Annotated in this window: 851 protein-coding genes, 12 tRNA genes, 3 other RNA genes, 9 pseudogenes, 2 riboswitches and 1 other annotated feature (2 of these 878 cut by a window edge); of the genes and pseudogenes, 385 read left to right on the top strand and 490 right to left on the bottom strand. The window is 59.4% G+C overall.

The genetic code is table 11. The features are described from left to right. From DSOUD_RS10550 to DSOUD_RS10385, 33 genes are all read left to right on the top strand, one after another. Window positions 1–444, top strand: partial view of a sigma-54-dependent transcriptional regulator gene (locus tag DSOUD_RS10550; RefSeq protein ID WP_269745836.1) — the 3' end only. The gene continues 945 nt to the left of window position 1, outside the view; 444 of the gene's 1,389 nt are visible here — the last part of the coding sequence; its start codon lies off the left edge, out of view; it ends in the stop codon at window positions 442–444. A 313-nt stretch (window positions 445–757) separates the two neighbouring features. After that, window positions 758–1,372 carry a type IV pilin protein gene (locus tag DSOUD_RS19085; protein ID WP_082351213.1) on the top strand — a complete coding sequence of 205 codons (615 nt, stop codon included), beginning with the start codon at window positions 758–760 and terminating at the stop codon, window positions 1,370–1,372. Between the two features lie 114 nt (window positions 1,373–1,486). Beyond that, window positions 1,487–2,230 carry an ABC transporter ATP-binding protein gene (locus DSOUD_RS10540; protein WP_053550973.1) on the top strand — a complete coding sequence of 248 codons (744 nt, stop codon included), beginning with the start codon at window positions 1,487–1,489 and terminating at the stop codon, window positions 2,228–2,230. Continuing rightward, window positions 2,227–3,036 (top strand): ABC transporter permease, encoded by an 810-nt coding sequence (locus DSOUD_RS10535; protein WP_053550972.1) that lies wholly within the window; start codon window positions 2,227–2,229, stop codon window positions 3,034–3,036. The genes DSOUD_RS10540 and DSOUD_RS10535 overlap by 4 nt, the downstream gene beginning before the upstream one ends. A gap of 1 nt (window position 3,037) precedes the next feature. Then, window positions 3,038–3,880, top strand: a complete 843-nt coding sequence (locus tag DSOUD_RS10530) for a hypothetical protein (RefSeq protein ID WP_053550971.1) — start codon at window positions 3,038–3,040, stop codon at window positions 3,878–3,880. 139 nt (window positions 3,881–4,019) lie between these two features. Then, complete coding sequence (locus tag DSOUD_RS10525; RefSeq protein WP_053550970.1) at window positions 4,020–4,796, top strand: prepilin peptidase; 777 nt, start codon at window positions 4,020–4,022, stop codon at window positions 4,794–4,796. Between the two features lie 239 nt (window positions 4,797–5,035). Further along, window positions 5,036–5,242 carry a helix-turn-helix transcriptional regulator gene (locus tag DSOUD_RS10520; RefSeq protein WP_053550969.1) on the top strand — a complete coding sequence of 69 codons (207 nt, stop codon included), beginning with the start codon at window positions 5,036–5,038 and terminating at the stop codon, window positions 5,240–5,242. 76 nt (window positions 5,243–5,318) lie between these two features. Then, window positions 5,319–6,377 carry a type IV pilus biogenesis protein PilM gene (gene pilM / locus DSOUD_RS10515; protein ID WP_053550968.1) on the top strand — a complete coding sequence of 353 codons (1,059 nt, stop codon included), beginning with the start codon at window positions 5,319–5,321 and terminating at the stop codon, window positions 6,375–6,377. Then, the gene (locus tag DSOUD_RS10510) at window positions 6,374–6,949 is read left to right on the top strand and encodes a PilN domain-containing protein (protein ID WP_053550967.1); all 576 of its coding nucleotides are present in this window, start codon (window positions 6,374–6,376) and stop codon (window positions 6,947–6,949) included. Before pilM ends, DSOUD_RS10510 begins: the two co-directional genes overlap by 4 nt. Next, complete coding sequence (locus DSOUD_RS10505; RefSeq protein WP_053550966.1) at window positions 6,946–7,560, top strand: type IV pilus inner membrane component PilO; 615 nt, start codon at window positions 6,946–6,948, stop codon at window positions 7,558–7,560. The genes DSOUD_RS10510 and DSOUD_RS10505 overlap by 4 nt, the downstream gene beginning before the upstream one ends. Beyond that, window positions 7,557–8,102: a pilus assembly protein PilP gene (locus DSOUD_RS10500; RefSeq protein WP_053550965.1), complete on the top strand. Its 546-nt coding sequence runs from the start codon at window positions 7,557–7,559 to the stop codon at window positions 8,100–8,102. Before DSOUD_RS10505 ends, DSOUD_RS10500 begins: the two co-directional genes overlap by 4 nt. A gap of 1 nt (window position 8,103) precedes the next feature. After that, on the top strand, window positions 8,104–10,836 hold the full coding sequence (locus DSOUD_RS10495; protein WP_053550964.1) for a type IV pilus secretin PilQ: 2,733 nt from the start codon (window positions 8,104–8,106) through the stop codon (window positions 10,834–10,836). 80 nt (window positions 10,837–10,916) lie between these two features. After that, window positions 10,917–12,077, top strand: coding sequence for a chorismate synthase (gene aroC / locus DSOUD_RS10490; RefSeq protein WP_053550963.1), 1,161 nt, complete (start codon window positions 10,917–10,919; stop codon window positions 12,075–12,077). Next, entirely contained in the window at window positions 12,067–12,591 is a 525-nt protein-coding gene (locus DSOUD_RS10485; protein WP_053550962.1) for a shikimate kinase, read from the top strand. Before aroC ends, DSOUD_RS10485 begins: the two co-directional genes overlap by 11 nt. Next, the gene (gene aroB, locus DSOUD_RS10480) at window positions 12,584–13,678 is read left to right on the top strand and encodes a 3-dehydroquinate synthase (protein WP_053550961.1); all 1,095 of its coding nucleotides are present in this window, start codon (window positions 12,584–12,586) and stop codon (window positions 13,676–13,678) included. Before DSOUD_RS10485 ends, aroB begins: the two co-directional genes overlap by 8 nt. A 9-nt stretch (window positions 13,679–13,687) precedes the next feature. Beyond that, window positions 13,688–14,548, top strand: coding sequence for a tetratricopeptide repeat protein (locus tag DSOUD_RS10475; protein WP_053550960.1), 861 nt, complete (start codon window positions 13,688–13,690; stop codon window positions 14,546–14,548). Continuing rightward, complete coding sequence (locus DSOUD_RS10470) at window positions 14,541–14,900, top strand: roadblock/LC7 domain-containing protein (RefSeq protein ID WP_053550959.1); 360 nt, start codon at window positions 14,541–14,543, stop codon at window positions 14,898–14,900. Before DSOUD_RS10475 ends, DSOUD_RS10470 begins: the two co-directional genes overlap by 8 nt. A 10-nt stretch (window positions 14,901–14,910) precedes the next feature. Then, window positions 14,911–15,345 (top strand): type II 3-dehydroquinate dehydratase, encoded by a 435-nt coding sequence (gene aroQ, locus DSOUD_RS10465; protein ID WP_053550958.1) that lies wholly within the window; start codon window positions 14,911–14,913, stop codon window positions 15,343–15,345. A gap of 25 nt (window positions 15,346–15,370) precedes the next feature. Beyond that, a complete protein-coding gene (locus DSOUD_RS10460; RefSeq protein ID WP_053550957.1) occupies window positions 15,371–16,447 on the top strand; it encodes a M24 family metallopeptidase in 1,077 nt (358 codons plus the stop codon). A 120-nt stretch (window positions 16,448–16,567) separates the two neighbouring features. Beyond that, window positions 16,568–17,050 (top strand): acetyl-CoA carboxylase biotin carboxyl carrier protein, encoded by a 483-nt coding sequence (gene accB, locus DSOUD_RS10455; RefSeq protein ID WP_053550956.1) that lies wholly within the window; start codon window positions 16,568–16,570, stop codon window positions 17,048–17,050. Between the two features lie 83 nt (window positions 17,051–17,133). Beyond that, window positions 17,134–18,471, top strand: coding sequence for an acetyl-CoA carboxylase biotin carboxylase subunit (accC, locus tag DSOUD_RS10450; RefSeq protein ID WP_053550955.1), 1,338 nt, complete (start codon window positions 17,134–17,136; stop codon window positions 18,469–18,471). 57 nt (window positions 18,472–18,528) lie between these two features. Next, window positions 18,529–19,398, top strand: a complete 870-nt coding sequence (locus tag DSOUD_RS10445) for a lipoate--protein ligase family protein (protein ID WP_053550954.1) — start codon at window positions 18,529–18,531, stop codon at window positions 19,396–19,398. A 42-nt stretch (window positions 19,399–19,440) separates the two neighbouring features. Next, on the top strand, window positions 19,441–19,851 hold the full coding sequence (locus DSOUD_RS10440) for a hypothetical protein (protein ID WP_053550953.1): 411 nt from the start codon (window positions 19,441–19,443) through the stop codon (window positions 19,849–19,851). 18 nt (window positions 19,852–19,869) lie between these two features. Further along, window positions 19,870–21,387 carry a TolC family protein gene (locus DSOUD_RS10435; protein ID WP_053550952.1) on the top strand — a complete coding sequence of 506 codons (1,518 nt, stop codon included), beginning with the start codon at window positions 19,870–19,872 and terminating at the stop codon, window positions 21,385–21,387. Next, a complete protein-coding gene (locus DSOUD_RS10430; protein ID WP_053550951.1) occupies window positions 21,384–22,205 on the top strand; it encodes a menaquinone biosynthetic enzyme MqnA/MqnD family protein in 822 nt (273 codons plus the stop codon). The genes DSOUD_RS10435 and DSOUD_RS10430 overlap by 4 nt, the downstream gene beginning before the upstream one ends. Before the next feature lie 86 nt (window positions 22,206–22,291). Beyond that, window positions 22,292–22,378: transfer RNA gene (locus tag DSOUD_RS10425), tRNA-Leu, on the top strand. Window positions 22,379–22,997: 619 nt separating this feature from the next. Next, window positions 22,998–23,090, top strand: a riboswitch (cyclic di-GMP riboswitch). Between the two features lie 161 nt (window positions 23,091–23,251). Beyond that, window positions 23,252–25,426, top strand: coding sequence for a peptidase domain-containing ABC transporter (locus DSOUD_RS10420; protein ID WP_053550950.1), 2,175 nt, complete (start codon window positions 23,252–23,254; stop codon window positions 25,424–25,426). Between the two features lie 192 nt (window positions 25,427–25,618). Further along, on the top strand, window positions 25,619–26,254 hold the full coding sequence (locus tag DSOUD_RS10415; RefSeq protein ID WP_053550949.1) for a hypothetical protein: 636 nt from the start codon (window positions 25,619–25,621) through the stop codon (window positions 26,252–26,254). Window positions 26,255–26,276: 22 nt separating this feature from the next. After that, window positions 26,277–26,705, top strand: a complete 429-nt coding sequence (locus DSOUD_RS10410) for a hypothetical protein (protein ID WP_053550948.1) — start codon at window positions 26,277–26,279, stop codon at window positions 26,703–26,705. A 118-nt stretch (window positions 26,706–26,823) separates the two neighbouring features. Further along, entirely contained in the window at window positions 26,824–28,188 is a 1,365-nt protein-coding gene (locus tag DSOUD_RS10405; protein ID WP_076611864.1) for an ISNCY-like element ISDesu1 family transposase, read from the top strand. Between the two features lie 299 nt (window positions 28,189–28,487). Beyond that, window positions 28,488–40,310, top strand: a complete 11,823-nt coding sequence (locus tag DSOUD_RS18485) for a calcium-binding protein (RefSeq protein ID WP_053550946.1) — start codon at window positions 28,488–28,490, stop codon at window positions 40,308–40,310. Between the two features lie 63 nt (window positions 40,311–40,373). Further along, complete coding sequence (locus DSOUD_RS10395) at window positions 40,374–41,720, top strand: HlyD family type I secretion periplasmic adaptor subunit (protein WP_053550945.1); 1,347 nt, start codon at window positions 40,374–40,376, stop codon at window positions 41,718–41,720. Window positions 41,721–42,641: 921 nt separating this feature from the next. Next, complete coding sequence (locus DSOUD_RS10385; protein WP_053550944.1) at window positions 42,642–43,526, top strand: YihY/virulence factor BrkB family protein; 885 nt, start codon at window positions 42,642–42,644, stop codon at window positions 43,524–43,526. Window positions 43,527–43,547: 21 nt separating this feature from the next. Here the strand turns inward: DSOUD_RS10385 and DSOUD_RS10380 are convergent, their stop codons facing one another. The 4 genes from DSOUD_RS10380 to DSOUD_RS10365 all read right to left on the bottom strand — a co-directional run bounded on the left by DSOUD_RS10380 (window position 43,548) and on the right by DSOUD_RS10365 (window position 49,439). Further along, on the bottom strand, window positions 43,548–44,171 hold the full coding sequence (locus DSOUD_RS10380) for a methyltransferase domain-containing protein (protein WP_053550943.1): 624 nt from the start codon (window positions 44,169–44,171) through the stop codon (window positions 43,548–43,550). A gap of 224 nt (window positions 44,172–44,395) precedes the next feature. After that, complete coding sequence (locus DSOUD_RS10375) at window positions 44,396–45,250, bottom strand: universal stress protein (protein ID WP_053550942.1); 855 nt, start codon at window positions 45,248–45,250, stop codon at window positions 44,396–44,398. A gap of 12 nt (window positions 45,251–45,262) precedes the next feature. Beyond that, entirely contained in the window at window positions 45,263–46,750 is a 1,488-nt protein-coding gene (locus DSOUD_RS10370; protein ID WP_053550941.1) for a SulP family inorganic anion transporter, read from the bottom strand. Between the two features lie 547 nt (window positions 46,751–47,297). Next, complete coding sequence (locus DSOUD_RS10365) at window positions 47,298–49,439, bottom strand: FAD-dependent oxidoreductase (protein ID WP_053550940.1); 2,142 nt, start codon at window positions 49,437–49,439, stop codon at window positions 47,298–47,300. 259 nt (window positions 49,440–49,698) lie between these two features. On the opposite strand from DSOUD_RS10365, the gene DSOUD_RS10360 reads away from it, so the two are divergent. The 3 genes from DSOUD_RS10360 to DSOUD_RS10350 all read left to right on the top strand — a co-directional run bounded on the left by DSOUD_RS10360 (window position 49,699) and on the right by DSOUD_RS10350 (window position 55,118). Continuing rightward, complete coding sequence (locus tag DSOUD_RS10360) at window positions 49,699–50,508, top strand: epoxyqueuosine reductase (protein ID WP_053552365.1); 810 nt, start codon at window positions 49,699–49,701, stop codon at window positions 50,506–50,508. Window positions 50,509–50,627: 119 nt separating this feature from the next. Beyond that, window positions 50,628–51,392 (top strand): ADP-ribosylglycohydrolase family protein, encoded by a 765-nt coding sequence (locus DSOUD_RS10355; protein WP_053550939.1) that lies wholly within the window; start codon window positions 50,628–50,630, stop codon window positions 51,390–51,392. 447 nt (window positions 51,393–51,839) lie between these two features. Then, window positions 51,840–55,118: a DEAD/DEAH box helicase gene (locus DSOUD_RS10350; protein WP_053550938.1), complete on the top strand. Its 3,279-nt coding sequence runs from the start codon at window positions 51,840–51,842 to the stop codon at window positions 55,116–55,118. Window positions 55,119–55,164: 46 nt separating this feature from the next. Here the strand turns inward: DSOUD_RS10350 and DSOUD_RS10345 are convergent, their stop codons facing one another. Beyond that, entirely contained in the window at window positions 55,165–55,851 is a 687-nt protein-coding gene (locus tag DSOUD_RS10345; RefSeq protein ID WP_053550937.1) for a CAAX prenyl protease-related protein, read from the bottom strand. 375 nt (window positions 55,852–56,226) lie between these two features. Between DSOUD_RS10345 and DSOUD_RS10340 the strand changes: the two genes are divergently transcribed. The 34 genes from DSOUD_RS10340 to DSOUD_RS17855 all read left to right on the top strand — a co-directional run bounded on the left by DSOUD_RS10340 (window position 56,227) and on the right by DSOUD_RS17855 (window position 95,132). Further along, entirely contained in the window at window positions 56,227–57,486 is a 1,260-nt protein-coding gene (locus tag DSOUD_RS10340; protein WP_053550936.1) for a GAF domain-containing sensor histidine kinase, read from the top strand. A gap of 329 nt (window positions 57,487–57,815) precedes the next feature. After that, a complete protein-coding gene (locus tag DSOUD_RS10335) occupies window positions 57,816–58,823 on the top strand; it encodes an ATP-binding protein (RefSeq protein WP_053550935.1) in 1,008 nt (335 codons plus the stop codon). A gap of 3 nt (window positions 58,824–58,826) precedes the next feature. Beyond that, window positions 58,827–60,167 carry a sigma-54-dependent transcriptional regulator gene (locus tag DSOUD_RS10330; protein ID WP_053550934.1) on the top strand — a complete coding sequence of 447 codons (1,341 nt, stop codon included), beginning with the start codon at window positions 58,827–58,829 and terminating at the stop codon, window positions 60,165–60,167. Between the two features lie 412 nt (window positions 60,168–60,579). Continuing rightward, window positions 60,580–60,945, top strand: a complete 366-nt coding sequence (locus tag DSOUD_RS10325) for a hypothetical protein (RefSeq protein WP_053550933.1) — start codon at window positions 60,580–60,582, stop codon at window positions 60,943–60,945. 10 nt (window positions 60,946–60,955) lie between these two features. After that, complete coding sequence (gene prsT / locus DSOUD_RS10320; protein ID WP_053550932.1) at window positions 60,956–63,592, top strand: XrtA/PEP-CTERM system TPR-repeat protein PrsT; 2,637 nt, start codon at window positions 60,956–60,958, stop codon at window positions 63,590–63,592. 16 nt (window positions 63,593–63,608) lie between these two features. After that, window positions 63,609–64,970, top strand: a complete 1,362-nt coding sequence (locus DSOUD_RS10315) for a TIGR03013 family XrtA/PEP-CTERM system glycosyltransferase (protein WP_053550931.1) — start codon at window positions 63,609–63,611, stop codon at window positions 64,968–64,970. A 6-nt stretch (window positions 64,971–64,976) separates the two neighbouring features. After that, window positions 64,977–65,780 (top strand): XrtA/PEP-CTERM system exopolysaccharide export protein, encoded by an 804-nt coding sequence (locus DSOUD_RS10310; RefSeq protein WP_053550930.1) that lies wholly within the window; start codon window positions 64,977–64,979, stop codon window positions 65,778–65,780. A 2-nt stretch (window positions 65,781–65,782) separates the two neighbouring features. Next, window positions 65,783–67,303 (top strand): XrtA system polysaccharide chain length determinant, encoded by a 1,521-nt coding sequence (locus DSOUD_RS10305; RefSeq protein WP_053550929.1) that lies wholly within the window; start codon window positions 65,783–65,785, stop codon window positions 67,301–67,303. A gap of 99 nt (window positions 67,304–67,402) precedes the next feature. Beyond that, on the top strand, window positions 67,403–68,236 hold the full coding sequence (locus DSOUD_RS10300) for an XrtA-associated tyrosine autokinase (protein WP_053550928.1): 834 nt from the start codon (window positions 67,403–67,405) through the stop codon (window positions 68,234–68,236). 83 nt (window positions 68,237–68,319) lie between these two features. Further along, entirely contained in the window at window positions 68,320–69,504 is a 1,185-nt protein-coding gene (locus DSOUD_RS10295) for a TIGR03016 family PEP-CTERM system-associated outer membrane protein (protein ID WP_157671837.1), read from the top strand. A gap of 2 nt (window positions 69,505–69,506) precedes the next feature. Next, window positions 69,507–70,613 (top strand): XrtA/PEP-CTERM system-associated ATPase, encoded by a 1,107-nt coding sequence (locus DSOUD_RS10290; RefSeq protein WP_053550926.1) that lies wholly within the window; start codon window positions 69,507–69,509, stop codon window positions 70,611–70,613. A gap of 54 nt (window positions 70,614–70,667) precedes the next feature. Further along, window positions 70,668–71,549, top strand: coding sequence for an XrtA system polysaccharide deacetylase (locus DSOUD_RS10285; RefSeq protein ID WP_096335480.1), 882 nt, complete (start codon window positions 70,668–70,670; stop codon window positions 71,547–71,549). Further along, the gene (locus tag DSOUD_RS10280) at window positions 71,546–72,586 is read left to right on the top strand and encodes a FemAB family XrtA/PEP-CTERM system-associated protein (protein WP_053550924.1); all 1,041 of its coding nucleotides are present in this window, start codon (window positions 71,546–71,548) and stop codon (window positions 72,584–72,586) included. The genes DSOUD_RS10285 and DSOUD_RS10280 overlap by 4 nt, the downstream gene beginning before the upstream one ends. Window positions 72,587–72,603: 17 nt before the next feature. After that, window positions 72,604–73,809 carry a DegT/DnrJ/EryC1/StrS family aminotransferase gene (locus DSOUD_RS10275; protein ID WP_053550923.1) on the top strand — a complete coding sequence of 402 codons (1,206 nt, stop codon included), beginning with the start codon at window positions 72,604–72,606 and terminating at the stop codon, window positions 73,807–73,809. Next, a complete protein-coding gene (gene xrtA, locus DSOUD_RS10270; RefSeq protein ID WP_082351207.1) occupies window positions 73,806–74,657 on the top strand; it encodes an exosortase A in 852 nt (283 codons plus the stop codon). The genes DSOUD_RS10275 and xrtA overlap by 4 nt, the downstream gene beginning before the upstream one ends. Window positions 74,658–74,675: 18 nt before the next feature. Beyond that, window positions 74,676–75,326, top strand: coding sequence for an exosortase C-terminal domain/associated protein EpsI (locus DSOUD_RS10265; protein WP_053550922.1), 651 nt, complete (start codon window positions 74,676–74,678; stop codon window positions 75,324–75,326). Between the two features lie 76 nt (window positions 75,327–75,402). After that, a complete protein-coding gene (locus tag DSOUD_RS17865; protein WP_082351206.1) occupies window positions 75,403–76,488 on the top strand; it encodes a GNAT family N-acetyltransferase in 1,086 nt (361 codons plus the stop codon). Between the two features lie 16 nt (window positions 76,489–76,504). Then, window positions 76,505–77,149 (top strand): hypothetical protein, encoded by a 645-nt coding sequence (locus DSOUD_RS10255; RefSeq protein WP_053550920.1) that lies wholly within the window; start codon window positions 76,505–76,507, stop codon window positions 77,147–77,149. A 26-nt stretch (window positions 77,150–77,175) separates the two neighbouring features. After that, window positions 77,176–77,430, top strand: a complete 255-nt coding sequence (locus DSOUD_RS10250; protein WP_053550919.1) for an acyl carrier protein — start codon at window positions 77,176–77,178, stop codon at window positions 77,428–77,430. A 9-nt stretch (window positions 77,431–77,439) separates the two neighbouring features. After that, window positions 77,440–78,585 carry an acyl-CoA dehydrogenase family protein gene (locus tag DSOUD_RS10245; RefSeq protein ID WP_053550918.1) on the top strand — a complete coding sequence of 382 codons (1,146 nt, stop codon included), beginning with the start codon at window positions 77,440–77,442 and terminating at the stop codon, window positions 78,583–78,585. After that, window positions 78,582–80,177, top strand: coding sequence for an amino acid adenylation domain-containing protein (locus DSOUD_RS10240; RefSeq protein WP_053550917.1), 1,596 nt, complete (start codon window positions 78,582–78,584; stop codon window positions 80,175–80,177). Before DSOUD_RS10245 ends, DSOUD_RS10240 begins: the two co-directional genes overlap by 4 nt. A gap of 11 nt (window positions 80,178–80,188) precedes the next feature. After that, on the top strand, window positions 80,189–81,313 hold the full coding sequence (locus DSOUD_RS10235; RefSeq protein ID WP_053550916.1) for an amidohydrolase family protein: 1,125 nt from the start codon (window positions 80,189–80,191) through the stop codon (window positions 81,311–81,313). Beyond that, window positions 81,310–82,374 (top strand): polysaccharide deacetylase family protein, encoded by a 1,065-nt coding sequence (locus DSOUD_RS10230; RefSeq protein WP_053550915.1) that lies wholly within the window; start codon window positions 81,310–81,312, stop codon window positions 82,372–82,374. Before DSOUD_RS10235 ends, DSOUD_RS10230 begins: the two co-directional genes overlap by 4 nt. Continuing rightward, a complete protein-coding gene (locus tag DSOUD_RS10225; protein WP_053550914.1) occupies window positions 82,371–83,042 on the top strand; it encodes an arsenate reductase/protein-tyrosine-phosphatase family protein in 672 nt (223 codons plus the stop codon). Before DSOUD_RS10230 ends, DSOUD_RS10225 begins: the two co-directional genes overlap by 4 nt. After that, entirely contained in the window at window positions 83,039–84,367 is a 1,329-nt protein-coding gene (locus DSOUD_RS10220) for an O-antigen ligase family protein (protein WP_053550913.1), read from the top strand. Before DSOUD_RS10225 ends, DSOUD_RS10220 begins: the two co-directional genes overlap by 4 nt. Before the next feature lie 7 nt (window positions 84,368–84,374). Further along, window positions 84,375–85,547, top strand: a complete 1,173-nt coding sequence (locus DSOUD_RS10215) for a polysaccharide pyruvyl transferase family protein (RefSeq protein WP_157671836.1) — start codon at window positions 84,375–84,377, stop codon at window positions 85,545–85,547. 78 nt (window positions 85,548–85,625) lie between these two features. Then, the gene (locus DSOUD_RS10210; protein WP_082351205.1) at window positions 85,626–86,786 is read left to right on the top strand and encodes a glycosyltransferase family 4 protein; all 1,161 of its coding nucleotides are present in this window, start codon (window positions 85,626–85,628) and stop codon (window positions 86,784–86,786) included. Between the two features lie 30 nt (window positions 86,787–86,816). After that, window positions 86,817–88,307, top strand: coding sequence for a lipopolysaccharide biosynthesis protein (locus tag DSOUD_RS10205; RefSeq protein ID WP_157671834.1), 1,491 nt, complete (start codon window positions 86,817–86,819; stop codon window positions 88,305–88,307). Window positions 88,308–88,361: 54 nt separating this feature from the next. Continuing rightward, window positions 88,362–89,366: a polysaccharide deacetylase family protein gene (locus tag DSOUD_RS10200; RefSeq protein WP_053550909.1), complete on the top strand. Its 1,005-nt coding sequence runs from the start codon at window positions 88,362–88,364 to the stop codon at window positions 89,364–89,366. Beyond that, on the top strand, window positions 89,366–90,565 hold the full coding sequence (locus DSOUD_RS10195) for a carboxylate--amine ligase (RefSeq protein ID WP_082351203.1): 1,200 nt from the start codon (window positions 89,366–89,368) through the stop codon (window positions 90,563–90,565). The genes DSOUD_RS10200 and DSOUD_RS10195 overlap by 1 nt, the downstream gene beginning before the upstream one ends. An 8-nt stretch (window positions 90,566–90,573) precedes the next feature. Then, a complete protein-coding gene (locus DSOUD_RS10190) occupies window positions 90,574–91,686 on the top strand; it encodes a glycosyltransferase (RefSeq protein ID WP_053550908.1) in 1,113 nt (370 codons plus the stop codon). Between the two features lie 59 nt (window positions 91,687–91,745). Beyond that, window positions 91,746–93,080, top strand: a complete 1,335-nt coding sequence (locus tag DSOUD_RS18480) for a phenylacetate--CoA ligase family protein (RefSeq protein ID WP_198300305.1) — start codon at window positions 91,746–91,748, stop codon at window positions 93,078–93,080. A 43-nt stretch (window positions 93,081–93,123) separates the two neighbouring features. Beyond that, window positions 93,124–94,155: a CapA family protein gene (locus tag DSOUD_RS17860; RefSeq protein WP_082351202.1), complete on the top strand. Its 1,032-nt coding sequence runs from the start codon at window positions 93,124–93,126 to the stop codon at window positions 94,153–94,155. Then, the gene (locus DSOUD_RS17855; RefSeq protein WP_082351201.1) at window positions 94,152–95,132 is read left to right on the top strand and encodes a glycosyltransferase family 2 protein; all 981 of its coding nucleotides are present in this window, start codon (window positions 94,152–94,154) and stop codon (window positions 95,130–95,132) included. The genes DSOUD_RS17860 and DSOUD_RS17855 overlap by 4 nt, the downstream gene beginning before the upstream one ends. Window positions 95,133–95,321: 189 nt before the next feature. Here DSOUD_RS17855 and DSOUD_RS10185 read toward each other — a convergent pair whose 3' ends face one another. Then, the gene (locus DSOUD_RS10185) at window positions 95,322–96,404 is read right to left on the bottom strand and encodes an IS630 family transposase (RefSeq protein ID WP_053550907.1); all 1,083 of its coding nucleotides are present in this window, start codon (window positions 96,402–96,404) and stop codon (window positions 95,322–95,324) included. A gap of 55 nt (window positions 96,405–96,459) precedes the next feature. Between DSOUD_RS10185 and DSOUD_RS19170 the strand changes: the two are divergent. Beyond that, window positions 96,460–96,638 (top strand): annotated as a pseudogene (locus DSOUD_RS19170) (IS256 family transposase); the annotation flags it as partial. A gap of 97 nt (window positions 96,639–96,735) precedes the next feature. Next, complete coding sequence (locus tag DSOUD_RS10180; protein WP_053550906.1) at window positions 96,736–97,731, top strand: IS30 family transposase; 996 nt, start codon at window positions 96,736–96,738, stop codon at window positions 97,729–97,731. 140 nt (window positions 97,732–97,871) lie between these two features. Here the strand turns inward: DSOUD_RS10180 and DSOUD_RS18470 are convergent, their stop codons facing one another. Continuing rightward, a complete protein-coding gene (locus DSOUD_RS18470; protein ID WP_157671831.1) occupies window positions 97,872–98,690 on the bottom strand; it encodes a heparin lyase I family protein in 819 nt (272 codons plus the stop codon). Window positions 98,691–98,935: 245 nt separating this feature from the next. On the opposite strand from DSOUD_RS18470, the pseudogene DSOUD_RS10175 reads away from it, so the two are divergent. The 6 genes and pseudogenes from DSOUD_RS10175 to prsR form a co-directional block, all read left to right on the top strand. Further along, a pseudogene (locus DSOUD_RS10175) lies at window positions 98,936–99,319 on the top strand (transposase); the annotation flags it as partial. Between the two features lie 468 nt (window positions 99,320–99,787). Further along, on the top strand, window positions 99,788–100,942 hold the full coding sequence (locus tag DSOUD_RS10170; RefSeq protein WP_082351200.1) for a glycosyltransferase: 1,155 nt from the start codon (window positions 99,788–99,790) through the stop codon (window positions 100,940–100,942). 5 nt (window positions 100,943–100,947) lie between these two features. Then, entirely contained in the window at window positions 100,948–102,078 is a 1,131-nt protein-coding gene (locus tag DSOUD_RS10165; protein ID WP_053552362.1) for a glycosyltransferase family 2 protein, read from the top strand. Between the two features lie 44 nt (window positions 102,079–102,122). Next, on the top strand, window positions 102,123–102,725 hold the full coding sequence (locus DSOUD_RS10160) for a YdcF family protein (protein WP_053550904.1): 603 nt from the start codon (window positions 102,123–102,125) through the stop codon (window positions 102,723–102,725). A gap of 70 nt (window positions 102,726–102,795) precedes the next feature. After that, window positions 102,796–104,847: an XrtA/PEP-CTERM system histidine kinase PrsK gene (gene prsK, locus DSOUD_RS10155; protein WP_053550903.1), complete on the top strand. Its 2,052-nt coding sequence runs from the start codon at window positions 102,796–102,798 to the stop codon at window positions 104,845–104,847. 27 nt (window positions 104,848–104,874) lie between these two features. Further along, window positions 104,875–106,257, top strand: a complete 1,383-nt coding sequence (gene prsR, locus DSOUD_RS10150) for a PEP-CTERM-box response regulator transcription factor (RefSeq protein WP_053550902.1) — start codon at window positions 104,875–104,877, stop codon at window positions 106,255–106,257. An 85-nt stretch (window positions 106,258–106,342) separates the two neighbouring features. On the opposite strand, the gene DSOUD_RS10145 is transcribed toward prsR, so the two are convergent. From DSOUD_RS10145 to DSOUD_RS10135, 3 genes are all read right to left on the bottom strand, one after another. After that, window positions 106,343–107,260 carry a fibronectin type III domain-containing protein gene (locus DSOUD_RS10145; protein WP_053550901.1) on the bottom strand — a complete coding sequence of 306 codons (918 nt, stop codon included), beginning with the start codon at window positions 107,258–107,260 and terminating at the stop codon, window positions 106,343–106,345. 610 nt (window positions 107,261–107,870) lie between these two features. Then, window positions 107,871–108,440, bottom strand: a complete 570-nt coding sequence (locus tag DSOUD_RS10140; protein ID WP_053550900.1) for a hypothetical protein — start codon at window positions 108,438–108,440, stop codon at window positions 107,871–107,873. Between the two features lies 1 nt (window position 108,441). Continuing rightward, window positions 108,442–108,657 (bottom strand): hypothetical protein, encoded by a 216-nt coding sequence (locus tag DSOUD_RS10135; RefSeq protein WP_053550899.1) that lies wholly within the window; start codon window positions 108,655–108,657, stop codon window positions 108,442–108,444. A gap of 127 nt (window positions 108,658–108,784) precedes the next feature. Between DSOUD_RS10135 and DSOUD_RS10130 the strand changes: the two genes are divergently transcribed. The 8 genes from DSOUD_RS10130 (at window position 108,785) to glnA (ending at window position 123,673) form a co-directional block, all read left to right on the top strand. Then, window positions 108,785–109,300 (top strand): DUF2141 domain-containing protein, encoded by a 516-nt coding sequence (locus DSOUD_RS10130; protein ID WP_157671830.1) that lies wholly within the window; start codon window positions 108,785–108,787, stop codon window positions 109,298–109,300. Window positions 109,301–109,445: 145 nt separating this feature from the next. Then, the gene (gene recC, locus DSOUD_RS10125; RefSeq protein ID WP_053550897.1) at window positions 109,446–112,658 is read left to right on the top strand and encodes an exodeoxyribonuclease V subunit gamma; all 3,213 of its coding nucleotides are present in this window, start codon (window positions 109,446–109,448) and stop codon (window positions 112,656–112,658) included. Between the two features lies 1 nt (window position 112,659). After that, window positions 112,660–116,301 carry an exodeoxyribonuclease V subunit beta gene (recB, locus tag DSOUD_RS10120; protein ID WP_053550896.1) on the top strand — a complete coding sequence of 1,214 codons (3,642 nt, stop codon included), beginning with the start codon at window positions 112,660–112,662 and terminating at the stop codon, window positions 116,299–116,301. Continuing rightward, entirely contained in the window at window positions 116,294–118,159 is a 1,866-nt protein-coding gene (gene recD / locus DSOUD_RS10115) for an exodeoxyribonuclease V subunit alpha (protein WP_082351195.1), read from the top strand. The genes recB and recD overlap by 8 nt, the downstream gene beginning before the upstream one ends. A gap of 162 nt (window positions 118,160–118,321) precedes the next feature. Next, window positions 118,322–119,755, top strand: a complete 1,434-nt coding sequence (locus DSOUD_RS10110; protein ID WP_053550895.1) for a sigma-54-dependent transcriptional regulator — start codon at window positions 118,322–118,324, stop codon at window positions 119,753–119,755. A 196-nt stretch (window positions 119,756–119,951) separates the two neighbouring features. Next, window positions 119,952–121,448: an aldehyde dehydrogenase family protein gene (locus DSOUD_RS10105; RefSeq protein WP_053550894.1), complete on the top strand. Its 1,497-nt coding sequence runs from the start codon at window positions 119,952–119,954 to the stop codon at window positions 121,446–121,448. A 386-nt stretch (window positions 121,449–121,834) separates the two neighbouring features. Further along, on the top strand, window positions 121,835–122,173 hold the full coding sequence (locus DSOUD_RS10100) for a P-II family nitrogen regulator (RefSeq protein WP_053550893.1): 339 nt from the start codon (window positions 121,835–121,837) through the stop codon (window positions 122,171–122,173). Window positions 122,174–122,263: 90 nt separating this feature from the next. Continuing rightward, window positions 122,264–123,673, top strand: a complete 1,410-nt coding sequence (gene glnA / locus DSOUD_RS10095) for a type I glutamate--ammonia ligase (protein WP_053550892.1) — start codon at window positions 122,264–122,266, stop codon at window positions 123,671–123,673. Window positions 123,674–123,765: 92 nt separating this feature from the next. Here glnA and thrC read toward each other — a convergent pair whose 3' ends face one another. Beyond that, the gene (gene thrC / locus DSOUD_RS10090; protein WP_053550891.1) at window positions 123,766–125,154 is read right to left on the bottom strand and encodes a threonine synthase; all 1,389 of its coding nucleotides are present in this window, start codon (window positions 125,152–125,154) and stop codon (window positions 123,766–123,768) included. Window positions 125,155–125,327: 173 nt separating this feature from the next. Then, a complete protein-coding gene (locus DSOUD_RS19100) occupies window positions 125,328–127,586 on the bottom strand; it encodes an NADP-dependent malic enzyme (RefSeq protein ID WP_053550890.1) in 2,259 nt (752 codons plus the stop codon). A gap of 630 nt (window positions 127,587–128,216) precedes the next feature. Between DSOUD_RS19100 and DSOUD_RS10080 the strand changes: the two genes are divergently transcribed. The 14 genes and pseudogenes from DSOUD_RS10080 to DSOUD_RS10015 all read left to right on the top strand — a co-directional run bounded on the left by DSOUD_RS10080 (window position 128,217) and on the right by DSOUD_RS10015 (window position 141,390). Beyond that, window positions 128,217–128,711, top strand: a complete 495-nt coding sequence (locus tag DSOUD_RS10080) for a metallophosphoesterase family protein (RefSeq protein WP_053550889.1) — start codon at window positions 128,217–128,219, stop codon at window positions 128,709–128,711. 72 nt (window positions 128,712–128,783) lie between these two features. Continuing rightward, window positions 128,784–129,281 carry an HIT family protein gene (locus tag DSOUD_RS10075; RefSeq protein WP_053550888.1) on the top strand — a complete coding sequence of 166 codons (498 nt, stop codon included), beginning with the start codon at window positions 128,784–128,786 and terminating at the stop codon, window positions 129,279–129,281. Further along, a complete protein-coding gene (locus tag DSOUD_RS10070; RefSeq protein WP_053550887.1) occupies window positions 129,278–129,592 on the top strand; it encodes a lipopolysaccharide assembly protein LapA domain-containing protein in 315 nt (104 codons plus the stop codon). The genes DSOUD_RS10075 and DSOUD_RS10070 overlap by 4 nt, the downstream gene beginning before the upstream one ends. A 51-nt stretch (window positions 129,593–129,643) precedes the next feature. After that, window positions 129,644–130,243: a MotA/TolQ/ExbB proton channel family protein gene (locus DSOUD_RS10065; protein WP_053550886.1), complete on the top strand. Its 600-nt coding sequence runs from the start codon at window positions 129,644–129,646 to the stop codon at window positions 130,241–130,243. A 2-nt stretch (window positions 130,244–130,245) separates the two neighbouring features. Continuing rightward, entirely contained in the window at window positions 130,246–130,659 is a 414-nt protein-coding gene (locus tag DSOUD_RS10060; protein ID WP_053550885.1) for an ExbD/TolR family protein, read from the top strand. Beyond that, window positions 130,656–131,672 (top strand): ROK family protein, encoded by a 1,017-nt coding sequence (locus DSOUD_RS10055; RefSeq protein ID WP_053550884.1) that lies wholly within the window; start codon window positions 130,656–130,658, stop codon window positions 131,670–131,672. The genes DSOUD_RS10060 and DSOUD_RS10055 overlap by 4 nt, the downstream gene beginning before the upstream one ends. Then, on the top strand, window positions 131,665–132,753 hold the full coding sequence (locus DSOUD_RS10050; RefSeq protein WP_053550883.1) for a 6-phosphofructokinase: 1,089 nt from the start codon (window positions 131,665–131,667) through the stop codon (window positions 132,751–132,753). Before DSOUD_RS10055 ends, DSOUD_RS10050 begins: the two co-directional genes overlap by 8 nt. A gap of 140 nt (window positions 132,754–132,893) precedes the next feature. Further along, window positions 132,894–134,897, top strand: coding sequence for a methyl-accepting chemotaxis protein (locus tag DSOUD_RS10045; protein ID WP_053550882.1), 2,004 nt, complete (start codon window positions 132,894–132,896; stop codon window positions 134,895–134,897). 344 nt (window positions 134,898–135,241) lie between these two features. Next, window positions 135,242–135,980: pseudogene (locus tag DSOUD_RS10040) on the top strand (TlyA family RNA methyltransferase). A gap of 2 nt (window positions 135,981–135,982) precedes the next feature. Further along, the gene (locus DSOUD_RS10035; protein ID WP_053550881.1) at window positions 135,983–136,750 is read left to right on the top strand and encodes an SAM-dependent methyltransferase; all 768 of its coding nucleotides are present in this window, start codon (window positions 135,983–135,985) and stop codon (window positions 136,748–136,750) included. Window positions 136,751–136,753: 3 nt separating this feature from the next. Continuing rightward, entirely contained in the window at window positions 136,754–137,713 is a 960-nt protein-coding gene (locus DSOUD_RS10030) for a peptidase U32 family protein (protein ID WP_053550880.1), read from the top strand. An 11-nt stretch (window positions 137,714–137,724) separates the two neighbouring features. Next, entirely contained in the window at window positions 137,725–138,852 is a 1,128-nt protein-coding gene (locus DSOUD_RS10025; RefSeq protein WP_053550879.1) for a metallophosphoesterase family protein, read from the top strand. Continuing rightward, window positions 138,849–141,068, top strand: coding sequence for an ATP-binding protein (locus DSOUD_RS10020; protein WP_053550878.1), 2,220 nt, complete (start codon window positions 138,849–138,851; stop codon window positions 141,066–141,068). The genes DSOUD_RS10025 and DSOUD_RS10020 overlap by 4 nt, the downstream gene beginning before the upstream one ends. After that, on the top strand, window positions 141,043–141,390 hold the full coding sequence (locus DSOUD_RS10015) for a histidine triad nucleotide-binding protein (protein WP_053550877.1): 348 nt from the start codon (window positions 141,043–141,045) through the stop codon (window positions 141,388–141,390). Before DSOUD_RS10020 ends, DSOUD_RS10015 begins: the two co-directional genes overlap by 26 nt. A gap of 55 nt (window positions 141,391–141,445) precedes the next feature. Here the strand turns inward: DSOUD_RS10015 and DSOUD_RS10010 are convergent, their stop codons facing one another. After that, window positions 141,446–141,829, bottom strand: coding sequence for a TraR/DksA family transcriptional regulator (locus DSOUD_RS10010; RefSeq protein ID WP_082351193.1), 384 nt, complete (start codon window positions 141,827–141,829; stop codon window positions 141,446–141,448). Window positions 141,830–141,988: 159 nt separating this feature from the next. On the opposite strand from DSOUD_RS10010, the gene DSOUD_RS10005 reads away from it, so the two are divergent. Both DSOUD_RS10005 and DSOUD_RS10000 read left to right on the top strand, forming a co-directional pair. Continuing rightward, the gene (locus DSOUD_RS10005; protein WP_232426429.1) at window positions 141,989–143,422 is read left to right on the top strand and encodes an HD domain-containing protein; all 1,434 of its coding nucleotides are present in this window, start codon (window positions 141,989–141,991) and stop codon (window positions 143,420–143,422) included. A gap of 58 nt (window positions 143,423–143,480) precedes the next feature. Continuing rightward, window positions 143,481–144,527: a polysaccharide deacetylase family protein gene (locus tag DSOUD_RS10000; protein ID WP_053550875.1), complete on the top strand. Its 1,047-nt coding sequence runs from the start codon at window positions 143,481–143,483 to the stop codon at window positions 144,525–144,527. A 10-nt stretch (window positions 144,528–144,537) separates the two neighbouring features. Here the strand turns inward: DSOUD_RS10000 and DSOUD_RS09995 are convergent, their stop codons facing one another. Next, window positions 144,538–145,440, bottom strand: coding sequence for a glucosaminidase domain-containing protein (locus tag DSOUD_RS09995; protein ID WP_053550874.1), 903 nt, complete (start codon window positions 145,438–145,440; stop codon window positions 144,538–144,540). 243 nt (window positions 145,441–145,683) lie between these two features. Between DSOUD_RS09995 and DSOUD_RS18690 the strand changes: the two genes are divergently transcribed. From DSOUD_RS18690 to DSOUD_RS09980, 4 genes are all read left to right on the top strand, one after another. Then, window positions 145,684–145,848: a hypothetical protein gene (locus DSOUD_RS18690; protein ID WP_096335438.1), complete on the top strand. Its 165-nt coding sequence runs from the start codon at window positions 145,684–145,686 to the stop codon at window positions 145,846–145,848. A gap of 18 nt (window positions 145,849–145,866) precedes the next feature. Then, window positions 145,867–146,340 (top strand): ferritin family protein, encoded by a 474-nt coding sequence (locus DSOUD_RS09990; RefSeq protein WP_053550873.1) that lies wholly within the window; start codon window positions 145,867–145,869, stop codon window positions 146,338–146,340. Between the two features lie 149 nt (window positions 146,341–146,489). Next, window positions 146,490–146,987, top strand: coding sequence for a hypothetical protein (locus tag DSOUD_RS09985; RefSeq protein WP_157671829.1), 498 nt, complete (start codon window positions 146,490–146,492; stop codon window positions 146,985–146,987). 346 nt (window positions 146,988–147,333) lie between these two features. Continuing rightward, window positions 147,334–147,927: a methionine adenosyltransferase gene (locus tag DSOUD_RS09980; RefSeq protein ID WP_053550871.1), complete on the top strand. Its 594-nt coding sequence runs from the start codon at window positions 147,334–147,336 to the stop codon at window positions 147,925–147,927. 341 nt (window positions 147,928–148,268) lie between these two features. On the opposite strand, the gene mazG is transcribed toward DSOUD_RS09980, so the two are convergent. Then, complete coding sequence (gene mazG, locus DSOUD_RS09975) at window positions 148,269–149,063, bottom strand: nucleoside triphosphate pyrophosphohydrolase (RefSeq protein WP_053550870.1); 795 nt, start codon at window positions 149,061–149,063, stop codon at window positions 148,269–148,271. Between the two features lie 233 nt (window positions 149,064–149,296). Here mazG and DSOUD_RS09970 point away from each other — a divergent pair, with 233 nt between their 5' ends. The 20 genes from DSOUD_RS09970 to DSOUD_RS09880 all read left to right on the top strand — a co-directional run bounded on the left by DSOUD_RS09970 (window position 149,297) and on the right by DSOUD_RS09880 (window position 165,846). Then, on the top strand, window positions 149,297–149,845 hold the full coding sequence (locus DSOUD_RS09970) for a YceD family protein (protein ID WP_053550869.1): 549 nt from the start codon (window positions 149,297–149,299) through the stop codon (window positions 149,843–149,845). A 111-nt stretch (window positions 149,846–149,956) separates the two neighbouring features. Then, window positions 149,957–150,136 carry a 50S ribosomal protein L32 gene (rpmF, locus tag DSOUD_RS17850; protein WP_082351191.1) on the top strand — a complete coding sequence of 60 codons (180 nt, stop codon included), beginning with the start codon at window positions 149,957–149,959 and terminating at the stop codon, window positions 150,134–150,136. Window positions 150,137–150,161: 25 nt separating this feature from the next. Beyond that, the gene (gene plsX, locus DSOUD_RS09965; protein WP_053552359.1) at window positions 150,162–151,199 is read left to right on the top strand and encodes a phosphate acyltransferase PlsX; all 1,038 of its coding nucleotides are present in this window, start codon (window positions 150,162–150,164) and stop codon (window positions 151,197–151,199) included. Between the two features lie 30 nt (window positions 151,200–151,229). Beyond that, window positions 151,230–152,210 carry a beta-ketoacyl-ACP synthase III gene (locus DSOUD_RS09960; RefSeq protein ID WP_053550868.1) on the top strand — a complete coding sequence of 327 codons (981 nt, stop codon included), beginning with the start codon at window positions 151,230–151,232 and terminating at the stop codon, window positions 152,208–152,210. Window positions 152,211–152,252: 42 nt separating this feature from the next. Then, complete coding sequence (gene fabD, locus DSOUD_RS09955; RefSeq protein ID WP_053550867.1) at window positions 152,253–153,167, top strand: ACP S-malonyltransferase; 915 nt, start codon at window positions 152,253–152,255, stop codon at window positions 153,165–153,167. A 25-nt stretch (window positions 153,168–153,192) separates the two neighbouring features. Continuing rightward, window positions 153,193–153,930, top strand: coding sequence for a 3-oxoacyl-[acyl-carrier-protein] reductase (gene fabG, locus DSOUD_RS09950; RefSeq protein ID WP_053550866.1), 738 nt, complete (start codon window positions 153,193–153,195; stop codon window positions 153,928–153,930). Window positions 153,931–153,988: 58 nt separating this feature from the next. Next, window positions 153,989–154,222, top strand: coding sequence for an acyl carrier protein (gene acpP / locus DSOUD_RS09945; RefSeq protein ID WP_053550865.1), 234 nt, complete (start codon window positions 153,989–153,991; stop codon window positions 154,220–154,222). Between the two features lie 170 nt (window positions 154,223–154,392). After that, window positions 154,393–155,625 (top strand): beta-ketoacyl-ACP synthase II, encoded by a 1,233-nt coding sequence (fabF, locus tag DSOUD_RS09940; protein ID WP_053550864.1) that lies wholly within the window; start codon window positions 154,393–154,395, stop codon window positions 155,623–155,625. Between the two features lie 9 nt (window positions 155,626–155,634). Next, entirely contained in the window at window positions 155,635–156,090 is a 456-nt protein-coding gene (rpiB, locus tag DSOUD_RS09935) for a ribose 5-phosphate isomerase B (RefSeq protein ID WP_053550863.1), read from the top strand. Window positions 156,091–156,191: 101 nt separating this feature from the next. Then, window positions 156,192–157,442 carry a serine hydroxymethyltransferase gene (gene glyA / locus DSOUD_RS09930; RefSeq protein ID WP_053550862.1) on the top strand — a complete coding sequence of 417 codons (1,251 nt, stop codon included), beginning with the start codon at window positions 156,192–156,194 and terminating at the stop codon, window positions 157,440–157,442. Then, the gene (locus DSOUD_RS09925) at window positions 157,443–157,919 is read left to right on the top strand and encodes a deoxycytidylate deaminase (protein ID WP_053550861.1); all 477 of its coding nucleotides are present in this window, start codon (window positions 157,443–157,445) and stop codon (window positions 157,917–157,919) included. Next, window positions 157,916–158,383, top strand: a complete 468-nt coding sequence (gene nrdR, locus DSOUD_RS09920; RefSeq protein WP_053550860.1) for a transcriptional regulator NrdR — start codon at window positions 157,916–157,918, stop codon at window positions 158,381–158,383. The genes DSOUD_RS09925 and nrdR overlap by 4 nt, the downstream gene beginning before the upstream one ends. Before the next feature lie 49 nt (window positions 158,384–158,432). Beyond that, on the top strand, window positions 158,433–159,539 hold the full coding sequence (gene ribD, locus DSOUD_RS09915; RefSeq protein ID WP_423739498.1) for a bifunctional diaminohydroxyphosphoribosylaminopyrimidine deaminase/5-amino-6-(5-phosphoribosylamino)uracil reductase RibD: 1,107 nt from the start codon (window positions 158,433–158,435) through the stop codon (window positions 159,537–159,539). Then, window positions 159,524–160,174, top strand: coding sequence for a riboflavin synthase (locus DSOUD_RS09910; protein ID WP_053550858.1), 651 nt, complete (start codon window positions 159,524–159,526; stop codon window positions 160,172–160,174). Before ribD ends, DSOUD_RS09910 begins: the two co-directional genes overlap by 16 nt. Window positions 160,175–160,207: 33 nt before the next feature. After that, the gene (locus DSOUD_RS09905) at window positions 160,208–161,413 is read left to right on the top strand and encodes a bifunctional 3,4-dihydroxy-2-butanone-4-phosphate synthase/GTP cyclohydrolase II (RefSeq protein ID WP_053550857.1); all 1,206 of its coding nucleotides are present in this window, start codon (window positions 160,208–160,210) and stop codon (window positions 161,411–161,413) included. 77 nt (window positions 161,414–161,490) lie between these two features. Further along, the gene (ribH, locus tag DSOUD_RS09900) at window positions 161,491–161,955 is read left to right on the top strand and encodes a 6,7-dimethyl-8-ribityllumazine synthase (RefSeq protein WP_053550856.1); all 465 of its coding nucleotides are present in this window, start codon (window positions 161,491–161,493) and stop codon (window positions 161,953–161,955) included. 5 nt (window positions 161,956–161,960) lie between these two features. After that, a complete protein-coding gene (gene nusB, locus DSOUD_RS09895; RefSeq protein WP_053550855.1) occupies window positions 161,961–162,431 on the top strand; it encodes a transcription antitermination factor NusB in 471 nt (156 codons plus the stop codon). Further along, window positions 162,428–162,943 (top strand): M17 family peptidase N-terminal domain-containing protein, encoded by a 516-nt coding sequence (locus tag DSOUD_RS09890; protein WP_053550854.1) that lies wholly within the window; start codon window positions 162,428–162,430, stop codon window positions 162,941–162,943. Before nusB ends, DSOUD_RS09890 begins: the two co-directional genes overlap by 4 nt. Window positions 162,944–162,979: 36 nt before the next feature. Further along, on the top strand, window positions 162,980–164,293 hold the full coding sequence (locus DSOUD_RS09885; protein WP_053550853.1) for a homoserine dehydrogenase: 1,314 nt from the start codon (window positions 162,980–162,982) through the stop codon (window positions 164,291–164,293). Between the two features lie 194 nt (window positions 164,294–164,487). Beyond that, window positions 164,488–165,846, top strand: coding sequence for an OmpP1/FadL family transporter (locus tag DSOUD_RS09880; protein ID WP_082351190.1), 1,359 nt, complete (start codon window positions 164,488–164,490; stop codon window positions 165,844–165,846). A gap of 100 nt (window positions 165,847–165,946) precedes the next feature. On the opposite strand, the gene DSOUD_RS09875 is transcribed toward DSOUD_RS09880, so the two are convergent. Together DSOUD_RS09875 and DSOUD_RS09870 are read right to left on the bottom strand one after the other, a co-directional pair. Beyond that, window positions 165,947–166,441, bottom strand: coding sequence for a tRNA (cytidine(34)-2'-O)-methyltransferase (locus DSOUD_RS09875; protein ID WP_053550851.1), 495 nt, complete (start codon window positions 166,439–166,441; stop codon window positions 165,947–165,949). Continuing rightward, window positions 166,438–167,322, bottom strand: coding sequence for a lysophospholipid acyltransferase family protein (locus DSOUD_RS09870; protein ID WP_053550850.1), 885 nt, complete (start codon window positions 167,320–167,322; stop codon window positions 166,438–166,440). The genes DSOUD_RS09875 and DSOUD_RS09870 overlap by 4 nt, the downstream gene beginning before the upstream one ends. Before the next feature lie 263 nt (window positions 167,323–167,585). On the opposite strand from DSOUD_RS09870, the gene DSOUD_RS09865 reads away from it, so the two are divergent. After that, entirely contained in the window at window positions 167,586–168,701 is a 1,116-nt protein-coding gene (locus DSOUD_RS09865; RefSeq protein WP_053550358.1) for an IS110 family RNA-guided transposase, read from the top strand. A gap of 483 nt (window positions 168,702–169,184) precedes the next feature. Here the strand turns inward: DSOUD_RS09865 and DSOUD_RS09860 are convergent, their stop codons facing one another. Next, window positions 169,185–170,474, bottom strand: coding sequence for an O-acetylhomoserine aminocarboxypropyltransferase/cysteine synthase family protein (locus DSOUD_RS09860; protein ID WP_053550849.1), 1,290 nt, complete (start codon window positions 170,472–170,474; stop codon window positions 169,185–169,187). 242 nt (window positions 170,475–170,716) lie between these two features. Between DSOUD_RS09860 and DSOUD_RS09855 the strand changes: the two genes are divergently transcribed. Further along, the gene (locus DSOUD_RS09855; protein ID WP_157671828.1) at window positions 170,717–172,378 is read left to right on the top strand and encodes an Rqc2 family fibronectin-binding protein; all 1,662 of its coding nucleotides are present in this window, start codon (window positions 170,717–170,719) and stop codon (window positions 172,376–172,378) included. On the opposite strand, the gene DSOUD_RS09850 is transcribed toward DSOUD_RS09855, so the two are convergent. After that, window positions 172,368–173,279, bottom strand: coding sequence for a proline dehydrogenase family protein (locus DSOUD_RS09850; RefSeq protein WP_053550847.1), 912 nt, complete (start codon window positions 173,277–173,279; stop codon window positions 172,368–172,370). The two genes, DSOUD_RS09855 and DSOUD_RS09850, sit on opposite strands and share 11 nt — an antisense overlap. Before the next feature lie 171 nt (window positions 173,280–173,450). On the opposite strand from DSOUD_RS09850, the gene DSOUD_RS09845 reads away from it, so the two are divergent. The 10 genes from DSOUD_RS09845 to DSOUD_RS09800 all read left to right on the top strand — a co-directional run bounded on the left by DSOUD_RS09845 (window position 173,451) and on the right by DSOUD_RS09800 (window position 187,851). After that, a tRNA-Leu gene (locus DSOUD_RS09845) sits at window positions 173,451–173,537 on the top strand. A gap of 528 nt (window positions 173,538–174,065) precedes the next feature. Continuing rightward, complete coding sequence (locus DSOUD_RS09840) at window positions 174,066–175,442, top strand: OmpP1/FadL family transporter (protein WP_082351189.1); 1,377 nt, start codon at window positions 174,066–174,068, stop codon at window positions 175,440–175,442. Window positions 175,443–175,675: 233 nt separating this feature from the next. Then, complete coding sequence (locus DSOUD_RS09835; protein ID WP_053550845.1) at window positions 175,676–177,502, top strand: AMP-dependent synthetase/ligase; 1,827 nt, start codon at window positions 175,676–175,678, stop codon at window positions 177,500–177,502. Next, window positions 177,499–179,886 (top strand): 3-hydroxyacyl-CoA dehydrogenase/enoyl-CoA hydratase family protein, encoded by a 2,388-nt coding sequence (locus DSOUD_RS09830; RefSeq protein WP_053550844.1) that lies wholly within the window; start codon window positions 177,499–177,501, stop codon window positions 179,884–179,886. Before DSOUD_RS09835 ends, DSOUD_RS09830 begins: the two co-directional genes overlap by 4 nt. Window positions 179,887–179,929: 43 nt before the next feature. Beyond that, entirely contained in the window at window positions 179,930–181,102 is a 1,173-nt protein-coding gene (locus DSOUD_RS09825) for an acetyl-CoA C-acyltransferase (protein ID WP_053550843.1), read from the top strand. Window positions 181,103–181,182: 80 nt separating this feature from the next. Next, entirely contained in the window at window positions 181,183–182,961 is a 1,779-nt protein-coding gene (locus DSOUD_RS09820) for an acyl-CoA dehydrogenase family protein (RefSeq protein ID WP_053552358.1), read from the top strand. Window positions 182,962–183,035: 74 nt separating this feature from the next. Next, window positions 183,036–183,971, top strand: coding sequence for an MBL fold metallo-hydrolase (locus DSOUD_RS09815; RefSeq protein WP_053550842.1), 936 nt, complete (start codon window positions 183,036–183,038; stop codon window positions 183,969–183,971). A 21-nt stretch (window positions 183,972–183,992) separates the two neighbouring features. Continuing rightward, window positions 183,993–185,996: an oxidoreductase gene (locus DSOUD_RS09810; RefSeq protein ID WP_053550841.1), complete on the top strand. Its 2,004-nt coding sequence runs from the start codon at window positions 183,993–183,995 to the stop codon at window positions 185,994–185,996. Window positions 185,997–186,049: 53 nt separating this feature from the next. Continuing rightward, window positions 186,050–186,607: a chalcone isomerase family protein gene (locus DSOUD_RS09805; RefSeq protein ID WP_053550840.1), complete on the top strand. Its 558-nt coding sequence runs from the start codon at window positions 186,050–186,052 to the stop codon at window positions 186,605–186,607. 74 nt (window positions 186,608–186,681) lie between these two features. After that, on the top strand, window positions 186,682–187,851 hold the full coding sequence (locus DSOUD_RS09800; RefSeq protein ID WP_053550839.1) for a 4Fe-4S dicluster domain-containing protein: 1,170 nt from the start codon (window positions 186,682–186,684) through the stop codon (window positions 187,849–187,851). Between the two features lie 9 nt (window positions 187,852–187,860). Here DSOUD_RS09800 and DSOUD_RS09795 read toward each other — a convergent pair whose 3' ends face one another. Beyond that, on the bottom strand, window positions 187,861–188,277 hold the full coding sequence (locus DSOUD_RS09795) for a helix-turn-helix domain-containing protein (protein ID WP_053550838.1): 417 nt from the start codon (window positions 188,275–188,277) through the stop codon (window positions 187,861–187,863). Between the two features lie 181 nt (window positions 188,278–188,458). Between DSOUD_RS09795 and DSOUD_RS09790 the strand changes: the two genes are divergently transcribed. The 24 genes from DSOUD_RS09790 (at window position 188,459) to DSOUD_RS09680 (ending at window position 216,539) form a co-directional block, all read left to right on the top strand. Further along, a complete protein-coding gene (locus tag DSOUD_RS09790) occupies window positions 188,459–190,444 on the top strand; it encodes a heterodisulfide reductase-related iron-sulfur binding cluster (RefSeq protein WP_053550837.1) in 1,986 nt (661 codons plus the stop codon). Between the two features lie 50 nt (window positions 190,445–190,494). Next, on the top strand, window positions 190,495–191,265 hold the full coding sequence (locus DSOUD_RS09785) for an electron transfer flavoprotein subunit beta/FixA family protein (RefSeq protein ID WP_053550836.1): 771 nt from the start codon (window positions 190,495–190,497) through the stop codon (window positions 191,263–191,265). A 10-nt stretch (window positions 191,266–191,275) separates the two neighbouring features. Continuing rightward, on the top strand, window positions 191,276–192,190 hold the full coding sequence (locus DSOUD_RS09780; RefSeq protein WP_053550835.1) for an electron transfer flavoprotein subunit alpha/FixB family protein: 915 nt from the start codon (window positions 191,276–191,278) through the stop codon (window positions 192,188–192,190). Between the two features lie 124 nt (window positions 192,191–192,314). Continuing rightward, on the top strand, window positions 192,315–192,992 hold the full coding sequence (locus tag DSOUD_RS09775) for a Crp/Fnr family transcriptional regulator (RefSeq protein WP_053550834.1): 678 nt from the start codon (window positions 192,315–192,317) through the stop codon (window positions 192,990–192,992). Window positions 192,993–193,274: 282 nt separating this feature from the next. Further along, window positions 193,275–194,093, top strand: coding sequence for a substrate-binding domain-containing protein (locus DSOUD_RS09770; RefSeq protein WP_053550833.1), 819 nt, complete (start codon window positions 193,275–193,277; stop codon window positions 194,091–194,093). Between the two features lies 1 nt (window position 194,094). Continuing rightward, complete coding sequence (locus tag DSOUD_RS09765) at window positions 194,095–196,662, top strand: PAS domain S-box protein (protein ID WP_053550832.1); 2,568 nt, start codon at window positions 194,095–194,097, stop codon at window positions 196,660–196,662. Next, complete coding sequence (locus DSOUD_RS09760; protein ID WP_053550831.1) at window positions 196,659–197,105, top strand: response regulator; 447 nt, start codon at window positions 196,659–196,661, stop codon at window positions 197,103–197,105. Before DSOUD_RS09765 ends, DSOUD_RS09760 begins: the two co-directional genes overlap by 4 nt. Window positions 197,106–197,123: 18 nt before the next feature. Further along, a complete protein-coding gene (locus tag DSOUD_RS09755) occupies window positions 197,124–199,037 on the top strand; it encodes a HAMP domain-containing histidine kinase (RefSeq protein ID WP_053550830.1) in 1,914 nt (637 codons plus the stop codon). After that, on the top strand, window positions 199,037–199,507 hold the full coding sequence (locus DSOUD_RS09750) for a response regulator (RefSeq protein ID WP_053550829.1): 471 nt from the start codon (window positions 199,037–199,039) through the stop codon (window positions 199,505–199,507). Before DSOUD_RS09755 ends, DSOUD_RS09750 begins: the two co-directional genes overlap by 1 nt. Next, window positions 199,500–201,203, top strand: coding sequence for a putative bifunctional diguanylate cyclase/phosphodiesterase (locus DSOUD_RS09745; protein WP_053550828.1), 1,704 nt, complete (start codon window positions 199,500–199,502; stop codon window positions 201,201–201,203). Before DSOUD_RS09750 ends, DSOUD_RS09745 begins: the two co-directional genes overlap by 8 nt. Window positions 201,204–201,464: 261 nt before the next feature. Beyond that, window positions 201,465–202,451 (top strand): hypothetical protein, encoded by a 987-nt coding sequence (locus DSOUD_RS09740; RefSeq protein ID WP_053550827.1) that lies wholly within the window; start codon window positions 201,465–201,467, stop codon window positions 202,449–202,451. Window positions 202,452–202,602: 151 nt separating this feature from the next. Continuing rightward, entirely contained in the window at window positions 202,603–203,901 is a 1,299-nt protein-coding gene (locus DSOUD_RS09735; protein ID WP_082351188.1) for a multiheme c-type cytochrome, read from the top strand. A gap of 169 nt (window positions 203,902–204,070) precedes the next feature. Continuing rightward, entirely contained in the window at window positions 204,071–204,421 is a 351-nt protein-coding gene (locus DSOUD_RS09730) for a nitrous oxide-stimulated promoter family protein (protein WP_053550825.1), read from the top strand. Between the two features lie 13 nt (window positions 204,422–204,434). Further along, entirely contained in the window at window positions 204,435–204,563 is a 129-nt protein-coding gene (locus DSOUD_RS18995; RefSeq protein ID WP_269745835.1) for a hypothetical protein, read from the top strand. Window positions 204,564–204,744: 181 nt separating this feature from the next. Then, window positions 204,745–205,554 carry an ATP-binding protein gene (locus DSOUD_RS09725; protein ID WP_053550824.1) on the top strand — a complete coding sequence of 270 codons (810 nt, stop codon included), beginning with the start codon at window positions 204,745–204,747 and terminating at the stop codon, window positions 205,552–205,554. A 146-nt stretch (window positions 205,555–205,700) separates the two neighbouring features. Further along, complete coding sequence (locus DSOUD_RS09720) at window positions 205,701–206,189, top strand: HD domain-containing protein (RefSeq protein ID WP_053550823.1); 489 nt, start codon at window positions 205,701–205,703, stop codon at window positions 206,187–206,189. A 295-nt stretch (window positions 206,190–206,484) separates the two neighbouring features. Continuing rightward, a complete protein-coding gene (locus DSOUD_RS09715) occupies window positions 206,485–206,901 on the top strand; it encodes an acyl-CoA thioesterase (RefSeq protein WP_053550822.1) in 417 nt (138 codons plus the stop codon). A gap of 59 nt (window positions 206,902–206,960) precedes the next feature. After that, window positions 206,961–207,035, top strand: a tRNA-Val gene (locus DSOUD_RS09710). A gap of 299 nt (window positions 207,036–207,334) precedes the next feature. Further along, entirely contained in the window at window positions 207,335–210,208 is a 2,874-nt protein-coding gene (locus DSOUD_RS09705) for a type I restriction endonuclease subunit R (protein WP_053550821.1), read from the top strand. Window positions 210,209–210,444: 236 nt separating this feature from the next. Then, window positions 210,445–211,071, top strand: coding sequence for a transposase (locus DSOUD_RS09700; protein ID WP_053550820.1), 627 nt, complete (start codon window positions 210,445–210,447; stop codon window positions 211,069–211,071). 96 nt (window positions 211,072–211,167) lie between these two features. Next, complete coding sequence (locus DSOUD_RS09695) at window positions 211,168–212,985, top strand: restriction endonuclease subunit S (protein ID WP_082351187.1); 1,818 nt, start codon at window positions 211,168–211,170, stop codon at window positions 212,983–212,985. After that, on the top strand, window positions 212,982–213,977 hold the full coding sequence (locus DSOUD_RS09690) for a virulence RhuM family protein/type II toxin-antitoxin system death-on-curing family toxin (protein ID WP_053550818.1): 996 nt from the start codon (window positions 212,982–212,984) through the stop codon (window positions 213,975–213,977). Before DSOUD_RS09695 ends, DSOUD_RS09690 begins: the two co-directional genes overlap by 4 nt. 5 nt (window positions 213,978–213,982) lie before the next feature. Then, window positions 213,983–215,470 (top strand): class I SAM-dependent DNA methyltransferase, encoded by a 1,488-nt coding sequence (locus DSOUD_RS09685; RefSeq protein WP_053550817.1) that lies wholly within the window; start codon window positions 213,983–213,985, stop codon window positions 215,468–215,470. A gap of 553 nt (window positions 215,471–216,023) precedes the next feature. Then, window positions 216,024–216,539 carry a DUF6933 domain-containing protein gene (locus DSOUD_RS09680; RefSeq protein ID WP_157671827.1) on the top strand — a complete coding sequence of 172 codons (516 nt, stop codon included), beginning with the start codon at window positions 216,024–216,026 and terminating at the stop codon, window positions 216,537–216,539. Between the two features lie 244 nt (window positions 216,540–216,783). Here DSOUD_RS09680 and DSOUD_RS18465 read toward each other — a convergent pair whose 3' ends face one another. Further along, window positions 216,784–216,972 (bottom strand): hypothetical protein, encoded by a 189-nt coding sequence (locus tag DSOUD_RS18465; protein WP_157671826.1) that lies wholly within the window; start codon window positions 216,970–216,972, stop codon window positions 216,784–216,786. A 405-nt stretch (window positions 216,973–217,377) separates the two neighbouring features. Here DSOUD_RS18465 and DSOUD_RS09665 point away from each other — a divergent pair, with 405 nt between their 5' ends. The 5 genes from DSOUD_RS09665 (at window position 217,378) to DSOUD_RS09645 (ending at window position 223,150) form a co-directional block, all read left to right on the top strand. Beyond that, window positions 217,378–219,540 carry an ATP-binding protein gene (locus DSOUD_RS09665; protein ID WP_082351186.1) on the top strand — a complete coding sequence of 721 codons (2,163 nt, stop codon included), beginning with the start codon at window positions 217,378–217,380 and terminating at the stop codon, window positions 219,538–219,540. A gap of 54 nt (window positions 219,541–219,594) precedes the next feature. Further along, the gene (locus DSOUD_RS09660) at window positions 219,595–220,245 is read left to right on the top strand and encodes a hypothetical protein (protein WP_053550812.1); all 651 of its coding nucleotides are present in this window, start codon (window positions 219,595–219,597) and stop codon (window positions 220,243–220,245) included. 26 nt (window positions 220,246–220,271) lie between these two features. Next, window positions 220,272–221,273, top strand: a complete 1,002-nt coding sequence (locus tag DSOUD_RS09655; protein ID WP_053550811.1) for a methyltransferase — start codon at window positions 220,272–220,274, stop codon at window positions 221,271–221,273. 39 nt (window positions 221,274–221,312) lie between these two features. Continuing rightward, window positions 221,313–221,882 carry a class I SAM-dependent methyltransferase gene (locus DSOUD_RS09650; RefSeq protein ID WP_053550810.1) on the top strand — a complete coding sequence of 190 codons (570 nt, stop codon included), beginning with the start codon at window positions 221,313–221,315 and terminating at the stop codon, window positions 221,880–221,882. Between the two features lie 86 nt (window positions 221,883–221,968). Next, entirely contained in the window at window positions 221,969–223,150 is a 1,182-nt protein-coding gene (locus DSOUD_RS09645; protein WP_198300304.1) for a DUF5924 family protein, read from the top strand. A 137-nt stretch (window positions 223,151–223,287) separates the two neighbouring features. On the opposite strand, the gene DSOUD_RS09640 is transcribed toward DSOUD_RS09645, so the two are convergent. Both DSOUD_RS09640 and DSOUD_RS09635 read right to left on the bottom strand, forming a co-directional pair. Then, the gene (locus DSOUD_RS09640; RefSeq protein WP_053550809.1) at window positions 223,288–223,716 is read right to left on the bottom strand and encodes a hypothetical protein; all 429 of its coding nucleotides are present in this window, start codon (window positions 223,714–223,716) and stop codon (window positions 223,288–223,290) included. A gap of 7 nt (window positions 223,717–223,723) precedes the next feature. Next, window positions 223,724–224,203, bottom strand: a complete 480-nt coding sequence (locus DSOUD_RS09635) for a hypothetical protein (RefSeq protein WP_053550808.1) — start codon at window positions 224,201–224,203, stop codon at window positions 223,724–223,726. Window positions 224,204–224,482: 279 nt separating this feature from the next. On the opposite strand from DSOUD_RS09635, the gene DSOUD_RS09630 reads away from it, so the two are divergent. From DSOUD_RS09630 to DSOUD_RS09525, 22 genes are all read left to right on the top strand, one after another. Then, complete coding sequence (locus DSOUD_RS09630; RefSeq protein WP_232426428.1) at window positions 224,483–225,556, top strand: AI-2E family transporter; 1,074 nt, start codon at window positions 224,483–224,485, stop codon at window positions 225,554–225,556. 60 nt (window positions 225,557–225,616) lie between these two features. Beyond that, window positions 225,617–226,471 (top strand): hypothetical protein, encoded by an 855-nt coding sequence (locus DSOUD_RS09625; protein WP_053550807.1) that lies wholly within the window; start codon window positions 225,617–225,619, stop codon window positions 226,469–226,471. A gap of 69 nt (window positions 226,472–226,540) precedes the next feature. Beyond that, on the top strand, window positions 226,541–226,768 hold the full coding sequence (locus tag DSOUD_RS09620) for a VF530 family protein (RefSeq protein WP_082351406.1): 228 nt from the start codon (window positions 226,541–226,543) through the stop codon (window positions 226,766–226,768). 97 nt (window positions 226,769–226,865) lie between these two features. Continuing rightward, the gene (locus DSOUD_RS09615; protein WP_053550805.1) at window positions 226,866–227,993 is read left to right on the top strand and encodes an aminopeptidase; all 1,128 of its coding nucleotides are present in this window, start codon (window positions 226,866–226,868) and stop codon (window positions 227,991–227,993) included. A gap of 53 nt (window positions 227,994–228,046) precedes the next feature. Further along, window positions 228,047–228,121: transfer RNA gene (locus DSOUD_RS09610), tRNA-Val, on the top strand. 74 nt (window positions 228,122–228,195) lie between these two features. Further along, window positions 228,196–230,106, top strand: coding sequence for a threonine--tRNA ligase (gene thrS, locus DSOUD_RS09605; protein ID WP_053550804.1), 1,911 nt, complete (start codon window positions 228,196–228,198; stop codon window positions 230,104–230,106). An 11-nt stretch (window positions 230,107–230,117) separates the two neighbouring features. After that, complete coding sequence (gene infC / locus DSOUD_RS09600; protein ID WP_053552356.1) at window positions 230,118–230,633, top strand: translation initiation factor IF-3; 516 nt, start codon at window positions 230,118–230,120, stop codon at window positions 230,631–230,633. 87 nt (window positions 230,634–230,720) lie between these two features. Continuing rightward, on the top strand, window positions 230,721–230,918 hold the full coding sequence (gene rpmI, locus DSOUD_RS09595; RefSeq protein WP_053550803.1) for a 50S ribosomal protein L35: 198 nt from the start codon (window positions 230,721–230,723) through the stop codon (window positions 230,916–230,918). A 109-nt stretch (window positions 230,919–231,027) separates the two neighbouring features. Continuing rightward, the gene (gene rplT, locus DSOUD_RS09590; protein WP_053550802.1) at window positions 231,028–231,384 is read left to right on the top strand and encodes a 50S ribosomal protein L20; all 357 of its coding nucleotides are present in this window, start codon (window positions 231,028–231,030) and stop codon (window positions 231,382–231,384) included. Window positions 231,385–231,512: 128 nt separating this feature from the next. Beyond that, on the top strand, window positions 231,513–232,529 hold the full coding sequence (gene pheS / locus DSOUD_RS09585; RefSeq protein WP_053550801.1) for a phenylalanine--tRNA ligase subunit alpha: 1,017 nt from the start codon (window positions 231,513–231,515) through the stop codon (window positions 232,527–232,529). Between the two features lie 108 nt (window positions 232,530–232,637). Beyond that, complete coding sequence (pheT, locus tag DSOUD_RS09580) at window positions 232,638–235,052, top strand: phenylalanine--tRNA ligase subunit beta (RefSeq protein WP_053550800.1); 2,415 nt, start codon at window positions 232,638–232,640, stop codon at window positions 235,050–235,052. Window positions 235,053–235,238: 186 nt separating this feature from the next. Beyond that, window positions 235,239–235,520, top strand: a complete 282-nt coding sequence (locus tag DSOUD_RS09575; protein WP_053550799.1) for an integration host factor subunit alpha — start codon at window positions 235,239–235,241, stop codon at window positions 235,518–235,520. A gap of 11 nt (window positions 235,521–235,531) precedes the next feature. Beyond that, a complete protein-coding gene (locus DSOUD_RS09570) occupies window positions 235,532–235,912 on the top strand; it encodes a MerR family transcriptional regulator (RefSeq protein ID WP_232426427.1) in 381 nt (126 codons plus the stop codon). Window positions 235,913–235,969: 57 nt separating this feature from the next. Further along, entirely contained in the window at window positions 235,970–236,740 is a 771-nt protein-coding gene (gene surE, locus DSOUD_RS09565; protein ID WP_053550797.1) for a 5'/3'-nucleotidase SurE, read from the top strand. Window positions 236,741–236,759: 19 nt separating this feature from the next. Continuing rightward, window positions 236,760–237,413 carry a protein-L-isoaspartate(D-aspartate) O-methyltransferase gene (locus tag DSOUD_RS09560; protein ID WP_053550796.1) on the top strand — a complete coding sequence of 218 codons (654 nt, stop codon included), beginning with the start codon at window positions 236,760–236,762 and terminating at the stop codon, window positions 237,411–237,413. A 4-nt stretch (window positions 237,414–237,417) separates the two neighbouring features. Continuing rightward, the gene (locus DSOUD_RS09555) at window positions 237,418–238,014 is read left to right on the top strand and encodes a YqaA family protein (RefSeq protein WP_053550795.1); all 597 of its coding nucleotides are present in this window, start codon (window positions 237,418–237,420) and stop codon (window positions 238,012–238,014) included. A 119-nt stretch (window positions 238,015–238,133) separates the two neighbouring features. Then, window positions 238,134–238,901: a peptidoglycan DD-metalloendopeptidase family protein gene (locus DSOUD_RS09550; protein ID WP_053550794.1), complete on the top strand. Its 768-nt coding sequence runs from the start codon at window positions 238,134–238,136 to the stop codon at window positions 238,899–238,901. Between the two features lie 59 nt (window positions 238,902–238,960). After that, window positions 238,961–239,185, top strand: a complete 225-nt coding sequence (locus tag DSOUD_RS18845) for a hypothetical protein (RefSeq protein WP_053550793.1) — start codon at window positions 238,961–238,963, stop codon at window positions 239,183–239,185. Next, on the top strand, window positions 239,143–239,976 hold the full coding sequence (locus tag DSOUD_RS09540; RefSeq protein ID WP_341475720.1) for a sigma-70 family RNA polymerase sigma factor: 834 nt from the start codon (window positions 239,143–239,145) through the stop codon (window positions 239,974–239,976). Before DSOUD_RS18845 ends, DSOUD_RS09540 begins: the two co-directional genes overlap by 43 nt. 51 nt (window positions 239,977–240,027) lie before the next feature. Next, the gene (locus DSOUD_RS09535; RefSeq protein ID WP_053550792.1) at window positions 240,028–240,543 is read left to right on the top strand and encodes an adenine phosphoribosyltransferase; all 516 of its coding nucleotides are present in this window, start codon (window positions 240,028–240,030) and stop codon (window positions 240,541–240,543) included. Between the two features lie 73 nt (window positions 240,544–240,616). Then, window positions 240,617–240,693: transfer RNA gene (locus tag DSOUD_RS09530), tRNA-Arg, on the top strand. Between the two features lie 90 nt (window positions 240,694–240,783). Then, entirely contained in the window at window positions 240,784–241,503 is a 720-nt protein-coding gene (locus DSOUD_RS09525; protein WP_053550791.1) for a creatininase family protein, read from the top strand. Window positions 241,504–241,522: 19 nt separating this feature from the next. Here the strand turns inward: DSOUD_RS09525 and coaD are convergent, their stop codons facing one another. Then, complete coding sequence (gene coaD, locus DSOUD_RS09520) at window positions 241,523–242,011, bottom strand: pantetheine-phosphate adenylyltransferase (RefSeq protein WP_053550790.1); 489 nt, start codon at window positions 242,009–242,011, stop codon at window positions 241,523–241,525. A 1-nt stretch (window position 242,012) separates the two neighbouring features. After that, the gene (gene rsmD, locus DSOUD_RS09515) at window positions 242,013–242,570 is read right to left on the bottom strand and encodes a 16S rRNA (guanine(966)-N(2))-methyltransferase RsmD (protein ID WP_053550789.1); all 558 of its coding nucleotides are present in this window, start codon (window positions 242,568–242,570) and stop codon (window positions 242,013–242,015) included. Between the two features lie 196 nt (window positions 242,571–242,766). On the opposite strand from rsmD, the gene DSOUD_RS09510 reads away from it, so the two are divergent. Then, a complete protein-coding gene (locus tag DSOUD_RS09510; protein ID WP_053550788.1) occupies window positions 242,767–243,900 on the top strand; it encodes a deoxyguanosinetriphosphate triphosphohydrolase in 1,134 nt (377 codons plus the stop codon). 6 nt (window positions 243,901–243,906) lie between these two features. On the opposite strand, the gene yhbY is transcribed toward DSOUD_RS09510, so the two are convergent. From yhbY to tmk, 6 genes are all read right to left on the bottom strand, one after another. Next, window positions 243,907–244,200 (bottom strand): ribosome assembly RNA-binding protein YhbY, encoded by a 294-nt coding sequence (gene yhbY, locus DSOUD_RS09505; RefSeq protein WP_053550787.1) that lies wholly within the window; start codon window positions 244,198–244,200, stop codon window positions 243,907–243,909. Window positions 244,201–244,234: 34 nt separating this feature from the next. Next, window positions 244,235–245,626: a TatD family hydrolase gene (locus DSOUD_RS09500; protein ID WP_053550786.1), complete on the bottom strand. Its 1,392-nt coding sequence runs from the start codon at window positions 245,624–245,626 to the stop codon at window positions 244,235–244,237. 65 nt (window positions 245,627–245,691) lie between these two features. After that, on the bottom strand, window positions 245,692–247,224 hold the full coding sequence (gene metG / locus DSOUD_RS09495; protein ID WP_053550785.1) for a methionine--tRNA ligase: 1,533 nt from the start codon (window positions 247,222–247,224) through the stop codon (window positions 245,692–245,694). Then, window positions 247,224–248,306 (bottom strand): PSP1 domain-containing protein, encoded by a 1,083-nt coding sequence (locus DSOUD_RS09490; protein ID WP_053550784.1) that lies wholly within the window; start codon window positions 248,304–248,306, stop codon window positions 247,224–247,226. The genes metG and DSOUD_RS09490 overlap by 1 nt, the downstream gene beginning before the upstream one ends. A 76-nt stretch (window positions 248,307–248,382) precedes the next feature. Next, complete coding sequence (gene holB / locus DSOUD_RS09485; protein WP_053550783.1) at window positions 248,383–249,351, bottom strand: DNA polymerase III subunit delta'; 969 nt, start codon at window positions 249,349–249,351, stop codon at window positions 248,383–248,385. Further along, the gene (gene tmk / locus DSOUD_RS09480) at window positions 249,348–249,992 is read right to left on the bottom strand and encodes a dTMP kinase (protein WP_053550782.1); all 645 of its coding nucleotides are present in this window, start codon (window positions 249,990–249,992) and stop codon (window positions 249,348–249,350) included. The genes holB and tmk overlap by 4 nt, the downstream gene beginning before the upstream one ends. Before the next feature lie 192 nt (window positions 249,993–250,184). On the opposite strand from tmk, the gene rnc reads away from it, so the two are divergent. The 22 genes and pseudogenes from rnc (at window position 250,185) to holA (ending at window position 271,754) form a co-directional block, all read left to right on the top strand. Next, window positions 250,185–250,883: a ribonuclease III gene (rnc, locus tag DSOUD_RS09475; protein ID WP_096335437.1), complete on the top strand. Its 699-nt coding sequence runs from the start codon at window positions 250,185–250,187 to the stop codon at window positions 250,881–250,883. A gap of 3 nt (window positions 250,884–250,886) precedes the next feature. Then, window positions 250,887–251,894, top strand: coding sequence for an elongator complex protein 3 (locus tag DSOUD_RS09470; RefSeq protein WP_053550781.1), 1,008 nt, complete (start codon window positions 250,887–250,889; stop codon window positions 251,892–251,894). After that, entirely contained in the window at window positions 251,881–252,816 is a 936-nt protein-coding gene (gene era, locus DSOUD_RS09465) for a GTPase Era (protein ID WP_053550780.1), read from the top strand. Before DSOUD_RS09470 ends, era begins: the two co-directional genes overlap by 14 nt. Before the next feature lie 37 nt (window positions 252,817–252,853). Beyond that, window positions 252,854–254,173: a ribosome biogenesis GTPase Der gene (gene der / locus DSOUD_RS09460; protein WP_053550779.1), complete on the top strand. Its 1,320-nt coding sequence runs from the start codon at window positions 252,854–252,856 to the stop codon at window positions 254,171–254,173. A gap of 111 nt (window positions 254,174–254,284) precedes the next feature. After that, a complete protein-coding gene (locus DSOUD_RS09455; protein ID WP_053550778.1) occupies window positions 254,285–255,970 on the top strand; it encodes a response regulator in 1,686 nt (561 codons plus the stop codon). 17 nt (window positions 255,971–255,987) lie between these two features. Beyond that, entirely contained in the window at window positions 255,988–256,356 is a 369-nt protein-coding gene (locus tag DSOUD_RS09450) for a response regulator (RefSeq protein WP_096335436.1), read from the top strand. Window positions 256,357–256,365: 9 nt separating this feature from the next. Beyond that, the gene (locus DSOUD_RS09445) at window positions 256,366–258,405 is read left to right on the top strand and encodes a chemotaxis protein CheA (protein WP_053550777.1); all 2,040 of its coding nucleotides are present in this window, start codon (window positions 256,366–256,368) and stop codon (window positions 258,403–258,405) included. Beyond that, window positions 258,398–259,207: an ExeA family protein gene (locus DSOUD_RS09440; RefSeq protein WP_053550776.1), complete on the top strand. Its 810-nt coding sequence runs from the start codon at window positions 258,398–258,400 to the stop codon at window positions 259,205–259,207. The genes DSOUD_RS09445 and DSOUD_RS09440 overlap by 8 nt, the downstream gene beginning before the upstream one ends. An 18-nt stretch (window positions 259,208–259,225) precedes the next feature. Beyond that, a complete protein-coding gene (locus DSOUD_RS09435) occupies window positions 259,226–259,957 on the top strand; it encodes a chemotaxis protein CheW (protein ID WP_082351183.1) in 732 nt (243 codons plus the stop codon). A gap of 23 nt (window positions 259,958–259,980) precedes the next feature. After that, entirely contained in the window at window positions 259,981–260,352 is a 372-nt protein-coding gene (locus tag DSOUD_RS09430; RefSeq protein WP_053550775.1) for a response regulator, read from the top strand. After that, window positions 260,349–260,870 (top strand): chemotaxis protein CheW, encoded by a 522-nt coding sequence (locus DSOUD_RS09425; protein ID WP_053550774.1) that lies wholly within the window; start codon window positions 260,349–260,351, stop codon window positions 260,868–260,870. Before DSOUD_RS09430 ends, DSOUD_RS09425 begins: the two co-directional genes overlap by 4 nt. 56 nt (window positions 260,871–260,926) lie before the next feature. Next, a pseudogene (locus DSOUD_RS19165) lies at window positions 260,927–261,025 on the top strand (zinc-ribbon domain-containing protein); the annotation flags it as partial. 57 nt (window positions 261,026–261,082) lie between these two features. Then, the gene (locus tag DSOUD_RS09420; RefSeq protein WP_053550773.1) at window positions 261,083–261,820 is read left to right on the top strand and encodes a response regulator; all 738 of its coding nucleotides are present in this window, start codon (window positions 261,083–261,085) and stop codon (window positions 261,818–261,820) included. Window positions 261,821–261,844: 24 nt separating this feature from the next. After that, complete coding sequence (locus DSOUD_RS09415) at window positions 261,845–263,860, top strand: HEAT repeat domain-containing protein (protein ID WP_198300303.1); 2,016 nt, start codon at window positions 261,845–261,847, stop codon at window positions 263,858–263,860. A gap of 7 nt (window positions 263,861–263,867) precedes the next feature. Then, entirely contained in the window at window positions 263,868–264,746 is an 879-nt protein-coding gene (locus DSOUD_RS09410) for a CheR family methyltransferase (RefSeq protein ID WP_053550771.1), read from the top strand. Then, window positions 264,743–265,807, top strand: a complete 1,065-nt coding sequence (locus DSOUD_RS09405) for a protein-glutamate methylesterase/protein-glutamine glutaminase (protein WP_053550770.1) — start codon at window positions 264,743–264,745, stop codon at window positions 265,805–265,807. The genes DSOUD_RS09410 and DSOUD_RS09405 overlap by 4 nt, the downstream gene beginning before the upstream one ends. Window positions 265,808–265,896: 89 nt before the next feature. After that, window positions 265,897–266,727 carry a GAF domain-containing protein gene (locus DSOUD_RS09400; RefSeq protein ID WP_053550769.1) on the top strand — a complete coding sequence of 277 codons (831 nt, stop codon included), beginning with the start codon at window positions 265,897–265,899 and terminating at the stop codon, window positions 266,725–266,727. A 17-nt stretch (window positions 266,728–266,744) separates the two neighbouring features. After that, the gene (locus tag DSOUD_RS09395) at window positions 266,745–267,122 is read left to right on the top strand and encodes a response regulator (RefSeq protein WP_053550768.1); all 378 of its coding nucleotides are present in this window, start codon (window positions 266,745–266,747) and stop codon (window positions 267,120–267,122) included. A gap of 154 nt (window positions 267,123–267,276) precedes the next feature. Beyond that, a complete protein-coding gene (gene infA, locus DSOUD_RS09390; RefSeq protein ID WP_053550767.1) occupies window positions 267,277–267,495 on the top strand; it encodes a translation initiation factor IF-1 in 219 nt (72 codons plus the stop codon). Between the two features lie 166 nt (window positions 267,496–267,661). After that, window positions 267,662–270,217 (top strand): leucine--tRNA ligase, encoded by a 2,556-nt coding sequence (gene leuS / locus DSOUD_RS09385; RefSeq protein WP_053550766.1) that lies wholly within the window; start codon window positions 267,662–267,664, stop codon window positions 270,215–270,217. Window positions 270,218–270,312: 95 nt separating this feature from the next. Next, window positions 270,313–270,729, top strand: a complete 417-nt coding sequence (gene lptE, locus DSOUD_RS09380; RefSeq protein WP_198300302.1) for an LPS assembly lipoprotein LptE — start codon at window positions 270,313–270,315, stop codon at window positions 270,727–270,729. A 23-nt stretch (window positions 270,730–270,752) separates the two neighbouring features. Further along, complete coding sequence (holA, locus tag DSOUD_RS09375) at window positions 270,753–271,754, top strand: DNA polymerase III subunit delta (protein WP_053550764.1); 1,002 nt, start codon at window positions 270,753–270,755, stop codon at window positions 271,752–271,754. A gap of 57 nt (window positions 271,755–271,811) precedes the next feature. On the opposite strand, the gene rpsT is transcribed toward holA, so the two are convergent. Then, window positions 271,812–272,075 (bottom strand): 30S ribosomal protein S20, encoded by a 264-nt coding sequence (gene rpsT, locus DSOUD_RS09370; protein ID WP_053550763.1) that lies wholly within the window; start codon window positions 272,073–272,075, stop codon window positions 271,812–271,814. A 252-nt stretch (window positions 272,076–272,327) separates the two neighbouring features. Between rpsT and murJ the strand changes: the two genes are divergently transcribed. Together murJ and DSOUD_RS09360 are read left to right on the top strand one after the other, a co-directional pair. After that, a complete protein-coding gene (murJ, locus tag DSOUD_RS09365) occupies window positions 272,328–273,902 on the top strand; it encodes a murein biosynthesis integral membrane protein MurJ (RefSeq protein ID WP_053550762.1) in 1,575 nt (524 codons plus the stop codon). After that, window positions 273,902–274,426, top strand: a complete 525-nt coding sequence (locus DSOUD_RS09360; protein WP_053550761.1) for a methylated-DNA--[protein]-cysteine S-methyltransferase — start codon at window positions 273,902–273,904, stop codon at window positions 274,424–274,426. The genes murJ and DSOUD_RS09360 overlap by 1 nt, the downstream gene beginning before the upstream one ends. Before the next feature lie 16 nt (window positions 274,427–274,442). Here DSOUD_RS09360 and DSOUD_RS09355 read toward each other — a convergent pair whose 3' ends face one another. Beyond that, window positions 274,443–275,093 (bottom strand): lysophospholipid acyltransferase family protein, encoded by a 651-nt coding sequence (locus DSOUD_RS09355; RefSeq protein ID WP_053552352.1) that lies wholly within the window; start codon window positions 275,091–275,093, stop codon window positions 274,443–274,445. Window positions 275,094–275,226: 133 nt separating this feature from the next. On the opposite strand from DSOUD_RS09355, the gene DSOUD_RS09350 reads away from it, so the two are divergent. From DSOUD_RS09350 to DSOUD_RS09340, 3 genes are all read left to right on the top strand, one after another. Then, window positions 275,227–275,673 (top strand): VanZ family protein, encoded by a 447-nt coding sequence (locus tag DSOUD_RS09350; protein ID WP_157671825.1) that lies wholly within the window; start codon window positions 275,227–275,229, stop codon window positions 275,671–275,673. Between the two features lie 82 nt (window positions 275,674–275,755). After that, a complete protein-coding gene (locus tag DSOUD_RS09345) occupies window positions 275,756–277,330 on the top strand; it encodes an ExeA family protein (RefSeq protein ID WP_053550759.1) in 1,575 nt (524 codons plus the stop codon). Window positions 277,331–277,332: 2 nt separating this feature from the next. Next, entirely contained in the window at window positions 277,333–278,028 is a 696-nt protein-coding gene (locus tag DSOUD_RS09340; protein WP_053550758.1) for a general secretion pathway protein GspB, read from the top strand. A gap of 77 nt (window positions 278,029–278,105) precedes the next feature. On the opposite strand, the gene DSOUD_RS09335 is transcribed toward DSOUD_RS09340, so the two are convergent. From DSOUD_RS09335 to bioB, 4 genes are all read right to left on the bottom strand, one after another. Continuing rightward, window positions 278,106–280,295 (bottom strand): OmpA family protein, encoded by a 2,190-nt coding sequence (locus DSOUD_RS09335; RefSeq protein WP_053550757.1) that lies wholly within the window; start codon window positions 280,293–280,295, stop codon window positions 278,106–278,108. Window positions 280,296–280,423: 128 nt separating this feature from the next. Beyond that, complete coding sequence (gene bioA, locus DSOUD_RS09330) at window positions 280,424–281,773, bottom strand: adenosylmethionine--8-amino-7-oxononanoate transaminase (protein ID WP_198300301.1); 1,350 nt, start codon at window positions 281,771–281,773, stop codon at window positions 280,424–280,426. A 39-nt stretch (window positions 281,774–281,812) separates the two neighbouring features. Beyond that, complete coding sequence (gene bioD / locus DSOUD_RS09325; RefSeq protein WP_053550756.1) at window positions 281,813–282,559, bottom strand: dethiobiotin synthase; 747 nt, start codon at window positions 282,557–282,559, stop codon at window positions 281,813–281,815. Beyond that, entirely contained in the window at window positions 282,546–283,532 is a 987-nt protein-coding gene (bioB, locus tag DSOUD_RS09320; protein ID WP_053552350.1) for a biotin synthase BioB, read from the bottom strand. Before bioB ends, bioD begins: the two co-directional genes overlap by 14 nt. 208 nt (window positions 283,533–283,740) lie before the next feature. Here bioB and DSOUD_RS09315 point away from each other — a divergent pair, with 208 nt between their 5' ends. The 19 genes from DSOUD_RS09315 to DSOUD_RS09225 all read left to right on the top strand — a co-directional run bounded on the left by DSOUD_RS09315 (window position 283,741) and on the right by DSOUD_RS09225 (window position 301,049). Continuing rightward, on the top strand, window positions 283,741–284,307 hold the full coding sequence (locus DSOUD_RS09315) for a helix-turn-helix domain-containing protein (protein WP_053550755.1): 567 nt from the start codon (window positions 283,741–283,743) through the stop codon (window positions 284,305–284,307). A gap of 34 nt (window positions 284,308–284,341) precedes the next feature. After that, the gene (locus tag DSOUD_RS09310; protein ID WP_053550754.1) at window positions 284,342–284,908 is read left to right on the top strand and encodes a helix-turn-helix domain-containing protein; all 567 of its coding nucleotides are present in this window, start codon (window positions 284,342–284,344) and stop codon (window positions 284,906–284,908) included. A gap of 10 nt (window positions 284,909–284,918) precedes the next feature. Further along, window positions 284,919–286,178 carry a tetratricopeptide repeat protein gene (locus tag DSOUD_RS09305; protein ID WP_053550753.1) on the top strand — a complete coding sequence of 420 codons (1,260 nt, stop codon included), beginning with the start codon at window positions 284,919–284,921 and terminating at the stop codon, window positions 286,176–286,178. A 166-nt stretch (window positions 286,179–286,344) separates the two neighbouring features. After that, a complete protein-coding gene (locus tag DSOUD_RS09300; protein ID WP_053550752.1) occupies window positions 286,345–286,626 on the top strand; it encodes an HU family DNA-binding protein in 282 nt (93 codons plus the stop codon). A gap of 450 nt (window positions 286,627–287,076) precedes the next feature. Beyond that, window positions 287,077–288,507: an OmpA family protein gene (locus DSOUD_RS09295; protein ID WP_053550751.1), complete on the top strand. Its 1,431-nt coding sequence runs from the start codon at window positions 287,077–287,079 to the stop codon at window positions 288,505–288,507. A 1-nt stretch (window position 288,508) separates the two neighbouring features. Beyond that, window positions 288,509–288,994, top strand: a complete 486-nt coding sequence (locus DSOUD_RS09290) for an OmpA family protein (protein ID WP_053550750.1) — start codon at window positions 288,509–288,511, stop codon at window positions 288,992–288,994. Beyond that, window positions 288,991–289,476: a Crp/Fnr family transcriptional regulator gene (locus DSOUD_RS09285; protein WP_053550749.1), complete on the top strand. Its 486-nt coding sequence runs from the start codon at window positions 288,991–288,993 to the stop codon at window positions 289,474–289,476. Before DSOUD_RS09290 ends, DSOUD_RS09285 begins: the two co-directional genes overlap by 4 nt. Window positions 289,477–289,507: 31 nt before the next feature. Then, window positions 289,508–290,146 carry a hypothetical protein gene (locus tag DSOUD_RS09280; protein ID WP_053550748.1) on the top strand — a complete coding sequence of 213 codons (639 nt, stop codon included), beginning with the start codon at window positions 289,508–289,510 and terminating at the stop codon, window positions 290,144–290,146. An 83-nt stretch (window positions 290,147–290,229) separates the two neighbouring features. Next, a complete protein-coding gene (locus DSOUD_RS09275) occupies window positions 290,230–291,921 on the top strand; it encodes a Na/Pi cotransporter family protein (RefSeq protein WP_053550747.1) in 1,692 nt (563 codons plus the stop codon). Next, entirely contained in the window at window positions 291,922–292,860 is a 939-nt protein-coding gene (locus DSOUD_RS09270; protein ID WP_053550746.1) for a Ppx/GppA phosphatase family protein, read from the top strand. It abuts the gene before it with no gap. A 94-nt stretch (window positions 292,861–292,954) separates the two neighbouring features. Next, the gene (gene iorA, locus DSOUD_RS09265; protein ID WP_053550745.1) at window positions 292,955–294,721 is read left to right on the top strand and encodes an indolepyruvate ferredoxin oxidoreductase subunit alpha; all 1,767 of its coding nucleotides are present in this window, start codon (window positions 292,955–292,957) and stop codon (window positions 294,719–294,721) included. Beyond that, window positions 294,711–295,289, top strand: coding sequence for an indolepyruvate oxidoreductase subunit beta (locus DSOUD_RS09260; protein WP_053550744.1), 579 nt, complete (start codon window positions 294,711–294,713; stop codon window positions 295,287–295,289). The genes iorA and DSOUD_RS09260 overlap by 11 nt, the downstream gene beginning before the upstream one ends. A 53-nt stretch (window positions 295,290–295,342) precedes the next feature. Beyond that, window positions 295,343–296,644 (top strand): phenylacetate--CoA ligase family protein, encoded by a 1,302-nt coding sequence (locus DSOUD_RS09255; protein ID WP_053550743.1) that lies wholly within the window; start codon window positions 295,343–295,345, stop codon window positions 296,642–296,644. Window positions 296,645–296,676: 32 nt separating this feature from the next. Further along, window positions 296,677–297,108 (top strand): ACT domain-containing protein, encoded by a 432-nt coding sequence (locus DSOUD_RS09250; protein WP_053550742.1) that lies wholly within the window; start codon window positions 296,677–296,679, stop codon window positions 297,106–297,108. 52 nt (window positions 297,109–297,160) lie between these two features. Continuing rightward, window positions 297,161–298,504, top strand: coding sequence for a phenylacetate--CoA ligase family protein (locus DSOUD_RS09245; RefSeq protein WP_232426425.1), 1,344 nt, complete (start codon window positions 297,161–297,163; stop codon window positions 298,502–298,504). A 117-nt stretch (window positions 298,505–298,621) separates the two neighbouring features. Continuing rightward, window positions 298,622–298,698: transfer RNA gene (locus DSOUD_RS09240), tRNA-Pro, on the top strand. A gap of 434 nt (window positions 298,699–299,132) precedes the next feature. Continuing rightward, entirely contained in the window at window positions 299,133–299,351 is a 219-nt protein-coding gene (locus DSOUD_RS09235) for a hypothetical protein (protein ID WP_053550740.1), read from the top strand. Further along, a complete protein-coding gene (locus DSOUD_RS18455) occupies window positions 299,345–300,340 on the top strand; it encodes a rolling circle replication-associated protein (protein ID WP_198300300.1) in 996 nt (331 codons plus the stop codon). The genes DSOUD_RS09235 and DSOUD_RS18455 overlap by 7 nt, the downstream gene beginning before the upstream one ends. Before the next feature lie 472 nt (window positions 300,341–300,812). Beyond that, entirely contained in the window at window positions 300,813–301,049 is a 237-nt protein-coding gene (locus DSOUD_RS09225; RefSeq protein ID WP_053550738.1) for a hypothetical protein, read from the top strand. A gap of 369 nt (window positions 301,050–301,418) precedes the next feature. Here the strand turns inward: DSOUD_RS09225 and DSOUD_RS09220 are convergent, their stop codons facing one another. From DSOUD_RS09220 to DSOUD_RS18450, 15 genes are all read right to left on the bottom strand, one after another. Continuing rightward, entirely contained in the window at window positions 301,419–302,747 is a 1,329-nt protein-coding gene (locus DSOUD_RS09220; protein ID WP_157671823.1) for a hypothetical protein, read from the bottom strand. Window positions 302,748–302,890: 143 nt separating this feature from the next. After that, the gene (recG, locus tag DSOUD_RS09215) at window positions 302,891–305,044 is read right to left on the bottom strand and encodes an ATP-dependent DNA helicase RecG (protein WP_053550736.1); all 2,154 of its coding nucleotides are present in this window, start codon (window positions 305,042–305,044) and stop codon (window positions 302,891–302,893) included. Window positions 305,045–305,056: 12 nt separating this feature from the next. Next, window positions 305,057–305,260 (bottom strand): DUF1858 domain-containing protein, encoded by a 204-nt coding sequence (locus DSOUD_RS09210; RefSeq protein WP_053550735.1) that lies wholly within the window; start codon window positions 305,258–305,260, stop codon window positions 305,057–305,059. A 21-nt stretch (window positions 305,261–305,281) separates the two neighbouring features. Further along, window positions 305,282–305,758, bottom strand: coding sequence for a transcription elongation factor GreA (gene greA / locus DSOUD_RS09205; RefSeq protein WP_053550734.1), 477 nt, complete (start codon window positions 305,756–305,758; stop codon window positions 305,282–305,284). 106 nt (window positions 305,759–305,864) lie between these two features. Continuing rightward, window positions 305,865–309,122 (bottom strand): carbamoyl-phosphate synthase large subunit, encoded by a 3,258-nt coding sequence (gene carB / locus DSOUD_RS09200; RefSeq protein ID WP_053550733.1) that lies wholly within the window; start codon window positions 309,120–309,122, stop codon window positions 305,865–305,867. Between the two features lie 80 nt (window positions 309,123–309,202). Further along, window positions 309,203–310,333: a glutamine-hydrolyzing carbamoyl-phosphate synthase small subunit gene (carA, locus tag DSOUD_RS09195; protein WP_053550732.1), complete on the bottom strand. Its 1,131-nt coding sequence runs from the start codon at window positions 310,331–310,333 to the stop codon at window positions 309,203–309,205. Window positions 310,334–310,411: 78 nt separating this feature from the next. Next, window positions 310,412–311,689: a dihydroorotase gene (locus DSOUD_RS09190; RefSeq protein WP_053550731.1), complete on the bottom strand. Its 1,278-nt coding sequence runs from the start codon at window positions 311,687–311,689 to the stop codon at window positions 310,412–310,414. A 62-nt stretch (window positions 311,690–311,751) separates the two neighbouring features. Continuing rightward, the gene (locus DSOUD_RS09185; RefSeq protein WP_053550730.1) at window positions 311,752–312,681 is read right to left on the bottom strand and encodes an aspartate carbamoyltransferase catalytic subunit; all 930 of its coding nucleotides are present in this window, start codon (window positions 312,679–312,681) and stop codon (window positions 311,752–311,754) included. A 59-nt stretch (window positions 312,682–312,740) separates the two neighbouring features. Then, the gene (gene pyrR, locus DSOUD_RS09180) at window positions 312,741–313,277 is read right to left on the bottom strand and encodes a bifunctional pyr operon transcriptional regulator/uracil phosphoribosyltransferase PyrR (RefSeq protein ID WP_053550729.1); all 537 of its coding nucleotides are present in this window, start codon (window positions 313,275–313,277) and stop codon (window positions 312,741–312,743) included. A gap of 251 nt (window positions 313,278–313,528) precedes the next feature. Further along, entirely contained in the window at window positions 313,529–314,188 is a 660-nt protein-coding gene (lepB, locus tag DSOUD_RS09175; RefSeq protein ID WP_053550728.1) for a signal peptidase I, read from the bottom strand. Window positions 314,189–314,193: 5 nt separating this feature from the next. Continuing rightward, window positions 314,194–315,993, bottom strand: a complete 1,800-nt coding sequence (gene lepA / locus DSOUD_RS09170) for a translation elongation factor 4 (protein ID WP_053552349.1) — start codon at window positions 315,991–315,993, stop codon at window positions 314,194–314,196. Between the two features lie 151 nt (window positions 315,994–316,144). Further along, window positions 316,145–316,771: a hypothetical protein gene (locus tag DSOUD_RS09165; protein ID WP_053550727.1), complete on the bottom strand. Its 627-nt coding sequence runs from the start codon at window positions 316,769–316,771 to the stop codon at window positions 316,145–316,147. 115 nt (window positions 316,772–316,886) lie between these two features. After that, a complete protein-coding gene (locus tag DSOUD_RS09160; RefSeq protein ID WP_053550726.1) occupies window positions 316,887–317,150 on the bottom strand; it encodes a hypothetical protein in 264 nt (87 codons plus the stop codon). Window positions 317,151–317,208: 58 nt separating this feature from the next. Beyond that, window positions 317,209–317,703 (bottom strand): hypothetical protein, encoded by a 495-nt coding sequence (locus DSOUD_RS09155; protein ID WP_053550725.1) that lies wholly within the window; start codon window positions 317,701–317,703, stop codon window positions 317,209–317,211. A gap of 130 nt (window positions 317,704–317,833) precedes the next feature. Further along, entirely contained in the window at window positions 317,834–317,971 is a 138-nt protein-coding gene (locus tag DSOUD_RS18450) for a hypothetical protein (RefSeq protein WP_157671822.1), read from the bottom strand. 484 nt (window positions 317,972–318,455) lie between these two features. On the opposite strand from DSOUD_RS18450, the gene DSOUD_RS09150 reads away from it, so the two are divergent. Continuing rightward, window positions 318,456–319,586 (top strand): FAD-dependent oxidoreductase, encoded by a 1,131-nt coding sequence (locus DSOUD_RS09150; protein ID WP_157671821.1) that lies wholly within the window; start codon window positions 318,456–318,458, stop codon window positions 319,584–319,586. Between the two features lie 365 nt (window positions 319,587–319,951). Here DSOUD_RS09150 and DSOUD_RS19160 read toward each other — a convergent pair whose 3' ends face one another. The 8 genes from DSOUD_RS19160 to DSOUD_RS09110 form a co-directional block, all read right to left on the bottom strand. Continuing rightward, complete coding sequence (locus DSOUD_RS19160; RefSeq protein ID WP_053550723.1) at window positions 319,952–320,173, bottom strand: YHS domain-containing protein; 222 nt, start codon at window positions 320,171–320,173, stop codon at window positions 319,952–319,954. A 185-nt stretch (window positions 320,174–320,358) separates the two neighbouring features. Continuing rightward, window positions 320,359–320,607 (bottom strand): hypothetical protein, encoded by a 249-nt coding sequence (locus DSOUD_RS09140; RefSeq protein WP_053550722.1) that lies wholly within the window; start codon window positions 320,605–320,607, stop codon window positions 320,359–320,361. 64 nt (window positions 320,608–320,671) lie between these two features. Then, window positions 320,672–322,591, bottom strand: coding sequence for a SpoIIE family protein phosphatase (locus DSOUD_RS09135; protein ID WP_053550721.1), 1,920 nt, complete (start codon window positions 322,589–322,591; stop codon window positions 320,672–320,674). An 81-nt stretch (window positions 322,592–322,672) separates the two neighbouring features. Continuing rightward, the gene (locus tag DSOUD_RS09130) at window positions 322,673–322,978 is read right to left on the bottom strand and encodes a hypothetical protein (protein ID WP_053550720.1); all 306 of its coding nucleotides are present in this window, start codon (window positions 322,976–322,978) and stop codon (window positions 322,673–322,675) included. After that, complete coding sequence (locus DSOUD_RS09125; RefSeq protein WP_053550719.1) at window positions 322,975–323,175, bottom strand: hypothetical protein; 201 nt, start codon at window positions 323,173–323,175, stop codon at window positions 322,975–322,977. Before DSOUD_RS09125 ends, DSOUD_RS09130 begins: the two co-directional genes overlap by 4 nt. Before the next feature lie 75 nt (window positions 323,176–323,250). Continuing rightward, window positions 323,251–323,961 (bottom strand): hypothetical protein, encoded by a 711-nt coding sequence (locus tag DSOUD_RS09120; RefSeq protein WP_157671819.1) that lies wholly within the window; start codon window positions 323,959–323,961, stop codon window positions 323,251–323,253. Between the two features lie 421 nt (window positions 323,962–324,382). After that, window positions 324,383–325,645, bottom strand: coding sequence for a hypothetical protein (locus tag DSOUD_RS09115; RefSeq protein ID WP_053552348.1), 1,263 nt, complete (start codon window positions 325,643–325,645; stop codon window positions 324,383–324,385). Window positions 325,646–325,705: 60 nt separating this feature from the next. Continuing rightward, on the bottom strand, window positions 325,706–326,266 hold the full coding sequence (locus tag DSOUD_RS09110) for an OsmC family protein (protein WP_053550717.1): 561 nt from the start codon (window positions 326,264–326,266) through the stop codon (window positions 325,706–325,708). Window positions 326,267–326,552: 286 nt separating this feature from the next. Between DSOUD_RS09110 and DSOUD_RS09105 the strand changes: the two genes are divergently transcribed. Together DSOUD_RS09105 and DSOUD_RS09100 are read left to right on the top strand one after the other, a co-directional pair. Then, window positions 326,553–328,385, top strand: coding sequence for a copper resistance system multicopper oxidase (locus DSOUD_RS09105; protein WP_053550716.1), 1,833 nt, complete (start codon window positions 326,553–326,555; stop codon window positions 328,383–328,385). Between the two features lie 17 nt (window positions 328,386–328,402). Then, entirely contained in the window at window positions 328,403–329,176 is a 774-nt protein-coding gene (locus DSOUD_RS09100) for a copper resistance protein B (protein WP_053550715.1), read from the top strand. Between the two features lie 68 nt (window positions 329,177–329,244). Here DSOUD_RS09100 and DSOUD_RS18445 read toward each other — a convergent pair whose 3' ends face one another. From DSOUD_RS18445 to DSOUD_RS18440, 11 genes are all read right to left on the bottom strand, one after another. Next, window positions 329,245–329,388: a hypothetical protein gene (locus DSOUD_RS18445; RefSeq protein WP_157671818.1), complete on the bottom strand. Its 144-nt coding sequence runs from the start codon at window positions 329,386–329,388 to the stop codon at window positions 329,245–329,247. A 521-nt stretch (window positions 329,389–329,909) separates the two neighbouring features. Next, window positions 329,910–330,764 (bottom strand): HD domain-containing phosphohydrolase, encoded by an 855-nt coding sequence (locus DSOUD_RS09090; protein WP_053550713.1) that lies wholly within the window; start codon window positions 330,762–330,764, stop codon window positions 329,910–329,912. A gap of 116 nt (window positions 330,765–330,880) precedes the next feature. Continuing rightward, window positions 330,881–331,759, bottom strand: a complete 879-nt coding sequence (locus DSOUD_RS09085; RefSeq protein WP_053550712.1) for a GerMN domain-containing protein — start codon at window positions 331,757–331,759, stop codon at window positions 330,881–330,883. Between the two features lie 37 nt (window positions 331,760–331,796). Further along, the gene (locus DSOUD_RS09080; RefSeq protein ID WP_053550711.1) at window positions 331,797–332,597 is read right to left on the bottom strand and encodes a tetratricopeptide repeat protein; all 801 of its coding nucleotides are present in this window, start codon (window positions 332,595–332,597) and stop codon (window positions 331,797–331,799) included. Between the two features lie 86 nt (window positions 332,598–332,683). Next, the gene (locus DSOUD_RS09075; RefSeq protein WP_053550710.1) at window positions 332,684–333,262 is read right to left on the bottom strand and encodes a class I SAM-dependent methyltransferase; all 579 of its coding nucleotides are present in this window, start codon (window positions 333,260–333,262) and stop codon (window positions 332,684–332,686) included. A gap of 439 nt (window positions 333,263–333,701) precedes the next feature. Further along, the gene (locus tag DSOUD_RS09070) at window positions 333,702–334,343 is read right to left on the bottom strand and encodes a YHS domain-containing protein (RefSeq protein WP_053550709.1); all 642 of its coding nucleotides are present in this window, start codon (window positions 334,341–334,343) and stop codon (window positions 333,702–333,704) included. A 151-nt stretch (window positions 334,344–334,494) separates the two neighbouring features. After that, a complete protein-coding gene (locus tag DSOUD_RS09065; protein ID WP_053550708.1) occupies window positions 334,495–334,986 on the bottom strand; it encodes a hypothetical protein in 492 nt (163 codons plus the stop codon). 79 nt (window positions 334,987–335,065) lie between these two features. Beyond that, window positions 335,066–338,293: an efflux RND transporter permease subunit gene (locus DSOUD_RS09060; RefSeq protein WP_053550707.1), complete on the bottom strand. Its 3,228-nt coding sequence runs from the start codon at window positions 338,291–338,293 to the stop codon at window positions 335,066–335,068. Window positions 338,294–338,393: 100 nt separating this feature from the next. Beyond that, window positions 338,394–339,857: an efflux RND transporter periplasmic adaptor subunit gene (locus tag DSOUD_RS09055; RefSeq protein ID WP_232426424.1), complete on the bottom strand. Its 1,464-nt coding sequence runs from the start codon at window positions 339,855–339,857 to the stop codon at window positions 338,394–338,396. A gap of 21 nt (window positions 339,858–339,878) precedes the next feature. Next, window positions 339,879–341,189, bottom strand: coding sequence for a TolC family protein (locus tag DSOUD_RS09050; RefSeq protein WP_053550706.1), 1,311 nt, complete (start codon window positions 341,187–341,189; stop codon window positions 339,879–339,881). Window positions 341,190–341,534: 345 nt separating this feature from the next. Further along, the gene (locus DSOUD_RS18440; protein WP_157671817.1) at window positions 341,535–341,681 is read right to left on the bottom strand and encodes a hypothetical protein; all 147 of its coding nucleotides are present in this window, start codon (window positions 341,679–341,681) and stop codon (window positions 341,535–341,537) included. Between the two features lie 251 nt (window positions 341,682–341,932). Between DSOUD_RS18440 and DSOUD_RS09045 the strand changes: the two genes are divergently transcribed. The 6 genes from DSOUD_RS09045 (at window position 341,933) to DSOUD_RS09020 (ending at window position 348,659) form a co-directional block, all read left to right on the top strand. Next, on the top strand, window positions 341,933–343,585 hold the full coding sequence (locus DSOUD_RS09045) for a c-type cytochrome (RefSeq protein ID WP_053550705.1): 1,653 nt from the start codon (window positions 341,933–341,935) through the stop codon (window positions 343,583–343,585). Next, window positions 343,585–344,064, top strand: coding sequence for a QcrA and Rieske domain-containing protein (locus DSOUD_RS09040; RefSeq protein ID WP_053550704.1), 480 nt, complete (start codon window positions 343,585–343,587; stop codon window positions 344,062–344,064). Before DSOUD_RS09045 ends, DSOUD_RS09040 begins: the two co-directional genes overlap by 1 nt. 2 nt (window positions 344,065–344,066) lie before the next feature. After that, the gene (locus DSOUD_RS09035) at window positions 344,067–345,116 is read left to right on the top strand and encodes a cytochrome b (protein WP_053550703.1); all 1,050 of its coding nucleotides are present in this window, start codon (window positions 344,067–344,069) and stop codon (window positions 345,114–345,116) included. Between the two features lie 24 nt (window positions 345,117–345,140). Further along, window positions 345,141–345,665 carry a PCYCGC motif-containing (lipo)protein gene (locus tag DSOUD_RS09030; RefSeq protein WP_053550702.1) on the top strand — a complete coding sequence of 175 codons (525 nt, stop codon included), beginning with the start codon at window positions 345,141–345,143 and terminating at the stop codon, window positions 345,663–345,665. A 76-nt stretch (window positions 345,666–345,741) separates the two neighbouring features. Further along, the gene (locus DSOUD_RS09025; protein WP_157671816.1) at window positions 345,742–347,814 is read left to right on the top strand and encodes a M1 family metallopeptidase; all 2,073 of its coding nucleotides are present in this window, start codon (window positions 345,742–345,744) and stop codon (window positions 347,812–347,814) included. Further along, window positions 347,811–348,659 (top strand): ChaN family lipoprotein, encoded by an 849-nt coding sequence (locus DSOUD_RS09020; RefSeq protein WP_053550700.1) that lies wholly within the window; start codon window positions 347,811–347,813, stop codon window positions 348,657–348,659. Before DSOUD_RS09025 ends, DSOUD_RS09020 begins: the two co-directional genes overlap by 4 nt. Before the next feature lie 34 nt (window positions 348,660–348,693). Here the strand turns inward: DSOUD_RS09020 and DSOUD_RS09015 are convergent, their stop codons facing one another. Both DSOUD_RS09015 and DSOUD_RS17845 read right to left on the bottom strand, forming a co-directional pair. Continuing rightward, entirely contained in the window at window positions 348,694–349,314 is a 621-nt protein-coding gene (locus DSOUD_RS09015) for a general secretion pathway protein GspB (protein ID WP_053550699.1), read from the bottom strand. Continuing rightward, entirely contained in the window at window positions 349,311–350,948 is a 1,638-nt protein-coding gene (locus tag DSOUD_RS17845) for an ExeA family protein (RefSeq protein WP_082351178.1), read from the bottom strand. The genes DSOUD_RS09015 and DSOUD_RS17845 overlap by 4 nt, the downstream gene beginning before the upstream one ends. 198 nt (window positions 350,949–351,146) lie before the next feature. Here DSOUD_RS17845 and glgP point away from each other — a divergent pair, with 198 nt between their 5' ends. Further along, complete coding sequence (glgP, locus tag DSOUD_RS09005; protein ID WP_053550698.1) at window positions 351,147–352,859, top strand: alpha-glucan family phosphorylase; 1,713 nt, start codon at window positions 351,147–351,149, stop codon at window positions 352,857–352,859. A gap of 285 nt (window positions 352,860–353,144) precedes the next feature. On the opposite strand, the gene DSOUD_RS09000 is transcribed toward glgP, so the two are convergent. From DSOUD_RS09000 to DSOUD_RS08975, 6 genes are all read right to left on the bottom strand, one after another. After that, window positions 353,145–353,906, bottom strand: a complete 762-nt coding sequence (locus tag DSOUD_RS09000; protein WP_082351177.1) for a 7-carboxy-7-deazaguanine synthase QueE — start codon at window positions 353,904–353,906, stop codon at window positions 353,145–353,147. Beyond that, a complete protein-coding gene (gene queD / locus DSOUD_RS08995; protein WP_053550696.1) occupies window positions 353,878–354,249 on the bottom strand; it encodes a 6-carboxytetrahydropterin synthase QueD in 372 nt (123 codons plus the stop codon). Before queD ends, DSOUD_RS09000 begins: the two co-directional genes overlap by 29 nt. Window positions 354,250–354,268: 19 nt before the next feature. Further along, the gene (locus DSOUD_RS08990) at window positions 354,269–354,472 is read right to left on the bottom strand and encodes a DNA gyrase inhibitor YacG (RefSeq protein WP_053550695.1); all 204 of its coding nucleotides are present in this window, start codon (window positions 354,470–354,472) and stop codon (window positions 354,269–354,271) included. 138 nt (window positions 354,473–354,610) lie between these two features. After that, window positions 354,611–354,685: transfer RNA gene (locus DSOUD_RS08985), tRNA-Gly, on the bottom strand. 13 nt (window positions 354,686–354,698) lie between these two features. Continuing rightward, window positions 354,699–356,030 carry a tRNA nucleotidyltransferase/poly(A) polymerase-related protein gene (locus tag DSOUD_RS08980; protein ID WP_198300299.1) on the bottom strand — a complete coding sequence of 444 codons (1,332 nt, stop codon included), beginning with the start codon at window positions 356,028–356,030 and terminating at the stop codon, window positions 354,699–354,701. 62 nt (window positions 356,031–356,092) lie between these two features. Beyond that, on the bottom strand, window positions 356,093–357,397 hold the full coding sequence (locus DSOUD_RS08975; RefSeq protein WP_053550693.1) for an aminotransferase class I/II-fold pyridoxal phosphate-dependent enzyme: 1,305 nt from the start codon (window positions 357,395–357,397) through the stop codon (window positions 356,093–356,095). 269 nt (window positions 357,398–357,666) lie between these two features. Between DSOUD_RS08975 and DSOUD_RS08970 the strand changes: the two genes are divergently transcribed. Further along, window positions 357,667–358,560: an AEC family transporter gene (locus DSOUD_RS08970; protein ID WP_053550692.1), complete on the top strand. Its 894-nt coding sequence runs from the start codon at window positions 357,667–357,669 to the stop codon at window positions 358,558–358,560. 57 nt (window positions 358,561–358,617) lie between these two features. Here the strand turns inward: DSOUD_RS08970 and DSOUD_RS08965 are convergent, their stop codons facing one another. The 36 genes from DSOUD_RS08965 to DSOUD_RS08795 form a co-directional block, all read right to left on the bottom strand. Next, on the bottom strand, window positions 358,618–359,481 hold the full coding sequence (locus DSOUD_RS08965; RefSeq protein ID WP_053550691.1) for an ABC transporter substrate-binding protein: 864 nt from the start codon (window positions 359,479–359,481) through the stop codon (window positions 358,618–358,620). 434 nt (window positions 359,482–359,915) lie between these two features. Then, window positions 359,916–361,010, bottom strand: coding sequence for an MlaD family protein (locus DSOUD_RS08960; RefSeq protein ID WP_053550690.1), 1,095 nt, complete (start codon window positions 361,008–361,010; stop codon window positions 359,916–359,918). A 4-nt stretch (window positions 361,011–361,014) separates the two neighbouring features. After that, a complete protein-coding gene (locus DSOUD_RS08955) occupies window positions 361,015–361,842 on the bottom strand; it encodes an ABC transporter ATP-binding protein (protein WP_423739497.1) in 828 nt (275 codons plus the stop codon). A 58-nt stretch (window positions 361,843–361,900) separates the two neighbouring features. Next, window positions 361,901–362,668 (bottom strand): MlaE family ABC transporter permease, encoded by a 768-nt coding sequence (locus DSOUD_RS08950; RefSeq protein WP_053550688.1) that lies wholly within the window; start codon window positions 362,666–362,668, stop codon window positions 361,901–361,903. Between the two features lie 15 nt (window positions 362,669–362,683). Next, window positions 362,684–364,174 (bottom strand): hypothetical protein, encoded by a 1,491-nt coding sequence (locus tag DSOUD_RS08945; RefSeq protein ID WP_157671814.1) that lies wholly within the window; start codon window positions 364,172–364,174, stop codon window positions 362,684–362,686. Between the two features lie 91 nt (window positions 364,175–364,265). Beyond that, window positions 364,266–364,817, bottom strand: a complete 552-nt coding sequence (locus DSOUD_RS08940; protein WP_232426525.1) for a CoA-binding protein — start codon at window positions 364,815–364,817, stop codon at window positions 364,266–364,268. A gap of 1 nt (window position 364,818) precedes the next feature. Further along, window positions 364,819–365,784, bottom strand: a complete 966-nt coding sequence (locus tag DSOUD_RS08935; protein ID WP_053550686.1) for a tetratricopeptide repeat protein — start codon at window positions 365,782–365,784, stop codon at window positions 364,819–364,821. 56 nt (window positions 365,785–365,840) lie between these two features. Further along, complete coding sequence (locus DSOUD_RS08930; protein ID WP_053550685.1) at window positions 365,841–366,671, bottom strand: hypothetical protein; 831 nt, start codon at window positions 366,669–366,671, stop codon at window positions 365,841–365,843. Continuing rightward, entirely contained in the window at window positions 366,668–367,816 is a 1,149-nt protein-coding gene (locus tag DSOUD_RS08925; RefSeq protein ID WP_053550684.1) for an acetoin utilization protein AcuC, read from the bottom strand. Before DSOUD_RS08925 ends, DSOUD_RS08930 begins: the two co-directional genes overlap by 4 nt. Before the next feature lie 136 nt (window positions 367,817–367,952). Then, window positions 367,953–368,028: transfer RNA gene (locus DSOUD_RS08920), tRNA-Glu, on the bottom strand. A 39-nt stretch (window positions 368,029–368,067) separates the two neighbouring features. After that, a tRNA-Gln gene (locus DSOUD_RS08915) sits at window positions 368,068–368,142 on the bottom strand. A 91-nt stretch (window positions 368,143–368,233) separates the two neighbouring features. Then, on the bottom strand, window positions 368,234–369,205 hold the full coding sequence (cmoB, locus tag DSOUD_RS08910) for a tRNA 5-methoxyuridine(34)/uridine 5-oxyacetic acid(34) synthase CmoB (RefSeq protein ID WP_053550683.1): 972 nt from the start codon (window positions 369,203–369,205) through the stop codon (window positions 368,234–368,236). After that, window positions 369,202–369,936 carry a carboxy-S-adenosyl-L-methionine synthase CmoA gene (gene cmoA / locus DSOUD_RS08905; RefSeq protein ID WP_053550682.1) on the bottom strand — a complete coding sequence of 245 codons (735 nt, stop codon included), beginning with the start codon at window positions 369,934–369,936 and terminating at the stop codon, window positions 369,202–369,204. Before cmoA ends, cmoB begins: the two co-directional genes overlap by 4 nt. 69 nt (window positions 369,937–370,005) lie before the next feature. After that, a complete protein-coding gene (locus tag DSOUD_RS08900; RefSeq protein ID WP_053550681.1) occupies window positions 370,006–370,482 on the bottom strand; it encodes a MaoC family dehydratase in 477 nt (158 codons plus the stop codon). 20 nt (window positions 370,483–370,502) lie between these two features. Then, window positions 370,503–371,177 (bottom strand): PAQR family membrane homeostasis protein TrhA, encoded by a 675-nt coding sequence (trhA, locus tag DSOUD_RS08895; RefSeq protein ID WP_053550680.1) that lies wholly within the window; start codon window positions 371,175–371,177, stop codon window positions 370,503–370,505. Further along, window positions 371,161–371,685, bottom strand: coding sequence for a nitroreductase family protein (locus DSOUD_RS08890; protein WP_053550679.1), 525 nt, complete (start codon window positions 371,683–371,685; stop codon window positions 371,161–371,163). Before DSOUD_RS08890 ends, trhA begins: the two co-directional genes overlap by 17 nt. Before the next feature lie 44 nt (window positions 371,686–371,729). Further along, window positions 371,730–372,956, bottom strand: coding sequence for a glutaredoxin family protein (locus DSOUD_RS08885; RefSeq protein WP_082351174.1), 1,227 nt, complete (start codon window positions 372,954–372,956; stop codon window positions 371,730–371,732). Between the two features lie 78 nt (window positions 372,957–373,034). Beyond that, on the bottom strand, window positions 373,035–373,301 hold the full coding sequence (locus tag DSOUD_RS08880) for a nucleoside triphosphate pyrophosphohydrolase family protein (protein WP_232426524.1): 267 nt from the start codon (window positions 373,299–373,301) through the stop codon (window positions 373,035–373,037). Between the two features lie 36 nt (window positions 373,302–373,337). Beyond that, window positions 373,338–374,213, bottom strand: coding sequence for an acyl-CoA thioesterase II (tesB, locus tag DSOUD_RS08875; RefSeq protein ID WP_053550677.1), 876 nt, complete (start codon window positions 374,211–374,213; stop codon window positions 373,338–373,340). Between the two features lie 164 nt (window positions 374,214–374,377). Next, the gene (locus tag DSOUD_RS08870; RefSeq protein WP_053550676.1) at window positions 374,378–376,339 is read right to left on the bottom strand and encodes an HD domain-containing phosphohydrolase; all 1,962 of its coding nucleotides are present in this window, start codon (window positions 376,337–376,339) and stop codon (window positions 374,378–374,380) included. A 93-nt stretch (window positions 376,340–376,432) separates the two neighbouring features. Further along, a complete protein-coding gene (locus tag DSOUD_RS08865) occupies window positions 376,433–378,067 on the bottom strand; it encodes an ABC1 kinase family protein (protein WP_053550675.1) in 1,635 nt (544 codons plus the stop codon). 178 nt (window positions 378,068–378,245) lie between these two features. Continuing rightward, window positions 378,246–380,453, bottom strand: coding sequence for a PAS domain S-box protein (locus DSOUD_RS08860; RefSeq protein WP_053550674.1), 2,208 nt, complete (start codon window positions 380,451–380,453; stop codon window positions 378,246–378,248). 216 nt (window positions 380,454–380,669) lie between these two features. Then, the gene (locus DSOUD_RS08855; protein WP_053550673.1) at window positions 380,670–381,464 is read right to left on the bottom strand and encodes a hypothetical protein; all 795 of its coding nucleotides are present in this window, start codon (window positions 381,462–381,464) and stop codon (window positions 380,670–380,672) included. A gap of 69 nt (window positions 381,465–381,533) precedes the next feature. Beyond that, a complete protein-coding gene (locus DSOUD_RS08850; protein WP_053550672.1) occupies window positions 381,534–381,716 on the bottom strand; it encodes a hypothetical protein in 183 nt (60 codons plus the stop codon). Window positions 381,717–381,787: 71 nt separating this feature from the next. Next, a complete protein-coding gene (locus tag DSOUD_RS08845) occupies window positions 381,788–382,258 on the bottom strand; it encodes a universal stress protein (protein WP_053550671.1) in 471 nt (156 codons plus the stop codon). Between the two features lie 65 nt (window positions 382,259–382,323). Next, on the bottom strand, window positions 382,324–382,683 hold the full coding sequence (locus DSOUD_RS08840) for a hypothetical protein (RefSeq protein ID WP_053550670.1): 360 nt from the start codon (window positions 382,681–382,683) through the stop codon (window positions 382,324–382,326). A 93-nt stretch (window positions 382,684–382,776) separates the two neighbouring features. Then, window positions 382,777–383,715, bottom strand: a complete 939-nt coding sequence (locus DSOUD_RS08835) for a diguanylate cyclase domain-containing protein (protein WP_053550669.1) — start codon at window positions 383,713–383,715, stop codon at window positions 382,777–382,779. Between the two features lie 324 nt (window positions 383,716–384,039). Beyond that, entirely contained in the window at window positions 384,040–384,906 is an 867-nt protein-coding gene (locus tag DSOUD_RS08830; RefSeq protein ID WP_053550668.1) for a GGDEF domain-containing protein, read from the bottom strand. 248 nt (window positions 384,907–385,154) lie between these two features. Then, entirely contained in the window at window positions 385,155–385,568 is a 414-nt protein-coding gene (locus DSOUD_RS08825) for a hypothetical protein (protein ID WP_053550667.1), read from the bottom strand. A gap of 114 nt (window positions 385,569–385,682) precedes the next feature. After that, on the bottom strand, window positions 385,683–387,080 hold the full coding sequence (gltX, locus tag DSOUD_RS08820; protein ID WP_053550666.1) for a glutamate--tRNA ligase: 1,398 nt from the start codon (window positions 387,078–387,080) through the stop codon (window positions 385,683–385,685). A gap of 295 nt (window positions 387,081–387,375) precedes the next feature. Then, the gene (gene amrB, locus DSOUD_RS08815) at window positions 387,376–388,191 is read right to left on the bottom strand and encodes an AmmeMemoRadiSam system protein B (RefSeq protein ID WP_053550665.1); all 816 of its coding nucleotides are present in this window, start codon (window positions 388,189–388,191) and stop codon (window positions 387,376–387,378) included. 64 nt (window positions 388,192–388,255) lie between these two features. Continuing rightward, complete coding sequence (locus DSOUD_RS17840) at window positions 388,256–389,074, bottom strand: sulfite exporter TauE/SafE family protein (RefSeq protein WP_082351173.1); 819 nt, start codon at window positions 389,072–389,074, stop codon at window positions 388,256–388,258. Between the two features lie 52 nt (window positions 389,075–389,126). Continuing rightward, window positions 389,127–389,200: transfer RNA gene (locus DSOUD_RS08810), tRNA-Cys, on the bottom strand. A 145-nt stretch (window positions 389,201–389,345) separates the two neighbouring features. Further along, window positions 389,346–390,038, bottom strand: coding sequence for an HAD family hydrolase (locus tag DSOUD_RS08805; RefSeq protein ID WP_053550664.1), 693 nt, complete (start codon window positions 390,036–390,038; stop codon window positions 389,346–389,348). Then, window positions 390,039–390,335 (bottom strand): MTH1187 family thiamine-binding protein, encoded by a 297-nt coding sequence (locus DSOUD_RS08800; RefSeq protein ID WP_053550663.1) that lies wholly within the window; start codon window positions 390,333–390,335, stop codon window positions 390,039–390,041. Window positions 390,336–390,362: 27 nt separating this feature from the next. After that, window positions 390,363–390,707: a hypothetical protein gene (locus DSOUD_RS08795; protein ID WP_157671812.1), complete on the bottom strand. Its 345-nt coding sequence runs from the start codon at window positions 390,705–390,707 to the stop codon at window positions 390,363–390,365. A 311-nt stretch (window positions 390,708–391,018) separates the two neighbouring features. Here DSOUD_RS08795 and DSOUD_RS08790 point away from each other — a divergent pair, with 311 nt between their 5' ends. Both DSOUD_RS08790 and DSOUD_RS08785 read left to right on the top strand, forming a co-directional pair. After that, entirely contained in the window at window positions 391,019–392,356 is a 1,338-nt protein-coding gene (locus tag DSOUD_RS08790; protein ID WP_053550661.1) for a cyclic 2,3-diphosphoglycerate synthase, read from the top strand. Then, entirely contained in the window at window positions 392,353–393,294 is a 942-nt protein-coding gene (locus tag DSOUD_RS08785) for a carbamate kinase (protein ID WP_053550660.1), read from the top strand. Before DSOUD_RS08790 ends, DSOUD_RS08785 begins: the two co-directional genes overlap by 4 nt. On the opposite strand, the gene DSOUD_RS08780 is transcribed toward DSOUD_RS08785, so the two are convergent. From DSOUD_RS08780 to DSOUD_RS08740, 9 genes are all read right to left on the bottom strand, one after another. Then, window positions 393,281–394,384: a putative NPN-dependent ornithine cyclodeaminase gene (locus DSOUD_RS08780; protein WP_053550659.1), complete on the bottom strand. Its 1,104-nt coding sequence runs from the start codon at window positions 394,382–394,384 to the stop codon at window positions 393,281–393,283. The genes DSOUD_RS08785 and DSOUD_RS08780 overlap by 14 nt on opposite strands. Before the next feature lie 35 nt (window positions 394,385–394,419). Continuing rightward, entirely contained in the window at window positions 394,420–395,193 is a 774-nt protein-coding gene (locus tag DSOUD_RS08775) for a hypothetical protein (RefSeq protein ID WP_053550658.1), read from the bottom strand. Window positions 395,194–395,307: 114 nt separating this feature from the next. Beyond that, the gene (locus tag DSOUD_RS08770; protein WP_053550657.1) at window positions 395,308–396,585 is read right to left on the bottom strand and encodes a TRAP transporter large permease; all 1,278 of its coding nucleotides are present in this window, start codon (window positions 396,583–396,585) and stop codon (window positions 395,308–395,310) included. After that, a complete protein-coding gene (locus DSOUD_RS08765) occupies window positions 396,582–397,091 on the bottom strand; it encodes a TRAP transporter small permease (RefSeq protein WP_053550656.1) in 510 nt (169 codons plus the stop codon). Before DSOUD_RS08765 ends, DSOUD_RS08770 begins: the two co-directional genes overlap by 4 nt. Continuing rightward, window positions 397,088–398,119, bottom strand: coding sequence for a TRAP transporter substrate-binding protein (locus DSOUD_RS08760; RefSeq protein ID WP_082351172.1), 1,032 nt, complete (start codon window positions 398,117–398,119; stop codon window positions 397,088–397,090). Before DSOUD_RS08760 ends, DSOUD_RS08765 begins: the two co-directional genes overlap by 4 nt. A 30-nt stretch (window positions 398,120–398,149) precedes the next feature. After that, window positions 398,150–398,995, bottom strand: a complete 846-nt coding sequence (locus DSOUD_RS08755) for a TRAP transporter TatT component family protein (protein ID WP_053550655.1) — start codon at window positions 398,993–398,995, stop codon at window positions 398,150–398,152. A gap of 107 nt (window positions 398,996–399,102) precedes the next feature. After that, window positions 399,103–399,177: transfer RNA gene (locus DSOUD_RS08750), tRNA-Gly, on the bottom strand. A gap of 93 nt (window positions 399,178–399,270) precedes the next feature. Continuing rightward, the gene (gene pgsA / locus DSOUD_RS08745; RefSeq protein WP_053550654.1) at window positions 399,271–399,861 is read right to left on the bottom strand and encodes a CDP-diacylglycerol--glycerol-3-phosphate 3-phosphatidyltransferase; all 591 of its coding nucleotides are present in this window, start codon (window positions 399,859–399,861) and stop codon (window positions 399,271–399,273) included. After that, window positions 399,858–400,439 carry a transglycosylase SLT domain-containing protein gene (locus DSOUD_RS08740; protein WP_082351171.1) on the bottom strand — a complete coding sequence of 194 codons (582 nt, stop codon included), beginning with the start codon at window positions 400,437–400,439 and terminating at the stop codon, window positions 399,858–399,860. Before DSOUD_RS08740 ends, pgsA (DSOUD_RS08745) begins: the two co-directional genes overlap by 4 nt. Window positions 400,440–400,676: 237 nt before the next feature. Between DSOUD_RS08740 and nadB the strand changes: the two genes are divergently transcribed. From nadB to DSOUD_RS08725, 3 genes are read left to right on the top strand one after another with little or no spacing between them, the layout of a single operon-like run. Next, entirely contained in the window at window positions 400,677–402,278 is a 1,602-nt protein-coding gene (gene nadB, locus DSOUD_RS08735) for an L-aspartate oxidase (protein ID WP_053550652.1), read from the top strand. Window positions 402,279–402,309: 31 nt separating this feature from the next. Further along, the gene (locus DSOUD_RS08730) at window positions 402,310–402,582 is read left to right on the top strand and encodes a chorismate mutase (RefSeq protein WP_053550651.1); all 273 of its coding nucleotides are present in this window, start codon (window positions 402,310–402,312) and stop codon (window positions 402,580–402,582) included. Between the two features lie 4 nt (window positions 402,583–402,586). Continuing rightward, window positions 402,587–402,796 carry a hypothetical protein gene (locus tag DSOUD_RS08725; protein WP_053550650.1) on the top strand — a complete coding sequence of 70 codons (210 nt, stop codon included), beginning with the start codon at window positions 402,587–402,589 and terminating at the stop codon, window positions 402,794–402,796. A gap of 88 nt (window positions 402,797–402,884) precedes the next feature. Here DSOUD_RS08725 and pyrE read toward each other — a convergent pair whose 3' ends face one another. From pyrE to DSOUD_RS08695, 6 genes are all read right to left on the bottom strand, one after another. Continuing rightward, entirely contained in the window at window positions 402,885–403,442 is a 558-nt protein-coding gene (pyrE, locus tag DSOUD_RS08720; protein ID WP_053550649.1) for an orotate phosphoribosyltransferase, read from the bottom strand. Window positions 403,443–403,662: 220 nt separating this feature from the next. Continuing rightward, window positions 403,663–405,069 carry an amidophosphoribosyltransferase gene (gene purF / locus DSOUD_RS08715; protein ID WP_053550648.1) on the bottom strand — a complete coding sequence of 469 codons (1,407 nt, stop codon included), beginning with the start codon at window positions 405,067–405,069 and terminating at the stop codon, window positions 403,663–403,665. A gap of 168 nt (window positions 405,070–405,237) precedes the next feature. Next, complete coding sequence (locus tag DSOUD_RS08710) at window positions 405,238–406,068, bottom strand: phosphoribosylformylglycinamidine synthase subunit PurQ (protein ID WP_053550647.1); 831 nt, start codon at window positions 406,066–406,068, stop codon at window positions 405,238–405,240. A 3-nt stretch (window positions 406,069–406,071) separates the two neighbouring features. Next, window positions 406,072–409,053: a phosphoribosylformylglycinamidine synthase subunit PurS gene (locus DSOUD_RS08705; RefSeq protein ID WP_053550646.1), complete on the bottom strand. Its 2,982-nt coding sequence runs from the start codon at window positions 409,051–409,053 to the stop codon at window positions 406,072–406,074. 177 nt (window positions 409,054–409,230) lie between these two features. Continuing rightward, window positions 409,231–410,001, bottom strand: a complete 771-nt coding sequence (locus tag DSOUD_RS08700; protein ID WP_053550645.1) for an MBL fold metallo-hydrolase — start codon at window positions 409,999–410,001, stop codon at window positions 409,231–409,233. Between the two features lie 87 nt (window positions 410,002–410,088). Further along, window positions 410,089–412,146, bottom strand: a complete 2,058-nt coding sequence (locus tag DSOUD_RS08695) for an ATP-binding protein (RefSeq protein ID WP_053552343.1) — start codon at window positions 412,144–412,146, stop codon at window positions 410,089–410,091. A gap of 443 nt (window positions 412,147–412,589) precedes the next feature. Between DSOUD_RS08695 and gap the strand changes: the two genes are divergently transcribed. The 5 genes from gap to DSOUD_RS08670 all read left to right on the top strand — a co-directional run bounded on the left by gap (window position 412,590) and on the right by DSOUD_RS08670 (window position 416,309). Then, the gene (gene gap, locus DSOUD_RS08690) at window positions 412,590–413,591 is read left to right on the top strand and encodes a type I glyceraldehyde-3-phosphate dehydrogenase (RefSeq protein WP_053550644.1); all 1,002 of its coding nucleotides are present in this window, start codon (window positions 412,590–412,592) and stop codon (window positions 413,589–413,591) included. Window positions 413,592–413,662: 71 nt separating this feature from the next. Next, entirely contained in the window at window positions 413,663–414,862 is a 1,200-nt protein-coding gene (locus tag DSOUD_RS08685) for a phosphoglycerate kinase (RefSeq protein WP_053550643.1), read from the top strand. A 57-nt stretch (window positions 414,863–414,919) separates the two neighbouring features. Beyond that, window positions 414,920–415,672 carry a triose-phosphate isomerase gene (gene tpiA / locus DSOUD_RS08680; protein WP_053550642.1) on the top strand — a complete coding sequence of 251 codons (753 nt, stop codon included), beginning with the start codon at window positions 414,920–414,922 and terminating at the stop codon, window positions 415,670–415,672. A gap of 87 nt (window positions 415,673–415,759) precedes the next feature. After that, entirely contained in the window at window positions 415,760–416,107 is a 348-nt protein-coding gene (secG, locus tag DSOUD_RS08675) for a preprotein translocase subunit SecG (protein ID WP_053550641.1), read from the top strand. Between the two features lie 117 nt (window positions 416,108–416,224). Further along, window positions 416,225–416,309 (top strand) — tRNA-Leu (locus tag DSOUD_RS08670). Window positions 416,310–416,481: 172 nt separating this feature from the next. On the opposite strand, the gene DSOUD_RS08665 is transcribed toward DSOUD_RS08670, so the two are convergent. The 27 genes from DSOUD_RS08665 to DSOUD_RS08535 all read right to left on the bottom strand — a co-directional run bounded on the left by DSOUD_RS08665 (window position 416,482) and on the right by DSOUD_RS08535 (window position 438,177). Then, on the bottom strand, window positions 416,482–416,874 hold the full coding sequence (locus DSOUD_RS08665; protein ID WP_053550640.1) for a hypothetical protein: 393 nt from the start codon (window positions 416,872–416,874) through the stop codon (window positions 416,482–416,484). Between the two features lie 18 nt (window positions 416,875–416,892). Beyond that, window positions 416,893–417,279, bottom strand: a complete 387-nt coding sequence (locus DSOUD_RS08660; protein ID WP_053550639.1) for a PDZ domain-containing protein — start codon at window positions 417,277–417,279, stop codon at window positions 416,893–416,895. A 13-nt stretch (window positions 417,280–417,292) separates the two neighbouring features. After that, window positions 417,293–417,907 (bottom strand): L-threonylcarbamoyladenylate synthase, encoded by a 615-nt coding sequence (locus tag DSOUD_RS08655; protein ID WP_053550638.1) that lies wholly within the window; start codon window positions 417,905–417,907, stop codon window positions 417,293–417,295. Between the two features lie 127 nt (window positions 417,908–418,034). Next, complete coding sequence (locus DSOUD_RS08650) at window positions 418,035–418,310, bottom strand: YbeD family protein (RefSeq protein WP_053550637.1); 276 nt, start codon at window positions 418,308–418,310, stop codon at window positions 418,035–418,037. Then, a complete protein-coding gene (dut, locus tag DSOUD_RS08645) occupies window positions 418,310–418,771 on the bottom strand; it encodes a dUTP diphosphatase (protein ID WP_053550636.1) in 462 nt (153 codons plus the stop codon). Before dut ends, DSOUD_RS08650 begins: the two co-directional genes overlap by 1 nt. 103 nt (window positions 418,772–418,874) lie before the next feature. Continuing rightward, window positions 418,875–420,140 (bottom strand): M16 family metallopeptidase, encoded by a 1,266-nt coding sequence (locus DSOUD_RS08640; RefSeq protein WP_053550635.1) that lies wholly within the window; start codon window positions 420,138–420,140, stop codon window positions 418,875–418,877. A 25-nt stretch (window positions 420,141–420,165) separates the two neighbouring features. Continuing rightward, window positions 420,166–422,256 carry a polyribonucleotide nucleotidyltransferase gene (gene pnp, locus DSOUD_RS08635; protein ID WP_053550634.1) on the bottom strand — a complete coding sequence of 697 codons (2,091 nt, stop codon included), beginning with the start codon at window positions 422,254–422,256 and terminating at the stop codon, window positions 420,166–420,168. Between the two features lie 223 nt (window positions 422,257–422,479). Beyond that, a complete protein-coding gene (gene rpsO / locus DSOUD_RS08630) occupies window positions 422,480–422,746 on the bottom strand; it encodes a 30S ribosomal protein S15 (RefSeq protein WP_053550633.1) in 267 nt (88 codons plus the stop codon). A gap of 101 nt (window positions 422,747–422,847) precedes the next feature. Further along, complete coding sequence (gene truB, locus DSOUD_RS08625; RefSeq protein WP_053550632.1) at window positions 422,848–423,771, bottom strand: tRNA pseudouridine(55) synthase TruB; 924 nt, start codon at window positions 423,769–423,771, stop codon at window positions 422,848–422,850. A gap of 3 nt (window positions 423,772–423,774) precedes the next feature. Next, a complete protein-coding gene (locus DSOUD_RS08620) occupies window positions 423,775–424,728 on the bottom strand; it encodes a DHH family phosphoesterase (RefSeq protein WP_053550631.1) in 954 nt (317 codons plus the stop codon). Then, on the bottom strand, window positions 424,700–425,077 hold the full coding sequence (locus tag DSOUD_RS08615; protein WP_053550630.1) for a ribosome-binding factor A: 378 nt from the start codon (window positions 425,075–425,077) through the stop codon (window positions 424,700–424,702). The genes DSOUD_RS08620 and DSOUD_RS08615 overlap by 29 nt, the downstream gene beginning before the upstream one ends. A gap of 11 nt (window positions 425,078–425,088) precedes the next feature. Beyond that, complete coding sequence (locus DSOUD_RS08610; protein WP_053550629.1) at window positions 425,089–425,379, bottom strand: DUF503 domain-containing protein; 291 nt, start codon at window positions 425,377–425,379, stop codon at window positions 425,089–425,091. A gap of 12 nt (window positions 425,380–425,391) precedes the next feature. After that, window positions 425,392–428,178, bottom strand: coding sequence for a translation initiation factor IF-2 (gene infB, locus DSOUD_RS08605; protein WP_053550628.1), 2,787 nt, complete (start codon window positions 428,176–428,178; stop codon window positions 425,392–425,394). Continuing rightward, the gene (locus DSOUD_RS08600; RefSeq protein WP_198300389.1) at window positions 428,178–428,774 is read right to left on the bottom strand and encodes a DUF448 domain-containing protein; all 597 of its coding nucleotides are present in this window, start codon (window positions 428,772–428,774) and stop codon (window positions 428,178–428,180) included. Before DSOUD_RS08600 ends, infB begins: the two co-directional genes overlap by 1 nt. A gap of 4 nt (window positions 428,775–428,778) precedes the next feature. Beyond that, on the bottom strand, window positions 428,779–430,038 hold the full coding sequence (nusA, locus tag DSOUD_RS08595; RefSeq protein WP_082351165.1) for a transcription termination factor NusA: 1,260 nt from the start codon (window positions 430,036–430,038) through the stop codon (window positions 428,779–428,781). Window positions 430,039–430,133: 95 nt separating this feature from the next. Beyond that, on the bottom strand, window positions 430,134–430,556 hold the full coding sequence (locus tag DSOUD_RS08590) for an LSm family protein (RefSeq protein WP_423739496.1): 423 nt from the start codon (window positions 430,554–430,556) through the stop codon (window positions 430,134–430,136). A gap of 176 nt (window positions 430,557–430,732) precedes the next feature. Continuing rightward, complete coding sequence (locus DSOUD_RS08585) at window positions 430,733–431,374, bottom strand: hypothetical protein (protein ID WP_053550626.1); 642 nt, start codon at window positions 431,372–431,374, stop codon at window positions 430,733–430,735. Between the two features lie 74 nt (window positions 431,375–431,448). Further along, window positions 431,449–432,744: a class I SAM-dependent RNA methyltransferase gene (locus DSOUD_RS08580; protein WP_053550625.1), complete on the bottom strand. Its 1,296-nt coding sequence runs from the start codon at window positions 432,742–432,744 to the stop codon at window positions 431,449–431,451. Beyond that, window positions 432,741–433,136, bottom strand: a complete 396-nt coding sequence (locus tag DSOUD_RS08575; RefSeq protein ID WP_053550624.1) for a hypothetical protein — start codon at window positions 433,134–433,136, stop codon at window positions 432,741–432,743. Before DSOUD_RS08575 ends, DSOUD_RS08580 begins: the two co-directional genes overlap by 4 nt. Window positions 433,137–433,156: 20 nt before the next feature. Continuing rightward, the gene (locus DSOUD_RS08570; RefSeq protein WP_053550623.1) at window positions 433,157–433,363 is read right to left on the bottom strand and encodes a hypothetical protein; all 207 of its coding nucleotides are present in this window, start codon (window positions 433,361–433,363) and stop codon (window positions 433,157–433,159) included. Between the two features lie 45 nt (window positions 433,364–433,408). Next, on the bottom strand, window positions 433,409–434,197 hold the full coding sequence (locus tag DSOUD_RS08565) for an RNA methyltransferase (protein WP_053550622.1): 789 nt from the start codon (window positions 434,195–434,197) through the stop codon (window positions 433,409–433,411). A gap of 23 nt (window positions 434,198–434,220) precedes the next feature. Then, window positions 434,221–435,012, bottom strand: coding sequence for an RsmE family RNA methyltransferase (locus tag DSOUD_RS08560; protein ID WP_082351164.1), 792 nt, complete (start codon window positions 435,010–435,012; stop codon window positions 434,221–434,223). Further along, entirely contained in the window at window positions 434,969–435,385 is a 417-nt protein-coding gene (locus DSOUD_RS08555) for a DNA polymerase III subunit chi (RefSeq protein WP_053550620.1), read from the bottom strand. The genes DSOUD_RS08560 and DSOUD_RS08555 overlap by 44 nt, the downstream gene beginning before the upstream one ends. A gap of 105 nt (window positions 435,386–435,490) precedes the next feature. Then, complete coding sequence (locus DSOUD_RS08550) at window positions 435,491–436,045, bottom strand: 2-oxoacid:acceptor oxidoreductase family protein (protein ID WP_053550619.1); 555 nt, start codon at window positions 436,043–436,045, stop codon at window positions 435,491–435,493. A gap of 42 nt (window positions 436,046–436,087) precedes the next feature. Next, window positions 436,088–436,828 (bottom strand): thiamine pyrophosphate-dependent enzyme, encoded by a 741-nt coding sequence (locus tag DSOUD_RS08545; RefSeq protein WP_053552341.1) that lies wholly within the window; start codon window positions 436,826–436,828, stop codon window positions 436,088–436,090. Window positions 436,829–436,842: 14 nt separating this feature from the next. Beyond that, on the bottom strand, window positions 436,843–437,907 hold the full coding sequence (locus DSOUD_RS08540; RefSeq protein WP_053550618.1) for a 3-methyl-2-oxobutanoate dehydrogenase subunit VorB: 1,065 nt from the start codon (window positions 437,905–437,907) through the stop codon (window positions 436,843–436,845). A gap of 48 nt (window positions 437,908–437,955) precedes the next feature. Continuing rightward, window positions 437,956–438,177, bottom strand: a complete 222-nt coding sequence (locus DSOUD_RS08535; protein ID WP_053550617.1) for a 4Fe-4S dicluster domain-containing protein — start codon at window positions 438,175–438,177, stop codon at window positions 437,956–437,958. A gap of 182 nt (window positions 438,178–438,359) precedes the next feature. Here DSOUD_RS08535 and DSOUD_RS08530 point away from each other — a divergent pair, with 182 nt between their 5' ends. Then, window positions 438,360–438,941 carry a Slp family lipoprotein gene (locus DSOUD_RS08530; RefSeq protein ID WP_157671810.1) on the top strand — a complete coding sequence of 194 codons (582 nt, stop codon included), beginning with the start codon at window positions 438,360–438,362 and terminating at the stop codon, window positions 438,939–438,941. 78 nt (window positions 438,942–439,019) lie between these two features. Here DSOUD_RS08530 and DSOUD_RS08525 read toward each other — a convergent pair whose 3' ends face one another. The 5 genes from DSOUD_RS08525 to mutS form a co-directional block, all read right to left on the bottom strand. Continuing rightward, entirely contained in the window at window positions 439,020–440,234 is a 1,215-nt protein-coding gene (locus DSOUD_RS08525) for a cofactor-independent phosphoglycerate mutase (protein ID WP_053552340.1), read from the bottom strand. A 103-nt stretch (window positions 440,235–440,337) separates the two neighbouring features. Then, a complete protein-coding gene (xerD, locus tag DSOUD_RS08520; RefSeq protein WP_053550615.1) occupies window positions 440,338–441,225 on the bottom strand; it encodes a site-specific tyrosine recombinase XerD in 888 nt (295 codons plus the stop codon). 22 nt (window positions 441,226–441,247) lie between these two features. Next, the gene (glnD, locus tag DSOUD_RS08515) at window positions 441,248–443,950 is read right to left on the bottom strand and encodes a [protein-PII] uridylyltransferase (RefSeq protein ID WP_082351163.1); all 2,703 of its coding nucleotides are present in this window, start codon (window positions 443,948–443,950) and stop codon (window positions 441,248–441,250) included. After that, window positions 443,947–445,644 carry an N-acetylmuramoyl-L-alanine amidase gene (locus tag DSOUD_RS08510; RefSeq protein ID WP_053550614.1) on the bottom strand — a complete coding sequence of 566 codons (1,698 nt, stop codon included), beginning with the start codon at window positions 445,642–445,644 and terminating at the stop codon, window positions 443,947–443,949. Before DSOUD_RS08510 ends, glnD begins: the two co-directional genes overlap by 4 nt. Window positions 445,645–445,665: 21 nt before the next feature. Continuing rightward, window positions 445,666–448,281, bottom strand: coding sequence for a DNA mismatch repair protein MutS (mutS, locus tag DSOUD_RS08505; protein ID WP_053550613.1), 2,616 nt, complete (start codon window positions 448,279–448,281; stop codon window positions 445,666–445,668). 182 nt (window positions 448,282–448,463) lie between these two features. On the opposite strand from mutS, the gene DSOUD_RS08500 reads away from it, so the two are divergent. Genes DSOUD_RS08500 through DSOUD_RS08490 form a run of 3 tightly spaced genes read left to right on the top strand, consistent with a single transcriptional unit; the run spans window position 448,464 to window position 450,183 of the window. Next, a complete protein-coding gene (locus DSOUD_RS08500) occupies window positions 448,464–448,976 on the top strand; it encodes a hypothetical protein (protein WP_053550612.1) in 513 nt (170 codons plus the stop codon). A gap of 29 nt (window positions 448,977–449,005) precedes the next feature. Next, on the top strand, window positions 449,006–449,953 hold the full coding sequence (locus tag DSOUD_RS08495) for a cation diffusion facilitator family transporter (RefSeq protein ID WP_053550611.1): 948 nt from the start codon (window positions 449,006–449,008) through the stop codon (window positions 449,951–449,953). Further along, on the top strand, window positions 449,950–450,183 hold the full coding sequence (locus DSOUD_RS08490) for a hypothetical protein (protein WP_053550610.1): 234 nt from the start codon (window positions 449,950–449,952) through the stop codon (window positions 450,181–450,183). The genes DSOUD_RS08495 and DSOUD_RS08490 overlap by 4 nt, the downstream gene beginning before the upstream one ends. A gap of 64 nt (window positions 450,184–450,247) precedes the next feature. Here DSOUD_RS08490 and DSOUD_RS08485 read toward each other — a convergent pair whose 3' ends face one another. The 4 genes from DSOUD_RS08485 to DSOUD_RS18435 all read right to left on the bottom strand — a co-directional run bounded on the left by DSOUD_RS08485 (window position 450,248) and on the right by DSOUD_RS18435 (window position 453,977). Further along, the gene (locus DSOUD_RS08485) at window positions 450,248–450,739 is read right to left on the bottom strand and encodes a ferritin family protein (protein ID WP_053550609.1); all 492 of its coding nucleotides are present in this window, start codon (window positions 450,737–450,739) and stop codon (window positions 450,248–450,250) included. Window positions 450,740–450,793: 54 nt separating this feature from the next. Then, window positions 450,794–453,169 (bottom strand): AsmA family protein, encoded by a 2,376-nt coding sequence (locus tag DSOUD_RS08480; RefSeq protein ID WP_053550608.1) that lies wholly within the window; start codon window positions 453,167–453,169, stop codon window positions 450,794–450,796. 155 nt (window positions 453,170–453,324) lie between these two features. After that, entirely contained in the window at window positions 453,325–453,822 is a 498-nt protein-coding gene (locus DSOUD_RS08475; protein ID WP_053550607.1) for an EVE domain-containing protein, read from the bottom strand. Continuing rightward, entirely contained in the window at window positions 453,819–453,977 is a 159-nt protein-coding gene (locus DSOUD_RS18435; protein ID WP_157671809.1) for a hypothetical protein, read from the bottom strand. The genes DSOUD_RS08475 and DSOUD_RS18435 overlap by 4 nt, the downstream gene beginning before the upstream one ends. Before the next feature lie 205 nt (window positions 453,978–454,182). On the opposite strand from DSOUD_RS18435, the gene hcp reads away from it, so the two are divergent. After that, a complete protein-coding gene (hcp, locus tag DSOUD_RS08470; RefSeq protein ID WP_198300388.1) occupies window positions 454,183–455,808 on the top strand; it encodes a hydroxylamine reductase in 1,626 nt (541 codons plus the stop codon). An 88-nt stretch (window positions 455,809–455,896) separates the two neighbouring features. Here the strand turns inward: hcp and DSOUD_RS08465 are convergent. The 3 genes and pseudogenes from DSOUD_RS08465 to DSOUD_RS08455 all read right to left on the bottom strand — a co-directional run. Continuing rightward, window positions 455,897–456,292 (bottom strand): annotated as a pseudogene (locus tag DSOUD_RS08465) (redoxin domain-containing protein); the annotation flags it as partial. A gap of 12 nt (window positions 456,293–456,304) precedes the next feature. Then, complete coding sequence (locus DSOUD_RS08460) at window positions 456,305–456,553, bottom strand: thioredoxin domain-containing protein (RefSeq protein ID WP_053550604.1); 249 nt, start codon at window positions 456,551–456,553, stop codon at window positions 456,305–456,307. A 96-nt stretch (window positions 456,554–456,649) separates the two neighbouring features. Beyond that, window positions 456,650–456,901, bottom strand: a complete 252-nt coding sequence (locus DSOUD_RS08455) for a hypothetical protein (RefSeq protein ID WP_053550603.1) — start codon at window positions 456,899–456,901, stop codon at window positions 456,650–456,652. Between the two features lie 289 nt (window positions 456,902–457,190). Between DSOUD_RS08455 and DSOUD_RS08450 the strand changes: the two genes are divergently transcribed. After that, complete coding sequence (locus tag DSOUD_RS08450) at window positions 457,191–457,493, top strand: putative quinol monooxygenase (protein WP_053550602.1); 303 nt, start codon at window positions 457,191–457,193, stop codon at window positions 457,491–457,493. Window positions 457,494–457,522: 29 nt separating this feature from the next. Here the strand turns inward: DSOUD_RS08450 and ppsA are convergent, their stop codons facing one another. After that, entirely contained in the window at window positions 457,523–459,913 is a 2,391-nt protein-coding gene (gene ppsA, locus DSOUD_RS08445) for a phosphoenolpyruvate synthase (protein WP_053550601.1), read from the bottom strand. 358 nt (window positions 459,914–460,271) lie between these two features. Here ppsA and otsB point away from each other — a divergent pair, with 358 nt between their 5' ends. The 3 genes from otsB to DSOUD_RS08430 all read left to right on the top strand — a co-directional run bounded on the left by otsB (window position 460,272) and on the right by DSOUD_RS08430 (window position 464,572). Next, window positions 460,272–461,846, top strand: a complete 1,575-nt coding sequence (gene otsB, locus DSOUD_RS08440) for a trehalose-phosphatase (protein ID WP_053550600.1) — start codon at window positions 460,272–460,274, stop codon at window positions 461,844–461,846. Next, the gene (locus DSOUD_RS08435) at window positions 461,843–464,251 is read left to right on the top strand and encodes a glycoside hydrolase family 65 protein (protein ID WP_053550599.1); all 2,409 of its coding nucleotides are present in this window, start codon (window positions 461,843–461,845) and stop codon (window positions 464,249–464,251) included. Before otsB ends, DSOUD_RS08435 begins: the two co-directional genes overlap by 4 nt. Window positions 464,252–464,380: 129 nt before the next feature. Further along, window positions 464,381–464,572, top strand: coding sequence for an FmdB family zinc ribbon protein (locus tag DSOUD_RS08430; protein WP_053550598.1), 192 nt, complete (start codon window positions 464,381–464,383; stop codon window positions 464,570–464,572). A gap of 94 nt (window positions 464,573–464,666) precedes the next feature. On the opposite strand, the gene DSOUD_RS08425 is transcribed toward DSOUD_RS08430, so the two are convergent. The 3 genes from DSOUD_RS08425 to DSOUD_RS08415 form a co-directional block, all read right to left on the bottom strand. Continuing rightward, window positions 464,667–466,088 carry a phosphoglucomutase/phosphomannomutase family protein gene (locus DSOUD_RS08425; protein ID WP_053550597.1) on the bottom strand — a complete coding sequence of 474 codons (1,422 nt, stop codon included), beginning with the start codon at window positions 466,086–466,088 and terminating at the stop codon, window positions 464,667–464,669. 129 nt (window positions 466,089–466,217) lie between these two features. Beyond that, window positions 466,218–466,850, bottom strand: a complete 633-nt coding sequence (locus tag DSOUD_RS08420) for a LysE family transporter (RefSeq protein ID WP_053550596.1) — start codon at window positions 466,848–466,850, stop codon at window positions 466,218–466,220. Continuing rightward, on the bottom strand, window positions 466,847–467,143 hold the full coding sequence (locus DSOUD_RS08415) for a CxxCxxCC domain-containing protein (protein ID WP_198300387.1): 297 nt from the start codon (window positions 467,141–467,143) through the stop codon (window positions 466,847–466,849). Before DSOUD_RS08415 ends, DSOUD_RS08420 begins: the two co-directional genes overlap by 4 nt. A 173-nt stretch (window positions 467,144–467,316) precedes the next feature. Here DSOUD_RS08415 and DSOUD_RS08410 point away from each other — a divergent pair, with 173 nt between their 5' ends. Continuing rightward, window positions 467,317–467,610, top strand: a complete 294-nt coding sequence (locus tag DSOUD_RS08410; protein ID WP_053550595.1) for a PxxKW family cysteine-rich protein — start codon at window positions 467,317–467,319, stop codon at window positions 467,608–467,610. Between the two features lie 222 nt (window positions 467,611–467,832). Here the strand turns inward: DSOUD_RS08410 and DSOUD_RS08405 are convergent, their stop codons facing one another. The 21 genes from DSOUD_RS08405 to rimI form a co-directional block, all read right to left on the bottom strand. Then, entirely contained in the window at window positions 467,833–468,525 is a 693-nt protein-coding gene (locus DSOUD_RS08405) for an LrgB family protein (protein WP_053550594.1), read from the bottom strand. Beyond that, on the bottom strand, window positions 468,515–468,868 hold the full coding sequence (locus tag DSOUD_RS08400; RefSeq protein WP_053550593.1) for a CidA/LrgA family protein: 354 nt from the start codon (window positions 468,866–468,868) through the stop codon (window positions 468,515–468,517). The genes DSOUD_RS08405 and DSOUD_RS08400 overlap by 11 nt, the downstream gene beginning before the upstream one ends. Window positions 468,869–468,889: 21 nt before the next feature. Then, complete coding sequence (locus tag DSOUD_RS08395; protein WP_053550592.1) at window positions 468,890–469,675, bottom strand: tetratricopeptide repeat protein; 786 nt, start codon at window positions 469,673–469,675, stop codon at window positions 468,890–468,892. A gap of 28 nt (window positions 469,676–469,703) precedes the next feature. After that, window positions 469,704–470,345 (bottom strand): lactate utilization protein, encoded by a 642-nt coding sequence (locus tag DSOUD_RS08390; protein ID WP_232426523.1) that lies wholly within the window; start codon window positions 470,343–470,345, stop codon window positions 469,704–469,706. Window positions 470,346–470,382: 37 nt separating this feature from the next. After that, the gene (locus tag DSOUD_RS08385; RefSeq protein ID WP_053550590.1) at window positions 470,383–471,672 is read right to left on the bottom strand and encodes a DUF512 domain-containing protein; all 1,290 of its coding nucleotides are present in this window, start codon (window positions 471,670–471,672) and stop codon (window positions 470,383–470,385) included. Between the two features lies 1 nt (window position 471,673). Continuing rightward, window positions 471,674–472,762 (bottom strand): AI-2E family transporter, encoded by a 1,089-nt coding sequence (locus DSOUD_RS08380; RefSeq protein WP_053550589.1) that lies wholly within the window; start codon window positions 472,760–472,762, stop codon window positions 471,674–471,676. 1 nt (window position 472,763) lies between these two features. Beyond that, window positions 472,764–473,327, bottom strand: coding sequence for a CDP-diacylglycerol--glycerol-3-phosphate 3-phosphatidyltransferase (gene pgsA / locus DSOUD_RS08375; protein WP_053550588.1), 564 nt, complete (start codon window positions 473,325–473,327; stop codon window positions 472,764–472,766). Between the two features lie 148 nt (window positions 473,328–473,475). After that, on the bottom strand, window positions 473,476–473,709 hold the full coding sequence (gene hfq, locus DSOUD_RS08370) for an RNA chaperone Hfq (protein ID WP_053550587.1): 234 nt from the start codon (window positions 473,707–473,709) through the stop codon (window positions 473,476–473,478). Continuing rightward, a complete protein-coding gene (miaA, locus tag DSOUD_RS08365; protein WP_053552338.1) occupies window positions 473,690–474,664 on the bottom strand; it encodes a tRNA (adenosine(37)-N6)-dimethylallyltransferase MiaA in 975 nt (324 codons plus the stop codon). Before miaA ends, hfq begins: the two co-directional genes overlap by 20 nt. A 5-nt stretch (window positions 474,665–474,669) precedes the next feature. After that, on the bottom strand, window positions 474,670–476,466 hold the full coding sequence (mutL, locus tag DSOUD_RS08360; RefSeq protein ID WP_053550586.1) for a DNA mismatch repair endonuclease MutL: 1,797 nt from the start codon (window positions 476,464–476,466) through the stop codon (window positions 474,670–474,672). Between the two features lie 114 nt (window positions 476,467–476,580). Then, window positions 476,581–477,510, bottom strand: coding sequence for an ExeA family protein (locus DSOUD_RS08355; RefSeq protein WP_053550585.1), 930 nt, complete (start codon window positions 477,508–477,510; stop codon window positions 476,581–476,583). 28 nt (window positions 477,511–477,538) lie between these two features. Next, entirely contained in the window at window positions 477,539–479,911 is a 2,373-nt protein-coding gene (locus DSOUD_RS08350; RefSeq protein WP_053550584.1) for a tetratricopeptide repeat protein, read from the bottom strand. A gap of 270 nt (window positions 479,912–480,181) precedes the next feature. Beyond that, the gene (locus tag DSOUD_RS08345; RefSeq protein WP_053550583.1) at window positions 480,182–481,576 is read right to left on the bottom strand and encodes a glucose-6-phosphate isomerase; all 1,395 of its coding nucleotides are present in this window, start codon (window positions 481,574–481,576) and stop codon (window positions 480,182–480,184) included. A 124-nt stretch (window positions 481,577–481,700) separates the two neighbouring features. Further along, window positions 481,701–482,411 (bottom strand): pseudouridine synthase, encoded by a 711-nt coding sequence (locus DSOUD_RS08340; RefSeq protein WP_053550582.1) that lies wholly within the window; start codon window positions 482,409–482,411, stop codon window positions 481,701–481,703. 53 nt (window positions 482,412–482,464) lie between these two features. Next, the gene (gene scpB, locus DSOUD_RS08335) at window positions 482,465–483,034 is read right to left on the bottom strand and encodes an SMC-Scp complex subunit ScpB (RefSeq protein ID WP_053550581.1); all 570 of its coding nucleotides are present in this window, start codon (window positions 483,032–483,034) and stop codon (window positions 482,465–482,467) included. Next, window positions 483,021–483,788 (bottom strand): segregation and condensation protein A, encoded by a 768-nt coding sequence (locus DSOUD_RS08330; RefSeq protein ID WP_053550580.1) that lies wholly within the window; start codon window positions 483,786–483,788, stop codon window positions 483,021–483,023. The genes scpB and DSOUD_RS08330 overlap by 14 nt, the downstream gene beginning before the upstream one ends. Before the next feature lie 14 nt (window positions 483,789–483,802). Beyond that, the gene (locus DSOUD_RS08325) at window positions 483,803–484,489 is read right to left on the bottom strand and encodes a site-2 protease family protein (protein ID WP_053550579.1); all 687 of its coding nucleotides are present in this window, start codon (window positions 484,487–484,489) and stop codon (window positions 483,803–483,805) included. Window positions 484,490–484,588: 99 nt separating this feature from the next. Next, complete coding sequence (locus DSOUD_RS08320) at window positions 484,589–487,234, bottom strand: CBS domain-containing protein (RefSeq protein WP_053550578.1); 2,646 nt, start codon at window positions 487,232–487,234, stop codon at window positions 484,589–484,591. 174 nt (window positions 487,235–487,408) lie between these two features. Next, window positions 487,409–488,332, bottom strand: a complete 924-nt coding sequence (locus tag DSOUD_RS08315) for a dihydroorotate dehydrogenase (RefSeq protein WP_053552337.1) — start codon at window positions 488,330–488,332, stop codon at window positions 487,409–487,411. 23 nt (window positions 488,333–488,355) lie between these two features. After that, on the bottom strand, window positions 488,356–489,219 hold the full coding sequence (locus DSOUD_RS08310; RefSeq protein WP_053550577.1) for a dihydroorotate dehydrogenase electron transfer subunit: 864 nt from the start codon (window positions 489,217–489,219) through the stop codon (window positions 488,356–488,358). 96 nt (window positions 489,220–489,315) lie between these two features. Then, on the bottom strand, window positions 489,316–489,798 hold the full coding sequence (gene rimI, locus DSOUD_RS08305) for a ribosomal protein S18-alanine N-acetyltransferase (protein WP_082351159.1): 483 nt from the start codon (window positions 489,796–489,798) through the stop codon (window positions 489,316–489,318). 301 nt (window positions 489,799–490,099) lie between these two features. On the opposite strand from rimI, the gene purM reads away from it, so the two are divergent. From purM to rpmB, 5 genes are all read left to right on the top strand, one after another. Next, the gene (purM, locus tag DSOUD_RS08300) at window positions 490,100–491,149 is read left to right on the top strand and encodes a phosphoribosylformylglycinamidine cyclo-ligase (RefSeq protein ID WP_053550575.1); all 1,050 of its coding nucleotides are present in this window, start codon (window positions 490,100–490,102) and stop codon (window positions 491,147–491,149) included. Between the two features lie 19 nt (window positions 491,150–491,168). After that, complete coding sequence (gene purN, locus DSOUD_RS08295) at window positions 491,169–491,825, top strand: phosphoribosylglycinamide formyltransferase (RefSeq protein WP_053550574.1); 657 nt, start codon at window positions 491,169–491,171, stop codon at window positions 491,823–491,825. A 41-nt stretch (window positions 491,826–491,866) separates the two neighbouring features. After that, on the top strand, window positions 491,867–492,316 hold the full coding sequence (locus tag DSOUD_RS08290) for a 2-thiouracil desulfurase family protein (protein WP_053550573.1): 450 nt from the start codon (window positions 491,867–491,869) through the stop codon (window positions 492,314–492,316). A 60-nt stretch (window positions 492,317–492,376) separates the two neighbouring features. Further along, on the top strand, window positions 492,377–493,738 hold the full coding sequence (locus DSOUD_RS08285; RefSeq protein WP_053550572.1) for a hypothetical protein: 1,362 nt from the start codon (window positions 492,377–492,379) through the stop codon (window positions 493,736–493,738). 91 nt (window positions 493,739–493,829) lie between these two features. Then, window positions 493,830–494,021, top strand: a complete 192-nt coding sequence (gene rpmB, locus DSOUD_RS08280; protein ID WP_053550571.1) for a 50S ribosomal protein L28 — start codon at window positions 493,830–493,832, stop codon at window positions 494,019–494,021. A 104-nt stretch (window positions 494,022–494,125) separates the two neighbouring features. Here rpmB and DSOUD_RS08275 read toward each other — a convergent pair whose 3' ends face one another. The 46 genes from DSOUD_RS08275 to DSOUD_RS08065 all read right to left on the bottom strand — a co-directional run bounded on the left by DSOUD_RS08275 (window position 494,126) and on the right by DSOUD_RS08065 (window position 542,006). Beyond that, entirely contained in the window at window positions 494,126–494,509 is a 384-nt protein-coding gene (locus tag DSOUD_RS08275; protein ID WP_053550570.1) for a RidA family protein, read from the bottom strand. 64 nt (window positions 494,510–494,573) lie between these two features. Continuing rightward, window positions 494,574–496,730: a RelA/SpoT family protein gene (locus DSOUD_RS08270; protein ID WP_053550569.1), complete on the bottom strand. Its 2,157-nt coding sequence runs from the start codon at window positions 496,728–496,730 to the stop codon at window positions 494,574–494,576. A 151-nt stretch (window positions 496,731–496,881) separates the two neighbouring features. Next, entirely contained in the window at window positions 496,882–497,088 is a 207-nt protein-coding gene (rpoZ, locus tag DSOUD_RS08265; RefSeq protein ID WP_053550568.1) for a DNA-directed RNA polymerase subunit omega, read from the bottom strand. Between the two features lie 67 nt (window positions 497,089–497,155). Beyond that, window positions 497,156–497,764 carry a guanylate kinase gene (gene gmk, locus DSOUD_RS08260; protein WP_053550567.1) on the bottom strand — a complete coding sequence of 203 codons (609 nt, stop codon included), beginning with the start codon at window positions 497,762–497,764 and terminating at the stop codon, window positions 497,156–497,158. Between the two features lie 39 nt (window positions 497,765–497,803). After that, complete coding sequence (locus DSOUD_RS08255; protein ID WP_053550566.1) at window positions 497,804–498,682, bottom strand: YicC/YloC family endoribonuclease; 879 nt, start codon at window positions 498,680–498,682, stop codon at window positions 497,804–497,806. 136 nt (window positions 498,683–498,818) lie between these two features. After that, entirely contained in the window at window positions 498,819–499,361 is a 543-nt protein-coding gene (gene rfbC, locus DSOUD_RS08250) for a dTDP-4-dehydrorhamnose 3,5-epimerase (protein WP_053550565.1), read from the bottom strand. Beyond that, complete coding sequence (rfbA, locus tag DSOUD_RS08245; RefSeq protein ID WP_053550564.1) at window positions 499,361–500,239, bottom strand: glucose-1-phosphate thymidylyltransferase RfbA; 879 nt, start codon at window positions 500,237–500,239, stop codon at window positions 499,361–499,363. Before rfbA ends, rfbC begins: the two co-directional genes overlap by 1 nt. Window positions 500,240–500,275: 36 nt before the next feature. Continuing rightward, complete coding sequence (gene rfbD, locus DSOUD_RS08240) at window positions 500,276–501,187, bottom strand: dTDP-4-dehydrorhamnose reductase (RefSeq protein WP_053550563.1); 912 nt, start codon at window positions 501,185–501,187, stop codon at window positions 500,276–500,278. 2 nt (window positions 501,188–501,189) lie between these two features. Continuing rightward, on the bottom strand, window positions 501,190–502,260 hold the full coding sequence (gene rfbB / locus DSOUD_RS08235) for a dTDP-glucose 4,6-dehydratase (RefSeq protein WP_053550562.1): 1,071 nt from the start codon (window positions 502,258–502,260) through the stop codon (window positions 501,190–501,192). Between the two features lie 55 nt (window positions 502,261–502,315). Next, window positions 502,316–503,632 (bottom strand): nucleotide sugar dehydrogenase, encoded by a 1,317-nt coding sequence (locus tag DSOUD_RS08230; RefSeq protein ID WP_053550561.1) that lies wholly within the window; start codon window positions 503,630–503,632, stop codon window positions 502,316–502,318. A 230-nt stretch (window positions 503,633–503,862) separates the two neighbouring features. Next, complete coding sequence (locus tag DSOUD_RS17835; RefSeq protein ID WP_082351158.1) at window positions 503,863–504,918, bottom strand: glycosyltransferase family 2 protein; 1,056 nt, start codon at window positions 504,916–504,918, stop codon at window positions 503,863–503,865. A gap of 105 nt (window positions 504,919–505,023) precedes the next feature. Then, window positions 505,024–506,124: a DegT/DnrJ/EryC1/StrS family aminotransferase gene (locus DSOUD_RS08225; RefSeq protein WP_053550560.1), complete on the bottom strand. Its 1,101-nt coding sequence runs from the start codon at window positions 506,122–506,124 to the stop codon at window positions 505,024–505,026. Continuing rightward, a complete protein-coding gene (locus DSOUD_RS08220) occupies window positions 506,121–506,534 on the bottom strand; it encodes a sugar 3,4-ketoisomerase (protein ID WP_053550559.1) in 414 nt (137 codons plus the stop codon). Before DSOUD_RS08220 ends, DSOUD_RS08225 begins: the two co-directional genes overlap by 4 nt. Continuing rightward, entirely contained in the window at window positions 506,531–507,028 is a 498-nt protein-coding gene (locus DSOUD_RS17830) for an acyltransferase (protein ID WP_082351157.1), read from the bottom strand. The genes DSOUD_RS08220 and DSOUD_RS17830 overlap by 4 nt, the downstream gene beginning before the upstream one ends. A 45-nt stretch (window positions 507,029–507,073) precedes the next feature. Next, window positions 507,074–508,075 (bottom strand): CgeB family protein, encoded by a 1,002-nt coding sequence (locus DSOUD_RS17825; RefSeq protein ID WP_157671808.1) that lies wholly within the window; start codon window positions 508,073–508,075, stop codon window positions 507,074–507,076. A gap of 78 nt (window positions 508,076–508,153) precedes the next feature. Continuing rightward, a complete protein-coding gene (locus DSOUD_RS17820) occupies window positions 508,154–509,116 on the bottom strand; it encodes a glycosyltransferase (protein WP_157671807.1) in 963 nt (320 codons plus the stop codon). A 65-nt stretch (window positions 509,117–509,181) separates the two neighbouring features. After that, window positions 509,182–509,967: an acyl esterase gene (locus DSOUD_RS18430; protein WP_157671806.1), complete on the bottom strand. Its 786-nt coding sequence runs from the start codon at window positions 509,965–509,967 to the stop codon at window positions 509,182–509,184. A 45-nt stretch (window positions 509,968–510,012) separates the two neighbouring features. Beyond that, window positions 510,013–511,092: a glycosyltransferase gene (locus DSOUD_RS08205; RefSeq protein WP_053550556.1), complete on the bottom strand. Its 1,080-nt coding sequence runs from the start codon at window positions 511,090–511,092 to the stop codon at window positions 510,013–510,015. Continuing rightward, on the bottom strand, window positions 511,079–512,104 hold the full coding sequence (locus tag DSOUD_RS18425; RefSeq protein WP_157671805.1) for an ELM1/GtrOC1 family putative glycosyltransferase: 1,026 nt from the start codon (window positions 512,102–512,104) through the stop codon (window positions 511,079–511,081). Before DSOUD_RS18425 ends, DSOUD_RS08205 begins: the two co-directional genes overlap by 14 nt. Further along, the gene (locus DSOUD_RS08190; protein WP_053550553.1) at window positions 512,088–512,903 is read right to left on the bottom strand and encodes a polysaccharide deacetylase family protein; all 816 of its coding nucleotides are present in this window, start codon (window positions 512,901–512,903) and stop codon (window positions 512,088–512,090) included. The genes DSOUD_RS18425 and DSOUD_RS08190 overlap by 17 nt, the downstream gene beginning before the upstream one ends. Then, window positions 512,900–514,021: a glycosyltransferase family 4 protein gene (locus DSOUD_RS08185; RefSeq protein WP_053550552.1), complete on the bottom strand. Its 1,122-nt coding sequence runs from the start codon at window positions 514,019–514,021 to the stop codon at window positions 512,900–512,902. The genes DSOUD_RS08190 and DSOUD_RS08185 overlap by 4 nt, the downstream gene beginning before the upstream one ends. After that, complete coding sequence (locus tag DSOUD_RS08180; protein WP_053550551.1) at window positions 514,012–514,917, bottom strand: ELM1/GtrOC1 family putative glycosyltransferase; 906 nt, start codon at window positions 514,915–514,917, stop codon at window positions 514,012–514,014. The genes DSOUD_RS08185 and DSOUD_RS08180 overlap by 10 nt, the downstream gene beginning before the upstream one ends. A gap of 39 nt (window positions 514,918–514,956) precedes the next feature. Beyond that, window positions 514,957–515,124 (bottom strand): Trm112 family protein, encoded by a 168-nt coding sequence (locus DSOUD_RS17815; RefSeq protein WP_082351154.1) that lies wholly within the window; start codon window positions 515,122–515,124, stop codon window positions 514,957–514,959. Continuing rightward, window positions 515,099–516,196 carry a tetraacyldisaccharide 4'-kinase gene (lpxK, locus tag DSOUD_RS08175; RefSeq protein ID WP_053550550.1) on the bottom strand — a complete coding sequence of 366 codons (1,098 nt, stop codon included), beginning with the start codon at window positions 516,194–516,196 and terminating at the stop codon, window positions 515,099–515,101. Before lpxK ends, DSOUD_RS17815 begins: the two co-directional genes overlap by 26 nt. A 2-nt stretch (window positions 516,197–516,198) precedes the next feature. After that, the gene (locus DSOUD_RS08170; protein ID WP_053550549.1) at window positions 516,199–517,491 is read right to left on the bottom strand and encodes a 3-deoxy-D-manno-octulosonic acid transferase; all 1,293 of its coding nucleotides are present in this window, start codon (window positions 517,489–517,491) and stop codon (window positions 516,199–516,201) included. Further along, window positions 517,475–518,149 carry a lysophospholipid acyltransferase family protein gene (locus DSOUD_RS08165; RefSeq protein ID WP_053550548.1) on the bottom strand — a complete coding sequence of 225 codons (675 nt, stop codon included), beginning with the start codon at window positions 518,147–518,149 and terminating at the stop codon, window positions 517,475–517,477. The genes DSOUD_RS08170 and DSOUD_RS08165 overlap by 17 nt, the downstream gene beginning before the upstream one ends. After that, window positions 518,146–519,885 carry a lipid A export permease/ATP-binding protein MsbA gene (gene msbA, locus DSOUD_RS08160; RefSeq protein WP_053550547.1) on the bottom strand — a complete coding sequence of 580 codons (1,740 nt, stop codon included), beginning with the start codon at window positions 519,883–519,885 and terminating at the stop codon, window positions 518,146–518,148. The genes DSOUD_RS08165 and msbA overlap by 4 nt, the downstream gene beginning before the upstream one ends. After that, on the bottom strand, window positions 519,882–521,030 hold the full coding sequence (gene lpxB / locus DSOUD_RS08155; protein WP_053550546.1) for a lipid-A-disaccharide synthase: 1,149 nt from the start codon (window positions 521,028–521,030) through the stop codon (window positions 519,882–519,884). Before lpxB ends, msbA begins: the two co-directional genes overlap by 4 nt. Window positions 521,031–521,244: 214 nt before the next feature. After that, window positions 521,245–522,015 (bottom strand): acyl-ACP--UDP-N-acetylglucosamine O-acyltransferase, encoded by a 771-nt coding sequence (gene lpxA / locus DSOUD_RS08150; protein ID WP_053550545.1) that lies wholly within the window; start codon window positions 522,013–522,015, stop codon window positions 521,245–521,247. Window positions 522,016–522,029: 14 nt separating this feature from the next. After that, the gene (gene fabZ / locus DSOUD_RS08145; RefSeq protein WP_053550544.1) at window positions 522,030–522,464 is read right to left on the bottom strand and encodes a 3-hydroxyacyl-ACP dehydratase FabZ; all 435 of its coding nucleotides are present in this window, start codon (window positions 522,462–522,464) and stop codon (window positions 522,030–522,032) included. Between the two features lie 5 nt (window positions 522,465–522,469). After that, on the bottom strand, window positions 522,470–523,501 hold the full coding sequence (gene lpxD, locus DSOUD_RS08140) for a UDP-3-O-(3-hydroxymyristoyl)glucosamine N-acyltransferase (protein ID WP_053550543.1): 1,032 nt from the start codon (window positions 523,499–523,501) through the stop codon (window positions 522,470–522,472). 10 nt (window positions 523,502–523,511) lie between these two features. Further along, the gene (locus DSOUD_RS08135) at window positions 523,512–524,039 is read right to left on the bottom strand and encodes an OmpH/Skp family outer membrane protein (RefSeq protein ID WP_053550542.1); all 528 of its coding nucleotides are present in this window, start codon (window positions 524,037–524,039) and stop codon (window positions 523,512–523,514) included. Window positions 524,040–524,071: 32 nt separating this feature from the next. Then, window positions 524,072–526,357 (bottom strand): outer membrane protein assembly factor BamA, encoded by a 2,286-nt coding sequence (gene bamA / locus DSOUD_RS08130; RefSeq protein WP_096335476.1) that lies wholly within the window; start codon window positions 526,355–526,357, stop codon window positions 524,072–524,074. 89 nt (window positions 526,358–526,446) lie between these two features. Continuing rightward, window positions 526,447–527,112 carry an ABC transporter ATP-binding protein gene (locus DSOUD_RS08125; RefSeq protein WP_279330729.1) on the bottom strand — a complete coding sequence of 222 codons (666 nt, stop codon included), beginning with the start codon at window positions 527,110–527,112 and terminating at the stop codon, window positions 526,447–526,449. A 14-nt stretch (window positions 527,113–527,126) separates the two neighbouring features. Beyond that, window positions 527,127–528,380 carry a lipoprotein-releasing ABC transporter permease subunit gene (locus DSOUD_RS08120; RefSeq protein WP_053550539.1) on the bottom strand — a complete coding sequence of 418 codons (1,254 nt, stop codon included), beginning with the start codon at window positions 528,378–528,380 and terminating at the stop codon, window positions 527,127–527,129. 91 nt (window positions 528,381–528,471) lie between these two features. After that, window positions 528,472–529,956, bottom strand: coding sequence for a lysine--tRNA ligase (gene lysS, locus DSOUD_RS08115; RefSeq protein ID WP_053550538.1), 1,485 nt, complete (start codon window positions 529,954–529,956; stop codon window positions 528,472–528,474). A 163-nt stretch (window positions 529,957–530,119) separates the two neighbouring features. Beyond that, window positions 530,120–530,986, bottom strand: coding sequence for an Ig-like domain-containing protein (locus DSOUD_RS08110; protein WP_053550537.1), 867 nt, complete (start codon window positions 530,984–530,986; stop codon window positions 530,120–530,122). Window positions 530,987–531,037: 51 nt separating this feature from the next. Next, window positions 531,038–532,133 (bottom strand): peptide chain release factor 2 gene (prfB, locus tag DSOUD_RS08105; RefSeq protein WP_198300385.1). Its coding sequence is split into 2 segments (ribosomal slippage): window positions 531,038–532,063 and window positions 532,065–532,133, totalling 1,095 coding nucleotides; the frame shifts between segments, so codons are not numbered across the junction. A gap of 112 nt (window positions 532,134–532,245) precedes the next feature. Continuing rightward, a complete protein-coding gene (locus DSOUD_RS08100) occupies window positions 532,246–532,830 on the bottom strand; it encodes a helix-turn-helix transcriptional regulator (RefSeq protein WP_053550535.1) in 585 nt (194 codons plus the stop codon). Window positions 532,831–533,003: 173 nt separating this feature from the next. Beyond that, complete coding sequence (locus tag DSOUD_RS08095) at window positions 533,004–534,914, bottom strand: fibronectin type III domain-containing protein (RefSeq protein ID WP_053550534.1); 1,911 nt, start codon at window positions 534,912–534,914, stop codon at window positions 533,004–533,006. Between the two features lie 173 nt (window positions 534,915–535,087). Then, entirely contained in the window at window positions 535,088–536,644 is a 1,557-nt protein-coding gene (lnt, locus tag DSOUD_RS08090; protein ID WP_082351151.1) for an apolipoprotein N-acyltransferase, read from the bottom strand. Between the two features lie 3 nt (window positions 536,645–536,647). After that, window positions 536,648–537,511 carry a hemolysin family protein gene (locus tag DSOUD_RS08085; RefSeq protein ID WP_053550533.1) on the bottom strand — a complete coding sequence of 288 codons (864 nt, stop codon included), beginning with the start codon at window positions 537,509–537,511 and terminating at the stop codon, window positions 536,648–536,650. Window positions 537,512–537,570: 59 nt separating this feature from the next. Further along, on the bottom strand, window positions 537,571–538,269 hold the full coding sequence (locus DSOUD_RS08080; RefSeq protein ID WP_053550532.1) for a diacylglycerol kinase: 699 nt from the start codon (window positions 538,267–538,269) through the stop codon (window positions 537,571–537,573). Further along, a complete protein-coding gene (ybeY, locus tag DSOUD_RS08075) occupies window positions 538,266–538,736 on the bottom strand; it encodes an rRNA maturation RNase YbeY (protein ID WP_082351149.1) in 471 nt (156 codons plus the stop codon). The genes DSOUD_RS08080 and ybeY overlap by 4 nt, the downstream gene beginning before the upstream one ends. Next, window positions 538,636–541,017 carry an HD family phosphohydrolase gene (locus DSOUD_RS08070; RefSeq protein WP_053550531.1) on the bottom strand — a complete coding sequence of 794 codons (2,382 nt, stop codon included), beginning with the start codon at window positions 541,015–541,017 and terminating at the stop codon, window positions 538,636–538,638. Before DSOUD_RS08070 ends, ybeY begins: the two co-directional genes overlap by 101 nt. Then, complete coding sequence (locus tag DSOUD_RS08065; protein ID WP_082351148.1) at window positions 541,014–542,006, bottom strand: PhoH family protein; 993 nt, start codon at window positions 542,004–542,006, stop codon at window positions 541,014–541,016. Before DSOUD_RS08065 ends, DSOUD_RS08070 begins: the two co-directional genes overlap by 4 nt. Window positions 542,007–542,206: 200 nt before the next feature. Here DSOUD_RS08065 and eno point away from each other — a divergent pair, with 200 nt between their 5' ends. Next, window positions 542,207–543,499 (top strand): phosphopyruvate hydratase, encoded by a 1,293-nt coding sequence (gene eno / locus DSOUD_RS08060; protein ID WP_053550529.1) that lies wholly within the window; start codon window positions 542,207–542,209, stop codon window positions 543,497–543,499. A gap of 80 nt (window positions 543,500–543,579) precedes the next feature. Here eno and DSOUD_RS08055 read toward each other — a convergent pair whose 3' ends face one another. The 7 genes from DSOUD_RS08055 to DSOUD_RS08025 form a co-directional block, all read right to left on the bottom strand. Beyond that, entirely contained in the window at window positions 543,580–543,981 is a 402-nt protein-coding gene (locus DSOUD_RS08055) for a hypothetical protein (protein ID WP_053550528.1), read from the bottom strand. A gap of 53 nt (window positions 543,982–544,034) precedes the next feature. Beyond that, entirely contained in the window at window positions 544,035–545,906 is a 1,872-nt protein-coding gene (gene ftsH / locus DSOUD_RS08050) for an ATP-dependent zinc metalloprotease FtsH (RefSeq protein WP_053550527.1), read from the bottom strand. 97 nt (window positions 545,907–546,003) lie between these two features. Further along, window positions 546,004–546,312: a zf-TFIIB domain-containing protein gene (locus DSOUD_RS08045; RefSeq protein ID WP_053550526.1), complete on the bottom strand. Its 309-nt coding sequence runs from the start codon at window positions 546,310–546,312 to the stop codon at window positions 546,004–546,006. A gap of 110 nt (window positions 546,313–546,422) precedes the next feature. Further along, window positions 546,423–547,376 (bottom strand): CRISPR system precrRNA processing endoribonuclease RAMP protein Cas6, encoded by a 954-nt coding sequence (gene cas6, locus DSOUD_RS08040; RefSeq protein WP_053550525.1) that lies wholly within the window; start codon window positions 547,374–547,376, stop codon window positions 546,423–546,425. Between the two features lie 120 nt (window positions 547,377–547,496). Then, entirely contained in the window at window positions 547,497–548,246 is a 750-nt protein-coding gene (locus DSOUD_RS08035; RefSeq protein ID WP_053550524.1) for a succinate dehydrogenase/fumarate reductase iron-sulfur subunit, read from the bottom strand. Further along, complete coding sequence (locus DSOUD_RS08030) at window positions 548,246–550,162, bottom strand: fumarate reductase/succinate dehydrogenase flavoprotein subunit (protein ID WP_053550523.1); 1,917 nt, start codon at window positions 550,160–550,162, stop codon at window positions 548,246–548,248. The genes DSOUD_RS08035 and DSOUD_RS08030 overlap by 1 nt, the downstream gene beginning before the upstream one ends. 12 nt (window positions 550,163–550,174) lie before the next feature. Then, entirely contained in the window at window positions 550,175–550,843 is a 669-nt protein-coding gene (locus DSOUD_RS08025) for a succinate dehydrogenase cytochrome b subunit (RefSeq protein WP_053550522.1), read from the bottom strand. Window positions 550,844–551,357: 514 nt separating this feature from the next. Here DSOUD_RS08025 and tgt (DSOUD_RS08020) point away from each other — a divergent pair. Together tgt (DSOUD_RS08020) and DSOUD_RS08015 are read left to right on the top strand one after the other, a co-directional pair. Further along, window positions 551,358–552,479: a tRNA guanosine(34) transglycosylase Tgt gene (gene tgt / locus DSOUD_RS08020; protein ID WP_053550521.1), complete on the top strand. Its 1,122-nt coding sequence runs from the start codon at window positions 551,358–551,360 to the stop codon at window positions 552,477–552,479. Between the two features lie 24 nt (window positions 552,480–552,503). Continuing rightward, window positions 552,504–553,295, top strand: a complete 792-nt coding sequence (locus DSOUD_RS08015) for a hypothetical protein (protein ID WP_053550520.1) — start codon at window positions 552,504–552,506, stop codon at window positions 553,293–553,295. An 11-nt stretch (window positions 553,296–553,306) separates the two neighbouring features. Here the strand turns inward: DSOUD_RS08015 and DSOUD_RS08010 are convergent, their stop codons facing one another. From DSOUD_RS08010 to DSOUD_RS07945, 14 genes are all read right to left on the bottom strand, one after another. Further along, window positions 553,307–554,062 (bottom strand): septal ring lytic transglycosylase RlpA family protein, encoded by a 756-nt coding sequence (locus DSOUD_RS08010; RefSeq protein WP_053550519.1) that lies wholly within the window; start codon window positions 554,060–554,062, stop codon window positions 553,307–553,309. A gap of 146 nt (window positions 554,063–554,208) precedes the next feature. Then, entirely contained in the window at window positions 554,209–555,162 is a 954-nt protein-coding gene (gene accA, locus DSOUD_RS08005; protein WP_053550518.1) for an acetyl-CoA carboxylase carboxyl transferase subunit alpha, read from the bottom strand. An 81-nt stretch (window positions 555,163–555,243) separates the two neighbouring features. Continuing rightward, window positions 555,244–558,717: a DNA polymerase III subunit alpha gene (gene dnaE, locus DSOUD_RS08000; protein WP_053550517.1), complete on the bottom strand. Its 3,474-nt coding sequence runs from the start codon at window positions 558,715–558,717 to the stop codon at window positions 555,244–555,246. 170 nt (window positions 558,718–558,887) lie between these two features. After that, window positions 558,888–559,487, bottom strand: a complete 600-nt coding sequence (locus DSOUD_RS07995) for a Maf family protein (RefSeq protein ID WP_053550516.1) — start codon at window positions 559,485–559,487, stop codon at window positions 558,888–558,890. Between the two features lie 83 nt (window positions 559,488–559,570). Next, complete coding sequence (locus tag DSOUD_RS07990; RefSeq protein WP_053550515.1) at window positions 559,571–560,014, bottom strand: hypothetical protein; 444 nt, start codon at window positions 560,012–560,014, stop codon at window positions 559,571–559,573. Window positions 560,015–560,108: 94 nt separating this feature from the next. Further along, a complete protein-coding gene (locus DSOUD_RS07985; protein ID WP_053550514.1) occupies window positions 560,109–561,092 on the bottom strand; it encodes a helix-turn-helix transcriptional regulator in 984 nt (327 codons plus the stop codon). 34 nt (window positions 561,093–561,126) lie between these two features. Next, window positions 561,127–561,519 (bottom strand): nucleotide pyrophosphohydrolase, encoded by a 393-nt coding sequence (locus DSOUD_RS07980; RefSeq protein ID WP_053550513.1) that lies wholly within the window; start codon window positions 561,517–561,519, stop codon window positions 561,127–561,129. Window positions 561,520–561,576: 57 nt separating this feature from the next. Beyond that, a complete protein-coding gene (guaA, locus tag DSOUD_RS07975) occupies window positions 561,577–563,139 on the bottom strand; it encodes a glutamine-hydrolyzing GMP synthase (protein WP_053550512.1) in 1,563 nt (520 codons plus the stop codon). Between the two features lie 170 nt (window positions 563,140–563,309). Further along, complete coding sequence (gene guaB / locus DSOUD_RS07970; RefSeq protein ID WP_053550511.1) at window positions 563,310–564,782, bottom strand: IMP dehydrogenase; 1,473 nt, start codon at window positions 564,780–564,782, stop codon at window positions 563,310–563,312. 306 nt (window positions 564,783–565,088) lie between these two features. Continuing rightward, entirely contained in the window at window positions 565,089–566,159 is a 1,071-nt protein-coding gene (locus DSOUD_RS07965; protein ID WP_053550510.1) for a M42 family metallopeptidase, read from the bottom strand. A gap of 417 nt (window positions 566,160–566,576) precedes the next feature. Continuing rightward, window positions 566,577–567,227, bottom strand: a complete 651-nt coding sequence (locus tag DSOUD_RS07960) for a histidinol phosphate phosphatase domain-containing protein (RefSeq protein ID WP_053550509.1) — start codon at window positions 567,225–567,227, stop codon at window positions 566,577–566,579. Between the two features lie 226 nt (window positions 567,228–567,453). Beyond that, window positions 567,454–568,782, bottom strand: coding sequence for a tRNA (N6-isopentenyl adenosine(37)-C2)-methylthiotransferase MiaB (gene miaB / locus DSOUD_RS07955; protein WP_096335433.1), 1,329 nt, complete (start codon window positions 568,780–568,782; stop codon window positions 567,454–567,456). A gap of 233 nt (window positions 568,783–569,015) precedes the next feature. Beyond that, window positions 569,016–569,564: a hypothetical protein gene (locus tag DSOUD_RS07950; RefSeq protein ID WP_053550508.1), complete on the bottom strand. Its 549-nt coding sequence runs from the start codon at window positions 569,562–569,564 to the stop codon at window positions 569,016–569,018. Continuing rightward, a complete protein-coding gene (locus tag DSOUD_RS07945) occupies window positions 569,564–570,877 on the bottom strand; it encodes a M48 family metalloprotease (RefSeq protein ID WP_053550507.1) in 1,314 nt (437 codons plus the stop codon). The genes DSOUD_RS07950 and DSOUD_RS07945 overlap by 1 nt, the downstream gene beginning before the upstream one ends. Before the next feature lie 227 nt (window positions 570,878–571,104). Between DSOUD_RS07945 and typA the strand changes: the two genes are divergently transcribed. The 4 genes from typA to amrA all read left to right on the top strand — a co-directional run bounded on the left by typA (window position 571,105) and on the right by amrA (window position 575,502). Beyond that, window positions 571,105–572,916, top strand: a complete 1,812-nt coding sequence (gene typA / locus DSOUD_RS07940; protein ID WP_053550506.1) for a translational GTPase TypA — start codon at window positions 571,105–571,107, stop codon at window positions 572,914–572,916. Between the two features lie 413 nt (window positions 572,917–573,329). Beyond that, window positions 573,330–573,500 carry a hypothetical protein gene (locus DSOUD_RS18420; RefSeq protein WP_157671804.1) on the top strand — a complete coding sequence of 57 codons (171 nt, stop codon included), beginning with the start codon at window positions 573,330–573,332 and terminating at the stop codon, window positions 573,498–573,500. Window positions 573,501–573,679: 179 nt separating this feature from the next. Further along, window positions 573,680–574,810 (top strand): NADH:flavin oxidoreductase, encoded by a 1,131-nt coding sequence (locus tag DSOUD_RS07935; RefSeq protein ID WP_053550505.1) that lies wholly within the window; start codon window positions 573,680–573,682, stop codon window positions 574,808–574,810. Window positions 574,811–574,914: 104 nt separating this feature from the next. Further along, window positions 574,915–575,502, top strand: a complete 588-nt coding sequence (gene amrA / locus DSOUD_RS07930) for an AmmeMemoRadiSam system protein A (protein WP_053550504.1) — start codon at window positions 574,915–574,917, stop codon at window positions 575,500–575,502. A gap of 87 nt (window positions 575,503–575,589) precedes the next feature. Here amrA and DSOUD_RS07925 read toward each other — a convergent pair whose 3' ends face one another. Together DSOUD_RS07925 and DSOUD_RS07920 are read right to left on the bottom strand one after the other, a co-directional pair. Continuing rightward, window positions 575,590–576,645, bottom strand: coding sequence for a dihydroorotate dehydrogenase-like protein (locus DSOUD_RS07925; protein WP_053550503.1), 1,056 nt, complete (start codon window positions 576,643–576,645; stop codon window positions 575,590–575,592). A 174-nt stretch (window positions 576,646–576,819) separates the two neighbouring features. Beyond that, complete coding sequence (locus tag DSOUD_RS07920) at window positions 576,820–577,539, bottom strand: RT0821/Lpp0805 family surface protein (protein WP_053550502.1); 720 nt, start codon at window positions 577,537–577,539, stop codon at window positions 576,820–576,822. Between the two features lie 156 nt (window positions 577,540–577,695). Between DSOUD_RS07920 and DSOUD_RS07915 the strand changes: the two genes are divergently transcribed. Beyond that, window positions 577,696–578,478 (top strand): DUF3014 domain-containing protein, encoded by a 783-nt coding sequence (locus tag DSOUD_RS07915; RefSeq protein ID WP_053550501.1) that lies wholly within the window; start codon window positions 577,696–577,698, stop codon window positions 578,476–578,478. An 85-nt stretch (window positions 578,479–578,563) separates the two neighbouring features. Beyond that, entirely contained in the window at window positions 578,564–578,956 is a 393-nt protein-coding gene (locus DSOUD_RS07910; RefSeq protein ID WP_053550500.1) for a c-type cytochrome, read from the top strand. Between the two features lie 80 nt (window positions 578,957–579,036). On the opposite strand, the gene DSOUD_RS07905 is transcribed toward DSOUD_RS07910, so the two are convergent. After that, window positions 579,037–579,723, bottom strand: a complete 687-nt coding sequence (locus DSOUD_RS07905; RefSeq protein ID WP_053550499.1) for a hypothetical protein — start codon at window positions 579,721–579,723, stop codon at window positions 579,037–579,039. 236 nt (window positions 579,724–579,959) lie between these two features. On the opposite strand from DSOUD_RS07905, the gene DSOUD_RS07900 reads away from it, so the two are divergent. The 3 genes from DSOUD_RS07900 to DSOUD_RS07890 are packed head-to-tail and all read left to right on the top strand — an operon-like array spanning window position 579,960 to window position 583,925. Continuing rightward, the gene (locus DSOUD_RS07900) at window positions 579,960–580,586 is read left to right on the top strand and encodes a (2Fe-2S)-binding protein (RefSeq protein ID WP_082351144.1); all 627 of its coding nucleotides are present in this window, start codon (window positions 579,960–579,962) and stop codon (window positions 580,584–580,586) included. Window positions 580,587–580,625: 39 nt separating this feature from the next. After that, window positions 580,626–582,947 (top strand): xanthine dehydrogenase family protein molybdopterin-binding subunit, encoded by a 2,322-nt coding sequence (locus DSOUD_RS07895; protein ID WP_053550498.1) that lies wholly within the window; start codon window positions 580,626–580,628, stop codon window positions 582,945–582,947. A 3-nt stretch (window positions 582,948–582,950) separates the two neighbouring features. Continuing rightward, on the top strand, window positions 582,951–583,925 hold the full coding sequence (locus DSOUD_RS07890; protein ID WP_053550497.1) for an FAD binding domain-containing protein: 975 nt from the start codon (window positions 582,951–582,953) through the stop codon (window positions 583,923–583,925). A gap of 116 nt (window positions 583,926–584,041) precedes the next feature. Here the strand turns inward: DSOUD_RS07890 and DSOUD_RS07885 are convergent, their stop codons facing one another. Further along, the gene (locus DSOUD_RS07885) at window positions 584,042–584,488 is read right to left on the bottom strand and encodes a hypothetical protein (protein ID WP_053550496.1); all 447 of its coding nucleotides are present in this window, start codon (window positions 584,486–584,488) and stop codon (window positions 584,042–584,044) included. Window positions 584,489–584,587: 99 nt separating this feature from the next. On the opposite strand from DSOUD_RS07885, the gene DSOUD_RS07880 reads away from it, so the two are divergent. Further along, window positions 584,588–585,028: a helix-turn-helix domain-containing protein gene (locus DSOUD_RS07880; protein WP_053550495.1), complete on the top strand. Its 441-nt coding sequence runs from the start codon at window positions 584,588–584,590 to the stop codon at window positions 585,026–585,028. A gap of 39 nt (window positions 585,029–585,067) precedes the next feature. Here DSOUD_RS07880 and brnA read toward each other — a convergent pair. The 48 genes and pseudogenes from brnA to DSOUD_RS07670 form a co-directional block, all read right to left on the bottom strand. Further along, window positions 585,068–585,291: pseudogene (gene brnA / locus DSOUD_RS19155) on the bottom strand (type II toxin-antitoxin system BrnA family antitoxin). Beyond that, window positions 585,288–586,016, bottom strand: a complete 729-nt coding sequence (locus tag DSOUD_RS07870; RefSeq protein ID WP_053552333.1) for a Fic family protein — start codon at window positions 586,014–586,016, stop codon at window positions 585,288–585,290. Before DSOUD_RS07870 ends, brnA begins: the two are co-directional and overlap by 4 nt. Before the next feature lie 11 nt (window positions 586,017–586,027). Then, a complete protein-coding gene (locus DSOUD_RS07865; protein ID WP_198300384.1) occupies window positions 586,028–586,312 on the bottom strand; it encodes a helix-turn-helix domain-containing protein in 285 nt (94 codons plus the stop codon). Beyond that, window positions 586,303–586,632: a hypothetical protein gene (locus tag DSOUD_RS07860; protein ID WP_053550494.1), complete on the bottom strand. Its 330-nt coding sequence runs from the start codon at window positions 586,630–586,632 to the stop codon at window positions 586,303–586,305. Before DSOUD_RS07860 ends, DSOUD_RS07865 begins: the two co-directional genes overlap by 10 nt. Further along, window positions 586,629–587,096 (bottom strand): GxxExxY protein, encoded by a 468-nt coding sequence (locus DSOUD_RS07855; protein WP_232426521.1) that lies wholly within the window; start codon window positions 587,094–587,096, stop codon window positions 586,629–586,631. The genes DSOUD_RS07860 and DSOUD_RS07855 overlap by 4 nt, the downstream gene beginning before the upstream one ends. After that, complete coding sequence (locus DSOUD_RS07850) at window positions 587,089–587,379, bottom strand: nucleotidyltransferase family protein (RefSeq protein WP_053550493.1); 291 nt, start codon at window positions 587,377–587,379, stop codon at window positions 587,089–587,091. The genes DSOUD_RS07855 and DSOUD_RS07850 overlap by 8 nt, the downstream gene beginning before the upstream one ends. 243 nt (window positions 587,380–587,622) lie before the next feature. Continuing rightward, a complete protein-coding gene (locus tag DSOUD_RS07845) occupies window positions 587,623–588,291 on the bottom strand; it encodes an SOS response-associated peptidase (RefSeq protein ID WP_053550492.1) in 669 nt (222 codons plus the stop codon). Between the two features lie 87 nt (window positions 588,292–588,378). Further along, window positions 588,379–588,642: a hypothetical protein gene (locus DSOUD_RS07840; RefSeq protein ID WP_053550491.1), complete on the bottom strand. Its 264-nt coding sequence runs from the start codon at window positions 588,640–588,642 to the stop codon at window positions 588,379–588,381. Window positions 588,643–589,124: 482 nt separating this feature from the next. Further along, window positions 589,125–589,952 (bottom strand): hypothetical protein, encoded by an 828-nt coding sequence (locus DSOUD_RS17810; RefSeq protein ID WP_082351143.1) that lies wholly within the window; start codon window positions 589,950–589,952, stop codon window positions 589,125–589,127. Between the two features lie 30 nt (window positions 589,953–589,982). Continuing rightward, the gene (locus DSOUD_RS18415) at window positions 589,983–590,669 is read right to left on the bottom strand and encodes a hypothetical protein (protein ID WP_157671803.1); all 687 of its coding nucleotides are present in this window, start codon (window positions 590,667–590,669) and stop codon (window positions 589,983–589,985) included. Window positions 590,670–591,148: 479 nt separating this feature from the next. Further along, window positions 591,149–594,289: a type I restriction endonuclease subunit R gene (locus DSOUD_RS07835; protein ID WP_053550490.1), complete on the bottom strand. Its 3,141-nt coding sequence runs from the start codon at window positions 594,287–594,289 to the stop codon at window positions 591,149–591,151. A 3-nt stretch (window positions 594,290–594,292) separates the two neighbouring features. Beyond that, a complete protein-coding gene (locus DSOUD_RS17805; RefSeq protein WP_082351142.1) occupies window positions 594,293–595,309 on the bottom strand; it encodes an SIR2 family protein in 1,017 nt (338 codons plus the stop codon). A gap of 9 nt (window positions 595,310–595,318) precedes the next feature. After that, complete coding sequence (locus DSOUD_RS07830) at window positions 595,319–596,728, bottom strand: restriction endonuclease subunit S (RefSeq protein WP_082351141.1); 1,410 nt, start codon at window positions 596,726–596,728, stop codon at window positions 595,319–595,321. Continuing rightward, a complete protein-coding gene (locus tag DSOUD_RS07825; protein ID WP_053550488.1) occupies window positions 596,718–598,370 on the bottom strand; it encodes a class I SAM-dependent DNA methyltransferase in 1,653 nt (550 codons plus the stop codon). The genes DSOUD_RS07830 and DSOUD_RS07825 overlap by 11 nt, the downstream gene beginning before the upstream one ends. Window positions 598,371–598,432: 62 nt before the next feature. After that, on the bottom strand, window positions 598,433–600,256 hold the full coding sequence (locus DSOUD_RS17800) for a tetratricopeptide repeat protein (protein ID WP_082351140.1): 1,824 nt from the start codon (window positions 600,254–600,256) through the stop codon (window positions 598,433–598,435). After that, window positions 600,250–601,425, bottom strand: a complete 1,176-nt coding sequence (locus tag DSOUD_RS17795; RefSeq protein WP_082351139.1) for a protein kinase domain-containing protein — start codon at window positions 601,423–601,425, stop codon at window positions 600,250–600,252. Before DSOUD_RS17795 ends, DSOUD_RS17800 begins: the two co-directional genes overlap by 7 nt. Window positions 601,426–601,556: 131 nt before the next feature. Next, window positions 601,557–602,726, bottom strand: a complete 1,170-nt coding sequence (locus tag DSOUD_RS07820) for an IS4 family transposase (RefSeq protein WP_053549677.1) — start codon at window positions 602,724–602,726, stop codon at window positions 601,557–601,559. A gap of 495 nt (window positions 602,727–603,221) precedes the next feature. Beyond that, window positions 603,222–603,577: a transfer-messenger RNA gene (ssrA, locus tag DSOUD_RS17790) on the bottom strand. A 103-nt stretch (window positions 603,578–603,680) separates the two neighbouring features. Beyond that, window positions 603,681–604,139 (bottom strand): SsrA-binding protein SmpB, encoded by a 459-nt coding sequence (gene smpB, locus DSOUD_RS07815; RefSeq protein ID WP_053550487.1) that lies wholly within the window; start codon window positions 604,137–604,139, stop codon window positions 603,681–603,683. After that, window positions 604,129–604,605, bottom strand: coding sequence for a SoxR reducing system RseC family protein (locus DSOUD_RS07810; protein WP_053550486.1), 477 nt, complete (start codon window positions 604,603–604,605; stop codon window positions 604,129–604,131). The genes smpB and DSOUD_RS07810 overlap by 11 nt, the downstream gene beginning before the upstream one ends. Window positions 604,606–604,715: 110 nt before the next feature. Then, the gene (locus tag DSOUD_RS07805; protein ID WP_053550485.1) at window positions 604,716–605,981 is read right to left on the bottom strand and encodes an amidohydrolase family protein; all 1,266 of its coding nucleotides are present in this window, start codon (window positions 605,979–605,981) and stop codon (window positions 604,716–604,718) included. 13 nt (window positions 605,982–605,994) lie between these two features. Beyond that, the gene (gene panP, locus DSOUD_RS07800) at window positions 605,995–607,674 is read right to left on the bottom strand and encodes a pyridoxal-dependent aspartate 1-decarboxylase PanP (RefSeq protein WP_053550484.1); all 1,680 of its coding nucleotides are present in this window, start codon (window positions 607,672–607,674) and stop codon (window positions 605,995–605,997) included. Between the two features lie 5 nt (window positions 607,675–607,679). Further along, window positions 607,680–608,531 (bottom strand): pantoate--beta-alanine ligase, encoded by an 852-nt coding sequence (gene panC / locus DSOUD_RS07795; RefSeq protein ID WP_053550483.1) that lies wholly within the window; start codon window positions 608,529–608,531, stop codon window positions 607,680–607,682. Between the two features lie 15 nt (window positions 608,532–608,546). Further along, on the bottom strand, window positions 608,547–609,350 hold the full coding sequence (gene panB, locus DSOUD_RS07790) for a 3-methyl-2-oxobutanoate hydroxymethyltransferase (RefSeq protein ID WP_053550482.1): 804 nt from the start codon (window positions 609,348–609,350) through the stop codon (window positions 608,547–608,549). A 334-nt stretch (window positions 609,351–609,684) separates the two neighbouring features. After that, window positions 609,685–610,257 carry a flavin reductase family protein gene (locus DSOUD_RS07785; protein WP_053550481.1) on the bottom strand — a complete coding sequence of 191 codons (573 nt, stop codon included), beginning with the start codon at window positions 610,255–610,257 and terminating at the stop codon, window positions 609,685–609,687. Between the two features lie 26 nt (window positions 610,258–610,283). After that, window positions 610,284–615,068 (bottom strand): NAD-glutamate dehydrogenase domain-containing protein, encoded by a 4,785-nt coding sequence (locus DSOUD_RS07780; protein WP_053550480.1) that lies wholly within the window; start codon window positions 615,066–615,068, stop codon window positions 610,284–610,286. 130 nt (window positions 615,069–615,198) lie between these two features. After that, the gene (locus DSOUD_RS19095) at window positions 615,199–616,074 is read right to left on the bottom strand and encodes a peptidylprolyl isomerase (RefSeq protein ID WP_053550479.1); all 876 of its coding nucleotides are present in this window, start codon (window positions 616,072–616,074) and stop codon (window positions 615,199–615,201) included. Between the two features lie 32 nt (window positions 616,075–616,106). Beyond that, window positions 616,107–616,919, bottom strand: a complete 813-nt coding sequence (rsmA, locus tag DSOUD_RS07770; protein WP_053550478.1) for a 16S rRNA (adenine(1518)-N(6)/adenine(1519)-N(6))-dimethyltransferase RsmA — start codon at window positions 616,917–616,919, stop codon at window positions 616,107–616,109. 65 nt (window positions 616,920–616,984) lie between these two features. Continuing rightward, window positions 616,985–617,467 carry a DUF2062 domain-containing protein gene (locus tag DSOUD_RS07765; protein WP_053550477.1) on the bottom strand — a complete coding sequence of 161 codons (483 nt, stop codon included), beginning with the start codon at window positions 617,465–617,467 and terminating at the stop codon, window positions 616,985–616,987. A gap of 6 nt (window positions 617,468–617,473) precedes the next feature. Continuing rightward, a complete protein-coding gene (gene tsaD, locus DSOUD_RS07760; RefSeq protein ID WP_053550476.1) occupies window positions 617,474–618,517 on the bottom strand; it encodes a tRNA (adenosine(37)-N6)-threonylcarbamoyltransferase complex transferase subunit TsaD in 1,044 nt (347 codons plus the stop codon). Between the two features lie 24 nt (window positions 618,518–618,541). Beyond that, entirely contained in the window at window positions 618,542–619,858 is a 1,317-nt protein-coding gene (locus DSOUD_RS07755; protein ID WP_053550475.1) for a PhoH family protein, read from the bottom strand. 46 nt (window positions 619,859–619,904) lie between these two features. Continuing rightward, entirely contained in the window at window positions 619,905–620,189 is a 285-nt protein-coding gene (locus DSOUD_RS07750) for a hypothetical protein (protein ID WP_053550474.1), read from the bottom strand. Window positions 620,190–620,221: 32 nt separating this feature from the next. After that, window positions 620,222–621,376: an aminotransferase class V-fold PLP-dependent enzyme gene (locus tag DSOUD_RS07745; protein WP_053550473.1), complete on the bottom strand. Its 1,155-nt coding sequence runs from the start codon at window positions 621,374–621,376 to the stop codon at window positions 620,222–620,224. A 39-nt stretch (window positions 621,377–621,415) separates the two neighbouring features. Next, complete coding sequence (locus tag DSOUD_RS07740; protein WP_157671801.1) at window positions 621,416–622,360, bottom strand: SPASM domain-containing protein; 945 nt, start codon at window positions 622,358–622,360, stop codon at window positions 621,416–621,418. A 369-nt stretch (window positions 622,361–622,729) separates the two neighbouring features. Further along, entirely contained in the window at window positions 622,730–623,734 is a 1,005-nt protein-coding gene (locus tag DSOUD_RS07735; RefSeq protein ID WP_053550471.1) for a GeoRSP system radical SAM/SPASM protein, read from the bottom strand. Beyond that, the gene (pqqD, locus tag DSOUD_RS07730; protein WP_053550470.1) at window positions 623,727–624,041 is read right to left on the bottom strand and encodes a pyrroloquinoline quinone biosynthesis peptide chaperone PqqD; all 315 of its coding nucleotides are present in this window, start codon (window positions 624,039–624,041) and stop codon (window positions 623,727–623,729) included. Before pqqD ends, DSOUD_RS07735 begins: the two co-directional genes overlap by 8 nt. 38 nt (window positions 624,042–624,079) lie before the next feature. After that, the gene (gene yedE / locus DSOUD_RS07725; RefSeq protein WP_053550469.1) at window positions 624,080–625,147 is read right to left on the bottom strand and encodes a YedE family putative selenium transporter; all 1,068 of its coding nucleotides are present in this window, start codon (window positions 625,145–625,147) and stop codon (window positions 624,080–624,082) included. A 4-nt stretch (window positions 625,148–625,151) separates the two neighbouring features. Then, window positions 625,152–625,691: a tetratricopeptide repeat protein gene (locus tag DSOUD_RS07720; RefSeq protein ID WP_053550468.1), complete on the bottom strand. Its 540-nt coding sequence runs from the start codon at window positions 625,689–625,691 to the stop codon at window positions 625,152–625,154. 5 nt (window positions 625,692–625,696) lie between these two features. Then, a complete protein-coding gene (locus tag DSOUD_RS07715; RefSeq protein WP_082351136.1) occupies window positions 625,697–626,629 on the bottom strand; it encodes a phosphate/phosphite/phosphonate ABC transporter substrate-binding protein in 933 nt (310 codons plus the stop codon). 194 nt (window positions 626,630–626,823) lie between these two features. Next, window positions 626,824–627,912 (bottom strand): right-handed parallel beta-helix repeat-containing protein, encoded by a 1,089-nt coding sequence (locus DSOUD_RS07710; RefSeq protein WP_053550467.1) that lies wholly within the window; start codon window positions 627,910–627,912, stop codon window positions 626,824–626,826. Further along, entirely contained in the window at window positions 627,909–628,712 is an 804-nt protein-coding gene (locus DSOUD_RS07705; RefSeq protein WP_157671799.1) for a NosD domain-containing protein, read from the bottom strand. Before DSOUD_RS07705 ends, DSOUD_RS07710 begins: the two co-directional genes overlap by 4 nt. Continuing rightward, entirely contained in the window at window positions 628,712–629,161 is a 450-nt protein-coding gene (locus tag DSOUD_RS07700) for a hypothetical protein (protein ID WP_053550465.1), read from the bottom strand. Before DSOUD_RS07700 ends, DSOUD_RS07705 begins: the two co-directional genes overlap by 1 nt. A 29-nt stretch (window positions 629,162–629,190) precedes the next feature. Further along, the gene (locus DSOUD_RS07695; RefSeq protein WP_053550464.1) at window positions 629,191–630,696 is read right to left on the bottom strand and encodes a 4Fe-4S binding protein; all 1,506 of its coding nucleotides are present in this window, start codon (window positions 630,694–630,696) and stop codon (window positions 629,191–629,193) included. A gap of 40 nt (window positions 630,697–630,736) precedes the next feature. Then, on the bottom strand, window positions 630,737–631,642 hold the full coding sequence (locus DSOUD_RS07690) for a HEAT repeat domain-containing protein (RefSeq protein WP_053550463.1): 906 nt from the start codon (window positions 631,640–631,642) through the stop codon (window positions 630,737–630,739). Next, the gene (locus DSOUD_RS07685; protein WP_157671798.1) at window positions 631,642–632,394 is read right to left on the bottom strand and encodes a carboxypeptidase-like regulatory domain-containing protein; all 753 of its coding nucleotides are present in this window, start codon (window positions 632,392–632,394) and stop codon (window positions 631,642–631,644) included. Before DSOUD_RS07685 ends, DSOUD_RS07690 begins: the two co-directional genes overlap by 1 nt. A gap of 19 nt (window positions 632,395–632,413) precedes the next feature. After that, entirely contained in the window at window positions 632,414–633,457 is a 1,044-nt protein-coding gene (locus tag DSOUD_RS07680; RefSeq protein ID WP_053550461.1) for an ethylbenzene dehydrogenase-related protein, read from the bottom strand. A 288-nt stretch (window positions 633,458–633,745) separates the two neighbouring features. Further along, the gene (locus DSOUD_RS07675; protein WP_053550460.1) at window positions 633,746–635,119 is read right to left on the bottom strand and encodes a sigma-54-dependent transcriptional regulator; all 1,374 of its coding nucleotides are present in this window, start codon (window positions 635,117–635,119) and stop codon (window positions 633,746–633,748) included. A gap of 2 nt (window positions 635,120–635,121) precedes the next feature. Further along, window positions 635,122–636,174: a GGDEF domain-containing protein gene (locus DSOUD_RS07670; protein ID WP_053550459.1), complete on the bottom strand. Its 1,053-nt coding sequence runs from the start codon at window positions 636,172–636,174 to the stop codon at window positions 635,122–635,124. Between the two features lie 348 nt (window positions 636,175–636,522). Between DSOUD_RS07670 and DSOUD_RS07665 the strand changes: the two genes are divergently transcribed. From DSOUD_RS07665 to DSOUD_RS07635, 10 genes are all read left to right on the top strand, one after another. Then, on the top strand, window positions 636,523–638,751 hold the full coding sequence (locus DSOUD_RS07665) for a vitamin B12-dependent ribonucleotide reductase (protein ID WP_053550458.1): 2,229 nt from the start codon (window positions 636,523–636,525) through the stop codon (window positions 638,749–638,751). Between the two features lie 194 nt (window positions 638,752–638,945). After that, a complete protein-coding gene (locus DSOUD_RS17785) occupies window positions 638,946–640,001 on the top strand; it encodes a DNA cytosine methyltransferase (RefSeq protein WP_082351134.1) in 1,056 nt (351 codons plus the stop codon). Beyond that, the gene (locus DSOUD_RS18410) at window positions 639,998–641,056 is read left to right on the top strand and encodes a hypothetical protein (protein WP_157671797.1); all 1,059 of its coding nucleotides are present in this window, start codon (window positions 639,998–640,000) and stop codon (window positions 641,054–641,056) included. Before DSOUD_RS17785 ends, DSOUD_RS18410 begins: the two co-directional genes overlap by 4 nt. A 192-nt stretch (window positions 641,057–641,248) precedes the next feature. Then, complete coding sequence (locus DSOUD_RS07660; RefSeq protein ID WP_053550457.1) at window positions 641,249–641,539, top strand: nucleotidyltransferase family protein; 291 nt, start codon at window positions 641,249–641,251, stop codon at window positions 641,537–641,539. Window positions 641,540–641,695: 156 nt separating this feature from the next. Next, on the top strand, window positions 641,696–641,980 hold the full coding sequence (locus DSOUD_RS07655) for a DUF2442 domain-containing protein (protein WP_053550456.1): 285 nt from the start codon (window positions 641,696–641,698) through the stop codon (window positions 641,978–641,980). Between the two features lie 44 nt (window positions 641,981–642,024). Continuing rightward, window positions 642,025–642,360, top strand: coding sequence for a hypothetical protein (locus DSOUD_RS07650; protein WP_053550455.1), 336 nt, complete (start codon window positions 642,025–642,027; stop codon window positions 642,358–642,360). Between the two features lie 150 nt (window positions 642,361–642,510). Beyond that, a complete protein-coding gene (locus DSOUD_RS07645; RefSeq protein ID WP_053550454.1) occupies window positions 642,511–643,134 on the top strand; it encodes an outer membrane protein in 624 nt (207 codons plus the stop codon). Window positions 643,135–643,302: 168 nt separating this feature from the next. Then, window positions 643,303–643,851: a cysteine hydrolase family protein gene (locus DSOUD_RS07640; RefSeq protein WP_053550453.1), complete on the top strand. Its 549-nt coding sequence runs from the start codon at window positions 643,303–643,305 to the stop codon at window positions 643,849–643,851. A 79-nt stretch (window positions 643,852–643,930) separates the two neighbouring features. After that, entirely contained in the window at window positions 643,931–644,725 is a 795-nt protein-coding gene (locus DSOUD_RS17780) for an NERD domain-containing protein (RefSeq protein ID WP_082351133.1), read from the top strand. A gap of 241 nt (window positions 644,726–644,966) precedes the next feature. Beyond that, window positions 644,967–645,413 carry an SRPBCC family protein gene (locus tag DSOUD_RS07635; protein WP_053550452.1) on the top strand — a complete coding sequence of 149 codons (447 nt, stop codon included), beginning with the start codon at window positions 644,967–644,969 and terminating at the stop codon, window positions 645,411–645,413. 518 nt (window positions 645,414–645,931) lie between these two features. Here the strand turns inward: DSOUD_RS07635 and DSOUD_RS07630 are convergent. After that, window positions 645,932–646,738: a C-GCAxxG-C-C family (seleno)protein gene (locus DSOUD_RS07630; protein WP_082351132.1), complete on the bottom strand. Its 807-nt coding sequence runs from the start codon at window positions 646,736–646,738 to the stop codon at window positions 645,932–645,934. 534 nt (window positions 646,739–647,272) lie between these two features. On the opposite strand from DSOUD_RS07630, the gene pnuC reads away from it, so the two are divergent. The 3 genes from pnuC (at window position 647,273) to DSOUD_RS07615 (ending at window position 649,636) form a co-directional block, all read left to right on the top strand. Then, complete coding sequence (pnuC, locus tag DSOUD_RS07625; RefSeq protein WP_053550450.1) at window positions 647,273–647,965, top strand: nicotinamide riboside transporter PnuC; 693 nt, start codon at window positions 647,273–647,275, stop codon at window positions 647,963–647,965. Between the two features lie 11 nt (window positions 647,966–647,976). After that, complete coding sequence (locus DSOUD_RS07620; RefSeq protein WP_053550449.1) at window positions 647,977–648,993, top strand: AAA family ATPase; 1,017 nt, start codon at window positions 647,977–647,979, stop codon at window positions 648,991–648,993. A gap of 121 nt (window positions 648,994–649,114) precedes the next feature. After that, window positions 649,115–649,636, top strand: a complete 522-nt coding sequence (locus DSOUD_RS07615) for a hypothetical protein (protein ID WP_053550448.1) — start codon at window positions 649,115–649,117, stop codon at window positions 649,634–649,636. Between the two features lie 336 nt (window positions 649,637–649,972). Here DSOUD_RS07615 and DSOUD_RS07610 read toward each other — a convergent pair whose 3' ends face one another. Both DSOUD_RS07610 and DSOUD_RS07605 read right to left on the bottom strand, forming a co-directional pair. Continuing rightward, window positions 649,973–650,188, bottom strand: a complete 216-nt coding sequence (locus tag DSOUD_RS07610) for a phospholipase D-like domain-containing protein (protein WP_053550447.1) — start codon at window positions 650,186–650,188, stop codon at window positions 649,973–649,975. 36 nt (window positions 650,189–650,224) lie between these two features. Next, entirely contained in the window at window positions 650,225–651,442 is a 1,218-nt protein-coding gene (locus DSOUD_RS07605; protein ID WP_053550446.1) for a permease, read from the bottom strand. 472 nt (window positions 651,443–651,914) lie between these two features. Between DSOUD_RS07605 and DSOUD_RS07600 the strand changes: the two genes are divergently transcribed. Both DSOUD_RS07600 and DSOUD_RS07595 read left to right on the top strand, forming a co-directional pair. Next, window positions 651,915–652,199 (top strand): type II toxin-antitoxin system Phd/YefM family antitoxin, encoded by a 285-nt coding sequence (locus DSOUD_RS07600; protein WP_053550445.1) that lies wholly within the window; start codon window positions 651,915–651,917, stop codon window positions 652,197–652,199. After that, a complete protein-coding gene (locus DSOUD_RS07595) occupies window positions 652,196–652,570 on the top strand; it encodes a type II toxin-antitoxin system RelE/ParE family toxin (RefSeq protein WP_053550444.1) in 375 nt (124 codons plus the stop codon). Before DSOUD_RS07600 ends, DSOUD_RS07595 begins: the two co-directional genes overlap by 4 nt. A 105-nt stretch (window positions 652,571–652,675) precedes the next feature. Here the strand turns inward: DSOUD_RS07595 and DSOUD_RS07590 are convergent, their stop codons facing one another. Then, window positions 652,676–653,182 carry an SRPBCC family protein gene (locus DSOUD_RS07590; RefSeq protein ID WP_053550443.1) on the bottom strand — a complete coding sequence of 169 codons (507 nt, stop codon included), beginning with the start codon at window positions 653,180–653,182 and terminating at the stop codon, window positions 652,676–652,678. Window positions 653,183–653,503: 321 nt separating this feature from the next. Between DSOUD_RS07590 and DSOUD_RS07585 the strand changes: the two genes are divergently transcribed. The 4 genes from DSOUD_RS07585 to DSOUD_RS07570 all read left to right on the top strand — a co-directional run bounded on the left by DSOUD_RS07585 (window position 653,504) and on the right by DSOUD_RS07570 (window position 656,900). Continuing rightward, complete coding sequence (locus tag DSOUD_RS07585; protein WP_053550442.1) at window positions 653,504–653,692, top strand: hypothetical protein; 189 nt, start codon at window positions 653,504–653,506, stop codon at window positions 653,690–653,692. A 164-nt stretch (window positions 653,693–653,856) separates the two neighbouring features. Then, window positions 653,857–654,633 (top strand): amidohydrolase family protein, encoded by a 777-nt coding sequence (locus DSOUD_RS07580; RefSeq protein WP_053550441.1) that lies wholly within the window; start codon window positions 653,857–653,859, stop codon window positions 654,631–654,633. 126 nt (window positions 654,634–654,759) lie between these two features. Next, complete coding sequence (locus DSOUD_RS07575; protein ID WP_053550440.1) at window positions 654,760–655,704, top strand: DUF2157 domain-containing protein; 945 nt, start codon at window positions 654,760–654,762, stop codon at window positions 655,702–655,704. Beyond that, the gene (locus DSOUD_RS07570) at window positions 655,701–656,900 is read left to right on the top strand and encodes a hypothetical protein (RefSeq protein WP_053550439.1); all 1,200 of its coding nucleotides are present in this window, start codon (window positions 655,701–655,703) and stop codon (window positions 656,898–656,900) included. Before DSOUD_RS07575 ends, DSOUD_RS07570 begins: the two co-directional genes overlap by 4 nt. Window positions 656,901–657,013: 113 nt before the next feature. On the opposite strand, the gene DSOUD_RS07565 is transcribed toward DSOUD_RS07570, so the two are convergent. Next, on the bottom strand, window positions 657,014–657,385 hold the full coding sequence (locus DSOUD_RS07565) for a pyridoxamine 5'-phosphate oxidase family protein (RefSeq protein WP_053550438.1): 372 nt from the start codon (window positions 657,383–657,385) through the stop codon (window positions 657,014–657,016). A 172-nt stretch (window positions 657,386–657,557) separates the two neighbouring features. On the opposite strand from DSOUD_RS07565, the gene DSOUD_RS07560 reads away from it, so the two are divergent. From DSOUD_RS07560 to DSOUD_RS07550, 3 genes are all read left to right on the top strand, one after another. After that, window positions 657,558–658,091, top strand: a complete 534-nt coding sequence (locus tag DSOUD_RS07560) for a SelL-related redox protein (protein ID WP_241392852.1) — start codon at window positions 657,558–657,560, stop codon at window positions 658,089–658,091. A gap of 120 nt (window positions 658,092–658,211) precedes the next feature. Beyond that, a complete protein-coding gene (locus DSOUD_RS07555) occupies window positions 658,212–658,490 on the top strand; it encodes a hypothetical protein (protein ID WP_053550436.1) in 279 nt (92 codons plus the stop codon). Further along, window positions 658,459–658,815, top strand: coding sequence for a helix-turn-helix domain-containing protein (locus DSOUD_RS07550; protein ID WP_053550435.1), 357 nt, complete (start codon window positions 658,459–658,461; stop codon window positions 658,813–658,815). Before DSOUD_RS07555 ends, DSOUD_RS07550 begins: the two co-directional genes overlap by 32 nt. Window positions 658,816–659,032: 217 nt before the next feature. On the opposite strand, the gene DSOUD_RS07545 is transcribed toward DSOUD_RS07550, so the two are convergent. Continuing rightward, window positions 659,033–660,058, bottom strand: coding sequence for a ParM/StbA family protein (locus tag DSOUD_RS07545; RefSeq protein WP_053550434.1), 1,026 nt, complete (start codon window positions 660,056–660,058; stop codon window positions 659,033–659,035). A gap of 311 nt (window positions 660,059–660,369) precedes the next feature. Between DSOUD_RS07545 and DSOUD_RS07540 the strand changes: the two genes are divergently transcribed. The 7 genes from DSOUD_RS07540 (at window position 660,370) to DSOUD_RS07510 (ending at window position 663,881) form a co-directional block, all read left to right on the top strand. After that, a complete protein-coding gene (locus tag DSOUD_RS07540; protein WP_053550433.1) occupies window positions 660,370–660,612 on the top strand; it encodes a DUF6868 family protein in 243 nt (80 codons plus the stop codon). A gap of 112 nt (window positions 660,613–660,724) precedes the next feature. Beyond that, window positions 660,725–661,165, top strand: a complete 441-nt coding sequence (locus DSOUD_RS07535; RefSeq protein ID WP_053550432.1) for a heme-binding domain-containing protein — start codon at window positions 660,725–660,727, stop codon at window positions 661,163–661,165. Window positions 661,166–661,272: 107 nt separating this feature from the next. After that, entirely contained in the window at window positions 661,273–661,614 is a 342-nt protein-coding gene (locus tag DSOUD_RS07530) for a zinc ribbon domain-containing protein YjdM (RefSeq protein WP_053550431.1), read from the top strand. Window positions 661,615–661,778: 164 nt separating this feature from the next. Beyond that, on the top strand, window positions 661,779–661,988 hold the full coding sequence (locus DSOUD_RS07525; RefSeq protein WP_053550430.1) for a YgaP family membrane protein: 210 nt from the start codon (window positions 661,779–661,781) through the stop codon (window positions 661,986–661,988). A 116-nt stretch (window positions 661,989–662,104) separates the two neighbouring features. Next, window positions 662,105–662,509 (top strand): GFA family protein, encoded by a 405-nt coding sequence (locus tag DSOUD_RS07520; protein WP_053550429.1) that lies wholly within the window; start codon window positions 662,105–662,107, stop codon window positions 662,507–662,509. A gap of 97 nt (window positions 662,510–662,606) precedes the next feature. After that, window positions 662,607–662,861: a DUF2164 domain-containing protein gene (locus DSOUD_RS07515; protein ID WP_053550428.1), complete on the top strand. Its 255-nt coding sequence runs from the start codon at window positions 662,607–662,609 to the stop codon at window positions 662,859–662,861. Window positions 662,862–662,948: 87 nt separating this feature from the next. Continuing rightward, window positions 662,949–663,881: an RluA family pseudouridine synthase gene (locus tag DSOUD_RS07510; protein ID WP_053550427.1), complete on the top strand. Its 933-nt coding sequence runs from the start codon at window positions 662,949–662,951 to the stop codon at window positions 663,879–663,881. 35 nt (window positions 663,882–663,916) lie between these two features. Here DSOUD_RS07510 and DSOUD_RS07505 read toward each other — a convergent pair whose 3' ends face one another. After that, window positions 663,917–665,131, bottom strand: a complete 1,215-nt coding sequence (locus DSOUD_RS07505) for a methyltransferase family protein (protein ID WP_053550426.1) — start codon at window positions 665,129–665,131, stop codon at window positions 663,917–663,919. A 110-nt stretch (window positions 665,132–665,241) separates the two neighbouring features. On the opposite strand from DSOUD_RS07505, the gene DSOUD_RS07500 reads away from it, so the two are divergent. The 3 genes from DSOUD_RS07500 to DSOUD_RS07490 all read left to right on the top strand — a co-directional run bounded on the left by DSOUD_RS07500 (window position 665,242) and on the right by DSOUD_RS07490 (window position 667,170). Next, window positions 665,242–665,817 carry a class I SAM-dependent methyltransferase gene (locus DSOUD_RS07500; protein WP_053550425.1) on the top strand — a complete coding sequence of 192 codons (576 nt, stop codon included), beginning with the start codon at window positions 665,242–665,244 and terminating at the stop codon, window positions 665,815–665,817. Window positions 665,818–666,100: 283 nt separating this feature from the next. Next, complete coding sequence (locus DSOUD_RS07495; RefSeq protein WP_157671794.1) at window positions 666,101–666,700, top strand: PEP-CTERM sorting domain-containing protein; 600 nt, start codon at window positions 666,101–666,103, stop codon at window positions 666,698–666,700. A 272-nt stretch (window positions 666,701–666,972) separates the two neighbouring features. Then, entirely contained in the window at window positions 666,973–667,170 is a 198-nt protein-coding gene (locus DSOUD_RS07490) for a tautomerase family protein (protein WP_053550423.1), read from the top strand. A 155-nt stretch (window positions 667,171–667,325) separates the two neighbouring features. Here the strand turns inward: DSOUD_RS07490 and DSOUD_RS18400 are convergent, their stop codons facing one another. After that, window positions 667,326–667,499: a hypothetical protein gene (locus DSOUD_RS18400; protein WP_157671793.1), complete on the bottom strand. Its 174-nt coding sequence runs from the start codon at window positions 667,497–667,499 to the stop codon at window positions 667,326–667,328. A 467-nt stretch (window positions 667,500–667,966) separates the two neighbouring features. On the opposite strand from DSOUD_RS18400, the gene DSOUD_RS07485 reads away from it, so the two are divergent. The 6 genes from DSOUD_RS07485 (at window position 667,967) to DSOUD_RS07460 (ending at window position 673,344) form a co-directional block, all read left to right on the top strand. After that, on the top strand, window positions 667,967–668,602 hold the full coding sequence (locus DSOUD_RS07485; RefSeq protein ID WP_157671792.1) for a hypothetical protein: 636 nt from the start codon (window positions 667,967–667,969) through the stop codon (window positions 668,600–668,602). 243 nt (window positions 668,603–668,845) lie between these two features. After that, on the top strand, window positions 668,846–669,748 hold the full coding sequence (locus DSOUD_RS07480) for a DMT family transporter (RefSeq protein WP_053550421.1): 903 nt from the start codon (window positions 668,846–668,848) through the stop codon (window positions 669,746–669,748). Beyond that, window positions 669,738–670,007: a hypothetical protein gene (locus tag DSOUD_RS07475; protein ID WP_053550420.1), complete on the top strand. Its 270-nt coding sequence runs from the start codon at window positions 669,738–669,740 to the stop codon at window positions 670,005–670,007. The genes DSOUD_RS07480 and DSOUD_RS07475 overlap by 11 nt, the downstream gene beginning before the upstream one ends. 86 nt (window positions 670,008–670,093) lie before the next feature. After that, a complete protein-coding gene (locus tag DSOUD_RS07470; protein ID WP_053550419.1) occupies window positions 670,094–670,771 on the top strand; it encodes a spermidine synthase in 678 nt (225 codons plus the stop codon). A gap of 60 nt (window positions 670,772–670,831) precedes the next feature. Next, a complete protein-coding gene (locus DSOUD_RS07465; protein WP_053550418.1) occupies window positions 670,832–672,064 on the top strand; it encodes an MFS transporter in 1,233 nt (410 codons plus the stop codon). Between the two features lie 263 nt (window positions 672,065–672,327). Continuing rightward, window positions 672,328–673,344 (top strand): SGNH/GDSL hydrolase family protein, encoded by a 1,017-nt coding sequence (locus DSOUD_RS07460; RefSeq protein ID WP_082351129.1) that lies wholly within the window; start codon window positions 672,328–672,330, stop codon window positions 673,342–673,344. A gap of 25 nt (window positions 673,345–673,369) precedes the next feature. Here the strand turns inward: DSOUD_RS07460 and DSOUD_RS07455 are convergent, their stop codons facing one another. The 6 genes from DSOUD_RS07455 to DSOUD_RS07430 form a co-directional block, all read right to left on the bottom strand. Beyond that, window positions 673,370–673,954, bottom strand: a complete 585-nt coding sequence (locus DSOUD_RS07455) for a TetR/AcrR family transcriptional regulator (protein ID WP_053550416.1) — start codon at window positions 673,952–673,954, stop codon at window positions 673,370–673,372. A gap of 45 nt (window positions 673,955–673,999) precedes the next feature. Further along, window positions 674,000–675,361, bottom strand: a complete 1,362-nt coding sequence (locus tag DSOUD_RS07450; protein ID WP_053552330.1) for a B12-binding domain-containing radical SAM protein — start codon at window positions 675,359–675,361, stop codon at window positions 674,000–674,002. 125 nt (window positions 675,362–675,486) lie between these two features. Beyond that, a complete protein-coding gene (locus tag DSOUD_RS07445) occupies window positions 675,487–676,341 on the bottom strand; it encodes a copper resistance protein B (protein ID WP_053550415.1) in 855 nt (284 codons plus the stop codon). 14 nt (window positions 676,342–676,355) lie between these two features. After that, window positions 676,356–678,110, bottom strand: coding sequence for a copper resistance system multicopper oxidase (locus tag DSOUD_RS07440; RefSeq protein ID WP_053550414.1), 1,755 nt, complete (start codon window positions 678,108–678,110; stop codon window positions 676,356–676,358). Between the two features lie 105 nt (window positions 678,111–678,215). Further along, window positions 678,216–678,695: a sll1863 family stress response protein gene (locus tag DSOUD_RS07435; RefSeq protein ID WP_053550413.1), complete on the bottom strand. Its 480-nt coding sequence runs from the start codon at window positions 678,693–678,695 to the stop codon at window positions 678,216–678,218. 51 nt (window positions 678,696–678,746) lie between these two features. Beyond that, window positions 678,747–679,232, bottom strand: coding sequence for a Tll0287-like domain-containing protein (locus DSOUD_RS07430; RefSeq protein WP_232426518.1), 486 nt, complete (start codon window positions 679,230–679,232; stop codon window positions 678,747–678,749). Between the two features lie 88 nt (window positions 679,233–679,320). On the opposite strand from DSOUD_RS07430, the gene DSOUD_RS18390 reads away from it, so the two are divergent. From DSOUD_RS18390 to msrA, 3 genes are all read left to right on the top strand, one after another. Then, complete coding sequence (locus DSOUD_RS18390; RefSeq protein WP_157671789.1) at window positions 679,321–679,590, top strand: hypothetical protein; 270 nt, start codon at window positions 679,321–679,323, stop codon at window positions 679,588–679,590. 124 nt (window positions 679,591–679,714) lie between these two features. Then, window positions 679,715–680,119, top strand: a complete 405-nt coding sequence (msrB, locus tag DSOUD_RS07425; protein ID WP_232426517.1) for a peptide-methionine (R)-S-oxide reductase MsrB — start codon at window positions 679,715–679,717, stop codon at window positions 680,117–680,119. Between the two features lie 46 nt (window positions 680,120–680,165). After that, a complete protein-coding gene (gene msrA, locus DSOUD_RS07420; protein WP_053550411.1) occupies window positions 680,166–680,810 on the top strand; it encodes a peptide-methionine (S)-S-oxide reductase MsrA in 645 nt (214 codons plus the stop codon). Between the two features lie 115 nt (window positions 680,811–680,925). Here msrA and DSOUD_RS07415 read toward each other — a convergent pair whose 3' ends face one another. Both DSOUD_RS07415 and DSOUD_RS18990 read right to left on the bottom strand, forming a co-directional pair. After that, entirely contained in the window at window positions 680,926–683,058 is a 2,133-nt protein-coding gene (locus DSOUD_RS07415; protein ID WP_053550410.1) for an HD domain-containing phosphohydrolase, read from the bottom strand. Window positions 683,059–683,070: 12 nt separating this feature from the next. Continuing rightward, window positions 683,071–683,649 (bottom strand): prepilin-type N-terminal cleavage/methylation domain-containing protein, encoded by a 579-nt coding sequence (locus DSOUD_RS18990; protein WP_269745868.1) that lies wholly within the window; start codon window positions 683,647–683,649, stop codon window positions 683,071–683,073. Between the two features lie 242 nt (window positions 683,650–683,891). On the opposite strand from DSOUD_RS18990, the gene DSOUD_RS07405 reads away from it, so the two are divergent. Further along, window positions 683,892–684,218 carry a GIY-YIG nuclease family protein gene (locus DSOUD_RS07405; protein ID WP_053550409.1) on the top strand — a complete coding sequence of 109 codons (327 nt, stop codon included), beginning with the start codon at window positions 683,892–683,894 and terminating at the stop codon, window positions 684,216–684,218. Window positions 684,219–684,380: 162 nt separating this feature from the next. Further along, the gene (locus DSOUD_RS07400; RefSeq protein ID WP_053550408.1) at window positions 684,381–684,851 is read left to right on the top strand and encodes a NanQ anomerase/TabA/YiaL family protein; all 471 of its coding nucleotides are present in this window, start codon (window positions 684,381–684,383) and stop codon (window positions 684,849–684,851) included. Here DSOUD_RS07400 and DSOUD_RS07395 read toward each other — a convergent pair. From DSOUD_RS07395 to DSOUD_RS18835, 3 genes are all read right to left on the bottom strand, one after another. Then, complete coding sequence (locus DSOUD_RS07395; RefSeq protein WP_053550407.1) at window positions 684,826–685,497, bottom strand: DUF6962 family protein; 672 nt, start codon at window positions 685,495–685,497, stop codon at window positions 684,826–684,828. The genes DSOUD_RS07400 and DSOUD_RS07395 overlap by 26 nt on opposite strands. 43 nt (window positions 685,498–685,540) lie before the next feature. Next, window positions 685,541–686,551 (bottom strand): hypothetical protein, encoded by a 1,011-nt coding sequence (locus DSOUD_RS07390; RefSeq protein ID WP_053550406.1) that lies wholly within the window; start codon window positions 686,549–686,551, stop codon window positions 685,541–685,543. 146 nt (window positions 686,552–686,697) lie between these two features. Continuing rightward, on the bottom strand, window positions 686,698–687,054 hold the full coding sequence (locus tag DSOUD_RS18835) for a hypothetical protein (protein WP_232426516.1): 357 nt from the start codon (window positions 687,052–687,054) through the stop codon (window positions 686,698–686,700). A 661-nt stretch (window positions 687,055–687,715) separates the two neighbouring features. Between DSOUD_RS18835 and DSOUD_RS07375 the strand changes: the two genes are divergently transcribed. The 4 genes from DSOUD_RS07375 (at window position 687,716) to DSOUD_RS07365 (ending at window position 691,120) form a co-directional block, all read left to right on the top strand. Next, a complete protein-coding gene (locus DSOUD_RS07375; RefSeq protein WP_053550404.1) occupies window positions 687,716–688,003 on the top strand; it encodes a sll1863 family stress response protein in 288 nt (95 codons plus the stop codon). 75 nt (window positions 688,004–688,078) lie between these two features. Further along, window positions 688,079–688,255: a PLDc N-terminal domain-containing protein gene (locus tag DSOUD_RS17770; protein WP_082351125.1), complete on the top strand. Its 177-nt coding sequence runs from the start codon at window positions 688,079–688,081 to the stop codon at window positions 688,253–688,255. Window positions 688,256–688,300: 45 nt separating this feature from the next. Continuing rightward, window positions 688,301–689,659 carry a DUF2254 domain-containing protein gene (locus tag DSOUD_RS07370; RefSeq protein ID WP_053550403.1) on the top strand — a complete coding sequence of 453 codons (1,359 nt, stop codon included), beginning with the start codon at window positions 688,301–688,303 and terminating at the stop codon, window positions 689,657–689,659. 15 nt (window positions 689,660–689,674) lie between these two features. Continuing rightward, on the top strand, window positions 689,675–691,120 hold the full coding sequence (locus tag DSOUD_RS07365) for a mechanosensitive ion channel family protein (protein WP_198300383.1): 1,446 nt from the start codon (window positions 689,675–689,677) through the stop codon (window positions 691,118–691,120). Between the two features lie 24 nt (window positions 691,121–691,144). On the opposite strand, the gene DSOUD_RS07360 is transcribed toward DSOUD_RS07365, so the two are convergent. Further along, entirely contained in the window at window positions 691,145–691,858 is a 714-nt protein-coding gene (locus DSOUD_RS07360) for a DUF3108 domain-containing protein (RefSeq protein WP_053550402.1), read from the bottom strand. 99 nt (window positions 691,859–691,957) lie between these two features. Here DSOUD_RS07360 and DSOUD_RS07355 point away from each other — a divergent pair. The 3 genes and pseudogenes from DSOUD_RS07355 to DSOUD_RS07345 all read left to right on the top strand — a co-directional run. Beyond that, window positions 691,958–692,452 (top strand): annotated as a pseudogene (locus tag DSOUD_RS07355) (aldo/keto reductase); the annotation flags it as partial. Window positions 692,453–692,655: 203 nt separating this feature from the next. After that, entirely contained in the window at window positions 692,656–693,057 is a 402-nt protein-coding gene (locus DSOUD_RS07350) for a helix-turn-helix transcriptional regulator (protein ID WP_198300382.1), read from the top strand. Beyond that, window positions 693,047–694,309, top strand: a complete 1,263-nt coding sequence (locus DSOUD_RS07345; RefSeq protein WP_053550400.1) for a type II toxin-antitoxin system HipA family toxin — start codon at window positions 693,047–693,049, stop codon at window positions 694,307–694,309. The genes DSOUD_RS07350 and DSOUD_RS07345 overlap by 11 nt, the downstream gene beginning before the upstream one ends. Window positions 694,310–694,857: 548 nt before the next feature. Here DSOUD_RS07345 and acnB read toward each other — a convergent pair. The 12 genes and pseudogenes from acnB to DSOUD_RS07280 form a co-directional block, all read right to left on the bottom strand. Next, window positions 694,858–697,389 (bottom strand): bifunctional aconitate hydratase 2/2-methylisocitrate dehydratase, encoded by a 2,532-nt coding sequence (gene acnB, locus DSOUD_RS07340; protein ID WP_053552326.1) that lies wholly within the window; start codon window positions 697,387–697,389, stop codon window positions 694,858–694,860. 193 nt (window positions 697,390–697,582) lie between these two features. Then, the gene (locus DSOUD_RS07335; RefSeq protein WP_053550399.1) at window positions 697,583–699,493 is read right to left on the bottom strand and encodes an ABC-F family ATP-binding cassette domain-containing protein; all 1,911 of its coding nucleotides are present in this window, start codon (window positions 699,491–699,493) and stop codon (window positions 697,583–697,585) included. 427 nt (window positions 699,494–699,920) lie between these two features. Next, window positions 699,921–700,433, bottom strand: a complete 513-nt coding sequence (locus tag DSOUD_RS07325) for a chemotaxis protein CheD (RefSeq protein WP_232426514.1) — start codon at window positions 700,431–700,433, stop codon at window positions 699,921–699,923. Between the two features lie 7 nt (window positions 700,434–700,440). Further along, entirely contained in the window at window positions 700,441–701,319 is an 879-nt protein-coding gene (locus tag DSOUD_RS07320; RefSeq protein WP_198300381.1) for a sensor histidine kinase, read from the bottom strand. Between the two features lie 88 nt (window positions 701,320–701,407). Further along, window positions 701,408–702,469: pseudogene (locus DSOUD_RS07315) on the bottom strand (protein-glutamate methylesterase/protein-glutamine glutaminase); the annotation flags it as partial. Between the two features lie 6 nt (window positions 702,470–702,475). Next, the gene (locus tag DSOUD_RS07310; protein ID WP_082351120.1) at window positions 702,476–703,309 is read right to left on the bottom strand and encodes a CheR family methyltransferase; all 834 of its coding nucleotides are present in this window, start codon (window positions 703,307–703,309) and stop codon (window positions 702,476–702,478) included. A gap of 43 nt (window positions 703,310–703,352) precedes the next feature. After that, entirely contained in the window at window positions 703,353–703,853 is a 501-nt protein-coding gene (locus tag DSOUD_RS07305) for a chemotaxis protein CheW (RefSeq protein ID WP_053550394.1), read from the bottom strand. A gap of 26 nt (window positions 703,854–703,879) precedes the next feature. After that, complete coding sequence (locus DSOUD_RS17765) at window positions 703,880–706,081, bottom strand: methyl-accepting chemotaxis protein (protein ID WP_082351119.1); 2,202 nt, start codon at window positions 706,079–706,081, stop codon at window positions 703,880–703,882. 67 nt (window positions 706,082–706,148) lie between these two features. After that, window positions 706,149–708,287 carry a chemotaxis protein CheA gene (locus tag DSOUD_RS07295; protein ID WP_096335430.1) on the bottom strand — a complete coding sequence of 713 codons (2,139 nt, stop codon included), beginning with the start codon at window positions 708,285–708,287 and terminating at the stop codon, window positions 706,149–706,151. Then, a complete protein-coding gene (locus DSOUD_RS07290) occupies window positions 708,284–708,655 on the bottom strand; it encodes a response regulator (RefSeq protein WP_053550393.1) in 372 nt (123 codons plus the stop codon). Before DSOUD_RS07290 ends, DSOUD_RS07295 begins: the two co-directional genes overlap by 4 nt. Window positions 708,656–708,740: 85 nt before the next feature. After that, complete coding sequence (locus DSOUD_RS07285; protein ID WP_053550392.1) at window positions 708,741–709,082, bottom strand: STAS domain-containing protein; 342 nt, start codon at window positions 709,080–709,082, stop codon at window positions 708,741–708,743. Between the two features lie 120 nt (window positions 709,083–709,202). Beyond that, window positions 709,203–709,598 (bottom strand): response regulator, encoded by a 396-nt coding sequence (locus DSOUD_RS07280; protein WP_053550391.1) that lies wholly within the window; start codon window positions 709,596–709,598, stop codon window positions 709,203–709,205. Window positions 709,599–710,010: 412 nt separating this feature from the next. Between DSOUD_RS07280 and DSOUD_RS07275 the strand changes: the two genes are divergently transcribed. The 14 genes from DSOUD_RS07275 (at window position 710,011) to DSOUD_RS07210 (ending at window position 729,037) form a co-directional block, all read left to right on the top strand. Next, window positions 710,011–711,150 (top strand): hypothetical protein, encoded by a 1,140-nt coding sequence (locus tag DSOUD_RS07275; protein ID WP_053550390.1) that lies wholly within the window; start codon window positions 710,011–710,013, stop codon window positions 711,148–711,150. A 10-nt stretch (window positions 711,151–711,160) separates the two neighbouring features. Next, window positions 711,161–713,527, top strand: coding sequence for a DNA internalization-related competence protein ComEC/Rec2 (locus DSOUD_RS07270; protein WP_053550389.1), 2,367 nt, complete (start codon window positions 711,161–711,163; stop codon window positions 713,525–713,527). A 53-nt stretch (window positions 713,528–713,580) separates the two neighbouring features. Beyond that, on the top strand, window positions 713,581–714,954 hold the full coding sequence (locus DSOUD_RS07265) for a GGDEF domain-containing response regulator (RefSeq protein ID WP_053550388.1): 1,374 nt from the start codon (window positions 713,581–713,583) through the stop codon (window positions 714,952–714,954). Continuing rightward, window positions 714,951–717,422, top strand: a complete 2,472-nt coding sequence (locus DSOUD_RS07260; RefSeq protein WP_053550387.1) for a tetratricopeptide repeat protein — start codon at window positions 714,951–714,953, stop codon at window positions 717,420–717,422. The genes DSOUD_RS07265 and DSOUD_RS07260 overlap by 4 nt, the downstream gene beginning before the upstream one ends. 4 nt (window positions 717,423–717,426) lie before the next feature. Continuing rightward, on the top strand, window positions 717,427–718,494 hold the full coding sequence (locus DSOUD_RS07255) for an adenylate/guanylate cyclase domain-containing protein (protein ID WP_053550386.1): 1,068 nt from the start codon (window positions 717,427–717,429) through the stop codon (window positions 718,492–718,494). A 115-nt stretch (window positions 718,495–718,609) separates the two neighbouring features. Continuing rightward, entirely contained in the window at window positions 718,610–719,845 is a 1,236-nt protein-coding gene (hisS, locus tag DSOUD_RS07250) for a histidine--tRNA ligase (RefSeq protein WP_053550385.1), read from the top strand. A 115-nt stretch (window positions 719,846–719,960) separates the two neighbouring features. Continuing rightward, entirely contained in the window at window positions 719,961–721,748 is a 1,788-nt protein-coding gene (gene aspS / locus DSOUD_RS07245; protein ID WP_053550384.1) for an aspartate--tRNA ligase, read from the top strand. Window positions 721,749–721,845: 97 nt separating this feature from the next. Continuing rightward, on the top strand, window positions 721,846–722,583 hold the full coding sequence (locus DSOUD_RS07240; protein ID WP_082351116.1) for a LysM peptidoglycan-binding domain-containing protein: 738 nt from the start codon (window positions 721,846–721,848) through the stop codon (window positions 722,581–722,583). Between the two features lie 184 nt (window positions 722,584–722,767). After that, the gene (locus DSOUD_RS07235) at window positions 722,768–724,993 is read left to right on the top strand and encodes an NADP-dependent isocitrate dehydrogenase (protein ID WP_053550382.1); all 2,226 of its coding nucleotides are present in this window, start codon (window positions 722,768–722,770) and stop codon (window positions 724,991–724,993) included. A 76-nt stretch (window positions 724,994–725,069) separates the two neighbouring features. Continuing rightward, complete coding sequence (mdh, locus tag DSOUD_RS07230) at window positions 725,070–726,026, top strand: malate dehydrogenase (RefSeq protein ID WP_053550381.1); 957 nt, start codon at window positions 725,070–725,072, stop codon at window positions 726,024–726,026. A gap of 259 nt (window positions 726,027–726,285) precedes the next feature. Further along, complete coding sequence (locus tag DSOUD_RS07225; RefSeq protein WP_053550380.1) at window positions 726,286–726,483, top strand: 4Fe-4S binding protein; 198 nt, start codon at window positions 726,286–726,288, stop codon at window positions 726,481–726,483. A gap of 27 nt (window positions 726,484–726,510) precedes the next feature. After that, window positions 726,511–727,641: a 2-oxoacid:acceptor oxidoreductase subunit alpha gene (locus tag DSOUD_RS07220; protein ID WP_053550379.1), complete on the top strand. Its 1,131-nt coding sequence runs from the start codon at window positions 726,511–726,513 to the stop codon at window positions 727,639–727,641. Window position 727,642: 1 nt separating this feature from the next. Further along, window positions 727,643–728,464 carry a 2-oxoacid:ferredoxin oxidoreductase subunit beta gene (locus tag DSOUD_RS07215; RefSeq protein ID WP_053550378.1) on the top strand — a complete coding sequence of 274 codons (822 nt, stop codon included), beginning with the start codon at window positions 727,643–727,645 and terminating at the stop codon, window positions 728,462–728,464. Between the two features lie 27 nt (window positions 728,465–728,491). Next, complete coding sequence (locus DSOUD_RS07210) at window positions 728,492–729,037, top strand: 2-oxoacid:acceptor oxidoreductase family protein (protein WP_053550377.1); 546 nt, start codon at window positions 728,492–728,494, stop codon at window positions 729,035–729,037. A 102-nt stretch (window positions 729,038–729,139) separates the two neighbouring features. Here DSOUD_RS07210 and DSOUD_RS07205 read toward each other — a convergent pair whose 3' ends face one another. From DSOUD_RS07205 to DSOUD_RS07165, 9 genes are all read right to left on the bottom strand, one after another. Beyond that, on the bottom strand, window positions 729,140–730,081 hold the full coding sequence (locus DSOUD_RS07205; RefSeq protein ID WP_053550376.1) for a class 1 fructose-bisphosphatase: 942 nt from the start codon (window positions 730,079–730,081) through the stop codon (window positions 729,140–729,142). Window positions 730,082–730,277: 196 nt separating this feature from the next. Beyond that, window positions 730,278–730,496, bottom strand: coding sequence for a hypothetical protein (locus DSOUD_RS07200; protein ID WP_053550375.1), 219 nt, complete (start codon window positions 730,494–730,496; stop codon window positions 730,278–730,280). 134 nt (window positions 730,497–730,630) lie between these two features. Further along, entirely contained in the window at window positions 730,631–731,404 is a 774-nt protein-coding gene (locus DSOUD_RS07195) for an inositol monophosphatase family protein (protein ID WP_053550374.1), read from the bottom strand. Between the two features lie 34 nt (window positions 731,405–731,438). After that, window positions 731,439–732,191, bottom strand: a complete 753-nt coding sequence (cysZ, locus tag DSOUD_RS07190) for a sulfate transporter CysZ (protein WP_053550373.1) — start codon at window positions 732,189–732,191, stop codon at window positions 731,439–731,441. Beyond that, window positions 732,188–733,126 carry a radical SAM protein gene (locus DSOUD_RS07185; protein ID WP_053550372.1) on the bottom strand — a complete coding sequence of 313 codons (939 nt, stop codon included), beginning with the start codon at window positions 733,124–733,126 and terminating at the stop codon, window positions 732,188–732,190. Before DSOUD_RS07185 ends, cysZ begins: the two co-directional genes overlap by 4 nt. 112 nt (window positions 733,127–733,238) lie before the next feature. Then, the gene (locus tag DSOUD_RS07180) at window positions 733,239–733,982 is read right to left on the bottom strand and encodes a hypothetical protein (RefSeq protein WP_053550371.1); all 744 of its coding nucleotides are present in this window, start codon (window positions 733,980–733,982) and stop codon (window positions 733,239–733,241) included. A gap of 125 nt (window positions 733,983–734,107) precedes the next feature. Beyond that, window positions 734,108–735,427 carry an ammonium transporter family protein gene (locus DSOUD_RS07175; protein ID WP_053550370.1) on the bottom strand — a complete coding sequence of 440 codons (1,320 nt, stop codon included), beginning with the start codon at window positions 735,425–735,427 and terminating at the stop codon, window positions 734,108–734,110. Between the two features lie 44 nt (window positions 735,428–735,471). Next, window positions 735,472–735,810: a P-II family nitrogen regulator gene (locus DSOUD_RS07170; protein ID WP_053550369.1), complete on the bottom strand. Its 339-nt coding sequence runs from the start codon at window positions 735,808–735,810 to the stop codon at window positions 735,472–735,474. A 283-nt stretch (window positions 735,811–736,093) separates the two neighbouring features. After that, window positions 736,094–737,677, bottom strand: coding sequence for an ATP-binding protein (locus DSOUD_RS07165; protein ID WP_053550368.1), 1,584 nt, complete (start codon window positions 737,675–737,677; stop codon window positions 736,094–736,096). 255 nt (window positions 737,678–737,932) lie between these two features. Here DSOUD_RS07165 and DSOUD_RS18385 point away from each other — a divergent pair, with 255 nt between their 5' ends. Together DSOUD_RS18385 and ssrS (DSOUD_RS17760) are read left to right on the top strand one after the other, a co-directional pair. Continuing rightward, window positions 737,933–738,082: a hypothetical protein gene (locus DSOUD_RS18385; RefSeq protein ID WP_157671788.1), complete on the top strand. Its 150-nt coding sequence runs from the start codon at window positions 737,933–737,935 to the stop codon at window positions 738,080–738,082. A 78-nt stretch (window positions 738,083–738,160) separates the two neighbouring features. Beyond that, a non-coding RNA gene (ssrS, locus tag DSOUD_RS17760) (6S RNA) lies at window positions 738,161–738,339 on the top strand. Between the two features lie 70 nt (window positions 738,340–738,409). On the opposite strand, the gene DSOUD_RS07160 is transcribed toward ssrS (DSOUD_RS17760), so the two are convergent. Together DSOUD_RS07160 and DSOUD_RS07155 are read right to left on the bottom strand one after the other, a co-directional pair. Then, window positions 738,410–738,622, bottom strand: coding sequence for a hypothetical protein (locus DSOUD_RS07160; RefSeq protein ID WP_053550367.1), 213 nt, complete (start codon window positions 738,620–738,622; stop codon window positions 738,410–738,412). 28 nt (window positions 738,623–738,650) lie between these two features. Continuing rightward, on the bottom strand, window positions 738,651–738,860 hold the full coding sequence (locus tag DSOUD_RS07155) for a hypothetical protein (protein ID WP_053550366.1): 210 nt from the start codon (window positions 738,858–738,860) through the stop codon (window positions 738,651–738,653). 189 nt (window positions 738,861–739,049) lie between these two features. On the opposite strand from DSOUD_RS07155, the gene DSOUD_RS07150 reads away from it, so the two are divergent. The 3 genes from DSOUD_RS07150 (at window position 739,050) to DSOUD_RS07140 (ending at window position 744,000) form a co-directional block, all read left to right on the top strand. Next, window positions 739,050–740,225, top strand: a complete 1,176-nt coding sequence (locus tag DSOUD_RS07150; RefSeq protein WP_053550365.1) for a TraB/GumN family protein — start codon at window positions 739,050–739,052, stop codon at window positions 740,223–740,225. Window positions 740,226–740,393: 168 nt separating this feature from the next. Then, window positions 740,394–741,716: a nitrite/sulfite reductase gene (locus DSOUD_RS07145; RefSeq protein WP_053550364.1), complete on the top strand. Its 1,323-nt coding sequence runs from the start codon at window positions 740,394–740,396 to the stop codon at window positions 741,714–741,716. A 187-nt stretch (window positions 741,717–741,903) separates the two neighbouring features. Then, the gene (locus DSOUD_RS07140; protein WP_053550363.1) at window positions 741,904–744,000 is read left to right on the top strand and encodes a thioredoxin domain-containing protein; all 2,097 of its coding nucleotides are present in this window, start codon (window positions 741,904–741,906) and stop codon (window positions 743,998–744,000) included. A 6-nt stretch (window positions 744,001–744,006) separates the two neighbouring features. On the opposite strand, the gene DSOUD_RS07135 is transcribed toward DSOUD_RS07140, so the two are convergent. From DSOUD_RS07135 to DSOUD_RS07120, 4 genes are all read right to left on the bottom strand, one after another. Next, window positions 744,007–745,299 (bottom strand): putative glycoside hydrolase, encoded by a 1,293-nt coding sequence (locus DSOUD_RS07135; RefSeq protein WP_198300380.1) that lies wholly within the window; start codon window positions 745,297–745,299, stop codon window positions 744,007–744,009. 173 nt (window positions 745,300–745,472) lie between these two features. Then, a complete protein-coding gene (locus DSOUD_RS07130) occupies window positions 745,473–747,128 on the bottom strand; it encodes a putative manganese-dependent inorganic diphosphatase (protein WP_053550362.1) in 1,656 nt (551 codons plus the stop codon). 29 nt (window positions 747,129–747,157) lie between these two features. Then, entirely contained in the window at window positions 747,158–747,994 is an 837-nt protein-coding gene (locus DSOUD_RS07125; protein WP_053550361.1) for a DUF3108 domain-containing protein, read from the bottom strand. Further along, on the bottom strand, window positions 747,991–748,935 hold the full coding sequence (locus DSOUD_RS07120; protein ID WP_157671787.1) for a calcium/sodium antiporter: 945 nt from the start codon (window positions 748,933–748,935) through the stop codon (window positions 747,991–747,993). The genes DSOUD_RS07125 and DSOUD_RS07120 overlap by 4 nt, the downstream gene beginning before the upstream one ends. Window positions 748,936–749,167: 232 nt before the next feature. On the opposite strand from DSOUD_RS07120, the gene DSOUD_RS07115 reads away from it, so the two are divergent. From DSOUD_RS07115 to DSOUD_RS07105, 3 genes are all read left to right on the top strand, one after another. Then, complete coding sequence (locus tag DSOUD_RS07115) at window positions 749,168–749,461, top strand: ArsR/SmtB family transcription factor (protein WP_053552324.1); 294 nt, start codon at window positions 749,168–749,170, stop codon at window positions 749,459–749,461. After that, the gene (locus tag DSOUD_RS07110; protein WP_053550359.1) at window positions 749,458–750,633 is read left to right on the top strand and encodes a class I SAM-dependent rRNA methyltransferase; all 1,176 of its coding nucleotides are present in this window, start codon (window positions 749,458–749,460) and stop codon (window positions 750,631–750,633) included. The genes DSOUD_RS07115 and DSOUD_RS07110 overlap by 4 nt, the downstream gene beginning before the upstream one ends. Before the next feature lie 108 nt (window positions 750,634–750,741). Continuing rightward, entirely contained in the window at window positions 750,742–751,857 is a 1,116-nt protein-coding gene (locus tag DSOUD_RS07105) for an IS110 family RNA-guided transposase (RefSeq protein WP_053550358.1), read from the top strand. 816 nt (window positions 751,858–752,673) lie between these two features. Here DSOUD_RS07105 and DSOUD_RS07100 read toward each other — a convergent pair. The 5 genes from DSOUD_RS07100 to DSOUD_RS07080 form a co-directional block, all read right to left on the bottom strand. Then, a complete protein-coding gene (locus DSOUD_RS07100; protein WP_053550357.1) occupies window positions 752,674–753,159 on the bottom strand; it encodes a DUF456 domain-containing protein in 486 nt (161 codons plus the stop codon). A gap of 115 nt (window positions 753,160–753,274) precedes the next feature. Then, window positions 753,275–754,021, bottom strand: a complete 747-nt coding sequence (locus DSOUD_RS07095; protein WP_341475718.1) for a transposase — start codon at window positions 754,019–754,021, stop codon at window positions 753,275–753,277. Between the two features lie 75 nt (window positions 754,022–754,096). Then, complete coding sequence (locus DSOUD_RS07090; protein WP_053550355.1) at window positions 754,097–755,131, bottom strand: tyrosine-type recombinase/integrase; 1,035 nt, start codon at window positions 755,129–755,131, stop codon at window positions 754,097–754,099. Continuing rightward, window positions 755,128–756,102, bottom strand: coding sequence for a tyrosine-type recombinase/integrase (locus DSOUD_RS07085; protein WP_053550354.1), 975 nt, complete (start codon window positions 756,100–756,102; stop codon window positions 755,128–755,130). Before DSOUD_RS07085 ends, DSOUD_RS07090 begins: the two co-directional genes overlap by 4 nt. Further along, on the bottom strand, window positions 756,099–757,019 hold the full coding sequence (locus DSOUD_RS07080; RefSeq protein WP_053550353.1) for a site-specific integrase: 921 nt from the start codon (window positions 757,017–757,019) through the stop codon (window positions 756,099–756,101). Before DSOUD_RS07080 ends, DSOUD_RS07085 begins: the two co-directional genes overlap by 4 nt. A gap of 561 nt (window positions 757,020–757,580) precedes the next feature. On the opposite strand from DSOUD_RS07080, the gene DSOUD_RS07070 reads away from it, so the two are divergent. Continuing rightward, window positions 757,581–758,750: an IS4 family transposase gene (locus DSOUD_RS07070; protein WP_053549677.1), complete on the top strand. Its 1,170-nt coding sequence runs from the start codon at window positions 757,581–757,583 to the stop codon at window positions 758,748–758,750. A gap of 86 nt (window positions 758,751–758,836) precedes the next feature. On the opposite strand, the gene DSOUD_RS07065 is transcribed toward DSOUD_RS07070, so the two are convergent. From DSOUD_RS07065 to DSOUD_RS07030, 9 genes are all read right to left on the bottom strand, one after another. Next, window positions 758,837–759,070 carry a transposase gene (locus DSOUD_RS07065; protein WP_053550351.1) on the bottom strand — a complete coding sequence of 78 codons (234 nt, stop codon included), beginning with the start codon at window positions 759,068–759,070 and terminating at the stop codon, window positions 758,837–758,839. 264 nt (window positions 759,071–759,334) lie between these two features. Further along, the gene (locus DSOUD_RS07060; protein ID WP_053550350.1) at window positions 759,335–761,461 is read right to left on the bottom strand and encodes a lactonase family protein; all 2,127 of its coding nucleotides are present in this window, start codon (window positions 761,459–761,461) and stop codon (window positions 759,335–759,337) included. A 96-nt stretch (window positions 761,462–761,557) separates the two neighbouring features. After that, window positions 761,558–764,065, bottom strand: a complete 2,508-nt coding sequence (locus tag DSOUD_RS07055; protein ID WP_053550349.1) for an immunoglobulin domain-containing protein — start codon at window positions 764,063–764,065, stop codon at window positions 761,558–761,560. Between the two features lie 46 nt (window positions 764,066–764,111). Next, window positions 764,112–766,787: an ELWxxDGT repeat protein gene (locus DSOUD_RS07050; RefSeq protein WP_082351110.1), complete on the bottom strand. Its 2,676-nt coding sequence runs from the start codon at window positions 766,785–766,787 to the stop codon at window positions 764,112–764,114. A 426-nt stretch (window positions 766,788–767,213) separates the two neighbouring features. Next, complete coding sequence (locus DSOUD_RS07045) at window positions 767,214–770,456, bottom strand: AfsR/SARP family transcriptional regulator (RefSeq protein ID WP_053550347.1); 3,243 nt, start codon at window positions 770,454–770,456, stop codon at window positions 767,214–767,216. A 664-nt stretch (window positions 770,457–771,120) separates the two neighbouring features. Beyond that, the gene (locus DSOUD_RS07040) at window positions 771,121–771,798 is read right to left on the bottom strand and encodes a hypothetical protein (protein ID WP_157671786.1); all 678 of its coding nucleotides are present in this window, start codon (window positions 771,796–771,798) and stop codon (window positions 771,121–771,123) included. An 8-nt stretch (window positions 771,799–771,806) separates the two neighbouring features. Then, window positions 771,807–773,849, bottom strand: coding sequence for an RHS repeat-associated core domain-containing protein (locus DSOUD_RS07035; RefSeq protein WP_053550345.1), 2,043 nt, complete (start codon window positions 773,847–773,849; stop codon window positions 771,807–771,809). 823 nt (window positions 773,850–774,672) lie between these two features. After that, window positions 774,673–775,173, bottom strand: coding sequence for a hypothetical protein (locus tag DSOUD_RS18380; protein WP_157671785.1), 501 nt, complete (start codon window positions 775,171–775,173; stop codon window positions 774,673–774,675). Beyond that, window positions 775,154–777,520, bottom strand: a complete 2,367-nt coding sequence (locus DSOUD_RS07030; protein WP_157671784.1) for an RHS repeat-associated core domain-containing protein — start codon at window positions 777,518–777,520, stop codon at window positions 775,154–775,156. The genes DSOUD_RS18380 and DSOUD_RS07030 overlap by 20 nt, the downstream gene beginning before the upstream one ends. Before the next feature lie 1,140 nt (window positions 777,521–778,660). Here DSOUD_RS07030 and DSOUD_RS07025 point away from each other — a divergent pair. From DSOUD_RS07025 to DSOUD_RS07010, 4 genes are all read left to right on the top strand, one after another. Beyond that, a complete protein-coding gene (locus tag DSOUD_RS07025) occupies window positions 778,661–779,032 on the top strand; it encodes a response regulator (RefSeq protein ID WP_053550343.1) in 372 nt (123 codons plus the stop codon). 75 nt (window positions 779,033–779,107) lie between these two features. After that, window positions 779,108–781,477, top strand: coding sequence for a HAMP domain-containing methyl-accepting chemotaxis protein (locus DSOUD_RS07020; RefSeq protein ID WP_053550342.1), 2,370 nt, complete (start codon window positions 779,108–779,110; stop codon window positions 781,475–781,477). A 26-nt stretch (window positions 781,478–781,503) separates the two neighbouring features. Then, a complete protein-coding gene (locus tag DSOUD_RS07015; protein WP_053550341.1) occupies window positions 781,504–782,004 on the top strand; it encodes a chemotaxis protein CheW in 501 nt (166 codons plus the stop codon). A gap of 194 nt (window positions 782,005–782,198) precedes the next feature. Then, the gene (locus DSOUD_RS07010; protein ID WP_053550340.1) at window positions 782,199–784,736 is read left to right on the top strand and encodes a sensor domain-containing protein; all 2,538 of its coding nucleotides are present in this window, start codon (window positions 782,199–782,201) and stop codon (window positions 784,734–784,736) included. Between the two features lie 174 nt (window positions 784,737–784,910). Here DSOUD_RS07010 and DSOUD_RS07005 read toward each other — a convergent pair whose 3' ends face one another. The 5 genes from DSOUD_RS07005 to DSOUD_RS06985 form a co-directional block, all read right to left on the bottom strand. Beyond that, on the bottom strand, window positions 784,911–785,108 hold the full coding sequence (locus DSOUD_RS07005) for a tautomerase family protein (RefSeq protein WP_053550339.1): 198 nt from the start codon (window positions 785,106–785,108) through the stop codon (window positions 784,911–784,913). 82 nt (window positions 785,109–785,190) lie between these two features. After that, window positions 785,191–786,000 carry a methyltransferase domain-containing protein gene (locus DSOUD_RS07000; protein ID WP_053550338.1) on the bottom strand — a complete coding sequence of 270 codons (810 nt, stop codon included), beginning with the start codon at window positions 785,998–786,000 and terminating at the stop codon, window positions 785,191–785,193. Further along, window positions 785,997–786,803, bottom strand: coding sequence for an alpha/beta fold hydrolase (locus tag DSOUD_RS06995; protein WP_053550337.1), 807 nt, complete (start codon window positions 786,801–786,803; stop codon window positions 785,997–785,999). The genes DSOUD_RS07000 and DSOUD_RS06995 overlap by 4 nt, the downstream gene beginning before the upstream one ends. Next, window positions 786,800–787,972, bottom strand: a complete 1,173-nt coding sequence (gene bioF, locus DSOUD_RS06990; RefSeq protein ID WP_232426513.1) for an 8-amino-7-oxononanoate synthase — start codon at window positions 787,970–787,972, stop codon at window positions 786,800–786,802. The genes DSOUD_RS06995 and bioF overlap by 4 nt, the downstream gene beginning before the upstream one ends. Further along, window positions 787,969–788,775 (bottom strand): 6-carboxyhexanoate--CoA ligase, encoded by an 807-nt coding sequence (locus DSOUD_RS06985; RefSeq protein WP_053550336.1) that lies wholly within the window; start codon window positions 788,773–788,775, stop codon window positions 787,969–787,971. The genes bioF and DSOUD_RS06985 overlap by 4 nt, the downstream gene beginning before the upstream one ends. 173 nt (window positions 788,776–788,948) lie before the next feature. Here DSOUD_RS06985 and ccsA point away from each other — a divergent pair, with 173 nt between their 5' ends. From ccsA to DSOUD_RS06970, 3 genes are all read left to right on the top strand, one after another. Next, on the top strand, window positions 788,949–789,752 hold the full coding sequence (gene ccsA, locus DSOUD_RS06980; RefSeq protein ID WP_053550335.1) for a cytochrome c biogenesis protein CcsA: 804 nt from the start codon (window positions 788,949–788,951) through the stop codon (window positions 789,750–789,752). A gap of 13 nt (window positions 789,753–789,765) precedes the next feature. Further along, window positions 789,766–790,830 (top strand): cytochrome c biogenesis ResB family protein, encoded by a 1,065-nt coding sequence (locus DSOUD_RS06975; RefSeq protein ID WP_053550334.1) that lies wholly within the window; start codon window positions 789,766–789,768, stop codon window positions 790,828–790,830. A gap of 173 nt (window positions 790,831–791,003) precedes the next feature. Then, on the top strand, window positions 791,004–791,456 hold the full coding sequence (locus DSOUD_RS06970) for a redoxin domain-containing protein (protein WP_232426512.1): 453 nt from the start codon (window positions 791,004–791,006) through the stop codon (window positions 791,454–791,456). Between the two features lie 16 nt (window positions 791,457–791,472). On the opposite strand, the gene DSOUD_RS06965 is transcribed toward DSOUD_RS06970, so the two are convergent. After that, a complete protein-coding gene (locus DSOUD_RS06965) occupies window positions 791,473–791,823 on the bottom strand; it encodes an MmcQ/YjbR family DNA-binding protein (RefSeq protein ID WP_053550332.1) in 351 nt (116 codons plus the stop codon). Between the two features lie 190 nt (window positions 791,824–792,013). Here DSOUD_RS06965 and DSOUD_RS06960 point away from each other — a divergent pair, with 190 nt between their 5' ends. The 3 genes from DSOUD_RS06960 to DSOUD_RS06950 all read left to right on the top strand — a co-directional run bounded on the left by DSOUD_RS06960 (window position 792,014) and on the right by DSOUD_RS06950 (window position 795,441). Then, window positions 792,014–793,264: a class I SAM-dependent rRNA methyltransferase gene (locus DSOUD_RS06960; RefSeq protein ID WP_053550331.1), complete on the top strand. Its 1,251-nt coding sequence runs from the start codon at window positions 792,014–792,016 to the stop codon at window positions 793,262–793,264. A gap of 27 nt (window positions 793,265–793,291) precedes the next feature. After that, window positions 793,292–794,731, top strand: a complete 1,440-nt coding sequence (locus DSOUD_RS06955) for an RNase H family protein (RefSeq protein WP_053552322.1) — start codon at window positions 793,292–793,294, stop codon at window positions 794,729–794,731. 194 nt (window positions 794,732–794,925) lie between these two features. Continuing rightward, the gene (locus DSOUD_RS06950; protein WP_053550330.1) at window positions 794,926–795,441 is read left to right on the top strand and encodes a GNAT family N-acetyltransferase; all 516 of its coding nucleotides are present in this window, start codon (window positions 794,926–794,928) and stop codon (window positions 795,439–795,441) included. A gap of 29 nt (window positions 795,442–795,470) precedes the next feature. Here the strand turns inward: DSOUD_RS06950 and DSOUD_RS06945 are convergent, their stop codons facing one another. Beyond that, window positions 795,471–795,935 carry a ferritin family protein gene (locus DSOUD_RS06945; protein ID WP_053550329.1) on the bottom strand — a complete coding sequence of 155 codons (465 nt, stop codon included), beginning with the start codon at window positions 795,933–795,935 and terminating at the stop codon, window positions 795,471–795,473. A 204-nt stretch (window positions 795,936–796,139) separates the two neighbouring features. Between DSOUD_RS06945 and DSOUD_RS06940 the strand changes: the two genes are divergently transcribed. Beyond that, window positions 796,140–797,438, top strand: coding sequence for a glycosyltransferase (locus tag DSOUD_RS06940; protein ID WP_053550328.1), 1,299 nt, complete (start codon window positions 796,140–796,142; stop codon window positions 797,436–797,438). An 87-nt stretch (window positions 797,439–797,525) separates the two neighbouring features. Here DSOUD_RS06940 and DSOUD_RS06935 read toward each other — a convergent pair whose 3' ends face one another. Next, window positions 797,526–797,999: an RES family NAD+ phosphorylase gene (locus tag DSOUD_RS06935; protein WP_053550327.1), complete on the bottom strand. Its 474-nt coding sequence runs from the start codon at window positions 797,997–797,999 to the stop codon at window positions 797,526–797,528. After that, on the bottom strand, window positions 797,999–798,418 hold the full coding sequence (gene parS, locus DSOUD_RS06930) for a type II RES/Xre toxin-antitoxin system antitoxin (RefSeq protein WP_157671783.1): 420 nt from the start codon (window positions 798,416–798,418) through the stop codon (window positions 797,999–798,001). Before parS ends, DSOUD_RS06935 begins: the two co-directional genes overlap by 1 nt. A 130-nt stretch (window positions 798,419–798,548) precedes the next feature. Here parS and DSOUD_RS06925 point away from each other — a divergent pair, with 130 nt between their 5' ends. After that, window positions 798,549–799,679: a tRNA-queuosine alpha-mannosyltransferase domain-containing protein gene (locus DSOUD_RS06925; RefSeq protein WP_053550325.1), complete on the top strand. Its 1,131-nt coding sequence runs from the start codon at window positions 798,549–798,551 to the stop codon at window positions 799,677–799,679. Between the two features lie 55 nt (window positions 799,680–799,734). Here DSOUD_RS06925 and DSOUD_RS06920 read toward each other — a convergent pair whose 3' ends face one another. The 12 genes from DSOUD_RS06920 to DSOUD_RS06865 all read right to left on the bottom strand — a co-directional run bounded on the left by DSOUD_RS06920 (window position 799,735) and on the right by DSOUD_RS06865 (window position 814,137). After that, window positions 799,735–799,929, bottom strand: coding sequence for a CsbD family protein (locus tag DSOUD_RS06920; RefSeq protein ID WP_053550324.1), 195 nt, complete (start codon window positions 799,927–799,929; stop codon window positions 799,735–799,737). Window positions 799,930–800,006: 77 nt separating this feature from the next. After that, window positions 800,007–801,299, bottom strand: a complete 1,293-nt coding sequence (locus DSOUD_RS06915; RefSeq protein WP_053550323.1) for an acetate/propionate family kinase — start codon at window positions 801,297–801,299, stop codon at window positions 800,007–800,009. 234 nt (window positions 801,300–801,533) lie between these two features. Further along, window positions 801,534–802,847, bottom strand: coding sequence for a DEAD/DEAH box helicase (locus DSOUD_RS06910; protein WP_053550322.1), 1,314 nt, complete (start codon window positions 802,845–802,847; stop codon window positions 801,534–801,536). Window positions 802,848–803,032: 185 nt separating this feature from the next. Further along, a complete protein-coding gene (locus DSOUD_RS06905; protein ID WP_157671782.1) occupies window positions 803,033–804,562 on the bottom strand; it encodes a putative Ig domain-containing protein in 1,530 nt (509 codons plus the stop codon). A gap of 168 nt (window positions 804,563–804,730) precedes the next feature. After that, window positions 804,731–804,805, bottom strand: a riboswitch (cyclic di-GMP riboswitch). Between the two features lie 326 nt (window positions 804,806–805,131). After that, window positions 805,132–805,947 (bottom strand): bifunctional DNA-formamidopyrimidine glycosylase/DNA-(apurinic or apyrimidinic site) lyase, encoded by an 816-nt coding sequence (mutM, locus tag DSOUD_RS06900; protein ID WP_053550320.1) that lies wholly within the window; start codon window positions 805,945–805,947, stop codon window positions 805,132–805,134. Window positions 805,948–806,015: 68 nt separating this feature from the next. Then, entirely contained in the window at window positions 806,016–806,525 is a 510-nt protein-coding gene (locus tag DSOUD_RS06895) for a YchJ family protein (protein ID WP_053550319.1), read from the bottom strand. A gap of 3 nt (window positions 806,526–806,528) precedes the next feature. After that, complete coding sequence (locus DSOUD_RS06890; RefSeq protein WP_053552321.1) at window positions 806,529–807,377, bottom strand: ABC transporter permease; 849 nt, start codon at window positions 807,375–807,377, stop codon at window positions 806,529–806,531. 91 nt (window positions 807,378–807,468) lie between these two features. After that, the gene (locus DSOUD_RS06885) at window positions 807,469–808,854 is read right to left on the bottom strand and encodes an OmpA family protein (RefSeq protein ID WP_198300378.1); all 1,386 of its coding nucleotides are present in this window, start codon (window positions 808,852–808,854) and stop codon (window positions 807,469–807,471) included. A 96-nt stretch (window positions 808,855–808,950) separates the two neighbouring features. Beyond that, the gene (locus DSOUD_RS06880; RefSeq protein WP_053550317.1) at window positions 808,951–809,925 is read right to left on the bottom strand and encodes an ABC transporter permease; all 975 of its coding nucleotides are present in this window, start codon (window positions 809,923–809,925) and stop codon (window positions 808,951–808,953) included. Between the two features lie 21 nt (window positions 809,926–809,946). Next, the gene (locus tag DSOUD_RS06875; protein ID WP_053552320.1) at window positions 809,947–811,545 is read right to left on the bottom strand and encodes a peptide-binding protein; all 1,599 of its coding nucleotides are present in this window, start codon (window positions 811,543–811,545) and stop codon (window positions 809,947–809,949) included. A gap of 40 nt (window positions 811,546–811,585) precedes the next feature. Then, a complete protein-coding gene (locus DSOUD_RS06870; protein ID WP_157671781.1) occupies window positions 811,586–812,386 on the bottom strand; it encodes a LolA family protein in 801 nt (266 codons plus the stop codon). Window positions 812,387–812,403: 17 nt separating this feature from the next. After that, window positions 812,404–814,137 (bottom strand): tetratricopeptide repeat protein, encoded by a 1,734-nt coding sequence (locus tag DSOUD_RS06865; RefSeq protein ID WP_082351105.1) that lies wholly within the window; start codon window positions 814,135–814,137, stop codon window positions 812,404–812,406. 209 nt (window positions 814,138–814,346) lie between these two features. Here DSOUD_RS06865 and DSOUD_RS06860 point away from each other — a divergent pair, with 209 nt between their 5' ends. The 5 genes from DSOUD_RS06860 (at window position 814,347) to DSOUD_RS06840 (ending at window position 820,278) form a co-directional block, all read left to right on the top strand. Next, the gene (locus DSOUD_RS06860) at window positions 814,347–815,915 is read left to right on the top strand and encodes a bifunctional aminoglycoside phosphotransferase/ATP-binding protein (RefSeq protein WP_053550314.1); all 1,569 of its coding nucleotides are present in this window, start codon (window positions 814,347–814,349) and stop codon (window positions 815,913–815,915) included. Continuing rightward, a complete protein-coding gene (locus DSOUD_RS06855) occupies window positions 815,912–816,166 on the top strand; it encodes a hypothetical protein (RefSeq protein WP_053550313.1) in 255 nt (84 codons plus the stop codon). The genes DSOUD_RS06860 and DSOUD_RS06855 overlap by 4 nt, the downstream gene beginning before the upstream one ends. After that, window positions 816,163–819,399 carry a SpoIIE family protein phosphatase gene (locus DSOUD_RS06850; RefSeq protein WP_053550312.1) on the top strand — a complete coding sequence of 1,079 codons (3,237 nt, stop codon included), beginning with the start codon at window positions 816,163–816,165 and terminating at the stop codon, window positions 819,397–819,399. The genes DSOUD_RS06855 and DSOUD_RS06850 overlap by 4 nt, the downstream gene beginning before the upstream one ends. A 97-nt stretch (window positions 819,400–819,496) precedes the next feature. Beyond that, window positions 819,497–819,832 (top strand): STAS domain-containing protein, encoded by a 336-nt coding sequence (locus tag DSOUD_RS06845; RefSeq protein ID WP_053550311.1) that lies wholly within the window; start codon window positions 819,497–819,499, stop codon window positions 819,830–819,832. A gap of 23 nt (window positions 819,833–819,855) precedes the next feature. After that, a complete protein-coding gene (locus DSOUD_RS06840) occupies window positions 819,856–820,278 on the top strand; it encodes an ATP-binding protein (protein ID WP_053550310.1) in 423 nt (140 codons plus the stop codon). On the opposite strand, the gene DSOUD_RS06835 is transcribed toward DSOUD_RS06840, so the two are convergent. The 3 genes from DSOUD_RS06835 to DSOUD_RS06825 are packed head-to-tail and all read right to left on the bottom strand — an operon-like array spanning window position 820,275 to window position 822,661. Beyond that, entirely contained in the window at window positions 820,275–820,898 is a 624-nt protein-coding gene (locus DSOUD_RS06835) for an HAD family hydrolase (RefSeq protein ID WP_053550309.1), read from the bottom strand. The genes DSOUD_RS06840 and DSOUD_RS06835 overlap by 4 nt on opposite strands. Then, window positions 820,895–821,680, bottom strand: a complete 786-nt coding sequence (gene lgt, locus DSOUD_RS06830; protein ID WP_053550308.1) for a prolipoprotein diacylglyceryl transferase — start codon at window positions 821,678–821,680, stop codon at window positions 820,895–820,897. Before lgt ends, DSOUD_RS06835 begins: the two co-directional genes overlap by 4 nt. Before the next feature lie 21 nt (window positions 821,681–821,701). Further along, a complete protein-coding gene (locus DSOUD_RS06825) occupies window positions 821,702–822,661 on the bottom strand; it encodes an RluA family pseudouridine synthase (RefSeq protein WP_053550307.1) in 960 nt (319 codons plus the stop codon). A 150-nt stretch (window positions 822,662–822,811) separates the two neighbouring features. Here DSOUD_RS06825 and ssrS (DSOUD_RS17750) point away from each other — a divergent pair. Further along, window positions 822,812–822,996, top strand: a non-coding RNA gene (gene ssrS, locus DSOUD_RS17750) — 6S RNA. A gap of 511 nt (window positions 822,997–823,507) precedes the next feature. Here the strand turns inward: ssrS (DSOUD_RS17750) and DSOUD_RS06820 are convergent. From DSOUD_RS06820 to pheA, 8 genes are all read right to left on the bottom strand, one after another. Further along, window positions 823,508–823,792 carry an integration host factor subunit beta gene (locus DSOUD_RS06820; RefSeq protein WP_053550306.1) on the bottom strand — a complete coding sequence of 95 codons (285 nt, stop codon included), beginning with the start codon at window positions 823,790–823,792 and terminating at the stop codon, window positions 823,508–823,510. Between the two features lie 13 nt (window positions 823,793–823,805). Further along, window positions 823,806–824,693, bottom strand: coding sequence for a signal peptide peptidase SppA (sppA, locus tag DSOUD_RS06815; RefSeq protein ID WP_053550305.1), 888 nt, complete (start codon window positions 824,691–824,693; stop codon window positions 823,806–823,808). A 66-nt stretch (window positions 824,694–824,759) separates the two neighbouring features. After that, entirely contained in the window at window positions 824,760–826,505 is a 1,746-nt protein-coding gene (locus tag DSOUD_RS06810) for a 30S ribosomal protein S1 (RefSeq protein ID WP_053550304.1), read from the bottom strand. Between the two features lie 143 nt (window positions 826,506–826,648). Beyond that, window positions 826,649–827,479, bottom strand: a complete 831-nt coding sequence (gene ispH, locus DSOUD_RS06805; protein WP_053550303.1) for a 4-hydroxy-3-methylbut-2-enyl diphosphate reductase — start codon at window positions 827,477–827,479, stop codon at window positions 826,649–826,651. After that, entirely contained in the window at window positions 827,476–828,189 is a 714-nt protein-coding gene (gene cmk / locus DSOUD_RS06800) for a (d)CMP kinase (protein ID WP_053550302.1), read from the bottom strand. The genes ispH and cmk overlap by 4 nt, the downstream gene beginning before the upstream one ends. Before the next feature lie 34 nt (window positions 828,190–828,223). Next, window positions 828,224–829,513 (bottom strand): 3-phosphoshikimate 1-carboxyvinyltransferase, encoded by a 1,290-nt coding sequence (gene aroA, locus DSOUD_RS06795; protein WP_423739495.1) that lies wholly within the window; start codon window positions 829,511–829,513, stop codon window positions 828,224–828,226. Between the two features lie 60 nt (window positions 829,514–829,573). Beyond that, window positions 829,574–830,443 carry a prephenate dehydrogenase gene (locus DSOUD_RS06790; RefSeq protein WP_053550300.1) on the bottom strand — a complete coding sequence of 290 codons (870 nt, stop codon included), beginning with the start codon at window positions 830,441–830,443 and terminating at the stop codon, window positions 829,574–829,576. A 68-nt stretch (window positions 830,444–830,511) separates the two neighbouring features. Continuing rightward, on the bottom strand, window positions 830,512–831,585 hold the full coding sequence (gene pheA, locus DSOUD_RS06785; RefSeq protein WP_053550299.1) for a prephenate dehydratase: 1,074 nt from the start codon (window positions 831,583–831,585) through the stop codon (window positions 830,512–830,514). A gap of 197 nt (window positions 831,586–831,782) precedes the next feature. Between pheA and DSOUD_RS06780 the strand changes: the two genes are divergently transcribed. Both DSOUD_RS06780 and DSOUD_RS06775 read left to right on the top strand, forming a co-directional pair. Then, on the top strand, window positions 831,783–832,973 hold the full coding sequence (locus DSOUD_RS06780; RefSeq protein WP_053550298.1) for a pyridoxal phosphate-dependent aminotransferase: 1,191 nt from the start codon (window positions 831,783–831,785) through the stop codon (window positions 832,971–832,973). 21 nt (window positions 832,974–832,994) lie between these two features. Beyond that, window positions 832,995–833,810 carry a formate/nitrite transporter family protein gene (locus DSOUD_RS06775; RefSeq protein WP_053550297.1) on the top strand — a complete coding sequence of 272 codons (816 nt, stop codon included), beginning with the start codon at window positions 832,995–832,997 and terminating at the stop codon, window positions 833,808–833,810. A gap of 329 nt (window positions 833,811–834,139) precedes the next feature. Here the strand turns inward: DSOUD_RS06775 and DSOUD_RS06770 are convergent, their stop codons facing one another. From DSOUD_RS06770 to htpX, 4 genes are all read right to left on the bottom strand, one after another. After that, entirely contained in the window at window positions 834,140–834,679 is a 540-nt protein-coding gene (locus DSOUD_RS06770) for a hypothetical protein (protein WP_053550296.1), read from the bottom strand. Next, window positions 834,676–835,005 (bottom strand): helix-turn-helix domain-containing protein, encoded by a 330-nt coding sequence (locus tag DSOUD_RS17745; RefSeq protein ID WP_082351103.1) that lies wholly within the window; start codon window positions 835,003–835,005, stop codon window positions 834,676–834,678. Before DSOUD_RS17745 ends, DSOUD_RS06770 begins: the two co-directional genes overlap by 4 nt. Window positions 835,006–835,192: 187 nt before the next feature. Further along, a complete protein-coding gene (locus DSOUD_RS06760; RefSeq protein ID WP_053552319.1) occupies window positions 835,193–836,197 on the bottom strand; it encodes a TerC family protein in 1,005 nt (334 codons plus the stop codon). 71 nt (window positions 836,198–836,268) lie between these two features. Further along, window positions 836,269–837,129 carry a zinc metalloprotease HtpX gene (gene htpX / locus DSOUD_RS06755; protein ID WP_053550294.1) on the bottom strand — a complete coding sequence of 287 codons (861 nt, stop codon included), beginning with the start codon at window positions 837,127–837,129 and terminating at the stop codon, window positions 836,269–836,271. Window positions 837,130–837,528: 399 nt separating this feature from the next. Here htpX and DSOUD_RS06750 point away from each other — a divergent pair, with 399 nt between their 5' ends. After that, window positions 837,529–838,152, top strand: a complete 624-nt coding sequence (locus DSOUD_RS06750) for a DUF6448 family protein (protein ID WP_053550293.1) — start codon at window positions 837,529–837,531, stop codon at window positions 838,150–838,152. 116 nt (window positions 838,153–838,268) lie between these two features. Here DSOUD_RS06750 and DSOUD_RS06745 read toward each other — a convergent pair whose 3' ends face one another. The 11 genes from DSOUD_RS06745 to queA form a co-directional block, all read right to left on the bottom strand. Further along, the gene (locus DSOUD_RS06745; RefSeq protein WP_053550292.1) at window positions 838,269–839,087 is read right to left on the bottom strand and encodes an ice-binding family protein; all 819 of its coding nucleotides are present in this window, start codon (window positions 839,085–839,087) and stop codon (window positions 838,269–838,271) included. Window positions 839,088–839,874: 787 nt separating this feature from the next. Then, a complete protein-coding gene (gene pckA / locus DSOUD_RS06740; RefSeq protein ID WP_053550291.1) occupies window positions 839,875–841,467 on the bottom strand; it encodes a phosphoenolpyruvate carboxykinase (ATP) in 1,593 nt (530 codons plus the stop codon). An 80-nt stretch (window positions 841,468–841,547) separates the two neighbouring features. Further along, on the bottom strand, window positions 841,548–843,902 hold the full coding sequence (locus DSOUD_RS06735; protein ID WP_082351102.1) for a fatty acid cis/trans isomerase: 2,355 nt from the start codon (window positions 843,900–843,902) through the stop codon (window positions 841,548–841,550). Window positions 843,903–844,628: 726 nt separating this feature from the next. Further along, window positions 844,629–846,350, bottom strand: a complete 1,722-nt coding sequence (gene recJ, locus DSOUD_RS06730; RefSeq protein ID WP_053550290.1) for a single-stranded-DNA-specific exonuclease RecJ — start codon at window positions 846,348–846,350, stop codon at window positions 844,629–844,631. Beyond that, window positions 846,338–847,216 (bottom strand): right-handed parallel beta-helix repeat-containing protein, encoded by an 879-nt coding sequence (locus DSOUD_RS06725; protein ID WP_082351101.1) that lies wholly within the window; start codon window positions 847,214–847,216, stop codon window positions 846,338–846,340. The genes recJ and DSOUD_RS06725 overlap by 13 nt, the downstream gene beginning before the upstream one ends. Window positions 847,217–847,273: 57 nt before the next feature. Continuing rightward, window positions 847,274–847,840, bottom strand: coding sequence for a tetratricopeptide repeat protein (locus tag DSOUD_RS06720; RefSeq protein WP_053550288.1), 567 nt, complete (start codon window positions 847,838–847,840; stop codon window positions 847,274–847,276). Further along, a complete protein-coding gene (secF, locus tag DSOUD_RS06715; RefSeq protein ID WP_053550287.1) occupies window positions 847,837–848,772 on the bottom strand; it encodes a protein translocase subunit SecF in 936 nt (311 codons plus the stop codon). The genes DSOUD_RS06720 and secF overlap by 4 nt, the downstream gene beginning before the upstream one ends. Window positions 848,773–848,782: 10 nt before the next feature. Then, the gene (secD, locus tag DSOUD_RS06710) at window positions 848,783–850,381 is read right to left on the bottom strand and encodes a protein translocase subunit SecD (RefSeq protein WP_053550286.1); all 1,599 of its coding nucleotides are present in this window, start codon (window positions 850,379–850,381) and stop codon (window positions 848,783–848,785) included. Between the two features lie 86 nt (window positions 850,382–850,467). Beyond that, the gene (gene yajC, locus DSOUD_RS06705; RefSeq protein ID WP_096335428.1) at window positions 850,468–850,791 is read right to left on the bottom strand and encodes a preprotein translocase subunit YajC; all 324 of its coding nucleotides are present in this window, start codon (window positions 850,789–850,791) and stop codon (window positions 850,468–850,470) included. Window positions 850,792–850,872: 81 nt separating this feature from the next. Continuing rightward, window positions 850,873–852,003 (bottom strand): tRNA guanosine(34) transglycosylase Tgt, encoded by a 1,131-nt coding sequence (gene tgt, locus DSOUD_RS06700; protein ID WP_053550285.1) that lies wholly within the window; start codon window positions 852,001–852,003, stop codon window positions 850,873–850,875. 35 nt (window positions 852,004–852,038) lie between these two features. Next, window positions 852,039–853,070, bottom strand: coding sequence for a tRNA preQ1(34) S-adenosylmethionine ribosyltransferase-isomerase QueA (gene queA, locus DSOUD_RS06695; RefSeq protein WP_053550284.1), 1,032 nt, complete (start codon window positions 853,068–853,070; stop codon window positions 852,039–852,041). A 648-nt stretch (window positions 853,071–853,718) separates the two neighbouring features. Here queA and DSOUD_RS06690 point away from each other — a divergent pair. Next, window positions 853,719–855,761: an HD domain-containing phosphohydrolase gene (locus tag DSOUD_RS06690; RefSeq protein ID WP_053550283.1), complete on the top strand. Its 2,043-nt coding sequence runs from the start codon at window positions 853,719–853,721 to the stop codon at window positions 855,759–855,761. A 53-nt stretch (window positions 855,762–855,814) separates the two neighbouring features. Here the strand turns inward: DSOUD_RS06690 and DSOUD_RS06685 are convergent, their stop codons facing one another. From DSOUD_RS06685 to leuB, 10 genes are all read right to left on the bottom strand, one after another. Next, window positions 855,815–857,608: a YgiQ family radical SAM protein gene (locus DSOUD_RS06685; protein ID WP_053550282.1), complete on the bottom strand. Its 1,794-nt coding sequence runs from the start codon at window positions 857,606–857,608 to the stop codon at window positions 855,815–855,817. A 2-nt stretch (window positions 857,609–857,610) separates the two neighbouring features. Continuing rightward, window positions 857,611–857,805, bottom strand: a complete 195-nt coding sequence (locus DSOUD_RS06680; protein WP_053552316.1) for a DUF6485 family protein — start codon at window positions 857,803–857,805, stop codon at window positions 857,611–857,613. Between the two features lie 38 nt (window positions 857,806–857,843). After that, entirely contained in the window at window positions 857,844–858,881 is a 1,038-nt protein-coding gene (gene argC, locus DSOUD_RS06675; RefSeq protein WP_053550281.1) for an N-acetyl-gamma-glutamyl-phosphate reductase, read from the bottom strand. A 92-nt stretch (window positions 858,882–858,973) separates the two neighbouring features. After that, the gene (rpsI, locus tag DSOUD_RS06670; RefSeq protein WP_053550280.1) at window positions 858,974–859,366 is read right to left on the bottom strand and encodes a 30S ribosomal protein S9; all 393 of its coding nucleotides are present in this window, start codon (window positions 859,364–859,366) and stop codon (window positions 858,974–858,976) included. Window positions 859,367–859,387: 21 nt separating this feature from the next. Next, a complete protein-coding gene (rplM, locus tag DSOUD_RS06665) occupies window positions 859,388–859,816 on the bottom strand; it encodes a 50S ribosomal protein L13 (protein ID WP_053550279.1) in 429 nt (142 codons plus the stop codon). Between the two features lie 120 nt (window positions 859,817–859,936). After that, window positions 859,937–860,386: a universal stress protein gene (locus DSOUD_RS06660; RefSeq protein WP_053550278.1), complete on the bottom strand. Its 450-nt coding sequence runs from the start codon at window positions 860,384–860,386 to the stop codon at window positions 859,937–859,939. 78 nt (window positions 860,387–860,464) lie between these two features. Continuing rightward, complete coding sequence (gene truA / locus DSOUD_RS06655; protein ID WP_053550277.1) at window positions 860,465–861,199, bottom strand: tRNA pseudouridine(38-40) synthase TruA; 735 nt, start codon at window positions 861,197–861,199, stop codon at window positions 860,465–860,467. Continuing rightward, a complete protein-coding gene (locus tag DSOUD_RS06650; RefSeq protein WP_198300376.1) occupies window positions 861,199–861,957 on the bottom strand; it encodes a CbiQ family ECF transporter T component in 759 nt (252 codons plus the stop codon). The genes truA and DSOUD_RS06650 overlap by 1 nt, the downstream gene beginning before the upstream one ends. A 128-nt stretch (window positions 861,958–862,085) precedes the next feature. After that, entirely contained in the window at window positions 862,086–863,105 is a 1,020-nt protein-coding gene (locus DSOUD_RS06645) for an aspartate-semialdehyde dehydrogenase (RefSeq protein WP_053550275.1), read from the bottom strand. Between the two features lie 60 nt (window positions 863,106–863,165). Further along, window positions 863,166–864,254 (bottom strand): 3-isopropylmalate dehydrogenase, encoded by a 1,089-nt coding sequence (leuB, locus tag DSOUD_RS06640; protein ID WP_053550274.1) that lies wholly within the window; start codon window positions 864,252–864,254, stop codon window positions 863,166–863,168. 219 nt (window positions 864,255–864,473) lie between these two features. Between leuB and DSOUD_RS06635 the strand changes: the two genes are divergently transcribed. After that, window positions 864,474–864,854, top strand: a complete 381-nt coding sequence (locus tag DSOUD_RS06635; protein ID WP_053550273.1) for a DUF3147 family protein — start codon at window positions 864,474–864,476, stop codon at window positions 864,852–864,854. Window positions 864,855–864,905: 51 nt separating this feature from the next. Here the strand turns inward: DSOUD_RS06635 and DSOUD_RS06630 are convergent, their stop codons facing one another. The 20 genes from DSOUD_RS06630 to rpsB form a co-directional block, all read right to left on the bottom strand. Beyond that, the gene (locus tag DSOUD_RS06630; RefSeq protein WP_053550272.1) at window positions 864,906–865,106 is read right to left on the bottom strand and encodes a hypothetical protein; all 201 of its coding nucleotides are present in this window, start codon (window positions 865,104–865,106) and stop codon (window positions 864,906–864,908) included. A 178-nt stretch (window positions 865,107–865,284) separates the two neighbouring features. Continuing rightward, the gene (leuD, locus tag DSOUD_RS06625) at window positions 865,285–865,815 is read right to left on the bottom strand and encodes a 3-isopropylmalate dehydratase small subunit (RefSeq protein WP_053550271.1); all 531 of its coding nucleotides are present in this window, start codon (window positions 865,813–865,815) and stop codon (window positions 865,285–865,287) included. Window positions 865,816–865,859: 44 nt separating this feature from the next. Further along, on the bottom strand, window positions 865,860–867,143 hold the full coding sequence (locus DSOUD_RS06620; protein WP_053550270.1) for a 3-isopropylmalate dehydratase large subunit: 1,284 nt from the start codon (window positions 867,141–867,143) through the stop codon (window positions 865,860–865,862). Window positions 867,144–867,305: 162 nt separating this feature from the next. Further along, window positions 867,306–868,844, bottom strand: a complete 1,539-nt coding sequence (locus DSOUD_RS06615) for a 2-isopropylmalate synthase (protein ID WP_053550269.1) — start codon at window positions 868,842–868,844, stop codon at window positions 867,306–867,308. A gap of 166 nt (window positions 868,845–869,010) precedes the next feature. Continuing rightward, window positions 869,011–869,234 (bottom strand) — a binding site (T-box leader). A 105-nt stretch (window positions 869,235–869,339) separates the two neighbouring features. Then, the gene (pssA, locus tag DSOUD_RS06610) at window positions 869,340–870,104 is read right to left on the bottom strand and encodes a CDP-diacylglycerol--serine O-phosphatidyltransferase (RefSeq protein WP_053550268.1); all 765 of its coding nucleotides are present in this window, start codon (window positions 870,102–870,104) and stop codon (window positions 869,340–869,342) included. Beyond that, window positions 870,101–870,745, bottom strand: a complete 645-nt coding sequence (locus tag DSOUD_RS06605; RefSeq protein ID WP_053550267.1) for a phosphatidylserine decarboxylase family protein — start codon at window positions 870,743–870,745, stop codon at window positions 870,101–870,103. Before DSOUD_RS06605 ends, pssA begins: the two co-directional genes overlap by 4 nt. A gap of 99 nt (window positions 870,746–870,844) precedes the next feature. Beyond that, entirely contained in the window at window positions 870,845–871,342 is a 498-nt protein-coding gene (gene ilvN / locus DSOUD_RS06600) for an acetolactate synthase small subunit (protein ID WP_053550266.1), read from the bottom strand. Window positions 871,343–871,392: 50 nt separating this feature from the next. Beyond that, the gene (gene ilvB, locus DSOUD_RS06595) at window positions 871,393–873,090 is read right to left on the bottom strand and encodes a biosynthetic-type acetolactate synthase large subunit (protein WP_053550265.1); all 1,698 of its coding nucleotides are present in this window, start codon (window positions 873,088–873,090) and stop codon (window positions 871,393–871,395) included. Window positions 873,091–873,174: 84 nt separating this feature from the next. Then, window positions 873,175–874,845: a dihydroxy-acid dehydratase gene (ilvD, locus tag DSOUD_RS06590; RefSeq protein WP_053550264.1), complete on the bottom strand. Its 1,671-nt coding sequence runs from the start codon at window positions 874,843–874,845 to the stop codon at window positions 873,175–873,177. A gap of 181 nt (window positions 874,846–875,026) precedes the next feature. Further along, window positions 875,027–875,248, bottom strand: coding sequence for an HP1242/YdcH family protein (locus tag DSOUD_RS06585; RefSeq protein ID WP_053550263.1), 222 nt, complete (start codon window positions 875,246–875,248; stop codon window positions 875,027–875,029). A 74-nt stretch (window positions 875,249–875,322) separates the two neighbouring features. Beyond that, window positions 875,323–876,039 carry a tRNA (adenosine(37)-N6)-threonylcarbamoyltransferase complex dimerization subunit type 1 TsaB gene (gene tsaB, locus DSOUD_RS06580; protein ID WP_053550262.1) on the bottom strand — a complete coding sequence of 239 codons (717 nt, stop codon included), beginning with the start codon at window positions 876,037–876,039 and terminating at the stop codon, window positions 875,323–875,325. Next, window positions 876,039–877,370: an RIP metalloprotease RseP gene (rseP, locus tag DSOUD_RS06575; protein WP_053550261.1), complete on the bottom strand. Its 1,332-nt coding sequence runs from the start codon at window positions 877,368–877,370 to the stop codon at window positions 876,039–876,041. Before rseP ends, tsaB begins: the two co-directional genes overlap by 1 nt. A gap of 11 nt (window positions 877,371–877,381) precedes the next feature. After that, the gene (locus tag DSOUD_RS06570) at window positions 877,382–878,539 is read right to left on the bottom strand and encodes a 1-deoxy-D-xylulose-5-phosphate reductoisomerase (protein WP_053550260.1); all 1,158 of its coding nucleotides are present in this window, start codon (window positions 878,537–878,539) and stop codon (window positions 877,382–877,384) included. 75 nt (window positions 878,540–878,614) lie between these two features. Then, on the bottom strand, window positions 878,615–879,400 hold the full coding sequence (locus DSOUD_RS06565; RefSeq protein WP_053550259.1) for a phosphatidate cytidylyltransferase: 786 nt from the start codon (window positions 879,398–879,400) through the stop codon (window positions 878,615–878,617). Window positions 879,401–879,410: 10 nt separating this feature from the next. Next, a complete protein-coding gene (locus DSOUD_RS06560) occupies window positions 879,411–880,148 on the bottom strand; it encodes an isoprenyl transferase (protein ID WP_053550258.1) in 738 nt (245 codons plus the stop codon). 139 nt (window positions 880,149–880,287) lie between these two features. After that, complete coding sequence (locus DSOUD_RS06555) at window positions 880,288–880,452, bottom strand: 4Fe-4S binding protein (RefSeq protein ID WP_053550257.1); 165 nt, start codon at window positions 880,450–880,452, stop codon at window positions 880,288–880,290. 39 nt (window positions 880,453–880,491) lie between these two features. Next, window positions 880,492–881,049 carry a ribosome recycling factor gene (gene frr, locus DSOUD_RS06550; RefSeq protein WP_053550256.1) on the bottom strand — a complete coding sequence of 186 codons (558 nt, stop codon included), beginning with the start codon at window positions 881,047–881,049 and terminating at the stop codon, window positions 880,492–880,494. A 4-nt stretch (window positions 881,050–881,053) separates the two neighbouring features. Further along, on the bottom strand, window positions 881,054–881,779 hold the full coding sequence (gene pyrH, locus DSOUD_RS06545) for a UMP kinase (RefSeq protein ID WP_053550255.1): 726 nt from the start codon (window positions 881,777–881,779) through the stop codon (window positions 881,054–881,056). 17 nt (window positions 881,780–881,796) lie between these two features. Beyond that, entirely contained in the window at window positions 881,797–882,708 is a 912-nt protein-coding gene (gene tsf, locus DSOUD_RS06540; RefSeq protein ID WP_279330705.1) for a translation elongation factor Ts, read from the bottom strand. A 153-nt stretch (window positions 882,709–882,861) separates the two neighbouring features. Beyond that, window positions 882,862–883,671 carry a 30S ribosomal protein S2 gene (rpsB, locus tag DSOUD_RS06535; protein ID WP_053550253.1) on the bottom strand — a complete coding sequence of 270 codons (810 nt, stop codon included), beginning with the start codon at window positions 883,669–883,671 and terminating at the stop codon, window positions 882,862–882,864. 205 nt (window positions 883,672–883,876) lie between these two features. Here rpsB and lptF point away from each other — a divergent pair, with 205 nt between their 5' ends. From lptF to DSOUD_RS06520, 3 genes are all read left to right on the top strand, one after another. After that, window positions 883,877–885,058, top strand: a complete 1,182-nt coding sequence (lptF, locus tag DSOUD_RS06530; protein WP_082351099.1) for an LPS export ABC transporter permease LptF — start codon at window positions 883,877–883,879, stop codon at window positions 885,056–885,058. 4 nt (window positions 885,059–885,062) lie between these two features. Further along, window positions 885,063–886,145, top strand: coding sequence for an LPS export ABC transporter permease LptG (gene lptG / locus DSOUD_RS06525; protein WP_053550251.1), 1,083 nt, complete (start codon window positions 885,063–885,065; stop codon window positions 886,143–886,145). Between the two features lie 64 nt (window positions 886,146–886,209). After that, complete coding sequence (locus DSOUD_RS06520) at window positions 886,210–887,073, top strand: IPT/TIG domain-containing protein (RefSeq protein ID WP_053550250.1); 864 nt, start codon at window positions 886,210–886,212, stop codon at window positions 887,071–887,073. 231 nt (window positions 887,074–887,304) lie between these two features. Here the strand turns inward: DSOUD_RS06520 and ahcY are convergent, their stop codons facing one another. The 37 genes and pseudogenes from ahcY to DSOUD_RS06335 form a co-directional block, all read right to left on the bottom strand. Further along, window positions 887,305–888,759 carry an adenosylhomocysteinase gene (ahcY, locus tag DSOUD_RS06515; protein ID WP_053550249.1) on the bottom strand — a complete coding sequence of 485 codons (1,455 nt, stop codon included), beginning with the start codon at window positions 888,757–888,759 and terminating at the stop codon, window positions 887,305–887,307. 194 nt (window positions 888,760–888,953) lie between these two features. Continuing rightward, window positions 888,954–889,871, bottom strand: a complete 918-nt coding sequence (locus DSOUD_RS06510; protein WP_053550248.1) for an ArsR/SmtB family transcription factor — start codon at window positions 889,869–889,871, stop codon at window positions 888,954–888,956. A 243-nt stretch (window positions 889,872–890,114) separates the two neighbouring features. Continuing rightward, window positions 890,115–890,306 (bottom strand): hypothetical protein, encoded by a 192-nt coding sequence (locus tag DSOUD_RS06505; protein ID WP_053550247.1) that lies wholly within the window; start codon window positions 890,304–890,306, stop codon window positions 890,115–890,117. Window positions 890,307–890,469: 163 nt separating this feature from the next. Beyond that, on the bottom strand, window positions 890,470–891,216 hold the full coding sequence (locus DSOUD_RS06500) for a hypothetical protein (protein WP_053550246.1): 747 nt from the start codon (window positions 891,214–891,216) through the stop codon (window positions 890,470–890,472). 150 nt (window positions 891,217–891,366) lie between these two features. Next, window positions 891,367–891,540, bottom strand: a pseudogene (locus DSOUD_RS19150) (transposase); the annotation flags it as partial. A 459-nt stretch (window positions 891,541–891,999) separates the two neighbouring features. Beyond that, the gene (locus tag DSOUD_RS06495) at window positions 892,000–893,001 is read right to left on the bottom strand and encodes an RHS repeat domain-containing protein (protein WP_053550245.1); all 1,002 of its coding nucleotides are present in this window, start codon (window positions 892,999–893,001) and stop codon (window positions 892,000–892,002) included. Between the two features lie 161 nt (window positions 893,002–893,162). After that, window positions 893,163–893,924, bottom strand: coding sequence for an IS21-like element helper ATPase IstB (gene istB / locus DSOUD_RS06490; RefSeq protein WP_423739492.1), 762 nt, complete (start codon window positions 893,922–893,924; stop codon window positions 893,163–893,165). Between the two features lie 47 nt (window positions 893,925–893,971). Continuing rightward, window positions 893,972–895,152 (bottom strand): IS3 family transposase gene (locus DSOUD_RS17740; RefSeq protein WP_423739487.1). Its coding sequence is split into 2 segments (ribosomal slippage): window positions 893,972–894,876 and window positions 894,876–895,152, totalling 1,182 coding nucleotides; the frame shifts between segments, so codons are not numbered across the junction. Window positions 895,153–895,847: 695 nt separating this feature from the next. After that, window positions 895,848–896,762, bottom strand: a complete 915-nt coding sequence (locus tag DSOUD_RS06475; protein ID WP_053550242.1) for a patatin-like phospholipase family protein — start codon at window positions 896,760–896,762, stop codon at window positions 895,848–895,850. Between the two features lie 232 nt (window positions 896,763–896,994). After that, window positions 896,995–897,726, bottom strand: coding sequence for a hypothetical protein (locus DSOUD_RS06470; protein WP_053550241.1), 732 nt, complete (start codon window positions 897,724–897,726; stop codon window positions 896,995–896,997). A 168-nt stretch (window positions 897,727–897,894) separates the two neighbouring features. After that, entirely contained in the window at window positions 897,895–898,998 is a 1,104-nt protein-coding gene (locus tag DSOUD_RS06465; RefSeq protein WP_053550240.1) for a TIGR04283 family arsenosugar biosynthesis glycosyltransferase, read from the bottom strand. A gap of 236 nt (window positions 898,999–899,234) precedes the next feature. Beyond that, window positions 899,235–900,404: a methionine adenosyltransferase gene (gene metK / locus DSOUD_RS06460; protein ID WP_053550239.1), complete on the bottom strand. Its 1,170-nt coding sequence runs from the start codon at window positions 900,402–900,404 to the stop codon at window positions 899,235–899,237. Between the two features lie 110 nt (window positions 900,405–900,514). Next, on the bottom strand, window positions 900,515–902,302 hold the full coding sequence (ptsP, locus tag DSOUD_RS06455; RefSeq protein ID WP_053550238.1) for a phosphoenolpyruvate--protein phosphotransferase: 1,788 nt from the start codon (window positions 902,300–902,302) through the stop codon (window positions 900,515–900,517). Continuing rightward, on the bottom strand, window positions 902,280–902,546 hold the full coding sequence (locus DSOUD_RS06450) for an HPr family phosphocarrier protein (protein WP_053550237.1): 267 nt from the start codon (window positions 902,544–902,546) through the stop codon (window positions 902,280–902,282). The genes ptsP and DSOUD_RS06450 overlap by 23 nt, the downstream gene beginning before the upstream one ends. A 13-nt stretch (window positions 902,547–902,559) precedes the next feature. After that, window positions 902,560–903,297: a PTS system mannose/fructose/sorbose family transporter subunit IID gene (locus tag DSOUD_RS06445; protein WP_157671779.1), complete on the bottom strand. Its 738-nt coding sequence runs from the start codon at window positions 903,295–903,297 to the stop codon at window positions 902,560–902,562. Between the two features lie 22 nt (window positions 903,298–903,319). Then, window positions 903,320–904,012 (bottom strand): PTS sugar transporter subunit IIC, encoded by a 693-nt coding sequence (locus DSOUD_RS06440; RefSeq protein WP_053550235.1) that lies wholly within the window; start codon window positions 904,010–904,012, stop codon window positions 903,320–903,322. Between the two features lie 6 nt (window positions 904,013–904,018). Next, window positions 904,019–904,507 (bottom strand): PTS sugar transporter subunit IIB, encoded by a 489-nt coding sequence (locus tag DSOUD_RS06435; protein ID WP_053550234.1) that lies wholly within the window; start codon window positions 904,505–904,507, stop codon window positions 904,019–904,021. A 24-nt stretch (window positions 904,508–904,531) separates the two neighbouring features. After that, window positions 904,532–904,933, bottom strand: a complete 402-nt coding sequence (locus DSOUD_RS06430; RefSeq protein WP_053550233.1) for a PTS sugar transporter subunit IIA — start codon at window positions 904,931–904,933, stop codon at window positions 904,532–904,534. A gap of 3 nt (window positions 904,934–904,936) precedes the next feature. Next, window positions 904,937–905,803 carry an RNase adapter RapZ gene (gene rapZ, locus DSOUD_RS06425; protein ID WP_053550232.1) on the bottom strand — a complete coding sequence of 289 codons (867 nt, stop codon included), beginning with the start codon at window positions 905,801–905,803 and terminating at the stop codon, window positions 904,937–904,939. Beyond that, the gene (gene hprK / locus DSOUD_RS06420; protein ID WP_053550231.1) at window positions 905,800–906,774 is read right to left on the bottom strand and encodes an HPr(Ser) kinase/phosphatase; all 975 of its coding nucleotides are present in this window, start codon (window positions 906,772–906,774) and stop codon (window positions 905,800–905,802) included. The genes rapZ and hprK overlap by 4 nt, the downstream gene beginning before the upstream one ends. Before the next feature lie 268 nt (window positions 906,775–907,042). Continuing rightward, the gene (locus tag DSOUD_RS06415) at window positions 907,043–907,504 is read right to left on the bottom strand and encodes a PTS sugar transporter subunit IIA (RefSeq protein WP_053550230.1); all 462 of its coding nucleotides are present in this window, start codon (window positions 907,502–907,504) and stop codon (window positions 907,043–907,045) included. A gap of 85 nt (window positions 907,505–907,589) precedes the next feature. Then, complete coding sequence (gene hpf, locus DSOUD_RS06410) at window positions 907,590–908,141, bottom strand: ribosome hibernation-promoting factor, HPF/YfiA family (protein ID WP_053550229.1); 552 nt, start codon at window positions 908,139–908,141, stop codon at window positions 907,590–907,592. Window positions 908,142–908,299: 158 nt separating this feature from the next. Beyond that, window positions 908,300–909,748 (bottom strand): RNA polymerase factor sigma-54, encoded by a 1,449-nt coding sequence (gene rpoN, locus DSOUD_RS06405; protein WP_053550228.1) that lies wholly within the window; start codon window positions 909,746–909,748, stop codon window positions 908,300–908,302. 59 nt (window positions 909,749–909,807) lie between these two features. Further along, window positions 909,808–910,533 (bottom strand): LPS export ABC transporter ATP-binding protein, encoded by a 726-nt coding sequence (gene lptB / locus DSOUD_RS06400; RefSeq protein ID WP_053550227.1) that lies wholly within the window; start codon window positions 910,531–910,533, stop codon window positions 909,808–909,810. Further along, complete coding sequence (lptA, locus tag DSOUD_RS06395) at window positions 910,530–911,021, bottom strand: lipopolysaccharide transport periplasmic protein LptA (RefSeq protein ID WP_053550226.1); 492 nt, start codon at window positions 911,019–911,021, stop codon at window positions 910,530–910,532. Before lptA ends, lptB begins: the two co-directional genes overlap by 4 nt. Continuing rightward, window positions 911,021–911,605 carry an LPS export ABC transporter periplasmic protein LptC gene (lptC, locus tag DSOUD_RS06390; RefSeq protein ID WP_053550225.1) on the bottom strand — a complete coding sequence of 195 codons (585 nt, stop codon included), beginning with the start codon at window positions 911,603–911,605 and terminating at the stop codon, window positions 911,021–911,023. Before lptC ends, lptA begins: the two co-directional genes overlap by 1 nt. An 81-nt stretch (window positions 911,606–911,686) precedes the next feature. Then, window positions 911,687–912,205, bottom strand: coding sequence for a KdsC family phosphatase (locus DSOUD_RS06385; protein WP_053550224.1), 519 nt, complete (start codon window positions 912,203–912,205; stop codon window positions 911,687–911,689). Next, complete coding sequence (locus DSOUD_RS06380; protein WP_279330703.1) at window positions 912,205–913,176, bottom strand: KpsF/GutQ family sugar-phosphate isomerase; 972 nt, start codon at window positions 913,174–913,176, stop codon at window positions 912,205–912,207. The genes DSOUD_RS06385 and DSOUD_RS06380 overlap by 1 nt, the downstream gene beginning before the upstream one ends. Continuing rightward, window positions 913,173–914,006 carry a 3-deoxy-8-phosphooctulonate synthase gene (kdsA, locus tag DSOUD_RS06375; RefSeq protein WP_053550223.1) on the bottom strand — a complete coding sequence of 278 codons (834 nt, stop codon included), beginning with the start codon at window positions 914,004–914,006 and terminating at the stop codon, window positions 913,173–913,175. Before kdsA ends, DSOUD_RS06380 begins: the two co-directional genes overlap by 4 nt. A gap of 1 nt (window position 914,007) precedes the next feature. After that, a complete protein-coding gene (locus tag DSOUD_RS06370) occupies window positions 914,008–915,612 on the bottom strand; it encodes a CTP synthase (RefSeq protein ID WP_053550222.1) in 1,605 nt (534 codons plus the stop codon). 113 nt (window positions 915,613–915,725) lie between these two features. Then, entirely contained in the window at window positions 915,726–916,481 is a 756-nt protein-coding gene (kdsB, locus tag DSOUD_RS06365) for a 3-deoxy-manno-octulosonate cytidylyltransferase (protein WP_053550221.1), read from the bottom strand. A 144-nt stretch (window positions 916,482–916,625) separates the two neighbouring features. After that, window positions 916,626–916,919 (bottom strand): hypothetical protein, encoded by a 294-nt coding sequence (locus DSOUD_RS06360; protein WP_053550220.1) that lies wholly within the window; start codon window positions 916,917–916,919, stop codon window positions 916,626–916,628. Then, complete coding sequence (locus DSOUD_RS06355) at window positions 916,916–917,170, bottom strand: double zinc ribbon domain-containing protein (RefSeq protein ID WP_053550219.1); 255 nt, start codon at window positions 917,168–917,170, stop codon at window positions 916,916–916,918. The genes DSOUD_RS06360 and DSOUD_RS06355 overlap by 4 nt, the downstream gene beginning before the upstream one ends. Window positions 917,171–917,179: 9 nt before the next feature. Then, on the bottom strand, window positions 917,180–917,884 hold the full coding sequence (locus DSOUD_RS06350) for an ABC transporter ATP-binding protein (protein ID WP_053550218.1): 705 nt from the start codon (window positions 917,882–917,884) through the stop codon (window positions 917,180–917,182). Between the two features lie 33 nt (window positions 917,885–917,917). Next, window positions 917,918–919,075 carry an ABC transporter permease gene (locus DSOUD_RS06345; RefSeq protein WP_053550217.1) on the bottom strand — a complete coding sequence of 386 codons (1,158 nt, stop codon included), beginning with the start codon at window positions 919,073–919,075 and terminating at the stop codon, window positions 917,918–917,920. A gap of 7 nt (window positions 919,076–919,082) precedes the next feature. Beyond that, window positions 919,083–919,595: a DUF2318 domain-containing protein gene (locus DSOUD_RS06340; protein WP_082351098.1), complete on the bottom strand. Its 513-nt coding sequence runs from the start codon at window positions 919,593–919,595 to the stop codon at window positions 919,083–919,085. Between the two features lie 148 nt (window positions 919,596–919,743). Further along, entirely contained in the window at window positions 919,744–920,127 is a 384-nt protein-coding gene (locus DSOUD_RS06335) for a heavy-metal-associated domain-containing protein (RefSeq protein WP_053550216.1), read from the bottom strand. A gap of 606 nt (window positions 920,128–920,733) precedes the next feature. On the opposite strand from DSOUD_RS06335, the gene DSOUD_RS06330 reads away from it, so the two are divergent. After that, complete coding sequence (locus tag DSOUD_RS06330; protein ID WP_053550215.1) at window positions 920,734–921,756, top strand: radical SAM protein; 1,023 nt, start codon at window positions 920,734–920,736, stop codon at window positions 921,754–921,756. A gap of 85 nt (window positions 921,757–921,841) precedes the next feature. On the opposite strand, the gene DSOUD_RS06325 is transcribed toward DSOUD_RS06330, so the two are convergent. After that, complete coding sequence (locus DSOUD_RS06325) at window positions 921,842–922,363, bottom strand: peroxiredoxin (protein ID WP_423739494.1); 522 nt, start codon at window positions 922,361–922,363, stop codon at window positions 921,842–921,844. Window positions 922,364–922,449: 86 nt separating this feature from the next. Next, on the bottom strand, window positions 922,450–922,746 hold the end of the coding sequence (xerC, locus tag DSOUD_RS06320; RefSeq protein ID WP_053550213.1) for a tyrosine recombinase XerC. Its footprint extends 591 nt past the window's final position; 297 of the gene's 888 nt are visible here — the last part of the coding sequence; its start codon lies beyond the right edge, outside the window — the gene reads right to left on this strand; its stop codon occupies window positions 922,450–922,452.

Below are 922,746 nucleotides of genomic sequence, written 5' to 3'. Positions count from 1 at the left end.
CCGCTGCGGGAACGCCGCGAGGATATTCCTTTGCTGATCGAGCATTTTTATCAAAAGCTCGGTCAGGAAGGTCAGGCGCAGGTGAGCGAGAAGGCGATGCGTTACCTCCTCGACTATTCGTGGCCCGGCAACATCCGCGAGCTCGAAAACGTCGTCGAGCGCTGCGTGGTTCTCGGGCAGGGGGAGGTCATCACCGAAGAGGGCCTGCCGCAGCAAATTGTCGCTCCGGCCGCCAGTGGCGGCGGCACCCTGGCGGCCATCCCCGACGCCGGTCTCGACCTCGATGCCTATCTCGGCGGCATCGAGAAGGACATCCTCCTCAAGGCGCTGGAAAAAAGCGGCGGCGTGCGCAAAAAAGCCGCCGAGCTTCTGGGGATTTCCTTTCGCTCCATCCGTTACCGTTTGGCCAAATTCGATATCGACCCCGGCGGTGACGACGATTGACTTCTCCCCGCTTAGGGTCCTCGCCTTAGAGCGTGACAAAAATTGTCGCTTATGGTTGACGTTAATTGACGCAAAGGGGGCAGCCTCTTCCGGGCCTTCCTGGACGGGCTGGCTCAAACTGCCGATTCCTCGAGGTAAACAATCTTTGCTGCCCTGGAGTTGATAGCTGGCACGGGCGTTGCTTGATAGTAAATCAAACCACAGGAAGCGATTCGAAATACCCATGGGATCAGAAACACTCTGTTACTCTGCCTGTTGCTAAAACCGCCGGACTGTCCGGCACCCAACGCTCTTTATTGAAAGGAGAAACACCATGTTGTCCAAGTTTCGCAAGTCTGAAGAGGGTTTCACCCTCATCGAGCTGCTGATCGTCGTCGCGATCATTGGCATCCTCGCCGCCATCGCCATCCCCCAGTTCGCCGCCTACCGCATCCGCGGCTACAACTCGGCCGCAAATTCGGACGTGCGCAATGTCGGCACTGCCGAAGAAGCCCTCTTTGCTGATAGTCAAGGTTATGGGTCGCCGGTTTCTGGCGTCCTGGCAGCAGCAGCCGCTGTTGCCGCCCCTGCGGTAGTCACTGGCCCGTTGAATGGTGCCACCACCACCGCAGGTACCACCGGTGCTTATATCCACAATGCGCTCGGAGCAGTCCCCTTCTCGCTTAGCAATGGTGTCACCCTTGGCGCCTCACATACTGTTGCTGCTGCTGCCCCGGTCCTGGGAACTAGCTATGTGTTGGTCACCAAACACCTCCAGGGCGATTCTTGCTATGGTCGCGACTCTGACAGCACCTCGATGTATAAGGCTATTCACGCCGTTGGGCCTGCTACTATCCTGGCCACCGGCGACGTGACGGTCTCGGCCCCCAATGTCGATAATCTCGCCGCTGGTGGGCTTGCTAATTGCGGTACTTACAACGTAATGTAAACTGTCCTATCTGCAAAAACATTTCACAATCAAAAGGCCGGGTCTTCCCGGCCTTTTGATTGTGTGGCAGGTCTCTTCACATAAAACACCAATCACAAGACTTGGGCCGAGGCAATGATCAAGATTGAGGGTGTTTCCAAAGAATTCAAAGCTGGGGTCGGCTCCAAACGGGTCAAGGCTCTCGACGACCTGACCCTGACGGTAGGTCAGGGTGAAGTCTTCGGTTTTCTCGGGCCGAACGGCGCCGGCAAGTCGACGACCATCAAGATTCTCATTAACCTGATTTTTGCCGACAGCGGCAGCGCCGTGATTGCCGGTATGGACGTGCGTGACCCGGAGACGCGCCGCCAGGTTGGGTACCTGCCGGAAAACCCCTATTTCTACGATTACCTCACCGCCGAAGAGCTGTTATGGTTCGGCGGCAAGGCCGCGGGGCTTGCTTCTCCGTTGGTACGGGAGCGCAGCACCGAACTGCTGCGCAAGGTCGATCTCTTCGACGCCCGCAAGCGCCAGCTGCGCACCTATTCCAAGGGGATGGTGCAGCGGGCCGGGCTGGCGCTGGCGCTGATTCACGACCCGCAGGTGGTGATTCTCGATGAACCGATGAGCGGCCTCGACCCCCTCGGCCGCAAGATGGTCGGTGATCTGATCCTCGAGTTGAAGGGGGAGGGGAAGACCGTTTTTTTCTCTTCCCATATCCTCGCCGATATCGAGCGTTTCTGCGACCGCTACGGGATTATCGTCGGTGGCCGTTTGCGGCGGGTGGAACGGGTCGACCAGCTTTTGGCCGGCGGTGCCACTCTGGAAGAGGTCTTTTTGGACGAAGTGGCTAAAGCCAGTGAAGGGGTGACCTTATGAGTCTGTGGCCGGTGGCGGCAGTCACATTCAAGGAGGGGATCAGAAACAAGGCCATTTACGGCATTTCGGTCTTTGCCCTTTTAATGCTGGGAGCCAGTTTGCTGATCTCGGGGATGATCATGCAGGAGGTCGGCAAGGTGATGGTCGACATGGCCCTCTCCACCGTTTCCTTGAGCGGCCTCCTTCTCGTTCTCTTTGTCGGCATCAACCTTATGGCCAAGGACCTCGACAAGCGCACCATCTATATGGTTTTGTCCCGGCCCATTTCGCGTTCCCAGTATCTCTTCGGCAAATTTCTCGGCATGGTTCTGCTCATCGTCGCGACGATCGCTCTGGTCAGCCTTTTTGCCCTTGCCGCGATCGCGTTGACCAAGCTGCGCTTTCCCGATTATTTTTTGCACTTTTCCTGGGGGCTGATCTTCCTCTCTATCGCCTTGACGACGCTGTCGCTGATCCTGCTCTCGGCCTTGAGTTTTCTCTTTGCCTCCGTTACCTCGACGTCCTTCATCACCCTGGTGTTGACCATCATCTCCTATCTCATCGGTCATGGCATCAACGACGTGAAGGCCCTCGTCGAGGCGCCGCAGGCGGTCGGTATCCAGGTGGCGCCGTCGACCGTCAAGCTGGTGCAGGGAGCCTATTATCTCTTTCCCAACCTCTCGCTTTTCGACATCAAGATCCAGGCGGCCCATGGTCTTTCCGTGCCGCTCTCGACGATCGGCTGGACGGTTGCCTACGGCCTCGGTTACACCGCTATGGTGATGATCCTTGCCAGTTTGATCTTCAGCAAAAGGGAGTTCCCGTAAGATGCGTCGGATCGTACCGATCGTCCTCCTCTGCGCGCTCCTCCCTCTTCACGTGGCGACCCTGAGGAACGCCGGACGCGAATGGAAGGCTCTTCCCCAGGGGGAGGAAACGGCCTACACCATCCCCGGCCCGGTCCTGAAGCTCACCTCGCTGGAATTCGACGGAGTGGCTGCGGATTTCATGTTTTTGCGGGCCCTGGTTTTTTACGGCAGTACCTTTGAACGCACCGAAAAGCCGCGGGTCAAGGAGTGGGAATGGCGACGCCTTTACAACGATCTTGCAGCCGCCACCGACCTCGACCCCTATTTTCTCGACCCTTACTATTTTGCTCAGGCCAATCTGACCTGGGAAGGAAACCTGGTTCGCGAGACGAATCTCCTGCTCGAAAAAGGGAGTCAATACCGCGACTGGGATTGGATGCTCCCCTTCTATACAGGATTCAATCACTTTTACTTCCTTAAGGAAAACGACCAGGCCAGCGTCTATCTGATGGAGGCTTCCAGACGGCCGGGTGCGACTCCTTTGATTGCCAGTCTGGCGACGCGCCTGGCGCTCAAGGGGAAGCGGACCGAGAATGCCATTTTCTTTCTACGGGAAATGTTGCGGCGCGAGGAGGATGAAGAGGTCAAAAAGACCTACCGCATCCGGCTCGAGGCTTTGTCCGGAATTCTTGCTTTGGAGAGGGCGGTGGAACTGTTTCGCGAGCAATTCGGATATTTGCCGACGTCTCTCGACAGTCTTGTCGAAGCGGGTTTGATCAGCAAAATTCCGATTGATCCCTACGGAGGAAAATTTTTCATTAGTTATGACGGCTCCATAGGGACAACGAGTGATTTAAGGTAAGAAAAAACAAACAAACCTGTTTGCGCAGAGGTGAAATCTGGTTTAACCCGCCCCTCGATCGTCTTTGTCCCATAATATCCGTTTTCTGTCCCTGGCAGAGGGGCCGACCTGAGGAAAACCCCAATGATGAGGCCAACGGTTGTATTATCCTCTTTATCTTGATCTGTACACATTTGTCCTCGGCTGCGTCATCGGCTCCTTCCTCAACGTCTGCATTTATCGCATTCCCGAAGGGCTCTCCATCGTCCGTCCCGCCTCGCGCTGCCCAAATTGCGGTCAGGCGATCCTCTGGTACCAGAACGTTCCGATCCTCAGCTGGCTCCTCCTTCGCGGCCGCTGCGCCCGCTGCGCCGTGCCGATCAGCGCCCGTTATCCCCTGGTGGAAGCCCTGACCGGGATCCTCTTCTGGCTCGTCTTCCATGCCTTCGGCCTGCAGTGGGCGACCCCCGTCTACTGGATCTTTACCGCCGCTCTGGTGGTTATCACCTTTATCGATCTCGACCATCAGATCATTCCCAATGCCATTTCTCTCCCCGGCATCCTCGTCGGCTTTGTCTGCTCTATTGCCATCCCCTGGATTTCCTGGACCGATTCGCTGCTGGGGATTTTACTCGGCGGCGGCAGCCTCTACCTGGTCGCGGCCGTCTACCGCCTCCTCACGGGGAAGGACGGGATGGGGATGGGCGACGTCAAGCTTCTGGCCATGCTCGGCGCCTTTCTCGGTTGGCAGGCGGTCCTCCCGGTCATCTTCTTCGCCTCGCTGATCGGTTCGCTGGTCGGCGTCCCCCTGATGATTCTGCGCCGCGCCGACAGCAAGCTGGCTATACCCTTCGGCCCTTTCCTCGCCCTGAGCGCCCACATTTATCTCTTCTGGGGAACAGCGATAATCCGCTGGTACCTGACGTTTTTTCGCTGAATCCTATTTCATCTCCACACCCCTTCTTCCCCTGGACCGAGCGATTCCCTCTCCAATTCCTCTCCCATTCAACCCATATCTAGTGTTTCGATATCCGATTCATCCTTCATCTGGGGCCATTAGGGATTTATTCTTTAACTGTCCGATATCCTGAATATATTTTCTTGACACCTCTTTTAATAGGCATATAATTACGCCTAATTTGATACTAAGAGATACCTACTCGGGAATACAGTCAGATGCCTACCAATCATGTCAAGGAAATCAGGGAATCCCTGCTGATGAGCAAGGCGGAGCTGGCGCGTAAGGCCGGTATTTCACCGTTGACCGTCGACCGCATCGAAAAAGGGGCCGTGTGCCGTATGTCGACGATGCGTAAAATTATTCTCGCCCTTGGCCTCGGCCTGACGGACAGAGAAAAGGTTTTTCCTGAAAATTTAGGGTAGATGGTACGAGCCTTGCTCGTTGAACAGCAGGTTGGTGAACGTTGGAAAAAATCTTTGCTTGAAGCAGGGGCTTCTGATGCTATTCAAATCAAAAAAAGAAGTAGTCGGCATTGATATCGGATCCAGTTCCGTCAAGATGGTGCAATTGAGAGAATCCAAGGGTGTGTATCACCTTGTCAATTTCGGCATCAGTCCCTTGTCGCCTGAAGCCATTGTCGACAATTCCATTATGGACTCCGGCGCGGTGGTTGATGCTATTCGCGGCCTCGTGGAAAGCCATAACATCAAGACAAAAAATGTCGCCACCTCGATATCGGGTCATTCGGTCATTATCCGCAAAATATTATTGCCGATCATGACTGAAGAGGAGATGGAATCGTCGATTCAGTGGGAGGCTGAACAGTATATTCCCTTTGATATTTCCGAAGTTAATATAGATTTTCAGATCATTGGCCCCGACAACCGCGATCCCTCACAAATGGCAGTCATTCTTGTCGCCGCAAAAAAAGATTTTGTAAATGACTATCTGGCAGTATTCAAAGAATGCGGATTGACGCCAGTCGTTATGGACATCGATTGTTTTGCCATTGAAAACATCTTTGAACTTAATTACGGCTTAAACGAAGATGAGGTTGTCGCTCTCATTAACATGGGAGCGAGTGCCATGAATATCAACATTCTTAAAAATGGAGCATCTGTGTTCACCCGCGATATTCAGGCGGGTGGAAATTCCTTCAATGAAGAGATTCAGAAGCGTTTCGGGATAAGTACCATCGAGGCCGAACAGCTCAAGCTTGGGCTGGGGGGTAAAGACATCAATCCCGCTCAGGTGACCGAGGTGATCTCTGATGCTACGGAAAATCTGACTCAGGAAGTGCAACGGTCCCTCGATTTCTTTTCTGCGACTTCTTCCGATGAGAAAATTCAGAAAATCTATATCGCCGGTGGGGTGGCCAACGCTCCTCAAATCAAGAGTGCCCTGGAACAACGGTTGGGAGTTTCGGTGGAAGTTCTGGATCCGTTTCAGCAGATCGTTATTAACGGGAAGGATTTCGATTTGGAATACATTCGAGCTATCGGCCCGCAATTTTGCGTCGCGACTGGGCTTGCCATGAGGAGGTTGGGCGACAAATGATTCGTATCAATCTTTTACCTGTCAGGGCAGCTCAAAAAAAGGAGCAATTGCGCGGGCAGATCGCTATTGCAGTTTTTGCAACCGTTCTGGCCTTTGCAGCCTTTGGTGCCTTCTATGTGATGCTAGGACAGAAAGTCAGAGACGAGGAGGCGTCTATTGCCGCCAAAAATGCGGAAATTAATCGCTTGAAAACAGCCATCGGCGAGGTTGCTCAATTCAAGAAACTGCAAGAGGAACTTCGCGGAAAACTGGCTGTTCTTGACAAACTTAAAGAAGGTAAGTCGGGGCCGGTTCATCTCCTTGACGAATTGAGCCGTATCTTGCCGGAAAAGGTCTGGCTGACTTCATTTAAAGAAATGTCAGGTTCGATTACCATCAACGGCGTCGGGCTTAATGAAGAATCCGTCGCCCAATTTCTTCGCGATCTTGAGTCCTCCCCCTACTATGTCGGCGTCGATTTGCAGGTTATTGAACAGACCAAGCAGGGTGAGGTTAACCTTCAAAAGTTTGAGATTATCTGTAATGTTGAAACTCCTGTGAAGGATCTGTCAGCGAAGGGAGGGGGCAATTGAATCCAAATGTTGAAAAGCTTCTCAAGCTCCCGGCGTATCAGCGTCTGATAATATTGCTCGGAGTATTGGCCTTGATTGTCGGCCTTTTGGTCTATCTTTTCTATCTGCCGCTCCAGGAGGAGTATGGCCGGCTTAAGGCACAAAATGCCACTTTGCAGGTGAAGGTTCAGGAAGATACGAGGATTGCCAGTAACCTCCCGGCTTTTAAAGCCGAATATCAAAAAATGGAGCAACAACTGGAATCGGCCCTTTCCGAACTGCCGAATGACCGGGAAATACCGACCCTTCTCACCAGTATCGCCTCCATGGCCAAGGACAATGGGCTGGAAGTCTTGCGTTTCAAGCCAGGTAAAGAAGTTCCAAAGGGCTTTTATGCCGAGGTTCCAGTCGAACTTAAACTTGTCGGTTCCTTTCATCAGGTTGCCATGTTTTACCAGGCGGTGAGCAATCTTTCGCGAATAGTAAATATCGGCAATCTGAATATCGCCGTATCCAGTGGAAAAAGTAACGAAAATCTCCTGTCCGTTGAATGTCTGGCGACGACCTTCCGCTTTCTGGAGGACTCCACGGCGACGGGTGGAAAGACCCCGGTAAAAGGAGCTCAGCGATGATCCGTAGTCTTCTTTCCTGGATGACCGCTGCTGCTGTCTGCTCGGTCCTCCTGAGCGGATGTGAAGAAAAGACGCCGCCGCCCGTGGCGCAGCCGAGCACGACTAAAATCCCCGCGCCAGCAGAAAAGAGCGCGATTCCTGACGTTTCTGACGGGGAGAGTGCGGCCCTGGCGCCCGAAGCATACGTTTACAGTCCCCTTGGCCGTCGAGATCCCTTTCAGCCGCTCGTTGCTGTCGAAAAAATGAAGAGTACACCTGCTGCTTCGGAAATCCCTCTGACACCGCTGCAGAAGTTTGATATCGGGCAGTTTAAGCTTATCGGTGTGATCGTCGGTAAGGGTGAGTCAAAGGCTATGGTTGTTGCTCCCGATGGCAAATCCTATATTCTCAAACGCGGGGTACCCATCGGCAAAAACAGGGGTGTTGTCGAGAAAATTCGTCCGGATTCTGTTTTGGTGAAAGAGCGCTACGAGGATTTCACGGGAGCGGTGCGGGAAAATATATTGGAAATCCAACTTCCTAATCGGGAAGGAGTTGAATGAAATGCGACATGCACACTGCAAAAAATCAGGTTTTGGCCTGAGGGGTTTTCTGCTCGCCGGTTTGTTGACTCTTTTCGCTCTTCTGACTCCCCCCGCAGCCCGGGCTCAGGAAGTTGTCGGCGGAGATAAGGACAATCGAATTGTCGAGGCGTCGATCGAGCAAGAAAATGGTACGGCGGTGGCACGCATCCGGACCGAAAAGCCGGTCGGATACCGCTATACCGTGTACGATTCCTTCGATCCTGTTCGTGTCGTAATTGACTTTCCCGGGATGGATATCTCGGGAGTCGATACGCTCATCAAAAGCGATGATCCGGTGGTTAAGGAGATAAGGATATCGTCCTTCGAACTGACGTCCGGCAAACTCGGCCGCGTCGAGTTGGTGCTGACCGATTCCGCCGCCTACGAGGTCGATATTTCTAACAATGAATTTCTTGTCGTATTTGCCGCTCCTTCCCAAGAAACCGCGGCGCCTGATGCGGTCACCGTCCAAACCGCCACCGAAGTTCAGCCCGAACCTTCCGTGGTCGATGCGGAAACGCCATCGGCGGTTGAATCGCCGATGATGGGAGATGAATCCGGATCTCTACAGGTAACGGCGGAAAGTGTTGAAACGGTCGAAGGAGATTCGGCAGGTCTCATGCCGTCGGCTCGATTTGTCGAAGATGTCACTCTCGGCAGGGGGCAGGCCATTGTTTCCACCGACGGCAGGATTGAAAAATTCAAGTACTTCAATCTTTCGGCTCCTCCCCGTCTCGTGCTCGATATCTTTGGTGTAAAACCAAGGTTCAAGACCCGTTCCTTTTCCGGAACCGGGGGGTTCAAGCAGGCGCGGGTCGGCTCTTATCCGGACAAGACCCGTTTCGTCTTCGATGCCGAGGGAAAAACGGTCCCCAAACATGAGGTGGTGCAGGAAAATAACCGCATTCTCCTTTCCTGGGGTGATCGCCAGCCTGCCGCAACACCTGCTGCGGCTTTGCCGGCAGCGGGCAAGGTCGTCGTCCAGAATCTGGATTTTTCCACAGAGAACGGTAAGTCCATTTTCACCATCGAACTTTCAGGAAACACGAGCTATTCCACCCCGACGGAAGCGGACCATATCATTCGCTTTGGAGTGGACAATGCGTCCATTACCCGGTCGCAACGGCGGGTCATCGATGCCTCGGCCTTTCCGAGCGCCGTTAAATTGATTACCCCTTATACCGTGCAGGAAAAAGGTGTTCAGCAGGTCCGTTTCGCCGTCGAACTCAAGGGTTCCGTTCCCTACTCGTTGGAGCGCAAGGGCGACAACCTGCAACTGGTGGTTGAAGACGGTGCCTTTGCCGAAGCGCCTGTTCCCGCCCTTGAGCAGCAGGGAGTCCTCGTCCTGAATCCGCCTCCGGTGGAGGAGCCGACCGCTTCACGGACAAAGGTTCCCGGTTCGGATGGCAACCTTGGCGAGACAACGAGATTTTCAGCTCCCGGCGAAGGTGGTGGGACGGCCCGCAGGGACGAGCCGGTCCGAGCTCCTGTGTCGACTCAAGGAGGAGGCGACTATGTCGGGCAGAAAATATCTCTGGTCTTCGATGATGCCGACATCCGTAAAATCCTGCAGCTGATCGCTGACGTCAGCAATCAGAACATCATCGCTTCCGATGACGTGACAGGAACCATCACCCTGCGACTCATTGATGTCCCCTGGGATCAGGCCCTCGCCCTGGTCCTCGAGATCAAGGGGCTCGGTATGCTGAGCGAGGGGAATGTCATGCGCATTCTTCCCATTGAAAAGATTCGGGCCATGGACGAGGCCAAGTTGACGGCCTCCCGGACGAAGGAAAAACTCGAAGATCTCTATACCGAAGTCATCGAGGTCAGTTACACGGACCTGGATAATGTCGTCGGGCCGGCCAAGGAGCTGCTGACCGAAAGAGGGAAAATTACCGCCGATAACCGTAACAAGCAGGTCATCGTCACCGATGTGGCCTCGGTCATTGTGGAAATTCGCAAATTGGTGAAGATTCTCGACACACCCGAGCGGCAGGTGCTGATCGAGGCGCGGATCGTCGAGGCCAGTTCTACCTTCGGTCGCGATCTCGGTGTCAACTGGCGGGTCAACAACGATAACAACCCCGGCGACCTCCCTTCCAATGCCGCGGATTTCTCCGGTGGAGGCGGTTTTCTCCTGACTCCGTCCATCGCCTCCTCCGGCCTGGCCGGCGGGATTACCTTCGGACAGATCGGGATAGACAGTACGGTTCTGGACCTGAGGATTTCGGCCCTGGAAACATCAGGGAACGGCAAGGTCATCTCCAGGCCACGGGTCACGACCCTCAACGGAGAGGAAGCCACCATCTCCCAGGGGACCCAGATCCCCTACCAGACCGTCAGCGAAAAGGGGACGACGACCGAGTTCAAGAGCGCCGAACTGTCGCTGAAGGTCACACCGGTCATCAACCCGGACGGCAGCGTCATCCTTGAAATCGATGCCTCCAATAGTTCCATCGGTTCGACCGTCGCCACGGGGGCAGGAAGTGCCCCGGCCATCGATACCAAAAACGCCAAGACGAAACTCTTGGTTATGGATGGTGAAACAACAGTCATCGGCGGGATCTTTGTCGAGTCGGAGAATTTTGGCGAGGCGGGAATCCCCTTCCTGCGGAAGATTCCGATCCTCGGACGGCTGTTCCGTTCCAACAGCCAGAGCAGTACGCGGTCCGAGCTCCTTATTTTCATTACCCCGCGGATTGTCAACTGAACCGATACTGACCAATATGGGCTGACAAGAGGACAGGTCCAGGCCTGTCCTTTTGTTATGAAAAACCGAAGGAATTGCAGATGAAATTACGCTATCTGACGGCGGGGGAATCCCACGGGCCTGCTTTGACGGCCATCGTCGAGGGCATGCCGGCCAATCTTGAGATCAGCGAGGACGACATCAATGGCCACCTGGCGAGGCGCCAGCAGGGGCACGGTCGCGGCGGGCGGATGAAGATCGAGACGGACCGGGTGCGTTTCCTCTCCGGGGTGCGCTGGGGGAAGACCCTCGGTTCGCCGATTACCCTCTCCATTGAAAATCGCGACTGGGCCAACTGGGACAAAAAGATGTCGCCTTTGGCCTCCGACCGGGTGGAGGGGATCGCCGTCACCCATCCTCGCCCCGGCCACGCCGACCTCAGCGGAGTCATCAAGTACCGGCAGGACGACGCCCGCAATATTCTTGAGCGCTCCAGCGCCAGGGAAACAGCGGCCCGGGTCGCCGTCGGCGCTCTCTGCCGCAAGTTTCTCGCCGATCTCGGCATCGAGGTCTTCGGTTATGTGGTGGAGCTCGGCGGCATAACGGCCGGGGACGACGGTCAGGATTTTCGCGACCGTTTCTCCCGGGCCGAAGAGTCGCCGTGCCGCACCTTCGACCCGGTCGCCGAGCAGGCGATGATCAAGCGCATCGATGAGGCCAAGGCCGCCGGCGATACCCTCGGTGGAGTAGTTGAAGTTGTGGTCCTCGGCGCTCCCGTCGGCCTCGGCAGCTACGTGCATTGGGACCGGCGGCTCGACGGTCGCCTGGCGCAGGCGGTGATGAGCATCCAGGCCTTCAAGGGGGTGGAAATCGGACTCGGCTTCGAGGCCGCCCGTCTCCCCGGTTCCCGGGTCCACGACGAGATCGGTTACGAAAAAGGAGGTTTCCTGCGCCGTTCCAATCGCGCCGGTGGCCTGGAGGGGGGGATGACCAACGGCGAGGCGATCGTCATCCGCGGCGCCATGAAACCGATCCCGACCCTCTACCAGCCCCTGCAGACCGTCGATCTGGCCACCAAGGAAGCCTTTGCCGCCACCGTCGAGCGCTCCGATGTCTGCGCGGTGCCGGCGGCTGCGGTCGTCGCCGAGGCGGTGGTCGCCATCGAACTTGCCGAGGCGGTCCTCGAAAAATTCGGCGGCGACGCCATGGAGGAAGTGCAGGAGAATCTCGCTGCCTATCTGCGCCATGTGCATGGTTTCTAAATCGGACAATATCCTTCTGATCGGCTTCATGGGGGCGGGGAAGACGACCATCGCCCGGGCCCTCGGAAAGGCGGCAGGATACCGGATCATCGACCTCGATGCGCTGATTGTCGAGCGCCGGGGGCGTGCCATTGCCGAGATTTTCAGCTCCGAAGGGGAGGAGGCGTTTCGCGATTACGAATCGGAGGCGCTGCGCTCCCTGGAACCCCTGAGTCACGCGGTGGTCGCGACCGGGGGCGGGATCATCGGCCGCCAGGAGAATCGGGAATTTCTCCGGTCCCTGGGCGCCGTCGTCTATCTGCGGGCCAGCTGGAAGACCCTCTCCGCCCGGCTCGCCGCCTCCGATGATCGTCCGCTCGCCGATCCGGCGGCCGGGCTCGAGAAGGCCCGCCAGCTCTGGCTGCGGCGCCTCCCTCTTTACGAGCAGGCCGAGATTATCATCGATACCGACGAGAAGAGCCCCGCCGAAGTCGCCCGGGCGATACTCCAGGCCATAGGAGTTGAAGATGTTTGAAGAGTTGACCGTAGGGCTTGGCGATCGCAGCTACTCCATCCGCATCGGCGAAGGGATTCTGGCCGAGATCGGTGAGGCGCTGCAGCGGGTCCGTTTCCCTCGCCGCGTGGCGGTGATCACCAACCCCACGGTGGAGGCCCTCTATGGCGGCGAGCTCTTGCGCCACCTGGCCGCCGCCGGGTACCGGGCCGAGACGATCGTGATCCCCGACGGAGAGGAATTCAAGACCCTCCGGACGCTTGAGTCGATCTATACCGCCCTCATCGAAGGGGGATTCGACCGTTCGTCGGGGCTGATCGCCCTCGGCGGCGGAGTGGTCGGCGACATCACGGGATTTGCCGCTGCCACCTATCTGCGGGGGATTCCCTTCGTCCAGGTGCCGACGACGCTCCTCGCTCAGGTCGACAGCTCCGTCGGCGGCAAGACCGCCGTCAATCATCCCCTCGGCAAGAACCTGATCGGTGCCTTCTACCAGCCCCGCCATGTCCACATCGATGTCGCCACCCTGACCACTCTCCCTCCTCGCGAGTTTGCCGCCGGAATGGCCGAAGTCGTCAAGTATGGCGTTATCCGCGACCGGAATTTCTTCGACTGGCTGGTCGGGGCCCGTGAGAATCTGCAGCGCCTCGACCGCCAGTCCCTGGTGCTGGCCGTAAACAGATCTTGCCAAATCAAGGCGAATGTTGTAGAAAATGACGAAACTGAAAGCTCCCTGCGTGCCATTCTCAACTACGGGCACACCTTCGGTCACGCCGTCGAGGCTCTGGCCGGTTACGGTCATTACCGCCACGGCGAGGCGGTGGCGATAGGCATCTGCGTCGCCGCCGCAGTCTCCTGCGAGCTCGGCCTCTGCCGTGCCGAAGAGGTGGCCGCCATCAGGGCGCTGCTGGTTTCCTTCAATCTGCCGGTGGTTCCTCCGGCCTTCCCCCTCGAAGATTATCTGCGGGCCATGGGCCGGGACAAAAAGGTGAAGGAGGGGGTATTGCGGGTCATTCTCAATTGCGGTATCGGTGATTGCCAGATCCGCGAACTCTCTGATCCCGAACCTCTCTTCACGGCAGCTATTGCGAACCTCTCGGAAGGGTAGACCGACCCCATGTCCGATATTTCCCTTCTCGGCAAAATCGCCGGATACACCGAAATCCTCGCCAGGGATCCCCGATCCACGGTTTTCGTCCCCTTAAGCGAAGCCTACCGGCAGATGGGGATGCTCGACGACGCCCTGCAGATCGCCCGGCAGGGGGTTACGGCTCTCCCCGGCTACTGTCCCGGGCATATTTCCCTGGGGCGGGTCCTCGCCCAGCGCGGGGATCTGAGTCGGGCGATCGCGGCTTTTGAAGCGGCCCTTGCCATTGAGCATGACAACCTGACCGCCATCAAGGGGTTGGCCAGGGTGCGGATCCTCAACAGGCAACCTGAGGAGGCGCTGCAGATTCTGCTGCGCGGCGCCACCATCAATCCCGGGGATGAAGGGGTGCGCAAGATGCTGGCCTCCCTCGGACCGGTGCACAGCAGAGGAGCCGTTGTCCCCGAAGCGTCCCTCCCCGATGAACCCCCGACGGAAAAGCCGGCCGCCGGGGAGCCGATTGCCACCTCGACCATTGCCGAAATCTATGTCCGTCAGGGACTTTTGAAAAGGGCGATGAAGGTCTACCGGGATCTCCTCAAAATCGACCCGCATAACCAGGAGGTGCGCGCCAAGCTGATTGAGCTGAAAGCCCGGGTTGAGGCCCAGGAGGCGCAGGGAACGCTTGGAGGGGGGGATTTGCCGGCGGCGCAATCATCACCGGCAGCAGAGCCCTCCCCGACCCCGGAGACCGTCTTTCCGAAACCGACAATCGCTGCCGTGGCGGCGCCGGTCACAGCAGCCGCGCCGCGGGAAACCAGGGGCGAGATCCACCAGCGGCTTCTCAATCGCTGGCTCGATGCCATTGCCAGGAGGAGGGAACATGTTTAACGAAATTCTGCAGGGAATTGTCCAGCAGTCCGGCGGCGGAATCGGCGCGGTTCTCATGGGGTACGACGGCATCGCCATCGAGGAATATTCCGAACCGACGGAAGGGATCGACCTGCACATGGTCGCCGTCGAATATGCCAACGTGCTCAAGGAAATCAAGAATACCGCCGAAATCCTCGACAACGGCGACATGGAAGAAGTCTCCATCAAGACCGACCGCTTTTATGTTGTCATCCGGGTGCTGACGGACGACTATTTCGTGGCTTTAATCCTCGATCGCGCGGGCAATTTCGGCAAGGGACGCTATCTGCTGACCAAAGAGGCACCCCGCCTGATCGAGGCCCTGAGCTAGGGGAGTGGACATGGACATTCTGGTTCTGCACGGACCCAACCTCAACCTTCTCGGCGTTCGCGAACCCGGCGTCTACGGGAGCGAGACCCTCGGCGACATCAATGGCCGTCTGGTCGCTCTCGGCGCCGAACTGGGGGTGGTGGTCGGGCATTTCCAGTCCAACAGCGAAGGGGCTCTGATCGATCGCATCCATGCAGCGCGGGAAGAGGGGGTACGGGGTCTTCTCATCAATCCCGGCGGCCTGACTCATACCAGCATCGCCCTCCGCGATGCCGTGGCGGGCGTCGGCCTCCCCGCCGTCGAGGTGCATCTCTCCAATATTCATGCCCGCGAGGAATTCCGTCACCACTCTTACCTGGCGCCGGTCGTCCTCGGCCAGATCTGCGGATTCGGCGCCGACAGCTATCTGCTGGCCCTGCGGGCAATTTTACTGAAACTAAAATGATAATTATTGAGTATGAAGCACCCTTATGGTAAATAACAGGTCTCCGCAGGCGCGGCAAATCCTTCCGACGAAGGGTCTCGACGCCCTGGTTTTTTTCAGCCTCCCCAATATCCGATATCTTTGCGGATTTACCGGCAGCGACGGGGCCCTGGTCGTTCATGCCGGGGGGGAATGTTTTCTCACCGATTCGCGTTATACCACCCAGGCACGACAGCAGGTGACCGCCGGCGAGATTCGCCAGTACCGGCTGAAGGAGGACGGGGTCGTCGCCTACCTCCAGGAGCACGGTCTGCAGCGTATCGGCTTCGAGGCCGAGACTCTCGGTTATGCGACCGTCGAGCGCCTCCGGGAGCAGGGATCGGGGGGATCCACCTGGATCCCCCTGACCCGGGAGCTCGCCGATCTGCGCATCCGGAAGTCCGCCGGGGAAATTTCCGAACTGCGCCGGGCTGCCCGGCTCAATGCCGACGCCTTCGAGGAGATTCTCCCCCTGATCCGCCCCGGGGTCAGCGAGAAGGCGATCGCCCTGGCTCTCGAATTCGCCCTTAAGCGGCGGGGAGGGGAGGACAAGGCCTTTGACTTTATCGTCGCCTCCGGCGTGCGCGGCGCCATGCCCCACGGGGTGGCCACGGAGAAGGTCCTCGCCGCCGGAGAACTGGTCACCATCGATTTCGGCACCCGTGTCTCCGGCTACCATTCGGACGAAACGGTGACCCTGGCCGTCGGCGAGGTGGATCCCCGGCTGCGGGAGATTTACGACACTGTCCTCGCCGCTCATGACCGGGCTCTGGCGGCAGTGCGCCCCGGCGTTTCCCTGAAAGAGATCGACGCCACCGCCCGGGACTACATCGCCGGTTGCGGCTACGGCGATTATTTCGGTCACGGTCTCGGCCACGGTGTCGGCCTCGAGGTCCACGAGGCCCCCACGGTTTCGCCCCGCTCCGAGACGATCGCCGCCGAGGGGATGGTTTTCACCATCGAACCGGGGGTTTATCTCCCGGACCTTGGCGGAGTGCGGATCGAGGATACCATCGAGGTCACAGGTGACGGCTGTCGCCTTATTACCTGTCTGCCCAAGGAGTTCCGCACTCTCTCTCTCTGAGGTCGGAGTGCAGAACCTGAAATGTAGCGGGGGGAGGGGCCCGAAAGGGGCTCCGGCAAAGGCCCGTGGCCGTCCCCGTGATTAACAAGCACGATCTTTTCCTGGAAGGAGAACGCTTCAATGGATATCAAGGACCTCAAGACCCTGATCAAAATGGTCACAGAAACTGACATCACCGAATTCGATATGGAAAACGCCGACGAGAAGATCGTCATCAAGCGGGGGCGCGGTCAGGAGGTCATTCATGTCACCTCTCCGCAAAATTATTCCCCTCAGACCCAGATGATGGCGCCTCAGGCCGCCGCTGTCCCCTCCGCGGCTCCCGCTCCCCCCGTCGCACCCGCCGCCGTGGTGAACGATAAACACGAGACCATTACCTCTTCCATCGTCGGTACCTTTTACGCCTCTCCCTCTCCCGACTCCCCCGCCTACGTCAAGGTGGGCGACGTGGTCGAGGTCGGCCAGAGCTTCTGTATCGTCGAGGCGATGAAACTGATGAACGAGATCGAGGCCGAGTTCAAGTGCAGGATCGTCGAGATTCTCAAGGCGAATGCCCAGCCCGTCGAATTCGGCGATCCGCTGTTTTTGGTGGAGCGCCTTTAAAAGGTCTCAGGGTCCGGAAATCGGGGGTGGATGCTGATCGCCCTCTGCTCTTAACGCCTGAAACCCTTTTCGGAGACCAATTCATGTTCCATAAAATCCTTATCGCCAACCGCGGCGAGATCGCCCTGCGCATCATCCGGGCCTGCAAGGAACTCGGCATCAAGACCGTTGCCGTCCACTCCGATGTGGACAAGGAGGCCCTGCACGTCAAACTGGCCGACCAGAGTATCTGCATCGGTCCGGCTCCGAGCGCCAAGAGCTACCTGAACATGAAGGCGATCATCAGCGCCGCCGAGGTGACGGACGCCGACGCCATCCATCCCGGCTACGGTTTTCTGTCGGAAAATGCCGAATTTGCCGAGATCTGCGCCAACTGCGGCCTGACCTTTATCGGTCCCACACCGGAGAACATGCGTCTGATGGGGGACAAGATCAGCGCCCGACAGACGGTCATCGCCGTCGGGGTTCCCATCCTTCCCGGAACCAAGGAGGGGGTGCACAGCGCCGAAGAGGCCAAGAAGGTCGCCGCCGAGATCGGTTACCCGGTGATCATCAAGGCCACCGCCGGCGGCGGCGGACGGGGGATGAAGGTCGTTCACTCGCCCGCCTCCCTCCCCAACGCCTTCGCCGCTGCCCGCACCGAGGCCCAGGCCGGGTTCGGCAATCCCGAAGTCTATATCGAGAAATACTGCGAGGAGCCCCGCCACGTCGAGGTGCAAATCCTCGCCGACAAGCACGGCAACGTCATCCATCTCGGCGAACGCGACTGTTCCATCCAGCGTCGCCACCAGAAGCTCCTCGAGGAGGCTCCCTGTCCGGTGCTGTCGCCGGAACTGCGCAAAAAGATGGGGGATTGCGCCGTCGCTGCCGCCAAGGCGGTCAAGTATACGAGCGTCGGCACCTTCGAATTCCTTCTCGACAAGAACAATAACTTCTATTTCATGGAGATGAACACCCGCGTCCAGGTGGAGCATCCCGTCACCGAGATGATCACCGGCGTCGACATCATCAAGGAGCAGATTCGCAGCGCCGCCGGCCTGCCCCTGCGCTTCAAGCAGTCGGACATCAAGATCCGCGGCCACGCCATCGAGTGCCGCATCAATGCCGAGGATCCGGTCAAATTCACCCCGTCTCCCGGCAAGATCAACGGGTACCATACCCCGGGCGGACTCGGCGTCCGTGTCGACAGCGCGGTCTACGACCAGTACACCGTCCTCCCTCACTACGACTCGATGATCGCCAAGCTCATCGTCCACGCCGATACCCGCGAGGAGGCCATCAGCCGCATGGCCCGCGCCCTCGACGAGTACATCATCGAGGGGATCAAGACCAGCATCCCTCTGCACAAGCGGATCATGGCCAACAAGGACTTCCGCGAAGGGAATGCCGATACCAGCTTCATGGAAAAGCTCATTCTGTAGAACGCCCTCAGGGCCAGGCCCGGTGCCTGGCCCTGATTTTTTTCAACTGGAGTCCCCATGACCTCCCGGTCCCCCTGGCGCCTGATCCGCAGCGGAGCCGGCTCAGGAAGCTTTAACATGGCTCTCGACGAGGTTCTCCTCGAGGAGGTGGCCGCTGGCCGGTCCGCTCCGGTGCTGCGCCTCTACCGCTGGGATCCGGCTACGGTGACCCTCGGCTACTTCCAGCGGGGCGCGGCGGTGGTGAATCTTGAGGCCTGCCGGCGCCTCGGTCTCGACGTCGTCCGCCGCCTGACCGGCGGCCGGGCCGTGCTCCACGATTGCGAGGCCACCTACGCCGTGATCGCTCCCGAGCGCTGCCCCCCCTTTGTCGGCTCGATTCTGGAAAACTATCGGGTCATCGCCGGCGTCCTCTGTCAGGCACTGGAAGGGTTCGGACTGCCGGCGACCCTGGCCCCGGGGCGCGCCGACGGACCGGCAGGGGAGGGGGCCGAGCACAGCGCCTGTTTTACCGCCCCGGCCAGCTATGAAATTCTCTGCCACGGTTGCAAGATCAGCGGCGGAGCGCAGAAACGTTGGAAGGGGGCCTTTCTCCAGCATGGCTCCATCCCCGTCGAACTCGACCCCGAGCGCCTCTTTTGCGCCCTCGATACCGTCGGAGAAGTCTCCGGAGCCGCCGGGGGGGAAAAACTGGCGGCCAAGGTCGGCTGGCTCAACCGCTGGCTGGATGACCCCCTGGACATCGCCGCCGTCGAGGACGCCCTGGTTTTCACCTTCGGCCGCCGCCTCGGACTCGATTTTGTCGTCGACACGCCGACGCCCGACGAATGGGAAAGGGCCAGGGCCCTCGAGACCTGCAAATATGGCAATACAGAGTGGACGCTGCGGGGTTTGTCCCCGAGTCCCGGTTTACCTCGGCACAGGGCATGATATGCTTGACCTGCGATTTTTCTCTTGGAAGGAGAAGACTTTATGAAACGGATTCTGGCTACTTTTTCGCTGCTTGCTGCCGCTCTGCTCCTCCTCGGAATGGGCGATCTGGGGGGCGCCCCGGCGGGGAGTGTGCCGCAGACCGCGGAAAACCTCCACGCCGTGGTGACCGACCGCTCCGGCATTCGCACCGATCTGAGTCAATTTTCCATGGACGGAACCCTCTTTATCGAGGGGAATCGCGGCAGCGGCAAACTCACCGTCGACTTCAAGAAGATTGCCGCCGTCGACTTCGGGCAGGTCTCCGGAGACCGGGTCGCTGTTACCCTTGAGCTCAAAGATGGGGAAAAGCTCGACCTGATGATTCTTCGCCGCGCTCTTTTCTACGGTGATACTGGCTACGGAGCCTTCAAAATCAGCGCCCGCGACATGCAACGTATTGAATTTCCCTGACAAGGCAGCATCCGTGTTATGAAACCAATCCGCCCTCTGATCCTGTCCGCGGCCCTGACCTTCGCCCTGACGGCGGCGCCGACATCTCCTGCCCAGGCGCAGATCTATGACCTGCGCGGCGCCGAGCGCGTCGCCCTGGAGCGCAACCTCGACCTGCGCGCCGTGAGTTATTCCCTGCGCGCCTCGGAATCGCGGCTGCGGGGGGGCTACGGCCTCTATGATCCCGTCGCCAGGGTGCGATTGGCCGAAGGGGAAGCCCGGGACCGGAGCAACCTCTATTTCCTGGCCGATCAGACGACCGTTAAGGAGAGATACCGCCAGTTCGATCTCTCCCTGTCGCAGAAGCTCCCCACTGGCGCCGAAATCGTTGCCGCCTTCACCAACGGCCGGCAGGACAGCACACCGCCGACGGCCATCAATCCCGCCTATCAGAGCGAACTCAGGTTCTCCCTGACCCAGCCGCTCCTTCGGGGATTCGGTCCCACGGTCACCGAGCAGGTGATCCTCTTTGCGGCCAAGGATCGCGACGTCGCTCTCGAGGATCTGCGCGAGCAGGCCTTTGTCCTCCTTGGCCGGGTACGTGACGCCTATTTCGACGTGCTGAGCCTGAGGGACAATCTCGTCTACCGCGAGACGTCCGTGGACCTGGCCGAGAAGGTTTATTCGGAAAACCGCGCCCGGGTCGACGCCGGGGTGATGGCGCCGGTGGAAATTCTCGAGGCCGAAGTCGGACTCAGCCAGCGCCAGCGCGAACTTCTCGACGCCCGGCGGGCCTACGAGGATGCCCTCGACAATCTTGCTCTGCTTCTTAACAGCGGCGAGGCGATCGAGGTGGCCGACGTCACCCTCGATGAGCCCCCTCTGGAGACCGACGAAGAGAGCGGGCTGGCCAGCGCCCTGATCCTGCGTCCCGATCTGCTTCGCCGCGTCCGTGAGATCGAGCGTCTCGATCTCGAGGCGCGCATCAACCGCAACGCCCTTCTCCCGTCCCTTGATCTCGACGCGAGTTATTCCCACAAGGGACTCGCCGGCACCTATAATGACAACCTCAGCGATCTCGGCACGGACGAGCTGCGCAACTGGCAACTCGGCCTGACGCTCTCCTACCCCCTGGGAAACCGCAGCGCCCGCAACGACTACCGCCGCAGTCAGCAGCTCATCCAGGGGAGCCGGGCGCAGCTCGAGGGGCTTCGCGACCAGATCCGCAATGAAATTCGCGCCGCCATCCGCCTCGTGGAGGTCAGCCGCAAGAAAATCGAAGTCTCCGGCAACGGCCGCGCCCTCGCCGAGGAGAAATTACGCACCCTCCTCAAACGCCGCGAAGTCGGACTGGCCACCACCCGTCAGGTCCTGGAAGGGGAAGAAGATCTTGCCCTGGCCCGTACCGACCAGATCACCTCTCTGGCCGATTACAACCGGGCTGTCACCGCCTACCTGCGGGTCACAGGCCTCCTCCTCCAACATGAGGGGGTCGCCCTGAAGAACGGCGGCGCATCTAGCGATCAGGAATCCCTGCTGCAGATGTCCGACCGATGACCTTGACCATCGGCCATATCAGCTATATCAACTGCGCTCCCTTCTTCCATTATCTGCAGCAGTGCGGGTTCGACGGCCGCATCGTCGGCGGGGTCCCCTCGGAGCTCAACCGGCGCCTGGCCTGCGGCGATCTCGATCTGAGCCCCTCCTCCTCCTTCGAATATGCCCACAACTGGCGAAATTATCTCCTTCTCCCCGGGCAGTCGATCAGCGCCAGCGGTCCGGTGAAGAGCGTTCTCCTCTTCACTTCCCGTCCCATCGAGGAACTCGAAGGGGAACCGATCGCTCTTACGGGCGAATCGGCGACCTCCGTCAATCTCCTGCAGATCCTCCTCCGGGAATTTTACGGCCACAAAGAGGTGAACTGCCGCGTCCCTGCCGTTCCGGTCGAAGAGGTCCTGGCCGAAGGCGGCGCCGCACTCCTCATCGGCGACCGCGCCCTGCGCGCCGCGACCAAACTCGGCCGCACTCAGCGGGTCTACGACCTTGCCGAACTCTGGCACCGTCATACCGGTCTCCCCTTTGTCTTCGCTCTGTGGATTCTCCGCCGAGACGCCGCCTGCCGCGACCCCCAGGGGGTGCGCAGCCTTCTCGGACAGCTCGCCGCCTCCCGGAAACGAGCGCTCGCCGACCTCCAAACCCTGGCCGCAAACACCCCCGAAAGAAAGTGGATGGGGGAGGGTGAGCTGATCGACTACTGGCGGGCAATGTCCTACGATCTCGACGGCAGTCACATCGAGGGGCTGCGTCTCTTCTTCGCCCTGGCGGTCAAGTACGGACTCCTCGCCGAGATCCCTGAAATTCACTTCTTTTCGTGAAAACGGGAGGAAAACCCGGAGTATCGCCTCGCCGGCCCTTTTCCGTTGACACTCCGACGAAAAATCGTTTAATAATACCCCCCTTTGCCCGGGTGGTGGAATTGGCAGACACAAGGGACTTAAAATCCCTCGACCGTAAGGTTGTACGGGTTCGACCCCCGTCCCGGGCACCATTTGATAGTTCAGGAAGGTCCAGATTGATACAGGAAACCCGCTAAATTAGCGGGTTTTTCTGTTTTTAGCGTCTGTCACCATCCACCGCCATCTTTTGGCATCTACAGGACAGATAAACAGCCTATGACGGGATTCCCGCCGCCTCCACCAATTGACTGTCCAGAAAGATAGAAACGGCCCCGACATCGGGGCTTTTCTTATGATGAACGTTTTTCGATTTCGCCCGAGTTAAAGGGGCTTGGTCTTTCTTCAGGTTTCTCTACCATGTCTCCTGGGAAAGTGTTTTTACAAGTGGGCGCTAAAGCGGCAGCGTCCCCGCCACACCCTCCACCGATGCGTTTGCCTGCATCAATGTGGGCTGTGAGCCGGCCGGAATCGTCGTAAAAACTCCTTTGGTGAATTTCAATGTGGTTCTAGTTTAACATAAAAAAACCAACAAAATCAGCTTATTGTCAAAGAACAAGAAGGGAATTGCGGATGCAAACTTGCTGATTAAGTATATTTTCATTAAGATTGAAACCTCAAGCCAAGTATTTTCATCTTCCTGTAATTACTAATTACTAATTTTTAGCTTGTATGCTTATTATTATTGTCATATAAATAAATACTTTTTCAATTCTCCGATAAGAGCAAAACTGGGGCGATCCAGTGACGCAAAGCGGCAGGTCCATCAAAGCTTAAAAGGCAGGGGTGGATGGCTGAGCTACCGAAGAGAGCCCCGATGGTTGATCAATCGATGCCTGTCTTCGTTTAAGGGAAGTAGGCATTTTTTTGTTTGGATGGAGTTGTTGCTTGGCATGATTTGAAACAGAAATTGTGTATTCGGGGTGGGGGCTACCGTTTTGGCTGCAGGCAGTGATAAATCAAATCCAATGAAAAAGGCACTAGGGCGCGATGAGGTACTATGGCTGCTTGGTAGCTTAAGTCAACTGCATCGTCTTCCATTTGATGCCAAGCTCGTCGCTCAGCAATTCCCTCCTCCATATACCCAGGCGACTTTCCATGAAGCGGCTCGCAGTCTTGGCTTTAAGACCGGAGCTCATCGGTTAGATGGCAAAAGCTGGCAAGGGATTCCGTTGCCTGCGATTGCCTTCTTGCGGTCGGAATCGCTGGTGCAACCGGTACCCTCGGAGGAGGGTGTTGAAGACTCGCCCGAAGCAACCGACATCCCGCCATCCATTCCCCTGCTGATCGTTAAAACCGATGCCGAAAAGATGATCGGTTTTCGGGCCGGTTCACAAACCCCTGAAGAAATCTTAACTGCAACAGCTTTAGAGCAACTCGAACCCGATCTGATTCTTGTCTCCCGTGATGATTTGCCTGCCGCTGGCGAGGTTGAGGAGATTGCTGGTTTTGCGACCGAGAAGAAGAAATTCGGTTTCGGCTGGTTCGTTGCGGAGCTGCTTAAACACAAAAAGATCTGGCGCGATGTTCTGCTTGCCTCGCTGTCGATTCAACTTGTCGGCTTGGCGACACCGCTCTTTACCCAGGTTATCATCGATAAGGTCGTCGTTCATCAGACCCGCAGTACCCTGATCGTGCTTGGCGTGGCCCTGATCATGTTTATGGTCTTCTCCACAGGCATGAGCTGGCTGCGTCAGTATTTGGTGCTGCATACCGGCAATCGTATCGACGCCGTGTTGGGAAGTAAGGTTTTTCGTCATCTCCTCAGATTACCGCTGCCCTACTTTGAGAACCGCCCGACCGGCACCCAGATCGCCAGATTGCAAGGGGTGGAAACCATCCGTAATTTCGTTTCCGGCGCGGCCATAACCCTGCTGCTCGATCTGCCCTTTCTCTTCATCTTCCTGGCGGTGATGTTTGCTTACTCCTGGGAGCTTTCCCTGATCGCTGTCGGGATACTCAGTATCATTAGTCTGATGAGTTTTTTGATGGTCCCCATCTTCCGCGAGAAACTCAACCTGCAGTTCATGCTCGGCGCTCAGAACCAGGCCTTTTTGACTGAATACATTGCCGGCATGTCTACCGTCAAATCGTTACAGATGGAGCCGGATGTCGACAAAAAATACGGCAACCTTTTTTCCCGCTACCTGTCAGCCGGATTTGCGACCCGTCAGGTCGGTAACACCTACAACGTGATCGCCAACGGGCTGGAACAGACCATGACTCTGTCGCTGCTGCTGGTCGGGGCGTTGCTGGTCATGCGTAACGAGGGGTTCACCGTCGGTATGCTGGTGGCGTTTCAGATGTTCGCTTCACGTATGAGCCAGCCGATGCTGCGCCTGGTCGGATTGTGGCAGGAGTTCCAGCAAGCCAACATCGCCGTCAAGCGTTTGGGCGATATCCTCGATATGCCGCAGGAACCGCACACACTCACTCCCAATCGCGAGAATGTCGGTATAGGGCGAATCGACATAATGGATCTTGCTTTCCGTTACTCCGAGAATCATCCCTGGCTCTACCGTAACCTGAACCTTTCCTTTAAACCCGGTCATCTGACCGTGTTGGCCGGCGCCTCTGGCTGCGGCAAGAGTACGCTGGCCAAGCTTCTGCTCGGCTTCTATCTTCCGCAGGAAGGGAAAATCGCCCTGGATGGCAAGGATATCCGCTATCTCGCGGCCAACGAGCTGCGTAGCGTCTTCGGCGTGGTGCCGCAGGAAACGGTGCTCTTCTCCGGCACGCTCTACGACAACCTGGTGATGGCTCATCCCCATGCGACTTTCACTGAGGTGATTCAGGCCTGCAAGGCCGCGGAGATCCATGAGGTCATCGAATCTCTCTCCGAAGGCTATCAGACCGAGATTGGCGAGCGTGGTACAGGATTGTCAGGTGGACAGCGACAGCGCCTCGCCATTGCCCGGGCGTTACTTAAAAAGCCCAAGATCCTGATCTTTGATGAAGCGGTTTCCAATCTCGATCAACAGACTGCCGAGCTGTTTGCCAAAACCATCAACAAGCTTAAGGGCAAAGTGACGATGTTGTTTATTACCCATCAGGTGCCTAAGGGGTTGCATGTGGATGAGGTGGTGGAACTTGGTGCGATTGTTCGGCAGATGGGGTTGGTTGAAGAGGCGCAGGCGGGGTGATTAGACAGGCTGAATCGAGTTGCGGACTTGTTCTTTAGCTGAAGCAGGTTCATTAAAGCCAATAAGGCACTTAATTGGGCCGCATATCGTTGAACTAAGCGGTGGCTAGGTTGGCCCCCCAAAGACGGGCTTGTTTAAATTAATATTAAGGTTATTTCTAAATTTAAATAAACAAAGTTTCTGGAGGTAACGATGCGTTTGGGTAATGAAAAAGATAAGAAATTCGCTGATGGGGATGAAGCAGAAATAAGGGATCGTAACTGCGCGAAAAAGGACAGTGCTTGGCAGAGTGTAATAAGCCGAGTCAAAAAAACAAACCTGTACCAGATATTTATTGTGAGAGCGATGAAGAGACGCTTCACGAAGTTGATGTATGCAATAACTATCTATTTGCTAATGATTGGCCACATAACTTTTGTCGATTTACTGACGCCACCCCAAAGACTTGATCAACTTGAAACAACAGAAGGTCTTTTACAGGACTTAAATAAATCGGGACGTCGAAGTTATCATAGGATGGTTGTTCGAAAAGAAAATGGCAACCAATACATCTTTAAGGCAAATTTAGATAGTGTTGAATGGAATAAAATAAATGACCTTAAGGGTGAGTTTATAAAAGTTTACTATGATTATGACATTCACCCATTACTTTACAGAGAAAAAATTGTCAAAGCAGTAAGTCATAATAATAATTTTTTAAGAAAGTATGATTATTTCGAAAGATCTGTAGAAGTATACAATTTCGATAAAATTATTTTTGGTTCTTGTTCAGGGGTTGTCTTTATTTTTATTTTTTATATTTACTGGACTAACCGTAAGGAAAATTAAAATTAATTAGGGGGTGAAGAAGATGGCACTACGTGTAGACGAAAAGACAATGGAGGCAGTTGGAACCGTTACTCAACTTATGTCCATCAACGCTAAGCCTGTTGATATTGGTAACGCGGTACGTGCTGCAGCAGATGGAGACGTGGTTGCTCCAGCTCTTACGATGTTAGAAAGTGTTGAAAGCTTTGCCGCGATAATGGGGAAAACATTCAAAAGCGCTGCCGGTGTCTTGGTTGTTGCAAACCTGGTAAATGATGCACGCAATATCAAAAAGGATTTTGATGAAACAGGTTACATAACAGACAGCACTTATCTCGCCACCGCTTCCAGTATTGCAGCAGGCTTAGCTTTAGTTGTTGCTGGCGCTGCCGTGGGTACCGTTGCCGCGCCAGTTGCGTTGGTTGTTGGAACGGTCGCCTCTATTAGCTTGTTTCCATCCGGAAAGTCTTAACTATCTAAAATTACTCACAAATCCTTAGATTTTAGACTTGATTTTTATCTTTAGCCATGGCAGAATTAGCCTCTAACATGTTGAATTTGTTCTGATTTCAATGTGGTCAGGAGGCCTCGTGAGGCAAAAAATCAATCGACAAATGTCTATCTTTGACCTACTGCATACCAGTGCCATCGCCAAGGAGCTGCGCTGCATTTCCCAGATTTTGGATCACACCCCTGCGATTCTCGATGCCGTTCACCGCGACCTGCTCCAAGGGCGGCGTGCGGATACCGGCCGCCTGGGGCTGAATGCCGATCAGGTGCTGCGCTGCGCCATTCTCAAGCAGTATCGTGAGCTCACCTATGAGGAGCTGGCCTTTTATTTGGAGGACTCGGCCGCCTTTCGCGCCTTTGCGCGACTGGAGATGGGTGTTTATCCCCGCAAGTCAATTCTTCAGGACAGTATCAAGAGCTTGAACGAATCGACCTGGGAGAGTCTGCACCAGCTCATCCTCGGCTATGCTGCCGGGGCGAAGATCGAAACGGGGAAGAAGGTGCGCATCGACTCCACCGCCATCGAGACAAACATCCATGCCCCGACCGACTCCTCCTTGCTTTTTGACGGCATCCGGATCATGACGCGTTGGATGACTGAAGGCCATCAGCTCAAGCCCCGCCCAGACTATCAGTTCTCAGACCATCGACGGGTGGCCAAAAAACGGGTCCTGGCGATCCTCAATACCCGCAAGAAGGAAACCCGTGTGGCTGCTTATCGCGATCTGGTAGGGGTGGCCCACAAGGTTTGCGGCTATGCTCGAGGGGCCATCCCCGTTCTGGGAAAATATCAGAACGCCAGCTTTCAAGACGGCTGCACGGCCCACCTTCTGGCGCAAAAACTTGAGCGTGCCCTGCGCATTCTCGAAAAGGTCATCGACCAAACAGAGCGGCGCGTCTTCAAAGAAGAAAGCGTCCCGGCCTCGGAGAAAATCATCTCCTTCTTCGAGAGCCATAGCGACATCATCGTCAAGTCTCGCCGGGACACCGAGTACGGCCATAAGGTTTTCTTCACCGGCGGCGCCTCCAACTTGATCCTGGACTGCCTCATCCCCCGGGGCAATCCGGCAGACAGTGAGCAGTACTGCGAACTCCTGGATCGGCATGAGCAAACTTACGCCAGCATGCCGCGCCAAGTCAGCGCCGATGGCGGGTTCGCATCCAAGAGCAACCTGGCTTTTGCCAAGGATCATCAGGTCAAGGACGCCGTATTCGCCAAGCGTCGTGGCCTGGGTGTGCTCGATATGGCCAAGAGCAACTGGGTCTACAAGCGACTGAAAAACTTCCGTGCCGGCATTGAGGCCAACATTTCCGCGTTAAAGCGTCGCTTTGGCCTGAGTCGCTGCAATTGGAGTGGGTGGCGCGGGTTCAGGCGCTATGTCTGGAGCAATGTCGTGTCGTATAACCTGCTGGTGTTGGCCCGAATCGAGCTGGCTAAAGGTTAAACCCAGCATTCTCAGAGTGGAAAAATGACCCCAGAGGGAGCAGTGCACCCAAAAACTGCGAATCGAAGGCAGTTGGAGCAGGTTTCCCGAGAATCGAAGTTTGAACTGACCGACCCGGATCTTCATACCGACGTCAAGTGGCCCTCGTTCCGTAAGAAAACCGGGGTTTCCGGACGGACACTAGCTTAGGGGTCGCAGCGCTTTTTTCTGATTCTGGAGGTGATGACAAGAGGGAGATACAGGATGCTCTCGATGGCTGTTGGGTCGCACTAGCTGATGCAGGAAGCGATTTCGCAGTCATGATGACGGAAGTTAAAGATGACGTCGCAGATGCTTACAATGAAAGTTTGGACTCTATTGAAGCAGCCATAGAATATGCCTCTGATGAACTGGTCGAGTTTGGGCAGGAGTTGAGAACGGAAGCCCAACGGTTAATCGACGAAGCTCTAGAGTCCGGGGCAGAACAGGCGAAAGAAACTTGGCAAGATGTTGTTGAGACAATTGACAAAATTGAAAAATCTGCAATAGCCGCCAATGCACTTGTACAGGCGACTGCAGAAGAATTCGCTCAAGCCGTAGAAAATATGGTGGATAGAGCCCAAGAGGTTACTGAGCAAATTGAGCAGCTAGGTGATAGCGTTGCGGGAATGGTTGTCAAAACATATTTAGAGTTAGCGAAAAGAGCAGACGAGCTTGGAGATGAGGCTGGTGAATGGGTCGATTCCTCGATTGAAAAATTGGTTCGTATTGCAAACGACTTTGGAGATTACCTGACCGAGGAAGGGTCTAATCTCGTTAACGACATCAAAGCAACAATCTCCGATCTTTTCAATAACGCTCAATCCGCTATCCTTCGCCGTGACCCGCTCACCCTCGACTTAGACGGTGATGGCCTCGAAACTGTTGGCATCAACTCTGCTAAGCCAATCCTCTTCGACCACACAGGTGACGGCATCAAAACTGCTACCGGTTGGATCAAGCCAGACGACGGCTTCCTCGTCCTCGACCGCAACGGCAACGGCACCATCGACAACGGCACCGAACTCTTCGGCGACTCCACTCCGCTGTTCGATGCAGATGGCCAGGTGATTGGCAAGGCCGAAGACGGCTTCGCAGCCCTGGCTCAGGAAGACACCAACGGCGACGGTGTGGTCAATGCACAGGATGCTAATTTCAACGATCTGCGCATCTGGCGCGATCTCAACAGCGACGGCATCAGTCAGGAAGGCGAACTGCAAAGCTTGACCGAGGCTGGCATCACCGCGATCAATGTTGCCAAAACTGAAAATTCTCAGCCCTTGGCTAACGGCAACCTGCTTGCTGACCTGGGCAGCTATGTACGTAGCGACGGCAGCGAAGGTGGCGTAGGGTCTGTTAGTGCTGAGCTGGGGGATATCGACCTGGCGGAAGACACGTTCCACAGTGAATTCGCCGACAGCATTCCTCTCACCGAAGAAGCACAAGCGCTCCCCGATATGAACGGTTCCGGGCAAGTGCGTTCCCTGCGCGAGGCGGCAAGTCTCTCCCCAGAAGTGGCCGCAATCCTCGACCAATATGCGCAAGCCACCACACGCTCTGCACAGCTGGCACTCCTCGATCAACTGATTGTTGCCTGGGGAGAAACCTCGGGACTGGCGGTTACAGGAGACGGCGCTTACGACGGCGCAGAAACCTCCGTGTCCATTGCCGGTTACGCGGAAGGCAGCGCTGGTTACGAAGCCTGGATGACCAAGCTGCAAACCCTGGAGCGTTTCAATGGACGCCCCTTTGCCACACCCGCAGAAGGTGCGGAGAGTGTTTCCATTAACCTCTTTGGTGCTCGGCAAAGTTTCCTCAATCAATCGTGGTCCGCTTTACGCCAGTCGGTTTACGATGGTCTTTTGCAACAGACCCGTCTCAAGCCCTATCTTGATGCCATTGCCCTGACTGTGAATGATTCTGGCTTGGCCATTGACTTCACCGGCACGGCAGCTGCTTTTGCGGACAGACATGCCAGCGCACCAGGCGAAGCTGTACGCGATCTGCTTGATCTACAACGCATTTCCGGAACCGACCTGAATGGCATGGGTTGGGACGGCTACGGGCAACTACGTGGCTGGTTGGCCGACACAGTTGTCAGTACTGACCCGACCCTGAACGCTACGTTAATTGCAGCTCTCGGCGACTTCGGCTATCCGGGTCTGCAGACCGACGGCAGCGGCACCAACGCCAGCGAAGCAGTGATTGGCGATGATGCCGGTGCAACGCTTAACGGTGAAGGGGGCAACGATCTTCTCCTCGGTGGCGACAGCAACGACACTCTCAATGGCGGCAGCGGCAATGATGTACTCTATGGCGGCACCGGTGACGATACCTATCGCTTCAACCTCGGTGACGACAACGACACGATTGTCGAAAGCGCAGGTAATAGCGGCAGCGATACCCTTGAATTCGGCCCCGACATTCTCGCTGGAGACATCAGCATCAGTGTCGAAGGCGACAAACTGGTCTTTGCGCACAGTAACGGCCAAGACCGTGTCTCTGTCGCCAACTGGTTTAATAGCCTCGACGATTCTGCTCACCGCCTGGATACCGTGCTTTTTGCCGATGGCAGCAGCTTTGATCTCAATACGTTGCAACTCGGCACCACCGAGAGCGACACCCTCACCGGTACCGATGGCAACGATATCCTCATCGGTGACGCTGGTGACGACACTCTGGACGGCGGCAACGGCAACGACTGGATCGACGGCGGCAGCGGCGCCGATCAGATGACCGGCGGCGACGGCGACGATATCTATGTGGTCGATAACAGCGGCGATGTTGTCACCGAAGCAGTCGATGGCGGCATCGATACCGTTGATAGCAAGATATCCACTACGCTCAGTGACAATGTCGAAAACTTGCGCCTGGCAGGTGTTGCCGGAATCAGCGGCACCGGCAATGAGCTGGATAACACCATCAGCGGCAATGCTGGTAACAATGCCCTGTACGGCATGGTAGGCGACGACACTCTCCTTGGCAACGCGGGCAACGATACTCTCGATGGCGGGGTTGGGGCCGATACCATGGCAGGCGGTAGCGGCGACGATACTTACCTTGTTGATGACGTGAATGACAGCGTCAGTGAAGCGGCCGGAGAAGGCAACGATACGGTTCAAAGCGACATCGACTACACTTTGGGCGAAAACGTCGAGAACCTGACCCTGACCGGCGCAGAGAACCTGACCGGTACAGGTAACAGCCTGAACAACGTCATCACCGGCAATGCAGGCGATAACACCCTCTCCGGGTTTGCCGGAAACGACACCTTAAACGGTGGCGCGGGTAGCGATACCATGATGGGCGGCACCGGTAATGATACCTACGTGGTGGAAAGTGATGGTGATACCGTCGTCGAAGCTTTGAACGAGGGGATCGATACCGTCGAATCAAGCATCACCCGCAGCCTCTCCGACAACGTCGAAAATCTGACTCTGACCGGTTCTGCCAATATCGACGGCATCGGCAATGAACTTGATAACGTCATCACCGGTAATACAGGCAGCAACACTCTCGATGGCCTGGAAGGGAATGACACCCTTGATGGCGGTGCGGGCGCTGATACCATGTCCGGCGGGACGGGCAATGATACCTACATCGTCGACAACGCCGGTGACACAGTCATTGAAGCCGAGAGCGAAGGGATCGATACCGTCCGCTCAAGTGTGACCCGCACCCTCTCCGACAATGTCGAAAACCTCACTCTCACCGGCGGCCTGGCCATCAACGCCACCGGCAACGAACTGGATAACGTGCTGGTCGGTAACAACGCCGCCAACGTGCTGGACGGCGGAGTGGGCGCGGACCACATGGCCGGCAGCTACGGCAATGATACCTATATCCTCGATGACGCTGGCGATACGGTCAGCGAACTGTACGGCCAGGGTACCGATACGGTGGTTGCCCCCTTCGATTACACTCTGGGCGACAATGTCGAGAATCTGAATCTTACCGGAACAGCTTTGACTGGTACCGGCAACAGCCTTAACAACGTGATTACCGGCACCGACGCAGATAACCTTCTGACCGGTCTCGATGGTAACGACACCTTGAACGGCGGTGTGGGCTCAGACACCATGGTCGGCGGTCGTGGCGACGACACCTTTGTGGTGGAGAGTGACGGCGACACTGTGGTTGAAGCAGCAGGCGAAGGGATTGATACGGTCCAGTCGAGCATCACGCGCACTCTGTCCGACAATGTCGACAACCTGACTTTGACCGGCACTGAGGATATCGACGGCACGGGCAATGAGTTGAACAATGTGATTATTGGCAACACAGGCACCAATACACTGACTGGCCTGGAAGGCGATGACACCCTTGATGGCGGCACAGGCGCGGATGCCATGTCTGGCGGAATCGGCAACGACACCTATGTCGTGGACAATGCCGGCGATGATGTGATTGAAGCTGCGGGTGAGGGAACCGACATCGTCAAAGCAAGTATCGATTACACCCTGACCGATAACGTTGAAAACCTCACTCTCACTGGTAACTCCGCAATCGACGGCACCGGCAATGAGCTGGACAACGTGATCCTCGGTAACAGCAGCAGCAACACCCTGACCGGCCTGGACGGCAACGACACCTTAAATGGCGGCGCAGGCGCTGATACCTTGGTGGGCGGCACCGGCGACGACAGCTATATCGTCGATAATGCCGGTGACACGGTGGTTGAGAATACCGGAGAAGGCATTGATACCGTCAACGCAAGTGTTTCCCACACCCTGAGTGATAATGTCGAAAACCTGACCCTGACTGGTTCCGGCAATATCAACGCCACCGGCAACGCTCTGGATAACGAGATTTTTGGCAACAGCGGCGCAAACATCCTTGATGGCGGTGCCGGTGTCGATATGATGGCTGGCGGTGCCGGTAACGACACTTACGTGGTCGATGAGAGCACGGACGTGGTGGTCGAACAGGCCGGTGGCGGAGAGGATAACGTCCTTTCCTCTGTTGATTATACGCTCTCCGACAACGTCGAACATCTGACCTTGACCGGCACGGACGCCATTGACGGTACGGGCAATGCTTCTGACAATACCATCACCGGCAATGAGGCGAATAACATCCTCTCCGGCCTTGCTGGCAATGACACTCTGGTCGGCAATGGCGGCGACGATCTGCTCAACGGCGGTGTTGGTGCCGACGTTATGACCGGTGGAACCGGTGGCGATACCTATATCGTTGATAACGAAGGTGATGTTGTTAACGAAATCGAGGGGGAAGGCACTGATACCGTTGAATCCAGTATCAGCTACACCCTGGGCGATACGGTAGAAAACCTGACCTTGACCGGTACGGAAGCCGTTGACGGCACCGGTAACGAATCCGGTAACGTTTTGACCGGCAACGCCGCAGCCAACACCCTTTCCGGTCTGGAAGGTGACGATACCTTGGCTGGCCAGGGTGGCGATGACCTGCTCGATGGCGGCCTCGGTGCCGATGCCATGGCTGGCGGGACGGGCGACGATACCTATGTGGTCGATGATGCCGGTGATGTTGTTGCGGAACTGCTGGATGAAGGCAACGACACGGTCGAGTCGAGCATCGATTACACGCTGACCGATAATGTCGAAAACCTCACCCTGACCGGCACGGAAGCCCTCGACGGTACCGGCAATGAACTGGACAATACGCTGACCGGTAACAGCGCCGCAAACACTCTCGATGGCGGAACCGGTGCAGATACCATGGTCGGTGGCGCGGGCAACGATTCCTACCTGGCTGATAACGCCGGTGATACGGTGGTTGAGAATTCCGGCGAAGGGACCGATACAGTCATTGCCAGTGTTGACCACACTCTGGATGACAATGTCGAAAACCTCACCTTGACCGGCACTGAGGATCTCAATGGTACCGGTAATGCCCTGTCGAACGTGATTACCGGCAACAGCGGCACCAACGTTCTCACCGGCGGTGCCGGCAACGATACCTACAATGTGGATCGCACCGATGACGTGGTGGTGGAAAATGTCAACGAAGGCACTGACACCGTCAATTCATCGGCAACCTACACCTTGTCAGAGAATGTCGAGAATCTGAACCTGACCGGTAGCGAAAATATCGATGGTACTGGCAACGCCCTGAATAACACCATTAACGGCAACAGCGGCGACAACGTCATCGATGGTGAAGCCGGAGCCGACACCATGTCGGGAGGAACTGGCAACGATACCTACATTGTCGATCATACCAGCGACAGAGTGGTTGAAGGCTATAACGCAGGAACCGATCATGTTCTTTCTTCTGTGAGCCACACCCTCTCCAGTAATGTAGAGAACCTGACGCTGACCGGAACTGCCGACATCAACGGTACCGGAAATAATCTGAACAACGTGATTATCGGCAATGTCGGTAACAACATTATCAACGGCGGCAGCGGTGCAGACGCCATGGCTGGTGGTGAGGGCAACGACACTTACACCGTCGATAACAGTGGCGATACGGTAAGCGAGAATGCTGGCGAAGGGATCGACACGGTTAACTCAAGCGTGTCCCACACCCTGAGCGACAATGTCGAAAACCTCAATCTAACCGGATCTTCTTCGATCAGCGGTACCGGTAATGATCTGGACAACGTGATCGTTGGCAACTCGGGTCATAACACCCTCTCCGGTCGGGACGGCAATGACAGGCTGACCGGCAACTCCGGTAACGATATTCTGGACGGCGGCACGGGTGCCGACAGTATGGCCGGTGGTTCTGGTAACGATACCTACGTGGTTGATAACGATGGCGATCTCGTGACTGAGGGTTACGGACAGGGAACCGATACGGTCAATTCAAGTATCACCTACAATTTGACTGACAACGTCGAAAATCTGAATCTGACCGGAGCGGCAGCGATTGACGGTGTCGGCAACAATCTCAACAATGTGATCAACGGCAACAGTGCCGATAACGTCATCGACGGCGCTGCGGGCAACGATACTTTGAACGCTGGTAGCGGTGACGACACCCTGATCGGCGGTGACGGCAACGACACCCTGAATGGCGAAGCTGGCAATGACGCGCTTTATGGCAATGCTGGTAACGACCTGCTCAATGGCGGCACAGGCGCTGATGCCATGGCAGGCGGCACTGGTAATGATACCTACATCGTTGACAATGCCGGTGATCTGGTCACGGAAAATCCAGGCGAGGGCACCGATCTGGTCAACTCCAGCATTACCTACACCTTGACCGACAACGTCGAAAATCTCACTCTGACCGGTTCGGCAAACATTGACGGAACCGGCAATGAGATCAACAACATTGTCACCGGTAACAATGGTGCCAATGTTATGGACGGCCAGGCCGGTCACGACACCCTCTACGGCAATGCCGGCAACGACACCATCTCCGGTGGCGACGGCAACGACCTGCTCAATGGCGGCACGGGTGCCGATGCCATGGACGGTGGCACGGGCGACGATACCTACATTGTCGATAACGCTGGCGATACGGTCGCAGAGAATACGGGCGAGGGGCTCGACACGGTCAACTCAAGTGTTTCCAACACCTTAAGCGACAATGTCGAGAATCTAAACCTGACTGGTTCCGCTTCGATCAACGGTACCGGTAACGATCTGGATAATGTCATGGTCGGCAACTCCGGCCATAACATTCTTTCCGGTCAAGATGGTAACGACACGCTGACCGGCAACTCCGGTAACGACACCCTCTATGGCGGTAGCGGTGATGACACCCTGACCAGCAACGCGGGTAATGATCTGCTTGATGGTGGTACCGGCGCTGACGTTATGGCTGGCGGCACGGGCGACGATACGTATGTCGTCGACCATGATGGTGATATCGTGACAGAGGCCGCCGGGCAAGGAACCGATCATGTCAAAGCTGACATTACCTATACTCTGACCAACAACGTTGAAAACCTGACCTTGACTGGAACGGAAGCGATTGACGGTACGGGAAATGTGCTCAATAACCAGATTGTCGGAAATAGTGCTGACAACGTCCTTGATGGCGCTGCCGGCAACGATACCCTGCACGCTGGTAGCGGCGACGATAGCCTGATCGGTGGTGACGGCAACGACACTCTGAATGGCGAAGCTGGCAACGATGCCCTCTTCGGCAATGCTGGCGACGATATGCTCAACGGCGGCACGGGTGCCGACAGCATGGCCGGTGGTTCTGGTAACGATACCTATATTGTTGATAATGCCGGTGATCTGGTCACGGAAAATTCAGGAGAAGGCACCGACCTGGTTAACTCCAGTATCGATTACACTTTGACCGACAACGTCGAGAATCTCACTCTGACTGGTTCGGCAAACATTGACGGCACCGGCAACGAGATCAACAACATTGTCACCGGTAACAGTGGTGCCAATGTTATGGACGGTCTGGCCGGTAACGACACCCTGTACGGCAATGCCGGTAACGACACCCTGTACGGCGGCGAGGGCAACGACCTGCTCGACGGCGGAAGCGGAGCCGATGCCATGGCCGGCGGTACGGGTGACGATACCTACATCGTCGACAACGCTGGCGATACGGTCGCAGAGAATGCGGGCGAGGGGCTCGATACGGTCAACTCAAGCGTTTCTCACACCTTAAGCGATAACATCGAGAACCTGAACCTGACGGGTTCCTCCTCGATCAACGGTATTGGTAACGATCTGGACAATGTCATTATCGGTAATGCTGGCAATAACACTCTCTCCGGTCTTGACGGTAACGACACTCTAACCGGGAATTCCGGCAATGACGTTCTCAACGGAGGCAGTGGTGCTGATACCATGGCTGGTGGGGCGGGCAACGATACCTATGTGGTGGACGCTGAGGGCGATGTTGTGATTGAGGCGGTCAACGCCGGCACTGACACTGTTCAATCGAGCATCGATTACACCTTGACAAACAATGTCGAGAATCTGACGTTGACCGGTTCAGCAGATATCAATGGTACAGGAAACTCTCTCAATAACCTGATCACCGGCAATAGTGGTGCGAACATCCTTGATGGCGGATCAGGTGTGGATACCTTGGCAGGTGGTGAGGGCGACGACACTTATATGATCGACAATTCTTCCGATGTTGTGGTGGAAGCGGTCGATGGCGGTACCGACACAGTGTACTCCAGCGCGAACTACACCTTAAGTGGCAATATCGAAAACCTGACCCTGATCGGTTCGGCTGCGCTCAGCGGTACCGGCAACGCGGTGGATAACGTCATCACCGGCAACACGGGCAACAACACCCTTTCCGGTGAGGGCGGTCATGACATCCTGCTCGGCGGCGCTGGCAATGATGCCTTAAACGGTGGCAGCGGTGCTGATCAGCTGTTCGGTGAAGCGGGTAACGATACCCTCAATGGAGGTTCGGATGCGGACGTCATGGTCGGTGGAACCGGCGATGATACCTACGTGGTGGATAACGCGAGCGATGTGGTTACTGAAGCTGCTGGAGAGGGTAACGACACCGTTCAGACCACGATTGACTATAGCTTGGGCGACAATGTCGAGAACCTGACCTTGACCGGCTCAGCTGCGCTCAGCGGTACAGGTAACGAACTGGATAACGTAATTGCCGGAAATGGCAACGCCAATGTCCTGAACGGCCAGGAAGGTCATGACACCCTGATTGGAAACGGTGGTGACGACACTCTCGACGGTGGTTCAGGTGCCGATCTCATGCAGGGCGGTACGGGGAACGACACCTATCTGGTGGATGATGTCAATGATACGGTTGTCGAGTTGGCTGGTGGTGGCTTTGATAGCGTGTTGACGGGCCTGAACTATGTCTTGCCCGAACATGTCGAGAAACTGATGCTCTCTGGCCATGTCGACGTGAGCGGTACCGGCAACAGTCTGGCCAACACCATTATAGGAAACGATGGCGCTAATACTCTGGATGGTGGTTCGGGTGCCGATACCTTGGCTGGCGGCGCTGGCGACGACACCTACATCGTTGATCATGCTGGCGACACCGTGGTGGAAGCCGCCGGTGAAGGAACTGACACCGTACAGGCAAGCGCCAGTCACACCTTGGAGGCTAATGTCGAGAATCTGCTTCTGACCGGCAATGCGGCTATCAGCGGCACCGGCAACGAGTTGGACAACGTGATTACGGGGAACAGTGCTGCGAATGTCCTCGCTGGAGAGGGTGGTAATGACACACTCGACGGTGGCTTTGGCGCGGATATCATGGCGGGCGGAACCGGTGATGATACCTACATCGTCGACAACGCAGGTGATACCGTGACAGAAGCTGCTGGCGAAGGGCTCGATACTGTTTACTCAAGCGTCAGCCAGACCTTGGCAGCCAATGTTGAAAACCTGGTTCTCACCGGCACTGCGAACACCAACGGCGTCGGTAACAATCTAAGCAACAGTCTGGTTGGTAGCGCTGGTGACAACATCCTGAGTGGTGGCGGCGGCAACGACCAACTTGAGGGCGGTCTGGGTAGCGACACTCTGTCTGGTGGCGCTGGTGACGATCACTATATCTTCCGCCCCGGCGATGGCAATGACACGATTGTTGACGCCCTGGGCAATAACTCCATGTATGTGGGCGGCGGCCTCACCGAATTCGATCTGGAAGCGGATCGCGTCGGCGACGATATGCTGGTCAGAGTGCTTGGCAGCACGGAGTCTTTCCTCCTTTCCGACTGGTTCGCGCAGAGCGCAAGCGATGGGCTCAACGTCATGACGTTTGACGACGGTACCGTGCTGGATCGTGACGGCATTGAACTGCTGATCAATCGTCCGCCGGTTGCCAACACAGATTACATCACCACCTATGAGGACGGTGGATCACTCAACTTCCCGGCCAGCACCTTGCTTGCCAACGACACCGATCCTAACCCTGACGATATCCTGACCGTCCTCTCGGTTGGCGAATCGGGGGTCGGCGCTTCGGTCTTCCTGGTTGATGGTGAAGTCTCTTACGATATTGGCGATCAGTTCCAGGAGCTTGCACAAGGCGAAGGCCTCAAAGATAGCTTTTCTTACACGATCAGCGATGATAAAGCTGCACAGAATACCGGAACTGTCGAAGTCGAAATCATTGGCGTTAACGACGCGCCTGTGGTGATGGCGGATGAAGGGCAGACCGTCGAAGATCTTATGACCTCAACCAGCGGCAACGTCCTTGAGAACGACACCGATATTGACAACGGAACCGTCCTCACCGTCGCGGATCATGGCAATCAGGTTGGTGAATACGGTACCTTGTCTGTGGCGGCCGATGGCAAGTACACTTATGCTCTCGACAACGAAGATGCCGTCGTTCAGACGCTGGGCCGTTCCCATGAAAAGACAGAGACTTTTGCCTACAGCGCGACGGACGGTATTGTAGATGTCGCATCTACGTTGAGCATTCAGGTCAATGGCGGCAATGATGCTCCCATTTTAGTGGCGCCCTTGGCAGATCAGGACTTTACCTTCCACAAACCGTTTGAATGGCAGATGCCTGCCGACAGCTTTGTCGATATCGACCAGGGCGATGTTCTGGATTATTCCGCAACCTTGGCGGATGGGTCACCACTGCCTGACTGGATCTCTTTTGACCCCACTACCCAGACCTTCTCCGGATGGACACCAAAGATGGTCGGTTCCATAGATATTTGCGTGACGGCAACGGACCGGGTGGAGTCAACGGGTAGCACAGAAGGTAGTTTGTCTGCTTCCGATGTCTTTACCTTCTCGATCAGTCACAGTAACCAAGGGGTGGGCAATGGTGAGGATGCTGCCCCCCCGGGCCAGGATACCAACTTCAACGATGGTCCGGGTACGTCGCCGGGGGGCCCTGGTGCCAAGGACAAGAAGACTGCTGTTGCAGCCAAAACGACGGTTACTTATCTCGACCTGAGTCAGGTGAACACCTTGATGGGAACGTCCGCCGTGCAACCAGTGGCAACTGCAGAAGGCGAGATATTTGCTGGTTGGCAGAACATGCAGGCTGCCGTAAACGATGACTCTCTGTTGTATGACAAGGGTGCTTGGTCTGATGATCGCCAGGGCGCTGATGTGTCTTCAATGAATAAAGCAATGAGTGGCCTTCTGTCGTCAACGCAGCCTTTTGGCCTGGATGGTTCAGAATTGACACCGTCCAACAGCACGTTGCTGAAAGTTAATAACGGCAAGAAGTCCTAGCCACGAGAGGATAGGGCTGGTGTGGCGGGTGAACTCCCGTCGCATCAGTCCGGAGACGATTGCATGGATAATGATTTGCTCGATTTCTCACCAGCATTGTTGCTCCTGCAGGAAAAGCCGCCTAACCCGCTAGGGCAGAAAGTCATATGGGTCTTGCTGGCCTTGCTAGGCGCCTTGCTGGTCTGGGCGATGGTGGGGCAACTCGATATCGTTGCGGTTGCCGAAGGCAAACTGGTGCCGCACAGTTACGTCCAAATCGTGCAACCATCAGAATCAGGCATTGTCAAAGAGATCCTGGTCAAGGAAGGGGACACGGTGCTTGCCGGTCAGGTTCTGATGCGCATGGATACCCTGGCTACTGAAGCTGACAGCCGCTCCCTGGAGGCTGAGTTCCAGAGAAAAAGTTTGCTGTTACGTCGCATCAACGCAGAGCTTTCTGGAAACGTATTTACAACCTTGCCCGATGATCCGCCTGAGCTGGCTAGCGAAGTCGATGCACAATATCGTGCCAACCGTGTTTCCCTGGAAGCAGCACTTGCAGAGGAAAGCTCACGCCTGGTCAAGGCAAAGTATGAGCTGCAGGTCGCAGAACAGACACAAGAAAAATTAACTGAGGTGCTGCCACATTTTCGGAAGCAGGAACGTGCCTATGCTGATCTGGCTAGAGAAAAAATCGCCGCGGACCTTGTCGCCGGTGAAAAGCGCATGGAACGTATTGAAAAAGAACAGGAGCTGCTGACTCAATCGCATCTTATCGGTTCGGCGAAAGCGAGTATTAAACAATCCGAGAAGAGGCTGGCGCAGATCGAGTCCGATTATTTTCGACAACTGCATGTCGAGCGAAATGAATTTCAGGGGCAGCTCGAAAGGCTCACCGAGGAAGTGACCAAACAGAGACATCGCAGCGAACTCATGGAGTTGAAGGCCCCACAGGACAGTATTGTCAAAGAGTTGACCACTCATACTGCCGGAACTGTCGTGCAACCTGGTATGGTACTGCTTACGCTGGTTCCCAAAGATGATATTTTGCGTGCTGAAATCTGGGTGTCCAACGAAGATATTGGTTTCATCCGCAATGGTCTGCCAGTGAAACTCAAATTTGCTGCTTTTCCTTTTCAGAAATACGGCATGCTGGAAGGGACTGTTGAGCATGTCAGTGCTGATGCTGCCGATGAAGATGCTAAAAAGGCTGGAAGTTCATCTCCCGATCCGTCTGGAAACAGCCAGTCGTTAGGTTACCGGGCTCTGGTGAAGCTAAATGATCTGGTCTTGGAAAACGACGGCAGGCGTTACCCTCTCTCTCCTGGTATGGTGACACATGCGGAGATTCATCTTGGCGAACGTACGGTGATGGAATACCTGCTCTCTCCGGTCAGGAAGGCCTGGCATGAGGCTGGGCGGGAGCGGTAAGCGCCGTTCGAATTGTTGTCGGTAAATTCACAGAGAGCACTCTCATGGGACAGCTTTTGCGTCTCTTCGTTTGTGGGGGTATATCAGACCTTTTTGTATGCGACCGTACTTCGTTGCCTGATTGCTAGAAATCATCATCTACCGGTGGTCTGTGCCCGAATTTGTTGAGGAAGCAGAGCGGCCTTGTCCCTGATCAAGGCATGAGTCAATTGGGTCAGGATACTGACGAGGCAAGGATACGATGCTCGGGCAAGTTTCCGGAAGTGCCTAAATGACAGCCAGCAATTTGTGCCAATTTTGTGCCACCAATCCTCAATACCTGTCCTCAAATTGCAACCAGGGGTGACAGGTTACAACAAGTTAATAGGAGGCAAGGCTTGATTTAAGTATTTGAAATTACTAGTTTGATTTTGTTTTTACTTGTTGCGTGTTGTTGTGGATTGCAGGGGTTGGAGAAGTAACTTATGGGACTTAAAATCCCTCGGCGGTAACGCTGTACGGGTTCGACCCCCGTCCCGGGCACCATTTGATAGTTCAGGAAGGTCCAGATTGATACAGGAAACCCGCAAAATGTGCGGGTTTCTTGTTTTGTGCTGACTTCTTTTGTCCGGGGGGATCCATTGATATCGAGGAGTTTTGACGGTATTTTTGACGGAACCGGGATACAGCAAAAATAGATACCGTCAAAACGGAGGGAATCCATGCCAAAACAAGTTGTGCCGCTGACTGACAGGTAGGTCAGTACGGCAAAACCAGCCGGATGGGATTACAAGCTTTCTGGCGGTGGCGGTATATATTTAATGGTCACCAACACAGTCGGTGCCCTCTTAAGGGACATAGACCCCTCAAAGTCGGGTGCTCGACAGGGAAGGGGAAGTCAGCGGCGGGTCGTGGAAGGCCCGGTGGGTCAAATGGGGGGGCATGAAGACGAAAAATATTGGTAAATTCATGGAGAACAGAACCGCGCTGGACCTGGCCGGACGGGTGGTCAGGGGGATCCGCAAGGATCACTGCGTCGGGCATGCGGCCGAGATTGCTTTTTTCTTCCTCTTTGCGCTCTTCCCCTGTCTTCTCTCTCTGACCAGCCTCCTGGCCTATCTGCCGGTGCCGGATCTGGTCCAGGTTTTACTGAACCTTTTTGACAATTTCCTCCCGGACGCCGTTCTCTCCCTGGTGGAAAAAAATCTCCAGACCCTGGTTCAGGTGCAGAAGGGAGGACTTCTCACCTTTGGAATCCTGCTGGCGCTCTGGTCCGCATCAAAAGCGGTGATCGGGTTTCAGGCTGCCCTGAATGACGCCTATGAGACGGAGGATCAACGCCCCTATTGGCAGGTGCGTACTCTTTCGGTGGTTCTGGTCATCGGCTTCATGGGTTTCCTTATCGCCTCCCTCCTTCTGCTCTTTTTCGGCCGGCAAATCGGTGTCTGGATCGCTTCACTGACCGGCTTCGGCCCTGCCTTCACTCTGGGTTGGAACCTTCTGCGCTGGCCGGTGATTTTCGCTCTGATGATTGCGGCCCTCTCCGCACTCTATCGCTATGCACCGGCGCTCAAGGTGTCATGGCGGGAGACCATCCCCGGCGCCGTTTCGGGGACGGGGGCGTGGATCGTCATGACTTTGGCCTTTTCATTTTATGCCAACAATTTCCGGTCCTATGACCAGACCTACGGGAGTATCGGTGCGGTCATCGCCCTGCTTTTCTGGATGTACGCCAGCGCCTTCGTGATTCTCCTTGGCGGAGAGATCAACGCTTGCTTGCGGCAACGGCGGGGTCAAGAAGGGATGGGAGGGAAAAAGGAAGTGTAGGCACCCTCACCCGTCTGTTTGTCAGATCCGGGAGAACGTCACCATCTGCGTCGAACTCCCAAGGATCGGGTCCCTCTCGCCGATATCGTCAAACCTGGTCCGGTAGCCGTGACGCCCGGCGACCCCTTCCGCCCAACTCCTGAACTTGGCCCGGGTCCATTCGAAGCGATGGTCAGGGTGTCTGAACGCTCCTCCCGGTACGCCATGCAGCACGTTGTATTCGTAATTGGGCGTGGTGATGATCACCGTTTTCGGCCGGCATCCGGCAAACACCGCCTTTTCCACGGCCGACAGACGATGGGGCTCGACATGCTCGATCGTCTCCAGCAGGACCGCCGCGTCAAACCCGGCCATGTCGTCGTCAAATGAGGTGAAGGACCCCTGGTAAAGGGAGACTTTGGATGCGTTTTCTTTTCGTGACAGGAGGTGCCTCGCCTCCGCCAGCGCCTCCCCGGAGGTATCGAGACCGACAATTTTCTTGAATTGGCGCTCGTCGGCCAGGCGCAGCAGGAGATCGCCGGGGCCGCAGCCGAGATCGAGAACGCTCTCGGCCTGACTTTTCCGTAAGGCCTGAATGACTCTCTCCAGCCGTTCGGTATGCAGGTCGGTGGCCATTTCCGACTGCCGGTCCGGATGCCTTTTCATCAGTCACCTCTGTGTCTTCGTTGGTTCTTGAGTCACTTGATTTTGGTTCCGATGCAAAGAGCAAGATTTGCCACTAAGGCACCAAGACACCAAGTACACCCTTATTGGTTTTGATTTCCTTGGTGACTCCGTGTCTTGGTGGCTGAAAATTCTGTTTAAACGTTACTTTCTGATAAGGGGGCGCCGAAAGAGTGTTTTTGCATCATTTTGTGCGCTACCAAGTGCTAGCGCAGCAGAAGGAGGGGGATGGTCGATTTGCGCAGCATCGTGGTGGTGGTGCTGCCGATGAGCAGGTGGCGGATCCGGGAGTGACCGTAGGCGCCCATGATCATCAGATCGATGCCGTGCTCCTGTTGGTATTCGCCGAGCACGCTTTCGGCCTCGCCGGGGAGGATCACCGCCGGCACATCGAATCCGGCCTGTTCGAGAATCTGCCGGGCCCGGGAGAGCTCGGTTTGCGCCTCGGCGCTGTCGGTTCCGACCATGACCAGATGGCACGGCAGTCCTTTGAACAGGGGACTCCCGGCGACCATCTCCAACCCCTTGCGGGCCGTGGCGCTGCCGTCGAAGGCGAGCATCACCCGCTGCGGAATGCGAAACTCGGCGGTGGTCACCAGGATGGGGCGATTCAGGGTGCGTATGACCCGTTCCAGGTGGCTCCCCAGGTGCTCCGAGGCCACCTCAGCCTCCTGGCCCCGTTTGCCGAGAACGAGCAGGCGAATTCCCTCTTCCAGCTCGATCAGGGTTTCCACCAGCCCGCCATGGCGGTGGAGCCCCTCGGGTGCGGATATTCCGGCGGCGCGCGCCCGTTCTCTGATCGCGGCGAGGATCTGTCGGCCTTTTTCCTGGGCCAGTTTGCCACGTTTTTCATCGAGCGCCGCCAATTCTTCCAGCAGCGATTCCCGGGCGCCCAAGCCGATACTGCCGCTCAGGTCGGCCGGGGGAGAGCTCTTCTCCTTATGCAGCACGTGGAGGAACTTTAACGGCGCGTTCATCCGCAGGGCCGCCCAGGCGGCAGCGTCGCCAACGGCGGTCGAATAGGAGGACCCGTCGATACAGGCGAGTACGAGCTTTTCCATGGCGTTTCTCCCTTAATGGCCCATCAGGGCGGTGACGGCGTCCGGCTTGTCATGGACCGCAAAGCGATCGACCATGGTTTCGCTCGCTTTGTTGAGGCCGACGATTTCCACCTCGGTCCCTTCCCGACGGAATTTGAGAATGACCTTGTCGAGGGCGCCGACGGCGGTAATATCCCAGAAATGGGCGCCGCTGACATCGATCTGAACTTTTTCCACAGCCTCCTTAAGGTCAAAGGAGGTGATGAAACGCTCGGCCGAAGTGAAAAAGACCTGGCCGACGACAAGATAGCGGCGGATCAGGCCATCGTCGGAGAGGGTCGAGCCAACATACAAGATTTTGCCGATCTTGGCAGCAAAGAACAGGGCGCTGAGCAGCACGCCGACCATCACCCCCAGCGCCAGATTGTGCGTCGCCACCACCACGATTACGGTGGCGGACATGACCACGGTGGAACTTTTCGGGTTCTTGCGCAGGTTACGGATCGAATCCCAGCTGAAGGTCCCGATGGACACCATGATCATCACAGCCACCAGGGCCGCCATGGGAATGCGCGCCACCCAATCTCCGAGAAAAACCACCATCAGCAGGAGAAAGATCCCGGCGAGGAGGGTCGAGAGCCGTCCTCGTCCGCCTGATTTGATATTGATGATCGACTGGCCGATCATCGCGCAGCCAGCCATGCCGCCGAGAAAACCCGAAGCGATATTGGCCACACCCTGGCCAACGCATTCGCGGTTTTTATTGCTGGTCGAGTCGGTGAGATCGTCGACGATGGTGGCGGTCATCATCGATTCAAGCAGGCCGATCACGGCCAACATGACCGCATAGGGGAAGATGATTCCCAGAGTGGCGAAATTCAGCGGCAGGTCGGGGAGAAGAAAAACAGGGAGACTGTCGGGGAGCGCCCCCATGTCGCCGACGGTGCGCACATCGACGCCGAACATCATGGTGAAGGCGGTCAGCGCGACAATACAGACAAGGGGCGAGGGGACGGCCTTCGTCACATAGGGGAAGAGGTAGATCAGGCCGAGCCCGCCGGCCACCAGGGCGTAGACCGGCCAACCGACGTGGGTCAGTTCGGGAAGCTGGGCCAAGAATATCAGTATGGCCAGGGCGTTGACGAAACCGATCACCACCGAGCGCGAGACAAAGCGCATCAGCGAACCGAGGCGGAAGGCACCGACCAAAATCTGCAGCATGCCGGTGAGGAGAGTCGCCGCCAGCAGATATTCCAGGCCGTGGCTTTTGACCAGGGTCACCATCAGCAGCGCCATGGCGCCGGTGGCTGCCGAGATCATACCCGGGCGGCCGCCGACAAAGGCGGTGACCACGGCGATGCAGAACGAAGCATAGAGACCGATCTTGGGGTCGACGCCGGCGATGATCGAAAAGGCGATCGCCTCGGGAATCAGGGCCAGGGCAACGACGATCCCGGCGAGGGCGTCGCCTCTTACGTTGGAAAACCAGTCTTGGCGGATGGTACGAAAAACGTAGACCATGAATATCGAATCCTTAAAAAAATAGCAGTCCAGCGCACGGTACGCCAATAACCGGCGCAACGGCCGGCCCGAGGGACAACCCCGCACAACAATCAGCAACGGTTGGCCGGTAGCGCAATAATCGGATTGGCGAAGGGCGAAATGAAATAGCGGAGGTTGAGGTCTGCAGGTGAACAGCAGTCACGGAAATGGTGACAGTGGAACGAGGGACTGCAAATCAGGATGGATTGAACGGCAAGGGTGGATTTTCAACGACGACGGACAGTGTGACATCGGCCCGGTTGGGAAGCACAGACCAGACCTCCCCTGGCGAAGGGAGTTGCAACCATAAGGGAAACTGAACCACGATACAAGGTAAAAATTCATAAAAAAGGTATGCGCGGCGCCCATGTTGACGCCATTAAGGTGGGGCCAATCAAGGGATCGCGCCGAATCGCTCATGTCGTGCAGGCGCGTCAACGGTCCTCCTTCCCGTGCAAAAGGATGCCAGGTCATCGCGGCTAAAGACGCTCCTACAAATAACCGCCTGATCTAGGAGCCCCGTGGTTCAGCCGCGGCGCCAGGTGTGGAATTTTTCCACCCAGCCGAGAAGCTTCTCCGGGAGATGGGCCCGCTTCCACTCGCCGGCGGTGGACTTGTTGGCTTCGGCCAAGGTCGGGTAGGGGTGGATGGTGCCGAGGATCTTGTTCAGGCCGATGTTGTGCTTCATTGCCAGAATGAATTCGATGAGGAGGTCGCCGGCGTGGGGGCCGACGATGGTCGCTCCGAGGACCCTGTCCTTCCCCTTCGGCGTGATGACCTTGATCCAGCCCTCTTCTTCTCCTTCGGCGATCGCCCGGTCGAGTTCCCTGAGTTCAAAGCGGGTGACTTCGAAGTCAAGCTTCTGCTCTCTGGCCTCGCTCTCGTTGAGTCCGACCCGGGCCACTTCGGGGTCGGTGAAGGTGCACCAGGGGATGACCCGGTAGTCGACACGGAAGGTCTTGAAGGGGCTGAAGAGGGCGTTGACAGCCGCGTACCAGGCCTGATGGGCGGCGGTATGGGTGAACTGGTAGGGTCCGGCGACGTCGCCAGCGGCAAGGATATTGGGGATGTTGGAGCGCAGAAAGGGGTCGGTCTCGATCGTCCCGCGCGGGGTGAAAACAAGGCCCAGTTCTTCCAGTCCGAACCCTTGGGTCCGGGGGCGGCGGCCGACGGCGACCAGGATGGCGTCGAAGGGGACCTCGACCCGCTCTCCCCTGTGCTCGCAGACCAGGATTTTCTCGTCCCCGCGGATCTCGACTTCCTTGGCCGCATGGTCGGTGAGGACCCGGACACCCTCGGACTCGAACCGCTCTCGGATGAACTCGGCAACATCCGGATCTTCGCGCCCCATGAGCTGCGCCGCCATTTCCACCTGGGTGACCTGGCTGCCGAAGCGGGCGAAGGCCTGGGTCATTTCGCAGCCGATCGGTCCGCCGCCCAGGACCAGGAGACGTTTCGGCAGTTGGCGAAGGGCCCAGAGGTTGTCCGAGGTCAGGTAATCGATTCCCTCGAGACCGGGAATCGGCGGAACGAAGGGGGAGGCGCCGGTGGCCAGGATGATGCTGCGGGTGGTCAGGGTCCGGCCGTTGACCTCGACGGTGTAGGGGGAGGTGAGTTTCGCTTCGCCGTGGAGGCACTCGACACCGAGGCTCCTGTAGCGCTCCACCGAATCGTGGGGTTCGACCTTGGCGACGACCCGCTGCACCCGCTCCATCACCTCCCCGAAGTCGAAGTCGATCTCGGTGCTCTTGAAACCGAACTCCCGGGACCGGCGACCGTAGGAAAGGATCCTGGCCGAACGGATCAGCGCCTTGCTCGGCACGCAGCCGGTATTGAGGCAGTCGCCGCCCATCTTGTCCTTTTCGATCAACGCCACCTTCGCCTTCACTGCGGCGGCGATGTAGCTGGAGACGAGCCCGCCGCTGCCGGCGCCGATCACCACCAGGTTGTAGTCGAAGCTCTTCGGGCGGGGAAAGCGTCCCCGGATCTTGTACTCCTTGAGCAGGTCGAGCCCCTTTTTGGTCACCAGGGGGAAAAGGCCGAGGAGCACGAAGGAGAGGAGCAATCCGGGGGAGAGGATCCCCGAAAGGCTCTCGAGTTGGCCGAGCTGAGTCCCGGCGTTGACGTAGACCGCCGTGCCGGCGAGCATGCCGATCTGGCTGACGCCGTAGAAGGTCCAGGCGTTCATGGGGGTGAGGCCCATCACCAGATTGATGATGAAAAAGGGGAAGATGGGGACCAGGCGCAGAGAAAAGAGGTAGAAGGCGCCTTCCCGCTCGATGCCGGCATTGACGGCCTTGAGGCGCTCGCCGAAGCGGGCCTGCACCCAGTCGCGGAGGAGAAAACGGCTGACGAGAAAGGCCAGGGTGGCGCCGAGGGAGCTGGAAAAAGAGACGACGATGAGCGCCGGCCAGAAGCCGAAGAGGGCGCCGCCGGCCAGCGTCATGACCGCCGCGCCGGGGAGGGAGAGGGCGGTGACCAGCACGTAAAGGAGAAAATAGCCGGCCAGGGTCAGCAGCCGGTGCGCCGCGTAATAATCCTGAAAGGTTTCCTGCTGCGCCTTGAGTTCGGCCAGGGTCAGATAACGCTGCAGACCGAAGGCGAAGAAGAGCCCGATCAGCACGCCGATCCCGACGACAATAAGAGTTTTTTTCCAGCGACCGGACATGTCGGCCTCCCTCGGAGACAATAATTTTATGGCAATTTTACTCGGCCGGCGAAAACCCTACCACAAAAATCGAAGAATTTCCCGCAAGTTCCCTACTCACTGGAGCAGATTTCTGGCACACTGTCCTGATCGATCGCCCCTGAAGGGGCTCCTACGATAAACGGATTTATTTGTAGGAGCTGACTTCAGCCGCGATAGGTGTCCACAGTTGACCACCGACCCAAGGGAGGCGCTAAAGATGAAGGAAACGTCGAAGACGATGCAAATGGAACTGATCGCCGAAATCGAACGGTTCGTCCATCAAAGCCCTGCCAACCTTCAGGAGGATGGCGTCACGGCGTACTTCGATAAGCCGCTGGTCGGTTTTGCTGCGGCCGCCGACCCGCTCTTCGACCTCTACAAGGAGATCATCGGCGATTTTCACCTTACCCCCGGGGAGCTGTTGCCGACAGCGGCCTCCGTCGTCTGCTGGGTCCTGCCGGTGTCGGAATCGGCCCGCGCAAGCAACCGCAGGGAAAACCAGTTCCCTTCAAGGGCCTGGGCCCGGACCCGCGATCGAGGGGAGGCCTTCAACGTCCGACTGCGGCAGCATCTGGTCGCCTGGCTTGTCGAGCGGGGACATCAGGCGCTTGCCCCGCAGCTCTCCGAGCTGTGGCAGGGGGTCGAAGTGCCGGGTACGGGCCCGGCTTCCAACTGGTCGGAACGCCACGCCGCTTATGCTGCGGGGCTCGGGACCTTCAGTCTCAATGATGGGCTGATTACCGGCAAGGGAATGGCGCACCGTCTGGGGAGCCTGATCACCGACGCCGACTTTCCCGCAACTCTTCGCGTCTACTCCAACTACCGCTCCCATTGCCTGCGGTTTCGTACCGGCGGCTGCGGCGCCTGCATCCCCCGGTGCCCGGTGGGGGCCTTGTCCGACCAGGGGCACGACAAAAAGAGATGCCGGGCCTACGTTTACGGCACCGTTCCCGAGGCGGTCGGCATCGAGTATCAGGTCAAGGCCGCCGGGTGCGGACTCTGTCAGACCGGGGTCCCCTGCGAACACCGCATACCGACAGGTTCCTAGTTAGATTCGGCGGCGTTTATCCCTTGAAAATCGCAGCGGCATCCACTATCGTTCCCGGGGGTCGGTCAGCGTTGGCCGGCCCTTGCCGCGTCTGCGGGGAAGAGGGGAGGGGGACCATCATGCTCGGCGCTCTTGCGGGAGACATCATCGGTTCGCGGTTCGAGTGGGCCAACCACAAGAGCAAGGATTTCGACCTCTTCACCGAAGAGAGCCGCTTCACCGACGACACCGTGCACTCCGTCGCCCTGGCCGAATCCCTCCTCGACGGCCGTCCCTACGGCGAGCTCCTTCGGACGTACCATCGCCTCTACCCCGACGCCGGGTACGGCGGCCGCTTTGACGCCTGGGCGAGAGGGGGAGATAACAGACCCTACGGAAGCTACGGCAACGGCTCGGCGATGCGCGTCAGCCCCGTCGCCTGGTTTTATGACGATCTCGAGGCCGTCCTCGAGGGGGCGCGGAGAAGCGCCGTCGTCACCCATGACCATCCCGAAGGGATCAAGGGGGCCCAGGCCGTTGCCGCCGGGATCTTTCTCGGCCGCAGCGGCGCAGGAAAACAAGGGATCCGCACCTTCGTCGAGGAGCGCTTCGGTTACGACCTCTCTGCCTCCCTCGACTCCATCCGTCCCGGCTACACCTTCGATGCCACCTGCCAGGGTTCCGTCCCCGAGGCCTTTATCGCCTTTTTCGAAGGGGAGGACTTCGAGGACACCCTCCGAAACGCCGTCTCTCTCGGCGGCGACAGCGACACCCTCGCCTGCATCGCCGGCAGCCTCGCCGAGGGATTCTACGGCGCCGTCCCCGAGGCCATCGCCGGGGAAGTCTGGGGGCGGCTCGACAAGCGCCTGGCCGCGGTGGTCCGGCGCTTTTTGCGGGCCCTCTGAGGGACCGCCTTCGGGTGGCTAACCTGAAATCACAAGGATTGCCTCACGCGACGCCGGAACGACGCATCGTTTTCAGGTCAAGGGCACGGTTAAGGGCACGGTTCTCGTGGCGTCGTTGCGTCGTTGCGTGAAACCGACCTTGGTTTCTCTTGAAACTCGGAGAAAAATTGTTCTGGACCCACGAACCTGAAATCCGCAGATGACGCAGATGGGCGCAGATGCAGATCACAAAGAAGGGCTGGCATTGAAAGGGGATGAACCATCTGTGTGAATCTGCGTAATCTGCGGATAGTTGAAGTTTTTAAAGTCTTCGACGCCATCCGTAACATTTTTGGGTTACAGGGTACTTGGTCTTCCTCGCGATCTGGCAGCTTTGCTTAAGACCGACTTTGAGGTATATTCACTCCCCCCCTTTTTTCTCCCCTATGTTTTCAGGAGTTTTTTTGCATGAACCGCCCTTTGACCGATGACGACATTATCGCGGTCTGCGGACGCATCGGTTTCGACCGCGGCCGCCGTTACCACGATGAAGGAAAAGTCCTCGGAGTGGAATGGGACCCCGCCGAGGAGTTGATCCTCGGCACCGTCTCCGGCAGCTATCGCAACCGCTACCGTCAGGAGATCCAGCTGACCCTCGAAGAGGAGATCTTCCGCTTCGAGGGGGAATGCACCTGTCCCATGGAGGACAACTGCAAGCATGTCGTGGCCGTCGTCCTCGAATGGCGCCGCAAATTCGGCTCACCTCGTGCGCAGACGCTCTCGCGGAAAACCGGGCACAGCGACGTCCTCCTCTGGCAGCAAAACATCCTCGGCCTTCTCGACAGCAAGAAGAGGTCGCAGCATCACCCCCTTCCCGGGCAGGTCCTCCTTTATCGACTGAACCTGCAGGTTTATCGGGAGCATACGACCTTTTTTCTCCAGGCTTTCAAGAGTCGCCCCCTGAAAAACGGACGCTGGGGGAAGGCGGCTCCTTTCAATCTGCAGCAGCTCACCGGCTATTATTACCCTCCCTCCTGGGTCGATGCCGGGGACGTGACCATTGCCGAGCTGGCCCGGCAGACCACGACGCCCACGGGAACGGCGGTCCTCTCCGGAGACGTGGGGGCCCTGCTCCTCAAGCGCCTGCTGCAAACCGGCCGCTGTTTTTTCGAGAAGGAATTCGAGACCCCCCTGACCCTCGGTCCCCTGCGGGAGGCGCATTTTTCATGGCTGGAGGAAAAAGAGGGGGGCCGCCGTCTGCGTCTGGACCTCGATGGGTGCGATGACTCCTGTCTGCCGATTCCCACCGATCCCCCCTGGTATGTGGATCCGCTGAGCCATCAATGCGGGCCGATCGCCCAGGACCTGGCTCCGGAACTCTTCCACGCCCTCTGCCATCTGCCGCCGCTGGACAAGGGTGAATTGACCCCTTTCAGCCAGTTCCTCTCCCTTAACCTCCCTCCCGATGTCCTGCCGCTTCCGGCCCCTCTGGACTATGTCGTCTGGGATGATCCGCCGACGCCGGTTCTGCAGCTCCGCGGAGAAATCGGTTCCAAGGGCAACCTCATCCATGTGGCGCGGTCCCGCTTCGCCTATGGCCCCTGCCTCCTCCCCCCCCGTGCCGAGGACGCTCCCTCCCAGGAGTTGGTGCGCCACGGGGAAGGGGAGTTGCTGATTCGCCGCGACCTGGCCGCAGAAGAGAGGCACCTTGCAACGCTGCTGCTCTTCGGTCTGGTTCCGGCCTCCCTGGTCGGAATCGGGGAGGCCGGGGAGCGGGACATGGTCATTACCGCCGAGACGGCGGCCGGTTCGGCGGCACGCTGGCGGAACCTTCTCCAGGCGTTGCCGCAGCTCGAGGCCGATGGCTGGCGGATCGAACGGGACGAGAGCTTCAAGCTCAATTTCATGACCGCAGGAGAGGTGACGGCGGTCATCGACGAGTCCGAGGATACGGGCTGGTTCGATATCGGCCTCGACATAGAATTCCAGGGGCGCACCGTTCCCCTTCTCCCCCTCCTCACCCAGTGGCTCGAAGAGGGGGAGAGTGAAGAGCCGCTCTTTGTCGACATCGGCGCAGGGAGCTGGCTCGAAGTCCCGCGCAGCGTTCTCAAGCCGATTGTCGGAACCCTCCTCGAACTCTATCAGAAGCAGTCCGTCGGCGAAAATGGCCAACTGCGCCTCCCCCGTCAGCAGGCCCCGCTGCTGCAGGTTCTCGAAGAGCAGCTCTGCCGGGAGGGGGGACGCCTGCGCTGGCAGGGGGGCGCAAAGATTCGTCGCCTGGCCGAAGAGCTGCGCAATTTTCAGGGGGTTGAGGCCGTCCCGGCCCCTCTCGGACTCTGTGCCACCCTGCGTCCCTACCAGGAGCGGGGATTGGCCTGGCTGCAGTTCCTTCGCGGCTACGGGTTCGGCGGCATTCTTGCCGACGACATGGGGCTCGGCAAGACCGTTCAGACCCTGGCCCATCTCCTCGTCGAACTCGAGGCCGGACGCCTGGAGCGGCCGGCCCTGGTGGTCGCCCCGACAAGCGTGCTGAGCAACTGGCAGAGCGAAGCCGCCCGCTTCGCTCCGGAACTGCGGATCCTGGTGCTGCACGGCTCGAAGCGCGCCGAGCATTTTGCCGCTCTCGAGGGCTACCACCTGGTCATCACCTCCTACGCCCTCCTCCCCCGGGACGTGGCGACCCTCGTCCGCACGTCCTGGCACAGCGTCATTCTCGACGAGGCCCAGTACATCAAAAACCCCAAATCCCGGGCCGCCCAGGCCGCCTGCGCCCTCCCGGCGGCCAACCGGCTCTGTCTCACCGGTACCCCCCTCGAAAACCATCTCGGCGAGCTCTGGTCCCTCTTTCACTTCCTCATGCCCGGCTTTCTCGGTCAGGAAACCGCCTTCAATACCCTCTTCCGCTATCCCATCGAAAAACGCGGCGTCGGCGGCCGCCGTCAGCAGCTGGTGCGCCGCATCGCCCCCTTCATCCTCCGCCGCGACAAGGTTCAGGTGGCCACGGAGCTGCCGTCGAAGACGGAAATCATCCAGCGCGTGGAGTTCGACAGCGCCCAGCGGCGGCTCTACGAGAGCATCCGGGTGGCCATGGCCGACAAGATCGGAAAAATTCTCAAGGCCAAGGGGCTGGCCCGTTCGCACATCGAGATGCTCGATGCCCTGCTCAAGCTCCGCCAGGTCTGCTGCGACCCGCGGCTGGTCAAGCTCGAGAGCGCCCGCAAGGTCAAGGACTCGGCCAAGCTCCAGGTGCTGATGGAGATGCTTGAAGAGTTGATGGACGAAGGGCGCAAGGTGCTGATCTTCTCCCAGTTCGCTTCCATGCTCCTTTTGATCGAAGAGGAACTCCAGGCGCGGCAGATCAAATACAGCAAGCTCACCGGCCAGACGCGCAAGCGCGATGCCGCCATCGCACTCTTTCAGACAGGCGAGGTTCCCGTCTTTCTGGTGAGCCTCAAGGCCGGAGGGGTCGGCCTCAACCTCACGGCCGCCGACACGGTGATCCACTACGATCCCTGGTGGAATCCCGCCGTTGAAAACCAGGCCACCGACCGTGCCTATCGCATCGGCCAGGACAAGCCGGTCTTTGTCTACAAACTGGTCGCCGCCAATACGGTCGAAGAAAAGATTCTCCAGTTGCAGCAGCGCAAGCAGGCCCTGGCCGGGGATATCTATCAGAAACGGCAGGGGGAGGAAGACAGCGTCTCCGGCCTGCGTGCCGAAGATTTTCTCGGATTGTTTGACGGATGAGCAGGAGGCCGAAGGTGGGGGAAAAGGGAGGAATCGCCGTCGTCCATTACCAGAAGTGCCACCGGCTCCCCTGCAGAACGTAGATTCCCAGAGCCAGATTGGCGACGGCATGGGAAAGGGTGCACTGGGCGATGCTTCTGGTGTGATAGAGGAGGAGATTGAAGGCGAAGCCGGCCATGACGCCGGCGAGGATGTAGTGGTGCTCGAGGCCGAAGAGGAGAGCGGTGATGAGAAACGAAGGCCAGGTGAAGAGACCGACCGCAACCTGGCCGAAATCCTTGTCGATCAGGTAGCGCAGCAAAAAGGAGCGCCAGAAGAGCTCTTCCATGACCGGAACGACCAGAACCGCGCCGAACAGTCGGCTTCCGATCAGCACGATCCGCAGGGTGGAATCCTCGATAAGATCCGGATTGTACCCCGGCGGCGGCGACGGGGAGAGGACGGGGCAGTCCATGTGGATCCACAGGAAAAAGATCAGCGCCCCGACGCCGATGCTGAGGGCGGTGTGTCCGAGCCGCCTGAAGTCCTTGAACCGCCATTCGTCATAGTGTTTGCGCAGCAGAAAGAGAGCCAGGGCGACCGCCAGGGCCTTGAGGGGGTAGAGCCAGGTCAGGGTCGCTGCTTCGAGAGGGAGCCACCCCTTGGACCGAAGTACAACGGCCGTCTGTTCGATGGCGATGAAGCTCATGAAGAGGGCGAAGGGGATAATCCGGGGAAAAGCTTTTTGGGTCATGACGAGGATCCCCTGCCGAAGGTGTTGCCTGGAATTGCCGTAAAGGGTGGCACAAAAGATTGCGATTGCAACCCTCCACCGACTTTGGCCGGGGTGTCGGAAAAGCTTACATTGTCACCGAAGGGGCTGGTGTGGGACCGGCGGCGTGCAGGGGTGCGGTATTTTCAGGAGGATTTCTCACCCCTGTCTTCAGGCGATTCCGTCATTTTGGGAAGAAAGGTCCCTGGGCCGGATTGCGCGGACCGCTTTTGGCATTTTAATTGCTTAATGTTTTGCAGTGTCAGTCGCTGGTGGGGCGGGCGGAGAAGACGTTCTTCCGGAGCCGTTCACGTCCGTTTGTCCGATCGGGGGAGGAGAGGGGAGGGCCGCGGCAAAATGTACAGTCCCGAATTCCTTGAGCGCGATCTCGCCATTCTTCAGGAAATCTCCCGCGCCATTGTCGTGAGCGACGACGTCGGCACCATCGCCCGTCTCATGCTCGATCTGGCCATTCGCCATACCGGTGCCGAGAAGGGTTCCCTGATGCTTCTGGGCGACAATCAGGAACTCTCCATCCTCGACTCCAAGGGGATCGACCCCTCCTTGGCGACCACCTACCGGGTCAGGGTCGGCGAGGGGATCGCCGGAAGGGTGGCCCAGAGCGGCGAGGCGGTTCTGGTGGAAGATATCCGCACCGATGCGCGCTTTTTATCCGTCGGCCGGGATCGCTATCGCACCCGCTCCTTTATTTCCTGCCCCATTGTCGGTGAGCTCGGAGTCCTCGGTGTTCTCAACCTGAACGACAAGACCAGCGGCGAACCCTTTACAACCCTCGAATTTTCCCTCCTGAAAATCATCGCCAGCCAGGCGGCGATAGCCTTGAAAAACGCCCATCTTCTCCAGCGATTAAAAAGCAAGGCGGTCGAACTTGAAGAGGTCAACCGCATGCTGGTTGAGTCCGATATCGTCCGCACCGAATTCATGACCCGCATTTCCCATGAACTCCGCACCCCCCTCAATTCGATCAAGGGGGCGGTGTTCCATCTGCAGAATTCCGAGCGCTTCCCCGCTGACGATCACGGCGAGTTCCAGCGCATGATCGACACCGAGACCGATAAACTCATCGCCATTGTCGAGACGCAGCTCGATTTTCTGCATTTCGGCGGGAGCGGCCGGACGCTGAAAAAAACGATTTTTCCCTTCGGTTATCATCTTCTGGAAACGCTGCGCTCCCGGGTTCTCGGGGAGGTCATGGCCAGCAAAAACCTCACCCTCCGGGTTGAACCGGGATCGGGTCCGGTGGAGGTGGATGGCGATTTCATTCAGGTGAACCAGATGCTGGTGAATCTTATCGAAGGGGTGATTCATTATCTCGAAGACGGTTCGGCCATGACCTGTTCCCTGGAAAAGGGGGAACAGATCGAGCTGAGCCTGATCTCCTCCTCCCGGTTGCCGGAGAGTGTCCTGAAAAACCACTTTACAGGCGATTCCTTCTACTATGACGACCAGTCCTCCGGGTCGATCCGACTCCATCTCGCCCTGAAAACGGCCGAGGCCCACGGCTGGAAGTGGCTCGGAGTGTCCGATGACAGCGGTTTTCGGATCACCCTGCAGATACCCCATGCCGCCAGTTGTTCTTCCGAATCATTGACCTGAAGCGTTTTTCTGTGATTCTTCAACGACGAAAGGGCTTTTTCATGGTCCTTTCATTGCTGGTGATCCAGGGTTCATTTTTACCCTCACGGCCTTCCCCGGGCGCCACCGCCTCCGCTAAATACCTGCAATCCTTTGCGTGCCAAAAAAAAGCGATGCTTCGGCGTCGCTTTTTTGTCCCCAGGAGCGGCATTTCACTGGGCAGGATCTCTGTGGCAAATTGAAAAAGCTCTAACTCTTGGTAAGATAGACACAACTTCCGGGGGGAGATCGTTTGGCGAAGGACCACCGACTCATTCTTTTATTTCAATTCAATTGGGGGGGCTCGATAATTGGCCAGGCATATTGTCGAATTCAGGGTCGATCGGCACCTCGCTGTTCAGGGGGACGAAGGCCGGGGCGGCATCGTAAGGAGTTGGGAGGGGATTCCCTATTACGAAGTTCTGCCGCGGATCATGGTCGATGACGGCGATGCCGTGGGTCAGGTGCTGAGGAGCGGGCGTCCGCTGAAGATTGAGGGGTATCATTTCGGCTGCCTCTTTGAGGCCTTTACCTCCGATATTGCCATCCGCCCCCTTCTTTCCCGCGACGGGGAGGTCACCGGTGCCGAAATCTCCTTCGAACTCCCCGCCGAACTCGGTTTGCCGGGGTACGGCAGTCCTTTCCGGAATCTGATCGATATCGGCAAAAGCGCCTCGTTTCTGGCTCACGGGGTCCGCAATCCCCTGAACGCCATCAAGGGGGCGGTGGTCTATCTGCGGAGCCGATTTGCCCACGAGCCGACCCTTCTCGATTTCACCGGCATCATGGAAGAGGAAATTACCAAGCTTGACCGGTTCATCGCTGGATTTTTGAGCGGATCCTATAGCCATGCTGAAACAGAAGGGGTCGACATCCGTGAACTGCTGAAGAAAATCGAGACCTTCACCCTTCTTCAGGCCCAGGCCAAGGGGGTGTCCGTCACCTTCGGCTGTTCCGCTATTCTCCCCATGAAACTCAATCTTTTCCAGATCGAGCAGGCCCTGCTCAATGTTCTCAACAACTCTCTCCAGGCCGTTCTCCCGGGAGGAGAGGTCCGGGTCGAAGCCCGGGAAGAGGAAGGGTCCGAGGGGTCGAAGGTGGTGATCGAAATAACCGACAACGGCCCCGGGTTCATCGACCGGTCTGCGGAGATTTCTGATCCGGCCCGCCAGGAGAACGGCAATGGTCGCGGTTTCGGCCTGTTCATTTCCCGGGAAGTCATGAAGCATCACGGCGGAACTCTGGAAATCAAGAGCACCAGGGGACGGGGAACCTCTGTCCGGCTCTGTCTTCCCCGTTTATTGGAAAGTGAGGGGTAGTCGATGGCAGATATCTCGAGCGGTCGTGTGCTGGTCGTCGATGACGAGCCGAATGCCTTGAAGGTCCTTTCCTCCATCCTTTTCGAGGAGGGGTATGCCGTATCCCAGGCTCCTAACGCCTCCGAGGCCTTGGACAAGGTTCGGAGTCAGGATTTCGATGCCGTGATTACCGACATGAAGATGCCCGGCCGGGATGGCATGCAGCTTTACGATGATCTTAATACCCAATTCCCCGATATCCCTGTCATTTTTCTCACCGCCTATGGAACCGTCGAGTCGGCCGTTCGCGCCATGAATCGGGGGGCGTTCTACTATTTCATCAAACCTCCCGATTATATGAGCCTCAAGGGTACCCTGGCACGTGCGGTAGAAGAACGACGGATGAAAAGAACCCTCGGGGAGGGCCGATGTTCTGAAAACGGCTGCAAAATTCTCGGCAATAATCCCGGTTTGAAAAAGATTCTTGCCCAGGTTCATGCGGTACGGGATTCGTCAAGCAGCGTCCTTGTCCGGGGGGAAACAGGGACCGGTAAAGAATTGATCGCCCGGGCGCTTCACTACGGCAGCATCCGTCAGGGCCATCCCTTTGTCGCGGTCAATTGTGCCGCCATTCCCTCCGAACTTATCGAGGCCGAACTTTTCGGCCATGAAAAGGGGGCCTTCACCGGGGCGGTCGGGCGACGGGTCGGGCGGGTGGAACAGGCCGCCGGAGGAACCCTCTTCCTCGACGAAATCGGCGAGTTGAAACCAGCGGTACAGGCCAAGCTGCTCCGGGTGATTCAGGAAAAGGAGGTGCAGCGGCTCGGCAGCAACCACACCGTCGCGGTGGAATTTCGGCTCGTTTCATCCACCAACCGAAACCTTGTTAAGGACGTCGCCAAGGGAACCTTTCGCGAGGATCTCTATTACCGGATCAACGTGGTCGAATTCGAAGTTCCGCCCCTTCGCGAACGCCGGGAGGACATCCCGCTTCTGGTCCACGCGTTTCTTGAGGAATTCTGTGCCCGGGAACACAAAGTCCTTTTCTTCGGCGACGAGGTCATGAACCAGCTGTGCCGTTTTCCCTGGCCTGGAAACATACGCCAACTGCGTAATGTCGTGGAAAGGGCCGTGGTTCTTTCCCGGGGGAAAACCATGACACTCCGCGACCTTCCCGGCGAGCTGACAGACTTCGATCGGCACGGGTCCGGCACGGGGGAGCAGCCGACTCTCAAGGAGCTGGAGGTCAGGACCATCCGCGACGTGCTTCGGTCCTGCGACGGCAACAAGTCGCAGGCGGCAAAAATTCTCGGCTTTTCCCGCAAGGCTCTCTACAAAAGACTCAAGGATTTCCCCCTCCACTAGAAACAGCCTCCGCCGACGGGGCGGCCCGCCCCGTCGGCGGCCATTCGTCTCCCCTTTGCCTCCTTTGCGAATTTCGTGAAGGAGGTTTTTTGTTGCCCAGTTCCTGACTGCAGCAATCGGGGGAAGGTGGGCTGGCAAACCTGCTGTATCCGATGGTTACAGTCCAGACTAACAATATCGGAGACTTGAACCCGGTGTTGCCATTAGATACAGCCAACAAAATGTGGGTGGTTCCAACGGCGACAACTCCGGGGATCGATTCTTGTATTTTTGAAAAATTAACATGTAAAAACGATAACTTATGTCGATGGAACGAGTATTGCTTAATTAGTTTTGCCTAAATGGTCGTTTCACCGGTACCACGGTTTAAAGGCCGCCTCTCTTAAAACCTTGATCCATCGAGAAGACTAAGGTGAACAAAAAAATTCTTATTTATGACGAAGAGAGGTTTGCCAAAGTCTGCGACGCCCTGTTGCAGCTCGACGGTCATCCTGCCGATTCGATCGTTCACGGGGTCGATCCTCTCCCCTTGGACGATTTGGACGGATTCTCCCTGGTTATCACCAGTTTTCCTTACGGGAGTGCCCTGTTTATTGCCCTGAAAAAAGCTCAGGTTCCGATTCTGGTTCTGTCCGATATCGTCTCAACAGATCTGATCAGCGCGGTATGCGAGATAAAAAACAGTTGCTGCATGATCAAGCCGGTTGATTTTGAGCAATTCTGCCTGTTTGTGCAGAGAGTCATGAACGGATGCGAGGCTGAATATGGAGAACTTTAGGATTGTCCGATTGATAACCTCCGCCCTTCTTGTTCTGGGGCTCTGCTCCTGCGGCAATCAGACCAAAGAAGAACTGCTCCTTGAGGGGAATCGTCTACTCAAAGAGGGGAACGTCCAAGGTTCGGTGGTCCTTTACAAAAATGCCCTGGAAAAGGACCAGAACTATTTCGAAGCCAGATATCAGCTGGCTGATGCCTACCTGCTGATGGGGCGCAACGAAAACGCCGAACGGGAACTGGAAAAGGTCTCCCGGCAGAATCCCGACTTTAGAGAGCTTTCCCTGAAGTTTGCCGAACTCTATATCCGTACTGATCGCACCGCGAAGGCCATCGATGTTCTCGAACGCTATCGGGCGAAACCTGGCGAGGAATGCAGGGTCCTCGATCTTCTCGGCAGAGCCCATGTCGCCGCCGGAGATCATGAAAAGGCCCTGGAACTCTTTGATTCGGCACTGAAACTCGATCCGGCCAATCAGAATGCCATGTTTCACCTGGCCCAACTCTACCTGAAGCTGGAGAACGAGGGCGAGGCCCGGGTTCTCCTTGATGCCCTGCTACGGATCGGGCCGCAGAACAGAAATGCCCTTTATCTGATGGCCCAGTTGGAAATCGAGGCGGGGGCCCCGGAAAAAGCGCTGCAACATTTCCTGCAACTTTTGGAGATGAATCCGGCGGATTTCCAGGCCGCTTACATGGCAGGGAGTCTTTACCTGGGACTGGGTGAGATCCAAAAGGGGTCCGTTCTGGCCGAGAGTCTCCTCCAGAGCTTTCCCGACAAGGCTGAAGGGCATCTGCTCAGCGGCATGGTTGCTTTTGCGCGCAAGGATTATGGCGCATCCGTTGTCGAACTGCAAAAGGCTCTGCGCCTGAGGGAGGCCCTCAACGCCTATTATCTTCTCGGGTTGAGTTACGACCGGCAGGGGAAGAATGAACTGGCTCTCAACCAGTTCCAGAAAGTGCTCGATCTGCAGCCCGAAGCGTTTCAGGCCCGCAACATGCTGGCCATGACCCTGCTGAAGCAGGGGCGGGTCGAAGAGGCCATCGTCGAAGCGCAAAGGGTTTTAACCCACGCCCCAGGAAACGGCCTGGCTCACAACCTCCTGGGAAGCGCCTTTATGGCGACAAGTCGCTTCGACGAAGCGATGGCCGAGTTTGAGCAGGCCACACAACTTGATCCTCAACTGGCCGATGCCTATCTGAAAATGGGATTGTTAAACCTGGCGACAGGAAATGCCGCACAAGCCGAGGAGGAACTGGTCAAAGGAATCGCCGCCGCACCTGAAGTGCTGGAGAACCGGCTGATCCTGGCCTCCCATTACCTGCGGCAGGAGAATTTTCAGGGGGCAATGGAGTTGATGAAACAGGGGCTTACCGGAGGGGAATCGGATGCCCTTCTCTACAATTACATGGCCCGGATTGCCTTCAGCCAGAATAAGACCGACGAAGGAATTGCCTGTCTGGAGAAGGCTCAGGCCGTCAAGCCCGATTACTTCTCCCCCTATTTCGATATCGCTTTTTACGAAACCGCCACGGGAAATTATTCCCGGGCCCTGGCGCAGTATCAACGGGTTCTCCAAATCGATCCGAAAAACCTCAGGGCTCTGCTGGCTCGCGGGTCGCTTCTTGAAGTGACGGGCAAATTAAATGAGGCCCGCGCCAGTTACGAATCGGCAAAAAAAACAGGGGAGCTGCAGGGGTATCTTGCTCTGGGGCGCTTTGCGCACGACAACAAAAAGTTCGATGAGGCGCTGGCGGTCGTTCGGGAGGGACTGGAAAGATTGCCGGCCAACCCCTCTCTGCTTGAATTCGAAGGAAAACTTCTTCTCGAACAGGGGAAGGCCGACGAGGCCATCAGGGTCTTTGAACATCTGGAAAAGATCGTTCCAGGACGGGGGATGGCCATTGTCATCGAGGTTTATCTGAAACAGGGAGCGAACCATAAGGCCATTGCCAGGGCAGAGGCCGTCATGTCCAGCCAACCGGACCATCCCGCAGGTTATCTGTTGCTCTCCCGCATCTACGAGAATCAGGGAGAAGCCGCCCGGGCTCTCGACCTGCTGCAAGGGGCTCCTGCGACCTGTAAAAACCGGGAAATGTTGCAGATGCGCATGGCCGGCGTCCATGAAAATTCGGGGAGCATGTCCATGGCCATGGACATCTACCAGGAACTGGAGAAGACGCGCCCCGACTTCTTTCCGGCGGTATTCGCCCTCGGGCGTATTCACGATCAACGTGGCAATAAAGTCGAAGCTCTCAGGTGTTATCAAAAAGTTCTGGAGAGGGCGGGAAATTTCGTTCCGGCCTTGAACAATCTGGCCTATCTCTATGCCGACAATTACGGAAACAGGGAAGAGGCCTTGAAGCTGGCCATCCGGGCCTTTCGCAATGATCCGGAAAACCCCGGAGTCATGGACACCCTGGGCTACGTTCTGCTGAAAAATGATCGACCTGCCGACGCCGTGAAAGTCCTGGAAAAGGCGGTCGTGCAACTGAAGGATAACCCGACGGTCTGGTATCACCTCGCCCTGGCCTATGAAGCTCTTGGAAATCGTGGGAAAGCCATCGAACTTTTGAGCCGGGCGGTAAGCACAGGGGATTTCCCCGAAGCGGTTCAGACCCGGGAATTGCTCAAGAAGCTGAAGAGTTGAGGACGGGGAGGGGGGAATGGTCAAGACGCTGCTGATATTAATGGGAGGGGATGCGCTGATGGCCGTTCTTGCCCTTTATCTGGGCGCCCTGCTGCACCATGGCTCCTGGATTATGCGTGATCCGGAACTGGCTGCCGATCCTTCCAGGAGCCTGCTCTTTGTTTTCATCCTTTTGGGCACCACCTACTTCTGCGAGCTCTACAGCAGGGATCAGCGCTACCGAAAAGGCGAGGTTTTCAAGCGCATTGCCGGCTCGCTCCTGCTGGCCTTCGTTGTCATGTCCGCCCTCTACTATCTCTGGCCCCAGGTTGTCCCGGGACGCACACCCCTGCTTGTGGCCCTCCTTTGTTTTGGACTGGCCCAGTACCTCTGGCACAACCGATATCCGCTCCTGTTCAAAATTCCAGGGGTCGCCCAGAGGGTGTTGATCCTCGGCGTCGGGCCTCTGGCCCAGCAAATTGCCGCGGCTCTCGGCAGCACCAAACACAATTACGTTCTTGCCGGTTTCGTGCAGCCGGACGGGGAAGTGGCGTCGATGCCCCGAAAAATGCTCAGGGGGTCGGCCAGTTCTCTGGCAGAGATCGTGCTGAATGAAAAGATCGACAAAATCGTGATCTCCCTATCGGAGCGCCGGGGAATTCTGCCGGTGGCGGCCCTGCTGCAGTGCAAATTCAACGGCATCGAAATTGTCGACGCCATGTCCTTTCACGAACAGGTGGCGGGAAAACTCCTCATTAAACATACGACCCCCGGCTGGTTCATCTTCTCCGACGGCTTTCACATCACCCCGACCATCAGGATGGCCAAGCGCGCCCTGGATCTTTCCTTTGCCGCCATCGTCTCCCTGGCCGCCCTGCCGGTTATTCCTCTGGTCATTCTGGCGATCCGCCTCGATTCTCCCGGACCGATCCTCTTCCGGCAGAGCCGGGTGGGGGAGCGGGACAACTCCTTTCTTCTCTTCAAGTTTCGCACCATGCGCCCCGATGCCGAAGCGCAGACCGGAGCCGTCTGGGCCCAGCAGAACGACCCGAGGGTGACGGCCGTCGGCCGCTTCCTGCGCAAGACCCGCCTCGATGAAATCCCCCAGCTCTACAACGTACTCCGGGGCGACATGAGCTTTGTCGGCCCCCGTCCCGAGCGCCCCGAATTCGTCGCCAATCTCCAGGAAAGTATCCCCTATTACTCCAAGCGCCACTGCGTCAAGCCCGGCCTGACCGGGTGGGCCCAGGTCAACTACCCCTATGGCGCCTCGGAGGAAGATGCCCTGGAAAAACTGCGCTACGACCTCTATTACATCAAGCACTACTCTCTCATACTCGATCTGTTGATTGTCCTCGAAACGGTCAAGGTAGTGCTTTTCGGCAAGGGAGGGAGATAACCGGCTATGAAACGTATTATTTTTGCGTTGCTGTTTGCAGTGCTTCAGGGCGGGACCGCCGCTGCGGGAGACTATGTCATCGGTGAAGGGGACCTGCTGCAGATTTCCGTATGGGGCGTTCCCGAGCTGAGCGTCGAGGTGGTGGTTCGGCCGGACGGCAAGATCACCCTCCCCGCCGCCGGGGATGTCGTCGCCGCCGGCCTGGAGCCGACCGCCCTCAGCCACAGGCTCAACGGCATCCTCACCAATTTCGTCAAGAAGCCGATCGTGACCGTGACCGTGTCGCAGATCACCAACAACCGGATCTATCTTTCCGGCGGCGGAGTTAAACCCGAAGTGATCAATCTGGCAGGGAAGACCACCCTCTTCAGACTGCTGTGCGGACTGGAAAACCTTGAAAACGGCGACCTGAGGCATGCCTATGTCCTGCGGGGCAAAAAGGTCGTCAGGGACGATTTTCACGGTCTGTTCATCAATGGAGAGTTCGACAAGGACATCGAGCTTCAGGCAAACGACATCATCTTCATCCCCAATAACGAGCAGAACAAGGTGTATGTCGTCGGGGCCGTCAATGAACCGAAGTACATCATCTACCGGGAAGGGATGAAGGTTCTCGATGCCGTTCTGGAGGCCGGCGGATTAAACGAGTTTGCCAAGGAAAGCGAAATCAAAATCGTCAGGAAAAATCAGGTCGACCGGGCTGTGGAAATCAAGGTCAAGATGAGCAAGATTCTGAACGGAAAAGACGTTGCCCAGAACATACAGCTCAATCCCGGTGACTATATCGTCATCAATGAAGGGATATTCTGACCATGGCTATTGATATTTCAAAAAAAAAGAAATTGGAACCCAGCGACTATCTGGGCATGGTCGTCCGCCGAGCAGCTCTGGTCGTTTATGTGGCCATTGCCGTCATGACCCTGGTCCTGATCGTCGGCTATAACCTTCCCAAAAAATACAACGCCGACTCGACGGTATTCATAGAAAAAAACGTCCTCAACACTCTGGTGAAGGGAATTGCCTTCACTCCGGAGATGGGTGACCGTATCCGGGTTCTCAAATATGCGCTCCTCAGCCGGGATATGATATCGAAGGTTCTGGAAGAAATGGATGCTGATGTTTTTGCCAAAGGAAACTCCGAGGTTCAAGAATTTATAAGTTCACTGCAAAACAGGACGAATATTAAAGTAAAAGATGAGGATTTATTTATTGTTTCCATTACGGACAAAGATCCCAAATTCGCCCAGGACTACATCAATACACTCGTTCAGAAATATGTCGAAGAAAACATTTCAGCCAAAAGAGAAGAAAGTTACGGCGCCAATCGGTTTCTTGACGAGCAACTCGAGATCTTCAAGGTCAAGCTCGACCAGGCTGAAGATGCCATTATCGAATTCAGAAAGCGCATGGGTATCTACCTCTCCATCGACGAAAAAACGATCATGGAAGATATCCGTCAGTATCGGCGGGCCATGGAGGAAATTGATCTGAATCTTGATTCATTGAATGCCAAGAAAAAGCATTTGAAGGTTCAACTTAAATCCATCGAGCCCACAGTGACCCTGTTTTCCGAAAAACAGAAGGAAGACCGGATCGCCAATCTTGAACGGCGGGTCAGGGAGCTTTTGGTGACCTATACCAAAAATTACCCGGAGGTCCTCAAGGTGGAAGCGGAAATTCAGGCCCTGCGCAGCCGGACCACCCCGGACAAGAATGCCGGAGATGGAGAAACGGAATTTCGTTCGGCCAACCCGGTCTTCCAGGAAGTCACCCAGAAGTTTCTCGAAACGGAAACGGAAATCAGTTCCATGCAGGGGCGGCGCGCCAGGTTTCAGGAAATGATCCGTGAACGGGAGGCCGAGCTGCGCAGCGCCCCCGAAAGCAAGAAGGAGCTCGCCATTCTGACGCAGGAGCGGGATTCGGCCCGCAAGATCTTCGAAGAAATGCAGATGAGGGTGAATCAGTCCGAGGTGTCCAAGCAGATGGAAATCGGCGACAAGGCCACCACATTCCGCATCGTCGACCCGGCTATATTTCCGACCAAGCCGACATTCCCCGATAAAATCCAGTTGATCCTCTTTGCGCTTGTGGCCGGCCTGGGAGCCGGTGTCGGCAGCGTCCTCCTTCTGGAAAACCTCGACGGCTCCATCAAGGATGTCGATCAGATCCAGGGGATGGGCCTGCAACTACTGGGGGTCATTCCGGTTATCCCCTGCGCTGTCGAGGAGCGGCGGCGAAGAAAAGGGGTCTTCTGGGCCTGCGCCACGGGCTCGGTCTACCTGTGCGGAATCTTCGGCCTGCTGGCTTATGAAGCGATAAAGCGCCTGACCTGAGTGCCGTCTGGTCTCACGGTGTGCTGGATCCGGACGGCAGGGTGACCTCTTCCTGAAATGACTGGAGTTAGCAACCCTTTCCCCGAAAAGAGATGCTCTATGAGCCGAATAGAAAAAGCCCTGGAGAAAGCCTCCCTGCTGCGTGAAAACCAGGCCCTGGAGAAAGCCTCGCTGCGGCGAGAATACCAGGAACGGCCTCCCGTCCCGTTAGAGGCTGGTCCCCGTGCTCCGGGGCACGTGGCGCTGAAGGTTGCACCGCTGCCGGTCAACAGCCCGTTTCTGATGAGCGCCGGGAATTGTCAGGCCGGAATCGCCGAGGAGTACAAAAAGCTCAAGTCTCTCGTGGTCAAGTTGACGCGGGCGGAGGCGTTTCGCAACACCCTCGCCGTCACCAGCACACTTCCCGGCGAAGGCAAAACCGTGACGGCGATCAACCTTGCGCTGACGCTGGCCCAGGAATACGACCATACGGTCCTTCTTGTGGACGCCGATTTGCGCAAGCCGATGGTTCACAAATACCTGGGGATCGAGCCCGAGGTCGGATTGGCGCACTGCCTCCGGGACGGTGTCCCCATCGAACAGGCCCTGGTCAAGACCGGGCTCGGCAAGCTGGTGGTCCTGCCGGCCGGGGATGCGATCTCCGATCCCGTGGAGCGTTTTGCATCCCAGCGCATGAAGGAGATCATCACCGAGATCAAGAGCCGCTATGGCGACCGCTACATCATCTTTGATCTCCCTCCGGTGCTCCCCTTTGCCGAAGCCCAGATTCTCGGTGCCGAAGTCGATGGGGTGATTTTCGTTATCCGTCAGCGGCAGGTCAAGGCGACGGAGGTCCAGGAGGCGCTGGAGAGTCTCAAACCGGTCAATATGCTCGGAGTCGTCTTCAACTGTGTGACGACCCCTTCGAAACTGGGACGATATCGCTATTACTAGGCGGCCCGACGCCGGCGGAAAGGAACCCCTTGCGCACATTTGCCCTGATATCCCTTGGCCTGATGCTTCTTTTTGGGGCCCCGGTGCCAGAAGCCCTAGCCGAGCTGACGGTGCATCCGCGTCTCGACCTCCGCGAGGAGTACAACGACAACATTTTTCTCGAGGCCGCCGACGAAGAGGATGACTTCATCACCATCGTTACCCCCGGGGTTGCCCTGGCGTGGAAGGCACGACATCTGACCCTTGACATCGATTACGCCTTGAAATTCATCGACTATCTGGATCATTCGGAAGAAGACGAAACCCGCCTGAGCGACGTCCAGCGCCTCCTGGCCGAACTCGAACTCTTTCCCGGGCGCGATTTCACCCTGTCCCTGCGGGACGAGTTGACAAGGGTCGTCGTCGACGAGCGCCGTCCCGTGGTGGAGGAGAATACCCTTGTTAATAAGAGTAATCTGAACCGCTTCCAGGCCAACCCTCAGTATCGTTTTCATCCCGGCAGGAAGGTCAGCACAACCCTCGGTTATCTCTATGAACTCCTTTCCTATCAGGCTCCGGAAGGGGACGATGCCGAGAATCACACCGGCACTATCGATCTGGGATACGAATATTCGAGGCGGCTGCAGCTCACTCTCGGATATGCGGACTGGTTTCACAACGCCAAGAGGACGGAGGATTTCAACAAAAAGGACCTCGTCGCAGGCTTCAGCTACCGCGTCGGTCCCCGCTTCACCCTCGAAGGGGCCGGCGGCGCGACCTGGATCGATTTCGAAGAGAGGAGCGAGAACAATCCTTCGGCCATCTGGCGCGGGAGCGCAGTGTACCAACGCTCCGAAGCTCTTCTTATGGAACTCGGTTATGCGGACAACTATTTCGTTTCGGCCAACCTGGGTCTGGTTAAAAACCGGGAGGCGTACGGCCGGATCGCCTACAGCAGTAAAGTGATCTCCGAATTCCGGATCTTTGCCAGGGAGGGGATCTATCAGACGATCGAAAGGGAAGACCGCGCCGCCGGAGGGACGGTCTCCGCCGAGATCCCCTTCGGACAACGCTTTTACTTCGGCCTGCGGGGCCACTACACGTACTACCGGTTTTTCCCCGAAGAGGAAGATGTGCAGCGCTACGGAGGCCTGGGGAGTCTTGGCTACCGCTGGCAGCAGTGGCTGGCCCTCTCCCTGGGATATTCCTGGACGGAAAACAATTCGGATTTTGCTCTCAACGATTATCGCAACAACATCGCTTTTATCGAAGGTCAACTGAGGTTTTAGGGATGTACGAGCAATTTTTCAATCTTGAGCAAAAGCCCTTTGAACTCCTGCCGAATCCGGGATTTCTCTATCTCAGCCGCTCCCACAAGAAGGCGCTGAGTTACCTGGAATACGGAATCCGCGAAGGGGCAGGCTTCATTCTCCTCACCGGCGAGGTCGGCTCCGGCAAGACCACGCTGATCCGCAATATCGTCAAAAAACTCGATGCCAGAACGACCCTGTCGATGGTCTTCAATACCCGCGTCACCCCCGAGCAGCTGATCAATCTGATCAACGACGATTTCGGGCTCGATGTGACCGGCAAGGACAAGGTGGCCCTGCTACGCGACCTCAACAGCTATTTTCTCGCCCGGCATGGCGAGAACATCCGGCCGATCATCATCATCGACGAGGCCCAGAACCTCTCCTCCGATGCTCTGGAGGAAATCCGGCTCCTTTCCAATCTCGAACGGGAAACCTGCAAACTGGTGCAGATCATTCTCGTCGGTCAGCCTGAACTGAAGACTCTGATTGCCCAACCGCAGCTGCGGCAGTTGCGGCAACGCATCGGCATCAACTGTCATCTCGAACCCCTGCGTCCCGAAGAGACCGAAGAGTACATCTATCATCGCCTGGAGAAGGCCGGCAACCGCGAGGCCGTACACTTTCATGATGGGACCTTCGAAGTCATCTACCGCTACAGCCTCGGGATTCCGCGCCTGATCAACGTCTTCTGCGATTTTCTGATGCTGGCCGCCTTTGTCGAAGAAACGCGGGAGCTGACTCTCGAGCTGGTGGAGGAGGTGGTGGGCGATGTCGCCGGCGAGACACCGGAGGTCTGGCGGGAGGAGGGGGGAGCCGACCCGGAAGAAGTCTTCAACGCCGTCTGGAGCGCCACCGCCGTAAAAAGTGGGGCAGGCCTTCCTCTTCCGTCCGTCGGGGCGGCTTCCGACCCTCTCATCCGGCGTCTATCACTGCACGAAGATGCCCTTAAAACGATCATGGAAAACCAGCAGGAGGGGAACCACCGTTTCGAAGGGTTTCTCGAGACGATTGCTCGCAGCCTCGATGAATTGCGAAGTTTCGTACTGCACAAAAAAGATCAAGGAAAGGAAGGGGAAATCAACTGAAGGCGCCCCTGGAAAACGGCAGACGCCACCCGTCTCCCCATGAAGGACGATGAGATGATCAATGCCCTGACCATCGATGTCGAGGATTACTTCCACGTGTCGGCTTTCGAGTCCGTCTCCGCTCCGGACTCGTGGGACGGCCGTGAATTGCGTGTGGAGCGCAATACGGAAAAGATCCTCGCCATTCTCGACGAGACGGGCGTCAAGGCGACTTTTTTCGTCCTTGGCTGGGTTGCTTTGAAGCTGCCGCAACTGGTTCGGGACATCGCCGCTCGGGGGCATGAGGTCGCCAGTCACGGCTTCGGCCATCGCCGAATTTGTTTTCTCGGTCAGAAGGAGTTTCGCGAGGACATCCGGCGCAGCAAGACGATTCTCGAGGACCTGACGGGGTGCGCCGTACAGGGCTACCGCGCCCCGAGCTATTCCATATCGGCGGAGACTCCCTGGGCCTTCGACGAACTCTGGGCGGCAGATTTCCGTTATGACTCAAGTGTCTTTCCGGTCCGTCACGATTTTTACGGATTGACCGACTGGCCTCGGTTTCAGGGGAGGGCGGTACGTTTTGAAAACGGTACCTGGGGTCCGGCGGCAGATGCGGCGCCGGGGCAGGCCTCCCTCATGGAAGTCCCCATCTCGACCCTCGAGTTCGGCAGTCAGAGGGTCCCCATTGCCGGTGGCGGATATTTCCGGCTCTACCCCTATAATTTCACCCGCTGGGGGCTGAGGAGGATCAACCGGATCGACAGGCGGCCCTTCATCTTCTATCTCCACCCCTGGGAGATCGATCCCGATCAGCCGCGGCTCCGGGGGGCAGGGCTCAAAAGTACGTTTCGGCACTACCTCAATCTCCACCGGACTGAAACACGCTTCCGCCGTCTGGTGCAGGATTTCCACTTCGCCCCGGTCGCCGAAGGGCTGAAAGGATGGACGGCATGAGAATCCGCCGCCTGGGTTCCGACGAAAAACAGGCCTGGGACGACTATGTGGCAGCCCACCCGCAGGCGCTTCCCTACCATCGCCATGCCTGGAAGGACGCAGTGGAGGCCGCCTACGGCTTCGAAGGAATCTACCTGGTCGCCGAGGAGCAAGGGCGGATCGACGGCGTTCTTCCCCTGGTTTTATTCTCCTGGCCGCTCCTGGGACAACGCCTTATTTCCCTCCCCTACTGTGATGCCGGGGGGATTCTGGCCGAAAACGAAAGTATCGCCGCCCGTCTCCTTGCCGGTGCGAGAATCCTGGCCCAAAGGCCCCCTTTCAGCGCCCTAGAGATCCGCTGCAGGCATCCTTTGTCGGGCCAGGAGACAGGGGGAGGAGGGATCAATAAAGTCCGCATGGTCCTTGACCTTCCGCAGGGGGGAGACAAGCTGATGTCAGGCCTGAAGGCCAAACTGCGCAGTCAAATCAAAAAACCGGAACGCGATGGGCTTTACGCCCGTCTGGGCGGCGGCGAACTTCTCGCCGAGTTCTATGCCGTTTTCGCTGAAAACATGCGGGATCTCGGGTCCCCCGTACATAGCCGCCTGTGGTTTGAGGAAATCCTCAAGGCCTTCGGTCAACAGGCGGCCATCGGGGTGATTTATTCCCCGGAGGGGCGTCCTGCCGCGGCGGGAATTCTCCTCCGAAACGGCAAACTCGCCTGTGTCCCCTGGGCTTCTTCCCTCCGCTGTTTCAAACACTTGAACCCGAACATGCTTCTGTACTGGACCTTTCTCTCTTTCGCCGCCGACAACGGCAGCGAAAAGTTCGATTTCGGCCGCTCCACCCAAGGGGAGGGGAGCTGGCGCTTCAAGAAACAGTGGGGGGCAGAACCCGAACCCCTTTACTGGGAAACATTTTCCGCCGAAAAGCGGTGGGCATCCAATGCGGCCGCCGGAGGGAAAAGCAGGCGGTGGGCCGAAGCCGTATGGCGTCGGTTGCCCCTCGAAACAACCAGTTATCTGGGACCTAAGGTCAGGCGCTTCATCAGTCTTTAACCTTAAGAGGCATGCGCATGCGCATAGGACGAACCCTGCCGCCGGCCGCGGCGCCGATTCATTTCCGGGATCTCCTTTCCGGAATCGCCGGGATCATCCGCGGCCAGCGGGAAACCGAGCGCTTCCGGGACGAACTCAGGGACTATTTCGGAGTCCCTCACTGTTATCTGGTTTCCTCCGGGCAGGCGGCGCTGACCCTTATTCTGCTGGCCCTGAAAGAGGTCGCCCCGCAACGGGATGAGGTGCTCATCCCCGCCTTTACCTGTTACTCCGTCCCCGCCTCCATCGTTGCTTCCGGACTTAAGGTGAGGCTGTGCGACATCGATCCGCAAACCTGCGATTTTAACTTTGAACAGCTCCAAACGCTTCTTGAGGGGAAACGACTGCTGGGCATCGTGCCGACCCACCTTTTCGGCCTCCCTGCCGACGTGGCGCGGCTGAAAAAGATCACCGAGGGGAGGGGGGTTTTTCTCGTCGAGGATGCCGCCCAGGCCATGGGGAGTGAATGGGAGGGGGAAAAGCTGGGGACACTGGGCGATGTCGGGTTTTTCAGCCTGGGGCGAGGCAAGGCGCTCTCCACCGTTGAGGGGGGTGTTATTCTCACCCGTTGCGACAAGCTCGGGCGGCGTCTCGACCAGGCCTTCGCCAGGATCGAAGAGTACAGCGTCCTGCAGACCCTGACTCTCTTTATCTACGCCCTCGCCCTGACTGTGCTGATGCGTCCCTGGCTTTTCTGGTTGCCGAAAAATCTCCCTTTTCTGCGACTGGGTGAGACCGTCTATGAAACGGACTTCCCGCTTCGGAAGCTGACAGGGCTGCAGGCCGGCTTGGCTCGCAACTGGCGCCACAAACTGAAGGGATTTCAAAAAACTAGGTGTGCCCGGGTGTCGGAATGGCATTCCTTTTTTCTCCCCTTCAGTTTTTTAGTCCGTCTCCCGGCGTCGACCCCTTTGCTGCGTTTCCCGATGATTTTGCCGACAGCAGATAGCGCTCGGATGATTCTGGCATCCGGGGCCCGCCGGGGGCTTGGAATTGCTCCTTCTTATCCGAGCGCAGTCCATCATATCCCCGAATTGGCGTCCGGGTTTGTAGGTCAGGAATTCCCTGCAGCCGCAGAAGTTGTCCGACGGTTGATCACAATTCCCGTTCATGGCTACGTTGGTCGCAATGACCGGAAAAAGATTTTTTCGCTGTTTTCGCAGGTCAAGGATGGGCCGCAATGAAAATCGTGACCCGAAACGTCAAATGGCAAATGACCATTCTTTTACTGGCCTGGGCTACGGCTTTTTTCCCCATTATGCCCGCGCTGGTCGAGATGTGGTTCAGCCACTCGGACAATTCCCATGCCCTGCTGGTTCCGCTGGTCGCTCTCTACCTCGTCTGGCAAAAGCGCCGGGATCTTGGCCAGGTCGAGATTGCCGGCTCGATCTGGGGCGGGTTGTTCCTCGTGGGGAGTCTGGCCTTTTATCTGCTCAGCTATGCCGGAGGGATCGCCGTCTTCGCCCGGCTGATGATCGTTTTTTCCCTCTTCGGCCTGCTCTGGGCCTGTCTGGGTTGGCAGGCGGTGAAGGTCCTCGCCTTCCCCATCGGTTTTTTGATCTTCATGATACCGGTTCCCGATACCGTTCTTGGTCTCGTCGCCTTCCCTCTCCAAATGCTGGCCACCAAAATTTCCGCCACTGTGATTGCCCTCTGCTCCATCCCCGTCTACCGGGAAGGGAATATGCTTTATTTCATCCAGACTCAACTCGAAGTGGCCGAGGCCTGCAGCGGCATTCGCTCCCTCATGTCCCTGACCATGCTCGCCGTGCTCTTCGCCTACCTCTCCGGCACCGGTTGGTGGCGTAAGTCAGTTTTGATTCTCTCCGCCATACCCATTGCCATGCTTGCCAACATTTTGCGGGTCAGCGGTACCGGTATTCTTGCCCATTTTTTCGGCGACCGGGTTGCTCGCGGGTTTCTCCATGAATTTTCCGGGCTGGTGGTCTTTGCCTTCGGTCTGGCCGTGTTGTTTTTGGTTTTCACCTTACTGAATCGCGTCGGGGCTCGCCGATCTGTTTTGCTGCCCTGACTGAAAAAATGAGGAGCTATGCCGAAGACGCCTTTTTATTTTTCTCTGACAATTTTGCTTTTAACCCTGGGGTTGGTCCACGAGGTCGGCTCCCGCGGGGTGCCGGCCGTGCTGCAGACCAATCTGGAAAACCTGCCGATGCAGATCGCTGGATACGAGGGGCGCGAAGATACCTTTCCTCAGGGGGTATACGACGCTCTTCCGGCCGATTTGCATCTCTATCGTCACTACCGGTCACCTCAGGGTTCCGAGTTGAGTCTCTATATTGGCTATTATGGCACCGCCAAGGGGGGACGCAGCAGCCACAACCCTTATGCCTGTCTGCCGGGAGCAGGGTGGGGAATCGTCGAAAGTGGCACCGTGGAGGTCCACCACGTCTCTGTCCCGCAAGGGGTCAAGGTCAACTACGTGGTCGCCAGCAAGGATGGGGTCAACAACGTGATGCTCCACTGGTACCAGACGGCCGGCACACGGGTGCTGGCGACGGGGTTTCAGCAGAATATCGAACGGTTCAGAGGACGCATTCTGCACAACCGAAATGACGGGGCGTATGTTCAGGTGAATTCCCTTGCACCAAATAAAGGAATTTCGGAAGTCAGAGAGGAAATAACGAAATTCGTTCGAAAATTGATTGAACTTTTGCCTGATTACTGGCCGTTGGAAGGGTAAGTTTTGGCAATAGAATTACTGAAAGGTCATTGATTGAGGGATATTTTAATCTCCAAGAGGTTGTCGAGAATCTTCCATGAAATATAAAACAGAAATTATTGATTCATTAGATTCGTGGATGCAGTCACATGTTGATTGGAATAATTTGCTGAAAAATTCGATATCCAATACCGTTTTTTTGACATGGGAATGGCTCTTTTCGTGGTCTGAGTGCTATTTGAATGAAAATCGCAGGCTGTTCATTATCTGTATTTATAAAGAATTCGAACTTATAGGTATTGCCCCTTGGTATATTAACCATACTAAGTACAAGTTATTAAACATGAGACGAATAGAATTTCTTGGATCCCCTGAAGCAGGATCTGACTATCTCGATGTGATTGCCAAAAGGGGAAGGGAACAGGAAGTCGTCTCTTCTTTATATCAATTCCTTTTTGACCAGGGGCGTTCGTTCTGGGACTGTATGTTATTGAGAGAACTTCCCTCGTCTTCACTTTTTCTCCTCTATTTTTTAAACAAAATCGAGGTGGATGGAAAGTATGCAGAAATCAGGCACGGTTCTTACTGCCCGGTGGTTTCGCTCCCTGCGGATCGTAACGATTTTCTCTTGACGCTTTCATCAAACAGGAGGGAACAATTCAGGCGTCATTGGCGCATGCTGAATAGCCGCGCCGGTATAGAATATAGGTCCTTTACCTCAGGGGATTGCATCGGGGCTTTAGACGAGTTGTGTAAACTTTTTAAAGAAAAAAACAAATATTACAATGAATCACTTAGCCAGTTCATACAGAAATTCGCCGCACAATGCAATGGTAATGATTGGCTCCAGATAGATTTACTGACTTTGAATGGCAGAAACATAGCAGCGCTTCTCCATCTCAGATATCAGGACGAATTGAGCATGTTTCTTATGACTGTTGATAAAGATTTTGATCCCAAAATAAGTATAGGTAATGTTCTTGTCGGCCTTTCGATACAAAGAGCCGTAGAACAGAAATTAACATATTATGATTTTTTGAAAGGAATAGAGGACTATAAGTTTCACTGGGCTGATAAAGGAAGACGTTCCCTTGACATTATTTTTTGCAGAAAAAAACTATCTCCTATTATGTTTTTGACAGAACGTTTCATGAAATATTCAGCAAAAATGATATTAAAATAAAAAGGATATTTATAAAGTGAAAAATTATGTTCCAATAAAACTTAAAAATATTCTTAAGGTCGTCAAATTTGACATCCTTTATTATTTTATGCGTGCCAATATTCATGTAAATAAAGTGGCGATTACTGTCGAAAAAGATCTTTCATCCTTACGTCCGATAAATGATTGGCTGGAAAATGCCGGTGTTCAACTTGTAACGATAACGCCGGAGGCATTAACACAGAATACAAAATCACAGCAGTCGTTGGTCTATCCTGACGAAGAGAGGCAGAAGAAGGCCATGAAATACCTTGAAAAAGGATATCGTGGCGTCGCCGTGGTCAGTGGAAATGAAGTGAGTGGGGACATCTGGTATACCAGCGCCTGCCATCAGAAAAAGGGAACAGTCCATCCCGATCTGAAATGGCTCAAGATGAAGTGCGGGGACAAGGATGCCTATGCTTTTGATATGTATTTGCATCCGGGCAAAAGGGGAGGAAATCTGGCCAATCTGCTTCAGAATGGGGCCCTGCATGAAATCAGCAAAAGGGGGTATGTCCGTGCCTTGGGATATTACTGGGCCGAGAATATTCCCGCGCTTTGGGTCCACCGAACACTGCAATGGAAAGAACTGAGAAGAGTCAAGGTCACGCGATTTCTATCTCTGCGTTATTCTTATTAAATGTTTTTTTTGATGAAAGGAAAAACATGATGGTCACAAAAGAAAAAATAAAAAATTTCATAATCACTGAATTGATTTCAGATGGAAATATGACAGAACTTGCTGACACGACTCTTCTTATAGATTCAGGGATCATTGATTCTCTTGGCATCATGTCTTTGCTTGGCTTTTTGGAAGCCAGTTTTTCGGTCCAGATTTCCGGTGAGGATTTGATCCCTGAAAATTTCGCCTCCATCGCATCGATCAGCGACCTGATAGCGCAAAAATCCAGTTTTGGTTAGGAGGTTGCTGTGGACTTTGAGTTAACTGACGAGCAAAAAGTCTGGCGCGAAACGGTCATAAGGTTCTCACGGAAAGAATTGGCTTATGACATCGCGGACTTCGAGAAGAGCGGTGATTTCCCCTGGGATGCCTGGCGAAAATGCTCCGATATGCAGCTCATGGCCTTGCCTTTCCCCGAAGAATATGGGGGGTGCGGGGTCGATTTTTTAACGACCGTGCTCACGTTGAACTCCCTGGGATATGCCTGCAAGGACGCGGGCCTGGTCCACGCCCTCGCGACCCAGATCCTCTGCGGATTACAGCTTTACTTTTTTGGCAGCGAAGAGTTGAAAGCGAAATATCTGCCGTTGCTCTGTCGTGGGGAAAAAGTTTTCGCACAGGCCATAACCGAACCAGGCTCGGGGTCCGATGCCTTTTCGATGCGGGCCCGGGCGGAAAAAAAAGGCGAGGGGTATCTTCTCAACGGCAACAAGGTTTTTATTACCAACGGCCCCATGGCCGATGTCGTTATTGTTTTTGCGGTGACCGATCCGGAGAAAAAGACCCTGGGAGGGATATCCTGTCTCGTCGTCGACGACGGCCTTGCGGGGTTTGATAAAGCCAAGCCTCTTAAAAAGATGGGTTTGAACACCCTTCAGAATGGCGAACTTTTTTTCAATAATTGTGAAGTTTCATCGGACCGACTTCTGGGGAAAGAAGGGCAGGGCGCTATTATTTTCAACGAATCGATGGAATGGGAACGGAGCCTTCTCCCTGCCGCACACCTGGGTACCTTGGAAAGAATATTCGAAATTACATTGAAATACGCCAAGGAGCGCAATGCTTTCGGTAAAAACATCGGCAGTTATCAGGCGGTGTCAAATAAGATTTCTAGCATGAAAATGAATATCGAACTGGGGAGGGGAATCCTTTACAGATGTGCCGTTTTAAAAGACTGTAATAAAAGAGCGTCACTTGATGCTTCGATATGTAAATTATTTATAAGTGAGAGTCTAAAACAGGCTTGTCTTGACGCAGTTCAAATTCATGGTGGATATGGTTTTATGTGTGAATATGAAATAGAAAGAGATCTTAGAGACAGTATCGCTTCTACAATTTATTCAGGCACATCAGAACTTCAACATAATATTATTGCCAGATTTATAGGGTTATGAAAACTATGAATCCCTTTTTGCTCCAACATTACCTTAATGATCAATTATGTCGGGATCCGGAAAAAACTGCGGTCACCGATGGTGATCGATCCATCAGTTACCGTGAATTGTCTATTTCCAGCAATAGTGTCGCGCACTGTCTTAAATCCATGGGGGTGCTGCGGCAGGATCGGGTAGGCATCTTCCAGCAACGGTCGGCCGATTGTGTGACGTCAATTCTGGGCATTCTCAAGGCAGATGCCATCTATGTCCCGATTGATCAGAAGGTACCGGTTGAGCGATTGGCCTTTATCATTGAAGATGCCGCGCCGAAAGTAATTATTTGCGACAGCAAAACAATCTCAGCGGCGCATGTTGCTCTTTCCAGCTATGGGGTAACTATTCCGATCCTGGTGATTGGCAATGAAAGCAGAATTCAGGAGAGTATTTTAGTAAAATTTTTGGATCTGGAGAAAGAAAATAGTATTGACAGGAACGAGCCCACATATAGAAATGATGAAAATGACATCGCTTATATCCTGTATACCTCAGGGTCAACGGGGCGGCCCAAGGGAGTCATGATCTCTCATGGGAATGTTAAATCCTACATCGATTGGGCTGCCCGAAAGTTCAATGTCAATGACTGGGACAAGATCCTCGGCACGGCGCCATTTCATTTCGACATGTCAACTTTTGACATTTTTTGTGCGCTGAAGACCGGCGCGACACTCTGTATCGCCGCTGAGATTTTGACCCTTTTCCCTGAAAAATTAGTCGACTTCATTGAACGGCAGCAAGTTACTCTCTGGAAAGGTGTTTCCTCGCTCCTCATGTATATGGCAAGAACCGGGGCTCTCAGGCCAGGGACTATGCAAACGCTGAAGCGAGTCCTTTTCGCCGGGGAGACTTTGCCGACTCAATACCTGATCGACTGGATGACCGCTTTTCCCGAAAAAACTTTTTATAACGCCTACGGACCGACCGAGGCGACAGGTGTTTCCATCTGTTATTGCGTCGACAAGATCCCGGAGGGACCGCAGGTGCGCATACCGATCGGAACCCCCCGAGACGAAACCGGGGTTCTCCTCCTTTCCGAAAACCATGCTGAGGTACCGCCTGGCGAGCCAGGGGAGGTCTGTATCTCTGGTCGTGGGTTGGCCAGGGGTTATCTCAACGACCCTGTGAAAACAGGCAATGCGTTTATTGTCAACCCGTTGAACTCCTCCGGCGAGCGGATCTATAAAACCGGAGACTTGGCCCGTCTCATGCCGGACGGAAATCTCGAATATCTCGGGAGGAAGGATCGCCAACTCAAATTCATGGGTTATCGGATTGAAGCTGGGGAGATCGAACAGGCGCTCCTTGCCATCCCTCAGGTCAAGGATTCGGCTGTTGTGTTGATGGAATCAAAATTGGGTGAGGGCACCCCGGAGTTGGCGGCTTTTTGGGAAGCGGAAGGAGATCTCGATGTGACGATGATCTCTTCGGAACTTAAAAAACGGTTGCCGACCTATATGATCCCCAAACGCCTCATTCGTGTAGGGAAAATACCGCGTTGCAGTCGCGGAAAGATTGATTGGCAGGTCCTTAAAGAGAAATATCAGACCGTCTGATCGGGGATAAAATGGATAAATATTCAGTACAAAAATCCATTGATGCTCTTAAAGAGCTAAAGGGTTCAAATACATTTTACGACGTACACGTTCACCCTTACGAGGTCATGTTTGATGCTTGTCAATACCAGCCTTCGGCCCAGTCCGGCGGTTTGTTCAGCGCCGGAGCGGCGAAGTATCTGGCCCCGGAACTCGGTGACCTAAATCTGAACCCGACAGCGGTTGGCAAAGGGAAGGAGCTCGAACAAAAGCTGAGGGCGATGGCGTGTCTTCTCGGTGCGAGGCGTTCCTACAGCCATACGGGACCGGTGGTCTTTGGCGACCAGATGAACTTGAGCGGAATCGACAGGGTGCTGCTGCTGCCCGTTGTGAGGGAAGCTGAGGGGGGCGACGGCCAGTTAAAGGCCATGTCGGAGATGTTTGGTGGTGATGAAAGGTTTTTGTTCGGTTACTGCATGCCAGGTGACATCAGCAACGACCAGATTGAAGCTGCCATGCGGCGTGCCGTCGCTGAATACGATGTCAGGGCCGTTAAAATCCACCCGAGTGTGACGGGGATCAACCTCGGGTGCCGGGCGGGGGTTGAGCGGGTCGAGGCGATTCTCGCTGCCGCCGGGAACAACCGACTGAATGTGGTAATTCATGGCGGCCTGAGTCCGGATTGTCAAAACCAGCAGGCTGTTTCCTACGGAACTGTCGCTAACCTTCGGCATGTCGACTGGTCGATCACACCGGGAGCGGTTGTCATCGCTCATGGCGGCTGTTTCGGACATTCATCTGGCGATGCCTGCGCGAACGTCATCCCGGCCATGGTCGGATTGTTCGAGCGGTATGACAACCTTTCATTTGATACTTCGGGTGTCGGCTATGAGGTGCTCTGCCGCCTGTTGAAATGTTTTGATCAGGAGCGAATTCTGTTTGGTTCCGATGCATTGTATGAAAAGCAGTGGGCGGCTTTGATGAAGTTGTGGTGTGCGTTGCGGAAGACTCAAAAATGGCCAGAAGAAGCCCTGGTGGGCATTGCCGCCCTTAACCCGGGCAGATTGTTTGACCGAAAGCATGGCCCTGTTCAAGCCGCCTTGGCTGGAGTTTCCGCTCCGCCTGTGCAATTCCGTCGTGAGGGACCTTTGAAATGAAACTTATAATTACCATCGACACTGAGGAGGACAACTGGGCGCGGTATTCAGCCACCGACAACTCGGTTGAAAATATCGCGCGGATCGTTCCGCTGCAGAAGATGTTTGACGAATATGGGGTTCGGCCCACTTATCTGGTGACGTATCCGGTGGCGACCAATCCTCGGTCGGTGGCGATTCTGAAAAGGATTCTGGAGGAGGGGAAGTGTGAAATAGGCACGCACTGCCATCCGTGGAATACTCCGCCGTTCGACGACAATGGCGGATTCCAGAAAGCTCATTCCATGCTCTGCAACCTGCCCGCTGAATTTCAGCAAAATAAATTGGCGATGCTGCACGAAGTTATCACCAAGAACTTCGGTTGCCTCCCTGTTTCATTTCGCGCCGGACGGTGGGCCTTGGGCCTTTCCGCGGCACAGTCGCTCTGCAAGTTGGGTTATCGGGTAGAAACCTCTGTGACTCCCTTTGTCAGCTGGAGCCCTTCCTTTGGGCCTGATTTTTCAAATTTCGGCCCTGAGCCTTTCCGATTCTCTCCTCCAGGGGAGCCGAAGTGGTCGTTACTGCAGGTACCGACCAGCATCGGATACCTGCAGAAAAATTTCCAGTTATGTCAGCGACTGAGCAGGGCTTTGGACAATCCTTTCAGCAGAATATCCCGGGTTAAGGGAATCCTGGACCGACTCGGTCTCGTCAATAAGGTCTGGCTTTCACCTGAGCTGGCCGATGCCGATGCCATGATCGCTTTGGCAAAACGTATGGAAATCAACAACTTCCCTTGCATCAATATGACCTTTCATTCGGCCAGCCTGTTGGCCGGCCTGAGTCCCTTTGTCAGAATCTCCCAGGACGAGCAGGTGTTTTTCGGGAGAATCAAAAAATTGCTCGAGGCGGCCCGACAAGCGGGATGGAAATCGATGCCCCTTGCCCAATTCGAGGCAGTTTATGAAGGGGTGTCTGAACCTGGTGGTGTTGCTCTCCTCGATGGCCAGGGGCAGATGGCCCGACAACGCCAGACCGAACAGATGCGAGCCCTGTTTCGGAACCAAGGGGCGCGGTTGTGAAGATCGTCGACCTGAAAAAGCTTCTTCCCCGTTCTTTCAAACGGGCCGCCCCGCGCGCGCTGAGGAGTCTCTGCGATTCTGTCGCCTATCGGCTAGTTCGTCAGTTGAGTGGTGACAGAGAATTCAGGCGAATCGTTTTCGTCTGCAAGGGGAATGTGTGCCGGAGCCCATTTGCCGAGCATTACCTGAGGTCGCTGGGGGTGGGGGCGAATGTCTGGATCGATTCGTGCGGGCTTGAAGTTGACAAGAAGGGAGGCTCACCCCCGGAGGCAATTCGAATCGCGGAGGAGTTCGGTTTGGATTTGAGCGCTCATCGCTCCAAGGGGATGAGCGAATGCGATCTGCAGGGGGCGGATCTTATCGTGGCCATGGAGTACTACCAGTATCTCCGGTTGAGAAGTATGTTCCCGGAGAAAAAGGGCAAGGTGCGACTTTTGCGGGATTTCGCCCCTTGGCCGAAGAGTCTAATTTGTAACATTTACGACCCTTACGGATTGGGAATCGATGAGTTTGAAAATTGCTTCAAAAAGATTCAACGAGCTATAACAGAGTTAAATAGCAACCTGGCTTCTTTTGAGGTTATAGAGCCTCAGATAAGTCTTGAAGATGATTCAACGATGAAGTCTTCTGGAACCGGATCACCTAAACGCAGATATGAAAAAATATGATGACTGTACCAATTTCTAACCTCTATAAATTACAACATGGTGCCATTTGGAAGGCGATCAAGACTGATAACTTCGCCTTTTGGATGTGCTGCGCGTATCTGTTTTTTGAATATATTCGACCTCAAGCCATTTGGCCGTTATTTGATGTGTACCACTACTGGGCCAGAAGCTTTATTATGCTGGCGTTTATTGCTTGGTTTTTTGATCCTAATAGACAATTTGTTTGGACCAAATTTACTACTGGTGTTTTTGCTTATCTAGTTCTTGTTGTTATTTCTTCGCGGTTGGCTTATTGGCCTGAAATATCAAGTGAATATTTTATGGATTTTTTCAACTGGGTCGTCGTTTTTTTTGTGCTAACACAAATTACAACCACAAGGCAGCGCCTGTATATTTTGCTTTTGATATTCATGATCGCAAGTTTCAAGTTGTCTCTGTATGGAGCAAGAACTTTTGCAATGAGAGGATTTGCCTTTGCAGATTGGGGGTTGGCAGGTCCACGTGGATATTTTCAAAATCCAGGTGAACTTGCGATACAGATGCTTATGTTTGCGCCCATGAGTCTTTTTTTCATTCAAGGGATAAAGAAACATTTAAAAAAATGGCAAGTCTATACTCTTTACTTGATGCCGATAACGGCAGTGTTAACAGTGATCGGTACTAATACCCGTGGTGGCCAGATCGCCCTTGCAGCTCAAGTGTTGGCTTTGGTGATGGTGTCAAAACACCGATTCAAGATGCTGATAGTCATCTGTGCTATTGGGTTTATTGGTTTTCAACTCTTGCCAGAAGAGCAAAAGACGCGTTTCAAATCATCGGGAGAGGATTTAACCTCTGTTCAGCGTCTGCTTTATTGGGAACACGGTTGGCAGATGATCAAGGACCATCCATTTATTGGCGTTGGTTATTTTAATTTTCCTGCATTTTACACCAATAACCACTCGGAAGATATCGTGCTAGAAATGTTAAAGGAAAAGGGTGCAGAATTTCCACATAACATATTCATCCAAGTGGGTACTGACACCGGCTTTTCTGGATTAGCTGTATTCGTTGGGTTGATGCTGGGGAGCTTTTTGACAATGCACAAACTACAGAAAGCTGCTGAAAAAACCGGCGACAACTTTGTTTTAAATTTGACAAAAGGGATGAATGTTGCCCTGGTTGGTTACATAATATCTGGTCAATTCGTGACAGTGGCCTATTATCCGTTCTTGTGGATACATCTGGTATTTGTCGTATCCATGACCACTTTTTGGAAGAACGAAAAGTCAGCAGAAGACATTGATAATCACAGTTCTAGGGGGATGAAAGTTTATGGACACTAATTGCATCTTGATTCTTGCCGATGTCTCCGGCATGGGTCAAAACTATCATGTAGGTGATGAAGCCATGGCCGAAGTTGCAATCGCGCGCCTGGCAGAGACATTCGGACGAGATAAGCTGGTCTTGGTTTGTGCTTCACCCGTAAGCGCGGCCGAGACCTACGGCATCAAGGCAATTCCCCTCTACAGCCGCACTCGCAAGCAAAGAAGGAAGGCCCTCGTTACTCAACCTCACTCTGTTGCGATAGAACTTGCAAAAATTATTTACTATTTGAAAAAAAGTGATCTTGTCTTTGTGTCTGGTGGTGGCAACCATACAAGCGTATGGCCGCATGTGCTCGAGTCCCGTCTATTTTTCTATAAACTTGCGCAGCGTTTTAATAAACCCATAGTGTTTGCCAGCCAAACTTTGGGCCCGTTTTTAGAGGAGCACCGTGGCCATTGCCAGCAGGCGTTTGGCTCCGCCGCTTGGGTAGGCGTTCGTGACAGGGATTACTCAGCAATCCAGTTAGATGTCCCCGTTCACTTTGCCGTGGATGATGCAGTTTTTTTGCCAGGGGAGCATAACGCCCAAACAAAGGCTATTTCCGTCAAACACCCAAACCTGTTTGGCCTGTCGTTGCGGGGCTTCAGGGGTGCTACCGATCAGCAAAGAGAAAGCTTTTGCATCTCTTTTGCGAACATAGCCCGTAAGTACTCCGCCGGGACTGTATTTATTCCACATCATGCTCCGGGGAGGATGGGAGACCTCGATATTGCGCAAAAGATTTTACCTCTGTGGCCAGATAATTTTCCCCTTGAGGTTCTGGATCCAATACCGTATGCAACGGCTGTCAGGGCCTTGACGGAAAATTGTTCACTGGTTGTAACCATGCGCTATCACCAGCTGGTCTTTGCACTTTCGGCCGGAGTGCCGGCCATAGGCATATGCGTCGAAGAATACACCAGAGCCAAGCTTAACGGCGCTTTTGAACAGTTCGGGCTTGCGCCGCGGCTACTGTCACTGGAAGAAGCGCCTCAACAGATCGAGGCGCTGATAGGTGAAGTGTTGAGGTCGAAGGATAGCTTCGTGGAGGCTGCGACGAACACCGTAAAAAATTCTTTGTGCCAGAATATGGCACCTTACCGAAGGGCGGCTGAGCTTGTCTTTAGCCCTCGCCAAAAGGTGAAGGCGTTGGTTTAACGGAATTCGAATATGTTTATTGTTTTAATGGCTAATTAAATTTATTCGGTTGGTATCCGGGAGCACTGAGGGTAAAAAATGTCTGGAATCTTGGTTTTTTTTCATAATCAGTCAAACAGTGGTTTTGCCTCTAAGAGGCACGAAATCACGTTTACCAAAATGGCCTACCGACTGGTTGGCGATTATAATAAAATTCATTTTGCATATAAAAATCTTAATCTTGGGCGATCAAAAACTTTGCCAAGCGAAATAACAAATGTAATTGAGTTCGATTCGGCTGCCAAATGCTATAAAAAGATGAAAATGATCAATGATTACATTTTTGACAATGATATAAAGATTGGTTTCGGCTTCGACCAACCGGTAAGGCGGCCAGCGTATAAGTGTTTGCGCAAGGCCGGAATGCGCTATTTGATCTCTTATTTCGGCTCACCTATGAGCGGAATAAACTCAGGTTTGAAATTATTCGCTAAAAAACTCGATGTTGCGTGTTCTCTCTACCGTCCCGACCATTACATATTCCAATCTGAAGGAATGCGCAAAACAGCAACCCACGGAAGAGGTATCCCTTTCCAGTCTACGAGTGTGGTGTTGTCCGGCACTGATACGGAATTGTATCGCCCTGCGGAAACCATGGACTGGTACGCGCACGATACTTTCGGCATTGCCCGGCAGCGAAAAATCATTTTCTTCTCCGGGAACATGGAGGAACGCAAAGGGGTCGATGTCATCATCAGAGCCGCAGATGAGTTGGTCAACGTGCGGCAACGCCGGGACGTGCATTTTCTCCTGGTGGGTAACCGCTGGGACCAGGAAAAACGCTTTCTCCGGATTGTTGAGAATTCCACCGCTGCTGACCATGTCACCTTTGGTGGATACAGGAGCGACATCCCGCAGATCTTAAAATCATGCTACCTGGGGATGATCGCTTCGACAGGCTGGGATTCGTACCCCATGTCCGCTGTCGAGATGGCGGCGACGGGCATGCCCGTCATTGTGTCAGACCTGCCGGGTTTGCGAGAAGTCATTACTGAGGATACGGGTTTTCATTTTCCCGTCGGCAACTATTTGCTTGCCGCTGATCGCGTAGCGCAGTTTCTCGATGACCCGCACCTGAGGGCGAGAATGGGGCGAGCGGCTCGCGATCGTGTCCTGCAGGAGCAGACGATAGAACACCAGGTTGCCGGTTTGGAGCGGGTGATACGGAGTGTCGCTGGCGATCTGTTGGGCGGGTTATAGGCGGTCAACTTAGCCATTTGAGGTCAGGACGTGACCCAGCAGTCAAAAAAATCAGTAGCCCATCGGCTTCTTGGACACGCCGGCATTTACGCCATGGGCAACATATTGAGGCAGCTTGCAGGCTTTCTCATGCTGCCAATCTATACTAGGTACCTAACCCCTGCCGATTACGGGGTCGTAGGACTGATGATCTTTGCGATCAGCCTGATGGAGTTGGTCTTCGGTGCCCGGCTTTACTGGGCCATACCTAAATATTACTTTGACACTAAAGACAAGAAGTTACAGGCCAGCCTGGTTTCAACGGCGATGATCCTGACGGGTGCCATCAGTGCCGCTGCTGCAATTGCAATGGTTTTTCTTCGTCAGCCCATATCGAAAGGCTTGTATGGGACCCCTGAATTTGCCAGTATCGTAGGTTTCTTTTCTGTCCTGCTGCTGACCCAGTCGCTTGAGGAGTATGCCCTGGTCTATCTGCGTCTCCAGCAACGTCCATGGTTTTATATCACCGTGAGTTTTTTCAGATTGGCGATACAGCTCGGCCTAAATGTCTGGTTCGTAGTGTCTCTTGAAATGGGGGCTATGGGGGTAGCCGTCAGTTCCATGATTTCCTCGAGCATTTTCGCCCTGCTGTTGTTGGCCTATACGCTGCGCCAAGTAGGGTGGCATTTTAACGGCGCGATAGCAGAAAAGATGATCCGTTTCTGTTGGCCATTATGGTTGGGTGGCTTTGCTGGACTCTACATCGGGTCCGCCAACCGCTATTACTTGCGCATTTTCACATCACTGGATGATATCGGTCTGTTCGAGTTGGCTGTAAAGTTCAGTACAATAATTACAGTATTGATTTGGGGACCTTTTGCAACCTACTGGCAAGTGGAGCGATTCAATTATTACAGGCAGGGCAATGCCGAATCCATTTTCCAGAACGTATTCTATTTCATCAGCACCCTGATGGTTGTTGCGGCCATTGGAATATCGATTTTTGCCGGCCCTGTGATCAGGATAATGGCTGCCCCCACTTTTTACCGGGCCAGCGAAGCAGTACCGTTTCTGGCGTTTGGTGCTGTTTTCGGCAGTCTGGTTATTTTTTCGAACTTCAGTTTTCTGGCAAAAGAAAAAACCGGCTGGATCAGTCGAAACAACTATCTGACTGCTGCTGTCGTCACCGTTCTCTATCTTTCGCTGATTCCCATGGCCGGGCATGTTGGAGCTGCCATGGCCCTGATGTTGGCACAGGCGGTCCAGTTCTTCGTAGTTCACCGCGCCTCACGGAGTGTCTATGACATGGGGATATCGCTCCGACCGCTTGTCGGGATGCTTTTCATCTCTGCGGTGGTCTGTTTTCTGGCGAATGTGGTGTTGACTAGTGATAGCCTGCTGCACGATCTGGCTGTCAAGACTCTACTTTATGCTGTTGCGTGCGGTATCATTCTTCTCCCTCATTGGCGGAATGCTGAAACCAGGCGTTTGTTGCACGAGCTTGCACCCCGTTTTTTTCCTAAACATGCGACAGATATTTAATGTTGGTCTATGCGGTTGCTTATCGAGTTGCTATCCTGCTGGACTGAGGAAAAAATGTTCTCAAAAAAGAAACTAAAAAAATGGATTGCTGTTACTGCCGATGCCGCTGGAGTGTTTCAACTTATTGCTTCGACGCGGAAGGGAATGGCAACCGTTTTTATGTATCACCGGGTATTGTTGTCACAGGCCGAAGAGCCTGTTTTCGTTCAACCTGGTATGTATGTTTTGGCAGAAACGTTTCGATCCCATATCCGGTTTCTCAAGAGTAAATTTCATGTTCTGCAATTATCCGAATTGGTCGAGCGGTTTGATGCTGGCGAAAATGTCGATGGCTGCTGCGCAATCACCTTTGATGACGGTTGGTTAGATAATTATGTCAATGCTTTTCCAGCCCTTAGGGAATACGAAGTGCCCGCCACCATTTTCCTGGCCACCGGTTTCGTGGGCACGGATCACCTTTTCTGGCCGGAGGAGTTCACTTTTTATCTAAAACAGACGGAGGCGAGAGCGGCGCTCGGGCAGTGGCAGAACTTCGATAAGCTGTCGAAGAGAACAGATGGCAACTGCGGTGGGGCGGCTTGGCTCGACGATGCAATCATGGAGCTGAAAACCTGGCCTGTTCATGAACGCGAAGATGCCCTTTCCCGTTTGCGCACTTTTGGCAGAGCTGATCAACCTCAACGGCTGTTGATGGATTGGGATGAAGCCAGACAGATGCAGGCGAGCGGCCTTGTCAGCTTTGGAGCCCATACTGCCAACCACATCATTCTGGACCAGGTCACAGCGCAGCAAGCTGAGGAGGAGATCGTTCAGTCGCAGAAGGATATAGAACAAAATCTCGGAATCTCACCTGAGTTCTTTGCTTACCCGAATGGAAATTTTACTCCGGGAGTGAAGGCAATACTCAAGCGGTATGGTTACAGGGGGGCGGTGACCACCCGCAAGGGCTGGGTGGAAAAGGGTTTTGATCCGTTCGAGATATCGAGGATCGGCATGCATGAAGATGTCAGCCGGTCGATCCCGCTGTTTCTGGCCAGGATTTACCTCAGGGGATTTTGATGGGAATAAAAGTGCTGGTCACTGACGGAGAAAACCGTTCCGCCCTGGCGGTGACTCGCTCCCTGGGGCGCAGAGGGTGTCGTGTGCTGGTTTCGGGAACGGCAAGCAAAAACCTAGCATCCTCTTCTAAGTATTGCCAAAAGGGATTTCAAGTCTCTGATCCTTTGAAATCGGCGCCCGAGTATGTAAGGCAAATCATTGAGTTAACCGAAAAGGAGGGGGTTGAGGCCATTTTCCCCCTGACCGAAGCGTCTATTTATCTGCTCAACGAGGTTCGCGACCGCTTGCCTGAAGGTGTGATACTAGCCTGTCCGAGTGCGGAGAAGATGAGGTCGGTGTCCGACAAGTCGTCATTGTGTCGACTTGCGGAAAGTTTGGGAGTTTCAATCCCGGAAACGCAGTATCTCACTTGCGCCGGAGATATTACCGGCGCTATTGAAAAAATTGTCCGGTATCCGGTGGTGGTCAAGCCTGCCATGTCCCGGATTTACGAGGGGAACGGGTTCCTCTCCGGAGGAGTCACGTATGCCCGCTCTAGAGAAGAGTTGGAGCATCTCTACCGGACGCGGCCAGTTCTTCAACACCCTTCGTTGATTCAGGAAAAGATTATTGGGCCGGGAACGGGGTTGTTTACGCTTTTCGACAAGGACAGGCACCTGGCGCTGTTCTCTCACCGGCGCTTGCGGGAAAAACCACCTTCGGGGGGGGTGAGCGTGGTATCGGAGAGCGTTCCACTTGATGAGGAGATGGTGTCAGCTGCCGAGCGTCTTTTGTCTGCCGTCGGGTGGGCCGGCGTTGCGATGGTGGAGTTCAAGCGAGATCAACGGGATGGCAAGGCCAAATTGATGGAGATAAACGGCCGGTTTTGGGGGTCCTTGCAGTTGGCTGTTGCCTGTGGGATTGATTTCCCGGGACTGCTCCTGGATTACCATCGAGAGCAAAAACCCACAGCGCCCCCGGGAGAATATCTAGTAGGCCACAAGCTGAAGTGGTTTTTGGGAACGCTTGATCATTTGTTGATTCAGTTGCGAAACAGCAGTGAAAAGCTAAACCTTCCCACGGGATCAGCACCAAGAGGCAGAGCAGTTATCGATTTTTTGAATTTTTATGAAAGGAATATGTCTTTTGATGTGTTTGACCGGAACGATATGGGGCCGTTTCGGTATGAAATTAAAGAGTACATTCGGCAGATGATGTGAGGACGGGAATGATAAAGGTTCTTCATACGATAGACACTACAGGCCCTGGAGGGGCAGAGACGGTTTTTATTAACTTGGTGAAAGGGCTTGATGCGACAAAATTCAAGTCGGTAGTTGCAATCCGAGGGCCCGGATGGGTGTGCGATACTCTGCGTGGCCATGGGATTGAGCCTGCTTTTGTTCAATCTAGTGGCGGTTTTAATTTTTCTTATTTGAAAGAGTTGATTGATATTATTCGTGAACATAAAATCGACGTGATTCAGGCCCATCTATTGGGTTCAAGCCTCTATAGCAGCATGGCAGGGTTGATATGCCGCGTCCCAGTCATCTCAACAATTCACGGATTTGTTGACACCAATGAAAAAGAACGCTTGATGTCGTTGAAAACGAAAATAATCAACCTAGGTTCCAAAAAAAATGTATTTGTATCTAATCAATTGCGTGAATATTTTGTCAAAAATTTTGGCTTTGTTGCCGAAAAATCAATGACCATCTACAATGGTGTGGATACGACTGTTTTCTATCCAAGGAAAGATGACAGTATAAGGAGGGAATATGGTATAGGACCGGAGCATACAGTTGTCGGAGCTGTAGGTAATATCCGTTCTGCCAAAGGGTACGACATATTTCTTAAGGCGGCAAAGATTATTCATGAGCAGCATCCTGAATCTCGTTTTATTGTTGCAGGGCAAGGGTCGGGCAAGTTGTATGATGAGCTTATACAATTGCGCCGATCATTAAAACTTGAGGAGGTCTTTCATTTTATTGGGTTTCAAAATGATGCGGCCAAGGTATTTAACAATTTTGATATTTTCGTGTTGCCGTCAATATCAGAAGGATTCTCTATATCAACGATTGAGGCAATGGCATGCGGATTGCCTATTGTCGTGACGAAGAGCGGGGGACCGGAAGAAATTTTACAAAACACTAAAACAAATATTATTACAGAGAAAACGTCTCCTATAGATATAGCAAATAACATAACCAAGTTTATAACCAAAATAAATAAGAAAAATCTCAAGATAGCCATTGTTGATGAATCATGTGAAACTAAATTTTCACTAAAAAAAATGGTAAGTTCTTATTCTTTATTATATGAAGAATTGACAAATATTATATAAAAAAATAGTCAAAAAAGTACATTTATTCATTTTTAATATACAAATATAAGGAATTTAAAATGTTGAATAAAATATATTTAAAAAGTCCCTTACTTATTCAGAATATGGCAATTACAATTTACGGCGCCAAGATGTATTACGAACGTTTTAGAGGAAAAATTCCTGAAATTTATGATAACATTGATATAATTAATAATGAACTAACAAGTGAACAAATAAATAAACAAGAAAAAAGATTTAAAATGCTTATTGCTCATTGCATAAAATACGTACCGTACTATAAAAAATATTTAAATGAATCCGATTTAAATAATATAACTACTTCTAACGTAAAAAATTATTTACCAAAGTTAACAAAATTGGACATTATAGGTAATTATAATGATTTATTATCAATGGACCCAAAATATAAAAAAAATACGTTGAAATTGAATACCAGTGGAAGTACAGGCACACCATTGAATATAATTTCATCTTATGAGGCAAGAAGATTAAATTACTATTTTTATGAACGAATTCTGAATAAACACAAAGTATCATACAGACATAAAAGCACAACGTTTGCGGGAAGAGTTCTTTGTGGGAAAAATGAAAAAGATATTGCTAGATACGATAAGTTTAATAATACACAATATTTGTCAGCCTACCACATTTCATACGAAAATATTTTTAAATATATAACAGCTCTTAATAAGTGGAAGCCGGAATTTATTGATTCATATCCGTCAGCCCTAGTCGAGATCCAGCAGTTGGCAATACAAAAAGATTTAAAGTTAGAATTTAGCCCGAAGTTTATTCTCACATCAGCAGAGACGCTAAATTGGAAAGCGAGAGAACAGATAGAATCCTTTTTTGGTTGCAATGTTGTAGACCATTATGGATGCACGGAGATGGCGGTATCCGCTTTTTCATTCGGGGGTAAATATTACGTAAATCCGCTATGTTCAGTCCTTGAACTAGAGCATTTATATGATGATAGTTATTCTTTAATTGCCACTGGTTTGCTGAATTATGCAATGCCTCTCATTCGCTATGAGATTGGTGATTGCGTTACGACGGGCCAACCACAAGTACCTTATATTTTTGATAAAGTAGAAGGCAGGGTGGATGATGTCATTATTACACCTGAAGGAAGGAGGGTCGGAAGAATAGATCCAGCGTTTAAGGGTGTTGATGGTATTGAATTGGCCCAAGTCGTCCAAGAAAAAATAAATAGAATAAACGTAAAAATTGTTACAAACGATAAATATTTTAAAATAAATAATGAACGTTTACTTATAGAAAATATTAAAAATAGAACAAGTCACAAAATGGAAGTAAATATCACTTATCATAAAAAAATTGAGAAAGAAATTAATGGTAAATTTAAAAGTGTCCTAAGTAACATAAAGTAATAAAAAAATTTAACAGTAGTAATTTTGGTAAGGGCGCGCCATAATGAAAATAATGTTTGTTGGTGATCTTAATCTTGGAGAATACTATTTATCTTTCGGTCATGGGCCTGGAACCTTTGGGAAATATGAAAATGTATTTATCAATGTTGAAAATCTTTTTGTAAGCGCAGATATGTTTGTTGGAAACCTTGAGGCTAGTATTACTAATTTTGATCTTGATCCTTTCGACCCAGAGAAAATGGTACTAAAAGTTGACCCAGAACTAGCTTGCCAATTTAAAAACGCAAATTTCAAGATTCTTCAAGTTGCGAACAATCACTCAATTCAGCATGGTACTGGCGCTTTTCAACAATCACTTGCTATTCTCGACAAATTAGAAATTTCACCAGTAGGGCTGAATCAACAAAAACCAGTGGTTTTTTGTCAAAATAACATATCTATTGGGTTTCTCGCTGCCTCAGATGTTCCTGATAATACAAATAAATTGCAAACAATCTATCAAAGGTTCGATGATGAATTTTTTGATTTAGTTGTTCGTAGTGTCAATATGTTTGATCATCTGATTGTGATGTTACATTGGGGATTGGAAAGTTCAACAACACCCCTTCCCTACCAAAGAGAAATTTCAAAAAAACTTAAAAATTGTGGCGTTAGAGCTATAATTGGTAGTCATCCACATTTATTTTATGAGATTACAATTGAAGACAATTTTATTTGTGCCTATTCCCTAGGAAATTTTGTTTTCGACCTTTGTTGGGACAAGCGATTGACAAAAACGGGGATTCTTGAACTAGAATTTAGCAAAAAAAAAGTAGAAGGAAGAGTGTGGCCTGTCGAACTGAAGGAGCATGGGTGTTTGCCGGTAATTTCTGGTGAACCAGTACCATTAACTAATAACGTTAAGCTTTACAATCATGGTTCAAATTTAAAGTGGCAACAAACAAAAAAACTTAAATATTTTCTTTTTAATTTTAAAAAAGGAAATACATCATTAAAAATTCGATTTTTTAAAAAAAAATGTTTAAATTTTGGCAAAAAATTTCTCAATAAACAATCCTTAAAAAATAGGTCATGACTATGGTTACCTCCTTTCCGTTTGTTTCAATAGTAATACCTGTCTTCAATGAGGAGCGTTATCTTGCCGATTGTTTAAATTCATTGATGGAGTTAAGTTATCCAAAAGAAATGTTCCAAATAATCCTTGTTGATAATGGGTCTTCAGATGGGACCATTGACATCGCCAGAAGATACCCAATAAATATTTTTGTAAAAGAGAAGTCCAAAGTTGGGGGTGTTAGGAATTTTGGAGCCACAAAAGCTAAAGGTGAAATTCTAGTTTTTCTTGATTCCGACTGTTCTGTTGATTCGAATTGGTTAACAAATGGTATCGAAAAATTTAAAGGTGGCGAAGGTCTTGTTATCGGTGGCCAATACTTGACTAGAGATAATCCATCATGGATTGAAAAATATTGGGTGTTAAACAATTCAAAAAAAATTATCCATCAAACTACGTTAGTTGGCGGATGTATATTTATTCCAAAAGAAATATTTCACAAAATAAATGGTTTCGATGAAACGCTTAACTCTGGAGAAGACAGTGACATAACTTATAGACTGAGACTAAAAGGGTATATTGTAAAAATTGATCCATCTCTTAGTGTCGTCCATCTTGGGTATCCGACTACCTTGATTTCATTTATAAAAAGACAAATTTGGCACTCTGCAGATTATATAAAAAAAATTCCATCTTCGTTGAATGATAAAATTTTTCTGCTATGTTGTGTATTTATATTTAGTATTTTTGGAAGTGTAATTTCTTTTATATTTAATTTTTACGTATTTTTTATGTTTATTGCTGTGATAATATTTGCGCCAGCATTATTAAGTTTTAAGCGGTTAAGACGAAGTCGGGCTCACATTGATGGACTGTATGGTTTAATTTCTGTCTATTTTGTAGATTTTCTATATCTTATCGGTCGTTCTATAGGTGTCGTCAACGGCATTAAAAACCTATTTATTCAAATTCCTGAAAAAAAAATAGATAGACGGTGATCTATCCCAAAAGCCCATGGCAGCGCTGCATGGAGCATTTCTACCGCAACGTGTTCGGCGTGGTGCCGGCCAAACAGATTCACGCCCCCGAGGATCCGCGTCTCGATTACCGAACCCCTGACCTATTACGATTTTTCAGCTAACATCGCACACAGATCCACACCAATAACGCCCTAGTGTACTGTTTGGTTAGTCCTGTTCATTAATTTGTTTCTTTGCTCTTTCAACTGAATCGATGATCACGGCTGCGCTTTTGGACCATTTGAACGGTTTTGCAGTCTCGGCGTTATGAACCTTGATGAACCGGTGGATCTCGTCGCGTAGTTCCCCTACGCTGGTGAAGACGCCCCGGTAAATGGCCTGGCGTTCCAGTTGCGAGAACCAGCCTTCCACGGCGTTAAGCCACGAAGCGCTGGTTGGCGTGAAGTGCAAAATGAATCGCGGATGGGCGGTGAGCCACTTCTGAACGTCCGGCGTCTTATGGGTGCTGCTGTTGTCCAAGATCAGATGCAGGTCCAGCTCTTTGGGGGTTGAGCGATCAATCTGTCGCAGGAAATCGAGAAATTCTTTCGCCCGGTGTTGTTTCGTCGTTCGGCCAATGACCTTGCCCGTCAGGATGTCAAAGGCAGCGTACAAGCTCGTAGTGCCGTGGCGCTTGTAATCGTGGGTGCGGCGCTCGATTTGACCGGGCCTGAGAGGCAACATCGGTTGTGTGCGATCGAGAGCCTGAATCTGGGTTTTCTCGTCCACCGACAGCACCAGGGCATTGTCGGGAGGGTTCATGTATAAGCCGACCACATCCACGACCTTCTCAGCAAATTCAGGATCGTTGCTGATTTTGAAGGTCTTGAGACGGTGCGGCTTGAGATCGGACGCTTCCCATATCTGCCGGACCTGCCAGGTGGTGATTCCGGCAGCCTTGGCCATGAGGCGCACACTCCATTGGGTGGCCTCCCTGGGGATGCGCTCCACCGTGAAGGTTAAAACCTCCTTGATTTTAGCCGCTGAGAGCTTCTTGGGTTGACCGGAGCGCGGCAGGTCGTTGAGGCCATCAAGACCCTCAGTGTTGAAACGGTTGCGCCACTTGTACACTGCGCGCGTGGAGGTGCCGAGCGAAGCGCCCACCTCTTCCACGGTCTGTCCTGCGCCACTAAGCAGAACAATCCGGGCCCGCAGTACAAGACTTTGCGCCGTTTTAGGAGACCGAAGCAGCGCTTCGAGAGCCTGCCGGTCTTCTGCTGTCAATTCGAATTTTTCGTGTGTGCGTGCCATAGTCGGCAATATATCACATACGAGAATTAATAGAAAGAACTAACCGCACGGGCCACTAGAACGGATCATGAAGGAAATCCGTTGGTGCACCAAAGTTGTCAGCGCCTTCCCCGATGGAGACACTCGGCGCTGATGCTGTGCGAGGCCCGACTGCGGCATATTGCAGGGACTCAGGGGGGATCGAAACGCTTTCTGAACATGGACCTGGTAAGAGTAGGTAGATTCAACTCGTAAGTGCACCACCCGCGAGGCTGGCTAAAAAGCAGGACATGATGGGGTTTCTGGTAGTGTTGGAAGTGCGAGCAACCATCCCACCAGAAAGGATCCCACCATGCCCTACACGCATCTTACTCCTCAGGAACGGTATGTCATCAGTCATTTGAAGGTAGCAAAATACAGCCTCCGGGAAATCGCCCGCAGGCTGGGCCGAAACCACACGACCATCAGCAGGGAGATCAAGCGCAACGGGCCTACCTACCCAGGTGGGGTCTACTGGTATTACGTCATCGACCCAATGGTCGAGAAAAAACGGCACAAAGCCAGAAGCTACCGGCGCCAGAATCATGCGCCCCTCGTCAAATATGTTGAGGACAAGCTACGAAGCGACTGGCCCCCCGAGGTGATCGCAGACCGGGTGCGTGCCGACCATCCGCATGACGAAAGGATGCGGGTGAGCCACGAAACAATTTACCGCTGGGTGTCTCAAGATGCGGGTCAGGGCGGAAGCCTGTATCAGCACCTGCGTCGCAGACGCAAGTATCGCCGGCGGCAGAAACGCTACGGGGCCGGACGTCGCTTCATCCCTGGCCGAGTCGGCATCGAGGAACGTTCCGAGGAGGTTGCCCAACGTTGTCGGTTTGGCGATTGGGAAGGCGATTTGGTTCTCGGCCGAAAAGGGATCGGGGCTATCGCCACCCATGTCGAGCGCAAGAGTCGGTATCTCATAGCCACTCTCTTGGCGGATCGCAAAGCCGACACGTTCAACGCAGCGGCAATTCCAGTCTATCAAGATTTGCCGAAGCACCTATGCCGGACGCTGACGCTGGATAACGGCAAGGAGTTCAGTCAGTTCAAAGATCTGGAGACCAAGACAGGGCTCTCGGTCTATTTTGCCGACCCCTACGCAGCTTGGCAGAGAGGGACAAACGAGAATACCAATGGATTGCTACGCTTCTACTTCCCCAAGGGAACTAACTTTAAACGCATATCAGCAACGGCTTTGCAAAAGGCCGTAGATCGGCTCAACAACAGGCCAAGAAAGTGCCTTGGCTACCGGACTCCCCAGGAAGTTTTCGCGGAAGCCCAAAGTGGTGCACTTGCAATGTGAATCTGCCGTACATGAACTGGAGTCGAGGATGGTGACCGAAGCAATCTAACCTGACCAGAGGCATTGCCGAAAAAAGCGAAAAACTCTATACAGTACTGAGTTTATTTTCATAAATTCTGAGAGAATTTTTAAAAAAATATTCAGTTGCTTGTAGTTGAGATTACTTCAAGATTATCAGGTGGAGAGATGTATTTTACGTTTGGTAATTTTTCACCAATATAATTTGTTGAAAAAGTTACATCATCTATATAAATATCAGTTTGTTCAGCAAACCCTGAGTTTGACCAGCCCATTAAATATCCATTTTTTAAATATGGGGCGTCACATAAGTTGAGATTGGTATAAGAGAATTTTTTGATACCATCAACCCAAAATTCTATAGCTCCATTACCGCTGCCAGTGTCGGGCTTGAATCGCCACTCAAAGCGTAGCCACTTGCCAAGATCGCTTGGTGTAAGGCTCCATGAAGTGGTTAAATTCCCTTCTCCTATGGGGCCGCATTCCCATTGTTGAGCTTCGGCAAAGATATTTGATAAATTGCCTCTCATAGCCGATGCCCCGATTTGGCCAACATCACTATAGGTTTCAGTCCACAATCTTATGAATTTGTTATTGCTCGGGCTGTCAATGCGATGAAGGTAATTCGATGGAAATTTTATATAATATTGAATATAAATATCTGTTAGACCAAACCCAAGAACAAATCTTTGTTCGGCGTGTGCGTCAGTGCCAGCCGCAGAGCCAATAAAACGAAATTTAAGTGCGTAGTTGCCTGTTCTTCCTTCCCCAGGGACAACGGATGTATATGTCGAGCCAGCCCAACCTGTTCCGTCTGTTGTGTGGGTTAAATTACCAGACTCAAAACTATCACTGAATAATTCAAGTGCGTTTGCAGCAGATATGGCTGAAAAAAGGGGCAGCAAAATCATTAAAAACGTGATGTAAATTTTTTTTGTCATTTTATCCTCCGGTCTTTTTAGCATTTAGGTAGAACCCTAGTGCTTGCCTATGCTGAGGCGTTGGTTGGTGTGTTTAGCAAGATGGGCGCCAGAAATTTTCACTTTATTATGTTCCTATGGGTGCTTTGGAGTTTTTCGTTCATTTTGAGAGAATTCTTTAGACGCATGGCAGAATAACTGCGAATCCTCGGGGTTGGGATGGGGTAGGAGACATGCTCATATTTGTGCCAGAAGTATACTGATTTTATGTTGATAAAGGGCGCAACAAGCGATTGGTGTTCCTCACCAACCATTTTGAGATTGCGGCCACAACGGTTTCCGACATCAACAAGCAGCGTCGGCAAGTGGAACTGTTTTTCAAATGGATTAAGCAGCACCTGCGAATCAAAGCGTTCTACGGAACTTCTATCAATGCGGTGAAGAGCCAGATCTGGGTAGCCCTTTGCATGTATCTGCTGGTGGCGATCGCCAAAAGGCAACTTGGCATTCAATGCACGCTTTACACTTTTCTACAGATCCTGGAGGTCAATCTGTTCGGAAAAAAGCCCATTTCATCGCTGGTTGCGGAGGCGCTCAAGCAGATTCAAGACCCTCATGAAATCAACCAATTGAATTTATTCGATTATTAACCGGACAGTAGTGACCCGAAAAGTTTAATCGACCGGGGAACCGTCACCAATATTAAACCATATAGCACGAATTTTGATGAATTGCGGCTGATTAATCTTGAAAACCTTACGAACTTGTGACCAGTCCTAATCGCAAGTTATTGATCGACCGCTACTTTGTCTAATATGCGAAGCCTATGCCAATATTGGAATTTTATTCCCTCTCAGTGTGCATAGTGCAACACCCCTTATGATTTGGCCAGTTTAGCCCCGCAGAAAATTTCATCGAAAAATTAACCAATTATCGCCTGTATCAATTCCCTGACACTTTTTGCCATAGAGAGTTGCCGAATAGCCACAACCCACCTTCAGGCCAGGGGTAATTGAGGTTCGCCACTCAGCCTTTCTAGGCATCCGTAACTTCTGTGGTAGAATAAAAACTGCTAATTTCCCCAGTTTTTTCTTCTCCTTGGAAGGGTAGTAATCTTTATGCTACGGGTCTGTCACTTGATTTCTGGAGACCTATGGGCCGGGGCAGAGGTGATGGCTTGTCACTTGCTCAAGCAGCTCCGGGCCCTCCGCAATATCGACCTGACGGTGATTGTTCTTAACGAGGGCCGGCTTGCTATGGAGTTGCGGGCCGCAGGACTGTCGGTGCAGGTTGTGGACGAGAGCCGCCACTCATTTCTGCAGATCGCCAATGCCATTCGAAAAATCCTTGCTCAGCACCCTCCCGATATTCTTCATGCTCACCGATACAAGGAAAATTTCATTGCCTTCCTGATCTCCCGATTTTACCCGAACGTATGCCTCATCGCCACTCAACACGGCCTTCCGGAAACCCACGACCACTCCGTTTCCTGGAGCGGTCGGCTTAAATCCAAGGTAAATTTCTTCCTTCTGTCCCGATTCTTCCAGAAAGTTGTCGCAGTCTCCGGGGATATCCGTACCTTTTTGGTCGATAACTTTGGTTTTTGCGCGGCGCATGTCGCCGTCATTCATAACGGTATTGAAGTCCCCCGGGCTGTCAGTGGCAAGGCCGAGGACGATTCCTTTATCATTGGCTCTTCGGGCAGGTTATTCCCGGTCAAGGACTACCCTTTGATGATTCATATTGCCCAAGATTTGGCGAACGTTGGAGAAATACGTTTTGTTCTGGCCGGCGACGGCCCGGAACGGGGTGCACTTGAAAAAGCTATAGGTGAAAGCTGCCTCGCCGAACGGTTTGTTCTTAAGGGGCATCTGGAGGATATGGATTCCTTCTATCAAGGTTTGGATCTTTATCTGAACACTTCCGTGCACGAAGGAATCCCCATGACCATTCTGGAGGCTATGGCCTGGGGTCTACCTGTGGTTGCTCCAAATGTGGGAGGGATCCCGGAGGTCATTAAGGACGGAGTGGAAGGGTTCCTCCTTCCCAACCGCGACCCGGGTCGGTTCGCTGAAAAGTGTCGGCAGTTGCAGGGCGACGCGGGTTTGCGTGAACGCATGGGGCGTGCGGCCAGGAACAAAGTGCAGAGTGCTTTTTCGGCTGGAGCGATGGCTCAGAAATATGAGCAAATTTATCGGGATCTTGCTGCTGACGCCTCAAACCCTCGGTCCGTACTCCGTGAAACCGAAGCATCCGTCGAACAAAGGAGATGATTACGATGCCGGAATTGTTTGTCATCTCTCTGTTTCTGGTGTTTTTCGCTTATTTCGGCTATCCCCTGACCCTCGTTCTCATAGGCCGATTTCACAGGAAGGTGGTCAACAAAGCGCTTTTTTATCCTTCTTTGACCCTGATCATCACCGCGTATAACGAAGAACAACGTATTCGGGAAAAGCTTGAAAACACTGTAGCTCTCGAGTATCCACGGGAAAAACTTCAGGTTATCGTCGCCTCCGACGGCTCGACGGACGCAACCAACGACATTGTCGAAGAGTATGCCGGCCGGGGTGTGGAACTTCTGCCGGTGACCAGTCGAGGCGGAAAGGAAAATGCTCAGAAGGAGGCGGTGCAGGTGGCCATGGGAGATGTGCTGGTCTTTTCCGATGTGGCGACGCGACTGGACACCGATGGTTTGGAAAAAATTGCAGCTAATTTCGCTGACCCCGGGGTTGGCTGCGTCAGCAGTGTGGATCGCGTAATTGGCAAAGATGGGCGCCCGGGAGGGGAAGGGGCCTATGTGCGGTATGAGATGTGGTTGCGCGCGCTGGAATCGCAAGTCCATTCCCTGGTCGGGTTGAGCGGTTCTTTTTTTGCCGCCAGAAAGGAGGTCTGTCGGGATTTTTCAGCGGATATGCAGAGCGACTTCCGAACGTTGCTCAATAGTATGCGGCTAGGTCTGCGGGGGGTGAGCGATCCCGAGGCAGTGGGCTACTATCTCGATATCGCCGACAGTCGACGAGAGTTCGATCGCAAGGTCCGCACGGTGTTGCGCGGCCTGACAGTCTTTTTCCGCAACCTGGAGTTTCTTAATCCGTTTTGCTACGGAACCTTCTCCTATCTGTACTTTTGTCACAAGCTGCTACGCTGGCTGGTACCGTTTTTTCTGCTGTCGGCTCTTCTTCCTAATATTTTTCTGGCCGTGGGTTCTCCATCCTACTCGTTCCTTCTTCTCCTGCATTGCGCCTTTTATGCGATTGCCCTTTTCGGGTTGTTTAAGGCTGTCTCCGTGGACCGGACGATCGTAAAAATTCCCCTTTATTTTCTAACGGTCAATGCGGCGATTCTGGTTGCCTGGTTCCGCTATTTTTCAGGCCGCCGCATGGTTATGTGGACGCCATCCCAACGATAAATATGTCAGCGATCGGTCGAAATCGACACTTAGGAATCCGGGTATTGCCTGTCGTCATTTTCGTGACCTTTTTCCTTCTTGTTGGCGCTTATATCACCGGGCCAGCCGTACTTGAATGGTTTCTGGTTGTAAAAAGTCCGATGACCAAGGCTGATGCGCTGGTGGTGATGGCGGGGAGCCGTTACCAGAGACTGCCCGCCGTTGTTGAACTTTATCAACAAGGACGGGCCCCCAAAATTTTTTTGACCAATGATGGGGTAAGCGGAGCCTGGTCGAAGAGATATCAGAAAAATCTTTACCTGGTCGAGTGGGCAAGGGAATACCTGCAGGGAAAGGGTGTGCCCGATGAGGCCATTGTGCTGCTCAATTTTAGCAAAAGCGGCAGTTACTATGACGCGTTGAACACGCGAGATTACGTGCTTACCAACGGCACTGTCCGCAGCCTGCTGGTGGTGACCTCCGATTATCATACCCGGCGAACTTTGTGGACGTTCAACCATGTTTTTGCCGGAACAAATGTTAAAGTTGCCGTATTCCCGATTCCGAAAGACCCAGCTTATAAAGGGCGGCGCTTGCGCGTCATGACAACAGAGTTGGTGAAACTGGTATATTACCTGGTGCGATACGGGCTTTTCCCTGTGGGGTGAGGAGAAAAAGGAGAGCAGGGTGCCAGTCTCTTCTCTCGCAACCTGATTTCTTGGAGTCGAGTGTTCTCTTATGATTCAGCTCGTCACCCTGACTCTCGCCACTCTTCTTGCCGCCGCCTATACGGCCTATGTCCTGTTGCGCCAGCGACGAAGTTTGAATAATTTTGCCGTCGCGGCAGGCCTCCTTTGTTTTTCGCTCCTCGAGGTCTTCGATTTTCTGGCACTGAAAAACCCGGATTCGTACTTGACCTGGAAAAAACTGTCATTGATTTGCGAATCCCTTTTGCCGCTCTTCTGGTTCACCTTTTGCGCAACCTTCGCCGGCAACCACAGATCGGCAGGAATTCCACGTCCGACCCGAATTTTTCTTATACTGACTCCAGCTTTTCTTCTCTTTGCGCTCTTCGTCGACCTTGATCGCTTCTATATCTCTCCCGATTTTGCCGAGGAGCACCTCCTCTTTCTGGGGCAGGCCGGGTATGTCTTTTACCTTGGGCTTCTCCTTTCCCTCACCTTCTGTCTGGTACAACTGGAGTGGACGTTTACCGGGCTGGGCCGTTCGGATCGCTGGCGGGTGAAGTTTGAACTCCTAGGCGTCGGGACCCTGCTGACTATTTCGGTTTTTTACTACAGTCAGGGGCTCCTCTACCGGTCTCTGGACATGTCGCTTCTGCCGGCCAGGTCGCTGGCCATGGTTATCGGCGTCTCCCTGATGTTCTTTTCGCGAATCCGCCGCGGAATGCCGAGCGGGTTGCAGGTGTCGAAAACCCTGGCCTACCGTTCCATTGTGATTGTCGCCGTCGGCCTCTATCTGATCGGCCTGGGCTTGGCCGGCGAAGGGATGCGCTATCTGGGGGTCTCCTCTCAGCGGACCATTTTCGCCGTCATCGCTCTTCTCGGCGGGATTGCTCTTTGTGTCGTTTTTCTTTCGGAGAGGTTGCGGCGCAAGGCCAGGGTCTTTCTGCACAAAAATTTCTACAAAGCCAAGTACGATTACCGCAAGCACTGGCTCGATTTTACCAAAGGGTTGACTTCGGCCCGGGACGAACAGGCCTTGCACCTGGCCATCCTCGCATCCTTTTGCGGCGCCTTCTCCATTCGGGGTGCCGCATTGTTCCTGAAGGATGCCGAGGGTGGCGATTTTCGTTGTGCCGCGGCCCATGAGCTGTCTCCCCCTGGTGAGGTTCGCAAGGGAAATCCGCTGGTAGCCTATCTTGAGAAACATCGCTGGGTTTACTGCCGGGAAGAGGATCCGGCACTTCTTTCGGATAACTCAACTGGCATGTCTCTCGGCGGAATTCACTTCGGCGTCCCCCTTTTCTTTGAAGAGACCCTTGAAGGTTTTATTCTTCTCGGGCCTCCGATGGATCCGGGCGAGATGTTCATTTATGAAGATTTCGACCTGATGAAGGTTATGGCCCGGCAGGCGACTTCGGCTCTCCTTAACCTCAAATTCGCCGAACAGTTGTCAACGGCTCGCGAGATGGCGGCCATCGGCAAGGTGTCCGCCTTTGTCATGCACGACTTGAAAAACTCGGTTTCGAATCTGGCCCTGGTGGTGGAGAACGCCCGCAATAACATGGATGATCCCGATTTCCAGAGAGAAATGCTCGAAACCCTGGACAACACCGTAACGAAGATGAAGGGGCTGATCGCCCGTCTGCGGAACCTTGAGGAGAAGGCGGAGCTGAAACTTGAGGAATGCGATCTGGCCGCATTGGTCGCCGAATCCGCCGAGGGCCTGCCGAAAAAGAGCATCACCCTCACCGGCGGACCGGTTCTCTGCGCTGTAGATCGGGTGGAAATCGGAAAAGTGGTGTTAAACTTGGCACTCAACGCCCTCGATGCGACGGCAGGGGAGGGCCCCGTGCATCTGGACGTCGGCACCGATGGCATGGCCTTTATCCGCTGCCGCGACCAGGGGTGCGGCATGGCTGAAAAATTTCTTCGTGAGCGTCTCTTCAAGCCCTTCGAGACGACCAAGCCCAAGGGGTTTGGCATCGGCCTTTACCAGTGCCGTCAGATCGTCGAGGCCCACGGTGGGCGAATCGAGGTGCGGAGCGCCCCGGAACAGGGGTCCGAGTTTACTGTTTATCTGCCGCTTGATCTGCCTTCTACCTGAAAATCTGCGTGCTATTGAGGATTTACCGTGGAAAAATTACTGATCATCGACGACAACGCCGAGATCCGCAAGCAGCTCAAGTGGGGCCTGGGGAAGGAATACCGAGTTTTGCTTGCGGGGGATGCAACGGAGGCCCTGTCGATCTTCAAGGCGCAGGGGCCGCAGGTGGTTACCCTCGACCTCGGTCTGCCGCCGAATCCGGATGGAGCAGAGGAGGGACTGCGCTGCCTGAGGGAGATGCTCACTCTCGATCCGGCGGTGAAAGTCGTCGTCATTTCGGGAAACGAGGAGCGGGCCAATGCTCTCAAGGCGGTGGGGCTGGGCGCCTACGATTTCTACCAGAAACCGATCGAGCTCGGTGAACTCAGAATCATCCTGGCGCGTGCCTTTCATCTGGCGGCGCTCGAGGCCGAAAATCGGCGGCTGCAGAGGGCCATGATGGCGGACACGCCTGCGTTTCTCGGCATCTTCGGTCATTGCCCCGAAATGCAGACAGTCTTCAACACCATCCGTAAAGTGGCAACCTGCGACGTGCCGGTGCTCATCCTCGGCGAGAGCGGCACCGGCAAGGAACTGGTGGCGCAGGCCATTCACAGCGAGAGCCGCCGTCGGTGCGGACCGTTTATTCCCATCAACTGCGGCGCCATCCCGGAAAATCTCCTGGAATCCGAGCTCTTCGGCCACGAGAAGGGCTCCTTCACCGGGGCGCAGGCTCGGGTGCAGGGAAAGTTCGAATACGCCGACAAGGGGACTCTGTTTCTCGATGAGATCGGGGAGTTGCCGCCGGTGCTGCAGGTGAAGATCCTGCGCTTTCTTCAGGACCAGCGGATTCAGAGGGTGGGGGGACGGGAGGATATCGATGTTGACGCGCGGATCATTGCCGCGACCAACATCGACATGGAAAAGGCCATCCGGGGAGGCTCCTTCCGCGAGGATCTCTATTACCGCATCGGAGTGATCACCATCAATTTGCCCCCTCTGCGGGAGAGGGGAGAGGACATCGTGCTGCTGGGAAACCTGTTTCTCGGCCGCTTCTCCGAAGTCCTCAAAAAGAGGGTCCGCGGGTTCAGCGTCGCCGCCCTGGAGGCGTTACAGGACTACGGATGGCCCGGGAACGTGCGGGAATTGGAGAACAAGGTGAAAAGGGCGGTGATCATGGCGGAAGGGGCGCTCCTTGAGCCGCAGGACCTCGGTTTCGCCACCATGGAGTCCTCTGCGCCTGCAGGGGATGACGCCGAGATGACTCTGAGAGCGGCGAAGGACCGTGTGGAGAGGGATCTGGTGACTGCGGCCATCGCCAAACAGAACGGCAATATCCTCCGGGCGGCAGAGATGCTCGGAATCAGCCGGCCGACAATCTATGATCTGATGAAAAAACACGGACTGCAGAACACGCTCCCTACCAGTTGAATTTCTGTCGGCAGTCTCTATAAACCAAGGCCAGGCCCGCACAGCGGGCCTGGCCTCGATTTTTTTTAGGAGGGAGACGTCCTGTTTACAGGGCGTCGGTGGTGAAGGAGAAGCGCTGGCTTTCCACCCGGTTGACTCCGTCGTCGACGACGACTTTCCAGTAATAGGTGGTCTCCGGTTCGAGGTCGTAGGCATCGTAGTAATTATCGCCGAGATTGGAGACGACCACGGTGTAGAGAGCCGGGGCATCGGTCGGCGGGTTGGTGGTATCGGTCGGAGGGTTGGTGGTGTCGACGATTGTCCCCGGGACGGTGAGCGGGGTCTCTGTGCCGTCACCGCCACCGCCGCAGCCGTTGAGCAACATGGTTGTGGCGAACAGAACCATGACGGCCATTCCTCTGAAGGTGCGGCTTCGGGTGAAGGCGGCACCGAACAGGCCGAAGAGGCAGATTCCGGCGGTCAGGGGGGCCATCCCCGGAGCGGCGGTCAGGGGGGCGGAAGCCAGGGACCCCGGATCCAGATTCGGATCGGTGCCGTAGTAGAGGGTATAAGTCACCCCGGTGGTGATGGCCGGCTCGCTCCAGTTGAACTGAACCGGCATCGGCGCCGCCGCCAGGCCGTTGTCGGGGTAGTAAAGCTCGGGGAGCCACTGACCGGGGGCGGGGGGGGCTGTGGGGATGGCGCTGGCCACCACGGTGGAGTAGCCGCTTTCGGCGCCGGTGGTGTCGTAGGCGGTCACGGCAAAGTAATAGACGACGTCGTCCCGCAGGCCGCTGAGGGTCGTGCTCGTGGCGCCGCCGATGTCGACCGGTGAAGCCCCTTCGAGGGCGTCGTTGCCGCTGAAGGGGGTGGCGGAGGAGACGGCCTGGTAGTGGATCTTGTAGCCGGAGACTGTGGCTTCGGGACTGGCGTCCCACTGCAGGGTGATATTCTGGGCCGAAGCCAGGGGGGCTAAAAGAAGCCCGAGCAATAGGGATAGGAGGGTGAGTTTGATGGTTTTCATGACGTTGCGATCTCCAGTTTTTGAATGTTTGGCGGAACCTTGCCGGCAGTTTCTTCGGGCGAGGTTTCCGGTGCTGTAGAAAATCTGGCGATAAATCAGTAGTTTTTGAATACGGTTGGCCCATGTTGCATTCCGCATGCCGATAAAAAGTGCCCTTTTCCCAAGTTATTGAAAACAGGGAGGCGAGAGAGGAGGAAATTCTCTCTACCTGGGTTGTTAGTGGTCCAAGTGTCTGAAAACGAGTTGTTTTTGAAGGGGGGAGCGAGGAGGGGAGGGCAGGGGTGATTGGGGAAATGACGAACGAGGGGTGCCGTTTTTGCGCCGAAGGGAAATTTTGCGGTTAAAGAGGCTGAAATTATTGGGATCTGTCAACTGCCTTCGGCAAGGGGGAGGGAGGGGACAGGTTCTCAGCGGCGGGAAAAATGACGGAGCAGATGCAGGCGGGAGAGAGTTGTAAGGGGCAGGAAATATTGGTGGAAGGGGGTAGGGGTATTATGAGGAATTGCGCATGGCTGCGACCGTTTTCCTCAAAAGGTCAAAAGCCGGACAACACCCTGTGGCTCAACTGCCACAGGGTGTTGTCCGGCTGCCTCGGGAGAGATCGGGTCTTCTACGGGCGCTGCCGGACAATTTCTTCGACGATCCGGGGGATACAGTTTTCGGCCAGATCCTTGATCGAAACTTCGATAATCGTCGATTCTCTGGTGCCGAGGTCGTAGAATTCCAGGCGGTAGCCGACGTCCATGATGACCCCTCGGGCCGGTGCGATAATCGTTTTCCGGTGGAGGATGGTGCCGAAGAGGAGGATGTCCGGGCGTCTCTCCAGGGCGAGGTCGCTCTTGATCTGTTCCGGGCTTTGGTCCCTGAGTCCCTTGGCTGTTTCCTCGAGGCGGTCGAAGTCGCGCTCGATGAAGAGGCGGGTCTGAATGACTCCCTGCTCCTGCAGTTCGGCGGCAAAGTTGGCAGCATCCTCCCCGCGGCTGATGTAGAAGGCCTTACTCGTTTTGGCAAAGGGGCCGTAAACCAGGAGGCTCCCTTCGGGGCGCAGGCTGGTCAGACTGCCGCTGGTCACTTCGAATTGGCTGATCCCTTCGCTGGCCTTCATCATCTGACCGATGATGGGACCGCAGGCCGACAGGAGCAAAAACACCAGCAGAGTGAGGACGATTCGGTAATTCATTTCAATACCCCTGGGAGAGTTTGTGGCATTTGAGACAATCGTCGCCGGATTTGTGACGGCGTATCGCGCTGACGTCGTGGCACCCCTTGCAGTCCTGTGCCAAACGGGCCGACTGATGGGTTTCGCTGGCGGGGAGGCGGGGGGAATAGAGGGGAATTCGCCCCTCGCAGGCTGTCAGCATTGGCAGGAGGAGGAGTGCCGGAAGGACCCGTTTCATGTTCACCATCCTTTATTTGGGGGAGGGGAAGTCCAGAGGGATCTGGACAGTCTCTCCCCTTCAGCTTATACTTCGAAAACTTACCATCCCGCGGCTGAAATGAAAGAAATAATTGCCGGTTTTTCTTATGTCTCCGATTATTTTTTCCAAATTCGCAGCCTCTGCCATCGCCCGTGCCTGGATATTCTGCTGGGCCCTTTTTCTCCCCCTCCTGGGGGCGTGTGCCCCTGTTTCGACCCCCCAAGGGGAATGCGTCGGGACCGCAAACCTCACCGTTGCCATCGGCGGATTCCGCAATTCGCAAGGGGTGGCCCTCGTTTCCGTCTTCCGCTCATCCCGGGGGTTCCCCGATGAGACCTCCGAGGCCGTCGCCAACCGCAGGGCGATGATCGCCAATCGCCGGGCGATGGTTGTCTTCGAGGATCTCCCCTGCGGGATCTATGCGGTCACTGTCCATCATGATGAAAACGACAATGGGCGGATGGACAGAAACTGGCTGGGGATCCCCCGGGAAGGGCATGGCGCATCCAAGGACCCGCAGGGGTTATTCGGACCGCCGAATTTTCCCGAGAGCAGCTTTTTACTGACGTCCGAAGATCTCACCGTCAAAATTTTCCTCCGTTATATCCACCGCAAGCGCTGACTCTCCTCCCCGTCGGCCCCGGTCCCAACGACCCTGTGGGCTGTGGAACGGTTGTAATTTCCCCCCGGATATCTTAACCTTGGCGGCGCCTCCGCAGCGAAACGGCTGCTCCCGTTTCTCCCTTCACCGACCGAGGATGGAACCGATGTCCGGCCTGCGCCTCTTCACTTCGAACCGTCTGGAAATTCTTGCGCGGGAGATGGCCCGCGAGCTCTCCTTCCCCCTCCTGTCTCCACTGACCCCTGAAGTCATCGTCGTGCAGAGCCAGGGGATGGAGCGATGGCTTTCCCAGACCCTGGCGTCGACCCTCGGGGTCTGGGGGAACGCCCGCTATCCTTTTCCCAACATGATCCTCAAGGAATTCTTCGAGGCGGTTCTTCCCGGTCGCACCCTCGATTCCTCTTTCGAGCCGGAGGTGATGGCTCTGCGTCTGATGGGGCTCTTTTCCGCTGACCGGGGGGGGGCATCCCTTGCGCCTCTGGCGCATTATCTCGGTGAGGCCTCCGGCGATCTCAAGGAGTATCAGCTGGCGCGGCGTATCGCCGACACCTTCGATCAATACGGCGTCTTCCGCCCCGAACTCCTTCTCGAGTGGCAGGAGCAGGGGGGAGGGGGGTGGCAGGGGGACCTGTGGCGCGCCCTGGTCCGCGGCCGCGAAGGAGGACACCGGGCGGCGCTGCGCCGGGATTTTCTGCAGCGCGTCAAGGGCGGTAGCGTCGATACGTCCTCCTTGCCGGCGCGAATCTCCGTCTTCGGCATCTCCTATCTGCCACCCTTGCACCTCGAAGCCCTTGAGGCCCTGTCCCGGCATATCCCCATCACCCTCTACCTGATGAACCCCTGCCGTGAATACTGGTACGAGATCGCTTCCGAACGGGAGCAGTCCGGGCGGGAGCGCAGGGGAGGGGGGGCTGCAACCTCCGGGGACCTGCACTGGGAAGAGGGAAACCCTCTCCTTGCCTCCCTCGGCCGGCAGGGGCGGGATTTCCTCGGCCGGGTCTCCGGCGGGATCGAGGACGAGGTCCCCTGCTACCGGGAGTCGAATGCCGGGAGCCTTCTTCACTCCCTGCAGGACGATATCCTCACCCTGCGCCATCCCCGGGAGGCCCCCCGCAGAAGACTGGACGCCGCCGACCTTTCCCTGCAGGTCCACTCCTGCCACGGACCGATGCGGGAGGTGGAAGTTCTCCACGACCAGCTCCTCGACCTTCTGGAGCGTCTCCCCGGCCTCGAGCCGCGGGATATTCTGGTCATGACCCCGGATATCGAGGGGTACGCCCCCTACATCAGCGCCGTCTTCGATGGTGTCACCGACCCGGCGCGAAAAATCCCCTTTTCCATCGCCGACCGCAGCCTCCGGAGCCAGAGCCCCCTCATCTCGGCCTTTCTCGCCATTCTCGGGCTGCCGGGGAGTCGTTTTGGCGCCTCCCAGGTTCTCGATATCCTCGAGGTTCCCGCAGTTCTCCGGCGCTTCGGGCTGAACGAGGCGGATCTCGAAGTGGTTCGCCGCTGGATCGGGGAGACCCGCATCCGCTGGGGGATCGACGCCGAGGATCGGCAACGCCAGGGGGTTCCTCCTTTTGGCGAGAACAGCTGGAAAAGCGGTCTTCAGCGCCTTCTCCTCGGCTACGCCCTGCCGGGGGAGGGACGCCGCCTTTTTGGGGACATCCTCCCCTTCGACGATGTGGAGGGGAGCGAGACCCGGGTCCTCGGGGCCCTGAGCGCCTTTGCCGGCGAGCTCTTCGCCGTCGCCGAGTCGCTGGAGGCCCGGCGTCCCCTCGCCGAGTGGGGAGTCGCACTTTCGACTGTTGCCGAACGGATCTTCGCCGAAGACCCCGAGACGGAGCGGGATCTGCAGCTGCTGAACCAGACTCTCGGCGAGCTCCCGAGGCTGCAGGCTTCCTCGGGGTATGGCGAAGCGGTCGATTTTCGCCTGTTGCGGACCTGGGTCGCCGAGCGCCTTGAGAGGGGCCCCCAGCAGACGGGATTTCTCGTCGGCGGCGTCACCTTCTGTGCCATGCAGCCGATGCGCAGCATCCCCTTTCGGGTGATCGCCATGATAGGGATGAACGACGGCGCTTTCCCGCGGATCGCCCGCCCCCCCGGTTTCGACCTGATCGCCGCCCATCCGCAGCGCGGCGACCGCTCCAAGCGCGACGAGGACCGATACCTCTTCCTCGAGGCTCTCCTGTCGGCCTGGGACCATCTGCATATCAGCTACTGCGGCCAGAGCGTGCGGGACAACAGCAGCGCTCCCCCCTCGGTGGTGGTCAGCGAACTCCTCGATGCCGTCGAGCTCGGGTTTGAGGCTGCCGGGGGACCGGTTCTCGACCGGGTGGTGATTCCCCATCGCCTGCAGGGGTTCAGCCCCGCCTATTTCGACGCCGCTCCGCTCCTCTTCAGCTACTCGGCGGAGAACCTCAAAGCCCTGCAGGCCCATAGCTCCGGTGGGGGGACGCCCTCTCCTTTCTTCGCCGGGGTCCTTCCCCCCTCCGAGACTCCCGGGGAGACCGTCACTCTCCGGCAGCTGCAACGCTTTTTCGACAACCCTTCGCGCTTCTTTCTGGAGGAGCGTCTCGGCGTCACCCTCGGCGGGGTGGCCGTTTCTCCCCGGGACCGCGAGCCCTTCGCCCTCGATTCCCTGGAGAAGTACCTTCTGGAGCAGGAGCTGGTCTCCCGGGTCTTGGACGGTGAGACCCTGGCGGAGGGTTATCCCCTGATGGCAGGTGCCGGGATTCTCCCGCCGGGGGAGCCGGGGGCCGTCCTCTATGGTCGTCTCAGCCAGGGCGCCCTCGCTTTTGCCGGAAGGGTGCGGGAATTCCTTCCCGGGGATGCCGACCCCGCCGTCGACATCGATCTCGATCTGGCCGGCCTGCGCCTGGTCGGACGAATCGAAGGGGGACGGCAAGGAACCCTGGTACGCTACCGCTATGCAAAGGTCAAGGCCAGGGATCGGCTGCGTCTCTGGCTCGAACATCTTCTCCTGGCCGCCGCCGACCCTGGTGGGGAGAGCCTGCTCATCGCCAGCGACCGGATCGTTCGCTTTCGCCCGGTGGAGAATCCCCGCCCCCTCCTTGCCGCCCTGCTGCGGCGTTACCGGGAGGGGCTCTGTCGCCCCCTGCCGCTCTTCGGTCAGGCCTCCTTCAAGTATGCCGAAGCCGTCGCCAGGGGGACGGAGGAATCTTCCGCTCTCTTGTCGGCGAGGAGCGCCTGGCAGGGGGGGGATTATCAGCGTGGCGACGAGGACGATCCTCATCACCGTCTTTGCCATCGCCATGGCGACCCCCTGGCAAGTCCCTTTGCCGAGCTGGCCCTGGAGGTCTTCGCTCCGCTCTTCGAACACCAGGAGGAAGGGTGAGATGAAGCATTTCGATCTCGATCACGGCCCGATCACCGGGCGCCACCTCATCGAAGCCAGCGCCGGCACCGGCAAGACCTTCACCATTGCCGGGCTCTTCGTGCGCCTGGTCCTCGAACGGCGCCTGGCGGTAAAGGAGATTCTGGTGGTGACCTTTACCGAGGCCGCCACCGAGGAACTCCGGGACCGCATTCGCCGGCGACTCCGGGAAGCGCTGACGGCCCTTGTCGCCGGGGAGAGCGCCGATCCCTTTCTTGGGGCTCTCCTCGGCAAAATCCCGAAAACCGAAGAGGACGCGTCCCGGGAGGTGCTGCGCCAGGCACTCAACGCCTTCGACGAGGCGGCGATTCACACCATCCACGGTTTCTGCCAGCGGGTCCTGTCGGAGAGCGCCTTCGAGTCGGGATCCCTCTTCGATACCGAGCTGGTCATCGATGAGCGCCCCCTTCTTCAGGAGGTGGTGGACGATTTCTGGCGCATCCGCTTTCATGGCGCTTCGCCCACTTTTCTCGCCTATCTTCAGTCGAAGACTCTTCAGGTCGGAGGGCGCAGCGAGGCTTTTTCTCCCGAGGCCCTGGCGCGTTTTGCCGCCCCCTTCCTCGGCAAGGGGGTCCTGCGGGTCATCCCGGAGACGGCGCCCCCGGATGTGGCGGCGCTGGAGGAGAGCTGCAGCAAGAAGTTCTCCCGTCTGCAGGCGGAGTGGGCTCGCTCGGGGGGTGAGGTACGCTCCCTGCTGCTCGGGCAATCCGTTTTGCACAAGGGGAGCTACAAGCCTGCCAATCTCCCGGGGTGGATCGTCGGTCTCGAGGATTATCTGGCCGGCGACCTCGTCCTGCCGCCTTTCGAGAAATTCGACAAATTTCGCGCTCCGGCCCTGGCGAAGGGGACCACCAAGGGGAATCAGGTCCCCACGCACCTTTTTTTCGAACTCTGCGAGGACCTCGGCGCCGACCTGGAGCGCCTCGAAAAGGGGTATGACGGCGCCCTGCTGGTCCTGAAGCGGGAGCTCCTCGAATACGCGGCCGCCGAGTTGCGCCGGCGCAAGAAAGAGCAGAACATCCGCTCCTTCGACGACCTCCTTTTTGACCTGCAGAGAGCCCTTGACGGATCGGGCGGGAAGGAGTTGGCCCGCACCCTGGTCGGCAAGTACCCGGCCGCCCTCATCGACGAATTCCAGGACACCGACCCGATCCAGTATCGGATCTTTGGCAGCATCTATCCCGGACCCGACGCGACCCTCTTTTTCATCGGCGATCCCAAACAGGCGATCTACAGCTTTCGCGGCGCCGACATCTACGCCTATCTCACCGCCGCCCGGGACGTGGAGGGGTGCCACAGCCTCGGCACCAACTGGCGCTCGACCCCGGATCTGGTTGCGGCCGTCAACACCCTCTTCGGCTGCCATCCGCGCCCCTTTTATCTGGAGGGAATCCCCTTCCAGGAGGTGAACGCCGCCGACAGAAATCGGGAGAACCGGCTGGTCCTCCCTGACGAAATGTCTGCGGCGCCTCTGCAACTCTGGTATGCCCCCTGCGCAGGGGAGGGGAGTTTCATCGGCAAGGGAGAAGCGGACGAATTTCTCCCCTTGGCCGTGGCCGGCGAAATTGTCCGGCTGCTTGAGGCATCCAGGGCGGGCACGGCCTTCTTCCGGGACGGCGCAGAAGGGCCCAAACGTACCGTGGTGCCCGGAGATATGGCCGTGCTGGTGCGCACCAACCGCGAAGCACGCCTGCTGCAGGAGGCCCTGCGCCAGGTGCGGGTGCCGAGCGTTTTGCAGAGCGCCGAGAGCCTCTTTGCCTCCCGCGAGGCAAGCGAGCTGTTGCAGGTCCTCGCCGCCGTGGCTCAGCCCGCACTCGAGGGGGGGGTACGGGGAGCGATGGTGACAGAAATGCTCGGGGTGACGGGGAACGGCCTGGCGGCGCTGATCGCTGACGAAGGGGCCTGGGAGGAGCGGCTCGAGCGGTTCATCGAATACCACGAACTCTGGTTGCGGCACGGCTTTATCGTCATGGCCCGCACCCTTCTTTCCCGTGAGGGAGTGCGGGAGCGGCTCCTGGTCTTTGACGACGGCGAGCGTCGGGTCACCAACCTCCTTCACTGCCTGGAGGTGCTGCACCGCGCCTCCCTCGAGCAGGGTTTGGGGGTCGACGGTCTGATGAAGTGGTTCGCCCGCCAGCTCGAGGAGCGCTCCGAGCGCGAGGAGTACCAGATCCGTCTCGAAACCGACGCGCTGGCGGTCAAGCTCGTCACCATTCACAAGAGCAAGGGGCTCGAGTATCCCATCGTCTTTTGTCCATATTCCTGGAGGGGGACGCGGAGCAAGGGGGGGAGCGCGGTCTTTCACGATCCGAGTCAGGCCGATGCTCTGACCCTCGACCTCGGTTCGGAGGATCTCGAATCGAATTGCATCCTGGAGGAAAAGGAGATCCTGGCGGAGAATCTCCGTCTTCTCTATGTGGCCCTGACCCGGGCCCGGCATCGCTGCTACCTCGTCTGGGGGTCTTTCCGGGACGGGGAGACGTCGGCTCTCGGCTATCTTCTTCACCCCGGTGCGGACGAAGACGCCCCGCAGGGGTGGACAGCGCGCCTGAAGGGGCTCGACGAACAGGCCCGGCGGCGCGAACTCGCAGCTTTGGTCGAATCTTCCGGAGGCACCCTGGCTCTTTGCGACCTTCCTGCACCCTCCCCGGCGCCCCTGGGGCGTCTCGAGAATGCCGGAGCGCAGCCGGCCTGCCGCACCTTTGCCGGGACCATATCGAGCGACTGGCGGATGACCAGCTTCAGCGCCCTGGTTTCGGGAACCTCCCATGGCGGCGAATCCCCGGTGTGGGACGAAACCGGTCCGCCCTCTCCGCAGGCTCCGACCGGTCCTGCCGGCGGCTTGAGTATCTTCGATTTTCCCCGCGGCGCCCGACCCGGCAGCTGCCTGCACGAAATATTTGAAGAGCTCGATTTCAAAAACTCCGACCCTGCCGGTCGCAGAAGGGTCATTGAGGAAAAACTTGCCGACTACGGTTTCGACCTGAAATGGGGCGAAGGGGTGCTGGAGATGGTGGACAAAGTCCTTTGCGCTCCCCTTGGCGACGATCCGACCCTGGCCCTCCAGAATCTCGGGACCGGTGAGCAGGTGGCCGAGATGGAATTTACCCTCCCCCTCGAACCCATTACCTCCGGCGGCCTCGCCGCGATTTTTTCCCGGTTCGGAGCCGATGGGGTGCCGCCCTCCCTCCCCGGGCAGATGGAGAGGCTCGGCTTCGTTCCCGTACGGGGGATGCTGCGCGGCTTTATCGACCTGGTCTTCATGCACCAGGGGAGGTATTACCTTCTCGACTGGAAATCGAATCACCTCGGCGACCGGATTGAGGACTATCACCAGGGGGCCCTCGAGCAGGCGATGCTCCGCGAACATTACCATCTGCAGTACCATCTTTACACCGTCGCCCTGCATCGCTATCTCTCGGGACGTATCCCCGGTTACGACTACGAAACGCACTTCGGCGGAGTCTTTTATCTCTTTTTGCGCGGGATCGACGGCGGGCGGGGACCGGACTTCGGCATTTTTCGGAATCGTCCGCCGCAACTCCTGATCGAAGGGATTTCACAATACCTCGGCGGCCGGGTTGAGGGAGGCAGTCATGGGTGAGAATACCCGGAAGACCCTGGAGAGCTCCGGGCTCTTCAGCGCTCTGAGCCTGCACTTCGCCCGCTTTCTCCGCACGCTGGACCCCGGGGGGGACGACGCGCTCTTCCTGGCTGCGGCACTGGTCAGCGAACAGACCTCGCGCGGGGATATCTGTTTGAATCTCGACGCGGTCGCCGGCCGGCCGCTGACGGTCGGTGGGGAGGCGCTCCCTGGTTTTTGCGCCCCGGAGTTGCCGGAGTGGACGGAACGGCTGCGCTCCTCGACGGTGGTCGGGAGCCCCGGGGAATTCACCCCCCTGGTCCTCGACCGCCGCGGACGGCTCTACCTCTACCGCTACTGGGATTATCAGGGCCGCCTGGCCGGGGAACTCCTGTCCCGGGGGGGGAGAAAAAGCGTCGTCGACGAGGTTCTCCTCGGCGAAGGGCTCACCCGCCTCTTCGGCGCCGGGGAAAAAGGGATCGTCGACTGGCAGAAGGTAGCCGCCCTGGCCGCCGTCCTCGGGAATTTCGCCGTCATCTCCGGGGGTCCCGGAACCGGGAAAACCTCCACGGTGGTCAAGATTCTCGCTCTTCTCCTCGAACAGGCCGACGGCGCTCCCCTGCACCTTGCCCTGGCGGCCCCGACAGGCAAGGCGGCGGCCCGGCTGCAGGAGTCGATTGCCGCGGCGCGTCAGATGCTCCCCGTAGGAGAGGGGGTTCGGCGGAGGATTCCCGATCAGGTGTCCACTATCCACCGGCTCCTCGGCACAATCCGGGGGTCATCCCGGTTCCGTCATGATCGCAATAATCCGCTCCCCTGCGATCTGGTGGTGGTGGATGAGGCCTCGATGGTCGATCTCCCCCTGATGGTCAAGCTGGTGGAGGCGATACCGAAGCAGGCGCGCCTGATTCTCCTCGGCGACCGGGACCAGCTCGCTTCCGTTGAGGCGGGTGCGGTTTTGGCCGACATCTGCGCCGGCGGCGGACGGCCGCGTTTTTCTCCGGAGTTCGTCCGCCGGGCGGCCGAAATCGCCGGTCTGACTCTTCCCGCCACGTCCGGGACGGGGGGGCTCGAGGACACCCTCGTCGTCCTGCAGAAAAGCTACCGTTTTGCTGCTGACAGCGGCATCAGTGCCCTGTGCCGGGCGGTCAACGCCGGCGACGGTCCCGGGGCCCTGGCTCTTTGCGACGACCCGGCGCAAAGTGATCTCCGGTTCTCTCCCCTTCCCGGAGCCTCCGGGATGGGGGCGGCCCTGGCCGCCGAGGTCGTCGCCGGGTACGGAGCGATGCTGCGTGCGGCGACGGCGGAGGACGCCTTCGCCCAGCTCGGGCGCTTCATGATTCTTACCCCCTTGCGCCGCGGCCCCTGGGGAGTCGCGGGACTCAACGCGACCGTCGAGGGGATCCTGCAACGCGCCGGGTTGATCAGGGAGGGGAGCCGATGGACCCCGGGGCAGCCGCTGATGATCACGTCCAACGATTACCGTCTCGGACTCTTCAACGGCGATCTCGGACTCATTCTCCCCGACCCCGACTCCGGCGGCCAGCTCAGGGCCTTTTTTCCTCGCGGCGCCGGTGTTTACAGGAAAATTGCCCCGGCGCGCCTGCCGGAGCATCAGACGGCCTACGCCATGACGGTGCACAAGAGTCAGGGGACGGAATTCGACCGGGTTCTCCTTTTGCTGCCGGGGGAAGAGGACGGGAATCTGGCAAGGGAGCTGATCTATACGGGGATCAGCCGGGCGCGCCGCTCAGTGGCCCTCTGGGGCGGGCGGGAACTCTTCGCCGCGGCGGTGGCGCGACGAACCGTGCGGGAATCCGGGCTTTCCGAAGCCCTTCGGGGAGAGGCGGCGCAGGGAGAAGAGGAAGAGGTTGATTGAAGTTAATTATGAATCAGGTGCAATTAGTAATTGGCAAGGGCGCCACGGTCAGTTACTATAAGTACGCAAAATAGGGGGAAATCTCTTTTCCACGGACGCGGGTGTCCCGCGTCATTCGGAGAAGCCTGCACCCTCATCCCGATGACGAGGTTTTGACTTAAGATGGCGGAAACACTACGCAGCATACTGTTGGTTGACGCTGACCATCACGCCAGGGAAGGGCTGGCGGTGATGCTTCGGAAGGAAGTCGGGTGCCTGGTGCTGGAGGCAGCGAGTACCGTCGAGGCCGAGGAAATCATTCAGAGGGAAGATATTTCCGTTCTGATGACCGATCTCTTTCTGCCGCAGAAAAGCGGTATCGATCTGCTGAAAAAGGTTCATGCCGCCAATGCCGAAATCGTCACCTTCGCGGCGGTTCCCTTTAATGACCGGGAAAAAATCAACGAAGTCCTGAAGCTTGGCGTCTTCTTCTATATCCATGCCCCCTACGATTTCGATGAGGCGATCATCGCCCTCGCCCGAGGCTTGACCTATCATGACCTCCTGATTCACAAGGAGGTCCGCGGCCACAAGATTCGCAAGACCGAAGGATTCAACGGCATCATCGGTAACTCCGGAAAGATGCAGAACCTTTTCAACCTCATCGAAAAGGTGGCCGAGGACGACATCAGCACCGTCCTGATTCAGGGAGCCAGCGGCACCGGCAAGGAGTTGGTCGCCCGGGCGATTCACGCCACCAGTCCCCGGCGGGGAAAGAACTTCGTGCCGGTCAACTGCGCCGCCATACCCGAGGAGCTCCTCGAAAGCGAGCTCTTCGGCTACGTCAAGGGGGCCTTTACCGGCGCCAACCAGTCGAAGATGGGACGCGTGCAGTACGCCGACGGCGGCACTCTGTTCCTCGACGAAATCGGCGACATGAAACCTTCCCTCCAGGCAAAACTCCTGCGGGTCTTGCAGGAGAAGGAGTATGAGCCGGTCGGCGGAGTGAAGCCGGTCCCCGTCGACATCCGCATCGTCGCCGCGACCCACCGCGACCTGGAGAAGGCCGTTGCCGACGGGGTTTTTCGTGAGGATCTCTACTACCGCCTCAGTGTCGTCCCCCTGAACATCCCCCCTCTCTGCGACCGTCGGGACGATATCCCCCTGTTGATCGAAAAGTTTGTCCAGGTTTTTAACCGCAACAAGAAAAACCCCCTCCTCGGTTTCGACCAGGGGGCGATGAAGGCTCTCATCGACTACCCCTGGCCGGGAAACGTCAGGGAACTGGAGAATCTTGTTCAGCGCATGGTGATTCTGTGCAGCGGCAAGCTGGTGTCCGCGGCCGAACTTCCGGAAAAGTATGCTCCCGGCATCCTTCGCCCCCATCTGGAAGCCGTCTCCATTGCACCCCTCGGCTCCCTGATTCCTGAATCGGTCCTCGATGGAACCGTTGACTTCAAGGTGCTGGTGGGCGAATACGAGGACCGGTTGATTCACCAGGCCATGACCAAAACTGGCGGCAACAAGAAAGAGGCCGCCAGGCTCCTCAATCTCAAGCGGACCACCCTGATCGAAAAAATCAAAAAGAAGTCCGGTGAGGACCTCGAAACGGACTGAATCTCGAACCCGTGAGGGCATCAGGAAGGTGCTGATCCCTCCCCGCCAAATCTTGCCTTCCTCCCCGAATTCCCCTTTCCAATAACTATCCGGCTCCGGTTTATGATTTTCATCCTCTCCCGCTTCGGCGGGGATTCTTGAAAGGGTGCCGCCACCTGTTATCCTGAAGGCGAAGGATTTCGGGAGGAGGGGAGGGATGACGGCAAAATTGAAGAATCTCATCGGTGGCAAGTGGCTCGCTCCCTTGTCCGGGGAATATGGAGAAAGCCTCAACCCGGCCGATCTCTCCGAAGTCGTGGCCCGCTATCCCCGATCCGGGAAGGAGGACATTGACCTGGCGGTCGCTGCTGCCAGGGAGGCCGCTCCCTTATGGTCTCAACTTCCGGCGCCGCGCCGCGGAGAAATTCTCTATCGGGCCGCCGAAATTCTCCTGTCACGGAAGGAAGAACTGGGAAAAGTCGTCACCCGCGAGATGGGGAAGGTTCTCTCCGAAGGGCTGGGGGATATTCAGGAGGCGATCGATTTTGCCTACTACATGGCCGGAGAAGGGCGTCGCCTGGTCGGCGAGACGGTCCCTTCGGAACTCAGGGACAAGGACTGCAAGTCGATTCGCGTCCCTCACGGCGTCTTCGCCCTGATTACCCCCTGGAACTTCCCCGTGGCCATTCCGGCCTGGAAAATCTTTGCCGCCCTGATCTGCGGCAATACCGTCGTTTTCAAGCCGTCTTCCGACGCGCCTCTGTGCGCCCAGCGTCTGGTGGAAATTCTGCAACAGGCCGGACTCCCGGCCGGGGTCCTCAATCTGGTGATGGGGGCCGGGGACGCCGTTGGTGAGGTTTTGGCCGGACATCCCGGTGTCGACGGCGTCTCCTTTACCGGCTCCTCCCCGGTCGGGGAGCGCCTTGAACGTCTGGCTGCGGAATTGCATCGCCCCCTGGCCGCGGAGATGGGCGGCAAGAACGCCATTCTGGTCATGGACGATGCCGATCTCTCCCTTGCGGTGGAAGGGGTACTGTGGGGAGGTTTTGGAACCACGGGGCAGCGCTGCACCGCGTCCAGTCGTGTGGTGGTTCACCAGGGCGTCCACGACCGCTTTGTCGAGAAACTCGTGGCGGCGACGCGATCCCTTCGACTCGGACCGGGGCTCGAAACGCTGACTCAGGTCGGGCCGCTGATCAACGAACGCGGTGTGACCAAGGTGCTCAACTATATCCGCATCGGCCAGGATGAAGGGGCCCACCTGCATTGCGGCGGCGAACGCGTATCCACCAAAGCTCTTGCCAGGGGGTGTTTTGTCGAGCCGACGATCTTCTCCTCCGTGACCCCCGCCATGCGCATCGCCAGGGAGGAGATCTTCGGACCGGTGGTGGCAGTTCTTTCCTGCTCTTCCTACGAGGAAGGAGTGGACATCGTCAACGCCAGTCGCTTCGGACTCTCTTCGGCCATCTATACCCGGGATGTCAACCGCGCCGCCAGGGCGGAGCGGGATCTCGACAGCGGCCTGGTCTATATCAACGCCAGCACCATCGGTGCGGAAATCCAGCTCCCCTTCGGAGGGTTCCGTCATTCCGGTTCAGGCCGTCCCGAAGCGGGGGGGCGGATGGGAGCTCTCGACTTTTATTCACGGATCAAAACTATATATCGGGATTTCAGCGGCCGGCTGCAAAAGGCCCAGATAAGCGACGGCAGTTGAACTCATCTCCTCGGATAATCTCCCCTTGCCTCTCTCTTCTCCGTCCCCCATCCTTCTCCGTCGCAGGCGGCTGAAGTTGCGCCTTTTTGATGCACCGCCTGTTTATTTTCTGTGCATTCGTGGAGAGTGCTGCCCCGTTTTTGGGCAACACCTTCGGATCGCCAGGCAGGGGTCGCCGATGCCCGGAGAAACCTTGTCCGGAAAAGTTCAGTATTACAGTGAGTTGAAACTCCCGTCTTTTTTTTCCCGTTTTGGGCAGACTATTTGCTTTCTTCTCCCGGCAAGGTGTTTAAAAACAGCGTCCTAATTGCTTGATTGGTAGGATAGGGGTGGCTATAATCAGCGCTCTAATTTTCCCTGAACATGAATGAGTGGAGGTATCCAAGATGAGGAAAGTTGAGGCCATAATCAAACCCTTCAAGCTGGACGAGGTCAAGGAGTCCTTGAATGAAATCGGCATTCAGGGGATCACCGTCAGCGAGGTGAAGGGTTTCGGCCGCCAGAAGGGACATACCGAACTCTACCGCGGAGCGGAGTACGTGGTCGATTTTATCCCGAAAATCAAGATGGAAATCATCGTCCGCGACGACATGGTCACCAAGGTGGTGGAGACGATCGCCGAAGCGGCCAGGACCGGACGCATTGGCGACGGTAAGATCTTCGTCACCCCGGTGGATGAGGTGTTGAGGATCCGCACAGGCGAACGCGGCGACGATGCCCTGTAGGCTTTTGTTTGTTCCCCGAAATTAATAATTGCTTGCACCGCCCCCTTTGCGTGGGGGAGCGGGCATAACATTCGTCAAAGGAGATGTAAGATGACAGCAAGAGAAGTCGTAGTTTTTGCCGCGGAAAACAATTGCCAGATGGTTGACTACAAATTCCTCGATTTCGTCGGGGTGTGGCAGCACTTTTCCACTCCCATGAGCGAATTCAGCGAGGAGACTTTCGAGGAAGGGATCGGCTTCGACGGCTCCTCGATTCGCGGCTGGCAGCCGATTCACAACAGCGACATGCTGCTGATTCCCGACCCGACCACCGCCAAGATCGATCCCTTCATCAAGATATCGACCCTGAGCCTGATCTGCGACGTCATCGACCCCATCACCCGCGAAGGATACAGTCGCGACCCCCGCTTCATCGCCAAGAAGGCCGAAGCCTACCTCTGCTCCACCGGGATCGCCGACACCGCCAACTTCGGACCCGAGCCCGAATTCTTCATCTTTGACGATGTCCGCTTCAACTCCACCTCCAACGAGTCCTTCTACAGCCTCGACTCCGTCGAGGGGGCCTGGAACACCGGGCGCGAGGAGTTCCCCAACCTCGGCTACAAGCCCCGCCACAAGGAAGGGTATTTCCCCTGCGCTCCCACCGACTCCTTCGTTGACCTGCGCAATGAGATGGTGCAGGTGCTGCAGAGCGTCGGCATGCGCATCGAGGCCTCTCACCATGAGGTGGCCACCGGCGGACAGAACGAGATCGACATGCGCTTCGACTCGCTGCTGCACATGGGCGACACCCTGCAGTGGTTCAAGTACATCGTCAAGAACGTCGCCTTCCGCAACGGCAAGACGGTCACCTTCATGCCCAAGCCGCTCTTCGGCGACAACGGTTCCGGGATGCATTGTCACCAGTCCCTGTGGAAAGACGGCGTCAACCTCTTCGCCGGCGACGGCTACGGCGGCCTCTCCAAAATGGCCATGTACTATATCGGCGGGATCATGAAGCACGCCAAGGCCCTCTGCGCCTTCACCAACCCCAGCACCAACTCCTACAAGCGGCTGGTCCCCGGTTACGAGGCTCCGGTCAATCTGGCCTACTCCAACCGCAACCGCTCAGCCTCCCTGCGGATTCCCGTGACCAGCAATCCCAAATCGAAACGAATCGAGTACCGCACTCCCGACCCGAGCTGCAACGGCTACCTCGCTTTTGCCGCTCAGCTGATGGCCGGTCTCGACGGCATCGAGAACAAGATCGATCCGGGCCAGCCCCTCGACAAGGACATCTATGGCCTCTCTCCCGAGGAGCTCAAGGACATCCCGTCCGTCGCCGGGTCCCTGCTTGAGGCCCTTCAGTGCCTTAAGGCCGACCATGCTTTCCTCCTCAAGGGCGATGTCTTCACCGAGGACGTCATCGAAAAGTGGATCGAGTACAAGATGGAAGCCGAAGTCGATCCGGTCCGCATGCGTCCCGTTCCCCTCGAGTTCCAGCTCTACTACGACTGCTGATTCGGCACACGTTTACAGCACAAAAAAAGCCCCCGGCATTGGCCGGGGGCTTTTTTTGTGTCCGAATTGAGGTGTTTGACTTGGGAGGAGGGTCAGAGGGCGTGTAGGGCGACGAAAGCCTTGATGGCTTCTGTATCGGCGGCGATGATCTCGCAGCGTTTTTCCTTCTCTTCGATCCCCAGGAGGGACTCGGGGCGTTCGGGGTCGCAGCCGATCGCCTGCTGCACGGCGTCGCCGAATTTGGCCGGGTGGGCGGTGGCCAGGCAGACGACGGGAAAATCTCCACCGCAGAGCGCCTGTCCGGCGTGAACCCCGACGGCGGTGTGGGGATCGAGGACGTAGCCGGTTTTTTCATGGAAATCGGCAATGGTCGCCAGGGTCTGTGAGGTGTCGACGGAGAGAGCCAGGAAATCCTCCTCCACCGTTTTTCGCTCGGCGTCATCGAATCTGAGGCTGCCGTTTTTGCTAAAACTCTCCATCGCTGCGACGACGCGATGTGCATCGCCGCCATAGAGGTAGAAGAGGTAGCGCTCGAAGTTGCTGGCAAGCTGGATGTCCATGGAGGGGGAGGGGGTCTGGACGACGTCGCCGATGGAGTAGTCGCCCTTGCGGACGAAACGGGCCAGGATGTTGTTCTCATTGGTCGCCAGAATCAGGCGGCGGATCGGCAGCCCCATTTTCTTGGCGATGTAGCCGGCGAAGATGTCGCCGAAGTTGCCGGTGGGAACCGAAAAATAGATCTCACGGCAACCGGTCTGGCGCCGGACCTCCCCCCAAGCGTAGAAATAATAGACGACCTGGGCGAGGACCCGGGCCCAGTTGATGGAATTGACGGCTCCCAGGGCATGGAGGGATTTAAATTGCAGGTCGCCGAAGACCTCCTTGACGATCCGTTGACCGTCATCGAAGGTCCCGGTGATGGCCAGATTGAAGACGTTGGCATCGGTGACCGTGGTCATCTGCAGTTCCTGGATCGGCGAGACCTTCTTGTGCGGGTGGAGGATAAAGATATTGAGATTTTCCTTCCCCCGGACTCCGTAGATGGCAGCGCTCCCGGTGTCCCCCGAAGTTGCTCCGAGGATGTTCATCTTCTCGTTGCGCTCCTTGAGGAGGTATTCAAAGAGGTTGCCGAGGAATTGCAAGGCCACGTCCTTGAAAGCCAGAGTCGGCCCGTGAAAGAGTTCGAGGATGTAGACGCCGTTTTTGTGGACCAGCGGCGTGATGTCCGGGTGGGAGAAGGAGGCGTAGGAGCGATGGATGAGTTCCGTGAGGTCGGCCGAGGGGATGTCGGTGGCGAAGCGGGAAATGATCTGGAAGGCGAGTTCCGGATAGGCGAGCTTTTCCAGGACTTCGAGGTCGCCGGGGGTCAATCGGGGGATCTCTTCAGGGAGGAGGAGCCCGCCGTCGTCTGCCAGGCCCATCATGACGGCGTCTTTGAAGGTGATATCGCGAACCTGTCCGCGGGTGCTTTGGTAGCGCATGTATTCGACTCCTTGGCTTGGAAAATTGCGCCATATTAGCAAAAAGGGAAGGAAGAAGGAAGAAGGAAGAAGGGAGAAGGGAGAAGGGAGAAGGGAGAAGGGAGAAGGGGTGGAAAAAAGAGGGGGGAGCGGCAAGCGCTCCCCCCGGTGGGCGATCTGTCGTGAATCCCCGGTTATTTTTCGATCATCTGGGCGTCGACCACGGCAACGGCGGCCATGTTGACGATATCAGAGACATCGTCGCCGCGCTGCAGGACGTGAACCGGTTTTTTCATTCCCATCAGGATCGGACCGACCGCTTCGGCACCGCCGAGCCTGGTCAGAAGCTTGTAGGAGATGTTCCCCGACTGCAGGTCGGGAAAGATCAGGACGTTGGCATTCCCCTTGAGCTTGGAAAAGGGATACTGCCTTTCCATCAATTCGGGATCGAGAGCGAGGTTGGCCTGGACTTCGCCGTCGATGATCAGGTCCGGCGCCCATTCCTTGACCAGCTGGGTCGCCCGCTTGACCTTGAGGGTCAGGGGGTGTTCGGCGCTGCCGAAGTTGGAGAAGGAGAGCATGGCCACCCGCGGCTCCACCTCGAAATGCCTCACCTTCTGGGCGGTGAGGATGGCCGTTTCCGCCAGCTCTTCTGCCGTCGGCTCGATGGTCACCGTGGTGTCGGCGCAAAAGACCACGTCCTTTTTAAAGACCAGCATGTACATGCCGTGGACCTTGGAGAGCCCTTCCTGCTTGCCGATGATCTCCAGGGCGGGACGGATGGTGTCCGGGTAGTGGTGTTCGATGCCGGAGAGGAGGGCGTCGGCATCCCCTTTTTCCAGCATCATGGCGCCATAATAGTTGCGATTTTTCTTGATGAGCCGTTTCCCCTCCGCGCGGGTAATCCCCTTGCGCTGACGCATGTCGAAGAGGGCATCGATGTATTCACCGCGCTTGGGGCTGGTGGCCGGATCGATGATCTGCACATTGCCGAGATCGAGGTTAAGTTCCTTGATCTTGGCGAGAATTTCTTCCTTGTCTCCGAGGAGAATGGGAATGGCGATCCCTTCGTCGATGAGGACCTGGGCCGCGCGCAGGATTTTTTCCTCTTCCCCCTCGGGGAGGACGACCCGCTTGGGATTGGACTTGGCCTTGTTGATCAGGCCGCGCATGATCTCCTTGGACCGACCCTGGAGCGCTTCGAGGGATTCGAGATATTTGGCCATGTTTTCGATGGGCCGCCGGGCGACGCCGCTGTCCATGGCCGCCTGAGCGACGGCCGGGGCGACGTGGAGGAGCACCCGGGGATCGAAGGGTTTGGGGATCAGGTATTCGCGGCCAAACTTGATCTCGACGTTGCTGTAGGCCTTGCGCACCGAGTCGGGAACGTCTTCTTTGGCCAGGGCGGCGAGAGCCTTGACGGCGGCCATTTTCATCTCGTCGTTGATGGCGCTGGCGTGGGTATCGAGAGCTCCCCGGAAGAGGAAGGGGAAGCAGAGCACGTTGTTGATCTGGTTGTTGTAATCGCTGCGTCCGGTGCCGATGATGACATCGCTGCGCACCGCCTTGGCTTCGTCGGGAGTGATCTCCGGGTCAGGGTTGGCCATGGCGAAGATAATCGGATCCTTGGCCATCGAGGCGACCATCTCCTTTGTGACCGCCCCCTTGGCCGAAACGCCGAAAAAGACGTCGGCGCCGACCATGACATCCTCGAGGGTGCGGGCGTCGGTGTCGTTGGCGAGGCGCTCCTTGTACGCATTCATCCCCTCGGTGCGCCCTTTGAAGATGACCCCTTTGGTGTCGCAGAGATACATGTTCTCCGGTCGGGCACCGAGAATCCTGGCGAGGTTGGCGCAGGCGATGCCGGCGGCTCCGGCGCCGTTGACGATGATCTTGATGTCCTCGATTTTCTTGTCCACCAGGACCAGGGCGTTGAGCAGGCCGGCGTTGGCGATGATGGCCGTACCGTGCTGGTCGTCGTGGAAGACGGGGATATTCATGATCTTTTTGAGCTCTTCTTCGATATAGAAACACTCGGGGCCCTTGATGTCCTCGAGGTTGATGCCGCCGAAGGTCGGCTCGAGGAGCTTGACGGTGCGGATGATCTCGTCGGAATCCTTGGTGTTGAGTTCGATATCGAAGACGTCCACATCGGCAAAACGCTTGAAGAGAACGCCTTTCCCCTCCATGACCGGCTTGCCGGCCAGGGCGCCGATGTCGCCGAGACCGAGCACTGCGGTACCGTTGGAGACAACGGCGACAAGGTTCCCCTTGGCCGTGTACTCATAGGCCATCAGGGGGTTTTTCTCGATTTCCAGACAGGGCTCGGCGACTCCCGGGCTGTAGGCCAGGGAAAGATCGAGGCTGGTGGCGCAGGGTTTGGTGGTGGTGACTTCAATCTTACCTTTGCGGCCCGAACTGTGGTAGTCCAGGGCGTCCTGACGTTTCGACATGGTTCAGGATCCTCCTCATGGTGGTTGTGATTTTTATTTTCCGTAAAATTCCCGAAAGTGGGAAAGCCCTTGTTTCGCCTATAGAGACTCTATTATATTGGCATCTGACAGGACTTGCGAACGACGTTTTGTCCGGTAATATTTTAATCACGATAAATGTGAACATAGCCTTATCGGGCCGGGGCTGTCAAGAAGAATATCCCTGGGAAACGGGGAGTTTTTCCGCCTGGTAAAATGGTGTTAGAGAATCAGTAGCAATGGTGATGCCAAGGGAGAACCGCCCTGAGAAAGATAGCCTTGTAGCCGGTTCTGTCAAGATTTCCACGGTTGTTTCCGCGAACTCTTTTTTCCGCCGGGTGGCCAACAACGGCAGGAAAGGCCAAAATCAGCCAGAAACAACAGGGCTCACACCTGTTCGATGAGAACGGTATTTTGTCTCCTTGCCGCCCGGTTGAAATGACTCACCCAATGGGGATATCTCCTGTTTGACGAGAAGGGAGGAGACCGCCGTGTCCCAGTTGAAAAATATGTAATATTCCGTTATGGTTCCACCATTCTTTGCTATAGTATCGAGTCGAGCGGCCCCTCAGTCGGGACCAGATCAACAGGCTGCCGCCGGAACAGGACATTATGATAAAGATCGGAGTCCTTTCGGATACGCACTTTGCCGGAATTCAGGAGTCGCTCCCCTTTCTGGAGCGGTTGACGACCGAGTACTTTGACGAATGTGAAATTATTCTTCATGCCGGAGACATGGTCGATCCGGCGATTCTTCTCGCCTTTGGTCAGCGCCAGGTTTACGCCGTTCAGGGGAACATGGATGCTGCTGCCCCCGGCATACCCCTCAGAAGGATCGTCGAGGTCGGCGGATTTCGTATCGGCCTGATCCATGGCTGGGGGCCACCGGCCGGCCTGGAAGAGCGGGTGCTGAAAGAATTTCACGGCGAACGAATCGACGGAGTTGTTTATGGCCACAGCCATCATCCTCTCTGTGTTCGCAGGGAAGGGATACTCCTGTTCAATCCCGGCAGTCCCACCGACCGCCGTCGGGCGCCCTTTCATTCGGTGGGAATTCTCTCGGCGGGAGCTTCCCTCGAAGGACGGATTCTGCGCATCGATCGCTGACTTCCAGGCGGGTGCCTGCGTATCCGGGGTTTCCGGTTTCACGGACCCTCATTTCCTGCGAAAGGTCGAATTATGAAGCAACTCTGGGCGCCCTGGCGGCTCGAATATATCGTCGGCGACAAGGACGTGCCGGAAGAGGAATGTGTCTTCTGTCTGGCCGAAGCTCCCGATGACGACCGGAGGCGACTCGTATTGCACCGGGGCCAACATGCCTTTGTCATCATGAACAAGTATCCCTACACCAACGGACACCTGATGGTGGCTCCCTATCGTCACACGGCGGATCCCGGCGGATTGAGCGAGGCGGAGGCTCTGGACATGCATCGGCTCCTGGTGCTGTGCCGTTCGGTTCTCCAGGAGCAGATCGCCCCCGAAGGGTTTAATGTCGGGATGAATCTTGGCCGGGTCGCGGGTGCCGGCATCGTCGATCATCTGCATCTGCATATCGTCCCGCGCTGGAACGGCGACACCAACTTCATGCCGGTCTTTGCCGATGTGCGGGTCATCCCCCAACACCTCGAAGCGACATTCGATCATCTTGCTCAGGGGTTTTCCCGGAGGGACCCATGAAGGTCTTAAGGCTCATTCTGTCCATGGCGGTTCTCCTTCTGGTTCTCCTGCTGGGGATCTACAATCACCAGCTGGTGCAGCTGAGTCTCTTTTCCCACCAGTCCCTGCCGATTCCCCTGTTCCTGCTGGTGATTCTGTGTTTTGCCGGCGGATACCTCGTCGCCTCCCTGGTGGACGTTTCCAAAATTTCCCGTTTGCGCCGCGAGCTTCGCAGGGAGCAGAAACGGACCGTTTCGGTCCCTCCCTCCGCCGGGGGGGACGTTCCCGGCGCCGACAGGGGGCAGGGATTGCCGGAAGACTCGGAAAACTGAAGGTCTTTTTCCTTCTTTTGATTACGCACTCTTGAAAGGACTGACGCACCCATGTTGTGGATCATGCAAAAGGGCGGACCGCTCATGTACCCGATCTTCGCCTGTTCGGTTCTGGCGCTGGGGATTTTCCTCGAGCGGTTGCTGACTTTTGTCCGCGTGCGCCGCGGCACCGATATTCTGGTCCGCGAGGTCGAATCCCTGGTGATCAACAAGCGCATCGATGAGGCCCTGATCGTCTGCCAGCGCTCCGGCACCCCCCTCTCCCGGATTCTGATCGCGGCCCTGCGCCTCGCCGGCCGCCCGCGGGAAGAGATCAAGATTGCCGTGGACGAGGTGGGAAGCCGGGAGGCCGCGCCCCTCGAACGCTACCTCGGGCTCCTCGGAACCATCGCCACCATCTCCCCGCTCCTGGGTCTCCTCGGAACGGTCCTGGGAATGATCGAGGCCTTCAATGTCATTTCCGTTCAGGGGGTCGGCACTCCGGCCACTCTCGGCGGCGGGATCTCCCAGGCTCTGATCACCACCGCCGCCGGCCTTTCCGTGGCGATCCCCGTTATTCTTTTGCACAAATACCTCTCCAGTCGCGTCGACAGGGTGATTCTTGAAATGGAAACCTGCTCCCTGCACATTGTCGACTTGCTGAGGGACTAGGCATGGCTTTTCTGCGGAAAAAGCGGGAGGAACCGAGGATCGACCTCACACCGATGGTCGACGTGGTTTTCTTGCTGCTGATCTTCTTCATGATTTCCACCACCTTTGTCGATACCGCCGGGATCTCCATCAAACTCCCCGAGTCGTCGTCCCAGCAGGTGGCCAAGGAACCGAAGGAGCTCAAGGTCTATCTTTCGAAGGAGGGTGAAATCTATTTCAAGGAAGAGAACCTTTCCCTGGAAGAGTTCAAGGGGCGCCTGTCCCGGTTTGGAGCCGAGGCCGGAGAAATGACTTTTCTCCTCCTGGCCGACCGGGAAACCAGGCACGGCAGGGTGGTCTCCATCATGGATGTGGCCCGCCAGTTCGGTTTCAAAAAGCTGGCCATCGCCACCGAGGGTGGAGGGAATAAGCCGTGAGCGCCCCCCTGGTGATCGGTATCGATCTGGGGGGGACCAACTGCCGCGGCGGACTGGTCACCGCCAGCGGCGCGCTGGTATCGTCCCGTCGTATGGCCACCGAAACAGGGGAGGGCCTGGAGCCGTTTCTGCAGCACCTGGTCCGCTTCTGTGGCGACCTGATCGCCGATGCCGGCGACGGCGGACAGAGGGTTGCCGGAATCGGCATAGGAACTCCCGGGGTTATTTCGTCCGAGGGGGTGGTTCAGATCTCCCCTAATCTTTCTGTTCTCAACGGATTCCCCCTGGCACGGGAGCTGGAAAATCGCCTCGGTCTTCCCGTCAGGGTCGTCAACGACGCCAATGCCATCGCCTGGGGGGAGGGGGAGTTCGGTGCCGGTCGTCCCTTTTCTTCCTTTGTCGCCCTGACCCTTGGCACCGGAGTCGGAGGGGGACTGGTCCTTCACCGGCGGCTGTGGCTCGGCAGTGACGGATCCGCCGGCGAAATCGGGCATGTCATGGTCGATGCCGAAGGCCGCCTCTGCGGTTGCGGCAACCGCGGGTGTCTGGAACAATACGCTTCGGCCAAGGGGATCGTTCTGAGTTACCGGAACCTCGTCGAGAGGAAATCGGGGAACGACCCCCCCTGCAGCGGATGGGGTGGGTCAGACGGCGGGGCCGTCGCCCTGGCCGAAGCTGCCCGCCGAGGTGATCTTGCGGCCAGGGCCTCCTTTGCCGAGGCCGGGCGGCGGCTCGGTCAGGTTTTGGGCGGTGTGGCCAATCTTCTCAATCTCGACGGGGTCGTTTTCTGCGGCGGCGTCAGTGGGAGCCTGGACCTGATCCTTCCGGATCTTGAGGACGAACTGGCGCACAGGGCCTTTGCCATCCCGGGAGCGCGGCTGCGGATCGTTGCTGGCGAACTGGGGGAGCAGGCGGGGATCGTCGGGGCCGCAGCTCTGGCCCTTGAGCTTCTCGAAGAGGATGGTTTTTCCGCCCGGGCAGGAACATCCAAGGAGGACGTCGACGGTGGCTAAAACAATTGCAATACTCACGGGCGGCGGCGACTGCCCCGGCCTCAATGCTGTCATCCGCGGCGTGGTTCGCGCAGCCGTTCTGCAGCGGGGGTGGCGCGTCCTCGGCATCGAAGACGGTTTCGACGGCCTGGTTGAGGGACCGAGGGTGCGGGAGCTCGACCTGGCGGCCATCAGCGGAATTCTTCCTCGAGGGGGGACGATCCTCGGCACCAGCAATCGCGGCAATCCTTTTGCCTATCCGGTCAAGATCGGCACGGAGACGAAGCTGACCGACGTCTCTTCCCGGGTCCTGGAAAATTTTCGCAAGATCGGTGCCGATGCCCTGGTCGCCGTCGGCGGTGACGGCACCCTGAAGATTGCCCGGCGTCTCAACGATCTCGGCCTGCCCGTGGTCGGGGTGCCGAAGACCATCGATAACGACCTCAGGGGGACCGACGTTACTTTCGGCTACAACACGGCGGTCGGGGTCGTGACCGAGGCCCTCGACCGTCTGCACACCACGGCCGAAAGTCACCACCGGGTGATGGTTGTCGAAGTGATGGGGCGCGATGCCGGGTGGATCGCCCTCGAGTCGGGGATTGCCGGCAGCGCCGATGTGATCCTGATTCCGGAAATTCCCTTTGACATCCAGCGGGTTTGCGACGCCATTGCCCGGCGGCGGGACGGCGGCAACCGGTTTTCCATTGTCGTTGCCTCCGAAGGGGCGTTCCCCCTGGGCGGGGGGAAGACGATTCAGCTCAGTGCCGAAAAGAATCTGGGCGTCGAGCGCCTCGGCGGCATCGGTCGCTTCGTGGCGGCACAGATTGAAGGGTGCCTCGACATGGAGGTGCGGGTGGTGGTTCTCGGCCATGTCCAGAGGGGCGGTTCTCCCTCACCCTTCGACCGAATCCTGAGCAGCCGGTTCGGCGTCAAGGCCGTCGAGCTGATCGAACAGGGCGCTTTTGGCAAAATGGTGGCCCTGCAGGGGCGATCGGTCATCGCCGTCGATATCGACGAAGCCGTCGGAAACCTGAATCTGGTCGATCCCCATGGTGAATTGATCCGGACCGCCGAGGCTCTGGGGATCATGACCGGTCGATGATTTCCCCTTGACGAGAAGGGACCGGACCGTTAGTTTGCTCTAGATGTCACTAAGGTGAGACAGACTCATGGTCAGCGGAAAATAATCCATCGAGTTGAACATCTCCGCCGGCTCGTCCGTCGGAGAAGAGGGAGAGTGTCTTGAACAAGGGAATCGTGGATCGCGGGACTCTCTATGCCTTGGGCGGCTTTTTGCTGGGTGTTTCAGCCCCGATCGGTTGGGCCTTGCTGCGGCTCCTTTTTTTTGCCACCGGCGAACAGACGCTCTGGGGCCAACTCCTCGGCGACGTCTTCCGCTCGACGGAGAGCCTGGCTCTCTATGGCTACATGGGGGGCGGAACCGCCATGGTCCTTGGGACCTTCGGTTTTCTCATCGGCAGGGCCTCCCAGCAGATACACGAACGGGCGCATCGGCTCGATGAACTCAACGCCGTCATCGCCTCGCAAAAGGAGGCCTTCGAGAGGCGCTTCGAGGATCTCAATCACGGCATCAAGAAATTTCACCAGATCAATACCCATATTCAGAAGTCCGTCGAACGCGGCGAAGTCTTGCGCCTGGTGGCCGACGGTCTGCACGAAGGGCTCGATTACGACCGGGTCAATATTTTTTTGCTGGACGCCGACAGGAAGACTTTCGGCCTCTATGCCAGCCGCGGCAGCGACGCGCTGCCTTCCTCACAAAGGGAGAACGTCTCTCTTCCTTTCGATGAAAGGGCGGGGGCAATCTGGAAGGTGGCAAGCGAGAACCGGGCCCTGCTGATCGACGACATCAGTCATTTCCCCGCCGATTATCAGCTCCAGCCCCCTTTTGACCGGATGGAAATACTGCGCTGCCGAAGCTTCATCCTCTGCCCGATCCGGATTAAGGACGAGGTTGTCGGAGTCTTCACCGTAGACAACAAGCATCGGGGAACGCCCCTGAACGATACGGATGCCGATACGGTTCAGCTCTTTTCCAACCAGGTCTCCTCTTCTCTCACCAAAATTGATCTTCTCGACGGCGTCGACATCCTGACCCGTCAGCTTGAGCACACCTTTGATGAGCTTCTCAACTACCGGGAAGATCATTCAAGGGCCGATTTTTCCCTGAAACATGCTTCCGCCTCCACCAGCGAAGCGACCGGACATATCGTCGAGGCGGCCGACGTGGTGCGCGATTCGGTCGACGCCACCCGCTCCGCCGCCACCGAGATCTCCGTCTCCATTGAACAGGTCTCCCAGAACATCAATCGCCTCAAGGAATTCGTCGAAAGCTCCATTTCGGCCATGACCGAGATTTCCATGACCATCAGGGCCGTGCAGGAAAACGCCGTGCAATCCCACCTCATGTCCGAGACCGTCAAGGGACAGGCGGAACTGGGAACCAAAGAGGTGGCCGGTACCGTGGAGAGTCTCAAGGGGATCGGTGTGGCCGTGGCCAAGGCCGGATCGGCCATTGAGCGCCTTTCAAAAAAAGGGATCGAGGTCAGCGGAATTACCGGGGTCATCGCCGAAATTACCCAGAAAACCAACCTTCTGGCCCTCAATGCCTCGATCATTGCCGCGCAGGCCGGTGAGCACGGCCGCTCCTTTGCCGTCGTCGCCCAGGAGGTTCGTACCCTCTCGGAGGAAACCGCCCAGTCGACGGGAGCCATCGGTCAGGTGATCGAAGAAATCCAGCAATACACACGCGAAACGGTGGCCCATATCGGGGAGACGCGCAAACTGGTCGGAGAGGGGATTTCCCGGGGGGAAAGCCTCGAGGTTTCCCTCCATCAGATCCTTGACAGCGCAGACTCCGCCAAGGCCATGGCGCAGGATATGCGCCGCGCTACCCAGGAAGTGGCCTGCAGCGTCGAGTCCATCAGTCGCTCCATCGAGGACCTCGGGGAAATGTCCGGGCAGATCTTTCAAGCCTCCCGGGAGCAGTCCCAGGGAATTCGCAGCATCGTCGCCTCCATCGAGGACGTCAAACAGGTGTCCGATGGCATGGTGACGGCCACGGAACAGCAGCGCCGTAACACCCGGGACATCGAGTCGGCCGTTTCCCAGGTCAGCGACATGGCGAAGCGCATTTTCGATGAACTCGAGTCCCGCCGTCAGGAAAGCCGCAAGGTCATTGAAGGGCTTGAAAACCTCAAGGTCGGCGCCAAGGACAATGCCTGATAAATTGGTGTTTCTTCCAGGGGCCTGTCGGCTCATGGAGACTCCGGCCGGCCCCTGACCTCCGGGGCCCGGAAAAAATCCTGCTTTCCCTTCATCGATTCGAAAAACGTTCCTCCCTTTCCCCCAGGTCCTCCCCCACTCGCAGGATGGGTCATTTTCTCGAGAGCTGACAGGTTGTCCGCTCCCGCTCTCCCGTTTGCCGGTTCGCTCTGGGCATTCCGGGGGCCGTTTTCCCTGCCGACGGGGCAGGAAGTGAGGCGGTAAATCGGTTGCCCGCCTTACCGCCCTGTGCTACTGTGACGCTTGATTCATCCCGAATAATGGGGGAGTAGGGTGGTTTTTTTGTGAAAAAAGAGCGTCTTGACAAATTGCTTGTAGAACGCGGCCTGGTTCAGTCCCGGGAACGCGCTTCGGCCCTGATTCTCGCCGGCAAGGTCGTCGTTGAGGACCATGCGGTGGATAAGGTCGGTACCCGCATCCCCGTCGATGCCGATATTCGCCTCAAGGGGGGGGGACATCCCCTATGTCTCCCGCGGCGGACTCAAACTCGAAAAGGGACTGGAGTCTTTCGCAATTGCGGTGTCCGGCCGGGTGGCCATCGATGTCGGCGCGTCGACGGGAGGGTTTACGGACTGTCTGCTGCAGCGAGGCGCCGTCCAGGTCTATGCCGTCGATGTCGGTTACGGCCAGCTTGCCTGGAAGCTTCGGGAAGATCCCCGGGTCGTCAATCTCGAACGCACCAATATCCGCGATCTGACGGCCGACACCCTCGGCGCGACGCCGTCCCTGGCGGTAATTGATGCCTCATTCATCTCCCTGGACAAGGTTTTGCCCGCCACCTTGCCCCTTCTGACTCCTGGCGGGGAGGTCCTCGCCCTGATCAAACCCCAGTTCGAAGTCGGCCGCGGCCAGGTCGGAAAAGGGGGGGTGGTTCGCGATCCGGACCAGCATGCCGGGGTCGTGGAGAAAGTGCGGGAATCCGCCGCCTCTCTCGGTTGCCGGGTGCTGGGGGTTGTGGAAAGTCCGCTTCTCGGACCCAAGGGGAACAGGGAATTTCTGATTCATCTGCAAAAGGGGGAGTGACGATGCATCGGGTCTATTTTATCGGTGCCGGTCCGGGGGACCCTGAATTGCTCACTCTCCAGGGGGCGCGACTTCTTGCGGGGTGCCGGGCCGTCTTCGCGCCGACCCCCTACGAGGTGACCTTTGCCTCATTCCTCGAAGGGAAGACCGTTGAGATTCCCTTCGCCTTCTATTTTCAGGAACTTCTCGACCGCATCGGCGAATTGCTGGCCGTCGGCGACGTCGCATTCCTTGTGCCGGGGGACCTCACCTTTTATTCCCCCTTCCAGGCTCTGGTCGATGCCCTCGGTGACCGGGCCGCAGTCATTCCCGGCGTCGGTACCGCCAACGCGGCTTCGGCCCGGCTGAAAAAGACCCTCGATCTCCCCGGTGTCTGCAACCGGGCCATCATCACTTCTCCCCGCACCCTCGGCGACGGGGAGGGGGCTCCGACCTTGCGGGAGCTGGCGGCGCCGGGGGTTACCCTGCTGATTTATATGAACAATCTCCCCCTTCCGGAACTTGTCCGACAATTGCGCGATGGCTATGGGGGCAATGTCCCCCTTGTTCTCGCCCATCGCCTCGGTCTTCCCGGGGAGGAGTTGATCCGGGGAACCCTCGACGATATCGTCGGCAAAACGGGGGGACGGGACTATTTCAATCTCGGTTCCCCGACCAGGCGCCCGGCCCTGACCCTGGTGCTGGTGGGTGAAACCCTGGAAGCGACGGTGGATGGCGCCTGGTGGGACTTTCGCCGCAAGCATATCTGGGAGGAGCGGGATGAGGGTTGATGCATGAACATCATCTCGCCGATCGACAATCTCGCCGAGGCCGATGCCCTCCTCGATGCCGGCGCCGATGAGCTCTACGGCGGCTATGTGCCCGAGGCCTGGCAGGAGCGTTACAGCCTCCTGGCCTCGGTCAACCAGCGCACCTTCGCTGGAGCCCAGATCGAGGGGAGGGACGACCTTGCGGCAATTATCGCCAAGGCCCATGCCCGGGGGAAGACCTTTTCCCTGACCCTCAACGCCCCCTTTTACAGCGCCGAACAGCTGCCGCTGATCCTCGATTATGTCGACGAGGTGGCCGCCGCCGGTGTCGACGGGGTCATCCTGGCCGATCTCGGATTGCTCAGGGAGCTGCGCCGCCGCCATCCCCGTCTTGAATATCACGCCAGTACCCTGGCCCATCTGATGAATTCGGAAGCGGTCAAGATCTACGCCTCCCAGGGGATAGGCAGGGTCGTCTTTCCCCGCCACCTGACCGTGGAAGAAATGGGCGAGGTGGTCCGGCAGGTTCCGGATGTGCGCTTCGACGCCTTTCTTTTGGTCGGCAAGTGTCCCAACACCGAAGGGCTCTGCACCTTCCACCACTCGAGTCCCGACCGAATCTGGCCCTGCGAGATTCCTTACCGGATCTCCCCTCTTCAGGTTCCGGCCTCGGAGCGCCTGTTGCAGGCCATGACGCGACAGGGGAGCTGGTCGATGACCGATCGCCGGCACGGGTGCGGTCTCTGTGCCATCCCATACCTGCGGCGCATCGGCATCGGCGGTCTCAAGATCGTCGGCCGCGGAGCGCCGACCGCGCAAAAGCTCAAAAATATCGAGCTGGCCAGGGATTTCCTTCGCCTGGCCGATGAATCCGACGATTTGGCAGTCTACCGCCGGTTGGCGATGGCGGCGCATCGGCGACGTTTTGGTACGCCCTGTTCACCCAATGTCTGTTATTTTCCCAAGTTTTACCAAGCCGACTAGGTTTTTCCGTCATGATCCGTATCCTGCATACCGCCGATCTTCATCTCGACGCCCCGTTTCCTGCTCTTGGTGGGCGTTCCCGGGAGCGGCAGGCCGTTTTTCTGGAAACCTTCGAGCGTATTTTGACCCTGGCCATAAAGAGCGAGGTCCAACTGCTCCTGATCGTCGGAGACCTTTTCGATTCGGCCTCTCCCTCCACCGCCGTCATCGGTCAGGTTCAGGCGGGTCTGAAGCGGCTGGCCGATCGGGGGATTGTTCCCGTCCTGCTCCCCGGAACGCACGACAGCATCGTCAGCGCCGATTCGGTTTATCGCCGTCACCGGTTTCCCGGCGTGCTTCTCGACCGTTCGTCGGTGGAGGATCCCGTCAGGCTGACCGTCAATGGAGAGGACGCATATCTCTACGGGTTCGCCTATCGCACCCTCTCCTCCGAGGGGGGACTAACGAGCATGACGCGAAGGTTCCCGGAGGGGGTTCATATCGGGCTCCTCCACGGTTCCCGGCAAGGGAGTCCCGAGTGGGATTATCGCAAGAAGGACCTCCCCTTCACCCTGCCGCTCCTCAAGGACTGGGGGCTCGATTATGTCGCTCTCGGCCATTACCACCAGTTCGAGGTGCTTTGCGAAGAGGGCCGGATTCATGCCTGCTATCCCGGTTCTCCCGAAGGGAAGCGCTTTGGAGAAAACGGGGCGCGATGCTGTGCGCTGGTGACGATAGATGGAGGAGAGGTTCAGGTCGAACGGCTCCCGACCAACGGCCAGGTCCTGGAGGAAAAGAGTCTGGATCTCTCCGGGTGCGACACCGAAGAGGCGGCGGTCGCGGCCATCTGTGCGCTGGGACGTCCTGATCTCCTGCTGCGTCTTGCTCTCGAAGGAATCGTCGAAGCGCCCCTCGACCTCCCAGCGCTCAAGGCTCGGTGCGAGGGGGAGTTTTTTTATCTGGAGCTCGAAGATCGCACCCGCCTTTTCGACAGCGAATTTGCCCGGCGCATCGAGCAGGAGGAGACGATTCGAGGGGTCTTTGTCCGGCGCATCCGTCAGCTCATGGACGAGGCGTCCGCCGGAGAGCGCGCCGTTGTCGAGGAGGCCTTTCGCGAAGTTTTGGTCCGATTCAATGCCTTCAGCGGGAGGGACCTGTGATTCTTCGATCCCTTGAATTGAAGCATTTCGGCAAATTCGGCGAACGGACCTTTGAATTTCGTCGCGGCATGAACCTGGTGGCCGGACCCAACGAGGCGGGCAAGTCGACCCTGATGGAGGCGATTCCGGCGGTGCTCTTCGGCGTCCGGAACAAGGAACGTTTCAAGCCCTGGGGACGCCATGGCAGCTGCGAGGCGGCCCTGGTTCTCGAGGACCGCAACCGGACCCTGCGTATCGAACGGGACATGCTCAGTGACAGGGTGATCCTGACGGAACGGGACGATCTGTATCATGTCCTCTACCGTTTTGAAGGGAAGTCAGCCCCCCAGGGGCGCTCCTCCGAACGGGTCGAATACCAGCAACAGCTGGTTCGGCTCTTCGGTGTTGCCGAGGAGGATATTTTTAGAGCTTCCCTCTTTTTCGGGCAGGGAAACCTCGATCTCCCCGGAGCGGCGGGTCTGGCGTCGAAGATCAAGGGCCTCCTGTCGGGATTTGTCGAAGTCGATTACGACAAGGTTCTTGAATCCCTCGATCGGGACTATTTCGCCATCACACGGCAGAGCCCCTGGGGAAAGGATAAGACTCGCGACCGTGAGTTGGAGGAGGTGCGCTCGGCCATCGCTGAGCTGGAAAAGCGCTGGTACCAGGCTCAGGGTTCCCTCAAAGAACTCGAAGAACTCCGCGAGCGCCTCGGGGCGCTCAAGGCTTCGGTGGCCTTCGATCGCGGGGAAGTTCAGAAAGGGGAGCGTTACCTGGCCTGGGTACGCAAGCAGTGGCAGTTCGAAGCCAAAGATGAAGTGCTGAAACGGGATTTCTCCCGGGTCAGCCGCCAGAGCGGCAAGGTCTCCGAGCTTCAGAACCAGCGGGACGTCCTGACGAGGGATCTTTCCCGAACCGGTCTGCCGGGCGAAATCCCCATTGAACTTCCGGGGCTTCTTGCAGCGGCCGAAGAGGAGCGCCGCACTCTGATCGGCCTGCAGAGCGCCGCGGCTGCTCTTCGCAAGCAGCTCCTGGACCAACCCTGGATGAACTGGTATCTGCCCGCCGCCTTCTCTCTGGCCCTTGTTGCAGTTGTCGCAGCAGTTCTCTGGCGTCGTCCCGAATGGCACCTTGCGGCCCTGGCCGTGATGACGGTGCTTGCCGGGGGGACCTGGGGATATTACTTCCGGCAGTCGGGGAGACAGAAGGCGGTGCGCCGTGAGCTCAAGAAGCAAGCCCAGACGCTCGAGGTGCGTCGCGAGGAGGTGATGACCCGCCTCGAAGCCCTCGATGAGCGATTTAAAGCCATCGGCTTGTCTCCGTCTGCGGTGGAAATTGCCCGCATGCAGAAAAACCTGCGGGGAGCCCTCGAGCTGCAGGGGAAGCTGCGCGAGGTCGAAAGCGCTCTGCGGGTCCTGGAAAATTCGGAAACGCTCCACGAGGAGCAGGAGAATCTGACCCGTGAGATGGCCGTGCTCGACGAGCGGATGGAGCGGGAACGGCCCCCGGCAAGCGACAACCTGCTCGCCCTGGAAGAGATCCCCGAGGCCGAGGAGAAGCTGCTGTCTCTTGTCGAGAGCCTGCAGCAGCGAGAGAATGAAATCATCGAATTGACGCGCAGCGAGGCGACCCTCGAAGGGGAGCTGGGTGACCTGCAGGCCATCGAAGACGAGGGGGAGCGCCTCCGTGAGCGCGAAGCTTATCTCAGCCGGCGCCGCGATGCTCTGGCTCTCGGTTTTCGGGTTCTTACCGAGGCCGTCGAAGCCTTTCGCCAGACCTATCTGGCGCGATTTGCCGAGGAAATCGGTCGTCATCTGGAAATGGTGACCCGCGGCGCCCATGCGAAGGTGCGCCTGGACGACGATTTTTCTCTGTTCCTCGGCGGCAAGGGGGGGCGCTGGCATCCCGTTGAGGAATTCAGCAGGGGCACGGTCGATGCCGTCTATTTCGCGGTGCGCATCGCCCTGACCCGCCATCTGTCAAGAGGCCATCATTTGCCGCTTCTTCTCGACGACCCCCTGGTCAATTTGGACCGCGGCCGTCTCGACGAGGCTCTGAAGGGGATCGAGCTCTTCAGCCGCGAACATCAGGTCATCTTCTTCACCCATGATGACGGGTTGCTTCGACGGGCCGCTCAGAAACGCTGGCATGTGGTATCTTTGGCAGACAACCTGCCGGAGTCACCCGCAACAACCGAGGAAAGGAGCGAAGATGTCGGACAAATGTATCTTCTGTAAAATCATCGCCGGAGAAATTCCCGGCAAATTCGTTTACGAGGATGAAGAGATTGTGGCTTTTGGCGACCTCAATCCCCAGGCTCCTCACCACTATCTCATCGTCCCCCGCAAACATATCCGCACCACCCTCGACCTGACCACCGCCGACAATGTTCTGATCGGGCATATTCACCAGGTGGCGGGAAAGCTGGCCCATGATCTGGGTTTCGCCGAGGACGGCTTTCGCCTCGTCAACAACTGCAACGAGGGGGCCGGCCAGTCGGTCTGGCACATTCACTTTCACCTTCTGGGCGGCAGGGATTTTTCCTGGCCGCCGGGGTAGGACCTCCCCCGGCCCTTGCTCTTTTGTCGGCGGAGTGCGGCAGCAGCTCTTAAAGCTAGAGGGTCCCGACGCCTGGGCCTGCCTTGATCCTCGCTTCTTTCTCCAGGATTCCCTTGCAGGAGACGCAGTAGCGGGTGTGGGGGAGGAGTTGCAGTCGCTCGATGTCGATCTCGTCACCGCACCGAAGACAGGAGCCGTAGCTGCCGTCGCGGATGCGGTCGAGGGCCTCGTCGATTTCCAGGATTTCTTCCCGTTTCGCATCTCCGAGGAGGTGGAGAAATCCCTTGATGTTTTCGGTGAGCCCCTGGTCGGCGATATCCGGGACCCCCTCATCGATCATGGCGGCGGCTTCGGCATTTTTTGCCCGCAATTCCGCCAGAAGATCTTCCCTCAGGGTGTGGAGTTTCTTTTTGCTCATCTCCAGTCGTTCTCTCCTCATGGCAGGCTCCCCTTTTGTTGTCCCTTACCTGTAGGTTAGAACCCGGGCCGGGGGTTGTCAATGAGGCACAAAAGGCGCTTGATGAAGATTCCTTTCTCTATTATCATGGACTTCCCCTTTAATCACGATGGTGTGACAGGCTGTTAGCGGAGAGTGCGAGTGCCAGGTAAGGATAACCGCCAGGAACAACGTTTGATCAGCGAGATGATGGAGCTTCTGGTCACCCATTACGGGGGGAGCCTGAGTGACGAGGCTCTCGATCAGGGGATTCTGGCCATACAGAGGGCCATCGAACTCGGACGCCGGTCCCACTCCGGGCAGTTTCGAAAATCGGGAGAAGCCTACTTCATCCATCCGCTGCGGGTGGCACACCTCGCCGCCCGGCACTGGATGGACTTCTCGTCGGTATTGGCGGCGATTCTCCACGATGTGGTGGAAGATACGCCGGTGACCCTGGGCGAAATTGAAGCCGATTACGGTCCGGAAGTGGCGCTGCTGGTCAACGGGCTCACCAAGGCGTCGGACGAAAAACTCAGCCGCGAGGCGCTGAAGGCCGAAACCTACCGCAAGCAACTGCTGGCGGCAATCGAGGATGTCCGGGTCCTGTGTCTTAAATTCTGGGACCGGACCGACAATCTGGAGACGATCAGCGCCCTCAATCCGGCAAAGCAGTCGCTGATCGCCGAAGAGACGCGCACCGTTTATGTCCCTCTCGCCCGGCATCTCGGAATGGGGGACGTCGCCAACGTCCTCGACGCCCTTTCTCTGGAAATTCTCTACCCGCGGCGTTCCCAGCGTTACCAGGAGACCATCAGGGCCCTGCAGAGCCAGGTCGAGATCCCCCTTCGTAAGATCCGTTCCGAAATCAACAATGTCTGCGAGCATCACAAGATCGGGGTGCTGCTGCGCGACCGCTGGCGCCCCTTTTCCGTCGCTGCCGCCAAGGCGATGAGTCGAGGCTTCCCGACCCTCTATACTCTGGAAATTCAGGTTGACCGGACGATGGACGCCTATCTGGCTCTCGGCCTGCTGCACAACCTGTATTCCCCGATCCCCGGAAAACTCAGGGATCATTTGAACGTGACCTCCCAGTTCGGATACCAGGCCCTGAAAACCACGGTGCAGGCCGGCATCTACAGGATGCGGGTCGAGATTACCACCCGTAAACTGGCCCGCTTCAACGAAGCCGGGGTTCTGGCCCCCGGTTTCGAATTCCGCAGGGCCAATTTTCAGGAACTGATGCGCTCCCTACTCGACGGAGAGTCGGCTTTCGACACCGAGGGCCTGCGTCTGGCTTCGGCTTCAATCCAGGTTTACACCCCCCGCGGAGATGTTCGCACACTTCCCGAGGGGAGCAGCGCCCTCGACTTTGCCTTCGATATCCACGAAGACCTCGGTCTTCATGCCTGCAGGGCCCGCATCAACGGGCAGACGAGGCTTCTCAAGTCACGTTTGATGGACGGCGACCAGGTGGAGGTCGAACAATGTAAAATACCCGAGGTCCTCCCCAAATGGCTGGAGTGGACTGCAACTCCCCGGGCACGAAACTCTATTCGCCGCTATCTGCGCAGCCGGGTGAAGGAGGCCTCCTGATCCGGAGGCGGCCTTCGAGGTCCCTCGCTCACCTTTCGGCTAGTACTATAAGGATTTTATGTCTTCAGGTATCCGTCTCGCCGTTTTTGCCCTGATCCTCTCCCTGCTGGCGACCTCGGCCCTGGCCGGAGAGGCCAACGTCTTTGTCTACCACCGTTTTGGCGATGACCGTTATCCCTCCACCAATATTTCCATCGAAACCTTTGCCGCCCAGTTGCAACTCCTGAAGGAACGGGATTACACGGTCCTGACCCTCGGGGAGATCGTCGATCGTCTCCGTGACGGCAAAGCCCTCCCCGAACGCTGCGCGGCCCTGACCGTCGATGACGCCTATACCACGTTCCTCAGCGGGGCCATGCCTCTGCTGCGCCGCTTCGGTTATCCGGTGACACTCTTCGTCAATACCGATACCGTCGGCGGCCGGGGATACCTGGGGTGGGAGGAGTTGCGGGGACTGGCCGTCGAGGGAGTAGAGATCGGCAACCATACGGCGTCCCATCTCTATCTGCTCAACCGTAAGGCTGGAGAGGATCCGGGGTCCTGGCGGCAGCGGATTACGGCGGATATCCGCAAGGCGCAGCGCCTCCTTGAAACGGAATTGGGAAGGCGCCCCCTCCTCTTTGCCTACCCCTTCGGGGAGTACTCACCGGAGGTGATCGAGATCCTGAAGGGGGAGGGTTATCGGGGAGCGGCGGCGCAACAGTCGGGAGTGGTCTCTTCCGGGAACGACCTCTTTACCCTGCCGCGTTTTCCCATGGGAGGCCCTTATGCCACGTTTGAGGGGTTCAGGGAGAAATTGGCGATGCGGGCTCTGCCGGTGACCGTTTTGTCCCCTGCCGGACCGGTGATCGAAGGCGAGGACCCACCAACACTGCGGGTGCGGATTGAGGGGCGGGGGATCGACCTGACCCGGTTGCGCTGTTTCGTGCAGGGACAGGGGGAGGCGGCCATCGTTCCGGATAGCGCAGGAGGCGCCGGTGCCTACTTGGTTCGCGCCGCTGCTCCGCTTGCCGGTCGCCGCAACAAATATACCCTGACGGCACCGGCGAAGGACGGGGGACGATGGTACTGGTTCAGTCAGTTGTGGGTGAATCCGACTCGCTGAGGAAGGTTTGTCAGTTGCGCAGGGCCGCCGCCGAAAGGCGGGAGAGGCGGTTTTTGCGGATGATTGACTGGATATCCTCGACATAGGCCTCGCCGCGGGTGGAGTAGAGGAGAAGTCCTTCGGCAAGGTCGACCCCCCGCAGGGGGACACCTTCGCGGCGCATCTTTGCTCTTTTGTTGCGCAGGCTTTTATAGGCCCAGTGGGTGTTCAGATTGGCTATGTAGGACTGGACCGAATCGTAGACCGTGCGGAAACGACGCACCTCGTAGGACTCCCCCTCAGGACGGTTCATCGGGACGAGCCCTGTCCCGGGAATGAACGTCCACTCGCCGAAGAGATTGTTTGCCATAAGCGCGAAGCGCGACGTGCCGTAGGCTGATTCATTGGCCGCCTGGGCAAGAACCATGGACGGGGGGATGATATCCACCCGCTTCAGGAGAGCCTCCCTTGTTCTGGCGCTCGTCAGGGGATTTTTCTCGATCCGGTATTTTTTCGCCAATTCGACTGCGACCTTCCGGTCCTCGGGAGAGAGGGACTCTCCGCCCTCGAGGCGGTCAAAAATGGCCAAAAGAGTGGCACGTTCCTGGCTGATCTCCTCGTTGATCATCAGGACCATGGGGAGAATCGATAAAAAGAAAATACTTTTTTTCTTCGAGATTTCCGGAACGCGATCGAGGTCGGTCGGCAGGGTGTTAAGTATAAAGGGGGGGACTCCGTTGTTGAGAGTGTTCCAGCCGTAATCGTGCAGGGAAAACAGAGCGCTCAGATCTTCGTGGGATGCCGGGGAGAGAACCGGCGGGTTCGGTTCATCGCCGAAGACGGACCGGGGCTGACCTCCCTCGGTGCAACTGCCCAGGGAAAGAACTCCGGCCAGCAGGAGGCCGTGGATTGGCAAAAATGGAAATAGTTTCATGGTAGGGTTTCCTGGGTTTATGATCCATTCATTCCAGCCAACGTCATTATTTAACATGAAGCAGGGAGTTTTGCAACGGCAAGGGGCAATTCGGCTCCATTGGCGGGGGGGCGCGGCAAGGACGAGGCAATCTCTTCGGTGACAACCGTCATGGTGGGATCTCGTGGAAAATCATAAACACTCTTGTGATTCCTCGACTTATATGGTAAACGAAATAGACATATTTGCCTTCAGGAACAATCGATGGATACGATCAAAACAGCCAGCTTTGAATACCTGATCGGACTGGCCAAAGAGGACCCCGAAGGGGGGTATACGTTTACCCTCGACGGCTCGGTTTATCACATAGGAGATGTTCTGGAGATATCCGCCATTGCAGGAAAACACGGCTACATTGTGATTTATTGAGAGGAGACGCGAACTTCTATGAATAATGACGATCAGGTCTGTTATACATTTGAGGCCGCCATCGAGATGGCCGTTCAAATGGAAGAAGAAGGGTTTCGGCATTATCTCAAGGCACTCCGCATCGTCAAGGACAAGGCGGCCAAAGAGATCCTCCGGGATGCGGCTTTCGATGAACTCGAGCATAAGCATCAACTGGAAAAGGCTCTGATCGAGGGGGAGGTGGCGGGCGAGGGGATGGATCGCCCCGTTCCGACCATGAACCTCGACTATGTGCTCGGAAAAAAGGAGCTCGGACCCAGGGCCGATGCCCGCGAGGCGCTGGCCTTTGCCATACATCTTGAGAAGGGGTCCCTCGATTTCTACAGGCGGATGAGCCAGGGTTGCGCCGGGGCTCCCATGGCCAAACTTTTTGATCGGATCTACAACGATGAAAGCCGCCATCTTCAGGAACTGGAAGATCTCTACGAGGAACACTTTCTGACCGAAAACTGAACTTATTCTGCGAATTTAGCCCTGTAAAGGCGGCACCCAAAAGGTGCCGCCTTTTTTTGTCGATGGCTCAATTGTCATTCGGAGGAAGATACTCGCCACTGACCCTGATGGTCACGCGGTCCCAATGAGAGGGGAGTCATGTCACGAGGGTGGCATTTTTGAAAAAAAGTTTTATAGTTAATCCCACAAAGGCGATTATTTTAGGGGCAGGGGAGGATCCTGAAGCGCAAACAAGGGAGGGGTCAATGAACCTCTATTTGTCAGTCGGACTTTTTTCTCTCTATGCTGGGCTGGTATCGCTTTTTGGGCTCCTGGCCGAGCGGGAAATGACAACAGTCCTTGCGGCTAAGAGGCATTGGGGACGCAAGCGCGGTCTGACCCTTCATTTCCTCGTCAATATCGCTTTTCCTCTGGTTTTCGGGATTGTTTTTTTTAGTCGTGGGGTGGCGGGATTTGGGTCCGGTGAGCCGAGTTGGGGGCCCATGATTACACCCCTGATTGTTGCGGAGCAGGAACTCGCTTTGCCGTCCGCAGATGATCCGTTGCTTAAGGGCGACTTCGTCGCTCAGTATGTGCCGCAGATGAAAGAGGCCAATAAATTCCCTCAAGATCTGACAACCAATCCTCTCCTTGCCGGGTATCCCTGATTTTTCCTGCCATGATTTACCAGACGGAAGTGGCTGCAACCCCCTTCCGGGCCTCCCGCTGATTCCCCCCACCATTCACTTCAGAACGATCAGGGACACCTGCCTGTCACCCATCAGGTCAGGCCAGGATTTCCTTGTCGGATAAGGTCGACGAAATCCTTTGGCCTCGGCCTGAATCCTCTCCTCCCTGACAGGCATCCAGGCCGAGAGGGTTCCCCCCAATGGCCCGCCGTCCCGACGCCGGCCGCTGGTTAAGGGCACTGTTTGACAGGGAGACCCTCTTTGATACTTTGATAGAGTCGGAGACAGGGAGCAGGAATGAGCTGTAGCAAGCTGCGAGGTCCATATGGTCGAGGTTGCTGTTGAAACGCGCTGTGGCAAAACGGTGTCGGAGCAACCGACGGAGATTTTCGAACGCAAGGAGGCGATTCACGGTGCCATGGGGCAATTCCTGGAGCGCTACAGTTCCTTTGAAAAAATTACCGTGTATTACAACGCCCTCGATGAACCGGGGAGAGGGCTCGCCGGCGTTTACCTGAGTCTGCTCGGCACCTCTGTAGAGGACGCCGATTCGGGACAGGTCGGGCGGGGAAACCGGGTCAACGGCCTCATCTCCTTGAATCGGCCCCTTGGGACCGAGGCGGCAGCTGGAAAAAATCCGGTCAGTCATATAGGGAAAATCTACAATGTCCTGGCTCACAACCTGGCCAGGGAAATTTATGAGCGAATCGAGGGGGTCAGAGAAGTTTACGTCCTCCTCCTGAGCAGGATTGGCACGCCGATCGATCACCCGGTGGCAGCCGTAGCCCGTATTCTCCCCTCGGAGGAAATGCCGGCCGGGGAAATTTCACGGGGTATTCAGGAGATTTTCGCCGGTGCCTTTTCCGGACTCGATGATTTCTGCCTGCGTCTCGGACGGGGAGAATACCCCGTCTGTTGACCGCATTAACCCCTGGCGACTTGAAACAGAACGCAGGCTTCCATTGCCGGAACAATGGCAAGGAGGAACGGGAGCCTTATGAACATGGCTCCCCTGATAATGAAAAAAAACAAATGAACACTAAGCCGCCGATGTCGCCATTTCAGAGGTTCAAACGGCAGCCACCAAGTATTTGAAATTATTGTATTATATTGTTTGGTCAAAAAATAGGCAAGGGGGTGTGGGGCTTTTGAGGCCTGCTTCAGGCCGCGGTATGCACATGGTTCTCCACACCTTTTCCACAACGTCTGTTGAAAAGGTTCGAGGCCTCCGAAAGGGCAGGCTTTTTGTCCTGTCAATCCCTATTTTTTTGTGAGGGCCCCGGTTTTGACCCATAGGCGTTCGAGCTTATCAGAAGGGGCTTCCTGAAATGTCAGCCCCTCATCGGTCAGTTCCTGGCCGACCTGCTCCACTCTCATGGCAAAGTGGTTGGTTCTCTTGCGCAGAGCCTCTTCGGCATCGATGTTGAGATGGCGGGAGAGGTCGACTACGGCGAGAAGGAGATCGCCTATGGCTTCTTCCTGAACTCCCTGGTTCGGTTGACCAAGAGTTATTTCCAATCGGGCGAGCTCTGTGTGGATGGTCCCCGTCGGTCCGTCCGCGGCGGGAGGGTCAAAACCGGCTCGGTGCGCTTTTCCCTGAAATTTGGCGGCACGCATCAGGGCGGGGAGGGTCTCTGGGACGCCGTGAAGAAGGGGGCGGGGTGTATCGCTGAATGGTTTTTCCTCTTCCTTGATCCGGTTCCATTGCCGGTTGAGGGTCGCAAGATCCCTGTCCGGTGCGTCGGCAAAGACATGGGGGTGCCGCCTGATGAGTTTGTCGGCGATGGCATCGGCCACATCGCCGATATGGAATTCCCGACGCTCCTCGAAGAGTCGGGAGAGGAAAACGATCTGCAGCAGGAGATCTCCAAGTTCCTCCCGGATGGCCTGAGGCTCTCCGTGGTCAATGGCCTCCAGCACCTCGTAGGTCTCTTCCACAAGATATGGGCGGAGGGTTTCCGGAGTCTGTTCGGCGTCCCACGGGCACCCCTGCGGCGAACGCAGGGTGGCCATGATGCCAACCAGGCGCATGAAGGCCTGACTGATGTCGTTCATTGACAGTTTTTCCTGTGTTGGAGGTTGAATCGGTTCCCCCGGATTTTCTACTCCAGGTCGCAACTTAATGCAAGGCCCGGCCGGGTCCAAAGGCAAATTAATCGCTTGCAAACTTGTCGAAAATAATGCTAATACAAAGCCCGCGTCGGGGAAGGACTGCGGTCCCGGCTTTTCCCTTGACAAAAAAAGGTCAATCTCTATACTAGCCGCTTTCAGCGGTTCACGGAGGGGTTTTGCTGATCCGCCTTGAAGACATTAAGGATGAGGGTCTCGAACTTGAGTTCGAAGAACCCCGCAGCATCTTCCCTCTGCTTGCCGATCTGCAGACCGATGAGGTCGTCTTTCTGGAGCCGGTACGGGTGCGGCTGAGGGTTTTCCGCGCCGGGGATATGATTGAGGCGCAGGGAGAAGTAAGCTCCTCAGTGCGTGTGGCCTGCGGGCGTTGCCTCAAAGAATTTATTCAGCCGATCCATTCGGCTTTCGAGCTCACCTATGTGGTGGAGTTGCCGGAGATTGAGGATGAATCCGCTGACGGCGAGTTGGAGCTTGACGCCGAGGACATGGGTCTGATCCTTGTCGAGGGGGAAGAAATCGATTTTGCCGGGGTAATCGAGGAGCAGGTCCTGATGGCGCTCCCCTTACGGCCTCTGTGCGACGAAGGGTGCAAGGGACTCTGTCCCCAGTGCGGAGCGGATCTCAACGTCTCCCAGTGCGGATGTCACCCCTCGGAATTTGGCGGTAAGTTTGCTGTCCTGAAGAATTTCAAAATCGACAAGTCGTGATGGACCGCTTGATTGGCAACCTGGTATGTTGTTCCGGTTGCAGTACCGGTCTGGGCGGCAGATAAATTAATAAAACCGGCATCTGGCCGGATTACAAGGAGAACCACGACCATGGCTGTACCCAAGAAAAAAACCTCCAAGTCCAAACGCGATATGCGCCGCGCCCATGATGCGATCACGGCCCCCGGTATTTCCCTTTGCCCTCAGTGCAAGGAGCCCAAGCAGCCTCACCGCGCTTGCGCCAGCTGTGGTACCTACAAGGGAAAAGAAGTTGCCGGACCTAAAGAATAAAGAGGCTCTTCGGTTGAACGATCGTATTACTGTTGCCGTGGATGCCATGGGAGGCGACAATGCCCCTGGCGTTGAAGTGGAAGGCGCCGTCGCCGCCGCCAGGCGTTGGGGTGTTGCCATCATCCTCGTGGGCGATGCGGACAAGGTCGGGGCTGAGCTGAAAAAGCACCGGGTCGACGGACTGACCATTGCCATCCACCATGCCAGCGATGTGGTGGGGATGCACGATTCGGCCTCGGATGTCATCCGCAAGAAGAAGGATTGTTCCATTCGGGTCGCTTTCGATCTGGTCAGAAACGGTCAGGCCCAGGCGGTCGTCAGTGCCGGCAATTCCGGGGCCACCATGGCGGCCGGGATGTTCGTCCTCAAACGGATCCCCGGCATCGATCGTCCGGCCATCGCCACCATCATGCCCAACATCAAGGACAAGACGCTGGTTCTCGATGTCGGCGGCAATGTGGACTGCAAGCCCCTTCATCTGGTTCAGTTCGCATTGATGGGGGAAGTCTACACCCGAAGGGTTCTCGGTAAGGAGCGCCCGAAGGTCGGACTTCTTTCCAACGGCGAGGAGGAGAGCAAGGGGAACGATCTTACACGGGAGGCCCATCGCCTCCTGAAGAGCGCCTCCTTCAATTACGTCGGATACGTCGAGGGGCGGGATATTTATAACGGCTCTGTCGATGTGGTGGTCTGCGACGGCTTTGTCGGCAACGTTGTTCTCAAGGTTGCCGAGGGTTTGTCCGAGGGGATCTTTACCATGCTGCGCAAGGAAATCGGCAGTCGTCCCCTTGCCAAGATCGGCTACCTTCTGGCCCGTCCCGCTTTTCAGGCCTTCCGTAAGAGGGTCGATTATTCCGAATATGGCGGTGCTCCCCTGCTCGGCATTGACGGGACCGGCGTCATCTGCCACGGGGGATCGAGTCCCAAGGCGATCATGAATGCCGTCCGTATGTCCAGGGAGTGCGTCGTCAAGAAGGTCAACCAGACCATGATTGCCCAGATTCAAGAATATTGTGACGGGCAGCCCGCGGCCGTCGATGCGTCATCTGCAACCCAAGGGTAGGTTTTGTTCTTTGACCGAAGGAGTCAGCTTTTGAAGAAAGCTCGTATTATCGGTACCGGTTCCTACGTTCCCGAAAAAGTCCTGACAAACTTCGACCTGGAAAAAACGCTCGATACGACCGACGAGTGGATTGTCGCTCGCACCGGAATCCATGAACGTCATGTGGCCGCCGAAGGCGAATTTACCTCGGATCTGGCGACCAACGCCGCTCGGAAAGCTCTAGAAATGGCCGGCGTCGCCGCCGAAGAGATTGACCTCATCGTCGTTGGAACCATCACCGGCGATTTCCCCTGGCCGGCAACCGCCTGTCTGGTCCAGAGTAACCTTGGGATCAAGGGGTGCGCCGCTTTCGACGTTTCCGCCGCCTGCAGCGGATTTCTCTATGCGCTGGATGCCGCCACAAAGCAGATTCAATCCGGAGCCGTGAAAAAGGCCCTGGTGATCGGTGCCGAGGTCCTGACCCGGGCCATCGACTGGCAGGATCGCAACACCTGTGTCCTTTTTGGCGATGGTGCCGGCGCTGTCGTTCTCGAGGCGCAGGAGGGGGACCAGGGCGTTCTCTCGACTCATCTGCATGCCGACGGTTCCTACTGGGAACTCCTCTACCAACCCGGTTTCGGTTCCCGTTTTCCGGCCTCTGCCGAGGGGTTGGCCGAACGACTCCCCTTTTTGAAGATGCAGGGGAACGAAGTGTTCAAGGTGGCCGTTCGCTCCTTGCACGAGGTGGCCGTGGAAGCTCTCGAGGCCAATGGGCTTGTTGCGTCGGATATTGACCTCTTTATCCCCCATCAGGCCAATCGGCGAATTCTCGAAGCGACCGCCAAACGTCTCGGCCTTAGGGATGAACAGGTCTATATCAACGTCGACCGGTTTGGGAACACCTCCGGCGCCTCCATCCCCATCGCCCTGGACGAGGCGAACCGTCTGGGACGAATCAAGGCGGGGGACATGCTGCTTTTTGATGCCTTTGGCGGCGGATTTACCTGGGCCGCCGCAATGGTGCGCTGGTAAGGGCGGCGGCGAATTTTTCGCATTAGAGGAGTTTTTTGATTGATGGTAGCCTTCGTATTTCCTGGCCAGGGTGCCCAGTATCCAGGGATGGGCAAGGAATTGGCCGACAATTTCCCCGTTGCCCGACAGGTTTTCGAGGAGGCCAACGACGCCCTCGGCTTCGATATCGCCTCCCTCTGTTTCAACGGGCCCGAAGAGGCCCTTAAACTGACCACGAACACGCAACCGGCGATCCTTACCGTCAGCGTCGCTGCTCTGAAGGTCCTTCAGGCCGAGACCGGCCTGGTTCCCGACTATTCGGCGGGGCATTCCCTCGGTGAGTATTCGGCGCTGGTCTGTGCCGGGGCCCTTGTCTTTGCCGACGCCGTGCGCATTGTTCGGCAACGGGGTTCCTTCATGCAGGAGGCCGTCCCCGTCGGATTGGGTGCCATGGCCGCTATTATGGGACTCGAGGGCGAGGCCCTGCAGGAAGTCTGCCGCCAGGCGGCCCAGGGTGAGGTCGTCGCCCCTGCCAACTTCAACAGTCCCGGTCAGGTTGTCATCGCCGGGCACGCCACGGCGGTCGAACGGGCCATGGAACTGGCCAAAGGACAGGGAGCCAAGCGCGCCCTTCCCCTGCCGGTGAGCGCACCCTTTCACTGCTCCCTGATGGTTCCTGCCGGTGAGCGGTTGGCAAAGATTTTGAGTGATATCAATGTGCACCCCATGACCTTCCCTGTGGTCACCAACGTCGAGGCGTCGCCCAATGGCGAAGCTTCCCGGGTGAAGGATCTCCTCGTGGCCCAGGTCAGCGCTCCGGTGCGCTGGGACGAATCGGTTCTCAAGATGTCCGGCCTCGGGGTCGACCGCTATATCGAAATTGGTCCGGGCAAGGTTCTCTCCGGACTGATCAAGCGCATCGTCAAGGGGGCCTCGGTGGCCAACATCGAAGACCTTTCCGGACTTGAGGGTCTGTAGAATTCCATTTTCGGGAGATCGTTTAATGCTCAAGGACAAGGTTGCTATTGTCACCGGCGCATCGAGAGGTATCGGACGCAGCATCGCTCTGGACCTTGTGGCCCGGGGTGCCCGGGTCGTCGCTTCGGCCCGCAATGTCCAACTCCTCGAAGACCTGGTCGCTGAAATCAAGGCACAGGGGGGAGAGGCGATTGCGGTGGTTGGCGATGTCTCTCTGGCCTCCGACGCCAACGAGTTGATTGATGAGGCCGTAGCGGCCTTCGGCCGTGTCGATATCCTTGTCAATAATGCGGGGATCACCCGCGATGCTCTGCTGTTGCGCATGAAGGACGAGGACTGGGACGCTGTTCTCGATACCAATCTCAAGGGGGCGTTTCTTTGCACCCGGGCTGCCGCCAAGGTGATGAGCAAGCAGCGCTTCGGCCGGATCATCAACATTTCCTCCGTCGTCGGGGAAATGGGGAATCCCGGGCAGGCCAACTATTGTGCCAGCAAGGCCGGGTTGATCGGGCTGACCAAGTCGGTGGCCAAAGAACTGGCCCGCCGCAACGTCACGGTGAACGCCATCACCCCCGGTTTCATCGTCACAGAAATGACCGACGCCCTGTCGGAGAAAACCAGGGAAGAACTGATGGCTCAGATTCCCCTTGGCCGTCTCGGCGGCGCAGAGGATATCGCCCACGCCGTCGTCTTTCTGGCATCGGATTCCGCCGCTTATATCACCGGGCAGGTGCTCGGTGTGAATGGCGGCATGTACATGTAGCAAAGAGTATTCTGTCCGATCGTTGATCGGGTCGAACATCCCAGAGGAGGTGAAGCAGATGGCTTCGATTGCTGAAAGAGTGAAACAAATTGTTGCTGAGCAGTTGGGTGTTGATGATGAGCAGGTGACCGACGAGGCGTCCTTTATGGAGGATCTCGGTGCCGACTCCCTGGATACCGTCGAACTGGTCATGGCGCTCGAAGAAGAATTCGACGTCGAAATTTCGGACGAAGACGCCGAAAAGATCCAGACCGTTCAGGATGCCGTCGATTACGTTACCGAACACGCCTGATCCGTCCCAAAAGGGGGGGAGGGAACCGCGTCAGCTGTTTCCTCCCCCTGCGTTTTTCAAGGCCGCAATTCGGGGGCCGTCGCCGCCGAAAAAATCCCTCATGGCCTGCCTGGGCCAGCGATTTCCTGAGAACAGGGGTTTTCCGCCCTATACGGAGGAAACATATAATCATGCGTAGAGTTGTCGTAACAGGCGTCGGCGTAGTTTCTGCTCTCGGTACCGGAACGGAAAAGAACTGGACCGCCCTGATGCAGGGTAAATCAGGGATCGATCTTATCACCCGCTTCGATGCGTCGGAATTTCCGACCAGGATCGCCGGCGAAGTCAAGGATTTCAATCCCGAGGATTTCATAGATAAAAAAGAGATCAAGAAGATGGATCTCTTTATCCAGTTTTCCCTGGCTGCCGCCGAACTGGCCATGAAGGATTCCGGCCTGCAGATCACCGACGAAAATGCCGAGCGTGTCGGCGTGCTGGTCGGTGCCGGCCTCGGCGGGCTCCCCGCCATCGAAAGATATCACCAGGCCATGACCGAAGGGGGGTACAAGAAGATCTCCCCCTTCTTCATCCCGATGCTGATCATCAATCTGGCCCCCGGTCAGATTTCCATAAAATACGGAGCCAAGGGGCCCAATGTCTCCTCTGTTTCCGCCTGCGCCACGGGGACCCATTCCATCGGCGATGCCTTCCGCATGATCCAGCGCGGCGATGCCGATGCCATGATCGCCGGCGGCACAGAGTCGACCATCACTCCATTGGGGATCGGCGGCTTCAACGTCATGAAAGCCCTGTCGACCCGCAACGACGATCCTGCCGCGGCCAGTCGCCCCTTTGAAAAAAACCGCGACGGATTCGTCATGGCTGAAGGGGCCGGCATTCTTGTTCTCGAAGAGTACGAGTCGGCCAAGGCACGGGGCGCCAAGATCTATGGCGAAGTCTGCGGCTACGGACTCACTGCCGATGCCTATCATCTGACGGCGCCCGCGCCGGGTGGCGAAGGAGCTGCCCGCTGCATGAAGATGGCTCTCTCCACCGCGGGCGTCGCTCCCGAGGACGTCGATTACATCAATGCCCACGGCACCTCCACCCACTTCAACGACCTCTACGAAACCATGGCCATCAAGACCGTTTTCGGCGACCATGCACGGAAGGTGATGATCAGCTCGACGAAGAGCATGACGGGGCACTGCCTCGGCGCCGCCGGCGGCATCGAGGCCGTCTTCTCGCTGCTGGCCATGGAGCGCGGCGAAGTTCCGCCGACCATCAACTATGACGAGGCTGATCCCGATTGCGACCTCGACTACGTCCCCAACCAGGGGCGTCAGGCGAAGGTCAACGTGGCCATCTCCAACTCCTTCGGCTTCGGCGGCACCAACGCCACCCTCCTCTTCAAAAAAGTCTAGGGAGACTTCATGTTCATTATCGCCAGCGACCACGGGGGCCTGGAACTCAAGGAGGCGATCAAGGCCTTTCTTGCCGAGCGAAAAATCACCGTTTCCGATCTCGGTACCATGAACAGCGATTCCGTGGACTATCCGGACTACGCTTCCAGGGTGGCCCGGGCCATTACCCACGGAGAGGCGGAGAAGGGGATTTTGATCTGCGGGACCGGCATCGGCATGTCGATTGCGGCCAACAAGTTCCCCGGGGTGCGGGCCGCACTGATCACCGATGAATTCACCGCCCGCATGTCCAAGGAACACAACAACGCCAACATCATCGTCATGGGTGGGAGGGTTCTGTCTCCCGAGCAGGCCAGCGCCATGGTATCGGTCTGGCTCGATGCGACGTTCGAAGGTGGACGGCACCAACGTCGTCTTGAAAAGATATCCGAGATTGAAGAGGATATCCGGCAGGGACGTATCTGACGGCTGACAAGCCGAAAGGGCAGGCCGGCTGGTCTGCCCTTTCGTTTTCTTTCAAGTTCCGACTCACTCGCGGCAAGGTCCGCAACGGAGGTCTGTTCACCATGTTCGAGAAGCTTGCCCAATTCGATCCGGAAATTGCCGCCACCATCCGCAAGGAAACCGAGCGCCAGGAATACAGCCTGGAATTCATCGCCTCGGAAAACTTCGTCAGCGAACCTGTCCTCGAGGCCCAGGGGTCGGTTCTGACCAACAAATATGCCGAGGGATACCCCGGGAAGCGCTATTACGGCGGCTGCGAGTTCGTCGATGTGGCCGAGCAGTTGGCCATCGACCGGGCCAAGGAACTCTTCGGCGCCGAACATGCCAATGTTCAGCCCCACTCCGGCTCCCAGGCCAATATGGCCGTCTACTTCACCGTCTGCAAACCCGGCGACACCATTCTCGGTATGAATCTCGCTCACGGCGGGCATCTCACCCACGGTTCGCCCGTCAACTTTTCCGGGAAACTCTTCAATGTCGTTTCCTACGGCGTCAAGCGGGAAACCGGGACCATCGATTACGAGGAAGTGGAGCGTCTGGCCGTTGAACATCGGCCCAGGCTCATCGTGGTCGGCGCCAGCGCCTATTCGCGCACCATCGACTTTGCCGCCTTTCGTCGCATCGCCGACAAGGTGGGAGCTTTTGTGATGGTCGACATGGCCCACATCGCCGGACTGGTCGCCGCCGGCGAACATCCCAATCCCGTCCCCTTTGCCGAATTCGTTACTACCACCACCCACAAAACCCTGCGCGGTCCGCGAGGGGGGATGATCCTCTGCCGCGAGGAATTTGCCAAGCAGATCAACAGCAATATCTTCCCTGGTATCCAGGGGGGGCCGCTGATGCACGTCATCGCCGCCAAGGCCGTCGCCTTCAAGGAGGCGCTCTCTCCCGAATTCAAGACCTATGCAGGGCAGGTCGTCAAGAACGCCCACGCCCTCGCCGAAGGTCTGACCCGCCGCGGGTTCAATCTCGTCTCCGGCGGCACCGACAACCACCTGATGCTGGTCGATCTCTCCGGTTCGGAGATTACCGGCAAGGTCGCCGAGGAAACCCTCGAGAAGGCCGGCATCACCGTCAACAAGAACGCGGTTCCCTTCGATACCCGCTCTCCTTTTGTCACCAGCGGTTTCCGTATCGGCACTCCGGCGACCACCACCCGGGGACTCAGGGAGCCCGAGATGGAACTGGTCGCTGCCTGGATCGCCAGGGCCCTTGAGAATATCGGCAATGACGTTGAACTGGCCGTCATCCGTCAGGAAATCAAGGACCTCTGCCGCAAGTTCCCCCTCTACGCCCATCGTCTGGCGTAAATGAAGCGCCCGACCTGGGAAGAATATTTCATGGAAATCGCCCGCCTGGTGGCCAGACGCTCGACGTGTCTGCGTCGCCAGGTCGGGGCGGTCATGGTCAAGGGGAAGAACATCGTCGCCACCGGCTACAATGGGACCCCTTCGGGGATCACCCATTGCTCCGAGGTCGGTTGTCTGCGCCAGAAGCTCGGCGTCCCCTCCGGCGAGCGCCATGAGCTCTGCCGGGGTCTGCATGCCGAGCAGAACGCCATCATCCAGGCCGCCAAGCATGGCACCAATATCGCCGGGTCCACACTCTACTGCACCAACTCCCCCTGCATTATCTGCACGAAGATGATCATCAACTCCGGTGTCGAGAGGATCGTCTATTTCGAAGGGTATCCCGATACCCTGTCGATGGAAATGCTCGCCGAGTCGGGGATCGAAGTCCTCAGTTTCGATGAAATTCTCCGTCGGGGAGGAGAGGAGACGACATGAAATGTCCATTCTGCGGTTTTGTCGACACCAAGGTCATCGATTCGCGCCTCGGCAAGGAAGGGAATAATATCCGCCGCCGCCGTGAGTGCGTCGACTGTGAACGGCGCTTCACCACCTACGAACGGGTCGAGGACACCCTGCCTCTGGTGGTCAAGAAGGACGGGCGAAGGGAATCCTTTGATCGGATGAAGATCATCGGCGGGATGCAGCGGGCCTGTGAAAAACGTCCTGTGTCCATCTCCACCATTGAAAAGGTCGTCGATCGCCTCGAACTCACCCTGCAGGAGAGCGGCGAGAAGGAAATGGATTCCAGCCGCATCGGCCAGGCGGTTATGGAGGCCCTGAAAAATATCGACGAGGTCGCCTACGTCCGATTCGCTTCCGTCTATCGCCAGTTCAAGGACATCAACGAATTCATGGCCGAGCTCAAGGAAATTCTCGCCAAGGATGGCGACAGAGGCTGATCGGCGTTCCGCCGAGGTTCCGTCGCGACGCCAGGGTGACCGAGGAATGATGCCTTTGACCGCACAGTACATGCAGAGGGCCCTGGATCTTGCCCGCCAGGGAGCGGGGCGAACCCGGCCCAATCCTGCGGTCGGAGCGGTGATCGTCCGTGAGGGGGAGGTCGTCGGCGAGGGATTCCATCCGGCGGCGGGGGAGCCGCACGCCGAGATCTTCGCCCTGCGCCAGGCAGGAGAACTGGCCCGGGGGTCCGACCTCTACGTCACCCTCGAACCCTGCTCCCACCAGGGGAGAACCGGCCCCTGCGCCGAGGCGGTGGTCGCCGCCGGGATCGGACGCGTCTTCATCGGTACTCTCGATCCCAACCCCAAGGTCTGTGGGCGCGGCAGGGCCCGCATCGAGGCGGCCGGTATTCCCGTCATCGTCGGCATCCTCGAAGAGGAGTGCCGACGTCTGATCGCTCCTTTTGCCAAGCATGTGGTGACCGGCCTTCCTTATCTCATCCTCAAATCAGCGATCACCCTCGACGGTTTCACCGCCACTGCCATCGGCGATTCCCAGTGGATTACCAGCCCCTCCAGCCGCCTGCAGGTCCATCATCTCCGTGATCAGGTCGACGGGATCATGGTCGGCATCGGCACCGTCCTGTCCGACAATCCCCAACTGACAACCCGTCTGCCCGAGGGGGGGCGGGATCCCCTGCGCATCGTCGTCGACAGTACCCTGAAGATCCCCGAGGATGCCGCTCTGTTGAACGGCTCCTCGGCGCCGCCCCTGATCGTCACCACCGCCAGGGCTCCGCAGAATCGGATCGATGCCCTTTCGTCCCGGGGTGCCGAAATCCTGACGATCGCCGAAGGGGAGGGGGGGGTGGACCTGGCGGCGATGATGGCCGAACTCGGGCGCCGCGGATTGCAGTCCATCCTTCTCGAGGGGGGAGCACACCTCAATGGCGCCGCTCTCAGGGCCGGCCTCGTCGACCGGGTGATGATCTTTATTGCCCCCAAACTTCTCGGCGGTAACGACGGTCGGGGGATCTTTGCCGGTCCCGGTGCCCGGTTGCTGGACGGCGCCGTCGAACTCGATCATCTCCGGGTGAGCCGTTTCGAAGACGATATTCTCGTGGAAGGTGAGGTGCGAAAATGTTTACAGGGCTGATCGAGGGCCTGGGTGAGATCCGTGCCCTTCGCAAGGGGACGGACAGCGTTCGGCTGACCGTGGCAACGGCCATCCCCATGGATGAAATACGCCTCGGCGACTCCATCGCGGTAAATGGCATCTGCCTGACCGTGATCTCCTCCGGAGGTGGAACCTTCACCGCCGACGTCTCCCCCGAGACGGTCCAGTGCACCACCCTCTCCGAACTTTCCATCGGCTCGGTCGTCAACCTCGAGCGCGCCCTGCGCCTCTCGGACCGCCTCGGAGGTCACATCGTCACCGGTCACGTGGACGCCGTGGCCACCGTCGCCGAACGGTACCAGGACGGCAATGCGATCCGCCTTGCCTTTCGCCTCCCCCCCGAGTCCAACCGTTATCTGGTGGCGAAGGGCTCGGTGGCCATCGACGGCATCAGCCTGACGGTCAATACCGTAAGCGACGAAGGGTTTTCCGTGGCCGTTATCCCTCACACCCTCTCCCGCACCACCCTCATGAACAAGGGGTCGGGGGACCGGGTCAATATCGAAACCGACATCCTCGGCAAGTATGTTGAGCGCCTTTTCGGCGGGCGTTCCGCCGACTCCCAGCGGAGTCCCGTCGATTTCGATTTTCTTGCCAAACATGGCTTTCTGTGACATAGTTTCGGGTCAAAATGGGAGTATACAAGCATGCCGATGGCCAAGATTGAAGCAGCACTCGAGGATATTCGTCAGGGAAAAATGATCATCCTGGTCGATGACGAGGACCGGGAAAACGAGGGGGATCTGACCATGGCCGCCGAGCTGGTCACCCCGGAAGCGATCAATTTCATGGCCCGGGAAGGACGGGGCCTGATCTGTATTTCCCTGACCGAGGAGCGGGCCGATTATCTGCAGCTCCCCTTGATGGTCCGGGAAAACAGTTCCTCCTTCGGGACGGCCTTTACTGTATCGATCGAGGCCCGGCGCGGCGTGACCACGGGGATTTCCGCCGCAGACCGCGCCCGGACCATTCAGGTGGCCATCGACGACGACAGCAGCGCCATCGATCTGGCCCGCCCCGGTCACGTCTTTCCCCTGCGGGCAAAAAAGGGGGGAGTGATGGTCCGTGCCGGACAGACCGAAGGATCGGTCGATCTGGCCCGGCTGGCGGGACTCAAGCCGGCCGGCGTCATCTGCGAAATCATGAACGACGACGGCACCATGGCGCGGATGCCCGAGCTGACGGTATTCGCCAAACGACACGGCCTGAAGATTGTCACCATTGCCGACCTTGTCGCCTACCGGATGCGCAAGGAACTGTTGGTGCGGCGGGCCGCCGAGACTCTGCTGCCGACCACCTTCGGCGGCGACTTCACCGCCATCGCCTACGAAAACGATGTCGATTCGGCTCAGCACATGGCCCTGGTCAAGGGGACCATCAACTCCGAGCTGCCAGTTCTGGTGCGGGTGCACTCCGAATGTCTCACCGGCGACGTCTTCGGTTCCCAGCGCTGCGACTGCGGCGAGCAGCTCCACGCCTCCATGGCGCAGATCGCCAGTGAAGGAAACGGCGTGGTTCTCTATATGCGCCAGGAAGGGCGGGGGATCGGCCTGGTCAACAAGCTGCGCGCCTATGCCCTGCAGGACCAGGGGCACGACACGGTGGAGGCCAACGAGGTACTCGGATTCAAGGCGGATCTGCGCGATTACGGGATCGGCGCTCAGATCCTCACGGAACTCGGGGTTCGCAAGATCCGACTGATGACCAATAATCCGAAAAAAATCGTCGGTCTCGAGGGGTACGGTCTGGAAATCGTCGAACGGGTTCCTCTGGAGGTGGCGACCACCGGAGCCAACCGTCGATATATGACGACCAAACGGGAAAAAATGGGGCATCTGCTCGAAAATATCTGATCGGCGACCGGTGCCAGGGGATTTCCCCTGAAGCAATCAGTCGGCTGGCGTTTTCGTTTATCCAGGGAGTAAAGCACATGGCCAAAATTATCGAAGGAAAGCTCGACGCCAAGGGCCTCAGGGTCGGTCTGGTGGTCAGCCGCTTCAACAGTTTCATCTGCGACCGTCTGGTCGAGGGGGCGATAGACGCCCTGGTGCGCCATGGCGGCGACCGTGAGAATATTCACGTGGTCCGGGTGCCGGGTGCCTTTGAAATCCCCCTGACCGCCAAAAAGATGGTCGAGTCCAAACGGTACGACGCCCTGGTCTGCCTCGGCGCCGTGATCCGCGGCTCCACCCCCCATTTTGACTATGTCGCCTCCGAAGTCACCAAGGGGATTGCCTCGGTGAGTCTCGAATCGGGAGTACCCATCTCCTTCGGCGTCCTGACCACCGACAATCTCGAGCAGGCCATCGAGCGGGCCGGGAGCAAGGCCGGCAACAAAGGATTCGATGCCGCCGTCAGTGCCATCGAGATGGCCAACCTCTTTAAGGCGCTTTGAGGTCGATGAGTAAGGGAATGCGTCGTCGCGGCCGTGAACTCGCCTTGAAAATCATTTATTCCTATCAGGACACCGACGCTTCTGTTGAGTCCGTCCTCGAGGACTTCTGGAACAACTTCCGTTTCCGCGAGGACGTCCTCGGGGAGGCCGTCGATGAGACCTCGGAAGTGGTCCCCCTCGATGTACGGCGCTTCACCGAGGATCTGGCCCGGGGGGCTATCGCCAACCTGAGCGAACTCGACGGCGTGATCAAGGAATACTCCACCAACTGGACCCTCGAGCGGATGGCAAAGGTCGACCTGTCGCTGCTGCGTCTGGCCACCTTCGAACTCCTTTTCCACCCGGATGTGCCGACAAGCGTCGTCATCAACGAGGCCATCGAAATCGGCAAACGCTATGGAACCAAGGATACTCCCTCCTTTATCAACGGTATTCTTGATAAAATCTCCCGCACCCGCAGGCAACAGGCCCAATGACCAGGTTACGCATCCTTGACCTCCCCGCCGATCGGATGGAAGGCGAGGTGGTTGCGGCGCTTTTCTTCGAGGACGATCGCCCCCTGCGAGGACCTGCCGCCCTTCTTGACTGGCGTCTCAACAGCCTGCTGACGGAACTCCTCCTTCACGGGAAGGCCGTCGGCAGGGTCGGCGAGCGGATACTGGTGCGCAGCAACGGCAAGATCGGCTCCGAATGGATCCTCTTTGCCGGCGGAGGGAACCGCCGGGATCTCGTTCCCGAAACCTACGGGGAACTCGTCCGCGGCGTGGTTGAGGCGTCCCTGCGGGCCGGTTTCCAGCGGGTGGCTCTGTGTCTGGCGCCTATCGCCGGTCTGGACAGTACGGCCGTCGAGTCCATGGTCTCCAGGATTGTGGCCAATGCCGCCGCTCGTGACGGCCAGGAGCCGGAATGTCTGCTGTCGATTGAAAACAAGGGGATCAGCCACCCACTCCCCCGGCGTCACGGAGACGCCGTCGGGCAGGATCGCTGACCAGATTTTATACCCAGTCATGAAGAAGGGATTTCTATGAAGGACATCAGGGTTGGATTGCTCGGTTTCGGAACCATCGGGACCGGAACTGTCAAGGTTTTCCAGGAGAATGCCCGCCTCATCGAGGATCGCCTCGGCGCTCGCCTGGTGCTGGCCGGCATTGCCGATCTCGATATCACCACCGATCGCGGCGTGACCGTCGAAGCCGGTATTCTCACCACCCGTGCCGATGATCTGCTGACCAGCCCGGATATCGACGTGATCGTCGAGCTGATCGGCGGTTATGAGCCGGCCCGCACCTTCGTCCTGAAGGCCATCGCACAGGGCAAACACGTGGTCACCGCCAACAAGGCCCTCCTGGCCGTTCACGGCGAAGAAATCCTGGCCGCAGCGGCGGCCAAAGGGGTCGAGGTGATGTTCGAGGCGGCCGTCGGCGGCGGCATCCCGGTGATTTCCGCCATCAAGGAGAACCTCTGCGCCAATGGATTCCAAAGCGTTTTCGGCATCCTCAACGGGACCTGCAACTACATCCTGACCCGGATGACCAATGAAGACGCCGAGTTTTCCGCGGTCCTCAGGGATGCCCAGGCCAAAGGGTATGCCGAAGCCGATCCGACCTTTGACCTCGAGGGGATCGATACCGCCCACAAGCTGGCCATTCTCATCTCCCTCTGTTTCGGCACACGCATCTCCCTGGAGCAGATTTATACCGAGGGGATCCGCAGCGTCTCGGCTCTCGATATCCAGTTCGCCAAGCAGTTCGGTTACAAGATCAAGCTTCTGGCCATCGGCAAGTTTGACGGCGAGCAGATCGAAGCCCGGGTCCATCCGACCATGATTCCGCACAACTACCCCCTGGCCGACGTCGATGGGGTTTTCAATGCCGTCCGTCTTTCCGGCGATTTTGTCGGGCCGGTGATGCTCTCTGGTCGGGGAGCAGGAATGGAGGCGACCGCCAGTGCCGTCATGGGGGACGTCATGGCCATCGCCCGCAACATCCTCTCCGGAGCCCGTGGGCGCACCCCGGCCATGGCCTACCGCCCCGGAACCATCAAGACTCTGCCAATCAAGCCGATGACCGAAATTATCAGTCAATATTTCCTTCGCTTTTCCGCCATGGACAAGCCCGGCGTCATGGCCCAGATTTCCGGGGTTCTCGGCCGATATGACATCAGCATCGCCTCCATGATTCAGCCGGAGCGTCAGGAAGAAGGCGGAGCCGTTCCCATCGTCATCATGACCCACGAAGCCAAAGAGGAAAATGTGCGCACCGCCCTCGATGAGATCGACGCCCTGTCGGTGGTCAAGGAAAAGAGTCTCTTCATACGCATCGAAAGCGAAATCGCCTAGGACGACAAGGCGACAAGGCAGAGGGAAAAAGGCGTCCGGAAGGGCGCCTTTTTCTGTTTGTGAAGGTTGTTCCAGTAGAGGAAAACGACTGAAATTATTTAAAGAATCTTGCAGGGTGGATTTGTTGTGTTATAGAGAAGTAGTCGGTTGAATTCTCTTTTAATCGGGCAGTTGACCATTGAAAAGGGGGACTCATGTGTATTCGGTTTGTTGTACTGACGGTAGCGTTGGCCCTGGCGACGGCGGGTCTTGCCCAGGGGGCCGGGTTTGCCCTCATCGAGCAGAGCGTCACCGGCCTCGGTAATGCCTTTGCCGGGAGTACCGCTTCGGCGCAGGATGCCACAACCATTTTCTACAACCCCGCGGGGATGACCCTGCTTCCCGGGCAGCAGGTCATTGCCGGCCTCCATTACGTGGCTCCCTCGGCCAAATTTCAGAAAACGGAGGCGAGAAACGCCCTCGGCCTCGATATCAGCGGCGGCAATGGCGGCGACGGCGGGGAAAGCGGGTTGGTCCCCAACCTCTTCCACAGCGTCAACCCTGGGGGGAGACTCGCCTTCGGCCTGGGAATTACCGCTCCCTTCGGGCTGACCACCGAATATCCCTTCGACTGGGTCGGGCGTTACCACGCCGTCAAGTCCGATCTCAAGACGATCAACATCAATCCTTCCCTGGCCTTCAAGGTCACCGATCGCCTCTCCCTCGGCGCCGGTGTCAGCGCCCAGTACATCGACGTGCAGCTCACCAGCATGGTCGATTTCGGTCTGGCGGCCTTTCAGCAGAGCGGGGGGAACCCTGCGCTCCTCCCCCTGGTTTCCAATCACGATGCCGATGTCTATGCCGATCTCAATGCCGACGACTGGGGGGCGGGTTATAATCTCGGCCTCCTCTACGAAATCAGCGACCAGACCCGCATCGGACTGGCCTACCGTTCGAGGATTCTCCACACCCTCAAGGGAGATGCCGGCTTCACCCTGGTGAATCAGGCGTTTCTGGCAGGAGCCGGTCTTGATGGGGCCGCCCTGGCCCGGTTCAGCCCCCAGGGGATCTCGGGGAAGGTCGAACTGCCGGCCAGCGCCTCCCTGGGGTTTTTCAGCCAGCTCACCCCGGCCTGGGCGGTGATGGCGGACGTCATGTGGACCGACTGGAGCTCCTTCGACGAGCTCCTCATCCAGTTCGACGGCACCCTTGCCGCAACTCCGAGCCTTACCACGGAAAATTGGGACGACAACTGGCGCTACGCCATCGGCGCCTCCTTCACCCCTGGTGAAACCTGGATTCTTCGCCTCGGCCTCGCCTACGATGAGACCCCGATTCCCGACGCCTTCCGGACGCCGCGTATCCCCGGTGAAGACCGGTTCTGGACCGCCATCGGCGGCGGATACCGGCTGAATGAAAATGTTCGTTTCGATCTCGCCTACGTCCATCTCTTTGTCCGTGACAGCAAGGTCATGAGAGCGGCTGCCGGGGAGGACCTCTCCCGCGGTTCCCTGTTCGGCAGCTACGACAACGCCGTTGACATCCTCTCCGGCCAGCTGACCTGCTCCTTCTAGAAAACTCTCACCGTATACCCCGCATAAAAAAAGCCCCGGTCATGACCGGGGCTTTTTTGCCTTCAGGAGCCTTTCGGACTCAATTATGATCCGGCAAGGTTCAGGTGTCGAGCCGGCCGCTCTGGCGCAGCGCCTCGTAAAGAACGATCCCTGCAGCGGTGGAGAGGTTGAGGCTGCGGACGACGGGGGAGAAGATCGGAATGCGGATCGCCCGATCCGGATGGGCGGCGAGGAGTTCTTCCGGGAGACCCCGGGTCTCCTTGCCGAAGACGATGAAGTCACCGGGGAGAAAATCGGCCTGGACATGGGTTTTGGCCGCCTTCTTGGACGTGTACCACCAGCGGGCGTCGGGATGGGCGGCTTCCAGTTCCGCGAGGCTCTCCGCGCGGCGGATGTCCACCGCGTCCCAGTAGTCGAGGCCGGCTCTTTTAAGCTGCCGGTCGTCGATGGAAAAGCCGAGTTTCCCCACCAGGTGGAGAACGGACCCCGTGGCACCGCAGAGCCTGGCGATATTACCGGTGTTCGGCGGGATTTCCGGCTCGACGAGCACGAGGTGGAAGGGGAGATGGGATGAAGAGGTTTCCGGGAGAATCATTCGCGCCAGCGGCGGTGTACCCAGAACCACTGGGTGAGGTCACGCCGTACCGCATCTTCGATGATGGATGTCAGCAGAGCGGTGTTGCGGACCACCGCTTCCCGGTCGGAATCGGGGGCGAGGAGGATCATCGGTTCGAAAACGATTTCGTAGTGGTTGTCCTTGGTGCGGTGAGTGAAACAGGGAACGATGGGGACACCGTTTTTCATGGCGATCTGGGTGATGATCGGCGTGGTGTAGGCCGGGCGCCCGAAGAAGTTGACCTTGACGGCGACGCTCGGGGTGGTGTGCTGATCGAGGAGGATCGCCACGGCGCGATTTTCGGCCAGGGACTTGACGATTCGTCGGGCGCCGTGCTTGGCGTCGAGGACCCTGCCGCCTCCAGCCTCCCTGAGGCGGTTGAAGTAGCGTCCCACATAGGGATTTTTCATCTGCTTGGCGACAAAGTCGGCGGGACAGCCGAGCATGGGGAGGAAAAAGGTGCCGACCTCCCAGGAACCGAGATGGCCGGAGAGAAGAAAGACCCCCTTGTTGAGTTTGTAGGCCTCACGGAGATGCTCGAGGCCGTGAAAACTGAAGTATTTTTCCAGATCTTCCTTGGTCTTGAAGGTGTCGAGGAGCAGCATCTCGACGCCGCTGATCCCGAGGTGGCGGAACATCTCGCTGACGTTATTGCGCAGCTCCTCCTCGGGCATCAGGGGGTAGGCCATCCGCATGTTTTCCAGGGCGCGTTTGCGGCGCTTGGGGAGGAGAACCTTGCTGAGGAGACCGAGTCCGGCGCCGATACGAAGGGCAAGGGTACGCGGCAGGGCCTTGACGACGAATATCAGGGAGAGGAAAAGGGTATATTCCAGATAGTTTTGTAAAAAACGCTTGGGCATAACGGTCGGCTGATGAGGTGGCTGCCATGGTCACTCCCGGTCTTTTGCCAGGGAGAGTGGCCGTGAATTTAAAAAGGCGAGGGAGCCTCGCTAAAGCGTGCGAATTCTAGCATGCCTCGGGAGGGGGGGCAACGAAAATACCGGTCGGTTGCTAGACATAATGGCTGACAGTTAGAGACAAAAAAAGACCTGCCCCTTGCAAACGTGGGTTATGTTGGAAGCTCTTGAACCCCAACACAGAGCCAAAATCAAGGAGGCAGGTCATGAAGAAGTCTAGCATGTTTATCGGGTTGGACGTCCACAAAAACTCCATTGAGATCGCTATCGCCGAGGAGGGTCGCACCGGCGAAATTCGACACTATGGGAAAATTGACGGGAGTTTGGTTGCTCTCGACAAGGTTGTTAGGAAACTGGTTTCGAGAGGCTGCGAACTCCATTTCGTCTACGAAGCTGGCCCTTGTGGCTATGATGTTTACCGACACCTTACATTTCAGGGGTTCGATTGTGTGGTGGTAGCGCCCTCAAAGATCCCCAAGAAAAGCGGCGACCGTATTAAGAATGACCGCCGGGATGCCCAAATGCTTGCCCGCCTGCATCGAGCCGGTGAACTGTCTCCCGTTTTTGTGCCTCTTACCGAAGATGAAGCCATGCGGGACCTTACCCGATCAAGGGAGGATGCCAAGGCGTCGGAGAAAAAAGCCAAGCAGCACATTCTGGCATTTCTTCTTCGACACGGTCACCGATTCAGTGGACGAACCCCCTGGAGCCAGGCACATATGCGCTGGATCGCTGGAATCAAAATGCCTCATCCGGCCCAGCAGATTACCCTTCAGGAATATGTCGGCGCGCTTACTGAAAGCACTCGGCGGGTGGAGCGGCTGACTGAGCAGATTCAACAACTCTTGCCCCAGTGGCGGATGTTTCCGGTAGCTAAAGCCTACCAATCCCTGCGAGGCGTCTCCTTGATTGTCGCAGCCACAACCGTTGCTGAAATAGGAGATTTGAAGCGCTTTAAGAGCCCCGTTGAACTGATGTCCTATCTCGGACTGGTTCCATCGGAACATTCCAGTGGCGAGACAACGAAACGAGGTTCAATTACCAAAGCAGGCAATGGACATGTGCGCCGGGTCCTGGTGGAAGCCTCCTGGGCTTACCGCCTTCCTGCCCGGGTCAGTCGGGAGTTACGCAGACGACAAGAAGGCCTGTCGCAAGCAATTTGCGATATCTCCTGGAAAGCTCAACTCCGATTATGTGCCCGCTACAAACGTATGCTGGCGAAGGGTAAATCCAAACAGGTGATCGTGACGGCTATAGCTCGAGAACTCTGTGCTTTTATGTGGGCAATAGCCCATGAAGTTGAAATCCCGGCCATGGCATAACAAACCACAAACAACTCAATCACCTCAAAAACCTGTTGGAGAAAGCATATTGAAGCAAAACTAACATTCCAGGGCAGTTACAGGGGCGCAACCGCGGTCAGGAGAACCCTCGAGGACACTATTGGATAAGGCCTTGGCCGAACTCACGTTACTAGAGAGAGGCAGCTCCGCGACGAAGACAAGTCTGGCGGTACCCAACCCGCGAATATCAGTCTGATTAGCCGTCGCAATACAGGTTCCGCCCCTGCAAGTGCCCTGGAACATAACGCACGAAAAACCGCTGAAAATCAGTTGGGCAGTGAGCGTTTCTTCTATTGACAACTGTCAGCCATATCAGTGTCCCGATTGGATAATTCCGTCTATTAATTCTGGAGAATATTCTGAATGGACTAACCAAACGGGATACTAGGGCGCCGACAGGGATGAAAAAGAGGCAGGTTCCCGGAGGAACCCGCCTCGGTGGCGATTGCGGATTCGGTTGGCTTAGAGTTGGCTTATCTTCAGGGCCTGGTCGAGGTCGGCCAGGATGTCGGCGACATCCTCGATGCCGACGGAAACCCGCACGAAATCGGGGGACACCCCGGCGGACTTCTGCTCTTCGGGGGAGAGCTGCTGATGGGTGGTGGTCGCCGGATGAATGACCAGAGTCTTGGCATCGCCGATGTTGGCGAGGTGGCTGGCGAGTTTGACGTTGTCGATGAATTTGGCCCCGGCGGCGGCGCCCCCCTTGATGCCGAAGCCGACGATGGCGCCGGCCCCTTCGGGGAGATATTTTTGGGTCCGCTCATGGTCGGGATGGCTCTCCAGTCCGGGGTAGTTCACCCAGGAAACGGAGGGGTGGCCGGAGAGGAAACGGGCGACCTTCAGGGCGTTTTCGCAGTGACGGGGCATGCGCACATGGAGGGTCTCGAGTCCCTGCAAAAACTGGAAGGCGTTGAAGGGGGAGAGGCAGGGGCCCATGTCCCGCAGCAAGGTGAGGCGCATTTTCAGGATGTAGGCGAGGTTGCCGAGCGCCGCATGGTATTCCAGACCATGGTAGCTGGGATCGGGAGTGGTGAATTCGGGAAACCGCCCGCTCGACCAGTCGAAGGTGCCGGCGTCGACCACCGCGCCGCCGATGGAGGTGCCGTGGCCGCCGATGAATTTGGTCAGCGAATAGCAGACGATGTCGGCGCCGTGCTCGATGGGGCGGAAGAGGACCTGGGTGGCCACGGTATTGTCGACGATGAAGGGGAGTTTGTGGTCATGGGCGACCTTGGCAATGGCGTCGAAATCGTCGACGTTGTTTTTCGGGTTGCCGATCGTTTCGGTGAAGACCGCCTTGGTCTTGTCGTCGATGGCCGCGGCGATTCTGGCCGGGTCGGAGAAATCGACGAATTTCACCTTGATCCCCATCCGCGGCAGGGTGTGGTGGAAAAGGTTGTAGGTGCCGCCGTAAAGGCAGCTGGAGGAGACGATATTGTCGCCGCAACGGGCGAGGTTGAGGACCGCCAGGGTGATCGCTGCCGAGCCGGAGGCCAGGGCCAGGGCGGCGACACCGCCGTCGAGTTCGGCCAGCCTTTTTTCCAGGACGTCGGTGGTCGGGTTCATCAGCCGGGTGTAGATGTTCCCCATTTCCTTGAGCCCGAAGAGATTGGCGGCGTGCTCGGAAGAATTGAAGACGTAGGAGCTGGTCTGATAGATGGGGACGGCGCGGGAGTTGGTTGTCGGGTCGGGAACATGACCTGCGTGCAGCGCCCTGGTGCCGAGTCCCTGCCTGGTGTTTTCGGACATGATTATCCTCCGGAGCTGGGTTGGTGAATTGATCGTAGGGAAACAGTAGTTGGTTGCTCAAGTATAAAGAATGATATCTCTAGCAGTTTGCACCAATACTGTCAACAATAACCTCGGGAGTTTTCCTCTTCATCCTAAGGTGCTAAAAATATATTATATTTTGAAGTATAGCAGAAGGACGATGGACCGGTGACGAAAAAGTTGGATTGCGGCGCCGCCCCGATTCGGTTACTCTTCCCCCCATGTCCATGGACCCTTTCACCATCGAAGCCGTCGTCCGCCAGTTGCGAAAGCTCCTCCCCGGAGCCGCCGTCGGCAAGATTCACCAGCCCGGTCCCCATGACCTGATTCTGCGTCTCTGGACCGGCCGGGGAAACCTGCGCCTGCTCATCTCCGCCGCGCCGCGGGCCAGCCGCATTCATCTCACTACGGAAGTCTACCCCAATCCCCAGGCGCCTCCAAGGTTCTGTCAACTCCTGCGCTCCCGTCTCGGTCGTCTGCTTGAAATCGAGCGGGTTCCCGGCGAGCGCATCGTCCGTCTCGTCTTTGCCGACAGCGAAAACCGTTTCTGGACCTTGGTTGCCGAACTTCTCGGACCCCGCGCCAACCTTATCCTCCTCGATCCCTCGGGACGCATCGTCGACGCCCTGCTGCGCGTCGAAGGGGAGGGGCGAACGATCCTCCCCGGAAAACCCTATCTTCCCCCCGAACCGTTGCTGCGATCCGACCTTCAGGAAGGAGTGCCGCCAATCCCCGCCGACGTGCCGCTGCGAGCCTGGCTCCTCCAGACGGTGACGCCGATGACCGAGCTGCTGGCCGCCGACATCGAGGCCGCCGTTGACGCCGGAGAGGAAGCGCAGGAGGCCCTTGAAAAGCTGCGCCGCCGCTATCTGAATTTCGATTTTTCACCCTGCGTCGGCCTCTGGCAGGAGAAAAGCATACTGAGCGCCCTGACGCCCGAGCATCTGTCTCTCGAAAGCCTGCAGACCTTTGCCGATGTCTCGCGGGCAGCCGACGCTTTTTACGCCGAGGCGGGGGGGGAGGAACTGTTCGGGGGAGGGAAGGAGGCGCTGGAGCGGATCGTCCGCAAGGGGTTGCAGCGGCTGGAAAAACGCCTGGCCAACATCGAGGCCGAGGAGAGTAAGGCCAGGGGGTTCGTCCGCCAACGGGAACTCGGCGACCTTCTTCTGGCCAATATCCATCGCCTGCGGCGGGGACTTGCCGAGGTCGTCCTCGACGACTGGTACGCCGACCCGCCGGTCCCGGTGACGGTCCCCCTCGATCCGGCGCTCTCGCCCCAGGAAAACGCCGAATGCTACTTTCGTCGCCATCGCAAGGGGAAGAGGGGTCTGGAGCACATCGAGCGCCGGCGCGGCGAGACCCTCGCCGAGAGCCAGTGGCTGGAGGGGGTCCTCCTCGGACTCGACGAAGCCGAGGAGGAGGGGGAGATCGAGGCGATCCGGGAGGAGTTGGTGGCGGCCAGGCTCCTCCAGAAGCGCCCCGGTCCGCCGGTGCGCAACCGCCCGGCCCTCGCCGAAACCGCCGTGCGCCAGGCAATCACCCCCGGAGGCTACACCCTGTTCTGGGGGCGCAACAATCGCAGCAACGACCACGTCAGCCGGACGTTGACCCGCCCCGACGACCTGTGGTTCCACGCAGCCAACATGCCCGGCTGCCATCTGGTTCTCCGGCGCAAAGGGGAGGGGGGCGACGTCCCCGAGGCCGACGTTCTCTTCGCCGCCGCCATCGCCGCCGCCCATTCCCGGGGGAAGGACGCCGGAAAGGTCGAGGTCATGGTGGCCGAGGGGAAGTGGGTGCGAAAACCGAAGGGGGCCCGGCCGGGGCTGGTGACCGTGGAGCATTACCGCACGGTGGTGGTGCGGCCGCAGACGATTAGTTCCTGAGGTGGCGCAGCAGAAACCACAGGTTGGCCGGGCGTTCGGCGAGGCGGCGCATGAAGTAGCCGTACCAGTCGCTGCCGTAGGGGAGATAGATCCGCACCCGGTACCCCTGGTCCCGGAGCTTCTCCTGGAGGTCGCGACGGATGCCGTAAAGCATCTGGAATTCGAACTCCTCGGGAGCGCGGCCGTAGATGAAGGCCATGTCGATGGCGTAGTCGATGAGGAGATCTTCGTGGGTGGCGATCGCCGGGCGATAGCCGTCCCGAAACAGGGATTCGGTGAGGCGCATGAAGTAGAGCGTTATCTCCTCCCGGCGTTGAAAGGCAAGGTCTGAAGGTTCCAGATAGGCCCCCTTGACCAGCCGCACGGAGATCCCCCTGCGGTTCAATGTCTCGATATCGGCGCTGCTGCGCTTGAGGGCGGACTGAATTACCGTGCCGATGACGGGGAGGTCTTCATGAACCCGCTGCACCATCGCCAGCGTCCCGGAAGTCAAATTCGACCCCTCCATGTCGACCCGCACGAAGCGCCCTGCCGCTGCCGCCCGTTGGCAGATCATCCGCAGGTTCTCTTCCGCCAGCCCTTCATCGATCAGAACCCCGAGGTGCGAGAGCTTCACCGAAAGCCCGAGATCCAGCTTGGCTACCGCCGCCGCTTCGACCGCTGCCGCCTGCTCTTCCGCCGCCAGTCGCGCTTCCTCGGACCTCGTCACCTCTTCGCCAAGATAGTCGAGGGTGACCTTGAACCCCTCCCGGTTAAGCTCGGCGGCCACCCGGAGAGCCTCGTCTCTGCTTTCCCCGGCGACAAAGCGGCTTGCCGCCCGTCGCGCCCAGGGATTGACCTTCAGGAACCTTTCGAAGTTCTTGCATCGGGAGAGATAGCGTAGGGGTTGGCGCAGGATCATGGCGGAACCTCGGAGACGCCGGAGTGGGTGCGGGCGGGGAATCTAAGCCCCTGTCAATACGTTACCTTCCGTGCAGGGCAAGTCAACGACGGCGGCAACGGAGAAAACCATTGCTCCGTGTTTTTTTGTTGCAATGTCGATTTTCATTTGTTATAAACACCCTCGCTTCTTGCCGAAGTGGTGGAATTGGTAGACACGCTAGGTTCAGGGTCTAGTGTCCGTAGGGACGTGGGAGTTCGAGTCTCCCCTTCGGCACCATGAGATTGAAAGGGCTGCAATCCGTCAGGATTGCAGCCCTTTTTCTTTTTCGTCCTGGTTTGGCTGCCGCGGCCCTGAGGAGATCGTCTCTCGGCGAAACAACTCCGGCGTATCGTCATTTTTGTCCCTCCTGTCCAAACCGCGAAAACTTCCCGATCCCTGCCGTTCCCCTCCCATCTGCTCCTTTGCTGGTACCCTTCCTTCCGCCTATTTTCCGGTGTCGTCCTCTGTCCAATTTGTAGAAAAGAATTAAATTCGTCTGGTCCCTAATGAAACAATGTTTGTCATATCAATATCTTGAATTGCCTTAATTTTTAACCATGTGGAGACTATTTGTCCGTGTGAAAATATGCGCTCAATGATAAAACAAATAATGTTCTAAAAATGGTTGACTTGAACGTAAGCGGTGGGTATAAGTGTCAGGGACAGGATGAGGGTGTTTCAAGGGGTCGGGACTGTGAGGCCATGGGCGGTTTTGGGGTGGACGGATATTTGAGTGCGCGGTAGGAACCTACAAAGGAGTGGGCTATGAAAGTGGTACAGAGGGTAGTTGCGACTTGTTGTCTGGTTTTGGGGATGGCTTCGCCGGTCTTTTCATCGGGGTTTGCAATTGTCGAGCAGAGCGTCAGCGGTCTGGGAACCGCATTTTCTGGGGCGGCCGCCGTCGCCGAGGATGCATCGACCCTCTTCTTCAATCCGGCAGGACTCACCCGGCTGAAGGGTCAGGAGGCCGTTTTGGGACTGCATTACATCAAACCCAAAACGGAGTTCAGCGACAACGGCTCGTCGCTGTCGCCCGCTCTCACCGGAGGGGCTTTTGTGGCCCTGTCGGGGAGCGAAGGCGGCGACGGCGGGGAGGATGCATTTGTCCCTAATGTCTATTACGCGGCGAATATGGACAATGGCTGGGCTTTTGGCATCGGGGTCAATGCCCCCTTCGGGCTGGCGACGGAATACGCCGATGGCTGGCAGGGGCGTTACCACGCCCTGCGTTCCGAGGTGAAAACGGTGAACATCAATCCGTCACTGGCCTACAAAGTCAATGACCATCTGAGCCTGGGTGCCGGTTTCAATGCCCAAAAATTGACCGCCGAACTGAGCAACGCCATCGATTTCGGATCGATTGCGACGGCTCTCTCGGGGGGCGCCCTGGGCACTCCCCAGGGTTCCGACGGCAGGGTTGTCCTTGATGCGGACGACTGGGCTTACGGATACAATCTCGGCCTTCTTGTCGAGGCCAATGAGAACACGCGATTGGGCCTGGCTTACCGTTCGCGGATGGAATATACCGCCAAGGGGTCGGCCGACTTTACCGTTCCAACAGCGGTTACTTCTTTGCCGGGTGGGGTAGGGGGCGGTATCGCAGCCACTTTTGCCGACAGCGGCGCCAAGGCCGACATAACCCTGCCGGACACCCTCTCCGCCAGCGTGTATCATCGGTTCACGGACCGCCTGGCGCTCATGGCCGACGTCACCTGGACGAACTGGAGCGTATTTAATGAACTGCGGGTGCAATTCGACAATCCGCTCAAGGGCGATTCCGTCACCTCCTACAACTGGAACGACAGCTGGCGCTATTCCCTGGGAGGGAGCTACGATGCCAGTGAGAGCCTGACCCTCCGCGCCGGGGTGGCCTTTGACGAAACGCCGATTCCCGATGCCGAAAACCGCACCCCGCGCATCCCCGGCGAGGACCGTTTCTGGACTTCCGTCGGCGCCTGTTACCGCTTTTCCGAGAACCTCAAGGCCGATTTTGCCTATGCGCACCTTTTCGTCTCCGACAGCAAGATTGATCGGCAGGCGGGGGTCGATCCGAACGGAGAAAATTTCTTCGCCGGGACCCTCGTCGGCGAATTCGAGAACGCTGTCGATATCGCCAGCATTCAACTCGCCTATAATTTCTGACCGGTAGAAGGGGAGGTGGGTGGCGTTCCGCCTTGAAAACGGCGGACTCACCCACCTCCTGTAAATATTGAAACATCCATGGGCGGCCCAGGCCTTTTAAGCCATGTATTCAAATGAGCGGGGCGGGCCCGGGGAAAGTTTTCGAATATCGTAGAATAGTGTTTTAGATTTGACTTGACGTGAACGTAAAAGTTAGATATAAAACGAACAACCTGCTGAAAAAGGGGAAGAGGATGAGCGAGCTGCCGTACAAATCGATTCCTGAAATGCTCAAGGCCAATGCGGCCAGGTTTGCCGGGCAGACCGCTGTCAGCTACAAGAAGGGCGGGGAGTGGATTTCCCTGAGCTACGAACATCTGTACGAGCGGGTCCTGATGGCCGCCCGCGGTTTGAAAAAGGCCGGCGTCCAGCCGGGAGATCGCGTCGCCATCTTCTCCGAGAACCGAGGCGGCTGGGCGATTTCCGACCTGGGCATCCAGATGGTGCGCGCGATCACCGTGCCGATTTACGCCACCAATACGGCCGCGCAGGCCGCTTACGTCATCAACCATTCCGAGGCGAAAATAGTCTTTGTTTCAACGCGGGTTCAGTATCAAAAGCTCCTGAGTGTCCGGGATCAGATTCCCGACGTCGAGCTGATCGTCTCCTATGAGCGTTTCATGGGCGACAAGGCCCTGCCGGTCTACACCCTCTTTCAGCTGTCGGAAATTTCCTATCCTCTGACCGAGAGCGAACAGCAGGAAATCGAGGCGGAAAGCGAGAAAATTTCTTCCGAGGACTTGCTCACCATTATCTACACCTCGGGGACGACGGGGGTTCCCAAGGGGGTCATGCTGACCCAGGCCAATATGATTGCCGACGCCTGGTACGGGGTGAAGCAGCTTGGAGGAATGGAGAGTTCCGAAGTATTTCTCAGCTTTTTGCCCCTCAGCCACGTTCTCGAGCGCACCGCCGGCTATCATGCCGCCCTCATGTACGGCTGTCATGTGGCTTTTGCCGAGAGCGTCGACAAGGTAGTGGAGAATATTCTTGAGGTCCGGCCGACGACCATGGTCAGCGTGCCGAGGCTCTTCGAGAAGATCTACTCGCGCATCTACGAAAACGTCCACCAGATGAACCCCTTCAAGCGCAAACTTTTTCATCAGGCGGTGGAGATCGGCCGCCAATACGTCTATTGCCGATACGTGCATCGTCAACCGGTCGGTCTGCTGGGGATCAAATATCGCTTGGCTGATCGCCTGGTTTTCCGCGCCATCCGCCAGCGTTTCGGCGGCCGCCTGCGTTTTTTCATCTCCGGCGGCGCTCCGCTCGACAAAACGATCAACGAGTTCATGTGGATTATCGGCATCCCGACTTTCGAGGGGTACGGGTTGACCGAGACCAGCCCCGCCGTTACCCTGAACAATATCGATGAAGTACGCTTTGGTTCCGTCGGTCGGCCTCTGGAGAAAACCGAGGTGAAACTGGCCGAGGATGGCGAACTTCTGGTCAAGGGTCCCCAGGTCATGCGGGGTTATTACAAGAACCCCGAAGAGACGGAAAAAACGATGACCGGCGGCTGGCTGCTCACCGGGGATATCGCAAAAATCGATGGGGACGGTTTTGTCTATATTGTTGACCGCAAAAAGGAGATCATTGTCACGTCCGGAGGCAAGAACATCGCACCGCAGCCGATGGAAAATGAACTCAAGCTCGACAAGTACATCTCCCAGGCCTTTGTCTACGGCGACAGCCGGCCGTACCTGGTGGCGATCCTGACGCCCAACCTCGAGCGTTTGCTCGAACTGGCCCACCAGCAGAACCTGAGTTATTTCGACATGGAGGATCTCGTCTCCCACTCCCGGGTCAGGGCACTCTTTGCCGAGCGCATCGCCCTGGTCAACGGGAAGCTCCCTTCCTACGAAACGATCAAAAAATTCGTGCTCATTGCCCGGGACTTCTCTGTCGAAGGCGGAGAGCTGACACCGACCATGAAGCTCAAGAGAAAAGTCATTTACGAAACGTACCGGGACAAAATTGAAAAACTCTATCTCGAAAATGGAAACGGAGGAAAAGGATGAGGCTAATCAAACGGGTCGCAGTACTCGGCGCCGGTGTCATGGGCGCCACCATCGGCGCGCACCTGGCCAATGCCGGCCTGGAGGTCGAACTTCTCGATATCGTGCCGCGCGAACTGACCGAGGAGGAGGCCGCCAAGGGGCTCTCCCTGGAGAGCCCCCCGGTGCGCAACCGCATCGCCCAGGCAGGGCTTGAGGGCCTGCTGAAGATGAAGCCGGCACCCCTCTATCTCAAGGAGTACGCAGGGCAGATCCGGGTCGGCAATTTCGACGACGACATGGCGCGGCTCAAGGAGTGCGATTGGGTGGTCGAGGTGGTCATCGAGCACATGCCGATCAAGAAGTCGCTGCTGGCCAAAGTCCTGCCGCATCTGGCTCCGGGCGCCATCCTCTCCACCAATACCAGCGGCCTGTCGGTCAACGAGATGGCCGAGGCCTTGCCCCTCGAGGTGCGCAAAAACTTTCTCGTCACGCACTTTTTCAATCCACCGCGCTACATGCGCCTGCTGGAAATCGTCCCCTGTACCGACACCGATCCGGCGGTCATCTCGGGGATGGCCGATTTCATCAGCCGGCGTCTCGGCAAGGGGATCGTCTACGGCAAGGACACGCCCAACTTCATCGCCAACCGCATCGGTGTCTACGCCATCTTCAAGGGGCTCGAGCACATGGTCGAGATGGGGATGACCGTCGAGGAGGTCGACAGCGTCGCCGGTCCGGCCACCGCCCGTCCCAAGAGCGCCGCCTTCCGCACCGCCGATCTGGTCGGTCTCGACACCCTGGTGCATGTCGGCAACAACTCCTATGATCTCCTCCCCGAGGACGAGGAGCGGGAGGTCTTCAAGGTCCCCGACTTCATGACCCGCATGATCGAGAAGGGGCTCCTCGGCAACAAGACCCGCAAGGGTTTTTACCAGAAGGAGAAGAGCGGAGAGCAGAACCAGGTCTTCTTCTACGATTACACCAGCGGCGAGTACCTGCCGGCACAGAAACCGAAATATCCCTCGGTGCTGGCGGTCAAGCAGATCGACGACCCGGCGCAGCGGGTCAGGATGATGGTCGGCGGGTCCGACAAGGGGGCAGAATTTGCCTGGAAGAGCCTGCGGGACACCCTGATCTACACCGTCAATCGCATTCCCGAGATCGCCGACGACGTGGTGAATGTCGACAACGCCATGAAGTGGGGGTTCAACTGGGAGATCGGTCCCTTCGAGATGCTCGATGCCATCGGCGTGGCCTCCTTCGTCAAGCGGAGCGAAAAGGACGGTGTGGCCGTTCCCGAGGCCCTGAAGCAGGTCGAGTCGTTTTACCGCCTCAGTGACGAAGGAACCAGGGAGTACTACGATCTCCTCTCCGGGGCCTACCGGCCGGTGCCGGTCAAGACGGGGGAAATCCATCTGGAGATTCTCAAGCGCACGGGAGGGGTGGTGGAGAAGAACGGCAACTGTTCGCTGGTGGATCTCGGCGACGGTGTCTTCGGCTTCGAGTTCCACTCCAAGATGAATGCCATCACCGGCGACATCCTGGCCATGACCCACAAGGCGGTCAAGCGTGCCGAGGAGGAAGGGGTCGGCCTGGTGATCGGCAATCAGGGGGCCAACTTCTCCGTCGGTGCCAACCTGATGATGCTCGCCGTTGCCCTGGCCGAAGGGGCCTACGAGGATATCGACATGACGGTGCGCGCCTTCCAGAAGGCAACCATGGCCATCAAATTCGCCAAGGTCCCGGTGGTGGCGGCGCCTTTCAACATGACCCTCGGTGGCGGCTGCGAGTACGCTCTGCATTCCGCCGCCATCAACGCCTACGCTGAAACCTATATGGGGCTGGTGGAGATCGGGGTCGGCCTTCTGCCCGCCGGCGGCGGCACCAAGGAGATGTGCCTGCGGGCCGTCGCCCTGGCGCGCAAGTACGACACCGACGTATCTCCCTTTGTCTTCAAGTATTTCCAGCAGATCGGCATGGCCAAGGTCTCCATGGGCGCCGCCGAGTTGCAGGGGATGGGGTATATGCGGGAAGGGGACAGTATCACCATGAATATCGATCGGCTGATCGCCGATGCCAAGCAGAAGGTGCTGGCCCTGGCCGTGAACTATCGGCCGAAGCAGAAGGAGGAAAACGTCCCGGCGCCCGGTCGCAGCGTTGCCGCCAGCATCAAAAGCCAGCTCTGGAACATGAAGATGGGCGGCTTCGTCACCGAGTACGAAGCAGAGATGGGCGGCGTCATCGCCGGGATCATCACCGGCGGCGACGTGCCGGCGGGGACGCCGATCAGCGAGGATTACCTCCTTGAGCTCGAAAGGGAGGGCTTCCTCGGCCTCTGCGGCAACAAAAAGACCGCCGAGCGGGTTCAACACATGTTGAAGACGGGCAAACCGCTACGCAACTAGATGCCGATTTCCTGACAAATCAAAGTCATTACGGAGGAGTGAGATGAATACAGCCTATATTCTGGCGGCTTACAGAACCCCCGGTTGCCGGGCCCAAAAAGGGAAGTTCAAAAACATGCGCCCCGACGATCTGGCCGCGGCGGCCCTGCAGGGGCTCATGGAGCGCACCGGCATCGACAGGGCGCTGGTCGAGGACGTGATTCTCGGCTGCGCTTTTCCCGAGGGGGAACAGGGGATGAACGTCGCCCGGGTGGCGGCGATGAAGGCCGGGTTTCCCTACCAGGTGCCAGCGCAGACGGTCAACCGTTTCTGCTCCTCGGGACTGCAGGCCATCGCCATGGCCTCCGAGCGGATCATGGCGGGGTTTGCCGACTGCATCATCGCCGGCGGCACCGAGTCGATGACCACGGTCCCCATGGGGGGGAACAAGTACAGCGCCAATCCGTCGCTTATGGCCGCGTGGCCCGAGTCCTTCGCCTCCATGGGGATCACCGCCGAACTGGTGGCCGAGAAGTACGGCATCAACCGGCAGGACCAGGATGCCTTTGCCGCCGCCAGTCATCAAAAGGCGGCCGCCGCCATCGAATCCGGCCGCTTTGGCGAGGAGATTATCCCCGTCGAGATCGAAAAGACCGTGATCGTCGGCGGCAAGATCAGGAAGGAGAGCGAACTGGTTGAGATTGACGACGGCGTCCGCGCCGATACCACCGTCGAGGGGCTCTCCCGCCTCAAGCCGGCCTTCAAGCTCGGCGGGACGGTGACCGCCGGCAACTCCTCCCAGATGACCGACGGCGCCGCCGCGGTGCTGGTCGTCTCCGAGGCTTTTCTCAAGAAGATCGGCAAGGACCCGCTCGCCCGTTTTCTGGCCTTCGCCGTCAAGGGCGTCCCCCCGGAGCTGATGGGTATCGGTCCGATCGAAGCCATTCCGGCCGCCCTCAAAATGGCGGGGCTCAAACAGGAGGATCTGGGCCTTATCGAACTCAACGAGGCCTTTGCCGCCCAGTCCCTGGCGGTGATCCGGGAGCTGGGGCTCAACCCGGACATCATCAATGTCAACGGCGGGGCCATCGCCCTCGGCCACCCCCTCGGTTGCACCGGCGCCAAGCTGACGGCAACGCTCCTCTCCGAGATGGGACGGCGCAGCACCCGGTACGGCATGGTCTCCATGTGCATCGGTGGCGGCATGGGCGCCGCCGGCATTTTCGAGAGACTTTAGGAACATTGCTCCTTTATATCCCCCCCATGGGCGGGGCTTGAGGAGGGTGCATTATGGCGACAAGGAGAAACGAGATGAAAATGGACAGAAAAATTCTCAAGGGCGGCGAATATCTGATTACCGAGGTCCCTTGCCAGGACGTCTTCACACCGGAGGACTTCACCGATGAACAGCGGCAGATCGGCGAGACGACCGAGGCGTTCGTCAAAAACGAAATTCTCCCCCATGTGGAGGAGATCGAGAATCAGAACTTCGTCCGGGTGGTCGAAGGGTTGAAAAAATGCGGCGAGCTGGGGCTGCTGATGATCGACACCCCTGAGGAGTACGGCGGTCTTGAGCTGGACAAGGCGACCAGCATGCTGGTCGCTGAAAAGATCGCCGCCTCCGGCTCCTTCTCCGTGGCTTTTTCCGCCCACTCGGGAATCGGGACTCTTCCCCTGATATATTACGGCACCGAAGCGCAGAAGGCGCAGTACCTGGAGAAAATCATCACCGGCGAGTGGGCGGCCGCCTACTGCCTGACCGAACCGGGCTCGGGTTCCGATGCCCTCGGCGCCAGGGCGACGGCGATCCTCTCCGCGGACGGCAGCCACTACCTGCTCAACGGCACCAAACAGTTCATCACCAACGGCGGGTTCGCCGAACTCTTCACCGTCTTCGCCAAGGTTGACAAGGAGCACTTTACCGCCTTCCTGGTCGAGAAGAGTTTCGAAGGGTTGCAGGTCGGCGCCGAGGAGAAGAAGCTCGGCATCAAGGGTTCTTCAACGACGCAGATCATCCTCGACAACTGCAAGGTGCCGGTGGAAAACGTCCTCGGCGAGATCGGCAAGGGGCACAAGATCGCTTTCAACGTCCTCAACATCGGGCGCTTCAAGCTCGGCGCCGGCGTGACCGGTGCCGCCAAGATGGCCCTGGTCGAAGGGGTCAAATACGCCAACGAACGCAAGCAGTTCAATGCGCAGATCAGCTCCTTCGGCGCCATCCAGGAGAAGATCGCCGATCTCACCGCCGGCATTTTTGCCTCCGAGTCCCTCGTCTATCGCCTGGCCGGTCTCCTTGACACCAAGCTCTCGACCCTGGACAAATCCGTCGGCAACTACTACGAGGAATACCTGAAGGCCATCGAGGAGTACGCCCCCGAGTGCGCCATCTCCAAGGTCTACTGCAGTGAGGTCCTGGCCGACGTCGTCGACGAGGTCCTTCAGATTCACGGCGGATACGGCTACGTCAGCGAGTATCCCGCCGAGCGTTTCTACCGCGACGAACGCATCAACCGCATCTTCGAGGGGACCAACGAAGTCAACCGCCTCCTCATCCCCGGCATGATCCTGCGCAAGGCGATGAAAGGGGAACTCCCCCTGCAGCGCGAGGCGATGAAGGCCTTCGAGCAGCTCATGACTCCTTCCTTCGAGGCGATCGACCAAAGCCAGCCCTTCGCCCGGGAGAAATCCCTGATCGGCAATCTCAAGACCGTCTTCCTGATCCTTTCCGGCGCCGCCATTCAGAAATACATGGACAAGCTGGAAAAGGAGCAGGAAATTCTCATGGCGGCCGCCGACCTGGCCATCCAGATCTTTGCCCTCGAAAGCGCGGTGCTGCGTTGCGAAAAGGTGCACGCCAAGGCGAGTGCGCGCAAGAAGGAGCTCCTCGAGGCCGTCGCCAGGGTCTGCGCCTTCGATGCCAGCGAGAAGTTCGCAACAGCCGCCCGCAAGGGGGCCTTCTATGTGGAAGAGGGCGATACCCTGACCATGATCCTGAGCGGCATCAGGCGCTTCACCAAGTTCGAAGCCACCGGCCTCCTCCAGGCCAAGAGAACCCTGGCCGCCGCCGCGATCGAGGACGAAAAATACATCTTTTAAGGGGATGGAGGGCGGGGGGGATGACCAGGGGAAGAGGGCAGAACATCGGCGGTATGGAAGTGACGGGCACTTGAATGCAAATACATACCGTGAATACCCCCTACATGGTGGGGGAGGTTCATTTCTATTCCAGGGAGATCGACGGCGAGCTGGTCCTTTTCGACACCGGTCCGCCCGGAGAGGAAACGCGGGATGTCCTGCGCCGGCAGGTCGATCTCGGGCGCCTGAAGCACGTCTTCATCACCCACTGTCATGTGGACCATTACGGTCAGGTCCGGTTCCTTGCCGAGAACACCGACGCCAGGATTCATCTGCCGTTCAAGGACGACCTGAAACTGCGCCGCCACGACGAACGACTCGGCTGCATCGAGAACCTCCTCGAGGGGATGGGTTTCGACCGAGGCACCATAGCCGGACTGCGCAGCATCGTGGACAGCAGTCTTCTCTTTCCCGGCGTTCCGGAGCGCTACGGCATCTCCGAGGAGTCGGATATCCCGGCCGGGCTCGGCATCGAAGTCCTCGGCTGCCCCGGGCACTCCCAGAGCGATCTGGTCTATCTGGTCGACGGCTACGCCATCACCGGCGATGTCCTCCTCCGGGAGACCTTTCAGGCGCCTTTGCTCGACATGGATCTCGAAAGGGGAGGGCGCTTCGGCAACTACCAGGCCTATTGCGACAGCCTGCAAAAGCTCAGATACCTGCGCGGTTATACGATCCTACCGGGACACCGCCATCCCGTGGAGGGGCTGGAGGAGACGGTCCTCTTTTACGTCGGCAAACTGCTTGAGCGCGCCGGTCGGATCCGGCTCCTCCCCGGGGGGCTCTCTGTCAAGGAGCAGATCGGGGCGCTGTTCGGCGACACCTTGACCGACCCCTTTACACTCTACCTCAAGGCATCGGAGGTGCTGTTCATGACTGATTTTCTCGCCGATCCCGGACGCCTGAAGGGGTCCCTTGAGGCCTTCGGACTCTACGGCGAGGTTCAATCGCGGTTTGAAGGGGTGCTCTGAACCCCGATTCAGGAGAATGCCATGCCCGACCCCTTGTTCGAACCAATCTTCATCAACGGCCTTGAGATCAAGAACCGGATCCTCATGCCGGCCATGCACCTCAACATGTGCCGCAATTACGAGGTGAGCGACCGCCTTGTCGATTTTTATTCAGAGCGGGCCCGCGGGGGCGTGGGAATGATCACCGTCGGGTATGCCTCCGTCGACGAACTCTCCGCCCACCCGGCCCACATCGGCGCCCATCGGGACGAGTACATTCCCGGACTGACTCGCCTCGCCGCGGCGATCCGCGAGGGAGGCGCCCGCGCCTCGGTGCAGATCAACCACGCCGGGCGTTACAACCACTCCTTTTTCCTCTTGGGAAAAAAGCCGGTGGCCCCTTCGGCCGTCCCTTCCCGGCTCACCGGCGAGACGCCGCGCGCCCTGGAACTCGATGAGATCGGGGAGATCATCCAGAATTTCGCCGCTGCCGCCGCCCGGGTCAAAGAGGCGGGATTCGACGCCGTCGAGGTCCTCTGCGGCACCGGCTATCTGATCAGCGAATTCCTCTCCCCCGTCACCAATCACCGCACCGACCACTACGGCGGCTCCCTGGAAAACCGCATGCGTTTTGCCGTCGAGGTCCTCGAGGCTGTGCGCCGGGCCGTCGGGTCCGATTTTCCCCTCCTGGTGCGCCTCAACGGCAACGATTTCATGCCCGGGGGGATCGGGCGAAAGGACCTGCAGAAATTCGCCGTCCAAATGGCCGAAAGCGGCGCCGATGCCTTAAGCGTCAATGTCGGATGGCACGAGGCGCCAATTCCCCAGATCGTGACCAAGGTCCCCCGGGGGGTCTTCGGTTACCTGGCCCGGGGAATCCGGGATCTGGTGTCGGTGCCGGTGATCGCCAGTCACCGCATCAACGACCCGGCCACGGCCCGGGAGATGATCGCTCTCGGGGAGTGCGACCTGGTGGCCATGGGACGGGCACTCATCGCCGACCCGTATCTCCCCCTCAAGGCGCTGGAAGGGCGCGAGGACCAGATCGTCCACTGCGTCGCCTGCGGACAGGGGTGCTTCGACAACCTGTTCAAGATGAAGGCCGTCGAGTGTCTCTGCAATCCGCGGGCGGGGTTCGAGGCGAAGACCGCTGCCTGTCGTGCCGAAAAGGGGCGCAGGGTCCTGGTCATCGGCGGCGGCGCCGCGGGGATGAGCGCCGCCCTGGCGGCGGCCGAATCGGGGCACGACGTCGTCCTCGCCGAAGGAAAAAGCCGTCTCGGCGGACAGCTCTGCCTCGCCGGCGCCCCTCCCGGGCGGGAAGAGTTCGCCCGGCTGGCCATCGACCTCTCGGCCCAGGTAGCGGCGAGTCCGGTCTGCGTCAGGCTCGACACCGAAGTCGACGAGGCCTTTATCGAGGCAGTACAGCCCGACGCCGTGATCCTGGCGACCGGAGGCGAACCGATCGCTCTGCCTCTCCCCGGAGCCGATCTCCCCCACGTCGTCCAGGCCTGGGACGTCCTTTCAGGGAAGGTTCGCGCCGGGCGCCGGGTGGCCATTATCGGCGGCGGCGCCGTCGGGGTCGAGACGGCTCTGGCCCTGGCCGAGGAAGGGACCCTGTCGGCGGAGGCCCTCAAATTTCTCCTTATCCACGGAGCCGAGAGCGCCGAGGATCTGTTGGAACTGGCCACGCACGGCCGGTGCGAGGTCGTTCTGGTGGAGATGCTCAAGGAACTGGGAACCAATTTCGGCAAGACCACCCGCTGGGGGATGCTGCAGGACCTCAAGCGTTTCGGCGTACAGTCCCATGTCGCCAGCAGGGTGATTGAAATCATTCCTGAGGGGATCTGCATCGAAAAGGACGGCGAAAGGATGAAGATTGCCGCCGATACCGTCGTCATGGCCGTCGGAACCCGATCCTCCTCCGCTCTCAAGGAGGTCCTCCGGAAGCGGGGGATCGTCGGTCAGGTCGTCGGGGATGCGGATAAGCCGGGGATGATCATCGATGCCGTTCACCGGGGATTTGCGGCGGGGCGAAGCGTTGTCTGAGTCGTCTTGAATTTTTAACAAGTTCGGGCGCAGTGCCCGGAGGGAGGATGAAAATGAAACGGATTTTGCTCGCGGCTCTGGTGCTGATGTTGATGGCGGGAGACCTCTGGGCCCTGGAAGTGAAGGGAGTGCCGATCGATCCAGCGGTTACCCTTCAGGGGCAGACTCTGGAACTCAACGGCGTCGGGACCAGAAAGAAGTTCTTCATGGCGATCTACGTCGGCTCTCTTTACACGGCCAAAAAGGTGTCGAGCGGAGAGGAGGCTGCGATGGATGCCGGCGGAAAGCTCATCCGCATGAACTTCCTCTACGACAAACTCGACCGGCAGAAGATCGTGGAATCCTTTGCCGAGGGGCTTGCCGCCAACTCCCCCGACCTTCAGGGGTCGGAGGACGTCACCCGGTTCCTCTCCTGGTTCAGCAAGGATTTCGTCCGCGGGGACGTGGTCGACCTGGAACTGGACGGCGACGGAACGGTCAGCGCCCGGCACAATGGGGCTCTCCTGGGACGCTTGAAATCCCCGGCTCTGGCCCGGGGGGTCCTCCTTATCTATCTGGGGAAAAAGCCGGCCGACGACGACCTGAAGTCTGGTATGCTCGGGCAGGACTGAATCCCGAAGGTCGCATCGCGCAGGGAAACTCCTGGAGGCAAACCGAAGCAAGGGGAGAGGAGGAAAGGGAGGACATGGGACACCATATCGGCTCCAAAGAGAGTATCGTGCCGCTGATCGATCGCCTCAACAGGTACCCCGTCGGGCTGCCGGACAGCGAGAAGTTGCGCGAGATCCTCGGTCTCCTTTTTGAGGAACGGGAGGCCTACGTCGCGTCGCGCTTCCCCCTCGAGGAGGCCACCCTCTCCGAGCTCTGCCGCCTGACGAAGATCGATCAAGAGGCGTTGCTGCCGATCCTCGAGACGATGGCCGACAAGGGACTGGTCATGGATCTCCCCTATGGCGGAAAGACCTACTATCTGCTGATGCCGGGGCTGATCGGTTTTTTCGAATTCACCTTCATGAAGAATCGCACCGATCTGCCGCTGGAAAAAATCGCCCGGCTGATGACGGAGTACCTGTTCGAAAACCCTCACCAGGGGATGGCCAGGGAGTTCTTCGGCAGCAGGACGCCCTTGACCCGCTCCCTCGTCTACGAGGAGCACATCCCGGTGAGTTCCGAGATCACCACCTACGAAAACGCCCGGGAGATCATCCGGCAGGCGGGTTTCGGAGCGGTCGGTCTCTGCTACTGCCGCCACAAGAAGGAGCATCTCGGCGAGACCTGCCGCAAGGGGGCGCCGGTGGAGGAGATCTGCATCTCCCTGGGGACGGCGGCCAAGTTCATGGTGCGCAGGGGATTTGCCGAACCGAGGACGACCGAAGAGCTGCTGGCGGTCCTCGATTCGGCCAGGGAACAACACCTCACCCATGTCACCGACAACATCCGCCAGAAACCCTCCTTTATCTGCAACTGCTGTTCCTGTTGCTGCGAACTGCTGGCCGGCGTGCAGGCCGGATACCGCGAGGGGATCGCCAAAACGCCCTATGTCGCCGTCCTCGACGCCGGTTCATGCAGCGCTTGCGGCCTTTGCCTCGAAGCGTGCAACGTGGCTGCGATCGGGGATGTCGAAGGGGAGGGGGGACGCACGATGGTGATCGATGACACGATTTGTCTGGGGTGCGGGGCCTGCATCTCCTCCTGCCGCCGTCAGGCTCTCTCCCTTGGAAAACGGGAAAAGAGGCCCCTGCCGCCGAAGACGCGCCAAGACCTCTTTGTCCGTATCCTGAAGGAGAAACGCCGCCTTGTGCCCTACCTGGTCAGCGGTGTGAAGAAAAAGGTGCGAAGAATCTTTTTGCCGTAAGACGAGGCGTCAACTCGTCGCGGCCTGGTCCTTGAGGATATTGAGGATGCGACTGCGGTAGTCGACAATCTCCTTGCGCAAGGACGAGAGACTTGAGATCTTTTCGTCGACCTTGTGGATGTGCAGGTCGAGGATTTCCAGGAGCCGCGGAGTGATCCTGCCGAAGTTTTTGTAGCTGTCGTAACTTTCGTCGTAATTTTCGGCGAGTTCCTGCATCTCCTTGAGAGAAATGCCGAGGTCCTTCATCTTGAGAATGAACTTGAGGCGGAGAATATCCTCCCGGTTGTACATCCGCGTACCGCCACCGAGTCTCTCGGGTGGGCCCATGAGGCCGATTTCCTCGTAATAGCGGATCGTTCTGGTGGTGATGCCGAGCCTTTTGGCCAGCTCGCCGATTTGAACCAAATCCTCAGGGGTGGCGTTCATATTGTGTCCTTTACGTAAGGTTTTGTAAAAACAATTAGCACCATTCCAAATCGTTGTCAAAACAAATATCCTCTTTAAAAACAATTACATTTTACCCTTAAGCCGTCTTCATATAATAGCGTTATATTTTAACTTGACCTTTACGTAAAATAAAAATATAAAAGAACCACGGAGGTCCTCGATGGAATTCGCCAGGGAAATTTATTGGAACATCGGCCACGACGCAATCGTTCTGCTCCCCATGTATCTGCTGAGCCTGGCGGCCATGGCGGTCGCCGGCTGGGGCTTCTGGCAGCGCATCAGGGTTTACCGCCAGGGGAAGCCGGCGGATCGCACCACCGATCCGGCCGGGCGCCTTGCACTCCTCCTCCGGGATGCCCTCGGACAGGTCAAGGTTTTGCACGTCCCCGGCGCCGGGACCGCCCACGCCCTCTTCTTCTGGGGGTTCGCTCTCCTTTTCATCGGCACCCTCCTGATCATGGCCCAGGCCGACTTCACCGATCCCCTCTTCGGCCTTCGCTTCCTCAAGGGGAACTTCTACAAGGCCTTCTCCCTGACCCTTGATCTGGCCGGGGCCGTCTCCATTCTTATGCTCCTCGGACTGCTGGTGCGCCGCTTCATCGTGCGTCCGGCGGGACTGGAGACGAAGAGAGACGATGTTGTCATGCACGCCCTGTTGTTGCTGATCCTGGTGACGGGCTTTGTGATCGAAGGGGCGCGCATGGCCGTCACCGAACTCGGCACCCCCCTGGCGTCCTGGTCGCCGGTGGGGCTCATCTTCGCCCAATCTTTCGCCGGCTTCGGCGAGGAGGGGCTCAGGACCCTGCATGCCGGCACCTGGTGGCTGCACTTCGCCCTGGTTCTCGGTTTCATCGGTCTGATCCCCTTCACCAAGTTCCGCCATATCTTCACCACTCCGGCCAACTATTTCCTGCTCGATAACGGCCCCAAGGGGAGGCTTTCGACCCTCGATCTGGAAGACGAGGCGGCCGAGAGTTTCGGTGCCGCGCATGTCAGCAATCTGAGCTGGAAGGATATCTTCGACGCCGATGCCTGCACCCAGTGCAAGAGGTGCCAGGACCGCTGTCCGGCCCATAACACCGACAAGCCCCTCTCCCCCATGAAGATCGTCAACCAGATCGGCGAACTGGCCTTCGCTCGCCCGCAGGATTCGCTCATCGATACCTGCCAGAAGGAGGCCCTCTGGGCCTGCACCACCTGTCTGGCCTGCCAGGATATCTGTCCGGCGAGCATCGAGCACGTCAGCAAGATCGTCGACATGCGCCGCCACCTGGTGCTGATGGAAGGGGAGTTCCCCGGCGAAGAGGTGATGGGTGCAGTGGACGCTCTGGAGGTCAACGGCAATCCCCTGGGGATGGGGTACGCCTCCCGCGGCGACTGGGCCGCCGGTTTGCCGGTCGTCACCCTGGCCGAGGACGCCGAGGTCGATATCCTTTATTTCGTCGGCTGCTACGCCTCCTTCGACAAGCGCAATCAGGCCGTGGCCAGAAGTTTCGTCCAGCTCTGCGCCGCCGCCGGGGTCAAGGTCGGCATTCTCGGCAAGGAGGAGAAGTGCTGCGGCGAGCCGGTGCGCAAGCTCGGCAACGAGTACCTCTATCAGAGCCTGGCCGCAGGGAACATGGAGCAGATGCAGAACTACGGCGTGAAGAAAGTCGTGACGACCTGTCCGCACTGCTTCAATACCCTGGCCAGGGACTATCGCGATCTCGGTTTCGAACTTGAGGTGGAGCACTACACGGTCTTTCTCGAGGGTCTGGTGAAGAGCGGGCGGCTCAAGCTGAGGCCCGAACCGTTCAGCGCCACCTATCACGACAGCTGCACCCTGGGACGCTACAATGACATCTACGGCTCGCCCCGGGCCCTCCTCGAGATGGCCGGCTGTGAGCTTGTGGAAATGGACAAAAACCGGGCCGAGAGCTTCTGCTGCGGCGCCGGCGGCGGGCGGATTCTCGCCGAGGAAAAGCTCGGCAGCCGTATCAGTGTCAAGCGGGTGCAGATGGCGGCGGCAACGGCGGCCCCGATGCTGGTCTCCAACTGCCCCTTCTGTCTGACCATGTTCGAGGACGGGGTGAAAGGCGCCGAGCTCGATGGCCGGCTGATCGCCAGGGATCTGGCCGAGCTTCTCGCCGCGAGGATTCAGGCTTAAAAACATCCCTTTCCCCATCGATGAGTCCATTCCTGCCGTGGAGGTGAAATATGAAAATTCTCGTGTGCATCAAACAGGTTCCGGACATGGAATCGAAGTTCCGAATCAACGGCGCCGGCACCTGGTATGACGAGTCGGATCTGGCCTGGCGGATCAACGAATACGACGAGTACGCCGTCGAGCAGGGGGTGCGCCTCAAGGAGCAGGTCGCCGACGCCGAGCTGGTCGTTCTCTCCATCGGTCCCGACCGGGTGAAGGAGGTGATCAAAAAGGCGCTGGCCATGGGGGGAGATCGCGGCGTGCATGTCAAGGACGATGCCGCCTTCGCGAAGGATTCCTTCGAAATCGCCTCCATCGTTGCCGAGTACGCCCAAAAGGAGTCCTTCGACGTTATCTTTACCGGCATGCAGTCCCAGGACCGCGCCTCGGCGCAGGTCGGCGTTTATCTGGCCGAAATGCTCGGCCTCCCCAGCGTCAGCACCATCGTCGATTTTTCCTACGCCGACGGGACCGTCACCGCCAGCCGCGAGCTCGAAGGGGGCCTCAAGGCGGTGGTGAAGGTGGCGACGCCGGCCCTTTTCACCTGTCAGCTCGGGCTCAATACCCCGCGATATCCCACCCTACCCAACATCATGAAGGCCAAGAAGAAGGAGCTCCTGACCGTCGAGGTGGCGGAGCTTCTCAAGGTCGATGAGCGGGTCGAAACCTCCCGGGTCTATTTCCCCGAGAGGAAGGGGGGGGGACTCGTTCTCGAAGGGGACGTCGGCGAGATGGCCGACCGGCTCATCGCCCTCCTCAAGGAAAAGACGACGGTACTCTAAGGAGACGACTATGAAGACTCTACTGGTGGGTGAATATCGAAAAGGGCAATTGCGCGACAGCTGCTATGAACTGATCGCCTTTGCCGAAAAACTCGGCGCCGATTCGACCCTCTTCCTGGTCGGCTCCCCGACGGACCTCCCTCGCACCGACGGCACGCTCTATCTGGCAGATGTGGCAAAATACGGGGAATTCAATCCCGAGGCCCATAAACAGCTCCTCCTCGACGTGGTGGCCCGGGAGCAGCCCGACGCCGTCGTCTTCTCCCACTCCTCCTACGGCTGGGATCTGGCGCCGCGCCTCGCCCTGGCGCTCAAGGCCGCCCAGATCTCCGAGGTGGTCGATGTGGTCGACGGCTCCTTCGTGGTTCCTTCCTGCAATTCCAAGCTCCGCCGGGAGGTGAAGGCCAAAACTGCCGTGAGCGTGATCACCGTGCAGGTCGGGGCCTTCAATCCCGGAGAGCCGTCCGGCACCCCGACGGTGGTGGCGCTGGACACGGACGCTGTCGGTTCTCTGGAGTTCGTCGGCTACGAAACGGCCGAAAAGGGCGGTGTCGATCTGACCAAGGCGGAGATCATCGTCAGCGCCGGGCGCGGCATCGGCAAAAAGGACAACGTGGAACTGATTGCCCGGCTGGCCGAGGCCCTGGGCGGAGAGTATGCCGCCAGTCGCCCGGTGGTCGATGCCGAATGGGTCGAGCACAACCGACAGGTGGGGAGCACCGGCCAGTCCGTTTCGCCGAAGCTCTACCTGGCCTGCGGCATTTCCGGGGCGGTTCAGCACCTGGCGGGGATGAAGCGATCGGAGTATGTGGTGGCGATCAATACCGACCGGGACGCTCCCATCGGCGAGGTGGCCGATGTCCTGGTCGTCGCCGACCTTCTCCAGTTCGTCCCCGTGCTGACGGAGAAAATCAAGGCCCTTTGAGGACTGGATCGTCTAACATTCGACTTTTCCAGTGGATATGACCTCGGAGAAGAGGTTGCAGAAGGAGTCTGGCGGCGCGATTGTTTCTTGTCAGGCTCCTTCTCTTCTGTTAGAGTCCGACCCCATGAATATTGCGACCATCATCAAAACCTGCCCCCTTTTTGCCGGCGTCACCGAAGAGGACCTGGAATTTCTTTCCCAGGTCTGCAAATGCCGCAGCCACGAAAAGGGGGAAGTCCTCTTCTCGGAAGGGGAGAAGGCCCTCGGCTTTTACGTCGTCGGCAGCGGCAAGGTGAAGATCTACAAGCTCTCCCCCGAGGGGAAGGAGCGCATACTCCATATCGTCCAGCCGGGGATGACTTTTGCCGAGGCCGCCATCTTCGGCAACGGACTCTATCCCGCCTATGCCGAGCCTCTGCAGAGAAGCGATCTCCTCTTTTTTCCCAAGAGGGAATTCCTGCAGCTCCTCCACGACCACTCGCAGATCGCCATCAACATGATCGGCGGCCTCTCCCGCTTCCTCCGCCAGTTCGCCACCCAGGTCGAGGAACTGACCTTCAAGGACGTCCCCGCCCGTCTCGCCGGCTATCTCCTCGATCTCGCCGGAGACGAGGGGATGCGCGTCGAACTCCCCATTTCCAAGTCCCAGCTCGCCTCCAATCTCGGCACCGTCAGCGAGACCCTCTCCCGCACCCTGCGCAAGCTCTCCGACGATGCTTTGATCCAGGTGCAGGGGAAGGTCATCGACATTCTCGATCGCGACCGCATGGAAGATCTGGCTTCGAGCACCAAAGAATTCTGATCCCCTTCCCCGCCTTTCCCTCCATTTCCATCCATTTCCATCCATTTCCATCCATTTCCATCCACCCCTGATCAATTCCTTCGTCCTTGGTACGAATCGTGTAAATCCATCCCTGTCGATGATCTGTTGTCGAACGAGTTCTCATGTCTTCAGTGTTTTTCCTCACTTGAATCGCAGTCAGGGTCAAAACAATGACTCTTCTGTGTCAATTTGCCGGGAGAGGGGAGCCGTGCTAACGACGGGTCAAAACGGTAGGGTTTGCTTCAAGGGGAGAGCTCGAAGATGAAAAAACATGGGCTGCTGATTTTCCTGCTCCTGCTGGTTCTTGCCTTTCCCAGGGAAGGCTCTGCCGAAAAAATCGTGGTTGCCGGAACCGGCGACAGCCAGGAGCTTCTTCGCCTGTTGGCCGCGGCCTACGAAAAAAGTCATCCCGACTCCACCATCGAGGTCCCGGAGAGTATCGGCAGCAGCGGAGGGATCAAGGCCGTGGCCAGGGGAGTCTGCGATCTGGCGCGGGTCGCCCGGCCGCTCAATAACAAGGAGACCCTTTTAGGGCTCAAGGGCCGTGTCTTTGCCGTCTCTCCGGTGGTGATCGCCGCAAACCTGAGCTCTTCGGCGGTGGAAAACATCAGCTCTGCCCAACTCGTCGAAATCTACTCCGGGGCGATGACCGACTGGAGCGAGATCGGCGGCACACCGGGAAAGATTCTCGTTGCCAACCGGGAGGCCGGTGATTCCTCCCGTTCGGCGTTGGAAAAACACGTCGCCGGTTTCGCCGAGATCAGGGAATTTGCCGGCCGCATTCTCTACAACACCCCGGAGGCGATGGAAATCCTCGCCCGGCATGGCAATACCATCGGTTACGGTCCCCTGGCGATGGTTCGCCACACCAATATCCGGGTTTTGAAGCTCGACGGCAATTCTCCCACCGAGGAAAACGTTCTTTCCGGCAAATACCCCCTCTCCACAGCATTTTCCCTGGTGTGGAAGGGGGAGTTGACCGGGCTGGCCAGGGAATTTGTCCGCTACCTCGAAGGCGCAGAAGCCCGGAAGATTATTGTCGACCAGGGTGCCTATCCTTCTGCGGGAGGGCGTCACTGACATGTTCCTCTCGATCCGCACCAAGCTCATCCTTTCCCACTTCACCCTGATCCTGCTGGGGACCCTCGCCTTTGGGGCCGCCGGCTATCTGTTGCTGCAGAAGGGACTCGAATCGGCAGCAACGGAAAAACTGCAGGTGCTCACCTTCATGGCCGCACGGGAGACGGAAGGATTTCTTCAGGGCAAGCAGCAGATGCTGCTGCGGATATCCGAGGGGCGCGAGGTGCAGGACTTTCCCGTCAATTACCGTGTCCCGGCGCTCTCCAGCTACCTGGCCAAATTCAAGGATGAATTTTCTGTCCTGTCTTACCTGAATGCCGAAGAAGAGGTCGACGTCGCCGTTCTGAAGGGCGACGTCGCCCGGGTTCCACAGATCGACCCCGATCTGTCCCTGTCGCATCTGGCCCGACAGCAACCAGGTTTGGTTCATGTGGGCCAGGTGTCCTACGGGGAGTACGGGGATGACCTTTCCGGTTCCACTATCCCCATGGTCCTGGGAATTCATGAGTATTTCGGCGATAAGTACGTGGGAATGCTCCGCGGCGAGGTCCCCCTCGCGGGGCTGACGGCGCGTCTCAAGGAGATTCCCGTCGGACGCAGTGGCCATGTCCTTCTGATCGACGGCGAGGGGACCGTTCTCATGGTTTCACACGCCGGTTCCATTCTTTCAGAAGAAGAAGAGGATGTTCAGGTGTTGTCGGCCCAACTCGCCGGGTTCAAAACGGGCTCGGGACGCACAGTCCTGAGGGGGAGGGATTTTCTCGCCGCCCGCACTCCTGTGGATATGAACGGATGGTCCGTCATTGCTCTTCTCCCCTATGAAGAATTCATCCTCGGCCCGAATCGGCTGAGGAGCCAATACCTTCTTATCTTCCTGGTGGTCGGTAGTATCGGGGCGCTCCTGGCCTTTCTCCTGTCGAACAGGATCACCGGTCCTCTGCTGAAAATGGCCGCCGGTGCAAGGGCGGTTGCCCGGGGCAAACTCGAACCGATTGCCAAGGCGCGCACCAGGGATGAAATCGGCCAGTTGATTGAATCTTTCAACAGCATGATCCTCGATCTGCAGGCGACCACCGTCAGCCGCGATCAGCTCGACAATATTTTCGGCTCCATGCACGATGCCATCTTCGTCGTCGGCTCCGACGGAAGAGTGCGCATGGTCAATCGCGCCTCTTGTGACCTCCTCGGCCTCCCCATGGAAGTCATTGTCGGCCAGACCTATGATGACCTCTTCGGCTGCAGTCTCGACGACTATCACTCCTTTTCCGCCCTGCGGCAGCTCGAAGATCAGGACTGTTTCGAAACCCTTCTCTTCGATGCCGACAGAAGAAAAATCCCCGTGGCCATTTCCGTCGGTGCCATGCGCGACGCCGAAGGCGCGCCCCATGAAATTGTCTGTCTCGTGCAGGACATCACCGAACGCAAGACGGCCGAAGAAAAAATTCGTAATTCCCGAAATTTTCTCGAAACGGTCCTCAACAGCATTGGGGATGCCATCTCCATCATTGACGTGGAAACTTTTGCCATCATCGGTACCAACCGGGTGTTCCTCGAGCGTTGCGGCCTCAGTGAGAGCGAGGTTCTCGGGAAGAAATGTTATGACCTCTCCAGCCACGACTGCCAGGGCCATAACCTGACGCCGGAAATCTGTCCTGTTCTGCGCACCGTCGCCAGCGGCGAGAGCGCCTCCGGGGAACATCAACATCACGATTCGGCGGGGAACCGGGCCTTTGTCGAGGTCAAGACCTCTCCCCTGAAGAACTCCGGCGGCGAACTCTCCCATGTGGTGCACGTGGCCCGCGACATTTCCGAGCGCAAGCGTACCGAAATAGAACTGCAGCTCTTTGCCAAAAAGCTCGAGCTCAGCAATCGCGAGCTTACCGATTTTGCCTATGTCGCTTCCCACGATCTGCAGGAACCCCTGCGCAAGGTCACGGCCTTCGGTGACCGCCTCAAAAGCAAATATCAGGATGTCCTCGGCGAGCAGGGACTCGATTATCTGGAGCGCATGCGCCACGCCGCCGTGCGCATGCAGACCCTCATCGAAGATCTCCTGAGTTTCTCCCGAGTGTCCACCCAGGCGCAGCCCTTTTCGCCGGTGGAGATGTCTGAAATCATCGGCGAGGTTCTGGACGATCTCGAGATCCGGATTCAGGAACTGAAGGGAACCATCGAGGTCGGCAATTTGCCGGCCATCGAGGCTGACCCCTTGCAGATGCGGCAGATCATGCAGAACCTCCTCGGCAATGCCCTCAAATTTCACCGTCCCGGGGTGGCACCGCTCATCCGGGTGCAGGGAGAACTGGTCGATGGCGGGAAAAACTGCCGCATCACCGTCGCCGACAACGGCATAGGCTTTGAAGAAAAATACCTCGAGCGAATCTTCGGAGTCTTTCAGCGGCTGCACGGGCGCAACGAATATGCCGGTTCCGGCGTCGGTCTGGCGATCTGCCGCAAGATCACCGAGCGCCATCACGGCAGCGTCACGGCGATGAGCAGGGCAGGGGAGGGGGCGACTTTTATTCTGACCCTGCCGGTGTCCCAGAAGGAAAAAAGGAGCGCACCATGATCCGCAGGGAGAGATCGATCACCATTCTCATGGCCGACGACGATGCCGATGACCGGTTGATGGCTCGGGAAGCTCTGGAAGAGGCCGGCCTGAACAACGTCCTGAAATTTGTCGAGGACGGCGAGGAGCTGCTCGATTACCTGCGGCAGAGCGGCGCCTATGCCGACAAGTATTCGGCGCCACGGCCGGGGCTGATCCTTCTCGACCTCAACATGCCGCGCATGGACGGGCGCGAAGCCCTTCGGGAGATCAAGGCCGACCCCGAGCTGCGGCGTATTCCGGTGGTGGTCCTCACCACCTCCAAGGCCGAAGAGGACATCCTGCGCACCTACGATCTCGGCGTCAATTCCTTCATCACCAAGCCGGTCACCTTCGAGGGGCTGGTCGAGGTGATGAAGCAGCTGGCGCATTACTGGTTCGAACTCGTTCAGGTGGCACGGTAAGGCGAAGGGAAACTTGAAGTGAAAATCCGTTGCAAACTGACCCTTTCTTTTGTCGCCATCTCCCTCCTGACCCTGGTGGTCGGCGTTCTTGCGACCCGAATGAATTCCACCATTGCCGACGAGTACGACAAGATCGTCGACCAGACACTGCCGGTCATTGAGGCCCTTGATGACCTGAAGTTCGCCGGATTGCGCATCGTCTCGTCAACCAGCGAATATCTGATGATCTCAATGAAAAAAGATAAGGCCTCCGGCGAGATGACGGTCGGGCAGCTCAATGAAGAGCAGGAGTTGATAACCGACGGCAGGACCGCCTACGATCGTGCCTATTCCCGCTACGAATCCTTGATCGAGTGTTATTTTGCCGGAAAGTCCGAGTACCTCGAAAGGATTCGGACCCTGGGAGGGTCACTCGGCGACCTCAGTGTCCGGATTATTCGGAGGAGCAAGGCGGGGGCGGACAACGAAGAGATCCTGGAAATAAAAGAAGTCTTCGAAACCGCCGAAAATGCCTATCTCGAAGCCGTCGACGCCCTCATCCTGCTGGAAGAGGATGAGCTCGCCGTCCGGAAAGACCGGATGCAGGGGACCATCGAGACCGCGAACCGAACCATCGCCGTCGCCAGTATGATCACCCTGTTATTGGCTCTTCTCGGTGGAGTGTCAATCGCCCGTAGTCTTTCGCAGCCTATTGTACTTTTGCGCAATGCCGCCATCGAGGTCGGCAGGGGGAATCTCGACCAGTCGGTGGAGATCGGGGGGAGAGATGAACTCTCCGACCTCGGACGCTCCTTCAACACCATGACCGGTGAGCTGCGCAACTACAGCCAGTCGGTGTTGCAGATGAAGGAATATACTGAAAACATCCTTCAGGGGATGTTCAACGCCCTGGCCGTCGTCGACACTTCCGGGACCATTATCAGGGTCAATGACGCCTTTTGTCGCCTGGTGGGGTCCTCCGAAGAAGATTTGATGGGGTCGGCCTTTTCCGAGATCGCCCCCTCCTGCCGTCTCGATAGGGAGACGGGCGACGGGGGCGACGCCCAGATAAAAAACCTCGAAACCGCGTATATGAGCCGTCTCGGCAAGACGATCCCGGTGATCTTCTCCTGTTCGGTGCTGCGCAATTCTCAAGGCGTCGTTGAGGCCAGGGTCTGTGTTGCCCAGGATATCTCCTCCCTGAAAAAGGTCGAAGACGATCTCAAATTGAGCGCCGCTTTTTTGGAAAAGAGCCATCAAGAACTGCAGGAGTTTATCCACATTGCTTCCCATGACCTTCAGGAGCCGCTGCGCAAGATCATGACCTTCGGCAGCCGGCTGGCGGAAAAATACGGCCAGGCTCTCGGGGAGCAGGGGGGGGACTACCTGGCGCGCCAGCAGAGTGCCGCGGAACGGATGCAGACCCAGATCCTCGACCTGCTGACCTTCTCCCGGGTCAGCAGCAAGGTCGAAACCTTCGTTTCCGTCGATCTCGACAGCATCCTGGCCGTCGTCGCCAGGGAACTCAAGCCCCGCCTTGAAGTGATGGCGGGGGAACTGCGGGCCGAGGGGCTCGGGACGATCACGGGAGACCCGGAGCAGATCCGGCAACTCTTCCAGCATCTGGTGGAAAATGCCCTCAAGTTCCGCAGGCCGGAGGTGCCGCCGCGGATCGATATCGTCCGGGAAATCGACGACGACGGGCGTTTCTTCCGGATTGTCGTCTCGGATAACGGCCTCGGTTTTGAATCGAGGCATGCCGAGCGCATCTTCGGCGTCTTTCAGCAGCTTCACGGCCGCGGCCTGTACGCCGGATCGGGGGTCGGCCTCGCCATCTGCCGCCGGATCGCCGAGCGCCACGGCGGCTCGTTGACCGCTCAGGGCACCCCCGGTGCCGGTGCCGTCTTTACCCTGATCCTCCCCCTGACCTCCTCCCTTGAAAGGGTCGCCTGATGAGAGATCTCCGCACGCCCTTGACGATCCTCATTGCCGATGAAGACGCCGATGGCCGCCTGATGATCCGGCAGGTCTTCGAGGAGGCCCGGCTGATCAATTCCCTGCGCTTCGTCGAAGGCGGAGAGGATCTCCTGGACTATCTGTACTGCCGGGGAGCCTATGCCGCGGCCGGCAGCGCACCTCGCCCCGGCCTGATCCTGGTCGATTTGAACATTCCGGACACGAAGGTTCGCGAGGCGTTGCAGGCGATCAAGGGTCACACCCACCTCAAGGAGATTCCGGTGGTGGTGGCGACCAACTCCCGGGCCGAAGAGGACCTCCTCCGCACCTGCGATCTCGGGGTCCATTGCTTCATCGCCAAACCGATCTCTTTTTCGGCCCTGGTGGATACCGTCAAGTCCCTGCACAATTACTGGTTCGAGATTGTCGCCGCACCTGGCGTGGAATGTGGAGGCATTGATGACTGATTTGCACCTGAAAATTCTTCTGGTGGACGACGACGAGGATGATTTCCTCATTACCCGCGATCTTCTCGAAGAGATCGAAGGGGTCCGTTTCGACCTGGAATGGGTCAGCACCTACGATGAGGGTGTGCAGCGGGCCGAGGCCGGAGAGCACCAGGTCTATCTCTGCGATTACCGTCTCGGGGAGCGGGACGGCCTCGAACTCCTGCGCGAACTGATCGGCCGGGGATGCAAGGCACCGATCATCCTCCTCACCGGACAGGGGGACCGGGAGGTCGACGTCGAAGCGATGAAGGCCGGCGCCGCCGATTACCTCGTCAAGGGGCAGCTCACCGCGCCCCTTCTCGACCGCTCGATCCGTTATTCCCTTGAGCACTGCCGCAGTGAGCAGAAACTCGCCTATCTGGCCGAATTCGACACCCTGACCGGTTTGCCGAACCGGATGCTCTTCATGGACCGTCTCCATCAGGCCCTGGCCCAGGCGCACCGGGAAGACAAAATGCTCGGCCTGTTGTTTCTCGATCTCGACCGCTTCAAGATCATCAACGATACCCTCGGCCACTCCGTCGGTGACGCCCTGCTGAAAACCGTTGCCGAGCGCCTGTCGGAAGCGGTGCGGGCCAGCGACACCGTGGCCAGGCTCGGCGGCGACGAATTCGTTGCCATCCTCTCCGGCCTGGAAGATACCAAGGGGGCCTCGTTGGTGGCAGGGCGGATACTCAAGGCGATGGCCCGTCCCTTTCTCCTCGACCAGCACGAGGTCTTCATCTCGGCCAGCATCGGCATCGCCCTCTTCCCTTTTGATGCCGGCGACGTCGAGGGGCTGATCAAGCACGCCGATTCGGCCATGTATCAGGCCAAAAGCAGCGGTGGCAACACCTTTAAATTCTATTCCATGGAGATGAACGCCAAAGCGATGGAGCGTCTCACCCTCGAGAGCAGCCTGCATAGGGCGCAGGAGAGGGAGGAATTCGTCCTCCATTACCAGCCCCAGTTCGAGGTGGTGACGGGGAAACTGGTCGGCATGGAGGCGCTTCTGCGCTGGCAGCCGCCGGCGAAGGAGCTGGTGCCTCCGGGGGAGTTCATTTCTCTCCTCGAGGAAAACGGCCTGATCGTCTCCGTCGGCGAATGGGTCCTCCGAACGGCCTGCGAACAGATCAGGGATTGGGAGAAGGCCGGATTCCGGACGGTCCCCGTCGCCGTCAACCTCTCCGGACGCCAGTTGCGCCAGCCGGGGTTCTGCTCTGTTGTCGGTCGAATTCTGAAGGAAACGGGGGTTTCTGCCGGATCCCTGGTTCTGGAGCTCACCGAAAGCATCATGATGCAGTACATGAAAAAGAACATCGAGATCCTCCGGGAGTTCAAGGAAATGGGGATCGGCCTGGCCATCGACGATTTCGGTACCGGCTATTCGTCCCTGAGCTGTCTGAAGTACTTCCCCCTCGACTGGCTGAAGATCGACCGCTCCTTCATCGCCCAGCTGCACCTCAACCAGGGGGACGAGGCGATCTCCCGGGCGATCATCGCCATGGCTCACAGCCTCGGCATGAGAGTCATCGCCGAGGGGGTGGAGACGGAAGACCAGATGCAGTTTTTGCGGGACAACAGGTGCGATGAGGTGCAGGGTTTTTATCTCGGACGCCCCCTGCCCGCCGCAGGGGCCGAGAGCTTTCTGACAACCGTCGCTCACTGCGCCTGAGCAGGAAGAAGCGGTCCCCTTCCGGGAGTTGATCTTGGTCAAGGCCGGCGGGCTCGTCTTCGGCTAGATTAAAGGATAACCTTCTTGCCGGGACACTTTCCTCATGTCGACCACTCTTCGCCACGCCCTCTGCGCACTCCTCCTGGTCTTCCTTGTCGGGTGCGTTCGCTCCCCCCTCCTTCGCCCCCTGCCGCCTCCCCTGACCCTCGCCCCCTGACCCGGGTCGCCCCCCATTCCCCCGTCGCATGGCATCCGGGTGGGGTGCGCGTCGCCCTGGTGCGCGGCGCTCTGTTCGACTACGACCTCGCTTCGGGGAGAGAGCGGCTCCTCAGCCCCGGAAAACCCCTCGCCCTGGCCTGGTCCCCTGACGGCATGCGCCTGGCCGTCGCCGATCGGGATCTTGAAACTACCCGTCTGAGGCTCCTTTCCGAAAACGGAACCCTCCTCGCCGAGGCAACCGTGCCCGGGAATGTCGACCGTCTCTTTTGGGACGGCGACGACGCAATTCTGACGGTTGCCGTGACGATCCAGACCTACTCCTTCGGCGGCAACCTCAGCGCGACCCTGGTGCGCTGGGACGGGGAGGCCCCCCCGAGGTCCACCCCCCTCTTTGAGACCTCTCTCAAGCCGCTCACCCTGCGCACCTGGGGGAGTCGCCTCTATTCCCTGCCGCAACCGACCCTCTCACCCTGGGGGGATGAGCTTCTCTTCGCCCGCCTCCACGATCCCCCGGCTTTTGCCCCCTATCTCAAAATCGTGGCGCGCCACCGGCAAAGCGGCGCCGAGCGTGTCGTCGCCCGCGTCGCCCTCACCTCGGCGGCTACTGTCTATCTCGGCGACGGCGAGCGCATCCTCTATGGCGATGGTTCCCGGCGCACCCTTGACGCCCCGCTCTGGGGCGGGGACACCGCCGTCGAATACCCCTGGGAGGGGAGGGCCCTCGCCGCCTCTCCCGGCGGCCGCTACCGTCTGGTTGATGGCCATCTCCTCGATCAAGAGAAGGAAATCGCGATCATCTCCGGGGTGGAGCGAGCCGTCTTCAGCCCGTCAGGCAACCGGCTCCTCCTGGCGAAGGACGGTCGCCTCTGGGTTCTCGGTGGGCTTGGCGCCGATCCCCTCCCGGGATTCGACCCGGCTCTGGGGGAGCGGCTGAGACGGCTGCGCTCCTGGCGCGCCCGGGGGCTGATCACGGATGGGGATTATCGGGAGCAAAAAGCGAGGATGGTTGAGGGGACCAGGCGGCACTGAATCAGAAAAAGAACATCGGCGGGGCTCGCGTCTTGCCGCCGACTCTTGAGTCGCTTTACAAAAGAGCAGGGCGGCGTCGGGGGGCGCGACCCCCGGATCTTGACCTTAAAAAGAACCGAAGCCAAAAATCGATCCCATTCAAGGAAGAATAATGAAAAAGACTCTGAACTGCCTCGTCCTCTGCTTTCTCCTTCTCGCCCCTGCTCTCCTTCAGGCAGAGGATTGCCTCGAATGTCACCGGGAGAAAACTCCCGGAGCGGTGCGGATCTGGGAAAAGAGCGCCCATGCCAGAGCCGGGATCGGCTGCTCCGCCTGCCACGGCAACGATCACGGGAGAATCGACGCCGGAAAAGCGTCGGTGGACATGGAGATCTGCGGAACCTGCCACGAGGCGGCGCTCAAAGAACACCGCGGCAGCCGCCACGGCATGGGGCTCCACTCGGGGTGGGGGTGTACCCGCAACCTGCCGCAGCGGGACAAGAGCGAGTGCCGCTTCTGCCACCAGGAGGGGAGCACCCGGCCGGTGACCCAGGTCGAGTGCAGCCGCTTTCTTAAACAGAGCTCGGAGATGGCAGAGCTCGGTTGCAACCGCTGCCACCAGGTGGAGTCCTCCTGCGCCTCCTGCCACAGCAGCCACGCTACCGACCTGGCCATCGTCCGCGACCCCGGTGTTTGCGCCAAGTGCCACATGGGTCCCGACCACCCTCAGTGGGAGATGTGGCAGACCTCCGTGCACGGCACATTGCGCGCCTCCGCCGGTCCGGAGATGGGCCCTTCCTGCCAGGACTGCCACATGGCCAAGGGGAGTCACGACGTCTCGGTCGGCCTGACCATGACCCCCGGCGGCGCCCTCTATCCCGAAGCCGAAATTCCGGGGCGGCGGGCGGCGATGCTGAGCATCTGCACGGAGTGCCACAGCGAACGCTTCGCCACAGACGACCTTGCCGCCGCCGATGCCGTGCGCATCCAGAGTCAGGCGTTGGTCAAGAAGGCCGAAGCAATCATCTGGGATCTCGCCGACCGCGGTCTTCTCGACCCGATGCCGACGGAGCGTCCGCCCCATCCCCTGCGGGGGGAGGTACTGGTTACCGACAGCCAAATGCTTTACGAGGAGACCTCCCACATCGAGCGCCTCTTCTTCAAGATGAAGAAATACGATCTGGCGAAAACGGTCAAGGGCGCCTATCATCAGAACCCCGCCTACACCCACTGGTACGGCAACGCCGAGCTGAAGATGGACCTGATCGACATCGAGGCCGAGGCGACCCGCCTCAGGGAGCGGAACCCGTCCCCGGCTGCAGTCGTTGCGCCCATGGGTGTGGAGGATGAGTCGATCGAGAAGGCTCTCGAGGTCCTTAAAAACAAGTTCGACCGCGGAGCCCTCTCCGCCGAGGATTACGCCCGGGAGAAGGGGGACCTCCTGGAACGTTTTTCTGCCGGCGGACAGTAAGGGCATTCTTTGCCACTAAGGCACCAGGACACGATGGAAACCAGGCAGTATTGTTGGTCCTTCTTGGTGTCTCCGTGCCTGGTTGCAATTCCTTTGGTTTGACTGATGTTTTTTTACCTCTTGACTTGTGTCAATGAGCCCCCTGAGACCCCGTGGTAAAAAAGAAACCATGAACGACGCCGCCGACAAGACAGCCGCCCTGAACCCGAAGGAACTCTCCGATCTCAGGGTGCTGACCCTCTTCACCGCCGTCTACTGCGCCGGGCACAGGCACCCGGGGCGCGAGCCGCTGGAAGGGGGGAGGGGGGAGGCCGTCTGCCCCGAGTGCCGCGACCTTCTTGCCTACGCTCTCGAGCGCCGCCGCCGTTGCCCCCTCGATCCCAAACCGACCTGCAAGCACTGTCCGGTGCACTGCTATCGCCCCGGATCCCGTGAGCGGGTGAAGGAGATCATGCGCTACTCGGGCAAACGTCTCATTCTCCGCGGCCGTATCGATCTTCTCTGGCATTACTTCTTCTGACGGGAGGTTCCCCATGTTTCTCACAATCTTTTGCGCCCTTCTCGCCTCCCTGTGGCTGACTGTCACCATGACCGCCCTCTGCCCGATGCGCGCCATTCAAAAGCGCCGCCAGGCGCGGGAGCTTGAGGATGAGGGGGTCTGAAAGGCTCTCACCACAGAGACATAGAGACACAGAGAAAATCTTAAGTCTTTTCTCTCTTTTTCATGCTTCTCCTCCGTGTCTCTGTGGCTCTGTGGTAAAGACATCTTTTGCTTTAAAGATCGAAGACATCGACACAATCCTTCATGATTGACCTGAACCAGAAAACCCATAGGAGCACCCCATGAATCGCGACATCGTAAAAATCGACGAAGACAAGTGCAACGGCTGCGGCCTCTGCGTTCCCGCCTGCGCCGAAGGGGCGATCCAGATCATCGACGGCAAGGCCCGACTTCTGGCCGACAACCTCTGCGACGGTCTCGGCGCCTGCCTCGGCCACTGTCCCCAGGACGCCATCCTCATCGAGAAGCGCCCCGCCGCCGAATTCGACGAGGAGGCCGTGGAAAAGCACCTCGGCGTTTCCGGGGCCCAGCCTGCCGCCCATGCCGCTCCGGCCCACCAGTGCCAGGGGCACGGCAAGGGTAGTGGTCACGGGCACGGTCAGGGTCATGACGGCGGTCACGGACACGGCGGTGGGCACGGGCACGGTGGCGGCGGCTGCCCCTCGGCGCGGCTGATGTCCTTTGCCGAGCCGAAAAAAGCCGAGGGAGAAGAGGGCGGCACCCGCGCGTCCCAGCTTCGCCAGTGGCCGGTGCAGATGCATCTCGTGCCGGCGAGCGCGCCCTTTCTTAAAGACGCCGATCTCCTCCTGGCCGCCGACTGCGTCCCCTTCGCCTACGCCGACTTCCATAAGGACTTTCTTCAGGATCGGGCGCTCCTCATCGGCTGCCCGAAGCTCGACGACGGCCAGGCCTATCTGCAGAAACTTACGGCGATCCTGACCCAGAACGACATCCGCTCCCTGACCGTTGCCCACATGGAGGTCCCCTGCTGCTCGGGCCTCATCGCCATCGCCAAACAGGCCCTTGCCGCCTGCGGCAAGGAAATCCCGCTGACGACTGTGAAGATCGGGGTTCAGGGTGGGGTTTTGTAGGGAGAGGAAAGAAGGCAGAATATAGAAAACAGAATATAGAATATAGAATGTAGAAAACAGAAAACAGAAGGTGGGGGGAGGTTTTCTCTGCGCCCTCCTGTCTTCTCCGCGCCCTCGGCGTTGAAAGATTTTGAAAAGGGGAACAGATGAACCTATTTCTCGACCGGGTGCGGTTGGCGATGGAGGAGTATTTCGGCAGCGACGTTCGGCGTATCGCCCATGCACACGCCGTGACGGGGTATGCCGCCGAGCTTCTGGCTTACATCGATGCCGACGAGGTCCTGACCATCGCCGCCGCGTATCTCCACGACATCGGCATCCCCGAGGCCGAGCGCAAGTTCGGCTCCTGTAACGGCGCCCTGCAGGAGCAGGAGGGTCCTCCCGTGGCCCGCGCTCTTCTCGAAAAGCTTGCGGCCCCGGCCGATTTCACCGAGCAGGTCTGCGCCCTGGTCGGCGCCCACCACACCCCGAAGGGGGTCGACTCCCCCGAGTTCCGCATCCTCTGGGACGCCGACGCCCTGGTCAACCTCGCCGAAGTCGTCCCCGGCAAGACGGCCGAGGAGATCGAGGCGATCCTCCACCGGGCGCTGGTCACCGAGGCGGGGTACCGGCGGGCGCGGGCGATCTTTTTGTAGTTGCGGGGAAGGGCTTTTACCACAGAGACACAGAGGCACAGAGAATTCGGAGAAGGTCTTGGCTTGGCTATTAACCCTGCGCTCTCTGCGGTGAGCCTCTTTTCCTCAAAAACTGAACTCCCCAGGGCTATTCTCCAGGAAAGGTACGGATAACACCAAAAAGACTCTAACTCTGGCCTTTCAACTCTGTGTCTCTGTGCCTCTGTGGTATACCGGCCTTTTTTCCGCAAGACATCCCCTCCCCGATACGCTACCATTCCCCTGTCCCATCCCATTCCACATACCGAGGACCGCCATGATCACCACCGCCTACACTCTCACCGTGCGCTACGTCGAGACCGACGCCCAGGGGATCGTTCATCATTCCAACCACCTGGTGTGGTTCGAAGAGGGGCGCTCCGATCTGCTGCGCCAGCAGGGGATGAACTACACCGACTTCGAAAAGGCCGGCTTCTTCGTCGTCGTCGTCGAGGCCAACCTCAAGTACAAGGCCCCGGCCTACTACGAAGACGAGGTGCGCATCGAGACGACCCTGGAAAAAGCCAAGGGGAAGGTCCTTGAATTTTCCTACCGGGCTCTCAACGCCGCCGGCGTCCTCCTCGCCGAAGGGCGCACCGTGCACGTGGTGATCGGTACCGACCGCCGGCCGACCCCCCTGCCGGAGGAGATTCTCGCCCGTTTAACGGGCAGGGGAGCCGGAGAAGGCGGATGATTTTCGTTGACAAGTCGTGGGGGGAATTGCTATAAAACGACTCCCATCGCAAGGATAAAGGGCGTTTAGCTCAGTGGGAGAGCACTGCCTTCACACGGCAGGGGTCGTAGGTTCAATCCCTACAACGCCCACCAGATAAAAAAGGGTCAGCCGGAAACGGTTGGCCCTTTTTGCGTTGTCGGCGGGGGACATTTTGGGGACTTTTGTGGATTAGAAGGTTTGACATGAGAGCGCCAGGGGCGTATTTTAAAGCACTGTTTTTCTCTGTAGTTATGGGAATTTGGCTTGGGACTTCGGGTGGGGGATAAGGGGATGGATTTTGGCCGCTTGTGTTCAGGTAACGACTGACGAGCGGCCTTTTGTTTTCTGGGGGATCTCGGGGCGTTTATTCGGGTCTTCTGGATTGTGCGGATAGAAATCAACGGGAGGCGACATGACCCCTGCACCAGAGGCAGAGGCCAGACAACAGATCGACAGGCTCCTGGAACAGGCCGGATGGCAGGTTCAGGATGCCGGTGCGGCGCATATCCATGCGGCGTGCGGCGTGGCGATCCGTGAATTCTCTCTCCCCGGTTTCGGCTTCGCCGACTATCTTCTCTATATCGACGGACGCGCCGCCGGAGTGATCGAGGCGAAGAAGGTCGGCACCACCCTCACCGGCGTCGAGGTGCAGTCGGCCCGATACACCCAGGGGCTCCCCTTCGGCCTGCCGCGCTGGCACAATCCGCTCCCTTTCTGCTATGAATCGACCGGCGTCGAGACCTGCTTCACCAACGGCCTCGACCCCGAACCGCGTTCGCGCAACGTCTTCGCCTTTCATCGCCCGGAGAATCTGGCCAGATGGCTCGATGCCGCTCTTGCCTCCGACGGTGTTGCCTCCGATCTCGGCGGTGCCTCCCTGGCAGCCGAAACCCTGCCGCAGACCTTTCTCGCCCGCCTGCAAAAGATGCCTGAGCTGAAAATCGAAGGGCTCTGGCCGGCGCAGATTACTGCCATCGCCAATCTCGAAGGCTCACTCAAGAAGAACCGCCCTCGCTCCCTGATTCAGATGGCGACCGGCTCGGGGAAAACCTTCACCTCAATCAGCGCCATTTACCGGCTGATCAAGTTCGGTGGCGCCCGCCGCGTCCTCTTCCTCGTCGACCGTGCCAACCTCGGCCGCCAGACCTTGAAGGAGTTCCAGCAGTACGTCTCCCCCTACAACAACTTCAAATTCACCGAGGAGTACATCGTCCAGCATCTCTCCTCCAACCGCATGGACCGCACGGCGCGGGTCTGCATCTGCACCATCCAGCGCCTCTACTCCATGCTCAAGGGGCGCGAGCTCCCCGACGATCTCGACGAAGAATCGGTGGCCGAACTGGGCGCAGCATGCTGCGCCCCTACAGGTGGTATTTTTGGGGAGCCGGAGCCGATCGAGTACAACCCCGATTTCCCCATCGAGGATTTCGACATTATCGTCACCGACGAGTGCCACCGCTCGATCTACAACCTCTGGCGTCAGGTCCTCGAATACTTCGACGCCTACCTCATCGGCCTCACAGCCACCCCCTCCAAGCAGACCTTCGGCTTCTTTCACAAGAATCTGGTCATGGAGTACGGTCATCCGCAGGCCGTCGCCGACGGGGTCAACGTCAACTACGACGTCTACCGCATCCGCACCGCCATTGGTGAGCAGGGGGGCAAGGTCGAGGCCGGCTACTACGTCGACAAGCGCGACCGTGAAACCCGGGCCGTGCGCTGGGAACAGCTTGACGACGATTTTCAATACGACGCCAAACAGCTCGATCGCGACGTGGTTGCCGTCGACCAGATCCGCACCGTAATCCGCGCCTTTCGCGACAAGCTCTTCACCGAGATCTTCCCCGGCCGCAGCTGGGTGCCGAAGACGCTGATCTTCGCCAAGGACGATTCCCACGCCGAGGATATCGTCAAGATCGTCCGCGAGGAGTTCGGCAAGGGGAACGACTTCGCCCAGAAGATCACCTACCGCACCACCGGCGATACGCCGGAGAATCTGATCAAGGCCTTCCGCACCAGCCCGATGCCGCGCATCGTCGTCACCGTCGACATGATCGCCACCGGCACCGACATCAAGGCGGTGGAGTGCGTTTTCTTCATGCGCATGGTCAAGTCGCGCGCCTACTTCGAGCAAATGAAGGGGCGCGGAGTGCGCATCATCAATGACAACGACCTGCAGGCGGTCACCCCCGACGCCATCAGCAAGGACCACTTCGTCATTGTCGATGCCATCGGCGTCTGCGAGCAGGATCAGACCGACTCGCTCCCCATGGAGCGCAAGAAGAACGTCGGCTTCGAGAAGTTGCTGCAGGCCGTCGCCTTCGGCAACTGCGAGATCGACGTCATCTCCTCGGTGGCGGCGCGGCTCTCAAGGATGGAGAAGAAGCTCACCCCGCAGGAGCAGAAACAGGTGATGGAGCTGACCGGCGGCAAGTCGCTCAAGGCGCTGACGGTTGACCTGGTCGCCGCCCTGGAGCCGGATCAGCACATCGCCGCCGCGCAGAAGGCTTCCGGGCAGCAGGAGCCCGACGCCAAGCAGATTCGCCAGGCTGCGGCGCAGATTCTCGGAGCGGCGGCCCGGCCGCTGTGCAACCCGGACCTGCGCGCGCTCCTCTTTGCCATCAAGCAGAGAAACGAGCAGATCATCGACACGGTCAGCCTCGATGCGGTAATCTTCTCCGGCTTCACCGAGGAGAAGGCCAAGAACGTGGTCGAGTCCTTCGAGCAGTTCATCGAAGCGAACAAGGACGAGATCACAGCCTTGCAGGTGCTCTATTCCAGGCCCTACCAGCAACGGCTTCGCTTTGCCGATGTGCAGGAGCTGGCCGAGAAGCTGGTCGCCCAGGTCGAGCAGCTGCGCATCTACCAGACCCATCCGCTAGGGTGGGAGAAGCGGGTGCCCGATGAGCTGTGGGCGGCCTACCGTAAGCTTGAGGCTGGCAAGGTGCGCGGTGCTGCGGCCAATCATATTCTGACTGATCTGGTGTCGCTGGTGCGCTTTGCCATGCATCAGGAGAACGAGCTGGTGCCGTTTCCGGAGAAGGTGCAGGTGAACTTCCGCGCCTGGGTCGAGCAGCAGCAGGCCAGCGGGCGGCGCTTTACCGCCGAGCAGCGCAAGTGGCTGGAGATGATTCGGGATCATATCGCGGCGAATCTGCAGATTGAGACGGATGATTTTGATTATGCGCCATTTGCGCAGGAGGGCGGGATTGGCCGAGTCTGGCAGGTATTCGGCGATGACCTGAACCGCATTCTGGATGAATTGAACCAGACGTTGGCGGCATGACCCGTAGGGGCGCGATTCATCGCGCCCGGTTGGTCCAAGGACACCGGGGCGGTATGACCCGTAGGGGCGCGATTCATCGCGCCCGTCTGGTCCATGGACACCGGGGCGGTATGACCCGTAGGGGCGCGATTCATCGCGCCCGGTTGGTCCCAAAACACCGGAGCGGGATGAATCAGGGCGCGATGAATCAGGGCGGATGATCAGGGCGCGATGAATCGCGCCCCTACGGAGGGGGGATGGTATTCAATCCGGAGATCCATCATCGGCGGTCAATCCGGTTGCGGGATTACGATTATTCCCGCGCCGGGGCGTATTTCGTGACGATATGCGCATGGCAGCGGGAGTGCCTGTTCGCGGATATTGTCGACGGGACGGTGCGGTTGAACGATATGGGGCGGATCGTTCTGGAATGTTGGGATGGTTTGCCTGGACATTATCCACCGGTTGAATTGGATGTTTTCGTGGCCATGCCGAACCACATCCACAGTATCATCGTGATCAATGACCCCGGTTTTGGTCAGGGCGTAGGGGCGCGATTCATCGCGCCCGGTCCTGTCACACCGGATAATCAGGCAAAACCCGACAATCAGGGCGCGATGAATCAGGGCGCGATGAATCAGGGCGCGATGAATCAGGGCGCGATGAATCGCGCCCCTACGGTTGGTGAAATCGTGCGGGCGTTTAAGGCGCGTTGCACCCATGCCATCAATATATCCCGCAACACCCCCGGCGTACCGGTCTGGCAGCGCAATTATTACGAGCGGGTGATTCGCGACGAACGGGAATTGGCCGCGATTCGGCAATACATCGCCGACAACCCGGCAAAATGGGCCGAAGACGAAAACCACCCGTCACGGGTGTAGGGGCGCGATTTATCGCGCCCTGATTATCGAATCAAACAATCGGGCGCGATGAATCGCGCCCCTACGAAATCGTTGTTGGAATGAGGTGTTGAAGGCGTGAGAAATTTAAAAAATGAAGAGATTTGCCTGATTCCCCTGAAAGACCTTGGTGTTTGGTGTGGCGGTGGCACTCCTTCAAAGCAGGTATCGACCTATTGGAAAAATGGGACGATCCCCTGGGTTTCGCCGAAGGATATGAAGGTGGAACACATCAGCGGGGCTGAAGATACCATTACCGAAAAAGCAATTAAGGAATCGGCCACCAACCTTCTCCCGCCTGGCTCAGTGCTTGTCGTTACCCGAAGCGGAATTTTGCGGCATACCTTCCCGGTGGCAGTCACGGATGTGCCTGTCACGATCAATCAAGACCTAAAGGCACTTGTGCCGAGCGAGGGTGTTGACCCTAGGTTTGTTGCCTTTGCTCTACGGTCTTTTAGCCGTGAAATCCTGCACCAATGCAGCAAGCAGGGAACGACCGTCAACAGCATTGAGACCAAAGAACTGTTGAGGTTCCAGATTCCCCTTTTCTCAACCGAAGTTCAAACCCGCATCGTCGCGGAGATCGAAAAGCAATTCTCCCGCCTCGACGAAGCCGTCGCCAACCTCAAGCGCGTCAAGTCCAACCTCAAGCGCTACAAAGCTGCCGTCCTCAAGGCCGCCGTCGAAGGAAAATTGACGGAAGAATGGCGTAGGGGCGCGATTCATCGCGCCCAATCATTGGCAGAATACGACAATCAGGGCGCGAAGAATCAGGGCGCGATGAATCGCGCCCCTACGAAACCAATCGAAACCGGGGCCGAACTGCTGGAGCGGATTCTGGCCGAGCGGCGCAAGGCGGCGGGGAAGGGGAAGTACAAGGAGCCGGTCGGGCCGGATACGAGCGGGTTGCCGGAATTGCCGGCGGGGTGGGTGTGGGCGACGTTGGATCAACTATGTCCACTTTTTGTTGATAGTGCGCATCGAACGCCCAAATATTCCGATGCTGGTTATCCTGCACTTCGACCAAGAGATGTTGTTAATGGAAAATTAAATTTGGAGAGCGCTGCCTTAGTTCCAGACGCTGAGTTTGTTATTCAGAGCGTAAGACATGAACCGCAGGCTGGCGATATTGTCTATAGCAGGGAGTTGAGCTTTGGCTGGGGAGTTGAATTGCCTGCCACGGTAAAACTATGCCTCTCCCAGGGGATGTGCCTGTTTCGCCCAGATAAACGTGTTTCTAGTAAATATTTCCTCCATGTACTGAATGGCTCATTTGTGCGCACGCAAGCCGAGAGGGCTGCAACTGGTTCAGCACATCCACATATCAATTTAGGCGATATCAAATCCTATGTATTTCCTTTAGCTCCATCGGCTGAACTTGAGGTCATTGTTTTCAAAATAGAGCAACAATTATCGGTTGTCGAAGTAGCTGAAAATCAATTAGAGGCACAATTGACTCGTGCTGTCCGCCTGCGCCAATCAATCCTCAAACAAGCCTTCTCCGGACAACTCGTCCCCCAGGACCCCAACGATGAACCGGCCAGCGTGCTGCTCGAACGCATACGGAACGCCGTAGGGGCGCGATTCATCGCGCCCAAAACAGCGCCTGTACAATCGCGTAAAACCGAACCCGAACCATCAGGGCGGGCGCAATCAATTGCGCCCCTACATCAATCCGACGCTTTCACCTGCCTCGACGATGTCACCGCCGCCATCCTCGCCCGCATGCAACCGGGCCGCGAATATGCCCGCGTCGAGCTTGCCGATCCCCTTGGTCTTTCCGCCGGTCGCTGGAATGCGGCGATTCAGGATCTGAAACGGACTGGAAAGGTCCGGCAGACGGGGGAGAAGCGCGGGGCGCGGTATGTTCTAGTCGGAACTGGGAGGGGAGGATGAAATCAGAAGAGCATGGCGGCGGTGAATTTGTTCTATTCCAGGCCGAGGATGGCAAAACCCGTTTGGAAGTTCAGCTTGACCACGAGACCGTCTGGTTGACTCAGGATCAGATGGCCAAGCTCTTTGAGCGTGAACGATCGGTCGTCACCAAGCATCTACGCAATGTTTTTCGCGAAGGAGAATTGGACGAAATGGCAGTATGTGCAAAACATGCACATACTGCCGGTGACGGGAAGACCTACCAGACACAATATTACAATCTCGATGTCATCATCTCCGTCGGCTACCGGGTCAAATCGAAGCGCGGCACTCAATTCCGCCAATGGGCCACACGCGTGCTGCGCGACCATCTGGTCAAGGGCTACACCATCCACGAGCAGCGTCTGCGCGAGGAGACGGCGAAGCTTCGGGAGATGCAGCAGACCGTCGACCTGCTGGCCCGCACCCTGACCACACAGGAACTATTGACCGAGACCGGCAAGGACGTGCTGCGGGTGATCAATGATTACGCCTACGCCCTGGCCACCCTTGACCGTTACGACCACGGCACACTGACCATCGAGGAGACGACCCGCAGAGCGTTGCGCGTCATCGGCTATGAGGAGGCGATTGGACTCGTTCAGGCGATGAAGGGGGAGTTCGACGGGCTGTTCGGTATCGAGAAGGATCAGGGTTTCAAGAGCGCCCTCGGCACCATCTACCAGACCTTCGACGGCAAAGAGCTCTACCCCAGTGTCGAAGAGAAGGCGGCCAATCTACTCTATTTCGTCGTCAAGAATCACGCCTTCAGCGACGGCAACAAGCGCATCGCCGCCGCGCTGTTCATCTACTTTCTCGCCGGCAACGCCATCCTCTATCGCCCCGATGGTTCCAAGCGCCTCGCCGACAACGCCCTGGTGGCGCTCACTCTTTTGATTGCCGAGAGTCGCCCCGAAGAGAAAGAAACCATTGTCAAAGTCATCGTCAACCTGATCAACCGGAGCAACGACTAACCATCATGACCCCAGCCGCAATTGTCAGCAAACTCTGGAACTTCTGCAACGTCCTCCGCGACGACGGCATGAGCTACGGCGACTACGTCGAACAGCTCACCTATCTCCTCTTCCTCAAGATGGCCGACGAGCGCACCAAGCCGCCCTACAGCCAGCCGAGCACCGTCCCGGGCGCCTATAGCTGGCCGACGCTGGTGAAGAAAGATGGCGACGAGCTCTTCGATCACTACCGCCACACCCTGGAGAACCTCGGCAACGAGAAAGGACTGCTCGGGCTGATCTTCAGCAAGTCGCAGAACAAGTTCCAGGACCCGGCCAAGCTGCGCCGCCTGATTGTTGATCTCATCGACAAGGAAAACTGGTCGGTGATGAGCGCCGACGTCAAGGGGGACGCCTACGAGGGGCTGCTGGAGAAGAACGCCCAGGACACCAAGAGCGGCGCCGGGCAGTACTTCACTCCGCGGCCGCTGATCCAGGCGATCGTCGATGTAATTGCCCCCAAGCCGGGGGAAAATATCTGCGACCCGGCCTGCGGCACCGGCGGATTTCTCCTTGCCGCCCACGACTCTTTGATCAAAAACCATCCGCACATGACCAAGGTCGAGCTCAAGGCCCTCAAAGAAGGGACGTTCAAGGGGTGGGAACTGGTGCAGGCGACGGCGCGACTCTGTGCCATGAACCTGATGCTGCACGGTATCAGTGGTCTCGAAAGCGACCTGCCGCTCACGGTCGCCGATTCGCTGGCCGCCGATCCGGGCGAGCGATTCGACATCATCCTCACCAATCCCCCCTTCGGCAAGAAGAGCAGCACCACCATCGTCGCCGAAGACGGCAAGATCGCCCGCGAAACCGAGACCATCGAGCGTGACGACTTCTGGGCCACCACCTCGAACAAGCAGCTCAACTTCATGCAGCACGTCAAGACGTTGCTCAAGCAGAATGGCCGCGCCGCTGTGGTCGTGCCGGACAACGTCCTCTTCGAAGGCGGGGCAGGGGAGACCATCCGCCGCAAACTGCTGCACGATTGCGACGTCCACACCCTGCTGCGCCTGCCCACCGGCCTCTTCTACGCCCAGGGGGTGAAGGCGAATGTGCTCTTCTTCGAGCGCAAGCCGGCCAGCGAAACACCATGGACCCGCAGGCTCTGGATCTACGACCTGCGCACCAACGTCCATTTCACCCTAAAAACCAACCCGCTCAAACGCAGCGATCTCGACGAATTCGTCCAGCTCTACGCCAAGCCCCGCACCTCCACCTGGAGCGCCGAAAACCCCGCCGGCCGCTGGCGCGGCTACGACTACGCCGACCTCGTCGCCCGCGACAAGGCCAGCCTCGACATCTTCTGGCTCAAGGACGACTCGCTGGAGGATTCGGACAATCTGCCGGCACCGGGCATCCTGGCGGCGGAGATCGTCGAGGATTTACAGGCGGCGTTGGAGCAGTTTCGGTTGATTGCGGAGGATTTGGGGGAAGAAATTGTGGAGGAAGGTTGAGCGCCGGTCTCATCGGTTTTTTATGACAGTTTGTGTTTGGCATATCAGAGTTAGGCTGGCCCGCCCCCAGATTTCTTTTCTGCTTTCGTTTCAAAAGGAATAACCATCATGCATAAACTACTGAAAATCGTCATCTTTGCCGGGATCGGCGCAATTGCCGGTGCCGGCCTCGGTTATCTGGGCCAGTGCGTGGGCGGGACCTGAGGCGCGTTGGCCGGTCCCTGGTCAGGGGCCTTGTTTGGTTGTCTTGTCGGGCTGGTGCTTGGTGCCATGCCGGGGGAGTCGCCGCCAGGTTCGTGAGGAGGACAGGCAACTTTTAATGTTTGATTGGCTGTTGGTGGGAGAGGGACAGGCAACTTGGTGGGAGAGGGACAGGCAACTTTTTAAACTGCAAAAAGTAGCCAGTCCCTAAGGAACGTTCTATGATGTTCGGGGCAGGACATTGCTAAGTGTCTTAAATTAAAAAACAAAGTGCCTGTTTTGCCCACCTAAAAACGGGCCTGTAAATCGAAGGTTTGGCTCGTGCTGAACCAACACGCATCGTCCGGTGACTATGATCATCCACTGCACCCAAAAACTGGCGGCTAAATTACCCGATGTTTCGGCTGCGCCGCTTGCCGAAAACAGTCCTCTGGGGAGCTGGCATGCCCACCTCTACACCTATGACCGTCGACAGTGCGTGATGTTCTGCCACGATGCCAGCCGCTACTGCCTCTTCCTGGCGGGACTGGTCAAGGCCGATTTCGCCGAATTGGGCCGGTTGCACCGCGAACTGTTCCTGGCGACGCTGATCGCATTGAATGTACCGCCAACGCTTCTCGGGCGGCTGACCCTGGCCCTGGGGCCGGTTCAGTTTGACCGAAATACGAATCGCTCCGTTCTCGGTTCGCTGCGAACGGCTGATATTGACCTGAGCTGGCTGATTCAAGATCTGCATGTTCTGGACTGCAACCCGGTGGCCGTTGCCCTCGAACTGAACGAGCGTCTGACATCGGTGAAGGGGAAATACTTTTTCCCTGCGAAGGAGATGCTTGGGCGCATTCATGATCTCGGTGGCAAGGACCGATGATTGACCGTTATGATACTTCGCAACTTCAAGAAGACCAGTACGAGTCCGGCTCTGGCGGCACGGTCCTGTCGGGAAGGCAACGGAAGGATTGCGCGGCTGGCGGCGGTACTGATGGCGCTTCAGGCGGGGCTGCCGCCCCTCGATTTTTCGGACTTGGGGGGCGAAAAAAGGGAGGAATATTTCGTTGCAGTACAAGAGGGGATGGACCGGAATTACAAACCGATGGAAAGGATATTCAGCGGGGTTATCGAGAGAACGTTGAGCGCTTGCCGCCAGTAAAGTCTGGCGCTGTTTCTTTCACGGAGCCAGCCCCTTCTTCCTTAAGATCTATCCCCTCGATAGCAAAGGAGGAAACCAGAGAACGTCGTAGCAGACGCTTGCGCTGCTCCGGGTCTTTCAGGTAGGAATTTGTTTCGAGAAGTGATTTTTTCATTGGGTTAAGTATACCTCGAATTGCGATGAAACGGTAGTGGAAACAAGGCTGGGGTCGAGGTAGGAATGCCGGGTTCCGGGGACAGTATATTCAATTTGAGTCTGGGCAGTTTCATATTCTCCCGGGGCTCGACTGTCTCGACGGCACACCCCTGATCGATATCAAACCGGCCATGGGGCGGGAGTGAAATTTGCATGGAAAACTGGAGACATGATGTCAATACCGGGGAATTCGGATTATGTCTCCGGATTGAAATTTTGGGGCTGGAAAATAGGGGGCGGTCGTTGCCGGTGCCGTGATGGTTTGAAAATGCAGAATTCAGACGAGATCGCATGCGGCGTCTAGCCAGCTGTGAAGCCCGACTTGATCCTATCTAATACATATAATTCAGGCGGTTAATTTCGTATGCATATATCCCGATGGTCGATAAAACACATACTCTTCCTGATTGTTGGCATCATTGCCTTGCCGGCTATTTGTATTATAGTCAACTCGGGAATCGAACAGAGAAAAAACGCTGTTCATAATGCAAAAGCTGAGACTAAAAAACTCGCCGAAACGATCATTAATGAACAAAAAAACCTCATCGCCTCCACCCATCAACTCTTTATCGCCCTGTCGCAATCGCCGGAAGTAAAGAATCATAAACGTTCTGAATTGCAGGCGATATTAATAGACATCCTGGGTCTGAGTCCGCAGTTTTCAAACCTCTTTATTGCCGAGCCTTCGGGGGAGGTCTGGGCTTCCGCCGTCCCGGAAAATGAGAATCTTTCCGTTGCGGACAGGAGGTATTTCAAAAACGCCCTGGCCAGCGGAAAGCTGTCATCGGGCGAGTACCATGTCGAGAGCAATTCAAATGCGCCGTCCCTGAATTTCGGTTACCCCTTAACGGACGGATCGGGGCGGGTGACGGCCGTTCTCTGTGCCGATTTATCCCTGGCTTACTACCGCAAGATGTTTGACCGTTACAACCTCCCCAAGGGTGCCAGTGTGGCCCTCCTCGACCATAACGGGATTATCCTCGGCAGGGCCGTCGAGCCGGAAATATACGTTGGAAAACAGGCCAATCTGGACATATTACGGCATATGCTGGAGGGACCGGAGGAAGAGACGTCCATCGGAACCAGCAGTGTTGTCGGTGACAGTCGCATTCAAACCTATCGGAAATTGACTCTGGACGGGGAGTCGGAACCCTACATGTACGTTCGCGCCGGCATTCCGACCGACATTGTCATGTCCGAGTCCAATTCGGCTCTTTTCAAGAACCTGGTTGTCTATTCCCTGGCTCTGCTTGTCGGCTTCTTCTTGTCGTGGAGAATCGGAAAAACCTTTATCATCGACAGGATTCTTCTCCTGCAACGCTCCTCCCAGCGCCTGGCCGACGGGGAGTTGAGTACCCGGGTTGCTTCTGAGTCCGGGGGAGGAGAAATCGGTGAGCTTGGTCAGGCTTTCGACGATATGGCGAAAAAGCTTGCGTCGCGGGAAGAAGCTCTGCGGGCCAGCGAAAAAAACTATCGGGACATCTTCAACACAACGCACGATGCCCTTGTGGTCAATGAGGCATCGGGTCGGATAACAGAGGTCAACAAGACCTCGGAAGTTATGTTCGGCTATAGCCGCGACCAGCTTCTGCAGATGTCCATTGAGAAATTAATTGCCGGGCGTCCTCCCTATTCCTTTTCCAAGGCCTTGCAGCTGATCGAAAAATCGTTGAAGGAAGGAACCCAGGCCTTCGAATGGCTCTGTAAAAGAGGCAATGGCGAAGTGTTCTGGACCGAAATCGCCATCACGCCGACAAGCGAGGTCGAAGAAGGACAGGTTCTGGCGGTGATTCGTGATATAAGCGATCGCAAAGAGATAGAGAAAATGCGGGAAGCCATGTTGTCAAACATCAGCCATGAGATGCGGACACCGCTCACGGCCATGCTCGGGTTTCTTGAATTTGTCATTGAAAACCCGGTGGGCGAAACCGAGCTGCGGGAATACCACACGATCATGCATAGAGAAGCAGAGCGTCTCAACGAGATGATTACCAATTTTCTCGATATGCAGCGATTGAAGGCAAAGCTGTTCGAGAACCACTTCAAGCCTGTCGATCTGAGGTCCTTGGTCGAAGGGGTTGTGGCTCTCTTTGCCGGTCCGGCGGCCATACATTCCATTGTCGTCGACGTCCCCGCAACCCTCCCTCCGGTCCTGGGTGATGCGGAGTTGCTCCATCAGGCTATCGCCAATCTTCTCTCCAACGCCGTCAAATATTCCCCCCGAGGGAGCGAGATCACCCTCGATGCCCGAATGGAGGGCGAAAGGGCGATTCTGTCCGTCAAGGACAGGGGGATAGGAATTCCCCGGGAATCTCTGGAGAAGGTCTTTGACATGTTTTATCGGGTACAAATTACCTCCAAACATCACGCCACCGGAACAGGCCTCGGCCTGGCGCTGGTCAAAGAGATTGCCGAGACCCATAAGGGCCAGGTCTGGGCAGAAAGTACCCTGGGCCAGGGGAGCACCTTTTATGTCTCCTTGCCGGTTGTGGGGAATGATCAGAAACAGACTGGGGATCAGGCCTGACCCGGTACTTTGAATTTTAAACACGGCATTCAATCGATTCGAGGAGGGTAGACCATGAAATGTTTCAATCTCTTTGTTGTTCTGGCGCTTCTGTTTCTTTCCGGCTGCGGGATCACAAATTTCCCTGCCTATGAGGCGGGGACGGCCATCTCCCCCGGGAAAGTCCTGGTTATCGCCCAAGTGGACCTGCAACCCGGGGTCGAGAAGGACAAGAGTCTCAAAGGCGTCGTCATGATCAACGAGTCAAAGGACGACGAGGTGCGGCTATTCATGAGCCCTCTGGCCGAGGTGCCGGTCAAGAAGGGGAGCTTTTTCCCCTTCAGCCCAAAGGGTGGAAGTACCATGGATCTGAGCTTTATTCATCCGTCCCTGATTCTTATGGATCCGGGGGAGCGCTTTGTTCGCATGGGGCTTTATACCTTGAGTGCCAGCACCAGTTGGCGACCAAGTTCAAGCGGCCAGATGCGCGGTAGTGTCGAATTCAAGGAACTGCATCTCTGGGGCGATCTCAAGCTGGAAATCCCGGCCGGGGCCAAGGCGGTTTATATCGGCACGCTGCGCTACAGCCACAACGGCGTTGAGTCGCAAAAGGTGAGCGTGGTCGATGACTACAAAAAGGCCATGGTCGAACTGAACAAGATGAACCTCGAAATCACATCGAAGGATGTGGTCAAGCGCCTGGCGCAGGTGGTCAGGGAGAACTGATTTAGTCCAAATTCGCAGGAGGATGCATGGAAACTGTCAATTGGAATCCGGGCGAACTACTCAAACTCTCGGGGAGTTACTGGAGCACCTGCGCCCTGCACGCCGGGGTGAAACTCGACCTCTTTACCCCCCTGGCGACCGGGTCGCTCACGGCCGCCGAGCTGGCCGCAAAGCTGGCCGTTCCCGTGCGCGGCCTGGCCATGCTCCTCGATGCCCTGGCGGCGCTGGATCTTCTCAGCAAAAAAGCTGATCGCTACGATGCGACTCCCTTTGCCGGCCAGTTTCTCAGCCGGTCGGCCCCCGGCTATCTTGGCCACATCATCCTGCATCATCACCATCTGATGGAGAGCTGGAGCCGGCTCGACGAGGCGGTGCGCGAAGATGCTCCGGTGCGCAGCCGGGTCTCCCATGAACCCTCGGCCGAGGAGCGCGAGAGCTTTCTGATGGGGATGTTCAATCTGGCGATGCTCAATGCGCCCAAGGTGGCCGCGCAGGTCGACCTGTCGGGGCGTCGTCGCCTCCTCGACCTCGGCGGCGGCCCCGGCACCTACGCCATTCATTTCTGCCAGCAGAACCCGCAGCTGCAGGGGGTGATTTTCGACCTGCCGACCACGCGCCCCTTCGCCGAGGCGACCCTGCAGCGTTTCGACATGGCCGGGCGGATCAGCTTTGCCGCCGGAGATTTTCTCGCCGGTCCGATTCCCGGCGGGTTCGACGTCGCCTGGCTCTCCCACGTCCTGCACGGTGAAGGACCGGAGGGGTGCGCGCAGCTGCTGGCCAACGCCGTCAGCGCCCTGGAGCCGGGAGGGCTGCTGCTGGTGCAGGAGTTCATCCTCGATGCCGATCGCGCCGCTCCGCTCTTTCCGGCGCTCTTCTCCCTGAACATGCTCCTCGGAACGCCGAAGGGGAAGGCGTACAGCGAGCCGGAGTTGAAAGAGCTGCTGCAGCAGGCCGGATTGGTGGAGGTTCAGCGCCTGGCGGCCGATCTGCCGAATGGGGCAGGGATCATGACTGGCCGGAAGATCTGACCGGGACAATTTGCATCATTCCAAAAAGGAGCACCTGCCATGAGTCACCCCATCGCCGCCGGCAAGAGCAGCTTCGACCTGGTCGATGCCGAGCTGGTTCTCAACGAATTGCGCCTGCAGCCCGACACCGTCCTCCTGGATCTTGCCTGCGGAGTCGGCAACTACGCCCTGGCGAGCGCCCCCTTCATCGGTCCGGCGGGGGCAATCCATGCCTTCGATCTGTGGCCGGAAGGGATTGCCGCGCTGCAGGAGAGCGCCCGGTCCCTGGGGCTGGAGCAGGTCCAGGCAAGGGTGGCCGATGTGAGCAAGCGGCTGCCGCTGGCCGACGGAAGCGTCGATGTCGCCCTGCTGGCGACGGTGCTCCACGACCTGGTCGAAGTGGGCGTCGCCGAGGGCGCGCTGCGCGAGGCGGCCAGGGTGCTGCGCTCCGGCGGACGCCTGGTGGTCATCGAGTTCGACAAGGTCGAGAGCCGGCCCGGTCCGCCGGCGGACATCCGTCTCTCTCCCGAAGAGGTGGAAACACTGACGGCTCCTTTCGGCTTTCACCCGGAGCGGAGGATCAAGGTCGGCGACCACCTCTATCTCCTGATACTGGTCCGGCAATCCTGAAAAATTAAACGACAGGATGAGGTGGCCGGCAACTGTTTCCCGTTTACGACTTTTTTGAGACCTGAAATGCGGAGTATCTGATTTTTATGGCGTTTCTGAAGACCCTTTTCCAGCGTCTGGTCGAGCTCTTCGAGCGCCATGCCGGCCTGATGGCGGTGTTCGGGTTTGTCTCCGGCGTCGCCAGTTATTGGCTGGTCGAAAGGCGTGAATCCTACGCCCAGATGATTGCCCTGCTGATGCTGTCGAGCTGGGTCTGGCTGGTGCTTGAGAACTGGCTTCGAGCCGGGATCCTGCGGCGCTTCGGCTTCGATCTCCCTCCCGCCCTGCTCCGTTACGCCACCCAGATGGTGCAGCAGGAAAGTCTCTTTTTCGTCCTGCCATTTTTTCTTGTCGTCACCAGCTGGGACCACGGCCAGGCGGTCTTTACCGTCCTCTTGCTGCTGTGCGCGCTGATCTCCGTGATCGATCCGCTCTACTACAAACACCTCGCGCCCCGGCGCTCGCTCTTTATCATCTTCCACACCCTCTCCCTCTTTGCCGTACTGCTGGTGGCACTGCCGCTGATCCTGCATCTCACCACCAGGCAAAGTCTGGCACTTGCCTTGCTGATGGCGCTGCTGTTCAGCCTCCCCAGTCTCGGCAAACTCTTGCGGAGCGACGTCTGGTGGCGACGACCTTTGCTGATTCTGATGCTCGTGGCGCTGGCCGGGGGCCTCTGGCAGGGGCGCCGCTGGGTCCCTCCGGCCACGCTGCGACTCGTCGAGATTTCCCTGTCCCAGCAGATCGATCCCGAGGAGCGCACCGCCGGCGCCAGACTCGACAGGATCGATGCCGTCTCCCTTCATCGGGATGGCCTCTATGCCCTGACGGCCGTCGCCGCCCCACGCGGCCTTCAGGAGCAGATCCATCATATCTGGCTGCACAGGGGCGTCGAGGTGGATCGCATCACCCTCGACATTGCCGGCGGCCGCAAAGAGGGGTATCGCGCCTGGACCCACAAGCGCAACTTTCCGGCGGACTCCGTCGGCCGCTGGCAGGTGCAGGTGGTCACAGATTCCGGGCAGCTCATCGGCCTGACACGATTCACCGTAGGCGAAGGCCCGGCTCGACTCCCCGTCCCACCACCGCCGGAAGAGGCACCGGCGGATGAGGCACCGACGGAAGAGGCACCGGCGGATGAGATGCAGCCGACCGTTCCGGAGTCGGTTGAGCCGCTCCCGGCACCGGTCCCGGGAGAAGTCCAGCCAACGGATAAAAATGACAACTAAAGGGGAGGCGGGTCGGAGGGTTGTCTGAACGGGGAGTTCAACAGGAGGATTGAGACCGCGCGGCGCCGAGGAGGCGCCGGCGGTTTTTCATTTTTTGCCGGTCAAAAGAGAGGGGGGCGTCCCTCTAGTCAAGACCTTCAATCCAGCATCTTCGTACGGCGCCGTCTGTCGGCATAATCGTATTCGTGACTCATTTTCCAGTAGTGGAGGAGTCTGCGCCGCGTCGCCGGCAGGCGGAGGAGAACCAGCGCTCCGGAGGCCAGAAAAAAGGGGAGGGCGCCGCTTCCGGCATAGCCGGAGCGCAGTCGGTGACAGGCGAGGTCGTCTCCGAAGCGCAGCAGTGCGGCGAAGACCAGCGTGTAAAGGGTGAGCCTGAGCAGCAGGCTCAAGATGATTTCGGGTTTGGCCACCCCCGTGGCCACCGTGCTTGCCAGACGTTTCCAGCGCCAGAGGAGAAGACCGTGCAGGCAGAACCCGATGCCGAGAAGGCTGTCGAAAAGACGGAGCGCCAGGTATCCGAAAAACCCTCCCCAGGCGAGGGATGTGGCGACCAGGAGAGGAGTCATGGGGCGACTATTTTCCCGCCGCGGACGCAAGCTCTGTTGCCAGCGATTCCACGACCTGGATGTCCTCTTCCTTGAACTCCTCCACCCAGAGCGCCGTCGCCAGATAGAGTTTAATGTAGGGCGAATCCTTGTGGCTGTGCGCAAGGGTCGCATAAATCTTCAACTTCGTTTCCGCATCTTCCTTTTCGGCCTTTTCCAGCATTTCGAGATACTCATTATTGATTTTCGGTGCCAGTTCGGTGAAGTAGGCGACCAGCAGGTCCTTGGCCAGCTGACCTTCATCGGCCCGGAAGAGGGCCGCATCGAGGCGCGGCGCCGATCCCCCCTTGCGGTTGACCAGGGAGTCGTGGCGAAATTTTTTCAGGCCGGCTGCATCGACCCAGCGCGAGAAGACGAGGGGTTGCCTCTTGGCACAGGAGCGGCAAATGACGGTTTTTTGGGATTCCTGAAGGTTTTCCCAGGCCTGACGGACGGAGATCGGAACCATGGCTTTGTACCTTTCCTTTGGGCATCGGCGGAAACAGGGGTGAACCGTGAGTCGGCGTTTGCGGCTTTGGGCGTCAACCCCCATGAAATTTGCCGCACTATGACATTATCGGAGCGGGAGGACAAGCCAGATGGTGCGGATCGCCGATCTGCCGTCGGATTTCCACTTTTGGGGGGGCGGAGAGGGAGTCGCCAATGTTTGCCTTGAGAGAATAATTACTTCCGCCGTTTTTTTGGCGTAAGATGGGGGGCAATTTTTATAGCCTTTATGGAGACAGAGATGTTTGCGACAAAACCTGAATTGAAGTCGGCCCACGGCATGCGGGTCCTCCTGGCACTGGCCGCCGCTGTCGTCGTCATTGCCGGAATGAGGGAAGCCCAGCAGATCCTGGTTCCCTTCGTCCTGTCGGCGTTTATTTCCGTCACCTTCGTCCCTCCCGTTTTCTGGCTGCGGCGACGAGGAGTACCGATGGCAGCGGCCATCGTCCTCATGATCGTTTCGATGCTGGCGATCGATTTTTTGCTGGTGGTCCTGATCGGTACCTCCATCAACGATTTCTCCCGGGCCCTCCCCGAATACCAGGTCCGGTTTCAGGATCTGTCCGTCCGCTTCTTTTCCTGGATGAGGAGCAATGGACTGGATGTCCCCAGGCAGCTTTTGGTCGATCAGTTCGATCCCGGTGCGGCCATGAGTCTGGCGGCCAATCTGGTGGCCGGCTTCGGGGGTCTCCTGACCAATGCCTTTCTCATCGGCCTGACGGTGATCTTCATGCTGGCCGAGGCTTCGACCTTTCCGGGGAAATTTCGCAGCGCCTTTGGCGATATGGAAAATACCATCGGCCGTTTCGGGAGATTCACGGACAACCTTCTGCGCTACGTCCTCATCAAGACACTGATGAGTCTTGTGACCGGCATTACCGTCGGTCTTCTGTTATGGCTTTTGGGAATCGACTTTCCCGTACTTTGGGGGCTTCTGGCCTTCGTCCTCAATTATATTCCCAATATCGGTTCCATCATCGCCGCGGTTCCGGCTATCCTCATGGCGCTGGTTCAATTCGGCACCGGAAGGGCCATGCTGGTCGGTTTGGCGTATCTGGTGATCAACACCCTCTACGGGAATATCATCGAGACCCGTCTCATGGGGAGGGGGCTGGGGTTGTCCTCTCTGGTCGTCCTGGTATCCCTCTTTTTCTGGGGGTGGCTCTGGGGACCGGTGGGGATGCTGCTGTCGGTGCCGCTGACAATGACCCTGAAGATTGCCCTGGAGACCGGCGAAGACACCCGCTGGCTGGCGATTCTGCTCGCCCCCGAGTCCCTCGTCAACAAAGGACGCAGGAAAACTCCAAGGGTGTAGCGGTCGGGAAATTAGCCTCCCGGCTCCTATGTTCAATCTTTTCCAAGGTAGTACTTGCTCATGCCGTACCCTCCCTTCACGACCTTCGGCAGGTCGAACCGGCGCCTGATCCTTGGGCTGATCGCCGCCCACCTCCTGTGGAGCGGCGCACTCCTCGGCCTCTGTGCCGCCGGACGCCTGATGGAGGCGCCAGGGCTCTGGTGGGCCGCAGGCTTCCTCGCCCTGCAGCTTTATGCCGCAGGGCAGCTGATCCTCCCCGTTCTGCGGCTGCACCCCTTCGACCGCAGCCGCCTCTTTTACCTCTTCTGGGGACTGGTCCTGGCGATGAGCATCTGGCTGATCAACCAGGTTTCACCCGGCGAGGCCTGGTCGCCGCTGCTGACGGTACTCAAGTCGGGTCTGCTCCTTCTCGTTGCAACCCTGACCGGAACCGTCCTGGCCCGACATATCACCCGCCTGTGGGAAATCCTGCCGATCTGCCTGGTGATGACCCTAGCCGATCTGGTCAGCTTCTTCCACGGTCCGACCGCCGGTTTCGCCCGGGAAATCGAACAATATTACCGGCGGCCGGAGGGTCCCGTGCCCCTCATAGACATGGTGCTGGTCAAGCTTGTCTTTCCCGGTACTGTGGGGCTGGCGCCTGTTTTCGGCATTTCCGACTGGATCATGGTGGTCTTTTTCGCCGTAGTCGCCAGTCGCCACGGGGTCAATGACAACCTCTTCGGGACCCCGGGTGAGACGCTGGCCCGCCAGGGACGGATCGGATCCTACCTGCCGGTCTCGGTGGCCGCCCTCTTCGCCGGGACCGTTCTGGCGCAGGCGACCGGTCTCTTTATCCCGGCCTTGCCGCTGATCGCCCTGATCGTCCTCCTCTGGTACGCCGGCCGTTTCCTGCTGCGGCGGCGCGCCGGATGAATAAAGGGGTTGAATCCCCCATATACTCCAGGAGATTTTTCCATGCCCGACAAGGATGTTGCCCCGCTCATGAATGAACAACAAACGCGCGAACCGCTGCATGGCGTGACCCTGGAGCAGATCGTAAAGAGCCTGGTGGAATTTTATGGCTGGGAGGAGCTGGGCAAATGCCTCGACATCAAGTGCTTCACCCTCAACCCCTCGGTGAAGTCGAGCCTCAAATTCCTGCGGAAGACCCCCTGGGCAAGGAGGAAGGTCGAGCACCTCTACCTCGCTTCGAAAAAGAGTGATGTATGAACGAGAGCCGGAAATGAAACGTTTCCGCCCTGAAGTCCTTGAACTTTCGCATTTTTTCCACTGTCCCCTCCGGGAAGAATGAGTTATCATTACCCGTATGGACAAAGCTCGGAAGCTAACGCCATCGCTCGTCCCCCGGACCCTGCTGTGGGTCTCGGTTCTCGGCCTCCTCGCCGCCTGCGGCGACGCAGGCTATTACGCCCAGTGCGTCCGTGGACAGCTGTCGTTGATGGCCAAGCGGGAGCCGATCAACAGGATTCTGGAGGCGCCGAACACTGCCCCGGAACTCAGGAGTCACCTTGGGAAGGTGCTGGCCATGCGCGACTTTGCCAGCAGCGAACTCCTCCTTCCCGACAACGGCAGCTATCGCAGTTACGCCGACCTGGGGCGTCCCTACGCGGTGTGGAACGTGGTCGCAACGCCGGAATTTTCCCTGACCCCCCAACAGTGGTGCTTCCCGGTGGCCGGCTGCGTCAGCTATCGCGGCTATTTTTCCCTGAAGGGGGCAAAGCGTTTCGCCGAGAAGCTCAAGGGGGAGGGGGGGGACGTCTATCTCTACGGCGTCGATGCCTACTCCACTCTCAACTGGTTCGATGACCCGGTTCTCAATACCTTCAGCCGTCGGCCGGAGGCGAATCTGGCCGGACTGATCTTTCACGAACTGGCACATCAGCAACTCTACGTGCGGGGCGATTCCTCCTTCAACGAGGCCTTTGCCAAAACCGTGGAGCTTGAAGGGGTGGAGCGCTGGCTGCGCCGGAACGGCGACGAGGAAGCGCAGCGGCTCTACGGAGAAGCTTACCGGCGCGAAGAGGAATTCATCCATCTTCTGCAGCAGGTTCGCGACCGCCTCCTCGCCCTTTATGCTTCGCCCCTGGACCGGGAGGCGATGCAGTCCGGCAAGGAAAAACTCTTTGCCCAGCTGCGGGAAGAATACGGGGAGCTCAAGGAAAGTTGGGGGGGATTCGCCGGATATGATCCCTGGTTCAAGGGAGACCTCAATAACGCCCGCCTGGTTTCCGTCGGCACTTATCGTGACCTGGTCCCGGTCTTCCGCCTTCTGTTGCGCCAGGAAGGGGGAGACCTGGCGGCTTTTTACCGGCGGGCCGCCGCCATTGGCCGGCTGGCACCGCCGCAGCGCACGGCGCTGCTGGGAAAACTCCTGGCCGGAGCCCGGAAGGAAAAGGTCGCTGCAGCAGGCAAAAAAATAGTCCAGTCCTACTGAAATCACTTGACAATGTTTCGGCTCTTTTGTTACAAGTACGGCGTTTCGAATGTAGGCACGTAGCTCAGTGGGAGAGCACTACCCTGACACGGTAGGGGTCCCCGGTTCAATCCCGGGCGTGCCTACCAAAAAAAACTTGCAACCGTTGATTGAGGCATCCCCGGATGCCTCTTTTCATTCGCGGAGAACAGGAGTGGCGAACATGGTGCGTATTGAGTTGCCCGACGGCTCCATTAAAGAACTCCCCGCGGGGAGCACCTCCCTCGATGTCGCCCGGACCATCGGCGAGCGTCTCGCCCAGCAGGCCGTCGCCGCCAGGGTCGACGGTCAGCTGGTCGACGTCGGTGCCCCCCTGGATAAGGACGCCCGCGTCGAACTGGTCACCCTTACCTCCCGTGACGGACTTGAAGTCTATCGCCACTCCACCGCGCACCTCATGGCCCACGCCGTCAAGGATATTTTCGGCGACAAGGTCCAGGTGACGATCGGCCCCTCCATCGAAAACGGCTTTTACTACGATTTCTTCAGCCCCGAGCATATTTTCACCCCCGAGGATTTCGAGCGCATCGAGGCGCGGATGGACGAGCTGGCCAAGGCCAATCTCGCCATCACCCGCGAGGAGGTCAGTCGCGACAGCGCCATCGCCATGTTCCGCGATATGGGGGAGGCCTACAAGGTCAAGCTGATCGAGGATCTCCCCAACGAGACCGTGTCCCTCTACCGCCAGGGAGACTTCGTCGACCTCTGCCGCGGTCCCCATCTCCCCTCCACCGGCCACATCAAGGCCTTCAAGCTGACCAGCGTCGCCGGCGCCTATTGGCGGGGTGACGAAAAGAACGCCATGCTGCAGCGCCTCTATGCCACGGCGTTTCCGGACAAGAAGGAGCTGAGGACCTATCTGGCCCGGCTCGAGGAGGCGCGCAAGCGCGATCACCGCAAGCTCGGCCGCGAGCTCGATCTCTTCTCCTTCAGCGAGGAAGCCGGCGCCGGCCTGGTGATCTGGCATCCCAAGGGGGCGATGCTGCGCACCCTGCTCGAGGATTTCGAGCGCAAGGAGCATCTGCGCCGCGGGTACGACATCGTCATGGGTCCGCAGATCCTGAAGACCGAGCTGTGGAAGATTTCCGGACACTACGAAAACTACCGCGAGAACATGTATTTCACCGAGATCGATGAGCAGAGTTACGGCATCAAGCCGATGAACTGCCTCGCTCACATGCTGATCTACAAGTCGAAGATGCGCTCCTACCGTGACCTGCCGCTGCGCTATTTCGAACTCGGCACGGTGCACCGCCATGAGAAGTCCGGGGTGCTCCACGGCCTTCTGCGGGTGCGGGGATTCACCCAGGATGACGCCCATATCCTCTGTGCCCCCGAGCAGCTCGACGGCGAGATCAAAGGGGTATTGCGCTTTGTTCAGGACGTGATGGCGATCTTCGGTTTCGAATACGAAATGGAGATTTCCACCCGTCCCGAGAAGTCCATCGGCAGCGACGCGGACTGGGCGCGGGCCACGGCCGCCTTGATGGGCGCTCTCAAGGACTCCGGCGTTCCCTTCGAGATCAACGAGGGGGACGGGGCATTTTACGGTCCCAAGATCGACATCAAGCTCAAGGACGCTCTTGACAGGCGTTGGCAATGTGCTACAATCCAATGCGATTTCACGCTTCCGGACCGTTTTGATCTCACCTATGTTGGGAGTGACGGCGAAAAACACCGTCCGGTCATGGTCCATCGGGTCATCCTTGGAGCCATCGAGCGGTTCATCGGTGTGTTGATCGAGCATTTTGCCGGCAACTTCCCCCTCTGGATCTCTCCCGTACAGGCCGTTGTCGTCAACGTGACCGATGCCCAGGCCGAATATTCCGAGGAGGTCTTCGCAACCTTGCGTGCCCAGGGGGTGCGGGTGCAGAAGGATCTTCGCAACGAGAAACTCGGCTTCAAGATCCGCGAAGCGCAGTTGGAAAAAATCCCTTACATGCTTGTGATCGGGGACAAGGAAAAAGAAACCGGAACCCTGGCACCCCGCCACCGTTCGGGCAAGAATCTTGACCCCATGACGCCTGACGAGTTCATCCGCTTCGTCCAGGATGAGTGCAGGCAATACCACTAGGAGGTGGCACCATAGCTAAGCAAGAGACCAACATCAATCGCGCGATTCGCGCTAAGGAAGTCCGTGTCGTCGATGACGAGGGTGGACAGCTCGGTATCCTGACTCTGGCCGACGCTCTTGCCGCCGCTGCGGAGCGGGGCCTCGATCTTGTAGAGGTTTCGCCGAGCGCGGAGCCGCCGGTCTGCCGGATCATGGATTACGGCAAATACAAGTATCAGGCGAGCAAGCGGGCAGCCGAAGCGAAGAAGAAGGTCGCCCGGGTCGAGCTCAAGGAAGTCAAGATGCGGCCCAAGACCGAGGAGCACGATTTTCAGTTCAAGCTGAAAAACGCCCGCCGATTCCTCGAGGAAGGCAACAAGGTCAAGGCGACCGTGATGTTCCGCGGCCGGGAAGTGACCCATCCGGAATTCGGACGCAGACTTCTGATCAGGATGGCCGAAGAGGTCAAGGATATTGGCGTGGTCGAGTCCCATGCCAGCATGTCCGGCCGTTTCATGACCATGGTTATCGGTCCGTTGAAGAAGTAGTTGGCAGCGCGGGTCTTTCAAACCGGTCCATCAGCGGGCCGAACGACCTGACTGACATCCAAATAATGCAGATAAAGGAGATGGGGCATGCCCAAAATCAAAACCAATCGCGGTGCGGCCAAGCGCTTTCGCAAGACCGGAACCGGCAAGATCCGTCGCAACAAGGCCTTCACCAGCCACATTCTGACCAAGAAGACCACCAAGCGCAAGCGTGAGCTTCGTCAGGGGTCCATCGTCAGCGCCGTCGATCACAAGAATATCAGCCGTCTGATCCCCTACATGTAAGGAAGATCGGAAGGCTCGGCTTTAAGTCCGAGAACTGAGGGGAATAGTCTCCCCCTTCAGATCCGGCAGCGGGACATCCCGCTTGTATGTCACCCTGAAGGAGTAGAAAATGCCGAGAGTAAAAAGAGGATTCAAAGCGAGACGCAGAAGAAACAAGGTCCTGAATCTGGCCAAGGGCTACCGTGGTGCCCGGAGCAAGCTGTTCCGCAGCGCCGCCGAGGCGGTCGACCGCGCGCTCAACTACGCTTTCCGCGACCGCAAGGTCAAGAAGCGTGATTTCCGCGCTCTGTGGATTGCCCGGATCAACGCGGCTTCCCGGGACAATGGACTGTCCTACAGCCGCCTGGTCTTCGGTCTGAAAAAGGCCGAGATCGGTCTGGATCGTAAGATTCTGGCCCAGCTCGCCGTCGTCGACCCCAAGGGGTTCAGCGCCGTCGTCGAGAAAGCCAAGGCCCAGCTTCCGTAGGACTCTGGAAAAAAAGAGATGAGGGGGGCTTCCCCCTCATCTCTTTTTCTTTATGGGGATTCGATGTTCGATGATGGAAGCCGCTTGGCTTCCTTTCTTCTTTATTGTCCAGGGATTCGGTGGCGTTTATGAAGGCAAGACTTGAAGAAATGTTGGTAGCGGCCCGCTCGGCTCTCTCTGCAGCCGGAGTTGAATCGGAGCTGCAGGAGGGACGGGTTCGCTTTCTCGGCAAGAAGGGGGAGCTGACGGCCATCATGAAGGGTATGGGGGGGCTTTCCGCCGAGGAGCGTCCGGTGGTAGGGGCCCTGGCCAATACCGTCAAGGAAGAGATCGAGGCTCTCTTCGAAAGCCGCCTCCTTGAATTGCGGGAGGTGGAGATCGCCCGTCGTCTGGCCAGTGAGCGCATCGACGTCTCCCTCCCGGGACGCCGCCTCTATGCCGGATCGAAGCATCCGATCACCCTGGTGACGGAGGAGATCGTCGAAATCTTTTCCTCCCTCGGTTTCGGCGTCGAAGAGGGCCCGGAAATCGAAAAAGATTTCTACAACTTTGAAGCACTCAACATGCCGAAGGATCATCCCGCCCGCGACATGCAGGACACCTTCTACATCTCCGACGACGTCGTGTTGCGCACCCACACCTCGCCGGTGCAGATCCGCACCATGCTCAAACAGGCTCCGCCCGTGCGCGTCATCGCCCCGGGGACCGTCTATCGTCGCGATTCGGACATCACTCACAGTCCGATGTTCCACCAGGTCGAGGGGTTTCTCGTCGATCGCAACGTCAGTTTCGGCGACCTGAAGGGGATCCTGACCACCTTTCTGGCGCAATTTTTCGGCAAGGGGATCGATGTCCGTTTCCGGCCGTCCTTTTTCCCCTTCACCGAGCCGAGCGCCGAGGTCGACATTCAGTGCGTGATCTGCGGCGGCAAGGGGTGCCGGGTCTGCAAAAATTCCGGATGGCTGGAAATCCTCGGCAGCGGCATGATCGACCCCGAGGTCTTCAAATCGGTGGATTACGACGCCAAAGCCTACAGCGGGTTCGCCTTCGGGATGGGACTCGAGCGCCTCGCCATGCTCAAATACGGGGTCAACGACCTGCGGTTGTTCTTCGAAAACGACCTGCGCTTCCTGAAGCAATTCTAGGTCCGCCGTCGGTTCGCTCGCTAACTTTCCACAGGTCGGCCCCGACCTTTGCTCGTGTCCCGTTTGGTGAGTCCATTCAGATAATTGGACACTTAAGGATGTATTGAAATGATCGTAACCTACAACTGGCTGAAAGAATTTGTCGATTTTGACCTGGCTCCCGAGGAACTCTCCCACCGCCTGACCATGGCCGGTCTCGAAGTCGACGCCATGGAAGTCATCGGCGGAGGGCTCGACAGTGTCATTGTCGCCCGTCTGGCCTCCGTGGAAGCGCACCCGGAAGCCGACCGCCTGACCCTGTGCCAGGTCGAAACGGGAAGCGGCACAGTCCAGGTGGTTTGCGGCGCCCGCAACCACAGGGCCGGAGACCTCATCGCCCTCGCCCAGGTCGGGTCGGTTCTCCCCGGGGATTTCAAGATCAAAAAATCCAAAATCCGCGGCGTCGAGTCGCTGGGAATGCTCTGCAGCGAAAAGGAACTCGGTCTGGCCGAAGAGTCGGAGGGGATCCTCATCCTCCCCGCCGGTCTCCCTCTCGGCAAGCCGGTCTTCGAAGCCCTGGGTCTCAAGGATGTCCGTTTTGAACTGGGGCTGACTCCCAACCGCGCCGATTGCCTGAGCGTCGTCGGCGTGGCGCGCGAAGTCGCCGCGATGGTCGGCCGCCCCCTGCATTTGCCGGTGGCCGAACTGCAGGAGACCGGACCGGCCATCGGTTCGCTGACCTCGGTCACCGTGGATGAGCCCGCACTCTGTCCGCGCTACGCCGCCCGTCTCATCCGCGGAGTGACCGTCGGTCCCTCTCCCGACTGGCTGGTACGCCGTCTCGATGCCGTCGGCCAGCGGTCCATCAACAACGTGGTCGATGTGACCAATTTGCTGCTGATGGAACTCGGCCATCCCCTCCATGCCTTTGACTTCAACCTGCTGCGCGGGAAGAAAATCGTCGTCCGGCAGGCCGGGGACGGGGAGGTCTTCACCACCCTCGACAGTCAGGAGCGCACCCTTAAAAAGGGGGACCTGACCATCTGCGACGGGATCGGTCCCGTCGCCCTGGCGGGGATCATGGGGGGAGAGAACTCGGAAATCCAGCCCGACACCCGGGATATCCTCCTTGAAAGCGCCTATTTCAACCCGCCGACGATCCGCCGCACCAGCAAGCGCCTCGGCATCCACACCGAATCCTCCCACCGCTTCGAGCGCGGCGCCGACGTCGACATCGTCCCCCTGGCTCTGGACCGCGCCGCGGCCCTGATTCTCCAGGTGGCCGGCGGCGAGATCGCTTCCGGCCGGATCGACAACTATCCCCAGAAGATGGGGGAGCGCAAGCTGCGGATCGAAGGACGGCTCACCAACGAGATTCTCGGGCTCAAGCTCGAGCTTTCGGAAATCCAGCGTCTGCTGCGTTCCATCGGGCTCGATGCCGAGCCCGCACCCGATGCGCCGGAGGAGGCGCTGCAGGTCATCGTCCCCTTCTCCCGCCACGACCTGGAGCGGGAAATCGATCTGGTCGAGGAGGTCGCCCGCCTTAACGGCTACGATCGGATTCCCGTGACCATGCCCGTCAGCCGGATGATCTGCCACCTCTCCGGGGGGCGCCAGCGGGGGGTGGCCAGGATTCGCGATGCCGTGGTGGCCAGGGGATTCTCGGAAGTCATCAACTACTCCTTCGTCTCCCCTACGGCCTGGGACCGCATCGCCCTGGAGGCCGGGGATGCCCGGCGCCGGACGGTGAAGATCCTCAACCCTCTCAACGAGGAACAGTCCGTCATGCGCACCTCCCTGGTGCCGAGCCTCCTCGAGACGGTGTCGCGCAATCTCGCCTACCGCACCCGGGACCTGCAGCTCTTTGAACTGCGCCCGGTATTCCTCCCCCGCGACGGCGAAGAGCTTCCGGACGAGCGGCGCCGCCTCGTCATGGCCCTCTGCGGCCGGCGTGCCCCCGAAGGATGGACGCAAGGGGGGGCGATGGTCGATTTCTACGATCTCAAGGGGGTGGTCGAGGACCTCCTCGATTATTTCCGGGTCGACAAGGTCCTCTGGCCGGTCGATGCCCGGGAGCCGTATCTCCATCCGGGGAAGTCATGCCGGATCGAGTCCGCCGGGGCGCTTCTCGGGACCCTCGGGGAGGTTCATCCCGTCGTGCTCCAGAACTACGACATCGACACCCCGGTCTACCTGCTCGACCTGGACATCGAGGCGTTTCTCTCCGTGAGTCGTGAATCGGAAGGTTTCCGGCCGCTCTCCCGATTCCCCGACGTCTCTCGAGACAGCGCTCTTTTGGTCGACGAATCGGTGACGGCCCAGATGCTCTTTGATGCCGTTGCCGCCGTCCGCGGGAAGCTGGTGGAGGATTTTGTTCTCTTCGACCTCTATCGCGGCAAGGGGGTCCCGGAAGGAAAGAAGAGTCTGGCCATCAGGGTCCGTTACCGCAGTCTGGAAAAGACCCTCACCGAGGAGGAAATCGCCAAGGCCCATGGCAAAATCATTCGGGCTCTCGAGGAAAAACTGGGGGCTGAAGTCCGCTGAGGACCCCTCGTTCCCGGGGGAGAATCCCTGGAACGAGGAGTTCCGAACCTGCAGGAAACCGCCATTTCCTAAAAAAGCGCATGCTCTTTCGCCCTTGTTGTTAAAAAGCGGTTGCTCCCTGCCGAATCGTATGATATAAAAACCCGTAAATTCAGGTATCTGTACTATTCGGGAGGTGGATGGATTATGACTAAGGCGGACCTTATTGAAAGTGTTTATCTGAAAACCGGTTTTTCCAAGAAGGAATCCGCCGAAATCGTCGAGATGGTTTTCGACCTGATGAAGAACACTTTGGAAGACGGCGACAAAATCAAGATCGCCGGTTTCGGCAATTTCGTAGTCAAGGACAAGGCGACCCGCCGCGGCCGCAATCCGCAGACCGGTGACGAAATCGAAATTTCCTCCCGGAGAATTCTCACCTTCAAACCCAGCCAGGTGCTGAAAAGCGCCATCAACGGGGAAGAGTAGTCGGTTTCCCGTTGTCTTCCCCTTCGTCGATGGACGACAAGATTCCGGACAAGCTTTTTTTCAAGATCGGCGAGGTGGCCGCCCTTACCGGGGTCAAGGCACACGTGCTGCGCTACTGGGAGTCGGAGTTCGTTCAATTCCGGCTCAAAAAAAGTACCAGCAACCAGAGACTCTATCGCCGCAAGGACATCGACCTCGTTCTGCTGCTCAAGGACCTCCTCTACGAGCAGGGTTTCACCCTCGCCGGCGCCAAAAAAAAGCTCGACGAAGGCGGCGCAGACGATGCGGAGCCGGAAACCGAAGCTTTTTCCGGCAAGGTGTGCCGCGACCTTCTGCTGGAAATCCGCGAAGAACTCCGCGCCTTGAGGAACTCCATCCAAACCTCCCCCTGAATCCGGGTCACCTTTTTTCTCTGCTCGCGGTCATCTTCCGTTTTCTTCGAGGCGCCCTTGCTGATTCTGGTTACCAACGACGATGGCGTTCACTCCCCCGGAATCATCAGTCTGGCCACTCACCTGTCGGCACTCGGCCGGGTGGTCGTCGTGGCCCCGGACCGCGAGAGAAGCGCCGTCGGCCACGCCCTGACCCTTCACTCCCCCCTGCGCGCCGAACTGATCCGCCCCGACGTCTTCGCCGTCGACGGCACCCCCACCGACTGCGTTCATCTCGGCATCCATGGTCTCCTCGACGAGCGTCCCGACCTGGTGGTGTCGGGGATCAATCGCGGCGCGAACCTCGGCGACGACATCACCTATTCGGGGACGGTTTCTGCGGCGATGGAGGCAACTCTGATGGGGGTCCCCGCCTTCGCCGTCTCCCTGGCGGGGGATTCCTATACGCTGGACGATTTCGACGGCGCCGGAGCCTTTGCCGTCAGGCTCGCTAGAATGATTCTCGATCAGGGACTCCCTCCGGACACCTTTTTCAACGTCAATGTCCCCCCCGGCGTCGCCGAAGGGATTCGACTCACCCGGCAGGGGAAGCGGATTTACGGCGATGTGGTCGTGGAGAAGATCGATCCGCGGGGGAAAAAATACTACTGGATAGGGGCCGGCGAACTCGGTTTTCAGAACGAGGAGGGCACGGACTTCCATGCCATTTTTGAAAGGTGCATCTCCGTGACGCCGCTGCATCTCGATCTGACGAATTATCGATCCTTTGAAAGTCTGGCCTGCTGGGGGTTGGAAAATATCAACGATGCAGATCCCTGTCTCTTTTGAATAGAGGAAGTGCTGGCCGATGAATTTTTCCATTGCGCGGCGCCGGATGGTGGAGCGGCAGGTCCAGGGGCAGGGAGTCAAAGATCCCAGGGTGATCGAGGCCATGCTGCAGATCCCCCGTCACCTTTTTGTCGAAGAGGCGTTTCAAAGTCAGGCCTACGGCGATTTTTCCCTCCCGATCGGGGACCGGCAGACCATCTCCCAGCCATCGACGGTCGGCGTGATGACCGAAGCCCTGCTGCTGCAGGGGGGGGAGAGGGTCCTTGAAATCGGCACCGGATCGGGGTACCAGGCGGCAATCCTGTCGCGAATCGCCGGCAAGGTCTATACCCTGGAGAGGATCGCCCTCCTGGCCCGCCGGGCCCGCCGCGTCATCGACAGCCTCGGCTGTGTCAACGTCAATATCCGGGTGACCGACGGAACCCAGGGGTGGGACGAGGAGGCGCCCTTCGACGCCATCATCGTGACCGCCGGAGCCCCTTCGGTCCCTGACCAATATCGGGACCAACTGGCCATCGGCGGCCGGCTGGTGATTCCCGTCGGCAACCGGGGAGATCAGGTTCTGATGCGGATCACCAAGGTCGCCGAGGGACAGTTCACCGAAGAGCGTCTCATCGATTGCCGCTTTGTCCCGCTCATTGGCCGTCACGGCTGGCAGGAAGGGGAGAGCTGAACCGATGTGGGTGATCCGGAGACTCTATGACTGGGTTCTGCATTGGGCCAACACCCCCTACGGCGCCCCGGCTCTTTTTCTGCTGGCGGTGGCCGAATCGTCTTTCTTTCCCATCCCCCCCGATGTCCTGCTGCTGGCCCTGTGCATCAGCGTCCCGGCCCGCTCTTTCCGTTTTGCGCTCCTGGCCTCCGTCGGGTCGGTCCTCGGGGGGATTCTCGGGTACGGCATCGGTCTCTGGTTGTGGGAAGGGCTGGCGAGTTATTTCTACAACTATGTCCCCGGCTTTACCGAGCAGGTTTTCGCCAGCGTACAGAATCTTTTTTCCACCTACGATTTCTGGACCGTCTTTGCCGCCGGGTTCACCCCGATTCCCTACAAGGTCATCACCATCGGCGCCGGGGTGTTCCAGATCAACTTTCCCGTCTTCGTGCTGGCGTCGGCCATCAGCCGCAGCCTTCGATTTTTTCTCGTTGCCTGGCTGATCTACCGCTACGGCACGACGATGCGCGGCTTCGTCGAGAAGTACTTCAATCTCCTGAGCATTCTTTTTGTGGTCCTGCTGATCGGCGGATTCGTGGTCATTCGCCACTTCCTTCACTGAGCAGGGATCCGACTGCAGGGAAAGCAACCGTGTTCCGGTCCCTTGACGCACGGGGTGAAACTCCGCTACCTTGTCAGATATTTGCAAAAACCCCGAACCCCGACGGCGGATGTCTTTTTATGCCGATTCGCTTAATTCTCACCCTCCTTGCAGCCCTCGTGCTGCTCAGCTGTGCCGCCCAGGGGGGGGTATATCACACCGTGCAGCCCGGCCAGACCCTTTACCGGATCAGCAAGACCTACGGTGTCGATGAGCTTTATCTTGCCCGGATCAACCGGGTGGACGACCCGACCCAGCTCAAGATCGGCCAACAGATATTCATTCCCGACGCCCCGCGTCTTCTGGACGTTCCGGTCATCGTCACCAGACCGGTAACGCCCCCTAAACCTGCTCCCCGTCCGGTCCCTTCCCCCCCGAAAAAAGCCGTATCCAGACAATCTCTCCCGGCCGACCGGTCGACGCGACCGACTGTAGCGACAAAACCTCCCACCGTTGAGGCGCTACCACCGGCGGTCAAGGGGAAATTCCTCTGGCCCCTCCGGGGGAAAGTCGTGCGCAATTTCGGTCAGAAGGCCGGCAAGCCCAGCAAGGGACTGGAAATTGCCGCCGAACCGAACACGCCGGTCGTCTCCGCCGCTGCCGGTCGCGTCATTTACAGCGGGGACGGAATCCGGGGGTTCGGCAATCTCATTATTCTCAAACACGACGATTCCTTTTTTACCGTTTACGGATACAACCGGAAAAATCTCGTCGAGGCCGGAGCCTTTGTCAGCAGGGGGCAGAAGATCGCCGCTTCGGGAACCCCCCCCGGCGGCGGTGCGGCGCGTCTCTATTTTGAAATCCGTCATGGCAAGGCAGCGGTCAATCCGATTTTTTACTTGCCTTAACCTGAACCATCTCTTAGACTTTTCGGGCCCTTTTAAACTTTGGTGAGGAGTTCCTGCTGATGGACGAAATGACGGACGAGTTCGAAAATTTTGGCTTTGAGGTTGATTCCGCCGAAGAAGAAGTCGACCTGGATCCTGTCGAGGGGGAAGAGGACCTTGAAGAGGAGGAGGCGGACGAGGAAGAAGAAGAGGAAAAAAAGCCGAGGCTGCCGCCGGTTACGATGATCACTCCGATGACGCCATCAAAATATATCTCAAGGAAATTCAGAAGACCACCCTGCTGACGGCCGAAGACGAGCGCAACCTCGCTCTCCGCATCTCCCAGGGGGACATGGCCGCCCGCGACCGGATGATCGAATCGAACCTGCGCCTGGTGGTGAAGATCGCCAAGCGCTACATGAACCGGGGGCTCCCCTTTCTCGATCTCATCGAGGAGGGAAACATGGGGTTGATCAAAGCCGTTGAGCGCTTCAAACTGAGCAAAGAATGCCGGTTTTCGACCTATGCCACCTGGTGGATCCGCCAGTCCATCGAACGCGCCCTCGTCAACCAGAGCCGCACCATCCGCCTGCCCGTTCACGTCTCGGACGACATCAATAAATTCATCAAGATCAGCCGGGAGCTGGTGCATAAATTTAACCGCGAACCAAGCGTCGCCGAAATCGCCGAGGCGATGGGGGTCGATCCGTCCTATATCCGGCGGCTGATGGTTCTGGTCAAAAAGACCTACTCCATCGAGCATCCGATGGGAGAGAACAGCGATTACAGCCTCATCGACACCATCGAGGACACCAGTTCCGTCGACCCCTCGGGACTCATCGAAGATCTCGACAAATTCGCCCACGTGACCGAATGGCTCGAATCCCTGGGGGACAACGAACGGGAGATCCTCACCCTCCGTTTCGGCCTCGAGGACCGCGAACCTCAGACCCTCGATACCATCGGGCGTCGATTCGGTGTGACGCGGGAGCGGATCCGCCAGATCGAGGCCAAGAGCCTGGAGAAGCTCCGCAAGATCATGGAGGAGAAGGAGCTTTCCGGTCCCAGCGATGCGGAACTGGGCCTCCGGTCATAGTCTCGGCCTCAGCTCTTTGGGGCATTGAATTCAATTGAAAGAGGAATACCGATGGAAGACCTGAAAAATATCATTCGCGACATCAATGACTTTCCCAAAAAAGGGATTGTTTTCAAAGACATAACCACCCTTCTGTCCGATGGCAAAAGCTTTCACCGCATGATCGATCTCATCGCCCATCGCTACATCGGCATGAAAATCGACCAGGTCGTCGGGGTCGAGGCCCGGGGTTTCATCCTCGGTTCGGCCCTGGCCTACAAGCTCGGGACCGGGATCACCCTGGTGCGCAAGCCCGGCAAGCTCCCCTTCCGGACGTTGCGCAAGACCTACGATCTGGAGTACGGCACTGATACGCTCGAAATCCATGAGGATGCCTTCGTTGCCGGGAGCAGGGTAATCATCGCCGACGACCTCCTGGCCACAGGCGGGACGATGGCTGCGGTCGTCGATCTGGTCCGGGAGTGCGGCGCCGAGGTTGTCGAGTGCACCTTCATGGCTGAACTGGAATTTCTCGAAGGACGCAAGCGTCTCCCTGACGGTAAGGTCTACAGCCTGCTTAAATTCTAGGTCGCGGGGCAAAGGGGAGGGGGGAAAACCCTTGCATAAAGGCCCGCCCTACGGTATAAGGTAAACCCTTTTAGGCTCCGTAGCTCAGCCGGATAGAGCAACCGCCTCCTAAGCGGTAGGTCATGCGTTCGAATCGCGTCGGGGCCACCAATATTGAAAAAAGGACTTGCGCCGGTCGCAGGTCCTTTTTGTTTTCGTAGACATATATCTGGTGATGGCCCGTGCCGAGGAGGTGAACCCATGATCATCGAAGAAATGACCATGCCCGAGTTCGAAGCCGGGCTTGTCAGGACCAAAACGGTCCTTATCCCCTTCGGGGCGACGGAAGAGCACGGGCCGCATCTCCCCCTGGCCACCGACACCCTGCACGCCACCGAAGTCGGACGCCGCCTGGCGGAAAGGCGGGCCATTTTTATCGCCCCTCCCGTCCCCTACGGGGTCTGCCGTTCCACCTCCGGGCATCCGGGGACCCTCTCCATTTCCACGGCGACCCTGCGGCTTTTGGCCCTCGACATCGTCTCAGCTCTTTATGCCCAGGGCCTGCGCAACTTCATCCTCCTGACCGGCCATGCCGGCGGCACCCATACCTCGACCCTCATCGATGCCGGAGAAGAGTTGCTCGGACGCTTTGCCGATGCCAAAATCGCCGTGCTCACCGAGTACATGCTGGCGGCCAGGGAAGGGAAGGCGATCATCGAAACCGCCGGCGACTCCCATGCCGGAGAGATCGAGACCTCGCGGATCCTCCATTCCCATCCGCATCTGGTCAGGGGGAGTGCCGCGCGGGAGTTCCCCAGTTTTCCCGTGGGGATTCTGGTGCGCAACAAGCGCAAGTTCTGGCCGGGGGGGGTCTGGGGGGATCCGACGCTGGCGACAGCGGACAAGGGACGACGGCTCGAGGAGCTGGTCGTCGATGCCCTGGAGCGGCTGGTGGAAAATTTGGAGGGGTGGGTCGAATAGAGGCAGGGGAGGGGGGGTATCAGCCCTTGCTGAATTTTCTTTCCAAGGCTGCCTTGACCGGAGCCGGCACGAAGGAGTCGATCGGCCCTTTGAGGGAGGCGACTTCCTTGACGATGGAGGAACTCAGGTAGCCGAAGGGGACCGAGGTCATCATGAAAAGGGTTTCGACCTCTTCCCGGACGGTGTGGTTCATCTGGGCGATCTGGAACTCGTATTCGAAGTCGGACACGGCCCGCAGGCCGCGGAGGATGACCCGGGAGCCCATGGCGACCACGTAGTCGACCAGCAGGCCTTCAAAGGTGTCGACCCGGAGGCGGGGATTGTCGCCGACGGTCTGGCGGATCATGTCGAGACGCTCCGCGACGGTGAACAACCCCTTTTTTTCCGAGTTGCTGGCGACGGCGACAATCAGTTCGTCGAAGACTTCGAGGCCGCGGTGAATAATGTCGAGATGGCCGTAGGTGATCGGGTCGAAAGAGCCGGGATAGACAGCGATATGTGTCTTCATGTCAGACGGCCTCGCAGTGGGTGAACAGGTGAAGGACGGTCGAACCGTAGCGGCGCTCTTCGATTCGCCGGAAACGGCCGATGGTTTCCGGGACAGGGTCGTCTTGAGCTGCCTCGGCGCAGATCATCCCGTCGGCGCCCAGGAGGTCGAACTCCGAGAGTGCTTCGATGGTCTGCGGCACAAGCCCTTTGCCGTAGGGGGGGTCGAGGAAGATCAGATCGGAAGGGGAGAGGGCGGGGAGGGCCTTGAGGACTCCGCTGCGGATCAGGGTCGCCCGCGAGGCGAGACCGCTGGTCTTGAGGTTGGACGGAATGATTTTTGCCGACTGCTCTCCCTGGTCGACCAGGGTCGCCAGGGCGGCACCGCGGCTCAGGGCCTCGATGGCCATGGCCCCCGTTCCGGCGTAGAGATCGAGAACCCGCTTTCCTTCCAGGCTGCCGTAGCGGCTGTTGAGGATGCTGAACAGGGCTTCGCGCACCCGGTCGGATGTCGGCCTGATCTCGAGGCCGGAAAACCCGGTCAGCCTCTTCCCTTTGGCAATGCCGCTGATGATGCGCAAGGCGATTTGACCTCTGCTGGCAGATGGGGGGATCCCCCCTTGTTCGGGCGAAAGTGCCCGGAAAAACTAGCACACCAGGGGGGGAGCGTCAAGGGTTCCCTTGACAAGTCTCCGCCGTGAGGCTTTAATAACCCGTCCTTTCGACCGTAAATTTCGCGGCCAATTTTCCTCTTGTCCGTTTGCCGGAGATCCGCCCATGGAACGTTCAGACCTCGCACCCTATGCCTCCCGGAGTCACCAATCCCGCGGTCGAGCCCATAAGGAGACTTTCAAGGATCAGCGGCCGGCCTTCGAGCGGGACCGCGACCGCATTATCCACTGCGCCGCCTTTCGCCGTCTCGAATACAAGACCCAGGTCTTCGTCAACCATGAAGGGGATTACTACCGCACCCGCCTGACCCATTCCCTCGAAGTGGCCCAGATCGCCCGGGGGATCGCCCGGCGGCTGCGGCTCAACGAGGACCTGGTGGAGGCCCTCTCCCTGGCCCACGACCTGGGGCATACCCCCTTCGGGCACACCGGCGAGGAGGTGCTCAACGGACTGATGGCCGGGTTCGGCGGTTTTGAGCACAACCGCCAGTCGTTGCGCATTGTCGAGGAGCTCGAAGAGCGCTATCCCGGATTCAACGGCCTCAACCTCAGCTGGGAAACCCGGGAAGGGATCATCAAGCACTCCTCCGACTATGACCGCCCGGGGTCCGGGGCTGCCGCGGCCTACGAGCCGAACCTGCGCCCGACCCTGGAGGCCCAGATCATCGACCTTGCCGACGAGATCGCCTACAACAACCACGACATCGACGACGGCCTCACGGCCGGTTACATCACCCTTGAGGAGTTGGCGTCCCTGGAGTTATGGCAGGAGACCTTCGCCCTCGTCGGCGGCAAATACCCGGGGATCGATCGCACCCGCCACATTTATCAGACCATCAGCCATCTGATCGGCGTGTTGATCGATGACCTGGTGACGACCACTTCGGCGAACCTGAAGGGTCACGGCATCTCCAACCTCGCATCGGTCCGGGAGCACCCTGGTGGCCTGGTGGCCTTCAGCCTTGGAATGACGCACAAAAACAAGGCGTTAAAGCTGTTTCTCCGGAAACAGCTTTACCGTCACTACAAGGTCGAACGGATGCGGACCAAGGCCGAGCGCTTCCTGCGTCTCCTTTTCGAGAGCTATACCCGGACCCCGACCCTTCTCCCCTTCGAACAGCAGAAGAAGTTCGATCTCTTCGGACAGGAGCGGGTCATCTGCGACTATCTCGCCAGCATGACCGACCGCTTCGCCCTGGATGAATACAAGCGTCTCTTCGAACCGTACGAGCGCGTTTGACGGCAATCAGGGGAGGTTGATTTTCGCCTGGTCGCTGGCACGGTAGAGAAGGATGGTCTTGCCCAGAACCTGCGCCACCTGGGAGGAGGTCTTCTCGGCGAGTAGGCTTGCGACCTCGCGACGGTCCAGCAGGCAGCCTTCCTGAAGCTTGACCTTGATCAGCTCGTGAATGCCGAGGGCCTCCTCGACAGACGCCAGAAGACGGTCGCTGATCTCCTCCCGTCCGACCATGACGATCGGTTGCAGGTGGTGCCCGAGTCCGCGCAGGTAACGGGCCTGTTTTCCGCTCAATTTATCCATCGATTTTCCATTCCCTTTCATTTCCGGTTATTTTTCAGCCGACTTCGTTGTATTCCCGCTCCCTGAACTCCACGCCCAGCTCGGTTGCCACACGGCGACAGGCCTCGATGTCGATTCCCGGCATGGCGACCGCACTCGCCGTCACCGTCGGGATCGTCTTGACGGCCTGGCGGAGAAAATCCTTGACCCCATCATAACCGGCCAGATCGAATCGGGATTGGCAGATCCTCTGGTAGGTCTGGGCATCCGGCGCGTTGAGGGAGACGGAGATCGCATCGACGAGCCCGGCCAGCTCCGGCAGGACGTTGCGGCCGTGGATCAGGTTGGCCTGGCCGTCCGTGTTGATGCGCACCCGTACCCCCTTTTCCTTGAGCCAGGCGGAGATTTCCTTCACCAGGTCGAGGCGGATCAGCGGTTCGCCGTAGCCGCAGAAAACCACCTCCTGGTAATCCTTCGGATCGCCGATGGCGGCTTTCACCTCGGAGACGGTCGGCTCATGGTCCAGGCGCAGATGGTGCCCCTTGACCTGAAAATCCTTGAACTTTGCGCAGAAGATGCAGGCATTCGTGCAGCGGTTGGTGACGTTGAGATAGAGGGCGTTGCGAATCCTGTAGGCGATTTTGCTGGTCTGGTCCACCTCGCCGATGCCGAAGAGGGCATGGGTGTTGAGGGCGGTAATGCGCGAAACGTCCGCGACTGTCAGCCCCTTGATGTCGGCGATCGTCTCGGCGGTGTGGCGCACCAGGGCCGGTTCATTGCGTTTGCCGCGCATCGGCTGCGGCGCCAGGTACGGGCAATCCGTTTCGATCAGCAGATGTTCCGTGGGAATGAATCGGACCACGTCCCGCATGGCCTCGTTTTTCGGGTAGGTGAGGGTCCCGGGGAAGGAGAGGAAAAAACCGAGATCGATACAGGCCTTCGCCATGGCGATGTCGCCGCTGAAACAGTGGAGGACGCCGCCGACCTCCCGGGCGTTCTCTTCGACCAGGATCTGCAGGACGTCTTCGTGGGCGTCGCGGTCGTGGACGATGATCGGCAGCCCCACGCTCCTGGCCAGGCCGATCTGGCGCCGGAAGGCCTCGCGCTGCGTCTGGCGCGGCGCCCGGTCGCGGTAATAGTCGAGGCCGGTTTCGCCGACAGCCACCACCCGGGGTTCCTCGCTGATGAGCCGTGCCAGTTCGGCCATCCCCTCGTCGGTGGCCTGGGGTGCGTCGTGGGGGTGAATGCCGACCGCCGCATAGATCTCCGGGTGGGCGCGGGCGATGGCCACCGATTGCCTGGAACTTTCCAGGTCGCAGCCGACGGTGAGGATGTAACTGATCCCTGCCGCCCGGGCCCGGGCGATGACGTCCTCGCGGTCGGCGGCAAACTGCTGGTGGTCGAGGTGGGCGTGGGTGTCGATGAGTGGCGGAAGCTGAACGCTCATGGCCTTCTCCAATAAAAAGGGGCGCCACAGCGCCCCTTTCGTTTGCAAGGAATCGCTGCCGGATGCTATTCGGTTTCGATGCGGGGGAAGAGGGGCGCGGCCTTCTCGACCGTGGTTCCCGGTTTGAGCCCCCCCCAGCCGTCGTGCCCATCCAGGGTCAGTTCCCGGTTGTCGTTTCCGAGGGTGGCCATGATGCTTACGGCCGTTTCGGGCATGTATGGCCCCACCAGGAGGGCGATCAGGCGCACCCCTTCGAGAAGGTTGTACATGACCGTTCCCAGCCGGGGGCGCAGCGCCTCATCCTTGGCCAGGGTCCAGGGAGCCACCTCATCGATGTATTTGTTGGCGGCGCTCACCAGTTCCCATATGGTCTGCAGAGCCTTGTTGAAGGCCAGCTCGCTCATCTGCTGATCCACCGTTTGCGTCGCCGCGGAAAACCGGGCAATGAACGCTCTGTCGGCATCGTCCAGGTTCGCAGCACTCGGAAGGGTACCGCCGAAATATTTGTTGACCATGGCCGTCGAGCGGCTGACCAAGTTCCCCAGGTCATTGGCGAGGTCCGAATTGATCCGGTGGACCAGGGCCGAATGAGAGAAGTCGCCGTCGAGGCCGAAGGGGACCTCGCGAAGGAGGAAGTAGCGGATGGCATCGACCCCGTATTTGTCAATGAGCATGTTGGGCTCGACGACGTTGGCCAGGCTCTTGCTCATCTTCTGCCCCTCGACGGTCCACCAGCCGTGGGCGAAGACTTTTTTCGGCAGCGGGATGCCGGCGGCGAGGAGGAAGGTCGGCCAGTAGACGGAGTGGAAACGCAGAATGTCCTTGCCGATGACGTGGACGTCGGCCGGCCAGTAATCGGCGAAATTCCCCTCGGCGTCGTCGGGATAGCCGAGAGCGGTGATGTAGTTGCTCAGGGCGTCGAACCAGACGTAGATGACGTGCCGTTCGTTGCCGGGGACGGGGATCCCCCAGGAGAAGGAGGTGCGGGAGATGGAGAGATCCCGCAGCCCCTCGCGAACAAAGCTCAAGACCTCGTTGCGGCGGCTTCGCGGCTGGATGAAGTCGGGGTTTTCCTCGATGTGGCGCAGGAGCGCTTCCTGATACTGGCTCATCCGGAAGAAATAGGATTCTTCCTTGAGCTTGTCCGTCGGTCGCCCGCAGTCGGGGCAGCAGCCGTCCATCAGCTGGGTTTCCGTCCAGAACGTTTCGCAGGGGGTGCAGTACCAGTCCTCGTATTCGCCGAGGTAGATATCCCCCTTGGCCTGGAGGTCCTTGAAAAGGCGCTGCACGCCGATCTTGTGGCGCTCCTGGGAGGTGCGGATGAAGTCGGTGTTGCTGATGTTGAGCTTTTCCCACAGGGCCTGAAAGCGCTTCATGACGCGGTCGGCGAGTTCGAGGGGGGTCTCGCCGCGGGTCAGGGCGGCTTTTTCCACCTTCTGGCCGTGCTCGTCGGTGCCGGTCAGGAAGAAAACCTCGAAGCCGCGGGCCTTTTTATATCGGGCCAGCACGTCGCAGGCGAGTGTTGTATAGGCGTGGCCGATATGGGGCACGTCGTTGACATAATAGATGGGCGTGGTGAGGTAGAAGTGCTTGGCCATCACTGGTCTCCTGAGGGCGGATTGCGGCGCGGTCGGCGACGGTTTCTGCTTTTTCTCTTGCCGGTCTTCGGGGTTCCCTCGACGCCGGTCGCAGGCGGCGGCGCTTCCTCCCGCGGGGGCTGGGGTTGCCTCCCACTTTCGGCACGGGGTTCGCCGGATTTTTCCTTGGGCGGGGTTCCCTTCGGCTGGCGCGTGCGTTCCCTGCCCTGTCGTTCCCGGCGGGGTTGAGGGGGAGCGGCAGCGGCCGGGGCCGGGGGGGACGCCGTCGGGGGCGTGACCGTGACCGGACCCTTGTCGATCTCGTCGACGGGAACCTCGATCCGCTTGCCGTCTCCCATCCTGACCGTGACCTTCGACGCCAGGATATTCTGGTCGACGACTTCCCCTTCGCTGCCGTTGACCACCACCTTCCGGCCGCACTTGGGGAGCATCTTGCGCATGGCGCAGTAGGTTTCGAATTCGTAGCCGAGGCAGCAGAGGAGGCGGCCGCATTGGCCGGAAATCTTGTTCGGATTCAGGGCCAACCCCTGCTCCTTGGCCATTTTCACCGAAACCGGCGCGAAATCGGTGAGAAAGGAGCAGCAGCAGAGTTCGCGGCCGCAGATACCGATCCCCCCCGTTAGCTTGGCCTCGTCGCGAACGCCGATCTGGCGCATCTCGATGCGGGTGTGGAAATGGTGGGCAAGATCCTTGACCAGTTCGCGGAAATCGACCCGTCCGTCGGCGGTGAAGTAGAAAATGATTTTGGAGCCGTCGAAGAGATATTCGGCTCGAACCAGCTTCATCTCCATCTTCCGTTCCTTGATGCGCCGCTGGCAAAAGCGGAAGGAATCCTGCTCCCGGCTGGTGTTGGCCCTGGCCAGGGAGAGGTCCTCTTCGGTGGCCAGGCGCTGGATGATTTTGATGTCTGGCGGCGCCTGGGCGGCGGGTACTTCCCGCGGCGGGGCCACAACGATCCCGAGGGCGCGCCCACGTTCCGTTTCGATCACCACCTGGTCCCCCCTCTTAAGTTCGAGGGCCTGGGCGTTGAAGTCGTACTGTTTGCCGGCATCCCGGAATTTTATGGTCACAATTCGGATCATAAGTCTCTGTCTGTTTCCTGTTGGAGGTCCGCGATGTGGCAGCGGTTCATCGATAGGCCGCAGGGGCCGGGGGCACTCAGGCCACCAGGCGCATCAGCAGGACCTCGATGGCCAGTTGTCGGTTGACGTTGCGCCCGAGGTGGAGTTGGGACGCGGCGATGGCGTCGAGCTTGCGCAGCAGGGACGGTACCGTTTCCCGGGAGACGACCCGTCGTATCTTCTCCGCAAGGTCGAGATTGACCATTTCCTCCTCAGGGGCGCCATGGGCATGAAGGAGGAGGTCCCGGTAGAAGACCTGGATGATCTCGAGAATTTCCGGAAGATGGTCCTTGTCTTCGGCCAGTTCCTGGGCCAGGTCGAAGAGGGGGCCGATGCTCCCGGGGGAAAGGGCCGTAAGGGACTTGAGAATCGCCTTACGTCGTTCCAGGTAAAGTTCCCGGTCCCTCCCCAGGGCCTTTTTGAAGCTCCCTTCGGAGAGGGCCGTCAGGATGTGCCCTTCGACCTCATTCATCCCCTCCTGCTGCAGCAGAACCGTCAACAGCTCCTGGCGGGGGAGGCGGGAAAAGGGGAGGCGCTGGCAGCGGGAGCGAATCGTCCCGAGAACCTTCTCCGGGTGCGGGGTCAGCAGAAGGAGCAGGGCCTCACCGTTCGGCTCCTCCAGTGTTTTGAGGAGGGCGTTGCCGGCCGCCGCATTCATTTTTTCGGCGCCATCGATGAGGACGACTTTTTTTTGGGCCTCCAGCGGGCGATAGGAGAGTTCTTTCTGGATGCGGCGGATCTGTTCGATCTTGATCATCGCCCCGTCCGGCTCGAGAATGTGCAGGTCGGGATGGTTGTTGTGGTCGATCTTTCGGCAGGCGCTGCAGATGCCGCACCCGGAGCCGTCCGCACAGAAGACGAGCCTGACGAGCGCCAGGGCCATGAGGCGCTTGCCGACCCCCTCGGGTCCTTCGAAGAGGTAGGCATGGGCCAGGCGTCCCGAGGCGAAGGCTCGCTGCAAGATCTCCTTTTGTCTCCGGTGACCGAGGATTTGAGCGAAGGTCATGAAGAATGCTGCTCCAGAAAAGGATCGACCACGGCGGCGATTCGCCTTGCCACTTCTTCTGCGCTTCCTTCGGCATCGATACGGCGGAAGCGATCTTGCCCTTCGGCCAGAAAGAGGTATCCCTGGCGAACCCGGCTGTGAAAAGCCAGGGACTCCTGTTCGAAGCGATCCTCGTTCCCCAGGTTCTGGTCTTCGTTGCGCTGCCGTGCCCGGCGCAGACCCTTCTCGGCGGGCATGTCGAGAAGGAGGGTGAGGTCCGGGGAGAGCCCACCGGTAGCCAGCTGGTTCAGGCGGTCGATGAGTGAGGCGTCGAGGCGGCGGCCGTGTCCCTGGTAGGCGAGGGTGGCGTCGATGAAGCGGTCACAAAGGACGATCTTTCCCTCTTTCAGGGCCGGGATTATGACCTCGTCGACATGCTGTGCCCGGGCTGCGGCGTAAAGAAGGAGCTCGGCCCGGGGAACCAGCGCGGCGCTGCCGGGAGACAAGAGGATCTGGCGGACCATGTCGGCAATGGGGCAACCCCCGGGTTCCCGGGTCGCCACCACGGCTTTGCCGGCCTTGCCGAGTCGTTCGGCGAGCAACCGGATCTGCGTCGTCTTGCCGCTCCCCTCGATCCCTTCAAAGGTTATGAATAGTGCCATCGGACCCGTGACAGGTAAAAGTCGGTTAAGAACTGGTAAAGCATGCTATTATAGGAGCGCTCTCCCGGATAGGCAAGGAAAAACCGGGCGGCGACGGGACTTGCCTCGTCATGAACGGGCGATTTTAGTATACTAAAAGGCGATTTTTTGTTAATCCTTGGACCGCCCGTCGGCTCTTTTGTGGAGAAGCTTTTGGAACGCCAGGATCTCGAAAAACAGCTGGAAAAAAAGGTCGGATATTTCTTCAAAGACCGGGATCTGCTGCGTGAATCGCTCACCCACCGCTCCTTTGCCAATGAGCAGGTCGGCAGAGTCTGGCCCCACAATGAACGGCTGGAGTTCCTCGGCGACGCTGTTCTCGACCTGGTCATAAGTCAGATTATTTTCAGTGATTACGAAACCTTCGCCGAGGGAGACCTGACGCGGGTCCGGGCCGAGGTCGTCAACGAAAAAACCCTGGCCGTCCTGGGACGGCAATGCGATCTCGGCGATTGCCTTCTCCTCGGCCGTGGCGAACAGCGCAGCGGAGGGGGGGACAAGGACAGCCTGCTGGCCGACGCCCTGGAGGCGTTGCTCGGTGCCATCTTCTGCGACGGCGGCTTCGAAGCTGTTCGTCCGGTGGTTGAGGCCCTGTTTGCCGACGAGATCGAATGCGCCGCCCGGCGCAAGGTCGGGGTCGACCATAAGACCCGCCTTCAGGAAGTCCTGCAGGCCCGGCACGGACTCCCCCCCACCTACCGGGTGGTGAACGTCGAGGGGCCCGATCACCTGCGCAGCTACACCATTGAGGTGCAATCCGAGGGGGAGGCGATCGGTTCCGGGCAGGGCCGGACCAAAAAGGGGGCCGAGCAGGAGGCGGCCCGGCAGGCCCTGGCAAGGCTGGAAGGTTGATCGATGCGGATCTATCCTGTTTTCATCCCCCATGCCGGTTGCCCCTATCGCTGTGTTTACTGCCGCCAGCAGGCTCTCTGCGGCCAGGCCGTCCCCGCGAACCCCGATGAGGTCGCTGCCTTCCTCGACGGCGTTCTGCCGGTCCGGGGGGACGGCGAAATCGCCTTTTACGGCGGAACATTTACCCTTCTCGACAAAGAGCTTTCCAGGGCCTATCTGGCCGTGGCGGCCTTCTTCGTCGACCGGGGACGGGTTTCGGGGGTTCGTGTTTCGACCCGTCCCGATGCCCTCGAGGATACCGCGGTGGCCGCCCTGCAGGTCGGCGGGGTGACGACGGTGGAAATAGGGTGCCAGTCCTTTTCTGACGCCGTTTTGCTCCGCGCCGGTCGCGGACACGGAGCCACGGAGGCCGAAGGGGCCGTCCGTCGCCTTCGCGGCGCCGGCCTGAACGTCGGTCTCCAGTTGATGCCCGGCCTGCCGGGGGGAGACCGAAAGGAAGCCCTCTTCTCCCTGGACAGGGCCCTGGCGCTTGCACCTGATTTTGTCCGGATCTATCCGACCGTTGTCCTCTCCGAAACCCCGCTCGAGGCCGCCTTCCGGGCAGGGACCTACCGGCCGATGGACCTCGATGAGGCCGTGGATCTCGGCGCCGACATGCTCTGGCGGTGCCATCGTGCCGGCGTTGCGGTGATCCGTCATGGCCTGCAGGCCTCCCCCGAACTCGATGACGGTTCGGCCCGGGTCGCCGGCCCCTACCATCCGGCCTTTGGCCAGCTGGTCCGTTCGCGCCTCTGGCTCCGGGCCCTTGAGCGCTGCGCTGCCACCGGAAAAGACCGCCGCGCCCTGGTGCACCCCGCAGATTTCTCCGATGCGCGCGGACACGGCAACGGCAATCTGGCCCTGCTGACAAAAGAGTTCGGCAGTTTTGATATCGTATCCCACCGGGAGGTTCCCCGGCAGCAACTCCTAACCAACGGGCGCCTTCTTTCCCTGATGGATGCCGCCCAGTGATCAGAGGACACCGCACACCTTGAATACTACAGACTCGAACTTTCGTTCCGGATTCGTCTCCATCATCGGCCGCCCCAATGTCGGAAAGTCGACGCTTCTCAACAAGATTCTCGGGCAGAAGATCGCCATCACCACCAGTAAACCCCAGACGACCCGCAACCGCATTCTCGGCATTCACAATCTCGAGAAGGGGCAGATCCTCTTTCTCGACACACCGGGGATTCACCGCGGCAAGGGGCGGTTAAACCGTTTCATGGTCGACCAGGCGATCTCGGCCTGTTCCGACGTCGACCTGATCCTCTTTCTGGTGGAGGCCAACGACCCCCTCGGCGGCGGGGATGATTTCATTCTCGACCTCATTTCCAAAGGGGGGTCGCCGGTTGTGCTCCTCATCAACAAGATCGATCTCGTCCCCCGTCCCGCACTCCTGGCCCTGATCGACGCCTACGCGAAAAAGTTCTCCTTCCGCGCCATCATACCCATCTCCGGTCTCAAGGGGGACGGGGTGGACACCCTCCCGGGGATCATCCTCGATCTCCTTCCCGAGGGGCCCCGCTACTATCCCGAGGACATGATCACCGACCTCCCCGAGCGCTTCATCGTCGGGGAGATGATCCGGGAGCAGGTATTGAAACAGACCCGCGACGAGGTCCCTTACGGAGTGGCGGTGACGGTCGAGAGCTTTGAGGAAAAACCCGAAAAGAATCTGATCGTCATCGGCGCGGTGATTCGCGTCGATCGCGACTCCCACAAGAGCATTCTCCTCGGCAAGGGGGGCGCGATGATTCGCTCCATCGGCAAGGCGGCGCGGATCGATATCGAGCGGCTGCTCGGCCACCGGGTCTTTCTGGAGTTATTCGTCAAGGTGGAAAAGAACTGGACCGATTCGGAGCGCTTGCTCAAGGAACTCGGTTACCAGTGATTTCGTGTAGAAATTCAGCAGAAATGGAAGAGTCAACATGATGCCAGTCGTCGCAATCGTCGGACGCCCCAATGTCGGGAAGTCGACGCTGTTCAACAGAATTCTCGGTCAACGCAAGGCCATCGTCGAAGATTTTCCCGGTGTGACCCGGGATCGCAACTATGCCGAAGTGACCCGTTACGAGAAGCCCTTTACCCTCATCGACACCGGCGGATTCGAACCGGTCACCGAAGAGCGGATGCTGGTGCAAATGCGGGAGCAGTCGCAGCTGGCCATCGAAGAGGCCGATATCATCCTCTTTGTCGCCGACGGCAAGGAAGGGCTGACCCCTTCCGACGTCGAAGTCGCGCAGATGTTGCGCCGGGTCGACAAGCCGATTCTCTACGTGGTGAACAAGGTCGATGGCGATGCCCAGGAGGTCGGAGCGACGGAATTCTACGCTCTCGGGGTGGAAACCATCCATACGATTTCAGCCGAGCATGGTCGCGGAGTCCCCGACCTGATCGACGACATCCTTGCCCTGCTGCCGGAGGCCGCCCCCCTTCGGGACAACGAGGGGGAGGTCCGTCTTGCGGTGATCGGTCGTCCCAATGTGGGCAAGTCCACCCTTGTCAACCGGCTTCTCGGTTTCGAACGGATGGTCGCCAATCCCACGGCGGGAACGACCCGCGACAGTGTCGATACCCCCTTCATCTACAACAAGAACAACTATCTGCTCATTGATACCGCAGGGATCCGGCGCAAGGGGAAGGTCAGTCAGAGACTGGAGAAATTCAGTGTCATTCAGGCGCTCAAGGCGATGGAGCGGGCTCATATCGTTCTGGTGGTGATCGATGCCGAGGAGGGGGTGACCGACCAGGACATGACGGTGGCCGGGTATGCCTATGAAAAGGGGAGGGCGGTGATCCTGGTGGTCAACAAGTGGGACCGTCTGGAAAAAAACAATCGCACCGTCAGTGAATATACCGAAACGCTTCGCTCGACCTTCAAGTTTCTCTCCTTTGCCCCGATCATCTTCATCTCCGCCCTGACGGGCCAGAGAGTCAACAAGATCATGGGCGAAGTCGAGAAAGTCTCGGCCGAATTCAATAAAAAGATATCGACCTCGCACCTGAACCAGTTGCTGGCCGACGCCGAAAGGGGACATCAGCCCCCCGTTTATCAGGGGAAGCGTCTCAAGCTCTTCTATATCACTCAAACCGCCGTGCGGCCTCCGACGTTTATCATTTTCGTCAACAAAGCCGAAGGCGTGCACTTTTCTTATCAGCGCTATCTCGGAAACAAAATCCGTGAAGCCTTCGGTTTTTCAGGGTGCCCCATACGCCTTCAGTTCAAGGATCGGGAGCGAAATGAGTAGGGGCAAAAAGCCTTTACATCTCCAGGTTCCTGGGATATATTTATTTTCGTTTAATTCCATACTGTTATGCTTCTTCGCTGATGGCTGCCCTCCTCTGAATACCGGAATATCATGAGTCTTGTCGGAAACCTCGAAGATCTGGGGCTGGGTGACATCCTTCAGATCGTCAGCCTAAGCCGGAAGTCCGGCGTGCTGGCGCTTCACAGTCGCAACCGTGAAGGGACGATTATTTTCCTCCATGGTCAGGTGACGCACGCGGCCTCGAGCGTGTTTCGTGAAAATCTTGGCGACATCCTGCTGCGCAAGGGGCTTGTCGACATGGAGACCCTCAGGGCGGCCCTGACCCTGCAGAAGGAGACGACTCCGCCCCTTCGTCTCGGGGCTATTCTGGCTGAGCGTTTCGGCGTTTCCAAAGAAGCGATCGAGACTCTGGTCAAGGAGCAGATCGAGCGGATCGTCTACAGTTACTTCGGCTGGAAGGAAGGGACCTTTGCTTTCGAACTCGGTGAACCGGCCGAGCTCGGGGCGACCAGCTTCAGTCCTCTTCAGTTCATGCTTGAGCAGGGGCTGAATCCCCAGTGGCTGGCCATGGAGGGGAGTCGGCTTCTCGATGAAAAGACCCATCGGGGAGAAAGTTTGGAAGAGGACGCTCCACCCTCCGTCGTCGATATGGAGACCCTCTTCGAGGAACACCAGGGGATACCGTCCGGCGGCGTTCCGACGACGGTGAAACCCTCGGCAGGCAATCCCGTCATCCTTTTTATCGATGACGACGAACCGACCCGCGAAGGGTTGGCCGATGCCTTCGGCAACCTCGGCTTCTTCGTCAAAGTCTTTGCCGACGGCAAGGAGTTTCTTGAAGCCGTCAAACAGGAATATCGGGAGGGGGGTGATCCGCTCCTCCTCGTCGATCTGATCATGCCCCGCATGGACGGCAGCGGAATCCTTGGCGGCGTCGAACTCCTCGAAAATATTAAAAAAATTGCCCCAGAAGCCCATACGGTGATGATTTCCGATCACCCGAACCCCGAAGCGGAGCGCCGGGTCCGCGATCTTGGCACCCCGGACGTTCTCTCCAAGCCGAAAAAGACCGAGGTCCGTGGCCCCCAGGGTCTCCAGGCCCTTCATGCCCTGGCCGAGACCATATCCGGCATGGTCAGGAGCGCTTCCCCCTCCGTGCCTTCCTCCTCGCCCGGCGGCCTGTTCAACCTCGGTGCAGAGCTCCTGAGCGAATTCGGAGACGAAGCGGACCAGGGGAGCGCCAGAGGGCCCGAATCCCCCGGTTTGCACCTTCTCAAGGGGATGCTGCAGGAACTCAGCAACCCCTCTCTCGGCGGGGGAGTGATCCTTCTGGTCCTGCGGTTTGCCAGTGAGTTGATGAACCGTGCCGTTATATTTCATGTCAAAAAGGAGGAGATCGTCGGTCTCGGCCAGTTCGGGATCGAACTCGAAGGGGAGATGGCCGACACCCGGGTGCGTCATATGCGCATTCCGGTCGATGAGCCCTCCATCTTCAAGGATGTCCTTCAGGCCCGGGTCCCCATGCGGGTTCAGCTTGGATCCGGCCCGTGGGACACCTACCTGCGCACCCAGCTCGGAGGGGGTCATCCCGCAGAGGTCTTTCTCGGCCCGGTGGTCAGCGAAGGGAAGGTTGTGGCCCTTATTTATGGAGACAATCTCCCCCAGTCATCGGTTATCGGCGATACTGAAGCTCTGGAGATCTTTCTCTCCCAAGCCGGGCTGGCCATGGAAAAGACTCTGCTGGAAACCCGACTGCGGGTAAAAAACGCCAACTGAGTTAGGAGTTAGGACGCGTGACGAAGAAAATCCTGATCGCCGAAGATTCGAGTACGATGCGGTCTCTCATTGTGTCAACTATTGCGGCGATGGGTGATTTCGATATTGTCGAGGCGGCCAACGGCTTCGAAGCCCTGCGTATTCTGCCGAGAGAGAAGGTCGATCTGGTGATCACCGATATCAATATGCCGGACATCAACGGTCTGGAACTGGTCAGCTTTATCAAGGGGAACGCCAACTATCGGTCGACCCCTCTTTTTATTATCAGCACCGAAGGGAGTGAGCGGGACCGTGAGAAGGGGCTGGCGCTCGGTGCGGATGCCTACCTCGTCAAGCCATTTTCTCCCCGGGAATTGCAGTCCCTCATCACCAAATTTCTCGGTTAGGAGGCTTTTTTGGCTGAGATCCCATCCTCTCGTGCCCTCAAGGATTTTCTCGGCGAAGCCGAAGAAATCATTGAAAAACTCAATCTTGATCTTGTGGGATTGGGTGATTGTGTCGACAGTGGCGATGTCGACCCCGAATTGTTGAACAGTATTTTTCGTGGCGCCCATTCCCTGAAGGGGATTTCCGGGATGTTCGGATTTGACGATATCTCCGAACTCTCCCATCACATGGAAAATCTTCTCGACAGCCTTCGCCTCGGCAAGCTCGAGCTCAGGCCCTCACTCCTCGATGTTCTCTTCGGTTCTCTCGATATTCTCAGCCAGTTGGTCGGTGCCAAGGGAGGCTCCGAAGACGTCACGGTCGATCTCTCTTCCATTCTGGCCCGAATCAACAATGAGCTCCACGGCGACGTCGGTACGGCGGAAAATCCGCTCAAAAAGCTGAATATCGATCCGGCCATCCTGAATGTCCTGACCGAATATGAAGAACACCGGCTTCTGGAAAACCTGAAAAAGAAACGCAATCTGTTGCGGGTCAAGGTCACCTTCAGCCTGGCCAGTTTCGATCAGGATCTTGCCGAGATCACCGACATCCTCAAGAAGCAGGGGGAAGTCATCAGTACACTCCCCTGTGCCGGCGACATCTCCGACCGGATCGCCTTCCAACTCCTCGTTGGTACGACGATTACGGTAGAAAAACTTCGCACCCTTCTCAACCAGGACGGGCTCCAGATCGAGTCTCTTTTTGCGGCACCGCAGAGCCCCCTCCCCGAACCTGTGGCGATCAGGGAGACTTCCGACGGGGCACTGCAGGAGGAGGGCGCCGAAGGTGGCGGAACGTCCCTGCGTTCCATCAGCCGCACCGTGCGTGTCGATATCGACAAGCTGGATGCATTGATGAACGTGGTCGGCGAACTCGTCCTTTCCAAGGGAGCCATCGTCAATATCTGCGATCAGCTTCGCCAGGAGGGGAACAACAAACATCTGGCGGAGCTGCACAAGGCGACGAGAACCCTCGAGCGACGCCTTGAAGAGTTGCAAAAAGGGGTCATGGAAGTGCGCATGGTCCCTGTAATCCAGCTCTTCGAAAAAATGACGCGCATCGTCCGGCGGGTGGCCAGCGAGCAGAACAAAAACGTCGGACTCGATATCCGTGGGGCCGATACCGAACTGGACAAGCTCATCATGGAGGATCTGGCCGATCCTCTCATGCACATCATCCGCAACGCCATCGATCACGGCATTGAAACCCCCGAGGAGAGAAGTGCCGCCGGTAAATCCCCGAGGGGGACCATCTGTTTGTGGGCCTCCCAGAAGGGGAATCATGTCGTTATCGAGGTACGCGACGACGGACGGGGTATCGACGGGGAGAGGGTGCGGAAAAAAGCCCTTGAACAGGGGCTGATTCAGGAGGGTGCGGAACTGACCCGCGATGATATTTTCGAGCTCCTCCTTACCCCCGGTTTTTCGACCCGTGATGAGGTGAGCGACCTTTCCGGACGCGGCGTCGGGATGGATGTGGTCAAGAACAATATCGCCTCCATGTCCGGCATGGTCGAGATGAACAGCGAACCCGGGGAGGGGACGGTCATGACGATCACTCTCCCCATCACCCTGGCCATCATCAAGGCGTTGATTGTCCGCGTCTGCAGCAAAACCTACGCGATTCCCATCAACTCGGTCATGGAAACCCTGATGATCGAACCGGGATCCATCCGCACCATTGAACGGCGGGAGGTCATCGAGCTCAGGCAAAGCACCCTCCCGTTGTTGCGACTGGGGAATGTCTTCGACCTTCCGGATAAAGCCCGCAAGAATGGACGTTCGTTTGTCGCCGTCATCGGTCTGGCGGAAAAGAAGGTCGGGTTTGTCGTCGATGAATTGCTCGGGCAGCAGGATGTGGTCATCAAATCTCTCGGCAGCACCCTCTCCTTCGTGCGCGGGGTGGCCGGCGCCGCCGATCTGGGGAATCAGAAAACCATCCTCGTCCTGGATGTCGGCGGCCTTATGAGCGAAGCCCTGCGGGGGGAGTCGAGCTTCTATGTATAAGGAGTTCTACGGATTTTCCGAAAAACCCTTCAGCAAGACACCCGACCCGCGCTTCCTGTTTCTCAGTCGCATGCACCAGGAAGCGCTCGTCCGCCTCATCTATGCGGTGGAAGAGCGCGACCTGATCCTTTTGACCGGCGAGATCGGCTGCGGAAAGACCACGCTGTCGAGAGCATTGATGGATGAAATGGATGAAACTTACAGGATCATCCTGATCATCAATCCGCGCCTGACCCCCATGGAGTTTCTTCGCCTGCTGGCTCTGCGGCTCGGCGTGGACGACCCGGCGCGGTTTAAGACCGATCTTCTTGAGCAGATCGGCGGCGAGCTTTACCGGCTCTACCAGGAGGGGATCTGTCCGGTGCTGATCATCGATGAGGCGCAGCTGGTCCCCCATCGCGACACCTTCGATGAGATCAGGCTTTTGACTAATTTTCAGCTCGATGACAGGAACCTGATCAGCGTCGTTCTGATGGGGCAGCCCGAACTCCGGAAGCGTCTGGCCCACCATGTTTACGAACCGCTGCGCCAGAGGATCGGAATGCAGTACGACCTGAAGCCTTTGTCCCTGGAGGAAACGGCCGAGTATCTCAATCACCGCCTGGAAGTTGCCGGAGGGTCCGCCGGACTTTTTCTCCCCGGTGCTGTGGAAAAGATCTATGGTTATGCCGGAGGAATTCCTCGAAAAATCAATCATGTCGCCTCGCTGGCGTTGCTTGAGGGGTTTGGCAGGGAGTCCTTGACCATCGGCACGGAAATTCTCGACGCTGTCATGTCCGAACTCGACCTTACTCTAGTCTAGTTTTCTGGGAAGCTCATAATGGATCTCGCCGAAATTCGCAAAAAGGCCAGGAGTCGAAAAAAAGGGGACGACCGACCCAAGGGGGATCTGTCCCCGGACAAGGGTCGAGGCTCCTCGTCGCTCCCAGGGGCGCCGGTCACCAAGCCCCCGGCAAACCGGGAACCGGCCACCGGTTCTGTTCCGCAGGCAAACAGCCCTCAGGCGGCAGCTCCCCCGGTGCAGGACGCCATCGACGCCCTTTTCGCCTGGCGCCCGGATCTCGAGCTGGCCACGGAAGAGAGCTATCACCAGGGTTTTTCGAAGGACCAGCAGGCTGTGGAGATATCCCGGCAACTCCTGACCTTCGCTCTCGGTGATGAAGAATATGCCCTTGATCTGGAGCATATTCGTGAAATCATTAAGCCGAGGGAGATCACGGACATTCCCCGGGTTCCGTCATTCATTCTCGGTATCGTTTCCCTGCGGGGGGTTGTCATCCCGGTCTTCGATCTCAGCTGTCGCCTGAGGCTGGAAGGTTCCGCGACCTCACTTGCCTCCCGGATCGTCGTCTGTCAGGATGGAGAACGCCTTGCCGGACTCCTGGTGGACCACATCAGTCAGGTTGTGCATCTTCCGACCAGCAAAATTGAACCACCGCCGAACATGCTCTCGGGAATTGATCGCGATATGGTCGAGGGTGTAGGGCGCCATCAGGGCAGGATGATGATCCTGCTTAACCTTCGCAGTGTTATGGATGTAACCCTCACCTGATGCATTAAGAAAGGAGCCTTCCGGTGTCCAAAAAAAAGATCCTGATTGTCGAAGACGAGGAGAGCCTTCTTAAACTTGAAAGTATCCTGCTGACTTCGAAGGGGTATGAGGTCAAGGGGGTTCCAAACGGTCAGGCGGCGCTGGATGCCCTGGGCGAAGATCTCCCCGACCTGGTGCTTTTGGACATCATGCTTCCTGAGATCGACGGTTTTGAGGTCTGTCGGAGGATCAAAGCCAACAGCCTTACCCGCCATATTCCCGTGATCATGCTCACGGCAAAAAAAAGCCGCGAGGATATGGCCCGGGGGGAAACCGTCGGTGCCGACTGGTATATAACCAAGCCCTTTAAATCGGCGATGGTGATTGAAACCATCCAGAGGTTTCTGGCCAAATGATCGACAAAGCAGTGAAGTTCATTGATGATGCCGGTGGGCAGCAGGAGGTGCAGTTGGCCTGTTTTCGGGTCGGCTCGGAAATGTACGCCCTCGACATCATGCGGATCAAGGAAATCATCCGGCCTCTGAAACTGACACCCGTTCCCAAATCTCCTCCCTTTATCGAAGGGGTTATCAACCTTCGGGGCGCGGTGATTCCCGTGGTCGATCTGCGCAAGCGTTTCGACCAGCAGGCCGTATCCGGTGATCGCAAGATGCGGGTGATCATTTGCGCGCTCTCCGGGCGCATCGTCGGCTTGACGGTCGATGAGGTGACCGAGGTGCGGAGCTACTCACGCAAGGAAGTTCAGCCGGCTCCCCAGTTCCTCAAGGGGCGGGGGTCGCAGTTTTTTCTTGCCGTCTGCCGCAGGGATGATGACCTGGTCATGCTCCTTGACCTGGAAAAGATTCTTTCCAGTGAAGAAAAGATCGATTTGCAGCGAATCGATGAGGTCCCTGCGGCTCCGCGGACCCATTGACCCCTCCTGCGAGCGGTTCCATTTTATTGGCATTTTAATCAGCTCAGGGGTAACAAATGGTTGTCAGCTGTCCCGCCTGTTCGACTCGATTCCGTCTGGATCCACAGCGGCTTCAAGGAAAGCGTCTGACCCTCAAATGCGCTAAATGCAGCACGACATTCAGTGTTCATCCACCGGCAGAGTCCACTGCGGGAGCTTCTCCCCGGGTTCTGGTGGGACACAGTGACGGTGCCTTCTGCGCGACCATCGAGGAACTGCTGAGCGGGTCGGGAATGACAGTACAGGTCTGTCATGACGGCCATAACGCTCTGAATGCCATGGAAAAAAGACCGCCTCAGGTGGCCATTATCGATGTGGCACTCCCCGGTCTCTTCGGTTTCGAGGTGGTGGACAAAATCCGGGCCCGTCCCGGCCTCAAGGATGTCAAGATTATCCTCCTCTCCTCGGTATACAACAAGGCCGCCTACAAACGGACGCCGTCCTCCCTCTACGGGGCTGACGATTACATCGAAAAACATCATATTCCCACCGACCTGGTTTCGAAGATCCGGGCGTTGCTGGCGATCCCCGAAAATCCCGTTTCGCCCCCGAAGCAACCCTCGCTGCCGCAGCCTCCCCCTGCGAAATCGATCCATTTTGTCGACGAAATGAATTCAAAAATCCAGCATGCCGAAGAAGGTGAGATTGTCGCCAAGGGCCCCGATGACGCGGCAGACAAGGCACGACGCCTGGCACGGATCATCATTTCGGACATCGCCCTGTACAATCAGGACAAGTTTGAGCAGGGGATACGCGGCGGCAACACATTGGAACTCCTCGCCGAAGAAATCCGGGAGGGGCGCAAACTCTTTAAAAAGCGGGTCGATGCCGAAGTCTGTCAAGGGGAGGACTTTTTGCAAACCGCCCTGGAAGCCTTTATCGAACGCCGAAAACGGGAACTCCAGCATTAAACAGCAGTCAGGACGGTTGGTGTGGTGAATAGACAATCCATTTTGGAAATGTTGCAGTCCGCTCAGGAAGAGGAGCGGCTTCAGGGTCTGAAGGCCGTGGGTCAGGAAGATCCGCAAGCCGCGATCGCCTGGATTCTCCGGGCCATGGGGGATGACAGTTGGCGTGTCCGCAAGGAGGCCGCCGATCTTTTTTTATCCCTTCCCGGCGCCGCCGATCTTGCCGGGGAGGTCGTCGAACTTCTCCATTCGACGGACAACGTCGGGTTAAGAAATACCGCCGCTGAAACCCTCATTCTTCTCGGACGTCGTGCCGTACCCTCTCTCCTCGAAGAGGTGGGGTGCAACGATCAGGATGTGCGCAAGTTTGTTCTGGATATCCTCGGGGAAATCGGCGATGAACAATCCATCGGCCCGATGATCAGGGCCTTGGCTGACCTCGATATCAATGTTCGGGCGGCGGCGGCGGAAAACCTCGGCAAACTCCGGGCGACCCAAGCCGTACCTGCCTTGCTGGCGGCTATGGCCGATCCGGACCTGCTGTTTCGATTCACAATTCTCGAGGCCCTGGGAAAGATCGGAGAACGTATTCCGATCGCTCGGCTTCTTGAATTTGAAGACGACAGGCTGTTGAGAAAAGCCCTCTTCGAGTGTCTCGGTCGTCTCGGTGGAAACGAGGCCGTCCCCGTTCTCGTTGGCGGTCTCTGCGACCAGATGCGCAACGTGCGGGAGGCTGCAGCCCTGGCGCTGCAGCGCATTGCAACAAGGCAGCAAGCCGATGTCGTGACCGCACTCGGCGGGATCGGGGGCCGCCCCGAGGCCGATGGCCTGATCGCCCTGCTGACGAGCGCCCGTGAGGAAGTGCGCAGGGCGGCCGTTGTTCTGCTGGGGTGGACGGACGATTCTCGGGCCGCCGCGCCCCTCCTGGCGTTGCTCGACGACGAAGCGCTTCGTGAGCCGGCGGTCGCAGCGCTCATTGCCATGGGTCCGGATGTCACGGGAACCCTCCTCGAGGGGTGGCTTGACGCCGGCAATCGCACTAGGGTCTATCTTGCCTATCTGGCGGGGGAGGTAGGTTGTGGCGCTGCCGTCCCGTATCTCGCTGAAGGAATGACTTCGGACGACGCCGAGTTGAAGCTGGTCTGCGCCCAGTCTCTGGGCAAACTTGCAGATGAAACCGCCATTCCGCTCCTCATCGACTGTCTCGGCGACGAGTCGTCCGATCTTCAGTCGGTGGCCGTGGGAGCCCTGAGTCTTATCGGCCGGGCCCACAGTCAAAAAACCAAAGAGGCGCTTTTGCCCATATTGGAGAGTGACAACCCCCAGGTCCGGATGTACGCCATCCAGATTCTCGGTCCCTTTGACGGCGCCGATGTCGTACGCAGTCTCTCCTTTGCCATGAAAGACGAATCGTCGCTCGTGCGTCGAGCCGCGGTCAGGGCGCTCGAGGAACAGCCCGGGGAGAGACGTCTCGAGTTCATGATGATCGCCCTGACCGACGAAGATTCGGAGGTCCGGCGCCTTGCAGCCGAATCCCTCGGTCTGACAGGGAGCCGGGAGGCCCTGAAGCCCCTGGAACTGGCCCTGCAGGATGAGGACATCTGGGTTCGCGCTGCGGCCGTGCGCTCTCTGGGAAACCTCGGTGGCGAAGAGGCGATCCGGATGGTGGGCCAGGCAATGAACGATCCCGTCGGGCTGGTGAGCATCGCCGCCCTGGAAACCCTTTCCCGCCTCGCTCCCGAGGCTTCCTACCCGATTCTGGTCGAAGCCCTTTCCCATCCCGACGAAGAGGTGGTGACCACGGCCCTCGACACCCTGACTGTCAGCGGTCAGAAGGGCTGGATTCCTCCGGTACGGGAGTTTCTCATCAACCATCGTCACTGGGAGGTGCGCACCTCCTTCATTCGTACCCTGGCCGAATTGGAAGGGGTCCACTGCCGCGACACCCTTGAAGCCCGTCTTCTGGTCGAAGGGGAGGAACTGGTCCGCCAGCAAATCCAGGAACTCCTGCGTCGTCTTTCCCATTCCCTGAGTCAGGGGTGAGCGGTCGATGATCTTTTTTTCCCCGGACATCAATATGACCGATGAGGAGTTCCGCCTTCTGCGGGATTTCGTCTATCAATATTGCGGCCTCCACTTCACTCCCGAGTCGAAATACCTTCTGGAAAAGCGTCTCAACAAACGACTGCAGCACCACCGGTTGAAAAACTTCAAAGATTACTACTATCTTTTACGTTACAGCCAGCACAAGGATCAGGAGCTGACCGAGGTTATCGATGCCCTGACCACCAATGAAACCTATTTTTTCAGGGAAGATTTTCAACTCAAGACATTCACCCAGGAGATTCTCCCAGAGATTCGCGCCAGAAAAGAAAAGACCGGCGACAAGCGACTGCGAATCTGGAGCGCCGGCTGTTCCAGTGGCGAGGAACCCTACACCATCGCCATGCTCCTCCTCGGGATGCCGGCGTTTCACGACTGGCAGATTGACATCATCGGCACCGATATCAGCCAGCGGGTGTTGCAAATTGCCCGCAAGGGGGTCTATGGAGCATCTTCTTTCCGGGCCACCGATTCAAACTATCAGCGCCGCTATTTTTCCGAGGTCGATGGCAAGCACCGGGTGGCCGACAATGTAAAGAGTCTGGTGACGATCAGCCACCTGAATCTCTTCGACGCGCCGCGGGTGACTCTCCTGGGAAAAATGGATGCCATTTTCTGTCGCAACGTCATCATATATTTTGATCAGGCCGCCAAAAAACGGGTGGTGGAGAGTTTCCACGACCGTCTCCGTCCCGAGGGATTTCTCCTGCTCGGCCATTCCGAGTCGCTGATGAACATCACCAACGCGTTTGTGCTGCGCCATTTTACCAACGACATGGTCTACCAGCGTCCGGCCCTCTCAGGCCTCAACGAGGACCGTCTATGAGCAAGGTGGTCAGAGTCCTGGTCGTTGATGATTCGGCCTACAATCGCCGCACGATTATCAAGATGCTCGAGTCGATCCCCGGGGTCGAGGTCGCCGGCTACGCCTGTGACGGCGAAGAGGGTCTGCGCAAGGTTTTCGACCTCAAGCCCGATCTGGTGACCCTCGACCTGGAGATGCCCCGCATGGACGGCTTCACTTTTCTGCGCATTGTCATGCAGAGCCGCCCCACACCGGTCATCGTCGTTTCCGCCCGTTCAGAAAATGAAAGCGTCTTTCGCGCTCTCGAATTTGGCGCCGTGGAGTTCGTGGCCAAACCCTCGGCGCGGATTACCCCCGAACTCTTCAATATTCGCGACGACCTGGTGCGCAAGGTTCGGGAGATTGCCGGAACGGACATGAGCAAGGTCGTCGACCGCGCCAAGGTCGTGGTTCACGGGAGTCCGGAACCGGGGTCGGCTGTGGTGCGGACACCTGTTCGAGAAAGTGCCCGGATTTCCCAGGTGGTGATCGGGTCGTCTACGGGGGGCCCGCCGGCCTTGCAGGCGATTTTCAGTGCCATTCAGCGCCCCTATCCCATCGGTTTTGCCATCTCACAGCATATGCCGTCGGGGTTTACCAAGGCCTTTGCGGATCGCCTCAATAAATTTTGCCACCTGGAGATCGTCGAAGCGAAAACCGGAGATATTATGGAACCCGGTCGGGTTCTGATTTCCCCCGGGGGGAAAAATCTGGTTTTCCGCAAGCGGGGGACTCAGGTGGTGGCCCATGTCGTCGATCCCCTCCCGGACCAGCGATACATTCCTTCGGTAGATGCCATGTTTTCCTCCGCCAGTGAAGTCTTCGGTGCCAATCTCCTCGGTGTCGTTTTGACCGGCATGGGGAACGATGGCGCCCGGGGGATTGTCGATGTTAAAGGGCGTGGGGGTGAAACGCTGGCGGAGTCCGAAGAATCGAGTGTCGTCTTCGGTATGCCCAAGGAGGCCATAGCCACTGGCAAGGTGGATCGCGTGCTGCCCTTGTCGCGCATGTGCGGGGAAATCCTGAGCCGCTGCGGTTATTAGTAAATTCTGTATAAAGAGTGGAAATTTTCCTTACATATTGCTAGGATGTTCTGCCTTATTCGATAAAGATAACTCTTGGGAGAATTACAATGACGGATCGGGAAGACGAGAGAGGACCAGCCAAGAGAGCCGAGGAGTTTCTTCAGGTTTTCAAGAAGGGGGCGGAATTCACTCAGGAAATTCTCAAGGACAACGAGCGCCTGCGGTATCAGATCCTGGAACTCGAGGAGCGTCTCAAGTTGCGGGAGGATATGGGAGGGACAGGCGACAGCGTTTCCGATAAGCTGCTTGAACGCATTCAGGTCCTCGAGAAGGAAAAGAAGGAGATTCTCGAGCGGATTCTGCATGTTGAAGCGGAAAATGTCGACTTTGCCAATCGCTATGTCGAAGTCGAGTCCGAAAACAACATGCTGGCCAACCTTTATATCGCTTCCTACCAGCTGCATTCGACCCTTGATTTCCGCGAGGTCCTTCAGGTCATAACGGAAATCATCATCAACCTGATCGGGGCCGAAGAGTTTGCCATCATGCTGCTCGACGAGAAGACCAATAAGCTGCAGGCCATGGCGGGGGAGGGGCTTGAACTGAAGGAACTCCCGACCATCGGGCTCGGTGAAGGGGTTATCGGCCAGATGGCCAAGACCGGAGAAAACTACTTCATCGACGATATGGAAAATTACGTTCGGGATTACGCTCACCCCATTGTCTGCATCCCTTTGAAAATCAAGGAACATGTCATCGGCGTCATCGTCATCTACAAGCTGCTGACCCAGAAGAGCCGTTTCGCCGAAGTGGACTATGAATTGTTTACCCTGCTGGCCGGCCACGCTGCAACGGCTATTTTCTCTTCGAAACTCTATTCGGAATCGGAGCGTAAACTGTCGACCATCCAGGGATTTATTGAACTTTTGACCAAATAGTCATCGGGGAGGATTCCATGTCCACATACAAGGTTCTCGTTGTAGAAGACTCACCAACCATGCGGCAATTGATTGTTTTTGCCCTCAAACGAATCCGGGGGTTCACCATCATCGAAGCCAACGATGGCGTCGACGGCCTGAAAAAGCTCTCTTCGGACAAATTTGACCTGATCTTTACCGACATCAATATGCCGATCATGGATGGCCTCAAGCTGGTGAGCCTGGTGCGCAACGATCCCGGTTACAAGAATGTTCCCATCGTTATCATCACCACCGAAGGAGCAAGCGAGGACCGGGAGCGCGCCCTGGCCCTTGGAGCAAACGATTACATCACCAAGCCGATTCAAACCATCAAGATCATCGATGCGGCAAAGCGATTGCTCAATCTCAGCTAGCAGTCGTCTGTTCGCGCGGGACCGGCGCACACTCATTTTACCCGGAGATTGACCTGCCAGAACTTGACAATCCCCGGGGTATCCATGTTAACTATAGCGGCTAAGCCGATGGGCTCGCACCACGCCGTATTCCAACATTATTGAGGAGTCGATTTTGTCAAAAGAAGAAGCGATCGAAGTTGAAGGTTCTGTTATAGAGCCCCTGCCCAATGCCATGTTTCGTGTCAAGTTGGACAATGGCCATGTTGTTCTTGCCCACATTTCCGGGAAAATGCGCAAGTTCTATATCCGTATTCTCCCCGGCGACCGCGTTACCGTGGAACTCTCCCCCTATGACCTGACCCGGGGACGGATTACCTACCGCGAAAAATAGTTCCGGGAGGTCCTTGCAGCGGGCGACCGCAAGAGTCGTTTCGCCCTCGGCCCGGCGAATTCATAGAACACCAGGGGAGAGCCGTCTTTCCCCTGGTTCCGTTAAACCATGCCGGCATATGCCGGTATTACTGTTTAAGAGCGGTCGTCATGGCTGTGGAGGACATATGCAGGAACGTTATGATGCCAGTGCCGTAGAGACAAGGTGGCAGCAGACTTGGGCCGACCAGAAGACCTTCAAGGTCTCGGAAATCTCCGACAAGGTGAAATATTATCTACTCGAGATGTTTCCCTACCCCTCGGGGCGGATTCACATGGGGCACGTCCGCAACTACTCCATCGGTGACGTTATCGCCCGATTCAAACGGTTGCAGGGTTACAACGTTCTGCATCCCATGGGTTGGGACGCCTTCGGCATGCCCGCCGAAAACGCTGCCATCCAGCATGGCACCCATCCCGCCAAGTGGACCCACGAAAATATTGCCAACATGCGGACTCAGCTCAAAAGAATGGGGTTTTCCTATGACTGGGACCGGGAACTGGCGACCTGCGATGTCGAGTATTACAAATGGGAGCAGCTGATCTTCCTCAAGATGTACGAGCGAGGGCTGGCCTACAAAAAGAGCTCCTTTGTCAACTGGTGCCCGGACTGCCAGACTGTTCTGGCCAACGAACAGGTGGAGGACGACTGCTGCTGGCGCTGCGACAGCGAGGTTCAGCAGAAAGAGCTGGAGCAATGGTTCTTCAAGATCACCGATTATGCCCAGGAACTTCTCGATGGGACGGATCGCTTGCCGGGATGGCCGGAACCGGTTTTGACCATGCAGCGCAACTGGATCGGTCGCAGTACCGGCTGTGAGATCGATTTCCCCCTCGAAGGATCGATGCAGAAAATCCGGGTATTCACCACCCGGCAGGATACCCTCTTCGGTGCGACCTTCATGAGCCTCGCCCCCGAGCATCCGCTGGCCCTTGAACTGACCACGGCGGCGCAGCGCGGAGCCGTCGAGGCCTTTCTCGCCAAGGTCGGCAAACAGGACAAACTCAGGCGCACCGCCGACGATTTGGAAAAGGAGGGGGTCTTTACCGGCTCCTTCTGTATCAACCCGGTCACCCGGAAGAGGATGCCGGTCTATCTCGCCAATTTCGTCCTGATGGATTACGGAACGGGCGCTGTCATGGCGGTACCCACCCACGACCAACGGGATTTCGAATTCGCCGGCAAATATGGTCTGGAAAAGGTCGTCGTCATCCAGCCTGAAGGGGAGGTGCTCGACCCCGGCTCCATGGAGGGGGCGTGGACAGGCTCAGGCATCATGGTCCATTCCGGAACTTTTGACGGACTGGACAACGAAGAGGCAAAAGAGAGAATTGCCGATTATCTCGCCGTGGAGGGGATCGGCAAAAAAACAGTCAATTACCGTCTTCGTGACTGGGGAGTCTCCCGCCAGCGCTACTGGGGGAACCCGATACCGATCATCTACTGTGATCTCTGCGGGGCCGTCCCCGTGCCGGAAAAGGATCTCCCGGTCGTTCTTCCCACCGATGTCTCCCTGACCGGTGAGGGGGGGAGCCCCCTGGCCAAGAGTTCTGACTTCGTCCATGTCTCCTGCCCGCAGTGCGGCGAGGCTGCCCGGCGCGAGACAGATACCTTCGACACCTTTGTGGAAAGTTCCTGGTATTTCGCCCGTTATGCCTGTCCCGATTTCCCCTCGGCTCCCATCGACCGGCAGGCGGCCGAATACTGGCTTCCCGTTGACCAGTATATCGGCGGCATCGAGCATGCCGTCATGCATCTTCTCTATGCGCGGTTTTTCACCAAGGTCTTGAGGGATCTCGGTCTGATGGAGGTGGACGAGCCCTTCTCCAACCTTCTGACCCAGGGGATGGTTTGCATGGAGACCCGCTCCTGTCCCGAACACGGATGGCTCTATCCGGAGCAGGTCCTTGACGGGAATTGCTCTTTCTGCGGGAAAGGGGCTGTGACCGGACGCAACGAGAAGATGAGCAAATCGAAGAAAAATGTGGTCGATCCCGACGGCCTCATCGACCGCTTCGGTGCCGATACCGCACGCCTCTTCTCCCTGTTTGCCGCTCCTCCGGAAAAAGACCTGGAGTGGAACGAACAGGGGGTGGAAGGTTGTTACCGCTTCCTCAACCGCGTCTGGCGAGCGGTTTTCGACAATCTGCCGATCATCCAGGAGACAAACGCCGACGGGGAGATCGGTGCCGAGGCGAAAGTCCTTCGGCGTCAGACTCATCGCACCATTAAAAAAGTTACCGAGGATATCGACGGTCGGTTCCACTTCAATACGGCAATCTCGGCAATCATGGAATTGGTCAACGCTATCTACTCCTTCAAGGACAAGGATGGTGCGCCCGCGGTTCTCCGGGAAGGGCTGGAAACCGTCGTTCGCCTTCTGGCCCCCTTCGTTCCCCACATTGCCGAAGAATTGTGGATCTCTCTGGGTCATGGAGCTCCCCTGGAAGAGTCCGGCTGGCCGAGCTGGGATGAGTCGGCGCTTATCGAGGATGAGATACTTATTGTCGTCCAGGTAAACGGCAAGGTGCGCGGGAAGATAACCGTCCCCGCCGACGCCGACGAGGAATTCGTCAGGACGGCGGCGCTCAATGATGAAAACGTCCAACGCTTCCTGGAGGGGAAGTCGGTTCGCAAGGTTGTCGTTGTTCCGGGACGTCTGGTCAGTGTGGTGGCAGGCTAATGGTCCTCCTTCGGGTTTTTCCTCTGCTTCTGCTGCTGTTGCCCGCAGCTTGCGGTTATCATTTCCCGGGGCACGGGGCGGGACCGTCGGCACAGGTGCAGACCCTTTACGTGGGGGGCATCGTCAACCGAACGACCGAACCCTTTATTGAAACCGCCGTTGCCAATGCCATCATCGAAGGCTTTTCCCGCCGCAAGGGGATTCGACCCATCGAAGATGAGGATCGGGCCGATGCTCTTCTGACAGGGGCAGTCACAGCTTATTCGTCCAAGCCGATCTCCTATGACCGCTTCGATCAAATCGTCGAATACCGCTCGAGCATGACCATAGAGGCGACTCTTCAGCAACAGAGCGACGGCAGGACACTGTGGAAGGGGTCGGTTTCCTGGTCGGAAGAGTATCTGGCAAACAGCGACAAGACCCTGCAGGAGGACAATGAGGCCCTGGCGATTGCCTCGATCTGCGATCGGTTGGCCGAAGAACTTCATGTGCGGGTTATGGACAATTTCTGAAACGGGGATACTCGGGTACAGCAATGACACTGGCAGAATTAAACCGGGCCCTCGATGAACGGAAGTTTCCGCAGCTCCTTTTCCTTTTCGGCGAAGAGACCTTTACTCTGGATCGCACAGCTGAGCGGATTCGCGATCGTGCCGTCCCGGTCGAATCCCGGGATTTCAATTACAACGTTTTTTACGGCAAGGAAGGGCGGGCCGAAGAAATTCTCGATGTCCTGCGGACCTTTCCTGCTTTTGCCGAGCATCGTCTCGTGCATGTCAAGGAGGCGCAGAATCTCTCCGCCGCCGAACTCGATGTATTTCTCTCCTATCTGAGAGATCCCGTCCCCGAGTCCATTCTCCTTTTTACCGCCGACAAGATCGACGGACGCAAGAAATTCTTTCAGGATTTCAAGAAACACGGAAATCTGATCGAGTTCAAAAAACCCTACGACAATCAGATCCCCGCCCTTGTCAAGGACATGGCCAGGGACGCAGGGCGCCTTTTTACCGAGTCGGCCCTCGCTCTTTTCTGCAGGAGGGGCGGCTCCAACCTGCAGGAATTGCATGGTGAGCTGACAAAGCTCTTTGCCTATGCGGGAGACCGTGATCTTATCGATGTGGATGATGTCGCGGCCATCGTATCCGACAGCCGGGTTGACAGTGTCTTCGACCTGGCCAACGCACTGGGGAAAGGGGACGCTGCCGAGGCGCTACGGCTCCTGCAGCGAATATTGGCCGAAGGCGTTGCTCCGCTGCTGATCCTCAACATGATGGTCCGCCATTTCCGTCAGCTATGGAAGACCCGCGAACTGCTCGACCAGGGAGTTGTCAGTCGGGAAATCCCCAAGCGCATCGGTATCAACCCCTATTTTCTCGACGGGTTGGTCGGGCAGGCCCGGCGCTTTCGGCCGGATCAGTTTCGGGCAGGGTTCGAACTCTTTCTCGGCGTCGATCTGGCTCTCAAGTCGAGCGGTGCCCATCCCGCGGCCCTTCTCGAAAAACTGATTCTCGACCTGGCCGGAACCAGGGCCAGGTAGAAAAAGGAAAAGGGGCCCTGGGGCCCCTTTTCGGTATGCTGCGATCTCTGTCCGGTTTTACTGGAGAGCGTTCACCAGTTTGCTCAGGCGGCCGATTTTGCGGCTGGCCGTGGCCTTGTGAATGACCCCCTTGGTGGCCGCCTTGTCGATGTAGGGAATAACCTTGCCGAGAGCGGTCTGGGCGGCGGCGGCATCGCCGGTTGCCACTGCTTCACGCACCTGTTTGACATAGGTTCTCATGGTCGAGCGGATATGGGTATTGCGGGCCGCCCGAACGGCGTTCTGCTTGTTTCGTTTGATTGCGGATTTGTGATTGGCCAAGATGATCTCCTTCAGCAGTTGATTTGGATACCCCGTTATTCATTTCGGAGAGATTTATAACATCCGATGCCGCAGGCGTCAAGTTAAAAAATTTCCAATTTTGCTAAATAACTCACATAGTATCTGGTACTTGCACCACCGACCACCGGAGTTAATGTAAAATAATCCTATATTTGCCCATCGAACAGCTCTGCGGAAGGGGTAAGGGTCAATTCAGCAGGCGGCAGTTCCATGGGGAGGCCTTGAATTCAGATGTCTGAAAACGTAAAAATTTCCAAGGCGACTGGCATCATGGGACTGGCCACCGGACTGAGCCGGGTCGCCGGTCTGGCGCGAGACATCGTCGTCGCCAGTCTCTTTGGCGCCGGGTTTGCCACCGATGCCTTCTTCATGGCCTTCACCATCCCCAATTTATTGCGTCGCTTCTTCGCCGAAGGATCCCTGACGGCCTCCTTCGTGCCGACCTATTCCGAGGTTTATCATCTGCAGGGGGAAGAGGAAGCGGACAGGATCGCCAATATCTGCTGGACTCTTCTGCTGCTGACCATGGCGGCCGTCACCCTCCTCGGGATCGTCGGTTCTCCGCTGCTGGTCGGGGGGATCGCGTCCGGCTTCGGAGCCGTCGAAGGAAAGCTCGCTCTGACCAACACCCTCAACATGGTCATGTTCCCCTATATCGCCCTCGTCAGTATGCTGTCTCTATTGACCGGGATTCTCAATGTCCGCGGGCATTTTTTCCTGCCGTCCCTCTCGCCGCTCTTTCTGAACCTCTCCATGATTCTCTGCGGCTGGTTTCTCTCTTCCCGCCTGGGGATTCCCATCCTGTCCCTGGCCATCGGCGTTCTGATCGGTGGGGTGCTCCAACTCCTGATTCAATATCCCGTTCTTCGCCGCATGGGGATCCGGCTGCGCCTCGACTTCAATTTCAGGGACGCGGCGGTGATGAAAATCGCCCGGCTCATGCTCCCCGGAATCGCCGGAGTGGCTATTTATCAAATCAATGTCGTCGTCACCCGTTTGCTGGCCTCCTATCTTCCTGAAGGGAGCGTCTCCTACCTTTATTACGGGCAGCGTCTCTTCGAATTTCCCCAGGGGATCTTCATCGTCTCCCTGGCGCAGGCCGTTCTTCCGTCCATGAGCCGTCAGGCCTCACGGGATGACATGGAGGGGCTCAGGAGCTCCCTGCGTTTTGCTCTCTCCCTGATCCTTCTCGTCACCTTGCCGGCGATGATCGGTTTGGTTTTGTGCGCCACCCCGATCTTTAGCCTCTTCTTCATGGGGGGGGCTTTCGGTGTTGAAGAAGTGGAAAAAACGGCGATGGCACTGGCGGCCTATGCACCGGGACTGTTGTTCGTCGGGATCAGCCGGGTCGTGGTTCCGACCTTTTATGCCTTGAAGAACACCCGCACCCCCGTCTGGATCGCTTTCTGGACCCTTCTGGTCAATGCCCTTCTCGGTATTCTTCTCATGGGTCCCTTCGCCCATCTGGGATTGGCCATGGCCCTGACCCTTTCTTCGGTGTTCAACAGCATTGCCCTGGTCTGGGCACTCCGCTCCAAAATCGGCCCACTGGGACTGACGGCGCTCCTTTCCTCCCTCGTCAAGCTCGTTCCTGCTGCTGTCCTGATGGCCCTCTTTGTTCAGGGGACCCTAGGTCTTATTGAATGGGACCTGGAAGGGCACAAAATTCTCAAGGGGATGGTGCTGGGGGGGGCTGTTCTGGGAGGAGGCGGAATTTACGCTCTGATCTGCTGGCTGCTGCGGGTTCCCGAAGCAACGGACGCTGCCGCGCTGGTGCGGAAAAAATTATTTCGCAGGAGGGAATAATGCTGAAAAGACCTCAAAAGGGAGGAAGTTTTGACCTCTGGTCCTCTCCGATCGGCTGGATCGGCGCGGTGGCCAGGGACGGTTTGCTTGTCGCTCTTTTTATCCATCCCGATTCCCATGAAATCAGAGAGCGTATTTCCCGCTATTTCCCCGGGGCCCTCCCCGGTGAGGACCGGATTCTCGGCGAGGTTCGGCACCAACTTGACGAATATTTTCACCACCAGCGAAGGGTCTTTGATCTCCCTCTCGATTTTACGGGGATCCCAACCTTTACTGCCCTGGTGTTGCGCAACCTTTCCCTGGTTCCCCATGGCGAAACCATCACCTATGGCGACCTGGCAAAAGAAATCGGCCGGCCGCTGGCCGCTCGGGCCGTGGGCGGGGCCCTGGCGGCCAATCCTTTTCCGATTGTCCTGCCGTGCCATAGGGTTGTTGGAGCGAAGGGGCGGTTGACGGGGTACTCGGGAGGGGAGGGGGTTGTGACCAAAAAGTGGCTGCTGGAGTTCGAAGGAAAACGGAGTTGAGCAAGGTATCGGGGGGTCAGAGGCCAGCCGATTCCTTATCACCTTCGAGAAGGGCGGCGATGGCAGCCATGACCCGTTCGACGATCAGCAGATGCGTTTCCTTGCAGTCTTCCAGGGAATAGAGATCGGAAAAATCGAGAGGTGCCCCGAACTGCACCCGGGCTTTTTGCCCGATCCCCGGAAAGTGCCAGTGGTTGAGTCCGGTCAAGGCCGTGGGAACAACTGTCGGCCGGGTGTCGTAGATGAGCTTGCCGACGCCGCGATTTCCCTTTCCCAGCACCCCATCCTTATTCCGGGTCCCCTCGGGGAAAAGCATGACTTTTTCACTTTTCAGCAGATCGTTAATGGTTTTGCCGGCTCGGACATCGCGCCCCCTTTTGACGGGGAAGGCTCCCCAGGAGCGGAACAGCCAGCCGAGAAGGAGGTTGTTGAACAGTTCCTCCTTGGCCGGCGCCCAGAGCATCTGCAGGGGGTAGCGCCTCATCACCGCCCAGGGGAGGAGGATGGTGTCGTAACCGGAGATGTGGTTGGATGTCAGCAGAACGCCGCCGCTGCGGGGAATATTCTCCGCGCCGCAAATTTTGAAGCGGTTGACCACCGACGCATAAAAGCCGATCATATAGGCGGCGAAGTTGGCCCAGATCCTGCGGAGAAGAAATGTTTTCAAGGGAACCTCGGGGAAGGGGGGTTTCAATTTTTTGGACTTATACCATTTCCCGGAAGTGACTGGCAATACCTAACCATTTCGGGTTGCGGCCGCACCGAAGGGAGAGGATTTGAAAATAATCAAGGAGATCAGCGTGGCAGGTCGAAAAAAGGAAACGACGATTCAAGTGACCGGGGGCAACGGCAAAGCTCTTTCGGTCTATATTCTGGCCACCGTTCTGTGGATGGTGGCCATAGCCTGGCTGTCACTGGTCCCGGCTCCCCCTGATCTCGGCGGAGTTTTCGGCTGGGACAAACTTCAACATGCCGTGGCCTATGCGGTGCTGACCTTTTTAACCGGCAGGGTTTTCTCTGCAATATCTCCCCGTCCCCTCCGTGCCTGGGGCGGGGCCCTGCTCTTTGCGATTACCCTGGGATTCGGCCTGGAAGTCGCCCAGGAACTCTTCACGATCGGACGCCGGGGAGACCCCGCCGATATTCTGGCTAACAGCCTCGGAGCCCTTGCCGGCTGCGTGAGCGGCCATTTCACGTTGCGACGGCGCCGTGGGGATGCCGGGGATCGATTAGACAGCGAGGTTTAAGGAATGCGTTTGCAGCAGCCTTCGCAGAGGCGACACCCTTCGCCTCGACGACGGCAGCAAATAACCTGAGGGAAGTCGAGCCATGTACAACGAATATTTCGGCCTGGAAGAGGCGCCTTTTTCCATCGCCCCTGACCCCCGGTACCTCTATATGAGTGACCAGCATCGGGAGGCTCTGGCCCACCTCCTCTATGGCATACGCTCCGCCGGCGGATTCGTCCTTTTGACCGGCGAGGTCGGGACCGGCAAGACCACTGTCTGCCGGTATCTTTTGGAGCAGCTCCCCGACCAGACCGACGTCGCCTTCATCTTCAACCCCAGGCTTTCGGCGCAGGAACTCCTGGCCACCGTCTGCGACGAGTTCGGGATCGTTTATCCCCGGGGGGAGACCGGCAGCAAAATCCTCGTCGACCGGCTCAACGCTTTTTTGCTGGAGGAGCATGCCCGGGGACGGAGAGCCGTTCTCATCATCGACGAAGCCCAGAACCTGAGCGTCGATGTTCTCGAACAACTGCGTCTTCTGACCAATCTGGAGACGAATCGCCACAAGCTCCTGCAGATTATCCTCCTGGGCCAGCCCGAGTTGCAGGCGTTGCTGGCAACATCGCAACTGCGCCAACTCTCCCAGCGCATCATCGCCCGCTACCACCTGAAGCCTCTGACCCCGGTTGATGTCGCCGCCTATGTCAGCCACCGCTTGTCCGTCGCCGGCCTGGAGCATGACCTTTTCTCCCGAAGGGCGATTCGGATGCTCTACCGACTGAGCCGTGGGGTCCCCCGGATTATCAACATTCTCTGCGATCGGGCCTTTCTTGGCGCCTACGCAACAGGTCAGCGCCAGATAACACCCCAGATTCTCCGCCGTGCCGCCCGGGAGGTCTCCGGCGTCGGGAGTCCGCAGCGCAAACGCCTCGCCTGGTCTCTTCTGATCCTTCTCTTTTTTCTTGTCGGAGGGGGCGCCCTGGCTGCCGGCCGCGTCGAATCCTGGTGGGCGGCCAAGCGAGCCCAGGTGGGCGATTCTTCCGTCCCCCTGATTTCCTCGTCGGATTGGCTGCCGGTTGGGTCTGCCGACAAACAACAGGCCTACCGCGACCTCTTTTTTATCTGGGGCAGGGATGTCTCCATGGCGGGGGATGCCCCCTGTCTCTCTGCAAAGGCTTTGGGTCTGGAGTGTTTCAATAAAAAGGGGAGCCTTCGGGACCTTCGTCACTTGAACCGCCCCGCGGTATTAACCCTTGTTGACAGAAGCGGCACCCCCTGCTTCGTCACCCTTGAGTCTCTTGAGGGGAATAGGGCACAGCTTCTGGTGGGTGGAAAGCGAATGGCTGTCCCTACTCCGGATCTCGAATCAAGGTGGACCGGCGACTATTCGCTGCTCTGGCGTTCTCCTCCCGAGAGTGACGGGGGGGTGCGTTTTGGTGACAAGGGAGCCGGCGTCTCCCATGTTGAACAACGGCTCGCTTCTGTCCAGGGGTGGAACCCGCGTCCCGGGACAGAACTTCTTTTCGACGAGACTCTTGCGATCAAGGTCCGCCAATTTCAACTTACCCGCGGCCTGGTGCCGGATGGCATTGTCGGAGCACAGACCCTGATCCATCTCAATACGGCCGCAGGAGACGATGTGCCGCTGTTGTTCCCTCCGAAGGAAGGTTTCTAGTCATGTCCTATATTCTTGAGGCCCTTAAAAAAGCCGAACAGAAAAGAGCCCGGGGAGAACTCCCCGACCTTCAGTCGGTGACCGGGGCACCGAGCACCGCCGCACCAAAGCCCGGCAAAATGGTATGGAAAAAACTCCTGGTCCTGGCGTTGCTGGGGAACATTCTTGTTTTTTTAATATACGGGGGTTTTCTACGCATCGAACAATCCCGCCCGGTCATTGCAGATGCTCCCGGGTCTGGAAGGGTTGAGACCAGGGGGGAGAGCGGGGAAGGGGAGGGCAGGGCGGACAAGGCTGTGCCGTCCACCGTGAAGGACCAGGGGTCCCCTTCAGCCAGCCCCCGAAACCCCGAGAAGGGGGAGGCCGGCGTTGAGGAACGAACGTCACCGAAGGAGCAGGAGCTCCCGAGGGTTGTGAAGGAGAAGCCGCCCGTGATCGCGCCCGCCTCCGGTCAGGTCAATCTTTACCCAAAACTGCCGTCAGAGGTTCAAGCGGGTATCCCGAAGATGACCATGACGCTGCATTTCTATGTTTCCGATGCAGCCGCCCGCATGGTCAGGATTAACGGGCGAAATTTGAGGGAGGGGGATGGGCTGAACGAAGGAGTAAAAATTGCTGAAATCACACCCCAGGGGGTCATCTTCGAATCGGCCGGATATCGTTTCGAGGTTCCTGGCCTGAGGGTGGCCCGCCGCTGAGTGCAGATTTTTTGATTTGAAACAGGAAAAGGCAGCCGATCGGCTGCCTTTTCCTGTTCGGGGCGAGGAGATAACACCTATTGGACAGGCACTTTTTTGGGGAGAAGCACCAGAATCTCTACCCGGCGGTTTTTGGCCTTGCCTTCCGCAGAATCGTTGGGTGCTATGGGTTTGCTTTCGCCGAAACCCTTGACAAAGAGCCGTGCCGGATCGAATCCATTATGGACCACCATGTTGGTTGCGATGGTAATCGAGCGCTGCAGGGAGAGCTTATCATTGTAGTTGTCGGACCCGAGGCTGTCGGTGTGTCCGTCCACCCGCAGCAGAAACTCCTTCTTCTCTTTGCGCAACTGTTCTGCAACCATCGCCAGGGCGGCCATCCCTTCCTGGGACACCTTCCACTGGTTGGTGCCGAAGGTCACTTCCTGCAGACGGAACTTGCGGTAGACGACCGCTTCGATCGACTGTTCAGTGACGGCAGGGGTGGCCTGAACCGTCGGGCCGGGCCCAACTTCCGGCGGTTCGGCCGCCGTGGGCATTCCGAGCCCCGGGGCGGGCGCCGTCGCGGAGATGGCCTCAAAGGGAACTCCGGAGACCTCTGTCCTTTCCGGGATGGAAAGAGCCGGCGCAGGGGAAGGAACGGCAGCGAGCTCGGTGGGAGGGGGCTCGATTCCGGCAGCGGGCGCCGTTGCAGGGAGAGGTGAGCTGGCAATCTGAATTTCGGGTGCTGACTGTGTTTCAACGACAGGATCGGCTGTCGGGACGGGTAAGTCGACAGCCACTGGGGGGACCGCTGCCATCGGTTCCGCGGCCGCTCCGGCCATGGGCTCCGGGGCAGCAGAGGTCTCTTCGACAAGGGGAGCGGGCGAAACAACAGGTTCGACCACGGCTGCCGGTGCGGCGATGACCGGAGCCGGAGCAAGGTTTGGGGTATTTACCGCCGCGCCGGGGGCTGCAACGACGGCCACTGGTGCGGAGACGACCGGGGCGGCAGCAACGGCAGCGGTTTCGATAGCGGCAGAAGCGATTTTGACCAGGGAAGTGGCCGCAGCTACAGATGAGCTTATCGCAGGGCTTTCGGAAGCAACGACACCCGGCACCACCTCGGCAACAGGAAGCGTTTCCACGGCAGGCGCCGGCTCTTGAGCCGGCTCGACAATCCCCTCCGGTGTGTCGGCGGCAATCGCGGCGGACTCCTCGGGGACGGCATCGATAGGAGCGACGGCCATCAGCGGCTGAATCGGAACGATCGGGGCGGCGAGGAGCCTGTTGGTCCCAGGGACCAGAAGGCGCTCTTCGAGGGGAAGTACGACCTCTTCGGCGGGGGATTCCACAGGGATTTCAAATTGACCGACGGGTTCGACCGGTTTCGGGGCCGTCCGGATAGCCAGAGGGGTCAGGGTTCTGACTTTGATCACCTTGACCGGTTCCTTGTCTTCATCTGCAACCGCTTCTTCGTCAACCGGCACAATAGTCGGGATCGGTTTCTGATAGGTGCCGATTCCCTGGCAGGTGGAGAACCCGACCAGTCCCCGATAGTCGGGACTGGCGTCGCTGAGCCCGATCCCCGCTCCGAGGTTGAATGTCAGGTGCGGAGAAACGAAGTATTGCACGCCCAGCATCGCTTCCTGTCGGCCCTCCATGGAATCGATCAGTTTGCTCTGCGATTCCATCTCGGCGATGACGCGAAACCTCTCGCTGGGATAAAGTTCGATCCCCCCTCCGAAAACGTACTGGTCGTTGTACCCGCCCGCCAGGATCGGAGGGTTTTCGTTGGTCACATATCCGCCGTTGGCGTGAATCCCGAACCTTCGGGATTTGAAGCTGGCAATCAGGCGGGTGCTGAGACTGTTGATGCCGTCCAGGGCCGGATTGTCCGATACCGATTTGCGCAGCTGACCGTCGATGGCCAGCTTGAAGGGGGCGGATCGTCCCCCCCACACCTTCATCTTGAGTCCGAGGTTGGCGAAACCCCGCCCGCTCTCCGACTCTTCGCCATTGGCGAGGAGATTGGGGTAGGATCCGTAGGCCTCAAGAAAGGTTCCGAGACCGAGGGTTATGGCCGTCGGAACGATGGTGGCGCCCTGATCGCTAAATTCGGCGTGATTGGCCCAGATTCCCACGCAGATATTGCCGGCCGAAAGGGTCTCGGCTGTTGGCTGGGTCAGGAGGCCCGTCTCCCCATAGGGAGTGGGAGTGGCCAGCGCACCGGAAGCCGAGCCGGTCAAAAGAATGAAAAGATAGATTATGGAAAAACCCCGGTGCATCGAAATCCCTTTCGCCAGAACGATCTTTTGAACCAGTCCATTGCATGCAAGTTAACGGCCAGCGGCAAAAAATAGCATCCTGGGCGCTGGAATTCAAATAAAAAGCCTGCGGTGGGAAGGGGAGGGGATCAGGGGGCGGTCACTTCGTCGATGACCGAAAAAGCAATATCAAGAAGCTCTTCGAGCACCTCGAAAGGGGTGGTCAGGGGGGGCATGAAATAGAGGACATTTCCAAGGGGGCGCAGCACTGCACCCTTGCCCAGAGCCTTCTGGTAGGCCTGATATCCCCGGCGTTCTTGCCATGGATAGGGTGTTTTGTCGGCCTTTTGGCGGACCATCTCCACGGCAGCCACCATGCCGCAGCGCCGGAATTCTCCGACGTGGGGGTGGGCCTCGAAACGGGGTGCGTAATCGTCAAAAAGTGTCATTTTTTCCGGAAGGGTTTGAAGGATTTTTTCGTCCTCGAAAATCTTCAACACCTCAACGGCGACGGCGCAGGCCAGGGGGTTCCCCGAATAGGAGTGGGAGTGGAGAAACGCTTTCTGGCTCTGGTAGTCGTCGTAAAAGGCGTCGTAGATCTCGTCGGTTGCCAGAACGACGGCCAGCGGCATGTAGCCCCCGGTGATCCCCTTGCTCAGGCACATGAGGTCGGGTGCGACGCCGGCGTGTTCGTTGGCAAACATCCGCCCGGTCCTCCCGAAGCCGACGGCAATTTCGTCGGCGATGTAATGGACCTGGTTTCGGTCGCACAGGGCCCGCAACTTCTTCAGATACAGTGGGGGGTAGATCCGCATCCCCGCGGCTCCCTGGATCAGGGGTTCGATGATGACGGCGGCAATATTCTGCGCCTCTTCAGTCAGTATGGCCTCGAGATGTTCGAAACACTGGGCCTGGCAGGTGGTGCGGTGGAGTCCGTAAGGGCAGCGGAAACAGTCCGGTCCCTGGGCCTGGAATCCCTCGAGAAGCATGGGGCGATAAATGGAGCGGTATTGGTCGCACCCGCCCACGGACAGGGCTCCGACCGTTTCGCCATGGTAGGCTTCGGTCAGGGAGAGAAATTTGGTTTTTTTGGGTTTGCCGACCTGCTGCCAGTACTGGAAGCTCATCTTCATCGCCGCTTCGACGGCCGAAGAACCGTTGTCGGTGAAGAAGACCTTGTTCAGTTTTCCCGGTGCCAGCTCGCAAAGGCGTCGGGACAGCTCGACGGCCGGTTCGTGGGTAAAACCGGCGAAGATGTGATGGGCGATCTTCTCCGACTGAGCGGCGAGGGCCCGGTTGAGTCGAGGATGACTGTGGCCGAAGAGGTTGACCCACCATGACGAAACACCGTCGATGTAGCGTTTCCCCGAGGCATCGATCAGATAGACCCCTTCGCCCCGTTCGATGGGGATCGGCGGGAGCGATTCGTGATCCTTCTGCTGGGAGCAGGGGTGCCAGACGTGCGCCCGGTCAAGTCGTAGAATTTCGGAAATTTCCATGGTGAGCGATCCGCTGTTTTTTTGGTATGGAATGAAATGTCAGGCCAGCAGCTCGCCGAGCCCGAGGTTCATCAGCAGCCAGGGGAGGGTGGGGAGGGCGCCGATCTCTGTGGCAAGCGCCTCAACCCGGGCATGGTCATCTCCGGGAATATGCCCCAGGACCCCCAGCAGGTCCGCCGAAGCGAGGGAGGCCAGGGTGTGGGGGGCCGCCGCTTCGGCCTCGCCGGGTGTTTGCGGCATGCCGTTGATGATAAATCCCGCCAGGGGAATTTCCATGGCGCGGGCGGCAAAAATGGTCAGAAGTGTGTGATTGATGGTTCCGAGGCCCGGTCGACTGATCACCAGCAGGGGGAATCCGAGGTCTCTGGCCAGGTCGGCGACCAGAAGCCCTCCGCTTAACGGGGTCATCAATCCGCCGGCGCCTTCGATAATCAGGAAATCGTGCTTGTCGGAAAGGAGTGCCGCGGTCTGCTTCAGATGGGCGAAATCGATGTGGACCTTTTCGTTGCGGGCGGCCAGGGACGGTGCCAGCGGTTGCCGCAATCGATAGGGAGAGATGAGGTCCCGGGGATCATCACTTCGGGCGGCCCACTGCAGCAGCCGGGCATCTTCGCCGAGTTCCCCGGGGTCTGCGACTCCGCTTTCCACCGGTTTCATGACCCCGACATCGACTCCCCGTCCCTGGAGGTAGCGGCTCAGGGCTGCCGACACCTGGGTTTTGCCGACCCCCGTGTCTGTTCCGGTGACAAAGACGCCCCGGGGATGTTTCGGCTCAGCAGCAGGCATCGATGACAACCTCCCCGTCGCTGAACATCTGCAGGTCTGCCTGGCGATCGCGACCGGTGGTGGTCAAATAGTTGCCGATCATGGTGCCGCTGGCTCCGGCCATGAAGATCCATGACTGGAAATCGCGCAGGTTCTTCTCTCGGCCGCCGCAGACGCTGATCCGCTTTTCCGGGAGGAGGTAGCGGAAGAGGGCGATGATGCGAAGACAATCGAGAGGAGCAAGGTCGTTCATGTCCTGCAGGGGGGTGCCGGCGACGGGATTGAGAAAATTCAAAGGGACCGAGTCGACATCGAGATCGCGAACGGTAAGGGCCAATTCCACCCGTTGCTCCAGCGATTCGCCGAGACCGAAGATCCCGCCGCAGCAGACCTTCATCCCGGCCTTCCTGGCAAGCCGGACCGTTCGGACATCGTCTTCGTAGTCGTGGGTGTTGCATATGTTCGGGAAAAACGAGCGTGCCGTCTCCAGGTTGTGGTGATAGGTCGCGCAACCGGCGCCGGCCAGGGCCCGGGCGGTCGGTTCGTCGAGGATCCCCAGGGAAGCCGACGGTTCGATGCTCGTGGTGGCCCTGATCTCGGCAATCGCCTCCAGAATGGTCGCCATCTCCTCGTTGCTGGAGATCCGGGTCCCGCTGGTGACAATGCCGTAGCAATGGGACCCCTCGATCTCCGCCCGTCGGGCGCCCTCGAGCATCTCCTTTCTCGACTTCAGGGGATAAACCGGAGCGGCGGTCTGGTGATGGGAAGACTGGGCGCAAAAGGCGCAGTTTTCGGCACAGCGCCCCGATTTGGCGCTGATGATGGAGCAGAGTTCAATCCTGCTGCCAAAGAAGTTTTCGCGGATCCGATGGGCCCCGGCCAGAAAGAGGGTGAGGTCGGAACCCCGCGCCTGCAGGATGGCCAGGGCCTCCTCCGGGGTCGGCGTTTCCCCTCCGAGAACCCGGTCGGCCAGATTTGTTGCCAGTTTATTCATGATCTGCTCCGAAAAAGTTGAAGATTCGCTCACCGATTATAGGGATAACGGCCGAGTTGTCAACCTCCTTGAATAACAGGTTGACAACTCGGCCCTCTCATGAATTACCATTTGGGGTCGGAAATTCTCATATTAGGTTGACAGGTCTCCCCGGCAATGATAGAACAGCATCTCATTTTAGCAAAAATAGCAAAAAGGCAGGTAACTGATGGTTAAGAAACTGATCGGCAAAAAGCTCAAGGCCACCCGTCTTAAAAACGATATGACCATTCAGGAACTTTCCGAAAGATCAAGGGTTTCCTCAAACATGATCTCCCGCATCGAACGGGGATTGACCATTCCGTCCGTCGAAATTCTCATGAAACTGGCGGATGCTTTCGGCATGAGCATCAATTACTTTGTCGAGGAGGCGGAGAAGGGGACAACGGTCATCCACACCCGCAAGGGGATGGGGGAACCGATCTTCTTTTTTGAGGACAAGCATCAGATCACCAGCCTGACCCAGGGGATCCGCGATCCCAGTTTTGCCGTCTTTTATGACACACTGGAAGAGGGATGCGACAGCGGGGAGGGGGGGATGGTTCATACCGGAGAGGAGTTCGCATTGATCCTCAAGGGGCGAATGGAGTTTGTCATCGAGGGCGAAGGGTATCTCCTTGAAGAAGGGGACTCCCTGACCTTCAAGGCCTCGCTGAAACACAGTTGGAAGAACCTGGCCCATGGACAGACGACGGTTATGTGGGTTGTTTCCCCGGCCCCCGATTTAGCCCAATAATCCAGGACGGCTGCTTCTATCCGGAGAGTTTTTGATGAAGATAAAAAAGATCGTGGGGAAAAAGCTCAAAAGCATTCGCCTCAAGACGGACATGACCATTCAGGCGCTGGCCGAGAAATCCCATGTCTCATCCAATATGATCTCCCGCATCGAACGGGGACTGACCATACCGTCCGTGGAAATTCTCATGAAACTTGCCGGCGTTTTCGGCAAGAGCATCAATTATTTCATCGAGGAAGTCAGTACCACCCACGAAGTGGTCTTTTCCTCCCCTGGGCATCGCGACAAAACCGTATACGACGATGACCGCAACATGCGGACGGAGTCCTTCACTTCGGGATTGCGGGATCCTCAGTTCACCTCTTTTTTCTGCACTGTGCAAAAGGGGGGAACTAGCGGTGAACAAAACATGTATCATCCGGGGGACGAGTTGATCTACGTTCTGGAAGGTCAAATCCGGGTGGAAATTGCCGGCGAGGTTCACATCCTCAATAACGGCGACAGCCTTTCCTTCAAGTCGCATCTTCCCCATCGCTGGGACAACACGGGCGACGGGAATGCCAAGGTCATCTGGACCCTCTCTCCCTTCACGATAATTTGAGATCAAAGCCATGAGTTTTTTAAGTCGAATCTTCGGAAAAACCGAACCCCTGTCCACCCTTCGTCGAGCTCTGGATCAGCGGCGCCTGGCCGATGCCCTGGCTATCGGCCACTCCCTGGACCGTGCCGGTTTCGGCGAATCAGAACTTGCCGAACTCGAACTCCTGCTGACCCAGGCCGGTGACGAACTGGCAGCCGTCAATCTGTCGGAGGGAGAGGCCTGCCTGAGGGCTGGCGACGGCGAACGCGCCGCCGAGCATTTTGCCCTGGCGAGCAGTCAGGCCCGCAGCGCCGACCTCGTCTTGCGAATCCGCCAAGCGGCCCTGCAAATGGACCCAACGGCCTCCGACCTCCCCCAGGCTGTACCGGCGCATCCCTGCACCTCAGGATGTTCTTCGACGGACTGTGCACCTACTCCTTCGGAGAGGGCCGGTCTCGTCAGCGATGCCTCCGTCCGCCTTGATCTGGTTCTCTGCGGATACCCTCCGGAACTGGCGGCGCGATACCAAAGGCTCTCCGGGTCGTTTCTTGACGCCTTCCTGGCGGCCCATGAAGGGGAGGATGACAGGGCCCTGGAGTTTTTCGAACTCGTACCCGCAGGGGCCAGGGACGATCTCTTTTATTTTGAACGGGGTTCCCTTCTCGGCAGACTTGGCAGGGGCGAAGAGGCCTGTGAGGATCTGAAACGGAGTATCGAACTTAATCCCGAGTTGACCCTGGCCAGGGAGGCACTTGTCGGGGTTCTTCTGGCCGGAGAGCAGGATCTGGAGGCTGAGAAAATACTTGCCGCCATGCTCGAAGGGGGAATCGCACCGGGTTTTAGCCATGGTCGAATGATGATTGTCTGCGCCCGGCGCGGCGACCTTGAGGCGGCATTGCAGCACGGCTTGAGCAGTGTGAACCATGGCTGCGAAGGGGATACGATTCTCGCCGTTGCTTCTCTTCTGGAGAAGAAAGGGCGTATTGCCGAGGTCGAAGCGCTTCTGGAGACGCTCCCCGCCGGAGGGTGTTCGGGGATCAATGTCCACCTGGCGGAGTTCTCCCTGCGTCATGGGATGAACATCGACAAGGCCCTGGAGTCCTTCAAGGGGGCTCTTCGCCAGGAACCTGGAAACCCTCGGTGGGCGCTACGCATTGCCCAGGCTTATCTGGCCAAGGGTTGGAAGAAGGAAGGGCTTTCTCTGTTGACAAAAACCCTCGCCGACCCCACCCTCGATGCAATTCTCAAGGAGGAAGGGTCCCGACTCCTCGACCGCCACCGAATTGCCTAACTTTCGTAAGTAGCCGAAAACTCATTGCCCCTCTATTGACACCTCGCTCACCCCAAGTATATTAGTCCTAGTGCCGAGTCGTTAATGGCACACTTTGCGGCCCCGTTGTCGGATGCCTGGCGAAGTCCGGAGATTTCGAGCGAGTTGAAACTTCCCTGGAGGACACATGAACAAATCGGAACTAGTAGAGGCCCTGGCCAACGAAAAGAACCTGACATTCAAAAAATCCGAGGAAATCGTCAATATTATCTTCGATTCCCTGAGCAGTGAACTGATCCGGGGCGGGCGCATCGAAATTCGTGGATTTGGCAGTTTTGTCGTCAAAGATTACAAGGCCTATATGGGCCGCAATCCGAAAACCGGGGAAGTCATTCAGGTCAATCCGAAAAAACTCCCCTTTTTCAAAGTCGGCAAGGAGTTGCGCGAGCGGGTCGACGCGAAAAATTAATTTCGTATTTTCCCTACCTTCCCTTGGCCATCCCCACCTTTCGGTTTTATTTGACGAACCGAAGGTGGTCCTTGTGCTTATTGCCCCCTTCCGAAATCTCGATCCTTCCGAGCTTCACTCGCCAGCCCTCTCTCGCTAATTTGGCACGTTAATTGATTGCAATAGGAAGAAAAGGCTCGGAGTCGCACCTGTCGCCCCGCATAACAGAGCTGCGCCCCGATATCCTGCCCGGATTTTCCCCGAATCTTCTCCAATGGACGCTGCCCAGGCAGTCAAATAACAGAGTTGGTTCGGTTCTTTTTGTTCAGCCGGGATCAATACCCCCTCGCTGATTGAACAAGTTCGTTGATTTTCCATGTCTTAGATGCTAATAGTCCCACCAAATCGGTCGATTTCCGCTTTTACTGCCACGCCGGGAAAATATCTTCCCTACCGGCAGGAAGGACGTTCATGAAACAGAGTCTGTCATTCATTTTGGCCTGGGGGCTTGTCCTGACCTGCGCCGGTGGTGTTTCCGCCGTTCCCACTCCCTATGGCGACACCGGCCTCTTCACCCAGCCAACAGCCGAAACGCTCAATGCCGGAAATATTTGTCTTGGAATATGGACGGATCATGCCGCAGTCGATTCGGGCGACAGTACGACCCTCCCTGTATCATTGACCCTTGGCCTCGGCAGTTTTCTTGAGGCTTACGGTTCCTATCCAAACCTTCTTTTTAACGGCGATGAGGATCAGGGCAACCGCGGTTTTGCCAATATCGGCATGAAATTGCGCCTTATTGGCAGACGTTCTGCCCCCTTCAAGCTCGCCATTGACGGGCAGGCCCGCAAAATCGTATCCGACGATCCTTCCGCCGACGGGCTCAACAGCCTTTCGACCCGACTGATCGCCAGCCTCAAGCCAGGGCGATTCGGCATTCACCTGAACGGCGGTGCTGTGTTCAATGAGCAGCCTTCCGCGAGTCTGACCCAGTTTGAAGACCAGTATGTTTTCGGAGGGGGGATAGAGTTTTCACCCACAGCGCGCCTCAGATTGGTCATTGAAGGGGAAGCGCTGACAGAAAAAGTCAAGGGCGCCCCTGACGCCCGGGAGGCTCTCGCCGGATTGCAGTATTTTATTTCCCCCCACCTGACCCTCAATGTCGGTGGTGGGATGGGGTTCAGCGACGGCAGTCCCGACTGGCGTGTCCTGGTCGGTTTTTCGACCTGTCAGGGAATCGGTACCTATCAGAAACCGATTCCGAAAATTGTCGAGGCCGTCGACTTGGCTGCCGAAGATGAAGCCAAGGAACCGGTCAGGGTGGTCAAGGTGAAAACCCTGACACCCCTCATCGCCAAGCAATCGCCCTTGATCCCGGTATCCATGAGCAAACTTGAGGTTCCCGTCGATCTCCCGGTTGCCGAGGTGATCCTCACACCGGAGGAAAGACTCGTCATTCCTGACAACGATTTGCATCAACCTGCCGCGATCGCCGGCCCCGGGCCGGGAACCGCAGAGGAACCGATCCGTACCGTTGTTTACCGCAAATTCCGTCTTTCCGAGCTGACCTACGGCTACGATCAGTGGAGTCTTTCCGAAGAGGGGAAACGGGCCATCTCCGAAGTGGCCGAACAGTTGCGCAACGAAAACAAGTGGTTTGTCATCAGGATCGATGGACACACCGACAGCATCGCCTCCGAATCCTACAACGAGAAACTCTCCCTGAAACGGGCCATTTCCCTCGGAACCTACCTGGTGGTTCACAACGGATTCGATCCCTCAAGGGTTTTTGTCAAGGGGTTTGGAGAACGCGAACCCATGTCCAGCAATGCCACCCCGGAGGGGCGCATTGCCAATCGCCGGGTAGAAGTTCTCATCCTCCTGCCCAAAGAGGAGCCTTAACGTGAAGCTTGTCGCTATCTTTTTTGTGGTATTCTCTCTGACAACCGCCTCAGGACTCCAGGCGGAGTCCGTTTCGGGCCAGGCAGAGAATTTTCTTGCCAGCCGCGATGTTGTCGGGGTGGTTTATTTTGATATCGGCTCCGCAGCCTTGAAAGAATCCGCCAGGAGTGCCATCGACAAGCTGGTTCCGCAATTGCGCCAGGTCGATCTTTACAAATTCCTGGTGCGCCTGGAGGGTTTTGCCAGTCCGGACGGGGAGATGGAAACCAATGTTGAAATTTCCATGATGCGGGCCAAGGCTGTAGCCGATTACCTGCAGGAGCGCTATCAAATGGGATTGGACTACTACCTCATCGGGTTCGGGGCCGGGGACGTTCCCGGGGGAAATCAGCCCGTTGAGAAGCTCCGGAGAGTTGAGCTCGCTCTCTACGAAAACCCCTGGGAAACAGAGACACTCCCCCTTAAAATGGACCAGGACTACCGATGACCAACGCATCCAAGGTCAATTTCGAATCCTTGACCGGCTCTTCCTTGTTTCGGGATATGGAGCCAGGCGAAATTGCCGTATTGTCGGCCATCTTCAAGGAAAGAAAGATGGCCGAAGGAACAACGGTCTTTCTGGAGAACATGTCCGGGGAATCTCTTTTTCTCGTCAAGCAGGGGACGGTGCAGATCTCCAAAATGATTGCCGAAGGGGAGGAAAAAACCCTGGTGATCCTCGGACCGGAAGATGTCTTCGGCGAGATGGCTGTCCTCGATAGTGCTCCCCGCTCGGCGACGGCCCGAGTCGCCGAAGATGCCCAGTTGCTGGGGATCAAAAAGGCTGATTTCGATGCCCTTTGCGAAAGCCATCCGAAACTCGCTCTCAAGCTCATGCGTAACATCATCCGGATCTTCAGTCAGAGAATCCGGGAAAACAGCGACGAATACCGCAAGATGATTCTCTGGGCTTCCGAAAAGAAGACCTGAATGATTGCCAACCGGCATAAGGAGGGATCCAATGGTTAAACTGCTCGCGGTTGTTTGTGCATCCATCGTATTGGGCGGGTGCGGCATTGCCATCATTCCCCAGGCTACCGGTACAGCAAAAATAAATTCAGCGGACAATTCCCTCACCGAAACCCGGGACGGCATTTCCGTTACCGCCCGGGTGGAGGATCTGGAAGTTGCTCCTTATCGTACGGCAGACAACATTACTTCCTTTAACTTCGTCATTGAAAATCGCAGCAGCCGGGAAATCACCCTTCCCCTCTCGTCGTTTGTCCTTGTCGACGACAAGGGGAACCAATACCGCCCGATGACGGTTGCCGAAGTCGGTACGGCCGTCGCCAGGGACTCGGAATATCTTATTCCTTACCCGTATGTTGGCTTCTACTACCTTGAGGATCGCGAAAAATTCAGCGCCTTCAACACTTTCAACAGCTCCCTCCCCTATTATGCGGAAAACCATCCCGCAGAAACCCTCACCCGGGCCCTTCCCGCCGGCCCTGTCCTTCCCCATGGGCGGATTTCTGGCCTTCTTTATTTTCCTGTGGATCTCAGCCAGAAAAGGAGTTTTCAGCTAAGGATATATCGTCCGGAAACTCCTTCTTCCGGCGCAGCGGATTTTACCTTCCCCTTTTCCGTTGAAAAAAAGTGATCCATCCTCTATAGTCCACCCGCATTAATCCTTGTGTGATGGGTCAATTACACCGAGACGTTTCGGTGGTGCAGGAGTGCAACATGCTGACAATTCTGTTGAATCAGAAGCTCATCTTCGGGCTGATGGGCGGTCTGGGACTTTTTCTCTTCGGCATGAAGATCATGTCCGAGGGGTTGCAGAAGGTCGCCGGCGACCGGATGCGCAAGATTCTTGCGGCTCTGACCAACAACCGCATTATCGGCACCCTGGTCGGCCTGGCGGTCACGGCGATCATCCAGTCGTCCAGCGCAACGACAGTCATGGTGGTCGGCTTTGTCAATGCCGGCCTGATGTCCCTGGTGCAGTCGATCGGTGTCGTTCTCGGGGCCAACATCGGAACGACCGTCACGGCGCAACTGATCGCTTTCAAAATCACCAAATACGCCTTGCCGGCCATCGGTATCGGCGCTGCGTTCAAGCTTTTTGCCCGCAATCGCAACTGGGTGTATCTCGGGGAAATTCTTCTCGGTTTCGGCATCCTTTTTTTCGGCCTCTCGACCATGAAAGAGGCCTTCGATCCGGTGAAGGGGAGTGAGGAATTTCGTCAGTTCTTCACCCTGGTCGGCGACAACCACCTTCTCGGCGTCCTTATCGGGGCCGTCATGACGGTGATTGTTCAAAGCAGCAGCGCCACCATCGGAATTACCCTGGCGCTGGCCAGTTCCGGCCTGGTGAGTTTCGAGGCCAGTGTGGCCCTGATTCTCGGGGAAAACATCGGCACCACGATCACGGCCAATCTTGCCGCCATCGGGACCAACGTCGCCGCGCGGCGGACGGCCCTGGCCCACTTCCTCTTCAATTTTATCGGCGTCGCCTACATGCTGATACTGTTGCCTTACTTTCTCAAGGTGGTGACGTCCATCACCCCGGGAAATCCCGACTTCGTGATTCAAACCCAGCAGCAGATGGCGACCTATGGCGCCGCGCTGGGAGACAAACCGTTCATTGCCCGGCATATCGCCAATACCCACTCGCTGTTCAACATCATCAACACCCTCGTCTTTCTCCCCTTTGTCGGAATTTTGGCCAAGTTGGCCACGATGCTGATCCCCGGTCGTGAAACGGAAATGGAATTTCACCTCAAGTTCATCGACAACCGGGTCCTCAACACTCCGCCTATTGCTTTGGGGCAGGCCCGTGCCGAAACCAAGCGCATGGCGCAGATCTCTCTGGAAATGCTTGAGGAGACCTCGCTTTTTCTGCGGGATCTGGATGACAAGAGGATATCTCTTCTGGAGAAGAAAGAGGAGATGGTCGACATGCTTCAGAAAGAGATCACCGACTTTCTGGTGGCCCTTTCGCAAAAATCGATCACCCAGGAAACCTCGCGGGACATCGCTTCGATGATGCATATGGTCAACGACCTCGAACGGGTCGGGGACCACTGTGAGAATCTTTGGCGACTCGGCCTGCGCCGGAAAAACCAGAAGGTGATCTTTTCCGAGATAGCCAACGTCGAAATAGAGGAATTGTCCGCAAAGACAAGGGAATTCCTCAGCTTCATTCTCAGCGCCATGGACCGCCGTGACACCTCCGTCGGCCCGAAAGCGGAGGTCCTGGAAGAGGCGATCGACCAGTTGGAGGGAGCCTTGAAGGACAATCATATCTCCCGCCTGAACACCGGAGAGTGTGCGGTTCTCCCCGGGCTCATCTATATCGACATGCTCCACAATTTCGAGAAGATCGGAGACCATACCTACAACGTCTCCAAGGCCCTCGTCGGGCTCAAGTAAATGCAGGCGGCCATCGACGTCGGCTCGAACACCGTCAGGCTTTTGCTCGGTCACCTGGAAAACGGCCGGGTCGTTCCCCATCGATACCATCGGGCCATCACGCGACTGGGAGGTGGGGCAACGGCAGAAAAGGGTCTCGCTCCGGCAGCTGTCGAGCGGACCCTTTTTGCATTGGAGGCGATGGCGGCCATTGTTTCGGAGACCGGTGTCTCCCGGTGCCGGGCAGTGGGGACCGAGGCGTTGCGCAGGGCAGTCAATGGAGGGGCCTTCGCCGAACTGGTCCGTTCCCGAACCGGCATCTTCCTGGAAATCATCGACGGGGAAGAGGAAGCACGGCTCAGCGCTCTCGGTGTTCTCGCCGACCTCGATCCCCGCCCGGAGAGTTGCCTGATTTTCGATCTCGGCGGGGGGAGTACGGAATTTATTCTCTGGCAGGACGGGAAGGTCCTCTTTCAAAAGAGCTATCCTCTCGGCATCGTCTCCCTCTGTGAACAATGGCCGGATGAGGCCGGACAAAAGGAGCACATCCAGGAGATACTCCGTCGGCTTCGAAGCGATCTCCGGGACGCCGGGGAGGAGGAAACGGTCCTTTCCGAGGGGTGTCGTATCGTCGGAACCGCAGGCACCGTCACCACCCTGGCGGCTCTCCTTCTTGAGATGACCGAATATGATCGAGGGCGGATCAATAATCTGCATCTCCCCCGAAAGGATCTTTTGCCTTTGCTGGATCACCTTTCAGAGTTGTCCCCGCAGCAGCGGGAAGATCTGCCGGGAATGGAGAAGGGGAGGGGGGACCTGATCGTCCCCGGCCTTCTGTCGGTCCTGGCGATCCTCGACACTTTTCACCGCAACGAACTCGTCGCCATCGATTCCGGGCTTCTGGAGGGAGTTCTGCTCTCCGCCGCCGGAGAGCAGGGCGAAGCGATTGACATCCCCTGAACGATTCCTCTATATTCAAGGCCTTCAAACTATTGTGTCTCAACGACGGCCGCGGACCAATCCGGCTCAAATTGCAGTAAAAGAAAGGTAGCAAATGGACAAAGCCATCCTCTCCGGAAACGAGGCCATTGCCCGCGGGGCTTTCGAGGCGGGAGTCAAGGTCGCCTCGGCCTATCCCGGGACACCGAGCACCGAAATCCTTGAAAACATCGTAAAGTACCCTGTCATCAACGCCTCCTGGGCGCCCAACGAAAAGGTGGCGCTGGAGGTTGGTATCGGCGCCTGTTTCGGCGGGGCCCGGGCACTGGTGACCATGAAGCATGTGGGTGTCAACGTTGCTGCCGACCCCCTTTTTACCCTTTCTTACACCGGTGTTCGCGGCGGACTTGTGCTGGTAACCGCAGACGATCCGGAACTCCATTCCTCGCAGAACGAACAGGATAACCGCAACTACGCCAAATTCGCCAAAATTCCCATGTTCGAGCCGTCCGACAGCCAGGAAGCTCTCGACTTTACCCGCCTGGCATTCGAGGTCAGCGAAACCTTTGACACCCCCGTTTTCCTGCGGACGACGACGCGAATTTCCCACTCCAAGTCAATTGTCGTTCTGGGCTCCCCGGTCCAGAGCCTTCCCGAACCCTCCCTGGAGCGAAATCCTCCCAAGTTCGTCATGCTTCCGGGGAATGCCCGACTGCGGCACAAAGTGGTTGAGGAGCGGCTGCTCCTCATGGAGGAATGGGCCTGCGACCAGGGATTCAACCGCATCGAAGAGGGGACAGGAGACGTGGGGGTCATCACCTCCGGAGTGTCCTATCAATATGCCAGGGAAATTCTTCCGGACGCCAGCATACTCAAGCTCGGGATGGTTTATCCCCTCCCTAAGCGCCTGATCCGCGAGTTCGCAGCCCGCTTCAAGACGCTGTATGTGATCGAAGAACTCGATCCTTTTATTGAAGAGCAGGTCCGCGCCATGGGGATCGCCGTCAAGGGGAAAGAATTGTTCTCCATCTGTGGCGAACTGACTCCAGGCCGAGTGAAGATGGGGCTCTCGGGAGAGGGGATATCCCAGTCTTTCACCCATCAGGAGACTCTCCCCAATCGTCCCCCCAACATGTGTCCCGGTTGTCCGCACCGCGGTGTCTTTCTTGCTCTGAACCGCCTGAAGGCCTTTGTTTCCGGGGATATCGGCTGTTACACCCTCGGCTTCATGCCGCCGCTGTCGGCCATGGATACCTGCGTCTGCATGGGGGCCAGCATCGGGAACGCTACGGGGATCAGCAAGGTCCTCAGCCCCGAGGACCAGAAAAAAGTCGTTGCGGTCATCGGCGACTCCACCTTTTTGCATACGGGGATCAACGGTCTGATCGACATGGTTTACAACAAGTCGACGGCCACGGTCATCATCCTCGACAACCGCATCACCGGCATGACCGGACGTCAGGAAAACCCCGGTTCGGGTTTTACCCTAATGGGGGAAGAGGCCTACGAGATCGACCTGGAAAAACTCGTGCAGGCCACCGGTGTCAAACATGTCCAGGTTATCGACCCCTACGAGCTGGACAAGACCCGCGACACGATCCGCGAGGAGATGAACCGTCCCGAAGTTTCGGTCATCATTACCCGCCGCCCGTGCATGCTGATCAAACGCGATGTGATCGAGCGCAAGTCCCCCCTGTACGTCGATGCCGACAAATGCACCGCCTGTAAAGCCTGCCTCAAGCTCGGCTGTCCGGCCATCGAATGGAATCCCCAGGCCGGACCGAAGGGACAGGCCCAGGTCAATCGTCTCCTCTGCGTCGGCTGCGGGGTCTGTGAACAGGTATGCAAATTCGGAGCATTTGGAGTCTGTCATGGCGAATAAAGTCACCAACATTCTACTGGTCGGAGTCGGCGGACAGGGCACCCTGCTGGCCAGCGAAATACTTTCCGAAGTGCTGATGCTCTCGGGGAGTGACGTGAAGAAGGCCGAGGTTCACGGCATGGCCCAGCGGGGCGGCAGCGTTGTTTCCCATGTCCGCTACGGAGCAAAGGTTTATTCGGCCATCATCCCCGAAGGGGAGGCCGATATCCTCTTCGGCTTCGAACTCCTCGAGACCTACCGCTACCTTCCGCTCCTTCGCAAGGGCGGGAAGGTGGTCGTCAACGACCTCAAGGTCCTTCCCCCTTCCGTCGCCCTGGGCCAGGAAACCTACCCCGCCGACATCCCGAAAAAGATCGCCGCGAGTTTTCCCGATACCAGGTTGGTCAACGGACTCGATCTGGCACTCAAATCCGGGAATGCCCGTACCGTCAATACCGTCCTCCTCGGTGCCCTGGCCAATACCATGGATATCGATGATAAGCTTTGGCACGAGGCGATCAGCAGGATGGTTCCGCCGCGGTTTGTTGCCGAGAATATCAAGGCCTTCGATCTCGGCCGAAATTCCTGAAATAACCCGTCGCGGGGTGCAGCCAGGCCCTTTTCCCCTCGCTGGAGAACGCCATGTTATGGAATGCCGAATTTGAAACGCTCCCCCGGGAGGCCATTGCCGCGCTGCAGCTCAAACGGTTGCAGCAGACCCTGCAGCGCGTCTATGCAACCGTTCCTTTTTATCAGGAAAACTTTCGCCGGGCCAAAATCACCCCCGACGACATTAAATCCCTCGACGACCTGCGCCGCCTCCCCTTCACCCTGAAGCAGGACATGCGGGACAACTATCCCTACGGACTGTTCGCCGTCCCTCTCGAGGACATCGTCCGCATCCATGCCTCCTCGGGGACGACGGGTAAACCGACAGTCGTCGGCTATACCCGTCGTGACATCGAGATGTGGGCCGAACTGATGGCCCGTTCCTTCGTCGCTGCCGGAGCTCACAGGGGAGACGTCATCCACAATGCTTACGGCTATGGCCTCTTTACCGGGGGGCTCGGCGCTCATTACGGCGCCGAGAAGCTCGGCGCTTCGGTCATTCCCATGTCGGGGGGAAACACCAAAAAACAGATCATGATCATGCAGGATTTCGGGTCCACGGTGCTGACCTGTACTCCCTCCTACAGTCTCTATCTGGCCGAGGCCGCCGCGGAAGAGGGGGTCGATTTTCGCGATCTCAAGCTGCGGGTCGGCATCTTCGGCGCCGAGCCCTGGACCGAGTCGATTCGTCGGGAGATTGAGGCCAAGCTCAACATCAAGGCAATCGACATCTACGGTCTTTCAGAAATTCTCGGCCCCGGCGTCGGCATCGAGTGTATCGAAGCCCAGCACGGTCTGCATATCTGGGAAGATCATTTCATCCCCGAAATCATCAATCCCGATACCGGTGAGATCCTCCCTCACGGAGAGCAGGGTGAACTGGTGATCACCACCATCACCAAGGAGGGGATCCCCATGATCCGATACCGGACCAGGGACATCACCCGCCTGATCACCGAACCCTGCGTCTGTGGCCGCACCCACATCCGCCTCGCACGGATGAGCGGCCGCACCGACGACATGCTCATCATCCGCGGAGTCAACATCTTCCCCTCGCAGATCGAGAGCGTGCTCGTCAACATCGAGGGCGTCGAGCCCCACTATCAGCTCCTCGTCGACCGCGAGGAGAACCTCGATACACTGGAAATCCAGGTCGAGGTCAATGAAAAAACCTTCTCCGATGAAATCAAGGTACTGCAGGACCTCACCCAGCGGATCCGCAAAGAAATCAAGGATCTGCTGGGGATCAGCTGCAAGGTGCGATTGGTGGAGCCCAAGACCATTGCCCGCAGCGAAGGGAAGGCCCAGCGGGTCATCGACCGACGGGGTAAGTAAATTCTACAAATTCATTGCTCGACGGAGGGACCATGAAAGTCGAACAGATTTCCATTTTTATCGAGAACAAGAGCGGCCGACTCGCCGACGTAACCCATGCGCTCGGCTCAGCCGGAATCAACATCAGGGCACTCTCCCTGGCGGACACCTCTGATTTCGGCATTCTTCGCCTGATTGTCGATAAGACCGACGAAGCCAAGACCGCTCTCAAAGATCAGGGCTTTACCGTCAACAAGACCGAAGTTGTCGCCGTCGAGGTTCCCGATCGTCCCATGGGCCTTTACGGAATTCTCCAGGTCCTCGACCGTGGCAAGGTCAATGTCGAATATATGTATGCCTTCGTTGAACGCTGCGGGGAAAATGCCGTCATCATCTTCCGTTTTGACAACCCCGAAGAGGCCATCAAGGTGCTCACGGCCAACGGCATCAATGTCCTGCAAGGGGAACGGGTTTACTCCATGTAGGGAAGTGTATTTCGTGTCTAAAACGCAAAGCTATACAAAAACGGTGCCTTAGATGACGGATACTAGAAACAACATGAAGATTGATCGTCACGCCGATCGTATTTGGGATCCGGTCAACGAGTGCATGGCAAGAGAGGAGCTCGAAGCTCTTCAGTTGGCCCGGCTGCGGGAAACCATCGACCGGGTATCCCATAGCGTGCCGTGTTATCGGAATAAATTTGCAAAGATCGGGCTCGGCAGCAAGGATCTGCAAACCCTGGAGGACCTGAGCCTTTTCCCCTTTACGACCAAGGAGGATCTGCGCCTCAATTACCCCTACGGAATGTTTGCCGTGCCGCTGCGGCAGGTGGTACGGATTCATTCCTCCTCGGGGACCACGGGGAAGCCGACGGTGGTCGGCTACACCCGTAACGACCTTCAGACCTGGACGGAGCTGGCAGCTCGTTTCATGACGGCCGCAGGCGTCACCGAAGACGACATCGTTCATGTCGCCTTCGGTTATGGACTCTTTACCGGTGCCTTCGGCCTTCATTACGGAGCCGAGCGCATCGGGGCTTCAGTCATCCCCATGTCGAGCGGCAACACCGACAAGCAGATCATGATCATGCAGGATTATCGCTCCACCGCCCTGGTCTGTACGCCCTCCTACGCCCTGACCATCGCCGACCGGATGGAGCGCCTCGGCGTCAATCCAGCGGAGCTGGCTCTGCGGGTCGGCCTGTTCGGCGCCGAACCGTGGAGCGAGGAGATGCGCCGCGAAATCCAAAACCGCCTCGGTCTCGTGGCGACGGATAACTTCGGCCTGTCCGAGGTCATGGGTCCGGGGATTGCCGGTGAGTGCTCCTTTCAGTGCGGTATGCACCTCTTCGAGGACCACTTCATTCCGGAAATCATCGATCCGGACACCGGAGAAGTCCTCCCTCCCGGTTCCGTCGGCGAACTGGTTCTGACGAGCCTGACAAAAGAGGCTTTTCCGATGGTGCGTTATCGCACCAGGGATATTACCTGTCTCGATTATTCCCCCTGCCTCTGCGGCCGCACCCATGTGCGCATGTGCAAAACCTCGGGGCGTTCCGACGATATGCTGATCATCAAGGGTGTCAATGTGTTTCCGACCCAGATCGAAGAAGTCCTCTTTCAGGTGGAAGGGTGCGAACCCCACTATCAACTGGTCGTCGACAGGGTAGGGGGGATGGATACCCTGGAGGTCCAGGTCGAGGTCAACGAACGGATTTTCTTCGACGAGATGAAGAAGCAGCGGGCCTTTGTCGATCACCTGGAAAAGAGGCTGGCGTCATCTCTGGGCGTCGGTGCGCGAGTCAAACTGGTTGAACCGTCATCCATGCCGCGATATGAAGGAAAGGCAAAGCGGGTCATTGATCGCCGCCAAGGATAAGTAATTATAACTTCTTGATATTTAAACAATTTTTAAAAACAAGGTCGACCAAATTTTCCCCTAATTTACCCTTGACATTCACTCGCGGATACACGATAATCCGGCTTCGTTGATTGACGGGGCGTAGCGCAGCCTGGTAGCGCACGTGCATGGGGTGCACGGGGTCGGAGGTTCAAATCCTCTCGCCCCGACCAACGAAAAAAAAGAGCCACGACGAAAGTCGTGGCTCTTTTTTTGTTTTCTTCCCTAGCAACCCATGACCCGAGATTGTCACGGGCAGAACTTGCAAGACACAAAAACCTTTTCTCCGAGAAATAAACCTCGGCTCCAGAATTGCCCTCCAGGAGGTTTTCTCGGTCAGGGTGAGGGGTAGGTCTGGCTAGGTTTTTCCGACTCAGGTCAATCTGAAAGAGATCTCTGCGAATTGAGCCCAATCCTGGCCGTGGCCAGGGTTCTTGGTGAGATTTGATTTTTTGTTCCTTGCGGGTCTCATGAGAAGGGCACTCGGCCATCACCCAAACCCGGGAAGATTTGGCCTTAACGGAGGACCTGAGAAACCCATACTTTACGTCGGATAAGATATATTATGTAAACTAGGATTTAATCCGTTATCCGTGGGCGGTCAGCCATGACCACTCCCGGTGAACGTGTCGCGGCTGAGGTCCGGGCCCGACTGGAAAAACTCCATTTCTACGTCGACAGCTTAACCAATGTCGAACGGTCAAAACTGGCCGCTCGATACCTTCGCAAGATCCCCTCCCAGTATCGCCTTGAACTTCTCCAGCGTTCCACCATTGCGCAGCTGGCCTTCTGTGAAGTCTTCTCCAGGGAGACTTACGGATGGTAACTTCCTCTCCTCCGCTGAGTTGTGCGACAGATCGCCCCGGGGGGTTGCATCCCCTCGGGCGTACTGAAGCACAACGGGCCGTCGCCGGTATCGGCGTCGGAGGTGCTCCGTTAGGAGCAACGTCCCATGGGCAATCCCCGCTTGTTACTACTTCCATATCTCAACAGAATCGCCTTGAACTCTTCCCCGTTTCCCTTCGTGTAAAGCGTCCAGGTCAAGGAAATCCGGACCAGACTCCCCCTGACCGCTCCGGCTCCTGGATCGGTTCCTTCTCCGCAGGATCTCGCCGCCGGCTCCGCTTCCGGGCCGTCAACGCCTTTCCCGCTCTCGTCTCACAGTTCGGCCTGACCTATCACGATCAATGGCCCGTCGATGGTCGTACATCAAAGGCACATCTCAACGCCTGGCTGACTGCTGTACGGCGGATCATTCCCGGCGTCGGCTATCTCTGGCTGCTGGAGTTCCAGAAGCGAAACGCCCCCCACTACCACGTTTTCCTGACCGTTCCCCCCGATGAAGAAACCCGGCTCAAGCTGGCTGAGGCATGGTGCCGGATTACCTCCCCGGGAGACGCTAAAGCCCTCCGCTTCCATCAGGATCAGCGCAATTGGATCACCTGGGACATGGGGACGGGCTCCTATCTCTGCAAGTACCTGGACAAAGAAGCACAGAAGGCCATACCCGACGGCTACCACGGCTTCGGCCGCTTCTGGGGCAACTCTCGCGGCTTGGAACCTGAGCCGGTGGAGATCCCCCTCGATGATCTGGACGGGGCCGCCAATGTTGACCAGGACACCGGCGAAATCTACGGCGGTCAATCTACTGTTATTCGTTGGCTTGGGAGACTCGCAGAGAAGCAAACAGGCGGGTATTCACGATTCAGGAAAAGAGCGCCCCACGGTTCCTACACTATTTTGCAGGGTGCGGCGGCTTACAAGCAAATTGAGCGGTATTTCTGTAATACTAAAAAAGGAGGGAATCATGGTTGATTACAACGAAAAAATTTACAAGTGCTCCAACTGTATCCACTTCAGAGAGAAAACAGCTTTCGACTTAGGGATGGTATGCCCTGTTCATGGATCTGTGCTTCGTCAAGTCGGCACTCTCCGTGATTTGTACCGTCTCGAACCATACGACGAACGGTAGACGATCCACGGGGAGCAAGAGCCGAAGGCGATTAGCTGGCAGGAATAAGCCAAGGTCGAGCGCAAGATTTTAGCGCTCGTCGACCTTGGCTTGTTCCGTTCTGCCTGCGTCTCCCGGTGGAGTGTCGGCCAATTCACCCGATCAGGACGCCCAGGGCATGAAGACCCCTTTTTCCGTATTACGGTAACTCCCCGGCCCTCCTTGGTAGTATTACGAAATCGCGTCACCCCCCCCTCTCCTACTTCGAATAATCTTGACAGGTGCTGCATAGGTGCTGCATATTGACATCCATCCTACACAACACAAGGGGCCAACATGGCAAAGCAAGGTAAAAAGCGAGTTTCCATCACCGTCAACGCTGAACAGTTCGACAGGGTAAGCGAGCTTCTCAGAGAACGTGATTTTCCCGTCGGGTATCTTTCCTTTTACCTGAACAGGTGTCTTACCGACTTGGATGATTACTTAGGCTGCGAACCTCACGAGGACATGACGGCCCTCGAGGAATTGAAACTCGATCTCATGCTCAAGGAAAATGATCCAGACAGAAAGTAGCCTTTTCTCTAATTAGAGATGCCGGAATTACAGTTCCGCCCTCATTAGAAAAGCCCCCCTGAGTTACAGCTCAGGGAGGCTCAAAAAGACGAAGCCCAGAGTTACAGCTCCGGGCTTCGGTTAAACAAATCCGCCCGTAACCTCTCACAGAAACAGGGGATTTCTCTTGTGATTTTATGTAATACGACCATCTTTGTCAACCCCCCTGGTTGCCTCCCCTCCCCTTCATTAGTTTTTCTCATTTGTGGGAAAACCCTACTAGATATATTATGTAAACTAGGATTTTGAGCTTGAGGGAAACGTGGGTTCAAAAAGTCCGGCGGTTCAAGGAACCACCGGACTCGAAAGAATTCCCTATTGGTCCGGGTATTAGTCAGAGGTTTCCTGGATGAAGATTTCGCAGTCCCTCATTCTGGCGGGTCCCTCTGTGGAGATTTTGTATCTGCGGCCCTTTGTCCACGTTTCATCATATGTCAGCGCGGTCGCCTTGCTCTGCTTCCATCGCCTTGAGGGGTCGCCGTCGACATACAAGACTCCCTCCTGATAGCCGACCAGAAGGAGTTTTGTCGCCCCCTGTTCACTTTCCAGGGGAATTTGCAGGTTCTCCCCCGCACGAATCGCAAAGACGATCGGCCTCAGGATTTCCCGCAATCCTTTCCCCTTCCCCCTCGGGTGCAGAGTGACTTTGAGGGGCTTTCCACCTAGAAACTCCGATTGGCCGGTCCCATGCCTCGGGCCCTGAGGGTCCAGCCTAGGGTCCGTCTGTCCGGGAGAGCGTTGATTCTCCTGCCCAACGCCCTTTTCTACGATACGGGTTTCTTTCCCCTCGCGTTTCTCTTCTCCGGAATGGAACTCCCTTCCGGGGCGGTGATGATCTTTTCCAACCTCCGCGGAAGGATCGGCGGCGTTCACTGGCCCCATTGGGGATTTTCTCCGGGGGTCCTTAGATGGAGGATTATTGACTTCGATAATCCTCTGATCAGAGGGTTTTCTCAAGTGGTCCCTGACAATGATCGTTTGCGGCGGTGACGGATTCTGTATGATGATGATCTGGGGTTGTTTATTCTCTGCGACCGGTGGGTGTTGGCTGGCGATCTGTATGGCGATCTCGGCTCCCCGGAGGCGTAGCGGTCCGTCACTGACAAGCCCTGTATAGGTTTTGCCCTGCCCCCAAGAGGGATCATAACCGAGCCTGATCCCACCATGACGCCTCCCTTTGGCCGAAGGATCGTCGATGATCAGGGTGCCATCCAGGTAGCTGACGACGAGGGTGGCCCGCCGTCGTTTATCGCCGGTGACCTGCAGGCTCTTGATTTCCCCTTCGGCAATCTTGAATGACAGGGAATCGTAAGGCCTCTGTTTGCCGGAGAAATTCAGATCCCCTCCGGCAATGGTAATTCTCAGCAGGTCACCGTAATGTCCTTCGCCGCGATAGACGGCGTCGACCCGCACCTGGCGTAACCGGTCCTCTTCGGATTCGCGCTGTCGCTGCAGCTCGAGGGCCGCCGCCCTCGATCGAGCCGCTTTGGCCCGGGCCTGCTGCAGGGCGACCTGCCTCTGATTGTAGCCGTCGATTGTTTCGAGACGCTGAGCCTCATTGAGGCTTTCCCAGGTTTCTAGCGAAACACCATACATCATGGGAGTGCAGCCCAAGGTGAAAAGAATTAACAGCCCGGTCAAGCGATTGCGCCATGCCATGGTTGCACCTGCCTTTCGTATAAAGGAGTACGCGGTTGCCTCCCTCGTAGCAAAAAAAAACACGGTCGTCATTAGACATCTGGACAAGTGCAACCCGATGTCGACTCGGTATGCTGTCATAACACGCAGTTGAACATAAGGAATCAGCCGATGCTGGCCAGCTCCAGGCGGTTCCCCCAGCGGTCCTGAAGGGCCTGACGCAGATCGGCAAAGTCATCGCCACGAAGAAATTCAGGGTTTTGGGCGACGGAAAAGGCATCTTCTCTGGCCTCTTCGAGGATCCTTCCGTCCCTGAGGAGATTGGCGACACGAAAATCGGGGACGCCGGATTGGCGAGTGCCGAGAAACTCCCCCGGCCCCCGGATCTCCAGATCGGCCTCGGCGATGCGAAAACCGTCGTTTGTCTCGGTCATGACCTGCAAACGCCGGGAACCTTCCGCGCTGCACTGGAGCGAGCGCATGAGCAGGCAATAACTTTTTTCCGCTCCCCGCCCTACCCGTCCTCTCAACTGGTGGAGCTGAGCCAGACCGAAGCGTTCGCCGTGCTCGATCATCATCACCGTAGCATTGGGGACGTCGACCCCGACTTCAATGACCGTCGTCGAGACCAGAACATCGATCTCCCCGCGGTTGAAGGCGGCCATCACCCCCTCCTTCTCGTCGCTCTTCATCCTGCCGTGCAACAGGCCGACAACGCGTCCCGCGAATATGGTTTTTTGTAAGAATTCCGCACCTTCACTGGCCGCCTTGAGGTCGCTTTTCTCCGAATCTTCAACCAATGGGTAAACGACATAGGCCTGGCGGCCTGCGGCCAGTTCCCGGTCGATGAGGGCGTAGGCCTGCGAGCGGTTTTTCTCCTCGATGATCCGGGTTTCGACGGGGGTGCGGCCCGGTGGCAACTGGTCGATGACCGAGAGAGCCAGGTCGCCATAGAGGGTCAAAGAGAGGGTGCGCGGAATGGGTGTGGCGGTCATCACAAGGATGTGGGGCCCCTCCCCCTTGTGACGCAGGACGCCTCTCTGCCGGACTCCGAAGCGGTGCTGTTCGTCGATGATCCCCAATCCAAGGCGCTTGAATTCCACTCCTTCCTGGAGGACGGCGTGGGTGCCGACCACCAGGTTGACCGCGCCGCTGCGGATATCCTCCAGAGTCTGACGGCGGGCTTTGGCGGTCGTCGATCCCTTGAGGACCGCCGCCTTCAGACCGAGCGCCGAGAGCCAGTGGGCAAATTGAAGAAAGTGCTGATCGACAAGAATTTCGGTGGGGGCGACGACGGCGACCTGGGTTTCGTTTTCGATGGCCAGCAGTGCGCTCATCAGGGCGACGATGGTTTTGCCGCTGCCGACATCCCCCTGCAACAGGCGGTGCATGGGGTGGGGCGCCATGAGGTCGCGCTTGATCTCTCCCAGAACCCGACGCTGGGCATCGGTGAGACGATAGGGAAGAAGTTCGGCCAGAGGTTTGGTGTAGCGGTGAGTGACCTGAAAGGGGATCCCCTTTTCCAGTACGATGCCGCGGCGTTTCAGGGCGAGGCCGAGCTCGAGAAAGAAGAATTCGTCGTAAACCAGGGTCCGGCGGGCCGAATCGCGGCCGGCTTCAAGGTCCTCGAGGGAAGTCTGTCCATCGGGCCAGTGGACCTGCTGCAGGGCTTCTCCCAGAGGGATCAACCGGCGGGCGCCGAGAAAACGGGGAGGGATGGGGGAGACGGCGACCGGGGCGAAACGATCGACCAGATCCTTCCAGATCTTGCGGACTCCCTTCTGATTCAACCCTTCGGTCAGAGGGTAAATGGGGAGGATACGACCGAAACTTAAGGGGTCGGCCGATGCCGGATCGCAGCCTCCCCCCCCCTCCCCCAATGGCTCCACATCGGGGTGGTGGACCTCGCGCATCGGGCCGAAGAACTTAACTTCACCGATAAAAACGGCCTTCTGGCCGACGGAGAAGCGCTTTGTCATCCACTCCTTGCGGTAATGAAACCACTTGAGGGACAACCGTCCGGAACCGTCTCCGACGATGACTTCAAAGATTTTTTTGCGGGATCGGGGGGTGACGGCTTCGCCGGACGCAAGGATTTCGCCGCAGAAAACCTCGCGGAGTCCATTGCGCAACTCGGCGATCTTGCGGATCTGTCTGCGGTCTTCGTAGCGGAAGGGGAGAGTGTAGAGGGCGTCTTCAACGGTACTGAGACCGAGTCGACGAAGTTTTTCGAGAATGCGCGGACCGACCCCCCGGATTTGCTCCAGGGGGGTGGCTAAAAGTTCGCGGCTGCGCAGGTAGGATGGGGTCAGGGGCACCTCCCCTCCCCTTTATTCGCCGAATATGGCGTTGAGATCGCGGAGGATGTCATTGACGTCGACGCCGTGAGCGGTGGCACCCTGTTCCAGGGTTTCGCGCATGGCACCCATGCAACCGATACAGCCGAGGTTGTACTTGCCGAGGACCTTGGCGACTTCGGGACTCATCTGCAGGATCTGGTGAAAGGTCATATCCTTGGTGATTTTCTGGCTCATTTTTGATCTCCTTTCGATCAATTATTCGTATTTGATGTCGATGACTTCATAGACTTTCAGCCCGGAAGGGACCTTTATCCGCACTTCGTCGTCGAGGCGGTGACCGATCAGGGCTTTTCCGACGGGGGAGGTGACCGAGATCTTGCCGTCCTTGAGGTCGGCCTCGTCTTCGCCGACGATCTGGTAGGTGACTTCAGTGCCGGAATCGACATCGAAGAGGGTGACCTTGGCGCCGAACACCACCTTGTCGGTATCGAGTTCGGCCGGGTTGATCACCTGGGCCCGGGCAATCTTGTCATTGAGCTCCTTGATGCGCCCCTCGACAAAACCCTGCCTTTCTTTGGCAGCGTCGTATTCGGCGTTTTCAGAGAGGTCACCATGGGCCCGAGCTTCGGCTATGTCTTGAACAACCTTGGGGCGATCAACGCGGACGCGCCGCTTGAGTTCCTCCTGCAGGCGCTGATAGCCTTCACGGGTCATGGGAATCGAGCTGGACATAAATCTTTTCCTCTTCAGCTAAAATTGATCGGGCGGGTTTCCCCGCCCGATCCGTCTAAATTATCTCGTTGTGGCTCCACGGAAAAAGAAGCCTCGAAAACGACATTTATTTTTGCGGATAATACTCTTGAAGGGGCACTACGTCAAGCGTTTCTCGGCGCATCGCCAGGATTCCGTCGACGGCCGCCTTCATGCCGGCGACGGTGGTGAAGTAGGCGACATTGTTCATCAGGGCGGAGCGCCGTATCGAGTAGGAATCGGCCACGGACAGGGCGCCGAAGGTTGTGTTGAAGACCATGGCGATCTCGTGACTCTTGATGGCGTCGACGCAGTGGGGACGCCCTTCCTTGACCTTGTTGATGGCTGTCGCCGCCACTCCCTTTTCATTGAGGAAACTGGCCGTCCCCCGGGTGGCGACGATTTCAAAGCCGGCCTCGACGAGCTTTCTGGCCGACTCGACTATGTGTTTCTTGTCCGTATCCTTGATGCTGATGAAGACCTTTCCGGAGAGGGGGAGTTTGACGCCGGCGCCGAGCTGGGCCTTGGCGAAGGCCTTGCCGAAATCCATGTCGATCCCCATGACCTCCCCCGTCGATTTCATCTCCGGGCCGAGGAGGGTATCGACTCCCGGGAACTTGACGAAGGGAAAGACCGACTCTTTGACGGAGACATGCTTGGGGACGATGTCTCCGGAGATGCCGAGTTCGCTCAAGGTTTTGCCGGCCATGACGCGGGCGGCGATCTTGGCCAGGGGGCGACCGGTGGCTTTGGAAACAAAGGGGACGGTGCGGCTGGCGCGGGGGTTCACCTCGAGAAGGTAGATCACCTCCCCCTTGACCGCATACTGGATATTCATCAACCCGACGACCTGCAGCTCCAGAGCCAGGGCCACCGTCTGACGCTTGATTTCCGCAATGATGGCCGGTGAAAGGGAGAAGGGCGGCAGAGCGCAGGCCGAATCGCCGGAATGAATCCCCGCCTCCTCGATATGCTGCATGATCCCGCCGATGACCACCTCGCGGCCGTCGGAGAGGGCATCGACATCGACCTCGATCGCTTCGTCGAGAAATCGGTCGATGAGGATCGGGTGCTCCGGAGAGGCCTGCACGGCGTATTTCATGTAGTTGCGCAGCGCCTCGGCATCGTAGACGATCTCCATCCCCCGGCCACCGAGAACGTAGGAGGGGCGAACCACAACGGGGTAGCCGATGCGGGCGGCGATCTTTTCGGACTCTTCAAAGGATCGGGCGATGCCGTTTTCCGGCTGCTTGAGATCGAGCTTGTGCAAAAGCGCCTGAAAACGTTCCCTGTCCTCGGCGCGGTCGATGGCGTCGGGCGAAGTGCCGATGATGGGGACGCCGGCCTTTTCAAGGGCCAGAGCCAGCTTGAGGGGGGTCTGGCCGCCGAACTGGACGATGACCCCCACGGGCTTCTCCAGTTGGACAATCTCGAGCACATCCTCGAAGGTCAGCGGCTCGAAGTAGAGACGATCGGAGGTGTCGTAGTCGGTGGAAACGGTTTCCGGGTTGCAGTTGACCATGATCGTTTCGTAGCCGTCTTCGCCCAGAGCGAAGACCCCGTGCACGCAGCAGTAGTCGAATTCGATCCCCTGGCCGATGCGGTTCGGACCGCCGCCGAGAATCATGATTTTTTTGCGGTCGGAGGGCTCCGACTCGCACTCCGTCTCGTAGGTGGAGTAGAGGTAGGGGGTAAAGGCCTCGAATTCGGCACCGCAGGTGTCGACCCTTTTGTAGACCGGGCGGATGCCGCAGCGGTGGCGAATCTGACGGACATCCTCCTCGGTCACCTCCCAAAGGGCGGCCAGGCGCCGGTCGGAGAATCCGGCCTGCTTGGCGTCGAGGAGGAGTTCCCGCAGGTCGGTCCCTTCCCTGGCGACCATGGCGGCGCTGGCGTGAAGGACACCTTCCATCTCGACGATCTGGCGGATGTGGTTCAAAAACCAGGGGTCGATTGCCGTCATCTGGAAAATCTCGTCGATGGAGAGGCCGCTGCGGAGGGCATCGGCCAGATACCAGAGACGCTCCCAGTTGGGGATGCGCAGCTTGGAGTGCAACAGGTCCTGCTCCGATTCGCTGAGGGCGCGACGGTAGTCGGAGGGGCTTTCGAAGAGGCGGCTTTCCAGCCCGTAGGAACCGATCTCCAGGGAACGCAGAGCCTTCTGAAAGCTTTCCTTGAAGGTGCGGCCGATGGCCATTACCTCGCCCACGGACTTCATCTGGGTGGTCAGGGTGGCGTCGGCCTGGGGGAATTTTTCAAAGGTAAAGCGCGGGATCTTGGTGACCACGTAATCGATGGTCGGCTCGAAGGCGGCAAAGGTTTTCCGGGTAATATCGTTGGCAATCTCATCGAGGGTGTAGCCGACCGAGAGCTTGGCGGCAATCTTGGCGATGGGAAAACCTGTGGCCTTGGAGGCAAGGGCCGAGGAGCGGGAGACCCGGGGATTCATCTCGATTACGACCATCCGGCCGTTCCGCGGGTTGATGCCGAACTGGATGTTGGAGCCGCCGGTCTCGACGCCGATCTCACGGATGATTTTGAGGGAGGCATCCCGCAGCAGCTGATATTCCTTGTCGGTCAGGGTCTGGGCCGGGGCGACGGTGATCGAATCGCCCGTATGCACCCCCATCGGATCGAGGTTCTCGATGGAGCAGATGATGACCACGTTGTCGGCCAGATCGCGCATGACCTCCAGTTCGTACTCCTTCCAGCCGATCAACGACTCCTCGACCAGGATTTCGTCCGTCGGAGAGGCGTCGATCCCGGCCATGGCCATGACCTCGTATTCCTCCCGGTTGTAGGCGATGCCGCCGCCGGTCCCCCCCATGGTAAAGGAAGGACGAATGATGGCGGGGTATCCGACATACTCGACGACCTCCAGCGCCTCCTGATAATTATGGGCAAGTCCTGAACGGGGGACGGCGATCCCGATTCTCTCCATCGCCGCCTTGAACAGGGTGCGGTCTTCGGCCATCTCGATGGCCGGAAGCTTGGCGCCGATCAATTCGACACCGAACTTTTCCAGGGTGCCGTTCTTGGCGACGGCAACGGCGGTGTTGAGAGCGGTCTGTCCGCCGAGGGTCGGGAGCAAGGCGTCGGGACGCTCTTTTTCGATGATCCGCGCCAGAACCTCGGGGGTGACCGGTTCGATATAGGTGCGGTCGGCAAACTCGGGGTCGGTCATGATGGTTGCCGGATTGGAGTTGAGGAGAATGACGGTGTATCCCTCCTCCTTGAGGGCCTTGCAGGCCTGGGTCCCCGAATAGTCGAATTCGCAGGCCTGACCGATGATGATGGGGCCGGCGCCGATGATGAGAATCTTTTTTATGTCGGTACGTTTTGGCATATTGAAACCTCAGGAACGGGTCACGAGTGACAAGGTTTTGAGAAGAAAAAATCCAAGGGGGTGACGAGACCTGTCACCCGTCATTTGTTGCCCTGTTTTTCCTTTTCCATCATTTCGATAAAGCGGTCGAACAGGTAGTGGGCATCGTGGGGCCCGGGGGACGCTTCGGGATGATATTGTACCGAGAAGGCCGGGAGGGTCCGGTGAGTGAGCCCCTCAACGGTGTTGTCATTGAGGTTGATATGGGTCATGACCGCGTCGCTGCTCATCGAGGCGGCATCGACGGCAAAGCCGTGGTTCTGGGCGGTGATTTCCACGTCATGCCCCTCCCCTTGCCGTACCGGCTGATTGCCGCCGCGGTGGCCGAACTTGAGTTTGTAGGTTTTCCCTCCCAGGGCGATGGAGAGGAGCTGATGCCCGAGGCAGATGCCGAAGACCGGCTTTTTCCCGAGAATCCGGCGGATGTTCTCCTGGGCGTAGACGATCGGCTCGGGGTCCCCGGGACCGTTGCTGAGGAAGACCCCGTCGGGATTCATGGCCAGCACCTCCTCGGCCGGGGTGTCGGCCGGAACCACGGTGACGTCGCAGCCGGCGTTGACCAGGTTGCGCAGAATATTGCGCTTGATGCCGAAATCGTAAGCCACGACCTTGTAGGCGGGGGCCAGCGTTGATTCCCGGTACCCCTCGGTGAGATCCCAGGGTCCTTCGTTCCAGTGATAGGGCTGTTTGCAGGTCACCTCGCGAACGAGATCCCGACCGACGATGGAGGGCGCCTTTTGCGCCTTGGCCACCAGGCTCTTCGGATCGAGGTCGAGGGAAGAGATGATGCCGGTCTGGGCCCCCTTGTCGCGGATATGCCGAACCAGCGCCCGGGTGTCGATCCCCTGGATGCCGACGATGCCGTTCTCCTTGAGATAGGCGTCGAGGGTCATGGTCGAGCGCCAGTTGCTGGGGAATTCGCAGGCTTCCTTGACCACGAATCCGCGGAGATGAGGCTTGCCCGACTCAACGTCTTCGGGGTTGATGCCGTAGTTGCCGATCTGCGGGTAGGTCATGGCGACGATTTCGCCGGCATAGGAAGGGTCGGTGAGGATCTCCTGGTATCCGGTCATGCTGGTGTTGAAAACGACCTCGCCGGCGATTTCACCGGAGGTGCCCAGGGCCTTGCCGTAAAAGACTCTGCCGTCAGCCAGAGCCAGAATTGCTTTCATGAGTCCACCGTTCCTTGAGATGTTGGGTTAAGCATGCACTGAAACAACTTGTAATCCATGAGCTTTTCCGCTGCCATCCTACGCCTCGCGGCGGAAGACGATCCGGCCGTCGACAAGGGTATGTGTGGCGGCACCCTTCATTTTCCAGCCGTCGAAGGGGGTGTTCTTGCTCTTGGAGGAGAGAGCGGAGGCAACAAGAGTCCATTTGAGCTCGGGATCGATCACCGTGACATCGGCCACACAACCGACCTCGAGGGTGCCGCGGGGGATTCCCAGGGCCTTTGCCGGGCCGCAAGTCAGGCGGGCAATCGCCTCGCCGAAGGTCAGAACCCCGTCTTCCACCAGACGCAGGGTCAGCGGCAGGGCCGTTTCGAGACCGACGATGCCGTTGTGGGCAATGTTGAATTCGACGTTCTTCTCATCATAGTGATGCGGGGCGTGATCCGTGGCGATGGCGTCGATGGTGCCGTCGGCCAGACCAAGGCGGATCGCCTCCACGTCTTCGGCACTGCGCAGCGGCGGATTCATCTTGGCGTTGGTGTTGTAGCCGCGCACCGCTTCGTCGGTCAGGGTGAAGTGATGGGGGGTCGCTTCACAGGTGACGGGGACGCCCCGTTTCTTGGCGGCGCGGACGATTTCCACCGCCCCGCGGGTGGACAGGTGGGCCACATGAAGACGGCAGCCGGTGAACTCGGCGAGCATGACATCCCGGGCGACGGCCGCATCCTCGGCGACCCAGGGGATCCCCTTGAGCCCCAGCTCGGTGGCGACGAAGCCTTCGTTCATCACTCCGGTGCCGACCAGGGAGAGATCTTCGGCATGGGAGATCAGGGTCAGACCGAAGGGACGGGCGTACTCCATGGCGTTGCGCATCATCTCGCCGTTGCCGACCGGCTTTCCGTCATCGGAGAGGGCCAGGCATCCGGCTTCCTTGAGTTCGCCCATCTCGGAAAGGATCTCCCCCTTGAGTCCCCGGGTGATACTGCCGACGGGAAAGACATTGGCCATCCCCGATTCCCGCGCCTTGGCGAGAATGTAGAGGGTCACGGTCTTGTTGTCGTTGACCGGGTTGGTGTTCGGCATGCAGGCAACGCTGGTGAAACCTCCGATCACGGCCGCCCTGGTCCCGGTGGCGATGTCCTCCTTGTATTCGTAGCCGGGATCGCGCAGATGGACATGGATGTCGATCAGTCCGGGGGTCACCAGTTTCCCTTTGGCGTCGATCACCTCCGCACCTTCGGCCTTGATCCCCTTGTCGATTCTGGTGATGCGGCCGTCCTCGATGAGCAGATCGAGGATCGCATCCACCTCGTGTGCCGGATCCAGAACCCGCCCGCCTTTGATCAATATTTTCATTGGTCACCCCATGCAGTGAATGTGTAATTGATTGACTGAATCCCAGGGATTGCCCTAACGGCCTATTGCGGATGTTCCCCGCCGGCCACAAGATAGAGGAGCGCCATGCGCACGGCCACGCCGTTTTCGACCTGCTCCAGAATCACATTCTGGGGGCCGTCGGCGACATAGGAGGAAATTTCGACCCCGCGGTTCATGGGGCCGGGATGCATGACGATGGCGTCCTTGGCGGCCAGGGCCAGCCGGGACGGGTTGAGACCGTAGAACCGCGCATATTCCCGCACGGACGGAATCAGCGGTTTCCCCTGGCGTTCCAGCTGAATCCGCAGCATCATCACCACATCGGCGCCGCGCAACGCCTGGTCCATGTCCGTATAGACCTCGGCTCCGAGACGTTCGATCCCCGGCGGAACCATTGTCCCGGGGCCGACCAGGCGGACATTCATCCCCATCGTTTTCATGGCATAGAGGTCGGAACGGGCCACCCGGCTGTGACTGATGTCACCGACGATGGCGACCGTCAGCCCCTTGAGGGTCCCCTTGTGCTGGCGGATGGTCAGCAGGTCGAGGAGAGCCTGGCTCGGGTGTTCATGGGCGCCGTCACCGGCATTGATCACCGAACAGCCGACGCGCTCGGCCAGGTAATGGGGAGCGCCGGAAGCTGAGTGGCGCATGACGATGATGTCCGGAGCCATCGCCTCGAGATTTTTCGCTGTATCTTCAAGCGTTTCCCCCTTGACGACCGAAGAGGCTGAGGCCGAGATATTGACAGTGTCGGCCGAGAGGCGCTTGCCGGCGATCTCGAAAGAGATGCGGGTCCGGGTGCTCGCCTCGTAAAAGAGGTTGATGATGGTCTTGCCCCTGAGCGTCGGAACCTTCTTGATTTCCCGGGAGTTGATCTCCTTGAAACTGTCGGCGGTATCCAGTATCAGCTGGATGTCTTCACTGGAGAGATACTCGGTGCCGAGGATGTGCTTGTGCCGGAAAGACATGGCGGACCTCCCTCTGGTCATGGAAAAGGAAAAGGGGCAGCGGTCTCAGGGAACGACGATCACGACTTGATGAGACGGACCTCGACGGGTTTCTGATTTTCGTCGAATTCCACCAGAATGTTTTCTTCCCGGGCGGTGGGGACGTTGCGCCCGACATAATCGGCGCGAATCGGCAGCTCGCGATGGCCGCGGTCGACAAGGACCGCCAGCTGAATGTTGCGGGGGCGACCCAGGTCGATGAGCGCATCCATGGCGGCCCGGATGGTGCGTCCGGTGTAGAGGACGTCGTCGACAAGAATGACATTCCTGCCGTCGAGGGGAAAGGGGATCTCGGTCTTCCCCATGGCCATTGGTCCCCGGGAGCCGAGGTCGTCGCGGTACATGGTAACGTCCACGGCCCCGAGGGGAACCTCCTCCCCTTCGATGTCGGCGATGAGTGACCGGAGTTCGCGGGCCAGGTGGTCCCCGCCGCTACGGATGCCGACCAGAACCAGGTTGGCGACCCCCTTGTTCCGTTCGAGAATTTCGTGGGCGATGCGGGTCAACCCCCGGCTGATGCCGTTGCGATCAAGAATGACCGTTTCCGTATTTGCCATGTCCCCGACCTCCTGAGTCCCTGAATTTAAAAGCAAAAAAATACCTCTTCGCTCCAAAGGCGAAAAGGTATCAAGACGTAGTCGATGCTATGACGTTGCTGGACCTTTGCCACCTTTGCTAACCTCTCGGGATTAACTTAAAAGGGACGTTTCCAAAATGTTGCCGGGAACTATATCAGGGGACTTTCGGGTCTGTCAACGCCAAATATGGTGTTCCGGCGTCAAAAAAATCCGTCCCCTCCCCTCCTGTATCAATGAATCGGCCGGCCGATGCGGTTCCAGCGGACGGAAAAATCCTCGCTGTCCCAGGACCAGTATTTGATAAAGGCCTGTCCCTTGATCTTCGGTTCGGCAACAAACCCCCAGAAACGACTGTCGTAGGAGCGGTCACGATTGTCGCCCATGACGAAATAATTCCCCGGAGGGACCGTTACCGGTGCCATGAAATCCCTGGGACCGTACTGGGCCGAGACAACCGACTCCTCCTTGTGGACCTCCTGGGGGATAGTGTAGAGCTCGCCGTTGACGAACACCTGTTTATTGCGAACCTCGACCGTATCCCCGGGAACGCCGATCACTCGCTTGATGAAGTCGCGCCGTTCGAAGTAGGACTTGTCCTTGTCTTCGGGGAACTCGAAGACGATGACGTCGCCGCGTTCGGGGTGGCGAAGAGCCAGATAGCGGTCATCGGACCAGGGAAACTGGACGCCGTAGATGAACTTGCTGACCAGAAGGTGGTCGCCGATCAGCAGGGTGTCCTCCATCGATCCGGAGGGAATCTTGAAGGCCTGAACGACGAAGGTTCGAATGATCAGAGCCAGAATGACAGCAACGATGAGCGCTTCGGAATACTCGCGGTACCACGGTTTTTTTGCCGGAGCGCCACTTCTGTCATCGGATTGCTTGGCCATAATATTTACTCTTTCACCTTGAGGATTGCCAGGAAGGCTTCCTGGGGGAGTTCGACGTTCCCGACCTGCTTCATTCGCTTTTTCCCCTCTTTCTGCTTCTCGAGGAGCTTGCGCTTGCGGGAAATATCGCCTCCGTAGCATTTGGCTGTTACGTCCTTGCGCAGGGCCTTGACAGTCTCCCGGGCAATGACCTTGGTGCCGATGGCCGCCTGGATGGCGACTTCGAATTGCTGACGGGGGATGAATTCCTTCATCTTCGTGACCAGATCACGCCCCCGGTACTGGGACTTGTCGCGATGAACGATCAGCGACAGGGCGTCGACGACCTCACCGTTGATCAGGATATTGAGACGCACCAGCTGGCTTTCGCGAAAGTCGAGATGTTCATAGTCGAGAGAGGCGTAGCCGCGGGAGATCGATTTGAGGCGGTCATAGAAATCGAGAACGATCTCGTTGAGCGGCAGCTCGTAGACCACCATGACGCGGTTGGCGGTGAGATATTTGATCTCCCGCTGAATTCCGCGTTTTTCCTCGCACAGGGAGAGGACCGCGCCGACGAATTCGTTGGGGACGTGGATGCTGGCGAGGATGAACGGTTCCTCGATACGCTCGATGAACTGCACCTCGGGGAGCTTGTTGGCGCTTTCGACCTGAAGGAGCTCCCCCCCCGTGGTGGTGACCTTGTAGATAACGGTTGGGGCGGTGGTGATCAGGTCGACGCCGAACTCTCGCTCGAGACGCTCCTGAATGATTTCCATATGCAGCAGGCCGAGAAAACCGCAGCGGAAGCCGAATCCGAGGGCCAGGGACGTCTCCGGCTCGAAGGAGAAGGAAGCATCGTTGAGCCGCAACTTCTCCAGGGCGTCCCGCAGCAGGTCATAGTCGCTGGTGTCGATGGGATAAAGGCCGGAGAAGACCATCGGCTTGACGACCTTGAATCCGGGGAGGGGTGTTTCCGTGGGGCGGTGGAGGTGGGTGATGGTATCTCCGACCTTGGCGTCCGCCACGACCTTGATTCCGGCGATGACGAAACCGACTTCGCCGGCGCCGAGGCTCGCCATTTCCACGGGATGGGGGGAGAAAACCCCCATTTTCAGGACCTCGTAGGTCTTTTTGTTGGCCATCAGCTGGATCTTGTCCCCCTTCTTAAGGGTTCCGTCAAAGATCCGAACCAGAATGATGACCCCCTGGTAGGCGTCGTACCAGGAGTCGAAGATCAGTGCCTTGAGCGGCGCCGTTTCGTCCCCCTTGGGGGCGGGCACCTTGTGGACAATCTCCTCGAGAATGTCGTGGATGCCGATCCCCTCCTTGGCGCTGGCCTCGACGGCGTCGATGGTGTCGAGACCGATAATCTCCTCGATTTCAGCCTTGACGCGCAGCGGATCGGCACTGGGGAGATCGATTTTGTTGAGAACCGCAAAAATTTCCAGGTTCTGGTCGAGGGCGAGATAGACATTGGCCAGGGTCTGGGCTTCGACTCCCTGGGAGGCATCGACGACCAGCATCGCACCCTCACAAGCCGTCAGAGAGCGGCTGACTTCGTAGGTGAAGTCGACGTGGCCGGGGGTGTCGATGAGGTTGAGGATGTAGTTCTTGCCGTCATCGGCCCGGTATTTGAGGCGCACGGCCTGAGCCTTGATGGTAATGCCGCGCTCGCGCTCGAGTTCCATCTTGTCGAGAAATTGATCGGTCTTCTCCCGGGCGGTCAGGGTTCCGGTCTCTTCAAGCAGGCGGTCGGCCAGGGTCGATTTGCCGTGGTCGATGTGAGCGATAATCGAAAAGTTGCGAATCAGATCTCTATCCATAGTCCCCTTGAAAAACATCGATGACAGTCTTTGATGCAATCGCTTAAAATATAGAAACCGCCCGGGTTTGTAAAGGGAAAAGGGGCCCGAAAAGGGTGCGCCCCCGGTTTGTCGGCGGGGGCGCGAGAAAAGCCTGGAATGAACGGAAAAGTCAGCGGAAGAGATCCTCCAGGTCGCCGCCCTGGGGTTGGGCGGCGCGCATGCGCTGCTCGGCAGTCAGGACGCTGCGCGCCTCCTCCAGAGCCCGCAGATGACGGACCTGGATTTCGTTCTCGATCCGGTGGATCTTCTGAAGGAGCGGTTCAACCCCTTTTTGCCGCCACTCACCCTGCAGGGCTTCCTCCAGTTCAAGGCGGACCACCTTGAGGTCGGCGCCGCTGCGGATATTGTCGGCCCGACAGGCGTTGCGGATCTCCTTGAGCCTGGCCACCTGGCCGGCATCCAGACCGAGTTCATCGGAGCGGTCGAGGTAAAAGATCCGGTCCATCATCGTCTGCATCGCCGCTGGATTCATCGGCATGCGTCCGGAGAGGAAGCAGGGCATCATCTCCAGGCGGGCGGCCAGGGACTGCATCGGCACAACGCCGTGGCCACAGGGGGCGGGACCTGCCATGCCGCAGGGATGCCCCCCTGCCGGCGACTCTCCCATCATCTTCATCATCGGCATCTTCCCCGCAGGGCCCGGAATGGCGGAGGCATCACCCTGCGCAGTCGCTGTGCCGGCCAGGACCAGCACCAGGGCGTGCACAACCAGAATCCTCAGCATACACTTGTTCATCACTCCCCTCCCCCTTGTCTGTGCTGGGTGCCGTCCCCCAGGCGATATCCGTACAGTAGCCACCAGAGCGAGCAAACAGGCCACTGATATTGAGTCTTTAATTTTGTGGCTCGATTTAAGGGCGAGGCCCAGAGTCGATGCCATGAATTTCATGACCTCGATCTACGACCTTGCCGGTCATCGTGTCCAGAATGTAATAACCGCTGTGATGAACTCTTTCGCCGGAATAAGAGGCCCAAGAGGAGATCTGGTAACGGCCGATCTCTCCCTGGGGAGCTGCAAGAACCCTTGACGGCTGGAGGGAAAAGGCCGTCACCATTAGGGCCATCACAATAAAGAATCCGAGGATCAGTATCGGAACAGTTTTTGACCGAAACATGGTGAACTCCTTTCTGTTGGAGGGGGGCCACGAAAGTTCGTGGCCCCCCTCCTTCAAGTCACTTGAGGGTGAATTCGAACTCGAACTGCCGCTTCTTGCCGTCCGCCAGCTTGGTGCCGAGTTTGAACTTGTACTCACCCTTTTTCGCCAGGGCGATGTCGGCGCCGAAGTGCCCCTGCATCCCCATCAGCTTGACCGGTTCCCCTTCGCTCCCGGAGGGTCCTTTGATCTTCACCGCTACGGTCCCGGCTTCAATCGGCTTACCGCTTTCCGCGTCCATGAACATGACCATGAAATGGTGGGTCTGGGCCATCCCCATCTTGGCCATGGCCTCCTGGACGTCCTTGAGATGGGCCATGGCCTTGACCCCCTCTTCGCTGTCGTCGCCGAGCATGATCATGTCCCCCGTCATCGCCATGCCGCTGTGATTCATCCCTTCCATCTTCTCGTGATTCATGGATCCATGATCGTGCTCATGGGAGGCGGCGACGGCCGCGAAGGGGAGGCCGACAGTCAACAGAACGGTGAAAAATACTGTCCAACGTTTTTTCATTGTGTACCTCCGGGTGAATTGCCGGGGAAAAGCCCCAAGCTGTTGTGGAAATCTCCTGCCACGACAAGGCAATTGTACCATCTTGCGGGAAAGATACAGCTTTTACGATTCGCAACCATTTTCTGGGCACCTAGACCTCTTCGATTTCTCCATTGCTGGTCGGCAGCAGGGAACGGGCCAGCGCGATCACCCCGACCCAGACCACCACCGAGGTGTTGTAGCCGAGGAGATAGAGGAACCAGAAGGCCTCGACCAGGGAGAACGGCACGGCCAGGAAGACGATCGCCGTCTTTATCAGGCTTTTAGTGTTGAGTTGATCCGGTTTCGCCGGAAATTACTGCGAGTGTACGGACCCCAATGCCTCCCCGGCATTATTCACCCAATCAAGACGCATGGATGCTCTGCAGTTGAATATACAAATGGCCTCAACCCGTCGCAAAGATGTCAGAGGGACAGTCTCGCTTTTCAAGACTATTTTTCTGATTGATGATTATCAGTATGAGAATGACAGACGTATAATAGCAGCAGGGAGTTCCATCGCTGGCCTGTCAGGCAACGTGAGACGGGGCGGCAGTTTTCGGTTTTCGTCCTCGGCGGCAGCCTGAACCAATCCTGATCCCAGGGGCCTGTCGGACACTTCGAGTCGAACTGCTTGTTCCGGAAAAATCCGGTTTTAGTGTTGCAGGTCTTTGGCTTCTCTTGAAGGGACAGTCTTTTAAGGCGCGTCCACTGGATATGTAAGGCTTCAACCCTTGACGTCGATACCTGGCCGTGAGTCCGGGCAGGTATCGGCAATTGGAGAAAAAATGAGAAAAGACCCCGTATGCGGCATGCCCGTTGACCAGAAAACTCCTTTCACCGCCGAGTGCGAAGGCAAAATGTTTCGATTCTGCTCCGAAGGGTGTCGGGAAAAATTTCTCAGCGATATAATCTGCAAATCTACCCGGGATTCCTACGATCTCATTGTCATCGGCGGCGGCCCAGCCGGACTGACCGCTGCCGTCTATGCGGCAACGCTAAGGATAGATGCCCTGCTGATCAGCAGGGACCTGGGAGGTCAGGCCATCGACAGTACCAAGGTCGAAAACTATATGGGCTTCGACTTCATCACCGGACCGGAACTGGTCGACAAGTTCCGCCACCAGTTGATCCATTCCCATTACATCGATCATCTGATCGCTGAGGTGGAGGCGGTGGAAGCGGATGAGGAGGGATATCGCGTCAAGACACCTGCCGCCGCCTATCGCGCCCGAGCGTTGCTCGTCGCCACTGGGATGACGCGAAGAAAGCTCGGCATCCCGGGCGAAGAGGACTTCCAGCGGCGGGGCGTCTTCTATGGAAACATTCCCGACTTCTCCCAGGTTGAGGGATGGGATGTTGCCGTCATCGGCGGCGGCAACTCAGCCTTGCAGATCGTCGAAAACCTGCAGCCGGTGGCCGGCGCGATTCATCTGATCTCCAATTCCGAGCTCAAGGCGGATCAGGCCGTCATCGAGCGGGCCTGCCGCATTCCCAGTCTGATCCGGCATGAAGGATTTCAGGCCCAGGTTTTCAGCGGGGATAAACACCTGTCCGGCGTCGCCATCCGTAAACGCGGGGAAGAAAAGATGGTCGAAATCCTCGTTAGAGGAGTTTTTATCGCTGTTGGCCTGCAGCCCAACTCTGGACTTGCCGCCCCCTTGCTGGAGTTAAATGAACGCGGGGAGATTCCCATCGGCCCCGATTGCTCGACGTCGCGCCGGGGTCTTTTTGCCGCCGGCGACGTGACCGACGCCTTCGGTAAGAGAATCATCATCGCCGCCGGCGAAGGGGCGAAAGCCGCCATCGCTGCAAGGGAATATCTTCTGCACCTCAAAAAGAGGAAATGTGTAACCCAGTCGTGACCTGGCATACATATTCTCAGAAGCGAAAGCCATCAGCACTATTCATCCGGCTAGACTTCGTCAATGAGCATAGATGCCTTGATAAAATGCATGATCCTTGGCCGGGGTATGGTGACAGGAGAAGCACCGACGCTCTTCCCTGTCCCCCGGGGGTTTGCCGGAGGCGACGCCCCCTCCCCTGCCTGAATCAGTCTCATCATGGATCAATACCGGTTTGAACAGTACATGCCAGTTCGCCTCGATCGGCTCCTGGTGACACCGGTTGCATCCCGGGGGTGAAACGATTCGCCCATGCTGATGCAAGAGAGAGCAGCCGCCGGCCAATAGAAAAAAAAACGTCATCGCCGCACCCAGACTCAGGCGTATCATCTCGACACCCTTCCCTTCGGGGAAGGGTTGGGGATCTCTGAATCGGAGGAAGCCTTCTTCGTCCTCTCCCTGGACAGGCATGCCGCAGGATTTGCCATGAACTTGTTACGGCAGCGGAGGCAGCAGAAATAATAACGTTGTCCACCAAATCGGATGGTCGACTTGGCATCCTCCCAGTCGATCAACTCCCCGCATACCGGATCCTGAACGTAGAACATGGCGTTCTCCTTTTCATGGGTTGGAGTGTCATGCGCTACAAATGCAAGATCAGTTCCAGATTGATACTCTCCTGTAATTACTAAAAATTATTGAAGCGTCAATATATTCTTACAGGATTGTCGACAGCGAACTGAGGACTATTCAACATTTGCCGATTCGGCTTTTCCGGCGCAGACCTTGATGACTACGAGGATAATGTCATCTCCCTGGCGTCCGCCATTACGAAAAGTGGTGACGTTTCACAGAATTTCGGCGTATATCTCACCTGCGGGCCATTGCGGATGTCGGGGCCGAGATAAAACATTCCGATATCCCGGATCAGGATCGAAGTGCCCTTCATATCGGCGCCGACCGGAACATGCTCGATGTCCTCGACCTTCTCGATGTAGCCATTCCCCTCCACCATGTACTCGATTTCGGGGTACCCTACCACCCTTCCACCTCACTCTGCGTCTGTGCAATCTCGGCGGAGGTCAGCCGCCGTATTGGTGATGCCGCTAGACAACCTTCACCACCACCAGCGTCACATCATCCTCCTGCCGCCCCGCGCCGCGGAAGACCCGCACCGCTTCCATCGCTGCCGCGTAGATCTCCGCCGCCGCTTCTTGCCGACGAGAGAGGATTGTCGTGTGGAGCCGCTCCGTGCCAAAGGCAACCCCGGCAAGATCACGAGCTTCCCAGAGGCCGTCGGTTCCGACAAGCAGTATATCGCCGCTCTCCAGGACGATCGGCCCGGTCCCCTCCCAGCCCCCCGCAGGCATGATTCCCAGGGGTATTCCCGTCGTCTCCAATTCCTCCACTGCGCCACTTTGGCTCCGGAAGAGGAAGACAGGGCCGTGCCCAGCGGAACACCAACGCAAAGACCGGTCCCGGGCATCCAGAACTCCGTAAAAAAGGGTCATGAAACGCTCATCGCCGACATCCCTCGCCAGGTGGCGGTTCAGCGCCGAGAAGAGGACCGGCAGGTCGCTGCTGTCGCGTTCGGCGTGGGAGCGTAGTATCCCCCGGGCTGAGGCCATCAGTAGCGCCGCGCCGATTCCGTGCCCCGTCACGTCTCCCACCGCCAACCCCAGGCGGCCTTTCGGTAGATCGATAAAATCATAGTAATCACCGCCGGCTTCATCGCAATAGGCGACGCCTCCGAAGATGTCGAGGCCCGCCACCGGAGGAGGTCCCGTCGGCAGCAGGTGCCCCTGGATCTCGCCGGCCAGGGCCAGAGAGCCGGCCATGCGTTCGCGCTCCAGAAGCCTTGGGCCCAGGCCGTTGAAGATCCGGCCAAGTTCTTCCAGCTCATCGCCGGTGCGAATCTCGGCCCTGGCCTGAAAGTCGCCGCCGGTTAATCTCTGGGCGGCCGCGGCAAGCTGACTCAGGGGGCGGGTGACCCGGCGGGAACTGGCAAAGGCCAGGGCAACCACAATCAGGACCACGGCGGCCAGCAGCGCCCCGGAAATCATCAGGCCCTGGATCGTCTTGCTCTGGACATGCCGTTCGGCCGCCAGGGCCTCGTCGATGATCGCGTCATGGGACACGATGACGACCGGCAAGGGCTCCCCCTCTCGGCCTGCGCCGAAGACCCAGTGCGTCTCCTGCCCGCGAAAGACGATTCTTGCCGTTCCGGCTTGACCCGAGGTGATCTTCTTGAGCAGCGAACCGGCTTCAGCGGGTTCGTCCGGCTCCAGGTAGGCCCCCTCTCCCGTTTCCGGGCTCACTGTTCCTTCCGCCCCGGCCGCCACGATGCGCAGTCGATCCGGCGTCTCTCCCCCACCTTTCTCCAGCATGACCAGCATGGCTCGGGCCTTCCCGGTCCAGGCCTCCGGCAATGCCATGGTCCGGAGAACTTCGCTGAGCGGCCGGCTTATCGCCGTGACGCCGTTAAATCTGCCGTCAGGCGTCAACAGAGGGATGGCTGTGAAGAGAGCGGGGTGACCTGTGATGGGATCAATGGCGAGTGTGCGGGTCAAGACCATCTTGTCGTGGGCGGCCTCATACCAGGGAAGCTGCCGCGGGTCGGAGCTGCCAGGAAAATTTTCCTCGGAGGGATAGGTGAACCCCGTTCCAGAAGCGAGGAAGGTGTACTGCCTCGCGGTCAGGTCAGGGCGGAAGTCCTTCAGAAATTGAAAGACGATTGCGGGACTGTTCGGTTCGGGTTCGGCAGATTCGAGACGGTTTCGCCACTGTTGGGACTCCAGCTTCAGCGCCGCTTCCACGGTCTTGCTGTCGCGCTCCTGCAGGTGCTGGTAACTTTCCACCACCTGATGCAGGTAGGCGTGGGCGCTGTCGGTCAGAAGGGTTCGCGTTACAGCCGCGAGATGCCGGCCGAAGCGATGCAGGGAGAGATGGTTGATGGCCGCGTTGATTGTCAGCGGCACAACCGAAATAAGCAGAAGAAGAACAAGAAGCTTTCCTCGGATGCCCATGGTTGGCTTCCCTTCCTGAAGAGGGTTCCTCGGCCTCCGACTCGTTCTGTCATTGATTGCCGGAAACGGCAGAACATTGGCTTACAACGCCACCAGAACCATCATCACCACCATCACTCCGCCGACGAACCACCCCCACCGGCCGCTGCCGTGCATCATGGACATCCCATCGTGGCCGTGGTGGGTTTTGTCGGCAGTCTCAACCTCTGCGGTGGTTGGCTCAGTCGCTTCTTCTCCGTGTCCGACATGAGGCCCGGCAGTCTGTTCCGTTCGCGTGTCGTCGTCCTTGCCGTGATGTGGAATGAGCATACACCCCGGCAGGGCGGCCAGCGCAGCCAGCAGGGTCAGGGTCGCAATCAGGCTCCGGATACATAGAAAACCATTCATTTCTTCTTACCTCTCGACTTTTGCAGGTTAAGGATATGGTTGACCGGGTGCCAGCGGTCGAACGGTTCGATCTGGGCGGAAAACCCTGGGATTCCTGTCTCGGGTGAACTGTTACCAATGAGCCAGTATTTTTCACCCGGTCCATTGATGGCGCTGTGATCGAGATCGAGGAAATTGGCGCATTCCTTGAGGGGCATTGACTCTTTTCAGTCAAGGGATGGCGACGCAGCAGTGCCCAAGCGGTCATATCAATGGGAGGGGGTCAAATGCCTTCAATTTTTCCCCGGAGCGATGCTGAAACCCTCTAAAAACCGGCTCACCACCGCCAGGTCCTCCAGGCCGGGATGCGGGCCAGTATAGTAGAGGTAGATCCAGTGATCCCGGCCGAAGGTGATGACGCCGATGAATCGGGTCGCCTTGCCGTGCATGAGGAAATCAGCATCCACCCGGTAGGCTGCTTTGGTCCCCTTGATACGAATTTTCCCGATCTTGCTCTTTGCGCCCTCGATCCCTTCTTCTCCTTTGAGGTCTTCGGCGGCATAACTGGCTGAAGCCTTCAAAGTGCCTGTACTGGGGGGGGCCTCCCCTTCCCGGAGAGGGCTGAAGTCGATCATGAGGTGTGCGCCGCTTTCCGGGTTGAAGAGAAAGAGTTCCTCGGCCTTCAGCATCTGACGGGCGGCTTCTTCCGGGCTGTCGATCCCAGCCTTGCGAGCAGCTTCCAGTTGAGCGGCATGGAGGTGGGCAGCCCTCTCCTGAATGAGAAAGTCGGGCGGATCCTTGCTGACCTGCCAAGGCAGGGCAAGAGGCTCAAAACTGATTTCAATCCCGGGCCGCACCTCGTAACCGGCAGCCACCGCCATATTCGAAACGGCCAGCAACAAGGCGAGCAGCAAGCAGCAAAACCATCGATTCTTCATAAGGTCATCTTCTCCTGTCAGATTTTGTTGAAGGTAAAGGCGGAAAAAGACGAAGATTGCTGACAAATTTCAAAGAGAAGGGCTGCGGAGAAACTGCGGCACTTCTCTCTCAGACTGCCAGACATTTCTCCGGCTGCATCTCCTGAAGGATTACGCCTTCCCGCTCATAGAGCAAGTACACGACGGCAGGCTGTCATTAAGGTCTGTACGCCAAATATATCCCGGGTTTATATGCTGTCAAATTAGCCTTGAAGCGTTCGGCCCCTGCCGACAAAATCATCTGATGGCGAAGGCTTGGTTGAACCGGGCGCTGAAGTTCTCCAAAGCCACGGCGGCCGTGAAAAGGGAAGACCACCCGCACGAACCATCCGCCTTTGCCGGTGCGCACCTGTTCCTCCTCCTGTTTTTTCCGCTGGTTCTACCCTCTCTTCCACTGTGCCGTTAAATCCGATGACTACTTTGCGCATGCGAGCGAACTCGCCTGACCTCAGGCAATATGGGATCGGGCTACCTTCAGCAAAATCCGGAAATCCTCCCCGAACCGGCACATTGCTTCACAGTTGCAGGTAATGTCGGAGAACAGCAAGTACCGGAACGCCACCTCGTTGAGATTGCGAAAGGCCGGGCGCTGAAACTGGGCGACAATTTCCCTCTCCCTGCTATCCGGCGCGACGAGAAAAAAATCGTATTTCCGGTCGCCAAGGGATGATGCTAAATCAAGAAGCCGCAGCATTCCTGAATAAATGGAGGTGGTTTTTTCAATTTCGAAGGCACACTCGATCTTTGGGCTCTTCCGACTCACCCATATAACGTCGATGAGGGAAATCGTCCGCAGCACCTCCGGGGGCAGGTCGAGAGCGGGCAGCGCTGGAAGAGCGAGGGATTGGAGGCTTACACCTTTGAGGCTGCGCGTGCGATCGTTGGCGGCCACCCAGACGTCGTAGCCGAGGTCACGCCCCATCCGGGTCAGATGGAACTGCATTTCCAGGTGTGAATTTTCTTCCTCCATTTCCCGCCGTACGGCCTCATGACGAGCCTTGAGCATTTTCACCAGCTTCTTTTTATCCAGGTTAAGTGCCGTCTCGAAGTTTCCCGCAAGGGCGATCTTCCCCACCCCCACATCGAAGAGAAGCCCAGAGATCGCCCCCAGATCCTTGGAGAGAGCCGGGTGCAGTTCTTCATTGGCTTTGACGATTGTCTCCCGCATTTCCAGGTAGGCCGGCCAGGAGCCGAGCTTCTTGTTGTCGCCGAAGAGGGTGTTAAAACCTTTCACGATGGCGGTGTTGAACGGAGGCATCAAGGTGGGATGGAGAAAATAGAGAATATTGGCAACGGCCGGGCCGAGTCCTTTAATCTTGCGCGCGTCCAGGGCGAGGATTTCGCGGACCAGCTTTTCGGCGGAGGAGCAGGCGAGGCAGTTCTCCAGGAAACGTCCGAAGGCCCTCTGGTTCTCCTCGTTCTCGTAGATGTCGGGGATGCGCAGCTTCGGCTTCCAGTAGAATGGGTGCGCCGCCCCTTCGAAGACCTGCTTCTGCTCGGTGATGCAGGCGAGGACGAACTCCAGCGGCGAGCCTTTGAAGTCGTTGCCGAAGGCGCCGGCCTTGATCGCCTCGATGACCTCGATGACGCCGCGGCGGATGGAGCGGAATGCCTTCATCCGCGCCTTGCTTGCAATGAACCAGGTATTGTAGACCGATTCCGGGTCATTCTTGTAGGCGCCGATCAGGCGGGGAAGGTCGGCAGCGGACATGCTTTTTCCTCCATCAAAGGAACTTTTGCCGGTCATCGCGAATCCCTCCACTCCCAAGGGTTAATCTGCCGGAATTTCTGAAAGAACGACGTGGGGAGGCTCGGCCGGCACTTCGGGGCGCATCACCTCCACCTTGCCGCTGACCTCCACCGCCCGCATCAGGGTATCCATGACCGGGCAATGCTTTTCCACCATCTCTGCGAGTTGCCGGATCTTCTCCTCCGGCTCGCCTGAGACGATCCGCGTGGTGAAGGAGACCCGGGAAAAACCCGCAGGGACCTCGGCCAGATTCAGCAGGCCCCGAAGGTCCAGGTACCCCTTGGCGTGCACCTCAATGCGCTCGATCTCCAGCCCCATGACCGCCGCATAGGCCCGGTAGACGATCTCCTGGCAGCCGCCCAGGGCCGCCAGAAGCATCTCCACAGGGTTGGGCCCTGTGTCGGTGCCGCCGAGTTCCAGCGGCTCGTCCATCACGGCCGAGAAACCGCGGATTTGGGAGCGGACCGCAAAACTGCCCTGCTCCGAGTAGGAGGAGGCGCGAAAAACCGAAGTGGCGATTTGCGGGTTGTTGTTGATGATCCCGATCAGGTCTTGAATGGCTTTTTTGATCACTTCGCTCATGAATTCTCCACGCGGAAATGAAGGGGGATGATGGGAAATTTTCCGGCCCATTCCCTACATATTTTCTGGCAAGCCTGCAAAGTATCATGTTTGCTGCCCTTCTGTCGATGCCTTTTCCCCGACCAAGGCCGACCAGGAAGGCCGCGCAGAATTTGACAACTTCCTAAAACGGTTTATATTTTCCCGGCAGACAACCCCTCCGAAGCTGCTCAGCTGACCTGCCTTTTTCTGCGGGCCCGCAAGCAACCCGTGAGCGAACCATGAAAACTGTTTTTGGAGGCCAAGAATGAACTCTTTCCCGACGCCACTGGATTCGTTGGCGAACCGGCGGCAATTTCTCCGCTATATCTCTGCCACCGGCCTGCTGGCGACCCTGGACGGCCTGCTGCCCGCCTGGGCACGGGAGCCCGCCGGTCTTGCAACCGGGCCTGCTGCACGCGCCCCAGGCGAGCCCATTGATCTTTTCCTGCGTTGGCAGGATCTGGCGTTCGGCGGCCGCCGCGGCCGCGCCATCACCCTCAACGGCACCGTTCCCGGACCTCTGCTGCGTCTCAGAGAGGGCGAAGACGCCACGATCCGCGTCCACAACGAACTGGGCGAGGACAGCTCGGTCCACTGGCACGGCATCCTCGTCCCCTTCGAGATGGACGGCGTGCCGGGGGTGAGCTTCCCGGGCATACGGGCCGGAGAGACCTTCACCTACCGCTTCCCGGTGCGGCAGAGCGGCACCTACTGGTATCACAGCCATTCCGGGCTGCAGGAGCAGCTCGGCCACTACGGCCCGCTGATCATCGACCCCGCCGAGCCCGAGCCCTATCGCTACGACCGCGAATACGTGGTGATGCTCTCCGACTGGACCTTCGAAAACCCTTACAAGGTTCTCGCCAAACTCAAAAAGCTGAGCGCCTACTACAACTTTCAACAGCGAACCGTAGGGGACTTTTTCCGCGACATGTCCGAAGACGGCCTGGCACTCACGGTGAAGGAGCGGCTGGCCTGGGGGAACATGCGGATGAGCCCCACCGACATCGCCGACATCACCGGCTACACCTACACCTATCTGGTCAACGGCCTGGCCCCCGGCGACAACTGGACCGGCCTGTTCGCCCCCGGCGAACGGGTGCGGCTGCGGCTGATCAACGCCGCGACCATGAGCTATTTCAACGTGCGGATACCGGGGCTGCCGATGACAGTGGTACAGGCGGACGGGCAGGACGTGCAACCGGTGGAGACGGACGAACTGCAGATCGCCGTCGCCGAAACCTTCGACGTAATCGTCCATCCCCGGGAAGACCGCGCCTATACCCTCTTCGCCGAGGCAATGGACCGCAGCGGCTTCGGTCGCGGCACCCTGGCCCCGCGCCCAGGCATGACGGCCCCCGTCCCGGGGCTGCGCGAGCGGCCGCTGCGCACCATGGTCGACATGGGCATGGACATGAGCGCGATGGGGAGCATGCGGGGCATGGAGATGGGCGGCGGAAAGATGCCCTCCGGCGCTGCAGATCATGGGGATCATCCGGGGCAGATGACCGGCATGGCGATGGGTGAAGGTGAACAGGCGTGCGTGCCCGGGATGACGCCGTGCACCGGACCCGAGGTCGGCCGGCACGGCCCCGATACCCATGGACCCGGCAACACCTCGGTGGCCCGGGTGCAGCGCGACCGCCTCGGCGAACCCGGAACCGGCCTGGAGCAGGTCGGCCACCGGGTGCTGGTCTACACCGACCTGCGCCGCCTGGCCGACGACTTCGACGAGCGGCCGGCCGACCGCGAAATGGAGCTGCACCTTACCGGCAACATGGAACGCTACATGTGGAGCTTCGACGGCAAGAAATTCTCAGAAGTTCAGGGACCGATCAAGTTCAACTATGGCGAGCGGCTGCGACTCACCATGGTCAACGACACCATGATGGAGCACCCGATCCACCTGCACGGCATGTGGATGGAGCTGGAGAACGGCCACGGCCGGCGCATTCCGCGCAAGCACACCATCAGCGTCAAACCCGCCGAGCGCCTCTCGGTGCTGATTGCGGTGGATGCGCCGGGGCGCTGGGCCTTCCACTGCCATCTTCTCTATCACATGGACATGGGCATGTTCCGCGTCGTGCGGGTCTCCTGATGGAAGGGGGAATCCTTATGAAAATCACGGCCCGAGCCGTTCTGATCGCCGTCTCTCTGCTCGCTTTCGAGCTTCCCGTTCTCGGGGAAGAAACCTCCACGCCGAGCGGCGCTCCGCCGGGGTGGCCCGATCCCATTGAAGACTCCGGGATTCACAGCCTGGTGCTGGTGGACCAGCTCGAATACTGGGGCAGCGATGAGCAGGATGCCCTGCGGTGGGATCTGATTTCCTGGGTCGGCGGTGATTACCACCGACTGTGGATCAAGACCGAAGGCGAGGTCCTGACCGCCGGCGCCGGCGGCGAACTCGAGCTGTTCGACCTGCAGTACGGCCGACTCATCGCGCCGTTCTGGGATCTTCTGGTCGGCGCCGGTTACCAGCGGGTCTGGGGCCCAGGATCGGACCCCGATCACTTATATGCGGTGGTCGGGGTCCAGGGTCTGGCGCCGCAGTGGTTCGAGGTGGACGCCAACCTGCGTCTCAGCGAAAAAGGGGACCTTTCGGCCGATCTGGAGGCGGAATACGACTTGCTGCTGACCCAGCGGCTGGTCCTTCAGCCCCGCTTCGAAACCTCACTCGCCCTGCAGGAGGTCGAGGAATTCGGGGTGGGCGAGGGGTTCAACGCCGTTCGTCTCGGCGCCCGCCTGCGCTACGAAATCCGCCGTGAGTTTGCCCCTTACATCGGCGTCACGTGGAACCGCAAGCTCGGCGACACGGCCGATCTCGCCCGCGAAGAGGGAGAAGACGTCGAAGATTTTTCCTTGATAGCCGGGGTGCGGCTGTGGTTCTGAGGCCGAAGAAAAGGCGCCTTCCTCAATGACTAGAAGACGCCTCTTCGGTGACGATGGCTGGTGGGGGGTTAGTGGTGGGAGGAGTGCTGGCCTGCGGCGCCGCTGTGCCCTCCGGTTTCTTGCAGGGGAACACAGCCGCTGATGGCCGCCCCGAGAAGACCTGCAAGGAGAACAAGGGTTGCCCATCTGCGAATGCGTTTTCGTCCGATCATGAGGTTCTTTTCCTTTCGAGTTAAACGTGGTTGAAAATGGCCCGGATGAGTGTGGGCTGTTAGTAGACCGACAACCGGCCTCGACCATGGAAACATCATGTGTGCCAGCAAGGTTCATCCTGCGGGTGGGCCGCCTGGCAGATTTTGTGCGCCACGTCCTGAGCAAAATGCGTCGCCGGATTCAGTGCGACTATTCCGAAAAGCAGCAGGGCTAAGAGGGAGGACTTGACAAAGAGTCCCCTCTTAATCCAGGTAACCATAGTTAAATCTTTCATTGCAGAATCTCCTTTCTTGATTGGGGTTCCTTTTTACAGAGCACGGATGATGCCAACAGCTAAGAAGCGTGTAATCGAGCCCTTTGAACTGAGTTCCTGGCCACTGCGGGGCCTCTTTTGTCGACTTTTCCACACGGACTGCAGACTATCCTGCAGATTATCTTGCAGCCGATGCTCGACGGCTTTCGTTGGGCGAGAGCAGCGGCAATCCCGGATTTCCCAGGCGCCTCTGCGGGCGCAGGCAAATCAGCTTTTCTCCAAAGGGTATGTCCTGTCCATAAATTCCCAGAACCGTTTCAGCACCTCTCCATCCAGCTTGATCCCGGCCATTCCCCACATGATTTCCATGATACGCCCGTTCTGCGCGAGTCCCTGGTGATAGGGACGATTGTAGCGCAGGGTATCATAGGTGTCGGCGATCGCCAGAATACGTCCGGGCAGCGGGATGGCTTCCCCGTATAGTCCCTCGGGATACCCTGAGCCGTCCCAATTTTCATGGTGGACCCCGACATAGCTGATCACCGTCGAGAAGCCGACGGGAGCCAGAATTTTTTCGGCGATCCGGGGATGTTCCATAACTTTTTTCAGTTCCTCGGGGTTGAGGGCCGATGGTTTGAGCAGCACATCATCACGGATGCCGATTTTGCAGATATCGTGGAGGATCCCCGCCAGGTAGAGGTCCCGGATCTCCTCCTGAGAGAGGTCCAGAAAACGGGCAAAGCCGCTGGCCAATTCCGCAACGCGCCGAGAATGATCCCGTGTAGCGGGATCTCGCGCCCCCAGGGTCTCGCTGAGTGAAGCCACCGTTGTGGCGATTCTGTCCCGTTCGGCGTTCCGCCGCATGGCCTCTCCCCTGGCCTTGGTCCGGCGTTCCAGTTCCACCAGGGCGCCGCCCACCCCGGCGATCACCAGGAAACTCGCCATCTCCCCGATCTGGTTCATCCGCTCTACGTGAAATCGGGGCCAGTCGAACAGCAGGTACAGGGCATAAAAGCCGATGGCGAAGACTGCCGAGGTCAAGGCCCCCCGAAACCCGAACCATACGGCTCCGGCAACGATGGGGAGGAAGTAGAGCTTGCGGAAAAAAAATGTGCTAGACATGCAGAGCCGGGTCGCCGGTGCGGGTCAGGAAATGCAGGACGCTCACCAGGATAAGACCCAGCAGAACTATCAGGCATTTTTGCCATCCGGTCCCTGCGGGCTTCGGCAGAGGCATTTCAGAATCCTTCGGCATGGTCGTGCCGTTCCAGGGTAAAATTCCCTGCCCCCTCTCCCTTGCGCCCCAGGCGATCCACCACCCGCCATTCGGCGCGCAGCGTCATCCCTTTCCGGATGGCAGAGGGATTTTCGGGATGGATGATCACGGCCATGTCGAAGGCGGAGGTGAAGTAGTCACCCCGTATCTTCTGCCCGGAGGCGTCCATCAGACTGAAGCTTTCGATTTTCACCGGCCGGTCGAAATCGGCCAGGATCTCCTCCGGATCCTGCGCGCCTTTTTCCCAGGCGCCGACCACCAGAAGCAGCGTCGGGAGACCCGGCGATTCGACCCGCCCGGCGTCATGAGCGAATCCACCTTCGGGCATCCCCGGGAGCGAAGCGCCGTTGACGGCAATCCGCACCCTCTCGATCCCTTCAAACTGAGTGGCCGTTTCGGTCAGGGACGCCGCCATGGCGGCAACGCTCTCCGCCGATGGAGATTCCTTTAGAGAAATATCCAGATCCACCGTCCCGCCGGTCTGGGATACCAGGCGGACCGAACTCCCAGGGGGGAAGGGGTTGAACAGCTGGTTTCGGGAAAGGTAACCGGCCTCGTTTCCCGCCAGTCGTTCCAGCAGCAGCGGGAGCTGGTCCTCCTGCCTGAACAGGAAGAAGGGCATGGCCGCCACCTTCCCGGTGGAACCTTTAAGGGGGTAGAAGCCGACACGGGCGAAACATTCCCCCTTCTCGGGGACCGGCGGCTCTCCGAAGTGGTTGAGATACGCCTGATTGGCCTTGATCGTGCCTTGTGTGGCGACAGAAGATTCTTTCTGGCAGGCGGTTGCGCCGAAAAAGGCAACGGCCAGAAGGAGCAGGAGGATCCGGATTTTTGTGGTCATGGCGAAATTTCCTTTTGCGGACGCTCTGCGGGCGCTCTCATCGGGCGCCCCATTCTATGCTGCAGACGGCGGACGACTCCTGGCGGCACGCCCGCCAATTCTCCACCTCTGCTCTTGCTTCCTCCTTCTGGCTCTTCGTCATCGTCGCGCTCAACTCCTGAAGCCGGCTTTTCGCATGCGTCCGGTCTTGATCCGCTGCCAACCGGGTCCAGAAGTACGCCTTCACCGGATCACGCGGCACCCCTTTTCCCCGGGCGTACATAGCGCCCAGGCTTTCCTGGGCTATCGCCAGCCCTGCCCGAGCAGCCTCTTCATACCAGCGGACCGCTTCCGGCAGATCGGCTTCGATGCCGGTCCCGAATTCGAACATGACGCCCAGTACATACTGGGCGGCGGGCGCGCCATGCTCGGCGGCTTTCTCCAGCCACTGCCGAGCCTTTCGGGGATCCGCCTCCACTCCTTCGCCCCTGGCATACCGAAGGCCGAGATGGTATTGGGACTCGACATGTCCCTGCTCTGCAGCCAGAGTCCACCAGCGCGCCGCCTCGGTCAGGTCGGCGCGTCCGCCTTCTCCGGCGGCATAAAGTTTTGCCAGGATGTTCTGAGACCTCGGCCGTCCCTGCGCCGCAGCCATTTCGGCCCAGGAGCGGGCCTCACGGGCATCCTGGGGGACGCCATCGCCTTCCAGGTACATTTCCGCCAGAACTTCCTCGGCCCGGCCATCCCCCTTCAGCGCATTTTCCTTCAGGCCCTTCAGGGCATCCTCCCATGCTCCGGAGACGGGAGGGACGAAAACCAATGCCAGAAGAAGCGCTGTTGAAACTGAGCGAATTTTCATGTTTGGACCCCCTTTCTGAATATCCCATGCGGGTTCAGAGATCAGGAACCCTGCCAGGGAAGAGTGAGACGGTCATGCCCGTAGCCTCAGGGAAGCGGGTTGCGGAAGAGCAGCCCGAAGTGGTACGGCTTCAGGTCGAACCGTTCGGGAGGCAGGAATAGGAATCCTGCTTCCTTTCCCCAAGCGATGCACTGCTCGGGTCTGGGCCGAATGTTCAGGTCGGGTCCACGCGGGGTGGCAGGATCGTGGATCCAGTGGATGACGGCCAGGCGTCCACTCGGTTTGAGCACCCTGAACGCCTCCCGAAGCAGGACCAACGGCTGGTCATGGTGCAGGATGTTGAAGAGCAGAGCCAGGTCCATCGAGCCGTCCCGCAGGCCCGTCCCCTGTTCGATCACGTCGCGCACCTCGGCCCGGACATTGGAGAGTCCTTCGTGGCGGCACCTTTCGGCCACCTTTTGGACCATGGCCGGTTCGATGTCAAGGGCGTGGAGGAGGCCGCTGATCCTGCGCGCCACGGGAACGGTAAAGGTACCATAGCCGCAGCCGAACTCGACCACGTCGCCGGTGTCGGTCCCGATGGCGAAGCTGTTCAGGATGAGAGGGATATCAAAGAGGCTCTCCCAGTAGTCCTCTTCCGGCATGCCGCTGTCACGCACCTTCATTGAGATTTCCTCTTTCCATTACCTATCCGAATCAGGCCCTGCTTGCCGTCCCTCACCAGTCCTTCGGCCAAAGGCACGACCTTCTTCCGCTGCCTCGTTATCGGCTTAAGACTGCAGAGACAGTTGATTAAATGGAGCAGGCAGTATTTAGTTGCCCAAGGAGCAGCGCGACCGGCGAGGATCAATGGGCGTGGTGGCCTGCGGCGCCGCCGTACCCACCGGTTTCCTGCAAGGAGACACAGCCGCTGACGGCCCTCCCGAGAAGGCCTGCAAGGAGAACAAGGGTTGCCCACCTGCGAAAACAATGAAGTCCGTTCAGAGGTTCTTTTCTTTTCGAGTCGAATTGCAATGACATGGTTGAACATGGCCATTCCTTCCCGGATGAAAGAGGTATTTTTCGGGATAAATGACCACGGCCATGTTCATCGAGGAACCGTAACTAGCCTTCCTTCAGATAGGTGTCCCGGCAGGCCTGGGAGCAGAAAAAGATTTCACGCCCCTCGCGCTGGATGCTGCCGGCTGCTTCGGCCAGCGGCAGGCGCATGCCGCACACCGGGTCGGTTACCAGGTTTTCCTTCTGGTAGATGGGGTGGGTCTCCAGTTGGAGGTACGTGTCAAGGAACCGGAGCATCTTCTCTTCGACCCACCGCCCGGCCGTATCGTCCGACCGGGAGCCCGGCGAAATCCGGTGGTCACAGTGCCGCTCGTAATCGATGAACTCGGGAAGGATTTCGAGGGTATGATGAAGCACCAGGTTCTCATAACGATCTCCGGGCATGATGGATACGGTAAGAGTCACCGTGGCCGGGAACCGCGCCGTGTGGCCGAAGTGGCAGGCGCACCTGAAATCCTCGCCCAAAGACTCCTCGACGACGGCATTGTTGAAATGGTGAGCCACCGCCCTGATCCGGGGAAGGACGACCGATGTCAGCACCCGGCGGGCCTCTACCCGGAAAGCCTCCCGCTGTTTGATCAGTTCCTGCATTTCCTCGTTTAGACTGCCCTTCTTCTGGATGTTCTCCACCCGTTGCCTGGTCAGCCGTCCTGCGATTTTTTCAGAAAAATCCCCGATCTCCGTCATGGTTTTTACCTCCGGCAGGTTTCGAGCTTCAAAGATCTTTCGTTATGCCTCAACGTCCGCAAGGCTTCGGTCTCCTTATCGGGTCGTCGCTATCTTCCCGTGATCCGGGAGTGCCAAGGGCCGCGGTCACCCGCGGCCCTCATGCCTCGCCTTATTCCACCGTGTGGTGGAAATGATATTCGCGTTTTTGACCATCGGCGAGTTTGGTCCCCACCTTGAAGTGGTATTCGCCCTTCTCCGGCAGCACGATGTCGGCGCCAAAGTGCCCCTCCATCCCCATCAGCTTGATGGCCTTACCTTCCTTGCCGGCGGGGTTCTTGATCTTGACCGCAACGGTCCCCTCGGTGACCGGTTTTCCGGCGGCATCGACGAAGGCGACCATGAAGTGGTGGGTCTCCTTCATTCCCATCTTGGCCATGGCTTCCTTGACGTCGTTGAGGTGGGCCATCGCCTTGACCCCTTCCTCGGTCCCTTCGCCGAGCATGATCATGCCTTCCATCTTCATGCCTTCGTGCTTCATCCCCTCCATGGAGCCGTGCTCCATCTTCTCCATCTTGTCGTGTTTCATTCCCTCCATGGCGCCGGCGGCCAGTGGAAGGCTCAGCAGAAAGAGTGCGGCCAGAAGTGCATTCACCTTTTTCATCTTTTATCTCCTTGACTTGTGTTGGGGCGGCATTGCCGCCGAGTTAATTTTATGACGCCTGGTGGCCCGCCTCATGGACCTACCCTTCCTCGATCTCCTCCTCGGAAGTGGGCGCCAGGGCCTTATCCAGTTTCCGGCCCCGCCAGAGGTAGAAGATGACGGGGTAGACCATCAGCTCCATGACCCCGGAGGTGACAACCCCGCCGACCATCGGCGCGGCGATCCTTTTCATCACGTCCGCCCCGGCGCCATGGCTCCACATGATCGGCAGCAGGCCGGCGATAATGACGCCGATGGTCATGACCTTGGGCCGGATACGTTTGACGGCGCCGTGGTGGATCGCCTGCCTGAGGTCGCCGCGGTTCAGCATACGGCCGTTATCCCCCCAGAGCTTGTGCGCCAGGTCGAGGTAGAGGAGCATGACCACCCCTGTCTCGGCGTCGAGGCCGGCCAGCGCGATCACCCCGACCCAGACGGCCACCGAGGTATTGTAGTCGAGGGCGTACATGAACCAGAAGGCCCCGACCAGGGAGAACGGCACGGCCAGGAAGACGATCCCCGTCTTTACCAGGCTTTTGGTGCTGATGTAGATGATGACGAAGATGATCAGGACGGTCAGCGGGATGACGAGCATGAACCGCTCCCTGGCCTTCTCCATGTACTCGAACTGACCGCTCCAGACGATGCTGTAACCGGCCGGGAGTTTGATCTTCTCGGCCACCGCCCGCTGGGCGTTCTTCACGTAGGTGCCGACGTCGATCCCCCGCAGGTCGACGTAGATCCAGGCGGTGCGCCGGGCGTTCTCGCTCTTGATCGACGGCGGCCCCTTCTTGATTTCGATGTCGGCGACCTGGGAGATCGGGATGTGACTGCCGTCCTTGAGGGGAATCAGGACCCGCTTGAGGGCCGGCAGGTCATTGCGATAGTCGCGCTGGTAGCGGACGTTGACCGGATAGCGCTCCAGCCCCTCGACGGTCTGGGTGACGTTCATGCCGCCGATGGCGCTCTGGATGATGTCCTGCACATCGCCGACGGTCAGGCCGTAGCGGGCCGCCTCGGCGCGGTCGATGACGAAATCGAGGTAGTTGCCGCCGACCACGCGTTCCGAATAGGCGGAGAGCGTGCCGGGGATCGTGCGCACCAGGGCTTCGATCTCCTCGCCGAGATCGGAGAGGGTCTGCAGGTCCGGACCCATGACCTTGATACCAACCGGCGTCTTGATGCCGGTGGAGAGCATGTCGATGCGGGTCTTGATCGGCATGGTCCAGGCGTTGGTGAGTCCGGGAAACTGGATGGCGTTGTTCATCTCCTCGGTGAGCTGATCCACCGTGATCGTCTTCTCCTCCGACCAGACCCAGCGCAGCGGCTTTTTCACCCATTCGGTCCAGTCCGGCCAGCCGGAGTAGAAGCGGGATGCGGGGACCTTGCGCCACTCTTCTTCCGGTTTGAGCATGATCGTCGTCTCGATCATCGAGAGCGGCGCAGGGTCGGTGGCCGTCTCGGCCCGTCCGATCTTGCCGAACACGTGGTGCACCTCCGGGAACTGGCGGATGATCCGGTCGGTCTGCTGCAGCACCTCCTTCGCCTTGGTGATGGAGATCCCGGGGAGGGTGGTCGGCATATAGAGGAGGTCCCCTTCGTAGAGGGGCGGCATGAACTCGCTTCCCATCTTCGACAGCGGCCAGGCGATGGAGAGCATCAGCACCAGAGCCACCAACAGGACGCTTTTGCGCCACTTCAGGACGAAATCGACCACCGGGTGGTAGACGCGGATCAGGAACCGGTTGACCGGGTTGGCGTCTTCCCTGGGGATCTTGCCGCGGATGAACCAACCCATCAGAATCGGCACGAGGGTGACCGACAACAGCGCCGCCGCCCCCATGGCGTAGGTCTTGGTGAAGGCGAGGGGCTTGAACATGCGCCCGGATTGTTCCTGCAGAGTGAAGACCGGAACGAAGGAGACGGTGATCACCAGCAGCGAAAAGAAGAGGGTCGGACCGACCTCCTTGGCCGAGGCGAGGATGATCTCCCAGTGCGGTTTTTTCCCCTGGTCGCGCTCCAGGTGCTTGTGGGCGTTCTCGATCATGATGATCGCCGCATCGATCATCGCCCCGATGGCGATTGCGATCCCGCCGAGGCTCATGATGTTGGCGTTGATCCCCTGGGCGTACATGATGCCGAAGGCCATCAGGATCGCCACCGGCAGGGTGAATATGGCGACGAAGGCGCTCGGCAGGTGGAAGAGGAAGAGGGCGGTGACCACCGCCACGACGATGCTCTCCTCGAGGAGCTTCTCCTTCAGGGTGTCGACGGCCCGCTCGATCAACCCCGAACGGTCGTAAACGGCCTTGATCGTCACCCCTTCGGGGAGGCCGGCTTGCAGCTCCTCCAGTTTTTTCTTGACGTTCTCGATCGTCTTCAGGGCGTTCTCGCCGAAGCGCATGATGACGACGCCGCCGACCGCCTCCCCTTCCCCGTCGAGCTCGGCCAGGCCGCGGCGCAGTTCGGGTCCGAGCCGGATCTCGGCCAGATCCCGCAGCAGGACCGGCGTGCCGCGCATGTCTGTGCCGACCACCACCTGCTCCAGGTCCTTAAGGGATTTGATGTAACCGAGGCCGCGGACCATGAACTCGGTCTCGGCCATCTCGACGAGCCGGCCGCCGACGTCGTTGTTGCTGCGCTGGATGGCCTGGCGGATCTGGGGGATGGTGATGTGGTAGGCAAGCAACCGGTCCGGGTCGACGGCCACCTGGTACTGCTTGACGTAGCCGCCGATGGAGGCGACCTCGGAGACGCCGTCGACCGCCGTCAGCTCGTAGCGCAGGAACCAGTCTTGAAGGGAACGCAGCTGTTGCAGATCGTGCTTGTCGCTTTCGAGCACGTACTCGTAGACCCAGCCCACCCCCGTGGCGTCCGGGCCCAGGGCCGGTGTCACCCCCTTGGGGAGCTTGCCGGCCGCATAGTTGAGGTATTCGAGGACACGGGAGCGGGCCCAGTAGAGATCGGTGCCGTCCTCGAAGATGATGTAGACGAAGGAGAAACCGAAGAAGGAGTAGCCGCGCACCACCTTGGCGTAGGGGACAGCCAGCATCTGCGTGGTCAGCGGATAGGTGACCTGGTCCTCCACCACCTGCGGCGCCTGGCCGGGATACTCGGTGAAGACGATGACCTGCACGTCCGAGAGGTCGGGGATGGCGTCCAGAGGGGTGTTGCGCAGGGCGTAGACCCCCGCCACGATCATGAAGACCGTGATGAGGACCACCATGAATTTGTTGCGAATCGACCATTCTATTATTTTTTCAAGCATTGGAAATCCCGGTCGCTAGTGTTGATTGTTGAGCAAGCCGATGGCGGACCGATCCGACCGACCAGCCTGATCGATCGATAGGTCGGATCAGGCCGGCCGACTAAAAGAGCTCTTCAAGATCAGCCTCGCCGGCAGGCTCAGCACTGGGTTCCTTCTTAGGCTCCAGCATCTTCTGGATCACCTCGCGCAGCTTGCTCTCGGAGTCGAGCATGAACTGGGCGCTGGTCACCACCCTCTCGCCTTCGAGCAGACCCTGCGCGATCTGCAGGTACCCTTCCTCGTCCTGCAGTCCGATCTTGAGCTTGCGGGGTTCGAACTTGCCCTCACCAAGGGCCACGAAAGCGATCCGTTTCTCGCCGGAGTTGATCACCGCCTCGGCAGGAACGGACAACACGCCCCGGACCTCACTCCCCTTGATACGCACATTTACGTACATGTCCGGCTTGAGTTCGAAATCCGGGTTGGCGAATTTTAGCCGGGCCTTGACGGTCCGGGTCTTGGGCTCGACGTAGGGATAGAGGTAATCGATCTTCGCCGTGATGGTCTTGCCGCCGGCAAAGGGGAGCCGGACCTCGGCCTCCTGGCCGACCTTGACCCAGGGGAGCTCGTATTCGTAGATGTCGGCGTAGACCCAGACGTTGGAGATGTCGCCGATCTTGAACAGCTCCAGGCCGGCCTTGATGAACTGTCCCTCGAAAGCCATCTTCATGGTGACGATTCCTTTGAAGGGGGCGTACAGGGTCAGGGTTTTGCGCACGTTGCCGGTCTTTTCCAGTTCGGCGATCTGCCGGTCGCTGATGTCATAGTATTGCAGCCGCTTGCGGCTTGATTCCAGCAGGCGCTCGGCCCCTTGGGCAATCTGGGGAAAGGCGCTCTCCTTGAGCGTTGCCCGGTTGCGCAGGGCGAGCAGGTACTCTTCCTGGGCGGAGACCAACTTGGGACTGTAGATCTCCAGCAGCGGCTGCCCCTTCTTCACCACCTGCCCGGTCTCGTCGACATGGAGGCGCTCGATCCAGCCTTCAACCTTGGCGTTGACCGAATAGACCCGCGGTTCGTCATAGCCGACCAGACCGACGGTGCGAATGGTCCTATGCAGGGTGCGCCGCTCCACGAGGGCGGTGCGCACCCCCATGTTCTGGGAGGTGACCGGATCGATGGAGATCACCGCTCCAGCCGGAGCCTCGTCCTCGTAGACCGGCACCAGGTCCATCCCCATGGGAGATTTGCCCGGCTCGTCGCGGATGTAGGTCGGGTCCATCGGCGCCTGCCAGTACTTGATCTTCCGCTCACCCTTCGGCTTTTCCGCCGGCCCGGCGTCTCCCGTTCCGGCCTTGAGCGGCGTCAGGGTCATGCCGCAGATGGGACAGGTGCCGGGTTCGTCCTGGATGATGAAGGGGTGCATGCCGCAGGTGTATTTCTGCTTTTCGGCGTGGGCGGGGGACGGTCCGCTGAAGGGGAGCCATCCCATCTGCCCCGCGCACTGCACGGCATACCAGCCCACGCCGGAGAGGGTCAATAATACACTCAAGGTAACAATCAGAAAAAGCCTTCTGGGTCGCATCATGAATTTATTCCTGGATCGAGGTTATCGGGAAGGGGTTTCGGGGCGGCTTGCGAAGGAGACGCCTGCCGCCGCTTCGAGTTGGGCCACGTTGCGCTGGTAGTCGGCCAGCACCCGGTGGTAGTCGATTTCGTAGCGATAGAGGGTCAGCAGGCTGTCGAGCAGGTTCAGAAAATCGACGTCGCCGACCTGGTAGGCGGCCAGGCTCGCCTCGAAGGTCTGCCGCGCCTGTGGGATGATGCCGGTCTTGAAGAGGGCGACCAGATCCCGGTTCTTTTCCATCTGGGCGTAGGCGTCGCTGAGGGTGAAATGGACCCGGTTGCGGAAATCGTCGTACTGCCGCCGGGCCATGCGGATGCCCAATTCGGCCTCGGCGACCGTCTCGGAGCGCTTCTGCCGCCAGATCGGCAGGTTGATACTCACCCCGGCACTGACGAAGTCGGTCCCCTTGGCCGGGTCGCCATCGACCTCCTCGCGGAGGCGATAACCGGCCCAGACGTTGAAATCGGGGTAGTAGTCGAGTCGAGCCAACTTGCGCTGGCTCTCGAAGCGGTCGATCAGAGACTGGTAGGAGACGTAGAGGGGCCGCTTCTGCTGGGAGAGTTCCTGCAATGCCTCAAGGCTTGGCTCCACCGGCGTCATATCCAACGCTTCGGCCGGGTTCGTGGGCGACGTGGAGGGACGGGACAGGAGCGTATTGATGTCGGCCAGCACGGTGAAGCGCTGCTGGCGCAGGGTGAAGAGCCGGTCCATCAGCTTGGAGCGCTCGACCTGGGCCTTGAGCACGTCTTGCTGGAGGCCGGTTCCCACCTCGTACTTCGTCTCGGTCAGCCGGATGAAATCGTCGAGGATGTCGATATTCTGTTGAGTGATGGCGATCGCCTTGTCCTGATAGTACAGGCGATACCAGGCGTCCTTGACTTTCTGCGCGAGCTGAAGTTTGCCGTCCTCCCATGCCCCCTTGTACCAGAGCGCCTGCTGCTCGGCCATTTCTCCCTTGGCTCCGAGTTTCCCCGGAAAGGGGAACATCTGGGAGAGCTGGATCTCCTTTCCCGTCATCGGCGTCTCGTCCGCCTGGAGGCTGTCAATGGGATAGTTGGAGAAGGAAAATCCCAGCCGCGGATCGTCGAGGGTCTGCGCCGGAGTCACCTTGCGTTCGAACATCTGCCACCGCATCTCGGCCGCCTGGAGTTCGGGATTCTTCTCAATGGCCGCTTCGACCAGCGCGTCAAGGGTCATCCCGACAGTTGCCTCGGCCGCCCCCTTCGTTGCCGGTCCCAGAAGGACCAGGGAGAGGGCGATACAGAGGAGTGCGGTTTTCGCCGCTCTTTTCATGGTATTGCTCCTAACATATAAAAATAAAAACATAATTGCCGGATTGCAAAGTATAATGCAGGTCCCGATCAAACACCAGCATGTCACTGTTTATTTCACGGATCGTGCCCAAACATAAAAGGCCGTAGAAATCGGGACCTGCGATTGGTTGCCTTGGGAAAGAGGGAGAACATGGAGAATATTCTTGTGGCGAATGTAGAATATTCTTCAATTGGTCCGGGGCCAAACGTTGATAGTGGGGCGCTAAAGGCCCCACAGACCCCAGGCCTTTGGCTTGCCGCCAAGCAATACGCGAGGGCGCCTCTTGGCTGCCCTCGCGTATGAAACCATTTGTCTGCAACAACCCTAGTTTGTAGCCGGCGTGTCGAACTGGTAACCACAGGCGGGGCACTTGATTTGCTTGTAAGAGTGCTTGTGCGACGGCGTCGTTGCACAGGCAGCGAGCGACAAAGCGATCACCATTGCTACCAACATGGACAGAATACGTTTCATCCGTTTCACCTCCTTCCCCGAAAATTTTTTTACCATCCGTAAGTTAGATCTGTTCAAGCCTTATGCCAAAGAGGATTATCAGCCACCCTCTGGCTTGGGGGCAACGGACAGCTCCGCCTTAAAAGGGTTATTTCCACTCCCCCGCAGGCCAACCCGGCTGGCCAATCCCCTTAACAATGGCTAAACTTGACTGCGCATCCCTTGGCACGGCACGTGAATGTTGTTCAGTGACCGCTTCGGAGCCCAATAGCATGAACAACGGACCAAAAAAACCGCCCTTCTGGATCGACCGCCTGCTTATGTTCGCGGCTCTGCTCGCCTGCCTCTGTGCCCTGACGGTGCTTTTCGTCGGCTGGCAGCGTGGCCGTCACCATCACCACGGTCTGATTTCCGACATCACCGTCAACCTGGGGGGGCGACCGCAACGGGAGCACTGCACCACCTGCCACCCCGGGGGCGGAAGGCCGATCACCGCCGGCGAACACACCCACCAGGGACATCCGGACATCGCCCCCCACTCGCCGGAGAGGCTCGGCTGCACCGGCTGCCACCTCGGCGAAGGGATGGCCTTGGACGAAACGATCTCCCACGGCCTCCCCGGTCTGGGGGCGCGCACTGTTTTGAAGGGGAAGGAGATGCAGGCCAGCTGCTTCCGCTGTCATGAACCGGGACCGCTCCCCGGGGCAGAGCGCGCCTGGAGCGGATACCGCCTCTTTCTGGAGAAGGCCTGCGACACCTGTCATCACGTGGCCGGCCTGGGACGTGGAGGGCGCTTCGGCCCTGACTTGAGCACCATCGGTTCCCACTTGGGACTGGCGCAGATCGAGGTGGCGATTCGCGAGCCGAAGAAGGATCCGAAAAATTCGATCATGCCGCGTTTTCCCCTTTCCAGCGCCCAGGTCGCGCAGCTTGCCTATTTTCTCAAGAGCCGGGTCAGGGACCCCTACTACGCCACCCCGATGCAGGTGCAGGCCGGCCGGATCTCCCTGCCGGCGCTGCCGGCAGAAGCCGGAGCAGGCATCCTGCGAGGGAAAAAGTGCCTGGCCTGCCATCGGTTCGGCGAGGAGGACGGTCGAATAGCGCCGGATTTGACCTACATCGGCGACCTGCGCAGTGCCGACTTTCTCGGGGAGTTCCTCGCCAACCCGGGCCGGCTCATCCCCGGCGCCGTCATGCCGACGATCTCCCTGAGCGATGAAGAACGAACTCAGATGCTGCGGCTGCTGACAACCGAGGCGGTCGGTCCGGTCTCCCTTCATGGCCAAGCCGTAGCGGAAGAAGCCGGCCACGACGGCCATGGCGCAGCGGCAGACCCCGCCGCCAAGCACCTCTACATGGCCCTCTGCCAGCGCTGCCATGCCGCCGCCGGCGATGGCTTCGGGCCGATCCAGCCGAATCTGGCCGCCTTCCCACGGGCTTTTGCAGGCAACGCCGGATTTTTCCGCCGCGTCGCAGACGAACGCCTCGCCGGAAGCCTCGAGAAGGGTATTCCCGGCACCTCCATGCCCCCCTACGGCCGCCTCCTGGACCGGGAGAGCCGCGAGCGCCTCCTCGACCTCCTCTTCGGCGCCTTCATCGGCGTACCGCGCCAAGACAAGGCAGAACTGCCGCCGCTGCCCGCCCGTCCGGCGGTACGGGCAGAGGATACGCTCTTCGACAAGCTCTGCCAGAGCTGCCACGGCGTCGCCGGCACCGGTACGGGGCCTGAGCATCTGAAGTACCTGCCACGGCCGCGCAACCTGACCAATCGCCCCTATTTCGCCCCCCAGGACGACGAGCGGATCGCCCGGTCCATTGCCGACGGCATCCCCGGTACGGCCATGCCGGCCTTCCGCAACCGATTGAACGGCGAGGAGTTGTGGGCAATGGTGGAGAAGGTGCGCACATTTTCGGAGAGCAGGTAATGACGGATCGGAAGACGATGGACCGACGGCAGTGGCTGGGCAGGACTTTCCTCTACGGAACGGTCGGGACCACTTTCGCCGCCCTGGGCGTCTTCCTGCTCGACGTCTGGCTCTCTGCCGGGCGCTTCTCCGCCGCCCACTGGACGGACCTCGCCCCCCTCGATCTTCTGCCGGCCGACGGGGCTGTCCCCTTCCCGGAAAAGAAGGTGGCCCTCATCCGCCGGGGGGAGCGGCTGGCGGCACTCAGCCTGGAGTGCACCCACCTCGGCTGCCTGGTCAACGCCGTCGATCAGGGCTTTTTCTGCCCCTGCCACGGCAGCCAGTTCGGTCCGCTGGGCGAGGTCTGGTCCGGCCCGGCAAACCGTCCCCTTCCCTGGCATGCCGTCCGCGCCCGGGAGGGGCGGCTCTGGATCCATACCGCCGACAAACGGTCGACGCCCGACTGGCTTGACATAAGTGGCGAACAGGAGAAGGTCTGACCATGGCCAAAGAGAGGCGAAATTTTTTCGACCACCTGCACGCTCCCACGATCACCCTCCGGGCGCTCCATCCCCTGACGACCCTGGGACTCGGTATCGCTGCCCTCACCTGTCTCGGCGTACTGCTCGCCACCGGCCTGACCCTCTTTCTCTACTATGTGCCGGAGCAGCAGGAGGCATACGAACGCATCCTGCACATCACCACGACCCTGCGATTCGGCGCCCTGGTGCGCAACTTGCACTTTCTGGCGGCCAATGCCCTGGTCATCCTGGCCGTGCTCCATCTCGGGCGGGTCTTTCTGACAGGGAGCTACCAAAACCGCCGATTGAACTGGGTTTACGGACTCTTTCTTCTGCTGCTGATCCTGACGGCAAACTTCACCGGCTACCTCCTGCCATGGGACCAGATTTCCTATTGGGCGGTCAAGGTCGGTTCGAGCCTGGTCGGATACTATCCGTTTTTAGGCCCGGTGCTGCAGACTTTCCTCCTCGGCGGCGAAGCGATTGGCCCGGAGACGTTATCGCGAGCCTTCGCCCTGCATGCGGGCGCAATTCCCCTGGCGATTCTCGTCCTGTGCGCCCTGCACCTGTGGCGCATCCGCAAGGATGGCGGCCTTGCCGCCGCAGTCGGAGATCCGGGGGAAAAGGTGCCGGCCGAGCCCTGGCTCTACCGGGCTGAAGGCGCCGTGGCTTTGCTGACCCTGGCCGCCCTGCTGGCCCTGTCGCTCATCATCGATGCGCCTCTTTACGAGCGCGCCGACCCCCTTCACCCCCCCAACCCGGTCAGGGCCCCCTGGTACTTCGTCGGCGTCCAGGAGATGGTCAGCCACTCGGCCTTTCTCGGCGGGGTTGTTTTTCCTACCCTGATCGTTTTCTTTTTGTTCCTGGTTCCCTTCCTCGACCGAGGACCTTTCTCCGGCGGACGCTGGTTTGCCCGGGAGAGACGCTGGCTGAACATCCTATTTCTCGTCGTCCTCCTTGGCCAGGTCGGTTGTATCATCGTCGGCCAATGGTTCCGGACGAGCAACTGGCAGTTGTACAACCCCTTCTGACCCCCAACTCAGGGAGATCGTCTTATGAAACGAATTTTTAGATTTTCCGTATTTTTCCTGGCTGGCGCGGCCCTTCTCACCCCTTTCACGGCCCTTTCCATGGATGCTTTTCAGCAGAAGGAATTCGACCGGATTGCGAAGATGAAGATGGCCGATCTGACCAGGGAGTCCGCCGCCCTGCTGGAAAAGAAGTATCCCGAGCAGGACTGGGAGGCAAGCAACTTTCCTTCCTTCGTCTTCACCAGCGAATCCGTGGAGGTCGGCTACAAGATCGCGGTGGTGGAACCCGAGTTGCTGGGGACCGCCAACGTCGCCGTCAAGGAACAGGGGATTCCCTGCTACTGCTTCTGCGATGCCATGGGGCATAAGAGTCTTCTCTCCTGTTTCTGGCAGGAGGGGAAGGCGGGAGGCCAGTTCGACGATCATGCCGCCGGCTGCAATATCTGCTACGGCCAGGCCATGCTCGCCTTTCTCTGGAAGAACCTCGGGGCAAGCGACCAGGAGATCCTTCAGGGGATGGAAAAGAAATTCGCCCGGGCCAGACCTTAACCGTCCTGACCGTGTCCTGCGGCAAAGGCAGCCAGGGCAATGCCGTTCGTCCCTTTTTCGGTTATAATTGCCGGCAATGAACTGGCCTGGATTGCTCATTGCTGCCATCGTCTCCTGTTTCCTCCTCCCCGTGCCGTCGGCGCTGGCCTCCCCGACGATCCGACACCTCGACCTGCGTCTTCTCCTCGCACCCGAAGAGGGGAGAGTGGAGGGGACCGCCGTCATGACCATCGGCCCCGATGGCGCCTCGCAACTTATCCTGCTGATGGCGCCGCAGGCCCGCATAGAACGTGTCGAGCTGGCCGGACATCCTTCCTTCTACGATTGGCACAACGGCCGGCTGACCCTTCCCCTGCCGGCAGCCAGACGAAGGGAGGAGATCCTGGTCACTGTCCGCTATGCCGCCACCTTCGGCGATGCTGTTCCGGAGAGCCCGGCCCACAGCGAGGATCCGACCTACGGAGTCTCGGCATCCGTCGGCCCGCGGGGGACGTTTCTTGCCGAAGGGTCCGGCTGGTATCCGGAGCTGCCTGGCAGCCGGTTCCTCTTGCGCCTGTATCTGGAAGCTCCGGAGGGAATCGAAGGGGTGACATCGGGGATCCGGGTCGAGCGGGGCACACGGGACGGCCGCAGCTTCTCGCTCTGGCAGACGACCACCCCCCGGACCGGGGCGACGCTCGTTGCAGGCCCCTACCGCCTCCGGGAAGAAGCCGCCCCCGGCATCCCCGTCTCCACCTACTTTTACCCCGAACACGCGGCGCTCTCCGAGGTCTACCTCGAGGCCGCCAAGGGGTATCTGAAGCTCTACAGCGACCTCTTCGGCCCCTACCCCTTCCCGCGATTTTCCGTGGTTGAAAATTTCTTCCCCACCGGGTACGGCTTTCCCGGCTGGACCCTTCTCGGCAGCACGGTCGTCCCCCTCCCCTTTATTGTCGAGACGAGTCTCGGCCACGAAATCGCCCACTCCTGGTGGGGGAACGGCGTCCGGATCGATCCGTCCGGAGGAAACTGGTCGGAAGGCTTGACGACCTACCTGGCCGACCATTTATACAAGGAGCGCTCTTCAGCCGCCGAGGGGCGAGAATACCGGCAGAAAATTCTCCGGGATTATGCCACCCTGGTGCCCGCAGGGGAGGATTTCCCCCTTTCGGCCTTCGTCTCCCGCACCAGCAAGGCGACCCAGGCGATCGGCTACGGCAAGGGAGCCATGGTCTTTCACATGGCGCGCAAGAGGGTCGGCGACAGGGCGTTCTGGGGAGGCCTGAAAACCCTGGCGACCGACCGGATGTTCCAAGGCGCCGGCTGGGACGATTTTTCCCGGGTCCTCAGCGCAACCGGGCATGTCGATCTGCGCCCCTTCTTCCGGCAGTGGGTCGAGGTCCCCGGAGCGCCGTCCCTGAGCTTGGAGGAGGTCGAGATCATCCGAACCTCCGGCTCCTGGACGGTGACCGGAACCATCGTCCAGAGCCTTCCGGCTTATGATTTGGCCATCCTGCTGCGTCTGGAAACCGACGACGGACTTCTGGAGGAGACCGTTGCCGTCGCAGGCGAGCGTACCCCCTTCACCCTGCGGAGCAGCGCTCCCCCCCGCCGTCTTCTCCTCGATCCGGAGGTCGACCTCTTCCGCCGCCTGGCCCCCGAAGAAATCCCCAAAACCGTCAATGCCTTGCGCGGAAGCCGCTCCCTGGTCGTCGTCACGGCAAGCGGACTTCCTCCGAAGGCTCTGGTTGCAGGGCGCACCCTTCTGGCCGCCTTGCGTAAGGAATCGTCCCCGCTCTACGGTGAAGACGAGGTGACCGCGGCAACCCTGCAGGGGCACGATATTCTCTGCCTCGGCGTTCCGAAGAACAGGGCTCTTCTCCCTCCCCTCCCCCGCCAGCTTTCTCTAAAAAGAGGCGGCTTCACCGTCAATGGGCAGTCTTTTTCCCAGAGCGAAGCCTCCCTCTTTTTCGCTCTTGCCGACCCCCAAAAGCCCACCCGCACCCTGGCCTTCTATCTCCCCCAGGCGGGACCTGAAGTCGGGAGTGATGCCAGAAAAATCCCCCATTACGGCAACGACAGCTATCTTGTTTTTGTCGGTGACCGAATGCTCCTGCGGGGGACCTGGGAGACGGGACGATCGCCCCTGATCCGGGAGATTTCGCCATGAAGCGCCTCTTCCCAATCCTGCTTGCCGGCCTGCTTGCGCTCGCCACACCCATACCGGGGAAGGCTCACATTCTCCAGCTGGACGAAGGCAAATACGTAAGCTTTGCGGAGGTGCTCAAGGACCTGAGCACGACCCGCGTGGTGTTCATGGGGGAATTGCACGACCATGCCGGCCATCACCGGGCCCAGTTGCAGGTGATCAGGGCCTTGCACAATAGAGGAGTCACGCTGGCAGTGGGGCTGGAGATGTTTCGCAGCGACAGCCAGCAGGCGCTGGATCGCTGGGTGGCAGGGGAGAGTCGCGAAGAGGAGTTTCTCAGGGACTACGAGGAAAACTGGAGCCTGTGGCCGGTCTACCGGGAGATTTTCCTCTTTGCCCGGGAGCACGGCGTGAAACTGGTGGGGCTCAATCTTTCACGGAAGATCACCGGGCAGGTGGCAAGCAAGGGGATGGACTCCCTTTCCCCCGAACAGCTTGGGGAACTGCCGGGGGTGCGCTGCGTCGTCGACCCGCCCTATCGCAGCTTCATCCAGCGCACCCTCGGGGCCCATGTCCACAAGGGGGCGGTCTTCGAGAATTTCTGCGAGGCCCAGCTCCTCTGGGACACGGCCATGGCCCGGACGCTGATGAATTTTCTCGGCACCCACCCGGAGCATCTGGTGGTCGTTCTGGCCGGCAGCGGCCACGCCTGGCATTATGGAATTCCCAGGCAACTGCGGGACCTGGGAGAGACGAACCTGCGTGTTCTCCTCCCGGAAATTCCCGGAAGAATCGAGGAGGGAACGGCGACGGCCAATGAGGCCGATTACCTGATGATCGGCCTCGACCGGGGGGGGCTCCACTAGGAGCCTGCCAGACTATCCATGAGCCTTCAGGCTCCTAGTCGGGATTGCCGAGTCCGACCTCAAAGGTCCGGCCGTCCTTGACGAAGCGGACCCGGTCTTCGAGGATCTCTTCGATGCGCGCTCCCTCGATCAGGGTCCCTTCCATCACCGGGAGTTCGTTGACCACGGCAAGCCGCCCTTCCCTGTCCTGCTGGTAGGCGATCCCGGTGACGATCAGCGCCGGAATTTTATCGAGGGCTATTTTTTCCGGTCGAGCTGCGTCGGGTGAGGAGCGAAAATCCTCGAAAATAACTGAGGGTTCATGGGGTATGTCCCCGTCGGAATTGGCATTTCTTTCTGCGGACTGTTCCGGAGGGTTTTCCCTGGCAGCTGAAGAGTTTTCAAGACCTTCGACTCCAGGATTGATGATTTCCTCTCCAGAGGGAGACGTCGCGCGGGAGAGACCCTCTGTTTTTTCGCCGATTCCCGACAGCAGAAGGACAATAACTCCCGCCGCCGCGACAAGGGGAACGATGCTCAGGAGAAGAAGTCGAAAACCAGTCCCTGAACGCCTGCCGCTGTGGCGCAGGATATCCCGGGCGATATCGACCGGAGCGTCGGAACGGGAGACCTTTTCCGCCTCCACCTTTTTCAATGCCTTGAGGATCGAGCTCATCGCCGCCCTCCTTGTTTTGCCGCGCCCAGACGGGGCGTCTGTCCGTCCTGGGCCTCCTGGTAGAGGAGGAGGAGGGTCTGGGGGCCGACCCGGCCGTCCTGGGCAATGCCGCGCCGCCGCTGAAAGGCAGTGACGGCGGAAACGGTCTCCTTGTCGAAAATTCCGTTCACCTCTCCGTCGAAAATACCGGCATCCTGCAGGAGTCGCTGAACGCCGGCCACCCCGGCTCCTGTCATGCCGGGATCGAGGAGATAGGGGAGATTCCGGGAATTCTTCCAGAGGATGTAGCCGTGGCCGAACCAGAGTTCCCGCAGTTCGTTCAGGGTCAGGGTGGCGCGGCCGGCCAGGGGAGGGGAAATGCCTGCCCATTCCTCCTCCAGGGAAACCAGGGCCAGATAACGATGGCCCGTCGTCCCGGGGAGAGAGAGTTGAAGAAGCAGCGGAACATCCATGGCCCGAAGGGTGTCGACGCTTCCGCGAAAGGGGGTAAGGCTGAGGCCGCGCTCGCTGGCGACGCGCACTCCCCCCTGAGGGAAGGTCAGTTCCTGGTCCTCGGGGAGAGGCGCCGCTCCCCATAGGGCGGCCAGAACGTTGAAAGAGCGGGTGGCGCCCCTCCCCTCATTCTGGCCGGCCAGTTCCAGGCGCAGAGCCTCGAGGGATTGCCCTCTATCGACGGTCGGCAGAACCGCAGGGGCTTCCGGCGCCGCGGCAATCTGGCCGGGGAGCCGGAATGACTCGGGGGGAAACCCCACCAGTGCAAGGGTGCCCAAAAGGAGGACCGTGGTGGCCAGGACCAGAGGGAGGATGAGGCGTCGTCTTTCGGGGGCGATAACCCGCCGCAGTTCGCCGATGGCGGTGGCAATCGCGGAGGCCGAAACCTCCCGGGCATCTTCGGCATAGGCGACCAGCAGTCCCCGGTCGCAGAGGATGTTGATCAACCGCGGATATCCTTTGGAAAAACGGTAGATTTTTCTCACGGCAGCGGGCGTGAAGAGACGATTGCTCCCTCCGGCCACCCTCAGTCGATGCTCGATATAGGCGGCCGTATCCTCAAAATCCATGGGGCGCAGATGATAGCGCACGGTAATCCGCTGGCTGAGCTGCCTGAGCTCCGGCCGTTCGAGGAGGGTTCCGAGTTCCGGCTGGCCGACGAGGACGATCTGGATCAGTTTGTCCGTTTCCGTTTCGAGGTTGGAAAGGAGGCGGATCTGCTCCAGGACCCCGGCCTCGAGATTCTGTGCCTCGTCGATGACCAGGACGACGGTGCGGCCGGCGGAATTTTCCTGCAGCAAAAAGGCGTTGAGAGTGGCGAGAAGTTCACCGGCGCCGGCACCCTCAGCGGGGATGGCGAATTCGCGGTTGATGCTGCGCAGCAGTTCGAGGGAAGAGAGGCTGGGGTTGAAGATCAGGGCCAGACGGTAACCTTCGCCGCCGAGTTGGGAGAGAAGGGTGCGCAACACCGTCGTCTTCCCCGTTCCAACCTCGCCGGTGACCTCGATGAAGCCCGAATGGTTGCGTACTCCGAAGAGGAGATGGGCGAAGACTTCCTTGTGGTTCTTGCTCAGGAAGATATAACGGGGATTGGGCGTGATATTGAAGGGTTTTTCCGACAGGCCAAACGTTTCGCAATACATCGGTTCAGGAGTCCTCTGGGCGTGACGCCCTTTCTCGGGGTGGAGCGGTGCGTCAAATGTTCCACAGTTCCTGCGGTATTTCAAGGACAAACCGCCCGGCACTGAATTCCCGAGCGCTCCCTGCCGACTTTGTCCGAAAGTATTATCTTTGCGCCAGATCGAAGGGTGCTTTGACTGGTCGGCCCGAGGGGAGAATCGATGAATGAATGGAAGCGTTTTACCCGAGAACCGAAAATTGCCTACTTTTCCATGGAAATCGGTCTCTCCAATGAGATTCCCACCTACAGCGGCGGACTCGGCGTTCTCGCCGGAGATACCATCAAGAGTGCCGCCGACCTCAAATTGCCGATGGTGGCCGTCACCCTGGCCTCCCGCCAGGGGTATTTCCGGCAGGAAATCGATCCCAACGGCTGGCAGCGGGAGCATCCTCGCCAATGGCGCCCGGAAGAGCTCACCGAGCGGCTGCCGGCCAAAATTCTCGTCACCCTCGAGGAACGCGACGTCAAGGTGCAGGCCTGGCTCTATTGCGTCAAAAGCCCGACCGGCGGCGAGGTCCCCGTCCTCTTTCTCGACACCGACATCCCCGGTAACGACGAGCAGGACCGGCGCATCACCGATCAGCTCTACGGGGGCGACAGCGCCTGCCGTTTCAAGCAGGAGATCGTCCTGGGGATCGGCGGTGCGCGCATCCTCGAGGCGCTGCGCTTCACCATCCGCAAATACCACATGAACGAAGGACACGCCAGCCTGTTGACCCTCGAACTCCTGAACCGCTATCGTCGCCCCCTGGAGGACACCTGGGACGAAAGGGCTTCCTGGGACACCCGCCGCGTCATGGACCAGTGCGTCTTTACGACCCATACCCCTGTCGAAGCCGGTCACGACCGTTTCCCCTACCCCCTGGTCCAAAAGACCCTCGGGGAGATCGTTCCCCTGACCCTGTTGCAGGAACTCGGCGGCAAGGAGGAATTGAACATGACCCTCCTCGCCCTGAATCTGAGCCGCTATGTCAACGGCGTTGCCAAAAAACACGGGGAGATTTCCAAGGCCCTCTTTCCCGGCTTCGAAATACACGCCATAACCAACGGGATTCATCCCTTCACCTGGGCCTCCCTCTATTTCATGGATGTCTACGATCGATATCTTCCGGGCTGGGCCAATGAGCCGGAGTTGCTGGTCAGGGTCGACAACATCCCCGACGGGGAGATCTGGGAGGCCCACTGCGGTGCCAAGGCTTACCTTTTCCAATACATCGCCGAGACCACAGGAGAGGTTTTCGATCCCGAGGTTCTGACCATCGGTTTTGCCCGCCGGGCGGCCGCCTACAAACGCGGGGACATGATTTTCAGTGACCTGCAGCGCCTGCTGCACATTGCCCAGGGGAAGGTGCAACTCGTCTTCGGCGGCAAGGCCCACCCGAAAGACACGGAGGGGAAGGAGATGATTCAGCACATCCTTCAGGAAATCCACGCCCTCAAGGGGAAAATCAAGGCCGTCTATCTCGAAAACTACAACATCGATGTCGCCTCCCGCCTCATTCCCGGAGTCGACCTGTGGCTGAACAACCCGCTTCGTCCCCTGGAGGCCTCGGGTACCAGCGGCATGAAGGCGGCCCTCAACGGTGTGCCGAATTTCTCCGTGCTCGACGGCTGGTGGATCGAAGGACACATCGAAGGGGTGACCGGTTGGTCCATCGGACCGCCTCCGGCCGACTCGATCCTCTCGGAAAACCGGGGGGAGGAGGATGCGGACGACCTGTACAAAAAACTCGAATCGGTCATCCTCCCCCTCTACTACCAGGATCGGCCGGGGTGGATCAGGGTAATGAAAAACGCCATCGGCAAAAATGCCTATTACTTCAACACCCACGTCATGATGCGGCGCTATGTGACCGAAGCCTATCTCCGCTGATGACGAGAAAAAAGCCGCTCCCGAGGGGAGCGGCCGGCAAAAATTCCCCAGAAGCCTTGTATATGCCTGTTTACAGGGAGCCTAAAAGATTGAGCCTCCGTAACAGTGCTTCCATCTTGACGGGTTTGAGAAGATGGGCATCGGCGCCGGCGGTCAGCCGAATGGTGTTAAAGGGCCTGCCTTATCGAGAGAGTCCGCGTTACACTGACAACCTTTTTATCAGGACCCAGGTTTACCCCTCAAGTTTTGAGAGATTCAATCTGTTGGCCGAGGGAGGAAAGGCCGTCAAAGCAGATCGATGAAACGGTGGGTCTGGGGGATAACCAGAGTCTGGGGATGAATTCGGGCGGCGAGTCCCTGCAGGGCAAGGAGATCGGCGCCACGGAGTCCGGAGCGCCCATCGCGGGTCACCGGCTGCAGAATCAGCAGGACATCATCACCGGCCTCATGGACGAGGGCCGCCGCCTCCTCCAGCTCTTCACGGCTCACTTCTTCGCCGACAACGAGCTTGACGCAGCAGTTTGTGCGGCGGGCCAGGTGCAGAAAATCGCGGTGGGCTTCCCAGGGGGTCGGTACCCCGGTCAGGCTGGCGAGTTTGAGATCCATGGAGATCCAGTCGAGGTGGGGAAGGAGCGGCTCGAGGAGGGCGGGAAGGGTTCCGTTTGTTTCGAGGTGAAGGGGGAAAATGCGGCGAAGAACGGGGAGCCATTCCAGAAGAAGCTCCCCCTGAATCAGCGGCTCCCCGCCGGTGAGGCTGATGGAATGGTGAACGCCGGGAGCGACGGTCTGCCAAGCGTAGAGGAGGTTGTAGAGGGTCTCGAGGGCGACGGGATTGGGGAGGTCGCAGAAATTCCCCGAACCCGGAGCATCCTCCACCCGGCAGGAAATGGTCGGCTCAAAAGGGGTGTCGCAGTAGGCGCAGTCGAGATTGCAGCCGGCCATGCGCACGAAGACCTGCCGGCGGCCGATCAATAGCCCCTCCCCCTGGATCGAGGAAAAGATCTCGATGAGCGAGCCGTCAGTCGGCGGTATAGCTGGCGCAGGCATAATCGGATTCCCAGACGTTGACCTTGGTGACCCGGACATTGTCGTTATTGAAGGTTTCGCTGAGTTTTTCAAAGAGAAAGCGGGAGAGGTTTTCCGAGGACGGACTGATCTCGGTAAAGGGCGGCAATTCGTTGAGATACTTGTGGTCGAGAAGGCCGAGAACCTCTTTGGTCTCGCTCTTGAGGATCTTGAAGTCGATCCCAAGCCCCGCCTTGTCGAGTTCCCGGGCCGAAACCGTCACTTCCACCTTCCAGTTGTGACCGTGGAGATTTTCGCAATCCCCCTGATAATTGATGAGGTTGTGGGCAGCGGCAAAGTGGGTGTAAACCGTCAGATGATACATCGAGACTCCTTGTCACGGACTATTTTTCAGGGAAGGGAATGAGATTGTTCAACTGCTCGGGGTCGACCTTTTCAGCGGCGACGCGATATTCTTCCTCGGCCCAGCGCCCGAGATCAACCATGCGGCATTTTTCTGAACAGAAGGGACGAAAGGGATTCCCCTGCCAGGGGGCGGGGGTTGTGCAACGCGGGCAACGGACGGTTTTCGGCGGTGTGTCGGCCATGGAACTTCTCCTGCGGCAAGGATTAAATCTTGGTTTCGGATTTCATTCTACCACAGGGGGGCGCAGGCCTCAACGCCCTGGAGGAATCCCAACAAAAAACCCCGGTCGCTGACGCGTCTCCGGGGTTTTATTGTTTTTTGGAGCGGGAAACGGGATTCGAACCCGCGACCTTCAGCTTGGGAAGCTGACACTCTACCACTGAGTTATTCCCGCAAAGAGGTGCGCATTATAGGAAGATATCCTCCTCCTTGTCAATATTTTTGTTTTTACGTGAAATCAATAAGTTACGGGCCTGTTCGGGTGTTTCAACCGTCCCCTCGATCTCCGCCTGCCGCAGGATACCAAGGGCCCGGCCGACCTCGGGTCCGGGAGAGAGACCGAGCTCCCGACACAACCATCGGCCATCGACCAGATCGGGGATCCGCCCGGCCACCATGACGGTCGCCAGATCCCGGAGGAGCGCGGCCCCCTCACCGGGGGTGAAGGGGGGAGGCTCGACCAGCGCCGAAAGGAGAAGGAGGGCAAGGCGCGGACTCGGACCGAGACCGGCTACCCACAGAGCCCGACCCCTCGGGGACCTGGGCAACTGCGGCCATTCGGATCCGACTCCGGGATCCAGTTCCACCAGGGAACGGACGAGTCTCTGGTGGCTGCGGCACAGGCGCAGGCGCTCCTCGAGGATCCGGGCCAGATCGGTTGGGTCATAACCGCGGAGAAAGGCGGCCAGCTTCAACACCCCCCAGCGGGAAAAGCCATCGAAAAGGATCTCCTCCATCGGGTTGAAGAGCTCCCTCCCCTCCTCGCCTCCGTCACCCCTCCGAACCAGTTCTTCACAGCGCAGCGCCAGGGAGATTCCACACGAAGTTCCGCCTTCGGCCCGGGAGGGGCCGAAGAGGACCGGCAATAGATGGAGGTCCTGTAGCAGAGACAATCCGCGCGCGATGGACGGAGCGGAAAAGATAGCGGCCAATTCCCCGCGGATCCGCTCCGGGGCGGGCCGGGAGGCCAGATAGGCCTTTGCCTCCATCAGGGCACGGGTCCCCTTCTCGATCTCCAGACCCAGGGTCACGCCGTGTCGGACACCGCGCAGGACCCGCAGGGGGTCATCGTCAAAGCACCTGTCCGAACAGGCTCGAAGAAGCCCCGCCTGCAGATCCCTTTTTCCGCCGCAGGGATCGATCAGCCGTGGTTCTCCGTCGATGGAACAGGCCATGGCGTTCACCGTAAAGTCCCGCCGTTCCAGATCGCCGCCGAGATCCGCGGCGCGAAAGGGGGCGAAGTCGTAGGTGAGACTTTGACCGGCGACGGTGGCGACCACCCGGCTCTGCTGACGCGACCTGTCGAGGGAAAACCATGTCCCTTTGACTCCGGCGGCAAAGCGTCGGGCCAGGGGCGAAGGATCGCCGGGAGTGGCAAAATCGAAATCCGTGGACCTGCGTCCCTGAAGCCAATCCCGCAATGCACCGCCGACCAGGTAACAGGGTTGCCCCGGTTCCAGGAGCTGCGGCATCTGCGGGAGGACGGCGGCGGCGGTGAGGATGTCGATCAGGTTCTTCATGGACCCCTTGAAATAAAAAAGGCCCGCCATCTCTGGCGGGCCGGTAATCCTAGGCGCAGTCGTCAGGAAAGGTCCTGCACGGCCTTGTAGATAATGTCAAAGAGCTCCTGAATGTCTTCCTTGGCGATGCAGGAAAAGGCGATGCGCAGGTCGGTCTTGCCGATGGAGATGGCGCCGACGCCGTACTTGTCGAGAAGGTGGAGCCGAAGCTTTTCGGCATCCACCGTCTTGAGCTTGAGGCACATGAAGTACCCGGAGTTGAAGGGGTAGTACTCCCAGGCGCTGCCGTACTTGCCGCTGTCGAGAACCTTTTTGGTCTGCAGGGCGCGCCCCTTCATGACCTGGAGTTTCTCTTCCTTCTGGGCCAGGAAATCCGGGGATCGCAGCGCCTCGATGACGAAGGTCTGGGAGGGGTGCGGGCAGTTGGAGATGCGGGCCCGGATGATCCCCATGGTCTTCTTTTCGAGGGCGGTCATCACCGGCGTGTTCTCGTATTCGTTGCCGTCGGCGAAGGTGATGAATCCAGTGCGGAAGCCCCAGACGAACTCCTCCTTGGTGGCGCCGTCGAGCTTGATGGTGAGAATCCGCGGATGCAGATTGGCCAGTTTGCCGAACAGGGACTCTTTCAGAGAATCTTCATAGAAAAGACCGAAATAGGCGTCGTCGGTGATCGCCACGATGTTGCATCCCCCTTCGGCGACTTCCTTGATGGCGGCGACGATGGCGTCCCCTTCGGCGACGGTGGGGGTGTAGCCGCTCGGATTGTTGGGGAAGTTGAGGAGGACGATGGCCTTCCCCTTCTCCTCGGCGGTGTTTTTCAGAACGGCCTTGAAGGCATCGACGTCATAGCCGCCGGTTACGGTGAAGGTCGGATATTTCTTGACGATGGCCCCGCTGCAGGTGCCGAAGGTCAGGTTGTAGTTCCCCCAGAGCATGTCCGGCAGAACGAGATGGTCCCCCTTGTCGACGAACATGTCGGCGACGATGGAGAGGCCGTGGGTCAGGGCGTTGGTGACCACCGGGTTGCTGAAGTGTTTTCCCTGCTGGCTCGGATTCTCGCGCAGCATCTTTTCCCGCCACAGAGCGCGCAGCTCGGGCTTGCCGGCCGGCGGTGCATAGGTATAGATATCCTTGGGATCGAAGGCGGAGAGCTTGTCCTGGATGCACTGCAGGTACATCGGGCCGCCCTTTTCGGTGGCGATGCCGATGGTGGCATTGAACTTGTGCGCCTTATCCTTGGCTTCTGCGGACTGGGTGAGAATCCCTTTGGGGAAGAAGAGGTTCTTCCCGAGATCGGAAAGCATTTCCAGAACGTGGGGGCTGTGCTGGGCGAGCTGGTCGTTCAGTTCTTGAGCCAACGGATTCATCATATCCTCCTGAAACGAATAAGAACTATCGGCGGCACCATTCATCCCGGCAGATCGGAATCGGTGAAACCGCAGGCTATTAAATCAGTATGATCGAGCCCTTGTCAACGGGAATAGTAAAGACATTTCATGTATACCAGAAATAATCGGACCGGGTGGAAAAATGCCGATTTGCAAGGTCTCTTCCTGGACCTCCTGGGATGTTGCACCACTGTCCCCGTCATGCTAGTCTCCCCTGTCTGATTCAGGAGTCCCGCGCAGGAGCCGCCATGCTGTTCATCGAAATCATCGTCCCGGTTTTTCTGATCATCCTGGCCGGATTTTCCCTGGAAAAGGCCTTCCGCCTCGATTTTCCCACCCTGACCAACGCCTCCCTCTATCTCTTTACCCCCGCCCTGGTCTTTGCCGCCCTGATGAAGCGGGAGATCCGCTTCGACCTCGCCCTGGAGCTGGGCCTGTTCATGGTCCTGTACACGGCGATTCTCCTCGCCATCGCCGTCCTCTGCGGGCGGGGGCTGCGCATGGACCGGGAAACCCGGGGAGCCCTGGCCCTCTCCACGGTGATGATGAATGTGGGAAATTTCGGTCTCCCCCTGGCCTGGTTCGCCTTCGGAGACCGGGGGCTCGAGGTCTCCATCCTGATCTTTGTTCTCTTCAACATCCCCCTCGGCACTCTGGCCATAGTCATTGCCCAGGGAGGGAAGGCCCCGCTCTCCACGGCCCTGGCCAACACGGCTCGAATTCCGATCTTCCATGCAGTGGCCCTCGCCTTTATCCTCAAGGCGATGTCGATCCCGGTCCCTCTCTTTTTACTGCGCCCCATCGACCTCCTTGGCCAGGCGGCCATCCCCCTGATGCTCGTCCTTCTCGGCATGCAGCTGGCCCGCACCCGGCTGCAGGTTTATCCGGGATTCCTCTGCCTCGCCACCCTGATGCGCCTGGCCCTGGCTCCCCTGATCGCCTGGGGACTCTGCGACCTCCTCGGCCTGCAGGATTTAACCCGCAAGGTCGTCATCCTCCAGACCAGTACCCCCTCCGCCGTCCTCCCCCTCCTCTACTCCCTGCGCTTCGGAACCCGTCCCGATCTGGTTGCCGGCGCCATCTTTACCACCACCCTCCTCAGCGCCTTCTCCCTGACCTTCCTTTTATACCTGCTGCAATAAAAAAGGACGGGGCTCTCCCGTCCTGGAAATCTTTAACGACCCTCGGATCTCCATGAGCTACCTGATGACCCGCGTCGCCATGCTCAGCGCCTGAAACGGCACCTTGTAGCCGAGACTGCGCGCCACGTTGAGATTGATCACCAAAGAGACCTTCCGCGGGGTACGTATCGGGAGGTCTCCAATTTTCCTGCCGTCAAGAATCTGCCGCAGACAGTCGGCGAGAAGCTCCCCCTGTTCGACGGGGTCAGCCTCCAGGGAAATCAGTCCGCCCCCGTCGCTCAACCCCGGGATCTGCCCGAGGAGCGGCAGGGATTTTCCCCGTGAAAAATCGACAACTTCCCCAAGACCGAGGTGAAGTGCCGGACTCTCGGTGATATAGAGTGAATCTATTCTGTCAGCGAGAAAGGAGAGAGCCTCGGAAATCTCGCGCGGATCTTCGATGTCCCTTTTCAACACCTCGAAGCCGAAGCCGCTCCCGAGATCCTCGATCTTTTTTACCTGAAGAAGCGATCCGAGGTCCGAGGAAGAGAAAAGCACCCCCATGCTCCGGACGGCATGAATCTCCCGGAACGTTTTCACCAGCGTCTCCAGGGGGGTCTTGCTGCTGATACCACTGAGATTCCCCCCGGGGCGCAACGGATCCCGGACCAGATGAAGGGCCACGGGATCGTAGACATCGGCAAAGAGAACCGGGGTCTTTCTGACTTCCGACTTGGCCGCAAGGGTGGCGGAGGCCCCGTAGGTGATAATGATGTCCGCTCCGATCCCCACCGCCTTGCGGATGCTGTTGGCCCAGGAAATCGGGTCGGGGTTGGGGGTCTGGAGGTAAACCTCAACGCCTCCATCGTCGGGGATCGTCCCTTCGATTTTCTCCATGAAGGCGGCATGAGCCTGGCGATAAGACTCCAGATCGCCGGTCATGATTACGGCAACGAACAGTCCCCGAGCGGAAACCGGTCTGGATGGAAACAGTCCGAAGAGGACTAAGACCAGAAGGACCAGATACGATCGTCGGGAATATTTCGCTGCGCAGTCGGACAAGGTCATTCGTTCTGCCGATTGGAGTTGTCAGGCTCGTGCTGCCGAAGGGGCTTGTTGCTGTCGCCGAAAGGCTCAACCAGGTTTTTCATGACCAGATATGGCAAGGAAGAAAGATTCGTGCCATATCGCCGGAGGGGTCCGGACTAAAGCGCCGCAACAACGTATTTTTATCCGAGATATATATTTCCCTATGTTCATTCCTTGAACAACCGGTCTTTTGACGACAGTGTCCGCAAAAAGGCCATTCCATCACCGGATGGAATGGCCTTTCCCGGGGTGTTCTCCGGAAGCCTCCCGTCTGACGATACCTGCGCCTAGAAAAGGGTGCCGATGACCACGCCCATCGCCTGGAGAGGCCCGGTGTCGCTCATACCGTCCACCGCTTTTTCGACCTTGTGCAGAGTTGTTTTGGCATCGCGATAGAGGTCGTCCTCGTTGACCAGTCGCCCGAGGCTTCCGTCCCCTTCGTCGATCTTGGCGGCGATGCTGTTGATCCGCGTCATGGTGCCGGTGGCTTCGTGATAGAGCGTATCGTCGTTGACAAGCAGACCGAGAGTTCCGGTGCCGTCGTTGGCCTTGGCCGAGATGTCGCGAATATTGGCCAGCGCGTCGGAGGCATTGTCATAAAAGGTATCCTCGACAATGAGTTTGCCGACACTCCCCTGCCCTTCCTTGATCCGGTCGCTGATCTGGCGAAGGTTGGCGACCGTCGCTGTCGCCTCGGTATAAAGAGTGTCGTCGTTCATGAGCCGCCCCAGGGTCCCCTCACCCTGCTCGATCCGGGTCAGGGTGCTGTTCAGCCCTGCCATGGCCCCCTTCACTTCATCGTAAAGAGCCGGTTCGTTGACCAGGCGCCCGAGGGTCCCCTCTCCCTCGTCAATTTTGCGGATGATGTTGTCCATGCGGGTCACCGCACCGACCAGAGGTTCGCGGGTCTCCTGAACGAGATCTCCCAGAGCGCCGAGGACCCGTTCCTGATTCCGGTCGAAACTGGTGATCAGTTCGTCGATGTTGGCGCTCTCCCGCCCGGGAACGGTCGATCCGGGGGGGAGCGGTTTTCCGAGTTCGGAACCGAAGCTCAAACCGAGAAACTGGCCGCCGAGGAGATTGGTCTGGCGGATCTGGGCCTCGCTGTCGTCGCGGACGACGGTCCCTTCGGTGACGTAAAAATCGATCCGTACCCTGCTGTCCTCGATGGTGATGCCCTTGATCTTGCCGACCCCCACTCCGGCCTGGCGGACCGGGTCTCCGGGCTGAATGCCGATGGCCGATTTGAAATAGGTCCGGTACTCGTTCTGGACTTCGAAGGGGCGCCAGTCCTCGACCAGTTCGATCATGACTCCGAGGGCGATAAGAGCCATCAGGAAAAATATTCCCACTTTCTGTTCAGTGGACATGGAGGTGGGCATGCCGTTAGTCTCCCTTGATTCCTTTGGTTGTTGTGTAGATGAACTTGCGGACGGTGGGGTTCTGGCTCGCCTTGATCTCTTCCGGAGTCCCTATTTCAATGATCTCCCCGCCGCTGATCATGGCGATCCGGTCCGAAAGGTAGAGTGCGAAGTTGAGGTCGTGGCTGACGATGATCGTCGTCAGATTCACTTCCTTTTTGAGGTTCATGATGACCCGCGCCAGTTCGTCGGAGGTCACCGGATCGAGTTCCGCCGTCGGTTCGTCGTAAAGGATCAGGTCGGGATTCATCGCCAGCGAGCGGGCGATGGCCACCCTCTTGCGCATGCCTCCGGAGAGTTCGGAGGTCATCAGCGCCTCCTTGCCGGAGAGACCGACAAGACGCAGCTTTTCCCGGATGATGCGACGGATGCGGGTTTCCGTGCAGACCCGTTTTTCCCGCAGCCAGAGGCCGACATTCTCCTCGACGCTCAGGGAGTTGAAGAGAGCCGATGACTGGAAGACCATGCTGTAGCGGTAGTCGCGGGGGGCATCCTTGTCCTCGGTGCCGTAAATGTCCTGGCCGTCGATCAGGATCTGGCCGCTGTCAGGCTGTTCGAGTTTGACGATATGCTTGAGAAGTACGCTCTTTCCCGTACCCGAGGGGCCGATGATGGAGAATGTTTCCCCGGCCTTGATCTCGAGGTTGATATTTTTCAGGACGTGGTTGTCGTTGAAGGATTTGTTGACGTCGATCAACCTGATGTCGACGCCGTGAGAATCCTCGTAATTGGACTGGCACTCGCACCCCTCAAAAATCGAGGCGGTGAATCCGTGTGTCAATTTCGTCCAGATGTTGCCTGAGGGCTTGTTTTTTTCGGTTTTAAAAAAGTCGGCCATAATCGAATCGCCTTTACAGCATGAAGCGGGTGAGAAAATAGTTTGCCACAAAAATCAGCAGAAACGACAGGACAACGGCCCTTGTCGTCGACTGCCCGATCCCCCGGGCGCCGTTGGAGGTTTTGAACCCGACGTAACAACCGACCTGGGCGACGATACCGCCGAAGACCGTGGCCTTAAGGAGCCCCTTGAAGATCTCTTTGTAATTAAGGGCTCGCACCACATGGTCATAGTAGACGTTGAAGGGGACGTTGATCTTGGGGTTGACGTCGCTGATCAGGCCTCCGCCGAGAATGCCGATGATCATGGTAAAGACCACCAGCGCCGGTACGGCAACGAGGGCGGCCAGGAGGCGCGGCATGGCCAGGTAACGCACCGGATTGATGTCCAGGGTTTTGAGGGCGTCGATTTCCTCGTAGACCTCCATGGCTCCGATCTCGGCGGCGATGGAGGAGCCGACCCGTCCGGCCACCAGCAGGCTGGTCATGACCGGCCCCAGTTCCTTGACCATGGACAGGGCAACGATAGAGCCGAGCGCTTCCTGGGTGCCGAAGCTCGCCAGTTCGACCCCGGTCTGCAGCGCCAGAACCATGCCGATAAAGACCGCCATGAGGGAAGCGATGGGGAGGGTGCCGATGCCGATCTCGCTCAACTGGCGAAAGATCGACGGCAGATTGCGCGGCGCCTCCTTGAAAAAATAGACGGTTTCCAGCAACAGGGCCAGCATCTCGCCGGTGGTCTGGGCGGCGTGTAGGATCTTTCTTCCGAAGGCTTCAAACATATGGGGACAATTTCCTCATCGATCGGGACCGGGAGCCGGAGCGGTTTCTAAAGGAGAGTCCCCGGAACCTTTTCCCCAGGAGAAACCCCAGGGGAGGTAAAAGAGGGAGACCTTTTTCCCCTCGGCCCCCGAGCGGTAACGATAGAGCCCCTTGAAGAGGGAAAATTCACTCCCCCTCCCGGCGCCGCTGTTATAGAAAAAGAGGGGGAAGACCTCCATGGCCAGATCGGGGCCGCGGCGTTCCTTCCAGTAAAGATTCCAGAGCAGAGACGAAATCTCATTCCCCTGCCGGTCCCACTTGCTCTGGTAGAGTCGCCACAGGGGGCTCCAGTTTCGTTCGATGGACTGGTTTCCGGGAAAGAACGGCTCGAGGAGAGACAGGGTGTGAAAGGTCCCGATCCCTTCCCGGGTTTCGTAGGTAAAAAGAGGCCACAGGGCAATGCGTCTGCGGTGGGGGAGTTCCTCCTCGACCAGGGTTTCCCTGAAGTCGGAATACAAAAAGAAGAGAATCCGGTCCCGGCGCTGATGCAGCTGCTCGGTGTCGAGGTTTTCAATGCGATAGACAGGCCAGAGATACGAGCGCTTGCGTACGGACCCTACCCGCTCATCGGCATAGAACGGGAGATAGCGGTCGCCCTGTTTGTAGGTGCCGCGGCTGACCTGGAACAGGGGCCAGGGGAAGGTCCATTCCTCAAAGTCGCGCCGGTAATCCCGGGTATGGCTGAAGAAGGGCCACAGCCAGGTGGTCGAATCACGCTGCGGTGAGCGTTCCCCGACATAGAAGGGGAAAACCAGCCGTCGATGGCGGGGGTTTGCGCCGTCCAGTCCGAGGTCCTGGCTATGGAATATCGGCCAGAGGAAAAACCGTTTGCGGTAAGTTCCCTCCTTTTGACTGGCTCCATAGATCGGCCAGATTTTATACCCCGACTCCCCTTCTCCACGGATCCGGGCAAAAACGGGCCACAGGACGTTGTCGACAACCCGATCGTTTTTGCGAGTCTGCCCGTACAGGGGAAAGAGTGTAAAGCGGATCTCGTCCCGACCGAACATGCTGTAGATCTTCCCCCCGAGGGGAAAGAAGGCGAAATAGCGACCCCGATCCTGGTGCTCGCCGTAAAAAATAAAGGGAAAGAGCATGAATTCGTTGTCGCTCCCCTTTTCCCTCGCACCAAAATCGTAACTCAACAGTTTCAGACCCTGGAAATATGTCAGATCCCGGGAGGACTTGCTGGAGGCAATCGGATAGAGCGTTTCGCTGAAACTGACCTGCGCTTCGGGATCGCTGGCCCGAAAATAGAGGGGGCGCAGGGCATATTCCCGTTCGTTTTCCTTGCGTTCGTATTTGAGAAAGGGTCCCAGGGCATGGACGCTGGTGTAGTCCGTCTCCGGGGAGGACCGGTAGTCGATCAGCGGCCAGAAGGTAAAAATACGCCCCTCAGCCTCCCCGGCCAAGAGGGGCGGGATCAGGAAAGAGACACCAACGATAAAAAGGAGCCAGTGCCGCATGGTTTTTTGTCCGATGATTGCCGAATTCACAGAGACAGAACTCGTGAAGGATAACAGAAAGGAATCCGCCGGTACAAGAATTTAGAATTCACTATTTCGAATATCTCGAATCCGCCCGGGGCGAGGCGATGAGGCGCCGATGTTCCTTGAGCATGCAGCGATCCATGACGACCGAAAGACCGCCCTCAAGGGCTATCCGGGCCCCTTCTTCGCTCACAACGCCTTCCTGGAGCCAGAGCACCCGGGCTCCGGCGGCAAGGGCTTCCCTGGCAACGGCCGGGACATGGTCGGGGTTGCGGAAGACGTCGACGATTTCGGGAGCCACCGGCAGGTCGGCCAGAGAGGCAAAGGCCCTCTGACCGAGGATCTCCTGTTCCTTGGGATTGATGGGGTAGACGGTGAAACCGGCCTCCATCAGGTATTCCATGACATGATGGCTGGGTCGGTCCGGGTCGGAGGATGCGCCGACCATGGCGACGGTCCGTTTCGTTTCGAGGATCGCCCGCAACCCGGCATCATCGGCAATCGTCCTATTTGGGGATCTTTTTTTATTCTTTGCGCGCCCGACGAGGGCCAGAATCCCAAAGGTTATTGCGCCGGCCATCAGAATGAAAAAGATATCGCCCAGAGTAAAGCTCCCCATATCAGACTCTCCCATCGTCGAGAATACTGTTTTTTGCGGTCAGGGCCGGTCCGTAGTCCGGGTCGAGTTCGAGGGCCTGATCGAAGGCGGCGAAGGCGCCGGCCTGATCTCCCGTCTTTCCCCGGCATATGCCGAGAAGATAGTAGAATTCCGCGGAGGGGAATTCCGAAGGGATTGTCCCCTCCTCTTCGAGGCGCTCGAGGATGACGGCGGCCTCCTGAACTTCTCCGCGGCCGTAGCATTCCATGGCGACTCCGATCGCCTCGAGGTCGTCGACCAGGGGGTGGTCGGGGAGTCCCTTTCCGCGAATGCGCTCCAGGCGGGCGAGTAGGGCTTCACGGACCGGCCCCTTCTCCAGCTGGCTCACCACACCTTCCCAGCGTCGTGCGGCTGCGGGGTGATCGCCGAGCAGGTAATCGATCTGGCCGAGAAGGTTGAGACTCCCGGGGTTGTTGGGGAGGTACCGGAGGGAGCGCTGGAGGTAACCCATCGCCGCGACCAGATGGCGATGACAGTTGCGCAGTTCGGTGAAGCGCAGAGCCAGATCAAAGTAGGCCAGGCCGAGCTGCTGCTGCAGCCCCGGGTTTTCGGGATCAAGAAGGCGGAGAATTTTCATGCAGGTGATCTTGCGCCGGATATAGGGGGCATCGACCTCCTTGTTGTCGAGCATCACGATCTGCGCGCCGAGATCCGCCAGATAATGGGAATAGGCATCCCGAAGCAATCCGGCGTAGATCCCGTTCCCTTCGCAATCGGGATACTGGCGCAGATAGTCATAGAGGCCGCAGCCGATGGCGTTGGTATCGGGATCCCCCTCGGCCAGTGCCTCCTTGTGAATCGGCAGGGGGACCGAGGGGAGCGGCACAGGGTGGCCGTCGGCTCCGGTTTCGACGACGGCTCCCGGCGCCGGAGTCCAAAAGGCGAATTCGGCGTCGCAAGGTTCTGTTTCGTCATACTCAGCATACATAAATTATAATAATCCTCACGGACATGTCGGTTTCAATGCTGGAGAAAAGGGTCCATTCAAAAAGTTCTCCCGGGGAAGGAGTCGATCCCGGCGTCGATGCCGAGAGTCTTGTAGATCTTGACCCCGTCCCAGGGGCGATGGAGGATGCCGTCGTGGATGGCCCAGCTGCGTCCTCTCACCGACTGCTCCATTCCGGGGCGGCGAAAGGGTGTCGATCCGTCCAGGCGCCGGTACAGTTCGCCTCCGGGGCGGAATTCCCGGTCGATCCAGCGCATCAACTGCTGGCCGGCTATATAGTCGAATCCGTACTTCTCATAGCGGATGGCATTATTGTAGGAGAGGGGTTCGGCAACGATGGTGTCCATCCCCAGGGCGTCGACGAATCGCTCCAGTCGCTGAAAAAACGGCGAAAAAAGTTTCAAACCCTTGCGGACCTGGTTGGGTGAGAGTCCCGCCTCCATGGCCCGGATCTCCTCAGGAATGTTGCGCCGCAGGGTTCCGAAACAGTTGTCCCGGCCGAAGGGGTCGACGTCGATGTCGAAGCGAGGCGCCAGAGGATCGTTAACCAGGCAGAAGGAGAGCTCCATCTGCCTGTAGGGGGTGTCGGCCAGCTCGACGAAAAAGAGAAAATCCCGGTCCCCGGGCTGGTGTCGGACCTGCAAACGGAGCAGCCCCAGACCTGCGGGGCAGATGAATTCGATCTTGCGACGTCCGTCCGCTCCGGCGAAGGTCTGTCGGTCGATGGCAAAATCGTCGAACAGTTCCTCGGGAACGAGTTCGCTGTAGATCCGCTCCTTCACCGGTGGCGGGAGGCGATTGATCTCCAGAAGGGAGAAGAGTGGAAACCCCTCCGTATCGAGAAGCGCCGAAACACCGAGCCGACTCATGACGCCCCCGGAGAGAGGCCGTGGAGAGGGAAAAGGCGCCGTTCAAGAATGGCCAGGTTCCGCTCCAGAAAGGCCTGGGCACGGGAAAAATCGTCCGGATGGGCCAGGCGGGGGAGATCGCGGAGCAAAAGCGAATCGGCCCCGATTTCGGCCAGGGTCGCGGCAAAGCCGGGAGGGAAGTGCTCGGGAACCTCCATTCCGTTCATCACCCCCCAGACCAGAGTCCAGCCACGGGCCACGTTGACCTCATCGTATCCGCCTCCGCCGAGGGCCACCCAGGGGATCCCCGTATCGAGGAAAGAGCGGGCGGCAAATTCGAGAGCTCCGGTGGTGAATTCAAGTCGGGCCAGCGGATCGGTTCGCAGACCGTCGACCCCCATCTGGGTCACCAGCAGGTCGGGGTGAAAGGCGGACAGCAGGGGGCGCACCACCCGTTTGAACGCCTGTTCGAATATCAGATCGTCGGAATGGGCGCAAAAGGGGACATTGACCGCGTAGCCATACCCTTTGCCCCGTCCCATCTCCTGCGGATAGCCGGTTTGCGGAAAGAAATCGTCCCCCGTCTCGTGCAACGAGATGGTCAGCACCCGGTCGCTGTCGTAAAAGGCTTTTTGAACGCCGTCGCCGTGGTGGGCGTCGATATCGACGTAGGCCACCCGCAATCCGCGCCGTACCGCCCCTTGTATCGCCACGACAGCATCGTTGAGATAGCTGAATCCCGAGGCCCGGGCGGCATGGGCATGGTGCCATCCCCCCGCCATATTGAAGGCCGCCCGACAGCCACCGTCGACCACCTGACGAACCGCCTCCATCGTTCCGCCGCAGACCAGGCTCGCCCAGTCATAGAGACCGTGGAAAACGGGATTTTCCACGTCCCCGAGCCCATAGAAGAAATTGGCCCGGTTCCCGTCCCCGCGGCTGAATTCTCGCAGGGTCTCGAGATAATCACGACTGTGAAAGGACGACAGTGCCTCCTCGGAAGCGGAGGGGGATTCGACAAAGAGATTCGTGTCCCCCTCAAGCAGGCCGAGTTCCTGAATCAGGTCATAGGCCAGGCGATAGCGAAGAACCTTGAAAGGGTGCTCCGTACCGTAGGAATAGTCCCCGAAACGGCTGGAATAGATAAAAGCTCGGCGGGCGGTCATATCATCTGGCATCTCCCCGCCTGTTGTACACCGCCGTCGGAAAAACGTCAACCGTTACAGGGCGTTCAATTTTCTGTAAAAAAAAAGGTGGAGCAGTTGCTCCACCTTTTTACCCCCCCTCGGGGAGGCTGTTATATGGTGATCCCTACGGGAATCGAACCCGTGTTACCGACGTGAAAGGCCGGTGTCCTAGACCGCTAGACGAAGGGACCATATAAATATTTTCACAGCGGAGCTTCCGCCAGGCTTTCTGGCTGGGGCGCAAGGATTCGAACCTTGGAATGCTGGTGTCAGAGACCAGTGCCTTACCGCTTGGCGACGCCCCAAATCGAGGTCCCGTTTTTACCAAAGAACGAAGGTATCGTCAAGGGGAAAAAACATCGTCGATGTTTTTTCCCCTCCCTTCTCGTCCCCCCTCTATCGGGCGTTGGCCAGAAAGATGGCGCGGAGCGGTGCCGGGTAACCTTCGACGGTTTTGCCCGGGTCGTCCGGATCGAGAAAATCGGCGAGGGATTCGGTCTGAACCCAGTCGGTACGACGCTGCTCGGCACTGGTGGTCGGAGTCAGATCGATGCAGCGAACCCCTTCGAAGCCGGCCCTCTCCAGCCAGTGCGACAGCGCGGAGACGGTCGGCAGGAAATAGACATTATTCATCTTGGCGTAGCGGTCGCGGGGGATCAGGGCGAGATCCCCCTCCCCTGCGATCACCAGCGTCTCCAGGACCAGCTCCCCGCCGCGGCGCAGATTCTGGCGGATTTCGCTGAGGGTGTCGATGGGCGAGCGGCGGTGATAGAGCATCCCCATGCAGAAAATGGTATCGAAGTAGCGATGCAGCGCCGGCATCTCCTCGAAACGGGCGGGGAGGGAATAAATACGCGGGACCCGGGCATAGCGCTGGAGAACGAGATACTGGAAATAGAAGGTCAGGTACGGTTCGATCCCCAGGGCGATCGCCGGATTCTGCGCCGCCATGCGAAAAAGGTAGTAGCCGTTGCTGCTGCCGATGTCGAGGACACGGCGCCCCGTCAGGGGGGCGATGTGCCCCTGCAGGCGGTTCCACTTCAGGGAAGAGACCCACTCGCTGTCGATCCCGGTGCCGAAGACCTCGAAGGGGCCCTTGCGCCAGGGGGAGAGACCCCGCAGAACGGCGAAAAGTCGCGCCCCCTCCCCGGGGGGCAGATCCCCGGGCGTTCCGATTTGAACCCGATCCCCGGAAAGGTCGAGGCAGGAGGGAGTCGCCTCGGGGAGTTGATCCAGAAGACCGAGATAGCGGCGCCCCTTGGCGTCAACCTGGGCGATGTAGGACGCCTTGCGCTCTTCAAGCTCGCGCAGCGGTGTCTCCCAGGGGCCGAGGTCGTGTTCAGAGGCATGATCGCTGAGACGGGTCATCCCTCTTCCCTCCGCCGGGCGATGAGGGCGGCGAAATTGAACCATTTGAGCCAGGTGTCCACGGCGACAAACCCCGCCTCCGTCAGACGCCGGCAGTGGCGCTCAAGAGTCTCGGGGATCAGGACGTTTTCCAGGGCGTCGCGCTTCTGGCTGATTTCCAGTTGCGAATAACCGTTCTCCGCCTTGAAGGCGTAATAGGTCTCCTGCTGCAGGGCGTTGAAGACCGGATCGTCGTGGACGATCTTTTCGGTGAGCAGGAGGACCCCGCCGGGGAGCAGCGCCCGGAAAATCCGCCGCAGGAGTTCGTCCCGCTCGTCGACGGGGAGAAATTGCAGGGTCAGGTTGACGATCACCACCGAGGCGTTTTCCAGGGGGGTGCGGCAGATATCCTCCTGCCAAAGGCGGATTTGCGATCCCTGCTCCAGAAGTTGCAGGCGCGCGGCAAAATCCTCGAGCATGGGCGCCGAGGTGTCGACGGCGATCATCTCGAAGGGGCGCTCCCCCATCTCGCGACAGAGTGCCATCCCCAGGTTGCCGTTGGAACAGCCAAGGTCGTAGATGCAGCTTCCGCTCTGATAAAAACGGGCGGCAAGGCGAGCCTGGCGGCCGATGATCTCGCGATACAGGGGCACCGAGCGCGTGATCATGTCGTCAAAGACATCCACCACCTGGCGGTTGAATTCAAAGGGTTGGACCGGCCGTTTTTTGTTGAAGATATTGTCCTGCGCCATGGTTCGGCTGCGCGCTCCTGAAAAAAAGCATCGGATCAAGGGAAAAAGGCGACGGAGCAGACGCTGCTCTCAGGGATAGACCCGGGCGACGAATTCGGCGACGCAGGCCGGTTTACTTCCCCCCTCGATTTCGACGGTTATGGCATAGATGATCTGCACGGCGTCGCCGACCGCTTCGGCGGCCAGGAGGACGGTGCGCGCCCTGATCTGCGATCCGGACAGGACCGGGGCGGGGAAGCGAACCCTGTTGGTGCCGTAATTGACCCGCATCCTCATCCCCGGATAATTTTTCTGAAAAAAGTCCGGATGATTGCTCTCGGTCAGAGTGGGCAGCAGCGACAGGGTCAGGAAGCCGTGGGCGATCGTCCCGCCGTAGGGGGATTCCTTGGCGGCCCGGAGGGGGTCGGTATGGATCCACTGCCTGTCCCCCGTCACCTCGGCAAAGAGGTCGATGCGCTCCTGAGCGATTTTCAGCCAGGGACCGACGTGGATTTCCCTGCCGAGCTGCGGCTTGAGGTGGGCGAGCAGTGCCTCTGCTTCTTTCATCGGGTTCTCCTTGTCGACCTTCAGGTCAGAGCCACATAACCGTAGATGGCGACATAGTGGCAGGCGCTGCCGGCAAGAACGAAGAGATGCCAGATGGCGTGGTTGTTGTGCAGGGCTTCCCAGGCGTAGAAGGCGACCCCGAGGGTGTAGGCGAGCCCCCCGGCGAAGAGCCAAATGACCCCCGGCAGGGGGACGGCCGCCAGCAAAGGCTTGATGGGGATGACGATCAGCCAGCCCATGGCGATATAGAGGAGCGGCCCGAGGATGCGGAGGCGGTGGGTCATGAAAACTTTCAGCACCGTCCCGGCAATCGCCAGCACCCAGATGACGACGAAGATCGTCCACCCCCAGGTGGCGCGCAGACTCACCAGGGCAAAGGGGGTATAGGTCCCGGCGATCACCAGATAAATGCTGGCATGATCCAAAATCCGGAAGACGTACTTCACTCCGGGAGAGCGGACCGTATGGTAGATGGTCGACATCAGGTAGAACAGAACGAGTGTCCCTCCGTAGATGGCACAACTGAAGAGGCGCCAGCCGTCCGCCAGCACCTGGGGACGCGTCAGCAGGAAGACCAGGCCGACGACGCTCAACAGGGCCCCGAGGCCATGGGTGAAACGGTTGAGGAGTTCCTCCTCCTGGGTATAGAAGGTCAGCCGGTCGCTGACAGTTTTTTTCTCAGTCGTGGATTTCATGAAAATGCACCCGATCGAAGGGAAGTTTCTCTGTGGCATGACCAGGCAAGCGGTCGGCGGGATATCCGAGGCCGATGATCGACAGCACCCGGAGATGGTCGGGGAGCCCGAATAATTGCCGCAACACCTCTTCGGAGCTGCGGCCGTCTGCATGGAAACGATCCCGGATCTGCACCCAGCAGCTCCCGAGGCCGAGAGACTGGGCTTCCAGTTGAAGAATGATGGCGGCAATGGAGCAGTCCTCGATCCAGACGTCCGAGATCGTGCAATCGCCCGCAACGACCACGGCCAGCGGCGCTCCGGCAAGAAAGGTCGAGCCCTGGGCCTTGGCCAGGGAGAGTTCCCGAAGGGTCCTGTCGTCGGAGACGACGATAAAACTCCAGGGCTGGCGCCCCCGGGACGAGGGGGAACGGAGGGCCGCCTCGATGAGGGCCTCGATTTTCCCGGCCTCCACGGGGCGATCGACAAAGCGGCGGATGCTGCGCCGCCCCTGCAGAAGTTCGAGCATGACACCTCCTCTGTAAGGCGCTGAAAAAATAGGGATAAAGGGATTCAACGTTGGCTCTTTCCGCGCAGCCACCAGGCACCGGCCAGTAGAAGTGAAGCCGCCAGGGCCCCCCCGAGAATGCCGGCCGCAGCAGGAAGACTGTTGAGGAGGGCCGGATCGAAAAGGAGGACGAGACCGAGGGCCAGCATCATCATCCCCGAAACCAGTTTGAGGACCCTCCCCTGCCATTCGCTTATTTTGTGCGAGCCGAGGGTCCAGGTGAACAGGAGGACGATCGAAAGGAGCGGCAGGATGTAGACCAGATTGTACAGGGCGATGTAGGCATAATACTGGAGGGTGGAGAGGGTCCGCAAGGTTAAAATCCGCGTGTAGACCATGGGGAAGCCGGCGGTGCAGAGGAGTTCATAGGTGTTGGCGCTGATCGCAAGCACCGAGGTTCCGAGGAGAACGGCCGGAAGCCGGGTAGACGAGACCAGTCCCCGCATGCGCCGAAAGAGGTGCGGCCGCGCCTCGTCGCTGATCGAGAGCGAGAGCCCTTTTTTGAACCAGAAGAAATCCTTGATGTTGATCAGGGCCACCACCAGGGCCACCAGGGCTGCGACCCGGGTGATGGCTTCCATCTGCCCGGCGAGGAGGAAAAGGTTGAGCCAGGCCGCCATGAAGAGGAAGTAGATCCCTCCGGAGAAGAGGACGAAGGTTCCTCCGACCAGAAGCATGTTCCGCCGCGAGCGGGCGTGAACCATCAGGCCGAGGAGAAAGAAGAGGACGAAGAAGGCGCAGGGGTTGAAGCTGTCGAGAATTCCGATGAGTACGGTGACCAGGGGGAGGGAAAGGGACTGGGGATCGAGGTCGCCGAGGAGCGGGAGGGAGAGCGCTCCTCCCCCGCCGGCCAGGGAGAGGGGGGAGAGGCCCAGCTCCTTGCGCAGGGCGTCCTCGATCTCCGCAGCCATATTCGGCCCATAGCCGAACCAGATCCGCTCGCCGATGAGGATGGTCGGCGTTGTGGCCAGGGCATGACCCCGTTCCCTGGAGAGACGGATCATCGACTCGAAATTGTCGCGGTTGTCCCAGACCTCCAAACTCTCCAGCGTCACTCCGGGGTAGCGCCGCACCAGCCCCTCAAGAAAAGGGCGGGCCTCCTCGCAGTGCGGACAGCTGGCGGCCCAGAAGAAGCGGATCCTCACCTCCTCCTGTACCGCGGCTGCCGGAGCCTGGGGAGGGGACCAGAAAGCCAGAAGCAACAAACAAACCCAGGGTATCCCTGCCGGCATGAGACCTCCTCTGCTGGAAATCTACCGGCAATCGGGGAGGTTCACAAGAGGGGGAAAAGGAAGTTGACGGTTTCTGACTCAGGTTTCGAGGAGATTGTGCAGCTTGGAAAGCTTGACGGCGACGGCTTTTTCGACCTCATCCGGGCCGAACATGTAGGTGAGCTGACCGATCATCAGGGTGACGTCGGCGAGTTCGGAGATCACCGCCGCGGCATCGATCTTCTCCCGCCTGAAGTGCTTGAGGGCGGCGATCAATTCGGCGCACTCCTCCACCGCCTGGTCGTACTGGGCCTGCTCTCCCCACTTGGCGAGGGTGGCCCGATAGATCTCTTCATGTTTCATCATGGCAGTTGCTACCTGAAAAAGGGAGGAAAGGGGAAGTCAGGCGGAAGGCGGCCCCTCGCGGCGCAGGCGGATCACTCCTTCCTGGGCCACCGAGGCGATCAGCCGGCCGTCCCGGGAATAGATGCTCCCCCGGCCCAGGCCGCGACCGCCGCAGGCGCTGGGGCTGTCCATGTCGTAGAGGAGCCACTCGTCCATACGAAAGGGGCGATGGAACCACATGGCGTGATCGAGACTTGCCGCCTGCACCCGGGGCATGAAGTGCGTGACCCCGTGGGGGAGCAGGGCGGTACCGAGGAGGGTGAAATCCGAAGCGTAGGCCAAAAGGGCCTTATGGATGGCCGGCGCGTCGGGGAGGTTCCCGGCGGCCTTCAACCACACCTGCTGGCGAGGGGGGCGGAGATCCGGGTGGAGAACGTCGATCGGCTGCACCGGACGCAGTTCGATGGGGCGATCGCGGGTCAGGATATCCTGCAGAGATTCGGGAATGTGTTTCATGGTTTGCCGTCGCCATTCGGCGATGGAAAGGAGCTCCTCCGGAGGGGGGACGTCGGGGATGGACGACTGGTGCTCGAACCCCTCCTCGGCGATCTGGAAAGAGACCGACATGTTGAAGATCGCCCGCCCGGATTGGGCGGCGACCACCCGCCGGGTGGCGAAACTGCGGCCGTCACGGATGCGGTCGACGTCGTAGGTGATCGATTCCCGGGGATTGCCAGGGCGAAGGAAATAGGCGTGGAGCGAATGGGCCTCCCGCCCTTCGACGGTCTGCTGCGCGGCCAGGAGCGCCTGGCCGAGAACCTGGCCGCCGAAGACGCTCTTGCCGCCGATATCCCGGCTGTCGCCGCGAAACAGATTTTCTTCGAGGCGTTCGAGATTGAGATGTTCAATCAGATCCTGAACAAGGTTGCTCATGGGCACTATCCCTTCCGGATTCCTGCGGTTCCCCGACGGGGGACCCTGGCCGCGCCCGACACATTAGCAGTTCCGCCCTGTGGACGGCAACCAGAACCGGGACCCATGCGGGGAAAAACCGGCTTACGGCCGGTGCCCTGAGAAGAAATTCTTTCTTCCTTGTCTCAATCCACGAAAAGATCCGAATCAAGGCCTACTTTGACAACATGCGGATCAAAGTGCGTCCCTGCCAGCGACAAAAGATGTCTACGCACCTTTTCCACGGACCAGGATGAGCGATAGCGACGGTCGGATCTCAACGCATCCCAAACGTCGACCACAGAAAAGATGCGGGCCAGCAGAGGGATCTGTTCCCCTTTCAAGCCGAGCGGATAGCCGGAACCGTCCCATTTTTCATGATGAGCGTAGGGGATATCAAGTGCCGCCCTCAGGTAACGGATGGGAGAGAGCATTTTGTAGGCAAAAACGGTGTGTTGTTTCATCACTGCCCATTCCGCCTCGGTCAGCGACTCTTTTTTTTGCAGGATTTTGTCAGGGACACCCATCTTGCCTATGTCATGCAGCAACGCACCCCAGCGGACCTGCACAAGTTCCGCATCGTTCAAGCCAAACAGGCGCGCCATCCGGACGGTTAAAAGGGCGACCCGCTGCGAGTGCCCTTCTGTTTCGTTGTCGCGCAACTCCAGCGCCCGCGACCAACCCTCGATGGTGGCGTCATAGGCATTGAATAGTTCGGTATTGGAGCGTTGCAGGTTATCAAAGAGGGTGACGTTGTCGATGGCAATGGCCGCCTGGGCGGCCATGGCCTTGAGAAAATAGAGCCATTCATCATCCCGCACCAGCCGGGACCTGTCAAAAATTTCGAGAACTCCAAGAACCTTCCCTTTCGCTATCAGGGGGACGCCGTGGTAGCTGACGAAATTCTCAGCCGCCAAAAAACCTTTGCGCAAAAACTTGTCATGCTCCTTTGCCAGATCGGGGATATGAACGACGCTTCGATCCTGTGCGGCGCGACCGGCATAGCCCTCACCGAGAGGCTGGCGTGCCTGTTCGATGGTTTTGGTGTGAAAACCGCGCCCGGCCACAAAATCCAGCGTCCGGGATTGGGGGTTGAACAACAGAACGTCAGCCGCGTCCACTCCCAGTTGTACGAGGACATGGGTGAGGAGCGTTGTCAGGCTGAGGTTGAGATCGAAGCTGAAATTGATGGCGCGGTCGATTTCAACCAGTGCGGTCAGATGTTCAACGTGCAGCCTGATTTTTTCTTCCGCGCCCTTGATGTCGCCGATATCCGTCAACATAACAACAATTTGCCGCAGCGATCCGCTGTTATCGAACTCGGGATAGGCATTCACCAGAAGGCACTTGCATCCCTTGCCGCTGCCAATTCCCATAATGAAATTTTTCAGCACCTGTCCGGTTGCGGCCACCCGATTACAGGGATACTCACCGACGGGCATCGGTGTCCCGTCTTCCCGGACAAAGTTCCAATCCGGATCGTCGGCCATTTTACCGAGAACCTGGTCGGCAGGGATCCCCAGCAGTTGCGAGGCTTCCGGGTTGCACGATACAATCCGGGTGTCGGCAGCATGGACAATGATGCCGACAGGGAGTTTTTCGATCAACAACCCGTGCGTCTCCTGATTTTCCATCATCGACAACCGGGCATTCTCTCTGGCCAGGAGGGCGGACTCCTTTGCCTTCCGGTCCCGGATGTCACGGACATTGCACTGGAGGATCTTTTCATCGCTAATCTGATAGGCGTTACAGACAAAATCCACCTGAATCGGACGCCCGCTTTTCGTCTTGAGCTTCAGGTTTTTGTAGTGGACGAACGCCTTCTTCTCCAAGTCCGGGAAGGATTCCCTCCGGGCCTCGAAATCTTCGAAGGCATCGACCTCCCCGAGTTTCTTTTCCACCAGTTCTTCACGCGAATAGCCCAAGATGTCGAGCAGGGATGGGTTGACCTCGTTGATCCGTCCCGTTGCGGTATTTAAAATAAAAATGCCATCCTGGGCCGATTCGAAGAGGCGGCGGTAACGAATCTCGGAGTTTTCCAGCGCCTTCGCCATCGCTTCCTGAGCCGTTTCGGTCGAGGACTTTTTTGTTTTATCAGTGGGTTTCATGAGGATTCACCTGGACTTTTAGCTGTCAAACTTCTTCTGCCACGGGTGTTTTGGCTGCCATCAACCCTTTATCCGCCGTTCAACCGGAAAGGGTCAGCGACGGCCGGTGCCGCGGCCACGATCGGTACGCAAGATTCCGAAACCGACGAAGATCATGGCAATAATCCCGCTGGCGACCATTATCTCTCCAAGATTATGATACCAGCCGCCCAGGGGACCCTCCACCATCATGGCGCCGCCGATCACCAGGCCGGCAGCAGCGATCGCCGTTGTCAACCGCTCGAGGTTGCGGCTGACCCGGCCCCCCAGCGCCTCCACGGCCGGAGCCTGCAGTCGACCGAGGTTGCCTTCGGCGAAACGTCGAAGAATCTGACGCAAATCGCTGGGGGCATCACTGATCAGGCGTTCCATTTCACGCCCGAGTTTGGTGGTCTTTTCCTTGACCCGATCCAGGGAAAAATGGAGTTTGGTCAGGCGTGAGATCTCTTCACGAAACGCTTCCAGATAGTCATGTTCCGGGTCCAATTGACGGATCATCGCTTCGAGGATGACGAAGGTCCGCGTCAGAAGGAAAAACTCTCCCGGGTTGTGAACCCCGTGCCGGCTTCCGGCACGCAACAGCGAATCGAAGGAATCCCCGATGGAAACCTGCGCCAGATCGCTTCTGTGAATGTCGTAGAGCACAGCCTTGATATCCAGCAACAACGCCGCCCGGTTCACCTTTTCGCTCCCCTTCGGCGCCATTTCGAGATAAGCCTCGGTGGCGCCCCGTGCGTCCCCCTTGACCACCGCTTCGAGAAGGTGCGTCAACGATTCGCGCATCGACTCGTCAAGCTCCCCCGTCATCCCGAAATCGAGGAGAGAGAGCCGCCCGTCAGGCAGTACAAGAACATTGCCGGGGTGCGGGTCGGCGTGAAACAACCCTTCTTCGAAGATCGTTTGCAGCGTCAGCCTGACCAGGGTCTTGATCGCTTTCGGCATCGCCTCCGGGTGATTCTTGGCGTAAAGGTCCACCCGCTCGCCGGCCGAAAACTCCATGGTGAGGACGCTTTCGCTTGAACACTCGGCCACGACATCCGGAATCCACAGGTCGGGGACATCCGCGAGGGCGGTGCGAAAGAGTATGATGGAGCGCGCTTCGTGATAGAAATCCGTTTCCCTGGTCAGGCTTTTTGCAAATTCACTGACCAGAACCGGGAGATCGAGAGCGCGCAAGGGGGGGGAAAAGCTCTCTACCAGTGCGACCAGGTAGGTCAGCGCCGCCACATCCGTAGCGATCATCTCTTCAAGGTCGGGTCGTTGCACCTTCACGGCGACCCGACGCCCGTCGTGCAGGGTCGCCTCATGGACCTGGGCGATGGTGGCGGCAGCAATGGGGGTTTCGTTGAAGGAGGCGAAGACTGTCATCAACGGAGCACCCAGTTCATTTTCGATCGTCGTGCGAATCGACCCAAAGCCCAATGCCGGCAGCTGGTCGTGCAACAACTCCAGCTCAGCGATGTAGGCGCCCGGCAGCAGGTCGCGCCGCATGGCCAGTACCTGTCCGAACTTGAGAAAGGTCAGACCCAGTTCCTCAAAGGTTTCCCGGACTTCATGCGGCGGAGGCCAGTGCCCCTTGCCGCGCAGAGCCCCCAGAAACTTGTGCCGGGCGAGGACACGCAAAATTTGCAGGAGGCGCGGCGCGGCGCGAAAAAAGCTGGTTTTCTCCGGGTTGATCGATACAGCCATGGTCTTACTCCCTCAACAGTCAACTCTTACAAGATTTGAACCTACTACGTATGATTTTGAGTCATACTTGAAAAATAAATGGAGGAGAATCTGGTAAAGAATGCGACAGAGACCTGGTCCAGGGAAATCGTTGCCGGATCGATCTTGGTTGGCAATTTTGTCGCTGCATCAAGGCGCTTCAAGATGATTCACCTGAACCTCCGACCTGCAATTTCTTCCGGTTGGATTTGTCCTGATACATCCTCTCGTCACTAGCCTTTAAGGCTTCAGCAATGTGGTCTTCGTCTTCTGCACAGGCAATTCCAAAAGCGATGGTCACTTCTCCGTTGACGACCTCAGGGGAGCGCAAGATCCTCTCCACGGCTTCTTCCGCAACCTTGCGGTCCGTTTTCGGCAGGAGAACGGCAAACTCGTCTCCCCCGATGCGGGCAACGATGTCCTCGGAACGGAAGGCCTCCAGCATAATCCGGGCCGCCAAACCGATCATTTTATCGCCCTCCGAATGCCCCAGGGTATCGTTGACCCTTTTCAGGTCGTTGATATCAGCCATGACGATGCTCAGGGGAAACAGGCGGCCACGAGAAAGCCGTTCCAGTTCTGTATCGAAAAATGCACGATTATAGAGCCCTGTCAAAATATCGTGTGTACTCTCATGACGGAGTGTGACCTCAATTTCCTTGCTGGCCGTCACATCATAAATGATGCCGATGACACCGATCGCTTCGCCGGCGTCATTAAAAATCGGTGTTTTGACTTTTTCCAAATGCAGCGTCTTTCCTTTTGAATCAACCCGGGTCTCGTCGAAAGATGTGCGCTTCCCGGTCCTGATGACCTCATTGATTTCTTTTTCATATTTTTCTGCAAGATCCGGTGGAAAAATATCGAAATCGTTTTTTCCGACCAGATCCATCGGCTCCATTCCCAAGTCCTTACTGTAGGGACCATTGGCAGCGACATACCGTCCCTCTTTGTCCTTAAGCCAGGCGGCATTGGGGATGTTGTCAAGAATGGCCTGCTGCTGTCGGCTGATTTCCTTAACCCGTTCCTCCGCCAGCTTGCGGTCGGTTATGTCCTCCATAGCCAGAAGGATAATCTGCGAGCCGATCTCTTCCCGGAAGATCTGGCGGGCGTTGAGCAGTATGGTTTTGCGGCCGATTCCGGGGAAATCGTGCTCGACTTCATAGCCATTGATCACCGTATCCTGGGGGAGGATTTTTTCAATAAGGACCCGCAGCCGGGGAATGTCCCATTGCCGGTTGCCGACGTCATAGATAAAATTGTCGATGGTTTCTTCGGCGGTGACTTCAAAGGTCTCGTAGAAGCTGTGGTTGGCGGTGAGGATCTTCAACTCGGAATTGAGCACCACCAATGGCTCGCGCACAGTTTCAACAATGTTTTCGGCATATTCCCGGGCATCCTTGATTTCCAAATCCAGCCGGTTGTGTTCGGTGACGTCTCTCATTATCCCGATGGCATGCCACTTCCCTTGAAATTTCACGGATGAAAGGGAAATTTCCAGAGGGAATTCCGTTCCGTCCTTCCGCCGCGCCGTGACTTCCGTTTTCCGGTCGATTAACGGCCCCGTACCCTCCTCCCGGAATTGGTCAAAACCTGGTTTTTTCGGTGAGAGTTGGCGTTTGGGAATGCAAAGTTGATAGAAATTCCGGCCGATGATCTCTGCGGCAGAAAAGCCGAAGACTTTTTCCGCCGCGGTATTGCAGAAGGTAACCGATTTGCATTCATCCATCATGATTATGGCGTCGACAGCCATTTCCGCCAGTCGGTACATTCGTTCTTCACTGTCCCGCAATGCATCCTCGGCCCGCCGGCGCATGGTGATGTCGATCATGGCGAGGCGGCACTCCGGGTATAAAACGTCGACCAGGGCTTCGATCTGCTCGATCTGCACAATGAGCGGACCAGCCCCCTGGTTGAGGAGCGTCAATTCGCAAGTCTCCTTGCGCTTGCTTGTGAAGATTGTGCTGAGGTAGGAGGTAAGGACTGGACGATCGGCTTCCAGGATAAAATTTTCGAAGCGCCGGCCGATCAAGGAGCTGCGCTCAACGCCCAGGAGAGTGGCGCCTCTGAGGTTTACGGCCCTGATGGCCCCGTTGCGTTCGAGGTTAAGGTAGCCGACCGGAGCGAACTCATAAAGGTCGCTGTACCTCTCCAACGTTTTCTCCAACTCGGCCTGGGCCAGGCTGAGCTCGGCGTTTTGCATTTCCAGTTCGATCTCGTGAATCTCAAATTCCTGGAGGAGCCTTTGAACCTCTTCGTCGGTCCGGGGTTGCAGCCTTTTATTCGTTTTCAATTGAAGCCGCACTTCGGCCTCGCGGCGCAGATCGGCGGCTTCTATTGACAACTCTTTTTCTTTGTCGATACCCATGACTAACCTCCAAGCTCCATGCCCCCCAACAATCAAAGGGCCCTTTTCCGCCAGTCTACCACGTTTCTCATGGGTTAATCTTGAGTCGGGGGTAAACCCTGGTGCGGGAGGGGCGTTCGTGGGGAATCGGTCGGGGTGAGGTCTTGGGAGGAGAGTCCGGGGTTGGTTCAATCCAAGGCTACTTTTTCCATTGAGAAATTTTTCAAAAAACGTTCTTCATGACCCTGCCAACTTTTCCAGCAAATTCTTTTTTAATCGTTTCCACATCACCTTTCCCTCAGGGATCGACTCAACGATCTTGGCCGCGGCAGGATGGGCGGAAAGAATCGCCTGCAGGGCCTCCCGGTCCTCCGGCAGGGAAAAGTAATCCCGAATACCCTGGTAAGGATTGCCCCCGACAAAGAGATGCCACCGCTCCTGAAAGGGAAGGGATCGATCAACGTCCGGGCGAGCGGTTTGCAGTTGCGCCACGTAGGAGTTCAACCATTTTATCGCCGGTGAGTAACTAAATCCCCGTTTGGACGTCTCTATCCTGTCCGCGGACAATCGAAAAAACGCAAGGGCTCCAACGATGGACTCTGAATCTTTGACGAAATGCTTGAAGGTGGGGTCATTGAGGAGTTTTTTCCTGACATCGCCAGGGAGATTTTTGACGATTGAGAGGCAGGGCTCGATCTCGGGGAACAAGGGGGAGATTTTTTTGTCGGGGTCGGCTCCCTGCAGCCATAAGGAAAAAACCAGGGCGACTTCTGAATTGTGAATTGACAGGACAGAAAGACCCTTCAACGTCTCGCCAATAATCTTCTGGAAACGTTCCTCCCCCAAACATTTTTTGGCGGCAGAAAAAGCACCGAATTGCTTGTCGTGGCAGGTGGGGCACGAACAATCGCCATTGACGGTTCGCAGGATATCCCTTTGCCGAAGTCTGGGCAGGTTCTGCCGGAGCCAGATCTCTGCGGCTTCGGCCGATTTATCCGCAGCCTTTTGCAAACCGTAAAGCGGATGCGACATTAGGCCGGCCTTTCGCCTTCCAGGCCGACGGCAGAGGATATTCCCCCCTCCCCTCCGCCAAATCCTGGTTTATCGTTTGATATAAGCATTCAAGCCGATGGTAACGGGCTTGCCGTCGACTTCAACGGCGGTGACGGCATTCCCTCGCGTACTGGCGACCACGAGCGTCTTGCGGCTTGCCGAGAGCGTCGGCTTTTCCAGGTCAATCTCGATACAGAGTTTATTGCCCCTGATTTCAACGGTCATTGCCACGGTGTCGTTTCCCTTTCGCTAATTCATCCTTCGCCCTCTTTGCGGCTTCTTATTTTCAGAACAAAAACATCCTACCGCTTCACAGGCTCAGGCTCTTTTTTCACCAGGAGTATCGAACAGGGCAAACTGCTGATGATGTCATCCTTCTCGCGTCCGAAAAGAGTGTGCTCCAGATGCCCTTCCTCATGAGCAAGCATGACAATAAGGTCTATGTTCTCTTCTTTGACAACATGTAAAATTTCATCGACTGGGTCGTGATCACTAATTAATTCCTTAATAGGGAACCCGTCTTTGATTTCCTGCTTGATGACCTGATCTAGCTCATCCTTGGCTTTTTGTTGAATGTCCCTGTACTTGTTATATTCTTCTAGCGGGAACAATCCGGATGCATTCACTCCGATGATATCGCCAGGGTTGGCGAGAAGGTGCAAAATAAAGAGTTCCCCTTTATACTTGCGTGCAAGCGAAAGACCATAATGGATGGCGTCCCGGCAGTAAGGTGTCATCCTGCTAATGACAAGAATTCGACTGATCTCTTTCATGGTCAATTACCTTGATAAAAATGTTGATTTGATTTTTATGGCTGGCGGCAAATCATTGTTGCGGTTCAAACGATCGGTTTCTGGTCAAATAGCGCCAGCAGTCGGTTGACCGCCTCACGGGTTTTCCGACGCGGCACAGCGGCGGTTATTCCCCCTGATTCGATACCCGTTTCGGACTTTTTTCCCGAAAAAAGGCTGAGAATCAGGAATAAATCGGCATTGATCCAGGCTTCAAGGATCGCCCGTTGGCCTTCCCGGCGAATCTCCACCCAGGCCGGCGCCATGAGCATCCAATGGCCTTTGCGGTAAACACGGCGGTTCACTTCCTGATGATCGAGTGCAAATCTGTTCTTCGCCGCCCAGGCCTCAACCTGAGGCCAGAGATCGGCATTGGCAGGAAATTCGCGGACGGTGCGTCCTTTCATGGGTTATTCCTGTTTGGGGGGGGATGGTTGCCGGCTCGATCATTACAGGCGGATAGCCGCCTGCTTGTTCCCTCTTGTAAGGGAATCTACCCTTTACTCGCCAGTTCCCCCGGCGATCCGATAGGCGTTTTTCCCCTCTGCTTTAGCCACGTACAGAGCCAGGTCGGCATTTTTCATCAAAGTCTCCGCATTCCTGCCATGAACCGGATAAACACTAACCCCGGCGCTGGTGGTTATGCCCACAACATTTCCCTCGATGTCATAGGGTTGCGACACGGCAGCAATTGCTCTTGCGGCCACCGAAGCTGCATATTCTATTCCGCTGACGTGCCACAGCGCGATGGCGAACTCGTCACCCCCCAGGCGCGCCACGGTATCCTCTTCGCGCACCGTTGTCAGCAGGCGTTTTGCGACCATTTTCAGCAAAACATCCCCGACGCCGTGCCCAAGAGTGTCGTTAATTTCCTTGAACCCGTCCAGATCCAGGTAAATCACGGCCATGGCACTCTTGTGCCTTTGAGCATGAACCAGGGCCATCGCCATTCTGTCGTCAAGAAGCCGTCGATTCGCGAGGCCTGTCAGGGGGTCATTGAGCGCCAATTCTTCGAGCATCTTGGCGTGATTGCGGGCCGCTTCGTGCAAAAGGCGGACCTCAACCATATTGCGAACCCGCATCAGCACCTCGGCCATGTCGAGTGGTTTGCTGACAAAATCTTTTGCGCCGCTCTGCAGCGCCCGCAATTTGTGACCCGGTTCAGCGGTCACGGCTAGGACGGGGAGGTAGCCATCCGTTTCGAGCTCCTTCAGGCTTTCCATTACCTGAAAACCATCCATCCCGGGCATCCGCAGATCGAGGAGAATCAAGTCGTAATGATTCTCGCGATGCAGAGCGCAGACCGAATGCGGGTCACGGGTCGAGCTAACGTGCGTATAGCCGGCACCGCGCAGCATTTCTTCGAGCAACTCCACATTGGTTGCCAGATCATCTACGATCAGGATACCGGCGTTCAGGATATCGGCGTTACTTACCATGACCAGGCTCCAGGGGATAATTCGTCATTTTATTCATTTTCCGCATATTCCAGCGTCCTGTCCATCCCAGCCATCCATGGACTCGTTAACAATAATCAGGTTGGTAAGATAACAGGAAATGGGAGAAAGATTTTTTATTTTTTGGATTCTCAGCAGAATCTGTAGTGATACGCAGGTTCCGGCACCCAACGCTACTCCCCGATCGGCCTAACGGGAGGCGGCCCCCCTGATTCCCCCCCACCGAACCACAAATCCGTCCCAAAAACAAAGGGCCGCCCCATTCAACAGGGGCGGCCCGGGAATATCGTTTGAGTTCGTCTCAATTCAAGCTTCCCCCCTGTTCCCCAAAAGTAAATTCTGCCCTTCTGAGGGGTTCTTGCCCCTATCGTTTTCCTTGCGTTTCACACGATAGAGGGCTTCGTCGGCAGCGTTGATGAGTTTCTCGGCGGAGTCCACCTCGCCGGCGAGACTGGCGACGCCCAGGCTGCAGGTCAGGGGAATCTCCACCGCCCGTCCCTGAACGTCGGACAGCCTTAACTTCTCGGCTTCAATGCGGTTGCGCAGGCGAGAGGCAAGGTTGGCGGCTCCCTGGGGTGGGGTTTGCGGAGCGATGATCATAAACTCATCACCGCCGTAGCGCGCCAGGATATCAAACTCGCGAAGCTCCAATTGAAGCTTAGCCGCAAACGAGATCAGCACCTGATCCCCCGCTCGGTGTCCGTAGCTGTCGTTAATCTGCTTGAAATGGTCGATATCCAGCAGGAGAATGGATAGAGGAAGATTGAATCGTCGGGCCCTCATCACCTCTTCGTTCAAGCAGCGATCCAGATAGCGGCGGTTAAAAACTCCGGTCAGGGCGTCGGCGATGTTTTCCTGTTCAAGGCTGTTGAGCCGCGCAATGGCATCCACAGTCTGCAGGGAAAGGGCTGCAGCAAGCCAAACGAAACAGGCGCCCAGGAAGAACACTCCCGGAACGATCAGATCATGCAATCCTGAATGATCGTTCCAGAAGACCCGGGCATAACCCAGGTATCCGGCAAGAAACAGGACCTCCAGGACTAACATGGCGTACCAGCAATTGCGGGTGTAACCTTTGGGCAATTGGGCAATCAGCTGCCGGGTCGGAATCAGAGAGCCGACAATGATCAGACCGCCGCCGAAGACGCATGTTTTTGCACAGATGGAAATCATAAATCAGAACTCCCTTGGAAGGTTCTGAAAACTCGGTCATTCAAAGGAGAGACTTTCCTCCCCATGGAACCGTCCCCTGCCCCATCCCCCGTCACGGCCGCCAGAATCCGTTATATGTAATCAGCAAACTAAACGGTTATTAATATAACTGCATCTCATTATCGAGTCAACTGTTCTAATCCAATACAAAAGAGCCGCTCCTGCTGAAAGGAGCGGCTCACGGAGATTGCTGGAAAACAGATCTGAACTCAGTCCTCGCGGACCGGAGCCTGAAGTTGAGCAAGGGCCTCTTCGAGGGAGACTTCGTAACCGTCGGAGTCGACCAGTCGCACCGGTTTGACGCACAGGGGGCAATCGAAGGCATGGTAAGTGGCAGGCTGACGCACGGTGCGCCCTTCCTGGCTTTCGAATTTCCAGCCGGAATGCTGGCTCCAGTTGCTTAAGGGGCTGCGGCAGGTGGGACAGAAGGGGCGGAGTTTTTTGTCCCAGAAAATTTCGAAGCGATAGGTGAAACGGTTGCGCTGCCGACGGCGCCACCACAGACTGCCGACCAGCGCTCCGGGAACGAGCAGGACCAGTGCGACAAGGCTCCCGGCGAACATGGTGGGGGTCACCGAATCGGGGAGATACCCCGAGACGGAGCGATACAGTTGATCAATCATCGAAAATCCAGTTCCTTGGATTGGGCTGGAGCGGACCTTTCCGACACTTTCAAGCCTTCGAAACGACCTGAAATGTCAACCGCAACTACCTGTAATAAAATCAAATTTTCTCTTTTACGCCAGCTTCGGCAGGGCCAGACGCAACCGCCGAAGGCTCTCCGCCTGACCGAGAACTTCGAGAACTTCGTAGATGCCGGGACTGCTGGTGCCGCCGACCAGGGCGACGCGGACGGAGGGCCCGATCTTGCCGAGTTTGAGACCGTTTTCTTCCATCACCGCGGCAAAGACGGCGGCGATGCCGTCGTGGTTCCATTCGCCGCATGAAGCCAGACCGGCGATCAGGGATTCGAATATCGGCTTTTTGTCGGAAGTAAGAAATTTGGCGACGGCCTCAGGGTCATAGTCGACCTCCTTCTTGAAATAGAAGGCCGCTCCCTCGGCCATTTCGACCATCGTGCGGGCTCGCTCCTGCAGCGTTTTGACCACGGCGGTGATCTCTGGACCCCCCTTCGTATCGACGGCGATGTTGCCGAGATATTCCTTGAGAAGTTCGCCGAGGCGCACCGGGTCACCGGTCTTGATGTAGTGGGCGTTGAGCCACAGGAGCTTTTCGGGATTGAAGACTCCGGCGGCGCGACCGACGTGGTCGAGGGAAAATTTTTCAATCAACTCCTCCATGGAGAAGATCTCCTGGTCGCCGTGGGACCAGCCGAGGCGCACCAGGTAGTTGACCATCGCCTCGGGGAGGTACCCCATCTCGCGGTAGGCCATGACCGAGGTGGCGCCGTGCCGTTTGGAGAGCCGAGTCTTGTCGGCGCCGAGAATCATCGGCACATGGGCGAATTCGGGGACGGAATAATCGAGTCCCTGATACATGACGATCTGACGCGGCGTGTTGTTGATGTGGTCGTCGCCGCGGATCACCAGGGTCAGCCCCATTTCGGCGTCGTCGACTACGACGACGAAGTTGTAGGTCGGGGTGCCGTCGCTGCGCTGGATGATCAGGTCGTCGAGTTCGTCGTTGGCAAAGGTGATCGGACCCTTGATGCGGTCGACGAAGGTCGTCTCTCCCTCCAGGGGGCTCTTGAAACGGACGACGAAGGGAGCCCCTTCGGGATGGTCTGTGCGGTCGCGGCAGGTGCCGTCGTAACGCGGCTTACCGCCGCTTTTCATCGCCGCTTCCCTCCGGGCATCGAGTTCTTCGACGGTGCAGTAGCAGCGATAGGCCTTCCCTTCGGCCAACAGGGTTTCGATCTTACCGCGGTAGAGGTCGAAGCGCTCCGACTGATAGAAAGGGCCTTCGTCGTAGGAGAGCCCGAGCCACTCCATGGCCCGGAGGATGGCGTCGACGGACTCCTGGGTGGAGCGGGCGACGTCTGTGTCCTCGATGCGCAGGATGAAAGTCCCGTGTTCCTTGCGGGCCAGCAGGTAATTGAAGAGCGCCGTGCGGGCGCCGCCGACGTGCAGATACCCGGTGGGGCTGGGAGCGAAGCGGACGCGCAGTTTGGACATCGGGGACTCCTTGGATGGCGCGGAAAAATTCTTTCGGGAAGGCAAAAACAACGGGTCGCCTCGACGGCGACCCGGCTTTTTATACTTTAAGAAGGGGGAATTGACAAGGATTTTCTCCCAGCGCCTAGGAGCCTGTCGGACTATACGGGCCGAAGCGAAAAATTGGATATTTGAGGACAGATTCGAGCTCGTTTGAGAGCCAATAGCCTTCTCTATTGGTCGAAAAGGAGCTTGGATATGGCCCAACTAGACGATTTTACAGCCGGCTCATGGATAGTCCGACAGGCTCCTAGTCTCAGCGCTCCGGGATCGGGACCACCACCCCGGCGTAGCCGACGACCGCGTCGTGATCGCCGCTCACCTCGCCGGAGTTTCCGTAGCGCACCAGTTCCCCTCGAAGGGCGCCGAGGCTGCGGACGGCAACAAGCATCACCACCGTCGGCAGCACGCCGCACATGGTGATGGCGCCGTCCCGTACCGTCCTGAAGAGCCCCTCGGCATCGAGGTCGAGAATCCGGGCAATGGCCCGCATATCCTTGGTGCGGGCCGTCTCCGCTTCTTCGTAGTGCGTCATGTCGGAACTGGCGACGATCAGGACCTCCTCAGGCGTCTCCAGCAGCGCCTTACCGAGCCCCTCGCCGAGGGCGAGGAGTTCTTCGAGGGAGAGGGACCCCAGGCAGATCGGAACGATCGTCGCCCCGGGAGAGCGCATCAGGATGAAGGGGAGCTGGACTTCGAGGGAATGTTCCCGGGAGTGCGCGACGGTATCGGCAGCCAGGACCGGGCAGGCCTGGAGAATCCGCGCGGCCAGAACTTCGTCGACCGGGGTTTCGCCCAGCGGGCTCAGCCAGCTGCCGCGAGGATAGACCGCGGCCCGATGCCCTATCCCCTGATGGTTGGGGCCGAGAACGACGACCTTTTCCGGGACGCGAATCCTGGCAAAGGTCTCGCCGGCGATGCCGCCGGAATAGCGATAGCCGGCATGGGGGGAGACGATTCCGGCAGCGGTCATCACCTTTGCCGGCGGAGAAAGGAGTTCGAGGACGGTCTGCCTCAGGGTCCGGGCGTCCCCCGGATAGAACTGGCCGGCGACGGCGGGTTGGCGTTGCATAGATCCTCCCGGCAAAGGATATGAAGGGACCTGAGCTCAGGTCGGTCGATTCAGCAGCGGTCTATCAAAGGAGGCGCACCAGCATTCGCAATCCGATTAACATCAAGAGACCGGCAAAGATATTGACCAGTTTATCATGGGAGATTCGTCCGGCAACACGCACCCCGAGCCGGGCAAAGAGGACGGTGAAGGGGGTAACGATCGCCATGACCAGCAGGTTGACGTAGCCGAGGGAGAAAGGCGGGAGGCCCGGGAGCTTCCAGCCGTAAAAGACATAGGAGAGAGCGCCGAAAAGAGAGGAGACGACGATCAGGGCGCTCGAGTTGCCGACCGCCAGGTGGATCGGCAGATGGAGGATCATGATCATCATCGGTACGGCAATAACGCCGCCGCCGACGCCGAAAAAAGCCGAGAAGCCGCCGCCGCAAAGGCCGACGAGGAGAAGAAGTCGCAGGGGAACTTTTTCGCTGCGTTCGGGAGGGAAATAGGGATGGGAGAAATAGAGCTTAAGGGCGACCAGAATCTGCATACCGCCGAAGAGTCCCTTGAGCCAGGGTCCGCTGAGTCCGGCAGCCAGGCTCGCTCCGACGACGGCCCCGACGAGGCCTCCGGACACCAGGGGCATGACCTGGTGCCAGTCGACGTTCCCCTGTTTGCGGTGGCCGAGGGTGCTGCTGACGGAGGTGGGGATGATGATCGCCAGACTGGTGCCGAAGGCCGCATGGACTACGATTTCGGGAGAAAAGCCGCAGAGGGGAAAGACCCAGAGAAAGAGGGGGACGAGGATGATGCCGCCGCCGATGCCGAGGAGGCCGGCAAGAAATCCGGCCAGGGAGCCGAGAAGGGTCAGAAGGAGGATGATTTGCAGGGAGTAGACGTGCATGTTTTCCGCCAAGAAAAAAGCCAGCCCTGGCAGGCTGGCTTTTTGTTTTTTATGGAGGCCCCGACCAGATTCGAACTGGTGATGGAGGTTTTGCAGACCTCTGCCTTACCGCTTGGCGACGGGGCCATGGCGTCGCTTGTCGCGCCGTCAAAAGTGCGGCATTAATATCAAATCGATTACGGAGTGTCAAGGAAAAATCCGCCGCAGGAGACAGGCATCCCGTTAAAATCCTTCATATCCGCCGATCATCACCTCACCACCGGGACGGCCATCAGGGATCAGGGAACAGGGCCTCGAGTCCTGCCGGGGTCACCCCCTCGAGGGAGTCGAGAACCAGAAGACACCCCTGTCGGACCAGCTGCCCGGCGGGGTAGTTGTTGGTCACCCCGAGAACGGCGAGACCGGCGCCGCGGGCCGAGGCGATCCCCGCCGGAGTATCTTCGATGGCCAGAACCGTTCCCGGCGAGACCCCCAGGTCCGGGAGGATTTGGGCCAGGCTCTCCACGGCGAGACGGTAGCTGGCCGGATCGGGCTTGCTGACCGCCACGTCGTCTGCGGTGACGATCACCTGAAAGACCCCTTCAAAATTGAATTTTTCAAGGACCGGCAATATATCGCTGCGCAGGGCGCCGCTGCACAAGGCCAGAGGGGTCGTCTTGGCCAGGGCATCGATGAGTTCAAGGACCCCGGGATAGGGGACCACCCCGTCGGCGACGATGGTCTGGAAGGCGGTCGCCTTGGCGGCCATCAACTCTCCGAGCAAAGAAGCTTCGAGGCCCTGTCCGGCGAGAGCGAAGAACGCCCGAAACCCGTCCCGGTCGTCAAAACCCATGTAGTGCTCCCGGTATTCGTCCCAGCTGCAGGCGATGCCGTGGGGAGCCAGCACCTCCATGAAGGCGCGGTAGTGCAACGGTTCGCTATCGACGATCACACCGTCGAAATCGAAGATCACGGCGGAAAGCATCTAGAGCTTCTCCTCGACGGAACGAACCTTGGAGGCCAGGGTGTGCGTCTCGACATCCCGGCGATCGTCGATCTTGATTTGGGTGGAGACCCGCTGGGCACCCTCGTTAAAGGGGGATTCGTGCATGAGGCGCACCACCCGCAGAATTTCGTCGAGATCCCCTTCGATCACCGTCCCCATGGGGGTCAGCTGATAGTGCAGACCCGACTCCTTGAGACGACGCAGGGCTCCGGCCACGAAACGGGAGACTCCGATTCCGGCACCGAGAGGGGTGATGCTGACTTCCACAACGGCCATAGGATCTCCTGAAAACTTGCGGGGGATTCAGCGGCGGCCGCCCCCTCCCCCTCCGGATCCCGCGCCGCGGCGGATCGGAAGAGGATCCTCGGGGAGGGTCACGCCCCTCATTTTGGCCCGTTTCTGCATCAGGCGATGATGCTCGAGACGGAAGCGCTCCCGCTCCTCCTCGGTCTGCAGAAGACGCATCTGCTGGCGATGGGCGCGGCGCTCCTCCTCATTCATCAGTTGCCAGCCGTACACATCTTCACCGGAGCTGCGCAGTTCCTGCCGCTCCTCGGTGCGCACCTTATCCCGCTCCACTTTCCCCTCTTCGGCCGCGACCGAAAGGGACCCGGCGGCAACGAACGCCGTCAGCAAAATGGCCCCCAACCCCATTTTTCCCATAGTCGAATCCTCCCCTGCAGACTTGTCCTTTGCCACTTCGGCAACATGGAGAGAACGTATCACGCCGGGGCGTCAAGTCAACCGGGTGCGGGGGGTGTCACCCTCAGGAGGGGGCGGGAAAGTGCCGGTTTCCAGGGGCACCCCGGTATTTCCATCAACACCCCTGCGGCGACCGGCCGGGGAATTCCCGACCCGAGGCGGCCATTCTAGCAAAGGGTCCGTCTCCTGAGCAAGACCATCCTTGCCGATTTGCGATATGCTCTACGCAGGGGAGGAATTCATCGGAGAGCCGAGCCATGGGCGAAACGGTCCTTATCATGGGAGCCGCCGGACGGGACTTCCATAACTTCAACACCTGTTTCCGCGACGACCCCCATTACCGGGTCGTCGCCTTCACCGCCGCGCAGATCCCCGGGATTGCCGGGCGCTTCTACCCGCCGGAGCTTGCCGGCAGGCTCTACCCCCGGGGGATTCCCATCCACCCCGAAGAGCGCCTCGTTGCACTGATCCGGGAGGAGAAGGTCAACGTCGTGGCCTTTGCCTACAGCGACATCCCCCACATCGAAGTGATGCACCGGGCCTCGCGGGTTCTCGCCCTGGGAGCCGATTTCCTCCTGCTCGGCGGTCACCGCACCCTTCTCCCCTCCATTCGCCCGGTGGTGGCGATCTGCGGAGTGCGGACCGGTTGCGGCAAGTCTCCCACCACCCGCGAGGTCGTCCGCATCCTGCAGGCCATGGGAATCAAGTCGGTGGTGGTACGTCACCCCATGCCCTACGGCGATCTCCGTCTGCAGCGCCTGCAGCGCTTTGCCACCGCCGCCGACCTTGACGACCAGAAGTGCACCATCGAGGAGCGGGAGGAGTATGAACCCCTCCTGGCGATGGGGGTCGTCGTCTATGCCGGAATCGACTACCGGGCGATTCTCGATGAGGCCGAAACCGAGGCCGAGGTCATCGTCTGGGACGGCGGGAACAACGACCTGCCCTTTTTCGCTCCCGACATCCATATCGTTCTTTGCGACCCCCATCGGACCGGGGACGAGCTCACCTACTACCCCGGGGAAAGCAACCTCCTCTCCGCCGACATCGTGATCATCCCCAAGGTCGACTCGGCGCCGGCCGCGGAAGTGGCGAGACTGGAAAGAACGGTTGCCGCCACCAATCCCGAAGCACTCCTCGTCCTGGCCGAACTCCCCCTCGCCGTCTCCTGCTCCGAATCGATCCGAGGCAAACGGGTTCTGGCGATCGAGGACGGCCCGACACTGACCCACGGGGGCATGTCCTTCGGCGCCGCCACCCTCGCCGCCCGGCGGTGGGGCGCGGCGATCATCGTCGATCCCCGCCCCTTCGCCGTGGGAAGCCTGGCCGAGACCTTCCGGACCTATCCTCATCTCGTCGGGATTCTTCCGGCCATGGGCTACTCCCCCCGGCAACTGGCGGATCTGGAAAAGACCATCGCCGGAATCGACTGCGACCTCATCCTCTCGGCGACCCCGATCCGCCTCGGGCACCTCATCCGGGTGCGCCAGCCGCTCCTCGAGGTCAGCTACCGCTATCGGGATCACCGCTCGCCGACCCTGGAGAACCTCCTGCGCCCTCGCTTGAAGGGTCTGTTGCCGGGGAAGTTCCTATGAAATCGGCTGACACCAGACCGATCCTCCTGGTCGCCCTCGGCGGCAACGCCCTGATCCGACGGGGGGAGACGGGGACCGTCGAAGAGCAGAGGGCCAACCTCCGGGTGCCGATCCGGCAGATCGCCCGGCTGAGCCGCGACTACCGGATCCTCATCACCCACGGCAACGGCCCCCAGGTGGGAAATCTCCTCCTGCAGCAGGAAGCCTGCACCGCGGTGCCGAAACTCCCCCTGGAGGTCCTGGTGGCGGCCACCCAGGGGGAGCTCGGCTACATGATTGGATCGTCCCTTGACGGCGAACTGGCGGCCCTTGGCGTACATCCGGTGCCGATGGTGGTGAGTCTGGTCACCACCGTGGTGGTCGACGGGGAGGATCCGGCCTTCGCCGCGCCGGAAAAGCCCGTCGGCCCTCTCTACTCAGCGGAAGAAGCGGCATCCCTCCCCTACCCCCTGGCCGAAGTTCCCGGCGGCCGGCGACGGGTGGTCGCCTCGCCCCGACCGCTGACGATTGTCGAAAAGCGGCAAATCCGTACGCTGATCGATCTCGGCTTCATCGTTATCTGCTGCGGCGGCGGCGGAATACCGGTGATCCGCAACGGTCGGGGGACTCGCGGGGTGGAGGCGGTCATCGACAAGGACCTGGCCAGCGCCTGCCTGGCCGAAGAGGTCGGCGCCGACATCCTCCTCATCGCCACCGACGTCCCCGGGGCGGCCCTCGACTACGGCACGGAACAGGAGCTGTTTCTCGGCACCGTCACCGTGAAGGAGGCCAGGGACGCCCTCGCTCAAGGCCACTTCCCCCCGGGATCCATGGGACCCAAGGTCGAGGCGGCGCTCCTCTTTCTCGCCAGCGGCGGCAAGCGGGCGCTGATCACGGCGGTGGACGAGATCGAAATGGGGCTGGCCGGAACTGCCGGGACCGAAATCAGCGGCGGTTGAGACCGCGTTGCAGAGTCACGATGAAATCCTGGACGTTGGTGAGGATCGGCCGGGCCGAAACGGAGCCTCGGTCGAGGAGCTTGCCGAGAGCAAACTCGGACATGTCGACGGCGTAGAAGTAAACCGGGCGCACCCGGCCGTCCCTCTCCACCCGGTAGGAGGGGATCATGTTTCCGGTGGCGATGGTATGCAGGGCGGTGGCCAGAGCGATGACCGTGGTCGCCTTGCGTGCCAGGATGCGCATCCGGTCCTGGGCCTGACAGGCATCGGCGATCACCTCGGGAAGCGGCCCGTCGTCGCGAATCGAGCCGGCAAGGACGAAGGGAATATCCTTGCGGATGAGGGCCCGCATCACCCCGTTTACCACCTCCCCCTCTTCGACGGCACGGCGGATGGAGCCGAGGGCGCGGATGCGGTTGAGTGCATCGAGGTGCCGGTAGTGCCCCTGGGGAACCGGCTGCTTCGTGTAGAGATCCTGGCCGAGAGCGGTGCCGTAGAGAGCTCCCTCGAGGTCGTGGGTGGGGAAGGCGTTGCCGGCGAGAAGGGCGTGGATGTAGCCCCCCTCCACCAGGGAGACGAAGGCTTCCCTGGCGTCGCGGTCGAAGATCGCCGCCGGGCCCAGGACCCAGAGGATGAAACCGTGGCGCTTCTCCTCTTCGAGAAGGGCGTAGAGCCGGTCGTAGTCGATGGAAAAGGAGGTTTCGCGGCTGAAGCCGGTACGAAAGGCGAAACGCTCCCGCTCCCCCTCTTCCCCCGGCGGCAGGAAGCCGCCTGGATAGACGAGGATGCCGTCGCTGCCATCCTCGCTCCGGCCACAGGCCACCCGATCTTCGACCTTCAGGGTGCGAAACTCCCGCACCTGCAGCTCGCCGTCACGATCCAGCACGACCACGCAGTCCATGCGCGACTCCTGGAGCAGGGTCCAGGAGTCGGGGGCAAGGTGGAGATATTCGGGATGAACGGAAGTGGCGTGATAGCCGTCGGGAGCGATCCCCTCCTGGATCACGGACGCAAAGCGGACGCAGGGCGCCTGGGCCAGGGAGGGAGCCGTGAAATCGGGAGGGGTGTAGACTGGGAAGTCAAAGGCCATACCAGGATCCTCTCCGGGCCGGTGAGGCCGGTCACTCAGATAGGGGGGGCCACCTCGAGAATAAGGATGCGTTCCGGACCCTCGGAACGGTCGGGAAACTGCTCCTGCAGGCGCCGGAGCCCTGCGGCGGTGCGAAGATCGAGACGATGAACCCCGTCGCTGGCCGTGGCCTGATAGAGCCAGCAGCGACCCTCCCCGTCCGGCAGAAGAACCACCACATGATGGTGCAGCAGGCGATAGGGCGCCAAACCACCCGGTCGGTTCATGCTCCCGAGATAGACCCGTCCCGGTTTGAGCCGCGGGAGGATCGTTTGCCAGGCCGCAGCGCTGCCGAGAAGAAAACCGGGGCCCTCCCCTTCCTCCATCGCCGACGGCACCGCCACGGCTCCCGCGGGGAGAAGGGCGCAGCGGACGAAACCGTCGCTCAAATTAAGAGTGAGATCCCAGCCGTAATCCCAGTCCTCCCCCAGGGGGGAGTCGGCGCCGCTGTCTCCCCGGCGGTCGACCCCGACTTCGGCCAGGGTCTGACGGCTCCCGAGCAGGGCGCGGCAAAGGGCCAGGACCAGGCCGCTGCAGTTGAGGCCCGGCTCGGAGCTGGTGCGTTCAGGATTGCGGAAGGTGGTGTAACGGCCGGACTCGTCGAGAGCGCCGTCATTGCGGTAGGGAATTCCGAGAAAGGCCGCGGCGCGGGTGTTGAGGGCGGCTGGACCCGCAGAGGGTAAGGGAGGATCGCTTGCCCCCCTCCCTTCCGCCGCAAGGGTGACGAGGAGGGACAGCAACAGGAGGAAGGCAACGGAGCGGGGCGGCATCGGCAATCCTTTCCCTGATAAAGGAGGAGCCTGTCGCGGCGATATTTGATCCGAAGGAGAGCGACAGGTCTCCCGTTCATTCTAACGCAGGGAGCGCAAATTAAAAACCGCCCTTTAGCGAATCATCATCAGGGAGAGATCGGGCCAGTAGGTGATGATCAGGACGCTCAGCAGAAGAATAAGGAGAAAGGGCCAGGTGGCCCGGTAGATTTCGGAGATCGGTTTTTTGAATCGGTAACTGGCGATGAAGAGGTTGAGTCCCACCGGCGGGGTCAGGTAGCCGATCTGCATGTTGGCGAGGAAGATGATCCCGAGATGGACGGGATCCACGCCGTAGGAGACGGCCACCGGCAGAATCAGCGGTACGACCAGGACGAGGGCCGAGAAGATGTCGAGAAGGGCGCCGAGAATCAGCAAAAAGATGTTGAGGAGGATGAGAAAAGTCAGCTGGCTGGAGACATGGGTGCGCACCAGTTCAAAGAGGCGCCCGGGTACGCCGGCATCGATGAGATAGTTGGTCGAGGCCAGGGAGACGCCGAGAATGATGAGTATCCCGCCGACCAGAACCATCGACTGACGCATAATCCTGGGAAGAGTCCGCAGGGGGATTTCCCGCAGGATCAGCACCTCGACGACGATCACGTAGAGGGCCGTGACGGCGGCGGCCTCGGAAACGGCGAAATACCCGCTGTAAATCCCGCCGAGAACGACGAACGGCAGGGGGATTTCCCAGACCGAGGCCCGCAGGGCCCCTCCGACTTCAATCCAGGAGAAACTGCCGAGGGGAATCCGGTTGTGGCGGTTCATCCACAGGCTGTAACCGCCGAGGAGGACCACCATCAGGACTCCCGGCAGAACCCCGGCGGCAAAAAGTTCCTCGATGGACACCGGCTGGCCGATGTTGGTCTGCTGGGCGACGATTCCGTAAAGAATCAGCGGCAGAGAAGGGGCAAAGAGAAGACCGAGGCTCCCCGAGGTGGTCACCAGCCCGAGAGTAAAGTCGTCCGAATAGCCGGACTCCCGCAGCGCCGGATACAAAAGGGCGCCGAGGGCGATGATGGTCACCCCCGAGGCCCCGGTAAAAGCGGTAAAGACCGCACAGGCCGCCAGGGAGATCACCGCCAGACCGCCGGGCATCCAGCCGAGGAGGGCCCGTGTGAGCTGCACCAGGCGGTGAGGCGCGCGGCTTTCGCTGAGAAGGTAGCCGGCAAAGGTAAAAAGGGGAATGGCCAGAAGAACGGGCATCTCGGCGATGCGGTAGATCTCGATGGCAATCACGGAAAGATCGACATCGGCCTGATAAAAGCCGAACAGAGCGCTGGCGGCAATGACGGCAAAGAGCGGGGCGCCGAGCAACGCCAGGATAATCAGCGACAGGCCGACGGCAATCATGGCGCGGCAACTCCCTTGAGCAGTTTTCCGAGGTTTTTGCAGAAGAAGAGAAAATAACGGTAGGCGACGATTGCAAATCCGACGGGGAGAATCGACTGCACGATCCAGGCGGGGAAGTTGCCGAGAACCGTGGAGTCGTAGGCATGCTCCATCTGCACGAAACGTGCGGCCTGCCAGGCGACCAGGGCGCAGACGACGGCGGTAAAGAGATCGACGATCACCTTGGTTGCCGGTTGCCAGCGCCCGGGAAGGAAACGGGTCAGAAGATCGATATTGACATGGTTGTCGTCGCGGCTGGCGGCGACGGCGCCGAGGAGGGCAATCCACAGGACCTGGATTCGCAGCAGTTCGTCGGCCCAGACAAAGCCGGTGTCCAAGATGTTGCGCAGAAAAATCTGCAGGGCGGCCAGACCGATCATCACCGTCAGCATAACGATGAGGAGGGCATCCTCGGCCAGGGTTCCGACGCGGCGCAGTCTGCGAAACAACCGCTGCGGCTCAATCATGGACGAACGCCTCCGGCACCACTCCGGGGTTGGCTATGGTAGGCCTCGATGAGCCGGCGCATTTCCTGGTAGAGAGGGAGGGAGAAGGCCCCCTTGCTGCCGAGGGCGAGGACGGTTTCGGTGACGTTGGAGCGCATTTTTTCCACCTCGCCGGGATTGAATTCAACGAATTCCAGGCCCTGTGTGCCGAGAGCGACGCTGGCCTTTTCGTTGTCCCTGCGGTTCTGGGTGTCGAGTTGACGGTAGATTCCTTCCATGACTTCCCGCACCACAGCCTGGTCTTCGACGGAGAGTTTATCAAAGACTTTGCGGTCGACCACCAGGGTGGCAAAGAGATAGGCCAGAGGGGCGGTGGAAATGTATTGGACCTTGGTATGCCACTGAAAGGCAATGGCGCCGATGGGCGAGGTGCCGATAATGTCGATGAGACCGGTCTGCAGCCCCGTCAGGACATCGGTGATGGGGAGAGTCACGGGGGAAAGACCGAGCCCTTCCATGATGGCGTAAGTATTGGAATCCCCTTCGGGAACCCATATTTTCTTCCCTCTGAGATCGTCGAGACTGCGCACCGGCTTATTGGCCATGATCAGGGCGAACCCCCCTTCGGCGAAACCGAAGCTGACGAAACCGGCCCCTTCGAGCCCCTGCTCAAGGGTCTTGTCCATACGCGATCGGACATAGTCAAGCTCGTCGAGGGAACGGAAGACCATCGGCAGGCTGTAGAGGCTGATGTCGGGATAAACCTCGATGAGACCGCCACCCGTGAAGGCGCCGCCGTGGAGCTGGCCGATACGGATTTTGCGCAGAACGCTCTTCTCGTTCCCCATCACCCCGCCGCCGTAGAACTTGACCGTCACCCGGCCGGCGGTGCGGGTCTTGATTTCATCGGCCCCCTTGCGCATTTCTTGCATCCACTGGGACCCTTCAGGGGCGATGGTGGCGATTTTCAGAACGGCCGCCTCGGCGGCTATGGGGGCGAAACCGGCAAGGAGGATGGCAAGGGTCAGAAAAACGAGTCTTTTCAACATCTGAGTGTCTCCAATTCGGCTAATTTGAGCCTAGAAATAGTCTTCTGCCGAGTCCAGCAGTAACCGGGCCTGACGCTTGGCCAGGGTATTGAGGAGGGTCAAATCCGGGGCCACGGGATCGGCCGCCATGACTTCGTTTAAAAGCCGGTCATGGAGTTCACGATCATACACCAGGCGGGCATAGCTGCGGGCGAATTCCACCCTGAAGCCGAGATCGCGGCCCCAGGAGAGGGCCAGAGCCCGTTCAAAGTGACGACGCCCATCCTCGGGATGGCCGCCGAGGGAGGGGGGGCGAAGGGACTTGAGAACGCCGAGATAAAGGTGGGCGCTGCCGTGACGGTACCCCTCGTCGAGCTCGACGATCCGTTCCAGGGCGGCTTCGACCTTGGGGAGGTCGGACAGGGCCAGCCAGTCGCTGCTGTGCGTCTTGATCCAAACCAGCCAGGTGGTCGTATAGGAGAAGAGCGCCGGAACCGCGCCTTCGTCGAGATCCTCAAGTCGGCGCGAATACTCTTCAAAGGGTCGCTGCGACAGGCCGCAGGCCGCCCGAGCCGCACGACACAGCGCCCTTTCTCCGTATCCCCGGGCGATCTCGGCAAGGAGCGCTGCCCGACCCTCGTCTTCGACGAAGGCCGAGGCGTAAATCGCATAGAGATTGGCGCCGGTCTCCAGAAGAACCCTGTCCCTGGGGGCATCGGCGATGAAACTGTCGATGAGGAGGAGGTAGGACGGGATGCTTTCCTTTACGGTCTCCGGGTCGGGATGATTCAAAATGGCCGAAGAGAGGTTGCTACCGATGTTGCCGACACAGCCACTCCCCACCATGAGGAAGGTTACCAGAACCAAGAGTCCGGAAATCCGTCTGCCTGTCGCCATGTCATTCTCCCTGCGGTGATTATGAGAGCGCCGCGAACCTGCGGACCGGGCCGAGCACTCGACAAAATAAAAGCCCCAAGGCATCGACCTTGAGGCTTGTTATCTTTTGGAGCGGGAAACGGGATTCGAACCCGCGACTTCGACCTTGGCAAGGTCGCACTCTACCACTGAGTTATTCCCGCATTTTTGCCGCTGTCGTAAGCGGGCCTATTAATAACAAAACGGTTTTACCAAGTCAACAAAAAATTCAAGAGGGGTTCCGTACCGGCACCAGCCTATTTGCGGGCAATAACCTTAAAGAATTTAAAGAGATAGTCCGCCCCGGACCAGACGGTCAGCATCAGGGCGATATAGAAGAAGAAGATCCCGAAATGGTGCATATCGGCATGGAACAGCTCCCAGCGCAGACCGAAGAGCCAGTAATAATCGTAATGAAGAAGGAGACCGATGATCGCCACCATCTGAAATATGGTCTTGTATTTTCCCAGGTCGCTGGCGGCGATGACGACCCCTTCGGAAGAGGCGATGGAGCGCAGGCCGGTGACGATCATTTCCCTGGCCAGGATCAAAAAGACCGCCCAGGCGGGGACCCGGTCGTGCGGAATCAGCATGATCAGGGCGGCCATGACGATCAGCTTGTCGGCCAGAGGGTCGAGAAATTTGCCGAGAACGGTCACCACTTCCCATTTGCGGGCCAGCCAGCCGTCGAGCCAGTCGGTGATGGCGGCCACGGAAAAAATGATCGCCGCCCAGAAGCTGGCCCGGGGACCGTCGAAAAAAAGGAAAAATACCAGCAGGGGGATTGCGGCAATCCGTCCGAGGGTGAGAAGATTCGGCAAGTTCAGCAACCCCGACCGGAAATTCATAGGTAGATATCCTTGCGTTCACGGTAGTAGGTGAGGAACTTTTTTACCCGGTCGACATAGTTGCGGGTTTCGGCATAGGGGGGAATCCCTCCATGGCGGCGCACCGCCCCGGGGCCGGCATTGTAGGCGGCCAGCGCCAGATCGAGGTTTCCGTTGAACTGGTTGAGCATCAGGCGCAGATAGCGGCTGCCGCCGTAGATGTTTTCGGCGGGATTCATCGGATTCTTCACATCCATTTCCCGGGCGGTCGTCGGCATTAGCTGCATGAAACCGAGAGCGCCCCTGGACGAGACGGCCACAGGATTATAATCGCTCTCGACCTTGATCACCGCCTTGATCAGAGCCTCTTCCAGATCGAAGAGCGTGGCGTAGCGGCGAACCATCTCCTTGACCGTTGAAACCCTCCCCTCCTTGAGATAGACGGTGTAGCCCGCGACCGTCGGAGCATTGGTGAAATGCATCACCCCGTTGCCGTCCACATAACGGAAGATGTCCCCCCGGACGACGCCGGGGAGACCGCAGGGACCCGCCAGGGCCGCCAGGAAGATAAAAATAAGGGGACCAGATTTCGTCATCATCCACCACAGATGGGTTCAGGTTCGGAATATAGCTGAAAAGATCTTGTGTTTCAACCCATTTAGCCGGCCAAAATTCTTGACATGGTTCCCACCCGGAACAATAATGGCAAATTTGCAGCGGTGGAATCGGGGACTCCCGATTTTTGCTGCGCGGCGGTCCTTACATGGTCTCTTCGTGCAATCGTTGGGCCGGTTCTTTGAGGCTCGACCTTTTACCTGCTTTTCAATGAGGGTCCCATGAGAATCATCTCGGATTTTCTGGTCATCGGCAGCGGCATCGCCGGCCTGTCCTATGCTCTGAAGGTCGCCGAGCACGGCACCGTCACCATTGTCACCAAACGGGAGATTTCCGAAACGGCAACCAATCTCGCCCAGGGGGGGATCGCCTCGGTCTTCTCCGACGAGGACTCCTTCGAGGAACACATCCGCGACACCATGGTCGCCGGTGTTTTTCTCTCCCGGGAGGAAATTGTCAGGGAGGTCGTCGAAGCTGGACCCGGGGCGATTCACGACCTGATCGACTGGGGGGTCCAGTTCAGCCGCAAGGACGATGACAGCTACGACCTGACGCGGGAAGGGGGGCATAGCCAGCGACGTATCCTCCACGCCAAGGACGTCACGGGGCGTGAGATCGAACGGGCGCTGATCGAGGCCATCGGCAAACACCCCAACATCACCCTCTATGAAAACCACATCGCCATCGACCTGATCACCGAAACAAAGGCGACGCAAAAATATTGCCCCCTCAACCGCTGCCTGGGCGCCTACGTCCTCGACATCGGCGCCAACGAAGTTATCGCCTTCGGTGCCGCCATGACCGTACTGGCCACCGGGGGGGCCGGCAAGGTCTATCTCTACACCTGCAATCCCGACGTCGCAACGGGGGACGGAGTCGCCATGGCGTACCGGGCGGGAGCCAGCGTCGCCAACATGGAATTCATGCAGTTTCACCCCACGACCCTCTACCACCCCCTCGCCAAGTCCTTCCTGATCTCCGAGGCCGTCCGCGGCGAAGGAGCGATTCTCAAACGCCGGGACGGCACGGCCTTCATGTCCAACTACCATGAGCTGCGAGACCTCGCCCCCCGCGACATCGTCGCCCGCGCGATCGACAATGAAATGAAGGTGCACGGCGACGACTGCGTCTTTCTCGACATCACCTTCGAAGGGGCCGATTACATCCGCGACCGCTTCCCCAACATCTACGAAACCTGCCTCTCCTACGGAATCGACATGACGAAGGAACCGATCCCCGTCGTTCCTGCGGCCCACTATCTGTGCGGCGGCGTTCAGGTCGACTCCCACGGGGAATCGGATCTGAAAAATCTCTTCGTCATCGGCGAGGCCTCCTGTACCGGCCTGCACGGCGCCAACCGTCTGGCCAGCAACAGTCTCCTTGAAGGGGTCGTTTACGGCGATCTCGCCGCAAAACGCTCCCTGGAGCGCTTGGCCGCCGAACATCGGAGCGACTTTCCCGCCATCCCCCCCTGGGACTGCGGCCGCGCCACCAACAGCGACGAGGAGGTGGTCGTCGCTCACAACTGGGACGAAATCCGCCGCTGCATGTGGAATTACGTCGGCATCGTTCGCTCCAACAAGCGCCTGGTGCGTGCCCTGCGCCGCATCCAGATGATCCAGGAGGAGATCACCGATTACTACTGGGATTTTCTCATCACCTCCGACCTCATCGAGCTGCGAAACATCGCCACCGTGGCCGAACTGATCGTGCGTTGCGCTCTCGAGCGCCGGGAGAGCCGCGGGCTGCATTATAATATCGACTATCCCGAGCGGGACGACGTCCACTGGCAGCGCGATACGGTCATCCGCAAGTCTTTTTAGGGGTTTTCCCCGCTGATCAGGAGAAAATACCGTGGACATTGAACAGCTTCGCATCGAGATCGATCGCCTGGACGGCGAACTCCTGAGGATCTTCAACGAGCGGGCCGCCCTGGCTCTGAAGATCGGCAAGATCAAAAAGGAGAAAGGTCTTGCCGTGTACGACCCGAACCGGGAACGGCGGATCTTCGAGAAGATGCAGGCCTACAATCCCGGTCCCCTCGAGGATGAAGCCATCGTCCGACTCTTCGAACGGGTGATTGACGAATCCCGGCGTCTGGAACGCATTCGCACGAAAGGAATCTGAGACCATGCTGGTGATCATGAAGAAACAGGCGGACGACGCCGAGCTGCAGGCCGTCAAACAGTACCTTATCGACCAGGACTTTGATTTCCATCAGTCGACGGGCGCCAACCGCATCATCATCGGCGTGATCGGCGAAACCCGTCATTTCGACAGCAGCGAGCTCCGCGCCCTCCCCGGCGTCCTGGAGGTCTTCAAGATCCCCGAAGACCAATGACCTCCTGAGGGTTCAGTGTCCGCAAAAAAAAGGAGGGGACGCCATCGGCGTCCCCTCCTTTTTTTCATATTGAAGCGGTCTGGCTCCCCTACCCCACGACCTGGGTCCTGGTGAAGACGGCGCGCAGGGGGATCTTCTCCCCCTCGATATTTTCCCGGGCCCCTTCTTCCCGATCGACGAGGGTGACGATGCCGACCACCTCGAGCCCCTCCTCGCGGGCGCGTTCGACCGCCTTCATGGACGAACCGCCGGTGGTGGTGACGTCTTCGACGATGACCACGCGACTGCCAGCCGGGAGATTCTTTCTCCCCTCCAGCCACTGGCCGGTTCCGTGCCCCTTGGGCTCCTTGCGGATGATGAAGGCATGGACGCTCTGCCCGTCGAGGGCCGCGGCGATGGAGGTAGCGGTGGCGATGGGGTCGGCGCCGAGGGTCAACCCCCCGACTCCGTGAATCGGCCCTTGGAACTGCTGGGCTTCCTGCCAGAAGGCTTTGCCGACCAGCAGCCCCCCCCGGGCGTGCAGACAGGTCTGCTTGCCGTCGAAATAGAAGTTGCTCTTGCGCCCGGAGGCCAGGGTCACCTCCCGTTCCTCGTAGGACAGTTCCCGAACGATTGTCATCAGTTCCTTGCGTTCTTCCTGGGTCATGCGCTCTCTCCTTGAAAAATAAAATTGCAGTCGCAGGTTTCTCGATTCGAATGACTTCGAAAAATAAATATTTATAGCCACCAAGACACGGAGGCACCAAGAAAGCTGACTGAAGCCGGCTGCCAAACTTGGTGTCTTGGTGCCTTGGTGGCTAATTTGAACTATTGCAACTAAAACAAAATCTGATTTCGATGCAATGGATTCGGCACAGAATTTGAGGCTAAAAAAGACCGAGTTGGCTGTCGGATTTCAGGCGCGGAAACTTGACCGGATAGTGGCCGCTGAAACAGGCGTCGCAGAAATATCCGGCGCTCCCCTCCGGGACCCCCGCCGACGTCCTCAGCCCTTCCAGGGAAAGATAGCCGAGGGTGTCCGAGGTGATATAGCGGTTGATTTCCTCGATGGAATGGGAGGAGGAAATCAGCTCCTTGCGGGTGGGTGTGTTGATCCCGTAATAGCAGGGGAAACTGGTCGGAGGGCAGGAGATGCGCATGTGGATCTCCTTGGCGCCGGCATTGCGGATCATCTTGATGATCTTGCGCGCCGTGGTGCCGCGCACGATGGAGTCGTCGACGACCACGACCCTTTTCCCCTCGATGATCTCGCGCACCGGGTTGAGTTTGATCTTGACCCCGAAGTGACGGATCGCCTGCTGCGGCTCGATAAAGGTCCGGCCGACATAATGGTTGCGGATCAGCCCGAGCTGGAAGGGAATTCCCGACTCCTCGGCGTAGCCGATCGCCGCCGGCACCCCCGAGTCGGGGATGGCGATGACCACATCGGCCTCCACGGCATGTTCCCGGGCGAGCTGATGGCCGAATTCCTTGCGCACGCCGTAGACCTCCCGGCCGAAGATGGTGCTGTCGGGGCGGGAGAAGTAGATGTACTCGAAGATACAGGGAGACGGGGCGACCTTGGCGAAGGGGTGGAGACTGGTGAGGCCGGTTTTGTCGATGACGATCATTTCGCCGGGCTCGATTTCGCGGATGAACTGAGCCTCGATGAGATCGAAGGCGCAGGTTTCCGAGGCGACGACGTAGGCGCCATCGAGTTTGCCGAGAGCCAGGGGACGGAAACCGTTGGGGTCGCGCACCGCCACCATGCGCGTTTCGGTGAGGAAAACGAGGCTGTAGGCCCCCTTGACCTCGTTCAACGCCTCGGTGACCCGTTCCGCCAGGGTTTCCCGCTGGGCCCGGGCCATCAGATGGATGATGACTTCGGTATCGGCGATGGTGGAAAAGATCGAGCCTTTGAGCTCGAGTTCGTTGCGCAACTCCTGGGCGTTGACCAGGTTGCCGTTATGCGCCACGGCGATGGCGCCACGGTGATAGTCGACATTGATCGGCTGGCAGTTCTTCAGGTCGTTGCCGCCGGCGGTGGAATAGCGCACATGGCCGATGGCGCTGGCCCCCGGCAGGTTGTCAAAAACGGCGTCGTTTTTAAAGACATCGGCGACCAGCCCCATCCCCTTGTGAGCCCGCAGCCGGTTCCCGTCGGAGGAAACGATCCCGCAGCTTTCCTGTCCGCGATGCTGCAGGGCGTAGAGTCCGAGGTAGGTGAGGTTCGCCGCCTCGGGATGACCAAAGATTCCGAAAACGCCGCATTCATCTTCAAATTTATCATGCATGGAACAGACTGCTCCTTTTGTTGAGACGAATATTTCTTCGGCAGAACGGTGGGTTATCGCACCCCTCCCCTGCCGTACCCGAGCGCAAGTCTAACACAACCGGCGCCGTAAAAGATACCCCCCGGCAAGGGGGACACCCTTGGGGTCGGGGTGCCGGGTCCGCAATAACTAAAGGAGCTTTTCCCGGATGAAGCGAACGGCATTCTGGTAGAGCCACAGCCCCATCCCCTCTTCGGGGAGGTCCTCCTCGCGGGTCCAGCGCGGATGGTGGGTGCGGTGCACATAGGCTTCGGGATGGGGCATCAGTCCGAAGAGTCGGCCCGTCTGGTCACAGACACCGGCGATGCCGGCGACGGAACCGTTGGGGTTGAAGGAAGCCTCCATGGTTGCCGCTCGATATTCCCCGTCACTGTAGCGCAGGGGGGCCAGATGCCGGGTTTCGATCTGCGCTAGGATTTCCGGCGACTCGGTGACGAATTTCCCCTCGCCGTGGCGTACCGGGAGATAGATCCCCTTGAGCCCGGCGGTGAAGACACAGGGGGAATCGGTATCGACCCTGAGATAGACCCAACGGTCGAGAAAACGGCCCCCGTCGTTGAAGGTCAGGGTGGCACTCTGGCGATCGAAATCGCCGTCGAGAGCCGGAAGGAGTCCCATCTTGACCATCAACTGAAAACCGTTGCAGACCCCGAGGACCAGCTTTCCCGCGGCGATGAAGCGCCGAACCTGGTCGATCAGGTGTTCGCTGCTCCCCTTGACCGGCGCGTGGAGCAGGCGGTTGGCTCCGGCCTTGGCGCTGCCGAGGTCGTCGCCGTCGAGAAACCCCCCGGCGAGATTGAGAAAATGGTAGTCGTCGAGGCGGACCCGCCCGGCGAGGAGTTCGGAGATATGGACGATGTCCGCCACCTCGGCTCCGGCCAGACGACAGGCGTTGGCCACCTCCCGTTCGCAGTTGGTTCCGTTGCCGGAGATAACAATAGCTCGAACCTGTTTCGCCATAACCTAGAGCTCCTTGAGGGGCGTCTGCCACGCCTCCTTGAGATCGTGAATGCTGGAACGGACCAGGACTCCTCCGGAAAGACCGATGAGGCGCAGCTCGTCGTCCGCGGTCACTTCGCCGAGGAAAGAGACGTCCTGCCCGGAAAAGAGTCCTTCGAAACGCTCCCGATGACCGGGGCGCACGGTGACCAGAAAACGGCTCTGGGATTCGGAGAAGAGGATCGCATCCTCCCGCAGCGGTTCCGCGACCTTTACCGCCCGCAGGTCGGCGTGGATGCCGAAGCCGCCGGCCGAGGCGGTTTCCGCCAGGGCGACGCCGAGACCGCCGTCGGAGAGGTCATGACAGGAGGCGAGCACCCCTGCCTGCTGGGCACGGTTGATGGCCCGGAAGAGCTTCATGGCGTAGGGAGCATCGACCTGCGGCACATTTTTGCCGAGATGGCCTTTGAGAGCGTAGTACTCGGAACCGCCGAGCTCGTCCCGGGTCAGGCCGAGGAGATAGACGAGGTCGCCGGGACGTTTGGCGTCCATGGTGGTCGCCGTACGGACGTCGTCGATCTTGCCGATGACCGAAAAGAGGACCGTCGGCGGAATGGAGATCTTGGTCTCGCCGATCTGGTAGTCGTTTTTCATCGAGTCCTTGCCGGAGATCAGCGGCACGCCGAAGGCGACGCAGTAGTCATAGAGCGCCTTGTTGGCCCGCACCAGCTGGGCCGCCTTGTACTCGCCGTCAGGGGTCTTATCGCTCTTGACCGGATCGCACCAGCAGAAGTTGTCGAGCCCGGCGACATGCTCGATGTTGCCGCCGACGGCAACGTAGTTGCGCAGCCCCTCGTCGATGGCGCAGGCCATCATGTGATAGGTGTCAATGTCGCTGTAGCGGGGACAGATGCCGTGGGAGACGACCACCCCCTCGAAGGAATCGAAGAGCGGCCGGACCATGGCCGCATCGGCGGGGCCGTCGTTGGCGACTCCGACCAGGGGTTTGAGAACCGTACCGGCCTGGACCTCGTGGTCATAGCGGCGGACGACCGCCTCCTTGGAACAGATATTGAGACGACCGAGCATGTGCCGCAGGGTGGCGTCCATGTCGAGGGGTTGGGGGAAATCCGGTTCGCGGTGATCCCTGACCTCCCAAACCGCGGGGATCGTCATCTGCGGCACGCCGCCGTGGAGAAAATTCATATCCAGGTAGGTGAGGGTCTTGCCGTTGTAGAGACAGTGATAGTACCCCGAGTCGGTGAAAACCCCAAGGTCGGTGGCCTCGACGTCCATCTCCCCCGCCAGGGCGATAAAGGCCTCAAGCTTGTCGGGAGGGACGGCCAGGGTCATCCGTTCCTGTGCCTCCGAGATGAGGATTTCCCAGGGCTGCAGCCCCGGATATTTGAGGGGAGCGCGATCGAGGTGCATTTCGAACCCCCCCGTGTCCTCGGACATCTCGCCGACGGAGGAGGAGAGTCCCCCGGCGCCGTTGTCGGTAATCGAGTTGTAGAGACCGCGGTCGCGGGCGACGATCAGAAAGTCGAACATGCGCCGCTGGGTGATGGGATCGCCGATCTGCACCGCCGTCACCGGAGACCCCTCATGAAGTTCCTCGGAAGAGAAGGTGGCGCCGTGAATGCCATCCTTGCCGATGCGACCGCCGACCATGACGATGCGGTCGCCGACCAGGACTCGCTTTTCGTGGCTCGGCTTGCCGTTGAGTTTTGCCGGCATGATCGCGGCGGTTCCGCAGTAGACCAGGGGCTTGCCGACGAATCGCTCGTCGAAGACCAGGGAACCGTTGACCGTCGGTATGCCGCTCTTGTTGCCGCCGTGCTCGACCCCCTCGACCACCCCTTCAAAGATGCGACGCGGGTGCAGCAGGCGCTGCGGCAGCGGCTTGTCGTAGAAGGGAGAGGCAAAACAGAAGACGTCGGTGTTGAAGATCAGCCGTGCTCCCATGCCGGTGCCGACGCCGTCGCGGTTGACGCCGACGATCCCCGTCAGGGCTCCGCCGTACGGATCGAGAGCGCTGGGAGAGTTGTGGGTCTCGACCTTGAATACCAGGCTCCAGTCGTCGTTGAAGCGAATCACCCCGGCGTTGTCCTTGAACACGGAAAGACAGAAGTCCCTGTCGCCGAGTCGGGCCCGGATGTCGCGGGTGGCGCCGACGATATAGGTTTTGAACAGGGAGTCGATGGTCTCGGACTTGCCGTGCTCATCCCGGTATTCGATGCGGGCGGAGAAGATTTTGTGCTTGCAGTGCTCGCTCCAGGTCTGGGCCAGGGCCTCGAGCTCGCCATCGGTCAACCGGGAGCCGAGGCCGACGCGGGCGCGAGCCTTGCCCAGGGCCGGATCGCTGGCGTACGACTGGAGCTTTTTCATTTCCTCGAGATTGAGGGCCAGCATCCCCTCGCGGCTGATCTGCATCAGGGCCTCGTCGGAGACATCCAGGTCGATCTCCCGAATTTGGGGGGGAGCGCCGACGACCACCCTGGGAACGGTCACCGGAACCCCCCTGACCCGGTCGAAGCGGGCGGCGGGGATGATGGTCCAGCGCTGGATCAGGGCATTGGCGAGAAATCCTGCGGCAATCCGTTCGGCGGCCTCTTCCTCGCACACCCCCTTGAGGAGGTACTGAACCGAGGTATAGACCCCCTCGCCGGAGGCAAAAGGGCGCCCGGTGAGATACTGGATCGCTTCGCGGGAGGTGCGCCCGACGTTATCGGTGACCCCGGGACGGAAGCCGACTTCGATGAGGATATCAAAATCACCCGCCAGGGGAGCATTGATGGCGAATTCCTGAATGACCGGATCGGAAAATGGTCCGGCCGCGGCGGCGGCGACCTCTTCGTCGCTGAGATCGGCATCGACCGTATAGATGTCGATGGTCCGAACGCTCGTCAGTTCAATGCCGAGATGTTCCCGGATCTCCCGTCTGACCCGCTCTCCTCGGGCATCCCGGACTCCGTCCTTAAGTCCGACTGCTATTCTCCAGGGCATGCTGCCTCCTTTAAACCGTTGAACAAGAAAAGGTCGCCGGTCCCTGCGGCGTGCCGCCGGGGCCGGGGTTCGAGTGCGAAAAAAATCGCCCTTCCTTCACAAATCAGGGCTGATCAGGATCGTTGAAATTGAATTTCCTCCGGATCTTCCCCGAGAAGAGGCGCTGCTGCGCAGGGCTTAGAGGGTGAAACAGACGCTTGCTCTCTCCTGGGTCCCGATGGCCAGCAGGGGCCGGCAGAGGGTCTGGGCCCCGAGGACCTCCCTTGCGCAGGCTTCGGCCAGAATGGGGGTATTGTTGACCTCGCTGAGGTGGGCCAGAAAAACAGCCTCGAGTCCTTCCCAGAGAAGACCCTGAAGAAGCTGCGCCGAGGCGAGGTTGGAGAGGTGGCCATGATTGCTGCGAATTCTCTGTTTCAGATGCCAGGGGTAGGGGCCATCCCGCAGCATCGCTTCATCGTGGTTCGATTCCATGACCAGGACCCGGCACCCCTTGAGCCGTTCGGCCACCAGACGGGTGGCAATGCCGAGATCGGTGGCCACGCCGACCTTCCCTTCGGGGGTTTCAATCACATAGCCGACGGGGGCCGCTGCATCATGGGTGATGGGAAAAGAGGTCACCTGGATGTCGCCGAGGGTGATGGCGTCCCCGGCCTCGAATTCACGAACATCGTCAATCGCTCCGCAACGCCCGAGTTCCCTGTAGGTGCGATGGTGAACGTAGACCGGAAGCCGATGCCGCCGCGCCAGGGGGCCCATCCCTCGGCTGTGATCCCCGTGTTCATGGGTCATGAACAGGGCGTCGAGGTCATCCCCTCCCGTTCCGATGGCGGCCAGGCGATTGCCGAGTTCCCGGGCGGAGAACCCGGCATCGATGAGAATGCGGCATCCACGACTCTCGACGTAGACGGCATTTCCCTTGCTGCCGCTCCCCAGTAAACAGACCCGCACGTCGCCTCTCCCGCACCCTCGGGAGGGCGCTGTTTATATACCGAAAATGGCCGGACCCTGCAAGGGAAAACCGGCCGCAAAGGGACATTAGGTCCCGATGGAATCGCCGGGTTCGGACCCTTCGACGGGGAGGAGGATGTGAAAAGCGCTTCCGGGGCAGCGTTCGGGATCGCAACCGGGGCTTTCCACCCAGATCTCTCCGTCGAGCACGTCGATGATCCCCTTGACGATTGCGAGTCCGAGGCCGGCGCCCTTCCCCTTGAAGGCGACCTTGCCCGTGAAATGCTCCTCGATATTGCCCACTTCGTAAAACTTGTCAAAAATGTGGATCTGGTCCGGCTCGGCGATGCCGATCCCGGTATCGGTGATGATGATTTCAACATAGGAAATCGGTTTGTTTCCGATCGGCTTGATCTCCGTATCCTCGGCAAGGTCAAGATTATAAGGGGTGCGCAGGGAAGAGGCCCTCCGGGTCTCCAGGGTGACCGTTCCCTCGTCGGGGGTGAACTTGATGGCATTGCCGACCAGATTGGTCACAACCTGCACAAGGCGATCTGGATCACAGAAGACCGGGGGGAGATCGTCGTCGAGTCTGAATTCGAAGGACTGCTTGCGCAGGGAGAAGAAAAATTCCAGTTCGGTGACGGCCGTGCGTATCACATCGTTGACGTCGACGGCGCGATTGCGCAGATACAGGCGATTGTTGTCGAGCATGGAGACGTCCACCATGTCGCGGACGATACTGGAGAGGCGCTCCCCCGCGTCGGCAATATGCTGAACCATTCCCAGGACGGTCTCGTCGAGACGGCCGGACATTTCACCGAGAATCAGTTCGGCATAGCCGATGATGACCGTCAGCGGCGTTTTCAGCTCGTGGGATGCCACCCCGAGAAAGGAGTCCTTCATCTGATTGAGGCGCTGAAGCTCACGGGTACTTTTTTCAAGGTTTTCCTTGATTTCCTTTTCCTTGGTGATATCGCGAATGGTGGCCTGCACCAGATGTTTGCCATCCTTTCCGACCACCGGCGACCCGACGATCCAGCCGACGATCAGGCGCTGATCGCCGGGCCGCACGAAGCTGACCTCGGCTTCGGCGATTTTCCCTTCGAGGACTGCCCGGTGAAGACCGTACTGCTCTTCGATATGCTCGACCTGCAGCATTTCCAGGGCGGAAAAGAGATTCATTCCTTCGACCTTGTCCAGGGTAATGCCGAAAAAGGCCTCGGCCGCCCTGTTGATCAAAACGATCCGGTCGTTATCATCACTGACGACGATTGCGTCGCTGGCCCCCTCGAGCAGGGATCGGTACATCTCCCTGCTGCGCCCCAGTTCGGCTCCGATTCGTTCCTGATATTCATAGGATTCCTGGAGTTGCCTGTTTGTCTCTTCGAGTTCGCGATAGTTCTCCCGTATTTTCTGGTCGCGGCTCTGCAGGGAACTGGCCATCTCCTGGAGGGCGGTGGCCAGATCGGAAAAATCGCGGGTGGACATGGCCGGAACCGTCACCTTGAAATCGCCGGCGGCGACACTTTTGGCCATGGTACAGAGACGACCGATCGGACCGATAAGGTCGCGCTTGGCAAAAAGCACGACCAGACCGAAAACGACGGAGAGGGCGATGCCGAGGATAATCATCGAGCGCTGAAAGACCTTGGCCGTCCGCTTCTCGAGGATAGATTCGGGAAAACCGATGCGGATCCTGCCGGCCAGCGTTCCGTCGGCATCATAAACAGGCTGAGAAACGTCGTAAGCCCGCCCCAGATGGGGAAAGTTGAGGATGGAGGTGTTTTTGCTGAGTGCGGAGACGAATTCAACCCCGGCGGTAAAATAAAAAGAAGGGTCACTGGAATAGAGGGGGGTGCCGACGGTATTCTCAATGAGACAATAGATGATTTCCGGATCGGTGGTGACGATTTCCTGGCAACGGAGATTGACACCCTCCATCTCCTCGAGACCGAGGCCCAGGGCAAGGACATTTTCGATGGCGTTTTGCAGTCCGGCGGCTAAACTCTGACAACGCAGAATGATCCCGTCACGGTAATCCCGCCGGAAGCCTTCGATGTTGAACCCGGTATTCACCGCAATGGTGAGGGTCAAAACCAGAAAGGCGAAGGTGAGAATCCGCTTTTCAAGGGTTTTGTTCATGAAATCCATAAGGAGAAATAGGTCCCCGTTGGCGAAAAAACAGCAGTCGGCCACCTTCTGCAAAAGCCTTCGGACGGAACAGGGGGAGCTGTGATGCGCACATCTTCTCGATCCGTCGGGAATTGGCTGCGGATGTTTGCATTTTAAAAAACTTAGGTTAAATTAGAGAACGCCCAGAGGCACTGAATCGATTTGCCATGCGAGGTCTTCATCCGAAGGCGGTGTTCAGGGACGGAAAAATTCCGAACAGGAGGAGATGTTGACGTGGGCAACTTCATACCATATCGCATTTAAAAGGGCAACAGAACAACTCCCGCATTAAGCTTAAAAAGGGTTGACGCTTGCAGGTCGATTGGCTATCATCCGCGCAGGCTTAATGTCGCTAAGTATTTGTTTTTTCATATCCGTCACTCCCCCCTCCTCGCCGCAAGGAGATCATCGTCATGACTGCAAGAGTTGCCATCAACGGTTTCGGCCGCATCGGCCGCAACGTCTTTCGCGCTGCAAAGAACTGCACCGACATCGAGATCGTTGCCATCAACGATCTGACCGATGCCGCAACCCTGGCCCATCTTCTCAAATACGATTCGGTGCAGGGGATATTCGATGCCGCCGTCACTTCCGACAAAGACCATCTTTTCGTCGACGGCCGAACGGTCCAGGTCCTCAGGGAAAAAGATCCGACCGCCCTCCCCTGGAAGCAACTGAAGATCGATATCGTCATCGAGGCGACCGGACGCTTCACCAGCCGGGAGGACGCCGAAAAGCACCTGCAGGCCGGTGCCGGACGGGTTATTATCAGTGCACCGGGTAAAAAGGTCGACTTTACCGTCTGTATGGGGGTCAACGAGAAGGACTACGACCCCGCCCGGCATCTGGTGATCTCCAACGCCTCCTGCACCACCAACTGCCTGGCCCCCGTCGCCAAGGTCCTCCATGAGACCTTCGGGATCGTCAAGGGGCTCATGACCACGGTCCATTCCTATACCAATGACCAGAAAATCCTCGATCTCCCCCACTCGGATCTGCGCCGCGGGCGGGCCGCCGCCCTTTCGATGATTCCCACCACCACCGGCGCTGCCAAAGCCGTATCCCTCGTGCTGCCGGAACTTGCCGGCAAGCTCGACGGCATGGCCGTGAGGGTGCCGACCCCCAACGTCTCCCTCATCGACCTGGTGATCGAATCGGGGCGCCCAACCTCCGTCGAGGAAGTCAATGCGGTCATGAAAGAGGCCGCCGAGGGGCCCCTCAAGGGGATCCTAGAGTACTGCGACCTCCCCCTTGTCTCCAAAGATTTCAACGGCAACCCCGCCTCCTCCATCATCGATGCCCTCTCGACCACCGTCATCGGCGGAAACATGGTCAAGGTCATCTCCTGGTACGACAACGAGTGGGGTTATTCCAGCCGCATCCTCGATCTGACCCGGTACGTGGCGGTAAAATAGCCCTAATGCACTTTGTTCTTCCTGGGCGGGACCCCTGCGGTCCTGCCCTTTGAAATTTCAGGAGGCGATCCATGCTTGACAAAATGACGGTGAGGGATCTCGAGTTGAAGGGGAAAAGGGTGTTCTGCCGCGTCGACTTCAACGTTCCCCTGAACGCTGAAGGAGAGATCGATGACGACACCCGCATCGTCGCCGCCCTGCCGACCCTTCGTTACATCCTCGAACAGGGAGGACGGCTGGTCCTCGCCTCTCACCTCGGTCGACCCAAGGGGGCTCCCGAGGCCAGATACAGTCTCGCCCCCGTGGCCCCGCACTTGCAAAAACTCCTCGGCCGCCCGGTCCTCATGGCTCCGGACTGCATCGGTCCCGAGGTCGAAAAAATGGTCCGGGCCCTGGGGAACGGCGAGGTCCTGCTGCTGGAGAACGTGCGCTTTCACGCCGGGGAGACCAAGAACGACCCGGAGTTCAGTCGCCAACTGGCATCCCTCGCCGAGATCTACGTCAACGACGCCTTCGGCACCGCCCACCGCGCCCACGCCTCCACCGAAGGGGTCGCCCGTCTCCTGACCCCGGCCGTGGCCGGTTTCCTGATGGAGAAGGAAATTCGCTATCTCGGCCAGGCACTCGCCGCGCCCCAGCACCCCTTCGTCGCCGTCCTCGGCGGCGCCAAGGTGACGGACAAGATCCCGGTCATCGAGAATCTCCTCGACAAGGTCGACATCCTGCTGATCGGCGGCGGCATGGCCTACACCTTTCTCAAGGCCCAGGGATTCACCATCGGCAACTCCCTGGTGGAAGAAAATCGCCTGGCACTCGCCCACGAACTCTTCGACAAGGCAAAGTCCGCCGGGGTACAGCTCATCCTCCCCGAAGACCACGTCATCGCCTCCGAATTCAAGTCCGATGCGCCCCACAAAGTGTGCAGCGACATCGACATCCCCGAAGGTTGGATGGGGCTGGACATCGGCCCACGAACCGCCGAGCGCTACGGACGGATACTCAAGGAAGCCGCCACGGTCGTCTGGAACGGGCCGATGGGGGTTTTCGAATTCGACGCCTTCGCCACCGGAACCCTCGCCATCGCTCGAGCCCTCGCCGAATCCTCGGCCCTCTCCATTATCGGTGGAGGGGACTCGGTGTCCGCCGTTAACAAATCGGGGCTCGAGGACAGAATGACCCATATTTCCACCGGCGGTGGCGCCTCCCTCGAATTCCTTGAGGGAAAGGAGTTGCCGGGGATTCTGGCTCTCACCGATCTTGCCGGACGCTGACGCCACCGACGACGGGCCCTTCTACATCGCCCCCCCCCTGCCAATCGGAGATCAACCATGCGAAAACCCTTCATCGCCGGCAACTGGAAACTGCACAATACCGTCCGGGAGTCGCTGGAACTGATCGAGGCCCTCAAAACCTCCGTCAAGGATGTCACCGACCGGGAGATTGTTGTGGCGCCGGTCTTTACCGCCCTTGCTTCTGTCTCCAGGGCTCTCCAGGGGAGCAACATCTCCCTGGCGGCCCAAAACTGCTATCCGGCGCAGACAGGAGCCTTCACCGGCGAAGTCTCCCCTTCCCTCCTCAAAGATGCCGGCTGCGACTATGTCATCGTCGGCCATTCGGAGCGTCGCCAACTCCTCGGCGAAACGGATCCCTTCATCAACGCCAAGATTCGCGCCCTCGCCGGAGAGGGGCTCGGCGCCATCTTCTGCATCGGCGAAACCCTCGATGAGCGGGAGACCGACCAGACCCTCGATGTTCTGCATACCCAGGTCACCGCCGGCCTCAAGGAGGTCCCCGCAGAAGCCATGGCACGGATCGTCGTTGCCTACGAACCGATCTGGGCCATCGGCACCGGCAGGACGGCTTCGGAGGATCAGGCCGAGGATGCCCACGCCTTTATCCGCGGTCTCCTTCAGGGGCTCTTCGGTCTCTCCGTAGCCCAGGAAGTAAGGATCATTTACGGCGGGAGCGTCAAACCGGACAATGTCGACGGATTGATGGCCCAGGAGGATATCGACGGCTGCCTGGTCGGCGGAGCCAGCCTCAAGGCGGCTGATTTTTCACGCATCGTCCAATTTGCCTGAATGTGAGCTTTTTCCTTTTCTCCCGGGGCCGATTATGTTAATGTCCCCGGGTTTACAATCGATCATTCCAAGGAGTCAACCAAGACCATGTCTGCACTGTTAATTGTTCTGCATGTCGCAGTCTGCATCGCCCTGATCATCGTTGTTCTTCTGCAAGCGGGCAAAGGTGCGGAAATCGGCGCTTCCTTCGGTTCCGGAGCCAGCAACACCGTATTCGGCGCCACGGGGGGAAAAAGTTTCATGAGTCGCATGACGACCGCCATCGCTGTCATCTTCATGCTCACCAGCCTCACCCTCGCCTACTTCTACGGCCAGCCGGGGTCGAGCACCATCATGCCTGCCAGCGTCGGCACGCCGGTCGAAGCGGTCCAGCCTCCGGTCGACGCCCCCGCGACTCCGGCAACCGAGGGAACGACGACCCCGGAAAAAAAATAAAAACCAGGAACAATTCGTATTGACAGAGTAAAGCTAAACCAGTATAAATACGAACCGTTCGGCGCTTCCTTGCAGAGGTTGAATCAGCCAGCGGAGATACGAAAAAATGTTTCAAATGCGGTTGTGGTGGAATTGGTAGACACGCACGCTTGAGGGGCGTGTGCTTAACAGCGTGGGAGTTCGAGTCTCCCCAACCGCACCAGATAGAAACCGGATGTCGAGTCTTCGACATCCGGTTTTTTATTGTCCGCTGTTCGCAAAAAAAAAAGACCGAACCGTTTCCGGTTGGGTCTTTTTGCGTTTTGAAGCCACAAACTCAGGCCGGCTCGGGGAAGACAGGGGGGCATCGACACCCCCCTGCCAAAAACCGGAGATCAGCAGCCGCACCCGCAATTATGGCAAACGATCTTGTCGCTCCCTTCCGGCTCGATGGTTTCCGGGGCGAAGGCGACCCGGCTGACCCCGCGGCGGATATCTTCTATGAGATTGCGATTGGGGCTGCTGCCGAGGATATGACCGAGGCAGAGGTTGGCGATACCGTCCCCTGAGGATCGGATGCGGACGGTATTCAGAAGATCTCCGTAGCCGTTGATATCCAGAACAATCCCCTCTTCCCTGACCGCCTCGATAACGATCCCCAGAGGGAGAAACTCCCTTGCCGTTTCGACGAGAAGCTCGTCAACCGCCTCCTGGTCCCAGTGGAAGGTCCAGTCCTGCCGGGGGTATCGGCGTCCGTAGAAAATGACCGTGATTTCCTTTTTTTTCATGGAAAAAAATCCTGATGGCTAGGAACCGGGACGGAGCATTCGCACTCCGACCGGCTCTTTTCCTGGCGCCTGCAGCCCCTGGCGGCGAAGGGTGACGCTATGCACACCGGCGAGGCCGGGACGCATATACTTCAGGGTCACCTCGGTGCCGGCCTTCCCCCAGAGATAACGACGCGCCACCGTCTCAAAATCGACCCCCGCCAGGACCAGATCATCGACCTGAACCAACAGATCCCCTGACTGAAGGCCGGCGGCTCGGGCGGGCGACCCTTCGACGACGCCGAGGACGACCAGGTCTCCCCTGTCCGTCGGCACAACCTGCAGACCGACACCGACGGAACTTTCCTCGGCGATCGCAACACCGACCAGAAGGGAGAGGCTGAGGAGGAGCAGGACGAATTTCATGGAAAAACCGGGCCTAAAGATTGTGGATCCAGGAAGTGTCACCACTCCCCTGGCGAAGGACTTCGATCTTGTCATCGACGAGACTGATCACTGTCGAGGGATCCCCGAGAAGAATGCCGCCGTCGACAACCATATCCAGCATCTTCCCCATCGCTTCGTCGATCATCGTCGGATCATGAAAGGGGTCTTCGTCCGACATATTGGCGCTTGTGGTGACCAGGGGATGGCCGAGTTGCCGCACGATCCCCATGACAATGGCATTGTCGGGAATGCGGATACCTACAGTACGCTGCTTGGTGGTGAGAAGATCGGGAACGACCCGGGTGGCTTCGAGAACGAAGGTGTAGGGACCGGGAAAGTTACGTTTCATGATCTTGAAGGCGAAGTTGCTGACCTGGGCGTAATTGGCAACATCGGACAGATCGGCGCAGATGAAGGAGAAGGGTTTGCGAGGGTCGCGCTGTTTGATCTGGTAGATCTTCTTGACCCCCTTTTTATTGAAGATATCACAGCCGATACCGTAGGTGGTGTCCGTCGGATAAGCGATGACCCCGCCCTGCTTCAGGCAATCGACAACACGGTCAATGAGTCGGGCCTGCGGATTCTCGGGATTGATCGATACAAGCATGCAAATCCTCCATCATGACACGTTGCACAGCACAGATTGCACCACAACCCAAGTCCTCATAACCGTGGGCACCGGCAAATTCTATCACAGAGTCGGGGATTTCGCACCTGGGACGTTACCGCCACGGTCAAAGGAGATACTTCAATCCCGGAATGCCCTGCAGTGCGCCATAGATCGCGTGGACCTGGGCGATGTTATGGAGGCGAACCACCACGGAAACGCAGACATAGGTGCCATTGGAACTGGGGCGTTCCCGCACGGCGTCAAGGGAGAGAGGGAGAACCGATTCGACGGCAGTCTTCACCGCCGCGGCGAAGGTGCCCTCCCCTTCATGGGGCCCAAAGGCTTTGAAGATGTAGTCGCAAGGAAAGTCGAGAAGCGTTTCGGCCGGAGGATGTGCCATCATCGCCCTCCCCCGCTTTCGACGCCGGTATGCCCGAAACCTCCGCCATTGCGAAGCGTTTCGTCCAGTTCTTCGGACCAGACCAGGTCGGCGCGCATTACAGGCGCGATAACCAGTTGGGCGATTCGATCACCGGAGTGAATTTCAACGGCTTCGCTGCCATGGTTGATGAGGATAACCCCGATTTCCCCCCGATAATCGGCATCGATGGTGCCGGGAGAGTTGACGAGGGCGACACCCTTTTTCAGTGCCAGCCCTGACCGCGGACGAACCTGCCCCTCGAAGCCCGGGGGGATCGCCAGGGCGATCCCGGAAGGGACCAGGGAACGCTTGCCGGGGGAGAGAATCAGTGTCTCTTCGAGGGCGGCATGCAGATCCATGCCGGCTGCGTGTTCGGTCATATAAAGAGGAAGGATCGCGCCGGCTCGCAGGCGCTTGACCGGAATCAAAAGGCTATCCATATTCTCCGGGCTCTCCATTTGCGACGGCCGTTCGGGGATTGCCGACAGGCGGGGGTTTAACGGAAAGGACACTGCGCGTCATGACCTCCGATGAAAACAGGGATCAGCCAAGAGTGAAATCGATCAAGGGAAAGTCTCCCGCCCCGACTCTGCCAAGGAGCTGCAGATTGAGGTAATCATCGCAGATCGTCTCCTCAGCCAGACCCTGCAGGTCACGGCTGGTCACCCTGTCGAAGGCGGCAAGAACCTGAGGAATAGCCCACTGTTCACCGAGATAAATTTCGTTTTTTGCCAACCGGGTCATGCGGTTGTCGCTCCCTTCAAGGGACAGCAGAAGGTTCCCCTTGAGTTGCTCCTTGGCCGACGAGAGCTCTTCGCCAGAGACCGTCTCGGTCCGGAAACGGTTGAGCTCCCTGAGGAGCAGGTTCACCACATGCGGCGCATCCTCAGCCGCCGTTCCGGCGTAAATGACCAGCGCCCCGGCATCCGAGTGGCAATTGAGATAACTGTAGATCGAGTACGCCAGACCTCTTTCCTCGCGCACCGTCTGAAAAAGACGCGAACTCATGCTGCCGCCGAGGATGACGTTGAGAAGATAGGAGGCAAAACGGTTTGGGTGGTTTTGCGGCATGGCCCGGGTGCCGAGACAGATATGCACTTGTTCGAGGTCCTTTTCAAGGACATGGATTCGACGAGCATGCTGGGGAATGGAAAGGAGAGGCGTAGGAGCGGTCGTCCCCGAAGGTACGCCCTGAAAGGCCCGGGAAATCTGTTGGACAATCTGGTCGTGAACCAGATCTCCCGCTGCGCAGATGACGATTTTTCCGCCACAGTAACGCTTGGACATGAAAGCCTGCATCATCTCCCGCGTCAGATTGTCAACCGATTCCCTGGTCCCGAGAATGGGCAACCCGAGGGGATGACCCTCCCAGAAAAAATGGTTGAAAAGGTCGTGAACCTGATCGTCGGGTGCATCCTCCAGCATGGAAATTTCCTGGAGGATCACCCGCCGCTCTTTTTCTAATTCATCCAGATCGAAGATGGAACCGAGAACGATATCCGAAAGGAGATCGATAGCCCGGGGAAGTGCTTTGGCCAGAACCTTGGCGTAGTAACAACTGTACTCGCGCGCGGTAAAGGCGTTGAGCACTCCCCCGACCGAATCGATTTCCTTTGCGATATCCAGGGCATTGCGTCGGGACGTCCCTTTAAAGAGCATGTGCTCGATAAAATGAGAAATACCGCTTTCCGACGCACTTTCATGGCGTGAGCCATTTTCAACCCAGAACCCGAGAGACACGGAATGGACCCCGGGCATCTTTTCGGTGATGACCCGGATTCCGTTTTCGAGTATGGACTTCTGAATCATTTCAGATGCCGTAAAGTCGACATTATCAGGGAAGAGTCTGACCAAGAGCCTCTTTGCGGGAGAGTTTGATCTTCCCCTGTTTGTCGATGCCGATACATTTCACCAAAACCTCATCCCCTTCCTTGAGGATGTCGCTGACGTTGCGCACCCGCTCGGTGTCGAGCTCGGAGACGTGGACGAGGCCGTCGGTGCCGGGGTAGATTTCGACGAAGGCGCCAAACTCCATGATCTTCCGGACCGTTCCCATGTACAGCTTGCCGACTTCGGCCTCCTGAGTCAGATCGCGAATCATCTTGATTGCTTTCTGGCAGGCATCGCCATCAGCTGAGGCGATATTGATTCGCCCGTCGTCCTCGATATCGATGGAGCAACCGGTGGCCTCGATGATGCCGCGGATGTTCTTGCCGCCGGAACCGATGACCGTACGAACCTGATCGCTCTTGACGTAGATGGTGGTGATCCGCGGCGCGTAGGGGGAGAGATCGGCGCGGGGTGCGGTCAGTGCCTTTGCCATTTCCTTCAGGATGTGAAGGCGCCCTTCCTTGGCCTGCTCGAGGGCCTGCTTCATGATCGCCCGGTCGACGCCGGTGATCTTGATGTCCATCTGCAGAGCGGCGATCCCGTTGGCGGTCCCGGTCACCTTGAAATCCATGTCGCCGAGGTGATCCTCGTCACCGAGGATATCGGAGAGAACAGCGACGTTATCGCCTTCCTTGATCAGGCCCATGGCGATTCCGGCCACGGCTTCGGTGATCGGAACACCGGCGTCCATCAGGGAGAGTGAGGATCCGCAGACACTGGCCATGGACGAGGAGCCGTTGGACTCGAGGATGTCGGAGACGATACGGATGGTGTAGGGAAAATCCTCGTGCTTGGGGAGAACCTTGGCCACCGAACGCTCGGCAAGCATGCCGTGACCGATTTCGCGACGCCCGGGGAAGAGGCGCATGCTGGTTTCGCCGACGGAGAAGGGAGGGAAGTTGTAATGAAGCATGAACTTCTTGAACTCCATCCCCTGAAGGTTGTCCATGCGCTGCTCGTCCGAAGTCGTTCCGAGAGCGATAGCGACCAGGGCCTGGGTCTCGCCGCGGGTGAAGAGGGAACTGCCGTGAGCGCGGGGAAGATTGCCGACTTCACAGGTGATGGGCCGGACGGTCTTCATGTCGCGGCCATCGATGCGAATGCGATCCCGGGTTACCATCTGGCGCATCACGCGCTTGCCGATGGAGCCGAGGATGGAGGAAATCTCTCCCTGGCGTCCTTCGAATTCGCCGGCCAACGCCTGCTGAACATCAGTTTTGACCTGATCGATGGCGGCGTAACGTTCCTGTTTGGTGCGAATCTTGGCGGTCTCGGCCAGTTTGTCGGTGGCCAGGGCCGCTACCTTGGCTTCGAGAGCGCTGTCGACTTCCGCGACGGCGAATGCGCGCTTGGCCTTGCCGACGAGTTTCTGCAGCTCAAGCTGCATGTCGATCAGCGGTTGCAGCGCCTGATGCCCGAAGAAGATCGCCTCGAGCATGTCGTCTTCGGAAACCAGATTGGCCTCACCCTCGACCATCATGACGGCTTCACGGGAACCGGAAACGATGATTTCGAGATCGCTTTCAGGCATCTGTTGCAGTGTCGGGTTGGCAATCAGCTTGCCGTCGACGCGGCCGACGCGAACCGCAGCGATGGGGCCGAAAAAAGGGATATCGGAAACCACGAGGGATGCCGAAGCGGCGACCATGGCCAGGGTATCCGGATCGTTTACCAGATCGGCGGAAATAACCGTCGGCATGATCTGGGTTTCGAAGAGATATCCTTTGGGAAAAAGGGGACGCATGGGACGGTCGATGAGACGGCAGATCAGGGTCTCACGCTCGGTCGTTCCCCGCTCCCGGCGGAAAAAGGAGCCGGGAATCTTCCCTGCCGCATAGAATTTTTCCTGGTAATTGACGGTCAGGGGGAAAAAATCCTGCCCTTCGCGGATTTTGTGCCCTGAGACGGCAGTACAGAGGACCTTGGTGTCGCCATAAGTGATGACAGTTGCACCGTCGGCCTGGCGGGCCATTTTTCCTGTTTCGATGGTCAGCGGTTGACCATTGAATTCGATCTCGACTTTTTGAAAAGCCATGATTTACTCCTTCTGCCGCGATTCATCCTTGCGGATAACCGGGCGATCCTTGACGAACCATTTGATTTTCAAACAAAAAATGGCTATAGGAGGATGGCCTGAGACAGTACCCGCCCCGTCCACAACGACGAGCCGGAGACTCTCTCCGGACAACCTCCAGAGCCACAGCCAAAAAACAAGGGCAGCAGGCCCTCCTGCCTAGCGAAGAGCGTGCTGCCCGTGACTACCTACGGATTCCCAACACCTTGATCACCGTACGATAACGCTCAACATCCTTCTTCTTCAGATAATCGAGCAGACGCCTTCTCTGTCCGACGATCTTGAGAAGTCCACGCCGCGAATGATGATCCTTCTTGTGAGTGCGGAAATGCTCGGTGAGATAGGTGATTCGCTCAGACAGCAGAGCGATCTGAACCTCCGGGGACCCGGTGTCCCCCTCATGGGTTTGAAACTGAGTGATAATTTCCTGCTTACGTTCCGTGGCCAGCACAGTGCCACCTCCTTTCAAACAGATGTTTCCTGCCAGTAGCTTGAATAACGGTTATAAAAGTACCGGACCTTCTAACACAAAAACCCCACCCCTGTAAAGATCTATTCCGAGATGTTATGCCGGTGAAAAACCCTCAAAAGTTCGAAGTCGCCGCGTCTCTCCTTGAGTCGTTCCGGAGCAAATCGGGCCACGGCGACGAGTTTCCCCTCGGCAAGGAGGCAGACCGTCCTCCCTTCCGCAGGGAGAGACCCGACAATCCCGGAGATCTGCGGCGGGACGCCGTCAGCAAGACGCCTGGTCGCCTCGGAATTCACCTCGAGACGCGGGTAGTCGCGCAACGCCTCCTCCAGAGAGAAAAAACCGGGGATCTCCTTGTCTTGCGCCCGCTCTGCAAGCGTGTCGAGAGAAATCGCGTCCTTCTCGCTGAAGGATCCGGTGGCCACCCGGCGCAACGCCGTAAGATGGGCCCCGGGGCCGAGGATCTCGCCGAGGTCCTGGCAGAGGGTCCGGATATAGGTCCCTTTGCTGCAATCGACCTCAATGGTCACGTAGGGAAGATCCACGGCCAGAAGATCCAACCGGTGTATCTCCACCTCGCGCTCGGCGCGCTCCACTTCGATCCCTTGACGGGCGAGTTTATAAAGGGGAACGCCATCCTTTTTCAGGGCTGAATACATGGGAGGAAGCTGGCGTATCGTCCCGATCAGGGAACGGCAGGCTTCTTCAATAGACCCTAGGTTGACAGCGCCAAAGGGACGGCGCTCCAGAACTGCCCCTTCGCTATCCTGGGTGTCGGTGCGTTCGCCAAGTTTCAGGGTCGCCCGGTAGGTTTTATCCCCGGCCATCAGGAACTCGACCAACCGTGTCCCCTCCCCCACGGCAACAGGAAGGACCCCCGTCGCCAGGGGGTCGAGAGTCCCGGTATGTCCGACCCGCCTCATCCGCAACAGGCGCCGGACCTGGCGCACGACGTCATGCGAGGTGATCCCCTGCGGCTTGTCGATAATCAGAATACCGTTTTTCAACGGTCAGGCCAGCAGGAGTTCATCGAGGAGGCAAAAGACCCGGGTGCGGACCTCATCAAGAGTCCCTTCGACCATCCCCCCGGCGGCGTTGTGATGCCCTCCCCCCCCGAGGTTCCGGGCCAGGGCGCCGACATCGACTCTCCCCTTGGAACGCATCCCCACCTTGCAGGTCGAGGGTGCGGTCTGGCGGAAGAAGACTGCCACCTCGACACCCCGCACCGAACGCGGATAATTGACAAAACCATCCGTATGTTCAGGACCGGCCCCCGTCTCAGCCATCATTCCCAGCGTGGTCGTCACCGACGCGTAGTGGCCACAGGCAGAGACGGTGAGGGTCGCCAGGGTCAGGGCCAAAAGGCGCAACCGCACCTCCGGTTGGCTCTCATAGAGCCCCGAGGCCACGGTCCAGGGATCGACTCCGAGAGCGACCATCTCTGCGGCGATATGAAACGCTTCGGGGTCGGCATTGGAATAGCGGAAGGAACCTGTGTCGGAAAGGATAGCCGTGTAGATACAAAGGGCGACGGCCGGAGAGATGGGATATCCGCCCTCCTTGAGGATGCGGTAGACCAGGGCACCGGTGGCGCTGGCACCGATGTCGACGAAATGAATTTCACCGAAATGTTCCGAATGGGGATGATGGTCGATGTTGACAAGGGTACTGCAGCAGTCCTTCAGATGAGAGCCGGCACGCCGGAGTTCACCGGCGTCAAGGACGAAACCTGTGTCAAAGGGGGGCATTCCTTCAAGGGAATGGACAATAGTTTCCGACCCGGGGAGGTAATCGAAGGACGCGGGGACGCCGTCGGCGTTATAGGCCACGACCTCCTTCCCCATCTCCCGCAGCGCGTTGGTCAGGGCCAGGGTCGAGGCCAGGGCGTCGCCGTCCGGACTTTCGTGGGAGGCCACCAGAAAGCGCCTCCCCTCCTCAATCTTTTTCAGTATCGCCTGAATCATCATCGTGCCCGGTATGGATTTCGCGAAGGAGAGATTCGATCCGGTTGCCGTAGTCCAGAGAGGCATCGAAGTGAAAACTGATTTCGGGGACATAGCGCAGTCCGAGGCGTTTTCCGAGTTCGCGGCGAATGAAGGAGGCCGAACTGTTGAGTCCCTGCTCCGAATTGCTGCGCGCCAGATCGTCGCCCATGACGGTGAAGAACACCTTGGCGTAGCGCATGTCCGCCGTCACATCCACGGCGGTGATGGTGACGAAACCGATCCGCGGATCCTTCAACCCCTTGAGAAGCAGGGAGGAAACCTCCTTATGTATCTGTTCACCGACCCGGTGATAGCGTTTGAATTCCAAGGGGAAATATCCTATTTGAAGTGAAGAAATTCCACATAGCGTTCGGTGACGTCCCCGACGCCGATGCGGTCGATCTCCTCTTCGATATGGTGAAAGACCGTGTGCAGGGAAGCTTCATCGCTGCCGACAACGGCGAACCCGAGTTCCGTGCGCTGCCAGAGATCCTGTGCCCCCGTTTCCGCACAGGAAGCGGAAAAGCGCTGGCGACAACGGCCGAGAATCTTCTGCACCAGGGCCCTTTTTCCCTTGAGGGATTGGGGCGCAGGCAGAAACAGCTCGAGTCTGAGGATGCCGACGACCAAGATCCCACCGACCTAGAGAGCGGTTTTAATCTCTTCTATCTCGAAGACCTCGATGATGTCGCCGACCTTGGCACCATTGTAGTTCTCCAGGCCGATGCCGCACTCGTAGCCGGCGGCGGCTTCCTTGACGTCGTCCTTGAAGCGCTTCAGGGAATTCATCTTCCCTTCCCAGACCACGACATTGTCTCTGACGAGGCGCACCTTGGCGCCACGCAGCACCTTGCCATCGAGGACGTAACAGCCGGCGATGGTGCCGATCTTGGAGACGCTGAAGGTTTCCCGGACTTCGACCCGTCCGAGGAATTTTTCCCGCAGGGTCGGTGCCAGGAGGCCTTCCATGGCATTGCGCACGTCGGCGACCGCATCATAAATAATGTTGTAGAGACGGATGTCGACGCCTTCGGATTCGGCCAGTGTCGCCGCCTTCGGCTCGGGACGAACATTGAAACCGATGACGATGGCATCGGATGCCGAGGCCAGGGAAACGTCGCTTTCGATAATGCCGCCAACGCCGGTGTGGAGAACAACGAGGCGGCAGGCATCGGTGGAGAGCTTGGTGAGCGAGTCGCGGACCGCTTCCACCGAGCCCTGGACATCCCCCTTGATGATAACCTTGAGCTCTTTGATATCCCCTTCCTGAATCCGGGCAAAGAGCTGTTCGAGAGAAACCTTGCTGGTGCGGGCCAATTCGGTCTCGCGCAGTTTCTGGGCCCGATGCTGGGCCACATCCTTGGCGGTTTTCTCGTCCTCGACAGCGTGGAACATGTCTCCGGCATCGGGAACACCGGAAAGTCCGGTGACTTCAACGGGGAAGGACGGCCCCGCCGCATCGACCCGCTCGCCACGGTCGTTGATCATGCTGCGCACCCGGCCGTAGTGCGTTCCGGCGACGATGGGATCGCCGATTTTCAGCGTCCCCTCCTGAACCAGAACCGTGACCACAGGACCGCGACCCTTGTCGAGACGAGCCTCGACAATGATGCCGCGGACGCGTTTGGTGGGGTTAGCCTTGAGATCCATCACCTCTGCCTGGAGAAGGATCATCTCCAGAAGCCGATCGAGGTTGGTGTGCAGTTTGGCCGAAACCTCGACAAAGATGGTATCTCCACCCCAGTCTTCGGACACCAGGCCGAATTCGGTAAGCCCTTGCCGCACCTTGTCGGGAGTGGCGTTCGGCTTGTCCATCTTGTTGATGGCCACGATGATCGGAACCCCGGCCGCCTTGGCATGATTGATGGCTTCCCTGGTCTGCGGCATGACGCCGTCGTCGGCAGCCACAACCAGAATGACAATATCGGTCACCTTGGCGCCACGGGCACGCATGGCCGTAAAGGCCTCGTGGCCGGGGGTATCGAGAAAGGTGATCTTCTTCCCGTCGAGTTCCACATCATAAGCACCGATGTGCTGGGTAATGCCGCCGGCTTCCCCGGCCGTAACGTTGGCGGTCCGGATGGCATCGAGAAGACTGGTCTTGCCGTGGTCGACGTGACCCATGATGGTCACCACCGGCGGACGGGTCTTGAGATCGTCGGCCGAAGCCTCCTCGGCCCCCTTGACACTGGAGTGCTCGAGGAGGGTCTCCTCGTCGAAGGCCACGTTCTCCACTTCATAATTGAACTCGGAGGCAAGAATGGCCGCCGTTTCGAAGTCGAGAGGATGGTTGATCGTCACCATGGTCCCCTGGCGCATCAGCTCCTTGATCAGATCCTTGCCTTTAACGCCCATGCGCTTGGCCAGTTCGGCCACGGTAATGACGTCACTGATGCGGATAATGCGCTTGATGGCCTTGGACACGGTGACTTCCGTTTTTTTGGTCGTTCTGTCCGACTTGCGGCCCTTGCGAAACTTGCCGTTGCGATCGGGTTCGAAGACTTCCCGGCGGGTGCGTCGGCCGGGCGCACCGGGTCCGGCAGCGGCGGCAGCAGCGCTGTAGTCCGCCCCCTTCCCTTTCTTGTTTTTCTTCCCGCCACGGGCCTCCTTGGCGGGAAAGACCTCATCGGCCGGAGGAGCTCCCATTCCCGGAGCCGAGCTACGACCGCCAGGGGCGGGGCGTCCACCGGGGGCGGGACGTCCACCCGGAGCGGGGCGTGCCCCCGGAGCAGGACGTGCGCCAGGAGCAGGACGTGCGCCAGGTGCGGGGCGTGCACCGGCCACCGGGCGATCACCGGGAGCGGGTCGCGCTCCGGGTGCTGGACGATCAGGCCGCGGGCCGGCGGGACGCTCGCCACGGGAAGGCGGCGCCGGACGCTCCTGACGACGGGGCGCAGCTTCCGGTGCCTTCGGCAATTCCAACCGTCCGAGAATTTTAGCCCGAGAGGAAGTGACCTTCTCCCCTTTGGCCTCTGTCTTGGCCGGGACAACCACCGCCTCTTCCTTGGCTTTGACCGGCTTTCCCTCGGCCTCGGCCGCAGATTCGGTCACCAGCGGCTTCTCCACCGGAGCGGCAACGGTTTTTTCCGAAACGGGTTCGGACGGGGCTTCCGTCTTGGTTTCGACAGGAACAGGGGGCGCTTCTGCTGAGGCAGGAGCCTCAACCGCTTTTTCGGTTGAAGCCGCTTCTGCGGTCACAGCCGGCGGCATTTCCTTGCGGCGACGGCGAATCAGTCCGGGAGTAACCCTCTCCTCTTCGACCTTTTCCACAGGGGGAACGGAGGCGGCTTCCAATTTCTGAAGATCTTGTTCTTCCAAAACGCTCATATGACTCTTCGCCTCAACCCCAGCTTCCTGCAACCGTTCCAGCAGAGCTTTGTTTTCCAACCCTAGTTTCTGCGCCAATTCGTATACCCGTGTTTTTCCCATCAACTCTCCCCTACTATGTACTTATATCTCAAAAGTTCGACCTCAAGCGACTCGGCAAGCGATCCGGTCTTGAGTCCAATCACGCTTCGTTCCCCTTTGCCAACGAGGTGACCAAGCTCATCCTTGCTGGCAAGATAGTAGCAAGGAACTTCAAAAACCCCGGCCTTGTCGAGCACCTTTTGCCCTATGGCGGCAGAAATATCTTCCGCCAGCAAAACCAGGGATATCCCCCCGTTTTTTCCCAAAGACGAAAGAACGAGGGTACCCCCCGAGACTATGTTGTTTGACTTGCGGGCTATTCCGACCAGATTGAGAATTTTCTCTCTGACCTGGGTGGCGAGACTGTCAACCAGGGTCTGACCGTCGAGAGACTCGCCCCCCCACTTGAGAGCACGTTCAAACTGCCGCCGTTTAATGGCTGCGAAGATGCACTGGGGATCGAAACAAGTATAAGCGCCTCGACCGGGAAGCCTCATGCGATAATCAACGAGTAATTCACCCTGCGGCGAAAGAACGTAGCGTACTAGTTTATCCTGATCCTGCGCCTCACGGCAACCGAGACAGGAACGTTGAGCTTTTTTCCCCGCCGTACGCACGTTTCTACCCCTGCTCTTCCGCCTCCGCAGGCTCCTCATCGGAAGAGCCGCCAAGAACGCCGAGCTCGGTCAGGCGCAGGGCGAGCTCATCCTTGGTCATATTGCTGCGGCCGGCAACATTGTGCTCTTTGGCCAGTTCATATAACTGTTCTTTGGTGAAACTCTCGCCGAGCTCGGCGACAGGCTCCTCTTCGGCATCGCGACCGCCGGTCAGCTCTTCGAGCTCGGCCTCGGCGGCGCGGGTCTCGCTCTTGATATCGATCTTCCAACCGGTGAGCTTGGCCGCGAGACGAACATTCTGGCCTTTTTTACCAATGGCCAAGGAAAGCTGATCGTCGGGAACGATAATTTCCAGGGCCTGCTCGTCGTTGTCCACATAAACCCGGGTCACCTCGGCAGGAGAAAGGGCGGAGCAGGCAAAACGGGCGACGTCGGGGCTCCAGGGAATAATGTCGATTTTCTCGCCGCGCATTTCGGAGACCACATTTTGTACGCGGGAGCCGCGCATCCCGACGCAGGCACCGACGGGATCGACATCGGGGTCATGGGAAAGAACAGCGATTTTCGCACGGCTCCCCGGTTCGCGGGCAACCCCCATGATTTCCACGATCCCCTCTGCGATCTCGGGAACCTCGAAATGGAAGAGTGCGGCAACGACCCCTGGATGGGTGCGGGAGAGGATGATCTGCGGCCCCTTCGGGGACATTTTTACCTCGGCAAGATAGGCACGAACCCGGTCTCCCTGGCGGTAATTCTCGCGGGGAACCTGCTCCCGGTGAGGAAGAAGAGCCTCGGTACGACCGAGATCGATAATCAGGTCGCCACGCTCATAACGGCGAACGATGCCGTTGATCAACTCTCCGACCCTGTCTTTAAATTCGTTGTACACGCCCTCGCGCTCGGCCTCCCTCACCTTCTGGATGATGACCTGCTTGGCGGTCTGGGCGGCAATACGGCTGAAGCCGCTGGCATCCATCTTCATCCCCAGGGAGTCGCCGACCTCGACTTCCGAATCGATCTCCTGGGCTTCGGCGAGATCGATTTCCTTGTAGGAATCCTGAACCTCGTCGACAACGGTAACGAATTCGAAGAGCTCGGCTTCACCCAACTCGTCATTGTAGTGAACTTCGAGATCGCGGGTATTGCGATATTTCTTGTTGGCGGCGGACAACACGGCCGACTCCAGCGCCTCGACCAAAACGGCCCGGTCGATCCCCTTATCTTTAACAACCTGGTCGATGACATGGTTAAGATTCACTACCATCCCCAAACCCCCTATATTCTTCTGCGTCAGCCTGACAGTGCAGACCCGGCATGATTTACGGTACCATCCCCACCAGCAACGGGTGGGAGAACAAATTAAAACTCAGGCTCAAGATTTGCTTTTGCGATTTCCTCGAGGGCGAAGGAAACTTCCCCCCCCTTCTTGTCCAGCTGCAGGATCCTGACCCGCCCCTCTTCGAAACCAAGGAGACGCCCGACGAAGGTTTTGCGCTCCTGCCCGCGACCGTCGGGATCCATTTTTTCAAAAGTTTTAATCTTGGCTAATTCGCCCACGAAGCGCTGATAGTCGGCCGCTTTTTTCAACGGACGATCGAGCCCAGGGGAAGAAACCTCGAGCCGGTAGCCCTCCGGAACGACGTCTTCGACCTCGAGAACCGTTCCGACCTCGCGACTGACACTGGAGCAGTCGTCGAGATTGACGCCTCCAACCTTGTCGAGAAAGATCCGCACAACCCACTCCCGACCTTCCTTCTGGTACTCGAGCTCGACAAGCTCCATTCCCAGATCGGCCAGAATCGGCAGGACGATCCGCTCGATTTTTTCGAGAGTGGTTTCCTGTGCCACTGCAAACAACCCCTAAATAGAAAAAGCGAGCCAGGAGCTCACTTTTGAGTGAACGATAATAACATTGGATATTTACCACGTAGATCAGGACATTGCAAGAAAAAATTATCTCACTTGGCCCCGTCGGCAGAGATCCGCATCGAGCGTAAAATCCCTTCCATCTCCGGCAGATCGCGAGGATCGCTGAGACCGTCGGTGTAATAGAGGTAGAACCAGCAGGGGGAGGCAAAGCCGATAATACCTACAAAGACGCCCGGCTCGCCCCGACGCAGATAGCTGGCATCGATGCGGCTGGCCGCCGCAGCCCCCGCCAGGGAAAATTCCCCGCTTTTCTGTTTAACCTCCCGATAGCCTTCTTCCTCTTCCAGACCTTCCCCGGCATAACGAGCCGAAAGGTTAACAGTTTGGGCGGAAGGTGCCCCTTCCCCCTGGCGCAAGGGGCTGAAATCGATGAGAAGATGAGCCTTGCTGAGGGGGTTGAAAACAAAGGCCTCATTGGCCTCAAGGCGCCGACGGGCGGCCGCTTCGATCTCTGCACGGCCGGGGTTCTTCCCCTGCCCGAGGAGTTCGGCCTCAAGGTCGGCAAAGGCCTTATCCACTAGAAAATCGGGTGCCTCCCTGCTCAGAACCCATCGTTGGTCAGGAAGGTCAAATTCGAGTTGCAAACGGTCATGGACCCTGACCGACACCCCCAGGGCAAGGGAGGGAAGAATCAGAATAATTCCGAGGCAAAGGATGGCGAGACGGCGCATGAACGATCCTCCTTTAAGGGAAAAGGCCCCTGGCAACCGACCCTCTCCGAACTATGGCCAATGGCGGTGGAATGTCAACGCGGCCCGAGTGTCAGCAGGGTCAGGCTTTCAGTGTGACAGGTCTGGGGAAAGAGGTCAATGGGCCGGGACCATGCCAGGGTGTAGCCACCCTGAAGGAGGGGCACCAGATCACGGGCGAGGGTCGGCGGGTCGCAGGAGACATAGAGAATGCGCCGGGGCCGGGCCCGGACCAGATCCTTTATGACCTCAAAGGCTCCGGCCCGCGGAGGATCGAGAAGTGCGAGGTCCCAGCCGCCGGCGGAACGGAAACGCAACGCCGCGGATTCGGCCGGGCAGGCATGGAAAACCGCATTGCCGATGCCGTTGCGCAGGGCATTATCCCGGGCCTTGACAATCGACGGCGCAAAACCTTCGACACCGATGACTTCACCGGCTCGCCGCGCCAGGGGGAGGGAGAAGTTTCCCATGCCGCAGAAGAGGTCGAGAACCCGTTCCGTCCCGGTAAGGTCGGCGGCCTCTTCGACGAGCTGGATCAGGTAACGATTCTGTGCCAGGTTCACCTGGGCAAAGCCCCCGGGGCCGTAGCCAAGGAACATTTCCGGCGCGCCGATTCCGATGGTCAGATCGGCGACGCCGCAGCAGGGATGCAGGGCCCCCTTGCGGCCAAATTGGAGGAAAAGGGCGAATCCGGCCTCCCTGGCCAGGGGAGTCAAATAGCGGGCCAGAGGCACGGGGTCTTCATCGGCGAGGTGGACAACGACACGCACTCCGCCGGTGTCCCCGACGGCCATATCGACCTGCAGTATCCGACCCGGAATGGGGAGTCCCCGCAACCAGTGGCGAAAGAGGCCGAGGGCGGCGTTGATTCGGGGGTCGGCGATGGCGCAGCGGGGGACATCGATGACGGAATGGCTTCCGCGGCGATAAAACCCGAGGTCGAACGTCCCTTCCCCCTGGGAACATTTGAATTGCACCCGACTGCGATACCCCCACTCCTCGGGAGCGATCGCCAGGGGGAGAAGCAGGCTCTCGTCGATGCCGCACTGACGGCGCAGCGTCTCGGCGAAGATCCGTTCCTTCCAAAGTGACTGCTCCCCGTAGTCCAGATGCTGCCATTGGCAGCCGCCGCAATCGCCGAAGACCGGGCAGGGGGGCGTTCGCCGCCCGGGACCCGCCACCAGAAGTTCCTCCAGCTCCCCTTCGGCGAAGCGTTTTTTCTCCCGTACGATCCGGCAGAGGATTTCGTCTCCCGGGGCGCCGCCGGGGACAAAAATCGCCTTCCCCTGGAGGCGGCCCACCGCATTCCCCCCATAGGCCAGGGTATCGAGACGCAACCGGACCGGTGTCATTTCGGGACCACGAAGAGGCGTCGCCCTCCGCCTTTTTTTGCCGCTTCCAAGGCGACCAGACGAGCGGGGATTCCGGGGGCCTCCAGGTAAGGGAAAGTCGACCTGGCAAAACTGTCGATCATTTCACTACGCACCGCCTCGAGGGCCCCGCCGGCTACCCCCATCTTCTCGATGGTGCGGACGAAATCCACGTAATCGCCGAGGGTGGCGCGAACCCGCTCCAGTTCCCTGACCGGATCGGCAGCAAGGGGAAAGTGCTCGCGCTGAAGGAGCATCCGGCAGCGCACTTCGATGCACACCCGGTGATAGTCCCCGTAATAGCGGTTGGAGAGATCGAAAAACTCCACGGTCAGGCCGTTGGCCAGGATTCGGGTATCAATAGGATGTGTCATCGGCAACTGAGGGCAAGGGTTTATGATTTCAGCAGGCGTACCAGGGCGAGAAAAAAAAGAGCCAGTCCGGCAAAGCGGAACAACAGGATCAGACGCTTCTTCCCCAGCGCCGGCAGGGCTTCATCAGGCTCATCCCCTTCGGGAGGACGGCGGGGGAGAAAGGAGCCGAGGAAAACCAGGGCGCCGAGGAGTACATCGAATATTTGCGACCACGGATCAGGAATCAAACAGACCTCCGACGCTGCATCGAGAAAGGGTGGTCCGGCAGGGGCTCATTCCCCCTTTCCCCTGCGTCTCTCCCGTTCCACCCAGTCGATGCTGCGCAAAAGGCCGTGCAGGATCCGCACCTCTCGGTCGTTGAGGCCGCTGCGGCCGAAGATCCTGCGAAAGGTATGCAGAATGTGGTCGGGATTTTGGGGATCGAGGTAGCCGATCTCGAGGAGAGTCCTTTTCATGTGGGCAAACATCCCCTCCACCACCTCTCCGGTGGCGAGCCGCCTCTCTCCGAGAGACTTGCCGTTCCCCTCGGCAAAGGCCTTGGCCGTCTCGTACAGGCAGAGGGTCACAGCCTGGGCCAGATTCATCGACGGCAGCTCCTCGCTGGTGGGAATGGTGACAAAGCGCTGGCACAGGTCGAGTTCGGCAGTCAGCAATCCCTTGTCCTCGCGGCCGAAGACGAGAGCCACCCTCCCCTCTTCCGTCCAGGGGAGAAGGGTTCGTGCGGCGCCGTCGGGATGAAGGAAATCCTCCCGATACTTGCCGAAACGACGGGTGGTGCCGAAGGCCATCTGGCAGTCGCCGAGGGCCGCCGCCAGATCGGGATAGATCCGGGCCCCTTCGAGGAGCGCACCGGCCTTGACCGCCATGCGCCGCGCTTCGTCGCCGAGATGATCGGCCTCGGGCTGGACCAGCCGCAGGTCGGAAAACCCGAAATTGGCCATGGCCCGACAGACCGAGCCGATATTGAGAGCCCCCTGGGGTTCGACGAGAACGACGGCGACGTTTTCGAGCCTCCCCAGAGACTCCTGCGGCAACGGACTGGCCAGCAATTCAGATGTCATCTTCCCTTCAATCCTTTGCAAATCTAGCCGAGATCGCCGGCGGCGAACTGCAGGAGAGCGGCGCCGACAATGGCGGCCGTCTCGGTACGAAAAATCCTCGGGCCGATGGAAACCGGCAGGAACCCCTTTTGTTGTGCCTCGGCGACCTCGTCATCGGCAAAGCCCCCTTCGGGACCGACGAGCAGGGCGATGCATTGAGGATTGTCCTTCGCCAGAACTTCCCTGAGGGTCCAGGGTGCCTCTCCTTCATAGAGGATCAGCTTAAGGTCCGCATGTTGCGCCTGATCGAGGGTTTCTTCCCAGGTGAGAACCGGCATAAGTTCCGGGATCATGCCGCGCCGGCATTGCCTTGCCGCCCGCAACAGCACCTCGGGCCAGCGGTGGGACTTTTTCTGCCCTGCATCCCGCTCCTGCAGCGTGATGGAGCGCCTGGAGAGACAGGGGGCGATCCGGTACACACCGATTTCGGTCAATTTCTGCAGGATCAGTTCGAAACGCTCCTTTTCGGGAAGCGCCTGGTAAACCTCGATGGCCAGCGGGCTCTCGGCGGGGTGAGAAAGACGGGCAAAGGGGACGACAACGGCTCCATCCGCTTCCAGATTCAGGAGACGGGCGCGGTACCACCCCTGCTCGGGGTCGACTACTGTGAGAATCTCTCCGGGGCGGGCTTGCCAGAGGGCCAGGGCCGCAGCACCCTCCCGACCGAGGCGAACCTCCGTTTCGAGAACGGGGACGGCCGTAAGAGAAACGAGGCTGGCACGGCCGCCGCCATTAACGGACATCGAGTTCAAACCCGGCGCCGCGGAATTCGGCATAGCGACGTCGCGACTCCTCGGCCAGCGTCTGGTCGTAGAGTTCGGCAAAATCGATCACCTCGTCGAACTGCCGGGCGAAGGCGAGGCCGCAGGGCTTCCCCATGATCAGAATCCGCGCCCCGCTCGGGTTGCGCTCGCTTGTGCCGATCACCACCGGCTCGTCGAGACAGTCGACGGCACCGTTGTCATAGGCATGGGGGATAAACGCCCCCTTCTTCCAGGTCCACATGAAACGATCGAGGGTGACTCCCTGGTTCTCATCCTGCACGATGATCAGCACCCGCCTCCCGGCCAGCATGAACTCTTCGGCCAGTTCGCAAAGATGGCGGGCTTTTTCCGCCTTGTAGAGTTTGACGTATCTGACGTGGGTCATGACTCCCCCATAGGCCGTTCACTTTTGCGGTTTTAAACCCAACAAGGCCGGAACCCCGGGCCCCGGCCTTGTTCTCAAAGGAAAGCCGAAGCGTTCCAGAGCCTCTTACTTCGGGGCGGCGTCCCTGGCAAAGGCCGCACCGCTGTCGATGGCGCGGATATTCATGGGGATAAAACCGTGATTGCGCTCGGGAAGAACCTCCCGCAGCGCCTCCTTGAGACTGTCGAGGGAGACTGCCCCGGTTCGTTGGGCATAGGCTCCGATGGTAATCATGTTTCCCAGCCGGGGATCGCCGGCCTCGATGGCCATTTCGTTGACGGGGATCAGCAGCAGGTCGAGATCCGTCCTGCTGACGGAGCTCTCCGCCACCAGAGAGGAGTTGACGAGGCAGAAGCCGCCGGAGCGAACCCGCGGAAAATATTTTTCCATGGAGAGCTGGTTGAGAATCAGGGCCGCCGCCGGGTTGCCGACCACAGGAGAGCCGACCTCGCCGTCGGAGATGACCACCGTGCAGGTGGCGGCGCCGCCGCGCTTTTCCACGCCGTAGGCCGGAAAGTAGGAGACGTTTTTCCCCTCGGCAATGGCGGCATAGGAGAGGAGATTGCCGATAAGGAGGATACCCTGCCCGCCGAAGCCGGCCATAAAAACGTCGTAAGTCATCTGTTTATCCGTAGAGAAATGAGCTTTCATGGGGAGGCGGCCTCAGCCGGCGATATCCTTGAACGTCCCCAGGTGAAAATAGGGGATCATCTCCGACTCCACCCGCTCGTTGGCCTTGAGGGGGTTCATCCCCCAGTTGGTGGGACAGGCCGAGAGGACCTCGACAAAGGAGAAGCCGCGGTTTTCCACCTGGTATTCGAAGGCTCTGCGGATCACCTTGCCGGCCTGGAGAAGGTTTTTCGGCGAGTTCACCGCCACCCGTGCCACATACGCGGTCCCCTCGAGCACCGAAAGCAGTTCGGCCATGCGGATCGGGTAACCGTCGATCCCGACATCCCGCCCGTAAGGGGAGGTCACGGTCTTTTGTCCCGGAAGGGTGGTCGGGGCCATCTGCCCGCCGGTCATGCCGTAGGTGGTGTTGTTGACAAAGATGACCGTCATCTTTTCCCCGCGGTTGGCGGCGTGGATGATTTCACTGGTGCCGATGGCCGCCAGGTCGCCGTCCCCCTGATAGGTGAAGACGATCCTGTCCTGATGGACACGCTTGACGCCGGTGGCCACGGCCGGAGCCCGGCCGTGGGGAGCTTCGACGACGTCGATGTCGAAGTAGCCGTAGAGAAAGACGCTGCAGCCGACGGAGGCCACCCCGATGGTGCGCTGCTGGACCCCGAAATGGTCTATCGCCTCGGCCACCAGGCGGTGAATGGTGCCGTGCTGGCAACCGGGGCAGAAATGGGTCTGCACGTTTTTGAGGGAGACGGGATGTCCGAAGACCTTTTCCATGGGTTCGTTCATGCTCAATCCTTGTAGTGCTTGCGGATCTGCTCCAGCAGTTCCTCCGGGGTCGGCAGGGAGCCGGCGCCGGGGGGACGGCCGTAGAAATAGACATCGGCGTCGCGAGTCACCGAAAGGCGCACGTCCTCCACCATCTGTCCGGCGTTGAGCTCGATGCACAGGACCCTCTTGCACCGGGCCGTCGCCGCGGCAAAGGCTTTCTCGGGGAAGGGGAAGAGGGTGATCGGCCGCAACAGCCCGACCTTGAGCCCCTCCCGGCGCGCCATGGCGATGGCGGTCTTGGCGATTCGCGCCGCGGAACCGAAGGCGGTGACCGTCAGTTCGGCGTCATCGAGTTCGACCCCCTCATAACGGACCTCGTTTTCCTTGAGGAGGCGATATTTGTCGTGGAGACGCCAGTTGTGGGCCTCGAGTTCGCCGTCACCGAGAAAGAGGGATTTGACGATCTTCTGGTCGCTGCGCCCCCCCTTGCCGGTCACCGCCCAGTCCTTGGCGGGGAGTTCCGGGGCCACGTAGGGGTGCGGGACGAGGGCTTCCTTCATTTGGCCGATCACCGAATCGCCGAGGAGCATGGCCGGCACCCGGTAACGATCGGAGAGGTCGAAACCGAGAATGGTGAGATCGTACATCTCCTGCACCGAATGGGGGGCCAGAACGATGAGGTGGTAGCCGCCATGCCCTCCCCCCTTCACCGACTGAAAGTAGTCGCCCTGGGAGGCATCGATGCCGCCGAGACCGGGGCCGGAGCGGCAGATATTGACGATCAGGCCGGGGAGTTCGCTGCCGGCCATGTAGGAGAGCCCCTCCTGTTTAAGAGAGATGCCGGGACTCGACGACGAGGTCATCCCCCGGGCTCCCGAAGCACTCGCCCCGAGGAGCATGTTGATCGAGGCGATCTCGCTCTCGGCCTGGATGAAGACGCCGCCGAGCCTGGGGAGTTCCCGCGACATGTATTCGGGAATATCGCTCTGCGGCGTGATCGGATAGCCGAAATAGTATCGGCACCCGGCGGCGATGGCGCCCATGGCGACCGCTTCGTTCCCTTTGACAAAAAGCCTCTTACTCAATGAATCCTCCGGAGAAACCACCCGGCCGCCGGTGCAGCGCAGGGGGCGTCACTGTATCTTTTGGCGATAGACGGCAATGGCGACGTCGGGACAGATCTGGGCGCACAGGGCGCAGGAGGTGCAGCGACCGAGCTCTTCGGCGGTGATGACGACCGGCAAAAACCCCTGGCGGTTGATTCTGTCGCTAAGATGAAGGAGCTGACGGGGACAGGCGATGGTGCAGAGCGCGCACCCCTTGCAGCGGGATTCGTCGATAACTATCTTGGGCACGTTCTGAAATCCTTTCCTGCAGCGGTCGGGAAACCGGTTATAATCTTGGCAACCTAACAGATCAGAGGGAAACAAGTCAACCCCCAATTCCCTCCCTTCTCCGGGCAGGACAAGCTCAACGCCCCGGATTTTAACAACTTTGTCGCTCGACAAAGAGTACGGCATCACCCTTGGAGGCCGCCATGCCCACCAAACCCATCCTCCTCCCCCTGCTGCTTGCGGTGGTTGTTTTTTCCTCCTCCTGCAGCCACGTCATTTCCCGACAGGCCCGCAGCGAGATCACTCCGGGAGTCGCTTTCACCACAGTCAAGGACGCCCCCGAAGAACACCTCGGCCAGATCCTGCTCCTGGGGGGAACAATCGTCGAGACCCGCCTGGACGAGAAAGGATCGACTCTGGAAATCTTCCGCTGGAAGCTCGATCGCTGGGGTGAACCGGTGGCCGTCGACGAGTCGGGGGGACGCTTTCTTGTCCACAGCAAAAGACTTCTCGACCCCGCTCTTTACCAGGAAGGGCGTCTTGTGACCCTGACGGCCCGGGTTGCCGGGAGCCAAACAGCTCTTCTGGGAACGATCACCTATAACTATCCCGTCTTCGAGCTCATCGAACTCTACCTCTGGGATACGCCCTTCCGCTACGGAATCCATCCCCACCCCTACCCCTATTTCCCCTACTATGTCCCCCCCGACTGGCCGCTCCGCGGCAATCCCTACGACCCGGGATACGCTCCCTATCCCTGGTCTCCCTATTGGATCCGCCCCTGAAGCGAAGCCCCGGAACCAAAAGCAAAAAAGGGATGCCCTTCACGGACACCCCTTTTTTGCAATTTCAAGGCAGGCAACTCAGACGAGACTGCGGGAAATAAACCGCTCCATCAGCCGATGCCCCTCCGGAAGCAGAATTCCGCTCTCGGCCGCCGCCTCTTCGCTGTAGCCCTTCGCCGGGCGCCGCGGGGGGAAGGCGCCGGCCGAATCAAAGAGGAGATAGGGGACCGGATCGCTGGTATGGGTCATGCGGGCGACGGGGGTCGGATGGTCGGGGAGGATCAGGACCCGGTAGTCGCCGAAAGCCGGCAAGCCGTCGAGAACGGTCCCCACCACCAGCTCGTCAAAGGACTCGATCGCCCTGACCTTGTCGTCGAGGTTCCCGGCATGGGCCGCCTCGTCCGGAGCCTCGACGTGCAGGTAGACGAAATCCCGGGTCTTCAGGGCTTCAAGGGCCGCTTCGGCCTTCCCCCGGTAGTTGGTGTCGATGTAGCCGGTCGCACCGGGAACCTTGATGACGTCGAGCCCGGCGTAAATGCCGATTCCGTTGATCAGGTCGACGGCGGAGATGACGGCGCCGCTGACACCGAACTTCTCCTGCATCGTTTCCATCTTCGGTGCGCGTCCATGCCCCCAGAGCCAGATAGAGTTGGCCGAGGTCAGTCCGAGCCGGACCCGGCGCTCGTTCACCGGATGGTTATGGAGAATCAGCTGCGAGGCGTTCATCAGCGCCATGAGTCGATCGGCGCCTTCTCCCTTAGGAAGATGCTCTTCAATCCCCTGGTGAGTGATGTCGTGGGGAGGGGTGAAGCTGAGCTGGTCCTTCCCCCCCTTCCAGACCAGGAGGTGGCGGTAGGAAACCCCGGTGGTGAAACGGAATTCCTCGTCGCCGAGCTCCGCCTGCAGGGTCTCGATCAACTCCCGGGCTTCGTCGGTGGAGATGTGACCGGCGGAAAAGTCCGCCATATAGAGTTTGCCGTAATGAGCCTGCAGATGAACCAGATTGAGGCGAAAGGCGACGTCTTCCGGGGCGAGTTCGACCCCCATGCTTGCCGCCTCGAGGGGGGAGCGGCCGCTGTAGCAGGTGGCAGGATCGTAACCGAAGACCGAAAGGTTAGCGACGTCGCTCCCCGGATGCATTCCGGCAGGGATCGTTTCCACCAGTCCGAGCTCGGCCACCCCGGCCAGAGCGTCCATGCGCGGCGTGTGCGCCGCCTGGAGAGGGGTCCTTGAGTCGAGTTCGGCCACAGGCTCGTCGGCCATGCCGTCACCGAGCAAAACAATATACTTCATCGGTTCCTCATCGAAGAATTCAGGGTCAGGGAAGAGGCGCGCCTCCAAGGGGCGGCCCCTGCCGGTTCATGACATCAGGAAACGGGACAGGAAAGAATCCCCATTAACCGCGGGGATGAAACTGTTCATGGACTTTCCGCAGGCGTTCGCGGGTCACGTGGGTATAGATCTGGGTGGTGGAAATATCCGCGTGTCCGAGCATGGTCTGCACCGCCCGGAGGTCGGCGCCGTTTTCCAGCAGATGGGTCGCAAAAGAATGCCGCAGGGTATGGGGCATGATGTTCTTGAGAATCCCCGCCTCCAGGGCACGGCGCTTTATAATCTTCCAGAACCCCTGGCGTGTCAACCCCTTCCCCCGGCGGTTAAGAAAAAGGGTGGTCCCACTGCCCTCCTTGGCCAATAACGGACGCCCGAGGCTGAGATAGCGGCGCAGCTCGATCATTGCCGTCTCCCCCAGGGGAACAATCCGCTCCTTGGAACGCTTGCCGACGGTGGTGAGATAACCGACATCGAGCTGCAGATCGCCGTATCTGAGGGCGATCAGTTCCGAGACCCGCAGCCCGGTGGCATAGAGGACCTCGAGCATCGCCCGATCGCGCAGATCAAGGGGGACGATCCCCCGAGGCGCCGCCAGCAGGCGCTCGACCTCGGAGGGGGAGAGGGTATGGGGGAGGGAGGTCAGGGTTCGCGGCGCCTCGACCCGGGTGGTCGGGTTGGTGTCGACCATTCCCTCGGCCAGAAGAAACTTGTGGAACATGCGAAGGGAGACCAGGGCGCGGGCACGGCTGCGGGCCGACAGGCCGAACTCCTTGAGGTGGGCGAGAAAATGCAGGATCACCGGCGGAGAGATCTCGCCGGGGACGGAAATCCCGGCCCCCTCGAGAAAATCGAGATAGCGGGCCAGGTCGCGACCGTAGGCGTCGAGCGTGTTTTTGGAGAGGCCCCGCTCGACCTGCAGGTAATTAAGAAAGATGTCGAGTTGATGGTTCATCGGCTGTTTTTCTTTCGAGGGATCAATCGGCATCGAGGGATGCCAGGAGCCGGGAACGCAGTTCTTCGACCTTCTCCGGAAGGGTGACCTTCTGGCCGAAGATATCCTGGATGTAGAAGGTGTCCGTAACCTGATCGACCTTGGTGGAAATCTTCGAAACTCCGATATACAACCCGAGGCCCCGCAGAGTGTCGGTGATGTTATAGAGGAGTCCGACCTTGTCGTGGGCGTAGATGTCGATGACCGTGTACTCCTCGGAAATCTCGTTGTCGATCTCCACCCGGTTGGGGAAACGGGGACGGGGACGATCGACGAGGAAGCTCGGACGCTGCCGGGCCTTCACCAGCTCGTCGATCCGCAGCCGCCCTTCGATGACGGCGGTCAGGGTCTCCTCGACTTTCCGCCATTTGCTCTCGTCGGCAATGATCTCTCCGCTCTGGCTGCGGACGTGGAGGATGTCGATGGCCACGCCGCTGCTCTGGGTGTAGATCTGGGCGCCGAGGATGTTGATGCCGCTGGCGGCCATCACCCCGGTGATCATGGAGAAGAGCCCGGGGACGTCGAGGGTCGAAATCGTCAACTGGGTGAACTCCCCGGCCGGCTCATGCTCCACCTTCATCGCCAGGGTCCGGTTGCGGCGGCTCAGCAGCAAGCGGACGTGCTCGGCGATTTCCGCCGAGCGGTGGGAGAGGATGTAGCGGGTGCTCATGACCTTGATGACGTCCTTGACGGTCTTGGCACCGAATTCCTCTTCAATGAGGGAAACGACCTTGCGCTTGCGGTTGCGCACCTTTTCCGAACGCACCTCGAGCTGAAAGTTCCCCCGTTCGAGGATGGCGTAGGCCTTTTCGTAGAGTTCCTGGAGTAGGAGCCCCTTCCACTCGGACCAGACATCCGGCCCCACCGCCTTGATATCGGCAAAGGTCAGCAGGTAGAGCATCTTGATGTTTTCGCTCATCCCCATGTTCCGGGCGAACTGCAGGATCAGCTTGTCGTCGTGAAGGTCGCGGCGCTGGGAGATGTGGGCCATCACCAGATGGTTGCGCACCAGAAACTCCAGGCGCTGGCTGTCCTCCTTGTTAAGGCCGAGGCGGCGGGCGATGGTCGGCACCAGATCCGCCCCCTTGTTGCAGTGATCCTTCCCCTCCCCCTTGCCGATATCGTGCAGCAGCACAGCCAGAAGCATCAGGTCGCGTTTTTCGATGTCGTTGGCGACCTGGGTGAGCAGCGGTTTCTTTTCCCGGTAATCGCCGCGCCACAGCTTGACAATTTCCTCGGCGGCGAAGAGGGAATGGACGTCGACGGTGTAGATATGGTAGGCGTCGTGCTGCACCTTGCAATAAATGTGACCGAATTCGGGGATGAAGTGGTTCATGAACTGCAGGTGGTGCATGTCCCGCAGGACCTCCATCACCCCCTTGTAGTTGCGCAGGATTTCAAGAAAACCCTCGGTCATCTCCCGGCTGCGGCGGACCCGGTCGTTGATCCGGTGCAGGTTGTCCCGGATCATCCCCTTGAGCGGGACACTCATGGGAACGCCGTGGCGCTGGGAAAGGAGAAAGGCCTTCATCATTTTTGCCGGATCCCGTTCAAAAAGATCGGCCTGACTGACGCGCAGTTCTCCCCGCAGAATGTAGAACCCGGTGTCGACGGTGCGCCTGGTCAGATATCCGAGAATACGCGAGTTGGGTTCATCCTGTATGGTCGCCTTGGTGACCAGCAAGGAGGAGATGTGTTCGACGAAGGTGGCGTGGGCGTAGTAGTTCTGCATGAACTGCTCCACGGCCAGAGCCTTCTTGTTGTCCTGATAGCCCAGGAAACGGGCGATCGACTCCTGCTGGTCGAAATTCAGCTGATCGGTCTTGCGCGAAGAGAGATAGTGGAGTTCGTTGCGGATGCGCCACAGGTATTCGAGGGCATCCTCAAATTCCTTCCCCTCCTGCTCGGTGACGACCCCCTTGATGATCAATTCCCTCAGGGAGCGGGCCTTGAACTTGACCTGGGCCAGCCACAGGGCGGTGTGCAGGTCGCGCAGGCCCCCCTCCCCTTCCTTGATGTTCGGTTCGATGAGGAAGACCGACGAACCGTATTTGCGCAGTCGCCGTTCACTCTCCTCGAGCTTCTGCCGAAGAAAATTCTGGCTGTTGCGTGCCAGGACGGGCTCGAAAACGCTGCGGTCGTATTCCCGAAAGAGTCCTTCGTCCCCCACCAGAAATCGCGAGTCGAGAAGGGCGGTGCGGGCGGTGATGTCCTTTTCGGCCATCTCCAGGCAGTCCCGCTCGGTTCTCACGCTGTAGCCGACGTCGAGCCCGAGGTCCCAGAGCAGGTAGAGGATCCGCTCGGAAACCTGCTCGGCGAAGGTGCGGTCCTTGCCGCTGTAGTAGAACATGATGTCGACATCGGAGCGGGGATTGAGCTCGCCGCGGCCGTAGCCGCCGATGGCGATGAGGGCGCAGGAACCGAAATCCTTTTCGGAGATGTCGGCGGAGACGCTTCGATAGAGGTTGCGGATCAGGGTGTCGGTCAGAGAGGTCAGGCTGCCGACGGTCTGTCGACCGCTGGCCCCCGCCCGGTGTTCGTCCCGAATCAACTGCTGGTGATGGTTGAGAAAGGTCCGGCAGGCCTCGAGGAGGAGCTGTCGGCGCTCCGGGTAGGGAATGGCCGGATCGGTGAGGAGTTCCGGCGAAAAAAACGATTCGGTCCTGACCTGGCTGGGTGTCTTCATCGGGCGGCCATCATCTCCAGAGCATTGGCAAAATTGCGGACGCCGCTGATAATGGCGTCGGCGGTCCGTTCATGAAACTTGTTGTCGGTGAGTCGACCTTCTTCACGGCTGTTGCTGAGGAAGGCCGCCTCGACCAGCACCGAGGGCATGGTCGCCCCGAGGAGGACGTGAAAGGGGCCCTGGCGCACACCGAGATCCTTGATGTTTTTGTAGTGTCGACCGAGCTTTTCCACCAACGATTTCTGAATCTCCGCCGCCAGGCGGCTCGATTCGTTGATTTTGGAGTTGGCCATCAGATCAAAGAGGATCAGTTCCAGGTCGCCGACCTGTTTGAGGGTTGTGCCGTTTTCCCGGGCGGCCACAGCCATCGCCTGCTCGTTTTTTGAGAAGTTGAGATAGTAGGTCTCCACGCCGTAGGCGTTGTGATTGGTGCTGGCGTTGGCGTGAATCGAGATAAAGAGATCGGCCCCGACCTTGTTGGCAAAACCGGTGCGCTCCTCGAGAGGAAGGTAGACGTCGCCGTTGCGGCTCAACAGAACTTCGCATCCGAAGGCCTGCTCGAGGCGCCGCGCCAGAACCTTGGCCATGGCCAGAGTGACGTCCTTTTCCAGGACGCCGCTGACACCGACGGCGCCGGGATCCTTGCCGCCGTGCCCGGCATCGACGACGATCCGCCGCAGCTTTCCATTCTTTTGCCCCTCGGGGATATGGATCTTCAGGGGACGTTCGGCGGGAGCCTGATCGAGTATGCGTCCGATCCCATCCTGAGGTGCGGGGGGGAGGCTGCGCAGTTCGGCATCGGCGGAGCGAATCTCCGGGGCCCCGGAGCCGGTGATGTCGACGACGATGCGATAGGGATCCTCCAGAGGAAAGACCTTGTAGTCGCCGAAGCTCACCAGATCGAAGACGACCCGGACCCGGTTCTCCCCCGGAACCCCGGTGCGAATCCGGCGCAGAAGGCCGTCCTCGACGGTGGTCACTTCCGAGAGGAGCTGGGGTGCCGCACTGCCGGCGATGTCGACATAGAGACGCGGCTCGCTGCCGGTGGCGGGATTGGCCGGGAGAACATTGGCGGTGAATTCCGCCGCCCGGCTCAAATCGAGAACGATGCGCGTGTATCCGGCGTTGGACCAGATGCGCAGTCCGGTCAGCTCCCCTCCCCCTCTCACCGCGGCGACCGGAGAGGCGGCCGGCGGCGACGGAGGGGCGTGGTCGGACAGGGCCTTCAGCCGAATTCGGGCGGCGGCCGCCTGATCCCCCCGGGGATAACCCTCGACGATTTGCGCGTAGTGCCGGTAGGCCTCACCCTTCTCCTTGAAAACGGTTTCCTCGATCTCCGCCGCCCGGGCCAGGGCGTCGTCGGCCAGGGAGCTTTCGCCGTGCTGCCGGGCGAGGTTGAGGTAGAGTTCCACGGCGCGCCGGGCATCGTTTTTCACCCAGGAGACCCGATAGAGACCTTCGCAGGTTTGCGCCGCCATAAAGAGGGCGTCGGCGGCGGTACTCGATCCGGGCGCCATCTCGACGACGGCGGTGAAACGGTCGAGAACGGCCAGCCACTGGTCCCGGTGCTGCTGCTTCTTGGCCGAGCCCATCAACCGCTGATGGCTCTCGGTGGCCTTCCTGTAGGCCTGCTCGGCACCGGCCGCCACGACGGGCCCGGCGCAGGAGAGGCAGAGGAGAGAAAATAGGAGCAAAATCCTAAACAATCTCATTGGTTACACCATTTTCTTGAGTTGGTCGAGGATATTGAGGGCCTCCAGGGGAGTGAGGACCGCAGTGTCGAGTTCGTCAAGACGGCGGCGGATTTCGTCGCTTTCACTGTCGAAGAGGGAGAGCTGGGGAACGGGAACGGAGCTCTTCCCCCGACGGCTGCGGGCCAGGCGCGGCTCCCCTTCCCGTTCGAATTCCCCCGACTCGAGATTGCGCAGCACCTCCCGGGCGCGGTCGATGACGGCCGCAGGCAACCCGGCGAGACGCGCCACCTGGATACCGTAGGAATGGCTGGCGCCCCCCTTGACGATCTTGCGCAAAAAAATGATCTGGTCGTTCCACTCCTTGACGGCCACGTTGTAGTTCTTCACCCGCTCCCGGGTCAGGGCGAGATCGGTGAGTTCGTGATAGTGGGTGGCGAAGAGGGTCTTGGCGGCGACGGCGGGGTTGTCGTGCAGGTACTCGGCGACGGACCAGGCGATGCTGATGCCGTCGAAGGTCGAGGTGCCGCGACCGATCTCATCGAGGACGATGAGGCTGCGGGGGGTGGCATGGTTGAGGATGTTGGCCGCCTCGGTCATCTCGACCATGAAGGTCGACTGGCCGCGAGCCAGATTGTCGCTGGCCCCGACCCGGGTAAAAATGCGGTCGACCACCCCGATCCGCGCCGAGCGCGCCGGAACCAGGCTCCCCATGTGGGCCATGAGGGTGACCAGGGCGATCTGGCGCATGAAGGTCGATTTGCCGGCCATATTGGGGCCGGTGATGATCAGGATCTGATTCTCGCGGGTATCGAGGGTCACGTCGTTGGCGACGAACCGCTCGGAGAGGCTCATCGCCTCGATCACCGGGTGCCGCCCCTCCACCAGCACCAGGTCGCCGCTGTCGTCCATCTCGGGGACGACGTAGTTGCGCTCATGGGCCAGCTCGGAGAGCCCGAAGACGACATCGAGCGTCGCCAGGGCGTCGGCGACCTGCTGGATGCGTCGTCCCTGGCGGGACGTCTGTTGGCGCACCTCCTGGAAGAGGTCGTATTCGATCTCCACCAGGCGCTCCTCGGCGCCGAGGACCTTCTCCTCGTACTCCTTGAGTGCCGGGGTGATATAGCGCTCGGCGTTGGCCAGGGTCTGGCGGCGCTGGTAGTCGTCGGGGACCTTTCCGAGATGGCTGCGGGTCACCTCGATGTAATAGCCAAAGACCCTGTTGAAACGGACCTTGAGCGTCGAGATCCCGGTGCGCTCCTTCTCCTGCTGCTCGAGGCGGGCGATCCACCCCTTCCCCTGCCGGCTGATCAGGCGCAGTTCGTCGAGGGGGTCATGGTAGCCGTCGCGGATCAGCCCCCCCTCCCGCAGGACAAAGGGAGGATCGTCGACGATGGCGCCGCAAAGGAGTTCACAGACATCGAGAAGGGGATCGATCCCGGAACCGAGCTCGAGGAGAAAGGGAGCCTCCACCCCCTGCAGCAGGTCGATGAGCGCCGGAAGCCGCATCAGCGAAGAACGCAGGGCCGCCAGATCCTTGGCGTTGGCGCTAGCCATGGCGATCTTGGCGTTGAGACGCTCCAGGTCGTAGACGCCATCGAGGGCGGCGCGCAGCTCGTCCCGCAGCAGGCTCTTCTCCACCATTTCGGCCACCGCCTGGTGGCGCCCCTGAATCCGTCCCACATCCACCAGTGGCTGGTTGATCCACTGGCGCAGCCTTCGCCCTCCCATGGCGGTGACGGTGCGGTCGAGGACCCCGAGAAGCGAACCTTTTTTGCCGCCGTCGTGAAGAGTGGCGGTCAGTTCCAGGTTGCGCCGCGAGGTCTCGTCGAGGACCATGTAATCCCGGGTATGATAGGTCGCCAGGGGGCGGATATGGCCGAGATCGTATTTCTGGGTCTCCTGCAGGTAATGGAGAATGGCGCCGGCGGCGCGGACGGCGCCGGGGAGTCCGGCGCAACCGAAGGCTGCCAGCGAGCCACAGGCAAAGAAGTCGGTGAGAAGCCCGGCGGCACGGTCGCTCTCGAAGGTCCATTCGGGGAGGAGGTTGACCATGCGCCCGGCGAGGATGGCGGCAAGACCCTGACGCAGCGAAGTCCCTTCGGCGCCGTCGGCGACCATGACCTCCCGGGGGTTGAGCGCGGTGAGTTCGCTGCGCACTCCGTCGAGGCCGGCGGTTTCGGTCACACGGAACTCTCCCGTGGTGATGTCGAGGACCGCCACACCGTAACGGCCGGCGTCGCCTTCGGCCAAGGCCACCAGATAATTGTTTTCCTTGGGCTTGAGGGACTCGGTGTCGAGGACCAGGCCGGGAGAGACGACCCGCACCACCTCGCGACGGACGATTCCCTTGGCCGTTTTCGGGTCTTCCACCTGTTCGCAGACCGCGACCTTGTAGCCGTTTTCCACCAGGCGGGCGATATAGGGCTGGGAGCTGTGAAAGGGGATGCCGCAGAGAGGAATCTCTTCGGCCGCCCCCTTGTTGCGGCAGGTCAGGGTGATGTCGAGAACGCGGGAGGCGGTGACGGCGTCCTCCAGAAACATTTCGTAGAAATCGCCGAGGCGAAAAAAGAGGATGGCGTCGGGATACTGGGACTTGATTTCCAGGTACTGACGCATCATGGGGGTGGTGCTGCTCATGAAAGGGCCATCCTTGAGGGGAGCTCCCGCCGCGGGTCGAAAAAATCCCCGGCGGTAAAGATTAAAGAAGGCGTTATGTTAACAAACCGCCCCGGTGATGTAAATAGCCTTATCCCGTAGGAAAATCCCTTGACCCGCCGACCGCGCGGATGCTAATAAAAGGCCCCATTGCAGGAGGTGTCATGTCCGATCATACTGTAAAAGAGGATCAGGAAGCGCTCTTTGCCCCCGAGCAGTTCGAGGTCCGGAATCTGCAAGACGAAATTCGCGTCGACCGATTGTGCTCGGAATTTCTCAAATCCTTCTACCTCGACCTCGTCGAGGAGGGTCGCACCGCCGAGGAGGCCAGCGCCCTGGCCTATGGCGCCGACTATTTCCTCCGGGAGTTCGTCATCCCCGACCGCCAGGAGAACATCTTCGCCCTCCGTCCCGGACGGTTGCGGCAGTTCGCCGGCAACTGGTATATCGTCAGGACTCTCGAACCGAACCTGGCCGAGCTCGGCGACATTCTCTCCGGAACCCTCGCCTTCTACCGCTACTGCCGGAAGGTGAACCTGGTCGACGAGTCCCTGCTGGCCGACATCGAGAAGGACTGCGCCGACCGCGACTATTACGGGGAGCGCATCGAGGCCTTCTGGGCTATCGAAAACGACGGCTATCTGGCCTGGGAGCAGGAATGCTCCCTGAAGGATTGACGGCGCACGGGGACAGAGGGCATGCGGGGATGAACAGACTCAACCCGAAAATCAGGGCCGCCCGCTTTTCGATGGCCACCGCCACCGGGCTGGCCCTCATTAAACTCGTGGTCGGAATAACGACCGGTTCCCTGGCGGTCCTCTCATCGGCCATCGATTCGCTCCTCGACATCTTCATGTCGGGGATCAACTATCTGGCAATCCACAAGGCCGAAGAGCCCGCCGACGAGAAGCACCCCTTCGGCCACGGCAAGTACGAAACGCTGGCGACCATTATCCAGGCTCTGGTCATTGCGTCCTCCGGCGGGTGGATCATCTTCGAATCGATCCGACGCCTCTCTTCGGGGGTCGCCCTGGCACGCCTCGGCCAGGGGATGTCGGTCCTCCTCTTCAGCGCCCTGGCCTCCTTCTGCATCAGCCGCTACCTGCGCCGGGTCGCCAGAGAAACCGACTCCTCGGCACTGCAGGCCGACTCCCTTCATTTTTCCATGGACGTCTACACCAACCTCGCCCTTCTGGCGGGGCTGGTGGTGATCAACTTCGTCAACATCCCCTGGCTCGACCCGGTGCTGTCGCTCTTGGTCGCCTGCTACATCCTCTTCGAGGCCCTGCGCCTGGTGCGTCGCGGCCTGGGGGACGTCCTCGACGAAGAGCTCCCCGAGGCGGTGCGCCAGGAGGTGCAGCGGCTGATCGAATCCCACCAGGGGGATCTTCTCGACTACCACAACCTGCGCACCCGCCGCGCCGGTTCGCAAAAGATCATGGACTTTCATCTGACCGTCTGCAAACACCTCTCGGTGGAAGAGGCCCACGACATCGCCGATCACCTGGAAAAGCGCATCGAGCAGGAGGTTCGCGGTTCTGACGTGACGATTCACGTCGAACCGTGCAGGCGCGCCGACTGCCCCGGACGGGAGGTCTGCGCCACGGAAAAGACCCGTTTCAGCAGGGAAATAGCCCCCGGAGACGATCGATGAAGCTGCCGATCCTGAACGAGATCCCCTACCCCCTCCTGATCCTCTTTTCGATTCTCCTCGGGCTGGCCCCCTTCGTCCCCGAACCGCACCTCTTCGAGAAGATCCGCATGCTTTTTAAGGGGACCCTGAGCCGGCCCGTCGACATCTTCGACCTCCTTTTCCATCTTTTCCCGGGGATATTGCTCCTCCTCAAGTTATTCGGCAAAGACCCTCCGCAGAAGGGGGCGTGAGACAAAAAGAAAAGGGGCGTCCCTCAGGACGCCCCTTTTCTTTTTTGAACCGAAACTGTTGCGTTCAGGCGGCCTGGAGCTTGGCCCTGCGCTCCTTGAGGACTGCAGCGTGACGGTCCTCTTCGCCGGCGAGCCAGGCGAAGGCGTCCTTCCCTTCGCGGGTGCGGGCGTGGATCGCGGCCTTGTGGAAGTAGGCGGCGAATTTTTCCTCGGCCTCGATAGCCAGGTCGAGGGCTTTAAAGTCGCTATCCCCCGACTGCAGGACTTTCTCCAGGCGCTCGGCGGAGGGGAAGATTTCGCTGTCTGAGAAGCGCCGCAGGTAGGGGAGAAAAATCTCCTCATCGTCCCAGAAGGCCCCCTCCTGGTATTGCGGGACGAGATCCTCGAGGGTTTTGAGGTGGGCCACCTCATCTTGGGCCAGCCAGGCGAAGATCTCCCTGGCAATTTCGCTCTTGGCTTTTTGCGCCATGGTCGAGTAGAAACGGTGGCCGTTCTTCTCAACTTCCATGGCGGCCCTGATCACCTCAAATCCACTGTAGTCTTCCATTCCGGTCATGTGGCAAGCTCCTGTTTTTTTTGGGGCACCTCTACCACGAAAAAACAGAACATGTCAACGGCCGAACAACCCCTTGAGGGCGTCATCGAGGGCCTTTTTGGCGGGATCCTGGCTTTCCGGGGTCCCCGGCTCGGCAGGAGTCCCTTTCTTGAAGAGCTTCTTCTCCAGCGTCTTCTGCAACTGCTCCCGGGCCTTTTCCTTGACCTGTCCCTTGACCGCCGAAGCGTCGAGAGTGAAGCGCGGGGCCGCAACGGTTCCGGAGAGCTTCAGGGGCACCTGTCCCCACCCCTGCGCGTCCTTGAAATAGCCGCTGACCTTGCCATGGCTGTCGAGCTTGCCGGTCAACTCAGGGGAAAGGCGGGTATCGAGAACCAGATCGAGGTTACCGTCGAGGCCGGCGCTCCCCCGGGGAGAAAGCCGCAGTTTACTCCCGCCAAAATCGGCGGCGACCTTGACCCGTCCCTGTTCGATGGTGAACTCCCCCTCGGCCTTGGCAAAGCGTACATCCCGCAACTCTTCGAGCTGGAGATAATCCGAAAGCCCCCGGGCGATCCCCGAACCGGTGAGGCGGGCCTCGGCGAGCGCAAAACGTCCCTTCCCTGAAAGATTTTTCTTCACCGTTTCGGCCAGGGTTCCCCGCCCGTCGAAGCGGGCCGTCAGATCGAGGTTGCCGAAGAGGGTCCCAGCGGATTTGGGGGCAAAAGCGGTCACCAGGGGATCGGCCTGGACTCCCTTGAGCTCCAGTGCGGTCGTGTAGACGAGCCCCTTCTTGCCGAGATCGACCCGGGCATTCTGCGTGAAAGTCCCTCCGGCCAGAGTTCCGGTCAATTTCTCCACCGTCAGGACATTTTTCTCCAGACGCCAATCGAGGGCCAGGGCGTCGATGACCAGCCCCTTATAGAGCGCCTGCTGGACCCGAACCTCGCCGCTGGCCCTGAGGGGGATCGCCAGGGGCCCGAGCTCCTCGGCCTGAGCCGCGTCCCTGGTGGCCGGAGCGGCCTCTGCCGCCGCTGTCGGGGGGGGGCCGAGGAGCGGGTCGACAAGAAGCTTGTCGGCGGTGATGCGACTGGAAAGGACCACCGGATCGCCAAAGAGATTTTTACCCTGCAGATCGACCTGAAGAAGGTTGTCGCCGATTTTAAGCTGCAGTTTCTCGGTCTGCAGGGTATCCCCCGACAGATGGATGCGACCGCTGAGCGCCGGGCGCATCCCGCCGGCGCTGACCGCCACATCCGTCAGGCTCACCTCGCCGTCCTTGAGGAGTTTGCCTGGATCCTCGAGGGTTCCGTACAGATGAACCTTGGCGTCAACAGTCCCGGCGGGATCCATCCCCTTGGCCGCGGCAACGAGGTTATCAGGGAGGGCGGCCAGGGTGCGGCGCAGGTCGAGCCCCGGCAGGGCGAGGTTCAGGTCGAGAAGCGGCTTCACATCATAGGCGCTCACCGTGCCGTCAAACTCGGCAACGATCCCGTTAAGGACCGCCCGGCTCGCTCCGAGGGTCAGGGTCTTGGCGGCCAGGTCGACATCGAGGGCGTAGTCGAGATTGAACCTGGCGTCGCGCAGCGGGCTCTCCTTCATGGCATCGAGAATCAGGTCGAGCTCCTTGACAACCACCGACCCCTTGGAGGAGAGCTTCCCAGCTCCTTTCTCGGCGACGACATCGAGACTCAGCTTGAGCCCCTCGAGATCCCCCGGAATGGCGCTGCGGTAGTAGGGGGCAAAAGCCGTGACGTCAAGACCCGCAAGATTGACCTTCACCTTGCCGCTTCCCTCGGCCACGTTTGCTTCGCCGTCCAGCGTCAGGACCGAGCCGTTCAACAGCACTTTGACGGAAAAGGGGAAGGGACGGTCCAGGGAGATGTCGCTGGCCTCCAGGGCGAGGTCGCTGAGCTGGTAGCGATAGGGGGTGGCGGCTCCGGCTGCATGATCGAAAAAGAGGATCTCGCCGCCGCTGACGACGACTCTGGCCACCAACAGGCTGATCTCCTTCCCATTTTCCGATGCCGGTTCTTCCTTCGGTGCCGGAGTCTCCGCGGAGGCGGGGGCCGTCAGATCGCTGAAGTTGAAGCTGCCGTCGGCCAGTCGCTCGATGCGAATCTTCGGTCCCTCGAGCCGCACCTCGTCGACCACCACCCGCAGGAAAAATAGGGGCCAGATGCGGTAACGCAGCACAATGCGGTCGGCGGCGACAAAATCCTCCTCCCCCGCCTTTTCCTGGACCCGGATGTCCTGTATGGAAATCCCCGAAAAGAGGCTGACGTCGATTTCGCCGAGGGCGACCTTGCGGTGCAGGGCCTTTTCGGCCAGTGGGAGGACGGTTTCCCTGACCCTCTCCGGGGTAATGAGGACCTGGGCGAGAACGATCAGGGCGACGATCAGGACGACGACGGCTCCGGCGACAATTGCGGAAATTTTGATGAACCTGTTCATGATTCCTCCAAAGAAACCCCGCCGCGAAGAAATTCGCGGCCACGCATTATAGGTGATTACCTATTCTTCAACTCAAAACATTGCCCCGTCAACTTTCGACAGGACTCACGGACGACTTGGTGCCCTGGGCGTTAAAGGAACCGGTTTGCGGATCCTTATTTCTCAAAGGGATCCGGCACTCCGGAAATTTCCAGCACCCCCTGCCACTCCTGGGCCGAGACCGGCTGCACCGAAAGGCGATTCCCCTTTTTCAGCACCCCCATCCCGGAGAGGAGGGGATGGCGGCGAAGGTCATCCCGGGTCAAGGGCGCCGGCAAAGGCCTCAGGGACTGAACGTCGACCATGAACCAGATGGGGTTGCCCTCCGTCGAGCGGGGGTCAAAGTGGTCCGAGCGGGGATCGAGAGCGGTGTGATCGGGGTAGCCGCCGCGCACCACCTTTGCCAGGCCGACGATCGCCGGTTCCCTGGTGTTGCTGTGATAGAAGAGGACGCCATCGCCGGGTTTGAGCTCGTCGCGCAGCAGGTTGCGTGCCTGGAAGTTCCGCACCCCGTCCCAATGCTCGGTTTTCTCGGGGCGACCTTTAAGGTCGTCAAAGGAAAAGCAGTTCGGTTCCGATTTCATCAGCCAGTAGCGGCGCTTTTCACCTGTCATGATTCTCCCGCCGTAAATACGGATCTCTTTACAAAGAATTGTTTTCCAAAGCTTTCCTTGCGTCCTCTGTTTTCCCTCAGCGCCTCTGCGTTGAAAGTTTTTTGGCCCATCAAGGTAAAAAAAATACCTTTTTCCCGAAATTTGACTTCGGTCAAGGCTCAAGGATCCCGCATGGCCTACCTTGGCCTCACCAAAACGGGAATGATTTCCCGTAGATTATACACCAACAGTGCGGATTTCAGAGTAGTATCATCCCCCAGCTCTCGATTCCGCCCCCTTCACGGAGCCTCCATGCAGAAACTCTGGCAATTCTTCGGCCTATCGAACGGAAAACCCACCCCAACAACCAAGGAGAAAAACATGTTCTGTTACCAGTGTGAGCAGACCGCCAACGGCGGTTGCACCAAGATCGGCGTCTGCGGCAAGCAACCGGACGTCTCGACCCTGCAGGACCAGCTGGTTTTCGCCCTCAAGGGGATCGCCTTCTGGGCCAACCTCGCCCGGGAAAAGGGAGCCAAGGACCAGGAGATCGACCGCTTCATGCTCGACGGCCTCTTCACCACCGTCACCAACGTCGACTTCGACGCCGAAGAAATCGCCAAACTGGTACGCAAGGCAGCAACCCTCCTCGACAAGGCCAGGACCCTCTATACGACGGCCGCAGGAGCTCCCTACACCGGTTCCATCCCCGAAGCCGCCCTCCCCTTCACTGCAGGCTCCACCGCTGAACTGATCGCCCTCGGCGAGAAGCACGGCGTCAAGGACGAGACGATCGACCCCGACGTCAAGAGCGTGCAGGAAATCCTCATTTACGGCATGAAGGGGTACGCCGCCTACGCCCACCACGCCCTGGTGATCGGCCTGGAAAACGACGAGATCTACGCCTACACCCATAAATTCCTCGCCGCCACCCTCGACAAGAGCCTCGGCCTGATGGATTTCGTCGGCCTGGCCATGGAATGCGGCCGCATCAACCTGGTCACCATGGAGCTCCTTAACAAGGCCAACACCGACAGCTACGGGCATCCGGTGCCGACCCCCGTGCAGCTCGGCACCAAGGCCGGCAAGGCGATCCTCGTCTCCGGTCACGACCTGCGCATGCTCGAAGAACTCCTCAAGCAGACCGAGGGGACCGGCGTCAACGTCTACACCCACGGCGAGATGCTCCCGGCCCACGGCTACCCCGGCCTCAAAAAGTACAGCCACCTCGTCGGCAACTTCGGCGGCGCCTGGCAGGATCAGGCCAAGGAATTCACCTCTTTCCCCGGCGCCATCATCTTCAACACCAACTGCATCCAGCGCCCCGCCGAGTCCTACAAGGACCGCCTCTTCACCTGGGGCCTCGTCCAGTGGCCCGACGTGAAGAACATCGCCGGCTGGGATTTTTCCACCGTCATCAAAAAGGCCCAGGAGCTCCCGGGCTTTAAAGAAAACCTCGGCCAGGAGATCCTCACCGGCTTCGGCCACAACGCCGTTCTCGGCGTCGCCGACAAGGTCATCGCCGCCGTCAAGGCCGGCCAGATCCGCCACTTCTTCCTCGTCGGCGGCTGCGACGGCGCCAAGAGCGGGCGCAACTACTACACCGAATTCGCCGAGAAAGCCCCCAAGGACACCGTCATCCTCACCCTGGCCTGCGGCAAGTACCGCTTCAACAAACTCGACTTCGGCGACATCGGCGGCATCCCGCGCCTCCTCGACATCGGCCAGTGCAACGACGCCTACAGCGCCATCCAGATCGCCGTCGCCCTTGCCGGCGCCTTCGAATGCGACGTCAACGACCTGCCGCTGTCGATGATCCTCTCCTGGTACGAGCAGAAAGCGGTGGCGATCCTCCTCACCCTGCTGCACCTCGGAATCAAAAACATCAAGCTCGGACCGACACTGCCGGCCTTCATCACCCCCAACGTCCTCAACTTTCTGGTGGAGAACTTCAATATCGGCCCCATCACCACCGCCGAAGAGGACCTCAAGCAGATCCTCGGCTGAGGCTAGGAGACAAGTCACAAAAAAAGGCGGGGCGCCATGCCCCGCCTTTTTTTTCAAAAAATACCCTGCACGGGATCGGTCCCTTCCCCTAGGCCCCATCCTTGATCCTTCGCAGAACGGCCAAGGTCTCCTCCGGTTCCGGGCGCAGGGTGTGGTCGGTGTTGGTCCGGGCATCGACGATGAGACCGTCGGTTCCGATCACATAGCGCGTCGGAAGAGGGAGTGTCCAGCTCCGGTCGCCGTTCACCCGCTCGAGATCGATGCCGAATCCGTAATAGACGTCCCGCAGGGGTTCGGGAACGACGATGGTCAGCTGAAAGGCGCTGGCAACCTCGTTCCCCGGGTCGACCAGTACCGGAAACCGCAGCCCATACTTGTCAACGGTTCTGGCGGCAAAACGCCTCTCAATCGGCGACACGGCCACCAGGTTGGCGCCCAGGGCCTTAATTTCGTTCAATATCCTCTGCAGAGCCTCCAGCTCCGCGTTGCAATACGGTCACCAGCTCCCCCGAAAGAAATTGACCACCAGCGGTCCCTCCTTAAGGAGCTCCGTCGATGTCCAGAGCCTCCCGGCGTGATCTGCCAGGGTAAATGCCGGCGCAGCGTCGCCAGGGGCCAGCGCCCGGCCCTTCTGGTCCGTGGCTTCGATGGCGCTTAAGGCATCGGCCATGATTTTTTGGGTTTCCGCTGAAAGCTTTCCACGGGAGGCCGCCTTCAGGCCGAGAAGTTTTTCATTCAGGGTCATGGATTACCTTCTCAAAGGGATTTTTCTGTCGTCAAAGACACGCACCGGCATGGAGCTTGTTTCTTGAGTTTCGACCGCTCCGATGCCCCCTGATTTTCAGCGATGGATGACCGGGAGTTTGTGAAGGGCGGCGACAAATCGGTTGATATCGAAGGGCGTCCCCTCTTTCATCACATAATAGACCTCGGCCGCAACGACACTGCCAACGAGCGCCTTTGCCTCAACCGGGGAATACCCCTCGGCCATGAGGCGATGGAGGGTTTGACTGGTTTCAGGGGGATCGTTCGATTCGATCTGATTCTGGACGACTTCTAGAATAGCTGCATTGAGTCTCGGATTCGATTTCATCACCTCTCCTTGTCATCGGAATTCTTCCGGAGTCATGTTCGCAAAAGGATGGGGCAGCAGGGAAATGCATGAGATTTTTTCGACCTGATCGCTGCCGATTCGACCGTGAAATTTCAACAGGAGCAGAATGCCAGGTGTTGACCCGGATTGTATTCTGTGCCCGGGCTTGACCGCTATCTGATTGGCGATAGAGTAAAAACTGATCCGCCACCGGTTTAATTTTCTTGGAATTTTGGACAAAATCGGAACAAAACGCAAGACTATCCTTTTGCATCGAGGAGGAATACCCATGCCCAAAGTCTCCTTGTTCGTACGTCTGGAAGCAAAGCCGGGTAAAGAGAAAGAGGTGGAGAAATTTCTTCTCAACGGACTCCCCCTCGTCGAAGACGAACCGGACACCGTCGCCTGGTTCGGTCTCCGTCTCGGGCCCTCGACCTTCGGGATCTTTGACGCCTTTCCTGACGAGAAAGGACGGGAGGCTCATCTCTCCGGAAGGGTCGCCGCGGCGCTCATGGCGAATGCTGAAGACCTGCTCTCCACCCCCCCTGTCATCGAAAAGGCCGATGTCCTGGCGGCAAAACTGCCGGGATAAAGGCCAGACGGGGAGAAGATCGGGACTATTCAAATCCGCCGCGATTCCACCTCGGCGACACGACGGATGACGCCGATCACGCTGTCGGGATTGAGGGAGATGGAATCGATCCCTTCCTCCACCAGGAAGGCGACGAAATCAGGGTAATCGCTGGGCGCCTGGCCGCAGATCCCAATTTTGGTGCCGGTTTTTTTGGCCGCCCGGATCGCCTGGCGGATGGTGGTCATCACCGCCTCATCCCGTTCGTCGAAGAGTTCCTTGAGCATTGCCGAATCGCGGTCGACGCCGAGGGTGAGCTGGGTCAGGTCGTTGGAGCCGATGGAGAAGCCGTCGAAGCGAGCGGCAAACTCCTCGGCGAGAATCACGTTGGCGGGGATCTCCACCATCACGTAGACCTCGAGTCCCAACTGGCCCCGCACAAGACCTTCCTCCGCCATGACCTCGAGCACCCGGTCGGCCTCTTTGAGCGTGCGGCAGAAGGGAATCATCACCACGACGTTGGAGAGCCCGATCTCTTCGCGCACCCGCTTGATCGCCGCGCACTCGAGGGCGAAGCCGGCGCGGTAGCGCTCGCTGTAGTAGCGGGAGGCGCCGCGGAAGCCGAGCATGGGATTTTCCTCGGCCAATTCGAACTGCCGGCCGCCGATCAGTTCAGCGTACTCATTGCTTTTGAAGTCGCTCATGCGCACGATCACCGGATCGGGATACCGGCTGGCGGCAATGGTGGCGATCCCCTGGGCGAGCTGATCGACGAAGTACTCGCTTCTGTCCGCATAGTTTCGCGTCAACTCCCGGATACGGCGCTTGGCGTCCCTGTCTTCGAGCTCGTCGTACTTGAGCAGGGCCATGGGGTGAACCTGGATGATGCTGTTGATGATGAATTCCATGCGCGCCAGACCGATCCCCCGGCACGGCAGGCGCCACCAGCGGGAGGCCGCCGCCGGGCTGGCGATGTTCAGCATGATCTGGGTTTTGATCTCGGGGAGGTCGTCGAGATTCACCTCGGTTTCGGTGAATTCCAGGAGACCGGCGTAAACCTTCCCCTGCTCCCCCTCGGCGCAAGAGAGGGTGACTGCCTGACCGTCCTCGAGTTCGCTGGTGCCGTGCTCGGTGCCGATGACGGCGGCGATGCCGAGTTCGCGGCTGACGATGGCGGCGTGGGAGGTGCGGCCGCCGTGGTCGGTGATGATGCCGGCGGCCTTCTTCATGATCGGCACCCAGTCGGGGTCGGTCATGCCGGTGACGAGAATGTTCCCCTCTTCGAAGAGGTCAATTTCGCTGGCACTCCGAATCACCTGAGCCTTGCCGGAGGCGATCGCCTCGCCGATGGCGATCCCGCTGAACAGAACTTCGCCTTTCTCCTTGAGGGCATAGGTCTTGAGCACCCCCGCTGCCTTGCGCGACTGAACCGTTTCGGGACGGGCCTGGACGATAAAGATTTCCCCGGACTCCCCATCCTTGGCCCATTCCATGTCCATCGGTCGACCGTAGTGGCGCTCGATCACCACGGCCCAGCGGGCCAGTTGCAGGATTTCATCGTCGCAGAGAACAAAGGTCCGCCGCTCCCGGGCCGAAGTGTCGATGTTTCGGGTGGTTTGCCCGGCGCTGCGGGCATAGACCAGCTTTTTTTCCTTGTTGCCGAGTTTTTTGCCCAGGATCGGTTTGAGGTTTCTCTTTTCGAGCAGCGGTTTGAAGACCGTATAGCTGTCCGGCGTCACCGTCCCCTGCACCACGTTTTCCCCCAGCCCCCAGGCGGCTTCGATGACCACGACTTCGGGAAAGCCGGTGTCGGTGTCGATGGAAAACATCACCCCGGCACCGGCCTTGTCCGAACGCACCATCGTCTGCACCCCGACCGAGAGGGCCACCTGCATGTGATCGAAACCCTTGTTTTGGCGGTAGCTGATCGCCCGGTCCGTGAAGAGCGAGGCGTAGCACTTGCGGCAGGCGTCGAGCAGCTCCTCCTCGCCGGTGACGTTGAGAAACGTCTCCTGCTGGCCGGCGAAGCTGGCGTCGGGGAGATCCTCGGCGGTGGCGCTGCTGCGCACGGCCACCGAGACCTCCTCCTCGCCGCGGCGGCGGCAAAGCTCGCGGTAGGCCTCGCCGATGGCCACGGCGATCCCTTCGGGCCATTTTCCTCGACGGATCATGCGGCGGATGGAGTCGCCGGTCTGGTGCAGCGATTTGGCGCCCTTCCGGTGTTCGTCAAGCCGCCCGCGGATTTTCTCCTCCAGGTCGTTCTCGGCAAGGTAGCGGCGGTAGGCTTCGGAAGTGGTGGCGAAACCGTCGGGTACCTGGATGCCCTCGGCCTTGAGGGTGCCGATCATCTCGCCGAGGGAGGCGTTCTTGCCGCCGACCAGAGCGACGTCCTGATTGCTGAGATCTTCAAACCAGCGGATGGGGTCGTTTTTCGGCATCATATTCGAATCTCCTTGAGGCAGCTCGCCCTACACCCCTTTGCCCGGCAGCTCCGCCGGGAGAATCGTTCCGTCCGATCACCACGGCTATGTTTCGTTGTATCAGTTGTGGATCGCCAGTCAAACGGAGACGGTTGAATTCAGGCCAAAAAAATGCCATTCATTCAGCGGATTATTCACTTCATTGACAAGGTCCCGACGCCGGATAAGTTTTATTTTACCGTTGCCTCTGCGAAAGTTACTCACACCTTCTCGACCACTCGGCCCATTGGCGCCAGGCGCACCAAGCATACGGTGTAAAAATGGGATCCATATCGTGATAGGGTATAAAAAACCCCGTCAATGAATCAGGAAGGACACCATGACCGACCAGCGCCTCATCATCTCCCCTGAGAAGTTCGATGCCGTCATTTTCGACATGGACGGCGTCGTCACTAGGACCGCCCATGTGCATTCGGCCGCCTGGAAGAAAATGTTCGACCATTTCCTTAACGAACTTGCCACCCGCCAAGGTAAACGATTTGAACCCTTTGACATCGCCACCGACTACACCCGCTATGTCGACGGCAAGCCCCGCTACGACGGAGTTCGGGATTTTCTGGCCTCCCGGGGGATCGAACTGAGGGAGGGAACCAGGGACGACGACCCGTACGAGGAAACCATCTGCGGTCTCGGCAACCGCAAGAACTTCTATTTCAACGAGGTCCTCGAAGAAAAAGGCGCCAGAAGCTACGACTCGACGGTTCGGGTCATTAAAGATCTGAAACGGGCCGGGATCAAAACCGCGATAATTTCGGCCAGCAAAAATGCCCGCAAGGTCCTCGCCTCGGCCGGAGTCGCCGACCTGTTCGACGCCCGCGTCGACGGACTCGACGCCGAGGAGATGGGCATTCCCGGCAAGCCGGCGCCCGACGTCTTTCTGGCGGCGGCGAAAAAACTCGGCGTCGCGCCCCGGCGCTCGGTGTTGGTGGAGGATGCCCAGTCGGGGGTAGAGGCGGGGCGCGCCGGCGGCTTCGGACTGGTGATCGGCGTCGACCGTGCCGGGCAACGCGCCGAGTTAGCCAGATACGCCGATGTCGTGGTCGACGATCTCTCCGAAGTCCGGGTCGCACCGGCGCCCCGTGAAAGAACAACCGACGCCCTCCCCTCGGCCCTCGACCGGTTCAACGATATCTCCTGCCTCCTCAAGCGCAAGCGCCCCGCCCTGTTCCTCGACTACGACGGCACCCTGACTCCCATCGTCGAACGCCCCGAAGATGCGGCCATTTCCGATGAGATGCGCCAGACGGTCAGGGATTTGGCCGGGTATTGCACCGTGGCCATCGTCAGCGGCCGCGACCGCCGCGACGTTGAAAAGCTCGCCGGAATCGAAGGGATTTACTACGCGGGGAGCCACGGTTTCGACATCGCCGGCCCGGCCGGTGAAAAAATGGAGTTCGAGCAGGGCAAAGACTACCTGCCGGCCCTCGACAACGCCGAAAAAGGCCTGCACCAGCGGCTCGACGGGATCGATGGCGCGCAGGTCGAGCGCAAGAAATTCGCCATCGCCGTGCATTTCCGACGAGTCGCCGAGAGCGACCGCCCGCAAGTGGAAGAAGCGGTCGACGAGGTCCTCGCCGTAAACCCCGGCCTGTGCAAAACCGGCGGCAAGATGATCTTCGAGCTGCGCCCCGACATCGACTGGCACAAGGGCAAGGCCCTTTCCTGGCTGCTGCAGAAACTCGACCTCGACCGGCGCGACGTGGTCCCCATCTATCTCGGCGACGACCTCACCGACGAAGACGCCCTGCGCGAAATCGAAAATCAGGGCATCGGCATCCTGGTGCGCGACGAAGACCGCCCGACCCATGCCCGCTACGCCCTGGAAGACACGGCCGAGGTCCGAATTTTCCTGCAGACCCTGTGCGATTATCTGGAGGAGTTGAACACTTCATGAACGGCTGGTCCCTGATTTACGAAAACTACGAGCCGGAAAAGGAGGGTTTGCGCGAGGCCTTGTGTACTCTGGGCAACGGTTACTTCTGCACTCGGGGGGCGGCTCCGGAAGCGGCGGCCGACGGGGTCCACTACCCGGGGACCTATCTCGCCGGAGGCTATAACCGGCTCACGACCCAAATTGCCGGACGAACCATCGAGAATGAAGATCTGGTCAATTTCCCCAACTGGCTCCCCCTGAGCTTCCGCATTGAAGAAGGACCCTGGTTCGAACTTGAAAGGGTGAAAATCCTCTCCTTTCGTCAGGAGCTCGATCTCGAATGCGGCCTCCTCCAGCGCACGGTTCGCTTTCAGGACAGCGAGCAACGGATCAGCCGACTGCGGCAGCGGCGGATGGTCCACATGTGCAATCGGCACCTGGCCGCCCTCGAAACGACCCTCACCGCCGAGAACTGGTCTGGTCGGGTCGAATTTCGCAGCGCCCTCGACGGCCGGATCAAAAACGGCAATGTGGAGCGCTACCGGGATCTGGCAAATGAACATTTGCAAGCAATATCGACCGGACAGCCTAGCCAGGAGACGATTTTCCTCAAGATTCGCACCAGCCAGTCACGTATCGAAATGGCCCTGGCGGCCCGGACCCTCATTTTTTCCGAAGAGAGGGAGCAAAGCCCCGAACGTCACCTTGAAGAATCTCAAGGATACGTCGGCCAGACCTTCGAGCTGAACCTGCCCAGGTCCGGCAGTGTCCGCATTGAAAAAGTGGTCTCCCTCTTCACCAGCCGCGACGAGGCCATTTCCGAATGCGGCCTCGAAGCAATAAATGCGATTTCCCGGGCTCCCGGATTCGAAAATTTACTGGAGCATCACCGACGCGCCTGGGCGCATCTGTGGCGCCGCTACGGACTCGACATCCGGGAAACCGATGGCAGCGAACGGGTGCGGATGATTCTGCGCCTGCACATTTTTCACCTCTTGCAGACCGTCTCCTTTCACACCATCGAGCTCGATGTCGGCGTCCCCGCCCGCGGCTGGCACGGCGAAGCCTATCGCGGCCACGTCTTCTGGGATGAACTCTTTATCTTCCCCCTCCTCAACCTGCGCACCCCCGAAATCACCCGCACCCTTCTCCATTACCGTCATCGTCGTCTCCCCGAGGCTCGATCCGCGGCAAGACAAGCCGGCTATCGAGGTGCCCTGTACCCCTGGCAGAGCGGCAGCAACGGGCGCGAGGAGAGTCAGGATGTCCACCTCAATCCCCGGTCGGGGCGCTGGATTCCCGACAATTCGCACCTGCAGCGCCACGTGAATGCCGCCATTGCCTGGAACGTCTGGCATTACTATCAGGTCACCGGCGACGCGGAATTCATCTCCTTTTATGGAGCGGAAATGATCCTCGAGATCGCCCGCTTCTGTGCCGGCTTGACAACCTGGAATGAAAACCTCGGGCGCTATGAAATTCTCGGCGTCATGGGACCCGACGAATATCACGACAGTTATCCCGGCTCGGACCGGCCTGGTCTCGACAACAATGCCTACACCAACGTGATGGTGGTATGGATCCTGACCTGTGCCCTTGAGATGCTGAACATCCTTTCCGGCGAACGTCTCCTGGAGCTGAAAGAAACCCTCGAATTGTCCAATGAGGAGATGGAGAACTGGGAGGATATCAGCCACAGGATGCGCCTTGTCTTTCACGATGACAATATCCTCAGCCAGTTCGAGGGGTACGACAAACTCGAAGAACTGGACTGGAAGACCTACCGCGCCCGCCATGGCCGGGTCATGCGCCTTGACCGCATTCTTGAGGCGGAAAAAGACACGCCCAACCGCTACAAATGCTCGAAGCAGGCCGATGTCCTGATGCTCTTTTACCTCTTTTCCTCCGACGAGCTCGCCTCGATCTTCGAGCGGCTCGGCTATCCCTTCGAGTACGAGACGATCCCGCGAAACATCGCTTACTACCTCGAACGCACCTCCCACGGCTCGACCCTGAGCCAGGTGGTGCACTCCTGGGTCCTGTCCCGTAGCGACCGGGAAGGTTCGTGGCAGCTTTTCACCGAAGCCCTGAGTTCGGACATCGACGATATCCAGGGAGGCACCACCCACGAAGGGATTCATCTCGGCGCCATGGCGGGGACCGTCGACCTGATGCAGCGCGGCTATGTCGGCATTGAAACCCGTGGCGACCAGTTGCGCTTCAACCCCTGCCTCCCCCGCGAGCTCCGTCGCCTCCAGATGCGGCTTCGCTACCGCGGTCTATCCCTGGAGCTGGAAGTCACCCCCAGACGGTTGTCCGTCACCTGTGTGCAATGCGGGTGTGAACCGATAAAAATTCGTTGTCGAAACGATGAAGCGACGATCACCGGCGGCCAGACCCTGGTCTGGAACCTGACCCAGGAATGATTCGACGACAGAGGGAGATCGTACAGGGAGAGGGCGCCCGGCCGGTGAAGCGTCTGGGCCTCAAATTTTCCTTTGCTTACATATGACAAATTGAATATAATGTCAAAAAATTCAAGGAAGGAGAACGTCATGCCGATCTATGAATACGCCTGTGCCTCTTGCGGCAGGATTTTTGAGAAGATTCAGCGGGTACCTGAGAGGGACTTCCCCTGCCCTTCCTGCGGTGCGCGGGCCGAGCGCACGGTCTCCCGCACCGCCGCCGGAGCCTCTTCTGGAGGGGGCGCGACGGCGGCCGGTTGCGGCAGCGGCGGTTTTACCTGAGGATAGACAGGGGGTGGCGTGACCACCTCTATGAAATGCAAAAAGGCGGGGCTTTATGCCCCGCCTTTTTGCGTCTCAGCGATTTCTTCGATCATCAGTCGCGAATGAACTGACCGGCGGCCTTCATCAGCACCTTCAGAGCCGCCTCGCTGGAGGATTCGCCGTAGACGCGGACGACCGGCTCGGTGCCGGACTTGCGGAAGAGAACCCAGGATCCGTCATCGAGGACGAATTTGGAGCCGTCGACGGTGATCACTTCGGCGATTTTCTTCCCGGCGAAAGTGGCCGGCGGCTTGGCGAGCCGTCCGGGGAAAGACTCTTCGAGTTCGGGGGAGAGGCGAATGTTGTCGCGGTGAGTGTGAAATTCGCCAACCCGTCGATAAAGGTCGGCAAGAAGAACGGTGAGGGGTTTGCCTTCGACGGCCACCATTTCGGCCACGAGCAGACAGGCGAGAATGCCGTCCTTGTCGGGGACATGGCCGCGAACGGTGAGGCCGGCACTCTCCTCCCCACCGATGAGGATGCGGCCGTCGCGGATGTATTCGCCGATAAATTTGAAGCCGACGGGGGTCTCGAGGACCTGCAGGCCATGGTGGCGGGCGACGGCGTCGACGAAATGGGAGGTGGCGACGGAGCGGGCGACGTCGCCGTTCTTTTTCTTGACCCGTACCAGATAGTCGTAGAGGAGAGCGAGGATGTAGTTGGGCTCGATGAAGGTGCCGTCGCCGTCGACGATCCCGTAGCGGTCGGCATCGCCGTCGGTGGCCAGCCCCAGGGCGATGGAATCGTCTCCCCGGATCATGGCGATAAAGTCGCCGATGTGGCTTTTCGAAGGTTCGGGAGGAAGTCCGCCGAAGTAAGGATCACGATGATTGTTGATCGTCTTGACCTTGACCCCGGCTTCGAGCAGGAGGGTGTCGAGATAACCGCGGCCGGTGCCGTAAAGGGGGTTGACGGCGATGGTCATCCCCGAACGGGCGATGGCATCGAAATCGACGATCTGCCGCAGGGCGGCAAAATAAGCGGGACGGGGATCGATCTCCTCGAGGAGCCCGGCTTTCAGGGCCGAATCGAGGGGCATCTCCTTGTAGCAGATTTCACCAAGCATGGCGTTGGCGCGCCGTTCGATGTCACCGGTGGTTTCAGGGAGAGCCGGCCCCCCCCAATCGGGGGAGAATTTTATGCCGTTATATTCGCAGGGGTTATGGCTGGCGGTGAAATTGATCCCCCCCCCGGCCCCGCGACGGAGAATTTCGAAGGCAATCACCGGGGTCGGGGTGTCGCGGTTGCAAAGAAACGACTTGATGCCGGCTCCGGCCAGGACACGGGCGGTCTCCCGGGCGAAACGCTCTCCCATGAAGCGGCTGTCGAAACCGACCACCACCCCCTTGGTGTCCTGCCCGTTGTTGCGCAGATGGTCGGCAATGGCCTGGGTAACGACCTTGACGTTGTCGAAGGTAAAGTCTTCACAGAGAATCCCCCGCCATCCCGAGGTGCCGAACGTGATACGCGCCATACGATAACCCTCTCCTTGAAGAATTTGATTCCATAGCTGATAAAAACTTGAACTCAGAGACGCCTTGAAAACTCGGAGCGCGGCGTCGGAACAATCAGTCAATTGCCCAGGACGAATTCCCTGCTCCGCTCAGCCGAGGAGCGCCTGGACGCCGAGATAACCGAAGTATGTACCGAAAGCGATGACGAAGAGGGCGCAACCGCCGATCAGACGCCGATAGAGGCGGTCGGTGAGGAAGCGGCGACCGTAGCTGACCGTCCCGGAGACAAAAGCATACCACACCAGATCGGAAAGAATATGAAAGAGGTAGAAGGTCGCCACCCCCGCCAGCCCGGCCTGATGAGCGACGGCCAGGTAGCCGAGGCCGACCGTCCCCCACCACAGGGTGAAATAGGGGTTGGCCAGACTGACGACCACCCCGGCCGCCAGAGGGTGCAAACCTCTCCTCCTCTCAGCCTGAAAGTCGAGGCGCAGGGTCGGAAGGCCCCGGAGCATGCCGTATCCCATCCACAGCAGCATGGCGGCGCCGATCAGAGCGAAGGCGGCAAAGACACCGGGACGCCCCGCCGCCCCGCCGACACCGGTAAAGAGGAGGAGAACCACCGCCCCCTCGAGGAGGGCATGGCCGGCGACCAACTGGGGCCCGGCCCAGGGGCCGCGGCGCACCGTTTCGGCGATGGTGACGCTCAGGAGCGGCCCGGGCATAATCGCCCCGGAAAAGCCGAGGACGAAGGAGGTGCCGGCGATTACGGAGAGGGTCATGAGGCCTCCGGGACGTCGTCGTCCCAGAGACGGGGTGGACGATAACCGGGGATGCCGGCGACGTAGGGGCAGTCAGCGGGGAGGATCCCCCTGGCGGCATTCTCGGGGGTGATGGGGGTGCACCCGGGACGGGCACTGTGGCGCTCGGGGTAGACGGTACAGAGCCGGGTCTGCAGGTCGAGGCAGCGGCAGGGAGTATCGGTGTAGTGGATCTCCCCCTCGTAGTCGAGCTTTTCATAACAGCAGCGCCCGCAGCGGCGGCAAAGATCTTCCCAATGTCGGGTATCGTTCATATCCATAAAACTCCACGGCAAATGGGTAACAGTAACCAATGACCTCCGGCCGGTCAAGAAGGAATGTCAGGAGGGGTCCATACAAAAAAGGATTGACAGCAGGAGGTAAACTGGTTAAAAATAGCCGTTCAGGTAAGTGGAACGGAAACCGAAAACGCAAGGAGACATCCCCCATGCAGTGTCAAACCGTACTCCCCGGTGCCGAGTGTACCTTCTGGTCTAAAACTGGCTGTGGTTTTATCGGCAACTCGTGCCAGACGATCGTCGAAGCCTGCGAAGGGTGCGAGCGCATCGTCGAAGGGACCATCGGCAAGGTGTGCTCCGTGGCACCCGGTCCTCAGCAGAAGTGGCTGAACCCCGAAGGTCTGTGCAACTTCGCCACCCACCGCAAGATCGAGGTCAAGGGCTCGGATGCCAAGACCAACCCGCTCAAGGCTTCCAAAAAGGCTTCCGCGAAGAAGAAGTAATTCCTCGCCGGATGCGACAGAATCAAGGGCAGACGAGAGATCGTCTGCCCTTTTTTGTTTTGGGGACAGGCACCTTCGGAGCCAGTCCCCATCCCCTGTCCCCATCCCCCGAAACAAAGCTCTCAACGCAGAGAACGCGGAGAATCCAAGAAGGCGCAGAGAAAACCTTTGGTCCAAGGATCTCTCTATTTTTCTCTGCGTGCTCTGCGTTGAAGCCCTTGATTAAAAAAGGACAAAGAGGAGCGGCACGAGAATCGCCGTGACCATGCCGTTGAGGCCGATGGCCAGGCCGGCGATCGCCCCGCCGAGACGGTCGACCTCGAGCATTCGCGCGGTGCCGATGCCGTGGGCGGCGGTGCCGACGGCAAGCCCCATGGAAGCGGGATCGCGGATCCCCACCAGACGGCAGAACTCGGGGCCGCAGATGGCGCCGAGGCAGCCGGTGATCACCACCAGGGCGGCGGTCAGCGGGGGGATGCCGCCGATCTTTTCGACGATGCCGATGGCAATCGGCGCCGTAACTGACTTGGGGGCGAGGGAGAGAACCACCTTGTCGCTGGCGCCGAGGAGCCAGGCGAGGCCGCTGGCGGTGAGAATGGACGTCAGGGCGCCGGCGAAGATGCCGGCGAGAATGGGAATCTTGCGGGCGAGAATCTCCCGGCGCCGTACGTAGAGAGGAACCCCCAGGGCGACCACCGCCGGCCCGAGGAGAAAGAGGATGTAGTCCCCCCCCGCCGCGTAGTCCCGGTAGGGGATCCCCGTTGCTCCGAGGAAGACGATGATGGCGACAATGGCCACGGCCACCGGATTGAAGAGGGGGAATCCACTGCGCAGATAAAGCTTCTGCGCCAGAAAATAGCTCCCGAGGGTCAGCCCCACTCCGAAGAGGGGGGTCTGAAGGAGATCAGCAGCCATCGCTCCCTCCCCGCCGCGCCAGATACCCTTCGGTCCAGCCGGTCACCGCCATGACCGCAAAGGTGCTCAGCACCGTCGCCACGACGATCGGCAGCCACTCCTGACGGATAACGTCGTAATAGACCATGACGCCGACCCCCGCCGGAACGAAGAACAGGGCGAAATGGGACAGGAGTAGGTCGGCGGCCTCCTGAACCCATTCGAGACGCACCAGTCCGCCGGCCAGGGCAGCCAACAGCAGTCCCATGCCGATCACGTTCCCCGGGACAGGGAGTCCGAGCGACCGTCCCAAGGCCTCTCCGGCAAACTGTAGCAGCAGCAAAATGGCAAATCCTCGTACCACAATCCGTCCCCTTCGACTAATTCAGAGTTCGGCCTCCAGCCCTTCGACCAGGGCCGCCACTTCGGTGCGGATCTCCCGGGAGGAATCGGAGCGCTCGCGTAGCAGGAATTCCTGAAAACTGTGCAGCGCCTTGTGAGGTTCCTCCTGATCGAGATAGATATTCCCCAGGGTCAGATAGGCGTAGGCGAAGCCGGGATCGAGACGCAGCGCCTCGCGACACTCGGTTTCGGCGCCGGAGAGGTCGTCGGTATCGTAATACATTTCGGCGAGATTGTAGTGCCCCTGGGGGTCTTCGGGATCGAGGTCGAGTGCCTGGCGGTAATATTTAAGGGCCTGGGAATTGTCGCCGGCGGCATAGGCGGCGTCCCCCATGGAATTGAGGGCGAAGGTCGACTCCGGCTCGATTGCCAGGGCACGGCGGTAGCATTCGGTCGCCTGCTCGAGGCGCTCCTGGCTGAAGTGCACCAGACCCATGCTGACCCAGGCGTCGGCCTCTTTTTCGTCGAGATCGAGAATCCGCCGGTAGGTCTCCAGGGCTTTTTCGGCTTGCTGCCCCTCAAAATAGAGATCGGCAAGATCGTAAAGCATGTCCAGATTCTCCGGCGCCAGGGCCAGCCCCTTTTCGTAGGCCTGGATCCCCTCGGAGAGTTTCCCCCCTTCGGCCAGGGCTTCGCCGAGAAGAGCGAAGATCTCGGCGGTCTCGGGGGCCTCCTTGAGGGCCTTGCGAAAACTGGCGATGGCCTGGGGGTAATCCCCGATCTCCAGCGCCTCACGCCCCTGGATCAAATACTGTTCAACCTCTTGCATGGTGTCATTCCTTCTCATTGTAAGGGGATTAATAACCGAGGTCGGCACCGACCAGACAGACGTGCACATCGGTGAGGCGCGGCCGACGGTCGAGGATGGTGGTGATGCGGCAAATCCGCTCCGGGGAGTCGCAGTCGCTGCAGATCCCGGTTTTTGCGCAGGGAGTGTTGTAGCCGAGGCGGCGGGCGTTGGGGGGGGATGCAACCTCCCGAACCCGCTTCAGGGCGGCCTCGAGGTCGGCGACGATCTTGTTGACCCCTGCGACGATGATCACCTGTTTGGGTCCGAAGGCCATGGCGCCGACCCGGTTGCCGGTGGCGTCGATGTTGACCAGCTGCCCCTGCAGAGTCAGGGCATTGGTCCCGGTCAGGAAGAGATCGCAGCAAAGCTGTTCCTGCATGATCCGGAGGCGCTCCTCGGAGGTGAGGCCGGCCCGGGAATGGACGAGGAGGGTCTTCCCCTCCCCTGCAAGATCCCGGGCGATGCCGAGAGCGGCAACGGACATGGAACCGCCGAATCCTATGGTCTGCGCCCTGTTACAGGCAGCCAGCAGATGGGCGCGAGCCCCGTCGGCATCGTCGTGAAGGGAAACGGCAAAGCCGTTTTTCTCGAGGGACTTGCCGGCCTTCTCCATCAGGGTCCGCCGGTGCCAAAGCTGGTTGTCGTCCATCACTCTCATCTCCTTCGAATCCTTTGGCGTTTTGAGATCACCGGAACAGTTCCTCGAGCCCCTCCAAAAGGCCCCAGGGGGTGCTGTCAATCTTGAAAACCGCAACGCCGAGAGCCTGCGCCAACTGGGGGAGGGTCAGATCGTCGAGAAAGACATCCTCGCCGTCGCGCAGGACCACGTCGGGAACGAGCAGGGCCTCACCGAGCTCTTTTCCCTTCAGCTGGGCGATGAGGTCGGCTCCGGCGATCAGTCCGGCCACGGTGACCTCGCCGCCGAAAAAGTCGTTGCGGATCGTGTGCAGGTGGATTTTCACCCCGGTCTTTGCCGCCAGGGCGGCGGCAAAACGGGTCAGCTCCCCGGAGGCCGATGCACCGGTGAAGGTCGAAACGGCTCCGGCTCGGAGCTTTCGCGCCTCCTGGAGGACGTCGCCGGCATCGGCGCGAAATACCGGGATCAGGCCGACGCCGTTTTCCACCTGCGAGAGCTCCTCGTAGGCTTCCAAGGCTGGAAACTCCACCCCGGCCTTGAGATAGAGCTCGTCGGCAGCGAAGACGAATCGTGTGCCGGCCTCGGCGAGATAACGCTCCTGGAAACGATGCAGGGTTTCAAGAACCGCGGCGGCCCCGGCGGCGTCCAGGGGGCGAAGCTGGGGGAGGCGCTCCCGATAGCCGGTGAGGCCGACGGGGACCACCGCCAGGGTGCGAATCCCCGGATGCAGGGCGTAGAGGTCGCCGATGGTGCGCTCGAGCTGCGCCCCGTCGTTGAAGCCGGGGCAGAGGACGATCTGGGTATGGACCTCGATTCCGGCGGCGGTCAGGCGCTCAAGGAGGTCGAGGACCGGCGGCCCCTGACGGCCGATGAGCCGTGTGCGCAGTTCTTCGTCCGTGGCATGCACCGAGACATAGAGGGGGGAGAGGCGCTGTTCGATGATCCGCTCCATGTCGGCATCGCTGATATTGGTCAGGGTGACGTAGGAGCCGTAGAGGTAGGAGAAGCGGTAATCCTCGTCCTTGACATAGAGGGTGCGGCGCAGTCCCCGGGGGAGCTGGTGGACGAAGCAGAAGATGCAGTTGTTGCCGCACTCGGTCGGATCGGGGTGTTCGAAGTGGAGACCGAGGGGCTCAAAGGCATCCTTCTCCAGTTCCAGCTCCCACATTTCGCCGTCCTTCCTGCGCACCTCGAGAACCAGATCCTCGACGGCGGTGTAGACCTGAAAATCGATCTGGTCGCGCAGCGGCTTGTCGTTGACGGCAAGAAGGACGTCTCCGGCCTGCAGCTCCAGCTCTTCGGCGATGCTCCCCGGTTCGACGGCTAGAATCTCCAGCATTTCAAATCTTCCCCTTGTCGGCCGGAGCGGCGAAAAAGGCCGACCCCCGATAGGTCACGAGCAGGCGGCGCCACAGGACATTGGCCGAGGCGGCGACAGGGACCGCCAGCAGCAGCCCGAGAAAGCCGAAGAGTTCGCCGCCGATGAGAACGGCGAGGATGGTCGCCAGAGGATGGAGTCCGACCCGGTCGCCCACCAGAAAGGGTGTGATGACCGCCCCTTCGAGCCCCTGAACGAGGAGGAACCAGCCGATGGCCAGCAGGGGGTGGAGGAGGTCGTGAAACTTGAGGGCGGCCATGATGGTCGCGGCGATGATGCCGAGGATCGTCCCCAGATAGGGGATGATGAAAGCCATCCCCGAAACGATGCCGATCACCAGGGCCAGATCGATGCCGATGACCGCCAGACCGAGGCTGTAGAGGACCGCCAGGACTAAACAGACGCTGAGCTGGCCGCGGATAAAACCGCTGAGAACCCCGTCGATCTCCCCCCCCAGGTCAAGGATCTGCCGTCGGTGGCGGAGGGGGATGAGGTCGGCGACTCCTGCCTTCATGCGGTCGAAATCCCGCAGCAGGTAGAAGAGGTAGACGGGAATGATGAAATAGCCGAGCACCGCCAGAAGAAAGCCGAAGGTGGAGGAAAAGGCCCGGGAGAGGAAGACGGCGATCTGTTTGAGAACGTCGCTGGAAAGGTTCCTGCCGGCATCGATGGCGCGGTCGACGAGACCCTGCAGATCCTCTCCCCCGGCAATCCCCAGGAAATCGGCCAGGGGGGACGGAACGGCACGGTAGAGACTTTCGGCGTAGGTCGGCAGGGCCTTCTGCATGAGGGCCACTTCGCTCCGGACCGCGGGAATAAGGAATGCGAGGACGGCAGCTGCCGCCACCAAAAAAGCGGCAAAGACCGTACAGACCGCCAGCGGTCGGGAAAATCTGCGGGCTTCAAGATAGTCCGCCGCCGGATCGAGAAAATAGGCGAGAATCAGCGCCAGCAGAAAAGGGACGGCAATGGAGCGAATCGTGACGAGGAAGAGGGAGCAAAGGACGATTCCAGCCAGCGTCGCGACCAGGACCCAGGGATTACGAAACATGTCAGGATCTCTCGGTTGGGCCGGCGTCCGCTCCGGGCTCCTGCGGCAGGGAGCGGATACCGGTGAAGATATAATGCATTCCGGAGAAGATGGTGACTCCTCCGGCAAGAACGAAAAGCCACCACAGAGATTCGGGCCCTCTCCCCGACAGAGGAAAGAGAAGCGCCAGGGCCACGACGATCACCTGCAGAAAGGTCGTCTGTTTTCCCCACAACGTCGGCAGCGCCGCCACCTGCTGTCCGGAAAAATAGAGAACCGCCATGCCGATGGAAACGAACAGGTCCTTGGCAACGGCGAGCACCGCCAGCCACGGCGGCAGGAGTCCGACGACGGCCAGGGAGACGAAGGAGACGGTCATCAGCAGTTTGTCGGCCACCGGATCGAGAAAGGCGCCGAGGAAGGTCTTCTGCCCCAAGCGTCTGGCCAGGTAACCGTCGAGGAGATCGGTCAGGGCGGCGACGGTGAAGAGGACGAAGGCTACGCCCAGCGCCCGGTAAATGACGGCGATCAGAAAAACCGGGACCAGCAGGATGCGCAGCAGGGTCAGGGCATTGGGGAGATTCATCCGTCACCTCGCGGCAAGGGGGGCAGCGCGAAGCCGGCCGCAGAGAACCCTATGGCAACCGCACGCTGTAAACAGAAAAGTCCCTGCCGGGAATCCATCCAGGCAGGGACCTCATGCTCGAACCGGTGGCAGGCTCCGCTCCGCTGGGCTATTCCCTGCCGCCGTGAAGGCGGAACTGGCCGTCGGAGGAGGTGATGGAGCAGATGGCATGCTTATAAAGGAGTATATCGCCACTGCTCTCGACGAGGAGGCAGAAGCTGTCAAAGGATTTGATGTACCCTTCGAGTTTTTCCCCCGACATCATCACAACGGTCACCCGGATCCGCTCTTTGCGGGCCTGATTGAGATACTGGTCCTGAATGTTAAATGGGGTTTTGGGCATGTCCGCTCCTTTTAGCTGCATAAAAAAGTTCAGTCATTTGGGGGATTTTAGCAGACTCTCGCAAGGAATCAACCCAAATTATTTTTTTGTCGCGGCGGAACCAGGTCAACTGACGCTTGGCGTAGCGGCGGCTGTCCCGCTGGATCAGGGCGACGGCCTCGTCCAGAGAGATCTCTCCGGCAAGATGACGGATGATCTCCTGATAGCCGATAGTGCGCAGCGCCTTGAGCCCGGGGGAAAAACCCCGGGCAAGAAGGGCGCGTACCTCCTCGACGAGCCCTCCGGCGACCATGGCCTCGACCCGGTCATCGATCCGGCGGTACAGTTCCTGGCGCGCAAGGGTGACGCCGATAACCAGGAGCGGATAGGGTTGTTCGGCGAAGCCGTGCCCTTCCTGAAGATCGGAGAGGCGCCGTCCGGAGATTTCAAAGACTTCGAGCCCCCGGACAATCCGCACCTGGTCGCGGGGTTTAAGGCGCTCGGCCAGGGGAGGGTCGATCAACTGCAACCGCCGGTAGAGGGCCCCCTCTCCTTCCGCTTCACCCCGGTCGAGAATCGCCTGGCGCACCTGGGGATCGCCGGCGGGGGCATCGAGGAGCCCTTCAGTGAGGGCGCGGATATAGAGACCGGTCCCCCCGACAACGAAGGGACGCTTCCCCCGCGCCGCGATATCGAGAATCGCCCGGCGTCCCTGGACGGCGAAGTCGGCGACGGAATAGTCTTCGTCCACCTCGGCCACATCGAGGAGATGGTGGGGGATTCTAGCCCGTTCCTCCGCCGTCGCCTTGGCGGTGCCGATATCCATGCCGCGATAAACCTGCCGCGAATCGGCGGAGACGATCTCGGCGTCGAAGCGCTCGGCCAAATCGAGGGAAAGAGCCGTCTTTCCGGCAGCTGTCGGCCCGCAGATCACCACCAGCGGGGGGTGCGTTTCATCCCCTGTCGTCCTCCCCATCGCCGTCATCCGCGTTTAAACATCCGTTCGATTTCGCCGAGGGTCATTCGCTTCATCACCGGGCGGCCGTGGGGACAGTGGGCGCTGAAGTCGACCTGATCGAGATCGCGCAGCAACGCCTCGATCTCCGGATGGGCGAGGGACTGGTTGGCCCGCAGCATGCCGTGGCAGGCCATGAGAATCAGGATGTTGTCGAGGGCCTCCTCCACCAGGCCGCTCTTCCCCAGGGCGGCCACCTCGCCGGCCACATCCCGCACCAGACGCTCGGCCGCGCCGTCGGAGAGTATCCGCGGAACCCCTTTCAGGGCCCAGGCATTCCCTCCGAAGGGCTCGAGATCGAACCCCAGTCGCGCCAGATCGTCGAGATGGCCGGCCAGGGCGGCGCTCTCCCGGAAATCGAGTTCGATGATCGCCGGAAAAAGCAGAGATTGCCCCTCCACCCTCCCCTGGGAGTACTGGCTCTTGAGGCGCTCAAAGCCGATCCGTTCGTGGGCGGCATGCTGGTCGATGAGGATCAGGTCGTCGCCGTCCTGACAGAGGACGTAGCTGCGTCGATACTGGCCGAGGATCTCCAGGGAGGAAAAGAACCCCTTCTCCTCCGGTGCCTGCGGCGACGCGGAGATTCGGAAGGGCCCGGGAAGGCGGCGCGGTTCCGCGGCAGAGGAAAAGGCCGAAGTGCGGGCGTAGGCCTGGAGGGAATCCTGAATCCGTTCGAGGGGGGCGGGTGAGGACCCGACAGTGAGCGGAGGCAGAGGCGGGGAGCCGGCCAACGACGTCTTGTCCCCTCCTTCCCGGACAGGGAGCCACCCCGAAGGGCGCAGGATGTCACGCACCGCGACGACGATGAAATCATGGACCAGCTTCTGGTCCTGAAAGCGCACCTCATGCTTGGTCGGATGGACATTGACATCCACCAGGGCCGGGTCGATCTCGAGAAAGAGGATGACGACGGGATAGCGACCCTTCTCCAGGAGATTGCGGTACCCTTCGAGCAGGGCGTGCTGTACCACCCGGTCGCGGATGTAACGGCCGTTGATGAAGGTGTAGACGGCCCCCGTCGTCGAGCGGCTCACCCCGGGATGGCCGACGAGACCGTGCAGACGCAGCCCCTCGCCACCGTCGCGTTCCAGGGGGATCAGGTCGCCAAGGAGCGGCCGCCCGAGGAGAGCGCCGACCCGTTCGCTGAGCCGCGTCTGCCGATAGGCCTCGATGAGCGGCCGGCCGTTGTGCACAAGACTGAACTGGACCTCGGGGTGGGCCAGGGCAAGGCGGGTGACGATGTCGGCGATGTGGCCGATCTCCGTTTCGTCCCGGCGCAAAAATTTGCGGCGGGCCGGAGTATTGAAGAACAGGTCGCGAACCTCGATGGTCGTACCGACGGGAATCCCCACCTCCCCCGCCCGCTTCACCGTCCCCCCTTCGGCGTAAATCTCCCACCCCTCCAGCGATTCCGCGGAGCGGCTGCGCAGAGTCAGGCGGGAGACGGCGGCGATGGACGGCAGGGCCTCGCCGCGAAACCCGAGGGTGCGCAAGGAAAAAAGGTCGTCGTCGGAGCGGATCTTGCTGGTGGCGTGGCGTTCCAGACAGAGGAAGGCATCGTCCTGCCCCATCCCCATGCCGTCGTCCACGACTCGCACGAGCCTCTTGCCGCCGCCATCGACTTCCACCCGGATCTCCCGGGCGCCGGCATCGAGGGAATTTTCCAGGAGTTCCTTCACCACCGACGCCGGACGTTCGACGACCTCTCCGGCGGCTATCTTGTTGCAGAGATGTTCGGGAAGGATCTGGATGCTATGTTTCACGGCCTGCCCTCGAAGAGCTGCGGGTCTTGGGGGGAAAAAAACGATTCGGCGCCCCTAAAAGAAACGGCCGGAGTTACCGGCCGTCGGATTTTCAATGTTCAATCAAGTTGAGGACTAGAGTTTCTGCTCCAGGCGATCGAGCATGCTTTCAATATCGTCGAGTTCCGCCGTTTCCTTGCTCGGCAGAGCGACCCGGCTCTTGGGAGGCGGAATCGGGGAGGGCGACGGGCGGCTGAGGAGGCCGAGATCACCGGCAACACTGTGAACGACTTCGCTGTTGACCGTTTCGACCTTGCGCAGGAAGGCCTCGAAGAGGCAGTTGTCGGCAATGGTGTTGATCAAGCGCGGCACACCGCCGGCATAGGCATGGATGGCGGGGATCGATTCGGCGGAAAAGAGCATCCGCTTCGAACCGGCGACCTGAAGCCGGTGTTTGATATAGGAAACAGCGATTTCAACGGTCAGGGACTGCAGACGGCATTTCACAGCGACCCGTTGGGCCAGTGGTTCGTCGAGCGCCAGACAGTCTTCCACCTCGGGGAGCCCGAAAAAGACGATGTTGAGGAGTTTCTTGCCGGGGATTTCAAGATTGAGCAGGCCGCGAAACTCCTCCATCAACTCGCGGGTCTGAAGCATCTGGGCCTCATCGATCAGGACAACCGCCTTGCGTCCCTCTTCGTCGATCTGCCGCAGGCGCTCGTAGAGCTGTTTGAGCAGGACCAAACGATCGACGTCCGGGTTTTTGACCCCGAGTTGCATGGCGATGCGGGTCAGAATCCATTCGGGGGTGATCCCCGAGTGAACCATGACCAGCAGCGACGATTCGTATTTATCTTCCGGAAGGTTATCGAGCAGACGCCGCGCCAGGGTCGTCTTGCCGGTCCCCACCCCGCCGATGACAACGGCCAATCCCTTGTTGGAATCGACGGAATACATCAGCTTGACCAATGCATGTTTGTGCTGGTCGCTGTTGAAGTAGAAGCGGGCGTCCGGAGCGTTGGAAAACGGTTCCCTTTCCAGCCCGAATTGTTTGGCGTAGCTCATTGCATCTCCCAACGATTAGCGGCGTTTCTCAGACGAAGGAAACCCGGTCCCTTTTGCCCTTGGCCTCTTCGTTTTCAATAACCTTCTGCAGCGCCAGAATCTTCTCCCCGACATCGCGGAAGGAACGATCCGCTTCCGCTACGGCCTGGAACTGGGCAAGGGACTGGTCGGGGCGGCTCCAGGCTTCGTAGAGAAGCCCCATCTCGAAGGAGAGTCCCATCCGATCGACGTCGCTGAGTTCGCTGCGGGACATGGCCGAACGAAAAACGTCCTCGGCACCCTCGAAATCCCCCTTTTCGATGAGGCAGATCCCCTTGAGGGTCAGGCAGTCGAGCATCCGCAGCGGGTTGCGCATGGCATTGTCGAACTCATTCACGGCATCGTCGAGAAGACCCATCTCCTTGTAGGCTATGCCGAGATTGTAGTGGGATTCAGCGTCGTCGGCATCGATCTGGCTCTCGACCCCTTTTTTGAATTCACCGATGACGCCGTCGAGGCCGAAGCGGTCCGTTTCTTCCTCCGAATCGTCCATAAGCCCCCCCCTGTTTTCGGAAGGCATTTCCCCTGCCAGATCGAAAGAACTCTCTTCCTCAAGGGACGTTTCATCGCGCCGAGCGGCAATTTCTTCAAGCTTGGCCTGAACTTCGGGAAGATCGGCCTGGGATGCAAGGAGCCCCCGGCAGACCCGTTCAGCATCATCGAAAAGCCCCTGCTGCAGATAAAACTCGGCCTCTTCCAGTTCGGCCCGCAGGTCGATCTGCAGTTCGCCGGCGGCAGAGGTCTCCTGAATATCCAGAACGAGAAAATCGTCGTCTTCCGTCGTCAAGGAGATGGGAGGCTCGGAGACCAGTTCGATCTCCAGGGAGACCTCCTCAGCTTCATCGACGACATTGTCAGAATCGAATTCTACTATTTCGTCGAGCTGAAGTTCAAGGACCGATTCTTCCTCTTCGAGGGGTGTTTCGATCTCCGGTTCGGGAATATCGAGTTCCAGCTCGAGATCGATTTCATCCACTGCCGATTCCGCATCGGGAGCCTCGTCCTCCAGTTCAATCTCGAGTTCTTCTTCGTCTGCCTCCCCAGGCTCCTCATCGATCAGTTCGAGAGAGAGTTCCAGGTCAATCCCCTCATCGAGGGCCGTCTGAGAAGGAGGCGCACCGGTCAGACCCTCGACCTCTTCGAGGAATTCAAGGGAAAATTCTTCCAGACACTCTTCGTCCTCCAGTTCCGCAGGTTCGAGATCGGCGATTTCCTCCAGTTCTTCGAGGTCCTCGACGGCGGCGTCGGGAATGACGGCTTCGAGAACTGCCCCGGAAAGTGCTTCTCCGACCGGCTCCGGCCCTCCCCCTTCTTTCCCCGGGATGGAAGACATCACTTCGAAGAGTTTGTCCCCTTCGCCCGTCGCCTCATAGACGGACTGCAGGGTCAGCATGACCTGCCTGTCGTCGACCAGGGGCTTGAGACGCTCGTAGAAGACCTTCAGCGTCCTGGCACGCCCGCCGTCAAAGAAGGCCTTCTTCCACTCCTCCAGTTCCTCCAGAGCCCTCCGGTACTCGCCGCCGTCGAGGCAGGCACCGACATAGAATTCACGAAGGTCGAGATCGTCAGGGGCGGATTTGAGAAGGTGGTGATAGGTCAGGCGTTCGTTTTCGAAATCCCCTTTTTTACGGTAACCCTGGGCCAGGAATGCGAGAACTTGGGGATTTTCCGGGTCGTCTTTCATAAGGGAGCGCAGGAGGGTGATCCCCTTGTCTGCCTCATTCCCCTCGATCAACGCCTTGGCCATGCCGGTCTTCATCCCCGAATCTTTTGGAAACAGGGGGATGAGGATCTCGTAAAGTTTGAGGATGCGCGGGTGGTCTTCTTTTGCCTTGAGGTCGTTCAGGATGTCGTCAAAATCACGGCGCGCCTGGGCCATGTTGCCGCTCTGGGCATAACCCTCGGCCACCTTGACACGGATGTTGAGATTTTCGGGCTCAAGATCCCGCATCTTCTGCAGGACGTTGACCGCCTCGGGGAACATCCGGTTCTTTTCGTAATAGGAGACCAGGGTCCGGTATTCGGCAAGGGCATTCCCTACCAGCCCCTGCTTCTCGTTAAGCTCGGCCAGGCGGTGATAGATGTTGGCTCGCGTCGGCTCGAGCTTCTGCATCTGTTTGTAGACGGCAATGGCTTTGAGATAAAAACCGTTTTCCGTGTAATATTTGGCGACGGCCTCGTACTCGGTCTGAGCCTCGTCGATGCGTCGTTCGCGACTCAGAAGTTCGGCAAGTTTCTGGCGGTTCCGCATGTCCTTGGGGTCGGCCAGGACAACCTTCTGGTAATCGTTGATCGCCTTGGAAACCTGCCCTTTTTGCAGGTTTTTCTGTGCAGAAGCGAGAAATTTTTCTTTGTTGGACAAAGGTGTCACCCATGAAAGGATTTGCGGAAATTCTCCGGCAAGTCTAAAGGATTTACAGTAAACCTGTCAAGATTAAACAAGGCTGCGGAAAATACCGACTTTTTCCAAAAAATCAATTGCGAGAATATGCAAGGGTTTGGGAGCCTGCCGGACTGTGGGGCAAAGCAAAAAATGCGATTTTTGAGGACGGATCCGGGTCTCCAGGCGCCTCTATTGGTCGGAAAGGAGCCCGTACATCCCCCGCCGGCCTTTGGAGGTTCCGACAGGCGTTTAGAGAAGGTAACGGCTCTGCCGTTGGAAGGCGCGGGAAAATTCCTCTTTCTTCTCTTCGTACCCGGGGCGCCCCATGAGGGCATAGGTAAAATCCTTTCCTTCCTCTACGCCGGGCTGGTCGAGGGGATTGACGCCGAAAAGCCCGCCGGCGAACAAGGTCTGGATCTCCAGCATGTAGATGAGGGCGCCGACGGACTCGGGGGTGACCGCCGGCAGGGAGAGCGTGCAGTTGGCGCGGCCGTTTTGGGTCAGGGTCACGGCCGTCGCCTGCTGTTCACAGCGGATCAGCTCGGCCAGGGTGTGCCCCTCGAGGTAGGCCAGGCCGGAAGCGCCGGCAAGGGAGGGGATCGCCAGGTCGCAGCCGTAATCGTCCGGGGAAAGGAAGGTGACCACCTTGTCGAAGGGACCCTCCATGTAAAGCTGCACCTGGGAGTGCTGGTCCGTCGTCCCCAGGGCCTTGACGGGAGTGGGTCCGACATGGACCAGGTTTCCCTGAAGATCGACTTTCTTGCCGAGGCTCTCGGCCCAGAGTTGACGGAACCAGTCAGCCAGATCCCGCAGGCGATCGCTGTAGGGCATCATCACGCTGATGCGGAGCCCCTTGCCGTAGGCCAGATACTGGAGGGCGGCGTTGAGGTAGGCGGGGTTCTCCCGGAAATTCTCGAGGGTTACCCGTTCGGCCATGGAAGCGGCGCCGGCCAGAAGGGCGCGGATGTCGACTCCTGCCAGGGCCAGGGGGAGAAGGCCGACAGGGGTGAAGAGGGAGAAACGGCCGCCGACTCCCTCGGGAATCGAACAGGACCTGTACCCTTCGTCTGCGGCCAGCTTCCGCAGGGCACCGGAAACCGGGTCGGTAACCAGCACGAAATGGTCGCGAAAGGAGGTGCCGACGCTCCGGCTTACCCAGTCCAGGGCGATACTGAACTGGCTCATGGTCTCGACGGTGGACCCCGACTTGCTGATCACGAGAAAAACGGTTTCGGCAGGCGCCAGAAGATCGAGCGTTTCCGAAACGCCGACCGGATCGACATTGTCGAGGACGAAAAGCCGAAGTCCGCCGCCGCGCTCCTTGCGCGGGAGGAAATTGTGGTGAAGGGGGCACAGCGCCCGGAACAGGGCGAGAGTTCCCAGGGCCGACCCGCCGATGCCGAGAACGACGACGTTTTCAAACTGCCGGCAGAGTTCCCCGGCGAGCGTCAGAACTGCATCGACCGGACCCTTGTCGAAGGGGAGTTCGTAAAAAGGGAGAAATCCCTCTTCCCGACGGACCAGGAGATCCCGATGAATGGCCTCGGCGCGGGGTCGCAGCCCTTCCAGTTCCGCCTCGCTGATCCCCCGCTCCGGGCCGAGGACCGAAGCCATCATGTTGGTGTAATCGAATCCGATACTCATGATTCCGCCCTCCCCTTTTCGTCGATTTGAATTATGTGAACTACACAATCGGTCAGCCTATAAGTCCGAAGTCCGGCAAAGGTATCGGCGCTGTCGAGGTCCTGAGCGCCAATTATGCCAAAATTCACATTTTTTTCAATTGTGCGACTTCCTGGGGGGTGAGGTGGCGAAAGTGCCCCGAGGCCAGATTGCCGAGATCGAGAAAGGCCAGCCGTATCCGTTTCAGGCGGCTCACCGAGTGGCCGAGGGACTCGCACATGCGGCGGACCTGACGGTTGCGCCCTTCATGGATGGTGATCTTGAACCAGGTGTGACTTCCGACCACCCGCACGTCCTCCACCCGGGCCGGCGCCGTCGGACCGTCGTCGAGGAGAATCCCCCGGGCGAGCTTCTGCTGGCTGGCAGCGGATAGGGCTCCGCGCACCCGGACCAGATAGGTCTTGTCGATCTGATGCCGGGGGTGGGCGAGATGCTGGGCGAGGTCGCCGTCGTTGGTGAGAATCAGCACCCCCTCGGTGTTGAGATCGAGCCGGCCGACGGGAAACAGGCGGGCCGGAATCCCCTTGACAAGATCGGCTACCACCGGCCTCCCCTTGGGGTCCCGCAGGGTGGTCACATACCCCGTCGGTTTGTTGAGGAGGATATAGAATTTTTCTTCCTGCCCCCCGAGAGGACGACCGTCGACCTCAACGCGGTCCTCGGCGGGATCGGCCCGCTCGCCGAGAACGGCGACGACGCCGTTGACCCGGACGCGGCCGGCTTCGATCCACCCTTCGGCCTCCCGGCGCGAGGCGAGGCCGGCGGCGGCGATCAGTTTCTGCAAACGCTCTTTCATGGTTTCTGCCAGGGGGAAAGGAGCCGGCGGCGGCCGGCTCTTGAAAAAAATGATCAGTTCTCGGGGGGAGCGACTGAATCGGCGCCGGCGTCGAGAACATCGAGGTTGAGTTCGCTGAATTCCTTGAGGGTCGGCAGTCCCGCGAGGTCCCGCAGACCGAAGAGTTCGAGGAACTCGCGGGTGGTTCCGTAGATCATGGGACGCCCGGGGACATCCTTCTTGCCGAGGATACGGAGGAGGTGCCGATCGAGCAGGGTCTTGACCACGCCGCCGGAGTCGACTCCCCGCAGGTATTCGATTTCCGCCCGGGTCACCGGCTGCCGGTAGGCGATGATCGCCAGGGTTTCCAGGGCGGCCCGCGAAAAGCGGAAGGGCCGGTTCTTCACCAGCCGGCGCACCCATTCCCCGTGCTCCGGCCGGGTGCGGAACTGGAAGCCTCCGGCGATTTCCTGCAGGATAAAACCGCGGCTCGCGGCGGCATATTCGGCCACCAGTTCCTGCAGCACCAGGGCGACGCTTTTTCGTTCGACGTCGAGGGCCTCGGCGATGCGCTCGAGGCGGATCGGCTCCGGCGAGACAAAAACCAGGGCCTCCACCAGGGTCTTGAGTTCAGCAGTATCCAAGGGAATCGTCTTCCAGTTGCAGAGTTAAAGGACCCTCTTCGACGACGGCGGGATAGAGCCAGATCGTTCCGTAACGACTGTTCTGCATCAGGCGCAAAAGGCGCAGCTTGACGAGTTCAAGCATCGCCAGAAAGGTGGTCACCACGTCCTGGCGCAACGGCGGCGTCGGAAAGAGTTCGGTAAAAGAGAGGCTCTGGCGACCTTCGAGAAGGGTAAGGATGGAATTGATGCGGTCCGTCACCGACAGGCGCTCCTGGTCGACTTCGTGAATGACGGGTTCAGGCGCCTCCCGCAGGACTCCGCGCAGCGCCTCAACCAGTTCGTAGAGACCGACGCTGTGGAATTCCTCCTCCTCCCCCTCCTCCAGCTCCCGGGCAGGAAAGGTCCGAGCAAAGATTTCGCGGTCGAGAAGGGGAAAGGTGTCGAGGGTGGCGGCGGCATCCTTGTATTTCTGATATTCGAGAAGGCGCCGGACCAGCTCCGCCCGGGGATCTTCCTCTTCCTCCTCGGCATCCTCCTCTTCGGAAGGGGGGAGGAGCATGCGCGACTTGATGTAGAGGAGAGTGGAGGCCATCAGGAGAAATTCGCCGGCCACATCGAGGTTGAGGCTCTGAATGACATCGATGGCGACAAGATACTGGGCGGTGATTTCGGCGATGGGGATATCGCAGATATCCATCTCGTTTTTGCGGATCAGGTGCAGGAGAAGGTCGAGAGGGCCCTCGAAATTTTCGATCTTGATTTCGTATGCCATCAGTTTCCCAACCCTCAGCGGGCCAGAAGAAATTGAATGGCCCGGTCCACCAGATAAGTCTGGGGGCCGGCCAGGATTCCGACCATGAGGGAGATCGCCGGGGAAAGAACGATGCGCCAGAGATCGGTGAAGAAGATGAGAAGGATGACGATCATAAAGCCGAAGGGTTCGAGACGGGCGAGCATCGCCGCCTGCCGAGGGGGCAGAATCCCCGTCATGACCCGTCCGCCGTCCAGGGGGGGGATCGGCACCAGATTGAAGACGGCCAGTATGATGTTGATGTAGAGGCTGAAACCGGCCATCAGCTTCACCGGCTCGAACATCCTGCTCGCCATCCCGCCGTCCTGCAAGACGCCGTCGGGAATCTGGGCCAGAACCCGCAACAGCAGGGCCGAAATGACGGCCAGACCCAGGTTGGTCAACGGCCCCGCAAGAGCCACCCAGACCATGTGAAGGCGCGGGCGGCGCAGGTTGGCAAAATTGACCGGGACCGGGCGGGCCCAGCCGAAGCCGAAAAAAAGGAGGGCGATGGTGCCGATCGGGTCGAGATGCTTGAGAGGATTGAGCGTCAAGCGACCGAGAAGCCTGGCCGTCGGGTCCCCGAGGCGTTCGGCGGTATAGCCGTGCGCCACCTCGTGCAGGGTGACGGCCAGGAGCGCCGGAACCAGCATGACGGAGATTTTGGCCAGTATGCTTTCCATCGGGACACAACCCTTCCTGAAAAATGATCCGCTTTAATTAGCAGATGACCGGCAGCAAGTCAATGAATGGGCTTCTCCCGCTCCCTGAGAGGAGAAGAGTCAGGGTTTCAAAAAGCGCTTTTTCACCAGGACGATCTCGTCCTCACGACTGGCCACCTTGCCATTGAGCCGGGCATCAAGGAGGGTCTTGAGAATTTTCTTGTACAGGGGGCCCGGCGGGATCCCCAGCGCCTTGAGTTCGTCGCCGCTAAGAAGGGGTGCGGCTTTGCGCAGCGCCGTATAAAAATAGGAGACCCAGCTCCGGACTTCGTCGTTGTCGACACGGGCCATGAGATAGAGGAGGGCTTCGGTTGCCAGAGGGGAGAGCCGGGCGTGGAGTTCGACGGGACGCAGCGGCCGGCCTCGCCCCCAGCGTCGTTCGAAAAACCGCTGCAGCCGGTGCACCTCCCTGCGCTGTTCACCAAGGATCACCCCATGGCGAGAAGGGATTCCCAGGCGCCGGTTAAGTTCCTCCAGGGACTCCTCGTCGAGCCCGGAGGTCAGGCAGAGAAAATAGACCAGCCAACCCTGACAGGGCTCGCCGGTGTAGAGGAGCTCATACCAGTGAATGGCCCGACTTGCCTCCGCGAAGAGGGACTTGACGCGGGGAGGGAGAGTCAGCCGGGAATGGATGTACGGCAACAGCCCCAGCTCGGCCATTCGCTCCACCGCCGGGAGGGGATTGGATTCCTTGAGGATCTGTGCCAGTTCGTTGAAGAGACGCGGCCCGCCGACCTTCTCGACGAATCCCATGCGCAGGGCGCTGCGCAGCAGTTGTTCGGTCTGAAGGCCGATATGAAACCCGAGGCGCTGCTCGAAGCGGATGGCACGAAAGACCCGGGTTGAATCTTCGACGAAGCTGAGATTGTGCAGGACCCGCAGGACTTTGTCCTGCAAGTCCCGCTGAGCGCCGAAGAAATCGAGAAGGGCCCCCTTTTCCGGGCCGTTGAGCGCCAGGGCCAGGGTGTTGATGGTGAAGTCCCGCCGGTAGAGATCGAGCTTGATGGAGGCATGCTCGACGTTGGGGAGCGCTCCCGGCTCATGGTAGTACTCCATGCGGGCCGAGGCAATGTCGACCTTGAAGCCGTCGGGGAAGATGATAACGGCGGTGCCGAATTTGGCGTGGGTGCGCACCCGGCAGGGATGACGCCGGCAATACTCCCGGGCGAAGGCGATGCCGTCCCCCTCGATGACGAGGTCGATATCGAGGTTTTCCTTCCCCAGAAGCAGATCGCGGACAAAACCTCCGACGGCGAAGATCGGGACGTTCTGTGCATCTCCCACCTCCCCCATTCCCGCCAGCAGCTCGCGGATGGACGCCGGCAGACGTTCGCGAACCAGACGGGAGACCTGACGTTTTTTAAGGGCGGACCCGCTGGCCGCAAGGTCCTCGACTCCGGGGTGACGCAGGGCGCGGGCGCCGGAAACCATGTGGCGCAACAGGTCGGTGCGGGTGATGACCCCGAGGAGTTTCCCTTCGCCGAAGACCGGAACCAGGCGCTGGTTGCGGTCGACAATCAGCTCCTGCAGGGTCTCGATGGGGGTCGAGGGGGAAGCGCTGGCGAATTCCCCGCTCATGTATTCGCTCACCGCAACCTCGGCGAGGCCGTGGTGGGCGGCCTTGTCAGCCACCTGCCGGGTGATGACGCCGGCGACCTCCGAACCGTCCATGACCGGCAGGGCGTTGAGATTGTAGCGGGTCATCAGCTCCCGGGCCTCCCTGAGGCTGGCTCCCCCTGCGATGCTCTTCACCGGGCTCGACATCAGGTGCCGTGCTTCCCAGCGGGGCTGAACGCGCTCCCGAAGGATCTGCGGAATCCGTTCGAGGACCTGCACCAGGGTCATGTCCCGACAGGTGCCGGAAGCGGCGAAGGCGTGGCCGCCGCCGCCGAACTCGCTGAGGATTTCCCCCACATGAACTTCCGGAATCCGCGAGCGCCCGACCATGAAGATGCGATCCCCCATGCGCACCACGACCAGCAGGGCGCTGAGATTCTCCATGTCCTTGAGCTTGTGCGCCAAAAGAGCCAGGTCGCCGACAAAATGATCCACGGTGGCATGGGCGACGGAGATCTCAATGCCGCTGACGGTCAGGACGGTGCGGGAGGTAATCAGCTCATGGAGGAGAGCCACCTGTTCGGCATTGAGTTCCTGGACCAGGGAGTCGGAAACGGTGTTGAGGTCGGCGCCGTGGGAAAAGAGGAAGATGGCGGCCCTGTAGTCGTCGAGGGTCGTGGAACTGAAGAGGAGATTACCGGTGTCTTCATAGAGGCCGAGCATCATCATGGTCGCCTCTTCGGGGGTCGGGTCGATCCCCTGCTCCATGAAGATTTTCAACAGAACGGTCACCGTCGAACCGACAGGTTCAATGACCTCCCGCTCCCCGTGAAGGTCGGCGTTGCCGGCGGGATGATGATCGTAGATGTGCACCTCGACCCCGGGACGGTGCGCCACGGCGGCAAAGGGACCGATGCGTTCCGACTGCCGCACGTCGACCAGAATCAGGAGGGTGACGGCCTCAAGGTCGATGTCCCGGACCCGACTGAAAAGAGCTGCCTGTTCGGGGTTTTTCAGAAAAAACTCGCGCAGACTCCGCTCCTGGGCGCCGGCAAAGATCATCTTGGCATCGGGATAGAGCCTGCGAGCGGCGACCATCGCTCCGAGACAGTCGAAATCGGCATTGATGTGGGTGGTGATCACGTCCATAGGCGGCAACGGCTCTTGAGTCACTTGAATTTGACTTTGTTTCAAAAGGCAAAATTTGCCACCAAGGCACCAAGACACCAAGGAGACCGAGCGTTTTTGGGGATTTTCTTGGTGCCTCCGTGTCTTGGTGGCTAAAAATCCTGTTTCTATTTTATCCCGTCACCCGTCACCGCCCTACAGCTGCAACGATCCGATCAGGTCGTTGATGTCGGCGATCCCCTCCTCAAGACAGAAGGCCTCGAGTCCGTCGATGATATCCGGCATGACCCCGGGATCGATGAAGTTGGCGGTGCCGACCTGCACCGCCCTGGCACCGACGATGAGAAACTCCAGGGCGTCCCGGGCGCAGGTGATGCCGCCGATGCCGATGACCGGTATTTTCACCGCCTGCACCACCTGATGAACCATGCGCACCGCCACCGGGCGGATGGCGGGGCCGGAGAGACCGCCGGTGCGGTTGGCGATTTTCGGTCTGCGGGTCCTGACGTCGATGGCCATGCCGGTGAGGGTATTGATGCAGCTGATGGCGTCGGCCCCGGCTTCTTCGGCGGCGCGGGCGATGACGGTGATGTCGGTGACGTTGGGGGTGAGCTTGACGATCAGCGGCTTGTTGAGGGACTTGCGCACCAGGGCCACCACTTGGGCGGCGGCTCTCGGATCGGTGCCGAAGACGATCCCCCCCTGCTTGACGTTGGGGCAGGAGATATTGAGCTCGACGGCGGAAATTTCCGGGATGTCGGAGAGGCGCCGAGCCACCTCGCCGTATTCCTCGAGGGTGTTGCCGAAGAAATTGGCGATCACCGGAACGTCGAAGTTCTGGTAATAGGCGACCTTGTCGGCGAGAAAGGCCTCTATCCCCACGTTCTGCAACCCGATGGCGTTGAGCATACCGCTGGTGGTCTCGGCGATGCGCGGCGTCGGATTGCCGGCCTTGGGATTCAGGGAGAGCCCCTTGGTGACGATGGCGCCGAGACGGCCGAGATCGAAATAGGGGGCGTATTCCTCGCCGTAGCCGAAGGTTCCCGAGGCGGGCATGACCGGGTTTTTCATTCTGATTCCGGCGATCTCGACGGCGAGGCTGGGACGGACGACGTTCATGGTCTTCTTCTCCTGACAGGACATCACTTGCACCCTCCCTCGGCACAGGAACCTTTTGAAACCGCGGCTTTCCCCCAGTCGAGATCACTGGAGTCGAAGACCGGCCCGGCCTTGCAGGTGCAGAGATAACGGGGTCGGGTCTCGCTGTGGCCGACCCCCTTGACGACGCAGCCGAGGCAGGCGCCGACGCCGCAGGCCATGTGGGCCTCCAGAGAGACCTGCAGGGGCACGCCGCGGCCGCGGCAGATCTTCTCCACCGCCGAGAGCATCGGCATCGGTCCGCAGGCAAAGACTTCGGCTTCGGGATATTTGCCGAGCTTGCGCTCCAGGACCCGGGTAACGAATCCCTCCTCGCCGAGGGTGCCGTCATCGGTGGAAACGTAGGTTTCGACCCCCGAACGCTCGAACTCGGTCACGGCGAGGATATCGTCGCGACCTCGTCCCCCCATCAGCAGCCGGACCCGGTCTCCGCGGGAGATCAGGGCCTCGCCGAGCATGAAGAGGGGGACCAGGCCGATGCCGCCACCGACCAGAATCTTCTCCCGTCCCGGCACGCCGAGATCGAAACCCTTCCCCAGGGGACCGAGGAGTTCCACCCGGTCCCCCTGGTGGAGTTCGCTGAGGATGCGCGTCCCCTCCCCCACCACCTTGTAAAGGATCTCCAGGTACTCCCGTGCCGGCAGGCCGTCGCATTCGGCCGGCAGACAGCCGACGCGAAAGATGCCGAAGGGGCGGCGGAGCAAGGTCGGCAGTGCCAGCGCCGGACGCAGCATGACGAACTGCCCGGGGGTAACGGTGCCGGCAAAACCCGGCGTGAGAATACGCATCCGGAAGGTGCCGGAAGTAATCTCCTGGTTGGCAAGAACGATGGTTTTGTAGTTTTTCATGCAACGGGCTCCAGGTTGAATCGCATGGGTATCAGAGTCTGGACTATGGCAGGTTTTTTCCGCCGGTTCCCTGGGGACAGCGGCGCCAGGTGCGGTTCAGCGGGGTCCTGTGGCGGCGGAATCGGTCAGGAGTGACAACTCCATCAGCAGGGCATCCTCACCATCTGAATAATATCCCTTCCGCCTCCCGGTCCCCCTGAATCCGAAGCGGCTGTAGAGGGCGATGGCGGAGACGTTGCCGACCCGGACCTCAAGAACGACTCGTTCGGCCCCCTCACCGCGCCCCCGGGCAAGAAGATGCCGGAGCAGGGCGACCGCCACTCCCTGTCGACGAAAAGCAGGTGCGGTGACCACATCGTGGATTTCCACTTCGTCGGCAACCGTCCAGGAGCAGAGGAAACCGGCGATACTGCCGCCCAGTTCCCCGATGTCGATGCGGGCGACGGGGTTTTCCAGTTCGCGAAGGAAGAGGGCCTCGGACCAGGGGTGGTCGTGACAAAGAGCTTCGATCGCCACCACCTCGGAGAGGTCGGTCCTCTCCATCGGGCGGATAAGAATGGAATTTAAAGGGTTATCCATGAAGGGCGCCGCCGGCCTCGGAATCCCCGCCAAAGGAGGAAGAAAAATCAAAGGAATGCCTGAAAACGGTTCACAGGATATGACAGCCACCCCTGGTCTGTAAAGGGATAAACGGCCCGGACGGCGGTCCCGCCCGCCGGTAGTCGCCCCGGCAGGAGACCGAGGGGAGACGGCCCCGCCCAGGAAGGGCGCAGGAGAGAAAGAAGGATAGCGGAAACCACCTTCCGGGGGACTTTGCCGTTGACAAACCAGCCTCAATTGATTTAATAGTTAGCGACTTTGACACAAGGAGCTTAAGGCATTGGCGACAGACAATAAAGTGACTTATAAGGATGCCGGCGTCGACATTGATGCCGGCAATCGTTTTGTCCAGATGATCAAACCGCTGGTCAAGGCCACCTCGCGCCCCGAGGTCCTCACCGACATCGGCGGTTTCGGCGGGCTCTTTTCCCTCCACGCCGACAAGTACAAGAAACCGATTCTGGTTTCTTCCACCGACGGCGTCGGCACCAAACTCAAACTCGCCTTCATGATGGACAGGCACGACACGGTGGGGATCGATCTGGTCGCCATGTGCGTCAACGACGTCATCGTCCAGGGGGCCGAGCCGCTCTTCTTCCTCGATTACCTGGCCACCGGCAAACTCTCGCCGGAAAAAGCGGTGCAGATCGTCAAGGGGATCTCCGACGGCTGCATCCAGGCCGGCTGCGCCCTGATCGGCGGAGAAACGGCCGAAATGCCCGGGATGTACGGCGAAGGAGAATACGACCTCGCCGGATTCACCGTCGGGGTGGTGGACGACAGCAAAATCATCGACGGTTCCTCGATCACCGTCGGCGACCAGGTGATCGGCCTCGCCTCCACCGGCCTTCATTCCAACGGCTACTCTCTGGCCCGGAAAGTCTTTTTCGAGCGGATGGGTCTGGGGATCGACGCCGTTCTTCCCGGACTCGAAAAGCCCCTCGGGGAAGAACTCATGACCCCGACACGCATCTACGTCAAGACGATTCTCAACCTGCTGCGGGATTTCCAGGTCAAGGGAATGGCCCACATCACCGGCGGCGGCATCGTCGAAAATCTCCCCCGGGTCCTCCCCAAGCACTGCCGTGCCATCATCCGCAAGGACAGCTGGCCGAAACTGCCGATTTTCGAACTCCTCCGCCAGGGGGGCAATATCGATGAACTGGAGATGTACCGCACCTTCAATTACGGCATCGGCATGACCCTGGTCGTTCCCAAAAAAGATACGGACGACATCCTGGGACGCCTCGGCGGGCTCAATGAAAAGGCCTACCTCATCGGCGAGATCGTCAAGAGCGGCGAGAGCGACGAACAGGTCGAGTTGGTCTGAGCCGGTGACAGGGGGAGCGGTGACGGAGAGACTGCGGCTGGGATGCCTGGCATCGGGAGGAGGGTCCAACCTGCAAGCGATCATCGATCGCTGCCGGGACGGCTCCCTGGCGGCGGAAATATCCGTGGTCATCAGCAACAAACCCGATTCCGGAGCCCTGCAGCGGGCCCGAAATGCCGGGATTCCCGCCCTGTGCATCGACCACCGCAACTTTCCCACCCGTGAGGATTTCGACCGCGCCGTCGTCGCCGCCCTGCTCGAGGCCGGGGTCGAACTCATCGTTCTCGCCGGCTTCATGCGTCTGATCTCCGACGTCTTCCTCGATGCCTTCCCGGGCCGGATCATGAACATTCATCCGGCGCTCCTCCCCGCCTTTCCCGGCCTGCACGTCCAGCGCAAAGCCCTCGAATACGGCGCCCGCGTCACCGGAGCCACCGTCCACTTCGTCGACGGCGGAGTCGATACCGGACCGATCGTCATTCAGGCGGTCGTTCCCATCCTCGACGACGACACCGAAGAGTCCCTTTCGGCGAGAATCCTCGAGCAGGAACACCGCATCTACCCGAGGGCCATTGAGCTCTTCGCCCAGGGACGGTTGCGCATCGACGGCCGCCGGGTCCGCATCGAGCCCCCCCTCCCCCCCGGCAGCGAAGTCCTGGTCCACCCGCCCCTTTAGCCGGCGGCTCCATCAGCGGAAGCTGCAACACCGGAGGGATCATGTCACGGCCGATTCTGGTGAGCGCCTGCCTCCTCGGCCTGCTCACCCGCTACGATGGTCAAACGAAATGCAACCAGAAGGTCCTCGACTTTCTCAAGGCGCAAGGGCTGGTACCGATCCCCGTCTGCCCCGAGCAACTGGCGGGGCTTTCGACCCCCCGTCCGGCCACCTTCTTTTCCAAAGGCGACGGCCGGGACCTTCTCGACGGCAAAGGCACGGTGGTCAATCGCGTCGGGGACGAAATGAACGCCCCTTTCCTGCGCGGGGCAGCCGAGGTCCTGAAGATTGCCCGGATCAGCGGCGCCACCTTGGCGCTCTTCAAAGAACGCAGCCCCTCCTGCGGAGTGCACCAGGTCTACCTCGAGGAGACGATTATTGCCGGCCAGGGGGTCACCAGCGCCCTGCTGCAGCGAAACGGCCTGAGTCTCTGCAGCGAAGACGATATCTGACCTGACAGCAAAGATCCCCCGGCCCGGTCTCGCCTCCCTTACCCAGGTTCTTGACAGCCCATGGAAAAAACCGACATAGGAACCACCAGCCGGCAGCGCCCGCCAAGGCCGACCTCCTCCCCGGGGGCGGGGAGATCGGGGGCCTCACACCATTACCAGGTCATTATCCTCGGTGACTGTCTTGCCTCGCGCATCGCCGGGGTGATCCTCGCCAAACGCGGCTGCCGTGTTCTTACCCTGCAGGGACAACGGCCCTCCGGTCACCCCTGGTTCCAGTCGTCCTTCCACCTCGAACAACTCCTCGAGAGTCTCGGCGGGAGGGCCTGCTTCACCCCCCCCACCCCCTTTCAGGTCATTACCGAAGAGAGCCGACTCGAGATCAACGGCTCTTCCCCCCTTGAAGAGGAAGTGCGCCGGGAATTCCCCGCAAGCCATCGGGACGTTCTCTCCGCCCTGGCAAGACTCGATCTTCTCGGCCAGGAGTTGGAAAAGGTGCTGTGGCGTAGCGGAGGGCTCCCCCTCTTCGGCGTCGGCAGCCGTCTCAAGTTCACCACCCGGCGGCTCTTCTCGGGTCTAAGGGCCAAGGGGATGATGCGCCCGCTGAGCGAGGTCCTCCTCCCCTTTGCCGGCGACCCCGCAGGGGCTGCCCTCAACGCACTCTTTGCCGGGCTGGCCATGACCCCGCCGGAAGAGCTCTCCGTCGCCGAAGGGGCCCTGCTGTGGAGCAATGCCATTCGCAGCCGCGACGTCTCCCCTTCGGGCCTCGACGATCTCCTCGGCCACCGGTATGAGCAGTTTCACGGCGAGATCGGGGACCTGACCCAGGTGCAATCCCTCGATTTCGCCGGGAAGACCCTGCGCAGCGCCATCCTGCGCAGCGGAGCGCGCTGCAGCGCCGATCACTTCATTCTCGGAAGTCCCGAGGCACTCCCTCTGCTGCCGGAGAAGCTGCGAAACAAGGTCTCCGCCTCACCCCGGCGGAGGACCCAGTTCTCCACAGCTCTCGACGACTCCCTGGTCTCTCCCCTCATCGCCCCGCGGGTGATCCTTGCCGGGGCGCCCCCCCTGCGCCTGACCCTGACTGCGCGGGAGGCCCAGGTCCACTGTTCCATCGACCTCCCCTGGCAGGCCGACGCCGCCGACGAGGCCAGCGTCAAGGAGATCGTCCGTCGTCTGTCGCCGCGGCTCTTCCCCTTTGGCCGATATACCTTGCAGGCGGCGCACCCTCAGGCCGCGGGGGAAGCCGGCCCGCAGAAGAGCGGGGCCCGGTTCCTCGGCGCCCGCAACGGCATGCGCCTGCGCGGCAACCTCCTTCTTTGCCATGGCCCTGGGATTCTGCCGTCCCTGGCCGCCACCGGCGAGGTCCTCGCGGGGTTTTCCACGGCCAGCCAGATTTATCGGCGATTAAAGCCCGTCAAATGAGGGACTGCACCAGTCCCGCCATAAAAATGGTTGCAATTTCCCCGCAGCCATGATATCTATCCGGATCTAAACTTCCAGGAGGTCAAAGAAAATGTCCAGAGTCTGTGAAATCTGCGGAAAAGGGCGGACAACCGGCAACAATGTCAGCCATGCACATAACAAAACCCGGAAGGTCTGGCTCCCCAACCTTCAAAAAGTCAAGGCCCTCAAAAACGGTACCGTGCGCTCCATCAAGGTCTGCACCCGCTGTATCCGTTCCGGTGCCGTAACCAAGGCCCTCTGAGCCAAGTGACCCAAAAAGATACGGGGGACGAACCGGCTGGTTCGTCCCCCCTTTTTTTTGCTCGCCACCCCAGTCCCAGGCGTTCGGTTCGAGTCGCCCCTCCCCTACCCGCCGTAGGCAATTCCTTCGATTTCGACACCGACTCCCTTGGGGAGACCGGCAACCTGCACCGTGGCCCGCGCCGGAGCGATCCCCGGGAAAAAGCGACCGTAGATGGCGTTAACTGCGGCAAAGTCCCCGAGATCCTGCAAATAGATGGTCGTCTTGACCACCTGGGAAAACTCCAGGCCCGCAGCCTGCAGCACGGCACCGAGGTTAGCCATCACCTGCTCGGTCTGCCTCTCGATCCCCCCTGAAACCACCTCGCCGCTCCGCGGATCGAGGGGAATCTGTCCCGAAAAAAAGAGATAGTCTCCAGCCCTCACCGCCTGGGAATAGGGCCCGATGGCTTTCGGAGCCCCTGCGGTTTCAATCTTTTCCATCCCCATATCTTTCTCCTCGATTCTCTCCTGAGGGAATCCGCCCGAGCACCCTCGGGATCCGAAGCCCCCTTTAGTTGCGCAGGCGTTCGACCTTGTACACCCCCTTGACCTGAAGAAGGGCGTTGATGACGCGGTTGAGGTGGTCGAGGTCCTGAACGTCGACCTCAAAATTGTTTATCCCCTTGCGGTCCTTGGTGGAAAGGACGGTGGCGCTGATGATGTTCGCTTCGCAGTTGGTGATGGCTCCGGTGATCCCGGCCAGCATCCCCTTCTGGTCATAACAGTGAACACGGATCTTGACGGGACGTGACGCCTTCTTCTTCATGTCCCATTCCACCTCGACGCGCCGTTCGGGATCGGCCTCCTGGACGTAGGGACAATCGACGGTATGGACCGTGACTCCGCGGCCGCGGGTAATGAATCCGAGGACCGGGTCGCCGGGAAGAGGGTTGCAGCATTTGGCGTAACGCACCAGAATATCCTCGATGCCGTGAATCTTGATGGCGTTGGATGGTTTTTTCCTGATTTTGTCGAGAACCTTGCCGATGCGCCCGGCCTTGGCCGGTTCGCCGTGCAGCTTCTCCTGGGGGACGATTCGAGCGATCACCTGGCCGAGAGAGACCTTGCCGTAACCGAGACCGGCGAGAAGGTCATCGACTTTCTGAAAACCCAGCTCGGCCACCGCCTCCGCCATCCCGGGAGAGGCCAGGGCGCGGTTGATACTGAAACCGTATTTGCGCAGTTCCTTCTCGAAAAGGTCCCGCCCCATCTGCAGGCTTTTTTCCCGCTGTTCGGTCTTGACCCACTGACGGATTTTGTTGCGCGCCTTGGAGGTGCGAACGTATTTGAGCCAGTCCTTGCTCGGCACCTGGTTGGGAGAGGTCATGACCTCGACGATGTCGCCGTTGTGCAGTTCGCTCTTCAAGGGGACGAGTTTGCCGTTCACCCGCGCCCCGACGCAGCGATGGCCGACGTCGGTATGGACGCTGTAGGCAAAATCGATGGGACTCGAGCCCCGGGGGAGTTCCTTGACGTCACCATTGGGGGTGAAGACGTAGACCTCCTCGGGGAAGAGATCGATCTTCACCGAATCCATGAATTCCCTGGAATCCGTGAGCTCCTGCTGCCATTCCAGAAGCTGACGAAGCCAGCCGAAACGTTTGTCGTCCCGGCCGCTGACCCCGGAGTCGCCCTTCCCCTCCTTGTATTTCCAGTGCGCGGCGATCCCCTCCTCAGCCACCCTATGCATCTCCTCGGTGCGGATCTGCACCTCCATCCGCTCGCCGTAGGGCCCGATCACCGTGGTATGCAGCGACTGGTACATATTCGCCTTGGGCATGGCGATATAGTCCTTGAAGCGACCGGGGATCGGTTTCCAGGCGGCATGGATCATCCCAAGGACACCGTAGCAGTCGCGGATACTGTTGACCATGACCCGGAAGGCGATCAGGTCGAAGACCTGCTCAAAATCGACCCCCTGTCGCTCCATCTTGCGATGGATCGAATACAGGTGCTTGGAGCGCCCGGAAACATCCCCCTCGATTCCGTGCTCGGCCAGCTTGCCGCGAATGAATGTTATGACCTCCTCGATGTAGCGCTCGCGTTCCTTCTTCTTGCGCATGACCTTGGCGGAGAGTTCATTGTATTCTTTGGGGTTGAGATAGCGGAAGGAAAGGTCTTCGAGCTCGCACTTGATCCAGCTGATCCCCATGCGGTTGGCCAGGGGGGCATAGATGTCGAGGGTTTCCCGGGCGATGCCGAGCTGCCGCTCCGGAGACTGAAAGTCGAGAGTCCGCATGTTGTGGAGACGGTCGGCCAGTTTGACGAGAATGACCCGGATATCCCGGGCCATGGCCAGAAGCATCTTGCGGAAGTTTTCGGCCTGGCGTTCCTCGCTGGTGCGAAAGGTGATCTTGCCGATCTTGGTGACCCCCTCGACGAGCTGGGCCACCTCGGTGCCGAAGAGGGTCTGCAGCTCCTCAGGCGTTGCCAGGGTGTCTTCAAGGGTATCGTGAAGGAGTCCGGTCACGATGGTGGGGACGTCCATCCTGAGCTTCGTCAGGATCAGGGCGACTTCCATGGGATGGGTCAGATAGGCATCGCCGGAAAGGCGCGTCTGCCCCTGATGCACCTTGGCGCTGAAGACATAGGCCTTGCGAACCGCATCGAGGTCGGCGTTGGCGTTGTACTCTAGGATTTTATCGAGAATTTCGTCGAGGCGAACCATGAAAACCAACCCGGATCAGTGCGCCAAAAACAATGCCGGCCATATAAATTATAGCCGGCATCGGTTCGGACGCCCGAAAGAGAAAACAGGGACTGGGGCGCATATCTTACGGCAGGAACGGAAGAGACGGCGCAGGTGGCGGCAGTCCCGGCTAACGTTTTTTGACCGGGATCTCGTAGTCGACTTTTCCGGCGGCGATCTCGCGCAGAGCAAGAACGATCTTCTTGTTCGCTGCCCGATTTTCGATAAGGGACTGCCCCCCCTTATAGAGCTGCTTGGAGCGCTTGGCAGCGACCATGACCAGAAGGAACCGGTTGGGGATCTGCTTTAGACAATCTTCGACGGTAATACGTGCCATGACTATCATTCTCCACTGGGGTAAAAAATAAAGATCCGTTGAAATAAAAAAATGCCCCGTCCGGAGGCTAAAGGCCAAAGGCCCCGGCGACGGTGGGGAGGACCCGCGGGGTGCGGATCCCTTCGGAGACGATGACGGCCCGGAGCTGTTCGAGGGCGAGGGCGAAATCATCGTTGATCACCAGGTAATCATACCAGGTCGCCTGGCGGACCTCGTCCCGGGCGTTGGCGGTGCGCCGGGCGATGACCTCGGCGGAATCGGTGTTGCGTCCGAGCAGGCGCCGCTGCAGTTCTTCAAAGCTCGGCGGGAGGACGAAGATGAACACCCCCTGCCGCCAGTTTTTCTTCAGTTGCGCCGCCCCCTGGCAATCGATGTCGAGCAGGATATCCTGCCCGGCGGCGGCCGCCTCCTTCAGGGTCGCAATCGCCGTGCCGTAGCGGTTGCCGTGGACCTCGGCCCATTCGGCAAAATCGCCCCCTTCGACCATCGCCGAGAAGATTTCATCGGAAACGAAATGATAGTCGATGCCGTTTTTTTCCCCGGAGCGCATGGGCCGGGTGGTGTAGGAGACAGAATGCCGCAGGGTCGGAAAAATGTCAATAATTTCCTTGCACAGCGACGTTTTGCCGGCCCCGGAAGGGGCTGATATTACGAATATAATTCCTTCACGATTCATGGATGGCCGTATCGGTAACGGGTGACGGACCCCTAATCCTTATTCCACATTCTGGACCTGTTCGCGAACCTTCTCCAGCTCGGACTTGATGATCACCACCTGCCGAGTGAGTTCTGCGTCATTGGATTTGGAACCCATGGTGTTGACTTCGCGGTTGAGCTCCTGGAGAAGAAAGTCCATCTGCCGCCCGACCGGCTCCAGTACGGCGAAGAGCCCGCGAAGCTGCTTGAGATGGCTCCGGAAGCGCACCACCTCCTCGCTGATGTCGCAGCGGTCGGCAAAGAGGGCGATTTCCTGGGCGAGGCGTTGGGGATCGAATTCCAGGTCCTTCTGCAGCCGGGCGAGCCGTTCACGGAGTTTTGCCTGCCACTCGAGGGGGACCTGCGGGGCCCGCTCCTCCACCCGATCGAGAAACTCCTCCATGGCCGAGAGACGCTCCTCCATGTCGAGACGGGTCGAATCCCCTTCGGCCAGACGCATCTTCTCCATCGCCTCGAGAGCGCGAAGGAGGGCCTCGTCGAGGCATCCCCGGACCAGCTCCTCGGCAACGGTCCCTTCGGTCACCTGGATGACGTCCTTCTGGGCGACGAGAAGGGCAAGAGGGATCTCTCCGGAGAGCGAATAGTGACTGCGCATCTCTTCAAAGAGGCGGACATAGGCATCGGCCAGGGGACGGTTGAGAACCGGGACCGTCGCGCTTGCGGTGGCAAATTCCTGATTGATGAAGACGTCGATCTTCCCCCGCCGCAGCCGTTCGGCGACCTTCTTCTTGATTTCCGCCTCAAAGGGGAGGAGGGATCGGGGTAACTTGACCGTCACGTCATTGTAGCGATGGTTGACCGATTTGAGCTCGACGGTGAGGCAAATCCCGTCGGCACTGGCCTGGCCCTTGCCATAGCCGGTCATGCTTTTTATCATGTGGTCTCCAGCAAAAAAGTCTGGTCCATCCAAGCGAACAGCGATAATCGGCGAGGGTAATGGTTCCCGGCCGGGGTGTCAATGGCAAAGGGCAGAGCCCGGGAAGAACATCGGGACAAAGAATTGCCGACAAGCCTTAATCAAAGAGGCTGGCTCCGGCAAGGTTTGCCGCGGAGCCGTCTTTTTGCGACAAGAGGGGGTCCGTGATGGGCCATTCAATGTTCAGGGATTCATCGTTCCAGGCGATGCAGCGCTCAAACTCCGGCGCATAATAATCCGTCGTCTTGTACAAAAATTCGGCGTAGTCCGAAGTCACCAGAAAGCCGTGGGCAAACCCCTCAGGGACCCAGAGCTGGCGCTTGTTCTCTGCGGAAAGGATCATCCCCACCCACTTGCCGAAGGTAGGCGACTTGCGGCGGAGATCGACGGCCACATCGAAGACTTCGCCCACCACACAGCGCACCAGCTTCCCCTGCGCCTGTTTGATCTGGTAGTGCAGTCCGCGCAAAACCCCCTTGGCCGAGCGGGAGTGATTGTCCTGAACGAAGGTCGTCTGCAGACCCGTCGCCTCCTGCCATTGGCGCTGGTTGAAGCTCTCGTAGAAGAACCCCCGTTCGTCGCCGAAAACCTTCGGCTCGATCATCAGCACATCGGGAATTTCGGTCGGGATCACCTTCATCAGAACTCTCCCCGAACGACCATTTCCAGATAGGTGCGGTATCCCGACCTGGGCGTGTCGGCGATCACCGCCTCCATGCGGTCGCGGTCGAGAAAGCCCTTGCGATAGGCGATCTCCTCGAGACAGGCGATCTTCAGCCCCTGCCTGGCTTCGAGGGTACCGATGAAGTGACTCGCCTCCAGGAGGCTCTCGTGGGTCCCGGTGTCGAGCCAGGCGATTCCGCGGCCGAGTTTTTCCACCATCAGTTCGCCGCGCCGCAGGTATTCGAGATTGACGTCGGTGATTTCCAGCTCGCCCCGAGGGGAAGGCTTGAGGGCCTTGGTGATCTCCACCACCTTGCCGTCGTAGAGGTAGAGGCCGGGGACGGCGTAATGAGATCTGGGCTGGGCAGGTTTCTCTTCGATAGAGAGGACCTTTCCCCCCTTGTCGAACTCGACGACACCGTACCGTTCGGGGTCGTGCACCGGATAGCCGAAGACCATGGCGCCCCCTTGAAAGGAGGCTGCAATGCGGTCAAGCCCCATCTTGCCGTAGAAGATGTTGTCGCCGAGGATCAGGCAGACCGGGTCGCCGTCGATAAATTCTTCGCCGACGAGAAAAGCCTGGGCGATCCCTTTGGGCTCGGCCTGCACCTTGTAGGAGAGCTTGATCCCGAAGCGGCTGCCGTCGCCGAGGAGCGCCTCGAACCGGGGGGTATCGTGGGGGGTGGAGATGATGAGGATGTCGTCGATCCCCGCCATCATCAACGTCGAGAGGGGATAATAGATCATCGGCTTGTCATAGACCGGCTGCAGCTGCTTGCTGGCAACCAGGGTCAGGGGGTAGAGGCGGCTGCCGGCGCCGCCGGCCAGGACGATCCCTTTGCGAATTCCGTTCATGACTGCAATCCTTTATTTTTCGCTAAAAAAAATGGCTCAGACCTCTGAGGAGCGTCTGTCGAAGTAACGAATAAGGGACTCTTTCCAGTGGGGAACGGTGGCCCCGGTCACCCTCCGGTACTTTTCCTTGCTGAAGACCGAATAGGCCGGCCGCGGCGCCGGGAGAGGATATTCCTCGGTGCGGATCGGCAGCACCGCCTCGGCGACAACGGTTGCCCCCCTCCCCTTCAACTCTTCGACGATGGCCAGGGCGAAGTCATGCCAGCTGCACTCCCCTTCGTTGGAGAAATGGTAGAGGCCGTAGGGGCTGTTCGCCGGTGGCGGGTCGACCGTCGCGGCATCGAGAAGATTGAAGATGGCGCCGGCCAAATCGCCGGTGTAGGTCGGGGTGCCGAACTGGTCGGCGACGATCCGGAGCTCCTGGCGCTCGGCGGCGAGGCGGGCGACGGTCTCGACGAAGTTCTTGCCGCCGGGGCCGTAGAGCCAGCTGGTGCGGATAATGAAATACTCCTTCAGCCCGCTGCTGCGAATCGCCTCCTCGCCGAGGAGCTTGGAGCGGCCGTAGGCCGAGGACGGGTTGGGTCTATCCTCCTCGGCGTAGGGGCGCGTCTGCTTGCCGTCGAAGACGTAATCGGTGGAGATATGCACCAGCGTCGCCCCGACCTTGAGGGCGGCCGCGGCAAGAATTCCCGGACCTTCGCCGTTGACCTTATTGGCCAGATCTTCGTTGGTCTCGCAGGCATCGACGGCGGTGAAGGCGGCGCAGTTGATGATCACGTCGGGCTTAAGCTCGCCGATGACCTTCTGCACCAGGGAGGCGTCGGTGAGATCGAATTCGGGGAGGTCGAAGGGGGTGATCTCGAAGTCGGCCGAAGCAGTATCCAGAACCATCGAGGCGAGCATTCCCTTGGCACCGATCAGAGCGAGACACTTTGCAGGTCCGGTCATGCTCAGCCTCTCTCCCCATACATCTTCTCGTAATACGCTTGATAGGATCCGTCAATAACCGCAGAGATCCATTCGGGATTGGCCAGGTACCAGTCGAGGGTCTTTTCGATCCCGGCCTCGAAGGTCACCGCCGGACTCCAGCCGAGTTCGTCGCGGATCTTGGCGGCATCGATGGCGTAGCGGCGGTCGTGCCCGGGACGGTCCTTGACGAACCGGACCAGCGAGCGGCGCGGCTCTCCTCCCGGGAGGAGTCCGACCTTGGCATCGAGGAGGTCGCAGACGGTGTGGACGATTTCGATGTTCTGCTTTTCGTTGTTACCGCCGATGTTGTACGTCTGCCCGAGGCGCCCCTTGCGCAACACGGTGAGAATCGCCTCGCAGTGGTCGACGACGTAGAGCCAGTCGCGAACGTTCTTGCCGTCGCCGTAGACCGGCAGCTCCTTGCCGTTCAGGGCGTTGTTGATGATCAGCGGGATGAGTTTTTCGGGGAAATGATAGGGGCCGTAGTTGTTGGAGCAGTTGGTCGTGACCACCGGCAGGCCGTAGGTGTGAAAGTAGGCGCTCACCAGATGGTCGCTCGAAGCCTTGCTCGCCGAGTAGGGAGAGCGGGGATCGTAGGGGGTGGTTTCGGTGAAATAGCCTGTCTCGCCGAGAGAGCCGTAGACCTCGTCGGTGGAGACGTGGAGAAAGCGGCAGCCGGCGGACTTCTCGGCACCGCCGAGCCAGGCCTGGCGTGCGGCATCGAGGAGGGTAAAGGTGCCGGTAATATTCGTGCGGATGAACTCCGCAGGCCCGGAAATGCTGCGGTCCACATGGGATTCGGCGGCGAAGTGCACCACCGTATCGATATCCTCTTCGGCGAAGATCTGCGCCAGCAGCGGTGCGTCGCAGATATCCCCCTTGACGAAGCGGTAGCGGGGATCGTTTTCGACATCGGAAAGGTTCTTCGGATTGCCGGCATAGGTCAGCAGGTCGAGATTGACCAGACGGCACTCCGGCAGGGCAAAAAGAGCCAGGCGTACAAAATTGGAGCCGATGAAACCGCAGCCCCCGGTGACAAGAATGTTTTTCATCCGTTCCTCACAAAAGTCGGCATAAAGATTCAGGGAAAAAGTCGATCGGAGCCGCTCAGAGACTCCAGTAGCTGAGCCCCAGGGCCTCGACCTCAGCGCGGCCGAAGATCTCCTTGACGTCGATCACCACCCCGCAGCCGTTGCCGTTGCTGCACAGGGCTTTAAGCCCCGCGGCACCAAGGGCCAGAAATTTTCCATGGGCGACCGCGACCACCACGGCATCGACCCCCCCGATGCCGTCGAGGGCAATCAGCTCGACGCCGTATTCGGCCTGGGCTTCTTCGGCGGAGGCAACGGGGTCATGGACCAGGGTCTCGATACCGTATTCCTCCAGCTCGCGCAGGATGTCGACGACCTTGCTGTTGCGGATATCCGGCACGTTCTCCTTGAAGGTCAGGCCCAGAACGAGGACCCGCGCTCCTTTTACCGCCTTGTCGGCCTGGATCAGCTTCTTGACCGTCATCTCGGCGACGTATTTCCCCATGCCGTCGTTGATCCTCCGCCCGGCGAGGATCACCTGGGACTGGTAGCCGATCTCCTCGGCCTTGTAGGTCAGGTAGTACGGATCGACCCCGATGCAGTGCCCGCCGACCAGTCCCGGAGTGAACTTGAGAAAATTCCACTTGGTGCCGGCCGCCTCGAGAACGGCGCGGGTCGAGATGCCGAGCTTGCCAAAGATGATCGCCAGCTCGTTCATCAGGGCGATGTTGAGGTCGCGCTGGGTATTCTCGATGACCTTGGCCGCCTCGGCGACCTTGATGCTCTCGGCGCGGTGCACGCCGGCGGTGACGACCATCTCGTAGACCCGGGCCACGGTCTCGAGGGTCTCGGCATCCTGACCGGAGACGACCTTGATGATTTTGTCGACGGTATGAACCTTGTCCCCGGGGTTGATCCGTTCCGGGGAATAACCGACCTTGAAGTCGACGCCGCACTTGAGGCCCGATTCGGCCTCAAGGATCGGGATGCAGATCTCCTCGGTGACCCCGGGATAAACCGTCGATTCGTAGACGACGATGGACCCGGCAGCGAGATTGCGGCCGATGGATCGGGACGCCGAGATCACCGGGGTGAGATCGGGTTTGCGATGATCGTCGATGGGGGTCGGAACGGTGACGATGAGAAAGGAGGCTTCCTTCAGACGCTGCGGATCGGTGGTGTAGTCGATGTTCGTGGAGGCCAGGGCCGCTCCGTCGAGTTCGCCCGTGGCGTCAACGCCGCGGCGCAGTTCGTCAATCTTTTTTGCGCTGATGTCGAATCCGAGGACCGAAGCCTTGCGGCCGAAGGCGGCGGCCAGGGGGAGGCCGACATAGCCCAGTCCGACCAGGGCGATTTTCGCAGTCCCAAATGCAACCGATTCTGCTGTTACCATATTTCCAATCACTCCCAGTGTTTTATTAAATAGTGACCGATGACAGGAAAAAACCCCGGTCTACGTCATCGTCCAAAAGCCCAGGACTTGCGTCTGATGCATCAGATTGTCATTACAAACCCACAGGAATCAAGGCCTGACGGACCTTAAAAATCCAAAAATTTAACATTTTAAGTGATATGGGTCAAATCATATCAAGGGATAATCACATCCCGATCATAATTTTATGTTTAGTATTCCAAATAATGAATTTTTTTAGTTTTTGATAATTTTTTATGTTTTTCATAAACGAATTTGATAAATCCAAACAAAATAACCTTGCGCTGAACATTACTGATTTTGTGTTTAGAAAAAATAAATTTTTCAAAAAAGGACCTGTCTTTTTCCAGTGATTTTTTTATAGCTTGTTGAATTTTTTCTTCACTTAATAACGTTTTTGCTCTTTTATTAAGGGTAAGTGTGTCTATAGATTCTTCAAAGGAAACCGAGTTTATCATACCACGGGCCCAATTAATTAATATTGGAGGATTAGGTCTGGTGGGCCAATATTTATCCAGATATTCTGTAACTATTTTGATTTGGCGAGGCGTGTTTTTGTGAATGTTGTTGTCATGTAACCTGTAAAAAACATTATTTTCTTTGATGATTTTAAAATCAAAATTGGAATTGTTCAGCATAAAGTAAAAAATTTTGGTTCTTAAAATAATATCATCACCGGTCATATCTTCATCAAAACCACCTATCGTATCTACGATTTCTTTTCTGATGATTGACCCTTGAATATAGAATGATCCGAATTTGGAATATTCCAATTCTAGAAGGTTTTCAATTGTAGGATTTTCCATAGTGTGGAGTGATAATTGGGAAGTTTTTTCATTGACTATTCCCTCATTATCAATAGATAGTGCTTTTGAAGAGGCAATGAATGCTAATCTAGGATTGCTATTCATTTCTTCCAGTTCGGAAAAAATAACTTTTGAATGAAATACGTCATCAAGAGAAATAAATGTTATAAATTCACCGGTTGCATTTTTCAGAGCATTATTGAAATTTTTGCCAATATTTCCAGTATTTTTTTGAGCAATAATTTTAAGAGTATAAGGGAAGGAAGTTGCTAACTCATTCAACAAGGAAACACTGTTATCATTGGAACCATCATCAACAACAACAACCTCAATATTCTCATATTGAATAGCACAAATTGAATCAAGATTTTCTTTTAAGAAATTTGCGTGGTTGTAACCAAGACAACAAATGGATAACAGATTTTTTTTAAATGAATTCATTTATACCCTCAACATTTTCTTGCCGACCGTAATCACACGAGCGCCGAATTCAAGGCCAAAGTCGCCATTGAGGCACTTTCCGAAGACAAGTCCATGGCTTATTTTTCAACCAAGAGCTTCAATCAGACAATCAGATACATAGCCAACCTGACTATTAGAGAGATGGGGCCCCATCGGCAGACTCAAAATCTCATCGCACATTGAATCTGAGATGGGAAAGCGACCAAAATCTTTTGGCATCGAGTTGTAAGCCTCTTGTCGATAAGGCGGGATCGGATAATGAATCATAGCCCCTACCCCTTTAGCTGCCAGATGGGTCATTATCTTCTCCCTGGCACAAGTTCGAACCACATACAGGTGCCACGACGATTCTTCACCCACCTCAACTGAGGGCAAAATCAAGTCGGTATCTGAAAGTTGTTCCGAATAAAGTGCTGCAATTATCTTTCTTCGCTGATTCCAAGTGTCAAGTTGACGTAACTTCACCCGCAGCACAGCTGCCTGCAATTCATCAAGGCGACTGTTCACACCGGCAGCCGTGTGAACATACTTCTCTTTAGACCCGTAATTCCTTAACGACCTCAAACGGTCGGCCAGTTCGCCGTCATTCGTTGTAATAGCACCACCATCTCCAAGGGCACCGAGATTTTTCCCAGGATAAAAACTAAATGCAGCGGCATCCCCCAGAGCCCCTGCTTTGTCTCCTTGAAAAGAAGCACCATGTGCTTGAGCGGCATCTTCAACAACCTTGAGTCCATGCATTTTTGCGATACCAGAGATGACATCCATTCGAGCGGGACGGCCGTACAAATGCACAGGCATGATGGCTTTGGTCCTGGACGTAATCGCTGCCTCTATCAAATCCGGATCAAGATTATAGGATTTAATCGAAATATCGACCGGAATCGGAGTCGCACCTATATGGGAAACCGCGAGCCATGAGGCTATAAACGTATGCGCGGGAACAATTACTTCGTCCCCAGGGCCGATATCCATGGCGCGAAGAATCAATTGTAAGGCATCGAGCCCGTTACCGACCCCTACACAATGTGACACCCCACAATAGTCTGCGAACGCAGACTCAAAGGCCTCAACCTCAGGGCCGAGAATATACCACCCGGACTTTATAACCCGCTGGATCGCGGTGTTAATTTCATCTTGGATCTCAGCACATGGGCTGATCAATTCGAGAAAAGGTACTTTCATATTTTTTTCGAAATCGCCTCCAGAAATTGATCATAATCACGATAATAATCGGATTCGTCATAAAAATTAGAAGCCAGAACCATGCAAACCGAGCCGGAAGAAAAATTATCAAGTTCTCGCCAGATCATCGGGCAGACGTAGAGACCCTGATAGGAACGATTCAAGTGAATTCGCTTCTTGCCATGACCATCATCCAGAACTACATCAAAGCTGCCTGACATGGCAACAATTAACTGGTGCAGTGCTTTATGGGCATGACCACCGCGTTCGGCTCCGCCGGGAACGTCATAGAGGTAATAAACTCTCTTTATATCAAAGGGAATATGATTTTTACCTTCAATGAAAGTCAGATTACCTCTAACATCTGAAATTTTTGGGAGTTCAAGTATTTCGCAATCACTAATACTCATTCTTTACTTCCTTCTTTTTTTTCTGCGTGTCCATCGGCGAAACCAATAACACGAGCTGGGTTGCCTACAACGATTGCATAATCAGGGACCTCCCGAGTTACAACGGCTCCCGCACCGACCATGGCACCCTCACCTATTCTAATTCCTGCGAGTATCGTTGCATTAGCACCCACCGACGCACCTTTCGCTATAAAAGTTTGGGTAAATTGCTCGGGATACACTTTACTTCGTGGGAAAAGATCATTTGTGAAAGTCGCATTTGGCCCAATAAAAACATCGTCATCAATTCGCAAACCGTCCCAAATCTGAACACCGCATTTTATTGTAACTCGGTCACCAATAACAACATCGTTTTCAATAAATACATGATCGCAAATATTACAATCTTTACCAATTTTAGCGCCTGGAAGTATATGTGTAAAAGCCCAAATCCGAGTATCGTTACCGACATTCAAAGACTCAACCAAGGCATTATCATGTTTAAAAAACCCCATATTACCCTCCTCGTTGATCAATATATTCTTAAAACCGGCATACCATCATTCTCTTGCCTGAAAAAAATCAGACAAAATAGTCGCAATGCGGTGTTGGTAAAGATGCTCAGCCAGAACACGGCGGCGACCTGCTTTTGCTATGGCACGACATTCGGAATCGTCACGAATAATTCTTTCAACGGTATCGTTAAGCTCATCAACATCGCGATAAACAAGCAATTCCTTACCAATATCGAAACAATACTCGAGGTCACTTACAGCATCATTCAAAACGATACATCCAGAAGCTGCCGCATCAAAAGTTCGCATATTTAATCCATTGACCACGTTGTCACTGTTTTTAATATTCAAAACACAAATATGGCGGTTATAAATTTCATCAACTTTCTGAAGCGAGATTCGCTTTGCATGAATGTTATGAACAGAACTAGCCATTTGATCCCAACGATTACCTACAATTATCATCGGCCGGGACACCTGACGGAGAAGTTTTTCACGATTTGGGGCATAAGCACCTACAAATACCATGCGGGAATCTCTGTTCGCTTGATTTTTCAGTGAGTAAACCCTGGAATTGCATGCTAGTGGCAGATAACTGGTATTATTGATTCCAACTTCAGCGGCTTTTTTGACAAAATACGTATCAGTAAAATAGAATTTATCAATGCACTCCAAACGTGCCAAATTCTGAAAGTCAGACAAATCACCGATCCACCATGCAACAAAAGTGGATTTTTTTTTAGAATTTAAAACCTCAAAGATTTCAGGCGGAACATAAAAACAATCAACGATTAGCACCAAATCTGGTCTAAACGACTGCATGACAGCGTTAAATTGGTTGCCGACGAGGCGGTCAAACCATTGTCGATTAAATTTCTTTATGGCATTTTTCTTAAGACGGTCAACCAGTCCGAAATAATTCACAGAAAATGGACAAACTTCCACGTTTCGAAAATCAGCCATAGCATCCAATACATTTTCAAACCAATGTAAAATGCCACCCTTTTTCCCAAGGACTAATATGCGAATTTTTTGATCAGAAATCACAGCAATATCACCCAGCTAAAAGCAAAAAAGACAGGACAGGAATTTCACGTGGAAATGTATTTTTTATACAAATCATCTTTAGTACCGAAATACTCGAAAGTATAATTCCCCGCGAGACATCTTATGAGCAATTTTTTTTAATTTTTTAGGCTCGACATATTCATACAATAAAATCAATTCTTTCAATATCATATTGTATAATTTAAAATTAAAAAATGAACTTTTTGCATAAGTCAAATGTTTTACATAACGACAAACGATTTCAATACTATTTTCTTCATAAGAACCTATGTCCAAAATCCTTTTGAGAATGGAAAGTTTTTTTTGTGAATCTCTTCTGAATGCAAATAACTTAGAAACTTTACGCCTTGAGGAACGATCAGCTTTTTTTCTTATACTTGGATTATTTATTGAATTTGAATTATGCATTCGATGTTTAACTAATGCTTGATCAAGGAAACTTATACCTTCACCTAAGCAGGCCACAATACCCAACCACTGATCATACACAATCTCAATGGGGAATGGCACAGCAGTATTCAACAGCTTTCTCGTTACCAAAATATTATGCCCAGAAATCGTATTGGATTGAAGCAGATAAACAAGGGGCCTCCCTGCAATCGGTGGCACTCCATGAAACTCGAGTTCATCCTCGCAAAGAACACAGCCATGCTCGTCTATAATAACGGCATTACTGTACAGCAAACCGCTTCTCCCCAAATGATCAACCATAGTTTGAATCTTAACTCGATCCCAAACATCATCCTGGTCAGAAAATAATATTAAGTCTCCGGTGGAAAGCCGTGCCGCCTTTTCGAAATTCCCATTAATGCCCAGCCGAGATATATTCTGATATACCTTTAGTGTTTCTGGATATTTCTGTCGATAATCCTGAAGTATTTTATAGGTATTATCGGTCGACAAATCATCAACAACGATTATCTCATGGGGAACCAGTGTTTGGTTTAATATACTTTCAAGCTGTTCAATAAGAAACTTTTCACCATTAAAGGTTGTCATGACTACAGAAATACTATGCATAAAATAATCCATAAAAAATATAATACAAAAAAAGATGTTAAATAAAGTTTAAAAACCTTCCTATCTTAGGAAAATCTCCGTACAAAAGTTTTGACTAAAGTAAGAAATTTTTTCCGATTGAATATCGTGTTCAACATCTTTGAATCTGAAATATAAAACCGTGTAATCATTGTTTGGACAAACCTTGACCTTAGTGCAACTTGATATTTTTGAATGAGACAATACTTAATGCCGTAAAAACGTTCATCAACTGTTCCGGAACTAAGATGCTTCAAATGAAAATCGATGACATAACTTGTTCGCCCAAGGATATCGGCAATCAAACACAAGTCAGTTCCGTAGAGATGAAAACCACTCAAGTCATGGGATACAGCGAGATTTGCTGAATTTTTGACGAGGATGAAATTCTCATCAAGGCTGAAAACCTTTTCCGGAAAGCACCCGATCCTTAAATCTTGCGCGTAAGGATCAGAAATTCGTACCGCCTTGTGACCAAGATTTGCGGCTCCAGCATTACCAACCACCGCCCAAAGTGGATCAATCTCCTCAAGATCAGCCAATCGCCTTTCCAATACACTACGATCGTCAAAATCAAGCAGAACATCCTGATGGCAAATGATAATAAATTGACCACAAGCCCGGTTCAGAAAAAGGTTGAATCCAGAAAAGCCGTCAAATCTGTTTTCATTTGTGTTGTCAACAATCAGATATTCAGTGTCATCCTCCGTAAATCCAGCACGGACGAAACTATTAAACATTGCCTCGTATTGCTCGACATTGCTCACTAGCGTACAAATCGAAAAATGCTTACTCCAGTGAGTAACATCAATTTTGTATCGATCCAAATTCATCAAGGCCTCTTAAACATATCGCAGGTCATATAGTTGAAAGACAACTCATAATTCATGCAGGAGGCCAAATAAAGCTGACTTGATAGCATCCTTTGAGAAATACTGTTCATAACTCCTGCGGGCAGCACTGCCGAGCGCCGGAAGCTCTGCCCTGTGCTGACAGATCCGTTCCAAGGCAAGACTGATTCCCTGCGCGTCCCCGGGAGGCGACCAGAACAACCCCTGGTTTTCGTCCTGAAGCAGCGCCTCGGGATAGGCTCTGGAGGCCGCGGTCAGGACAGGCCGGCCGAGAGCCAGGGCCTGATAGACCTTGTTGGGGATGACCCGGAGTGCCTTGTCGCTGGAGCCGAAAATGCCGAGAAGAATATCGGCCTGGGCCAAACGCGCCGGGAGCTCCTGCAAGGGACGCCAGTTCTCGAAAGAGATATCCAGCTGCGGATTCGCGGCGCGAAGCTTGGCCACCCTCGCCTCGCAGGCGGCACGAAGGGGACCGTCCCCGAGGAGCCGCCAGCGCAGCGGAGGACCAGAATACAAGGCTGCAGCCTCGATAACAAGCTCTATGCCATGCAGGCCGATGAAGGTGCCGGAAAAAACCACCTCCAAGGGTCCATCGGTCATTCTGGTCGGCTGGGGCTTGAACAGTTCCTCTTCGGCGCCGACCGGCACGACCCGGATCCGGTCCCTTGGAAACCCCAGGACAGAAGAGAAATAATCCCTGTGTCCCTCCGTATCGGCGATCACCAGGTCAGCCAGAGAAAAGAGCTCACGCTCCCCGGCTAGCAGTCGGCGGCCCCTGATGGACTCGGCCGGAAATTTGCGCCGTTCACTGACCTGTTTGTCGTAGGCACTGATCAAGGGGTCAAAGACCAGGGGAATTTGCTGGCGCCGGGCATAGCGGTACGCCGCCCGCAGATCCCGGTGTCGAAAACAGGGGACCCAGACCAGGTCAGGCTTTTCCAGGCCGCACAGCGCCGCCTCGAAATCTGCCACGGCGGAAAGCCGCGGGACGAACCGGCGCACCCGATGGCCCAGGGAAGTAAATGCCGCTTCGATCACCCGGTTGCGCGGGTAGTCGGGACCGTAGTTTCCGTATCGTCCCCAGAAGAGCAGATCAAGCCCTGACATCGGATACGTCCTTTCCCTCGCCCAGCAGTCCGCGGACGCTCTGCCAGATCAGCTCCGGGACATCCGGATGCTGCCGGAAGACGGCCGCCGGAAGCTGTTTCAACTCTCCGAGGTCGGAGATTTCATGGCGGGTGATCAGATTGCTTCCGGCATACCCGTCGAGCGCCAGGGCATCGTTGCCTTCGGGCTGCGACTGCCGCGGCCTGAGAGTGACCACGGGGCGGCCGGAATAGATCGCCTCGGCGACCATGGTCAGACTGTCTTCGGTGACCAGAACCCCCCGACACCGGCCGAGGAACTCGCGGACGACCGGGCGCGGCGTCTGGCCGAAATAAACCGCCTCCTCGAGGGAATCCGGAGAGATCCTCGTCTGCAGCACCTTCTCGACCTCGCCGCCGGTGCGACGGGAGGTGGTCAGCAGCCAGCGGACGCCGAGATCCCGAGCGATCCGGTTCATCCCGTCGGCCAGCAGCTCCCAATCCGCCGTTGTGAAATGATAGCCTGCTCCGTCGCCGCCGATCAAGACCAGCCAGGGCGCCTCCGGACCTGCGAGCGGCATCTTTTCGGTCAGTTGGAGGGGAACCGGCGGAAGGGGGAGCACCACGTTATTGTCGCTCCCCTGGGGAGTGACGCTGAATATTCGGCTATAACAGCGCGCCGGATATTTTTTCAGGGTGCCGCTATAAAGATTCGGCACGGCAAAAATCTCTCCGAGCAGGGCGTTGGCCAGCAGGGTATTGCCCCCCGAGGAGACTATCAGGTCCGGCCTGCCGACGGGGAGCTCGATCCGGTAGACAACCTTGAGCAGACGCCGGGCGAGGTTTGCGGATATCGGCAGGAGGAACCGCAGCAGGCTCTTGAGGAAGCGGCGGCGGACTTCCAGGGTGATCTCGAACGTCCTGACGGGGCAAAAGCGGCCGATGGCTTCGGCGATCCCGCGGCTCTGGCTGAGATGGCCGGAGGCTCCGTCGCTGAGAAGCCAGAGAGTCCGGATTCTATTTATTCCAGCCACGCCGCCCCCCTCGCATGCGCAGGATGAAGGCCAGCAGGTTGTCCTTGCCGCTGATCTTGATCCGTTTGAGGAGAAACCGGCTGCACCCGGAAAAATCGTTCAGACCGGATTCGGTCGTCACCGCGCTGCTGTAACCCGCCTGTTCAACGAGTTTGTCGTCCCCCGCACGATAATAGCCGAAGGGATAGGCAAAACTTTCCACGGACACTCCGAACTTTTCTTCGAGCAGACGTTTCGACTCCGTCAATTCGACCAGCTTTTCCTCGTCTCCGAGGTTCAAAAAATTCGGATGGGTCAGGGTATGGGATCCGAGTTCCACCCGCCCGCTCCTGAGCATCTGCCGCACCTCCTCATCGGAGAGTTTCGCCTCGTTTTTCAGCTCGCCGCCTTCGTGATGCGCCTTCTTGGCCGTCGACCACTCCCGGTCCTGGCGATCGACCACCAGGTAAAGCGTCGCCTTGCAATTGTATTTCTCCAGCAGCGGCAGCGCCCGGTGAAGATTGTCGGCAAAACCGTCATCGAAAGTCAGGACCACGGCCTTCTCCGGGATAGCCTCTTCGGACTTCAGGAGTTCGGAAAGTGTCAGGGTAGTCCAGCCGTTGCGCACCAGCCAGGCGAGCTGCTGCTCGAAACGCCTTGGTGTGACCCGCAGGCCGTTGAAACGGGCTCCCGGCCGATGGGGCGCCACCATATGGTACATCAGGATGCGCGGCACCCGCGTCGAGATAGGTGGACGCCACCAGGCATAGCGCCAGGAGAACCAGAGTACGCCGAGCACCGGGAGAAGGAGCCAGTTCATCGTTTCTCCCTTCCCTCGGACGACAAGCGCCCCGCCGTCTCACGATAGACGACCAGGGTTTTGTCGACCATCTGCCCGAGACTGAAATGGGTGGCCACGAAGTCCCGCAGGCCGGGCCAGGAGCGGTCCAGCGTCGCCAGGATCTTATCCGCCAACCCGGGTGCATCTCCGGTATTAAAGAGAAAACCGGTCTTTGCCTCCAGGACGATATCGAGGATTCCCCCATGCCCCGTTGCCACCACCGGAACGCCCAGGGCCAGGGCCTCGGCGGCCGAGCGGCCGAAACTCTCGGGTTTTTTCGAGCTGGAGACCACGACACGGCTGAGAGCATAAATTTCCGCCACTTCGGTGCGGCTGCCGGTAAAGCGGAGATGATCGGCTAGGTCGAGTTCCGTCACCAACGTCTGCAAGCCGGCGAAATAGTCGCGCTTGTCCTCGCGCACCCCGCCGACGATCAGACCGAGAACTGCCGGCTGACGATCACGGATCAGACCGATGGCCCGGATGAAGGTCTCGTAATCCTTGAGCTGGGTGACCCGTCCGACCGCCGAAACGACGAGCCGTCCCTCGAGACCCTGTTCGCGGCTGAATGCCTCCATGAAGGCGCGGTCGAGGTTGTCCGGATCGAAGGCCTGAAGATCCACCCCGCGGGGGATGATCACCAGCCTGTCGTCGGGGACGGCGTAGTGTTTCTGAACATATTCCTTGATGGCGCTGCTGACGCAGATCACCCGGTCGCCATAGGTCATCACCCGGCTGTAGGGACTGACGCTGTTGAAGCCGTGCACCGTGGTGACGAAGGGGATTTTCAGGGAGCGGTTGGCCAGAACCGCAAGCCAGGCCGGAACGCGGCTGCGGGCATGGATCAGGTCGGGGCGAAGCTCTTTTAAAACCTGGCGCAGGGCCCGGATCCGCTTGAAGGCCGTCAGGGGGTTCTTCGAGGCGACGTCGAGAGGCACATGACGGCCGCCGTCGGCCTCGATGGTCCCGGCGAGCCGTCCGCCGGCGCTGATAACGAGGCTCTGGTGGCCGCGGACGACCAGTTCGCGGCTGAGTTCGACCACGCCGCGCTCGACCCCCCCTTCATTGAGTTCGGGGATAATCTGGACTATGCGCATGGGTGGACGTCCTTGAGGCGCTCGGCCACATCGATCTTGCGCCGGCAGGCGGCCACCTCTCCGTCAAAGAGATGGAGGGTTCCGAGTTCGGCGAGACGCGCGACCATGCGCGAGAACTTATTGTCCCGGTTTTTTGCCGGCAACGCCAGAATCTCCACTGCCGCCGCGCCGAAACTCACGGCCTCGCTGATCATCGACGTCGAGTCGCTGGTGATAAAGACATAGTCGCTGATCGCCAGGAAATCGGGGATCGGATTGACCGGATCCTGCGAATAGATAAAAGACCGGGTAAAGGGAAATTCTTTCAAGATCCGTTCCACCTCCGGGGGGGTGCGCCGGGAGGTGGTGACCAGGATGTCGTGCTCCGGAAAGAGACGGAAGATCTCCTCCAGCCGGGCACGCATGAAAGGAGCTTCCAGGGAAAACTGCTTGCTGTTGCCGCCGATGATGAGCGAGACGTAGCGCCTCCCCGGTTCCCCCCGGAAGACGCCACCGGGGACCACCCGGCAGAGGTTGATCGGCAGGGTAAGTATGTTGGCTCGCAGGGGTGGCCGGTCGTGCTCCTGGGCGACGATCAGGGAAAAGTCGTAGCGGTACCCCCGGGGGAGCATGATGGCAACCGACTTGCACCCCAGGCACCTGGCCAGGGTCTTGTTGGCATAATAGGTCTCCGAACCGGCGGAAACCACGGCGCAGTAGTCACCCAGCAGAAGGGGGGCAACAAAGAGAGCCGGGACGTACCAGCCCAGGCGGTCGCAGAGATAGGAGAGGGCTTTGGACAGACGGCTGCGGAACGCCACCTCGGCGACCTCGTAGTCGAGGTGCAGATGGCCGGCAAAGGCCAGGGACTGATTGAAATGTCCGGGCTTGTTGTCGCTGAGGATCAGCACTTTCATGAAGCGCCCCGTAGTCGCAAAAATAGGTCGAATGGGAATCTACAGGCGCTGGGCCTCATCGATGAGCATCACCGGAATGCCGTCGCGCACCGGATAGGCCAGGCGACAGGCTTCGCAGATCAGCGCCGACTCATCGGCGTTGACATGCACCTCCCCCTTGCACTGAGGACAGGCAAGAATTTCAAGGAGTTCTGCGGAGATGGCCATGATTTCCTCCCTTTTCGATTAACATTTCCATTACCCTGTCCACCCCGCCCTCCTCGACGAATTCGAGGATCAGGGGTACTTCGTAGCAGGGAACGGCAAAGGATTGTCCCGCCAGCTTGACGCCGTCCTTCTCGGTGGTGATCAGGTAGTCGGCCCCAAGGGCCGCCTCGCGAATCGTCCGGAGCTCCTCCGGGCCGTAGCCGGCATGATCGGCAAAGGCCAGGGTCTGCAGCAGCTCGAGCCCCTCGCTCCTGAGCCCGGCAAAAAAGGCCTCAGGATCGGCGATGCCCGCAAAGGCCACCCCCTTTTCCCCCTCCAGCGCGGCAAGCGTCCGGCGCTCGCCGCCGTCGAGAGCAACGGCCTCGGCGGAAAGCCTGTGGCGGGCGTGGAGCCTGGGACCCGGCAGGTCGAGAGAAGGAAGGACTTCTGCGGTCCGGGTAAGAATAAAGATATCTGCCCGACCCAGGCCCGACGGGAACTCCCGGAGGAGGCCGGCGGGGAGAGGCCAGCCGTTGCCGAAGGGGGCGCGAGCATCCAGGAGAACGATGTCGAGATCCCGCGCCACTCCCAGGTGCTGGAAACCGTCATCGAGGATGATCAGTTCGGCGCCCAGGCGATCCACCGCCCAAGCCACACCCAAGGCGCGCTTCCGGGCGACCAAAATCAGTGCCCGGGGGTTGCGCCGGGCCAGCAGGTACGGCTCGTCACCGCAGACGGCGGGATCGAGAAGGGGACCCTCTCCGTCGCAGACCACTGCGACACCGGCGACCCCGGCCCCGCCATAGCCGCGGCTCACCACGGCGACGCGGATTCCCCGTTCCCGACAGTCCTTGAGCAGGGCATCGACGAACGGCGTTTTCCCGGTGCCGCCGGCGGCCAGATTCCCCACGGAGACCACCGGCACCGAGGCACGATTGATCTGAAGGACGCCCTGCCGGTAGAATAAGACCCGAATCAGCCCGAGGATACCATAGATCAGCCCCAGGGGTAAAAGGAGGGTAAAGATGAGCCACTGCCAGAATTTAGATGGTCCCTGAAGGGCGAGGCGACGATGAAAAGCGACCAGCCCCATTCCTAGGACTCCAGCAGGCGCCGCAGAGTGGCCAGGGTCCGATCGGTGGCGCCGGCATTCTCCAGCAACAAACCGTTTCCCCCCTCCCCCAGCGACTGCCGCAGGACGGGATCTTCGATGAGGCGGCGCACCGCCTCAGCAAGCGCTGGTGCGTCAGCGACCTGAATCCCTCCCTGGGCCGCCAGGACCAGCCGAGAAATCTCCTTAAAGTTGTGCATGTAAGGACCGAATATCACCGGCTTTTTGAGGAGAGAAGCTTCGAGAATATTGTGGCCGCCGACGGAAACCAGACTGCCGCCGACGAAGACCAGATCAGAGACGGCGTAAAACTTCATCAGCTCGCCGATAGTGTCGACCAGCAGCACCTCGCCGGCCCTCAGCGGCTCCCCTCCCCCGTCGATGGCGCTGCGCAGCGTGCATGGCACTCCCCGGTTTGCCAGATCCTCGGCGAGGGCACGGCAACGTTCAGGATGACGGGGAACCAGGACGAGGACGAAATTGACCCCGGCGGACACCAGATCCCGGTAAACCTGGAGCACGATCTCCTCCTCGCCGGGATGGGTGCTTCCGGCGACCCAGACCGGAAGGTCTGCCGGGAGGCGATAGGTTTCCTTGAGTGCGGCAACGGAGGCGACGTCGGGGACAGGGGCCTGCATGTCGAATTTGAGGTTGTGCGTCACCTCGATCCGCTCTGCCGGAGCTCCCATCAAGGCGATGCGCTCGCCGTCGAGTGCCGTCTGCATGCAGAAGGCGGAAAAATCCTGGAGGATCGGCTGAAAGAGGGGGCGCAGGGCCCGGTAACGGGGGAAGGAACGGTCGGAGATCCGCCCGTTGACCAGGGCGATGGGGATGGCCTGGCGCCGGGCCTCGCGAATAAAATTAGGCCAGATTTCCGTTTCGACGATGACGATCAGCGCCGGGTTGACCCGGCGCAGGACGCGCCGCACCACCCAGGAAAGATCGTAGGGAAAGTAGAGGGAGAGGTCGGTTTCGCCAATCCCCCGGGCGATCTGCTGGCCGGTCTCGGTGACGTTGGAAATGATCAGGGCCGCCTCGGGCCAGGTTTTTCTCAGAGCCTTGATCAGGGGGATCGCCGCCCTCGTCTCTCCGACGGAGACGGCGTGAATCCAGATCACCCGTTTCCCCTGCAGCGGCGCCAGGCGCCCGGCGGAATAAATGCCGAGGCGCTCGCGAATCCCGCGGCGGACCTTCCCGTGGAAGGCTCCCCTGACCAGATAATAGGGGATCAGCACCAGGGTCAATGCCAGGAGGATCAGATCATACAGCAGATACACCGTGGTCCTCCAGACGCGTGGCGGCTTTGACGTTGTTGGCTTGCATCGCCTCGCTGAGGCGAAAGCGGAAGGCTTCGGGCTCCTCCCCCCTGGCAAAAGTCACCGCCTCGCCGAAGGCGTAGACTCCGCGGCCGAAGGGATAGGGGAAGAGAAACCGGTCCCAGGAGGCGAAACGATGACCCCGGCTGCAGGCAAAGGCCATGGGAATCACCGGCCGACCGGTAAGGCGCGCCAGATGGACGACGCCGTCCTTGATCTGATGACGCGGTCCTTTCGGACCGTCGGGGGTGATGACCAGATCGAACGGCTCGGCGCCGAGAGCGACCAGAGCCTTGAAGGCCGCCTTCCCTCCCCGGTGAGAGGAGCCGCGCACCGCCCCCTGGCCGAAATGTCCCATGGTCCGGGCAATCAATTCGCCGTCCTTGGAGGCGCTGATGAGGATCTTCGACCCCGGCCCCCGATACCCCAACGCCATGAGGAGGAGCTGATCGTGCCAGAAGGCGAGGATGACGTGCTCCCCCCTCTCCCAGGAGGCACGGAGAACCTCCTCGTCGAGAAATTCGATGCGTGTAAAAAAGTGCAGCAGACGGATGATCCCCGCGGCAAGCGCAGGGGCCAGGCCCAGGATCAGTCGATCGATCAGGGGCTTGATTCTCATGGCTGATCCTGAAACTGCAATTCGTAGAGCCTCTGGTAGAGACCGCTGTTTTTCAGCAGTTCCTGGTGGGTTCCGACCTCGCGAACCCGACCGTTTTCGAGCACCACGATCTTGTTGGCGTTCATGATCGTCGACAGACGGTGGGCGATGACAAAGGTGGTGCGATTGCGCATCAGGTTGGTCAGCGCCTTCTGCACCATGGCCTCGCTCTCGGTATCGAGGGCGCTGGTGGCTTCATCGAGAATCAGGATCGGGGCATTGCGCAGCAGGGCCCGGGCGATACAGATCCGCTGCCGCTGCCCTCCGGAAAGGCGCAGGCCGCGGTTGCCGATGGAGGTCTCGAAACCCTCGGGGAGGACGGCAATGAACTCGTCGGCGTAGGCCAGACGCGCAGCCTCCTGCACCTCTTCATCGCTGGCGTCAAAACGGCCGTAGCGGATGTTGTTGCCGATGGTGTCGTTGAAGAGAAAGGTCTCCTGATCGACCAGGGCGATGTTCGACTTGAGGCTTTCCAGGGTGACATCGCGGATGTCGACGCCGTCGATGCACACCCTCCCCTGCTGGGGATCGTAGAAGCGGGTCAGGAGTCCGGCAATGGTCGATTTGCCGGCGCCGCTCGGACCGACCAGCGCCACAACCTCGCCGACGGCGGAGCGGACGGAGAAGTCCTTGAGAACCGGTTCGGTGTCATAGGCAAAGAAGACGTTTTCGAAGGAAACCTCGCCGCGGACCGGTCCCAGAGGCCGGGCGCCGGGACGATCGACGATCTCCGGATTCTCCTCCAGAACCTCGAAAACCCGCTCCGCCGCTCCGACGGCCTGCTGAATGACGTTGTTGACCCGGGTCAGGCGCTTGACGGGGGTGTACATCATCAGAATCGCCGCCATCACCGAAAAGAGCTCCCCCTGGGTCATGGCCCCGGACATCACGCGCTGCATGCCGTACCAGACTACGGCGGCGACGCCGAAGGAGGCGAGGATTTCAATGATCGGGGTCGAGGCGCAATCGTATTTGATGACCTTGCGGTAAAAGTGATAAAAACGGAGATTTTCCCTCTCGAACCGCTCAATCTCGCGATCCTCGGTCCCGAAGGCCTTGATGACCTTGATTCCGGAAAAGGTCTGCTCGAGAACCGTGGTCAGAATCCCCATCGCCCCCTGCCCTCTCTTGGAGTAGCTCTTGATCTTGCGCCCGACCTGGTAGAGAGGAATACCGGCGACAGGAAGGACGATGAAGGCCATCCCCGCCATCTTCCAGTCGCTGTAGAAGGCGACGCCGATCAGCGCGATCAAGGTCACCCCTTCCCGCAGGATGCCGACCAGAACCTCGGAGACCGAGGCCTGCATGACGCCGACGTCGTTGAGAATCCGCGACATCAAAACCCCCGAGGAGGTCTTGCCGAAAAAACGCATCGACAGACCGACGGAGTGGCTGTAGAGGTTGTTGCGGATGCGCTGCATGACCAGCTGGCCGCAGGTCTTGATGAAGTATTCCTGGATGAAGCGCGACATCCCCTTGAAAGAGGAAAGACCGATGATGATGAGCGGCACCAGCCGGGCGAGGTCGGTATCCCGGGCCACGATGAGCCGGTCGATGAAGGGCTGCACCATTTTGGCGGTGGCGGCGTCGGTCCCGGCGACGCCGAGAGAGGCGATCATCGACAGGGCGATGCGCCCCTTGTAGGGACGCACATACTCGAGAATGCGACGGTAGGTCTGAACGGCGTTTTGACTCATGAGGAACGTTTCCTTCGCACCAGGCCGCGGCTCATTTCGCTGGCCATGGTCGCCACCCGCTCGGAACAGCCGGGTGCGCCGATTTTTTCCTGAATCAGGGCCAGTCCACGGCGGATTTTGGCATTATAGTCCCCGTCATCGAGGATTTGCAGGATCTCGGCGGCCAGCGCCGCCGGGGTCGCCTCCTCCTGGATGAATTCCTTGACGACCCGCTTGCCGGCGACGATGTTGGCCAGCCCGACATTCTCGACCTTGACCAGACGCCGGCCGATGGCGTAGGTCAGGGGGGCCATCTTGTAGAGAATGGCCATCGGCGTCCCCACCAGCGCGGTCTGCAGGGTCACCGTCCCCGAGACGCAGAGAACGGCGTCGCAGGCGTTGGCGGTATCGTAGAGGCTGTCGTGGATCAGGGTCACGGGGAGGGACCGCTCGGCCAGTTTCGCCTCGAAGAGCGCATCGGAAAGGGAAGAGGCGACGGGGAGAAGAAAGCGGGTCCGGGGCTTGGCCTGCAGGATCGCCTCTGCGGCGTCAAGGATGGTCTCGAGAATGAAACGAACCTCGTTGCGGCGGCTGCCGGGAAAGAGCCCGACGACCGGATCCGACGGATCGATGCCGAGGCGGCGGAGAAAGTCGTCGCGGCCGACAACCACCTCGGCCTCATCGACCAGGGGGTTTCCCACATATTCGACCTCGATATCCTCCCCACGGTAGTAGTCCGGCTCAAAGGGGAGTATGGCCGCCAGGCGATCGACGACGCGGGCGATCTTTTTCACCCGCCCCCGGCGCCAGGCCCAGACCTGGGGGCTGACATAGTGCAGAACCGGGATACCGGCTTTCTTAGCCTCTTTTGCCAGGCGCAGGTTGAAGTCGGGGAAATCGATGGTGATCAGCAGATCGGGACGCCCGGTCCCGTGGAGGATCCCCTTGAGGCGCTGAAAGGCCCGGTAAATCACGGGAAAGTGGCCGATGACTTCCACCAGACCCATGACCGACAGTTCTTCCCCGGGGATCAGGATTTCGCACCCGGCCTCGGCCATGCACCGCCCTCCAACGCCGAAAAAGGAGAGGTCCGGATCGAGCTTTCGGGCGGCGCGGATCAGGTTGCCGCCATGGAGATCCCCGGAAGCCTCGCCGGTGACGATCATCGCCCGGCGGGGGCCTTGTTTCAGGGGGATCCTTGCGGTTTCCGTTCGGCTGTCCTCAGATGTAGCGCTGTTCAATCTGCACTCCTTGCCGAAAACGGCAGACGCAGTTCGTTTAAGACCTGTTTTTCAGAAACCAAAAGCGAGGTTTGCCATTGGCCCACCTCGCCTCCCCGCACCCCCGGGACGCCGCAGCGCTCCGCAGCCGATCGGCGTCTCAGCGAGCGATTCCCCGCTGGCTGTTCTTGATGAATTCGACGAAATGGTCCAGTTCCGGGCTCGGCTCGAGTTCGGCGGCGATTTGTGCCAGCGCCTCCGCCTGCCCAAGACCCGAGCGGAATATCAGCCGGTACGCCTTTTTAATGCCGCGAACGGCTCCCTCGGAGAAACCGCGGCGCTTGAGTCCCACCAGATTGAGTCCCACCGTCTTGGCCCGATCCCCCTGGGCGATGGTGTAGGGGGGGATATCCTGGTTGACCATCGAGCCGCCGCTGATCATGGTATGAGCGCCGATCCGGGAAAACTGGTGAACGGCAGAGAGGCCGCCGAGGATGGCGTGATCATCGACTTCCACATGTCCGGCCAGGGTGGCGCCGTTGGCAAGAATGACGTGATTTCCGAGGCGGCAATCATGGGCGACGTGGGAATAGGCCATGAACAGGTTGTCGCTGCCGATGATCGTCTCCCCGCCGCCGTCTTCCGTCCCGCGGTGCAGGGTGACGAATTCGCGGACCATGTTGCGGTCGCCGATTTTCAGATAGGAGACCTCGCCGTGGAACTTGAGATCCTGGGGAGCGGCACCGATGGAGGCGAATTGGAAGATCCGGTTGTCGCGACCGATTTCCGTCCACCCTTCAATGACGGAATGGGGGCCGACCGTGGTTCCGGCGCCGATGACGACATGTTCGCCGATGACGACGTAGGGGCCGATCTCAACGGACGGATCGATTCGGGCTCCATCATGAACGATTGCGGTTGGATGTATCATCTCGTCAAAAAATCCTATTTGGCGGCAAAGGTGGCTTTGAGATCGGCTTCGGCAACAAGGGTATCGTCGACAAAAGCCTTCCCCTTGAAGCAGTAGAGACCCCGCCGGCAGTTGGTCAATTCCAGCTCGATGCGCAACACATCCCCGGGAACCACCGGCTTGCGGAAGCGGGCATTGTCGATCCCGGCGAAATAGGTAACGCGCCCGTCATCGATCTTGTCGGTCACCATGGCGAATACTCCGCCGACCTGGGCCATCGCTTCGATGATCAACACCCCGGGCATCACCGGGTGGCCGGGAAAATGCCCCTGGAAAAAAGGCTCGTTGATGGTGACGTTCTTGATCCCCACCACCCGTTTGCCCACCTCGAGTTCGACAATACGGTCGACGAGAAGAAAGGGAAAGCGATGGGGGAGTATTTTCATTATTTCCTGAGTATTCAGAACCATGTCTGTTACCTCTCCCGAATAAGCATTTCAAGTTCTGCAAGCTGGCGCTTCATGCGGTTCATTTCCTTGCGCATCTCCGGCAGGCGGCCGAAGGTCAGGGAGGCCTTCACCCAGTCCTTGTGCGGAATCACCGGCGATCCGGAGAGGACCTGGTTCCCTTCCAGGTTCCCGGCGACACCACCCTGGGCGCCGATGGTGACATTGTCGCCGATTCTGATGTGCCCGGCCAGACCCGCCTGTCCGCCGAAGGTGCAATGCCGACCGATCCTGGTGCTGCCGGCGATCCCCACTTGGCCGCAGAGGATGTTGTCTTCGCCGACCACGACGTTGTGGGCGATATGGACCAGGTTGTCGATCTTGGTCCCGCGTCCGACGAGCGTGACACCGAGGGCGGCGCGGTCGATGCACGATCCCGAACCGATCTCCACGTCATCTTCGACCACGACGATCCCCACCTGGGGAATCTTGAAATAGCCGCTGCCGTCGGGGGCAAAGCCGAAGCCGTCGCAGCCGATCACCACCGAGGGCTGGATGATGACCCGATCTCCGAGACGGCACTCCTCGCGGATCACCACTCCGGCATGAATCAGGCAGTCGGCGCCGATGGCGACCCGGTCGTAGACAATGACGCCGGGATAGAGGATGGTTCCGTCGCCGATGGAGACGTCCTCGCCGACCACGCACCCGGGATGGACCGTCACCCCCCTGCCGAGGCGGGCCGTAGGGTGGACCAAGGCGCCAGCCAGGATCCCCTGGGGTTCCGGTCGACGGACCTGCAGGAAAGTGAGGATCTTGGCGAAGGCCAGGTAGGGATTGGGGCAGACGATCAGGGGAAAGCCCTGCAGCTCGACGCCGGGGGCGACGATGACCGCAGAGGCCCTGCACTGAGCTATCCCCTTCAAATACTTGGGATTGGAGACAAAGGTGATGTCCCCGGGACCGGCCGTATCGAGAGTCGCCAGGCGCTCGATACGGCATTCGCCGTCGCCGACGACGGTGCCGCCGACCAGTGCGGCAAGTTCCTTCAGTGTTGCCACGGGTTCCCCCTTACTTGCCGGCTTTCTTGTACTGCGCGTCGTAGGCCTTGATGACCTTCTCGGTGAGATCGATGCGCTCATCGGAATAGAGAATGAAGTTTTCGGCCTGCTCGAGAATCAGCGTGTAGCCTTCGCTCTTTCCCATCGTCTTGATGATCGTCTCGAGCTCGGCGAGGATCTGGCGGATATAGTCAGCCTCTTTCTGCTGCAGCTCTTCCTGAATGTCCTTGGTGAAACGCTGCCATTCCTTGACCTTTTGCTGATAGTCCCGTTCCTTGGCCGCCCGGGCCTCCTCGGAGAGAACCAGGGACTGCTTCTCCAGTTCATCCTTGAGCTTTTTGAGATCCTTCTGCCGCGCCTCGAGAGGCGCATCGTATTCCTGGGCTTCCGCCCCCATCTTGGCCTTGGCGCTCTTGCCGGCTTCGGAAAGGGTGAGAGCCTTCTGCAGATCGATGTAGCCGATCTTGAGTTCGGCCGACATCGCCGGCAGAGCCGAACACACCAGGATTGCCAGGACCAGTCCGATAAGTCGCTTCATTTTTATCTCCTTGTCTGATGAGAAGTGTCGTTTTAAAAGAATCGGCCGATGGAAAACTCGAACTGACTGCGGTCCTCGCCGTCCATCGGATCGAGATTATATCCCCATTCCAGCCGCAGCGGCCCCATGGGGCTGAACCAGCGGATCCCCCCGCCGACGCTGGTGCGCACACTTTCAAAAAAATCCTCGTCCTCGCTCCAGGCGTTGCCGGCATCGAAGAAGAGCAGCCCCTTCAGGCCCATGTCCTTGAGAAGGGGAAAGGTGTACTCGAGGTTGAAGATTGCCTTTTTGTCGCCGCCGATATACTCGTAATCGCTGACGGTGGTTGCCACCCCGGTCACCGGGTCCACAACCCCCGAGGTGCGCAAAACCCGCGGACCGACCTCGCGGGATTTGAAGCCGCGCAGGGTGTTGATGCCGCCAAGAAAGAAGCGTTCGTCGACGGGGATCTCCTCCCCCTGCATCCCCTGGACAAAACCGACCTGGCCGTGGGCGGAGATGACCGTCCCCCACATCAGGGGGTAGAAATGCCGGTAATCGGCGATGTATTTGGCGAATTTTTGCGTCCCGCCGAGACCGGCATACTCGACGGACAGCTCGGAAACGGCTCCGCGGGTCGGGTCGAGGTGATAGTCGGTGGTGTTGCGGGTCAGGATGGCGGTGAGGGAAGAGAGGGTCGAGGTCCCGGCCTGATCCTCGTAGATCGACCCCGCCACAACATCGAGGATTTCCTTTTCTTCATAGCGATAAACGAGGAGGGAACGCAGGTTGTCGGAGAGGGGGTAGCCGAGTTTGAGATCGCCACCGGTCGCCTTGCGGGTAAATTCGTTCCACTCCCGCGTCGTCTTGTAAATATCGAAGCCGAGGGTCAGTTTCCTGTCGAGGAAATAGGGGTCGGTGATTCCGAGCTGGTAGGTATTGCTGGTGCCGCCGTAGGAACCGGAGAGGTTGAGTTTCAACGCCCGACCGAGAAAGTTTTCCTGGGACACCGATCCCTGACCGATGAAATGGTCGACGGAGGAGTAGCCGAAACCGATGCTGAAGGTCCCCGTGGCCTTCTCCTTGACGGCGACGTCGACATCCATTTGTTCGGCATCGGCCCCCTTGGCCGTGGTGACATTCACTTCTTCGAAGAATCCGAGGTTGTTCACCCGCGCCCGGCTCGTTTTCATCTTGGTACTGCTGTAGAGATCCCCCTCGGCCAGCTTCATCTCCCGGCGGATGACCTTGTCGCGGGTCCGGGTGTTGCCGCTGATCCGGATGCGGCCGATGGTGACCTGAACGCCCTGTTCGATATCGAACATCAGGTTGATGCGCCGCCGCTCCAGATCGAGATCGGTCAAAGGCGAGACGTTGACGTAAGCGTAGCCCTGATCGGCATAGAGATCGTTGATGGCGAAGACATCTTCGCGCAGGCCCTTGCGGCTGAAGACATCCCCTTCCTTGAGTTTGACAAGGGAGAGGATGTCTTCCTTCCCCTTGATCAGGTCGCCCCGCACATCGACGGTGCCGACGCGGAACTGCTCCCCCTCTTCGATCTCGATGAGGATGTCGAGGAATTTTTTAGCCGGGTCCATGATCACCCGCGGTTCCTTGACCTTCACCTGCACGTAGCCGACGTTGTAATACTGATCGGCGATGATCTCGAGATCGGTTTGCAGCACCTGTTCCCGGTAAGCCCCCCGACCGGTCATCCAGGATAGGAACCAGCGCTCTTTGGTCTCCATGACCTTGCGCAGCTCACGGTCCGCGAAGATCGTATTGCCGGAAAAACGAATATTGCGGATGAGGATTTTATCCCCTTCGGCGACGGTGAATAAAATGTTGGCTTCGTTGCGGTCGTTGACATCGACGCGGGGGGTGATCTCCGCGGCGTAATATCCCTCCTCGATGTAGGCCTCCTTGATGGCCCTGATCGACTTTTCGACGGCACGGGGGTGATAGATCTCGGGCGTGCGGATGCTGATCAATGTCTTGAGCTTGGCTTCGTCGAACTCCTTGTTCCCGGAGAATTCGACTTTTCTCACCAGGGGACGCTCGGTCACCCGATAGATGAGGACCTTCTTGCCGTTGCGTTCTTCGAGGTCGGCCTGAACATCCTGAAAGCGTCCGAGTTCGAAGATGGCGCGAATGTCCCGGTCAATCGCTTCGGCGGAAACGCCCTCCCCTTTTTCCACCTTGACGACGGTCAGGATCGCCTTCGATTCCACCCGGCGGTTCCCCTCGACGACGACCTCGTCGACGGAATACGTCTGGGCCAGAGCGGCGCCCGGCACGAGGAGCAACAACAGAACTAAGAGCAGGGCCCATTTGGACATGCAGATCATAACTCCTTGGAAACACCCTGCCAAAGTCGGGCATTATAAAAAAATACCCCAGGGGTGTAAATCAAAAACTAGTACTAGTACTAGGCCCGGACCAGGCCGTCTTCCATGTGCACGATGCGATCCATGCGCCCGGCCAGCGTTTCGCTGTGGGTGACGATGACCATGGTCAGACCGCGGCTCTGGTGAAGATCATTGAGAAGACGGAATATTTCGTCGGCGGTACGGCTATCGAGGTTCCCCGTCGGCTCATCGGCCAGAAGGAGCTGAGGGGACATCACAAGGGCCCGGGCGATGGCCACGCGCTGCTGCTCGCCGCCGGAGAGTTGCCCCGGCTTGTGGTGGAGGCGATGGCCGAGACCGACCTCCCGGAGAAGCGCCTCGGCCATGGGACTCGCCTCCCGGTGCGTCTTTCGTGCCACCAGGGCCGGCATCATCACGTTTTCGAGGGCGGTGAATTCGGGGAGGAGCTGGTTGAACTGAAAGACGAAACCGACCGTACCGTTGCGAAAGGCGTCGAGAACTGCCCCCTTCAGGGAGGAAATATTGGTTCCCTGGTAGCTGACCGATCCGGAGGTCGGGCGATCGAGGGCACCGATGATGTGCATGAAGGTCGTCTTGCCGGCGCCGGAGGAGCCGACTACGGCAATCCGCTCTCCCTGCTCGATGCGCAGATCGACTCCACGCAGGACCTCGACCCGTCCCTGGCCGATACCGAAACTTTTTGTCAATCCGACTATTTCAATCACGCGAGCACCTCGAATCAGTCATAGCGCAGAGCCTCGGCGGGATCCATCCGCGCCGCCCGCCAGGCCGGGTAGATGGTGGCGAGAAGGGAAATGGTCAGCGCCACCGCCACCACCGCCACCACATCGCCGGGATTGACCACCGAGGGAAAACGGTCCATGCCGTAGACGGCCTGATCGAAGATCCTGATACCGAGCATGCGCTCGAGCCCCTTGATAATCGGATCGGCATTCTTGGCAAAGAGGAGGCCGAGGCTCGTTCCGAGGCTGGTCCCGAGGACGCCGATGATCAACCCCTCGAGAACGAAGATCTTCATCACGCTCTTCGAGGTGGCCCCAATCGCCTTCAATATGGCGATGTCCTTATGTTTTTCCATGACAACCATGATCAGGGTGGTGGCGATATTGAACGCGGCCACCAAAACGATGATCCCCAAAACGATGAACAGGCCGAGTTTCTCCAGCTTGAGCGCCGAGAGAAAGGAGCCGAACATATCCTCCCAGGAACGGACCACATAGGGGTAGCCGAACGCCTGCCGGAGCTCCGAGGCCACCTGATTGGCATGGTCGAAGGAGTCGACCTCGATTTCAATCCCCGTGGCCTGGTTTTCGGCGTCGAAGAAGTGCTGCGCCTGCCCCAGGGAGATATAGCCGAAGTAGGTATCGAGAAAACCGCCGCGCTGGCTGAAAATCCCCACCACCCGAAAGGGCTTCATTTTCGGGATCATCCCGAAGGGGGTGATGTTGAACATCGGCGGGATGACGTTGACCGACTCGCCCACGGCAATACCGAGGGAGGTGGCGGTGTCGAGTCCGATAATGATTCCGGGCATGGTCGCCGCCGTATCGAAGAGGAGTTCCTGCACATCGCGATCTTCCTGGGTCAGAAATTTCTGCCTGAAGATCTTGTTCCCCTGCTCGATCCCCTTGACGTTGACCGCGGCGACATTGCGCTTCGAAAGGAGCATGGCTTCCTTGGAGACGAAGGGAGTGGCGGCTGTGACATGGGGAGAGGACGACAGGGCTTTTTCCACCGCCTTGGGGTAGTCGGAGATCTCTGTGCCCTGCTTCTGGATCAGAACATGGGGGATATTGCCGAGGATCTGCTGCCGGACCCCGTCGTGAAAACCGGTCATGACCGCCAGGACGACGATCAGGGCGGCCACCCCGAGAGTTACGCCGGCGATGGAGATAAAGGATATGACGGAAATAAAGGTCTGCTTGCGCTTGGCTCGCAGGTAGCGCAGGCTGACAAACCATTCGTAGGACATAGAACCTCAAGGGCGCAAGGGCGGTGAGGGGTGTTCCAAAACCGGTGACGGGTGAGGTTTTCTTGGGAAATTACCCGTCACCCGTCCCCGCTCATTTGCTTTCCGGCCGCAGCTGGGGAAAGAGGATGACATCGCGGATGGACGCCGAATCGGTGAGAAGCATGACCAGCCGGTCGATGCCGATCCCTTCACCGGCTGTGGGGGGGAGGCCGTATTCGAGGGCGCGCACGTAGTCCTCGTCCATGGCATGGGCCTCTTCATCCCCCGCCTCCTTCTCGACCAGCTGTTTCTGAAAACGCTCCTTCTGATCGACGGGGTCGTTGAGTTCCGAGAAGGCGTTGGCCAGCTCGCGACCGACGATGAAGAGCTCGAAACGGTCGACCACTTCGGGATTGAGATCATTCTTCCGCGACAGAGGGGAAACCTCCGTCGGATATTCGGTGATAAAGGTCGGGTTCCACAGGTTGGGCTCGGCCACCTCGTCGAAGAGTTCGGTGAGGAGCTTGCCGTAGCCGATGGTGCTCTCCAGTTCCAGACCGAGGGAGCGGGCGTACTCCAGGGCGCGCTCCCGGTCGTCGAGCAGGGCCGCATCGATTTTGCCGTACTTGACGATGGCCTCCTTGACGGTCAGCCGGTCCCAGGGAGCGGTCAGATCGACGTCCCGTCCCCCGTACGGGAAGACCAGGGAGCCGACCACCTCCTTGGCCACGTGACAGATCAACTCTTCGGTGAAATCCATCAGGTCGTGGTAGGTGGCGTAGGCCCGGTAGAACTCCATCATGGTGAACTCGGGGTTGTGCTGGATCGAAATCCCCTCGTTGCGGAAGTTGCGATTAATTTCGAAGACCCGCTCGAAACCGCCGACCACCAGACGCTTGAGATAGAGCTCGGGAGCGATGCGCAGAAACAAATCCATCTTCAGGGAGTTGTGGTGGGTGATAAACGGCTTGGCCGTCGCTCCGCCGGCGATCGGCTGCATCATCGGCGTTTCCACCTCGAGAAAATCCTGACTTTCCATGAACTGGCGGATCAGACGGATGATGCGGCTGCGCTTCAGGAAGACGCCCTTTACGTCGTCGTTGACCATCAGATCGACATAACGCTGGCGATAGCGGGTCTCGACGTCGGTCAGGCCGTGCCACTTTTCCGGAAGGGGCTGCAGCGACTTGGTGAGGATGCGGATGGAACTGGCCCGCAGCGACAGCTCGCCGGTCTTGGTGCGAAAGGGCGTCCCCTCGAAGCCGACGATGTCGCCGAGATCGAAGCGGCGGAAGAGCTCGAAGGACTCGGCTCCGACGTTGTCGCGGCCGACGTAAACCTGCAGGCGCCCCTTGCGGTCCTGGATCTGGATGAAGGCCGCCTTGCCGAAATCGCGCCGGGCCATGATCCGCCCCGCCAGGACATAGCTGACGCCGCACCCCTCGAGAGCCTCGGCATCGGCCTCGCCGTGGGCGGAAGCGACATCGGCCGAAGTATGTTCAACCACAAAGTCGTTGGCGTAGGGGTTGATCCCCTGCCCTCGCAACTCTGCCAGCTTGCTGCGCCGCTGTTGCAGAAATTCGTTCAATTCTTCCATGAAATACAACACCTTTCATCCGGAACTTTTCGGGGTGCACCATATACCCCGGGGTGCGGTGAGTCAAGGGGAAACCCGGTCATTTGCCGGCGGTTGCCGTCCCGCAAAGGGCGCCGGAATCGGGAATGGAAAGCCGACTCCGGAGCCTGGAATAGGGCCCGATTCAGGGCGCCGGCTCAAGAACAACAAAGGTCCGGAGTACAGTCGTAGGTTTGTCAACGAGAGTCCCTGTGACGCTCACGCCATTTTTTCCCTCGTGCAGGGCAACGGCAGGAGTAGGGGTAAAGGTCCAGGTTGTATCGGTCACCTCCGCGGCCATTCCGGCCGCACCGTTGATGGAGACCTGCACCGTGACCCCGGCCTCCGTGGTTCCGGAAAACGACTGCAAAGGGTCGGTGGTCGGGTTGACAAATGGATCGATGGTCACCGACGGAGCCGTCGCGGCGAAGGTGATGACCGCGGTTGCGCTCTGTGCCGGATTGACATCATCGCTGTGGGTCACGGTCACCGTATGTCCCCCGGTGAGACCTGAAATGTCGCAGCTCCAGAAGTCGCCGGTTACGGTCACCGCACCGGCCGTGGCGGCCAGGTCGATTGTGACCGCCGGATCGGCGGCGCCAGGAGCGAGGAAACCGCCGATGGTCTGGCTACTTGCAGGAGTCGGCGTCACATAGGCCTCGAGGGTGACGACCTCGTAGGTCAGCACCAGCAGGAGGGTATTCGAATTCCCCGTGGCGTCGGTGGCGGTGACGGTGACGGTGTTTCCTCCCGGAGCCAGGTTGGCGATGGTGACGCTCCAGAGCCCATCGACATTGGAGAGAGCGGCAACCGTCGCAGTGGTGTTGACCGAAACCTCGACGGTCGCTCCCGGCTCGACGGTTCCGGAGAGATTCCGGGTGCTCGTATTGTTAATCGCCGGCATGCCGTCGATCGTCAGCGTCGGCGAGACCTCGTCGGGGTCGGATGCGCACCCCGCCAGAAGGGCGAAGAGGAGCAGAAACAGCAAACGTCCGATCTTCATGTTTTTCATAGGCAACTGACTCCCTGTCTCCCCGTCTTTACTGACAACCGGGGGGAGATGTTATTTCTTGCTCAGCAGATAGGCTTCGATGAAACCTTCAATATCGCCGCCGAGCACGGCGTCGGTGTTGCCGACCTCGTAGCCGGTGCGATGATCTTTGACCATGCGGTAGGGGTGCAGCACGTAGGAGCGGATCTGGCTCCCCCAGCCGATTTCCTTCTTCTCCCCGGCGATGGCCGACGCCTCTTCCTCTTTTTTGCGCACCTCCAGCTCGTAGAGACGGGCTTTCAACTGCTTGAGGGCCGTGGCGCGGTTCTTGTGCTGGGAGCGTTCATTCTGGCAGGAAACGACCACGCCGGTGGGAATGTGAGTGATGCGGATGGCCGAATCGGTCTTGTTGATGTGCTGGCCGCCGGCGCCGCTGGCGCGGTAGGTGTCGACCCGGAGGTCCTTGTCGAGGATCTCGACTTCGACATCGTCGGAGAGTTCGGGAAAGACAAAGGTTGAGCAGAAGGAGGTGTGGCGACGGGCATTGGAGTCGAAGGGGGAGATCCGCACCAGCCGGTGAATCCCCATCTCGGCCCGCAGATAGCCGTAGGCGTAGTCTCCCTCGGCGGTGAAGGTGACGCTCTTGATTCCCGCCTCGTCGCCCCCCTGGTAGTCGGTGATTTCGGTACGGAACCCTTTTTTCTCGCAGAAACGCAGATACATCCGCAGCAGCATCTCGGCCCAGTCCTGGGCCTCGGTTCCGCCGGCCCCGGCGTTGATGCTGAAAATCGCGTTGCTGGCGTCATGCTCCCCGGAGAGCATGCGGGCAAACTCCATCTTTCCGACTTTCTGCTCGAGGGTCGGCAGAAGTTCGCGAATCTCGGCGAGCGTCGCCTCATCCTCCCCCTCTTCGCCGAGTTCGGCCAGCACCTGCAGGTCTTCGAGCTCCTGGCTGACCGTTTCCCAGCCCTCGACGATTTTCTGCAGAGAGGTGCGCTCCTTCAGGAGCTCCTGGGCTTTTTCTCCCCGGTTCCAGAAATCGGGTTTGGCAATCTCGGCATCGAGTTCGGCGACTCGTTCTTTTTTTGTCGGTACGTCAAAGATACCCCCTCAGCTCTATGAGCTTGACCTTCAGGCCATCGAGGGTTTCCTTCTCTTCACGGAACATGTTTTTTCTCCTCGTCCTCGGGGAATAAGTGGCCGATTATAGCCGCACTCCGACGATTGGGCAAGAGATCTCTTGTTCTAGGGATCGATTCAAAAAAGGGGAGTGAAAGCGGTCAGCGGTTTTTCATGACCAGAAAAACCAGGTGGGTTCTGCCTGAAACATTCAGTGTGCGGTAAATCCGGCTGACGTGGGTCTTGATCGTCTGTTCGCTCAGACACAGCGCCTCGGCAATCTCCCGGTTTCGTCTTCCCAGGACAATCATCTCGACGATTCCCCTATCCGCCTCGCTCAACCGGGCCAATTCGGGAACATTGCTCCCTCTTCGGGAATGCCCAAGAAGGGATTTCATCCTCTCATGGTCGATCCAGCCTTCGCCCCGGGCAATGGCAAGGAGCGCTTTGGGGAGGAGGTCGCTTGCCATATCCGGGGAGATCACGCCATCAACCGGTTTTGTCAACAAAAGACAGGAGAGGTTGTTTTCCTCAAGGCCGTTGTCGATCAGAATGAATTTTGCATCCTTGTATTCGCTGAACAACTCGTCCCGGCAGGTTTTGCAATCCAGGATAACGAAATCGATGACCGGCTGGACAGGCCATTGTCCCCGAATTTCGGCCGAGTAACCGTCGAAGCGGTTATTAATCAGACAACACAGGGCTTCACCCAGAAGTCGATTGCCCATCTCGACCAAGACCCTCACTCTTCCCCCCTTCGACGACCTCAACATAATCGGGTCCGGAACAACACTACTCTCATATCACCGGGGGGTGGAATTACAACTCAAAAAGGTATAGGGATAAAAATCAGGGGGAACATGGCAGGTGGTTCCGGGGGTGGGGAACCCCCCTCCCCCGGAACCATGGAACGGGGAGGCTAGCGGACTTCCACCTCGATGGAAGTGAAATTGTTCGGGGTATCGAGCAGGGCCGTGGTATCGCTCGGATCCATGGCAACCAGGCTGGTGTGGTTGTTCACCACCTCGCTGCCGATGGTGGCGCTGTCATCGAGGCTGAAGGTCAGACGCCACCACCCGGTTTTGGTGATCGGTTCAGGAAGGACATCCTGATTGAGCATCCAATTGTACCCATAAACGAGTCTGCCGGCGACATTGATCTCGGCAGAATACCCCCCCGTGCCGTCAATACCGAAATTCTCCGCGAGGGCCCTGTCGAACAGGGTATAAACCACGTTTCCGCCCGGTCCGTCGAGCTTCTCGATGGTCAGGCGCGCGGTGACGGCAAAGACATTGCGACGGGTCGATTCATAGGTCGTGGCATCGGTTCCCTGCATTTCGGTGACCTGAGAGCCGAAAAGAAGCGCCATATTGTAGGCCGTCAACGTATCGGCGGGATCACTGAGAGCAGTGTCCTGATAGAGGACCGTCTCCACCCGAATCACCGAATTGGCCGAGAAGGAGACGCTTGCCAGATTGTCTCCCCAGTCGACGGTAACCTCCTGAACGGCTCCGGGGTCTGCGGCAATACCGTTGACCCAATCGGCCTGCCAGGTATTGACCGTCTGTTGCTCGTAGTAGGGGACGGAATTGAGGAGAAAGACCGTAAGCGGATCGAAATGGGGAAATTCGGCCAGGGAGGCCAGTTCGTCCACCGTCGGCCGCAACCCGGTATTGACGTCGATATTGGTCAGGGTGTAGGGAGGGACCACTGTTGTGGATAGGAGGGTCCCGGTTACTCCGTAACCATCGGCAAAAACCAACGGAAAGGAAAGATTGTTGCCGTACCCGGTATCCCCGCCACCGCCGGTCGTGCTCCGTGACCCCCGGGCCGTCGCCGACACTTCGGCAGAAGGTGCGCTTTCCGTCGTCCCGATAACGGCGGTAATGACATAGTAATAGGTGACGCCGCCGACCAGACCGGCCGTGTCGACGTAGGGAGAGGCGGTCACCGCGGCCGCGATCCGGTTCGCCGGATCGACGATCACTCCGGGAGTTTCGGAGCGATATAGGTTGTAGCTTTCCGGTGCGGCTCCGGTCAGGGGGGGGGACCAGGAGAGGGTGATGGAGCGTGTCGCCTCCTCGGTCACGGTGGCTGTGACATTGACCGGAGCATCGAGGGGAAGACGCGGCTGAACCGAAACCTGCTGGGACGGCAGACTCTCACCACCGACCCCGACGGCCGTCACCATGTAGTAGTAGGTGGTGTCGTAACTGACCGCCAGATCGGTATAGGGGGAGGTGACGCCGGGGAAAGCCGGACTGGCAAGAGTCACCGGTGGGGCTTCGGATCTGTAGAGATTGTAGGAGGTCGCTCCGACCGGAACGTCGGACCATTGCACAATGACCGAGGGCGTATAGGTTTCTCCCGCCGGGACGTCGGTGGCCGTCACCGAAATACTCGCCGGGGCGCTTGGCGCCAGGGTGACCGAACCCTCTGCAGAGGGGAAACTCTCTCCTGCGGGATGGACGGCCGTCACCACACAATAGTAACTGGTGCCGTTTTCCAGGCCGGTTACGGTGAGAGGGGAAACGACGTCGGCGACCAGCAGCCCGTTGGCCGGAGTCACCCCAGGGGCGAGCCCTCCGTAGAGGTTGTAGGCGATTGCTCCGGGGACCGTGGTCCAGGCCACCGTGGCGGTACCGTCCCCGGAGGTCAGCGAGGTGATCTGTGGAACGGCCAGCTCCGGAGTCGCAGGCGGCGGGGATGAACTGCTATTACACCCGGCCATCGGCAGAAATAAAAGGACCAGGGTCCACAGGAACAACAGAAGCTGATGCGCACAGAGCTGAAAAGGTCGGCCTCCGGTCCTGTTCAATGTTTTTTTCATGGAACACCTCCCTCCGCAATGGTCCCCCGGCGGACCCATCCGCTTCGGATGGGTTTCGGACAACCGCTTTACGATGAGAGTCTACCAATCTGACTAAGGTTCACAATGAGACTCTTGTATCTAATTGGTATACAAAAGTCTCCATACTAAAGTATCAGTTGAGTTCACCGGATTCAGGGGAGAAGATCTTCAGGATCGAGGGCGGCCGAGGAAGGTTTTCTGGTTTTCACCAGCCAGAAGCAGCAGAAGGGGAGCAGGAGAATCGGCAGGAGATCGCCGAAGCGGGTGTAGAGGGTCGGAGACGCTCCGAGGCCGACGGAACCCGTTAGATAGCGCGTCTCGAAGATCGGGGTCTGCGCGACGATCCGTCCCGAAGGGGCAATCAGGGCCGAGATCCCGGTGTTGGCGGCGCGGGCGACCCAGACGCGGTTTTCAATGGCGCGAAAGCGGGTCATGGCCAGATGCTGGTAGGGAGCCGAAGAGCGTCCGAACCAGGCGTCGTTGGTGATGTTCACCAGAAGGTCGCTCCCTTTGGCAACGTAATCCCTGGCCAGTTCGGGGAAAATCCCTTCGAAGCAGACCAGAACGCCGATCTCGGAGCCGTTCATGGGGAGGGGGCTGACCGTCCCGGGAGAGAAGTCACCGATCCCCACCACCAGTTTGTCGATGAAAGGGAGAAAGGGCTTGAGGGGGACGTATTCGCCGAAGGGGACCAGGTGAATCTTGTCGCTGCGCCCAAGAACCGTCCCCTGGGGAGAGAGGAGAAAGGCGCTGTTGAGATAATGATAGCGCCGGTTGACCACCTCATAGGCCGGGCTGCCGAAAATCAGTCCCTCTGCGCCCCCCTGGGGAACCTCCCTGACAAGAGCAGCCAGAGGGCCTCCGTCCTGAAAGTAGAAGGGGGTGGCGCTCTCGGGCCAGATCAGCAGCTCGGCCGAACCGCTTCGAACGGCCTCTTCCGAAAGACGGCGATAGGTGTCGACGGTCGCTTCCTGATTTGTCGGATCCCACTTGACCGACTGATCGATGTTTCCCTGGATCAGGCCGAGGGTCAGGGTCTCCTCCCGCACATCCACCCCCTGTCCGAGGCGGTAGAATCCGTAGCCGGCGTTGGCGGCAAAGAGAAGGAGGGCAACGGTCAGAGCCGCCAGGGGAAAGGGCCTGGAGCCGGCCGTCCTTCCTGCGTACCACTGCCAGCAGCGGGCCAGGGTGGCGTTACTGAGAATCAGCAGGAAACTGATTCCATAGACACCGAAGAGGTCGGCGGACTGGACCAGGGCCAGATGACTCTGCTGGGAATAGCCGAGGGTCGCCCAGGGGAAGCCCGAGAGGAGGAAGGAGCGGAGAAATTCCAGAGCCACCCAGAAAACCGGAAGGGTGACGACGATGGAAAGGCCGAGGCGTTCCCGCAGTCGACAGGCGGCCCAGGTGGTTACCGCAAAGAAGAGAGCCAGATAACAGACCAGTATCAGATAGGCGGCCAGGGAAAAGAGCGGATGCATCTGGCCATAAGTGGTCATGACGATGTTCAGCCAGTAAAGGACCACTGCGAAAAAACCGGCTCCGGCGACAAAACCGCTGCGGAAGGGACGCCCGAACATGGAGACGAAAAGGGGGGCGAGGGCGAACCAGGCGACACTGGCGAGATCGAGACGGGGAAAGGAAAAAGCAAGGAGGAGACCGGACCCCAGGGCCAGCAGGGTCGGTCTGTCGGGAACAAGACGCCGCATCCGTCAGATAACTCCCGCGGCGGAGTTTTCCCTGGGGAGACGACGGATGCGAACCTTGCGAATCTTGCGGGAGTCGCACTCGATGACGGTCATTACCAGCCCGTTGTCGCTGATCTCCTCCTGGGGGAGGGGGATATGCCCCATGAGGTTGAAGAGATACCCGCCCACGGTGTCGAACTTTTCCCGGGGGATGGTGATATCGAAATGCTCCTCAAGTTCCTCGATGTTGAGACGACCGTCGACCAGGATCGTCCCGTCCTCCTCCTCCTGCAGCCAGTCCTCCTCGAGGTCGTATTCATCCTGAATGTCGCCGACGATTTCCTCGATCAAATCCTCGATGGTGATGAGGCCGGAGGTGCCGCCGTATTCATCGATGGCGATGGCCATGTGAACGCGCTTGGTGCGGAATTCCTGAAGGAGGGCCTCGATATTTTTGGTTTCCGGTACGAAATAGGGGGTTCGCATCACCCGCGGAATCGAGATCTCTTCGGCGGGCTGTCCCCAGAATCGCAGAAGGTCCTTGGCATAGACGATACCGACGATCCGGTCGTTGGTCCCCTCGTAGATGGGGATCCGCGAATGTCCGGAGGAAATCACCGCATCGAGAAGTTCGCCGAGAGTGGCGGTGGTGCTGCAGCTGACCATGTCGGTGCGGGGAACCATGATCTCCCGAACGATGGTTTCACCGAATTCGAAGATCGAGTGGAGCATCTCCCCCTCCCCTTCGTTGATGATCCCCTCAACCTCCGACTCGTTGATGATTTCCTGCAGATCCTTTTCGGTGAGCGCCCGGCGCCGGCCGAAAACCATGTGCTGCAGAGTCTGCCGCCATGTTGATGGTCTACCGTTGGGACTGTCTTCGTCCACGAAAGCGTGTCCTCCTCTTTGGGTATGTAGGGCTCCCGGCACAGGCGCCGGGAGGCAAATCAGGCAAACAACAGGTGAAGAATCAGTGTCACGACCACACCCAGCAGGATGCCGACCAGCACCTCCCGCAGGGTGTGAATTTTCAGGAGCAGACGGCTGTGGCAGACCATCGTCGCCAGCACCACGGCCAGAAGGGTGGTCAGCGCTCCGACGCTGGACAGGGCCACCGAGGTCGCGATGGAAAAGGCGACGGCGGCATGGCCGCTCGGCATGCCGCCGTGCAGGGGGGTTCCCCTGCCGGTACAGGCCTTGATAAAAACGACCAGGATGGTCACAACCAGGACCGAAACGACGGACAGTTCGCCCCGCGGCGGCCCGAGTCCGCTGAAGTCCCAGCCGGTGCCGGGGAAGACGTAGCGGGACAGAACCAGATATCCGGCAATGAGGGCGCCGACACTGGTCACCAGAACGGCGCCGGCGGCCACATCCTTGGCCCGTCGCGCCAGGAGGTGAAAATCGGGGGAAACGAGATCGACCACCACCTCGAAAGCGGTATTGACCAGCTCGGCGAAGATCACCAGAATCACGGCAAAGGCCAGGAGAAGAAATTCCAGGGCCGAGACGTGAAAGAAGAGAGCCATAAGGAGAACGGAGACGGCGGCAACAAAATGGTAGCGCATGTGGCGCTGCGACTTGACGCTCCAGAGAATCCCTTCGATGGCGCAGTTAACGCTCTCCAGCCAGCTCGAAGGCTTCATGCCCCCCCTGTGTCGCCACCCAGGAATTCCCGGCGCAGTATGGCAAAAATCTCCTCCTCCCGGGCCTCCATCCTCCGAGCCTCCTCTGCAGTTCCGCGCTCATGGTCGTAGCCAAGAAGATGAAGAATACCGTGCAGAAGAAGAAAGTAGAGCTCACTTTCGAAGGGGAGTCCCGCCTCCAGGGCGTCCCGGGCCGCGGTATCGGCGGAGATGACCACATCACCGAGAAGCCCGGGGTGAATCCCGGCCCCCTCCCCTTCCTGCATGGCAAAGGAAATCACGTTGGTCGAACGGTCGCGCTCGAGGTAGTCGGAATTGATGCTCCTGATCTCCTCGTCGTCGACGATCACCACCGAGAGTTCGGCGTCAGGACATCCCGAGACGCTTAAGATCCTCCGCGCCACTTTTCGCAGGCTCAGCTTCCTTATCTTTTGTCTCTTTTGCCGGTTCTCGATTTGTATCTTCACCGTTTTTCCTTTTGGCTGCATCCTTGTCCCGTTCCTTGTAGGCCGGTTCGGGATAATCGATCCGATGGTGGAAGATTCCTGCCAGTATCAGGTTGAAACTTTTGGCGATATTGTGCAGATCCTTGAGAGTCAGCTCGCACTCGTCGAGCTGACCGTCGATAAATATGTTATTGACGATTTTCTGCACCATCCCCTGAATGCGGGCCGGAGTCGGTTCAGTCAGGGTGCGACTGGCCGCCTCCACGGCGTCGGCGAGCATGATCAAGGCCGCCTCCCGCGTCTGCGGTTTGGGACCGGGGTAGCGGTAGTCACGCTCGTCGACCTGCTGCACACCGGGATCTTCCTTGTTCTTGGCCTTGTCATAGAAGAATTTGATCAAAGCGGTTCCATGGTGCTGGCGGATGATATCCACCAGATTTTCACCGAGCTTGTTCTCCCGGGCGATCTCGACGCCGTCCTTGACGTGGGACATGAGGATCAGGGCACTCATCGACGGAGCCAGCTTATCGTGGCGGTTCTCCTGGTTTCCCAGATTCTCCACGAAATAAAGGGGCTTGCGAATCTTGCCGACGTCGTGATAATAGGCGGCCACCCGCGCCAGGAGGGGATTGGCATTGATAACTTCGGCCGCGGCCTCCACCAGATTGCCGACGATGACCGAGTGGTGATAGGTCCCGGGAGCCTGGATCATCAGTTCTCGCAGGACCGGCTTGTTCATGTTGGCCAGTTCAAGGAGCTTGATGTCGGTTGTGTACTTGAAAATCGATTCCACCAGGGGGATGGTGCCGTTGACCGTCACCGCACAGAGAAAGCCGCTGACCAGGCCGAAGCCGAGCTTGTAAAGAAGCTGGGGATCAAAAGCCCGTCCCGCCATCAGGTGAATGGCGAAAATCAACAGGGCGTTGACCAGAGAAATCCGCAGCCCCGCATGATAGAGGGTCGAACGCTCCTTGCACTGGCGCACCCAGTGGGCACCCGTCAGGCTGCCGACCAGGGCGTAGAAGGTAATAAAGAGGTTGTCGCCGAAGAGAACGCCCAGTAGAAGGGAAGAGAGGACCGCAAATATCAGGGCAATTTCGGAATTCAGTACGATCCGCACCAACATGGCGCCGACAGCAAAAGGGAGGAGATAATGGTAGCTTGTTGAGTCGATATAGGGGAAGGCACTCTCCAGTGCTGTGAAGACGAAAATGGACAGTTTGATCAGGACAAAGAGTCCGATGAAGGTCAGACCGAGAAAGAGGAGATCCCGGTTCACGGGTTGGTATTTGCGAATATTGCGCCGCGCATAGCGGTGACAGGAAAAGACCAGGAGCATGGTGCAGAGGAGGAGACCGAGCCCGGTACGCAGGGTGCTGTAGTCGCTCCCCAACTCCCGCATTGCGCGAAGCTTTTTGATCTGCTCCTCCGACACCCGCTCCCCTTCGCGAACGATCATCTCTCCCTTCTTGACCTGGAAGAGAACCGGCTTGACACCCTCCCGCGCCAGCCGCTTTCTGGCTTCGGTCTCGTTCTTGTTGAAGGTCAGGTTGGGACGCAGCAGTTTCTGCACCACAGAAAGAAGGACCTGACGCTCCTTGGCCGAGAACTCGCCGATCCCTTCGATCCCCTGGTTCAGGGCTTCCTGGGCATCGCCGACACCGACGACGTCCTGAAGAGCGGGAGCGACCGTTTCCTTCTGGGAGACCAGGTCACGAATCGTTATTCCCCGTTGCTGGTCCGGCTGGAAGAGCTGAAGGTTCCCGACAATATTCTTGCTCAGGGCCTGCGTCACAGCGCTGCGCAAACGAGCGAGGTTTCCGCTACCGACCCGCAGTTTCACAAAAGCGCTGTATTCCTGATCGCTGAGACTGATGCCGAGAACCCCTTCTACTCCCTTGCGCAGGGTTTCGGAAGTCCCGGAGGGTTCCGCCTGGCCGGAGACGAGCTTCAAAGCCTGAACGAGGCGTTCGGCGGTATCAACAGCTGTCTTCGGGTCGAAGTCATAAAATGGCAGGACCGCATCTTCGGCCTCCTGACGCTTGGTTTCCGTCAGCGGCAGGTCGGGAATCAGAAGGTCTTTGGGAGCCTTGATATCCCGGGAAACAATATCGCCGGGGGAATAATAGTCGGGGACGAATCCCCCCTTGGGAATGATGATGGCCGTCAGAATCAGCGCCAGCACGAAAAGGAGGAGGTGGCGCTGCTGGTGTTCATCCAGCGACAGGCGAAGAATCTTCCAGAACCCCGCCCCTTTGGACGCACGTTGCCCACTCTCGGGTTTTCGATCGGTCTTGGTCATGGTGTGGGGATTGCCTTTTTGGCAGGAGCCGGCCGGGCCCGATCATAGGCCTGGACGATGCTCTGCACGATGGGGTGACGTACTACGTCCCGGTCGGAAAAATAGTTGAAAAAGATCCCGGGAATCCCCTGAAGGATCTCGGTCGCCTCGACCAGGCCGGAAAGACGCCCGGAGGGGAGATCGATCTGCGTGACGTCGCCGGTGACGATGGCGCGACTGCCGAAACCGAGGCGGGTGAGGAACATCTTCATCTGCTCCTGGGTCGTGTTCTGCGCCTCGTCGAGGATGACGAAGGCGTCGTTGAGGGTCCGTCCGCGCATGAAGGCCAGGGGAGCCACTTCGATGATTCCGCGATCGATGAGATCCTGCCCCTTTTCCACGGACATCATGTCGAAGAGGGCGTCGTAGAGGGGACGCAGGTAGGGGTTGATCTTTTCGGCAATATCGCCGGGGAGGAATCCGAGTTTCTCTCCGGCCTCGACTGCGGGGCGCACCAGAACGATGCGGCTGACTTCCTTTTTCATCAGGAAAGAAACGGCCATGGCCATGGCCAGATAGGTTTTGCCTGTCCCGGCCGGACCGATGCCGAAAACCACATCGTTGTTGCGGATACCGTCGATATAGGTCTTCTGGGCGAGACTTTTCGGGGAAATGTTTTTCTTGCGTGCGGGGATGCTGATGGTATCGAGAAAGATGTCCCCGAGACGGGCCCTGGAGTTGGCGCTGAGGATCCGGATCGCGTAATCGATATCGGAAGGATAGAGCGGGTACCCCTCCTTGAGGAGGGAATGAAGTTCCTCCATCAGGCGGCGGGCGAGTTCTGCCGCCGCCGGGTCGCCGCCGATGGTGAGTTCGGTCCCATTGGAACCGATGCGCACGCCGAGGGACCGTTCAATCTGCCTGAGATACCTGTTCTGCTGGCCAAACAACTGGTTTGCCAGATTCTGGTCGGCGGCGACAAACCGCTCCAGTGCTTCGCTCTTGTCCAAAAAAATCCCTTTGGTTTCCCTTAGATTCAAGGGTGAACATTAGCACCGACCCGGTGCAAAATCAATCATTTTTGACAAAGGGGTGCTCCCCTTCTCCGGCGAAAAAGGGGTTCCAATTTACCATCATTGTGTTATAAATATGACGCTTGCGGGCCGGCGTTGCCGGCCTTCTCATTTCAATAATGCCAAAGGGGGCCATCATGAGTGAAATAGTTGACATCTACGCCAGGGAAATCATGGATTCCCGGGGAAATCCCACCGTTGAAGTGGAAGTTTACCTGGAGAGCGGGGCCATGGGTCGCGCGGCGGTCCCCAGCGGCGCTTCCACCGGCAAACGGGAGGCTCTCGAACTGCGGGACGGCGACAAATCCCGTTACCTCGGCAAGGGGGTACAAAAGGCGGTGGACAACGTCAACGAAATCATCGCCGAAGCGCTGATCGGCTGGGAGGCCTCCGATCAGGCCGGGATCGACCACAAACTCCTGGCCCTCGACGGCACCGAATTCAAGAGCAACCTCGGCGCCAACGCCCTCCTCGGCGTCTCCCTGGCCTGCGCCAAGGCCGCCGCCGAAGATGCCGGCCTCCCCCTCTACCAGTATATCGGCGGCTCCAACGCCAAGGAACTCCCCCTGCCGATGATGAACATCATCAACGGCGGTGCCCATGCCGACAACAACGTCGACATCCAGGAGTTCATGATCATGCCCGCCGGGGCCGATTCCTTCAAGGAAGCGCTGCGCATGGGCGCCGAGATCTTCCACTCCCTGAAAAAGGTTCTCAAGGCCAGGGGTTATAACACCTCCGTCGGCGACGAAGGGGGCTTCGCTCCCGACCTCAAGAGCAACGAGGAAGCGCTCCAGGTCATCATGGAAGCGATCAAGGCCGCGGGCTTCACGCCCGGCGAGGACGTGTTGCTGGCGCTGGACGTCGCCTCCTCCGAACTGTACAAAGATGGCAAATATCTGCTGGCCAACGAAGCCAAGCCGCAGATGACCTCCGCCGAACTGGTCGAGTTCTACGAGGATCTGGTCGACCGCTATCCGATCATCTCCATCGAGGACGGCATGGCGGAAAACGACTGGGACGGCTGGAAGCTCCTCACCGACCGCCTCGGCAAGCGCATCCAGATCGTCGGTGACGATCTCTTCGTCACCAACACCCGCATCCTCAGGGAGGGGATCGACAAGGGGATCGCCAATTCCATCCTCATCAAGGTCAACCAGATAGGGACCCTGACCGAAACCCTCGATGCCATCGAGATGGCCAAGCGGGCCGGATACACCGTCGTCATTTCCCACCGCAGCGGCGAGACCGAAGACACCACTATTGCCGACCTGGCCGTCGCCACCAATGCCGGGCAGATCAAGACCGGATCGTTGTGCCGCACCGACCGCATCTGCAAGTACAACCAGTTGCTGCGCATTGAAGATGAACTCGATGAGGTAGCCGTTTTCGGCGGTCACGAGGTCTTCTACAACCTGCGAAACCGGTAGTTCCAGAAAACCTCCTGTCGGACAACGAAAAAAGGCCTGCGGAATACCGCAGGCCTTTTTTCGTTTTGGTCCTTAAAAGCTCATCCCGGATAAAGGGAGTAGCTCCCCCCTTCACGGACACGCCGCAGCCTCCCTTCCCGGTCCATTTTCAGAAGCGTCTGTTGCAAGACCCGTGTTTTGACCTCGGGGAACCGCTCATAAAGGGTCGTCTGAAGAATCCCCGGCTCCTTGCTCACCGCCTCCTTCAGCCGGTCATCGAGAGAGGACCCGGTTTCGGAAGGCGGCTTCATCTCTGCTGCCACTTCCCTGCGACCGGCCGCCACAGGTGGCACGCTCTCCTCTGCGCCCCTCCCTTCGGCGTCACGGCTCGCCGAAGCCGCCGTCATGTCGCTGCGGATTTCCTTCTCGATCGACTGCAGTCTGCGGTATCCGTAAAATCCGGCCGCGACAGCACCCGCAGCCACCATCACCAATCCCAGCATACTTGCCCCCTCCCTTGATCCGTCTGCCCCGGGGAGAAACCTTCCCGGGGGGGTTATTTTTCCACCGTCCCTCCAGCCGAGGCGAGAATCTGCTCGACGCGATTGTTATCCAGGACCTCCTCTTCGAGAAGGGCCTCGGCCAGCTTTTCCAGGAGATTTAGATTTTCGCCGATGACCTTTTCGGCCCGCCGCGCCCCTTCCTTGACGATCTTTTCGATCTCCTGGTCGATAATCCAGGCCATTTGTTCGCTGAAGGTCTTGTCGGTCGCCAGTTTGCGGCCGAGAAAGGGATGCTCCTCACCACGGCTGAAGGTCAGGGGGCCGATTTTTTCGCTCATCCCCCACTGGCAGACCATTTTTTCTGCCAGTTCGGCGACCTGCTTCAGATCGCTCTGGGCCCCTGTCGAGTATTCGCCGAATATGGCCTGTTCGGCGGCCCGCCCGCCGAGACTGACGGCGATGCGCGACAGAAGGAACTCCTGCTGATAATGATAGCGGTCGTCCACCGGGAGCTGCTGGGTCACCCCGAGGGCCTGCCCCCGGGGAATAATGGTGACCTTGTGAATCGGATCGGCCCCCGGAGTCAGTTTGGCCACCAGAGTATGTCCAGCTTCATGATAGGCGGTAATGCGTTTTTCCTTTTCCGAAAGGACAAGTTTGCGTTCCACCCCCATCAGAAGGCGATCCTTGGCTCGCTCCATGTGCGTCATCGCCACATTCGGGGAATTTTCCCGGGCGGCAATCAAGGCCGCCTCGTTGACCAGGCTCTCCAGATCGGCGCCGCACATCCCCGGCGTTCCCCGGGCGATCACCATGAGATCCACATCCTCCGCCAGAGGAACCTGACGGGTATGAACCCGGAGGATCTGTTCGCGGGCCCGCCAGTCGGGACGGTCGACCACGACCTGTCGATCAAAACGTCCCGGTCGCAAAAGAGCCGTATCGAGGACGTCGGGACGGTTTGTCGCCGACATGACCACCACCTCGGCGTGGGGATCGAAGCCGTCCAGTTCCGACAACAGCTGATTCAAGGTCTGCTCACGCTCGTCGTTTCCGCCGCCCAGCCCTGTCCCCCTGGCGCGGCCGACGGCATCGAGTTCATCGATAAAAATAATACTCGGGGCGCTCTTCTTGGCGCTTTCGAAAAGATCCCGGACGCGACTGGCCCCGACGCCGACAAACATTTCGATGAACTGGGAGGCGGAGATGGAGTAGAAGGGGACACCGGCTTCTCCGGCGACGGCCCTGGCCAACAGGGTCTTGCCGGTCCCCGGAGGTCCGACCAGCAGCACCCCCCGCGGCACCTTGCCGCCGAGGCGGGTGAACTTCTTCGGATTGCGCAAAAACTCGACGATTTCCGTCAACTCCTGCTTGGCCTCTTCAAGCCCGGCCACATCGGCAAAGGTGACGCTGGAGGTTTCCCTGCTGTAGAGGCGGGCGCCGGATTTGGCAAAACTCCCCATAATCCCGCCACCGGGGCCGCCGCGGCCGCGCATCCCCTTGAGAATGAACCACCAGACGCCGATGATCAGAACCCAGGGGAGAAGATAGACCAGGACGCTGGTCCAGGGAGAGGGTTCCTGCTCCGGTTGAATATTGATTTCAACCCCCTGTTTTTCCAGGTCCGTCAGGAGTTGGGAATCCTGGAAAGGAGGGAGAAGCGTCGTGAAGCGGCTGTATTGGCGGGGAGTCCCCTTGTCGTCCACATCCCCGACAACGATCGGTGACTTGAAAGAACCGCGCAGGTCACTCCCCTGAACGGTGATTTCCTGCACGTTTCCCTGCTGCAGTTCGGTCTTGAAGCGGCTGTAGCTGAGGGGGGTCGTTTTAACTGGCGGGGGTGGGGCCATGGCCAGATAGAGGTAGTTGAAGCCCACCACCAGCAAAAGGACAAGAAACAACTGTCGCATGATATTTTTCTGCATGGTGACTCCGCGAAGTCGTCCGGCGCCTACCTCGAACCGGTTGAACCTCAGGACGGGGAAAACCCCCTGCGGCAGATGAAGCCGTCCCGGTTTCCGTCTACTCCCCCTCCCCTTCCTCCCCCCTGAACCACTTGTCAAACCAGGTGCGATGATCCTTTTCGGCCAGAATCTGGATATCTTTCGGCCCCAGCCAGACGCCGCCGCAACCGGGACACTTGTCCAGAGGAACGCCGCGGAAGATCATCGGTACGATCGCCTCGCCGCATTTGGGACAACGTCCCAGGCAGACCTGGCGAATCGATTGTTCACGGGCCTCCTCCTTCATCTTCTCGATCTTTTCCTGCTCAAGGCGATGAAAAAATTCATTTTCCAGTGCTTTTTTGCGCTCGTCCCAGGCATTTGTCATCGCATCACCTCCTTGAAATTACTGCCATTTCGCCAAAAGTATACCGGCTGGATAACATCTGGCAAGCCACAGGAGAACCATCGGTGACAATCTCTACCGGGAAAACTCGGTCAAGGCGCCGCAAGACGGTAGCATCCTGACCCGTAGGCGGCATTTTTTCCGACATTGAAGAGGGAGCCGAGGTGCAGCACCCAGAGAATCGCGTCGAGAGCGTCCCCCGCCAGGCGCAAGGACCCGACCAAGCCGCCGATCTCCTGATCGCGGTCGGCTCTCTCGAGAAGCTTGTAGTCCCGCCACTCGAGTCCATTGTCGATTTCTTCAAGAGATCGGGCGGCGCGAAGGAGCGGATCGGGGTCACCTACGATCTCGCAATGACAGTGGGCAGCGATCATCGAGGTCACCCGCCGCAGCACAAATGGAAAGATCTGGGTGAAATTGGGGCGAAAGAGGGGTTTGCCGCCGGACAGAAGCCTGGCCGGAGTGAGGAATTCCAGAGACAATTCCCGACCGGAGAAATCCCGCCGAGCCAGCCACCAGGGGGTGTCTATGATTGGCGGCGCCATATGACCGAGGTCGGAACCTTCTTGCCAGAGGCAGCGCTGATCCCCCGAGGGATCTTCGGCCTCGATGGCGACCAGATCGAAGAGCCCTTCGCCACGGCAAAGCCCCATTTGCCCAAGTTTTTGGAGGGTTGCGGCAAAATCGCCGAGCTGCTGCACGGCCGTGCCCAGGAGCAGGACCGGCAATCGCAGGGTATCGCCGCAATCATAGGCTCGAACTTCTCCAGGCGAAGGGTGGAGGACAAAACCGGGGGCGGGTCGTTGATGCCGACGCACCAGGACCGGATCGGAAAAGAGGGGGGGATCAAAAAGGGCCGCAAAGGCCTCCCCCCCCCTCCCTACGCGGTCGACGCCGAGGGCATGCCGGGCTGCCCGGAGCAGATCGCGACGCAGGGAGAGGAGGATAGCCGAGTCCACCGTAAAGGGTTCCTGGAATTCTAGAAGGAAATGGATCCGGGAGAATTCCACGCCGGCCAGCGATTCGGGACTGTCATGGAAAAACATGCGGTTAAGTCACTCCCCGGGACGTTGCGGTCTTTTTCGCAGTTAAAAAAAGGGCGGGTCAAAAGACCCGCCCAGAGGGAGGACCGGCACAGGCCGGTCAATGAAAAATGAAGCCTATTCTCAGATATGGGCCATGGGGAGGGTCTTGGCCAGTTCGCGGTTCATCCGGGAGATGAAGGTGACCTTGATCCCTTTCGGGCACGCTGCTTCGCACTCATAGTGGTTGGTGCAGGCACCAAACCCTTCCTTGTCCATTTGCTCGACCATCGCCCGGACACGGCGTGCCGCTTCGACTTCGCCCTGGGGGAGAAGACCGAGGTGAGCGACCTTGGCGGCGGTAAAGAGCATGGCCGAGCCGTTGGGGCAGGCGGCCACGCAGGCGCCGCAGCCGATACAGGCAGCAGCATCCATCGACCGTTCGGCATTGACCTTGGAGATGGTCACGGCGTTGCCGTCGGGAACGCCACCCGTCCGGGCCGAGGTGTAGCCGTAAGCCTGGATGATGCGGTCGAAGGCGCCGCGGTCGACCATCAGGTCCTTGATGACAGGAAAAGCCCGGGAGCGCCAGGGCTCGAGGAAAATATGATCGCCATCGTTGAATTTGCGCATATGCAGCTGGCAGGCCGTGACCAGATCATCGGGGCCATGGGCAATGCCGTTGATGACCTGAGAGCAGGTCCCGCAGATCCCCTCGCGGCAGTCGTGGTCGAAGACGATCGGCTCGATCCCCTTGGCGATAAGGTCTTCGTTAACGACGTCGAGCATTTCGAGAAAAGACATGTCGGGGCTGATATCGTTCGCTGCGTATTTCTCCAGCTTCCCCTTGTCCTTGGCGTTCGCCTGGCGCCAAACGTGCAGTGTCAAATTCATTATTTGTAACTCCTCACGGCCAGATGGACATTGTCAAATTTCAGCGGCTCCTTGTGCAGCTCGGGTGCCTTGTCAGTTCCCTTGTACTCCCAGGCGGCGACGTAGCAGAAATTCTCGTCGTCGCGCATCGCCTCACCATCCGGAGTCTGATGCTCGGTACGGAAGTGGCCGCCGCAGGACTCGTCGCGGTGGAGAGCATCGCGGGCGAGGAGTTCACCGAATTCGAGGAAGTCGGCGACGCGACCGGCGTTCTCGAGCTGCTGGTTGACCTCGGCGCCTACGCCGGTGACCTTGACGTTGGTCCAGAACTCTTCGCGCAGTTCGGGAATACGCTTGATGGCCTCCTTGAGACTCGCTTCGCTGCGGGCCATGCCGACGTTGTTCCACATGATCTTGCCCAATTCACGGTGGAATTCGGTGACGGTTTTCTTGCCGTTGATGCCGAGGAGTTTTTTCGTCTGCCCTTCGGCATCCTCCTTGGATTTTTTGAACTCGGGGTGATCGGCCTTGACTTCGCCCGGCTTGACCTGGGCCAGATAGTTGGCGATGGTGTAGGGGATGACGAAGTAGCCGTCGGCCAGACCCTGCATCAGGGCCGAAGCGCCGAGCCTGTTGGCGCCGTGGACCGAGAAGTTGGCCTCTCCGAGAACGAACAGCCCGGGGATGTTGCTCTGCAGGTTGTAATCGACCCACAGCCCGCCCATGGCGTAGTGCGGTGCCGGGTAGATGCGCATCGGGCGCTGGTAACCGTTTTCATCGGTGATTTTTTCATACATGTCGAAGAGATTGCCGTAGCGTTCGGCGATCGTCTTCTGGCCCAGACGCTTGATGGAATCATCGAAATCGAGGTAGACCCCGCGCTTGCCGGGGCCGACGCCGCGGCCGTCGTCGCACTGTTCCTTGGCGGCGCGGGAGGCGATGTCGCGCGGAGCGAGGTTGCCGAAGCTCGGGTACTTGCGCTCCAGGTAGTAATCGCGGTCCTGCTCGGCGATTTCATGGGGCTGTTTTTCGCAGTCTTCCTTCTTTTTCGGCACCCAGATGCGACCGTCGTTGCGGAGCGACTCGGACATCAGGGTCAGCTTCGACTGATGATCGCCGGTCTGGGGGATGCAGGTCGGATGGATCTGTGTGTAGCAGGGGTTGGCGAAGAAGGCTCCTTTTTTGGCGGCCTTCCAGTTCGCGGTCACGCTGCAGCCCATGGCGTTGGTCGAGAGGTAAAAGACGTTGACGTAGCCGCCGGTGGCCAGACAGACGGCGTCGGCCCAGTGGGACTCGATTTCGCCGGTGATCATGTTGCGAACGGTGATCCCCTTGGCGACTCCGTCAACCAGGACCAGATCGACCATCTCCTTGCGCTCGTGGAGCTTGACAGTCCCTTCCTTGACCTGGCGGGAGAGCGCCTGGTAGGCGCCGATCAGCAGCTGCTGGCCGGTCTGGCCGCGGGCGAAGAAGGTCCGGGAAACCTGGGCGCCGCCGAAAGAGCGATTGTCGAGGTATCCGGCGTAGTCGCGCCCGAAGGGGACACCCTGGGCGACGCACTGATCGATGATATTGTTCGAAACCTGGGAGAGACGCCAGACGTCGGCCTCGCGGGCCCGGAAATCGCCCCCCTTGATGGTGTCGTAAAAGAGGCGGAAGATGCTGTCGCCGTCGTTGGGGTAGTTCTTTGCGGCGTTGATGCCGCCCTGGGCAGCGATGGAGTGGGCGCGCCGCGAGCTGTCCTGGTAGCAGAACGCCTCGACATTGTAGCCGAGTTCGCCGAGCGTGGCGGCCCCTGCGCCGCCGGCAAGGCCGGTACCGACCATGATGATCTTGTACTTGCGCTTGTTGGCCGGGTTGACCAGCTTCATATCCTGGCGATGCTTATCCCAGGATTTTTCAATGGGTCCAGTAGGACATTTGCCGTCGAGTATCACTGTAATTACCCCCTAGAGATTCAATGCGCCAAAGTAGACTAAAACGGGTGCGACGAGGAACCCGATCGCGACGAGGCCGGCAGCCCACCGACCACCGGTGGTCAGCAGGGGCAATGTGGCATCGTTGGTCAGACCGAGGGACTGGAAGAAACTCTGAATCCCGTGACGCAGGTGCAGCAGCAGAACGACCATGGCGGCCACGTAGAGAAGGGCCACGGAAAATTTCTGGAAACTCACCACAACCATCTGGTAGACATCGAAACGGCCGGCGACGTCGACCATCTGGTTGAATTCGGGGTTCAATGTGTGCAGGGTGAAGTGAAGCAGATGGTAAATGGCGAAGGACCCGAGGAGGATCCCGGTCCAGATCATGTTTTCTGAAGAGAAGGTCGCGCGCAGATTCTTCTTTTGAAAATAGGCAACCGGGCGGGCCGCCTTGTTTTCGAGGTAGAGGGAAAATCCGAGGTAAAGATGAAGGAGGAAGGCCACGACCATAACCGCCCGGAAGGCGTAGAGGAGCGGCGGGAAGGCGCGCAGGTGCTCGGCATAAGCGTTGAGTCCGTCCGCTCCCCAGAGGATTGTCAGGTTTCCGGCCATGTGGGCAAAGACGAATCCAACCATCGCCAGCCCCGTGATTGCCATAAGAAACTTCTTACCTAGTGAACTTTTGTACCATCGCATGGCATCATCCCATCCCTTGTGAAAAGTAATGTTAACGACCATAGAAAAAACAGGAGGAAACCTTCCGCCCTGTCAGAAAATCCTTGATACGACCCCTCGCCCCCGTCGGCAGCGGCCCGTTACCCCCAAAACCGTCCTTCTGGCAACCCTTCCGCCCGATCCGAAGAAGGGGAGCTTGTACAGGGAAAAATAACTGCGCAGACGATTAATAACCGCTTACATCCGGGGGAATAAGTTGGTTTTAAGTAACATTCGCGACGTATACATGTCAACCGAAAAGTTGTGTACTGTGTACTGTTGTCAAACGATGTTAGGTTAATCTCCGGCAGCCATCGGGCCCCGGGGAAGGCCGACTCAGATCCAGCAAAGACGAGGTTTGCCGCCCCTGCGGGATATTGCTTTCCCGAGCCGTTTCTGCTAGAGTCGCGCCACCCGAGGAGGTCCCGCCCAATGATGAAGGAGGGTCTCCGCCCCCGTACTCCCCTGACCGCTGTCCCCTAAAAGGCCACTTATCATGTTCGAGTTTACTCTGCAGTGCACCGACCCGGGGAGCGCCGCCCGCAGGGGTCGCCTCGAGACCCCGCACGGCGTCATCGAAACACCGATCTTCATGCCCGTCGGAACCCACGGCGCCGTGAAGGCCATGACCCCCGCCCAGGTCGAAGAGACCGGAGCCCAGATCATCCTCTCCAACACTTACCACCTGCACCTCAAGCCCGGCGAAGGTCTGGTGGAAAAAGCCGGCGGCCTGCACAAATTCATGAACTGGCACCGCCCGATTCTCACCGACAGCGGCGGCTTCCAGGTTTTTTCCCTGCCGAAGAAGAAGATTACCGAAACAGGGGTTTACTTCCGCCATGAAGTCACCGGCGAGGAGATCTTTCTCGGCCCGAAGGAAGCCACCACCATCCAGAACGCCCTCGGGGCCGACATCATCATGGCGTTCGACGAGTGCATCCCCTACCCCGCCACCCACGCCTATTCGGCAAAGTCGATCCGTACCACCTTGAAATGGGCCGATGAATGTCTCAAGGCCCACACGCGCAGCGACCAGGCGCTCTTCGGCATCGTCCAGGGGAGCGTCTACGAGGACCTGCGCCGGGATTGCGCCCGGGAGCTGACCGCCATGGATTTTCCCGGCTACGCCATCGGCGGGGTGAGCGTCGGCGAGGGACTCGAACTCCTCAAGAAGGTGGTCGACTACACGGCCCCCTTCCTGCCGGAAAACAAGCCGCGCTACCTCATGGGGGTCGGTCTCCCCGAGGATATCCTCGAGAGCGTCGAGCGGGGGATCGACATGTTCGACTGCGTCATTCCGACCCGCTACGCCCGCAGCGCCACCCTCTTTACCAGCCGCGGCAAGATCCGCCTCACCCATCGCCGCTACCGGCGCGATTTCTACCCGGTGGACGCCGCCTGCAGCTGCTACTGCTGCCGCAACTTCACCCGCGCCTACCTGCACCACCTCTACAATTCCAACGAGATCCTCTCGGCGATCCTGGCGGCGATCCACAACGTTCACTTCTATCTCGAAATGATGGCCGGAGCGCGACGGGCAATCGAAGAGGGGAATTTCAAAGGGTACAAGGAAGAGTTTCTCGGCAGCTACGGTTTTTCCGATTCCGACGACGGCTGAAGAGAAGGAAAGAGCGAGGAGGGGATGAGCGAGAGGGCAGAAGGAAACCTTGAACCGGCCTTGATACAGAGGCTGCACAGGGCGCTGACGGAAAGCGGCGACGAACTCTTCACCCTCATGCAGGATGGGTCGCCGGAGGTGCTGCGTGCCGCCCTGAAAAATCCCGCTCTCGGCGAAGAGCACCTTCGGGCGCTCCTCAAGCGCCGCGACCTCACCGAGGATCTGCTCAAGGCCATTCACCAGCACAAAGCGGTCGCTTCCAGCCACCGGCTGAAGGTCGCCCTGGCCTACAATCCGATGACCCCCGGGCCGATCGTCCAATCCCTCCTCGGACAACTCTTTCTCTTCGAGCTCATCACCCTCTGTTACCTCCCCGGAGTCACGCCGGACCAGAAGCTGGCCGCCGAACGGATCATCCTCCAACGCCTGCCGACGACGGATCTGGGGAACAAGGTGACCCTCGCCCGGCGTGGAACGAGTACCCTGGTCGGCGAACTCCTCAAGGAAGGGGAACCTCTTCTGATGGAGCCCTGCCTGGCCAACCCCCGCCTGAAAGAAATTTCCATCCTGCAGTTTCTCAACGGTCCCAAGGGAACCGCCGAGACGATTTCGATCATCGCCCGCCATCCCCGCTGGAAAACCCGCCCCAACCTGAAAATGGCCATCCTCAAAAACCGGAAGACCCCTCCCGTCTGGTTCACGCTCTTCCTGCCCCCCCTGCGCCGCGTCGATCTCCACGAGCTTCTGGCTTCGCAGCGACTTTCCCCTGGGCAAAAAAAGCTGGTCGAAGATGAGGTACGGCGCCGAGATCGCTGATCCGCTCCGTCCTATTCCTGCGCCACCACGAAGCAACCCGGATAACCGCTTCTCTCCAACTCATCCCGGGTCGTCTCGGCCACGGCGAGGGATCGGAAGCTGCCGACCCGCACCCGATGAAAGAGGGCGCCGTTGACCGTCCCCGTCTGCACTCCGGCGGCGCCGTAGCGTTTCTCCATCTCCCCGGCGAGGCGCCGGGCATTGTCGGCAAGGGAAAAGGCGCCGATCTGCACGGCAAAATGACCCGAATCGTAGCTTGCCGGCGCATTGTAGCTGATCGCCCCCGAAGGGTCCCGCCTCTGGTAGCCGAGGGCTTCGATGCGCACAGGAGCCGTCCCGGGGCCGACCACGTCGAGCTCTTTGGCTGCAGCATAGGAGAGGTCGATGATCCGCCCCTTGACGAAGGGACCGCGGTCATTGATCCTCACCACCATCTCCTTGCCGTTGTTCCGGTTGTGCACCCGCACAAAGACCCCGAGGGGGAGGGTCTTGTGGGCGGCGGAGATGCCGTACATGTCGTAGGTTTCGCCATTGCTGGTTTTTTTGCCGTGAAAATCCTTACCGTACCAGCTGGCCAGGCCATCCTCGATGAAACCGGCGTGACTGAGGAGCGGATCGTAGCGCTGGCCGTTGACCGTGTACGGTTTCTGGTGACCCTTGAGAGTGGCGGTGGAGGGCGAATCGAGGACGCGGGTATTATAGGCCGGCCCGCCGCAGGCAGAGATCACCAGGGCAAGAAGGAGGAGGGGGATAACAGGAGGGGACATGGGGAGCTGCTCCTTTGCAGCTGCGGCCCCTTCAAAGGCCGCAGGGAAGACGGCGACCGGGACCAAGGGAGCGACTTCCGGCAGGCTCAGGAGTCTCCCCTCAGGGAACGGGCGGGCGCTCGCGCACCCGCCTGACCCCTTTCGGTCTATTCCTGGATCCGGCTCATGGCCCGGAACTTCTGGTAGCGCTGTTCCACCAGTTCCTCGGGAGAGAGGGCCTTAAGCTCGAGCAGATGCTTTTTCAGGTAGACCTTGAGGCTGACGGCCGCCCCGGGAATGTCGTTGTGGGCACCGCCGAGGGGCTCGGGGACGACGTCGTCGATGACGCAGCCGAGTTCGTCGATATCGGTAGCGGTGAGTTTCAGGGCTTCGGCGGCCACATTCCCCTGGGAACCGTCGCCCCAGAGGATGGCGGCACACCCCTCGGGGGAGATGACCGCATAGACCGAATACTCCATCATCAGCACCCGGTTGCCGACGGCGATGGCCAGGGCGCCCCCGGACCCGCCTTCGCCGGTGATGGTGACGATGACCGGAACCGTCAGCGAGGCCATCTCCCGGAGATTGCGGGCAATGGCTTCGGCCTGGCCGCGTTCCTCGGCGCCGATCCCGGGAAAGGCCCCGGGGGTGTCTACGAAGGTAAAGATCGGCAGGCCGAACTGCTCAGCCATCTTCATGACGCGCAGCGCCTTGCGGTACCCTTCGGGATTGGGCATGCCGAAATTGCGATAGACCTTCTCCTTGGTGTCGCGCCCTTTCTGATGACCGATGACCACGCAGGGCTCGTTATCAAAGCGGGCAAAGCCGCAGACCAGGGCCGGATCGTCGCGGAAGTTGCGGTCGCCGTGCACCTCGAACCAGTCGGTGAAGATGTGCTGAATGTAATCGAGGGTGAAGGGGCGGTTGATATGGCGAGCCAACTGGGTACGCTGCCAGCGGGTCAGGTTGGCAAAGATCTCCTCACGGAGCTTTTCGGTCTTTTTTTCCAGTTTTTTAATCTCGCCGGAAAAGTCGACCTTCTCTGTGGAATATTCCCGGAGCTCGCGGATTTTCTGTTCCAGCTCGACGAGAGGTTTTTCAAAGTCCAGATAGAATTGCATAGGGTTCTCCTGAAATTGGTTTTAAAAATGCCGCTCCAGACTGGCTCCGCATACCACCAGAATACTGAACTGAATTCAACATTATTCGAAGGTCACAACGTTATAGCCGAAAAGCTTTTCGCTGTCATCCATGATTTCGTCGGAAGCGCTCACCTTGAGCCCCTCCGGCAGGACGATCAGGGTTTCGCTGCGGTTGGGGATCACCAGATGAACGACCCCCTCGCAGTTGCCGCGGTGGCGTTCCATGATCTGACGCAGGGCCCGCAGCTGGCCTTCGTCGAGGCCGGGGGTGCTCAGACGGAAATGAACCCTTTTGGTGAGGCGATCCTTGACCTCGCGCAGGGACAGGACCTCGTTGGCCATCAATTTGACCGTTTCCTCGGAGATATCCAGGGTTCCGGTGACTAGGAGCGGCTCCTCCCCCTTGAGGAGTTCGGAGGCGGCGAGATAAGTCTCGGGAAAGACAACCATTTCGACGGAGCCCGAAAGGTCCTCGAGGGTGACGAAGGCCATCCGGTCCCCCTTTTTGGTGGTCAGCTCCTTCATCCCGGCGACGATGCCGCAGACCCGCACCTCCTCCTTGTCGCTGCGTTCGATCAGCCCAGCGGTGTCGCAGGTGGCAAAACGCTTGATGGCCGCGGCATGGCGGGAGAGGGGGTGGCCGGTGATATAGAAACCGAGGGATTCCTTCTCGAAGGCGAGAAGGATTTTTTCCGCCCACTCGTCCATGGCCGGCAGCTGGCCGTAGCCGTTGCCCGAAGTGGAGATGATCTCCTCGTGGCCGAAGAGGGATTCCTGTCCCTGCGCCTTCTCCTTCTGGACCTTCTGCCCGACCTCCATCGCCTCTTCGAGTGCCGCCATGTACTGGGAGCGCTTGCCGCCGAGGGAGTCGAAGGCGCCGCACTTGACCAGGGCCTCGAGGACCTTCTTGTTGACCTTGCGCAGATCGACCCGTTCGCAGAAATCGTAAAGGGTCGTGTAGGGACCCGCACTCCGGACTTCGATGATCGACTCGAGAGCCGCCGAGCCGACCCCCTTGACGGCGCCGAGGCCGAAGCGCATGGAGCGGTCATGGACGGTAAAGGTGCGGTCCGAGGCGTTGATATCCGGAGGGAGAACCTCGATCCCCATGGAACGGACCTCGGAAATATTCTTGAGCACCTTGTCAGTGTTTTCCATATCCTCGGTGAGGAGCGCCGCCATGAACTCCACGGGGTAATGGGCCTTGAGAAAGGCGGTCTGGTAGGCAATCAGGGCGTAGGCGGCCGAGTGGGACTTGTTGAAGCCGTAGGCGGCAAACTTCTCCATCAGGTCGAAGACCCCTTCGGCCTTCTTCGGGTCGAGTTTGTTTTCCCTGGCGCCGGCCACGAACTTGGCCCGCTCCTTGGCCATCTCCTCGGCCTTCTTCTTTCCCATCGCCCGGCGCAGCAGGTCGGCTCCGCCGAGGCTGTAGCCGCCGAGGACCTGGGCGATGAGCATGACCTGCTCCTGATAGACGATGACCCCGTAGGTATCCTTGAGGATCGGCTCGAGCTGGGGGAAATCGTAGGTGATCGCCTTCTTGCCGTGCTTGCGCTGAATGAAGTCGTCGACCATCCCCGACCCCAGGGGTCCGGGGCGGTAGAGGGCGCAGATGGCGATGATGTCTTCAAAGCAGGAGGGCTTGAGCTTGATCAGCAGCTCCTTCATCCCCGAGGATTCGAGCTGGAAGACGCCGGTCGTTTCCCCCGCCGACAGGAGACGGTAGGTCTCCGCATCGTCGTCGGTGATCAGCCTCAGATCGAAGGCGGGGTCCTTGACATGGTGAATCAGCCGTACCGCGTTGTCGATGACCGTCAGCGTCTTGAGCCCGAGGAAATCGAACTTGACCAGTCCGATCTTCTCCACATAGCTCATGGCGAACTGGGTCACCTGCCCCCCCGACTTGGGATCGGTGTAGAGGGGGAGGTACTCGGGGAGCGGCCTGGGGGTGACGACCACGCCGGCGGCATGGGTCGAGGCGTGACGGGTCAGCCCTTCGAGGGCCAGGGCGATGGAAAAGAGTTCCTTGACCTTGGGATCCTTGTCCACCAGATCCTTGAGTTTCGGTTCCTGCTGAAGGGCTTCCTTGAGAGTGATATTGAGAACCGTGGGGACGAGCTTGGCGATTCTGTCGACCTCGCCGTAGGCGATGTTCAGGGCCCGACCGACGTCGCGCAGCACGCCCTTGGCCTGCATGGTGCCGAAGGTGATGATCTGGGCGACGTTGGTCTCGCCGTAATGCTGGCGCACGTATTCGATGACCCGCTCACGGCCGTAGATGCAGAAGTCGACGTCGATATCCGGCATCGAAACGCGCTCCGGATTCAGGAACCGCTCGAAGAGGAGGTTGTAGGGCATCGGATCGATGTCGGTGATGCGGACGGCAAAGGCGACCAGGCTGCCGGCGGCGCTGCCGCGTCCCGGTCCGACGGGGATGTTCTGATCCTTGGCCCAGTTGATGAAGTCGGCGACGATGAGAAAATAACCGGGAAAGCCCATCTGCCGGATGCAGTCCAGTTCGATATTCAGGCGTTCCTGGTACCCCTTTTCCTCCTCGGCGCTGAAGGCAGGACGCAAGCGGCGGATGTCCTTCAGCCGCTCCTCCAGCCCCCGGCGGGACATCTCCTCGAGGACGTCGTCGAGGCTCTTGTCGGCGGGTTTTTCATACTGGGGAAAGTGGTAGGTCTTGAAATCGAGTTCCAGATTGCAGCGCTCGGCGATCTCGACGGTGTTCCTGATCGCCTCGGGGACGTGCTGGAAGAGATGGGTCATCTCCTCCGGGGTTTTGACATAGAACTCATTATTGGAAAAACGCATCCGGTTCGGATCGTCCATGGTCTTGCCGGTCTGGATGCACAGCAGGACTTCGTGGGCGTAGGCGTCCTGGCGGGTCAGGTAATGACAGTCGTTGGTGGCGACCAGCGGCAGCTGCAGCTCGCGGGAGATCTCGATCAGCCCCTTGTTGACGGGCGTCTGCTCGGGGAGGAAGTTCTCCTGCAACTCGAGAAAGAGACGATTGTCGTCAAAAACCCGGGCCATCTCCCGGGTCCGCTCCAGAGCCTGCTCGCCGCGGTTCATGCCGATGAGCGTGGGGATTTCGCCGCCGAGACAGGCCGTCAGGGCGATCAGCCCCTTGTTGTGGGTCGCCAGCAGTTCCCAGTCGACCCGGGGCTTGTAATAGAATCCCTCGCGGTAGGCGGCCGAGACCAGATGACAGAGGTTACGGTAGCCAACGAGGTTCTGGCAGAGGAGGACGAGGTGGTTGGACGCCTCCGAGGAGCCGCGGGCGTTCCCCTTGTCGAAGCGCGACCCCGGTGCGACGTAGATCTCGCAGCCGATGATCGGCTTGATCCCGGCACTGGAGGCCTTGAGGTAGAACTCCACGGCGCCGAACATGTTGCCATGATCGGTGACGGCCAACGCCGGCATCCGGCACTCCTTGGCGCGCTGCACCAGATCGCCGATCTTGATGGCGCCGTCGAGGAGGCTGTACTGGCTGTGCAGATGTAAGTGGACGAAACCGGCGTGTTCCATAGGGAGAAGGCTTAATTCCGGGTTTGAGGTTGCGGGTTTCGGAGCGGATTGCAGGATCCGCCCCGGAAATGAAAAAACCGATATCAGCGAACGCTTGCGCGTTGCGTCGACCGGTTTCCGAGAAGAAGGGATGGGTGACAATACCACCGGCCGGCAGGGAGCGTCAAGCCTTACCTCCCCCCGCCACCCGGCAGAATTTCGACGCCGAAATGAAGAAGGAGATCGGTGAGGAGGATCAACGGCAGGCCGATGAGGGTGGTGTAGTCATCCCCCTCCATCTTTTCCATGAGGGCGATACCGAGCCCCTCGATCTTGAAGGATCCGGCGCAGTCGACGGGATTTTCGCGGGCGACGTAATCGGCGATCGCCCCCTCCGAGAGGGTGCGCAGGGTGACGGTGTAGGTGGAGACGTCGGTGAGGGCTTCGCCGCTGGCGGCATCGAAAACCGAGAGCCCGGTATAAAAGACGTGGCTTCGACCGCTCATCTCCCGAAGCTGCTGCACCGCCTTCGCGGCGGTCTGCGGCTTGCCGAGGATTTGTCCCCGGGCGTTGACGAACACCTGGTCGGCGCCGATGATCAATGACTCGGGATAGCGCTCCCGGAGGCTGGCCGCCTTGTGACAGGCCAGATGCTTCACCAGCAGTTCCGGGGCCACCGACTGGTCCATGGTTTCCTTGTAGAGGGGCGCCGCCACATGAAAAGGGAGGCCGAGCTGGCGCAGCAGCTGCATGCGGTAGGGGCTGGTCGAGGCAAGTACGAGGGTGCGCATGGGTCCATCCTTCGGAGAAAATTTCCGACCTTTTTACCCCAGACGCCGAGCAAATGCAATGCAATCCGCCTCCCCTCCACTCTTCAGACGGCGCGCCGCGCCCTGGACGGAGCAGCCTCGGCCACCCCCAAGGAGTATCCGCCGTGGCCGGCGGCGGAACCCAGGGGGATCCAGCCGTCCTCGCACCGATAACCGACCACCGCATTGCGCACCACCCCGGTGAGCGCGGGGAAATCGGCGAGGCAGAAACGGATCGAATGCAGCGCCTCGGCGACCCCCTCCTCGACGGCCTCGCGGGGAACCCGGGCAAAGAAGAGCTCGAGGGAGCCGGGATCAAGCCAAGCGTCGGCAAAGGTGACCTCCACCCGGCTGCCGAGCTCCACCAGCACCTCCCCTTCGAAACCGCCGTCGCCGAGGGTCCCGGAGAGAGCGAATATGGTTTCTCGGCCGTTGCGCCGCGTCTCCGCATGATGGATGTCAAGATAGAGTCCCCTCCCCTTCGCTTCCGCCCTGTTGAACCAGACCATACGCACCTCCCGTCGGATTATCGGTTATCTTCCCTGAGTCAAGGAATAACCGACGATCGCGACAGAATACGTCACGGCTGTTCGCTCGGTGGAATCAGGCGCCGGAAAGCCCTTCTTCGAGGCCGCGGCGAAAAGCGTCGCGCAGGGAGGGGGGTGAAAGGACCTGCACATGGGGGAGATAGGAATAGAGCCAGGCGAGGATTTCCTTTTCGCCGCCGGCGCAAAAGCTCAGAAGCAGCGAGCCGTCCGCCTCCTCGCAGAGCTCCTGCCCCGCCTGCCAGGTTCGCTCGCGGATCAGGTGGGCTACGGCGGCGGTGAAACGCACCCTGATCGTCGACGGCGCTTCATCGATGAGACCGAAAGCGCTGCCGGTGAGATCGGCGGCCCGGTAATCGTCCGGCACCTCGAAGCGCTCCTTGAGCACCTCCACGTCCTGCAGACGATCGACGAGAAAGAGACGCAGGGCCTTGCGGTTGTGAGCATAGCCGCCGAGGTAGAGGGAATCCTTGTAAAAGAGGAGGGTGTAGGGGTCGAAAATGTACTCTTCGGGACGACGCCGGGGAGGGGCATAGTAAATACGGCAGCGGTACTGAAAGAGGAGGGCCTCCCGCAGCCTCTCAAGAATCTCCTTCTTGCCGCTGTAGTCGCGGACCCCCTGAAAGAGCGGAGTCGCCGCCTCGGCGATGCGCTCCAGATGGGCCACGCTGCGCGGCGGCAGCGACGAGCGGATGCGGCCGAAGATGGCGTCGAGGTCGTCCTGGAAGGGGGTTCCCTGAAGGAAAGCGAGCTGACCGCGGCAGAGATAGAGGGTCATCAGCTCGGGGAGGGAAAAGGTGATCGGGGGGATTTTCTTGAAACCGGTGATGAAGCGGTAGAGGGTGCGGCCGTCCCCTTCCTCCTCGGAAACAAGGGGATAGCCGGCTTCGCGGATCGACTGCAGGTCGCGGTAGACGGTGCGCCGGTTGACCCCGCACTCCTCGGCCAGCTCCTCGACGCTCGCCCCGTAGCGCGCCTCGAGGATGCGGATCACGTCGTGCAGCCGCGCCGCCTGGCTGTATTTTTTCGCCGGTCTGGGCAAGCCCGACCTCCCGTTGCCGGATGGCGGTACGGGGTTAGCGCTCGGTCCCGTCCGACTCCCGATCCTGCAGATAATGGGTGTATTTGTGGGACTTGCCGCGAACCTTCTCCGAGGGATACTTGCGGATATTCTTGGCCATCTTGGCCAGCACCGTATCCGTGAGGTCGAGCTGCAGGGCGTTGGCCAGCGAGAGGGAATAGATGACGATATCGGCCAGTTCCTCGCCGATGTCGGAGAGGGCGTCTAGCGGGAGGGTCTTCGACGCCTCGACGGTGAGCCACTGGAAGTGCTCCATCAGCTCCGCCGCCTCGATGGCGATGGACATGGAGAGATTTTTCGGCGTATGAAACTGCTCCCAGTCCCGCTCATGGACGAACTGGGCCATCTTCTCCTTGAGATCCTGCAGGGTGGTCCGATCATCGCTCATGAAGCCTCCGTGAAATCTCAGTGCCGGGTGAGGTGACCTTCAGCAGTCGGCTTGCAGTTATTCCCACTCAATGGTTGCCGGCGGCTTGCTCGAGATATCGTAGGTGACGCGGTTGATCCCCTTGACCTCGTTGATGATGCGGCTGGAAATCCTCGCCAGATCCTCGTAAGGCATGGGGTACCAGCCGGCGGTCATGAAGTCCTTGGTCTCCACGGCGCGCAGGGCGACGACATACTCGTAGGTCCGCCCGTCCCCCATGACGCCGACGCTCTTCACGGGCAAAAAGACGGCAAAGGCCTGGCTGATCTTGTCGTAGTGGCCGCTGGCGTAGAGCTCCTCGATGTAGATGGCGTCGGCCTGGCGGAGGATGTCGCAGTACTCCTTTTTGACCTCGCCGAGGATGCGCACCCCCAAGCCCGGTCCGGGGAAGGGGTGACGCCAGACCATCGGCCGCGGCAGGCCGAGCTCTTCGCCGATGGCGCGCACCTCGTCCTTGAAGAGTTCGCGCAACGGTTCGAGGAGCTGCAGCTTCATGTAATCGGGGAGCCCCCCGACATTGTGGTGGCTCTTGATGTTCTGCGCCTTGCCGGTCTTGGCGCCGGCGCTCTCGATGACGTCGGGATAGATCGTCCCCTGAGCCAGGTAGTTGGCGTCCTTGAGCCGGTTCGACTCTTCTTCGAAGATGTCGACGAAGAGACCGCCGATGATCTTGCGCTTTTTTTCCGGATCGCTGACCCCGGCGAGGGCGGAGAGAAAACGCTCCTCGGCATCGACCCGGATCACCTTGACGCCCATGTTCTCGGCGAAGGTGGCCATCACCTGATCCCCCTCGCAGAGGCGCAGCAGGCCGTTGTCGACGAAGACGCAGGTGAGCTGGTCGCCGATGGCGCGGTGGATGAGGGCCGCGGCAACGGAGGAGTCGACGCCGCCGGAGAGGCCGAGAATCACCCGGTCGCTGCCGACCTGGGTGCGGATGCGCTCCACGGCGTCCTCGATGATCTGCCCCGGCGTCCAGCGCCCGGTGCAGCCGCAGATCTTGCGGACGAAGGTGTCGAGAAGGAGTTCGCCCCGCGGGGTGTGATTGACCTCGGGGTGAAACTGCACGGCGTAGAGACGCCGGGCCTGGTTCTGAATGGCGCAGACGGGGGCGTTGTCGGTTCCGGCCACCACCTCGAACCCCTCGGGGACCAGGGAGACATGGTCGCCGTGGCTCATCCACACCGGGCTCTTGCCGTTCTGGAAGAAGCCGTCGAAGAGCGGCCCGGGTTCCCCCTGGGCGAGGAGTTCGGCGTGGCCGAATTCCCGCTTGCCGGCCGGGACCACGGTGCCTCCGAAGTGGCGGCTCATCAGCTGCATTCCGTAGCAGATCCCCAGCACCGGCACCCCGAGCTCGAAGAGAGCCTCGGCCACCGCCGGCGCCCCCTCCTCGTAGACCGACTTGGGTCCCCCCGAGAGGATGATTCCGCTCGGAGCAAAGGCGACGATCGCCTCGAAGGCCATGTCGAAGGGGTGCAGTTCACAGTAGACGTGGGCCTCGCGCACCCGACGGGCGATGAGCTGGGTGTACTGGGACCCGAAATCGAGGATGAGGATTTTTTCCTGATGGATATCGATGGACATCGTTATTTATTCCTGAAAAATGGAAAACCGTTCACCACAGAGGCACGGAGGCACAGAGATTTTTTAAAATATTCAGGTGCCTGACTCTGTGTTCTCTGTGTCTCAGTGGTAACAGGTGTCTGTTTCTTGCATTGTAATGCCTGGCAAGTCGCCCCAGTCCGAGAAAGAGCCTAGCTGGTTTTCTCGACCCGGTAGTTGGGCGCTTCGTGCGTGATCGCCACGTCGTGGACGTGGGACTCGCGCAGGCCGGCGTTGGTGATGCGCATGAAGGCCCCGTTGTCCTGCAGATCGCGCAGGGTGCGGCAGCCGGTGTAGCCCATCCCGGCGCGCAGGCCGCCGAGAAGCTGGTGAATGTTGGAGGAGAGGGACCCGCGGTAGGGGACCCGTCCCTCGATTCCTTCGGGGACCAGCTTGACGTCGCTTTCCACATCCCCCTGGAAATAGCGGTCCTTGCTCCCCTGCTTCATGGCGCCGAGGCTCCCCATGCCGCGGTAGGTCTTGTAGGTCCGTCCCTGGTAGAGGATCGTCTCTCCCGGCGATTCGTCGGTGCCGGCAAAGAGGGAGCCGATCATGATGACGTCGGCCCCGGCGGCGACGGCCTTGGGGAGTTCTCCGGAATACTTGATGCCTCCGTCGGCGATGAGGGAAACCCCGGCCTTGCGGGTGACCTTGGCCACGTCGGCGATGGCGGTGATCTGCGGCACGCCGACGCCGGCGACGACGCGGGTGGTGCAGATCGACCCGGGGCCGATGCCGACCTTGACCGCGTTGACTCCGGCCTTGATCAGGGCCTCGGCGGCGCTGGCGGTGGCGATGTTTCCGGCGATGAGCTGCAGGTCGGGATAGGCGCGGCGGGTGTCGGCCACGGCGTCGAGAACCCCCTGGGAATGGCCATGGGCGGTGTCGATGACCACGACGTCGACCCCGGCCCGGACCAGGGCCTCGAGGCGCTCCTCACGGTCGCCGCCGACGCCGATGGCGGCGCCGACGCGCAGGCGCCCTTTTTCGTCCTTGCAGGCCGAGGGGTACTTGCGGACCTTTTCGATATCCTTGATGGTGATCAGTCCCTTGAGAACGAAGTTTGCGTCGACCACCAGCAGCTTCTCGATGCGGTGCTTGTGCAGATGGTACTTGGCTTCCTCAAGCGTCGTCCCCGGGGGGACGGTCACCAGCTTGTCCTTGGTCATGACGGCGGAGATCGGCTGGTCGAGACGGGTCTCGAAGCGCAGGTCGCGGTTGGTGAGAATCCCCACCAGCAGTCCGTCCCGGGTGATCGGCACCCCGGAGATGCGGTATTTCTTCATCAGCTCCAGGGCCTCGAAGATCTTCTGATCGGGGTGCATGGTGATCGGGTCGACGATCATCCCGCTCTCCGATTTCTTGACCTGATCGATCTTGAGCGCCTGTTCGATGACGGAGAGGTTTTTATGCACGAACCCCATCCCCCCTTCCCGAGCCATGCAGATGGCGGTTCGGGACTCGGTGACGGTGTCCATGGCGGCGGAGAGGAGGGGGATGTTGAGACGGATTTGCGGGGTCAGCCAGGTGGAGAGATCGGCCTCCTTGGGGAGGACGGTGGAATGAGCCGGAATCAGTAGCACATCATCGAAAGTGAGCCCTTCGCGGATATCGAGGTCGTGCATCGCCATCTCCTTTGCCGGGGGGAAATATCGCTATTTGAAACTCTAAAGAGAATGAATGAAATTTATGAATTGCCACCAAGGCACCAAGACACCAAGGAAAGCAATTATTTGTATTACGTTTTTCTTGGTGTCTCCGTGCCTTGGTGGCTAAAAATTCGCCATTCTAAAAGCCGGAAAACCTGGGGTTGGATCCAGGAAAAAGTTCGATATCCGGCCCGGCAACCAGGGGTTCAGACCGAAAAATATTAACTGGCGACTTTATACCTGCCCCTGTGGGGGGTCAAGGAAAAAGGTCCTGAAAAAAGCCTAATTGGGGATGAACTGACCACGGTCCCTGATGCGATAAACCAGGGCGGTGAGCAGACGCACGGTGTTCTCCAGATCGCTCAGGGAAAGGAGCTCGACGGGGGTGTGCATGTAGCGCAGCGGTACGCTGACCAGGGCGGCGGCGACACCGCCGCGGGAGAGCTGGATGACGTTGGCGTCGGTCCCCGTCGCCCGGGCCTGGGCCATGACCTGCACCGGGATCTTTTCGTCGCGGGCGCACTCCATGAGAAGCTCAAAGAGGGCCGGGTTGACGTTGGCTCCGCGGCTGAGAATCGGACCGCTGCCGACCTTGAACTCGCCGAGTTCCTTCTTGTCGACCTCGGGAAAATCGGTGGCGAAGCCGACCTCGACGGCGATGCCGATGTCGGGGTCGATGCCGTAGACGCTCGTCGCGCCGCCGCGCAAGCCGACCTCCTCCTGCACCGTCGAGACCCCGTAGAGTTCCACCGGGGGGGCGCCGCGGCGGCGGACCTCCTGCAGCACCCGGGCGACGATGAAGGCCCCCATCTTGTCGTCAAAAGCCCGGGAGATCACCCGGTCTCCCTGCAGACGCTCGAGACCGACCTTGAGGGTCACCGGGTCGCCGATCGCCACCAACGCCTCGACTTCGCTGCGGCTGCTGCAGCCGATGTCGATGAACATCGCCTTGAACTTGACGACGGTCTCCCGCTCCTTGGTTTCCATCATGTGAATCGGCTTCTTCCCCACCACCCCGAGAACCGGCCCGCCGGTGCCGTGAATCAGCACCCGCTGCCCGGGAACGAGGTGGGCGTCGACCCCGCCGATGGGGGAAAAGAAGATGAAGCCGGCGTCGTCGACGTACTTGACCATGAAGCCGATCTCGTCGCAGTGGCCGGCGAGCATCAGGCGCGGAGCCCCCTCCCCTGCCGCGGCGATGCGGGCGATGACGTTCCCCATGACATCGGTGGTCACCTCGTCGGCCACCGGCTCCAGTTCGCGGCGCATGATCCGCTGAGCGGGCTGTTCATAACCGGAGGGGCTCGGAGCTTCGACCAACTCCTTGAGAAAAGCGAAATCCGTATCGTTCATGAAATCCTCGCCAGTTGAATGTTGCTGTGTTTATAAAAAAGCGATGTTTCACCACGAAGGTCACGAAGGAAAATCCTTAAAATCCGGCTCTCCTTCGCGCTTCGGCTGAGACAAGGTCAAATACTTTATATCCGCAGATGACGCAGATGTTCGCAGATAAAAGCAGGGTCGTGTGGAATGTTTTTTGACCTGGCCCTTCTCCGCGCCCTCCGCGCCCTCCGCGGTCAAAAGCCTTTCAGCAGGCAAAGCTTTCACCACCCGTTCGCTGCACTCACTCGAGGGCACAGAGATCACAGAGAAAGCCGATAAAATTCTAGCCTTGGGGGTTAACCAAAAACAAAGTTTTTTACTCCTGCCCTTCTCTGCGTCCTCCTGACCTTCTCAGCGCTCTCTGCGTTGAAATTGACCCTGCAGGCTTCACAGGAGAGAGCGGGCCACCAGGGCCTCGCTGTTGCGCCGGGTCTGTTCGAACTCTGCTTCGGAGAGCCCCGCCCCGAGGGCTATTTTCCGCGCCATATCGAGGGACGTGAGATCCCCGGGGGCATGGCTGTCGGTGTTGACCACCAGCAGCGCCCCGGCGGCCAGGGCGGTGCGGGCGACGTGACCGTTGGTCAGGGAGTGCCCCTTGCGGGTGGTCAGCTCCAGACAGATGCCGCGCTCGGCGGCCAGGGCGGCGTCTTCGGCGGTAATCAGCCCGGGATGGGAGAGGATGTCGATGTCGGAAAGGAGCGCCGCGCGGTTGGTGCCGCACGCCACCGGCTCGACGATGGTTTCGCCGTGACAGACGATGATGCGGGCGCCGAGGGCTCGGGCCTCCCTGGCCGCCGCGGCAATCGACGCCGGCGGGATATGAGTGAGCTCGATCCCGGGAATCACCGTCAGGCCCCAGGCGGCGCCGAGATCGCCGGCCACCCGAAGGATGCGCGGGATGATGAAGTCGAGGTTGGAAAAATCGCCGTGGTCGGTGATCGCCAGCGCCCGGTATCCGAGGATAGCGGCGCGGCGGGTGAGCTCGGAGGGGATCAGTTCCCCGTCGCTGAAGATGGAATGGCTGTGCAGATCGATCATGAAAGTGTCGTCTCCTGGACGGAGGTTGGGGGATGGCCGGAAAGTGTCAGGTGCTGCAGAAGGGCGCGGAGATGGAGAGAGAAAAATCAGACCGGAAGCGCGTAGTACAAGGACCTTCCTCTGCGCTTCTCTCCTCCTCTGAGTCTCTGCGTTGACGATTGGTTCGGTTGCCGTCCCAAGGAGTAAACGGACTCAACTGCAGGGGAACCGATCCAGTGGTCCCGAGCTAGATGACAATCTCGCCGAGCTGGGTGTTTTTGTTCGACCGAAGGATGCGGACCGGCACGGTCCTGCCGATGAGTTCCGGGCTCCCCGGGAAGTTGACGATGCGGTTCCAGGTGGTGCGGCCGAAGATCTGTCCTTCTCCCTGACGGCTCTCTCCCTCGACGAGGACCGGCAGAACAGCCCCGACATCGGCGGCCCAGACCTGGCGGCCGATGGACTCCTGCAGGGCCAGGAGGCGGTCGAAGCGCTCCTGGCGGACGGCCGCGGGGAGATCGTCGGAAAGTTCTGCGGCAGCGGTGCCGGGACGGGGAGAATAGAGGAAGGTGAAGACGTCGGCGTAACGCACCTCGGCCACCAGGTCGAGGGTGGCGGCAAAATCCTCTTCGGTTTCTCCGGGAAAGCCGACGATGATATCCGAGGTGAGGCGGATCTCCGGGGCGACTTCCTTGAGGCGGCGCACACGGTCGAGATACCCGGCGCGGGTGTAGCCGCGGTTCATCAGTTTCAGCACCCGGTCGGAGCCGCACTGTACCGGGAGGTGGATATGCAGGCAGAGCTTGTCGAGGGTAGCGAAGGCGGCGATAAGCTCCCCGGAGAGATCGCGGGGGTGGGAGGTGGTGAAACGGATCCGCTCGATGCCGTCGATGGCCTGGACGGCGGCGAGGAGGGCGGCAAAGGAGAGTTCCCCCTCGATTCTGGCGCCGTAGGAGTTGACGTTCTGGCCGATGAGGGTGACTTCACGGACCCCTCCGGCGGAGAGTTCCTCGATCTCGGCGAGAATCTCGGCGCTGGGACGGCTGATTTCCCGGCCGCGCACATGGGGGACGACGCAGTAGGAACAGAAGTTGTCGCACCCCTGCATCACCGTCACGAAGCGGCTCACCATATCCCCTTCCGTGCGGCGGGGGAAGAGGGCGAGACGGGTCTCCCGATCGAGGAAATCGGTCTCCAGGCAGCGGACCCGGTTCTTCTCCACCGCCTGGACCATCTCGGGGAGCTTGTGGACGTTGTGGGTGCCGAAAACAAGGTCGAGAAAGGGGAGCTTCTCGAGGAGCCGCTCCCCCTCCTGCTGGGCGACGCAGCCGCCGACGCCAATGATCAGGGCCGGGTTGTCGGCCTTGAGGGGTTTGAAGCTGCCGAGATGGCCGTAGACCTTGCGCTCGGCCTTGTCGCGCACCGAGCAGGTATTGAGGAGGATCAGTCCGGCGTCTTCGACCAGAGATACCTGCCGGTAGCCGATCTGCTTCAGGGAGTCGACGATCCGTTCCGAATCGACCACGTTCATCTGACACCCGAAGGTCTCGAGATAGAAAGTCTTTTCTGCTGCCAAGGGGAAATCCTTTATCTGAAAAATCCGGCGAACCTTACAATGATAAAATGCATCAACGCAGAGTCGCTGAGATGGAGAGAAGTGCCTGCAGGATCGACCTTCTGTCAAAAATGATCTCTCTGCGCTCTCCTTGGTCCTCTGCGACTCGGCGTTGAATCCTTTTTCTTACCCGTCTTTCCTTCTTTCCCGGTTATTGCGAAGTCATCAAGGTTAATCAATGGGGGGGGAGAAAGTCAACCGGTTTCACCGGCGGAGGAAGGGGGCTCCTGACCGGCCAGACGCCCCGTTGCGGCCATCGCCGCCTCGAGGTGGCGGGTGACCAGGCGGGGGTATTCGATGCAGGAGAGGACCAGGGTCGTCGAAGAATCGACGGCGACAATGCGCAACGAAGCGAGCTCTTCGCCGTAGGGTTTGAGGACAAAGGAGCCGACGGCATCGAGGTCAAGGACCAGGTGCCGGACACGCAAAAAGCCGCGCTGAGCCAGGATGCGCCGGTCGGTGACGGCGTAGAAAACGTTTTCCCATTCGAGACGGGCGACAAAGAGCTGCCCGAGGGCAAGATAGAGGGCGGCCAGGAGAAACGGCAGGGGGATCCAGGGGATCAGCGGCAGGTGGTAGACGGCGGCGAGTTGCAGAGCGACGACCTGCCAGTAGAGGGTCGGAACCAGGAGGATGACGCCGAAGAGGGCGTGGCGCCAGTTGCGCATGGTGTAGCAGCGCGGCGCCGGCCGCCCCTCCCAGACAAGGCGTTCTCCCGGCTGCAGCAGGGTGGTCCAGTCCATCAGCGCCCCTCGAGAATGCGCAGCCGCTCGCCGGCGGCCCGGCCGAGCTTGCCGCCGCCGTCGGCCTCGGCGACGGCGCGGTAAAGCTCCGCGGCCTTGGCGGGCTTGCCGGTCTTCTCATACCCTTCGGCCAGCAGGTACCCCCCCTGCAGGGTCGGCAGGAGCGCCATGCTCGCCTCGAACTCCTTCACCGCCGCCGCCCCCTTTTCCTGCTGCAGGTAGACATAGCCGAGACCGAGACGTGACGCATAGTAATTGCCGTCGAGATGCACCGCTTGAGCGAGGTGGCGGCGGGCCGAGGCGAGGTCGTCGGCGCGCAGATAGGCCATCCCCAGCGCGGTGAGAATCAGCCCCTGATCGGGAGCCACGGAGGCGGCCTGCAGATAGGTGGCGATGGCCCGTCCCGCGTCCCCCTGTTTTTCCAGGGCTTGCGCCTGATCATAAAGAGCATATCCCTTCTGCGCCTCGCGGATTCCGGCGGTCGCCGCCTGCAACTCCTCGGCGCCGAGGCGGTATCCGGAGTTGCCGAGGGCCTGGGGATAGGTGGCGGCGATATAACTGCGGTTGGCGTCGAGCCGATCCCGGGAGAAGGGGTGCGTGCGGAACATGCCGCCGAGCCAGTCCGGTTCGGCCCCCTTTTCGACCTTGCGGTAAAAGAACTCCTGCAGCTGCACCGCCCCGGCGGGATCGTATCCGGCCCTGACCATGGTGTCGATGCCGAGGCGGTCCGATTCCCGTTCCTGCTCGCGGCTGTAGGAGCGATCGAGAAGGGCCGTCGCCATCTCCCCGGCCTGGCGGGCCAGCGGGCCGTAGGACGCCTGGCCGGTGACCCCGGAAAGAACCGCCAGCCCCGCTCCGAAGAGGGTGTCGCGCTGCATCCCCTGCACGGCGTGGCGGGCGTCGACGTGCCCCACCTCGTGGCCGAGGACCGCGGCGAGCTGGGCCTCGTTGTCGAGATTGACCAGGAGTCCGCGACTGACGGCGATAAAGCCTCCCGGGAGGGCGAAGGCATTGGGGGAGGAATCGTTGACGACCCGGACGCGGTAGGGGAGATCGGGGCGGCCGCTGAGACGGCCGAGGCGCACGCCGACGGCGTTGACATAGGCATTGAGGTCCGGGTCGGGATACTCCCCTCCCATCTGCTGCAACGCCTGGGGAAAAGTCTTTTCCCCCAGAGCGATTTCTTCAGCGGGAGAGACGGTAATCAGAGCCAGTTCCTGGCGGCCGGTCGCCGGATTGAGCGCGCACCCCCCGAGGAGTGCAACAGCGGCCAGCACCGACAGGGTTCTTTGCAGGACAGTCAACGGATGCATGATTTATCTCCTTTTCCCAACCTCGGCCTCTCGACCAGTTGCAGGTCGGACGTCACCTATCCTAGAATGATTTTCTCGGCGTCGCAACACCCGATCCGCAGGACCTCCCGTGGCGACGATATTTTTCTGGTTATTTTTATGACTTTAGTATAGGATTGTGAGGTTTTACAGGTGGCCTGCCGCCACCCACCGATTAGCGACCCAGAGAAGGAGCAGTAGACAGAGCCATGTCAGCAAACATTCGTAACATCGCCATTATCGCCCACGTCGACCACGGCAAGACCACCCTCGTCGACGCTATGCTCAGACAATCCGGAGTCTTCCGTGACAATCAGGCCATCACCGAGCGGGTGATGGACAGCAACGACCTCGAGAAGGAACGGGGGATCACCATCCTCTCCAAAAACCTCTCCATTCACCACGGAGGGCTGAAGATCAACATCGTCGACACCCCCGGTCACGCCGACTTCGGCGGCGAGGTGGAGCGGGTTCTGAAGATGGTCGACTCGGTGCTCCTCCTCGTCGACGCCTTCGACGGCCCCATGCCCCAGACCCGCTTCGTTCTCAAGAAGTCCCTTGACCTCGGCATCAAGCCGATCGTGGTCATCAACAAGATCGACCGCCCCGGCGCCCGTGCCGAAGAAGTGGTGAACATGGTCTTCGACCTCTTCTGCGAACTCACCACCGACGAAGGGCAGCTCGACTTCCCCATCGTCTACGCCAGCGCCAAGAGCGGTTACGCCAAGCGCCACCTCGCCGACGAATCGAATGACCTCGAGCCGCTCTTCGAGATGATCGCCGAACGCGTGGCGCCCCCCGTGGCCAACCCCGATGCCCCCTTCCAGATGCTCGTTTCCAGTATCGCCTACAACGACTACCTCGGCCGCATCGCCACCGGACGCATCGCCAACGGCCGCGTCAAGGCCGGCGAAACCATCGCCCACATCGACAAGGATGGCAAGATCACCCGGGGGCGCATCAGCAAACTCCTCGGCTACGAAGGATTGGCCCAGATCGAAATCCCCGACTCGGTCGCCGGCGACATCGTCAGCATCGCCGGCTTCGAGACCGTCAGCATCGGCGAGACCCTGGCCAGCGCCACCGAGCCGGTGGCCCTCCCCTACCTCGCCATCGACCAGCCGACCCTTTCGATGAACTTCATGGTCAGCGACTCCCCCTTCGCAGGCAAGGAAGGGAAGTACGTCACCTCCCGCAACATCCGCGACCGCCTGACCAAGGAGCTGCGGACCAACGTCTCCCTGCGCGTCGAGGACACGGACAATACCGATACCTTCAAGGTCTCCGGGCGCGGCGAACTGCACCTGTCGATTCTCATCGAGAACATGCGCCGCGAAGGCTTCGAACTCTCCGTCTCGAAACCCGAGGTCATCTTCCAGGAGATCGACGGCGTCCGTTGCGAGCCGATGGAATATCTGGTGATCGACGTCCCCGAGGAATACCAGGGGACGGTCATCGAGAAACTCGGCACCCGCAAGGCCGAGATGGTCTCCATGCAGCCGATGAACGGCGTCAACCGCCTCGAGTTCGTCATCCCGGCCCGGGGGCTCATCGGTTTCCGCACCGAATTCCTCACCGACACCCGGGGCACCGGCGTCATGAACCACACCTTCCACGAGTACTCCCCCTACAAGGGCCCCATCGCCGGGCGGAAGAACGGCGTCCTGATCTCCGTCGACAGCGGCGAGACGGTCGGCTACTCCCTCTTCAACCTCCAGGATCGCGGCATCCTCTTCCTCAGTGCCGGCACCCCCGTCTATGAGGGGATGATTGTCGGCCAGCACGCCAAGGACAACGACCTGGTGGTCAACGCCTGCCGCGGCAAGAAGTTGACCAACGTCCGCTCCTCGGGAACCGACGATTCGACGAAGTGTTCGCCGCCGACCATCCTCTCCCTGGAGCAGGCCCTCGAGTATATCGCCGATGACGAACTGGTCGAAGTCACCCCCAAATCGATCCGGCTGCGCAAACGCTACCTCGACGCCAACGAGCGCAAGAAGCACGAGAAGAAAAGCAAGTAACAGCGCCTGACAGACCAGGGCCCCGGGAGACCGGGGCCCTTTTTTTCACCCCCACAACGGAAATTGGCCAGAACAACTCGCCCGCCTTTCCTTTGACATTTCCGGCCGTTGCTCCCCGCCGATCCCCGCCATGAACTGCCCCGCAAAAATACATCCACGTTTCATAATAACGGTTTACATCCTGTTTTCTCTTGTTATATCAATGTGTTGCTGATCTGTTTACCCTTACGCCTCCTCCCTCCTTTTCAAAACATAAACAATCGGTATACAGAATAAAACAAAAACTGGCCTAAGATACTGTTTTTACGAAATTTTTTCCATACTACCCCTTGCATTCGCAAGGCGGCGCGCGTATAATCCTCATCAGTTATGTAAAATAAAACCATATCAAACACATAAAGAGGAGAACAAAAATGGAATGCCCCGTATGCAAAAGCAAAACCCGTGTTGAGATCGACACCCATTCGGACGGATTCGCCAAAAACCTTCAGGAATGCGGCAACTGCGAAGCGCTGTGGACCACCGAGAACAACCGGAGCATCCTCATTCACGGCGCCATCCCCCACCTGGCCGTCAATCAGTAATTCGGCTCCAACGCCGCCAACGGAAAAACCGTCCGTGTCCTCACCTACCCTACCGGTGACCAATGCGGACGGTTTTTCTTCTCCCTTCTCCCTTCTCCCTTCTCCCTTCCACCAAACTGGCATTTGTCGGCCAGCCGTGCTATGAAAAGAGTTCAACCGATCCGCAAAGGAGGCACCTCATGGCCCGCTCTCTGACCGACACCGTCGACATCAACGGCAAGATTACCCTCCCCAACCGCCTGGTGCGCAGCGCCACCTGGGAAGGGATGTGCGACGAAAGCGGCGCTCCCGGACCCCGTCTCGAGGATTTCTATCGCGCCCTGGTGCGCGGCGGTATCGGCCTGATCATAACCGGCTACACCTTCGTCCGCCGGGACGGCAAGCAGCTCCCCGGCAAGATGGGGATCGACACCGACGCTCTCCTCCCGGCACTGCAGAGCCTGACCCATGCCGTCCATCAGGAGGGGGGGATGATCTTCTGCCAGCTGGTGCATGCCGGCGGACAGTCGTCGGCAGCGACCATCGGCACCACGCCCATCGCCCCATCGGCCGTCTCCTTCCCCGCCTACCCCGGGATGCCGCGGGCGATGACCGTCGCCGAGATCGCCGAAGTCGTCGCCGCCTTTGCCGCCGGAGCCCGCCGCGCCCAGGAAGCGGGATTCGACGGGGTGCAGCTCCACGGCGCCCACGGCTACCTCATCAACCAGTTCCTTTCCCCCCTCACCAACCGGCGCCAGGACGAGTACGGCGGCTCCCTCGACAATCGGCTGCGCTTTCTCTGCGAGGTCTGCAGCGCGGTGCGCCAGGCCGTAGGACCCGCCTATCCGGTGACCATCAAACTCACCGCCAGCGACAACCTCCCCGAAGGCTTTACTGTCGAGGAGGCCCTGGAGGCCGCCCGGCGCATCGAGGCCCTCGGCATCGACGCCATCGAGATCAGCTCCGGCACCGCCGCTTCCGGCAAGCTCTCCCCGGTACGCCAGGGGATCGACAGCGAGGAACAGGAGGGGTACAACGCCCCCTTCGCCCGCGCCTTCACCCAGTCCCTGCAGATCCCGGTCATGGTGGTCGGCGGTTTCCGCTCCTACTCCGCCACCCGGGAGCTTCTCTGGGAGGGGTGTGCCGACCTCTTCGCGCTCTCTCGGCCGCTGATTCGCGAGCCCGACCTGCCGCGGCGCTGGCTGGAGGACGAAGGCTACCGCTCCACCTGCATCTCCTGCAACGGCTGTTTCAAGCCGGGGCTCAAGGAGGGAGGGATCCGCTGCGTCATCGCCGGCATCGCGGCCGAAAACCGCACCGTCCCCGTCTGACGATTTTTAATGCAAATCTCTTGAAAAATATGGCGAATTCGACTATATTGTGCGCGGCCGCAGGGCCCGAATTCCAAGTCAGAAAGATCCCTCCAGGAGGCTTCGTGGACAAAGAGTTGAACGCCAGGGAAAAAGCCGTACTCCTTGCCATCGCCCGCACGGCCATCGACAGCTGGGTCTGCAGCCAGCAGCCCTACATCGAACCCCGGGAAGAAAAGGCGCTCAACAGGCGCAACGGGTGCTTTGTCACCATCAAGGAACAGGGACGTCTGCGCGGCTGCATCGGCAACTTCTCCTCCGAACTCCCCCTGTTCCGGGAGGTCTCCGAGATGGCCGTCGCCTCGGCGACCAAGGATCCGCGCTTCTACCCGCTCAAGGAAGAGGATCTCGGCGAAATTTCCCTGGAAATCTCCGTCCTCTCGCCTCTGCACAAGATCGAGGACATCGGCGAGATCGAGGTCGGCCGCCACGGCATTTATCTCGAGAAGGGGTACTACCGCGGCGTCCTCCTCCCCCAGGTGGCAACCGAACACGGCTGGGACCGCGAGACCTTTCTCAACCAGACCTGCGTCAAGGCCGGACTCCCCACCGAAGCCTGGCGGGCCGAGGATGCCGAGATCTACATCTTCAGCGCCCAGGTATTCGGCGAACAGGATCTCCCCGAAGAAGAAGCCCTGGCCAACGGGGGCTGACCGCCCTCTTCGCTCTGCCAACAAAAAAACCCCCGACGCGACCAGCGGCCGGGGGTTTTTTGTTGTTGCACGCCGAAAACGGAAATTCTATCCGCCGCCGCCGAAGAGCTTGAGGTACTGCAGGCGTTCGTAGCTGTGCGGCCGCTCGCTCCGGGCCTGGCTGAGGCGCCCGCGAAAATCGCCGAGGGCGGCAAAGCCGTGACCGTCCATCCACTCCTCCAGCTCGCCGCGCATCCGGCCGATCTGTCCAAATCCGTGGAGATAGAGGGTGGAGCAGACCTGAACCGTCGTCGCGCCGGCGAGGATCTGCCGGGCGATGTCCAAGCCGTCGTGAATCCCGGTGGCGGCGGCGAGATCGCCGTCGATCCTCCCGGCCAGCAGGGAGATCCAGCGCAGGGTGGTGTGGCTCTCCTCCGGGGAGCTGTAGGGATTGCCGGCGACAAGTTTCAGGGTCTCTAGATCGATATCGAGGCGCAAAAAGCGGTTGAAAAGGACCAGGGCATCGGCGCCCCGCCAGACGACCCGACCCCCGCCCGTGGCGCCGCCGCACCAGCCGACGGAAAAATCGGCCCCCTCCACCCGGTCGCGGGTCAGGCGTTCGGCCACCCGGGCCAGTGCGGTGAAGTGGGGACCGATCTTGAGGGCCACAGGCACACCGACCCGGCTCTTGACCTCATGGAGAATGCGGAAATAGATCTCTTCGACCTCCGCTCCCTCCTGGTGCGGGTCGGTGGGCATCAGGGCGACATTGAGTTCGATGGCGTCGGCTCCGGCTCCTTCCAGCTGCCGGGCGTAGTCCCCCCAGCGACCGTCGGTGACGCAGTTGAGACTGGCGATAATCGGGACCTCCACCTCCTGTTTGGCCTCCCTCACCAGGCGCAGATAATCCCGGGGACCGAGCGCCATGCCGTAGCTGGCCAGATATTCGGCGGCTTCGCCGTGATCCACGAAATCGGCATAGCGTCCCAGAGCCCTTGTTTCGGCGGCGATCTGTTCCTCGAAGAGCGACTTGAGGACGATGGCCCCGGCTCCGGCCTCGGCGCATTTCTTCACACCCTTGAGGTTGGTGGTCAGGCCGCTGCTGGCGACCACGATCGGGTTGGAGAGATGCAGGCCCATATAGGTGGTGGAAAGATCAGTCATCGGCGCCTCCTTTTCATTGCAATGGGGGGACGGTTGCAGCCTCGCTTTCATCAAGACCCTGGGGAAAAAAGCTCACGACCATTTTGTTCTGCCGTCAAGACGCCAAGACCGTATCCGTGGCACCTCGGTGGCAAAAACCTTCCTTAGCGTTTTTCCAGGCGATCAACCGGGTCGTCATCGATGCCCCCTGTCCCTGTCCCTGTCCCTGTCCCAATCTCGGCCCCGGTCCCGACGGTCGTCGCGCCGGCGGTCGTCGCGGAAATCGTGACGATCCCGCCCGCGATAATCCCCGCGCCCCCGCCACCAGTCGTCGTGGCGGAGCGGCGAGCGGTAAATCCGGCTGCGAAAATGGTGGGGATAGCGGGTGCGGAACTGCCAGCCGTCAAGATAGTAGCTTCCCGGATAGAGGTGGCCGTGGCGGTAGACGAGACCGAAACTCAAAAAGATGTTGTAGGGCGCGTAAAACCCCGAGGGGTAGTAATAGTAGCGCTCCGGCGGCGTGTAGACGTAGACCCGGGCCGGCGGCGGGGGGCTCAGCGCCCCGCCGCCGGAGTCGGAGACGATCTGCCAGGTGCCGTCCGGCTGACGGCAGGCCCTTCCGTACCCCTGCTCTTCCCGGCCGGCGATGATGATGGTGCTGATAAATTCCCGGCACGGCTCGCCGTCCGGACCGGAAAAGGTCCGGGTCGGCACCACCGCCCCGGAGCGCCCGGTGTCGGGGTTGACCCAGTCGGCTCCCTGGTTGCTGGGGTTGTTTTCCAGGGCATACTGCAGGGTATCGGACATCGCCTGGCGCTCCGGTACCGCCAGGGCCCCGAGATTCTGCGCCTCCACCGCCGTCCCCCAAACCAGGACCAGGAGGAGCAGCGTCCACACGATTCCCTTTTGTTTCATGATCTTTCTCCCGGCAAGAGTGACCATTCGTCCCGGACAGCCCTCACGGCTGGTTCGGATACATCTATTATAACAGGGACTGGACGGAGCCCCTTGCGTCCCCTATTATTAAGCCTGTACCGTCTGCTGCAACTCTCCAAGGGGAAGGAAAAGACCATGAAGCCGTCGACCCTGAGCATGATCCTGCTGGCCCTGTGCATCATCGCGGCGGCGATCTTCTTCCGCTGGCCGCAGCCCCCGCCCGAGCCCCTTCCGCCCCTGGTGCAGGTCCAACCGGTACCCGAGAGACGGGCCGAGCCGGCGATCCTCCATCCCCTCCCCCTGCCGGACATCGTCGAGCCCCCCCTCCCCTCCCTGGCCGAAAGCGATCCCTACCTGCAGGAACTCCTGGCCCGGAACATCGAGACCCCCAAACTCCTGGGGCTCCTGATCCCGCGGGATTTCATCCCCCGCCTGGTGTTGATCGTCGACACCCTTCCGCAGCGCACAATCCCCCTCCAGCACCTCCCCCTGAAGGCGCCGGAAGGGACCTTTTTGACCCTCACCACCGCCGAGGGGTTGACGATCGCTCCGGCCAACGCCGCTCGCTACGCTCCCTACGTGGCTCTGGCCGAGGCCATCCCCGCCGAAACCCTCGCCTCCCTCTACCGCCGCCTCTACCCCCTCTTTCAGCAGGCCTACGAAGAGATGGGGTATTCGCGGCGCTACTTCAACGACCGCCTGGTGGAGGTCATCGACCACCTCCTGGCCACCCCGGACCCCGCCGCACCCCTCCTCCTCGAACCCCGCATACGCCGCGTCATCTACGCCGACCCGTCCTTCGAGGCCCTGTCCGCCGGACAGAAGATCCTGCTGCGCATGGGAGACGAAAACCGCCGTCGGGTTGTCAAGGTCCTGAGGGATTTCCGGGCCGCCATCGTCCTCCAGGGTCCCCAATAACCGGGGCGAGGATCATTGTGGAGGGGGAATTTTCTGCTATACTTTCGTTTCGGTTTTCCACCCCAACGAAAAACAGGAGATGGACATGAAAAGAATGACGCTGTGGATCGTCGCGGCCGCGGCACTGACCCTGACGGCAACCGGGGCGCTTGCTTCCGACGAAAAAAAAGAACATCTGGGAATGATGGGCGGCAACCAGGGAATGAAGGCGATGGCTGCGCCGTCGGCGGAGACCCTGGCCACCGGCAAGGCGATCTACGAGAAGACCTGCGCCGTCTGCCACGACACCGGTGTCGCCGGGGCCCCCAAGCTCGGGGACAAGACCGCCTGGGCCCCGCATATTGAGGAAGGGATCGATCACGTCGTCGAGGCGGCCATCAAGGGGGAAGGCGCCATGCCCCCCCGGGGCGGTGATCCGTCTCTCAGCGACGCCGAGGTGCGGGCGACGGTGAGTTACATGCTCGAACAGGCGCGCTGAAGAGCCTCTTCCGGCCCTGAAACGAAAAAAGACCGCCAGGCTTTGCGCCTGGCGGTCTTTTTTCGTTGCGGAAAGGCGGATCAGAGCGACTTGAACATATTGTTGAGCGAGACCTCGTAACTGTCGGTCCATTGGTTGATGGTCCCGGCGGTGACTGCCTTGATTCCAAAGGCTCCCAGAACCGTACTCCCCTGCATGTCGATGCGGCGGTAGAAAATCTTCTCCCCGTTCTTGTCCCAGAAGGAGACGACGTTTTTCGTCTTCGCCCGGGTCGTCGGGACGATGCCGCCGGTTGCCTGGGTCCACTCGGAGAAGACCAGGACAACGGCGTCGACTTTGAGGGTCTTGCAGAGCTCACGGGCTTTTTCCGCTGTGATATCCCCTTTTTTGAAGGCGGCACCGAAAAGCGGCATCTCCTTTTTCTTTAAGATCGGCGAATAGACGGACACCTGGATATCTTCGGCCGCCTTGCGGTAACCGGCCTCGGCGACAAAAGTTTCCGCCTTTCTCACCTGCCAGTGTTCGGCCAGGGTCTTCTCGGTAAAGGTCAGCATCTTCACCGTGCTCCCCCGCATCAGATCGCGGACGGAGGTGCCGCCGACGCTGCCGGAATCGACCGACCCCCCCCAGTCGCTGATCGCCAGGGAGACAACCGCGACCTTCTTCAGTTCAGGATTCCCCTTGATCTTCGCCGTGATGTTGGCGGCACACCCCGTCAGACCCAGCAACAGAACCACCAATCCGGCAACCCATAAACGTTTCTGCATGAATCGACCCTCCTGTGAATGAAATAAACAGATTAAAATGCGTTGGCGCTAATAGTCGCAAAATGACCGCCCGTTTGCAAGAATTTTCAAAAAGTTTACGGAGGACAAAAGTAAAAGGAGGAGGAGACGCCCCGCACTCCGGGAAAATTGCCACCGTCCATTGCGTCGCCGGTTATCTCTGCTTCAATAGCAGGGTCAGTCTTGTGCCAGATCGCCCAATCCGGGAAGGAGGAATCATGACCAAGGATCATCACGACGACGAATGCCCGTGCCGCCAAGGGGTCTCCCGCCGCGGTTTTCTCACGACCCTGGGGGTCGGTGCGGCGGCGGTGGCGGTCTCAGGGAAAGTCGCCGTTGCTGCGCCAGCCGGAGCCGTCGCAATCACCGGCGAGGAGATGACCAAAATCGTCCTCAGCATCAACGGCCGCAAGCAGCGCCTCCTCGTCGAACCGCGGTGGAGCCTCCTCCACGTGCTGCGCGACCGGCTCGGCCTCACCGCCGTGAAGGTCGGCTGCGAGCGGGGAGAATGCGGCGCCTGTACCGTCCTCATCGACGACGAACCGCGCTACGCCTGCATGACCCTGGCGCTGGAGGCGCAGGGGAAGGAGATCACCACCCTCGAAGGGCTGATGAGGGGGGAGGAGCTCGGCGCCACCCAGCAGGCTTTTTTAGAGACGGACGCCTTTCAGTGCGGCTACTGCACCCCCGGGCAGATCCTGGCGGCCGAAGGGCTGCTGCGGGCCAATCCCGACCCGACGCCAGAGGAGATCGCCCAGGGTATGAGCGGCAACCTCTGCCGCTGCGGCGCCTATACCCATATCTTCGCCGCCGTGCAGCAGGCGGCCGAAGCGAAGAGAGGATAATCCCCGGTTCGAAACTATCCTTTTTCACGGAGACCGATCATGGCCGAAGAGCAGAAGGACCTCTATTACACCCGGGACATCCCCGTCCCCGAAACCCCGCCGGCGGGGAGCGACCCCGCCCCCTGGGACAAAACCACCATCGTCGGCACCCGCAGGAGCCGGGTCGACGGCTACGAGCGGGTCAGCGGCACCGCCCTCTACCCCTCCGATCTGGCGCTGCCGCAGATGCTCTACGGCGCCATCGTTCGCTCTCCTTACCCCCATTGCCGGGTCAGGAGCGTCGACACCGCCGCCGCCGAGAGGCTGCCGGGGGTGCGGGCCGTTCTCACCGACGCCTCCCCGGAGGCGCAGGTGCGCTGGGAGTGGTCCAGGGGGTACGAGAAGCGCCTCTTCGATCCCCATTGCCGTTTCGAAGGAGAGACGGTGGCCGCCGTCGCCGCCGACACCCCACAGCAGGCCAGAGACGCCGCCACCGCCATCGTCGTCACCTACGACGTCCTCCCCTTTGTGGTGACGCTGGACGAGGCGGCCGCCGACAAGGCCGAAAAGGTCCACGACCAGGGGAACCGGGCCAAGCACGACACCTATTCCCGCGGCGATATGGAGAAGGGGTTTGCCGCCGCCGATGCAGTCCGAAAGCGGTCCTACAGCACCGCCGCCGAGCTCCACACGCCGCTGGAGCTCCACGGCTGCCTCGCCAACTGGGACGGTGAGAGCCTGACGATCTGGGAGTCGACTCAGGGGGTCTTCGCCGTGCAGAGCAAGGTCGCCGCCACCCTCGGCCTCCCCCTGTCGCGGGTGCGGGTCATCGGTTCCTACCTCGGCGGCGGCTTCGGAAGCAAGCTCACCCCGGGGAAGTACACCATCATCGCCGCGCTGCTCGCGAAAAAGGCCGCCCGGCCGGTCAAACTCTTTTTAAGCCGCGAGGAGACGTTCCTGGCGGTGGGGAATCGACCGCCGGCGCAGATGACGATCAAGGGCGGGGTCAAAAAGGACGGCACCCTCACGGCCCTCGAGTTCACCGGGATCGGCACAGGCGGCGCCTTCCCTGCCGGCGGCACCGCCCTCCTCGACTGGCTGGTGCGCGATCTCTACCTCTGCCCCAACGTCGCCTGCGAGACGACCGACCTCTTCATCCACGGCGGCCCCGCCCGCCCCTTCCGCGCTCCCGGCCATCCCCAGTGTTCCTGGGCTCTCGAGCAGATGATGGACGAACTCGCCGAGGCGATATCCATGGATCCGGTGGAACTGCGTCTGAAGAACATTCCGACGGTCAGCCAGGGGCGCGGCGGCGTCCCCTACACCAGTACCGGGCTCGAGGCGTGCATCCGCTCGGGAGCGAAGATCTTCGACTGGTCGAAGGCGCGCAAAAAGGCCGAGGAGGAGAGCGCCGGGAGTCATCTCAAGCGCGGCGTCGGCATGGGGAGCTGCGTCTGGTACGTCGGCGGCGGCGGTCCCCCCTCAACGGTAATCCTCAAGCTCTTTGCCGACGGCAGCGTCAACCTCAACATGGGGGCCTCGGATATCGGCACCGGCACCAAGACGATCATGGCCATGGTGGCCGCCGAGGAGCTGGGAATCAGGCCGGAGTTGATCCAGATCGAGAACGCCGACACCGGCACCACCTCCTACGCCACCCCCAGCGGCGGCAGCAAGACCGTCCCGACCGAGGCGCCGACGGTGCGGGCGGCCGCCGTCGAGCTCAAGCGCCAACTCCTGCAGTGGGCGGCGGAGGACCTCGGCGAGCCCGTCGAGGACCTGCGCTTCGAGGGGAGCCGCATCGTCTCGAAGGCCTCCGGCAAGGAGATCGGAACCACTGCCGTCTCCCGCCTCAAGAAACGCGGTCTGGCGGTCGGCATCGGCCATCGCGGACCCAATCCCGACGGCAAATCGGTGAACCCCTTTGCCGCCCAGTTCTGCGAAGTCGAGGTCAACACCCGCACCGGCGAGGTGCGGGTGCTGCGCTTTGTCGGTACCAACGAAAGCGGCCGGGTGATGAACCGCCTGACCTTCGACAACCAGGTCTTCGGCGGCATCGTCATGGGGATCGGCCTGGGGATGACCGAGTTCCGCCAGTTCGACGTCGGCCAGACCGGCAAGGTCCTCAACAAGAACTGGCACGACTACAAGCTGCCGACGGCTCTCGACGTGCCGCTGCAGATGATCTCTGAGCCGGTCGAGATGCCCGACGCCGAAGCCAACAGCGCCGGCGCCAAGGGGCTCGGCGAGCCGGTGACCATCCCCACCGCCGGGGCGATCGCCAACGCCGTCTACCACGCCACCGGGGTGCGGATCACCGAGAGCCCCCTCAACCCCCTGCAGGTCATGAGGGCCCTTTCCGCCGCGCAAAAGGAGGCCTGAGCCATGCTGCCGAACTTCAATTATTTCCGGCCCGATACCCTCAAGGAGGCGATCCGCGAGCTGCAGTCCCCCGGCGCCCTCCTCCACTCCGGCGGCACCGACCTGCTCGGCTGCCTCCATGACGGCGTCCTTACCGCCGAAAAACTCATCAGCCTGACCGCCCTCACCGAGCTTTCCGGGATCGGCTCCACGAGCGACGGCGGCCGGCGCCTCGGCGCCCTGACGACGATCACCGCCCTGGCGGCAAACGGCGACCTGGATAAAAATTATCCCGGCCTGGTGCAGGCCGCCGCCTCTGTGGCCTCGCCGCAACTGCGCAACCAGGGGACGCTCGGCGGCAACCTCTGCCAGAAACCGCGCTGCTGGTACTACCGCGGCGAGTTCGACTGCCTGCGCAAGGGGGGCCCCAAATGCTACGCCGTCGCCGGCCAGAACCAGTTCCACTGCCTCCTCGGCGGCAGCCAATGCTACATCGTTCACCCCTCCGATCCGGCCGCAGCCCTCCTCGCCCTCGATGCCCGGGTGGAGATCGCTGGCCCCGGCGGAAAGCGAACGGTGGCCGTGGAGAATTTCCACGTCCCCCCGCAGAAGGATCCCCACCGCGAGACGTTTCTCGAAGAGGGGGAGATCGTCACCGCCGTTCTCCTTCCGCCCCCCCAATCCGGTAGGCGCAGCTCCTACCGCAAGGTGCGCGCCCGCCAGTCCTGGGACTTCGCCGTCGCCGGCGTCGCCCTGGCCCTGCAGATAAACGGCGACATCGTCAGTGACAGCCGGGTGGTCCTCTCCGGCGCCGCGCCGGTCCCCTGGCGCTCGAAAATGGCCGAAGAAGCCCTCCGGGGAAGGACGCTCGATTCCAGGAGCGCCCGGGCCGCCGCCGAGGCGGCCATGGCCGAGGCGCGGCCGCTGGCTCACAACGGCTACAAGGTGCCGCTCTTCAAGGGGCTCATCGAAGATGAATTGCTCAAACTCGCCGGATAGGGTTTCGTTTCAGGAGGGTCGCCGACCGGTGCCTTCGACGCAAGCAAAAGGAGCCCCCGGCGGAATCTTCCGCCGGGGGCTCTCAACTGTCAGGGGGCCGAATCCATAGCCGTGCGTTACGCGGGCGTGAAATCCACCTTGCGATAAAAGCGCGAGAGCTCGAGCATAACGGATGCGACATCGGCGGCCTCGATGCCCTCCCCCCGGGCGCGGATCATCTCGATCAGGGAGGCGATAGTGGCAAGGAAGGCGGCAGCGTAGGCCTGTTCCTCCTCGTCGGAGGGGGCGAAGATGGCAATGATCGCCTCGGTCATCCAGTCATCGAACTTGAGGTTGCGCAGCAGCATGCGCGCCATGTAATGGGCGGCACTGGTGGTCATGCCGGCGGCCAGCGCCGACTGATAGACGGTGCCGTAGGAGAGCGCGCCGAAATAGACCAGTTTCTGTTCCGGTTCGTTCTCGGTCTCGGGAGGGTAAACGATTCCGGAGCTGATGAGGGGCCAGACCGCTTTGTAGACGGCCGAGAACCGGCGCTTTTTAGTGAAGATTTCAATTATGTACATGGGGGCTCCGATAGGGTGGGAAGGCGACAAGGTGAAACGGCACCGGGAGACAGGTCTGATAGACTGGAAAAAGAACGGCAGCCACGGAAGGAGAAGGCGATGACCCCGCTCTCGGATTTATCCCTGTCGACCCTGTTCCTGCTCTTTCTGATGCTGTTCCTGTTGATCGGCAACAGTCCGGCGATGCATCGGTGGCTGGATCGGATCACCAGGATGGCAAGGCGGGAAGGTGGGACGAAGGCGGAAAAGGAGCCCGAAGAAAAGCCGATGGGGAGAAGTGATCGCCTGAAGGGTTTCGAGGCGATCCTCTTTCAGCAACTGGCCCTCGCCGGGGTGAAGGGACTCTCGCCGGCAAGCCTGGCCGACGCTCTTCATTTCGACCGGCCGGCGGTCGAAGAGGCCCTCGCCTCCCTGGAAAATCAGGGAATGATCGAGCGGGGCGGTCTGCTCGGCCGAAGGTTTCATCTGTCCCCCGAGGGACGCGAGCGCGCCGTTCAGGAGGGGATCATCCCCCAAACCCGGACCGGGGACATTGCTTAATGTCCCCTTGGGGCTTTTGTCCTCGCAACTGCGGTCGATTCAGGAAGCTTGTTTGAGGCGTTCGGCAACCCAGACCTTGATAATTGACGGGCGCGGAACGCCGAGGCGTTTGGCCTCCTTATCGAGTTGGTGGATCATCCACAGCGGGAAATCGACATTGACCCGCTTTTGCTCCTGCTCCGGCCGCCTTGCTTTTGCAAGGTCGAGCTGGTCGACAATTCCTTGCCTTCGTCGAATTTGCGGTCGAATTCTTTAGCCTTCATAGCTGGCGGCCCTTGTCGGTCAGGCGATATTGCTGCAGGCGGCTGTTGGGCTTGTCGGGGAAGGTCATCTCAATCAGACCGTCGGCCAGGGCAGGTTTGAGGTAGCGTTCGCGGAAGGATTTGCGGTCCGAAAGGCCCAAGGCGGCTTGCAACGCCTCGCGGCTCATCTCACCTTGGAAAACTGCCAACAGTTCACTGACTTGGGGGGTGACTTGAGGGCTGACTTGGGGGGCGGAGGTGGTCACGGTATCCAGGATCATTCGCAGCATGAAGGCGATGAAGGGTGCCGAATCGGTCTGGCGGGTGCTCTCCTGCAAGGCCTGGTAGTACTCGGCCTGGTGCTCGAAGATCAGGCTTTCCACCGGGATGTCGGCAAACAGGCCGGACATCAAAATACGGTGCGCCTCCAGCAGATCCTTCTCCGCCTCGGGTTTCCAACTATCGAAATAGTCGTAGGCGGCCAGGGCGTTTTTCACCTCCTGCACCTCGCGGGGCGGAGCGATCACCCGCTTGCCGTCGAGAATCGCGGTAATTTGCGATTCGCTCAGGGTATTGCCCTCGATGGCTAGCGAGCCGTGAATGGTGCGGACGCGGTTGATACGCCGCAGCCGCAGCGCCCTGACCTTGTCGGTGAGCACTGTCAGCCGCCCGATGGCCTCGCTGATCCCGGCGGCCCGGTTCAGGATCTCGGGGGTGATGTTGTAGGGCGGCTGGTAGGCGCTCATCTTCTCACCGTTCAACGGGCGTCGTCGTTCGCGCCCGGCGCATCCTCGCCCAGAACCACAGGGCATTTATTAGCCTCATTCAGAACGAGGTTTCCCTTCTTGACATTATCTTTACAGAACTGCTCGAACTGCCGCTGAGCCAGCTTCGAAGGAATGGTCTTGCCGTTCTCCCAGCGGTTGACCGTGGCGAAGCTCACCCCGAGGGCGTGGGCCAGTTCCTCCTGGGAGAGTGCCAGCTGCCGCCGCACCTCCTTGACCGTTGCCGGAAAGTTTTCGGGTTGACGGATCATGGCCATTGGACATCTCCCGCTGATTGGACCAGGCGCAGCAGGCCGGGCGCAACGTTCCACTGGTGGCCGTCGTCGGTGGCGACGCTGATGGTCTTCTTGTTGAGGCGCAGCACCATGCCTTCCAGCATCCGGCCGTCCGGGGCCTGGAAGCCGACCCGGTCGCCCCTGGTGAAGCTGGTCATCAGCGTGGTGGCGCGGGCCTGGGAGATGAGCTTGAGCCGCTCGACGATCAGCCGGTTGAGAAAGAGCAGATCCTCTTCGTTCAACCGCTTGATCGCCTCCACGGCGGAGACACGGTCAACGATCTTGACGCTGCCGGGTTTCATGGCTGCGACTCCTGTTGATGCACGCGAAGGCGCGAAGACGCGAAGTTAGTGTGTTTGTTGACGACGCGCTGTAGACCGTCCTTCAGGAGCGGAGCGCCGAAGTTGATGAGCAGCCCGAGGGGAAGATTCATCAGGCGCAGGTAGGTCAGAAGCTGTTTGGGATGAACAGGGTGGATGTTTTCAACAGATTTCAGCTCAACGATCAGCTGACCATCAACCAGCAAATCCAGCCTAAAACCTTCGTCGAGTGAAACACCCTGATACTGAATGGGAACCGGCTTCTGCCTCTCGACCGACAGGCCACGCTGTTCAAGCATTTTGGACAGAACCGCCTCATAGACCGATTCCAGCAACCCCGGCCCCAGATCACGGTGCAGTTGCAGCGCCGCATCGATCACCATCGCGGCGACTTCCTCGATATCCCTTCGCGTCTTCACGTCTTCGCGTGAGGCCATCTCAAACATTGACCCGCTCCTGTTCAATATAGGGGCGCAACTCCGGCCGCAGGGCCTTTTCGGTGACCAGATCGACCGGACAGCCGAGCAGATCCTCCAGATAGAATTGCACGCCGAAATATCGTTTGGAATTGGCAGGGCCATCGAAAGCCACCAGCACATCGACATCGCTGCCGCTGGTCGCCGTGTCGCGGGCGGTCGAGCCGAACAGTGCCAGCCCGGTTACACCGAAGCGGGCCTGCAGCACCGGCTTGCTGCGGCTCAGCAGTTCAAGAGCGTGTTGTCTCTTCATGGTTCAACCTCACAACGGTCGTATTCATCTTCTGAGCCTTTGCGCATATGAAACCGTCGAGCATACGAAGGCCATTTAAAACTATCCGAGATTATAACATCTGCTATGTGGCGTGCAACTCAAAATTCGATGGAATTCCGACAGGTTCACTATTCCATTCAAACTTCCGCGGCCACATGTCGTAATTTCACTCAGGAGATTTGTGTACCTATTTCCAGCTAAAACTTCGTCCCCTGCACTTTCCTAAGCTCTCTCGATACACTTCTCACCGTCATTTCTTGAATTGCTCACATAGCTCGATACCGGATACATCTCAAGCACATCAGGTTTAAGAGCCCTCAGGATGTCCTGCAGTACGTGAGTCTCCTTGAACTCAGGATCAAGCCAGGTATCGAATAGCTCCGCCTCCAAAACGGCAGGCATGCGGTCATGGATCTCGGCCATCCGGTGTGTAGCTGGGACAGTGATGATGCTGCAGCTCTCTATGGCCTCCCCTGTCTCCTTCTCCATCCAGGCATCCCATAGGCCGGCAAAGGCGATAGGCTGCTTATCTGCCCTGTAGATGTAGTAAGGCTGCTTCTTGTCACCCTGCTTGTGCCATTCGTAGAAGCCGCTTGCGGGGATGATGCATCTCTTGGATTTGAATGGATCTCGGAAGAAAGGTTTTTGCGTAAGGGTTTCTACGCGAGCATTGAAGGCTGATACTCCTGTGCCCTTATCTTCTGACCAGTGAGGAATGAGGCCCCACCTGAGTGAGCTTAGTGTGCGCGTATTGTCTTGCTGTCTGATTGCTGGTATCTGGAGGGTTGGTGCGACGTTGTAGCTCTGGAGGTAGGACGGGATGCTCTCAAGGCGAAACTGTGCCTTCAGGGTGCTTGGCGAAATGTTGGCTGTCGAGATGCGTCCGCACATGGGGAGAGTGTATCAAAGAAAAGAGGCTACTTAACGCGCAAGGTGCGGGTTATTTCCGCGTCGGGTCAAGGGATTATCAGGCCGAGGCTAGTCCAGAAGAATATGATCCCCCGGATTCTTCAGCTCCTTGAGCTCCGGCAGGATCTCCTCCATGTCCCTGAGGAGCCGTTCGGTGTTCTTGAAGACCCCCTTGATCTCTGGATGCCAGGCGATTTCCACCTGGTGGCCGCAGTGGGTGCAGCTGTCCGTCGCCCGGTCACCGGCGGGAATCGCCTGGTAGACGGTGTAAAAGCCGCAGGCGTTGCATTTCTGGCGGTGAAATATGGGGTCGACCAATTTTTCGATATTCATGATCCCTCCTCCCGTTCTTTCGATTGCCGGATCCGGGATGGCCTCTCCGGATCTTCTCTTACCCCTTTATCGCCCGACCCGGGGGAAGGGGTCAAGTCGCCTGAGACGGAGGACTTTTTTCCGCTGTCTCCCCTTCCCTCGCTGACGCGGCCATCCCTGGCCGCGATGCAGCCACTGACTGGCGCTCGCTGCGCTTCGATTCCCGCCCCCGGAATATAAAAAGGGCCCGCCCCGGATGGGGTGAACCCTTTTTAAATGGTGGGGTGGCGTCCATTAAGATGTTTTCTTTTCCATATTAATTAGTTAGCTTGGTCCGACCCCCAAGCCCCCTTCCACGCCTCCATGAAATTTCCACTGGATATTTGCCAAAGAGAGCCAGCGGTATCCTTCTTAATGGCACCCTCAACTTCATTCGGAAAGATTGTCAGGAAGTCCAAACCCGTAAGCGTCTAGATCTCATCTGCGGAGGTAATGTAATAAACCTAGGTATTGATACTATCAATACCAAGAAAATCTTCAATAGATTCAAACCTTTCAAATCTGAATGGATAAATAGATATGGCTTCACCATTCTGCAAATCGACTAATTCACCCATGCTCTTCCAAAATTTCAAGCTAACACCAACCCTTTTCCTGATACCATCCTCGTCAATTAAAATATCATCAATCAAACCATGTGGTAAAAGTGCTAAATTTAAATTTCTTATCTCTGAGAAAACATCAATATGTGCTTGGTGGTTTCCATCAATACCTATTGAAGCGAAACCTGACCCATATCTTATAAACTTGTTATTCCTTTCATCATAAATAACATCGCAAATAATGCTATCAATGTGCTCTTTTTCTTTTTCTATTGCTTTATTATGTATTCTTATTTGTTCGCCTGCCAAAACTACATTAAGAACAGATTCGGCAACAAATTTTTCTAAAACATAACTTGCCTTCTTTTCAAATATCTTTTCACCATCATCCACGATCGACAAATATTTTATTCCAGTACTTTCAAAATATCCTACCAATTTCAACAGCGATTGCTTGCAAACACTTCCAATAACGCAACACTTAAGCACACCAACACTATTAATGCAGTACACCTTACAGTTGTATGTCCTATACAGCAATTCTATAGTATCTTCACCACTTTCATCCACCAGACCAAATGACGATTGATTATGAACTAAGCCTGCCGAAAATTTGTCAACATGATCATATCCATCGTCATCATCACCATAACCTTCCCTAGAACTATAGTAAGCATCATTATTGGGATTAAGCTGGTTTGAGCGATTATCATCGTCATGCTTAGCCATAACTACCTCCACTTTAAAGTTCCACAAAACCTACAGATGTTGCATCATTTTGACACCATAAGGCGAGAAAATATTTACAAACTTAATTATTATCACAACCAACCCCATAGCATATGGAAGGTATGACTCAAAAAAATATTTTGTATGCAGGGAAGCTTTAATGTTTGATATAAGTAGAGACTTAAGATGTGACATAATCGGAACATCCACTATCAAATCATCTGGGTAAATATTTTGATGGAACGCATGACCAGGTTCTTGCGAAAGCACAAGGTTTCGCTTAAATCGCACTTCAATCTTTCTACCACCAGACTTAATGACTCTCGAATCTTCAATTATATAATTAGTACCTCGATCTGCTTTAAAATAGTCCCTACATAATGTTTCTTGATTTGCAATAAATGACTCATCAACTAAGTTTTTAAATAAAATTCTTTTATACTCTGAATAACAATATTCAAATTCTGATGATTTTTTTACAATTTTAAAATAATAGAAATACATTATACCGAAATAAAAAAACATTCCCCAAAGCCAAAATGTGATCATATTTGGGTTGTCAATAATCAACTCATTCCCAAAAATATTTACTTTTTCAATCCTAACCTGGGATAATTCTACAAACAAAACAACCAAAGATGAAAGCAGGAAATATCGCCTCTTTTTAAGAAACAATTCTCTTATTGCAAGCCAATCATCATCATTTTTATCAAACATGCTTAACCTCGATTGAAATTAAATACTTTAGAAAAACTCAAGATCATTAACACCTCAGCGAACCAACCACGTAAGTTCAGTTTCTATCCTTTGACAAGACATGTTCCAAATGTCAAATTTTCCACTCAAGATGCCACAAGCCTTTGGGGTTGGGAATTTGCGCTTGGATTGGGTGATCTTATGGTCCGAGGGAACGTTCTTTATATTCTAAGTTTCTTTTCTTTATCAACATCGTAAAGTTTCTGGTGTGTACGCCTCCAGACTAGGGAAGCATTCATTTTTCCAGAGTCCAGGCGGAAAAATTCTGGGTGCTCCTCAAAAATGATTCTCCAGTAGTCCGCATTCGATGACTAGCCACTGATTCGGTCAGCCCAACCCTTAAATTGAGCTTGTAAAACTTGTAAGTTCCCATAACCTGAATCGCAGCTATAACATCCGCAAGCCTATTCAAGTCACTTAAATATGGCGAATTTGTCATCTCAAGCCCACCCCGCGCATAAAACTTCTGCCTGCTTCAGGACCAACTCCACCGCATCATCCTGCTTGTCCGGCGGATACTTCCACTTCCGTAGCGTCCGGCGAACAAGGTTGCGTAATTTAGCCCGCACACTCTCCCGTACCTGCCAGTCGACCGAAGTGCTGTTGCGCAGCTTCTCGGTGATTTCCACCGCGATCTGCTTGAGGATTTCGTCGCCCAGTTCGCGCACGGCGCTTTCGTTGTTGGCCAGGGCGTCGTAGAAAGCCACCTCGTCGGGATTGAGGCCGAGAGCCTCGTCGCGTTTGAGGGCCTGCTGGAAGTCCTTGGCCATCTGGATCAGCTCTTCGATCACCTGGGCGGTTTCGATGGCGCGGGCGTGGTAGCGGCCCAGGGTCGCCAGCAGGCGGTCGCCGAATTTCATCTCCAGCACCACGTTGTTGCGGGTGCGCGCCTTGATGGCGTCGCGCAGCAGTTTCTCCAGAAGTTCCAGTGCCAGGTTGCGCTGCGGCATGTTGCGCACGTCGTCGAGAAATTCGTCGGAGAGCAGAGCGATGTTCGGCTTGTCGAGGCCGGCCAGGGCGAAGATGTCGGCCACCCCTTCGGCGATGACGGCATTATCGAGAATCTGTTTGAGGGCCGAGTTTTTGTCCTCTTCGAGGCGCTTTTTGTCGACGGTGGTGTATTTGACGATGGCGGCCTTGATTGCCGAGAAGAAGGCGATCTCCATACGCAGCGGCGCGGCTTCGTCGAGGGTACCGCAGAGCGAGAAGGCTTTGGTAATCGCCGCCATCACGTCGAGGAAGCGTTTTTTGCCATCCTTGAGTCCGAGAACATGGTTGGCCGCCAGCACCAGAATCTGATGGGCCCGGATCTTATAGTCGCTGTAGTCGAAGCCGTGAAACAGGCCGCGCACCACGTCGATTTTTTCCAGCAGGATCGCCAGTGCCTCTTCGGCCTTGAGGGTCGGCGTCCCCTTCCCTTGTGAGGTGGCGTAGATCTTCAGCGCCTGCTTCAGTTCGTTGGCGATACCGATGTAATCGACCACCAGCCCGCCCGGCTTGTCCTTGAAGACCCGGTTGACGCGGGCGATGGCCTGCATCAGATTGTGACCGCGCATCGGCTTGTCGACATACATAGTGTGGCAACTCGGGCAATCGAAACCGGTCAGCCACATGTCGCGCACGATCACCAGCTGGAGCGGGTCCTTGGCATCCTTGAAGCGCTTCTCCAGCCGCTTCTTGGTCTGCTTGTTGTGGATGTGCGGCTGCAGCAGCGGCCGGTCGGCAGCGGAGCCGGTCATGACGATCTTGATCGCCCCCTTCTCAGGGTCGGCGTCGTGCCACTCGGGCCGGAGCTTGATGATCTCGTTGTAAAGATGCACGCAGATCTCCCGGCTCATGGCGACGATCATCCCCTTCCCTTCGACCAGCGCCGTGCGCTCCTCGAAGTGCCGCACCAGATCCTCGGCAACCTGCCGCAAACGTGGTTCGGCCCCGACCAGTTTCTCCAGCGCCGCCCATTTGCTTTTGGTGCGTTCGCGCAGGCTGACGTCCTCCTCGTCCTCGATGACCTCTTCGACGTCTTCGTTCAGCTCCTCGATCGCCGCCTTGTTGATGTCGAGCTTGGCCAGGCGGGATTCGTAGTAGATCGGCACCGTCGCGCCGTCTTCCACCGCATCCTGAATGTCGTAGATGCTAATGTAATCGCCGAACACCGCCCGGGTGTCTTTGTCTTCGAGGGAGATCGGCGTGCCGGTAAAGCCGATAAACGAAGCGTTTGGGATGGCGTCGCGCATGTGCTTGGCGTAGCCGTAGATGTATTGGCCGGTTTTGGTGTCGAGCTTGGCCTTGAAGCCGTACTGGCTGCGGTGCGCCTCGTCGCTGATAACGACGATGTTGGAACGATTGCTCAGGACCGGATGGGCGTCTTCGTCGCCGAGCAGGGAGAATTTCTGCACTGTGGTAAAGATTATGCCCCCTGATTGCCGCGACTCCAGCAACTCACGCAAGTCGTCACGACTGTCGGCCTGCACCGGTGTTTGCCGCAGCAGCTCCTTTGCATTGCTGAAAGTGGCAAAGAGCTGGCCGTCGAGATCGTTGCGGTCGGTTACCACGACGATGGTCGGATTGTTCATCTCCGGCTGCTGCAGCAGCTTGCCGGCGTAACAGCACATGGTGATGCTCTTGCCCGACCCCTGCGTATGCCACACCACCCCTGCCTTGCGCGAACCGGGCTGCACTTCTTTGCCCCAGGTAGCGCGCTGGTCGGAAATATCCTCTCTCGATGTCGGTGCCGAAGCGATCAGCGTCACCCGCACCGCCTCGCGCACGGCGTGAAACTGATGATAGCCGGCGATCTTCTTAATGGTGTTGCCGTCGTCCTGCTCGAAGAGGATGAAGTAGCGCAGGTAGTCGAGGAGCAGTTCGCGGTCGAAAAACCCTTTCACGACCTTCTCCAGCTCGTATTCGAGTAGCGGCTTGTCGTCTTCGTTGCGGATGGTGCGCCAGGGGAGAAAGCGTTCCTTGTTGGCGGTCAACGAACCGACCCGCGCCGTCAGCCCGTCGGAGAGGACCAGGGCGGCGTTGCAGACGAAGAGATCGCCGATCTCGTCCTTGTAAGTCTGCAGCTGGTTGTAGGCGCTCCAGACATCGGCGTTGGCATCGGCGGGGTTTTTCAGTTCGATCACCGAGATCGGCAGGCCGTTGATGAAGACAACGATATCGGGGCGGCGCAGTTGCTTGCTCCCCTGCACAGTAAACTGGTTGACGACCAGAAACTGGTTCTTCTCGACATTGTGGAAGTCGATCAGCTGCACATGGTCGGCTTTGATTTCGTCGCCGTCGCGGTATTCGACCGGAACCCCTTCAAGGAGCAGCTTGTGGAAGGCGCGGTTGTTGTGGATAAGCACCGGGGATTCGGGCTTGGTGACTGTCAGGGCGGCTTCTTCGAGAGTGTCGAGGGGGAGGTGCGGGTTGATCTTTTGTAGGGCGGTGATCAGACGACCAGTCAAAACAACTTGAAGGTAGTCGCTGCGCTCCGGGGTGTCACCGTCGGGGGCGATGTTGGGGCCGTAGGCGTAGGTGTAGCCGCAGGCGTGGAACCAGTCGAGACAGAGTTGTTCGAGTTGGTCTTCGGTAAACATGGATTAATCCTCTAACAACTTCAAACATATAGATTCGATTGATTCTTCGTGATCATTCTCGGGGTACCAAATGGGAAATATATTTGCTGCCGCCAATGACTTTTTTCTAGCTACACGGTCATCGTCGTCTTTCAATTCCAAAATTGCATAGTGCCTCGGGAGCGTCGTTGCACCATATTTACTGACAACTTCAATCATTGATTTAATCGTACGATCAACAGTTAGGCTACACCCGACAAACAATAATGACTTTCCGAAAAGTACACGATTAAAAAATATCTCTACCGAAGCACCGTCAGCGTATGCAGCGTCATATTCACGCTTCAAAAGAACCCGGTCTTCAGCTTGATCACATTCACCATGAAGCTTAAGAAGCATTCTACTCCCAGCGGCCATTAACCGTACACATTCAGCTAGGCTTCGCCCATATTTGATTGTATCAAAACCTTGCTGAAATCCCTTATATGCTCGTTCGATTAATCTGTCATAGTTAGTTGTAATAACGGAACTACCAGGATAAAGCAGTGGTAAATAATGGATGGCTCCAATTAGGTCTTTTTCTGAAGAAAATACGGATTCCATGTTTTCATTAAAAAGAGCAGCGCCTAAATCATCATGTAGTAATTGTGCCGCCAGCTCGTATTCACCCTTTTGCAAAAGCTCGGTTAGAACATCTCCTCTCACATGCGATTCGGCGCAAGTTTGGTAGAGAAATTTTGTCCATCCTGGATAACCACATTGGATTGAAATACCCGCACCAACAAAAGGTATTGATCCACCAGCCTTGTAAGTCCTTTTGAGGCGCTCAAATCTTGGGGCGTTATCGAACTGCGAGATTATTTCATCTGCTTTCTCCAGTAATCGTAACCGCCGTTGTTCAAGCCAATCAGCAAAAGCCATATCGTAAGTAGTCGGCTCCAGTTCGCCTAAAATACGACTCCGGTCGAACGGGTAACCGACTATTTCGACAGCACCTTCGCTGTTCAGTTCTTCGTCATATTTTTTCTTAAGAAAGTCCATATTGTTGTCTCAAACGCCCTTGTAAAAAGGCGCTTCACCCGAAATAAGTTTAGGCAATAGAGAATCGCGCAAATCGATTAAAGTTTGAGATTGAGACGAATTTTCATAAATTTTCTCAAACAACGGGCTAGCTATACGATTGAAAAAATCCCAGATTTGATTTTGAGAGTTACGAGAAGGAACAACTACTTGAATTTTTTTTAGATCAGATACATTCAAATATGGCAATGCTGTTCCGTTTGCAAAAACAGTGAAATCAATCGAACTAAGGAGTAAGTACAAATAACATGACATCGACTCGCCGCCACATGGAGCAGCAGACATCATATTGTTATCGACAATGGTTGGCACTCTTAACAACCGTCTGCGATTGGATAATAGTGCAACCCCAATCTTAGCGAAAACCGTTGCTCCACTCGGATGTAATTTAGAATTCATCGCTTTCCGCTGAGGTTCAAATATATAGTTTTGTGCAGATCGGATGAAAATCTCATTCCCTTCAAGGTTCATGTCACTAACTTTTATAAATGGATACTCCCCCTCGGATTGACCTTGGTGTTCAGGCTTGAAAGCCGACCCAGCCGCGAATTGACAAAGTGCAGACAACTCTTGATGCTCCCACCCCACCGGAATCAACCCCAACTCCGACTCCACCAGCTCATCGGGAAACAGGGCGGCGGTTGCGGCGAGTTGTTGGTATTGCTCGGGGGGGAGTTGGTCGAGTTCGGGCTCAAGTTTGTACCCATTCGGGCATAAACCGCTGATGGCGCACATGGCGGCGCGCTCGGGGTCGCGGCCTGCGGCTTTGGCTTCGATCTTGGCTTTGACCGGCTCGAAATCGACAAACCAGTTTTTGAAGATGGTCTGGGCGATCTGTTCGAGGGTTTGGTTGATTTGGCGGTTGAGTTCGATTTTGTCGTCTATTGCCCCAATAGAATTTGCAATTTCATCTTGGACCTCTCTTGGAGGCAGGGCCAACTCCATTGTCCGAAAATCATCTCTACGGACAAACTCTCTGGCCGCACCCGATGCCCACGCTAAGAGGTCTTTTGATTTATGTGTGAATACATAATAGAGATAGCGTTGATTGACTTTGTCATCTTTCGCCCTGACCACCCACATATTTTGATTGAGCAGCGCAGGCAAATCAGATTCTTTGACGATACCTGTTTTGCCTAGCGTTGCCCCCACCATAACGAAAAGCGTATCCCATGGCTGCAAGGCAAATCTTTCGTACTCTTTTGATTTTTCTTCTGATACGAAAGTTGCGCCATTCCGAGTGATTCGTCCGCTACCGTCAATATTTACTGTCCTGAGAACAAAGCGGCCAGAATCAGTATATTCTTCGCTTTTAAAGGCATAACCACCTTTTAATTCTGCAACATCCTGCAGTTGAACTGTGGGCCACTCAGCACTCATAGCCCAACCCCGCCAAATTCCGCTTAATCTCACCTTCCAACTCGCTACTCCGCGCAAACTGCTCCTGCAACTGCGCCGTCAACCGCGCCATCTTCTCGGCAAAAGGTTCGCCATCCTCCACCTCATCCGCCGCACCGACATAACGCCCCGGCGTCAACACGAAGTCGTGCTTCTTGATCTCCTCCAGCGTCGCCGAGCAGCAGAAGCCGGCTTCGTCGGCGTATCCCTCTCCCTTTTGCCAAGCATGAAACACCCCGGCGACCCTTTGAATATCCTCCGACTTGAAATCGCGCAGCACGCGGTCTTTCATGTAGCCGAGGTTGCGGGCATCGATGAAGAGCACCTTGCCGGAACGGTCGGCCAGCGTCCCCCGCGCCTTCTTGTTGCGGGTGAGAAACCAGATACAGGCGGGAATCTGGGTGTTGGTGAAGAGCTGCCCCGGCAGGGCGACCATGCACTCGACCAGATCGTTCTCCACCAGCGCCCGGCGGATATCCCCCTCGGTGTTGGTGTTGGAACTCATCGAACCGTTGGCCAGCAGCAGGCCCAGAGAGCCGCCCGGTGCCAGGTGGTAGAGCATGTGCTGCAGCCAGGCGAAGTTGGCGTTGCCGGAAGGCGGCTTGCCGTACTGCCAGCGCGGATCGTCGTCGGCAACGCCGGTGTCCCACTCCTTCATGTTGAAGGGGGGATTGGCCATGACAAAGTCGGCGCGCAGGTCGAGGTGCTGATCGTTGGTGAAGGTGTTGGCCGGTTCCTTGCCGAAGTTGAAGTCGAGGCCGCGGATGACCATGTTCATGGCGGCGAGCTGCCAGGTGGTGTGGTTGTACTCCTGCCCATAGATGGAGACGTTGCCGAGCTTGCCGCCGTGTTCCTTGATGAACTGCTCGCTCTGCACGAAGAAGCCGCCTGAACCCATAGCCGGGTCGTAGACACGCCCGGAAAAGGGCTGGAGCATCTCGACGATCAGGGTGACGATCGACTTGGGGGTGTAGAACTGGCCGCCCTTCTTCCCTTCGGCGAGGGCGAACTGGCCGAGGAAGTATTCGTAGACGTGGCCGAGGATGTCCTTGGCCTGCAGTGATTCATGGACAAAGGGGATGGTGGCGATCAGGTCGATGAGCTCGCCGAGCTTGGCCTGGTCGATCTGCAGGCGGCCGTACTGCTTGTTGAGCACCCCTTTGAGCTTGGGGTTGTCCTTCTCGATCGCCTCTAACGCATCGTCGATCAGGCGGCCGACGCTGCGGATGGTGTAGACGCTCTCCTTGCCGTTCTTGATGACGATCTCGCTGCCGGGCGGCAGCTTGGAGTTGTTCTGCAGAGTCTCCCAACGCGCCAGTTGCGGCACCCAGAAGACGTTCTTCTCGGTGTAGTAGTCGCGGATCTCCAGCTCGGCGGCAATCTCGGCCTGGTATTCTGCGTCGGAATCGTAGTCGCCGGGGTTGAGGTAGTAGTCGTGATCTTCGTTCTGAAACTGAGCGATCAACTCCTGACGGCGAATGTCGAAGGCGTCGGAGACGTACTTGACGAAAAAGAGACCGAGGACCGCATGCTTGTACTGCGCCGCATCGAGGGTGGAGCGCAGCTTGTCGGCGGCGGTCCAGAGCTTTTTTTCGAGGTCCTGCAGAAACTTCTGGGCTGACATCTAAATCTCCAATATTTAAGCCAAAATGTTTTTACCGTTGGATTTGCCTTCTGCGATTTAATTCAAGTTAATCCTTTATCCGAAATGAGTTTAAGAAATATGTTACCTTCTTCAGCAGCATATTTGTATCCACTTTTTTCTTTAACTGCTTTTTGAAAAGATTCCTTAGCTTTTTTAAAGTCATTTCTATTTAGGTATATCTTACCAAGTTCCAAAAACATTCGTTGTCTAATTTTAGTCTTAAATTCTCTGTTTTTAGTAAGAGAAATAGCAGATTGGTAAAATTCTAGTCCCTTTTCAATTTCACCCCTCTTCATTTTATATAGGCCAAAGGTAGCCGTACAAAAAGGGTCTTTATTTAAATAAGGAATAATATTATTTACCAAAATTTTAGCAGATGACATGTCATCAAAAAAAAGATATCCAAACATTAGGTTATTTACGACCATCATTTTCCGATCAGGATTAATATCCTCACCTATAATAATGGCGGCTAGGTGTTTTGAATATTTGTAAAATTCATCTTTATTACTATTGACTGCAGTTGACAAATATAACTTTGACACAATGATTGGAATGGCATTATTTATGTCCTTAAATCGTGAACCCACATATTTATCAATGAACTCAGTTGCCTTATGATATTTGGACATTGATTCAAGTGCTATTAAATATTGAATACATATTTCAGAAAATATTTCTTCTTTAATTTTTATACCTTCACTTTTAATACAATCATCAACAATATCAACAACTTTAGATGGATGTTTAATTTCATTTAGAAGAATAGTCAAATTAAGAAGAGGAACTGAGATATCCTTTCCTTTATCCAAAGAATAATTTACAGCATTAACTAAATAGGATAAAGATTTTTTCAGATCTCCCAACTTCCAAGTCACTAAACCTATATTATTTAAATTAGATGGTTCAGAAGATAATTCGGTGAGTTTACCCAAGGCAATCTTGGCCTTCTTGTATTTTTTCCCATAAAAATATGATCGAGCCAACCTTTCCCAACCATACTCAGAACTTTCGTTAAATTTTACAAAAAACTCTAATTGTGGAATACAAGCCTCATATTTCTTTTCCCTAAATAATAAATCTGAATAAAGTACAATAGCGTTTTCGTTAAGTGGATTTAGTTCAATCGATCTTCTTAATTCTGCAATTGCCTTTTTTACATTACCTAAAGTAAGGTGAGATACCGCGAGATTAGCGTGCAAAGAAGAAGAATCCTTCCTAGTCTCACAAGCAATCCTGAAACTTCTTATAGCTTTCTCACATTCACCGTTACTTAAATAGAGTGCACCTAAAAACATTTGAACCCTGGAATCACTAGGGTCTATCTTTAGGGCGCTTTCTAGGTAGTTCGTAGCAAGCTCCATATTGTTATTTTTAAATTTCAAGTAAGCTAATTTGAGATTACAGAGAATGTCCGATTCATCTATGCCTTCCAGCACAGATTCAGCATCTCCCAACCTACCATCGTGAAGAAAAATATCTGACAATTGATGCTTTAAGTTATTTGATTTTTTGACTTGAATTATGCTTTCAATTTCTCTTATAGCGACATTGCTCTTCCCGGATGCAAATGCTAGGCTCGACAACTTGCCTATGAATGAGGTTGAATCTTTGAATTTTTCATATTTTTTCTTAACCACCTCAAATTCATCTGAAAATATACTTTCAAAATCAAAGGGATCATTTGATGCGATTTCGAGGACAGAAAAATTTGTAGTTGCTGAACATGTCTGATTATTCAACTTAGTCAAGGACCTGAATCCAAAAGAAAAAGACATATCCGCATCATCACCTACGACAACTTCTATTTCTCTTTCTTTTGTCTGGATTTCTTTTCTATTTGAAGATATTTGTTGGATTAACATTCTAACCCCCTATGATGCAGTAAATACCTATTCAGTTTTTCATTCTTTTTTTGTATTTTAAGAATTTTATTTCTTTTTATTTCATCTTTCCTAGCCAGTATTCTTTGCTGATCTTTTTCATTCATAATAACACTAATTGATTTATTTATAACGACACGAATTGACTCAAAATCACTAAGTCTATTATTGAAATCAAAAGCACACAATCTTTGTTGTAAATTAATAATCATATCTATTATCGATCTCTCGGCACTACACCCCCCCCCTTGGAAGTGTGGATACCGCACCATCCTTTTTATTCGGTTAATATTTTCATTCCAAGATTTTATTTTTTCTTCACGAGAGGAATATTTATTTAATTCATATGCCATTGCATTTAATGCCAAACGAAAATTTGGATTTTTATCAAGCTCAACAAAATACATCCTCTCATTAAACAACTCGTACAAAATACATCCCAATGCATAAAAATCAGTATATTTTGCTATCTCCCTGTCCCCAGAAAACCCTAGAAATGCCTCCGGTGCTGAATACATATTGGCGCCTACGTGAAACCCTACACCATATTCATCCAATATTTTTGCAGAATCATATCGAGCTGCAGTACCAAAATCTATAACATATACAATTCTATTTTCTAAAACACCTCTTGACCGCATATTATCAGGCTTCAAATCTCTGTGAAAAATATGTTTTCTATGTATTGCTTCAACTGAGTTAACTATTTGCCTAAATAGGACCAATTTTTCTAACGTTGAATTACTTTCTTCTGAAAAAAAATATTCGTCGATATCGTTTTCTATATACTCCGTTACAAAGTAATCGCAAGGAACTTTAAATGGAGAAGATCCAGGAACATTTACCATAATATTGAATCTACAAAGTTCTTCTACCAACTGAAGGCATCTTGGAACATCTTTAATAACTTTTAATATCCTAGGCTCTCTTTTAAAGCAGTTAATCCGGTAATCATTAGCAAGTGAATCTGGGTCCATAAATTTAATTACAACATCTTTGCCTGTTTGTTTATCCTTAGCCGCAAACACAATAGAAAAATAACCTCTCTTCGGCTGGCCCGAAGGAGGGGGATAATTTAAACATTTAATGTTGATGAATCGGCTATTGAGCTCAGCACCCAGCAAACTTTCTATCAGGAAATCCGCAATCATAGCAGCCACCTTCCCCTCATTATTTCCTACCCAAATAAGAAACTTTAGCAAAAAACTACCATCATAGGGGACATCCTTGATATTCTAAGTTTCCGTATCTGAAGAAAACATCTCTGATCACTACTGTCCGGTTAATAGCCGAATAAATTCAGCTGGTTATAATCTTGGGTGTCTGGAATCTGCTTGAGCGCTTCCGCAACCAACGATGAAATGGGCTTTTTCTCGAACAGATTGACCTCCAGGATCTGCAAAAAAGTGTAGAGAGTACATTTGATGCTAAGCTGCCTTTTAGCGATCGCCACAAGTAGATATATGCAAAGAGCTACCCATATCTGGCTCTTGACCGCATTGATAGAAGTCCCGTAGAACGCTTTTATTCGTAGATGCTGTTTGATCCACTTGAAGAATAGCTCCACTTGCCAGCGCTGTTTATAGATGTCTGCAACCGTTGTGGCTCCAATTTCAAAGTGGTTGGTGAGGAATACAAGCCGCTTGTTTCGCTCTTTATCAACATAACTGACCCGGCGCAATCTCTCCGGGTAACCCTTTTTCGATTTCTGGGTGACCAAGGCAATCACTTGGTCGGCTCGGACGCCGGCCTCCTTGTCCTTGGGCAAAGAGTACAACCGCTGGTAGCGTAGGTTGTCCTTGGCCCGCACCACGAAGAAGGCGCCCTGTCGGTGAATGGCATAGAGCCGGGCAAAATCTACGTAGCCGCGGTCCATCGTGTAGATGGCCTCTTCGGTGACGGGCATTTCGTCAAGCATCTTGACGTCATGTACTTTGCCGGTTGTCACGGCCACAAACGTGGGGATGATGCCGCGCAAGTCAATGAGCGTGTGCATCTTGACCGCTGCCTTGGTCGTGCGAAACTCGGCCCACGGAAACAGGGTGAGGCAGAGGTCAATGGTCGTCGAGTCAAAGGCGAACAGTGGCTGCTTCAACTCGATGGCCAAGGGCTCATCCCGGTACAGCTGCTGTGCCATGCCGATCAGGACTTGGCCGAAATCCTGAAAAATGCGCCAATCCCGGCGCTCGTTGGCGTCGGCAAGGGTGGAGCGGGAGACAGCGCCACGAAATCCGATGTGGTAGAGCTTCTCCCGATGAGAGTTCAGGCACGTTTCGATATCCCTCAAGCTCTCGCGACCCGATAGCTGGGCATAAGCCAGGCACAGGAACTGGTCAAATGCAGTAAAGCTTTTGGCCCGGTACTCGCCGCGATACCGTCGGGCACAGAGGTTGAACTCGTGACGCGGGAGAAACTGAAGTAGCTGTCTGAAAACGGTCTGGCCAGCGTTCATGGATGCCCTCCTGAAGTGTCAGGAAGATATCACTCGCGGGCGGGGTGAAGCGATTTCAAATCGAGAAAAGAACAGTTGAGCCAAAGTACTATAATTTTCAGTAGGTTATCGACGTACATTCAAAGTTAACCGGACAGTAGTGATCTCTGATATTTAAGTTTTCAGCTTCTCCCCCAAGCATTAAAATTGTAAACCCCAGGGTAAAAGCCTTCTTGCCAGCAATCCGCCAACCATGAGGACTAAAAAGGCCCTCTAACTCCTCTCGAACACACCCCACTAACCTCTTGATTCCACTAAATAAAAATGAAGCCTCAAAATACCCTTCCCGCCCTCTTATGTCAAATTCTTAATCTGCTCCGCCAGTTCAAAAACACTTCCCCAAGAGACATGACAGAGAAACCTGAAAATCGACCAGGCCCCCTTTGACCGAGAATAGAAAAAGCCCCGATTTCTCGGGGCCTTTTCTATCTTTCCGGACTGTGCCGGACTATCAAATGGTGGAGGTGGCGGGAATCGAACCCGCGTCCGAACGTCTTTCACTTAAGGCTTCTACATGTTTAGACTGTGTTTTGGATTTAACCCGTCAAGGCTCCCGCAGTCAGGATATTTGACAGACGATCCTGCTTTGATTTCGCTTCTGAGCCACAGGCGCTCACAGAAGCTATCCCACTAAATTGACGTCTCAAGTTCACGCGGGAGATGAATCCCAAGACGCAGCAGCAATTAAGCTGCTAGTGCGTAACGAACGTCAGTATCGGCGTTTGTATTGTTGTCAGTTTTTTTACGAGGCCCACTGACATCCTCGACATGCCACCTTAGCTTCCAACCTCCGTCGAAACCTTGGCACCCCCATAGGATTCGTCGTTCATTTCGCAGCGCCTTGACCCGGCTGCCGGGTTTTTAATTCTTTGGATATTATGCCACATCGCCCCCAAAAAACCAAGGGACACTTTTCTAGTCCCGGCTGTGATCGCGGACGGCCCGGGCCATCTCCCGGTCGGCCTGTTTCCCCTTGAGGGTCTCGCGTTTGTCGTGCAGCTTCTTCCCCTTGCCGACGCCGATCTCGAGTTTGACCCGGCTGTCCTTGAAGTAGATCTTGGTCGGGACAATGGTCAGCCCCTTCTCGTCGACCTTGCGAATCAGCTTGTCGATTTCGCTGCGGTGCAAAAGGAGCTTGCGCACCCGGGTCGGGTCCTGGTTCTCGCGGTTCCCCTGCTCGTAGGGGCTGATGTTCATGTTGTTGATGAACACCTCGTTCCCCTTGATGCGGCAGAAGGACTCCTTGAGATTAACCTTCCCCAGGCGCAACGACTTGACCTCGGTTCCGGTCAGGACCAGACCGGCCTCGAAGACGTCGTCGATGAAATAGTCGTGAAAGGCCTTTTTGTTGCTGGCGATGAGTTTAATGCCCATTTTTCAATTCTTCGGGATAGACCTCATCCTCGTTGAGGATGGAGTGAATGCGCGGCATGAATGTCTCCTTGGCGATGGCCCGGCTGCCGACGCGGATGGTCAGAAACGATCCGACCAGAAAAGCGACGCCGATGATGGCGGAGAGGAGGTTCGGGTCGGGGCCCTCCGGCATCTTCTCGCCGACCAGAAGGCCGAGAACGGCACCGAGAAGAAGGGCCAGCAGCGGCACGATATAGAGCACGAAGGAGGATTGGAGGAAATTTTTGGTGCTGGTCACGATCCTGACGCGGTCGCCGATCCGGGCGTCCAGGGTATTGAAGGCCTCGACGGTGCGCGCGCGGCTGTCGTCGCCGATGTGGCACACCTCCATGGAGGCGCAGTGGCCGCAGGCGCTGCTCTTCTGGCAGAGGACCAGGGCCACCTGTTTGCCTCTGAGTTCGACGACGGTTCCGACTTCTTCCAGCATGATTGCCCTTGTTCGAGAATCTGCAACGGTTCGATGGTCCCCTGACCGCCCCCCGGGAGTTCACGAAGCGGCGCCCCTTTCTTGAAGCAGGGGGGATTATAAAGGATCGGCTACCCCTTTTGCAACACATCCCTGCCGTCGAGGTAGAGAGAGGCGACCTCGGCGCTTCGCCCCTCTTCGCAGAGAAAATCGGTGAGGGTCGCCAGGGAGGGGAGCGCACCGGGGCGCAGGAGCTGAAAGTGGCACCCCATCCCGGGGTGCAGGGCGCCCATCTCCCCGTCGAGCCCGAGGACGGCGGCGCCGTTGCGCGTCGCCATGGCCAGGAGGGTCTGGCCGTCGAGATCGTCGCCGAACCACTGGCGGGCGAAGGAGAGCTCGTCCCAGAGGGAGAGCGAATCGTTGCTGGCCAGGCTGTCGGTCCCCAGGGCCAGGGTCACTCCGGCGGAGAGGAGATCGGCCACGGGCGCGCGGCCGACCCCGAGGCGGGCGTTGGAGCGGGGGCAGAGGACGACCGGCGTTTTTGTCCGGGCCAGGCGCCGGGCGTCGTCGGCTGTGACCTGCACGCCGTGGGCGAGAAGGGGTCGGTCGGCCAGGGCGCCGTGCTCTTCGAGATAGGCGACGGGGGTGCGATGCGGGGCCGGCGGCACCATCTCAGCCCAGCCGACATGGGGATAGAGAATTTCGGCGATGGCCCCCTTCCCTTCGGCGAGAAAGGTCCGTTCTTCTGCGGACTCGCCGAGATGGATGGCCGCCGGCACCCTTCGCCTGCGGGCGAAATCAAAGGCCTCTTCGAGATAGGAAGCGCTCAGGGTGTAGGGGGAATGGGGGGAGAGCCCGAGCTGCAGGGAACCGGATGTCTGCTCGTCGAGAAGGGTGCCGATACTTTCGAGAATCTTGCGATTGCGCTCCGGGTCGAAGCCGAGGGTCTCGAAAAAGAGCCGCCCCTTGAGGGGAGACGAGCGGTGAGCCGCCCGGGCCGGAAACCAGGAGAGGATGTCGCCGACGGCGCCGGTTCCGGCGGCCAGGGAGAGGCGGATCCCCTCCTCGAGGGCGCCGAGGTAGCGATCGGGCTCGACCCGGCGCTTGATGCGGATCACCTGCAGGATCCAGTCGACGAAGGTCGCAGGAGACGTCGTCTCCCCCATCTCTTTGGCCCAGCGGGGGAAGTGGCTCAGCTCAAGATGGGTGTGGGCGTTGGCCATCGGCGGCAGGAGGATGGCGTCGCCGAAATCGACCACCGAGGCATCGGGGTGGGTCACGGCCAGGGCGCGGCGGGGACCGACGGCGGCGATGCGCCCGTTTTTCACGAGGAGGGCGCCGTCCTGCAGCGGCGGGGCGTCGATGGGGAGAAGAAAACGCGCGCAGAAGAGCTTCACGGCCGCTCCCGCCTCACCTCGCCCCGGCGCAGGCCGGAGCGGTCGGACCATCCTCGATCTCGGCGCAGAGGGCATCGACCTGCAGCATCAGCTCGCGGATCTCCGGGTGTTGGACGATCCGGCACTGCTCTTCGAGCACGCTGGCAAGGATCTCGTCGGTGGTCAGGGGGTTGGCGAGAACGACGCGCAAAACGGTGAGCTCCTGGCCGTAGGGAGCCAGGCGCAGACGGGTGCGGGAGACGAAGGTCTTGCCGGCCTCGCGCTCCTCCTTCTGCAGCAGCAGATTGACCTGATCGAGCAGGGCGTTGAGGTGCGTCCGCTGCAGGGACGTCGCCAGGACCAGCTTCTGCTGCACGGCCTGCGGGCAGTAGCGGTAGGTCAGGATGTTGAGCTCCGGGACGCTGGTGAGCTCGAAATCGGGGTGCTGCCGGATCATGGCGGCGAAGGTTTTGGCCCGGGCGATCCCCAGATCGATGAGGAGCTCGTACCCCTTGCGGCCGATGATCGAGAGCCCGGCGTGGACGAGCATCGCCTTCCCCGGCCGCGACCCTTCGAGGGTGTGGCTCCCCAGGTCCTTGGAGCCGTGACGGAGGATGTAGGCGGCGTGATGCTCGATGGCCGAAAGGGCCGTGGGGTCCTTGAAGACGACCATTCCCGCCCCCATGGGGACGTAGAGCTGTTTGTGGGCGTCGATGGTCACCGAGTCGGCCCGTTCGATCCCCGAGAGGAGGGAGCGGTGGCGGTCGGAGAAGAGGGTCGGCCCCCCCCAGGCGGCGTCGACATGAAAATGACAACCGAACTCCGCGGCGAGATCGGCCATGGCCGCGAGGGGATCGACGTTCCCCGTTTCGGTGGTGCCGGCGATGCCGACCAGGGCCAGGGGGCGGATGTTTTCCTCCTGCAGCCGCAAAAACTCAGCCCGCAGAAGCTTGAGATCGATGCGGTTGTCGTCGTCGGTGTCGATGAGCACCAGGTTGTCCCGCCCGAGTCCGAGCAGGTCGGCGGCCTTGCCGAGGGAATAGTGCCCCCGCCGGGAGACGAGGACGGCGAGGCCGTCGCACCCCAGGTGCTTCAGGGATCGCACCAGCCCTTCCTGGGCGATGCCGCGGAAATCTCCCGCCGGTGCGAAGAGGCGGTTGCGGGCGACCCACAGTGCCGTGACGTTGGCGATCGTCCCGCCGGAGCAGAAGGCTCCGAGGGCGTGCCGGCTGTCGTGGATCCAGCGGGCGTAGAAGGTGTCGCCCCCCCGGTAGACGAGGCGGTGGAGCATGGCGAGGACCTGGCGCTCCATCGGCGTGAAGGCCTTGGAGGTCTCCACCTTGACGAGATTCTGGTTGAGGGCCGTCATGATCCTTGAGAGGGGGAGCATGAAGTAGGGGAGCGCCGAAGTCATGTGGCCGATAAAGCCGGGAGCCGCCGTATGGACCGACTGGGCGACCAGGTTCTCCTTGACGAACTCGGTGTACTCGGAGACGAAGGTCGGCTCTTCGGGGATGGCGGTGTTGAAGAAGTCGGCCTCGATATCCTCGAGGCTCCGCTCGAGGGCGACGATGTGGGTCTGGAGAAAGCCGGCGACGTCCCTGCTGATCGCCTCATCGATCTCCCCGAGGGTCGAATCGGGGGCCTCGGGAACCGTGAAAATGCGGTAGAGGTTTTCCAGATTGGCGCGAGCCACGTCCCGGTGCTTCGGCATGATCGTCAGTCCCTGGAGAAAAGAAGCGCGTTGTCGAGGAGGCGGGTTTTGCCGATGAAGACCGCCATGAGGAGGACCGAGTCGGCATCGAGCCGCTCCTGCTCCTGCAGCGTCTGCTGATGGCAGATCTGCAGGTAGTCGATCCGCGCCTCCGCCTGCTCTTCGATCAGGGCGCGCAGAACCGCCAGGATCTCCCCGACGCTCTCCACCCCGCTGCGCGCCAGCTCCCTGGCCCTGGCGATCCCCCGCGACAGGACGAGCGCCTGCTGCCGTTGTCCGACAGAAAGATAGACGTTGCGGGAGCTCAGGGCCAGGCCGTCAGGCTCGCGGACGATCGGCATGCCGACGATCTCGACGGGGAGGTTGAGGTCGGCGCTCATGCAACGGATGACGGCAAGCTGCTGGAAATCCTTGCACCCGAAGAGGGCGACATCGGGCGCGACAATGTTGAAGAGCTTGGTTACGACCGTCGTCACCCCGCGGAAATGTCCGGGCCGGCTGGCACCGCAGAGGGTCTCGGTCAGCCCCTCGACGTCGACGTAAGTGGCGTAGCCGGCCGGATACATCTGCGGCGCTTCGGGAGCGAAGAGGACATCGACGCCGGCGCGGCGGGCGAGCTCGGCATCGGCGGCCAGATCTCGGGGGTAGGAGGCGAAATCCTCCCCGGCCCCGAACTGGGTCGGATTGACGAAGATGGAGAGGACGAGGAGGTCGCCGCGGCGCCGCCCCTCCTGCAGCAAGGAGAGATGGCCGGCGTGGAGAAACCCCATGGTCGGCACGAAGGCGATGCGCTCTCCCTTGAGCCTGGCGGCGCGAGAGCGCTCCTGCATGATCCGGATGTCGTTAATAATAATCATAAGGTCCGTGACTGATTACTTGAAGGAATGCTCTTCGTCGGGGAACTCCCCCCCCTTGACCTCGCGGATGTACTCTTCAATCCCGCTGCGGATCGTCTCCGAGACGTCGGCGTAGCGCTTGACGAACTTGGGGGAGTATTTTTCGCAGAGGCCGAGGATGTCGTGGATCACCAGGACCTGCCCGTCGCAGTGGACTCCGGCGCCGATGCCGATGGTCGGAATCGAGAGGGCGGCGGTGATCTCCCGGGCGAGCTCCATGGGGATCCCTTCGAGGACGACGGCAAAAGCCCCGGCGGCCTCGACGGCCAGGGCGTCGGTGAGGAGCTGACGCGCCTGCTCGGCCGCCTTCCCCTGCACCTTAAAGCCCCCCATGCGGTGGATCGACTGGGGGGTCAACCCGATATGGGCGACGACGGGGATATCCATGGCGACGATGGCCGCGATGGTTTCGGCGACGTTCTCCCCCCCTTCGAGCTTGACGGCCTGGGCTCCCCCCTCCTTGATGAGGCGCCCGGCGTTGAGGCGCGCTTCGCGCAGGTCGACCTGGTAGGAGAGAAAGGGCATATCGACGATCACCAGGGCGCGCGAGGTCCCCCGGACCACGGCGCGGGTGTGATAGATCATCTCCTCCATCGTCACCGGCAGGGTGTTGTCGTAGCCGGAGACGACGGAGCCGACGGAGTCGCCGACGAGGATCATGTCGATGCCGGCATCGTCCATCAGCCGGGCGAAGGGGAAGTCGTAGGCGGTCAGGACGGAAATCTTCTCCCCTTCGGCCTTCATGCGCTGAATATCGAGAATGGTCGTCTGTTTTTTCACTCGCGGACCTCTACCCTTTCCGTCGCCGTACCCCAAACAAAAGATGCCTTCCGGAACGGGTCCGAAAGGCATGCGTCGGGGCAAAAAAGGGGACAATGCTCCCTTTTTGCCTGCTGTCGCCTTCCGTCCCGGTCCGATGGATCCAGGCGGTATCGTGATGAATCGAAAAAAACCAGGCGGCTGCACTGCTCCGGTACCTGTCCCGGGCCGCCCGCAAGGCTTCTTTAAAAAAGCGTTTTATCGTATACCATGGGTTTTTCTTGCCTGTCCACCATTATTTCACAGCCGCAGCCGCCGTGACAACCGGCAAAATCGCCCCCTCGGGCGGTCGCTATCAGAAGAGTTTCTTCCCGGCCTGATAGGCGTCGGCGACCTTTTCCCCGAGACTCCAGTATTCACGGATTCCGCCGAGGTAGACGAGGGGATCGAAGGCCAGCGGGCTCATCTCCCCCTCGGGGTCAAAGGCCGCCTCGGCGGCGTGGATCTCGAGAATCTCGCCGAGGACCAGGCGGTAGTCCCCCAGTTCCAGCTCGCCGCAGTAGCGGCACTCGACGTTGAGTGGGGATTCGGCAATCAGGGGAGCGGCCACATGGACGGCGGCGGCGGCGCGCAGCCCGGTGACGGCGAGCTTGTCCTCGTCGCGCCCCGATTTGAGGCCGCAGAAGTCGGCTTCGACGGCGAGGCGCGAAGGGACCATGTTGACCACGAAGCAGCCGCTGGCGCGGATGTTCTCATAGGTCTTACGCCCCTGGTGCAGGGAAACGGCCATGGTCGGCGGTGTCTTGCTGACGATCCCCGTCCAGGTGGCCGTCATGATATCCGCGTCCCCTTCGGCATCGAGGGTCGAGATCAGGGTGGTCGGCTGGGGAAAGAAGGTCACACAGGGACCGAGGGTGCGTTTTTTCACTGTTGTCTCCTTGGAATATTTTCGATTCAGACGGGCCGTGCCGGTCCTCTGAAGGAGAGCATCCCTTCCAGGGTGCCGACGAGCACGGTGAAGGGGTGGTAATTGGCCGCCGGACCGGAGCGCAACCCCTCCTTGAGTCCCTGATAGAAGCGGACCGTTTTCCGCCGCGGGGCCAGATAGGCCTCGAGATTGCCGGCGCTCTCCCGGAAGACCGCCGCCGTCAGGGCGAAGCTGACCGCCGCCGTCCGCTCGACCAGAGCCTGATAGGCCATGCGGTCCCAGCGGTCGCCGATGCGCACGCGGGCAATCATGGTCCGGAGCTCGTCGATGCCGAGCCGCGTCTTCACCTCGCGACAGGTTTGCGCCACGGAATAGAGATCGTTTTCCGTCTCCCCGGCGAGGGTCATCAGGGGGAGGAACTCTTCGAGATGGGAGAGGGTCGTTAGTTTCAGCGCCGAATCGGCGGAAAAACCGAAGCCTTCCAGGGCCTCCGAGCGCTCCTTGCACCGCCCCCACTCCTCGTCGCCGAGAATTCCGCCGAGGATCCGCTGGTAGGCAAGGAGCTGGTGGCGATAGTCGTCGAGGACCGCGGCCCCCGGCATCAGACCGATCCCGTTCTTGAGCGCCCAGGAGGTCATGGCGCTCAGCGTCCCTTCCAGATCGAGGAGCAAATCGTACTGCTCGGCGGCCGGAAGGCGACCGTCGGCGGCGGAAATCCGGCGGCGCAGGTCGCTCCCCTCGAGAACCGCATCGAAGGCGAGATAGGCGGCGACGGCCTCCATGAGACTCCCCCCCGCTTTTCGCGCCAGAGTCGAGGCAAAGGGACTGCCGGCCTGGTTGATCACCCGGTTGGTGATCACCGTGGCGGTAATCTCCCGCGCCAGGGGGTGCCCGTCCAGATTTCCGGCAAAGCGGGAGGCAATCGGGGACGGAAAGTATCCGGCGAGGAGATCCCGAACCCCGTCCTCCTCGGGGAGGGTGCTCTCGAGGAGGGCCTGATAGATCTGCATCTTGGAGTAAGCCATGAGGATCGAGAGCTCGGGGCGGGTCAAGCGGCCCTGGGGGCGGGCCGCAACCTCCCTGGCGGTGGGGAGGTATTCACCGCGGCGGTCGAGGAGGCCGGCACCGGCGAGGCGGTCGGCGAGCTCGAGATAGACTTCCGTCTCCCGGCCGCTGCGGATCATATCGAGGGAGAGGCAGAGGCTCTGGCCGTAATTGTTGGCGAGGACGGCGGCGCAGACCTCGTCGGTGACGCTCTGCAGCAGCCGGTCCCGCTCGTCATCGGAGGTCACCTCCCCCGTCTCCCGCAGGTGCTGCATCAGGATCTTGAGGTTGACCTCATGGTCGGAACAATCGACCCCGCCGGAATTGTCGACGGCGTCGGTGTTGATCCGTCCCCCGGCCAGGGCGTATTCGATACGGCCGCGCTGGGTGAACCCGAGATTCCCCCCCTCCCCGACCACAAGGGCCCGCAGGCTGTTGCCGTCGACGCGCAGGGGATCGCTGGCCCGGTCGCCGACGTCTTCGTTCTTCTCATTGGACGCCTTGACGTAGGTACCGATCCCGCCGTTCCACAAAAGATCGACCTCGGCGGTCAGGAGGAGGCGGATCAGCCCCTGGGGATCCATCGATTCGTGGCGCACCCCGAGCCACTGGCGCACCTCGGCGGAGAGGGGGATGTCCTTGGCGCTGCGGGGATAAATCCCCCCCCCCTTGGAGAGGAGGCTGCGGTCGTAGTCGTCCCAGGAGGACCGGGGGAGAGCGAAGAGCCGCTGGCGCTCGGCAAAGGTCGTCGCCGGATCGGGGTCGGGGTCGAGAAAGATGTGGCGGTGGTCGAAGGCGCCCTTGAGACGAATCTGCCGGGAGAGGAGCATGCCGTTGCCGAAGACGTCGCCGCTCATGTCGCCGATGCCGACCACGGTGAAGGGCTCGGCCATGATGTCGCGGCCGAATTCGAAAAAGTGGCGCTTGACCGATTCCCAGGCGCCGCGGGCGGTGATTCCCAGCTCCTTGTGGTCGTAGCCGTGGGAGCCGCCGCTGGCAAAGGCGTCGCCGAGCCAGAAGCCGTATTCGGAGCTGATGGCGTTGGCGGTGTCGGAGAGATGGGCCGTCCCCTTGTCGGCGGCGACGACCAGATAGGGATCGACCTCGTCGTAGGCGACGACCCCTTCCGGGCGGATGACCTCGGCGCCGCGGCGATTGTCCGTCAGGTCGAGGAGGCCGCGCATCAGCTTCTGGTAGGCGGCCCGGGAGAGTTCTCCCCCCTCCTCGCGGGTGGCAAAGGGGGTCTTGACCACGAACCCTCCCTTGGAGCCGACGGGGACGATCAGGGCGTTCTTGGTCATCTGCGTCTTCATCAGGCCAAGAATCTCCGTGCGGAAATCGTCGGGGCGATCGGACCAGCGGATCCCCCCCCGGGCGACCTTGCCGCCGCGTAGGTGGATCCCCTCCATCTCGGCGGCGTGGACGTAGATCTCGAAGAGGGGGCGGGGGGCGGGCATCTCGATGATGCCGATGGCGCTGATCTTGAAGGCGAAGAAGTCATCGGGACCGCCGCGGCGCACGAAAAAGTTGGTGCGGACCGTAGAGTCGATGAGGTTGAAGAGGGTGCGCAGGATGTTGTCCTCGTTGACGTCGCCGACGCTCTCCAGGGCGGAGGCCAGCTCCAGGCGCAGGGGGGAGAGGGCCTGCTCTTCGCGGTCGGCGGCGGTGGGCCAGCGGGAATCGACCCGGAAGCGGTTTTCGAAGTAACGATAGAGGAGGAGCGCGACCCGGGGGTTGTTGATGAGGGCAAAGGCGACCCGCCGTTTGGTAAAAGGGGAGCCGAGCTGGAAGTAATAATTGCGGTAGCCGCGGAAGACGTCGATCTGTTCCCAGGTGAGGCCGGTGAGGAGCAGGAGGCGATTCAGGTAGTCGTTCTCCACGACCCGGCGGCGCAAGGCGCCGAGAGCTTCCAAGAGCGGCGGAGCCAGAGTGGAGAGGGTGCCGGCACCTCCCCCCTCGGGACCGCGGACCGCAAAGCTCTTGATATGAATCTCGGTACCTGCGACTGCCACAAGAAGATCGACCTCCTCGATGACACTGAGGTTGAGGTTTTCCAGGTACGGCATCAAGGCATTGAGGTTGTTTTTCTCCGTGGAGTAGAACTGCAGGCGGTAGTGGGACGTCTCCTGCCCGAGAGGCCCCCAGAGATCGAAGATCTCCTCCCTGGAGTTGAGAACCCGCTCGACGTTGAGGATATCGCGAAGAGCGAAGCGCGGGTGGGTCAGGGCGCGGTATTCCCGGGAAAAACTCCCCCGGTAGCGGCGGAAGAGGGCAAGGCCCTCCGTCTCGCCATGGCTGCGCTCCAGAAGGAGCTGCAGCTTGCTCTCCCAGGGGCGGGCAATCCGGGTCAGGGCGTTTTCGAGACGGGGGAGATCCCATTCCATTCCGGCGTCGCCGGGGATCAGGCTGGCATGCAGGCTCAGATAGTCGGAGGAGATGTGCACAATCCTCGAGGAGACCGCCGGGGCGCGGAAAAAACGCCGCAGGTGGGCCTCGATCCGCAGCAGGGTCTCATCGCTGAAGAAGTCCCGCGGCATGATCACCAGAAGCTTCACCCCCTGCACCGCCAGACTCCGTATCGCCACCACCCTGACGGCGTCGTGGCGATAGAGAAGGGTGAAGGAGCGCACCGTCTCCAGCAGGGCCGCAGGGGACATGAAAAACATTTCCGCCTTGGGAAAGCTGTTGACGATCTCGAGAATCTTCCGGTAGTCGTGGCACTCCCTGGGGACCGAGAGGCTGGCGAGGGCCCCTTCGATGCGGCGGCGCAGAGCCGGGACATGGCTGGCCCCCTCCTCGAGGGTGCGATCGGCAAAGAGACCGACAAAGACATGCTCGCGCCAGGCATCCCCTTCGAGGATTTCGCGCACGCCGATATAGACCAGGGGCTCGGCGCGGTGCACGGGACTTGAAACCGGCAGCTCCTCCACAACCACCGCCTCCTGCCGCAGGAGGAGCGCCTTGAAGGGAGGAGGATAATCCTGCAGGGGGAAGACTCCCGGTTCGGGAAAGGCGATGAGGTCATCGTCGAGACCGAGCCGGCCCTTGACCTCGCTGCCGACCTTCCCCCCTCCCCCTTCGACCTGGAACTGGCGACTGGCCAGGGGGATGAAGTTGCCGTCCGAGAGCCAGCGCCAAAAATCCCGATACCCGTCGCTGTCGACCATCCCCTCGAGGGCCTTGAACTGCCGCCGGAGGGCGTCCCGGTCGGAATGGGCCTGCAGGGCGGCGGCAAGGACGGTCTTGACCCTGGCCAGCAGCGCTGGGGCGGAGGCGGAGGCGAGCCCCTCGACCTTGATGATCATGAACGATTCATGGGGTCCGGTGCCGCCGACTTCGCCCAATTCGAGCAGGACCCCTTCCTTGCGCCGCACCCTGAGGATGGGGTGGGCCAGGACCTGAAAGCGCAGTTCGGCACCGGAGAGGACGTTCTGCAGCGAATCGAGGAGATAGGGGGCGTCGGGGGTATTGGTCAGCAGCAGGGCCCGGCTGCCGGTAGAGGTCGGGAAGGTCGCGACGGTCACGGCGTCGCGACGAAGGGCGATGAAATCGAGAAATCGGCCGAGCCAGGCGACGAGGTCCGGGGCCGGGTACATCTGGAGATAATAGAGGGGGGCGTGGGAACGCAGGATGCCGGAAAGGGACGTCAACAGCAGACGACGCTGCGGGTCGGGCTCGGCGGCAAGAAGAGAGAGGATTTCGCCGACCTTGTCTTCCAGCTCCTGCGGCCTGGCGGGATCGGTGCTGGGCGTGTCGATTCGTTTCATGGCGTCCCTTGGTGGAAAGAGGTGGCCCGCAAACGGCTGCCGGGGGTTCGGCACGAACGGTATCAGGTTAATTCATCGCGCTCCATTTGACAAGGATCGCCCTCCGGCCGGGGGACAGAGAGCCGGGGGATCAGGAGAGAATCTCGATAACGGCGCGGGCGCGGAGCTCGGCCACCCAGTCGCCGAGGAGCCGGGCCCCGGCCTCTTCCTTGAGAAACCGCCGGATGCGGGGAGCGGCCTCATCGAGGGGGAGGGGCCGGTCCTCCCGCCGGTCGAGGACCTTGATCAGGTGATACCCGAAAGGGGTCTCCACCACCTCGCCGACGGCGCCGACCGGTTGCGAAAAGGCCGCGTCTTCGAAGGGGCGCACCATGCTGCCGCGATGGAAATAACCGAGGTCCCCGCCCCGGGAGGCGCTGGGACAGGCGGAATGGTCCCGGGCCAGGGCGGCGAAATCTTCCGAGGCCGCCCGCCCCTTGAGATCGTTGATCAGCGCCAGGGCCTCCTCCTTCTTCCCCTCCTGAATCCGCACCAGGATGTGGCAGGCGCGGATCCGGGCCGGTTCGAGAATCCGCTCGGGCCGGCTGCGGTAAAAATCCTCCACCTCCGTTTCCGTCGGTTCAGTCACCTCGGCGAGTTTGGCGGCGGTCATCCGGTTCACCGTCAGATCCTGGCGGAGCATCCGGTGATAGGCGGCGGGATCGATGCCGGCCTTGGCCAGGGTGGCGTAAAACTCGTTTTCATCGGGAAAGTTGGCGATGGTTTTTGCTTTTTCTGCGTTGATGGCCTCCTCGTCGGCCACCACCCCAAGGGAGAGGGCGTGCTGATAGACCAGCTCCCGGGCCAGAAGCTTTTCCAGGGCCAGTTCCCGAACCTTAACTCCCTCCTCGGCGGTAAGGTGCTCCATGGTCTTGCGATGGAGTTCCATGGCAAACCCCTGCACGGCATTGTCGAATTCCTGGCGGCTGACCGGCTTGCCGTTGACCACGGCGACGGGTTGGGACACGGTGGCAACTCCTTGTGTTATGGGCGGCTGGCTTAAGGGATCTGTCCGGCCGTCGTTGAATTTTTTCCGAGGGCCTGGGCAAGACGGGCGAATTCCTCGAGACTTAAGGTTTCTCCCCGCCGCACCGGATCGATGTCGATGGCCAGCAGGATCTCCTCCAGATTCGGATCGCCGAAACCGGAGGCCTTCAGGGTGTTGCGCAACGTCTTGCGGCGCTGGGCGAAGGCCCCCTTGACCACCCGGCGAAAGAGCGCCTCGTCGGTCACCACCACCCGGGGTTCGGGGAGGGGCTCGAAGGAGAGGACGACGGAATCGACCTTCGGCGGCGGGGAAAAGGCCCCGGGGGGGACATTGACCACCCGTTTCACGTCGAACCAGACCTGGCAGAGGACCGAGAGGATGCCGTAGTCCTTGGTCCCCGGAGAGGCGCAGAGACGGTCGCCGACCTCCTTCTGAAACATGAGGACGAGGCGCCGGAAGAGCCGGCGGTGATCGAGAACCTTGAAGAGGATCTGACTGGAGATGTTGTAGGGGAGATTGGCGACCAGCTTGTAGGGGGGCGCCGTCAGCAGGGCGTCCCAGTCGAGGCGCAGCGCGTCGCCGAGGTGCAGCGTCAGCTTGTCGGGGGCGCGGGCGGAAAGCCGGGCGGCCAGGTCGCGGTCGACCTCCATGACCGTCATCTCGTTGATCAAGGGGAGGATACGGTCGGTGAGGGCGCCGAGGCCGGGACCGATCTCCAGCACCCGGTCCGTTTCGGCGAGGTCGGCGGCGGCGAGAATCCGCTCGACGACGTGTTCGCTCTTGAGAAAATTCTGGCCAAAACGTTTTTTCGGGCGGTAGTCCATAAATAATCCGGATGGGAGGGGGAGAAGGAGCCTGGCTGAGGAACCTAAGGAGCGGCGAGGCGGAGTCAAGACTTCTTGCGGGGGCGCGGCCAGCGGGGGACCCGCCAGGTCTTGATCAGCGGAATCAGCCGCAGGGTCAGGGCATAGCTCAGGCCGGCACAGAGAATCCCGAAGAGGAGGCTGCCGAGGCACAGGGGGGCGAGGACCTCCCAGCCGAGATTTTTGAAGGCCGCCGCGGTGAGCTCCGCCGGAAAATGGGCGCGTTTCATGCCGAGGAGGAGCCGCCCCAACTCATATTCCAAGGCATAGATCACCGGCGCCGTAACCGGGTTGGTGATCCAGACGCCGAGGACGGCGGCCAGACGGTTCTCCTTGAGGAGGAGGGCGAAGAAGATCGCCAGGACCATCTGAAAACCGAAGGTCGGCGTCATGCCGATGAAGATCCCCAGAGCGAGGCCCTTGGCAATCTCGTCGGGTTCCCCCCGCAGACGGAGAAAGCGCACGACGTTGAGTTTGAACTGTCGAACAAAAGACCAGCGTCGCCACATAATATTCTACGACTTCGCCTCCCCCGGATGCCACTTTTCGCGACCGGCCCGGTCGAGGGGCCAACTGGCCAGGGCGTTGAGATCGAGGGGCTCGGAAATCCCGGCACGGAGGTAGCAGTCCCCCGCCACCGCCAGCATGGCGGCGTTGTCGGCACAGAGAACGGGAGAGGGAAAATGGATGTCCAGGCCCTTTTCCCCCCCGAGGGCGTGCAGACGGGTGCGCAGGCCGCTGTTGCAGGCGACACCGCCGGCGACGACGATCCGTCCCAGCCCCTGCTCTTCGGCGGCCCGCAAGGTCTTCTGGCAGAGGACGTCGACCACCGCCGCCTGGAAACTGGCGGCCAGGTGGTGAAGGTGATCCCCCTGGATCGGCCCCTCCTGTTTTTTCACATAGTTCAAAACGGCGGTCTTCATGCCGCTGAAGCTGAAATCGAGATTCTTCTGGTGGAGCAGCGGCCGGGGAAAGGGGATGGCCTCGGGGTTGCCTCCGGAGGCGAGGCGGTCGATGAGGATCCCCCCGGGATAGGGGAGACCGAGCATTTTTGCCACCTTGTCGAAGGCTTCGCCGGCAGCGTCGTCGATGGTGCGCCCGAGGAGGACGTAGCGTCCGATGCCGTCGACCCGGTAGAGGTGGGTGTGCCCCCCGGAAACGGCGAGGGCCAGATAGGGGAAGGAAACCTCCTCCTCGAGAAGGGGCGCCAGGATGTGCCCCTCGATGTGGTGCACCCCGACCAGGGGGAGCTTGCGGGCAAAGGCGATGGCCTTGGCCACCGACAGCCCGACCAGCAGCGCCCCGATGAGCCCGGGGCCGCGGGTGACGACGATCCCCTCGACGGCTTCGAGTCCGATGGCCGCCGTCTCGAGGGCCTGATCGATCACCACCGATATCGCCTCCACGTGTTTGCGCGAGGCGAGCTCGGGGACGACTCCGCCATAACGGGCGTGAACGTCCACCTGCGAGGCGATGATGTTGGAGAGGACCTGCCGACCGTCGCGGACCACGGCGGCCGATGTCTCGTCGCAGGAGGATTCTATGGCAAGAAGGAGCATGAGCACCTTAGGGGTGAAGGGGGACTAAAGCAGATTCGCAGCGAGTTCGGCGAGGATGGAGCGCTCCCCCTTGGTCAGGGTGATGTGACCGGCGATCTCCTGCCCCTTGAATTTTTCGACGACGTAGGTCAGGCCGTTGCTCGAGGAATCGACGTAGGGGTTGTCGATCTGGTAGGGGTCCCCCGTGAGGATGATCTTGGTCCCCTCCCCGGCCCGGGTGATGATGGTCTTGATCTCGTGGGGGGTGAGATTCTGGGCCTCGTCGACGATCATGTACTGTTTGGGGATGGAGCGGCCGCGGATGTACGTCAGGGCCTCGATCTCCATGATCCCCATATCGACCAGTTCCTTGTACCCCCGCTTGCGTTTCCCGTGCTCTTCCACGGCGCCGAGAAGGAGCTCGACGTTGTCAAAGATCGGCTGCATCCAGGGAGCAAGCTTTTCCTCCACATCGCCGGGGAGAAATCCGAGATCCCGCCCCATGGGAAAGACGGGGCGGGAAACGAGGAGCCGGCTGTAGCTCCCCTCGTCGGCCGATTTGAAGAGACCGGCGGCGATGGCCAGCAGGGTCTTGCCGGTGCCGGCCTTCCCCACCAGGGTCACCAGCTGGATATCCTCGTTGAAGAGGAGATCGAAGGCGAATTGCTGTTCGCGGTTGCGGGGGTGAATCCCCCAGACCCCTTCCTTGGGGGTGCGGATCAGCGGCACCACCTGTCTCAGGGTATGGTCGTACCGGCCGATGGCGGTGTGGGAGGGGTTGGCGCTGTCCACCAGCGTCAACCCCTGGTTCGGCTGGAAATCCCCTTCCAGGGGGAGAAATCCCTGACCGTAGAAGGTGTCGACCTTCGCCTTGTCGACCAGAACCTCGGCGGTCCCCGAGTAGAGCTCCTCGATGGAGACCTTGTCGGAGGCGTAATCTTCGGCCATCAGCCCGACGGCATCGGCCTTGATCCGCAGGTTGATGTCCTTGGTGACGAAGATCACCGGGCAATCGCAACTCCCCTTGAGCTCGATGGCGACGGCGAGGATGCGGTTGTCCCCCCGTTCGGCACGCAGTTCGGGAGGGAGAAGCTTGAGGGTCTCCTCGGTGCAGAGGGCGACCTTGAGGACCCCTCCGGAATCGAGGGTCACCCCCTCGGTGAGGTGCGCCTTCTCCCGGAAACCGTCGATGTAGCGGGAGATCTGGCGGGCATTGCGGCCGATTTCGTTCTGATCCTTCTTGAAGCCGTCGATTTCCTCGATGACGGTGATCGGAATGACGAGATCGTTGTCCTCAAAGCGGAAGAGGGCCTGGGGATCGTGAAGCAGCACGTTGGTGTCGAGAACGTAGGTTTTTTTCATGCGCGGCCTCTCTGAAGGGGGTGCGGGGGGGACGGGGGAGGCGGCGTCAGCGGTCGTAATCCACCACTTCGATCCCCTCGGAGGTCGCCAGAAGTTTGATGTGCAGCGGATAGACCTTGCCGCCGATGTTGCGCGACCCTTCGAGGACCACCTCGCCGTCCCCGTTGAGGGCATGGAGGACCTGCTCCGGCGACTCCTGAATAATGTACTCGCTATAGATCCGGGTGCGCATCAGCTCATCGCGGGTCACCGGGTTTTCGGGAGCCAGGGAGCAGGCGCCAAAGGTCGCGAGAATAAAGAGACAAATCGCCGGCATCACAATTTTTTTCATGGACGTTCTCCTTTGCGGCCGATCCCGCGCACCTAATCGGGGGGATGGGTGGAAATGGCGGACAGGGCCACCAGCAGCTGGTCGATTTCCTCGGCGGTGGAGAAGTAGCCGGGGCTGACCCGCACCGTCCCCCGGGGGAAGGTGCCGATGCTGCGGTGGGCATCGGGAGCGCAGTGCAGCCCGACTCTGCTGAAAATAGCATAATCCCGGTCGAGAAGAAACCCGACTTCCGCAGGGTCCCGCCCGGCGAGATTGAAAGAGAGGGCGCCGCCATGGGAGCGAGGGTCGGCCGGACCGTAGAGGGAAATGCCGGGGATCTCGCGCAGACCGGCGATGAGACGCTCGAGGAGTTCCCCTTCGTGAGCGCGAACTTCGGCGAGCCCCTCGGCGGACAGGAACTCGACACCGGCCTTGAGTCCGGCCAGCCCCGGCAGGTTGAGGGTACCGCTCTCCAACCGTTCGGGCATCTCCTCGGGCTGCAGCTCCGAATGGGAGTTACCGCCGGTCCCTCCGTAGATCAGAGGGGTCAGGTTCAGGCCTTTGCGCACGTAGAGAAATCCCGTCCCCTGGGGGCCGAGGAGCCCCTTGTGGCCGGGAACGGCGAGGAGATCGATCGCCATCCCCTCGACGTTGATGGCGATCAGCCCGGCGCTCTGGGCGGCATCGACCATGAAGCGGATCCCCTGGCGGCGGCACCAGGGGCCGATCTCCTCGATCGGCTGCACCGTTCCGGTGACGTTGGAGCAGTGGGAGAGGACGACCAGACGGGTCTTTTCGGCAAGGCAGGCCTGGCGGATGGCGGCCGGGTCGACGAAGCCCTGGGGGTCGGCGGCGACCTTGACCACCGTCACTCCGCGCTCCTGAAGGGCCCGCAGAGGGCGGGTCACGGCGTTGTGTTCCATGGTCGAGGTGACGACGCGATCGCCGGGGCGCAGGAGGCCGAAGAGCGCCAGATTGATCGCCTCGGTGGCATTGGCGGTAAAGGCGATCCGCGAGGCGTCGTCTATGGCAAAAAAGGAGGCGAGCGCTTCGCGGGTTTCGAAAACCAGACGCACGGCATCGAGAGCCATGCGATGGCCGCCGCGTCCGGGATTGGCGCCGCAGAAACGCAGGGCCTCCTCGACGGCGCAGATGACGGCCTCGGGTTTGGGAAAGGTGGTTGCGGCGTTGTCGAAATAGATGGCCATGGAGTCATTCGAGCCGAAGAGATAGGTCGTTGCCGACGTTCAGGAACGGGTACCGCTGCACAGGGAGTCGCGCCCGTCGGGGTTGCCTCTCAGGGTCCGGGAGAGGCCGCGACAGCCGCCGAAGCAGAGGGGATAGTCGCGGCACCCCGCACATCCCGCCGGGATCGCGGCGATCTCGGCGCGGATTGCCATCCGCAGCGGTGACTGCCACAGCTCGGCAAGTGAAGCCCCGACGAGGGATCCGAGGGGCGAAGGCCAGGAAGAACAGGGGTGAAGCATCCCTTCGGCATCGACGTGGGCCAGACTGTTGCCGGCCTGGCAGCCGCCGTATTCGCTGCGCCCCTCCTCGCCGCCGGGAAAGAGGATTTCCCAGAGGAAGAGATCGTGGATCTCCAGAGCGATGCCGCGGCGCAACGTCGGGGGATCGTCGCCAACCGACTCTTTCAGCGTCGAAAGGTCCTCGGCCGACAGAAAATCATCCCGACGGGAGTGGCAAAAACTAGCATCGATACCGATGTTTGGCAACTTAAATTTCCCCACGCCGCGCTCCCGACAGAAGGAGAGCAAATCGGGCAAAAAGCCGATGGTGCCGCGCAGCGGAGTCAGGAGGAGGGAAGGATCGAATCCCCGCCTCCGGAGACGGTCGAGAACCTCTCCGAGACGGACGAAATCGAGTTTTCCGCCGCCGATGAAGGAGGCCGCATCGAGAAAAAGGGAGCCGATGGAAAGGGGCCCCTTCAGGGTGCGCAACTCTTCCTCGTCGCCGCTGCAGACCACCAGCGTCCGGCATCCGGTATCGGCCAGCCTCGAAAGGATCAAAGCGATCTCCGGATGGGCCAGGGGGCGCTTATCGAGAGTGACGTAAAAGACCCCTCCCTCGCCGAGGGCTTCGGCCACCGCGGCGACACAGCGGGCCGGCCGGCCGTCGGCGAAGTGAAGGTCCCAGGTCGCCCGCAGGGGGGTATCGAGAAGATCGAGGGTCATGGAATATCCGTAGCCGTAAAGAGGGGTCCTTTTCCGGGAAGGACCCCTGAAAAAAAACGGGGGCAGCATGGCTGCCCCCTGGTCCCCAGTGTCCCGTTTGGTTAGTCCATTCAGATAATTCTGAGGCATTTTGGTCGCTGCCAAGGCGGGTCGACGCAGGCCTAGCCGGGCTTAAGCCGAGGAGACCCAACGCAGGGAGCGGCCAAAAGGACCAGAATTAATGGACGGAATTAACCAATCGGGGCACTAGCAGGGATGAACGTTAGAGGAACCGACCACCCGGGGCTTTACGTATTTCTGCATGCGCCTCACCTCCTTTTCCATGCGATTTATTTCCAACCAACGATCGAGATATGCCAGGGACCGGAGTTATTTCCAGCAGTGCGGATCGGGCTCGCAGAAGTCCCCGGTGACGGCGAAGGAGCGGGCGGTGCAACCGCCAAGACAATCCGAAAAAGCGCCGCATCCGCTGCACTTGCCCGTCGCCTCCTTGTTGCGCATCTTGTTGAGAATCGGCGAATCATACCAGAGGGTATCGAAGTCGTCCCGGAGGATGTTCCCCACCACCAGCGGGATGAAGCCACAGGGGGTAATGTCGCCATCGGGGCGCAAATGCAGGGAAAGTTTACCACAGCTGCTCCCCTTGACCAGAGGATTTTCCTTGTATCCGGGGAGCGAGGCGATCACCGGATCGTCGAAGGAGATGTCGAGATCGACCGTCTCTTTCTGCACGGCCAGGGCCTCGACGTAGAAGGCCTTCCACTCCTCGGGGGAGAGATCGAGTTCCTCGCGGTTTTTGAAGCCGCGGCCGCTGCACTTGAAGTTGTGCAGGTAGACGGTGCCTGCGCCGTGCTCCCGGGCCAGCTGCAGCAGGTCGCGGAAGTGCCGGTGGTTGATCCGGGAAATCACCGCGCTCATGGTGCTCTTGAGGCCGACGGCGGCCAGGGCGTCGAGAGCGGCCACGGCGCGGGGAAAGGAGCCGGGCCGGTTGCGGAAATCGTCGTGCAGGGCCCCTTCGGCGCTGTCGATACTGATGCCGACGCTCTTGAAGCCGCTCTCCTTGAGACGCCGGGCGGCGTTCTCATCGAGGAGCCAGCCGTTGGAGTTCATGGAGACGTTGAGGCCGCGGGAGGTGGCGTAGGCGGCGATGTCGAAGAGGTCCTGGCGGATCAGCGGCTCGCCGCCGCCGAAATTGATGAAGGGGACCTGCTTTTCGGCCAGCACATCGACGATGCGAAAGATATCGGCGGTGCAAAGTTCCTCGGCGACCTCCTCCCGGCTGTAGCAGTGGGAGCAGCTGAAGTTGCAGGCAAAGGAGAGGGTCCAGTTGACGGTCAGCGGCGCCGAGAAGAGCTCGGTGATCGGATCAGCCATGGCGCAGCCACCCCCTTTCGAGGAGATCGTCGATGAATTCGGCGACGTCGCCGGCAAGCTCTTCCCGCGCCACCTGATACTCGCCGGCGAGAGCGTCGACGAGCTCATCGGCGGTGCGGCTGCCGTCGCAGAGGGTCCAGATTTCGCCGCCGACGAGATTGAGCTGATGCATCATCCCGGAGATCATGAGGATCACCGTCCCGCGGTCGGAGACGTCCTCCCCTGCTTCCGCGGCCTGACGGATCGTTTCTTCCCGGCGTTTTTCCACCCGCCAGACGATATCGGGGTTACGGATCAAGCAATTCAATAGTCGTTCCTTTCAGAGGGCCCCAAAAGAGCAGCCGGTCAGGCGGGGGCCCGTTCGCGAAACAGAAGGGTTGCGCCGAGGACAAAGAGGCAGCCGGCGAGCACGGCCGCCTTGCCGACCAGGGAGACTCCGGCGGCGGTGGCGGCAATCCCCCAGGACTGCACCAGGGCGCCGCCGATGAACATTCCCACCACCACCAGTCCGGCGTCGGCATCTCCCTCCCCGGCCTTGATCAGCTGGCGGAAGGGACAGCCACCGATGAGGACGGAGATCCAGCCGACCAGAGCCATGCCGAGAAAGGACCAGAGGTGGTCGAGATGAGCCCCGGGCTGACCGTAAAGCCCGAGGTGAAAGCGGCCGGTCGCCAGGTTGAGGGCGGTCGCGGCGGCGACAAAGGCCAGCAGTCCCCAGAGGAGGGGGGAGCGGCGGCCGAGAAGGAGGGTGTCGCGCACCCCGCCGGTGATACAGAAGCGGCTGCGTTGGGCCAGGGCGCCGAGAAGAGCTCCTCCCCCCAGGGCCAGAAGCCAGGGGGCGTGCTGGGCGGCGCTCCCCCGTCCGGAAAAGATGAGGAAACCGGGACGGGCGATGAAAAGGACCAGCAGCAGGAGGAAGAAGCCGGGAACGAGGAAGCCGCTCCCCCTCCCCTCCTCCCGGCTGCTGCCAAGATGGACCCCGCCGCCGAGCCCCTTGAGCCCGGCCCAGACCCCGGCGACCAGCCCGAGGACCCCGGCGACGGCGGTGAGGTCGCCGGCGGTGAAACGGAGAAAGAGCTTGATCGGACAGCCGATGAAGACCGCGCAGCCGACCATGAGAAAAATACCCGACACCAGGCGCGGCAGAGGGGCGCTCCCGCCGCGGGAGCGGAATTCCCGGAAACCGGCGGCGCAGGCGGCGGCGCCGAGAACGAAGCCGATGAGTTCCGGCCGCAGATACTGCATGCGGGCGTTTTCGTGGAAGCCGAGAGCCCCGGCGCTGTTCTCGATGAAGCAGGAGACGCAGATCCCGGAATTCTCCGGATTCCCCCAGACCGCCAGCAGCACGCCAAGGGCCCCGAGAAAGGCCCCGGCCGCAATGACGATCCAGAGATGGCAGTCACGCAGGTTCATCGCTTCACTCACAGCCGCCGGCGAGGCGGCTCTGCAGGTAATGGACGTTTTTTACCGCCGCCGCCAGAGAGAGATTCTCCGGGTGGCTGCGGGCCTGGCCGCCGAGAATCCGCAGCCCGTCGTCCACCAGCTGACGGATTTCCGTCTGGCGCGACAGAGGGCTTCGGGCATCGACGTAATCGCCGTTGAGCCGCAGGGCGGCGACATAGCTGGCGACGGCCTCGGCGAGAACCCCCATCTCCCCGAGGATCTCGCCGCGGAGGATGTAGCCGTGAGCCTCGCCGGGGTAGCGGCGCTCGAGCTCGTCGAGCTTGAGGAGGGCCTGCTGCAACTGGCCGTCCCGGCGCAGATCTTCCACGGGGCCGTAGAGCTTCTGCACGAAGGCGACCCGGGCCTGGTAGTCGAGCGCCTGCTCCATCGCCTTGTCGACGCCGGCGGCGCTCCGCCCTCCCCCGCTTTCGGCGACGGCCAGCAAAAGGACGAGACCTCCGGCGACAAGGAGAAGGAGAAGGCCGTGGAATCTGTCGAAACGGTCGAGGGTCATGGTCCTCAAAAAGTCTGGTAGGGGGGCATATTAGTGCGCCGGGCCATGTCGCGAATGATGTCGTAGTCGCTGTCGAGGAGCTCCTCGAACCCTTCCACCCAGGCCGACTGCAGCACCTTGACCCGCTCCCCGTCGATCTCCACCGTATCCTGAGGCTTGAGGCCGAGGAGGGCCTTGCGGACCTTGGCCAGGATGGCGGGGTCGAGATCGGCGGAGGATCCGAAGGTGCAGTAGGGGATCACCGGACTCTGGGCCAGGACCACAAAGTCATCGACGTTGATCTTGCCGTCGGCGGCCATCAACTCGAGGTCGAGGGCGGGGGCGGCGGCGACGTCGAAGGCGCCGAAATAGAGGCCGTAAAGGACTTTTTCATGTTTGAAGGAACCGGAAGGGATGGCGTAGTAGGCCAGATCCGTCTCCGGGTCGATCCCGGCATTGAGCATCAGGTCGTACTGGGCAAGATAGCCGGTGGGGGCCATCGCCGGTCCGAAAACCAGGCGTTTGCCGCGGATATCCTCGAGGGTCTTGATGCCGCTGTCCTTGCGGGCGATGAGGGTCCCGGCGCTGCGGGCCCCGAAGTGACCGCGCTTGTCGGCGGCGACGAGCCGCAGGTCGGCGTTGTGCTGCAGCACGATGTAAAGGAGGGAATTGGTATGGGTGAGGGCGAATTCCCCGGCCTTGAAACGCCCCTCGAAATCCTGGGTGTCCACCGGGACCGCCTCGAAACGGACCCCTGCCTGCTCCGAGAGGTAGCGGGTCAGGGGGGCGAAGCGCTGCATCGTCTCCTGCTCGTTGTTGCAGTTCATGTAGCCGATCTTCAGCACCGGCCCCTGCGGCTCGTTGTCGCAGCCGGCCAGGAGAAAAAGGGCCGTGACGGCAGCCAGCAACAGAGAGAGCCGGATGGCGGAGAATGGGGATCGGAAGGAATTCAGCAGCATGAGGAGCCTTAGGGTCAAGCGGTTAATTAGACAAAGAAGCCCGAACAAGGCCTTAATCAATAATCTGTCAAAAGCTCAGGGGCATGTTTCACGCGACAACGCAACGACGCGACGAAAACCCTTGGCACCAATCCTGATCTTGTTCTTGATCTTGAAGCGTTGCGTCGTTGCGTCGTCGCGTGAGGCAAAAGAATTTATTTTCCCTGCGCCACCGGAGTCGTCAGCGGCCCCCCGGCATCGACAAGACCCAGGCCGGCCCGGTCGGCGCCGTCGCGGATGAGAATGGCGATCGCCTTGGCAGAAGTCGTCCCCCACCCGTTCCCCCGGGCGTCGACGGCCCCTTCGCCGTCGTTGATCAGGGCGTACTCGCCGTTGTCCACCAGGGAGTTATCCTGAAAAATCCCCTCCGAGTCAACCCATTTCACGCCGGCGCGTCCGTTGCCGGCGACGCGGTTGCCCAGGATGTCGCACTGGGAGTCTTCAAGAAAGATGCCATGTTCGCTGTTGTCGAGAAGGGTGCTCTCCCGCACCGTCCCGCGGCTCCGCTGCAGGTAGAGTCCCTTGCGGTTGCCGACAAACCGGCACCTTTCGACGGAAAAGGTGGAATCCCGCAGGTTGGCGCCGTTGATCAGGTTCCCCTCGAACAGGGAGTCGCGCACCCTGACGTCGCTGTAGACGCAGCGCAATCCCCAGTCATTACGCCGAATCGCCAGGCGTTCGAGGGTCACCTCCGAATTGCGGAACTGCAGCCCGTTGAGGTTGTCCTCCACGGTGCAGTCGCTCAGCGACACCGTCGATTCCTGGAACTGCAGGGCGCGCACGTTGCGCCGGAAAACGACGTCGGAGAGGCGCCCCCGGGCGAAATGGGCGTGGAAGCCGCGATAGGCGTACTCCACCGTGCAATGGGAGAGGACGTTGTCCTCTTCGGAGGCCATCATGTTGATCGCCCCCCAGTCGCCGGGAACGGGGGTCTTCTCGGCGGAGGTGAAGAGAATCGGCTCCGCGGCGGTGCCGAGGGCGCGCAGGACCCCCTGGACAAAGAGTTCATGCTCGCCGATGCCGTCGCCGTTGCTGTCGAGGCGGCTCAGGCGGACCACGGTCCCGGGGCGGATTTCCAGCGTCGTCCCCGGGGCCACCGTCAGGATTCCGTCTATGTGCACCTCCCCTTCCCAGACCGTATCCTGAAAAAGGGTCTCCTCCCCGGTGTAGCGCAAGGGCTCAGCGGCCAGCGCCGGCGCGGCGAGAACGGCGACAAGGGCGATCAACAGCGGGATCGTTCTCATGGCGACACCTCCTCCGGCCCGAGGAGGCGGATATTTTCTTCGTTCTCCCGGATCTGGGTCGGATCGTAGACGAGGTCGCGGGGATAGAGGGCCAGCCCGATGGCGTTGCCGGTGATGCGGTTGCCCGCCAGGGTCGGACGGCTGGTGGCATCGACGAACACCCCCTCCTCTGCGTTGCCGACGATGCCGTTCCCCTCGAGGACGGGATCGGAGCCGAGCCAGCAGAAGACCCCCCCCTCGCCGTTTTTGAAGGTATTTCCCACAAGAAGAGGCGCACTCCCCTGCTGGGCGATGAGGCCGTAGCGACATTCGGAAAAGACGCTCCCTTCGACCCGCGGCGAGGAGCGGAGACAGAGGACTCCGGTCTCGGCCCGGGAGAGCTGCAGGTGGCGCAGGATTGCGGCAGCGCCGTCGAGAATGATTCCGGCCCACAGGGGGTCGTCCCCGACCTCCGACCCGGGAGCCTCCGTGGTCAGGAAGACCACCGGCGCCTCCGGAGTCCCGAGGATGTTGAGGGTCCCGCGCACCAGGAGCTCGGTGGCCGGCGAAAGGTATTCGGGGTCGATGCGGGTGCTCTCGGAGACCTGGATGCGCACCCGGGTTCCCGGGCGCAGCGTCAGGGTGCTCCCCGCCGGAATCAGCACGTCGCCGCTGAAGAGGACATCCCCTTCCAGCACCGTCTCGCCGCGGAGGATTCCCGCCACCTCCCGGGGTTCGGCGGGGGTGACCGGCTGCCCGGAGGGATTCAGGCAGCCGGCGAGGAGCAGAAGGAGCAAGGGAGCGATGCGGGCAGTCGCCATCAGATCCACCCCCGGTCCGTGAGGAAGGCGCGGGCCGCAGCGGCGGACGCTTCTCCGGCGGCGACGCGCGCCAGCAGCGCGGCGACATCCTCCCGGCGCAGGAGCCCGGCGAGCTTGTGTAGCGCCGGCAGAACGGTGGTGAACTGCAGATCGTCCCGGGGGCGCTTGCCGGCCCGCAAGGCCGGGAAAGGGGCGAGGCGCAGAAGATCCTCCTCCCCGTCACTCCCTTCGACCAGGACCAGGTCGAGCTTGTCGTCCCCGAGGAGGGCGAGCCCCTCGCCGGTGGCCACATCGACCCGCACCGATTCGGTCCCGGTCTTCTCCTTGACGTAGAGAGCGCAGAGCTGGTAGAGGATCTCCGCCTCGGGCCCGGGAGAAACCCCGAAATAGAGCTTGGGTCCGAAGCAGCCGAGGGCCGGGGAAACCGCCGTCAGCAAAAGGAAGGTCAAAAGCACTGCCCGTTTCAGAAGAGCGCGCCTCATCGGATAAAGAGCCAGGTGAAGAGGGTCGAGCCGTAGATGGCGGCGACCAGGGTGACCGGAACCATGGCGGCGAGCAGATAGGTCTTCACCTTTTCGCCGCCGAGGGAGGCGGCGGCGCGCCGCGTCCCGGCCAGGGCGAGGAGATAGCCGCCGATAAGGAGGGCCAGCGCCAGCCATTTGAGGATGTCGAGGGGGATGAGGACCCCCGGGGCCGCAACGGTGTTCATGACGCTGATCGCCAGATAGCTCTTCACCCCGCTCGGGTCGGCCATAACGAAGGGGAGATACCCCCCCTTGGCGTTAAGCTTGACCACCGCCAGCACCACGTGGGCCGAAAGCACCATGGGGATCAGCGGCAGGGCGAGCTCGCCGAGGGTGTTCCAGAAGCCCGAGCGGTGGGGCGCCGCCGCGGCAGGCGCCGGAGGAGCAGAGGAGGAAACGGGGAGCGTTTCGACCTGCAGCTCGCCGAGGCGCAGCACCAGATACCCCGGCAACAGAAGCAACAGGGGAAAGACCAGGGCCACCCAGAGGGCGGTGAGCAGGTAATAGCCGCCGGAGGCCCAGCCAAGGAGAACAGCGGCCTGCTGCGGAGCCCAGAAGATCACCTCGCGCAGGTCGACGTAGACCTTGCTGAAGTTGGCGGTCACCATCCCGAGGAGGACGAGAAAGAAGAGGGTCTCGCTCGGGCGCAGGCCGCCGCGCCCCAGATCCGCCAGCCAGGGGCGGCGACCGAGGACGATGTTGTCGTTGTCGCAGTTCTGCACGCAGTGCAGGCACAGGGAGCAGGTGGCGCTCTCCTCGATCCCGGCGAGAACCAGATCGGCGGGGCAGTCGGCTCGGTGCCCCTGCCAGGTGAGGACCGCCGATCCCAGGGTGAGGCGCTTCTGCAGAGGCGCACCGGAGACGCAGTTTTTGGACTCGCAGGCGTTGCAGACTTCCCCGTCCCGCACCCGCAGCTGAAAAGGGGCGACCCGGGCGTAGAGACCGAAGACCGCTCCGGCGGGGCAGAAGAGGGTGCAGAAGGAGCGCTTGCGAAAGATCAGCCCGGCGCCGACAGCCAGCAGGAGCATGAGGGCCAGAAGGGCGGCGGTGTAGTCGGGAAAGCGGTGGATGGCGAGAAAATAGACCGCCAGCTGCAGGGCGATCAGGGCCAGGGTCACCGGCACGAAGTTGTCGAGCCAGGAAGGGAGGGGGCGATTGAGGCCGAGGCGGGCGATCAGGCCGTTGATCCACCCCAGGGGGCAGACGGTGCACCAGGCCCGCCCCATGAGGAGGGCAAGAAAGACCACCCCCATCATCCACAGCACCCAGAAGAAGTAGCTGGCGAAGTTGGTGTACATCAGCGGGTCGGCAACCTCGACCCCGGGGATGGCGTGATGGTGCCAGCCGTAGGCGGTCATCGCCAGAAGGACCAGGAGCCCGGCCAGACGGACCAGGCGCCAGGGCCAGGGGGAGCGCAGGAGCGGACCGAGCCCCTTGATTTCGAGAAGGTTGTCGAACATAGCACCGTCCTTCGGGGGGAGTGCCCCCCGGGATCGACCGTCAGTGGTAGACGTTGTAGGGGGGGACGTATTCCCCTTTTTCGTTGCGGTAGAGGACGTGGCTGCCGGTGATCGTCTCCAGGGAGCGGGCCGACCATTCGCGCACCACATGAATTTCGTCCTCCATCGCCTTGCGCAGCGGCTCGATGGCGGCGGGGCTCCCCAGGGGGCCGAGGGCCATGGCGGCGTTCATCCGCACCCGCCACTCCTCATCGCCGAGCCCGGCGATCAGAGCCGCCTCCGCCCGGGGATCGCGCAGCTTGCCGAGTGCGAAGAAGACGTCGCCGCGGTTGGGTCCGGAGGTCCTTGCCAGCAGCGCCTCGAGGGCGCGCCGGTCGCCGATATCCCCCAGAACGCGCACCGCCCCCCCCTCGCCGCGGCTCGAAGCACCGCCGAGGTAGTCGAGGAGAGGAGAAACGGCCGCCTGGTTGAGGCGGATCAGGGCGCGGCTGGCATACCTGCGCACCTCGCGCTCGTCGTCGTCGAGAGCCCGGATCAGAGACGGGATCCCCGCCGGGTCGCCGATCTCCCCCAACGCCCAGGCGGCGACGTAGCGGCGCCCGAGGCCAACGTCGTCGAGAACGGCGACGAGGGAGGGGACGGCCTCCCGGACCTTGAGGGTCCCGAGGGCGGCGATGACATGCTCGCGCAGGTTGCGGTCGGCGGCGCCGGCCTCTTCGAGGAGAACGGGGATGGCCGGAGGGCCGAGTTCGAGGATCATCGGGTAGACGCGGGCATCGATGCCGTTTTCCGTCACCGCCAGGAGCGAGACGAGTTCGCGCAGAGCGGCCGGATCGCCGCCGCGGGCCCGCCCCTGCAGCGCCTCGATGTCGAGGGGGGCGCGCTGCTGGCAGCCAAGAAGGGTCAGCAGGAGGAGAGCCGAAAGGGCCAGGGTCAGAGCCTTCATCACCACACCTTGGTCACGGTGATGTCGACGTCGGGAAGGATCTCGCCCTGGCGGATCACCAGCGCCGAAGGCTCGATGGTCCCCTGGTCGTACCGGCCGTAGAGGTCGCCGAGCTTGGGGGGGCCGCCGAACTTGTCCCGGGCGGCGAGGTAGTAGGTCCCCCCCTCGGGGAGATAGATGAGATAGCGGCCGTCGGGACCGGTCTTTTCCGAGACGTACTTGGGACGCTCGGACATCTGGACATGGTCGTAGACGTGGACCCGGGCGCCCTCCACGGGATTGCCGTCGCTGTCGAGGATCTGCCCGGCGAGGCCGGTCTTGGTGACGGCAACCTCCTTGGTGAGCATCCTCTGGTCGCCGATTTTCACTGGCGCCAGAACGGTCATCTCGGCCATCCCCTCCCGGACGGAAAGGGGGAGAAAATCGCTTTTATTGTCCCCGGAGACGATCGGACCGGCGGCATCGCCGTTGACGCGCTTGCGGGCCACGGCGATGTACTCCCCCTCGGGGAGGGTGAGATCGAAGCGGCCGTCGGCGCCGGTCGCCTCGGAAACGGCAAAGGCCGGACCGTAGAGATCCATCCCCTTCTTGTAGATGTAGAGGTACGTCCCCTCCAGGGGGCTCACCACCGTTCCGGCGAGGCGGGCCATCCCCTTGCTCCCGGACCGACCGGCGGCGGGGTCGTCGGAGCAGCCGGCAAGGGCCAGCGGGAGGGACAGGAGGGTGAAAAGGGCGAAGCGAAAGAGGTTCATGATCTGTTCTCCGTAGGGGTCAATCGCCCTGGCCGGCAAGGTTCAGCTGGCTCCTGGGCATCAGGACGATTCGTTCCAGGGTGGTCGACGCGTAGTGTTCGAGCAGGGTGTTGTCCATGACCGACAGGCCGAAGGCGATCCCCTCCGGATCCCCGGGGACGAAGATCACGTCATGGGGGTCGCCGGTGTTGAGAGAGCGGCGCAGCGTCACGGTCCAGCGTCCGTTGTCCCAGACGGCAAAAGCTGCGACATCGCCGCGGCCGCCGACGGGGCGTTCGGTGAGATAGCCGGGAGCCCGGCTCCCCGCCGGACGGAATTCCTTGCCGACGGAGAGTCCTTCGGCATCATAAATCGGGGCGTCCCCCTCGGCAAAGGGGATGGTGGCGGTCACCCGGGCCTTGGAGTTCTCGCGGAAGATCTCGCCGGGGGTGTCGCCGTGCATCCCCTCCGGGTCGAGGTAGCGGTCGTCGGCAAAGCCGTGGCGTCCGGTGCGCTGCGCCTTCCAGTTCCACAGATCGACCCACTCCCCCTTTTCGACCAGCTTCATCTTGTTCGTGGCGTGGAAGTTGGCGCCGGAGACTCCGAAATCGTCGATGTGGCAGGCAAAGGAGCAGGAAAAGCGCTGGAACCGACTCTTGGCGTCGAAGATGAGGCCGAAGCCGTCCTCGGCGTTTCCGCCATTGTGCCACTGCACCCCGTCGAAGGTCCACTCCCGCATCGCCGCATCGAAGGTGGCGTCCTTCCAGGAGAGGCGCAGGTAGAGGTCTTTTTCGGTGTAGAAGGCCCGCATGTCCACGGCCACCGGATCGGGGAGCGAGGCGCCGTGATGGCAGGAGGCGGTGGTGGTGTGTACCGTATCCTCGTCGATATCCGCCAGCAGCACTTCCTTGTGAACGCGTCCCCCCTTGACGCTGACCGTTCGCGGCAGGGCGCGCTCCCAGTCGGACTCGCCCGGCGCCGCGTCGAGACGGAGGGCGTAGAGCCGATCCGAAGGGATCTCGCGACAGGCGCCGAGAGCGAGAAGGATCAGGGCGATCAGGAGTATGAGGCTGTTTCTATGCACGAGTGCTCATGACGAAAAGATTTAGCCTCGGTTTGAGAGACAAAAATAAGGGGCCAACCAAATTCTGTTTCACGCGACGACGCGACGACGCGACGAAAATCTTTGGATCCGGACTTTGACCTTGAAGCGTTGCGTCGTTGCGGCGTCGCGTGAGGCAAAGGTCCTGCTTTGATTATTAAATCCCGGAGCAAGTCCCGTACCACAACGGCAAAAGGCCGCTGCAGGCGGCCGGCCGGGGGAGATGGGCGGGACAAGGGTTCCATCCCGGGGGAGTTAGACGGATTTTCGTCAATCGTCGCCGCCGACGAGGCGGTACTTCTCCATCTTGTAGCGCAGCGTGGTGCGCTTGATGCCGAGGGCGGAGGCGGCCCGGGTCTGGGAGCCGTTCTCGCGGGCCAGGGTCTGGAGAATGAGCTGCATCTCCAGATCCTCGAGAATCTCCGTGAGACTCCCGCCGCGCTCCGGCAGGTCGAGACAGATCTGCCCCGGCCCCTGCACCCCCTGGGGGAAATCCCGCGGGGTGAGGGTCTCCCCCTTGGCGAGGACCACCGCCCGCTCCATGGCGTTCTGCAGCTCCCGCACGTTTCCCGGCCATTCGTAGGCCAAAAGGCAGGAGAGGGCCCGGGGGGAGATGTCTTCGATGCGTTTGCCTGTCTCCAGCACGTATTGATGGAGAAAATGCCGGGCCAGAGGCTCGATGTCCTCCCGCCGTTCCCGCAGGGGCGGCAGGGGGATGTTGACGACGTTGAGGCGGTAGTAGAGGTCTTCGCGGAAAGTCCCCTTCTTCACCTCGGCCTCGAGGGCCTTGTTGGTGGCGGCGACGATGCGCACGTCGCTGCGGATCGTCTTGGTCCCGCCGACGCGCTCGAACTCGTGCTCCTGGATTACCCGCAGCAGCTTGACCTGGGCGTTGAGACTCATCTCGCCGACTTCGTCGATGAAGAGGGTCCCTTCGTGGGCCAGCTCGAAGCGCCCCTTCTTGGTCGCCATGGCGCCGGTGAAGGCTCCCCGTTCGTGGCCGAAGAGCTCGCTCTCCATCACCCCTTCGGAGAGGGCGGCGCAGTTGAGAACGATGAACGGTTTGTCCTTGCGCGGGGAGTTGAAATGAATCGAGCGGGCGATGAGCTCCTTCCCCGTCCCCGACTCGCCGGTGATCAGGACGTTGGCGGTGCTGGCGGCGACGGAGGAGGCGACCTCGAAGACCTTTTGCATCGTCGGAGATCTGCCGACGATCCCCGTAAAGGCGTAGCGTCCCTCGAGCTCTTCGTGGAGATAGCGGTTCTCGGCCAGCAGGCGCTGGCGTTCGAGGGCCTTGGCGACGGTGAGGCGGATCTCGTCGGTCTCGAAGGGTTTGGTGATGTAGTCGTAGGCGCCGGCGCGCAGCGCCTGCACCGCGCTCTCCACGGTGCCGTAGGCGGTAATGACGACGATCGGCAACGCCGGATCGAAGGCCTTGAGCTCGTCGAGGAGTTCGAGCCCCCCCATTCCCGGCATGTGGATGTCGGTGATCACCAGATCGAAGGAGTCCACCGCCACCTGCTGCATCGCCTCGCGACCGGAAGCGACGGCGCAGGTCTCGAACCCTTCCCTGGCCAGCACCCTGACCAGGAGGCGCCGCATCCCCTCTTCGTCATCGACGATCAGTATCCGTTCACCGGCCATGGTCACTCGCCCTGCGCCGCGTGATAGACTTGGTTCTTGCCTTCATTTTTGGCCTTGTAAAGGAGGGAATCGACCAGTTTCAGCAGCGTCTCGAGATCCGTGCCGTCCTGGGGATAGGTGGCGACGCCGATGCTCACCGTCACCGGATCGGTGACCGTCTCCGCCAGGCCCCGGGTGGCGTGGCGCTCGATCCCGTGACGCACCCGCTCGGCGACGAGGAGCGCCGCTTCGAGATCGGTCTCGGGGAGGAGGGCGATGAACTCCTCGCCGCCGTAGCGGCAGGGGAGATCGACCTCGCGCAGGGTTTTGCGCAGGATCTCGCCGACGGTGATCAGGACCTGGTCCCCGGCGGGGTGACCGTAGGTGTCGTTGAACTTCTTGAAGTTGTCGACGTCCATCATCACCAGCGACAGTGGGGTGCCGGAGCGCTCGGCGCGGGAGACCTCCCGGGCATAGAGCTGGGTGAACTGCCGGTGGTTGTAGAGGCCGGTGAGACCGTCGGTGCAGGCCAGAAGCCGGGTCGCCTCGTGGAGGCGGGCGTTGTCGATGCTCATGGTGGCAAAAGAGGCGAGAATACCCAACTGGCTGAGGCGCATTTCGGAAAAGGTGCGGGGGGCAAAGTCGTTGAGGTAGAGAATCCCCACGATCTTCTCCTGATATTTGAGGGGAACGGCGATCAGGGAGCGGATCCCCTCGGCGACGGCCAGCGGGTTATTGAAGAAGGCGGCGTCGCCCGTATCCTCGACAACGAAGAGCTCCCCCTCCTCGAGGATGCGGTGGGTCAGCCCCCCCGTCTTGACCCGCCAGCGGTTGCGGGAGACGAAGTCGAGACTGAGGCCGGCGTGGGCGTGCAGGGAGAGTTCGCTGAACTTCTCTTCGAAGAGGGCGATGGACCCCGCCGGCATCCCCATGGTGGCCATGGCGCTGTAGAGGATGTTCTGCAGCACCTCGTCGAGTTCGAGGGAACTCACCACCACCTGGGCGACGCTGACGATCCCTTTCAGGCTGCGCAGCTCCTCTTCGATGTTCTCCGGTGAACCAGTGTCGGTACTCATATGGGGAACCCGCCGATCTGCCTGAGGGTTTAATTCTCTTTCCTGAGCGATTTTTACCATGCTCTCAGGGAGACTGTAAAGGACGACGAAAAAGGTCGAGGTTCAAAAGGGAACAAATATAAACAGCGGCGTCATCCTGGCCTGATTCTTTGCAAGACCCGCGCCCGATCCGCAGGGGCTCCGCAGATGAATTTATTGCCTCCATGACCCTTGACAGCCACGACATATTGTGGTCAAATTTGCCGGCACCACAGAATATAGGACATCTTTCCCAATATAGCTATCCTGAATTTTCAACAAGATCGACCCCTCCCCAAAAATCATTAGCCCCAAAAAGGAAACACACCGATGAAGCAGACGGCCGAAACCGCCACCCTCCCCCTCTCCAAAAACGCCCTGACCGTACTCGAACGCCGGTATCTCAAGCGCGACAGCAAGGGGAAGGTTCAGGAAACCGCCGCCGACATGTTTCACCGGGTTGCCCGCGCCATCGCCGAAGCCGAGACCCGCCTCGGCACCAAAGTCGACCCCGTTGCCCTCGAGAACGACTTCTACGCGATGATGACCTCCCTCGAGTTTCTCCCCAACTCGCCGACCCTGATGAACGCCGGTCGCGAGCTCGGCCAGCTCTCGGCCTGCTTCGTCCTCCCCGTCGGCGATTCGATGGAGAGTATTTTCGAAGCGATCAAGCAGACGGCGCTGATTCACAAGAGCGGCGGCGGCACCGGCTTCTCCTTTTCGCGTATCCGTCCGGCAAACGACGAGGTTCGCTCCACCTCCGGCGTCTCGAGCGGCCCCCTCTCCTTCATGAAGGTCTTCGACGCCGCCACCGAGACGATCAAGCAGGGCGGCACCCGCCGCGGCGCCAACATGGGGATCCTGCGCGTCGACCATCCCGACATCATGGATTTCATCATGGCCAAGCGCGACCAGAACGTGCTGACCAACTTCAACCTCTCCGTCGGCATCACCGAGGCTTTCATGCAGGCGGTGGAAGCCGACGGCGAGTACGACATCATCAACCCCCGCAGCGGCGAGCCGCTGAAGAAGCTCGCCGCCCGCAAGGTCTTCGAGCACATCGTCGAGCTGGCCTGGACCAACGGCGAGCCGGGGATCGTCTTCCTCGACCGCCTCAACCGCGACAATCCGACCCCGCAGATCGGCGAGTTCGAAGCGACCAACCCCTGCGGCGAGCAGCCCCTTCTCCCCTACGAGTCGTGCAACCTCGGCTCGATCAACCTGGCCAAAATGATCACCGGCGCCGGCAAGGTCGACTGGGACAAGCTGCGCAGCACCGTACGTCTGGCCGCCCGCTTCCTCGACAACGTCATCGAGGTCAACAACTACCCTCTGCCGCAGATCGACGAGATGACCCGCGCCAACCGCAAGATCGGGCTCGGCGTCATGGGATGGGCCGACCTGCTCATCCTCCTCGGCCTCTCCTACCGCAGCGAGCAGGCCGTCGATCTCGGCGAAAAGGTCATGAAGTTCATCACCGAAGAGGCCCGGGCCTTCTCCCGCGAACTCGCCGTCGAGCGCGCCCCCTTCCCCAACTTCAAGGGGAGCACCTTCGACGTCAAGGGGGGGAAGCCGGTGCGCAACGCCACCAGCACCACCATTGCCCCCACCGGCACCATCTCCATCATCGCCAACTCCTCCAGCGGGATCGAGCCCCTCTTCGCCGTCTCCTACGTGCGCCAGGTTCTCGACAACGACGTCCTCGTCGAGGTCAACCCCCTCTTCGAGAAGGTCGCCAAGGAGCGCGGCTTCTATTCCCCCGAACTGATGAAGATCATCGCCGAGCACGGAACCCTCGAAGGGATCGAGCAGATCCCCGAAGACATCCGCAACATCTTCGTCACCGCCCACGACATCTCCCCCGAAGAACATATCCGGATGCAGGCCGCCTTCCAGCGCCACACCGACAATGCCGTCTCCAAGACCGTCAACTTCGGCCACAGCGCCACCCGCGACGACGTCGCCAACGTCTACCGCCTCGCCTACAGCCAGGGGTGCAAGGGGGTGACGATCTACCGCGACGGAAGCCGCGACATGCAGGTCCTCTCCGTCGGCAAGAAGGAAGAGAAGTCCCCCGAGGCCTCCGTCCCCATGGAATCCCACAAGGGAGGGCGCAAACGGGACCGCCCCCGGGCCCTCCGTGGTTCGACCTACCAGATGGAGACCGGCTGCGGCCCCCTCTACGTCACCATCAACGAAGACAACGAAGGCCTCTTCGAACTCTTCACCACCATGGGCAAGGCCGGCGGTTGCGCCGCCAGCCAGTGCGAAGCGATCGGCCGCCTCGTCTCCCTCGCCTGGCGCAGCGGCGTCCAGGCCAGGCAGGCCGTCAAGCAGCTCATCGGCATCACCTGCCACAAACCCGCCGGCTTCGGCGACAACCGCGTCACCTCCTGCGCCGACGCCGTCGCCAAGGCGATCCAGATGCACATGATCCACGAAGACATGATCCCCGACCACAGCCAGACCGGCGGCGCCTGCCCCGAATGCGGCGGGCCGGTGGAGCATGAAGGCGGGTGCTGCGTCTGTCATGCGTGTGGGTATAGTGAGTGCGCCTAGGCATTGCTGAAGCCCTTAACGCAATGGATGACAACAGCGGCGTTAAAATGGTAGGCTGATCAATAAATCAGAAAGGGTCAGGCGGCGGAAAGTTGTCTGCCCCTTTCTTCGTATTTACATTGAACTAAGAGATCTGTCAAAACTCGCGATCAGCACAAACTTTTGAAAGCAACAATCGGTTTTGGGGTACTAAAATGCATATAATAGACTTATTTTCCGGACCAGGAGGCCTCTCTCTTGGCCTTCGACGTGCTGGCTTAAAGGTACTCGCAAACGTAGAAATTAATCGCGATGCAATGACGACCTATACTTCTCATGACTCTGACGCTATTCACTTCAATGAAGATGTTAGACGAATATCTTTTTCTCCATTTCGTGGTAAGGTCGATATTGTTGTTGGCGGACCGCCATGCCAGCCATTTTCAATTGGAGGTTTGCAGAAGGGGAAGGCCGATAAGCGTGACATGATACCTGAGTTTATCCGGTGCCTAGAAGAGGTTCAACCAGAAGCTTTTCTTATGGAAAATGTCCCAGGTCTGATATTCAAAAAAGCTCGCCCATATTTTGATGACGTCTTAGTAAGGCTGGCGGATTGTGGCTATCAGCTCAATTGGGCAGTGTTAAATTCAGCTGATTACGGCGTACCGCAAAAAAGAAAACGTCTCATCGTGCTGGGAGCTCGTAATCGTCAATTAAAATTCCCGATGCCTTCCCATGGGCCAGAAACGAAACATTTACACATAAAAGCTTTAGACATACTGGGTGACAACCCGATTGGTGACCAACCTAATTGCCCAGTTAAATATGCAAAATACCCTGATCTGCGCCTTAGCCCTTATGCAGGTCATATATATAATGGCGGCGGTCGCCCAATCGACCCTGACGGGCCATGCCACACAATTTTAGCTTCGTCAGGTGGATATAAAACTCATTGGCTCGACACTGCGAATATTGCGCCAGCATATCACGCACACCTTCGAGCAGGCGGCGCACCATGGGAAGGTGCTGTTCCTGGGGCTAGACGACTCAGTGTAGAAGAGTGCGCATTAATTCAAACTTTCCCGCAAGACTTAAATTTTTCAGGTAAGCGGTCGGCACAATATAAACAAGTCGGTGATGCGGTCCCACCTGAGCTTGCTTTCGCCGTAGGGAAGGCTTTAATCGCGCAATTGAATGGGCACTCAAATACTGGTGAATTTATCGAAAAAATAAAAGGTGTTAACGCTATACAGGATGAGATGATTCTATGAGAAATGAAAATATAGAAAAATCAGTTCATTTATTAATTAGTCTTATTGACAGAATTTCTCATGGTGAATCATTAGGTTCGCCTGCACCAATATCAATAAGAAATATTTTTGACAATAATGTAGACCAACAAGGTGGAAGTTTAAGGCTCGCTTGCGCCTTTCTTGCAGTATATTCAATAGTAGACAAAACATGGGATTTCAAATCAGTACCCACGGGTGTGCGCGGCAGATACGGCGACAAGTTACTGGCAAGCGAGTTGACTTTCCGGAATATAACATTCCATAAGAACATAACTGCATTCGGCGAAAATCTTGGTTGGAAAGGTGCTGTGCGGCAATTTGACCTTACCAAAGACTCAAGGTTTTCAGATTTTCTAATAAGATTAAAGGCTACCACTCCAAGCCAACGGAAAGAATTAGTCGACCACATTGCTTGGCGATTGCAATCTTCAAGAGTTATTCAACAAGCTCTGCCACCTCTCCCGGCAAGTTACTTATCCTATGCGCGAAGCCTTAGTCTTTGTGAGAAGTTAATAGCCATTCCATCTGAGGGGCACATACAACAGTTTCTGGTTGCGGCTTTCATCGAGATACATAGGAGACGTTTTGGGCATCGAGTTGTAACCCACCATCCGCATGCATCAGATAAATTTGATGGGACCAAAGGTGACATTGAAGAATTTAGGGATTATGAATTAATAGCTGCATATGAGGTCACTGTCCGCAATGACTGGAAAAACAGACTTACTGATTTTGGATCAAAAGTATCTGATGGCAAACTACATAAATACGTAATTTTTGCTGCAAATGTCCGTAGTGATTCAGATTTACATCCGGCAACCAAGTTAATTAAATTTGTCAATAGGTTGTCGTTTGACTTAGCGGTGGTCGATCTTTCAGACTTCTTCTCTGTCTTTTGTGCCGAACTGCATCGTGAAGAGATCGGAGAGGCCCTCAATCGTGCATATGAGTTGCTTACGGAACCACGTTTATGTGGCCGTGATGATTTTATAAAAAAATTTCTTGCCGTTACCGATGCCTGGCTTGAAAGTTAAAGGGGGCATGCCCAGGGAGATGGTGCTATTTGGGATTAGCATCAGTGTCCTCGCCACGCCTGCGGGTATAGTGAGTGCGCGTAGGTTGAAAATCACGAAAGGCCTCCCCCGGGAGGCCTTTCGCTTTTGTGCTTTGGGGCCGGAAAATGAGATGATATAAAGAAAGCCAGTTCCCACTCATCGGAGTGTCCTATGAACCGAGCACAAATCATTCAAAGACTCAGCGAACACAAAGAAGAACTTGACGCCTTCGGTGTCCGTTCCCTTTCCCTGTTCGGTTCGGTCGTCCGGGGCGAAGAACGGCCAGACAGCGATATCGACATCCTGGTCGAATTCGAGCGGGTTGGTGGCCTGTTCGAATTCGTTCGGTTGAAAAACTACCTCGAAAAAACCCTCGGCCAGTCGGTCGACCTGGTCACTCCGGATGCGCTCAAACCACAACTGCGTGAGAAAATTCTTCGGGAATCGGTGCATGCCGTCTAGAGACTGGCGATTCAGAATCCAGGACATTCTGGAGTGGATGGAGAGGATTGCCGACTACACGGCAGGGATGACCCTTGATACAGGTTGAGAAATCAGCCGTCCCTTTTTCATTCAAGAATTGCTGGAGGATTTGTGCACCAGGAGGGAGTTTCGGTTATGCCGACAATCACAGTTGTCCGTGTCATACCTCGGGAAAATTATCATCTGGAAATCGAGTTCAGTACGGGAGAGGTACGTCTGTTTGATGTTCGACCCTATCTGGACAAGGGAGTTTTTCGCCAACTGAAGGATCAGGCCCTGTTCGAGCGGGCCTATGTAGCCTGCGACACGGTCTGCTGGCCGAACGATCTGGATATTGCACCGGAGACTCTTTATGTCAAATCGGTACCGAGTTCAAGTGCGGTTCATGAGAAACCGGAAAATTACGAGAAGCATTCCTAGTTTTCCAAGGCAGTTGAAAAAGGAGCATAGAAGCTGAGGGAACGATGATAAACAAGCCCCTGGAATCCGACTGGAAGACCTTCCGCAAGCGCGTCCCGGAGTGGCGGGAACGCTATCTCGCCAGGCAGAACCAGCTGATCGCCGCCCTGTTCGCCGAGGGGAAGAAAACGCCGACCGAGCAGTTCTGGGAAGCGGAAAAGAAAATCAAAGGCGTGGCCCGGATTCTGGTCGACTGCCTCGACGGTCATTCCCGGTCGAAAATGGAAATGTACCTGTGCCTGATGGTTCGGCACAAGATGATCGGGGCTGACGATTTGGAGGAGTTCAGTGGGGAGATGAAGGTGCGGATTCTGCTGATTGTTGGGCCTATTTCCGGATAGATGAAAAGTACTCGGAACATGGTGGGGGAGGCAATTCCCCATTAGTCAAGCTTGCCCCCTGAGCGTTCCTTTTACTGGCCCTTAAACTTGGCAATTTGGAAGCCTGTTGCCTGACCCTGTTGCCTTTCCCTAAATATTCTGGAGAGACCTATGAAAAAAATCAGATTTACCCTTGTGCTGACCCTTGCACTGTTGTCGTTAGCGCCCTGCGCGGCCATGGCTAAAGGATGGTACGCCGGCGTCGCAGGCGGGGTAAGTCGGATAGACGACCTCTCTGTCTCTACCCAGACAACTATCCAGCATGACGACGGAATGGCACTAGCCGTCAACGGTGGTTACGACTTCGGATGGTTCCGGCTCGATCTCGAAGCGATACAGTACAAAAATGATGTCGGTCAGGTGCTCCTGAATTCGTCTTCGGTTGATGGTAGCGGCGAAGTGACAATGAAAAATCTTGTCCTCAATGCCTGTTTTGAATATGAAATCCTCCATACCGTAACACCCTGGTTGGGGCTCGGGATTGGTGTCGGCCGGATCGAATTTGACAATGTTCAGGCCCCCGTTGTCGGGCGGATTCTCGATGATATTGACTCTGGAGCACTTCTGAAATTACAGCTCGGCACCTCGGTTCGTCTCGGAGAGCATCTGCTGGGAACGGTCAGTTATGAACGGACCTCTATTGGAATGGAATTCTCCAGATCCTCTTCTGCTGAAGTCGTTGAGGATAATTTTGTTGGCCAGGTCTACCTTTTGGGCGTTCGGTACCTGTTTTGAACGGAAGGTTGATGATTAGGTAAAGGTGCCCAGGGACGTGCCCACGTTGTTTAATTGTTTAATACGTCCTCACCAACAGATGAGCCCTCAAGAGAGAACCTTTCCCAAGGCAAGGAGCTTCCCTTTTTAGACCCCGCTCAACCCAAATTTTCTATTCCGGAGGTTCCCGTGGCCCAGGCACTGTTGATCATCGACATCCAGAACGACTACTTTCCCGGCGGGGCGATGGAGCTCAGCGACAGCCTCGCGGCTGGAGGGAAGGCCGAGGAGCTCCTCGGCGCCTTCCGCGCCAGGGATCTGCCGATCATCCACATTCAGCATCTCAATACGAGGCCCGGCGCAACCTTCTTTCTCCCGGAGACCCCCGGAGCCGAAATCCATCCCTGCGTCGCCCCGACAGAGGGTGAGCCGATCTTTACCAAGCACTTCCCCAACAGTTTCCGCGACACCCCCCTCCTTCCCTACTTGGAGGAAAACGGGATAACGGCCCTGGTCATCGCGGGGATGATGACCCACATGTGCGTCGACACGACGGTGCGAGCCGCCTTCGACCTCGGCCTCTCGTGCACCCTCGCCCACGACGCCTGTGCCACCCGCGACCTCGCCTTCGCCGAACAAAGGGTCGCCGCCGAACAGGTCCAGACCGCCTACCTTGCGGCCCTCGGCTCACTCTTTGCCGAGGTAGTGACCGCCGGCGACATCATCGCCCGTCTCTAGGGAATGTCCCGGCGGACGTTGTTGCTTGATCGCTTAGAAATCCGTCCTCAGGCCGATGTTAAAATAGAAAGGCTCAAGGATGATATTCTTTATACTAATTATTATTATTGCTGTTTTAATGAAATCACCCTGGTTCAAGGGTGTGATGGGTGAGTTTATTGTAAATGTTGCAGCAAAGTTGATGCTTGATAAAAATGAGTATCATCTTATAAAGAACGTCACGATGCCAACGGAGGACGGAACTACTCAAATTGATCATGTCATTGTTTCAAAATACGGCATTTTTGTTGTTGAAACCAAAAATATGAAGGGATGGATTTTTGGTGGTCCCAATCAGAGTACATGGACACAACAAATTTTTAAATATAAGAGTAAATTTCAAAATCCATTGCGTCAAAATTACAAGCATGTGAAAACCTTGCAATCACTCCTGGGCTTAAGTGAGAACCAAATACATTCACTGATTGTTTTTGTTGGTGAAAGTACATTTAAAACAAATATGCCTGAAAACGTTACTCATGGTATCGGTTATATTAAATTTATAAAATCAAAGACTAGGCTTGTTTTGCCTGTTGAAAACGTGAGAGAGATAGTTAACAAGATTGAGGCGGGCAGACTGACTCCTTCAATCAAAACAAATAGAGACCATATAAAGCATGTAAAGACTATTAATAATGAAAAACATAATAATACTAAAGATATGTCTGCGACACCCAAATATAATACTGCAAATCCAGTTATAGCCGCTAATACCTGCAAGGCATGCGGTAGCGAATTGAAAATAAGAGAGAAGAAGTCCGGTGATGATATTGGAAAGAAATACTGGGTATGTATCAAATTCCCTGAATGTCGAAATGTAGTGCCATATTCCTGAATCAGGGTCGTTAACGGGGCCGTGTCTCCATTCTTCACTATATGAAGAATGGAGACCCGCCCCCTGAGACGACCCGCCCCCTGAGACGACCCATGCACTCAGGCAGCTCTTGGGCCCCGAGGACGCAATCGGGAAGCGGGACTGCCAGCAATGGACGCCGGTATGGGGTAAAATGTTGGTGAATGGGGTGAACAACCCACACCCGACCCCCTCCCCGCTGCAAGGTAAAGGAGGTTTGACCATGCCCAAAGGAACCGTCCGACTTCACCGCGTCCTCCGGGCCAGCCCGGAACGCGTCTACCGTGCCTTTCTCGATGCCGACTCCATGGCCAAGTGGCTTCCGCCTTACGGATTCACCTGCAGGGTGCACCACCTGGATGCCAAAGTCGGCGGAACCTACAAAATGTCATTCACCAACTTCTCGTCCGGCCAGGGGCATTCCTTCGGCGGCGTGTACCGTGAACTGTTGCCCAACGAGCGCATCCGCTACACGGACAGCTTCGACGATCCGAACCTCCCCGGCGAGATGGAGACGACCGTGACCTTGAAACCCGTGTCGTGCGGAACCGAGGTGAACATCGTGCAGGAGGGGCTCCCGGAAGCGATTCCGGTGGAGATGTGCTATCTCGGATGGCAGGAATCCCTCGCCCAGCTTGCGACGCTCGTCGAGCCGGTGATTCCGGAGTGACGATTTGACGCTCGAGTCTGGTGAGGTCAGTTACTGGATTGCTTTTGGTGAGTTCGATGTCCTCGGACAAAAACCGGACACCAAAACCGGAGCAGATCTATTTTCCACTAATGAGCGACAAATACTTCTGTCCCGGAGAAAATGACGGACACTTCCCCATTTATAATTTTGCAATAAACTCAGGCGATGCATAACTTCCTGCCAACGGGAAAAAACGCGCATGGACTATCATCGGGGGATTTGGTACTTGTCGGAGTTGTACGAATCGAGACAACTTGGAACAAGGACTTATCAACCTGGAAGCCTTACCCATGCCCCAATTATTTTGCAATTCGGAAGATTCGGCTACGAGGATCTCGCCAAGCTTCGCGTCTTGTGAACAGGACCTGACGGCTATCAGCAACGATATCGCCGCCAACCCGGCGCGCTGAGACACGATAAATCGCAAAATAAAGTCCGGCTGGAGGAACCCTCCGGCCGGACTTTGCTGTCACAACGGGATCTGTTCTGGCGTGCGCTTACGACTTGCCCCGATGCCCGCCCGCCGGAATCTTCTTGATGCCGGTATGACAGACCGTGCAGTCTTCGTTGCCGCGGGTAAACTGGCCGGCGGCGTAATCCGTCCCGGTATAGTGACAGGAGACGCAGACGGTCTTGCTGGCCGGCGTCGGCAAGCCGAGGCGGCCGTTGTTCAGCATCTCGACGGTCTTGGCAGCGACGTCGCCGGCCAGCCGAGCGCAACGCTCGGAGCGCTCCGGCGAGCCGCTGGCCATGCCGGAAGCGAGACACCAATTGGTGACGGAGTTGTGGCAGAGGGTGGTCCTGGCGAGACTTTGCGGCAAAATCCCGGTCGGGGCCACGATGTTGCTCGGCAGCAGGGTCTCGGTGTACCAGGTCAACAGGTCGCTGATGAAGCCATTGGCATCCGCCGGGGTGCAGATCAGGCCCACCGCCGCGCAGGCGCCGTTAAGCGCCCCGCAAAAGCTGGCAAAACCGGCGACGCCGCTGGCCGCCCAGTCCATCATCCCCGGCGGAATATTGGCGTAGGGGCCATAGGGATCGAGGGCCTTCAGTTGACTGGTGATGGCGTTGAAGGAGGCGAAGCCGCAATGGGCGTGTTTGACGCCGTCGATAATGATCCCCTTGTAGCCGTCGTAGCCGAGTTGCCGGGTCGTCTCCACGTCCAGCGGAATGTATCCGAAAGGTTGGGTGACTGCGGCTTCGGCCTCTTTGGCTCCGGTCAAGGCGACGCCGCCGACCAATGCGGCCCCGGCGATGACGCCGACGCCCGTCTTCAAAAACTCCCTGCGCGATGGTTCTGACATGTTGTCCTCCTGTGGTTGAAGGGCCTGACTTCATCCCATTTCCCAATAGCGGCCAATTCTTGATCCCATCAATCAAGTACCGCTATTTTTTTCCTGAGCAATGATGATGCCAGCGGGAGTAACCACCCGATATTAATCTTTTTTCGGCCAATCAGCCGCATTTTCCACCAACAATTAATCTTTACTTAAAGTCGAATTGACACAAAATGCTTCTCGCACCCGCGGAAAGACGCGAGCCCGCGATGTCCCAACGGACCCAATGCAGCAAAGAGAAGACCAAAACCCACTTGGTCAGCGGATGATGATCTTTATTGAGGCAAATTCCAGTGGCATCGGACGGTTGACTCGGCTATGCTTCGGGCGAAGCACAGGGGGATGACGCTAGCGCTTAGACATCCAGCTCGCAACAAAGGGTCGGTGCCTGGGGTCAGACCAGGCCAGCTAGAATAGCATCAGTGCCGGGTCTGCACATTGACAGCGAAGATGCCTGTCAATGTGTAGACCCGGTACCCATTTCCTCGTATAGAGTCAATAATGGCAAAACAAAAATCACCATATGATCTCATCGATATTTCTTGGCTGACTGCCCTTGGTTTGGTCGGGGCTGTTCTGTGCGGATTTCTTTCTGAAACCATTTTCGACGCGAGTATTTTCTTCTCGGGGATTCTCTGCGTTGGCCTGATCGCTATCGGTCGTCGCGAAGGGTATCTGTTCGGTTTGTACAACAGTATCTCTTACGCAATCCTCGCTTACACAAACGGCCTTTTTGGTGAGGTGTATCTCAACATCCTGTTCTTTTTGCCTACTGGAGTCATCGGATATCTGATGTGGGTTCGGCATCCCTCGGACAATCATGCTGTCCGGATGCGGAGTCTGTCGGGGAAGGGTCGGACCGTTATCGCAGTCATCTGCATGTTGAGCATGTTCGGGCTGGGCAAGTTGCTGGCCTTGAATCCGGGCCAGAATACGCCGTATGTCGATGCGAGCACCAATGTGCTATCCATCCTCGCGACATTTCTGATGATGTGGCGCTATAAGGAACAGTGGCTGCTCTATATCCTGTTGAATGTCCTATCGGTCATCATGTGGTTTTTGCGCTTCCAGGCCGGAGGAAATTCAGGAGACCTGATGGTTTTAATGTGGTCGCTCTTTCTGGTGAATGCAATGTTTGGGTACTGGCGCTGGCATGTCGGCGCAAGCGCTGACAGTCCACCGATTGCCGCCTAAAAGGGACCTGTATGCGGCGTGGATTGACGCTGGGGAAATATGCACCCTTCCACAAGGGACACCAGATGGTCATCGAAACCGCGCTGGCGGAGGTCGATGAACTGATCGTGATGATTTATGATTCGGACCTGATCGAGGTTCCGTTGCCGGTGCGGGCCGACTGGATAAAGTCACTGTATCCAGCCGTGACGGTCATTGAAGCCTGGGATGGTCCCGACGGCTACGGTGACACGCCGGAAATCATGCGCGTCCAGGAAAGCTATATCCTCAAGAAGCTGAACGGTCTTCCGATCACCCACTTTTACTCCAGCGAATTTTACGGCGACCATGTCAGCCGTGCCCTCAATGCCATCGACCGGAGGGTGGATGAACCGCGGCGAAAGGTTCCGATTAGTGGAACGCAACTGCGCGCCGATTATTATTCTGGCCGGGCTTTTCTTTCCGACACGGTATATGCGGACCTTATCGTCAAGGCCTGTTTCCTGGGGGCACCATCGACGGGAAAGACGACCCTGACCAGCGCCCTGGCCGAGCGTTACGACACGCAATGGATGCCTGAATACGGGGGCGAATATTGGTTACAAAACCATGTGGATCGGCGCATTACGCTGGAGCAGTTTGAAGAAATCGCTCCTGAGCACAACCGGCGCGAAGATGCGCTGGTGGCATTGAGTCGTCGGTATCTTTTCTGCGACACGTCCCCGATAACGACCTATGTGTTTGCCAAGGATTATCATGGTTGCGCCGGTCCGATGTTGACCATACTTGCCCGGGAAGCTGAAAAACGCTACGACCTGTATTTTCTTTGTGACACTGACATTCCGTATGCCGAAACTTGGGACCGGAGCGGGGATCAGAAACGGCAGTGGTTTCAGAAGCAGATCATCGGGGACCTGGCAGAGCGGCGTATCCCGTATTTCGTCCTGCGAGGCGATCTCGAAAGCCGGATCCGACAAGTCGAGAATGTACTAAAACAGTTCCGGAAGTTCGGGAATATTACAAATATCCGTCACGACCCGTTAGTATAATCCGGCCGAGGTCACATCTTGAAAATCAACTTTGCCCACCGAATAACCTGAAAATATCCAAAAATTTGAGATTCAAGATTTGACCCTGCACGTGACTATAAATTCAAAGGGAGGATGACCGGTGAGGTGTCCGAAGTGTGGTTTTGATTTTCAAGAGACCGGGGCTGTGGCATGTCCGAAGTGCGGCGTAGTCTTTGCCAAGGTGCAGAGAGTCGCAGCGGCGGAAGCTGCCTTCAAGCAACGAACAGCAGCTGAAATATCGATATGCGAGGGCATTCAAAAAGAGATGGAACGGGATGAAAAGATCCGCTTCAGACTGAGCTTCGGTCCGGATCCGGAATACGCTCGAGACGAAGCAGCCTACCCCGTCACCCTCTATCTCTCGGGGGCATTCGCCTTCTTGGCCGCATTCACGACCATCACCGAGATCATGGGTCTGGTCCATTTCTACCAATGGGGCAAACTGATCTTCGACCCGAGGGAAATGTTCTTCTTCATGTTTTCCCTCGCGGTTGCTTCGGCCGGTTCTGTTTCGATGCTTCTCGCGATATCCGAAGGTCTTAGGATGGCTCGTGACGTAGCGAATAATTCCCGGGCGACAAGGGAATATTCGAGAATGATCACTGTGAAAAGAAAGGAATGACGAAGGGGGCGGGAAAAAGCAACGACCAAAATGCCTCAGAATTATCTGAATGGACTAACCAAACGGGACACTAGTAGTCCGTTCTGCTAATAACATATCAACTATGCGCTGGCCAGTTCGTCTATTTTGTATCGCCAGCGAAATATGACCGGCTCTCTGTTGAACTCTTCGATTCCAAGGTAAATACGATCGACCAACTCCTGCTTGGAATCGTGCAGTAAATAGGCTCAGTTAACGGGGTCGTGTCTCCATTCTTCATTATATGAAGAATGGAGACACGACCCCTGAAACCTTGCCCGACCCCTGAAACCTTGCCCCCTGCATTTCCTGCACCAGTCAATCCAGGAACTGACCCAAAGTCTCCTGATCTCCGTCTTCTCCCCGGCGCAGACGAATCCGGCTGTCAACATCCCAACCAAGGATATAAATGGCCTGCCGGGCAAATTCGCAAGCTCCGGCGACGACTCGATAGTAGATCGCACAATCGACCAGAACAGCGATCCGGTTCGTTCCGGAAAACCGGTAGCAGTTTTCGCCTTCACGAAAATACACTGTGAGGCTCCTTTCCTGATTCCATCGCTTTACTGGTCATCCTGCCCCGCCGACCATAACCTGGGCCGCCAGCCCACCGGCAAGGAGAGCTATGAACAGATAGACGATTACTCTTTTCAGCGTCAGTCCGCCTTGGTGATCCATCCCACCCTTGACGTGCTCCTTAAGGTGACGGCGGTGTAGATAGATCAGTCCGCCTGTGACGGCGGCGAATCCCAGATTGAGCCAGAAGGTGTAATCCATCTTGAACTGGGCGACGTCAGAAACCGCGCGGGCGCTCTCCGGGGTGATGCCCATAAAAGCGAATAAGTAATGCAGGATCAAGGTGGTAGCGACGATGGAGATGTACATGACGCCGGCGATATAGAGCGCCAGCCGCCAGCCGTAATACTTGGCGTTGACCGCCACCAGCGGCGGCACCATCAGATCGGAGTAGATAAAACCCATGATACCGGCGAACAGCACGCCGTTGGCATTGAGTACGGTGGCCAGCGGAATGTTTCCCATCGAACCGATAAACGTAAGGGCGGCGACAAACGGTGCCACCAGGGCGTTTTCCAAAACCCGCAACCATTCCGGCATCGTCCCTGCCGCATTGATGAGAAAGATTTTCGCCCACAGGCTACCTGGCACGAAGACCGCCATAAAACCGGCGATGGTGAAGCCGATAAGGATCTCTTCCCAGACCATCTTCCATTCCATGACAAATTTATGCCCCACCAGATGCCACCCCATGCGACTGCGGATGCGCTTTTTCCAGTCGAAGTCGTCCTCAAAATCTGACGATTCATCGAGCTTTTTCTTGGCCGCAGTAACCCACTTTTCAGGGTAGGTCAGGTGAATCAGCAGGCTGCTGATGGCGACGAGCATAAGCCCGCCGACAACTTCCGCCGCGAGAAACTGCCAGCCGAGAAAGATCAGAATGAGAATCCCCAGCTCGATCACCAGATTGGTGGATGCGAACATGAAGGCGACCGCCGCCACGAAATGCGCTCCCTTCTGGAACAAGGAGCGCGCTGTTGCCAGGGCGGCGAAGGAACATGAAGAAGATATTGCGCCGAACAAAGTCGACAAAGAAAGGCTTTTGAAATCGAGAGAACCCATGTACGGGGTCAAGCGCCGCTTTGAGACGAAAGCCTGGATCATGGCGCTGACGAAATATCCCAGCACAAAGGCCCAACCGGCTTTCCAGAAGAACCCGAAGGCCGTTTTGGCGGCTTCGGCGTAATGAGACCAGAAATTTTCGACATTCATTATAGCTCCGTCCCTTGAAATTGTTTAAGATGTTTATCAAATCAATTTAGATAGTTAGATCTTAGCAAAGACCGTTGAATCCGCAAACGCCGCCGGGTCAGGTTCTTTTGGGCCTGGGGGACACCCATAAGTATATGAGTTCCTCGGTCATTGCGCTCCCATCCGATGACTGGGCCGTCAGAAGATGGAAGCGGACACCTTTCGGACCAGGCGACCCCCCTCAATCCCCCCTACTTCGCAGGGGGGAGGCAAGACACGGGCGGGGGCAGGTTTCCAAGATTCCAACTTAGAACAAGGACTTATCAACTTGGAAGTCTGAACACTATGTCCTAATTTTGCAATAAACTCGGACAATGCTTAACATCCTGTCAACGTGAAAAAAGGCGCCTGAACGATCAGCGGGGGAATTGGTACTTGTCGGAGTTGCACGAATCGGTTAACGTATAAGTGCAACCCCAACCAAGGAGACGCCATGTCGATCACCAGCAAGGATATCGTCCCCCTCAAGGAGATGCGGTCCCGGCTGACGGAACTGGCCGAGGATGCCTGCCAGGGGCGAGAGAAGATCATCACCCGCAACGGCAAGGCTTACGTCGCCCTGATCTCCGCCCACCGCCTCGACTACTACCACCGCCTCGAACGCGAAAACATCCACCTCACCCTGCTGGAGGATGTGGCGCGCGGATGGGATGACGTGGAGTCGGGCGATCTGCTGTCGGTGGCCGAGCTCAAGTCGCGGTATGGCCGCGGCGAATGAAGCACGCCGCCGTTCGCGTCACCCGCCACTTTGTCGAAAACCTCGACGCCATCGAAGCTTTTCTGCACGAAGCCAACGCCGAACCCGAATTTGAAGCCCTGCTCGACGACCTGTTCAAAGAAGTCATCCCCGCCCTCGAACGGTTCCCCGACTTAGGGAGCGACTTCTTCCGCCGCCGACCATCCTCCCGCGAGGCCGCCGACCTGGCTGCGACCCTCCGGGCGCGACTCGGCAGCGGGACCACCCTGCGCGAACTGGTGCGCGGCGACTACCTGCTCCTCTACTCCCGGTGCGACCATGAACTCCATCTGCTCGCCATAAAGCACCACCGGCAGCTTTCCTTCGATTTCTCTGAGTTTTGGGAATTTTGAAGAGTGGGAGGTCGAGAGAGGTCGTACCTTCCTTTTTGAAAACACCAAAGAACAATGCCGGTCGTCCACCAATCCAGGGTTTTGGAATTAACAGGAATGTTCGCCTCAATCCTTCGCCAACTCTTCAACCAGCTTGTCGAGGGACTCGCTCCAGCCAACCCGGCAGTTTTCTAATTCCTCGCCGGACGGCAGGCCGGCGTGCTTCAGGGTGAGCCTGGTCTGGCCGTCCAGGTCCTCGAAGGTTGCCGTCACCAGCATTTCCAGGGGATAGTCGGCACTCATGCCGTAGTGGGTGGACGGAACGACGTTGCCCTGCTCGTCCGCGAAGGAATCGGTGAAGACCAGCCGCTTCGGCGGCACGATTTCCCGGTAGACACCGGTGCTCCAGTAGTCCTGCCCCTCGGGGGAGCGCATGCAGTTGAAATAGGCGCCGCCCGGACGCAGATCGATCCTGCAGACCGGGCACGTAAAGCCTTTCGGACCCCACCAGCGCATGCACCGCTCGGGCTCGGTCCAGGCCGTCCACAGGCGTTGGCGCGGCGCATCGAAGACGCGCGTGATCACGAGGTCCTTTCCTGCCGGCGCCGTGGCCGGACTCTTTCCCGCAGCCATGATCCTTCTCCTTTTCATGTCGTTTGCACAGCCGTGGTATTCCCGCCAGCCTCCCGGGTCCTTGCCCGATCATTCGTCCAGGATGTCCACCGGAGTACAGGCTCGGTCGGTTTCGGCAAGCCTCCCGTTTCACTCTATCCCCATTTCACGACCATTCAAGCGGAGAGCCGGCCTTCGATTTATCTCTTGAATATTCCTGCCATCCGGGGATAATCGGATTAGCGGTCCACCCATGATTTCGCAAGCGTTGCCTGACGTCCCCTTCAAACTGCCCCCCCTTGGATTGTCCGGACAAGCGCTCTTCTGAAAGGAACGATACAGATGAATACCGCAAAGGATGAGGTCAGAGAACTATTGGACAAACTTCCTGAAAACTGTTCCCTGGAAGATGTGCAATATCACCTGTACGTCATTGAAAAGATCAAACATGGCCTTCAGGTTGCGGAAGAACAGGGCACGCTGACGCAGGAAGAGGCGGAGGCGCGCCTGAAAAAATGGCTCATCGAGTAGTTTGGTCGCCCCAAGCCTTGGCCGACGTTGAGGCCATTGCCGAATATATTGAGAAAGACTCCCCGGGGCGTAGTGACGATTGTCGCCGTTGTTCATGGCAAGAGACTGCTGGAGACAAAAGGCGAGGCAGAGAGTTAGTTGACTTTCCCCCGGGATGAACTTTTATGACCGACAGAAAAACCCCCTCCTGCAAAGTTTTCGACAGCCACTTCCACATCATCGATGCCCGCTTTCCCCTCGTCCCCAACCAGGGTTACCTCCCCGACAACTTCAGCTGCGACGACTACCTCCGTGCTGCAGGCAGCTTCAAGCTGGCCGGAGGAGCGGTCGTCTCCGGGTCTTTTCAGGCCTTCGACCAGGGCTACCTGTTGGCTGCCCTGGCGCAGCTCGGCCCCGCTTTCGTCGGTGTCACCCAACTGCCGGCCTCCGTCTCCGATGAGGAAATCCTGCGCCTCGATGCGGCGGGGGTGCGGGCCGTCCGCTTCAATCTCAAACGCGGCGGGTCGGAAGGGGTCGATAAACTGGAGAACTTCGCCCGGCGCGTGTTCGAGGTCGCCGGCTGGCATGCGGAGCTGTACGTCGACTCCCGGGACCTGCCCGACCTCTTCGAGACCCTGGCCGCCCTGCCGGCCCTCAGCATCGACCACCTGGGGCTTTCGAAGGCCGGCTTCCCCACCCTGCTGCGCCTGGTCGAGAGGGGGGCCCGGATCAAGGCCACCGGCTTCGGACGGGTCGATTTCGACGTCAAGGAGGCCCTTCGCGCCATCTGCGCGGCCAATCCCGGGGCACTGCTCTTCGGCACCGACCTCCCCTCCACCCGGGCGCCGCGCCCCTACAGCGACGACGACCTGCTGCTGGTGTGGGATGTATTGGGGGAGGACCTGGCGGAGAAGGTCCTGCACGACAACGCCGTCGCCTTCTACCGGCCCGGAGGGGATTGACGCTGCCTGCCAACTGGGGGAAGTTATCAGAGTCAATACGTATGACGATGATGCTTCCGGCATCCATAGAACAGAAAACCTGGTTCCAAAAGCCAAACGACAGAAAATGACCAGAGGAGGCAAGGTGTGCAAGAGGCACTGAACGACCTTGAGGGGAGCGGGATTCTGAACCCCTCCCAGACCAAGCTGCTGCGCCGGATCTACGGCCGGGAACTCTTTTCCGTGCACTGGGAGCTGCGCCTCCTGCTCTACGCGGGGATCCTGACCCTGACCACCGGCCTCGGCCTCCTGATCGCCAAGTACTTCGCCTCCATCGGCCACCTCGCCCTTCTCTCGGCCATTGCCCTGGGGTGCGCGGGGTGTTTCGCCTACTGCCTGCGCCGCGGCGGCGGCTTCTCGCCGGAAAGACGGCCGGCGCCCGACGCCGCCTACGATTACGTCCTCCTCCTCGGGTGCCTCCTCCTCGGAACCCTTCAGGGGTACCTGGAACTCCGCTACCAGCTCCTGGCCCAATACTGGAACCTGTGGCTCCTCGGCTCCGCCCTCCTCTATCTTCTGGCCGCCCACTACTTCGACAACCGCCTCGTCCTCTCCCTGGCTCTTTCCACCCTCGGCGCCTGGCTCGGCGTGAAGACGAGTCTCCTTGGAGCCGGTTTCTGGGACACCGCCCTGCGTGAGAACGCCCTCGTCTTCGGTGCCCTGATCGTTGCGGCGGGAGCGATCCAGACCCGGCTCGGGTGGAAACGCCACTTTCTCCCCGTTCACCTCCACCTCGGCGTCAACGTCCTCCTCGCCGCCCTCGTCTCGGGGGTCGGCTCCCGGGGTGCCGGACCTGCCTTTTTCGCCGGACTCCTTGTGGTCGGCTTCTGCAGCGCCCTCTACGCCCAGCGGACGCGAAGCTTCGCCTTCCTCCTTTACGCCGTCCTTTACGGCTACCTGGGGGTGACGATCTTCGTTCTCGACAACAGCCGCTGGGACATTGAAGGGTTCATCCTTTACTTCCTGGTCACCGCGGCGGCCCTGGTGACGGCTCTGGTCGCCTTTCACCGCCGCTTCCGGAGCGCCGAATGATCGCCCCCTACGAGATGGGGGAGCGCCGGGTGGCGGTGACGGAGGAGTCCCGGCGCTGGAAAGAGGCCGGACTGATCTCCCCGGAGCAGGCCCTGGGCGTGGCAAAGCGCTACCGGCCGGAGCTGGTCCGGGTGAACCTTTTCATCCGCATCCTTCTGGCCCTCTTCACCGCCCTGGGGGTGGTGGCACTCATAGCGCTCCCGGCCGTGATTCTGGAAGTCGAGGAGCTGGGGATGACCCTCCTCTTCCTGATCTTCGCCCCGGCCTGCGCCTGGGTCGCCGATCGCAAGCTCATCCACGATCGCCGCCTCTACCGCTGCGGCGCCGAAGAGGCGCTGCTCTTGCTGGCGGTCTCCTTTTTTTCCCTGGCGGTGGCCATCCCGGTGATCGACGGGGGGGCGGAGAGGCTCGGATGGCTGGCCGCCCACGGAATCCTCCTTGCCGGCGCCAGTCTCCTCGCCCTCCGCTACGGATACGCCCTGGCGGCCCTGGGGGGCATGGTCGCCCTATCCGCCCTCCCCTTCCACCTCGCCGACGCGCTGCACTGGCAGCAGCCGAACCTGGCCCGGGTCGTCCTCTTTCTCCTTCTGTTTGCGACAGGGAGCTGGTCCCACCTGCGCCTCCGTCACCGGGACAAGCTCCCCCGGGGCTCTCTCTGGTGCCTGGAGACCGTGCGCCTCGCAGCATTGGCCGGGATCTACCTGGACGTGAACCTCTTCGCCCACCGCCTTATGTGGCGGGAGTGGCTCGGATGGTCGCCCGGGGCGCATGAAGTGCCCTGGACCGACCCCCTGTGCGCGGTGCTCACCGCCCTCATCCCCCTGGCGGCCCTGGCCCTGGGAATCGTCCGCCGGAACCGCGCCCTCCTCTGGTTCGCCGTCCTCTCCGGGATCGCCTCCATCCTCACCCTCAAATACTACGTTCACTTCGGGCACCTGGCCGAAGAGCTGACGGCCGCCGGGCTCTTCCTGACCGGGCTGGCCTTTGTCCTGATGCGCTGGCTGGGCTCCGGATTCGACGGGCGCCGGGGAGCCTTCACCGCCGAGCCCCTCCTCGAGCCGTGTCTCTACGGCCTCGATGCCGAGGCCCTGGCGGCGATCCAGCCCCTGGCTCCCGGGACAAGAGGACCGGAGGCCGAGGGTTTCCGCCCCGGTGGCGGCAGCTTCGGCGGCGGCGGCGCGACGGGGGGCTATTGAGGCCGCAGAAAATGCAAAGGGGCCAGCCGCGGACAGAAGACATCTCCTCTGTCCGCGGCTGACCCCAATGGTTTATCCGGAGAAAGATGATCTTTTCCCCCGAATCCTTTAAACTACCAGGTCTGAGTCACTGATTCGGGGGTCACGGCCAGGGTGGCTCGCAACCAGCTGAACTTGGACTTGAGCAGATCGTAATCCGGTCCGGAGGTAATGAATCGAGCCTTCCCCTTGATCAAAAAGCCGGCGCCCGGTCCGTGCAAACCCTGAACTTTGCTGCTCCCCAGGGTCATTAACACCTCCGGGTTGAAGGCAATATTGGCCTCGGTATGCTGCATGTAACCGGCCGGAATCAGCAAACGGCCGTCGTCGGAGACGCGAATATAGCTGTTCCAGGTATTGACCAGATGCGGCCCATCCGGGCCTAATGTCGCGAGAGCGACCACACCATCCTGCTTCAGGACTTCCCGCAGTTTTTCTGTAATCATTGTTTCGACCTCCTCTTGTGTTGTGGTTGTACAGCCTCATTCTAGGATTGGAAGCGCTTATGTTCAACCTGAGCGGCAAGGCCCCTGTCCCATCATACATGCACGACCGGCCCCCGGGTTCCCTATTCTTCTTCCCCTTACGCGATCCGCAACCTGCCCAGGAGTCCCGACGATGAATAACCTCACCGGTCAACCAGCCATCCCTTTTGCCCTCTTCGACAGCAACGGCGTCGAACATCGTCTGGAAGACTACCGCGGCAGCTGGCTGCTCCTGATGTTCCACCGCCATCTCGGCTGACTCCCCTGCCGCGCGCACATCACGCAGTTGCGTGATCACGAAACCGATTTCGCCCGCCGCCGGATCAAGGTCGCCATCATCACCTTCGAGAACGACTTTTTCGCCCGCAGCTACGCCGCCGAGACCGACCTCGAATGGCCGTTGCTCATCGACGCCAATCGCGACCTCTACAGAGGCTACGACATACTCAGCGCGACCTTCTGGGATGTCTGGGGGCCGAGCACCTGGCGGGCGTACGCCAGGGAACTGCTCAAAGGCCAGAGACTCCACAAGGCGGAAGGGGACGTGATGCAGCGCGGCGGCGACGTCCTCATCGACCCGGAGGGCATCGTGCGCCTGCACCATGTCGGCGAAGGCCCTGCGGACCGCCCGGCGGTGGAAACCATTCTGGCGCTGGTCACCCCCTGAGTATCTGGGACGCCTACAAATATTCTGGGCCCTTCCCAAATTCCACTCATGTGAGGCATGGGAAATGCCCTAAATTTAACCTCACGACTTGACGATATACCCATGGAAGGGATATTCTGTATGGGGTGGATTGTAGTTTTCACCGGTAAATCACGTAAGCAAAAAGAAAAACTCCCGCACCGTGTCCGGGAACTCCTTTTCCAACTGGTTCGTGAAATCGAAGCTGGAGGCCCGGTGCGCGGCGACTGGCCCAACTACTCGAAACTCTCTGCGGACCTGCACCACTGTCATCTAAAAAAAGGGAAACCCACCTATGTGGCGGTGTGGCGCGAAGAACGAAACGAAATCAAACTGGTGGAGGTGATCTATGCCGGCACGCACGAAAAAGCTCCCTATTGACGAGATGATCACGGTGCAGTTGCGCGTTCACCGCCACAACGTACCGAAGATTAGGGAATACGCCGCCGCCATCGAGGCGGGGGAAGAGTACACCTACACCATCGCCGAGGTTTTTCCCGAATATCTCGGCAAGGAATTGCAGATCGCGCTGCGCGCCTACCGCACACGAGAGAACCTGACCCAGAAAGAACTTTCGGCACTGACAGGCATCCCGCAGCACCACATCAGTGAGATGGAAAACGGCAAACGCCCCATCGGCAAGGAGCGGGCGAGAAAGCTGGCCGAGGCGTTGGGGGTGGACGAATGGCGGATGTTGGTCAACTAAAAGACAGGATCATCTCCGGGTTTGACATTTTAACAGTCTCGCCGATTCTCTTCCCAAGGGACGGGAATGGAAAAGATTCAGGACACTTCTCCTGTTCCTTTCATATGAAGCACGGGAAGCGTCCCCCGTCTTCCCCCCCCGATTTTTCGGAAAAAAAAAAAAAGGGGGGAGCCGCTGTCGGCTCCCCCCTTTCGTTTGATATCGGTTAGGTACTTGGTCAGGTCGCGCTGCTCCCCCACTTGTAGCGGCCGTATTTCCAGTAGCCGCGCACGTTGCGAAAGCGCGGGTCTTTGGTCGACAACTCGGCGGGAATCAGTTCGCCGGTCAACTGCGGCTTGAGAAAGGGCTCGAGTACGCTCCCCCCGCCGCCGGTGATGATCATCGCATCCATGTCCCAGTCGTCGGCCCAGAGGCGGTCGACCTCGTTGGCCACGGCCGTGGCCAGCTGCTTGAAGACCTGGTCGGTGAGAGACTTGAGCTCGAACTCCTGGCCGCGGATCTTGATCGAGCCCCTCTCCACCGCCTCGTACAGACGGTAGAGCTCGATGTTGACGCCGCTCTTCTCGCGGAGCTTGGTGGCGATGATGTTGAAGCCGCGGGCGATCCCGGACTCGGTGGTGCGGCTGCCGCGCTCGCTGTAGCGCATCTTGTCCGAGACGGTATAGTCGCAGGTACGGAAACCGACGTCGATAACGCCGATCTTCTTCTGCAAAAAACTCCTGTCCTTGAGTTTGCCCTCCTCGGTCACCATGGTGTCGAAGAGGGAGCCGAAGGGCTGGGGGACCACCATCACCTTGTTGATGTTGATCGACTTCTCCTCGCGGGAGCCGTCGCGGCCGACCAGCGTCACCTTGTGCTGCCCGGTCAACAGGCGGGTGAAGGCCTCCTTGTGCTGGCGGTAATGGCCGATCGGCAGGCCGGTCACCAGGTTCACCGGGATGTGGGAAGTCGCCAGGCGGCTCAGGGCGGTGAGGGCCAGGACCCGGGCGAAGCGGCTGACGAACTGCCCCTGGTCGAGGGTGAAGAAACGGACGTTGCTCTGGCGCTCGGCCAGTTCGCCGACGAAGTGGGCGACCCCGTCGATCTCCACGTGAAGGAACTCGTCGTCCTGCGCCTCGGCGAGGAGCGTCTCGGTGTACTGAATCTCGGCCGCCTCGCCGAGAATCGATTTGAAGATGATCGTCTCCCGGTCCTTCACCGCCTTGGTGAAGCCGAACCCGATGTCGATGCCGATGATATCCACGCGTTTTTCTCCTGTTGCGGGGGATTGCTCCCCGCCCGATGGCCTCCCCTGCGCAGGAGTTTCCTCCGGCAGCGGCACATTTTCTCTCTTTTTCGGGAACAGCACCATGCTCTGTCAAAACCTCTGCGACGGTATCCATGGACCGCGACACCGGGGCCAATCCTACCATAATCGTCGCCAAAGGCCAGAGAATGTTGCCAATTCGGGCACCTTCCGTGGTCGGCTCTGATTAATATTTATAATATTTGCTGCCAGGTATAATATCCGCAGGTCCTGAAAATTTATTTGCAAACTTGGCAAGGGAGACAAATATGGATATCCGGACGCTCACCTCGTTCTTCCTGTGGTGCTCAATCATCAACGGCAGCATCCTGATTCTGTGGATCGGCTTTTGCGTGTTCGCCCCCGATCTCGTCTATCGCACGCAGAGGATCTGGTTTCCGATCCCCCGTGAGACCTTTGACGTGCTTATGTACGGGTTCCTCGGCCTGTTCAAGATTTTCTTCCTGACGTTCAATCTCGTTCCCTATCTGGCCCTGCTGATAATCGCTTGAACAGAACATCATTGGGTATGGACGCCAACCAAACAAAATTATCATCCAACTTCTTGCCCTTAATCCAAGCTCGGGTTAAAAATTGACACCTGCGGCCGGAAAGGAGAAAATGATGCCCCTGAACCGAAAAAAAATTCTCGTCCTCCTGGTCGTTCTCGTCGCCGCCATGCAGCTGGTCCCCATCGATCGCCGCAACCCGCCGGTCACCGCTGAAGTTGCAGGGGCCCGGGAGTTCCTTGCGATCCTGAAGCGCTCCTGCTTCGACTGCCACTCCAATGAGACCACCTGGCCCTGGTACAGTCGGATCGCGCCCGTCTCCTGGATGCTGGCCTACGATGTGTATGAGGGGCGGGAACATCTGAATTTCTCGCACTGGGGCGATTACCCCGGGGAGAAACAGGTTAAGCTGCGCAAGGAAATCAGGGAGGAAGTCGACGAGGGGGAGATGCCGCCATTTCAGTATTATCTGGTGCATCGGGAGGCGCGACTGGGCAATCAGGACAAGGAAATCATCAGGCGCTGGGCGACGGACGGAGAGACCCCGAGTCGATGAGGGTCGCCAGCAAATGATTTTAATTCAATATATTGACCGGATAAACACCCCATTTTTCGACCGCTGATCGACACCCCAACCAACCGGAAAAAAGGAAGCGCCATCCTATGAGCGATCTACCGAAATGCCCGCAGTGCGGCTCTGAATACACCTACGAAGACCGCAACCTCTTCATCTGCCCCGAATGCTCCCATGAATGGTCAGGTAGCGCTCCTGCTGCCGAGGCTGACGACGCCCTGTTGGTGCGCGACGCCCACGGCAATCAGCTTTCCGACGGCGACCTGGTCACGATGATCAAGGATCTCAAGGTCAAGGGATCGTCATCGGTGATCAAGGTCGGCACCAAGGTCCGCATCATCCGCCTGGTCGATGGGGACCACAACATCGACTGCAAGATCGACGGCATCGGCGCGATGATGCTGAAATCGGAGTTTGTCAAAAAGGCCTGAGTCCCTGAGCCTGCGGCCCGCCGCAAAAAAACCTTCCTTTTGGCTATGCCCCTCTGCACCTCCGACGGTTTCGTCACCGCGGTGCCACATAAGGTCAAAAGTGCTATATTGGAGACAGGAAGGAAAGATAAAAATCCTTCTTATCCAGAGAAAGGAGGTTCGCCATGACACTCAATGTCTGTTCAAAAACCGAACGCGTCATCCGGGCAATCATCGGAGTGGCAATACTGTCCCTCCTCTTTCTCCTCGAGACTCCGCTCAACTATTTCGGCCTGATAGGGCTCGTTCCCCTGGCAACGGCTGTCTTCAGATACTGTCCGATCAGCCACCTCCTCGGGGTCAACACCTGTCAGAGGAAAGAAATTCACGCCTGAGGCCGAGGACGTGCCGGCGCTGAAATCTTCCTGCGGCATCATCGCCGGGAGACCGCCGGCGCGCCCTTTTTCGTTGATGCCAAACGGGATGAGGACGCTGCAAAGGAGACCGGGCCATGACCAAAACATACACAGGGAGCTGCCACTGCGGAGCGGTCCGTTTTGAGGCGGACATCGACCTGAGCAAGGGAACGTTCAAGTGCAACTGCTCGATCTGCACCAAGTCGCGCAACTGGCTCGCCATGGTCAAGCCGGAGGCCTTCCGGCTGTTGAAAGGTGAAGCCGACCTGGCCGACTATCAATTCGGCCGCAAGGTCATCCATCACCTCTTCTGCCGCCACTGCGGCATTCACCCCTTCGGCTGGGCGGATTCGCCGGATTTCGGCGGCAAGGGCTACGCCGTCAATATCCTCTCCCTCGACGACGTGCCGGAGAAGGAGCTGGTCGACGCCCCCGTCACCTACACGGACGGCCGCAACGACAACTGGAAGGAGCCACCGACCGAGACGCGGTATCTTTAATTCAACGCTCGGTTAATCGGGACGGATAGCACGCCCCGAACACCTCAGAACGTTGGCAAACGGCCAGGGTCCCACTCTAAACAAAGGCAGCCGCTGGATGCAGATCGAACTGAATAAAGACAATCTCAAGATGCTGAAAAGGAAAATCCAGACGTACTTCCTGAAGGAGCATGAGGACTCCATCGGCGACCTGAAAGCCGAAATGATCATGGAATTTTTCATCCGCGAACTCGGCCCGCAAATCTACAACCAGGCCCTCAAAGATGCCCAAGCCTTTATGCAGGACAAACTTATCGACCTGGATGTGACCCTCTCAGTCCCGGAATATTATGACAAACCGAGCCGCACCTGAAAAAATCTGTCCCGAACTCCCTCCACGGCTCTGAGTCACTCGTCCGCGTTGAGAGCCGTTTTTTCCCTTCCGTTGCCAAAGGGGCCTATGAATGTTTCATCGAAAGTACCGGTCCCGTTCAACGGATTGAGCGTACTGGAGTATCTGTCGACCCGCTTTGCCTATCTGTCGGAAGCTACCTGGAGCCAGTATCTCCGCGACGGGCGAATTTCCTGCCAGGGAGTCCTCCTGGACGTAACCTGTCCCGTTGCCCGGGGCGACACCATCCGCTGTGAATTGCCCGATTTCGAGGCTCCGATCGTCAATTTCGACTATACAATCGTCTACGAAGACGAATGGCTCCTCGGCATCAACAAGCCCGCGGGATTGCGCGTTCACAGCGGCGGCAAATTCGTCCATGCCAACCTGATCTACCATCTGCGCCACGTCCATGAGCCCCCTTACCCGGAGGCCAACCTGGTCAACCGGCTGGATGCGGACACCTCGGGGCTGGTGTTGCTGGCACGGGACAAGTCGGTCCTTTCGCAGCTGATGCGGCAGTTCGCCGAGGGTTTGGTGGGCAAGCGCTACCTCGCCGTGGTCGCCGGGCGTCCCACCCCCGGGCACGGCACCATCGACCTCCCCCTTGGCCCGGTCCAGGATTCCCGCGTCCCCCGTTTCGGCGTCGACCGGGCCGAAGGGAAAACGGCCCTGACCCACTACAAGACGGTGCGCGAACTCTCCAGGGATTTCACACTCCTCGAGCTGCACCCTGAGACCGGCCGGACCCACCAGTTGCGCGTCCATCTGGCGGCCATGGGTCATCCCATTGCCGGCGATGCCCTCTACACCATGAACGACGACGACTACCTCCGGTTTCGCCGCACCCCCCAACCGCAGAGCATCCTGCAGCGGCAGGCGCTGCACAGCCACCAACTGGAGTTTTTCCATCCCCGCCTTCAAACCACCTGCACCCTGACCGCGCCCCTGGCTCCAGACTTGGCGGAGTTTATCGGGAGTACCGAGGCAATCGATCGCTGATGCGAAGGGCTCTCCCCGTCCTCGGGAACCGGGACTCAGAAATTGGGCATCGGCAGCCGCCCCCAGGCGTTGCTCCCGGAGACGGCAGTGACGGCGAGGACTTCGTGCGTTTCGGCGTCGATGTCGACGACCAGGGCGGGGTAGCGCCGGACGCCGGGCGCCAGGACCTGGTCGGGCGCCACCGGCTGACCGTCGAGCCCGAGGGTTTCGACGAAGACCAGCCGTTCGTAATCGTAGACCCGGCGGGTGGAGCCGATAGTCTGGAAATACTTGTAACCGAGGCGAAAGAATTTCACCACGCCGCCGCTGTGGCGCTGGGACTCGGGATCGCGCAGGTAGGGATAACGCTTGAGCTTGGCCTCCGAATAGCGCGGCCCCTCCCTGAGGATGAGGCCGGTGAGGAAAAAATCGCCGGGCATGGAATAGGCCAGGTGCATTTGTTTTTCGGAGACGGCCGCCCTGACCGCTTCCTCCCCGTCGGCCAGAGCAAAGAGCGCTGAAACTTCCTCCATCGGCCGTGGATAGACGGAGACGAGTTCCAAGTCGCCAACCTGAACCTGCGGGAGCCGGTCCAGGGTGTAGCCTCGCAGGAGAAAAGCCCCGCCTACGGCCGATACGAAGACGAGTACGACCAGCAGGAAGAGTCCGAGTCCGCGGGAAGGGAGGCGGCCGAAGACCGCGCGAAAGATTCTGCCTCCCGGTTCGCCGGGGAGAAACATCCAGGTGCGGGCCATGTACTGCTGGTATTCGCCCGGCTGCTCCCGCTTCATCCGGGACTCCTCGTTGCGGGCCAGGAAGAAATAGGCAAAGAGCATGAACAGGTAGAAGAGGAGGACGATAAACCGGGGCCAGTAGATGAGGAGTCCGAGCCCGGAGAGGGCCAGGGACAGGTACTGGGGATGACGGATGCGGGCGTAGGGACCGAAAGCGACGACCCCACGGCCGGTGAGGCGTCCGATATAGAGGGGGATGGCGGCGACGAAAAAGAGCGCCATGCCGATGACGAAGAGGGCCTGGAGATAAGAGATGCCGATCAGCAGCGGATCGGCGACGAAGACCATGTGAGGCAAAAAGAACTCCGCCGTCCAGGCCGTCAGGCGGTAGGAGGAGAGGAATTCGAGGATCGGCCCGTAGACCCCGTAAAAATAGAGGGCGAAGGGGGTGATCATGAACAGAACCTCGAGGGCGACGAGGAAATAGGCCAGCGTCGTGCTGAAAAATATGATCTTCTCGCGTCCGTCCCGCTTCATGGCCAGAGTCCTTTCTCTCAGAGTTTTTCCCCGTTCATTATACCAGAAGCCTTCTTCTCCTCCGGCGGACCGAAGCCTGGCCGTCCCTCATCAAAAAAGGATCTGACTCAATGACTTCCTCGACTCCGGACTGGAACGCCCGCTGGCGGGAAAGAGCCGACCAGCCTTTCACCGTCGACCCCTGGCTCCTTTCGATCGCGCCGCTCCTGCCGAGCACCGGCCTGGCTCTCGATCTGGCCTGCGGTCGAGGTCGCCACGCCTTGTTTCTGGCCGAGCGGGGACTCTCCGTTACGGCCCTCGACAGCTCCGCAGAGGCCCTGGCCCAACTCGGCACGGAAGCGACCCGCCGCAACCTCAAGATCGAAACCCGCCAGGTCGATCTCGAAGCCGCGCCGCATCTGCCACCGGCCGCCTTCAACCTGATCCTCCTCCTCTTCTACCTGCAGCGCTCACTCATGCCGCACCTGCGAGCCGCGGTGCGCCCCGGCGGATTGGCCGTGGTGCGAACCTTCAGCAGCGCCGGACCCTTTCCCGGCGGGCCGGACAATCCCGATTTCGTCCTGCGCCCCGGTGAACTTCTGGACATCTTTGCCGGCTGGGATATCCTGCGGCATGAAGAAGGACTGGAACCTTCCAGCAAAGGCGGCTCTGTGGCGGGAATCGTCGCTCGCCGACGCCTCGATTGAACGTTCCGGAGGTGCAGGTGACGATTCAACTTCTGAATGGGGAGAGAAGAAAACATACGGACGGACAGGGTCTTCGGCCTGGCAAGGAACAAAATCGTTGTCGAAAAAACTTACATGAACTACAAAATCCGGGAACATAAGTAAAAATATTTTAGATTTCGGCTAGATACGAATAGGCACGCATAATGCAAAACTTCCCCGCAACAAGAGAATTTTCGTCCAGGTCGCGTTTGCAATGGTTCGCTGGGACCCCCCCCGCAACAAGCCAGGAGGAGACAGGATCATGGAAAAGACTCTTTCAAGTGCGTTGACTGCATTGGTTTTCGGAATACTCCTTCTCGGCCTCAGCGGGACGGCGAAGGCGACAATTTTGAATTTTGACGACACCTCCTATCAAGGAGCTTACTATACGGAACTCGAGGACGATTATGGCGGCTTCACCTGGTCTTCGAATGTGGGGGTCTATTTTGGTCCAGGCTGCGGTTTCGGCTACAACGCGGGGACAGTTTCGGGTGATTATGCTTTGGTCAACCTGTTCGCTTCCGACGTCAGTCTTGGCAACGGCCTTTTCGACTGGGTCGGCGCCTGGTTTACGGAACCCCACGGGGAATCCGAGCCGACGTTGAAAATTTTCGGGTGGGAAAATAATATTCTCAAATACGCCTCCGAAATCGACCTCGTTTATGCCTCGCCCGTCTGGTTCGAGGCGAACTGGTTTGGCATCGATGCGGTTACTTTCGACGCCGACGAAACGGAGTGGTTTGTCATGGATGATTTCACCTTTACCGAAAGCGCTCCCGTTCCGGAACCGGGCACGCTCCTCCTCCTCGGCGGTGGCCTTGTCGGGCTTGCCTGGTACCGGCGCACAAGGAAAGAGGCCTGATCGTTCCGAAAGATCGAGGACAAAGGCGGTGCCCGGATCGGGACCGCCTTTGTCATTTTCCGTCGACCGGTCACCGCTTAAACAAAGCTCCCCCCGCCTCGTCTTCCAGCTCCTTCTCTTCGCACCTCCTGTCAATCTTCCCGACATCCTGAGAACAGGGACCTGGCCCCTGGAGGCAAGGTCGCGCCGGGGGTGATAAAAGTCCCCTTGCCTGTCCTTCCTTATTCTCCTAATATGCAAAAAATCGACATAAAACTCCCGAGGAGGAACCAATGCCCTACGTCAACATCAAGATCACCCGCGAAGGCGCCACCGCCGAGCAGAAGGCACAACTCATCAAGGGGGTAACCGACCTGCTGCGGGATATCCTAGGCAAAAACCCCGCCACCACCGTGGTCGTCATCGACGAGGTCGATACGGACAACTGGGGGATCGGCGGGGAAACGGTGAGCGTATTGCGAGCCCGGTAAAAAGTCCTCTTCTCCCGGGGCCGCCGAGGAACTTATTTTTTCCGATAACCTGGTCATAACCCATCGGCCGGCGCATTTCGATAGGCCCCCGTGACCACAGAGGACAATAAAAAAAGCGGCCGTAGCCGCTCTATGAGAACAGGAAAAGTCTCTTATCAAGCACCGGTGGGAGAGGGACTGCTCATGTAAGCCTTCTCCATCGGGGTCATTTTACGACCACAATGCTGATAACCCGCTTTTTCGGCATCCTCGCTCAAGACCTTTTCGCGACAGACTTCACAGAAAAAATAACCTTTTTTCAGTTTTTCATCCGTTCTTTTCTCGGTCATGGCTCCTCCTTTCCATTTCTGGACAACGGTTATTGGGGCGACATCCTGTGGACATCCTAATTATACGCCAATTCGAGATATTTTTCAAAAATGGCCGTTAAAAACACCCTCCCCTGACATCCCCCTGCCCCATCGAGGCGCCAGCAGCGCCACTCCAGGCGTTGCCAACGGGACCACTTCCCATGACGCTCTAAAGCCGGGAGTTCAGGGAAATAACTGACCCCCTCTTTTTACGCCGCGAGCTTCGGCAGGAGGACAATCTCTGCCGGGCGGGATTTACTGCGCCGCATTGGCCGGATCGACTCGAGCGAAGATCGTTGCAGCCTTCGCCAGGGCCCCGGCAGAAACCGGTTCATGCTCTGGCCCCGGAATTGCATTCGAAACCGGGCATGAAGGGTGGCGCAATGGAATTTCTCTCTGCAGGTCAGCGCCGGCCCCTTAATTTGCCCTTAAAGGAGGTTTCAAAGATGTTTAAAGTATTGTTATGCCGGTCGATGTCGGCGCTGCTGTTGCTGCTCCTCTCCTCCCCAGTCTATGCCGGCGGAATCGGCATTTTCCTCAGCGGCGGAGAGGTCGAAGCCAAGTGGGACGGAGATATCACTGCCGTCGATTCCGACGGCTGGCACCGCGATTTCGGCCTGACCATCGATTCGAATCTGGCCACCGACCGCCTCTTCAATTACCGCATGGAGCTCGGACGGGCCGAGTGGGAAATCGACTCCTTCAATAAGCCCGGCGTTGATGCCGAACTCGACGGCCTGGTCATGACCCATACCTTCGGATTCGGAGGGTTGATCGCCCCGCCGCTTCGCCTCTGGTTCGGTCCGGAGCTGCGCTTCACCAGGATCGACGGCGAACTCGACGGCGAGACGGCCCGGGACATCGACCTCTTCGGTTACGGCCTCGGGGCTGCGGTCGGTCTCAATTACAATCTTCCGGGACGGCTGACCCTGGCCGCCAAGAGCGGTTTCGTGATGATGCGCTACCTCGGCAACGGCCCCAACTGGAACGGCAGCAGCTGGCAAAGCAGCGACTACGATATCGACGAGGACCTGGTCTATCTCGGAGTGTCCATGTATTTCCGGACCACGAGCAATCGCTGAAAACAATCGATGCAGACCTATCAAGGGCCCCTCGCAGGGCCCTTTTTTATTGCCGAGTCGGCGGGGTTGACTTGCGGAGATTTTTGGAGCAAATTCCTGGATGGGAACCCCTGATTTCAGCGGCCTGTGATTCTTCCTGATACCCTGGACTTTCCGACCCCGGGTGCATCCTCTCACCGGCCCCGAATTTTCCGGCGGCGACCGATACGGCACCTATCCGACTCTTTGCCGGCAGAACCGTCAATGAAAAGTTCAACAAATAAAATCAGTCGATTGACAATCGCATCCTCTGCCGCCTTCGCACTGGCTGCCTTCGCCGCCAATTCGATACTCTGCCGACTGGCACTTACGGACGGGTCCATCGATGCGGCCAGTTTCACGGCCATCCGCCTCGTCTCCGGCGCCCTCGTCCTTACCCTCCTCCTGAAATCCCCCCCCTTCAATAAACCGGCAAAGTCCAGGGGGAGCTGGTTTTCGGCAGCCGTCCTCTTTATCTATGCGGCCGCCTTTTCCTTCGCCTACAACACCCTGGGCACCGGAACCGGCGCCCTCATCCTTTTCGGAGCGGTGCAACTGACCATGCTTATCGCCGCCCTTCTCTGCGGCGAACGCTTTCGCGGCGGCGAATCCCTCGGGTTCCTTGCCGCCTTGGCCGGTCTGGTTTACCTGGTTTTCCCGGGAATCACGGCCCCCTCCCTGACCGGGTCCCTGCTCATGACCGGCGCCGGAATCGCCTGGGGGATTTATTCCCTTCAGGGGCGCGGCTCAGCAGCCCCCCTGGCCGATACGGCAGGGAACTTCACCCGCTCCCTCCCCTTTGTTGCCGCGCTAAGTTTCTTCTTCCTTCGGGAGATTCATGTTACATTCACCGGCGCTCTCCTGGCGGTTCTCTCCGGCGGGCTCGCCTCCGGGATGGGCTACGCCCTCTGGTATGCGGCCCTGCAGGGGATGACATCGATCAGGGCCTCCATCGTCCAGCTCTCCGTTCCGGTGCTCGCCGCCCTCGGCGGCGTCCTCTTTCTCTCGGAGGTCATCACCTTACGCCTGATCGTCGCGACGGTCGCCATTCTCGGCGGTGTCGGCCTGGCATTGGCCGGGCGTGGAAGCGACCCGAGGTATCAACGAGGTATCGATCATGAGTCGTGAAGCCAAACACATTGTCATCCCCCTCGCCCTCATCGCCATCTTCTTCCTCGTCGCCGCCACCCCCGTCGAACTCCTCGGCTGTCGCAACCGCGGGCTGATCGCCGTAGCCCTGGCCCTGGCCTGCGGACTCACCGGCATCGTCACCGCAATCCGGGGACTTGCGGGAAAAATCCGCGGCCGGCAGGGTTCGGAGTGGTGGATGGCCAGTACGTTGATTCTGGCAATCCCCGCCGCCTATATCGTTTTCCTTGCCCGTTGAGCCATTCCCCGGCCGCCCAGGGACGTCGCCCCGCCGTCCCTGACACCCCCGCAGACCTAACCGTTCGAACAATGCGAGATACCTCAATGATTGACTGGAAACTCATCGATACGGCACAGATCCCGGGAATCGCCGGCGAACTTCAACTCCACCGGCGCGATGATGAATTCTCCATCAGCATCGTCGGCGGCGGGGTTTTGATGAACACCCAGGCGCACGGGTCCGAGGATGCGCTGGCGGAACTGGCATGCGGCAAAATCGCCCGTCGTCCCCAACCCCGCGTGTTGATTGGCGGCCTGGGCATGGGCTTTACCCTGGCGGCGGCGCTGCGCCACCTCGGCCCCGATGCGGAAGTGGTGGTGGCCGAGCTGGTGCCGGCGGTGGTGGAATGGAACCGCGGCCCTCTCGGACAGCATGCCGGGAATCCGCTGCAGGATGAACGGGCCAGGGTTCGCGTCGGCGATGTCGCCAAGATTCTCAAATCCGAACGGCAGGCCTATGATGCGATCATGCTCGACGTCGACAACGGACCCGAAGGACTCACCCGCAAGAAAAACGACTGGCTCTACTCGGTCGACGGGTTAACGGCCTCCTACTCGGCGCTGCGGCCAAGGGGGATACTGGCCGTCTGGTCGGCAGGCCCCGACCGCAACTTCACCGAACGGATGCGCAAGGTCGGCTTCAAAGTCCAGCAGAGCCGGGTGTACGAACACGAAAACACAGGGGATCTCCATACCATCTGGCTCGGCGAACGGGGCGCCTGATTTCTTCCCTTCTGCTGCCGTTCCAGGTCCTTCCTGCACCAAGACAAGGACCAGATCCTTATGCCATCAGGTTCCGATCCGCTGAATCATCCCGAATCCCGGAGCACCGGACGGCTCCCTCCCACCGTCTGGGCCCTTGGCTTCGTCAGCCTCTTCATGGACATCTCATCGGAGATCGTCCACAGCCTGCTGCCGGTCTATCTGGTCACCGTCCTCGGCGCCGGAGCCCAGACGGTCGGAATGATCGAAGGGGTGGCCGAGGCGACGGCGATGATGACACGGATTTTTTCCGGGGCGCTGAGCGACTGGCTCGGCAGGCGCAAGATCCTCGCCCTGGCCGGTTACACCCTGGGGGCTCTGAGCAAACCCCTCTTTGCCGTGGCCCCGGGGATCGGCCTGGTTTTTACAGCCCGCTTTATCGATCGTATCGGCAAGGGGGTGCGCGGCGCACCGCGCGATGCCCTGGTGGCCGATGTCACCCCTCCGGCACAGCGCGGAGCCGCCTATGGGTTGCGTCAATCCCTCGACAGTGTCGGAGCCTTCGCCGGCCCCCTATTCGCCATCGGCCTGATGCTGCTCACCGGCAACCGGTTCCGCACCGTCTTCTGGCTGGCCTTCATACCCGGAATCCTGGCGGTACTGATCCTGCTCTTCTGGGTCAGGGAACCCGCGATCTCCTCTCCCCGGAAGTTCAAATTTCCCTTCACCCGCCAGAATCTCTCTTTTCTCGATCGACGTTATTGGCTTGTGGTCCTGGTCGGCGCCGTCTTTACCCTGGCCCGCTTCAGTGAAGCCTTTTTGTTGTTGCGGGCCGAAGACCTGGGCCTCCAGATCGTCCTCATCCCGCTGGTGCTGGTGATCATGAACATCGCCTACAGTTTGACCGCCTACCCCGCCGGTAAACTCTCCGATCGCATCGGTCGACGGGGACTGATGGCCTTCGGCCTGGCGGTGCTCATCACTTCCGATCTGCTCCTTGCCCTTGCGGGCAATATCTGGTGGGTTTTTGCCGGCGCAGCCCTCTGGGGTCTTCACCTCGGGCTGACCCAGGGCATCCTTTCGGCGCTAATCGCCGATGCGACAGTGCCGCAATTGCGTGGTACCGCCTTTGGCGTCTTTGGCCTGATCAGCGGCGTATCCATATTGCTCGCCAGCCTTCTCGCCGGCTGGTTGTGGCAGCAGTTCGGAGCTGACGCGACCTTTTTCGGCGGGGCCCTTTTCGCCGCCGTTGCCCTCGTCGGTTTTCTGCTGGTGAATTCGAACCTGCAATCTGAAAACAAAAAGACCGGATAGCAAATCAGAAGATCGGACAGTTTTTCCAAGAGATCACCCATAAAGGGCCTTCGAGCGCCCCCCCCCTTTATTATTGCGATGGGGAAACAAAAAGACGACGGCCCGCCCTGAAAAGGGCGGGCCGTTTTGTATTGTCGGTCTTGCAAGAAATTCCGGGGAATTTTGCGGTCATTTTGGATTTGACAGGAGTCCAGGCTCTATTAGGATATTCTCAGCACAAAGGGGGCAAAGGATAATCCTGACGACCGAAAAAGGAGAGCATAATGAGACAATGGATCAGAAATTCATTTTTGGCGGTGCTGGCAGCAGGTCTTTTCATCGGGATGGTCAGCGAACCGGCATGGGCTAAAAATCCGAAAAATGTCATTTTTGTTATCGGAGACAGCTTGTCCGACCCGGGCAATCTCTTTGCTCTCACCGGATTCTGGCCGCCGAGTCCGCCGTACGCGCAACGCAACTGCAACGGGCCGGTGTGGACGGAGTACCTGTCGGCCGACCTGGGGATTCCCGTCGACAGTCGCGCCTTTGGCGGGGCCCTGTCCGGGGTCTTTTTACAGGAGGGCGTTCCGGTTTCCAACTTCAACAGCGTCCAGAACCCGCCGGCCATTCCGGGGCTCCCAGGGGTTTCCGAAGAAATCGACGCACTCCTCGCCGAATACCCGGAAGGGTTAAATCCCTCCGCCCTCTATGTGATCTGGGCAGGCCCCAACGACTTCTTTCTGGGCCTGGTGCAGCAGGGGATGATGGAGCAGATCCTCGCGAAAACGGCAGAGAATATCGCCGATTCCGTCTGCAAGCTGGGAACAGCCGGGGCCAGACATTTTGCCGTCGGCAACATGCCCGATATCGGCCTGACACCCTTCGCACGGGACCTTGGCCCCGAGGCCCAAGCCCTTTTTTCCCAAACCATTGCGCAGTTTAATGCCGGGCTGGAACAGACCCTCTCGAACCTTCCGGCCGCCTGCGCCGAAACAATGGAAATTCTGGATACGGCTCGGATTCTTCAGGACATCAGCGGTGATCCGGCGACCTTCGCCCTGACCAATGTCACCGAAGCCTGTCTCACCTTCCCCGTCGGCCTCCCCCCCGTGGTTTGTGCCAATCCGGATGAATATCTCTTCTGGGACTCGGTCCATCCGACCACCGCCGTCCAGGCGATCTTTGCTGACAAGTTCCGGGCGGCATTTTGCGGAACCGGCGACGCCACCCCGGGCCTGAAGGGACGTCCGGCGGGGATGCCTCCTGCTGCCTGGCGAGGAGTCTGTTACGGCAGCCGCTAGCCGGCGAACGGGGTGAGCGCTGCCATCATCGGGTCAGATAATTTGCCATGATGTTTCGAAGCATTTCACTCCCCCGCTTCAGGGTCTGCTCGTCGACCTCTTCGCCGCCGATGTCCAGATAGTTGAGCCAGAAGAGAGTTACAAGCCAGACCTCCTCGGTGAGGAGCCCGAGGGTCCGGTCATCGAGTGGCCGCAGGAACCCCTTCTCCATGGCCTGCCTGATGGACTGGCCAATGACCGTCAGCTGCATCCGATTTACATCGCCAAAGCGTTCCTTGAGCAAGGGGTCGTTCATGATCAGGGCAGTCAGCTCGCGCTTAAAGAAGCGGTACCGCCAGTTGAACGTTTGGATCATGGAAAAAGTCTGATCCATCGACTCCAGGGTGCCGGGCGGATACTCTTGCAGCACCTTTTGATATTCCTCAAATCCTTCGGCGGCGAGCCGCTCGAAGAGGGCGCGGATGATGTCCTCCTTGTTGCGGAAGTGGTAATAAAGATTCCCCGGGCTGATCCCCGCCGCCTCGGCGATATGGTTGGTGGTGACGTGCCGGGTTCCTTTCTCGTTGAAAAGGAGCCGTGCCGTCTCAATGATTTTGTCTTTGGTCTTCATGCGTCCTCATCCGTTTGGTTGAGGAGCATCTTGTCACATTTCGCATCAGGTTTCCAGATGCGCCTTCTTGAGGTAGCGGCTGAAGCTGGACAACAGGGCCAGCTGCTTCCAAATTCGTAGCGGACCAAAACGCGCCAGGGAGCGCACCGTCTGTGACAGGGGGAGGGATTTGGTGTAGAGGTCGAGCATGCGGCTGTAGAATTCGGAAAGCGGCAGGCGCGTTGGCAGCACGGCATGCACCATGTCGAAAAGTTCGGGGTTTTCCGTGACCAGTTCCCGGCGCCGCTGCCGATAGAGTTCGGTTCCCGGAAGAGGGGTCAGCACGGAAAACCCCACATGCTGCAATTCGAGCTCTCGGATATGGGCCGTCAGGCGGGCAAAATCCTCCTTCTCAAAATCGGTATCGACCATGAAATTTGCGTAAACGATCAGGCCCAAATCCTGGAGATACCTCACCGCGTTCCGCTGCTGGGCAATGCTGATCCCCTTGTTCAATCGGCCAAGGCGCTCGTCGCTGAAGCTCTCCATGCCGATAAAGACCTGCGCCAGTCCGATCTTGCGCCATTTGATAAAAAGTTCGGGGCAAGAGACGACGGTATCGGCCCGGGCGTAGAGAAAGTAGCGCTTGCGCAGACCGGCCCCGTCGATGGCATCGGCCAGTGCGTCCATCCGCCGGACGTCGCACATCGATTCATCGTCACAAAAAAAGACATTCGGTTCCTCGATCCCCTTCAACTCGTCCACCACCGACGCCACCGACCTTCGAAGGTACTTGCCGCCGGTGATCGGCCACAGAGCACAGAAGTTACAACGGGAGGTACAGCCAAGGGAGGTCCGTATCGAAGCCAGCGGCTGCAACCATTCACTGAAATAATGTTTGCGGTGGCGCCGGGTGAGGCTTCGGTCGGGGACAGGCAACGCATCCAGGGGCGTATAGGGGCGCGCTTCCGTCAAAAGGATCTCTGCACCGGCCCGCACGAGCCCCAGGCCCCGGATTGCGGAAAAATTCTCCCCTGCTTCTGCGAAGCGGGCAATCTCCCGAAGCGCCTGCACCCCTTCGCCGACCACCACCAGGTCGATGCCGTGGACGTTGAAGTCTTCCGGGGAGACGGTGGCGTGATGCCCCCCGATCACCACCAGAAGGTCGGGGTCAAGGCGCTTTAAGTTCTCCGCCATGGCTTTGACGATACGGACATGACTGGTGAAGGCAGTCAATCCGACGATGTCCGGCCGGAAACGATGATAGGCTTTTTCAATTGAACCTTCGAGTCTGGCATCGAAAATCTCCACCTCGTGCCCGTCTTCTTTCAGGCCGGCCCCAAGATACTCCAGAGCCAACGGTTCATGCATGTAGACCTTGTCCAGCAGCGGATTGGCGCTTGGCGGATGAATCAGCAGCACATTCATAAAGACCTCCGAGAGTTTTTTTAAAAAATAGAGCAATTACTCTAGAGGGTCAATATTTTTAATTTCCGCTGCCGAACCCGGAGGTTTGTTGGGCCGACGTTCCCCGGGATCTGTCGCCATCGTTTTCAAAACCAGAACCGCAGACCCGCCACCACCCCGCTGTCATCGATGTCCCCACCGTCCTTTTTCACGTTATGGGCGGTTTTTCCCACTTTGCGATTCCAGGTCACTCCGAGGTAGGGTGCGAATTCACGGCGGAAATGATACAGCAATCGAGCGCCGAGGGTGAGATCGGTCACACCCTGCCATTGTTGGTATTCGGGGACATCCTGCAGAGAGAGCCCGGCTTCCATCCGGGGGATGAGGACCAGCCTCTGGGTCAGCAGCAATTCGTACTCGGCTTCGAACTTCGCACTGAGATCGCCGTCCTCGCTGAGATAGGCCGTGGCGTCGATTTCGAACCAGTAGGGAGCCAGCCCCTGCATGCCGAGAGCGGCAAAGGTGCGCGCGGGGTGCGGCGCAAAATCATGGCGAAGACCGGCCTGCACATCCCAGAATTTTGAAATGTTGCGGCTGTAGAGCAGCTCGATCTCGGCTTCTTCGACCCTGGTGCTGTCATTGAGCAGCACCTCCCCCTCGCTTTTGAGATAGAGCTTGTTGTAGTCCTCCCCGATCCATCCCTGCACGTCCCACAGAAATATCTCTTTGTTGTCTTCGCGCCACTGGTATTCGGACCGATCGGCCTTGAAGGTAGCGAAAATTTGATTGTCGTGGATGGGTTGGACGCCGAAATTCTGCTGCGGCCCCTCCTGGCCGTCCTCGGCATATTTTTGGATTCCCTCACCTACCTGCGGATCGGTCTGAATCTCCCGATAATCAGCAGGGAAGTATCCCTTGCGCGAATCGCCAGGACTTTCATCCGCGGCAAAAACAAGAGCCGGCAGCAGCGTCAGCATCCAGAAAAAGATCTGCCTCTTCATCTCTGCTCCTCCCATCAGGCGACCCGCACCACTTGAAACATCCCGGCTTCCATGTGGTAGAGGAGGTGACAGTGAAAAGCCCAGTCCCCCTTTTCTATGGGGGTGATCAAGGCCGAAAGGACCTCGCCGGGTTTGACCAGAAGGGTGTGCTTGTAGGGGAGTTCTTCCGCGCCGTTTTCCAGCTGCATCCACATGCCGTGAAGATGGATGGGGTGCTCCATCATGGTGTGATTGACGAGAAAGAGCCGCAGCCGTTCGTTGTGGCGGAAGAGATAGGGACCGGGATGCTCGGTGAATTTCATGCCATCGAAGGAGAACATGTATCGTTCCATGTTGGCGGTGATATTGATGGTCATCTCCCGCTCGGGCGTCTCGGCATAGACCTGCGGCTCGGCAGAAACCAGGTCCTGATAGGTGAGGACCCGCCAGCCGTCGTCGCCGAGGCCGATCCCTGGCTCGTCGAGACGATAACGGGGATGCTTGATGATCATCGCCACGTTGGAAGAGTTTTGGCGATCAGGCAAAAAGGGCTCCGGCCCATTGGGTCCAGGAATACGCGGGTCGTCCTTGGCCGACTCCTTGCCGGAGGACATCCCGCCCTCCATTGACCCCTGCCCCATCCCCGCCATCATTCCCATACCGAGGTCCTGGAGTTGACGCACCGGGCGTGGTCGCAGCCCGGGAACCGGAGGCTGCAGCCCCGCCTCGGGGGAGAGGGTAGCGCGGGCGTAGCCGCTGCGGTCAAGGGACTCGGCAAAGAGGGTGAAGGGCCTGTCTTCGGTCGGCCGCACCAAAACGTCGTAGGTTTCGGCCACGCCGATGCGAAACTCCTGGACCTGGACCGGGCGCACCGCCTTGCCGTCGGCCATCACCACCTCGAGGTCGAGCCCGGGAATACGCACGTCAAAAGTACTCATGGCCGAGGCGTTGATGAAGCGCAGACGAACCGTCTCGCCGGGGTTGAACAGGGCAGTCCAGTTCATGTCCGGAGAATTGCCGTTGATCAGATAGGTGTAGGTTGCGCCGGTTACGTCGGCCAGATCGACGGGACTCATGCGCATCTTTCCCCAGGCCAAGCGCTCGCTTAGGGCCGACTTGAGGCCGTGCTCACCGATATCCTCGATGAAGTCGTCGAGGGTGCGCTGCTGGTAGTTGTAGTAGTGGCCGAGGAGATTGATGTGGCGGAAGATCGTTTCGGGCTTTTCAAAGGACCAATCGGAGAGAACCACCACGTAATCGCGATCAAAGCGGAAGGGCTCGCCGTCTTTCGGGTCGATGATCAAGGGTCCGTAGGTCCCCGATTGTTCCTGGAGAAAAGAGTGGCTGTGGTACCAGTAGGTACCGGCCTGTTTGACTTTGTAGCGATAGTTGTAGGTCTCGCCGGGAGGAATACCGGCGAAATTGATCCCAGGCACACCATCCATGGGAAAGGGGACGAGGATGCCATGCCAGTGAATAGAGGAATGCACGGTATCTGACAGGGCGTTGGTGACATTAAGCTCCACATCGTCCCCTTCGCGCAACCGCACCAGCGGCCCTGGGACTGTGCCGTTAATACCGGTGGACATTCCTTTTTTTCCGTCAATGACGATGGGGTAATAGCCGATTTTGAGATCGTAACGGCGCTGTGCGGGAGGGAGACCCTGCAGACCCCATAGATCGCTGCGGGCCCACAGGGGAAGGGGAAAATGCATCTGCAGGCCGGAAAGAAAGAGGCCGGCGCCCACCCCCTGCAGAAAACGGCGGCGGGTAATTTCCTGGAAGTTCATGCGGTCCTCCAGAGCTTGATTGTCGATGGAACAAAAAATAGACGTTCGGAAGGAAATGACCGGGCGTCTCAGGATGTGGACTCCCAGAGAAGTCCCCCCATCCTCCTACTTTTCACTCTCGAACTTTTTCTTCGCTTTTTTAAAGGCCCTTTCCAGACGATCATAACTGTCGGCAAACCCTTTTTTCACCTCTTCCCAGGCTCCGGCGGAACTGTGCCGCATGCCGCCATACCATTCGGCAACCTCTTCGCGCTCCTTGCGCAGCTCAACCAAAGTTTCCTGCGTTTTTTTTCGGGTAGCCTCACTCATCTCCTGCCAGCGGTCATCGAGGGACTTTTGCATTTCATCGATGCGAAGATCGAGTTTCTTCAACTTTTTTTCGGCCGCTGCCAGTGCTTCGTCGCGCTGTTCCAGCGTATAATCCTTCAAGGTATCGTAGGTTTCTACGGCCTTCTCCTTGACTTCAGTCGCCGTGGTTTCGCCGTCCTGGTGAGAAGAGGCAAAACCGGTTTTCACGCCAGAACCCACCGACATTGCTGCAAAAACCAGCATGCCGACCAACCAGAAATTTCTCGTCGTATTCATGTTTTCTCTCCCTGCAAGGTTAGCTGTTCGAATTGAACCAAACTCCGTCTTTTACTTGTTCCCCTCCCCTTTCTCCGGCCGGCTCAGGGTGAAGGCGCCGCGTATCTCTCCGGGCTTGTAACCCCGGGCCTTGTCCTGCGGATAGCGCCGCGACAGTTCGTCGACAACGCCCGGGGCGAGAACTGCGCCGTGACAGAGGAGGCAGATCTCTCCGGTGGGAATCGCCTTCATGTAGCGCAGCACCTTCCCCCCGTCTTTCTCTACGATTTCAAGAACTTCCAACTCCTGAGGAGCGGTGCCCTGGAACCGGCGCCTGTCGAAATCTTCGAGAATCACTTTTTCCCACCTGTCCGGCGCATTGCCGGGATTGCGCACCCGCAGACTCGTCCTGCCGACCTTCCACCCCGTTTCGACCGACAACCGCGCGGCAATGGCCGGGGCCTTGCTTTGACAGACCCCGATGCCCGAGACCGGACCCGCTGCGGCGATGGCCTGTTCCAGTTCCCCCTTGAGCTCCTGCATGAAGGCTGCTGCCACCTTACGCCCCTCGAGAAGTGGACCATCCTCGCTCTCCGAGGACTGTCCGAGGGCACTGGAGCAAAAAAAGCAAAAAACGAAAAGAGTCATGGCCAGCTTCACTGTCGTTCTCCTTGGGAAAGAGAAAGCGCACCTTTCTAAACCCGGTCGCAAGACAGTTTACCAGCCACCTGAGATTCGTCCATGCGCCATAGTTGGAACGACCCTCACCTCTGACGGGAAACCTCTCATGGCAAAGTCTCCTTTGCCGCCGCAGATCGGGCACTTCCCCGGTGCCGATCCTTTGGCTGTTCATTACCGTTCCCTTTTCCCGTGGCAAATTTTTCTGGTATTCTTCAATCAAAAGCGGATGGGATGAAAGGAGAAAAATAATGAGAAGAACAGGCTTGATTTTGGGACTTCTCGCCTTAATGCTGGCCGCGCCACGTCCGGCGCAAGCCGAGGAGATCAGAATTTATTCCGTCGGAGAGGGGACATACGTCATGAGCGAAAAAGTCGTTAAAAGCCCGGAGGAATGGAAAGCCCGGCTGACCCCCGAGCAGTATCACGTCCTTCGGGAAAAGGGGACCGAGCGGGCCTATTCGGGAAAACTCTGGAACGAGCACCGCCACGGCATCTACCGCTGTGCCGCCTGCGGCCTCGACCTCTTCTCCTCCACGAGCAAGTACGAATCGGGAACGGGGTGGCCGAGCTTCTATGAGCCGGTGGCACCGGAGAACATCGCCACCGCGCCGGACAGGGGTTTGTTCACCACCCGGACCGAGGTTCTCTGCCGTCGCTGCGACAGCCACCTCGGCCACGTCTTCAACGACGGTCCCGACCCGACAGGAGAGCGCTACTGCATGAACTCGGCAGCACTGACCTTCGTCGAAACCGCTGAGCAATGAGCAGCGTCGGCGGGGGAAATTCCCGTTCCGGCGCTAAGGAGATATCATGAAAAGAAGAATGACCCTGTTGCTGGCTTGGCTGGCGATAGGGGCTCTTTCCGCTGCCACCGGAGCCGCGGAAAAGGACAAAAGTACGAGGGGAATGGATGGTGAGGGGGTGGCCCGGGCAATTTTCGCCGGCGGCTGTTTCTGGTGCATGGAGCCCCCCTTCGAAAAGCTGGAGGGGGTCATCTCAGTGACTTCGGGATACATCGGCGGGGAGAAAAAGAATCCGACTTACAAGGAGGTCTCGGCGGGTGGGACGGGACATGTTGAGGCGGTGCAGATCGTCTACGACCCGGAGAAGGTCGACTATGAGAAGCTGCTCGATGTCTTTTGGCAGAACATCGATCCCACCGACGGCGGCGGCCAGTTCGTCGACCGCGGCAGCCAGTACCGTTCGGCGATTTTCACTCTCGACGACACCCAGAAGGGCCTGTCCGAGGAATCGAAGGAACGCCTGGCCCGCTCGGGACGCTTCGCCGCACCAATCGTGACCGAAATCGTTGCGGCCACAACCTTCTATCCGGCCGAGGAATACCACCAGGACTACTACAAAAAGAATCCGATACGCTATAAATACTACCGCTGGGGCTCGGGGCGCGACCAGTTCCTCGACCGGATCTGGGGGGAGGAACGCAAGTCCCCTTAGCCGTCGCCATTCTTTCCTTCCCGCAGGCCGTCTGTCGGAGCCGGCGGTCTGTCGTACCAGCGCGATTGATCGTCAGCCAGAGTGCCGGGTCCAGGGAATTTAGTGGGGGGGGTACTTACACAGGAAGTGAGGCCTGGGCTTCGGACGGGACAAAAACACTGTCCTCAATATTGAGAAGGGCGTTGACCACCTCCGGATCGAACTGACTTCCTGCCCCTTTTTGCATGTATAACAGGACCTCCTTGGCCTCCCGGGCCGGCCGATAGGGACGATGGGAGATCAATGCATCGTAGACGTCGGCAACGGCGAGAATCCGTGCACCGAGACAGATTTTTTCCCCCTTCAACCCCAGGGGATAGCCGCGGCCATCGAACCATTCATGGTGCTGGGCCACAATGGGGAGGACATCCCTGTAGGCTCTGATCGGTTCAAGGATCCGCACCCCTTTGTCGGGGTGTGATTGAACGAGCTGATACTCCGTTTCGGTCAGGCGGTTTGCCTTGTCGAGGATGAGATTGGGCACGGCGATTTTACCGATGTCGTGCAGGAGGCTGGCGCGATGGAGTTGATCGAGCTCCCCCTGCGACAGTTTCAGCTCCCCACCGATCGCCATGGCGATTTTTGTAACCCGTTCCGAATGTCCGGCCGTCCACGTGGACTTGGCGTCCACCGTTCGCGCCAGAGCCATCAAGGTGTCGAAATTGAGATTGGCCAGCTCATCCACGAGGCTGGCGTTGGCCAGGGCAATCCCCACCTGGTCTGCAATCGCCCTGGTGCGGATGACATCCTCCTGCCGCGGTTTCTGCTGCAAATGATACCCGAGGATCAAAACCCCCGTGACCTTTTGCTCCTTGCCAACCGGAAGGACCAGGCAGGTCCGCGCCCCAAGATCCCGAATTGGCGAAAGGAGTACGGAGAGTGACCCGAGGGTGTCGGTGACAAGAAATTCTTCGATTGCCCGGAGCGCTTCAAGTTCCGAAGGGCCCAGATCCGTATCGAAGCGTTGCCTTGCCCCCCCCTCGTCCGTCGTCGAGGCCAGACAGGTCTGAAACCCGCCTTTCCCGGGGCGCTCGAAGGTCACGGAGACCCAATCGCAACGGACGATCCGGTTCATCCTGGTCAACAGCGTATCGACAATCTTGTCCCGGTCCAGATCGGCCAGAATCAGGCGAATGGTCTTTCCGGTCTTCTCCAGGGTGGAAAACTGCTCTTCGATTTTATCGGCCATGCCGTTAAAGGAGAGGGAGAGTTCCTGAAATTCGTCGGCGCTGTCGATCTCCACCCTTTGGGACAAATCCCCCTCACTGAGCCTGCGGGTTCCCTCCTTAAGCATTTTAAGGGGGGTCAGCGTTTTGCGGATATACACGCTGCTGAACAGCAGGACGACCCACAAAGACAAGAGAGCGACCAGGTAAAAATTCTTGCGGAAATGGCTCAGCGCCGCGAAAGCGGAGTTGTGGGGCTCCAGCACGAATACCGACCAGTCATCGGCGGCATAGGTTCCCCTGAAAAAGATGGTCCAGTAACCGACCATCTCCCCACCCTCCTCACCAGCCATTTCGAACTCTCCGGAAACTCCCCCGGACAGGTGATCGCCCGCTTTCTCCAGCCATTCGGCCGGAAAGGACCGAGTGCCGAAGACAACCGCACCTTTGGAGGAAAGGACCAGGACTTCCCTCTCCAGGGATAGAGCCTGAAGGGACTGCCGGAAAAGATCCCTGATAGAAATCTCTCCCACCAGCAGATCCTGGCCGGAACCGGAAGAGACCAGGGGCGCGGCCAAAAAGGCTCTCTTATTCCCTTCTTTTTCAAACTGAACCCAGAAAAGCGTTTTTCCCTGGGCCAGGTGGGCCCGTTCCACGGCGGAAAATCCCCGCGCCGGTGGCATATCCCTCAACAGAGGTCGCTTCTCCCCGCTCCCTTCGATAATGGCCAGGCTGATGAAGTGTTTATCGAGGCTGTGCTGCTGCCGGGGAAAAATGCTGCCAAATTGGTCGGGATGACTGGGATAAAGGGTGGCCAGCACCAGCATTTCGTCATTGAGTGCCGTGAGATTTTCAAAGACGGCCATGCCGATATTCTTGCTGGCATGACGCAGACGCAGGTGGGACTGCTCTTTGAGGTGGTGGGCCACCTGCTGGTAGGAAAGGAGGGTCAGCGCGGAGATGGGCAGGATGGCGCAACTCAGAAAAATCAGAAAAATCCGCCGACCAACCTTGCTGTGAAAGGAGTATGCGTTCTTGGTCAAGGTATTCCCTCGTCAATATCGTTCGGCAAGGCCGATGAAGTCGCCATCATTGGCCCGGATGATGTCATCCTTGCTCACCTGGGCCGTGAGGGCGAGGTTGGTTTGACCGTCGGCGCCTATGCTGCAGAGATCAAAATCTGAATTCAGAGGATGAAGCGATTTGTCCTTGCGCGGCGAAACTTTGTCTGGCCCTTTGTCGGGTTTCCCCGCGAGCAGCAGGTATTGGTAGGGATGTCCCCAGGGATCCTTCGGCACGGGCAGGCCCAGCTCTGCCAGAGTTTCGGGGAATCCGCCGTTATGATCCTGGTGCATTGCAATCTGATTGGAAATCATGCGGATTTCAACAATGGCCCGGGTAATCCTGACCCTTTGTATGTATTCGAAATAGCTGGGAATCGCCAGGGCGGCCAGGGTTGCGAGAATGGCCACAACCAAAAGCAGTTCCAGGAGGGTGAAACCACCGGGCTGCAGGGAAAAGCGTCGGCACAAGGGGTTGGACCGAAAGATCCAACCCAATTTCGGATGCCGGCCGACTCCTGGGAGACGGCGCCACCCGGAACCTTTCAAAGCCATATTTCGGTACTTTTCCACGCGACTTCCCGACATTGCCCATTGGCACACCATGGATTAAAAACTCTCACATATTAGAATGACCCACCCCGGGGGTCAAGCAATAAAGATGGCGTCAGCGGCCCTGTCCATGGTAAAAACCTTGTGTAAAATCGGTAAAATTAATCTCCGGAAATCGACCCGGGCTTGAACGTCGCCGGAAGCCTTCCGCACCCTTCGCCCGACCCTCTTCACTCTCTTGCCGGACGCCAAAGACGACTCCAATGGGCACCTGGTCCCTTTACATCCTGAGAAACGAACGCAACGCCCTTTACACCGGGATCAGCAACGACCTGCCACGGCGTCTTGCCGAACACCGTGCCGGCGGTTGCCGTGGCGCCCGGTTCACCCGGGGCTGTACCACCCTGGACCTCGTCTATACCTGCAAACTCGGCGACCGGAGCCTGGCGCTGAAGGTGGAACTCCGGGTCAAAAAGCTCCACAAAAGGCGCAAGGAAGCTCTGGTTGCCGCAACCCCGAACCGGCAACAGCTTCTTGACCTCCTCGACCTTGGGGTGACGGGCGCCCTTTTATCAGAAAGTAACTTTTAAACAGGATTTTTAGCCACCAAGGCACGAAGACATCAAGAAGATCAAAACCAAAAATAGTGTACTTGGTGTCTTGGTGCCTTAGTGGCAAATCTTGCTCTTTGACCGGAACCAAAATCGAGTTACTCAAGAGCCATAGGAATGCGGCGGCAAAAGGAGGAAGGAATGATAATCGATACGTTGGAAAACGGTGAGTACTACGGCCTGGGGACAGCCTGGACCGCCGCCATGGACTTTCTTCGCACCCTGCCGGTCGACTGCGCCGAGGGGGAATACCCCATCGCCGGCGAGGGGATATTTGCCCGGGTGATGAGCTATCGGACCAAGGAACCGCAGGAGGGCCTCCTCGAGGCGCACCGCAACTATCTTGACATCCAGAGCGTTCTTGTCGGCAGCGAGATGTTCGAATGTTTTCCCACCAACACCCTGGACGTCGACGTTCCCTACGATCCTTCAAAGGACGCAACCTTCTACCGGCGCCCCACGATCGGTCCGGTGCGCGTCGATGTCGTTGCCGGACGTTTTCTCGCTCTCTTTCCCCAGGACGCCCATATGGCCGGGCTGGTCAACGGGACCCCGCCGCAGACGGTGAAGAAGGTCGTGGTCAAGGTCAGGCTCGACCTTCTCCGTTCCTGACTCCGAGGTCGTCCCGGCGGTCGGCCAAAAGCGCCCCTCCGCGATAAAGAAGATAGAAAGCACCTAGCTGCACGACATGATAGAGGTCATTGTGGTTGAAGTGCGGATGCAGGGTGAAGCCGCTGGCCTGGATGGCGGCGGCGGCAAAAGACATGACCACCCCTCCCGCCAGCCAGGGAGCAGCTGGCGCCCCGACGCGCCACCCGTCGTACAGCTGCAAAAAAAGGACGCAGAGAAGGGCCGGGACGTAGTCGAGGATGACGTAGAGAAAGGCGTCGTGCCCGCCCATCCACCCCAGATAGAGAAGATACTGCAAGAAGGCCAGACCCACCAAGGCCCGACGCCCGCGGCCGCGGAGGACCGCCATGGCCATGGAGCAGACCATCAGCAGACCGGTCAGGCCGATGGCAGCGACCGTGATCTTCCAAAGGAGAAACGCCCCCGTCTCGCCGAGAGCGGGACGGAATCCATGATAGGTGCCGCCACTGGCTGCCGCCAGGCTCGAAGCGAAAAAGGCCCCGGCCCAGAGGCGCACCGAGAGTTGTCGGCCGGCGCGCCAAAGTCCCTGCAGACGGAGGGCAAAATAGAAGACCACCCCGGCGAGAAGGGAGTCGGTGAAGAGGGTCATCGGTTCGCTGATCGTCATGGAACCCCATTCGGGTGTCGGATCGGTGACAAAAAGAGAGCGTTCAGAAACGACAGCGGGCGCCGACCATCAGAGCGGCGGACTCCCAGTTGACTGCGTTGAGGCGTGTCACGCCGACGGTGCCGTCGGCGAGAAAGACCCGGTGAAGACCCCTGTCCGTCTGCCATTTCTGGTAGCCGAAACGCCCGGTGAGAGCCCAGCGCCGGTGAAAAGCCCACTCGGTGCCGAGGGCAAAGACGACTCCGGAAGCGTCGGCCTGGTGGTCGAAGCTCACCGGGTGGGCGAGGTCGGTACGCAGGTTCCAGTCGGCTTCTCCGAGATAGTCGGCGAGATGATATTCGCCGCTGCCGGTAAGTGTCAGGGCGGCGGTGGGAGCAAGGGTCAGGTCGAGGCCGAGCCAGGGGCCCCACCAATGGGCGTCGTAGCTGCTGTCGAGGCCGCTGAAGGGGCCGGTGGGTGGCACATTCACCAGGGGCTCGCCGTCAGCGTCCACTCCGAAAACCGCCGTGGCGATATCCTGATTCGACACCGTCTGGTTGCCGCCGCTGAGCCGGAGATACTGTCCGTGGTAGGAGTAGCCGAACAGAGGGGTGAGGGTCAGGGCGCCGCCGCCGAAGGCGAAGCGCGGTCCGAGCCCGATGGAAATATCGAGGGCACCACCGTCGCTGGTATCGTTGTTGGAGCGGGAAAATTCCAGGGTCCGGTTGTCGCCGCCGTAATCTGAATCCTGGTTGCTGCCATCGATGATGGTGCCGACTCCGAGGTTGGAGCGGGCGTGAAAAGCGACCGGCGCCCCCGGGCGGCCGAGGGTGAAACGACCCCTGGCGTCGACCTGAAGGAGCTTCAGATCGTCCCAGCTCAGTTCGGAAAGGACGTTGGGGGAGGTGCCGTCGAGGTTGCCGGCCATGTTCCAGTCGAGGTTGTCCTGGCGATAGCCGCTTTCGATGCCGAGATCGACGGTGGTGATCCGATTCGCCAGGGCGTTCCCCGGCAAAAGGACCACCCCCCCCCACAGGGCCGCGACCGGCAGCAGTGTATAGAAAAAAACGTGCATGGCGCCTCGCTGAAAAACTTCATCGGCATCGGAAAAGTCTCGCTCACTATAGCCGCACGCCCTCCCCGGGCAAAGTCCTTTTCGTCCCCTCCCCTGTCCGCCAAAGACCCTGGATGGATGCAAACGTGGCTGTCGTCCCCTCACCCTCACCCTTCCTGCTTCGTGCTCTCCCCGACCGTCGCCGCCCGGCAGGCCCGACACCTCAGGTCATCCTCGCGAAATCCTTGCAGAAGGAGGTCCGGCTCGACCAGACCGTTCCCGCGGCAGCTCTTCGGGCCCGTCTCTCCACAACAGGGGACGTCGAACAGAAGCGGCTTGAGAAATTTCTCATAGGTAACCTGCTGCTTGGCGGTCAGCACGCCGAGATTGCCATCCCTGTCGAGGAGAAAGATTCCGACTCCCTTGACCGTTCGGGGGAGGTAGGAGGATCCGGCCACACTCGCCTCAATGTGACGCATGCCCTTGCCGACCAGATAGGCGAGTAGATCGAGATCGATTTCCATTTTTTTGCCTCCAAATGTTTTCAATGATGAATGAATTCGTAACAACCCGGATTGGGCTGTGCAAGGTTTCGTTTTGAGACGTCAGGATCAATCACCCCGAAAAACTCGCCGCGACAATGGCTGAAAAAACGTCCGGATTGTATCAGACAAATCCATGGATAGAAAGGATCGGAACCTCTCTTCAGTCCAGATCCAAAATAGCTCTGAAGTGCGACCGCTTCGGCCGATATCCGTTTAGCTCCACAGCATGAAAATTCCGGGGAAAAAGAGACGGGAGGCTCAAACTCCCCCAACGGGAGACGAGGGCCGGCGAATGGCAGTCGGAAATGAATCCGTAATCTTCGATGCCGGGTTCTTGGTCCTCCCGTTATGGCAGTTCGTTCATTTCTTAGTTTCCTCGAAGGATTGTTTGGCCGTTTCCCGTACAGGAGGGAACTTCGCTGGTCCGGGGAAACCCGGGACGAAGGCAACAGGACGGCGGTCAGAGATCGATGTCACCTCATCAGGATACCGGCTCCTGCAACCGTCCCCGTCCGTCGCGGCCACCTGGAAGGATAAGTCCCCCTGTCGTCCCTCGATGTTGAGAATTCCCCTTCTTTGGATAAGCTTGTAGGCGAATGCGCAGTCTGGATCCGGCAAACCCTCGCCAAAGGAGATTCTCATGGAAGAAAAAACTGCTTATCAGGAAAAATACGAAGCCAAACTCAAGGAATGGAAGGCAAAGATAGCCCAACTGGAGGCCAGGGCAGATGGGGCCAAGGCCGACGCCAAAATCGAATATCAGGACCAGATCAAGCGGCTCAAAGAGAAGGAAAAGGCGGCGCGCAGTAAACTGGAAGAGATGAAAAAGGCCGGAAGCGGCGCCTGGAAGGATCTCAAATCAGGCCTGGATAAAGCCGGCGACGAACTCAAGTCGGCTCTCGACAAGGCGGTCGCCAAATTCAAGTGACCCCCGGCGGTGACCGGGCGGTCGTCAGCCGTCCCGGTCGCCGGAATTTTCGGAAGCCGAAGGGAAAGAAAAAATATGGAATTTCTGCTGGCTGTTGCCATCCTTGTTGCCGATATCTGGGCCATGGTGAAAACGATCCAGAGTCCGGTCACCGGCGGGACGAAGGCCCTTTGGATACTGCTGATCTTCCTCCTGCCGGTTTTGGGCCTCATCCTCTGGATTTTTCTCGGGCCGCGCAGCGTTCGCGGATAGCTCCCCGAAAATCCCTGGAGTAAAAGACGATGGTGAGCTTTACAAGTGAAAACTAAATTGGTCAATTTTTACGAAAAGCTGCGCTCCAGCTACTGGTTTATCCCCTCGGTGATGGCCATCCTGGCCGGGATCCTGGCCAGTTTTCTGGTCTATCTCGATCTGCTCAACGAAGACAACAGGCTGATCGAGCTCTCCTGGATCGTTCTCACCGGGTCCGCCGGGGCCAGGGCCATCCTTTCGACTGTGGCCGGATCGATGATCACCGTCACCGGCATCGTCTTTTCCATCACCATCGTCACCCTTTCCCTCACCTCGCAGCAGTTCGGACCGCGCCTGCTGCAGAATTTCATGCGCGACCGCGGCAACCAGGTCGTCCTCGGAATGGTCACCTCCACCTATATCTATTGCCTCCTGGTGCTGCGCACGGTCAGTGAAAATCCGAGCTCCCCCTTTGTTCCCCACCTCTCCATCCTCGTCGCCGTCCTGCTGGCCATCCTCTGCGTCGGCGTGCTCATCTATTTCATCCATCATGTGGCCGAATCGATCCAGGTGACCAACATCATCGCCGGGGTCAGCCGGGACCTGACCTCGGGCATCGACCGCCTCTTCCCCGAAAAGATCAGCGAGGCGCTGGGGCCGAGGGAGGCCGAGCACGCCCTGGGAGAACTCCTCCCGGAGGATTTCGAAGCCCGGCTCCAAGCGGTGCCGGCCCGATCCAGCGGTTTTCTCCAGGCCGTCGACCTCCCGGGACTCCTGGAGCTGGCCGAGAAGAAAGACCTGGTCATCCGCATCAACCACAGGATCGGACATTTCATCGTCGCCGGAGCGCCCCTGGTCGAGATCTACCCCGGAGAGGCCACCGGGGACGAGGATCTGCCGAGGACGGTGAACGGTCATTTCATCACCGGCCACAAGCGCAGTCCGGAGCAGGATATCGGCTTCCTCGTCAACGAGCTGGTGGAGGTGGCCTCCCGGGCCCTGTCACCAGGGATCAACGATCCCTTTACCGCCATCTCCTGCATCAACCATCTCGGTATCGCCCTCTGCGACCTGGCGCAGCGGGTCTTTCCGTCTCTCCTGAAAAAGGATAAGGAAAACAAGGTCCGGGTCATCGTCTATCCGACGACTTTTGAGCAGATCGTCGATGCGGCCTTCAATCAGATCCGCCAGTACGGCCGCCCCCATGCCGCCGTGACCATCCGCCTTCTGGAAAATATCCGGGTCATCCTCCCCTTCACCCGCTATCCCGAACAAAGGGATGCCCTTCTGCGCCAAGCCGCCCTCATCGAGAGGGGAAGCCACGAAGGGCTCCCCGAGGAGGCGGACCGCCACGACGTCCATGAGCGCTACCTTGCCATTTACCAGACGGTGGAGGAGTCTTTCGGTCTTACAGGCGGCCATTGAGACGAGGGGTCTAACATGCGTTTTTGGTGCGGTTTCAAAGGTCGACTGACGGGGATGCCCAGCAACGTCCCCCGGCTGCTGCTTCTCGGAATCCTCGTCCTCGGGGTGGCTTCGTCCCTCCTTGCCGCGACGGCATCGGGACAGGAAAGCGGGGGGAACACCGGCGCCGGGGAGGACGCACGGGTCGCCGCCCAGATCGAGGTCCGGCCTGGTTCGAGCGACGAAGCGATCGAGTGGCGGCTGACGCGAATACTCCGGACGACCGGCTGGTTTTCGGAGATTTCCGTGGAGGTCGGGGAAGGAGTGGTTTTTCTCGACGGACGCACCGCTTCTGTGGATTACCGGGCCTGGGCCGGGGATCTGGCCGGTAAGACCCGGGATGTCGTGGCGGTGGTCAATCGCATCCGGGTCGCTGAGAAGTCCCCCTGGGACCTCTCCCCGGCCCTAGAGGAGCTGCAGGCACTCTGGGAGCGGACCGTTCAGCGGCTGCCGCGGCTGGGCCTCGGCCTCATCGTCCTCCTCCTTGTCGGGGCCACCACCCGCCTGACCGCCCTGGGATTCCAGAGGGTTTTCGATTACAGGCTCAGTCCCCTGCTGCGCGATGTCGCGGCGCGGGTTCTGAGCATCCTCGTCTTCCTGGTCGGCTTCTACCTCGTCCTGCGGGTCGCCGGCCTCTCCTTCCTTGCCGCTACGGTTCTCGGCGGCACCGGAGTCGCCGGTCTGGTTGCCGGAATTGCCTTCCGCGACATTCTCGAGAACTATCTGGCCAGCATCCTTCTCAGCGTCCGCAATCCCTTCCGGGCTGGCGACCTGGTGGAGATCTCCGGCCACAGCGGCATTGTCCAGAGGGTCACGACCCGCGGAACGACCCTGATGAACCTCGACGGCAACCATGTGCAGATCCCCAACGCCACCGTCTACAAGAGCATCATACGAAACTACACGGCCAACCCCAACCGGAGGGAGATCTTCGAGGTGGGGATCGGCTTCGAGAACGAGGTGGCCTTCGCTCAGAAGATCGCCCTGGGAATCCTTCAGGAGCACCCCGCGGTCCTCAATGATCCGGAAGCCCTGGTCCTTGTCGATGCCCTCGGCTCGGCGACGGTGAACCTGAAGATCTACTTCTGGTACGACGGCTCGGCCTACAACGGCCTCAAGGTCAGGTCGTCGCTGATCCGCCTGGTGAAACGAGCCTTCGAGAAGGAGGGGATTTCCATGCCCGACGAGGCGAGGGAGATCCTCTTCCCCGAGGGTGTCCCGGTGCGGATGCTGGAATCGCTTCCTCCGCAGGGCTCGCAGGAGGTCCCCCTCGAACCCTCTCCCTCGTTTCCGGAAGCGGTCACAACGGAAGCCGAGGGGGATCTTACCAGCGAGGATGGACAGTTGCGGGAGCAGGCCCGCAAGGGGCGGAGCCCGGACGAGGGGGAGAGCCTCCTCGAGGAGGAGGGCACCACCAAGTAACCCGGCGGTTTCCCTGGCGGCGCGTCAATCCACCTTGCGCTCCAGGCGGAGAAGTTCCATCACCGTCTCAACCTTCCCCTTGCGCAACTGCTCGGCGCGAACCGGAAGGTAGCCAAGAGACGGCGCATGCCAGACCCGCGAAAGACGGCTCGAGCCGATGCGGGTGCTGACGAAGAGAACCGTTTCGAATTCACCGGCTTCCGTCCTTATCCGTTCGACCCCCAGGCGGTCATAGCTGTAGTGCCTGACCCTGTCGCTGTCGAGCACGGAGATGGCGCCGGGCTCCTCTCCTCGCAATAGTTTCGTCATGACGGCTACCTGTAGGGAGGTGCGGTCCTGCAGCCCCGCTTCGGTGGGGAGCACGACCTGCTTTCCATCCACGTTGCCGCTCACCCGACCCCCGTCCCAGTCGTAATCGAGGGCACCGTCCTTTCGGTCCCCGGACTTACCGTCTTCCACAAACCAGGAGAGAGGACGAACCCCCTCTTCGTCGATCTGCATGACGCTTCGTTCAAGGGCTTTGCGACCGACAAAAATTCGGGCGAGAAGATGGGGTGATGCACGTACTTCCAGGACAAACCGCTCCGGCTCCTCCCTGCGCAACTCGAACCGGAGTTCCCCGACGGAAAAACCGCGATAACTTACGGCGTAGGTGGCGACATAGGGCTCGGGGGTGACTGCACCAAAGGCCGGCAGAGTCAGCGCCGCTACAGTGATGAGAGCAAGGATAAATTTCAACGGATCTCCTTTTCCGGTCATGGGCGGGGGAACCGGCGCAGCCGGAGGGGCTGAATCGAACATCCCGCCCCTGCAATATATCATAACCTATATATGCGTTTGCGTCGCGCTCCGTTGGGCGCTGTCCAAAACGAGTACTCGCTCTGATTCGGACGACCGGAAGAAGGCTTGCTGTCGACTCCGGAAGAACTTGGAATTGGTCTTGTCCCCTACAGCCCGCCGGGGAAAGGCTTCCACACCGGCAAGTTGGATGAAAGGATGACCTTCGACAGCAGCGATTTCCCCACTACCCTGCCGCCCTTTACCCCCGAGGCATTGAAGGCTCATCAAGCTCTGGTCGATCTGCTCGGCACGATCGCCGCGCAGCAGAAGGGAACCCCGTCCCAGATCGCCCTCTCCGGGCTGCTGGCCCGAAAGCGGTGGATCGTGGCGATTCCGGGGACCACCAAGCTGGAACGGTTGGACGAGAACATCGGCGCCTTGAACATCGAACTCACACCCGGCGATCTGCGCGAGATCGACGTATCGACCGCGCAGATCCAGATTGCCGGGGCGCGGTACCCGGAAAAACCGGAAGCGCTGTCCGGGTGTTAACGGCGGCGTCAAGGCCGCCTATTGGTACGGCGAACGACTCCGAAGTGAAGAGGAAAAGGGGGAGGCGACTTTTCAATAAAGGTCCCCGCCCCTTTCTCGTCTCCGGAATGAAAAATGCACACAATGATCAATATGATGGTCATTAGATGGGCTTAAGGATATTATTTTAGCCAATTATCAATTATTTCTTGGAAATCAGAAAAATGACCAATATAGTGGCCCTTAGCTATCCTGATGGCTATTATTTCGGTCGCTTCATATTTGGATTGGATATGATAAAACAAAGAGCTTATTCAAAATACGCCAAGGAAGCCGCTTTTTTGCTCGGCCAACAGATCAAGCTCGGACGCAAAGAGCGCCACTGGTCTGAGCAAAACCTTGCATCCAGGGCCGGCATTTCCAGAGCGACACTCCAGAAGATCGAGGCCGGTGAAATGTCTCCGTCCATCGGGCTGGTGTTCGAAGTCGCCACCCTGGTGGGCGTTCCTCTGTTTGTGCAGGAAAACCGGGCACTTGCAACCAGTATCGAACTGACGCAAAGCAAAATCGCTCTCCTCCCCAAACGGATCAAAAACAGGACAAAGGCGGTGGATGATGACTTCTAAACCGCAAAATAAAGAAGCCTTTGTCTGGATATGGCTCCCCGGTGAGACGCAACCTGTGGTCGCCGGTAAGCTTGAAGCGGATAACGGCACCATCCATTTCAACTATGGCAAAAGCTATCTTGATCGGAGAGACGACAAGAATCCTGCCATTCCGATTTATGAACCGGAATTGCCTCTGCGGGCCGGGGTTTTGCCCTTGCTAGGCGACCTGGAGATCCCCAATTGCATTCGGGATGCCGCGCCCGATGCCTGGGGGCGACGCGTTATCATCAACAAGCGGTTCGGGCGCAAAGGTCGGGATGCGGATACCGGCAGCCTGGATGAGCTCACCTATCTCCTGGAATCGGGGTCCGATCGGATTGGCGCGCTCGATTTTCAGCGCTCACCCACGGAATTCGTTCCGAGAACTCCCCATAATGCCGGTCTGGAAGAGTTGCTGGCATCGGCCGAACGGGTGGAACAGGGGGTTCCATTAACCGCCGAGCTGGATCAGGCGCTCTTCCATGGCAGCTCCATTGGCGGTGCCCGTCCCAAGGCCCTGATCGAAGATCAAGGCAGTAAATATATCGCGAAATTTTCGTCCAGCAGCGATCTCTACAGCGTCGTCAAAGCTGAATACGTTGCCATGCGCCTGGCTTCCATGGCCGGGCTTTCGGCCGCTGCCGTCAAGCTGGTCAAGGCGGCCGGCAAGGATGTTTTGTTGATTGAGCGCTTCGACCGTATTGCCCTCGATTCCGGATGGGCACGAAAATCGATGGTCTCCGCCCTGACCCTCTTCGGCCTCAGTGAGATGACGGCCCGTTATGCCAGTTATGAAGAGTTTGCCGAAATCATTCGACATCGCTTTACGCAATCAGGAGAAACCCTCAAGGAGCTTTATGGTCGGCTGGTATTTAATGTCCTGTGCGGCAATACCGATGATCATGCCCGGAATCACGCCGCTTTCTGGAATGGGAAAGAGCTGACCTTGACGCCGGCCTACGATATTTGCCCTCAAGGTCGGACCGGCAATGAAGCGACTCAGGCCATGCTCATTACCGGCGAAAACAGGTTCAGTCAGCTCAAAACCTGCCTGGCGGCCGCGCATCACTTCCTGCTTTCCCGGCAGGCAGCTATCGCGGTGATTGACCGGATCGAAACCGCCATTCGCGACCATTGGGAGCGGGTCTGTGATGAGGCGGAGCTGAGCCCGGTTGAGAGGAACCTTCTGTGGGGGCGGCAGTTTCTGAATCCGTTTTCCATCGAGCGATGACAGGGAAGATTAAGAAATAGGGGACGTGGCCCGGTTTTCCATAGCGGAATTAAGTAAACCGCCCCCAAATTCTCGATTTGGGGGCAGGGTTTGGAACAGCGTAGTTCTTTCGTATTGATATTTACAAACATCCGGACCAATCGACACTGCGCATACCGACCTATTATCCAGACCAGAGCACGATCAGGCAATAATCAAACAGGATCGGTCTACCTCCCCCCGCTCCATCCGGAGTAGGCTGACACCATCAGCAGTCCTCCCCAAAGCGGGGAGAGTGTTAAGATCGCGTCACCGTAACCCTCCATTTTAGGTAGACCCATCCCGGAGTGGCCTGATCCAGGGGCATTTCGCTTACGCGCCCTGTTCCCTGACAAGATTTCATGCGGAAAAAAAGGGCCCGTAACCTGAAGAGGTTACGGGCCTGAATAATGCTGCAATCGAAAAACTGCCAACACCCTTGTGGTGCGGATTTGCATTGACACGGACGGGACGTTCCAGCTTGACCGTTTCAGCCTTTGAGCTTCAAACTTATTCGGTCTTGCCCCGTCTTATTTGTATTCGGCCATCTCGTCGAACTGCAGGTATTTGTAGATCTGCTCGGCCTTGGGCGCGACTTTCTCTTTGTAGACCGCAAGGTACTCGGCGGGAGTGGGGAGCTTGCCGAGGTTGGTGGTCACCGCGCCGAGTTCGGCGGAGCCGAGATAGACCTTGGCGCCGTTGCCGATGCGGTCGTCGAAGTTGCGGGTCGAGGTGGAGAACATGTTGACCCCGTCGGGGACGCGGGCCTGGTTCCCCATGCACAGGGAGCAGCCGGCGATCTCGATGCGGGCGCCCATGGCACTGTAAACGCTGAAGATGGCCTCGTCCTTGAGCTGCTGCTGATCCATGCGGGTCGGCGGACAGATCCAGGTGCGGATAGCCGGGTTGAACTTCTGGCCGCGCCAGATCTCGGCGGCGGCGCGGAAGTGACCGATGTTGGTCATGCAGGAGCCGAGGAAGACGTCCTGGATCGGCGTACCGGCGACGGCGGAGAGGAGCTTGACGTCGTCCGGGTCGTTGGGGCAGGCGAGGATCGGCTCGGTGATCTCGGCGAGGTCGATCTCGATGACCGCGGCGTACTCGGCATTGGCGTCGGCCTTGAGGAGCTGGGGATTTTTCAGCCACTCGTTGACGGCGTCGATGCGATTCTGCAAGGTCTTCGCATCGCTGTACCCCTCTGCGATCATCTTCTTCATCAGGGCGACGTTGGAACGGAGGTAGGTGCAAACCGATTTCTCGGAGAGCTGGATGCAGCCGGCGGCGGCGCTGCGCTCGGCGGCGGCGTCGGTGAGCTCGAAGGCCTGCTCGACGGAGAGCTCGGGAAGTCCTTCCATCTCGAGAATACGGCCGTTGAAGATGTTGATCTTGTTCTTCTTCGGCACGGTGAGGAGCCCCTGCTTGATGGCCCAGTAGGGGATGGCATTGACGGCGTCACGCAGGGTGATGCCGGAATTGAGCTTGCCTTTGAAGCGCACCAGCACCGACTCGGGCATGTCCAGGGGCATGAAGCCCATGGCGCCGGCGAAGGCGACCAGGCCGGAACCGGCCGGGAAGGAGATCCCCATGGGGAAGCGGGTGTGGCTGTCGCCGCCGGTGCCGACGGTGTCGGGGAGGAGCAGGCGATTGAGCCAGGAGTGAATGACGCCGTCGCCGGGGCGCAGGGCGACGCCGCCGCGCTCGGCGATAAAGCCGGGAAGGGCCTTGTGCATCTTGACGTCGGCCGGTTTCGGATAGGCTGCGGTGTGGCAGAAGGACTGCATGAACATCGGCGACAGGAACTTGAGGCAGGCCAGTTCCTTGAGCTCGTCGGCGGTCATCGGCCCGGTGGTGTCCTGGGAACCGACGGTGGTCATCTTCGGCTCGCAGGCGGTGCCCGGGAGGATGCCGGGGGCGCCGCAGGCCTTGCCGACCATCTTCTGGGCCAGGGAGTAGCCCTGTTTCGCCTTCGGGGTCGGGTTGACCGGCAGGGTGAAGATGTCGGTTGCCGGCAGGCCGAGAGCGGCACGGGCCTTGTCGGTCAGGGCGCGGCCGATGATCAGCGGAATGCGGCCGCCGGCGCGGAACTCGTCGGGGACGGTATTCGGCGTAATGTCGAAGGTGGCGAGCACGGCACCGGCTTCGTTGGTGACTTCACCCTTTTTGGTATTGATGACGATCACGTCGCCGGTGCTGAATTTGGCGACGTCCATCTTCAGGGGCAGGGCGCCGGAGTCCTGGGCGGTATTGAAGAAGATCGGAGCGATGACGCCGCCGATGATGACGCCGCCGGTCTTTTTGTTGGGGACTGCGGGGATCTCGTTGCCGATGTGCCAGAGGACCGAGTTGCAGGCCGACTTGCGGGACGAACCGGTGCCGACCACGTCGCCGACGAAGGCGACCTGGAAACCGTCGGCGCGAAACTTGGCAATCTCGGCGTTGCCTTTGGGGAAGCTGGTCTTGCCCATGGCCAGGGCGTGGAGTGGGATGTCCGGGCGGCTCCAGGCGTCGCCGGCGGGGGAGAAGTCGTCGGTGTTGATCTCTCCGTCAACCTTGAACACCTTGACCTTGATGATCTCGGACAGAGCCGGTTTGGAGGTGAACCACTCGGCCTTGGCCCAGGACTCTATAACCTTCTTGGCGGCGGCGTTGCTTTTGGAGAGGGCGAGAATTTCGTCGAAGGCGTCGTAGACCAGGGTGATGCCGGAGAGGGCGCAGGCAGCGTCGTCGGCCAGGGAGGAATCCTTGAGGGCCTCGACCAGGGGCTTGACGTTATAGCCGCCCATCATGGTCCCGAGGATCTGAATTGCCTCCTTCTTGGAAATCAGCGGCGAAGAGACGTTCCCCTTGAGGAGCTTGCCGAGGAAATCGGCCTTGACCTCGGCCGAAGGATCGACGCCGGGGGAGATCCGCTCCTTGAAAAGGTGGAGCAAAAAGGCTTCTTTGCCGGCGGGGGGGGCCTGCAGCAGTTTGCAGAGTCCGGCGACCTGCTCGGGGTTGAGGGGAAGCGCGGGAATGCCCTGGGCATTGCGCTCCTGTTCGTGTTTCAGATAAGCTTCGATCATCTCTCTCCTCCATGGAATATTGCCGGTGCGCCGGATCTCCGGCCGGTCGGCGAGGTTGGAAAAAAAGGTGTTCATCGGGAAATTATGCCGGCAAAAAGGCCGTTATTCCGACCTCATCGGCGGCAAAACATTGCATACTGTATACGATTGTCCCGACCCTTGTCAACGGCGAAGTCCGCCGATCTGCCCCCCGTCAAACCCCCTCTTTCTTCAGCTCCAGCTCTTCCCAGCGTTTGAAATGAACCGCCAGTTCGCTTTCCAGAAGGGATAACTCCCGGGTGATCTCCTGCAGGCGCTCGTGGCCGGCGAGAGTCGCCGGGTCGGCAAGGAGCGCCTCCAGCTCGACCTTGCGCATTTCCGTGGCGGCAATCTTTTCCTCCACGGCGGTCAGTTCCAGTCGCTCCTTGTAACTGAGCCCCGGTTTCCGGCGCCCCGAGTCGTCCTTTGCCTCGGCTTTGGCCGACGCCGCCTTTTTCCCCTCGACGCGGGCCGCCTGGAGCTGCGCCTCCTTGGCGCGGCAGAGATCGTCGTAGTTTCCCTCCTGAAAGATGGCCCTCCCCTCCCCTTCGAAATGAAGGATCCCTGTGGCGACCCGGTCGAGAAAGTAGCGGTCGTGGGTCACCACCAGGATGCAGCCGGGGAATTCGGCAAAAGCTTCCTCGAGCACCTGCATGGTCGGAATGTCGAGATCGTTGGTCGGCTCGTCGAGAATCAGCAGGTTGGCCCCCTCGAGCATCAGCTTGGCGAGGAGGAGCCGGGCCCGTTCGCCGCCCGAAAGGGTGGAAATCCGCTTGCGCTGCTCGTCGCGGCTGAAGAGAAAATCCTCCAGATAGCCGACCTTGTGACGCTTGTCGCCCCCGGGGAGGGTCACCCAGTCTCCCTGCCCGACCGCCTCATGGACGAATTGCTCGGGGTCGAGCCCGCTGCGTCCCTGGTCCAGATAGCCGATGCGGGAGTTTTTGCCGAGCACCACCGTTCCCGAACTCGGCGCCAGTTCACCGAGGACGGTTTTCAACAGCGTCGACTTGCCGCAGCCGTTGGGACCGAGGATGCCGACCCTCTCCCCCTTGCGCAGGATCAGGTCCACGTCCCGAAAAAGGTTGCGGTCGGCGAAATCCACCCCCAGATGTTTGAGCTCGAGAATGGTGCCGCCGAGGCGCTGCTGCGGATCGAAGGAGAGGCGCACCTCGCGGGTGCCGACGGTCTTCTTCTGGTCCCGCAGGTCGCCGACCCGGTCGATGCGCGCCTTCTGCTTGGTCGTCCGGGCCTTGGCGCCGCGATGCAGCCAGGCCTCCTCCCGGCGCAGCAGGTTCATCAGCCGCGACTGGGAGCGTCCCTCAGCCACCAGGTTCGCCTGCTTCTGCTCGAGATAGGCGCTGTATCCCCCCTGGTACTGGATCAGGAGCCCCTCCTCGAGTTCGAACATCCGGCTGACCACACGGTCGAGAAAATACCGGTCATGGGTGACCAGCATCACCGCCCCGGGGTAGTTTTTCAGAATCTCTTCGAGCCAGGCGACGGTGTCGGCATCGAGGTGGTTGGTCGGCTCGTCGAGAAGGAGGAGATCGGGCTGACGCAGCAGAATACCGGCCAGGGCGACGCGCTTGACCCATCCCCCGGAGAGTTTCCCGATTTTCTGCCTGGTGTCGGCGATGCCGAAACGGCTGCAGATTTCGGCCACCTGATGGTCGAGATTCCAGGCCTGGTGGTGATCGAGCCACCCCTGGATCTGCTGCTGTTCGTCGACCAGGCGGTTCATCTCCTCCTTGGAGGATGACTGCAGCTCCTCGGCGATCTCCTGGTAGCGGCGGGTGCGCTGCCGGGCATCGGAGAGGGAGGCGTCGAGAGTCTCCTGGATGGTGAGAGCCGGATCGAGGTCGGGTTCCTGGGCGAGATAGGCGGCGGTCAACCCCCGCTGGCGGATCAGTTCGCCGCCGTCCCGGTCCTCGAGCCCGCCGAGAATCCGCAGCAGAGTCGACTTGCCGCAGCCGTTGCGGCCGATGATCCCGACTTTTTCCCCCTCGGCAATGGTGAAAGTCACCCCGTCGAGGATGGTGCGCGAACCGTAACTCTTGAGCAGAGCCGTCGCATCGATCACGTTCATGTTGTTCCTTTCGGCTGTCGCTCTGTCAGAGCAGGGCAGCGCTGCGATAGAAAATCCGCGCCATTTATACACCAGCGCCGGGCAAAAGCAAAGGACGACGGGCGCGCGACATATTCTGTCACAACAGCGGGGGAGACTTGCAATACGAAACGAGGGAGGATGACGATGTTTGAGATGCTGATGCTGGTCGGATTTTTATACGCGGGGTTCGCTCATCTTATGCCGCAGGCGGGCAATGGAGCCGACAGGTCGCACGTATTGCGCGAAAAAAAGCTGGGAAAAGTAACGGAAATAAAAGGGGAAGCCGAGGCTCCCCCCGGCAGGAAGGATGAAAAGATGCGGGGTGGCCGGCGCCCTGCCGAAAACGGCGGCAGGGAGGGGGGAAGGAGCAACCTCAGCCGGATGGCGACTTCTGCCCCGGTCCCCCTCAGGGTTCGGCAGCGGTCCGGGACGGCATGAGGATGCCGCGGTTACGACGAAGGAGAACGGCGCCGGTGGCGGTATCGAAAATAATCTTGCGCCCGACGAACCCTCCGACGTCGTTGCTGATCACGGGGATGCGCTGTTCGGCGAGGGTGCTCATCGCCAGGGAGATGTTGCGCTCGCCGACGGCCAGAAGCCCCCTGGTGTTTTCCAGCATCGACGCGCCGCCGAAGACCTTGGCCCGCAGACTCTTGCGGGCGCAGCCGAGGAGGAGGAGCTTTTCGATCAGCCGGGTGATGGCGATATTGCCGTAGCGGGGCGTAGCGAGGCCCTCGCCGTTCCACAGCGGAAGCAGGTAATGGTTGATCCCGCCGATCCTGGTTTCGGCATCCCAGAGACAGACCGAAATGCAGGAGCCGAGAACCGTCGTCACCCGGTGCGGCTCGGCACTGGAGAAGAGGCCGCCAGGATAAAGGTAGTGGGTTTTGTCGGTCGTTTCCGTATCCAAAGTCTGCACCCGGCCTTCAGAAGGTTTCCGGTTGATCGAAGAAGAAGAGGTTCCCCTCCTGGGAGAGAACGTCGGAGACGGGGACGGCCGGTTCGGGAAGTGTGAACCGGAAAAGAGTCCCGCCGCCGTCGGCATCGCCGAGCAGCACGCATCCGCCGAAAAGTTCGGCCAGGGCCTTGACGATGCTCAGGCCGAGACCGTGGCCGGGATGCATTTTGGTGCTGCTCTCATCGACCTGACGGAATCGGTCGAAAATTCTCTCCCGGTGCTTGGGATCGACCCCGGGGCCCTGGTCGCGCACCGAGACTTCCAACCCCCCGGCATCCACGCGGAGGCTCACCTCGATTTCGCCGCCGACGGGACTGAATTCGATGGCGTTGGCCAGCAGATTGATGAGCATCAGATGAAAGTTCTGGGGGTCGGTGGTAAAGAGAAGCGTCTCGGGGGCCTCCCTGCGGACGGTCACCCCTTTTTCGCCGATCTTGTGACCGAGGAGATCGAGAATGCGACCGAGAACGCCGACGACATCGACCCGGTTGAAGGAGGGGCGGGATTCACCGGCCTCGAGCTCCGCGGCCATGAGGATGTTCTGCAGCTGGAAATCGAGGTTAAAAGCCTCGCAGTAGATCATGCGGCTGACCATCGCCACATTCTCCGGCGCTCGATCGTCCTCCATCAGCTGGCCGGAGAGGCCGATGATGGAGGTCAAGGGGTTGTTGATCTCGTTGCGGATATTGGCCAGAAAATGGCTCTTGAGCGCTTCGGACTCCTGGAGTTTCCTATTGGTCGTTTCCAGCTGCCGGGTGAGACCCGTCAGATCGTTTAAGGCCTTGCGCTGGAACTCGAAGCGCGCCTTGAGCTCCAGAATCAGTTCATCATCAGTGAGTTTTTGCATCGGTTCCCCCAAGGGTGTAAATGGCATCGCGAAGCTGTTGTTCCTTGCGCCCCCGTTCGCCGGGTGCGGCATCGAGGAGGAGCTGTGCCCTCAGAACGGCCGGAGCGATCTTCTCCAGGGGCAGCACCAGGTGGACCGCACCGGCCTTGATCGCCTCCTTCGGCATGCCGAAGACGATGCAGGACTCCTCGTCCTGGGCCAGGTTGTACCCTCCGGCCTCCTTCATCTCCAGCATCCCCCGCGCTCCGTCGTCTCCCATCCCGGTCATGATCACCCCGATGGCGTTTTTCCCCGCATAGCGGGCCACGGAGCGAAAGAGGACGTCGACGGAGGGGCGGTGGCGACAGACCAGGGGCCCGTCGGTGACCTCGACATAATAGCGGGCGCCGCTCCGTTTGAGGAGCATGTGGCGGTTGCCCGGGGCAATGAGCGCCCGCCCGGGGATGACGGTGTCACCGTTGACCGCCTCCTTGACCGCCACCCGGCAGAGGCCGTTGAGGCGCTTGGCGAAGGCGGCGGTAAAATGCTCGGGCATGTGCTGGACGATGACGATTCCCGGAGCGTCGTGCGGCAGGGCCTCGAGGAAGAGGCGCAGCGCTTCGGTGCCCCCCGTCGAAGCGCCGACGGCCACGACCTTATCGGTGGTTTTGAAACTCTCCCCCACCGGGACGCGACGGATAACGGCGTCGGCGTTGAGCTTCGGCTCGAGGGTGTGGGAGCGGTCGCTCAGGGGCCTGAGCCGCGCCTGGGCCGCGGCCTTGACCGTATCGCAGATCTGCAGCGCCGAATCCTCAAGATACTGCTTGGCGCCGAGGCGCGGCTTGTTGATGATGTCGACCGCGCCGTATTGCAGGGCCCGGAAGGACGCTTCGGCTCCTTTTTCCGTCAGGCTCGAGCACATCACCACCGGAATGGGATGCTGGCTCATGATCTTCTGCAGGAAAGTCAGGCCGTCCATTCGCGGCATTTCGACATCGAGGGTGATGACGTCGGGTCGCTGCTGACGGATCTTCTCCGCCGCGATCAGGGGATCGGCCGCGACACCGATGACTTCGATGGCGGAATCGGTGGCCAGAATCGCCGTGAGCACCTGACGCACCACCGCCGAGTCATCGACGATCAGTACCTTGATTCTGGATGATGCAGCCATGCCGCCTCAGATTCTCTGGTAGATGGACGGAGCGACCTGCTTGAGAGGAAGGCGCAGGCCGTTGAGGGTTTCGGAATGCCCCATGAAGATGTAGCGATCCCTGGGGAGATGCTCACAGAATCGCTTCAGCAGGCGCTCCTGGGTCGGCCGGTCGAAATAGATGATCACGTTGCGGCAGAAGATGATGTCGAAGGATTCGGTGAGCCCGAAATCCTCGTCCATGAAGTTGAGACGCCGGAAGGCGACGCGCCCCCGAAGCGCAGGAACGATCCGTACCTCCTTCTTTTCCGGATCGCGGCTGCGCAGCAGATATTTTTTCTTCAGCCCCTCGGGAACCGGTTCGACCTTGTCGAGACGATAGATCCCGAGGCGGGCGGCTTCGAGGACCTTGGTGGAGATATCGGTGGCGAATATGGAAAAATCGAAATCCGGGACCCTGTCGGCAAATTCGCTGAGGACCATGGCCAGGGTGTAGGGTTCCTCGCCGGTGGAACAGCCGGCGCTCCACAGGCGCAGGGGACGGCCGATCCCCACCTCGAAGTCGCGCATCAGGGCCGGCAGGACCTTGTCGACGAGAAAGGGGTAGTGGGCCGGCTCCCGGAAAAAATCGGTCTTGTTGGTGGTCACCTCGTTGATCATGCTGACCAGCTCGTTCTCCATCCCCTCGGGGCTGAAGACGTACTCCCCGTACTCGTCAAAGGTGCCGAAGCCGAGGCTGCGCAGCCTTCGCCGCAGCCGCGCCTCGAGCATGGTCTTCTTGTGCGGCGGGAGCTTGATGCCGCACAAAGAATAGATGAGCTCGCTGAAACGACGGAAGCCGCTGTCCGAGATGGACGGCATTCCCCGGTCGGATCCCTGATTGGTCACTTCCGCCGTCACCGTCTCAACTCGCCTCGGCCTCTTCACCGGCGCTCGCCACCAGCGTCAGTTCCTCCGCCGAAAAGACCCGGTCGATATCGAGGATGATGATGAACTGTCCGTCGACGTTGCTCATGCCGCGGATATATTCGGTCTTGAGCCGCGAGCCGATCCGCGGCGGCGGTTCGATCTGCTCCGGGTCGAATTCGCTCACCTCCTGAACCGAATCGGCCAGCGCCCCGACAACCAGCACATCGCCGTCGACCTGGATCTCCATGACGATGATGCAGGTATTGACCGTCTTTTCCGTGGCGGGCATCCCCAGTTTGAGGCGCATGTCGATGACGGGAACAACGCTCCCTCGCAGATTGAGAACCCCGAGCATGAATTTGGGGGTCTGGGGAACCCGGGTCACCTCGCGAAAGTCGAGAATCTCCCGGGCCCGGCTCACCTCGACGGCAAAACATTCGTCGCCGAGCTTGAACGTCACATACTGCTGGACATCCTCTGTTTTTGCCATACTCATATCGATTCTCCTGATGACGTTGGTTCCTAAAAGCTCATGAAATCGTCGTCCAGTTTGTCCCCGCGACCGTCGAGGTTGAGACTGACGCCGCCGGGCATAGTATCAGAACCGTTCTTGCCGGTAAAGACTCCGGATCGCGCCGGCGCCCCTTCGTCTTTTTTCAAATGGGCGATGCGCAGCTTCTCCGCCGCGGTCTTTTTCTCCTGGGTGACGCCGAGGCGTTTGCGCCCTTTCCCCTGGAGGGAGTCGGCCATGGAGAAGAAGGAGATCATCTCCTGCAGCTGCTCGCTCTGGCTGGAGAGCTCCTCGGCCGTGGAGGCCATTTCCTCGGAAGCCGAAGCATTCTGCTGGATGACCATGTCGAGCTGCTGGATCGCCTTGTTGATCTGCTCGGCGCCGGCGTCCTGTTCGCGGCTGGCGGCGCTGATCTCCTGAACCAGTTCGGCGGTCTTCTGGATATTGGGGACGATGACGTCGAGGAGTTTTCCCGCTCGTTCGGCGACCTCGACGCTGGTGACCGAGAGGCCGCTGATCTCTCCGGCGGCGATCTGGCTCCGCTCGGCGAGCTTGCGCACCTCGGCGGCAACCACCGCAAACCCCTTGCCGTGCTCCCCGGCCCGGGCCGCCTCGATGGCGGCGTTGAGAGCCAGCAGGTTGGTCTGGCGGGAGATTTCCTCGATGATCATGATCTTGTTGGCGATCTGCTTCATAGCGCCGACGGTCTCCTTGACCGCAACTCCCCCCTCCCGGGTGTCCTGGGCCGCCTTGATGGCGATCTTCTCCGTCTGCATGGCGTTCTCGGCGTTCTGGCGGATATTGGCCGTCATCTCCTCGATGGAGGAGGAGGCCTCCTCGGCCGCCGCCGCCTGTTCGGAGGCGCCCTGGGACATTTCCTGGGAAGAGGCGCTCATCCCCAGGCTGCCGGAGGAGACGTTGTCCGTGGCGCCCCGCACCTGCCCGATCACGTCGTTGAGAATCTGCACCATGCTCTTCAGCGCCGTCCCGAGCTGGTCCTTGTCCGAGGCGAGCTGCACATCGACGGTGAGATTCCCCCGGGAGATCTCGCCGGCGAGATCGGCGGAACTTTGCAGACTGACGGCCATATCGTCGAGGGCATTGCAGAGGCGGCCGATTTCGTCCTTGCGGTTGAGGTTGAGACGCATGCGGAAGTCGCCCTTGGCGATCTCTTCGGCCAGTTGCAGGCCGAGGTTCATCGGCCTGGCGATCCCCCGGGAGATGAGGAAACCGAAGACCATGGCGATGAGTGCGCCGAGCAGAACGGCGGCCACCGCCAGTCCCTTGCTCTGACCGGCTTGTTGTGCCGCCGTAGCCCGTTCCTCCGCGGCGAGCTGCCGGTTCAGGGGGGTCAACTCGTCAAGGAGCGCCATCAGGGCGTTAAAGGAGCTGCGGCCGCTGCCGAAGCCGATGGCCGAGGCCTGATGAAGGCTCTCCAGGTCGTTATTGACATAACCCATCGCGTCATCAAAGATGCCGCTGACTTCGGCGAGAACGGGTATAACCTCTGAATTATAGACGCTATGGGCCCGCTCCTGGTTCCCTGCGGCGATCAGACCGTTGATGGTATGGCCGAACTTGTGCAGCCGCTCGTGGGGTTCCCTGAATTTCTCCAGGATCCCCTTGAACTTGGCATCCTCGGTGGTGTAACCCTTGAGCCATTCGCCGAGCCGGCAGAGTTCGGGATTGAGCTGCCCGGTGAATTGCTCGTTGTCGGCGATGGTCGACTCCAGGCCCCAAGCCCATTGGAAATGGTCCATTTTGCGGGTAAACAGGGCCGCCTGAAGCTGCTCCACATCGTCCAGGGTGATATGGGAGGAAAAGCCGATCAGTTTATCGTGCTCCCCCGTCCAGGTCTCCAGAGCAGGAACGATCTTGTTCCACAGGACCTCTTCCCTTGGATCCTTCGGCAGGGGTGCGTACATGTCGAAACCTTCCTGCAACTCGGCCCGGCGCGTCGTAAGGTTGTCCATTTCATGACGACGATCTTCCAAGGTCAGCCCGGAAATGAGGAGGGTGCGCTCGGCGGACTTGATGGCGTTCATCGACTCCATGATCAGCCCGAGACCCTGAATCCCCGGAAGCTTGACGTCGCTGACCGTGGCCAGACTCTCCTCGGTCCTGTCGATTCCGTACCAGCCGACGGTGCCGACCATTGCGCAGATAACGGCGACGATGGCGAAGGCCCCGGTCAATTTGGCAAAGATGTTCACACGCCCCTCCCTCTCTTTTTAGAGACCTTCCAAAGACAGGGTCCCTGTTTGAATTGAAACCCGTTGTTTAACTTCTGGTCATCTGTCGCAGACTCTGCTGAAGACCCTCGGAAAAGAGGTCCTCGGCCTCCTCCTGCATCTGCAGGAGCTGGCGCAGATCGAGGATCAGGGCGACACTGCCGTTGCCGAGGATGGTCGCTCCCGAAAGACCGGAGACCCCCTGATACATGCGGCCGAGGGACTTGATCACCGTCTGGTGCTCGCCGACGACCTGATCGACGACGAAGCCGACCCGCTGGCTGGCCAGCTGCACCACAACGATCTGTTCGATCTCCGGGGGAACCCCGTGGACGGAAAACTGATCCCGCAGCCGGATATAGGGGATGATCTCGCCGCGGAGATTGACGAGGTTGCGACCGTGGCTGCGGGCGGCGTCCTCCCCTTTGAGTTCGATGCATTCCTCCACGGCGGAGAGCGGAAAAACGTAGGATTCGGCACCGATTTTCACCAGCAGTCCGTCGATGATGGCCAGGGTCAGGGGGAGCTTGATGGTAAAGACCGTCCCCTCGCCATCGGGACTGGAGACCTCGACGGTGCCGCGCATCTCCTCGATGACCCGTCGCACCACATCGAGGCCGACCCCGCGCCCGGAAACGGTGGAAATCTTTTCTGCGGTGGAGAAGCCGGGGAGGAAGATGAGTTTGAAGAGTTCGCGATCGGAGATCTCCCCTTCGGGGGGGAGCAGGCCGCGCTTCACCGCCCTGGCGCGGATTGCCCCCCGGTTGAGGCCGGCGCCGTTGTCTCTGACCTCGAGAATCACCGTGGCGCCGGAATGGGACGCGGAGAGATAGACCTTCCCCTGGGAGGCCTTTCCTTTGGCGGCGCGCTCCTGGGGCTTTTCGATGCCATGGTCGACGCAGTTGCGAATCAGATGGACCAGCGGATCGTGGAGACGCTCGATCACCGTCTTGTCGAGTTCGGTTTCGGCCCCTTCGGTCACCAGCGATACGTTCTTGCCGAGTTCGGAAGAGAGATCGCGGACCAGGCGTTTGAATTTGCTGAAGGTGCTGCCGATGGGGAGCATGCGGATGTTGAGGACCTGATCCCGCAGGTCCCAGGTCAGCCGCTCGACCTCCTCGGCGATGGCCTCCAGTTCCGCATTCCGGCTCCCGGCGGCCGTCTGGGTGAGGCGGGCCTGGACCGTCACCAGTTCGCCGATGAGGTTGACCAGATTGTCGAGTTTTTCCGAGCGCACCCGGACGCTGGCCACCGATTCGAGGTTCTGTCGGCCGAGGCGCAACCCTTTGATCTCCTCCTGCTCGATGAGAGCCGATTCGATCTTGAAGCCGTCGACCAGTCTACGCTCCAGGAGGATGTCGCCGAGGCGCTCCTTTTCGTCGAGAATCCGCTGAAGATCCTCGGCGGGGAGGTCCCCCCTTTCGACGAGGATTTCGCCGAGCCTCTTGTAATCCCCGTCCTGGTCGAGGAGTCCTCCGTCATCGATGACGTCGATGGTCAGCTCGCTTTCGCTCTCGACGAAAATGAAGACATCGCGGATGTCCTCGATGTCCTCGGTGGTGGTCAGAATCACGTCCCAGTAGGTGTAGCAGAGTTCGGGATCGAGTTCCTCCAGAGGCGGGATGACGTCCGTCTGGGCGACGATACGGCAGTGACCGCGCCGGTCGAGTTCCCTCAGGAGGCCCAGGGGATTGATGCCGCGGTGGAAAAGTTCGCGGGAAGGGCGGAAACGGATGCGGTAGGTGACCTCGGGCCCCCTGGCCCCGGCCGAAGGAGGAAGAGCCGCCTTCTCCAGGGTCGGCGCCGCAACCCTGGGGAGAAGGGCGCGAAAGGCCTCCATGATGCGCGCGGTTTCCACAGGCTCGGCCGCTTCACCGCCGAAGGAGGAGATCACCATCGTCTTGATCTGGTCGCGCGCGGCGAGGGTCAGACTGATCAGATCCGAGGTCGCCGGAATCTGCCCGCTGCGCACCAGGTCGTAGACCGATTCAATGTCGTGGGTAAAGTCGGCGACGTCGTCAAATCCGGCCATGGCGCCGGCCCCCTTGATGGTATGGAGGGCGCGGAACACCCGGTCGATCACCTCGGCGTCTTCCGGCTGCTCGTCGAGTTGCAGCAGGGAGTTCTCCAGCTCGGCGAGAATTTCGAGGGCCTCTTCCCGGAAGGTTTCCCTGAAGGTGTCGATCATGCCAGCACCATGCGCACCACGCCGAGGAGCTGCTCGGGCTTGAAGGGCTTGACGATCCATGCCGAGGCGCCGGCCGCCTTCCCCTCCTGCCTCTTGGTCTCTTGAGACTCGGTGGTCAGCATGATGATCGGCATGAAGCGGTTTGCTGAATTTTTGCGGATTTCGCGAATCAGGGTGATCCCGTCCATATTGGGCATGTTGAGATCGGTAATCAGCATCTGGATATTTTCGGCGGCAAACTTGGCCAGGGCATCTTTGCCGTCCACCGCTTCGACCACCTCGTATCCGGCCTGTTTGAGGGTGAAGCTGAGCATCTGCCGAATGCTCGGCGAATCGTCTACGGCCATGATTTTTTTTGTTTTGTTCATCGTTCCCTCTTCTTCTATTTAATTATCGCCAGGTGCGCTCGGGTCTCTGCTTAAGGCCAAGGGCCAGTCACTCCCAAGACAATCTTCAGGTTGTCAAGGCATCGGTCCAGATGCATTGATGGCCGTTCACGAAGGAACACCCCAGGTGGCGGTGAAATCCCGCCTCCACAACCTTGCGGGAAATTGTCCCGGGGATCGTTCCGTCAATGTCGAGTTGTTTCCCCTTTTCCGCCAGGGAGCGATGGACCGAACACAGCAGTTGCAGGACCGAGAGGTCGATGTCCGTAGCCCCCTCCAGGTTAATCGTCAGGTGCTCGTCCTCCTTGAGGGCCGCCCTGAATTCATCGGCCATAGCGCTGACCTCCCGCAGGGTAATATCCCCCTCAAAGGTCAATTTCCGAAACTTGGCTCCAGTCATTTTCTCCATATTTAACCTCTATTTCCGCCAAAACGGATTCAAATGGCCAGTTTTCTCAACCAGTACCGATCGCAACGATTCTTCGCAATGCAGGATCTGCGCCATAAGTAGAAAATACTAACCTGATTGTCAGCCGAGACCCCGGCCGGCGCAGGAAACCCGCGTCAGGAGCTCTCCTGCCGCGGCGACGAGCTGTTCTGCCGTCGCGTGAAGGGCGACCAGCGCCACCGGGGGGGAGATCAGGTCCGCCATTCCTTCCATTTTCTCCGCTTCGGCTACGACGACGACGGGAAGATGACACAGCCTGGGACTTCTGCGAACTTCGTAGGCCAACTCCAGACCGCTCAGTTTGGAGAGCTCCTCGGTGACCACGAGGAGTCCAACCTCCGGGCCCTCGACCAGTTGGGCGAGGGCGTCCAGGCCGTCCCCGGCCCGGAGGACTCCGTAGCCTGCGTCCTCGAAGAGATAATGGATGTGGCTGCGAAGGGTGAAGAGCGAACCGGCCAGCAGTATTTTGGGATTCATGATTTCGCCTTACTCCTTTGTTCAGCGGCCGAGCTGGAAAAATGTGCAAATTGCCCGAGACAAAAGACCCGCGGCGACATCGGCTGCTTTTTACTTCCTCATTTGTCAAAATGACGACACGTCCGAACGCCTGATCCTGTCAAAATAACGACCCGCGTCTAGGTCAACTCAATTAGGTCCGCGACCCGATTCGCCGGGGCCAAGGACCGCAAGGGGAATCGGTCCGTCCCCGCATCGACCATCCCGAGCACTTTGAAAACGTTCAGTCGATAAGTTTTGCAATTGGTATTCCAACAACCGTTCGCATCTCGATTGCCGCCGGATCATTGAAACGCCCGCATCCACACTTTCCAAAGGTTGCCTGCTGTGATAACCTCCTTTTCCAATCGTCACAACGAAAGGAAATCGGCCGTTGAGAACTCAACTTGCGCTGCTGGCCATTCTCCTGCTGGGGATGGCTTCCCCCTCAATCGGTGCCTCCGCTTCGCCCCCCGTCCCGACCGAACGGGACTGGATGATCAATCTCGTCGAGACCCTGGGGCTCTCCTTCGGGCTCCCCGACGAACCCGAAGACGACGATTATCTGGAGATTCTCGGCGGCGCTCGCCGCTTCCGCTTTGAGGCTGAACTGACCAAGCAGCCCGACGACATGGTTTCCGTAAAGGATTTCCGTACCTTCGGCAATTTCAGCGGCACCGGGTGGGTCAGCGGTATTGCGACGCCCACCAGGGCGCACCTGAAATTCCTCCTTCCCCGCAGCGGCCTTTACCGACTGAGCGCATCCCTGCGCGTCCCCGGCTTCCGCCTCCACATCGCCGGCCAGACCTTCAGCGTCGACGGTCCGCAGCGCCTGGAAGAAGTTGCCGTTGCCACGGTGGAACTGGCCGCCGGACCCCAGGAAGTCATCGTCGACCTCCCTCCCGACGGCGCCATCGACTACCTGCAGCTGGACGCCCCCGGCCTGGTGCCGATCGAGCCTCTTTCCGGCTGGCGCCCCGACAACGTCCTGAGCAGGGAGGCCATGGCGGTCTCTGCGGCCCGGGCACTCGCTCTCGAGCCGCTCCTCCCGCCTTCGGGGGAGTCGACCCTGATCGAAGCCGAAACCGCCTCCGGCACGGGAGGGGCCGCCGTCGTCTCCACCCGTTTTCTCGGCGAACCGAGCGGCGGCGCCTGGCTGCGGGCCGGGGCCGCTCCAGCTCAGGTGCGGCTCGATTTCGTCCCCCCGGGAGCCGGAGTCTTCGACCTCTGGCTGCGGGGCCTGGCCGAGGTGCCCACCGAGGCCCTCGTCAATGACCGCTACCGCAGCACCCTATCCTTCCCCCCCTACCTGCAGACCCTCCCTGCCGGAACCTACTTTCTGTCGGCCGCCAATGCCCTGGAAATCACCCTTCCGCCCCGGGCCGGCTTCGATGCCCTGATCCTTAAGGGGAGACGCTCTGCCGGTTCCGACTACCGGATACTGATCGGCCTGGCGGCAGACGATGCCCCCCCCTCCCTCGCCGAGATCGACACCCTGCTGGCACTCCTGGCCACTCTCGCCCCCCTCCCCTGACCCCTTTTCCATGGCCCTTGCGTCCTATCTGTTCAGTTATGCTGCGGGATTGGGGGCCGCCCCCTTTCTCGGACCCTGGCCGTTCCTGGTCCCCGCCGCCCTGACCCTTGCCGGAGGGTGGCTGGGCCTTCGACGACACAGTTGGTCCCGGTTCCTTCTCTGGGGCCTCTTCTTTCTCTGCGGCTGGGCCCAGTACCACCAGCACCTCGATTTCCCCCGGGACAACAGTCATATCGGCGCCTTTGCCGGCAATACCCCTCTGATCGTCGAGGGGACGGTCCTGGAGAGTTCCTTCCGCCCCGGAACCGGCGCCGTCCTCGACATCGAAACCCGGACCGTCGCCAACGACGGCGTCGCCGCCGCCGTCCACGGCCGGCTCCGCCTTTATCTGCGGGAAGGGACGCCGGAGGTGGCCGCCGGAGACCGGATCCGTTTTCGCACCCGTCTGAGAAGGCCCCGGCTCTTCGGCACCCCCGGTGAGTTCGACTACCCCCGATTCCTGGCGAACCGGAAGATCTTCGTGACCGCCTCCCTGGAAAATGCCGCGGAGATCGTCCCCCTCGGCCGCGCCACCCTAAACGGTCCGCAAACTGCGGCATCCCGGCTGCGGGGGAGGATCGGCCGGACCATCGACGCCGGCGTCGCCGATGCGGCGCTGGCCCCTCTGGTCAAGGCCCTGGTCATCGGCGACAAGGGGGGAGTGGCGGTCGATCAGCGGCAACTCCTGGCCGAAGGGGGCGTCTCCCACCTCTTCGCCATCTCGGGGCTGCACCTGGGACTGATCGCCTTCTTCCTTTACAGCGCCCTCCGCTTCGCCTATTGCCGTTCGACGACCCTCCTCCTCCTGGCGCCTCCGGGGCGTTTCCTGCCGGCACTCCTCATCCCTCTCCTCTATGGCTATTTGCTCCTCACCGGCAACGCCCTGCCGACCCGCCGCGCCTTTCTCATCGCCCTGGCCCTTGCCGCGCTCCTTCTCTGGCGCCGCAATACCCCGCCCTTGAAACTCCTCGTTTCCGCTGCCTTTCTCCTGCTCCTCTTCGAACCGCTGGCTCTCTTCGAGCCGGCATTTCAGCTCTCCTTTGCCGGGGTTCTGGGGATTCTCGTTCTCGTGCCTCGCTGGAGCAGACCGTTGAGTACCCTCCCCAAGGGACCGCGCTGGATGGCCGGCGTCTTCCTCTCCACCCTGGCCGCCACCCTCACCACGGCGCCCCTTGTTCTTCTCCACTTTCACCTGCTGGCCCCCGCAGGGCTTCTGACCAATCTGGCGGCGATCCCGCTGATCGGTTTCGGCGCCGTCCCCCTCGGCCTGGGCGGCATTCTTCTCGTTCCCTGGTGGCCCTCGGGAGCCGAGGCCCTTTTTCATCTCTGCGCCTGGGTCATCGAGGGCGTCCTCAACCTTCTTCGCCATGTCGTCGCCCTCCCCCTTCTCGGAGGCTGGCGCCTCTATCCGAACCCGACGGAGATAACCGGTCTCTTCGTCATCCTCCTGGCGGTGCTGCTTCAGGGAACAAGCCTTAGGCAATTCCTGCTCCGCGCCACCCTGGCCGCCGCAGGGTGGTGCGCCCTGATCCTCCCCTCTCCCCTTCCGGGCCATCTCGGCATCACCGCGCTGAGCGTCGGCCAGGGGGAGTCCCTCCTGGTGACCTGCGCCAGCGGCGAGGCCTATCTCATCGACGGCGGAGGACTCTACAGCGAGACCTTCGATGTCGGAGAAAGACTCATCGCCCCGGCCCTGGGGCGCCTCGGGATTCGTTCCCTGACCGGGGTCGTTCTTACCCACGACCACCCGGACCACCGCCAGGGTCTCCTTTACATCCTCGAACATTTCAAGGTCGGCACCTTCTGGTCTTCCACCCCAGTGCACCAGCTGCACGAGTCGTTACGGAATACCCTGGCGGAGCGGAGGATCCCGGTGGTCGTCCTCCCCTCCGGCTGGTTTCCGGTGACGGAGAATCGTCGCCATGAGCTGGCGTTCTTTGCTCCCCGAAGGGGCCGCGACGGAGGAAACGACGGCTCCCTGGTCGTCTATGTGCGGCAGGACGGTGCGGGGGCCCTGCTGACGGGCGATCTCGAAGAAGAAGGGGTGCGGGAACTTGTCGGCGCCATGCCCGAAAGACCGGTGTCCCTCCTCAAACTCCCCCACCACGGCAGCCGCAGGTCGAAGCCGGAACTCCTTCTCGACCGTTTCCGGCCGAAGCAGGTTTTCGCTTCTCTCGGAGCCGGCAATCCCTACGGCTTTCCCCACCCCGAAGTCCTCTCTTCTCTTCATGACCGTGGTCTTCATCTCTTCCGCACCGATCTCGACGGAACCCTGCGCTTCGTCCCCCGGGATGAGGACTGGCGGACAAAACAGTGGCTCTCAGGGCTTTTCCGTTGACAGAAACATCCTATGTTGCTAGCTTCTGAAGTCCTGAACGGGAGAATCGGTGGATGAAAAAATCAGCCATACTGGTTGTTGACGACGAACTGTTCTTCCGCCGGCTCTATACGGAGCTGCTCAGCGAAGAAGGTTATGAGGTCGAAGCGGCAGCTTCCGGCGACGAGGCACTTGAGCGACTGCGTCAGGGGGGGATCGACATCGTCCTGACCGACATGGTCATGCCGGGTCTCAGCGGCATGGACGTGCTGCGCAAGGCCCGCAGCATGAACAACCCTCCGGAAGTCATCCTTGTCACCGGCCACGCCACCCTCGAGACCGCCATTCAGGCCTTGAAAAACGGCGCCCGGGACTACCTCATCAAGCCCTTCAATCCCGAAGAGCTGCGTCACCTCATCCGCACCTGCCTCGAACAGCGCCGCCTCCTCGACGAAAACATCCTTCTGAAGAGCCAGATCAGCCTTTTCCGCAAAGGGCAGAATCTCGCCTCCCTCCTCGAGCTCGACCTTCTGCTGGCGGAAGCGGTCAAGGCTCTCGTCCAGGAAGTGGGGGAGGGGCGGGGATTTGCCTTTCTCTCCGAAGGAGGGACCATCAATGGTCTCTACGGCCTTGAGGGACTCAACGAAACAGAAGCGATGGCTCTGGCCCGCGCCATCCTCCCCCTACTGGAAAGCACCGTGGGAATGCGGCGAGTCGAGGCGGCCGAACTCCCCCTCGACCCCAACGGGCCGGGGAATGTGCAATCCATCTTCCTCTTCCCCCTGCACGGGCAGAAATCCCAAAAAGGGAGCGTCGTCGTCCTTAATCCGGCCCTGGGTGCGATGGTTTCCCCCCTCCCCCAGGAGAACCTCCTTTTTCTTTCCGAACAGACGGCCCTCGGTTTCGACAATTCCTGCCGGTACCAGGGCGCGCGGCAGATGATGTACACCGACGACCTGACCGAGCTCTACAACTACCGCTACATGCAGATGATGCTCGACCAGGAGATCCGTCGCTCGGAGCGCTACAGCCTCTGTTTTTCCCTGGTCTTCATCGACCTCGACCACTTCAAGGATATCAACGACACCCACGGCCATCTGGCGGGGAGCGCAACCCTCAAGGAAGTCGCCGTCCTTCTCCGCCAGAGCGTCCGCGACGTCGACGTCCTCTTCCGCTACGGCGGCGATGAATTCACCGCCATGCTGGTGGAAACCGACTACGAAGGTGCAAAGCAGGTGGCCGAGCGGATGCGCAAGACCATCGAGGAGCATTGTTTCCGGGCCGGCGGCGACCTCAGTTGCCGCCTCACCGCCACCATCGGCTATGCCACCTTCCCGTCCAATGCCGGTGATAAAAAATCGATCATCGACCTGGCGGACCGGGCCATGTACCAGGGGAAACAGGTCCGCAACGTCATCCGGGGGGCCTGGGAGACCGGGGAAAAATGACCAACCACGGGAGCCTCCTGCTCCGGGGAATAGTGGCGATCCTTCTCCTGATTCCCGCTAGCCGCTACACCGCTTACGCCGAAGCCGACCCCTCCAGTCAACAGATCGAACGCTACCGCCAGGTCCTCGCCATGGACTCCGGCAACCTTCCCCTCCATTATTCCCTCGGATTGGCCCTGCTCCTCGATAACCGGACCCAGGAAGCGATCGACGAATTCCGCAGCGCCTACCCTGCCCTTACCGACTCCATTGAAATGAACTTCAATTTCGGCCTGGCCTGCGCCCGCCTCGGCGATTCGGACAGTGCCCTCCTCTATTTCGAACAGGCCGAAGCCCTCGGGGCCCTCGACTTTCCTGAGATCTATCCCCTCGTCAACGCCTATTACAATCTGGGACTGACCTTCCTCGATGCCGATGCCCTCGATGAAGCGGCCGGGCTTTTTCGCAGGGTTCTCGCCCTGGATCCGTCCCGGGTGGAGATCTTCCAGCTTCTCGGCGACCTCCATGCCCGGCAGGGAGCCGTCGACAAGGCGATCGAATCGTTGACGGCCTACCTCGACCGTTACCCGGAGGACGCCGTCACCCGAGAATACATCTTCAGCCTCTATTTCAACGAGGCCCTTAAATTACTGGAAAAGGATGAGCCGAAGGCTCGGAGCCTGTTCGAAAAGGCTCTGGCCTCCTCCCCCGACAGTCCCCTGGCCCTCTACTACCTCGGTTACCTCGATTATCGCCAGGACCTGCCTGCTGCCGCGGTGGAGCGTCTGGCCCCCGTCTATGACAGGTCGCCCCCCGAACTTCAGGAAAGCATCCGCTCCATCCTCTTCAACTGCGCTCTCACCCTTCAGGAACGGCACCAGTTGCCGGAAGCCCAGAGGGCCATCGAAGCGCTGGACTCCGGTGAAGGGGACGATCCGAAAGTCCTCTTTCTCGCCGGCAATATCGCCCTCGACCTCAAGGACTTCATCGGTGCCCGCGACAACTATGAAAAAGTACTGGCCATCAACCCCGCCCACCGCGGAGCCATCCTCAATCTGGTCACCGCCAATGCCGGAGTCGTCACCCAGAGAGTCGAACGGGGGCGGATTTTGTACCGGCGCGGAGAATATGCCTCCGCTCTGCGCGAGCTCGATCAGGCCCTTGCCATCAACCCCGCCGACTCAAGAGCCAAGGCTTACGCCCGGGAGGCGCGGATCGAAGTCGACAGGCTGGCTTCAGAGCACTTCACCGAGGGGGCGCGCGCTCTTGACGAGGGGAACCCGAAGATGGCCATCGGCCTGGCCCGCGCCGGCCTGGCGCTTATCCCGGAATCCCCTGCAGGTTTGGCCCTGCTGGAAAAATCCCGGTCTGCCCTGACGAAGGAGCTGGAACAAATCCTGACCGAAGGAGAGGGTCTGCTGGAGAAGGGAGCACTTTCCCAGGCGAAATCGGCCTTCGACAGGGCCCTGACCCTGGACCCGGACCACGAGGGTGCCAGAAAGGGGAAAAGGGACGTCGACCTGCGCCTCGGGGAACAAGCCAGGGCAGCCAACGATCGCGGACAGCGGGCCCTGGACGAAGGGAAACTCCTGGAGGCCCGAAACGCCTTTTCCGAAGCCCTCACCCTGCAGCCCGGCCACCCGGAGAGCCTGACCGGTCTGGCGCGGGCCGAGGACCTGATTTCCACCGTCGTCAATGAAGAGTTGCATTGGGGACGCAGGGCGCTCAGTGACGGCCGCTTCGCCCAAGCCCGCGAACGCTTTGCCAATGCCCTTCGCCTCGAGGATTCCCCGGGGATTCGCCGCGAGCTGCAGTCTGCCGAGAAGCAATTCTCTGTCAAGATCGAGATCCTCCTCCAGACCGCCAAAGACTGGACGAACCAGGAGAATTTCAAGGGGGCCAGAAGCCTCTACCTGCAGATTCTCGCCCTTGACCCCCGCCATGGCGCCGCCACCGCGGGGCTTAAAAATCTGTCGGGGCAAACGACGGCCTTCATCCGCAGTCAGCAGGATGCGGCGGCCGACGAAATGGCCGACGGCCAATTCAAGGAGGCCCTGAGGCGCTACCGGCAGATTCTCGACCTCGACCCGTCCGACAGCGAGGCCCGAAGAGGACTCAACCGGGGAAAAGACCTCCTCAAAGGGGAACTCGGTCGGCTGATCGACGCCGGCAAGTCCGCCCTGGAGGGCGGACGTTTTCAGGAGGCCGAGGCGGCCCTTCTCCAGGCCCTGGCCCTCGACCCCTACAACGGTCAAGCCCAGGCGGTCCTGACCCGGGTAAAAAGCGCCCTTCCCCCCTCGATTGCTCCCGAAGATCCCCGAAAACTGTATCTGCAGGGAATCGAGTGGTACAGCCAGGGACTCTATCGGGAGGCCATCGCCGCCTGGACGCGGGTCCCGCCTCTTTCCCCCCATCACGAAAAGGCCCTCTTGAATATCGAGAAGGCCCGTCGTAAACTGCACCAGGTCCGGCAATCTCAGGGAGAATAACCACATGGGGGCCTTCTCCGGACTGCGCTTCAAATTCGCTCTCCTTCTCGCTCTGCTCAGCGGATCCCTGATGCTGTCGGTGATGATTCTTCTTGACCTGCAGATGGACATCATCTCCATCGACGCGTTGCCGGTGCGCCTCGGAGAAATTCACCCCGGCCCCACCGGGGAGGTTATCCTGGGCGAAGTGCAGGTGCTGCGCCATCGCATGGCGGCCCTCTCCCTGGCAGCCATGATCGGCGCCTTTCTCCTCGCCTCCTTCCTTGCCGGATCTTTCCTCCGTCCGCTCCGGGCCCTGGCCAGGGGGGTCAAGGCGATCGGGGAAGGGAATTTCGATCAGCACATCGACCTACAGCGCAAGGACGAACTGGGTCGTCTCACCAGCGCCTTCAACGACATGGCGACCAGCCTGCGAAAGAAAAAATTCATTCAGAGCAACTTCGAGCGCTATGTCAGCAAGCCCCTGAGTCAGCAGATCCTCGAGCACAAGGACGAACTCAAACTCGGCGGTGAGGAGAAGGAAGTCACCATCCTCTTTTCCGACATCCGCCGCTTCACCGCCCTGGCGGAGCAGCTCCCCCCGGCCCTGGTGGTGGAACTCCTCAATGACTATTTCACCCGTGTCATCGCCGTGGTCATGCAGAACGAGGGGATGGTCGACAAACTGATGGGCGACTCGGTCATGGCCCTTTTCGGCGCACCGATTTCCCTCGGCAACGACTCGCTGCGGGCGGTACGGTGTGCCCTTGAGATGCAGCAGGCGGTGGAGGTCTTCAACCGGGAGCGTTCCGCACGGAATCTCCCTCCCGTGGAGATGGGAATCGGCATCAACACCGGCACGGTCATCGCCGGCAACATCGGTTCGGCCGAACGCATGGAATACACCGTCATCGGCGACAGCGTCAATATCGCCGCCCGCCTGCAGGGTCTGGCCAGGCCGGGGGAGATCCTGATTTCCCAGGCGACCTACCTCCAGGTGAGAGACCGGGTGAAGGCGACCTCCATAGAGACCATGACTCTCAAGGGAAAATCGCTCACCGTCGCCGTCTATCGCCTGGAAGGGCTCGGTTAAACGACATTTTCAGCATCCCATCCATCAACCTGATTCCTTCCGGGCCCTCAGCGGCCAGGACAATCAGACCATCGAAAAGAGGTAACCTTTCGTGAGCATTACAGGCATCAAGGGAATGAACGACATCCTGCCCGGCGACGTCGAAACCTGGCAGTTTCTGGAAAATCATGCAAGGCGCATCTTCCGCGCCTACGGCTTTGCCGAGATTCGGGTTCCGGTGGTGGAAAAAACCGAACTCTTCTGCCGTTCCATCGGCGAAACCACCGACATCGTCGAGAAGGAGATGTACACCTTCGACGACAAAAGCGGCCACTCCCTGACCCTGCGCCCCGAAGGGACGGCGCCGGTGATCCGCTCCTTTATCGAAAACAAGCTCTACGCCCGGGATTCGGTCGCCAAGCTCTACTACCTCGGGCCGATGTTCCGATACGAGCGGCCGCAGAAGGGACGCTACCGGCAATTTCACCAGATCGGCGCCGAGATCCTCGGCGTCGAGGATCCAAAGATCGACGCCCAGCTTCTGGCCATGCTCTCCCACTACTTCGAAGCGGTGGAAATCGGCGACGTCGAACTGCAGATCAACTCCCTCGGCTGTCCCGAGTGCCGACCGGGATACCGCAAGGCCCTGACAGCCTTCCTCGAAGAGCGGCTGCCGGCCCTCTGCGACGACTGCCGCCGCCGGTACCTGACCAACCCCCTGCGCGTTCTCGACTGCAAGGTCCCCGGCTGCAGGGAGGCGACGGCTGGTGCGCCAGCGATGCTTGACCACCTTTGCGAAGGGTGCGACAGTCACTTTGCCCGCGTCCAGGGGTTTCTTCGGGACCTCGGCACCCCATTTGTCGTCAATCCGCGCATGGTGCGGGGGCTCGACTACTACAGCAAGACGACCTTCGAAATGGTGACCAACAGCCTCGGCTCCCAGAACGCGGTGGCCGCCGGCGGGCGCTACGACGGACTGGTCGAGGACCTCGGCGGACCGGCTCTTCCCGGCATCGGTTTTGCCATGGGAGTCGAGCGCCTGGTCCTGATGAAGAACTCCCAACAGGTCGAACCCCCCCGGCCGGAGCTCTTTATCGCCGCCCTCGGCGAAGCGGCGGCAAATCACGCCTTCAGACTGATGACCTCCCTGCAACGGCGCTGCATCCACTGCGAAATGGACTACGAAGGAAAAAGCCTCAAATCCCAGCTGCGCCGGGCAGACAAACTGCGGGCCCGGCACGTGCTGATTCTCGGTGAAAGCGAACTCACCGCCGGAACGGCGCCCCTTCGCGACATGGACGGCGGCACCCAGGACCTTCTCCCCCTCGCCGGGATCGAAGAGCTTCTCGCCGAGCGTTGGACGGTCGGCTGAGATCCTCCCCCGATATCCCTTGACGATGGTCCCATGGGGTTTGTATAATCTGCCGGTTTTCTTTTGACCACCGTTGACAGGGTGGATGACACTCAAACTTTGGGAGGATACACACTTGAACGATATTCTGGGTGACTGGAAACGAAGCTGTTACTGTGGGCAGGTCTCCGCCGCCGAAATTGGCCAGGAGGTTTGTCTCATGGGTTGGGTCCAGCGCCGCCGCGACCATGGTGGGCTGATCTTCATCGACCTGCGGGACCGCGAAGGGATCGTGCAGCTTGCTCTCGACCCGGACCGGGATCCCGACGCCCACGCCAAGGCCGACCGCATCCGCAACGAGTTCGTCCTGGCGGTGCGCGGCATCGTCTCTCCCCGCCCGGCGGGTACGGTCAATGCCAAGATGCGCACCGGCGAGGTCGAAGTCGAGATCCGCGAACTGCGGATCCTCAACACCTCCAAGACCCCCCCCTTCATGGTCGACGACACGACCGAGGTCGCCGAAAACATCCGTCTCAAGCACCGCTACCTCGACCTGCGGCGCCCCGGCATCCAGAACAACCTGATGCTCCGTCACCGAGTGGCGCGTACCGTCCGTACCTATCTCGATGCGCGCAATTTCCTCGAGATCGAAACGCCGATTCTCACCAAAAGTACCCCGGAAGGGGCCCGCGACTACCTGGTCCCGAGCCGCGTCAATCCGGGAACCTTCTATGCCCTCCCCCAGTCCCCGCAGCTGTTCAAGCAGCTCCTGATGATTTCCGGTTTCGACCGTTACTGCCAGATCACCCGCTGCTTCCGCGACGAGGATCTGCGAGCCGATCGCCAGCCTGAATTCACGCAGATCGACTGCGAAATGAGTTTCGTCAACCGGGACGATGTCATCGAAGTCATGGAAGGGATGATCGCCACCGTCTTTAAGGAGGCCATTGGCGTCGACGTCTCCCTCCCCATGCCCCGCATGACCTATGCCGAAGCGCTGGCCCGCTACGGCGTCGACAATCCGGACCTGCGCTTCGACCTGGAACTGGTGGAAATTTCCAACCAGGTCAAGGAGTCGGGCTTCAAGGTCTTCGCCGAGGTGGTCAAGGGGGGCGGCATCGTCAAGGCCCTCAACGCCAAGGGGTGCGGCACCTTCTCCCGCAAGGAAATCGACGACCTCACCGATTTCGTCAAGATCTACGGCGCCAAGGGGCTGGCCTACGTCAAGGTCACCGAGGAGGGCTGGCAGTCCCCCATCGCCAAGTTCTTCACCGCCGAGGAGCTCTCCGCCCTCGATCGCGCCCTCGGCTCCGAGGTCGGCGACCTCCTCCTCTTCGTCGCCGACAGCTACAAGATCGCCAACGAGGCCCTGGGTCGCCTGCGCGGTCATCTCGGCCACAAACTCGGGTTGACCAGCAAGACCAACTTTAAATTTGTCTGGGTCACCGACTTCCCCCTCCTCGAGTGGGACGGCGAATCCCGGCGCCATGTGGCGGTCCACCATCCCTTCACCGCCCCCATGGACGAGGACGTCTCCCTTCTCGACGGCGACCCGGGCAAGGCCAGGGCCAAGGCCTATGACCTGGTCCTCAACGGTTCAGAGATCGGCGGCGGAAGCATCCGTATCCACGACCAGTCCGTGCAGAGCAAGATGTTCGACCTGATGGGGATCGCCCAGGACGAAGCTCGGGAAAAGTTCGGATTCCTCCTCGACGCCCTGGAGTACGGCGCTCCTCCCCATGGCGGCATCGCCTTCGGCCTCGATCGTCTGGTCATGATTCTCACCGGCTCCGACTCGATTCGCGACGTCATCGCCTTCCCCAAAACCCAGAAGGCGACCTGTCTGCTCTCCGAGGCGCCGGGGACCGTGGACGAAAAACAGCTCCGGGAGCTCTCCATCCGCCTGGCCACGCGTCCCAAATAACCAGTGGTTCCGTTCATCCCTTGCCGGGCGGGAAAAGCCGCCCGGCGCTTGGAAAACAAACCCGAACCGTCGATGAAGACCAGGGCCGTCCCCGATTATGTCAAGGCTGTTTCTTATCCTCATCGGAACTTCTCTTCTGCTGGCGGCCTGCGCAGCACCGCCCCGCCAGGAGTTGAATTCCGCCCGGAAAGCGGTAGCCGAGGCCTTCACCCTCGAGGCCCACGTCCTGGCCGCTCCCGAGTACCGGCAGGCCGATACCGCTCTTCAACAGGGTGAGAGCCTCTTCCGTGCCGGAAAGTACAAAAAGGCCCGCGAAATTCTTTCACTCGCCGAAAGGAAGGCTGTGGCTGCGGCCGCCCTGGCTTCCGTCGAACGGGAGAAGCGCCTCCCCCCGTCCGAGGAGAGGCAAGGACTCACGGAAATCCTGCCGTCGGACCCACGGAGCCCACGAACCACAGGCCACAAAGCGCCCTTGCCTCCCCCTGATGGATCCCGACGCCCCCCCTCCCCCCTTTCCGTATCAGGGGCTCCCGCTCCGTCCCCGGCCAAGGCCCCGAAAAAGATGGTCAGCGACTACACGGTGGCCGAGGGCGAAACGCTCTGGACCATCGCAGCGCGTCGCGACGTCTACAGCGACGCTCTCCTCTGGCCTCTCATCTACAAAGCCAACCGTGATCAGATCAAAGACCCACGGCAAATCTTCCCCGGCCAGAGCCTGACGATCCCCCGGGATTCCAGCGAACAGGACAAGGAAACCGCCAGGGAAGTCGCCCGTCGATCCGACATCTTCCCCCTCGACCTCATTATCCACAGTCGTCCCGCAGAAACTCCGTGAATTCGGTGCCTTATCCTCCCCAACATCCCTTCCCCCTCCTCTTGAAAACACCTTTTTTTTCCTTGACAGGGGTACGCGCCCTGTATACTGTATACAGAATTGAGGACGAAAATTTAGTTCCGATGACGACCTTTTGCCCTTCACCGGACCCTTTGCAACACTGACATATAAACAAGGAGAGAACATGAAAACATCGAAGATCATCTGGAGTGAAATTGACGAAGCACCGGCATTGGCAACCTACGCACTGCTCCCCATCGTACAAAAATTTCTCAAAGGGTCCGGCGTCGAGGTCGAGACCAGGGACATCTCCCTTTCGGGCCGGATTATCGCCAACTTCCCCGACAACCTGACGGAAGATCAGAAAATCCCCGACTATCTGACCCAGCTGGGTGAACTCACCCAGGATCCTGAGTGCAATATCATCAAGCTTCCCAACGTCAGCGCCTCCATCCCCCAGCTGCAGGATGCCATCAAAGAGCTGCAGGAAAAGGGCTACAAAATCCCGGACTATCCCGAAGAGGCCAAAACCGACGCTGAAAAAGCCCTTCAGGCCCGTTTCGCCAAGTGCCTGGGAAGTGCCGTCAACCCGGTCCTGCGTGAAGGCAACTCCGACCGCCGGGCCGCGGCCTCGGTCAAAAAATTCGCCCAGAGCAATCCCCATCGGATGATGAAGCCCTGGCCGGCCGGGTCCAAGACCCGCGTCGCCCACATGACCGGTCACGATTTTTACGGCAGCGAAACGTCCGTGACGGTCAAGGCCGCCACGACCGTCAACTACGAGTTCGTGGCCGCCGATGGCAGCGTCACCGTCCTGAAAGCCAAGCTTCCCCTGCAGGCTGGCGAAGTACTCGATTCATCGTCCATGAACATGGCTGCCCTGCGCAAATTCTATGCAGAACAGATCGAGGCAGCCAAGAAAGATGGCGTGCTCCTCTCCCTGCACCTCAAAGCGACCATGATGAAAATCTCTGACCCCTACATCTTTGGTCAGTGCGTCACCGTCTTCTACAAGGACGTTTTTGAGAAACATGGCCAAACCTTCAAGGAATTGGGCGTCAACATCAGCAACGGCCTGGGCGATGTCTATGCCAAGATCAAGCGGTTGCCCGAAGCCAAAAAAGCGGAAATCGAAGCGGACATCATGGCCGTTTACAAGACCCGACCCGCCCTGGCGATGGTCGACTCCCGCAAAGGGATCACCAACCTCCATGTCCCCAACGACGTCATCATCGATGCCTCGATGCCCGTCGTGGTCCGTGACGGCGGCCGGATGTGGAATCTCCAGGACGAGCTCCAGGACACCGTCGCCATGATTCCCGACCGCTGCTATGCGACCATCTACCAGACCGTCATCGAGGACTGCCAGAAGCATGGCCAGTTCAACCCGGCCACCATGGGACACGTCTCCAACGTCGGCCTGATGGCGCAGAAAGCCGAGGAATACGGTTCCCACGACAAGACCTTCTTTGCACCCGGCAACGGCAAGATCCGCGTCGTCGACGCCTCCGGCGCAACCCTCCTCGAGCAGAGCGTCGAGGCAGGCGATGTCTTCCGGTCCTGCCAGACCAAGGATGCCCCGATCCAGGACTGGGTCAAGCTGGCTGTCACCCGCGCCAAAGCCAGCGGTTCGCCGACCATCTTCTGGCTCGACCCCAAACGGGGGCACGATGCCCAGATCATCAAAAAGGTCGAAACCTACCTCAAGGATCACGACACCAGCGGTCTCGACATCCGCATCATGACGCCCGATGCCGCCATGCAGCTGGCCTGCGACAGAGCCAGAAAAGGGGAAGACACCGTTACGGTGACCGGCAATGCCCTTCGTGACTACCTCACCGACCTCTTTCCGATCCTTGAACTCGGCACCAGCGCAAGAATGCTCTCCATCGTCCCCCTTCTCAAGGGCGGCGGCCTCTTCGAGACCGGTGCCGGCGGCTCGGCTCCCAAACATGTGGAGCAGTTCCTCAAGGAAGGCCACCTGCGCTGGGACTCCCTCGGCGAATACTGCGCCCTGGTTCCCTCCCTCGAGCACGTTGCCAACCGCACCAAGGAGGCAAAAGTACAGCTCTTTGCCGACACCCTCGATCAGGCCGTTTCAAAGTACCTGGAAAACGCCAAGGCTCCTTCCCGCAAGGTGAACGAGATCGACAACCGCGGCAGCTCCTTCTATCTGGCCATGTACTGGGCCCGGGCTCTGGCCACGCAGGACAAGGACGCCGGACTCAAGACGCGCTTTGCCAAGGTGGCCGCAGAACTCGAAGCCAACGAAGCCAAGATCAACGCCGAGCTCCTTGCCGCCCAGGGCAAGCCGGTGGATATCGGCGGCTACTACAAACCCGACGTAAAAAAGACGGAAAAAGCGATGCGCCCCAGCGCAACGCTCAACGCGATTATCGACCAGATGTAACAAACCTGCCAGAATCGGGGCGACAGGGTTGCCCCGATTCTGTTTTTTTCATTTCCCTACTAAAGGAGAGATCTAAATGGCCAGAAACAAAATTGCTTTGATCGGTGGTGGTCAGATCGGTGGCGTTCTTGCTCAGCTGTGTGCGCTGCGCGAACTCGGCGATGTGGTGCTTTTCGATATCGTCGAAGGCCTCCCCCAGGGCAAGTGCCTCGACATCGCCGAAGCGGCTCCGGTCGATGGTTTCGACATCAACCTCAAGGGGACCAACGACTACGCCGACATCGCCGGCTCCGATGTCGTCATCGTCACGGCCGGTCTCCCCCGCAAACCGGGGATGAGCCGCGACGACCTGATCGAGGTCAACAGCAAGATCATGACTTCGGTCTCCGAAGGGATCAAGAAGTACGCCCCCAACTCCGTTGTCATCATCATTTCCAACCCTCTCGACGCCATGGTCACCCTCTGCCAGAAGATCACCGGCTTCCCCTACAACCGTGTCATCGGCCAGGCCGGCGTTCTCGATTCGGCCCGGTTCAAGGCGTTCATCGCCTGGGAACTCGGCGTGTCGGTAAAAGACGTCATGGCCATGACCCTCGGCGGTCACGGCGACGACATGGTGCCGCTCGTCCGCTATGCCAGCGTCCAGGGGATTCCGGTCATGGAACTGCTGGAGCAGAAGTACAAAAGCGCCTCCAAGGCCAAGGAAGTCATGGAAGCCATGGTCAAGCGCACCCGCGGCGCCGGCGGTGAAGTCGTCGCTCTCCTCAAGACCGGCAGCGCCTTCTACAGCCCGGCCTCCTCGGCCATCGCCATGGCCGAATCGATCCTCAAGGACTCCAAACGGGTTCTTCCGACCTGCGTTTATCTCAACGGCGAATTCGGTATCAAGGGTTACTTCGTCGGCGTACCCACCGTCCTCGGTGCCGGCGGCGTGGAGAAGATTCTCCAGTTCAAACTCGACGCAGAAGAGCAGGCGATGATGGACAAATCGGTTGCTGCCGTCAAAGGTCTCGTTGACAGCATGAATCTCTAAAAATCTCAACCTTCATTGCCGCAAGAAAGAAGGGCAATGGCGACATTGCCCTTCTTTCCGTTCGACGACGAAAACCATGCCGATTATTTCTTAATAATAACAGAATGTTACGAGCGACTTGGCACGCCAGGGCAGGTGGCCGGGCCGTAGCGCCGTATACATAATTTAGCTGGCATGGAATTTTCTTTTACGCTAATATGCCCCAACTTTTTGAACCCGTTGCTGCAACGGTCAACACGCACAGAGGAGAATTATCGGAATGAGCAGTGCAAAAGCAGATATCGAAATCATCGAAAGGTACTGCAAGGGGTGCAGCATTTGCGTTGAATTCTGCCCCACCAAGGTCCTTGAAATGGACGGATTTGTCGTAAAGGTCGCCAATCCCGAGGCATGCATTGCGTGCAACCAGTGCGAACTGCGTTGCCCCGACTTTGCCATCAAGGTCCACAAAAAATAGTCAAATTTTTTAAGGAGGTTGCTTAACGTGGCTAAGAAAGTTGCTCTGTTGCAGGGAAACGAGGCGTGCGCCCAAGGCGCCCTGTACGCCGGCTGCACGTTCTTCGGCGGATACCCCATCACCCCTTCCACCGAAGTTGCGGAAGTTCTGTCCATCGAACTTCCCAAGATCGGCGGAAAATTCATTCAGATGGAAGACGAAATCGGGGCCATGGCCTCGGTCATCGGCGCTTCCCTCACCGGCGCCAAGGTCCTCACCGCGACCTCCGGCCCCGGTGTCTCCCTCAAGCAGGAACTGATCGGCTATGCCTGCATCGCCGAAGTCCCCTGCGTCATCATCAACGTCATGCGCGGCGGTCCTTCGACCGGCATGCCGACCGGCCCCGGCCAGTCCGACGTCCAGCAGGCCAAATGGGGGACCCACGGCGACCACGCCGCAATCGCCCTCGTCCCCGCCTCCTGCCAGGAAATCTTCTCCGAAACGGTCCGCGCCTTCAATCTGGCGGAAAAATACCGCATGCCGGTCCAGGTTCTTTACGATGAGATCGTCGGCCACAGCCGTGAGCGCATCGAGTTCCCCGAACCGGGCGATCTCGAAGTCATCGACCGCGCGGCTCCGTCCGTCAGCCCCGAGAAATACAAGCCCTTCGATCCCTCCTTCGGCGACGTTCCGCCGCTGGCCGCCTTCGGCACCGACTACCGCTTCCATGTCACCGGCCTGAACAAGGCTGCCGACGGCTTCCCGACCACCAAGGCCAACCTGGTGGACGACGAGCAGCGCCGACAGGTCCGCAAGGTCGATGCCGCCACCGACATTGAATTGAACGAGGAATACCTCACCGAAGACGCCGAAGTCATCATCTTCGCCTACGGTTCCACCAGCCGCTCTGCCCGCTACGCCGTCAACGAGATGCGCAAGGAGGGGATCAAGGTCGGCCTCTTTCGTCCCATCACCCTCTGGCCCTTCCCCGAAAAGCGCATCGCCGCTCTGGCCCAACAGGCCAAAGCCATCGTCGTTGCTGAGATGAACCTGGGACAGATGGTTCTCGAGGTCGAGCGCGTGGCCAAAGGTGCTTGTCAAATCAGCTTCCTCGGTCGTGTCGACGGCGACCCGATCAATCCCGGCCAGATCATGGAAAAAGTCAAGGAGGTTAAGTAACATGGCTTTCGATTACGATAAATATCTCCGCCCCGGCAAATTGCCCCACATCTGGTGCCCCGGCTGCGGCCACGGCATCGCTATGAAGGGCCTGATCCGGGCGATTGACGCCTGCGGTCTGGAAAAAAACAATACGGCCATCGTCTCCGGTATCGGCTGCGCCAGCCGTCTCCCCGGCTACGTCGATTTCAACACCCTGCACACCGCCCACGGTCGTGGTGCCGCCTTCGCCACCGGCGTGAAGATGGCCAAGCCCGAGATGACCGTGATCGTTGTCGGCGGCGACGGCGACGGCACCGCCATCGGCGGCAACCACTTCATCCATGCCTGCCGCCGCAACATCGACATGACCTATGTCATCTTCAACAACAGCATCTACGGCATGACCGGTGGTCAGTTCTCACCCTGTACCCCCACCGGCGCCCTGGCCTCCACCACCGTCTACGGCAATCCCGATCCGACCTTCGACATCAGCAAGCTGGCCATCGGTGCCGGGGCAACCTTCGTCGCCCGGACCACCTCCTTCCACGCCACCCAGATCGACAAGTTGATCGCCGAAGGGATTCAGCACAAGGGGATGGCCGTTATCGAGGTCCTCGACGACTGCCCGACCACCTATGGTCGCCGCAACAAATTCCGCAGCGTCATCGACATGATGAAGAAGCTCAAGGACAACGCCGTTCCGGTTGCCGCCGCCGCCAAGATGACGGCCGAGCAGCTCGAGGGCAAATTCCTCACCGGCGTTCTCTTCAAGGAAGAGCGGCCGGAGTACACCGAGCAGTACGCCAAGGTCATCGCCAAGGCCAAGGCCAAGGGCGCCTGATTATCCAGCGAATAAGGAGAACTATCGATGTCTGAAAGATTTGAAATTCGATTTTCCGGCGCCGGTGGTCAGGGTCTGATCACCGCCGGAATCATTCTGGCTGAAGCGGCTTGCATTATCGAAGGAAAACACGCCGTTCAGTCCCAAAGCTACGGTCCGGAAGCCCGCGGCGGCGCTTCCAAGTCGGAGGTCATCATTTCCGACAAGCCGATCGACTATCCCAAAGCGACCATTGTCGACGCCTGTCTCGCCATGACGCAGGAATCGGCCGACAAATACGCCAACGGCATCAAGCCGGGCGGCGTTCTGCTGATCGACTCCGATTTCGTCAAGAATGTGCCCCAGGGCGATTTCAAGGTTTACAAGATGCCGATCACCCGCACCGCAAAAGAAGACCTCGGTCGTGAGATCGTGGCCAACGTGGTCGCCCTCGGCGCCATGATCGCCCTGACCGGTGCCGTTTCCCGCGAGTCCGGGGAAAAGGCCGTTCTTTCCAAGGTCCCCGCAGCCTTCATGGATCTGAACAAAAAGGCTTACAGCCTCGGATTCGAGAAGATCAAGGCTCTGATGTAACGCCAGCCTTGAATGATGACCGCAAAGAGAGCCCGGCAGCCTTTGGCTGCCGGGCTCTCTTTTTTTCTCCCCTTTTCCTGCGGAAAACGAAGTTCTCCCTCTTTACCCCTGGGCGGCGACAAGGGATTCGGCGCGGGCAACATCCTCGCGGCAGCCGATGAAGACCGGAGCCCGGTCATCGATTTTTGTCGGCACCAAGTCGAGAATCGGCACCCGTCCCGTGGATGCCGCTCCTCCGGCCTGCTCCATCAGGAAGGCCATCGGGTTAAGTTCATAGAGCAGCCGCAGTTTTCCTTCAGGTTGTCCCTGGAGATGGGGATAGAGAAAAACCCCCTTCCCTTTCATCAGGATCTGATTGATATCGGGGACAAACCCGCCGCTGTATCGCAACTTGGCCCCATTTTCCTCGAGCTGGCGGACAAAGCTTTCCGTTCCCGCCGAGTAGAGATTGCGCTGCCCCCCGGGGGAATAGATGCTGCCGCTGGGCGCCACCCGAACGTTTTCCCGCACCAGTGTGTATTCCATCAACTGGTTCATGGCAAACTCATGAACCCCGCGGCCCGTCGAATAGACCAAGGTCGTCCTCGGCCCATAGAGGATATAGAGTGCCGCCACCTGGTTGCGGCCGGACTGGAATAAATTGCAGCCGGCATAGATCGAGACGATCGTTCCAACGGCGAGATTGACGTCAACCAGCGAGGAACCGTCGAGGGGATCGTAGGCCACGGAAAACTTCCCCTCGCAGTCCGGTGATACGGGGATAATATCGTCGGTTTCTTCGGAGACGATATTGGCCACCACCCCCGAGTGAAAGAGACGCTTGCGCAGGATGCGGTCGGCAAGGACGTCGAGGGCCAACTGCTGCTCACCATAGAGGTTGGAGGTTCCGGCCACCCCGAGATCTCCGGTACGAATCGAATTGACAATGTACTTGGAGGCTTCCGCAATCTCACAAATCAGCCGGATCAGGTCCCGGTCTTCTTCCTGTTCACGCAAATATCGGCGCAAATCGATCTGAAACCTGGTCTTGCCTGGTTCGGACATCCTGGACTCCTTGGAAAACAATAAAATTTAACGAAAAAAAGACCGGAACAATCTAGACTAATTCACTCCCACGGGCAAGGATTCATCAGCTTTTTTATGACATCAGCTCAGGATTTGAGCAAGGCACAGAATGCTCCGCCAGAAAAAAGCCCTCTCGCCCAGAAGAGGGCCTTCCCCCTTGGTTCCCGACGGGGGTTCACCGAATATGCTTGATGGGTTTGGGGATGCTGTGCAGACAGGAATCCTTGTATTCTCGGTCTCGCTTGACCATCGATTCCTGGATTTCCTCTTCAACAGCGTCAAGATCGGCCGAATGCTTTTCCATGATAGCCAGATCTTCGTTAACACGATTCAGGTCTTTATCGAGGATGGTCTCAATGCGTTCGGTTTCCTTCTCGGTTTTGACTTCGATCATGGAACCTCCTTGTCCTCTGAATGCCCGCCCCCGTTTTGGCCCTTCGCCGCCCCGGGAAACGAGCAGGAACCGTTGGATGAGCTACCCTTTTCTGTTTTGATTATACCACGGGGGTCCTGATGACAAACGTCCTTTCAGGGGCGCTCCCCTTTTTGCAGGACCTCGACCATGGCCCCATGGATCAGGCCGTTGCTGGCCAGACATTCCCGCCCATAAATGTCCAATGGGCCGCCGTCGAAGTCGCTGACCTTCCCACCGGCCTCCTCGACGATCAATTTCCCCGCCGCCATATCCCAGGGTTTTAACTTCATTTCCCAGTAGCCATCCAGACGTCCTGCTGCCACATAAGCCAGATCGAGGCTCGCTGCTCCGGGACGCCGGCAGGCCTGGGCAGCCTGCTGGAAATGAACGAAATGGTCGTAATTGTTGACTCGGCTCTCCTTGCGATCATAGGGAAACCCCGTTGCCAGCAGCGACTCGGTCAGGCTCGCCGTCTTCGACACCCGGAGCTGGATATCGTTGAGAAAGGCCCCCTCCCCCTTCCGGGCAACGAACATCTCCCGGTAAAAGGGGTTGAAAATCACCCCGAGCACCACCTCTCCGTCCACCTCGAGGGCAATGGATACGGCAAACCAGGGAAACCCGTGGGTAAAATTGGTCGTGCCGTCAAGGGGATCGATGATCCAGCGGTAGCGCGACTCGCAACGCCCCCAGTCCCCCTCTTCGGCAAGGATGTCATGGCGAGGGAATTTCCCGCGGATCAGGGCAACAATCGCCTCTTCGGCACCCCGGTCGGCGTCGGTCACCAGATCAGTTGCCCCCTTGTGATCGACCCGGAGGTTGCCGCCGAATTTCTGCATGAGCACGCGCCCCCCCTCGAGGGCGGCCTGTCGGGCAATTTCGAGCATGGGACAAGATCCTTCCATGAAGGGCGAGGGTTACTTACTTCTCGCACCAGAGAATGGTGGCGGCGATGACCGCCAGAGGGATACACAGCAGCTGAACAAAGGGGATGAACAACAGACAGAAGACGCCGCTGCCGAATCCGAGCATCAGGCCCTTGCGGGCGAAAATGTAGCGGCGCTGTTCCTTGAACGACCACCCTTTGCGCCCCAGAACGAAGCCGAGATATTCGACGACGAGAAAAAACAAGGTAAAGAGGAAGGAAGCCACGGCATAGAGTATCTGCCCCAGGCCGGGGATCAGATTCAGGGTCAGGAGCAGAGCCATCCCAGCCAGAAACACGGCGATTTTTTTGAATTCGAGGGCCACGGCCCTCCTGGCCTCGGCGAAAAAGAGTCTGAGGGAAAAGGCCCCCTCATGGCTTTGGCCGGCAACGATCTCTTCGACGCGTTCGGAGAGGATCTCGTTAAAAGGGGATGCGATCAGGTTGCCGACCAGGGTGAAGACAAAAAAGACCAGAACCGAGGTCACCAACACGGCAAGAAACCAGACCAGGTAGGTGAGAATCGCCCAGTACCAGGCCTCCCCTCCGGGGATCATCCTGACCACCGTGTCGTTAAAAAAGGCCATTCCCAGGTAGACTACCCCGGAGAAGATCACCAGGTTGATCAAAAAAGGAATAACGACGAAACGAAGGAGCGCCGGATGCTTACGCAGAAACCCGAGGCTGCGAAAGGGAGAGAAGAAGCCCCGGGAGAAGGCGGCCAGAGGATTGTCGCTGGGGAGATTCATGGAGAAATCCGCTTTCCTTGAAGAGTGAAGAAGGCTTGCCCCTGCAGGTCGGAGGGCGTATCGAGGGATCGAACGAAGAGGGTTCCGCATCCTCCCTCGACCTGACGCCGCCAGCGGTTGGCGAGCCGAACATTGGGGAGGCAGGTAGAGAGGGTGTCGCGGATCTCCCAAAAGGCCTCCGGCGCAGGGGCGGCAAAGGGACTTCCGGCAACGGCATTCAGGGTCAACAGGTGCAGGGTCATTTCCGGGAAGGGCTCCATCCGTCTGACCAGCGCCTCAAGTTCCTCGGGGGAATCGTTGACGCCGGCAAGAAGCAGGTAGTTGACCCCCAGCTTGCGCCGCCGGCGCCGGGACAGGTGGGGCCAGACCCCGGCGATCACCTCCCAGAGGCGGTCGAGGTCCGGGGCCCCGGGCAGGAGTCGCCTGTGGGTTGCCCTCTTCCCGGCATGCACGGAGAGCATCAACCCGTTGTGCTCGAGAACCAGAGCTTCGGCCAGACGGTCGAGAGGGCCTCCGGTCGTCGTCAGGGAAACCGGCAACCCCGCCTCCCGACACAGAGCCATGAAACGTTCGACCTCGGTATAATTGTGCAGCGGCTCACCGATTCCGGAAACTGTGATGCGCCGGGGCGCGCAGCCAAGGGAGCGCGCGGTGGTGAGTTGGAGGAGCATCTCTTCGGCACTCAGGTTGGCCAGCCAGCCCCGGGACCCGGAGGCGCAAAAGAGACAGCCGACGGCGCACCCCGCCTGGCAGGAAACGCACAGCGTGCCGCTGTCATAATAGACCGCTTCGACGGCCAGGCCGCCCGGCATGGGGACGATAAACCGGTGGTTGGTTGAGGTATCGCGCATAATCGCCGACGAGGGGGGGGGATTGACAGAACAAACAACGGCCGCCATCCCATTGTAATGGATGGCGGCCGCCTTGTCGATCATCGGTTTTTCACGCAGACGAAGTGCACCCCGGCAATGGAAAAAACCGCCATCCCGAGTCCGGAGGATGGCGGTTTAATTGTCGACTGAAGGCAAGAGCTTTCGACAACCCGCTCTAGAAATTGATGTCGAGCTGAGTGGTGAAGGTATCCTCACCTGCCGTTGCGTTTTCGTTGTAAAAATCGTATCCGAGGATGACCGAGACATTGGGGGCAAAAGCATAGGAGAGCCCGAAAGAGAGGGCGCCGAAGCTGTTGTCACCTCCCTGGTAGTCGACGGCAGCCCAGAGCTTTTCTGAGATCTCGCTGAGCGTACGGTCCCAGGATAAGAGTATGCCATCGTTGTCCTTCTCACCGTTGGCATCGAGCAGGAGATCTTCGTTGCCGACATAGTATCCGGCGGAGATCCGGCCGATGATCGGAAGGGTTTTGGCCACCAGTCCATAGACGATATTGTAGTCGGTCAGATCCTTTTCCGTGCCAAAGGCGAACCCACCGACGGCCAGGGCCGGAGAAGCACCGAAGAGTGTCCCTTCCGGGGTGCCAAGCTTGGCGTTGAAATAAAGCGGATAGTCATCGGCGCTTGAACCGTTGGTGATCAGGTCAAAGCCGGCTTCCGCCTGAATTTTATCGAAGGGGAGGATGCCGGTAGTCAGACCGAGGTCATAGACATGCGGACGATTGCCGCCGTCGTCTTCCCGAGATCGAAGGTAATTATCGATCCCCAGGTGTAAAGTCTTGAATCCCTGGATATCTGTTGAGGGGATCCAGATCTGTGTCGAGGGAGTGGCCAGGGCAACCGTGGCAGACAGACCAACCAACATCGCAATCAACAAGCAAACATTAACCAGCTTCTTCATTGTTCCATTCTCCTTTTAATATTTGGGTTTTTATTCCGGGTGGAGATGGGCTCCACCCGGAACAGGGTTTTCATCGAAACGTTTCACCAAATCGGTTCGGCGCTTTGCCGGTAATAGTCGGCGTTCTACCTGAGCCCCTGGGACCCGCGGCCGAATTCGGGATAGGCTTCCAGGCCAAGCTCGGTGGTGTCGCAGCCGCGATGCTCTTCTTCTTCCGAGACCCGCAGACCGACGGTGTATTTGATGAGGAGCCAGGTCAGGGCGCTGGTCACCACAACAAAGCCTCCGATGGAAGCGACACCGATGAGCTGGGTGACAAAGCTTGCCTCGTCGTTGGTCAAGGGGACGGCCAGGGTTCCCCAGATGCCGCAGACCAGGTGCACCGAAAGGGCGCCGACCACATCGTCGATTTTGAGCTTGTCGAAGAGGGGGACCGCCAGGACCACGAGGATCCCGCCGACGCCGCCGATCAGCACCGCCACTCCGGGTGTCGGGGTGTCGGGTCCGGCGGTGATCGACACCAGACCGGCCAGGGCGCCGTTGAGGGCCATGGTCAGGTCGACCTTCTTGTAGAGAATCTGCAACAGAATCATCGCCGCGATCATCCCGCCGCAGGCGGCCAGGTTGGTGTTGGCCATGACGTTGGACATGCTGATGGAATCGCCGGCCGTTCCCAGGGCGAGAACCGAGCCGCCGTTAAAACCGAACCAACCCATCCAGAGGATGAAGGTTCCGAGGGTGGCCAGGGGCATGTTGGAACCGGGGATCGGAGTGACCCGTCCGTCGGCGGCATATTTCCCCTTGCGGGCACCGAGAATTATGGCTCCGGTGAGCGCCGCCCAGCCGCCGGCCGAATGCACCAGGGTCGACCCGGCGAAGTCGAGAAAACCCATTTCGGAAAGCCAGCCGCCACCCCATCCCCAGGACCCCTGGATCGGATAGATGATGCCGGTCATGATCACGCAAAAGGCGATGAAACCCCAGAGTTTGATGCGCTCGGCGACACAGCCGGAGACCACCGAACAGGCGGCGCCGCAAAAGACCATCTGAAAGAACCAGTCGGAGGAGGCCGCATATCCGGCGGAGAAATCCCCACCGGCCGCGGCGGCATCGTCGGGACCCCAGAGGCCGAAGGTCCCCATGAATCCGCCATCGACACCGGCATACATGAGATTGTAGCCGACGAGATAGAAGAGAATGCCGGCGACGCCGAAGAGAGCGATATTCTTCAGGCAGATGGTCGCCACGTTCTTGGTCCGGACCAGGCCCGACTCGAGCATCCCGAAACCGGCAGCCATCCACATGACCAGGACGCCGTTGACCAGAAAAGAAAAGGTATTGAGTACGTAGGCAACTTCGCTGGTGGGGACATCTTCAGCCAGTGCCAGGGCGGGAAGGGCCAGCAGACCCGCAGCCGCCAAAATGAGGGAAAGAGCCTTTTTCATCGTCATACCTCCTGGATATCCTTGTTTGTCTGCCGTTAGTCGGTTTAAAGGGAATCTTCGCCGGTTTCACCGGTGCGGATTCGAATCGATTGGTCGACGCTGAGGACGAAAATTTTGCCGTCGCCGATACGCCCGGTGCAGGCTTCCTTCTGAATCGCGGCGACCACCTCGGCGACCCGGTCGGAAGCTACCACAAGCTCCACCTTGACCTTGGGAATGAAGTCGATCTGGTACTCGGCGCCGCGATAGAGCTCGGTGTGCCCTTTTTGCCGGCCGAAGCCGCGGACCTCGCTGACCGTCATCCCGGTGATCCCCATTTCGGTGAGGACCCCCTTGACGTCGTCGAGTTTGAACGGTTTGATGATGCATTCGATTTTTTTCATGCTGCTGCTCCTTTCCAGAGTCCCGGCAAAACAAAAAAAGACGCCCGACCTTTCAAAATGAAAAGTTGGCGCCTTTGCCATCCATCGTTTCTGCCGCCGCGCAACGCCCTTGTCATGCAACTGGCTATTCTTTTGTCCACCCCGGCAACCGCTCCGTGGGTGCTGTTAATCCTATTAGCATGGGCCATGCCAATTTGCAAATATCTGTTTTTAAACGTCTTTTGTAAATCGACTCCACAGTCCTGTTCAACATTTAATCAGCGCAGGCCCTCCCTGTTCATTCTCAGTGCAGATGACCGATCGGCAGGATCACGCGAAAGGTGGCCCCTTCACCGGGACGGGATTCCACGGTCAGGCGACCCTCGTGCTCGACGATGATATTGCGACAGATGTAGAGCCCGAGACCGGTCCCCTCCCCTTCCTTCTTGGTCGAATAGAAAGGTTCGAAAATGTGCGGCAGAACCTCCTCCGGGATCCCCGGACCGGAATCGGCCACCACGGCCTCGACCTCGTCGCCGGCCACCAGATTCGTGCTCAGGACGAGCTTGCCGACGCCCCCCATGGAATGAGCGGCATTCATGATCAGATTGATGAAAACCTGCTTGAGCTTGTTGGAATCGGCGTGAACGACGGGGAGCACGGCATAGTTCTCCACCAGGTCGATATTGTTGCGTTCCAGCTCGTAGCGCACCAGTCGCAGGACATCCCGCAACACCTCGTTGAGATCGACCGGGCGCTTGAAGGTATCCCCGCCACGGGAAAAGGAGAGGAGACTCCCCGTCAACGTCTTGAGGCGCTCGACTTCACTCTCGATTCTTTCGGCCAGTTCGGCCTGAAACGGCGGAAGATTCTCCTCCCGCAGCAGGAGCTGGGCGGCATAGGAGATCACCGACAGGGGGTTGTTGACCTCGTGGGCAATCCCCGCCGACATCCGTCCGACCTCGGCCAGCTTCTCCCCCTGGACCGTCTGTTCCAGGAGCCGCTTGAATTCGGTGATATCCTCGACGATCACCACCGCCCCCGTGGTGCGTTCGCCATCCTTGAGGGGAGTCAGGCGCCGTTTTTGAAATCGGAGTTCCCCCTTGAGGTTGCGGTGGGAAAGACTGAGTTTTTCGGCGACCCCCGTTTCCAGAACCCGCCGGATACGGGCGGCGAACCCTTCGGCGACCAGCCCCGGGAAGAGTTCGAAGAGATTGCACCCGAGGGCCTCTTTCTCGCCGAGACCGCTCATCTCCTCAATCTTGCGGTTCCAGGAGGTAATGCGCAACCCGGCATCGACGGTGTAAATACCGAGGTTGGCGCTGCGAAGGATGCCGCTGTTGAGCTGGTGCAGCTCCTGGTAGCGCCGGGAAACCGACCGCAGGTTGTCGTAGAGCCGGGCATTTTCGATGGCGATGGCGGCCTGACCGGCCATGGTCAGAAGGGGGGCGATATCCCCGGCTCCGAAGGCGTTGGGATGGGGACTTTCGACGTTGAACACCCCGATGACCCTGTCCCGCGCCAGAAGGGGGACGGCGAGTTCGCTTCTGGCCCCCTGAATACCGGGGACATAGGCGGAGAACGCAGTCACATCCGAGACCAGGATCGGCTCTCCCGTCTCCGCAACCTTCCCCATCACACCCTTCCCCAGCGGCAGCTCAAGACGGCTTGCCTCTTCGTCATAACCGTAAGCCGCTGCGGTCACCAGCACCCGGCGCTCCCGGTCGAGAAGACGGATAATGGCGTTTTCGAAGCGAAACACCTCGCGGGAGATCTGGAGGATTCGCCTCAGAAGCTCATCGAGATCGATCGTCGACGCCAGTTCCTGACCGATTTCGATCAAGGCCTGAAGAAGCTTTTCCTGTTGTCCGTCGGGTCTCGGGATCATGCTGTCAACTCTCTTTCAAGAATCCTCCCCTTCAGACAAGGCACAAGCCGTGCCATCAGCCTTCCCGGATCAATCCCGCACAAAGATTGATTTCCTACCCCAGTCCCGGCCGGCGTCGGCCGGCAAACTGCCTATTTCCTGACGTTCGATGCCTTCTTTTTGCACAGAGGTCGAACGGAGGGATACCTTGAAAACGCCCTCCCTCCTGGTAGATTGGTTTAAAATAATCAGCCGACTTACCGAAGGAGGGTCCTCATGGAAAAAATGGCCTGCGCCGCCTGCGGGCGTCTGCGCCCCAAGGGAGGAATGATTCGCCGCCGACTCAATGGCCGTGACCAGTACTGCTGTTCCCTGAGTTGCGAGGTCCGCTGGGAGAAAGCCAACCTGGTCGGCGTCTGCGGGTGATCGTAAAGGAGACGGAGCAGGGCCGGCAATTTTTACCCTTGTCTCCCCCTCCCCTTTCACCTATACTGACTCCATTGCTGCTCTCTGCCCTGCAGGTGAGGTCAGAACGCCCAGGCGGAATAATATTTTTTTGGGATCGCTTCAGGTCTGTTGTGTGCCAGCCCACCCCGAGTGGGACGCCTGATACGGAAACAAGGGATCCCCCCTGTTGGTTCTCGCTGAGAGGCCCAACGACCCACGGCTGGCGTGGAGAGCACTATAGAAAAAAGGCGCCGGATTCCTCCGTCGCCTTTTTTGCGTCTTTTGCCTCCACGAGGAGAAGCAACGTCAACGCCAGGGCCATTCCTCCTTCGAACGGCTCAGTTCCTCACATTCGCTATAAGCCCAGCGACGATCCTTCCCTTCGGCGGTATGGACCACAACCTGGTCTTTGGAACAGCTCCGGACCAAGCCTTCTTCCAGACTCGACTCATGTTTCACAAAGGCATCGTTGCCGGCTTCGGCTTCCTGACAGACAAATGCGAAACGTTCTTTTTTCATCGCCCCACTCCTTTCTCCGGGGCGCGTTTCACTCCCCGGGGGTTACCTCCTCGACCTCTTCCGGCGTCCAGCTGGTGACCTCGTCACCGACGCTGACCAGAAAGGCTTCGGGAATATCGAAGCCGGTGCATTGGATCACGGTGCCGATCTCCCCTGTTTTCAGGTTGCGCAGACGAGCCGGCATCCCCTTATGCTCGGTCCTCCCACAGGCATCGATATAGCTTTCATGTTTCATCATTCTGACCTCCCTTTCTTTTTGCCTGATGTAATTATACCACTGAATCACGAGGTTTCGCGAATTCCAGCCAAGCCGGGAAGGATCGGTCCGTAAAACCGGAACGAATCCAGCGGCCAGAAAAGGCTACGAGGCGGCGGACAATCTGTGTTAATATCAAAGCCTTGAATTCGCCATCGAAAGAAGAAATCCATGAATGATCCAGCAATCGACGCCATGCCGCGGATATTTGTCGCCGGCAAGGAAATCATCCTCATCGGTACGGCCCATATCTCCCAGGAATCCGTGGATACGGTACGCAGAGTCATTGCCGAGGAAACCCCCGACACGGTCTGCATCGAACTCGACGACCAGCGCCACCAGGCCCTCAAGGATCCCAACCGCTGGCAATCCCTCAACCTGATCCAGGTGATCCGCAAGGGGCAGGCGCCCTTTCTGCTGGTCAACCTCGCCCTCGCCTCCTTCCAGAAGCGCATGGGGCTGCAGACGGGGGTCAAACCGGGAGCCGAACTGGCGGCGGCCGCAGAAATCGCCGAGGCGCAAGGGATTGAGGTCTGTCTCGTCGACCGGGAGATCCGCACCACCCTGCTGCGCGCCTGGCGCAAGACCGGCTTCTGGAAGAAGATGAATCTGATGGCGACCCTGATCGCCAGCCTCTTTGAAAACCAGAAGCTCGACGAGGCCGAACTGGCACGCCTGCGTCAGACCGACACCCTCTCGGCAATGCTCGAAGAAATGGCCGAAGTCCTGCCGTCAGTGAAGACGATCCTGGTCGACGAGCGCGATATCTACATGGCCCACCACATCCGCAACGCCCCCGGATCCCGCATCGTCGCCGTGGTCGGCGCCGCCCATCTTCCCGGAATAGAGCACCATCTCCAGGTGGAGACTCCCCTGGAAACGATCAGGGAGATCTCCACCATCCCGGCCAAGACCACCCTCTCGCGATTTCTCCCCTGGCTGATCCCCGCCGTGGTCGTCGCCCTCTTCGTGGCCGGTTTTTTCCTCGGCGACCGCGACCGGATCGCCGGCGCGGCCGTCGCCTGGATCCTGGCCAACGGCCTCCTGGCGGCCCTCGGTACCGCCATCGCCTTCGGCCACCCCTTGGCCGTGGCCACCGCCTTCGTCGCCGCCCCCATCACCTCCCTCAATCCGACCATCGGCGCAGGAATGGTGACCGGCCTGGTGCAGGCCTTCATCGCCGCCCCCACGGTCCGGGATATGGAGAGCGTCGGCGACGATCTCGCCAATATAAGGGGCTGGTGGGGGAACCGGATGACCAGGGTGCTGCTCGTCTTTGTCTTTTCCTCCCTCGGTTCGGCCATCGGGACCGTTGTCGCCTTCCGCTGGCTCGCCGACCTGCTGTGAAAAGGATCGCCGCCCCTTTCTTTCCGAAGCCCCCGTTCATTGGGGGCTTTTGCTGTTTTAGCCGGCCGATCATTTCTTGATCAATAAACGTGACTTTGTCTTTATCTTGACCGAAGCGTTCCGGTAGGATATAAACGAGCGAAACACTCGTCACGAAAAGGGATCCCGATGACCATTGACTACGGCAGATTACGTATCGAGGGGGTTTACAAGCAGACGGACGATGGCCACCTGATGATGCGGATCAAGGTCCCCGCCGGAGTCCTCTCCAGCGAACAGGCGCTGATCGTCGGCGACATCGCCGACCGCCATGCCGACGGCCGGGTGCACCTGACCACCCGGGGGAGCCTTGAGATTCACTGGCTGCAGCACCGGGACCTCGCCGAAATCCACCGTCGCCTGGCGGCCGTCGGCCTCACGTCCCGCGGGGCCTGCGGCGGGGCCGTGCGCGGCATCGCCTGCAGCACCACCTTTGCCGACGGTTTTTCCGTCGCCCAGGTTCTGGCCCGCAAGCTGCACCGGCATCTGGCCGGCAACCCCCATTTCGAAGGGTTGCCGAAAAAATTCAAAATCAGCGTCGACGCCGGTTACCAGGGATCCCGGCACCTGATTCAGGACCTCGGCCTGGTCTACGCCGGCAGCGAAGACGGCATCGATCTTTACGACCTCTGGACGGCCGGGGGGCTGGGACGGGAGCCGATCGAAGCTTTCCTCTTCGAGCGAAGCGTCCCCGAGCCGCGCATCCTCCCGACGATCGAGGCGGTGGTGCGCATCTACCGGCAGCACACTCCGGCGGGAAAGCGCCTTAAGCACCTGTTGCAGGAGATAGGCGAAAAGAAGTTCCGCCTCCTGGTCGCTGAGCGTCTGGAGCATGCCGTCGACCTCCCCCTCGGCGACGCCTTCGAGAAGCGTCTGACTCCCCTCCCGGTTGCGGGGGGGGGAAGGGCGAGGATCGAGGCGGTCGTTTTTGCCGGCGAACTGACCTCCCCGGCCCTGAGGGAGCTGGCCGCAGTGGCCAGCGACCACGCCGGGGGCTTCATGGCGATCACCGCCGACCAGAATATCGCCTTTCTCCTCGAAAACGACGATCCAAGCGCCGCCGCAGCGGCCCTGGCCGCCGCCGGTTTTTCCGGCGCCACCGTCGAGGAGCAGGTCGCTTTCCGCATCTGTCCCGGCAATCACGAATGCCGCATGGGGCTGGCTCCGACGCGGGATGTGGCCCGGGCCATTGCCGGCACCCTCGACGAGAGGGGAAGAGGACTCGACTGGGCCATCTCCGGCTGCCCCAACTCCTGCGCCCAGCCGCAACTGGCGGCCGTCGGCATCATCGCCGTCAAAAGCCTCAAGGACGCCTCCGGAGCGCGGCACCCCCTCTTCGATCTCTACCGGCGACAGGAAGCAGGCTTCGGCCGCCTCCTCCGCCGAGGGCTGAATCTGACCGAACTCCTTCAGGCGGTAACCGACCTGCAACGGGGAGAGGTCCGGGGATGAAAATGCCTATTGCCAACTCCCGCAGCCTGGTGTAGAATCGCCCCTATGTCGCCCCGGCCGTCTTGATGGTCGTGGGTTTTTACCCCGTGAGGCCCCTCCTTCGCGGGGTTTTTTTATCCCCCGTCCCTCCCTTGTCTTCATCGCCCCCGGTGCTACTGTTTAATAAAGCAATCGACCAGGAGCCCCCATGAAGCCCCGCCACCCCGCCCCACCCGTCCCCCCTTCCGGAGAAAAAAAGAGAGCCAACCGCCTGGCCGGCAGCCTGAGCCCCTACCTGTTGCAACATGCCGCCAACCCCGTCGACTGGTATCCCTGGGGGGAGGAAGCCTTTGCCCGGGCGCAGGAGGAAGACCGGCCGGTCTTCCTCTCCGTCGGCTATTCCACCTGCCACTGGTGCCATGTCATGGCCCACGAATCCTTCGAAAACGAAGAGGTCGCCGCCCTGCTCAACCGGCACTTTGTGGCGATCAAGGTCGACCGGGAAGAGCGCCCCGACCTCGACCATACCTACATGACCGCCTGCCAGATGCTCAGCGGCAGCGGCGGCTGGCCGACGACCCTGGTCCTTACCCCCGACAAGAAACCGTTTTTCGCCGCAACCTACCTCCCTCCCCGGTCCCGGGGGGGGATGACCGGGCTGATGGAAATCCTGCAAAAGATCGCCGAGCTCTGGCAGCAGGACCGGCATCGGCTGCTGCAGACCGGCTCTGAAGTCGAGAGGGCGCTCCTCGACCTGGAGAGTGACGCCCCGTCGCCGGGCCTTCTGCAGGAGGATCTGCTACGCCGCGCCTTCGAAGGATATCTGGCCGACTTCGACCGAGCCCAGGGGGGCTTCGGCTCCGCTCCCAAATTTCCCGCCCCCCACAATCTCTCGCTCCTGCTGCGCCTGGCAAAACGCTTCGGCGAGGAGCGGGCGACGACGATGGCCCTGCAGACCCTCCAGCAGATCCGCCTCGGCGGTATTTTCGACCAGGTCGGTTTCGGTCTGCACCGATATTCCGTCGATGCAAACTGGCTCGTCCCCCATTTCGAAAAGATGCTCTACGACCAGGCCCTGGCCGTCATCGCCTTTCTCGACGCCTATCAGGCGAGCGGCGCCCCCTTTTTCCGCCAGAGCGCCCTCGAAATCCTCGAGTACGTGCAGAGAGAGCTCTCCGACCCGGAGGGCGGCTTCTACTGCGGCGAGGATGCCGATTCGGAAGGGAAGGAAGGGACCTACTACCTCTGGAGTCCCGAGGAGGTGGAGGCGATTCTCGGCCGGGAACTCTCCGCCGTCTTCTGCCGTTGTTACGGTATCGCGGCCGGAGGGAATTTTGAGGGGCGGAGCATCCCCCACCTCGCCGAGGACGTCGAAACCCTGGCGCGAAAGGCCGGAGTCGACCCCCAGGACCTTGCGGCCCTCCTCGGCGAAGGGCGCAAAAAGCTCCTGGAGGCCCGCAGCAAACGAGTCCACCCCCATCGCGATGACAAGATTCTCAGCGGCTGGAACGGGCTGATCATCGCCGCCCTGGCCCGGGCAGGTGCCGTCCTCGACCTGCCGCATCTTCTGGAAACGGCGCAGAGGGGCGCCGATTTCATCGTCCAGCGCCTGCGCGACGAAACGGGGCGACTGCTGCGCACCTATCGCGCCGGCACGGCGGCCATTCCGGCCTTCCTCGAAGACTATGCTTTTGTGACCTGGGGACTTTTGGAACTCTATCAGGGGGGATTTGACAGGCGGCACCTCGACGGAGCCCTGGAACTCACTGGAGCGATGGAGGAGCTGTTTGCCGATGGGCAGGGGGGGTATTACGACACCGCAGCCGATGCCGAGCATGCCCTGGTGCGGGGGCGCTCCCTGCAGGACGGCGCCCTCCCTTCGGGGGTCTCGGTGGTCGCCCTCAACCTCCTGCGGCTGGGGCGACTCTGCGGCGATCTTCAGCTCGAAGCGCGGGGGGAGCGCCTCCTCGCCCTCGCTCTCCCCAAGGTCGAGCGGGCTCCCACGGCCTATGCCCAGAGCCTCATCGCCCTCGACTACGCCCTGGGGCCGAAAAGCGAGGTCGCCCTCACCCCGTCGGGCGAGGGGGATCCCCCGCAAGAACTCCTTGCCGTGTTGCGCTCGACCTTTCTCCCCCGCACCCTGCTTCTGGTCGACCGCCCCGGAGAAGAGCACAACCCGCTCCCCCTGCTCCTCGGCAAGACGCCCCTGGAGGGCCGGCCCACGGCCTATCTCTGCCGGGAGCGGACCTGCCTTCCTCCCGTGACCCGGGGGGAGGAGCTGCGGGAGATTCTGAAGGATTGCTGAGAGAGCCTAAAGAGGGGGAGTTGCCTGCTGCGGCAACGCCTCGATTTGGGCGCGGGCCTCGATCTCAACGACGTTGAGACCGGCGCCGCTGTAGACGTTGCGGGCATTCCAGAGCATCCAGCCGTTGCTGCCGAACTCGTCGGAGGCTGCGGTCTGGGCGCGGATCGCCGCGGCGCCGAAATGGCGGCGATCGAAGGCGTAGTCGCGGAAGGCCTGGAGCCAGGGACGAAAGCGCACCGCCGCCAGTCCGGTGCGCTGGCGAGCCTTCTCCAGCGAGAGGGAGATGATTTCGTAGGGATTTTCCATGGGGTTGGTGTAGCCGCCGGCACCGAAGCTGAACCCCGAGGGATAGAGCATGGGGGAGAGATAGTCGAGATGGACGGCGAGCTCCTCGAGCTGCTGCCCGATGCCGGTGTCGTTGCTGTTCCAGCAGACATAGCCGAAGATGTCGGCGGCCAGAAAGACGTTGTAGGGAGCCAGACGCTGCCGGGCGGCGGCAAGGAATCCCGAGATGGCCGCCACCCGGTTGACCCGGCTGTTTTCACGGGAGAAAAGCAGGCCGGGAACGGCGGGAAAGCGCACATAGTCGAACTGGATTTCGTCGAATCCGAGCCGGGCGGCCTCCTCGGCGATGGCGATGTTGTAGTCCCAGACCTGCGGAAGATGGGGATCGACCCAACCGAGTTTTTCCCCATCCTGCCATACCTCCCCCGTTCCCCGCTTGATCGCATACTCGGGGTGGGCGCGGGCCAGCAGATCGTCTTTGAAAACAACGATCCGGGCGATGGTATAGATCCCCTTCTCTTTCAGGGAAGCAATGAGGGGCCCTGCATTTTTCAGGACGACGGGGTTCTGGGCGCCGATCTCCGTCGCCAGGGGGATGGCGCTGGGGTGGGCGAGAAGCCCGCGATCCCCCTTGATGTCGATGACCAGAGCGTTGAGTTCGGTCTTTTCAAGGAGCTGCAGCGCCGGGTTGCGCAGGGTGGCCGAGGCGATGCCGTAGGAGGAGAGGTAGAGGGCCTTGGGGGCAAAGGGGATCAGCCGGACCTGCGGCGATGCCACGGCCACCGTCTCCTGACGGCGGTACCCCGGTGCCCGGAGCTTGAGCCGACCGTCGGAGCTGTCGACGGAAAAGCTCCCGTCGGCATTGCTTTGCACCACCTCGGTGTCGCTGGTCACTGTCGCCCCGGCGATGGGGGTCCCGTCGGCGGCGTCGAAAACCCCCCCGCAGACCATCTCTCCCCCCCAGACCGCAGGAACCGGGCTCCCCAGGACCGCCACCAGCAGGATCAATTCCAAAACGCCGAAACCGCACACCCGCCGCCTATTCCCGTAATTCCTGATCATCACCTGCATACCGCCGTCTTTTAAAGGTTATTCTTCGCGCCGCCGTCCGACGGACAGGGGTCTGTTACTTCACAATTCGTGCCAGAGGCCTTCGGCGTCGCCCGGGACGCCTCACCCCCCGGCTGCTATTTTTCGTCCTTGAAGATCTTCAGCAGATGGGGAACCAGCTGTTTTTTGCGGGAAAGAACGCCGTTGAGCTGGTAGAGATTTTCCTCGACCTGCGGATAGCCGATGACATAGGGGAGCTCTTTCCCCCCGAGGACGAGAAAGAGGCTCGTTTCCTGAACGATGTCCGTCACCAGGAGCCCGGCCGTGTCGAGGCGCCGTTCCCGGCGCAGATCGGCCAGAGCTGTGGCAATTTCGTCCTTGAGAGCGTGAAATTCGTGAAAACTGACGACCTCCACCTGCCCGACGCCGAAGCGGCGTTCCCCGGACTGGTACTCCTTGAAGTCGGCAACGATCATCTCCCGCAGGGAGGGGTAGGCGGCCAGGGCGCTGCCGGCGCCAAAGATGCGCCGGCCGAAATCCTGCAGATCGAGCCCCGAGAGTCCTTCGAGCCACAGGGCCAGATCCCGGTCGGCGGCCGTGGTGGTCGGCGATTTGAGGATCACGGTGTCGGAGAGAAGGCCGGCGAGCATCAGCCCGGCGGTGGTCCGGTCGGGGGTCAGGCCGGCCTGGCGGTAGAGGCTGGCGACGACGGAGCAGGTGCTCCCCAGGGGCTGGTTGATGAAACGGATCGGGTGATCGGTGTGGAAATTCCCCAGGCGATGATGGTCGATGACCTCGAGGATCTCCACCTTGTCGGCCCCGGGAACCGCCTGGGAGAGTTCATTGTGATCGACGAGGATCAGCTTGACGGGGGTGGGCGCCAAAAGGTTGCTCTTGGTCGCCACCGCGGCCACCCGCCCGTCGCTGTCGAGGACGATGACGCCGGGATCCTTGCTGTGGAGCAGCTTGAGACGCAGGTCGTCGAGGCGCTCCCCGAGTCCCACGGAGGGGTAGGCGTCGCCGACCAGGGCGCCGACCGGGGTGGAGAGGCGGGTCAGCCAGGCGCTGGTGGCTGTATCGAAGGGGGTGGAGAGGACGGTGACGCCCTTTTCCCGTCCGCGGCGCAGGATCTCCGGGTCGACGGGGAGAGAGCCGGTGACGATTAGTACCCGCACCCCGAGCTCCACGGCCTGACGCTGAATGTTTTCCCGGTCGCCGGTGATGAGGATCATCCGTCGCGGGTCGAGCCCTTCCATCTTCTGGTCAAAGGTCTCCGAGGCCATGGCCCCGACGTAGAGGGCGAATTCTTCGACGGTGTCCCCCTCGAGCTCATGGAGGGGCGTCGCCTTGAGGCATTTGGTGATCGAGGCCGGAGAAGCCAGGACCCGGCGGAGCTCCTCCTCCCGGCTCGGGACGAGAAATCGCTCCGAGACCTTTTTCAGGAAGAGAAGCCCCAGGGGGCGCCGATCGGAGTCGATGACCGGCAACACCCGGATGCTGTGGGAATGAAAAAGTTCGAGGGCCCGGGACAGCGGGGCGTTCTGGTCGATGGTAATGACCTGCTCGCCGACCACATCCCGCACCCGCGGATGGACATCGGTGAGGAGCGGCGGCAGCGGCATGGACAGCTGCTCGAGAACGAATTCGGTCTGGCGGTTGATGTTGCCGGCCCGGGCCGGCTGAACGTTGGCCATCCCCTGCTCCTGGCGCAGCCGGGCATAGGCCATGGCGCTGCAGACCGAGTCGGTATCGGGATTTTTATGGCCGATGACGTAGGTGATGTCCCTGTTCATTAATTGTCCTGCCCCTTGTATCTGTCGCTTCAGCGCAAAATTCCCTGCACGTCCCCCAGCCCGAGGACATTTTCCACGATCCCCCGGGCGGGGCGACCGAAATTATCGAACCAGCCGTAAAGAGCCCCTTCCCCGGTCTCGAAGACCTCGGGATCGACCTTCACCCGGCACAACAGGCCGCCGCCGGGGAAAAAGGGGAAATCCGTCCGACGCCCGTCGGAGATTTCCCCAGGCTCCAGGACCTCGATGACGATTTCGGAGATCCCCCGCCGGTTGAAGGTCGGAATCCGGTAGACGCTCCCTGCCCTCACCGGTCCGAAGAATCCGGCGCGAAAATTGAACATGGCGGTGAGAATGTCGTTCGGAGGATCACTCCCCATGGCAAAGGTCTTGGCATCGACCTGCTGTCCCTCGGCAAGTTTCTGGTAGTGAACCTGACCCTTTTGGTGATCGAAGGTATATCGCTTGAAGCGATCCTGGCGATCCTTGCCGCTCCCCTTGAGGGTGTGGGCCTCGTGGACCAGGGAGCGCAGCCGCCCGTCCGGAGCCAGATCCATCAGCGACACGTATTCCTGCTCCCGGTCCTGGGTCACCCAGGCGGCCATGCCGCGGGTTCGGGCGACGAGGGTTCCACGAAAGGTCCCGGGAGATTCCCCCCGTTCGAAGCGGATATGGGCCTCAGCCAGGCGGTCGAACCAGAGAAAGGAGATATCGTAATCGAGCTTCTCGCCGAGGAGGAGTTCGATGGCGTCGGGACGCGGCTGCAGGGAAGAGTGGTGGGCCGTCAACTCCTCGCCCTGCAGCGGGGCGATCCATCCCAGGACGAGCAGAGAGGACGCCAGAAGACGGCAAGCCAGGGCCCTCATCGGAAAACCAGCGCGGCGATGAAGAGGCCGTATCCGCCGACCAGAAGCCCGCCCTTCCCCCGGCCGAGGGTGGAGCGGTGAAGGATCATGGGGACCAGGGCGACGGTGAAGACCAGCATCACCGGCAGCTCAAAACGAAGCATGGACGGGTCGACCGCCAGGGGACGGATCATGGGACAGACTCCGAGGACGAAGAGGATGTTGAAGATATTGCTGCCGATGACGTTGCCTATGCTCAGATCCATCTCTCCCTTCCAGGCGCTCATCATCGAGGCGGCCAGTTCCGGCAGGCTGGTTCCCATGGCGACAATGGTCAGCCCGATCACCAGTTCGGAGATCCCGAAGGTCCGGGCGATGGTGACCGCCGAACGGACCATCAGCTCGGCCCCGACGCCGAGACCGACGATTCCGAGGAGAATGAGAAACAGATCCTTCTTCCGCCCCCTCTTCTCCCTGGCGACGACGTCCGCCGCCGCGGGTCCCCCCAGGGGATCGCGGCGGGCGTTGAAAAGGCAATAGCCGAGAAAGACCAGCAGCAGCAGAAAGAGGACGACGCCGTTGCCGAAACCGAGAACGCCGTCCATAGAAAAGAAAAGGAGAAGGAGGGAGGCGCCGATGAGGTAGGGGATTTCCCGTTTCAACATGCTCGAATCGACGGCAAGGGGTGCAATCAGGGCCGCCGTTCCGAGGATCAGGCCGATGTTGGCGATATTGGAGCCGATGATATTCCCGCCAGCGATATCGGAAGATCCGCCGATTGCCGCCAGAAGCGACACCATCAGTTCGGGCATGCTGGTGGCAAAGGCGACGACGGTCATGCCGACGACCAGGGGGCGCACGCCGTAGGAAAGGGCCAGGCTGCTGCTGCCGCTGACCAGATATTCGGCGCCGTAGTAGAGAAGGAGGAGCCCGGCGAAAAAGAGAAGAGCAGTGAAAACCATGATCGAACCCATCCCTGGGGGTGTGATTTGGAGGCGGAGGGAGCCGGGAGTCCGGCCCATTCCCTGGTGCCGGACAATCTTAATCTCTACGGCCGGGGAAGTCGAGTCCATTGTGGTCCTCCGGGAGCAAAAAGTGTCGGTATTGCCGCTTACTTCTTGACAACAACCGGTCCCGTCAATAATATCCATATATTCATAAAATCAACGTTACCCGGAGATGACCATGGGAAAAATGGAATTCAACAAAATGCAGAATTACGATCGGGAAGCGGAGATCCTCAAGGTTCTCGGACACCCGGTCCGACTCAAGATCATCGCCGGACTGACCTCGCAGACCTGCAACGTCAAAAAAATCTGGGAATGCCTCGGCCTCCCCCAGGCCACCGTCTCCCAGCATCTGGCCCTCCTCAAGAACAAGGGGATCATCGAGGGGCGCCGCGAGGGGGTGGAGGTCTTCTACCACGTCGTCTCCGACCAGGCCCGGCGCATCGTCGACGCCCTCTTCGAGCCCGTCGGCTGCCCGTGACCCGGCTGATTCTCCGTCCGGGGCATGACCGCCGGCTGCGCGCCGGCCATCCCTGGGTCTTCAGCAACGAAATCGACCGCATGGAGGGAGAGACCGTCCCCGGCGCCGCCGTGGAGGTCCACGCCGCCGGCGGCGAATTTCTCGGCACAGCCTATCACAATCCCCTGTCTCTCATCACCGCCCGCCTCCTCTCCCGGAAACGCGAATCCATCGACACCGCCGGATTCTTTCGCCATCGCATCGGCGAAGCGCTGAGCTACCGCCAGAAAATCTACGGATCGGCCGAGGCTCTGCGCATTGTCCACGGCGAGGGGGACGCCCTCCCCGGCCTGGTGGTGGACCGCTACGGCGACGTCCTCTCGGTGCAGTTTCTCACCCTGGGGATGGAGAAGCGCCGGGACGCCATCGTCGAGGCGCTGCAGCAGATTTTCCAGCCGCAGGCCATCGTCGCCCGCAACGACGTGGCGGTGCGCGAGCTCGAAGGGCTGCCGCAGGGAATCGAACTCCTCCTGGGCGAGATGCCGAAGGAGGTGATCGTCGAGGAAAACGGACTGCGGTTTTCCGTCGACGTGCCGGGGGGACAGAAAACCGGGCATTTTCTCGACCAGAAGGAAAACCACCGCGCCCTTCAGGGCCGGGTCGAAGGGCGCAAGGTCCTCGACCTCTTCTGCTATTCGGGGAGCTGGGCGGTCCACGCCGCGCGCTACGGCGCCGCCGAAGTCAAGGGGATCGACATCTCTGCCGGAGCCGTCGCTCTGGCCGGTTTCAACGCATCTCTCAACGGACTGGAGAAGGTCTGCTCCTTCGTCAGAATCGACGCCTTCGAGGCCCTCCGGGAGATGACCAGGAGCGGCGAGCAGTTCGGGACCGTGATCCTCGATCCCCCCGCCTTCGTCAAGAGCAAGAAAAAACTTCCGGAAGCGGTCAAGGGGTATCTCACCGTCAACCGCCGGGCCATGGAACTGGTCGAGCCGGGGGGTTATCTCTTCACCTGCTCCTGCTCCTACCATATGGACCGCGAACTCTTCCTCGACACCCTGCGCAAGAGCGCGGCGCAGGCGGGACGCAGCGCCCGCCTGGTGGAGATGCGCGGCCAGGCCTGGGACCATCCGGTGCTGCTGAACTGCCCCGAGACCGAATACCTCAAGTGCGCCGTGCTGCAGATTCTCTAGACATAATGGCTGACAGTTAGAGACAAAAAAAGACCTGCCCCTTGCAAACGTGGGTTATGTTGGAAGCTCTTGAACCCCAACACAGAGCCAAAATCAAGGAGGCAGGTCATGAAGAAGTCTAGCATGTTTATCGGGTTGGACGTCCACAAAAACTCCATTGAGATCGCTATCGCCGAGGAGGGTCGCACCGGCGAAATTCGACACTATGGGAAAATTGACGGGAGTTTGGTTGCTCTCGACAAGGTTGTTAGGAAACTGGTTTCGAGAGGCTGCGAACTCCATTTCGTCTACGAAGCTGGCCCTTGTGGCTATGATGTTTACCGACACCTTACATTTCAGGGGTTCGATTGTGTGGTGGTAGCGCCCTCAAAGATCCCCAAGAAAAGCGGCGACCGTATTAAGAATGACCGCCGGGATGCCCAAATGCTTGCCCGCCTGCATCGAGCCGGTGAACTGTCTCCCGTTTTTGTGCCTCTTACCGAAGATGAAGCCATGCGGGACCTTACCCGATCAAGGGAGGATGCCAAGGCGTCGGAGAAAAAAGCCAAGCAGCACATTCTGGCATTTCTTCTTCGACACGGTCACCGATTCAGTGGACGAACCCCCTGGAGCCAGGCACATATGCGCTGGATCGCTGGAATCAAAATGCCTCATCCGGCCCAGCAGATTACCCTTCAGGAATATGTCGGCGCGCTTACTGAAAGCACTCGGCGGGTGGAGCGGCTGACTGAGCAGATTCAACAACTCTTGCCCCAGTGGCGGATGTTTCCGGTAGCTAAAGCCTACCAATCCCTGCGAGGCGTCTCCTTGATTGTCGCAGCCACAACCGTTGCTGAAATAGGAGATTTGAAGCGCTTTAAGAGCCCCGTTGAACTGATGTCCTATCTCGGACTGGTTCCATCGGAACATTCCAGTGGCGAGACAACGAAACGAGGTTCAATTACCAAAGCAGGCAATGGACATGTGCGCCGGGTCCTGGTGGAAGCCTCCTGGGCTTACCGCCTTCCTGCCCGGGTCAGTCGGGAGTTACGCAGACGACAAGAAGGCCTGTCGCAAGCAATTTGCGATATCTCCTGGAAAGCTCAACTCCGATTATGTGCCCGCTACAAACGTATGCTGGCGAAGGGTAAATCCAAACAGGTGATCGTGACGGCTATAGCTCGAGAACTCTGTGCTTTTATGTGGGCAATAGCCCATGAAGTTGAAATCCCGGCCATGGCATAACAAACCACAAACAACTCAATCACCTCAAAAACCTGTTGGAGAAAGCATATTGAAGCAAAACTAACATTCCAGGGCAGTTACAGGGGCGCAACCGCGGTCAGGAGAACCCTCGAGGACACTATTGGATAAGGCCTTGGCCGAACTCACGTTACTAGAGAGAGGCAGCTCCGCGACGAAGACAAGTCTGGCGGTACCCAACCCGCGAATATCAGTCTGATTAGCCGTCGCAATACAGGTTCCGCCCCTGCAAGTGCCCTGGAACATAACGCACGAAAAACCGCTGAAAATCAGTTGGGCAGTGAGCGTTTCTTCTATTGACAACTGTCAGCCATATCAGTGTCCCGTTTGGTTAGTCCATTCAGATAATTCTGAGGTATTTTGGTCGCTGCCAAGGCGGGTCGACGCAGGCCTAGCCGGGCTTAAGCCGAGGAGACCCAACGCAGGGAGCGGCCAAAAGGACCAGAATTAATGGACGGCATTAACCAATCGGGACACTAGGGACCGACGCCATCCGCCCAAAAGCACAGAAGCCCGAATCCGCATGGATTCGGGCCTTTTTTGTCGTTCAAGTCCCCTTCAATCGAAAAACGTTGAATGAAGCTCCCGTGGAAACCGCCGCGAGCCCACCCTTCAGCGTGCCTTACCCCCGAGCTCGGACCATGTTCAGATCGACTTGAGAAGAGACAGAGTGCGTCTCAGGGGGTCTGACTCCATTTTTCATGATGTGAAGAGTGGAGAGACGACCCCGTTCACTCTTGGCGAAAAGGTCACCGTACATTGGAGGAGGCTCCGGTTCGCATGGAAACGTCTACGGAGCTACAGGAAGCGAACGGCAAGGAAAAGGCCGAGCATGGCAAAGGCGAGCGCCATCTTGGCGGCGACGCCGAGGGCCAGCCCGAGGGCCGCGCCGACCCCCGCCCGCCCAGAAGCGCGCAGATCGCTGCGGACGGTAAACTCGAAGACGATGGCGCCGACGAAGGGGCCGAGCAGCACGCCGGCAATGCCGAAGAAGAGGCCGACCAAGGCGCCCACCGCCGCGCCGATCGCAGCCCGCCGCGAGGCGCCGAAGTGGCGGGCACCGAAGGAGCCGGCGACAAAATCGGCGAGGATTCCAAGAACGGTAAGACCGCCGAGGGCGGTCAGCGTCCGCCAGCCGACATAGGCGAAATCCTCGGCCCAGGCGGCGACCAGCAGCCCGGCGAAAATGAGCGGCATCCCGGGGAGGGCCGGCAAGAGCAGGCCGGCGAAGCCGACGAGGGCCAGTGCGGCGGCGAGGAGCAGAAGGAGAAGGGTCGTGTCCATGGGTGCTAGAGTAGCGGAATTGGCCGATTATTGGAAGAGGTGGGGCCAGAACGATCGCCTTCAACCACCCTTCTAATAGTGATCAATGGGGTCGGATCAATCAAGGGGGTCGCGTCTACACTTTTGACAAATTCAACTCCGTCACCATCCGCCCTATGGCCCTATTGACTTCCTCATCCTCCTCCAGCCTCGCAGCAAACCTTCGACTCGCCTGCGTCACCGCCGACTCACTTACCTCAAAGCGGGAGCCGATTTCCTTGAGCTTGGCGCCGCTATACCGATGGCACACGTAAAGCGCCGCCTGCCTAGCCGCTCCTTTGCCCTCTCCGAAAACCTCGCTGGTCTTCTCGACGATGGCGTCGAGGTCCGGCTGACCAAGAAGTTGCTTCAACGCCGGAACATCGCGGTCTATCTTTTTCGTTTCCAGATGCTCTGTCCTGATCCCCGCGATGAACGCGTCCCCTCCCAGGATCGTCGCACCGGTCGTCCCGAGCAATGGACTGACATGCTCTTTCCCCGGCAGATCCTCCACGAAGGCCCGATAGCCCTGCTCATTTCCTCCGAAATAGCCAAGGATGAAATGCCGCTCGAGCCACGGCGGCGGCTGACTTTGCCCGATAGTGAAGAGGTAGCTCGACCAGGGATAGTCTTGCGGTTTTTGGACCATCGCCGCCCGCACCGGGTTTAGGTGAATGTAGCGGGCAAGCTGCGCGGCATAGGCGTCGGCATCAACGAGGATCGCCTTGTAACGCCCCTGAAAGAGATGTCCCGCCCGCTTACGCTTGACGTTGAAGTAGGTGGTATAGGCGCCGTTGATGTGCCGCATTATCTGCGACAGGTTCCCTCGGGGTGTCTCCAGCAGCAGATGGTAATGTTATGTGAAGCGCGAACTTATGTGAAGTTCATTTCTGGACACTCCCTCATTCTCTACCCCAGATCAAGGTTTTACTGCACATAATTTAGGTGATTTTTCGAGCGCAGCGAGCCACTGCAAGACGTCGGGCTTCTGCCATGGCAGGTCGTGGCTGACGACCGGTGCTGTTGTTTTTTCGAGCATTCTCCGTTTCATGTCCATATCGATTTCGACGTAGACATGCGTGGTGTTGATGTCGGCGTGCCCCAACCAATAACTGACCATATTGATATCGTTGCCGGCCCGCAGCAGATGCATGGCCGTGGTATGCCTGATAGTGTGTGGATTTACGGCCCTGCTCCTCATCGATGGGCATTGATTCCGGGCTGAGGCCGCATATTTGCTCAGGATTTGGCGAATGCCGAAACGGGTGATGGGAACTCCGTTGGCGTTGAGGAAGAGCTGCTCAGCGGCCGGATCATGGGGATTGCGAACTTTGAGGTAAGCCTGAAGGGCTTGTGCCATTTCGGGCCACAGCGGACAGCTGCGGTGCTTTTTACCCTTGCCCAGAAGCGAGATCTGAGCGGTGGCACCCTGCAGGCGCAGATCTGGGATTTTGATGCCCACAATTTCACTGACGCGAGCCCCGGTGTTGTAGAGCAGGAGCAGCAAAGCCTTGTCGCGCGCGGCGGTGCGTGCATTGACATTCACCGCATCGAGCAGCGCCTGCATCTCGTCCTGCTCCATGTACTTGACCGTCTTGTGCTGCGTACGTTTCAGAGGGATGGTGCGAATCCTCTGGCACTGGAGCAGCAAGACCGGCTCCTCTCGGGCGATGAAACCGAAGAAGACACGGATGGCCGCCAATCGGGCATTACGGGTTCGCGGCGTGCAGCCGCGAACGTTTTCAAGATGATCGAGGAACGCCAACACAAGCGCTTCGTCGATCTCTTCGACGCTCAACTCGTCGGCGCTCTTGCGCAGGGTGTCCGCAGCAAAGCACAACAGCAGCTTGATCGCGTCGCGGTACGCCAGCAGGGTATTGGTCGCGAGGCCTTTCTGGATCGGCAGGTAGTGGCTGAAGAAGGGTTTCATGAACTTGGCCAGCAACTGTTTCATGACTGTCCTCCGTTGGTTTGGATCTGTTGGAGGTAGTAATCGTGGAAGCGCCGGGCCACCTCTTCGGTCAGCTCCGGCGTGGCCCGAAGGTAGACCTGGGTGGAATGGATATCCACATGTCCCAGATAGGTTGCCAGCCAAGGCAGCCGCGCGTTTACATCCTGCCCGTCTCGATACCAGGCCAGCAGCCTGTGAACGGCAAAGGTGTGTCGCAGGTCGTGGATGCGGGGGCCGGCGTGCTCGTTGTGGGGGATGGCGCAGCGGCGCAGCAACTGCCGAAAGGTAAGGTTGACCGTGACATGATGCAAGCGCCGGGATCGTTGATTCAGCAGCAGCGGGGAGTCCGGCGAGCGCGGCTTGATGCGAAGGCGTCTGTCCAGATATTGCTGCAACGCCTGGCAGGTGGTCGTGCTCAAAGGCACCCAGCGGGCCTTGCGGAACTTGCCCTCGACGATGTAGAGCCGCTCTTCGGCGCAGAGAAAGTTCTCCAGGTTCAGGGCCAATGCTTCCCCGATACGGATGCCCGTGCTGTAGAGCAGGCCGAGGAGTGTCCGGTAGGTGAGTGGCCGCAGGGAGCCCGGCGGCCGCAATTCCGCGGCGGCGGCCAGCAAGGCGCCGATTTCCCTCTGGTTGTAGATGTACGGCTGATGAGCCGCCTGCGAGGCAATGACCCTTATGGGTTCGGGAACGTAGGTGAGCGGGTCGTGCCGCAAGAGATACCGGCACAGCTGCTGCACCACGCAGAAGCGGTTTGACTGCACACGCGGTGCAAGGTGCGAAAGAGTCAGAAGATACCGGTCGGTGATCTGCGGGGTGATGCACGAAGCTTCAAATTTTTCTTCGACCAGGAAGCGGTCGAAGTAGCTCAACAGTAGCGCCTGGCTCTGATAATCGGTGCCGGAGAGCTGCCGCAAGCTGATGAAGTTCCGGATCTGAGGAGCCAGGGCGCTGTGAAATTCCAGGGTTCTCATCGCGTCACCTCCTGCGGCCACTCCAGGGCGACCTGCTTCAGGGCGTTAAAGTCGACCTTGGTGTAGATAAAGGTGGTGCCGAGATGGCGATGGCCCAGCACATCGGCAATCGCCTTGAACGGTTCTCCCTGCGCGAGCATCCGGGTCGCAAAGCCATGCCGAAAGGCGTGGGCGCCCTTGCTGGGAATCTCGATGCTTGCGGCTCGGATACGGCGCTCGATGATGACGGAAAGGGAACTGGAGCGGGGAAGCGGGTGGTAGGGGGCACGCGAGGTCAGAAACACCTGCGGGTTCGAACTGGATGGCCGGGCATTTTGCAAGTAGTTCAGCAGGCTCTCCCCCACCTCGACGGTGAGGGGAAGGCAGCTGTCCTTGCCGCCCTTGGAAGCTGCAAAGAAGATCCGGTTCTGCGCCCAGTCGATCTGCTCCAGCCGCAACGCCCGAACCTGGCCGCCTCGGACACCGTAGGTGTGAAGCAACTGAACGATGGCGTAATCCCGTCGGCCCACCGTGGTCTTGCGGTCGATCCCCTGAAGGACCTGCCGAGCCTGAGCCTCAGTCAAGCCGCGCGGGACCGAAGCCAGCTTGTAGGCTCTCAAGGTAGGAACCGCCAGGTCCAGGGGCTCCCGGACGTAGCCTCGATGCAGGCAGAAACGGAAGAAGGTCCGCAGGGTCGACTGCATCGATCGCCGCGCTGCTTTTCCGACCTTCTGCGCATAAGCCAGGAAGAACGCCTCGATGCTCTCCGGGCTCAGCTTGGCCAACCCTTGTAATGTCGCCTGCGGGCCGAGGTAGCGCAGGAAAACGGTGAGGTACTGAGCGCGCAACTCGCAGGTCCCGGCAGCGGCGTGCTGGTAATGCTGCATCCATTCGAGGTAGGCATCCAGAAGAGGCGCAAAGATCTCGCTTTGCGGCAACGGATTGAAAAACCCCTGTTCGCCAAGGTACTCGACGAAACGACTGAGCGAGTGGCGAACCCGCTTCAGATGACCTTCCAGTGGCCCGCGGTGCCGACACCGGGCAGGATATGCTTCGAAAAATCCATCAACGTCTTTGGGACAGAGGATTTGGCCAGGGACAACTCCTTGCCGGCCAAGATGCTGATTAAAATGAGAGACGTTCGATAGATGCTTGCGGATGGTCCCCTGACGGAAACCGTGCTCCATCAACCAGGTACAGAAACCGTCCAGAAGCGTTCCCAGTGGGCCGCTTCGCAACTTCTTCAGCGTTCCCGGACACGAAAATGCCTGTTCCAGTTCCATGACAACTTCCCTTCTTTGCCTCTATTATCGAGGCATTCGGGGATGGTCAGGGCGCAGAATTATGTGCAGCAATTCACTACTGTCCGGTTAACTTTGAATGTACGTCGATAACCTACTGAAAATTATAGTACTTTGGCTCAACTGTTCTTTTCTCGATTTGAAATCGCTTCACCCCGCCCGCGAGTGATATCTTCCTGACACTTCAGGAGGGCATCCATGAACGCTGGCCAGACCGTTTTCAGACAGCTACTTCAGTTTCTCCCGCGTCACGAGTTCAACCTCTGTGCCCGACGGTATCGCGGCGAGTACCGGGCCAAAAGCTTTACTGCATTTGACCAGTTCCTGTGCCTGGCTTATGCCCAGCTATCGGGTCGCGAGAGCTTGAGGGATATCGAAACGTGCCTGAACTCTCATCGGGAGAAGCTCTACCACATCGGATTTCGTGGCGCTGTCTCCCGCTCCACCCTTGCCGACGCCAACGAGCGCCGGGATTGGCGCATTTTTCAGGATTTCGGCCAAGTCCTGATCGGCATGGCACAGCAGCTGTACCGGGATGAGCCCTTGGCCATCGAGTTGAAGCAGCCACTGTTCGCCTTTGACTCGACGACCATTGACCTCTGCCTCACCCTGTTTCCGTGGGCCGAGTTTCGCACGACCAAGGCAGCGGTCAAGATGCACACGCTCATTGACTTGCGCGGCATCATCCCCACGTTTGTGGCCGTGACAACCGGCAAAGTACATGACGTCAAGATGCTTGACGAAATGCCCGTCACCGAAGAGGCCATCTACACGATGGACCGCGGCTACGTAGATTTTGCCCGGCTCTATGCCATTCACCGACAGGGCGCCTTCTTCGTGGTGCGGGCCAAGGACAACCTACGCTACCAGCGGTTGTACTCTTTGCCCAAGGACAAGGAGGCCGGCGTCCGAGCCGACCAAGTGATTGCCTTGGTCACCCAGAAATCGAAAAAGGGTTACCCGGAGAGATTGCGCCGGGTCAGTTATGTTGATAAAGAGCGAAACAAGCGGCTTGTATTCCTCACCAACCACTTTGAAATTGGAGCCACAACGGTTGCAGACATCTATAAACAGCGCTGGCAAGTGGAGCTATTCTTCAAGTGGATCAAACAGCATCTACGAATAAAAGCGTTCTACGGGACTTCTATCAATGCGGTCAAGAGCCAGATATGGGTAGCTCTTTGCATATATCTACTTGTGGCGATCGCTAAAAGGCAGCTTAGCATCAAATGTACTCTCTACACTTTTTTGCAGATCCTGGAGGTCAATCTGTTCGAGAAAAAGCCCATTTCATCGTTGGTTGCGGAAGCGCTCAAGCAGATTCCAGACACCCAAGATTATAACCAGCTGAATTTATTCGGCTATTAACCGGACAGTAGTGGCAGCAATTATTGGCGAAAACCCAGGGGAGTGGCGAAAATGATGAGAGAATCAGAAGAGAGTTGAGGGCAACTTCACATAAGTTCGCGCTTCACATAACATTTTTTATGTGGAGCTCCACATAAATAATGGTTGTTCATCAGGCACCAGGCATGGATGACCGCCCCGTAGCGTTGCGTGGCCGATTCCAGATAGTCGAGAAATTTTTCCCGGTCCTTCCGGCTTTTGAAGACGTCTTTCTGCTCATTCCCCCGCGAGGTGACGTGGTAAAAAGCGCCGGGGAATTCTATCCGCAGTTGTCGTGCCATATCGCTGCCTCCTCAGCTGTGCTCAGTTTGAGGGAAGCATAGCTGAGGAAAAAACCTTGTCAAATGTGTAGACTTGACCCTTTGGTTTTTCATCTAGCTGAGGAAAAAACCTTGTCAAATGTGTAGACTTGACCCTTTGGTTTTTCATCTAGACTTGACCCTTTGGTTTTTTACATTGGTTTTTTACTTAAACTTGACCCATTGGTTTTTCTAAATCCACACTCCTCGATAAGGAAGCCATACCACCTGCATCGCCACCAAAGATCACTGGATAGAGCCGGTGGTGGCGATGGAGACGGGAAAGGTCCCCGCCGCTATGGTGCCGACGCTACTGAGAGCCCCGCTGGCGGCGTCGATGGTGTAGACCGAGACAGTGCCGGACTCGGCATTCGCCACGTAGGCGAATTTGCCGGAGGCGTCAACGGCGATGGACCGGGGCTGGCCTCCAGCGGCCACGGTGGCGATATTGGTCAGGAAACCGGTCGTGGCGTTGATGCTGAAGACCGAGACGTTGGCTGAATCCCCGTTGGCGACATAGGCGAAGCGCCCTGAGGGTTCGACGACGACGGACCGCGGATTGCCGCCAGCCACCGCAAAAGAGGCGTTAATCAGAGCGCCCGTTGCAGTGTCGATGACATAGGCGTTAACGCCGTTGATTTGCGTGACGTAGACGAACTTGCCCGAGGGATCGACGGTGACGGACGTGGGATCGGCACCTGCCCCCGTGGCGGCGCCGGCGATGGCGCCATTCAGGTCGATCGTGGTCAGGGCGCCGCTGCTGGCGTTGAGGAGGTAGCCCGAGATGCTCGCGGAACCGTTATTGGCCACGTAGGCGAACCGGCCGGAGGGATCGACGGCGATGGAGACAGGACCGCTCTCCGCCGCCAAAAACCCCTCATAGGTCAAGGCGCCCGTCGCAGCGTCGATGGCATGAATCGAAACGCTACCGGAAGCTGAATTGGCTACATAGGCGAACCGGCCGGAGGGCTCGACGGCGATGGAGGCAGGAAAACTCGCGACCGCCGCGGCGGCGCCGACGCGGGTGAGCACCCCGCTCGTGCTATCGATCGTGTAGGTCGACACATTCACGGTCGGCGTTTCAAACAGGACTTCATGGGTCGTGTAGGCAAACCGGCCGGAGGGATCGACGGTGACCGAAGTGCCCAGGCTGAGCGTCGACGTATTGGGGAGCGCCGTCAGGGCGCCGCTCGCGGCGTCGATAGTGTAGGCCGAGACGATGTCGGGGCCGTACTGGGCGGTATAGGCGAACCTGGGCGTGTAGGTCACGGCTGTCGTGCCCCTTGTCATGGCCATGGCCACGCTGGCGCCGCGGCCAGCAACGGTGGGCAGGGCGGTCAAGGCCCCGGTGACGGTGTTGATGGCGTAGGTCGCAATGTAGCTGAGGCCAGTCACGTAGACGAACTTGCCGCTGGGATCGACGGTGACAGATTGCGGCTCCAGCCCCGCTGCCACGGCCGCACCGACGGCGGTGAGCGCTCCGGTCGTCGTGTCGATGGCGTAAGCCGAGACATCGTCCGAGCCGCTGTTCGCCACGTAGGCGAACTTACCGCTGGGGTCGATGGTGATGGATTGGGGATTGCTGCCCGCCGCCACGGCCGCACCGAGACTGGTCAGGGCGCCCGTCGTGGCGTTTATGTTGAAGGCCGAGACATCGCCCGAGCCCCCATTTGCCACATAGGCGAATCTTCCGGACGGGTCGACGGTAACCGAGCGCAGCGTGCTCCCGGCATAGGAATTGCCGATAATCGTCAGCACACCAGAGCTAGCATCAATGCGGTAGGCCGAGACATAGCCCGAGCCGCTATTGGCCACGTAGGCGAACCTGCCGCTTGGGTCGACGGTGACGGATTGGGGGCCCACTCCGGCCGTCACCGGCGGGCCGACGCTGGTGAGTGCGCCGGTCGCGGCATCGATGGCGTAGGCCGAGACGTTATTACTGCTCCAATTCGCCACGTAGGCGAATTTTCCGCTGGGGTCGACGGTGACCGAGTAAGGCGTGGTGCCCGCCGCCACGGGCGCGCCGATGCTGGTGAGCGCGCCCGTGCTGGCGTTGATGGTGTAGGCCGAAATGTCATCGCTGGATTGATTCGCCACGTAGGCGAACCTGCCCGAGGGGTCAACGGTGACGGAGGCAGGAGAGGTTCCCGCCGCAACTATATAGCCGTTATGCCGCAACTGGCCGGTGGCGGGATTGACCGTGTAGATGGATAGGGTGTCGCTACCGGTCACATAGGCGAAGCGCGGTACGTTGTCGGCCGGCTCCGGAACTTCTGTCACGCTTTCGCTACCGTTACCGCCACCGCCGCAGGCAGCAAGCAGGCTGAGCGTGGTCAATAAACCGAGATATTTTACGAAGGTTCGGATGTTCATACTTTTCCCTTCAAAAGTTTTTCCAAAAAGAGACCGATTTGAGCAGGTCTATTCAGTCCCTGGTTTGGCGAATTGACATGCGCAATACCGACCTTGTCAACGGTACTGGCCGCCGTAAATTCTCTGCGGCAACCCGGCCGGATTAGCCGGCCATATGACCGTAGCATTGGCGCTGTCATCAATTCCCGCCGTGGCTCTGCCGCTAACGGCAAAGCCCAGTCCGTCAGCCCCCGTTATGGGAGCCCGTTGAGGCGTCCGCCAGGCGGCGCCCGGCGACTGAATGCTGGCTGCAACGTAAAAATTGCTATCCCGCCAGGCAACCACTGCCGTCCCACCCGCGTTCACCGCCAGCGAAGGAGCGGTCAGCTGATTGATGGCGCCTGCAGCCACCTGCTGTTGCGTCCCCCATCCGCCGGCTCCCGTATGGCGATTGCTCAGGATGAGTTCCTGCGTGCCGTCGAATTGAACCCACACGGCCACAGCCTCTCCGTTGGCGTCGAATGCAATCTGCGGGGCCGTTGCCCGATTGACGTTGCTGCTCTCGACCGCGACCGCAGTCCCCCAGCTGCCACTGACTGAGTCGAAGCGGATTGACCAGATGCTGGAAAAACTTGGATTGTCAAATTTCTTCCATACCGCCATGGCGTTGCCATTGACGTCCATGGCGATGCGCTGCTCGGGCGGCCCGCTGGCAGCCGGATCGAGCAGTTGGGCGGCGCCCCAACTGCCGTTGGCGGCCAGGCGCCGGACCCACAAGGCATCGGTGCCCGGCGTACCGCTGGGCGCGGGCCAGAGCACCATGGCCTCTCCAGCCCCGTTCATGGCTACAGCGGCACTGTTGGACGGTTCACCGATGGCGTCGCTATCCAGACGCTGTGCCGGCTCCCAGGTTCCGCTGCCGGCGATGAAGCGACTGACCATCAATTTCCAGGGTGCGAAGAGGCTCTCCCGTTCGATCCAGACAGCCAGGGCATTCCCGCTGGCATCGACTGCGACCTGCGGAAGGGAGCCGCCTGTGGTGTCGTTGACACTCAGCGTCGCGGCCCCGCCCCAGCCCCCCGCAGGGGCGAAGATGGCGGCGCGAACCCGGTGATAGAAAGCATTGTCCGTCTCGCGCCACAGGGCGACGGCCTGACCATTTCCGTTCATTGCCACCGTCGGATCGGTGAATCCGTAAGCAGCAGTGACCTCGGACACCGCCACACGTGCCTGCCACCCTGACTGCGGCAGGTAACGGCTGGCGAAGATGCCGTCGTACTGGGTCCACAAGGCAATCGCTTCCCCGCCACCGTTGGCCGCCAGCGCGGGTAAGGCCGCCGTGGCGTCCAGATTGAGCGGCGTCGGATTCCCCTGCCAGCCGCTGGCGACGACCGCGGTGACCGTCAGCACCGCCGCGCTGCTGTTCACGACTCCCGCGCTATTGGTGGCCACCACCCGGAACTGGCGCCCGTTGTTCGCCTGCGATGGTTGAACTGCAGTGTAGCTGGTGCCGGTTTCACCATTGATGTTGTTCCAGTTGGCGCCGCCATCCGTGCTCAATTGCCACTGCAGGGTGGGGGTCGGCGTGCCGGTGACGACGACGGTGAACTGTGCGTTCTGCCCTTCGAGGATGGCGACGTCGGCCGGGTGGGTGGTGAAGGCCGGGACAACTGCATCCCCGGTTACGGTCAAGGTTGCCGCATTGCTGTTGACCGTGCCCGCACTGTTGGTGGCGACGGCGCGGAACTGCCGACCATTATTGGCCAGTGCCGGCGCTACCACATTAAATATCGTATCTGTCTGACCGACGATATCGTTCCAGCTGCTGCCGCTGTCGGTGCTTAACTGCCACTGCAAGGTCGGCGTGGGGGTGCCGCTGACAACGACCGTAAACTGTGTATTCTGACCTTCGGTGATACTGACGCTGGCCGGATGCGTTGTAAATACCGGCGCAGTTGGCGCGGAATTGACGGTCAAGGTTGCAGCATTGCTCGTAATGCTCCCGGTGCTGTTGCTGACCACAACCTGGAACTGGTGCCCGTTGTCTCCGGAGGGTACCGCTGTCAGGTTCAGGGTGGCGTTGATTGCCGCGGCAATCTCTGCAAAGGTGCTGCCGCCATCGACGCTGCGCTGCCACTGGTAGGTGAGCGAGGTACCGGTCGCCGTGACCGTGAAGGTGGCGTCCTGTCCATCGCTGATCGTTTGGTCCGCCGGCTGCACACTGATCCCGGGAGGGACCGGCGCTGCTGTCACGGTCAGGGTGACCGCCGAGCTGGTCACACTGTTGAGGCCGCTGACGACCACGCGGTACTGCGTACCACTATCAGCGACTGCGGTCGCCGCCGTGGTGTAGCTGGCGGCTGTGGCGCTGCCTATGTCCGAGAAGGTCAGACCGCTGTCCGTGCTGATCTGCCACTGGTAGCCGGCTGCGTTGCTGGCCGCTACCGTAAAGGTGGCTGTCGTACCCGCGACCACGCTTTGGTCGACCGGCTGGGTGGTGATGACCGCAGCAGGTTGCCCTGGTGGGGTGCTGCCATCGTCACCGCAGGCAGTGAGTACGGCAAGAACGAGCAGGACGGAAATCCAGACTATTCCAAATTTGGTGTTCATAACTTTCTTTTTCATTTACAGACTCCTTCGATAAATATCACCACTGCCGTTCCGCCAGAATCTACTTCAATATCCTATCCAGACCATGGACATCGCCTGCATTCAGATCGAGTACCCGCACCGTTCCATCGGCCGTGCCGTCGCTCTTCCATAGCTCATTGCCGCTGCTGCCGTCGTTGGCCCGGAAGTACAGCATCCCCTCGAAGGCCATGAAATTGACCGGGCTGCCGCCGCCAGCACCTGCGTTGATATCCTTGACCAGCACCGTACCCATTCCTGTGCCGTCGCTCTTCCATAGTTCATGACCGTTGCTGCCATCGTCGGCTGAAAAGTACAGCGTGCTGCCGATGACGGCGAAATTGCCCGGGGTGCTGCCGCCCGCGCCGGTATTGATATCCTTGACTTGCACCGTGCCCAATCCGGTGCCGTCGCTCTTCCACAGTTCAGTGCCGCTCGTGCCATCGTAGGCTGAGAAGAAAAAGGTGCTGCCGATAACGGCGAAATTGCCCGGGTGGCTGTCGCCCGCGCCGGCATTGATATCAGCGAGCTGCACCGTACCCGCCTCGGTGCCGTCGCTCTTCCACAGTTCACGGCCGTTTATGCCATCGCTGGTCGAAAAATAGAGCGTCCCGCCGATGACGGCAAGGGAGCTTGGGAAGCCGTCCGTGCCTGGATCAATGTCCTTGACCAGCACCGTCCCCGCCTCGGAGCCGTCGCTTTTCCACAGTTCATACCCGTTGACGCCGTCGGTGGCCGAAAAATAGAGGGTAGTGCCGATGAAGGTGAGTTCGTTAACGCTGCTGTGGCCGCTGCCGATGTTGATGTCCTTGACTAGGACCGTGCCGCCCTCCGTGCCGTCGCTCTTCCACAGTTCAACGCCATTGGTTCCATCGGTGGCCGAGAAGTAGAGGGTGTTGCCGACAGCGGTCAGCCTGCCGGGAGAACTGTCTCCCCAGCCCGGATAGATATCCTTGACCAGGACCGTGCCGGCTACCGTGCCGTCGCTTTTCCACAACTCTCGGCCATGGGCGTCATCGTAGGCTTCGAAGAAGATCGCGCTGCCGACGAGGGTGAGTTGCGAAACCATGCTGCTGCCGGCATCGAGCCCATAGGTTCCGGCTGAGGTTCCGTCGGTACGCCACAATTTATGCAGACCGCTTGATCCGTCGTTAGCGGCGAAGTAGCCGATCCCGTTGAGCCTCACGGGGGAGGACACCAGCGAACCGAGGCTGATGGTGCCGATATCCGCGACCATCCTTGTCCCCGCCTCTGTACCGTCGCTGCGCCAGAGTTCGCGCCCGTGGACACCGTCGTAGGCGCCGAAGTAGACGAAACTGCCGCCGGCGCGCAGGTACGCCGGCGTGCTGTCGCCGGAACCCGGATTGATGTCGCGCACCCTGACGGTGCCCGCCTCGGTGCCGTCGCTTTTCCACAACTCGTAACCGTCGGTACCTTCGGTGGCCTGGAAGAAGAGCGTACCGCCGACGGCCGTCAAGGAAGCCGGGTAGCCGTACACGCCGTCCAGGCCGATGTCCTTGACCAAAACTGTGCCGATGGCCGTGCCGTCGCTCTTCCACAACTCGGTGCCGCTGGTGAGGTCGTTGGCCTGAAAAAAGAGCGTGCTGCCAACGGCCGTCAAAAAGAGGGGGGAACTTTCGCCCGCTCCGGGGTTGATATCCTTGACCAGCACCGTGCCGGCTGCCGTGCCGTCGCTCTTCCACAGTTCACGGCCGTTGACGCCATCGCCGGCCGCGAAGTAGAGCGTGCCGTCTATGGCGGTGAAGTGGGCGGGGCTGCTGCCCAACGGTCCCGGGGAGATATCCTGGACCGGCACTGTGCCGGCGCTCGTGCCGTCGCTCTTCCACAATTCCGAGCCGCTGGTTCCGTCGTCTCCAGCAAAGTAGAGCGTGCTGCCGACGGCGGCGAGATTGCCGGTCACGCCCACGGAGGTGATGAATACCGTCCCGGCTGGCGTACCGTCGCTCTTCCACAGTCCGACGGCGGCACCGTCGTCTGCCGTGAAGTAGAGGGTGCTGCCGATGGCGGCGAAGCCCCCAGGACTGCTGTCCCCCGAGACGGTGTTGATGTCCTTGACCAGTACCGTGCCTGCCGCCGTGCCATCGCTCTTCCACAGCTCTTCGTCGTAAATGCCGTCGTTAGCCGTGAAGTAAAGCGTACTGCCGATGACGACGAGTTGGCTGTCGGCGTAGAGACTGCCTCCATCGCCGGAACGGATGTCCTTGACCAGCACGGTGCCCTCCGTCGTGCCGTCGCTCTTCCACAGCTCCATGCCCGTGGTGCCGTCATCGGCCAAAAAGTAGAGGACGCTGCCGAGGGCCGTAAGGGAACTCGGACTGCTTTCTGCCGGACCCGGGTTGATGTCTTTCACCAGCGAGGTGCCCGCGTCCGTGCCATCGGTCTTCCAGAGTTCGAGACCTAAAACCCCATCGGTCGCCGCGAAATAGGTTGTTCCATCGATCACTGCCAGGTTCTGCGGGTCGGCGTTGCTGTTGGTGTTGATATCCTTCACCAGAGAGGTCCCGGCGGCTGTCCCATCGGTAAGGAACAACTCGAATCCGGTCGTGCCATTGTCCGCGCTCAGATAGAAGGTGGCTCTCTCCTCGACAACATCGCCCCCACCGCCGCCACCGCCGCAATTGACGAGCGCAATAGACGCGACCAGAACAAGCGCCGCGCTTACGATAAAATCTGATCTCTTTCTATTTGCAGTGCTCATTTAAACCTCCCTTACACAGCTGGATGACCGATTTAATCCATCACGCAACAGGTATCCCCCATTCTTCATCATTTTCTGTTGGTGCATCCTTTTCCCCTCCGGGACAGGGACGCGCTCTCTTCTGAGGGGTGGCTGCCGCGGCTTCGCGAAGGCCGTACCCAGTCACAGAATCCATTTGCCATGGAGGATTAATGGCGAGTTTAGGCAATCGGAGGTTACGGATAGGTTACTTTTCGCTCCCGGAGGGGAAGAGATTTCGAGCCGCCAACGATGGGTGTCTGGCTATCGTGAATGACTGGGGGGGGAGAAACGGTGACGCCAACGACCAGGCGCAGGCGTGGCCGGTGGTGGCGCGACCGGCAGGACGCACGCGGGCCTTTTCGGCCTGGTGGCTGAGGGATGATTACCCCGGGGGAATGTGGAACCTCAGGAGTCGAGTGCCCGCAAGGCGCGTGCCAGAGCCTCGCTCTCAGGGGCGGGGGCGACCTTGAGTTGGGTGGCGAGCAGGCGGCGCAGGCGCTCGTAAGCGGTCAACCCTTCGGCGGCGCGGCCGTTCTGAACACAGATACGCATGACGCCCTGGTGAAATTGCTCGGCCAGCGGCTCCAGACTCAAACCGCGCTCATACCAGAGGAGTGCCGGCTCGGGAGCACCCTCGCGCTGCAGGCGCGAAGCGACGAGCTCGATGGTGCGCAGCCAACAGCCGCGCAGGCGCTCCCGCGGCGCAATCGCATAGGCGACGTCCTCACCGTCGAGGAAAGGCCCGCTGTAAAGGATCTGCATGCGATTCCCGAGCCGAATGCGCTCAGCCGCACAAAGGATATCCTCAGCCGCAGCGAGCTGGTTGGCCAGGGCCTCGAAGCTCCATGCGTCCACCCAGCAGAGGCGGGGATCAAGGGACAGCTTCGATCCGCGCAGCACGACGGCGTCATGACCGATCAGGCCGCGCAGGCGGTGCAGGGTCATTTTAAGGCTGGTGCGGGCGGCGTCACCGTCGGCGTCCGGCCAAAGCGTATCGCAAAGCTTTTGCTCGCCGACCTCGCGCCCGCCGAAGGCGATCAGCGCCCGCAGCAGGTCGAGCGCGCGTTTCTGCACGCGTCCCTCGAAGCTGACCGGCAAACCATCGCGCACCAGGCCGAAGCACCCAAATGTTTTAATCCGCAGGGGCCACGGCCAGGCCTCCGGCGGCTCCGCCGCAGGCGGAGGGACAAGCGCCCGGCGGCGAATCAAATCCTGGACGTATTCCGTTTCGATCCCGGCCTCAAGGGCGTGCGCGCACAGCCGGGCCATGGGCGCCTCCTGCCAGCCGTGAAAGGTGACCAGCCCCTGCTCCCGCCCCAATCCGAAGGCCCGCGTCAGCCAATGTCCCAGCGCCGTCTCGTCCCCCTGGCGCAGGGCGAGGAGGGCCTCGTCGATACAGACCGTGTACTCGATCAGCTTGCTGCCGGTTGACGCTGCAAGGCGATGGACCGCCTCGAGCGACGGCCGCGCCTCGTCGAATCGGCCCCGGGCAATGCACGTGCGTGCCTTCGTCAGATCGATCACCATGTAGCCGAAGGTCAAACCGACACGTTCGCGCAGGTCCGCGACCACGTTGGCATGCCACTCGGCCGCACCGAGGTCGCCGCGGCCGAGGGCCTCCCAGTTGCACAGGAAATGGTAGTAGGCGACATCGATCAGCCGGGCCTGCGCCAGACCTTCGCCGAAGCGATGCAAGAGATGCTGCGCGGTTGCCGCATCACCGGCCGAAAGCGCCGCCGCCGCACCGTGGCAGAGGAGATGATGCTGCCAGACGTTGACGCCGCTTCGCTCCCCGCTGGCCAGGGCCTCCTCGATGATGGCAAGGCTCTTCGGTGTGTCCGCCTCGACGATCCAGGCACACATGCCGGCGGTGGCACTGACCAGTTGCGTCATGAGCGGCGGGGCCTGCACGCCGCGCACCAGGCTGGTGAGCCAGTCGAGACTCTGGCGCGCGCGCCTCGGCTCGCCCATCCAGCAGAAGTAGATGCACAGACAGACGCCGGCGAGCAGGCGCAGTCCCGGGTCCGCGCCGGATTGCAGGATGACGAAGGAACGCTCGGCCCAGGTCCCGATGTCCGGATGGCTCGGCTGTCGCAGCACAAGCGCATTGAACATCTGCACGACGATCCGGTCATGGAGCGCCGTCGGCAGGGGCTCGTCTCCGGCGATGCGGTCGAACGCCTCGATCCAGCCGTCCAGGGCGCCGAGGCCCTGCCCCTCGTGAATTGCCGTGTCCACGAGACCCGCCCACGCCAGCAGAGAACCCGCGCGCTCGCCCTGCTGTTCGAACAGGGCGAGCGCGCGTTCAAATTGCACGCGCGCCTCGGCCGGAGCGAAGGGGAGCCGGCACTGGCCGAGCCAGAAATGCAGCCAGGGATCCGCCGCACGACGTTCGGCCGGCAGCGACTCGATCCACGCCGCCAGTGTCAGCCCGCGCCCCTGCTCCAGCAAAGCGGAAGCGATCTGGCAGAGATAAGGGATGCAGGCGTCCCAGGCCTTGGCAGCCTGCCAAAGGGAGACGGCTTCGTCCACGCTTCCTGCCGCCGCAGCGCATTCAGCCGCCCGCCTCCTGAGCGCCACAAGGACCTCAGGCGCGAAGCTGGTTTCCAGCCGCGCCAGCAAGAACTCTCGAAACAGCGGGTGATACTCGTAGACGGGCACGCTGGGCGAGAGACGATAGGTGAAATAATTCTGCTGCTGCAGCTCGACCAGCATCCTGCCAGCTTCCGCATCTTCGCAGAGCGATTCGATATCGCTGACGCGCATTTTTGCCAGGAGTGCACTCTTGAGGAGCATTTGCTGCCTTCCCTCATCCAGCCCGCGTACCACTTCAGAGGCAAAATAATTGAACAAAGTTTGCATATCGGACGTTTTCGCCACGGAAGGGACGTCAGCGTCTTGTCCTTCGTCGGCGCCATGCAGCATCAGGACGAGTCCTGCAACCCAGCCATGCGTTCGCTGGTGCAGCGCCGCCACATCGATCAATTCGGCATGCCCGCGCAAGGCGGCGATGCCTTGCGCTTCTTCCAGGGAAAGGCGAATGCTTGAAGGCTCCAGCACCGCCAGCTGGCCGTTGGCGCGCAGTCGCGCAAAGGTTGGCGGCGGCGCAAGACGGGAAACGCACAGCATTTTTACGTGGGGAGGAATGCTTTCGAGCGCAATCCGCAAGATCTCGTTGAGCGGACTATCGGCACCGCAGTCCTGGACGTTGTCGAGAACCAGAACGGAGCCTTTTGGCATGCACCGAAACAGATCTTCAAAAAAACGCCGGGCAAAAACCTCGATGCCGGGTAAATATTCGGGGGTGAGGTGGGGGAGCAGACAGGTTTGCCGGGGCGCCAGGAGTTTCGCTGCCAGCCCCAGGTGATGAAAGAAGGTCGCAAGATCGGCATCCCCTGCGTCTACCTGGAACCAGAGACTGGGGCGCTCGCCCGCATCGAGCCAGCTCGCCGCAAGCGTCGTCTTGCCGGCTCCAGGCTGAGCTCCGATCCACACCGCCGGGGCATCAAATGCCTGTTCGAGCATCTCGACGAGCCGGGTGCGCCGATACGTCCTGGTTAACCTCGGACGGGTAAGTTTGGCAGGAAGTTCCTCCCCCTGGGACGCGACCGATTTCTGCCCTTCGACGCTTTCTTTGTTCTCAGCCATATAGGCGTCCCAACTCCTCTCAACATGTCGCCTGACACACCGACCTTCAGCAGTTTTCGAGCGTGTCGCCGATGGTCCATTCTGGGCCTTTTCGACAGCATGGCAGTTATCCTGCTCGCACGGCAAGAAATAAAGTTGATGCCTGACGGGCCGTCGGCCGGTTTCGGAAAACCCTGGAGGCTCCGGGGAGGGAATTAGGGGGCATCTTCGCGAACAAAAAAGGCCCGAATCCTTGCGGATTCGGGCCGTTCTTCAGGTTCCGGTGAATGATCGCTACGGAAGAAAGTCCCTCCCCTTCGAGAATCCGCAGGGACGGGGCCAGCCGGTTCCGCAGCTCCAATGCCTCAACGGGAAGTTTCTCCACCCTGGAGAGGATTGTACCCACCTCAGAGGGACAGGCATCTGCGGAGCCAGCGTTGTTGAAGGGGACATTCTATAGCTAGTTAGGTCGAACTTCAGCAAATCCACCCTGTTTTTCATAAGCACCTCGCCCCGGCCGATGGCATGCATACCCCGGGTGCGTTGAAGGGGACGGAAAAATAACCGAAGGTTGACGGCTAGTCAACTAGCTAACAACGTCCCCAGCTCCTGGTTTTTGGTCTGGAAGTTGCCGATGCTGTCGTAGGCGAAGTTGCCGGGGTAGCGGTCGAACTACCATAACTCGTTATCGGTTCTTTTTGTGAACTTCAGCGACGATAAAGTCATCACTCTTATCGAGTGTGTCACCAGCGTAAATAAGAATTAGACTTTCGTCACTTCCGAATCGAACGCGATCCACACCTACTTGTCTTGAATCAGGACGTACCATACTTACTAGTACAGCACCACTATAATTTGCGGCAGGGTTGGAAAGAACCTGGTTACGCTCTTCTTTAGTTCCCGTCATTACATATCGTGAGACGATGTCAAGATTATCTACTGAATCTATACGGCGCACTCTACCTTCAGAGTAATAATACTCAAGCGAATGCTGCGATATTTCTGCCATTCTATTCGTCATATCAGCATCGATGTTAACAAATATTTCTTCGCCCACAAATCTCTCGTTTTTCGGCAACAAAAAATCCTTTGCATGAAACCGAACCTTTCCATCTTTGTCCGTAATGGCGCGGGCCTTATAGGCAAGCTTGGGACCTATCTCCGGTTCGATGTTGGGGATCACAAAAAACACGTATCTCTGGAACACAACCGTGTGAAGAGAGTAGAATACCGGCACACCCTCCAACGGTTTCCTGGTTTCCTGATCAACTACCTGAATTGTGACCGGGCGGATCGAAATAGTCCTTTGTGCGGCATGCACAGATATGGGTAGCAACACCAGATATAGTAAGCAACGTAACATTATCCCCCCTACTGTTGATTGACCGCTTCTCTGTAGGCTCTAAAAACACCTTCGGTTTTCCCCTGCGTGACTGCCAGTCGAGCTGTGCCGTTTGAGCCGGGAACAATACCTTTACTGTCATCGGCCAGGTTCGGTCCAGTGTTAAAAAGTTCTGGCGAATCATGGTATTTCATCAACGAAAGCTTGGTTTTCGGAACCATCACATCTTGGGTTAATCCATCAGTATGTGCGTCTACGTCCTGCAGAGGGTGAAGAGATGTACCTAATTCTTTCAGAGATTTTGTTTCATAAAAATTTGCTATTTTGTTTTTAATCCATCCTATTATGCCTTTTTCTGAAGTTCGCCAATTATTGGCTTTCTTTCCTGCCTCGACGGATTTATCAAAATGATATTGAAACTTCTCCATTCGTGAGTCATTGCCGTTATTGTTAGTATTAAAATGATAACTTTGATCTCCAAGCACTGGAAGATAACTCTTGCTTCCAAATTCATTATCAACACCATTATCGGCATTAGCAATTAACTCGGCCTGTTTGCCATTAAAACCTGCAGCCTCCGACCACTCTCTTGTCTTATCACGATGAACATCTGTTTGCCACAAGCCGTTCGGATCAATGAACCTGAGAGGATTTTGTGTGACATAGGAGTACAATCCAATGATTGAGGGGTTATACACACCCCCGTTGACTTTTCCGTCAATATAATCCCCCAGTATCGGATCCACACTCACCCAAACACTCACCTGCGGATCATAATACCGCGCCCCGAAGTAATACAGCCCCGTCTCCGGATCGAGCTCCTTCCCCGTAAACTTGAACGGCAGATTCCGCTCGCTGCGGGTCTCTTCAACCCAGGTCTCGCCGTAGGGGAAGTACTCCAGGTGCTCGTAGTTGCGCCCGAAGCGGTCGGTGATGACGCTTGAGCTCCCCAGGTGATCGCCGTGGAAGTAGTAGATCTGCTGCTCCTCGGGGATCGTCGGGCCGGTGAAGATGGGAGCGCCGTCGTCGGGATCGGTCGGGTCCGTCCCCCTGGGGACGATGCGGTGGTCGATGGTCACCTCGTAGCCGAGGCGGTCGAGGCGCTTGTAGATGCCGGTCTTGCTGCCGTTGCCGCTGGAAAGGGCGTTCTCCAAGCCCTTCTCGCTGTTGCCGGGGAGGAGCGTCTCCCGTGCCGCGTCCCCGCCGTTGGCGTTGCGCTTCTCCTTGCCGAGCCCCTTGCCGTTGGCGCTAGAGGTCTTGCGGTCGCGCTGCTCCCACCCTTTGCCGTTGGCCTGCTCCTGCAGGACGGGGTCGAGCGTCTTGTCGACCTGGCCGTGGTTCCCCTGGCTCTTTTCGGGGACGGTGGCGCTGTGCCCCTTGGTGTCGGTCGGACGCACGTAGGTCTTTTTGCTGGCGCCGGTTCTGTTCTCCTTCATCACCATTTTGGTGGCGATGCGGGTGCTGCCGGCGAAGATGTGCTTGCTGGCCACTTCCCCTTCGCGGATGGAGAAGTTGGGATCGACGTAGATCGTCTCGCCGTACTTGCCGCTCTTGAAGATGCGGGTTCCGCCGTCGTCATAGCGGAAGACCGTCTCCTTCCCCTGGTCGAGGAGACTAGTAATGCGGTTCTCCTCGTTCCAGAGGATCTGCCGGGTCTGGCCGGTCTGGTCGTCGACGCGCAGGGCCAGGTTGCCGTTGTCGTCGTATTTGTAAGTGTTGCCGCCGACGTTGGTGACGGCGTGGGGCTGAGGCCCCTGGTACTGGTAGGCGAAGCTGTAGCTCGTCTTGGGCCGGTCGGACTGGATGCCGGTGAGCGGGTCCTCATACCAGTGGCGCTGGTCCTTGGTCTGGAAGTTGCCGATGCTGTCGTAGGCAAAAGTGCCGGCGTAGCGATCGAGGTGATCGCTGCCGATGGCGTATTTCCCCACGGCCGAGGTCAGCCGATGCAGGTCGTCGTAGCCGTACTCCTGCACCACGCTGCGGCTGGTGGCGTCGCGGGTGATGAAGGGCTGGTTCTCGGTCAGGGTGATGTTGCCGACCCTGTCGTAGCTGTAGTCGATGTTCTGCAGCACGCCGCCGTCGCCGGTGGTCTCGCCGAGCTTGCCGTAGAAGGATTGAGGTATGCGATTTTAAAAGAACGATTTCGGGGATGAGGATTAACGCTCGCGGAAAGCGACGATGGGGGACTTTCCTGCTGCATCCATTTTTCCACGAATGTAGGATGCCCTCTTCGGATGTCCCTGAGTTTGGGTTATAAGCGCGTTTTTGCCCCTGGAAATCGGCCTATAAGCCTCTTTTTGGGGGTAAAATTGGCACTTTTCGTTATCCTTTCAAACCCTTGGCTAGGTCCGACCCCGGACAGAGCGATTTCGGGGATGGGGATCAACGCTCGCGGTAAGCGCTGATAAGGGACATACCGAAATGCATCCTTTTTGCCATTGCCCTTTCGGATGGGAAGACGTTTGGGTTATAGGCCCATTTTTGCCCCTGAAAATCGGCCTATAAGCCTCTTTTTGGGGGTGAAATTGACACTTTTCGTTATCATTTCAAACCCTTATCTTGGTCCGACCCCGGACAGTTTGCCCGTCCGACCCCAAACAGGTCTCCACGCCCCAGGAAGTCTTCGATAAGGTCCGAAGTGGTGCACTTGCAAATTGAATCTGCCGCCCCTGACACCTATCACTGCCCCTGACACCTATCACTGCCCTAGAAGCCTATCAACCTAATGCCAAGCCCTTTGTATGGTGCAAGAGAGAGGTCAAGGGCTCGCAATTGAGAAACACTATCGCTAACTTTTGCAATTAGACACTAGTCTTTACTATGCGGGGACTTGCCTTACTCTTTACCGGTTTTTACCGGCGTTTTCGGGCCGATCCCGAACAGCTTAGAGCGGTCTTAGTGATCACTCTCATCGTCCCGGTCACAACAAATTTCAAATAAGTATTTTTCAATATAGTTTTCCATGTTGACAATCAACCATCTGTCATTACTAGAAACTAACTTAAATTTAATATTTAACTTCTTCTTTGAATTAATATATTTTTCAATCGTAACATCAGCTGTTTTATATCCAAAAATTATTTCGACAATTGAATATTTATTTTCTTCGAAAGTATCGCCAGATGGACTTGGCTTATGTCTAATAGGAGCAAAGACTAACTTGTCAAAGTTAGATCTAATATCATCAATAGTACATCTTGACAACATTTTTGAGTTATTTTTTTTAAACGATTCAATATCAAGTAATTTTACATAATCGGGATCACCGGATTCGACAGCATCCAAAAATAGGATGACAGATGTTGTTGGTTTTTTCAGGTAAACCATACCACTGGCATTTAAAACATTTGGCATCATTATAGCCACCAAAAGGAATCTAAAAATCATACCCTTCATTAACTTTCCCTCCCGGGTCTTTAAGAACATTTACGCCAGGTTGTGAAGATGTATCTCTCCACAACTTATTTGGAGTGCGAACATCTGAACTTAATATACCACCTAAGGCAGTAACTTTGTCTTTAGAACCTAACTTTAGTCCAGAAGCCGAAACACCTTCAGCTGCATAATCTGAGCAATTATTTTTCTCTCCATTATATAGTTTATTTTTATTTTTAAAACTCTCCATAGTTCGAAGTATTCTTTCTGTTGAAAAAGCTTTTTCTTCTGTGTTCTTACCGTTGGTTATTTGCAACACACCTTCTGCGCTTCTATTTTCACCACCCTTATAATTTACAATATCATTCTTATCAACAACTTGACCTACATTATAATCAGATTTAACATCATCTCTTGAGTTGGTTTTACCTACAGCAACACCGGGCCAAAGTTCAAGAATTTGAATTTTTCCTGTATCAGAATACGTTACCTTACCAGTGCTTGCATCAATATTTTTTTGATACAAATCTACACCAAATGCTGCATGACCAACCTCTCCTGGCGCCTTAAGCCAAGTCAAAAGGTAACTGTCTTTACCATCTGGGTCAATCAATAAGAGTGGTCTATTTTCTACATAACTATATAGGGACAATTTCCTAGAAAATTCGAATTCCCTTTTGTTTTCGAAAATTGAATATATATTTGGATCCACACTCACCCAAACACTCACCACCGGATCATAATACCGCGCCCCGAAGTAATACAGCCCCGTCTCCGGATCGAGCTCCTTCCCCGTAAACTTGAACGGCAGATTGCGCTCGCTGCGGGTCTCTTCAACCCAGGTCTCGCCGTAGGGGAAGTACTCCAGGTGCTCGTAGTTGCGCCCGAAGCGGTCGGTGATGACGCTGGAGCTCCCCAGATGATCGCCGTGGAAGTAATAGATCTGCTGCTCTTCGGGGATCGTCGGGCCGGTGAAGATGGGGGTGCCGCTGTCGGGATCGGTCGGGTCCGTCCCCTTAAGGACGATGCGGTGATCGATGGTCACCTCGTAGCCGAGGCGGTCGAGACGCTTGTAGATGCCGGTCTTGCTGCCGTTGCCGTTGGCAAGGGCGTTCTCCAAGCCCTTCTCGCTGTTGCCGGGGAGGAGCGTCTCCCGTGCCGCGTCCCCGCCGTTGGCGTTGCGCTTCTCTTTGCCGAGCCCCTTGCCGTTGGCGCTAGAGGTCTTGCGGTCGCGCTGCTCCCACGCCTTGCCGTTGACCTGCTCCTGCAGGACGGGGTCGAGCGTCTTGTCGACCTGGCCGTGGTTCCCCTGGCTCTTCTCGGGGACGGTGGCGCTGTCCCCCTTGTTGTCGGTCGGGCGCACGTAGGTCTTTTTGCTGGCGCCGGTTCTGTTCTCTTTCATCACCATCTTGGTGGCGATGCGGGTGCTGCCGGCGAAGATGTGCTTGCTGGCGACTTCGCCGTTGCGGATGGAGAAGTTGGGGTCGACGTAGATCGTCTCGCCGTACTTGCCGCTCTTGAAGATGCGCGTTCCGCCGTCGTCGTAGCGGAAGATCGTCTCTTTGCCCTGGTCGAGGAGGCTGGTGATGCGGTTCTCCTCGTTCCAGAGGATCTGCCGGCTCTGGCCGGTCTGGTCGTCGACGCGCAGGGCCAGGTTGCCGCTCGCGTCGTAGCTGTAGGTGTTGCCGCCGACGTTGGTCACGGCGTGGGGCTGCGGTCCTTTGTACTGGTAGGCGAAGTTGTAGCTCGTCTTGGGCCGGTCGGACTGGATGCCGGTGAGCGGGTCCTCGTACCAGTGGCGCTGGTCCTTGGTCTGGAAGTTGCCGATGCTGTCGTAGGCAAAAGTGCCGGCGTAGCGGTCGAGATGATCGCTGCCGATGGCGTATTTCCCCACGGCCGAGGTCAGCCGATGCAGGTCGTCGTAGCCGTACTCCTGCACCACGCTGCGGCTGGTGGCGTCGCGGGTGATGAAGGGCTGGTTCTCGGTCTTTTTGATGTTGCCAACGTTGTCGTAGCTGTAGTCGATGTTCTGCAGCACGCCGCCGTCGCCGGTGGTGAAGATGTGGTCGAGCCGCCGGGTGAGAGAATCGTAGTCGTAGCGGGTCTCGACGCCGTTGCCGAGCTGCAGGCGCACCCGCTGGCCGTACTCGTCGTAGGCGAGATCAAGGAGGTATTCGTAGGACTTGCCCCCCTTCTTCCCCTTGGCGGTTTCGAGCAGCCCTCCCTGATCATAGGTGTAGGTGAGCACCTCGCCGTCGGGATAGGTAAGCTCGCGCAGGCGCCCGAAGGAGTCGAAGACGTACCCGGTGGTGTAGACCGGCCACATGCGCGAGGGGATGTCCGAGCGGATCGACTTGACGGTCTTCACCGTCTCGCCGAGCTTGCCGTAGAGGGATTGATGTATGCGGTTTTAAAAGAACTATTTCAGGGATGACAGCAACGCTCGTGGTAAGCGATGATAAGGGACATACCGAAATGCATCCTTTTTGCCATTGCCCTTTCGGATGGGAAGACGTTTGGGTTATAGGCCCATTTTTGCCCCCGAAAATCGACCTATAAGCCTTTTTTTGGGGGCAAAATTGGCACTTTGAGCAATTATTTCAGTCCCTTACCTTGGTCCGACCCCGAAGACTGGTTCCGCCAGCAGCGCCACCGCATCCCCCGAACGGATCTCTTCCATCCCCGGCCAGTCCCTCCCAAGCCACGCAACGATTAGTCAGGTCGCCGTCCCGGGACCGCTGAGGCGGACGTCCGTGACGGTGCCCAGGATAAAAAAGCTGGTGATAAGGGTCCTGGCAAGGCAGCCCATCGAGGTTTCGACAAGCACGGCGGGAAGACGGGAGACAAAACCGTTCCGCTCCAAATCGCCGATGAATAGATCCCGACGCTCGATACCGCGGCAGATGATGTGGTGCAGGGCGCCAGGAGGGTCTAGGCGTGATGGGCGAGACGAGCGGAATATATCACCGGAAGAAATGAAGAAAAACTCATCTACTTATAGGCGTCCCCTTACACTGCATAGTATCCGCACCAAAATCACAAGGGTGAGGGGTCGACTGCTTATCGCCGCCAGTGTTAATTTATGCAAACAATGCAACTACTGGTATGTACTGTGCATCCAGCCCACTAATTTTTACATTAATTGTTTCGTATTAGACAAGTAATAAATCTGTTCGGTCGGATTGGGGACCGCCTGGATGTGAATTCACAAGGCAGCAACATTCAGCCCATTCGAGGTCCTTCGGTTCTCCATGGAAACGACAGCAAGACACTCAAAGGGTCTCACTCAGTCAGACAGAGCAGGCACCAACATCACTGACAGCTTTCTCGTCGGAGTCCCATGGGGGAGCTCTGTCGCCCTTTGGAAAATAAGGGTGGCGTCTGTCCGGCGCAATCCAGCGCCCTCCCCGGGTTGGCCAGTGAGGCGCGAGTCGCTTATCGACCGTGTCGGTTTTTTGACCGTGTCGGTTTTTTGACCTTTTTTAAATATGGGAAAAATGGAGAGACGATGAACAAGAAGAAAAGAATTATGGTTGTTGACGATTCGTTCAGTATCCGCCAGATGATGACCTTTACTCTCAAGCAGGCCGGCTATGAGGCGATCGAAGCGGTCGACGGCAAGGACGCATTGACCAAATTCGCAACCGAAGATGTGCAGATGTTGATCACCGACCTCAATATGCCCAACATGGACGGGACGTCGCTGATTCGCGAGGTGCGCAAGAACGCCGCCAACCGGTTCATGCCGATCCTTATGCTGACCACCGAATCCCAGGAAAGCAAAAGGCAGGAAGGGAAAAGTGCTGGCGCCTCGGCGTGGATCGTCAAACCCTTCAAGGCCGAGCAGCTTCTCGGTGTCGTCAAAATGGTGCTGGCCTGACCGCCCCATCCTGTTGCCAGGCGAAAGTCGCCACAACTCGATAAAACATGAAAACCAACAAGGAGGGACCCAACCATGAAATGGCAAGATCTGAAGATAGGGACCAAACTCGCCGTCGGCTTCGGCTGTCTCCTCCTGCTGGTGGCGACCGCCGGGATCGTCGGCTTCTCCGGGCTGCGGACCGTAGGCCATTCCCTGACGGTCATCTCCGAGGAGGAGGCGCCCCTCGTCGACGCGGCGATGGAGATGAAGATCTCCCTCATGCAGGCGATGACGGCCATGGACGAATTCATGGCCGCCACCTCGGTGATCGCCTCCGACGACGTCTCGCAGCTCGGCGTCATCGAAGAGCGCTACCAGGCCGCGTTGACCAGCTTTGACATTGCAGCGACGGCGATCCTCGACGGCGGGGAACTCGAGGGCGGGACGCGGATCATCAAGACCGACAACGCGGCGCTGGCCTCCCTGGTGCGCAAGGCCGATGAAACCCATAACGGCCGCTACCAGAGCGCCGCCCGGGAGATGATGCAGGACGGGCGCGACCTCCTGGTAAAAAAGGGAGAGGCCGATGCCGCCATGAAATCAATGGAAGGGGTCTTCGACGAGGTCAGTGGCGACGTCGCCACCGTCGAGAAGATGCTGCAGAAGGAGATCGCCAAACTGTCCGCCGAAGCCCACATCGGCGCCGCCGCCCAGGCGATCCTCCGCGAGGAGGTCCCCCTGGCCGACATGATCAACGAGATCAAGTCCGACCTCACCCTCACCCGGGTCTTCATCGAAGAGTTCGTCCAGAGCCGCGATCTCGTCGAACTCGGCGAAATCGAAGAAAAATACCGGCAGACCGTCGCGGCGTTCGACAGGGATGTCTCGGCAATCCTCAACGGCGGGGTGGTCGACGGTGTAACAATCTTCGCCACCGACAATGCCGCCATCCGCGAGGCCGTCAGGGAACTCGACCAGAACCACGAAGGGTTCCAGAAGAGCGCCGCGGCGCTAATGGCCGCGCAACGGGCGATGGTGGAAAAATCGGCTCAGACCGCAGCGGTCATGGCCCAGCTCGATCAGGCCGGAGCCGACGCCGAGATGATGCTCACCGAGGTGGAAAAACTCACCGGCGAGGAGATGACCGCCGCCAAAGAGAGCGGCCGCGCCTCGACGCAGAACGCCATCGCCGTCCTCATCAGCGTCCTCGCCGGGGCCATTCTCCTCGGCATCTTCCTCGGGGTGATCATCACCCGCGCCATCACCGGACCCATCGACAAGGGAGTCAAACTCGCCGAAGAGATCGCCCGCGGCGACTTCTCCCTGCGCCTCAATCTCAAGCGCAACGACGAGATCGGCGACCTCGCCAAAGCCCTCGACAATATGTCGGACAATTTGCAGCGGGCTGCCGACGTCGCCGAGCAGATCGCCAGGGGCGATCTCGGGGTCGAGGTCAAGCTCGCCTCCGACAAAGATCAGCTGGGTCGGGCCCTGGAGAGCATGGGAACGATCCTCAACGACGTCATCGGCCAGGTCAAGGTCGCCGGCGACAATGTCACCTCGGGAAGCCTGGCGATGAGCGCCTCGTCTCAGGAGATGTCCCAGGGGGCCTCCGAACAGGCCGCCGCCGCGGAGGAGGCCTCCGCCTCCATCGAGCAGATGTCGGCCAACATCCGCCAGAATGCCGAGAACGCCCTGCAGACGGAAAAGATTGCCGTCAAGGCGGCCGAGGATACGCGGGAAGGGGGAATCGCGGTGAAGGAGACCGTGGGCGCCATGAAGCAGATCGCCCAGAAGATTATGATCATCGAGGAGATCGCCCGCCAGACCAACCTCCTGGCTCTCAACGCCGCCATCGAAGCGGCCCGCGCTGGCGACCACGGCAAGGGATTTGCCGTCGTCGCCGCCGAGGTGCGCAAGCTCGCCGAACGCAGCCAGATCGCCGCAGGGGAGATCGGTGGTCTCTCGACCTCGAGCGTCGAGGTCGCAGAGAGGGCAGGAAAACTCCTGGATATCATCGTTCCCAACATCCAGAAAACGGCCGAACTGGTCCAGGAGATCAGCGCCGCCAGCCGGGAGCAGGATGCCGGGGCCGAGCAGATCAGCAAGGCGATCCAGCAGCTTGACACGGTCATTCAGCAGAACGCCTCGGCCTCCGAAGAGATCGCCTCGACGGCCGAAGAACTCTCCAGCCAGTCCGAGCAGTTGCAAGAGATGATCGCCTTCTTCACCCTCGCAGGCACCGTCAAGGGTCAGGGCGGTAAACGCCTCGGCAGCGCCCTGAGCAAACAATCGGCCTCCGAGCAAAAGCTGCGCATCGCCCCCGTGCAGAAGAGCGAGAACAAGGCGAACGGAGCCCCCGGCCTTTCCCTCAAGAAGGGTTACAACGGTCTTCTCGATGGCGTCAGTCTCAACCTCGACGGACGGGACGACAAGCTGGACGACGAATTCATGAGCTATTAACCTCACCGAGCGATCAGGGGAAACCTATGAGTGTGACAGAAATAAACGCCACAGAGCAGTACGTGACCTTCAAGCTCGGCGACGCGTGTTTCGCCGTCGAGGTGAGCCGGGCCCGGGAAATTCTGGACTTCCGCGAGGTGACGCGGGTTCCGCAAACCCCCAACTTCATGCTCGGGGTCATCAACCTGCGGGGCAACGTCGTCCCCGTCATCGACATGCGCCTCAAACTGGGGATGCCAGCGACGGAAAGGACCATCGATACCTGCATCATCGTCATGGAGATCCGAATCGACGGCGAGGTGCTGATCGTGGGTGCGCTGGCCGACTCGGTTCAAGAAGTCAGCGAGTTCCAGTCCGACATGATCGAGCCGCCGCCGCGCATCGGCTCCCGGCTGAATACCCAATACCTCAAGGGGATGTGCAATGTCGATGACCAGTTCGTCATCATTCTCGATATCGACCGGATATTTTCCGCCGAGGAACTGAGCCTGGTGCAGACCGTTGGCGAGGCGGCTCTCGCCTCCTGAGGCCACGAGGTGACCGCTGCCGATCCCTGCCTCAGGGCGGAGGATCGTGAAACAGAGGGAGTCGCCAGAGCCGTCATCGGACGCCTGGCGACTCCCTCGTTCGCTTCAGCCACCACCCCCAGCATGGACCGTTGGGTATCGCAGGCGCCCCGAGAAGGGTGACCTGCGTCAATTGATTAAAGGACCACGCAATCATGCACCAATCATCCCAAAAGGAGCAGGGCGACCTTCTCCGCATCGCCACCTCTTCCGGCGACGCCTATCTTCAAACGTTGGCCCGCCACCTGATCAGGGCCTCGGCCGCAGAGTACGCCTACATCGCTCATTTCGACCCGCCCGGCTCCCCTCGCCTGACGACCCTCGTCCTCTGCCAGGGCGAGACCTCCCTCCCCAACCTCTCCTTCGATTTTTCCGAGCCCCTCTGGAAATCGGTCTGGCCAGACTCCTTGGCCGGTGGCGCCCCTCTCCATGCGGAAAACGTCTCAGGGATCGCGCTGACATCCAGGGAAGGAACGCCTCTCGGAACGATGGCGGTCCTCGGCAAGACCCCTCTGCAAGACAGCGAAAGGGTGCAATCCCTTCTCGGGCTCTTTGCCGATCGCACCGCCGCTCTTCTCGAGGAACGCTGTGCGCTCAAAGGCGCAGAAAAAAGACTGACGCTGATGGCATCGCTCCTCGATGGAATCCCGCACCCGATCCTCTTCAAGGACCGGGAGGGGAAGTACCTGGGGTGCAATGCCGCCACGGAGAAAATGCTCGGTTTCAGCCGCCAACAGATAGTCGGGAAGTCGCTGAACGAAGTGGCTCCGAAGGACCTTCGGACGGACTGCTGTCTCACCGAGCAAAGGATCCTCAGCGGAGAGATAACCGCGACCCAGCACGAAGCCCCTCTCACCCTTCCCGACGGCGAGATTCGTCAGTTCCTGATCCACAAGGCTGCCGTCACCACGGCCGAAGGGAAGATCGAGGGAGTTGCCTGCTCCTTTCTCGATGTGACCGAGCGTTCGAAGGCAGGGACGGAGTTGGAGAATAAACAGAAATTTCTCCAGAATATCATCGACAGCGTCCTCGATCCGATCAAGGTCATCGGTACCGACAAGAAAGTCCTCCTCCTCAACGCCGCAGCCAGGCGTCCCGGCACCCTCGCCGATTGCGCCGGAGAAGAGATGACCTGCCGGGACATTTGCCATGCGGTCGACACCCCCTGCCAGAACGACGTCTCTCTCTGCCCGATCGAAGAGGTGTTGCGGCGGAAAACCCACACCAAGCTCCTCCAGTACCAACGAGGGAACCAGGGGGAGACGGAACTCTTCGAAGTCGTGGCGGCTCCCTTCTGGTCGGACGAAGGTGAGCTCCGGGGGGTCATCCACTGGGGACGCAACGTCAGCGAGCGGGCGTCGATGCAGTCGCGGATCGGGGAGCAGGAGGACCGCCTTCAATTTCTCGCCTACCATGACCCCCTGACCCGCCTCCCCAACCGGCTGTTGTTTCAGGAACGACTCACCCGGGCCATGTCCCGTTCCCGGCGCACCGAGGAGGTCTGCGCCCTTGTCTTTGTCGATATCGACCGTTTCCGAGTCATCAACGATTCCCTCGGCCACGACATCGGCGATCTGACCCTGATCGAAATCGGGCGCTTGTTGCTGAAGGGGGTACGGGAGACGGATACCGTCGCCCGCTTCGGAGGCGACGAGTTCATGATTCTCCTCGAAGGGCTCGAACACCAGGAGCAAATCGCACTGGTCGTCCGCAAGATCCTGGCGCTCTTCGACAATTCCATACGCATCAGAGACATCGAACTCTTTGTCACCGCCAGTGTCGGGATCTGCCTCTTCCCTCATGACGCCCACGACGTCGAAAGCATGATCAAAAACGCCGAAATCGCCATGTACCGGGGGAAAACCGAGGGGCAAAACACCTATGCCTTCTACCGCAGAAGCATGGACTGCCGGGCCCATGACCAGTATGCCCTGGAGATGGATCTTCGCCGGGGCATCAACGAAGGAGAGATGCGCCTCTTCTACCAGCCGCAAATTGACCTGTGCCAGGGGAAGGTCACCGGTTTTGAAGGATTGATGCGCTGGCTCCACCCCCAGCGCGGCACCGTCTCCCCCGAAGAGTTCATCCCCCTCGCCGAAGAGACCGGATTGATCGTCTCTCTGGGAGAGTCGGCCCTCGAACAGGCCTGCCGTTTCATCCGCCGCCGGCAAGATCTCGGACGGGCGACAGGGAACGTCGCGGTCAATATCTCGCCGCGTCACTTTCGCCAACCGGGCTTTGTGGAAATGGTCACGGAGGTTCTGACGCGCACCGGGGGCAATCCGCGACACCTGGAGTTGGAGATCACCGAGGGGATGATCATGGACGACAGGGAGAATGCAATCAGGACGATGGAAGAACTCAGTTGGATGGGAGTCGGTCTGGCCATCGACGACTTCGGCACCGGCTACTCCTCCTTGAGCTATCTCAAGCGTTTCCCCGTCAACACCTTGAAAATAGATCGTTCTTTTGTCACTGACCTCTCCCGTGACAGCAATGATGGGGCGATCATCACCGCGATCATGGCCCTGGCCAAAAGCATGACACTTCGCGTCTTGGCCGAGGGGGTCGAATCCGAGGCGCAGCTCAAGGCCCTGCGCGGTTATGGTTGCAATCTGATTCAAGGGTATTTTTTCAGCGCCGCCATTCCCGAGAACGAGGCGCTGACGTTTGAGGACTCCTTCCGAATGTAGACGTTTTACTCCCAGGCCGGCCGGGCCGGCGCGCTTTTTCGGGAATTGGGGTGAAGTCTTTCGCCAGCACATTTGTATTAAGGCAAAACCTGCCCCCTGCACTTGACAGATGCGCCGTATAAAATAAGGACGGCCCAGAGGCCGTCCTTTTGTCATTCTCACCCTCAATCGCTGCTAATTGCCGGCGCGGATAGCCGCCACGGTCCTCCCCCGCAAACCCCAGTTGCCGGCGGCGTATTCCTCGATGATGACGTGGGTCGTCTCCGGGTTCTTGCCCAGGACCTCCTGCATCACCTCGGTCAGGCGCTCGATCAGCCGGTTTTTCTGCTCCTGGGTGGCCCCTTCGACGGTTTTGACGGTAATCACGGGCATGGGACGGACTCCTTTCGCCTTGTTGAATAAGGATGCCCGCCCAGTATAGCCGATGCGGCCGCGGATTCAACGTCCGGAGTCCTCAACCTCGCTTGCGACCGAAGCCGTAGATGACCTGGTAGGTGGCGGGAATCGTCCCCTGAGAACCGTAATGCTGCCCGTAGAGTTCCGTCATCCGGGCCATCACCCGCCGCGAGGCCAGACCGGCAGGACGGCCGGTGGCGGCATTGGCGGCGCCGATGCGCTTGAGGGAACGCAGCAGGTCGGGGACGTCGGGATGGTGTTGGATTTCCTCTTCGGAGAAGACCCGGACCCCTTCGAATCCTGCTCCGACGAGGGCGCCCTCCACCGCGGCGGGTTCGGGAAATTCCTGAGCGTGGGACGCCTCCCCTCCCCCTTCGGCCAGCGCCAGGGCGTAGGCATGGCGCAGTTCGAAGAGGGTGCGCTCGCCAAAGAGGGCGAAGGCGAAGCGCCCGTCCGGGGCGAGGACCCGGGCACTCTCGGCAAAGGCGGCGGAAAGATCGTTGACCCACTGGTAGACCGAAGAGGAGACGACCGCCGCAAAGCGCCCGGAGTGCAGAGGGAGGGACTGGGCGTCGCCGTCGAAGGGGAGAGCGGTGCCGATCCGGCCGGCGGCGTGGAGGGTCATGCCGTGGGCCAGATCGGCGATCACCGGGCGCATCCCCGGCGAGGCGGCCAGGAGACGGGCCGTCAGCTCGCCGGTGCCGACGCCGACGTCGAGGGTTGCACCGACAAGGGGACCTTCGGCGAGGAGAAGCTCCGCCAGGCGCTCCACCACCCTCTTCTGCACCACGGCGTGGTCGTCGTAGTCGCCGGCCGAGGCGGAGAAGTTGCGACGGACCCGGGAGAGATCGAGGGGACGGGCGCTCATGACAAAAAGTCTCTCCACAGGGCAAAGGTCTCTTCGGGACGGCTGAGGAAGGGGGCGTGCCCGGCGCCGGGGACGACGGCGAACTCCCCCCGGGGGAGCGCGGCGGCAAGTGCCGCACCGGCTGCCACCGGAACGATGCGGTCGATTTCGCCGTGGATGACCAGGGCCGGGGCGCTAACGGCCGAGAGGTCAGGGCGCTGGTCGGCAAGGCGCAGCGTCTCGAGGGCGGCCAGGGCCACATCAGGCTCGGGGAGGTTCCCCTTGCGGACGGCAAAGTCGACGACGGCGAGATAGCGCTCCCGGGAAATCTCCTCGCCGGAAAACTGCAGGGCGAAAAAATCCCCCATCGTCCTGCGGTAATCGCGACCGAGGTCGCGGGCCATGGCCCGCACCTGGACGGCGGGGAGGCCGTGTCCCCAGTCGTTGCCGCCGGCAAAGCGCGGCGTGCTGCTCTGCAGAATCAGGCGCTCGATGCGGGCGGCTAGAATCGGATAGAGCTCGAGGAGGACCTGGCCGCCGAGGGACCAGCCGAGAACCGCCGCGTCCCGAAGGCCGAGGGCCGAAAACCAGGCGGTCAGATCGGCGGCGAAGTCGCCGAGGGCATACCCTGGCCCGGGGTCGGAGGCGCCGTGGCCGCGCAGATCGACGGCGAGAACCCGGCGGCTTCCGGAAAAGGCCTCCAGGGCCTCGGTAAAGACCGACGAGGACAGGGACCAGCCGTGGATCAGCACCAGCGGCGGGCCGCTGCCGGCCTCGCGCCAGGCGAGGCGCCGGCCGTCGCCGAGAGTCAGGACTCCCTTCATGCCCCCGTCTCCAGCACCTGGATGATGGCTGCGGCCGCCTCGAGGAGCTCCCCTTCGTCGTGGACGGCCATCACGGTGGCCCGCAGGCGGCAGCTCCCTGCGGCCACGGTCGGCGGGCGAATCCCCTGGACGAAGATCCCCCGTTTGAGAAGCGCCCCGACGGCGGCCATGGTCGGGGCCGGGTCGCGCGTCAAGACCGGGACGATCTGGGTGGCACTGCCGAGGAGATCGAGTCCCCCCTTCTGCAGAGCTTTGGCGAAGACCTCGCGGTTCCGGTGCAGGGAGCGGCGCAGTCTGGCCCCCTCGGCGCTGTCGACGATGTCGAGGGCGGCGCAGGCGGCGGCGGGGACGGCCGGGGCGAGGCTGGTGGAGAAGATGAAGGAGCGGCTGTAATTGATCAGGATGTCGATGACGGTGCGGTCGGCGGCCAGGTAGGCGCCGCAGCAGCCGAGGGCCTTGCCGAGGGTCCCCATGTGCAGGTCGATCCCCGCCAGGCAGCCGAGGTGTTCGGCGGTCCCCCGCCCCGTCGCCCCCAGCACCCCCGTTCCGTGGGCGTCGTCGACCATGAGGAGGGCATCGAAGCGCTCCTTGAGGGCCACCAGTTCGGGGAGGGGGGCCAGGACGCCGTCCATGCTGAAGACCCCGTCGGTGACGATGAGCCAGCGTCCCCGGCGGCCGGGGGCCTCCTGCGCCATCAACGCTTCGAGGGCGGCGACGTCGCGGTGGGGATAGACGACGGTGCGGGCCCGGGAAAGGCGGCAGCCGTCGATGATCGAGGCGTGATTGAGGGCGTCGGAAAAGATCAGGTCGTCCTCGCCGCAGAGCCCCTGGAGAATCCCGGTGTTGGCGGCGTAGCCGGAATTGAAGAGGAGGGCGGCCTCGGTCCCCTTGAAGGCGGCGAGGCGCTCCTCGAGCCGGACGTGAGGCTCCATGGTGCCGGAGATCAGCCGGCTGCCGCCGCTGCCGACGCCAAAGCGGGCGGTGGCCGCGCAGGCGGCTTCCACCAGAGCCGGGTGGGCGGCCAGACCGAGGTAGTTGTTGGAGCAGAGGAGGAGGACATCCTCCCCGGCCAGGGAGACGTGCGCCCCCTGCGCCCCGGCGACGGAGCGCAGGGAGCGCAGCATCCCCCTGGTTTCGAGCCGCGCCAGATCGTCCTGCCAACCCTTCACCGTTCCTCCTTCCAGGGCGCCGACCCGCCGATCGCACCGATTTCGTCGATGAGTAGGGGGGAGCGTTCCAGTTGTTCGATGATGCCATTGATGTCGCCGTGCCCGGGGCGGACAAAGAAGGCCCGTCCGCCGCGCTCCTCGCCGACGGGCTTGAGGTGCGTCAGGCGTACGTACCCGAGCTGGAGAGCGGCGACGTAGCCGGCGGTGTAGTCGGGGTCGTCGGACCAGCAGAGCTCGGCGGCAATCCCCGGCACGGAGAGGACCTTGGCGGCCAGGACCAGGGCCTCGCGGACGTGGGGATTGTCGAGCCCGCGCGCCGAAAGGCGCTCTCGGAGCAGCGCCGCCGCCCCGGGGGTAAGCCCCATGCGGCTGGCGCGGACCCCGCGGCTGGCGTCCGGTTCGAGACGCTTGCCGCTGGTCGCGTCGATGAGCATCGCCCCGCGCATGCTCTTACCGGATGGGGAGGCTCCCTTCTCCAGGGCGGTTATGGCCGCGGTAGCCGCCAAAGCCGAGATTCCGGCCGTCTCCAGAAGGGCCGCGGCGGCTTTTCGCCCCTGGCGGAAGTCGGTAACGCTCAGCGTCCGCAGATCCGGCAGAACCCCGCGCCGGACCCGTCCAGCGTCGACGGCCTCGACGGTGATTTGAATCGATTCGGCAGCGCCGCGGGGGTGGCCGAGGGCGCGGCGAACCAGGGCGGCGGCGAGGGTCTCGAGATGAGGCTGCGTCGTCAGTTCTTCGGCGCCCGAAAGGTGTTCGCCGCCGCGGGAGGCGTGCATGCGCAGGCTGTAGAGCGTCTCGTTCATGGCGGCGAAATTATCATGAGGTTCCCCCCTTGTCAACCATGGGAAGCGGCAGGGTTGACAATCCCGCAATTCCCTGTCGATTTGCCCTTTGCCTCCCCGCGCCTCTGTGTTAATCTCCGCCCACGCCTTGCCTTTAACCGCGGCGCGCCGCGCCCCGTTCCCGACAGGTTGCCATGATTTCAGCCGATCAGTCTCCGCTGCTGGTGGCGGCCTTTGCCGCCTACCTCGCCTCGACCCTCTTTTATCTCCTCCACCTCGCCCTGCGCCGCCCCCTCCTGTGGCGCGGCGCCTTTTTCCTGGTGGTGACCGCCTTCGCCCTGCAGAGCGTCTGCCTGGCAGAGCGCTGGTTTGAAGCGGGGTACCTGCCGGTCACCAATCTCTTTGCCACCCAGTTCTTCTTCAGCTGGGCCCTGGCGGCGACCTATCTCTATTTCGAAATCCGTTACCGCATCCACGCCGCCGGGCTCTTCGTGATCCTTCTCAACCTCCTCCTTCTGACCAGCGCCCTCCCCCGGGATCCGGTCATTCCGCCCTTGATCCCGGCCCTCGACACGCCGCTCTTCACCCTGCACATCTTCTTCTCCTTCGTCGGGTACGCCTTTTTCGCCATGGCCTTCTCCCTGGCGGCCCTCTACCTCCTGCAGCGCCGGATCGGCACCGACCTCCTCCCCCCCCTCCCCCTGCTGCGCCAGCTCAACGAGGAGGCGATCTTTCTCGGCTTCTGCCTCTTCACCCTCTGTCTGATCTTCGGCAGCATCTGGGCCTACGTCGCCTGGGGGTACTATTTTTCCTGGAACATCAAGGGGGTCTGGTCGTTTCTGGTGTGGATTTTCTACGCCGGGATGTGCCACGCCAAATTCGTCCGCCGCTGGCAGGGGACCGGTTACGCCTGGCTCTCCGTCGCCGGCTTCGGGGTCGTCCTCTTCACCTACCTGGGGATCGGGCTTCTCCTCTCCAGCAACCATCCCCTGAACTGACAAGGAGGCTCCCGTGGCTCTGCGCCCCCTTTTTGCTTCTCTTTGGCGGCTCCTCTGTTCCCTGAAGCTGGCCATCGTCCTGGCCGCCGCCGTCACCCTCCTCGGCATCGGCGGATCGCTGGTGATGCATTTCAACCCCGGGGTCTTCGGCGACCTGGACCGCATGATTCTCGGCCGCTGGTGGTCCACGGCGGGAAGCGCTGCGCCGCTTCTGAGCTGGTGGGTGCCGGTCGGCGCCCTTCTTCTAGCCCTCCTTTGTCTCAACACCCTCTGCTGCTTTCTCGACTGGGCGCGGCGCATCCGCTACCGCTGGCGCAAGGGAGGCGAGTACCTGATCCACCTCGGCTTCGTCCTCGTCCTCATCGCCTATTTCTGGGGGAGCCTCGCCGGATTCCGCAGCGAGGGAAACCGCCTCTTCGTCGGCCAAACCCTCGCTCTCCCCTCCCTTCCCGGGCACTTTTTGCGCCTGGAGGCCTTCGAGCCGATTTTCGCGGAAAACGGCCGCCCCGTCGACATGCTCAGCACCGTCGCCCTCCTCCACGGCGACAATCTCCTCGCCAGGCAGATCGTCCGGACCAACACCCCCCTGACCTGGAAGGGGCTGGCCGTTTTCCCCGGCTCCTTCGGACGGACCGTGGAAGGGTTTGCCGTCCACATCGCCGGGGTGGGGAGAACCTCCTTCTCCCCCGGAGCCGAACTCTCCCTTCCCGACGGCCTGCGTCTCCGGGTCCTGAACTTCCTTTCCGATGCCCGGCGCCTCGCCGGCGGGCGGGTCGCCAGGGGGAGCAGCGAACTGGGCAGGCCGGCCTTCGAGCTGGAGCTGAATCATCCAGACGGTCCATCCTGGCGGGGATGGTACCTCCTCGCCGAAGGGCCCCCCTCCGCCCTGACGGAGGCCGGGCTCCTCCTGCGCCCCGTCGAACCCCTCTACCGTCCCTACAGCATCCTCACCATCAACGACGACCCGGGGGCCGCCCTCGCCCTGACCGGGGGACTGGCGATGCTGGCGGGCGTCCTGCTGGCCCTGGTCTCTTTTTACTACAAACGGGGACGGGGCGACCGCCCGGAGGTCTGGTAGGACTTCCTTCTGCTATACTGAGGTCGGGAGACAAACTCTGTTCACCACGGAGTCACAGAGGTCACAGAAGAATTTTCAATAATATTTTGGGTCTATTCTTAAGTTCTCTGTGTCTCAGTGGTAAGGCGGTTTTTTTTCCTGACAAACCATTGACCCGAACAAGGAGCACGACCATGATCAACATCGGCGAGACCGCCCCCGATTTCACCCTCCCCGCCTCCTCCGGCGGCGAAGTCACCCTCAGCGCCCTGCGCGGAAGCAAAGTCCTGCTGGTCTTCTACCCCCTGGCCTTCACTCCGGTCTGAGCCTCCGAACTCTCCGGTCTGGAGGGTAACGCACCGATCTTTTCAAGGCTCTCCACCAGAATACTGGCCGTCAGCGTCGATTCCCATCATGCCGCCCGGGCCTTCGCCGAGCAGATCGACGTGGCGAGCTTCCCCCTCCTCGGCGATCTCAACAAGGAGGTCTGCCGCCGCTACGGCGTCCTGCGCCCCGAGGGTTTTTCCGAACGGGTGACCTACCTGATCGACGAAAAAGGGACGGTCCGCTACCGGGCCACGAGCGATCTCGACCAGCCGCGGGATATCTCTGACTACCTGCAGGCCATCGACTCCCTGCATCCGTAGGGGGAAAAAACGGAGATCAGGACAGGTTTTTTCTCGCCTCCCGGCTCAATCCCGCGACCACCAGCGCGTAGGAATCGTCCAACATCGACTGCAGTTCGTCCTCGGGGATGCTGCCGTCGACAAGGACGGTGTTCCAGTGGCGCTTGTTCATATGGTAACCGGGGAGGACGGCCGGATAGTATTCCCGGAGGACCCGGGCGTGGTCGGGGTCGCTCTTGAGATTGAGGCACAAAAGGTCGCCGTCGAAAAAGACCAGGGCGAAGATCTTCCCCCCGACCTTGAACACCGGCGTTTCCGGGCCGAAGGGGTATTCCTCCACGGCCCCTCTTTTCTCCAGCAGATACAAGCGCAGGCGTTCCAGATTCATCTTTTCCCCCCTTCCCTTCCCCTGATTTTACCACCAGAAACAGGGTCCCTTCTCCCGAGACGGCCACCGGGATGAAAAAGGGGGTCCCCCTTCGACGCCACATCTGCTAACATCCACCCTTACCGCGCTCCAACTGTCGGCGTTGCTCTTCGCGATCCCGGCAATCGGACACCTAAAGGATTTCCCCCCCATGACCGGCTCTCTTCACCCCCTCCTGACCGACTGGCCCCGTTCCTCCTCCAGGCCCGTGAAACTGCAGGTCAGCAACTCGGCCGTCGCCAGTCTCCACCGGGGTCACCCCTTGCTCTACGTCGAACGGATCACCAGGGAAAGCCACAAGGGAGAACCGGGGGATCTGGCGGTCGTCTTCGACAACAAGAAGCGCTTCGTGGCCATCGGCCTCTACGACCCCTTCTCCCCCGTCCGCCTGCGCGTCCTGCGCGCCGGCCAGCCCGGCCCCATCGATCGCGCCTTCTTCGCCGAAAGAATTGCACAGGCCCTGGCGCGCCGCCTCCCCCTGCTGCAGACCGAAACAGACGGCTACCGCCTGATCCACGGCGAGAGCGACGGGATGCCGGGGATGGTCGTCGATCGCTACGGCGACACCGCCGTGGTCAAGCTCTACACCCACGCCTGGTTTCCCCACCTTTGCGACTGCCTTGAGAGCCTTTTGGAGCAGCAACCGCTCTCCCGCATCGTCTTGCGCCTCAACCGCGGCTTGCAACAGCACCCCGAACATCTGCGCGGCCTCGAGGACGGTCAGATCCTCTACGGGGAGCCGATCGTCGGTACCCTCACCTGCCGCGAAAACGGTCTGCGTTTCGAAGTCGACCCGATCCGCGGCCAGAAGACCGGCTTTTTCCTCGACCAGCGGGACAACCGCGCCCGGGTGGAGCGGCTCGCCTTGGGGAAACGGGTCCTCAACGTCTTCTCCTACAACGGCGGATTCTCCCTGGCCGCGGCCCGCGGGGGCGCCCGGGAGGTCACCAGCATCGACCAGAGCGGCCCGGCCCTCGAATCGTCGCAGCGCAACTTCGCCCTCAATGCCGACGTGCCGACCGTTGCGGCGGCGCGCCACCTGACGATCAGGGACGACGCCTTCAAGGCGATGGCCGACCTGGTGAAGAAGGGGGAGAAATACGACCTGGTGATCATCGACCCGCCGGCCTTCGCCGTGCGCCGCGCCCAGGTCAAGGAGGCTCTTGCCGCCTACGGCCGCCTCGCCCACCTCGGCGTCAGCCTCCTTGCCCCCGACGGCGACATCGTCCTCGCCTCCTGCTCGAGCCCGGTGACCCCGGAAGATTTCCGCCGGACGATGTGCGAGGCCGCCGCCCGCGCTGGTCGCCCCCTGCGCAGGATTGAGGAGACGAGCCACGCCCTCGACCACCCCCTCGACTTCGCCGAAAGCCGTTATCTCAAGTGTCTCTTCGCCAAGGCCTAGGACCAAATGCACACCTCTGAAAAACCACTGAACTTGTCGCCCCGACTCTATCTACTGGACGGCTCCGGTTACATCTACCGCGCCTTTTACGGCATCCGCGATCTCGCCACCGCAGGAGGCATGCCGACCAACGCCGTCTTCGGTTTCACCAAGATGCTCCTTAGCCTCCTGCAGGAAAACGCCCCCGATTATCTGGCCGTCGTCTTCGACCGGCCGCGGGAAGAGACGTTCCGCCGGGACATCTATCCCCCATACAAGGCCAATCGCGACGCCGTCCCCGAGGATCTGGCCCTTCAGCTCCCCTACATCAGGAGAATTTTGGCGGCCCTCCGCATTCCGGCCCTTGAAGCGAACGGATTCGAAGCCGACGATGTCATCGCCACCCTGGCCCGCCGTCATGCCGCCGAAGGAATCGAGGTCACCGTCGTCACCGGAGACAAGGACCTGATGCAGATCGTCGGCGAGGGGATCTCCCTCCTCGACACCATGAAGGACAGGCGCTCGGGGCCCCGGGAGGTTCTCGACCGCTTCGGCGTCCCCCCCGAGCAAGTGGCAGACGTCCTCGGACTGGCCGGCGACACCTCGGACAACATTCCCGGCGTCCCCGGAATCGGCGAGAAAACCGCCGCCGAGCTGGTCCGGCGCTTCGGTTCCCTCGAAGGGGTCCTCGAGTGGAAGAGCCTGGTCAACGGAAAGAAGCGCCGGGACAGTCTCCAGGCCTATGCCGAGCAGGCCCGGCTCTCGAAACGTCTGGCTACCGTCCGCTATGACGTCCCCCTGGAGGTCCCCCTGGCCGATCTGCAGCGGCAGACGCCGAACCTTCCGGAACTGGTGGCGCTGCTGCGGGAGCTCGAATTCGAGGCCCTCGAGATCGCCTTCACCCCGCCACCGCCGGGGGTTGTCGAGCTCTACAGCGACGGCTCGGGACGGGATTCGGGACCGGGAGGGTACGGGGTGATCCTGCGCCATGGGGAGATGGAAAAGGAATTGAGCGGCTTCGAGCCGGTCTCCACCTCGCAGCGCATGGAGCTGCTGGCGGCGATCCGGGGGCTCGAAGCCCTGAACAACCGCAGGACGGTGCGCGTCTTCAGCGATTCCCAGTATCTGGTGCGGGGGATGAGCGAATGGATTGACGGCTGGATCCGCAACGACCGCCTGGAGATCCCCGGCGCCCTGGCCAATCAGGACCTCTGGCGGCAGCTCGCCGCCCTCTCTTCCCGGCATGAGGTCACCTGGGAATGGGTGCGCGGCCATGCCGGGCATCCCTTCAACGAGCGCTGCGACAGGTTGGCCAAGCGGGCGGCCGATGAGGGGATACGGGCGGCGGCGGCCATTCAGACCGAGGAGGCGGAGACAAATGAGAAGGCGAACCCTGTGCCGCCTCCATCGGTCGATCCGGCCCCGCTTCCGGTCCGGGAGGATTCGGAATTCGATTCCGAAGAGGACGGACAGCTGCGGCTTTGCTGAAGGAATCTATCAACCGTTAAAGGGAATTTATCACGCGACGCTGCGACGAACGCAACGAAAATCAAATGCTGGCGAGGTCTTGCTTTTCACCCTCGTTTTTTGGTCTTGCAGCAAGCCTCTGAGCCTTTTCGTCGCGTCGTTGCGTCGTCGCGTGAGACCGCTTTTATTTAGAAACAGCCTGAGAGATCAGAGACATGAAGATACAGAAGGTGACGGAAGAAACCCGGGCCAAGGTCTACGCCCTTTTGCGCGCCGCCTTCCCCGGCAGCGCCTACGAAGCCGACCTGGTGCAAAGGCTCCATGAAAACGGCCGATCCCTGCACGAGTGGGTCTGTCTCCACACTAACAAGGCCATCGCCTACCTCGCCTTTTCCCCGGCCTATCACGGCAAGGAGATCTGCGGCTTGCACCTGGCGCCCATGGCCGTGGCCCCGGATTTTCAACGACAGGGGGTCGGCTCGGAAATCCTCAGATTTGCCCTGCGACAGGAACCGATCAGGAGCCGGCCCCTCTTCGTCCTCGGCGAAGTTGCCTACTACAAACGCTTCGGCTTTGAACCCTGCCCTCTGCCAATCTGTCCTTTCGACAAAAACAACAGCCATTTTCTGAGCCTGCGAAACGAAAACAGCGACAGTTTCATCGTCGGCTACGAACCGGAATTTAAAACGGCGGCAAAATCGCCCGGCCCCCCGGGGAAGAAGCGTCGATAAAAAAAATCGAAGGGCCGGCAGTCATGCCGCTACTGTTTCTTCTGGCCTTGCCACCATTTGAGGCAGTCGCGCAGGGTGTTGAGGTGATCTTCATCGGACTGGGCCAGCCCCTTGAAGACCGCCGCCTCCCGCTGTTTGTGAAAATGCAGGGCGTTGTCGAGGTGAACCCGAACGAAGGCCTCCTCCAGTTTGATCGCCAGACGCAGGGCCTCCTCCTCGCTCAATCGGCGACCCAGGATATTCTTCTGGAACCGCCGGGCCAGTTGCAGCGCTTCGGTGACCTTCTCTCCTGCGATGCGGCTACTGACATCGAGGGTCCCCTCCGGCAGACCCATGGCGGCGTCGATTTGCCGCGAATGCTCGAGTTCATCCGTGGCAAGGAGGCGGAAAGCTTTCCGCACCGGTTCCGCATACTCCTGGTTGTCCGCCAGGTACAAGTACATTTCGCTGGCCAGAAGTTCGATCTTCTGGCAGTCGTTCAGCAGTTGCAGCATGGTTTCTCCTCCCCTTCGCCGCCCCGAATATTCCTCTCAAAAAAAAAAGCCGCATCACTCATAACCCGCCCGCCCCCGCCTTGTCAATTGCCGCCTCTCCCCGCTCCGATTCCCTGAATTTTTCCCGGACCGGCACCCCTGGCATCCAGCCGGGGAGGGGCTATGCTTGAGGTTGGACGCCCCCCCGCTGATCCCGGAGGAACTATGAAAATATGCATGTTTACCAACACCTATCTCCCCCATATCGGCGGAGTGGCCCGATCGGTGGCCGTCTTTGCCGATGACCTGCGCCACCGCGGCCATGAGGTGCTGGTAGTGGCCCCGACCTTTCCCGGCCTCCACAGGGGGGATGAAGACCCGGACAGGGTCGTGCGGGTCCCGGCGCTGCAAAAGTTCAACGGCAGCGATTTTTCCGTGCGTTTGCTGCTGCCGGGGCAGTTCCGCCGCCGGCTCGACGCCTTTGCACCTGAAATCATTCACAGCCACCATCCGTTCCTCCTGGGGGATGCGGCCCTGCGAACGGCCCGGCATCGCCGGCTGCCGATTCTTTTCACCCACCACACCCTCTATGAACGCTACACCCATTATGTCCCCTTCGACTCTCCGGTCATGCAGCGTTTCGTCATCGAACTCGCCACCCGTTTCGCCAATCTCTGCCGACGGGTCATCGCTCCGAGCGAAAGCATTGCCCGTCTCCTTGAAAAACGGGGGGTGACCACCCCCTGTCGGGTCGTCCCGACGGGGGTCGATACGGATCTTTTCCGCCAAGGCCGGGGACGGCGCTTCCGAGACAAACTCAACATCCCCCCCGAGGCCTTTGTTCTCGGACACCTGGGCCGGCTGGCCCCGGAGAAAAACCTGGCGTTTCTGACGGAAGCGGCCATAAAGGCCTGCCGTACCCTGAAAAACGGAGTTTTTCTCGTCGCCGGAGTCGGTTCGTCCCGGGATCGGATTAAGAAGGATTTTGCCGGGGCGGGCCTGGGCGAACGCCTGGTCATGGTCGGCGAACTGCAGGGGAATGACCTTCCCGACTGCTATGCCGCCATGGATCTCTTTCTCTTTGCCTCGACTTCAGAAACCCAGGGGATTGTATTGACGGAGGCGATGGCGGCAGGACTCCCCGTCATCGCGCTGGATGCGCCGGGGGCCCGGGAGGTGGTCAGGGACCGGAGCAACGGCCGCCTGCTGGCACAGACGGCGATGCCGGATGATTTCGCCGCGGCCATTATCGACGCGGCCGCCGACCATGAGGAATTGGCCCGCTGGCATGAGGAGGGACTGCGGACGGCGAAGCTCTTTTCCCGGCAGGTCAGCGTCCGGCGCCTCGAGGAGGTTTACCGGGAGGCCCTATTGCCGCAGCCGAAAGGTTCTGGCGCAACTCTCGATGCCTGGGAGGCGATCCTCGAGTCGCTGCAGGCGGAATGGGATCTGGTCACCTCGAAGTTCGGCGCCGTCTTCGAAGCCGTCGGACACCCCGCCGATGTCCCCGCGGAGCTGGACTAAAACACTTATCGTGGCCGATGAATTGGAACGTTCGGAAAGGATCGGTGAACCATCCCGCGTCGCCGCTCCTGACTTGGGGCCCCCTGGTTATGCGGGGCGGCGCAGGCGCGCATCGAGGGTGAGGAGCTGCACCTCGACAATCCGGACCCGCTGAAAGTCGGGGTGAGCCGGGTTGAGCAGAACGTTCTTCTCCGAGACATTGGCCGGGAGGAGCGCGGAAGGGACCTCAAACCCCAGCGTCTCACCCTTCGTCACCCAGGCGAATCCGAGATCACGGAGCCGGCCGGGCGGCGGGTAACTTTGCCACCCCGGGGGGAGATCCTCAGGCTCAAGGCGCTGGATTTCTGAGTCATGGGGGATTTCGATGGTAGTCAAGGCTAAAGAGAGGAAGGTTTCTGTTGTCGGTTGGTGGACCAGCGATTCAAGGATGGAGAGCGAGACGCTGGTGGTCGTATAGAGGACCGCGGTCCCTTTCGGATTCCAGCGCCCCCCGTAACGTCGGGCGCCCTCGCCGGAGAGGTCCCTGGCAAAGCGGGTCGAGATCAGCCGGTACAGCTGCATCAGGAAAAGACCCCCTGCTCGAGACGGCCGAGTTCATCGAGAACGAGCTGGACCCCGGTGTTTGTATCGAGCAGGTCGAGAGGGACCTCGTTTCCCAGACCGCGGATCGGCATCTTCAGCCACTTGACTGCCAGCTGTCGATCCTTGATGACCTCGGTGCAGCGCTGGTAAACCCTGGCAATCTGGACGATATGGTCGGAGATATCCGGGGAGAGCCTCTTATCCGCCTCGTAGCGCTGGATCGTGCGCCAGGTCACCGGCAGATGCGCAGAAAGATCGACCGGCTTGATGTCCAGCGCCTTGGAGAGAAAATCAATGGATCGCCTGGGGAGTCCCTGGCGAGTTTTTTCGATCAGGTCGAGGGGGGAGCCTTCCGGCAGTGAGACCCCGAGAATCTTGGTGAGTGCGACGGTGGGCATGGCGACCTCCATTCCTGTTCATTTCCGGCTTATGACAATTGTCTCCGACAATACGACAATTGTCAAACAGGAAAAACTTGTCAAACACCCCCGCCCCGACTAGAATCGTCTCCTCCATGGAGACCGTGCAATGAAGATCTGCCTGATCGAACCTTTCCATGCCGGCTCCCACGCCGCCTGGGCCTGCGAGTACGCCCGCTGCAGCCGTCACGACGTCGAACTGCTGACCCTGAGCGGCCGGCACTGGAAGTGGCGCATGCATGGCGGGGCGGTGACCCTGGCGCGGCGGTTCATGGAAAACGACAGCAAACCGGACCTTCTTCTCGCCAGCGACATGCTCGATCTGACGACCTTTCTCGCCCTGACCCGTAAAAAAAGCGCCGCCCTGCCGACCGCCCTCTACTTCCACGAAAACCAGCTCACCTACCCCTGGTCGCCGACCGATGCCGATACGGCGCAACAGCGCGATGCCCACTACGCCTTCATCAATTACACCAGCGCCCTGGCCGCCGATGCCGTGCTCTTCAACTCCCGCTATCATCGCGAGACCTTTATCGCAGAGCTTCCGGCCTTCCTCAAGGGCTTCCCCGACGAGAACGAACTCGAAAGCCTCGAGCTCCTTTCGGCAAAGAGCACGGTGCTCCCCCTGGGACTCGACCTGCAGCGCCTCGACAGGCACCGGCCGAAAGAGACGAAGGGGGCCAGCGCACCGCCGCTGATCCTCTGGAACCACCGCTGGGAGTACGACAAGAACCCGGAGGAGTTTTTCGCGGCCCTCTATCGCCTGCAGGAGGAAGGTCTCGGTTTCGAGGTGGCGATCCTCGGCGAATCCTACCGCAAGTTTCCGAAGGTCTTCACGGAGGCGCGGCAGCAGCTCGGAAAACGGATCGTCCACTTCGGCTATGCCGAGAATTTTGCCGACTATGCCCGCTGGCTCTTTCGCGCCGATATCCTTCCGGTCACCTCCAGCCACGACTTCTTCGGGGCCAGCGTCGTCCAGGCGATCTACTGCGGCTGCACGCCGCTTTTGCCGCGGCGCCTCGCCTACCCCGAGCATCTGCCGGCAGCGCTCCAGGAGCGATTCCTCTACGACGGTTTCGACGACCTGCTTGAACGGCTGCGGGAAATGCTCCAAAGTCTCCCGGTGCCGGAGACGACGGAGCTGCGCGAACATGTCGGGCGCTATGACTGGGGGGAGTTGGCCGGGCGGTATGACGATCTCTTTGAAACGCTGGCCGGGGGACGGACCGGTACTCCGTAGGGGCCATTCAAGCGTTTGACGCCACCTCCCCTGGGATTTTCACACAGACCGGGGACTAGAACCCGGTGAGCCGGTGGAACCTCTTCCCCACCGTTGCCAGCATCCGTCCGTAGGTCACCTGGGTCCGCCCCATCAGTTGCAGCATCCGGCCATTGAAGCGCCTGGTACTGTTGTCGGTCAAGCGTCCCATTCCGACGCGGAAACCGCCCCGGAGCTGATTCCACTGTCCTCTTGCGATTACGGCGTTCATCTGGTGTCTCCTTTCTTTGGCGTCTTCTTCCTGCACTCCTATTTTATCGCGATGCAAGGCGATAGCCAGAGGAAATCTCACCCCTCGGCAGGACGCCAGTTCGCCGGGTAGGCGGGGAAATCGGCGCGGGCAAAGGGGTAGTCGTGATCGAGATGATCGGCCAGGGTCCCCTGGAGGAGGGCGGCCGCATCGGCGGCAAAGACCAGCTCCTCGTGGGTCGGAACGACGTAGATCCGGACGCTCGACCCCTCGGCGCTGACAAGAACCTCCTGATCCACGGTTTCCGGGGCGCGGTTGCGCACCGGATCGAGACGGATGCCCAAGGACCCCAGGGTGTCGAGAACCCGCTCCCGGACTCCGGCCTCGAGGAGTCCGTGGCCGCTGGTAAAGACGATGGCATCGGGGCGACCGACGGCGGCAAGATAGCCGCCGATGTATTTTTTGAGGCGATAGGCCTCCATCTCCACGGCCAGGAGGCAGCGCGCCTCTCCCTGGGCGGCCTGAGCAAGAACAGAGCGGCGGCTGACGGCGGTCCCGGTGATGCCGAAGAGGCCGCTGCGTTCGTTGAGGATTCCGGTCATCGCTGCGGGGCTCAGCCCCTCCTGGTCCATGAGAAAGGACGGGATCCCCGGGTCGATGTCGCCGCAACGGCTCTCCATCAGAGCCCCCTCGATGGGGGTCATCCCCATGCTGGTGTCGATGGAGGCGCCGTTTTTAATGGCGCACAGGGAGATCCCCCGGTCGACATGCACGGTGATGAGGTTGCACTCGGCGGGGGGTTTGCCGAGGAGAGCCGAGGCGCGCTTGGCGAGATAGAGGTGAGAGGTGCCGTGAAAGCCGTAGCGGCGCACGCCGAGCTTCTGGTACCAGCTGTAGGGAACGGGATAGATGAAGGCGTGAGCGGGCATGCTCTGGTGGAAGGAGGTGTCGAAGACGGCGATCTGCGGGATCTTCGGCAGCAGGTCGAGCCCGGCCTCGACTCCGGCCAGATTGGGCCGATTGTACCGGGGAGCCAGGTGCTCGTAGGAGCGGATGGCGTCGATCACGTCCCTGTCGATAAGAACCGAACGGGAAAAGCGCTCGCCGCCGTGAACCACCCGGTGGCCGATGGCGGCAATTCCATCCGGACCGTCGAGAGGGCCGGCGGCGGGATCGGTGAGGAGGGAAAGGATCAGGGCCAGACCGGAGCGGTGATCGGGACAGGGCGCGCTGCGGCTCATGAGACGGCCATCGGAGCGGGCGAAGGAAGCCGTGGCCAGGGGAGTACCGATCCCGTCGACGCTCCCCTTGCCGAGAAGGTGCTGCTTTTTCCAGTCAAACAGGACACAGGTGAGGCTTTGGGTACGACAATTCAGCGTCAGTATGACCACGGAATCTCCTCTGCGACGGGTTATCGCCCGGTTCTTCGCCCGCGAAAAAACGGACGACAGGAAACCGTACAGGCAACGGGGTGAAACTGTCGCATTTTCGCCGGGCAACGTCAATGATCAATATACCCGATCTGTAAATTAATACACCATGGCGCCGGGGACGAAAAAGCCCCGGACCTTGCAGGTCCGGGGCTGGTGGTCATCGATCAAGGTTGGGAAAAGGGGTGTCCGTCCTTAATTGCCGGTGCGGCTGCCGGGACGGCGGGGGCGGCTGGCCGGGGCATAGGAAGCGGCGCCCCTGGAGCCGGGAGCCTTGGGACGGCTCGATGCGCCGCGGGATCCCGGTGCTCCGTCGCCGGCCGGTTTGCGGCGCTGGGTCGACTGGCGGGGAGGACGGGCGAACTCGACGTCCCGGCTCGGGGCGGCGACATTGTAGTCGAATCCGTCCACGGTGCGCCGTTCGATGGTGGACTTCAGGAGGCGCTCGATGGCGCGCACCGTCCCCGTATCCTCCCCGGTGATCATGGTGAAGGCGTCCCCGGTGCGGGCGGCGCGGCCGGTCCGGCCGATGCGGTGGATATAGGCCTCGGGGGTATCGGGAATGTCGTAGTTGATGACGTGGGAGATCTGCGACACGTCGATGCCGCGGGCGGCGATGTCGGTGGCCACCAGGATCTGGTAGGCGCCGCTGCGGAAGCCGTCGAGAGCCGCCTGACGACGGTTCTGGGAAAGGTTCCCCTGCAGGGAGGCCGCCTTGTAGCCGGCTTTTTCCAGCTGCTCGCCGAGGCGCTTGGCCCGGTGCTTGGTGCGGGCGAAGATCAGCACCGACTCGGTGTCGGTGTGCTGCAGCAGTTCAAGAACCAGGGGGGTCTTGAGGTGCTGGCCCACCGGAAAGAGGGCGTGGCTGACGGTCACCGCCGCGGAGGTGGTGCCGACCTGGATGGTCACCGGATGATGCAGCACATCGTTGGCGAGCTTGCGGATCTCCACCGGCATCGTCGCCGAGAAGAGAAGAGTCTGGCGCTTGGCGGGGAGACGGGCCAGGATCTTGCGGATGTCGGGGAAGAAGCCCATGTCGAACATCATGTCGGCCTCGTCGAGGACCAGGACTTCGAGGCGGCTGAGGTCGATGGTCCCCTGACCGATATGGTCGAGGAGGCGGCCGGGGCAGGCGACGACGATTTCGACGCCGCGCTTGAGTTTCTGAATCTGGGGGTTGATCCCCACTCCGCCGTAGATGGTCATGCTGCGCAGGCGGGTCTCGGCGCCGAGGGTTTCGATCGCCAGGTGGATCTGCTCCGCCAGCTCACGGGTGGGTGCGATCACCAGGGCGCGCACGGAACCCCGTCCCCCCTCCATCAGGCGGTTCAGGATCGGCAGGGCGAAGGCGGCGGTCTTGCCGGTGCCGGTCTGGGCGAGGCCCATTACGTCATCCCCCTTCATGACCGCAGGGATTCCCTCGGCCTGGATCGGGGTCGGCTCACTGTAACCGGCCGCTTTAACGCCTGCGGCAACCTGGGGGTGAAAATTGAATTCGCTGAAATTCATCATGTCCTTCTTTCTATGCCCGACAAAAAAAAGCCCCGGATCTTTTCCGGGGCTTCGTAAGATAATATCGAGTTTTCCGGGGGGCTGTTATATGACTGGTGACACTAACAGCTTTGACCCGTCCCTGTCAAGGAGAATTCCGCGGTCGGCGCCGCATCCACCCGGGCGAGAGAGCGAACCGCCCGTCAAAGAAGACGGGGGATTTCGATGGCGATGACCGCAGCCAGCGGGTTGACGTAGACCAGGTAACCGATCCCGGGAATCAGGATCGGATCGGTGGCCGGGGTCAGGCTTTCATCGAGATAGGTATTCCCCCAATCCTGGCCGACATACTGATAGAGGGCGTTGAAGACCCAGTTCAGAGATACCGCCTCCTCCCAGCCGACGGTCGCCCCACCTTCCTGACGCAGCCTCACCTGGGAAAGGGTCTGGTGGCCCAGGTAGGGGTTGGCGATGATGTTCCACCCCCCGTGCAGGGGGAGGGAGGCGGTTGGCCCCGGCACCTCGCCGTATTCGGCCAGCTCCGGGAGGGTGGAGGCGGTGCCGCGATAAACGACATACCCTTCCCCGGGGGTCACGAAGGCGCCATTATCGACGGGAGCATAGACCACCTGCCCTTCGCCGTCGAGGATCCAGCGATAAGAGGACGCCGTTCCCAGGGCGGCGACGCTGCCGAGGCGGGCGGCGGCGATATCCTTCGGGATACCGACGAAATTGGCGCCGTTGAGGAGCTCAATCCGCGGTCCGTTAAGATCCCCCGACTCGGGGATGGACCAGAGTAGATTCCCCTGCTGGTCCCTGACCTCGAAATGGTAGCGGCAGGGGGCCAGGGGACCGAGCCGGGTGGTGAAGGTGTAGAGGGCTCCGGTGCCGACATCCCCCGAGGTAAGGACCATATCGTAACCGTGTCCGTTGAGGTAGAGACGGGGAGTCAACGGCAGGTTGTTGGGGTTGTCGCGGAGGATCACGCCGAAGACGAAGTCGAGATCCCCCTTCGGCAGGCCGTTGACAAGGTTGTCGCCGTCGGACCCGCCGTCGCCCCGCTCGATGCCGGGGAGGCCGATGTCGTCAGGAGAGAGGCTGAGCCCGTAAGGAACGTCGACAACGGCGGGGGAGACGTCGACGGTCACCACCTCGCCATCTGCTGTCCATCCGTCACTGACGGCAAAGACCAGGGTGTAGCTGCCAGCCTGGCCGCGGACCGGGGTCCAGGTAAAGACCCCTGTTCCAGAATTGAAGGCGGCTCCGGCCGGGAGGGTCCCGGTATTGTAGCTCAGAGGGTTGCCGTCGGGATCGCCGGCGGTCACGGTAAAGGTGAGGGTCTCCCCTTCGGCGACGCTGCGGGAGCCGATGGCGGCCAGGACGGGGGGGCGGTTGACTGGCACCGGGGGGCTGGAGACCTGGTTGGAGTAGGGGCTTTCGTTCCCCGCCGCATCGTAGGCGGTCACGGCAAAATAGTGGGTCTGAGCGTCGGCCAGACCGGAGAGGGTGGCACTCAACTGCAAACCGACATCCACCGGCGAAGCTCCCTCGACGGCGCCGGTCCCGGAGAGGGGGGCCACGGAACTGCCGGCCTGGTAATAGATCCGGTAGCCGACGACGGTTGTTTCGGGACTCTCATCCCAGGCCAGGGTGACCGTCTTGGCCTGGGAAACCCCGGCCAGGACCAGGACAAATACTGCCGCTCCTGCAAAATTCCTTAACCATCTGCGCATCGTTTTCATCTCCCATGGGTTTTTCATTTTCCCCAACGCCAGCGTCGGGGTTGAAATCTGAGGCCTTGCGATGGATCCGTCCGACAAAAAAGCGCCCACCCCGAAGCCGGAGGGAGCGCGATCAGACGTTCAGCAAGACCGAAGCCCTGGGAACTGCGCGAAATCCTCTTCGGCAACCCGGCTGTCCCTGAAGGACCCGTGGCTTTGCGTCACCAGATTGCCCTGGTTTTGCCCTTGTCGGAGATTCGATTCTTGAACGGGGGGTCCTTTTTCCCCCGGATAACTGCCGCCAGGCGGCCCAGTTTTTCGCCGGGAACACCCCGTAACAGTTGGATCGCTCCTTTCATATCGCATGTTGCGTGCCAGGGGAGCAAGTCGCTGAAATGACAATTGCGCCCGGCGGTTCAGGCCAGGGACGGGTGCCAAATGACCGAGGCGCAAAAACAATTTTAGTCGCACCATCGCAGGGTTGGAGTGAATAAATCTTGCGGCGGGAGGATGGGGAGACACAGGAATTCGGGAAGACGGCGGGGGCAGGCGGGGTCGAATATCGAAGGAAGAGCCCCCTTTCAGGACTGGCAGAAAGGACAGAAAAAGGTGGCTCGCCCTCCCTGACGCAGGGTGAGGATTTCGGCGCCGCAAACCGTACAGGGCTCGCCGGCGCGGCCGTAGACCCGGGAGCGCAGATCGAAGTACCCCGGTTTGCCTCCCGTTCGGCCGAAGTCGTTCAGTGTGGTCGCACCGAGAGCGATAGCCTCGGCAAGAACGGAGCGGATCCCTTGGCAGAGACGGTCATACTCCTGCCGGGTGACCGTCTCGACGGGGCGGCGCGGATCGATGCCGGCGACAAAGAGGGACTCGCTGGCGTAGATGTTGCCGATTCCGGCCACCGTCTCCTGATCCATGAGGAAGGATTTGATCGCCAGGCGCCGTCCCCGGGCCTGCTCTTCGAAATAGGCACCGGTCAGGGCGGCGGCGAAGGGTTCCGGGCCGAGTCCGGTCAACAGGGGGTGATTGAAGGGGTCTTCCCCGGTCCACAGCACCGTGCCGAAGCGGCGGGGATCGGTGAGTCGGAGAACGGCATGGGCGTCGACAAGGAGGTCGAGATGGTCGTGGCGTCCCGGAGCCGTCCCCCTTTCGACCAGGTGCAGATGCCCGCTCATCCCCAGGTGGAGGATCAGAGTCCCGGTGGAGCAGCGCAGCAGTAGATACTTGCCGCGACGCTCCACGGCGCCGACGACCGCACCGATCAGCACCGTGCCGAGATCGCCGGCCAGGGGGCGACGCAGGGACGCGACCCGGGCGACGGCCCCCGTCAGGGTGCGCCCCGTGAGCAGCGGTTCCAGCCCGCGGCGAATCGTTTCTATTTCCGGCAGCTCCGGCATGGGGACCGAGGACCCTCAGAGGGTGGATGGGTAGGAGAAGGAGGAATAGGACGTCCGCCGTGGGGGATCTAGAAAGAAATCTCGCCGTTTTCAGTGACGAAATCGTCCCAGTCGAAATCATCGATGACGCCGGAGAAATCGCCCCGGTCCATCTTGGCACTGGAGTGGTAGCGCCATCCGCGGTCGGTGAGGAGGAAGAGGGAGAGTTCGAAGGACTCGCTGCGCTCCCCCTGGTAGAGAGTGTCGAGATAGAAGAGGACCTGCGCCTCCTTCCCGGCGATCCGTTCCTTAAGGATCCGGCATTCCCGAATCCGGAAATCGTCGCAAAGGGTGCTGGCGCCGTAGCGCAGATACTCCGCACGGTTTGGAAAGGTGCGGCGGAAGGGGGAATCGCTGTGATAACTGTCGTAAATGAAGGCGAAATCCCCCCGGCAAAAGGCGGCGCCGCGCTCCCTGACCAGCTCGGCGGGGGTCAGCTGCGCGGGGATGGCCACCCCGCCGTCCTCGCCGGAGGCGCAGCATTTCTTGTATTTCCGGGTACTGCCGCAGGGGCAGGGGTCGTTTCGTCCCGTATTCACGAGCTACTCCTTGAGACGGGGGTCGAGGGCGTCGCGAATCCCCTCGCCGAGGAGGTTGTAGCCGAGGACGGTGACCAGGATCGCCAGCCCCGGGAAGGCCGAGAGCCACCAGGCCGTCCCCAGGGTCTGCTTGCCGGCGATGAGCATGTTTCCCCAGGAGGGGGTGGGGGGCTGGACGCCGATCCCGAGAAAAGAGAGGGCGCTTTCGGTAAGGATGGCTCCGGCGACGCCGAGGGTGGCCGAAACGAGGATCGGCGAGAGGGCGTTGGGGAGGATGTGGCGGAAGATCAGCCGCCCGTCGGAGGCGCCGAGAGCCCGGGCGGCGACGACGAAGTCCCGCTCCCGCAGGGAGAGGAATTCGGCCCGCACCAGGCGCGCCACCCCCATCCATCCGGTGAGACCGATGATGATCATGATGTTCCAGATCGACGGTTCGAGAAAGGCGATCACGGCCAGAATGAGGAAAAAGGAGGGGAAGCAGAGCATGATGTCGACGAAGCGCATGGTCAGACCGTCGACCCATCCGCCGTAGTAGCCGGAGAGGGCGCCGAGGACGATGCCGATGGAGGTGGCGATCCCCACGGCGACGAACCCCACCAGCAGGGAGATCCGCGCCCCGTAGAGGATGCGCGCCAGAACGTCGCGCCCGAGGTCGTCGGTGCCCAGGGGATAGGCGAGGGAGGGGGGCTGGAGGCGGTGGGCGATGTTGATCGCCCCGGGATCCCCGGCCAGAAACGGCGCGAGAACGGCGAGAATAAACATCGCCAGGACGATGACGGCACCGAGAAGGGCCATCCTGTTTTTTTGCAGCCGGGCGAGAAATACCCCCTGCAGCAGCGCCTTGAATTTCATCGTATCCATGACTTCACCTGAAAAAATGGATTGCTCCGGCGGGACCGACAGCGCCCCGCCGAAGAACCGGGCTCCCCGGACCGGAAGGTGATCAGGGTTCGATGCGAATCACCACCCGCCGGTTGAGCTTGCGCCCTTCCGGGGTGGCGTTGTCGGCAATCGGCTCGATCTCGCCGAGCCCCCGGGCCTCCAGGCGCTCGGGAGCAATCCCCTCCTTGTCGATGAGATAGCGGCGCACCGCCTCGGCCCGCTTCAGGGAAAGGCGCTGGTTGTCGGGCATCCGTCCGACGCTGTCCGTATGCCCCTCGATGATTATCTTCGTCCCGGGATGGTCTTTGATGTACTCGGCCGCCTGCGCCAGGGTGGCGCCGGACCGGGGGGCGAAGGTCTCCTTGCCGGGCTGGAAAGGGATATTGAGGTTGAGGGGGGCGACCTCTTCGACGACCTCGACAGCCTCGCAGCCGTTGGCGGTCACGGCGACGCCGGCGGGGGTATCGGCACAGCGGTCGGCAAAATCGGCGACACCGTCGCCGTCGCTGTCGCGGGGGCAACCGAGGGGATCGACGGGGGCGGCGGCAGGAGTGCCGGGACACTGATCCAGATCGTCGGCGACGCCGTCGTTGTCGGCGTCGAGGATCGGCTCCTCGGGGCAGCCGTTGAGGTCGACGACGGTCCCTTCCGGGGTGCCGGGGCACCGGTCGCGGTCGTCGGATACGCCGTCGGAGTCGCTGTCCAGGGGGCAGCCGTGCTCGTCGACGGCGATCCCCGAAGGGGTGCCGGCGCAGAGATCGAGATCGTCGGATACGCCATCGGAGTCGGTGTCGCGGGGGCAGCCGTCGGCGTCCACGGCGACTCCAGCGGCCGTATCGGCGCACCGGTCGAGGGGATCGATGATACCGTCCCTGTCCTGGTCCTGGGGAGCCGGGGGAGCCTTTGCTCCCCCGGACTGGAAGGCGAGACCGCCGGTAAAGGAGAAATTCTGGTTCTTGTCGCCGCTGAAGCGCTCATTGTCGGCGGTCAGGATATGGCGGGCGTCGAAACGCAGGGCGACGTTGGGAAAAAGAAAGGCCTTGAGACCCAGGCCGTAGTTGAACAGCAGATCGCGGTCGCTGTCGCCGACTTCAGGGTTGAAGACCATCCCGCCGATGCCGGCGGCAAAATAGAAGGTCGCCGGCGCCGCCGGAGTGAAGTGGTAGAGGAGATCGAGGCGGGTGCTGACCACCTCGATGTCGAGGTCGATCTCCTCGGGACGGGTACGGATCAGGGACAGGACCCCTTCGGCGGCCCAGTGCTCGGTGAAGCTGTAGCTGAGGCCGAGACCGTAGACCGGCTCTTTCTCCAGGTTTTCCCGCTGGTCGAAGACGTAGCTGCCGGCAAAGGGGGTGACGGTCACCGCGCCGGGGGTCACTTCGGCCCTGGCCGAGGACAGTGGGGTGGCGGCGCAGAGTACGGCAAGCAACAGGACCAATCGTCTCATCAGAAATCCTCCTTCAACAAACCCGCTCCCCCCAAGGGGGCAAGGGCCATCCATGAAAATTGTAAAAAAAAGCCGGCACCGGCAGGAACCGGTGAATCAGGCGTTGCGGATCCGCGGGTCGGCCAGGGCATAGCCGAGGTCGGCGATCAGATTGCCGATCAGGGTCAGGCCGGCGCCGAGAACCAGCACCCCCATGATCAGCGGATAGTCGCGCATCATCACTCCGTCGTAAAAGAGTTTCCCCATGCCGGGAATGGCGAAGATCGTCTCGAAGATGACGCTGCCGCCGATCAGCCCCGGGACGGAAAGCCCGAGGATGGTGATGACCGGCAGCAAGGCGTTGCGCAGGGCGTGCTTGTAGATCACCACCCCCTCCGGAAGCCCCTTGGCGCGGGCGGTCAGAATGTAGTCCTGGCGGATCACCTCGAGCATGTTGGAGCGCATGTAGCGGGAAAACCCGGCGAGGCCGCCGAAGGCCGATACGAAAACCGGCAGCACCAGGTGGTGCGCCATGTCGAGGATCTGCCCCCCCCAGCCGAGATAGTCATGGCCGAAGGATTTGAGGCCGGCGATGGGGAAGATCCCCAGGCGCACTCCGAAAAAATCCATCAGCAGAAGGGCGAGCCAGAAGGAGGGGGTGGCGAAGCCGACGAAGACAAAGATCGTGGTGAACCGGTCGAAGGGAGAGTTCCGCCGGGTCGCCGAGAGGATGCCGATGGGGATCGCCAGGGCGAGGATCACGACGATCGACAGGACGTTGATCAGGATGGTGATCGGCAGCCGCTCGACGATCTTGTCGAGAACCGGCCGGTGATCCTGGGCGAAGGAATCGCCGAAATCGAGGCGCACCATCCGGGACAGCCAGCGCCCGTACTGCACGTGAAGCGGCTGATCGAGGCCGTAATAGGCCCGCAGCCGTCCCTGCAGCTCGACGCTCGCCTCGGGATTGAGCTGGGTCTGCATGTCCGTCGGCTCCCCCGGCGCCAGATGAATGACGACGAAGGAAATGAGGGTGATCCCCAGGACCAGGGGAACCATCATCAGCAGCCTTTTTCCGATATAGATCCACATGAAGAAAACCCTCGAAAGTCCTCAGCGCGCGTATTTCTGCGCCTCTTTCGGCACATACCAGCGGATGAAATTGTAGGTGATGCCGGCCGGGGCCGGTTCGATCCCCTGAAACCGGGACGCCACCACCGGCAGGGCGTCGGGCACATAGAGAAAGGTGTAGGGCTGCTCTTCGGCGAGAATTTCCTGGAAGCGGTCATAGTATTTTTTCCGCTCCGCCGTTTCGAGGGTGCGCCTCCCCTTTTCGAGGAGCTCGTCGACCTCGGCATTCTTGAAACCGACGAAATTGAGTTCGCGAGGGCCGGTCTTGCTCGAGTGCCAGACGTTGTAGCCGTCGGGATCGATGGGGACGGTCCAGCCGAGAATGGTGGCGTCGAAATTGCCGGGATTGATGAACTCGTTGAGAAAGGAGGCCCACTCGATGACCCGGAGCTTGACGTCGACGCCGATCTCGCGGAAACGCCTCTGGATGATCTCGCCGCTCTTGACCCGCTGGTCGTTCCCCTGGTTGGTGACGATGGTGAAGGCGAAAGGTTTGCCGTCCTTGTCGAGGATGCCGTCGCCGTCGCTGTCGGTCCAGCCGGCCTCGGCCAGAAGGGCGCGGGCCCTTTCAGGGTTGTAGGGGTAGCGCTTCACCGCCGGGTTGTAGGGCCAGGTGCCGGGTTTGTACGGTCCGGTCGCCTCCTGGCCGAGGCCGAGAAGAACCCCCTCGACGATCTCCTTCTTGTTGATGGCGTAGGAGAGGGCCTGGCGCACCCGTTTGTCCTGGAAGAGGGGACGATTGAGATTGTAGCCGAGATAGGTGTAGGCAAAGGCCGGGTAGCGGTATTTGACAAACTGCCGTTTGAAGGCGGGGGAGTCGGTCTGGGTCTGGTACTGGATCGGATTGAGCCCCATGGTGTCGAGACCGCCGGCCTGCAGTTCGAGAAACATCGTCGATTCGTCGGGGATGATGCGGTAAACGACGCGGTCGAGGTAGGGGCGCCCCTCGAAATAGTCGGGATTGGCCTCGAGAACGATCTTCTCCCCGGGCTTCCATTCGACGAAGCGAAAGGGCCCGGTCCCGACGGGATGGCGGGCCAGGGGGCTCTTGGTGACATCCTCCCCTTCCAGCAGGTGCCGGGGGAGGACCGAAATCTCCCCCCAGCTGATGAGCGCCTTGGCCAGCGGCTGCCGGTAGGAGACGCGGAAGGTGGTGGGGTCGAGGACTTCGGCCGTTGCCACCTGGCGATACTGTTCGGCGTAGGCGGTGGGGGTCTTGGGGTCGATATAGAGCCGGTAGGTGAAGAGGACGTCCTCGGCGGTGAAGGGGGTGCCGTCATGCCAGGTGACCCCGGGGCGCAGATGAAAGGTGATGGTCAGATTGTCGGCGGAGATCTCCCAGGATTCGGCCAGTTCCCCTTTGATCTTCAGATCCTTGTCGTAGCGCACAAGGCTGCTGTAGACCAGGCCGTTGATTTCGGAGGAGGCCGAATCGGAAGCGAGGACCGGCAGAAGGGTGTTGGCGTCGCCGATCGTCCCTTCGATGATGGTGTCGCCGTAGGCGACGGGGCCCTTGTGACTTTCCACGGGGTGGAGCGTCTCCCGCCGGTCGCAGCCGAAGAGGGTAAGGATAAGAGCCATGGTCAAGAGAAGTGTGCGCACCTGTTGCCTCCTGGGGTTTTCAGGGTATAGGGCTGACCGAAACGCCGTCGGGGGGGATCAGGACGAAGCGCTTTCCGGGGATCGCCACGTTGGTGCTTGCCTCGGAGAAGTCGATACGCGCCTCGACCTGCCGGTCCGGTATCTCCAGGAAGGTTTCCCGGGGAAAGGGACGGACCTCTCCTGCGAAGTTGTCGTAACGGATACGCAGCTGCAGCGCTTCCCCGGCCCAGTAGGCGACCTGCACCAGACGCAGCTGAGGATCGAAAAAGAGCTGCTGGCGCACCTCCTGGTCCCCGCTCAATTCCAGAAGATATCCCCCCCCGGCGACCGGGCTCAGGGCACTGCGCCGGAAGGGAATCATCGGCGTCTGATAGAGAATAATCCCCACCAGGTCCTCCATCTGCAGCGGCAGCCGGGTCAGGCGCTGGAGATTGGCCGGCGAGGCCTCGCCGCGGTAAAACTTGCGATCCGAAGGAATCAGCACCGTCAGCTCGCTGCCGTCGGTGGCCATCAGCAGCAGAGGGGTGCCGAAGGGGCTGAGGGTTTCGGCTCGGAAACGGTCGGGCTTTTCGGCGAAAATAGCCTGGGTGGTGGTCAGGGAGCGCTCCGGAGTCTTGATCCGCACCCGGGCAAGTCCCTGAAGGGACCGGAAGGCCTGGCCGTTCTCCTCCAGGGTCTGCAGGAGTTTCCCTTCAAGCTGTGGGGGGACCGGAGGGGGGGGAGGAACAAGGAGCGGAGCGCAGGCGCCGAGAAGGAGGGTCAGGGTCGCTGCCGCAAGGGCCAGAAACCGCGGCGCCTTCAGGTCAGAAGTCGGCGGCACGGTTTTTCCCGCCGGCATCACTGGCCGCCGCCTGGGAGCGCATCGCGCTTGGCGCGCAGGGCGGCGTCCTCCGGAGAGACCGCCAGCGCCCGGTCATAGACCTCGCGGGCCCTGTCGTAGAGTTTCAGGGCCCGGTAGGCGTCGCCGAGGTGCTGGAGGACCACCGGATCCTCGGGCATGGCGGCGACGGCCTTTTCCAGCTCGGCCCGAGCGTCCTCGAAATTCCCCATCACGAAATGGACCCACCCCAGGGTATCGAGGATATGTCCTTCTTCCTTGAGAGACAGGGCGCGCCGGGCCATTTCCAACGCCTCTTCGAGGCGCTCGCCCCGTTCGGCGTAGGCATAGGCCAGATAGTTGAGAGCCTCGGCATGATCCGGATCGATCTCCAGAACCTTCCGCATGGCCGCCAACGCCCCCTCCCGGTCGCCGCGGCGCTCGAGAAGAATGCCGCGCTGGTAGAGGAGATTCCCCTCCTCGGGATAGGCGGAGATTCCCTGGTCGAGGACGGAGAGGGCCGCCTTTTCTTCGCCGTCGATCTCCAGCAGGGAGGAGAGGTAGGCGTAGAAGGGGGCCGGTGCCGTCCCCTCGCTGAGGCGCTTCCGGAGAAGTTCGATCGAGAGCTTGGTCTGACCCTGCAGGTGATAGAGGTAGCCGAGGTGGGCCAGGGCGTCGTCGTAGAGTTCCGATCCGGGGGGGATGGCGGCAAAGGCCCTCTCGGCCCCGGCCCAGTCCTGCTGACGCTCCAGGGCGGTTCCGAGATAGAAGCGCACCTGCGACGCCTCGGGGTCGGCCTCGAGAATCGTCCAAAATTCCCTGGCCGCTTCGACCCATTTTTCCTGCTCGAGGTAAATCAGGCCGATCTTGCGCCGCGCTTCGAGGTCTGCGGCGTTATGATCGAGGAGGGTCAGCAGTTCCTCGAGGGCCTGATCCAGGTGCCCTTCCCTGATCAGGAGTCGGGCGAGATGGTGGCGCACGGCGGGGTTGACCGGCCGGAGGGCGAGCGCCGAGCGATAGAGGGCGATGGCGCCGTCCATGTCGCCGCGCCCCTCGTAGAGGCCGCCGAGTTCGATATAGGCGGCATCGAAATCGGGCTGCTCCTTGAGGATGCGCCGGTACGACTCCTCGGCCAGAACGCCGAGGCCGATTTCCCGGTACACCCGGGCCAGGGTCAGCTCGGCTCCGAGGGCGTCGGGATTGCGCTTGAGGAGATCCTTGAGGAGCGCCACGGCCTCTTCGGACTCGCCGCTGCGGGCGTAGGAAATGCCGAGATGCAGGTAGGCACTTTCCTGGGCGGGGTCGAGTTCGATGGCCTTTTTGAAGTAGGGGATCGCCCTGGCGTCCTGCTCCCGGCGGAAATAGAGACTCCCGAGGAGAAGATTGGCCTCCGCCGATGCCGGATCCTGAATGAGGGCATCCTCACCGGCCCGGAGGGCCTTTTCCTCCTCGTCCATCTGCAGGTAGAGACGGGCCAGAGCCAGGCGGAGAAAGGAGGAACGGGGATCGATGCGGACAGCTTTTTCCAGGAGGGCGGCGGCCTCATCCAACCGCCCCTCTTCAGCCAGGAGCCGGGACTGGCCGAAGAAAAGGAGGGCCGGGTCGTCTTCCGAAGGGGTGGAAGACGCCTCCCGGATTTCGTCCGGGGAGTCGGAGGCCCTGTCGAGGAGCGGTTCGGGCCTCGTCGGGGACGGGCCGAGACAGCCGGCAAGGGCGAGGCCGAGCATAAATACTGTCAGGTAACGAACGATCATCCTTCAACCTTTCCCGTACGGGAACAGCGTGGGCAAATTATCCTTGAAAACGGCTGCGGCACGCCGCCAAATGGGCCATCCATAGCCGATAGAAGCTATCACAGACCTTCTGCATCGTCAATTCTTTTGCCCCAGTTCCCGCTCTTTACAGCCCGGTGTAATATGGTAGTGTTTTCTGTGAAATCAGAGATTTAGGCTCGGGAGACCCCATGGATTACCCGGCACTCCACAAAGCGCTGCTGCGTCCGGAAGCCTACCCGGAAGGGACCGGTCCGGTCACCTACCGGGAAACCCACATCTCCCACCTCTACTTCACCCCCAGTCACGTGTACAAGGTCAAGAAGGGTGTCGACTTCGGATTTCTCAATTTCACTACCCTCGACCGTCGACGGTTCTACTGCGAGGAGGAGATCCGCCTCAACAGCCGCTTCTGTCCCGGCACCTATCTCGGGGTCATCGAGATCCGGCGCCAGGGGGAAACCGTCGCCGTCGGCGGCCCGGGGGAGCTCGTCGACTACGCCGTGCGCATGAAGCGTCTCCCCGAAGATCGCATGCTCTCCAGGCGGCTGCAGGAGAACGCTCCCGACCTTCCGTCCGACATGGAACGGATCGCCCGGCGCATCGCCTCCCTGCACCTCGCTTCGGAGGTCTGTAGAATGGATGGCGGCCAGCCGAACCTCGAGATCGTCAAACAAAACTGGCGGGAGAATTTCCTGCAGACGGAGACCTTCATCGGCCGCACCCTCCCGGCGCAGGCCCACGCCTTTCTCTCGGGCTATGTCGCCGATTTTCTCGAGGAGAACGCCGCAATTCTCCACGAGCGCGAGGAGCAGGGTTTTGTCCGCGACGGCCATGGCGACCTGCATGTGGAACACATCTGCCTCGGCGAACCGATCTGTATCTTTGATTGCATCGAATTCAGCCGGCGCTTCCGGGTCGCCGACGTCGCGGCGGATCTGGCCTTTCTTCTCATGGACCTCGAATTCCGCGGCCGCAGGGATCTGGCGCGCCTCCTCCTCGGCACCTACCTGGAGGCGGTCGGAGGCGACCCGGGGACCCCCCCCCTCCTCCCCTTCTACAAAATCTACCGCGCCTTTGTCCGCGGCAAGGTCGAATCGCTTCTCAGCGACGACCCGACCGCCGAAGAAGAGTTGCGAAGCCGGAGCGCCCGGGAGGCGCAGCGTTACTTCAACCTGGCCCTGGGATATCTCTGTCCGCCCGCCCTGATCCTCACCTGCGGACGAATGGGAGTCGGCAAGACGACCCTGGCCTCCTCCCTCTCCCGGGCCCTCGGCGCCCGGCTGCTGCGTTCCGACGTCCTGCGAAAAGAGCTGGTCGGCCTCTCTCCCCTGGAGCGCTGCGAGTCCCCCTTCGGCGGCGGGATCTACTCCGAGGACCTGAACCGCAAAACCTACGCCGCCCTATTGACGGCGGCGCTGGGAAAAACAGGAGAGGAGTCTGTCATCGTCGACGCCTCCTTTGCCCGCGCCGCGGACCGGAGGCTCTTTCAGGAGCGGGCCGGGCGGGCCGGACGTCGCTGTTTCCTCCTGCATCTGGTCTGCGACGAGGAGACCGCCCTTCTGCGCCTCGACAGGCGCCGGGCCGAAGGGGATGACGCCTCCGACGGCCGCCGCGCCCTCTTTGATCGGCAGGGCGCCGCCTTTGACGCCGTAACCGAAGGGAAGAACATGATACGGGTCGACACCACCGATCCCGTGGACTATAATGTCGCACTCATTCTTTGCGCTCTCCTCGCACCCACCGGGACACCCTCATGAAAGAACCAAAACCCACCCCTTTGCGGGAAGCCTGGGTCATCTTCTTCCTGCTGGGGGTCGTCATGCTCAATTTCCCCTTTATTGAGATTTTCAACAAGACGACCACGATCCTCGGGATTCCGACCCTGGTCCTTTATCTATTCCTCGGCTGGCCCCTGTCCATCGGCGTCATCTACCTTTTTTCCCACCGGCTGGAAAACACCTCGGCACCCGAAGGGTCCGAAGATGATGGCAGAAAGGATCGGCAATGATCCCCGTCGCCACAGTCGCCACCGTATCCCTCCTCTATTTCGGTCTCCTTTTCGGCGTCGCCTATTACGCCGACAAAAAACGGGAGGCCGGCAAGAGCCTGATCTCCAACGCCAACGTCTACTTTCTCTCCCTGGCCGTCTATAACACTTCCTGGACCTTTTACGGCAGCGTCGGCCGGGCGGCCACCAGCGGCCTCGATTTTCTCGCCATCTATCTCGGCCCGACCCTGATGGCCTTTTCCTGGTGGTTTCTCCTGCGACGGATGATCCGCATCAGCAAGGAACAGAACATCGTCAGCATCGCCGACTTCATCTCGAGTCGTTACGGAAAATCCGCCCCCCTCGGCGCCGTCGTCACCATTTTTGCCGTCTTCGGCATCATGCCCTATATCGCCCTGCAGCTTAAGGCCGTGGCCCATACCTTCGATTTTCTCTCCCTCCCCCTGAAAACCGGGGGAACCTGGCAGTCGCCCTTCTCCGGCCTCCCCCCCTTCGTCGACACGGCCCTGATCGTCGCGGCGCTGCTCGCTCTGTTCGGGGTCCTCTTCGGAGCCCGACATCTCGACGCCTCGGAGCGCCATGAAGGGCTGGTCGCCGCCATCGCCCTCGAATCGCTGGTCAAGCTGGTGGCTTTTTTCGCCGCCGGCGTCTTTGTCACCTACGGCCTCTTCGACGGCTTCGCCGACATCTTCACCCGCTTCCTCACCGAGTTTCCGGAGCGCAGCCACCTCCTCCTCCTCGGCACCCCGCAGACTCCCCACACCACCTGGTTTACCCTCACCTTCATCTCGATGATGGCCTTCATGTTTCTCCCCCGCCAGTTTCACATCATGGTGATCGAGAACTCGGACGAGGAACACGTCAAAAAAGCGATGTGGCGTTTTCCGGCCTACATGTTCCTGATCAACCTTTTCGTCCTCCCCATTGCCCTGGGCGGGATCATTCTCAACGGCGGCGATACGGGCAACGCCGACTATTTCGTCCTTCACATTCCCCTCCAGGCCGGACACCCCTGGCTGGCCCTCCTGGTATTCATCGGCGGCTTTTCCGCCTCGGCGGGGATGGTCATGGTCTCTTCAGTGGCCCTCTCGACCATGATCCTCAACCACCTGGTGATGCCGGTCATCCTCCGGTTCCGGATGCCCGGCTCCGACATCTCCAGAGCATTGATCAACCTCAAACGCATCGGGATCGTCGCCGTCGTCGCCCTCGGCTACGGCTATTACCGCCTGATCGGCGAATCCTACGCCCTGGTCAATATTGGCCTCGTCTCCTTCGTCGCCGCCACCCAGTTCGCACCCTCCCTGATCGGCGGCCTCTACTGGCGACGCGCCAATCTCAAGGGAGCCCTGACCGGCCTGGTTCTCGGTTTTCTCATCTGGTTCTACACCCTCATCGTCCCCTCCATCGTCCGCTCCGGTTGGATTTCCTCCGACATCCTCGAAACCGGCCCCTTCGACCTGGCCTTTTTGCGCCCCCTCGAACTCTTCGGCCTGCAGGGTTTCGACATCTGGACCCACTCCCTTTTCTGGACGATGTTTTTCAACCTCGGCGCCTTTCTGGCCATCTCCCTGCTGACCTCCCCCAACCGCGACGAACAGGAGCAGGCCGACAAATTCGTCGACGTCTTGACCCCGCAGGAAACCGCCCTCGAGCGCAAACGCATCAGCAAGGCTCCGACGGTCGTGGAATTCGTCGACCTGATGGCCAAGTTCATCGGCGAGAAACAGGCGCACAGCGCCATCACCGAATATCTGGGGAATCTGGAGATCGACGAAAAGGGATCCCTATCCGAATACGAGATCCCCAGCCTGAAGCGTTTCACCGAAAGGACCCTGGCCGGCTCCGTCGGAGCCGCGCCGGCGCGGATCATCATCGAAAACTACCTGGCGACCCGCGGCAGCAAAATGGAAGACGTCTTCGACATCTTCGGCACCGTCACCATCAGCCGCAAGGCGAGCCGCGAACAGCTCAGCGTCCTCTACGAGGCGGCCCGGGTGGTGGCCAGCGGCGGCGAGCTGCAAACCATTCTCGACAACATCCTCGATCTGGCCCGACAGCAGTTCAAGTTCGATCTCTGCGTCATCCGTATTCTCGACCCCGAGCGGATGATGCTGACGGTTCGCAGCCAGAAGGGGATGAGCTCCGAGCACCTGGGGGAATCGGAGCGGGAGCTGAAGACCGATACCTATATCGGCACCTCCTTTATGACCAATTCGGTGGTCGTCATCAACGATACCGACTTCATGGACAAGGACGTCTCGGCGCAGATCATCCACCGGGAGGGGATCAAGTCCTTCGCCCACGCCCCCATTGCCGTCGAGGGGGAACCGATCGGCGTTCTTTCGGCCTTCTCCCGGTCGGCCAAGGGGATCTTCACCGACGAGTTCGTTCAGCTCTTTCAGAGCCTGGCGGGACAGGTCGGAGTCGCCTGGCGCAATGCCCAGCAGACCGCCGGGCTGATCACGGCCCGCGAGCAGGAGAGGGAACTGCAGATCGCCAAATCGATCCAGCTGAGCCTTTTGCCCACCTCCCTCCCCGAAATACCGGGGATTTCCCTGGCGGGGATCTGCGTTCCGGCCCGTCAGGTCGGCGGCGATTACTACGATATCCTCTGCAACGACACCGAAAGCGTCGACCTGGTCATCGCCGACGTTTCCGGCCATAATGTCGGTGCCGCCCTGATCATGGCCGAGACCCGCACCTTTATCCAGGCCACCGCCAAAACGGTCCGCAGCGTCAGCACCATCATGGAGGAGCTCAACGAATTCTTCTTCGAGGACCTCGGCCGCGCCGAGCTCTTCATCACCATGTTCTACCTGCGCTACCACATCGCCTCCGGCATGCTAAACTATGCAAGCGCCGGTCACAATCCGCCGCTGGTCTGGCGCTTCGGCGCCGAGGCTTGCGAACGCCTCGATGCCGAAGGGCTGATTCTCGGCATCAGACAAAACGTCGACTTCGAAGAGCGTAAGGTCCACCTCGGCCCCGGGGACATGCTTCTTCTCTACACCGACGGCGTCACCGAGGCCGAAACCCCCGAGGGGGCCTTCTTCGGGGAAGAACGCCTCTGCTCCCTGCTCCGCGAATACCATACCCTGCCGCCGGAGCAGATCGTCGCCGACATCCTCGACCAGGTCAGGCTCTTCACCGGGCAGCACAATTTCAATGACGATATTTCCCTCGTCATCATGAAGATTGAGGCCGCGACAAATAGTGGGGAAGTGCCTTAGAGAATCGTGGTCAGGTGCGAAGGGATTATGTTATTGTGAGGAATATCTGAAGGTTGAATCTTGGCCGGAAAGGCCACTGAAACGGAAGGAGATTGCAATGATTGTGAAAATCGAGGAAAAGGGAGCCGTCATCCTGATCGAGGTCAAGGAAGAGCGTCTGGATGCTCACAACAGCGGGGAACTCAAGACACAGATGCTCAATCTTTTCGAGGAAGGGAAAAACAACATTGTCGTCGACCTCCAGGAAGTTCGCTTTGTCGATTCTTCCGGACTCGGAGCCCTGGTCTCCGGTTTCAAGAACGCCAGTGCCCGCAACGGCAACCTCAAGCTCAGCGGTCTCCAGCCCCAGGTCAAGTCGATGTTTGAGCTGACCCGCCTGCACCGGGTATTTGAAATTTTCCCCGGCACAGAGGAAGCCCTGGCCAGCTTCTAGCCGGAAACACCTGCGGGGAATCCATGGAAGAAAAAATCGAGGTCAACATCAAGGTGCCCAACCAGACCCGGTACCTGAGCCTGATCGGCAAGATCGGCGAAGATGTCGCCAGGGCGCTGAAGCGGTTCCGGGGAGATCGGGAGGAGCTTGCCTATCATATCAATCTGGTGCTGACCGAGGCCATGAGCAACGCCATCCGCCACGCCAACGAAGGGGACCCCGAAAAAGAGGTTCACGTCACCATCGTCATCGAAGACCAGGATCTCACCATCCGGGTTTATGACCAGGGGCAGGGCTTCGATGTCAGTTGCACGGCGCCCCCCGAATTTAAAAATCTTGACGAACACGGCCGCGGCATCTACATCATCCGCTCACTCATGGACCGGGTCACCTACAGCGAATGCCGCGGCGGCCATGTCCTGGAGATGGTGAAGGCCCTGCGCTAACCCCCCATCAACAGGGTCGCCAACTCGGCATGTCCCGAGACCCTGAACTCCCCCGTCGTCCTCTCCCCGTACGCCGCAAAACGAATCCCCGCACTCCCGGCCGCCTCCCTGTCCAGTTCCGAATCGCCGACGAAGAGGAGTTCCCCGGTCTCGAGCCCCAGGCGCTTTGCCGCCAGCAGGAGCATCTCCGGATGGGGCTTGGGAAATACCACATCGCGACTGGTGACCACCGTCGAGAAATAGGCGGACAACCCGAAATGCGCAAGGACCTCCACCATGCTGGTTCCCCGGTTGGTGGCAACAGCAAGAGGATAGCGCCCGGAAAGGGTGCCGAGGGCCTCGGCCATTCCCGGTTCGGGGGTCATCCCGGGAATGAAGCGCCGGAAATCGAGGGTCGCCGCATAGGAGAGGGCCTCAGGGGTGCGCTCCGGCCCGAGGAGAACCTCGAATACTTTCGGACTGGCCGCCGTATGGCAGAGATGGGCACGCTCCTTCTCCGCCGCGGTCACCGCCGGTTCTCCGAGGTGGGTCAGGACGGCGTTGTAGTAATCGAGATTGGCCTGGCGGCTCTCGAAAAGAACACCGTCGCAGTCGTAGATGATTCCCGAAATCCCTTTCACGCCCCCCTCCCCTTTCGCAAAATCAGGACCAAGCCGACAGCGCCGAAAAGAATCATCGGCAGCGACAGGAGCTGCCCCATGGTCGCCCCCCCCCAGAGAAAACCGAGCTGGACGTCGGGCTGGCGAAAAAATTCGATCCCGAAGCGAAAGAGGCCGTAGCCGAGGAAGAACGTGAAGAAGGGGATGCCCTGCCGGACTTTTCTGCGGTGGAGGATCCAGAGGATCAGAAAGAGGACCGGCCCTTCGAGGGCCGCCTCGTAGAGCTGGCTCGGATGGCGAGGATCGGGGCCCCCTCCGGGGAAGACCATCCCCCAGGGGACGGTCGTCACCCGCCCCCAGAGCTCGCCGTTGATGAAATTGCCCAGGCGCCCGAGACCGAGTCCGACGGTTGCGGCGGTCACCAGGATATCCCCGGTGAGGAGCATCGGCAGACGGCGGCGGCGGCAGAAGAGAACCGCCGCGACCACCACGCCGAGGAGACCGCCGTGAAAACTCATCCCACCCTCCCAGACGGCGAAAATTTTCAGGGGGTGCTGCAGGTAAAAGGAGGTGTTGTAGAAGAGGGTGTAGCCGAGGCGGCCGCCGAGGATGACGCCGAGGATACAGTAAAAAAGGAGATCCGAAAGGGCGTCCCCGGAGAGATCGAGGTCGCGGCGGCGACAGAGATGGCGAATGATAAAGTAGCAGGCGACGAAGCCGAGGAGATACATCATGCCGTACCAGCGCACGGCCAGAGGGCCGATCTGAAAGATGACCGGATCGATTTGCGGAAAGGCGAACATGGCAGGGTCCTTTTTCAGGGATCAGGGTGAAAAGGGGGGGGTAACTTCTTTCTCCGGATTAAAGACCCCTCCCCCGTCGCGAAGGGTTGAAAGCAGGCTCTCCATATCGGCGGGGATCGGAGCCTCGAGCTGCAGTAAACGTTTCTCTACCGGATGAAGAAACTCCAGCTTCCAGGCGTGAAGCATCTGCCGCAAAACCGGAATCTCCCCGAAAAAAGAGGGGCCGCCGTAGCGGGTATCCCCCAGAAGGGGGTGCCCGGCTTCGGAAAGGTGCACCCGGATCTGGTGGGAGCGCCCGGTGAGGATCTCCACCTCGACGAGGGTGGCACCGGGAAAGGACTCCAGCACCCGGTAGCGGGTGATCGCCTCCTTCCCCCCCCGTTCGACGGACTTCATCAAATTGGAGCGATGCCCCCGCGCCAGAAGGGATTTGATCTCCCCCTCGGCAGGCAAAAGGGTGCCGGCGACGAGGGCCAGATACCTTTTTTGGACGGCGCGGCCGCTGAAAATCTCGGTCAGCTGGCGATGGGCGCGGGGATGAATGGAGAAGACCATGATCCCCGATGTATCACGGTCCAGGCGCTGAACCATGCCGACCTCGGGTTTCTGCATCGGTCGGAACGGGTCCTGGAGGAAGGAGAGGAGGGCCTGATAGAGGGTCCCCTTGAATCGCGCCGGTGTCGGCTGGGTCTCCACCCCCGCAGGTTTGGAGACCGCCAGCAGGGAACTGTCGCGGAAAACGACATCCTGCTCCCTGAGCTCATAGGGGACCAGGGGCTGACCGTCCAGATAAACTTCCACCTTCTCGCCGACCTTCACAGGATGGGAGGAGCGCCGCACCCGCCGGCCGCCGGCATGCACCCCGCCGAGGTCGACGATCTTGCGCAGGAGGGTCCGGGAAAGGGCGTCGCAGTGGGCCGCGACAAATATATCGATCCGCGTCCCTTCGTCCCCGGGGCCCGGCTCAAATCGGTAAATCATGATAACCCCGCCTTAGTTCCGGGACGAACGCGCCGGCAAAGACGCGTCCGTGCTGAGATTCCATGGGAGAAAGAATTTTTTTCAAGGGGCCGTTGACAGGCCGCAAGCCCATGCTAACATGAAATCACCCCGCAATCACCGGATCATTGACATCCTCTGGAGTGCTCGATACAAGGCATTGAAGCGTTGACCAACACAGGTGACACCCGTCCTTGGTCAAAGCCATGGTGAGCCAGCCCGTCTCTGAGCGGGACGCCTGAAATGGCTTTCAAAGGCAGGAACTAAAGTTCTTACGGTCAAGACTTCAAGATCGCGGTCGGCACTTCGGAGACAAAACAACAATTGGCATCGGCTTACAGCGAACCATCCGGAGCCCATCAGGGAAACCACATTTTCTGAAGGGGAAGGAACCTGAAAAATCCGTTGTGCGCCCGGCCTAAAAAGCCGGGTCCGCAACCTTCGAGTAGGGTCCTGAAAAAGTGCCGGAAACCATCGCGGGAGCTGATGCCAATTGTTTTATTTACAAGAAAGGCCCCGTCGACAGCGGGGCCTTTCGCATTTTGAATCGATACCGGAAGTGACGCCCGGGAAGATGGACAGGAAAAAATCTTTTCAGCCGATAGGCTTCACAGAGATCGTTCTTTTCCCCGAGGTTCCCCCCTTTTTCCGCCTCGAGAGACAAGGCGAGGGGCCCTGCGCCCGGCAGAGGCAAAGGACCAGGAAAAATTAGTCACTTTCGGCAGCGGCCGCCCGCCTCACCGAAGGAAGGGCCGGAAGTCCTGCCATCCCGGGTGCGGCAAATCGGCAGGGGAAACGGATGTTGATCTTCCTGTCCCTGCCGTTAAATCAGTCGCAGCAGTTGACCCGTTCCCGCAGTTCCTTCCCCGTTTTGAAAAAGGGGGTTTTCTTGCTGGGGATCCGGACGACATCGCCGCTCTTGGGATTTCTCGCTTCACGGGCTTCCCGAAGGCGGATGGTGAAGGATCCGAAACCGCGAATCTCGACCCTGTCCCCTTCGATCAGCGCATCGCCGATGCGATTGAAGATGGTGTTGACGATCAGTTCGGCTTCTTTTTTGTTCAAAGAGCCGGCATTGAAGGACAAACGCTCGATCAATTCACTCTTGGTCATGCTAACCAACCTCCTATTCGACTCCAGACCATATAAATTGCAGTCCCGTGGCAGACTGTTCCTGAAGACCCCGGCGCAGCTGCGTCGCGGACTCTTGTATCAAATATTGAAAAACTCCCGGTTTTTCCTCTGGCGGATAAACGACCCGCGGCTCTCCTTCGATCCCCGCCATCCTGGCAGCGGCGGAAATGGCGTCCTGCAGGTTGCCGAGTTCATCGACGAGCCCGACGGCCAGGGCCTGACGACCGGTAAAAACCCGACCGTCGGCAAGTGGCTCCACATCGGCGACGGTCATCTTCCGCCCCTCAGCGACGGCAGCGACGAACTGCTGCTGGGTGTCGTCAATCAGGGACTGGAGAATCTGCCGGTCGGAATCGGTCATCGGACGGACCGGCGACCCGATATCCTTGTGTTCGCCGCTCTTGATGACCTGGTTTTTCAGACCGATCTTTCCCAGGAGTTCCTGAACATTTGTGAACTCCATAATGACACCGATGCTGCCGGTGATCGTCCCGGGGTTGGCGAAAATACGGTTGACCGGCGCCGAGACATAATATCCCCCGGAGGCGGCCACCGACCCCATGGAGACGACGACGGGTTTGACGGCAACGGTCTTTTTGATCTCTTCGTAAATCTCCTGGGACGGGCCTACGCCCCCCCCGGGTGAATCGACCCGCAGAACGATCCCCTTGATGGAAGGATTGTTGCGAAACTCTATGATGTGCTCGATGGTCGTCTTCGAGGCGACGATGATGCCGGTCATTTCGATGACGCCGATCTTTTCACCGATCGGCAGTCCTCGACCCCGCCCCACAAAGCCTGCAGCGACGACGACCAGCACAAAAAAAAGAAAGATGGCTCCCAGGGTGAGCAGAGCCATCAGAAATGGATTTTTTTTCATGACTGGATTCCGAGCAAAGGAGCCCCCGCAGTCGTCCTGCGGGGGCCCGGATGGATCTGCCGAAGATTACTCTTCGTCTTTGTCGGTCCCGGCCTTGCCGAGAGCGCCCTGAAGGAGATCACCGAAGTTGGAAGTGGCGTTCCTCTGGGCACCGAGGAATGCGTCGACCTCGGCCTTTTCCTTGCGATCGGCCAGATGCTTGATCGAAAGGGCGATCTTGCGTTCGACGTTGTCGACGTGCAGGACCACGGCCTCGAGTTCGTCACCGACGGCGGCGAAGCTCTTGGGCGAGTCGATCTTTTCCTTGCTGATTTCCGAGACGTGAATCAGCCCTTCGATCCCTTCCTCAACCTCGAGGAAAATCCCGAAGTCGGTCACGGAAGTCACCTGCCCGCGGATGATGGTCCCGGGGGCGAAGCGGGTCGGAATCGACTGCCAGGGATCGGGAGTCAACTGCTTGACGCCGAGGGAGAAGCGCTCGTTCTCGCGATCGATGTTGAGCACGACGGCCTTGACGAGATCACCCTTCTTGTAGATTTCCGAGGGGTGCTTGATCCGCTTGGTCCAGGAAAGGTCGGAGATGTGCACCAGTCCGTCGATCCCCTCGTCGACACCGACGAAGATACCGAAATCGGTGATGTTCTTGACCTGCCCCTCGATGATGGTGCCGATGGGGAATTTCTCGCCGATGACTTCCCAGGGATTCGATTCGACCTGTTTCAGACCCAGGGAGATGCGGCGATTGGGGATGTCGAGGGCCAGCACCACCGATTCGACATCGTCGCCGATGTTGAGAACCTTGTTGGGATGCTTGATGCGCTTGGTCCAGCTCATTTCCGAGACGTGAATCAGCCCCTCGACCCCTTCTTCGAGTTCGATAAAGGCGCCGTAGTCGGTCAGGCTCACGACCTTGCCGGTAATCCGGTTGCCGACGGGATACTTGGCTTCCACGTCGAGCCAGGGATCGGGAGCGATCTGCTTGAGCCCGAGGGAGACGCGCTCTTTTTCGCGATCGAACTTGAGGACCTTGACGTTGATCTTGTCGCCGACAGCGAGAATATCCGAGGGGTGGTTGACCCGGCCCCAGGACATATCGGTGATGTGCAGCAGACCATCGATGCCGCCGAGGTCGATGAAAGCGCCATAATCGGTGAGATTCTTGACCACCCCTTCGATAACCTGACCCTCTTCAAGGGTCTTGAGGGTGTCGGAGCGCTGATTTTCGCGCTGGTCTTCAAGGAGTACACGCCGGGAGAGAACGATATTTCCGCGACGCTTGTTGAGCTTGATAATTTTGAACTGATAGGTCTCGCCGAGCATCTTGTCGAGATTGCGGACGGGACGCAGGTCAACCTGGGACCCGGGGAGAAAGGCATTGACCCCGATGTCGACCGAGAGGCCGCCCTTGATGCGGGAGATGATCCGACCGTCGACCACGGCACCCTCTTCCAGGGCGTTCCAGATCTTCTGACGGTCAGCCTTCTCCTTGGAGAGACTGATCAGACCGCTTTCGTTTTCGGTCCGCTCGATGAGAACGTCGAACTGATCGCCGACCTTGATCCCCTCTTCGCCCAGGGCTCCGACGAACTCGCTCAGGGGGATGACCCCTTCCGACTTCCCGCCGACGTCCACCACCACTGAGTCAGGATTGACCTGAACGATGGTACCGACCACTACGTTGCCGGCATGCAATTCCCGAAGACTGTTTTCGAACATGTCTTCGAAACTTTGCTCCATCTCGCCGAACCCGGACTCGTCGTCCATGTCTTCGTCTTCACTGTCCATGTCGAACTTGCTTTTGTCTTCAACCATTAAGAACCTACCCCCAAACGATTTTCCGTCGTTTTACCGACAGTATGGCCTCGGCCATGAGAGGGGACGATAACATAAAGGCAAAAAAAAACCAAACGTTTATTTTTCCTAAGCAGCCGGCACATGGATAGTCCGACAGGCTTCTAGGCCTGGACTCTTTTCACCACCTCGTCGATGATCCAGCGCGGCGTCGAGGCGCCGGCGGTGATCCCCACCGTTTTTGCCCCGTCGAACCATTGCGATTCGATCTGGCCGGCGGTCTCGATATGATGGGTTCTAGGCTGGATATCCCGGCAGATCCGGGCCAGCCGATTGGTGTTGGCGCTGTTGAAGCCGCCGATGACCAGCATGACATCCGCCTGGCGGGCGATGGAGCGCGCCTCGTTCTGGCGCACCGAGGTCGCGTCGCAGATGGTGTTGTAAATCCGCAGTTCCTTGCACTTTTCCAGGCAGATATCAACGATGGTCCGCAGATTCTCGATCGACTGGGTGGTCTGGGCCACGATCCCCATGCGGCTGCAGCGGGGAAGGGCAACGGCATCCTCAGGGTCGGCGACAACGTACACATCCCCCTGCCGGGCATAGGACACGATCCCCTGGACCTCGGGATGATCCTTTTCCCCGACCAGCACCACCGTGTACCCCTCGCTGCTGAGGAGGTCGGCATGCTCCTGGGCCTTTTTGACGAAGGGACAGGTGGCGTCGACGATTTCGACGTCGCGTTCGCCCAGGGCATCGAGTTCCTGGGAGGTGACTCCGTGGGAGCGGATGATGACCGTCCCGCCGGTAATCTCCTCCACCTGCCGCAGCACCCGCACCCCCTTCTCCTCCAGCTTTTCCACCAGCTGCGGCGAGTGGATGATCGGCCCCAGAGAACAGATCCGGTCGCGGCTTTCCGCCGCCTCGAAGGCCATGGTCGTCGCCCGGCGGACGCCGAAACAGAAACCGGCACTCTGGGCCAGGAGGATCTTCACGGCTTTTCTCCTCCGTCATTCTCAAGACAACCGGCACGGCTGCGGCGCTTCCGCACCTCCTCGAGCATCACGGCAAGAACCTCATCGATGGTCATGACCGTAGAGTCGATGGCGACGGCATCGGGGGCCTGCACCAGCGGGGCATGCTCCCTGGCGCTGTCGGCGGCGTCGCGGGCTTCGACCTCGGAAACGGTCTGCGCCAGGTCGACATCGTGCCCCTTGGCGCAAAGCTCCTCGTAACGGCGGCGCCCCCGCTCCTTGGCCGAGGCGGCGAGAAAGAACTTGGCCTCGGCTCCGGGAAACACAACGGTGCCGATGTCCCGCCCCTCGAGAACCACCCCCCCCTTTTCGCCCATCCGCCTCTGCAGCTCCACCATGGCCTCGCGCACGGCCAGACAGGCCGAGACCCGGGAGGTCAGCAGGCTGATTTCAGGTGTACGGATGGCCGCCGAGACATCCTCGCCGTCGAGCAGGACCCGCTCTCCGCCGTTGCTGCGGAGAAATTCGATGCGTACGCTGCGACCGAGACTCCCGAGGGATTCCTCGTCCGCAGGATCGATACCCCGGCGGAACGCGGCCAGGGCGACACAGCGGTACATGGCCCCAGTATCGATATTGGTATAGTTCAGGGCCCGGGCCAGAAGCTTGCTCAGGGTACTCTTCCCCGCTCCCGAGGGGCCGTCGATGGCGACGATCAGTTCACGTCTCAAACCGTTGGATACTCCTTGGTGATAAAGCCGTCCTTCAGGCACCGACCCGTTCGATCAGCTCCCAGAAGTCAGGGAAAGAGGTCGCGGTGCACCCCGTATCCTCGATGGTCACGGAACCTGTGGCCCGCAGGGCGGCCACCGCCATGCTCATGGCGATGCGGTGGTCCCCCCGGGAGGAAACGGTGCCACCGGAGAGCGCCTGGCCGCCGTGGATCACCATGCCGTCGTCCCGGGCCTCGACCCGGGCTCCGAGCCCGCCGAGCGCCGAGGTCATGGCGGCGATGCGATCGGTCTCCTTGACCCGCAGCTCGCGGGCGTCGGATATGATCGTCGTCCCCTCGGCGAAGGCGGCGGCGACACTGACCACCGGGAATTCGTCGATGGCGCGCGGCACCACGGAGCCGCCGATCTCGATCCCCTTGAGGTCGCTGCTCTTCACGAGGATGTCGGCGACCGGCTCTCCGGAGAGTTCCCGCTCGTTGAGGAGCTGCAGCGAGCCGCCCATCTCCTGAAGAATATCGATAATGCCGCTGCGGGTCGGGTTGACGCCGACGTTGCGAATCAACAGTTCCGAGCCGGGGGTGATCAGGGCGGCGACCATGAAAAAGGCCGCCGAGGAAATGTCTCCGGGGACATGGACTTCCCGTCCGGTCAGCCGGGGGTGGCCGACCAGCGAAACCCCGCCGGGGAAGGGACGGACGTCGGCGCCGAAATAGCCGAGCATCCTCTCGCTGTGATCCCGGGAGAGGTGCGGCTCCCGCACGGTCGTCACCCCCTCGGCGTAGAGTCCGGCCAAAAGGAGCGCCGACTTCACCTGGGCGCTGGCGATGGGCGAATCGTAGTCGGCGGGCGCAAGCCCCCCCCCCTGAATCGCCAGGGGCGCCAGATCGCCGCCGCCGCGCCCCCAGATCCTGGCTCCCATGGCGGCCAGCGGACCGACGACCCGCTTCATCGGCCGTTTGCGCAGGTAGCGGTCGCCGGTGAGCACCGAGAAGAAATTCTGACCGGAGAGGAGCCCGGTCATCAGGCGGATGGTCGTCCCGGAATTGCCGCAGTCGAGGACGTCCCCCGGCTCGGCGAGGCCGTGCAGGCCGCGGCCGTGAATCCGCAGGACGCCGCCGGGGAGCTCGTCGACCAGAACTCCCATCGCCCGGAAGGCTCCGAGGGTGGCGTGGTTGTCTTCGCCGTGGAGGAAACCGTGGACCTCGGTCACCCCCTCGGCAAGGGATCCGAGCATGATGGAGCGGTGGGAAATCGACTTGTCGCCGGGGACGGTCATGTCCCCTTTCACCCCCCGGGAGGGGGAAATGGTCTGTTTCTGGATCATCGCTGGGAGTCCATCCTTTTCGTATTGATAGGGCGCGCCGCTTTTCCCCCGACAGGGTCAGAGTATGGCGTCGCGGCTCTGTTTGGAGCGCAGGAAAAAGTCGTAAAGGCGGTCCTTCTTTTCCCCGCGGATATCCTCCTTGAGCTCGGCCAGGGACAACTCGAAGCGCTCGATCATCTCGAGGAGGGCGTCGCGGTTGGTCAGCGCGATATCCCTCCACATGGTCGGATCGGAAGAGGCGATGCGGGTGAAGTCGCGAAAACCGCCGGCGCTGTATTCGAGGATATTCTCCTCGTACCGGTCATAGGAACTGACGGCGTTGACCAGGGAATAGGCGACCATGTGCGGCAGGTGGCTGATCGCCCCGAGAATGCGGTCGTGCTTTTCCACGTCCATCTCCACCACCTCACACCCGGCCGTTTCCCAGACCCGGCGCACCAGGCGGAGGGCTTCGGGATCGGTCTGCGCCGTCGGAGTGAGAATACAGCGGCGGCGGTGATAGAGGGTGGCAAAGGCCGCTTCGGCGCCGCTCTTTTCCGTGCCGGCGATGGGGTGGCCGGGGACGAAATGAACACCTTCCGGCACCAGGGGCTCGATGGCCCGGGCCACGGAACCCTTGACGCTGCCGCCGTCGGTGAGCACCGCCCCCGGCTTCATGTGCGGCAGGACCCTGGAGGCCATCTCCGTCAGGGTGAGAACCGGAGTCGCCAGAAGGACCAGGTCGGCGTCGGCCACCCCCTCGGCGGGATCCTGGGTGATGCGGTCGACAACGCCGAGTTCGAGGGCTTTTTCGAGATTGGCCAGGCCGCGGCCGATGCCGACCACTTCGCCGACGACGCCGGCCGCTTTCAGGGCCAGGGCGAGGGAGCCGCCGATGAGGCCGACGCCGACGATTGCCAATTTGGGGATGAGGATCTGATTCGACATGGGATGGCCGCCGCATTCGGGGTGGAAAAGAGGGTCAGGATCCGGCACAGGGAGAGTCCGACCGGCTCCTAGCGGGCCCGCGGGTAGGAGCCGAGCACCTTGAGGAACTGGCAGTAATCCTTGAGTTCGGCGATGGCGTCGGCGACAGCCTTCTCGTCGATATGCCCCTCGATATCGAGGAAAAAGACGTATTCCCAGGCCTTTTTCTTCATCGGCCGGCTTTCGATCTTGGTGAGGTTGATGGCGCGCTTGCTGAAGGGCTCGAGCATGCGGTAGAGGATCCCCGGCTGGTCCTTGATGCTGAACATCAGCGACGTCTTGTCGCGGTCGCTGCGCTCCGGACTTTTTTGCCCTATCACCAGAAACCGGGTGAAGTTGTTGGGATTGTCCTCGATGCGCTCCTTGACCACCTGCAACCCGTAGAGCGAGGCGGCCATCTCGCTGGCGATGGCGGCGGCGGACTCGTCCTCGAGGACCATCTGCGCCGCCAGGGCGGTGCTGCCGACGTCGACCAGCGGCACGTCGGGGAGATTTTCCTCCAGCCATTTGCGGCACTGGGCCAGGGGCTGGGGATGGGAGACGACTTTCCTGATGTCCTCCATGCGCCCGGTGCGCGACAGGAGAAAGTGGGAGATGCCGAGGAGGATCTCGGAGCTGATCTGCAGATCCGACTCCATGAACATGTCGAGGGTGTGGGAGACCACCCCTTCGGTGGAATTCTCCACCGGCACCACCCCGTAGGGGGCCCGGCCGCGCAGGACTTCGTCAAAGACCGCCGGAATGCTCTTCTGCGGCACCAGCTGGGCCGAAAACCCGAACTGCTGCATGGCGGCGGCGTGGGTAAAGGTCCCCTGGGGACCGAGAAAGGCTACCTTCATCGGATGTTCGAGGGAGAGGGAGGCCGAGATGATCTCCCGGAAAACGCGGCGGATGGCCTCGGTGGGGAAGGGTCCGGTGTTGCGGGCGCCGAGGCGCTCGTAGATGGCCAGCTCACGGGCCGGGACGTAGAATTCCCTTTGCTCGCCACTCTTGGCCCGGCCGACCTCGATGACCACGGCGGCCCGCTGATTGAGGAGATCGAGAATCTGGTCGTCGATGGCATCGATCCGGGTACGCAGATGGTTGAGTTTTTCCTGAGCCATGAAGGGCCCCTCCTCAGTGATAAAAATGGAAAATTAATTTAGCCCATCGCCGACGGGAAATCAAATGAAAAGCCCGGATTCCCCCGTCCCAGGTTGCCGTCCCGGCAGGGGGCTCCGCCGCCGCGTTTCTCCTTGACCCTCCTCCCCAGGGAGATTAAACTGCAGGCCATTTTCCAGTCCACACAAAGGGGTGAACCATGACCATATCCGTGAAGGTAATGAGCTGCATCGAGCGCTCCTCCTGGATCCGCAAGATGTTCGAAGAGGGGGCCCTGTTGCGCAAGATCCACGGCGACGACAAGGTCTTCGACTTCACTCTCGGCAATCCGTCCATGGAGCCTCCCGCCGCCTTTCACGAAGAGCTGCTGCGTCTGGCTCAGAATCCCGAACCCGGGATGCACCGCTACATGAACAACGCCGGCTACGAGGAGACCCGGGCGGCGGTCGCCGAGGTCCTTTCGGCCCACTCTCCCCTGCCGGTGACGGCCGACCAGGTGGTGATGACCTGCGGCGCCGGCGGCGCCCTCAACGTCGTGTTAAAGACGATCCTCAACCCCGGCGAAGAAGTCATCATCCTCGCCCCCTTCTTTGTCGAATACAAATTCTACGTCGACAACCACGGCGGGGTGACCAAAGAGGTCTGGACAGACCGCGAAACCTTCCAGCTCGACGTCGCCGCCATCGAGGCCGCCATCGGCCCCAATACCCGCGCCGTCATCGTCAACTCGCCCAACAACCCCACCGGCGTCATCTACCCAAGGGAGAGCCTTCTTGCCCTCGGGGAAATGATCGCCCGCAAGGAGAAGGAACTCGAGCGCAACATCTACGTGATCTCCGACGAACCCTACGCCAGGCTCGCCTTCGACGGCCAGGAGGTTCCGGGGATCTTCGCCTGCGTGAAGAATTCCGTCGTCGTCACCTCCCACTCCAAGGATCTGGCCCTCCCCGGCGAGCGCATCGGCTACCTGGCGGCCAACCCGGCGATGAACAACGTCGGCCAGTTCATCGAGGGGGCGATCTTCTGCAACCGCGTCCTCGGCTTCGTCAACGCTCCGGCCCTGATGCAGAAGCTGGTGGCCAAGCTGCAGCGGGTCTCCGTGGATATCGGCGAATACCAGGAAAAACGCGATATCCTCTACAACCACCTCACCGCCCTCGGCTTCAACATGGTGAAGCCGGGAGGGGGCTTCTATCTCTTCCCCCGCTCACCCCTTGAGGACGACGTCGCCTTCGTGCGCCTGGCCCAGAAGCACAACATCCTCCTCGTCCCCGGCGCAGGATTCGGGGCGCCGGGATATTTCCGCATCGCCTACTGCATCGACGGCGACATCATCCGCCGCTCCCTCGGCGCCTGGGATCTGGTCGCCCGCGACGCCGGGCTCCTTTAACCTCTCGGGGGAATCTCTTTCATGGAAAAGCGCTTTCTCACCCCCGGCGAAACAGTCCAGGCGATCGTCGACAACGCGCGGCGCCTCTCGACCCAGTCCCTCTCCCGGACCGTGGTCCTGAGCCTTTTGGCCGGCTTCTACATCGGTTTCGGCGCCCAACTGGCCACCGTGGTCACCCAGGACACGGCTCCCATCGTCGGCGTCGGGATCTCCCGCCTTCTCGGCGGCAGCGTCTTTTCCATCGGCCTGATGCTGGTGGTGGTCTGCGGCGCCGAACTCTTCACCGGCAACAGCCTCCTGGCCAAGGCGGCTCTGCACGGGCAGATTTCCTGGTGGCAACTGTCGGCGAACTGGGCGGTGGTGATCCTCGGCAACCTGGCGGGCTCGCTCTTTTTCGCCTGGCTGATGTTCCGCTCCAATCTCTGGCAGTCCGGACACCTGGCCGACCACGCCATCGCCATCGCCCGGGACAAGACCACCCTCCCCTTCGACGTCGCCCTGGTCCGCGGCATTCTCTGCAACTGGCTCGTCTGCCTGGCGGTCTTCATGGCCACCGCCGCCCGCGACATCTCCGGCAAGGTCCTCGCCTGCTACATCCCGATCATGACCTTCGTCGCCAGCGGCTTCGAGCACTCAGTCGCCAACATGTACTTCATCCCCACCGGCCTCCTTCTGGCAAAACGCCTCGGGATCAGCGACCCGGGGCTCACCTGGCGAAGCTTCTTCATCGACAACCTCCTTCCCGTCACCCTCGGCAACATCCTCGGCGGCGTCGTCTTCGTCTCCTTCGCCTACTGGTACATCCACCTGCGCGGCCAGCGGCCGGCCGCTGCCTGAAAATCCGCTTCACCGCTCCTGCCCCCTCCGACTGGATCGACTGAAACAATCCAGGGGAACCCGCTCCTGTGGGAGAGAAGAACATCAAAAGGCGCCCGGACCTCGGGGCGCCTTTTTGATGTTCCGGTGGCACATCCCACCTGTTGAATGACCCCCCTGCTCGTTACACTCGCTTCCCCCCTATTTCATAGGGGGGATCAAGGGGACTGCTTCCCCCCTGCGAAGTAGGGGGGACTGAGGGTGGTCAATTCTTCGTGTCGTTAAGGGTCAATTTCTGATGTCGCTTGACACGCCCAAATTCGCCCCGAAGACACCATACCTATTCAACCCTACCGAAGACCCTGAAGCTCTGCCCTAAATTCAACAAATTTCTCTGCCGCCCCTTCCTGCCGCGACCATCGCTCCACTTCAATCCAATCAATCGGTTTCATCTCCGCTACCCAGACCGCTTGCTGCAAACACTGCCGATCACCCCAATGATAAAATGCTGACAATCGATCTTTAACGCAGTCAGTTGGAGAAAGAAGTCGCAGTTTTCCGGTTTCAAACTGAAGTTCCGCAAGCTTTTTAACCGGTTCGTTGCCGACCGCAAGCGGCCCGGATGGGAATTCAATAAAGAATTCCGTCTCCTCGCTCACAAAGTACCGGTTCTTCTCCTCAAACCCGATTTCCTTCAGAACCTTCTTGAGTTTCAGTCGGGATGTCTGCAAGAGGTCGATAAAATCGAGATCCATAGAGACAAAGTTATCGGAGGCATAGATGGAAACGACCGCACCGCCACCGAGCGCAACATAAATACCATAACGATCCAGGTGGGAACAGACATAGGCGGCCAACTCGCCAATGTTCATCTCGCGTACGGTCTTCATAGCGGCTTTCCCGCTCTACGTGGGCGCTGTCGCTCCATCTGCAGTCGAGTCCGCTCTTCTTCCGGATAAAAAGTCAAGGCCTTTTCGATCAAGGCGGTTACTTCTGAAAGGAGAGGATACCGGGGATTAAAGGTGTACAACCGGGTTCGCCCAACCAGCGAACTGACAAGAATGCCGCCGTGCTCAAGGATCTCAAGCTGACGCTGGAGAGGGGTCAAACTGCAGGCGTAGAATCGCGCTATTTCACGAGCATGCCCCTGATTTCGGGCATAGATAAAAAAAAGGACCCGTTCTTTGTTGATCGAACCGAAAAGGGATTCAAGCATAACGACCTCAATTGGATGTCAAATGAACACAATTTGAGGTCATATTAGCATCTCATGTTCAGATCGCAATTACTTATTTTTACCGCATAGTTTCGAAGGAGGTCGCGTCTCAACTTCTGACATTGTCAAGAGTTGAGACGCGACCCCACTGCTGTGCCCACTCATGACTGGATGGGCCAGCGCGCTTTTACTTGTCCGTATTCTCCCCCGCATCCGGTTTCGCCGGGCTTCCCGGGACCCACCCGTGAACGGCTTCGGCGGTGCCGATCTCTTTCGGCAGATTCCGGGTCTTGATCACCGACACCAGCATCGAGCCGCCGATCAGGAGGGCGGTGACCAGCAGCGCCGCCTCGGTGGGGATGACCTTGCCAAAAGCCGCGTTGATCAACATCTTCGCACCGACCACCATGAGCACCAGCGAAAGGCCGTACTTGAGGTAATGAAACCGGTGGATGATGCCGACCAGGGCGAAATAGAGCGCCCGCAGTCCGAGGATGGCAAAGACATTGGACGTATAGACAATGAACGGGTCGGTGGTGATGGCGAAAATGGCCGGGATGGAATCGAGCGCGAAGACCACGTCGGAGACTTCGACCAGAATCAGCACCACCATCAGCGGCGTCAAGTAGAGCAGACTCTCCCGGCGAACGAAGAACCGGTTTCCCTCATACCCCTCCGTCACCCGGAAATGGCGGCGGATCAGACGGACCAGACGGTTCCCCTCCATGTCCGGTTCCTGGTTGATCGTCACCAGCATCTTGCCCCCGGTGAAGATGAGGAAAGCTCCGAAGAGGTAGATCACCCAGTGGAAGGCTCCGAGAATAGCTGCGCCGGTCAGGATCATGGCGGCCCGCATGACCAGGGCGCCCAGAATCCCCCAGAACAGGACGCGGTGCTGGTACTGCGCCGGCACCTGAAAATGGCTGAAGATCAGAACGAAGACGAAGATGTTGTCGACGCTCAGACTCTTCTCCAGCAGGTAGCCGGTGAAAAACTCGACTCCGGAGCTCGCCCCGAGGAAATGATAGACCCCGGCGCCGAAGATCAGCGCCAGAATGAAATACCCGAGGCTGAGCAGGAGCGCCTCGAAAATCCCCACCTCCTTGCCTTTGCGGTGGAGCACGCCGAGATCCAGTGCCAGCAGCACGAGGACGAAGAGGTTGAAGCCGATCCACATCCAGAGAGTGTTCACGAGACGTTCTCCCATCGCGAGGGTTTACTTGCCGGTCCGGAGCCTGAGAAACGATTTGGGCCCCGAGTCTTTCATTCCTTCCCTGAGAAAGCCATCGCCTCCAGGCGGGCAATGCGCTCCTCCATCGGCGGGTGCGTGGAGAAGAGCTTGAGCATCGATGCGCCGGTCAGGGGGTTGACGATGAAGAGGTGCGAGGTCGAAGGAGTCGCCTCCTGCATCGGCATCCTCGTCGAGGCCTCCTGCAGCTTGCGAAGCGCGCCGGCCAGTGCCAGGGGTTTGCCGCAGATTCTCGCGCCGGAGGCATCGGCGTGGTATTCGCGGGACCGCGAGATGGCCATCTGAATCAGCATGGCCGCCATCGGAGCGATGATCGCCAGGGCCAGGCCGCCGAGAAGGCTCCCTCCCCCTTCCTCGTCCTCGCCGCGGCCGGCGCCGAAGATGGCGGACCACTGCAGCATGCTGCCGAGCATGGAGATGGCGCCGGCGAAGGTGGCGGCGATGGTGGAAATCAGCGTATCGCGGTTTTGCACATGCGCCAGCTCATGGGCCATGACCCCTTCGAGTTCCTCCGGGGAGAGGATGCGCAGGAGTCCCTCGGTGGCGGCGACGGCCGCGTTCTCCGGGTTGCGCCCCGTGGCAAACGCGTTGGGCCCTTCGGAGGGGATGATGTAGACCTTGGGCATCGGCATCTTCGCCTGCTGGGCGAGGCGCCGGACCATCCCGTAAAAGGAGGGATTCTCCGTTTCCGAGACTTCCCGGGCCTTGTACATCCTGAGGATGATCTTGTCCGAATACCAGTAGGAGAAGAAGTTCATGCCGCACGCCAGGGCAAAGGCGATGAGCATGCCGGACTGGCCGCCGATGGCGCTGCCCATGGCGACGAGAAGAAGAGTCAGGCAGGTGAGAAGGAAGGTGATCTTGAGCAGGTTCATTTCTTTTACCTCCGCGGTTAATTTACGCGTCGGGTAAAAGAAAAAAGACCTTTACCCGATGCATGGTTGGATGCATGGACAAAGGTCTTGCAAGGCTCGACTTTACGTCGCAGCTCCCGCGTCCGGGTGGCGAAACCACCGTATTGACGAAGCGCGGGCCGGATGTTCCGGATGCTACTCCCCTTTAATCAAAAATAGATTACTCATCTCCTCCAGAGATGTCAATAACGAAATCAGGGGACGAGGGGACGAGGCTCAGGTCTTGAAAAGCCCGGATCGGTGCTGAATTGATGGAGGTCAATTTGTTTTATAGTCAGCGTCAGTATAATGAAACAATAGGGACGCCGACCACTCAGAGAGGTGACCTGCCCAATCAACAAAGGTAAAAGGGGAGAAACCATGAACACGAAATCGAGACGTTCGCTGACGCTGTTGGGAATGACCCTGGCCCTGGCTATCGGACTGCTCCTTCCGGGGGAGGCGGCGGCACACTGTGACACCCTCGATGGACCGGTGGTCGCCGATGCGCGCACCGCTCTGGCCCAGGGGAATGTCGCCCCGGTGCTGAAGTGGGTCAGTTTGGGCGATGAAAAGGAGATTCGCACGGCCTTTGCCAAGACGACGGCGGTGCGCAAGCTCAGCCCCGAAGCCGAGACCCTGGCCGACCTCTACTTTTTTGAGACCCTGGTGCGCATTCACCGCGCCGGCGAGGGAGCTCCCTATACCGGTCTGAAGGCGGCCGGAACCGTCGAACCCGTGATCGCCAAGGCGGATCTGGCCTTGGAAAAGGGGGCGGTCGACGAACTGGTCAAGGCCATCCTTAGGCACACCGAAGAGGGGATTCGCAAGCGTTTCATCCATGCCCTGGAGACAAAAAAGCATGCCGATGAAAGCATAGCGGCCGGCCGTAAATATGTCGAAGCCTACGTCACCTTCGTTCATTACGTCGAAGGGATCGCCCAGGTCGTTCATGCCGCCCCCCACCACGCCGAGGCGACCCCACAGGCCCCTCACCAACACTGATGCTGCAAAACTTTGGGCTTCCGGGTTAACAAGTTGAAACACCAGAAAGAGGGGAGACAGGCAACCGCCTGTCTCCCCTCTTTTTTATTCAGTTTTCACACCGAAGAGCTCAGGCCTTAGGGGGCCGTAACGGTATTTGCGATCAACGTCACTGCGGTCTGGGCCAACGCTCTGCCGCTCAGTTTGGCGCCGGTATTCATCGAAATCAGCGTTTTGCTCAGGATGATCCCTTTCATGTCAGCTGCGGTTCCGAGGGTCGCATTGCCGGAGACCTGCCAAAAGATGTTCTTGGCCTGGGCGCCGCCGAGGAGGGTGACCATGGCGCTGTTGTTCACGGTCAGATTGCCAGCCATCTGCAGAATCCAGATATCATTCGGGCCACCGGCGAGAGTAACTCCGGCGTTCGTGATCAAAACGTCTGTGCTCCATTTGTAGAGACCGGGGAGAAGTGTCTTGCCGCTGATGTCGCCGCCGCCGAGTTCCTCAAAATCAGGATTTACTCTTCCGGCGGCGTCAGTGTAGGCGGTTTCCATGTCACCGATGGCGGTGGTCATTTTGGTAGGGGTCGGCGGGGCATAGTCGGCTGCGTAGATTTTGCCGGTCACCAGAGACGAAGTGGAAAATTCATTCGTGGCATCGGCAATCAGACCAAAACCGGTCATGGCCGTAGCGACGATGGGACTGACCCCCATACTTCCGACAATGGCCGTGGTTCCGGTGGTTGTGATTCCGGTTTTTGTCAGGATAACGAAATCGCCGGCTGTCCCGAGGTTGACGGTCTTGGGTCCTGCGACGACTGAATTACTGGTTGAATTATCGTCATTGTCGTCACTGTCCCGATGATGCGAACCAGCGTAGGCGGGGAGGGTGCAGACAAAAGCGCCCAGAACGATCAAAGATACAAGATAAGCTTTCCGTCCAATAAATTTTCTCATGACATCTCCTTGTTCATTTGTTGGAATACCTGTGTTCATGACTAACTTTCGACAATAAGTCGACTTTCAGCAGACTCCAGTGTTCCCAAAAAGATATGTAAAAAAGACAGGGAACTGAAATCTCATGATATTTCGGCGTCCTGGCTGTCTCGTGGAGACCCTGTAGGCTTTCCGCCCCATCCTCGCGGATGGTTAAGTTTTTTCCTTTATCAAGTGCATCCATACCGGATTTCGGCTCGCAAGCTGATCGGCATAAATGTTCGCCTTCGCAGACGCTACCTTTGGGTTGTGATGCAACACCTCCATTTCATGTTTGATATCGCCGTCTCTCTGAGGGTCCGGACTGGTCGGGACGCAATTCCTGGTTTTCCACTGCAAGCCCGACCTGAATTCATGTTCTTGTGGGTATGTAGTCTTCAAGTAACGCGCCAAAAACAAAATATGAAAAAAACGGATGCAAGCCTTCGTTTCTGAAGGAAAAAATCAGGGAGAGGCCAGAGGTGTGCAGCGAATATCATCATCAGAATCCGTCGAGTTTGACAAAGCTGTCGTAAATGACAGAAGACATGGATCGCACCTGGACGGTATTGAATGACGGCATATTTGGGTGGCCAGGGGCGCCCCACCCCAAATCCCTTGCCCAGATGATCCTGGTTCTCAGGGGAGAAGGCCCTTTACCCTGACCCCCAACATAAAACCGCCCGACCGGCAGCAGCCGATCGGGCGGTTTCGTCTTTAAGATCTCCTCCTGATTCAGGAGGAGTCGCGAGGTTATGGAGATCGGCCCTTACATCACTTCGGCCACCTCGGAGCTCACATGGGGAGCGTATTTTTTGAAATTCTCCTTGAACATCCCGACCAGACGGGTTGCGGTCTCGTCGTATTTGGCCTTGTCCTCCCAGGTATTGCGGGGGTTGAGGACATCGGCGGGGACTCCGGGGCAGGTGGTGGGGATATCGAGGTCGAAGAAGTTGTCCTTTGCAAAAGGACCGGCGTCCAGGGTGCCGTCGAGGGCGGCATTGACCAGTGCGCGGGAGTACCCGATCTTCATACGGGAGCCGACCCCGTAGGCGCCTCCGCTCCAGCCGGTATTCACCAGCCAGCAGGTGACCTTGTGTCTGGCGATCTTGGTGCGCAGCAACTCCCCGTAGACGGTCGGGTTGAGCGCCATGAAAGGGGCACCGAAGCAGGTGGAAAAAGTTGCGGAGGGTTCGGTGACTCCGGCTTCAGTTCCGGCGACCTTGGCCGTGTAGCCTGAGAGGAAGTGGAACATCGCCTGCTCCGGAGTCAGCCGGGCGATGGGCGGGAGAACGCCGAAGGCGTCGCAGGTGAGCATGATGATGTTGACGGGGTGAGCGCCGCAGCCGCTCTTGACGATGTTCGGGATGTGGGTCAGCGGATAGGAGGCACGGGTGTTTTCGGTAAAGGAGTCGTCGTTCAGGTCGATCCGGCGACTGTGGATGTCGATCGCAACGTTTTCGAGGATGGTGCCGAAGCGGCGGGTCGTCTCGTAGATTTCAGGTTCGGCCTCTTTGGAGAGGTTGATGATCTTGGCGTAACATCCGCCCTCGAAGTTGAAGACCCCCTTGTCGTCCCAGCCGTGTTCGTCGTCGCCGATCAGCGAGCGGTTCGGATCGGCGGAGAGGGTCGTTTTGCCGGTGCCGGAGAGACCGAAGAAGACGGCGGAATCTCCCTTGGGCCCAACGTTGGCGGAGCAGTGCATCGGCAGGATCTTCTTCTGAATCGGCAGGAGATAGTTGAGGATGGTGAAGATCGACTTTTTGATCTCGCCGGCATAGCTGGTGCCGCCGATGATGATCATTTTGCGGGCAAAGTTGATGATGATGAACGTTTCGGAATTGGTGCCGTCCACGGTGGGAAGGGCGTGGAAGTGCGACATATTGATGACGGTGAAGTGGGGAGAGTGGTTCTCCAGCTCCTCCGGTTCTGCCGCCACGAACATGTTGCGGGCGAAGAGAGAATGCCACGCGTTCTCGGTGATGACGCGAATGGGGAGGCGATGCTCCTTGTCGGCCCCCGCATAGCAATCCTGCACAAAGAGATCGCGCCCGTGCATGTAGGCACACATCCGATCGTAGAGGGCATCGAACTTTGCCGGGTCGAAGGGGCGGTTGACCTTTCCCCAGGCGACATGGTCGTGGCAGCTCGGTTCGTCGACGATGAACTTATCGTTTGCGGCCCGCCCCGTATAGTGTCCGGTCTTGACGGCGACCGCGCCCAGATGGGAGAGGAGCCCCTCTCCCCTCTTCACAATCAGTTCATAGAGAACCGATGTCGGCGGCGTCCAGTAAATCAGGTTAGCATTGCAGATGCCGTGTCCTTCAAGCCCTGTTCCCCTGCTAATATCATTAAGCCTCACGTTCCCCCCTCTCTTTCTTTTGGAATGTGCCCTGTTGCCGAACTTAGGTAACCGACGATTTTTCTTCCTCGCCTGGTTTTCTATCGGGCAATGTAATAGTAACGGTTCATATCAAAAAGCCCCCCATTCACCGGTTCATCTTCATTATGGCGTTTTTGGAACCAGTCATAGGTTGCCCATAATCGTTCGTCGGCCCGATTCACGCCATATTTTACCATCCGCGCCGTATTTTTTTGACTCGCATCAAAATGGGCAAGGAAATCGATAAAATCAGGGAAATCTTTCTCCTGCACATCAAAGAAATAGTTCGGATAGGATCCAATGAGACCATTGATAATGTCGGCACTGTCCCTGGACGGGTCGAGGTGTTTATCTTCTTTGAGCAGGAATGTGACATTGTTATGCCAGCGATTGATTACCACGGAAAAAGCAACGTCGCGACCCTTCTCCCGTCTAATCCTTACATAGGCAACATTGGAGTTACTGTCATTGACCAGGGCGAAAAATGGCGCTCCGGTTCTGGAAACGGCACGAATGGCCCGCAGATAGTCGTCGGCGGTTTCAAGTTTGTCGGGCTGGCGCGAATAATCGGCTCCTGCGCGCAGGTAATTTACCTTATCAAAGCCGATCCCTGTCGCCGGCAGAAGGTGGCTATCCACGACATGTTCGACGAACTCTCGCTTCGGGTCGTTCGATGTAAAGAGTATTTTTGCAGGCAGGGCGGAAGGGGAGTAATTGATTTTCTCATAATCTACGCCCTTGTACCACGATTGCATTATCTCCCGCCGATTCTCCGGTGGAAGAAAATCAAGGAAGTAACTCTCCGCTTCAACGCGCAGTTCATCCATGTAGAACCGCGAGGCCAACTGATGAGCGGATGTGCCATAGACGTCAAAACCGGCAACGAGGGCATAATAGATCCGTTCCAACAGAGGATAATCAATAACCCATACTGTTTTCGGTAGATCACCCAGAGCCCCCCTATGCACCGAGGCACTGTCGAAATGGCGATAGACGGTCAGCATCGGGGCATCTTCGGCCCGGTTTCCCTTCCAAATGGACTCATAGCCGAGACCGGAATAGTTTAAGGAAGAGTAGAGATCCTGCCTGGCCCCGTAGAACTCCACTGCCGACGCGCGATGCTCATCGGTGAGCAGCGAAAAGATACCCAGGTTGCTCCCACTCTCAATGGGCATCCGCAATTTGTCGCCGTACAGCTTCAGAAAACCTGGATTGGTCGCGCTCAAATCATGGTCCGGGTCCATGAACATGACCCAGAAATGATCATCGATGACATTGAGGGCGATCTGGCCTTTGCAGACCGGACCGTGAATGAAAGTCATGATGGTATAGAGGGCATTATCCAACAGGAATTGATAGCGCGAGCGCGGCGGGATCTGTTCGAATACGACAAAAGGGTTGGCGCTCACTTTCGTAGCATAGCTCATCAGATGAGGCGGCTGCAGCCACTCCGGCTGAATGAACAGTTCGTTGAACCGCTTCAGTTGGGTGTCGTCGAGATTGAAAACCATATGGGTCTTGATGACGATGGTGGAGTAAATTTTCCGGAAACGGTAGTAGACCCTCTTGACGCCGGGATCGTCATAGGGGCGGACGGTGGCGATCAGATCAAGGGGGTGACCGGGTGCCGTTTTCGAGCGAACCAGTTCGTAGAATTCATTGGTCGGGGTTCCGAACTTCAGATGCGCCAGAAACAAGTGTTCGTAAAGGTAGCGTGCCGTCATGGCATGTTTGGGATCGTCCTGGTTCAGAAAATCTTCCCACTTCAGGACGGCCAGCGCATCGTCTGGTTTCTGCGCCATCAGCTCCGCCTGCTGTGCGGCATCAGGCCCTTTGGCACCCTGAACCAGCCAACCGGCGACAATGTCGAACTCGTCCTGCTTGAGTGGGGGAAAACCAAACGGCATGCCGTTATTCGGATGTTTTTTCAGATAGCCGCCAAGCTCCTTGCCGTTTTCAGAACATGTCAGATCTTCAGATTCAGACCGGTACTCACCCTCACTCTTCGCGTTTTTCATCTTATGGGACAAAAGCTGAATCATTATCGAATCGTTCAATCCGTTTGAAACAGTACTATCCGTCACGCTGAAGAATTTTTTTTCCCGCCACTCCGCAGTTGACTGAGCATCGGTAAAAAGACGGGTCGGGTCCATGGAACTGAGTCGTGAAGAATTGTAAATGGCCCTCTTTGTTCCCCCACGGTCAGCCCCTTCAAAAGAATCGAGTTTGAGCTGACAGGGCGAGTTGTAGCAGGAATGGCAAACGGTGCAGCGTTTGTCGAGGATCGGCTTAACCTCTTTCTGATAATCAATGGTCCTGGTAGGAAACATTATCTCAACGGGTGGAAGGGCTTTTGCTGCACATCCGGCAAAGAATAATGCCAGTACCATAACGGGAACGAATTTAATTATCATGAATTGTGCACCTCTACTGAAAAATCATGTGCGGCGTCAGAGTTGAATGAACGGAAACCGCAGCATATGCTTGCGGCCTTTTGAAACAGAGTGCGCTATAGCAATCGACCTTGAGGTATGATTATTTGTTTCGGAAGATCTTCCTAAACACTACCGCAACCACCACCAGGGCTGCGAGCCCTACCCAAATATACATCTGACCACTAAATACTCCGGCTGTCTGATTCATCTCAAATCTCCTTTTGTTGTTCCAGAACTGTTTTAATTGAGGATTGTCAAAATTCCAAAGCACCCTCATCCTTGCGACTTGTTATTTTCTCTATTCATCCAACACGGTTTGTTACCCTCACGCCATCCGGAAAGAGTCCACAATACAGCCATGAAGGGACCCGTTTATGGCTTCAGCATAATCAGTGCTGTCATAGATACTGTTATAGATATGGTGGTGGCTGCTGCTGAATAGGATCCGATTTCGATACAGGTCCACAGAAAGGGATTGGAATCAACCGGAATTCATTTCGCAATTACCATGCCATATCAATGGCACAACACTAGTGACACAACTACCTGATTGTAAAAGGGAAAACTAAAGGGATGATTACGGGGAGGAGAGAAAATTGGTTGCAGTTTCCGTCATATTTAGCGCAGCCGCCATATATGAAGGATTCCAGTGGGATGATTGTCGGGGTTCTCGCCATCGTCTTTTAGTAAGAGAGGCACACAGGATCAGACAGATGGTCGGATATCCCGAACCCGCAACTGCACGGAAACGTTATTGCGGAACTCGTTGAGTCCGGGATGGAAGAGAAGATCGAATTCTCCCTCGAGCTCGGTGCGGCGGTCTACCATGCCGAAGGCGATGCAGGGAATGGAATACCCCCCCTGGCGGGCGGTGAACCGGAGGTGCTTCTCACCGACGACGCTGATCTGCTGGGCCCGCAAGCCCCTGGCGACGAAGGCCGGCTCGGGATTGCCGGCGCCGAAGGGGGCCAGCTTCGCCAGCTCCCCGAGGGACTCGCGGGTGATGTCCTCAAGGAGGATCTCGCCGTCGTGGGAAAGCTTGGGAACCAGATCTTCGGCGCTGAGAATCCGGTGCGCCACCCCGTCGAGGGCTGCGGTAAAGGCGTCCACGGCCTCACCGGCGATGGAGAGGCCGGCGGCGTACTGATGTCCGCCGAATCCGGCTAGAAATTCGCTGCAGTCCTGCAGGGCGCAATAGAGATGAAAGCCGGCGATGGACCGGGCCGATCCCTTTCCCTGACCGTTTTCGAGGGCGATGAGGATCGTCGGACGGTGATAGCGCTCCACCAGGCGGCTGGCGACGATGCCGATCACTCCCGGATGCCAGCGCTCATCGGCGAGGACGATGGAACGCTCCCCCCCCTCCCCTCCTTCATCGAGGCGCTCGATGGCCTGAGACAGCGTCTCCTGCTCGAGTTGCTGGCGCTCGCGGTTGAGACCGTCGAGGTGACTGGCGATCTCTCCTGCACGGGCCGGAGAGGTTTCGAGGAGGAGATCGACGCCCAGGGCCGCATCCTCCAGACGACCGGCGGCATTGAGGCGCGGTCCGAGGCGAAAGCCGACGGCGGAGGCGTTCATCTCCTTGACCGCCGCCACCGCCTTCAGGGCCGCGACCCCGGGACGGCCGGCGCGACCGAGAAGCTCGAGGCCGAATCGGGTGAGGATGCGGTTGACGCCGGTCAGGGGGACGACATCGGCGATGGTGCCGAGGGCGACAAGGTCTAAGGAGCGGCGCAGATCGGGCTCGGGAGAGGAGGCGAAGGCTCCCCGTTCCCGCAGGGTCTTGCGCAGGGCGATCATCAGGAAGAAGGCGACCCCGACGCCGGAGAGCTCCCGCGCCGGAAAGGGACTTTCGGGGAGGTGGGGATTGATGATGGCCAAAGCCTCGGGAAGGGTCTCCGGGGGTTGATGGTGGTCGGTGATGATCAGATCGAGGCCGAGCTCTCGGGCCAGGCGCCCCTCTTCGAGGGCGGAGACGCCGCAGTCGACGGAGAGGGCCACCCGGGCTCCGGCGGCCGCGGCCCGGCGCAACGCCTCGGCGGAAAGGCCGTAGCCGTCCTTGAGGCGCAGGGGGATATGATAGTCGACGACGGCGCCGAAGGCCCGCAGGGTTTCCACCAGAAGGGCGGTGCCGGTGATGCCGTCGACATCGTAGTCGCCGTGGACGGCGATCCCCTCCCCCCCCTCGATGGCGGCGACGAGGCGCTCGACCCCCCGCTCCATCCCCGAAAGGAGAAAGGGATCGGGGAGGGCCGCAAGGCCGGCATCGAGAAAGACCCGGCCGGCGGCGACGGTCTGCACGCCGCGCCCCCAGAGAGCTGCGGCCGCCAGAGGGGAGACCCCGAGGCCGGCTGCAAGAAGGGCGATCTCCTCGACACCGGGCTCGGCACCCCGCGGCGCCCAGCGGCGCACGGTCACCGGTTCCATGTCGTCCCCGCATCGGCGAACGGTTCGCCGGCAAAGGGGCGATAGAGGACCTCACCGAGATAGTCGATTCTCCTTCCATCGACAAAATCATCTTCTATCCGCGCCGGATCCGTCTCCCCCCAGAAATTCCCCGCCAAAATCAGATCGTCGGGAACCTCCTCGCCGAGAACGACGCTGCGGCCGTTGCCGACGATGTTGTTGCCCTCGATGCGGTAGTCCCGGGGGTAGGAGGTCACGAAAAAGCCCTTGTCGTTGTCGCGGATGTCGTTGCGGGAGATGACCGGCGCGCCGAAATGAAAGCGGATGGCGGTGCCGTTGCGGCGCAGAAGGTTGTGTTCGATGGAAATCTCCGAGGAATGAAAGCGGATTCCGACCAGATTGTTCTCAAAGAGGGAGTCTTCGACGGAGACGGTGGAGCCCTGGCTGTGCAGGGCGCTGTCGGCCTGGGTGAAACGGCAGTACCTGAAACGGGCGTGGGGGCTGGCGACCAGATTGACCCCCCCCCAGCTCCCCGGAGGAGCGGCGGCGTCAAGGTAACGGAAGGTGATCGGCTTATCGGCCGTCCCCTCGGCGGCGATCGATCCGCGCACGATCAGTTCGCTTCCGGGAAAGTGGGGGTGTTCGGTCCACTCCCCTTCCCCCTCGATCGGCGGCAGAAAGACGATCTCGCTCCCGGGGGCGATGACCAGATGCGCTCCTTCGGCGACCACCAGATCGCCGGCGATCCGCACGGTGCCGCGCCAGAGATGGTCCCCCTCCAAGGACCCGGAGACCGGCGGAGAAGCAACCAGACAGGATGTCAAAAAGGGGAGAGAGCAGAGAAGGGCAACGATAGCCCGGCAGGGCAAGAATCCGCGTAGCGACACGGGGTCCTCCTAAAAAAAACGGGCCGGGGGATGTACCCCGGCCCGCCGTTGTCTGACTTATTTCCCCTGCGGCAGGGGGGGGTGACTCTCGAGAAACTCCATCTCGGCGCGAATCTGCTCGGCTCCGGGACCGACGGGATTGAGGGCCAGATACTTTTTCCAGGCCGCTCTGGCCTTGTCGAGATCCTTCAGATCATAGCGATAGACCACCCCCAGGTTATAGAGGCTCTGGGCGTGCAGGGGGTTGAGCTGGTTGGCCTTGACAAAGTTGTCCACCGCCTTGTCGTACCAGCCGAGGGCCCGGAACATGACCCCCTGATCGGTGAGGATGTCGGGGTCGTTGGGATCGAGCTCGAGGACCTTGTTGTAGGCCTCGATGGCCTTGATATATTGGTCGGAATCGAAGTAGCCGTGCCCCAGCTGCACCCAGGCATTGCGGTTTGTGGGGTCCTTGGCGACCAGTTCCTCAAGAAGGCCGAGATTCTGCTGAAAATTGACGGCAGGAGCCTGGGACGCCGGCGGCACAGCGCTAGACGGTTCCTTTTTCCCCTTGCTGACCAGCAGGCCGACCAGAAGACCGATGATCAGGGCTCCGGCGACGAGAAAGAAGGTTTCCTTTTTCATGCCGCCCCTCCCTTGGCTCCGGCGAGGGCCCCCTTGCGGGCCCGGTAGTCATCCCAGAAGACCAGCAGGGCGCTGGCCACATAAATCGACGAATAGGTACCGATCAGTATCCCCACCAGGAGCGCAAAGGCGAAGTTGTGGATGACCCCGCCGCCGAAGATGAAGAGGGCCAGAACCACGATCAGCGTCGTCCCGGAGGTGAGGAGGGTCCGGGAGAGGGTTTCGTTGATGCTGCGATTGACGATGGCGGCAAAGCCGTCCTTGGCATGGCGTCCCATGTTCTCGCGGATCCGGTCGCAGACGATGATGGTGTCGTTGAGGGAATAACCGATGATCGCCAGAAAAGCGGCGATGATCGGCAGGTCGATCTCCTTGCCGAAGATGGAGAAGACACCGAGAGTGATGATCACGTCATGAAACAGGGCGAGGATCGCCGCGACGGCGAAACGGAATTCGAAGCGCCAGGTGACGTAGACGAGGATGCCGATCAGAGCGTAAAAAATGGCGAAGAGCCCCTTTTGACGGAGGTCCTTTCCGACCTGGGGCCCGACCATCTCGGTGCGCCGCACATCGACCTGTCCCGCCCCGTATCGGGTTTCGAGGGTCGTCTTGATGTTGCGGGAAAGGCTCTCCATGGCGCCGCTGGTCTCCTGGGCGCGAACCAGGAATTCGTTGGCCTCGTCGCCGAACTGCTGCACCGTCAGCCCTCCCAGGGTCAGGGGGGCCAGAGCCTCCTTGATCCGGGCGGGGTCGGTCGCTTCGACGAACTTGATCTGGACCAGGGTACCGCCGGCGAAATCGATGCCGTAGGACGGTCCCCCTTTGACGACCAGGGAGACGAGGCCGGCGAGGATCAGGAAAGCCGAAAAGATCAGGGCAATCTTGCGCTTGCCGATAAAATCGAGATTGATATCTGGCTTGATGAACTCCATCCGGTCCTCCTTATATGCTCAGCCGTTTGACCTGGCGGCGTTCCAGGAAAAAGTCGAAAATAACCCGTGTCACGAAGATCGCGGTAAAGAGGGAGGCGAGGATGCCGATGGACAGGGTCACGGCAAACCCCTTGACCGCCCCGGTGCCGAACTGAAAGAGAACCAGGGCCGCAATCAAGGTGGTGACATTGGCGTCGATGATTGTCACAAAGGCCTTGGCGTACCCGGAATCGACGGCGTTGCGCGGCGTCTTGCCGAGGCGCAGTTCCTCGCGGATCCTCTCGAAGATCAGCACGTTGGCGTCGACGGCCATGCCGACGGTCAGGACGATCCCGGCGATCCCCGGCAGGGTCAGGGTCGCCTTGAACAGCGAAAGGAGCGCCATGATAAAGACCACATTGAGGATCAGGGCGATGTTGGCAACGAGCCCGGAGAGGTTGTAATAAACCAGCATCAGCACCACCACCAGGGCGCCGCCGATGAGGACCGAGAAAATCCCCTTGTTGATCGAATCGAGCCCCAGGGAGGGGCCGACGGTGCGGTCTTCAAGGATCGTCACGGGAGCGGGGAGGGATCCGGCCCGCAGGACGATGGCCAGGTCGGTCGCTTCCTGCTCGGTGAAGGAGCCGCTGACCTGGGCGCTGCCGCCGGAAATCCGCTCGCGAATCACCGGGGCCGAGTAGACGGTATCGTCCAGGACAATGGCCATCCGCTTGCCGACGTTGGCGGCGGTAATCTGATCGAAACGCTTGGCGCCGACGGCGTTGAAATCCATGGCGACATAGGGGTCGTTGTAGCGGGTGTCGATCCGCACCTGGGCGTCGGAGAGGAGATCGCCGGTAAGGACGGTCTTGGTCTGAACCACCAGGGGGATTTCGGAGACGGCGCCGGTGCTCTTGTCCACCCGGCGCTCATAGAGGAGTTGGGTTCCGGGGGGGAGGTTCCCTTTGAGAGCGTCCTGGGGATTGACGTCTTCGGCCACCATCTTGAATTCGAGACGGGCGGTCTTTCCGAGGAGATCGATGGCCCGCTGGGGATCATCGACTCCGGGGAGCTGAATCAGGATGCGGTTGCCGCTCTGACGCTGCAGGGTCGGCTCGCTGACGCCGAACTGATCGACCCGGTTGCGAAGCGTTTCCAGAGCCTGGCGCACGGCGTAATCCTTGATCTCGTCGATCTCCCGGTCGCTGAGCCGGTAGTTCTTCTGGATGTACCCTCCCTCGTCGGTGACGGTCAGAGCCTCGAGGTTGGGAAAGCTTTCGGCCATGATCGCATCGACCTGGGCACCGGCCGCCTGGTCATAGACGGTGACGGCGAGGCCGTCGCCGGCGCGGCGGCTGACGCGCTTGAAGATGATGTCCTTTTCCCGGAGGAGGGTTTCGGCCTGGTCGATGGTGCTGTCGAGGCGGCTTTCGACTGCCTTATCCACCTCGACACCCAGGACCAGATGCATCCCGCCCTGCAGGTCGAGGCCGAGATGGATGGGATCAAAGCTCCCGGTCCACCAGGAGGGGAGCCCCTCCCGGATCACCGTGGGAGCCAGCGAGGCCAGTGAGACGAGAAGGACCAGCAGGATCAGGCCTCCGCGCAACTTGATGCTCTTGGACATGGCAGCTACTATCTCCTTTCGGATGCTTTACGGACGACGTCGCCTGGCGACGCCGCCCGGAAGGTGAAGAACGCGAATCGTGGCGGCTACTCCTGCTTGGTCCCCACGATCGATGAGCGATTCACCCGGATCTTGACACCGGTCGCCACCTCGATGGTGATCACGGTATCCTGCAGCGCCGTCACCTTGCCGTGAACTCCGCCGGCGGTCACAACAGCATCCCCAACCTTGAGGGACTCCACCAGCTGCCGGTGTTCCTTGGCCCGCTTCTGCTGGGGACGGATGAGCAGGAAGTAGAAGATGGCGAACATGATGACCAGCATGATAACGCCCTCGTAACCGGGACGTCCCCCCTCGGCACCGCCGTTGGCGGCCATGGCGTAGGCTTCAGAAACTCCGAACAGGTTCATTGATTGATTCCTCCTTGGGTTATTTGCAACAGTTTCGGGCTCACAGGATGGGAAAAACGCCACCGACAATAGCACGGATTTTCATGTGCCGCTCGGATTATCCGCTCTTTTTCGATAGAAATCCTTCTTGAACTCGCCAAAGCGCCCCCCGTCGAGGGCGTCCCTCACCCCCTGCATCAGACCCAGGTAGTAGTGAAGGTTATGGTGGGTGTTGAGAACCGAGGAAAGGATCTCGTTGCTCTGATACAGATGCCGCAGATAGGCGCGACTGTAATTGCCGCAGACGTAGCAGCTGCAGTCGGGGTCGACGGGGAGCGGGTCGGCCAGGTAGCGGGCCTGCTTGATGCTCACCTTGCCGAAGGAGGTGAAGAGGACGCCGTTGCGGGCGTTGCGCGTCGGCATCACGCAGTCGAACATATCGACCCCCCGGCTCACCCCCTCGATGAGGTTCTCCGGCGTCCCCACGCCCATGACATAGCGGGGCCGGTCCCTCGGCAGGAGCGGCAGGGTGTTATCCATCACCTCGTACATGAGGGCCGCCTCTTCGCCGACGGAGAGGCCGCCGATGGCATACCCCTCGAAGCCGATCTCCAGAAGTTCGTTCACACTCCCGGCCCGCAGGTCGGGGTGCATCCCTCCCTGGACGATGCCGAAGAGAGCGGCGCCGTCCCCCTGACTGCGGGCGAGCTTGCATCGCCTTGCCCAGCGGCCGGAGCGGGCCGTCGATTCGGCCACGTACTCCCTCGATGCCGGATAGGGGATGCACTCGTCGAAGGCCATGATGATGTCGGCGCCGAGGGCTTCCTGAACCGCGATGGACGATTCGGGAGAGAGGACGTGACTGGAGCCGTCGAGGTGGGACTGGAAACGCACCCCCTCTTCATCGATCTTGCGCAGGGCGCCGAGGCTGAAGACCTGGAACCCGCCGCTGTCGGTGAGGATCGGCCGATCCCAGTTCATGAAACGGTGCAACCCACCGAGATTCCGAATCAGTTCGTGACCGGGACGCAAAAAAAGATGATAGGTGTTGCCGAGAATGATCTGCGCCCCGATCTCCTTGAGGGCTTCGGGGAGCATCGCCTTGACCGTCCCCTGGGTGCCGACGGGCATGAAGATCGGGGTTTCGATGAGGCCCCGACGGGTCGTCATCCGACCGCGACGGGCGGCACTGCCGCTGTCGGTCGCCAAAAGATCAAAAGTGAACTCAGTCAAAAAAATACCCGGTCCCGCCGACTCCAGCGACCCCTCTAGAGGATCAGCATACAATCGCCGTAGCTGAAAAAACGGAAACCGTCGTTGACTGCACGGCGGTAGGCCTCGAGAACAAAATCCCGCCCGGCAAAAGCCGACACCAGCATCAGCAGCGTCGAACGCGGGAGGTGAAAGTTGGTAATCAGGGCATCGACGATCCGGAACTGGAAACCGGGATAGATGAAGAGGTCGCTCCCCCCCTCGCCGGCCATCAGTTGTCCCTCGGCGTCGACGGCATATTCCAGCGTCCGCGTCGTGGTCGTCCCCAGGGCAAAAACCCGCCGCCCTTCCCTCTTGGCCCGGTTGACTCCCGAGGCGGTGGCTTCGGGAATTTCATAGAACTCTTCATGCATGCGGTGGTCGAGGATGTTCTCCGTTCGCACCGGGAGAAAGGTCCCCAACCCCACATGGAGGGTCAGGGGGAGGACTTCGACACCCCTTTGCTTGAGGACCTGAAAAATCTCCGGCGTGAAATGCAGACCGGCGGTCGGCGCGGCGACGGCGCCCTGTTTACGGGAAAAGACCGTCTGGTAGCGCTCGCGGTCGAGGGAATCGTCCTCCCGGCGGATATAGGGGGGGAGCGGAATATGGCCGACCGCTTCCAGGGCCTCCAGGAAACTCCCCTCGCAAGTAAAACTGATGTGACGGTAAGGCTCTTGGCCCCCTTCGAGAACCGTCCCCGCAATCCTGCCGCCGAGAAGGAGACGGGTCCCGGGACGGGGCGTCTTGGAGCACTTGGTCAGACAGGCCCAGATTTCCTCCACCCCCGCCAGGCGCCTTACCAGGAGGACCTCGATCTTGCCGCCGGAGTCCCTGGCCCCGAGGAGCCGGGCGGGGATGACCCGGGTATCGTTGACCACCAGCACATCCCCCGGACGGAAATGATCGACGATGCCGGGAAAGTCTCCGTTGCTGATCGTTTTCGCGGACCTGCGCAGGACCATCAGCCGTGAATCGTCGCGATGGGGGAGCGGTGACTGGGCGATCAGGGCCGGAGGAAGGTCGAAATCGAAATCGTCAAGATGCATGTGAGACGGTTACCGTTACCGGCGAGATCCCGGTGAATACAGGGCTTAAATCAACCACAAACGTTAGTCAAAGTCAATTTCTTTTCACCCCTGACGGGCATGGAAACGGACCCTGGGGGCGCAGGAAAATGGGGGAGAAAAAGGCGGTTCAAAGCTTCGGTGAAGAGACCCCGGTGCCGTTCCGAAAAGGGGCGGCAAGGGATATTTCTGTTGCCACCGGAACCAAACTCGCTACGGTCGGCAGAAAACCCATTAGGAAACCCCAAGCATTTGCTTTTACGGCTCTTTTGGCTGACAACTTGCAAAATAAACGAGGTCGCCAAGGGCGGTATATTAGTGGCAGACGCCGTTCCTGTCAAGAAGAAGTCCCCGCCGGACCGTCCGTGTGCGGGACGCCTTGGCGGTTAGTGAAAACACCTTGCCTCTCAGGGAGAATTCCTATACCGTTTTTTCGAGTTACTCCTACGGCATTTGACCGGAAAAAACAACGAACGGCGGCAAATCCCGGCCCCCCTTCGACGGTGGAGCCTAAACCGGTGAATCGATCGGCCACAGCAGACTCCCGACCTCCGGGCCAGATGGGCCGCGATCCTTTCCCCATAAAAAAATCGTATTGAGGGTCCATCACTTTTTTGATGCAGGCATGACATGAATTCCCTCAAAATTAAAATTCTCGGCCTGGCTTCGGCGATCATGATCATGGCCGTCGCCCTGACCGGGTGGCACAACCTGCAGACCCAGCGGGCCATGCTTTCGCGCTTTGCCGACCAGAGCAGCCGGGTGCTCGGGGAAACGATCCGCAACAGCATCATCACCAGCATGGCCAACGGCCAGAATGCTGAAGTCGCCAATATCCTTGAAAAAATCAGAAAAGAACCGGCCATCGAAGCGGTGCGTATTTTCGACGAGGCGGGGCGCATCCTGGTCTCGGCCGACCCCGCCGAAAATGGCGAGCTGATTTCTTCTTCGGACCTTCACGCCTACCGCACCAAGACCCTCTCCTTTACCAAGACCCTCGAGAACGAACGGGAAGTTCACAGCACCATTCTCACCATTTACAACTCCCAGAGCTGTTACGGATGTCACGATTCCCAGATCGGCGTCCTCGGCGTCCTCAACGTCCAGGTCTCCCTCGGCGAACTTGTCCTCCTGCAGAAAAAGGGGCGTGAGGCTACGATTCTCTCCTCTGTCGGCATGCTGGTCATCCTCATCCTGACCATTTCCGGCTTCATCCTCTTCTACGTCGATGCGCCGATTCGCAAACTGATGGCGGCGATGGATTACCTTGAACAGGGGGATTTCGAGAGGGCCCACACCCGCGTCGGCAGTTCCGCCGAAATGAGCCTCCTGTCGACCAAGTTCAACCTGATGGTCGAACGCCTGAAGGGGCTCATGGAAACGGCGGTGCGCAACGAGCGGAAGATCGCCATCAACCAGGAAAAACTCGCTCATCACGATGAAATCCAGAACATGAACGTCACCCTGGAGGAACGGCTCCAGGAGATCGAATACCTCAACATCTCCCTGGAAGAGCGGATCGAGGAGATCGAGGAGGCCAACTACAAGATCGCCGACCTCGCCGGCGATCTCGAAGATCGCAACACCAACCTGACCAACGCCGTCAACCGCCTTTCGGCCCTCTACAAGATGGGGCTGGCCATCAACTCGACGATGGAGCACGACAAACTCTTCGAACTCCTCCTGAAAAAAACCATCGCCACCCTTCACACCAAGGTCGGCTATATCCTCCTCTTCGACAAGGAACGCTCGAGCCTGAGCATCGGCGGCTCCGTCGGCCTCCCTGACAACCTCGACCCCGACCTGCTCATCCCTCTCCAGGAGGGAGGCGTCTCGCACTGGGTCATCAACAACCGCCAGCCGCTCCTCATCCGAGAAATCGGTGCCTCCGGCGCATTCAACCGGGAAAGCATGCTCGGCTTCACCCGGGAGACGGTGATCTGCGCTCCCCTCATCGTCAAGGACGAGGTCATCGGCACCATCACCATGGCCAACAAGCTCGACCTTTCACCCTTTACCGGCGAAGACCTCGAGCTCCTGTCCACCATCGCCGCGCAGGCAAGCGTCGCCATCAAGAATGCCCGGCTCTATGAAGAACAGGAGCACACCTATCTGAGCACCGTACAGGCTCTGGTTTCGGCGGTCGAGGCCAGCGATCCCTATACGCGCGGCCATTCGGAACGGGTCACCCGCTACAGCCTGGCTCTGGCCCGACAGATGGAACTCCCTGCCGAATCGTGCAAGCGTCTCGAACAGGCGGCCATTCTCCATGACATCGGCAAGATCGGCATCGACCTCGCTCTCCTGCACAAGGAGGAGGATCTCTCCTCCGGCGACATCGACATCCTGCATCAGCACCCGTTGATCGGCGACCGGATTCTTGAGCCGATCCGCTTTCTGCAGGGGGTGCGGGAAATCATTGTCCAGCACCACGAACGCTTCGACGGCAAGGGGTATCCCCAGGGGATTCGGGGAGAGGATCTCCTCCTCGAATCGCGGATCCTCTCCGTGGCCGACACCTACGATGCCATGACCTCCGATCGCCCCTACCGCAAGGCATTGACTCACCGCACCGCACGGCGGGAAATCGAAAAAAACTCGGCAACGCAGTTCGATCCCCGGGTTGTCGATGCCTTTTTGATCCTCAGCGGCGAGGGGGGATTCACAGGCTGACCGATCAATGGGCTCAAAAACAAAAGGCCGGAGGTGAAATCCTCCGGCCTTTTTTATTTTCCCCGTCCCTTGCCGTGCCGCTCCCCGCCGAGGAGTTTATCTCCATCCCCTTCCCTGCCGCAGAGCTTGAGCGCCTCCAGAACATCCCGTCGATGCTCCGGCAGGTGGGAGAGAAGGAGCGCCTTCTGCAGACGTTTTTCCCCGGGGGCACGCGGAACGTGAACCTTCTCGCCGGTCAGGGGATCGACTCCGGTGTGGTAGATGCACGTCGAGAGGGTGCCGGGAGTGGGGGTAAACTCCTGGACCTGTTCGACCCTCAGGTTGTGACGACGCAAAAAGAGAGCGACATCGACCATGTCGGAGAGGGTGGCGCCGGGATGGGCGGAGATGAAATAGGGGACCACCCCCTGGCGCAGGCCGAGGGTCCGGCTGGCCTGCCGAAAGCGCTGGAGAAAGGCCTCGAATAGCCCCGGACCCGGCTTTCGCATCACGGCGGTAACCGTTGCGCACACCGACTCGGGAGCGACCTTGAGGAGGCCTCCGACATGGTGCTGCAACAGGGCCTCAAAATATTCCTGCTGGTGCTCCAGCAGATCGTAGCGGATGCCGGAGGCGATAAAGGTGTGGCGAACCCCCTCATGGCGGCGAATCTTGCGCAGCAGACGCACCGCGCGGCCGTCGGAGGTCACCAGGTTGCGACAGGGGCGCGGATAGAGGCATCCGGCCCGGCGACAGACGCTCCGCGCCGCCTCGTCACCGCAGGAGAGGCCGTACATGTTGGCCGTGGGACCGCCGACATCGGAAATGGTCCCCTTGAATTGGGGGTCGGCGACCAACCGCCCGACCTCCTCCAGCACCGACCCTTCGGAGCGGGACTGGATGAGTTTCCCCTGGTGATGGGTGATGGCGCAGAAGGCGCACCCGCCGAAACACCCCCGGTGGGTGGTAATCGAATGACGGATCTGTTCGAAGGCGGGGATGGCCTGACGGTAGGAGGGGTGGGGGCGCTTCTGGAACGGGAGGGCGTAGAGGCGGTCCAACTCCCCTTCGTCCATGGGGAAGGGGGGAGGATTGACCGTCACCCAGCGCTCCCCGTGCCGCTGCGCAAGGATTTTACCGCAGAAGGGGTTGTTTTCTGCGGCCGCCAGGCGGAAGGCCTCGTTATAGGCGGCCGGATCGGCGGAGACGGCTTCGAAGGAGGGGAGTTCGATCCCTCCCTCGGGGCGGCTGCGGTCGATCCGGGCGGTGCCGCGGATCCCCGCCATCGCCGCAGGAGACTCTCCGGCGGCGGCCCGGCGGGCGATCTCCAGCAGGGGACCCTCCCCCATGCCGAAGACGAGGAGATCGGCCTTGGCATCGACGAGGACCGAGCGGCGAACCCGGTCGTCCCAGTAATCGTAATGGGCCAGGCGGCGCAGGCTCGCCTCGATGCCGCCGATCACCACCGGCAGCCCCTTGAAGGCCCCCTTGACGGCGGCGCAGTAGGCGATGACCGCCCGGTTGGGGCGGGCCCCTGCAACTCCTCCCGGAGTGTAGGCATCGTTATTGCGGATTTTTTTTGCGGCGGTGTAGTGATTGACCATGGAATCCATGGCCCCGGCGGAAATGGCGGCAAAGAGCCGGGGGCGCCCCATCACCTGCAGGGACGCGGGGTCGCGCCAGTCCGGTTGCGCGACGATGCCGACCCGGTATCCCGCATTCTCGAGGACCCGAGCCAAAAGGGGAATGCCAAAGGAGGGGTGGTCGATATAGGCGTCCCCCGAGACGAGCAGGATGTCGAGTTCGTCCCATCCCCGGGCGAGCATTTCTTCCCGGCTCATGGGGATAAAGAGGGTCTTTTCTGACATGGTCAGAGGGTCTGATCCCTGAGGAAATGGGCGAGGCTGCGGTCGTAACTGGCCTCGCCTTCGGGGGAAAAGAAGCAGCCGGGGATTTCCCCCTTGCCGCGGTGGTAGATCACGCACTGGCAGCAGCTGCCGCGCTTGTCGCAGCTGGTGCAGGAACAGGTGCAGTGGGAGATATCCCGGGTGGCGATACAGTCCATGACAGATTCCTCGACCGGCAAGGGAGCGGTCTTTTTCATCAGGGGAAAAGGGGGAGGGCGGTGAGGCCGGCCTTCTCGTCGAAACCGAGCATCAGATTCATGTTCTGCACCGCCTGCCCCGCCGCCCCCTTGACGAGGTTGTCGATGGCGGAGACCACAATGACCCGGCCGGTGCGCGGATCGCTGACCAGGCCGATATCGCAGAAATTGCTCCCCCGGACGTAGGCGACGTTGGGGAGATTCCCCTCACCCAGGACCCGGACGAAGAATTCCTGCCGGTAGTGATCCCGGTAGAGCTCGAGGAGCTCGGCCGTCGACGCCGCCTTGCCGAGGTTGGCGTAACAGGTCGAAAGAATCCCCCGGTTGACGGGGAGGAGATGGGGAGTGAAATTCACCAGCACTTTTCTCCCGGCCAGAGCCGACAGAGTCTGCTCGATTTCCGGGGTATGGCGGTGATTGCCGACACTGTAGGCCTTGAAACCTTCGTTGACCTCGCAAAACAGACTCCCCACCTTGGCCGAGCGCCCGGCACCGCTGGTCCCGGATTTGCTGTCGATGATCAGCGAGTCGAGATCGACCAGTCCCTCGCGGAGCAGAGGGGCCAGAGCGAGGGCAACGCTGGTCGGATAACAGCCGGGATTGGCCACCAGACGGGCCGTGGCCACCTGCTTTCGGGAGATCTCGGGGAGACCGTAAACCGCTTCGGCCAGGAGGTGAGGACTGCTGTGCTTCTGGTACCAGGCTTCGTACTCCGCGACGTTCTGCAGCCGGTAATCGGCGGAGAGATCGACGACCTTCTTGCCGGCGTCCAGAAAGCCGGGGACAACGGCCATGGCGGTCTGGTGCGGAAGGGCGGTGAAGACGAAATCGGCCCGATCGGCGACCAGGGCGACGTCCGTCTCCTCGCAGCGCAGGGAGATCCGCTCGATCAGCGAAGGAAAGAGGGTGGAAATCTCCTCCCCGGCGTTCTGACCGGCGGTCACGCAGCTCACCTGCACGCCGGGATGATTCTCCAGCAGCCGAAGGAGTTCCACCCCGGTGTAGCCGCTGGCTCCGACAATGGCGACTCTGATCATAACGACCTCCCCAAAGAAGAAAAGGGAAACCCGCGGGTTTCCCTTTTTCCGTTGAACGTTTCGAGCCGGAAACCGACCGGCACAGCGACCGATTAACGCTTGGAGAACTGGAAGCTGGCGCGGGCGCCCTTGTGCCCGTATTTCTTGCGTTCTTTGATCCGGCTGTCGCGGGTGATAAAACCGGCCTTTTTCAGCACGCCGCGCAGCTCGACATCGATGGCGAGGAGAGCCTTGGTGATCCCGTGCTTGATGGCTCCGGCCTGCCCGGAAGGGCCACCGCCGCAGACATTGACCCAGACGTCGAACTTGCCGAGATTCTCGGTCAGTTCGAGGGGCTGGCGGATGACCATTTTCGAGGTTTCGCGACCGAAATACTCATCGATGGAACGCTGGTTCACGACGATATTCCCCGTCCCCGGCTTCATCCAGACGCGGGCGATGGACGTTTTTTTCTTACCAGTGGCGTAGAATCTTTGCTCTGCCATCTTTATCTCCTGAATTCAATCTTAAAGGACAAGTTCCCGGGGCTGCTGGGCAACATGCGGATGCTCAACACCGGTATAAACCTTGAGCTTTTTGAACATCTGCCGCCCCAGCTTGTTCTTGGGGAGCATCCCCTTGACCGCCTTCTTGATCAACTCCTCCGGCTTGGAGGCCAGGAGTTTTTCGGCATTGATGGAGCGAATTCCACCGGGAAAACCGGTGTGACGATGGTACATTTTGTTGGCCATTTTGTTGCCGGTCAGGACGACCTTTTCGGCATTCAGGACCACGACAAAATCCCCGGTGTCAACGCTGGGGGTGTAAATCGGCTTGTTCTTGCCCCGCAGAATCCTGGCAATTTCGGTGGCGGCGCGGCCAAGGACCTTGCCCTCCAGGTCGATGACAAACCAATCTCTCTTGATATCCGACTGTTTGGCGACTTGAGTACTCATTAAATTCCTCTCTAGACATAATTCTGCAAGGGATTACGGGGCTCACAGAAGCCGTGAAGTTAACGGAAAGGCGATAACATGTCAAGATTTTTTTTCGCGGGGCACCGGCAGGGCGGCGGGTCAAAGGACATTGGGCTTGATGCTCAGGACCGGACAGGAAGCGAGCTGGACCACCCTCTCGGCGGTGCTGCCGATGAGGAGGTGGGAGAGGCCGGTACGGCCGTGGGTGCCGATCACGATCAGATCGCAGCATTCCTCGTCGGCAACCCGGCAGATTTCCTTGAAAGGAATTCCGGAGCCGATGCGGGTCGTTATGGATAGTCCCGGGTGCCGCTCCTCCTCCCGGCGGGCCATCGCTTCCAGACCGGCCCTCCCCTCCTCCCTGTGCCGGGAGAGGTTTTCGCTCTCCCCGCCGAGATTGGAAAAGGCCTCCACATCGCCGCTGGCCACCACATGCAGGAGCAGATAGCTTGCCTGGAAGAGATCGGTGAAGGACAGGGCGAAGCGCAGGGTTTCGAGGCTGTAGCCGGAGAAATCGATGGGAACCAGAATCTTCAGGGGACGCTTCATGAAAACCTCGGTGGTTTGGGGACTTAAAAGAAAATATAACCCTCCATCCCCCCTTTGCAAGCGCTCACCGAAAGCATTCTAATACCAGACCTCCATCAGGCAGAGGCCGCGGGAAGGGGCGGTGCGCCCGGCCTGGCAGCGGTCCCCCCCTTCCAGCAGACGACCGATGTCGCCGGCCGGACGTTTCCCCATCCCTATTTCGACGAGAGTGCCGACCATCACCCGCACCATGTTCCGGAGAAACCCCGAACCCCGGACGTTGATGTAAAGAAGTTCCCCCTCGCGCACCAGGTCGACGGCATAGATCTCCCGTACCGTCCCTTTGGCCTCGCAACCCGAAGAACGAAAGGCGGCAAAATCGTGCGTGCCGACAAAAAGTCGCGCCCCCTCCTCCATGGCCGTCCAGTCGAGAGCGCCCCGCAGGTGCCAGGCGGTGCGGTCGAGGAGGGGAGAACAGACAACCCCCTGGTAGAGGGCGTAGCGATACCATTTCCCCCGGGCGCTGAAGCGGGCATGGAAATCGGCCGGAGCCTCCAGGGCCTCCTGAACCGCCACATCCCGCGGCAGCAGCCGGTTCACCCCCTCGCGGTAGGCGGCCAGCGGCAGGTTCCGTTCGGTGCGAAAATGAGCGACCATCCCCAGAGCGTGAACTCCGGAATCGGTGCGCCCCGAAGAGTGCAGAACCACGGTTTCCCCGAGGATCTGCGCCAGGGCGCCCTCGATGAGTTGCTGAATGGAGGCGCCCTGGGCCTGGCGCTGCCAGCCGATATAGGCGGTGCCATCGTAGGCGATGGTCAAGCGAATCGTGTTCATCAGGTCACCAGAAAAAGGAGCGCCACCCCGAGGGTACCGCAGAACAGGATCAGGATATCTCCCCCTTTCAGGGGGCGATGCACCCCGAATTCGAAGAGCCCCTGCTCGGGGACGAGGGGTTCGCCGCGAACAGCGGCATGGGCCAAATCATCGGCCCTCTCCACAAGCCGCAGCACCAAGGGAGAAACCATTCCCGCCAGGAATCGGGCGCCTTCGATCAGCCCCTTCCCTTCCTGACCCGAACCCTCGCCCCGACGGCGCACGGCCAGCGCCATGGCTTCCTCGCGGAGCACGGGGATGAAGTGGAGGATCACGAGGAGCAACTGGGTCCACTCCTGGACGGCCAGCCCCAGGCGCTTCAGGGGAGCAAGAAGAAGCGACAGGGCCCAGGTCAATTCCAGGGGAGAGGTGGTCAGGGTCAACAGGGAGGAAAGGAGGATCGCCAGGAGGAGACGGCTGCAGACCAGCAGACCGAGGAGGAGTCCGTCGAGGGAGAGCCAGGCGACCCCCAGGAGGGTCCGTCCCGGAGAAAAGAAGAGATGCAGGGCCAGCGTGAAGAGGAACAGAGTGCGCATGACCCGGATCCCCCGCCACCAGAGGCGCCACTCGATTCTCGACAGCAGCATCAGGGTCAGAACCAGGGGTGCCAGAAGGAGAAGGCGCTGCGGTCCCCCGGAGAAGGCGGCAATCACCAGCAGCGGCAAACCGACCAGCTTGAGGCGGGGGTCGAGACGGTGCAGGGGGGAGTTTCCCGCCACATATCGTCCGAGAGTGATCTCTGCAAAAAAAGTCATGGCGTAAAGGGGAGAAGAGGGGGCCGGCTGGCCCCCTCTTCTCGGATTTTCCCAGGTTCTGCCGCCGGTGATGGGCGACGGACGGCAGCAGGTTAGAGGTATGTTTCGGCGAGAATTTTGGCGATCTGCACGGCATTGGTCGCCGCCCCCTTGCGCAGGTTGTCGGCGACCACCCAGAAGTTGAGGGCCTGGGCGCAGGATTCGTCCTCGCGGATCCGGCCGACGTAGACCGAGTCCTGTCCTGCCGCATCGACCGCCATCGGATAGAGCTGACTGGCGACGTCGTCCCGGAGTTCGACCCCCGGAGCCGCGGCCAGGAGTTCCCGGGCCTTCTGGACCGTAATCCGCCCGGCGAACTCCACGTTCACCGACTCGCTGTGTCCGTAAAAGACCGGCACCCGCACCGCGGTCGCCGTCAGGCCGATGGCGTCGCTGCCGAGGATCTTTCTCGTCTCGTTGACCATCTTCATCTCCTCCCTGGTGTAACCGTTGTCGAAGAAGACGTCGATCTGCGGGAGACAGTTGAAGGCGATCTGGTGAGGATAGGCATTGCATTCGGCCGGACGGCCGTTGAGCAGTTCTCCGGTCTGGATGCGCAGCTCATCGATGGCCTTCTGCCCGGTCCCGGAAACGGCCTGGTAGGTGGAGACGACGATGCGGCGGATCGGGCTGAAATCGTGCAGCGGCTTGAGAGCGACCACCATCTGGATCGTCGAACAGTTGGGATTGGCGATAATTCTCTTGTTGACGTAGCGGGCGATCTCCTGAGGATTGACCTCGGGGACCACCAGGGGAACCTCGGGATCCATGCGCCAGGCACTGGAGTTATCGATGCACACGGCGCCGGCGGCGGCGGCGATGGGGCAGAATTCCTCGCTTATCCCCCCCCCGGCACTGAAGAGGGCGATATCGATGCCGACGAAGGACTCGGCGGTGAGGGTCTGCACCATGATCTCCTCCCCCTTGAACTCGAGGAAATTCCCCTCCGAGCGCTCCGAAGCGAGGAGCCGCAAGGCGCCGACGGGAAAGTTGCGCTCGGCGAGGATTTCGAGCATCTGGGTACCGACGGCGCCGGTGGCGCCGACGATGGCGACGTTGAACAGTCTGGACATGGGCAGAGTGATCTCCTGCCGGGGACAAAAGCCCCGGCTTTTATGCAAAGAAAGGGGCGCCTACAGATGGGCGATGATGGCATCGCCCATTTCGGCGGTGTTGACCTTCTTTTCCCCGGGGAGTTTCTGATAGATGTCGCCGGTGCGGTAGCCTTCGTCGAGGACTTTTTTCACCGCCTGATCGATGGCGTCGGCGGCCTCGGTCATGGCAAAGGAGTAGCGGAGCATCATCGACGCCGACAGGATCTGGGCGATGGGGTTGGCAATCCCCTGCCCGGCGATGTCGGGAGCCGAGCCGCCGGAGGGCTCGTACATTCCGAAACTCCCTTCGGCGAGGGAGGCGGAGGGGAGCATGCCCAGCGAGCCGGTCAGCATCGCCGCCTCGTCGGAGAGGATGTCGCCGAACATGTTCTCGCAGAGAATGACGTCGAATTGTTTCGGCCATTTGACGAGCTGCATCGCCGCGTTGTCGACATACATGTGGGTGAGGGCGACATCCGGATACTCCCTGGCGATGCCGATGACGACTTCGCGCCACAGTACCGAGGTGGAAAGGACATTGGCCTTGTCGATGGAGCAGACCTTCCTGTCGCGCTTACGCGCCGCCTGAAAGGCGACGTGGGCGATGCGTTCGATCTCCGAGACGCTGTAGCGCATGGTATCGACGCCGACCCGGTCGCGGCCGACCCCCTCGATCCCCTTGGGTTGGGAAAAGTAGATGCCGCCGGTCAGCTCGCGGATGACGAGAATATTGAAACCGCCGGCAATGACCTCCTCCTTGAGGGACGAGGCGCCGGTCAGCGACGGGAAGATGATCGCCGGGCGGAGATTGGCATAGAGCCCGAAGATTTTCCGCAGCGGCAGGAGGGCGCCGCGCTCCGGCTGCTCATCGGGAGGAAGGCTCTCCCACTTGGGACCGCCGACCGATCCGAAGAGGATGGCATCCGCCGCACGGCAGGTGTCGATGGTGGACTGGGGGAGAGCCTTCCCTTCCTTGTCGATGGCGACGCCGCCCACATTGGCGAAGTTGCGATCAAATGTGACCTCGAATTTCTGCTCGATCACATCGAGAACCTTCAGGGCTTCTGCCATCACTTCAGGACCGATGCCGTCGCCGGAGAGAACCGCGACCTTGAACTCCTTAGCCATGCCTGCCACACTCCTTTAATTTTGCCATTAAAATTACTTTCAAGCCGGGCAAACCCGGGAAAATCCGCGACTTTTCAAATGGGTGCAACTATAGAAACCCGCCAAATATTTGTCAAACACTTTTTCCCCTCCCCGGCCGCACAGCAAAAAAGACGGGTCATGGCTGACCCGTCCGGCTTGGCAACGACTGGGGAGATGTTACTCTTAATGCACAGTTTAATGCACAGATTCAGACTGGAGAGCGTCGCCTTGACCCACTACCTTGTCAAACTGCTGCTGACCGCCCTCCTGGTGGTTCTGGCCTCCGAGGTGGCCCGGCGCACTCCGCTGTTCGGGGCCCTTCTCGCTTCGGTGCCGCTGATCTCCGTCCTGGCCCTGACCTGGCTCTACGTCGACACGGGGGATGCCGAGCGCGTCGCCTCCTTCTCGACGGAAATCTTCTGGATGGTTCTCCCCTCCCTGGCCTTTTTCCCCTTGCTCTCTTTCTTGTTGCGCCACCGGTGCAGTTACTATCTTTCCCTGGCCATCGCTCTCGGCGCCATGTTCGCCCTCTACGCCCTGGCCATCTGGGTCCGGCAGCGCCTGGGGCTTCGGCTCTAGAAATCTCCCCGACAGGTTCCTAGGAGCCTGTCGGACCATCCCGATAAGCTCCTAGTGCAGGTCCTGCTGCTCGGAGGGGGGCAACCGCTCCACCCGCCGGCTGGCCAGCACCTGCATCCGTTCGGCGGTATTGCAACTCGATTCTGCGGCGTCGAGAAGGGCCAGTTGCTGCTGTGCCGAGAGATCTCTGAAATAGCGCAACAGAACAACCTCGTCCTTGCTCAGCGGATAGCCGGGACCGTTTTCTTTCATCTCCATCCTCCCTGGACAGGTGTGACCCCGCAACGACCGGGGTCCGACAGGAACGTCCACCAAGACTACCATAAATTAGCGAAACTTCACCTGGCGGCCGACCTGATTTGTCCGGAGATAAAAAAAAGGGGGGGGAGCCTAGCCCCCCTCCCCTGTCAGAAATGGCTACCGGAGCCCCTCAATAGCGGGCGTCGGCAAATTCGACCCAGCCTCCGGCCCGAACCAGTTCCTTGTCGAAGGGGCTCACCTCAAAGGAGAAGCTCTCGGTGCGGGCACCCCCCTTGGCGGTGAGCTTTTGCCCTTCGAGATCGACGACGATCTGAACGTCCCCCTCCTTTTCCAGAGCGAAGAGGCGCTCGAGATCGTCCGCGGGAAGCTCGATGGCCAACATCCCGCCGTTGAACATGTTCTGGCGGAAGATGCGCGCATAGCTCTGGGCGATGATGGTGTGGATATCGTTGACCTCGAAAACCCAGGGCGCATGCTCCCGGGACGATCCGCAACCGAAGTTCTGCCGCGAAACGACGACCCGGGCCCGGCGGAGTTTCTCACCATTGGGGTCAAACCCCTTGAGTTTGAGATCTTCGAGGCAATAGGGCTTGAGCGCCTCCTTGGTGACTTCGGTCAGGTACTTGGCCGGAATGATTTCGTCGGTATTGATGTCGGACCGGTCGAGGAAAATGGCCGGCCCTCCGAAGGACTTTTTCATATGTTCGACACTCCCTTAGGTGAAGAATTCGATTGCTGCCCCGGTTACTTGAGGGTCCGGGCGTCGGTGATCACCCCGGTGATGGCGCTGGCGGCGGCGGTGGCGGGGCTCATCAGGTGCACCATCCCCCCCTTCCCCATGCGGCCGTTGAAATTGCGGTTGCTGGTCGAGGCGCAGACTTCCCCTTCGGCGAGAACGCCGTTGCTCATCCCGAGGCAGGCGCCGCAGGTCGGGTTGGTGACGCAGAAGCCGGCGTCCATGAAGATCTGAATGATCCCCTCGGCGAGAGCCTCGTTGAAAATCTTCGGGGTGGCCGGGGAGACGATCCCCCGCACCGTATCGGCAATCTTGCGGCCTTTGAGCACGGCGGCGGCCTGGCGCAGATCCTCGATGCGGCCGTTGGTGCAGGTGCCGATGTAGACCTGATCGACTTTGCGGCCGGCGAGTTCCCCCACCGCCTTGACGCAGTCGGGCTTGTAGTCGTAGGTCACCTGGGGCTCGAGGGTCGAGACGTCGAAGTCGAGGGACTTCTCGTAGACGGCGTCGGGGTCCGAATGCCACCGGGTGAAGTCGGCCAGGGCCGCCTCGCGGCTGGCATAATCGCCGGAGATAAAGGGCCAGAGATAGTCGACGGTGACCTTGTCGGGGAGGCAGATGCCGCTGGTTCCCCCGGCTTCGATCGCCATGTTGCACAGGGTCATGCGCGAGTCCATGGTCATGGCATCGACCACCGGGCCGCGGAATTCGATGACGCGGTCCGTGGCGCCGTTGACGCCGAGGGTGCCGATGACGTGCAGGATCACGTCCTTGGCATAGACTCCCGGCGACAGGTCGCCGTCGAGATTGACCCGGATGGTTGCGGGCTCGCGAAAGGCGCAGACCCCCTTGAGGATGCCGACCTCGAGGTCGGTGGTGCCGACCCCGGCGGCAAAAGCGCCGAAGGCGCCGTGGGTACAGGTGTGGCTGTCCCCCATGATGACGGTGAATCCGGGGCGGATGTACCCCTTCTCCGGGAAGAGGGCGTGACAGACGCCGTTGCGGCCGACATCGAAGAAATCCTTGATGTCGTGGCGCCGGGCCCAGTCCCGGAGCATCTTGGCCTGCAGGGCGGTCTTGCTGTCCTTGGACGGCGTGACGTGGTCGATCACCGCCTTGATCTTGGTGTTGTCGAATACCCGGTCCTTGCCTCGGACCTCGAGATCGGCGATCGCCACCGGAGTGGTGATTTCGTGGCACAGGACCCGGTCGATATCCAGAACCTTGGTTCCGACAAACGGTTCGTCCCGCAGATGGGCGTCAAAGATCTTCTCTGCTATGGTCTTTCCCATAATCTCTCCTTGAATACAAATCCCTGTAAGTCGATGAGCGCCAGATCCCGGCAAGCCGCCTGCGGCGGTTCCCGAACCGGCAGTCGTTGATTTTAGCAAAAAACCCGAATCCCTGCCAGGGATGAGGGCCGGGCGAGAAATCCGCCGCCCCCTTCCGGACGCCTAAAGGTGGACGTTGGTCCGCAGGATGGTCGACGCCGCCTTGTTCAGGGCATTGATATAGGCCTTGGCGCTGGCGACGATTATGTCGGGATGGGCGCCCTGCCCGAGAATCTCCCGGCCGTCCTGCTCGAGGCGTACGGTGCACTCCCCCTGGGCATCGGTGCCGCCGGTGATGGCGCCGACGGAAAAGCTCAGGAGGCGAGAGGTGCTTCCGGTGAGCTTCTTGATCGCCTTGAAGGTCGCATCGACCGGACCGTCGCCCATGACGGCGGTCTTTTTGATCTTGCCCTTCACTTCCATCTGCACCGTCGCCGTCGGGGCGGCAAAGGAGCCGGAAGTGACGTTCATCTGCAGCAGTTTGAAGGTCTCGGGGACGCGGATGATCTCGTCGGCGACGATGACATCGAGGTCTTCGTCGAATATTTCCTTTTTCTGGTCGGCCAGGGTCTTGAAACGGACAAAGGCCTTTTCCAGGTCCTCCTTGCCGAGCTCGTAGCCGAGATCGCTGATCCGCTGATTGAAGGCATGACGCCCCGAATGCTTGCCGAGAACCAGTTTGTTCTGGTTGAGGCCGATCGATTCGGGGGTCATGATTTCGTAGGTCGACTTGTCCATCATGACGCCATGCTGATGGATACCCGCCTCGTGGGCAAAGGCGTTGGCGCCGACGATCGCCTTGTTGGGCTGCACGACGATCCCGGTGATCGTCGAGAGGAGGCGGCTGGCGGCGTAGATATGCTCGGTCTTGATGTTGGTGGAAAAGGGGAGGATGTCATGGCGGGTGCGCAGCGCCATGACCACCTCTTCGAGGGAACAGTTCCCGGCACGCTCGCCGATGCCGTTGATGGTGCATTCGACCTGCCCGGCGCCGGCCTGGACGGCGGCCAGGGAGTTGGCGACCGCCAGCCCGAGGTCGTTGTGGCAGTGCACCGAAAGGATCGCCTTCTCGACGTTGGGCACATTCTCCTTGAGGTAGCGGATGATGTTGAAGTACTCGGTGGGGATGGTGTAGCCGACGGTGTCGGGGATGTTGACGGTGGTCGCCCCGGCGGCAATGACCGCCTCGACGACCCGGGCGAGGAAGGGGAGACGGGTGCGCACCGCGTCCTCGGCGGAAAATTCGACGTTGGGGGTGTAGTTGGCGGCCCGCCGCACCGCCTTGACCGCCGCTTCGACCACCTGATCCTCGCTCATCTTGAGCTTGAATTTCATGTGGATGTCGCTGGTGGCGATGAAGGTGTGAATCCGCCCGCGCTCGCCGGCGTACTTGAGGGCCTCCCAGGCCCGGTCGATGTCCTTGTCGTTGGCCCGGCACAGACCGGCAATCTGCGGCCCCTTGATGACCTGGGCGATGCGCTTGACCGCCTCGAAATCGCCGTCGGAGGCGATGGGGAAACCGGCCTCCATGACATCGACGTTCATCTTCTCGAGCTGGTGGGCGATGCGGAGCTTCTCTTCGATATTCATGCTGGCGCCGGGAGACTGCTCGCCGTCGCGCAGGGTGGTGTCAAAAATCCGGATATTGGTGGTCTGGCTCATATTGCCTCCTTGATTGTTCCGGCTCCGATCACTGATGGCGGGGCGGCCGGGGTATTGATGTCGTCGTCCAGGTTCCAGGTCTCACGGAGAGCATCCCTGATTCTAGCTCTCCAAGGTCCGATTCCACTCAACCACCCCCTCTCCCATAAAAAAAAGCTCTCGCCCCTGCAGGGGCGAGAGCTTGCGCTTCGCGGTACCACCCTGTTTTGGTCCATGCGGACCCTCTTCGACCTTTTACGCAGGCTCACGGCGAAAACTGGCGCCCCGAAAGGGGACGGTTCATCTCCGCGGCTCCGAGGCGAGTTCGGTTCGACCCTGTACCGGCTTGCAGCGACCGCCGGTTCTCTGGGACAGGGGGGAGAACTTACTACTCCTCTTCAACGCCTTTAAAACACTGTCCGAACATGAAACCAGAATCGCCCGGTCCCTGTCAAGATTTTTCCGGGAAGGGGACGGTCTCTTCCCATTATTTCAACGGGACCATACACCGTTTGATCAGGCGGAATCGGATTTTTCCCGGCGCGTCCGGCGCATGAGCCGCACCAGGTAACCCACGGGTCCGGAGAGGATGTAGCAGAGGAAGATCGAAAAAAACATGATCTCCGGCTGCGCCACGATCACCCAGACCAGCACGATCGCCAGAACGAGGAAGCCGAAGGGCTGGCGCTTCAGGAGTTCGGGATCCTTGAAGGAATAGTAGCGAAAATTGCTGACCATGAGAAAGGCCAGCAGGTAGATGAGGACCAGAACCGAGACCTGTTTGATGGTTCCCGGTCCGCCGAGATGGTGGAAGAGGAGGACGCAGGAGGCTACCATGCTCGCGGCGGCGGGGATCGGCAGACCGACGAAACGCTTCGATTCGACGGTGTTGACCTGCACGTTGAAACGGGCCAGGCGCAGGGCGCCGCAGACGACAAAGAGGAAAGCCGCCATCCACCCGAGCTTGCCGAAGGGCTTGAGAGCCCAGGAATACATGAGGATGCCGGGAGCCACTCCGAAGGCGACCAGATCGGCCAGGGAGTCGTACTCGACGCCGAAGCGGCTGGTGGTCCCGGTCATGCGGGCGACCTTGCCGTCGAGGGCATCGAAGACCGACGAAATAAGGATGAACCAGGCGGCAACGTGGTAGTTGCCGTTCATGGCCGAGACGATCCCGTAGAAACCGGCGAAGAGACTCCCCGTGGTGAAGAGGTTGGGGAGGATATACACCCCTTTGCGCAGACCTGTGCGCCGGTCGCAGGAAGGATGCTCTTGGGTCATTTGAGATAACCGAGTATCGATTCGCCGGCCACCGTCCGGTCACCGACCTTGGCCAGGACTTCCGCCCCTTCGGGAAAATAGACGTCGACCCGGGAACCGAAACGGATCAGGCCGTAACGCATCCCCTTCTCCAGCTGGTCGCCGACGACCGGGTAGGTGACGATGCGCCGGGCGATCAGACCGGCAATCTGCACGAAAAGGAGGTGCTGTCCCCCGGCGACTTCCATAAAAATACCGGCCTGCTCGTTCTGCAGACTGGCCTTGTCGAGAGCGGCATTGAAAAACTCCCCTTTGTTGTAGAACATCTCGATCACCTTGCCGCTGGCCGGGGCGCGGTTGACGTGGACATTGAACACCGACATGAAGATGCTGACCTTGGTGACTTCGGCCTTGAAGAATCGCTCTTCCATGACCGTCCCGACGAAGATGACCTTGCCGTCGGCGGGGGCCAGGACCGCTCCTTCCTCCTCGGAAGGGTAACGCTCGGGGTTACGAAAGAAGTAGACGGTAAAGAGACTCAGAAAGAGAAAGACCAGGGTCACAAATCCCCACCCAAGAAGAGCGAAGACCAGGGTGATGAAGGCAAAGAGAGCAATAAAGGGGTAGCCTTCGGTGGCGATGGGCTGATTTTGGTTGCGCATGGCAGAAAATCCTCAATTCGGTCAGGCAGGAAGAAAAGTGGGGCGACTCACCCCATCGAACTGGCATGACGATCAGTGGCAGTGGCGGACCAGGTTCGATTACTCCGATCCCTTCCACCCTTTGCTGCCGCGGCCGAGGACCACGGGGCCGGAGCGGACCAGTTCCTTGATCCCCATGGGACGCAGCAGCTCGATCAGGGCATCGATCTTGGTCGGCGCCCCGGTGATCTCGAGGGTATAGGAGCGGGGGGTGACGTCGACCACCTTGGCCCGGAAGATATCGGCGATCCGCAGCACCTCGGCGCGGGTCTCCTCTTCGGCGTTGACCTTGATCAGGACCAGTTCACGCTCTACATAATCCTGGCCGGTAAAATCGATCACCTTGATGGTGTCGATGAGCTTGTTGAGCTGTTTGTTGATCTGCTCGAGAATCTGCTCGTCCCCGGAGGTGACGATGGTCATCCGGGAAACGCTCGGATCGAGGGTCGGAGCGACGGAGAGACTGGCAATATTGAAGCCGCGTCCGGAAAAAAGCCCGGCCACCCGGGACAACACGCCGAATTCATTCTCCACCAGCACGGAAATCGTATGATTCATCGGATCAAACTCCCTTGGACGGATAGTCGGTTGCGTTTCGGGACCGGCGGTCAGGACGCCAGAACCATCTCGTTGAGGCCGGCGCCGGCGGGGACCATCGGCATGACGTTCTCCTCGCGGGCCACCTTGAACTCCATAATCACCGGACCGGGGGTCTCCAGGGCCTGGCGGATCACCCCCTCGACCTCTTCGGGGGTCGTCGCCCGCAGCCCCGTCGCCCCGTAGGCTTCGGCGAGCTTGACGAAATCGATGGGGAGTTCCATGCAGGTCTGGCTGTAGCGGCGGTCGAAGAAGAGCTCCTGCCACTGGCGGACCATGCCGAGGAAGTTGTTGTTGAGAATTGCGATCTTCACCGGCAGCCGGTACTGAACCAGGGTCGCCAGCTCCTGGGAGTTCATCTGAAAGGAGCCGTCCCCGGAGATGTCGATGACCTGCCGATCGGGAAAGGCCACCTGGGCGCCGAGGGCCGCCGGCAAACCGAACCCCATGGTTCCGAGCCCGCCGGAGGTGAGAAAGGTGCGGGGCTGGGAAAAGTCGAAGAACTGGGCTGTCCACATCTGGTGCTGACCGACCTCGGTGGTGATGATCGCATCGTCGTTCGTGAGCTCGCGAATCTTTTCAATGACGAACTGCGGCTTGATCACCGCCCCCGTCTGCTTGTAGGACATGGGGTATTTCTTCTTCCAGCCGGCAATCTCGGCGCGCCAGGGGGCGGTGCGTTCCACCAGCTCCCTGACTTCGTCGTCGTGCTCCACGAGCTTTTTCACCATGGTCTGCAGCACGTCGCGGAGCTCGCCGACGATGGGCAGATCGACCCGGACGTTCTTCTTGATGGAGGTCGGGTCGATGTCGATGTGGATGATCTTGGCATGGGGGGCAAAGGTGGAGATCTTCCCCGTGACGCGGTCGTCGAAACGAGCCCCGACAGCGATGAGCAGGTCCGATTCAGTCACCGCCATATTGGCGTAATAGGTGCCGTGCATCCCCAGCATCTCCAGGGAAAGGGGGTGCCTTTTGGGAAAAGAGGCCATCCCCATCAGGGTGGTGGTCACCGGGGCCTGGATGGCCTCGGCAAAGGCGAGAAGTTCCGGCGAGGCATCGGAGAGGGTCGCGCCGCCGCCGACGTAGATGACCGGCTTTTTGGACGCCAGAATCATCTTCACCCCGTTTTCGACCTGGCGCACGTTGCCGGAAAAGGACGGCTTGTACCCTCGCAGGTCGACGGTGTCGGGGTAAACGAAGCGGGTGCTGGCCATCTGCACGTCCTTGGGGAGGTCGACCAGTACCGGTCCGGGACGGCCGGTGCGGGCGATGTAGAAGGCCTGCTTCAGGATCCGGGCCAGATCCTTGACGTCCTTGACCAGGTAGTTGTGCTTGGTGACCGGACGGGTGATGCCGATGATGTCGGCTTCCTGAAAGGCGTCGTTGCCGATGAGCGGCGTCGGGACCTGGCCGGTGATGATCACCATGGGGATCGAATCCATGTAGGCGGTGGCGATGCCGGTGATGGTGTTGGTCGCCCCCGGTCCGCTGGTGGCGATCGCCACCCCGACCTTCCCCGTCGCCCGGGCATAGCCGTCGGCGGCGTGAACGGCGGCCTGTTCGTGCCGGTTGAGGATGTGCCTGATCGGCGAATCGACGAGGTCGTTGTAGATATTGATGACCGTTCCCCCGGGATAGCCGAAGACGGTGTCAACCCCTTCGAGATGCAGGCATTCCAAAAGAATCTGTGATCCGGTTTTTTTCACCTAAAGCCTCCTCCACCGCTATGCGTTCAAAAATCAAATCCGGCGCGCGGTATCTCCCCGAGCCGCGCGCCGCAACAAAATATTCTATTCGCTCTTAAGGACCGCACCTGTATTGGCCGAAGTCACCATGGCGGCGTAGCGGGAGAGCCACCCCCCCTTGATCTTCGGTTCCGGCTTTTTCCAGAGGCTGCGGCGCGCACTCAACGTCGCTTCGTCGACCTTGAGTTCGAGGCGCCGGTTGGGAATGTCGAGGAGGATGAGATCGCCCTCGGCGACCAGGGCAATCGGCCCCCCTTCGGCGGCTTCCGGGGAGATGTGACCGATGCAGGGGCCGCGAGTCCCCCCCGAAAACCGGCCGTCGGTAATCAGCGCGACGCTGTCCCCGAGGCCGAGCCCCATCAGGGCGGCGGTCGGCGCAAGCATCTCCCGCATCCCCGGCCCTCCCTTGGGGCCCTCGTAGCGGATGACCACCAGGTCGCCGGCGACGATGTTTCCCCCCATAAGGGCCGCCATGGCCAGTTCCTCCGAATCGAAGCAGCGGGCCCGCCCCTCGAAGACCATCATCTTCTCCGAGACCCCCGACTGCTTGACCACCGCCCCGTCGGGGGCGAGATTGCCGTGAAGAATGGCGATCCCCCCCTCGGCCCGCACCGGGTCGCTGACCGGACGGACAACCTCCTCGTCGACCTTGGCGACGCTGGCGATGATCTCCTTGATCGTCGGCCCGGTCAGGGTCGGATTGTCGAGAATCTTCTCCCGCAACTGGTAGAGAACGGCGGGGACGCCGCCGGCGGCATCGAGATCTTCCATGAAGTGCTTGCCGCCGGGGTTCATCGAAGCCAGCTGCGGCGTCTCCCTGCTCAACCGGTCGAATTCCTTCAGGGGGAGTTCGACTCCGGCCTCCCGGGCGATGGAGAGGAGATGGAGGACGGTGTTGGAGGAGCCGCCGAGAGCCAGATCGACGCGGATGGCGTTTTCGAAGGCCTGCCGGGTGAGGATCTGCCGGGGGGTGATGCCGTCCTGGACGAGTTTGACGATCCGCTCGCCGGAGGCAAAGGCGATGCGCCGTTTCAGGGACGAGACGGCGAGGGCCGTGCCGCAGCGCACCAGACTCATCCCCAGGGTTTCGGTGAGAATCGCCATGGTGTTGGCGGTAAAGAGCCCCTGGCAGGAACCGGCGGTGGGACAGGCCTGGTCCTCGCAGACCATGAGCTCTTTTTCGTCGATGACCCCGGCCTTGTAGCGAGCCATCGCCTCGAAGGTATCGGTGACGAAGGAGAAGCGCCGCCCCTCCGTCCCCCGGCCCGCCATCATCGGCCCGGCGGTGACGACGATGCAGGGGATGTCGAGGCGGGCGGCGGCCATGAGCATCCCCGGGGTGATCTTGTCGCAGTTGGTGAGGAGCACCAGACCGTCGAGGCGGTGGGCTTCGGCGACCGATTCGATCATATCGGCGATCAGCTCCCGGGTCGGCAGGGAGTAGTGCATCCCCCGGTGTCCCATGGCGATGCCGTCGCAGACCCCGGGGATGCCGAAGAAGAAGGAATATCCCCCGCCGCTGTGAACACCCTTTTCGATGAACCGCTCCAGATCGCGCATCCCGGTGTGTCCGGGGATGAGATCGGTAAAGGAGGTGGCGATGCCGATAAACGGCCTGTCCATCTGGCTGTCGGGAACCCCGGTCCCCTTGAGGAGGGCCCGTTGCGGAGTCCGTTCGAAACCTTTGGTGATGGCGTCGCTGCGTTTGCTGGTCATGGGATCTCTCTGTCCTTTTTTTTTGCTCGGGCCGAATAAAATAAACGACAGGGGCCGTACGACCCCTGCCGGCTGAAGCGGTATGGCTGGGACGAATATCGAAGGGAGGCAAGCCGGCCCTGAGGGGGCAAAGGGTCCGGGCACCGGCCCGAACCCGAAGGCAACCGGGAGCGGCGCGGCGCTAAGTTCGCAGGGTGCGCAGGATGCGATCCATCTCATCCTTGCCGGCCAGTTTAAGTTTCTGGACCTTCTTTCGTTCCAGCTCCTCGTCGACGGTCAGAAAGGACTTTTGATCGAGATTTCGCAGGTCTTTTTCCAGCAACGCATGTTCCTCAAAGAGCATCCGGAAACGCGGGTTGCCATCGAACAGCTGCTGAATCAGATTCGTGTCGTTCTCCTCCATCGGTCACCTCCCTGCAAGGGGTTAACAAAGGGGTCCTAACGCACTTTTCAAGATAGCGAAAGGGATTTTCCTTGTCAACCTTCAAAGAGGCCGTCCTGCCGACGCCGGTCCCAGAGGATCTCCGCCTCGGACGCCCGGATGTAGGTGGGCTTGAGCGCCTCCAGAGGGACGGTCCGTCCCTGCCGCAGTTCGTCGAGAACCAGCATCGCGGCGCAGGAGGCACGGGGGAGATTCAACGGCCAGGGGAGGAAGTGGGCCCGGGCGCCGAGCATGCGCACGATCAGGGTCCGGTAGGCCAGGGAACCGTCGCCGACGAAGAGGACCTCCCCCTCCAGGGAGTCGAGGAGGGCCTCGGGTGCCAGGACCGCCTCGCCGCCGAGGGGAAGGGGCCGTCCCCCTTCCCAGGTGAAGAGGCCGGCATAGACTTCCTTTTTGCGGGCGTCGAGAAGGGCGCAGACCGGACTCCTGGCGAAGGGAGCCTGCAGCGCCAGGGTGCGGAGGGTGGAAACGCCGGCCACCGGTTTTCCCGTGGCCAGGGCCAGCCCTTTGACGGTGGCCACGCCGACGCGCACCCCGGTAAAGGAGCCGGGACCGAGGACGACGCCGAACCCTTCGATGGCCGAAATATCCAGATTAAGGTCGGTCAAAAGCTGCCGGACGGTCAGGAGGAGCCGGTCCGTATGGGTCGACCTGAGGTTGAGCAGGACCTCGCCGAGGAGGGTCTCGCCTCCCGTCACGGCGACGCTGCCGACGGGGGTCGTGGTATCGATGGTGAGGAGGAGTTCACTCATCACTGCCCCCCGAAAAAGACCCGGACGATATCGTTGTAAAAGGCCAGCACCATGAGCATGATGATCAGCACCAGTCCGATCTGCTGGGCGATTTCCCGAACCCGCAGGGAAAGGGGGCGGCGCAGGACGATCTCGAAGAGATTGAAGAAAAGATGCCCGCCGTCGAGAATCGGAATCGGGAAGAGATTGAGTATCCCCAGCTGGATACTGAGAAAGGCGAGGACCGAGAGGATGCTGGAGATGTCGGTCTGAGCCGCCTGCCCGGCGATCTGCACGACCGTGATCGGCCCGCCGATGTTCTTGCTCGAGACGTGCCCGGCAAAGAGTTTCTGGATGAAGACCAGGGTCAGATCGATGAGCTCGAGGGTCCGGTCCGCCCCGGCCCGGATCGCCGCCAGGGGCCCAAAGCGCTTGAAGTTCGACTCCTGGTGCGGAGCGATGCCGATCAGGTAGTCGGAGCCGTCGCCGTCCCCCTGCACCGGCTTGATGGAGAGGGTCAGCCTCTCTCCGCCCCGCTCGAGGGTGAAGTCCTGGGGATCCCCCTTTCCCTGCTGGATGATGCGCTTCAGGTCGTACCAGGAGGAAACCGGCTCTCCGCCGATGGCGATGATCCGGTCACCGACCTCGACGCCTGCGGCCTGCGCCGGCATCCCCGGCGCGACTCCGCCGACCGTGGCGGCCTGCTCCGGAAGGAGACCGAGGGACTGCAGCCCCTCCAGCCCGTTGTTCTCGGGGGCCATGGAAAGGGTGAGGGGACGGCCTTGACGGTCGACGGTAAAGTCGAGCTCGGAGCCGGCCTGGCCGATCATCGACTTGTTGGTGCCGGTCCAGGTGGAGACCTCCTCGCCGTTGAGGGCGACAATGCAGTCACCGGGCTGAAAACCGGCGCGGCCGCCGTCGGAATCGGCGACGACGTAACCGACGCAGGGTGCGGAATCGAGATAGGCGGGGAGATTCACTCCCACCATAAAAGCAACGGGGAGGATGAGGAAGGGGAAAATCAGGTTCATCAGCGGGCCGGCGGCGACAATCCCGGTCCGTCGCAGGACCGACTGCTCGGCAAAGGAACGGGCCTTCTCCTCCTCGGTCAGCGGCGCGTCCTCGCCGTTTTCACCCCCCCCTTCGCCGAGCATCTGCACATACCCTCCCAGGGGGACGGCGCAGATCATGTACTCGGTCTCCCCCCAGGTACGGGAGAAGAGGCGGGGGCCGAAGCCGAGGGAGAATTTGAGAACCTTGACCCCGGAAAGCTTGGCTACGGCAAAATGGCCGAGTTCGTGGATAAAAACCAGAATGCCCAACATGACGATGCCGGCAAAGAGTGTGAGCATGAAACCTCCGATCAGGGGGTGGAATCGATGATCCGGCGGGCGGCGGCGCGCCCCCACCGATCAGCCCGCAGCACCTCATCGATATGCTGCAGGGGACCGTTGCGGTGCGTCTCCAGAGTAGCTCGGATGACGGCCGGGATGTGGATGAAGGGGATCTCCCCGCCGAGGAAAGCCGCGACGGCGACCTCGTTGGCGGCATTGAGGACCGCCGGAGCGCTCCCCCCTTCCCGAAGGGCCTCGTAGGCAAGGGAAAGACAGGGGAAACGGGCAAAGTCCGGCTGCTCGAAGGTCAGCGAACCGAGGGCGCACAGGTCGAGGGGGGGGAGATTGAGGGTCAGACGCTCAGGATAGGAAAGGGCGTAGGCGATCGGCGTCTTCATGTCCGGAATTCCGAGCTGGGCGATCACCGAGCCGTCGACATATTCGACCATCGAATGGACGATACTCTGGGGATGAATGTGAACGGAAATCCTCTCCCCGGGGATGTCGAAGAGCCAGCGGGCTTCGATCACCTCGAGCCCCTTGTTCATCATGGTCGCCGAGTCGATGGAGATCTTGCGCCCCATGCTCCAGTTGGGGTGGGCCAGGGCATCGGCGGGAGTGACGCTCTTGAGTTCGGAGAGGGACCGATGGCAAAACGGCCCCCCGGAGGCGGTGAGGATCAGGCGGCGCACATCGCTTCGCCTGTGCCCCTCGAGGGACTGGAAGACCGCCGAATGCTCGCTGTCCACCGGGTAAAGGTTCACCCCGCGGCGGCGCACCGCCTCCATGACCAGGGGCCCGGCGGTCACCAGCACTTCCTTGTTGGCCAGGGCCACGTCCTTCCCCGCCTCGATGGCGGCCATGGTCGGCATCAGACCGGCGGCGCCGACGATCGCCGAGACGACCATTTCGGCCTCTGCACAGGTCGCGCAGGCGATCAGCCCCTCGATCCCCGAAAGAATTTCCGGACGGTCCGGCCCCAGGGCCTCCCGCAGGCGACTCGCGTCTGCATCGGAGACCACCGCCGCCACCAGAGGCCGAAAACGGCGGATCTGTTCTTCGAGCCGGGAGAGGTTGCCGCCGCCGGTGAGGGCCACCACCCGGTAGCAATCGGGATGGGCGGCGACGACGTCGAGGGTGCTGACGCCGATGGAACCGGTCGAACCAAGGATGCAGAGATTTTTCAAGTGCGCTTCTCCGGGGGAGAAAGACGTGCGGGAACGGGGGGCATTTATCCCCTCCCCCGTCGGCAGGGGCGAAGGTCAGGCAGCAAAACGGAGCAGGGCGTAGTAGTAGGCCGGGGCAAAGACGAACAACAGGCTGTCGAGGCGATCGAGAATCCCGCCGTGGCCGGGGATCAGCGTCCCCGAATCCTTGACGCCGAAGCTGCGTTTGAGCATCGATTCGAAAAGATCACCGAGCTGGGCCAGGACGCCGAGAACCGTCCCGAGGACCAGAACGTCGACCAGGGTCAGGGCGGAGAAAAACCAGACCTTGCCGAGAAGAGCCCCGAGAATGCAGCCGGCCAGTCCGCCGATGGCCCCCTCGATGCTTTTGTTGGGGCTGATGGCCGGATAGAGCTTGCGCCGCCCGAAGGAGGTTCCGGTGAAATAGGCGGCGGTGTCGCTGGCCATCACCACCAGAAGGACGAAAAAGACCCACTCGCGCCCCTGGGGGAGTCCGCGCAACAGGGCCAGATGCCCGAGGAGAAAGGGGACGTAGAGGAGGCCGCAGAGGAGAAGGGCCAGATCCCGGGTGACCGTGGAGAGCTCCCGAAAGCGCAGGAGAAAGAAAATGGCAAAAAAGAGGACGGCAAAGGAGAGCCCCCCGGCAAGAGCCCAGGGGAGGTCGAGGGAGAGAAGGCCCGTCAGGACGCCTCCGAAAAGAACGCCCAGGAGGCGCTCCGCCCTCCGTGCCGGGGGAAGACTCATGGCATAGAATTCATGGAGCGCCAGGAGCGCCACCACCAGGACCAGCCCGTTGAACCACAGAGGCGGCGCATGGTAGATAAAGAGGAGGAGAAGCGGCAGCAGGACGAGTCCTGTCAGGATACGCTGTTTAATGGGGATCCTCCCTGTCCTTCCCGTGGATTTGCGCCGCCGTCAGCCCGAAGCGACGCTGGCGCCGACCGTACTCCTTGAGCGCCAGCTGCAGCTGTTCGTCGTCGAAGTCCGGCCACAGGGTTTCGGTGAAATAGAGTTCGGTGTAGGCGAGCTGCCAGAGGAGAAAGTTGCTGATGCGCATCTCGCCGCTGGTGCGGATGAGCAGATCGGGGTCGGGAATCTCGGCGGTGTCGAGGACCGAGGCGAAGGTCTCGTCGTCGATGGAATCTGCCGCAAGCTCCCCGGACGCCACCCTTGCCGCCAGGGCGCGGGCCGCCCGTACCAGTTCGTTGCGGGCGCCGTAGGAAAGGGCCAGGGTCAGGACCATCCGGTCGTTTTCCGCAGTGCGGGCGACGGCCTCTTCGAGGACCTGGCCGATCGGAGCCGGCAGCCTGCGGATTTCGCCGATGACCCGCAGCCGGATCCCCCGGGTCAGCATCGTCTCCATCTCGCTCTTGAGGAACTGCCCGAGGAGTCCCATCAGGGCTCCCACCTCCTCCTCCGGCCGTCCCCAGTTCTCGGAACTGAAGGCGTAGAGGGTCAGATAGCCGATGCCGAGTTCCCGGCAGCTGCGGACGATGGACTGAACCGTCTCCACGCCGCGCCGATGCCCGGAAACCCTTGGCAGGTGGTGATTTTCGGCCCAGCGACCATTGCCATCCATGATGATGGCCAGGTGTCGGGGGATAGCCATGAAAGCGCTCGCAGATAAGGAGGTTTTAAGTGGATTTGGGGAAAACAACCTACCACACTAACGGCGCCGCAGGCAAGGGGGGAAAGCGGGGAAGGGGGAAAGCAAAAGGGGCGCCGCAAGGGCGCCCCTTTTTCCATCCTCAGGCGCAGATGGCGTTGACCGGGCAGCTGTCCAGGCAAGCCTGGCACTCGGTACAGTCGTCGTTGATGGTGTACTTGTCACCAGCCTCGACAATGGCGCCGACGGGACAGGTGTCCACGCAGGTGCCGCAGGCGATGCAATCTTCGGTAATTTTGAGAGCCATAATGTCCTCCTATGGGGGTGGTTGCGGATGGAGTCCGGATCAGATCTCCATCACTTCCTTTTCCTTGACGGCCATGACTTCGTCGGTCTTTTTGACGAAGCCGTCGGTGAGATCTTGAATCTCCTTCTCACCGCGCTTGAGCTCGTCTTCGGATATTTCTTTGTCCTTTTCCAGCTTTTTAAGACTGTCGTTGGCCTCGCGGCGGACGTTGCGGATCGCCACCTTGGCGTCCTCGGTCATCCGCTTGATCAGCTTGACCATTTCCTTGCGGCGATCCTCGGTCAAAGGCGGGATGGCGATGCGGACGAGCACGCCGTCCGAGGCGGGGTTGAGGCCGAGATCCGCCTTGAGGATGGCCCGCTCGATATCGGGGATCAGCTTCTTTTCCCAGGGCTGAATGGTAATCAGCCGCGGTTCGGGGACGATCAGGGTCGCGATCTGGCTCAGGGGCGTCGGGGTGCCGTAATAGTCGACCCGCACGTCGTCGAGAAGATTGATCGAGGCCCGGCCGGTGCGGACCCGGGAAAATTCCTTCCGGAGGGCCTCGATGGATTTTTCCATTCCGACCCGCGTCTTGGCAATGACATCCTTATACATGGGTTCACTCTCCTTTGACAATAGTGCCGATCGGTTCGCCCATGACCACCCTCTTGATGTTCCCCCGACGGGTCAGGTCGAAGACGACGATGGGGAGATCATTGTCCATGCACAGGGAAGTGGCGGTGGCGTCCATGACCTGGAGACCCTTTTTGAGGACATCCAGATAACTCAGGCTCTGGTATTTGACCGCGTCCTTGTCCTTGTTCGGATCGGCGCTGTAGATGCCGTCGACCTTGGTGGCCTTGAGAATGACCTCAGCGTTGATTTCCATGGCCCGCAAACTGGCGGCGGTATCGGTGGTGAAGTAGGGGTTGCCGGTCCCGGCGCCGAAGATGACCACCCTCCCCTTTTCGAGGTGGCGCACGGCGCGACGGCGGATGTAGGGCTCGGCGACCGCCTGCATCTCGATGGCCGACTGCACCCGGGTCACGACACCGACCTTTTCCAGAGCATCCTGCATTGCCAGGCTGTTCATGACCGTGGCCAGCATCCCCATATAGTCGGCGCTGGCGCGATCCATCCCCCGGGAAGCAGCAGCCACCCCGCGGAAGATATTGCCGCCGCCGATCACCAGAGCCACCTGGACGCCGAGGTCGATCACATCCCGGATTTCGCCGGCGATGTCGCCGATGACCTCGGGATCGATACCGTAGCCCAGATTGCCGGCGAGGGCCTCCCCGCTCAGTTTGAGGAGAATCCGCTCGTATTTCGGTTTTGCTTCAGCCATGTCAATTTCCCCGACAGCTATTTTTTAAGAGCAGCAACCTCGGCGGCGAAGTCCTCTTCACGCTTCTCCAGCCCTTCGCCGAGCTGAAAACGGGCATAGCGGGTCAGCTTGATCTCGGTTCCGAGTTCCTTGGCGAGATTTTCCACCACCTTGGCGACCTTGAGGTCGGGATCGATGACATAGGCCTGCTCGAGGAGACAGACTTCGCCGAAGAACTTGTTGACCTGCCCATCGAGAATCTTCTCGATGATGTTGTCGGGCTTGCCGCTCTCCTTGGCTTTGGCGCGCATGATTTCTTTTTCTTTTTCCACGACCTCGGCGGAAACCTCCTCGCGCTTGAGGTATTGGGGATTGGCGGCGGCGACATGCATGGCGATCTGGCGAGCCACCTCGGCCACCCTGTCGCTGGAAGAGGGAGTGGCCAGTTCGACGAGGACGCCGATCTTGCCGCCGGCGTGGATGTAGGAGGCAACGACCCCGGCCGGAACCTCAAAGCGGGCAAAACGCCGGACGCTGATGTTCTCGCCGATGACGGTGATCTGCTGGGTCTGCTCGTCGGCGATGGTGCGACCGGTGCCGGGGAAGGGGACCGCCTTGAGCCCTTCGAGATCGGCGGGGGCCTCCTTGAGAGCGGCCGCCGCGACACCGGCGACAAATTTCTGGAACCCCTCGTTCTTGGCCACGAAGTCCGTCTCGGAATTGACCTCGACGATCACGCCGCACTTCCCTTCGCCGGCGGCGGCAATGAGCCCCTCGGCGGCAATGCGACCCGACTTCTTGGCGGCGGCCGAAAGACCCTTCTTGCGCAGGACGTCGACGGCGTCGTCCATGACGCCATCGGCCTCGGACAGGGCCTTCTTGCAATCCATCATCCCCGCGCCGGTCTTGGCGCGAAGTTCAGAAACCATCGATGCGGTAATGTTCGCCACAGGGACCTCCATATATTTTGTCGATCAAAAAATAGTTCGGGGACAGGCCCTGAGCGAAAATCCCCGTCAAGGATTTTCCAGCCCGTCTCCTGCATGGGAAAAAAGGCGGCCAGAACACCCGGCCGCCTCGTTTTTCATTTCGCGTTACGGCAATCAGGCCTCGGCGACCGGAGTTTCCTTGGCGACCGGAGTCTCCACTGCAGCCGGGGTCTCCTTGGCGGCGGCGATCATTTCTTTTTCGAGATCGGCCCCTTCGTTGTCGGTGCGGATGGAGGTCTCCCGGGCCTGGGCCCCTTCGATGCAGGCATCGGCGATGCGGGCGGCGAAGAGGCGGATGGCGCGGATGGCGTCGTCGTTGCCGGGAATGATGTAGTCGATGTCATCGGGGTCGCAGTTGGTATCGACCACGGCAACGACGGGGATCCCGAGCTTGCGGGCTTCCTTGATGGCGATGGTTTCTTTCTTGGGATCGATGACGAAGATCGCGCTCGGCATCTTGGTCATGTACTTGATCCCGCCGAGGCTCTGCTCGAGCTTGATCTTCTCGCGCTCCAGCTGCAGGGCCTCTTTCTTGGTGATCAGGTCGTAAGTGCCGTCCTGGGACATGGCGTCGATCTTCTTCAGGCGGTCGATGCTCCCCTTGATGGTGGAGAAGTTGGTGAGCATCCCGCCGAGCCAGCGGCTGTTGACGTAGAACTGGCCGGCGCGGGCCGCCTCTTCCATGATCGAATCCTGGGCCTGTTTTTTGGTGCCGACGAAGAGGATCTTATCCCCCTTCTCGACGGTCTCCTTGACGAAGGTGTACGCCGACTTGAAGTAGCGCACGGTCTTCTGCAGGTCGATGATGTAAATCCCGTTGCGGGCGCCGAAGATGTAAGGCTTCATTTTCGGGTTCCAGCGCTTGGTCTGGTGACCGAAGTGGACGCCGGCTTCGAGCAGCTGCTTCATGGTGATCTGGGCCATTTTCTCTTTCTCCTTGTGCGGTTGATTCCTCCGCCCCCATCTCCCCCGCCGGACCCCGGAATGCTTCCGGGCACCCATCCAGCGAGTCAGGAGGCGTGCGTTTTTGACAACAGGTGTCTATACCATGCCCCCTCTTTGATGGCAAGGGCAAAAACACCCTGAATCCGGTTTACAACCCCGGGCAACTATACTAACATGCCCTCCCATGTCGGCCACTCGCATCCATCGCTATATCATACGGGAAATCGCCGTCCCCACGGCCATGGCCCTCTTCATCTTCACGTTCGTGATCCTGATGGGTCGCATGCTCAAACTCGTGGAGATGGTTCTCAACAAGGGGATCCCGATCCTCGAGATCGCCCGGCTCTTCGCCTATCTGATGCCGGCCTTTCTCGTAATCACCGTCCCCCTCTCTTTTCTCCTCGGCGTGATGCTCGGCTTCGGCCGCCTCTCCGGCGACAGCGAAATCATCGCCATAAAAACCTCCGGCGTGAGCCTCTACGGGATGATGAAGCCGGTGGTCGTCCTCGCCGTCGTCGCCTCCCTGACGACCGGCGCCCTGACCCTCTTCGCCGCTCCGGCGAGCAACACCGCCTTCCGCAACCAGGTCTTCGAGATCGCCAGCAAACGGGCGAGCGTCGGGATCCGCCCCCGGATCTTCAACGCCGACTTCGACGGACTCGTTCTTTATACGGAAAACATCGACGACCGCAGCGGTGTCATGGACGGCATCTTCATCTCTGACGAACGGGGAGGAGCCACCCCGGCGGTGATCCTGGCCCGTCGCGGCCGGGTCATCTCCGACAGCGAATCCCTCACCCTGACCCTGCGCCTTGAAAACGGCTCCATCCACCGCAGCCCCAGGGAAAAGGAGAAGGACACCTACCAGGTCGTCAACTTCGCCGGTTACGACATCAACCTCAACATGGGGGAGCAGCTGACGTCGTCGCAGAGCCGCATCAAAAAAGACCGCGAGCTGACCATGGCCGAGCTCGGCGACCGCTACCGCGACGCCACCACGGACAAGGCCCGCAGCGCCATCACCGTCGAGCGCCACAACCGCTTCATCCTCCCCCTGGCCCCCCTGATCTTCGCCCTCATCGGCGTCCCGCTGGGGATACAGTCCAACCGCTCCGGCAAGGGAGGGGGGTTCGCCCTGGCCCTGGCGGTCTTTCTCGGCTACTATATCCTCTACTCCCTGGCCAAGACCCTGGCCGTGGAAAGCGGATTTCCGCCGGTGCCGACCGTCTGGACGCCGACCGTTCTCTTTCTCCTCGGCGGCGGATACCTGCTGCACCATGCGGCCACGGAGCGGCGATTGAAGTTCCTCGACCGCCTCAGCGAACTCTATCTGCACCTGACGCGCCGTTCCATGCGCCGGAAATAACGCCGTGATCCTACTCGACCGCTACATCCTCGCCGCTTTTGCGCGGGTCTTCTTCCTTTCCCTTGCGGCCTTCGTCGGCATCTACCTCCTCGTCGATTTTTTCGAGAAGGTCGACGACTTCATCGCCCATCAGGCGCAGGTCTCTTCCTACCTTCTCTATTTCGCCAACAAGATCCCGGTGATCGCCGTCCAGGTCGCCCCCCTGGCGGTGCTGATGGGGACCTTCATGACCCTGGGGGGACTGACCCGCACCAACGAGCTGACGGCCATGCGCACCGCCGGGATCAGCCTCTTTCGCATCACCGCCCCCCTCCTGTCGGCGGGGCTCCTCCTGGCCCTTCTCACCCTCGGCGTCAGCGAGTACCTGGTTCCCTTGAGCGTCCGGAAGATCAACTACCTCTTTCTCACCGAGGTCAAGGGGCAGGAGCAGCAGCTCATCGCCCGCGACCGGATCTGGCTGCGGGAAGGCAATCGCATCGTCAACATCCGCTACGCCGTCCCCGGACAGGGCGTCCTGCGGGGAATCACCATCTATTCCCTCGGCGCCGACTTCCGGCTGGTGCAGCGCACGGACGCCGATCAGGCCGTCTACACCGACGGACGCTGGATCTTCGACAACACCACGCAGCGGAGCTTCGACCCCGAGTCGGGGACCCTGACGGCCACCGAACACCACCAGGAATCAACGGCCCCCCTTGACCGGCCGCCGGAGGATTTCGGCCTCGCCCGACAGGACAACGAGGAGCTGGGCTTTCGCCAGCTGCGCGACCTCGCCGTCAAGCTCGAGGCCGACGGCTACGACTCCACCCGCTACCGGGTCGACATGCACGGTCGCCTCGCCACCCCCTTCGCCTCGCTGATCATGGCCTTTCTCGGCATCCCCTTCGCCCTGCGGACGGCGCGCGGCGCAAGCCTTGCCCTCGGCATCGGCATCAGCGTCGGCATCGGCGTCACCTTCTACATCTTCCAGGCCACCCTCCTGGCCTTCGGCTATTCGGGGATCCTCCCGGCGGCGGTGGCGGCCTGGGCCCCCAACCTCCTCTTCCTCCTCCTCGGCCTGTGGCTGATGCTCTCGACCCGCAACTGACCCTCCCTTGCCTTTCCTCTCCCCTGTGTTTTAATGGGAAGAGAAATTTCGGCGAGGAGGCCCCATGCGCCCGATACTCCCCATCCTGCTGTCGCTCCTCTTTCTATGCCTACATCCCGGCACCGGTGCAGCCCTGGAAATCACCGCATTGACCCCCGCCGCCGCTTCGCCGGGCGAGGCGGTCGCCGTCAGCGGCGGCCCCTTCGACGAGGCGGCACGGGTCATTCTCGGCGAGGTGGAAATCATCCCCGACAACAGCGCCCCCCGCACCCTGCGCTTCACCGTCCCGTCCCTGCCGCCGGGAGACTACGCCCTCGCCGTCTACCAGCAGGACAAACTCTGGCCCTCCCCTTTCATCTTCCATCTCCGGGAGCCGACGCCGGTGATCACCGCCCTCAATCCGGCCAACCTCGACGAGTGCGCCGACGAGGCCGAACACCGGGTCGCAATCGACGGAACCGGCATTCGCCCCGGGGCCCTCGTCCTTCTCGATGGCGCCGTCGTCCCCTCCGCCGCCGATGCCGGCGCCTCCCTCTACTTCACCGTCCCGATCCTCCCCGGAGGTCTCCACGAGGTGAAGGTGGTCAACCCCGGAGGGACCTCCTCCCTCCCCCGGACCCTGACCGTCAGCGACATCCCCGTCATCTACTCCGTCCAAGAGGGACCCAACCGGGTCAACACCTACGAGCTGCACATCTCGGGGAAGAATTTCCGCTACGTCTCGGCCCTCTCCGTCAACGGCCTGCGCGTCACCAGCCGGTCGGGGGGGGACCTGCGCACCCTGCAGGGGGAATACCTCGAATACATCGACTGCCGCAACCTGATCTACCACCGCTACCCCTACAGCGGCGAGCTCAAGCGCGTTTCCCTGCAGGTGATCAACCCCGGCGGCCGCCAGTCCCCCGTCTATCACGTCAGCATCCCCTGAATTCGCCAACGCAAATCCTGAGACAACGGGGCAATAAAGGGATACTGGCCTTCTCCTTTCAACGCTGAGACGCTGAGAAGGGGAGTCGGAGAGACCACCTACCCCAAACCGTCAACTCTGTATTTTGGCTTCTCTCGGCGCCTCTGCGGCTCTGCGTTAAATTTTATGTCCAGAATAAAAGGCCCCGCGAAGAACGCGGGGCCTTTTTTGTCGTGCGGAAAAAAACGGGTTTTAGTAGCGGTAATTCTCGGCCTTGTACGGCCCCTCGACGGGGACGCCGAGGTAGTCGGCCTGTTCCTTGGTGAGGACGGTGAGCCGGGCGCCGAGTTTGCCGAGGTGCAATCTTGCGACCTTCTCGTCGAGATGCTTGGGCAGCACGTAGACGTCGTTCTCGTAGTCGCCCCCCTTGGTGAAGAGCTCGATCTGGGCGATCACCTGGTTGCTGAAGGAGTTGGACATGACGAAGGAGGGGTGGCCGGTGGCGCAGCCGAGGTTGAGGAGGCGCCCCTCGGCGAGAACGAGGATGGCGTGGCCGTCGGGGAAGACCCACTGGTCGAGCTGGTTGCCGTGCTCCTGGGGGTTTTTGACGTTGATCTTGCGAATCCCGGGGAACTTGGCGAGGCCGGCCATGTCGATTTCGTTGTCGAAGTGCCCGATGTTGCCGACGATGGCGTTGTTCTTCATCCTCGCCATGTGATCGGCGGTGATGATCCGGTAGTTGCCGGTGGTGGTGACGAAGAGGTCGGCCTGGTCGACGACGTCCTCGAGGGTCTTGACTTCGTACCCTTCCATGAGCGCCTGCAGGGCACAGATCGGATCGATTTCCGTGACGATGACCCGCGCCCCCTGTCCGCGCAACGACTGGCAGCACCCCTTGCCGACGTCGCCGTAACCGCAGATGACGGCGACCTTGCCGGAGAGCATGACATCGGTGGCGCGCATGAGGCCGTCGATGAGGGAATGGCGGCAGCCGTAGACGTTGTCGAACTTGCTCTTGGTCACCGAATCGTTGACGTTCATCGCCGGGAAGGGGAGCTTCCCCTCCTTGGCCAGCTGATAGAGCCTGTGCACCCCGGTGGTCGTCTCCTCGGTCACCCCCTGGATCGAATCGCGCACCGCCACCCAGTCGACCCTTTTTTCGGCAATGGACAACTGCAGGCACTTCACCAGCTCGACCACATCCTCGGGGTCGTCGGCCTTGAGTTCCGGCAGGCCGCTCTGCTGCCACTTCGCCCCCTCAAGGACCATCATGGTGGCGTCGCCGCCGTCGTCGAGGATCATGTTGGGGAGTTCTCCGTCCGGCCAGGCCAGGGCCTGCTCGGTGCACCACCAGTACTCGGCCAGACTCTCCCCCTTCCAGGCGAAAACGGGAACACCCTGGGGATTTTCCGGGGTGCCGTTAAGACCGACGGCGACGGCCGATGCGGCCTGGTCCTGGGTGGAGAAGATGTTGCAGCTCGCCCAGCGGACCTTGGCGCCGAGGATGACCAGGGTCTCGATGAGAACGGCGGTCTGGATCGTCATGTGCAGAGAGCCAGTGATGCGCGCCCCGGAGAGGGGCTTGCTCGCCCCGAACTCCTCACGCAGCGCCATCAGCCCGGGCATTTCCACCTCGGCCAGCTCAATCTCCTTGCGCCCCAGTTTGGAGAGGGCCAGGTCCTTGACTTTAAAATCGACTTTGCTCATCACAAGCTCCTTTAATTGTTGATTGAAAAATACGGACTGTCATCAATTATTCCAAGAAAATATATCAACGCAGAGACGCGAAGGACACAAGAGATCGCATAGAAAACCCTTCTTCCTTCTTCCTTCTTCCTTCTTCCTTCTTCCTTCTTCCTTCTTCCTTCTTCCTTCTTCCTTCTTCCTTCTCCCTGCTCCCTTCACCGCCTTAAAGCCCTGCAGATCAAAACCCCCTGCGCATCCCCAGATCCAGCGACCAGTCGGCAATCGGCCCCATCAAAGCCGGCGGTGGTGAGCCACCCCTGCAGCTCCTCGGCCTCGAAGCCGAGCCACTGGTCGGCCATCTGCTCCCGGACCCATTCCTTTTCGTGGCGCGCCAGGTCGGCGATGAGGAGGGTTCCCCCCGGCGCCAGGACCCGGGCGAGTTCGGCGAGGACCGCCGACGGCTGGGGGGCGTGATGGAGGACCATGTTGAGGATGGCCACCTGCGCCTCGCCGTCGGAAAGGGGGAGATGGGCCATTTCTCCAAGGCGCAGCGCGACCCCCGCCAGATCCTCGGCGGCCAGCCGATTCCGCGCCTCATCGAGCATCGCCGGCGAATGGTCGACGCCGATCACGGAATCGGCGGCAAGCCGCAGGGAACCGAGCAGAGCGCCGGTCCCCACTCCGACCTCGAGCAGCGTCGCACAGGGCGGAATGGCCTCAAGGAGCGGCGTCAGGTAATCGGCGACGGGGAGAAGGGTCCGCGCCAGTTCGTCCCACTGACGGGCGTGACGGTCGAAAAACTCCCGGCTCCTGCTGCGCCTCGTCTCGAGGACCCGGGCCACCCCATCCAGATCGCGTCGCCGTTCGGGGAGGGCTTCGAGGCGCGAGTCGAGGGACGGCCAGATCTCCCTGAAGAAGGGGTTCTCCTCCCCCAGCCGGTAGTAGCCCCAGGTCCCCTGGCGCTTCACCGAGAGGAGCCCCGCCGCAACGAGGATCTTCAGATGCCGGGAGATCCGCGACTGCCCCATGGCGAGGATGGCGGTCAGCTCCTGCACGGTGAATTCTCCCCGGGACAGGACCGCCAGGAGGCGCAGCCGGGTGGGGTCGGCCAGGGCTTTGAGTGTTTCGAGCATAAGGATCAGGTTTCGGCGTTGGGTTAAATCAGCTTTTGGTGATTTATACACGCCTGGGGGATGGGGGTCAACCGGTAAAAAAATTGCCCGGTCGGCAGGAGCGCCGATCGGGCAACGGAAATCAAGACAACGAACACCAATAATCAGGAACGATTTTCGGTAACAGTCAAACCTTGCTTCTCCCTTGCCAGGGACCACGGCTGACTTTGTTCCCGGAGCCACCGGAAAAGGTCGCTGGAAGATTTAATGAAATCCGCTCTGCTCTTTGAGCAGGTGCAGCTGGTTGAGCCAATTCTGCTGCTGCCATTCGCTCAACTCGGTCCAGAGCGGACTGCCGATGAGCGCAAGGATCCAGCCGATCTCCCTGGCCGGAAAGGGGGTGCCGCCAGGACGTGGCTGTTGATGTGTATGCTCTCGACTCTTTTCGATGTTCATCGGCTTCTCCGATTGAGATGTGACCGGTGGTGAAGGATAGAAATGTTAGTTCAGCAACAATTTGGCCGTAGATATTCGCCTAATGTTGTCATTACAACACAGAACAGGGCGAATGCAACGGAAAAATTTCCGGCAGAATTTTATTCTGATACAAAAATAACAACTAGGGGTTTTTCGGAAAGGGTCGGAGCCACGCAAGGACTGCGTGTCCGATGGTCTCCTCCCGCGGAGGTGGGGTCACATCCGACGGGGGAGTGAGGCCAATAGAGGGAGGGGGCGGCTGAAGGTCAGGTTTGTAGAGCGCGTTGCCGTTGGGGATCAGCACCGGCAGGTTGAGGGGAACCTGGCCGCTCTCGGTGGCGATGGCGGCGGTGAACTCGTAGGCGGTGAAGTTGCTGCTGTCGAAGACCACGCCGCGCTCCTCGAGTTCGTCCAGAGTGAGGGGACGGGTCGCAACCTCGGTGATCAGCGGGTCGTTGATCGACTCGATGGTCACCGCCTGGGGGGTGGCGCCGAAGAGGGTGTTGCCGGCGCCGTCGACGAGGCGGATGTTGGAGAGGGTGTATTTGCCCAGCAGGGCCAGGGTGGGGATGTCGAAGGGGCTCCCGGGGTGGGTGACCAGGGCCCGCGGCGTCTGGAAGGCCGGGCCGGTCAGCTCGGCGCGCACGGTGTAGTCCTTCGGCAGCTTGTCGGTGATCGTCGTCAGGTCGAACCCTCCGGCGTCGAAGCCGGTGTTCACCTGGGTGGCGATCCCCTTCGGCACGGCCTGGTACGCCGGATCGGCCTTGAGGCCGAGACCGACGATGTTGAAGTCGAAGGAGGTCAGGGGAGCGCCGACGGCTGTAACGGAAAAGAAGCAGAGCGCGAGAACCACACCGACAGCGGCAAGGCCGAAAGATCGTTTAGACATAACCCACCTTAGAAATTTCATTGAAACGAAATAAAAATGTCCCGTTTATCCGAATATCGCCTGGCGATACAAAACCCGTCCGAAGACATGTTCACTGTTTATCAGGGACTGGCTCCATGAGTTTCACCAATGGTGCCTGTCCCGTTTCTACGACGTGATCGCGTAGTTCAAAATCTCTACGCCAAACCTTTTACGGTCCTGATACAGCCAGTGAATGTACCGCTGGCGGGTTTGGGCGAACTTCAGTAAGAACTCCTGCTTGTGGCACCGATGCGTGATATGCCAAACGTAGCCCGGCATAAAATAGCGATTGGCTCTTGGCACGGAATCCCTCCCCTCCAGAATGATAACGACCTGTGTTTGGGTTATAGGCCTATTTTTGCCCCTAAAAATCGACCTATAAGCCTCTTTTTGGGGGTGAAATTGACACTTTTTGTTTTCATTTCAGAGCCTTAGTTAGGTCCGACCCCGAACACTTATTTTTGCCCTTGACAGACAGCCTTTTAATGGGTGACCCCTTAGGTTGACCCGAGCTCTCAATGTGAAGATTCTACAAAAATCCATGAAAGGGTAAGTATAAGAATTGACGCAAAGTATCCGTATGCAAAGATCAGTGAAAAGACAACTAAGTATTTTAACTTTTTGTTATTTACTAATTTTTCTTTCTGAAAAACAAGAAAGGCGTGTCCGAAAGCTATCGAAAAAAACCCAGTTATGCCAAATGTATATATGGAACCTATTGACAAAACAAAAATAATAAATGCTAATATATAGATGCTCATTTTAATATATTGGCTCCCCAGACAGTGTTTTTTTGAAGTTTCTATAGACTTCAGGAACTGCATTCCAAGCACTATTGACTGTAATTTTCAAGGTAAAAACACTAATTGCCATAAATCTTTGAATATTTGAAGTTACGTCAAAAATTGGAGGTTCATCCCAATTGCTTGGAGATAGCGGCAATTTCATTAAATCACCTAGTAACTTACCGTCTGCCCTAGCGAATCCTTTCCACTGACTATCCTTTGGCAGTGACGATCTACATATTCCATAGTTTTGATCATGCTTAAAATATTGCCAGTCCTGAGAGTCAATTGGCTCCGGTAAAACTGTTCCTTGAGGCAATTGGTCCCATGACATTTCTAACCCCGCAGTTAAATCTGGCCCTCCATAGTACCCATACCAGAAGAACAACCCTAAAGGATCTAAATAATTGTTTGAATTGTTTTTGACATACCCATATAAATTCACATCCCCCCCCGCAAACCCAATCGGATCCACCTGTGTATACCGCCCCCTTACCGGATCATAATACCGCTGAAAGTTATAGTAGAGCCCCGTCTCCGCATCCGCATACTGCCCCGGAAACCGCAGATTGTTTTCAACGGCAGACGAAGGATCAACCACCACCGCCCCGAACGCCAGATATCCCGCACCCCACACCACCGCCCCATCCGCCGCCGAAGTCAGCCGCTGCGGCGTCCCCAGATGGTCGTTGTGGTAGAAGTAATAATTTCCTCCCTCCACCATGTAGAGCGGATCGGTCCCCCACAGCCCGTCGGGCTTCCAGCCGTAGAGCTTGCGCATCATCCCCGCGCCTTCGTACTCCCCGACCAGCCCCTCGTCGGCATAGACGAAGAGGGTGACACTGCTCCCCACCTGCTTCTTCACCCTCCTCCCGAAGGGGTCGTAGGCGTAGCTGGCGACAGTGCCGTCGGGGAGGTCGACCCGGGTCAGGCGGTTTCTTGCGTCGTAGTGGTAGGTGGTGGTGAGGGGGACAGGCACCGCCGTTCCGGCGGAGCCAGTCCCCGTCTTCGTCTACCTGGTCCCGCTCATCTCGGCGGTGTACGGCGAGTAGGTACTCCCCGATTTGGCCCGGACCTTGTAGAATGTCAATGGTCTTTGAAAATTCCCCCTTTTCGGTCATCGAAAATTCCCCCCTCGGGTTATTCTCTTGCCGCCTGTTTGGACAGGAGGCCGGCTTTGAGTTTCTCTTTTAGCCGGTAGCTCTCACCTTTGATGCTGATCGAAATGGCATGATGAAGCACCCGGTCTAGAATGGCGCTGGCGATGACCTGATCGCCGAAGATTTCGCCCCAATTCGAGTAGGGCTGGTTTGAGGTCATGATCATGGCCCCCTTCTCATAGCGGCGGGATATGAGCTGGAAGAAGAGATTGGCGCCCAGCCGATCAATAGGGATGTAGCCGATCTCGTCGATGATCAGCAGTTTGGGCTGGCAGTATTGCTTGAGTTTGTCCTCCAGCCGGTTTTCATTGTGTGCACGGGCAAGACTGGCGATCAGAGCCTGGGCTCCGATAAAGAGCGTTCGGTAACCGCGGCGAATAGCCTCAATCCCCAAGCCAACGGCCAAATGGGTTTTACCTACCCCGGGTGGCCCCAGCAGCAGGATGTTCTCGCCGTTGGCCACCCAGCGGCAGCAGGACAGTTCCTTGATGCGCTTGGCGTCGATGGACGGTTGATAGGCGAATTCGAAGGATTCCAGTGTCTTGACGAAGGGAAAACGCGCCATGCGCGTGCCCATCTCGGTGCGTTTATCCTGCTTGGATGCCAATTCCGCATCGATCAGTTGCCGCAGGAACTCGTCATAGCCCCACTGCTGCTTGGCGGCATCCTGCAGATAACCATCAATCTGATCGGAGAGACGCTGCAGCTTCAGTTGTTTTAAGCCATCGGAGAGGTCTGTTATCTGTGTCATCGTCTGAGGTCGGTCGTCAATAGCGGACACCAAAGTTCTTATGCTGCGCTTAGCTCTTTGTAATATTCCTGTTCGTAGGCAGCAGGCGACAGGTAGCCCAGCCGCTTCTGGCGCCTTTGACGATTGTAGAAGATTTCGATGTACTCCGTGATTTCTCGCATCGCTTCCCACCGGGTGGCGTAACGACGATGGTGGACCAATTCGTTTTTCAGTGTCCCCCAGAAACTCTCAATGGGGGCGTTGTCGTAGCAGTTACCTCGGCGGCTCATCGAAGTCTGCATATTGAACTGCTTCAGTAGTTTCTGAAACTCCAAGGCGCAATACTGGCTGCCCCGATCCGAATGATGGATCAACCCGGTCGCCGGGCGCTTGACTGACACGGCACGGAATAGGGATTGACTCACCAGATTCTTCGTCATTCTTTCGCCCATCGCATATCCCACGATCTCTCCGGTGAAGAGGTCTTTATGCCCGGCCAGATACAGCCAGCCTTCGGCGGTGGGGATGTAAGTAATGTCAGTTACCCAGACCTGGTTGGGAGCTTCGACAGCAAAGTTTTGGTCCAGAAGGTTCTCGGCGACAGGCAGTGAATGGTTGGAGTTTGTTGTCGCCTTGAACTTCTTCACCTGCTTGCAACGAATCCCGTGTTTCTTGCGGATTCGCTTGATCCGATGGACCCCGACCTGAACGCCATGCTCGGCGAGATCGGTTTGTAATCGTTCGGGACCGTAGGTTTCCCGGTTTCTTTTGTGAGCCGCCTTGATTTCGATTGCGAGCCGTGCCTCCTCCTTCTGCCGAGGTGAGTCCGGGCGCTTCAGCCAGGTGTAATAGCCACTGGGTGAAACCTCCAGGCTCTGGCAGAGCAGAGGGACAGAGTACTCAGGTCGAAGTTGATTTATTACCGCGTACCGGGCAGCGACTCCTTGGCAAAGTACGCGGCGGCTTTTTTTAGGATGTCGCGCTCCTGCTTGACCTGGGCCAGTTCTCGTTTAACCCTGTCAAGTTCCAGCTCGACTTCGGTCAGCGGGCGCTGTTGGCCTTTGCCACCGATATTACTGAGCTTTCCGGCCTTGAACGCCCTTACCCAATTCTCAAGGGTGGATTTCGGCAGGGATAACTGGCGCGATGCCTCATAGACAGCGACACCTCCTTCAACCACCATTTTTACGGCCTCAATGCGAAATTCCTTCGAATAGCGGCCATTAGAACCTCTTGTCATGTTGACACCTCCGTAAGATAGATTTCTTAACATTGGTGTCCGATTTTTTCAACTTACCTCAGTCACCTCCCTAAAGCCCGGCAACTTGGTCATAGATTGCCAAGTCCCGGATCATCACGTCGTCACCGGGCCACTGCGGATCAAAACGCGGCGGATGGGGAGCCGGGCGCTCGCAGGGGTTGCGAAACAGGCCTTGCAAGTGTGCCGGGTCGATACACCGTTGTCCGGAGCCTGCGAGCTTGGAATGACAAGGGTCCCGGGGTCGGACCAAGCCAAGTCACCGTTTTTCAACAAAAAACATCCCAAAAATGGGCGTTTTTTAGCCCTATGGGCCCATTTTCGACCCCAAAAATAGGGCCATAATTTTCTTCAGTCTCCCGCCGCAGGTACGCACCATCGCTTTCAGCAGCATCCCGATTGCGTCCTCGGGGACGTAGGTTATTCGGGGTCGGACCAAGCCAAGACCCCGTTTTTCAACAGGAAACATCCCAAAAGTGTGCGTTTTTAGGCCCTATTGGTCGATTTTAACCCTCAAAAGCTGGGCTATAAATTTCGTCACCTCTGCACGAACCCTCCAGATTGACATTGCAGAGACAGCGCGGCAGAGGGGAGCTCCCCCTCTTTTCACGGCGCATTCTTGGCGTCGCTTCCTGAGGCCGTTTTTTTCAGTTCTCTTCCACCCCCGTCCGGCCGATTTACCTCTTCCCCGCACCCCAGGACCACCAGCTGCGCCCTCGGACCTTTCCGATGGCCCGGCGCAGCTCGCTGATGCGCCGGTCGACTTCCTCCTCCCCGCGGGCGATGGCTTCCTCGGCGGTGGAAAAGTCGGCCCAGTGAGCCACGTTGTTTTGCGGAGAGAGGATAATATCGGCCGACTTGAGCTGCTCCCTGGCCAGGGAGGTGCGCACCAGAGCGTCGGCCCGCCCGATGACATCGAGGGCGTTGCGCGGTTCGTCGAAGGTCGGCGTATGATCGCCGACATCCACGGCGATGACCATATCGGCGCCGAGCTGACGAGCGGCTTGACAGGGTACGGGTTCCCCCCAGCCGCCGTCGACCAGGAGCCGTCCTTGGTGCTCCACCGGATTGAGCACCCCCGGCATGGCGCAGGAGGCGGCGATGGCCTGAAGCAGCGGACCCCGGTCGAGCAAGACCACCTCACCGTTCTTCAGATCGAGGGCGACGGCGGCGAAGGGGATTCTGGTGTCTTCCACGGCCATGTCATCCACCATGCAGGCGTAGTTTCGCATGGCCGTCTCGTTGCTGACCAGGGCGGTGCGGGTGACCATGAGGGTGTTGAAGACCCCGCGCCGGGCCACACGCCCCAATTGAAAGAGAAGCCCCTCGCCGTCGGCATCGAGTTCCCGGAAAAATTCGAATCCCGAAGTGGCGAATTCCTCGCTCTCCAGGTAGGCCGTGATCGTACTCTTGACGGCCGCCACATCCCCCCGGGCGGCGTACATGGCCCCGATGATCGCCCCCATGCTGGTGCCGGTGACAATGTCGATGGGAATGCCGTGTTTTTGCAATCCGGCAATAACGCCGATGTGGGAGAAGGCCCGGGCGGCACCGCCGCCGAGAGCAAGGCCGATTCTGAAGGGTCGTGACATAATACTCCGGTCTGTCGGGCCGCCGGCCGACTTCGGGAAAGAAAGGGGTGCTTCTCGGAAGCTATGGGCCGTCGATTATGCAATATTTTTAAGGCAAAGGCCAGAAGACTCCCCTGGGCCCGATGGGAAGGACCCTACTTTCCGTCCGATCCGGATTCGGGCCTTTTCCAGAAAAAAAGCAACGGCGGACCCCGAAGGGCCCGCCGTTGCCGTTTCCGTGCGGGGAGAATGACTACTCAAGCGGCAGGGTGAGGTTGTGGATCGGTCCGCCGGTTTCCTTGACCTGCAGTCGCAGTTGGACCGCCGAGGTCGCCTCGCCGGGGAAGAAGAGGAAGCCGCGGGAGAGCATTCCCGGTTCGAGGGGGCGGTTTTCAAGCTGTTTGTTGGCGAGGTCGCGGGAGATCTGGCTTTCCACCTCGCCGGAACCTCCGGCTTCGGTTCCGCCGAGGACGGCGCCGCCGGCGGCGCCGATGGCCGCCCCCTTGCCGAGCGTCTCGCCGATGTTCTCGCCGGTGAGGATGCCGATAGCCGCTCCGACGATGGCGCCTCCGGCGGCACCGAGGACCGAGCCCTTGCCGGCTCCCTTGGCGATGGTACCGAATTCGCTGCTCTTTTCGAGGCGCTCATAGGCGGTGCGGCCGTCGAGGAGGTTCCAGTAGTTGCCGGTCGCGTCGATGAGAAAGGTCTGACCGGGAACGATGGTCAGGCTGTTCGTCCCCTGATGGTCGATGACGATCTGCACAGGGAGGAGTCCGGCCTTGCGGATATTGAAACCGAAGGCGTCCTCGGCGTCCTTTTGGTCGACATAGGCCTGGGCGGCGACCTGCGCTCCGGCGACGATCTGCATCCCGGCAAAGGCGCTCGGCGGCCGGAAGGGAACCTGCTGGCTCTTGTAGGGGGTGCAGGCGCAAAGGAGAAGAAAGGTGACGGCCAGGGCGGCGGAAGAGAGGGAATATCGTGTCATGGCGGCGTTCTCCTGTGGTTGAAAATCCCGTTGCAGATTTTTGGCGGGTCTTAAAAACTCGACTTTTAGCCACCAAGACACGGAGACACCAAGAAAAAAAACCGGAATTCAAAAGTTCAACTTGGTGCCTTGGTGGCAATTTTTGCCTTTTTTGCGCTTTTCAATAGTTTAGCACAGGGGGATGTCACGACAACAGATTCGCCGGGCCTCGGCGACGAGGGTGAACCGGTACCAGAACCAGACCAGCAGCGCGGCGGCCAATCGCCCATGCGGGTATCGGGTCAAAAGCGGCGACCAGCGGTCGCAGGCATCGAGGATCGGCGTCGGGCACCCCTCAAGGGGGAGGCCGCGCCGCCAGGCGCGCCGGAGGTCCCAGACGAAGGCGAGCTGCCAGATGTGAGGGGCGACGTAGGTGCCGGTGTCGTACCAGAGGCACAGGCGCTGCCGCCACGGCATCCGCAGGGTCAGCGCCTGGAACATGCGCAGGAAGGGGGAGAGGCGCAGGGGAGCGGTGCGGTTCTGACTGCGGTAGATTCCGGGGGCGTTGTCGAAAAACGGCTGCCACTTCAGGGCGGCAAAATTCATGATGACGGCGTTGAGGGCCTGGCGTTCGTAGAGCCCTTCGCTCTCGAAGCGCCGCGCCGAGGTGGCGATCTCCGCCGGCAGCAGCAGCCACTCCCCCTCCCGGCGGATGCTTTCGGCGAGACGGGTGTCCTCGAGAAGGGGGAGGGTCTCGTCGAAGGGGCCGACTGCGGCGAAAAAGTCGCGGTGGAGGAGAAATCCCTGATCGCCGTGGGTGCATTCGGGGCGGTCGAGACGGGCCTTGGCCTGGTAAAAGGCGTAGGCAAAGGAAGGCTCGTCGCTGCTGCGGGCAAAGCGCAGGGCAAAGTGCCCGGCGACCCGGGTGTGGCCGCGGGCTTCCCGGGCCGCGGCCAGGGCCGCCACACCCTGCTGCAGGGCCTGCGGGTCGGCAAAGGTGCTGTCGGCGTGGAGGAAGAGGAAGAGATCGCCGCGGGCGGCTGCGGCTCCGGCGTTGAGCTGGCGGCCGCGCCCTTTGGCGCTCTGCAGCACCCGGCAGGGGAAGGGGGATTCGGCGGAGAGCTTCGCTGCCCGGTCGGCCGTGCCGTCGACGGAGCCGCCGTCGACGAGGATCACCTCGAAGGGGATCCCCTCCTGGCGGCCGAGGTCGTCCAGCAGGGCCGGCAGGGACTCGGCCTCGTTGAGGAGAGGGATGATGATGGAGAGCTGCAGGGAGGCGTTTGCTTCGGGCATGGGACATCCACTCTATTTCATGCAAAAGCTGCTATGTGAAACTGATTATAGAATAAAGTCGCCGGTCCCGGGATCGCGATTTTCCAGGATTTTGCCCCCGTTGCGTCGTCGCGTCGTCGCGTGAAACAGCTCTTATGGTTTGTTCTCCGCTCAATAATAAAAACTCCGTCCCATGCCACAGATACGAAAAAAGGCGAACCGCCTCGGTCCGCCTTTTTCCTCACATGCTATTTTGCTCAGAGCCCGGCGCGCTTGCGCAGCGACTCGACACGGTCCTTGCGCTCCCAGGTGAAGTCGGGGAGTTCGCGGCCGAAATGCCCGTAGGCGGCGGTCTGACGATAGATCGGCCGCAGCAGGTCGAGGGTCTTGATGATCGCCGCGGGGCGCATGTCGAACTCCTCCTGGGCGATGCGGGCGATGTCGTTGGAAGGAATCTTGCCGGTGCCGAAGGTGTTGATCATCACCGAGACCGGCTCGGCGACGCCGATGGCGTAGGCCAGCTGCACCTCGCATTTGGTGGCGAGGCCGGCGGCGACGATGTTCTTGGCGACGTAGCGGGCCATGTAGGAGGCGCTGCGGTCGACCTTGGACGGGTCCTTGCCGGAGAAGGCGCCGCCGCCGTGGGATCCCTGTCCGCCGTAGGTGTCGACGATGATCTTGCGCCCGGTCAGACCGCAGTCTCCCATGGGGCCGCCGACCACGAAGCGGCCGGTGGGGTTGATGAAGTACTTGGTCTTCTCGTCGAGGAGTTCGGCGGGAATGATCTTCCTGATGACTTCTTCGAGGATCCCTTCCTTGAGGGTCTCGTAGGTCACCTCGGGGGTGTGCTGCGAGGAGACGACCACCGAATCGACGCGGATCGGCTTGTCGTTGATGTACTGGATGGAAACCTGCGACTTGCTGTCGGGACGCAAGAAGGAGAGGAGCCCGCTCTTGCGCACGTCGGCGAGGCGCTTGGTGAGTTTGTGGGCGAACATGATCGGCATCGGCATCAGCTCGGGGGTCTCGTCGCAGGCGTAACCGAACATCAGGCCCTGGTCGCCGGCCCCCTGCTCCTTGAACATCCCCTCCCCTTCGCTGACGCCCTGGGAGATGTCGGGAGACTGGCGGTCGATGGAGGTGAGAACCGCGCAGGTTTCCCAGTCGAAGCCCATGGCCGAATCGCCGTAGCCGATTTCCCTGATGGTCTGGCGGACGATGTCGGGATAGTCGATGCGGGCGTTGGTGGTGATTTCACCGGCGATCATTGCCATGCCGGTCGTCACCAGAGTCTCGCAGGCGACGCGGGATTTGGGATCCTGGGTCAGGATGGCGTCAAGGATCGCATCGGAGATCTGGTCGGCAACCTTGTCGGGATGCCCCTCGCTCACGGATTCGGAAGTGAAAAGAAAATCGGTCATGGCCATGGAGTACCGTCCTCCTGTTGCTGTTTGTAAAATGAAAAGGCGAAAAAGCGACCCATCCTAAGGGCAAAGGGCCCGGTCTGTCAAGCGTTTCTCCGGGGCGCGGCCGGCCTTTAGGGGATCGGTCCGGCAAAATATTCGGGAAAACGGCGCGCCATCTCGATTTCAAGATACTCGGCCACCTCCCGGGCGGTGGCAAAGCCGAAGATCTCATCGAGGATGGCGACCCCCTCCGAGCGGCGCAGCTGACGGAGAATCCGCTTGACCCGGGGGATTCCCGGGGCGTTCATCGACAGCTCGTCGAAGCCGAGGCCGAGGAGAACCAGGCTGTAGAGCGGGTCGGCGGCCATTTCGCCGCACATTCCGACCTCGATCCCGGCCTCCCGGCCGGCGTCGCAGATCATCTTCAGGGCCCTCAAAATCGCCGGATGCAGGGGTTCGTAAAGATAGGCGACGTGCTCGTTGCCGCGGTCGACGGCGAGGCAGTACTGAATCAGATCGTTGGTGCCGACGGAAAAAAAGTCGACCTCCCGGGCGAGGAGGCCGGCGATCAGCGCCGCCGAAGGGGTTTCGATCATGATGCCGACGGAAATGGCGGCGTTGAAGGGGATCTCTTCGGCGACGAGCTCGGCCTTGGCCTCCTCGAGGAGGACCTTGCAGGCCCGGATCTCGGCCACCCCGGAGATCATGGGAAACATCACCCTCACCCGGCCATGGGCCGAAGCGCGCAGGATGGCGCGAAGCTGAATCTTGAACAGCCGCCGCTCCTTGAGAGAGAAGCGCACCGCCCGCAGCCCCATGGCCGGGTTGGCCTCGTCGGCCAGATTGATCTCGGGGACGAACTTGTCCCCGCCGACATCGAGGGTACGGATAGTCACCGGATGGGGAGCCATCTTGGCGAGAATGTCCCTGTAGGCCTGCAGCTGCTCCTCCTCGGACGGAGGGAGGGGACGGTTCATGTAAAGGAATTCGGAGCGGTACAGGCCGATCCCCTCGGCTCCCTGGCTGATGGCCAGAGGGACCTCGTCGGCGAGCTCGACGTTGCCGCGCAGCGCCAGGCGGAAACCGTCGAGGGTTTCGGCGCTCAGCTCCCGGTAGGCCAGCAGCTCCCGTTCGTGGTACTCGTAGGCCTGCTTCTTTTTCAGATACTCGCGGAAGGTCTCGGCCGAGGGGTTGAGGATCACCGTTCCGCTGGTGCCGTCGATGATCGTCGGGGTGCCGGCGGCGATGAGGCCGGTGGCCGTTTCGAGGCCGAGAACGGCGGGGATCCCCATGGAGCGGGCGAGGATCGCCGTATGGGAGGTGCGGCCGCCGACGTCGGTGACGAAGCCGATGATCTTCGACTTGTCCATCTGCATGGTGTCGGCAGGAGAAAGATCATGGGCGACGATGATGGCCTTCTTGCCGATCTCGGTCACCGACTGCTGGGTGACCCCAACCAGGTTGCGCAGCAGCCGGTCGCCGACCGAGTCGATGTCGGATCGGCGCTCGCGCAGATATTCATCCTCGATGCTGTCGAAAATCTCGCGGAACTTGCGCAGGGTCCGTTTGAGGGCCCCTTCGGCGTTGATCTGCTCCTTCTCGATGAGGGCGACGGTGTCGGAGGTGAGCATCGCGTCGCCGAGGATCAGCAGGTGGGTATCGATGATATAGAGGTGCTCGACGAGGTGCTGGTCGGTGACGCCGGCCTTGACTTCTTCGAGCTGCTGCCGGGAAAGAGCGACGGCCTTCCAGAAGGCGTCCACCTCAGCGGCAACCTCCTCGGAGGAAATCGAACGCTCCACGGCCACCACCCTGACCCGGTTGAGCAGGTGGGTGGCGCCGATGGCAATGCCGGGAGAAGCGCCGATGCCGATCAGCAGAGTATCGGGAGGGATGTCAGTTTTCACCGAAACCGTCATTGATGAGTTTTCCGATGGCATCCATCGCCAGTTGCGCATCCTCGCCGTCGACACCGACGGAGATCTTCGATCCCTGGGGCGCCGCCAGCATCAGGATCCCCATGATGCTCTTGCCGTTGACCTCCAGCCCCTCCTTTTCCACCAGCACCTCGGAACGGAAGCGATTGGCGGTCTGGACCAGCTGCGCCGCGGCACGGGCGTGGAGACCGAGACGGTTGACGATAATGAATTCCCTTTTTTCCATAAACAGTCCTCTTTCAGCCGAATTGGAGAAAAGCCAGCACCAGGGCCGCCAGTGTCATTGTGAGCATCAGGGTGGAGACCCCCCTGCGGGCCAGCCAGCCGAGGAGCGCCACCAGAGGAATGACCGAGAGCCCCCAGATGCTCGATTCCCCTTCCCCTTGCAGAGCCCTGTAGGTCAGGTAGGCGCAGAGGCCGCCGAGGAGCACCAGGGTCCCTTCCTTGAGGCGAATGGCCAGATCGGGGAGACGATGGCGATGCAGGGTTTCCACCACCTTCAGCCCCAGGGTGTAACCTCGCCACAGCCCGAATGTGCGGATCCAGAGGTGAGGAACATTGAACAGGGTCAGAAAAACCAGGGGGGCCCACAACGAACCCTTGGCGGCGAAAAAGAGGGCGACGGCGGCCGCCAGAGGGCGCAAACCGCCCCAGAAGAAGCCGTCTCCCATCGCCGCGTAGGGGGCCATGATCATCCCCTTGAATTCCTCGACGCCGAGGGCCCCTTCGGCGCCGCGGCAACGCTCCTCTTCCAGGGCGATGGCGGCCCCGAGGACCGGTGAAGCCATGAAGGGGTGGGTGTTGAAGTATTCCAGGTGACGACGGTACGCCTCGGCCAGATCCTCCTCCCGGTAGAGAATGCGCAACGCCGGAGCCAGAACATAGAGAGCGCCAAGGCTCTGCAGACGTTCGAAGTTCCAACTGGCCTGCAGCAGGAAGAGACGCAGCCAGACCCGCAGCAGGACCCAACGCGACACCCGGCCCTTCTCGTCTGTCATTTTACACCAGCCAGAGGAGAAGAAGGGCGCTGCCGAAGGAGGCCCCGAAGAGGGTCAGGGAGCGGCTGACATTGATGGTGCCGAGGATGACAGCGGTGCCGACCAGGGGAAAGGCCAGCTTCAGCCAGGTGGAGGCCTCAGCCACCGGACTGCCGAAATATGGGGCGAGCAACGGCAGCAACAGGAATCCGCCGCCGACAATCACCAGGTAGGTGACAAACGCCGCCAGGGCAAAATGACCTATCCCCCGCAGGTGAGAGCGCTCCACTTCCCCGAGGTTTCCGGCGGCCAGGGCCTGCTGGGCCCGGTGAAGCAGGCGCCCGTTCCAGTGGCGCGCCGCGCGATCGAAGAACTGGCCGGCCTTCCCCAGGGGCATGGCGACCAGGGTGCAGATCAGCGGCGCCGGCAGGGCGGAAAAGGGGGTGAGGCCGGCAAAAAAGATCGTCAAAACTGTGGCGCCGACGGCGACCTGGGTGTCGTCCGGGGGAATGGCCGCGCCGACCGGCAGGCGCCCCAGCCACAACAGTTCGACCAGCGCTCCGACCTGCAGCCCGGCCGCGGCATCTCCGAGGAGCCACCCCGTCAGGGGTGCGGCGACGATCGGCCGCGACACCATGAACTGGAAGACGGCGGTGCGATCGAGTCCGGCGACGACGGCGATCAGGGCGCCGATAAGGTAGTCGGTCCAGGACATGCGCGGCTATTCTTTCAGGTTCCGGATCAGCTTCTGCCATCCCTGCCCGCGATCGGAGGGAATGCACTGGGACGTGATGCGCACTCCGGCATCCTCGAGGGTCTGCAGGTTTTCGACATCGTCGGGATCGAGGGCAATGGTGCAGCACAGACGCTGCTTACCGTCGCCGCCGTGCATATTGCCGAGATTCAACTCGGGGAAATGAACGCCGAGCCGGTAGAGAGCCAGGGCATCGGCGGAATTGGCCAGCAGCAGCAGTACGCGGCGGTCGGCGAGTTCGGTTCCAGAGAGGAGCTGTGCCGCTTCCTCGAGGGTGCCGATGGCGAGGCGGATCCCCCGGGGAACCGCCGCTTCCATCAGCGTCCTCTGGAAGGAGGCCCGGGCCACTTCGTCGCTGGCGACGACGATGCAGTTGGCGTTGATGTACGGCACCCAGGCCTCGAGGACCTGGCCGTGAATCAGCCGGTTATCGATGCGCGTCAGCAGGAGAGTCATGAAAAAGGCACGTCTTTCGGAAATTCATCGCTGCAGAAAATCGCTGGCGAGGGTGATGTTCTGCTGCCCGTAGGCCTTGAGCAGAGCCGCCAGCTCGACGAGGGAAAGCCCCCCCTGACTGTTGAAAAACTTGAGGACCATCGGCAGGTTGACCCCCGTCAGGACCTCGAGTCGTCCCGGATCGAGAAAGGAGATGGCGATATTGGCCGGGGTGCCGCCGAACATGTCGGTCATCACCAGCACCCCTTCGCCGTCGACGCCGACCGCGTCGATGGCCGTTGACAGCCCTGTCCGGATCGACTCGACGCTCATTTCCCGATCGATGGCGACGGCCAGGGCGTTTTTCACCGGGCCGATGATCATCTCGGCGGCATGCAAAAAATCTTCAGCCAGCCGCGAATGGGTGGCGATAATCAGTCCGATCATCCGTTACCTCTTGGCGATATCCCGGTGACTGACCTGGAGAGTGACGTTGTCGGCGGCGAGCCAGCGCTTGAGTTCCTCGACTATGGCGACGCTGCGGTGGCGGCCGCCGGTACAGCCGATGGAAATGGTCAGGTAGCTCTTCCCCTCGGCCTGGTATTGGGGAAGGAGGAAGGTCAGAAAGCCCTTGAAGTGACGAAGAAATTCCTGGCTCCCCTCCTGGGAAAGGACGAAGTCGCTCACCGGGGCGTCGAGCCCGGAGAGGGGCTGGAGCTCCGGAACGAAATGAGGGTTGGGGAGAAACCGCACGTCCATTACCATGTCGGAGGCCGCCGGAATGCCGTAGCGGAAACCGAAGGACTGCAGCTGCACCGCCAGAGGGAGCCCTCCACCCTGGCCATGGACGATCTGCACAACCCTTGCCCGCAGCTGGTGGGGGGTCAGCAGGGAGGTGTCGATCATCTCGGTCGCCAGGTCGCGCAGCCGTGTCAGCAGTTGACGCTCTTGAATGATCGCGCCGGTGACGCCGTCTTTGGTCCCTAGGGGGTGGCGACGGCGTGTTTCCGAATAGCGCCGGATCAGCACCTCGTCGGAGGCGTCGAAGAAATAGATCTCCAGGGTATGTCCCCCGGCCACGACCTGCTGAAGAGTGGCCTCGAAGCCGGCGAGAAAATCGCGGTTGCGCACGTCGATCACGACGGCGACCTCGCTGGTGAAGCGCACCCCCTGGTTTACCAGGTCGAGCAATTCCGGGAGGAGCGCCAGGGGGAGGTTGTCGACGACGAAGAACCCCTCGTCCTCCAGGGCGCGGGCGGCGGAACTCTTTCCCGAGCCCGAAAGTCCCGTGATGACGACGACCCGCTTGCGACTCATTCGAGATTGTCCCCGATGATGGTGTGGGCGTGGAGGTGAGCCGTCTCGGCCATCCGTTTTTCGAGCCGGTCCTGGAATTCGATGGCGCTGTGGTATCCCATCTCCTTGAGGAGCTGGTTGCGGGCGGCCACCTCGACGATGGTGGTGACGTTGCGCCCCTGGCGCACCGGGATGCGCAGCAGGGGGATGCCGATGCCGAGGAGGGTGTAACTTTCATCCTCGAGGCCGAGGCGGTCGTACTGGCGCCCGTCCTCCCATTCCACCAGCTCCACGGCCAGGTCGATCTTCTTGCGTTCGCGGATCGCCGCGACGCCGAAAAGATGCTTGATATTGATGATCCCCAGGCCGCGGATCTCCATGTGGTAGTGCAGCAGATCGACCCCCTCGCCGAAAAGGACCGCCGGAAGTTTGAGGCGCACCTTGACCACGTCGTCGGCCACCAGACGGTGTCCCTTGAGAACGAGATCGAGGGCGCACTCGCTCTTGCCGATGCCGCTTTTCCCCATCAGCAGAACCCCGACCCCGAGGACGTCGACGAGAACGCCGTGGACGGTGGTCGACGGCAGAAGCCGCTCCTCGAGAAATTTGGTGATCTGGGAGATGAAAGTGGAGCTCTGGTGATGGGTGCGCAGCAGGGGAATCCCGGCCCGTTCGGCATGGCCGATGAGACTCTCCGGTGCCGTCTGGCCTTTGGTGATGATGAAGCAGGAGATGTCGAGGGTGCAGATCTGGGCGAGATTTTCTTCGGCCTTCTCCGGCGGGAGGTGGGCGAGGTAGCTGAGCTCGGTGGAGCCGAGAACCTGGATGCGGTCGGGGTGCAGATTTGTGGTGTAGCCGGCCAGAGCCAGCCCGGGCTTCTGGATCCGCGGAGAATTAATGAACTTTCCGAGGCCGGATTCGCCGGCGAGGATCTCGAGATCGAGGCCGGCCTCCTTCTCTCCAAGCAGCTCCTGGATGCTTAATCCGGACATGACACCCCATGCCTGGCGGACGGCTTGAACGCGGGTCCGCGCAACGAGTCTGAAAAAGGAAACCTGCACCCCGCAACGGTGGACGTCCGGGGGGAGGGAGGAAGCCAAGTACCCTGTAACCCATAATCTTTCGCATCTTGCTTGTTCTTTGCCGCGTCAGCTACGTTCCGATTTCAGCTGTTTAGCTACGGCTAGGCAGCAGAAATCGCGCCTTGCTGACACGTCAAAACCCTACGCAATCCCTCGAAATCCTATGGGTTACAGGGTACTAGAGGGATTCATCCTCTTCGGCGATGATGCTGTAGAGTTCCTGGCCGTCGGTCGCCTCGAGGAGCCGACGCCGCACAGCGGGGCTCTTCAGGAGTTTGGAAATCCGCGCCAGAGTCTTGAGATGAACTCCGATCGACTCTTCGGGAGCGATCAGGAGAAAAAAGAGGTGGGCCGGCTTGCCGTCCATGGAATTGAAATCGACGCCGTTGCGGCTGCGCCCGAAGGAGATCAGAAGGTTTTTGAGGTCCTTGAGCTTGCCATGGGGAATGGCGACACCTTCGCCGATCCCGGTACTGCCGAGGCGCTCGCGCTCCTGAAGGACCCGAAGGACCTCCTCGCGGTCGAGACTGCTCTCCACCTGAATCAGGGCGTCGGTCAGCTCCATCAGGACTGCGTTTTTGTCCGTCGCCTTGATATCGGCGGTGATTGCGGCGGGGTTCAGCAGGTCAACTATCTTCATAAGGCGAAAACTCGATCCCTGAATAAAACGGATACAGAAGGGGGGAAGATGTGGAAATCTTCCCCCCTTCTGAGACCTGCGTAAATTACCTGGCCTGCGGAACGATAAGCCCGTAGTTTCCGTCCTTGCGGCGGTATACGACGTTGACCTCCTCGGAGGCGGCGTCGGTGAAGACCAGAAATTCCTTGTGCATGAGGTCCATCTGCATGACGGCTTCCTCGACGGCCATCGGCTTGACGGAGAAGTTTCGCTCCTGAATGATGGTCGGCTCCCCCCCGGCTCCCTCGTCGATGCTCTCGGCGGCAAAAACGGTTTTCTTCACCTGGCGTTCCCGGCCGCTGAGAGGCTTGTGCTCCTTGATCTTTTCCTTGTAGCGTTTGAGCTGGCGTTCGATCTTGTCGACGACATTGTCGATGGCAGCGTACATGTCGTTGGTCTCTTCCGAGGCCTTGATGGTGATCCCCTTGGCGACAATGGTCACCTCGGCCCGGTGGCGGATCTTCTTCTCGACGGAGACGACGACCTGGGCGTCGATCGGTTCGTCAATGTATTTCTTGATCCGGGAAACCTTCTCTTCAACATACGCCTTGACCGGTTCGCTGGTCTCCATATGCCTGAACGTAATGGCGATTTGCATATTCTGGAACCTCCTGATGATAAATCCCCGCTGGGGGGTGATGCCGCATGGGGTTGCAGCAGGTCCGTCCCCGGCCCGGGCCTGGACAGCAGCTGCCAAAGGATTGATTAAAGTATAGCGCGAAGGTGGACGAAGGCCATAGCGCAAAAGGGGCGGACTCAAAAAAAGCGCTTGCGCTCCGTCGAAGACCCGATCCCGAGCATCTCGCGGTACTTGGTCACGGTGCGTCGGGCGATATCGATCCCTTTTTCATTGAGCAGCTCCACGATCTTCTGGTCGGAGAAGGGCTTTTTCACGTTCTCCGCGGCGACAATATCCTTGATCCGGTTCTTGACGCTCTCCGAAGCGACGGAATCCCCCTGAGTGGTGTTTATACCGCTATTGAAGAAATACTTCAACTCAAAGAGCCCCTGGGGGGTCTGGACATATTTGTTGGTGGTCACGCGACTGATCGTCGATTCGTGCATCTCGATGTCCTCGGCCACGTCGCGCAAAACCAGGGGTTTGAGATGTTCGATGCCGTGATCGAAGAATTCCTGCTGAAACTTGACGATGCTCTTGGTGCACTTGTAGATGGTGCGCTGCCGCTGATGGATGCTCTTGATGAGCCACACGGCGCCCCGCATCTTCTCCTGGATGTACTCGCCGGCCTTTTCGTCCACGTTGGCAGCCCCGGCCAGGGCGTTGCGGTAGAAGGAGTTGATGCGTAGATTCGGCAGACCCTCGTCGTTGAGGACGACGACGTATTCGCCGCTGATCTTGTAGACGAAGATGTCGGGGATGATGTAGTGGACCTCGTCCTGGCCGAAGGGGCGGCCGGGACGGGGATCGAGACCGGAGATGATCTTGGCGGCGGCGAGAACCTCGTCGAGGGAGACCCCCTGAACCTTGGCAATCGCGGCATATTTGCGGATTTCCAGATCGCCGAGATGGTCACGGAGGATGGCCTCGACCAGAGTCCCTTCCATGCCGAGCTGGGCCACCTGCGCCAGGAGGCATTCCTGCAGGTTGCGGGACGCCACCCCGGAAGGATCGAAATTCTGCACGGTGCGGAGAACGGAGGCGACATAGGCCTCGGAGACGCCGACCCCCTGCGCGACCTCTTCGAGGGTCGCCTTGAGGTAGCCGTCGTCGTCGAGGTTGCCGATGATCTCGCTGGCCACCCGGCGCTGGGTGTCGTCGAGGCGCGATAGGTTGAGCTGCCACATCAGGTGGTCGGTCAGGGTCGATTTGCGGGTCAGGAGATTTTCAAAGGAGGGGCGATCCTCGTCCTCCTCGTAAGCGTCGCCGGCATTGCTGCCGAGATTGTACCCTTCGAGGTAGGTCTGCCAATCGACATCGCCGAGACCTTCGGCGTTCCCCTCGACCTCCTTGACTTCTTCTTTGGGAGCTTCGACTTCGCGGATTTCGACATTTTCTTCCCCGGCCTCTTTTTCGTCGAGGGTCTCGATCCCTTCCTCGAGCACCGGGTTTTCCTCCAGCTCCTGCTGAACCAGATCAACCAGTTCCATGCGGGAGAGCTGGAGGAGTTTGATCGCCTGCTGCAGCTGCGGCGTCATGACCAGCTGTTGGCTCAGTTTCAGTTGTTGGCGGATTTCTAAGGCCATGTCTCTCCCGGCGCCGGAGGCGCCAGCATGTCGGTTGGATGTTTACGGCCGAAGCCCTTTCACAGTTTGAACTTGTCTCCGAGATAGATCTCCCGCGCCCGGGGGCTGGCAGCGATCTCGGCCGGTTCGCCGTACTCGAGGATCTCTCCCTGATTGAGGATATAGGCCCGGTCGCAGACCCCGAGGGTCTCGCGAACGTTATGGTCGGAAATCAGGATCCCGATCCCCCGGGCCTTGAGCTGGGAGATGATATTCTGGATATCGATGACCGCGATCGGGTCGATCCCGGCAAAGGGTTCGTCAAGGAGAATGAAATCGGGTTCGATCACCAGTGCCCGGGCGATCTCCACCCGGCGCCTCTCCCCTCCCGACAGGGCATAACCGGGAGACCTCGCCACGTGCGTGAGGCGAAAATCCTCAAGAAGCTGATCCTTGCGCTTGCGGCGCTTGGCCACGGAAATATCGAGGGTCTCGAGAATCGCCAGCAGGTTCTCCTCGACGGAGAGTTTGCGGAACACCGACGCTTCCTGGGGGAGGTAGGAGATGCCGACCCGCGCCCGCCGGTACATGGGGAGGTTCGTCAACTCCAGATCGTCGAGAAAGACCCGCCCGCTGTCGGGGCGCACCAGACCGACCACCATATAAAAGGAGGTGGTCTTGCCGGCGCCGTTGGGTCCGAGAAGACCGATGACCTGACCGGAGGAGACCTCGAGATCGACTCCGCGGACCACCTGCCGTCCCTTGTACCCCTTGGTCAACCCCTCGGCGCGCAGCCTGCGGGTCACGGCGTCTCCCCCTTGGGGTGAAAGATGGCGTTGACCCGTGAACCCTCCTGACTGCTGACCACGCTGCGGCTCTCGTTGAGCAGAACGGTAATCTCGTCCCCCTCCACGAAATTTGCCCCCTGATGGACCCGGGGGGCGCCTCGCAGAACGATGCGCCCCTCGTTGTTGAAAAAGTCGGCTTCCCCGGCCGTCGCCACGATCGCCCCGTGAACGATGCGCACATCCTTGCGGGCCTGAACCTCCCTCACCTGGCGGCTCCCCGGCTCGTAGAGGAGGCTGAGCTGCTGGGCATAGATCACCAGCGTCCCCTGACGGGCGACGACGTCGCCGAGAAAGCTCACCTTGTGAAGAGCGTCGTCGGCCTCGAGGCGATCGGAGGAGACGAGGATGGGCTGCCGGCTGTCGTACTGACCGAGGGCGCTATCGGCTCCGTAGCCGGGACAAACGACCACGAGCAGGAGAAGGAGAAAAAGAATCAGAGTGCGCATTATTTCCCGTTATTGCCGAGCCCTTCCGGCTCCAGCCTGGCTTCGACCCTGGAAAGAAGGGCCATGGCGTGCGTTTCGACATTCAGTTGCAGTCCGGTGCCGACCACCTCGAACCCCGGGGCGACCAGGCGCACCGAAGCGTCGGTCTTCACCATCCGCTTGGAATCCTGGTAGTGCAGATGATCGGTATGAAGAACGTAACCCTTCGAACTGCGGATCACCACATCGCCGCTGACCTTGACCTCGCGGCTCTCGGTGTTGAGCTCGCCGAGGTCGGCAGTGAGGGTGATGTCCCCTCCCCCCCCGGAATCGTAGAAGGTCAGGGTGACATCTTCGAGCCGTGCCGCTCCCTCGGCCAGATTGTGCGCCGCGGAATCGGCCTGCAGCGACCAGCGCCGCACCCCGTCCCGGGTTTCGGTATAATCGATCTTCTGCAGCGATAGGTCGACGTTGCGGGAAATCGTCTCGAGAATCTCCCCGGGCGTCTCCTTGCGGAAATTCCGGCTGACCACGAAGATCAGGGACCCGGCGAGAAGGAGGATCGAAAGAGCCAGTAAATTTCTGGTGTTAAACCATCTGGGCATAAGGTCCCGCCACTATAACATCATCTCAAAATGGTGTAAAGGCGATTCTGGATCGATTGGCACGGGAATTGAATGCGGCCTCTACCCCTGAAAATAGCGGGCGGTGACCCCTTCCCAGTGACCACCCTCCTTGAGGATCAGATCGCAGACCTCGCGCACGGCCCCGCGTCCCCCTTTTTTTCCCGTGACATAATGCACCAGGGGTGCGACTTCGGGAACGGCGTCGGCGACGGTGGCGGCAAAGCCGACCCGGCGCAGGATCGGCAGGTCGACCACATCATCCCCCATGTAGGCCACCTCCCCCTCTCCGAGACCGAGGTTGTCGAGAATCTCCCGGTAGGGGACGAGCTTATCCTTGACTCCCTGATAGAGGATGTCGATGTCGAGCTCCCGGGCCCGGAAGGCGACGACCTCGGACTGGCGTCCGGTGATGATGCCGATGCGGATCCCCGCCCTCTGCAGCAGCTTCAGGCCATGGCCGTCCTTGACGTCGAAGGACTTGGTCTCGATGCCGTTGTTGTCGTAAACGATGCGTCCGTCGGTCATGATGCCGTCGACGTCGAGCAGCAGAAGGCGGATTTTGGCGAGGCGTTCCTGCATCAGACGACCCCCGCCTTGAGGAGATCGTGGAGATGGATGATCCCCACGGGGATGCTCTGTTCATCGTTCTCGAAGACGAAGAGGGAGGTGATGGTGTGCTGCTCCATCTTCTGCAGCGCCTTGGCCGCCAGGTTGGAGCGCAGAATCCGCTTGGGATTGCGGGCCATAACCTCGCCGACGGGACGGTTGAGAACCTCGAACCCCTGGGCGATGCAGCGGCGCAGATCGCCGTCGGAAAAGACGCCGACCAGGTTGCCGCTATCGTCGGCAATACCGGTGATACCCAGCTTTTTGCTGGTGATTTCGAACAGCGCCTCCTTCAGCGGGGTATCCGTCCCGACGAGGGGGATCGCCTCACCGCGGTGCATCAGATCCTCGACCCGCAGCAGCAGACGCTTGCCGAGGGCGCCGCCGGGATGGAAGAGGGCAAAGTCTTCCTCCTTGAAGCCGCGCTCCACCAGCAACACGACCGCCAGGGCGTCTCCCATGGCGAGAGTGGCGGTGGTACTCGAGGTCGGCGCCAGTCCCAGGGGGCAGGCCTCCTCCTTGATGGAGATATCGAGGAAGACGTCGCCGGCCCGGGCCAGGGTGCTCTTGGGATTGCCGGTCATGGCGATCAGCGGCAGCCCCATGCGCTTGATGATCGGCAGGATGCGGGTCACCTCCTCGGTCTCCCCCGAGTTGGAGACGGCGATGACCACGTCCCCCTTCATCAGCATCCCGAGATCGCCGTGAATCCCCTCGGCGGGATGGAGGAAGAGGGCCGGTGTCCCGGTGGAGGCCATGGTGGAGGCCACCTTCTGGCAGATCAGCCCCGACTTCCCCATGCCGGTGATGACCACCCGCCCCTTGCAGGCCAGGATCATCTCGATGGCGCCGGTGAAGGAGCCGTCGACGCGGTCGATCAGGGCAGTGATCGCCTCGGCCTCGGTTCTCAGAACCTTTTTTGCGTTTTCAATTATCGCGCTCAATTTCCGTTGTGTCCTTTGGCTATGGCGTCAATCGCCAGGATATCCTGCAGCATCCCCTTGAGGTCCTGCAGCGGCAGGGAGTTGGGCCCGTCGCACAGCGCCTTGTCCGGGTTCTCGTGAACCTCCCAGAAGAGACCGTCGATGCCGATGGCCACCGCCGCCCGGGAGAGGGCGCCGACGTACTGGCGCTGTCCGCTGGAGGCCGTTCCGGCGCCGCCGGGGAGTTGGACCGCGTGGGTGGCGTCGAAGATCACCGGGCAACCGGTCTCGCGCATGATCACCAGGGAGCGCATGTCGACCACCAGATTGTTGTAGCCGAAGGATGCGCCGCGCTCGGTGAGCAGAATCCGGTCGTTGCCCGTCGACTCGATCTTGCCGACGGCGTTCTTCATGTCCCAGGGCGCAAGAAACTGCCCCTTCTTGACGTTGATGATCTTCCCCGACTCACCGGCGGCCACCAAAAGATCGGTCTGCCGGGATAAAAAGGCGGGGATCTGGATGATGTCGAGGACCTCGGCGGCCGGGGCGATCTGGGAGATGTCGTGGATATCGGAGATCAGCGGCAGGTCGAACTCGGCCTTGACCTTGGCAAGGATGCGCAGCCCCTCGGTCATGCCGGGGCCGCGGAAGGAGGTGACCGAGGTGCGGTTGGCCTTGTCGTAGGACGCCTTGAAGACCAGGCCGATGCCGAGTTCGGTCGTGAGCTCCTTGAGAAAGGCGGCGATGCGCAGGGTGAGGGCCTCGTCCTCGATGGCACAGGGGCCGGCGATCAGGACCAGGGGACGGTTGCCGCCGAAGACGACGTTGCCGACAGAGATTTCACGGACCATGCTATTTCTCCCCGCCCTGCTTCACGCAGGCGCCGACGAAGGATTCGAACAAGGGATGCGGCGCCATCGGCCGACTGCGGAATTCGGGATGAAACTGACAGCCGAGGAACCAGGGGTGATCGGTGATCTCGACGATCTCCACCAGCTCCAACTCGGGGTTGATTCCGGAGAGGAGGAGTCCGGCCTTCTCCAGGACCTTGCGATAACTGTTGTTGAACTCGAAGCGGTGGCGGTGGCGCTCGGTGATGTCGGCCTGGCCGTAGATGCGCCGGGCCAGCGTCTTGTCGCCGAGGGTGCAGGGATAGGTGCCGAGGCGCATCGTCCCCCCCTTGCCCTTGACCGTCTTCTGACCTTCCATGATGTGGATGACCGGATTTTTGGCGTCCTCGCGGAACTCGGCGGAATAGGCGTCCTCGATGGCGCAGACGTTGCGGGCGAATTCGACCACCGCCATCTGCATCCCGAGACAGATGCCGAAGAAGGGGATCTTGTTCTCCCGGGCGAAGTGGATGGCGGCAATTTTCCCCTCGCTCCCCCGTTCGCCGAAGCCGCCGGGAACGAGGATGCCGTCGACGTCGGCGAAGGTGTCGCCGACCCCGTGGCGTTCGAGGGATTCCGAATCGACATACTTGAGGTTGACACGGCAGTTGTTGCCGATGCCGCCGTGAATCAGGGACTCGGCCAGGGACTTGTAGCTCTCCGTGAGATCGACATACTTGCCGACGATGGCAATGGTCGTCTCGGAGGCCGGCTCCTTGATGCGCTTGACGATCCGCTCCCAGGCCGAGAGGTCGGGAGCCTTGGTCCAGATGTTGAGGTATTCGACCAGACGCTCGTCGAGCCCCTGCTCGTGATAGACGATGGGGACCTCGTAAATCGAGGCGACGTCGCGGGCGGTGATCACCGCCTCCTCGCGGACGTTGCAGAAGAGGGAGATCTTCCCCTTCATGTCCCGGGGGATCTCCCGGTCGCAGCGGCACAGCAGAATGTCGGGCTGGATGCCGATTTCCCTGAGTTCCTTGACACTGTGCTGGGTCGGTTTGGTCTTGAGTTCCCCGGCGGTGGCGATGTAGGGAACGAGGGTGAGGTGGATGTAGAGGACGTTTTCGTGGCCGCGGTCGGTGCGGAACTGGCGGATCGCTTCAAGAAAAGGGAGGGATTCGATGTCGCCGACGGTGCCGCCGACCTCGACGATGGCGATATCGACCCCCTTGGCGTTTTCGAGGATCTTGCTCTTGATCTCGTTGGTGATGTGGGGGATGACCTGGACCGTCCCGCCGAGATAGTCGCCGCGGCGCTCCTTGCGGATGACGCTGTCGTAGATCTGGCCGGTGGTGAAGTTGGACTTGCGGGTGAGCCGCGCCGTGGTGAAGCGTTCGTAGTGGCCCAGGTCAAGGTCGGTTTCGGCGCCGTCGTCGGTGACGAAGACCTCCCCGTGCTGGAAGGGGCTCATGGTTCCCGGATCGACGTTGATGTAGGGATCCATCTTCTGCATGGAGACCTGCAGACCACGGGCCTCCATGAGGGCTCCGATGGCGGCGGCAGCCAGACCCTTGCCAAGGGAGGAAACAACGCCACCGGTAATGAACAGAAACTTGGTCTTCATGCAGACTCCTTGATATGGACGGATGCCGACAAAGGGCAGGGAAAAACGCAACCGGAAAAAGGGGATTGTACACAGAACCCCAAAAAAAGAGAACCCCCAATTTCCGCGAAGGATCAGCCTTGAGAGGAGCGCAGAAGGGATCGGACCTTTTCCAGATCTTCAGGGGTGTCGACCCCCTGGGAGGGAGCGGCCGTCTCGGCAACCATAATGCGGCACCCCTGTTCGAGGGCGCGGAGCTGTTCGAGCTTCTCCAGGTTTTCCAGGGGAGTGGCCGGCAGATGCGGGTAGCCGAGAAGAAAATCGCGACGATAGACGTAGAGGCCGATGTGTTTGAAGGCGCCGACCTCGGCAAAGCGCTCGGCCAGGGCGTCGGCAAAATCCCGGGGATGGGGAATGGGGGCGCGGGAGAAATAGAGGGCGAAACCGGCCCGGTCGGTGACCACCTTGACCACGTTGGGGTTCAGGTACTCCTCCACCGAGGTGATGGCCGTCTTCAGGGTCCCCATGACGATGGACGCATCGGAAAGGAGCGGCGCTACCGCCGCATCGATCATCGCCGGGGCGATGAGCGGCTCGTCGCCCTGGACGTTGACCACCAGATCGGTCTCGATCCCGGCGGCGACCTCCGCCAGACGGTCGGTCCCGGTGGGATGATCGGCCCGGGTCATGCACACCTCCCCCCCGAAACCTCTGACGACTGCGGCGATACGCTCGTCGTCCGTGGCCACGATCACCCGATCGACGGTGGTCGAAAGGGCGGTGCGCTCATAGACCCACTGGATCATCGGCTTGCCGAGGATGTCGACGAGGGGTTTGCCGGGGAAACGGGTGGAAGCGTAGCGGGCGGGAATCACGGCGGTGACGCGCATGGAGGGGTCCTTTCGGGATGAAGGGGAAACTGGCGGTAGAGTAGAAAAATCCCGGAAGGTTGTCAAGGAACCTCGAAAGCCCACAGGGCACGGGAGACTCTCGGACGATTCGGAGGGTGACACAATTGAGAGTCGGAGAGAATTTCAGCCGAGTCGCGGAGCGCCGCAGGTGGGGCAGAACTTCCAGTCGCTGGCCAGAGCCGAGCCGCAAGTGCAGCCGGGGCGGCCGGGACGACGACGGTGGCGCAGGACGAGCAGGACCAGGGCGCCGACCAGGGTCAGCCCCAAAAGGAGCAACCCGAAGGGGCCGAGGGTGACAAAGGTACCGAGGGTGCAGCGCCCACAGCAGTAGGACCAGTAGTTGTAACAAATAACCGACAGCAGGGTGCCGGCGATCAGAAGAGCCGGAGGGGGCCCGGTGAAAAGACCCTTCCTCATTCCTCTTCCTCCCGCCGGGCCCCGCAGTGGGCGCAATAGCTGTGCCAGGTGGCCGTCGCCGCACCGCAAACGCCGCAGCTCTCCCGCAACAGCTGCCGACAGCGGGGGCAGAGGAGCCAGTCGGCCTCCACGGCGCCGGAGCATCCCGGACAAAGGCCCGCGGCGGGCGCCGGAGTCTCCTGTCCGCCGTCGAGCTCAACGCGGATGGCGTAGCAGAGGACTGCGAGCAGGAGCAGAAAGGTCAGAACCACCGACGCCCCCTACCCCGCCGCCTGCAGCCGGCGAGCGGCCTGCGGTTCGACGTCGACCAGGCCGTCGCGCAGCAGCAGGGTGCGGTGGAAATAGGCCTCGTTTTCGGGGTTGTGGGTGACCATGACGATGGTCTGCCCCTCGCCGTTGAGTTCCTTGAGGAGGGCCATGATTTCCGCGGCCGTGGCGCTGTCGAGGCTCCCCGTCGGCTCGTCGGCGAGGATCAGGGGGGGGGCGTTGACCAGAGCCCGGGCGATGGCCACCCGCTCCTGTTCACCTCCGGAGAGCTGACTGGGGAGATGTCCCTCCCGGGTCGAGAGCCCCACCCGCTCCAGCACCAGAAGGGCCCTCCGGCGCTTCTCGCCGGCGGCCATCTTCTGCACCGCCAGGGGGAGCATGACGTTCTCCAGGGCGGTGAGGTAGGGGATCAGGTTGAAACTCTGGAAGACGAAGCCGAGGTACTCGCGGCGGAAATCGGCGAGCCGCTCCTGCCCCAGGTCGTAGAGGTCGATGCCGTCGATGGCCACCGAACCGGCGCTGGGACGGCAGAGACCGCCGAGGAGAGAAAGAAAGGTGCTCTTCCCCGACCCCGAGGGTCCCATGACGCCGAGAAAGGTCCCTTCCGCCACCGCCACATCGACCCCTTTGAGGGCCTCGACCCGTCCGGCAGCACTTGCGTAGCCCTTCTGCAGGGCGCTGATTTGGATAAAAGCCATTTTGTATCTCCGTCGTTATAGAAGTCTCGGCGGCTAAAGCGCCCGCAGCGCCTCGGTCGGCTCCATGCGGCTGGCGTGGAGGGCCGGATAGAAGGAGGCGGCGCACCCTACCCCAAGGGCCAGCAGCAGGGCGCCGGGTCCCAAAAGCGGATTCCAGACCAGATAAGGATGGCTGTCGGCGAGAAAGGGGAGGAGGAGGGCCGTCGCTCCCATCCCCGCCAGGTAGCCGAGGAGCCCGGAAAGAAGGCTCACCGCCGCCGCCTCCATAAGGATCAGGGTCACGACGTGGCCGCGGCGGAAGCCGAGGGCCCGAAAGATGCCGATCTCGCGGGTCCGCTCGTTGACGCTCCCCATCATGGTGACGAAGACGACCAGGGCGCCGACCAGAATCACCACCGCCGCCACCCCGAAGGAGAAGGCGCGGAACTGCTCGAGAGCGTGGATGCGGGTCTTGACCACCTGCTGGATGGCGCTGACCCGGGCGCCGGGGAGAGCGGCGGAGAGCTGGGCGACCATGTCCTCCACCGGGCAGTCGGCACAGAGGGCGGCCACCTCGACGAGGGAGACCTCCCCCTTTTTGCCGAGGAGCCGCTGCGCCGCCGGCAGGGTGGCGATCAAGAGACTGTCGTCCTGGGAGCCGGTCTCCTTCAGGAGGCCGACGACGGTGAAACGCGTCCCGCCGAGATCGACCCTCCCCCCCGGGGCCAGACCGAGGCGGGCGGCGGCGGCACTTCCCGCCACCAGTTCGTCGTCGGCAGAAAGAGGGCGTCCCTGCACCTGCCACCAGCGTTTAATATGAAATTCGGGGCCGGGGTCGACCCCCATCAGCAGCACCCGTTCCCCCTGGACGATCACGGCGCCGAGGACCTTGGGAGCGACGGCGCCGATATTGCGCCGGTTGGGGATGGTGTCAATTTTCGCCAGATCGCTTTGGGCAATCTGTTGCGGGTCGACACCGACTCCGCCGAGAACGATCCCCCCGTAGGAAAGGGAGAGCTCGTCGACTTTCGGGGTGATGAGGATGTTGGCCCCGTAGCTGTCGAGCTTGTGCTCGGCATCCATGGTCAGGGCCGCCGTCAGCGACAGGAGGGTCACGGCGGTGGCCACTCCGATCAACAGACCGGCGACGAGGAAGGCCATGCGCCCCTTGCGGCGGCGCAGATTATTGAAGGCAATGGTTCGCAGGTTCATAGTCGCCTCACTCCGCCCTGAAGTTCCAGGCGCCCTGTTGCAGGTCGGCCTCGGCGATCAGCAGATTCTCCCCCTCGACGCGACGCTGCAGCGGCGCCGGGTTGCATCCCCCCTTGATTTCATTGATTCTGTCGGCGGCAAAGGTCTGATCGCAGTTGTTGCAGACCATTGAATCCCCTTCCTGGCGATACCCCTTCTTCGCCTTGTAGCAGACGTCGCAGGTGTCGAAAGCGGCGCGGATCACCCCGTCGCGGCTCTTGAGGACGAAGAAATCGATGGCGGTCTCACCCTTTTGGTAGCTGAAAAAATGGGCCCGGCCGTCGGCGATCTGATTGACCGGGAGGGAAACAACCCCATGCTCGGCGCTGACCGCCGGATATTTCCCCTCCGCCGTTCCCAGGGTCATCCACCCCCCGAGGGCCGCGGCGGCCACCGCCACCAGGGCGAGAAGGATGCGGGGGAGGGGGCTGGGTTTTTTGTCCTGCTCGAACTGAGCCTTTTTATCCTGACGTTCACTCATTTCTTTCTCCTATCGATTATGTCTCTGGAAAAATGACTATTTAATTCACCACAGAGACACAGAGTCACAGAGAAGGTCATCAAACCCTTGGTTTCACTCTGTGTCTCCGCGTCTCAGGGTTGAAGCTTTTGACCGTCACAAACGAGGCTCACCCGCAGCACGAACCGCCGCACCCCTTGCCGCCCCCCTGGACTGGGGTCTTGGGGGCCCGGTCGACTTCGGGACCGAGGGTTTGGACCGGCTCTGCCGGATATCCGGCGGCGGTGATCCTGGCAGCGATGTCCGCACCGGCAACCTTCTCCGGATCGAAAGCGACCCGGGCCCGCCCCGAGGTCAGGTCGACCGTCACTTCGGCGATCCCGGCGACTCCGGCAAGGGCGTTGCTCAGGTTCTCGACGCAGGAGCCGCAGGTGAGATTGGCCACCCGGAGCTCGACCAGAGCGAGGCCGGAGGCAGAGCGATGGCCGGCGAAAAAGAAAATCCCGGCGAGAGCCAGCACCAGGGCCAGAGGGAGAAGAATACGACTTTTCATGGCGTCCTTTCATGGTCGAAGGATAAATTGAGCCTTTTTATGTCCTGCGCAGGACCGTTCAGGAGGCGGTGACGAAGCCGCTTGGCAGGGAGTCATTACACGAGCCGTGCCAGAGAGGGGGGGGAGAGCCAGGACGGCGGAATTACAGATTTTCCGGAAAATGGAGTGGAAATTGCCGGGAGGATTTGAGGAATATTCTGGAGGGCGGTGCGGAATATTCTGCAGAAACAGGAAAAGGCCCCTCAAAAATCCCGCTCCGCCCCCTTGACTGTCCCCCATGGCGAAATAGACTCCCTGTAACAGCAACCGATCGAGACGACGTCCAGGTTTCCCCGGAGACGAGACTCCGGCAAATCGGAAAGGAAAGGAGGTGACAGGGGATGAAGAAACCTTTGAAAGCGGAAGTTTTGCAGCAGGAGGCGGCGTTCTGGAAGGCCCTCAAGCAAGCGGCCCGGGATAATCCCACCCAGACATGCCACAAGTGAAAGAGCTGAAAAAGCGAAAGCTGAAAGCTGCCCGTGCGGTGGCTAAAACAATGAGGGCAGGTGCGACGCAGCAGACCTTTGGGTCCGTCGTACCTGCCCCCATTTTATTTCCGGAGGAACCATGAGTATTGCCGGAGATTTCGAATTCTTTCTGCAATGGCACCTCACCGAGCGCTGCAATCTGCAGTGCAGCCACTGTTATCAGAGCGGTTCCAGCGGCCCCGAGCTGAGCCTGGAAGAGATTCGTTCCGTGGCCACCGAAGCCGCCGCCATGCTGCAGGACTGGGAGAGGCTCTACGGGGTGCGGATCGGGCGCAGCTGCAACCTGACCGGCGGTGAACCGCTTCTGCGCCGGGACCTCCTTACCGTCCTCGAAGAGCTCGGCGCGGCCGGGTTCGCTCTTTATCTGTTGACAAACGGGACCCTGATCGACGGCCGGCAGGCGCAGGACTGGGCGGCGCGCGGCGTCAAGGGGGTGCAGGTGAGCATCGAGGGGCCGGAAGAGGTGCATGACGGCATCCGCGGCGCGGGGAGTTACCGGGCCGCCCTGAAGGGGACGAAACACCTGCTGGACGCGGGATTGCCGGTGACCTTCAACCTGACCCTCTCGCGCCTCAACGCACCCCACCTCGAGGGTCTCCTCGCCACCGCCGCCGATCTCGGGGTTCCGCGGGTCGGATTTTCCCGGCTGGTGCCTGCCGGGACGGGAACGGCGCTGCGGGAGGAGATGCTCGATCCCCATGAAGTAGAAGAGCTGTACCGGCGGCTCTTTTCCCTGAAACCGGCCGGGGTGAAGCTCGTCAGCGGCGACCCGATCGCCTGGCAGATGGGGGCCGAGACCGGCGGCGGTTCGGGATGCACCCCGCTGGGAGGGTGCGCCGCCGGGGTTTCGGGGCTCACCCTGCTGCCAGACGGGACCATCCTCCCCTGCCGGCGCCTCGAAATCCCTCTCGGCAACGTGCGCCAGGACGCCCTCCGGGAGGTCTGGGCGACCTCCCCCGTCCTGCAGCGTCTCCGTCAGCGCGACCTCTACGGCGGGAAGTGCGGGAAATGCCAGCGCTGGAGCGGCTGCCGGGGGTGTCGGGCCATCGCCTTCGCCTGCGGCGACTACCTCGGGGAAGATCCCCAGTGTTTTATCGACTGACGGCAATGTTCGGTTCAAGAAGGGACAGAGGTAAAATAAAAGGGCGGCCCTGCGGCCGCCCTTCCGATCGTGGCGAGGTGAGATTTTACCCCTTCCCGAGAGTCTCCGCGCCCTTCCTCCAGTTCATCGGACAGAGCTCTCCGGTCTGCAGCCCCTCGAGGACCCGCAGCGTCTCGTCGACGCTGCGTCCGACGCTCAGGTCGTGCACCAGCTCGTAGCGCAGGACGCCGCTTGGGTCAATGATGTAGAGACCGCGCAGGGCAATCCCCTGCTTCTCGATGAGGATGCCGTAATTGCGGGCGACCTCCTTGGTGATGTCGGAGAGAAGGGGGTAGCGCAGGGAGCCCAGCTCCTGGCTGATCCAGGCGAGATGGGAAAATTTGGAGTCGACGCTGGCGCCGAGAATCTCGGCGTTGAGCCGCGTGAACTCCTCGTGCCGTTCGTTGAAACCGACGATTTCCGTGGGGCAGACGAAGGTAAAATCGAGGGGATAGAAAAAGAGGACCACCCATTTCCCCTGGTAGTCCGAGAGTGTGAATTCCTTGAAATCCTTCCCGATCACCCCTTCGAGGGTGAAGTCGGGGGCCGGCTGGCCGACCTGCAGCATTCCCATGGTGATGACCTCCTTGGCGCGGGTTAGTGGTCGATTGTAGAATACCGCCGCCGGGAGTCAAGGAATCGGGAGCCGAAAATTCACTTTTTCTTGCTGCGGGGATGGGCCTTGTCGTAGACCGACATCAGGTGATCGACGCTGACCTGGGTGTATTTCTGGGTGGTGGAGAGGGAGGCGTGGCCGAGAAGTTCCTGGATGGCCCGCAGATCGGCGCCGCCGTCGAGGAGATGGGTTGCAAAAGAGTGGCGCAGGGCGTGGGGGGTGGCGTCCTTGAGAATGCCGGCCTGCAACAGGCGGACCTTGAGGTTGCGCTCGACGCTGCGGGGGGTGAGGCGGCCGCCGCGATGGTTGAGAAAGAGGGGATCGCCGAGGGCGAG

The organism is Desulfuromonas soudanensis, from assembly GCF_001278055.1.
Lineage (GTDB): Bacteria > Desulfobacterota > Desulfuromonadia > Desulfuromonadales > WTL > Deferrimonas > Deferrimonas soudanensis.
Note: the sequence above shows the minus strand (reverse complement) of the source record. Positions and strands in the feature narration are given on the sequence as shown.

Bases quoted from the DNA above. Each gene is read 5' to 3' on its own strand.
- DSOUD_RS09090 (WP_053550713.1), bottom strand. From the start codon at position 330,764: ATGTCTAGCACATTTTTTTTCCGCAAGCTCTACTTCCTCCCCATCGTT.
- accC (WP_053550955.1), top strand. From the start codon at position 17,134: ATGTTCCATAAAATCCTTATCGCCAACCGCGGCGAGATCGCCCTGCGC.
- DSOUD_RS06660 (WP_053550278.1), bottom strand. From the start codon at position 860,386: ATGAAGCGTCCCCTGAAGATTCTGGTTCCCATCGATTTCTCCGGCTAC.
- carB (WP_053550733.1), bottom strand. From the start codon at position 309,122: ATGCCAAAACGTACCGACATAAAAAAGATTCTCATCATCGGCGCCGGC.
- bioA (WP_198300301.1), bottom strand. From the start codon at position 281,773: ATGGAAATTTCCGAAATTCTACGACTTGACCGGGCGCACGTCTGGCAC.
- msbA (WP_053550547.1), bottom strand. From the start codon at position 519,885: ATGAGTCAAAACGCCGTTCAGACCTACCGTCGCATTCTCGAGTATGTG.
- DSOUD_RS07240 (WP_082351116.1), top strand. From the start codon at position 721,846: ATGTCAAGGCTGTTTCTTATCCTCATCGGAACTTCTCTTCTGCTGGCG.
- metK (WP_053550239.1), bottom strand. From the start codon at position 900,404: ATGGCCATGACCGATTTTCTTTTCACTTCCGAATCCGTGAGCGAGGGG.
- DSOUD_RS09725 (WP_053550824.1), top strand. From the start codon at position 204,745: ATGAATCGCGACATCGTAAAAATCGACGAAGACAAGTGCAACGGCTGC.
- DSOUD_RS07740 (WP_157671801.1), bottom strand. From the start codon at position 622,360: ATGACCCTCGATCTTCTCGATACCCCCCTGCGGGCGACCTGGGACCTT.
- DSOUD_RS09435 (WP_082351183.1), top strand. From the start codon at position 259,226: ATGGATCTCGCCGAAATTCGCAAAAAGGCCAGGAGTCGAAAAAAAGGG.
- DSOUD_RS06330 (WP_053550215.1), top strand. From the start codon at position 920,734: ATGAGTATTGCCGGAGATTTCGAATTCTTTCTGCAATGGCACCTCACC.
- DSOUD_RS07885 (WP_053550496.1), bottom strand. From the start codon at position 584,488: ATGTACATAATTGAAATCTTCACTAAAAAGCGCCGGTTCTCGGCCGTC.
- DSOUD_RS06885 (WP_198300378.1), bottom strand. From the start codon at position 808,854: ATGAGACGATTGGTCCTGTTGCTTGCCGTACTCTGCGCCGCCACCCCA.
- DSOUD_RS09730 (WP_053550825.1), top strand. From the start codon at position 204,071: ATGAACGACGCCGCCGACAAGACAGCCGCCCTGAACCCGAAGGAACTC.
- pyrH (WP_053550255.1), bottom strand. From the start codon at position 881,779: ATGGCTGAAGCAAAACCGAAATACGAGCGGATTCTCCTCAAACTGAGC.
- DSOUD_RS09070 (WP_053550709.1), bottom strand. From the start codon at position 334,343: ATGACGGAGATCGGGGATTTTTCTGAAAAAATCGCAGGACGGCTGACC.
- msrA (WP_053550411.1), top strand. From the start codon at position 680,166: ATGAAAAGAAGAATGACCCTGTTGCTGGCTTGGCTGGCGATAGGGGCT.
- DSOUD_RS08560 (WP_082351164.1), bottom strand. From the start codon at position 435,012: ATGCCGAATTCCGCGGCGCCGGGTTTGAACTCGATGTCCGTTAATGGC.
- DSOUD_RS09980 (WP_053550871.1), top strand. From the start codon at position 147,334: ATGGTCGAGGTTGCTGTTGAAACGCGCTGTGGCAAAACGGTGTCGGAG.
- DSOUD_RS07500 (WP_053550425.1), top strand. From the start codon at position 665,242: ATGACTTCCTCGACTCCGGACTGGAACGCCCGCTGGCGGGAAAGAGCC.
- DSOUD_RS17745 (WP_082351103.1), bottom strand. From the start codon at position 835,005: ATGCTTGAATCCCTTTTCGGTTCGATCAACAAAGAACGGGTCCTTTTT.
- DSOUD_RS08805 (WP_053550664.1), bottom strand. From the start codon at position 390,038: ATGCTTTCCGCCGTGATCTTCGATTTCGACGGTGTGATCGTCGATAGC.
- DSOUD_RS07810 (WP_053550486.1), bottom strand. From the start codon at position 604,605: ATGCTGGAAGAAGTCGGAACCGTCGTCGAACTCAGAGGCAAACAGGTG.
- DSOUD_RS09870 (WP_053550850.1), bottom strand. From the start codon at position 167,322: ATGCCCAAGCGTTTTTTACAAAACTATCTGGAATATACCCTTTTCCTC.
- cmoB (WP_053550683.1), bottom strand. From the start codon at position 369,205: ATGACCCGTCTCAGCGATCATGCCTCTGAACACGACCTCGGCCCCTGG.
- tmk (WP_053550782.1), bottom strand. From the start codon at position 249,992: ATGGCACTATTCATAACCTTTGAAGGGATCGAGGGGAGCGGCAAGACG.
- DSOUD_RS10025 (WP_053550879.1), top strand. From the start codon at position 137,725: ATGATCCGTATCCTGCATACCGCCGATCTTCATCTCGACGCCCCGTTT.
- DSOUD_RS08525 (WP_053552340.1), bottom strand. From the start codon at position 440,234: ATGAAGTATATTGTTTTGCTCGGTGACGGCATGGCCGACGAGCCTGTG.
- ribD (WP_423739498.1), top strand. From the start codon at position 158,433: ATGCCTTTGACCGCACAGTACATGCAGAGGGCCCTGGATCTTGCCCGC.
- DSOUD_RS10435 (WP_053550952.1), top strand. From the start codon at position 19,870: ATGAAACCAATCCGCCCTCTGATCCTGTCCGCGGCCCTGACCTTCGCC.
- DSOUD_RS08935 (WP_053550686.1), bottom strand. From the start codon at position 365,784: ATGTATGCTGAGTATGACGAAACAGAACCTTGCGACGCCGAATTCGCC.
- DSOUD_RS08825 (WP_053550667.1), bottom strand. From the start codon at position 385,568: ATGATTGATCAACTGTATCGCTCCGTCTCGGGGTATCTCCCCGATTCG.
- DSOUD_RS07010 (WP_053550340.1), top strand. From the start codon at position 782,199: ATGCACCAATCATCCCAAAAGGAGCAGGGCGACCTTCTCCGCATCGCC.
- DSOUD_RS08835 (WP_053550669.1), bottom strand. From the start codon at position 383,715: ATGGTAAGTAACGCCGATATCCTGAACGCCGGTATCCTGATCGTAGAT.
- DSOUD_RS07520 (WP_053550429.1), top strand. From the start codon at position 662,105: ATGACCAAAACATACACAGGGAGCTGCCACTGCGGAGCGGTCCGTTTT.
- DSOUD_RS07050 (WP_082351110.1), bottom strand. From the start codon at position 766,787: ATGAGCACTGCAAATAGAAAGAGATCAGATTTTATCGTAAGCGCGGCG.
- DSOUD_RS10000 (WP_053550875.1), top strand. From the start codon at position 143,481: ATGTCTTCAGGTATCCGTCTCGCCGTTTTTGCCCTGATCCTCTCCCTG.
- DSOUD_RS08755 (WP_053550655.1), bottom strand. From the start codon at position 398,995: ATGGCGACAGGCAGACGGATTTCCGGACTCTTGGTTCTGGTAACCTTC.
- DSOUD_RS09815 (WP_053550842.1), top strand. From the start codon at position 183,036: ATGCAAATACATACCGTGAATACCCCCTACATGGTGGGGGAGGTTCAT.
- DSOUD_RS08380 (WP_053550589.1), bottom strand. From the start codon at position 472,762: ATGTTTCGTAATCCCTGGGTCCTGGTCGCGACGCTGGCTGGAATCGTC.
- DSOUD_RS08770 (WP_053550657.1), bottom strand. From the start codon at position 396,585: ATGATTGCCGTCGGCCTGTCGCTGATTATCCTGGCGTTGCTCGGCGCC.
- DSOUD_RS09575 (WP_053550799.1), top strand. From the start codon at position 235,239: ATGACTAAGGCGGACCTTATTGAAAGTGTTTATCTGAAAACCGGTTTT.
- DSOUD_RS07530 (WP_053550431.1), top strand. From the start codon at position 661,273: ATGAGCGATCTACCGAAATGCCCGCAGTGCGGCTCTGAATACACCTAC.
- DSOUD_RS07720 (WP_053550468.1), bottom strand. From the start codon at position 625,691: ATGACCCTCGACCGTTTCGACAGATTCCACGGCCTTCTCCTTCTCCTT.
- xerD (WP_053550615.1), bottom strand. From the start codon at position 441,225: ATGAACCATCAACTCGACATCTTTCTTAATTACCTGCAGGTCGAGCGG.
- DSOUD_RS09650 (WP_053550810.1), top strand. From the start codon at position 221,313: ATGAGTCACCCCATCGCCGCCGGCAAGAGCAGCTTCGACCTGGTCGAT.
- DSOUD_RS09760 (WP_053550831.1), top strand. From the start codon at position 196,659: ATGATCCGCAGGGAGAGATCGATCACCATTCTCATGGCCGACGACGAT.
- DSOUD_RS08950 (WP_053550688.1), bottom strand. From the start codon at position 362,668: ATGTTTGAAGCCTTCGGAAGAAAGATCCTACACGCCGCCCAGACCACC.
- DSOUD_RS08435 (WP_053550599.1), top strand. From the start codon at position 461,843: ATGAACGGCTGGTCCCTGATTTACGAAAACTACGAGCCGGAAAAGGAG.
- DSOUD_RS07270 (WP_053550389.1), top strand. From the start codon at position 711,161: ATGGCCCTTGCGTCCTATCTGTTCAGTTATGCTGCGGGATTGGGGGCC.
- DSOUD_RS10510 (WP_053550967.1), top strand. From the start codon at position 6,374: ATGATTCGTATCAATCTTTTACCTGTCAGGGCAGCTCAAAAAAAGGAG.
- DSOUD_RS06560 (WP_053550258.1), bottom strand. From the start codon at position 880,148: ATGGCTATCCCCCGACACCTGGCCATCATCATGGATGGCAATGGTCGC.
- DSOUD_RS07830 (WP_082351141.1), bottom strand. From the start codon at position 596,728: ATGAGTGCTGAGTGGCCCACAGTTCAACTGCAGGATGTTGCAGAATTA.
- DSOUD_RS09620 (WP_082351406.1), top strand. From the start codon at position 226,541: ATGAATGAACAACAAACGCGCGAACCGCTGCATGGCGTGACCCTGGAG.
- DSOUD_RS08330 (WP_053550580.1), bottom strand. From the start codon at position 483,788: ATGGCATACGAAATCAAGATCGAAAATTTCGAGGGCCCTCTCGACCTT.
- rplT (WP_053550802.1), top strand. From the start codon at position 231,028: ATGCCGAGAGTAAAAAGAGGATTCAAAGCGAGACGCAGAAGAAACAAG.
- amrB (WP_053550665.1), bottom strand. From the start codon at position 388,191: ATGCAACGCCAACCCGCCGTCGCCGGCCAGTTCTATCCGGGGGACGCC.
- DSOUD_RS09245 (WP_232426425.1), top strand. From the start codon at position 297,161: ATGACGGATACTAGAAACAACATGAAGATTGATCGTCACGCCGATCGT.
- DSOUD_RS09360 (WP_053550761.1), top strand. From the start codon at position 273,902: ATGCTGAAAAGACCTCAAAAGGGAGGAAGTTTTGACCTCTGGTCCTCT.
- lptF (WP_082351099.1), top strand. From the start codon at position 883,877: ATGTCGGCCACTCGCATCCATCGCTATATCATACGGGAAATCGCCGTC.
- DSOUD_RS18465 (WP_157671826.1), bottom strand. From the start codon at position 216,972: ATGAAAAAATCACTTCTCGAAACAAATTCCTACCTGAAAGACCCGGAG.
- DSOUD_RS08490 (WP_053550610.1), top strand. From the start codon at position 449,950: ATGAAGCTGCCGATCCTGAACGAGATCCCCTACCCCCTCCTGATCCTC.
- DSOUD_RS08095 (WP_053550534.1), bottom strand. From the start codon at position 534,914: ATGAAAAAAACATTGAACAGGACCGGAGGCCGACCTTTTCAGCTCTGT.
- DSOUD_RS08545 (WP_053552341.1), bottom strand. From the start codon at position 436,828: ATGGAAAAGGTCTTCGGACATCCCGTCTCCCTCAAAAACGTGCAGACC.
- DSOUD_RS18420 (WP_157671804.1), top strand. From the start codon at position 573,330: ATGGAATGCCCCGTATGCAAAAGCAAAACCCGTGTTGAGATCGACACC.
- DSOUD_RS07540 (WP_053550433.1), top strand. From the start codon at position 660,370: ATGGATATCCGGACGCTCACCTCGTTCTTCCTGTGGTGCTCAATCATC.
- DSOUD_RS08785 (WP_053550660.1), top strand. From the start codon at position 392,353: ATGAAATCGGCTGACACCAGACCGATCCTCCTGGTCGCCCTCGGCGGC.
- DSOUD_RS08430 (WP_053550598.1), top strand. From the start codon at position 464,381: ATGCCGATCTATGAATACGCCTGTGCCTCTTGCGGCAGGATTTTTGAG.
- prsK (WP_053550903.1), top strand. From the start codon at position 102,796: ATGATTCAGCTCGTCACCCTGACTCTCGCCACTCTTCTTGCCGCCGCC.
- DSOUD_RS07065 (WP_053550351.1), bottom strand. From the start codon at position 759,070: ATGGCACGACAACTGCGGATAGAATTCCCCGGCGCTTTTTACCACGTC.
- DSOUD_RS08940 (WP_232426525.1), bottom strand. From the start codon at position 364,817: ATGGGGAGCTTTACTCTGGGCGATATCTTTTTCATTCTGATGGCCGGC.
- DSOUD_RS07445 (WP_053550415.1), bottom strand. From the start codon at position 676,341: ATGAAGAGGCAGATCTTTTTCTGGATGCTGACGCTGCTGCCGGCTCTT.
- cysZ (WP_053550373.1), bottom strand. From the start codon at position 732,191: ATGAATCTCCCCAGCGACAATCCTCTGGCCGCCTTCTCCCGGGGCTTC.
- DSOUD_RS07510 (WP_053550427.1), top strand. From the start codon at position 662,949: ATGAATGTTTCATCGAAAGTACCGGTCCCGTTCAACGGATTGAGCGTA.
- DSOUD_RS07580 (WP_053550441.1), top strand. From the start codon at position 653,857: ATGACCGACAGAAAAACCCCCTCCTGCAAAGTTTTCGACAGCCACTTC.
- DSOUD_RS18480 (WP_198300305.1), top strand. From the start codon at position 91,746: ATGTTGAATAAAATATATTTAAAAAGTCCCTTACTTATTCAGAATATG.
- DSOUD_RS07490 (WP_053550423.1), top strand. From the start codon at position 666,973: ATGCCCTACGTCAACATCAAGATCACCCGCGAAGGCGCCACCGCCGAG.
- DSOUD_RS08270 (WP_053550569.1), bottom strand. From the start codon at position 496,730: ATGGTTCGCCTCGACGAAATTCTCGATAAAATCCTAGAGTACAACGCC.
- DSOUD_RS10350 (WP_053550938.1), top strand. From the start codon at position 51,840: ATGAACCGCCCTTTGACCGATGACGACATTATCGCGGTCTGCGGACGC.
- aroQ (WP_053550958.1), top strand. From the start codon at position 14,911: ATGGACATTCTGGTTCTGCACGGACCCAACCTCAACCTTCTCGGCGTT.
- DSOUD_RS10330 (WP_053550934.1), top strand. From the start codon at position 58,827: ATGGCAGATATCTCGAGCGGTCGTGTGCTGGTCGTCGATGACGAGCCG.
- DSOUD_RS06780 (WP_053550298.1), top strand. From the start codon at position 831,783: ATGACCATATCCGTGAAGGTAATGAGCTGCATCGAGCGCTCCTCCTGG.
- DSOUD_RS09285 (WP_053550749.1), top strand. From the start codon at position 288,991: ATGACCAACGCATCCAAGGTCAATTTCGAATCCTTGACCGGCTCTTCC.
- carA (WP_053550732.1), bottom strand. From the start codon at position 310,333: ATGAAAGCAATTCTGGCTCTGGCTGACGGCAGAGTCTTTTACGGCAAG.
- DSOUD_RS06475 (WP_053550242.1), bottom strand. From the start codon at position 896,762: ATGTCACGACCCTTCAGAATCGGCCTTGCTCTCGGCGGCGGTGCCGCC.
- DSOUD_RS08315 (WP_053552337.1), bottom strand. From the start codon at position 488,332: ATGAACGTCGTCCGTCCCAGCCTCGCCGTCGAGATCGCCGGAATCAGA.
- DSOUD_RS07650 (WP_053550455.1), top strand. From the start codon at position 642,025: ATGATAAACAAGCCCCTGGAATCCGACTGGAAGACCTTCCGCAAGCGC.
- DSOUD_RS07880 (WP_053550495.1), top strand. From the start codon at position 584,588: ATGACCCCGCTCTCGGATTTATCCCTGTCGACCCTGTTCCTGCTCTTT.
- DSOUD_RS10420 (WP_053550950.1), top strand. From the start codon at position 23,252: ATGAAAAAGGCACTAGGGCGCGATGAGGTACTATGGCTGCTTGGTAGC.
- DSOUD_RS07045 (WP_053550347.1), bottom strand. From the start codon at position 770,456: ATGGCTGAGAACAAAGAAAGCGTCGAAGGGCAGAAATCGGTCGCGTCC.
- acpP (WP_053550865.1), top strand. From the start codon at position 153,989: ATGGCTTCGATTGCTGAAAGAGTGAAACAAATTGTTGCTGAGCAGTTG.
- lpxK (WP_053550550.1), bottom strand. From the start codon at position 516,196: ATGGGGCTGGTCGCTTTTCATCGTCGCCTCGCCCTTCAGGGACCATCT.
- DSOUD_RS18380 (WP_157671785.1), bottom strand. From the start codon at position 775,173: ATGAAGGGTATGATTTTTAGATTCCTTTTGGTGGCTATAATGATGCCA.
- DSOUD_RS17835 (WP_082351158.1), bottom strand. From the start codon at position 504,918: ATGAATTCATTTAAAAAAAATCTGTTATCCATTTGTTGTCTTGGTTAC.
- DSOUD_RS09225 (WP_053550738.1), top strand. From the start codon at position 300,813: ATGGCAAAGCAAGGTAAAAAGCGAGTTTCCATCACCGTCAACGCTGAA.
- glnD (WP_082351163.1), bottom strand. From the start codon at position 443,950: ATGAAGACACCCAGCCAGGTCAGGACCGAATCGTTTTTTTCGCCGGAA.
- rseP (WP_053550261.1), bottom strand. From the start codon at position 877,370: ATGCTCACACTCTTTGCCGGCATCGTCATGTTGGGCATTCTGGTTTTT.
- DSOUD_RS10080 (WP_053550889.1), top strand. From the start codon at position 128,217: ATGATAAAGATCGGAGTCCTTTCGGATACGCACTTTGCCGGAATTCAG.
- DSOUD_RS08220 (WP_053550559.1), bottom strand. From the start codon at position 506,534: ATGAGTATTAGTGATTGCGAAATACTTGAACTCCCAAAAATTTCAGAT.
- DSOUD_RS07260 (WP_053550387.1), top strand. From the start codon at position 714,951: ATGACCAACCACGGGAGCCTCCTGCTCCGGGGAATAGTGGCGATCCTT.
- kdsB (WP_053550221.1), bottom strand. From the start codon at position 916,481: ATGCGCGTCACCGCCGTGATTCCCGCCCGCTACGCTTCCACCCGTTTC.
- DSOUD_RS09880 (WP_082351190.1), top strand. From the start codon at position 164,488: ATGTGTATTCGGTTTGTTGTACTGACGGTAGCGTTGGCCCTGGCGACG.
- DSOUD_RS08780 (WP_053550659.1), bottom strand. From the start codon at position 394,384: ATGGCCTTTGACTTCCCAGTCTACACCCCTCCCGATTTCACGGCTCCC.
- DSOUD_RS07550 (WP_053550435.1), top strand. From the start codon at position 658,459: ATGCCGGCACGCACGAAAAAGCTCCCTATTGACGAGATGATCACGGTG.
- DSOUD_RS07265 (WP_053550388.1), top strand. From the start codon at position 713,581: ATGAAAAAATCAGCCATACTGGTTGTTGACGACGAACTGTTCTTCCGC.
- DSOUD_RS06735 (WP_082351102.1), bottom strand. From the start codon at position 843,902: ATGATAATTAAATTCGTTCCCGTTATGGTACTGGCATTATTCTTTGCC.
- DSOUD_RS08620 (WP_053550631.1), bottom strand. From the start codon at position 424,728: ATGATTCAGGCGATACTGAAAAAGATTGAGGAGGGGAGGCGCTTTCTG.
- DSOUD_RS10410 (WP_053550948.1), top strand. From the start codon at position 26,277: ATGGCACTACGTGTAGACGAAAAGACAATGGAGGCAGTTGGAACCGTT.
- DSOUD_RS09790 (WP_053550837.1), top strand. From the start codon at position 188,459: ATGGAATTCGCCAGGGAAATTTATTGGAACATCGGCCACGACGCAATC.
- DSOUD_RS08970 (WP_053550692.1), top strand. From the start codon at position 357,667: ATGCTGTTCATCGAAATCATCGTCCCGGTTTTTCTGATCATCCTGGCC.
- lepB (WP_053550728.1), bottom strand. From the start codon at position 314,188: ATGGCCAAGCAATCCGATGACAGAAGTGGCGCTCCGGCAAAAAAACCG.
- DSOUD_RS17805 (WP_082351142.1), bottom strand. From the start codon at position 595,309: ATGGACTTTCTTAAGAAAAAATATGACGAAGAACTGAACAGCGAAGGT.
- DSOUD_RS07600 (WP_053550445.1), top strand. From the start codon at position 651,915: ATGTCGATCACCAGCAAGGATATCGTCCCCCTCAAGGAGATGCGGTCC.
- DSOUD_RS10535 (WP_053550972.1), top strand. From the start codon at position 2,227: ATGAGTCTGTGGCCGGTGGCGGCAGTCACATTCAAGGAGGGGATCAGA.
- DSOUD_RS18690 (WP_096335438.1), top strand. From the start codon at position 145,684: ATGGATACGATCAAAACAGCCAGCTTTGAATACCTGATCGGACTGGCC.
- ccsA (WP_053550335.1), top strand. From the start codon at position 788,949: ATGATTTCAGCCGATCAGTCTCCGCTGCTGGTGGCGGCCTTTGCCGCC.
- DSOUD_RS08775 (WP_053550658.1), bottom strand. From the start codon at position 395,193: ATGCCGCCCCGCTCCGTTGCCTTCCTCCTGTTGCTGTCCCTCCTCGTC.
- DSOUD_RS06630 (WP_053550272.1), bottom strand. From the start codon at position 865,106: ATGAAAGAAAACGGTCCCGGCTATCCGCTGAGCAAGGACGAGGTTGTT.
- DSOUD_RS09680 (WP_157671827.1), top strand. From the start codon at position 216,024: ATGATCATCCACTGCACCCAAAAACTGGCGGCTAAATTACCCGATGTT.
- DSOUD_RS10230 (WP_053550915.1), top strand. From the start codon at position 81,310: ATGAAACTTATAATTACCATCGACACTGAGGAGGACAACTGGGCGCGG.
- DSOUD_RS08230 (WP_053550561.1), bottom strand. From the start codon at position 503,632: ATGGTAACAGCAGAATCGGTTGCATTTGGGACTGCGAAAATCGCCCTG.
- DSOUD_RS08190 (WP_053550553.1), bottom strand. From the start codon at position 512,903: ATGAACTGGCTCCTTCTCCCGGTGCTCGGCGTACTCTGGTTCTCCTGG.
- DSOUD_RS07200 (WP_053550375.1), bottom strand. From the start codon at position 730,496: ATGATCGAAGTCAAAACCGAGAAGGAAACCGAACGCATTGAGACCATC.
- DSOUD_RS08725 (WP_053550650.1), top strand. From the start codon at position 402,587: ATGCTGGTGATCATGAAGAAACAGGCGGACGACGCCGAGCTGCAGGCC.
- DSOUD_RS08585 (WP_053550626.1), bottom strand. From the start codon at position 431,374: ATGCGCCGTCTCGCCATCCTTTGCCTCGGAATTATTCTGATTCTTCCC.
- DSOUD_RS08165 (WP_053550548.1), bottom strand. From the start codon at position 518,149: ATGAGAATCAAGCCCCTGATCGATCGACTGATCCTGGGCCTGGCCCCT.
- DSOUD_RS18390 (WP_157671789.1), top strand. From the start codon at position 679,321: ATGGCCAGCTTCACTGTCGTTCTCCTTGGGAAAGAGAAAGCGCACCTT.
- DSOUD_RS10495 (WP_053550964.1), top strand. From the start codon at position 8,104: ATGCGACATGCACACTGCAAAAAATCAGGTTTTGGCCTGAGGGGTTTT.
- secF (WP_053550287.1), bottom strand. From the start codon at position 848,772: ATGGAGTTCATCAAGCCAGATATCAATCTCGATTTTATCGGCAAGCGC.
- DSOUD_RS07505 (WP_053550426.1), bottom strand. From the start codon at position 665,131: ATGAAGCGGGACGGACGCGAGAAGATCATATTTTTCAGCACGACGCTG.
- DSOUD_RS07945 (WP_053550507.1), bottom strand. From the start codon at position 570,877: ATGCATCCGTTGACTGTCCTGCAAAGAACCCTGTCGGTGCTGGCCGCT.
- DSOUD_RS17840 (WP_082351173.1), bottom strand. From the start codon at position 389,074: ATGCACGTCTACTCCCTGCAAATCATCCTCCTTCTGACCCTTCTCGGC.
- kdsA (WP_053550223.1), bottom strand. From the start codon at position 914,006: ATGGTCCGTGAAATCTCTGTCGGCAACGTCGTCTTCGGCGGCAACCGT.
- DSOUD_RS08385 (WP_053550590.1), bottom strand. From the start codon at position 471,672: ATGCTGGAGATTCTAGCCGTCGAACCGGGGAGCATCGCCGAAGAGCTG.
- DSOUD_RS10305 (WP_053550929.1), top strand. From the start codon at position 65,783: ATGGCTATTGATATTTCAAAAAAAAAGAAATTGGAACCCAGCGACTAT.
- DSOUD_RS06775 (WP_053550297.1), top strand. From the start codon at position 832,995: ATGGAAAAGCGCTTTCTCACCCCCGGCGAAACAGTCCAGGCGATCGTC.
- DSOUD_RS07590 (WP_053550443.1), bottom strand. From the start codon at position 653,182: ATGGCTGCGGGAAAGAGTCCGGCCACGGCGCCGGCAGGAAAGGACCTC.
- DSOUD_RS07495 (WP_157671794.1), top strand. From the start codon at position 666,101: ATGGAAAAGACTCTTTCAAGTGCGTTGACTGCATTGGTTTTCGGAATA.
- DSOUD_RS07345 (WP_053550400.1), top strand. From the start codon at position 693,047: ATGACTTCTAAACCGCAAAATAAAGAAGCCTTTGTCTGGATATGGCTC.
- DSOUD_RS06945 (WP_053550329.1), bottom strand. From the start codon at position 795,935: ATGCTGCAACTGCTGAACGACTGCCAGAAGATCGAACTTCTGGCCAGC.
- DSOUD_RS09810 (WP_053550841.1), top strand. From the start codon at position 183,993: ATGCCCGACCCCTTGTTCGAACCAATCTTCATCAACGGCCTTGAGATC.
- DSOUD_RS07620 (WP_053550449.1), top strand. From the start codon at position 647,977: ATGCGGCGTGGATTGACGCTGGGGAAATATGCACCCTTCCACAAGGGA.
- der (WP_053550779.1), top strand. From the start codon at position 252,854: ATGATGCCAGTCGTCGCAATCGTCGGACGCCCCAATGTCGGGAAGTCG.
- DSOUD_RS07195 (WP_053550374.1), bottom strand. From the start codon at position 731,404: ATGCTCGAAATTGCCCGACAGGCCGCCCTCGAGGGGGGGCGCGTGCTC.
- DSOUD_RS07865 (WP_198300384.1), bottom strand. From the start codon at position 586,312: ATGGCCATGATCCGTCAACCCGAAAACTTTCCGGCAACGGTCAAGGAG.
- DSOUD_RS09560 (WP_053550796.1), top strand. From the start codon at position 236,760: ATGAATTTTTCCATTGCGCGGCGCCGGATGGTGGAGCGGCAGGTCCAG.
- hfq (WP_053550587.1), bottom strand. From the start codon at position 473,709: ATGCCCAAAACCCCATTTAACATTCAGGACCAGTATCTCAATCAGGCC.
- DSOUD_RS08320 (WP_053550578.1), bottom strand. From the start codon at position 487,234: ATGGACGTGATCACCACCCACATCAATGCCGATTTCGACTGTCTCGGA.
- DSOUD_RS09335 (WP_053550757.1), bottom strand. From the start codon at position 280,295: ATGCACCGGGGTTTTTCCATAATCTATCTTTTCATTCTTTTGACCGGC.
- DSOUD_RS08550 (WP_053550619.1), bottom strand. From the start codon at position 436,045: ATGACTTACGACGTTTTTATGGCCGGCTTCGGCGGGCAGGGTATCCTC.
- DSOUD_RS07130 (WP_053550362.1), bottom strand. From the start codon at position 747,128: ATGAACAGGGACATCACCTACGTCATCGGCCATAAAAATCCCGATACC.
- DSOUD_RS17855 (WP_082351201.1), top strand. From the start codon at position 94,152: ATGACTATGGTTACCTCCTTTCCGTTTGTTTCAATAGTAATACCTGTC.
- DSOUD_RS06890 (WP_053552321.1), bottom strand. From the start codon at position 807,377: ATGAAATTCAAGGCGCTGCTGCAGGGGGTATTTCTCGCCCGGCTGCAA.
- DSOUD_RS09410 (WP_053550771.1), top strand. From the start codon at position 263,868: ATGATCTTTTTTTCCCCGGACATCAATATGACCGATGAGGAGTTCCGC.
- DSOUD_RS08640 (WP_053550635.1), bottom strand. From the start codon at position 420,140: ATGATTCAGAAGTCCATACTCGAAAACGGAATCCGGGTCATCACCGAA.
- DSOUD_RS06845 (WP_053550311.1), top strand. From the start codon at position 819,497: ATGATTGTGAAAATCGAGGAAAAGGGAGCCGTCATCCTGATCGAGGTC.
- DSOUD_RS07105 (WP_053550358.1), top strand. From the start codon at position 750,742: ATGAAGAAGTCTAGCATGTTTATCGGGTTGGACGTCCACAAAAACTCC.
- DSOUD_RS08930 (WP_053550685.1), bottom strand. From the start codon at position 366,671: ATGAGTCGGCTCGGTGTTTCGGCGCTTCTCGATACGGAGGGGTTTCCA.
- DSOUD_RS18415 (WP_157671803.1), bottom strand. From the start codon at position 590,669: ATGTTTGATAAAAATGATGATGATTGGCTTGCAATAAGAGAATTGTTT.
- DSOUD_RS08530 (WP_157671810.1), top strand. From the start codon at position 438,360: ATGCCCACCAAACCCATCCTCCTCCCCCTGCTGCTTGCGGTGGTTGTT.
- DSOUD_RS09800 (WP_053550839.1), top strand. From the start codon at position 186,682: ATGGGACACCATATCGGCTCCAAAGAGAGTATCGTGCCGCTGATCGAT.
- DSOUD_RS07860 (WP_053550494.1), bottom strand. From the start codon at position 586,632: ATGAAACCCGGCAGCGTCAAGATCGTTGACCGTGTCTCCGCCGTGGAG.
- DSOUD_RS07235 (WP_053550382.1), top strand. From the start codon at position 722,768: ATGAAAACATCGAAGATCATCTGGAGTGAAATTGACGAAGCACCGGCA.
- DSOUD_RS10340 (WP_053550936.1), top strand. From the start codon at position 56,227: ATGTACAGTCCCGAATTCCTTGAGCGCGATCTCGCCATTCTTCAGGAA.
- DSOUD_RS09995 (WP_053550874.1), bottom strand. From the start codon at position 145,440: ATGAAACTATTTCCATTTTTGCCAATCCACGGCCTCCTGCTGGCCGGA.
- DSOUD_RS09750 (WP_053550829.1), top strand. From the start codon at position 199,037: ATGAGAGATCTCCGCACGCCCTTGACGATCCTCATTGCCGATGAAGAC.
- DSOUD_RS17830 (WP_082351157.1), bottom strand. From the start codon at position 507,028: ATGGGGTTTTTTAAACATGATAATGCCTTGGTTGAGTCTTTGAATGTC.
- DSOUD_RS08890 (WP_053550679.1), bottom strand. From the start codon at position 371,685: ATGCTCGAACTTCTGCAGGGGCGGCGCAGCATCCGCCGCTTTGTCGAT.
- DSOUD_RS18385 (WP_157671788.1), top strand. From the start codon at position 737,933: ATGGAAAAAATGGCCTGCGCCGCCTGCGGGCGTCTGCGCCCCAAGGGA.
- DSOUD_RS07375 (WP_053550404.1), top strand. From the start codon at position 687,716: ATGGAAGAAAAAACTGCTTATCAGGAAAAATACGAAGCCAAACTCAAG.
- DSOUD_RS10470 (WP_053550959.1), top strand. From the start codon at position 14,541: ATGTTTAACGAAATTCTGCAGGGAATTGTCCAGCAGTCCGGCGGCGGA.
- DSOUD_RS09110 (WP_053550717.1), bottom strand. From the start codon at position 326,266: ATGAGCGAAGTGATCAAAAAAGCCATTCAAGACCTGATCGGGATCATC.
- DSOUD_RS10070 (WP_053550887.1), top strand. From the start codon at position 129,278: ATGAAGGTCTTAAGGCTCATTCTGTCCATGGCGGTTCTCCTTCTGGTT.
- gmk (WP_053550567.1), bottom strand. From the start codon at position 497,764: ATGAATCGTGAAGGAATTATATTCGTAATATCAGCCCCTTCCGGGGCC.
- pssA (WP_053550268.1), bottom strand. From the start codon at position 870,104: ATGACCCAAGAGCATCCTTCCTGCGACCGGCGCACAGGTCTGCGCAAA.
- DSOUD_RS07450 (WP_053552330.1), bottom strand. From the start codon at position 675,361: ATGAATGTGCTGCTGATTCATCCGCCAAGCGCCAATCCGCTGCTGGAC.
- DSOUD_RS09050 (WP_053550706.1), bottom strand. From the start codon at position 341,189: ATGAAAAGAGCGGCGAAAACCGCACTCCTCTGTATCGCCCTCTCCCTG.
- DSOUD_RS06770 (WP_053550296.1), bottom strand. From the start codon at position 834,679: ATGAAGACCGTACGCGAGATGAACATTGGCGAGTTGGCCGCCTATGTC.
- DSOUD_RS08355 (WP_053550585.1), bottom strand. From the start codon at position 477,510: ATGAGCTACGCCAAACAATTCGGGCTGGAAAGGGAACCGTTTTCCAAC.
- purF (WP_053550648.1), bottom strand. From the start codon at position 405,069: ATGCATGATAAATTTGAAGATGAATGCGGCGTTTTCGGAATCTTTGGT.
- DSOUD_RS07090 (WP_053550355.1), bottom strand. From the start codon at position 755,131: ATGAAACAGTTGCTGGCCAAGTTCATGAAACCCTTCTTCAGCCACTAC.
- DSOUD_RS07755 (WP_053550475.1), bottom strand. From the start codon at position 619,858: ATGAAAAAAACCTACGTTCTCGACACCAACGTGCTGCTTCACGATCCC.
- DSOUD_RS06510 (WP_053550248.1), bottom strand. From the start codon at position 889,871: ATGCTCGAAACACTCAAAGCCCTGGCCGACCCCACCCGGCTGCGCCTC.
- DSOUD_RS09890 (WP_053550854.1), top strand. From the start codon at position 162,428: ATGACCAGGTTACGCATCCTTGACCTCCCCGCCGATCGGATGGAAGGC.
- DSOUD_RS09640 (WP_053550809.1), bottom strand. From the start codon at position 223,716: ATGACTCCTCTCCTGGTCGCCACATCCCTCGCCTGGGGAGGGTTTTTC.
- DSOUD_RS10500 (WP_053550965.1), top strand. From the start codon at position 7,557: ATGATCCGTAGTCTTCTTTCCTGGATGACCGCTGCTGCTGTCTGCTCG.
- panC (WP_053550483.1), bottom strand. From the start codon at position 608,531: ATGATTATTATTAACGACATCCGGATCATGCAGGAGCGCTCTCGCGCC.
- DSOUD_RS09250 (WP_053550742.1), top strand. From the start codon at position 296,677: ATGAAAGTCGAACAGATTTCCATTTTTATCGAGAACAAGAGCGGCCGA.
- DSOUD_RS06555 (WP_053550257.1), bottom strand. From the start codon at position 880,452: ATGGCTCTCAAAATTACCGAAGATTGCATCGCCTGCGGCACCTGCGTG.
- DSOUD_RS07465 (WP_053550418.1), top strand. From the start codon at position 670,832: ATGCCATCAGGTTCCGATCCGCTGAATCATCCCGAATCCCGGAGCACC.
- DSOUD_RS07400 (WP_053550408.1), top strand. From the start codon at position 684,381: ATGATAATCGATACGTTGGAAAACGGTGAGTACTACGGCCTGGGGACA.
- recJ (WP_053550290.1), bottom strand. From the start codon at position 846,350: ATGGAACCGGTGACCGTGCGCCGCTGGGCGCCGCGGGGTGCCGAGCCC.
- thrC (WP_053550891.1), bottom strand. From the start codon at position 125,154: ATGCGCTACCAAAGCACCCGCGGACAGGTTCGCGATATCACCTTCAAA.
- rpmB (WP_053550571.1), top strand. From the start codon at position 493,830: ATGTCCAGAGTCTGTGAAATCTGCGGAAAAGGGCGGACAACCGGCAAC.
- DSOUD_RS07870 (WP_053552333.1), bottom strand. From the start codon at position 586,016: ATGAGCGCCTACCAGCCGCCCTACAACATCACCCCCGAGATCCTGAAC.
- glnA (WP_053550892.1), top strand. From the start codon at position 122,264: ATGACAGCAAGAGAAGTCGTAGTTTTTGCCGCGGAAAACAATTGCCAG.
- DSOUD_RS09990 (WP_053550873.1), top strand. From the start codon at position 145,867: ATGAATAATGACGATCAGGTCTGTTATACATTTGAGGCCGCCATCGAG.
- DSOUD_RS09235 (WP_053550740.1), top strand. From the start codon at position 299,133: ATGACCACTCCCGGTGAACGTGTCGCGGCTGAGGTCCGGGCCCGACTG.
- DSOUD_RS07405 (WP_053550409.1), top strand. From the start codon at position 683,892: ATGGGCACCTGGTCCCTTTACATCCTGAGAAACGAACGCAACGCCCTT.
- DSOUD_RS10035 (WP_053550881.1), top strand. From the start codon at position 135,983: ATGCATCGGGTCTATTTTATCGGTGCCGGTCCGGGGGACCCTGAATTG.
- DSOUD_RS09300 (WP_053550752.1), top strand. From the start codon at position 286,345: ATGAACAAATCGGAACTAGTAGAGGCCCTGGCCAACGAAAAGAACCTG.
- DSOUD_RS07915 (WP_053550501.1), top strand. From the start codon at position 577,696: ATGAAGCCGTCGACCCTGAGCATGATCCTGCTGGCCCTGTGCATCATC.
- DSOUD_RS10185 (WP_053550907.1), bottom strand. From the start codon at position 96,404: ATGGCACGCACACACGAAAAATTCGAATTGACAGCAGAAGACCGGCAG.
- DSOUD_RS07165 (WP_053550368.1), bottom strand. From the start codon at position 737,677: ATGATCCCGAGACCCGACGGACAACAGGAAAAGCTTCTTCAGGCCTTG.
- DSOUD_RS10370 (WP_053550941.1), bottom strand. From the start codon at position 46,750: ATGGTCTACGTTTTTCGTACCATCCGCCAAGACTGGTTTTCCAACGTA.
- DSOUD_RS08695 (WP_053552343.1), bottom strand. From the start codon at position 412,146: ATGAACAAAACCCTTGAAAAGCGGATTCTCACCTTCGCCTTTCTGGTT.
- DSOUD_RS09700 (WP_053550820.1), top strand. From the start codon at position 210,445: ATGGTATTCAATCCGGAGATCCATCATCGGCGGTCAATCCGGTTGCGG.
- DSOUD_RS07670 (WP_053550459.1), bottom strand. From the start codon at position 636,174: ATGAGTACCGACACTGGTTCACCGGAGAACATCGAAGAGGAGCTGCGC.
- glyA (WP_053550862.1), top strand. From the start codon at position 156,192: ATGTTCGAGAAGCTTGCCCAATTCGATCCGGAAATTGCCGCCACCATC.
- DSOUD_RS08055 (WP_053550528.1), bottom strand. From the start codon at position 543,981: ATGCTGGGATTGGTGATGGTGGCTGCGGGTGCTGTCGCGGCCGGATTT.
- msrB (WP_232426517.1), top strand. From the start codon at position 679,715: ATGAGCGAAAAAGTCGTTAAAAGCCCGGAGGAATGGAAAGCCCGGCTG.
- DSOUD_RS06790 (WP_053550300.1), bottom strand. From the start codon at position 830,443: ATGTCGAATCAGATCCTCATCCCCAAATTGGCAATCGTCGGCGTCGGC.
- DSOUD_RS09780 (WP_053550835.1), top strand. From the start codon at position 191,276: ATGAAGACTCTACTGGTGGGTGAATATCGAAAAGGGCAATTGCGCGAC.
- DSOUD_RS09315 (WP_053550755.1), top strand. From the start codon at position 283,741: ATGGTTAAGAAACTGATCGGCAAAAAGCTCAAGGCCACCCGTCTTAAA.
- DSOUD_RS06985 (WP_053550336.1), bottom strand. From the start codon at position 788,775: ATGAACGAGACGCTCTACAGCCTGCGCATGCACGCCTCCCGCGGCGGC.
- nrdR (WP_053550860.1), top strand. From the start codon at position 157,916: ATGAAATGTCCATTCTGCGGTTTTGTCGACACCAAGGTCATCGATTCG.
- argC (WP_053550281.1), bottom strand. From the start codon at position 858,881: ATGATCAGAGTCGCCATTGTCGGAGCCAGCGGCTACACCGGGGTGGAA.
- DSOUD_RS07460 (WP_082351129.1), top strand. From the start codon at position 672,328: ATGAGACAATGGATCAGAAATTCATTTTTGGCGGTGCTGGCAGCAGGT.
- pnp (WP_053550634.1), bottom strand. From the start codon at position 422,256: ATGGCTTTTCAAAAAGTCGAGATCGAATTCAATGGTCAACCGCTGACC.
- DSOUD_RS09080 (WP_053550711.1), bottom strand. From the start codon at position 332,597: ATGAAAATTCGCTCAGTTTCAACAGCGCTTCTTCTGGCATTGGTTTTC.
- DSOUD_RS07000 (WP_053550338.1), bottom strand. From the start codon at position 786,000: ATGAGCGCCCGTCCCCTCGATCTCTCCCGGGTCCGTCGCAACTTCTCC.
- DSOUD_RS06340 (WP_082351098.1), bottom strand. From the start codon at position 919,595: ATGAGTGAACGTCAGGATAAAAAGGCTCAGTTCGAGCAGGACAAAAAA.
- miaA (WP_053552338.1), bottom strand. From the start codon at position 474,664: ATGGGGAGGACGACAGGGGATGAAACGCACCCCCCGCTGGTGGTGATC.
- DSOUD_RS09720 (WP_053550823.1), top strand. From the start codon at position 205,701: ATGAACCTATTTCTCGACCGGGTGCGGTTGGCGATGGAGGAGTATTTC.
- DSOUD_RS10240 (WP_053550917.1), top strand. From the start codon at position 78,582: ATGAAAACTATGAATCCCTTTTTGCTCCAACATTACCTTAATGATCAA.
- DSOUD_RS09850 (WP_053550847.1), bottom strand. From the start codon at position 173,279: ATGATCCTGCGCCAACCCCTACGCTATCTCTCCCGATGCAAGAACTTC.
- DSOUD_RS07435 (WP_053550413.1), bottom strand. From the start codon at position 678,695: ATGAATACGACGAGAAATTTCTGGTTGGTCGGCATGCTGGTTTTTGCA.
- DSOUD_RS08740 (WP_082351171.1), bottom strand. From the start codon at position 400,439: ATGATGACGAAATCTGGTCCCCTTATTTTTATCTTCCTGGCGGCCCTG.
- era (WP_053550780.1), top strand. From the start codon at position 251,881: ATGCCGCCCAGTGATCAGAGGACACCGCACACCTTGAATACTACAGAC.
- pnuC (WP_053550450.1), top strand. From the start codon at position 647,273: ATGGCAAAACAAAAATCACCATATGATCTCATCGATATTTCTTGGCTG.
- DSOUD_RS06465 (WP_053550240.1), bottom strand. From the start codon at position 898,998: ATGCCCGAAGCAAACGCCTCCCTGCAGCTCTCCATCATCATCCCTCTC.
- DSOUD_RS06745 (WP_053550292.1), bottom strand. From the start codon at position 839,087: ATGAGAAAATTTATTGGACGGAAAGCTTATCTTGTATCTTTGATCGTT.
- DSOUD_RS10430 (WP_053550951.1), top strand. From the start codon at position 21,384: ATGACCTTGACCATCGGCCATATCAGCTATATCAACTGCGCTCCCTTC.
- DSOUD_RS09275 (WP_053550747.1), top strand. From the start codon at position 290,230: ATGCTGACAATTCTGTTGAATCAGAAGCTCATCTTCGGGCTGATGGGC.
- DSOUD_RS06865 (WP_082351105.1), bottom strand. From the start codon at position 814,137: ATGATCGTTCGTTACCTGACAGTATTTATGCTCGGCCTCGCCCTTGCC.
- secD (WP_053550286.1), bottom strand. From the start codon at position 850,381: ATGTCCAAGAGCATCAAGTTGCGCGGAGGCCTGATCCTGCTGGTCCTT.
- DSOUD_RS07735 (WP_053550471.1), bottom strand. From the start codon at position 623,734: ATGGCTGATCCGATCACCGAGCTCTTCTCGGCGCCGCTGACCGTCAAC.
- smpB (WP_053550487.1), bottom strand. From the start codon at position 604,139: ATGGGCATTAAACTCATCGCCAGCAACAAAAAGGCCTTTCACGACTAT.
- DSOUD_RS07085 (WP_053550354.1), bottom strand. From the start codon at position 756,102: ATGAGAACCCTGGAATTTCACAGCGCCCTGGCTCCTCAGATCCGGAAC.
- DSOUD_RS07480 (WP_053550421.1), top strand. From the start codon at position 668,846: ATGAAAAGTTCAACAAATAAAATCAGTCGATTGACAATCGCATCCTCT.
- DSOUD_RS10540 (WP_053550973.1), top strand. From the start codon at position 1,487: ATGATCAAGATTGAGGGTGTTTCCAAAGAATTCAAAGCTGGGGTCGGC.
- DSOUD_RS07175 (WP_053550370.1), bottom strand. From the start codon at position 735,427: ATGAAAAAGGCTCTTTCCCTCATTTTGGCGGCTGCGGGTCTGCTGGCC.
- DSOUD_RS08495 (WP_053550611.1), top strand. From the start codon at position 449,006: ATGAACAGACTCAACCCGAAAATCAGGGCCGCCCGCTTTTCGATGGCC.
- DSOUD_RS06615 (WP_053550269.1), bottom strand. From the start codon at position 868,844: ATGAGCCAGACCACCAATATCCGGATTTTTGACACCACCCTGCGCGAC.
- DSOUD_RS07145 (WP_053550364.1), top strand. From the start codon at position 740,394: ATGACCATTGACTACGGCAGATTACGTATCGAGGGGGTTTACAAGCAG.
- DSOUD_RS07055 (WP_053550349.1), bottom strand. From the start codon at position 764,065: ATGAAAAAGAAAGTTATGAACACCAAATTTGGAATAGTCTGGATTTCC.
- DSOUD_RS06440 (WP_053550235.1), bottom strand. From the start codon at position 904,012: ATGTCCTGGACCGACTACCTTATCGGCGCCCTGATCGCCGTCGTCGCC.
- DSOUD_RS08390 (WP_232426523.1), bottom strand. From the start codon at position 470,345: ATGGACGACAACCAGCTTTGGCACCGGCGGACCCTGATGGAGAAGGCC.
- DSOUD_RS07705 (WP_157671799.1), bottom strand. From the start codon at position 628,712: ATGGCGACTGCCCGCATCGCTCCCTTGCTCCTTCTGCTCCTCGCCGGC.
- DSOUD_RS07100 (WP_053550357.1), bottom strand. From the start codon at position 753,159: ATGGACACGACCCTTCTCCTTCTGCTCCTCGCCGCCGCACTGGCCCTC.
- DSOUD_RS18410 (WP_157671797.1), top strand. From the start codon at position 639,998: ATGAGAAATGAAAATATAGAAAAATCAGTTCATTTATTAATTAGTCTT.
- DSOUD_RS09025 (WP_157671816.1), top strand. From the start codon at position 345,742: ATGAACTGGCCTGGATTGCTCATTGCTGCCATCGTCTCCTGTTTCCTC.
- DSOUD_RS09510 (WP_053550788.1), top strand. From the start codon at position 242,767: ATGGAACGTTCAGACCTCGCACCCTATGCCTCCCGGAGTCACCAATCC.
- DSOUD_RS06385 (WP_053550224.1), bottom strand. From the start codon at position 912,205: ATGCAGGAACGCCTCGCCAAAATCCGCCTTCTGCTGCTCGACGTCGAC.
- DSOUD_RS08965 (WP_053550691.1), bottom strand. From the start codon at position 359,481: ATGACCGGCGATCTGGAGTCTTATCGCCAGGCTCATGCCGCCTTCATG.
- DSOUD_RS07180 (WP_053550371.1), bottom strand. From the start codon at position 733,982: ATGAAGAAGCTGGTTAATGTTTGCTTGTTGATTGCGATGTTGGTTGGT.
- DSOUD_RS07565 (WP_053550438.1), bottom strand. From the start codon at position 657,385: ATGATTACAGAAAAACTGCGGGAAGTCCTGAAGCAGGATGGTGTGGTC.
- DSOUD_RS17845 (WP_082351178.1), bottom strand. From the start codon at position 350,948: ATGTATTGCGAAACGTTTGGCCTGTCGGAAAAACCCTTCAATATCACG.
- DSOUD_RS08830 (WP_053550668.1), bottom strand. From the start codon at position 384,906: ATGATTTCCATCTGTGCAAAAACATGCGTCTTCGGCGGCGGTCTGATC.
- DSOUD_RS09210 (WP_053550735.1), bottom strand. From the start codon at position 305,260: ATGAGCCAGAAAATCACCAAGGATATGACCTTTCACCAGATCCTGCAG.
- DSOUD_RS10290 (WP_053550926.1), top strand. From the start codon at position 69,507: ATGTACGAGCAATTTTTCAATCTTGAGCAAAAGCCCTTTGAACTCCTG.
- DSOUD_RS08665 (WP_053550640.1), bottom strand. From the start codon at position 416,874: ATGAAAAAAAAGGAAATCACGGTCATTTTCTACGGACGCCGATACCCC.
- DSOUD_RS07125 (WP_053550361.1), bottom strand. From the start codon at position 747,994: ATGAGGGCCCTGGCTTGCCGTCTTCTGGCGTCCTCTCTGCTCGTCCTG.
- aroC (WP_053550963.1), top strand. From the start codon at position 10,917: ATGAAATTACGCTATCTGACGGCGGGGGAATCCCACGGGCCTGCTTTG.
- DSOUD_RS08880 (WP_232426524.1), bottom strand. From the start codon at position 373,301: ATGATGAAACATGAAGAGATCTATCGGGCCACCCTCGCCAAGTGGGGA.
- DSOUD_RS10200 (WP_053550909.1), top strand. From the start codon at position 88,362: ATGTTCTCAAAAAAGAAACTAAAAAAATGGATTGCTGTTACTGCCGAT.
- DSOUD_RS08590 (WP_423739496.1), bottom strand. From the start codon at position 430,556: ATGGAGCTTGTCGAGCTCGAGTACCAGAAGGAAGGTCGGGAGTGGGTT.
- DSOUD_RS08450 (WP_053550602.1), top strand. From the start codon at position 457,191: ATGCCCAAAGTCTCCTTGTTCGTACGTCTGGAAGCAAAGCCGGGTAAA.
- nusA (WP_082351165.1), bottom strand. From the start codon at position 430,038: ATGGTAGTGAATCTTAACCATGTCATCGACCAGGTTGTTAAAGATAAG.
- pheA (WP_053550299.1), bottom strand. From the start codon at position 831,585: ATGGCTCAGGAAAAACTCAACCATCTGCGTACCCGGATCGATGCCATC.
- DSOUD_RS17770 (WP_082351125.1), top strand. From the start codon at position 688,079: ATGGAATTTCTGCTGGCTGTTGCCATCCTTGTTGCCGATATCTGGGCC.
- DSOUD_RS10415 (WP_053550949.1), top strand. From the start codon at position 25,619: ATGCGTTTGGGTAATGAAAAAGATAAGAAATTCGCTGATGGGGATGAA.
- DSOUD_RS07525 (WP_053550430.1), top strand. From the start codon at position 661,779: ATGACACTCAATGTCTGTTCAAAAACCGAACGCGTCATCCGGGCAATC.
- coaD (WP_053550790.1), bottom strand. From the start codon at position 242,011: ATGAAGACACATATCGCTGTCTATCCCGGCTCTTTCGACCCGATCACC.
- DSOUD_RS09555 (WP_053550795.1), top strand. From the start codon at position 237,418: ATGTGGGTGATCCGGAGACTCTATGACTGGGTTCTGCATTGGGCCAAC.
- DSOUD_RS18995 (WP_269745835.1), top strand. From the start codon at position 204,435: ATGTTTCTCACAATCTTTTGCGCCCTTCTCGCCTCCCTGTGGCTGACT.
- DSOUD_RS09085 (WP_053550712.1), bottom strand. From the start codon at position 331,759: ATGACCACAAAAATCCGGATCCTCCTGCTCCTTCTGGCCGTTGCCTTT.
- DSOUD_RS06680 (WP_053552316.1), bottom strand. From the start codon at position 857,805: ATGGACTGTATCGCCACCCGGGATATCTCCCACTGCACCTGTTCCTGC.
- DSOUD_RS08705 (WP_053550646.1), bottom strand. From the start codon at position 409,053: ATGCCCTGGAGAATAGCAGTCGGACTTAAGGACGGAGTCCGGGATGCC.
- fabD (WP_053550867.1), top strand. From the start codon at position 152,253: ATGGTAGCCTTCGTATTTCCTGGCCAGGGTGCCCAGTATCCAGGGATG.
- DSOUD_RS08205 (WP_053550556.1), bottom strand. From the start codon at position 511,092: ATGTCAGGGCTTGATCTGCTCTTCTGGGGACGATACGGAAACTACGGT.
- DSOUD_RS06620 (WP_053550270.1), bottom strand. From the start codon at position 867,143: ATGGGAAAGACCATAGCAGAGAAGATCTTTGACGCCCATCTGCGGGAC.
- DSOUD_RS09185 (WP_053550730.1), bottom strand. From the start codon at position 312,681: ATGTCTTTCCGGCACAAGCACATCCTCGGCACCGAGTATCTCTCCAGT.
- dnaE (WP_053550517.1), bottom strand. From the start codon at position 558,717: ATGGAACACGCCGGTTTCGTCCACTTACATCTGCACAGCCAGTACAGC.
- ilvD (WP_053550264.1), bottom strand. From the start codon at position 874,845: ATGACCAGCAAACGCAGCGACGCCATCACCAAAGGTTTCGAACGGACT.
- DSOUD_RS10075 (WP_053550888.1), top strand. From the start codon at position 128,784: ATGAAGCAACTCTGGGCGCCCTGGCGGCTCGAATATATCGTCGGCGAC.
- DSOUD_RS08480 (WP_053550608.1), bottom strand. From the start codon at position 453,169: ATGAACAGGTTCATCAAAATTTCCGCAATTGTCGCCGGAGCCGTCGTC.
- DSOUD_RS07485 (WP_157671792.1), top strand. From the start codon at position 667,967: ATGTTTAAAGTATTGTTATGCCGGTCGATGTCGGCGCTGCTGTTGCTG.
- DSOUD_RS06335 (WP_053550216.1), bottom strand. From the start codon at position 920,127: ATGAAAAGTCGTATTCTTCTCCCTCTGGCCCTGGTGCTGGCTCTCGCC.
- DSOUD_RS09130 (WP_053550720.1), bottom strand. From the start codon at position 322,978: ATGAATGGTTTTCTATGTATCCGGAGCCTGATTGCGACCCTGACCCTG.
- DSOUD_RS07595 (WP_053550444.1), top strand. From the start codon at position 652,196: ATGAAGCACGCCGCCGTTCGCGTCACCCGCCACTTTGTCGAAAACCTC.
- DSOUD_RS09260 (WP_053550744.1), top strand. From the start codon at position 294,711: ATGGCGAATAAAGTCACCAACATTCTACTGGTCGGAGTCGGCGGACAG.
- DSOUD_RS07850 (WP_053550493.1), bottom strand. From the start codon at position 587,379: ATGAAGAGACAACACGCTCTTGAACTGCTGAGCCGCAGCAAGCCGGTG.
- DSOUD_RS08010 (WP_053550519.1), bottom strand. From the start codon at position 554,062: ATGTCCCCTCCTGTTATCCCCCTCCTCCTTCTTGCCCTGGTGATCTCT.
- greA (WP_053550734.1), bottom strand. From the start codon at position 305,758: ATGTCCAGCTCGATTCCCATGACCCGTGAAGGCTATCAGCGCCTGCAG.
- pilM (WP_053550968.1), top strand. From the start codon at position 5,319: ATGCTATTCAAATCAAAAAAAGAAGTAGTCGGCATTGATATCGGATCC.
- ilvN (WP_053550266.1), bottom strand. From the start codon at position 871,342: ATGAATCATACGATTTCCGTGCTGGTGGAGAATGAATTCGGCGTGTTG.
- DSOUD_RS09770 (WP_053550833.1), top strand. From the start codon at position 193,275: ATGAAAAAACATGGGCTGCTGATTTTCCTGCTCCTGCTGGTTCTTGCC.
- DSOUD_RS07585 (WP_053550442.1), top strand. From the start codon at position 653,504: ATGAATACCGCAAAGGATGAGGTCAGAGAACTATTGGACAAACTTCCT.
- tesB (WP_053550677.1), bottom strand. From the start codon at position 374,213: ATGAGCAACCTTGTTCAGGATCTGATTGAACATCTCAATCTCGAACGC.
- DSOUD_RS10395 (WP_053550945.1), top strand. From the start codon at position 40,374: ATGGATAATGATTTGCTCGATTTCTCACCAGCATTGTTGCTCCTGCAG.
- DSOUD_RS08045 (WP_053550526.1), bottom strand. From the start codon at position 546,312: ATGACAAATGCCTGGGACGAGCGCAAAAAAGCACTGGAAAATGAATTT.
- holA (WP_053550764.1), top strand. From the start codon at position 270,753: ATGACACTGGCAGAATTAAACCGGGCCCTCGATGAACGGAAGTTTCCG.
- DSOUD_RS07845 (WP_053550492.1), bottom strand. From the start codon at position 588,291: ATGTGCGGACGCATCTCGACAGCCAACATTTCGCCAAGCACCCTGAAG.
- DSOUD_RS07215 (WP_053550378.1), top strand. From the start codon at position 727,643: ATGGCTTTCGATTACGATAAATATCTCCGCCCCGGCAAATTGCCCCAC.
- rsmA (WP_053550478.1), bottom strand. From the start codon at position 616,919: ATGGACTACCGCCCGAAAAAACGTTTTGGCCAGAATTTTCTCAAGAGC.
- DSOUD_RS10235 (WP_053550916.1), top strand. From the start codon at position 80,189: ATGGATAAATATTCAGTACAAAAATCCATTGATGCTCTTAAAGAGCTA.
- DSOUD_RS10015 (WP_053550877.1), top strand. From the start codon at position 141,043: ATGTCGGACAAATGTATCTTCTGTAAAATCATCGCCGGAGAAATTCCC.
- DSOUD_RS09060 (WP_053550707.1), bottom strand. From the start codon at position 338,293: ATGCTTGAAAAAATAATAGAATGGTCGATTCGCAACAAATTCATGGTG.
- queA (WP_053550284.1), bottom strand. From the start codon at position 853,070: ATGCATCTTGACGATTTCGATTTCGACCTTCCTCCGGCCCTGATCGCC.
- bamA (WP_096335476.1), bottom strand. From the start codon at position 526,357: ATGTCCAAATGGGCCCTGCTCTTAGTTCTGTTGTTGCTCCTCGTGCCG.
- DSOUD_RS17815 (WP_082351154.1), bottom strand. From the start codon at position 515,124: ATGGCCATCTCCGCAGAACTCCTTGAAATTCTTGCCTGTCCTCAGTGC.
- DSOUD_RS09630 (WP_232426428.1), top strand. From the start codon at position 224,483: ATGTTTGCGACAAAACCTGAATTGAAGTCGGCCCACGGCATGCGGGTC.
- DSOUD_RS07285 (WP_053550392.1), bottom strand. From the start codon at position 709,082: ATGGAGAAAATGACTGGAGCCAAGTTTCGGAAATTGACCTTTGAGGGG.
- DSOUD_RS08180 (WP_053550551.1), bottom strand. From the start codon at position 514,917: ATGAAAGTGCTGATCCTCAGCGACAACAAGCCCGGACATTTCAATCAG.
- DSOUD_RS10145 (WP_053550901.1), bottom strand. From the start codon at position 107,260: ATGAAAACCATCAAACTCACCCTCCTATCCCTATTGCTCGGGCTTCTT.
- DSOUD_RS08500 (WP_053550612.1), top strand. From the start codon at position 448,464: ATGTCCGATCATACTGTAAAAGAGGATCAGGAAGCGCTCTTTGCCCCC.
- DSOUD_RS08580 (WP_053550625.1), bottom strand. From the start codon at position 432,744: ATGACACCGGTCCGGTTGCGTCTCGATACCCTGGCCTATGGGGGGAAT.
- DSOUD_RS07695 (WP_053550464.1), bottom strand. From the start codon at position 630,696: ATGTTCGACAACCTTCTCGAAATCAAGGGGCTCGGTCCGCTCCTGCGC.
- DSOUD_RS06950 (WP_053550330.1), top strand. From the start codon at position 794,926: ATGAAGATACAGAAGGTGACGGAAGAAACCCGGGCCAAGGTCTACGCC.
- DSOUD_RS06850 (WP_053550312.1), top strand. From the start codon at position 816,163: ATGATCCCCGTCGCCACAGTCGCCACCGTATCCCTCCTCTATTTCGGT.
- fabG (WP_053550866.1), top strand. From the start codon at position 153,193: ATGCTCAAGGACAAGGTTGCTATTGTCACCGGCGCATCGAGAGGTATC.
- DSOUD_RS07665 (WP_053550458.1), top strand. From the start codon at position 636,523: ATGAAGCAGACGGCCGAAACCGCCACCCTCCCCCTCTCCAAAAACGCC.
- DSOUD_RS10380 (WP_053550943.1), bottom strand. From the start codon at position 44,171: ATGAAAAGGCATCCGGACCGGCAGTCGGAAATGGCCACCGACCTGCAT.
- DSOUD_RS07715 (WP_082351136.1), bottom strand. From the start codon at position 626,629: ATGCTGCTGAATTCCTTCCGATCCCCATTCTCCGCCATCCGGCTCTCT.
- DSOUD_RS06645 (WP_053550275.1), bottom strand. From the start codon at position 863,105: ATGTCCAGACTGTTCAACGTCGCCATCGTCGGCGCCACCGGCGCCGTC.
- DSOUD_RS09820 (WP_053552358.1), top strand. From the start codon at position 181,183: ATGGACAGAAAAATTCTCAAGGGCGGCGAATATCTGATTACCGAGGTC.
- DSOUD_RS06520 (WP_053550250.1), top strand. From the start codon at position 886,210: ATGCGCCCGATACTCCCCATCCTGCTGTCGCTCCTCTTTCTATGCCTA.
- DSOUD_RS06470 (WP_053550241.1), bottom strand. From the start codon at position 897,726: ATGACACGATATTCCCTCTCTTCCGCCGCCCTGGCCGTCACCTTTCTT.
- murJ (WP_053550762.1), top strand. From the start codon at position 272,328: ATGTCTGAAAACGTAAAAATTTCCAAGGCGACTGGCATCATGGGACTG.
- DSOUD_RS07605 (WP_053550446.1), bottom strand. From the start codon at position 651,442: ATGAATGTCGAAAATTTCTGGTCTCATTACGCCGAAGCCGCCAAAACG.
- DSOUD_RS09905 (WP_053550857.1), top strand. From the start codon at position 160,208: ATGCCGATGGCCAAGATTGAAGCAGCACTCGAGGATATTCGTCAGGGA.
- DSOUD_RS08120 (WP_053550539.1), bottom strand. From the start codon at position 528,380: ATGTCCTACGAATGGTTTGTCAGCCTGCGCTACCTGCGAGCCAAGCGC.
- DSOUD_RS06685 (WP_053550282.1), bottom strand. From the start codon at position 857,608: ATGTCAGAAAAGACCCTCTTTATCCCCATGAGCCGGGAAGAAATGCTC.
- DSOUD_RS07455 (WP_053550416.1), bottom strand. From the start codon at position 673,954: ATGAAGACCAAAGACAAAATCATTGAGACGGCACGGCTCCTTTTCAAC.
- pgsA (WP_053550654.1), bottom strand. From the start codon at position 399,861: ATGAATTTCCGGTCGGGGTTGCTGAACTTGCCGAATCTTCTCACCCTC.
- DSOUD_RS07780 (WP_053550480.1), bottom strand. From the start codon at position 615,068: ATGAAACGAATCGACACGCCCAGCACCGATCCCGCCAGGCCGCAGGAG.
- DSOUD_RS18835 (WP_232426516.1), bottom strand. From the start codon at position 687,054: ATGGAAATCGATCTCGATCTACTCGCCTATCTGGTCGGCAAGGGCATG.
- DSOUD_RS06925 (WP_053550325.1), top strand. From the start codon at position 798,549: ATGAAGATCTGCCTGATCGAACCTTTCCATGCCGGCTCCCACGCCGCC.
- DSOUD_RS07155 (WP_053550366.1), bottom strand. From the start codon at position 738,860: ATGATGAAACATGAAAGCTATATCGATGCCTGTGGGAGGACCGAGCAT.
- recD (WP_082351195.1), top strand. From the start codon at position 116,294: ATGGGTGAGAATACCCGGAAGACCCTGGAGAGCTCCGGGCTCTTCAGC.
- DSOUD_RS08945 (WP_157671814.1), bottom strand. From the start codon at position 364,174: ATGCGGCACTGGCTCCTTTTTATCGTTGGTGTCTCTTTCCTGATCCCG.
- DSOUD_RS08070 (WP_053550531.1), bottom strand. From the start codon at position 541,017: ATGACCAAGACCGATCGAAAACCCGAGAGTGGGCAACGTGCGTCCAAA.
- DSOUD_RS10460 (WP_053550957.1), top strand. From the start codon at position 15,371: ATGGTAAATAACAGGTCTCCGCAGGCGCGGCAAATCCTTCCGACGAAG.
- DSOUD_RS10140 (WP_053550900.1), bottom strand. From the start codon at position 108,440: ATGAATTACCGAATCGTCCTCACTCTGCTGGTGTTTTTGCTCCTGTCG.
- DSOUD_RS17785 (WP_082351134.1), top strand. From the start codon at position 638,946: ATGCATATAATAGACTTATTTTCCGGACCAGGAGGCCTCTCTCTTGGC.
- DSOUD_RS07120 (WP_157671787.1), bottom strand. From the start codon at position 748,935: ATGGTTTTCACTGCTCTTCTCTTTTTCGCCGGGCTCCTCCTTCTCTAC.
- DSOUD_RS08840 (WP_053550670.1), bottom strand. From the start codon at position 382,683: ATGAAAGGACGCACCGTCCGCGAATTTCCTGCCAATGCCGATCTCTGG.
- DSOUD_RS08760 (WP_082351172.1), bottom strand. From the start codon at position 398,119: ATGTTGAAAAGACTCGTTTTTCTGACCCTTGCCATCCTCCTTGCCGGT.
- rpsB (WP_053550253.1), bottom strand. From the start codon at position 883,671: ATGGCCCAGATCACCATGAAGCAGCTGCTCGAAGCCGGCGTCCACTTC.
- DSOUD_RS06635 (WP_053550273.1), top strand. From the start codon at position 864,474: ATGCACAGATTCAGACTGGAGAGCGTCGCCTTGACCCACTACCTTGTC.
- DSOUD_RS07675 (WP_053550460.1), bottom strand. From the start codon at position 635,119: ATGGCCGGTGAACGGATACTGATCGTCGATGACGAAGAGGGGATGCGG.
- DSOUD_RS07440 (WP_053550414.1), bottom strand. From the start codon at position 678,110: ATGAACTTCCAGGAAATTACCCGCCGCCGTTTTCTGCAGGGGGTGGGC.
- DSOUD_RS09040 (WP_053550704.1), top strand. From the start codon at position 343,585: ATGACGGATCGGAAGACGATGGACCGACGGCAGTGGCTGGGCAGGACT.
- DSOUD_RS08255 (WP_053550566.1), bottom strand. From the start codon at position 498,682: ATGATAAAAAGCATGACCGGCTATGGCAAGGGCCAGGCCAGTGCCGAC.
- DSOUD_RS10375 (WP_053550942.1), bottom strand. From the start codon at position 45,250: ATGGAAAAGCTCGTACTCGCCTGTATCGACGGGTCCTCCTATTCGACC.
- DSOUD_RS07470 (WP_053550419.1), top strand. From the start codon at position 670,094: ATGATTGACTGGAAACTCATCGATACGGCACAGATCCCGGGAATCGCC.
- DSOUD_RS10060 (WP_053550885.1), top strand. From the start codon at position 130,246: ATGGCTTTTCTGCGGAAAAAGCGGGAGGAACCGAGGATCGACCTCACA.
- DSOUD_RS07935 (WP_053550505.1), top strand. From the start codon at position 573,680: ATGGCCCGCTCTCTGACCGACACCGTCGACATCAACGGCAAGATTACC.
- DSOUD_RS09295 (WP_053550751.1), top strand. From the start codon at position 287,077: ATGAAACAGAGTCTGTCATTCATTTTGGCCTGGGGGCTTGTCCTGACC.
- DSOUD_RS09100 (WP_053550715.1), top strand. From the start codon at position 328,403: ATGAAAATCACGGCCCGAGCCGTTCTGATCGCCGTCTCTCTGCTCGCT.
- DSOUD_RS07475 (WP_053550420.1), top strand. From the start codon at position 669,738: ATGAGTCGTGAAGCCAAACACATTGTCATCCCCCTCGCCCTCATCGCC.
- aroB (WP_053550961.1), top strand. From the start codon at position 12,584: ATGTTTGAAGAGTTGACCGTAGGGCTTGGCGATCGCAGCTACTCCATC.
- DSOUD_RS08275 (WP_053550570.1), bottom strand. From the start codon at position 494,509: ATGGGGATGGAAAAGATTGAAACCGCAGGGGCTCCGAAAGCCATCGGG.
- DSOUD_RS09400 (WP_053550769.1), top strand. From the start codon at position 265,897: ATGACGGATCGGGAAGACGAGAGAGGACCAGCCAAGAGAGCCGAGGAG.
- DSOUD_RS10210 (WP_082351205.1), top strand. From the start codon at position 85,626: ATGTCTGGAATCTTGGTTTTTTTTCATAATCAGTCAAACAGTGGTTTT.
- DSOUD_RS07855 (WP_232426521.1), bottom strand. From the start codon at position 587,096: ATGTTTGAGATGGCCTCACGCGAAGACGTGAAGACGCGAAGGGATATC.
- DSOUD_RS08310 (WP_053550577.1), bottom strand. From the start codon at position 489,219: ATGAAAAACTACAAAACCATCGTTCTTGCCAACCAGGAGATTACTTCC.
- DSOUD_RS07365 (WP_198300383.1), top strand. From the start codon at position 689,675: ATGCGTTTTTGGTGCGGTTTCAAAGGTCGACTGACGGGGATGCCCAGC.
- DSOUD_RS09135 (WP_053550721.1), bottom strand. From the start codon at position 322,591: ATGGGCATCCGAGGAAAGCTTCTTGTTCTTCTTCTGCTTATTTCGGTT.
- DSOUD_RS10285 (WP_096335480.1), top strand. From the start codon at position 70,668: ATGATCAATGCCCTGACCATCGATGTCGAGGATTACTTCCACGTGTCG.
- DSOUD_RS06920 (WP_053550324.1), bottom strand. From the start codon at position 799,929: ATGAACGCCGTAATCGCAAGAGGACAGTGGAATCAGCTCCGGGGCGGT.
- DSOUD_RS07350 (WP_198300382.1), top strand. From the start codon at position 692,656: ATGACCAATATAGTGGCCCTTAGCTATCCTGATGGCTATTATTTCGGT.
- rpoZ (WP_053550568.1), bottom strand. From the start codon at position 497,088: ATGGCACGTATTACCGTCGAAGATTGTCTAAAGCAGATCCCCAACCGG.
- trhA (WP_053550680.1), bottom strand. From the start codon at position 371,177: ATGAAATCCACGACTGAGAAAAAAACTGTCAGCGACCGGCTGACCTTC.
- DSOUD_RS07170 (WP_053550369.1), bottom strand. From the start codon at position 735,810: ATGAAAAAAATCGAATGCATCATCAAACCGTTCAAACTCGACGACGTC.
- DSOUD_RS06820 (WP_053550306.1), bottom strand. From the start codon at position 823,792: ATGACCAAGAGTGAATTGATCGAGCGTTTGTCCTTCAATGCCGGCTCT.
- DSOUD_RS09075 (WP_053550710.1), bottom strand. From the start codon at position 333,262: ATGAAGGTGCGTGACAGCGGCATGCCGGAAGAGGACTACTGGGAGAGC.
- DSOUD_RS07825 (WP_053550488.1), bottom strand. From the start codon at position 598,370: ATGTCAGCCCAGAAGTTTCTGCAGGACCTCGAAAAAAAGCTCTGGACC.
- DSOUD_RS07920 (WP_053550502.1), bottom strand. From the start codon at position 577,539: ATGAAACAAAAGGGAATCGTGTGGACGCTGCTCCTCCTGGTCCTGGTT.
- DSOUD_RS06965 (WP_053550332.1), bottom strand. From the start codon at position 791,823: ATGAATCTGGAACGCCTGCGCTTGTATCTGCTGGAGAAAAGAGGGGCC.
- DSOUD_RS09665 (WP_082351186.1), top strand. From the start codon at position 217,378: ATGCATATATCCCGATGGTCGATAAAACACATACTCTTCCTGATTGTT.
- DSOUD_RS07290 (WP_053550393.1), bottom strand. From the start codon at position 708,655: ATGAACAAAACAAAAAAAATCATGGCCGTAGACGATTCGCCGAGCATT.
- leuS (WP_053550766.1), top strand. From the start codon at position 267,662: ATGCAGGAACGTTATGATGCCAGTGCCGTAGAGACAAGGTGGCAGCAG.
- DSOUD_RS09160 (WP_053550726.1), bottom strand. From the start codon at position 317,150: ATGTTTCGGTCAAAAACTGTTCCGATACTGATCCTCGGATTCTTTATT.
- DSOUD_RS06450 (WP_053550237.1), bottom strand. From the start codon at position 902,546: ATGGAAAAAAGGGAATTCATTATCGTCAACCGTCTCGGTCTCCACGCC.
- DSOUD_RS06350 (WP_053550218.1), bottom strand. From the start codon at position 917,884: ATGGCTTTTATCCAAATCAGCGCCCTGCAGAAGGGCTACGCAAGTGCT.
- DSOUD_RS09775 (WP_053550834.1), top strand. From the start codon at position 192,315: ATGAATATTGCGACCATCATCAAAACCTGCCCCCTTTTTGCCGGCGTC.
- DSOUD_RS06360 (WP_053550220.1), bottom strand. From the start codon at position 916,919: ATGAGGAAGGGTCTTTTCACCGGGCCCCCTCCGGCTCTTCTGATCGCC.
- DSOUD_RS09795 (WP_053550838.1), bottom strand. From the start codon at position 188,277: ATGAACGCCACCCCTGAGGATTTGGTTCAAATCGGCGAGCTGGCCAAA.
- DSOUD_RS08865 (WP_053550675.1), bottom strand. From the start codon at position 378,067: ATGGCTGTATCGATCAACCCGGAGAAAACCAGCTTTTTTCGCGCCGCG.
- bioD (WP_053550756.1), bottom strand. From the start codon at position 282,559: ATGCCTGCTGCTGAGCCGAAACATCCCCGGGGCGTCTTTGTCACCGGA.
- DSOUD_RS08685 (WP_053550643.1), top strand. From the start codon at position 413,663: ATGCTTGACAAAATGACGGTGAGGGATCTCGAGTTGAAGGGGAAAAGG.
- DSOUD_RS06855 (WP_053550313.1), top strand. From the start codon at position 815,912: ATGAAAGAACCAAAACCCACCCCTTTGCGGGAAGCCTGGGTCATCTTC.
- DSOUD_RS07255 (WP_053550386.1), top strand. From the start codon at position 717,427: ATGGGGGCCTTCTCCGGACTGCGCTTCAAATTCGCTCTCCTTCTCGCT.
- tpiA (WP_053550642.1), top strand. From the start codon at position 414,920: ATGCGAAAACCCTTCATCGCCGGCAACTGGAAACTGCACAATACCGTC.
- DSOUD_RS07555 (WP_053550436.1), top strand. From the start codon at position 658,212: ATGGGGTGGATTGTAGTTTTCACCGGTAAATCACGTAAGCAAAAAGAA.
- DSOUD_RS08460 (WP_053550604.1), bottom strand. From the start codon at position 456,553: ATGACCCTGAATGAAAAACTTCTCGGCCTGAAGGCGGCCTCCCGTGGA.
- DSOUD_RS08080 (WP_053550532.1), bottom strand. From the start codon at position 538,269: ATGAAGCCTTCGAGCTGGCTGGAGAGCGTTAACTGCGCCATCGAAGGG.
- rplM (WP_053550279.1), bottom strand. From the start codon at position 859,816: ATGAGTACTCAAGTCGCCAAACAGTCGGATATCAAGAGAGATTGGTTT.
- DSOUD_RS09310 (WP_053550754.1), top strand. From the start codon at position 284,342: ATGAAGATAAAAAAGATCGTGGGGAAAAAGCTCAAAAGCATTCGCCTC.
- DSOUD_RS07980 (WP_053550513.1), bottom strand. From the start codon at position 561,519: ATGAGCGATGATCGGACCACCCTGCAGGATCTCAAGGAGAAGATGGCC.
- guaB (WP_053550511.1), bottom strand. From the start codon at position 564,782: ATGCACGACCTCGATATCCGCGAAGGGCTCACTTTCGATGATGTGCTA.
- DSOUD_RS09000 (WP_082351177.1), bottom strand. From the start codon at position 353,906: ATGCCTGCGCCAGCTATACCGCCGACTGACGGCTCGCTCATCGAGATC.
- DSOUD_RS07205 (WP_053550376.1), bottom strand. From the start codon at position 730,081: ATGTCCGAACCAGGCAAGACCAGGTTTCAGATCGATTTGCGCCGATAT.
- pgsA (WP_053550588.1), bottom strand. From the start codon at position 473,327: ATGAATCTCCCCAATGCCCTGACCCTGCTGCGCATCCTGCTGGTCCCG.
- DSOUD_RS08035 (WP_053550524.1), bottom strand. From the start codon at position 548,246: ATGAATTTGACACTGCACGTTTGGCGCCAGGCGAACGCCAAGGACAAG.
- mdh (WP_053550381.1), top strand. From the start codon at position 725,070: ATGGCCAGAAACAAAATTGCTTTGATCGGTGGTGGTCAGATCGGTGGC.
- DSOUD_RS09625 (WP_053550807.1), top strand. From the start codon at position 225,617: ATGCCGTACCCTCCCTTCACGACCTTCGGCAGGTCGAACCGGCGCCTG.
- otsB (WP_053550600.1), top strand. From the start codon at position 460,272: ATGACCGACCAGCGCCTCATCATCTCCCCTGAGAAGTTCGATGCCGTC.
- DSOUD_RS09745 (WP_053550828.1), top strand. From the start codon at position 199,500: ATGACTGATTTGCACCTGAAAATTCTTCTGGTGGACGACGACGAGGAT.
- DSOUD_RS07910 (WP_053550500.1), top strand. From the start codon at position 578,564: ATGAAAAGAATGACGCTGTGGATCGTCGCGGCCGCGGCACTGACCCTG.
- DSOUD_RS09875 (WP_053550851.1), bottom strand. From the start codon at position 166,441: ATGATTCTCCCGGAAACCTCTTCATCCCATCTCCCCTTCCACCTCGTG.
- DSOUD_RS10010 (WP_082351193.1), bottom strand. From the start codon at position 141,829: ATGAGGAGAGAACGACTGGAGATGAGCAAAAAGAAACTCCACACCCTG.
- DSOUD_RS09045 (WP_053550705.1), top strand. From the start codon at position 341,933: ATGAACAACGGACCAAAAAAACCGCCCTTCTGGATCGACCGCCTGCTT.
- rapZ (WP_053550232.1), bottom strand. From the start codon at position 905,803: ATGAGTCGCAAGCGGGTCGTCGTCATCACGGGACTTTCGGGCTCGGGA.
- DSOUD_RS18440 (WP_157671817.1), bottom strand. From the start codon at position 341,681: ATGAAACGTATTCTGTCCATGTTGGTAGCAATGGTGATCGCTTTGTCG.
- yedE (WP_053550469.1), bottom strand. From the start codon at position 625,147: ATGAACCTGCGTGACTGCCATCTCTGGATCGTCATTGCGGCCGGGGCC.
- DSOUD_RS10280 (WP_053550924.1), top strand. From the start codon at position 71,546: ATGAGAATCCGCCGCCTGGGTTCCGACGAAAAACAGGCCTGGGACGAC.
- DSOUD_RS10190 (WP_053550908.1), top strand. From the start codon at position 90,574: ATGATAAAGGTTCTTCATACGATAGACACTACAGGCCCTGGAGGGGCA.
- fabZ (WP_053550544.1), bottom strand. From the start codon at position 522,464: ATGGTTCTGAATACTCAGGAAATAATGAAAATACTCCCCCATCGCTTT.
- hcp (WP_198300388.1), top strand. From the start codon at position 454,183: ATGTTCTGTTACCAGTGTGAGCAGACCGCCAACGGCGGTTGCACCAAG.
- DSOUD_RS08800 (WP_053550663.1), bottom strand. From the start codon at position 390,335: ATGGCCGTTGTGGAAGTCAGCATCACCCCTCTCGGTGCCGGAATCGGA.
- DSOUD_RS06905 (WP_157671782.1), bottom strand. From the start codon at position 804,562: ATGCGCAGATGGTTAAGGAATTTTGCAGGAGCGGCAGTATTTGTCCTG.
- DSOUD_RS09055 (WP_232426424.1), bottom strand. From the start codon at position 339,857: ATGATGCGACCCAGAAGGCTTTTTCTGATTGTTACCTTGAGTGTATTA.
- DSOUD_RS09535 (WP_053550792.1), top strand. From the start codon at position 240,028: ATGGAAGACCTGAAAAATATCATTCGCGACATCAATGACTTTCCCAAA.
- DSOUD_RS07890 (WP_053550497.1), top strand. From the start codon at position 582,951: ATGCTGCCGAACTTCAATTATTTCCGGCCCGATACCCTCAAGGAGGCG.
- DSOUD_RS06435 (WP_053550234.1), bottom strand. From the start codon at position 904,507: ATGACTCTCCTGCTGACGCGCATCGATAACCGGCTGATTCACGGCCAG.
- DSOUD_RS08425 (WP_053550597.1), bottom strand. From the start codon at position 466,088: ATGGCGCGTATCACGTTCGGCACCTCGGGATGGCGGGGGATTCTCTGT.
- DSOUD_RS06910 (WP_053550322.1), bottom strand. From the start codon at position 802,847: ATGAATTTCAGCGAATTCAATTTTCACCCCCAGGTTGCCGCAGGCGTT.
- DSOUD_RS07840 (WP_053550491.1), bottom strand. From the start codon at position 588,642: ATGAATATCGAAAAATTGGTCGACCCCATATTTCACCGCCAGAAATGC.
- DSOUD_RS07835 (WP_053550490.1), bottom strand. From the start codon at position 594,289: ATGTTTACCGAAGACCAACTCGAACAACTCTGTCTCGACTGGTTCCAC.
- DSOUD_RS07655 (WP_053550456.1), top strand. From the start codon at position 641,696: ATGCCGACAATCACAGTTGTCCGTGTCATACCTCGGGAAAATTATCAT.
- DSOUD_RS07295 (WP_096335430.1), bottom strand. From the start codon at position 708,287: ATGATCGACACCTTCAGGGAAACCTTCCGGGAAGAGGCCCTCGAAATT.
- DSOUD_RS18845 (WP_053550793.1), top strand. From the start codon at position 238,961: ATGGACGAAATGACGGACGAGTTCGAAAATTTTGGCTTTGAGGTTGAT.
- DSOUD_RS06585 (WP_053550263.1), bottom strand. From the start codon at position 875,248: ATGGAGGAGAACGACACGAATCTGATTCAGCAGCTGTTCGATGGCAAC.
- DSOUD_RS08405 (WP_053550594.1), bottom strand. From the start codon at position 468,525: ATGGCTGCTGATCTCCTTCAGACCCCCCTCTTCGGAGTGGGGCTGACC.
- DSOUD_RS07210 (WP_053550377.1), top strand. From the start codon at position 728,492: ATGTCTGAAAGATTTGAAATTCGATTTTCCGGCGCCGGTGGTCAGGGT.
- mutS (WP_053550613.1), bottom strand. From the start codon at position 448,281: ATGAGCAGCACCACCCCCATGATGCGTCAGTACCTGGAAATCAAGTCC.
- recC (WP_053550897.1), top strand. From the start codon at position 109,446: ATGTCCGGCCTGCGCCTCTTCACTTCGAACCGTCTGGAAATTCTTGCG.
- DSOUD_RS09305 (WP_053550753.1), top strand. From the start codon at position 284,919: ATGAGTTTTTTAAGTCGAATCTTCGGAAAAACCGAACCCCTGTCCACC.
- DSOUD_RS07320 (WP_198300381.1), bottom strand. From the start codon at position 701,319: ATGCAAAAACTCACTGATGATGAACTGATTCTGGAGCTCAAGGCGCGC.
- DSOUD_RS08455 (WP_053550603.1), bottom strand. From the start codon at position 456,901: ATGAAATCGAATCCGAGACTCAATGCAGCTATTCTAGAAGTCGTCCAG.
- sppA (WP_053550305.1), bottom strand. From the start codon at position 824,693: ATGAAAAAAAATCCATTTCTGATGGCTCTGCTCACCCTGGGAGCCATC.
- DSOUD_RS07070 (WP_053549677.1), top strand. From the start codon at position 757,581: ATGAACGCTGGCCAGACCGTTTTCAGACAGCTACTTCAGTTTCTCCCG.
- DSOUD_RS10130 (WP_157671830.1), top strand. From the start codon at position 108,785: ATGTCTCCGATTATTTTTTCCAAATTCGCAGCCTCTGCCATCGCCCGT.
- DSOUD_RS08185 (WP_053550552.1), bottom strand. From the start codon at position 514,021: ATGCGCATAGTCCAGATTATCCCCGAACTCAATGAAGGGGGGGTCGAG.
- acnB (WP_053552326.1), bottom strand. From the start codon at position 697,389: ATGATCGAAGCTTATCTGAAACACGAACAGGAGCGCAATGCCCAGGGC.
- lnt (WP_082351151.1), bottom strand. From the start codon at position 536,644: ATGCGGCGTCTTGTTCCCGACAGACCGACCCTGCTGGCCCTGGGGTCC.
- gltX (WP_053550666.1), bottom strand. From the start codon at position 387,080: ATGTCCAAACTGCGCGTCCGCTTCGCTCCCAGCCCCACCGGGTATCTG.
- DSOUD_RS07280 (WP_053550391.1), bottom strand. From the start codon at position 709,598: ATGAATCCCAAAATACTGCTGGCCGGTTCGCTCTTCACCCTTCGCAGC.
- rfbD (WP_053550563.1), bottom strand. From the start codon at position 501,187: ATGACCGGACCTGCAAAGTGTCTCGCTCTGATCGGTGCCAAGGGAATG.
- DSOUD_RS10355 (WP_053550939.1), top strand. From the start codon at position 50,628: ATGCTCGGCGCTCTTGCGGGAGACATCATCGGTTCGCGGTTCGAGTGG.
- DSOUD_RS10170 (WP_082351200.1), top strand. From the start codon at position 99,788: ATGCTACGGGTCTGTCACTTGATTTCTGGAGACCTATGGGCCGGGGCA.
- DSOUD_RS06940 (WP_053550328.1), top strand. From the start codon at position 796,140: ATGAAAATATGCATGTTTACCAACACCTATCTCCCCCATATCGGCGGA.
- DSOUD_RS18445 (WP_157671818.1), bottom strand. From the start codon at position 329,388: ATGATCGGACGAAAACGCATTCGCAGATGGGCAACCCTTGTTCTCCTT.
- DSOUD_RS07515 (WP_053550428.1), top strand. From the start codon at position 662,607: ATGCAGATCGAACTGAATAAAGACAATCTCAAGATGCTGAAAAGGAAA.
- DSOUD_RS08870 (WP_053550676.1), bottom strand. From the start codon at position 376,339: ATGAAACCCACTGATAAAACAAAAAAGTCCTCGACCGAAACGGCTCAG.
- DSOUD_RS09805 (WP_053550840.1), top strand. From the start codon at position 186,050: ATGAAACGGATTTTGCTCGCGGCTCTGGTGCTGATGTTGATGGCGGGA.
- DSOUD_RS08790 (WP_053550661.1), top strand. From the start codon at position 391,019: ATGGGCGAAACGGTCCTTATCATGGGAGCCGCCGGACGGGACTTCCAT.
- DSOUD_RS10530 (WP_053550971.1), top strand. From the start codon at position 3,038: ATGCGTCGGATCGTACCGATCGTCCTCCTCTGCGCGCTCCTCCCTCTT.
- holB (WP_053550783.1), bottom strand. From the start codon at position 249,351: ATGACCTTCGCTCAAATCCTCGGTCACCGGAGACAAAAGGAGATCTTG.
- DSOUD_RS07635 (WP_053550452.1), top strand. From the start codon at position 644,967: ATGCCCAAAGGAACCGTCCGACTTCACCGCGTCCTCCGGGCCAGCCCG.
- DSOUD_RS08655 (WP_053550638.1), bottom strand. From the start codon at position 417,907: ATGCTTGTATCGATCAATCCCGAGAATCCGCAGGCCCGACTCATTGAC.
- DSOUD_RS07950 (WP_053550508.1), bottom strand. From the start codon at position 569,564: ATGGACTGGACCACCCTGCTGCAGCCGGGAGAACGCCTTGTCTGGGAG.
- DSOUD_RS10165 (WP_053552362.1), top strand. From the start codon at position 100,948: ATGCCGGAATTGTTTGTCATCTCTCTGTTTCTGGTGTTTTTCGCTTAT.
- cas6 (WP_053550525.1), bottom strand. From the start codon at position 547,376: ATGTTTTTCCATGACAGTCCCGAATCGCTGGCCGGCGTGGAATTCTCC.
- DSOUD_RS08960 (WP_053550690.1), bottom strand. From the start codon at position 361,010: ATGCCCACCTCCATGTCCACTGAACAGAAAGTGGGAATATTTTTCCTG.
- DSOUD_RS07150 (WP_053550365.1), top strand. From the start codon at position 739,050: ATGAATGATCCAGCAATCGACGCCATGCCGCGGATATTTGTCGCCGGC.
- DSOUD_RS09785 (WP_053550836.1), top strand. From the start codon at position 190,495: ATGAAAATTCTCGTGTGCATCAAACAGGTTCCGGACATGGAATCGAAG.
- DSOUD_RS09345 (WP_053550759.1), top strand. From the start codon at position 275,756: ATGTACAACGAATATTTCGGCCTGGAAGAGGCGCCTTTTTCCATCGCC.
- DSOUD_RS06825 (WP_053550307.1), bottom strand. From the start codon at position 822,661: ATGATTTACCGATTTGAGCCGGGCCCCGGGGACGAAGGGACGCGGATC.
- DSOUD_RS07305 (WP_053550394.1), bottom strand. From the start codon at position 703,853: ATGAGTATGGCAAAAACAGAGGATGTCCAGCAGTATGTGACGTTCAAG.
- DSOUD_RS07750 (WP_053550474.1), bottom strand. From the start codon at position 620,189: ATGAAAAAAATTGTGATGCCGGCGATTTGTCTCTTTATTCTCGCGACC.
- DSOUD_RS10100 (WP_053550893.1), top strand. From the start codon at position 121,835: ATGAGGAAAGTTGAGGCCATAATCAAACCCTTCAAGCTGGACGAGGTC.
- DSOUD_RS09735 (WP_082351188.1), top strand. From the start codon at position 202,603: ATGAAAAAGACTCTGAACTGCCTCGTCCTCTGCTTTCTCCTTCTCGCC.
- DSOUD_RS08420 (WP_053550596.1), bottom strand. From the start codon at position 466,850: ATGACCCTCTCCGTAATCGCCGGCACCTCCTTCGTCCTCGGCTTTTCC.
- DSOUD_RS06325 (WP_423739494.1), bottom strand. From the start codon at position 922,363: ATGCTGCAGGTCGGCCAGCCGGCCCCCGACTTCACCCTCGAAGGGGTG.
- DSOUD_RS08135 (WP_053550542.1), bottom strand. From the start codon at position 524,039: ATGAAGCGACTTATCGGACTGGTCCTGGCAATCCTGGTGTGTTCGGCT.
- ptsP (WP_053550238.1), bottom strand. From the start codon at position 902,302: ATGACGGTTTCGGTGAAAACTGACATCCCTCCCGATACTCTGCTGATC.
- pyrR (WP_053550729.1), bottom strand. From the start codon at position 313,277: ATGGCAAATACGGAAACGGTCATTCTTGATCGCAACGGCATCAGCCGG.
- DSOUD_RS10030 (WP_053550880.1), top strand. From the start codon at position 136,754: ATGAACATCATCTCGCCGATCGACAATCTCGCCGAGGCCGATGCCCTC.
- mutM (WP_053550320.1), bottom strand. From the start codon at position 805,947: ATGCCGGAGCTGCCGGAAATAGAAACGATTCGCCGCGGGCTGGAACCG.
- DSOUD_RS06875 (WP_053552320.1), bottom strand. From the start codon at position 811,545: ATGGCTCTTATCCTTACCCTCTTCGGCTGCGACCGGCGGGAGACGCTC.
- DSOUD_RS07015 (WP_053550341.1), top strand. From the start codon at position 781,504: ATGAGTGTGACAGAAATAAACGCCACAGAGCAGTACGTGACCTTCAAG.
- DSOUD_RS09220 (WP_157671823.1), bottom strand. From the start codon at position 302,747: ATGGCATGGCGCAATCGCTTGACCGGGCTGTTAATTCTTTTCACCTTG.
- DSOUD_RS06415 (WP_053550230.1), bottom strand. From the start codon at position 907,504: ATGAAGATAGTTGACCTGCTGAACCCCGCCGCAATCACCGCCGATATC.
- hpf (WP_053550229.1), bottom strand. From the start codon at position 908,141: ATGCAAATCGCCATTACGTTCAGGCATATGGAGACCAGCGAACCGGTC.
- DSOUD_RS08225 (WP_053550560.1), bottom strand. From the start codon at position 506,124: ATGAAAGTACCTTTTCTCGAATTGATCAGCCCATGTGCTGAGATCCAA.
- DSOUD_RS19085 (WP_082351213.1), top strand. From the start codon at position 758: ATGTTGTCCAAGTTTCGCAAGTCTGAAGAGGGTTTCACCCTCATCGAG.
- lptC (WP_053550225.1), bottom strand. From the start codon at position 911,605: ATGCCCAGATGGTTTAACACCAGAAATTTACTGGCTCTTTCGATCCTC.
- DSOUD_RS08025 (WP_053550522.1), bottom strand. From the start codon at position 550,843: ATGCGATGGTACAAAAGTTCACTAGGTAAGAAGTTTCTTATGGCAATC.
- pheT (WP_053550800.1), top strand. From the start codon at position 232,638: ATGATCGTAACCTACAACTGGCTGAAAGAATTTGTCGATTTTGACCTG.
- DSOUD_RS07185 (WP_053550372.1), bottom strand. From the start codon at position 733,126: ATGATCGACAAGGCGGCCGCCATCCATTACAATGGGATGGCGGCCGTT.
- gap (WP_053550644.1), top strand. From the start codon at position 412,590: ATGACTGCAAGAGTTGCCATCAACGGTTTCGGCCGCATCGGCCGCAAC.
- guaA (WP_053550512.1), bottom strand. From the start codon at position 563,139: ATGTCCATCGATATCCATCAGGAAAAAATCCTCATCCTCGATTTCGGG.
- DSOUD_RS09825 (WP_053550843.1), top strand. From the start codon at position 179,930: ATGAATACAGCCTATATTCTGGCGGCTTACAGAACCCCCGGTTGCCGG.
- lepA (WP_053552349.1), bottom strand. From the start codon at position 315,993: ATGGATAGAGATCTGATTCGCAACTTTTCGATTATCGCTCACATCGAC.
- parS (WP_157671783.1), bottom strand. From the start codon at position 798,418: ATGCCCACCGTCGCACTCACCAAGATTCTCGGGGTCTCACTGCCGGAA.
- DSOUD_RS10250 (WP_053550919.1), top strand. From the start codon at position 77,176: ATGATGGTCACAAAAGAAAAAATAAAAAATTTCATAATCACTGAATTG.
- DSOUD_RS10135 (WP_053550899.1), bottom strand. From the start codon at position 108,657: ATGAAACGGGTCCTTCCGGCACTCCTCCTCCTGCCAATGCTGACAGCC.
- ahcY (WP_053550249.1), bottom strand. From the start codon at position 888,759: ATGAGCAAAGTCGATTTTAAAGTCAAGGACCTGGCCCTCTCCAAACTG.
- DSOUD_RS08485 (WP_053550609.1), bottom strand. From the start codon at position 450,739: ATGACCGGAATGGAAGACTACAGTGGATTTGAGGTGATCAGGGCCGCC.
- DSOUD_RS08345 (WP_053550583.1), bottom strand. From the start codon at position 481,576: ATGAGTATCGGATTCGATTACACCAACATGATGGCTTCGGTCCTCGGC.
- DSOUD_RS09030 (WP_053550702.1), top strand. From the start codon at position 345,141: ATGAAACGAATTTTTAGATTTTCCGTATTTTTCCTGGCTGGCGCGGCC.
- rfbA (WP_053550564.1), bottom strand. From the start codon at position 500,239: ATGAACGGAATTCGCAAAGGGATCGTCCTGGCCGGCGGCGCCGGCAGC.
- DSOUD_RS06995 (WP_053550337.1), bottom strand. From the start codon at position 786,803: ATGAAGGGAGTCCTGACTCTCGGCGACGGCCGGCGCCTCGCCTGGCGC.
- DSOUD_RS09925 (WP_053550861.1), top strand. From the start codon at position 157,443: ATGAAGCGCCCGACCTGGGAAGAATATTTCATGGAAATCGCCCGCCTG.
- cmoA (WP_053550682.1), bottom strand. From the start codon at position 369,936: ATGGCGCAGGACAATATCTTCAACAAAAAACGGCCGGTCCAACCCTTT.
- DSOUD_RS17810 (WP_082351143.1), bottom strand. From the start codon at position 589,952: ATGGCTAAGCATGACGATGATAATCGCTCAAACCAGCTTAATCCCAAT.
- lysS (WP_053550538.1), bottom strand. From the start codon at position 529,956: ATGGAAGAATTGAACGAATTTCTGCAACAGCGGCGCAGCAAGCTGGCA.
- queD (WP_053550696.1), bottom strand. From the start codon at position 354,249: ATGTATCATCTGACGGTTTACACCCACTTTGCCGCTGCCCACAACCTC.
- DSOUD_RS10065 (WP_053550886.1), top strand. From the start codon at position 129,644: ATGTTGTGGATCATGCAAAAGGGCGGACCGCTCATGTACCCGATCTTC.
- pyrE (WP_053550649.1), bottom strand. From the start codon at position 403,442: ATGACCCAGGAAGAACGCAAGGAACTGATGACAATCGTTCGGGAACTG.
- DSOUD_RS08765 (WP_053550656.1), bottom strand. From the start codon at position 397,091: ATGATTGAGCCGCAGCGGTTGTTTCGCAGACTGCGCCGCGTCGGAACC.
- DSOUD_RS07925 (WP_053550503.1), bottom strand. From the start codon at position 576,645: ATGACTGATCTTTCCACCACCTATATGGGCCTGCATCTCTCCAACCCG.
- DSOUD_RS09765 (WP_053550832.1), top strand. From the start codon at position 194,095: ATGTTCCTCTCGATCCGCACCAAGCTCATCCTTTCCCACTTCACCCTG.
- DSOUD_RS09830 (WP_053550844.1), top strand. From the start codon at position 177,499: ATGAGGCTAATCAAACGGGTCGCAGTACTCGGCGCCGGTGTCATGGGC.
- DSOUD_RS09165 (WP_053550727.1), bottom strand. From the start codon at position 316,771: ATGAACAAGTGTATGCTGAGGATTCTGGTTGTGCACGCCCTGGTGCTG.
- fabF (WP_053550864.1), top strand. From the start codon at position 154,393: ATGCGTAGAGTTGTCGTAACAGGCGTCGGCGTAGTTTCTGCTCTCGGT.
- recB (WP_053550896.1), top strand. From the start codon at position 112,660: ATGAAGCATTTCGATCTCGATCACGGCCCGATCACCGGGCGCCACCTC.
- DSOUD_RS08475 (WP_053550607.1), bottom strand. From the start codon at position 453,822: ATGACAGGTGAAAAGCGCCGCTACTGGCTGATGAAATCGGAACCGAAC.
- secG (WP_053550641.1), top strand. From the start codon at position 415,760: ATGTCTGCACTGTTAATTGTTCTGCATGTCGCAGTCTGCATCGCCCTG.
- DSOUD_RS08925 (WP_053550684.1), bottom strand. From the start codon at position 367,816: ATGACCGCCCGCCGAGCTTTTATCTATTCCAGCCGTTTCGGGGACTAT.
- DSOUD_RS06750 (WP_053550293.1), top strand. From the start codon at position 837,529: ATGAACACGAAATCGAGACGTTCGCTGACGCTGTTGGGAATGACCCTG.
- DSOUD_RS09115 (WP_053552348.1), bottom strand. From the start codon at position 325,645: ATGTCCGCTGCCGACCTTCCCCGCCTGATCGGCGCCTACAAGAATGAC.
- DSOUD_RS07685 (WP_157671798.1), bottom strand. From the start codon at position 632,394: ATGAACCTCTTTCGCTTCGCCCTTTTCACCCTCCTGTCCCTCCCGCTG.
- DSOUD_RS10440 (WP_053550953.1), top strand. From the start codon at position 19,441: ATGAAACGGATTCTGGCTACTTTTTCGCTGCTTGCTGCCGCTCTGCTC.
- DSOUD_RS06345 (WP_053550217.1), bottom strand. From the start codon at position 919,075: ATGAACCTGCGAACCATTGCCTTCAATAATCTGCGCCGCCGCAAGGGG.
- DSOUD_RS07820 (WP_053549677.1), bottom strand. From the start codon at position 602,726: ATGAACGCTGGCCAGACCGTTTTCAGACAGCTACTTCAGTTTCTCCCG.
- DSOUD_RS09885 (WP_053550853.1), top strand. From the start codon at position 162,980: ATGAAGGACATCAGGGTTGGATTGCTCGGTTTCGGAACCATCGGGACC.
- DSOUD_RS10520 (WP_053550969.1), top strand. From the start codon at position 5,036: ATGCCTACCAATCATGTCAAGGAAATCAGGGAATCCCTGCTGATGAGC.
- DSOUD_RS09065 (WP_053550708.1), bottom strand. From the start codon at position 334,986: ATGAAAAAGGTGAATGCACTTCTGGCCGCACTCTTTCTGCTGAGCCTT.
- DSOUD_RS09855 (WP_157671828.1), top strand. From the start codon at position 170,717: ATGTCCATGGACCCTTTCACCATCGAAGCCGTCGTCCGCCAGTTGCGA.
- DSOUD_RS09105 (WP_053550716.1), top strand. From the start codon at position 326,553: ATGAACTCTTTCCCGACGCCACTGGATTCGTTGGCGAACCGGCGGCAA.
- frr (WP_053550256.1), bottom strand. From the start codon at position 881,049: ATGTATAAGGATGTCATTGCCAAGACGCGGGTCGGAATGGAAAAATCC.
- DSOUD_RS07765 (WP_053550477.1), bottom strand. From the start codon at position 617,467: ATGTGGCGACGCTGGTCTTTTGTTCGACAGTTCAAACTCAACGTCGTG.
- DSOUD_RS09425 (WP_053550774.1), top strand. From the start codon at position 260,349: ATGATCGACAAAGCAGTGAAGTTCATTGATGATGCCGGTGGGCAGCAG.
- DSOUD_RS17860 (WP_082351202.1), top strand. From the start codon at position 93,124: ATGAAAATAATGTTTGTTGGTGATCTTAATCTTGGAGAATACTATTTA.
- DSOUD_RS09860 (WP_053550849.1), bottom strand. From the start codon at position 170,474: ATGTCCGAAAACACCAGGCAGGGACTCGGCACCAGGGCGCTGCACGCA.
- DSOUD_RS09645 (WP_198300304.1), top strand. From the start codon at position 221,969: ATGGCGTTTCTGAAGACCCTTTTCCAGCGTCTGGTCGAGCTCTTCGAG.
- DSOUD_RS06370 (WP_053550222.1), bottom strand. From the start codon at position 915,612: ATGAAGACCAAGTTTCTGTTCATTACCGGTGGCGTTGTTTCCTCCCTT.
- DSOUD_RS06880 (WP_053550317.1), bottom strand. From the start codon at position 809,925: ATGTGGATCTATATCGGAAAAAGGCTGCTGATGATGGTTCCCCTGGTC.
- DSOUD_RS06720 (WP_053550288.1), bottom strand. From the start codon at position 847,840: ATGAAAAAGGAAACCTTCTTTCTCGTCGCCGGAGCCCTGATCATCGGT.
- rfbC (WP_053550565.1), bottom strand. From the start codon at position 499,361: ATGAAGGTGATCCCGACCGAAATTCCCGATGTGCTGATGATCGAGCCG.
- yhbY (WP_053550787.1), bottom strand. From the start codon at position 244,200: ATGGATAAATTGAGCGGAAAACAGGCCCGTTACCTGCGCGGACTCGGG.
- DSOUD_RS10485 (WP_053550962.1), top strand. From the start codon at position 12,067: ATGGTTTCTAAATCGGACAATATCCTTCTGATCGGCTTCATGGGGGCG.
- infB (WP_053550628.1), bottom strand. From the start codon at position 428,178: ATGGGAAAAACACGGGTATACGAATTGGCGCAGAAACTAGGGTTGGAA.
- nadB (WP_053550652.1), top strand. From the start codon at position 400,677: ATGAGAATCATCTCGGATTTTCTGGTCATCGGCAGCGGCATCGCCGGC.
- DSOUD_RS17780 (WP_082351133.1), top strand. From the start codon at position 643,931: ATGATATTCTTTATACTAATTATTATTATTGCTGTTTTAATGAAATCA.
- DSOUD_RS08325 (WP_053550579.1), bottom strand. From the start codon at position 484,489: ATGGAAAGCATACTGGCCAAAATCTCCGTCATGCTGGTTCCGGCGCTC.
- DSOUD_RS09455 (WP_053550778.1), top strand. From the start codon at position 254,285: ATGAGTCTTGTCGGAAACCTCGAAGATCTGGGGCTGGGTGACATCCTT.
- DSOUD_RS09395 (WP_053550768.1), top strand. From the start codon at position 266,745: ATGTCCACATACAAGGTTCTCGTTGTAGAAGACTCACCAACCATGCGG.
- DSOUD_RS18400 (WP_157671793.1), bottom strand. From the start codon at position 667,499: ATGACCGAGAAAAGAACGGATGAAAAACTGAAAAAAGGTTATTTTTTC.
- hprK (WP_053550231.1), bottom strand. From the start codon at position 906,774: ATGTCCGGATTAAGCATCCAGGAGCTGCTTGGAGAGAAGGAGGCCGGC.
- DSOUD_RS10195 (WP_082351203.1), top strand. From the start codon at position 89,366: ATGGGAATAAAAGTGCTGGTCACTGACGGAGAAAACCGTTCCGCCCTG.
- DSOUD_RS10105 (WP_053550894.1), top strand. From the start codon at position 119,952: ATGACGGCAAAATTGAAGAATCTCATCGGTGGCAAGTGGCTCGCTCCC.
- typA (WP_053550506.1), top strand. From the start codon at position 571,105: ATGTCAGCAAACATTCGTAACATCGCCATTATCGCCCACGTCGACCAC.
- DSOUD_RS09715 (WP_053550822.1), top strand. From the start codon at position 206,485: ATGATCACCACCGCCTACACTCTCACCGTGCGCTACGTCGAGACCGAC.
- rfbB (WP_053550562.1), bottom strand. From the start codon at position 502,260: ATGAAAAACATTCTTGTCACCGGGGGCTGCGGTTTCATCGGCTCCAAT.
- DSOUD_RS09155 (WP_053550725.1), bottom strand. From the start codon at position 317,703: ATGAAAAAACGTTGGACAGTATTTTTCACCGTTCTGTTGACTGTCGGC.
- DSOUD_RS06690 (WP_053550283.1), top strand. From the start codon at position 853,719: ATGAATTCCCTCAAAATTAAAATTCTCGGCCTGGCTTCGGCGATCATG.
- rpoN (WP_053550228.1), bottom strand. From the start codon at position 909,748: ATGGCCTTAGAAATCCGCCAACAACTGAAACTGAGCCAACAGCTGGTC.
- DSOUD_RS06500 (WP_053550246.1), bottom strand. From the start codon at position 891,216: ATGTCTAAACGATCTTTCGGCCTTGCCGCTGTCGGTGTGGTTCTCGCG.
- DSOUD_RS08650 (WP_053550637.1), bottom strand. From the start codon at position 418,310: ATGGCACATCCTCCGGCCGAAACGCTTCTCGACTTTCCTTGCGACTAC.
- DSOUD_RS07395 (WP_053550407.1), bottom strand. From the start codon at position 685,497: ATGACGATCAGCGAACCGATGACCCTCTTCACCGACTCCCTTCTCGCC.
- DSOUD_RS07745 (WP_053550473.1), bottom strand. From the start codon at position 621,376: ATGGCCATCTATTTCGACAACGCCGCAACCACCTTTCCCAAACCCGAG.
- DSOUD_RS09655 (WP_053550811.1), top strand. From the start codon at position 220,272: ATGGAAACTGTCAATTGGAATCCGGGCGAACTACTCAAACTCTCGGGG.
- panP (WP_053550484.1), bottom strand. From the start codon at position 607,674: ATGCCGAAGCACCGGGACGTGGCTCGCGCCAATCTGGAAAACCTCTAC.
- DSOUD_RS18455 (WP_198300300.1), top strand. From the start codon at position 299,345: ATGGTAACTTCCTCTCCTCCGCTGAGTTGTGCGACAGATCGCCCCGGG.
- xrtA (WP_082351207.1), top strand. From the start codon at position 73,806: ATGAAAATCGTGACCCGAAACGTCAAATGGCAAATGACCATTCTTTTA.
- DSOUD_RS07690 (WP_053550463.1), bottom strand. From the start codon at position 631,642: ATGAAGGCTCTGACCCTGGCCCTTTCGGCTCTCCTCCTGCTGACCCTT.
- DSOUD_RS09635 (WP_053550808.1), bottom strand. From the start codon at position 224,203: ATGGTTCCGATCTCCGTCCGTCAGGCCTGGGAAAACCTTCAGGAATCC.
- DSOUD_RS07040 (WP_157671786.1), bottom strand. From the start codon at position 771,798: ATGTTACGTTGCTTACTATATCTGGTGTTGCTACCCATATCTGTGCAT.
- DSOUD_RS09255 (WP_053550743.1), top strand. From the start codon at position 295,343: ATGTTATGGAATGCCGAATTTGAAACGCTCCCCCGGGAGGCCATTGCC.
- DSOUD_RS08410 (WP_053550595.1), top strand. From the start codon at position 467,317: ATGCAGTGTCAAACCGTACTCCCCGGTGCCGAGTGTACCTTCTGGTCT.
- DSOUD_RS08660 (WP_053550639.1), bottom strand. From the start codon at position 417,279: ATGAAATTCGTCCTGCTCCTCCTCAGCCTCTCCCTTCTGGTCGGTGTT.
- leuB (WP_053550274.1), bottom strand. From the start codon at position 864,254: ATGGCTAAGGAGTTCAAGGTCGCGGTTCTCTCCGGCGACGGCATCGGT.
- mazG (WP_053550870.1), bottom strand. From the start codon at position 149,063: ATGAACGACATCAGTCAGGCCTTCATGCGCCTGGTTGGCATCATGGCC.
- DSOUD_RS08555 (WP_053550620.1), bottom strand. From the start codon at position 435,385: ATGACCCACGTCAGATACGTCAAACTCTACAAGGCGGAAAAAGCCCGC.
- DSOUD_RS18470 (WP_157671831.1), bottom strand. From the start codon at position 98,690: ATGACAAAAAAAATTTACATCACGTTTTTAATGATTTTGCTGCCCCTT.
- DSOUD_RS10315 (WP_053550931.1), top strand. From the start codon at position 63,609: ATGGTCAAGACGCTGCTGATATTAATGGGAGGGGATGCGCTGATGGCC.
- DSOUD_RS09035 (WP_053550703.1), top strand. From the start codon at position 344,067: ATGGCCAAAGAGAGGCGAAATTTTTTCGACCACCTGCACGCTCCCACG.
- DSOUD_RS09190 (WP_053550731.1), bottom strand. From the start codon at position 311,689: ATGAAAATATTGATCAAAGGCGGGCGGGTTCTGGATCCGGCACACGAG.
- DSOUD_RS10365 (WP_053550940.1), bottom strand. From the start codon at position 49,439: ATGTCCGGTCGCTGGAAAAAAACTCTTATTGTCGTCGGGATCGGCGTG.
- DSOUD_RS09015 (WP_053550699.1), bottom strand. From the start codon at position 349,314: ATGAGCTCGATCCTCAAGGCATTGAAAAAGGTGGAGGCGGAAAAGGTC.
- DSOUD_RS08980 (WP_198300299.1), bottom strand. From the start codon at position 356,030: ATGAAGAACCTGATCGACATCCTCACCGCCGCCGCCGTCCTCCCGCAG.
- DSOUD_RS09125 (WP_053550719.1), bottom strand. From the start codon at position 323,175: ATGCCCCTCAAGGAATGCGCCAATTTCCTCGATCTCGATCACAGCGCC.
- ribH (WP_053550856.1), top strand. From the start codon at position 161,491: ATGGCCAAAATTATCGAAGGAAAGCTCGACGCCAAGGGCCTCAGGGTC.
- pheS (WP_053550801.1), top strand. From the start codon at position 231,513: ATGAAGGCAAGACTTGAAGAAATGTTGGTAGCGGCCCGCTCGGCTCTC.
- DSOUD_RS10110 (WP_053550895.1), top strand. From the start codon at position 118,322: ATGGCGGAAACACTACGCAGCATACTGTTGGTTGACGCTGACCATCAC.
- DSOUD_RS08290 (WP_053550573.1), top strand. From the start codon at position 491,867: ATGTCACGGCCGATTCTGGTGAGCGCCTGCCTCCTCGGCCTGCTCACC.
- DSOUD_RS06505 (WP_053550247.1), bottom strand. From the start codon at position 890,306: ATGAACATCGAAAAGAGTCGAGAGCATACACATCAACAGCCACGTCCT.
- DSOUD_RS07990 (WP_053550515.1), bottom strand. From the start codon at position 560,014: ATGGTCTGGTTCAACAGGGCGGAAGCGAAGGGGAGGGGACTCTATCTT.
- DSOUD_RS07160 (WP_053550367.1), bottom strand. From the start codon at position 738,622: ATGAAAAAAGAACGTTTCGCATTTGTCTGTCAGGAAGCCGAAGCCGGC.
- DSOUD_RS07390 (WP_053550406.1), bottom strand. From the start codon at position 686,551: ATGCACGTTTTTTTCTATACACTGCTGCCGGTCGCGGCCCTGTGGGGG.
- DSOUD_RS10445 (WP_053550954.1), top strand. From the start codon at position 18,529: ATGACCTCCCGGTCCCCCTGGCGCCTGATCCGCAGCGGAGCCGGCTCA.
- DSOUD_RS07570 (WP_053550439.1), top strand. From the start codon at position 655,701: ATGATCGCCCCCTACGAGATGGGGGAGCGCCGGGTGGCGGTGACGGAG.
- DSOUD_RS08575 (WP_053550624.1), bottom strand. From the start codon at position 433,136: ATGACACATCCTATTGATACCCGAATCCTGGCCAACGGCCTGACCGTG.
- DSOUD_RS08110 (WP_053550537.1), bottom strand. From the start codon at position 530,986: ATGAAAAACATGAAGATCGGACGTTTGCTGTTTCTGCTCCTCTTCGCC.
- iorA (WP_053550745.1), top strand. From the start codon at position 292,955: ATGGACAAAGCCATCCTCTCCGGAAACGAGGCCATTGCCCGCGGGGCT.
- DSOUD_RS19160 (WP_053550723.1), bottom strand. From the start codon at position 320,173: ATGTTCTACGTTCAGGATCCGGTATGCGGGGAGTTGATCGACTGGGAG.
- DSOUD_RS06960 (WP_053550331.1), top strand. From the start codon at position 792,014: ATGACCGGCTCTCTTCACCCCCTCCTGACCGACTGGCCCCGTTCCTCC.
- DSOUD_RS09270 (WP_053550746.1), top strand. From the start codon at position 291,922: ATGCAGGCGGCCATCGACGTCGGCTCGAACACCGTCAGGCTTTTGCTC.
- DSOUD_RS08860 (WP_053550674.1), bottom strand. From the start codon at position 380,453: ATGGGTATCGACAAAGAAAAAGAGTTGTCAATAGAAGCCGCCGATCTG.
- ftsH (WP_053550527.1), bottom strand. From the start codon at position 545,906: ATGCAGAAAAATATCATGCGACAGTTGTTTCTTGTCCTTTTGCTGGTG.
- DSOUD_RS10475 (WP_053550960.1), top strand. From the start codon at position 13,688: ATGTCCGATATTTCCCTTCTCGGCAAAATCGCCGGATACACCGAAATC.
- DSOUD_RS07900 (WP_082351144.1), top strand. From the start codon at position 579,960: ATGACCAAGGATCATCACGACGACGAATGCCCGTGCCGCCAAGGGGTC.
- DSOUD_RS08565 (WP_053550622.1), bottom strand. From the start codon at position 434,197: ATGACATCTGAATTGCTGGCCAGTCCGTTGCCGCAGGAGTCTCTGGGG.
- DSOUD_RS18430 (WP_157671806.1), bottom strand. From the start codon at position 509,967: ATGAATTTGGATCGATACAAAATTGATGTTACTCACTGGAGTAAGCAT.
- rpmI (WP_053550803.1), top strand. From the start codon at position 230,721: ATGCCCAAAATCAAAACCAATCGCGGTGCGGCCAAGCGCTTTCGCAAG.
- bioB (WP_053552350.1), bottom strand. From the start codon at position 283,532: ATGAATAAACTGGCAACAAATCTGGCCGACCGGGTTCTCGGAGGGGAA.
- DSOUD_RS08710 (WP_053550647.1), bottom strand. From the start codon at position 406,068: ATGGCGAAACAGGTTCGAGCTATTGTTATCTCCGGCAACGGAACCAAC.
- accB (WP_053550956.1), top strand. From the start codon at position 16,568: ATGGATATCAAGGACCTCAAGACCCTGATCAAAATGGTCACAGAAACT.
- DSOUD_RS10385 (WP_053550944.1), top strand. From the start codon at position 42,642: ATGAAGACGAAAAATATTGGTAAATTCATGGAGAACAGAACCGCGCTG.
- hisS (WP_053550385.1), top strand. From the start codon at position 718,610: ATGAACGACATCCTGCCCGGCGACGTCGAAACCTGGCAGTTTCTGGAA.
- DSOUD_RS08845 (WP_053550671.1), bottom strand. From the start codon at position 382,258: ATGAAAGAGATCAGTCGAATTCTTGTCATTAGCAGGATGACACCTTAC.
- thrS (WP_053550804.1), top strand. From the start codon at position 228,196: ATGGTGCGTATTGAGTTGCCCGACGGCTCCATTAAAGAACTCCCCGCG.
- DSOUD_RS07025 (WP_053550343.1), top strand. From the start codon at position 778,661: ATGAACAAGAAGAAAAGAATTATGGTTGTTGACGATTCGTTCAGTATC.
- DSOUD_RS10345 (WP_053550937.1), bottom strand. From the start codon at position 55,851: ATGACCCAAAAAGCTTTTCCCCGGATTATCCCCTTCGCCCTCTTCATG.
- DSOUD_RS10275 (WP_053550923.1), top strand. From the start codon at position 72,604: ATGCGCATAGGACGAACCCTGCCGCCGGCCGCGGCGCCGATTCATTTC.
- DSOUD_RS08340 (WP_053550582.1), bottom strand. From the start codon at position 482,411: ATGAAAGAGCGTTTGCAGAAACTGATCGCCGCCGCCGGCCTCGCCTCG.
- tgt (WP_053550521.1), top strand. From the start codon at position 551,358: ATGTTCGAGTTTACTCTGCAGTGCACCGACCCGGGGAGCGCCGCCCGC.
- DSOUD_RS10310 (WP_053550930.1), top strand. From the start codon at position 64,977: ATGAAACGTATTATTTTTGCGTTGCTGTTTGCAGTGCTTCAGGGCGGG.
- DSOUD_RS09500 (WP_053550786.1), bottom strand. From the start codon at position 245,626: ATGAGCGTTCAGCTTCCGCCACTCATCGACACCCACGCCCACCTCGAC.
- DSOUD_RS07225 (WP_053550380.1), top strand. From the start codon at position 726,286: ATGAGCAGTGCAAAAGCAGATATCGAAATCATCGAAAGGTACTGCAAG.
- DSOUD_RS07005 (WP_053550339.1), bottom strand. From the start codon at position 785,108: ATGCCCGTGATTACCGTCAAAACCGTCGAAGGGGCCACCCAGGAGCAG.
- DSOUD_RS07630 (WP_082351132.1), bottom strand. From the start codon at position 646,738: ATGTCAGAACCATCGCGCAGGGAGTTTTTGAAGACGGGCGTCGGCGTC.
- DSOUD_RS07960 (WP_053550509.1), bottom strand. From the start codon at position 567,227: ATGATCGATCTGCACAGCCATTCCATCTTCAGCGACGGGGAACTGATC.
- DSOUD_RS07535 (WP_053550432.1), top strand. From the start codon at position 660,725: ATGCCCCTGAACCGAAAAAAAATTCTCGTCCTCCTGGTCGTTCTCGTC.
- DSOUD_RS07020 (WP_053550342.1), top strand. From the start codon at position 779,108: ATGAAATGGCAAGATCTGAAGATAGGGACCAAACTCGCCGTCGGCTTC.
- dut (WP_053550636.1), bottom strand. From the start codon at position 418,771: ATGGATAGCCTTTTGATTCCGGTCAAGCGCCTGCGAGCCGGCGCGATC.
- DSOUD_RS09525 (WP_053550791.1), top strand. From the start codon at position 240,784: ATGATCATCGAAGAAATGACCATGCCCGAGTTCGAAGCCGGGCTTGTC.
- DSOUD_RS09865 (WP_053550358.1), top strand. From the start codon at position 167,586: ATGAAGAAGTCTAGCATGTTTATCGGGTTGGACGTCCACAAAAACTCC.
- glgP (WP_053550698.1), top strand. From the start codon at position 351,147: ATGAATGAATGGAAGCGTTTTACCCGAGAACCGAAAATTGCCTACTTT.
- ppsA (WP_053550601.1), bottom strand. From the start codon at position 459,913: ATGATGCCGAAAAACGACCCCATCCGCTGGTTTGAAGATCTCAGCAAT.
- DSOUD_RS09440 (WP_053550776.1), top strand. From the start codon at position 258,398: ATGTATAAGGAGTTCTACGGATTTTCCGAAAAACCCTTCAGCAAGACA.
- DSOUD_RS06810 (WP_053550304.1), bottom strand. From the start codon at position 826,505: ATGGTTGAAGACAAAAGCAAGTTCGACATGGACAGTGAAGACGAAGAC.
- DSOUD_RS09615 (WP_053550805.1), top strand. From the start codon at position 226,866: ATGGACAAAGCTCGGAAGCTAACGCCATCGCTCGTCCCCCGGACCCTG.
- DSOUD_RS07645 (WP_053550454.1), top strand. From the start codon at position 642,511: ATGAAAAAAATCAGATTTACCCTTGTGCTGACCCTTGCACTGTTGTCG.
- DSOUD_RS08395 (WP_053550592.1), bottom strand. From the start codon at position 469,675: ATGCAAGAGGTTGAACAGTATTTGATCCAGGGGCGTGAGGCGCTGGAG.
- DSOUD_RS09490 (WP_053550784.1), bottom strand. From the start codon at position 248,306: ATGATCCGAATTGTGACCATAAAATTCCGGGATGCCGGCAAACAGTAC.
- tsaD (WP_053550476.1), bottom strand. From the start codon at position 618,517: ATGCTCCTTCTTGCCATAGAATCCTCCTGCGACGAGACATCGGCCGCC.
- DSOUD_RS08885 (WP_082351174.1), bottom strand. From the start codon at position 372,956: ATGCCGGCAGGGATACCCTGGGTTTGTTTGTTGCTTCTGGCTTTCTGG.
- lpxB (WP_053550546.1), bottom strand. From the start codon at position 521,030: ATGATCGTCACCGGCGAGGCTTCCGGGGATCTCCATGGCGGCAACCTG.
- DSOUD_RS09340 (WP_053550758.1), top strand. From the start codon at position 277,333: ATGTCCTATATTCTTGAGGCCCTTAAAAAAGCCGAACAGAAAAGAGCC.
- leuD (WP_053550271.1), bottom strand. From the start codon at position 865,815: ATGAAAAAGTCCTTCGGAGGGCCGGCCATTTTCCTCGACCGGTCCGAC.
- DSOUD_RS07140 (WP_053550363.1), top strand. From the start codon at position 741,904: ATGAAGCCCCGCCACCCCGCCCCACCCGTCCCCCCTTCCGGAGAAAAA.
- rpiB (WP_053550863.1), top strand. From the start codon at position 155,635: ATGTTCATTATCGCCAGCGACCACGGGGGCCTGGAACTCAAGGAGGCG.
- DSOUD_RS07060 (WP_053550350.1), bottom strand. From the start codon at position 761,461: ATGAACATCCGAACCTTCGTAAAATATCTCGGTTTATTGACCACGCTC.
- lpxA (WP_053550545.1), bottom strand. From the start codon at position 522,015: ATGATACATCCAACCGCAATCGTTCATGATGGAGCCCGAATCGATCCG.
- rpsI (WP_053550280.1), bottom strand. From the start codon at position 859,366: ATGGCAGAGCAAAGATTCTACGCCACTGGTAAGAAAAAAACGTCCATC.
- rimI (WP_082351159.1), bottom strand. From the start codon at position 489,798: ATGGATAACCCTTTAAATTCCATTCTTATCCGCCCGATGGAGAGGACC.
- DSOUD_RS19100 (WP_053550890.1), bottom strand. From the start codon at position 127,586: ATGTCGAAACGTCAGGACGCCCTGGACTACCACAGTTCGGGCCGCAAA.
- DSOUD_RS09660 (WP_053550812.1), top strand. From the start codon at position 219,595: ATGAAATGTTTCAATCTCTTTGTTGTTCTGGCGCTTCTGTTTCTTTCC.
- lgt (WP_053550308.1), bottom strand. From the start codon at position 821,680: ATGTTCGCCTTTCCGCAAATCGATCCGGTCATCTTTCAGATCGGCCCT.
- DSOUD_RS09690 (WP_053550818.1), top strand. From the start codon at position 212,982: ATGAAATCAGAAGAGCATGGCGGCGGTGAATTTGTTCTATTCCAGGCC.
- DSOUD_RS08285 (WP_053550572.1), top strand. From the start codon at position 492,377: ATGGAAAAAACCGACATAGGAACCACCAGCCGGCAGCGCCCGCCAAGG.
- DSOUD_RS17795 (WP_082351139.1), bottom strand. From the start codon at position 601,425: ATGATTGCGGATTTCCTGATAGAAAGTTTGCTGGGTGCTGAGCTCAAT.
- DSOUD_RS09405 (WP_053550770.1), top strand. From the start codon at position 264,743: ATGAGCAAGGTGGTCAGAGTCCTGGTCGTTGATGATTCGGCCTACAAT.
- DSOUD_RS09550 (WP_053550794.1), top strand. From the start codon at position 238,134: ATGCCGATTCGCTTAATTCTCACCCTCCTTGCAGCCCTCGTGCTGCTC.
- DSOUD_RS10265 (WP_053550922.1), top strand. From the start codon at position 74,676: ATGCCGAAGACGCCTTTTTATTTTTCTCTGACAATTTTGCTTTTAACC.
- DSOUD_RS06840 (WP_053550310.1), top strand. From the start codon at position 819,856: ATGGAAGAAAAAATCGAGGTCAACATCAAGGTGCCCAACCAGACCCGG.
- DSOUD_RS09910 (WP_053550858.1), top strand. From the start codon at position 159,524: ATGTTTACAGGGCTGATCGAGGGCCTGGGTGAGATCCGTGCCCTTCGC.
- nusB (WP_053550855.1), top strand. From the start codon at position 161,961: ATGAGTAAGGGAATGCGTCGTCGCGGCCGTGAACTCGCCTTGAAAATC.
- DSOUD_RS07115 (WP_053552324.1), top strand. From the start codon at position 749,168: ATGGAATTCAACAAAATGCAGAATTACGATCGGGAAGCGGAGATCCTC.
- metG (WP_053550785.1), bottom strand. From the start codon at position 247,224: ATGGCCAAGCACTTCTACCTCACCACGCCCATCTATTATGTCAACGAC.
- DSOUD_RS08855 (WP_053550673.1), bottom strand. From the start codon at position 381,464: ATGTCGCATCCGCTTTACGGTTTGCAAAAGGCTGCGGATAAATCGGCC.
- DSOUD_RS07310 (WP_082351120.1), bottom strand. From the start codon at position 703,309: ATGCCGTCCATCTCGGACAGCGGCTTCCGTCGTTTCAGCGAGCTCATC.
- DSOUD_RS07660 (WP_053550457.1), top strand. From the start codon at position 641,249: ATGAACCGAGCACAAATCATTCAAAGACTCAGCGAACACAAAGAAGAA.
- htpX (WP_053550294.1), bottom strand. From the start codon at position 837,129: ATGAACCTGCTCAAGATCACCTTCCTTCTCACCTGCCTGACTCTTCTT.
- DSOUD_RS07965 (WP_053550510.1), bottom strand. From the start codon at position 566,159: ATGAACGATACGGATTTCGCTTTTCTCAAGGAGTTGGTCGAAGCTCCG.
- DSOUD_RS07895 (WP_053550498.1), top strand. From the start codon at position 580,626: ATGGCCGAAGAGCAGAAGGACCTCTATTACACCCGGGACATCCCCGTC.
- DSOUD_RS07995 (WP_053550516.1), bottom strand. From the start codon at position 559,487: ATGCGCACCCTCGTACTTGCCTCGACCAGCCCCTACCGCATGCAGCTG.
- DSOUD_RS08975 (WP_053550693.1), bottom strand. From the start codon at position 357,397: ATGAATCCGTTGGCTCAAGAACTGAACGACCAGCTCGCCCAGCACAGC.
- accA (WP_053550518.1), bottom strand. From the start codon at position 555,162: ATGCAATTCTATCTGGACTTTGAAAAACCTCTCGTCGAGCTGGAACAG.
- DSOUD_RS10180 (WP_053550906.1), top strand. From the start codon at position 96,736: ATGCCCTACACGCATCTTACTCCTCAGGAACGGTATGTCATCAGTCAT.
- DSOUD_RS09685 (WP_053550817.1), top strand. From the start codon at position 213,983: ATGACCCCAGCCGCAATTGTCAGCAAACTCTGGAACTTCTGCAACGTC.
- DSOUD_RS09020 (WP_053550700.1), top strand. From the start codon at position 347,811: ATGAAGCGCCTCTTCCCAATCCTGCTTGCCGGCCTGCTTGCGCTCGCC.
- DSOUD_RS10360 (WP_053552365.1), top strand. From the start codon at position 49,699: ATGCAAATGGAACTGATCGCCGAAATCGAACGGTTCGTCCATCAAAGC.
- DSOUD_RS09705 (WP_053550821.1), top strand. From the start codon at position 207,335: ATGACCCCTGCACCAGAGGCAGAGGCCAGACAACAGATCGACAGGCTC.
- DSOUD_RS17865 (WP_082351206.1), top strand. From the start codon at position 75,403: ATGAAATATAAAACAGAAATTATTGATTCATTAGATTCGTGGATGCAG.
- DSOUD_RS18485 (WP_053550946.1), top strand. From the start codon at position 28,488: ATGATGACGGAAGTTAAAGATGACGTCGCAGATGCTTACAATGAAAGT.
- DSOUD_RS10300 (WP_053550928.1), top strand. From the start codon at position 67,403: ATGAGCCGAATAGAAAAAGCCCTGGAGAAAGCCTCCCTGCTGCGTGAA.
- DSOUD_RS08900 (WP_053550681.1), bottom strand. From the start codon at position 370,482: ATGAAAGAAGCAGAGGCACTGCTCGCCCACCTCAAGCCGCAGCTCGGC.
- lptA (WP_053550226.1), bottom strand. From the start codon at position 911,021: ATGCGCACTCTGATTCTTTTTCTCCTTCTCCTGCTCGTGGTCGTTTGT.
- DSOUD_RS09470 (WP_053550781.1), top strand. From the start codon at position 250,887: ATGCGGATCTATCCTGTTTTCATCCCCCATGCCGGTTGCCCCTATCGC.
- DSOUD_RS07710 (WP_053550467.1), bottom strand. From the start codon at position 627,912: ATGAGAACGATCCCGCTGTTGATCGCCCTTGTCGCCGTTCTCGCCGCG.
- rpmF (WP_082351191.1), top strand. From the start codon at position 149,957: ATGGCTGTACCCAAGAAAAAAACCTCCAAGTCCAAACGCGATATGCGC.
- DSOUD_RS08415 (WP_198300387.1), bottom strand. From the start codon at position 467,143: ATGAACGATACCCGACATTGGGAAGATCTTTGCCGCCGCTGCGGGCGC.
- DSOUD_RS07335 (WP_053550399.1), bottom strand. From the start codon at position 699,493: ATGAACGTGATCGATGCGACGGCTCTGCTCAAGAGTTACGGTTCGCGC.
- DSOUD_RS09835 (WP_053550845.1), top strand. From the start codon at position 175,676: ATGAGCGAGCTGCCGTACAAATCGATTCCTGAAATGCTCAAGGCCAAT.
- DSOUD_RS17820 (WP_157671807.1), bottom strand. From the start codon at position 509,116: ATGCATAGTATTTCTGTAGTCATGACAACCTTTAATGGTGAAAAGTTT.
- DSOUD_RS06860 (WP_053550314.1), top strand. From the start codon at position 814,347: ATGGATTACCCGGCACTCCACAAAGCGCTGCTGCGTCCGGAAGCCTAC.
- tsaB (WP_053550262.1), bottom strand. From the start codon at position 876,039: ATGAGTGAACTCCTCCTCACCATCGATACCACGACCCCCGTCGGCAGC.
- DSOUD_RS07905 (WP_053550499.1), bottom strand. From the start codon at position 579,723: ATGCAGAAACGTTTATGGGTTGCCGGATTGGTGGTTCTGTTGCTGGGT.
- DSOUD_RS06605 (WP_053550267.1), bottom strand. From the start codon at position 870,745: ATGCGCAACCAAAATCAGCCCATCGCCACCGAAGGCTACCCCTTTATT.
- yajC (WP_096335428.1), bottom strand. From the start codon at position 850,791: ATGAACCTGTTCGGAGTTTCTGAAGCCTACGCCATGGCCGCCAACGGC.
- DSOUD_RS08990 (WP_053550695.1), bottom strand. From the start codon at position 354,472: ATGGCCGACACACCGCCGAAAACCGTCCGTTGCCCGCGTTGCACAACC.
- eno (WP_053550529.1), top strand. From the start codon at position 542,207: ATGAGTGAAATAGTTGACATCTACGCCAGGGAAATCATGGATTCCCGG.
- truA (WP_053550277.1), bottom strand. From the start codon at position 861,199: ATGAACACGATTCGCTTGACCATCGCCTACGATGGCACCGCCTATATC.
- DSOUD_RS10220 (WP_053550913.1), top strand. From the start codon at position 83,039: ATGATGACTGTACCAATTTCTAACCTCTATAAATTACAACATGGTGCC.
- DSOUD_RS17800 (WP_082351140.1), bottom strand. From the start codon at position 600,256: ATGTTAATCCAACAAATATCTTCAAATAGAAAAGAAATCCAGACAAAA.
- DSOUD_RS08015 (WP_053550520.1), top strand. From the start codon at position 552,504: ATGAGCGAGAGGGCAGAAGGAAACCTTGAACCGGCCTTGATACAGAGG.
- DSOUD_RS09280 (WP_053550748.1), top strand. From the start codon at position 289,508: ATGGTTAAACTGCTCGCGGTTGTTTGTGCATCCATCGTATTGGGCGGG.
- DSOUD_RS06935 (WP_053550327.1), bottom strand. From the start codon at position 797,999: ATGCAGCTGTACCGGCTGATCTCGACCCGCTTTGCCAGGGACCTCTCC.
- DSOUD_RS06430 (WP_053550233.1), bottom strand. From the start codon at position 904,933: ATGATCGGACTGATTATCGCCACCCATTCGCGGCTGGCTGAAGATTTT.
- DSOUD_RS09840 (WP_082351189.1), top strand. From the start codon at position 174,066: ATGAAAGTGGTACAGAGGGTAGTTGCGACTTGTTGTCTGGTTTTGGGG.